This is a genomic window from Pseudomonas sp. Irchel s3b2 (assembly GCF_900187445.1).
Classification (GTDB): Bacteria; Pseudomonadota; Gammaproteobacteria; order Pseudomonadales; family Pseudomonadaceae; genus Aquipseudomonas.
This window is the reverse complement of the sequence record NZ_FYEB01000001.1, coordinates 1-922,746: the sequence shown is the minus strand read 5'-3', so window position 1 is coordinate 922,746 and position 922,746 is coordinate 1. Positions and strand designations below refer to the sequence as shown.

834 protein-coding genes, 8 tRNA genes, 1 rRNA gene, 1 other RNA gene, 13 pseudogenes and 3 riboswitches (1 of these 860 only partly in view) are annotated in these 922,746 nt (G+C 58.5%); of the genes and pseudogenes, 365 read left to right on the top strand and 492 right to left on the bottom strand.

What is annotated here, in order from left to right:
- Positions 1-45 carry the end of a VacJ family lipoprotein gene (locus CKW20_RS04330; RefSeq protein ID WP_095051809.1) on the top strand. It extends 744 nt beyond the left edge of the window, so only the last 45 of its 789 coding nucleotides appear in the window; the start codon falls outside the window, past its left edge; the stop codon is at positions 43-45.
- A 175-nt stretch (positions 46-220) separates the two neighbouring features.
- On the opposite strand, the gene CKW20_RS04325 is transcribed toward CKW20_RS04330, so the two are convergent.
- The gene (locus tag CKW20_RS04325; protein ID WP_095051808.1) at positions 221-1,135 is read right to left on the bottom strand and encodes a DUF808 domain-containing protein; all 915 of its coding nucleotides are present in this window, start codon (positions 1,133-1,135) and stop codon (positions 221-223) included.
- A gap of 134 nt (positions 1,136-1,269) precedes the next feature.
- Between CKW20_RS04325 and CKW20_RS04320 the strand changes: the two genes are divergently transcribed.
- A complete protein-coding gene (locus CKW20_RS04320; protein WP_095051807.1) occupies positions 1,270-1,875 on the top strand; it encodes a TetR/AcrR family transcriptional regulator in 606 nt (201 codons plus the stop codon).
- An 81-nt stretch (positions 1,876-1,956) separates the two neighbouring features.
- On the opposite strand, the gene CKW20_RS04315 is transcribed toward CKW20_RS04320, so the two are convergent.
- The 3 genes from CKW20_RS04315 to kynU form a co-directional block, all read right to left on the bottom strand.
- Complete coding sequence (locus CKW20_RS04315) at positions 1,957-3,366, bottom strand: amino acid permease (RefSeq protein ID WP_095051806.1); 1,410 nt, start codon at positions 3,364-3,366, stop codon at positions 1,957-1,959.
- A gap of 88 nt (positions 3,367-3,454) precedes the next feature.
- A complete protein-coding gene (locus tag CKW20_RS04310; RefSeq protein ID WP_095051805.1) occupies positions 3,455-4,768 on the bottom strand; it encodes an OprD family porin in 1,314 nt (437 codons plus the stop codon).
- A gap of 104 nt (positions 4,769-4,872) precedes the next feature.
- Positions 4,873-6,123 (bottom strand): kynureninase, encoded by a 1,251-nt coding sequence (kynU, locus tag CKW20_RS04305; protein WP_095051804.1) that lies wholly within the window; start codon positions 6,121-6,123, stop codon positions 4,873-4,875.
- Positions 6,124-6,334: 211 nt separating this feature from the next.
- Between kynU and CKW20_RS04300 the strand changes: the two genes are divergently transcribed.
- Entirely contained in the window at positions 6,335-6,808 is a 474-nt protein-coding gene (locus tag CKW20_RS04300) for an Lrp/AsnC family transcriptional regulator (protein ID WP_095051803.1), read from the top strand.
- Between the two features lie 102 nt (positions 6,809-6,910).
- Here CKW20_RS04300 and CKW20_RS04295 read toward each other — a convergent pair whose 3' ends face one another.
- From CKW20_RS04295 to CKW20_RS04275, 5 genes are all read right to left on the bottom strand, one after another.
- Positions 6,911-7,924 (bottom strand): helix-turn-helix domain-containing protein, encoded by a 1,014-nt coding sequence (locus CKW20_RS04295; RefSeq protein WP_095051802.1) that lies wholly within the window; start codon positions 7,922-7,924, stop codon positions 6,911-6,913.
- A gap of 150 nt (positions 7,925-8,074) precedes the next feature.
- Positions 8,075-9,478 (bottom strand): amino acid permease, encoded by a 1,404-nt coding sequence (locus CKW20_RS04290; RefSeq protein ID WP_095051801.1) that lies wholly within the window; start codon positions 9,476-9,478, stop codon positions 8,075-8,077.
- A gap of 98 nt (positions 9,479-9,576) precedes the next feature.
- On the bottom strand, positions 9,577-10,431 hold the full coding sequence (kynA, locus tag CKW20_RS04285) for a tryptophan 2,3-dioxygenase (protein ID WP_095051800.1): 855 nt from the start codon (positions 10,429-10,431) through the stop codon (positions 9,577-9,579).
- The gene (gene kynB / locus CKW20_RS04280) at positions 10,428-11,105 is read right to left on the bottom strand and encodes an arylformamidase (protein ID WP_095051799.1); all 678 of its coding nucleotides are present in this window, start codon (positions 11,103-11,105) and stop codon (positions 10,428-10,430) included. The genes kynA and kynB overlap by 4 nt, the downstream gene beginning before the upstream one ends.
- A 345-nt stretch (positions 11,106-11,450) precedes the next feature.
- Positions 11,451-11,891 carry a heme-binding protein gene (locus CKW20_RS04275; protein WP_095051798.1) on the bottom strand — a complete coding sequence of 147 codons (441 nt, stop codon included), beginning with the start codon at positions 11,889-11,891 and terminating at the stop codon, positions 11,451-11,453.
- A gap of 266 nt (positions 11,892-12,157) precedes the next feature.
- Between CKW20_RS04275 and gcl the strand changes: the two genes are divergently transcribed.
- The 9 genes from gcl to CKW20_RS04230 all read left to right on the top strand — a co-directional run bounded on the left by gcl (position 12,158) and on the right by CKW20_RS04230 (position 23,206).
- On the top strand, positions 12,158-13,933 hold the full coding sequence (gene gcl / locus CKW20_RS04270) for a glyoxylate carboligase (protein WP_095051797.1): 1,776 nt from the start codon (positions 12,158-12,160) through the stop codon (positions 13,931-13,933).
- Between the two features lie 146 nt (positions 13,934-14,079).
- Positions 14,080-14,862 carry a hydroxypyruvate isomerase gene (gene hyi / locus CKW20_RS04265; RefSeq protein WP_095051796.1) on the top strand — a complete coding sequence of 261 codons (783 nt, stop codon included), beginning with the start codon at positions 14,080-14,082 and terminating at the stop codon, positions 14,860-14,862.
- A gap of 151 nt (positions 14,863-15,013) precedes the next feature.
- Positions 15,014-15,904, top strand: coding sequence for a 2-hydroxy-3-oxopropionate reductase (locus tag CKW20_RS04260; RefSeq protein WP_007894261.1), 891 nt, complete (start codon positions 15,014-15,016; stop codon positions 15,902-15,904).
- 84 nt (positions 15,905-15,988) lie between these two features.
- Entirely contained in the window at positions 15,989-17,269 is a 1,281-nt protein-coding gene (locus CKW20_RS04255; protein ID WP_095051795.1) for a glycerate kinase, read from the top strand.
- Positions 17,259-18,674, top strand: a complete 1,416-nt coding sequence (gene pyk, locus CKW20_RS04250; RefSeq protein ID WP_095051794.1) for a pyruvate kinase — start codon at positions 17,259-17,261, stop codon at positions 18,672-18,674. Before CKW20_RS04255 ends, pyk begins: the two co-directional genes overlap by 11 nt.
- 141 nt (positions 18,675-18,815) lie before the next feature.
- Positions 18,816-19,730, top strand: a complete 915-nt coding sequence (locus CKW20_RS04245) for an urea transporter (protein ID WP_095051793.1) — start codon at positions 18,816-18,818, stop codon at positions 19,728-19,730.
- Positions 19,731-19,751: 21 nt separating this feature from the next.
- Positions 19,752-20,576 carry an ion transporter gene (locus CKW20_RS04240; RefSeq protein ID WP_095051792.1) on the top strand — a complete coding sequence of 275 codons (825 nt, stop codon included), beginning with the start codon at positions 19,752-19,754 and terminating at the stop codon, positions 20,574-20,576.
- 106 nt (positions 20,577-20,682) lie between these two features.
- Positions 20,683-21,681: a sulfate ABC transporter substrate-binding protein gene (locus tag CKW20_RS04235; RefSeq protein WP_095051791.1), complete on the top strand. Its 999-nt coding sequence runs from the start codon at positions 20,683-20,685 to the stop codon at positions 21,679-21,681.
- A gap of 319 nt (positions 21,682-22,000) precedes the next feature.
- Entirely contained in the window at positions 22,001-23,206 is a 1,206-nt protein-coding gene (locus tag CKW20_RS04230; RefSeq protein ID WP_095051790.1) for an MFS transporter, read from the top strand.
- A gap of 98 nt (positions 23,207-23,304) precedes the next feature.
- Here CKW20_RS04230 and CKW20_RS04225 read toward each other — a convergent pair whose 3' ends face one another.
- From CKW20_RS04225 to ccmA, 12 genes are all read right to left on the bottom strand, one after another.
- Positions 23,305-23,709, bottom strand: a complete 405-nt coding sequence (locus CKW20_RS04225; RefSeq protein WP_008014960.1) for a type II toxin-antitoxin system HicB family antitoxin — start codon at positions 23,707-23,709, stop codon at positions 23,305-23,307.
- Entirely contained in the window at positions 23,709-23,921 is a 213-nt protein-coding gene (locus tag CKW20_RS04220) for a type II toxin-antitoxin system HicA family toxin (protein ID WP_095051789.1), read from the bottom strand. The genes CKW20_RS04225 and CKW20_RS04220 overlap by 1 nt, the downstream gene beginning before the upstream one ends.
- A 351-nt stretch (positions 23,922-24,272) precedes the next feature.
- Positions 24,273-24,680, bottom strand: a complete 408-nt coding sequence (locus CKW20_RS04210; protein WP_095051788.1) for a hypothetical protein — start codon at positions 24,678-24,680, stop codon at positions 24,273-24,275.
- A 14-nt stretch (positions 24,681-24,694) separates the two neighbouring features.
- Positions 24,695-25,897, bottom strand: coding sequence for a c-type cytochrome biogenesis protein CcmI (gene ccmI / locus CKW20_RS04205; RefSeq protein WP_095051787.1), 1,203 nt, complete (start codon positions 25,895-25,897; stop codon positions 24,695-24,697).
- Complete coding sequence (locus tag CKW20_RS04200; protein WP_095051786.1) at positions 25,890-26,363, bottom strand: cytochrome c-type biogenesis protein; 474 nt, start codon at positions 26,361-26,363, stop codon at positions 25,890-25,892. The genes ccmI and CKW20_RS04200 overlap by 8 nt, the downstream gene beginning before the upstream one ends.
- A complete protein-coding gene (locus tag CKW20_RS04195) occupies positions 26,360-26,896 on the bottom strand; it encodes a DsbE family thiol:disulfide interchange protein (protein ID WP_095051785.1) in 537 nt (178 codons plus the stop codon). The genes CKW20_RS04200 and CKW20_RS04195 overlap by 4 nt, the downstream gene beginning before the upstream one ends.
- On the bottom strand, positions 26,893-28,881 hold the full coding sequence (locus CKW20_RS04190; RefSeq protein ID WP_095051784.1) for a heme lyase CcmF/NrfE family subunit: 1,989 nt from the start codon (positions 28,879-28,881) through the stop codon (positions 26,893-26,895). The genes CKW20_RS04195 and CKW20_RS04190 overlap by 4 nt, the downstream gene beginning before the upstream one ends.
- 3 nt (positions 28,882-28,884) lie before the next feature.
- A complete protein-coding gene (ccmE, locus tag CKW20_RS04185) occupies positions 28,885-29,340 on the bottom strand; it encodes a cytochrome c maturation protein CcmE (RefSeq protein WP_095051783.1) in 456 nt (151 codons plus the stop codon).
- Complete coding sequence (gene ccmD / locus CKW20_RS04180) at positions 29,337-29,513, bottom strand: heme exporter protein CcmD (RefSeq protein WP_007894243.1); 177 nt, start codon at positions 29,511-29,513, stop codon at positions 29,337-29,339. Before ccmD ends, ccmE begins: the two co-directional genes overlap by 4 nt.
- A complete protein-coding gene (gene ccmC / locus CKW20_RS04175; RefSeq protein WP_095051782.1) occupies positions 29,510-30,265 on the bottom strand; it encodes a heme ABC transporter permease in 756 nt (251 codons plus the stop codon). The genes ccmD and ccmC overlap by 4 nt, the downstream gene beginning before the upstream one ends.
- A gap of 75 nt (positions 30,266-30,340) precedes the next feature.
- The gene (ccmB, locus tag CKW20_RS04170; RefSeq protein ID WP_008072659.1) at positions 30,341-31,009 is read right to left on the bottom strand and encodes a heme exporter protein CcmB; all 669 of its coding nucleotides are present in this window, start codon (positions 31,007-31,009) and stop codon (positions 30,341-30,343) included.
- Positions 31,006-31,641, bottom strand: coding sequence for a cytochrome c biogenesis heme-transporting ATPase CcmA (ccmA, locus tag CKW20_RS04165; RefSeq protein WP_095051781.1), 636 nt, complete (start codon positions 31,639-31,641; stop codon positions 31,006-31,008). The genes ccmB and ccmA overlap by 4 nt, the downstream gene beginning before the upstream one ends.
- A gap of 198 nt (positions 31,642-31,839) precedes the next feature.
- On the opposite strand from ccmA, the gene CKW20_RS04160 reads away from it, so the two are divergent.
- The gene (locus CKW20_RS04160; RefSeq protein ID WP_095051780.1) at positions 31,840-33,414 is read left to right on the top strand and encodes a flagellar hook-length control protein FliK; all 1,575 of its coding nucleotides are present in this window, start codon (positions 31,840-31,842) and stop codon (positions 33,412-33,414) included.
- A complete protein-coding gene (locus tag CKW20_RS04155) occupies positions 33,411-33,740 on the top strand; it encodes an EscU/YscU/HrcU family type III secretion system export apparatus switch protein (RefSeq protein WP_095051779.1) in 330 nt (109 codons plus the stop codon). Before CKW20_RS04160 ends, CKW20_RS04155 begins: the two co-directional genes overlap by 4 nt.
- A 169-nt stretch (positions 33,741-33,909) precedes the next feature.
- Here the strand turns inward: CKW20_RS04155 and CKW20_RS04150 are convergent, their stop codons facing one another.
- From CKW20_RS04150 to flhA, 14 genes are all read right to left on the bottom strand, one after another.
- Positions 33,910-34,302 carry a DUF2802 domain-containing protein gene (locus tag CKW20_RS04150; RefSeq protein WP_095051778.1) on the bottom strand — a complete coding sequence of 131 codons (393 nt, stop codon included), beginning with the start codon at positions 34,300-34,302 and terminating at the stop codon, positions 33,910-33,912.
- The gene (locus CKW20_RS04145) at positions 34,303-34,788 is read right to left on the bottom strand and encodes a chemotaxis protein CheW (protein ID WP_007894224.1); all 486 of its coding nucleotides are present in this window, start codon (positions 34,786-34,788) and stop codon (positions 34,303-34,305) included.
- Between the two features lie 88 nt (positions 34,789-34,876).
- Complete coding sequence (locus CKW20_RS04140; protein WP_095051777.1) at positions 34,877-35,743, bottom strand: CheW domain-containing protein; 867 nt, start codon at positions 35,741-35,743, stop codon at positions 34,877-34,879.
- Between the two features lie 117 nt (positions 35,744-35,860).
- On the bottom strand, positions 35,861-36,649 hold the full coding sequence (locus tag CKW20_RS04135; RefSeq protein ID WP_030130563.1) for a ParA family protein: 789 nt from the start codon (positions 36,647-36,649) through the stop codon (positions 35,861-35,863).
- A gap of 43 nt (positions 36,650-36,692) precedes the next feature.
- Positions 36,693-37,586, bottom strand: a complete 894-nt coding sequence (motD, locus tag CKW20_RS04130; RefSeq protein ID WP_095051776.1) for a flagellar motor protein MotD — start codon at positions 37,584-37,586, stop codon at positions 36,693-36,695.
- Between the two features lie 15 nt (positions 37,587-37,601).
- A complete protein-coding gene (locus tag CKW20_RS04125; RefSeq protein WP_095051775.1) occupies positions 37,602-38,342 on the bottom strand; it encodes a flagellar motor protein in 741 nt (246 codons plus the stop codon).
- Entirely contained in the window at positions 38,342-39,469 is a 1,128-nt protein-coding gene (locus tag CKW20_RS04120; protein ID WP_095051774.1) for a chemotaxis response regulator protein-glutamate methylesterase, read from the bottom strand. Before CKW20_RS04120 ends, CKW20_RS04125 begins: the two co-directional genes overlap by 1 nt.
- Positions 39,470-39,518: 49 nt before the next feature.
- Positions 39,519-41,750 carry a chemotaxis protein CheA gene (locus CKW20_RS04115; protein ID WP_095051773.1) on the bottom strand — a complete coding sequence of 744 codons (2,232 nt, stop codon included), beginning with the start codon at positions 41,748-41,750 and terminating at the stop codon, positions 39,519-39,521.
- Between the two features lie 53 nt (positions 41,751-41,803).
- Positions 41,804-42,592 (bottom strand): protein phosphatase CheZ, encoded by a 789-nt coding sequence (locus CKW20_RS04110; protein ID WP_095051772.1) that lies wholly within the window; start codon positions 42,590-42,592, stop codon positions 41,804-41,806.
- A 30-nt stretch (positions 42,593-42,622) separates the two neighbouring features.
- A complete protein-coding gene (locus tag CKW20_RS04105) occupies positions 42,623-42,994 on the bottom strand; it encodes a chemotaxis response regulator CheY (RefSeq protein WP_008072643.1) in 372 nt (123 codons plus the stop codon).
- Between the two features lie 168 nt (positions 42,995-43,162).
- A complete protein-coding gene (gene fliA, locus CKW20_RS04100) occupies positions 43,163-43,903 on the bottom strand; it encodes an RNA polymerase sigma factor FliA (protein ID WP_095051771.1) in 741 nt (246 codons plus the stop codon).
- The gene (gene fleN / locus CKW20_RS04095) at positions 43,900-44,730 is read right to left on the bottom strand and encodes a flagellar synthesis regulator FleN (RefSeq protein ID WP_003222917.1); all 831 of its coding nucleotides are present in this window, start codon (positions 44,728-44,730) and stop codon (positions 43,900-43,902) included. The genes fliA and fleN overlap by 4 nt, the downstream gene beginning before the upstream one ends.
- Positions 44,731-44,846: 116 nt before the next feature.
- A complete protein-coding gene (flhF, locus tag CKW20_RS04090; RefSeq protein WP_095051770.1) occupies positions 44,847-46,172 on the bottom strand; it encodes a flagellar biosynthesis protein FlhF in 1,326 nt (441 codons plus the stop codon).
- Between the two features lie 11 nt (positions 46,173-46,183).
- Positions 46,184-48,313, bottom strand: coding sequence for a flagellar biosynthesis protein FlhA (gene flhA, locus CKW20_RS04085; protein WP_095051769.1), 2,130 nt, complete (start codon positions 48,311-48,313; stop codon positions 46,184-46,186).
- A 437-nt stretch (positions 48,314-48,750) separates the two neighbouring features.
- On the opposite strand from flhA, the gene CKW20_RS04080 reads away from it, so the two are divergent.
- Positions 48,751-49,851 (top strand): RHS repeat-associated core domain-containing protein, encoded by a 1,101-nt coding sequence (locus tag CKW20_RS04080; protein WP_095051768.1) that lies wholly within the window; start codon positions 48,751-48,753, stop codon positions 49,849-49,851.
- A 52-nt stretch (positions 49,852-49,903) separates the two neighbouring features.
- On the opposite strand, the gene flhB is transcribed toward CKW20_RS04080, so the two are convergent.
- The 50 genes from flhB to CKW20_RS03825 form a co-directional block, all read right to left on the bottom strand.
- A complete protein-coding gene (flhB, locus tag CKW20_RS04075) occupies positions 49,904-51,040 on the bottom strand; it encodes a flagellar biosynthesis protein FlhB (RefSeq protein ID WP_095051767.1) in 1,137 nt (378 codons plus the stop codon).
- Positions 51,041-51,043: 3 nt separating this feature from the next.
- Positions 51,044-51,826: a flagellar biosynthetic protein FliR gene (fliR, locus tag CKW20_RS04070; RefSeq protein WP_095051766.1), complete on the bottom strand. Its 783-nt coding sequence runs from the start codon at positions 51,824-51,826 to the stop codon at positions 51,044-51,046.
- 3 nt (positions 51,827-51,829) lie between these two features.
- On the bottom strand, positions 51,830-52,099 hold the full coding sequence (gene fliQ / locus CKW20_RS04065; protein WP_030130551.1) for a flagellar biosynthesis protein FliQ: 270 nt from the start codon (positions 52,097-52,099) through the stop codon (positions 51,830-51,832).
- Entirely contained in the window at positions 52,096-52,854 is a 759-nt protein-coding gene (gene fliP / locus CKW20_RS04060; RefSeq protein ID WP_095051765.1) for a flagellar type III secretion system pore protein FliP, read from the bottom strand. The genes fliQ and fliP overlap by 4 nt, the downstream gene beginning before the upstream one ends.
- Positions 52,854-53,306: a flagellar biosynthetic protein FliO gene (gene fliO, locus CKW20_RS04055; RefSeq protein ID WP_095052255.1), complete on the bottom strand. Its 453-nt coding sequence runs from the start codon at positions 53,304-53,306 to the stop codon at positions 52,854-52,856. Before fliO ends, fliP begins: the two co-directional genes overlap by 1 nt.
- A 12-nt stretch (positions 53,307-53,318) precedes the next feature.
- Positions 53,319-53,777 carry a flagellar motor switch protein FliN gene (fliN, locus tag CKW20_RS04050; RefSeq protein ID WP_095052254.1) on the bottom strand — a complete coding sequence of 153 codons (459 nt, stop codon included), beginning with the start codon at positions 53,775-53,777 and terminating at the stop codon, positions 53,319-53,321.
- 64 nt (positions 53,778-53,841) lie between these two features.
- Complete coding sequence (fliM, locus tag CKW20_RS04045) at positions 53,842-54,810, bottom strand: flagellar motor switch protein FliM (RefSeq protein WP_030130547.1); 969 nt, start codon at positions 54,808-54,810, stop codon at positions 53,842-53,844.
- A 9-nt stretch (positions 54,811-54,819) separates the two neighbouring features.
- Positions 54,820-55,320, bottom strand: a complete 501-nt coding sequence (gene fliL, locus CKW20_RS04040) for a flagellar basal body-associated protein FliL (RefSeq protein ID WP_095051764.1) — start codon at positions 55,318-55,320, stop codon at positions 54,820-54,822.
- 173 nt (positions 55,321-55,493) lie between these two features.
- Complete coding sequence (locus CKW20_RS04035; protein ID WP_095051763.1) at positions 55,494-56,846, bottom strand: flagellar hook-length control protein FliK; 1,353 nt, start codon at positions 56,844-56,846, stop codon at positions 55,494-55,496.
- A 105-nt stretch (positions 56,847-56,951) separates the two neighbouring features.
- Positions 56,952-57,299: an Hpt domain-containing protein gene (locus CKW20_RS04030; RefSeq protein WP_095051762.1), complete on the bottom strand. Its 348-nt coding sequence runs from the start codon at positions 57,297-57,299 to the stop codon at positions 56,952-56,954.
- A 15-nt stretch (positions 57,300-57,314) separates the two neighbouring features.
- Positions 57,315-59,039, bottom strand: a complete 1,725-nt coding sequence (locus CKW20_RS04025; protein ID WP_095051761.1) for a fused response regulator/phosphatase — start codon at positions 59,037-59,039, stop codon at positions 57,315-57,317.
- A 5-nt stretch (positions 59,040-59,044) separates the two neighbouring features.
- Positions 59,045-59,350, bottom strand: a complete 306-nt coding sequence (locus CKW20_RS04020; RefSeq protein WP_095051760.1) for an STAS domain-containing protein — start codon at positions 59,348-59,350, stop codon at positions 59,045-59,047.
- Between the two features lie 204 nt (positions 59,351-59,554).
- The gene (gene fliJ, locus CKW20_RS04015) at positions 59,555-60,004 is read right to left on the bottom strand and encodes a flagellar export protein FliJ (protein WP_095051759.1); all 450 of its coding nucleotides are present in this window, start codon (positions 60,002-60,004) and stop codon (positions 59,555-59,557) included.
- A gap of 6 nt (positions 60,005-60,010) precedes the next feature.
- Positions 60,011-61,369 carry a flagellar protein export ATPase FliI gene (fliI, locus tag CKW20_RS04010; RefSeq protein WP_095051758.1) on the bottom strand — a complete coding sequence of 453 codons (1,359 nt, stop codon included), beginning with the start codon at positions 61,367-61,369 and terminating at the stop codon, positions 60,011-60,013.
- The gene (fliH, locus tag CKW20_RS04005) at positions 61,359-62,168 is read right to left on the bottom strand and encodes a flagellar assembly protein FliH (protein WP_095051757.1); all 810 of its coding nucleotides are present in this window, start codon (positions 62,166-62,168) and stop codon (positions 61,359-61,361) included. Before fliH ends, fliI begins: the two co-directional genes overlap by 11 nt.
- Before the next feature lie 7 nt (positions 62,169-62,175).
- Positions 62,176-63,195 carry a flagellar motor switch protein FliG gene (fliG, locus tag CKW20_RS04000; protein ID WP_095051756.1) on the bottom strand — a complete coding sequence of 340 codons (1,020 nt, stop codon included), beginning with the start codon at positions 63,193-63,195 and terminating at the stop codon, positions 62,176-62,178.
- A complete protein-coding gene (fliF, locus tag CKW20_RS03995; protein ID WP_095051755.1) occupies positions 63,188-64,975 on the bottom strand; it encodes a flagellar basal-body MS-ring/collar protein FliF in 1,788 nt (595 codons plus the stop codon). Before fliF ends, fliG begins: the two co-directional genes overlap by 8 nt.
- A 15-nt stretch (positions 64,976-64,990) precedes the next feature.
- Positions 64,991-65,320, bottom strand: coding sequence for a flagellar hook-basal body complex protein FliE (gene fliE / locus CKW20_RS03990; RefSeq protein WP_008072611.1), 330 nt, complete (start codon positions 65,318-65,320; stop codon positions 64,991-64,993).
- A 247-nt stretch (positions 65,321-65,567) separates the two neighbouring features.
- Entirely contained in the window at positions 65,568-66,953 is a 1,386-nt protein-coding gene (locus CKW20_RS03985; protein WP_095052253.1) for a sigma-54 dependent transcriptional regulator, read from the bottom strand.
- Between the two features lie 5 nt (positions 66,954-66,958).
- Positions 66,959-68,164 carry a PAS domain-containing sensor histidine kinase gene (locus CKW20_RS03980; protein ID WP_176466870.1) on the bottom strand — a complete coding sequence of 402 codons (1,206 nt, stop codon included), beginning with the start codon at positions 68,162-68,164 and terminating at the stop codon, positions 66,959-66,961.
- A gap of 128 nt (positions 68,165-68,292) precedes the next feature.
- Positions 68,293-69,768 (bottom strand): sigma-54 dependent transcriptional regulator, encoded by a 1,476-nt coding sequence (locus CKW20_RS03975; protein WP_095051753.1) that lies wholly within the window; start codon positions 69,766-69,768, stop codon positions 68,293-68,295.
- Positions 69,769-69,939: 171 nt separating this feature from the next.
- Complete coding sequence (locus CKW20_RS03970) at positions 69,940-70,236, bottom strand: flagellar protein FliT (RefSeq protein ID WP_095051752.1); 297 nt, start codon at positions 70,234-70,236, stop codon at positions 69,940-69,942.
- A gap of 10 nt (positions 70,237-70,246) precedes the next feature.
- Positions 70,247-70,642, bottom strand: a complete 396-nt coding sequence (gene fliS / locus CKW20_RS03965) for a flagellar export chaperone FliS (RefSeq protein WP_030130533.1) — start codon at positions 70,640-70,642, stop codon at positions 70,247-70,249.
- 131 nt (positions 70,643-70,773) lie between these two features.
- A complete protein-coding gene (gene fliD, locus CKW20_RS03960; protein WP_095051751.1) occupies positions 70,774-72,204 on the bottom strand; it encodes a flagellar filament capping protein FliD in 1,431 nt (476 codons plus the stop codon).
- A gap of 82 nt (positions 72,205-72,286) precedes the next feature.
- Positions 72,287-72,652 (bottom strand): flagellar protein FlaG, encoded by a 366-nt coding sequence (locus tag CKW20_RS03955; protein WP_095051750.1) that lies wholly within the window; start codon positions 72,650-72,652, stop codon positions 72,287-72,289.
- Positions 72,653-72,723: 71 nt separating this feature from the next.
- Positions 72,724-73,575 carry a flagellin domain-containing protein gene (locus tag CKW20_RS03950; RefSeq protein WP_095051749.1) on the bottom strand — a complete coding sequence of 284 codons (852 nt, stop codon included), beginning with the start codon at positions 73,573-73,575 and terminating at the stop codon, positions 72,724-72,726.
- A 255-nt stretch (positions 73,576-73,830) separates the two neighbouring features.
- Entirely contained in the window at positions 73,831-74,100 is a 270-nt protein-coding gene (locus CKW20_RS03945; RefSeq protein ID WP_095051748.1) for a hypothetical protein, read from the bottom strand.
- Positions 74,097-75,389 carry a motility associated factor glycosyltransferase family protein gene (locus CKW20_RS03940; RefSeq protein WP_095051747.1) on the bottom strand — a complete coding sequence of 431 codons (1,293 nt, stop codon included), beginning with the start codon at positions 75,387-75,389 and terminating at the stop codon, positions 74,097-74,099. The genes CKW20_RS03945 and CKW20_RS03940 overlap by 4 nt, the downstream gene beginning before the upstream one ends.
- Before the next feature lie 75 nt (positions 75,390-75,464).
- Complete coding sequence (locus tag CKW20_RS03935; protein ID WP_095051746.1) at positions 75,465-76,391, bottom strand: ketoacyl-ACP synthase III; 927 nt, start codon at positions 76,389-76,391, stop codon at positions 75,465-75,467.
- 229 nt (positions 76,392-76,620) lie between these two features.
- Positions 76,621-77,673: a pseudaminic acid synthase gene (gene pseI / locus CKW20_RS03930; protein ID WP_095051745.1), complete on the bottom strand. Its 1,053-nt coding sequence runs from the start codon at positions 77,671-77,673 to the stop codon at positions 76,621-76,623.
- A complete protein-coding gene (pseG, locus tag CKW20_RS03925) occupies positions 77,670-79,169 on the bottom strand; it encodes a UDP-2,4-diacetamido-2,4,6-trideoxy-beta-L-altropyranose hydrolase (protein WP_095051744.1) in 1,500 nt (499 codons plus the stop codon). Before pseG ends, pseI begins: the two co-directional genes overlap by 4 nt.
- Complete coding sequence (pseF, locus tag CKW20_RS03920; protein WP_095051743.1) at positions 79,166-79,861, bottom strand: pseudaminic acid cytidylyltransferase; 696 nt, start codon at positions 79,859-79,861, stop codon at positions 79,166-79,168. The genes pseG and pseF overlap by 4 nt, the downstream gene beginning before the upstream one ends.
- Positions 79,862-79,867: 6 nt before the next feature.
- A complete protein-coding gene (gene pseC / locus CKW20_RS03915) occupies positions 79,868-81,031 on the bottom strand; it encodes a UDP-4-amino-4,6-dideoxy-N-acetyl-beta-L-altrosamine transaminase (RefSeq protein WP_095051742.1) in 1,164 nt (387 codons plus the stop codon).
- Positions 81,028-82,029 carry a UDP-N-acetylglucosamine 4,6-dehydratase (inverting) gene (gene pseB / locus CKW20_RS03910; RefSeq protein WP_095051741.1) on the bottom strand — a complete coding sequence of 334 codons (1,002 nt, stop codon included), beginning with the start codon at positions 82,027-82,029 and terminating at the stop codon, positions 81,028-81,030. The genes pseC and pseB overlap by 4 nt, the downstream gene beginning before the upstream one ends.
- 30 nt (positions 82,030-82,059) lie before the next feature.
- The gene (locus CKW20_RS03905) at positions 82,060-84,999 is read right to left on the bottom strand and encodes a TIGR00180 family glycosyltransferase (RefSeq protein WP_095051740.1); all 2,940 of its coding nucleotides are present in this window, start codon (positions 84,997-84,999) and stop codon (positions 82,060-82,062) included.
- Between the two features lie 51 nt (positions 85,000-85,050).
- Complete coding sequence (locus tag CKW20_RS03900; RefSeq protein ID WP_095051739.1) at positions 85,051-85,788, bottom strand: cephalosporin hydroxylase family protein; 738 nt, start codon at positions 85,786-85,788, stop codon at positions 85,051-85,053.
- Between the two features lie 16 nt (positions 85,789-85,804).
- A complete protein-coding gene (locus CKW20_RS03895; RefSeq protein WP_095051738.1) occupies positions 85,805-86,875 on the bottom strand; it encodes a class I SAM-dependent methyltransferase in 1,071 nt (356 codons plus the stop codon).
- The gene (locus CKW20_RS03890) at positions 86,865-87,722 is read right to left on the bottom strand and encodes an NAD(P)-dependent oxidoreductase (RefSeq protein WP_095051737.1); all 858 of its coding nucleotides are present in this window, start codon (positions 87,720-87,722) and stop codon (positions 86,865-86,867) included. Before CKW20_RS03890 ends, CKW20_RS03895 begins: the two co-directional genes overlap by 11 nt.
- A gap of 11 nt (positions 87,723-87,733) precedes the next feature.
- On the bottom strand, positions 87,734-88,294 hold the full coding sequence (gene rfbC, locus CKW20_RS03885; RefSeq protein WP_095051736.1) for a dTDP-4-dehydrorhamnose 3,5-epimerase: 561 nt from the start codon (positions 88,292-88,294) through the stop codon (positions 87,734-87,736).
- Positions 88,291-89,373: a CDP-glucose 4,6-dehydratase gene (gene rfbG / locus CKW20_RS03880; protein WP_095051735.1), complete on the bottom strand. Its 1,083-nt coding sequence runs from the start codon at positions 89,371-89,373 to the stop codon at positions 88,291-88,293. Before rfbG ends, rfbC begins: the two co-directional genes overlap by 4 nt.
- Positions 89,355-90,128, bottom strand: coding sequence for a glucose-1-phosphate cytidylyltransferase (gene rfbF, locus CKW20_RS03875; RefSeq protein ID WP_095051734.1), 774 nt, complete (start codon positions 90,126-90,128; stop codon positions 89,355-89,357). Before rfbF ends, rfbG begins: the two co-directional genes overlap by 19 nt.
- Before the next feature lie 1,016 nt (positions 90,129-91,144).
- Positions 91,145-94,705, bottom strand: a complete 3,561-nt coding sequence (locus tag CKW20_RS03865; RefSeq protein ID WP_095051733.1) for a glycosyltransferase — start codon at positions 94,703-94,705, stop codon at positions 91,145-91,147.
- Between the two features lie 95 nt (positions 94,706-94,800).
- Positions 94,801-96,366, bottom strand: a complete 1,566-nt coding sequence (locus tag CKW20_RS03860; protein WP_095051732.1) for a flagellar hook-associated protein 3 — start codon at positions 96,364-96,366, stop codon at positions 94,801-94,803.
- A gap of 13 nt (positions 96,367-96,379) precedes the next feature.
- Complete coding sequence (gene flgK / locus CKW20_RS03855) at positions 96,380-98,440, bottom strand: flagellar hook-associated protein FlgK (RefSeq protein ID WP_095051731.1); 2,061 nt, start codon at positions 98,438-98,440, stop codon at positions 96,380-96,382.
- A gap of 23 nt (positions 98,441-98,463) precedes the next feature.
- On the bottom strand, positions 98,464-99,762 hold the full coding sequence (gene flgJ / locus CKW20_RS03850) for a flagellar assembly peptidoglycan hydrolase FlgJ (RefSeq protein WP_095051730.1): 1,299 nt from the start codon (positions 99,760-99,762) through the stop codon (positions 98,464-98,466).
- Positions 99,763-99,773: 11 nt separating this feature from the next.
- Positions 99,774-100,862 carry a flagellar basal body P-ring protein FlgI gene (locus tag CKW20_RS03845; protein ID WP_095051729.1) on the bottom strand — a complete coding sequence of 363 codons (1,089 nt, stop codon included), beginning with the start codon at positions 100,860-100,862 and terminating at the stop codon, positions 99,774-99,776.
- Positions 100,863-100,889: 27 nt separating this feature from the next.
- Positions 100,890-101,585, bottom strand: a complete 696-nt coding sequence (gene flgH, locus CKW20_RS03840) for a flagellar basal body L-ring protein FlgH (RefSeq protein ID WP_095051728.1) — start codon at positions 101,583-101,585, stop codon at positions 100,890-100,892.
- Positions 101,586-101,637: 52 nt separating this feature from the next.
- Complete coding sequence (flgG, locus tag CKW20_RS03835; protein WP_008011001.1) at positions 101,638-102,423, bottom strand: flagellar basal-body rod protein FlgG; 786 nt, start codon at positions 102,421-102,423, stop codon at positions 101,638-101,640.
- A gap of 45 nt (positions 102,424-102,468) precedes the next feature.
- Complete coding sequence (locus CKW20_RS03830) at positions 102,469-103,209, bottom strand: flagellar basal body rod protein FlgF (protein WP_052966740.1); 741 nt, start codon at positions 103,207-103,209, stop codon at positions 102,469-102,471.
- A 237-nt stretch (positions 103,210-103,446) separates the two neighbouring features.
- On the bottom strand, positions 103,447-105,006 hold the full coding sequence (locus tag CKW20_RS03825) for a sigma-54-dependent transcriptional regulator (RefSeq protein ID WP_095051727.1): 1,560 nt from the start codon (positions 105,004-105,006) through the stop codon (positions 103,447-103,449).
- Between the two features lie 376 nt (positions 105,007-105,382).
- Here CKW20_RS03825 and phhA point away from each other — a divergent pair, with 376 nt between their 5' ends.
- The 6 genes from phhA to CKW20_RS03800 all read left to right on the top strand — a co-directional run bounded on the left by phhA (position 105,383) and on the right by CKW20_RS03800 (position 109,743).
- Positions 105,383-106,174 carry a phenylalanine 4-monooxygenase gene (phhA, locus tag CKW20_RS03820; protein WP_030131496.1) on the top strand — a complete coding sequence of 264 codons (792 nt, stop codon included), beginning with the start codon at positions 105,383-105,385 and terminating at the stop codon, positions 106,172-106,174.
- Positions 106,175-106,243: 69 nt separating this feature from the next.
- Positions 106,244-106,600 (top strand): 4a-hydroxytetrahydrobiopterin dehydratase, encoded by a 357-nt coding sequence (locus CKW20_RS03815; RefSeq protein ID WP_095051726.1) that lies wholly within the window; start codon positions 106,244-106,246, stop codon positions 106,598-106,600.
- Positions 106,600-107,793 (top strand): amino acid aminotransferase, encoded by a 1,194-nt coding sequence (locus CKW20_RS03810; protein WP_095051725.1) that lies wholly within the window; start codon positions 106,600-106,602, stop codon positions 107,791-107,793. The genes CKW20_RS03815 and CKW20_RS03810 overlap by 1 nt, the downstream gene beginning before the upstream one ends.
- 211 nt (positions 107,794-108,004) lie before the next feature.
- Positions 108,005-108,136, top strand: coding sequence for a hypothetical protein (locus CKW20_RS29775; protein WP_256584985.1), 132 nt, complete (start codon positions 108,005-108,007; stop codon positions 108,134-108,136).
- Between the two features lie 74 nt (positions 108,137-108,210).
- Positions 108,211-108,408 (top strand): hypothetical protein, encoded by a 198-nt coding sequence (locus CKW20_RS03805; RefSeq protein WP_095051724.1) that lies wholly within the window; start codon positions 108,211-108,213, stop codon positions 108,406-108,408.
- A 105-nt stretch (positions 108,409-108,513) separates the two neighbouring features.
- Complete coding sequence (locus CKW20_RS03800) at positions 108,514-109,743, top strand: MFS transporter (RefSeq protein WP_095051723.1); 1,230 nt, start codon at positions 108,514-108,516, stop codon at positions 109,741-109,743.
- Here CKW20_RS03800 and arfB read toward each other — a convergent pair.
- The 4 genes from arfB to CKW20_RS03780 form a co-directional block, all read right to left on the bottom strand.
- Complete coding sequence (gene arfB / locus CKW20_RS03795) at positions 109,740-110,153, bottom strand: alternative ribosome rescue aminoacyl-tRNA hydrolase ArfB (protein ID WP_095051722.1); 414 nt, start codon at positions 110,151-110,153, stop codon at positions 109,740-109,742. The two genes, CKW20_RS03800 and arfB, sit on opposite strands and share 4 nt — an antisense overlap.
- 439 nt (positions 110,154-110,592) lie before the next feature.
- Entirely contained in the window at positions 110,593-111,282 is a 690-nt protein-coding gene (locus CKW20_RS03790; RefSeq protein ID WP_256584984.1) for a DUF4225 domain-containing protein, read from the bottom strand.
- Positions 111,269-111,769 (bottom strand): Hcp family type VI secretion system effector, encoded by a 501-nt coding sequence (locus tag CKW20_RS03785; RefSeq protein WP_095051720.1) that lies wholly within the window; start codon positions 111,767-111,769, stop codon positions 111,269-111,271. The genes CKW20_RS03790 and CKW20_RS03785 overlap by 14 nt, the downstream gene beginning before the upstream one ends.
- A 228-nt stretch (positions 111,770-111,997) precedes the next feature.
- Complete coding sequence (locus CKW20_RS03780) at positions 111,998-113,419, bottom strand: amino acid permease (RefSeq protein ID WP_095051719.1); 1,422 nt, start codon at positions 113,417-113,419, stop codon at positions 111,998-112,000.
- A gap of 960 nt (positions 113,420-114,379) precedes the next feature.
- Here CKW20_RS03780 and CKW20_RS29500 point away from each other — a divergent pair.
- Entirely contained in the window at positions 114,380-114,517 is a 138-nt protein-coding gene (locus CKW20_RS29500; protein WP_176466849.1) for a hypothetical protein, read from the top strand.
- Positions 114,518-114,584: 67 nt separating this feature from the next.
- Complete coding sequence (locus tag CKW20_RS03770) at positions 114,585-115,550, top strand: leucyl aminopeptidase (RefSeq protein WP_095051717.1); 966 nt, start codon at positions 114,585-114,587, stop codon at positions 115,548-115,550.
- A 182-nt stretch (positions 115,551-115,732) separates the two neighbouring features.
- Here CKW20_RS03770 and rluB read toward each other — a convergent pair whose 3' ends face one another.
- The 5 genes from rluB to CKW20_RS03745 form a co-directional block, all read right to left on the bottom strand.
- Positions 115,733-116,995, bottom strand: coding sequence for a 23S rRNA pseudouridine(2605) synthase RluB (gene rluB / locus CKW20_RS03765; protein WP_095052252.1), 1,263 nt, complete (start codon positions 116,993-116,995; stop codon positions 115,733-115,735).
- Positions 116,996-117,262: 267 nt separating this feature from the next.
- Entirely contained in the window at positions 117,263-118,240 is a 978-nt protein-coding gene (gene scpB, locus CKW20_RS03760) for an SMC-Scp complex subunit ScpB (RefSeq protein ID WP_095051716.1), read from the bottom strand.
- 11 nt (positions 118,241-118,251) lie between these two features.
- Positions 118,252-119,010 carry a ScpA family protein gene (locus CKW20_RS03755; RefSeq protein WP_371857402.1) on the bottom strand — a complete coding sequence of 253 codons (759 nt, stop codon included), beginning with the start codon at positions 119,008-119,010 and terminating at the stop codon, positions 118,252-118,254.
- 66 nt (positions 119,011-119,076) lie between these two features.
- Positions 119,077-119,706 carry an L-threonylcarbamoyladenylate synthase gene (locus tag CKW20_RS03750; protein WP_095052251.1) on the bottom strand — a complete coding sequence of 210 codons (630 nt, stop codon included), beginning with the start codon at positions 119,704-119,706 and terminating at the stop codon, positions 119,077-119,079.
- Positions 119,707-119,719: 13 nt separating this feature from the next.
- Complete coding sequence (locus CKW20_RS03745) at positions 119,720-120,583, bottom strand: PHP domain-containing protein (RefSeq protein WP_095051714.1); 864 nt, start codon at positions 120,581-120,583, stop codon at positions 119,720-119,722.
- Positions 120,584-120,670: 87 nt separating this feature from the next.
- On the opposite strand from CKW20_RS03745, the gene CKW20_RS03740 reads away from it, so the two are divergent.
- The 6 genes from CKW20_RS03740 (at position 120,671) to CKW20_RS03715 (ending at position 124,962) form a co-directional block, all read left to right on the top strand.
- Entirely contained in the window at positions 120,671-121,267 is a 597-nt protein-coding gene (locus CKW20_RS03740; protein WP_095051713.1) for a septation protein A, read from the top strand.
- 1 nt (position 121,268) lies between these two features.
- Complete coding sequence (locus CKW20_RS03735; RefSeq protein WP_046032778.1) at positions 121,269-121,568, top strand: YciI family protein; 300 nt, start codon at positions 121,269-121,271, stop codon at positions 121,566-121,568.
- Positions 121,569-121,678: 110 nt separating this feature from the next.
- Positions 121,679-122,089, top strand: a complete 411-nt coding sequence (locus CKW20_RS03730) for a translation initiation factor 2 (RefSeq protein WP_095051712.1) — start codon at positions 121,679-121,681, stop codon at positions 122,087-122,089.
- A 7-nt stretch (positions 122,090-122,096) separates the two neighbouring features.
- Positions 122,097-122,774, top strand: a complete 678-nt coding sequence (locus CKW20_RS03725) for a response regulator transcription factor (RefSeq protein ID WP_008010984.1) — start codon at positions 122,097-122,099, stop codon at positions 122,772-122,774.
- Positions 122,775-122,996: 222 nt separating this feature from the next.
- Positions 122,997-123,446: a Spy/CpxP family protein refolding chaperone gene (locus tag CKW20_RS03720; RefSeq protein WP_095051711.1), complete on the top strand. Its 450-nt coding sequence runs from the start codon at positions 122,997-122,999 to the stop codon at positions 123,444-123,446.
- A 175-nt stretch (positions 123,447-123,621) separates the two neighbouring features.
- Positions 123,622-124,962, top strand: a complete 1,341-nt coding sequence (locus tag CKW20_RS03715; RefSeq protein WP_095051710.1) for a cell wall metabolism sensor histidine kinase WalK — start codon at positions 123,622-123,624, stop codon at positions 124,960-124,962.
- A 103-nt stretch (positions 124,963-125,065) separates the two neighbouring features.
- On the opposite strand, the gene CKW20_RS03710 is transcribed toward CKW20_RS03715, so the two are convergent.
- Complete coding sequence (locus tag CKW20_RS03710) at positions 125,066-125,632, bottom strand: NAD(P)H nitroreductase (RefSeq protein ID WP_095051709.1); 567 nt, start codon at positions 125,630-125,632, stop codon at positions 125,066-125,068.
- Between the two features lie 122 nt (positions 125,633-125,754).
- On the opposite strand from CKW20_RS03710, the gene CKW20_RS03705 reads away from it, so the two are divergent.
- Positions 125,755-127,209, top strand: a complete 1,455-nt coding sequence (locus CKW20_RS03705) for a TrkH family potassium uptake protein (RefSeq protein WP_095051708.1) — start codon at positions 125,755-125,757, stop codon at positions 127,207-127,209.
- On the opposite strand, the gene CKW20_RS03700 is transcribed toward CKW20_RS03705, so the two are convergent.
- Entirely contained in the window at positions 127,166-128,227 is a 1,062-nt protein-coding gene (locus tag CKW20_RS03700; RefSeq protein ID WP_218227991.1) for an AraC family transcriptional regulator, read from the bottom strand. The genes CKW20_RS03705 and CKW20_RS03700 overlap by 44 nt on opposite strands.
- 158 nt (positions 128,228-128,385) lie before the next feature.
- Here CKW20_RS03700 and CKW20_RS03695 point away from each other — a divergent pair, with 158 nt between their 5' ends.
- Together CKW20_RS03695 and CKW20_RS03690 are read left to right on the top strand one after the other, a co-directional pair.
- A complete protein-coding gene (locus CKW20_RS03695; RefSeq protein WP_095051706.1) occupies positions 128,386-128,697 on the top strand; it encodes a DUF962 domain-containing protein in 312 nt (103 codons plus the stop codon).
- A gap of 99 nt (positions 128,698-128,796) precedes the next feature.
- Positions 128,797-129,387, top strand: coding sequence for an HD domain-containing protein (locus tag CKW20_RS03690; RefSeq protein WP_095051705.1), 591 nt, complete (start codon positions 128,797-128,799; stop codon positions 129,385-129,387).
- Positions 129,388-129,459: 72 nt separating this feature from the next.
- On the opposite strand, the gene CKW20_RS03685 is transcribed toward CKW20_RS03690, so the two are convergent.
- Positions 129,460-130,275, bottom strand: coding sequence for a UDP-2,3-diacylglucosamine diphosphatase (locus tag CKW20_RS03685; RefSeq protein WP_095051704.1), 816 nt, complete (start codon positions 130,273-130,275; stop codon positions 129,460-129,462).
- A gap of 136 nt (positions 130,276-130,411) precedes the next feature.
- On the opposite strand from CKW20_RS03685, the gene CKW20_RS03680 reads away from it, so the two are divergent.
- A complete protein-coding gene (locus CKW20_RS03680; RefSeq protein ID WP_095051703.1) occupies positions 130,412-131,170 on the top strand; it encodes an AraC family transcriptional regulator in 759 nt (252 codons plus the stop codon).
- Between the two features lie 78 nt (positions 131,171-131,248).
- Complete coding sequence (locus CKW20_RS03675) at positions 131,249-132,142, top strand: DMT family transporter (RefSeq protein WP_095051702.1); 894 nt, start codon at positions 131,249-131,251, stop codon at positions 132,140-132,142.
- Here the strand turns inward: CKW20_RS03675 and CKW20_RS03670 are convergent.
- The 4 genes from CKW20_RS03670 to recQ all read right to left on the bottom strand — a co-directional run bounded on the left by CKW20_RS03670 (position 132,136) and on the right by recQ (position 137,161).
- A complete protein-coding gene (locus tag CKW20_RS03670) occupies positions 132,136-132,423 on the bottom strand; it encodes a SelT/SelW/SelH family protein (RefSeq protein ID WP_007895010.1) in 288 nt (95 codons plus the stop codon). The two genes, CKW20_RS03675 and CKW20_RS03670, sit on opposite strands and share 7 nt — an antisense overlap.
- A gap of 107 nt (positions 132,424-132,530) precedes the next feature.
- Positions 132,531-134,348, bottom strand: coding sequence for a FimV/HubP family polar landmark protein (locus CKW20_RS03665; RefSeq protein ID WP_095052250.1), 1,818 nt, complete (start codon positions 134,346-134,348; stop codon positions 132,531-132,533).
- A 128-nt stretch (positions 134,349-134,476) separates the two neighbouring features.
- On the bottom strand, positions 134,477-134,911 hold the full coding sequence (locus tag CKW20_RS03660; RefSeq protein ID WP_007895007.1) for a MarR family transcriptional regulator: 435 nt from the start codon (positions 134,909-134,911) through the stop codon (positions 134,477-134,479).
- A gap of 120 nt (positions 134,912-135,031) precedes the next feature.
- Positions 135,032-137,161, bottom strand: a complete 2,130-nt coding sequence (gene recQ / locus CKW20_RS03655; RefSeq protein WP_095051701.1) for a DNA helicase RecQ — start codon at positions 137,159-137,161, stop codon at positions 135,032-135,034.
- 301 nt (positions 137,162-137,462) lie between these two features.
- On the opposite strand from recQ, the gene CKW20_RS03650 reads away from it, so the two are divergent.
- The 4 genes from CKW20_RS03650 to lapD all read left to right on the top strand — a co-directional run bounded on the left by CKW20_RS03650 (position 137,463) and on the right by lapD (position 141,250).
- Complete coding sequence (locus CKW20_RS03650) at positions 137,463-138,050, top strand: YecA family protein (RefSeq protein ID WP_007895005.1); 588 nt, start codon at positions 137,463-137,465, stop codon at positions 138,048-138,050.
- Positions 138,051-138,060: 10 nt separating this feature from the next.
- Positions 138,061-138,456 (top strand): YbaN family protein, encoded by a 396-nt coding sequence (locus CKW20_RS03645; protein WP_095051700.1) that lies wholly within the window; start codon positions 138,061-138,063, stop codon positions 138,454-138,456.
- Positions 138,457-138,579: 123 nt separating this feature from the next.
- On the top strand, positions 138,580-139,287 hold the full coding sequence (gene lapG / locus CKW20_RS03640) for a cysteine protease LapG (RefSeq protein ID WP_095051699.1): 708 nt from the start codon (positions 138,580-138,582) through the stop codon (positions 139,285-139,287).
- A gap of 22 nt (positions 139,288-139,309) precedes the next feature.
- Complete coding sequence (gene lapD, locus CKW20_RS03635) at positions 139,310-141,250, top strand: cyclic di-GMP receptor LapD (RefSeq protein WP_095051698.1); 1,941 nt, start codon at positions 139,310-139,312, stop codon at positions 141,248-141,250.
- A gap of 104 nt (positions 141,251-141,354) precedes the next feature.
- Here the strand turns inward: lapD and CKW20_RS03630 are convergent, their stop codons facing one another.
- The 10 genes from CKW20_RS03630 to CKW20_RS03585 all read right to left on the bottom strand — a co-directional run bounded on the left by CKW20_RS03630 (position 141,355) and on the right by CKW20_RS03585 (position 150,162).
- Positions 141,355-142,410 carry an AI-2E family transporter gene (locus tag CKW20_RS03630; RefSeq protein ID WP_095051697.1) on the bottom strand — a complete coding sequence of 352 codons (1,056 nt, stop codon included), beginning with the start codon at positions 142,408-142,410 and terminating at the stop codon, positions 141,355-141,357.
- 69 nt (positions 142,411-142,479) lie between these two features.
- Positions 142,480-143,286 (bottom strand): DUF4892 domain-containing protein, encoded by an 807-nt coding sequence (locus CKW20_RS03625; RefSeq protein ID WP_095051696.1) that lies wholly within the window; start codon positions 143,284-143,286, stop codon positions 142,480-142,482.
- Positions 143,287-143,294: 8 nt separating this feature from the next.
- Positions 143,295-143,954 (bottom strand): glutathione S-transferase family protein, encoded by a 660-nt coding sequence (locus CKW20_RS03620; RefSeq protein WP_095051695.1) that lies wholly within the window; start codon positions 143,952-143,954, stop codon positions 143,295-143,297.
- A 50-nt stretch (positions 143,955-144,004) separates the two neighbouring features.
- Positions 144,005-144,859 (bottom strand): alpha/beta hydrolase, encoded by an 855-nt coding sequence (locus CKW20_RS03615; RefSeq protein ID WP_095051694.1) that lies wholly within the window; start codon positions 144,857-144,859, stop codon positions 144,005-144,007.
- Entirely contained in the window at positions 144,856-145,662 is an 807-nt protein-coding gene (locus CKW20_RS03610; protein ID WP_095051693.1) for an alpha/beta fold hydrolase, read from the bottom strand. Before CKW20_RS03610 ends, CKW20_RS03615 begins: the two co-directional genes overlap by 4 nt.
- Positions 145,663-145,961: 299 nt before the next feature.
- On the bottom strand, positions 145,962-146,405 hold the full coding sequence (locus CKW20_RS03605) for a hotdog fold thioesterase (RefSeq protein ID WP_095051692.1): 444 nt from the start codon (positions 146,403-146,405) through the stop codon (positions 145,962-145,964).
- Positions 146,406-146,437: 32 nt separating this feature from the next.
- On the bottom strand, positions 146,438-148,105 hold the full coding sequence (locus CKW20_RS03600; protein ID WP_095051691.1) for an AMP-binding protein: 1,668 nt from the start codon (positions 148,103-148,105) through the stop codon (positions 146,438-146,440).
- A 204-nt stretch (positions 148,106-148,309) separates the two neighbouring features.
- Positions 148,310-148,762: a phosphohistidine phosphatase SixA gene (gene sixA, locus CKW20_RS03595; RefSeq protein ID WP_095051690.1), complete on the bottom strand. Its 453-nt coding sequence runs from the start codon at positions 148,760-148,762 to the stop codon at positions 148,310-148,312.
- Entirely contained in the window at positions 148,759-149,106 is a 348-nt protein-coding gene (locus tag CKW20_RS03590) for a DUF4389 domain-containing protein (protein WP_095051689.1), read from the bottom strand. Before CKW20_RS03590 ends, sixA begins: the two co-directional genes overlap by 4 nt.
- A gap of 30 nt (positions 149,107-149,136) precedes the next feature.
- Positions 149,137-150,162 carry an NAD(P)H-dependent glycerol-3-phosphate dehydrogenase gene (locus CKW20_RS03585; protein WP_095051688.1) on the bottom strand — a complete coding sequence of 342 codons (1,026 nt, stop codon included), beginning with the start codon at positions 150,160-150,162 and terminating at the stop codon, positions 149,137-149,139.
- A 196-nt stretch (positions 150,163-150,358) separates the two neighbouring features.
- Between CKW20_RS03585 and CKW20_RS03580 the strand changes: the two genes are divergently transcribed.
- The 6 genes from CKW20_RS03580 to CKW20_RS03555 all read left to right on the top strand — a co-directional run bounded on the left by CKW20_RS03580 (position 150,359) and on the right by CKW20_RS03555 (position 157,863).
- Positions 150,359-152,482: a TonB-dependent siderophore receptor gene (locus tag CKW20_RS03580; RefSeq protein ID WP_095051687.1), complete on the top strand. Its 2,124-nt coding sequence runs from the start codon at positions 150,359-150,361 to the stop codon at positions 152,480-152,482.
- A 1-nt stretch (position 152,483) separates the two neighbouring features.
- A complete protein-coding gene (locus CKW20_RS03575) occupies positions 152,484-153,416 on the top strand; it encodes an ABC transporter substrate-binding protein (RefSeq protein ID WP_095051686.1) in 933 nt (310 codons plus the stop codon).
- Complete coding sequence (locus tag CKW20_RS03570; RefSeq protein ID WP_095051685.1) at positions 153,413-155,314, top strand: ATP-binding protein; 1,902 nt, start codon at positions 153,413-153,415, stop codon at positions 155,312-155,314. The genes CKW20_RS03575 and CKW20_RS03570 overlap by 4 nt, the downstream gene beginning before the upstream one ends.
- Positions 155,315-155,561: 247 nt before the next feature.
- Entirely contained in the window at positions 155,562-156,077 is a 516-nt protein-coding gene (fabA, locus tag CKW20_RS03565) for a 3-hydroxyacyl-[acyl-carrier-protein] dehydratase FabA (protein WP_003179264.1), read from the top strand.
- Between the two features lie 11 nt (positions 156,078-156,088).
- A complete protein-coding gene (fabB, locus tag CKW20_RS03560) occupies positions 156,089-157,309 on the top strand; it encodes a beta-ketoacyl-ACP synthase I (RefSeq protein WP_095051684.1) in 1,221 nt (406 codons plus the stop codon).
- A 365-nt stretch (positions 157,310-157,674) separates the two neighbouring features.
- Complete coding sequence (locus tag CKW20_RS03555; RefSeq protein ID WP_095051683.1) at positions 157,675-157,863, top strand: hypothetical protein; 189 nt, start codon at positions 157,675-157,677, stop codon at positions 157,861-157,863.
- A 66-nt stretch (positions 157,864-157,929) separates the two neighbouring features.
- Here the strand turns inward: CKW20_RS03555 and CKW20_RS03550 are convergent, their stop codons facing one another.
- From CKW20_RS03550 to cysM, 5 genes are all read right to left on the bottom strand, one after another.
- Positions 157,930-158,472, bottom strand: a complete 543-nt coding sequence (locus CKW20_RS03550; RefSeq protein WP_095051682.1) for a DUF2058 domain-containing protein — start codon at positions 158,470-158,472, stop codon at positions 157,930-157,932.
- 28 nt (positions 158,473-158,500) lie between these two features.
- Positions 158,501-159,334 carry a nucleoside triphosphate pyrophosphohydrolase gene (gene mazG / locus CKW20_RS03545; protein WP_095051681.1) on the bottom strand — a complete coding sequence of 278 codons (834 nt, stop codon included), beginning with the start codon at positions 159,332-159,334 and terminating at the stop codon, positions 158,501-158,503.
- A 123-nt stretch (positions 159,335-159,457) separates the two neighbouring features.
- The gene (relA, locus tag CKW20_RS03540; protein ID WP_095051680.1) at positions 159,458-161,701 is read right to left on the bottom strand and encodes a GTP diphosphokinase; all 2,244 of its coding nucleotides are present in this window, start codon (positions 161,699-161,701) and stop codon (positions 159,458-159,460) included.
- A gap of 127 nt (positions 161,702-161,828) precedes the next feature.
- Complete coding sequence (rlmD, locus tag CKW20_RS03535; protein ID WP_095051679.1) at positions 161,829-163,181, bottom strand: 23S rRNA (uracil(1939)-C(5))-methyltransferase RlmD; 1,353 nt, start codon at positions 163,179-163,181, stop codon at positions 161,829-161,831.
- Entirely contained in the window at positions 163,181-164,083 is a 903-nt protein-coding gene (cysM, locus tag CKW20_RS03530; protein ID WP_095051678.1) for a cysteine synthase CysM, read from the bottom strand. Before cysM ends, rlmD begins: the two co-directional genes overlap by 1 nt.
- A gap of 248 nt (positions 164,084-164,331) precedes the next feature.
- Here cysM and CKW20_RS30105 point away from each other — a divergent pair, with 248 nt between their 5' ends.
- Positions 164,332-164,700 (top strand): response regulator transcription factor, encoded by a 369-nt coding sequence (locus CKW20_RS30105; RefSeq protein WP_371857401.1) that lies wholly within the window; start codon positions 164,332-164,334, stop codon positions 164,698-164,700.
- Positions 164,701-164,749: 49 nt separating this feature from the next.
- Positions 164,750-165,895, top strand: a complete 1,146-nt coding sequence (locus CKW20_RS03520) for a cupin-like domain-containing protein (RefSeq protein WP_095051676.1) — start codon at positions 164,750-164,752, stop codon at positions 165,893-165,895.
- A gap of 737 nt (positions 165,896-166,632) precedes the next feature.
- On the opposite strand, the gene CKW20_RS03515 is transcribed toward CKW20_RS03520, so the two are convergent.
- From CKW20_RS03515 to CKW20_RS03500, 4 genes are all read right to left on the bottom strand, one after another.
- On the bottom strand, positions 166,633-167,745 hold the full coding sequence (locus CKW20_RS03515; protein WP_095051675.1) for an ABC transporter ATP-binding protein/permease: 1,113 nt from the start codon (positions 167,743-167,745) through the stop codon (positions 166,633-166,635).
- Positions 167,746-167,828: 83 nt separating this feature from the next.
- Positions 167,829-169,247 carry a TolC family protein gene (locus tag CKW20_RS03510; RefSeq protein WP_095051674.1) on the bottom strand — a complete coding sequence of 473 codons (1,419 nt, stop codon included), beginning with the start codon at positions 169,245-169,247 and terminating at the stop codon, positions 167,829-167,831.
- Entirely contained in the window at positions 169,247-171,400 is a 2,154-nt protein-coding gene (locus tag CKW20_RS03505) for a peptidase domain-containing ABC transporter (RefSeq protein ID WP_095051673.1), read from the bottom strand. The genes CKW20_RS03510 and CKW20_RS03505 overlap by 1 nt, the downstream gene beginning before the upstream one ends.
- Positions 171,401-171,410: 10 nt before the next feature.
- On the bottom strand, positions 171,411-172,667 hold the full coding sequence (locus CKW20_RS03500) for an HlyD family secretion protein (RefSeq protein WP_095052249.1): 1,257 nt from the start codon (positions 172,665-172,667) through the stop codon (positions 171,411-171,413).
- 695 nt (positions 172,668-173,362) lie between these two features.
- Between CKW20_RS03500 and CKW20_RS28885 the strand changes: the two genes are divergently transcribed.
- The 4 genes from CKW20_RS28885 to CKW20_RS03480 all read left to right on the top strand — a co-directional run bounded on the left by CKW20_RS28885 (position 173,363) and on the right by CKW20_RS03480 (position 177,054).
- Positions 173,363-174,175, top strand: coding sequence for a hypothetical protein (locus CKW20_RS28885; protein ID WP_141228907.1), 813 nt, complete (start codon positions 173,363-173,365; stop codon positions 174,173-174,175).
- Positions 174,150-175,082, top strand: coding sequence for a hypothetical protein (locus CKW20_RS03490; protein WP_141228906.1), 933 nt, complete (start codon positions 174,150-174,152; stop codon positions 175,080-175,082). The genes CKW20_RS28885 and CKW20_RS03490 overlap by 26 nt, the downstream gene beginning before the upstream one ends.
- On the top strand, positions 175,066-175,554 hold the full coding sequence (locus CKW20_RS03485) for a toxin-activating lysine-acyltransferase (protein ID WP_218227990.1): 489 nt from the start codon (positions 175,066-175,068) through the stop codon (positions 175,552-175,554). The genes CKW20_RS03490 and CKW20_RS03485 overlap by 17 nt, the downstream gene beginning before the upstream one ends.
- 1,023 nt (positions 175,555-176,577) lie before the next feature.
- Positions 176,578-177,054, top strand: coding sequence for a hypothetical protein (locus tag CKW20_RS03480; protein WP_095051670.1), 477 nt, complete (start codon positions 176,578-176,580; stop codon positions 177,052-177,054).
- A gap of 383 nt (positions 177,055-177,437) precedes the next feature.
- Here CKW20_RS03480 and CKW20_RS03475 read toward each other — a convergent pair whose 3' ends face one another.
- Positions 177,438-178,157 carry a response regulator transcription factor gene (locus tag CKW20_RS03475; protein WP_095051669.1) on the bottom strand — a complete coding sequence of 240 codons (720 nt, stop codon included), beginning with the start codon at positions 178,155-178,157 and terminating at the stop codon, positions 177,438-177,440.
- Positions 178,158-178,372: 215 nt separating this feature from the next.
- Between CKW20_RS03475 and CKW20_RS03470 the strand changes: the two genes are divergently transcribed.
- The 4 genes from CKW20_RS03470 to CKW20_RS03455 all read left to right on the top strand — a co-directional run bounded on the left by CKW20_RS03470 (position 178,373) and on the right by CKW20_RS03455 (position 183,106).
- Positions 178,373-181,123 (top strand): response regulator, encoded by a 2,751-nt coding sequence (locus CKW20_RS03470; RefSeq protein WP_095051668.1) that lies wholly within the window; start codon positions 178,373-178,375, stop codon positions 181,121-181,123.
- A 74-nt stretch (positions 181,124-181,197) separates the two neighbouring features.
- A complete protein-coding gene (locus CKW20_RS03465) occupies positions 181,198-182,190 on the top strand; it encodes a 2-hydroxyacid dehydrogenase (protein WP_095051667.1) in 993 nt (330 codons plus the stop codon).
- A gap of 77 nt (positions 182,191-182,267) precedes the next feature.
- Positions 182,268-182,702 carry a hypothetical protein gene (locus CKW20_RS03460; protein ID WP_095051666.1) on the top strand — a complete coding sequence of 145 codons (435 nt, stop codon included), beginning with the start codon at positions 182,268-182,270 and terminating at the stop codon, positions 182,700-182,702.
- Positions 182,702-183,106: an META domain-containing protein gene (locus CKW20_RS03455; RefSeq protein ID WP_030131094.1), complete on the top strand. Its 405-nt coding sequence runs from the start codon at positions 182,702-182,704 to the stop codon at positions 183,104-183,106. The genes CKW20_RS03460 and CKW20_RS03455 overlap by 1 nt, the downstream gene beginning before the upstream one ends.
- Before the next feature lie 144 nt (positions 183,107-183,250).
- On the opposite strand, the gene CKW20_RS03450 is transcribed toward CKW20_RS03455, so the two are convergent.
- Positions 183,251-183,718 carry a TlpA disulfide reductase family protein gene (locus CKW20_RS03450; protein ID WP_095051665.1) on the bottom strand — a complete coding sequence of 156 codons (468 nt, stop codon included), beginning with the start codon at positions 183,716-183,718 and terminating at the stop codon, positions 183,251-183,253.
- A 114-nt stretch (positions 183,719-183,832) separates the two neighbouring features.
- On the opposite strand from CKW20_RS03450, the gene arsC reads away from it, so the two are divergent.
- The 3 genes from arsC to CKW20_RS03435 are packed head-to-tail and all read left to right on the top strand — an operon-like array spanning position 183,833 to position 185,206.
- On the top strand, positions 183,833-184,186 hold the full coding sequence (gene arsC / locus CKW20_RS03445; RefSeq protein WP_095051664.1) for an arsenate reductase (glutaredoxin): 354 nt from the start codon (positions 183,833-183,835) through the stop codon (positions 184,184-184,186).
- Complete coding sequence (wrbA, locus tag CKW20_RS03440) at positions 184,183-184,779, top strand: NAD(P)H:quinone oxidoreductase (RefSeq protein ID WP_008011647.1); 597 nt, start codon at positions 184,183-184,185, stop codon at positions 184,777-184,779. Before arsC ends, wrbA begins: the two co-directional genes overlap by 4 nt.
- Position 184,780: 1 nt before the next feature.
- Positions 184,781-185,206 (top strand): DUF2069 domain-containing protein, encoded by a 426-nt coding sequence (locus tag CKW20_RS03435; protein ID WP_095051663.1) that lies wholly within the window; start codon positions 184,781-184,783, stop codon positions 185,204-185,206.
- 91 nt (positions 185,207-185,297) lie between these two features.
- Here the strand turns inward: CKW20_RS03435 and CKW20_RS03430 are convergent, their stop codons facing one another.
- Both CKW20_RS03430 and ttcA read right to left on the bottom strand, forming a co-directional pair.
- The gene (locus CKW20_RS03430; RefSeq protein ID WP_095051662.1) at positions 185,298-185,972 is read right to left on the bottom strand and encodes a DNA-3-methyladenine glycosylase I; all 675 of its coding nucleotides are present in this window, start codon (positions 185,970-185,972) and stop codon (positions 185,298-185,300) included.
- Positions 185,973-186,039: 67 nt separating this feature from the next.
- Entirely contained in the window at positions 186,040-186,864 is an 825-nt protein-coding gene (gene ttcA / locus CKW20_RS03425) for a tRNA 2-thiocytidine(32) synthetase TtcA (protein WP_095051661.1), read from the bottom strand.
- Between the two features lie 430 nt (positions 186,865-187,294).
- Here ttcA and CKW20_RS03420 point away from each other — a divergent pair, with 430 nt between their 5' ends.
- On the top strand, positions 187,295-187,897 hold the full coding sequence (locus CKW20_RS03420) for a Yip1 family protein (RefSeq protein WP_030131100.1): 603 nt from the start codon (positions 187,295-187,297) through the stop codon (positions 187,895-187,897).
- Positions 187,898-188,055: 158 nt separating this feature from the next.
- Positions 188,056-188,550: a SprT family zinc-dependent metalloprotease gene (locus CKW20_RS03415; protein WP_095051660.1), complete on the top strand. Its 495-nt coding sequence runs from the start codon at positions 188,056-188,058 to the stop codon at positions 188,548-188,550.
- A 39-nt stretch (positions 188,551-188,589) separates the two neighbouring features.
- Here the strand turns inward: CKW20_RS03415 and CKW20_RS03410 are convergent, their stop codons facing one another.
- Together CKW20_RS03410 and CKW20_RS03405 are read right to left on the bottom strand one after the other, a co-directional pair.
- Positions 188,590-189,771, bottom strand: coding sequence for a CaiB/BaiF CoA-transferase family protein (locus tag CKW20_RS03410; protein ID WP_095051659.1), 1,182 nt, complete (start codon positions 189,769-189,771; stop codon positions 188,590-188,592).
- A gap of 145 nt (positions 189,772-189,916) precedes the next feature.
- Positions 189,917-191,251, bottom strand: coding sequence for a dicarboxylate/amino acid:cation symporter (locus CKW20_RS03405; RefSeq protein WP_095051658.1), 1,335 nt, complete (start codon positions 191,249-191,251; stop codon positions 189,917-189,919).
- A gap of 340 nt (positions 191,252-191,591) precedes the next feature.
- Here CKW20_RS03405 and CKW20_RS03400 point away from each other — a divergent pair, with 340 nt between their 5' ends.
- Positions 191,592-192,605, top strand: a complete 1,014-nt coding sequence (locus CKW20_RS03400) for an AraC family transcriptional regulator (RefSeq protein ID WP_095051657.1) — start codon at positions 191,592-191,594, stop codon at positions 192,603-192,605.
- A gap of 132 nt (positions 192,606-192,737) precedes the next feature.
- On the opposite strand, the gene CKW20_RS03395 is transcribed toward CKW20_RS03400, so the two are convergent.
- The 4 genes from CKW20_RS03395 to CKW20_RS03380 form a co-directional block, all read right to left on the bottom strand.
- A complete protein-coding gene (locus tag CKW20_RS03395) occupies positions 192,738-193,097 on the bottom strand; it encodes a DUF6124 family protein (RefSeq protein WP_095051656.1) in 360 nt (119 codons plus the stop codon).
- A 425-nt stretch (positions 193,098-193,522) separates the two neighbouring features.
- On the bottom strand, positions 193,523-194,869 hold the full coding sequence (locus CKW20_RS03390) for an ATP-binding protein (RefSeq protein ID WP_095051655.1): 1,347 nt from the start codon (positions 194,867-194,869) through the stop codon (positions 193,523-193,525).
- Complete coding sequence (locus CKW20_RS03385; RefSeq protein ID WP_095051654.1) at positions 194,866-195,543, bottom strand: response regulator; 678 nt, start codon at positions 195,541-195,543, stop codon at positions 194,866-194,868. The genes CKW20_RS03390 and CKW20_RS03385 overlap by 4 nt, the downstream gene beginning before the upstream one ends.
- 133 nt (positions 195,544-195,676) lie before the next feature.
- The gene (locus CKW20_RS03380; RefSeq protein ID WP_095051653.1) at positions 195,677-196,279 is read right to left on the bottom strand and encodes a hypothetical protein; all 603 of its coding nucleotides are present in this window, start codon (positions 196,277-196,279) and stop codon (positions 195,677-195,679) included.
- Positions 196,280-196,426: 147 nt separating this feature from the next.
- On the opposite strand from CKW20_RS03380, the gene CKW20_RS03375 reads away from it, so the two are divergent.
- Both CKW20_RS03375 and CKW20_RS03370 read left to right on the top strand, forming a co-directional pair.
- Positions 196,427-197,218 (top strand): dienelactone hydrolase family protein, encoded by a 792-nt coding sequence (locus CKW20_RS03375; protein ID WP_095051652.1) that lies wholly within the window; start codon positions 196,427-196,429, stop codon positions 197,216-197,218.
- Positions 197,219-197,381: 163 nt separating this feature from the next.
- Positions 197,382-198,107, top strand: a complete 726-nt coding sequence (locus CKW20_RS03370) for a 4'-phosphopantetheinyl transferase (RefSeq protein WP_218227989.1) — start codon at positions 197,382-197,384, stop codon at positions 198,105-198,107.
- A 117-nt stretch (positions 198,108-198,224) separates the two neighbouring features.
- On the opposite strand, the gene CKW20_RS03365 is transcribed toward CKW20_RS03370, so the two are convergent.
- Positions 198,225-199,835, bottom strand: a complete 1,611-nt coding sequence (locus CKW20_RS03365; RefSeq protein ID WP_095051650.1) for an ATP-binding protein — start codon at positions 199,833-199,835, stop codon at positions 198,225-198,227.
- Positions 199,832-200,554 (bottom strand): response regulator, encoded by a 723-nt coding sequence (locus CKW20_RS03360; protein WP_095051649.1) that lies wholly within the window; start codon positions 200,552-200,554, stop codon positions 199,832-199,834. The genes CKW20_RS03365 and CKW20_RS03360 overlap by 4 nt, the downstream gene beginning before the upstream one ends.
- Positions 200,555-201,293: 739 nt before the next feature.
- Between CKW20_RS03360 and CKW20_RS03355 the strand changes: the two genes are divergently transcribed.
- Positions 201,294-204,188, top strand: a complete 2,895-nt coding sequence (locus CKW20_RS03355; RefSeq protein WP_095051648.1) for a ribonucleoside-diphosphate reductase subunit alpha — start codon at positions 201,294-201,296, stop codon at positions 204,186-204,188.
- Between the two features lie 288 nt (positions 204,189-204,476).
- Here CKW20_RS03355 and flgE read toward each other — a convergent pair whose 3' ends face one another.
- The 4 genes from flgE to flgB are packed head-to-tail and all read right to left on the bottom strand — an operon-like array spanning position 204,477 to position 207,393.
- Positions 204,477-205,796: a flagellar hook protein FlgE gene (gene flgE / locus CKW20_RS03350; protein ID WP_095051647.1), complete on the bottom strand. Its 1,320-nt coding sequence runs from the start codon at positions 205,794-205,796 to the stop codon at positions 204,477-204,479.
- 31 nt (positions 205,797-205,827) lie between these two features.
- Positions 205,828-206,523, bottom strand: coding sequence for a flagellar hook assembly protein FlgD (gene flgD, locus CKW20_RS03345; RefSeq protein WP_095051646.1), 696 nt, complete (start codon positions 206,521-206,523; stop codon positions 205,828-205,830).
- Between the two features lie 15 nt (positions 206,524-206,538).
- On the bottom strand, positions 206,539-206,982 hold the full coding sequence (flgC, locus tag CKW20_RS03340; RefSeq protein ID WP_010457154.1) for a flagellar basal body rod protein FlgC: 444 nt from the start codon (positions 206,980-206,982) through the stop codon (positions 206,539-206,541).
- Between the two features lie 3 nt (positions 206,983-206,985).
- Complete coding sequence (gene flgB, locus CKW20_RS03335; RefSeq protein WP_007899124.1) at positions 206,986-207,393, bottom strand: flagellar basal body rod protein FlgB; 408 nt, start codon at positions 207,391-207,393, stop codon at positions 206,986-206,988.
- A 605-nt stretch (positions 207,394-207,998) separates the two neighbouring features.
- Between flgB and CKW20_RS03330 the strand changes: the two genes are divergently transcribed.
- The gene (locus CKW20_RS03330; RefSeq protein WP_095051645.1) at positions 207,999-209,771 is read left to right on the top strand and encodes an S-type pyocin domain-containing protein; all 1,773 of its coding nucleotides are present in this window, start codon (positions 207,999-208,001) and stop codon (positions 209,769-209,771) included.
- Positions 209,771-210,043, top strand: coding sequence for a hypothetical protein (locus tag CKW20_RS03325; RefSeq protein ID WP_095051644.1), 273 nt, complete (start codon positions 209,771-209,773; stop codon positions 210,041-210,043). Before CKW20_RS03330 ends, CKW20_RS03325 begins: the two co-directional genes overlap by 1 nt.
- A gap of 340 nt (positions 210,044-210,383) precedes the next feature.
- On the opposite strand, the gene cheR is transcribed toward CKW20_RS03325, so the two are convergent.
- Together cheR and CKW20_RS03310 are read right to left on the bottom strand one after the other, a co-directional pair.
- Positions 210,384-211,211 carry a protein-glutamate O-methyltransferase CheR gene (cheR, locus tag CKW20_RS03315; protein WP_095051643.1) on the bottom strand — a complete coding sequence of 276 codons (828 nt, stop codon included), beginning with the start codon at positions 211,209-211,211 and terminating at the stop codon, positions 210,384-210,386.
- Positions 211,212-211,258: 47 nt separating this feature from the next.
- Complete coding sequence (locus CKW20_RS03310) at positions 211,259-212,191, bottom strand: chemotaxis protein CheV (protein ID WP_095051642.1); 933 nt, start codon at positions 212,189-212,191, stop codon at positions 211,259-211,261.
- Positions 212,192-212,273: 82 nt separating this feature from the next.
- On the opposite strand from CKW20_RS03310, the gene flgA reads away from it, so the two are divergent.
- The 4 genes from flgA to CKW20_RS03290 all read left to right on the top strand — a co-directional run bounded on the left by flgA (position 212,274) and on the right by CKW20_RS03290 (position 214,891).
- On the top strand, positions 212,274-213,035 hold the full coding sequence (gene flgA, locus CKW20_RS03305) for a flagellar basal body P-ring formation chaperone FlgA (protein WP_095051641.1): 762 nt from the start codon (positions 212,274-212,276) through the stop codon (positions 213,033-213,035).
- Between the two features lie 178 nt (positions 213,036-213,213).
- On the top strand, positions 213,214-213,540 hold the full coding sequence (gene flgM / locus CKW20_RS03300) for a flagellar biosynthesis anti-sigma factor FlgM (RefSeq protein ID WP_030131807.1): 327 nt from the start codon (positions 213,214-213,216) through the stop codon (positions 213,538-213,540).
- Between the two features lie 48 nt (positions 213,541-213,588).
- Positions 213,589-214,056: a flagella synthesis protein FlgN gene (locus CKW20_RS03295; RefSeq protein WP_030131806.1), complete on the top strand. Its 468-nt coding sequence runs from the start codon at positions 213,589-213,591 to the stop codon at positions 214,054-214,056.
- An 88-nt stretch (positions 214,057-214,144) separates the two neighbouring features.
- Positions 214,145-214,891 carry a flagellar brake protein gene (locus tag CKW20_RS03290; protein WP_095051640.1) on the top strand — a complete coding sequence of 249 codons (747 nt, stop codon included), beginning with the start codon at positions 214,145-214,147 and terminating at the stop codon, positions 214,889-214,891.
- Positions 214,892-214,954: 63 nt separating this feature from the next.
- On the opposite strand, the gene CKW20_RS03285 is transcribed toward CKW20_RS03290, so the two are convergent.
- From CKW20_RS03285 to CKW20_RS03270, 4 genes are all read right to left on the bottom strand, one after another.
- The gene (locus CKW20_RS03285) at positions 214,955-216,337 is read right to left on the bottom strand and encodes an MFS transporter (RefSeq protein WP_095051639.1); all 1,383 of its coding nucleotides are present in this window, start codon (positions 216,335-216,337) and stop codon (positions 214,955-214,957) included.
- Between the two features lie 71 nt (positions 216,338-216,408).
- Positions 216,409-217,650, bottom strand: a complete 1,242-nt coding sequence (locus CKW20_RS03280) for a glutamine synthetase family protein (RefSeq protein WP_176466867.1) — start codon at positions 217,648-217,650, stop codon at positions 216,409-216,411.
- Between the two features lie 199 nt (positions 217,651-217,849).
- The gene (locus tag CKW20_RS03275) at positions 217,850-218,542 is read right to left on the bottom strand and encodes a sensor histidine kinase KdpD (RefSeq protein ID WP_095051637.1); all 693 of its coding nucleotides are present in this window, start codon (positions 218,540-218,542) and stop codon (positions 217,850-217,852) included.
- On the bottom strand, positions 218,539-220,143 hold the full coding sequence (locus CKW20_RS03270) for a tetratricopeptide repeat-containing response regulator (RefSeq protein ID WP_095051636.1): 1,605 nt from the start codon (positions 220,141-220,143) through the stop codon (positions 218,539-218,541). Before CKW20_RS03270 ends, CKW20_RS03275 begins: the two co-directional genes overlap by 4 nt.
- 948 nt (positions 220,144-221,091) lie before the next feature.
- Between CKW20_RS03270 and CKW20_RS03265 the strand changes: the two genes are divergently transcribed.
- Both CKW20_RS03265 and CKW20_RS03255 read left to right on the top strand, forming a co-directional pair.
- Positions 221,092-228,477, top strand: coding sequence for a VCBS domain-containing protein (locus CKW20_RS03265; protein ID WP_095051635.1), 7,386 nt, complete (start codon positions 221,092-221,094; stop codon positions 228,475-228,477).
- Between the two features lie 252 nt (positions 228,478-228,729).
- Positions 228,730-229,941 carry a site-specific integrase gene (locus tag CKW20_RS03255; RefSeq protein ID WP_095051634.1) on the top strand — a complete coding sequence of 404 codons (1,212 nt, stop codon included), beginning with the start codon at positions 228,730-228,732 and terminating at the stop codon, positions 229,939-229,941.
- A gap of 7 nt (positions 229,942-229,948) precedes the next feature.
- Here CKW20_RS03255 and CKW20_RS03250 read toward each other — a convergent pair whose 3' ends face one another.
- Positions 229,949-230,506 carry a hypothetical protein gene (locus CKW20_RS03250; RefSeq protein WP_095051633.1) on the bottom strand — a complete coding sequence of 186 codons (558 nt, stop codon included), beginning with the start codon at positions 230,504-230,506 and terminating at the stop codon, positions 229,949-229,951.
- A 125-nt stretch (positions 230,507-230,631) separates the two neighbouring features.
- On the opposite strand from CKW20_RS03250, the gene CKW20_RS03245 reads away from it, so the two are divergent.
- From CKW20_RS03245 to CKW20_RS03215, 7 genes are all read left to right on the top strand, one after another.
- Positions 230,632-230,925, top strand: coding sequence for a helix-turn-helix domain-containing protein (locus CKW20_RS03245; protein ID WP_371857392.1), 294 nt, complete (start codon positions 230,632-230,634; stop codon positions 230,923-230,925).
- 287 nt (positions 230,926-231,212) lie between these two features.
- Complete coding sequence (locus tag CKW20_RS03240) at positions 231,213-232,457, top strand: DUF1376 domain-containing protein (RefSeq protein ID WP_095051631.1); 1,245 nt, start codon at positions 231,213-231,215, stop codon at positions 232,455-232,457.
- Positions 232,450-233,835, top strand: coding sequence for a replicative DNA helicase (gene dnaB / locus CKW20_RS03235; RefSeq protein WP_095051630.1), 1,386 nt, complete (start codon positions 232,450-232,452; stop codon positions 233,833-233,835). The genes CKW20_RS03240 and dnaB overlap by 8 nt, the downstream gene beginning before the upstream one ends.
- A complete protein-coding gene (locus CKW20_RS03230; RefSeq protein WP_095051629.1) occupies positions 233,832-235,136 on the top strand; it encodes a site-specific integrase in 1,305 nt (434 codons plus the stop codon). The genes dnaB and CKW20_RS03230 overlap by 4 nt, the downstream gene beginning before the upstream one ends.
- Before the next feature lie 402 nt (positions 235,137-235,538).
- A complete protein-coding gene (locus CKW20_RS03225; RefSeq protein ID WP_256584983.1) occupies positions 235,539-236,126 on the top strand; it encodes a terminase small subunit in 588 nt (195 codons plus the stop codon).
- Between the two features lie 265 nt (positions 236,127-236,391).
- Positions 236,392-236,742 (top strand): nucleotide pyrophosphohydrolase, encoded by a 351-nt coding sequence (locus tag CKW20_RS03220; RefSeq protein WP_095051627.1) that lies wholly within the window; start codon positions 236,392-236,394, stop codon positions 236,740-236,742.
- Between the two features lie 15 nt (positions 236,743-236,757).
- On the top strand, positions 236,758-237,945 hold the full coding sequence (locus CKW20_RS03215) for a DUF3883 domain-containing protein (protein WP_095051626.1): 1,188 nt from the start codon (positions 236,758-236,760) through the stop codon (positions 237,943-237,945).
- 217 nt (positions 237,946-238,162) lie between these two features.
- Here the strand turns inward: CKW20_RS03215 and CKW20_RS03210 are convergent.
- Positions 238,163-238,327, bottom strand: a pseudogene (locus tag CKW20_RS03210) (serine recombinase); the annotation flags it as partial.
- Between the two features lie 131 nt (positions 238,328-238,458).
- On the opposite strand from CKW20_RS03210, the gene cas3f reads away from it, so the two are divergent.
- The 6 genes from cas3f to CKW20_RS03180 all read left to right on the top strand — a co-directional run bounded on the left by cas3f (position 238,459) and on the right by CKW20_RS03180 (position 247,030).
- A complete protein-coding gene (gene cas3f / locus CKW20_RS03205; RefSeq protein ID WP_095052247.1) occupies positions 238,459-241,866 on the top strand; it encodes a type I-F CRISPR-associated helicase Cas3f in 3,408 nt (1,135 codons plus the stop codon).
- A 79-nt stretch (positions 241,867-241,945) separates the two neighbouring features.
- A complete protein-coding gene (gene csy1, locus CKW20_RS03200) occupies positions 241,946-243,313 on the top strand; it encodes a type I-F CRISPR-associated protein Csy1 (protein ID WP_095051625.1) in 1,368 nt (455 codons plus the stop codon).
- A complete protein-coding gene (csy2, locus tag CKW20_RS03195; RefSeq protein WP_095051624.1) occupies positions 243,303-244,283 on the top strand; it encodes a type I-F CRISPR-associated protein Csy2 in 981 nt (326 codons plus the stop codon). The genes csy1 and csy2 overlap by 11 nt, the downstream gene beginning before the upstream one ends.
- Before the next feature lie 33 nt (positions 244,284-244,316).
- Positions 244,317-245,333, top strand: a complete 1,017-nt coding sequence (gene csy3 / locus CKW20_RS03190; RefSeq protein WP_095051623.1) for a type I-F CRISPR-associated protein Csy3 — start codon at positions 244,317-244,319, stop codon at positions 245,331-245,333.
- A 3-nt stretch (positions 245,334-245,336) separates the two neighbouring features.
- Positions 245,337-245,900: a type I-F CRISPR-associated endoribonuclease Cas6/Csy4 gene (cas6f, locus tag CKW20_RS03185; protein WP_095051622.1), complete on the top strand. Its 564-nt coding sequence runs from the start codon at positions 245,337-245,339 to the stop codon at positions 245,898-245,900.
- Positions 245,901-246,814: 914 nt separating this feature from the next.
- A complete protein-coding gene (locus CKW20_RS03180; protein WP_095051621.1) occupies positions 246,815-247,030 on the top strand; it encodes a hypothetical protein in 216 nt (71 codons plus the stop codon).
- Between the two features lie 187 nt (positions 247,031-247,217).
- Here the strand turns inward: CKW20_RS03180 and CKW20_RS03175 are convergent, their stop codons facing one another.
- The 4 genes from CKW20_RS03175 to CKW20_RS03160 are packed head-to-tail and all read right to left on the bottom strand — an operon-like array spanning position 247,218 to position 255,820.
- The gene (locus CKW20_RS03175; RefSeq protein ID WP_095051620.1) at positions 247,218-248,906 is read right to left on the bottom strand and encodes a nuclease-related domain-containing DEAD/DEAH box helicase; all 1,689 of its coding nucleotides are present in this window, start codon (positions 248,904-248,906) and stop codon (positions 247,218-247,220) included.
- The gene (drmB, locus tag CKW20_RS03170; RefSeq protein WP_095051619.1) at positions 248,906-250,759 is read right to left on the bottom strand and encodes a DUF1998 domain-containing protein; all 1,854 of its coding nucleotides are present in this window, start codon (positions 250,757-250,759) and stop codon (positions 248,906-248,908) included. Before drmB ends, CKW20_RS03175 begins: the two co-directional genes overlap by 1 nt.
- A complete protein-coding gene (locus CKW20_RS03165) occupies positions 250,749-253,940 on the bottom strand; it encodes a helicase-related protein (RefSeq protein WP_095051618.1) in 3,192 nt (1,063 codons plus the stop codon). The genes drmB and CKW20_RS03165 overlap by 11 nt, the downstream gene beginning before the upstream one ends.
- A gap of 5 nt (positions 253,941-253,945) precedes the next feature.
- On the bottom strand, positions 253,946-255,820 hold the full coding sequence (locus CKW20_RS03160; protein ID WP_176466848.1) for a UvrD-helicase domain-containing protein: 1,875 nt from the start codon (positions 255,818-255,820) through the stop codon (positions 253,946-253,948).
- A 281-nt stretch (positions 255,821-256,101) separates the two neighbouring features.
- On the opposite strand from CKW20_RS03160, the gene CKW20_RS30100 reads away from it, so the two are divergent.
- From CKW20_RS30100 to CKW20_RS03145, 3 genes are all read left to right on the top strand, one after another.
- Entirely contained in the window at positions 256,102-256,689 is a 588-nt protein-coding gene (locus tag CKW20_RS30100; RefSeq protein ID WP_095051616.1) for a GIY-YIG nuclease family protein, read from the top strand.
- 103 nt (positions 256,690-256,792) lie between these two features.
- Positions 256,793-257,233 carry a hypothetical protein gene (locus CKW20_RS29760; RefSeq protein WP_256584981.1) on the top strand — a complete coding sequence of 147 codons (441 nt, stop codon included), beginning with the start codon at positions 256,793-256,795 and terminating at the stop codon, positions 257,231-257,233.
- A 28-nt stretch (positions 257,234-257,261) separates the two neighbouring features.
- Positions 257,262-257,492: a hypothetical protein gene (locus CKW20_RS03145; RefSeq protein WP_095051615.1), complete on the top strand. Its 231-nt coding sequence runs from the start codon at positions 257,262-257,264 to the stop codon at positions 257,490-257,492.
- 67 nt (positions 257,493-257,559) lie between these two features.
- Here CKW20_RS03145 and CKW20_RS03140 read toward each other — a convergent pair whose 3' ends face one another.
- The gene (locus tag CKW20_RS03140; protein WP_095051614.1) at positions 257,560-257,778 is read right to left on the bottom strand and encodes a hypothetical protein; all 219 of its coding nucleotides are present in this window, start codon (positions 257,776-257,778) and stop codon (positions 257,560-257,562) included.
- A 449-nt stretch (positions 257,779-258,227) separates the two neighbouring features.
- On the opposite strand from CKW20_RS03140, the gene CKW20_RS03135 reads away from it, so the two are divergent.
- The 4 genes from CKW20_RS03135 (at position 258,228) to CKW20_RS03120 (ending at position 264,013) form a co-directional block, all read left to right on the top strand.
- Positions 258,228-259,856, top strand: a complete 1,629-nt coding sequence (locus CKW20_RS03135; RefSeq protein WP_095051613.1) for an RNA-directed DNA polymerase — start codon at positions 258,228-258,230, stop codon at positions 259,854-259,856.
- Complete coding sequence (locus CKW20_RS03130; protein WP_095051612.1) at positions 259,846-260,580, top strand: hypothetical protein; 735 nt, start codon at positions 259,846-259,848, stop codon at positions 260,578-260,580. Before CKW20_RS03135 ends, CKW20_RS03130 begins: the two co-directional genes overlap by 11 nt.
- 607 nt (positions 260,581-261,187) lie before the next feature.
- Entirely contained in the window at positions 261,188-262,558 is a 1,371-nt protein-coding gene (locus CKW20_RS03125) for a hypothetical protein (protein ID WP_256584980.1), read from the top strand.
- Between the two features lie 270 nt (positions 262,559-262,828).
- A complete protein-coding gene (locus CKW20_RS03120; RefSeq protein WP_218227988.1) occupies positions 262,829-264,013 on the top strand; it encodes a PIN domain-containing protein in 1,185 nt (394 codons plus the stop codon).
- A 588-nt stretch (positions 264,014-264,601) separates the two neighbouring features.
- Here the strand turns inward: CKW20_RS03120 and CKW20_RS30095 are convergent.
- A complete protein-coding gene (locus CKW20_RS30095) occupies positions 264,602-264,847 on the bottom strand; it encodes a hypothetical protein (RefSeq protein ID WP_176466847.1) in 246 nt (81 codons plus the stop codon).
- 1,354 nt (positions 264,848-266,201) lie between these two features.
- Between CKW20_RS30095 and CKW20_RS03105 the strand changes: the two genes are divergently transcribed.
- Together CKW20_RS03105 and CKW20_RS29680 are read left to right on the top strand one after the other, a co-directional pair.
- Positions 266,202-267,755, top strand: a complete 1,554-nt coding sequence (locus CKW20_RS03105) for a YaaC family protein (RefSeq protein WP_256584978.1) — start codon at positions 266,202-266,204, stop codon at positions 267,753-267,755.
- A gap of 284 nt (positions 267,756-268,039) precedes the next feature.
- Positions 268,040-268,248: pseudogene (locus tag CKW20_RS29680) on the top strand (hypothetical protein).
- Between the two features lie 107 nt (positions 268,249-268,355).
- Here CKW20_RS29680 and CKW20_RS03100 read toward each other — a convergent pair.
- The 3 genes from CKW20_RS03100 to CKW20_RS03085 all read right to left on the bottom strand — a co-directional run bounded on the left by CKW20_RS03100 (position 268,356) and on the right by CKW20_RS03085 (position 272,692).
- On the bottom strand, positions 268,356-269,450 hold the full coding sequence (locus CKW20_RS03100; RefSeq protein ID WP_095051607.1) for a hypothetical protein: 1,095 nt from the start codon (positions 269,448-269,450) through the stop codon (positions 268,356-268,358).
- 500 nt (positions 269,451-269,950) lie between these two features.
- On the bottom strand, positions 269,951-271,141 hold the full coding sequence (locus tag CKW20_RS03095; RefSeq protein WP_095051606.1) for a DUF4268 domain-containing protein: 1,191 nt from the start codon (positions 271,139-271,141) through the stop codon (positions 269,951-269,953).
- A gap of 1,474 nt (positions 271,142-272,615) precedes the next feature.
- Positions 272,616-272,692, bottom strand: a tRNA-Arg gene (locus CKW20_RS03085).
- 291 nt (positions 272,693-272,983) lie between these two features.
- On the opposite strand from CKW20_RS03085, the gene CKW20_RS03080 reads away from it, so the two are divergent.
- Both CKW20_RS03080 and CKW20_RS03075 read left to right on the top strand, forming a co-directional pair.
- The gene (locus CKW20_RS03080; protein ID WP_095051604.1) at positions 272,984-273,217 is read left to right on the top strand and encodes a hypothetical protein; all 234 of its coding nucleotides are present in this window, start codon (positions 272,984-272,986) and stop codon (positions 273,215-273,217) included.
- Positions 273,218-273,239: 22 nt separating this feature from the next.
- Positions 273,240-273,419, top strand: a complete 180-nt coding sequence (locus tag CKW20_RS03075; protein ID WP_095051603.1) for a PA3371 family protein — start codon at positions 273,240-273,242, stop codon at positions 273,417-273,419.
- On the opposite strand, the gene phnN is transcribed toward CKW20_RS03075, so the two are convergent.
- Positions 273,394-273,972: a phosphonate metabolism protein/1,5-bisphosphokinase (PRPP-forming) PhnN gene (phnN, locus tag CKW20_RS03070; RefSeq protein ID WP_095051602.1), complete on the bottom strand. Its 579-nt coding sequence runs from the start codon at positions 273,970-273,972 to the stop codon at positions 273,394-273,396. The two genes, CKW20_RS03075 and phnN, sit on opposite strands and share 26 nt — an antisense overlap.
- 376 nt (positions 273,973-274,348) lie before the next feature.
- Between phnN and CKW20_RS03065 the strand changes: the two genes are divergently transcribed.
- Positions 274,349-274,675, top strand: coding sequence for an Arc family DNA-binding protein (locus CKW20_RS03065; protein ID WP_003178899.1), 327 nt, complete (start codon positions 274,349-274,351; stop codon positions 274,673-274,675).
- Positions 274,676-274,776: 101 nt separating this feature from the next.
- Here the strand turns inward: CKW20_RS03065 and mgtE are convergent, their stop codons facing one another.
- Positions 274,777-276,219 carry a magnesium transporter gene (gene mgtE / locus CKW20_RS03060; RefSeq protein WP_095051601.1) on the bottom strand — a complete coding sequence of 481 codons (1,443 nt, stop codon included), beginning with the start codon at positions 276,217-276,219 and terminating at the stop codon, positions 274,777-274,779.
- A gap of 318 nt (positions 276,220-276,537) precedes the next feature.
- On the opposite strand from mgtE, the gene CKW20_RS03055 reads away from it, so the two are divergent.
- Positions 276,538-277,059 (top strand): cell envelope protein SmpA, encoded by a 522-nt coding sequence (locus CKW20_RS03055; RefSeq protein WP_095051600.1) that lies wholly within the window; start codon positions 276,538-276,540, stop codon positions 277,057-277,059.
- 19 nt (positions 277,060-277,078) lie between these two features.
- On the opposite strand, the gene CKW20_RS03050 is transcribed toward CKW20_RS03055, so the two are convergent.
- The 7 genes from CKW20_RS03050 to ltaE form a co-directional block, all read right to left on the bottom strand.
- Positions 277,079-277,155, bottom strand: a tRNA-Arg gene (locus CKW20_RS03050).
- 71 nt (positions 277,156-277,226) lie between these two features.
- Positions 277,227-277,303, bottom strand: a tRNA-Arg gene (locus tag CKW20_RS03045).
- Positions 277,304-277,410: 107 nt separating this feature from the next.
- Positions 277,411-277,501, bottom strand: a tRNA-Ser gene (locus CKW20_RS03040).
- A gap of 62 nt (positions 277,502-277,563) precedes the next feature.
- On the bottom strand, positions 277,564-277,752 hold the full coding sequence (gene csrA / locus CKW20_RS03035) for a carbon storage regulator CsrA (RefSeq protein WP_002554426.1): 189 nt from the start codon (positions 277,750-277,752) through the stop codon (positions 277,564-277,566).
- Positions 277,753-277,938: 186 nt separating this feature from the next.
- Positions 277,939-279,180 carry an aspartate kinase gene (locus CKW20_RS03030; protein WP_030131783.1) on the bottom strand — a complete coding sequence of 414 codons (1,242 nt, stop codon included), beginning with the start codon at positions 279,178-279,180 and terminating at the stop codon, positions 277,939-277,941.
- 88 nt (positions 279,181-279,268) lie between these two features.
- On the bottom strand, positions 279,269-281,890 hold the full coding sequence (alaS, locus tag CKW20_RS03025) for an alanine--tRNA ligase (RefSeq protein WP_095051599.1): 2,622 nt from the start codon (positions 281,888-281,890) through the stop codon (positions 279,269-279,271).
- A gap of 146 nt (positions 281,891-282,036) precedes the next feature.
- Positions 282,037-283,041: a low-specificity L-threonine aldolase gene (gene ltaE, locus CKW20_RS03020; protein ID WP_095051598.1), complete on the bottom strand. Its 1,005-nt coding sequence runs from the start codon at positions 283,039-283,041 to the stop codon at positions 282,037-282,039.
- Positions 283,042-283,238: 197 nt separating this feature from the next.
- Positions 283,239-283,410: riboswitch (FMN riboswitch) on the top strand.
- Positions 283,411-283,513: 103 nt separating this feature from the next.
- Between ltaE and CKW20_RS03015 the strand changes: the two genes are divergently transcribed.
- Positions 283,514-284,023 carry a 6,7-dimethyl-8-ribityllumazine synthase gene (locus tag CKW20_RS03015; RefSeq protein WP_008071834.1) on the top strand — a complete coding sequence of 170 codons (510 nt, stop codon included), beginning with the start codon at positions 283,514-283,516 and terminating at the stop codon, positions 284,021-284,023.
- A 51-nt stretch (positions 284,024-284,074) separates the two neighbouring features.
- Here CKW20_RS03015 and astE read toward each other — a convergent pair whose 3' ends face one another.
- The 7 genes from astE to CKW20_RS02980 form a co-directional block, all read right to left on the bottom strand.
- The gene (gene astE / locus CKW20_RS03010) at positions 284,075-285,085 is read right to left on the bottom strand and encodes a succinylglutamate desuccinylase (RefSeq protein ID WP_095051597.1); all 1,011 of its coding nucleotides are present in this window, start codon (positions 285,083-285,085) and stop codon (positions 284,075-284,077) included.
- A gap of 12 nt (positions 285,086-285,097) precedes the next feature.
- Positions 285,098-285,388, bottom strand: a complete 291-nt coding sequence (locus tag CKW20_RS03005; RefSeq protein WP_007904718.1) for a hypothetical protein — start codon at positions 285,386-285,388, stop codon at positions 285,098-285,100.
- Positions 285,389-285,413: 25 nt separating this feature from the next.
- Positions 285,414-286,760, bottom strand: coding sequence for an N-succinylarginine dihydrolase (gene astB, locus CKW20_RS03000; protein WP_038979425.1), 1,347 nt, complete (start codon positions 286,758-286,760; stop codon positions 285,414-285,416).
- 165 nt (positions 286,761-286,925) lie between these two features.
- Positions 286,926-288,392 carry a succinylglutamate-semialdehyde dehydrogenase gene (gene astD / locus CKW20_RS02995; protein ID WP_095051596.1) on the bottom strand — a complete coding sequence of 489 codons (1,467 nt, stop codon included), beginning with the start codon at positions 288,390-288,392 and terminating at the stop codon, positions 286,926-286,928.
- Positions 288,392-289,417, bottom strand: a complete 1,026-nt coding sequence (gene astA, locus CKW20_RS02990) for an arginine N-succinyltransferase (RefSeq protein WP_095051595.1) — start codon at positions 289,415-289,417, stop codon at positions 288,392-288,394. Before astA ends, astD begins: the two co-directional genes overlap by 1 nt.
- 87 nt (positions 289,418-289,504) lie before the next feature.
- Positions 289,505-290,524, bottom strand: a complete 1,020-nt coding sequence (gene aruF, locus CKW20_RS02985; protein ID WP_008033116.1) for an arginine/ornithine succinyltransferase subunit alpha — start codon at positions 290,522-290,524, stop codon at positions 289,505-289,507.
- A 196-nt stretch (positions 290,525-290,720) separates the two neighbouring features.
- Positions 290,721-291,941, bottom strand: coding sequence for an aspartate aminotransferase family protein (locus CKW20_RS02980; protein ID WP_095051594.1), 1,221 nt, complete (start codon positions 291,939-291,941; stop codon positions 290,721-290,723).
- Positions 291,942-292,226: 285 nt separating this feature from the next.
- Between CKW20_RS02980 and CKW20_RS02975 the strand changes: the two are divergent.
- Positions 292,227-296,942, top strand: a pseudogene (locus tag CKW20_RS02975) (dermonecrotic toxin domain-containing protein).
- A 17-nt stretch (positions 296,943-296,959) separates the two neighbouring features.
- Here the strand turns inward: CKW20_RS02975 and argR are convergent.
- The 7 genes from argR to acs all read right to left on the bottom strand — a co-directional run bounded on the left by argR (position 296,960) and on the right by acs (position 305,016).
- Positions 296,960-297,940, bottom strand: a complete 981-nt coding sequence (gene argR / locus CKW20_RS02970; RefSeq protein WP_095051593.1) for a transcriptional regulator ArgR — start codon at positions 297,938-297,940, stop codon at positions 296,960-296,962.
- Positions 297,941-298,207: 267 nt separating this feature from the next.
- Positions 298,208-298,972 carry an ABC transporter ATP-binding protein gene (locus CKW20_RS02965; protein WP_007904680.1) on the bottom strand — a complete coding sequence of 255 codons (765 nt, stop codon included), beginning with the start codon at positions 298,970-298,972 and terminating at the stop codon, positions 298,208-298,210.
- Between the two features lie 27 nt (positions 298,973-298,999).
- Complete coding sequence (locus CKW20_RS02960) at positions 299,000-300,112, bottom strand: M14 family metallopeptidase (RefSeq protein ID WP_095051592.1); 1,113 nt, start codon at positions 300,110-300,112, stop codon at positions 299,000-299,002.
- Between the two features lies 1 nt (position 300,113).
- Entirely contained in the window at positions 300,114-300,812 is a 699-nt protein-coding gene (locus CKW20_RS02955) for an ABC transporter permease (RefSeq protein WP_095051591.1), read from the bottom strand.
- Positions 300,809-301,498, bottom strand: coding sequence for an ABC transporter permease (locus CKW20_RS02950; protein WP_007951063.1), 690 nt, complete (start codon positions 301,496-301,498; stop codon positions 300,809-300,811). The genes CKW20_RS02955 and CKW20_RS02950 overlap by 4 nt, the downstream gene beginning before the upstream one ends.
- A gap of 90 nt (positions 301,499-301,588) precedes the next feature.
- A complete protein-coding gene (locus CKW20_RS02945; protein ID WP_008009943.1) occupies positions 301,589-302,362 on the bottom strand; it encodes an ABC transporter substrate-binding protein in 774 nt (257 codons plus the stop codon).
- Between the two features lie 698 nt (positions 302,363-303,060).
- Entirely contained in the window at positions 303,061-305,016 is a 1,956-nt protein-coding gene (gene acs / locus CKW20_RS02940; protein WP_095051590.1) for an acetate--CoA ligase, read from the bottom strand.
- A 465-nt stretch (positions 305,017-305,481) separates the two neighbouring features.
- On the opposite strand from acs, the gene CKW20_RS02935 reads away from it, so the two are divergent.
- From CKW20_RS02935 to CKW20_RS02920, 4 genes are all read left to right on the top strand, one after another.
- Complete coding sequence (locus CKW20_RS02935; RefSeq protein ID WP_095051589.1) at positions 305,482-305,739, top strand: DUF2790 domain-containing protein; 258 nt, start codon at positions 305,482-305,484, stop codon at positions 305,737-305,739.
- Between the two features lie 187 nt (positions 305,740-305,926).
- Positions 305,927-306,199: a hypothetical protein gene (locus tag CKW20_RS02930; RefSeq protein WP_095051588.1), complete on the top strand. Its 273-nt coding sequence runs from the start codon at positions 305,927-305,929 to the stop codon at positions 306,197-306,199.
- 669 nt (positions 306,200-306,868) lie between these two features.
- The gene (locus CKW20_RS02925) at positions 306,869-308,119 is read left to right on the top strand and encodes a ribonucleotide-diphosphate reductase subunit beta (RefSeq protein ID WP_007934889.1); all 1,251 of its coding nucleotides are present in this window, start codon (positions 306,869-306,871) and stop codon (positions 308,117-308,119) included.
- A 415-nt stretch (positions 308,120-308,534) separates the two neighbouring features.
- Positions 308,535-310,121: a DNA cytosine methyltransferase gene (locus tag CKW20_RS02920; protein WP_095051587.1), complete on the top strand. Its 1,587-nt coding sequence runs from the start codon at positions 308,535-308,537 to the stop codon at positions 310,119-310,121.
- A gap of 162 nt (positions 310,122-310,283) precedes the next feature.
- Here the strand turns inward: CKW20_RS02920 and CKW20_RS02915 are convergent, their stop codons facing one another.
- From CKW20_RS02915 to CKW20_RS02895, 5 genes are read right to left on the bottom strand one after another with little or no spacing between them, the layout of a single operon-like run.
- Positions 310,284-312,056 (bottom strand): AIPR family protein, encoded by a 1,773-nt coding sequence (locus CKW20_RS02915; RefSeq protein ID WP_095051586.1) that lies wholly within the window; start codon positions 312,054-312,056, stop codon positions 310,284-310,286.
- Positions 312,053-313,066: a PD-(D/E)XK motif protein gene (locus tag CKW20_RS02910; RefSeq protein ID WP_095051585.1), complete on the bottom strand. Its 1,014-nt coding sequence runs from the start codon at positions 313,064-313,066 to the stop codon at positions 312,053-312,055. The genes CKW20_RS02915 and CKW20_RS02910 overlap by 4 nt, the downstream gene beginning before the upstream one ends.
- Positions 313,050-315,959, bottom strand: coding sequence for a Z1 domain-containing protein (locus CKW20_RS02905; protein ID WP_095051584.1), 2,910 nt, complete (start codon positions 315,957-315,959; stop codon positions 313,050-313,052). The genes CKW20_RS02910 and CKW20_RS02905 overlap by 17 nt, the downstream gene beginning before the upstream one ends.
- Complete coding sequence (locus CKW20_RS02900) at positions 315,956-317,413, bottom strand: ATP-binding protein (RefSeq protein ID WP_218227987.1); 1,458 nt, start codon at positions 317,411-317,413, stop codon at positions 315,956-315,958. Before CKW20_RS02900 ends, CKW20_RS02905 begins: the two co-directional genes overlap by 4 nt.
- A 38-nt stretch (positions 317,414-317,451) precedes the next feature.
- Positions 317,452-320,067: a sigma-70 family RNA polymerase sigma factor gene (locus tag CKW20_RS02895; RefSeq protein ID WP_177434531.1), complete on the bottom strand. Its 2,616-nt coding sequence runs from the start codon at positions 320,065-320,067 to the stop codon at positions 317,452-317,454.
- Between the two features lie 529 nt (positions 320,068-320,596).
- Between CKW20_RS02895 and CKW20_RS02890 the strand changes: the two genes are divergently transcribed.
- The 3 genes from CKW20_RS02890 (at position 320,597) to CKW20_RS02880 (ending at position 323,236) form a co-directional block, all read left to right on the top strand.
- Positions 320,597-321,016: a very short patch repair endonuclease gene (locus CKW20_RS02890; protein WP_095051581.1), complete on the top strand. Its 420-nt coding sequence runs from the start codon at positions 320,597-320,599 to the stop codon at positions 321,014-321,016.
- A gap of 390 nt (positions 321,017-321,406) precedes the next feature.
- Positions 321,407-321,916 (top strand): Bro-N domain-containing protein, encoded by a 510-nt coding sequence (locus CKW20_RS02885; protein ID WP_095051580.1) that lies wholly within the window; start codon positions 321,407-321,409, stop codon positions 321,914-321,916.
- Between the two features lie 330 nt (positions 321,917-322,246).
- Complete coding sequence (locus CKW20_RS02880; RefSeq protein WP_095051579.1) at positions 322,247-323,236, top strand: hypothetical protein; 990 nt, start codon at positions 322,247-322,249, stop codon at positions 323,234-323,236.
- Between the two features lie 6 nt (positions 323,237-323,242).
- Here the strand turns inward: CKW20_RS02880 and CKW20_RS02875 are convergent, their stop codons facing one another.
- Positions 323,243-323,926, bottom strand: a complete 684-nt coding sequence (locus tag CKW20_RS02875) for a hypothetical protein (protein WP_095051578.1) — start codon at positions 323,924-323,926, stop codon at positions 323,243-323,245.
- Positions 323,927-324,035: 109 nt separating this feature from the next.
- Entirely contained in the window at positions 324,036-324,854 is an 819-nt protein-coding gene (locus CKW20_RS02870) for a sulfite exporter TauE/SafE family protein (protein ID WP_095051577.1), read from the bottom strand.
- Positions 324,855-324,966: 112 nt separating this feature from the next.
- On the opposite strand from CKW20_RS02870, the gene CKW20_RS02865 reads away from it, so the two are divergent.
- Positions 324,967-325,734, top strand: a complete 768-nt coding sequence (locus CKW20_RS02865; protein ID WP_095051576.1) for a helix-turn-helix domain-containing protein — start codon at positions 324,967-324,969, stop codon at positions 325,732-325,734.
- A 145-nt stretch (positions 325,735-325,879) separates the two neighbouring features.
- On the opposite strand, the gene bglX (CKW20_RS02860) is transcribed toward CKW20_RS02865, so the two are convergent.
- The gene (gene bglX / locus CKW20_RS02860) at positions 325,880-328,108 is read right to left on the bottom strand and encodes a beta-glucosidase BglX (RefSeq protein ID WP_371857400.1); all 2,229 of its coding nucleotides are present in this window, start codon (positions 328,106-328,108) and stop codon (positions 325,880-325,882) included.
- A gap of 339 nt (positions 328,109-328,447) precedes the next feature.
- Between bglX (CKW20_RS02860) and CKW20_RS02855 the strand changes: the two genes are divergently transcribed.
- The gene (locus CKW20_RS02855) at positions 328,448-328,765 is read left to right on the top strand and encodes a helix-turn-helix transcriptional regulator (RefSeq protein WP_095051574.1); all 318 of its coding nucleotides are present in this window, start codon (positions 328,448-328,450) and stop codon (positions 328,763-328,765) included.
- A gap of 11 nt (positions 328,766-328,776) precedes the next feature.
- Positions 328,777-329,037 carry an XRE family transcriptional regulator gene (locus tag CKW20_RS02850; protein ID WP_095051573.1) on the top strand — a complete coding sequence of 87 codons (261 nt, stop codon included), beginning with the start codon at positions 328,777-328,779 and terminating at the stop codon, positions 329,035-329,037.
- Between the two features lie 52 nt (positions 329,038-329,089).
- Here CKW20_RS02850 and CKW20_RS02845 read toward each other — a convergent pair whose 3' ends face one another.
- A complete protein-coding gene (locus tag CKW20_RS02845; protein ID WP_095051572.1) occupies positions 329,090-330,148 on the bottom strand; it encodes an MBL fold metallo-hydrolase in 1,059 nt (352 codons plus the stop codon).
- A gap of 214 nt (positions 330,149-330,362) precedes the next feature.
- Between CKW20_RS02845 and CKW20_RS02840 the strand changes: the two genes are divergently transcribed.
- Complete coding sequence (locus tag CKW20_RS02840; protein ID WP_095051571.1) at positions 330,363-330,971, top strand: TetR/AcrR family transcriptional regulator; 609 nt, start codon at positions 330,363-330,365, stop codon at positions 330,969-330,971.
- Between the two features lie 141 nt (positions 330,972-331,112).
- Positions 331,113-331,658 (top strand): DUF1003 domain-containing protein, encoded by a 546-nt coding sequence (locus CKW20_RS02835; protein WP_095051570.1) that lies wholly within the window; start codon positions 331,113-331,115, stop codon positions 331,656-331,658.
- A 6-nt stretch (positions 331,659-331,664) separates the two neighbouring features.
- On the opposite strand, the gene CKW20_RS02830 is transcribed toward CKW20_RS02835, so the two are convergent.
- Complete coding sequence (locus CKW20_RS02830) at positions 331,665-332,606, bottom strand: LysR family transcriptional regulator (RefSeq protein WP_095051569.1); 942 nt, start codon at positions 332,604-332,606, stop codon at positions 331,665-331,667.
- Between the two features lie 15 nt (positions 332,607-332,621).
- Between CKW20_RS02830 and CKW20_RS02825 the strand changes: the two genes are divergently transcribed.
- Positions 332,622-333,329 (top strand): CTP synthase, encoded by a 708-nt coding sequence (locus CKW20_RS02825; RefSeq protein ID WP_095051568.1) that lies wholly within the window; start codon positions 332,622-332,624, stop codon positions 333,327-333,329.
- A complete protein-coding gene (locus CKW20_RS02820; RefSeq protein WP_095051567.1) occupies positions 333,326-333,646 on the top strand; it encodes an antibiotic biosynthesis monooxygenase in 321 nt (106 codons plus the stop codon). The genes CKW20_RS02825 and CKW20_RS02820 overlap by 4 nt, the downstream gene beginning before the upstream one ends.
- A gap of 119 nt (positions 333,647-333,765) precedes the next feature.
- Here CKW20_RS02820 and CKW20_RS02815 read toward each other — a convergent pair whose 3' ends face one another.
- A complete protein-coding gene (locus CKW20_RS02815; protein ID WP_095051566.1) occupies positions 333,766-334,092 on the bottom strand; it encodes a DUF2025 family protein in 327 nt (108 codons plus the stop codon).
- A 236-nt stretch (positions 334,093-334,328) separates the two neighbouring features.
- Between CKW20_RS02815 and CKW20_RS02810 the strand changes: the two genes are divergently transcribed.
- The 3 genes from CKW20_RS02810 to CKW20_RS02800 all read left to right on the top strand — a co-directional run bounded on the left by CKW20_RS02810 (position 334,329) and on the right by CKW20_RS02800 (position 337,310).
- Positions 334,329-335,456, top strand: coding sequence for a glycerophosphodiester phosphodiesterase (locus CKW20_RS02810; RefSeq protein WP_095051565.1), 1,128 nt, complete (start codon positions 334,329-334,331; stop codon positions 335,454-335,456).
- Positions 335,457-335,667: 211 nt separating this feature from the next.
- On the top strand, positions 335,668-335,973 hold the full coding sequence (locus tag CKW20_RS02805) for a PepSY domain-containing protein (protein WP_095051564.1): 306 nt from the start codon (positions 335,668-335,670) through the stop codon (positions 335,971-335,973).
- A gap of 158 nt (positions 335,974-336,131) precedes the next feature.
- Positions 336,132-337,310: a GAF domain-containing sensor histidine kinase gene (locus tag CKW20_RS02800; protein WP_095051563.1), complete on the top strand. Its 1,179-nt coding sequence runs from the start codon at positions 336,132-336,134 to the stop codon at positions 337,308-337,310.
- Here CKW20_RS02800 and CKW20_RS02795 read toward each other — a convergent pair.
- Positions 337,307-337,741: a hypothetical protein gene (locus tag CKW20_RS02795; RefSeq protein ID WP_095051562.1), complete on the bottom strand. Its 435-nt coding sequence runs from the start codon at positions 337,739-337,741 to the stop codon at positions 337,307-337,309. The genes CKW20_RS02800 and CKW20_RS02795 overlap by 4 nt on opposite strands.
- 108 nt (positions 337,742-337,849) lie before the next feature.
- The gene (locus tag CKW20_RS02790) at positions 337,850-339,475 is read right to left on the bottom strand and encodes a methyl-accepting chemotaxis protein (RefSeq protein WP_095051561.1); all 1,626 of its coding nucleotides are present in this window, start codon (positions 339,473-339,475) and stop codon (positions 337,850-337,852) included.
- Positions 339,476-339,749: 274 nt separating this feature from the next.
- Between CKW20_RS02790 and CKW20_RS02785 the strand changes: the two genes are divergently transcribed.
- Positions 339,750-340,772: a transporter gene (locus tag CKW20_RS02785; RefSeq protein WP_095051560.1), complete on the top strand. Its 1,023-nt coding sequence runs from the start codon at positions 339,750-339,752 to the stop codon at positions 340,770-340,772.
- 127 nt (positions 340,773-340,899) lie between these two features.
- On the opposite strand, the gene CKW20_RS02780 is transcribed toward CKW20_RS02785, so the two are convergent.
- Positions 340,900-341,337, bottom strand: coding sequence for a multidrug/biocide efflux PACE transporter (locus CKW20_RS02780; RefSeq protein WP_095051559.1), 438 nt, complete (start codon positions 341,335-341,337; stop codon positions 340,900-340,902).
- Between the two features lie 89 nt (positions 341,338-341,426).
- Here CKW20_RS02780 and CKW20_RS02775 point away from each other — a divergent pair, with 89 nt between their 5' ends.
- Positions 341,427-342,281, top strand: a complete 855-nt coding sequence (locus CKW20_RS02775) for a LysR family transcriptional regulator (RefSeq protein ID WP_095051558.1) — start codon at positions 341,427-341,429, stop codon at positions 342,279-342,281.
- A 125-nt stretch (positions 342,282-342,406) separates the two neighbouring features.
- Here the strand turns inward: CKW20_RS02775 and CKW20_RS02770 are convergent, their stop codons facing one another.
- The 3 genes from CKW20_RS02770 to CKW20_RS02760 all read right to left on the bottom strand — a co-directional run bounded on the left by CKW20_RS02770 (position 342,407) and on the right by CKW20_RS02760 (position 344,497).
- Positions 342,407-343,642, bottom strand: coding sequence for an RNA polymerase sigma factor (locus CKW20_RS02770; protein WP_095051557.1), 1,236 nt, complete (start codon positions 343,640-343,642; stop codon positions 342,407-342,409).
- A gap of 3 nt (positions 343,643-343,645) precedes the next feature.
- Positions 343,646-343,990, bottom strand: a complete 345-nt coding sequence (locus CKW20_RS02765) for a YciI family protein (RefSeq protein ID WP_095051556.1) — start codon at positions 343,988-343,990, stop codon at positions 343,646-343,648.
- An 81-nt stretch (positions 343,991-344,071) separates the two neighbouring features.
- The gene (locus tag CKW20_RS02760) at positions 344,072-344,497 is read right to left on the bottom strand and encodes a nuclear transport factor 2 family protein (protein WP_095051555.1); all 426 of its coding nucleotides are present in this window, start codon (positions 344,495-344,497) and stop codon (positions 344,072-344,074) included.
- A gap of 141 nt (positions 344,498-344,638) precedes the next feature.
- Between CKW20_RS02760 and CKW20_RS02755 the strand changes: the two genes are divergently transcribed.
- The 3 genes from CKW20_RS02755 to aqpZ all read left to right on the top strand — a co-directional run bounded on the left by CKW20_RS02755 (position 344,639) and on the right by aqpZ (position 346,737).
- On the top strand, positions 344,639-345,124 hold the full coding sequence (locus CKW20_RS02755; protein ID WP_095051554.1) for an N-acetyltransferase: 486 nt from the start codon (positions 344,639-344,641) through the stop codon (positions 345,122-345,124).
- A gap of 18 nt (positions 345,125-345,142) precedes the next feature.
- Positions 345,143-345,748: a pyridoxamine 5'-phosphate oxidase family protein gene (locus CKW20_RS02750; RefSeq protein WP_095051553.1), complete on the top strand. Its 606-nt coding sequence runs from the start codon at positions 345,143-345,145 to the stop codon at positions 345,746-345,748.
- Between the two features lie 290 nt (positions 345,749-346,038).
- The gene (aqpZ, locus tag CKW20_RS02745) at positions 346,039-346,737 is read left to right on the top strand and encodes an aquaporin Z (protein WP_095051552.1); all 699 of its coding nucleotides are present in this window, start codon (positions 346,039-346,041) and stop codon (positions 346,735-346,737) included.
- A gap of 22 nt (positions 346,738-346,759) precedes the next feature.
- Here aqpZ and CKW20_RS02740 read toward each other — a convergent pair whose 3' ends face one another.
- The 7 genes from CKW20_RS02740 to aceK form a co-directional block, all read right to left on the bottom strand.
- Positions 346,760-347,884 carry a GNAT family N-acetyltransferase gene (locus CKW20_RS02740; RefSeq protein ID WP_095051551.1) on the bottom strand — a complete coding sequence of 375 codons (1,125 nt, stop codon included), beginning with the start codon at positions 347,882-347,884 and terminating at the stop codon, positions 346,760-346,762.
- A 149-nt stretch (positions 347,885-348,033) separates the two neighbouring features.
- Positions 348,034-349,377 (bottom strand): OprO/OprP family phosphate-selective porin, encoded by a 1,344-nt coding sequence (locus tag CKW20_RS02735; protein ID WP_095051550.1) that lies wholly within the window; start codon positions 349,375-349,377, stop codon positions 348,034-348,036.
- A 231-nt stretch (positions 349,378-349,608) separates the two neighbouring features.
- Positions 349,609-349,845 (bottom strand): anti-sigma factor, encoded by a 237-nt coding sequence (locus CKW20_RS02730; protein WP_095051549.1) that lies wholly within the window; start codon positions 349,843-349,845, stop codon positions 349,609-349,611.
- Positions 349,839-350,453, bottom strand: coding sequence for an RNA polymerase sigma factor (locus CKW20_RS02725; RefSeq protein ID WP_095051548.1), 615 nt, complete (start codon positions 350,451-350,453; stop codon positions 349,839-349,841). The genes CKW20_RS02730 and CKW20_RS02725 overlap by 7 nt, the downstream gene beginning before the upstream one ends.
- 101 nt (positions 350,454-350,554) lie before the next feature.
- The gene (locus CKW20_RS02720; RefSeq protein ID WP_095051547.1) at positions 350,555-351,676 is read right to left on the bottom strand and encodes a beta-ketoacyl-ACP synthase III; all 1,122 of its coding nucleotides are present in this window, start codon (positions 351,674-351,676) and stop codon (positions 350,555-350,557) included.
- 314 nt (positions 351,677-351,990) lie between these two features.
- Positions 351,991-355,902: an ATP-dependent RNA helicase HrpA gene (gene hrpA, locus CKW20_RS02715; protein WP_095051546.1), complete on the bottom strand. Its 3,912-nt coding sequence runs from the start codon at positions 355,900-355,902 to the stop codon at positions 351,991-351,993.
- Positions 355,903-356,095: 193 nt separating this feature from the next.
- Positions 356,096-357,817 (bottom strand): bifunctional isocitrate dehydrogenase kinase/phosphatase, encoded by a 1,722-nt coding sequence (gene aceK / locus CKW20_RS02710; RefSeq protein ID WP_095051545.1) that lies wholly within the window; start codon positions 357,815-357,817, stop codon positions 356,096-356,098.
- Positions 357,818-357,945: 128 nt separating this feature from the next.
- Between aceK and CKW20_RS02705 the strand changes: the two genes are divergently transcribed.
- Positions 357,946-358,854, top strand: coding sequence for a DMT family transporter (locus CKW20_RS02705; protein WP_095051544.1), 909 nt, complete (start codon positions 357,946-357,948; stop codon positions 358,852-358,854).
- A gap of 36 nt (positions 358,855-358,890) precedes the next feature.
- Here CKW20_RS02705 and CKW20_RS02700 read toward each other — a convergent pair whose 3' ends face one another.
- Positions 358,891-359,754: a DMT family transporter gene (locus CKW20_RS02700; protein WP_095051543.1), complete on the bottom strand. Its 864-nt coding sequence runs from the start codon at positions 359,752-359,754 to the stop codon at positions 358,891-358,893.
- 820 nt (positions 359,755-360,574) lie between these two features.
- Between CKW20_RS02700 and CKW20_RS30090 the strand changes: the two genes are divergently transcribed.
- Positions 360,575-360,757 (top strand): hypothetical protein, encoded by a 183-nt coding sequence (locus tag CKW20_RS30090; protein ID WP_371857391.1) that lies wholly within the window; start codon positions 360,575-360,577, stop codon positions 360,755-360,757.
- Between the two features lie 254 nt (positions 360,758-361,011).
- On the opposite strand, the gene CKW20_RS02685 is transcribed toward CKW20_RS30090, so the two are convergent.
- Positions 361,012-361,947, bottom strand: coding sequence for an aspartyl/asparaginyl beta-hydroxylase domain-containing protein (locus tag CKW20_RS02685; protein WP_095051541.1), 936 nt, complete (start codon positions 361,945-361,947; stop codon positions 361,012-361,014).
- A gap of 340 nt (positions 361,948-362,287) precedes the next feature.
- Entirely contained in the window at positions 362,288-363,262 is a 975-nt protein-coding gene (gene cysK, locus CKW20_RS02680; protein WP_095052245.1) for a cysteine synthase A, read from the bottom strand.
- Between the two features lie 126 nt (positions 363,263-363,388).
- On the opposite strand from cysK, the gene CKW20_RS02675 reads away from it, so the two are divergent.
- The 3 genes from CKW20_RS02675 to CKW20_RS02665 all read left to right on the top strand — a co-directional run bounded on the left by CKW20_RS02675 (position 363,389) and on the right by CKW20_RS02665 (position 366,663).
- Positions 363,389-364,462, top strand: a complete 1,074-nt coding sequence (locus CKW20_RS02675; protein WP_095051540.1) for a DUF748 domain-containing protein — start codon at positions 363,389-363,391, stop codon at positions 364,460-364,462.
- 143 nt (positions 364,463-364,605) lie between these two features.
- Positions 364,606-365,451 (top strand): MoxR family ATPase, encoded by an 846-nt coding sequence (locus CKW20_RS02670; RefSeq protein WP_007898718.1) that lies wholly within the window; start codon positions 364,606-364,608, stop codon positions 365,449-365,451.
- A gap of 33 nt (positions 365,452-365,484) precedes the next feature.
- On the top strand, positions 365,485-366,663 hold the full coding sequence (locus CKW20_RS02665) for a VWA domain-containing protein (protein ID WP_095051539.1): 1,179 nt from the start codon (positions 365,485-365,487) through the stop codon (positions 366,661-366,663).
- 35 nt (positions 366,664-366,698) lie between these two features.
- On the opposite strand, the gene CKW20_RS02660 is transcribed toward CKW20_RS02665, so the two are convergent.
- From CKW20_RS02660 to CKW20_RS02645, 4 genes are all read right to left on the bottom strand, one after another.
- Positions 366,699-367,625 (bottom strand): biotin-dependent carboxyltransferase family protein, encoded by a 927-nt coding sequence (locus CKW20_RS02660; protein ID WP_095051538.1) that lies wholly within the window; start codon positions 367,623-367,625, stop codon positions 366,699-366,701.
- Positions 367,622-368,326: a 5-oxoprolinase subunit PxpB gene (gene pxpB, locus CKW20_RS02655; RefSeq protein ID WP_095051537.1), complete on the bottom strand. Its 705-nt coding sequence runs from the start codon at positions 368,324-368,326 to the stop codon at positions 367,622-367,624. Before pxpB ends, CKW20_RS02660 begins: the two co-directional genes overlap by 4 nt.
- Complete coding sequence (locus CKW20_RS02650; protein ID WP_095051536.1) at positions 368,323-369,075, bottom strand: 5-oxoprolinase subunit PxpA; 753 nt, start codon at positions 369,073-369,075, stop codon at positions 368,323-368,325. The genes pxpB and CKW20_RS02650 overlap by 4 nt, the downstream gene beginning before the upstream one ends.
- A 78-nt stretch (positions 369,076-369,153) precedes the next feature.
- A complete protein-coding gene (locus tag CKW20_RS02645) occupies positions 369,154-370,440 on the bottom strand; it encodes an MFS transporter (protein WP_095051535.1) in 1,287 nt (428 codons plus the stop codon).
- Positions 370,441-370,613: 173 nt separating this feature from the next.
- Between CKW20_RS02645 and CKW20_RS02640 the strand changes: the two genes are divergently transcribed.
- The 4 genes from CKW20_RS02640 (at position 370,614) to CKW20_RS02625 (ending at position 376,903) form a co-directional block, all read left to right on the top strand.
- Entirely contained in the window at positions 370,614-371,543 is a 930-nt protein-coding gene (locus CKW20_RS02640) for a LysR family transcriptional regulator (RefSeq protein ID WP_095051534.1), read from the top strand.
- 111 nt (positions 371,544-371,654) lie between these two features.
- Positions 371,655-373,577 carry an IucA/IucC family siderophore biosynthesis protein gene (locus tag CKW20_RS02635; protein WP_095051533.1) on the top strand — a complete coding sequence of 641 codons (1,923 nt, stop codon included), beginning with the start codon at positions 371,655-371,657 and terminating at the stop codon, positions 373,575-373,577.
- Positions 373,567-374,778: an MFS transporter gene (locus tag CKW20_RS02630; RefSeq protein WP_095051532.1), complete on the top strand. Its 1,212-nt coding sequence runs from the start codon at positions 373,567-373,569 to the stop codon at positions 374,776-374,778. The genes CKW20_RS02635 and CKW20_RS02630 overlap by 11 nt, the downstream gene beginning before the upstream one ends.
- 13 nt (positions 374,779-374,791) lie before the next feature.
- Positions 374,792-376,903 (top strand): TonB-dependent receptor, encoded by a 2,112-nt coding sequence (locus CKW20_RS02625; RefSeq protein ID WP_095051531.1) that lies wholly within the window; start codon positions 374,792-374,794, stop codon positions 376,901-376,903.
- Between the two features lie 80 nt (positions 376,904-376,983).
- On the opposite strand, the gene CKW20_RS02620 is transcribed toward CKW20_RS02625, so the two are convergent.
- The 3 genes from CKW20_RS02620 to CKW20_RS02610 are packed head-to-tail and all read right to left on the bottom strand — an operon-like array spanning position 376,984 to position 378,847.
- Positions 376,984-377,526, bottom strand: coding sequence for a DUF2937 family protein (locus CKW20_RS02620; RefSeq protein ID WP_030132625.1), 543 nt, complete (start codon positions 377,524-377,526; stop codon positions 376,984-376,986).
- A gap of 14 nt (positions 377,527-377,540) precedes the next feature.
- Positions 377,541-378,317: a class II glutamine amidotransferase gene (locus tag CKW20_RS02615; RefSeq protein ID WP_095051530.1), complete on the bottom strand. Its 777-nt coding sequence runs from the start codon at positions 378,315-378,317 to the stop codon at positions 377,541-377,543.
- Positions 378,318-378,349: 32 nt separating this feature from the next.
- A complete protein-coding gene (locus CKW20_RS02610) occupies positions 378,350-378,847 on the bottom strand; it encodes an MFS transporter (protein ID WP_095051529.1) in 498 nt (165 codons plus the stop codon).
- A gap of 215 nt (positions 378,848-379,062) precedes the next feature.
- Here CKW20_RS02610 and CKW20_RS02605 point away from each other — a divergent pair, with 215 nt between their 5' ends.
- Positions 379,063-381,117: a S9 family peptidase gene (locus tag CKW20_RS02605; protein ID WP_095051528.1), complete on the top strand. Its 2,055-nt coding sequence runs from the start codon at positions 379,063-379,065 to the stop codon at positions 381,115-381,117.
- Positions 381,118-381,305: 188 nt separating this feature from the next.
- The gene (locus CKW20_RS02600) at positions 381,306-381,779 is read left to right on the top strand and encodes a cyclic nucleotide-binding domain-containing protein (protein ID WP_095051527.1); all 474 of its coding nucleotides are present in this window, start codon (positions 381,306-381,308) and stop codon (positions 381,777-381,779) included.
- 36 nt (positions 381,780-381,815) lie between these two features.
- On the opposite strand, the gene CKW20_RS02595 is transcribed toward CKW20_RS02600, so the two are convergent.
- Positions 381,816-382,106 carry a hypothetical protein gene (locus tag CKW20_RS02595; protein WP_095051526.1) on the bottom strand — a complete coding sequence of 97 codons (291 nt, stop codon included), beginning with the start codon at positions 382,104-382,106 and terminating at the stop codon, positions 381,816-381,818.
- A gap of 96 nt (positions 382,107-382,202) precedes the next feature.
- Between CKW20_RS02595 and CKW20_RS02590 the strand changes: the two genes are divergently transcribed.
- The 4 genes from CKW20_RS02590 (at position 382,203) to CKW20_RS02575 (ending at position 384,358) form a co-directional block, all read left to right on the top strand.
- Positions 382,203-382,889, top strand: coding sequence for a spermidine synthase (locus tag CKW20_RS02590; RefSeq protein WP_095051525.1), 687 nt, complete (start codon positions 382,203-382,205; stop codon positions 382,887-382,889).
- A 49-nt stretch (positions 382,890-382,938) separates the two neighbouring features.
- Entirely contained in the window at positions 382,939-383,310 is a 372-nt protein-coding gene (locus CKW20_RS02585) for a YajD family HNH nuclease (protein WP_007898702.1), read from the top strand.
- A 107-nt stretch (positions 383,311-383,417) separates the two neighbouring features.
- On the top strand, positions 383,418-383,888 hold the full coding sequence (locus CKW20_RS02580) for an RNA methyltransferase (RefSeq protein WP_032830521.1): 471 nt from the start codon (positions 383,418-383,420) through the stop codon (positions 383,886-383,888).
- 92 nt (positions 383,889-383,980) lie between these two features.
- Positions 383,981-384,358, top strand: coding sequence for a DUF2892 domain-containing protein (locus tag CKW20_RS02575; protein WP_030132635.1), 378 nt, complete (start codon positions 383,981-383,983; stop codon positions 384,356-384,358).
- A 129-nt stretch (positions 384,359-384,487) separates the two neighbouring features.
- Here CKW20_RS02575 and CKW20_RS02570 read toward each other — a convergent pair whose 3' ends face one another.
- On the bottom strand, positions 384,488-385,717 hold the full coding sequence (locus CKW20_RS02570; protein WP_095051524.1) for a hypothetical protein: 1,230 nt from the start codon (positions 385,715-385,717) through the stop codon (positions 384,488-384,490).
- 142 nt (positions 385,718-385,859) lie between these two features.
- On the bottom strand, positions 385,860-386,309 hold the full coding sequence (locus CKW20_RS02565) for a YcgN family cysteine cluster protein (protein WP_052966452.1): 450 nt from the start codon (positions 386,307-386,309) through the stop codon (positions 385,860-385,862).
- 165 nt (positions 386,310-386,474) lie between these two features.
- On the opposite strand from CKW20_RS02565, the gene CKW20_RS02560 reads away from it, so the two are divergent.
- Positions 386,475-387,068, top strand: a complete 594-nt coding sequence (locus CKW20_RS02560; RefSeq protein WP_095051523.1) for a nitroreductase family protein — start codon at positions 386,475-386,477, stop codon at positions 387,066-387,068.
- Positions 387,069-387,204: 136 nt separating this feature from the next.
- On the opposite strand, the gene CKW20_RS02555 is transcribed toward CKW20_RS02560, so the two are convergent.
- The 6 genes from CKW20_RS02555 to CKW20_RS02530 form a co-directional block, all read right to left on the bottom strand.
- Entirely contained in the window at positions 387,205-388,137 is a 933-nt protein-coding gene (locus CKW20_RS02555; protein ID WP_095051522.1) for a D-2-hydroxyacid dehydrogenase, read from the bottom strand.
- A gap of 120 nt (positions 388,138-388,257) precedes the next feature.
- Positions 388,258-388,551 (bottom strand): YcgL domain-containing protein, encoded by a 294-nt coding sequence (locus CKW20_RS02550; protein ID WP_095051521.1) that lies wholly within the window; start codon positions 388,549-388,551, stop codon positions 388,258-388,260.
- Complete coding sequence (gene rnd, locus CKW20_RS02545; protein ID WP_030132639.1) at positions 388,548-389,681, bottom strand: ribonuclease D; 1,134 nt, start codon at positions 389,679-389,681, stop codon at positions 388,548-388,550. The genes CKW20_RS02550 and rnd overlap by 4 nt, the downstream gene beginning before the upstream one ends.
- Before the next feature lie 123 nt (positions 389,682-389,804).
- A complete protein-coding gene (locus CKW20_RS02540; protein ID WP_095051520.1) occupies positions 389,805-390,467 on the bottom strand; it encodes a class I SAM-dependent methyltransferase in 663 nt (220 codons plus the stop codon).
- A 73-nt stretch (positions 390,468-390,540) separates the two neighbouring features.
- Positions 390,541-392,190, bottom strand: a complete 1,650-nt coding sequence (locus tag CKW20_RS02535; RefSeq protein WP_095051519.1) for a phosphoethanolamine transferase — start codon at positions 392,188-392,190, stop codon at positions 390,541-390,543.
- Positions 392,191-392,425: 235 nt separating this feature from the next.
- Complete coding sequence (locus CKW20_RS02530; protein WP_371857399.1) at positions 392,426-393,733, bottom strand: glutamine synthetase family protein; 1,308 nt, start codon at positions 393,731-393,733, stop codon at positions 392,426-392,428.
- Positions 393,734-394,344: 611 nt separating this feature from the next.
- Here CKW20_RS02530 and CKW20_RS02525 point away from each other — a divergent pair.
- The 3 genes from CKW20_RS02525 (at position 394,345) to CKW20_RS02515 (ending at position 397,574) form a co-directional block, all read left to right on the top strand.
- Positions 394,345-395,529 (top strand): cyanate transporter, encoded by a 1,185-nt coding sequence (locus CKW20_RS02525; protein WP_095051517.1) that lies wholly within the window; start codon positions 394,345-394,347, stop codon positions 395,527-395,529.
- Positions 395,530-395,543: 14 nt separating this feature from the next.
- Positions 395,544-396,491 (top strand): DMT family transporter, encoded by a 948-nt coding sequence (locus CKW20_RS02520; protein ID WP_095051516.1) that lies wholly within the window; start codon positions 395,544-395,546, stop codon positions 396,489-396,491.
- Positions 396,492-396,638: 147 nt separating this feature from the next.
- Positions 396,639-397,574 (top strand): LysR family transcriptional regulator, encoded by a 936-nt coding sequence (locus tag CKW20_RS02515; protein WP_095051515.1) that lies wholly within the window; start codon positions 396,639-396,641, stop codon positions 397,572-397,574.
- Positions 397,575-397,577: 3 nt separating this feature from the next.
- Here the strand turns inward: CKW20_RS02515 and CKW20_RS02510 are convergent, their stop codons facing one another.
- Together CKW20_RS02510 and CKW20_RS02505 are read right to left on the bottom strand one after the other, a co-directional pair.
- Complete coding sequence (locus CKW20_RS02510) at positions 397,578-397,943, bottom strand: 5-carboxymethyl-2-hydroxymuconate Delta-isomerase (RefSeq protein WP_095051514.1); 366 nt, start codon at positions 397,941-397,943, stop codon at positions 397,578-397,580.
- A 170-nt stretch (positions 397,944-398,113) separates the two neighbouring features.
- Complete coding sequence (locus CKW20_RS02505; protein WP_030132646.1) at positions 398,114-398,305, bottom strand: DUF1508 domain-containing protein; 192 nt, start codon at positions 398,303-398,305, stop codon at positions 398,114-398,116.
- 442 nt (positions 398,306-398,747) lie between these two features.
- Here CKW20_RS02505 and CKW20_RS02500 point away from each other — a divergent pair, with 442 nt between their 5' ends.
- Positions 398,748-399,494, top strand: a complete 747-nt coding sequence (locus tag CKW20_RS02500; RefSeq protein ID WP_095051513.1) for a hypothetical protein — start codon at positions 398,748-398,750, stop codon at positions 399,492-399,494.
- Positions 399,495-399,689: 195 nt separating this feature from the next.
- Here the strand turns inward: CKW20_RS02500 and CKW20_RS02495 are convergent.
- The 6 genes from CKW20_RS02495 to CKW20_RS29495 all read right to left on the bottom strand — a co-directional run bounded on the left by CKW20_RS02495 (position 399,690) and on the right by CKW20_RS29495 (position 403,669).
- Positions 399,690-399,779, bottom strand: a tRNA-Ser gene (locus CKW20_RS02495).
- Positions 399,780-399,862: 83 nt separating this feature from the next.
- A complete protein-coding gene (purC, locus tag CKW20_RS02490; protein ID WP_007898671.1) occupies positions 399,863-400,576 on the bottom strand; it encodes a phosphoribosylaminoimidazolesuccinocarboxamide synthase in 714 nt (237 codons plus the stop codon).
- Between the two features lie 28 nt (positions 400,577-400,604).
- Complete coding sequence (locus CKW20_RS02485) at positions 400,605-401,363, bottom strand: MBL fold metallo-hydrolase (RefSeq protein ID WP_095051512.1); 759 nt, start codon at positions 401,361-401,363, stop codon at positions 400,605-400,607.
- Positions 401,364-401,367: 4 nt separating this feature from the next.
- Positions 401,368-402,483 carry an outer membrane protein assembly factor BamC gene (gene bamC, locus CKW20_RS02480; RefSeq protein ID WP_095051511.1) on the bottom strand — a complete coding sequence of 372 codons (1,116 nt, stop codon included), beginning with the start codon at positions 402,481-402,483 and terminating at the stop codon, positions 401,368-401,370.
- 17 nt (positions 402,484-402,500) lie between these two features.
- Positions 402,501-403,379 (bottom strand): 4-hydroxy-tetrahydrodipicolinate synthase, encoded by an 879-nt coding sequence (gene dapA / locus CKW20_RS02475; RefSeq protein WP_030132650.1) that lies wholly within the window; start codon positions 403,377-403,379, stop codon positions 402,501-402,503.
- On the bottom strand, positions 403,376-403,669 hold the full coding sequence (locus tag CKW20_RS29495; RefSeq protein WP_176466846.1) for a hypothetical protein: 294 nt from the start codon (positions 403,667-403,669) through the stop codon (positions 403,376-403,378). Before CKW20_RS29495 ends, dapA begins: the two co-directional genes overlap by 4 nt.
- A 36-nt stretch (positions 403,670-403,705) precedes the next feature.
- Between CKW20_RS29495 and CKW20_RS02465 the strand changes: the two genes are divergently transcribed.
- Together CKW20_RS02465 and CKW20_RS02460 are read left to right on the top strand one after the other, a co-directional pair.
- On the top strand, positions 403,706-404,266 hold the full coding sequence (locus tag CKW20_RS02465; RefSeq protein WP_030132651.1) for a glycine cleavage system protein R: 561 nt from the start codon (positions 403,706-403,708) through the stop codon (positions 404,264-404,266).
- 10 nt (positions 404,267-404,276) lie between these two features.
- The gene (locus tag CKW20_RS02460; protein WP_095051510.1) at positions 404,277-404,750 is read left to right on the top strand and encodes a peroxiredoxin; all 474 of its coding nucleotides are present in this window, start codon (positions 404,277-404,279) and stop codon (positions 404,748-404,750) included.
- Between the two features lie 123 nt (positions 404,751-404,873).
- Here CKW20_RS02460 and CKW20_RS02455 read toward each other — a convergent pair whose 3' ends face one another.
- Together CKW20_RS02455 and CKW20_RS02450 are read right to left on the bottom strand one after the other, a co-directional pair.
- A complete protein-coding gene (locus CKW20_RS02455; RefSeq protein ID WP_095051509.1) occupies positions 404,874-405,944 on the bottom strand; it encodes an AI-2E family transporter in 1,071 nt (356 codons plus the stop codon).
- 31 nt (positions 405,945-405,975) lie between these two features.
- Positions 405,976-406,215, bottom strand: a complete 240-nt coding sequence (locus CKW20_RS02450) for a sulfurtransferase TusA family protein (protein ID WP_095051508.1) — start codon at positions 406,213-406,215, stop codon at positions 405,976-405,978.
- Positions 406,216-406,313: 98 nt separating this feature from the next.
- On the opposite strand from CKW20_RS02450, the gene CKW20_RS02445 reads away from it, so the two are divergent.
- On the top strand, positions 406,314-407,747 hold the full coding sequence (locus CKW20_RS02445; protein ID WP_095051507.1) for a M48 family metalloprotease: 1,434 nt from the start codon (positions 406,314-406,316) through the stop codon (positions 407,745-407,747).
- Positions 407,748-407,822: 75 nt separating this feature from the next.
- Here the strand turns inward: CKW20_RS02445 and CKW20_RS02440 are convergent, their stop codons facing one another.
- From CKW20_RS02440 to rpoE, 4 genes are all read right to left on the bottom strand, one after another.
- Complete coding sequence (locus CKW20_RS02440; RefSeq protein ID WP_095051506.1) at positions 407,823-409,253, bottom strand: DegQ family serine endoprotease; 1,431 nt, start codon at positions 409,251-409,253, stop codon at positions 407,823-407,825.
- 248 nt (positions 409,254-409,501) lie between these two features.
- Positions 409,502-410,464: a MucB/RseB C-terminal domain-containing protein gene (locus CKW20_RS02435; RefSeq protein ID WP_030132657.1), complete on the bottom strand. Its 963-nt coding sequence runs from the start codon at positions 410,462-410,464 to the stop codon at positions 409,502-409,504.
- Between the two features lie 8 nt (positions 410,465-410,472).
- Positions 410,473-411,060 (bottom strand): sigma-E factor negative regulatory protein, encoded by a 588-nt coding sequence (locus CKW20_RS02430; protein WP_095051505.1) that lies wholly within the window; start codon positions 411,058-411,060, stop codon positions 410,473-410,475.
- Positions 411,061-411,091: 31 nt separating this feature from the next.
- Positions 411,092-411,673, bottom strand: a complete 582-nt coding sequence (rpoE, locus tag CKW20_RS02425; RefSeq protein WP_003172477.1) for an RNA polymerase sigma factor RpoE — start codon at positions 411,671-411,673, stop codon at positions 411,092-411,094.
- Positions 411,674-412,232: 559 nt separating this feature from the next.
- Here rpoE and nadB point away from each other — a divergent pair.
- Positions 412,233-413,849, top strand: a complete 1,617-nt coding sequence (nadB, locus tag CKW20_RS02420; RefSeq protein ID WP_095051504.1) for an L-aspartate oxidase — start codon at positions 412,233-412,235, stop codon at positions 413,847-413,849.
- On the opposite strand, the gene CKW20_RS02415 is transcribed toward nadB, so the two are convergent.
- The gene (locus tag CKW20_RS02415) at positions 413,818-414,270 is read right to left on the bottom strand and encodes a protein YgfX (protein WP_095051503.1); all 453 of its coding nucleotides are present in this window, start codon (positions 414,268-414,270) and stop codon (positions 413,818-413,820) included. The genes nadB and CKW20_RS02415 overlap by 32 nt on opposite strands.
- Entirely contained in the window at positions 414,254-414,508 is a 255-nt protein-coding gene (locus tag CKW20_RS02410; RefSeq protein WP_030132661.1) for a succinate dehydrogenase assembly factor 2, read from the bottom strand. The genes CKW20_RS02415 and CKW20_RS02410 overlap by 17 nt, the downstream gene beginning before the upstream one ends.
- A gap of 148 nt (positions 414,509-414,656) precedes the next feature.
- Between CKW20_RS02410 and CKW20_RS02405 the strand changes: the two genes are divergently transcribed.
- Positions 414,657-415,598, top strand: coding sequence for a folate-binding protein YgfZ (locus CKW20_RS02405; RefSeq protein WP_095051502.1), 942 nt, complete (start codon positions 414,657-414,659; stop codon positions 415,596-415,598).
- Between the two features lie 35 nt (positions 415,599-415,633).
- Positions 415,634-416,455, top strand: coding sequence for an HDOD domain-containing protein (locus CKW20_RS02400; RefSeq protein ID WP_095051501.1), 822 nt, complete (start codon positions 415,634-415,636; stop codon positions 416,453-416,455).
- A 90-nt stretch (positions 416,456-416,545) separates the two neighbouring features.
- Here the strand turns inward: CKW20_RS02400 and CKW20_RS02395 are convergent, their stop codons facing one another.
- Complete coding sequence (locus tag CKW20_RS02395; protein WP_095051500.1) at positions 416,546-417,934, bottom strand: sensor histidine kinase; 1,389 nt, start codon at positions 417,932-417,934, stop codon at positions 416,546-416,548.
- Entirely contained in the window at positions 417,927-418,598 is a 672-nt protein-coding gene (locus tag CKW20_RS02390) for a response regulator (RefSeq protein WP_007898613.1), read from the bottom strand. The genes CKW20_RS02395 and CKW20_RS02390 overlap by 8 nt, the downstream gene beginning before the upstream one ends.
- Before the next feature lie 236 nt (positions 418,599-418,834).
- On the opposite strand from CKW20_RS02390, the gene CKW20_RS02385 reads away from it, so the two are divergent.
- From CKW20_RS02385 to CKW20_RS02365, 5 genes are read left to right on the top strand one after another with little or no spacing between them, the layout of a single operon-like run.
- Positions 418,835-420,127: an OprD family porin gene (locus CKW20_RS02385; protein ID WP_095051499.1), complete on the top strand. Its 1,293-nt coding sequence runs from the start codon at positions 418,835-418,837 to the stop codon at positions 420,125-420,127.
- 43 nt (positions 420,128-420,170) lie between these two features.
- The gene (locus CKW20_RS02380) at positions 420,171-421,148 is read left to right on the top strand and encodes a tripartite tricarboxylate transporter substrate binding protein (RefSeq protein ID WP_095051498.1); all 978 of its coding nucleotides are present in this window, start codon (positions 420,171-420,173) and stop codon (positions 421,146-421,148) included.
- Positions 421,149-421,206: 58 nt separating this feature from the next.
- Positions 421,207-421,665, top strand: coding sequence for a tripartite tricarboxylate transporter TctB family protein (locus CKW20_RS02375; RefSeq protein ID WP_095051497.1), 459 nt, complete (start codon positions 421,207-421,209; stop codon positions 421,663-421,665).
- Between the two features lies 1 nt (position 421,666).
- Positions 421,667-423,181: a tripartite tricarboxylate transporter permease gene (locus CKW20_RS02370; protein WP_095051496.1), complete on the top strand. Its 1,515-nt coding sequence runs from the start codon at positions 421,667-421,669 to the stop codon at positions 423,179-423,181.
- Positions 423,174-424,214: an AbrB family transcriptional regulator gene (locus CKW20_RS02365; protein WP_095051495.1), complete on the top strand. Its 1,041-nt coding sequence runs from the start codon at positions 423,174-423,176 to the stop codon at positions 424,212-424,214. Before CKW20_RS02370 ends, CKW20_RS02365 begins: the two co-directional genes overlap by 8 nt.
- Positions 424,215-424,329: 115 nt before the next feature.
- On the opposite strand, the gene ung is transcribed toward CKW20_RS02365, so the two are convergent.
- Positions 424,330-425,022: a uracil-DNA glycosylase gene (gene ung, locus CKW20_RS02360; protein ID WP_008074486.1), complete on the bottom strand. Its 693-nt coding sequence runs from the start codon at positions 425,020-425,022 to the stop codon at positions 424,330-424,332.
- Between the two features lie 132 nt (positions 425,023-425,154).
- Here ung and CKW20_RS02355 point away from each other — a divergent pair, with 132 nt between their 5' ends.
- Positions 425,155-426,267 (top strand): enoyl-CoA hydratase/isomerase family protein, encoded by a 1,113-nt coding sequence (locus tag CKW20_RS02355; RefSeq protein WP_095051494.1) that lies wholly within the window; start codon positions 425,155-425,157, stop codon positions 426,265-426,267.
- Positions 426,268-426,317: 50 nt separating this feature from the next.
- Here CKW20_RS02355 and CKW20_RS29745 read toward each other — a convergent pair whose 3' ends face one another.
- On the bottom strand, positions 426,318-426,806 hold the full coding sequence (locus tag CKW20_RS29745) for a hypothetical protein (RefSeq protein ID WP_095052244.1): 489 nt from the start codon (positions 426,804-426,806) through the stop codon (positions 426,318-426,320).
- A 212-nt stretch (positions 426,807-427,018) separates the two neighbouring features.
- Complete coding sequence (locus tag CKW20_RS02345; protein WP_095052243.1) at positions 427,019-427,258, bottom strand: hypothetical protein; 240 nt, start codon at positions 427,256-427,258, stop codon at positions 427,019-427,021.
- A 283-nt stretch (positions 427,259-427,541) separates the two neighbouring features.
- A riboswitch (guanidine-I (ykkC/yxkD leader) is annotated at positions 427,542-427,642 on the top strand.
- A gap of 62 nt (positions 427,643-427,704) precedes the next feature.
- Between CKW20_RS02345 and CKW20_RS02340 the strand changes: the two genes are divergently transcribed.
- The 14 genes from CKW20_RS02340 to CKW20_RS02275 all read left to right on the top strand — a co-directional run bounded on the left by CKW20_RS02340 (position 427,705) and on the right by CKW20_RS02275 (position 443,385).
- Entirely contained in the window at positions 427,705-428,772 is a 1,068-nt protein-coding gene (locus CKW20_RS02340; RefSeq protein WP_095051493.1) for a putative urea ABC transporter substrate-binding protein, read from the top strand.
- A gap of 17 nt (positions 428,773-428,789) precedes the next feature.
- The gene (locus CKW20_RS02335; RefSeq protein WP_038979318.1) at positions 428,790-429,605 is read left to right on the top strand and encodes an ABC transporter permease; all 816 of its coding nucleotides are present in this window, start codon (positions 428,790-428,792) and stop codon (positions 429,603-429,605) included.
- Positions 429,602-430,390 (top strand): ABC transporter ATP-binding protein, encoded by a 789-nt coding sequence (locus tag CKW20_RS02330; RefSeq protein ID WP_095051492.1) that lies wholly within the window; start codon positions 429,602-429,604, stop codon positions 430,388-430,390. The genes CKW20_RS02335 and CKW20_RS02330 overlap by 4 nt, the downstream gene beginning before the upstream one ends.
- 12 nt (positions 430,391-430,402) lie before the next feature.
- Positions 430,403-431,128: an urea amidolyase associated protein UAAP1 gene (locus CKW20_RS02325; protein ID WP_095051491.1), complete on the top strand. Its 726-nt coding sequence runs from the start codon at positions 430,403-430,405 to the stop codon at positions 431,126-431,128.
- 11 nt (positions 431,129-431,139) lie between these two features.
- Positions 431,140-431,793: an urea amidolyase associated protein UAAP2 gene (locus CKW20_RS02320; RefSeq protein WP_095051490.1), complete on the top strand. Its 654-nt coding sequence runs from the start codon at positions 431,140-431,142 to the stop codon at positions 431,791-431,793.
- 215 nt (positions 431,794-432,008) lie between these two features.
- The gene (gene uca / locus CKW20_RS02315) at positions 432,009-435,650 is read left to right on the top strand and encodes an urea carboxylase (protein WP_095051489.1); all 3,642 of its coding nucleotides are present in this window, start codon (positions 432,009-432,011) and stop codon (positions 435,648-435,650) included.
- 15 nt (positions 435,651-435,665) lie between these two features.
- Positions 435,666-437,444, top strand: coding sequence for an allophanate hydrolase (gene atzF, locus CKW20_RS02310; protein WP_095051488.1), 1,779 nt, complete (start codon positions 435,666-435,668; stop codon positions 437,442-437,444).
- Positions 437,445-437,536: 92 nt separating this feature from the next.
- Positions 437,537-437,755: a cysteine-rich CWC family protein gene (locus tag CKW20_RS02305; protein WP_095052242.1), complete on the top strand. Its 219-nt coding sequence runs from the start codon at positions 437,537-437,539 to the stop codon at positions 437,753-437,755.
- Positions 437,756-437,800: 45 nt separating this feature from the next.
- Entirely contained in the window at positions 437,801-438,493 is a 693-nt protein-coding gene (locus tag CKW20_RS02300) for a pseudouridine synthase (RefSeq protein ID WP_095051487.1), read from the top strand.
- Positions 438,494-438,808: 315 nt separating this feature from the next.
- Entirely contained in the window at positions 438,809-439,693 is an 885-nt protein-coding gene (locus tag CKW20_RS02295) for an alpha/beta fold hydrolase (RefSeq protein WP_095051486.1), read from the top strand.
- A 165-nt stretch (positions 439,694-439,858) separates the two neighbouring features.
- Positions 439,859-439,932, top strand: a tRNA-Gly gene (locus tag CKW20_RS02290).
- A gap of 535 nt (positions 439,933-440,467) precedes the next feature.
- Positions 440,468-440,938 carry a hypothetical protein gene (locus tag CKW20_RS02285; protein WP_095051485.1) on the top strand — a complete coding sequence of 157 codons (471 nt, stop codon included), beginning with the start codon at positions 440,468-440,470 and terminating at the stop codon, positions 440,936-440,938.
- A 564-nt stretch (positions 440,939-441,502) separates the two neighbouring features.
- Positions 441,503-442,756, top strand: a complete 1,254-nt coding sequence (locus tag CKW20_RS02280; protein ID WP_095051484.1) for an ATP/GTP-binding protein — start codon at positions 441,503-441,505, stop codon at positions 442,754-442,756.
- Between the two features lie 2 nt (positions 442,757-442,758).
- A complete protein-coding gene (locus CKW20_RS02275) occupies positions 442,759-443,385 on the top strand; it encodes an RloB family protein (protein WP_095051483.1) in 627 nt (208 codons plus the stop codon).
- Positions 443,386-443,537: 152 nt separating this feature from the next.
- Here CKW20_RS02275 and CKW20_RS02270 read toward each other — a convergent pair whose 3' ends face one another.
- From CKW20_RS02270 to CKW20_RS02150, 26 genes are all read right to left on the bottom strand, one after another.
- The gene (locus CKW20_RS02270) at positions 443,538-444,515 is read right to left on the bottom strand and encodes a hypothetical protein (RefSeq protein ID WP_095051482.1); all 978 of its coding nucleotides are present in this window, start codon (positions 444,513-444,515) and stop codon (positions 443,538-443,540) included.
- Positions 444,488-445,198, bottom strand: coding sequence for a hypothetical protein (locus tag CKW20_RS02265; protein WP_095051481.1), 711 nt, complete (start codon positions 445,196-445,198; stop codon positions 444,488-444,490). The genes CKW20_RS02270 and CKW20_RS02265 overlap by 28 nt, the downstream gene beginning before the upstream one ends.
- Positions 445,195-445,743, bottom strand: a complete 549-nt coding sequence (locus CKW20_RS02260) for a DNA-binding protein (RefSeq protein WP_095051480.1) — start codon at positions 445,741-445,743, stop codon at positions 445,195-445,197. The genes CKW20_RS02265 and CKW20_RS02260 overlap by 4 nt, the downstream gene beginning before the upstream one ends.
- Positions 445,740-446,663 carry a hypothetical protein gene (locus CKW20_RS02255; RefSeq protein WP_095051479.1) on the bottom strand — a complete coding sequence of 308 codons (924 nt, stop codon included), beginning with the start codon at positions 446,661-446,663 and terminating at the stop codon, positions 445,740-445,742. Before CKW20_RS02255 ends, CKW20_RS02260 begins: the two co-directional genes overlap by 4 nt.
- Positions 446,660-447,370 (bottom strand): phage tail protein, encoded by a 711-nt coding sequence (locus tag CKW20_RS02250; protein WP_095051478.1) that lies wholly within the window; start codon positions 447,368-447,370, stop codon positions 446,660-446,662. The genes CKW20_RS02255 and CKW20_RS02250 overlap by 4 nt, the downstream gene beginning before the upstream one ends.
- Positions 447,371-447,379: 9 nt before the next feature.
- On the bottom strand, positions 447,380-448,969 hold the full coding sequence (locus tag CKW20_RS02245) for a phage tail protein (RefSeq protein WP_095051477.1): 1,590 nt from the start codon (positions 448,967-448,969) through the stop codon (positions 447,380-447,382).
- Positions 448,970-448,992: 23 nt separating this feature from the next.
- Positions 448,993-451,827, bottom strand: coding sequence for a phage tail protein (locus CKW20_RS02240; RefSeq protein WP_095051476.1), 2,835 nt, complete (start codon positions 451,825-451,827; stop codon positions 448,993-448,995).
- Positions 451,820-452,341, bottom strand: a complete 522-nt coding sequence (locus CKW20_RS02235) for a hypothetical protein (protein WP_095051475.1) — start codon at positions 452,339-452,341, stop codon at positions 451,820-451,822. Before CKW20_RS02235 ends, CKW20_RS02240 begins: the two co-directional genes overlap by 8 nt.
- Positions 452,338-452,961: a phage tail protein gene (locus CKW20_RS02230; RefSeq protein ID WP_095051474.1), complete on the bottom strand. Its 624-nt coding sequence runs from the start codon at positions 452,959-452,961 to the stop codon at positions 452,338-452,340. The genes CKW20_RS02235 and CKW20_RS02230 overlap by 4 nt, the downstream gene beginning before the upstream one ends.
- Positions 452,954-454,129, bottom strand: coding sequence for a baseplate J/gp47 family protein (locus tag CKW20_RS02225; RefSeq protein WP_095051473.1), 1,176 nt, complete (start codon positions 454,127-454,129; stop codon positions 452,954-452,956). The genes CKW20_RS02230 and CKW20_RS02225 overlap by 8 nt, the downstream gene beginning before the upstream one ends.
- Positions 454,126-454,443 (bottom strand): DUF2590 family protein, encoded by a 318-nt coding sequence (locus CKW20_RS02220; protein WP_095051472.1) that lies wholly within the window; start codon positions 454,441-454,443, stop codon positions 454,126-454,128. The genes CKW20_RS02225 and CKW20_RS02220 overlap by 4 nt, the downstream gene beginning before the upstream one ends.
- Positions 454,440-456,422: a phage tail tape measure protein gene (locus tag CKW20_RS02215; RefSeq protein WP_095051471.1), complete on the bottom strand. Its 1,983-nt coding sequence runs from the start codon at positions 456,420-456,422 to the stop codon at positions 454,440-454,442. Before CKW20_RS02215 ends, CKW20_RS02220 begins: the two co-directional genes overlap by 4 nt.
- 6 nt (positions 456,423-456,428) lie before the next feature.
- Positions 456,429-456,569 carry a hypothetical protein gene (locus CKW20_RS29485; RefSeq protein WP_176466844.1) on the bottom strand — a complete coding sequence of 47 codons (141 nt, stop codon included), beginning with the start codon at positions 456,567-456,569 and terminating at the stop codon, positions 456,429-456,431.
- 23 nt (positions 456,570-456,592) lie between these two features.
- Positions 456,593-456,880 carry a putative phage tail assembly chaperone gene (locus CKW20_RS02210; RefSeq protein ID WP_095051470.1) on the bottom strand — a complete coding sequence of 96 codons (288 nt, stop codon included), beginning with the start codon at positions 456,878-456,880 and terminating at the stop codon, positions 456,593-456,595.
- Between the two features lie 32 nt (positions 456,881-456,912).
- A complete protein-coding gene (locus CKW20_RS02205) occupies positions 456,913-457,380 on the bottom strand; it encodes a lysis protein (protein ID WP_095051469.1) in 468 nt (155 codons plus the stop codon).
- Positions 457,377-457,904 (bottom strand): lysozyme, encoded by a 528-nt coding sequence (locus tag CKW20_RS02200; protein WP_095051468.1) that lies wholly within the window; start codon positions 457,902-457,904, stop codon positions 457,377-457,379. Before CKW20_RS02200 ends, CKW20_RS02205 begins: the two co-directional genes overlap by 4 nt.
- On the bottom strand, positions 457,901-458,230 hold the full coding sequence (locus tag CKW20_RS02195; protein ID WP_256584976.1) for a hypothetical protein: 330 nt from the start codon (positions 458,228-458,230) through the stop codon (positions 457,901-457,903). The genes CKW20_RS02200 and CKW20_RS02195 overlap by 4 nt, the downstream gene beginning before the upstream one ends.
- Positions 458,230-458,439 (bottom strand): TraR/DksA C4-type zinc finger protein, encoded by a 210-nt coding sequence (locus CKW20_RS02190; protein WP_095051467.1) that lies wholly within the window; start codon positions 458,437-458,439, stop codon positions 458,230-458,232. Before CKW20_RS02190 ends, CKW20_RS02195 begins: the two co-directional genes overlap by 1 nt.
- Positions 458,439-458,888, bottom strand: coding sequence for a phage protein (locus CKW20_RS02185; RefSeq protein ID WP_095051466.1), 450 nt, complete (start codon positions 458,886-458,888; stop codon positions 458,439-458,441). Before CKW20_RS02185 ends, CKW20_RS02190 begins: the two co-directional genes overlap by 1 nt.
- A 6-nt stretch (positions 458,889-458,894) precedes the next feature.
- The gene (locus CKW20_RS02180) at positions 458,895-460,010 is read right to left on the bottom strand and encodes a DUF2586 domain-containing protein (protein WP_095051465.1); all 1,116 of its coding nucleotides are present in this window, start codon (positions 460,008-460,010) and stop codon (positions 458,895-458,897) included.
- A gap of 11 nt (positions 460,011-460,021) precedes the next feature.
- Positions 460,022-460,705, bottom strand: coding sequence for a virion morphogenesis protein (locus CKW20_RS02175; protein WP_095051464.1), 684 nt, complete (start codon positions 460,703-460,705; stop codon positions 460,022-460,024).
- The gene (locus CKW20_RS02170) at positions 460,692-461,144 is read right to left on the bottom strand and encodes a phage tail protein (RefSeq protein ID WP_095051463.1); all 453 of its coding nucleotides are present in this window, start codon (positions 461,142-461,144) and stop codon (positions 460,692-460,694) included. Before CKW20_RS02170 ends, CKW20_RS02175 begins: the two co-directional genes overlap by 14 nt.
- Positions 461,141-461,602 carry a head completion/stabilization protein gene (locus CKW20_RS02165; protein ID WP_095051462.1) on the bottom strand — a complete coding sequence of 154 codons (462 nt, stop codon included), beginning with the start codon at positions 461,600-461,602 and terminating at the stop codon, positions 461,141-461,143. The genes CKW20_RS02170 and CKW20_RS02165 overlap by 4 nt, the downstream gene beginning before the upstream one ends.
- Before the next feature lie 99 nt (positions 461,603-461,701).
- Positions 461,702-462,418: a phage terminase small subunit gene (gene gpM, locus CKW20_RS02160; RefSeq protein WP_095051461.1), complete on the bottom strand. Its 717-nt coding sequence runs from the start codon at positions 462,416-462,418 to the stop codon at positions 461,702-461,704.
- On the bottom strand, positions 462,418-463,434 hold the full coding sequence (locus tag CKW20_RS02155) for a phage major capsid protein, P2 family (protein WP_095051460.1): 1,017 nt from the start codon (positions 463,432-463,434) through the stop codon (positions 462,418-462,420). The genes gpM and CKW20_RS02155 overlap by 1 nt, the downstream gene beginning before the upstream one ends.
- Before the next feature lies 1 nt (position 463,435).
- Positions 463,436-464,344, bottom strand: coding sequence for a GPO family capsid scaffolding protein (locus tag CKW20_RS02150; RefSeq protein WP_095051459.1), 909 nt, complete (start codon positions 464,342-464,344; stop codon positions 463,436-463,438).
- A gap of 162 nt (positions 464,345-464,506) precedes the next feature.
- On the opposite strand from CKW20_RS02150, the gene CKW20_RS02145 reads away from it, so the two are divergent.
- From CKW20_RS02145 to CKW20_RS02135, 3 genes are all read left to right on the top strand, one after another.
- Complete coding sequence (locus CKW20_RS02145) at positions 464,507-466,570, top strand: terminase large subunit domain-containing protein (protein WP_095051458.1); 2,064 nt, start codon at positions 464,507-464,509, stop codon at positions 466,568-466,570.
- Positions 466,497-467,360 (top strand): phage portal protein, encoded by an 864-nt coding sequence (locus CKW20_RS29740; RefSeq protein WP_256584999.1) that lies wholly within the window; start codon positions 466,497-466,499, stop codon positions 467,358-467,360. Before CKW20_RS02145 ends, CKW20_RS29740 begins: the two co-directional genes overlap by 74 nt.
- Positions 467,361-467,425: 65 nt before the next feature.
- On the top strand, positions 467,426-467,683 hold the full coding sequence (locus CKW20_RS02135; protein ID WP_095051456.1) for an ogr/Delta-like zinc finger family protein: 258 nt from the start codon (positions 467,426-467,428) through the stop codon (positions 467,681-467,683).
- 64 nt (positions 467,684-467,747) lie between these two features.
- Here the strand turns inward: CKW20_RS02135 and CKW20_RS02130 are convergent, their stop codons facing one another.
- Together CKW20_RS02130 and CKW20_RS02125 are read right to left on the bottom strand one after the other, a co-directional pair.
- On the bottom strand, positions 467,748-467,930 hold the full coding sequence (locus CKW20_RS02130; protein WP_095051455.1) for a hypothetical protein: 183 nt from the start codon (positions 467,928-467,930) through the stop codon (positions 467,748-467,750).
- A 72-nt stretch (positions 467,931-468,002) separates the two neighbouring features.
- The gene (locus tag CKW20_RS02125; RefSeq protein WP_095051454.1) at positions 468,003-468,371 is read right to left on the bottom strand and encodes a helix-turn-helix domain-containing protein; all 369 of its coding nucleotides are present in this window, start codon (positions 468,369-468,371) and stop codon (positions 468,003-468,005) included.
- Positions 468,372-468,458: 87 nt separating this feature from the next.
- On the opposite strand from CKW20_RS02125, the gene CKW20_RS02120 reads away from it, so the two are divergent.
- From CKW20_RS02120 to CKW20_RS02090, 7 genes are all read left to right on the top strand, one after another.
- Positions 468,459-468,659 carry a DNA-binding protein gene (locus CKW20_RS02120; RefSeq protein WP_095051453.1) on the top strand — a complete coding sequence of 67 codons (201 nt, stop codon included), beginning with the start codon at positions 468,459-468,461 and terminating at the stop codon, positions 468,657-468,659.
- A 29-nt stretch (positions 468,660-468,688) separates the two neighbouring features.
- Entirely contained in the window at positions 468,689-469,168 is a 480-nt protein-coding gene (locus CKW20_RS02115) for a YmfL family putative regulatory protein (RefSeq protein WP_095051452.1), read from the top strand.
- A complete protein-coding gene (locus CKW20_RS02110) occupies positions 469,165-469,530 on the top strand; it encodes a hypothetical protein (protein ID WP_095051451.1) in 366 nt (121 codons plus the stop codon). The genes CKW20_RS02115 and CKW20_RS02110 overlap by 4 nt, the downstream gene beginning before the upstream one ends.
- A 74-nt stretch (positions 469,531-469,604) precedes the next feature.
- Positions 469,605-469,838 carry a hypothetical protein gene (locus CKW20_RS02105; RefSeq protein ID WP_095051450.1) on the top strand — a complete coding sequence of 78 codons (234 nt, stop codon included), beginning with the start codon at positions 469,605-469,607 and terminating at the stop codon, positions 469,836-469,838.
- A gap of 2 nt (positions 469,839-469,840) precedes the next feature.
- Positions 469,841-472,627: a toprim domain-containing protein gene (locus CKW20_RS02100; protein ID WP_095051449.1), complete on the top strand. Its 2,787-nt coding sequence runs from the start codon at positions 469,841-469,843 to the stop codon at positions 472,625-472,627.
- Entirely contained in the window at positions 472,606-472,905 is a 300-nt protein-coding gene (locus CKW20_RS30085) for a helix-turn-helix transcriptional regulator (protein WP_371857389.1), read from the top strand. The genes CKW20_RS02100 and CKW20_RS30085 overlap by 22 nt, the downstream gene beginning before the upstream one ends.
- Positions 472,906-473,031: 126 nt before the next feature.
- Entirely contained in the window at positions 473,032-474,033 is a 1,002-nt protein-coding gene (locus tag CKW20_RS02090) for a GTP pyrophosphokinase family protein (protein ID WP_095051448.1), read from the top strand.
- Positions 474,034-474,196: 163 nt separating this feature from the next.
- On the opposite strand, the gene CKW20_RS02085 is transcribed toward CKW20_RS02090, so the two are convergent.
- Positions 474,197-475,396 carry an integrase family protein gene (locus CKW20_RS02085; protein ID WP_095051447.1) on the bottom strand — a complete coding sequence of 400 codons (1,200 nt, stop codon included), beginning with the start codon at positions 475,394-475,396 and terminating at the stop codon, positions 474,197-474,199.
- 502 nt (positions 475,397-475,898) lie between these two features.
- Between CKW20_RS02085 and CKW20_RS02080 the strand changes: the two genes are divergently transcribed.
- Complete coding sequence (locus tag CKW20_RS02080) at positions 475,899-476,459, top strand: hypothetical protein (protein ID WP_095051446.1); 561 nt, start codon at positions 475,899-475,901, stop codon at positions 476,457-476,459.
- Positions 476,460-476,490: 31 nt separating this feature from the next.
- Here CKW20_RS02080 and CKW20_RS02075 read toward each other — a convergent pair whose 3' ends face one another.
- Genes CKW20_RS02075 through CKW20_RS02055 form a run of 5 tightly spaced genes read right to left on the bottom strand, consistent with a single transcriptional unit; the run spans position 476,491 to position 481,510 of the window.
- Positions 476,491-476,808, bottom strand: coding sequence for a cytochrome C oxidase subunit IV family protein (locus CKW20_RS02075; RefSeq protein ID WP_030132679.1), 318 nt, complete (start codon positions 476,806-476,808; stop codon positions 476,491-476,493).
- 13 nt (positions 476,809-476,821) lie between these two features.
- Entirely contained in the window at positions 476,822-477,535 is a 714-nt protein-coding gene (locus CKW20_RS02070) for a heme-copper oxidase subunit III family protein (RefSeq protein WP_095051445.1), read from the bottom strand.
- A 6-nt stretch (positions 477,536-477,541) separates the two neighbouring features.
- Positions 477,542-478,234, bottom strand: coding sequence for a cytochrome c oxidase subunit 3 (locus CKW20_RS02065; protein ID WP_095051444.1), 693 nt, complete (start codon positions 478,232-478,234; stop codon positions 477,542-477,544).
- Entirely contained in the window at positions 478,231-480,006 is a 1,776-nt protein-coding gene (gene ctaD / locus CKW20_RS02060; RefSeq protein WP_095051443.1) for a cytochrome c oxidase subunit I, read from the bottom strand. Before ctaD ends, CKW20_RS02065 begins: the two co-directional genes overlap by 4 nt.
- A 49-nt stretch (positions 480,007-480,055) precedes the next feature.
- Entirely contained in the window at positions 480,056-481,510 is a 1,455-nt protein-coding gene (locus CKW20_RS02055) for a cytochrome c oxidase subunit II (RefSeq protein ID WP_095051442.1), read from the bottom strand.
- A gap of 281 nt (positions 481,511-481,791) precedes the next feature.
- Between CKW20_RS02055 and CKW20_RS02050 the strand changes: the two genes are divergently transcribed.
- From CKW20_RS02050 to CKW20_RS02040, 3 genes are all read left to right on the top strand, one after another.
- Complete coding sequence (locus CKW20_RS02050; protein ID WP_095051441.1) at positions 481,792-482,130, top strand: hypothetical protein; 339 nt, start codon at positions 481,792-481,794, stop codon at positions 482,128-482,130.
- Between the two features lie 280 nt (positions 482,131-482,410).
- Positions 482,411-482,590: a type II toxin-antitoxin system HicA family toxin gene (locus CKW20_RS02045; protein WP_007984690.1), complete on the top strand. Its 180-nt coding sequence runs from the start codon at positions 482,411-482,413 to the stop codon at positions 482,588-482,590.
- Between the two features lie 41 nt (positions 482,591-482,631).
- Positions 482,632-483,039 (top strand): type II toxin-antitoxin system HicB family antitoxin, encoded by a 408-nt coding sequence (locus CKW20_RS02040; protein WP_095051440.1) that lies wholly within the window; start codon positions 482,632-482,634, stop codon positions 483,037-483,039.
- 57 nt (positions 483,040-483,096) lie between these two features.
- Here CKW20_RS02040 and tam read toward each other — a convergent pair whose 3' ends face one another.
- Positions 483,097-483,867 carry a trans-aconitate 2-methyltransferase gene (gene tam, locus CKW20_RS02035; RefSeq protein WP_095051439.1) on the bottom strand — a complete coding sequence of 257 codons (771 nt, stop codon included), beginning with the start codon at positions 483,865-483,867 and terminating at the stop codon, positions 483,097-483,099.
- Between the two features lie 396 nt (positions 483,868-484,263).
- Between tam and CKW20_RS02030 the strand changes: the two genes are divergently transcribed.
- Positions 484,264-484,767: an inclusion body family protein gene (locus CKW20_RS02030; RefSeq protein WP_095051438.1), complete on the top strand. Its 504-nt coding sequence runs from the start codon at positions 484,264-484,266 to the stop codon at positions 484,765-484,767.
- Between the two features lie 123 nt (positions 484,768-484,890).
- Positions 484,891-485,427: an AidA/PixA family protein gene (locus CKW20_RS02025; RefSeq protein ID WP_095051437.1), complete on the top strand. Its 537-nt coding sequence runs from the start codon at positions 484,891-484,893 to the stop codon at positions 485,425-485,427.
- Between the two features lie 150 nt (positions 485,428-485,577).
- Here the strand turns inward: CKW20_RS02025 and CKW20_RS02020 are convergent, their stop codons facing one another.
- Entirely contained in the window at positions 485,578-485,826 is a 249-nt protein-coding gene (locus CKW20_RS02020) for a hypothetical protein (RefSeq protein WP_095051436.1), read from the bottom strand.
- A 93-nt stretch (positions 485,827-485,919) separates the two neighbouring features.
- Between CKW20_RS02020 and CKW20_RS02015 the strand changes: the two genes are divergently transcribed.
- On the top strand, positions 485,920-486,321 hold the full coding sequence (locus tag CKW20_RS02015; protein WP_095051435.1) for a low affinity iron permease family protein: 402 nt from the start codon (positions 485,920-485,922) through the stop codon (positions 486,319-486,321).
- A 52-nt stretch (positions 486,322-486,373) separates the two neighbouring features.
- Here the strand turns inward: CKW20_RS02015 and CKW20_RS02010 are convergent, their stop codons facing one another.
- From CKW20_RS02010 to CKW20_RS01995, 4 genes are all read right to left on the bottom strand, one after another.
- The gene (locus tag CKW20_RS02010) at positions 486,374-486,877 is read right to left on the bottom strand and encodes a DUF4142 domain-containing protein (RefSeq protein ID WP_095051434.1); all 504 of its coding nucleotides are present in this window, start codon (positions 486,875-486,877) and stop codon (positions 486,374-486,376) included.
- A gap of 73 nt (positions 486,878-486,950) precedes the next feature.
- A complete protein-coding gene (locus tag CKW20_RS30080; protein ID WP_008014777.1) occupies positions 486,951-487,106 on the bottom strand; it encodes a KGG domain-containing protein in 156 nt (51 codons plus the stop codon).
- A gap of 116 nt (positions 487,107-487,222) precedes the next feature.
- Positions 487,223-488,572: a diguanylate cyclase domain-containing protein gene (locus CKW20_RS02000; protein WP_095052239.1), complete on the bottom strand. Its 1,350-nt coding sequence runs from the start codon at positions 488,570-488,572 to the stop codon at positions 487,223-487,225.
- Positions 488,573-488,675: 103 nt separating this feature from the next.
- Positions 488,676-489,314: a LysE family translocator gene (locus CKW20_RS01995; RefSeq protein ID WP_095051433.1), complete on the bottom strand. Its 639-nt coding sequence runs from the start codon at positions 489,312-489,314 to the stop codon at positions 488,676-488,678.
- A gap of 199 nt (positions 489,315-489,513) precedes the next feature.
- Here CKW20_RS01995 and CKW20_RS01990 point away from each other — a divergent pair, with 199 nt between their 5' ends.
- Positions 489,514-489,753 carry a CopG family ribbon-helix-helix protein gene (locus CKW20_RS01990; RefSeq protein ID WP_095051432.1) on the top strand — a complete coding sequence of 80 codons (240 nt, stop codon included), beginning with the start codon at positions 489,514-489,516 and terminating at the stop codon, positions 489,751-489,753.
- Positions 489,743-490,027: a type II toxin-antitoxin system RelE/ParE family toxin gene (locus tag CKW20_RS01985; RefSeq protein ID WP_095051431.1), complete on the top strand. Its 285-nt coding sequence runs from the start codon at positions 489,743-489,745 to the stop codon at positions 490,025-490,027. The genes CKW20_RS01990 and CKW20_RS01985 overlap by 11 nt, the downstream gene beginning before the upstream one ends.
- 105 nt (positions 490,028-490,132) lie before the next feature.
- Here the strand turns inward: CKW20_RS01985 and CKW20_RS01980 are convergent, their stop codons facing one another.
- The 4 genes from CKW20_RS01980 to CKW20_RS01965 form a co-directional block, all read right to left on the bottom strand.
- Positions 490,133-491,464 carry an MFS transporter gene (locus CKW20_RS01980; protein WP_095051430.1) on the bottom strand — a complete coding sequence of 444 codons (1,332 nt, stop codon included), beginning with the start codon at positions 491,462-491,464 and terminating at the stop codon, positions 490,133-490,135.
- Positions 491,465-491,667: 203 nt separating this feature from the next.
- Positions 491,668-492,594, bottom strand: a complete 927-nt coding sequence (locus tag CKW20_RS01975; protein ID WP_095051429.1) for a hydroxymethylglutaryl-CoA lyase — start codon at positions 492,592-492,594, stop codon at positions 491,668-491,670.
- A complete protein-coding gene (locus tag CKW20_RS01970; RefSeq protein ID WP_095051428.1) occupies positions 492,591-493,784 on the bottom strand; it encodes a CaiB/BaiF CoA-transferase family protein in 1,194 nt (397 codons plus the stop codon). Before CKW20_RS01970 ends, CKW20_RS01975 begins: the two co-directional genes overlap by 4 nt.
- 182 nt (positions 493,785-493,966) lie before the next feature.
- The gene (locus CKW20_RS01965) at positions 493,967-494,875 is read right to left on the bottom strand and encodes a LysR family transcriptional regulator (protein WP_095051427.1); all 909 of its coding nucleotides are present in this window, start codon (positions 494,873-494,875) and stop codon (positions 493,967-493,969) included.
- Between the two features lie 158 nt (positions 494,876-495,033).
- Between CKW20_RS01965 and CKW20_RS29735 the strand changes: the two are divergent.
- Both CKW20_RS29735 and CKW20_RS01955 read left to right on the top strand, forming a co-directional pair.
- Positions 495,034-495,190: pseudogene (locus CKW20_RS29735) on the top strand (2-amino-3-ketobutyrate CoA ligase); the annotation flags it as partial.
- Between the two features lie 17 nt (positions 495,191-495,207).
- Positions 495,208-496,374 carry a multidrug effflux MFS transporter gene (locus CKW20_RS01955; RefSeq protein ID WP_095051426.1) on the top strand — a complete coding sequence of 389 codons (1,167 nt, stop codon included), beginning with the start codon at positions 495,208-495,210 and terminating at the stop codon, positions 496,372-496,374.
- On the opposite strand, the gene yiaY is transcribed toward CKW20_RS01955, so the two are convergent.
- Positions 496,371-497,519, bottom strand: a complete 1,149-nt coding sequence (yiaY, locus tag CKW20_RS01950; protein ID WP_095051425.1) for an L-threonine dehydrogenase — start codon at positions 497,517-497,519, stop codon at positions 496,371-496,373. The two genes, CKW20_RS01955 and yiaY, sit on opposite strands and share 4 nt — an antisense overlap.
- 157 nt (positions 497,520-497,676) lie before the next feature.
- Between yiaY and CKW20_RS01945 the strand changes: the two genes are divergently transcribed.
- Positions 497,677-498,696 carry a DUF4917 family protein gene (locus CKW20_RS01945; protein ID WP_095051424.1) on the top strand — a complete coding sequence of 340 codons (1,020 nt, stop codon included), beginning with the start codon at positions 497,677-497,679 and terminating at the stop codon, positions 498,694-498,696.
- A gap of 165 nt (positions 498,697-498,861) precedes the next feature.
- Here CKW20_RS01945 and CKW20_RS01940 read toward each other — a convergent pair whose 3' ends face one another.
- From CKW20_RS01940 to CKW20_RS01930, 3 genes are all read right to left on the bottom strand, one after another.
- Positions 498,862-499,206, bottom strand: coding sequence for a YegP family protein (locus tag CKW20_RS01940; RefSeq protein WP_095051423.1), 345 nt, complete (start codon positions 499,204-499,206; stop codon positions 498,862-498,864).
- A 201-nt stretch (positions 499,207-499,407) separates the two neighbouring features.
- A complete protein-coding gene (locus CKW20_RS01935; RefSeq protein ID WP_007903755.1) occupies positions 499,408-499,713 on the bottom strand; it encodes a ribbon-helix-helix domain-containing protein in 306 nt (101 codons plus the stop codon).
- 14 nt (positions 499,714-499,727) lie between these two features.
- Positions 499,728-500,309, bottom strand: coding sequence for a DJ-1/PfpI family protein (locus CKW20_RS01930; RefSeq protein WP_095051422.1), 582 nt, complete (start codon positions 500,307-500,309; stop codon positions 499,728-499,730).
- Between the two features lie 305 nt (positions 500,310-500,614).
- Here CKW20_RS01930 and CKW20_RS01925 point away from each other — a divergent pair, with 305 nt between their 5' ends.
- Positions 500,615-501,505 carry a DMT family transporter gene (locus CKW20_RS01925; protein ID WP_095051421.1) on the top strand — a complete coding sequence of 297 codons (891 nt, stop codon included), beginning with the start codon at positions 500,615-500,617 and terminating at the stop codon, positions 501,503-501,505.
- A gap of 106 nt (positions 501,506-501,611) precedes the next feature.
- Here the strand turns inward: CKW20_RS01925 and CKW20_RS01920 are convergent, their stop codons facing one another.
- The 4 genes from CKW20_RS01920 to CKW20_RS01900 form a co-directional block, all read right to left on the bottom strand.
- Positions 501,612-502,826: an SAM-dependent methyltransferase gene (locus CKW20_RS01920; RefSeq protein WP_095051420.1), complete on the bottom strand. Its 1,215-nt coding sequence runs from the start codon at positions 502,824-502,826 to the stop codon at positions 501,612-501,614.
- Positions 502,827-503,096: 270 nt separating this feature from the next.
- Positions 503,097-503,714: a TPM domain-containing protein gene (locus CKW20_RS01910; RefSeq protein WP_095051419.1), complete on the bottom strand. Its 618-nt coding sequence runs from the start codon at positions 503,712-503,714 to the stop codon at positions 503,097-503,099.
- 38 nt (positions 503,715-503,752) lie between these two features.
- Positions 503,753-504,499: a YgcG family protein gene (locus CKW20_RS01905; protein WP_095051418.1), complete on the bottom strand. Its 747-nt coding sequence runs from the start codon at positions 504,497-504,499 to the stop codon at positions 503,753-503,755.
- A gap of 43 nt (positions 504,500-504,542) precedes the next feature.
- On the bottom strand, positions 504,543-505,154 hold the full coding sequence (locus CKW20_RS01900) for a LemA family protein (protein ID WP_095051417.1): 612 nt from the start codon (positions 505,152-505,154) through the stop codon (positions 504,543-504,545).
- Positions 505,155-505,390: 236 nt separating this feature from the next.
- Between CKW20_RS01900 and bglX (CKW20_RS01895) the strand changes: the two genes are divergently transcribed.
- Complete coding sequence (gene bglX / locus CKW20_RS01895; RefSeq protein ID WP_095051416.1) at positions 505,391-507,682, top strand: beta-glucosidase BglX; 2,292 nt, start codon at positions 505,391-505,393, stop codon at positions 507,680-507,682.
- 53 nt (positions 507,683-507,735) lie between these two features.
- Here the strand turns inward: bglX (CKW20_RS01895) and CKW20_RS01890 are convergent, their stop codons facing one another.
- From CKW20_RS01890 to CKW20_RS01870, 5 genes are all read right to left on the bottom strand, one after another.
- On the bottom strand, positions 507,736-508,893 hold the full coding sequence (locus CKW20_RS01890) for a phosphatidylserine/phosphatidylglycerophosphate/cardiolipin synthase family protein (protein WP_095051415.1): 1,158 nt from the start codon (positions 508,891-508,893) through the stop codon (positions 507,736-507,738).
- A gap of 1 nt (position 508,894) precedes the next feature.
- Positions 508,895-509,485: a YceI family protein gene (locus CKW20_RS01885; protein WP_095051414.1), complete on the bottom strand. Its 591-nt coding sequence runs from the start codon at positions 509,483-509,485 to the stop codon at positions 508,895-508,897.
- A gap of 101 nt (positions 509,486-509,586) precedes the next feature.
- Positions 509,587-509,916 carry an amidase gene (locus tag CKW20_RS01880; RefSeq protein WP_095051413.1) on the bottom strand — a complete coding sequence of 110 codons (330 nt, stop codon included), beginning with the start codon at positions 509,914-509,916 and terminating at the stop codon, positions 509,587-509,589.
- Entirely contained in the window at positions 509,913-511,007 is a 1,095-nt protein-coding gene (locus CKW20_RS01875) for a serine hydrolase (protein ID WP_095051412.1), read from the bottom strand. Before CKW20_RS01875 ends, CKW20_RS01880 begins: the two co-directional genes overlap by 4 nt.
- 164 nt (positions 511,008-511,171) lie before the next feature.
- Positions 511,172-512,053 carry an acyl-CoA dehydrogenase gene (locus CKW20_RS01870; RefSeq protein WP_095051411.1) on the bottom strand — a complete coding sequence of 294 codons (882 nt, stop codon included), beginning with the start codon at positions 512,051-512,053 and terminating at the stop codon, positions 511,172-511,174.
- Positions 512,054-512,207: 154 nt separating this feature from the next.
- Between CKW20_RS01870 and olsB the strand changes: the two genes are divergently transcribed.
- A complete protein-coding gene (gene olsB / locus CKW20_RS01865; RefSeq protein ID WP_019580897.1) occupies positions 512,208-512,963 on the top strand; it encodes an L-ornithine N(alpha)-acyltransferase in 756 nt (251 codons plus the stop codon).
- Positions 512,963-513,754, top strand: coding sequence for a 1-acyl-sn-glycerol-3-phosphate acyltransferase (locus CKW20_RS01860; protein WP_095051410.1), 792 nt, complete (start codon positions 512,963-512,965; stop codon positions 513,752-513,754). The genes olsB and CKW20_RS01860 overlap by 1 nt, the downstream gene beginning before the upstream one ends.
- Positions 513,755-513,845: 91 nt before the next feature.
- Here CKW20_RS01860 and CKW20_RS28850 read toward each other — a convergent pair whose 3' ends face one another.
- Positions 513,846-514,151: a hypothetical protein gene (locus CKW20_RS28850; RefSeq protein ID WP_141228904.1), complete on the bottom strand. Its 306-nt coding sequence runs from the start codon at positions 514,149-514,151 to the stop codon at positions 513,846-513,848.
- Positions 514,152-514,405: 254 nt separating this feature from the next.
- On the bottom strand, positions 514,406-515,275 hold the full coding sequence (locus tag CKW20_RS30075; RefSeq protein ID WP_095051409.1) for an RHS repeat-associated core domain-containing protein: 870 nt from the start codon (positions 515,273-515,275) through the stop codon (positions 514,406-514,408).
- A gap of 205 nt (positions 515,276-515,480) precedes the next feature.
- On the opposite strand from CKW20_RS30075, the pseudogene CKW20_RS01850 reads away from it, so the two are divergent.
- Positions 515,481-516,047, top strand: a pseudogene (locus CKW20_RS01850) (DUF2780 domain-containing protein).
- Here the strand turns inward: CKW20_RS01850 and CKW20_RS01845 are convergent.
- From CKW20_RS01845 to CKW20_RS01835, 3 genes and pseudogenes are all read right to left on the bottom strand, one after another.
- Positions 516,046-516,336 (bottom strand): annotated as a pseudogene (locus CKW20_RS01845) (1-acyl-sn-glycerol-3-phosphate acyltransferase); the annotation flags it as partial. The pseudogenes CKW20_RS01850 and CKW20_RS01845 sit on opposite strands and share 2 nt — an antisense overlap.
- 90 nt (positions 516,337-516,426) lie before the next feature.
- Positions 516,427-516,612, bottom strand: a pseudogene (locus tag CKW20_RS01840) (glutathione S-transferase); the annotation flags it as partial.
- A 102-nt stretch (positions 516,613-516,714) separates the two neighbouring features.
- Entirely contained in the window at positions 516,715-517,290 is a 576-nt protein-coding gene (locus CKW20_RS01835) for an ACP phosphodiesterase (RefSeq protein WP_095051408.1), read from the bottom strand.
- A gap of 154 nt (positions 517,291-517,444) precedes the next feature.
- On the opposite strand from CKW20_RS01835, the gene CKW20_RS01830 reads away from it, so the two are divergent.
- From CKW20_RS01830 to CKW20_RS01820, 3 genes are read left to right on the top strand one after another with little or no spacing between them, the layout of a single operon-like run.
- Positions 517,445-517,765 (top strand): helix-turn-helix transcriptional regulator, encoded by a 321-nt coding sequence (locus CKW20_RS01830; protein ID WP_095051407.1) that lies wholly within the window; start codon positions 517,445-517,447, stop codon positions 517,763-517,765.
- 2 nt (positions 517,766-517,767) lie between these two features.
- A complete protein-coding gene (locus CKW20_RS01825; RefSeq protein WP_095051406.1) occupies positions 517,768-518,934 on the top strand; it encodes an MFS transporter in 1,167 nt (388 codons plus the stop codon).
- A 22-nt stretch (positions 518,935-518,956) separates the two neighbouring features.
- Positions 518,957-520,006: an alkene reductase gene (locus tag CKW20_RS01820; protein WP_095051405.1), complete on the top strand. Its 1,050-nt coding sequence runs from the start codon at positions 518,957-518,959 to the stop codon at positions 520,004-520,006.
- A 274-nt stretch (positions 520,007-520,280) separates the two neighbouring features.
- Here the strand turns inward: CKW20_RS01820 and emhR are convergent, their stop codons facing one another.
- Complete coding sequence (gene emhR / locus CKW20_RS01815; RefSeq protein WP_095052238.1) at positions 520,281-520,913, bottom strand: efflux system transcriptional repressor EmhR; 633 nt, start codon at positions 520,911-520,913, stop codon at positions 520,281-520,283.
- Positions 520,914-521,180: 267 nt separating this feature from the next.
- Between emhR and CKW20_RS01810 the strand changes: the two genes are divergently transcribed.
- Genes CKW20_RS01810 through emhC form a run of 3 tightly spaced genes read left to right on the top strand, consistent with a single transcriptional unit; the run spans position 521,181 to position 526,966 of the window.
- Positions 521,181-522,338: an efflux RND transporter periplasmic adaptor subunit gene (locus CKW20_RS01810; protein ID WP_095051404.1), complete on the top strand. Its 1,158-nt coding sequence runs from the start codon at positions 521,181-521,183 to the stop codon at positions 522,336-522,338.
- A 3-nt stretch (positions 522,339-522,341) separates the two neighbouring features.
- Positions 522,342-525,506 (top strand): efflux RND transporter permease subunit EmhB, encoded by a 3,165-nt coding sequence (gene emhB / locus CKW20_RS01805; protein ID WP_095051403.1) that lies wholly within the window; start codon positions 522,342-522,344, stop codon positions 525,504-525,506.
- Positions 525,506-526,966, top strand: a complete 1,461-nt coding sequence (emhC, locus tag CKW20_RS01800) for an efflux RND transporter outer membrane subunit EmhC (protein ID WP_095051402.1) — start codon at positions 525,506-525,508, stop codon at positions 526,964-526,966. Before emhB ends, emhC begins: the two co-directional genes overlap by 1 nt.
- A 524-nt stretch (positions 526,967-527,490) precedes the next feature.
- Here the strand turns inward: emhC and CKW20_RS01795 are convergent.
- From CKW20_RS01795 to CKW20_RS01785, 3 genes are read right to left on the bottom strand one after another with little or no spacing between them, the layout of a single operon-like run.
- Positions 527,491-528,240: an enoyl-CoA hydratase-related protein gene (locus CKW20_RS01795; RefSeq protein WP_095051401.1), complete on the bottom strand. Its 750-nt coding sequence runs from the start codon at positions 528,238-528,240 to the stop codon at positions 527,491-527,493.
- Positions 528,241-528,271: 31 nt separating this feature from the next.
- Complete coding sequence (locus CKW20_RS01790) at positions 528,272-529,207, bottom strand: iron-sulfur-binding ferredoxin reductase (RefSeq protein ID WP_095051400.1); 936 nt, start codon at positions 529,205-529,207, stop codon at positions 528,272-528,274.
- A complete protein-coding gene (locus CKW20_RS01785; RefSeq protein WP_095051399.1) occupies positions 529,200-530,306 on the bottom strand; it encodes a GGDEF domain-containing protein in 1,107 nt (368 codons plus the stop codon). The genes CKW20_RS01790 and CKW20_RS01785 overlap by 8 nt, the downstream gene beginning before the upstream one ends.
- A gap of 486 nt (positions 530,307-530,792) precedes the next feature.
- On the opposite strand from CKW20_RS01785, the gene CKW20_RS01780 reads away from it, so the two are divergent.
- The 5 genes from CKW20_RS01780 (at position 530,793) to CKW20_RS01760 (ending at position 538,112) form a co-directional block, all read left to right on the top strand.
- Positions 530,793-532,316, top strand: a complete 1,524-nt coding sequence (locus CKW20_RS01780; RefSeq protein WP_095051398.1) for a fumarate hydratase — start codon at positions 530,793-530,795, stop codon at positions 532,314-532,316.
- 202 nt (positions 532,317-532,518) lie between these two features.
- Positions 532,519-534,279, top strand: coding sequence for an ATP-binding protein (locus tag CKW20_RS01775; RefSeq protein ID WP_095052237.1), 1,761 nt, complete (start codon positions 532,519-532,521; stop codon positions 534,277-534,279).
- Positions 534,279-535,604: a sigma-54 dependent transcriptional regulator gene (locus tag CKW20_RS01770; protein ID WP_095051397.1), complete on the top strand. Its 1,326-nt coding sequence runs from the start codon at positions 534,279-534,281 to the stop codon at positions 535,602-535,604. The genes CKW20_RS01775 and CKW20_RS01770 overlap by 1 nt, the downstream gene beginning before the upstream one ends.
- Before the next feature lie 314 nt (positions 535,605-535,918).
- Complete coding sequence (locus CKW20_RS01765; RefSeq protein ID WP_095051396.1) at positions 535,919-537,238, top strand: MFS transporter; 1,320 nt, start codon at positions 535,919-535,921, stop codon at positions 537,236-537,238.
- A gap of 244 nt (positions 537,239-537,482) precedes the next feature.
- Positions 537,483-538,112 carry a flavin reductase family protein gene (locus CKW20_RS01760; RefSeq protein WP_095051395.1) on the top strand — a complete coding sequence of 210 codons (630 nt, stop codon included), beginning with the start codon at positions 537,483-537,485 and terminating at the stop codon, positions 538,110-538,112.
- On the opposite strand, the gene CKW20_RS01755 is transcribed toward CKW20_RS01760, so the two are convergent.
- The gene (locus CKW20_RS01755) at positions 538,113-538,343 is read right to left on the bottom strand and encodes a hypothetical protein (RefSeq protein WP_052967297.1); all 231 of its coding nucleotides are present in this window, start codon (positions 538,341-538,343) and stop codon (positions 538,113-538,115) included.
- A 41-nt stretch (positions 538,344-538,384) separates the two neighbouring features.
- Positions 538,385-538,738: an antibiotic biosynthesis monooxygenase family protein gene (locus CKW20_RS01750; RefSeq protein WP_095051394.1), complete on the bottom strand. Its 354-nt coding sequence runs from the start codon at positions 538,736-538,738 to the stop codon at positions 538,385-538,387.
- Positions 538,739-539,073: 335 nt separating this feature from the next.
- Here CKW20_RS01750 and CKW20_RS01745 point away from each other — a divergent pair, with 335 nt between their 5' ends.
- Positions 539,074-540,003, top strand: a complete 930-nt coding sequence (locus CKW20_RS01745) for an AraC family transcriptional regulator (protein WP_095051393.1) — start codon at positions 539,074-539,076, stop codon at positions 540,001-540,003.
- A gap of 125 nt (positions 540,004-540,128) precedes the next feature.
- Here CKW20_RS01745 and CKW20_RS01740 read toward each other — a convergent pair whose 3' ends face one another.
- The 6 genes from CKW20_RS01740 to CKW20_RS01715 all read right to left on the bottom strand — a co-directional run bounded on the left by CKW20_RS01740 (position 540,129) and on the right by CKW20_RS01715 (position 547,560).
- Positions 540,129-541,184: an ABC transporter ATP-binding protein gene (locus tag CKW20_RS01740; RefSeq protein WP_095051392.1), complete on the bottom strand. Its 1,056-nt coding sequence runs from the start codon at positions 541,182-541,184 to the stop codon at positions 540,129-540,131.
- Between the two features lie 13 nt (positions 541,185-541,197).
- Complete coding sequence (locus CKW20_RS01735; protein WP_095051391.1) at positions 541,198-542,046, bottom strand: ABC transporter permease; 849 nt, start codon at positions 542,044-542,046, stop codon at positions 541,198-541,200.
- Positions 542,043-542,951 (bottom strand): ABC transporter permease, encoded by a 909-nt coding sequence (locus CKW20_RS01730; RefSeq protein ID WP_095051390.1) that lies wholly within the window; start codon positions 542,949-542,951, stop codon positions 542,043-542,045. The genes CKW20_RS01735 and CKW20_RS01730 overlap by 4 nt, the downstream gene beginning before the upstream one ends.
- 192 nt (positions 542,952-543,143) lie before the next feature.
- Entirely contained in the window at positions 543,144-544,247 is a 1,104-nt protein-coding gene (locus tag CKW20_RS01725) for an ABC transporter substrate-binding protein (protein ID WP_095051389.1), read from the bottom strand.
- A 218-nt stretch (positions 544,248-544,465) separates the two neighbouring features.
- On the bottom strand, positions 544,466-545,926 hold the full coding sequence (locus CKW20_RS01720) for an aldehyde dehydrogenase family protein (protein WP_095051388.1): 1,461 nt from the start codon (positions 545,924-545,926) through the stop codon (positions 544,466-544,468).
- Positions 545,923-547,560 (bottom strand): 5-guanidino-2-oxopentanoate decarboxylase, encoded by a 1,638-nt coding sequence (locus CKW20_RS01715; RefSeq protein ID WP_095051387.1) that lies wholly within the window; start codon positions 547,558-547,560, stop codon positions 545,923-545,925. Before CKW20_RS01715 ends, CKW20_RS01720 begins: the two co-directional genes overlap by 4 nt.
- A gap of 159 nt (positions 547,561-547,719) precedes the next feature.
- Here CKW20_RS01715 and CKW20_RS01710 point away from each other — a divergent pair, with 159 nt between their 5' ends.
- The gene (locus CKW20_RS01710; RefSeq protein ID WP_095051386.1) at positions 547,720-548,601 is read left to right on the top strand and encodes a LysR substrate-binding domain-containing protein; all 882 of its coding nucleotides are present in this window, start codon (positions 547,720-547,722) and stop codon (positions 548,599-548,601) included.
- Between the two features lie 149 nt (positions 548,602-548,750).
- On the opposite strand, the gene CKW20_RS01705 is transcribed toward CKW20_RS01710, so the two are convergent.
- Together CKW20_RS01705 and CKW20_RS01700 are read right to left on the bottom strand one after the other, a co-directional pair.
- Positions 548,751-549,365 carry an NAD(P)-dependent oxidoreductase gene (locus CKW20_RS01705; protein WP_095051385.1) on the bottom strand — a complete coding sequence of 205 codons (615 nt, stop codon included), beginning with the start codon at positions 549,363-549,365 and terminating at the stop codon, positions 548,751-548,753.
- Positions 549,366-549,581: 216 nt separating this feature from the next.
- Positions 549,582-550,463 (bottom strand): MBL fold metallo-hydrolase, encoded by an 882-nt coding sequence (locus CKW20_RS01700; protein ID WP_095051384.1) that lies wholly within the window; start codon positions 550,461-550,463, stop codon positions 549,582-549,584.
- Positions 550,464-550,577: 114 nt separating this feature from the next.
- Here CKW20_RS01700 and CKW20_RS01695 point away from each other — a divergent pair, with 114 nt between their 5' ends.
- Entirely contained in the window at positions 550,578-551,483 is a 906-nt protein-coding gene (locus tag CKW20_RS01695; RefSeq protein ID WP_218227986.1) for a LysR family transcriptional regulator, read from the top strand.
- Positions 551,484-551,700: 217 nt separating this feature from the next.
- Positions 551,701-551,877: a hypothetical protein gene (locus tag CKW20_RS29475; protein ID WP_176466843.1), complete on the top strand. Its 177-nt coding sequence runs from the start codon at positions 551,701-551,703 to the stop codon at positions 551,875-551,877.
- A gap of 53 nt (positions 551,878-551,930) precedes the next feature.
- Here CKW20_RS29475 and CKW20_RS01685 read toward each other — a convergent pair whose 3' ends face one another.
- Positions 551,931-552,842, bottom strand: coding sequence for a helix-turn-helix domain-containing protein (locus CKW20_RS01685; protein WP_095051381.1), 912 nt, complete (start codon positions 552,840-552,842; stop codon positions 551,931-551,933).
- A 178-nt stretch (positions 552,843-553,020) separates the two neighbouring features.
- Between CKW20_RS01685 and pobA the strand changes: the two genes are divergently transcribed.
- Together pobA and CKW20_RS01675 are read left to right on the top strand one after the other, a co-directional pair.
- Positions 553,021-554,214 (top strand): 4-hydroxybenzoate 3-monooxygenase, encoded by a 1,194-nt coding sequence (gene pobA / locus CKW20_RS01680; RefSeq protein WP_095051380.1) that lies wholly within the window; start codon positions 553,021-553,023, stop codon positions 554,212-554,214.
- 78 nt (positions 554,215-554,292) lie between these two features.
- Complete coding sequence (locus tag CKW20_RS01675) at positions 554,293-555,810, top strand: MDR family MFS transporter (protein ID WP_095051379.1); 1,518 nt, start codon at positions 554,293-554,295, stop codon at positions 555,808-555,810.
- Between the two features lie 142 nt (positions 555,811-555,952).
- Here the strand turns inward: CKW20_RS01675 and CKW20_RS01670 are convergent, their stop codons facing one another.
- From CKW20_RS01670 to CKW20_RS01660, 3 genes are all read right to left on the bottom strand, one after another.
- A complete protein-coding gene (locus tag CKW20_RS01670; protein ID WP_176466842.1) occupies positions 555,953-556,822 on the bottom strand; it encodes an ATPase in 870 nt (289 codons plus the stop codon).
- Between the two features lie 118 nt (positions 556,823-556,940).
- Positions 556,941-557,933 carry an NAD(P)-dependent oxidoreductase gene (locus tag CKW20_RS01665; protein ID WP_095051378.1) on the bottom strand — a complete coding sequence of 331 codons (993 nt, stop codon included), beginning with the start codon at positions 557,931-557,933 and terminating at the stop codon, positions 556,941-556,943.
- Between the two features lie 61 nt (positions 557,934-557,994).
- Positions 557,995-558,888: a LysR family transcriptional regulator ArgP gene (locus CKW20_RS01660; RefSeq protein ID WP_095051377.1), complete on the bottom strand. Its 894-nt coding sequence runs from the start codon at positions 558,886-558,888 to the stop codon at positions 557,995-557,997.
- A 96-nt stretch (positions 558,889-558,984) separates the two neighbouring features.
- On the opposite strand from CKW20_RS01660, the gene CKW20_RS01655 reads away from it, so the two are divergent.
- The 10 genes from CKW20_RS01655 (at position 558,985) to CKW20_RS01610 (ending at position 573,023) form a co-directional block, all read left to right on the top strand.
- Positions 558,985-559,386, top strand: a complete 402-nt coding sequence (locus CKW20_RS01655; RefSeq protein ID WP_095051376.1) for an ACT domain-containing protein — start codon at positions 558,985-558,987, stop codon at positions 559,384-559,386.
- A gap of 5 nt (positions 559,387-559,391) precedes the next feature.
- Complete coding sequence (locus CKW20_RS01650; RefSeq protein WP_095051375.1) at positions 559,392-559,994, top strand: LysE/ArgO family amino acid transporter; 603 nt, start codon at positions 559,392-559,394, stop codon at positions 559,992-559,994.
- A gap of 175 nt (positions 559,995-560,169) precedes the next feature.
- On the top strand, positions 560,170-560,766 hold the full coding sequence (locus tag CKW20_RS01645; RefSeq protein WP_007898423.1) for a superoxide dismutase: 597 nt from the start codon (positions 560,170-560,172) through the stop codon (positions 560,764-560,766).
- A 432-nt stretch (positions 560,767-561,198) separates the two neighbouring features.
- Positions 561,199-563,277, top strand: coding sequence for a putative bifunctional diguanylate cyclase/phosphodiesterase (locus CKW20_RS01640; protein WP_371857386.1), 2,079 nt, complete (start codon positions 561,199-561,201; stop codon positions 563,275-563,277).
- Positions 563,278-563,487: 210 nt separating this feature from the next.
- Entirely contained in the window at positions 563,488-564,831 is a 1,344-nt protein-coding gene (locus CKW20_RS01635; RefSeq protein WP_095051373.1) for an imelysin family protein, read from the top strand.
- Between the two features lie 269 nt (positions 564,832-565,100).
- Positions 565,101-566,528 (top strand): di-heme oxidoredictase family protein, encoded by a 1,428-nt coding sequence (locus CKW20_RS01630; protein WP_095051372.1) that lies wholly within the window; start codon positions 565,101-565,103, stop codon positions 566,526-566,528.
- Between the two features lie 27 nt (positions 566,529-566,555).
- Positions 566,556-567,620 carry an imelysin family protein gene (locus CKW20_RS01625; protein WP_095051371.1) on the top strand — a complete coding sequence of 355 codons (1,065 nt, stop codon included), beginning with the start codon at positions 566,556-566,558 and terminating at the stop codon, positions 567,618-567,620.
- A 14-nt stretch (positions 567,621-567,634) separates the two neighbouring features.
- Positions 567,635-568,732 (top strand): DUF1513 domain-containing protein, encoded by a 1,098-nt coding sequence (locus tag CKW20_RS01620; RefSeq protein WP_095051370.1) that lies wholly within the window; start codon positions 567,635-567,637, stop codon positions 568,730-568,732.
- A 90-nt stretch (positions 568,733-568,822) separates the two neighbouring features.
- Positions 568,823-569,971 (top strand): efflux RND transporter periplasmic adaptor subunit, encoded by a 1,149-nt coding sequence (locus tag CKW20_RS01615; protein WP_095051369.1) that lies wholly within the window; start codon positions 568,823-568,825, stop codon positions 569,969-569,971.
- Positions 569,972-569,984: 13 nt separating this feature from the next.
- Positions 569,985-573,023: a multidrug efflux RND transporter permease subunit gene (locus CKW20_RS01610; protein WP_095051368.1), complete on the top strand. Its 3,039-nt coding sequence runs from the start codon at positions 569,985-569,987 to the stop codon at positions 573,021-573,023.
- 205 nt (positions 573,024-573,228) lie between these two features.
- Here the strand turns inward: CKW20_RS01610 and CKW20_RS01605 are convergent, their stop codons facing one another.
- The 5 genes from CKW20_RS01605 to colR all read right to left on the bottom strand — a co-directional run bounded on the left by CKW20_RS01605 (position 573,229) and on the right by colR (position 576,920).
- A complete protein-coding gene (locus CKW20_RS01605) occupies positions 573,229-573,456 on the bottom strand; it encodes a hypothetical protein (protein WP_026331876.1) in 228 nt (75 codons plus the stop codon).
- A gap of 2 nt (positions 573,457-573,458) precedes the next feature.
- Complete coding sequence (locus tag CKW20_RS01600) at positions 573,459-574,151, bottom strand: lipopolysaccharide kinase InaA family protein (RefSeq protein WP_095051367.1); 693 nt, start codon at positions 574,149-574,151, stop codon at positions 573,459-573,461.
- Positions 574,152-574,155: 4 nt separating this feature from the next.
- The gene (locus CKW20_RS01595; RefSeq protein WP_095051366.1) at positions 574,156-574,824 is read right to left on the bottom strand and encodes a class I SAM-dependent methyltransferase; all 669 of its coding nucleotides are present in this window, start codon (positions 574,822-574,824) and stop codon (positions 574,156-574,158) included.
- A 148-nt stretch (positions 574,825-574,972) separates the two neighbouring features.
- Entirely contained in the window at positions 574,973-576,247 is a 1,275-nt protein-coding gene (locus tag CKW20_RS01590) for a HAMP domain-containing sensor histidine kinase (protein WP_095051365.1), read from the bottom strand.
- Entirely contained in the window at positions 576,237-576,920 is a 684-nt protein-coding gene (colR, locus tag CKW20_RS01585) for a two-component system response regulator ColR (RefSeq protein ID WP_095051364.1), read from the bottom strand. The genes CKW20_RS01590 and colR overlap by 11 nt, the downstream gene beginning before the upstream one ends.
- Before the next feature lie 218 nt (positions 576,921-577,138).
- Here colR and CKW20_RS01580 point away from each other — a divergent pair, with 218 nt between their 5' ends.
- Positions 577,139-577,882 carry a phosphatase PAP2 family protein gene (locus tag CKW20_RS01580; protein ID WP_095051363.1) on the top strand — a complete coding sequence of 248 codons (744 nt, stop codon included), beginning with the start codon at positions 577,139-577,141 and terminating at the stop codon, positions 577,880-577,882.
- 184 nt (positions 577,883-578,066) lie between these two features.
- On the opposite strand, the gene groL is transcribed toward CKW20_RS01580, so the two are convergent.
- The 4 genes from groL to CKW20_RS01560 all read right to left on the bottom strand — a co-directional run bounded on the left by groL (position 578,067) and on the right by CKW20_RS01560 (position 581,575).
- Entirely contained in the window at positions 578,067-579,710 is a 1,644-nt protein-coding gene (groL, locus tag CKW20_RS01575) for a chaperonin GroEL (protein WP_027922861.1), read from the bottom strand.
- A gap of 49 nt (positions 579,711-579,759) precedes the next feature.
- Positions 579,760-580,053 carry a co-chaperone GroES gene (locus tag CKW20_RS01570; protein ID WP_030128183.1) on the bottom strand — a complete coding sequence of 98 codons (294 nt, stop codon included), beginning with the start codon at positions 580,051-580,053 and terminating at the stop codon, positions 579,760-579,762.
- Between the two features lie 247 nt (positions 580,054-580,300).
- On the bottom strand, positions 580,301-580,777 hold the full coding sequence (locus CKW20_RS01565; protein WP_038981886.1) for an FxsA family protein: 477 nt from the start codon (positions 580,775-580,777) through the stop codon (positions 580,301-580,303).
- A 66-nt stretch (positions 580,778-580,843) separates the two neighbouring features.
- The gene (locus tag CKW20_RS01560) at positions 580,844-581,575 is read right to left on the bottom strand and encodes a HugZ family protein (protein ID WP_095051362.1); all 732 of its coding nucleotides are present in this window, start codon (positions 581,573-581,575) and stop codon (positions 580,844-580,846) included.
- A 165-nt stretch (positions 581,576-581,740) separates the two neighbouring features.
- Between CKW20_RS01560 and CKW20_RS01555 the strand changes: the two genes are divergently transcribed.
- Entirely contained in the window at positions 581,741-582,499 is a 759-nt protein-coding gene (locus CKW20_RS01555; protein ID WP_095051361.1) for an SDR family oxidoreductase, read from the top strand.
- A 108-nt stretch (positions 582,500-582,607) separates the two neighbouring features.
- Here the strand turns inward: CKW20_RS01555 and apbC are convergent, their stop codons facing one another.
- On the bottom strand, positions 582,608-583,702 hold the full coding sequence (apbC, locus tag CKW20_RS01550; protein WP_019581546.1) for an iron-sulfur cluster carrier protein ApbC: 1,095 nt from the start codon (positions 583,700-583,702) through the stop codon (positions 582,608-582,610).
- A gap of 255 nt (positions 583,703-583,957) precedes the next feature.
- On the opposite strand from apbC, the gene metG reads away from it, so the two are divergent.
- The 8 genes from metG to CKW20_RS01510 all read left to right on the top strand — a co-directional run bounded on the left by metG (position 583,958) and on the right by CKW20_RS01510 (position 590,846).
- Positions 583,958-586,009 carry a methionine--tRNA ligase gene (gene metG / locus CKW20_RS01545; protein WP_095051360.1) on the top strand — a complete coding sequence of 684 codons (2,052 nt, stop codon included), beginning with the start codon at positions 583,958-583,960 and terminating at the stop codon, positions 586,007-586,009.
- Between the two features lie 143 nt (positions 586,010-586,152).
- Positions 586,153-586,722, top strand: a complete 570-nt coding sequence (locus CKW20_RS01540) for an Rnf-Nqr domain containing protein (protein WP_095051359.1) — start codon at positions 586,153-586,155, stop codon at positions 586,720-586,722.
- A complete protein-coding gene (gene rsxB / locus CKW20_RS01535; RefSeq protein WP_095051358.1) occupies positions 586,719-587,726 on the top strand; it encodes an electron transport complex subunit RsxB in 1,008 nt (335 codons plus the stop codon). Before CKW20_RS01540 ends, rsxB begins: the two co-directional genes overlap by 4 nt.
- A complete protein-coding gene (locus tag CKW20_RS01530) occupies positions 587,713-588,705 on the top strand; it encodes an RnfABCDGE type electron transport complex subunit D (protein ID WP_095051357.1) in 993 nt (330 codons plus the stop codon). The genes rsxB and CKW20_RS01530 overlap by 14 nt, the downstream gene beginning before the upstream one ends.
- A complete protein-coding gene (locus CKW20_RS01525) occupies positions 588,702-589,313 on the top strand; it encodes an RnfABCDGE type electron transport complex subunit G (protein WP_095051356.1) in 612 nt (203 codons plus the stop codon). Before CKW20_RS01530 ends, CKW20_RS01525 begins: the two co-directional genes overlap by 4 nt.
- Positions 589,306-589,896, top strand: a complete 591-nt coding sequence (locus tag CKW20_RS01520; protein ID WP_141228903.1) for an Rnf-Nqr domain containing protein — start codon at positions 589,306-589,308, stop codon at positions 589,894-589,896. The genes CKW20_RS01525 and CKW20_RS01520 overlap by 8 nt, the downstream gene beginning before the upstream one ends.
- A 25-nt stretch (positions 589,897-589,921) precedes the next feature.
- On the top strand, positions 589,922-590,560 hold the full coding sequence (gene nth, locus CKW20_RS01515) for an endonuclease III (protein WP_095051355.1): 639 nt from the start codon (positions 589,922-589,924) through the stop codon (positions 590,558-590,560).
- 106 nt (positions 590,561-590,666) lie between these two features.
- The gene (locus CKW20_RS01510; protein ID WP_030128194.1) at positions 590,667-590,846 is read left to right on the top strand and encodes a PA3496 family putative envelope integrity protein; all 180 of its coding nucleotides are present in this window, start codon (positions 590,667-590,669) and stop codon (positions 590,844-590,846) included.
- A 91-nt stretch (positions 590,847-590,937) separates the two neighbouring features.
- Here CKW20_RS01510 and CKW20_RS01505 read toward each other — a convergent pair whose 3' ends face one another.
- Positions 590,938-591,564 carry a response regulator transcription factor gene (locus tag CKW20_RS01505; RefSeq protein ID WP_008069501.1) on the bottom strand — a complete coding sequence of 209 codons (627 nt, stop codon included), beginning with the start codon at positions 591,562-591,564 and terminating at the stop codon, positions 590,938-590,940.
- Between the two features lie 557 nt (positions 591,565-592,121).
- Between CKW20_RS01505 and CKW20_RS01500 the strand changes: the two genes are divergently transcribed.
- Positions 592,122-592,703, top strand: a complete 582-nt coding sequence (locus tag CKW20_RS01500) for a hypothetical protein (RefSeq protein WP_095051354.1) — start codon at positions 592,122-592,124, stop codon at positions 592,701-592,703.
- 174 nt (positions 592,704-592,877) lie between these two features.
- On the opposite strand, the gene CKW20_RS01495 is transcribed toward CKW20_RS01500, so the two are convergent.
- A complete protein-coding gene (locus CKW20_RS01495; RefSeq protein ID WP_017738284.1) occupies positions 592,878-594,095 on the bottom strand; it encodes an argininosuccinate synthase in 1,218 nt (405 codons plus the stop codon).
- 129 nt (positions 594,096-594,224) lie between these two features.
- Positions 594,225-595,133 (bottom strand): OmpA family protein, encoded by a 909-nt coding sequence (locus tag CKW20_RS01490; RefSeq protein ID WP_095051353.1) that lies wholly within the window; start codon positions 595,131-595,133, stop codon positions 594,225-594,227.
- Between the two features lie 157 nt (positions 595,134-595,290).
- On the opposite strand from CKW20_RS01490, the gene pyrC reads away from it, so the two are divergent.
- The gene (gene pyrC, locus CKW20_RS01485) at positions 595,291-596,337 is read left to right on the top strand and encodes a dihydroorotase (RefSeq protein WP_095051352.1); all 1,047 of its coding nucleotides are present in this window, start codon (positions 595,291-595,293) and stop codon (positions 596,335-596,337) included.
- On the top strand, positions 596,334-597,011 hold the full coding sequence (gene rnt, locus CKW20_RS01480) for a ribonuclease T (RefSeq protein WP_007898509.1): 678 nt from the start codon (positions 596,334-596,336) through the stop codon (positions 597,009-597,011). The genes pyrC and rnt overlap by 4 nt, the downstream gene beginning before the upstream one ends.
- Before the next feature lie 1,217 nt (positions 597,012-598,228).
- On the opposite strand, the gene CKW20_RS01470 is transcribed toward rnt, so the two are convergent.
- On the bottom strand, positions 598,229-598,831 hold the full coding sequence (locus CKW20_RS01470) for a peroxiredoxin (protein ID WP_007898510.1): 603 nt from the start codon (positions 598,829-598,831) through the stop codon (positions 598,229-598,231).
- Positions 598,832-599,146: 315 nt separating this feature from the next.
- On the opposite strand from CKW20_RS01470, the gene CKW20_RS01465 reads away from it, so the two are divergent.
- Together CKW20_RS01465 and bfr are read left to right on the top strand one after the other, a co-directional pair.
- Positions 599,147-599,365 carry a bacterioferritin-associated ferredoxin gene (locus CKW20_RS01465; protein ID WP_095051350.1) on the top strand — a complete coding sequence of 73 codons (219 nt, stop codon included), beginning with the start codon at positions 599,147-599,149 and terminating at the stop codon, positions 599,363-599,365.
- 199 nt (positions 599,366-599,564) lie between these two features.
- The gene (gene bfr, locus CKW20_RS01460) at positions 599,565-600,038 is read left to right on the top strand and encodes a bacterioferritin (protein ID WP_095051349.1); all 474 of its coding nucleotides are present in this window, start codon (positions 599,565-599,567) and stop codon (positions 600,036-600,038) included.
- Positions 600,039-600,278: 240 nt separating this feature from the next.
- On the opposite strand, the gene grxD is transcribed toward bfr, so the two are convergent.
- The 3 genes from grxD to CKW20_RS01445 form a co-directional block, all read right to left on the bottom strand.
- Positions 600,279-600,620 (bottom strand): Grx4 family monothiol glutaredoxin, encoded by a 342-nt coding sequence (grxD, locus tag CKW20_RS01455; RefSeq protein ID WP_007898513.1) that lies wholly within the window; start codon positions 600,618-600,620, stop codon positions 600,279-600,281.
- 97 nt (positions 600,621-600,717) lie between these two features.
- A complete protein-coding gene (locus CKW20_RS01450; protein WP_095051348.1) occupies positions 600,718-602,826 on the bottom strand; it encodes a molybdopterin oxidoreductase family protein in 2,109 nt (702 codons plus the stop codon).
- Between the two features lie 134 nt (positions 602,827-602,960).
- Complete coding sequence (locus tag CKW20_RS01445) at positions 602,961-603,251, bottom strand: hypothetical protein (protein ID WP_095051347.1); 291 nt, start codon at positions 603,249-603,251, stop codon at positions 602,961-602,963.
- 384 nt (positions 603,252-603,635) lie between these two features.
- Here CKW20_RS01445 and argF point away from each other — a divergent pair, with 384 nt between their 5' ends.
- Both argF and CKW20_RS01435 read left to right on the top strand, forming a co-directional pair.
- Entirely contained in the window at positions 603,636-604,556 is a 921-nt protein-coding gene (argF, locus tag CKW20_RS01440) for an ornithine carbamoyltransferase (RefSeq protein ID WP_032830187.1), read from the top strand.
- Positions 604,553-605,662 carry an ABC transporter ATP-binding protein gene (locus CKW20_RS01435; RefSeq protein ID WP_095051346.1) on the top strand — a complete coding sequence of 370 codons (1,110 nt, stop codon included), beginning with the start codon at positions 604,553-604,555 and terminating at the stop codon, positions 605,660-605,662. The genes argF and CKW20_RS01435 overlap by 4 nt, the downstream gene beginning before the upstream one ends.
- 124 nt (positions 605,663-605,786) lie before the next feature.
- Here the strand turns inward: CKW20_RS01435 and CKW20_RS01430 are convergent, their stop codons facing one another.
- Both CKW20_RS01430 and ybaK read right to left on the bottom strand, forming a co-directional pair.
- On the bottom strand, positions 605,787-606,569 hold the full coding sequence (locus CKW20_RS01430) for a PhzF family phenazine biosynthesis protein (protein WP_095051345.1): 783 nt from the start codon (positions 606,567-606,569) through the stop codon (positions 605,787-605,789).
- Between the two features lie 116 nt (positions 606,570-606,685).
- A complete protein-coding gene (gene ybaK, locus CKW20_RS01425; protein WP_095051344.1) occupies positions 606,686-607,156 on the bottom strand; it encodes a Cys-tRNA(Pro) deacylase in 471 nt (156 codons plus the stop codon).
- 372 nt (positions 607,157-607,528) lie between these two features.
- Between ybaK and CKW20_RS01420 the strand changes: the two genes are divergently transcribed.
- The 12 genes from CKW20_RS01420 (at position 607,529) to CKW20_RS01365 (ending at position 620,946) form a co-directional block, all read left to right on the top strand.
- A complete protein-coding gene (locus CKW20_RS01420; RefSeq protein ID WP_095051343.1) occupies positions 607,529-608,380 on the top strand; it encodes an MIP/aquaporin family protein in 852 nt (283 codons plus the stop codon).
- A 76-nt stretch (positions 608,381-608,456) separates the two neighbouring features.
- The gene (gene glpK / locus CKW20_RS01415; RefSeq protein ID WP_008009318.1) at positions 608,457-609,962 is read left to right on the top strand and encodes a glycerol kinase GlpK; all 1,506 of its coding nucleotides are present in this window, start codon (positions 608,457-608,459) and stop codon (positions 609,960-609,962) included.
- Positions 609,963-610,057: 95 nt separating this feature from the next.
- Positions 610,058-610,813 carry a DeoR/GlpR family transcriptional regulator gene (locus CKW20_RS01410; RefSeq protein ID WP_095051342.1) on the top strand — a complete coding sequence of 252 codons (756 nt, stop codon included), beginning with the start codon at positions 610,058-610,060 and terminating at the stop codon, positions 610,811-610,813.
- Positions 610,814-611,093: 280 nt separating this feature from the next.
- Positions 611,094-612,632, top strand: a complete 1,539-nt coding sequence (gene glpD, locus CKW20_RS01405; protein WP_095051341.1) for a glycerol-3-phosphate dehydrogenase — start codon at positions 611,094-611,096, stop codon at positions 612,630-612,632.
- A gap of 428 nt (positions 612,633-613,060) precedes the next feature.
- Positions 613,061-613,975: a glutamate/aspartate ABC transporter substrate-binding protein gene (locus CKW20_RS01400; protein WP_095052235.1), complete on the top strand. Its 915-nt coding sequence runs from the start codon at positions 613,061-613,063 to the stop codon at positions 613,973-613,975.
- Positions 613,976-614,169: 194 nt separating this feature from the next.
- Positions 614,170-614,916 carry an amino acid ABC transporter permease gene (locus CKW20_RS01395; protein WP_095051340.1) on the top strand — a complete coding sequence of 249 codons (747 nt, stop codon included), beginning with the start codon at positions 614,170-614,172 and terminating at the stop codon, positions 614,914-614,916.
- On the top strand, positions 614,916-615,587 hold the full coding sequence (locus CKW20_RS01390) for an amino acid ABC transporter permease (protein ID WP_095051339.1): 672 nt from the start codon (positions 614,916-614,918) through the stop codon (positions 615,585-615,587). The genes CKW20_RS01395 and CKW20_RS01390 overlap by 1 nt, the downstream gene beginning before the upstream one ends.
- Positions 615,584-616,318, top strand: coding sequence for an amino acid ABC transporter ATP-binding protein (locus CKW20_RS01385; protein WP_095051338.1), 735 nt, complete (start codon positions 615,584-615,586; stop codon positions 616,316-616,318). Before CKW20_RS01390 ends, CKW20_RS01385 begins: the two co-directional genes overlap by 4 nt.
- A gap of 224 nt (positions 616,319-616,542) precedes the next feature.
- Positions 616,543-618,444, top strand: a complete 1,902-nt coding sequence (locus CKW20_RS01380) for a sensor histidine kinase (protein WP_095051337.1) — start codon at positions 616,543-616,545, stop codon at positions 618,442-618,444.
- Positions 618,441-619,769 (top strand): sigma-54 dependent transcriptional regulator, encoded by a 1,329-nt coding sequence (locus CKW20_RS01375; RefSeq protein ID WP_095051336.1) that lies wholly within the window; start codon positions 618,441-618,443, stop codon positions 619,767-619,769. Before CKW20_RS01380 ends, CKW20_RS01375 begins: the two co-directional genes overlap by 4 nt.
- A gap of 8 nt (positions 619,770-619,777) precedes the next feature.
- On the top strand, positions 619,778-620,107 hold the full coding sequence (locus tag CKW20_RS01370) for a GlpM family protein (RefSeq protein WP_176466865.1): 330 nt from the start codon (positions 619,778-619,780) through the stop codon (positions 620,105-620,107).
- A 482-nt stretch (positions 620,108-620,589) separates the two neighbouring features.
- Positions 620,590-620,946, top strand: a complete 357-nt coding sequence (locus tag CKW20_RS01365) for a DUF6124 family protein (RefSeq protein WP_095051335.1) — start codon at positions 620,590-620,592, stop codon at positions 620,944-620,946.
- Positions 620,947-621,128: 182 nt separating this feature from the next.
- On the opposite strand, the gene CKW20_RS01360 is transcribed toward CKW20_RS01365, so the two are convergent.
- Together CKW20_RS01360 and metE are read right to left on the bottom strand one after the other, a co-directional pair.
- Positions 621,129-622,163 (bottom strand): alpha/beta fold hydrolase, encoded by a 1,035-nt coding sequence (locus CKW20_RS01360; protein WP_095051334.1) that lies wholly within the window; start codon positions 622,161-622,163, stop codon positions 621,129-621,131.
- 211 nt (positions 622,164-622,374) lie between these two features.
- Positions 622,375-624,687 carry a 5-methyltetrahydropteroyltriglutamate--homocysteine S-methyltransferase gene (gene metE, locus CKW20_RS01355; protein WP_095051333.1) on the bottom strand — a complete coding sequence of 771 codons (2,313 nt, stop codon included), beginning with the start codon at positions 624,685-624,687 and terminating at the stop codon, positions 622,375-622,377.
- A gap of 122 nt (positions 624,688-624,809) precedes the next feature.
- Between metE and metR the strand changes: the two genes are divergently transcribed.
- Positions 624,810-625,727, top strand: coding sequence for a transcriptional regulator MetR (gene metR / locus CKW20_RS01350; protein WP_007898547.1), 918 nt, complete (start codon positions 624,810-624,812; stop codon positions 625,725-625,727).
- 124 nt (positions 625,728-625,851) lie between these two features.
- Here metR and CKW20_RS01345 read toward each other — a convergent pair whose 3' ends face one another.
- The 4 genes from CKW20_RS01345 to CKW20_RS01330 all read right to left on the bottom strand — a co-directional run bounded on the left by CKW20_RS01345 (position 625,852) and on the right by CKW20_RS01330 (position 628,984).
- Complete coding sequence (locus CKW20_RS01345; protein ID WP_095051332.1) at positions 625,852-626,361, bottom strand: GNAT family N-acetyltransferase; 510 nt, start codon at positions 626,359-626,361, stop codon at positions 625,852-625,854.
- Between the two features lie 2 nt (positions 626,362-626,363).
- Positions 626,364-627,002 carry a LysE family translocator gene (locus CKW20_RS01340; protein ID WP_095051331.1) on the bottom strand — a complete coding sequence of 213 codons (639 nt, stop codon included), beginning with the start codon at positions 627,000-627,002 and terminating at the stop codon, positions 626,364-626,366.
- Positions 627,003-627,025: 23 nt separating this feature from the next.
- Positions 627,026-627,460: an NUDIX domain-containing protein gene (locus tag CKW20_RS01335; protein ID WP_095051330.1), complete on the bottom strand. Its 435-nt coding sequence runs from the start codon at positions 627,458-627,460 to the stop codon at positions 627,026-627,028.
- 171 nt (positions 627,461-627,631) lie between these two features.
- Positions 627,632-628,984: an HD domain-containing phosphohydrolase gene (locus CKW20_RS01330; protein WP_095051329.1), complete on the bottom strand. Its 1,353-nt coding sequence runs from the start codon at positions 628,982-628,984 to the stop codon at positions 627,632-627,634.
- Between the two features lie 254 nt (positions 628,985-629,238).
- On the opposite strand from CKW20_RS01330, the gene CKW20_RS01325 reads away from it, so the two are divergent.
- The 6 genes from CKW20_RS01325 (at position 629,239) to CKW20_RS01300 (ending at position 638,051) form a co-directional block, all read left to right on the top strand.
- On the top strand, positions 629,239-631,545 hold the full coding sequence (locus tag CKW20_RS01325; RefSeq protein WP_095051328.1) for an EAL domain-containing protein: 2,307 nt from the start codon (positions 629,239-629,241) through the stop codon (positions 631,543-631,545).
- Positions 631,542-633,416, top strand: coding sequence for a bifunctional diguanylate cyclase/phosphodiesterase (locus CKW20_RS01320; protein WP_095051327.1), 1,875 nt, complete (start codon positions 631,542-631,544; stop codon positions 633,414-633,416). The genes CKW20_RS01325 and CKW20_RS01320 overlap by 4 nt, the downstream gene beginning before the upstream one ends.
- Before the next feature lie 46 nt (positions 633,417-633,462).
- Positions 633,463-634,422, top strand: coding sequence for a cytochrome-c peroxidase (locus tag CKW20_RS01315; protein WP_095051326.1), 960 nt, complete (start codon positions 633,463-633,465; stop codon positions 634,420-634,422).
- Entirely contained in the window at positions 634,419-636,230 is a 1,812-nt protein-coding gene (locus tag CKW20_RS01310; protein WP_095051325.1) for a DAHL domain-containing protein, read from the top strand. The genes CKW20_RS01315 and CKW20_RS01310 overlap by 4 nt, the downstream gene beginning before the upstream one ends.
- Positions 636,227-637,633: an ATP-binding protein gene (locus CKW20_RS01305; RefSeq protein WP_095051324.1), complete on the top strand. Its 1,407-nt coding sequence runs from the start codon at positions 636,227-636,229 to the stop codon at positions 637,631-637,633. The genes CKW20_RS01310 and CKW20_RS01305 overlap by 4 nt, the downstream gene beginning before the upstream one ends.
- Positions 637,634-637,766: 133 nt before the next feature.
- Complete coding sequence (locus tag CKW20_RS01300; protein WP_030129588.1) at positions 637,767-638,051, top strand: putative quinol monooxygenase; 285 nt, start codon at positions 637,767-637,769, stop codon at positions 638,049-638,051.
- Here CKW20_RS01300 and CKW20_RS01295 read toward each other — a convergent pair.
- The 3 genes from CKW20_RS01295 to CKW20_RS01285 form a co-directional block, all read right to left on the bottom strand.
- Positions 637,999-639,546, bottom strand: a complete 1,548-nt coding sequence (locus CKW20_RS01295) for a glycosyltransferase family 39 protein (protein WP_256584997.1) — start codon at positions 639,544-639,546, stop codon at positions 637,999-638,001. The genes CKW20_RS01300 and CKW20_RS01295 overlap by 53 nt on opposite strands.
- Positions 639,547-639,631: 85 nt before the next feature.
- A complete protein-coding gene (locus tag CKW20_RS01290) occupies positions 639,632-641,140 on the bottom strand; it encodes a glucosyltransferase domain-containing protein (RefSeq protein ID WP_095051323.1) in 1,509 nt (502 codons plus the stop codon).
- Between the two features lies 1 nt (position 641,141).
- Positions 641,142-642,083 (bottom strand): glycosyltransferase family 2 protein, encoded by a 942-nt coding sequence (locus tag CKW20_RS01285; protein ID WP_095051322.1) that lies wholly within the window; start codon positions 642,081-642,083, stop codon positions 641,142-641,144.
- A gap of 208 nt (positions 642,084-642,291) precedes the next feature.
- Here CKW20_RS01285 and CKW20_RS01280 point away from each other — a divergent pair, with 208 nt between their 5' ends.
- Positions 642,292-643,428 (top strand): OpgC family protein, encoded by a 1,137-nt coding sequence (locus CKW20_RS01280; RefSeq protein ID WP_095051321.1) that lies wholly within the window; start codon positions 642,292-642,294, stop codon positions 643,426-643,428.
- A 287-nt stretch (positions 643,429-643,715) separates the two neighbouring features.
- Here the strand turns inward: CKW20_RS01280 and CKW20_RS01275 are convergent, their stop codons facing one another.
- Complete coding sequence (locus tag CKW20_RS01275; protein ID WP_095051320.1) at positions 643,716-645,137, bottom strand: amino acid permease; 1,422 nt, start codon at positions 645,135-645,137, stop codon at positions 643,716-643,718.
- Positions 645,138-645,826: 689 nt separating this feature from the next.
- Between CKW20_RS01275 and CKW20_RS01270 the strand changes: the two genes are divergently transcribed.
- A complete protein-coding gene (locus CKW20_RS01270) occupies positions 645,827-648,937 on the top strand; it encodes a transglycosylase domain-containing protein (protein ID WP_095051319.1) in 3,111 nt (1,036 codons plus the stop codon).
- 166 nt (positions 648,938-649,103) lie between these two features.
- A complete protein-coding gene (locus tag CKW20_RS01265; protein ID WP_095051318.1) occupies positions 649,104-654,173 on the top strand; it encodes an NEL-type E3 ubiquitin ligase domain-containing protein in 5,070 nt (1,689 codons plus the stop codon).
- Between the two features lie 84 nt (positions 654,174-654,257).
- Here CKW20_RS01265 and CKW20_RS01260 read toward each other — a convergent pair whose 3' ends face one another.
- The 5 genes from CKW20_RS01260 to CKW20_RS01240 form a co-directional block, all read right to left on the bottom strand.
- Positions 654,258-654,758, bottom strand: a complete 501-nt coding sequence (locus CKW20_RS01260) for a CS1 type fimbrial major subunit (RefSeq protein ID WP_095051317.1) — start codon at positions 654,756-654,758, stop codon at positions 654,258-654,260.
- Positions 654,759-654,791: 33 nt separating this feature from the next.
- Positions 654,792-655,535: a pilus assembly protein gene (locus CKW20_RS01255; RefSeq protein WP_095051316.1), complete on the bottom strand. Its 744-nt coding sequence runs from the start codon at positions 655,533-655,535 to the stop codon at positions 654,792-654,794.
- Between the two features lie 44 nt (positions 655,536-655,579).
- Positions 655,580-656,791, bottom strand: coding sequence for a hypothetical protein (locus CKW20_RS01250; protein WP_095052233.1), 1,212 nt, complete (start codon positions 656,789-656,791; stop codon positions 655,580-655,582).
- A gap of 4 nt (positions 656,792-656,795) precedes the next feature.
- The gene (locus tag CKW20_RS01245) at positions 656,796-659,318 is read right to left on the bottom strand and encodes a TcfC E-set like domain-containing protein (protein ID WP_095051315.1); all 2,523 of its coding nucleotides are present in this window, start codon (positions 659,316-659,318) and stop codon (positions 656,796-656,798) included.
- Between the two features lie 110 nt (positions 659,319-659,428).
- Entirely contained in the window at positions 659,429-659,908 is a 480-nt protein-coding gene (locus CKW20_RS01240) for a CS1 type fimbrial major subunit (protein ID WP_095051314.1), read from the bottom strand.
- Between the two features lie 525 nt (positions 659,909-660,433).
- Here CKW20_RS01240 and CKW20_RS01235 point away from each other — a divergent pair.
- Positions 660,434-661,015, top strand: a complete 582-nt coding sequence (locus CKW20_RS01235) for a PadR family transcriptional regulator (protein ID WP_095051313.1) — start codon at positions 660,434-660,436, stop codon at positions 661,013-661,015.
- Positions 661,012-661,803, top strand: a complete 792-nt coding sequence (locus CKW20_RS01230; protein ID WP_095051312.1) for a siderophore-interacting protein — start codon at positions 661,012-661,014, stop codon at positions 661,801-661,803. Before CKW20_RS01235 ends, CKW20_RS01230 begins: the two co-directional genes overlap by 4 nt.
- A 58-nt stretch (positions 661,804-661,861) precedes the next feature.
- On the opposite strand, the gene CKW20_RS01225 is transcribed toward CKW20_RS01230, so the two are convergent.
- The 3 genes from CKW20_RS01225 to CKW20_RS01215 form a co-directional block, all read right to left on the bottom strand.
- A complete protein-coding gene (locus tag CKW20_RS01225) occupies positions 661,862-662,467 on the bottom strand; it encodes a Pr6Pr family membrane protein (RefSeq protein ID WP_095051311.1) in 606 nt (201 codons plus the stop codon).
- A gap of 53 nt (positions 662,468-662,520) precedes the next feature.
- Positions 662,521-662,751: a VF530 family DNA-binding protein gene (locus CKW20_RS01220; protein ID WP_095051310.1), complete on the bottom strand. Its 231-nt coding sequence runs from the start codon at positions 662,749-662,751 to the stop codon at positions 662,521-662,523.
- 162 nt (positions 662,752-662,913) lie between these two features.
- A complete protein-coding gene (locus CKW20_RS01215) occupies positions 662,914-664,302 on the bottom strand; it encodes a PLP-dependent aminotransferase family protein (RefSeq protein ID WP_095051309.1) in 1,389 nt (462 codons plus the stop codon).
- Positions 664,303-664,651: 349 nt separating this feature from the next.
- Between CKW20_RS01215 and CKW20_RS01210 the strand changes: the two genes are divergently transcribed.
- The 9 genes from CKW20_RS01210 (at position 664,652) to cmoB (ending at position 676,147) form a co-directional block, all read left to right on the top strand.
- A complete protein-coding gene (locus CKW20_RS01210) occupies positions 664,652-665,857 on the top strand; it encodes a benzoate/H(+) symporter BenE family transporter (protein WP_095051308.1) in 1,206 nt (401 codons plus the stop codon).
- On the top strand, positions 665,854-665,979 hold the full coding sequence (locus tag CKW20_RS29730; RefSeq protein WP_256584973.1) for a hypothetical protein: 126 nt from the start codon (positions 665,854-665,856) through the stop codon (positions 665,977-665,979). Before CKW20_RS01210 ends, CKW20_RS29730 begins: the two co-directional genes overlap by 4 nt.
- Before the next feature lie 233 nt (positions 665,980-666,212).
- Entirely contained in the window at positions 666,213-667,595 is a 1,383-nt protein-coding gene (locus tag CKW20_RS01205) for a carbohydrate porin (RefSeq protein ID WP_095051307.1), read from the top strand.
- A 232-nt stretch (positions 667,596-667,827) separates the two neighbouring features.
- Complete coding sequence (locus CKW20_RS01200) at positions 667,828-670,236, top strand: glucose/quinate/shikimate family membrane-bound PQQ-dependent dehydrogenase (RefSeq protein WP_095051306.1); 2,409 nt, start codon at positions 667,828-667,830, stop codon at positions 670,234-670,236.
- A gap of 333 nt (positions 670,237-670,569) precedes the next feature.
- Entirely contained in the window at positions 670,570-672,987 is a 2,418-nt protein-coding gene (gene lon / locus CKW20_RS01195; protein WP_095051305.1) for an endopeptidase La, read from the top strand.
- Positions 672,988-673,207: 220 nt separating this feature from the next.
- Positions 673,208-673,600, top strand: a complete 393-nt coding sequence (locus tag CKW20_RS01190) for a protease inhibitor I42 family protein (protein WP_095051304.1) — start codon at positions 673,208-673,210, stop codon at positions 673,598-673,600.
- 2 nt (positions 673,601-673,602) lie between these two features.
- Positions 673,603-674,247, top strand: a complete 645-nt coding sequence (locus CKW20_RS01185; RefSeq protein WP_095051303.1) for a lysoplasmalogenase — start codon at positions 673,603-673,605, stop codon at positions 674,245-674,247.
- Between the two features lie 167 nt (positions 674,248-674,414).
- Positions 674,415-675,194: a carboxy-S-adenosyl-L-methionine synthase CmoA gene (gene cmoA / locus CKW20_RS01180; RefSeq protein ID WP_176466841.1), complete on the top strand. Its 780-nt coding sequence runs from the start codon at positions 674,415-674,417 to the stop codon at positions 675,192-675,194.
- Complete coding sequence (gene cmoB / locus CKW20_RS01175) at positions 675,191-676,147, top strand: tRNA 5-methoxyuridine(34)/uridine 5-oxyacetic acid(34) synthase CmoB (RefSeq protein WP_095051302.1); 957 nt, start codon at positions 675,191-675,193, stop codon at positions 676,145-676,147. Before cmoA ends, cmoB begins: the two co-directional genes overlap by 4 nt.
- Before the next feature lie 128 nt (positions 676,148-676,275).
- Here cmoB and tadA read toward each other — a convergent pair whose 3' ends face one another.
- From tadA to treP, 7 genes are all read right to left on the bottom strand, one after another.
- Positions 676,276-676,773 (bottom strand): tRNA adenosine(34) deaminase TadA, encoded by a 498-nt coding sequence (gene tadA, locus CKW20_RS01170; RefSeq protein WP_095051301.1) that lies wholly within the window; start codon positions 676,771-676,773, stop codon positions 676,276-676,278.
- A complete protein-coding gene (locus CKW20_RS01165) occupies positions 676,773-678,149 on the bottom strand; it encodes a multicopper oxidase family protein (RefSeq protein ID WP_141228902.1) in 1,377 nt (458 codons plus the stop codon). Before CKW20_RS01165 ends, tadA begins: the two co-directional genes overlap by 1 nt.
- A gap of 428 nt (positions 678,150-678,577) precedes the next feature.
- Complete coding sequence (locus tag CKW20_RS01160; protein ID WP_095051300.1) at positions 678,578-678,868, bottom strand: PTS transporter subunit EIIB; 291 nt, start codon at positions 678,866-678,868, stop codon at positions 678,578-678,580.
- 2 nt (positions 678,869-678,870) lie between these two features.
- Positions 678,871-681,405 (bottom strand): phosphoenolpyruvate--protein phosphotransferase, encoded by a 2,535-nt coding sequence (gene ptsP, locus CKW20_RS01155; protein ID WP_095051299.1) that lies wholly within the window; start codon positions 681,403-681,405, stop codon positions 678,871-678,873.
- 62 nt (positions 681,406-681,467) lie between these two features.
- Positions 681,468-682,691 carry a carbohydrate porin gene (locus tag CKW20_RS01150; RefSeq protein WP_095051298.1) on the bottom strand — a complete coding sequence of 408 codons (1,224 nt, stop codon included), beginning with the start codon at positions 682,689-682,691 and terminating at the stop codon, positions 681,468-681,470.
- 107 nt (positions 682,692-682,798) lie between these two features.
- Positions 682,799-684,448 (bottom strand): alpha,alpha-phosphotrehalase, encoded by a 1,650-nt coding sequence (treC, locus tag CKW20_RS01145; protein WP_095051297.1) that lies wholly within the window; start codon positions 684,446-684,448, stop codon positions 682,799-682,801.
- A 119-nt stretch (positions 684,449-684,567) separates the two neighbouring features.
- A complete protein-coding gene (gene treP, locus CKW20_RS01140) occupies positions 684,568-686,010 on the bottom strand; it encodes a PTS system trehalose-specific EIIBC component (protein WP_095051296.1) in 1,443 nt (480 codons plus the stop codon).
- 236 nt (positions 686,011-686,246) lie between these two features.
- On the opposite strand from treP, the gene treR reads away from it, so the two are divergent.
- Complete coding sequence (treR, locus tag CKW20_RS01135; protein ID WP_030129865.1) at positions 686,247-686,951, top strand: trehalose operon repressor; 705 nt, start codon at positions 686,247-686,249, stop codon at positions 686,949-686,951.
- Between the two features lie 103 nt (positions 686,952-687,054).
- Positions 687,055-691,650, top strand: coding sequence for a membrane-targeted effector domain-containing toxin (locus tag CKW20_RS01130; RefSeq protein WP_095051295.1), 4,596 nt, complete (start codon positions 687,055-687,057; stop codon positions 691,648-691,650).
- 81 nt (positions 691,651-691,731) lie between these two features.
- Here the strand turns inward: CKW20_RS01130 and guaA are convergent, their stop codons facing one another.
- The 4 genes from guaA to CKW20_RS01110 all read right to left on the bottom strand — a co-directional run bounded on the left by guaA (position 691,732) and on the right by CKW20_RS01110 (position 696,594).
- Positions 691,732-693,309 carry a glutamine-hydrolyzing GMP synthase gene (gene guaA, locus CKW20_RS01125; protein ID WP_007903619.1) on the bottom strand — a complete coding sequence of 526 codons (1,578 nt, stop codon included), beginning with the start codon at positions 693,307-693,309 and terminating at the stop codon, positions 691,732-691,734.
- 93 nt (positions 693,310-693,402) lie between these two features.
- The gene (gene guaB / locus CKW20_RS01120; protein WP_095051294.1) at positions 693,403-694,872 is read right to left on the bottom strand and encodes an IMP dehydrogenase; all 1,470 of its coding nucleotides are present in this window, start codon (positions 694,870-694,872) and stop codon (positions 693,403-693,405) included.
- 216 nt (positions 694,873-695,088) lie between these two features.
- Positions 695,089-695,637, bottom strand: coding sequence for a hypothetical protein (locus CKW20_RS01115; RefSeq protein WP_050682715.1), 549 nt, complete (start codon positions 695,635-695,637; stop codon positions 695,089-695,091).
- A gap of 189 nt (positions 695,638-695,826) precedes the next feature.
- On the bottom strand, positions 695,827-696,594 hold the full coding sequence (locus tag CKW20_RS01110) for a sulfite exporter TauE/SafE family protein (protein ID WP_095051293.1): 768 nt from the start codon (positions 696,592-696,594) through the stop codon (positions 695,827-695,829).
- 100 nt (positions 696,595-696,694) lie between these two features.
- On the opposite strand from CKW20_RS01110, the gene CKW20_RS01105 reads away from it, so the two are divergent.
- From CKW20_RS01105 to CKW20_RS01095, 3 genes are all read left to right on the top strand, one after another.
- Positions 696,695-697,591 carry a LysR family transcriptional regulator gene (locus CKW20_RS01105; protein ID WP_095051292.1) on the top strand — a complete coding sequence of 299 codons (897 nt, stop codon included), beginning with the start codon at positions 696,695-696,697 and terminating at the stop codon, positions 697,589-697,591.
- Between the two features lie 137 nt (positions 697,592-697,728).
- Positions 697,729-699,108 carry an exodeoxyribonuclease VII large subunit gene (gene xseA / locus CKW20_RS01100; RefSeq protein ID WP_095052231.1) on the top strand — a complete coding sequence of 460 codons (1,380 nt, stop codon included), beginning with the start codon at positions 697,729-697,731 and terminating at the stop codon, positions 699,106-699,108.
- A 3-nt stretch (positions 699,109-699,111) separates the two neighbouring features.
- Positions 699,112-699,933 carry a M23 family metallopeptidase gene (locus CKW20_RS01095; protein WP_095051291.1) on the top strand — a complete coding sequence of 274 codons (822 nt, stop codon included), beginning with the start codon at positions 699,112-699,114 and terminating at the stop codon, positions 699,931-699,933.
- A 132-nt stretch (positions 699,934-700,065) separates the two neighbouring features.
- On the opposite strand, the gene CKW20_RS01090 is transcribed toward CKW20_RS01095, so the two are convergent.
- Complete coding sequence (locus CKW20_RS01090) at positions 700,066-700,422, bottom strand: hypothetical protein (protein WP_095051290.1); 357 nt, start codon at positions 700,420-700,422, stop codon at positions 700,066-700,068.
- 396 nt (positions 700,423-700,818) lie between these two features.
- Here CKW20_RS01090 and leuA point away from each other — a divergent pair, with 396 nt between their 5' ends.
- On the top strand, positions 700,819-702,498 hold the full coding sequence (gene leuA, locus CKW20_RS01080; RefSeq protein WP_095051289.1) for a 2-isopropylmalate synthase: 1,680 nt from the start codon (positions 700,819-700,821) through the stop codon (positions 702,496-702,498).
- A 152-nt stretch (positions 702,499-702,650) separates the two neighbouring features.
- Here the strand turns inward: leuA and CKW20_RS01075 are convergent, their stop codons facing one another.
- The 21 genes from CKW20_RS01075 to trmJ form a co-directional block, all read right to left on the bottom strand.
- Positions 702,651-703,442: an amidohydrolase gene (locus CKW20_RS01075; RefSeq protein WP_008014704.1), complete on the bottom strand. Its 792-nt coding sequence runs from the start codon at positions 703,440-703,442 to the stop codon at positions 702,651-702,653.
- Complete coding sequence (locus CKW20_RS01070; RefSeq protein ID WP_095051288.1) at positions 703,430-704,578, bottom strand: pyridoxal phosphate-dependent aminotransferase; 1,149 nt, start codon at positions 704,576-704,578, stop codon at positions 703,430-703,432. Before CKW20_RS01070 ends, CKW20_RS01075 begins: the two co-directional genes overlap by 13 nt.
- Positions 704,579-704,814: 236 nt before the next feature.
- On the bottom strand, positions 704,815-706,284 hold the full coding sequence (der, locus tag CKW20_RS01065; protein ID WP_095051287.1) for a ribosome biogenesis GTPase Der: 1,470 nt from the start codon (positions 706,282-706,284) through the stop codon (positions 704,815-704,817).
- A gap of 206 nt (positions 706,285-706,490) precedes the next feature.
- Positions 706,491-707,642, bottom strand: a complete 1,152-nt coding sequence (gene bamB, locus CKW20_RS01060; RefSeq protein ID WP_095051286.1) for an outer membrane protein assembly factor BamB — start codon at positions 707,640-707,642, stop codon at positions 706,491-706,493.
- Positions 707,635-708,276 (bottom strand): tetratricopeptide repeat protein, encoded by a 642-nt coding sequence (locus tag CKW20_RS01055; protein WP_095051285.1) that lies wholly within the window; start codon positions 708,274-708,276, stop codon positions 707,635-707,637. Before CKW20_RS01055 ends, bamB begins: the two co-directional genes overlap by 8 nt.
- 40 nt (positions 708,277-708,316) lie before the next feature.
- Positions 708,317-709,606, bottom strand: a complete 1,290-nt coding sequence (gene hisS, locus CKW20_RS01050) for a histidine--tRNA ligase (protein WP_038981740.1) — start codon at positions 709,604-709,606, stop codon at positions 708,317-708,319.
- A 37-nt stretch (positions 709,607-709,643) separates the two neighbouring features.
- On the bottom strand, positions 709,644-710,753 hold the full coding sequence (gene ispG, locus CKW20_RS01045) for a flavodoxin-dependent (E)-4-hydroxy-3-methylbut-2-enyl-diphosphate synthase (protein ID WP_008070966.1): 1,110 nt from the start codon (positions 710,751-710,753) through the stop codon (positions 709,644-709,646).
- Positions 710,754-710,756: 3 nt separating this feature from the next.
- The gene (locus tag CKW20_RS01040) at positions 710,757-711,779 is read right to left on the bottom strand and encodes a RodZ family helix-turn-helix domain-containing protein (protein WP_095051284.1); all 1,023 of its coding nucleotides are present in this window, start codon (positions 711,777-711,779) and stop codon (positions 710,757-710,759) included.
- Positions 711,779-712,537: a type IV pilus biogenesis/stability protein PilW gene (gene pilW / locus CKW20_RS01035; RefSeq protein ID WP_007903601.1), complete on the bottom strand. Its 759-nt coding sequence runs from the start codon at positions 712,535-712,537 to the stop codon at positions 711,779-711,781. The genes CKW20_RS01040 and pilW overlap by 1 nt, the downstream gene beginning before the upstream one ends.
- Before the next feature lie 12 nt (positions 712,538-712,549).
- Entirely contained in the window at positions 712,550-713,698 is a 1,149-nt protein-coding gene (gene rlmN, locus CKW20_RS01030; RefSeq protein WP_007903600.1) for a 23S rRNA (adenine(2503)-C(2))-methyltransferase RlmN, read from the bottom strand.
- Positions 713,699-713,726: 28 nt separating this feature from the next.
- Entirely contained in the window at positions 713,727-714,152 is a 426-nt protein-coding gene (gene ndk, locus CKW20_RS01025) for a nucleoside-diphosphate kinase (RefSeq protein WP_095051283.1), read from the bottom strand.
- A 93-nt stretch (positions 714,153-714,245) separates the two neighbouring features.
- The gene (gene iscX, locus CKW20_RS01020; RefSeq protein ID WP_050681789.1) at positions 714,246-714,446 is read right to left on the bottom strand and encodes a Fe-S cluster assembly protein IscX; all 201 of its coding nucleotides are present in this window, start codon (positions 714,444-714,446) and stop codon (positions 714,246-714,248) included.
- Positions 714,447-714,460: 14 nt separating this feature from the next.
- Positions 714,461-714,802, bottom strand: a complete 342-nt coding sequence (gene fdx, locus CKW20_RS01015) for an ISC system 2Fe-2S type ferredoxin (RefSeq protein ID WP_095051282.1) — start codon at positions 714,800-714,802, stop codon at positions 714,461-714,463.
- On the bottom strand, positions 714,802-716,667 hold the full coding sequence (gene hscA / locus CKW20_RS01010; RefSeq protein ID WP_095051281.1) for a Fe-S protein assembly chaperone HscA: 1,866 nt from the start codon (positions 716,665-716,667) through the stop codon (positions 714,802-714,804). The genes fdx and hscA overlap by 1 nt, the downstream gene beginning before the upstream one ends.
- 51 nt (positions 716,668-716,718) lie before the next feature.
- Complete coding sequence (gene hscB / locus CKW20_RS01005; protein WP_095051280.1) at positions 716,719-717,240, bottom strand: co-chaperone HscB; 522 nt, start codon at positions 717,238-717,240, stop codon at positions 716,719-716,721.
- An 8-nt stretch (positions 717,241-717,248) separates the two neighbouring features.
- A complete protein-coding gene (iscA, locus tag CKW20_RS01000) occupies positions 717,249-717,572 on the bottom strand; it encodes an iron-sulfur cluster assembly protein IscA (protein WP_007903589.1) in 324 nt (107 codons plus the stop codon).
- Between the two features lie 34 nt (positions 717,573-717,606).
- A complete protein-coding gene (gene iscU, locus CKW20_RS00995; protein ID WP_003443374.1) occupies positions 717,607-717,993 on the bottom strand; it encodes a Fe-S cluster assembly scaffold IscU in 387 nt (128 codons plus the stop codon).
- Positions 717,994-718,079: 86 nt separating this feature from the next.
- Positions 718,080-719,294, bottom strand: coding sequence for an IscS subfamily cysteine desulfurase (locus tag CKW20_RS00990; RefSeq protein ID WP_052967501.1), 1,215 nt, complete (start codon positions 719,292-719,294; stop codon positions 718,080-718,082).
- Positions 719,295-719,344: 50 nt separating this feature from the next.
- The gene (iscR, locus tag CKW20_RS00985; protein WP_007903581.1) at positions 719,345-719,836 is read right to left on the bottom strand and encodes a Fe-S cluster assembly transcriptional regulator IscR; all 492 of its coding nucleotides are present in this window, start codon (positions 719,834-719,836) and stop codon (positions 719,345-719,347) included.
- A gap of 238 nt (positions 719,837-720,074) precedes the next feature.
- A complete protein-coding gene (gene cysE, locus CKW20_RS00980) occupies positions 720,075-720,851 on the bottom strand; it encodes a serine O-acetyltransferase (protein WP_095051279.1) in 777 nt (258 codons plus the stop codon).
- A 2-nt stretch (positions 720,852-720,853) separates the two neighbouring features.
- Positions 720,854-721,624, bottom strand: a complete 771-nt coding sequence (trmJ, locus tag CKW20_RS00975) for a tRNA (cytosine(32)/uridine(32)-2'-O)-methyltransferase TrmJ (protein ID WP_095051278.1) — start codon at positions 721,622-721,624, stop codon at positions 720,854-720,856.
- Positions 721,625-721,928: 304 nt separating this feature from the next.
- On the opposite strand from trmJ, the gene suhB reads away from it, so the two are divergent.
- Positions 721,929-722,747 carry an inositol-phosphate phosphatase gene (gene suhB, locus CKW20_RS00970; RefSeq protein WP_095051277.1) on the top strand — a complete coding sequence of 273 codons (819 nt, stop codon included), beginning with the start codon at positions 721,929-721,931 and terminating at the stop codon, positions 722,745-722,747.
- A 214-nt stretch (positions 722,748-722,961) separates the two neighbouring features.
- Here the strand turns inward: suhB and rplS are convergent, their stop codons facing one another.
- From rplS to ffh, 5 genes are all read right to left on the bottom strand, one after another.
- Positions 722,962-723,312 (bottom strand): 50S ribosomal protein L19, encoded by a 351-nt coding sequence (gene rplS / locus CKW20_RS00965; protein WP_003175895.1) that lies wholly within the window; start codon positions 723,310-723,312, stop codon positions 722,962-722,964.
- Between the two features lie 45 nt (positions 723,313-723,357).
- Complete coding sequence (gene trmD / locus CKW20_RS00960; protein WP_173667518.1) at positions 723,358-724,131, bottom strand: tRNA (guanosine(37)-N1)-methyltransferase TrmD; 774 nt, start codon at positions 724,129-724,131, stop codon at positions 723,358-723,360.
- Positions 724,113-724,649 carry a ribosome maturation factor RimM gene (rimM, locus tag CKW20_RS00955; protein ID WP_095051276.1) on the bottom strand — a complete coding sequence of 179 codons (537 nt, stop codon included), beginning with the start codon at positions 724,647-724,649 and terminating at the stop codon, positions 724,113-724,115. Before rimM ends, trmD begins: the two co-directional genes overlap by 19 nt.
- Positions 724,650-724,654: 5 nt before the next feature.
- The gene (rpsP, locus tag CKW20_RS00950; protein WP_003198088.1) at positions 724,655-724,906 is read right to left on the bottom strand and encodes a 30S ribosomal protein S16; all 252 of its coding nucleotides are present in this window, start codon (positions 724,904-724,906) and stop codon (positions 724,655-724,657) included.
- A gap of 249 nt (positions 724,907-725,155) precedes the next feature.
- Complete coding sequence (gene ffh / locus CKW20_RS00945; RefSeq protein ID WP_095051275.1) at positions 725,156-726,532, bottom strand: signal recognition particle protein; 1,377 nt, start codon at positions 726,530-726,532, stop codon at positions 725,156-725,158.
- Between the two features lie 210 nt (positions 726,533-726,742).
- Between ffh and CKW20_RS00940 the strand changes: the two genes are divergently transcribed.
- The 3 genes from CKW20_RS00940 to CKW20_RS00930 all read left to right on the top strand — a co-directional run bounded on the left by CKW20_RS00940 (position 726,743) and on the right by CKW20_RS00930 (position 730,403).
- Positions 726,743-727,555: an inner membrane protein YpjD gene (locus tag CKW20_RS00940; RefSeq protein ID WP_095051274.1), complete on the top strand. Its 813-nt coding sequence runs from the start codon at positions 726,743-726,745 to the stop codon at positions 727,553-727,555.
- Positions 727,556-727,567: 12 nt separating this feature from the next.
- Positions 727,568-728,803, top strand: a complete 1,236-nt coding sequence (locus CKW20_RS00935) for a transporter associated domain-containing protein (protein ID WP_095051273.1) — start codon at positions 727,568-727,570, stop codon at positions 728,801-728,803.
- A 283-nt stretch (positions 728,804-729,086) separates the two neighbouring features.
- Positions 729,087-730,403 carry an MFS transporter gene (locus CKW20_RS00930; protein ID WP_095051272.1) on the top strand — a complete coding sequence of 439 codons (1,317 nt, stop codon included), beginning with the start codon at positions 729,087-729,089 and terminating at the stop codon, positions 730,401-730,403.
- 118 nt (positions 730,404-730,521) lie between these two features.
- Here CKW20_RS00930 and purT read toward each other — a convergent pair whose 3' ends face one another.
- The 5 genes from purT to CKW20_RS00905 form a co-directional block, all read right to left on the bottom strand.
- Positions 730,522-731,703: a formate-dependent phosphoribosylglycinamide formyltransferase gene (gene purT, locus CKW20_RS00925; protein WP_095051271.1), complete on the bottom strand. Its 1,182-nt coding sequence runs from the start codon at positions 731,701-731,703 to the stop codon at positions 730,522-730,524.
- 89 nt (positions 731,704-731,792) lie between these two features.
- On the bottom strand, positions 731,793-732,260 hold the full coding sequence (locus CKW20_RS00920; RefSeq protein WP_095051270.1) for a VUT family protein: 468 nt from the start codon (positions 732,258-732,260) through the stop codon (positions 731,793-731,795).
- Positions 732,261-732,445: 185 nt separating this feature from the next.
- The gene (locus CKW20_RS00915; protein ID WP_095051269.1) at positions 732,446-732,661 is read right to left on the bottom strand and encodes a DUF1289 domain-containing protein; all 216 of its coding nucleotides are present in this window, start codon (positions 732,659-732,661) and stop codon (positions 732,446-732,448) included.
- A complete protein-coding gene (locus tag CKW20_RS00910) occupies positions 732,658-733,182 on the bottom strand; it encodes a gamma carbonic anhydrase family protein (protein WP_095051268.1) in 525 nt (174 codons plus the stop codon). The genes CKW20_RS00915 and CKW20_RS00910 overlap by 4 nt, the downstream gene beginning before the upstream one ends.
- A gap of 56 nt (positions 733,183-733,238) precedes the next feature.
- On the bottom strand, positions 733,239-733,838 hold the full coding sequence (locus tag CKW20_RS00905) for a CoA pyrophosphatase (RefSeq protein WP_095051267.1): 600 nt from the start codon (positions 733,836-733,838) through the stop codon (positions 733,239-733,241).
- A 146-nt stretch (positions 733,839-733,984) separates the two neighbouring features.
- Here CKW20_RS00905 and CKW20_RS00900 point away from each other — a divergent pair, with 146 nt between their 5' ends.
- The 5 genes from CKW20_RS00900 (at position 733,985) to CKW20_RS00880 (ending at position 741,424) form a co-directional block, all read left to right on the top strand.
- Positions 733,985-734,536, top strand: coding sequence for an NUDIX hydrolase (locus CKW20_RS00900; RefSeq protein WP_095051266.1), 552 nt, complete (start codon positions 733,985-733,987; stop codon positions 734,534-734,536).
- 65 nt (positions 734,537-734,601) lie between these two features.
- A complete protein-coding gene (locus tag CKW20_RS00895; RefSeq protein ID WP_095051265.1) occupies positions 734,602-735,105 on the top strand; it encodes a murein L,D-transpeptidase family protein in 504 nt (167 codons plus the stop codon).
- A 358-nt stretch (positions 735,106-735,463) separates the two neighbouring features.
- Positions 735,464-736,624, top strand: a complete 1,161-nt coding sequence (locus tag CKW20_RS00890) for an efflux RND transporter periplasmic adaptor subunit (RefSeq protein ID WP_095051264.1) — start codon at positions 735,464-735,466, stop codon at positions 736,622-736,624.
- Complete coding sequence (locus CKW20_RS00885) at positions 736,621-739,725, top strand: multidrug efflux RND transporter permease subunit (RefSeq protein ID WP_095051263.1); 3,105 nt, start codon at positions 736,621-736,623, stop codon at positions 739,723-739,725. Before CKW20_RS00890 ends, CKW20_RS00885 begins: the two co-directional genes overlap by 4 nt.
- Positions 739,726-739,927: 202 nt before the next feature.
- Entirely contained in the window at positions 739,928-741,424 is a 1,497-nt protein-coding gene (locus tag CKW20_RS00880) for a sensor domain-containing diguanylate cyclase (protein WP_095051262.1), read from the top strand.
- Positions 741,425-741,503: 79 nt separating this feature from the next.
- Here CKW20_RS00880 and lpxC read toward each other — a convergent pair whose 3' ends face one another.
- From lpxC to rsmI, 18 genes are all read right to left on the bottom strand, one after another.
- A complete protein-coding gene (gene lpxC, locus CKW20_RS00875; RefSeq protein ID WP_007939852.1) occupies positions 741,504-742,415 on the bottom strand; it encodes a UDP-3-O-acyl-N-acetylglucosamine deacetylase in 912 nt (303 codons plus the stop codon).
- Between the two features lie 112 nt (positions 742,416-742,527).
- The gene (gene ftsZ / locus CKW20_RS00870; RefSeq protein WP_095051261.1) at positions 742,528-743,721 is read right to left on the bottom strand and encodes a cell division protein FtsZ; all 1,194 of its coding nucleotides are present in this window, start codon (positions 743,719-743,721) and stop codon (positions 742,528-742,530) included.
- A gap of 95 nt (positions 743,722-743,816) precedes the next feature.
- A complete protein-coding gene (gene ftsA, locus CKW20_RS00865) occupies positions 743,817-745,076 on the bottom strand; it encodes a cell division protein FtsA (RefSeq protein WP_095051260.1) in 1,260 nt (419 codons plus the stop codon).
- Positions 745,077-745,091: 15 nt separating this feature from the next.
- Positions 745,092-745,958, bottom strand: a complete 867-nt coding sequence (locus CKW20_RS00860) for a cell division protein FtsQ/DivIB (RefSeq protein WP_095051259.1) — start codon at positions 745,956-745,958, stop codon at positions 745,092-745,094.
- A 4-nt stretch (positions 745,959-745,962) separates the two neighbouring features.
- Positions 745,963-746,922 carry a D-alanine--D-alanine ligase gene (locus CKW20_RS00855; protein ID WP_095051258.1) on the bottom strand — a complete coding sequence of 320 codons (960 nt, stop codon included), beginning with the start codon at positions 746,920-746,922 and terminating at the stop codon, positions 745,963-745,965.
- Positions 746,919-748,379, bottom strand: coding sequence for a UDP-N-acetylmuramate--L-alanine ligase (murC, locus tag CKW20_RS00850; protein ID WP_095051257.1), 1,461 nt, complete (start codon positions 748,377-748,379; stop codon positions 746,919-746,921). Before murC ends, CKW20_RS00855 begins: the two co-directional genes overlap by 4 nt.
- Complete coding sequence (murG, locus tag CKW20_RS00845) at positions 748,372-749,442, bottom strand: undecaprenyldiphospho-muramoylpentapeptide beta-N-acetylglucosaminyltransferase (protein WP_095051256.1); 1,071 nt, start codon at positions 749,440-749,442, stop codon at positions 748,372-748,374. Before murG ends, murC begins: the two co-directional genes overlap by 8 nt.
- Positions 749,432-750,649 (bottom strand): putative lipid II flippase FtsW, encoded by a 1,218-nt coding sequence (gene ftsW, locus CKW20_RS00840; protein ID WP_095051255.1) that lies wholly within the window; start codon positions 750,647-750,649, stop codon positions 749,432-749,434. The genes murG and ftsW overlap by 11 nt, the downstream gene beginning before the upstream one ends.
- Positions 750,646-751,992 carry a UDP-N-acetylmuramoyl-L-alanine--D-glutamate ligase gene (gene murD, locus CKW20_RS00835; protein WP_095051254.1) on the bottom strand — a complete coding sequence of 449 codons (1,347 nt, stop codon included), beginning with the start codon at positions 751,990-751,992 and terminating at the stop codon, positions 750,646-750,648. The genes ftsW and murD overlap by 4 nt, the downstream gene beginning before the upstream one ends.
- 5 nt (positions 751,993-751,997) lie before the next feature.
- The gene (gene mraY, locus CKW20_RS00830) at positions 751,998-753,080 is read right to left on the bottom strand and encodes a phospho-N-acetylmuramoyl-pentapeptide-transferase (protein WP_095051253.1); all 1,083 of its coding nucleotides are present in this window, start codon (positions 753,078-753,080) and stop codon (positions 751,998-752,000) included.
- Complete coding sequence (murF, locus tag CKW20_RS00825) at positions 753,080-754,447, bottom strand: UDP-N-acetylmuramoyl-tripeptide--D-alanyl-D-alanine ligase (protein ID WP_095051252.1); 1,368 nt, start codon at positions 754,445-754,447, stop codon at positions 753,080-753,082. The genes mraY and murF overlap by 1 nt, the downstream gene beginning before the upstream one ends.
- Positions 754,440-755,903, bottom strand: a complete 1,464-nt coding sequence (locus tag CKW20_RS00820) for a UDP-N-acetylmuramoyl-L-alanyl-D-glutamate--2,6-diaminopimelate ligase (RefSeq protein WP_095051251.1) — start codon at positions 755,901-755,903, stop codon at positions 754,440-754,442. The genes murF and CKW20_RS00820 overlap by 8 nt, the downstream gene beginning before the upstream one ends.
- Positions 755,903-757,642, bottom strand: a complete 1,740-nt coding sequence (locus CKW20_RS00815) for a penicillin-binding protein 2 (RefSeq protein WP_176466863.1) — start codon at positions 757,640-757,642, stop codon at positions 755,903-755,905. Before CKW20_RS00815 ends, CKW20_RS00820 begins: the two co-directional genes overlap by 1 nt.
- Positions 757,642-757,935 carry a cell division protein FtsL gene (gene ftsL, locus CKW20_RS00810; protein WP_030129814.1) on the bottom strand — a complete coding sequence of 98 codons (294 nt, stop codon included), beginning with the start codon at positions 757,933-757,935 and terminating at the stop codon, positions 757,642-757,644. The genes CKW20_RS00815 and ftsL overlap by 1 nt, the downstream gene beginning before the upstream one ends.
- On the bottom strand, positions 757,932-758,879 hold the full coding sequence (rsmH, locus tag CKW20_RS00805) for a 16S rRNA (cytosine(1402)-N(4))-methyltransferase RsmH (protein ID WP_371857383.1): 948 nt from the start codon (positions 758,877-758,879) through the stop codon (positions 757,932-757,934). The genes ftsL and rsmH overlap by 4 nt, the downstream gene beginning before the upstream one ends.
- Entirely contained in the window at positions 758,876-759,331 is a 456-nt protein-coding gene (mraZ, locus tag CKW20_RS00800; RefSeq protein WP_003205355.1) for a division/cell wall cluster transcriptional repressor MraZ, read from the bottom strand. Before mraZ ends, rsmH begins: the two co-directional genes overlap by 4 nt.
- A gap of 353 nt (positions 759,332-759,684) precedes the next feature.
- Positions 759,685-760,038: RNase P RNA component class A (rnpB, locus tag CKW20_RS00795), an RNA gene on the bottom strand.
- Between the two features lie 73 nt (positions 760,039-760,111).
- Positions 760,112-761,017, bottom strand: a complete 906-nt coding sequence (rsmI, locus tag CKW20_RS00790) for a 16S rRNA (cytidine(1402)-2'-O)-methyltransferase (protein ID WP_162130595.1) — start codon at positions 761,015-761,017, stop codon at positions 760,112-760,114.
- A 177-nt stretch (positions 761,018-761,194) separates the two neighbouring features.
- Here rsmI and CKW20_RS00785 point away from each other — a divergent pair, with 177 nt between their 5' ends.
- The 4 genes from CKW20_RS00785 (at position 761,195) to CKW20_RS00770 (ending at position 764,641) form a co-directional block, all read left to right on the top strand.
- Entirely contained in the window at positions 761,195-763,006 is a 1,812-nt protein-coding gene (locus CKW20_RS00785; RefSeq protein WP_095051249.1) for a penicillin-binding protein activator, read from the top strand.
- On the top strand, positions 763,006-763,368 hold the full coding sequence (locus CKW20_RS00780; protein WP_007904371.1) for a YraN family protein: 363 nt from the start codon (positions 763,006-763,008) through the stop codon (positions 763,366-763,368). The genes CKW20_RS00785 and CKW20_RS00780 overlap by 1 nt, the downstream gene beginning before the upstream one ends.
- Before the next feature lie 104 nt (positions 763,369-763,472).
- A complete protein-coding gene (locus CKW20_RS00775; RefSeq protein WP_030129809.1) occupies positions 763,473-764,066 on the top strand; it encodes a phosphoheptose isomerase in 594 nt (197 codons plus the stop codon).
- A complete protein-coding gene (locus CKW20_RS00770; RefSeq protein WP_095051248.1) occupies positions 764,063-764,641 on the top strand; it encodes a BON domain-containing protein in 579 nt (192 codons plus the stop codon). The genes CKW20_RS00775 and CKW20_RS00770 overlap by 4 nt, the downstream gene beginning before the upstream one ends.
- 129 nt (positions 764,642-764,770) lie before the next feature.
- Here CKW20_RS00770 and CKW20_RS00765 read toward each other — a convergent pair whose 3' ends face one another.
- Together CKW20_RS00765 and purL are read right to left on the bottom strand one after the other, a co-directional pair.
- On the bottom strand, positions 764,771-765,082 hold the full coding sequence (locus CKW20_RS00765; protein ID WP_038981681.1) for a YqfO family protein: 312 nt from the start codon (positions 765,080-765,082) through the stop codon (positions 764,771-764,773).
- A gap of 5 nt (positions 765,083-765,087) precedes the next feature.
- A complete protein-coding gene (gene purL / locus CKW20_RS00760; RefSeq protein WP_095051247.1) occupies positions 765,088-768,984 on the bottom strand; it encodes a phosphoribosylformylglycinamidine synthase in 3,897 nt (1,298 codons plus the stop codon).
- Positions 768,985-769,258: 274 nt separating this feature from the next.
- Here purL and mltF point away from each other — a divergent pair, with 274 nt between their 5' ends.
- Positions 769,259-770,719 (top strand): membrane-bound lytic murein transglycosylase MltF, encoded by a 1,461-nt coding sequence (mltF, locus tag CKW20_RS00755; RefSeq protein ID WP_095051246.1) that lies wholly within the window; start codon positions 769,259-769,261, stop codon positions 770,717-770,719.
- Positions 770,720-770,848: 129 nt separating this feature from the next.
- On the opposite strand, the gene pdxJ is transcribed toward mltF, so the two are convergent.
- The 8 genes from pdxJ to lptF form a co-directional block, all read right to left on the bottom strand.
- The gene (pdxJ, locus tag CKW20_RS00750; RefSeq protein WP_095051245.1) at positions 770,849-771,595 is read right to left on the bottom strand and encodes a pyridoxine 5'-phosphate synthase; all 747 of its coding nucleotides are present in this window, start codon (positions 771,593-771,595) and stop codon (positions 770,849-770,851) included.
- Positions 771,596-771,677: 82 nt separating this feature from the next.
- Entirely contained in the window at positions 771,678-772,367 is a 690-nt protein-coding gene (gene recO / locus CKW20_RS00745) for a DNA repair protein RecO (protein ID WP_095051244.1), read from the bottom strand.
- A 171-nt stretch (positions 772,368-772,538) separates the two neighbouring features.
- The gene (gene era / locus CKW20_RS00740) at positions 772,539-773,441 is read right to left on the bottom strand and encodes a GTPase Era (RefSeq protein WP_095051243.1); all 903 of its coding nucleotides are present in this window, start codon (positions 773,439-773,441) and stop codon (positions 772,539-772,541) included.
- The gene (rnc, locus tag CKW20_RS00735; protein ID WP_095051242.1) at positions 773,434-774,123 is read right to left on the bottom strand and encodes a ribonuclease III; all 690 of its coding nucleotides are present in this window, start codon (positions 774,121-774,123) and stop codon (positions 773,434-773,436) included. The genes era and rnc overlap by 8 nt, the downstream gene beginning before the upstream one ends.
- Before the next feature lie 184 nt (positions 774,124-774,307).
- Positions 774,308-775,162 (bottom strand): signal peptidase I, encoded by an 855-nt coding sequence (gene lepB, locus CKW20_RS00730; protein WP_095051241.1) that lies wholly within the window; start codon positions 775,160-775,162, stop codon positions 774,308-774,310.
- Positions 775,163-775,167: 5 nt separating this feature from the next.
- Complete coding sequence (gene lepA / locus CKW20_RS00725; protein ID WP_095051240.1) at positions 775,168-776,967, bottom strand: translation elongation factor 4; 1,800 nt, start codon at positions 776,965-776,967, stop codon at positions 775,168-775,170.
- Between the two features lie 171 nt (positions 776,968-777,138).
- A complete protein-coding gene (gene lptG, locus CKW20_RS00720) occupies positions 777,139-778,200 on the bottom strand; it encodes an LPS export ABC transporter permease LptG (RefSeq protein WP_095051239.1) in 1,062 nt (353 codons plus the stop codon).
- Complete coding sequence (gene lptF, locus CKW20_RS00715; RefSeq protein ID WP_095051238.1) at positions 778,193-779,311, bottom strand: LPS export ABC transporter permease LptF; 1,119 nt, start codon at positions 779,309-779,311, stop codon at positions 778,193-778,195. Before lptF ends, lptG begins: the two co-directional genes overlap by 8 nt.
- 293 nt (positions 779,312-779,604) lie before the next feature.
- On the opposite strand from lptF, the gene CKW20_RS00710 reads away from it, so the two are divergent.
- From CKW20_RS00710 to rlmF, 5 genes are all read left to right on the top strand, one after another.
- Entirely contained in the window at positions 779,605-781,095 is a 1,491-nt protein-coding gene (locus tag CKW20_RS00710) for a leucyl aminopeptidase (protein ID WP_095051237.1), read from the top strand.
- Between the two features lie 60 nt (positions 781,096-781,155).
- Positions 781,156-781,584 carry a DNA polymerase III subunit chi gene (locus tag CKW20_RS00705; RefSeq protein ID WP_095051236.1) on the top strand — a complete coding sequence of 143 codons (429 nt, stop codon included), beginning with the start codon at positions 781,156-781,158 and terminating at the stop codon, positions 781,582-781,584.
- Positions 781,585-781,592: 8 nt separating this feature from the next.
- Positions 781,593-781,982 carry a DNA polymerase III subunit chi gene (locus tag CKW20_RS00700; RefSeq protein WP_095051235.1) on the top strand — a complete coding sequence of 130 codons (390 nt, stop codon included), beginning with the start codon at positions 781,593-781,595 and terminating at the stop codon, positions 781,980-781,982.
- Between the two features lie 266 nt (positions 781,983-782,248).
- Positions 782,249-785,095, top strand: coding sequence for a valine--tRNA ligase (locus CKW20_RS00695; protein WP_095051234.1), 2,847 nt, complete (start codon positions 782,249-782,251; stop codon positions 785,093-785,095).
- A 159-nt stretch (positions 785,096-785,254) separates the two neighbouring features.
- Positions 785,255-786,277: a 23S rRNA (adenine(1618)-N(6))-methyltransferase RlmF gene (gene rlmF, locus CKW20_RS00690; protein ID WP_095051233.1), complete on the top strand. Its 1,023-nt coding sequence runs from the start codon at positions 785,255-785,257 to the stop codon at positions 786,275-786,277.
- 208 nt (positions 786,278-786,485) lie between these two features.
- Here the strand turns inward: rlmF and CKW20_RS00685 are convergent, their stop codons facing one another.
- Entirely contained in the window at positions 786,486-786,767 is a 282-nt protein-coding gene (locus tag CKW20_RS00685) for an HU family DNA-binding protein (RefSeq protein ID WP_007905514.1), read from the bottom strand.
- Positions 786,768-787,162: 395 nt separating this feature from the next.
- Here CKW20_RS00685 and yejK point away from each other — a divergent pair, with 395 nt between their 5' ends.
- Both yejK and CKW20_RS00675 read left to right on the top strand, forming a co-directional pair.
- The gene (gene yejK / locus CKW20_RS00680; RefSeq protein ID WP_030129792.1) at positions 787,163-788,167 is read left to right on the top strand and encodes a nucleoid-associated protein YejK; all 1,005 of its coding nucleotides are present in this window, start codon (positions 787,163-787,165) and stop codon (positions 788,165-788,167) included.
- Positions 788,167-788,517 (top strand): glutaredoxin family protein, encoded by a 351-nt coding sequence (locus CKW20_RS00675; RefSeq protein ID WP_095051232.1) that lies wholly within the window; start codon positions 788,167-788,169, stop codon positions 788,515-788,517. Before yejK ends, CKW20_RS00675 begins: the two co-directional genes overlap by 1 nt.
- Before the next feature lie 118 nt (positions 788,518-788,635).
- Here CKW20_RS00675 and CKW20_RS00670 read toward each other — a convergent pair whose 3' ends face one another.
- The 5 genes from CKW20_RS00670 to CKW20_RS00650 form a co-directional block, all read right to left on the bottom strand.
- Entirely contained in the window at positions 788,636-789,571 is a 936-nt protein-coding gene (locus tag CKW20_RS00670; protein WP_095051231.1) for a glutathione S-transferase family protein, read from the bottom strand.
- An 88-nt stretch (positions 789,572-789,659) separates the two neighbouring features.
- The gene (locus CKW20_RS00665) at positions 789,660-789,980 is read right to left on the bottom strand and encodes a GIY-YIG nuclease family protein (RefSeq protein ID WP_038981663.1); all 321 of its coding nucleotides are present in this window, start codon (positions 789,978-789,980) and stop codon (positions 789,660-789,662) included.
- A 39-nt stretch (positions 789,981-790,019) separates the two neighbouring features.
- Positions 790,020-790,490, bottom strand: coding sequence for a nuclear transport factor 2 family protein (locus CKW20_RS00660; RefSeq protein WP_095051230.1), 471 nt, complete (start codon positions 790,488-790,490; stop codon positions 790,020-790,022).
- Between the two features lie 113 nt (positions 790,491-790,603).
- Positions 790,604-791,926, bottom strand: coding sequence for a CynX/NimT family MFS transporter (locus CKW20_RS00655; RefSeq protein WP_095051229.1), 1,323 nt, complete (start codon positions 791,924-791,926; stop codon positions 790,604-790,606).
- On the bottom strand, positions 791,916-792,575 hold the full coding sequence (locus CKW20_RS00650) for a FadR/GntR family transcriptional regulator (protein ID WP_095051228.1): 660 nt from the start codon (positions 792,573-792,575) through the stop codon (positions 791,916-791,918). Before CKW20_RS00650 ends, CKW20_RS00655 begins: the two co-directional genes overlap by 11 nt.
- Positions 792,576-792,865: 290 nt before the next feature.
- On the opposite strand from CKW20_RS00650, the gene CKW20_RS00645 reads away from it, so the two are divergent.
- Entirely contained in the window at positions 792,866-794,491 is a 1,626-nt protein-coding gene (locus CKW20_RS00645) for a S8 family serine peptidase (protein WP_095051227.1), read from the top strand.
- A gap of 169 nt (positions 794,492-794,660) precedes the next feature.
- Here the strand turns inward: CKW20_RS00645 and CKW20_RS00640 are convergent, their stop codons facing one another.
- The 4 genes from CKW20_RS00640 to CKW20_RS00625 all read right to left on the bottom strand — a co-directional run bounded on the left by CKW20_RS00640 (position 794,661) and on the right by CKW20_RS00625 (position 798,823).
- A complete protein-coding gene (locus CKW20_RS00640) occupies positions 794,661-795,425 on the bottom strand; it encodes an amino acid ABC transporter ATP-binding protein (RefSeq protein ID WP_008053474.1) in 765 nt (254 codons plus the stop codon).
- A gap of 11 nt (positions 795,426-795,436) precedes the next feature.
- A complete protein-coding gene (locus tag CKW20_RS00635; RefSeq protein ID WP_095051226.1) occupies positions 795,437-796,534 on the bottom strand; it encodes an amino acid ABC transporter permease in 1,098 nt (365 codons plus the stop codon).
- Between the two features lie 10 nt (positions 796,535-796,544).
- Entirely contained in the window at positions 796,545-797,726 is a 1,182-nt protein-coding gene (locus tag CKW20_RS00630; protein WP_095051225.1) for an amino acid ABC transporter permease, read from the bottom strand.
- Between the two features lie 65 nt (positions 797,727-797,791).
- A complete protein-coding gene (locus tag CKW20_RS00625) occupies positions 797,792-798,823 on the bottom strand; it encodes an amino acid ABC transporter substrate-binding protein (protein WP_095051224.1) in 1,032 nt (343 codons plus the stop codon).
- A 470-nt stretch (positions 798,824-799,293) separates the two neighbouring features.
- Here CKW20_RS00625 and CKW20_RS00620 point away from each other — a divergent pair, with 470 nt between their 5' ends.
- The 5 genes from CKW20_RS00620 (at position 799,294) to CKW20_RS00600 (ending at position 804,573) form a co-directional block, all read left to right on the top strand.
- Positions 799,294-799,950 (top strand): alpha/beta hydrolase, encoded by a 657-nt coding sequence (locus CKW20_RS00620; protein ID WP_095051223.1) that lies wholly within the window; start codon positions 799,294-799,296, stop codon positions 799,948-799,950.
- An 85-nt stretch (positions 799,951-800,035) separates the two neighbouring features.
- Positions 800,036-801,523 (top strand): ATP-dependent RNA helicase RhlB, encoded by a 1,488-nt coding sequence (rhlB, locus tag CKW20_RS00615; protein ID WP_095051222.1) that lies wholly within the window; start codon positions 800,036-800,038, stop codon positions 801,521-801,523.
- Positions 801,524-801,662: 139 nt separating this feature from the next.
- On the top strand, positions 801,663-802,610 hold the full coding sequence (locus tag CKW20_RS00610; RefSeq protein ID WP_176466840.1) for an ornithine cyclodeaminase family protein: 948 nt from the start codon (positions 801,663-801,665) through the stop codon (positions 802,608-802,610).
- 88 nt (positions 802,611-802,698) lie between these two features.
- A complete protein-coding gene (locus tag CKW20_RS00605; RefSeq protein ID WP_095051220.1) occupies positions 802,699-803,826 on the top strand; it encodes an FAD-binding oxidoreductase in 1,128 nt (375 codons plus the stop codon).
- Positions 803,827-803,931: 105 nt separating this feature from the next.
- Entirely contained in the window at positions 803,932-804,573 is a 642-nt protein-coding gene (locus CKW20_RS00600; RefSeq protein ID WP_038981650.1) for a transcriptional regulator, read from the top strand.
- 131 nt (positions 804,574-804,704) lie between these two features.
- Here the strand turns inward: CKW20_RS00600 and CKW20_RS00595 are convergent, their stop codons facing one another.
- Both CKW20_RS00595 and hmpA read right to left on the bottom strand, forming a co-directional pair.
- Complete coding sequence (locus CKW20_RS00595) at positions 804,705-805,481, bottom strand: ABC transporter substrate-binding protein (RefSeq protein ID WP_095051219.1); 777 nt, start codon at positions 805,479-805,481, stop codon at positions 804,705-804,707.
- A gap of 230 nt (positions 805,482-805,711) precedes the next feature.
- On the bottom strand, positions 805,712-806,893 hold the full coding sequence (gene hmpA / locus CKW20_RS00590; RefSeq protein WP_095051218.1) for an NO-inducible flavohemoprotein: 1,182 nt from the start codon (positions 806,891-806,893) through the stop codon (positions 805,712-805,714).
- 147 nt (positions 806,894-807,040) lie between these two features.
- Here hmpA and norR point away from each other — a divergent pair, with 147 nt between their 5' ends.
- The 5 genes and pseudogenes from norR to CKW20_RS00565 form a co-directional block, all read left to right on the top strand.
- Positions 807,041-808,594, top strand: coding sequence for a nitric oxide reductase transcriptional regulator NorR (norR, locus tag CKW20_RS00585; RefSeq protein ID WP_095051217.1), 1,554 nt, complete (start codon positions 807,041-807,043; stop codon positions 808,592-808,594).
- 201 nt (positions 808,595-808,795) lie between these two features.
- Positions 808,796-809,698, top strand: coding sequence for a chemotaxis protein CheV (locus tag CKW20_RS00580; RefSeq protein ID WP_095051216.1), 903 nt, complete (start codon positions 808,796-808,798; stop codon positions 809,696-809,698).
- Between the two features lie 26 nt (positions 809,699-809,724).
- Positions 809,725-810,183: an N-acetyltransferase gene (locus CKW20_RS00575; RefSeq protein ID WP_095052228.1), complete on the top strand. Its 459-nt coding sequence runs from the start codon at positions 809,725-809,727 to the stop codon at positions 810,181-810,183.
- 191 nt (positions 810,184-810,374) lie between these two features.
- On the top strand, positions 810,375-810,701 hold the full coding sequence (locus CKW20_RS00570) for a hypothetical protein (RefSeq protein ID WP_095051215.1): 327 nt from the start codon (positions 810,375-810,377) through the stop codon (positions 810,699-810,701).
- A gap of 29 nt (positions 810,702-810,730) precedes the next feature.
- Positions 810,731-810,856: pseudogene (locus CKW20_RS00565) on the top strand (YkgJ family cysteine cluster protein); the annotation flags it as partial.
- Between the two features lie 143 nt (positions 810,857-810,999).
- Here the strand turns inward: CKW20_RS00565 and CKW20_RS00560 are convergent.
- The 8 genes from CKW20_RS00560 to rplM form a co-directional block, all read right to left on the bottom strand.
- Positions 811,000-811,257 (bottom strand): hypothetical protein, encoded by a 258-nt coding sequence (locus CKW20_RS00560; RefSeq protein WP_007905458.1) that lies wholly within the window; start codon positions 811,255-811,257, stop codon positions 811,000-811,002.
- A gap of 295 nt (positions 811,258-811,552) precedes the next feature.
- Positions 811,553-811,966 (bottom strand): ClpXP protease specificity-enhancing factor, encoded by a 414-nt coding sequence (locus CKW20_RS00555; protein ID WP_008004998.1) that lies wholly within the window; start codon positions 811,964-811,966, stop codon positions 811,553-811,555.
- Between the two features lie 16 nt (positions 811,967-811,982).
- A complete protein-coding gene (locus CKW20_RS00550) occupies positions 811,983-812,600 on the bottom strand; it encodes a glutathione S-transferase N-terminal domain-containing protein (protein ID WP_007905304.1) in 618 nt (205 codons plus the stop codon).
- 150 nt (positions 812,601-812,750) lie between these two features.
- The gene (locus CKW20_RS00545; RefSeq protein ID WP_095051214.1) at positions 812,751-813,533 is read right to left on the bottom strand and encodes a cytochrome c1; all 783 of its coding nucleotides are present in this window, start codon (positions 813,531-813,533) and stop codon (positions 812,751-812,753) included.
- Positions 813,533-814,744 (bottom strand): cytochrome bc complex cytochrome b subunit, encoded by a 1,212-nt coding sequence (locus CKW20_RS00540; protein ID WP_038981622.1) that lies wholly within the window; start codon positions 814,742-814,744, stop codon positions 813,533-813,535. Before CKW20_RS00540 ends, CKW20_RS00545 begins: the two co-directional genes overlap by 1 nt.
- Positions 814,744-815,337: a ubiquinol-cytochrome c reductase iron-sulfur subunit gene (gene petA / locus CKW20_RS00535; RefSeq protein WP_095051213.1), complete on the bottom strand. Its 594-nt coding sequence runs from the start codon at positions 815,335-815,337 to the stop codon at positions 814,744-814,746. Before petA ends, CKW20_RS00540 begins: the two co-directional genes overlap by 1 nt.
- Before the next feature lie 267 nt (positions 815,338-815,604).
- Complete coding sequence (gene rpsI / locus CKW20_RS00530) at positions 815,605-815,997, bottom strand: 30S ribosomal protein S9 (RefSeq protein ID WP_003228056.1); 393 nt, start codon at positions 815,995-815,997, stop codon at positions 815,605-815,607.
- A gap of 14 nt (positions 815,998-816,011) precedes the next feature.
- Positions 816,012-816,440, bottom strand: coding sequence for a 50S ribosomal protein L13 (gene rplM / locus CKW20_RS00525; RefSeq protein WP_007905295.1), 429 nt, complete (start codon positions 816,438-816,440; stop codon positions 816,012-816,014).
- A gap of 245 nt (positions 816,441-816,685) precedes the next feature.
- Here rplM and CKW20_RS00520 point away from each other — a divergent pair, with 245 nt between their 5' ends.
- A complete protein-coding gene (locus CKW20_RS00520; RefSeq protein ID WP_095051212.1) occupies positions 816,686-817,726 on the top strand; it encodes an NADP(H)-dependent aldo-keto reductase in 1,041 nt (346 codons plus the stop codon).
- A 129-nt stretch (positions 817,727-817,855) separates the two neighbouring features.
- Here CKW20_RS00520 and CKW20_RS00515 read toward each other — a convergent pair whose 3' ends face one another.
- Positions 817,856-818,992: an acyl-CoA dehydrogenase family protein gene (locus tag CKW20_RS00515; protein ID WP_095051211.1), complete on the bottom strand. Its 1,137-nt coding sequence runs from the start codon at positions 818,990-818,992 to the stop codon at positions 817,856-817,858.
- Positions 818,993-819,236: 244 nt separating this feature from the next.
- On the opposite strand from CKW20_RS00515, the gene CKW20_RS00510 reads away from it, so the two are divergent.
- The 5 genes from CKW20_RS00510 (at position 819,237) to CKW20_RS00490 (ending at position 825,718) form a co-directional block, all read left to right on the top strand.
- Positions 819,237-820,133 carry a GlxA family transcriptional regulator gene (locus tag CKW20_RS00510; RefSeq protein WP_176466862.1) on the top strand — a complete coding sequence of 299 codons (897 nt, stop codon included), beginning with the start codon at positions 819,237-819,239 and terminating at the stop codon, positions 820,131-820,133.
- A 254-nt stretch (positions 820,134-820,387) separates the two neighbouring features.
- On the top strand, positions 820,388-822,334 hold the full coding sequence (locus CKW20_RS00505) for an FAD-dependent oxidoreductase (protein ID WP_095051209.1): 1,947 nt from the start codon (positions 820,388-820,390) through the stop codon (positions 822,332-822,334).
- A gap of 198 nt (positions 822,335-822,532) precedes the next feature.
- Positions 822,533-823,420, top strand: a complete 888-nt coding sequence (locus tag CKW20_RS00500; protein ID WP_095051208.1) for a nitrilase family protein — start codon at positions 822,533-822,535, stop codon at positions 823,418-823,420.
- A 15-nt stretch (positions 823,421-823,435) separates the two neighbouring features.
- Complete coding sequence (locus tag CKW20_RS00495; RefSeq protein WP_095051207.1) at positions 823,436-824,644, top strand: hypothetical protein; 1,209 nt, start codon at positions 823,436-823,438, stop codon at positions 824,642-824,644.
- 78 nt (positions 824,645-824,722) lie between these two features.
- Entirely contained in the window at positions 824,723-825,718 is a 996-nt protein-coding gene (locus tag CKW20_RS00490; protein WP_095051206.1) for an asparaginase, read from the top strand.
- A gap of 71 nt (positions 825,719-825,789) precedes the next feature.
- Here CKW20_RS00490 and zapE read toward each other — a convergent pair whose 3' ends face one another.
- The 3 genes from zapE to CKW20_RS00475 form a co-directional block, all read right to left on the bottom strand.
- Complete coding sequence (zapE, locus tag CKW20_RS00485) at positions 825,790-826,884, bottom strand: cell division protein ZapE (protein WP_095051205.1); 1,095 nt, start codon at positions 826,882-826,884, stop codon at positions 825,790-825,792.
- Positions 826,885-826,974: 90 nt separating this feature from the next.
- Positions 826,975-828,330 (bottom strand): tryptophan--tRNA ligase, encoded by a 1,356-nt coding sequence (locus CKW20_RS00480; RefSeq protein ID WP_095051204.1) that lies wholly within the window; start codon positions 828,328-828,330, stop codon positions 826,975-826,977.
- A gap of 24 nt (positions 828,331-828,354) precedes the next feature.
- On the bottom strand, positions 828,355-828,984 hold the full coding sequence (locus CKW20_RS00475) for an alpha/beta hydrolase (protein ID WP_095051203.1): 630 nt from the start codon (positions 828,982-828,984) through the stop codon (positions 828,355-828,357).
- A 145-nt stretch (positions 828,985-829,129) separates the two neighbouring features.
- Here CKW20_RS00475 and CKW20_RS00470 point away from each other — a divergent pair, with 145 nt between their 5' ends.
- Positions 829,130-829,564, top strand: a complete 435-nt coding sequence (locus CKW20_RS00470) for a YhcB family protein (protein ID WP_030129754.1) — start codon at positions 829,130-829,132, stop codon at positions 829,562-829,564.
- A 169-nt stretch (positions 829,565-829,733) separates the two neighbouring features.
- Here the strand turns inward: CKW20_RS00470 and CKW20_RS00465 are convergent, their stop codons facing one another.
- From CKW20_RS00465 to CKW20_RS00435, 7 genes are all read right to left on the bottom strand, one after another.
- Entirely contained in the window at positions 829,734-830,459 is a 726-nt protein-coding gene (locus CKW20_RS00465) for an OmpA family protein (RefSeq protein WP_095051202.1), read from the bottom strand.
- Positions 830,460-830,578: 119 nt separating this feature from the next.
- A complete protein-coding gene (locus CKW20_RS00460) occupies positions 830,579-831,220 on the bottom strand; it encodes an MBL fold metallo-hydrolase (RefSeq protein ID WP_095051201.1) in 642 nt (213 codons plus the stop codon).
- An 84-nt stretch (positions 831,221-831,304) separates the two neighbouring features.
- Positions 831,305-834,043, bottom strand: a complete 2,739-nt coding sequence (locus CKW20_RS00455) for a LuxR C-terminal-related transcriptional regulator (RefSeq protein WP_095051200.1) — start codon at positions 834,041-834,043, stop codon at positions 831,305-831,307.
- Between the two features lie 232 nt (positions 834,044-834,275).
- Entirely contained in the window at positions 834,276-835,640 is a 1,365-nt protein-coding gene (locus CKW20_RS00450) for a DUF1329 domain-containing protein (protein ID WP_095051199.1), read from the bottom strand.
- A 28-nt stretch (positions 835,641-835,668) separates the two neighbouring features.
- Positions 835,669-837,558: a DUF1302 domain-containing protein gene (locus CKW20_RS00445; RefSeq protein ID WP_095051198.1), complete on the bottom strand. Its 1,890-nt coding sequence runs from the start codon at positions 837,556-837,558 to the stop codon at positions 835,669-835,671.
- Between the two features lie 333 nt (positions 837,559-837,891).
- Positions 837,892-839,574: a fatty acid--CoA ligase gene (locus tag CKW20_RS00440; protein ID WP_095051197.1), complete on the bottom strand. Its 1,683-nt coding sequence runs from the start codon at positions 839,572-839,574 to the stop codon at positions 837,892-837,894.
- 148 nt (positions 839,575-839,722) lie between these two features.
- Positions 839,723-840,907 (bottom strand): MFS transporter, encoded by a 1,185-nt coding sequence (locus tag CKW20_RS00435; protein ID WP_095051196.1) that lies wholly within the window; start codon positions 840,905-840,907, stop codon positions 839,723-839,725.
- A gap of 85 nt (positions 840,908-840,992) precedes the next feature.
- On the opposite strand from CKW20_RS00435, the gene CKW20_RS00430 reads away from it, so the two are divergent.
- Entirely contained in the window at positions 840,993-841,763 is a 771-nt protein-coding gene (locus CKW20_RS00430; protein ID WP_095051195.1) for a helix-turn-helix domain-containing protein, read from the top strand.
- A 13-nt stretch (positions 841,764-841,776) separates the two neighbouring features.
- Here CKW20_RS00430 and CKW20_RS00425 read toward each other — a convergent pair whose 3' ends face one another.
- Positions 841,777-842,406, bottom strand: coding sequence for a LysE family translocator (locus CKW20_RS00425; protein ID WP_095051194.1), 630 nt, complete (start codon positions 842,404-842,406; stop codon positions 841,777-841,779).
- Positions 842,407-842,689: 283 nt separating this feature from the next.
- Between CKW20_RS00425 and CKW20_RS00420 the strand changes: the two genes are divergently transcribed.
- The 3 genes from CKW20_RS00420 to CKW20_RS00410 all read left to right on the top strand — a co-directional run bounded on the left by CKW20_RS00420 (position 842,690) and on the right by CKW20_RS00410 (position 845,779).
- A complete protein-coding gene (locus CKW20_RS00420; RefSeq protein WP_095051193.1) occupies positions 842,690-843,655 on the top strand; it encodes a 2-hydroxyacid dehydrogenase in 966 nt (321 codons plus the stop codon).
- Between the two features lie 33 nt (positions 843,656-843,688).
- Positions 843,689-844,687: a class I SAM-dependent methyltransferase gene (locus tag CKW20_RS00415; protein WP_095051192.1), complete on the top strand. Its 999-nt coding sequence runs from the start codon at positions 843,689-843,691 to the stop codon at positions 844,685-844,687.
- 292 nt (positions 844,688-844,979) lie between these two features.
- Positions 844,980-845,102: riboswitch (yybP-ykoY riboswitch) on the top strand.
- A gap of 92 nt (positions 845,103-845,194) precedes the next feature.
- Entirely contained in the window at positions 845,195-845,779 is a 585-nt protein-coding gene (locus CKW20_RS00410; protein ID WP_095052227.1) for a TMEM165/GDT1 family protein, read from the top strand.
- Between the two features lie 149 nt (positions 845,780-845,928).
- Here CKW20_RS00410 and CKW20_RS00405 read toward each other — a convergent pair whose 3' ends face one another.
- From CKW20_RS00405 to CKW20_RS00390, 4 genes are all read right to left on the bottom strand, one after another.
- Positions 845,929-846,747: a M48 family metallopeptidase gene (locus CKW20_RS00405; protein ID WP_095051191.1), complete on the bottom strand. Its 819-nt coding sequence runs from the start codon at positions 846,745-846,747 to the stop codon at positions 845,929-845,931.
- 156 nt (positions 846,748-846,903) lie between these two features.
- On the bottom strand, positions 846,904-847,527 hold the full coding sequence (locus tag CKW20_RS00400; protein WP_095051190.1) for an SOS response-associated peptidase: 624 nt from the start codon (positions 847,525-847,527) through the stop codon (positions 846,904-846,906).
- Between the two features lie 35 nt (positions 847,528-847,562).
- The gene (locus CKW20_RS00395) at positions 847,563-847,823 is read right to left on the bottom strand and encodes a putative signal transducing protein (protein WP_095051189.1); all 261 of its coding nucleotides are present in this window, start codon (positions 847,821-847,823) and stop codon (positions 847,563-847,565) included.
- A gap of 10 nt (positions 847,824-847,833) precedes the next feature.
- A complete protein-coding gene (locus tag CKW20_RS00390; protein WP_095051188.1) occupies positions 847,834-848,016 on the bottom strand; it encodes a CPXCG motif-containing cysteine-rich protein in 183 nt (60 codons plus the stop codon).
- A gap of 139 nt (positions 848,017-848,155) precedes the next feature.
- Between CKW20_RS00390 and CKW20_RS00385 the strand changes: the two genes are divergently transcribed.
- Positions 848,156-849,322, top strand: a complete 1,167-nt coding sequence (locus CKW20_RS00385) for a 1-acyl-sn-glycerol-3-phosphate acyltransferase (protein ID WP_095051187.1) — start codon at positions 848,156-848,158, stop codon at positions 849,320-849,322.
- Positions 849,323-849,411: 89 nt separating this feature from the next.
- Here the strand turns inward: CKW20_RS00385 and CKW20_RS00380 are convergent, their stop codons facing one another.
- Positions 849,412-849,684 carry a hypothetical protein gene (locus tag CKW20_RS00380; RefSeq protein WP_095051186.1) on the bottom strand — a complete coding sequence of 91 codons (273 nt, stop codon included), beginning with the start codon at positions 849,682-849,684 and terminating at the stop codon, positions 849,412-849,414.
- Between the two features lie 193 nt (positions 849,685-849,877).
- On the opposite strand from CKW20_RS00380, the gene CKW20_RS00375 reads away from it, so the two are divergent.
- Positions 849,878-850,084, top strand: coding sequence for a hypothetical protein (locus tag CKW20_RS00375; RefSeq protein ID WP_030129737.1), 207 nt, complete (start codon positions 849,878-849,880; stop codon positions 850,082-850,084).
- 274 nt (positions 850,085-850,358) lie between these two features.
- On the opposite strand, the gene CKW20_RS00370 is transcribed toward CKW20_RS00375, so the two are convergent.
- Positions 850,359-850,943 (bottom strand): YajG family lipoprotein, encoded by a 585-nt coding sequence (locus CKW20_RS00370; protein ID WP_007905851.1) that lies wholly within the window; start codon positions 850,941-850,943, stop codon positions 850,359-850,361.
- 205 nt (positions 850,944-851,148) lie between these two features.
- Between CKW20_RS00370 and CKW20_RS00365 the strand changes: the two genes are divergently transcribed.
- Together CKW20_RS00365 and mqo are read left to right on the top strand one after the other, a co-directional pair.
- Positions 851,149-851,382, top strand: a complete 234-nt coding sequence (locus CKW20_RS00365; protein WP_008012002.1) for a hypothetical protein — start codon at positions 851,149-851,151, stop codon at positions 851,380-851,382.
- A 739-nt stretch (positions 851,383-852,121) separates the two neighbouring features.
- The gene (gene mqo / locus CKW20_RS00360; protein ID WP_095051185.1) at positions 852,122-853,630 is read left to right on the top strand and encodes a malate dehydrogenase (quinone); all 1,509 of its coding nucleotides are present in this window, start codon (positions 852,122-852,124) and stop codon (positions 853,628-853,630) included.
- A 170-nt stretch (positions 853,631-853,800) separates the two neighbouring features.
- Here the strand turns inward: mqo and CKW20_RS00355 are convergent, their stop codons facing one another.
- Together CKW20_RS00355 and CKW20_RS00350 are read right to left on the bottom strand one after the other, a co-directional pair.
- Complete coding sequence (locus CKW20_RS00355) at positions 853,801-854,088, bottom strand: PA4642 family protein (protein WP_095051184.1); 288 nt, start codon at positions 854,086-854,088, stop codon at positions 853,801-853,803.
- A 63-nt stretch (positions 854,089-854,151) separates the two neighbouring features.
- On the bottom strand, positions 854,152-854,637 hold the full coding sequence (locus CKW20_RS00350) for a hypothetical protein (RefSeq protein ID WP_095051183.1): 486 nt from the start codon (positions 854,635-854,637) through the stop codon (positions 854,152-854,154).
- 151 nt (positions 854,638-854,788) lie between these two features.
- Between CKW20_RS00350 and dauA the strand changes: the two genes are divergently transcribed.
- Positions 854,789-856,510, top strand: a complete 1,722-nt coding sequence (dauA, locus tag CKW20_RS00345; RefSeq protein WP_095051182.1) for a C4-dicarboxylic acid transporter DauA — start codon at positions 854,789-854,791, stop codon at positions 856,508-856,510.
- Between the two features lie 100 nt (positions 856,511-856,610).
- Here dauA and CKW20_RS00340 read toward each other — a convergent pair whose 3' ends face one another.
- The gene (locus CKW20_RS00340; protein WP_095051181.1) at positions 856,611-857,168 is read right to left on the bottom strand and encodes a hypoxanthine-guanine phosphoribosyltransferase; all 558 of its coding nucleotides are present in this window, start codon (positions 857,166-857,168) and stop codon (positions 856,611-856,613) included.
- Between the two features lie 177 nt (positions 857,169-857,345).
- Between CKW20_RS00340 and upp the strand changes: the two genes are divergently transcribed.
- Positions 857,346-857,984 carry a uracil phosphoribosyltransferase gene (upp, locus tag CKW20_RS00335; protein ID WP_095051180.1) on the top strand — a complete coding sequence of 213 codons (639 nt, stop codon included), beginning with the start codon at positions 857,346-857,348 and terminating at the stop codon, positions 857,982-857,984.
- A gap of 2 nt (positions 857,985-857,986) precedes the next feature.
- Positions 857,987-859,261 carry a uracil-xanthine permease family protein gene (locus tag CKW20_RS00330; protein ID WP_095051179.1) on the top strand — a complete coding sequence of 425 codons (1,275 nt, stop codon included), beginning with the start codon at positions 857,987-857,989 and terminating at the stop codon, positions 859,259-859,261.
- A gap of 113 nt (positions 859,262-859,374) precedes the next feature.
- On the opposite strand, the gene hemH is transcribed toward CKW20_RS00330, so the two are convergent.
- Together hemH and CKW20_RS00320 are read right to left on the bottom strand one after the other, a co-directional pair.
- Positions 859,375-860,397 (bottom strand): ferrochelatase, encoded by a 1,023-nt coding sequence (gene hemH, locus CKW20_RS00325; RefSeq protein ID WP_095051178.1) that lies wholly within the window; start codon positions 860,395-860,397, stop codon positions 859,375-859,377.
- An 8-nt stretch (positions 860,398-860,405) separates the two neighbouring features.
- Positions 860,406-861,314, bottom strand: coding sequence for a TIGR01777 family oxidoreductase (locus tag CKW20_RS00320; protein ID WP_095051177.1), 909 nt, complete (start codon positions 861,312-861,314; stop codon positions 860,406-860,408).
- Positions 861,315-861,510: 196 nt separating this feature from the next.
- On the opposite strand from CKW20_RS00320, the gene CKW20_RS00315 reads away from it, so the two are divergent.
- The 6 genes from CKW20_RS00315 (at position 861,511) to CKW20_RS00290 (ending at position 867,245) form a co-directional block, all read left to right on the top strand.
- Positions 861,511-862,497: an NAD(P)/FAD-dependent oxidoreductase gene (locus CKW20_RS00315; RefSeq protein ID WP_095051176.1), complete on the top strand. Its 987-nt coding sequence runs from the start codon at positions 861,511-861,513 to the stop codon at positions 862,495-862,497.
- A 154-nt stretch (positions 862,498-862,651) separates the two neighbouring features.
- The gene (locus CKW20_RS00310) at positions 862,652-863,611 is read left to right on the top strand and encodes a DUF523 and DUF1722 domain-containing protein (protein WP_095051175.1); all 960 of its coding nucleotides are present in this window, start codon (positions 862,652-862,654) and stop codon (positions 863,609-863,611) included.
- Positions 863,611-864,552, top strand: a complete 942-nt coding sequence (locus CKW20_RS00305; protein WP_095051174.1) for a MerR family transcriptional regulator — start codon at positions 863,611-863,613, stop codon at positions 864,550-864,552. Before CKW20_RS00310 ends, CKW20_RS00305 begins: the two co-directional genes overlap by 1 nt.
- A gap of 34 nt (positions 864,553-864,586) precedes the next feature.
- A complete protein-coding gene (gene phrB, locus CKW20_RS00300; protein WP_095052226.1) occupies positions 864,587-866,029 on the top strand; it encodes a deoxyribodipyrimidine photo-lyase in 1,443 nt (480 codons plus the stop codon).
- A gap of 73 nt (positions 866,030-866,102) precedes the next feature.
- The gene (locus CKW20_RS00295) at positions 866,103-866,879 is read left to right on the top strand and encodes an SDR family oxidoreductase (RefSeq protein WP_095051173.1); all 777 of its coding nucleotides are present in this window, start codon (positions 866,103-866,105) and stop codon (positions 866,877-866,879) included.
- Positions 866,880-866,939: 60 nt separating this feature from the next.
- Positions 866,940-867,245 carry a YkgJ family cysteine cluster protein gene (locus tag CKW20_RS00290; RefSeq protein WP_095051172.1) on the top strand — a complete coding sequence of 102 codons (306 nt, stop codon included), beginning with the start codon at positions 866,940-866,942 and terminating at the stop codon, positions 867,243-867,245.
- Between the two features lie 107 nt (positions 867,246-867,352).
- Here CKW20_RS00290 and CKW20_RS00285 read toward each other — a convergent pair whose 3' ends face one another.
- The 6 genes from CKW20_RS00285 to hemA all read right to left on the bottom strand — a co-directional run bounded on the left by CKW20_RS00285 (position 867,353) and on the right by hemA (position 872,723).
- Entirely contained in the window at positions 867,353-867,871 is a 519-nt protein-coding gene (locus CKW20_RS00285; protein ID WP_095051171.1) for an acyloxyacyl hydrolase, read from the bottom strand.
- 119 nt (positions 867,872-867,990) lie between these two features.
- Positions 867,991-868,782 carry a glutamate racemase gene (gene murI / locus CKW20_RS00280; RefSeq protein ID WP_095051170.1) on the bottom strand — a complete coding sequence of 264 codons (792 nt, stop codon included), beginning with the start codon at positions 868,780-868,782 and terminating at the stop codon, positions 867,991-867,993.
- The gene (locus CKW20_RS00275; protein WP_095051169.1) at positions 868,775-869,530 is read right to left on the bottom strand and encodes a molybdopterin-synthase adenylyltransferase MoeB; all 756 of its coding nucleotides are present in this window, start codon (positions 869,528-869,530) and stop codon (positions 868,775-868,777) included. The genes murI and CKW20_RS00275 overlap by 8 nt, the downstream gene beginning before the upstream one ends.
- Positions 869,524-870,354 carry a peptide chain release factor N(5)-glutamine methyltransferase gene (gene prmC / locus CKW20_RS00270; protein WP_095051168.1) on the bottom strand — a complete coding sequence of 277 codons (831 nt, stop codon included), beginning with the start codon at positions 870,352-870,354 and terminating at the stop codon, positions 869,524-869,526. The genes CKW20_RS00275 and prmC overlap by 7 nt, the downstream gene beginning before the upstream one ends.
- Complete coding sequence (gene prfA, locus CKW20_RS00265) at positions 870,355-871,437, bottom strand: peptide chain release factor 1 (RefSeq protein ID WP_095051167.1); 1,083 nt, start codon at positions 871,435-871,437, stop codon at positions 870,355-870,357. It lies immediately after the preceding gene.
- Positions 871,434-872,723, bottom strand: coding sequence for a glutamyl-tRNA reductase (gene hemA, locus CKW20_RS00260; RefSeq protein WP_095051166.1), 1,290 nt, complete (start codon positions 872,721-872,723; stop codon positions 871,434-871,436). The genes prfA and hemA overlap by 4 nt, the downstream gene beginning before the upstream one ends.
- Before the next feature lie 236 nt (positions 872,724-872,959).
- On the opposite strand from hemA, the gene CKW20_RS00255 reads away from it, so the two are divergent.
- The 16 genes and pseudogenes from CKW20_RS00255 to CKW20_RS00175 all read left to right on the top strand — a co-directional run bounded on the left by CKW20_RS00255 (position 872,960) and on the right by CKW20_RS00175 (position 888,464).
- Entirely contained in the window at positions 872,960-874,684 is a 1,725-nt protein-coding gene (locus CKW20_RS00255) for a tetratricopeptide repeat protein (RefSeq protein ID WP_095051165.1), read from the top strand.
- Positions 874,685-874,688: 4 nt separating this feature from the next.
- On the top strand, positions 874,689-875,306 hold the full coding sequence (gene lolB / locus CKW20_RS00250) for a lipoprotein insertase outer membrane protein LolB (protein ID WP_095051164.1): 618 nt from the start codon (positions 874,689-874,691) through the stop codon (positions 875,304-875,306).
- A 2-nt stretch (positions 875,307-875,308) separates the two neighbouring features.
- Positions 875,309-876,160 (top strand): 4-(cytidine 5'-diphospho)-2-C-methyl-D-erythritol kinase, encoded by an 852-nt coding sequence (gene ispE / locus CKW20_RS00245; protein WP_095051163.1) that lies wholly within the window; start codon positions 875,309-875,311, stop codon positions 876,158-876,160.
- A 37-nt stretch (positions 876,161-876,197) separates the two neighbouring features.
- Positions 876,198-876,272 (top strand) — tRNA-Gln (locus CKW20_RS00240).
- Between the two features lie 46 nt (positions 876,273-876,318).
- On the top strand, positions 876,319-877,260 hold the full coding sequence (locus CKW20_RS00235) for a ribose-phosphate pyrophosphokinase (protein WP_003171603.1): 942 nt from the start codon (positions 876,319-876,321) through the stop codon (positions 877,258-877,260).
- Positions 877,261-877,402: 142 nt separating this feature from the next.
- A complete protein-coding gene (locus tag CKW20_RS00230) occupies positions 877,403-878,002 on the top strand; it encodes a 50S ribosomal protein L25/general stress protein Ctc (protein WP_095051162.1) in 600 nt (199 codons plus the stop codon).
- Between the two features lie 169 nt (positions 878,003-878,171).
- A complete protein-coding gene (gene pth / locus CKW20_RS00225) occupies positions 878,172-878,756 on the top strand; it encodes an aminoacyl-tRNA hydrolase (protein ID WP_007905795.1) in 585 nt (194 codons plus the stop codon).
- 22 nt (positions 878,757-878,778) lie between these two features.
- Positions 878,779-879,879 (top strand): redox-regulated ATPase YchF, encoded by a 1,101-nt coding sequence (ychF, locus tag CKW20_RS00220; protein ID WP_095051161.1) that lies wholly within the window; start codon positions 878,779-878,781, stop codon positions 879,877-879,879.
- Positions 879,880-880,073: 194 nt separating this feature from the next.
- Positions 880,074-881,348 (top strand): tyrosine-type recombinase/integrase, encoded by a 1,275-nt coding sequence (locus CKW20_RS00215; protein WP_095051160.1) that lies wholly within the window; start codon positions 880,074-880,076, stop codon positions 881,346-881,348.
- 990 nt (positions 881,349-882,338) lie between these two features.
- Complete coding sequence (locus tag CKW20_RS00205) at positions 882,339-883,739, top strand: YfjI family protein (protein WP_095051159.1); 1,401 nt, start codon at positions 882,339-882,341, stop codon at positions 883,737-883,739.
- On the top strand, positions 883,723-884,082 hold the full coding sequence (locus CKW20_RS00200; RefSeq protein WP_095051158.1) for a hypothetical protein: 360 nt from the start codon (positions 883,723-883,725) through the stop codon (positions 884,080-884,082). Before CKW20_RS00205 ends, CKW20_RS00200 begins: the two co-directional genes overlap by 17 nt.
- Positions 884,060-885,041, top strand: a pseudogene (locus CKW20_RS00195) (integrase domain-containing protein). Before CKW20_RS00200 ends, CKW20_RS00195 begins: the two are co-directional and overlap by 23 nt.
- Complete coding sequence (locus tag CKW20_RS00190; RefSeq protein WP_095051157.1) at positions 885,038-885,307, top strand: hypothetical protein; 270 nt, start codon at positions 885,038-885,040, stop codon at positions 885,305-885,307. Before CKW20_RS00195 ends, CKW20_RS00190 begins: the two are co-directional and overlap by 4 nt.
- Before the next feature lie 326 nt (positions 885,308-885,633).
- On the top strand, positions 885,634-886,578 hold the full coding sequence (locus CKW20_RS00185; RefSeq protein WP_095051156.1) for a chromate resistance protein ChrB domain-containing protein: 945 nt from the start codon (positions 885,634-885,636) through the stop codon (positions 886,576-886,578).
- Positions 886,571-887,929: a chromate efflux transporter gene (chrA, locus tag CKW20_RS00180; RefSeq protein WP_095051155.1), complete on the top strand. Its 1,359-nt coding sequence runs from the start codon at positions 886,571-886,573 to the stop codon at positions 887,927-887,929. The genes CKW20_RS00185 and chrA overlap by 8 nt, the downstream gene beginning before the upstream one ends.
- 82 nt (positions 887,930-888,011) lie before the next feature.
- Positions 888,012-888,464 (top strand): chromate resistance protein ChrB domain-containing protein, encoded by a 453-nt coding sequence (locus CKW20_RS00175; RefSeq protein WP_095051154.1) that lies wholly within the window; start codon positions 888,012-888,014, stop codon positions 888,462-888,464.
- 48 nt (positions 888,465-888,512) lie between these two features.
- On the opposite strand, the gene CKW20_RS00170 is transcribed toward CKW20_RS00175, so the two are convergent.
- A complete protein-coding gene (locus tag CKW20_RS00170) occupies positions 888,513-888,644 on the bottom strand; it encodes a YHYH domain-containing protein (RefSeq protein ID WP_095052225.1) in 132 nt (43 codons plus the stop codon).
- Positions 888,645-888,930: 286 nt separating this feature from the next.
- Between CKW20_RS00170 and CKW20_RS00165 the strand changes: the two genes are divergently transcribed.
- Positions 888,931-890,241 (top strand): MFS transporter, encoded by a 1,311-nt coding sequence (locus tag CKW20_RS00165; protein ID WP_095051153.1) that lies wholly within the window; start codon positions 888,931-888,933, stop codon positions 890,239-890,241.
- 106 nt (positions 890,242-890,347) lie between these two features.
- Here the strand turns inward: CKW20_RS00165 and CKW20_RS00160 are convergent, their stop codons facing one another.
- Entirely contained in the window at positions 890,348-890,647 is a 300-nt protein-coding gene (locus tag CKW20_RS00160; protein ID WP_095051152.1) for a metal-sensing transcriptional repressor, read from the bottom strand.
- Between the two features lie 513 nt (positions 890,648-891,160).
- Here CKW20_RS00160 and CKW20_RS00150 point away from each other — a divergent pair.
- From CKW20_RS00150 to CKW20_RS00140, 3 genes are all read left to right on the top strand, one after another.
- Positions 891,161-891,898 carry a HupE/UreJ family protein gene (locus CKW20_RS00150; RefSeq protein WP_095051150.1) on the top strand — a complete coding sequence of 246 codons (738 nt, stop codon included), beginning with the start codon at positions 891,161-891,163 and terminating at the stop codon, positions 891,896-891,898.
- A 12-nt stretch (positions 891,899-891,910) separates the two neighbouring features.
- Complete coding sequence (locus tag CKW20_RS00145; protein ID WP_095051149.1) at positions 891,911-892,546, top strand: transmembrane anchor protein; 636 nt, start codon at positions 891,911-891,913, stop codon at positions 892,544-892,546.
- A gap of 687 nt (positions 892,547-893,233) precedes the next feature.
- Positions 893,234-894,247 carry a 1-aminocyclopropane-1-carboxylate deaminase gene (locus CKW20_RS00140; RefSeq protein ID WP_095051148.1) on the top strand — a complete coding sequence of 338 codons (1,014 nt, stop codon included), beginning with the start codon at positions 893,234-893,236 and terminating at the stop codon, positions 894,245-894,247.
- 371 nt (positions 894,248-894,618) lie between these two features.
- Here CKW20_RS00140 and CKW20_RS00135 read toward each other — a convergent pair whose 3' ends face one another.
- Complete coding sequence (locus tag CKW20_RS00135) at positions 894,619-895,836, bottom strand: MFS transporter (RefSeq protein WP_095051147.1); 1,218 nt, start codon at positions 895,834-895,836, stop codon at positions 894,619-894,621.
- Between the two features lie 323 nt (positions 895,837-896,159).
- On the opposite strand from CKW20_RS00135, the gene CKW20_RS00130 reads away from it, so the two are divergent.
- Together CKW20_RS00130 and CKW20_RS00125 are read left to right on the top strand one after the other, a co-directional pair.
- Entirely contained in the window at positions 896,160-898,217 is a 2,058-nt protein-coding gene (locus tag CKW20_RS00130) for a methyl-accepting chemotaxis protein (protein ID WP_095051146.1), read from the top strand.
- Positions 898,218-898,333: 116 nt separating this feature from the next.
- A tRNA-Met gene (locus CKW20_RS00125) sits at positions 898,334-898,410 on the top strand.
- 732 nt (positions 898,411-899,142) lie between these two features.
- Here CKW20_RS00125 and glyA read toward each other — a convergent pair.
- Positions 899,143-900,408 (bottom strand): serine hydroxymethyltransferase, encoded by a 1,266-nt coding sequence (gene glyA, locus CKW20_RS00110; protein ID WP_095051144.1) that lies wholly within the window; start codon positions 900,406-900,408, stop codon positions 899,143-899,145.
- 222 nt (positions 900,409-900,630) lie between these two features.
- Positions 900,631-901,881 (bottom strand): benzoate/H(+) symporter BenE family transporter, encoded by a 1,251-nt coding sequence (locus CKW20_RS00100; RefSeq protein ID WP_095051143.1) that lies wholly within the window; start codon positions 901,879-901,881, stop codon positions 900,631-900,633.
- A 250-nt stretch (positions 901,882-902,131) separates the two neighbouring features.
- On the opposite strand from CKW20_RS00100, the gene CKW20_RS00095 reads away from it, so the two are divergent.
- The 4 genes and pseudogenes from CKW20_RS00095 to CKW20_RS00080 all read left to right on the top strand — a co-directional run bounded on the left by CKW20_RS00095 (position 902,132) and on the right by CKW20_RS00080 (position 906,378).
- Complete coding sequence (locus CKW20_RS00095; RefSeq protein WP_095051142.1) at positions 902,132-903,631, top strand: PLP-dependent aminotransferase family protein; 1,500 nt, start codon at positions 902,132-902,134, stop codon at positions 903,629-903,631.
- Positions 903,632-903,848: 217 nt separating this feature from the next.
- The gene (gene ggt / locus CKW20_RS00090; protein WP_095051141.1) at positions 903,849-905,693 is read left to right on the top strand and encodes a gamma-glutamyltransferase; all 1,845 of its coding nucleotides are present in this window, start codon (positions 903,849-903,851) and stop codon (positions 905,691-905,693) included.
- A 139-nt stretch (positions 905,694-905,832) separates the two neighbouring features.
- Positions 905,833-906,003 (top strand): annotated as a pseudogene (locus CKW20_RS00085) (type II toxin-antitoxin system HigB family toxin); the annotation flags it as partial.
- 3 nt (positions 906,004-906,006) lie between these two features.
- A pseudogene (locus CKW20_RS00080) lies at positions 906,007-906,378 on the top strand (type II toxin-antitoxin system HigA family antitoxin).
- Positions 906,379-906,413: 35 nt separating this feature from the next.
- Here CKW20_RS00080 and CKW20_RS30070 read toward each other — a convergent pair.
- From CKW20_RS30070 to CKW20_RS00070, 3 genes and pseudogenes are all read right to left on the bottom strand, one after another.
- A pseudogene (locus tag CKW20_RS30070) lies at positions 906,414-906,851 on the bottom strand (methyl-accepting chemotaxis protein); the annotation flags it as partial.
- A 150-nt stretch (positions 906,852-907,001) separates the two neighbouring features.
- Positions 907,002-907,640 (bottom strand): annotated as a pseudogene (locus CKW20_RS30065) (PAS domain-containing protein); the annotation flags it as partial.
- Positions 907,641-907,849: 209 nt separating this feature from the next.
- Entirely contained in the window at positions 907,850-909,163 is a 1,314-nt protein-coding gene (locus CKW20_RS00070; RefSeq protein ID WP_095051138.1) for an MFS transporter, read from the bottom strand.
- A gap of 216 nt (positions 909,164-909,379) precedes the next feature.
- On the opposite strand from CKW20_RS00070, the gene CKW20_RS00065 reads away from it, so the two are divergent.
- A complete protein-coding gene (locus CKW20_RS00065) occupies positions 909,380-910,552 on the top strand; it encodes a hypothetical protein (RefSeq protein WP_095051137.1) in 1,173 nt (390 codons plus the stop codon).
- A 179-nt stretch (positions 910,553-910,731) separates the two neighbouring features.
- Positions 910,732-911,256: an SET domain-containing protein-lysine N-methyltransferase gene (locus CKW20_RS00060; RefSeq protein ID WP_095051136.1), complete on the top strand. Its 525-nt coding sequence runs from the start codon at positions 910,732-910,734 to the stop codon at positions 911,254-911,256.
- A 7-nt stretch (positions 911,257-911,263) separates the two neighbouring features.
- On the opposite strand, the gene can is transcribed toward CKW20_RS00060, so the two are convergent.
- A complete protein-coding gene (can, locus tag CKW20_RS00055) occupies positions 911,264-911,908 on the bottom strand; it encodes a carbonate dehydratase (protein WP_030129672.1) in 645 nt (214 codons plus the stop codon).
- A 161-nt stretch (positions 911,909-912,069) separates the two neighbouring features.
- On the opposite strand from can, the gene CKW20_RS00050 reads away from it, so the two are divergent.
- Positions 912,070-912,474: a serine kinase/phosphatase gene (locus tag CKW20_RS00050; protein WP_095051135.1), complete on the top strand. Its 405-nt coding sequence runs from the start codon at positions 912,070-912,072 to the stop codon at positions 912,472-912,474.
- A 107-nt stretch (positions 912,475-912,581) separates the two neighbouring features.
- Here CKW20_RS00050 and rimI read toward each other — a convergent pair whose 3' ends face one another.
- Entirely contained in the window at positions 912,582-913,034 is a 453-nt protein-coding gene (rimI, locus tag CKW20_RS00045) for a ribosomal protein S18-alanine N-acetyltransferase (RefSeq protein ID WP_007896888.1), read from the bottom strand.
- Positions 913,027-913,773, bottom strand: coding sequence for an energy transducer TonB (locus CKW20_RS00040; RefSeq protein WP_095051134.1), 747 nt, complete (start codon positions 913,771-913,773; stop codon positions 913,027-913,029). The genes rimI and CKW20_RS00040 overlap by 8 nt, the downstream gene beginning before the upstream one ends.
- 238 nt (positions 913,774-914,011) lie before the next feature.
- On the opposite strand from CKW20_RS00040, the gene mksB reads away from it, so the two are divergent.
- From mksB to mksF, 3 genes are read left to right on the top strand one after another with little or no spacing between them, the layout of a single operon-like run.
- The gene (mksB, locus tag CKW20_RS00035) at positions 914,012-915,286 is read left to right on the top strand and encodes an Mks condensin complex protein MksB (protein WP_176466839.1); all 1,275 of its coding nucleotides are present in this window, start codon (positions 914,012-914,014) and stop codon (positions 915,284-915,286) included.
- Positions 915,276-915,977 (top strand): Mks condensin complex protein MksE, encoded by a 702-nt coding sequence (mksE, locus tag CKW20_RS00030; RefSeq protein WP_095051132.1) that lies wholly within the window; start codon positions 915,276-915,278, stop codon positions 915,975-915,977. Before mksB ends, mksE begins: the two co-directional genes overlap by 11 nt.
- Entirely contained in the window at positions 915,974-918,814 is a 2,841-nt protein-coding gene (mksF, locus tag CKW20_RS00025) for an Mks condensin complex protein MksF (RefSeq protein ID WP_095051131.1), read from the top strand. Before mksE ends, mksF begins: the two co-directional genes overlap by 4 nt.
- A 117-nt stretch (positions 918,815-918,931) precedes the next feature.
- On the opposite strand, the gene CKW20_RS00020 is transcribed toward mksF, so the two are convergent.
- The 4 genes from CKW20_RS00020 to rrf all read right to left on the bottom strand — a co-directional run.
- Positions 918,932-921,235, bottom strand: coding sequence for a PqiB family protein (locus CKW20_RS00020; RefSeq protein WP_095051130.1), 2,304 nt, complete (start codon positions 921,233-921,235; stop codon positions 918,932-918,934).
- The gene (locus CKW20_RS00015; RefSeq protein ID WP_095051129.1) at positions 921,228-921,851 is read right to left on the bottom strand and encodes a paraquat-inducible protein A; all 624 of its coding nucleotides are present in this window, start codon (positions 921,849-921,851) and stop codon (positions 921,228-921,230) included. Before CKW20_RS00015 ends, CKW20_RS00020 begins: the two co-directional genes overlap by 8 nt.
- On the bottom strand, positions 921,838-922,497 hold the full coding sequence (locus tag CKW20_RS00010) for a paraquat-inducible protein A (RefSeq protein WP_095051128.1): 660 nt from the start codon (positions 922,495-922,497) through the stop codon (positions 921,838-921,840). The genes CKW20_RS00015 and CKW20_RS00010 overlap by 14 nt, the downstream gene beginning before the upstream one ends.
- A gap of 149 nt (positions 922,498-922,646) precedes the next feature.
- A 5S ribosomal RNA gene (gene rrf, locus CKW20_RS00005) occupies positions 922,647-922,746 on the bottom strand; the annotation flags it as partial.

Sequence of the window (922,746 nt, the reverse complement as noted above, 5' to 3'; positions counted from 1 at the left end):
CGTTACGTGTACACCGAGTCGCGCAAGCTGCAGGTTGCCGAGTAATTGCGTAGGTAACAAAAAAGGCCATTCGATTTGCGTCGAATGGCCTTTTTCATGCGCGTATCTCAAACACCACCAACCTACTGTGGGAGCGGGCTTGCTCGCGAAGAGGCTATCACATCCAATATCAATGTTGACTGACACACCGCTTTCGCGGGCAAGCCTCGCTCCTACAGGTTCAAGCCTTTACCGTTTTCCAAACCTTGCCGACAGCCATCACCCCAACCAACACCGCCGCACCCGCCACAATCCCGGCCACCGCATTCAGCAACGTCGGCACGATAAACCCGCCACCGCCAGCACTTGCACTGACACTTTCGATCCAGTGATGAACCACCGGCACGCCATGGGTCAGAATCCCGCCGCCGACCAAAAACATCGCCGCCGTGCCGATCACCGACAGGCTTTTCATCATGTAAGGTGCTGCACGCAGAATCCCGCCGCCGATGCTTTTGGCTATCTGGCCGGGCTTCTGAGTCAGCCACAGACCGAGGTCGTCGAGTTTGACGATGCCGGCCACCAGGCCATAGACGCCGATGGTCATGACGATGGCGATGCCCGAGAGCACGATCACTTGCTGGGTCAGCGAAGCATCAGCCACGGTGCCCAGGGTGATGGCGATGATTTCCGCCGAAAGAATGAAATCGGTGCGGATCGCACCCTTGATCTTGTCCTTCTCGAACGCCACCAGATCAACCGCCGGGTTGGCCACGGCCTCAACCAGTTCTGCGTGTTCGGCCCGATCTTCAGCTTTGCTGTGCAGGAGTTTGTGGGCGAGTTTCTCGAAACCTTCGAAGCACAGGTAGGCGCCACCGACCATCAACAACGGCGTGACCAGCCACGGAATGAACGCACTGATGGCCAACGCCGACGGCACCAGAATCAGCTTGTTGAGAAACGAGCCCTTGGCCACCGCCCATACCACCGGGATTTCCCGCTCGGCACGCACGCCGGAAACCTGCTGGGCGTTGAGCGCCAGATCGTCGCCAAGAACGCCGGCGGTCTTCTTCGCGGCCATTTTGGTCATCAACGCCACATCATCCAGTACGGTGGCGATGTCGTCGATCAGCATCAGCAAACTGCTTCCCGCCATGAATCAGGTTTCCTTCTTGAATGAATGGTACGCAGCATAGCGCGACCCGAGGCCATACGGGGCATTCTTGAGCGCTGCGCGAGGCCGGTGCTACCATGCGCAACCGCCAGAACAGGCAAGGAACTCCTTGGTTTATGAGCACTATCCGCGAGCGCAACAAAGAACTGATCCTGCGTGCCGCCAGTGAAGAATTTGCCGACAAGGGCTTCGCTGCGACCAAAACCAGTGACATCGCGGCCAAGGCCGGGCTGCCCAAGCCCAACGTCTACTACTACTTCAAATCCAAGGAAAATCTCTACCGCGAGGTCCTGGAAAGCATCATCGAGCCGATCCTGCAGGCCTCGACGCCGTTCAACGCCGACGGCGTGCCCAGCGAAGTGCTGAGCGGCTACATTCGCTCGAAAATCCGCATCTCCCGTGACCTGCCCTTCGCCTCCAAGGTATTCGCCAGCGAAATCATGCACGGCGCCCCGCACCTGAGCCCCGACCTGATCGAGCAGCTCAACGGCCAGGCCAGGCACAACATCGACTGCATCCAGACCTGGATCGACCGCGGCCAGATTGCCCCCATCGACCCCAACCACCTGATGTTCAGCATCTGGGCCGCAACTCAGACCTATGCCGATTTCGATTGGCAGATATCCGCGGTTACCGGCAAGGCCAAGCTGGATGAGGCCGATTATGAAGCGGCGGCGCTGACGATTATCCGGTTGGTACTTAAGGGATGTGAACTGGGCTGATAGACCGAGGCGCAGCCTTCGCGAGCAAGCCCGTTCGGCAGTCTATGAAAACTGCCGGTCGGGATTGCATGTTTCCTTCCTCTAAACCTTCGGCAGCGGATTCAACGCCACGGTTGCCCTGGGTTTTCTGAAGAATATCCAGTAGACAATCGTGAGAATCAGCAGAAAAGGCACACCGAATACCAGGGTCATTTTGAAGGCATCGGTGAAGTAGGTGGTGATCATCACCGCGCCCATCAGCACCAGCCCCAACAGCGTGGTGTACGGGAACAGGCGCATGCGGAAGGACAGTTTCCGTTCGCCGTTGCGCTCGTGGTAGCGACGGAAACAGTAGTGGGTCAGGAAGATCATGAACCAGGTGAAGATGGCGCCGAACATGGAGATCGCCATCATCAAGGTGAAAGAGCTTTCCGGGTACACCACGTTGAGCAACGTCGCCAGGGCAATGCCCGAACTCGACAGCAACAGGGCATTCAGCGGGATCCCGGTCTTGCTCAACACTCCCATTGACTTGGGTGCATAACCGCCGCGGGACAGGCTGAACATCATGCGCGTGGTGATGTAGAGCTGACTGTTCATCGCCGACAACGCCGCAATCAGGATCACGAAGTTCATCACGCCGGTTGCGCCAGGAATACCGATAGTCTGCATGACGGTGACGAACGGGCTCTGCGCTTGACCGGCCTGGACCCACGGCACAATCGCCAGCATCAGGGCCAGGGTCAGCAGATAGAACACCACCAGTCGCACGATGGTCGCGCGAAAGGCCTTCTTCACCGCCCGCTCCGGGTCCTGCGCCTCACCGGCGGCCACCGCGATCATTTCCACACTCAGGTAGCTGAAGATCGAAACGATCACCGCGATCCACATCCCTTGCAGGCCATTGGGAAAGAAGCCGCCATGGGCCGTGTAGTTGTGCACGCCGTAATCCGGGTTACCGGAACCGTACACCACATACACTGCGAGGATGATGAAGCCGACAATCGCACCGATCTTGATGGTCGAGAACCAGTACTCGAAGGTGCCGAAGGTCTTCACACTGATGGCGTTGAGCACGATCAGGATGCTCGAGAACGAGACAATCCATATCCATTCCGGCACGTTGGCGAACCAGTACTTCATGTACATCGCCACCGCCGTCACTTCCGTGCCCACCGCCAGCACAATCGCCGCCCAATAGGCATAGCGCACCAGGAACCCGGCCAATGGGCTGACATAGAATTCGGCATAGGCGCCGAATGAACCGGAGGTCGAATGGGCTACGGTCATTTCCGCCAGACAGCCCATCAACAGCAGCGTGATGATCGCGCCAATCGCGTAGCTGAGCAGCACGCTCGGCCCGGCATAACCAATGGCGTAGGCACTGCCCATGAACAGCCCGGTGCCAATCGCACCGCCAATGGCGATCATGCTCATCTGACCCGAGGTGAGCTGGCGTCTAAGGCCCTGCTCACGCTTGGATATGCTTTCAAAACCGGTGTTATCGGTCATTTTTCTGTCCTCTGAATATTGTCTTTCTTGAAGAGAGCAAGTCGTTGGGATTACCGGTGGGGATCAGCCACGCACAGCAGGATATGGATCAGAAAATACTCAGCGGATACTCGATGATCACCCGGACTTCGTTGTTGTCGGTGGTGTCTGCCCGGGCGACCTGGCCGGTGGAACGCACACTGGCCTGACGCACACGTATCGACAGATCCTTGGCCGTACCGGATTGCACGACGTAGCGCGCTTCGATGTCGCGCTCCCAGCGCTTACCGTCATCGCCGTAACGGCCATAGGCGCCGTTCGGTCCACCGTCGTAGTCGCTGTCGTCGATATGGTCACCGCTTACATAGCGCGACATAAAGCTCAGGCCCGGCACGCCGAAAGGCGCCATGTCCAGGTCATAACGCAGCTGCCAGGAACGTTCGTTGGGCGCGTTGAAATCAAGGATCTGAATCGAGTTGGCGAGAAAGATCGAGGTGCCCGGTTGCTGATCGAAACCCAGATAATCGAACGGTTCATCGCCATCGACCTGTTGGTAGGCCAGGGTCAAGCGGTGCGCACCCACCTTGTAAGCGGCGGCCAGCGACCAGGTGGTGTTGTCGATCTTGCCGGCCAGGCTCTGGCCAGAGTCGTTGGTGCGATAGAGGTTAAAGTCCAGATTCAGCGACTGATTGTCGTTCAGGGCATAGCTGTAGTTGGCGTTGGCGTAGTACTGCCGCCAGATATCGGTGAACTGCGAACCGTACAGGCTGACGCTCAATTGATCGCTCAGGGCATAACTGCCGCCCAGATAATCGACGCTGCGGGTCTCGACCCCGGCATACAGCGCCTTGAGGGCGCCATCGTCGTTGGTTGACGCACTGTCATTGCCCGAGGTGAAGTGCCCGGCATCCAGTCGCAGTCCTTTCAACTCGCTGCTAGTCAGCTGGAAACCATTGGCGTAGGTGGTGAACAGTCGCGCCGAGCCGGTGCCGAACACCGGGTTGAGCGGTGTCAGGTTGCCGTATTTAAGTTCGGTGTTCGAGATCCGCGCCTTGAGCGCGCCACCGGCCTCGGAATACTCATCCTCGGCGCGTCCATTGGAATCGACCGGCAATAAGCCGGTGCCGGTACGGCCCCTGCCACTGTCGAGTTTGAGACCCAACTGCGCATAGGCATCGATCCCGAAGCCCACGGTGCCCTGGGTATAGCCGGAACGGTAATCGAGCATGATCCCGTGAGCCCATTCCTCCCGATAGTTCTGACCGCCCGGGTTGTTGAGGTTGTTGCGGTAGAAAAGGAAGTTGCGGTTGGTCAGGGTCAGGCTGCTGTCTTCGACAAAGCCATTGGCGGGTGCGGCATAGGCCACTTGGCCGAGACAACCGGTGATGGCGAGCGGCAAGGCGGGCCAGAGGGACAGTTTCATTCTGCGTGCTCCTTATTATTGTGTTTTCACAGAACTGTTTATTGGAGGCGACCGAAGCCCTGCTGCCGGGAAACCTCAGCAGCAAGACAAGGGCGTCGGATTTATCAGGTGACGCTGTGGCGGATCTGGAACTGCTCCTGCGACCAGGTTTTCTGATCGAGAATCTCGCCGAGGATCTGCACCGCATCCCAGACCTCGGTGAAGCGGGTGTACAGCGGGGTGAAGCCGAAGCGCATGATCCGCGGCTCGCGGTAGTCACCGATGACGCCACGGGCGATCAAAGCCTGGATGACCGCATAGCCTTCGGGATGCTCGAAGCTGACATGGCTGCCACGCCTGGCGTGTTCGCGTGGGGTGATCAGGGTCAGTTCATGAGCGGCGCAGCGCTGCTCGATCAACTGGATGAACAGGTCAGTCAGGGCAAGGGATTTGATGCGCAGGCTGGCCATGTCGGTCTGGGCGAAAATATCCAGACCGCACTCGACCATCGCCAATGAAGTAATGGGCTGGGTGCCGCACAAATAGCGGGCGATTCCGCTGCTCGGCTGGTAATGCGACTCCATGGCGAACTGCCGCGAATGACCGAACCAGCCGGACAGCGGTTGCGCCACCAGATCGCACAGCTCAGGGGAGACCCAGACGAAAGCTTGCGAGCCCGGCCCACCATTGAGGTACTTGTAGGTGCAACCGATGGCGTAGTCGGCGCGCGCCTGATGCAGGTCGACCGGCACCGCCCCGGCGGAATGCGCCAGGTCCCAGATGGCCAGCGCGCCACATTCGTGGGTCAGCGCGGTCAAGGCCTGCATGTCGTGCATGTAGCCGGTCTTGTAGTTGACGTGGGTGAGCATGACCACCGCGGTGTCCTGGTCGATCGCTTGCGGCAACTCTTGCGGGCTGTCGACCAGACGCAGGGTGTAGCCCTGCTGCAGCATGTCCGCCAGACCTTCGGCGATATACAGGTCAGTCGGGAAGTTGCTGGTCTCGGTGACGATTACCCGTCGCGTCGGCGCCCGCGTGGCCTGCACGCGCAGGGCGGCGCTGAGCACCTTGAACAGGTTGATCGAGGTGGTGTCGGTCACCACCACTTCGCCGTCACCGGCGCCAATCAGCCCCGCCAGTCGATTGCCCAGACGTTCAGGCAGGTCGCGCCAGCCGGCGCTGTTCCAACTGCGGATCAGGCCATTGCCCCACTCCTGGGCGATCACTGCCTGAGCACGTGCCAGCGCTGCGACCGGGCGCGCGCCCAGGGAGTTGCCATCGAGATAGATCACGCCTTCGGGGAGCGCAAACTGCTGACGCAGAGGGGCTAGAGCGTCCTGCGCATCAAGCGCCAGACAATCGTTTCTTGTAGTCATTGGGTGTCCTGCTTTCTTGAAAGAAGTGCCGTCCGGGCAAATCGAGATAGTCGGGTGTGAATGTCGTGTTTTCAGGCGTTATTTGCGCCTTAACGGTGAGGAGATAATGAACGAAACTTTAGAGAATTTTCGTGCAAAGTAAGCGGCCATATAGTATTTATCTCGAAGAAAATTCGAATCCAACTCCAAATATCGCGGATTTATTCTAACCATGACTCTCGACTCGACGGACCTGCGGATCCTGCATCTCTTGCAACAGGACGGACGTATCAGCAACCACGAAATGGCAGAGAAGGTCGCACTGTCGCCGTCGGCCTGTTTGCGCCGTTTACGCCTGCTGGAAAGTGAAGGAATCATCACCGGCTATCGCGCGATGCTGAATGCAGAAAAGCTGGGAGTCGAACTGGAAGCCATCGTCCATGTGTCATTGCGACAGGACGTCGAGGACTGGCACGAGACCTTCATCAAGAAGGTCCAGTTGTGGCCGGAAGTGGTCACCGCCTACGTGATTACCGGGGCGAGCAACTATGTGCTGCGGATCCAGGCGCGCAACATCAAACACTTCTCCGACTTCATCGTCAACCAACTGAACCGCACGGCGGGAGTGACTGATATCCGCTCGGAAATCGTGTTGCAGAAAATCAAGGAGCGGGAGACGTTGCTTGATTTGGTGGTGCGTAAGTGAGCGCCAGTTAATGGATATCGATGGTCAGGTGATGAATTGTGGCAAGGGAGCTTGCTTCCGCTGGAGCGCGAAGCGGTCCTGAAACGCTGGACGCCGGGATATTCAGACCCCGCGCATGCGCCGGGCTTCGTTACGCTGCAAGGTCATGCTGGGGGACTCGTCGAACAACTTGCGGTATTCGGCGGAAAAACGTCCGAGATGGGTAAAGCCCCAGCCCATGGCGATCGCGGAAATATTGCGCGCCGAGCCGTGTTCGAGGATTTCCTGGCGCACAGCGTTCAACCGGTACTTTTTCAGATAGACCATCGGCGACAGGGCGAAGTACTTCTTGAACGCCTCGCACAGCTTGAAACGCGAAACCCCGGCCGCGACCTCGATATCCTCCAGGTGCAAGGCTTCGCGAGCATTGTCGTGAATGTATTGTTTGGCCCTGATCAGGTAGTGCGGCAGTTTCACGCCGAGCACGTTGCGCAATTCTTCGGAGTAGTTGTTCGGCTGGGCGAGGATCAAGCCTTTGATCAAAGAGCTTTCGATATCCCGAGTGAAGGCCACCTGTTCGTACAGTTCGTTGCTGCGTTCCAGCTCCGCGATAAAATAACGCGCCATGCGCCACCACGAGGCCGACGCGCCGTCCACCGCATCCATCACCGGCTCGAAACGCAGCGGCGTATCCAGCGGTCGCTGCAGCATGCCTTCCAGCGACTCGCTCATGGCGGCGCGGGTGACCACCACCTGGACTTTGCGACAGTCGCCGGAGATCGCCAGCATCTGGTTCTCATTCGGGGAAATGATCACCCCTTGATCGCGGTTGGATTTCGATAGGGTGCCGTTCTTGCTCAGCTCCTGCTCGCCCACCAGCGGCAAACTCAGGCTGTAGCTGCTGAAGTGTTCGGCGTCTTCGATATCGATGGTGACATCGGTGCCATATGAGAGGGTGCCCAAGGTCGTGGCCATCGACTTGAACACATTGGCGCTGTGATGAAAGCGGATCCGCTCGGGCGACGAAGTCTGGAGGCGGTGCGGCCCGCAGATACCAGACATCCAGTTTCTCGCACCCTCGAGGTCATAGTGATCGATACGAATGTCGCGAAACTGCGGATCAGCGTTGCTACTCATAACGGCGCACCCACGGCAATATTCTTCAGCGCGCTCTGATGGCGCGTATCAGGCTTGAAAAGAGCAAGTTCCACACCACAAAACGGCTGCTTTATCCGTTTAAAAAGCCCCGTCACTCATTGAATGTCGGGGCTGTTGTCAGAGGGAAGGCTATTGAACCACCGGCAAGGCCCGATCCTTGGCCATACGCATCCGGTAAAAGCCGAAGATGATCAACACCCACACCGGTATGGCGAAGACTGAAGCGCGTATCCCTGGAATCATCAGCATGACGCAGATGATCATGGCCATGAAGGCCAGGCACAGGTAATTGCTGTAGGGGAACCAGAACGCCTTGAAGCCCGGCACGATGCCTTGCTGGCCCATGACTTCGCGAAATTTCAGGTGCGTCAGGCTGATCATCGCCCAGTTGATCATCAGCGATGCGACCACCAGTGCAAAGAGCAATTCAAGCGCTTCATGCGGAGCGAGGTAGTTAACCAGCACGGACAGCATGGTAATCAACGCAGATACGCCCAGCGCCAGTAGAGGCACGCCCTGCTTGTTCAGTTTCATCAGCGCCTTGGGCGCGTCGCCCTGTTCGGCCAGGCCATAAAGCATGCGGCTGTTGCAGTAGACGCCACTGTTATAGACAGAGAGCGCCGCGGTGAGCACCACGAAATTGAGGATGTGCGCTGCGGTGTCGCTGCCGATCAAGGAGAAGATCTGCACGAACGGGCTGCCGCCATAGGCATCGCCCGAAGCGCCCAGTGTCTGTAGCAGTTGATCCCACGGATACAGCGACAGCAACACGGTGAGTGCGCCGACGTAGAAGATCAGCACGCGATAAACCACCTGGTTAATCGCCTTGGGAATCACTTTTCCCGGCTCGCTGGCTTCAGCGGCGGTGATGCCGACCAGCTCCAGACCGCCGAAGGAGAACATGATGAACGCCATGGACATCAGCAATCCGGTGGTGCCATTGGGAAAGAAGCCGCCGTGACTCCACAGATTGCTGACCGAGGCCTGCGGGCCGCCCGTTCCGCTGAACAACATGTAGCAGCCCAGGGCAATCATGCCAATGATCGCTACGACCTTGATGATTGCAAACCAGAACTCCATCTCGCCGAAGACTTTGACGTTCATCATATTGATCAAATTGACCAGGACGAAGAACACCGCCGCGCTGACCCAGGAGGGGACTTCCGGCCACCAGAACTGCACGTACTTGCCGACAGCCGTCAACTCGGCCATGCCCACCAGCACATACAGCACCCAGTAGTTCCAGCCGGACAGAAAGCCGGCATAGCCGCCCCAGTACTTGTGGGCAAAATGACTGAAGGAGCCGGCCACCGGTTCCTCGACAATCATCTCGCCCAGCTGGCGCATGATCAGAAAGGCGATGAACCCGGCAATCGCATAGCCGAGGATCATCGACGGCCCGGCCGATTTGAGTACTCCGGCAGAGCCTAGAAACAACCCGGTACCTATCGCTCCGCCCAATGCGATCAGCTGAATATGACGATTTTTCAGCCCTCGCTTGAGCTCGCCTTGCCGCAAGATTTCATCCGCCATCTGGCTACCTTCTAATTGTTATGGTCAGGCCTGGTTTGAATGCGTCAATTTATTCAATTGCCGCGCGGTTTAAGCGTGCAGACATTACGCTCGATAAATTAGAGGGTTGAGCGCACCCGCCACAACTCCGGGAACAGCACGGTATCGAGCATCTTGCGCAGATAACCGACACCTTCTGTGCCGCCGGTCCCTGGTTGAAAGCCGATGATCCGCTCGACCGTGGTCACATGCCGGAAGCGCCATTGACGGAACGAATCCTCAAGGTCGATGAGTTTCTCCGCCAACTGATAGAGATCCCAATAACGCGAAGGGTCGGTGTAGACCTCGCGCCAGGCTGCTTCGACTGACGCATCGTGCGCCGTCGGACTGGTCGGATCGTGCTCGAAACGCTGTGGGTCAATGGTCAAGCCAACGCGGACCATCAAGCGAATCGCCTCGTCATACAGCGACGGTGTGGCGATCGCTTTTTCAAGCGCCTGCAACAGTTCCGGCCGATGCGCATGGGGGCGCAACAGGGTCGCGCTTTTGTTGCCCAGAATGAATTCGATCTCGCGGTACTGGAACGACTGGAAGCCCGATGATTGCCCCAGAAAAGGCCGTATCGCGTGGTACTCGGTAGGTGTCATGGTGGCCAACACCGTCCAGGCATGCACCAGCTGATCAAAAATCCGCGAGACCCGCGCCAACATCTTGAAAGCGGGTGGCAACTCTCCGAGTCGAATGTGTTCACGGGCGGCTTTTAGCTCGTGCAGCATCAGCTTCATCCACAGCTCTGACGTCTGATGCTGGATGATGAACAGCATCTCGTTATGGTCCGGAGATAACGGGTGCTGTGCGCTGAGAATGCGCCCCAGATCCAGGTAGTCGCCGTAGCTCATGGAGTCGGAAAAATTCAGCTCGGCGTTATGCCATTCTTCCGTCTGGTTTGCAGGTGAATAGGGGCATTGGCTCATTGAGTCGGCTCCTCAAGTGACGGTTTATTCAGTGGATTATTCAGTGGACGCAAAACTGCCCTGACCGGACTGGCGTCCAGATGGGCAAAACGCAGCGGCAGCGCGATCAATTCATAGTCCCCTTCCGGGACGTCATCGAGCACGATGCCCTCGAGGATGGCCATGCCATGTCGGGCTACGGCATTGTGCGAATCCATGGTTTTGGATTGCTGAGGATCCAGCGACGGCGTATCGATACCGATCAAGCGCACACCGAGGCTCGCCAGCAGGTCGACGGTTTCTTTGGCGACTGCGGTGAAATCCGGATCCCAGGAACTCAACGGCGCTTGTCGCCAGGTGCGCAGCAGCACCCGTTCAGGCAGGTCTTGCAAGCGACCTTCAAGCTGCTCGGGGTGCACCAGCCGACCGCTGTTCAGGCAATGCAGCACACGGCAAGGCCCCATATAGACATCGAGTGACACCTCGCCAATGGCCGCGCCATCAGCGCTGTAATGCAGCGGCGCGTCGACATGGGCCCCCGTGTGAGGCGACAGGGTGATACGCCCGACATTCACCGGACACTCTGGTCCGAACGTCCAAACGCGCTCTTCCTGAAAAGGTGTGTCACCCGGCCAGGTAGGTGTAGCGGTGCTCAAAGGCGGGCTGATATCCCACCACGACAGTGTTGTTTTCATTGCAAAACTCTCGGCCTGTTCCGAGAGAATGATACGAGTGATACCTGCGAATATTCTTGCGAAAATCTTCGGCAACGCCAAAATGTTTCGCACAAAATTCTAAAAATCTTGAATTTAACGGATGAAAATTTCAACGGGAAAAGCAGGCAGCTAAAAAGCTGTTTTCATCCGCAAGGGCATTGCGCGAATGCATGCCGGCTGCTGCGTTTCTGGAGCCTGGGCGAAAGTGCGCAGGAAAGTAGTTCGCGAATGGCTGCGCGAAATGGCGCAGACTTTTAGCTGGATGAGTCTGGGAGATTGCTTTCGCGAGCAAGCCCGCGAAAGCGGTAAATCAGACGCCGAAGATCAACCAGCCACCCCCGCATCCGCCCTCAACCCCTGCGTCTCGATCGCCCTGATCGCACACTGCTCATCAACATCAGACAAATCCCCGCTGATGCCCACAGCCCCCAACACAGTCCCATCCTGATCTCGAATCAACACGCCGCCCGGTACCGGGACGACGCTGCCCTGCCCCAGGCTATTCAGCGCGGCGAAGAAAGCCGGGCGTTGTTGGGCATCCTGGGCCAGCAGGCGTGAGCCCTTGCCCAGGGCAATCGCACCCCAGGCTTTGCCGATGGCGATCTGCGGGCGCAGCAGGCTGGCGCCGTCTTCGCGTTGCAGCGTTATCAAGTGCCCGCCGGCATCCAGCACGGCGACGGTCAAGGGCGCGGCAGAGATTGCACGGCCTGCGGAGAGGGCCTGATTGGCCAGATTAACTGCGACGTTCAAGGTTAAAGCGCTCATGGTGCCGTCCTCATTTTGTTTTTGGGAAAGCTGTTGAATTGCTTTCTATTGCGCAATCCGATGCAACAAATAGAACACAATGAGTTATTTTTTTGTATACAATAATTTTCTAAAAGCGCCACACGCGACGAAAAGCCACGGTTTCTTGGGCTTCCGACGAATGAAACAGCTGCTTGAGAAAATGGATTGACCTGCGCCGTCCGCCGTGAATACACTCTGCGCAAAGCCACTTGTATACAATTACAAAACGTAAGAGGCACAAAACCATGAGCAAAATGAGAGCAATCGAAGCCGCCGTTCTGGTGATGCGCCGCGAAGGGGTCGACACCGCTTTTGGCATCCCGGGCGCCGCGATCAACCCGCTGTACTCCGCCTTGCAGAAGGTCGGTGGCATCGATCACGTCCTCGCTCGCCACGTTGAAGGCGCCTCGCACATGGCCGAGGGCTACACCCGCACCAAGGCCGGCAATATCGGCGTGTGCATTGGCACGTCCGGCCCGGCCGGCACCGACATGGTCACCGGGCTCTACAGCGCCTCGGCCGACTCGATCCCGATCCTGTGCATCACCGGTCAAGCACCGCGGGCCCGGATGCACAAGGAAGACTTTCAGGCCGTCGATATCACCAGCATAGTCAAGCCGGTCACCAAGTGGTCGACCACCGTTATGGAGCCGGGCCAGGTGCCTTACGCGTTCCAGAAAGCCTTCTATGAAATGCGCTCCGGCCGCCCAGGCCCGGTGCTGATCGACCTGCCTTTCGACGTGCAGATGGCTGAAATCGAATTCGACATCGACGCCTATGAGCCGCTGCCGCTGGCCAAGCCCACCGCTAACCGCGTGCAAATCGAGAAGGCCCTGGCCATGCTCGACCAGGCTGAGCGCCCACTGTTGGTGGCCGGTGGCGGCATCATCAATGCCGACGCCAGCGAGTTGTTGGTGGAGTTCGCCGAGCTGACCGGTATTCCGGTAATCCCGACCCTGATGGGCTGGGGCACTATCCCGGACGATCACCCGCTGATGGTCGGTATGGTCGGTCTGCAAACCTCGCACCGTTACGGCAACGCGACGATGCTGAAGTCCGACGTCGTGCTGGGCGTCGGTAACCGTTGGGCTAACCGTCACACCGGTTCGGTCGACGTTTACACCGAAGGCCGCAAGTTCATTCACATCGACATCGAACCAACCCAGATCGGCCGCGTGTTCACCCCCGACCTGGGCATCGTGTCCGACGCCGCTGCCGCGTTGACCGTGTTCATCGAAGTCGCTCGCGAATGGCAAGCCGCCGGCAAGCTGAAAAACCGCAGCGCCTGGCTACAAGACTGCCAGCAGCGTAAAGCCAGCCTGCAGCGCAAGACTCACTTCGACAACGTGCCGGTCAAGCCGCAACGCGTTTACGAAGAGATGAACCAAGTGTTCGGCAAGGACACTTGCTACGTCAGCACCATCGGTCTGTCGCAGATTGCCGGCGCGCAGTTCCTGCACGTCTACAAACCGCGTCACTGGATCAACTGCGGCCAGGCCGGCCCGTTGGGCTGGACCATTCCGGCAGCACTGGGCGTGGTCAAGGCTGATCCGACCCGCAAGGTGGTGGCGCTCTCGGGCGACTACGACTTCCAGTTCATGATCGAAGAGTTGGCGGTGGGCGCGCAGTTCAAGCTGCCGTACATCCACGTGGTGGTGAACAACTCGTACCTGGGGCTGATCCGTCAGGCCCAACGCGGTTTCGACATGGACTACTGCGTGCAGCTGTCCTTCGACAACCTCAATGCTCCGGAACTCAATGGTTACGGGGTTGACCACGTAGCGGTTGCCGAAGGCCTGGGTTGCAAGGCACTGCGGGTGTTCGAACCGGATCAGATCCAGCCTGCCTTGCGCAAGGCCCAGGAGCTGATCGAGGAGTTCAAGGTGCCGGTGATCGTCGAAATCATTCTGGAGCGCGTGACCAACATTTCCATGGGCACCGAGATCAACGCCGTCAACGAATTCGAAGACCTGGCGTTGGTCGGCAACGATGCGCCAACGGCGATTTCGCTGCTCGATTGATGATCGTTGATCGTTCCCACGCTCTGCGTGGGAATGCATCCAGTGACGCTCCGCGTCACATAACGGCTGGACGCAGAGCGTCCGGGGCGGCATTCCCACGCAGAGCGTGGGAACGATCAGCCCTCACACATATACGGGAGACCACCATGCCGCGTTTCGCAGCCAACCTGTCCATGCTGTTCACCGAGCAGGATTTTCTTGCCCGTTTCGACGCTGCCGCCAAGGCCGGCTTCAGTGGTGTCGAATACCTGTTTCCCTACGATTTCAGCTCCGCCGAAATCAAGGCCAGGCTCGATGCCAATGGCTTGACCCAGGTGCTGTTCAACCTGCCGGCCGGTGACTGGGCCAAGGGCGAGCGCGGTATCGCGTGCCTGCCGGATCGGGTCGAAGAATTCCGCGCCGGTGTCGATCTGGCCATCGCTTACGCCAACGTGCTGGGCAACACCCAGATCAACTGTCTGGCCGGTATTCGTCCACAAGGCGTCGACGATGCCACCGTGGAAAAGACCTTCGTCGCCAACCTCAAGTATGCGGCCGAGAAGCTGCAAGCGGCGGGCATCAAACTGGTGATGGAAGCGATCAACACCCGTGATATCCCCGGCTTCTACCTGAACAACACGGCGCAAGCCCTGTCGATTCGCGAACAGGTCGGCAGCGCCAATCTGTTCCTGCAATACGACATCTATCACATGCAAATCATGGAGGGCGACCTGGCCCGAACCATGGCTGCGCATCTGGGCGAGATCAACCACATCCAGTTGGCCGACAACCCAGGGCGCAACGAACCGGGCACCGGTGAAATCAATTACCGCTTCCTGTTCGAACACCTGGACCGCATCGGTTATCAGGGTTGGGTTGGCTGCGAATACAAGCCGCTGACCACCACTGAGGCGGGTCTGGGCTGGTTGAAAACCCATAACGCAATCTAATGAAACTCCTGTAGGAGCTGGCTTGCCAGCGAAGGCAATGTAACTGCCAACAAAGAGGCTGGATGTGATGGCCTCTTCGCCGGCAAGCCGGCTCCTACAAAAGCAGTCCCCTATTTGCTTGAAGCAGCAATAAAAACAAGAGGATTTTCTCATGGCTAAAATCGGATTTATCGGCACCGGCATCATGGGCCACCCAATGGCGTTGAACCTGCAGAAAGCCGGTCACAGCCTGTTCCTGTCGGCGCACCACGACCCTGCCCCTGCCGACTTGGTCGCCGCTGGTGCCATCGCGCTGGCGAACCCGAAAGAAGTGGCCCAGGAAGCCGAATTCATCATCGTCATGGTCCCGGATACTCCGCAGGTCGATGACGTGCTGTTCCGCGCCGACGGCGTTGCAGCGGGCGTGAGCAAGGGCAAAGTCGTGATCGACATGAGCTCGATCTCGCCGACCGCCACCAAAGCCTTCGCTGCCAAGATCAACGAGAAAGGCGCTCAATACCTCGACGCCCCGGTTTCCGGTGGTGAAGTCGGCGCCAAGGCTGCGACCCTGAGCATCATGGTCGGTGGCGATGCCGATGCGTTCGAACGCGCCCTGCCGCTGTTTCAGGCCATGGGCAAGAACATCACCCTGGTCGGTGGCAACGGCGACGGTCAAACCGCGAAAGTGGCGAACCAGATCATCGTCGCCCTGAACATCCAGGCCGTGGCCGAAGCGCTGCTGTTCGCCTCGAAAAACGGTGCCGATCCGGCCAAGGTCCGTGAAGCGCTGATGGGCGGTTTCGCGTCGTCGAAGATTCTTGAAGTTCACGGCGAACGCATGATCAAGGGCACCTTCGACCCTGGTTTCCGCATCAGCCTGCACCAGAAGGACCTGAACCTGGCCCTGGCCGGCGCTCGCGAACTGGGCATCAACCTGCCGAACACCGCCAATACCCAGCAAGTGTTCAGCACCTGCGCGGCCATCGGCGGCAGCAACTGGGACCACTCGGCGCTGATCAAGGGCCTGGAACACATGGCGAATTTCTCGATTCGCGATAAATAACACCTGCCCCGTACTGATCGTTCCCACGCTCTGCGTGGGAACGATCATTTGCGCTAAACAAAACAATAAGACTGGGAGCCCGCCATGTCGGTCGATCCGCAACAACTGCTGCGCGAGCTGTTTGCCACAGCCATCGACGCGGCCCATCCGCAGCACGTCCTCGAAGACCATCTGCCCAAAGATCGCAGCGGTCGGGTGATCGTCATCGGCGCCGGCAAGGCCGCAGCCGCCATGGCCCAGGTGGTCGAGCGCTGCTGGCAGGGCGAAGTGTCCGGCCTGGTGGTGACCCGTTACGGCCACGGCGCCCCGTGCGAAAAAATCGAAGTGGTCGAAGCCGCGCACCCGGTGCCGGATGCTGCCGGTCTGGCCGTGGCCAAACGGGTACTGGAACTGGTCAGCGACCTGAGCGAAAACGACCGCGTGATCTTCCTGCTCTCGGGCGGTGGCTCTGCCCTCCTCGCCTTGCCCGCAGCCGGCATCACCCTCGCCGACAAACAGTCGATCAACAAAGCCCTGCTCAAATCCGGCGCGACCATCGGCGAGATGAATTGCGTGCGCAAGCACCTCTCGGCGATCAAGGGTGGTCGTCTGGGCAAAGCCTGCTGGCCGGCTACGGTTTATACCTATGCGATTTCCGATGTACCGGGCGACCTCGCCACGGTCATCGCGTCCGGCCCCACTGTGGCCGACCCGAGCACCTCGGCCGAAGCGCTGGCGATCCTCAAGCGTTATGGCATCGAAGTCCCGGCCTCGGTGCGCAACTGGCTGCAAAACCCGGAATCGGAAACGGTCAAACCCGGCGATCCGAGCCTGGCCCGCAGTCATTTCCAATTGATCGCCCGCCCACAGCAATCGCTGGAAGCGGCAGCGGTGAAAGCCCGTCAGGCCGGCTTCAGTCCATTGATTCTTGGCGACCTGGAAGGTGAATCCCGAGACGTGGCGAAAGTCCACGCCGGCATTGCGCGGCAGATCGTCCAGCACGGCCAACCGCTGGCAGCGCCGTGCGTGATTCTGTCCGGCGGCGAAACCACCGTCACCGTGCGCGGCAATGGCCGTGGCGGGCGCAACGCTGAATTCCTGCTGAGCCTGACCGACAGCCTCAAAGGCCTGCCCGGCGTCTACGCGCTGGCCGGTGACACCGACGGTATCGACGGCTCCGAAGACAACGCCGGGGCCATCATGACCCCGACCAGTTACGCCCGCGCCGCCGCCCTCGGCCTGAGCGCCAGCGATGAACTGGACAACAACAATGGCTACGGCTATTTCGCGGCGCTGGATGCGCTGATCGTCACCGAGCCGACCCGCACCAACGTCAACGACTTCCGCGCCATTCTGATTCTCGAGAGCCCTGAACATGACGCCTGACAAGAAGGTAAAAATCCTCGCCACCCTTGGCCCGGCCACCAACGGAATCGACGACATCCGTGAGCTGGTGCTGGCCGGGGTCAATATCTTTCGCCTGAATTTCAGCCACGGCGATCATGCCGACCATGCACAGCGCTATCAGTGGATTCGTGAAGTCGAGCGCCAGCTGAATTATCCGCTGGGGATTCTGATGGACCTGCAAGGCCCGAAACTGCGGGTCGGCAAATTCGCCCAAGGCAAAGTGCAGCTGCATCGCGGTCAAGCCTTGCGTCTGGACCTGGACCCGACGCCGGGCGATGAGCGCCGCGTTAATTTGCCTCACCCGGAAATCATCGCAGCGCTGGAGCCAGGCATGGACCTGCTGCTGGACGACGGCAAGCTGCGCCTGCGGGTGGTGACCAAATACGCCGACGCCATCGACACCACGGTGCTCAACGGCGGCGAACTGTCGGATCGCAAAGGCGTCAACGTGCCGCAAGCGGTGCTGGATCTGAGCCCGCTGACCGCCAAGGATCGTCGCGACTTGAGCTTCGGTCTGGAGCTGGGGGTGGATTGGGTCGCGCTGTCGTTCGTGCAACGCCCGGAAGACATCCGCGAAGCCCGCGCACTGATCGGCGACAAGGCGTTTTTGATGGCGAAAATCGAGAAGCCATCGGCCGTGACGCAACTGCGGGAAATCGCCGAATTAAGCGATGCGATCATGGTCGCTCGCGGTGACCTGGGCGTGGAAGTCCCGGCCGAAAGCGTGCCGCAGATTCAGAAAAACATCATCAGTACCTGCCGCCAACTCGGCAAACCGGTGGTGGTGGCGACGCAGATGCTGGAGTCGATGCGTTTCTCCCCGGCCCCGACCCGCGCCGAAGTCACTGACGTCGCCAACGCGGTGGCCGAAGGTGCCGACGCGGTGATGCTGTCGGCGGAAACCGCGTCCGGTGAATACCCGCTGGAAGCGGTGCAGATGATGAGCAAGATCATCCGTCAGGTGGAAAACGGCCCGGACTATCAGGCCCAATTGGACGTGAGCCGACCGAAAGCCGAGGCCACGGTGTCGGACGCGATCAGCTGCGCGATCCGCCGCATCAGCAATGTGCTGCCGGTGGCGGTGCTGGTGAACTACAGCGAGTCCGGCACGTCGAGTCTGCGTGCGGCGCGGGAACGGCCGACGGTGCCGATCCTCAACCTGACGCCTAATCTGCAAACCGCTCGCCGGCTGACGGTGGCGTGGGGCGTGCACTCGGTGGTCAACGACCGGCTGCGCCAGGTGGACGAAGTGTGCTCGACGGCGTTGGAGATTGCCCAGGCACAGGGGATGGCTCAGCGGGGGGATACGTTGTTGATCACGGCTGGCGTGCCGTTTGGGCAGCCGGGGTCGACCAATTCGTTGCGCATCGAGACATTAATCTAACTCCCCCCACACAATGATCGTTCCCACGCTCTGCGTGGGAATGCAGCCCGGGACGCTCCGCGTCCCAAGAGCAGACGCAGAGCGTCCATTGAGGCATTCCCACGCAGAGCGTGGGAACGATCTGTACTGACTGCCCCCATCATGCCCGCCAACCACTTCAACACCCACTGCCCCGACTGGGCCACTGCCCTGCTCAATGGCTTCAGCCAGATATTCTTCCAGTGCCATCCGCTGTGCGGGCTGCTGTGTCTGCTGGCGATTCTGTTCAGCGCGCCGGCCTTGCTCGGCGGTGCGTTGCTGGGAGGGGTCGCCGGGTTGCTCACCGCGCAACGTCGCGGGTACACCAAGGCTGATCGTCAGGCCGGGCTGTTCAGCTACAACGGTGTTTTGCTCGGTCTGCTGCTGAGCCTTTATTTCCCATGGTCGGCGCTGTTGCCACCGCTGATCATTGCCTGCGGCGGCCTGAGTGCGATGCTCACCCAGCAATGGCTCAAGCATACCCGCGATCATCATTGTCTACCGGCTTACACCGCGCCCTTCGTTGGGTTGAGTTGGTTGTTGCTTGGCTTTGCCGCACCCCAGCAATCCATTCCACCGATCGAACTGAATACCCTCAACCTGCTCGCCGCGTCATTGAAAGGGCTCGGTCAGGTGCTGTTTCTCGGTCATCCGTTGGCCGGCGCACTCATTGCCATCGGATTACTGATCGCCGACCGCCGCGCCTTCTTATGGGCATTGCTGGGCTCCGCCGCCGGCCTCGGATTCGCCCTTTTGCATCACGAAACATCAACCGCGCTGCTGGGTTTGAGCGGTTACAACGCCGTGCTCGCCGCCCTCGCCTTCAGCCAAAATCGCCGCCAGCCCTGGCTGCCATTGTTGGGAATCCTGCTGGCGGTGTTGCTCACACCGGGGTTCGCCGCACTCGGCCTGGCCACGTTGACTGCGCCCTTCATCCTCGCGTGCTGGCTGATTCGCGCAGGCATTCGGGTGCTGCATCAGGCCGCCATGGACAGCGCGCCTTGCGCTATCGGGGAGAATCAACCTAGGCTTCGCTGATTCCAGGTTCAGGCGTTTTCCATGGACAGCAGCAAAAACTGGCGTGAAGAGCTTTACGTCATCATCTTCCAATCCGATACCCCGGCCGGTCGCCGCTTCGACAGCATTCTGTTGTTGATCATCCTCGCGAGCCTGGTGATCGTGATTCTGGACAGTATCGACAGCGTTCACCAGAACTACGCCGACCTACTGGCGTACATCGAATGGGGCTTCACCGTCGTTTTCGCCATCGAATACGGTCTGCGCCTGTACTGCTCGCCCAAGCCGCTGCGCTACGCATTCAGCTTTTATGGGCTGGTGGATTTGCTGGCGATCGTGCCCGGCATTCTCGCGCTGTATTACAGCGATGCGCAGTACCTGCTGATTATCCGGATCATTCGGATGCTGCGGATTTTCCGCGTACTCAAGCTCAGCCCGTATCTGAAGCAAGCCAACTATTTGATGACGGCGCTGCGCGGCAGCAAGCAGAAGATCGTGGTGTTTCTGCTCAGCGTCAGCACCCTGGTGACGGTGTTCGGCACTCTGATGTACGTGATCGAAGGCCCGGAACACGGCTTTACCAGCATCCCCAAAGGCATCTATTGGGCCATCGTCACACTGACCACCGTGGGCTTTGGCGATATCGTGCCCAGGACGCCATTGGGTCAGGTGGTTTCGTCGCTGGTGATGATCACCGGTTACTCGATCATCGCCGTGCCAACAGGGATCTTTACCGCGGAACTGGCCAACGCCATGCGCGGCGAACAATTGCAACACGATTGCCCGACCTGCAAGAAAAACAGCCACGAACACGGCGCAGCCTTTTGCTCCCGTTGCGGCAATGCGCTGTTCAAGAAACTGGAATAAGCAAAGTGCTTTTTAATCTTTAAAGGACTATGCGAGCCCGGCTATAGTCGCTGGCAAATTGCCAACACTTTCCATAGAACATGTTTGATAAAACAAGGAATGCGCAGTGAAAAAACTCTTTGGCGCCTCACTTCTGGCCGCTGGCCTGGCCTTGGGCAGCATGGCTCAGGCTGCACCGACCCTGCTTAACGTTTCCTACGACGTGATGCGAGATTTCTACAAGGACTACAACGCTGCCTTCCAGAAACACTGGCAAGCCGAGCACAACGAAAACATCACGCTGCAGATGTCCTTCGGCGGCTCCAGCAAACAGGCGCGTTCGGTGATCGATGGCCTGCCAGCTGATGTCATCACCATGAACATGGCCACCGACATCAATGCCCTGGCGGACAACGGCAAACTGGTCCCGGACAACTGGGTCACGCGCCTGCCAAACAACAGCGCGCCGTTCACCTCGGCCACTGTGTTCATCGTGCGCAAAGGCAACCCGAAAGCCCTGAAAGACTGGCCAGACCTGCTCAAGGACGGCGTACAAGTGATCGTTCCCAACCCGAAAACCTCGGGCAACGGCCGTTACACCTACCTCTCGGCCTGGGGCTATGTGCTGAAAAACGGCGGCGACGAGAACAAGGCCAAAGCCTTCGTCGGCAAGCTGTTCAAACAGGCACCGGTGCTGGATACCGGTGGCCGTGCAGCGACCACCACCTTCATGACCAACCAGATCGGCGACGTACTGGTGACCTTCGAAAACGAAGCGGAAATGATTGCGCGTGAGTTTGGTCGTGATCAATTCGAAGTGATTTATCCGAGTGTTTCTGCCGAGGCCGAACCGCCAGTGTCTGTGGTCGACAAAGTGGTCGAGAAAAAAGGCACTCGCGCTGCCGCTGAGGAATATTTGAAGTACCTGTGGTCGCCGCAAGGTCAAGAGATTGCGGCGGCCAACTACCTGCGTCCGCGTGATCCGGCGGTATTGGCCAAGTACACCGATCGCTTCCCGAAAGTGGATTTCCTTTCGGTGGAGAAGACCTTTGGTGACTGGCGCACTGTGCAGAAGACCCACTTCAATGATGGTGGGGTTTTTGATCAGATTTATAGCGGTCAGTAATTCTCAGCTCAACGAAAAGGCGACCTGCAACGGTCGCCTTTTTTGTGGGGCGAGCTTGTATGGCTCGCTACCGTCTTGAACCTCTGTAGGAGCTGGCTTGCCAGCGAAGACGGCCTCACGTCATGCAGCGCTCATGACAACGCCTTCGCCGGCAAGCCGGGCTCCTACGGGTCGACGGCGTTCAAAATGTCTGTGGAGTTGCCGCAGGCTGCGCCATTCATTGCACACAGAAATAATGACTATCACTTCAAACCTTCTTCCGCCGCTCTAGCCAGCCGATTAGCCTCCCCGCATTCCTTTTTGTTCAGCGAGACCCGTTATGACCCCAACGACTCAGGTGCCCCACGGCACTGCGACAATGACCCGAGGCATGGTGCTGCTCTTCGCCTTCTGTTGCGGCGCCATCGTGGCCAACATCTACTACGCCCAGCCGATCATCGGCCTGATCGCGCCGGACATCGGCCTGACCGACACCATGGCCAGCCTGATCGTTTCGCTGACGCAGATTGGTTATGCGCTGGGTCTGTTCTTCCTGGTGCCGTTGGGTGATCTGCTGGAAAACCGACGCTTGATGATCATCACCACCGTGGTGGCGATTGCCAGTCTGCTGGGCGCGGCATTCACCGATCAGCCGAACGTGTTTCTGCTGATCTCGTTGCTGGTGGGGTTCAGCTCGGTGTCGGTGCAGATCCTGATTCCACTGGCCGCCCACCTGGCGCCGGAAGAATCCCGGGGCCGCGTAGTCGGCGGCATTATGGGTGGTTTGCTGCTGGGGATTCTGCTGGCTCGACCAGTGTCCAGCGTAATCGCCGACCACTTCGGCTGGCGTGCGATGTTCGTCATCGCAGCGGTGTTGATGGCGGCTATCAGCATCGTGCTGGCCCTGACCATCCCCAAGCGCCAGCCTGATCACAGCGCTTCTTATGGCCAGTTGTTGGGTTCGCTCTGGACGCTGTTGCGTCAGCAGCCGGTATTGCGTCAACGGGCGTTTTACCAAGCCTGCATGTTCGCCACCTTCAGCCTGTTCTGGACGGCAGTGCCGCTGGAACTGTCGCGTAATCATGGCTTGTCGCAAACCCAGATCGCGATCTTCGCTCTGGTCGGTGCCATCGGCGCGATTGCCGCACCCATCGCCGGTCGACTGGCCGATGCCGGCCATACCCGCATCGCCTCGCTGCTGGCCCTGCTATTCGCCAGCCTGAGCTTTCTGCCCGCCTTCATCCACCCGGCCTACAGCGTTATCGGCCTGGCGGTGACGGGGGTGGTGCTGGATTTTTGCGTGCAAATGAACATGGTCCTCGGCCAGCGCGCGGTCTACGCCCTCGACGCCAAAAGCCGCGGCCGTCTGAATGCGCTGTACATGACCAGCATCTTTATCGGTGGTGCATTCGGTTCATCGGTGGCCAGTGCGGTGTATGAGCATGGCGGCTGGTTGTGGATCGTGATTGTGGGCAGTGCGTTTCCATTGTTAGCGTTGTTGCGGTTTTTGAGTGTTTCGCAGAGGCCTGCGCTGGCGACGGCTTAAAGACCTAAAAGCTTCGCGGGCAAGCCTCGCTCCTACAGGGTTGGTGCAAGACCTGTAGGAGCGAGGCTTGCCCGCGAAGGCTATTCGACTGATACAACTCAATGCCGAACCAGCTTCTCCATCGCTGCATCCGCGAGAAAGGAGGAGCGGCTTTTGACATTGTGCTCTCGCACATAGCGGTCAATGCGCTGGATTACGTAGCCAGGCAGCGTCACGTTGACCTTCTCGGTCTTGCCCAGATATGGCGAGATGTCGAGTTCCAGCATCCCCCACCCCATGTCGGCAAACTCCGGATTCTCGCGGTGCGCAGCCGCTGAGGTCGGCATCGGAATTGACTCCCCGTCTGCCATGATCTCCTGCAGCATGATGTGGGCAATTTCGACCGCCGCGTTGTAAGCATCTTCAAACGTATCCCCGGCGGTTACGGCACCTGGGATATCGGGGATCTGAATACCGATGGCGGTGTTCTCGTCGCCCCACTCGATACAGATTGGGTATTGCATTATGGATCTCCTGCCAAACTGGCTCCCGGGCAATAAAGCCCGGCTCGCCTCCTGATGCTTTTGACCGTCCCGATCGGCAAATCCTTTTTCGGATGAGGGACGGGTATCGTGTAAGGGTTGTAACGGTGAGTGAAGAGGTGATGACTGCCGGTGACCCGGTCCAGTGTCCAGCCCGCCTCTATCAGCTCTTTGATCAATAACCTGCTCTGCACCACCAGCCTCCTTGCTCCGGCCCAACAAAAATAACCCTAGAGTTATATTTACTCAAGCACAAAAATCCGGAGTGCGACGTTCGGTTGTTTTACAGGGTGTTGATTTGATCGGGCCTACGAATTCGTCGATAACCTCTTTGACCTGGATCCGGCAGCAGTTGTCGCGGCAGCACAACGGCAACGCAAACAGCTAAAGCTGCCGCCTATGGATGTCGGTACCTATCTTGATCTGCTCTTTCGCCAAGGCCTGATTCAGTCGAGCAAGGCGTTGACCAATTATCGGGCGATTCATTAATCGCCTCTCACAAACCCCAAAAAGCAAAACGGCGATCCTCAGATCGCCGTTTCTATTCACTGCCCGAATTTTCTGCCTAACCCACCCGGCACGCCATTGATGTTCGTCTCTTCCCACGGCCCGTTGGGGCTGATCGAGCGACTCCAGCCGTTGTTCCAGCGGTAGTAGGTGCGCTGGCGGTAGAAGGTGTTGGTCTGATCATCGAGGACGTAAACGCCGAGTTTCGCGTCCCAATGGCTATTGCCACCCGGTGGCGGGGCGAAGCTGGCAGAGGTGCGTGGCACCGGCTTCGAAGGTTTGACCGGGGTACTCGGTTTGCTCGGTACCGTCGGCGGAGCCGGTTTGGTGCTCGGCTGCGAAGGCGGGATTGGCGGCAGCCGTTCGGGTTCGTACTCCTGGACCGCACAAGCGCTTAGCCCCAAAACCATCATGCTGAGGAGAGTGATACGAGCGAAGGCGGTCATGGTGGCGTTTCCTGTTATTTATCCGGGCTGTCGATGATCAGTTTTTGTTGCGCGGTGGTGCTGGTGGCCAAGGGTTGGCTGCGACCGATCCATTCGCCGGCAGTCGGTTGGCCGGCGCGGGAGATGCGCGCAACCAGTTGGACTTCAGGGAAGTTCGACAGTTTCAACTGCGGCATCATGGCGTCGGCATCACCCAGTTCGACGGTTGCCGGCAAGTCGGCGACGGTCAGACGCTTGGCGGCCAGTGGTGCGGGCGGGCCGGAAATGGCGCGGGCGAAGATGAACACGCTGTCACCCGGCTGGACCTTGGCTTTCAGCTCTGGCGCCAGATCGACTTGCACTTTGAGCAGCGCTGCAGCTTTGGCCGCAGGCGCCTGGGCAACCTTGCCACCACTGGCTTCTAGTTTCTCGGCGGCCCGAGTGATGCCGCCTTGCAGCGCGACGCGGGATTTATCATCCGGCGGCAGTTGCGCCAGCAGTCGATTCCAGTAGTCGATGGCGTCCTGATAACGCTCGCTTTCAAAGGCCGCGATGCCCAGCAGACCAAGGCTGGTGACTTCTTTCGGATCAGCTTTCAGCGCTTCGTCGGTCAGGGCTTGAACCTTGTCCGACCACTTCTTGCCATCGGCGAAATATTGCGCTTGAGCCCATTGCCCGAGCAGTTCCGGTTGACGACCGGCCAGGGCCACGGTGCGTTCGAAGATCTTCGCCGCATCGCCCGGACGATCCTGAGCCATGTAAGTGCGGCCGAGGAAGTACAGGCCTTCGGCCGAATCCGGTTGGGCCGCGACCGCACGTTCCAGACGACGGGTCATCTCTTCCATCGATTGCGGAGCTTGGGCGAATTCGCGGGTCAGCTCGACTTTGTCGCTGGCGCCGAAATGCAGGTACAGACCAAGGCCCAACACCGGCACCAGAATCGCCGCCAGCAATGGCAACGGCTTGCCCAGACGCGACACGCGCGGCGCCTCGACGCCTTCGGTGTCGGCGAGCAGTTCACGGGCGGCTTCGGCGCGGCCGGCGTCCATTTGCTCGGCGTTAAGCACGCCTTCTTCTTGCTGAGTCTGCAACTCAGCCACGCGCTCCTGATAAAGCGCGACATTCAGTGCCGTACGGTCCTCTTCGAGCTGAGCGCGGCGACCACGCAGAACGGGGATCAGCAGAAAACTCAGGGCAATCAGGAGCAGCAGGCCTGCAGCGAGCCAGAAATCAATCATGCTTGGTTTTATCCAACAAGTGGTCGAGGCGCTCGCGCTCCTCGGCAGAAAGCGCGTCCGGGCTGTCAGTGCGTTGCACGCGACGACGGCGGACGATCACGGCGATGAGCACAAAACCGCCCAGCAACAGGCCGGCAGGGCCGAACCAGAGCAGTGCGGTTTTGGCGTTGAGGGCAGGTTTGTAGCGGACGAAGTCACCGTAGCGGTCGACCATGAAATCGATGATCTGCTGGTTGTCCTTGCCCTCGCCGAGCATGCGGAAAATCTCTTTGCGCAAGTCGGCGGCGATCGGTGCGTTGGAATCGGCGATGTCCTGATTCTGGCACTTGGGGCAACGCAACTCTTTGGTCAGCTCGCGAAAGCGCTCACGGTCGCCTTCTTTGGCGAACTCGTAGGTGTCGATGGCCGCGTGGGCCACACCGGCGATGCTCAAGCCGAGGACGGCGGCGGCGATCCAACGCTTCATGGCTTGGCCTCATCGACCAGCGCCTGATACTTGGCGGCCAGTTTTTCGCGCCAGACTTGTTCATCGATCACACCGACGAATTTGTCGCGGATGATGCCCTTGGCATCGATGAAGAAGGTTTCCGGAGCGCCGTACACGCCAAGGTTCAGGCCCAGGGTGCCGGCATCGTCACGGATGTCCAGTTGATACGGGTTGTGGAACTCGGCCAGCCACTTCAAGGCATCGGTGTTGACGTCCTTGTAGTTGACGCCGTAGATCACCACGCCCTTCTCGGCCAGTTTGTTCAACACTGGGTGCTCGACCCGGCAGGAGATGCACCAGGTGCCCCAGACGTTGACCAGTGCCGGTTTACCCAGAATGTCCGCTTTGGTCAGGGTTTTGTCGCCCTGCACCGAGGGCAGGGAAAACTCCGGGAATGGTTTGTTGATCATCGCCGAGGGCAACTCGGCCGGGTTCAGGTACAGGCCCCGATACAGAAAAACAGCAACCACCAGAAAAATCGCCAGTGGCAACAGCATCAACCAACGTCTCATGCAGTGGCTCCCGTCATGCCGAGCGCTTCACGCACGCGGCTTTTCACCTTGACCCGATAACGGCGATCCAGCGCCGCCAGCAACCCGCCGAGCCCCGTGAGCAACCCACCGAACCAGATCCAGCGCACGAACGGTTTGACGTGTACGCGAACCGCCCAGGCGCCCTCGCCCAGCGGCTCGCCCAGGGCGACGTAAAGGTCACGGGTGAAACCAGCATCGATCCCGGCTTCAGTCATCACCGAATTCTGCACGGTGTACAGGCGTTTTTCCGGGTGCAGCACGCTGACTTCCTTGCCGTCGCGGATCACCCGCACGGTGCCCTTGTCGGACGTGAAGTTCGGCCCTTCGAAGTGCTTGGCGCCTTCGAACACAAATTGATAACCAGCCAGGCTCATGGACTCACCCGGCGCCAGGCGCAGATCACGCTCGGCACTGTTCTGGCTCGACAACACGACACCCAGCGCGCACACGGCTATGCCCAGATGCGCGATTTGCATGCCCCAATAACTGCGGGTCAGGGTCGGCAGACCTTTGATCAGGCCCTTGTGACGCGTCTTGTCGAAAATATCCCGCACACCGGCCAGCAACACCCAGGCAGCCAGCATGAACGTCGCCAGCACCGCCCAATTGAAATCGCCGTAAGCGACACCGGCCACCACGGCCAGCGCAGCGCTACCGAGCAACACCGGGGTCAACATGCTCATCAGCCATTTGACCGGGGTGTCTTTCCAGCGCACCAGCATACCGACCGCCATCACTGCCATCAGTATCGCCATCAACGGAATGAACAGCGCGTTGAAGTACGGCGGGCCGACCGACAGCTTGGCGCCGGTCATCGCGTCGAGGATCAATGGATACAAGGTGCCGAGCAGGATCATCGAAGCGGCGACCACCAGCACCAGGTTATTGCCCAGCAACAGGGTTTCCCGGGACCACAGGTTGAAGCCGACCTGGCTCTTGACCACCGGAGCGCGCAGGGCGAACAGCGTCAGAGAACCACCAACCACAAACAGCAGGAAGATCAGGATGAACACGCCGCGCTCCGGATCGGAGGCAAAGGCGTGAACCGAGGTCAGCACGCCAGAACGCACGAGGAAGGTTCCGAGCAGGCTCAACGAAAACGCGGCGATGGCCAGCAACACGGTCCAGCTCTTGAACACGCCACGTTTTTCCGTGACCGCCAACGAGTGAATCAGCGCCGTGCCCACCAGCCAAGGCATGAAGGACGCGTTTTCCACCGGGTCCCAGAACCACCAGCCGCCCCAGCCGAGTTCGTAATAGGCCCACCAGGAGCCCAACGTAATACCGATACCGAGGAAGGCCCAGGCTACGATCGTCCACGGACGGGACCAGCGCGCCCACGCTGCATCGAGGCGACCGCCCAGCAGCGCGGCGATAGCGAAGGCAAACGCCACCGAGAAACCGACATAGCCCATGTACAGCATCGGCGGGTGAACGATCAGACCGATGTCTTGCAGCAAGGGATTGAGGTCGCGTCCATCCGTTGGCATCTGCGGCAGGATTCGGGCGAAAGGATTAGACGTCAGGATCAGGAACAGCAGGAAGCCGGTGCTGATCATGCCCATCACCGCCAGTACGCGAGCGAACATCTCTTGCGGCAACTGCCGGGAGAACACCGACACCGCGAAGGTCCAGCCGCCGAGGATCAGTGCCCACAGCAGCAACGAACCTTCGTGAGCCCCCCAGACGGCGCTGAATTTGTAGTACCACGGCAAGGCGCTGTTGGAGTTGCTGGCCACGTAAGCGACGGAGAAGTCGTCCGCCATGAACGCGTAAGTCAGGCAACCGAAAGCGAACAGCAGAAACGCGAACTGCCCCCATGCTGCGGGCTGGGCCAGGCTCATCCACAAACGGTCGCCACGCCAGGCACCGAGCAATGGCACCACCGCTTGAACCAGCGCGAAACACAGCGCGAGGATCATGGCCAGGTGGCCCAGCTCTGGTATGAAGATGCCGGAAGTCATGGATCAACCCTCCTTCGCGGGTGTAGGGGCGGATTGACCACTGTCTTTCAAAGCCTTGGTCACTTCCGGCGGCATGTACTTTTCATCATGCTTGGCCAGCACTTCGTCGGCCACCACCACGCCGTCAGCGTTGAGCTTGCCGAGGGCGACGATGCCCTGCCCTTCGCGGAACAGGTCCGGCAGGATGCCGCGGTAGCTGATGGTCACGGATTTGTTGAAGTCGGTAACGATGAATTTCACGTCCAGGGAATCGCCAGAACGTTGCAATGAACCCGCCTCGACCATGCCGCCCGCACGAATGCGCGTGTCTTGCGGCGCTTCGCCGTTGGCGATCTGGGTCGGGGTGTAAAACAGATTGATGTTCTGCTTCAAGGCGCTCAAGGCCAGGCCAACGGCAGAGCCGACACCGACCAGGATCGCGAGAATGATGATAAGACGCTTTTTACGCAGCGGATTCACTTGCCGTTCTCCCGGCGCAGACGACGCGCCTCTTGTTGCAGATACCGCTTGCGGGCCAGGATCGGCGCCGCCACGTTGAGGGCCAGCACCGCCAGGCTGATGCCATAGGCTGACCAGACATACAGGCCGTGATGGCCCATGGCGAGAAAGTCGCCGAATGAAGCGAAACTCATCGAGCGGCCTCCAGACTGTTCTGCACTTCGGTTTTCACCCAGCTCGCCCGGGCTTCGCGCTTGAGCACTTCAAGGCGCATACGCAGCAACAGCACCGCGCCGAAGAAACAGTAGAAACCCAGCGCCGTCAGCAGCAGTGGCAGCCACATCTCGGCGGGCATCGCCGGTTTTTCGGTGAGGGTGAAGGTCGAGCCCTGGTGCAGGGTGTTCCACCACTCCACCGAGTATTTGATGATCGGGATGTTGATCACGCCGACGATCGCCAGCACCGCGCAGGCCTTGGCCGCACTGTCACGATTGCTGATGGCGTTGCCCAGCGCAATAAGACCGAAGTACAGAAACAGCAGAATCAGCATGGACGTAAGTCGCGCATCCCAGACCCACCACGAGCCCCAGGTCGGTTTTCCCCAGATCGCCCCGGTGACCAGCGCCACGGCGGTCATCCAGGCACCGATCGGCGCGGCGCATTGCAGGGCGACGTCGGCCAGCTTCATCTTCCAGACCAGCCCGACAATGCCGCACACGGCCAGCATCACGTAGATGGACTGCGCCAGCATGGCGGCCGGGACGTGGATATAGATGATGCGAAAGCTGTTGCCTTGCTGGTAGTCGGGCGGCGCGAAGGCCAGGCCCCAGATTACGCCGACACCGATTAGCAGCAACGCGGCAATGCTCAGCCAGGGCAGCAGTTTGCCGCTGATGCCGTAGAACCATTTGGGTGAGCCGAGCTTATGAAACCAGGTCCAGTTCATTGCTGTTTCCATCACGGGAGTTCTTCGCTTTGAAGAACCAAGGGTCTTTACTGATCAAAATTTGATCAGACCTCATTATTCGCCGACGCTGATCTTCAGGCCAGCGGCTATTGCAAAAGGTGTCAGGGTTATCGCCAGGGCGGTCAGGCTACCAAGCCACAAGAGATAACCGGTCGCCGGCATGCCCTGCAATGCCGCCTGCAAGGCGCCACTGCCGAGAATCAACACCGGGATGTACAGCGGCAGAATCAACAGCGCCAGTAACAGGCCACCGCGCTTCAATCCGACCGTCAACGCCGCGCCCACCGCACCGAGCAGGCTCAGCACCGGTGTACCCAGCAATAAAGAAAGCAGCAACACCGGCAGACAGGCGGCCGGCAAACCGAGCATCAACGCCAGCAAAGGTGCGAGCAAAACCAGCGCCAGCCCGGAAAACGCCCAGTGTGCCAGCACCTTGGCCAAAACCAGAATAGGCAGGGGGTGCGGCGAAAGGACCCACTGCTCAAGCGATCCGTCTTCGAAATCACTGCGGAAAAGCCCGTCCAGCGAGAGCAAGACCGATAAAAGCGCTGCCACCCAGACCAGCCCCGGGGACAAGGTTTGCAACAATTGAGGCCCGGCGCCTACCGCCAATGGGAACAAAGAGACGACGATGGCGAAGAACACCAGCGGATTCGCCAATTCGGCAGGACGGCGGAACAGCAAACGTGCCTCGCGGGCGACCAACAGGCCGAAAACACTCATACGGCCCAGTTCCCCAAATCAATATCGCGGTAGCCGGCCGGCATCCGGGTCAGGGTGTGGTGCGTGGTCAGGACCACCATGCCGCCCCGCTCGCAATGCGCCGCCAGGTGTTCTTCGAGTTGCGCCACGCCTTGTTTGTCCAGCGCGGTGAACGGCTCATCGAGGATCCACAGCGGCGGACTGTCCAGGTACAACCGCGCCAAGGCCACGCGCCGTTGCTGGCCGGCAGACAGGGTGTGACAGGGAACATCCTCGAAACCGCGCAGCCCCACAGCCGCCAGCGCCTGCCAGATCGCCTCATGGGAGGCCGGTTGATGCAGGGCGCAGAGCCAACTGAGGTTTTCCTCGGGGGTCAGCAGGTCCTTGATGCCGGCGGCGTGGCCGATCCACAACAGGTTGCGCGCCAGTTCGCTGCGTTGCTCGTGCAGTGGCTGGCCGTTTAGCAATACTTGACCGGCGGTCGGGTGCATCAAACCGCAAAGCAAACGTAAAAGACTGGTCTTGCCACTGCCGTTGGGGCCACTGATTTGCAACATTTCGCCACTGGCCAGTCTCAATTCGAGATTTTCGAAGAGCAGCCGAAGGTCTCGCTCACAGGCGAGGGCAACGGTTTGCAGGACAGGACTGGTCAAGAGATCACGGGCCTTATACGGTTCAAGTCGGCTTTGGCGCGGCCGTTAAAGAGATGCAGGATAAATGTATTGGCGGCCCGAACTAGAGAGCTGCGTCAAATAATTGCAATGTTTCCGGCACCCTGTATACAAGTGGGCGGCATTATACATGCCATCTCCTCCTCTAAAGCGTGCATTTTCCGAAGGTTGTGACCGCGTATGACAGGCGAAATGAACATCCTTCCGCTACCGCAGACCACCCCGGCGGCGACCCGTCCGCTGGCGGTCAGTGGCGAGTTGCTCAAGTTGCTGACGCCGATGGAGGGCTTGATCACGGCCGGTCAAACCGCCAAGGCCGAAGTGCTGTCGCTCAAGCAGGCGGATCAGACCTTTCAATTGCTGCTCAAAGTCACCCTCGACAGCGGCCGCCAGACCACGGTCCAGGCCACCAGTACCCAGCCACTGCCTCAGGGCACCAGCCTGGCAATCACCCAGCCATCGGCGGGCAATCTGGCGGTCACGGTGCAACAGGCCATCGCTTCCAGCGTCGCCACCCTCACCCGCATCGACACCGCGCAATTGCCCGTCGGCACCCTGTTGCAGGGCAAAGTGCTGACTTCTCAGGTGATGTCGCAGGTGCCGGGCCAGCCGACGGTGTTTCGCTCGATGGTCAGCCTGCTCAACACCGCGCTGAGCGGTAGCACCCTGAGCATCGATAGCCCGACGCCATTGCGCATCGGTACATTGCTGAGCGCCTTGGTGCAGGACACCCAGACGCTGAAGTTCGTCCCGTTAAGCAGCCGTCAGGAGCAGTTGGCCGTGACGCAACAACTGGTCAGCCAGCAAAGTCGCCAAGGCTCTCTGGATGGCTTGCTCAAAATTCTGCAAAACCTGCCGCTATCGGATCAGACCTCCAGCGACCTACGCACTGTCGTGGACAAGTTGCTCGCCGGCCTGCCAGATGTTCAGCAACTGAGCACGCCCAAAGGCCTGGCCCAGGCGCTGGCCAACAGCGGCCTGTTCCTCGAGGCGAAACTGCTGACCGGACAAAACCCGACGCTGACACCTGACATGAAAGGCGACCTGCTCAAACTGATCGCACAACTGACGCCGGGCCTGCCGGCCAACACCAATCTCAACGCCATTATCGCCGCCAACACACTGGCTCAAGCACTGCCCGGTTTCGTGCGCAGCGCCCTGGGCATGCTCGGGCAAGTCAGCGCCAAACCATTGCCGACCAGTTTCCCGCTCCCCGAGCGTCTGCTGCAAAGTCAGGACGGTGAAGGCGATCTGGAGCACCTGCTGCGTTTGGCAGCGGCGGCCGTCTCGCGCCTGCAAAGCCATCAACTGTCGAGCCTGGAACAGACCGGGATCACCGACGACGGTCGCCTGCTCAGCACCTGGCAGTTGGAAATACCCATGCGCAACCTGCAAGACATCGTGCCGTTGCAGGTCAAATTCCAGCGCGAAGAAGCGCCCGAAAAAGAACAACACCACGAACGCCGCGACGAACGCGAACCCAAGCAACAGTTGTGGCGCGTCGATCTGGCGTTCGACATGGAGCCGTTAGGGCCGTTGCAGATTCAGGCCCAGCTGATCAAAGGCAACCTCTCCAGTCAGCTGTGGGCCGAACGGCCGTACACCGCGAGCCTGATCGAAAGCAATCTGGCCGGGCTGCGCGAACGCCTACTGGCGTCAGGCCTGAACGTTGGCGATCTGGATTGCCACCTCGGCACACCGCCACAAGGCCCTCAAACCCGCCTCGAACAACGCTGGGTCGACGAAACCGCATGAACGAATCCACCGCACCGCGCCAAGCCATCGCCCTCAAATACGACGGCACCCACGCCCCTACCCTCACGGCCAAAGGTGACGAGGAACTGGCGGAAGAAATTCTGAAGATTGCCCGCGATTATGAAGTGCCGATTTACGAGAATGCCGAGCTGGTGAGATTGCTGGCGCGGATGGAATTGGGGGAGAGTATTCCGGAAGAGTTGTACCGGACGATTGCCGAGATCATTGCGTTTGCGTGGAATCTGAAGGGGAAGTTTCCTGAGGGGCAGGATCCGGAGGCGGTGATGCTGGAGAAGGATGTGACTGATCGCGGGGATGACTACTGATCGTTCCCATGCTCTGCGCGGGAATGCAGCCCGTGACGCTCTGCGTCACACAACAGCGGAACGCAGAGCATCCCAAGAGGCATTCCCACGCAGAGCGTGGGAACGATCTCCACTGTGTAAGCCCTGTAGGAGCTGACGAGTGAAACGAGGCTGCGATCTTTTGATCTTCTCAGTTCTTGTGCAACTTACTCATCAACTCCGCCTCAGCCTGGGTCAACCCGCAAGACTGAGTCAGTTCATCGACGCTCGCCCCCATCCCCACCAGACGTGCTGCCTGAGCGAATGAAAGGCTCGACGGATCACGCTGTTCCAACTGAGCCAGTTTATCCGGCAACGGGCCGACGACGGCGCGCAGTTCGTGCAGGTCTTCACCCATGCGCACGTTGCCGTTCTGGTAGTCGTCGACGCGTTTGGCCAGGTCCTTGATGCGCTGATCGCGCAGCGCATCGCCCTGGGCCTGTTGCACGGCGATCTGCCGCTGAGCGCGGATGTGCGCCAGGAAGATCGCCAGCGTGCCTGCCCAGAAGAGGAACAGGACAATGACAGCCACCTCAAGAATCAATCAGATACTCTCCAGTTCCGACCATTCTTCTTCGCTCATCATCTTGTCCAGCTCGACCAGGATCAGCAGTTCGTTGTTCTTGTTGCAAACGCCTTGAATGAACTTGGCGGACTCTTCGTTACCGACATTCGGCGCGGTCTCGATTTCCGACTGACGCAGGTAAACCACTTCAGCCACGCTGTCGACCATGATACCGACCACTTGCTTGTCGGCTTCGATGATGACGATCCGGGTGTTGTCGCTGATCTCGGCATTCATCAGGCCGAAGCGCTGACGGGTATCGATCACGGTGACCACGTTACCGCGCAGGTTGATGATGCCCAGTACGTAGCTCGGGGCACCTGGGACCGGGGCGATTTCGGTGTAGCGCAGGACTTCCTGAACGCGCATCACGTTGATGCCGTAGGTTTCGTTGTCCAGCTTGAAGGTTACCCATTGCAGGATCGGATCTTCAGAACCCTTTGCATTCGTCGCTTGATTACTCATACCCTGACCCCTCGAAAAACCGCTTCTGGCGGTGTGTGTTCTGTTGGCGGCATTCAACAATGCCGTCGCATATTTGTTATGTCGGCAGCTATGTCGGTTTGTGTAGCGGCTTGCTGCCGCCCATGTGCTTTGCCCCACCGCTGGCGATCAGCTCGGCCAGTGCGGAAACGTCGAGCAAGGCACACATGTGTTCAATCACCGTGCCCGCCAGCCATGGCCGTTGACCCCGATGGCTGCGCCATTTGATTTCGTTCGGGTTCAGGCGCAATGAGCGGCTGACCTGATGCACCGCCAGCCCCCACTCGTAGCCCTGAACCGAAATAACGTATTGCAGGCCCTGGCGGAAATCATCGCGATAACGATCCGGCATGACCCAGCGCGCGGTATCCAGCACTTTCAGATTACCGGCCTGGCTCGGAAGGATCCCGAGGAACCATTCCGGCTGACCGAACAACGGCGTCAGCTCGTGACCGGCCAAAGAATAAATCGAACCCAGGCACACCAACGGCACCGCCAGGGTCAACCCGGCGACGTCGAACAACAGGCATTCGAAAGGCTCGGCAGCCCATGCCGGACGACCGTCGGTTTCTACCGGTGGCGGCGTATTGCTCGGCGGCAGATGAACTTCAACCACCGGCGGCACCAACGCTTGCAGCAGCGGTGCAATCGTCGACACGGGCGCCAGAATCGGTGCCGGCGCTTCGATCACGGCCACGGGTGCTTTCACCACTGGCGCAACGATGGGTGCCGCGGCCACGACCGGTTTCTGTGCATCACGGGCCTGTTCTTCAAGCACGGCAGCCTGGAACTCATCCAGCGCGGCTTCAACCTCGACAACCTCGGGCAACGCCTCGGCTTCTGGCGGCAACGCTTCGGTCGCGTCCTGCAGCAAGGCGTCCAGATAGGATTGGAGGGCCAGTTGCGGGCGCGAGGTGATCTTCACCGGTCGATTCACGGGCACACCCCTGTAGGAGCGAGGCTTGCCCGCGAAGAACGATAACTCGGTATAGCTGCCAAGACTGAGGCGTCTGCTTCGCGGGCAAGCCTCGCTCCTACAAGGGCTAGGTTCATCTCACGCCACCTGCGGAACAAGTTGCGCCGCCAGCAAATGCTTGAGCAGTGCGCGGTAAGCGAGAACGCCACGGCTCTTGCCGTCGAATTGCGAAGGCGTCAGCCCCGCCCGGCTGGCGTCACGCAAGCGGGTGTCGATCGGGATGTAGCCTTGCCAGATTTCTTCCGGGTACTTGTCACGCAACACGCGAAGGGTGCCGAGAGAGGCCTGGGTGCGGCGGTCGAACAGGGTCGGCACGATGCTGAATGGCAGCGCCTGTTTGCGCGAACGGTTGATCATCGCCAAAGTGTTGACCATGCGTTCCAGGCCTTTGACCGCCAGGTGCTCGGTCTGCACCGGAATCACCAATTGCTGGCTGGCCGCCAAGGCATTGACCATCAGCACGCCGAGCAACGGCGGGCTGTCGATCACCGCGTAATCGAAGTCCTGCCACAACTGCGCCAGGCTCTTGGCAATCACCAGGCCCAAACCACTCTGGCCCGGCGACTGGCGCTCAAGGGTTGCCAGCGCGGTGCTCGATGGCAACAAGGAAATGCGTTCGTCACTGGTGGGCATCAGCAACTGGCCGGGCAAGCCTTGCGGCACGCTGCCCTTGTGCAGAAACAGGTCGTAGCTGCTGTGTTCCAGGCTGTCGGGGTCGTAACCGAAGTAGCTGGTCATGGAGCCGTGGGGATCGAGATCGACCACAACCACGCGCTTGCCCGCCTCAGCCAGCAAACCGGCTAAAGCGATGGAGGAAGTGGTTTTACCGACACCACCCTTTTGATTGGCGACTGCCCAGACTCTCATTCGGATTGTTCCTCCCGGTCGAAAAGGTCGACCGAGAAATAGCTCAACGTATTAATGCGGGTGACGGAGAATTGACGGCACTCTCTCGTCCCGGCGACTTGACCGGAGCCGGTGCAGTTTGTGTGCCAGCCCGCTTCAACGCGGCATCCGGTTGTGCATTGGCGGTTCCGGTACCGGTGAGGCTGCGGCGTACATCGAGATTGCGTGAAACTACCAGCACCACCCTGCGGTTGCGCGCCCGGCCTTCGGCTGTGGCGTTGTTGGCCACCGGCTGGAACTCGCCGTAACCCACCGACGCCAGACGACCGGGGTTCACGCCCTGCATCGCCAGCATGCGCACGATGCTTGCCGAACGGGCCGAGGACAGCTCCCAGTTGGTCGGGTATTGCGCGGTGCGGATCGGCTGATCGTCGGTGAAGCCTTCGACGTGGATCGGGTTGTCGAACGGCTTCAGGATCGCAGCGACCTTGTCGATGATGCTGAACGCGATGTCGCTGGGCATGGCATCGCCACTGCCGAACAACAGGCTGGAATTGAGCTCGATCTCGACCCACAACTCATTGCCGCGCACGGTCATCTGGTTGGAGCTGATCAAGTCGCCGAACGCCGCGCTGATGTCATCGGCAATGCTTTTGAGCGGATCATTGGCGGCCTGGGCGATGCCAGCGTCGATCTGTTCGCTGTCCTTGACCAGTGGCTTGGCCGGGGTCACGGTCTTCGGTCGCTCGTCACCAATCGGGATCGGCTTGAGGGCGCGGTCGGAATCGGTAAACACTCCGATCAACGCCTCGGAAATGATCTTGTACTTGCCTTCGTTGATCGAAGAAATCGAGTACATCACCACGAAAAAAGCGAACAGCAAGGTGATGAAGTCGGCATAGGAAACGAGCCAGCGTTCGTGGTTTACGTGTTCTTCAGGTTGCCGACGACGAGCCATAATCCATTTCCCCCATCAATCCATGAAGCCCTGAAGCTTCAACTCGATAGAGCGAGGGTTTTCACCTTCGGCGATCGACAGAATTCCTTCCAGCAACATCTCGCGATAACGCGACTGCCGCAACGCGATGGACTTGAGCTTGGCGGCAATCGGCAGCAGCATCAGGTTGGCACTGGCCACCCCATAGATGGTGGCGACGAAGGCGACGGCAATGCCGCTGCCCAGTTGCGATGGATCGGCCAAGTTGCCCATGACGTGGATCAGACCCATCACCGCACCGATGATGCCGATGGTCGGCGCGTAGCCGCCCATGCTTTCAAAGACTTTGGCGGCTTCGATGTCGCGGCTTTCCTGGGTGTAGAAATCCACTTCCAGAATGCTGCGAATCGCTTCCGGCTCAGCGCCGTCCACCAGCAGTTGCAGACCTTTGCGTGAATAGCTGTCGGGTTCGGCGTCGGCCACCCCTTCCAGACCGAGCAAACCTTCCTTGCGGGCGGTCAGGCTCCAGTTCACTACGCGATCAATGCCGCCGGCCAGGTCCACGCGCGGTGGAAACAGAATCCAGGCGAGAATCTGCATGGCGCGTTTGAAGGCGCTCATCGGCGATTGCAGCAGCGCGGCGCCGATGGTCCCGCCGAGCACGATCAACGCTGCCGGGCCGTTGGCCAGCGCGCCGAGGTGACCGCCTTCAAGGTAGTTGCCGCCAATGATGGCGACGAACGCCATGATGATCCCGATAAGGCTGAGGACATCCATCAGAGGCACGCCTCGACCAGATGCCGGCCGATATCGTCCAGGCTGTACACCGCGTCCGCGAGCTCGGCTTTGACGATTGCCATTGGCATGCCGTAGATCACGCAGCTGGCTTCATCCTGGGCCCAGATCGCACTGCCGCCCTGCCTGAGCAGACGCGCGCCTTCGCGACCGTCGGCGCCCATGCCCGTCAGTACCACCGCCAGAACTTTGTCGCCGTAGGATTTGGCCGCGGAACCGAAGGTGATGTCCACGCACGGCTTGTAGTTCAGACGTTCATCGCCCGGCAGGATTTTCACCGCGCCACGGCTATCGATCATCATTTGCTTGCCGCCCGGAGCCAGCAGCGCCAGGCCCGGACGCAGGATGTCGCCATCCTCGGCTTCCTTGACGCTGATGCGGCACAGCTTGTCCAGACGCTCGGCGAAGGCCTTGGTGAAGGCTGCCGGCATGTGCTGGATCAACACGAGCGGTGCCGGGAAGTTGGCCGGCAACTGCGTCAGTACCCGTTGCAGGGCAACCGGGCCACCGGTGGAAGTACCGATGGCGACCAGTTTGTAAGCTTTTCGTTTCGGTGCCGGAGACGACGGTGATGCATGGCTGCGAGCCGGAATCGGTGCCGGTGCCGGACGCGCGGGCGCGCTGCTGCCGTAGCTGCTGACGCTCGAAGGCGCAGGCGTCGGGGCTGGCGCAGCCACCGGGGCCGGGGCGCTGTAGGCGCTGACACGACGGTTACTGCGCGAGATGCTCAGAATCTTCTCGCACAGCAGTTGCTTGACCTTCTCCGGGTTACGGGAGATGTCTTCGAAATTCTTCGGCAGGAAGTCCACCGCGCCGGCGTCCAGCGCATCGAGGGTGACCCGCGCGCCTTCGTGAGTCAGCGAGGAGAACATCAACACCGGGGTCGGGCAGCGCTGCATGATGTGCCGCACTGCGGTGATGCCGTCCATCATCGGCATCTCGTAGTCCATGGTGATCACGTCTGGCTTGAGGGCCAGGGCCTGATCGATCGCCTCTTTGCCGTTGGTCGCCGTACCGACGACCTGGATATTCGAATCCGCTGAAAGAATTTCCGAGACGCGGCGGCGGAAAAACCCCGAATCGTCCACCACCAGGACTTTGACTGCCATAAACACTCCGTTAGACGGGGCGAGGCTCAGTCGCCCCGCTCCCGCAGAATCAAATACGCCGCGCGGCGTAACGCTTGAGCATGCTCGGCACATCGAGAATCAGCGCAATGCGGCCGTCACCGGTGATGGTGGCGCCGGACATGCCCGGGGTTCCCTGGAGCATTTTGCCCAATGGCTTGATGACCACTTCTTCCTGGCCCACCAGTTGATCGACGACGAAGCCGATCCGCTGAGTGCCCACCGAAAGGATCACCACATGGCCTTCGCGCTGCTCTTCATGAGCGGCGGAGCTGACCAGCCAGCGCTTGAGGTAGAACAGGGGCAGCGCCTTGTCCCGCACGATCACCACTTCCTGGCCGTCCACCACGTTGGTGCGCGACAGGTCGAGGTGGAAGATCTCGTTGACGTTCACCAGCGGGAACGCGAACGCCTGGTTGCCGAGCATGACCATCAGCGTCGGCATGATCGCCAGGGTCAACGGGACCTTGATGACGATCTTCGAGCCCTTGCCCTTGGTCGAGTAGATATTGATGGTGCCGTTGAGCTGGGCGATCTTGGTTTTCACCACGTCCATGCCCACGCCGCGCCCGGAGACGTCGGAAATCTCGGTCTTGGTCGAGAACCCCGGCGCGAAGATCAGGTTGAAGCAATCCGACTCGCTGAGACGGTCCGCTGCATCCTTGTCCATCAGGCCTTTCTTCACGGCGATACCGCGCAGAACATCGGCGTCCATACCTTTGCCATCATCGGAGATGGACAGCAGGATGTGATCGCCTTCCTGTTCCGCGGACAGGATCACCTTACCGCTGCGAGGCTTGCCCATCGCTTCGCGATCAGCCGGCTCTTCGATGCCGTGGTCGACCGAGTTGCGAACCAGGTGGACCAGCGGGTCGGCCAGGGCCTCGACGAGGTTCTTGTCGAGGTCGGTTTCTTCGCCGACCAGTTCCAGGTTGATCTCTTTCTTGAGCTGGCGAGCCAGGTCGCGAACCAGGCGCGGGAAGCGCCCGAAGACTTTCTTGATCGGTTGCATCCGGGTCTTCATGACCGCGGTTTGCAGGTCGGCCGTGACCACGTCGAGGTTCGACACGGCCTTGGACATGGCTTCATCGCCGCTGTTGAGACCCAGACGGACCAGGCGGTTACGCACCAGTACCAACTCGCCGACCATGTTCATGATTTCGTCGAGACGCGCGGTATCGACCCGCACGGTAGTCTCCGCTTCGCTGGCCGGTTTTTCCGCTGGTGGCGCAGCCGGGGCACGGGCAGGCGCCGGTGCAGCAGCGGCAGCAGGCTTGGGCGCTTGGGCTTTTGGTTCAGGCGCTTTGGCGACAGGTGCCTTGGCGACTGGGGTTGCTACTGCAGAAACAGCAGAACCTGTGCCCACTTCAGTGAATTTGCCTTTGCCGTGCAATTCGTCGAGCAGCGATTCGAACTCGTGATCGGAGATCAGATCGCTGCCGGCCGCGGCGGCGGTTGGCGCAGCCGGGGCCGGCACCGAAGCAATCGCCGATTCCAGCGCATCGACTGCAAAGTTGCCTTTGCCGTGCAGTTGGTCGAGCAGTGCTTCGAACTCGTCGTCGGTGATGTCGGAGCTGTCGCCTGCCGCTTTCGGGGCAGCCGGTGCGGCGGGCGCTGCGACTATTGCATCGGCGGCGAACTGGCCCTTGCCATGCAGTTGATCGAGCAACGACTCGAACTCGGCATCGGTGATTTCGTCGCTTGTCGCCGCATCGTCGGCAGGCGGAGCAACCAAAGGCGCCTCAGCCTGGGCCTTGACGGCGTTCAGCGAGTCCAGCAGTTGTTCGAATTCGTTATCGGTGATGTCACCTGATTCGCTTTCAGCGGCAGGCTCTTGCACCACCTCAGCGACCGGTGCCGCCTCATCGGCGCTTTGCGGCTCGGCCAAGCGGGCCAGAGCGGCGAGCAATTCAGGCGCGGCAGCCGTGATCGGGCTGCGTTCGCGGACTTCGCTGAACATGCCGTTCACCGCGTCCAGTGCTTCAAGAACCACGTCCATCAGTTCCGAGTCGACGCGTCGTTCACCCTTGCGCAGGATGTCGAACACGTTCTCGGCGATGTGACAGCACTCCACCAGTTCGTTGAGCTGGAGGAAGCCGGCGCCCCCTTTTACAGTGTGAAAACCGCGAAAAATTGCATTGAGCAAATCCGCATCATCCGGTCGGCTTTCAAGTTCGACCAGCTGTTCGGACAGTTGCTCTAGAATCTCGCCGGCCTCAACCAGGAAATCCTGAAGGATCTCTTCATCGGCGCCGAAGCTCATTAAGGGGGTGCTCCTGAGGTCTAAAAACCTAAAAAACCTAAAATGCTAAAAATCTAAAATCCTAGGCTGGATAACAAATCGTCCACATCGTCCTGACCGGACACAACGTCTTCTCTTTTATCGGCATGAATCTGCGGACCTTCACCCTGAGAGAGATGTTTTTGCGGATCTTTTTCAGCCAGCATCGCTTCACGGTCATGTTCGATACCCGCAAAGCGGTCGACCTGACTGGCCATGAGCACGAGCTTGAGCAGGTTGCTTTCAACTTCGGTGACCAATTGGGTCACGCGCTTGATCACCTGACCGGTGAGGTCCTGGTAATCCTGAGCCAGCAGAATGTCGTTGAGGTTGCTCGACACGATGCGGTTGTCTTCACTGCTGCGGGTCAGGAAACCATCGACCCGCCGAGCCAGTTCGCGGAACTCTTCAGCCCCGACTTCGCGACGCATGAACCGTCCCCAATCCGTGCTCAGCGCCTGAGCTTCGTCGCTCAGGCTGTTGATCAGCGGCGTGGCGTTTTCCACCAGGTCCATGGTGCGGTTGGCCGCGGCCTCGGTAAGCTTGACCACATACCCCAGGCGCTCGGTGGCATCCGTGATCTGAGACACTTCCTCGGCTTGCGGCATGTGCGGGTCAATCTGGAAATTGACGATCGCGCTATGCAGCTCGCGGGTGAGCTTGCCCACTTCCTGGTACAGGCCGCGGTCACGGGTCTGGTTGAGCTCATGGATCAGTTGCACAGCGTCGCCGAACCTGCCTTTTTCAAGGCTCTCGACCAGTTCGACCGCGTGTTTTTTCAGGGTTGACTCGAAATCGCCCTGTGAAGATTCGTTATGCTCCATAGCTCCCCCGTGACGGACTGGCTTTGCACATCAACCGATGCGTTCGAAGATCTTTTCAATCTTGTCTTTCAACGCCTGAGCCGTGAATGGCTTGACCACATAACCGTTCACACCCGCCTGAGCGGCTTCGATGATTTGCTCGCGCTTGGCTTCGGCCGTGACCATCAACACCGGCAGGTGTTTGAGTTTTTCATCGGCACGCACGTGGCGCAGCAGATCAATACCGGTCATGCCGGGCATGTTCCAGTCCGTTACCAGAAAGTCGATGCTCCCGCTGTTGAGGACCGGAATCGCGGTAATACCGTCATCCGCCTCGACCGTGTTGGTGAACCCAAGGTCACGCAACAGGTTTTTTATGATCCGCCGCATCGTCGAGAAGTCATCAACGATGAGGATTTTCATATTCTTGTCCAATTCGACCTCCAAGCAGTCTTAAAACGCGCGCAGCACCTGAACGCGCCGTTCAATCAATTCGGCGTAACACTCAACAGTTGTATGGATTACAACGGGCCGTGACGGGTACAGCAAAATGCCGTACCAATCTCGTTCGCAGTGTCCCCACACTGCCTGTCAGCGCGCTCGCCACTCCCCCAAACGCCCCCGCAAACGGGCCGCGCACTGGCTGTGTAACTGGCTGACCCGCGATTCGCTGACCCCCAGGACCTCACCGATTTCCTTGAGATTCAACTCTTCGTCGTAGTACAGCGCCAACACCAGTCGCTCACGCTCCGGCAAATTGGCAATCGCGTCCGCCAGCGCTTTCTGGAAGCGTTCATCTTCCAGATCGCGTGACGGCTCGAGATGAGCACTGGCGCCATCCTCGTGCAGCCCTTCGTGTTCGCCGTCCTGCAACAGATCGTCGAAACTGAATAACCGGCTGCCCAAGGTGTCGTTCAAAATCCCGTAATAATCGTCGAGGCTCAATTGGAGTTCGGCCGCAACCTCATGATCTTTAGCGTCACGACCGGTTTTAGCTTCAATCGAGCGAATCGCGTCGCTGACCATGCGGGTATTGCGGTGAACCGAACGTGGCGCCCAATCCCCCTTGCGCACTTCATCGAGCATCGCGCCGCGGATTCGAATGCCCGCGTATGTCTCGAAACTCGCGCCTTTGCTGGCGTCGTATTTGGTGGAAACTTCAAGCAGGCCGATCATCCCGGCCTGGATCAGGTCTTCGACCTGGACACTGGCCGGCAAACGCGCCAGCAAGTGGTAGGCAATGCGTTTGACCAGTGGCGCGTAACGCTCGATCAGCTCGTATTGCGCGTCACGTGCCGACTGCTTGTAGAGGTTGTAACCGCTGGCTGTCATAGAACGGGTCCTGCGGTCTGTTGCACGAGGCGCTCGACGAAAAACTCCAGATGCCCACGCGGGTTGGCCGGCAGCGGCCAGGTATCGACCTTCTGTGCAATGGCCTTGAACGCCAGGGCGCACTTGGAACGCGGGAAGGCTTCGTAGACGGCACGTTGCTTCTGCACAGCCTTGCGCACGCTTTCGTCGTAAGGCACCGCACCGACGTATTGCAAGGCGACGTCGAGGAAACGATCCGTGACCTTGGTCAACTTGGCGAACAGGTTGCGGCCTTCTTGCGGGCTCTGGGCCATGTTGGCCAGGACGCGGAAGCGATTCATGCCGTAGTCGCGATTCAGCAGTTTGATCAGCGCGTAGGCGTCGGTGATCGAGGTCGGCTCGTCGCACACCACCAGCAGTACTTCTTGCGCTGCGCGTACGAAACTGACCACCGAGTCACCAATGCCCGCAGCGGTGTCGATCACCAATACGTCGAGGTTGTCGCCGATGTCACTGAATGCCTGGATCAGGCCGGCATGCTGGGCCGGGCTCAGATGAACCATGCTCTGGGTGCCGGATGCGGCCGGGACGATGCGAATACCGCCAGGCCCTTGCAACAGCACGTCGCGCAGCTCACAGCGGCCTTCGATCACGTCGGCCAGGGTACGTTTGGGTGTCAGTCCCAGCAGGACGTCGACGTTCGCCAGCCCCAGATCGGCATCCAGCAGCATGACGCGCCGGCCGAGCTCAGCTAGAGCCAGGGACAAGTTCACTGACACGTTAGTCTTCCCGACGCCACCTTTGCCGCCGGTCACCGCGATCACCTGTACGGGATGCATGCTGCCCATGTTATTTCTTTACCTTGTCTTGCATAGACGGAGGCCACATTACTGGCTGCGCGTTCACCAACTGAACAATGCATGGCAGACCATCGATGTAGGTACAAAAACTGTTCATTAATACCTCAGCCAACCTGCTTGGTCGGGCTGTGGTAAATATCAGCGAACATGTCAGCCATGGCTTCTTCGCTGGGTTCTTCCTGCATTTGCACGCTAACGGCGCGACTGACCAACTGGTGACGACGCGGCAGATGCAAATCATCCGGGATCCGCGGGCCATCGGTCAGATACGCCACCGGCAACTCATGACTGATGGCCAGGCTCAACACCTCGCCCAAGCTTGCCGTTTCATCCAGTTTAGTCAGGATGCAGCCGGCAAGGCCGCAACGTTTGTAACTGTGATAAGCGGCAGTTAGAACCTGTTTCTGGCTGGTGGTTGCCAAGACCAGATAATTTTTTGATTTGATGCCGCGTCCGGCCAGGCTTTCGAGCTGCATGCGCAGTGCCGGATCGCTGGCCTGCAAGCCGGCGGTATCGATCAGCACCACGCGTTTGCGCAGCAAAGGCTCCATTGCCTGCACCAGCGACTGGCCCGGGTCGATGTGGGTGACCGACACATTGAGGATGCGGCCCAGAGTCTTGAGTTGTTCCTGAGCGCCGATGCGGTAGCTGTCCATGCTCACCAGCGCAATGTTCTGCGCGCCGTACTTGAGCACGTAACGGGCCGCGAGCTTGGCCAGCGTGGTGGTCTTGCCCATGCCGGCCGGGCCGACCATGGCAATCACGCCGCCCTCTTCCAGTGGCTCGACTTCCGGGGTGGCGATCATCCGCGCCAAGTGGGCGAGCAACATGCGCCAGGCCTGACGGGGTTCTTCAATTTCAGTAATCAGCGCCAATAGATCGCGTGACAGCGGGCCGGACAGACCGATGCGCTGCAGGCGGCGCCAGAGGTTGGCCTGGGCCGGACGGCTGCCTTGCAGCTGATTCCAGGCCAGCGAGCCCAGTTGCACTTCCATCAGTTCACGCAGGCTGTTGAGCTCGAAGCGCATCGAGTCGAATGCCCGCGGGTCGACGCCAGTCGCTGCGGCAGGCGCGGGTGCCGGGCGCCGGGGCTCGGCCAGTGTCGGTTCGATCAGCGGCTCGGCGGCGGTCAACGGCAGGCCGGCGAACAATTGGCGGTTGGTGGTTTTGTCGCTCTCGCCATCGCCACGCAGGCTCAGTTCGGCCTGGGCGGTAGCGATCCGCGACTGGGTCTTGCGCAGTTCGTCCTCGAGTTCCATGTTCGGAACACGCGGGGCCAGCGCCGACAATTTGTAGTCCAGCGCAGCCGTCAGCTCGACACCACCGGCGATCCGGCGATTGCCGATGATGGCGGCATCGGCGCCCAGCTCATCGCGAACCAGTTTCATGGCCTGACGCATATCGGCGGCGAAAAAACGCTTAACTTGCATAAACCACTACCTCAGCCGTTGGGCCCTACTGTCGCAACGATGGTCACTTGCTTGTTGTCAGGAATTTCCTGATAAGCCAACACATGCAAACCCGGGACTGCCAGTCGGCCGAATCGCGAGAGCATCGCGCGAACCGGACCGGCCACCAGCAAAATAACCGGTTGACCTTGCATTTCCTGACGCTGCGCCGCTTCGATCAACGAACGTTGCAGTTTCTCCGCCATGCTTGGCTCCAGCAGAACGCCCTCTTCCGAGCCTTGTCCTGCCTTCTGAAGACTATTGAGCAATATTTGTTCCAACCTTGGTTCCAAGGTGATCACAGGCAGCTCCGACTCAGTGCCTACAATGCTTTGCACGATGGCACGAGATACACCGACGCGCACCGCGGCCACCAAAGCGGCAGTATCTTGACTCTTGGCGGCGTTATTCGCGATGGCTTCGGCGATGCTGCGGATGTCCCGTACCGGCACCTGTTCGGCCAGCAACGCTTGCAATACTTTGAGCAGCTGCGACAGCGAAACCACCCCCGGCACCAGCTCCTCGGCCAGTTTCGGTGAGCTTTTGGCCAGCAATTGCATGAGTTGCTGGACTTCTTCGTGGCCGATCAGCTCGCTGGAGTGCTTGTACAGAATCTGGTTCAAGTGGGTCGCCACGACCGTACTGGCATCAACCACGGTGTAACCGAGGGATTGCGCCTGGGCGCGCTGGCTGATTTCGATCCAGACCGCCTCCAGACCGAAAGCCGGATCTTTGGCGGTGATGCCGTTGAGCGTGCCGTAGACCTGCCCCGGGTTGATCGCCAATTCGCGCTCCGGGTAAATCTCGGCTTCGGCCAGGATCACGCCCATCAGGGTCAGGCGGTAGGCGCTTGGCGCCAGGTCGAGGTTGTCACGGATATGCACAGTCGGCATCAGGAAGCCCAGGTCCTGGGAAAGCTTTTTACGCACACCCTTGATCCGTGCCAGCAACTGACCACCTTGGTTGCGGTCCACCAGCGGAATCAGGCGATAGCCGACTTCCAGGCCGATCATGTCGATCGGGGTCACGTCATCCCAGCCAAGCTCTTTGGTTTCCTGAGCGCGGGCCGGCGATGGCAACAGTTCCTGCTGACGCTTGACCTCTTGCAGGGCCTGAACCTTGACTGTGTTCTGCTTCTTCCAGAACAGGTAAGCGCCGCCAGCCGCCAGGGCTGCCATGCTCAGAAAGGAAAAATGCGGCATGCCCGGCACCAGGCCCATCACCGCCATCAAGCCAGCGGCCACCGCCAAGGCTTTTGGCGAGGCGAACATCTGACGGTTGATCTGCTTACCCATGTCTTCCGAACCGGAAGCACGGGTCACCATGATTGCAGCAGCAGTCGACAACAGCAGTGATGGCAATTGCGCCACCAAACCGTCACCGATGGTCAACAAGGCGTACACCCGACCGGCATCGCCAAAGCTCATGCCGTGCTGGAAAATACCGACCGCCATGCCACCGATCAGGTTGATGAACAGAATCAGCAGACCGGCAATGGCGTCACCGCGCACGAACTTGCTGGCACCGTCCATGGAACCGTAGAACTCGGCTTCCTGGGCCACTTCCATCCGGCGCAGTTTCGCCTGATTCTGATCGATCAGGCCGGCGTTCAAGTCGGCATCGATCGCCATCTGTTTACCGGGCATCGCATCGAGGGTGAAACGCGCGCTCACCTCGGAAATCCGCCCCGCGCCCTTGGTCACCACGACGAAGTTGATGATCATCAAAATCGCGAAGACCACGATACCGACCACATAGTTACCGCCGATCACCACCTCACCGAAGGCCTGGATCACCTTACCGGCGGCGGCATGGCCGTCCTGACCGTGAAGCATCACCACCCGTGTCGAGGCCACGTTCAGCGCCAGTCGCAGCAACGTCGCCACCAGCAGAATGGTCGGGAATACCGCAAAATCCAGCGGCCGCAAGGCGTACACGCAGACCAGCAATACGACGATGGACAAGGCAATGTTGAACGTGAAAAACACGTCCAGCAGGAACGGCGGCACCGGCAACATCATCATGGCCAGCATGACCAGCAGCAACAGCGGCACACCCAGATTGCCTCGACTGAGGTCGGCAACGTTCGTGCGTGCAGTGTTGATTAACTGAGAGCGATCCACCGGTTTTCCCCGTTTCTTTAAAGCAAACTTTTGACGCCTGAAGCAGGCTCGGGGCGGCTACTGCAAGAAGCTTTCCAACTTTTGCCGGGGGTTTGAAACAGAGGGGTTGGTTGCGGGATTTGTATTGCCTGGGCCGACCTCTTCGCGGGCAAGCCTCGCTCAGGTTTTGCGTTGATCACAGCATTCGGGAACGCCACCGCCCCGTAGGAGCGAGGCTTGCCCGCGAAGAGGCCAGCATTGCCAACACAACAATCAGGAATCGCGGCACAAATCCGGTGGAATCGGCAAATCCTCCTTGAGCGAATCGAGCCGCGCCCTCGCCCGTGAGGCATGCAGGGCTGCTGCACAGACCACCGCCCCTATCAGTTCTGCTAGTACCCAACCTGAGCACCCGTGTAGATACTCAGACTCCACTCTTCAAAAACCGGAATGATCCCATGCTTTCCGTGCTCTGCAACTATCACTACGATCCTTTAGATCGACTGACCAGCGACAGCTCGCCGTCCACCCCAGTTCGTCACCGCTTCTACTGCAAAAGCCACCTGGCGACTGAAATTCAAGGAGCGATTGCGCACTCAATCGTCCAGCATGACGCCCAGTTGTTGGCGCAACAACAGCGCAAGGCCACCGCTCTCGACACCACCCTACTGGCCACCGACCTGCAACGCTCGGTGCTGCATACCCTCAACAACGACACTCAATCACAGCCAATTGCCTACTCGCCTTATGGCCATCGCCCTGCCAGCGATGGACTGCTGAGCCTGCTTGGCTTCAACGGCGAACGGCCGAATCCGGTGACCGGGCATTATTTGTTGGGGAATGGGTATCGGGCGTTTAATCCGGTGTTGATGCGGTTTAATAGTCCGGATAGTTGGAGTCCGTTTGGGGAGGGGGGGTTAAATCCATATTCGTATTGTTTAGGAGATCCTATCGGTAAAGCTGATCCTACCGGTCATATCCCACGATGGATAGCTCGAATCGTAGGCACAAAATCTACGTATGTTCCGTCGTTTGGCCCGAACCAAAGGGCTTTATGGACAAAGAGCGGGTACACGCCGAAAGAAGGACTCAAAGCATCCAAAAAAATTGGCGACCTGGAAAGGAGAGCAGATAAACTGGTTAATAACGCGCGTAACGAGGTACTGAGCCAAGATACCGAATTTGCGTACTCCTTCAACACACCCTACAGGCCGACAGGAAGCCTTGAAATATCGGCATATAACACCTTTCGATTTGAAACCCACAAAACCACAACTAACGTATTTGATTTTTTAACCCATACAAAAAAACATTACAACACTTCACAGTTCGAAACCGCCCTCCTTCAAACACAAACCGAACTAACAGCACTTCGACCCATTTTAAACAAATTAAACCTCTACCCTAAAGACGCGCATATATTATCTCGCTTCCCCCGTATCTCCCCAGACGACACGCTGACGCAGTCATATTACAAAAGACTCGAATCAATTTCACACCCAGAAGCTCACGCTCTGCGGGAAGAAGCATCCCGAATTCGAAACAAGGTATTCAAATAACAACACCTCTGATCAGCATTGATGATCTGTTCATCTCAGCCAACAAACCACACTAATCCCGTCGTAAATCCGGCGGAATCGGCAAATCATCCTGGAGCGGATCCGGACGCTTGCCCTTGCCCGCGCGGTACTGGCGGATCTGGTAGACATACGCCAATACCTGCGCGACCGCCAGATACAACCCACCCGGAATTTCCTGTTCCAGTTCAGTGGAGTAATAAATCGACCGCGCCAGCGCCGGCGACTCGAGCAACAGCACTTCATTCGCCACAGCAATTTCACGAATCTTCAAGGCCAGGAAGTCGCTGCCCTTGGCGACCAGCATCGGCGCCCCACCCTTTTCCGGGTCGTACTTGAGTGCCACCGCATAGTGAGTCGGGTTGGTGATGACCACGTCGGCCTCGGGGATCGCGGCCATCATCCGTCGCTGCGACATCTCGCGTTGCAACTGACGAATACGCTGCTTGACCTCTGGCTTACCTTCCTGATCCTTGTGCTCATCGCGCACTTCCTGCTTGGTCATTTTCAGTTTTTTCAGGCTTTCCCAAATCTGCACCGGCACGTCGACCGCAGCGATGAGGATCAGCCCGCAAGCCATCCACAAGGTGCTCCAGCCGACCACTTGCAGGCTGTGAATGATCGCCATGTCCAATGGCTCATGGGCGATGCGCAGCAGATCATCGATGTCCGACGACAAGACCACCAACGCCACGAACAACACGATGAAAAACTTCGCCAAAGCCTTGAGTAATTCAACCAACGCTTTGGCCGAGAACATCCGTTTCAGCCCCGCGCCCGGGTTCATGCGACTGAACTTGGGCGCCATGGAGCCCGCCGCGAACAGCCAGCCGCCGAGGGAGATCGGGCCGAGCAACGCAGCCAACAGCAAAGTGATCATCACCGGTTGAATCGCCAACAGGGCAATCTGTCCCGAGTGCAGCAAGAAGGTGCCCATGTTGCGCTCATCCAGAATCACTTCCCGCGACAGCGTGAAGTTCATCCGCATCAGCTCCATCATGTCCTGTGCCAATGCACCACCAAAAATCAGCAGCGCACCGGCTCCGGCGAGCATGATCGCCAGCGTATTGAGCTCCTTGGAGCGTGCAATCTCGCCCTTCTCACGGGAGTCCTTTTTACGTTTCTCCGTGGGGTCTTCTGTTTTGTCCTGACCGCTTTCGCTCTCAGCCATGACTCAGCGCGCCCGTGCCAGTTCGCGTAACAACTGCAAGGCCTCGGAGGCCAGCGGTTGATACTGATTGAGAATGTCCGCCAGACCGACCCAGACAATGAACAGCCCGAGCACCAGGGTCAGCGGGAAGCCGATCGAGAAGATGTTCAGCTGCGGCGCCGCCCGGGTCATCACGCCAAACGCAATGTTGACCACCAGCAACGCAGTGATCGCCGGCAACACCAGCAACAGTGCCGCACCGAGCACCCAGCCGAGTTTACCGGCCAGCTCCCAGAAATGATGGACCATCAACCCACCACCGACCGGCAGCGTGGTGAAGCTTTCGGTGAGGACTTCGAACACCACCAAGTGGCCGTTCATCGACAGGAACAGCAGGGTCACCAGCATGGTGAAAAACTGCCCGATCACCGCCACTGACACGCCGTTCGTAGGGTCGACCATCGAGGCGAAGCCCATGCCCATCTGGATCGCGACAATTTGCCCGGCGACCACGAAAGCCTGGAAGAACAACTGCAAGGAGAAACCCAACACCGCGCCGATGATGATCTGCTCGGCGATCAGCAGCAGTGCGCTCAGGTCCAGCGCGTTGACTGGCGGCATCGGCGGCAGGCCGGGAGCGATCACGAAGGTGATCGCCAGGGCGAAGTACAAACGGATGCGCGTGGGCACCAGCGTCGTGCCGAAAATCGGCATGACCATCAGCAACGAGCCGATGCGAAACAGCGGCAACATGAACGTCGCCACCCAGGTGCTGATCTGGGTATCGGTCAACTGCAGCAGCGACATGATTCAGCCGATGACCTGAGGAATGCTGTGGTACAGCTGGAGGATATATTCCATGAAAGTCTGCACCAGCCACGGGCCGGCAACGATCAGGGTCACCAGCATCACCAGCAGGCGCGGCAGGAAGCTCAGGGTCTGTTCGTTGATCTGGGTAGCCGCCTGGAACATTGCCACCAACAACCCCACCAGCAAGCTTGGGATCACCAGTACGGCGACCATCACAGTGGTCAGCCATAGCGCTTCGCGAAAGATGTCTACGGCAACTTCCGGCGTCATGGTGAAACACCGCCGAAGCTGCTCGCCAAGGTGCCAATGATCAACGCCCAGCCATCCACCAGCACGAACAGCATGATCTTGAACGGCAGGGAAATGATCAGTGGCGAGAGCATCATCATACCCATCGCCATCAGCACGCTGGCCACGACCAGATCGATGATCAGGAATGGGATGAAAATCATGAAGCCGATCTGGAACGCGGTTTTAAGCTCCGAGGTCACGAACGCCGGCACCAGAATCGTCAGCGGCGCCTGATCGGGCGAAGCAATGTCGGTGCGCTTGGACAAGCGCATGAACAGCTCCAGATCGCTGCTGCGAGTCTGCGCCAGCATGAAGTCCTTGATCGGCACCTGCGCCTTGGTCACGGCATCCTGCGCGGTGAGTTTCTCCGCCAGGTACGGCTGCAAGGCATCCTGATTCACCCGATCGAACACCGGCGCCATGATGAACATGGTCAGGAACAGCGCCATGCCGGTAAGGATCTGGTTCGACGGTGTCTGCTGCAAGCCCAGGGCCTGACGCAGGATCGAAAAAACGATGATGATCCGGGTGAAACTGGTCATCAGCATGACGAACGCCGGGATGAAACTCAGCGCGGTCATGATCAGCAGGATTTGCAGGCTGACCGAGTATTCCTGAGCGCCTTCGGCGTTGGTGCCCAAGGTGATCGCCGGGATCGACAACGGATCGGCGGCGAACGCCAGCGGCGCGACCAGCATCAGGGCCAGCGTCAAGACGATGCGTAGCGCACCCATTACTTCTTATCCTTCTGATCCTTGCCGAGCATCTTCAACAGATGCTGAGCAAACTCCGGGGTCGCTTTCTCGGTAGTGGCGGGCACCGGCACCGGCTCCTTGAGCACATGCAGCGCGGTGATGGTACCGGGGCTGAGACCGAGCAGGATCTGCTCGCTGCCGACCTGCACCAGCATCAAACGATCACGAGGACCCAAGGCGCGCGAACCGATCAGCTCGATCACCTGCCCCTTGCCCGCCGGCCCGGCCTGCTGGACCCGGCGCAGCAACCAGGCGAGGAAGAAGATCAACCCCAGCACCAGCAGCAAGCCGAATACCAATTGCGTCAACTGCCCCGCCACACCGCCGCTGACGGCCGGCACGGCGGCCGCTGTCGCAGCCGGTTCGGCCGCCAGTACGCTGAACGACAAGGCCAGCGCTAACCCAAGCGCTAGCCCAAGCACTCTTCCCAGAACCCTTTTCACTCAGCGCAGCTTCTTGATGCGTTCGCTTGGGCTGATCACGTCGGTCAGGCGGATGCCGAACTTTTCGTTGACCACCACCACTTCACCGTGGGCGATGAGCGTGCCGTTGACCAGCACGTCCAGCGGCTCGCCGGCCAGACGATCGAGCTCGATCACCGAACCCTGGTTGAGTTGCAGCAAGTTGCGGATGTTGATGTCGGTGCTGCCGACTTCCATGGAAATCGACACCGGAATGTCGAGGATCACGTCCAGATTCGGACCATCCAGCGTCACCGGATCGTTGTTCCTCGGCACGCTGCCGAACTCTTCCATCGGCAGACGGTTGGACGGCGAACCGGCGGCGTCGGCGGCCAGCAAGGCATCGATATCGTCCTGCCCGGCATCACCGGTTTCTTGCAGGGCTGCAGCCCATTCATCGGCCAGCGCCTGGTCGTCCTGGGCATTCATATCGTCATTCATCATTTGTCCTCGGCGGGCACCTGCTCAATCAAGAGCAGTCAATTAAAAGGGAGGGGAGCGCCGGTCAGCGGCGCTCGATCGGCTCGATCACCTGCAACGCGAGGTTGCCTTTGTGCGAACCCATCTTGACCTTGAAGGCCGGCACGCCGTTGGCGCGCATGATCATGTCTTCCGGCATTTCCACCGGGATAATGTCCCCCGGTTGCATGTGCAGGATGTCGCGCAGCTTCAACTGGCGGCGGGCAACCGTGGCACCGATCGGCACATCGACATCCAGAACGTCCTGACGCAGGGCGTTGACCCAGCGCTCGTCCTGGTCATCGAGGTCGGACTGAAAGCCGGCGTCGAGCATTTCGCGCACCGGCTCGATCATCGAGTACGGCATGGTCACGTGCAGGTCGCCGCCACCGCCATCGAGTTCGATGTGAAACGTCGACACCACAATGGCTTCGCTCGGGCCTACGATGTTGGCCATGGCCGGGTTCACTTCCGAGTTGATGTACTCGAAGTTCACTTCCATGATTGCCTGCCACGCTTCTTTCAAATCGACGAAGGCCTGCTCCAGCACCATGCGCACCACACGCAGTTCGGTCGGGGTGAATTCACGCCCTTCGATTTTCGCGTGACGGCCGTCGCCGCCGAAGAAGTTGTCCACCAGTTTGAACACCAGTTTGGCGTCGAGGATGAATAGCGCAGTGCCGCGCAATGGTTTGATCTTGACCAGGTTGAGGCTGGTCGGCACGTACAGCGAGTGCACGTATTCGCCGAACTTCATCACCTGCACGCCACCGACGGCAACGTCCGCCGAGCGGCGCAGCATGTTGAACATGCTGATGCGGGTGTAGCGGGCGAAACGCTCGTTGATCATTTCCAGGGTCGGCATGCGTCCACGGACGATGCGATCCTGGCTGGTCAGGTCATAGCTTTTGACGCTGCCGGGTTCGGCGGCGGTATCGGTCTGTACCAGACCATCGTCGACGCCATGCAACAGCGCATCGATCTCATCCTGGGACAGCAGGTCCTGCACGGCCATGTCGTGTTCCTACTGCAGTACGAAATTAGTGAAAAGCAACTGTTCGATCACCACTTTGCCAAGCTCTTTCTGAGCCACTTCCTGGACGCTGGCCGTGGCCTTCTGACGCAACATTTCCTGGCCGACCGGGGTCGCCAGCGTGGCGAAATCCTGACCGGAAAACAGCATGACCAGGTTATTGCGGATCACCGGCATGTGGACTTTGAGTGCTTCCAGATCGGCCTGATTGCGACCCTGCATAGTGATGCTCACCTGCATGTAGCGCTGACGGCCGTTCTGGGTGTAGTTGGCGACGAAGGCCGGCGCCATGGCCTCGAAGATTGCCGGCTGCTTGCCGACCACAGCGGTTTCAGCCGCAGCGGCAGGCTTGCTCTGGGCGCCGTGCATGAAGAACCAGGTCGCCCCCACGGACAAGCCAATCGCCAGCAGCAGGGCCACGACAATCACAATGATCAGCTTGATTTTGCCTTTGGTTGCGGGGTCTTTTACTACTGCTTCGTTCTTCGCCATGCCAATAATCCGTCACTATTCGGGTTTTCACAGTCGCACGGCAAGGCAAGAGCAAGTGTTATGCCATGTAGGAGCTGGCTTGCCAGCGAAGGCGGTGTGTCAGTCGATAGGTGTATTGGTTGATACACCGTTTTCGCTGGCAAGCCAGCTCCTACAGGGGGTTCTGCGTTTGATCAGGCGTAATAGTCGACGGCGCTGCTGCCGACCACGCTGGTGTTCGCGGTTATTTCAGCGACTGTCGCTGGAAGCTCTTCATCGACAGAATCGAGGCGACCACCACTGGCGTTGCTACGTCCACCCTGCCCCTGTTGAGCCTGTTCCTGACCCTGCCAGCCACGGGACTGATCGGAAACGTTGACATCAACCTGACCCATGCCCTGCTGCGCGAACATGTCACGCAGGCGATGCATTTGCCCGTCGAGCGCTTCGCGAACGCTTGGGTGGGCGCTCATGAAGGTCACCTGGGTTTGTTGATCCGGAACCATGTTCACCCGAATATCGAGGCGCCCCAGCTCGGCCGGTTGCAACTGGATATCCGCCGCTTTGAGGTTGGCGCTGGACAGATACATGACCCGGTTGACCACCTCTTCAGTCCAACCGCTCTGATGCATGGCGATTGGCTGATTCACCGGCAATGCATTGGCAGTCTTCGGCGTTGCCGCCTGTGTCAGTGCCGCCAGACGGTTGGCGAAATCATCGACACGGGTATCGCTGCTGGCGGATTTGAGATCCTTGAGGCCGTCATCGATCAGGCCACTGAACGCCTTTTCGCCGCCCTGACGGGTGCTGTCCTGATCGGCTTGCACATCAAGCATGGTCGCCATGCCCGCGGCAAAGTTTTGTGCTGAAGTTGGCTCGCCATCGACTTGAGCCACGGTCGGTGCAGCTTTTGGCTGGGCCTGGCTTGCAACCGAAACGTGCCCGCCCTGTTCCATGGCCATGCGCACGGCTGGCAGCGCATCGAGAGGATCGGCTTCGGGATCGAAATCCGGGTCGATGGTCGCAACAGTCTGTGCCGCAGATGCGGTAACGACGGCGGCGACAGGCGCCTCAACGTGTGGTTGCACAGTGGCCACAACTGTTGGGGTTTCCGGCACCGGGGCTGGCACCACCGGCTGCACCACCAACGCAGGATCGAGAGTCGGGTCGACAGGTGCGGTATCGGCCACCGGCGTCGACGTCTCAGCCGTATCCGGCGAGTCATCGCTGGCCGTCTTGTCGTCAACCTGCGCCGGTTTATCGGCGGGCAAGGATTTGCCGCTATCGGCAACCGTCGGTTCCGGGGCGGCAGACTTGTCGTTGCTCACGTCTTTTTTGCCGACACTGTCCGGCGCTTTGTCGCGAGCAGGTTTAACCGATCCGTCCACCACCGCCGAGGGCTTGTTCCGGGCTTGATTGGCGTAGACCTGAGCGAAGCTGGAGGCTTTGTCCCCGGGCTCATCCGTCAGCGCCGGTGCATTGGCGGCCGCGGCTTGAGTCCTGGCCGTAGCGGAGGCCTGAAGAAGAATATTGGGGGTAACGGGCATAAAACGGTCTCCGCTGCACTGGGATCGTAGGTACAGTTGAGCAAGTTGATTGCAAGGGTCGAGCCAGCTTTATTCGCTGGCCGCTAAAAGCGTCGGATGGTTGCTTTATTCAGCAAGGGAGCGCTGGCGTTCCGCTTCGTAGAGTGGTCGGACAATGGCGAATTCGCCGTCGATTTCTCCGACCAGCGCCTCAATACCTTCAAGGCTTTTCTGCTTGGCTCGCTGCTCCAGCTCATGGCACAACTCGGCCAGCCGGGTAGCGCCCATATTGCTGCAACTGCCTTTGAAGCTGTGCGCAGCCGCGCCCAACTGATCGGCATTATCAGCCTTTTGCAGCAGGCTCAAACGCTCTTCGGAATCGGCGAGAAAGGTATCGAGCAATTCTGGATACCCGTCTTCCATAACTTCCTGCAACGCGCTCAGCACGTCGCGATCCAGATGTGTGTCAGCCACTTGTTCACTCCTTGATCAAGAAAATGCCTGGGATTCGGCCAGAGCCTCCCAGAAGAACTCCACGCGAGCACTGCGACCATTATCGGACCAGCTCGCATGATCGCTCAACTGGCGGATCAAGCTGACGCCACGTCCCGACAGACGGACATCATCATCGACAGGACGCTCCATCACCCGCGCCACATCGAAACCCTTGCCACTGTCTTCGACCCGGACCGTCAGGCAACCGCCCGCGCCTTTTGGCGTCACTTGAAAATGCACCCGCACATAGCCCTCTCGCAATTCTTCCAGGCGTGCATTGCGCTGCTGATAATAACGCGCAAAACCCGAAGCATCGCGTTTGAGACTCGAATCCAGGCCCAGCACGCCATGCTCCAGGGCGTTGGAATAAAGCTCTGCCAGCACACTGTAGAGTGCGCCACTCTGAGTCCGCAGGCCATGCACCTCAAGCAGCAATTGCAACAGGTACGGCAGCGGATTGAAGCGTTTGAGAGTGGCGGCGCGAAACTCGAAACTCACCGACCAGTCCAGCGGGCTGGACTGGCCGCTGTCGGAGTACACCGGCGCTGGCGGACTCAGTTGCGCAGCCTCCAGCAGGCTGACCTCGACCATGCTCACGTCATCGCGGGCTTCGCCGCGAAAGTCCCGCAAGGCCTGTTCGATTTCTTCGAACAGCACATCAGGCTGACGATTGGCTGCAAAAACCTGCTGCAATCGCTCCACGCCAAACAACTGCTCATTGGCATCGCAGGTATCGATCACCCCGTCGGACAACAAAAACACCCGATCCCCAACAGCCATCGGGAACACTTCGGTGCAATCATTGAAGGTTTGCGGGCTCAGCACGCCCAGCGGCAAGTGCCGTGCCGTCAGTACTGTACGTTCGCCGCTAGCCATGCTGTGCAGGTAACCGTCCGGCATTCCGCCGTTCCAGACCTCCACCGATCCTCGCTGAAAGCTCAGGCACAGCAGGGTCGCACAGCAGAACATGTCCACCGGCAGGATACGTTTGAGCTTGGCGTTCATCTCGCGCAGGGTTTCGGACAAGCCGTAGCCCTTGGCCGTCATGCCGTAGAAGACTTCGGCCAAAGGCATGGCACCCACAGCTGCCGGCAAACCATGGCCAGTGAAATCGCCAAGCAACACATTCATGTCGCCGGCCGGGGTGAACGCAGCCAGCAATAGATCGCCATTGAACAGCGCATAGGGCGATTGCAGATAACGGATGTTCGGTGCATTCAGGCAACCGGAATGGGCGACCTTATCGAACACGGCTTTGGCCACCCGTTGTTCGTTGAGCAGGTAGTCGTGGTGCCTGGCGATCAGATCGCGCTGCTCCAGCACCGTGGCCTGCAAACGCCGCAAGCGGTCCATGGCCTTGATCTTGGCGGCGAGGATCACCTGGTTGTAAGGCTTTGCCAGAAAATCATCACCCCCGGCCTCCAGACAACGGGCCAGGGCTTCGCTTTCGGTCAGCGACGTCAAAAAGATGATCGGCACCAAGGTTTCGCCGGCCAGCGCCTTGATCTGCTGCGCAGCCTCGAAACCGTCCATCACCGGCATCATGGCGTCCATCAGCACCAGGTGCGGTCGCTGCGAACGGAACACTTCGACCGCCTCGGCGCCGTTGCCTGCCGTCAGCACTTCATGGCCCTGGCGACGGACGATAGTCGACAGCAGCAGGCGATCGGCCGCGCTGTCTTCGGCGATCAGGATTGTCAGCGGCTCAAGCGGCTGCATGACGCTCAACTGATGTCGAACAACTTGTCGAAGTTGGAAATGGCGAGGATTTTCTTCACGTCGGTGCTGCTGTTGACGACGCGAATATCGGAATTGTCGCCACCGGCGTGATCACGCAGCAGAAGCAGCATGCCCAGCGCCGAGCTATCGAGATAAGTGGCTTTCTTCAGATCCACCACAATGGACTCGGGCTTATTGTTGAGTCGCTCGTAGGACTCGCGAAACTCCTGATGCCGACCGAAATCGAATCGTCCTTCGATCGAAATCGTCAGCTTTTTCCCATCCTGAGATACTTCTGTAACGACTGACATTTCACGGCTTCCTTGTCATTGGCGAACGTACGTGTAGAAGGTTTAGCACCTGATGGGGGCTGGAGCAAGGCTGAAAAAATTTGTACGGTTTGTGAAATCGCCTTCGCGGGCAAGCCTCGCCCCTACAAAAGCCCGCAATCTGTAGGAGCGAGCGGTGCGGCGATCCGACTTGCCCGCGAAGAACGATAACGCGAGCTACCTGACTCAATACGGATCCTGACGCTGCAACCGCTGGGACAGTTCATCCAGCAGCTTCTGCTCGCGCTTGTCCTCCAATTGCTGCGCCTCATCCTTGTAGCGCTGAACCAGTTTGCGCAAACCTTCGACCCGGGCAAACGCCTGCTGCCAGGCTTCCCGGGACTTGTTCAGATTGTTTTGGTGCCAGTTCAGGCTCTGACGCTGCTGGTCGATGGCCGTGCCCAGTTGCGCGAGAAAGCCCTGATAACCCAGCAGCCACTGACCCGAAACGCCACTGCTGCCGCGCACGATCCATTGCTCTTGATAATCGAGACGAAAGGCTTCGAGGTCGGCGAGTTTGCTTTCCGCCAGACGAACCTGACCCTGGAAATGCCCCAGGCGCTGGACGGCGGTTTTCTCGGCCTTTTCAGCCATTTCCACCACAGGCGCCAGACGTGCTGCGCGGCTCGAGGCCATGACCGGTTAACCGCCCGGCGCTGGCGCGAAGATCGAAGCGAGATGACCTTCGCTGGCGCCCATGTTGATGTTGTCGTTCAGGCCCTGGCGCAGGTACATGGTCATGGCCGGTTGCAGATGGATCGCAGTGTCGGTTTCCCGGTCACCGCCGGGCACATAAGCGCCGACGCTGATCAGGTCGCGGCTCTGCTGATAGCGCGACCAGTATTGCTTGAACATCTGCGCGTGGTTCATGTGCTTGATGCCAACCACCGACGGCATCACCCGACTGATGGACGCTTCGATATCGATGGCCGGGTAATGCCCTTCCTCGGCCAGACGCCGGGATAGCACGATGTGCCCGTCGAGCACGCCCCGCGCCGAGTCGGCGATCGGGTCTTGCTGATCGTCACCTTCGGACAATACCGTGTAGAACGCGGTGATCGAACCGCCGCCCTTTTCGGCATTACCGGCCCGCTCCACCAGTTTCGGCAGCTTGGCGAACACCGACGGCGGATAGCCCTTGGTCGCTGGCGGCTCGCCGATAGCCAAGGCGATTTCCCGCTGGGCCTGGGCGAAACGGGTCAGGGAATCCATGAGCAACAGGACATTCTTGCCCTTGTCGCGGAAATACTCGGCAATCCGCGTGCAGTACATGGCCGCGCGCAGACGCATCAGCGGCGCATCATCCGCTGGCGATGCCACCACCACCGAACGCTTGAGCCCTTCTTCACCGAGGATGTGCTCGATGAACTCTTTAACTTCACGACCCCGCTCACCGATCAGCCCGACCACGATAATGTCAGCCTCGGTGAAGCGGGTCATCATGCCCAGCAGCACACTCTTGCCCACGCCAGTACCGGCGAACAGCCCGAGTCGCTGACCGCGACCGACCGTCAACAAACCGTTGATGCAGCGAATACCGACGTCCAGAGGCTGGCTGATCGGGTCACGCTTGAGCGGGTTAATGGTCGGGCCGTCCATCGGCACCCAATCTTCGGCCTTCATGCCACCTTTGCCGTCGAGCGGACGACCGGCGCCATCGAGCACCCGCCCAAGCATGCTCATGCCCATCGGCAGGCGACCGTTATCGGCCAGGGGAACCACACGGGCACCGGGCGCGATGCCAGCGACGCTGCCGACCGGCATCAGAAAAACTTTGCTGCCAGAGAAGCCCATGACTTCGGCTTCGACCTGCACCGGGTGATAGCTGTCGTCGTTGATGACCATGCAGCGGCTGCCCATGGCGGCGCGCAAGCCTTCGGCTTCGAGTGTCAGGCCGACCATGCGCAGAAGGCGACCTTCGAGGATCGGTGCGCCGGCAAGCGTAGTGGCCTCGGCGTAGCTACCTAGGCGCTTGGCGAAGCTGGTGCGATCAAGGCGCATCGGGATCTTCCAGTGCTGGCTCGACCGGGGTAACCGCAGGTTTTTCGTCGTTCGGCAGTTCCAGGCTCAGGTCCGGCGCGGCCGGGTGCAGCGCTTGATCGTGCAACTGATCAAGCAGCTTGGCCATGACTTGGGTAATACGGGTTTCGATGGTGGCGTCGATGCGGCTATGCTCCGTTTCGACCCGGCAACCGCCCGGCAACAAGGACTCGTCCTCGACGATGCGCCAGCTTTCTTCATGGCGCTCGCGCAGGGCTTTGACCTGCTCGAAATCCTGTGGATTGACGTACAGCCGCACATTGCCCACACCCAGCGGCAAGAGCTTGAGCGCTTCACGCATGACGTGTTCGATCTGCGTCGAATCGATCGCCAGTTCGCGCTGAATCACTTGCCGGGTGATGTGCTGCACAAGGTCGACCAGCGACTTTTCGATCTGGGTGTCCTGCTCGGCAATCGGCTCGAACAGGTTGGCCATCAGCTGTTCCAGACCAGCGATCTTGGCCGTCAGGGCCACTTCGGCTTCCTGACGGACCTTGAGCGTGGTGCTGTGGAAACCTTCTTTTTCGCCGACGGCGAAGCCTTCGTTGTAGGCCTCCTGGCGAATGCTTTCGAGCTCTTCGAGGGTCAGTGGCTGGACTTCTTCCAGCGGCACTTCTTCCATCTCCGGCGGCTCGGGCTCAGGTTCTGGCTCGGGCTCCGGGACGAAAGGGTCGAAACTGGGCAGCGCCCAGACGTCGAAACCGGCAACGTGCTTACCGCGAATCAGGTCGGTCTGGGACTCATCATGTTTGGACGACATAGTGACCTTAGATCATCTCTTCGCCGCCCTTCCCGCCGAGAACGATTTCTCCGGCTTCGGCCATACGGCGGGCAATGGTGAGGATTTCTTTCTGCGCCGTTTCCACGTCGCTGACGCGCACCGGGCCTTTGGCCTCGAGGTCGTCGCGCAACAGTTCGGCCGCCCGTTTGGACATGTTCTTGAAGATCTTTTCCTTGACGCCTTCGTCCGAACCTTTGAGGGCCAGCACCAGGACGTCCGAGGACACTTCGCGCAACAGCGCCTGAATGCCGCGGTCGTCGACATCGGACAGGTTGTTGAACACAAACATGAGGTCTTCGATCTGACCGGACAGGTCTTCGTCGACTTCGCGGATCGAGTCCATCAGCTGACCTTCGATCGAGCTGTCGAGGAAGTTCATGATGTCGGCCGCACGCTTGATGCCACCCAGGGTGGTGCGCGAGGCATTCGAGTTGCCGGAGAATTGCTTCTCGAGAATCTGGTTGAGTTCTTTCAGGGCCGCTGGCTGCACGGTGTTCAACGACGACACGCGCAGGATGATGTCCAACCGGACTTTGTGGTCGAAGTTGCCCAGCACTTCACCGGCCTGATCCGGGTCGAGATACGCCACCACGATTGCCTGGATCTGCGGGTGCTCGTAACGAATCACGTCGGCGACGGCGCGCGGCTCCATCCACTTCAGGCTGTCGAGGCCACTGGTATTGCCGCCCAGCAGGATCCGGTCGATCAGGCCGTTGGCCTTGTCTTCGCCCAGGGCCTGGGTCAGCATTTTGCGCACGTAGTCATCGGAACCGACGCCCAGGCTGGTCTGGTCGCCAACGATGTCGACGAACTCGCTCATCACCTGTTCGACCTGCTCGCGGTGCACGTTGCCCATCTGGGCCATGGCCACACCCACACGCTGGACCTCTTTGGGCCCCATGTGGCGCAGCACTTGAGCGGCGTCGGTGGAACCCAGGGACAGCAGCAGAATCGCGGCTTTGTCGACCTTGGTCAGTTTGGCGGTAACGGCTCGGTTATCACTCATCTGCGTTAATCCATTCTTTCACGACCTGGGCCACGCGACCCGGATCTTCTGCCACCAGACTCTTGATTGCGTTCAACTGGGCGTCATAGCCTTCGCTCGGGCTCGGCAGCAGGATGCTGGTCGGGCCACCGAGGCTGACGCGGTCGTTAGCCAGTTCGCCATCCAGGCCGCCCATGCCACCGAGTTCCATGTCGCTGCCCAGGCCTGCGAGCTGCTTGTCTTTGCCGCCACCGGTGATGTTGTTGAGCACCGGACGCAGCACGCCGAACACCAGCACCAGGATGAACAACACACCCAGCACTTGCTTGACGATGTCCCAGAACCACGGCTGGGAGTAGAACGGAATCTCGGCGATCACTTCACCGCGTTCAGCGGAGAACGGCATGTTGATCACGCTGACGCTGTCGCCACGGCTGGCGTCGAAACCGACCGCGTCCTGTACCAGACGGGTGAAACGCGCCAATTCATCGGCGCTCCACGGCGCGCGAGTCGTTTCGCCGTTGGCCGCATTGACCTTGACCTGATCATCCACCACCACCGACACCGACAGGCGATTCAAACGACCCTGCTGTTGTTTGGTGTGGCTGATGGAACGGTCGAGTTCGAAGTTCTTGGTAGATTGTTGACGCTTGTCTGCCGGGTACGGCGCCAGCATCGGCTGGCCGGTGGCCGGGTCCATGATTTGCTGACCGTTGGCATCGAGCAATGGCTGGCCTGGCTGCACCATGCCGGCCGACGCGGTGGCGCCACCGGTGGTTTGCGGCGCCGAGGCTGGCGATGGCGGCTGGTTGCTCAGGGCACCCGGCACACCTTGCGGGCCATTGCTGGCGGTACGTTGCTCGTTGACCGACTGCTCACTGCGCAACGCTGGCTGGTCCGGGTTGAACTGCTCGGAAGTCGACTCGACGGCACTGAAATCCACGTCCGCCGAGACTTCGGCTTTATAGCGATCATTGCCCAGCACCGGTTGCAGGATGTTGTGCACGCGCTGGGTCAGCATGCTTTCCATGCGGCGGCTGTAATCGAATTGCTTGCCGGCCATGGTCAGTTCGGAGTTTTCCGCCTGATCCGACAGCAGGTTGCCCTTCTGGTCGACCACGGTGATCTGCGATTTGCTCAGCTCGGGAACACTGGTCGCGACCAGATTGATGATGGCGACGACTTGGCCCGGCTCCAGCGAGCGACCGGAATAGAGTTCAACCAGAACCGAAGCGCTTGGCTTGCGTTCGTCACGCACGAACACCGAGCTTTTCGGGATCGCCAGATGCACACGGGCACCCTTGACGTTGTTCAGGCTGGAAATGGTCCGGGCCAGTTCGCCTTCGAGACCGCGACGATAACGGGTCGCTTCCATGAACTGGCTGGTGCCCAGCCCCTGCTCTTTGTCGAGAATCTCGAAACCGATGTTGCCGTCGCTGGGAGTGACACCAGCGGCCGCGAGCTTGAGCCGCGCACGGGACAGATCATCGGCCTTGACCAGCAAGGCACCGGAGTTCGGTTCAACGGTATAGGGAATGTCGGCTGCGGCCAGGGTTTCCATGACCTGCTTGGCGTCCATACCGGCAAGGCTGCCGTACAGAGGCCGGTAGTCCGGCTGCTGGGACCACAACACCACGGCAAAACCAATCGCCACGCTCGCAGCCAGGCCGACCAACAGGCCCACCTGACGCAACATGGTCATCTCGGAGAGGTTTTCCAGGAAGGACAACCCGAACAGCGGCGGTTTGCCGTCTATTGGAGTGGCCTTGGCCGGAACATTATCGGCGATTGCTTCTGCCATGACTCAATCTCGTCCTTAAACCGGCATCTGCATGATGTCTTGGTATGCCTGAACCAGCTTGTTACGCACTTGGGTCAACGCCTGAAAAGACACGCTGGCCTTCTGTGAGGAAATCATCACGTCCGTCAGGTCGACGCCGCTTTTACCGATCTCGAAGGCACTGGCCAACTGATTGGACGCCTGCTGGGTGTCGTTCACTTTATTGACGGCTTGACCGAGCATGTCGGAAAAGCTGCTGCCACCCAACTCAGGGACTGCGGCCGTCGATTTCGGCGCAGACATGGCATCCATTTGCATGGAGCGCATGTCCAGCATCAACCGATTGAATTCAATACCTTGGCTCATGGTTTCTCTCTTTGACGAAGCTACGTCTTTGGCTACCCGCAATTTTTTGACACTCACTCGGCGGGCAGTGAGGTGTTAGCAACAAGGGTGCCAGCTCCGTGACCATCTCAAACAAAAGCCCGTCCCGGGATTCGCTTCAACAGCCCCCCCCCGTAGGAGCTGGCTTGCCAGCGAATCGATGGTGGCCGTGATGCCGCCTTCGCTGGCAAGCCAGCTCCTACAAAGGGTCACGTGACGGTCTGATCAATCAGGTGGCGAACAAGTACGCTTCCACATCCATTCCGGCGTCGCGCATCTGCGCCAGCTTGTAGCGCAAGGTGCGCGGGCTGATGCCCAGTCGCTCGGCGGCTTCTTTGCGACGGCCGCGCTCGGAGCGCAAGGTGTCGATGATCATCTGGAATTCACGGCGCCGCAGGTCATCGCCGAGGGCGCCTGCCGATTCGGCTTCGACTTCCACTGCACGCGCGGGCATCACTGCCAAAGTCGGCAACGGCGCACACGCCACAGGCCCGGCCAGGCAGAAATCCTGCGGCTGGATCAAACCGCCCTGCTGCAGAATCAAGGCACGCTGGATCGCGTTATCCAGTTCACGCACGTTGCCCGGCCACGGATAACCGATCAGGCATGCCTGCGCCTCAGACGACAGTCGCGCCGCGGCATGCTTCATTTTATTGACGTGCTTGGCCAGCAGGCGCTCGGCCAGCGGCAGGATATCGGCGGTGCGTTCGCGCAATGGACGCCAGGCCAGCGGGAACACCGACAGGCGATAATAAAGGTCTTCACGAAAACGCCCCGCCGCCACTTCACCGGCCAGGTCACGGTTGGTGGTGGCAACCACTCGGATGTCCAGCGTGATCGGCTTGCGTGCGCCGACTCGCTCGACTTCGCGCTCCTGCAAAACCCGCAGTAACTTGGCCTGAAGGCCTAGGGGCATTTCGGAGATTTCATCGAGCAGGATCGTCCCGCCATCGGACTGCTCGAACTTGCCGGCCTGCGCCGCGATGGCGCCGGTGAACGAACCTTTTTCGTGACCGAACAAAGTGGCTTCGAGCATGTTGTCCGGGATCGCTGCGCAGTTGATCGCAACGAACGGCTGACTGGCGCGATGGGAGTGCTGATGGATGTAACGCGCCAGCACTTCCTTGCCGGTCCCCGACTCACCGGAAATCAATACCGTGGAGTCACTGCGCGCCACTCGTGCGGCCAATTCCAGCAATTGCGCACTGGCCGGCTCGAACGCCACAGGCCCCTCATTCTCGGTCGCGCCAAGATTACCCAGTGCATGACGCGCCACCAGATCAAGCAGCGCTTTGGGCTCGAATGGCTTGACCAGATAATCCGCTGCACCTTGACGCATGGCATCGACCGCTCGCTCGACAGCACCATGAGCAGTCATCAGCAGCACTGGCAGCTGCGGCTGACGAGCCCGCAGCAATCCCAGCAACCGATGACCGTCCATGCCCGGCATATTGACGTCACTGAGCACCAGGTTAAACGCCTCGGCGCCGACAGCCTCTAGCGCCTCCTCCGCCGAACCGACCGCGGTGTAATCGTGCCCGGCAAGCAACAGCGTATCGGCCAGTGCCTCCCGTAGCGCGCGATCATCCTCGACCAATAAAATCTTGATGGCCATGTCCTTCACTTCACTCCCGGAGCGCTGGGTTGCTCACCGGAAAAGAGCGGCAAGATCACCTGCGCGCAAGTGCCGCGACCCGGCCGCGAGCGCAACTGCAATTCTCCCTGATGAGCACGGGCCACGGCCTTGACCACGGTCAGGCCCAGGCCGGTGCCGGTGGTTTTCGTGGTGAAAAATGGCTCGCCCAAACGCGCCAGTACTTTCGTGTCGATGCCACTGCCGCTGTCGCTGACGCACAAGCGCAGGTTGTTGCCGCGGGTATACAGGTGAACCTTCAAACGGACATTGCCGGCACTTGCCTGAATGGCGTTCTCGATCAGATTGAGGATCGCCCCGACCAGCGTGTCGCGATTGCACAGCAACTCACCGGCATGACTGTCGCACTGCCAGCGAATCGGCAGATCCTGAACGTGGGTCAGCGCTGCCGCTTGCAGCGACTGCATCAGCATCTTGGGGGTGACGCGGTCAGTCAGCGGAAGCTCGCCGCGAGCGAACACCAGCATGTCGCGAACCTGGTGTTCCAGCTCATGCAAACGCTCCTTCAGGCGACCTGCAAAACGCTGTTGCGTGGCGACCGGCAACTCCTGCTCAGTTAAATGACTGGCGTAGAGCAACGCTGCGGACAACGGCGTACGAATCTGATGAGCCAATGAAGCGACCATACGGCCGAGAGACGACAGGCGCTCATGACGAGCCAGTTGATCTTGCAGATGACGGGTTTCAGTCAGGTCGTTGAGCAACACTAACTGACCGGGTTCGGCATCCAATGAGCGCGTGGCGATCGATAGACGCCGACCGTCCTTGAGAGAGATTTCATGACCGTCGTCTTCACGCGGGGCAAAGCATCGAGCAATCACATGACGCCACAACTCACCTTCGAGGGGCAGACCAAGCAGTTCGCTCGCGGCGGGATTCGCTTCGCGCACGATGCCTTGGGCGTCGATGACGATGACGCCGCCGGGCAATAGATCGAGGAGATTTTGCAGACGGTTGGCCAGGCGTTCTTTTTCCGCCAACTCCTGCATGCGCTGAGCACTGACCACCGCCAGCTCGCCCTTGAGCTCGGTAACCCGGGCTTCAAGCATGCTGTAGGAATCGGTCAATTGGCTCGACATCTGGTTGAACAGCGCAAATGCCTGCTCAAGGCCAAGCCGGCTCGCCTGCTCTACGGACGACGGTTGCCCCGAAGCATCAGGGACAGGAGACATCTGGGCGGCTGGGGGCATCGTGCTCTCTCGCGTGGCTGACCGTCAGTTAAACGGAACGTTGCGAGGGATGTAGCAATACCCGTGCCTAAAAAAAACCGCCTATAAATGAAGGACTTGGAAAACAGGCGTCAATCATCCGCCTGTTCATCACCCTCGCGACGACTCATGCCGTACTTGCGCATCTTCTCCACCAATGTGGTACGACGAATACGCAGCCGTTCGGCCGCCCGCGCCACGATGCCATTGGCATCATCCAGCGCCTGCTGAATCAGACCTTGTTCCAGACCACCGAGGTAGTCCTTCAGGTCCAGGCCTTCCGGCGGCAGCAGGGCATTGGCGGTGAAGTCCGGGGTATGACCGTTGATGGCCACCCGCTCTTCAAGATCGTTGCGCAGGCTGTCGACCAGTTGCTCGTCTTCGTCATCGACATAGCGGAATTTCTTCGGCAACTCGACCACGCCGATCACCCCGTACGGATGCATGATCGCCATACGCTCGACCAGGTTGGCGAGCTCGCGAACGTTGCCCGGCCAGCCGTGACGACATAGCGACATGATCGCCGCCGAGTTGAAACGGATCGAACCGCGCTTCTCGTGCTCCATGCGCGAGATCAACTCGTTCATCAGCAGCGGGATATCTTCGACGCGTTCGCGCAATGGCGCCATCTCGATCGGGAACACGTTCAAGCGATAGTAGAGGTCTTCGCGGAAGGTGCCGATCTCGATCATGCTTTCGAGATTCTTGTGGGTCGCTGCAATGATCCGCACATCGACGCTTTGGGTCTTGTTGCTGCCCACGCGCTCGAAGGTGCGCTCCTGCAACACACGCAGCAGCTTGACCTGCATCGGCAACGGCATATCGCCGATTTCGTCGAGGAACAAGGTACCGCCGTTGGCCAGCTCGAATCGCCCGGCACGGCTAGTGATCGCGCCGGTGAAGGCGCCCTTCTCGTGGCCGAACAATTCGCTTTCCAGCAACTCGGCGGGGATTGCCCCGCAGTTGACCGGAACGAACGGCGCTTCACGGCGTTTGGAGTGGTAGTGCAGGTTACGCGCGACCACTTCCTTGCCGGTCCCCGACTCGCCGAGGATCAGCACGCTGGCATCGGTGTCGGCGACTTGCTGCATCATTTGACGGACGTGTTGAATCGCCCGGCTGGTGCCGACAAGGCTACGGAAAAGATTGGGTTCACGATGACGACCGCGCTCGCGGGCCTGGTCATACATCTCGCGATAGACCTGGGCACGATGCAACGAGTCGAGCAATTTGCTGTAGCTGGGTGGCATTTCGAGAGTCGAAAGCACTCGACGACGCTGGTCTTCCGGCAAGTCAATGGAAGAATTATCGCCCATTAACAAAACTGGAAGGAACTCATCCCAGGTAGAGAGTGTCTTTAACAGGCCCAAAAGTGCACCAGGAGCATTTACCGTCCCGATGAGGACACAGATTACTTCGCGACTTGATGACAAAGAGCCGACAGCCTGCTGCCAGTCATGGCTGCCACAGGGTAAATTTTCTTCGCCGAGAAAATTTAAAATCACCGCCAAATCGCGGCGCCGGACGCTATCGTCATCAATCAGCAGAATTTTGGTTTCACGCCACATGCAATAGCAACTTCCCTAGTCAACTCAATGCCCAAAATGAAGGGCAAGTTAGACGTTTGCAAACACGTCGTGCCTGTAGACGCCTGAAATCTGGAACCAGCCACTAGTTAAGTCAAAAAACCGTGCACAGTCAAATTTATGGCGCACTATGTTTGGATTAACTGAGGGTTATTAACCAAACAGATGGTAAACCTTTGCCGCGTTCTGTGCTTGGTGGATCTGCGTCATCTCGTCGACTATCGCCTGCCGCTCACCCGTCGCCGCCTCCAGAAGCTGTTTATACACCCCCAGCAACTCCTCAAGGTTGTCGCGCAACGCGGCCTCGTCCACCGAAGCTTCACTCAAGACGTCTTCCATGCAGGAACGACAAGCCAGGTCCAATTCCCCAATGGCTTCCCAGTTGCGCTCGGCCAATGCACCGACCAGGGCATCCCGGGTTTGTTCGATTCGCTGCAAGACAAGACTCATGGTGAACTCCTTAAAACTGCGGACCCGGCGCGGCAATAGCATCCCAACCGTCTTTGACGGTGCGAAGCAAATCGGCGACTTCGTCGAGAATCTTTGGATCGGTCCTGACGTTGGCTTCCGCCAGACGCTTCATCATGTAGGTATAGAGATTATCCAGCTCGCCTACGGATTCGGCCTGGTTTTCCAGGTCCAGACCTTCACGCAGACCACCAATGATGCCAATGGCCTTGCCGATCAGAACCCCTTTATTCGGAATATCTTTGCGCTCCATCGCGCCTTTGGCCTGGGCGATACGATCCAGGCCGCCTTCCATCAGCATCTGCACCAGACGATGGGGGCTGGCTTCGGAAGTTTGCGCCTGAGCGCCAATCTTCTGGTATTGGCGAAGGGCTAACATTGGATTCATGTTGTACCTCATCAGAAATCTGTGGTTCGTATAACCAGTGTATCGACGACGCGTCAAAAAACTTTAGATTCAAAAACAAAAAGCCCGGAGCGTGAAAACGCTGCCGGGCTTTTGGCACTCTGGGCTATGGGCTATGAGTTGTTTTGCTGGGCGGTCATGGCCTCGAATATGGACGTGATGTTGCTGGCAGTCGCCTTCAACTGACCCACCAGGTTATCCATGGCGTTGTACTTTTTAGTCAATACTGCGGTCAGCGTCTCGATCCGGCGATCCAGGGCAGCCTGGTCATCCGACAGTTTTTTCGCTGTGAGGCTGAGATTTTTGGTGCGAGTCGTGAGGATAGCCTCAACTGCATTAGCACCGGTCCCGGTACCTTCGGTATAAGGCTTGATCGCATTATCCATGCGCTCAAGCAAACCGTTGTCGCCGGTAAACAGCGTCTGAACCTCACCGCCCAGGTTCTTGTCGTTCATGGCCGTCGTGAACTTCGTGCTATCGAAATTCAAAGTGCCTGTCGTCTGATCAGTGGTGATACCCAACTGAGAGAGCACGGTGAGCTTGTCACCAGCACCGGTTTCGGACAACGGACCCCGTATGGCCGCCAGCACTGAACGTGGCAGGGAGTCGCCGGTCAGCGCTGCCGCCACAGTAAGATTGCCGTCAGAATCAGCCGTAGGCTTGGTCAGAGAGGTGACAGCCTTGGCAACAGCATTGTAGGCATCGACGAATTTCTGGATCGACGCCTTCAGACCATCGTTGTTGGATGCTACGGTCACGGTCGACTTGCCGGTGGTGAGCAAGCTCAAGCTCAGCCCGGAGATCGTACTGTCGAGGGTGTTGGTCTTGCTAGTCATCGCCAAGCCGTCGACAGTGAACACCGCATCCTGGGCCAGACCGCCGATGGCACCCGAAGAGGTGGCGGTCGGCGTGGCGTCCATTGCTACGGACCCATCGATTTCCAGACCGGCAATACCACTGGCAGAGATGTCGGAACCCGCACCCGTGGTGGTGGAACCCAGCACCAGACGCGAGCCGAAACTGTCGGTCACGATGTTGGCGCTCAGGCCGCTGGACTGGTATTGGCTGTTGATCGAGTCACGCACCGATTGCAGCGTGGCACCAGCATCCACAGTGACCGGGTAACTCTTGCCATTTTGGGTGATGGTCAGCGTGCCTGCCGGGATCGCGCTGGTTGTGCCACCGGCAAACGCAGCAGAGGCCACTTTCGAGGAGGTGGCCAGTTTTGTGACGTCGACAACGTAGTTACCGGCGACAGCCGTGTTACTGGATGTGGCGGTCAGAACGCCTGTGGCGGAGGACGTAGCGGCAAACCCAGTGAACTGTGGGCTGGTCGTACTGCCCAAGCCATCCATTGCAGTCTGAAAAGCCGCCAGTACAGATTTCAGGGTGCCGATGCCGGAGATGCCCGCCGTGTTCTTCGTGGTCGCACGGTCGATCTGGCCTTGCTTGGCGGCTTTGTCAGCCTCGACCAAGGCTTTGACGATAGCAGTGGTATCAAGACCAGAACCTAAGCCGGTGCCCGGTAGGATTATACTTGCCATGTGGAACTCCCTTCAGTGTGTCGCCGGCCTTTTGACCACTACAACGCCCAAAAGAACATAACAACAAAATTCGTGCCAGCTGTCAGACTTTAGCGCTGAACAACAGGCTGCTTGCATCAACTAAACTATTCGCCAGCTTGAGGACTTCTTCGTTGGGGATTTGACGAATCACCTCACCGGAGTCACTGGCAATAACCTTGACGACGACTTTGCCTGAAGGCTCATCAATCGAGAACTCCAGGTTACGCTTGACCGACTGAACGAACTTTTCGATTTCCTGAACGGCCATCTTCAGTTTTTCCTGCTCGGTCTTGTCGCTTTTACCTTCTTCCTTGACGGCAACCACTGGCGCAGTTTCCGCTAGAGGCTTTTCCGCAGGCTTATCGGCAACAGTCGTCGCCTGCTTGGCCGCAGGATAAGACAAGTTCAGCTTGACGCTCATATCCATGTCCATCACCTCTTAAAGTAAAAAGCGAGAGAGCGCGACAAGCGCACTCCCCCGCCAAAACTCATCAGCTATTACTGAAGCAATTTCAGTACAGCGGATGGCAGTTGGTTGGCTTGGGCCAGAACTGCGGTGGACGCTTGTTGCAGAGTTTGTTGCTTGGTCAGCTGTGCAGTTTCAGCAGCGAAGTCGGTATCTTGTACGCGACCCAGTGCAGCAGCGGCGTTTTCGTTGATGTTCTGCAAGTTAGAGATGGTGCTGGTCAGACGGTTTTGTGCAGCACCGAGGTCGGCACGAGTGGAGTTGATGGTCGACAGAGCAGCATCGATCGCATCCAAGGCAGCAGCGGTGCTGGCTTCTGCGGTGGTGCCATCGGTACCAGTGATGGCAATAGCGTCACTATCAACGGCCAGTGTTACGGCGTCGGTGCCGGCAGCCAGAGAGATGGTGATCTGGTTGGTCGCGCCAGTGTTGGAACCGACCTGGAAAGTCATGGTGCCAGCAGTGCCGTCGATCAGGTTCTTGCCGTTCAGGTTGGTCGAACTGGCGATACGAGTCAGTTCGTCCGACATCGAAGCGAATTCTTTGTTCAGAGCGACACGGTCAGCAGTACCGTTGGAGTCGTTTCGTGCTTGAACAGCCAGTTCACGCATACGCTGCAGAATGTTGGTCTGTTCCTGCATCGCGCCTTCAGCGGTCTGAGCGATCGAGATACCGTCGTTGGCGTTTTTGATCGCCATGGTCTGACCACGGATCTGCGAAGTCATACGGGTAGCGATCTGCAGGCCGGCGGCGTCGTCTTTGGCGCTGTTGATTTTCAGGCCGGAAGACAGGCGAGTCATCGAAGTCGACAGAGCATCGGAAGCCTTGTTCAGGTTCTTCTGTACGTTCAACGATGTAACGTTAGTGTTTACTGTTAAAGCCATGACGAATTCCTCGTTGGTTGGGTACTGCGGCTTCCGGCCCTGGCAACCGCCGGGTATGGCCTAGAGAACCTTCGTAATAGTTATCGTCGGGTTTGCAACTTGCTTTAGGAGATTTTCAAAAAAAATTGCCATCACGTTGCCATCCCCCGCAATTCAAGGGTTTGGCAACGTGAGAGCAGCGAAAAAAATGACGTCAGGAAAATGCCGGTGACGGGGTTGGCGAGAATTCGCCTGCACCGGCAGAAGAGAAATTGTTTAAATGGACAGACTGTCGCGCAGCAACTGGACCAATTCGTATTCCAGATAGTCCGCCAGCGCCAGCCAGTTCTGCGCCTCCTGGCACTCCAGCATGTGGCCGAGCAACAGCAGCCATTGCTGCTGAATAGCCTGTGGCAGCTGATCGAAGGACGGTTGCACGGCACCGATCAACTCGATCATCGCCAGCCCCGCTTCTACATCTCGCCCCAAACGGAACAAGGCGGCACATTGCTGTGCGTCGATGACAAAGGATTCAAGCCCGCTCATGACGCCAACTCCGGATGAAAAACCGTACCGGCGATCATCGCCCCTGCCCGACTGCTGTTATAGAAGCGCACCTGAGGATGCCCGGCGATAAAACGCTCCAGTTCACACAGATAACTGCGGAAGTTGAGCTGGGTCTTAATGCGCTGCCCGTGACCATCGAGCACCCAGTGTTTGGCGGCTCCCAGTTGTGGCCCCAGGTCACCATCGTTCCAGCCGGCATGGGTCTTGTCGTTGGGGAAGGCGAAGTCAGCACCGAACAGGGTGATCTGCGCCGCGCCCATCTTCACCGCCAGGTCCACCGCCGGATGAATCACGCTGCCGCCGACGTACAGCTCGCTCTTGGGTAATTGTCGACGCAGCTGTTGGTAAATCGGGCTGGCGGAGTAACCGGCATAACGCGGCCCCTGCCAACCTTCAAGCACCCGGGGATCGACCATGGGCATGTACGCCAGGATGATGTCGACCGTGCCTTCAGGTGGCAGATGCCGGGCCGAGATGCGTTGGTCGATGCTGACCACGATGTCGGGGCGAATGCCGTGATCGAGCAACGGTCGGTAGGCCGTATCGACGCAGATAAACAGCGGTCGCTCGACCTGATTGCGAATCGCGTTCAAGGCCTCGAAGTGCTGCTCAAGACTCGGCCCCGTGGCAATGACGAATACCTCTTGCCCTTTGTGCGAACCGAACAACTGCGCTACATCGCGATCGGCTTGCACCAGCTCCAGACTCGCCTGCAAGCGCTCGACGATGTCCGGGGCGTGAGGGTCGAATTCACGGTTATTGAAGGTCAGGTGGGTTTCGCTGATCAAGCGATCGCGGATCTTGGCATTGAAGTCATCGGCCAGCACCAGCTCGGACGGCAACGCGAAGAACGGCAGCTGTATTTCTTCCAGATCACCGGCATACAGCAGCTCGACTCGCGGATCGTTGAGCCACTGCTGTTGATCGAGCAGTTGCAGCACCAGCGCAAATACTGCGCCGTTGAGAATGTGCACATACAAACGTTCAAGCCCGTCGCGCTGCAGCAACTCCATCTGCAGATCGCCAAGACCGGTGCCGTAGACATGCACCACCGGGCTGTCGATGGGCAGGCTGTCGGCCTGAAGCTTCGCTTCACGGGTGCGGTCATGGCGACTGGTCAGCTGGATGCCATTGATGCTCAACGTCGAACCCAGGCCCTCGACCAGATCGGCCTGCAAAAGGCCTGCTTCTTCAACCGGAAAGCGCGCCGACAGCAACGGCCAGCGGCGCTGTATGACCTCGGCGTTGCGCTCAAAGAACTCGCTCATGAAGCCTCGCTTTTCATTCGGGCAAAAAAATAGCGCTCAAGGTTACACCTTGAACGCTATTTTTGTGCCTGGCTTTCAGGGGCGATAAATGATCGCCGAGCCCCAGGACAACCCTACCCCGAAACCACTCAGCGCCACGCGCTTCCACTTCGAGTCCAGCACGTGTTTTTCCAGCAGCAATGGAATGCTCGACGACACGGTATTACCGGTTTCGACCATGTCCTTGATGAACTTCTCGGGCTCGCCCTCGAAACGCCGCGCCACGGCATCGACAATCGCCGCACTGCCCTGGTGAATGCAGAAGGCATCGATATCGTCAGCCTTCAGTTGCGAGTCGTCCAGCAGTTCCTGCAAGTGTGCCGGGACTTTAAGCAGGGCAAAGTTGAACACCTGACGGCCATTCATGAAGAACACCCCGTTGGAAACCTTCAGGTGTGGCGCGCCGGAACCGTCGGTGCCGAACTTGGCCTTGCCCAGCTGCCAGGGTGCGTCTTCGCCCATCCACGTGGCAGTAGCGGCATCGCCGAAAAGCATGGTGGTGTTGCGGTCTTCCGGGTCGACGATCTTGGAGTACGGATCGGCGGTCACCAGCAAGCCATTCTTCAGGCCCGCGGCTTCCATGAAACCCTTGATGGCGTAGATGCCGTAGACGTAGCCGGAGCAGCCCAGGGAGATATCGAACGCGGCCACGGTCGTCGGCAGACCCAGTTTGTCCTGAACGATCGCGGCGGTGTGCGGCAGGCCTTCTTCGTCACCGTTCTGGGTGACGACGATCAGCACATCGATGGCTTCACGCGTCAATTCGGGATTGTTGGCGAACAGCGCATTGACTGCTTCGACACACAGATCCGAAGTTTCCTGACCGGCATCTTTACGCGGCAGGAAAGCCGAGCCGATCTTGCCCAGGATGAACTCTTCATCCTTTTCGAATTTTGCACCTTGTGCGTAATTGTCCACGCCGGCTACAGGAACGTAGCTCGCAATGCTCTTTATGCCAATCATTACGGCTTCCCAATAATAAACAGCCCAATACCACCGCTCGCAAGGATTCGAGGGGCGCCGACAAACAACGAATAACGTCGCCCTCAAAGGGGTGACAGCGGGAAGAATAAAAGGCCATCACTGGGCTAAACACAGTCCAGGCGCCATCTCCCCTTTTTATACAATACAGTGAAGATGCGCGTTATGACTCGCAGGTCACGCTATTTTGCCGAATCAGCCCCACAAGCGGTTATTCGACCAGCGACCAATCCAGCGGCGTTCCGCGCTTGATGGCCTGTCGGGCGCGGCGGCCCAGAAGGGTTTCAGCGTGTTTCGGGGCGAGCCCCAAGCCAGGACGGATGGCCCGCAGATTGGCGGTGTTAAAGGGTTCACCGGCGGCCATGTCCTGGGTGACATATAACGACCGGCGGTACACCAGAGACTTGCGCTCGGCGTCGGTCACGCCGTAATGCACCTGGCCCATGGCTTGCCAGGCGCGTTCCGTTTCGATCACCAGGCTGGCGAGTTCGGCCGGTTCCAGGGAGAAACTGGCGTCCACCCCACCCGCGGCACGGTCGAGGGTGAAATGTTTTTCCACCACCGTCGCCCCCAACGCCACCGCGGCGACGGATACTCCAACGCCCATCGAATGATCGGACAACCCGACTTCACAGCCAAACAACTCACGCAGATGAGGGATGGTGCGCACATTACTGTTGGCTGGCGTCGCCGGGTAAGTGCTGGTGCATTTCAGCAACACCAGATCCTTGCAACCGGCCTCACGGGCAACGCGCACGGTTTCGTCGAGTTCGGCGATGCTGGCCATGCCGGTGGAGATGATCAGCGGCTTGCCGGTGGCAGCGACTCGCCGGATCAACGGCAGATCGGTGTTCTCGAAACTGGCGATCTTGTAGGCCGGCACATCGAGGCTTTCGAGGAAGTCCACCGCGCTGTCATCGAACGGTGTGGAGAACGCCAGCATGCCCAGCTCTTTGGCCCGGGCGAAAATCGGCGCATGCCATTCCCACGGTGTGTGGGCTTTTTCGTACAGCGCGTACAGCGAAGAACCGGCCCACAGGCTGTTGGGGTCCTTGATGAAGAACTCGCCCTCGGACAGGTCCAGGGTCATGGTCTCGGCGGTATAGGTTTGCAGCTTCAAGGCATGCGCGCCGGCCTTGGCCGCGGCTTCGACGATGTGCAGCGCCACCTCCAGCGACTGGTTATGGTTGCCGCTCATCTCGGCAATGATGAACGGCGGCGCATCGGCACCGATCGAGCGGTTGCCGATCTTGAAACTCGTCATGGATGATCCTTTAAAACGCGTGTGAACGAGCAAGCACTCTGAGTGAAACCTGCCTCGCGGAAAACTTTCAGCGACGCTTGGTTAGCCGACAGCACCTGAGCGGTGATGCCTTCCAGCCGCGGCCAGTGAACAATGACAAAGGCTTCGCCCCGCACCAGCAGCGCCCTGCCCCAGCCCAGGCCGATTCGGCCTTCGAACAGATAAATCGAGACTTCGGCCCGAGTGCCGTCAAGGTCATAACGCAGCACACCCACCGGGCCGTCATCCGCCTCGGCGATCAACAGCAACCGCCGCGGATTGCTTAGGCTCGCGGCCAGCCAGGCTTGATGCCGTTGCCAATCGATAACGCGGGTGTCCAGCGACCAGCGCCGAACCGCCCCGGCATTGCGTCCATCGAACAACAATTGCGCATCATCCTGAGTGGCCTGGCGAATTTGCAGCACTGCACCAGCGAGCGCCGCCGCCACCCGCAGCGCCCCACGGCCATCGACCAACTGTCGCGAACGTTCGGCCATACTTTGACGAATCCCCTGATTGCCCACGACAAAACCGATGGCCTGGCGCAATTGCTCAACGCTGACCTGCTCGCGGTTGCTCAGGAACACATGGGCACCCGACGTCGCCATCACCTCGCCGTTGGCCTGCTGATTATTCGAGACTGCAATGCAGATCGTCGGCAGCCCCATGGCCGCCCGCTCCCAACTGGTTCCACCACCGGCACCGATGAACAGATCGGCTTCGCTCATCAGCCGGTAGAAATCGCTGACAAAACGGTGCAGGCGCCAGTTCGGGCGATAGTCCGCCAGACTCTGCATCTGCTCCCAGGCCGGGTTGTCGGCACCCGCCACGAAATCGATCTCGAGCTCATGGAAATCCGCCAGCGCCAACATCGCGTGGTGGGTCTGCATGGCCGCATCGAAACCGCCGAAATTCACCAGCACTCGCCTGGCCCGAGGTTTGATCTCGATCGCCGGGCAGCAGAACTCATCGCGCAGCAGGGCAAATCGTGGGCCGAACAGGGTCTGGCAATCGGGCGTCAGCAATGAGGTATAGACCTCTGGGGTGCCCGACAGATTTTGATTGAGCAGCAGATCGACGTTGTATTGCCGAGTGGCCAAATCGTCCACCGCCGCGATTCGTGGTGCCCAGCGGCGCGCGGCAGTCTGCCAATGATGGTCGAGGCCATAGTGGTCGACGATGATCCAGTCGAAAGCTGGATGACTTTCCAATGCTTGCCCCAGCGCGGCAATGTCCGCCTGCCACGGCAGCATCGACTCGATGGCCTGCTGCGGATCTTCATCACGGTAGCGTTCCGGCAGCGCAAAGGTCTCGAAACCCTCGGCCCGCAGACTGTCCAGCCGATGCCCCGGCAACAGACGACAGGCGAAGGCAACGTGCGAACCCTGCTTGCGCAACACCCTGGCCAGGGTCAGGCAACGGGCGATATGGCCACTGCCAATCGTTGGCGATGCATCAGCGCGGATCAGCACTCTCATTGCAGTTCACCACCGGCCTTCAACGCGGCATAAAGGTATTCGGCACGCGTCCAGTCCTCGAGCGTGTCGATGTCCTGCACCAGATGCCGCGGCAGGATCACCGGCAGGCTCGCCGGCGAGAACAGCACATCGCCGCGTAACCAGGCCTCGCTACGTCCCCAGTAGAATTGGCCGGCGTCCTGATAGGCCTCGGCCAAATCCTGCGAACGGGTGTCGCGAAATTCCGGGTAGAGCGAGGTCAAGGCACCCCGCTCATTGAGGGTCAAGGCCCGCTGCACCGGGAAGCCGAAACTGCTGACGGAAAACGCAAAGGATTTGTCCGGATGCTGCACGAGCAATTCGTGCCCCTGACGCAGATAACGCGCCTGCAACAACGGCGCCGTCGCGTAGACGCAGCAGGCATAGTCGAACGGCGGCAACTGATTCAAGGCATGCACGATCACCGCTGCGGTCCCGGTGAAATCGTCGGCAAGTGCCACTGGGCGTATGAACGGGACTTGAGCCCCATTGGCCCGTGCGACCTCGGCGATCTCTTCGTCGTCGGTGCTGACGATCACCTGATCGAATAGATTCGACTCCAGCGCCGTGCGAATCGAACGAACGATCATCGGCACGCCGTCGAACGGCTTGAGGTTCTTGCGCGGGATGCGCTTGCTGCCACCGCGGGCCGGAATGATCGCAACACAGCTCAAGAATCACTACTCCTCAAGGATCAGTCGTCGCAATTGCTCGACCACATAATCCTGTTGTTCATCGCTCAGCAGAGGAAACAGCGGCAGGCTGATGGCCTCGGCGTAATAACGTTCGGCCTGGGGAAAATCCCCCTCGGCAAAACCCAGGTCGCGATAATACGGCTGCAAGTGCAGCGGAATATAGTGCAGGTTCACACCGACCCCGGCCGCTCGCAAGCCTTCGAACACCTGACGATGGCTGAGGTTGATCCGCTCCGTCTGCAAGCGCACCACGTACAAATGCCACGCCGATTCGGCCTCCGGCTGCGCGCTGGGCAAGGTCAGCGGCAAGTACGCCAGCAACCGCTCATAACGCGCCGCCAGTTCACGCCGACGTTCGATGAAGCCATCGAGCTTGTTCAGCTGCGACAGACCGAGGGCTGCTTGCAAATCGGTGATCCGGTAATTGAACCCCAACTCCACCTGCTGGTAGTACCAGGGGCCGTGGCTGGGTTCGGTCATCTGCTCAGGATCACGGGTCATGCCGTGGCTGCGCAGGCGCTGCAAGCGCTCGGCCAGTTCCGGGCGATTGGTCAGCACCATGCCGCCTTCGGCGCTGGTGATGATCTTCACCGGATGGAAACTGAACACCGTCATCGCCGCGAATTCACCGCAACCCACCGGGCGCCCGGCATAGGACGCGCCGACCGCGTGGGAGGCATCCTCGATCACGGTGAAACCATAGCGCTCGGCCAGTTCGGCGATCCTGCGCATATCGCAGCTCTGCCCGGAGAACGCCACTGCCACCAGCACTTTCGGCAGTGTGCCGTTGCGCTCGGCGATTTCAAGTTTCGACGCCAAGGTGTGGGCGTCGAGGTTCCAGGTCAGCGGGTCGATGTCGACAAAATCGACCTCGGCGCCGCAGTAGCGACCGCAGTTGGCCGAGGCCAGAAAGGTGTTCGGCGTGGTCCATAACCGATCACCCGGCCCGAGGCCGGCAGCGAGACAGGCAATGTGCAGCGCCGCCGTGGCGTTGCACACCGCCACCGCGAAATCGGCCTGGCAACGCTCGGCCATGGCCTGTTCGAAACGCTCGATGGTCGGCCCTTGAGTCAGCCAGTCGGACTGCAACACGGCAACCACCGCATCGATGTCTGCCTGATCGAGGCTTTGCCGACCGTAGGGAATCATGCCGACAACTCGGCGTGCAGGTCAGCGATCTGGCCGACCGAAAGAAAATGCGGGTTAGTGTCGGAGCGGTACTCGAAATCTTCGCTCACCGGCCGGCCCTCCTCGCCCAGTTTGTCGACGGCAAAATCCACGTCGACGCTGGTGAAACGAATCGACGGCTGAATGGTGTAGTGATCATCGAACTCCAGGGTCATGCGCGCGTCGTCCAGCGGCACCATCAGCTCATGGAGTTTTTCCCCTGGACGAATACCGACGTTTTTGTGCGGCAAATGCTCAGCCATGCCCCGCGCCAGATCGACGACGCGAATCGACGGGATCTTCGGCACAAACACTTCACCGCCGTGCATGCGGGCAAAGCTGTCGAGCACAAACTTCACACCGTGATCGAGGGTGATCCAGAAACGCGTCATGCGCTCGTCGGTGATCGGCAGCTCTTTGGCGCCCTCGGCAATCAGTTTGCTGAAGAACGGCACCACCGAACCCCGCGAGCCAGCGACGTTACCGTAGCGCACCACGGCAAATCGGGTCTGCTGTTCACCGGCAATGTTGTTGGCGGCCACGAACAGTTTGTCCGACAGCAGCTTGGTCGCGCCGTACAGGTTGATCGGGCTGGCCGCCTTGTCGGTGGACAGCGCGACGACTTTTTTCACGCCGTTGTCGATGGCCGCTGCAATGATATTTTCCGCGCCGTTGACGTTGGTGCGGATGCATTCGGTCGGGTTGTATTCTGCCGCCGGCACTTGCTTCAGCGCCGCGGCATGCACCACGTAATCAATACCGCGCATGGCCTGACGCAAACGCTCGGCGTCGCGCACATCACCAATGAAGTAACGCATGCACGGTGCATTGAACGTCTGCTGCATTTCGTATTGCTTGAGCTCATCGCGGGAAAACACCACCACGCGCTTGGGCTGGTACTGCTCCAGCAACCGGCGGATGAAATTGCGCCCGAACGAGCCGGTGCCGCCGGAGATGAAAATCGATTTACCGTTGAACATGCCTTGAGTCCTTTTACCTGTCAGCCAGGCTTATGCGAGCAACTGCGCCCAGTTCACACGGGTCGGTTCGCTGAGAGTAAAGCCCTTGCCGGTCAAGGCCAGGTTCTGGTTATAGGCCGGGTCCTGTTCGAAGCGGGCCTGCCATTTGTCACGCAGGGCGGCACGAGCCTGAGTTGCTTCAGGCAGTACGCCTGGGTGCAGCAATTGCGCTTGTGGCGTCCAGACAACGAGGTAACCGGCGTCGGCGACTTTCAGGCACAGGTCGACATCAGCGAAGGCCTCGTCAAAATGCTCTTCGTCCAGGCCGCCGACCGCTTCATACAAATCCTTGCGAATCATCAGGCACGCACCGGACACCGCCGAGTAGTTCTGTTCCACTTGATGGCCATTCAGGTAGCCCTTGGCGTCCTTGCGCTCGTCGACAAAGACCGAGCCGATATCGCCATTCAAACCGAGGACCAACCCGGCCTGGGTGGTGACGCCTTGAATGTCCACCAATTTGGCACCCACGATGCCGACCTCCGGACGCTGAGCCTGATTGAGCATGGCGTCGAGCCAATTGGCATTGAACACCTGGGCTTCGGCCGACAGCAGCACCAGATACTCGCCCTTGGCCTGCGCGCTTGCAACGTTGTACAACGCTGAATCGCTCAGGCGCTGGCCGGTGCGCAGCACACGAATGCGCTCGCCTTTGCCTTCCAGACTGCTCAGCCATTCGGCCAGTTCTGGCGATTGGCTGTGGTTGTCGACAATCAGCACTTCGTGGCGCTGATAGCGGGTGCGTTGCAATACGCTGACCAATGCACCTTGCAAGTGTTCCAGGTTGTCCTGACTCTGGAGGATGATCGACACCATCGGTCGCTGAGCATGCTGATAGTCAATCTGCCAGGTCTGCGGCAGCGTCGAACTGACCTGACCGCGATACCCACGATTAGCCAAGTGACGGGTCAAGACTTGACGTTCCTGAGCATTTTCTTCAGCAGCTGGCGCGTTGCAGATCAACAAGGGTTCGGCCAGGTGCGCCAGGCCAGCGAGGCCGCCATCTTCGATCAGACGCAGCAACAGGTCGAACTCCAGAGCCTGGCTGTACTCGGTCGAGAAACCTTTGGCCTGAGCCAATACATCGCGCTGGATCAGCCAGTGACGCGCCATTAGCGACGGCACCGTTTGCAGCAGATCAAGGTTGACCCCGGGACGGAATACATCCACCAGAGCACCGCTGGCCTGACGCTGAATTTCGTCCATCGCCACCGCACGCACACCCTCGGCGCCGATCAGCTCAAGGCTGGCGCGCAGCAAACCGCTTGGGGTGAACTGGTCACCGGCCTCGGCCAACAGCTGCCAGTCGGCCGTGGACTGGGCGACGATTTGATTGATGCGATCCACGTAGTTGGCGGTGGTGACCTTGACGAAGTGCACGGTGTCGCGCACGGACGTGGTCGTCGGTAAGTCGCCCGTGGTGAACACCACCACTTTGAAGGCCTTGCAGTGGCCGTTGACCAGGCTGTCGAAGGTCGCCTGCAACTTGAACATGTCCGCATCCAGGTCCAGCAGCAGAATGCCGAACTGCGGGCCGCCATTGTGCCCGGCCAGATGTTGGGAGATCGCTGAGAGTTGAGCGGTATCGGGATTGCGCGCCTCGACCCAATCGAGCAAACGCCCGGACGGCATGTTCTGAAGCAATGTGCGGTCATTTTGTCCCGGTACCGAATCCAGACGCTCGGCCCACGCTTGAAGCTTGAGCTTCTCGTCCTGTTCCTCGGTGCCTTCGAGCGATTCAACCAGACGCTTGACCACCGACCGGTTGAACCGGTTAAGACTCAATGCCTCCCACAAACGGGCGCGGAGGGTGCGCTCGGTGTCGTTAGGCTGAACTCGCATCAGCTCGTGCTGCTTGAGCAGGATGCCTTCGAGTTCCTGCAATTGCAGACGGCCGGCCGGCATGGCGTGCAACAGAAACTCGAATTCGGTCAGCAGGTCGAACATCGGTTTGTTGTAGAACGGCATTTCGACGAACTGCTGGGGGCCGAACGAGCGAGCCGGCTCGCGCCCCGCCTCGACCCAGGCCGAACGGAAAATCAGGGTGGCTTTGAGCGAGCGACCTTCGAGCAGGCAGTCGGCCATGGCGGTAAAACTGTCCAGCGCAATCTGTTTGATCTGCGCCAGGGAGCTGTCACTGTCGCTGAACTGCGTCGGAATCGAGGCCAGGAATTGCGCAAACTGCTCACGGTCGGCGACGGTTTTCGCATCCTTGTGCGTCAACACGGTCAAGACGTTGGTGTTGTGGTCCGAACCGCCATAGTTCGCCTCACGCACGGCGTAGGGAATCGGCAGGATCCGCGCCTTGGCACACGCCAGCAGGTAGAACGTATGGCCGATTTCCTGCCACTCGAAACTGGTACCGGCTGGCAACAGGCTGTACCAATGCTGCAGCAGGTCGGTGCGGGTCACCGCATAGAACGGCGGCAGGAACTGGCCCATGTATTCCATGACCCGACCTTCAGGCAGCTGCGAGTTGTAATCCTCTTGCACCCTTTGGTCGCGGCGGTAGTAGTTCACTTCGGTGGCACGGGCGAGATACATCATCCCGTAGCCATGACACAGGCCGTAGTCAGGGTTGGCTTCAAGAAACTCCACCGACTCGGTCAGTGCGCGATGCAACAGGAAGTCGTCATCGGCGGCAAACACCATGTACGGCGTGGTGACCTGATTGACGCCGTAAGTGAGTTTTTCCTGGAGCCCCTTGTAGGTGTACTGCGGCAAGTGGCGATAGTCGACCGACGGGAAATCCCGGGCCATGTGTTCATCGCCCTGCGCGGACGAGTCCAAAACCAGAACCGTGCAGGGATAGCTGCTGTAGTACTGCAAGGTGCGCCGCAGGAACGCGTTCCGGTTGTGGGAAATCACCACAACCGTGAACCGCTCTTTCAGCGGCGCAACGTTGTTTTGAGCACTGTTTTGAACCTGCATCTTCCTATCCCCACAATCGGCCAATCGCCAAGAACCTGAAACCACTTTTGATTAACGAACGCGACGCAGGTAACCATCCGGCGCTACGGTGATCAGCAGCTTGTTTTGCAGTTGCTGATCGATTTCGAAGTTCTTGTTTTCTTCCAGATACTTCCACACCGCGGTCTTCGGGTTGTCGCCCGGGCCCCATGGACGATCCGGGAAAAAATCGGCCGGCATGTCTTCGACCACGGTGTCCATGACCACGCAGTAGCTGTCCACCGAAACCAGTGGTGCGTAGAGGCGCAGTTCTTCGAGCACGTGATCGTGGGTGTGGTTGGAATCCAGCACCAGAATGACTTTCTTGCCTTCGGCAATGGCACGCACTTGCGCGGCAATCGCCGGATCGATGCTCGAACCTTCGATCATCGAAATGCGCTTGATCATCGGGTGACTTTCGATGGCTGCGCGGTTGTGCGCACGAATGTCGAGGTCGATGCCCAGCACTTCACCGTGGCCTTGCAGCTCCAGCAGTGAGGCGTAGTAAATGATCGAGCCGCCGTGGGCGATGCCGCATTCGATCACCAGATCCGGTTTGACCTGCCAGATGATTTCCTGCATCGCCATCATGTCTTGGGGCAACTGGATGATCGGACGGCCCATCCACGAAAAGTGGTAGCTGTATTTGTGTTTGGCCGATTCGTTGAAGAAATCCCGGGCCAGACCGGTGAGCTTCTGGTTGTCACCCTGCTGGGCGATTTGTTCCTGGCATTCGGCTTCGAAGGCTTTATTGATGCTGTTGTCGGTCATTTTAGAATCTCAAAAGTCATTGGAACGAAGCACTGTCGACGGCGTGATAGACGTAGCGCCCACCGGTCATCCGCTTGATTTCTTCGAGGTAGTTGGAATTCATCACAAACAGATTGGCGCCGTCGGGCAAGGCGTCCATGGCCTCTTGCGCAGAGGACACCCGCACACCGCTCAGGGGTAGATAACGGCCCTGTTTGGCCGGATTGATATCCACCACACGATCCACCGCCACCCCGGCTCGTTGCAGGAACAGCGAATAAATCACGCCTTTGGACGAAGCGCCCCAGATCGCTGAACCTTGCTCGGGTGCCGTCTGAATAATCTGCGCCGCGCGGTCCAGGCTGGCGGTGAAATGTTCCGACAGTGTCAGCAACGACGGTGCCTCGGCCGGCGTACGGCGCAACGTCGACAGATCCGCAACGATGTAAAGGTACTGACCACCGAAAAGGTGCCCCGCCTCGTGCACCGTTCCGAACATTGCGCGCAGATCCGCAAGGCGGAAGTAATTCACATGTTCGTAGAAAACATCGAACCAGGCGTTGTGCTCGACAATCCAGTCGAAGCACGGCACTTCGATGTAAATCTGCCCGCCATGGTTCGCACTGGCAATTTCAGCCAGGAAACTGACCGGATCGCTGATATGTTCCAGCACATGCCGCAGGACGATCGCTTCGGCGGCCAGCCCCAGTTCCCGGGTGAAGGAGGCCTTGATCACTTCGGTATTGTCCCCTTCATAGGAAGGGTCGATCCCGGTGATGGCATAGCCGAGTCCCCGAAGCATCTCCAGGAAGTAGCCTTTGCCACAGCCGACTTCTATCAGGCTTTTACCCTTGAAATGATGCGCCAGGATCGCTTCGACATCATTCAAGTGCTGCTGAAATTGCACCGAATGGGCCTGTTCGCTTTGATAGTCGACGTCGTAGCTGAGTTTACTGGCGTCAAATGCCTGGTTGAAGATCAGCCCGCTCTGACTGTCCTGCACCAGCACAATATCCGCGTGGCCCGAAGCTTGCGCTTGTTCGGCATTGGCGAAAGTGCGGTTCTGCAGAACCGGCAGCCCGATCGCTCGATAGAGTTCATGCTGCATGCTCTTCTCCCGTCAGTTGCGAAATCCGCCGGGCAACGCCCCAAAACGCCATAGGCTCATGGGCGGAGTAACCGTAGTGCCCAAGATTCAGGATGATGGAGGATTGACGCTGGCGCACACGCTGCTCAACCAGCGCCCGCACGGACACCGGTTGGCCGCTGCAACAGTTGATCACACCATCGACATCGCGCCGGGCAATGAGTGATGCGATCCGGGAAGCGGCCTGCCTGATTTCCAGGTAGTCGCGCAACTGGTCGCCCGTCGACATATTGAACTGCGTATCGCCGGCGTCGATGGCCCGGTCGAGACTGGCTAACAGGCTGTTGGGGTTCTGTCCCTCGCCATACAGATAGAACAGCCGTGCCCACTGCAATGTGAACGCACGCTCACGCTGCAAGGCTTCGAGGAACAGGCGCAACGTGTGCTTGGCCAAGCCATAAGGGGTGCAGGGCTGTGCGACCACCGTCTCACTTAACGGGCCACTTTGCAGCCCATACTCAAAACAGGTTCCAGTGACTAGCACCTGGCTGACACCCGCCTCGATCACCCGCTTGAGAAAGGCATAATCCAGTGGCAGGTTCCGCTCGAAATGGAACAGCGCCTGGTAGTTCGGCAGGCCGGTCCATGCCAGATGCGCAATGGCATCCATGCCATCGGCCAGGTTTTCCACGTCCAGATCCGGTGCGTGGATATCAGCGGCGACAAACTCCACTTCATCGAACCACGGCATGGCGTGCGCGGCTTCGATATTTCGAGAAACCGCACGAACCTTGAAGCCTTTGGCGAGCAAGGCGCTGATCAGATGCCGGCCGACAAAACCGGTGGCGCCAGTGACCAGCACTGTCATGGCGTGCCCTGTCACAGCTCGACTCCGCTGAAGTCTTTGTCCAGCAGAGGATGGCATGCATCTTTGGCCGACAAGTTCTTGACGGGTAACGGCCAGGGTATCGACAACGCAGGGTCCATGACCGACAGACCCGCTTCATGATTCGGAGCGTAGTCCGCATCCGTCAGATAGAGCACTTCCGAGTCGTCGGACAGGGATTGAAACCCATGAGCAAAACCCGCCGGGATCAGCAAACTGCACCCATCGTCAGCCCGCAGCTCTTCGGCGTGCCACTGCAAATAGGTAGGGGACTGCGGCCGTAGATCGACCACCACATCCCATACCGCACCACGTACGCAGGTAATCAGCTTGGACTCTGCATAGCCGGCTTTCTGATAATGCAGGCCACGCACACTGCCCTTTTCGACCGTACGCGAATGGTTGATCTGACGGATGGCAAACGGGCGGCCCTGCGACGTCAGACGGGTCTGGCAAAACAGCCGGGCAAACCGACCTCGATCATCGCAGAACACTTTTTGCCGGATCAGATACAACCCCTCCAGCTCCAGGGCCTGGAGCGTGAAATCAGTCATGACCGTTCCCTGTAGAGATTCAATTGATTCAAGGTCATCGTGCGCATGTCGTCACCGTTCTGCCACGCCAGGTGCCAATCGAGGGTCTGGGTCAGACACTGCTGCAACGACCAGCGCGGTTGCCAGGCCAACAGTTGACGCGCGCGACTGCTATCCAGGCGCAACAGGCCGGCTTCGTGCAAATCACTCGGTTCGATGCGCAATCCACGCGCTTGCGGCCAGCGGTTGGCGAGCAATTCCACCACTTCGCCGACGCTGCACATGTCCGCTTCGCTCGGACCAAAATTCCATGCACCGGCAAACTCCGGACCTTTTTCATAGAGGCCTGCGGCGAGTTGCAGGTAACCGGCCAGCGGCTCCAGGGCGTGTTGCCAGGGGCGCACGGCTTGCGGGTAGCGCAAGGTCACCGGCTCATCCGCCGACCAGGCCTTGAGTACATCGGGAATCAGCCGTTCAGGCGCGAAGTCGCCACCGCCCAGCACATTGCCGGCTCGGGCAGTGGCCAATGCCAGGCCGTGCTCGGCATACTTTTCGGCGGGGAAAAACGACGCGGCATAAGATTGGGCCAGCAACTCGCAGCAAGCCTTGCTGCTGCTGTACGGATCGTGACCACCGAGCGCTTCGTCCTCGCGGTAGGGCCACAGCCATTCCTTGTTGGCGTAAACCTTGTCGGTGGTCACCAGCACGCAGGCACGCACGCCACCGACCTGGCGGATCGCTTCAAGCAGATTGAGGGTGCCCATGACGTTGCTGGAGTAAGTCCCCAGCGGGTCGCGATAGCCTTCGCGCACCAGCGGTTGGGCCGCCAGGTGCAGGACGATTTCCGGTTGGGTTTCGGCGATCAGTTCCAGCAAGGCGCCCAGATCACGCAGGTCACCGCGCTGATCGTTGATGCCTTCGGCCACCCGCGCCAGTTCGAACAGGCTGGGCTCGGTGGACGGATCAAGGGAAAACCCGCTGACCTCGGCACCGAGACTTTGCAGCCACAACGTCAACCAGCTGCCCTTGAAACCGGTGTGGCCGGTCAACAGAACGCGCTTGCCGCGCCAGAACTCCGGACTCAGTCCCATTGCTTCCATGGGGCCTCCCCACTCTGCCACAGTGCTTCGAGGTGGTTTTTGTCGCGCAGGGTATCCATCGGCTGCCAGAAGCCCGAGTGCTCGAAGGCACGCAATTGCTCAATTGCGGCCAGACGCATCAGCGGCTCCGCCTCCCAACTGGTCGTATCACCCGCGATGTAGGGCAGTACCTGCGGTGATAGAACAAAAAAACCACCATTGATCCAGCCGCCATCGCCACGTGGCTTTTCCGTGAACCCCATTACCTGGTCACCAATGCGTTGCAGGGCGCCATAACGACCTGGCGGTTGCACGGCGGTGACGGTGGCCAACTTGCCGTGGGCCTCATGGAAATCAAGCAGCGCACTGATGTCGACGTCGGAGACGCCATCGCCATAGGTGAAGCAAAAGGCTTTTTCGTCTTTCAGATAGGGCGCCGCCCGCAACAGACGGCCACCGGTCATGGTTTCCTCGCCGGTGTCGATGAGGGTGACGCTCCACGGCTCGCTGTAGTTCTGGTGAACATCCATGCGGTTATTGCGCATGTCGAAGGTGACGTCAGAGGTGTGCAGGAAATAGTTGGCGAAGAAGTCCTTGATCGCATAGCCCTTGTAGCCAAGGCAGATCACGAAGTCATGAATCCCGTGGGCGGAGTACTGTTTCATGATGTGCCAAAGAATTGGCTTGCCACCGATCTCGATCATCGGCTTGGGCTTGAGGTGCGACTCTTCGCTGATGCGCGTGCCCAGGCCACCCGCCAGAATTACTGCCTTCATCACTGTCCTCTTGCTCTTTGCACGGCGGGGCAGCCCCCTCAAGGGTCGGCGAACCGTCAGATGCACATCATTTACCCGCAGCCACTGGGCCACTCACGCCCATCGGGGTGAAGGTTTTATGGCGATATAGGGAGGGCTTGCAGGAAGTGAGCCAATTGCGCAGGACAAAAAATCGCGCGACACCGACCTCGTAGGAGCCCGGCTTGCCGGCGAAGGCGTTTTCATCGGCGCTGCATGACATGAGGCTGTTATCGCTGCATAGGTATCTACACATCTCTTGGGCTATAGAGATTTACTGCCGTGCCTTGGTGTTTTTGGAGTACATATCCGTTTCTGCGGTCACGGCCGCTGGCGGTTTCGCTTTTACAGCGAGTCACTTGGAAAAGCCCCAAGTAACCAAGGGCGCTTGCCCCGCCATTCGGTGCCTCGCCCAGGCTCGGCATGCCATAACGAAGGCATTGCTCCGGGGCCCCCCTGCGCAACGCCTGCGTTCGGCCTCTGGGAAAGGGGCAAGCAGATCAGGATCAAAAGCCAAAGCAACGGCAACGGCAACGGCAACGGCAAGATCAACAGCTTCGCGGGCAAGCCCACTCCTACAGGGATCGGCGTACGGCTTTCGCTTTTCACCACTCAACAGGCCGAGCGTTAGCTCGCCTGCAGCTGTTGATCTTGATGCACCGCGCCCTCGAGAGGCCGAGTGGAGGTTCTGCGCAGTGGGCAACCCGGCATGGATGCCGGGTTAGCCGCGCACGGCCATGGATGGCCGATCGCGGCGGGCCCACGGAGCAGGACCGGAGCGAGGGCATGCCGAGCCTGGGCGAGGCACCGAACGACAGGGGCAGAAGCGCTTTGGTTACTTTCGCGCTTTTCGAAAGTGACTCGCTGTAAAAGCGAAACCGCCAGCGGCCGTTACCGCAGAAACGGATATGTACACCATCAAACTCGGAAAGTTGTGTAGATACCTACAAGGAGCTGCCGAAGTCTGCGATTTTTTGATGTTTGGAAGGTAGTAACGGTCAGTCCGACAACCAACCCCACAACCAATGATTGAGGTTGTCGCCGCGCAGCATGAAATCCCGATGCACCGCCTCACGCAATTCATCGCCCATGCGATAACTCGCGTCCGGGTCGGCCAAGTGCATACGGATCGCTTGCAGCCATTCATCCGTGCTGTTGCTGTAGACCCTGGTGCACGGCAAGTGGCCGCGATAGGCCTCGGTGTCGGTACAGATCACCGGGTATCCGCAGGCACCGTACTCCAGCAATCGCAGGTTGCTTTTACAGTCGTTGAAGATGTGGAATTCCAGCGGAGCCAGTGCCAGATCGAGGTTCAGGCTCGCCAGTTTGAACGGGTAACTCTGCAAGCTGATGGTGGAATGAAACTCGTGAACATACGGACGCAAGGCGTCCGGGCACATGCCAAAAAACACCCACTCGACTTCGTCCGCCAACTCACGCACGACCTCGGCAATGATCTCCAGGTCCCCGGTGTGACTGGTGCCGCCACCCCAGCCAACGCGTGGTTTGCTGGAGGTGCGACGACGACTGGTCAGCGTCGCCCACGGCTCCGGTGGCAGCATGTTGGGTACCACGCGAATGTCGCTGTGCATGCTCGACAAGCTATCGGCCAACGGCTGGGTGGTGACTACCAATCGGTCGCACAGGCCGATACCTGCGCGCAGCATCTGCTCGATGTCGATCGGTTTGTTGCGGGCGTGAGCGTTCTTCTTCGGCGCGCTAACGATATAGTCGTCGAGTTCGAAAATCCTCAGGGCGCTGGAATACTTTTTCATCCGCAGAATATCGCCAGCCGAGCCTTCGCTGTAACGTCCCTGCAGGACGATGGTGTCCGGGGACAAACGCTCGATCTCCACGATCGATGGCGACTCATGGGCCACCCGTGAGATCACTCGTCCGGCGGCTTCGAGCTCCGCCAGCGGCGCGATCACCCGGTAGTGACCGACGGCAGTGCTGTTGACTGGAAGACCGAGAATCAACGGCAATGCGCGGGTGCAGAACGGGTTCCAGTTGTTGCGCAGCGTTGGCTCCAGGCTGAAACTGGAAAACCCAAGGCTCAGTGCCGGGCTGTAGGCCGGGTCTTTGGCGATCTTCGGCAGCCATTTGCGATAGAAGGCGCCCTGTTCACGCTCGCACACCACCAGTGTCGACTCCTCGCCTTCCGGGGCCAGCACCACACTGGAGTATGGCGTCCAGACCACCAGATAGCCGTCCTGGTTCGCCCGCAGGCACAAATCGACATCGCCCAGCCTCTGGGTAAACGTCATCTCATCGAGCTGCCCCAGACTGTCGAACACTTCCTTGCGAACCATCAGGCAGTGGTCACTGACCGCGCTCCAGTTCTGGGTCACGTGCAACCGCTGCATGTAGCCGCGAGAGTCGGCAGCCTCCCCGACAAATGGCGAACCGACCGACTCCGTCAACCCGAGAATCAACCCGGCGCTGACGATCGAACCCTGCGGGCTGAGAATCCGGGCACCGACCACCCCCACTTCGGGACGCTGTGCGTGATTGAGCAATTCGTCCAGCCAGTCGCTGTCGCCGATCACCGTCTGAGGACTGAGCAGCAGCAAGTATTCGCCATAAGCCAGGCTCGCGGCGAAGTTGCGGATCGCTGCGTCGTTGGCGTCACCGGCGTAACGCAGCACCCGCAACATCGCGGCACCCAGTTGCGCCATGGCAGCCAACCACTCGAGCATCGCCGGGTCGTCAGTGCCGCTGTCGACGATCAGGATTTCGTACTGGGTGTAAGCCGTGCGCTCGATCAAACCTTCGGTACAACGTTGCAAGGCGTACAGCGAATCGCCGGTCTGGATGATGATCGACACCAGCGGACGCGCCTCATGCCGGTAATCGATGCGATTGATCAGTGGCAATTCTTCGTGACGGACAGCGTGCGCCACGCCGATACGGTTCAGGTGCGCACCGACCATGCCAGCGTTGTTTTCGATGACGTCAGGTAATGACAGCCAATCGGAAAAGGTCAGGTTCGACTCCACCTGAATCTCGGCGATGTGCTCGATGGTCTGCGGACCGACCTCTTCCACCAGACGCCACATCAGGTCATGGGGGGCCAGCTCGCCGTGAATCGGGTCAAACCCGCCCAGCGTCATGAAGCGCTGACGTTCGAAGGCCAGGGCTCGGCCGACGTAGGGGTAGGCACGCATCAGATCAAGGTTGAAATCGGGCTTGAACACCGGGTCGATCGACTCGCCGTCGATCAAAGCGCCCTCATCGCTATAAGCACAGAGAATGCCCGGCGACCCGGCGATGCGCTCCGCCAGAATCAGCAGCGCCGACTCACGCAAGGTGTCGCCGGCCCGCAACAGGTAAAACCAGTGAGCACCTTCCAGTTGCGGGACCACGGCATTGAGCTGTTGCGCCCAGTTCGACTGGAACGGCAACTGAACGATACGATCATCGGCATCACAGTGCGCATCGGACAACACCACCACTGCCTGAGGCGCATACAGCTGAGCACTGATGCTGTGCAATGTAGTTTTCAGCGCTGCGCCGTCGGCACCGCTGTCGATGACGATCGGCACGATCTGCGGGCGGAACGCCCAGCTGTCGATGCGCTGTGGCATGAGCCGCTGTTCGACTTGCGAGAACCTGCGGATCGCCAGCCACTCGCGATAGAAGTCGGCGTAACTCTCGCTCTTCCCACCTACTCGACCGTTGACCACCGTGCTGCGGTTGCCGAGGATGCGCGCCACACACAACTCTTCCCAGGCGTGGGGTTGATCAGTGACTTTGGCCAGGTCGATACAGCGAACCCAGCCTGATGCCGGCGCCGATTCGCCACTGCGTACCGCGAGCATCTGCGCCAGCCAGCTCCACTCGATTTTGGCAGCCTTGAGCATCTCCGGGGTCCGGCTCAATCGCTCTGTATACAAACGCTCGGTGCTCAGCACAGTGTTGAGCGACACCAGGTTACCGCGGCGCATCAGGCATACGAACAAGGCGAAATCGAGCATGGCGACGAACCCCGAGCCTTCCTGGATCAAGGTCGGTAACAGCTCCAGCACATCAGCGCGACGCATCAGGGTAGCGCTGAAATTGCCAAGGAAATTCTTTGGCGTGCCCTCGAAAATCGCCAGCATATCGTCGCCCTTGAGCAACGCATCGGTCGGACAAAATCGGCAGTTGTCCACCCGCGACGGCAGCAGAAAATTGCCGGCATCGCTGAGCATGCGCAGGGCAAACACCAGATTGACGTCGGGGTGATCGATCAACACCTGGGCCTGCAAGGCAACGCTGGGCGCAAACAGACGATCGTCATCGCACAGCACTTTGATGAACTCGCCCCGGGCTTCTTCGACGCAACGCAATACGTTCTTCTGCAACCCCAACCGCTGCGAGTTACGCACGTAGCGAACCGGGTGAGCCGGCTCGACGAAACTCTCCACGATAGTGCGGATTTCATCATCGGGCGAATCGTCACAGATGACGATTTCGACATGCTCGTAGGTCTGGGTGAGCGCACTTTCCAATGCCTGACTGAAAAAGCGCGGGCTGAAGGCAGGGATAACGATGCTGACGAGGGGGCGTTGATTCACGGCAGGAAACTCTCGAGCGGCGGGCCTCTACCCTTTCAGGCAGAGGCCCCGGAACCGCTTAAAAAAAGACGGTTGGCAGCTCGGCAGGCGCAGACTCAGACCTTGTTGAACAAGCCCAACTGAGCAATCTTGCTGAAGGCCAATTGCGAGGCTTGCAGCATGGTTTGCTGCAAGGTCAGACGGGTCATGACTTCAGCCGCATCGGAATCGCGGATCGACGATTGGGTCTGGGCGTTGGCCAGGATCAGGCTCTGGTTGGTATCGCTCTGGGTCTCCAGGGCGGCACCGCGACCACCGACCGAACTCAAGGCGCTGGACAACTGATCGGTGCCGCTGGCCAGGTTGGCAATGCCGGAAGCCAATGATGCCTGCAATTTCTGAGTGGCGATGGCATCACCGTTGGTTGGCGTATTCAGTGCGGTTTTCAACTGACTCACCGTGTCCAGAATGTTCTGGGTTTCATGAGTATTGACCGCGATGCTGAACTGATCGTCGGCAGCCGGGGTACCACTCACGGTGAAGCTCACACCCGATGCGGTGGCGACGCTGCCGACCATGGTCCCGGAAGACACCGGGCTGCTGTTGGCCGTCAAAGGCGCTGCGTACAATTCAAAGTCAGTGGCGCTGGTGAACTTCAGGATCGCCGAACCGCTTGGAAAGCTGGCGTGGTAAGCCGCTGAATCAGTGATACTGCGGTCGGTGATCTGCGCCGTCGAAGTATTGCCTGGGCTGGCGGTTGCGGTGAAAGTGTCCGGTTTGGCCGCCAGAGTAAAGGTGTGGCCCGGCAACACGGTAGCCGCCGTGTCACCGGTGCTCAGATTGATATTCAGAGTCAGCTCGACGCCACGGAAAGTCACGGCTTGACCGGACTTGCTGGCTGGATCGAACGCGCCGCCCTGACTGGCTTCGGCGGTCACGTCGTTACCGGACGAATCAGTGATCAGCAACTGCGTACCGCTGACAAAGTCTATGGTGTACGGCTCGCCGCTACGGAACTTGCTGTTGTAGGTGACGTTCGACGACACCTGGCCATCGGACAGGGTGACGCGGCCGTCATCCACGGCCGGCGCGGTCATGGTGACCTCGCTGCGGCTGGTGTTGATTGCCTTCTGGAACGCGTCCCAACCAGTGCTGTTGGTGGCCATCGACATGGTATCGCCGATCGCCAGGTCAAGCGTTACCTGATCACCGTTGTAGCTGTAGGTGCCATCGTTGTTGCGCGTGAACGGCACGGTGTCGCCCTTGGAGCCGGCGAAGATGTATTTGCCGTTCTCGTCCTTGCTGTTCATCAGGCTCAGCAATTGCTCTTCGATCTGCCCCAGCTCCGAAGCGTTGGCCTGGCGGTCTTCGTCGGTATAACCGGCGTTGCCCGCGCCAACGGCCAGTTCCCTGGCGCGCTGCAGCACGCTGTTGATGTTGGTCATCACCGCTTCGGCAGTACCGAGGGTCGCCTTGATGGTATTGGTATTGGCCTCGTACTGATCGAGCATCGAAGCCTGCTGCCCCAATTGCAGCAAACGCGAAGCGCCGACCGGATCGTCGGCGGCGGTTTTGATACGAACCAGGCTGCTGGCCTCTTCGCTGCTCTTGACCACGTTGGCGAAATTCTTCTGATAGTTGGCAGCCGAGGACTCGTAAAACTGGGCGGTAGAAATGCGCATGGGCTACGACTCCTTAAAGACTGTTGATCAGTGTGCTGAAGGTTTCCTGCGCAGCCTTGATGATCTGCGAGGACGCGGTGTAGTACTGCTGATATTTGACCAGGTTGCCGGTTTCCTCATCGAGGTCGACACCCGACAGCGAATCGCGAGCGGTCTTGGCGTTGGCCAGGATTGCTTCGGTGGCAGCGCTGTCGAGCTTGCCTTGTGCGGCCTTGGCGCCGACGCCCTCAACCAGTTTGCCGTAGGCATCGGTCAGGGAAATGCCACTGCTGGCCGAACCGGTATCCACGGTCTTCCGGGTCTGTAAGCCGGCCAGTACGGTGCCGTTGCGGTTGTCCAGAGTGCCCGGCTGGCTGAGCGTCACGTTGATCGCGGTGCCGTCACCTGGCGAACCGGCCACGGTCATGTCGAACGTAGCGGTGCGCTGCACGATGGGCGGCCCCGGATCATTGATCGCCGCACCGCTGGCATCGACCAGTGGAATGGTCAGGCTCAGTGTATTGTTCTGGCCAGGCACGATGGTGCCGTTGCTGAGTTCATTACCCTGGGCGTCGAGCAACTGGTAAGTCTGGGTGGTGCCACCGGTGGCACCGAACACCACTTTGACCGGAGTCGAAGTCTTCAGGCCGTTCTGAATGGCCAGGGTGGTAGCCGAGTCGTAGATATCGAACTGCGTGGTCAGGGTCGGTTGACCGCTGGCCGGAATCGTCAATGTGCCGCTGCTGCCAGAAGCGATTGCCGCACCCAACGGTGCTGCGATGGCCAGACGCTGGGGGTCGGTCATCTCGGTCTTGATGTTGGTCGCCGCGTTGCGGGTCGGGGTGATCTTGAAGGTGTCACCCGCGGCTGCGGTGCCACCGGAGAGCGTCATGGAGAAACCATCTATCACCGGCGGCGGCGTGGTCAGCGTACTGAACGCGCCCATGGCGGTGCCTTCAGGCAGACGCTGCAAGGTGTAGTCAGTGGCGCTGGTGAACGTGACCTTGTAATCGTTGAGGGTCAGCGCGCCGCTGTCCTCGATGGTCACGTCGAAGTTGCCCGAGCCCGTGCTGTTGCCGACCGTGGCAATGCTGCGCTGGGCCATTTGCGCGGCACTGTTGATGCTGCTGAACAGGTTCGAACCGAAGTCACCGTTTTTATCGATGCCTTGGGCCTGGATGGTGTTCATCTGATCGGCGACGACCAGCGCTACACGCCCCAGCTCATTCATGGCCGGGTCCAGCACGGTGCTGCGATAGCGCAACAAGCCGCCCATCTCGCCACCGGTCATCACCGAGGTGATGTCGATGGTGCTCGAGCCGCGATTGAGCTGAACGGCCGAACGCGACGGGTCATTTTTGCTCGGCAGCACTTCCAGCTTGCTGGCAGTGCTGCCCATGACCAGCGGCTGACCGCTGCCCAGGTAAATGTCGAGGTTACCGCCCCGTTCGATCACTTGCGCGCCGGTGAAAGTCGACAATTGACGTACGGCGTCATTGCGCGCATCGAGCAAGTCGTTGGGCTGGCCGCCGGCGTTGGAAATTTCGGAAATTTTCTGGTTCAACTGGGCCACGGTGGTGGCCAGTTTGTTGACCTGATCAGCCATGTCCTCCAGGTTGCCATTGATGTTGGCGTTCTGCGTCGTCAACTGGCTGGAGATCGAGTTGAACCGGTTGCTCAAGGCTTGCGCATCGCTGAGCAGCAGTTGGCGGGAAGCATCGTCTCCCGGCTTGGCGTTGACGTTCTGTACCGAGGCGAAGAACTTGGTCAGGGCGCCATTGAGGCCGGTGCCGCTGTCCGACAGCAAGGCGTCGAGCGGGCTGATCTGCCCGGCGTAGGCAGCCGAGTCGCTATTGAGCGAGGTGGTGGTCTGCAGTTGCGCATCGAGGTAGCTGTTATACACCCGACGCACATCGGCGAGGGTCGTACCGCTGCCAATGTAGAGATTGCCGAACTGATTCGAGGCCTTACTGCCCTGCACGGTTTGCTGACGCGAGTAGCCGGCCGTATCGGCGTTGGCAATGTTATTGCCGGTCACCATCAACGAGGTTTGGCTAGCGGATAAACCCGACATCCCGATATTGAGCAAACTCATGGTTCAAACCTTATACCTTGTGCCTATAAAGGCGTGGTGGAAGCGCCCGCCGCAGCGTAGTTTTGGTAACTCGTCATCTGCTTGGCTATCTGCGAAATCTTGCTTGCGTACTCCGGGTCGGTGGCATACCCGGCTTTTTGCAACTCGCGTACAAACTGTTCTGGGTTATCGGCCGACTTCAGCACATCTTGATAGCGATTATTGCTTTGCAGCAGCGTCACAAGGTCATGGAAGCTGTCCTTGTAAGAGCCGTAGGAACGGAACTCCGCGGTCTCCTTGACCCTCTCGCCATTCCTGAATTCGCTGGTGATCGCCCGCGCCGAATCGCCTGTCCAGTTACTGCTGGCCTTGATGCCGAACAGGTTGTGGCTACTGCTGCCATCCTGGGCGCGCATGACCGATTTGCCCCAACCGGTTTCCAACGCCGCCTGAGCGACCAGGTAACGCGGGTCGACACCGATTCGGTCGGCAGCTTCTTTAGCCATCGGCAGCATGGTGTTGACGAATTCGTCGGCGGAGCTGAAGGCTTTTTTCGCAGGTGCCAGGGGGATTTGAGCCATGGCACGACCATAAATCTGCAGGCGCCCGCTGGATGCTGTATCCGTTTGCGAAGCCAGCCAATCGCCGTTGTACAGGGGGCCGGAACCGGTCTTGGTGCTCTGCGGCAATTGGATATTGTTCTGCACCGTCGTGGCGGTCGTTGGAGTGGTCGATGCCGATGGCACCAACCCGGCGAGCAAACGGTCGGCCAGTTTTGGCGGCAGCGCCAGACGCCGCTGATTGATCAGCGCCATGTCATTGCGATGAGCACCCTCGCCCGCGCTTGCTGGCGTCTTCACCGAACGCGAAGCCCACAACGGACGTTCACCATTGAGGCGCGACAGCGGCCCGTTGGTGGCGACTGTGCCGGCGGCAATCGGTGTTTCTACGGCGGCTTTCGCCGCTGCCTGCTTGGCGGCAGACGCTGCCGCGGCCTCACCCGGCGCCATCGGTTTGTTCTTCGACATCTGGCGCAGCAGCACGTCCGCCAAACCAATACCGCCGCCTTCGCGGGACAGGGAAACGGCCAACTGCTGGTCGTACATTTCCTGGTATTGCTTGGCTGCCGGGGTGTTGAGCGGATTGTCCTCGCCCAGCGCTTCGGTGGCAGAGCGCATGGACTTGAGCATTTCACCGAGGAACAGCGATTCGAATTCCTGCGCCACTTTGCGCATGTTCGCTTCGCTGTTCTTGTCGCCGACCTTGAGCTGGTTCAGGCGGTTCAGGTCCGAGTAGGAACCCGAATCGCTGCTGCTGACCAGACCGCTTTTGCGCATATCCATGGTCGCCGTCCTCAGATCACGATCAGGTCGGCTTGCAATGCACCAGCCTGCTTCAGCGCTTCGAGGATCGCCATCAAGTCACCCGGTGCCGCGCCGACCTGGTTCACCGCACGGACGATTTCGTCGAGGGTAGTGCCCGGGCCGAATTTGAACATCGGTTTGGCTTCTTGTTGGGCGTTGACCCGCGAGCGCGGCACGACCGCCGTCTGCCCATTGGACAGAGGGCCGGGCTGGCTGACGATCGGGTCTTCGGTGATGGTCACGGTCAGGCTGCCGTGGGTCACGGCGGCCGGGGAAACCTTGACGTTCTGGCCGATCACGATGGTGCCGGTGCGCGAGTTGATAATGACTTTCGCCACCGCCTGCCCCGGGTCGACTTCGAGGTTTTCGAGGATCGACAAATAGTCGACCCGCTGGCTCGGATCGAGTGGCGCAGTCACGCGAATCGAACCACCGTCGATGGCCTGGGCAACGCCAGGGCCGAGCATGTTGTTGATCTTGTCGACGATGCGCTTGGCGGTGGTGAAGTCCGAACGGTTGAGGTTCAAGGTCAGGCTGTTGCCCTGATTGAAACCGCTTGGCACTGCACGCTCGACCGATGCACCGCCAGGGATGCGACCGGCCGACGGAACGTTGACGGTGATCTTCGAACCGTCACGACCTTCGGCATCGAAACCGCCAACCACCAGGTTGCCCTGAGCGATGGCGTAGACGTTGCCATCGATACCTTTGAGCGGCGTCAGCAACAAGGTGCCGCCGCGCAGGCTCTTGGAGTTACCGATGGATGCTACGGTGATGTCCACCTGCTGACCCGGCTTGGCGAACGCCGGCAAGTCGGCACTGATCGATACCGCCGCGACGTTCTTCAACTGCACGTTGCCCGAACCTGCCGGCACCTTGATGCCGAACTGCGAAAGCATGTTGTTGAAAGTCTGCAGGGTGAACGGGGTCTGGGTCGTCTGGTCACCGGTGCCGTTAAGCCCGACCACCAGGCCGTAGCCGATCAATTGGTTGGAACGCACGCCGGAAATACTGGCGATATCCTTCAGCCGCTCGGCTTGAGCGTCGAAGGCCACGGACAGCAACAGGACGCCCACCATAAGGCTTTTCAGATTCAACGTAGCCACCTAGAAAGGGAACAGCGGGCTGAGGAAGAAACGGTCGAACCAGCCTGGCTGACTCGCATCGGCAAACGCACCGGTGCCCGAATAGGTGATGCGTGCATCGGCGACGCGGGTCGACGACACGGTGTTGTCGGTGGCGATGTCATCGGCGCGAACCAGGCCGGCAATCCGCACCAGCTCATCGCCGGTGTTGAGGGTCAGCCACTTCTCGCCGCGCACGGCGATGATGCCGTTGGGCAACACGTCGGCGACGGTCACGGTGATCGAACCGGTCAGGCTGTTGCTCTGGCCGGACTTGCTGTCGCCCTTGGTGGCGCGGTCACCTTCGTAACCGACGTCCAGGCTCAGGCTACCGCTGCCCACTGGATCACTGGTGCTCAGGCCGCCCCCGAAAAACGAGCTCAGGCCGATGTCGGTCTTGCTGTTCTTGTCGATCTGCGAATTGGCGTTCTTGCTCGCCTGGGTGCGCTCGTTCAGGGTGATGGTGATGATGTCACCGACCCGGAATGCCTTGCGGTCGCTGTACAGGTTCTGTTCAAAACCGGCCTGATAAATCGAGCCGTTATTGGCGGCAGCCGGCAGCGGCGTGCGCGGCAACACCGGGGCGTAGTAAGGGTCATTGGGCTTGGGTGGCGGAGCGACGCAGCCCGCGAGCACGACGACCCCACTCAGTGCCAGAACAAATACAAAGCGATTCATGACCCTACCTCACGGTGTTGCAGGCGACCTCATGGCCGCCTCATAGACTTGATTACAGATTCTGCGTTACGAACGAGAGCATCTGGTCGGCGGTGGAAATCACCTTGGAGTTCATCTCGTAGGCGCGCTGAGTGGTGATCATGTTGACCATCTCTTCAACGGTGCTGACGTTGGACGTTTCCAGGGTGTTCTGCAGCGTGGTGCCGAAACCGGCGAGGCCCGGGGTGCCGACTTGCGGCGCGCCACTGGCCGCGGTTTCCAGGAACAGGTTGTTGCCCACTGCTTGCAGACCGGCCGGGTTGATGAAATCAGCGGTTTGCAGGTTGCCGATCACCTGGGAGGCCGGGTTGCCGGCAACGGTGATGGACACGGTGCCGTCACGGCCGACGGTGAAGGTCTGGGCGTCGTTCGGAATGACAATCGCCGGCTCCAGGGCGAAGCCGCTGGCGTTCACAATCTGGCCGTTGGAATCGAGGTGGAACGTACCGTCACGGGTGTAGGACGTGGTGCCGTCCGGCTGCAGAATCTGGAAGAAACCGCGACCATCGATGGCCATGTCCAACGGCTGCTCAGTGGTTTGCAAGCTACCGGCGGTGAAGTTTTTCTGGGTGCCGACGATGCGCACACCGGTACCCACTTGCAGACCCGACGGCAGTTCGCTGTCCTGGGTCGACTGGGCGCCTGGCTGGCGTTTGATCTGATACAGCAAGTCCTGGAACTCGGCGCGGTCACGTTTGAAACCCGTGGTCGATACGTTCGCCAGGTTGTTGGAAATGGTGGTGAGGTTGGTGTCCTGGGCGGACAGACCTGTTTTGGCAACCCATAGAGCCGGAAGCATTCGATTCTCCTCGTGCGCCTGTTTTACGGCGCGACGTTCTGATAATTAGCTGATCTGCAAGACCCGAGCCATGGCCTGGTCATCGTCTTTGGCGGTGTTCATCATCTTGATGTGCAGTTCGAACTGCTTGGCCAGTGCCAGCACCGAGGTCATTTCTTCCACGGCATTGACGTTGCTCGACTCAAGGAACCCGGAGACCAGTTTGACGTTGGCATCGGCCTGCGCCGGCTTGCCGTCCTTGGTATGGATCGAACCGTCCAGGCCTTTGGTCATGTTCTTGAAATCCGGATTGACCAGTTTGATGCGGTCGACTTCGGCCATCACGCGAGGGCCTTCGCCCATCGCACGAATGCTGATGGTGCCGTCTTCGCCGACTTCGATCTGCTGCTCAGGCGGCACGGCAATCGGCCCGCCATTGCCTACCACCGGCATACCGTTGCCAGCGCGCAGCACGCCCAGGGCATCAACGTTCAGGCTGCCGGTGCGCACGTAGCTTTCACCGCCATCGGGGTTCTGTACGGCGATCCAGCCGTTTCCTTGCACCGCGACATCAAGGTCGCGACCGGTTTCCACCAGCGAGCCTGCGGAGAAGTCGGTGGCAGGACGCTCGCTCATGGCAAACGCGCGTGCCGGAAAGCTGTCACCAAACACCGGCATCGAACGGGCTTGTTCCAGGTCCTTCTGAAAACCGTTGGTAGAGATGTTCGCCAGGTTGTTCGCATGAGCCTTCTGCGCCAGTGCATTCTGGCTGGCGCCGGTCATTGCCACATAAAGGTACTTGTCCACACTCTTTCCTCTGCATGCCGGACGTTTGCCGCCCACCGCTGTACTGCTGAGCCATAAGCAATTAGCAGACCAACTTTTTTCTGGCGGCGCCGGGCCCGGCAAACAAAGGACTTGAGGGGTTCAGAGGGGAATGGGGGGATGTATCGAAGACGAAAAACCGGCGGTGTCATGCCGCTTCGCGGCAATCCTCAGTTTCCGTCACCTGATCGTTCCCACGCTCTGCGTGGGAACGATCAGTCAGGTGTTGTCTTTACCGACTTCGTACTCACGCAACTTATTAGCAATAGTGGTATGCGAAACCCCCAACCGCTTGCCCAGTTGCCGACTGCTCGGGTGTTCGGAATACAAACGCTCCAGCACCGCTTTCTCGAAGCGCCCGACAATCTCGTCCAAGCCGCCCTCAAGGGAAAAATCGCCAAGCGGCTGACGCACGCCGTAGTCCGGCAGGCGAATGTGCTCGGCTTTGACGGTGCCGCCGTCGCACAGGGAAACCGCCTGGAACAGTACGTTTTCCAACTGCCGCACATTACCCGGCCAGTGATAGTGACTGAGCCGCTCCATCGCCGCTGGCGCCAGTTTCGGCAACGGGCAACCGATTTGCCGACTGGCCTGATCGAGGAAGTGCTCCACCAGCGGCGCCAATCCGTCGAGGCATTCGCGCAGCGGCGGGATGTGCAACGAAAGCACGTTCAAGCGGTGGTACAAATCCTGGCGAAACTCACCGCGAGCGCACAGCTCGGACAAGTCCACTTGCGTTGCGCAAATCACCCGCACATCCAGATAGACCTCTTCATCACTGCCTACACGACGGAAGCAACCGTCCTGCAGAAAGCGCAGCAATTTCACCTGCAAGCGCGGGCTCATTTCGCCGACGCCGTCGAGGAACAACGTACCACCGGCCGTCAGTTCCAACAGCCCAAGCTTGCCTTCGGCCCGAGCCCCTTCGAAGGCGCCGGGGCCGTAACCGAACAATTCGGTCTCGGCCATGGACTCTGGCAGACCGGCGCAGTTGAGCGCCATCAGCGGTGATTGCCCACGCGGGCTCGCCAGGTGACAGGCCCGCGCCAACAACTCTTTGCCGGTGCCGGTTTCGCCTTCTATCAATAGCGGCGCATCCAGCGGTGCCATGCGCCGCGCCTCGCGAACCACCGCCGCCATCACTTTCGAGCTCTGGAAAATGCTGTCGAAGCCACGCAACTCCTGTTTGCGCACGTTGTAAATGCGCTCGCCCACCCGATCCGCCCGGTGCAACGTCAACACCGCACCGGCCATGGCCTCGCTTTCGTCATGCTCCGACTGCAGCGGCGCGATGTCGGCAAGAAACACGTCGCCCTTGACCTTGACCCGCAAGCCATTGATCCGCGATTTGTTGGCGCGCACCAACTCCGGCAAATCGAAATCCTCGGCGTACCGCGACAGTGGAATCCCCGGCACCTCGTCCACCCGCACCCCGAGCAACTGCGCCGCCGCACGGTTGGCCGCAACGATGGAACCGCCCATGTCGATCGACAGCACTGGAAACTCCAAGGCACCGAGCAAGGCATTGAGTTCCATGTGCCGACGCTCGCTGGGCATCAACCCTACGCGCTTGACGCCGAATACCCCGGCAATGGCCTCGAACTTCGGACGCAATGCCTGGAACTGAATATTGATCAGGTTCGGGCAGTGCAGATAAATCGCGTTGCCATGCTCACCGCCCACTTCGCCGCGAGCAACGTTGATCCCGTACTCGACCAACAGGTTGAGAATGTCGCGCAGGATACCGATGCGGTTCTGGCAGTGAACTTTGATACGCATAAAAAGGCCCAAAAAAACGGTGAATTAGGCTAATGCCACGCGAACCTGTAGGAGTGAGCTTGCTCGCGAAAGCGTCGGACCATCCAACATTGATGTATCAGACAGACCGCTTTCGCGAGCAAGCTCGCTCCTACAGTGTTTTTTGCCGAGCGGCTCAGTTAGTTGTCAAGATTATGTGACAGGTAGAGCGCTTTTCAAACCCGGAAAATGCAATGCCTGCGCCACAGAGGCCAAACCGTAACGAAAACTTTACGAAAGTCACAGAATTTTCCTATGCACAGCCCGGATCACCTGCTGCAACGACGCAATCCTTGGGGTATTTCTAGGTCTATAGCTGTACACACAACAAGAACGAATCCCCTAGCAGGAGAGCAGCATGAAGCAGACGCAATACGTGGCTCGTGAGCCCGATGCGCAAGGTTTTATCGACTACCCCGCCGAAGAACACGCGGTGTGGAACACGCTGATCACTCGCCAACTGAAAGTGGTCGAGGGCCGTGCGTGCCAGGAATACCTGGACGGTATCGAAAAACTCGGTCTGCCCCACGACCGCATTCCGCAACTCGGTGAAATCAACAAAGTCCTCGGTGAAACCACCGGCTGGCAGGTTGCCCGAGTCCCCGCACTGATTCCCTTCCAGACCTTTTTCGAATTGCTGGCGAACAAGCAGTTCCCGGTGGCGACGTTTATTCGTACCCGCGAAGAGCTGGATTACCTGCAAGAGCCGGACATTTTCCACGAGATCTTTGGCCACTGTCCGCTGCTGACCAACCCCTGGTTCGCCGAATTCACCCACACCTACGGCAAACTTGGCCTACAGGCTTCCAAGGAAGAACGCGTGTACCTGGCGCGCCTGTACTGGATGACCATTGAGTTCGGCCTGGTCGACACACCACAAGGCCTGCGCATCTACGGTGGCGGCATTCTGTCCTCGCCCAAAGAAACCGTTTACTGCCTGTCGGACGAGCCGGAGCATCAAGCCTTCGATCCGCTGGAATGCATGCGCACGCCGTACCGCATCGACATTCTGCAACCGCTGTATTTTGTTCTGCCGAACCTCAAGCGCCTGTTCGATCTGGCCCACGAAGACATCATGGGCATGGTCAAGCAAGGTATGCAGCTGGGGTTGCACACGCCGAAATTTCCGCCAAAGCCCAAAGCGGCCTGAGCAGATCCCGCTCGCGACTTGCGCGCAAAGATAGTAATTTCCAACAAGAATCGAATTCAGGAACACACCATGAACGCTCTGAACCAAGCCCACTGCGAAGCCTGCCAAGCCGGCGCCCCTCAGGTCAGCGACGAAGAATTGCCGATCCTGATCAAGCAAATCCCTGACTGGAACATCGAAGTTCGCGACAGCGTGATGCAGCTGGAAAAAGTTTTCCTGTTCAAGAATTTCAAACACGCGCTGGCATTCACCAACGCCGTCGGCGAAATCTCTGAGGCCGAAGGTCACCACCCAGGCCTGCTGACCGAGTGGGGCAAAGTCACCGTGACCTGGTGGAGCCACTCCATCAAAGGCCTGCACCGCAACGATTTCATCATGGCCGCGCGCACTGACGAAGTGGCGAAGAACGCCGAGGGCCGCAAATAATGCATTTCGACGCCATCGGTCGAGTACCCGGCGACCCGATTCTGGGCCTGATGGAGGCCTATGCGCTTGACCCCAACCCGCGCAAATTCGACCTCGGTGTGGGTGTCTATAAAGACGCCCAGGGCCTGACGCCAATCCCCGAAGCGGTGAAGCTCGCCGAGCTGCGCCTGGTGGAGCGTCAATCCACCAAGACCTACATCGGCGGCCACGGCAATGTCGCGTTCGGCAAGGTCATCAACGAGTTGGTGCTTGGCGCTGATTCGGCGCTGATCGCCGAACAACGGGCCGGCGCCACTCAAACGCCGGGCGGCACTGGCGCATTGCGTTTGAGTGCCGACTTCATCGCCCAATGCCTGCCGGGCCGTGGCGTATGGTTGAGCAGCCCGACCTGGCCGATCCACGAAACCATTTTCGCGGCAGCCGGGGTCAAGGTCAGTCATTACCCATACGTGGGCAGCGATAATCGTCTCGATGTGGAAGCGATGCTCGCGGTGCTGAATGAAGCCCCCAAGGGCGATGTGGTGTTGCTGCATGCCTGCTGCCACAACCCGACCGGTTTCGACCTGTCCCATGACGATTGGCATCGGGTGCTAGACGTGGTGCGTAGTCGTGATTTGCTGCCACTGATCGACTTCGCCTATCAGGGTTTCGGCGATGGCCTGGAGCAAGATGCCTGGTCGACCCGGCTGTTCGCCGCCGAGTTGCCGGAAGTGCTAATCACCAGTTCCTGCTCGAAGAACTTCGGCCTGTACTGCGACCGCACCGGCGCACTGATTGTCTGCGCACAAACCGCCGACAAACTGGTGGATATCCGCAGCCAACTGGCCAACATCGCCCGTAACCTGTGGTCGACGCCACCGGATCATGGCGCCGCCGTGGTCGCGACCATCCTCGGCGATCCAGAGCTGAAGAGCCGCTGGGCCGATGAAGTGGAAGCCATGCGTTTGCGTATCGCCCAGTTGCGCAGCGGCCTGGTCGAAGCGCTTGAACCCCACGGCTTGCGCGAGCGATTTGCGCACATTGGTGTGCAACGCGGGATGTTTTCCTACACCGGTTTGTCGCCGGAGCAGGTCAAACAGCTGCGCGAGCATCACAGCGTGTACATGGTCAGCTCAGGCCGGGCTAACGTGGCAGGGATTGATGCGACGCGTCTGGATCTGCTGGCCGAAGCTATCGCTGAGGTCTGCAAGTAACCCTCTCCCACTGATCATTCCCACGCGGAGCGTGGGAACGATCATCGCAGGCTCCGCCAGCTCCTACACAGACCTGTCTAGACAATCCCACCCGTCGCAACAATTGGATATAAAAGTCTATTTGTCATTTCTCCTGCTGTATCCTGCGCAGGCTTTTTTTAAAAGCGCGGATCTACCAGATCTATCAACAGACTTAGCGAGGAGCGCGAACATGCACGAGATCCCTAATCTCCCCTTCCCAAGCCTGCACGAAACTGAGCAGACAACCACGCAACAAGCCGGTGCCCGACAGCCCGAGACGAAAGAAGCACCTGAACGCCGCCAGGCCGACAGCGAAGACTGATACACCCGCACGACCAGACCGTGTGGAAAGCGCTAATATGCGCTTTCCACACTGCCTGAACCTTGAGCCTCCCCATGACCGATGAATTCACTCCTCCTTTTGATGAAGAGCTGCAGGCCAGCGTCCTGATCGGCACCGCCGAAAAAATGATCGAGATCTGGAGCCGCCTCTCCCCGGAGAAACAGGCCGCCCTGCTCGCCCGCTTCGGCAGCGAAGAAAATGCCTTGGCCGCCCTGGTCACGACACAGCTGATTGCCCCCGCCAAACCCTGACTCCCCCCCGTCCGGCAAATAGTTTTACTTTTTCCACGCCTCGCGACCGCCCGCACCGCTATCATAAGCAGCCTATCTATCCTGCTTTCCCGTGGACCTTTACCCATGTCAGAAAACCAGCGCCCCCTGGCGGTCACGCTGCAAGTCGTTTCCATCGTCCTGTTCACGTTCATCGGTTATCTGAATATCGGCATTCCACTGGCCGTATTGCCGGGCTACGTCCACAGCGACCTCGGTTTCGGCGCTGTGATCGCCGGGTTGGTAATCAGCGTGCAATACCTGGCCACCCTGCTCAGCCGCCCTTACGCCGGGCGCATCATCGATAACAAGGGCAGCAAACTCGCGGTGATGTATGGCCTCGCCGGTTGTGGCTTGAGCGGTGTGTTCATGTTGATTTCGGCCTGGACGCAAAGCCTGCCGACGTTAAGCCTGATCAGCCTGTTGATCGGCCGACTGGTGTTAGGCAGCGCGGAAAGTCTAGTGGGTTCCGGTTCGATCGGCTGGGGCATCGGCCGGGTCGGCGCGGCGAATACAGCCAAAGTCATCTCCTGGAACGGCATCGCCAGTTACGGCGCGCTGGCGGTCGGCGCGCCGCTGGGGGTGCTGCTGGTGAGTCAAATGGGCTTGTGGAGCATGGGCGTGAGCATCGTGCTGCTGGCCGTTCTGGGCCTGGCGCTGGCCTGGCCGAAAACCGCTGCACCTATTGTTGTCGGCGAACGTCTGCCGTTCATGCATGTGCTGGGGCGCGTGCTGCCTCACGGCTGCGGTCTGGCCTTGGGCTCCATCGGCTTTGGCACCATCGCCACATTCATCACCCTGTATTACGCCACTCAGCAGTGGTCCAACGCGGTGCTGTGCCTGAGCCTGTTCGGCGCCAGTTTCATTGGCGCGCGACTGCTGTTTGGCAATCTGATCAACCGCCTCGGCGGCTTTCGCGTGGCGATTGCCTGCCTCTCGGTGGAAACCCTCGGGTTGTTGCTATTGTGGTTGGCGCCGGATGCCCATTGGGCACTGGCCGGCGCGGCGCTGAGCGGTTTCGGTTTCTCGCTGGTGTTCCCGGCACTGGGCGTGGAAGCGGTCAACCTGGTGCCCGCCTCCAGCCGTGGCGCGGCAGTCGGGGCATACTCACTGTTTATCGATTTGTCGCTGGGGATTACCGGACCACTGGCGGGTGCGATTGCAGCTGGATTCGGGTTTGCCTCGATCTTCCTGTTTGCCGCATTGGCCGCTCTGAGCGGTTTGGCACTGAGCATCTATTTGTACCGGCAAGCGCCGAAGTACTTTAATGAAAAGCACCTTAATGAAAAGCACCACGAAGAACGCGACACCCGCTAGAAATCCACCTTGCCGCGTCCAGCCTTGATGCTGCCGCGTTTGGTCTTGGATTCGAGACGACGCTTCTTCGAACCGAGAGTCGGCTTGGTCGGGCGGCGTTTCTTTTCCACTTTGATGGCGCTGAGGATCAACTCGGCCAGCCGCTCCAGTGCATCGGCGCGGTTGGCCTCCTGCGTCCGGTATTGCTGGGCCTTGATGATCAACACGCCTTCACTGGTGATGCGACTGTCGCGCAGCGCCAGCAGCCGCTCCTTGTAGAACTCGGGCAAGGACGAGGCCGGAATGTCGAAGCGCAGGTGCATGGCGCTGGAGACCTTGTTGACGTTCTGCCCACCGGCGCCCTGAGCGCGAATGGCCGTCAACTCGATCTCGGCATCCGGAAGATGCACGTTGTTGGAAATTACCAGCATGGAAAAGAGTCCGGGGTCGGGGTGTTCAGGATACCGCGAATGAGGTTCTGATTAGCAGGCAATTACTGGAGCAGGAGAAGTTAATGAAGTCATGCCAGACTTTTCTTACAGCATTCTCGGATTTACAAAGTGGGCGTTGTTTTGTTTTGAATGACAATATTAATCTAGAGACTCACATCGACGAGCTATATTAACTGATGAACCTTGAAAATATTCGATACCATATTGCAGTCACCCTCATGGTTTTAGGTTGCTCCGGACTGCCGGCCGGGCTAATTGTATTTTGCATAAGAGAAGTAATTGACATAGACGAAAAAAATTTAGATGCAGTCTACTTGACAACGTATGCAATAGTTGTTTTTTTTGGATTGGTTTTTTACATCCCAAGAATGCGAGGAAAGACATAAATACTTCGACCCTCACAATGCCATCACCTCGATTAGGAAGACTCTTCTTTCGAAAATATTACATTTATAGTTAGAGCATCGACTAGCGCCTCGAAAGCCAACGCCAGCTTTCCCGCTTGCCGGTAAGCTCTCTCATAATTGATTGGATCGCGTCTGAAAAGCTCCACCGCCCCAGGTTTGAGTACCCTCCTGGAAACTCCGTACCCCGAAAGAAACAAATCCACAGAGTAATAGGCAACATCCCCCCGATAATCATCAAAGAAATTTCTGTAGAGACGCCTAACAGGCCCGACTGTACCTGGAGTTCCCGGCCCATGATAGATATTACCCAAGCCTTCATAAATATTATTAGCACCATGTCCGACCATCAGCCCCCCTGGAACCAAACCTAGCCCTCCTGAGCTACCCATGACCGAAACACCTGTCTTGACCTGCATAACACCCGCCACAACGCCAACGCCGTTCTGAACATAAAAACGAGCTTTCGACGACAATTCCTCATACTCAGCTCTGATTTCCTGAAACCCTTGCCAAGCGCTGATTACCCCCTCATCAACAGCCTGAATTACCTCATTGGCATAGGCAGAAATAATCGAGCTGAATCGCAACCGTGTAAAACCGTCCGGCAGATGTGTCATACCGATGTGGCATCCAACTGCAACCAGATCAGAGGCGGCGTTAGTCACATCGTGAATATCGCACGACGTTTCATTCATCTTCATTCGCCCAGGTACTGTATGCACTCGTTGCTCCAGGAACGTGCGCCCAAGCAATGTCTCTATAACGAATGGAAACCTGTTCTTGCGGCTCTGCATCGTTCATACGAATAGCATGAGGAACTTGCTGACTGATATGCGCGATGCGCGCACCGGTGAGATGGATTGAATAATATCGCTCCTGCCCTCCGGCTGAGGCGGTGCGATAGAAGTTGATAATGCACTCCACCTCTTCACGCTCGTGCAACGCACTCGCCAACAGAGGTGAAGATTTATCGATAGCTTTGGTAATCATGACTGGCATGTGCTTGCCACGACCACCTGCCAGACTACCGTCATTGCCCGTCAGCATATCGTGCAAGTAGGCCAGCACCATTATTTCGTCCTGATGACCGGACTGACACTTATTGCCGATGGAGCTTTGACCGGAGCAGCCAGCGGAAATCAAACCTTGACGCTTACCGGTAATAGTCATGTAGCTGTGACTGGCCATAATCACTCCTTATGTATTGGGAGCGCCAGCCTATGACAAAAAGTAACCGACAGGTTGTAGGCCATTTCTGAATTAATGAACCTCTGCCTGCTTTTCAGTTTTTCCGAAATTACTGTAGTAAACAGAGAATGACCTTGTAGGACCAAGACTTCAGCACAATCGCAAAGTTATACGTCAGAAACAACAAACCCGGCACATGACCGGGTTTGTTGTTTCTGCGCTTTGCACTTACTTGGCAGCGGAACCTGCTGCCTGCAACGCATGCTGGGCACTGCGCTTGTTCTTGATGCCATAGCAGACCCACATGAACGCGACCCACACCGGAATCGCATACACCGAGATCTGGATCCCCGGGATCAGCAGCATCACACCAAGGATAAACACCACGAACGCCAGACAAATGTAGTTACCGTACGGGTACCACAGGGCCTTGAACAGCGGCGTTTGTTGGGTCTTGTCCATGTGCTGACGGAACTTGAAGTGCGAGAAGCTGATCATCGCCCAGTTGATTACCAGGGTCGCAACCACCAACGACATCAACAGTTCCAGTGCATGTTGCGGAACCAGGTAGTTCAGCAGCACCGCGACCAGGGTCACGGCGGCCGACGCCAGGATCGAACGCACCGGCACGCCACGCTTGTCGATCTTCGACAGGGCTTTCGGCGCATCGCCCTGCTCGGCCATGCCCAGCAGCATGCGGCTGTTGCAGTAGGTGCCGCTGTTGTACACCGACAGCGCCGCGGTCAGAACCACGAAGTTGAGGATGTGCGCGGCGGTGTTGCTGCCGAGCATCGAGAACACTTGCACGAACGGGCTGCCGCTGTAGGCATCGCCGGACGCGTTCAGCGTGGTCAGCAGGCTGTCCCAAGGGGTCAGCGACAGCAGAACCACCAGCGCACCGATGTAGAAAATCAGGATCCGGTAGATCACCTGGTTGATGGCTTTCGGGATCACGGTTTTCGGCTTGTCGGCTTCAGCGGCGGTGAAACCGAGCATTTCCAGGCCGCCGAAGGAGAACATGATGATCGCCATGGCCATCACCAGCCCGCTGACGCCGTTCGGGAAGAAGCCGCCGTGTTCCCACAGGTTGGTCACCGAGGCTTGCGGGCCGCCATCGCCGCTGACCAGCAGATAGCTGCCCAAGGCAATCATGCCGACGATCGCCACGACTTTGATGATCGCGAACCAGAACTCGGCCTCACCGAAGACTTTGACGTTGGCCAGGTTGATCAGGTTGATCAATACAAAGAACCCGGCTGCCGAGACCCAGGTCGGGATATCCGGCGCCCAGTAATGGATGTATTTACCGACCGCGGTCAGCTCGGACATGCCCACCAGAATGTACAGAATCCAGCAGTTCCAGCCCGACAGGAAGCCGGCAAAACCGCCCCAGTATTTGTGGGCAAAGTGGCTGAACGAACCGGCGACCGGCTCTTCGACAATCATTTCGCCGAGTTGGCGCATGATCATGAAGGCGATGAAGCCGCAAATGGCGTAGCCGAGGATCATCGACGGGCCGGCGGATTTGAGCACGCCGGCCGAGCCGAGGAACAACCCGGTACCGATCGCGCCACCGAGGGCGATCAGTTGAATATGGCGATTTTTCAGGCCGCGTTTCAGCTCGCCTGAATGCGAGTTTTGTCCACTCATGAAAAAGGTCTCACGCAAGGTTTGATGATGTTCAGTAGACGTTGCTGCTCAGTTGCGATTTCAAGCAGCGCCGATCAAACCCCAGCGCAGGCACCAGGAGTTCAGCGTTTTTACGACAGTCATGCGTCACCTGTTTGTTTTTATCTGTGACGAAATCGAACCCGACACGCTCGTGACGCGGCGGAGTGAACAAGGCGGATAGCCTTGAGGTTTGCGCTGTTGCGCAGAGGGTCACAGTTAAAACGCGGCGCATTGTACACCTGTAACCCCCTGCTGCCAGACACCGCTGGATCAGCGCGTCGGTTGCCGGGATTGCCTGTGTTCGCCTCGAGGGTCTCGGGCGACTGCAAAAATTGAGTCAGACCTTTGCAGGTCATCGATAAGGGCAGCGGAGAAATCGCCCTTTGGGGAGAGATGGAGATGAGTCACGGCGTTCATTGCGCCTCCTTCTTGTTATGCACCTGCACGACAGGCATGGGGCGCATCTCACCCTTCCTGCGCTGCCGAAACAAGCGTGCCAGAGCCCTTGAAGACTACAAACTCGTCGGCTGCCGGAAGGTTTTCCTTACAGACCTTTCCCTCGCGGCATTCCACGGGGTTTGAGAGTGCTTTCCGTAAGGTTTTATTGACAAGGCGTAACGTAAACTTTCCAAATCAGATCAAAAGCCAACTGACTGTAAATTGACGATAGGAAGCTTCCTAAGGAAATGTCCTGCTTAGTTTTCTGTTTTTATTAAGAAAATTGGCTCTCGGAAAATGGAATAAATAGTTCAAATGAAAATTGTTTAACTATTTTTTTGCATTCTAAAACCCTGTGAACTAGGTTTTCAGCGACTTGCCGAGCCACATCGACCGGCACGTTGACGCGCTCTTCAACGAGTGAAAAGCACGCCACTGTTCTTACCAAAAGTGTTCTTACCGAAGCTGTTCTTACCAAAGAAGTCATCTAGGAGATTCACCATGCAAGCACCGGACAAGGACTTGGACACTGAACTGCAACTGGACGATTGGTTTGAAGCACCGACCCATGAGGCCGCCGTTGAAATGATGCAAGCCGACGCGGTTGTTCCGTTCGGCACGGCGATGTGGCCTCTGTAAGGCATCCCGGCAGGCATGATCCGGCCGGTCGTGCCTGCCACTTTCTCGGTTTGTCAGGGAGGACCATATGGATAAGCAACGCGCCATCTCGCATTTCCTCTACTACCTCGAACATCACCCTTCCGTTGCCGGTATCAACCCGGCGAAGGTCTTGCTCGGCCATACCGCTGATTACGAGGCACTGACCGGCGCCATCGCCGAACAGGCCGGTAACAGCCCACGGTTCAGCTTCAGCGCGATGCGTCTGGACCTCGAACCCACAGAATTGCTGGCCCAGGCGATTGCCGACAGCGATCTGTATATTTTCTTCTACGACTCTTCCACCCTGCCCAACCCGCGTCCCGATGGCCCGGAGTTTGTCCGCGCGCTGCAAGGCGTGATGGCGGAGAACTGGAAGAAGTCATTGCTGTTCAAGGATTACGGCGATTACTTCTATGACACCTTCAGTGTCACCCCGCAGCGAATTGCCGGGTTGAACAGCCACTTGATCCAGCGCATGTCCCACGCCACTACCCTGAGCTTCAAAGATGATCATGGGTCATGGTTCGAAACACCCTTGAGCAGTATCAAGAAGTGGACCGACATCAACGGTGTCGGCAACTTCGACCTGGCGCCCGGCGAGATCGCTACTCATAGCGAGGCCATTAATGGCCGGGTGAAGTTTATGGGGACTTTCCTCAGCACGATTCCGTTCGCCCGCAAGTACGGCGTATTGGCGTCACCGCTGGAATTGTGGATCGAGAACTCGACTATCAGCAAAATCGCCACCGATGTGCCGGGGCTGGAACATGACTTCAACAAGTACCTGGACGCCAATCCGTCCAATCGGCGAATCGAAGAGTTGGGGATCGGCACCAACGAAGGCGTGAAAGATTTGTATGCGCGCAATGCCGGGTTCGAGGAGCGCCATTGCGGCTTGCACCTTGGCTTGGGCGGAGGTGCCAAAGGTAGCCATCATTTGGACCTGATCTTCTCCAGTGGCGTGTTGGCGCTGGATGATGACCCGCTGTTTGATGGGCGGTTTGTGTTTTAAGCGAAATTCAGGGTGTTTGGGCCGACGCCTTCGCGGGCAAGCCTCGCTCCTACAAGGGCGCCGCCGTACCTGTAGGAGCGAGGCTTGCCCGCGAAGAGGCCCTCACAAACACCACCCCCCTAAAAACGGACACAAAAAAACGCCATCCCGAGGGATGGCGTTTTTCATGGAGCGCTTACCGATTATTCAGGCTTGCGACGACCGAAGCCCGGACGCTGGCCGGAACCGGCTGGTGCGCCGCGGCGTTTGCCCGATGGCGCGTCACGGTCGACGAGCACGATTCCTGGGCGCTTCTTCGGCGCCGGCTTGGCTGGGCGCTTGGTATCGGCCGGGCGGTCTGCCACGGGCGTACCACGACCGGCAGGCGCGCCGCGATCGCTACGACCACCAGACGGAGCACCACGGCCTTCGCCACGCTCAGTGCGACCGTTGGCCGGACGCGGAGTACGTGGGCCGCGCTCGCCGTCCTGACGTGGCGCCGGCTTGCGGGCCGGACGCTCGCCTTCGATCTGCGGCTCACGAGAGTCACGGGCTGTGGCAGGGGCACCGGCGGCTGGACGCAAGGTACGCACGCGCTCAGTCTTGCCCATCGGACGCGACGATTTACGCTGCATGCGATCGAGCTTGTCCTTGCTCTTGGCGTTCATCTGCGGCATCGCCACCGGCGTCAGGCCGACTTCGGCACTCAGAATATCGACTTCGTACTGGCTCATTTCGCGCCAGCGGCCCATCGGCAGGTCGGAGTTGAGGAATACCGGACCGAAACGCACGCGCTTCAGGCGGCTGACCACCAGGCCTTGGGATTCCCACAGACGACGGACTTCGCGGTTACGACCTTCCATCACCACGCAGTGGTACCAGTGGTTGAAACCTTCACCACCCGGTGCCTGTTTGATGTCGGTGAACTTGGCCGGGCCGTCTTCGAGCACCACGCCTGCTTTCAGGCGTTCAATCATTTCGTCATCGACTTCGCCACGCACACGTACCGCGTATTCACGGTCCATTTCGTAGGAAGGATGCATCAGGCGGTTGGCCAATTCACCGTCAGTGGTGAACATCAGCAAACCGGTGGTGTTGATGTCCAGACGACCGATGTTGATCCAGCGACCTTCCTTCGGGCGCGGCATCTTGTCGAACACGGTCGGACGGCCTTCCGGGTCGACACGGGTGCAGATTTCACCGTCGGGTTTGTTGTACATGATCACACGGCGTACCGACTCGGCGGCTTCTTCGCGCTTGATCACCTTGCCATCGATGGTGATGGCGTCATGCATGTCGACACGCTGGCCGAGGGTGGCATCTTTGCCATTGACCTTGATGCGGCCGTGGCTGATCCAGGCTTCTACGTCACGGCGCGAGCCGACGCCGATACGGGCGAGGACTTTCTGCAGCTTTTCGCCTGCTGGGCCGATTTCCTGGTCGTCTTTCTGGTCGTTGATACTCATCTGGGCACCTCCCGGTGTGGTCTGTTCAGGCTTGGCCTGAAGATATGAAATCTGGTCGTTTGACGAAGGGATCGCCAAAGGGTCGCGAATCATACGCTCATGGAGACGTTCGCGCATCAGAGACTAGCTGATCGATGGAGACTTACTTGATTTTCCGCCGACCGGCCTTGTGTAGGAGCCGAGCTTGCTCGCGATGACGTCGGCACATACAACACCGAGATCGTTCCCACGCTCTGCGTGGGAACGATCAGTCAACGATCAGTCAGGTTAATCGTCTTCGAATTCGCGGCGTTCTGCCTCGATCGCTTCGGCGAGGGCCCGGGCTTCGGCTTCTTCGTCGGTCAACTCGGGCTCGGGCTTGTGTTGTTCAAGGGCGGCGACAGCGGCCAAGAGTTTCTCGCGAGCCTCGGCAACGCCAAGCACATCGTCTTCCTGTTCTTCTTCGACTGTGGCTTCGGGCTCGACCTGAGGTTCAACTTCGATTTCAGGCTCGGGTTGAACCAACTCCCCTTCGGTCTCGGTCACCGCCTCATCCCGCAGCAAATCATCGAAGTCGGTCTTGAGCCCCTCTTCCATGGTGTCCAGTTCCAGCAACAATGTATGGAAACTGGTTTCTTCCTTGGGCTCTTCCGGTTCGGCGCTGGCATCGGCCAGTTCCTGCAGGCTTTGCGGCACCGGCGCGTCGTCGAAATCGAGGACAGGATCAGGCTCCAGTTCACGCAGTGCGGCAAGCGGCGGCAGGTCGTCGAGGTTCTTCAGGTTGAAGTGATCGAGAAACGCCTTGGTGGTGGCGAACATTGCCGGTTTGCCGGGCACGTCGCGATAACCGACGATGCGGATCCACTCACGCTCCAGCAGGGTTTTCACGATGTGGCTGTTGACTGCCACGCCGCGCACGTCTTCGATCTCGCCCCGGGTGATCGGCTGGCGATAGGCGATCAGCGCCATGGTTTCGAGCATGGCGCGGGAATAGCGCTGCGGCCGCTCTTCCCACAAACGTCCTACCCACGGCGCGAACTTTTCGCGGATCTGCAGGCGATATCCGGAGGCGACTTCCTTCAACTCGAAAGCGCGGCCATCGCAGGACTTGGCCAGAATCGTCAGCGCTTTCTTGAAAACCGGAGGCTCGGGCCGCTCGCCTTCTTCGAAGAGTTCGAACAGGCGTTCAAGCGATTGCGGTTTTCCCGAGGCCAACAGAAAGGCTTCAAGCAGTGGCGCCAGCTCGCGGGGTTCAGTCAGGTTCATGATTCAACTCGTTATTCGGCTCGGGCCCGGACATGGATCGCCGCAAACGGCTCATTCTGCACCAGCTCGACCAAGGATTCCTTGACCAGTTCGAGGATCGCCATAAAGGTCACCACCACTCCTAGACGCCCTTCTTCAGCGGTGAACAACTCGACAAAGGGCACAAAACCACCGCCCTTGAGCCGTTCCAGTACATCGCTCATGCGCTCGCGGGTGGACAGCGCTTCACGGCTGACCTGATGGCTTTCGAACATGTCGCCACGGCGCAAGACCTCGGCCATGGACATCAGCAACTCTGCCAGTCTCACATCCGGCAACAGTTTGCGCGCCCGGGCCTCTGGGGCATCAAGCTTGGGCACCACCACGTCGCGGCCGACGCGGCTCAGGCCATCGATGCCTTCGGCGGCAGCCTTGAAGCGTTCGTATTCCTGCAAGCGGCGGATCAGTTCGGCGCGGGGATCGTCTTCTTCGTTTTCGATCGTTTCAGCCCGCGGCAGCAACATCCGCGACTTGATCTCGGCGAGCATCGCGGCCATCACCAGGTACTCGGCGGCCAGCTCCAGGCGCACCGACTGCATCAACTCGACATAGCCCATGTACTGCCGGGTAATTTCCGCCACCGGAATGTCGAGGATGTTGATGTTCTGTTTGCGGATCAGGTACAGCAGCAAGTCGAGCGGGCCTTCGAAGGCCTCAAGAAAGACCTCGAGCGCATCCGGCGGGATGTACAGGTCCAGCGGCATTTCCATGACTGCCTGGCCATAGACCATGGCGAAAGGCAGTTCTTGCTGGGCGCCGGCCTGGCTGTCGATAGGTTCTGGTTCTACTGCAGACATCTAGGCCTCGGCCATGAAGGGCGCAGGGTCGCCGCAACCGACGCGGATGACTTCCGGCTCGCCGTCGGCGAGGCTGATCACGGTGGACGCCTTGATCCCGCCGAAACCGCCGTCGATGATCAGGTCGACCTGATGCTCGAGCAACTGGCGCATTTCGTAAGGATCGCTCAACGGATCGGTGTCGCCAGGCATGATCAGGGTCACGCTCATCAGCGGCTCGCCGAGTTCTTCCAGCAATGCCAGGGCAATCGGATGGCTTGGCACACGCAGGCCGATGGTGCGTTTTTTCGGGTGCAACAACAGCCGCGGGACTTCGCGGGTGGCGTTGAGAATGAAGGTGTAAGGGCCAGGCAAGTGAGCCTTGAGCACACGGAAGGTGCCGGTGTCGATTTTGGCAAACAGCCCCAACTGCGACAGGTCGCTGCAGATCAGCGCGAAGTTGTGCTTCTCATCCAGCTGACGCAGCCGTCGCACGCGCTCCACGGCGTTCTTGTCGCCGATCTGGCAACCAATGGCGTAGGAAGAGTCTGTGGGATAAATCACCACCCCGCCGTTGCGGATGATCTCGACAGCCTGTTTGATCAGGCGCGCTTGCGGGTTTTCCGGATGAATCTGGAAAAATTGACTCACATTCTCTACCTGTTCAGACGACGGCAATAATTGGGTCATGTTTGAATCGACACCACAGTGGTGGCAGATCCTCCGGGAGCGGGCGGTATTCACCGATCTCGGACCAGCCTCCAGGGCCATGAAAATCACTGCCGGCGCTGACCAGCAGACCAAACTCGCGGGCTAGAATCGCCAGGCTGCCCACCTGTTCGGCAGGTTGATGACCATTGACCACTTCTATCGCGTGGCCCCCTGCTTGAATATAGTCGGCAATCAGGCGACGACGCTTGCTACGAGTGAAATCGTAGTGCCAGGGATGCGCCAGGCTGACCCAGGCACCCGCGGCGCGCAGGGTTTCGACGGTGTCTTCCAGGGTCGGCCAGTGTTGTTTGACGTCCCCCAGTTTGCCGGCGCCCAGCCATTTGCGGAACGCTTCGGCGCGATCCTTGACGAAACCTTCGCGCACCATCCAGTCGGCGAAGTGCGGACGGGCCGGCGCATTACCGCTGTCGCCCAGCTCCTGTTGAATGGCCCGGGCGCCGTCAAGCGCCCCCGGCATGCCTTTCAACGCCAACTTGCGGCTTATTTCTTCGGACCGTAACCAGCGGCCATCGTGCAATTTTGCGATGGCCTCGACCAACGGCGGCGCATTGACGTCGAAACCGTAGCCCAGCACGTGAATGGTCGCTCCGCCCCAGGTGCAGGACAATTCGACGCCATTGACCAGTTGCATCCCCAGCACCGTCGCGGCGCTACGGGCCTCGTCGAGGCCTTCAAGGGTGTCGTGATCGGTCAAGGCCAGGACTCGCACGCCTTTCTCGAACGCACGCGCAACCAGTACCGCAGGCGCCAGGGCGCCATCGGAAGCCGTGCTATGGCAGTGCAAATCAACATTCACAGGACTGTGTAACCTCAAATCAGCTGACGCTATCGCGCGTCAATATGTTTGTTATTATGCCGCCACATCCTGCTTCTGGCTGCCACTGTGAAACAATTCATCGACTTCATCCCGCTTCTGCTGTTTTTCATCGTCTTCAAAATCGATCCACGGGTCGTCGACATTGGCGGTCATCAACTGACTGTCGGTGGCATTTACAGCGCCACGGCGATGCTGATCATCAGCTCCCTGGTGGTTTACGGCACGCTGTTCATCAAGCAGCGCAAGCTGGAGAAGAGCCAGTGGCTGACCCTCATCGCTTGCCTTGTCTTCGGTAGCCTGACCCTGGCGTTCCACAGCGAGACCTTCCTGAAATGGAAAGCCCCGGTGGTCAATTGGCTGTTCGCCCTCGGGTTCATCGGCAGCCACTTCGTCGGTGACCAACTGCTGATCAAACGCATCATGGGCCACGCGCTGACTCTGCCGGAGCCAGTCTGGACCCGTCTGAACATCGCCTGGATCGGGTTTTTCCTGTTTTGCGGCGCCGCCAACCTGTTCGTTGCGTTCACGTTCCAGAGCTACTGGGTCGACTTCAAAGTCTTCGGCAGCCTGGGCATGACGTTGCTGTTCCTGGTCGCCCAGGGCATCTACCTGTCCCGCCACTTGCACGACGCCGACACCACAACGCCAAAAACCGAGGACTGACATGCTTTACGCAATCATTGCCACAGACGTCGCCAACTCCCTGGAAGCCCGCCTGGCCGCACGGCCTGCGCACCTTGAGCGCCTGCAAGTGCTTAAAGGTGAAGGTCGCATTGTACTGGCCGGCCCGCACCCGGCGGTCGACAGCAATGATCCAGGCGCAGCGGGTTTCACCGGCAGCCTGATCGTCGCTGAATTCGATTCGCTGAGCGCCGCCCAGACCTGGGCCGACGCCGATCCGTATATCGCTGCAGGCGTCTACGCCAATGTTTTGGTCAAGCCGTTCAAGCAAGTCCTGCCCTAGTGTCCTGCCTCGCGATGAGCCTTGTCGGCTCATCGCGCATTCAATCGCTCATTATTCTCGTTTACCTGCCGACAACCTGCCCAATACCCGTATTGGAATCAGGAGTTGCGATGCGCAAAGGTCCGTTGTGTCTGATGTTGGTGACGTTGTCGATCATGGCGCCCGCCCACGGTGAAGAAAGTGCCGAAGGCGGCAGCTCGACGCCGCTGTCCTTGAGTGCCGGCAGCCAGATCACCGAGTTGCAGCAGCGCCTGAAGGCTAGCGAGCAGCAAAGAGAAGCACTTAGTAAACAACTGCAGAATACCGATGGCGAACGCGAAAGCGTCCAGTTGAGCCGGTTGCGCCAAGAGAATCAGCGTCTGAAGCTGCAACTTAAGGAAACCCTGGCCAGCCCGCTGCCGCGGCTGCTGACTGATCAACAGCAGTGGTTCGTTATTGGCGCAGGAGTAGCGCTATTGGCCCTGCTCTGCGGTATCTTCGCCAGTGGTGCACGTAGAACACGTCGGCAATGGCTAAATTGAGTGAGTCATGAGCGAGCTGTTATTAATTGATGATGACCAGGAGCTGTGTGAGCTCCTGAGTAGTTGGCTAAGCCAGGAAGGCTTTCAAGTCCGCGCCTGCCACGATGGCCAGAGCGCGCGCCGGGCGCTGGCCGAAACGTCCCCGGCAGCCGTGGTGCTGGACGTGATGCTGCCGGACGGCAGTGGCCTTGAGCTGCTCAAGCAACTGCGCAGCGACCATCCGGATTTGCCGGTGCTGATGCTCTCGGCCCGTGGCGAACCGCTGGACCGCATCCTCGGCCTGGAACTCGGTGCCGACGATTACCTCGCCAAACCGTGCGACCCACGGGAACTGACAGCGCGCCTGCGCGCGGTGTTGCGCCGCAGTCATCCGACGGCTGTCTCCAGCCAGCTCGAACTGGGTGACTTGTGCTTCAGCCCGGTGCGTGGCGTGGTCAGCATCGATGAACAGGAATTCACCCTCACCGTCTCCGAAAGCCGTCTGCTCGAAGCCTTGCTCAAGCAGCCTGGCGAACCGCTGGATAAACAGGAATTGGCGCAAATCGCCCTCGGTCGCAAACTGACCCTGTACGACCGCAGCCTGGACATGCACGTGAGTAACCTGCGCAAAAAAATCGGCCCGCACCCCGACGGTCGCCCGCGCATCGTGGCCCTGCGCAGTCGCGGTTACTACTACAGCCTCTGAATCAACGCGATCCCCTGTAGGAGCTGGCTTGCCAGCGAAGACGTTTTCATTGGCGACGCATGGCTAAAGGCCCGCTTCGCCGGCAAGCCGGCTCCTACAAGATTTCTGACGATACAAAACCGTCTTTACCCAAGCTTTACGCTTCGCTGACCGCCGCTGACTTTGATCTCCGTAATCTGCACACATCCGGAACGTACCGGGAATGAGACAAGGAGATACACCATGCGCAAGACTCTTATCGCTTTGATGTTTGCTGCCGCCCTGCCGACCGTTGCCATGGCCATGCCTGAAGGCGCAGGTCCGATGGGTGATCATATGGACGGCTCACGCCACGGCGGTCAGATGCACGGCATGCACGGTAAAGGCCCATACAGCCAGCTGGACCTGAGCCGCGAACAGCGCGAGCAAATCCGCAAGATCATGGGCGAGCAGATGCATGAGCGTCGGCAATTGGTCGACAAGTACCTGGAAAAACTCTCGCCAGCCGATCAGAAAGCCCTGAAAGACGAGATGGCGGCCAAGCACAAGAAAGCCGAAGCCGACGTTCGCGCACTGCTGAAGCCGGATCAACAGAAGCAATTCGACGAGATCCAGAAGAAAAAAGCTGAGCGTCGCGCCGAATGGGCCGAGTTCAAGGCCTGGAAAGCGCAGCAAGCGCAAAAAGCGCAATAATGCGCTAACCCTGGACCCAACGGCTAAACCCCGTTGGGTCTGTTGCCTCTCGATTTAATGTGGGAGCGGGCTTGCTCGCGAAGGCGGTGTGCCAGACAGCGCGACAGTCGCCTGACACGCCGCCTTCGCGAGCAAGCCCGCTCCCACATGGATTTTGTTTGTTTGAGGATTTTCTGTGCGTTCATTGTTCTGGCGTATCCTGGCCAGCTTCTGGCTGGCCATCGCTCTGGTTGCAGGGCTTTCCATTCTGCTCGGGCACATGCTCAACCAGGACGCGTGGATTCTCAGTCGCCATCCGGGCCTCAACACCCTGGCCGAACAGTGGACGCAAACCTACGAAAGCCAGGGTGAAGAAGCCGCCCAGGACATTCTGGAACAGCGCAAGCGTCAGTATCACATCAACGTTCAGGTGCTCAACGAGGCAGGTGACCCGGTGGTTCGCGGCACCTTCCCTCGGCGTGCAGCAGCCTTCGAAGCACGGCAGCAAAACGATGATCGGCGCCTGCCGTGGCGGCGTCTGACCGATGAGTACACCAGCGCCAAGACAGGCGACACCTATCTGCTGATCTATCGCGTCCCGCACCCGGAACTGGATGCCTGGCACCGTGAAAGCCTGCTCTGGCCATTGAGTGCACTGGGCATCGCGCTGGTGGTGCTTACCCTTTTCAGCCTGCTGGTGACCTTTTCCATCACCCGACCGCTGAGCCGTTTGCGCGGTGCGGTGCATGACCTGGGGCAGACAACATATCAACAGAACAGCCTGGCGCAACTGGCCAATCGCCGCGATGAATTCGGTGTGCTCGCCAACGACTTCAACCGCATGGGCGCGCGCCTGCAAAGCCTGATCGGCAGCCAACGGCAATTGTTGCGGGACGTATCTCACGAGTTGCGTTCCCCCCTGGCCCGACTGCGCATTGCGTTGGCACTGGCCGAACGGGCCAATCCTGAGGAGCGGGAAAAACTCTGGCCACGCCTGACCCGTGAGTGCGATCGGCTGGAAGCGCTGATCAGCGAAATCCTGGTATTGGCGCGCGTCGATGCCGACAACGCCAGTGCCGAAGAGGTCGATCTCAATGCGCTGCTCAACACCTTGCAAAAAGATGCTCAACTGGGCTCGCCCGAGCAGAACGTGCGCCTTGAAGCCGAGCCGCAACTGAACCTCAAAGGCTGGCCGACCATGATCGAACGCGCCGTCGACAACCTGCTACGCAATGCCCAACGCTTTAACCCGGTCGGGCAACCGATCGAAATGCAGGCGTTGCGCCAGGGCGACAGGATTGTGGTCAGCGTGCGCGATCACGGCCCCGGCGTAGAGGCCGAGCATTTGAATCAGCTGGGGGAACCGTTCTATCGGGCGCCGGGGCAAACAACGGCCGGGCATGGCCTGGGGTTGGCCATTGCGCGTAGAGCGGCGGAGCGGCATGGCGGCAGTCTGGTGCTGGCCAATCACCCGCAGGGCGGGTTTATTGCCAGCCTGGAGTTGCCGTTGGTGCCGGGGGCGGTGGTGCAGCCTTAAAAGCTTCGCCGGCAAGCCTCGCTCCTACAGGTTATGCGGCGATCACAATATTGTGTTTCAACACAAATCCGTAGGAGCGAGGCTTGCCCGCGAAGCATTTGATTCAGGCCTTACCGGGCCAGGCGCTAACAAACTCGGTCAAATCAACCTTCTCCGCCACCCGCGGTTCTTTCTGCGGCGTGCCAAGGTAAAGAAACGCAATCACCTCTTCCCCTTCCGCCAATCCCAAGCCTTTAGCCACATGCGCCGAATAAGCCAGCTCACCGGTGCGCCACACCGCGCCAATGCCTTGCGCAAATGCCGCCAGCAAAATCCCGTGAGCTGCACAACCGGCCGCCAAGAGTTGCTCGGACTTGGGATACTTGTCGTGCTCCTGCAAACGCGCAATCACTACAACCACCAGCGGCGCACGCAACGGGCCGTTGCGCGCCTTGTCCAGCAAGGCCTCGGGCACATCACTGTCTTGCAGCTTCGCCGCTTCGGCCAGCAGCTCGCCCATTTGCTCGCGCGCCGCGCCTTCGACTGTCAGGAAGCGCCAAGGCTGCAAATGGCCATGGTCTGGCGCGCGCATCGCGGCGGCAAACAGCACTTCCCGTTGCTCGGCAGTCGGTGCCGGATCGAGCAGTCGTGGAACGGAAACACGGTTGAGCAAAGCGTCGAGAGCCTGCATCGGCCACCTCCTGTAGAAAATGTCTGGCTATTCTAGCGGTATCTACCACAGGGTTGCCGGTTTACATGCCCTGCCCCGCAGGTAGAATGGCGCCCTTCCCACTATCAGCCCGAGCGGACTTCATGGCGTTGCCGACCTTACGGATCATTGGTTTCATCATCGGCATCTTCCTGATCACGCTAGCCATCGCCATGGTCGTGCCCATGGCCACCCTGGTGATCTTCGAACGCACCAGCGACCTGCCATCGTTCCTCTGGGCCAGCATGATCACCTTTGTCGCCGGCCTGGCCCTGGTGATACCCGGGCGCCCCGAGCACATCCATCTGCGCCCTCGAGACATGTACCTGCTGACGGTCAGCAGTTGGGTGGTGGTGTGCATCTTCGCCGCCCTGCCGTTCCTGCTGACCCAGCGCATCAGTTACACCGACTCGTTCTTCGAAAGCATGTCCGGCATCACCGCCACCGGTGCGACGGTGCTCACGGGCCTGGACAACATGTCTCCCGGCATCCTGATGTGGCGCTCATTGCTGCACTGGATCGGCGGGATCGGCTTTATCGGCATGGCGGTAGCGATTCTGCCACTGCTGCGCATCGGTGGCATGCGGCTGTTTCAGACCGAGTCGTCGGACCGTTCCGAAAAAGTAATGCCCCGTTCGCACATGGTGGCGCGTTTGATCGTTGCGGCCTACGTCGGCATCACCATTTTCGGCAGCCTGGCGTTCTGGTGGGCCGGAATGAGCCCGTTCGATGCAATCAATCACGCGATGTCGGCGATTTCCACCGGCGGTTTCTCCACCTCCGACCAGTCTTTGGCCAAGTGGCCGGAGCCTGCGGTGCATTGGGTCGCGATCGTCATCATGATTCTCGGTGCCCTGCCGTTCACCCTGTATGTCGCCACGTTGCGTGGCAATCGTCGGGCGCTGATCAAGGATGAACAGGTTCAAGGCCTGCTCGGCATGTTGCTGGTGACTTGGTTGGTGCTCGGCACCTGGTACTGGTGGACCACCCAACTGCACTGGCTGGAGGCCTTGCGGCATGTGGCGCTGAACGTGACATCGGTGGTGACCACCACCGGTTTTGCACTGGGGGACTACAGCCTCTGGGGCAATTTCTCACTGATGCTGTTCTTTTATCTGGGGTTTGTTGGCGGCTGCTCGGGTTCGACCGCTGGCGGGATCAAGATTTTCCGCTTCCAGGTTGCCTACATTCTGCTCAAGGCCAACCTTAACCAGTTGATTCACCCGCGCGCGGTGATCAAGCAGAAGTACAACGGCCACCGTCTCGACGAAGAGATCGTGCGCTCGATCCTGACCTTTTCGTTCTTCTTCGCCATCACCATTTGCGTCATCGCGCTGCTGCTGTCGCTGCTGGGCGTGGACTGGATGACAGCGCTTACCGGCGCGGCCGCCACGGTGTCTGGCGTAGGCCCGGGGCTTGGCGAGACCATTGGCCCGGCAGGCAACTTCGCCAGCCTACCGGATGCTGCGAAGTGGATTCTCTCATTCGGCATGCTGCTGGGCCGATTGGAGATCATTACGGTGTTTGTTCTGTGTATCCCGGCGTTCTGGCGTCATTGAGCCGTATGGGCGCTTCCATCAGCCGCGTCCGGTATTCGCCGGGGGTGGAATCGAACCAGCGTCGGAAGGCGCGGAAGAAGTTGCTCGGATCGGCAAAACCCAGCAAGTAGGCAATTTCCAGCAGGGTCAAGTTCGGTTGCGCCAGGTATTGCTCGGCCAGTTCACGTCGGGTGTCATCCAGCAACGTCTGAAAACTCGTGCCCTCTTCCTGCAAGCGACGCTGCAAGGTGCGTTGCGACAAGTGCAGCGCCTGGGCCACCACATCGCGCTTGGGTTCGCCCTGAGGCAGCAGACGGCATAACACCTGCCGCGCATTGTGGGTCACGCGGCTCTCGGAAAACCGCGCCAGGTACTCGCCGGCAAACCGGTCGTGCAACCGCGCCATGGCCTCGTTGGCGGTGGGCAGCGGTGCCTCCATGTCGGCGCGTTGGAAGATCAAGGCGTCATAAGGGGCGTTGAACATCAACGGGGCATGGAAGGCTAGTTTATAGGGTTCAAGATCAACGGGATCATCGCCTTGCAGCAAGACTTTGCGCGGCTGGAGCGTGCGGCCGGTCAGCCAGCTGCAAAGTGCCAGGGCGCAGGCCATTGATGCTTCGGCACTCTGTCGGGTCGGCGGCAGGTGATCGCCATGGACCGTCAGAATCAGCGCATAACCCTCATCCAGCAATCGGAAACTCAAATCAGCACTTTCAGCAATGATTCGCTGATACCGCACCAGACGTTGAAAACCTTCGGCCAGGGTCTGGCTGGACATCAAGGCATAACCGGCGACATGGAAGGACGCCGGTCGCACCACCTTGCCCATGTTCAGGCCGATCGCCGGGTTGCCGGACAACTCGACCGCGCGCTGCCAGAGCCGCGTCATGGAATCTTGCGGGAAGCGCGCATCCGGGTCATCCAATGCCGCATAGTCGAGCCCTAGCTGCTTGAACAGAACCCGGCAATCCAGGCCGTCCATTTCCAGTGCTTTGACAATCCCCATCGCCCAGCTTGCAGAAGTCGTTCGTTCGCTCATGGCGTTTACTACGTGGTGGCCGTATGCCGCGACCCAATACCCAAGGATACTAAAGTGGCGCCTATTGTCACTGGCTGATGCCTATGATCACTCTAGACTTAAATAAGCTACCCGCAGAACAACTTGTCGCGTGAACAGCCACCACAGAGACCGCAGTCGTGGAAAACATCAAACGCTTCAACAACTTCGCTGAGTTTTACCCGTATTACCTCAGCGAACATCGCAACAGCACTTGTCGACGATTGCACTTTGTCGGCACCTCACTGGTTATTTTCTTTCTGGCGCTGACTATCGCCAAAGGCGCATGGTTGATGTTGCTGGCGCTGCCGCTGGCCGGTTACAGCTTCGCCTGGTTCGGGCATTTCTTCTTCGAGAAGAATCGCCCTGCCACCTTCCAGCATCCTCTTTACAGCCTGCTCGGCGATTTCGTCATGTACCGCGACATGATTCTGGGTCGCGTGGCGTTCTAGGCTCCATTGGCCACAAAAGCGTCTTGAGCAGCCAATGCAGCCTTGGATCCAAGTTCTACACTCAATACATCCCTTTCGATTAGAACAAGAGGATAGCTGATGAATGTCCATGCCCGTTTTACCCATATGCAGGACGGCACGCAGGAAGACTGGGCGATCATCGCCGCAGATTTCAGCGCCTATGCCCGGCAATTGCCTAAACGGATCGTGGCGCATCTGAAGTTACTGGAGGGGGATTTCGGTGGTTTCCCGGTGGATCGTCTGACCCACTCCCTGCAAACCGCCAGCCGCGCCTGGCGCGATGGTCGCGACGAAGAGTACGTGGTCTGCGCCCTGCTCCATGACATCGGCGACACGCTGGGCTCCTACAATCACCCGGACATCGCCGCGGCGATCCTCAAGCCCTTCGTCAGCGCCGAGAACTTGTGGATGGTGGAGAAACACGGGATTTTCCAGGGCTATTACTTCTTCCATCACTTGGGCATGGACCGGCATCTGCGCGAGCAATTCAGCGGTCATCCGCAGTATCAGGCGACCATCGAGTTTTGTGCCCGGTACGATGCGGCGGCGTTTGATCCGGCGTACGACACGCTGCCGCTGAGCTTCTTCGAACCGATGGTGGAGCGACTGTTTGCGCAACCGAAAAACTCGATCTACAAGGCGGCAATAGAAGAGCATTCGCCCGCCTGATCTATTCGGGGGGACCGCTGCGCGGTCCATCGCGAGCAGGCTCGCGATGAGGTCCGTCCATACACCTTGTGTTTAGGCCGGCTCCGCGACCTTCACCGCCTTCAACTCCGCCTCCCGCGCCTGGGCATCGGCCAACCGATACAACTCGATCGACCCATCCCAATGCTCGATCAGCGCCGTGCACGACTCCACCCAATCCCCGCAATTGAGGTAATCCACCCCGCCGACCTTGCGAATCTCGGCATGGTGAATGTGCCCGCATACCACCCCATGCAACTCGCGTTTGACGCATTCGTGGGCGATGGCTTCTTCAAAGTCGCTGATGAAGCTGACGGCGGTCTTGACCTTGTGTTTGAGGTACGCCGACAGCGACCAGTAGCCGTAGCCATAACGGGCACGCCAATGGTTGAGCCAGCGGTTGAGCGTCAGGGTGAATTCATAGGCCGAGTCGCCGAGAAACGCCAGCCAGCGATGGTAACGGGTGATCACGTCGAACTGGTCACCGTGAATCACCAGCAGATGACGGCCATCGGCGGTCACGTGCACGGCTTCATCCACCAACTGGATATTGCCCAAAATCAGCTTCGAATAACGGCGCAGGAATTCGTCATGGTTGCCGGTGACGTAGATCACTTCTGTGCCGCGCTTGCTCATGGTCAGCAGACGACGAATTACATTGGTATGCGCTTGCGGCCAATACATGCCGCTGCGCAGTTTCCAGCCGTCGATGATGTCGCCGACCAGGTAGACCTTGTCCGCGTGGTAGCCCTTGAGAAATTGCGACAGATGTTCGGCCTGGCAATCCCGGGTGCCCAGATGCACATCGGAAATCCACAAGGTCCGCACACGTTGCTTACGGCTGGGTTTGGCGAGCTCGGCGCTGGTCATGGGCAACCCTCAGGACAAGTTTTGGCAAGCTTGCGCCGGTCGGGTGAATTGCCCATGACAGTGGCAAGTCAATCTTGTGACAGCGCGAGTCGGGCCGCACCCGGTGTAGACTGGCGACCTGCCCAGGAGACCTGCGATGAGACCGATCCTCACGCTACGCCAGTACACCCACGACCTGATCGTCCATAGCCACGACCATGCGCAATTGGTGTTCGGGCTGTCGGGCGCGCTGGATTTCGAGGTCCAGGGGCATGGCAGTCAGGTGGTCCAGCAGAGTTTCGTGGTCGTGCCGTCCGGTTTTCATCATGCCTGCGGCAGTGCCAATGGCAGTCGGTGTCTGGTGCTGGATGTGCCGAACGAGCAATGGGTTTCTCAGTCCCTTGGCGATCACGCCGATGCCAGTCGGCGCTTACTCGACAACGCCGGGCGCCTGTCGCTGGACGCCGGGCAAAGCCAACTGGTGAGTTGGCTGGCGGGCAGTCAAATCAGTGATCCGCTGATCGCCCAGCAAGGCGCGGTGCTGTTGCTGGCCAGCCTGAACAACGCCAAACCCGACAGTGTGGGCGGTCGGCGTCTGCCTTATGCGGCGCTGAATGCGCACATCGATCAATACGCGGCTTATCCGCTGCAAGTCGCCGATCTGGCGCGCATTGTCGGCCTGTCCAGCGCTCGGTTGCATGCGCGGTTCGTGGCGGAATGCGGGCAAACTCCGATGGACTACATTCGCAGTCGTCGGCTGCACATTGCCGTGGGCTTGTTGCGGGATTCGGCGCTGCCCATTGGTGAAATCGCCTGTCGAGTCGGCTATACCTCGCAGAGCGCGTTCGCCGCCGCGGTGTTGCGCGAGTTCGGTGCCTCACCCGGTAAATTGCGCCGCGAGGCTGGCGACAAATGACGCGAGTCTGGCGACAGACATAATCGGCTCAGCACGATTCAATGTAGGACATTTGTTCGTTTGTCGTTAAGGATTGCAATGACTCCCCGTACCGCCCTTGGCGCTCTGCATATCGGTGCACTGATGTTCGGCCTGACTGGCGTATTCGGCAAACTCGCCGCCGCCTCGCCGGCCGTCATCGTGTTCGGTCGTGCCGCGTTTGCTGTCCTCGCACTGACGTTTTTCGCACGGTTCGCCAGCAGTACCCGTTGGCGAAAACTTGACGCCGCGGACCTGCGTCGCCTGCTGCTCAGCGGCTTGCTGCTGACCGGGCACTGGGTGAGTTTCTTCATCGCGGTGAAGGTGGCCGGGGTGGCGATCGCGACCCTGGGTTTTGCCAGTTTCCCGGCGTTTACCGTGATCCTCGAAGGGCTGATCTTCCGCGAGCGCATCCGCGCCAATGAAATCCTGTTGGTGGTGCTGGTCAGCATCGGATTGGTACTGGTGACGCCGGACTTCGATCTGGCCAGCGGCGCCACCACTGGCCTGTTGTGGGCGGTGGCTTCCGGCTTGCTGTTCACCCTGCTGTCCCTGACCAACCGCGCCAGCTCCGGACGAATTCCGCCAGTGCAGGCGGCACTGTGCCAGAACGTGGTGGTTACGATCTGCCTGCTGCCGGTGGCGGCGCCGCAGTTGAGCGAAGTGCGCGCCATCGACTGGCTGTGGATCGGCCTGCTCGGGGTGTTCTGCACCGGCGTCGCCCACAGCCTGTTCGTCGCCAGCCTGGCGGTGATCAAAGCCCGGACCGCTTCAGTGGTGTTTGCTCTGGAGCCGGTTTACGGCATCACCCTGGCCTGGCTGTTGTTCGATGAAAACCCGACGCTGCGCATGCTGATCGGCGGCGCGCTGATCATCGTGGCCATCGTGGTTTCCAGCCGGTTGTCCGGCAGTTCAAGCAAGAACGCCGTGGCGGCAGAAGCCGCGTCTCACTGAGTGCGATCGTTGTGGCCCAGGTCGCGGTCCGGATCGATCTGATCGCGGACCCGCTGCTTGAGCACCTTGGCCTCGGGAAAACCACCGTCGGCCTTGCGCTCCCAGAGCTGCACATCGTCACAGAAAATGTGAAAAACTCCGCCGGTGCCGGGCACCAGAGACACTTTGCCCAAGTCATCGCCGAAGGTGCTGAGCAGTTCCTGGGCCAGCCAGGCGGCGCGCAACAGCCATTGGCATTGCGTGCAATAGGTGATGACGATTTCCGGTTTACGTGCGGTCATGATTGGCAAAGTTCCTGAGCCTGAGAGGCAATAGCGGTGAAGTGCGCTTCAGCTTCGGCGTTAATAATGTGGACGAACAGGCGGTTTCGCAGGAGCGAGGCCAAGTGTTATCGAATACCGGCCAACAGCGTCCGGGCCGTTTCCTTGAGGGGCTCGTCGCCTTCCTTGAGTAACTCGTTAAGCAGTTCGATAGCGCTATCCAGATCACCATCGTCGATGCAGGTCTGGGCCTGTTCAAGTTTACCCGCGTTGCTCGGCCCGGCCGGCTCAAGATCCATCAATTCAGCATGCAGCGGCTCAAGCTCCAGCGGCTGGACAGGATCGCTGAACTCGTTGAGAAAGGTCTCGTCCAGAGATTGGGCGTCAGGTTCGGCGATCCATTCAAGCTCGGGCTCGTCCAGCGTCGGCTCCTCGGTCATTTCGAAAACATCGGGCAACACGTGCAGGTTAGAGGTGAACCCGGGCTCGTCTGCCTGTGCTGGCTCATTCGACGGTTTGGCGCTGGATGATGAATTTTCGAAGGGGCTGATCAGGTCCCAATTCGCATCCATCGACAGGTCATCGAGGTTCAACTGGAACTCATCGCTCGGCGCCGTTTCAGGGATTGCTGGCGTGGGCGGCGCCACTGCCACGGCGGCGATCACCGGTGCGGCGCTGATCAGTTTCGGATGACGGGCGCGGATGTCCTGAAGTTGCTGTGCATCGAACCCGGCGTCTCGCAGGCTGCTTTCTTGTGCGTCATAAGCCTGCATGTCGCCCTGCTTACCGAGGACTTCCAACAGTTGCACGGCCAGATCCGTGCGCTGGGGTTCCCTGACCAACGCATCTCGCAATAAACCGGCCGCCTCGGACAAGCGGCCATACGCCAGATAGATACCAACCCCTTCCAGCACGTCGCCTGCGGGAATCTCTTCGGCCGATCCGGCCAACGGTTGCGGCCGGGACGCCGGCCTGATCGGTTCCGCTGTGCGGTCAAGCACCGGTTCATGGCGCGATGGCAACACGGGTAACGGCTCGGGCTGGACCTGAGCCTCAGCCTCAGCCTGAGGTCGTTGACGGCGAATGTATACGCCGAGCAACACCAACGCCACCAGTGCCAGCAACCCGATGATCAGCGGCCATTGGGTGGCCTCGGGCGTCTCGACAACCACCGGGACCGGCGGCGTCACCTTCGGCGCAACCGGGGGCACCGATGCCTGTTTGACTTCCGCCAATTGGGTTTGCAGCTCGATCACCTGCTTTTTCTGCCCGGCGATCTGCTCGTCCTGAGCCTGAAGCTTCGCATTGAGTTCATCGATGGTGGTTTGCAACTGCTGGTTCTGCAGCACACTGGCGGCCAGTTGTTCGGCAACAGGATCACTCGCCGGCGCTGCGGCTGGTTTATCGACGTCAGGCTTGGGCGTCGCCCTTTTCACGGCAGGTGGCGGTGCAACAGCCGGTTCGACGGACGGGAATGCAGAAGACTGAGGGCTCGACACGGGTTCCTCACTGACGGGAACAATCCCCGGCGAACCCGGCGGATCAATCAGCACCGTGTACTCGCGCAGCAAACGCCCGTTGGGCTGATTGAGCTGCACCAGAAAATTCAGGAAGGGTTCCTTGACAGGTTTACTGGAGGTTACCCGGATCAGGCTGCGGTTGCCCCGCAGGATCGGTGTGAACTTCAGGTCGTTGAGGAAAAACACCCGCTCGACACCGGCGCGGCTGAATTCGTCCACTGTCGCCAGACTGACTGATAACTCGCCCTCCTGCAGACCACCAGCGTCCTCCAGGGCGATGTCGGCATTGAATGGCTGATTCAATGCCGAATGCTGGGTGATCTCACCCAACCCGAGCGCCGGGGCCAATGCCGAGTAAGTGACGGCACCACCGACCAGCAGCAGCCTGGCGCAACACCGCAATACAACGTGCCAACTCTCGAGCATGAGCATCCCTTAGATAACCAGAACCAACCTGTACGTATTCGTACATCCGGTACGAACACGATATTGCCTAGTAGTTCTTTATAGTCTGCCCAACGGGGTATCTCAAAAGTCTGGCGCGTGGTTGTGCCTCAAGATTTTTCCAGGTTGGCCAGGATGTGCCCGTGGACACGCATGCAGACCTTCAAATCCGCTTCATCAACGCCTTCAAACAGTTCATGGCGCAATTGAGTGGCAATGGTTTCAATTTGTTCGATCAAGGGCCGGGCCGGGGCACAGAGGACGATTTTTTTCGCCCGACGGTCTTCCAGCACGGATTGGCGCTGCACCAGGCCCTGACTTTCCAGGCTGTCGAGCAGTCGAGCCAGAGTGGGCCCTTCAACGCCGACGCTTTGCGCCAGTTCGCGCTGGGTGGGGGCATCATCGAAACGCGCCAGGTGCAGCAGCACCAGCCAGCGTGCCTGGGACAGACCCAGGCCAGCCAGCCGGCGGTCCAGTTCGGCACGCCAGCCCCGAGACATCTGGGCCAGTTGCATGCCAAAGCGGTGTTGATCGGTTAACGGCATAAAGCACTCATGGTTAGACTGAAATAGAGAAAAACTAATTATTAGTCAGCTAAGCATGACCTTTGGCTATAGGCAAGGCTTGGCTCTGTACTGAATCGTTACACTTATGCATCAGGTCATTCAGATTTCGAATTCCGACTGCAGCGCAGCACGAACGCAATACAAAACGCCTTCCGGAACTCTTCCTGCGAACAGCGCAGCGATCTCTGACACTGGCGGCAGTTCGCCTTCGCCGTCGAGAAAGGCGTCCTGAACTTCCCCCATCAACTCTTCTGGCAGGTCCAGCGCTTGTTCAAGCGACAACTGCTGCTTGCCGATGGCTTCGGCGAGCATGGTGTAGACGTTCTTTTCCGAGCATTGCAACTGACCGGCGATCTGCAGCGGTGTCATGCCGGCCCGGGCCAGGGTGATCAGTTCGTGACGCACGTCGGCTACCGCTTTCGGCGCCTCGACCTGACCGCCGAGCACTTCGAGGAAAGCCTCGCCGTAACGCTCCAGTTTGCGCGCACCGACACCGCTGACCGTGGCCATTTGAGCCAGCGAGGTCGGCTGGCTGCGGAGCATTTCCAGCAGTGTCGAATCGGGGAAGATGACGTACGGCGGCACGCCATGTTCTTCGGCGAGCTTGCGACGCAGGGCGCGCAGGGCTTCCCACTGTTCGCGTTCCTCGCCACGCACCAATTGGCTGGCCGGGCTCTTGCTGGCAGTCTTGGCCGTGACTTGCGGCTTGAGGTCGCGGCGCAGTTCCAGGGTCACTTCACCCTTGAGCAATGGCCGGCAGGTGTCGCTCAGGCGCAGGCCGCCGTAGCCTTCGAGGTCGATGTCGGCCAGACCACGGGCAACAAGCTGTCGGAACAAGGAGCGCCATTCGCTCTCCCCCATCGCTTTGCCTACGCCGTAAACCGACAAATGCTGATGACCGAAGCTGCGAACCTTTTCGTTGTCTTTGCCCAGCAACACGTCCACCAGATGACCGACGCCATAACGCTGGCCGGTGCGGTAGATCGCCGACAGCGCCTGACGGGCCGGCTCGGTGGCGTCCCAGGTCTGAACGCCGTCGACGCAGTTGTCGCAGTGGCCGCAGGGCTCTGGCATATCTTCGTCGAAGTACGCGAGCAGGGTCTGGCGGCGGCAGCGGGTTTCTTCGCAAAGCGAGAGCATGGCGTCGAGCTTGTGCTGCTCCAGACGCTTGTGGCGCTCGTCGCCTTCAGAGTTCTGCAACATCTGCTTGAGCATCACCACGTCTTGCAGGCCGTACGCCATCCAGGCATCCGCCGGCAGGCCATCACGACCGCCGCGACCGGTTTCCTGGTAGTAGGCCTCAAGGGACTTCGGCAAATCCAGGTGCGCGACAAAACGTACGTTAGGCTTGTCGATGCCCATGCCGAACGCCACGGTGGCGACCATGATCAGGCCTTCCTCGTTGAGGAAGCGCTTCTGGTGGTGAGCCCGCGTGTCGTTGGGCAGACCGGCGTGGTACGGCAGCGCCGGAAAACCTTGCTCGCTGAGGAACACCGCTACTTCATCGACCTTTTTGCGCGACAGGCAGTAAACGATACCCGCATCGCTACGCCGCTCGGCGAGGAACGCCAGCAACTGCTTGCGCGGCTGTTCCTTGGGCACGATGCGATAGAAAATATTGGGGCGGTCGAAACTCGAGAGGAAACGCTCGGCATCCTGCAAATGCAGGCGATCGACGATTTCTTCGCGGGTGCGCTTGTCGGCCGTCGCGGTCAGGGCAATGCGTGGCACGTTGGGGAACAATTCCGCCAACTGGCCCAGTTGCAGGTATTCGCGACGGAAGTCGTGCCCCCATTGGGACACGCAATGTGCTTCGTCGATGGCGAACAGGGCGATTTCAAGGCTTTGCAGGAACGCCAGCATGCGTGGCTGAACCAGGCGCTCGGGCGCCAGGTAGAGCATTTTCACCTCGCCGCGCTTGATCCGCGCCGCCAGATCACGCTGTTGTTCAGCACTCAACGTGGAGTTCAAGGCCGCAGCGGCAACGCCCAGTTCTTCGAGGGTGGCGACCTGATCGTCCATGAGCGCGATCAACGGCGACACCACCACCGCCAGACCCTCACGCAGCAATGCCGGCACCTGGAAGCACAGGGACTTGCCGCCACCGGTAGGCATCAGCACCAGGGCGTCGCCGCCACTGGCCACGCGCTCAATGATTGCACCCTGACGGCCACGGAAACTGTCGTAGCCGAAGATGTCCTTGAGGACGCGTTGAGCCTGTTCGAGCATAAAAACTCCAAAAATCACCGAAACATCCCTGCAAGGCTGGTTCAGAATCGTGAAAGCTGCACCGACAAATCGTAAGTGCGCATTGCATGACGCTGCACATCTCAGCCGTGACGCCAGCAGGGCATCACAAAACGCGCGAGTATACCCGAGCCCTTCCCTGCGAAGGGCGCCGCTGATAAGACATACCAAAGCCAACTTGTGGGAGGGAGCCTGCAAAGGTGCAAATATGCCGCGCGGCTGGCCTGAGCGCTCAAGAAGGCCTAGAATTCCCGCATCGTATATTCCCCAAGGTAGCCCTTTAATGTCCTTCGCTGAGCAACTAACCCGCCTGCAAGTCTTCCTCGACGCCGACGAGCTGCATGACGAGGCGCTGGACTACGTGGCCGCCCACGGCTACCTCACTGCGCTGTCGATCTGTTCCGAGAGCGTTCCCGACCGTGAATGGATCGACGCGCTGTTCGCCGAAGAGCCGCATTACGCCGACGACACCGAGCGTGAAGCGATCGAATCCACCCTGCTGCTGCTCAAGGCGCACATCGCCCGCCAACTGGCATCCGACGAAGAGTTCGAGCTGCCGTGCGACCTCGACCTGGGCGACGATCCGGACGATTCCGACCTGCGCGGCTGGTGCATCGGTTTCATGGAAGGCGTGTTCCTGCGCGAAGCCGCCTGGTTCGAAACCGCCGAAGACGAAGTCAGCGAAATGCTGCTGCCGATCATGGTCGGTTCGGGCCTGTTCGACGAACAGCCTGAGTTCTCCGATATCGCAGCCGACGCCAACCTGATGGACGACATGATCGTGCAGATCCCGGAAGCCCTGACCGCGCTGTACCTGCTGTGCAACGCGCCAGACGAAAAACCGGCGATTCTCAAGCCACGTCACCACTAAGGTTTTGCCTATGGACAACCCCATAGGCAACCGCCTCCTGATGTTGCGCTACGTGCTGCTGGCCATCGGCTGGCTGAGCGTAGCGCTGGGAGTGATCGGGATTTTCCTGCCGGTGCTGCCCACTACACCGTTCCTGTTGCTGGCGGCCGCCTGTTTCGCCCGCAGTTCGCCGCGCTTCTATCAGTGGCTGGTTGAACATCCACGGCTTGGGCCGTGGGTTCGCGACTACCTGAGCGGCAATGGCATTCCGCTCAAGGGCAAGGTCTACGCCATCGGGTTGATGTGGGCGAGCATCCTGCTCTCCTGCTACCTGGTGCCCCTGCCTTGGGCGCGGGGGTTCATGCTGACCAGTGCAGTGCTGGTGACGATTTATATCCTCAAGCAGAAAACCCTGCACAAATCTTGAGATTGATCGTTCCCACGCAGAGCGTGGGAACGATCATCAACTCTGCCCCTTCGTCCGACGACCTGCCCTTCCTCGCTGAGAACACCGCCTAGACTTCAGACATCTGCACCTGAGCAGCCAGACATGTCCCGCAGTCCGCGTAGTCCAGGATGGTCAACGCTCCGACTTCGGTTCGGCGGATGGCTGCTACTGACGAATTTTCTGCTGGCAGGGTTGGGTAGCGTCTGGGCCGACTGGGACTTTGCACAGATTCTGCAAACTGCCGAAAAGCGCTACGGCCCCCTTGGCCTGGCCCGGGGACGGATCGAGGGCTGGAGTCAAATGCTGCAAAGCGAACGCAACCAGCCTGAGCGCGAACAACTGAATGCGGTCAATCGCTTCTTCAATCAACAACTGAGCTTTCAGGACGACACGCGTATCTGGCGTCAGACCGATTACTGGGCCACGCCAGTGGAATCGCTGATCAAGGCTGCAGGCGATTGTGAAGACTACGCCTTGGCGAAATATTTCAGCCTGCGACACCTCGGAATTCCCAGCGAGAAACTGCGCATCACCTACGTCAAGGCTCTGACCCAGAACCAGGCGCACATGGTGTTGACGTTCTACAGCAGCCCCACGGCCGATCCGCTGGTGCTGGACAATCTGCTCAGCGAGATCCGCCCCGCTTCCCAACGCAAGGACCTGTTGCCGGTGTACGCCTTCAACGCCGAAGGCCTGTACTTGCCGGGAGCCAATGGTGGCAAACGCAGCAGCGACTCGAAAAAGCTGTCGCGTTGGCAAGACGTGCTGAAAAAGATGCAATTTGAAGGGTTCGCCGTGGGCGAAGGCTAGCCGCTATTGCAAGGAGCGTTTTATGTCATTGCGCAAACAGTTGTTTCTCGCCATTTGCCTGTTCTTGCTGGTGGCCTTCGGCGGCAGTTTTTTTGTCAGCCTGGAAAGCTCTCGCGAACAAATGCTCGGCCAGTTGCGCTCCCACGCCCAGGACGCCGCCACGGCGCTGGGCTTGTCATTGACTGCGCAGATCGACGACCCGGCGATGATCGAGTTGATGGTCAGCTCGATTTTCGACAGCGGCTACTTCAGCAGCATCCGGGTCGTCAATATTGTGGATGAGCGGGTGCTGGTGGAACGCAGTGCACCGACGCAAATCGAAGGCGTTCCCGACTGGTTCGTCAGCCTGGTGAACCTGCGTCCACAAGGCGGCGATGCGCTGATCATGCGTGGCTGGGAGCAGGCGGCTCGGGTCGAAGTGCTGAGCAATCCACAATTCCCCCTGGCCAAACTCTGGGACAGCACCCTCGGCAGCCTGATCTGGTTGCTGATTTGCGGACTGCTCAGCGCGGTATTTGGCGGCTGGCTGTTGCGCCGGCAACTGCGCCCTCTCGACAACATGGTCAAACAGGCTGAAGCCATCAGCAAACGCGAGTTCCGCAGTTTGCCGAAACTGCCGCGCACACCGGAGCTCAAACGCGTGGTGCTGGCAATGAATCAGATGGTCGAGAAGCTCAAGGCTCTGTTCGCCGAAGAGGCCGCACGCAGCGAAAAATTGCGCTCTGAATCTTATCAGGACAACCTCACGGGTCTGGCCAACCGGCGTTTGCTGGATGAACAATTGGCTGACCAACTACTGGTTTGCGAACAAAGCCGCGACGGCCATTTGCTCATGCTGCGGATCAATGACCTGATCGGTCTCAACCAACGTCTGGGCGGCCAGCGCACCGATACCCTGATCGGCGCCGTCGGCGAATTGCTCAAACGCCTGACGCAACCACCGGAACGTCGAACCTGGCTCGCGGCGCGCAATCGCGGTGGCGAATTCAGCTTGCTGACTCCAGGCCTGGACAGTAAAGATGCCGCACGCCTGGCTTCGGAAATCAGCGCCACCATGGAAAACCTGCGCCTGACAGGTGCCAGCGACTGCATGCCGGTGGCGCACCTGGGCGTCGTCGCCTATTCCCCCGGAGAAGCGGCGAGCGATGTGCTGCTGCGCCTCGATCAGGCACTGACCCAAGCCCGGAAGCACCCCGAACGGCCGTGGATACAGTTGGTCCATTCCGATACCGCGCCGAACCAGTCCCAACACGACTGGCGCAACTGGATCGACGAAGCGCTGACCGAGGGCAAGATGCAGCTGTATTTTCAACCGGTGGTGCAGTGCGCCGATACCAGTCAGGTGCTGCATCACAAAGTCCTCGCGCGCCTGCTCGACCCGCAAGGCGAGGCGATTGCCGCGGGGCATTTCCTGCCGTGGATCGAGCGCCTTGGCTGGTCAGCGCGATTCGATCTGGCGATGTTCGAAACCACTCTCGAATATTTGGCCGCCAACCGTTGGCCACTCGCACTGAGCCTCTCCGGCAGCACCCTGCGCGATCCAGCGCAGCTGCAACAAATCCTCGATCTGCTCGAATCACTGCCCGAACTCGGGCCGCTGCTGACCCTGGAAATCGACGAACGCCAACTACCGCCCCCCGAAGCACTGCAACACCTGAGTCACAGCCTGCTCAACACCGGTTATCGCGTCGGTTTGCAGCACTTCGGCGGCAGCTTCAATCAGATCGGCAACTTGACGCAGCTGGGGCTGGCTTACCTGAAAATCGACGGAGCCTACATTCGGGGTATCGATGAACAGACTGACAAGCGCCTGTTCATCGAGGCGATTTTCCGGGCGACCAACAGCATTGATTTGCCGTTGATTGCCGAGATGGTGGAGACGCAGGGGGAGCTGGAAGTGATTCGGGAGCTGGGGTTGTTTGGGGTGATGGGAAGACTGATTGGGCCGCCGGAGCCGATGTAAGTCGCAAAGCGCGCATCATCAAATACGCCCCGCGTCATCGTTCATCGCGAGCAGGCTCGCGTCCACAGGTGATCGGTGTCGAGCCCTATGCCCCCCGGAGCGCCTCAAGGCCGGCGATCCTCGACCCGAGCCTGACTCTTGCTCCAATCGGTCAACAGGCTGTAAGCCACGGCCAGCAACGTCGGACCGATGAACAATCCGATAAACCCGAATGCAATCAACCCGCCAAACACCCCGAGCAACACAATCACCAATGGCAAATTCCCGCCCCGACTGATCAGATACGGCTTAAGCACGTTGTCGACCCCGCTGATGATGAACATGCCCCAGATCCCGAGGAACACCGCCATCCCGTACTCGCCCTTCCAGGCCAACCACGCCGTGGCTGGAATCCACACCAACGGCGGCCCCATCGGAATCAGGCTCAGCAAAAACGTCACAATCCCCAGCACCAGCGCCCCAGGCACGCCGGCAATCAGGAAGCCGATCAACGCCAGCACGGCCTGAGCCGCTGCCGTACCGATCACCCCATTGACTACGCGCTGCACGGTGCCCGCCACCAGTTCAATGTAATAGCCGGCGCGGTCACCGATCAGCCGTTCCAGCAACCCATGGACAAACACCGCCAACCGCGGCCCGTCCCGGTAGAAAAAAAACACAAAGACAATACTCAGCGCCAACTCAAGGATGCCGCCGCCGATCTGCGCACTGCGCGCCAGCAACCAGTTACCGACCTGACCCAGATAAGGCTTGATCGCCAGCATCATCGCCGCGCCTTGCTGATCGATGCTGTTCCAGATCCCCACCAGCCGCTCGCCGACCAAGGGAATACTGCCCAGCCAGGTCGGTGCTTCAGGCAGACCGTCGACTTGCACATCCTTGATGAATGCCGTGGCATCGCGTACATGATCCGCGAGGTTGAAGCCCAGCCACACCAGCGGTGCTGCCACCAGTAACATCCAGCCCAACGTCAGTAACAGCGCCGCCAGGGATTCACGACCATTGAGCCAACGGGTCAACAAACGCATCAGCGGCCAACTGGCAAATGCCAGCACCGCGCCCCAGAACAGCGCCGACCAGAACGGCGCCATCACCCAGAAGCTCGCGCCAAACAGCACCAGGAGCAGAATCTGCACCAACAGCCGATCGTTATTGGGCATACAAAGTCTCGAAAAAATCAGTCAGCAAAAGAGTAGGCGAACGCGCAGAACGCGTTCGCTGAATGAAGCTTATCGCAACAGTTCGAAGTGCAGGCCAGAGCCTTCGACGCTGCCGGTTTCCATCCGCGCCGCCCGTACACCCTGGTCGGTCAGCGCCTGACGCCAGGCTTCGGCATGGGGTCCGGAAACATTGACGCGCAACGTGGTGTCCAGGTTCAGGCCTCGGGAAATCAAGCGCAGCCAGGTGTCGTCTGGGTCGCCGTCGAGTTTGGGGAAATCAAGTTCACCGGTGCTCTTGAGCTGCCGCAGCAAAGTCGCGGAAGTCGGTAACAAGTCGCCCAGTGGTGCAGCAGCGTCGAACTGTTCGACGTGCAGATAAGCCCTGCGATTGCCGCGCGTGATGCTGTAAAGCGCCACAAGCGTATTGTCTTGAGGGGCCGCCAGACGCAGCAGCAAATAAGCTTGCTGATTATCGGCGCCATACAGCTTGGCGTTGCCGAAGACTTCATTGGCCCACAGGCTGCTTTCGCCACAATCCCGGGCCTGACACCAGAACAACAACTCGGCGCCCTGCTTTTGCAAGGCTTCGCGAGCGGCGGTGAAGGCATCGGTAGAGGAATGCTCCGGTGGTAATTCGTAGGTCACCGAGGTGGTTTGACCCCGGGCGGTGACTTGACCATCAAAGCGCAACTGACCACTGATCTTGCGGATCGAACCCAACGGGTAGATCCGCTCAAGCTCGACAGCCGGGCGATAGTCGACGATCTGCGCATCGGCCATACGCGGCACGATCGGCAGGTCCTGACTGCCTGGGATATCAGCGGCAAATAAAAGAGGACTGAAACAACACAGCGCCAGCGGAGTGAGTGAACGCATGGATAGACTCATCGAATCAGCATGGCCTGGGCACCCTTGATGACACTGTCGTCATCGATGCGCTCGGGTACCAGTAAACCGCGTTGTACCGCAGGGCGTGCCTCCATGGTCGCCATCCAGCGCTGCAGGGCTGACAAGCCATCCACCGCGACACCGGACCATTCATGGCCACGGACCCACGGATAAGTGGCAATGTCGGCAATGCTGTATTCGCCCGCCAGAAACTCTACTGTTTGCAGACGCGTGTCGAGCACTTCATACAAGCGCCGGGTTTCGTGTTGATAACGGTCGATGGCGCCTTGGAGTTTTTCCGGGAAGTAACGGAAAAACACGTTGGCCTGGCCCTGCATCGGCCCGACTCCGCCCATCTGAAACATCAGCCACTGCAACACCACCGATCGCCCCTTGGGGTCCTGGGGCAGCAGTTTGCCGGTCATCTCGGCGAGGTAAATCAGGATCGCGCCGGACTCGAACACGGCGAAATCGCCATTGGCACGGTCGACAATCGCCGGAATCCGCCCATTGGGATTGATCTTGAGGAAGTCCGGGGACTTCTGTTCCTTTTTGTCGAAACTCAAGGCGTGCACCGTATAGGGCAGGCCGAGTTCCTCGAGCACGATAGAGACCTTGTGGCCATTCGGGGTCGCAGCGGTGTACAGATCTATCATGGTTGTCTCCCATTTCAACCCGCCCAGCCTCGACAGTTGCCCGGCGCAAGTCAAGGAACAGCGAAGAACCGATTGAAACAGTCTGCGACAAGGTCGGCACCGGGTTCGTCATTCAGGTGCAAATGATGGCCGCCAGGCAACTGTTCACGGCTAAAGGGTAGACGTTCCAGCAGCTCTGGATGTTTGGCGAGCATGCCGTCAGCCGCGACCACCAGATGTGCAGGACAACTGACGCGCTGAACGAAGGCCATTGCCTGTTCGGTGGTCAGACGTAGCGGTGACGGAAGGGTCAGGCGGCTGTCAGTGCGCCAGGTATAACCGCCCGGCACCGGCATCAAGCCACGCTGAGCCAGCAGTTCGGCGGCTTCGCGACTGACCGCCACCAAACCTTTCATGCGTGCTTCGATGGCGCGATCGAGCGTGCTGTAGACCGGTTTGCGTTTTTCCCGCAGATCCAGCTGCGCTTGCAGGGCCATGCCCATACGCTCGGCGGCGTTTTCTCCTTTGTCTGTAGGAGGAATGATGCCGTCGATCAAGGCCAGATGAGTTACCCGTTCCGGCAACGACCCGGCCAACACCAGCGAGACGATTGCCCCCAGGGAATGCCCCAGCAGTGCAAAACGCTTCCATCCCAACTGCTCGGCCACTTGCAGCACGTCATGGGCGTAGTCCCACAGCGCGTAACCGGCACCGTTTGGCCGATGCCCTGAGTGACCGTGCCCGGCCATGTCCAGCGCGATGATGCGCAAGCCCTTGAGCTTGGGCGCCAGCCGGGCAAAGCTGTTGGCGTTGTCCAGCCAGCCATGCAAGGCGATCACCGGCAAGCCGTCCTCGGGACCGAACAGGTGCGCCGCCAATTCGATATGCGGCAGGCTCAGGCGAACTTCTTCTACGACGCTGCTCATGCACAATCCTGTTGGCGGCGACCTTCCCAGCGACTGAACAGATTCTTCAGCAGCGTGGCCGTGTCTTGTGGACGTTCGAGGGGAAACATATGGCCACCGGGCATGGTCAAGGACTCACCAAGAGGCATGCGCCCGACGGAACGGGCGTGATGGCGCATCACCACGCGGCTCTTGTGCCCACGAACCACCGCCAGCGGCACTTTCAACTGCCGTGCACGGCCGGGGCTGGTGTGGGGCACACCACGGTAGATGCTGATTTCCGTGGCCGGATCGAAACGCAGGCGCAACTTGTCGCCGACCTTTTGCAAACCATGTTGAAGATAGGCATCGAAACATTCCGGGTCGAAGCCACGAAACAGGGTTTTGCCGGCGAAATACAGGCGAGCCGCTTCCAGATCGACGAACTCTTCCCGTCGTCCCAACGTACGACCGGCCGGGGTCAGGCGATCAATGAAACCGAAGCGTTTGGCAGCACGGATCACCCATTGATCGGCCCGGGTCAGCACCGGCGAATCGAGCATCACCACGCCGCGATACAGCTCAGGACAACGCAACGCGGCGTGCAGGTGCAGCACGCCGCCGAAGGAATGACCAACGCCCCAGATCGGCTCCGGTTGCTGCTTGAGGTGATGGATCAGCTCATCCACCAGATTGTTCCAGTTGTCGTCTGCCGGAAAACGCGGGTCATGGGCGTGCTGCTCCAGATGCGTCACCTGGTACTCGGGCGCCAGCGCCGCGAACAACTTGCCGTAGGTCCCCGAAGGAAATCCATTGGCGTGGGCGAAAAATATCTGTTGCGACATACCTGCAAATCCATGAGCGAGAACAGGGGTTGATTGTCCGTAAGACGGGGTCCTACAGCAATGACCGTAACTGACAGGAATGATGACAGTCGGGTCAGGACGATGACCGTTCAGCATCCACTGAGAATCTTGTGGCGAGCGAGCTTGCTCGCGTTCGGCTGCGCAGCAGCCGCAAAATTGGTGAATGCGGTGTAACCAGAGAGCGCTGCAATCCGGTTGGGGCCGCTTCGCGACCCAGCGGGAGCAAGCTCCCTCGCCACAAAAATTCGCCGGCCATGAATCTTTGGCTCGATCAGGAATCAACGCGCCGGCGGGTTCTCACCCACCGGCACCACCGCCATGGTCAGCCGTGACACGCAACTGGCCTTGCCCTCATCGCTGCTCAAACGAATATCCCAGACATGGGTGGTGCGACCAATGTGAATCGCCTTGGCCACCGCCGTCACTCGCCCACTGCGCAGGCCGCGCAAATGGTTGGCGTTGATTTCCAGGCCCACGCAATAAAACTTGCTGGCGTCGATGCACAGGTAACTGGCCGTCGAGCCGACGGTTTCGGCCAGCACCACCGAGGCGCCGCCGTGCAGCAAACCATAAGGTTGGTGCGTACGATGGTCGATGACCATGCTCGCGGTCAGGGACTCGTCATCGAAGGCTTCGAAGCGAATATCCAGCACTTCGCCAATGGTGTTTTTCTGCATTGCGGTCAACTGTTCGACATTGGGAGTGGTGCGCCACAGACTCATCGTTGGGTTCCTTTGTTGGTATTGTTCGTGGCTCAATCCTGCCACAGCACCGCCTCGCTGCGCTCGCTCCATTCTGCAAACCGAGCACCGTAAGCCGCTTCGATCATGTTGCGCTTGATCTTCAGGGTCGGTGTCAGGAAGCCGTTTTCCACTGCCCAACTGTCCTTGACTACCACCAGCCGACGCAAGCGCTCATGCCTGTCGAGAACGCCGTTGACCTCCTCCAGCAGTCTTTCCAGACTTGAATGCAAACCCGCCCGGGCCGATCCTTTCGCGTCCTGCTGACCGACCGCCGACAACACGCACAAACCCAGTGGTGCACTCAGCCCATCGCCAACCACACACACTTGTTCGATCCGCGCATGCACCGCCAGGCGATTTTCAATCGGTGCCGGGGCAACGTATTTGCCTTTGCTGGTTTTGAAGATTTCCTTCAGGCGCCCGGTCAGGCGCAAGTTGCCTTCGGCGTCTTCCTCGCCCTTGTCACCGGTACGCAAGAAGCCATCCTCGGTGATGGTTTCGGCGGTTTTCCCGGGTTCCTTGAAATAGCCGAGCATCGTCGCACCGCTACGCACCAGTACTTCACCAGACGGTTCGATACGTACGTCGACTTCCGGGCATGGCTGGCCGATCCAGCCAGGTTTGTTCTGACCTGGCTGGCCGATGTGGGAATAACCGCAACTTTCAGTCATGCCGTACACCTCCAGCACATCCAGCCCCAGTTTTCGGTACCAGAGCAGCAAGGTCTGCGGCACGGGCGCAGCACCGGACAAGGCGATGCGCAAGGCGTCCAGCCCGAGCCCAGCGAGGACTTTGTGCCCTACCCGTTTGCCGATGAAGGGCAAGCCGAGCAGGAAGTCGAGGCGTTTTTCCGGGATCTTGCTGTAGACGCCCATCTGGAATTTGGTCCATATCCGCGGCACGCCAAACAGCGCGGTCGGCCGGGCACGTTGCAAATCGGTAAGGAAGGTATCGAGGCTCTCGGCAAAAAATACCGTTTGTCCGGTGTAGATCGATGCCAGCTCGACGAACATCCGCTCAGCGACGTGGCACAACGGCAGGTAGGACAGCAGGCGATCCGACTCATTCAGGCCGAATAACTGCGTGCCACGGGTGGTGGCAAATCCCAAGTTGCCGAAGTTGTGCATCACGCCTTTGGGCTGGCCCGTGGTGCCGGAGGTGTAAATGATGGTCGCCAGCTGATCGGCGGCGGGTTTGGGGTCGTCCTGAATCGGCGAGCTGCATTGCAGATCGGTCCAGCTGAAATCGAAGTTGCCGGCCGGACACAGCGGCAAGCTGATGGTCGGCAGGTTGGGTTTGACCCCGGCGGACATGCCCGGCCAGTCATCCAGCTTGCCAATGAACACCAGCGCGGCTTCGGAGTGATCGAGCACCTGGGCCACGGAATCGGCGGTCAGATTGGGGTACAGCGGCACCGAGACATGCCCGGCCATCCAGATCGCCAAGTCGGCGATGATCCAGTGGGCGCAGTTTTTCGAGATCAGCGCAATGTGGCTGCCTTGTGGCAATTCGCGAGCCCGCAGCCAGTGGGCGGCACAGCGCGCCTGATGACCAACATCGGCCCAGGTCAGCGCCTCGACCTGACCGCCTCCTGTCGGCTGGACCAGAAAGCGCTGGCGGGGATGACGGGCTTCACGCTCGTAGAAAGCGTCCAATGGCAAACGGGAAGCAGCAGACATGCGACTTGCTCCTTTATTTTTTGTCTGGAGCAAGCGTAGCCAACCAAGCAAGTGCTTGGTTGACTATTTCACACAAAAAAACGGAACGCCTCCGCCCTTGTAGGAGCGAGGCTTGCCCGCGAAGGGGCCTTCGAAGACGCTAAAAGCTTCGCGGGCAAGCCTCGCTCCTACAAAAGCAAAGGCCAGAGCCAGAGCAGAAGCAGGTTACGGGTGCTTGATGCCGTTGAGCTTCATCGACCCGATCAGCAGTTCATTGTTCTCCAGCTCGGCCAGGCCGGCGGTGCTGACTTTTTCCGGCGGATAGCCGGCGCCGTGCTGCAGATAGCTCAGCAGGTTGCCCACCAGCGGATTGTGACTGACCAGCAGGACATCACTCACCGATACAAGCTGCTCCGCCACCTTGTCCGGCTCGGTATCCGGGGTCAGCCAGTCGACGGTGCGGATCTCTGGCTCGAAACCCAGCGCTTCACGCACCAATAAAGCCGTCTCCTGCGCTCGCAGGAGAGGACTGGAGTAAATGGCGGTGAGTGGCTGGCCGATCAATTGTGCGGCCGTGCGCAACACCTCTTCACGCCCCTTGACGGTCAATGCCCGCTCAGAGTCCGGGCGAGTACCGTGAGGCTCGGCTTCACCATGACGCAATACCCAGAGTTTCATAATTTCGGTTCCTCATCTCGGGCCGGATGCGGTGCTGGCGCCACAACGTGCGGGGCTTCACCTTCCGGTGTACGCGGCGTCGGCCAGTCGGCGAACGGCCAAGGCTTCTGGTCGCTGTGAAAGCTGCCGAAACGACCGATCTGCGCCAGAAACTGGCTCAGGCTGTCGCCGAAATTCATCAAGCTGGCGCTCGGTGCGCCATAAATCAAACGATAGATCAGCTGCACCAACACCACCGCACCGAGGATCAATTGCGCCACTTGCCAGACCAGCACATAGACAATCATCCACAGCACCCGCAGCAGGATGGATTCGTACTTGGCTTCTACTTTCTGATCGTTCATGTCTCGCTCCGTTCCTATTGAGTAGAGGGTTCAGTTGAAATCGCTGGTGGAAATAAAGTCGACGTCGGTTTTCGGCTCGCCGCGCATCAGCAGCGCGATCACCTGTTCAAGCGTGCGCCCTTCGAACAGAATGGCATGCAATCCGGCGACCAGCGGCATATACACACCCACCTCCTGAGCCTTGGCCTTGAGCACCTTGAGGGTGTTCACCCCTTCGGCGACTTCACCCAGACGCGTCACCGCATCCTCCAGGCTCAAGCCCTGGCCGAGGGCAAACCCGACCTGATAGTTGCGGCTTTTCGGCGACGAGCAGGTGACGATCAAATCGCCGACACCCGCAAGGCCGAGGAAAGTCATCGGGTTGGCGCCCTGATTCACCGCGAAGCGGGTCATTTCCGCCAGTGCCCGGGTGATCAGCATGCTCTTGGTGTTTTCACCCATGCCCAACGCCACCGCCATGCCGGCGATGATTGCATAGACGTTTTTCAGCGCCCCGCCCAGCTCCACGCCAAAGCGGTCGGCGCTGGCATACACGCGAAAAGTCCGGCCGTGCAGCGCGGCCTGGACCTGCTGGCAAAGATCTTCGTCTTCGCTGGCAACCACTGTGGCGGTCAGCGCGTGTTCGGCGATTTCACGGGCCAGGTTCGGGCCGGACAGCACACCGATGCGCGCTTGTGGGGCGATGTCTTCAAGGATCTGGCTCATCAGCTTGAACGTGTGGGCTTCGATGCCTTTGGTCAGGCTCACCAGCAACTTGCCGCTCAACAGTTGGGCGTGGGGTGCCAGCACCGAGCGCAGCGCGCTGGACGGCAACGCGACGAAGCACAGGTCGCAGGCCTCCAGGGTGGTTTGCAGGTCTGTGACCGCCTCCACCGCCGCAAGAATCTTGATGCCTTTGAGGTAACGCGGGTTCTCGCGATCGACCCGAATGGCCTCGGCCTGCTCGGGGTCACGCATCCACAGCCGGACCTGATGCCCATTCTCGGCCAACAGATTAGCCACGGCGGTACCAAAACTTCCGCCTCCCAGGACCGCAATTGGGCGCTGTTCAGTCATATGCAATCCGTTAATCCATACCAGTGGCGATGTCGGCATTATACGGAGCGGCCCGGTGGCGGCCAGCCCCAGCATCAATTACCGACACTTGTAGAAAGAAGACCAAGAAAACCGAGGAAAATGCCCTCATCGTGACTGGAAAAGTCGTTGCGCTCGGTTAACATGCGCGCCAACTAATCGCTATCAAGGCCGTGCCGTGTCTTTTGGCTTTCCCTGCCCTCGCTCGCCGCTGGTACTGACGCTGATCTTCAGCTCGCCGTTGCTGGCCGACGACTTGTTCCTCGACAACGATCCGTTGCCGCAAGTGCTGACGGCGACGCGCCTGAAGCAGTCGCCTGCGGCTGTGCCGGGGAGCATGACGGTGATCGACAGCGAACTGATCAATGCCAGCGGTGCGCGGGACATCAGCGAGTTGCTGCGGCTGGTGCCAGGGATGATGGTCGGTAATATCAGCGGCAATCAGGCGGTGGTGAACTACCACGGCACCAACGCCAGTGAAGCGCGGCGCCTGCAAGTGTTGATCGATGGCCGCTCGGTGTACCGCGCAGGACTGGCCACGGTGGACTGGAGTGATATTCCGGTGGCCATGGAAGACATCGAGCGCATCGAGGTTTTCCGTGGCCCCAACACCGTCAGTTACGGCGCCAACGCGCTGATGGCGGTGGTCAACATCATCACTCGCAAACCGGCCGACAGCCACGGCACGCGGCTGAAAGTCACCCGTGGCCAGCGCGGCATCAATGATTTCTACGCCAGCCAGGGCATAGGCTGGGACAGCGGCGACTTGCGCCTGTCGCTGTCCGGTCAACAAGACGATGGCTTCGACTCGGACCGTAACGGCGCCGATTACCGCGACAGCCGTCGCTTGAACCGCTTCAGCCTCGCCGTCAGCCAGACGCTCAATGAAAACCAGAGCATCGATTGGCAAATGAATGCCAAGGACGGGAGCAACCAGCGGCCCTATACCTACCGCCCTGTATTCCCGGGGATTACCGCTGCCGGGAACAATTCTGACGTCATCGCCAAGGACTATGCCGGCTCGCTGCGCTGGAACCTGGACATCAATCCTGATCACAGCCTTTATATTCAAGGCTCGGCGCAACACTGGGATCGCCAGCAAACCTGGCGTGCCTGCGATGCCGAGGTCTCGTTCAGCCCGGAGCTGACCGAGCTCTGGCAACTCAATCCGAATTACACCGAACGCCTGGCGCGCAACATGGTGCGCTTTACCGGCCTGGGTGCACCGGCAGGCACACCGGCCGAACAGGCATTGGGCAATCAGGTGCTGGACCAATGGCAAAACGGCGCCCGACAAACCCTCTGCGGCGATATTGATCAGAGCGCCCGGGAATCGCGCTACGACCTCGAACTGCAAGACACGCTCAGCCTGTCCGACAGTCTGCGGCTGGTCAGCGGCCTGAACTATCGTTACGACCGGGCAGACTCCGAGACCTACTTCAATGGCACGCTCGACGACACCACTTGGCGGGCATTCGGCCAACTCGAATGGCGCGCCACCGAACACTGGTTGTTGCAGGGCGGGGCGATGTTTGAAGAAACGCAATTGACCGGCAACTCGCTGACCCCGCGGGTGGCGGTCAATTACCTGATCAATCCGCGGCACGGCTTGCGCGCGGTATATTCGGAAGCCATCCGTTCGCCAGACATGTTCGAAAACAACGTCAACTGGAGCTACCAGGTAACCAACCTGCGACCCAGTGCCTACGGCCAGACCAGCGCTCGCTATTTCGTCAAGACCCGTGGCCCGGGCGACCTCGACCAGGAACGCATGCGCTCCCGGGAATTGGGCTACAACGGCTACTTCGCCGAGTGGGGGCTGGCGGTCGACGTGAAGCTGTTCTACGACGAAATCACCGGCATGATCAGCGAACCGCTACGTAACAACCAATACATCGCCAGCAACTCGAACAGCTCCCGCTTCAGCGGGACTGAAACCCAGCTGGATTGGCGCGTCAGCAGCGCCGATCGTTTGCGCCTGACCTATGCCTACGTCGATGCCGACGCGAGCAACCCACTGGATGCACAACAGACTGCGCGCAACAGCGGCTCCGCCGGTTGGCTACGCAGCTGGGGCCAGGGCTGGAACAGCGCGCTCTTTTACTATGGTGCCGACGCCCTCAACAGTTATCGCTTCGAACGGGTCGACACGCGCATCGCCAAACGCATCGGTTTGGGCAAGGCCAATCTGGAGCTGGCCGGAGTCCTCCAGCAACGCCTCGACAATCAGCCCACCACCTTCGTCGACAACCACTACGACGATCGCCGGGTGCTCTACTTCAGCGCGGAGCTGGAGTTCTAAGATGCAGTATCGCCCGTCACGGAAGACGCCAACCCTTGGCCGCCTGCTGGCCGGGTTGTGCCTGGTGCTTACCGGGCTGCTGTGCAATCTGCCGGCACGGGCCGACGACATTCTGCTGACCGGTGCCGAGGAGAGTCCCGGCGTGCAGTCTTTCGTTCAGGCCCTCAGCGAGTTGCGCCCCACCGACAGCGTACGCTTTCAGCCTCTTGCCAGCCTGCCGGCGCCAGGCCAATTGCCCGTTGGCATCCGTCTGATTTTACTGGACTTGCCCAGCCTCGACTGGCGCCTGCAAGACGCCCAAGGCCCGGCGACGCTGGTGCTGCGCATCAGTCGTCTGCAAGCCCGTCAACGCTTGGGCAATGCCCTGCCCCCGCACCTCAGCCTGCTCTGGAGCGATCCGCCGCTGGACCGACAGTTGCGCCTGATCCGACTGCTCCTGCCCGAGGCCCGGCGGGTCGGTGTGCTTTTCGACAGCCACAGCGAATTCTTGTTGAAGGAACTGCGTCAGGCCGCCCTGCCCCTGGGCCTTGAAGTGGTCACCGAGCGCTGGGATAACACCCATGACAGTCGCCCTTTGCAGGCCCTGCTGAAGGACAGTGATGTGCTGTTGGGCCTGGACGACCCTGATCTGTACAACCCGAAAACCGTGAAAAACCTGCTGCTCAGCAGCTATGCGCGGCAACTGGCGCTGATCGGTCCCAACGCAGCCTTCGTCAGGGCCGGTAGCCTGGCCAGCACTTACAGCGACCAGAACGATTGGCTGAAGATTCTCGACGAACTGCTCGACCGCCCCTCGAACACCTGGCCGCGCGCACTTTATCCGCAACACTTCAAGGTCTTGAGCAACCCGCAAGTGGCTCGTTCATTAAGTATTGAACTGATGAATGAAGCCTCTGTCGCAACACAGCTGGCCGAAGGAGAACGCCGCCCATGACCTTCCGTCGCGGTTGGGACATCAATACCCGCACCCAGATCATCAGCCTCGGCCCGGCCCTGTTGCTGACGTTGCTGCTGATCAGTTTTTTCACCTTCGTGCGAATCCAGGACCTGCGCCAGGAACTCAATCACACCGGTCAACTGATCGCCAATCAACTGGCGCCGGCCACCGAATACGGGGTCATTTCGGGCAACAACGAGGTGCTCGAAAGCTTGCTCAAGGCGACGCTAGCCACGCCCAATGTGCGCTTTCTGGAAGTGCAGGACAGCACCAACCGGATTCTGGTGTATGTCGAGCAACCGTCGGAAGCCCACAACCGCTCGCATCAGGTCGAAGTGTTCCAGGCTCCAGTGCGCCTGCAACGCATCGCGCTCAACAATGACTTTTTCCAGAACAGTCGCACCGTCGCCAGTGCGCCGCACGAGGATTATCTGGGACGGGTGATCGTCGGCCTGTCCAATGACGCCTTTAACCAGCGCCAGCAGGAAATCCTCTTCAAGGCCGGGATCCTGGCGTTGTTCGCACTGTTATTTACTTTTTTGCTGGCTCGGCGCCTGGCCGGCAGCCTGTCGCAACCGATCCACGACATCGGCAATGCGGTCAAGGCGATCCAGCAAGGCGACTACAAAACACCCCTGCCGATTGTCGACGACACGGAACTGGGCGCCCTGTCGCAGCACATCAACAACCTTGCCCAAGGCCTTGAGCAAGCCAGTCGCGAACAGCATCAGGCCATGGCGCAATTGATCCAGACCCGCGAAGAAGCGGAAAAGGCCAACAACGCCAAATCCGATTTCCTGGCGATGATGAGTCATGAATTGCGCACGCCGATGAACGGCGTGCTGGGCATGCTGCAACTGCTGGAAACCACCGAGATGACCGAGGAGCAGATCGAGTACGCGGCGCTGGCTTCGGAATCCACCGAACACCTGCTCAAAGTGATCAATGACATTCTCGACTTCTCGCGCATCGAGCGTTCGGAACTGGAGCTGGAGCACATTCCGTTCAACCTCGCGGACTTGATCGGCAGTTGCGCCCAGTCGTTCCAGCACAGTGCAGTGCAACGCGGGCTAGATATGCAACTGCGGATCCCCGAGGACATGCGCACCCTTCAGGTTCAGGGCGATCCGACGCGAATCCGGCAGATTCTGGTCAATCTGGTCGGCAACGCGCTGAAGTTCACCGAACGGGGCCGCGTCACCATCGAACCGCAATGGCAGTCCCTGGATCACGAACTGCTGTGGTTCACCTGCACCGTGCGCGACAGCGGGATCGGCATCCCGCCCGCAAGCCTGGAATTGATGTTCAACGCGTTTCAGCAGGCCGATAGTTCTATTTCAAGACGGTACGGCGGCACCGGACTGGGGCTGCCGATTGCCCGTACTCTGGCTGAGCGGATGGGCGGCACCTTGCGCGCTCAGAGTGAAGAAGGCGTTGGTTCGGTGTTCACCCTGGAAATCCCTTTGGCTCTGTATAAACAGCCACTGCCAGTGCTGACCCCGCGAGGACATACCGGCAATGACCATGGCGAAGGTCGCAATGTGCTGCTGGTAGAGGATAATCCGGTCAATCGCACCGTCGTCGAAGCAATGTTGCGCAGCCTGGGCTTTACTGTCAGCGTCGCGACCGATGGTGCACAAGCGGTGCGCAGTGCCGAAAGCCTGATTTTCGAAGCGATTCTGATGGACTGCCGACTGCCGGTCATCGACGGTTACGAGGCCACCCGACAGATTCGCCAACTACCCGGCTGCGCTGACGTGCCGATCATTGCTCTGACAGCCAATGCCTTGCAGGGCGACCGCGAAGCCTGTTTATTGGCGGGAATGAACGATTACCTGGCCAAGCCCTTTAAACGCGCTGATCTGCAGCAGGTTCTACAGCGATGGGTGCAGTAGAACAGGCCTTTTGGCGATCTGCGACTGGCGTGAACGACGAAAGTGCGGCAGTCTTAGGCTCCCGAACAGGCCCGAAAAGGGGCTTGAATAATAATTTCAGTGCACAAGTGTACATTCATGTCCTTGGCGCTGTGACTTTCACCACAACGCAATAGTCTATGAGTAGGCTGCTGACTCGAGGCATGAACGCTTCGATCGGCCGGGAAGATTCGCCCCACCCTGCCGCATGGACTATTGAGGAGCTCGCATGACCAAACAAAACGCCTTTACTCGGGAAGACTTGCTGCGCTGCAGTCGCGGTGAGCTGTTCGGCCCAGGTAACGCGCAACTGCCCGCCCCGAATATGCTGATGGTCGATCGCATCACCCTGATCAGCGAAGAGGGTGGCAAGTACGGCAAAGGTGAATTGGTCGCCGAGCTGGATATCACTCCGGATCTGTGGTTCTTCGCCTGCCACTTCGAAGGTGATCCGGTAATGCCGGGCTGCCTGGGCCTCGATGCCATGTGGCAACTGGTCGGTTTCTTCCTCGGCTGGCAAGGTCTGCCGGGCCGCGGTCGCGCCTTGGGTTCGGGCGAAGTAAAATTCTTTGGCCAGGTACTGCCAACCGCCAAGAAAGTCACCTATAACATCCATATCAAACGCGTCCTGAAGGGCAAGCTGAACCTGGCCATTGCCGATGGTTCGGTGACCGTCGACGGCCGCGAAATCTATACCGCCGAAGGCCTTCGGGTCGGCGTGTTCACCTCCACTGACAACTTCTAAGGGTTATCCGCATGCGCCGCGTCGTTATCACTGGTCTGGGCATCGTTTCGTGCCTGGGCAATGACAAAGAGACCGTCTCCGCTAACCTGCGTGCAAGCCGCCCTGGCATCCGGTTCAACCCGGAATATGCCGAAATGGGTCTGCGTAGCCAGGTTTCCGGCTCCATTGACCTTCCCCTCGAAGAACTGATCGATCGCAAGATCTTTCGCTTCGTCGGCCACGCGGCGGCTTACGCCTACCTGGCCATGAAAGATGCCATCGCAGATTCCGGTCTGACCGAAGAGCAAGTCTCCAACCCGCGTACCGGCCTGATCGCCGGTTCCGGTGGTGCCTCCACGCTGAACCAGATGGAAGCGCTGGATATCCTGCGCGAGAAAGGCGTCAAGCGCGTCGGCCCGTACCGCGTCACGCGGACCATGGGCAGCACGGTTTCCGCTTGCCTGGCCACGCCGTTCAAAATCAAAGGCGTGAACTACTCGATCTCTTCCGCCTGCGCCACCAGTGCTCACTGCATTGGTACCGCTGTGGAGCAGATCCAGTTGGGCAAGCAGGACATCGTCTTTGCCGGTGGCGGTGAAGAAGAGCATTGGAGCCAATCGTTCCTGTTCGATGCCATGGGCGCCCTGTCCAGCCAGTACAACGAAACCCCGGAAAAAGCCTCGCGTGCCTATGACAAAAACCGTGATGGTTTCGTCATCGCCGGCGGTGGCGGTATGGTCGTGGTCGAAGAGCTGGAACACGCTCTGGCCCGTGGCGCGAAGATCTACGCGGAAATCGTTGGCTACGGCGCGACCTCCGACGGCTACGACATGGTCGCTCCAAGCGGCGAAGGCGCCATCCGCTGCATGCAGATGGCCATGTCCACTGTCGACACTCCGATCGACTACCTGAACACCCACGGCACCTCGACTCCGGTCGGCGACTCCAAGGAAATGGAAGGCGTGCGTGCAGTGTTCGGCGACAAGGCTCCGGCCATCAGCTCCACCAAGAGCCTGTCGGGTCACTCCCTGGGCGCCGCTGGCGTTCAAGAGGCGATCTACTGCTTGCTGATGATGGAAGGCAACTTCATGGCGGGTTCCGCCAACATCGAGGAACTGGACCCGGAAGTGGCAGACATGCCAATCCTGACCAAGACTCGCGAAGACGCCACCATCAATACCGTGATGAGCAATAGCTTCGGTTTCGGTGGCACTAACGCCACACTGGTACTGAAGCGCTGGCAGGGTAAGTAATACCCCGCCGCTTCGCCGTAAACAAAAACGCCCCGACTGGTTCGGGGCGTTTTTTTTGGTGCCAGCTTTCTGTAGAAGCCAGGCTTGCCGGCGAAGGCGTACTCAAGGACGCCTTCGCCGGCAAGCCTGGCTCCTACAGGTAATCAGGTTCAAATCCGTGGTTTTCCATCCCCTCGAACATGAAACATTTGTCATGAAACTCAATGGCCTGCGACTGAATGTCGCGTATTTCGCGGGCTGCAGGACTTTTTCCGTTTTTGCAAAAAACCGCTACCAAACTCAGTCGTTTACTTAGCCAGCTAATAAAACTTATAACAAAGGCCTGCACACGCCTTGCTGCAGATAACAGAGATTGGAGCTAGCAGATGACTGTAAAAGTAACTGAACGCGACGATTCACATATGTCCCATGAAGGCATCGCCGCCGGTATCCGCATCTGGGATGTACATCAACAAGACCTGTTGGTCGGGATGTTCCACTCCGAGACCGAAGCCCATAAATACAAGACCGAACTTGAAACACTGGAGCAACAGCGCGAAGTACGCTCTGCATAATGACCGCATTGAAAACGACAAACCCCGCCATGTGCGGGGTTTGTCGTTGTTGCAGTCGCTAACGGCTTACCACATCAGATCGTCAGGGATCTGATAAGCGGCGTACGGATCGTCCTCGGCAATAACCTCTTCTGTCTGCACATTCAGTTGCACGATGCGCTGTGGATCGCGCTCCTGAATCTTCAGGGCCGCTTCACGAGGGATCACTTCGTAACCACCGGCGTGGTGCACGATCGCCAGCGAACCGCTGCTGAGTTTATTGCGCATCAGGCTGTTGACGGAGATGCGCTTGACCTTCTTGTCGTCGACGAAGTTGTAGTAGTCCTCGGTGGTCAGCTTGGGCAGGCGCGAGACTTCGATCAATTGCTTGACCTGAGCGGCACGGGCCTTCGCTTCCGCTTTCTCCTGCTGCTGACGGTTCAGCTCCTGGTCGCGCTTGACCTTCTCGGCCATGGCTTCCTGAGCGGCGCGCTGCTGGGAGTCATCGAGTTCGATCTGGCCTTTGTGGGCCAGACGTTGCTGCTTCTGCTTCTCTTTGCCGACCTGTTTGGCCTGCTTTTGATTGACCAGCCCTGCTTTGAGCAACTGGTCGCGAAGGGAAATGCTCATGGTGCTTATTTCTCACTTAGGCAACTGCTCAACCGCAGCTGGGCAAATTCTTTTCCTGACGTTTGGCTTCGCCCCACAAGGCGTCCAACTCTTCGAGGGTGCAATCTTCTATGGGACGGTGGGTGTCGCGCAATGCCTGTTCGATAAATCGGAAGCGTCTTTCAAATTTTGAGTTGGCGCCGCGCAGTGCGGTTTCCGGATCGACCTTGAGGTGTCGCGCCAGATTGACCACGGAAAACAGCAGGTCGCCAACTTCATCGGCAATCGCTGCCGAGTCATTGTCGGCCATGGCTTCGAGCACTTCATCGAGTTCTTCACGAACCTTGTCGAGCACCGGCAAGGCGTCCGGCCAGTCGAAACCGACCTGCCCTGCGCGCTTCTGCAGTTTTGCCGAACGGGACAGCGCCGGCAATGCGGCAGGCACGTCGTCGAGCAAGGACAACTGCTGCGGCGCCGAAGATTTCTCGGCGCGCTCTTCAGCCTTGATCTCTTCCCAGCGTTGCTTGACCTGTTCTTCATTCAGACGCGGGATGTCCAGCGGCGCATACAGATCACCGGTGGGGAACACGTGAGGATGACGGCGGATCAGCTTGCGCGTGATGCTGTCGACCACGCCATCGAACTCGAATCGACCTTCTTCCCGGGCCAGTTGGCTGTAATAAACCACCTGGAACAACAAGTCGCCCAACTCACCCTGCAAGTGATCGAAGTCCCCGCGCTCGATGGCATCGGCAACTTCGTAGGCTTCTTCCAGAGTATGCGGCACGATGGTGGCGTAGGTTTGCTTGATGTCCCACGGGCAGCCGTACTGCGGGTCGCGCAGACGGTTCATCAGGTGCAATAGATCTTCAAGTGAATACATCAATTGGTCTCTACACAGTCACTTGTAGGAGCGAGGCTTGCCCGCGAAGGCGGCATATCTGACACACCGCCTTCGCGGGCAAGCCTTGCTCCTACAGTCACCATCAATTTCCGTGCAGGTCTCTCACGGCGTGCGGTTACGGCGGGTTTCGATGATGTTCGGCAATTGGGAAATCCGCCCCAGCAACCGTCCCAATGCATCCAGCCCGGGAATCTCGATGGTCAGGGACATCAACGCCGTGTTGTCCTCTTTGTTCGAACGGGTGTTGACCGCCAGCACGTTGATCCGCTCGTTGAGCAGCACCTGCGACACGTCACGCAGCAGACCGGAACGGTCGTAGGCGCGAATGATGATGTCCACCGGATAGGTGAGCACCGGCACCGGGCCCCAACTGACCTGGATGATCCGCTCCGGCTCGCGCCCGGCCAGTTGCAGCACCGAGGCGCAATCCTGACGGTGAATGCTCACGCCACGGCCCTGAGTGATGTAACCGACGATCGCATCCCCCGGCAGCGGCTGGCAGCAGCCGGCCATCTGGGTCATCAGGTTGCCGACGCCCTGGATCTGAATGTCGCCGCGCTTGCCTGGCTTGTAGCCTGTGGCTTTGCGCGGGATCAGTTCCAGCTGTTCGTTGCCGCGCTCCGGCTCGACCAGTTGCTGCGCCAGGTTCACCAGTTGTGCCAGGCGTAAATCGCCTGCGCCCAAGGCGGCGAACATGTCCTCGGCGGTCTTCATGTTGGCCTTTTCGGCCAGCTTGTCGAAGTCCACCTGCGGCAGGCCGAGGCGATTGAGTTCGCGCTCGAGCAAGGTTTTACCGGCCGCGACGTTCTGATCGCGCGCCTGCAATTTGAACCAGTGAACGATCTTCGCCCGCGCCCGCGAGGTGGTGATGTAACCCAGGTTCGGGTTCAGCCAGTCGCGGCTCGGAGTGCCGTGCTTGCTGGTGATGATCTCGACCTGTTCACCGGTTTGCAGGCTGTAGTTGAGCGGCACGATCCGCCCGTTGATCTTGGCGCCGCGGCAGTTGTGACCGATTTCGGTGTGCACGCGGTAAGCGAAGTCCAGCGGTGTCGCGCCCTTCGGCAAGTCGATGGCGTGACCGTCGGGAGTAAAGATGTAGACCCGGTCCGGCTCGATATCGACCCGCAGTTGTTCGGCAAGGCCACCAATATCGCCCAGTTCTTCATGCCACTCGAGCACCTGACGCAGCCAGGAGATTTTCTCTTCGTAGTGATTGGAACCGGATTTGACGTCGGTACCTTTGTACTTCCAGTGCGCGCAAACCCCCAACTCGGCTTCTTCGTGCATGGCGTGGGTGCGGATCTGCACTTCCAGCACCTTGCCTTCAGGGCCGATGACCGCGGTGTGCAGCGAGCGGTAGCCGTTCTCTTTCGGGTTGGCAATGTAGTCGTCGAACTCTTTCGGAATATGCCGCCACAGGGTGTGGACGATGCCGAGCGCGGTGTAGCAGTCGCGCATTTCCGGCACCAGCACGCGAACCGCGCGCACGTCGTAGATCTGGCTGAACTCCAGGCCCTTGCGCTGCATTTTGCGCCAGATCGAATAGATGTGTTTGGCCCGGCCGCTGATGTCCGCATCGACGCCGGTGGCCTGCAACTCGTCTTTGAGTTGGGTCATCACATCGGCGATGAAGCGCTCGCGATCCAGCCGTCGCTCGTGGAGCAACTTGGCGATCTGCTTGTATTGGTCGGGTTCAAGATAGCGGAAGGACAAGTCCTCCAGCTCCCACTTGATGTGACCGATACCGAGGCGGTGGGCAAGCGGCGCGTAAATGTCGAAGACTTCACGGGCGACGCGGTTGCGCTTCTCGTTGTCGGCGGTTTTCACCGCGCGGATGGCACAAGTGCGCTCGGCCAGTTTGATCAGCGCGACGCGCACGTCGTCGACCATGGCCACCAGCATTTTGCGCAGGTTTTCGACCTGGCCTTGAGTGCCCAGCACCAGGGATTGACGGGGGCTCAGGCTGGCGCTGATCGCCGCCATGCGCAACACGCCGTCGATGAGTTTGGCGACCACCGGACCGAAACGCTGGCTGACCGCCGGCAATTGGATCTGGCCTTCGCGCACGCCGCGGTACAGCACGGCGGCGACCAACGAATCCTGGTCGAGTTTGAGGTCGGCGAGAATCTCGGCGATCTCAAGGCCCGTGCGGAAACTCGAGGTCCCTTCGGACCACAGATTCTTCGCCGCATTGGCTTGTTGTTCGGCCTCGCGAGCGAACTCGCAGGCTTCCTTCAAGGCTTCGCGATCCAGTGCCGTATCGACACTGACCGCATGATCGAGCCAAGCCTCGAGATTGATACTGCCGTCCGTGTTGATCGGCTGGTGTGCTCTCACCTGTACCATCTTGCTTTACCTTCCCTACGACGCAGATTCAATGCGTCAAATCGCTGACCTTCGCTGCCCGTGTGCATTCGCGGGCTAAGACGAATGCGTTTTGCACGCGCGGGTCAGTCGGACCAGACGAGCCGTCCTAGCTCGCTTCAAATAACGCCATGGCCTCGACATGTGCCGTCTGAGGAAACATATCGAGAATCCCGGCACGTTTTAACCGGTAGCCCTGCTTGATCAATTCGACCGTGTCGCGCGCCAGCGTTGCAGGGTTGCACGACACATACACCAATCGCTTGGCACCCAGGGACGCCAGCTTGCGCACCACCTCAAAAGCACCATCGCGAGGTGGGTCCAAGAGTACCGCACAAAAGCCTTCACCGACCCATTCGGCATCGGCCAAAGGCTGGGATAAATCGGCCTGAAAAAACTTCGCATTATGCAAATTGTTGTTAGCGGCATTCGCGGCAGCCCGTTCGACCATCGCCTGCACGCCCTCCACCGCCACCACTTCGCGAACAGTTTTGGCCAGCGGCAAGGCAAAGTTGCCCAACCCACAGAACAGGTCCAGAACCCGTTCATCAGCTTTCGGCGCCAACCACGCCAACGCCTGGGCGACCATCGCCTCGTTGACCCCGGCGTTGACCTGGATGAAATCTCCTGGCCGGTACGCCAGGTTCAAATCCCACTGTTCAAGGCGATAACCCAGCGACTGATCGGCCTCGACCGGTTGCGGCTCACCATCGCCATGCAGCCACAATTGAGCGTCATGGAACGCGCAGAATTCCTTGAGGATGGTCAGGTCGGCTTCGGACAACGGCGCCATGTGCCGCAATAACACCGCCAATGACGAACCACTGAACAACTCCACATGCCCCAGCGCCTGAGGTTTGCTCAAGCGTCGCAGCATCTCCGGCAAGCGGCTCATGATCGGTTGCAAGGGCTGTACCAGCACCGGGCATTCGTTGATCGCGACGATGTCCTGACTGCCGGCAGCGCGGAAGCCGACTTCAAGTTTTTTCGCTTTCATGTCCCAACGCACCGCCACTCGGGCGCGACGACGGTAGCCGAATTCCGGACCGCTCAACGGCGCTGCCCACTCATCAGGTTCGACACCGGCAACCCGCGACAATTGCTCGGCGAGCATGCGCTGTTTCAGGGCGAGCTGTTCGTTGTGGGGCAAATGCTGCACGCTGCAACCACCGCAGCGAGCGGCATGAGCGCATGGTGCCGGGCGGCGCAATTCACTGGCCTGGAACACCCGTTCGGTGCGCGCCTCGACCACTTTGCCGTGGGCACCCAAGACCCGCGCCTCGACTTCTTCACCGGCCAATGCGCCGATGACGAACCAGGTGCGGCCTTCGAAAAACGCGATACCGCGACCGTCATTGGCCAGGCGCTCGATGGTCAAGCGCTGCTTTTTGCCGGTCGGGACTTGCGGGGCCTTGCTGCCGCCCGTGGGCTGGAAGCGCAGGCCTCTCTCTTGCTTGGCCATCAGTTGGGCGCGTCGAAAATGCCGGTCGACAGGTAACGGTCGCCACGGTCACAGATGATCGCGACGATCACCGCGTTTTCAACTTCTTTGGACAGACGCAGCATCGCCGCCACGGCACCGCCCGAAGACACCCCGCAGAAGATGCCTTCTTCGCGTGCCAGACGACGGGTCACGTCTTCGGCTTCGCTTTGCGCCATGTCGACGATCCGGTCCACGCGCTCGGCCTGGTAGATCTTCGGCAGGTATTCCTGCGGCCAGCGACGGATGCCCGGAATCGCCGAGCCTTCCATCGGTTGCAGCCCGATGATCTGCACGTTGTCGTTCTGCTCTTTCAGATAGCGCGAAACACCCATGATGGTGCCGGTGGTGCCCATCGAGCTGACGAAATGGGTGATGGTGCCTTCGGTCTGACGCCAGATTTCCGGACCGGTGGTGGTGTAATGCGCTTCAGGGTTGTCACCGTTGGCGAACTGATCCAGCACCTTGCCGCGACCTTCGGCCTCCATTCGCTGGGCGAGATCGCGAGCGCCTTCCATGCCTTCTTCCTGAGTGACCAGAATCAGCTCGGCGCCATAGGCCGTCATGGCGGCTTTACGCTCGGCGCTGGAGTTGTCCGGCATGATCAGGATCATCTTGTAACCCTTGATCGCGGCAGCCATGGCCAAGGCGATCCCGGTGTTGCCCGAGGTCGCTTCGATCAACGTATCGCCGGCGTGGATCTGCCCGCGCAATTCGGCGCGGGTGATCATCGACAGCGCCGGACGGTCCTTGACCGAACCCGCCGGGTTATTCCCTTCGAGCTTGAGCAAAAGGGTGTTGCTGGTGGCGCCAGGCAGGCGCTGCAAACGGACCAGCGGAGTGTTGCCGACGCAATCGGCGATGGTTGGGTACTGCAAGGTCATGGCGTATTCGCAATCCAGACTGCGGGGGCGCCTATCATACCGTCAAACGTGCGCAGGCCATATCACGCAAAGTGAGGGGCTTATGGCGAATGGGAATAAGGGTCATCATGGAAAAATGAGCTGCCACCCAAGATTCTTCTTACAGGTGACATGGATAACATCCGTAAGACTTGGCGATCTCGCACTTAAAAACGCTGTTACTTAACCTAATTTATGACGGTCTGGTAGGACGTTTCCTGCAAGCTGTGATGCCTTTGATGAACTATCGAAATATCCGCTCCCTCTGTATTCTTTTGAACCCACTACAAATTATTTTAAAACGGACCTGGAATTTTCCGAGACACACAAAGTCCTCAACAATTACGAAACTTTCTCGCAGGCGAACACTTTATAGACAAAGCTTAATTATATATGGAGTTAAAACACTCATGACCAACAGGGAACAGGAGGTTCTACATTTGCTCCTGGATGGAAAGAGCAACAAACAAATAGCCATTTCACTTGGCATTAGCGATTTCACGGTGCGCGACTACGTATCATCAATCTTACGAAAGAAAGGAGTTAACTCAAGATCAGAACTTTTTGCAGCAACAATGAAAAGCACTATACACGACTAAAGAACGCTTGCTTCCGCATCATTAAAAATAACGAAGGCCAAACATCCACATGAACATGAACCTATCACTTTCAGCAATGTTTTCCAATTCTCACGCCATCGGCCTAATCGGCATATTTCAGTTCATATTTACAAATAGTCACATATGGATGGACACGAACACCAAGACCCATATCTATTTGGGCATGCACCCGCAGCCTGATGTGACCATCACAATTTCAGAGGCAAACCTTCTAAACATCCTGGATGGTAGCGCCAACATAGAACAACTATACGCATCAGGTAATCTTGAAATCGATGGCAACTTAGGCCTAGCAACACTTTTACCTCAACTAATTTATGATCAACCGAATAGTCATTACAAGCAAGAAACTGTCTCAACCAATGAGCGTTACCCTGCGCGAAAGCGATTCAGCGAACTTATCTCGCTTGACACCCAAATTAACGAGATAGAACAAATCACACAAAGTGAGCTTTCGATTGAAAATTTCAGATCTAAGTATATGCGCAATGGCGTACCGCTAATTATTAGCGATGCCATTCAAGATTGGCCAATATCGAATATTAGCAAACAGAAAACCCTAGAAAACTTTTCAGAACTTAGAGGCATTACACGCAACGGAAACTATGCAGACTTAACATTTTCTACCAAACGAGAATTCAATACCGTTTCAATGGTAGATTTCATAAAATCACTAGACAATCTTGAAGACCCACTCCAACCTGGTGATCTACCGCCATACATGGGAAACAATATACTACCAAAAAAACTTCTGCACTTAATAAGTTATCCGCCGTATTTTGAGCGCACACAATATGTAGCTCCACGAGTTTGGATAGGACCGAAAAATACTCTAACGCCGTTGCATCGCGATGATGTAGACAACTTATTTGTTCAAGTATGGGGATCCAAGAGTTTTATACTTGCAGCCCCTCACAATAGAGGTGCGCTTGGCACATGGTCAACCTCACCGAACGGAGGACTCGACGGCTGTGATTTTGATCCAGAGAAGCCTGACTATGGTGTATTTCCCGATGCGCAAAACATCAAGTTTTTGAAAATCGAACTAAGAGCCGGAGAGATGTTATTTTTACCAGAAGGTTGGTTTCATCAAGTAAGGTCTTTAAGCTCTTCGCTATCAATAAATTTTTGGACAAACTCATTTAGGTGCCTTGAGGCCAGACAACAACCATGAGCAAGCATCAAAATAGAACTCATCGATACACCAAGGAGCCACAGAGCCAAATCAAGTCAGAACCAATCTTATTGAGAACACTATCAATTAAAATAGTTCGCTTGAAAAGCGTAACTATACCTGCGCATTAAAATATAGATGAAACCTTTAATAGCAAGCGCCATGAGCAACCAAAAATTGCAATAACAATAGCGAAACCACAACTACCCTGACGCCCCTCCGGGGGGCCTCTTGCCCTCGGAAGCTTACCATCCACCGCTTCTTTCTTTAATACAATCAAAAAACTACCTCCATCAAAAAAAAACCTTCTGCCTTTTGGCTTAATACAAACTTTTCCACCCTAAACCCATAAAAACGCCCCCCACAGATAATAAAAAAAAGAAAAAAGCGATCCACAGCACCAACATACAAAACAGCGCTGCGCGATCTCCATCAAATACATTACAAATTATAGGTAATAACGTGCACCCAAAAATGCACACCGAAAACTAAAGCATTTCAATCTCACACAATCACTCATTGTATAACCCATGAAAGAACCACGCATAATGTATCTGCGTGAATACCCCCAACTTTTTTCACCGCATATCAAAATACGCGGGGTTGTCAGCGGTGACCAGAGCAGCTTCACAACCACGACAGCCGTAAAATCTCAGACAGCGAGAGCATCAAAACTCGGTGAGTATTTCAGACCTTCCTTATCTCCTGATATCTTGGAGATAGCGATAAGACCTGAACTACTCCGCAAATGCGGCTTGAGGTCCAGTGGTGGGGTCATCGACTTCAGTGAGAAGTGTCAGCGCACCATCAAATGAGATCAGTCTATCGGTCGTGGCTTTCCAGTCAGCAAGACGGTGGTAAGCATTTACAAACCAACTCAAATTATTGCACAGATTGCCAAATGCCGAATTGATCTGCATCACATCACCAAACATGATGTTGCCGGAGAAAAATCGAGGAACGGCCAACAGGCTGCTAAACACCAGGGAGAGTTGGCTGTAACTTTCGGTAAACAACGACAGACGCATTTTTACTCGAATGGTGCGGCGCATATTAGCTAAGCTGACGTCAAGCTTTTCGCTGATGCTTTCTTTCTCGAAATGACGTCCGATCTCGGTTGAGCGCACCTTTGAGCCCTCACGGAAGCGTATAAGAAAGTACCGGAGATCGGCCTCCGATCGCTGCTGGTTATTACTAAGGGAGACCAGCTTGAAACCGATTCTCTGGCTAATATACGTACCCAGCAAGGCGTAAAGGATGGCAGCCCAGAACATATAAGCCGGGACGGTAATTCCCCAGAACGACGCGTCACCCGAAATACTGATCAGCACTGCACTGAAGGATACGACGCTGGCCAAGGTATAGATAAGGCCGCAGGCAAGGTCTATGGTTTCAAAGGTGAACTTGTTGATGTCCTCGGCGATACGTTGATCCGGATTATCGATACACTGTTCAACTTGCTCGGGCCGAGTCGACTTGACAATCCAGGCGGAAAGGTAGTAGTTGGTCAACCAGCGTCGCCATTTGAGTGCAAATATATCCACCAAGTAGGTGATCAGCACTGACCGCACCACCGAAAACGAGATGATAGCGAGGAACACTGCCACCAAATTGTAAAACTTATGGGCATCGAGATCTTGAATGGCATTGTAGAAATGTTTGTACCATTCGTTGATGGCCAGGGCAGTAGCGACGGCCAGCAGCGAGAGAACCACCAACGCGGTAAGCGCACACCACGCAAAAAATTTCTCCTCGCTTTGCCAGTACAACGAAAGTACAGAACATGTATTTCGCAGGAAGGGCTTTTTGCTGAAATTCGTAGCCTCCTTGTTTGTTGTATTGTGGTCCATTAGTGCCTCTCGGTAGTGTCCTGAAATTGATTTATATGTTTATTGTTAATACATTCTTTTGCTTCCTGCTCGGAGGTACATGGTTATAGCGCCCAGAAACCCAAGCGTCCTAGGCTTGCTGCCAGTTTTAGTCGCGCCAGCTGCCAGCTGTTCAATGTGTTTATATGTTGTTGTTCCGCTGCTGCATAAGCGTTCAATGCGTTCAGAAGTTCGATCATGTTGCCGGCCCCAGAGCTATAGCGCCCTTGCACAACTTGCAGGGCCTGATTTGACTGGTCCACCCACTCAGCGGTTCTTTCCAGTGAGCGCGTTTCGATGCTCAGCGTTTGATAGTTGGCCCACAGCTCCAACGAGATACGTTGTTCAACATCCGAAAGCTCCGCTTCACTTGCTTCGAACTGTGCCTGAGCCCCCCGCACCTGATAGGCACGTTCGAAACCTTCAAACAGCGGAATATTCAGTTGCAGACCAACGCTGTTGTCACGCATTCGACTATCGCCGTTGTAGTCCATTGGTTGGTTGGTCCGCACATCGGATATGTTTGCGATAAACGATAGGGTAGGCCGTCCGACAGCTCGGCTTTCGTCAATGGCAGCCTTCGCCGCATCCAGCTTGGCCTTGGCGGCAATAAGCGATGGATGATCCTGCCGGGCTTGTTCCAGCAAATCGTCAACGCTTTTGATAAACAAGGTGTCCGGACGCCGACTTAGGCTCCCCGCCAACTCTAAAGATGTTTGCGGCGGCAATCCCATACGCAGTGCAATAAGGCCTTTGGCATTTCGCAAGACACCAGTGCTGCGAACTTCGTTCAGGCTCGCCTGCGAGTATGCAGTTTGCGCCTGCAGTCGGTCAGAGAGCGCCGCAGCTCCCGCTGCATACTTGGCGCTTGCGGCGTTGAGGTTTTCGGCCGCTAATGCGGCGACCTTGCTTGCGGCAATCTGGCTGCCTTGTGCAGCGAGGGTGTCGTAATATAGTTGCGCCGTCAGCACGAAGGCCTGCTGCAACTGCCTGTCCTGATTAGCATTTGCTGCAATGAGCAGTTGTCGCGCATTTCGCAGAGCCGCTTCGCGGCGACCGAAATCAAACAATACCCAGCTAAGACTCAGGCGATTTTCAAGCTGGCGTTGATGACCGTGACGAGAGTATTCCCCACGCAGTTCATACTCGGTGTCGTTACGACCACTGGTGATACCAGAGTTACCGTTGAGCCTTGGGAGATACGCCGATTGCTTCACCCCGACTAAGGCCGCTTGGGTCTTGGCATTAGCCCAGGCCTGTCGCAACTTTGGGTCGTGACAAAGTACCCGCTCTATCATTTCTTCCAGCGTCAAAAGTGCAGGTACAAAGCCCACTTCACACGACCAAGTCAAGCTATCAACGTCCTTGATCGCAGTGCGGGAGACATCCCGATCGGTCTTGAATATGTCCATATCCAAAGCCACGGTCCATGGTGACCAGGCGCAAAGACAAGCCAGCACGGTGTTGGCCAAAGCTATATTCATCACAGGGCGACATCGCCTGTCGAATGAAACATCGTTGCCGTGGTGGGCTGGTCCAAGACAATCCGGCCAGCTTCCAGTATCACCACTCGATCTGCTGAGGCGATCGTCTCCGAGCGATGAGCGACAATGATGCGAGTAATCTTAAGTGTCCGTACTCCATCATTTACCTGCTGCTCGCACTTCACGTCCAAATGACTGGTTGCCTCGTCAAGAATCAGAATGCAGGGTTTCTTGTAGAGCGCTCTGGCCAGCAACACACGCTGCTTCTGCCCGCCGGACAACACCGTCCCCATGTCACCAACCAGGGTGTTGTAGCCCATCGGCATGGCCACTATGTCAGTGTGAATTGATGCCTTACGTGCGCATTCCATAGCCCACTCCAAGTCAGGTTTGGGTTCGAAGAATGCGATGTTGTCTGCCAATGAGCCGGCAAACAGGCAATCATCCTGCATCACCGTGCCGATCTTGCTGCGGAGGGTTTCCATACCCAAGTGGTGCAGTTCGCTACCGCCAATTTGTATCTGGCCTTGGGTAGGCTGGAAGATTCCCAGCAGCAGACTGATCAGTGTGCTCTTTCCGCTGCCCGAGGCTCCGGTGATGGCCACCGACTCCCCCTGACCAATGTGTAGATCGATGCCATCCAGCACGAACGGCTCTTGATCGGAATAGCGGTACTTCAATCCTTTGATATCAATATCGACCGGGCACGGGATACAGGTCGCGGAACTCAACGTGCCGCGGTTGTCTTCTGGGGGATGCATGACAATGTCGGCGAGGCGTTCGCCTTGCAAACGCAGCATGTGCAGTTCGAACAGATGGTCGACCAAACTGGCCACGCGACCTATAAACTGGGATTTGTAGGCGATAAAAGCCATTAGTACGCCGACGCTGAATTGGTTGTTCATCACCATGGACGCACCCAGCCCGAGCGCCATCAGATTTTCCAGACCGAAAATCAAGCCATTGAGCTGGGTGTAGATCAGTTGCAACTTTTGGGTTCGTAACCCTGCATTGATCTGCTCCACGAGCAATCCAAGCCAGGCGGAGCGTCGTTCGCTCTGGCGTTGGAACAGTTTTATTGTGCGCATGCCGCGCACCGTTTCCAGAAAGTGGCTTTCCTGTCGAGCAGCATGAATGATCTGCTCCTCGCTTGCCCGGCGTAAGGGGCGGTACCAAGCCCAGCGAACCATTGTGTACAAGGACATGGCAGTCACTGCAATGGCTGCCAGCAACGGACTGTAGATAATCATGAGGACGAGTGTCGCGATGGTTATCAGCCCATCCAGAATCGTAGAAAAGAAGGCGGCTGTCAGTGTCCCCTGTATCGCGCCAATAGCACCGAAGCGCGAGACGATATCGCCCAGGTGGCGCTTTTCAAAGTATTGGATCGGTAGGCGCAGCAGGTGGCTGTATACATTTGCCTGCCATTGCACGCTCAACAGGGTGTTCGTGTGCATCATCACCCAGGCCCGTATAGCGCTCACTAGTTGCTGCATCAGCAGTAACAGACCAAAGCCGATGATCAAGATCGTCAGCAAGTCACGGTCTTGAGTGACTAATACGTTGTCGATGATCCACTGCAGCAAAAAAGGACTAGCCAGCGAGAATACTTCCAGGACCAGAGCCAGTAACAGAATCTGCGCCAAGGCGCGATAAAGACCGCTTACCCGTCCCAGCATGCTCATCAATTTGACTTGGGGCTTGGCTTCCTGCTTTTCAAAGTCGCTGCAAGGCCACACCTCAAGGGCAACACCGGTGAACGACTTGCTAGCCTCGGCCAGGCTCAACTGGCGGATGCCATGAGCCGGGTCATGCAGAGTAAGACGCTGACCGTCTACGACCTTGAGCACGACGAAATGATTTAAGTTCCAATGCAATACACACGGCAGTTTGAGCTTGCTCAAGTCCTCCAGTTCAAGCCTCACCGCCCTAGTGCCGAGCTTCATCTGATCAGCTGTCTGTATCAGCTGTTTGAGCGTAACCCCCTTGAGCGACACGCTGAACTCGCGTCGGAGTTCCATCAGTGTTGCGTGATGACCATGGTAGCCCGCAACCATCGCAAGACAGGCCAAGCCGCACTCTGTCGCTTCGGTTTGTAGGATCAGGGGCAGCCGCCGGCCCAGGCGCAAGCTGATTGCGTCGAGATAGTTCATGCATTTGTCCCTAGAGTTTGCCAGTCAAGCTATAGAGCGGTTCAAGTACCCACTCATAAAGGCGGCGAGTCTCATGCAGAATGTCTGCCTCAACCAGCATGCCGGTTTGTAACGGTCTTGGTTTGCCGTAAGCCAAGACAGACTGCGCTTCGATATCAACGCGAATACGGTAGATCTGTTCGCCGCTCAGCCCCAGCCCCGGCACACTTCCGGTCATGCTCGCAAGCTCAGCGGCAGACATGGTGGCTTTGGAAATAGACAACACGTTGCCGCGATGCTGGCCGAATTTCTGGTATGGATAAGCCTGGTAACGAACCATTACCGGGTCGCCTGTACGAACGAAGCCGATGGCTTTACTCGGTGCGTACAACTCTGCTTGTAGGCGGGAATTGGCAGGCACGATGCTCATTAATGATCGTGAGCTATCAACAGTCTGGCCCGGCTCAACAAGAATGGCGGTTGCTACGCCTTCTTGGGGAGCCGTGATGATCAGCGTGCGCTTGGCTTCGCTTTCGATAAGCTCCTGCTGGACACTGGACAATGACCGCTGGATGCTGGCGAGCTGATTCTCGTGCAATGCCGAGAGCCCCGAAAACTCATGTCGGCGCTCGACCAGTTGCTGTGTCAACGTCGTAGTTTCACGAACCAGGCCCTGAAGGGTCTGGCGCTGGCCCAAGAGTTCCGCCTGGCGTTGCTGAAGCTGATCCATGGAGATATAGCCTTTATCCATCAGTCCCTGATAACGACCGGCGGCATTGGTTGCCAGCTGTACAAGCTTCTCCTGGCTGGCCACTTGCTTCGCCAATGCAACCAACTCTTGTCGCAAACTTTCAAGCTTGCTTTTCAGGCTTTGGCGCTCTTCAGCCTGAAGCTGCTTTTGTTTCGTCAACTCCTCACCCAGGGATCGATGTCGTTGCGCGAGCTGATCGCTCACCTCTGCCTGTATCGGTCCCAAATTCCCCGCAAAACGCTCACTGGAAAGGCGAAACAATTGCCCCCCCTGTTTTACTAACTGCCCTTCATCTACAAAACGTTCGAGCACCACACCGTATTGTGGAGAGTAAATTTTCAGCTGCCCCGAGAATGGAACCAACTGACCCGGCACCGTACTGCGTTTGGTATAGCTACCGCAGATGAAAAAGGTGACCACCAAAACGGCAAACAATACTGAAATTAGCGTCAATACAGTGAATGAAACGGGCCTGACCAACACGATGTCACCGAGCCAGTTACCCTGTCGTGAGGCTAGTGCTTCAAGTCGAAACAGCGGAGTCTTTGGTGTCACGCATATTTCCTTCCCTAGACTGTGACCAGGTTGTTACCTGAGCACTATGCTTCCCACCGGCATCGAAAAAAGCCAGCTGAAATATTCATTGGCGCCGCAAGCGGCGAACAAAGTTACGCGGGGTAAACTCATCACTTACCCCATGCGAATCGTCCACATCAGTTTTACATCAAAGCAATTTTCGATGGTGCGCCTGCTCCTGAACTTTCGTTTTGTAATACCCCCTCTGAGCGACTATGCGCGGAGCGAAACTTTAGGGTTACAGTAGGTTAGCGTGATGTAACGTACCTATTAGCTGATGGCCGGACCAATAAGAAATTGACCACCAACTGGGAATCCGTAATCAAACAGTCATGCTTCACATATGCTCAACATCTCATTTCAACAAGTCATGTTGAACTTTCAATTTCAGCTGCCTGGCTTAAATTAGGCTCTCTCAGTGGTTTGATCCTTTCACTTTCGCACAGTGCTGTGCCCGTGGTAACCCCTACAGATGTAGGGTCGCATTTGGCTAGTCTTTAGAGCTAATGTAATTACCTACAATCGCCACTATGGTTGTTTTTTATAGGTGATGGCGCTTTATGATGGATAGCGATACCGCATGAGGGACAGGTGGGTTTTAGTCGACAAGGTAAAGGTTTGGTCGTTCATCAGACTAAGAATAGAAGTGATCAATTATGACGAAAAGGACTCAGCTATCTAATTTACAGGAATGTTTTGTAAATTTTGAAACCAAAAAGCTGGAAGGATGCAGCGTTGTTTACTTGAACGAAACACTGGCCGATGGCAAATCGTCGAAAACTATTCTTGACGCTTACAGCTATGTTGTGATGTCTGACTCAATACCCTCACGCGGCCAATCCTCAGTCAAAACATTTATGGCCGAGCGCTATGGTGGTGACGGCATACTCAGTAATGGCGGCGGAGGACGCTGCGGTTTCGATGGTGTATGGCAACTCAAAGGGCTGGGACCCAATCAATTGGTTGGCAAAGATGTCGATGCAGGTCATGGCGATGGCAATTTATCCCTAGACACGGCTATTTATGAGTCTATCTGGTCCGAAATCATAAGCGCCACACTTCCCTTCGGTGCCATTCGAACCGTCGCCGTCTTGGACACTGGATGTAAGTATGACGCTAGGGGAATTTCAACTCCCCGCGGGCTGCTGGTTCGCCAATCCGTCGTTCGCCCGGCTCATTTTATTAGGGCTACCTACTTCAAAGAAGAACAGCTCGATAGGCTAAGTGAGGATGCTCAGCGAGTTAAGGCTGCAATAGTGAAGCTGGTTGACTTTCTGCCTGGCGCAGGTGTTGCAGATACAACTAGCAGTACGATTGATCGCTTAAAACTCGGATTGTTTGAACTTGCTGCACGATTTGCAGAGCGCTGCAGCCAAGGCGAAACATATTATTCATTACAATGTGAGTGCGTCGAATCTCTCACTCGATGGGGCGTGGCTGGACTTGAGTGGCACCCGATTATTCACTGAACTTATTGGAATTGATAAAGTAGATATTGACAGATTCAACACCGAACACTTTCCTGCAGTACACAGCTTGCAGAGCTTGTGTTATTACTTGAGTAAATACTCTGTAATTTCCGTCAAAGACTCTAATCACCTTCTAGAGGAAACAACCAAGCACTTTGCAAAAATACACGACGAGCAGTTGAGTCTATATCAGGTAGCACAGGCGGGATTCCCTCTATGGATACTGCAGGTGTTGATAGGCAGCACAGAGTTTGCAAAATTTTCCAGCAATCTACGTAAGCTTCTGGCGCTAAATGATTTTACGGTCAACTCAATTACCCTAGAGGGAGGCTGGAACGGTTATGAACGCTGGACTGCTCGGCTGTTCCGCGAATTATTATCAAGCAGGACTAATGCTGCGACCGCCGATTTATCATGGCTTAATACGGACGCGACGGTGATCAACCAATTGCTTTCAAGCTATAATCTACTGTTCAACCTCGCCTCAAAAATTGCTAGCGACCAACACATCAATCTTAAAAACTTTTATCGTTGTATGTTAATAAACACAACCCGACTCAATCGTAACCATAGTGTGCTACATGATCTTAAAGTAAAAATTGAACGTATCAGAATCGGTACATCGCCAGATAAAATGGTAGCGTATCAAGCGCTGGCAGACGAGGCTGTGTTTGCAGCAAGACTAAACCTAGGAAACGAACAAGGCCGTTATGTTCCATTCTGGCTGAGTGACACACTATCTATCTGGTTTGATCCTGCGTCCGGCATGTTTACATTGCAAGAGGCTGATAGCCGCTCGTTGTCGATCGAGACCCTTATTGAACTCAGTGAACACCTAGCAGACGTCAATACGGCGCTGAGTTTTTACCGTAACGATTGGAACAATATGAATGAAAAAAGAATTTAATCTATTTACAGAGTGCCATAATATCGCCATCAAGGATAAGGCTGTATTGCTCGGCTATGCCAATATGATCATATTTATGTGCCGCCCCTACTCTGCCTTTCGGGTTCTAACATTAGACTTCTGGATATCACCAGCAATTGACCACAAACAAATCTTGTTCTTGTTTGATAGCACATCCAAACCTATTGGCTATGTCACTTGGGCACACCTAGCACCCGATACGGAGCAACGCTTGCTGAAGGATCAAAGCTTTTTGCTCCATCCCTCTGAGTGGAATGAAGGTGGGCGAACCTGGATTATTGATTTTTGTTTTCCTTGTGGTGGGGTGAAAGAAGCTATTCACAAACTAAAAAAATTTTTTCAAAACGAAAATATTGACGATATATTCTGGGTGCGTAGGAATATTGATTACCCTGACCAAAAGGGTAAAACCTTACGCGGCGGCATTCAAGTTAAATACCCGACCAAATAAACTCTAATAAAAAACGCATTACAGGAGGAACTCGTCATGCACTACTTGTAGATGTGTCACATTTGAAAATTTTCAGTATTAAACATTAACAATATGAGTATTAACTAATGCGCGATTTAACGTTAGCTGAAGCTGAAGCTGTAAGCGGTGCTGTTGGACCTCCTGGTGCAGCGGTTGGAGCGGTTGTAGGCGGCATCGGATATATCGGAGCGCAAGCCGGTGCAGGCTCGACTCCTACGATTTCAGGAGCCGCAACTGCCATAGTGACTGGTGGCATAGCTGGATTCTTCACTCCGACTACCACCGCACAAGCCGCTGGAACGGCGTTGGGTGGCTTCTATGCTGGGTTCGCAGGAGGGCTTGTTGGACGAGCGTTTGGCGGTGGTGGCGGTGGCGGTGGCGCCGCTTAATCAAACTTCAATCGAAATCTTGGTCGCTACTGACTGAGATTTTATTACTTTGATATAGACATAGCTTATCCCGTTGTTATCTGTCCGACATACCATCGTCATTAATACTCGCTAACCACGCACTTAGGAGTGTTTCCCTTGATAGAGTCTTGTAATATTTTTGGCTGGATGATGATAATTTTAATTTCGACCTCGCTCATTCTATTTTTGTTAAAAAAAACTACTGGCTTTGAGGTCCCACAAAATGTCAAAGCTGTTTTTTTTGTCCCATTTGTCGTTGGTGTCGGAATGATGTGCGTAAAACTTATACCTATCTGCTCTTGAACTCCAACTTAAATCAGCCGATGTAGAAAACAGTTTAGAAGCAGACAGGCCAATTCTACCACACACTTAGAAGTGCTTCCCTTGATAGAGTCTTGTAATATTTTTTGGCTGGATAATTTTAATTTCGACCTCGCCTATTCTTTCCTCACTAAAAAACACTGGCTTTGAGGTCCCACAAAACGTCAAAGCTGTTTTTTCGTAAATTTGTCGTTGGTATCGTAATGATGCGCACAAAACTTATTATCTACTTGCGACTCCATCTCTCAAAATCAGCCGATAGATTGAAATCATGATTAAGTATGTTTTGAAAAGATTCAAGATAAGAGACCAACTATCAGCAGATTTTTTGAAGCTTCTTTCATTGGCTGAAAAAACTGCATTGGCTTTTATGTTGATAGTTTTAGTTTTTGTTTTTATGGAAAAAATCGGTCTAACAGACGTATTTTTGGTTGGGGGCGTTATAGGTGGAACTATAGGTTTTTTGACCATAACTGTAAAAAAGATATATCACAACGAAGCATTTTCCGAGCTAAAAATCTATGCCGACATAAAGCAAGACATGCTGAGGAGCGCAATACTCTCCATTGATTATTCAGAAAAAAAAGATGGAGTGCATTATCCAAAAAAAAGGATCTTTAGTATTTTTCACTATTGCAAGTCTGAAATAATCACACACAAGGCTCAAAATGGAATCCACATATTTACAGGACCGCACAATAGACTATTAAAACTTTCAAACATCATATTGCGAGAGACACCTAACTGAGCACTGCATAGAAATTTTCATGACCGACTGACAAACGATGATAGGCCATGTACTTGAGCGCCTACCGCAAGCTATTTAGGTAGAAAAACTCGAGGCCTTGCTGCCGTGGAACTGTTCCCCAACTATCTCGCGCTAAATGCCCACATCGTTTTTTTTGCCATGTGTGGTTTATAGGTGCTCAAAACAATTAAAAGCTTTGAACCTTCACAAGCTATCAAAGCATTCTTATTTATCCCATCCACCGTTATTACAGCGTAAATGCGCGCAAAACGCATACCTATTCACCCTTAAAACTCAGTCACCAGCTCAACCAGATCATCAGCAGACAGAACGCCACCAACAAGCAAGCCAGTTTCCAGAACAGTGAATGCCTGCCCGGCACGTCAGACCATTTCATCGGCCGCACTCAAAACATACCCCTTGCCCCAGACCGTACGCACTTCACGCTCGGTGTAACCGATGGCCTTGAGCTTGCGGCGGATCTGGCTGATGTGCATGTCGAGGCTGCGGTCATGGGGCGCATAACCGCGCTGTAACACCTGCTGATAAAGGAACGCCTTGCTCAGTACTTCATCACCGTTGCGATTCAATGTATCCAGCAACCGATATTCGCTGCGGGTCAGGCCGGCCGCATGTTCGCCAAAAAATATCTCGCATAGTTCATCGTCGAAACGCAGGCTGTCCATCGCTGGGGCAAGCGGTGCCAGTGCCGGCCGGTCGAGCGCCACCCGCCGCAGGATCGCCTCGATGCGCACCCGCAGCTCGGCCATACTGAACGGTTTGGGCAGATAATCGTCGGCGCCGAGGCGAAAGCCACTGATGCGATCTGCCTCGGCGCCCAACGCCGACATCAGCACCACCGGCGTGGAATGGCTCTGACGCAGTTGGGTCAGCACCGCCAGGCCATCCAGCCCCGGCAGCAGAATATCCATCAACACCACATCGAAGGCTTGCCGGCGCGCAATGGCCAACCCTTCCTGGCCGTTCTGGCACCAGGTGACCTGAAAACCGCAGCGTCCCAGATGCTCATGGACATAAGCACCGAGCACCAGATCGTCTTCAATGGACAGGATGCGGGGATGACCAACAGAGATGGGAGTCATAAGTATCTGCAAATAATTCTCAGTTGCCGATAATTCAAGATTGCCTCGCCAGGGGCAACCCAAGGTTGGTCCCCCAAGACTAAAGCGCGGAACTGGCCGACGAATGACGACATCAATTTTACAAAGATTGCCCGCCTGCAAGTCGCTACACTGCGCAGGTGGCGCGTGCCGGACGCATGTGCAGGTCAATAAACAGCTGGATGCAGGAGAGATGCGTGCTCAAGAAACTGGGAATTAAAGGCCGCGTGCTGTTGCTGACCCTGTTGCCGACCACCCTGATGGCGCTGGTTCTGGGCGGCTATTTCACCTGGATGCAGCAATCGGACCTGCAATCCCAACTCATGCAGCGCGGCGAAATGATTGCCGAACAATTGGCGCCGCTGGTGGCCCCGGCGATGGGTCGCAAAGACGACGAGCTGCTGGAACGCATCGCCACCCAGTTCCTGGAACAAACCGACGTACGCGCGGTGACCTTCCTCGCCGCCGACCGCACACCGCTGGCCCACGCGGGCCCGACCATGCTCAATCAGGCCCCTTTGGGCGACGGTTCGCAGCTGTTGCGCCGCAGTGGCAATGACGCCACGCGTTACCTGCTGCCGGTGTTCGGCAAGCACCGCAACCTGGCCGGCGATCCGATCCCCGATGAAGCCGACCGTCTATTGGGTTGGGTCGAACTCGAGCTATCCCACAACGGCATGTTGCTTCGCGGTTACCGCAGCCTGTTCGCCAGCCTGCTGCTGATCGGCGGAGGGTTGGCCGGTGCGGCGCTGTTGGCGTTGCGCATGGGCCGGACCATCAACCGGCCGTTGAGCCAGATCAAACAAGCCGTGGCGCAGCTTAAGGACGGTCATCTGGAAACCCGCCTGCCGCCCCTCGGCAGCCAGGAGCTGGATGAACTGGCGTCCGGCATCAACCGCATGGCCGGAACCCTGCAGAACGCTCAGGAAGAACTGCAAAACAGCGTCGACCAGGCCACCGAAGATGTGCGTCAGAACCTGGAAACCATCGAAATCCAGAACATCGAGCTGGACCTGGCGCGCAAGGAAGCTCTGGAAGCGAGCCGGATCAAATCCGAGTTCCTGGCCAACATGAGCCATGAAATCCGCACACCGCTCAACGGCATTCTCGGCTTCACGCATCTGTTGCAAAAAAGCGAATTGACCCCGCGCCAGCTCGATTACCTGGGCACCATCGAAAAATCCGCCGACAGCTTGCTGGGGATCATCAACGAGATTCTCGACTTCTCGAAAATCGAGGCCGGCAAACTGGTGCTCGACCATATTCCGTTCAACCTGCGCGACCTGCTGCAAGACACCTTGAACATCCTCGCTCCGGCCGCTCACGCCAAAGAACTTGAGCTGGTGAGCCTGGTTTATCGCGATACGCCACTGTCGTTGGTGGGCGATCCGCTGCGACTCAAGCAGATCCTTACCAACCTTGTGAGCAATGCGATCAAGTTCACCCGCGAAGGCACTATCGTTGCCCGGGCCATGCTCGAAGAAGAGCATGAAGACAGCGTGCAACTGCGCATCAGCATTCAGGACACCGGCATCGGTCTGTCGAATCAGGACGTACGCGCCTTGTTCCAGGCTTTCAGCCAAGCCGATAACTCACTGTCCCGGCAACCGGGTGGCACCGGCCTGGGGCTGGTTATTTCCAAACGCCTGATCGAACAGATGGGCGGCGAGATCGGCGTCGACAGCACACCGGGCGAAGGCTCGGAATTCTGGATCAGCCTGAGCCTGCCCAAAACCCGCGACGACGCCGAAGACTTGCCCGGCCCACCGCTGCTCGGGCATCGGGTGGCGGTTCTGGAAAACCATGAGCTGGCCCGTCAGGCATTGCAGCATCAACTGGAAGACTGCGGCCTGGCCGTCACGCCGTTCAATACCCTGGAAAGCCTGGCCAATGGCGTGACCGGCGCCCATCAGACCGATCAGGCAATCGGCCTGGCAGTGCTCGGCATCACCAGCAACGACATGCCGCCGGAGCGCCTCAACCAACATATCTGGGACCTTGAACACCTGGGCTGCCGAGTGTTGGTGCTGTGCCCGACCACCGAGCTGACGTTGTTCCACCTCTCGGTGCCCAACCCCCACAGCCAGCTGCAGTCCAAACCGGCCTGTACACGCAAACTGCGTCGGGCCTTGTCGGATCTGGTCAACCCGCGCCAGCAACGCAGCGATCCCGGCGAGCCGGTCTCCAGCCGCGCGCCGAAAGTCCTTTGCGTCGATGACAACCCGGCCAACTTGCTGCTGGTGCAAACCCTGCTCGAAGACATGGGCGCCAAGGTGCTCGCGGTGGAAAGCGGTTACGCCGCGGTCAAGGCCGTGCAGAACGAGACCTTCGACCTGGTGCTGATGGACGTGCAGATGCCCGGCATGGATGGTCGCCAGAGCACCGAAGCCATTCGCCAGTGGGAAAGCGAACGACATTGCACGCCACTGCCGATCGTCGCCCTTACCGCCCACGCGATGGCCAACGAAAAACGCGCGTTGCTGCAAAGCGGCATGGACGACTACCTGACCAAACCCATCAGCGAACGGCAACTGGCGCAGGTGGTGTTGAAATGGAGCGGCCTGGCGTTGCGTAATCTGGGGCCGGAGCGCTCCAGCGAAAGCAACAGCAGCCATGAATTGCAGGTGCTCGATCACGAAGAAGGGCTGCGCCTGGCGGCCGGCAAGGCCGATCTGGCGGCGGACATGCTGGCAATGCTGCTGGCGTCCTTGGAGGCCGACCGCGAGGCCATCCGCGTCGCCCGTGAAGCCAACGACCAGAATGCCCTGATCGAGCGAGTCCATCGCCTGCATGGAGCAACCCGTTATTGCGGCGTCCCGCAACTGCGCGCCGCCTGCCAGCGTAGTGAAACCCTGCTCAAGCAACAGGACCCCAAAGCCTCCGGCGCGCTGGAAGAACTCGAACGCGCCATCAATCGCCTGGCGGCCCATGCGCGTATCAATGCCTGATGCAGCGCAATAACGCTGGGCGCCTTGAAGGCTAAGCTCATCGCATTCCGGCTTGAGACTTCCAGGAGGACAGCATGCGCACGATTCTTTTCAGCAGCCAGACCTACGACCGCGACAGTTTTCTGAGCGCAGACCTGCCCGCCGGCATCGAGCTGCACTTTCAGTCGACGCGACTGAGCCTCGACACGGCGGCGCTGGCGGAGCATCACGAAGTGGTCTGTGCCTTCATCAATGATGACCTCAGCGCTCCGGTCCTCGAACGTCTGGCCGCGGGCGGCACACGCTTGATTGCCCTGCGCTCGGCCGGTTACAACCACGTCGATCTGGCGGTGGCGAAGCGTCTGGGGTTGGCGATTGTGCGGGTTCCGGCCTACTCGCCTCACGCTGTCGCCGAACACGCGGTGGCGCTGATCCTGGCGCTCAACCGCCGCCTGCACCGAGCCTACAACCGTACGCGCGAGGGGGATTTCAGCCTGCACGGGCTGACCGGTTTCGACCTGGTGGGCAAAACCGTCGGCGTCGTCGGCACCGGGCAGATCGGCGCGACCTTCGCGAAAATCATGAATGGCTTCGGCTGCCGGTTGCTGGCCTGTGATCCTTACCCGAACCCGCAGGTCGAAGCGCTCGGCGCGCGTTACCTCAGCTTGCCGCAACTGCTGGCCGAGTCGCAGATCATCAGCCTGCATTGCCCGCTCAACGAGCAGAGCAAACATTTGATCAACAGCGAGTCACTGGCGCACATGCAGCCCGGCGCCATGTTGATCAACACCGGGCGCGGCGGTCTGGTGGACACGCCGGCGCTGATCGATGCGCTGAAGGACGGCCAATTGGGCTATCTGGGGCTGGACGTTTATGAAGAGGAGGCGCAGTTGTTCTTCGAGGATCGCTCCGACCTGCCACTGCAGGACGATGTGCTGGCGCGCCTGCTGACCTTTCCGAATGTCATCATTACTGCGCACCAGGCCTTCCTCACCCGCGAAGCCCTGGGCGCGATTGCCAGGACCACCTTGCAGAACATCGCGGCCTGGGCGGCCGGTTCGCCACGCAATCAGGTCGAGGGCAACTGAACCAGATCGAAGGTCACATGCCCGCGCCATGCTGCGTTCATGCCCGTGCTAGCATATCGCGCATATTTGGAGGACCCATGGTCGAACACGATTTCCGCTACAGCCTGATGAACCCGCAACACACCCTCACCGAATGCCGCGCCCTCGTGCCGGGGCGTTATCAAGTCACCGGTAACGGCGGCTCGATTCGTAATAACGACGTGCTGGTAGTGACCCTTAAAGGCAGCAAGGACTTGTCCATGCGCCTGACCGTCGAAACGGTTCGCCATCTGATCAACCCGCCGGGCCAATGGGTCGCGGTGGCCAGTGGTCCGGTGTTCGGCGAACTGGCGATCCACACCTGGAAAGTCAACTGCGACAGCTGCGCCAAAGAGCTGAGCTTCGAGTTCGCGGTCGACGCCAAGCTGGGCAACAAGGCCGAAAAACCGGCGGCCACCGCACGGATTGCCGAGCTGGGCTGGGCCACACTCGGTGACAAGCACCAGTGCAAGAAGTGCCAGGAGCCTGCGTGATGAAACGCCTTGCTCTGACCGCCATGGCTGGCGCCAGTCTGTTGGGCTGCGCCGCCGAACCGGTGCAATTGCAACAAAACCGCAGCTACATTCTGGAATGGATCGGCGAGCGTCCGCTGATGGACTACAGCCATCTGACCATCACCCTCGATGAAGACGGTCGGGCGTATGGCAATGGCGGCTGCAACCACTGGTTCGCGCCGTATGCCCTGGAAGGCGACAAGCTGAGCTTCGGCAAGATCGGCAGCACCCGCAAAATGTGTGCGCCGGCGTTGATGGAACAGGAAAAACGCTTCCTGCAGGCGCTGGAAAACGTGCAGCGCTGGGACGTTTCACCGATCGACCAGATGCGCTTCTGGCCGGCACAAGGCAAGCCATTGCGTTGGTGGCTCGAAGAGGGTTGATCCTCTCGCACCGATCGACTGATCGTTCCCACGCTCTGCGTGGGAATGCATCTAGTGACGCTCTGCGTCACAGGGACGCGGAGCGTCCCGGGCGGCATTCCCACGCTCCGCGTGGGAACGATCAATAAGCCCGCTCCTACATGATCAATTCCTGGCCTGCAGCGCCTCAAGCTTCGCCATCACCCCCGCCGCCGTCTGCTCCCCCATCAACTGTTCCCGCACCTTGCCCTTGTTATCGATGATATAAGTCACCGGCAGTGCTTCACTGCGCGGCAATTCGAAAAGGTCGGCCGGGTCCTGGGCCAACACGGTGAACTTGATTCCCAGTTTCTCGCTGGCGCTTTTCAGCTCTTCGCCCTGCACATTGTCGAAGTTGACCCCGAACACGCCGATCTTCTTGCCTTTGAGCTGCTCGGCCAGCACGTTCAACTCCGGGATTTCGGTACGGCACGGGCCGCACCATTCAGCCCAGTAATTGAGCACCAGCCATTGTTTATCCAGACGTTCGGCGGCGATTTTGTGACCGTTCTGGTCGGTCCCATAGTCGTTGCCGCAGCCCCCCAGCAATAACGCCCCCAAGATCGCCAATGCCGCTGCCAGTCGCCTTGTCATATCTCGATCCTTGTCAAAAATAGAATGCACCTGCGACCCATCGCCTCCCAAGGTTCTGGATTACGCGCCGCACAGTTAGAATAGCCGCCACCTTACGCAAGATGCGACCCGCACATGACCGATCTGACGCTTTATCACAACCCGCGCTGCTCGAAATCCCGCGGTGCGCTCGAACTGCTCGAAGCCCGTGGCGTGGCCCCGAGGGTGGTCCGCTACCTGGAAACCCCGCTGGACGCCGCGCAAATCCAGAGTCTGCTGAACAAGCTCGGCATCAGCGCCCGGCAATTGCTGCGCACCGGTGAAGACGAGTACAAAACCCTCAATCTGGCCGACAGCAGCCTGACTGAGGCGCAATTGATCGCCGCCATTGCCGCGCACCCGAAACTCATGGAGCGCCCGATTCTCGAAGTCGGCGACAAAGCCATCATCGGCCGTCCGCCGGAGAATGTGCTGGAGTTGCTGCCGTGAGTGCGCCGTACATTCTGGTGTTGTATTACAGCCGCAGCGGTTCGACCAATGAAATGGCCCGGCAGATTGCCCGTGGTGTCGAGCAGTCCGGTATGGAAGCGCGCCTGCGCACGGTGCCGGCGATCTCCACCGAATGCGAAGCCGTGTCGCCGGACATTCCCGATGAGGGCGCGCTGTACGCCAGCCTCGACGACTTGAAGAACTGCGCCGGCCTGGCCCTCGGCAGCCCGACCCGCTTCGGCAACATGGCCGCACCACTCAAGTACTTCCTCGATGGCACCAGCAATCTGTGGCTGACCGGCGCCCTGGTGGGCAAACCGGCCGGGGTCTTCACCTCGACCGCGAGCCTGCACGGCGGCCAGGAAACCACCCTGCTGTCGATGATGCTGCCGTTGCTGCACCACGGCATGCTGATCACCGGCCTGCCCTACAGCGAATCGGCGCTGCTGGAAACCCGTGGCGGCGGCACGCCGTACGGCGCCAGCCATCACGCCGGTGCGGATGGCAAAAGCGGTTTGAATGAACATGAAGTTGCACTGTGCCGGGCCTTGGGCCTGCGGTTGGCGAAGACTGCGCAAAAGTTGGTGAGCTGACATGGCCAAAAAGCCGAAGATTCTGCCTTCCATCGAATGGCTCGAACCGCGAGTACGGCTGATGCGCGTCATCAGCCTGCTGTGCTTTTTCGGTCTGGTGGGGCTGCTCTGCGCCTACTACTTGATATTCGCCGACCTGCATGGCGCGCGGCCGTGGGTGATTCTGCTGATCGAACTGGTGCCGCTGCTGTTGCTGGCGCCGGGGATGATCGTCGGCAGCGCCCGCGGGCATTCGTGGATGTGTTTTGTGGTGAACCTGTATTTCATGAAGGGCGCATTGGCCGCGTATGACCCGAACCGCCAGCTGTTCGGGTTACTGGAGATGGGCGCGAGCCTGGCGGTGTTCTGCTCGGCAATGCTGTATGTGCGGTGGCGGTATCAGTTAAATCGCAAGTTGGCTGGCGAGGGCGAAACCTCCGTCGCCTGACAGGCCCCCTTCGCGGGCAAGCCTCGCTCCTACAGGTATGCATGGTGCCCTTGTAGGAGCGAGGCTTGCCCGCGAAGGCCGCGACGCGGTCTCAATGATTGACGGTATACGCCAGCATCATCGAAATCTGGCTCATCGGCCGCCCACCGCTCTCTTCATGCCATTGGTTGAACGCATTCTGCACCGTGGCCATGTCCCTCAGACTCGTCGGCACCTTGTCGACGATCTTCTGCGCACTCAACGCCGCGACTACGTCGTAGCTCGGCACGAAGGTGTCCTTGCCGACCATCCGCAAGAATCGCGGTGCCGATAACCCGCCCAATTGATGCCCGTGTTTTTTCAGGTACGTCCACAACCCGACGATATCGGTCACCGGCCATTCGGCGATCAAGGCGCCGAAGCTGCCCTTCTCATGGGCCACGTCCAGAATGAACTGCGCATTGCGCGGCACGCTCTTGAGCTTGCCCAGGTGGCGGATGATCCGCGCGTCCTGCATCAAGCGCTCCAGATGCTCGGCGCTCATCAGCACGACTTTTTCCGGGTCGAACTTGAAGAACACCTCTTCGAACGCCGGCCACTTGGCGTCCACCAGGCTGTGCTTGAGCCCGGCGCGGAACACCCGCAACGCCATGGTCGAGAGGTAGCGGTCGTCAGTGATGTCGCGTAATTGCGCCGGGGTCTTGGGAACGGGCAGATGGGCTTCCAGTTCAGCCGCCGAACCGAAGCGGTTCAAGCAGTACTCGTTCAGCCACTTGTAATCGCGCATGCCCTCTCCTGAGGATTGAAATGAAAACGGCGCCTGCGAGCGATAAAACCTGTGGGAGCGGGCTTGCTCAGAGGTTTACTACGTTGACGAACCGCGATGCGGCGGTCTCATCGATGCGCAGGTTGGTGAAGTCAAACAGGTTACGGTCCGCCAGTTGCGACGGGATCACGTTCTGCAAGCTGCGGAAAATGCTTTCGGTACGGCCCGGGGTCTTGCGTTCCCAGTCCTGCAGCATCTCTTTAACCACCTGGCGTTGCAGGTTTTCCTGGGAGCCACAGAGGTTGCACGGGATGATCGGGAATTGCTTGAAGTCCGAGTAAGCCTGAATGTCTTTTTCGTTGCAGTACGCCAGCGGGCGGATCACCACGTTGCGACCGTCGTCGGCGCGCAGCTTCGGCGGCATGGCCTTGAGCGAACCGTTGAAGAACATGTTCAGGAAGAACGTCTCGACGATGTCGTCGCGGTGGTGACCAAGGGCCATTTTGGTCGCGCCGATTTCGTCGGCAAAGGTGTAGAGCGTGCCGCGACGCAGGCGCGAGCACAGCGAGCAGGTAGTCTTGCCTTCCGGGATCAGTTCCTTGACCACCGAATAGGTGTCTTTCTCGACGATGTGGTACTCGATGCCCAATTCTTTAAGGTAAGCCGGCAGCACGTGCTCGGGAAAGCCTGGCTGCTTCTGGTCCATGTTCACGGCCACGATCTCGAACTTGATCGGGGCGACCTTCTGCAAATGCATCAGCACATCGAGCATGGTGTAACTGTCCTTGCCACCGGACAGGCAGACCATGACCTTGTCGCCGTCTTCAATCATGTTGAAATCGGCGACAGCCTCACCCGCCTGACGGCGAAGGCGCTTTTGCAGTTTGTTCTGGTTGACCGTAAGAGTGCCCATGACGCGAAATCCGTGAGGTGTGACGAAAGGCCGGCATTTTACGCAAAAACCCTTTCGGGGCGAAGCCTGCGCTTTATATGACTTGAGCATACCCCTGTGGCGAGGGAGCTTGCTCCCGCTCGGCTGCGCAGCAGTCGCAAAACCTGCCGCCGCGGTTTGCCTGACACAACAGGGTGGCTGTCTTTGGGCCGCTTCGCGCCCCAGCGGGAGCAAGCTCCCTCGCCACAGAGGTCATTCGGCACAGACCCGGCGGCGATTAACAAGAGTGTTTACAGCGCGATTTGCTCTAAAGCCCTCGCACTATTGCCGGTAACTCCTTTCTATACTGCGGCATAAGGTCGCATGCATTTCAGACCTGTACTTACCTGGCCACTTTGGCCCGTAAGCGCTCCGCTGGGGGGCGATGGCAATAACAAGAGGAGTGACTGGCATGATCCATCACGTAGTGGGGCTCTTCACCCACCCTGACCAGGAATGGAAAGAAATCCGTGGCGACCAGGAGGAAAGCATCAGCCACATGTACCTCACGCACACCCTGATTCTGGCGGCGATCCCTGCCGTGTCGGCGTTTATCGGCACCACACAGGTCGGCTGGGTCATTGGTAATCGAGCGCCGGTGATGCTGACCATGGAAAGCGCGCTATGGATGACCATCATGTCGTACCTGGCGATGCTCGGTGGTGTCGCGGTGATGGGCGCGTTCATTCACTGGATGGCCCGCACCTATGACGCCAACCCGAGCCTGGCGCGCTGTGTCGCGTTCGCCACGTACACCGCGACGCCACTGTTCATCGGCGGTCTGGCGGCACTGTACCCGCACATGTGGTTGGGAATGATCGTCGGCACCGCAGCCATCTGCTACACGGTGTACCTGCTGTATGTGGGTCTGCCAACGTTCATGAACATTCCGTCGGACGAGGGATTCCTGTTTTCAAGCTCGGTACTCGCCGTAGGACTGGTGGTGCTGGTGGCGATCATGGCGTTCACCGTAATTGTCTGGGGACTCGGCGTGGGGCCGGTCTATACCAATTAGCAACACACTAACCAAAAACAAGATCTGCCAACACAGGCCGCCGCAAGGCGGCCTTCTACTCTCTAAGAAAGGGCAGGAGTGATGACCATTCGGCACCTGAGCGATTCGCAAGCCCCCGGGGTTGCGGCATACTCGACATCCTTGGAGATCCATCAAGCATGCCCGAGCAACTCAATACCCGCGTCGAAGACTGTTTCCTACAAGCCGAATCCTTTTTCAAACGACCTTTCAAACGCCCCGTGGTGAGCCTCAAGCTGCGCGGGCAAAAAGCCGGTGTCGCGCATTTGCACGAGAACCTGCTGCGCTTCAATCCGCAGCTGTACCGGGAAAACACCGAAGACTTCCTCAAGCAGACCGTGGCCCATGAAGTCGCGCACCTGATCGCCCATCAACTGTTCGGCGACCGTATCCAGCCCCATGGTGAAGAGTGGCAATTGATCATGCGCGGTGTGTACGAACTGCCGCCCAACCGCTGCCACACCTACGACGTCAAACGCCGCAGCGTCACCCGCTACATCTACAAATGCCCGTGCCCCGACAGCGATTTCCCTTTTTCGGCGCAGCGTCATGGTTTGGTGAGACAGGGGCGGCGATATTTGTGTCGGCGCTGTCGCAGCACGTTGGTGTTTAGTGGTGAGATGCGGGTCGAATAACCGCATGATCGTTCCCATGCTCCGCGTGGGAACGATCAATCAACTCACTACTTTCGCCATACGCAACTCTTCGATGCGCTGCGCACTAAACCCCAACTCCCCCAACACCTGATCGGTATGCTCACCCACCCCCACCCCAATATGCCGCGGCTCAGGCAACCCATCCGAAAATTTCAACGGACAAGCCATCTGCGCCTGAGTCGTTCCATCGCCCCTCGGCACTTCAACCACTAATTCCCGTGCCTTCAGCTGCGGATGCCGCACCGCTTCGCCCAGGCTCAACACCGGCTCGACGCACGCATCGACCCCGGCAAACAGCTCACACAACGTGGCAAAGTCGTATTTTTCGAATTCAACTTTCAACGCCTCCTTGAGCACCTGTTGCCGGGCCGGTTCGGGTGACAGCCCTTCGGCCGCCAGTTCCGGCCGACCCAGCGCCGCGCAGAGTTGCTGCATGAACACCGGCTCCAGGCTGCCCACCGACAACCAGCGCCCATCGCGTGAACGGTAGTAGTCGTAGAAGCTGCCACCATTGAGCATCTGCTCTTCCCTGCCCGGCGCCACACCACAGGCCAGGTATCCGGCACCGGCCATGGCATTCAGGCTGAAAGCGCAGTCGGTCATGCTTACATCCAGATGCTGCCCCTGCCCGGTCTGCTGCCGCGCGATCACCGCCGCCAGCAGGCCAATCACCCCGTGCAGCGAGCCTCCCGCGACATCCGCCACCTGCATGCCCAACGGCAACGGGCCGCCATCGGCGCGGCCGGTGTAGCTCGAAAGCCCCGCCAGTGCCAGGTAGTTGATGTCATGCCCGGCGCGGTCCTTGTAGGGGCCGGTCTGACCGTAGCCGGTAATCGACACATAAATCAGTCGCGGGTTGATTGCCTTCAAGGCTTCATACCCCAAACCGAGCCGGTCCATCACGCCGGGGCGAAACTGCTCCAGCACAATGTCGTAATCCTGCAGCAATTGCTTGATCACCTCCAGCGCCTCGGGCTGCTTGAGGTCCAACGCCAGGCTGCGCTTGTTGCGATTGAGGTACGCGTGGCTGGCCGACACGCCTTGATCGTGCGGCGGCAATACTCGCAGCAGGTCCATGCGGGTCGGCGATTCGATGCGCAACACCTCGGCGCCCATGTCTGCCAGCAGCAACGAGGCGAACGGCCCCGGCAACAGTGTCGAGAAATCCAGAACCTTGAGTGATGCCAGTGGACCGAGCATAAGCGTTCTCCCGTGCGATCCCCCAAGCCTAGGCAGCCGAGGACATCGCAGCAATCACCTTATGTGTCAGTGGCAGTGACCGTTGCGCTCAAATCGCAGCCATGAAAAAACCCGCCGAAGCGGGTTTTTCATGCAGCCAGAGTACTTACTTGACGCTGGCCGGGGTTGGGCCTTCAGCCACACCCAGGTCATCTTCCTCGCGAGTATCGGAGATACCGCGACCGCCGGAAGCCAGCTCGACTTGCAGCTTGTCTTCGTCCAGCTCTTTCACCCACTTGGCGACCACGAGGGTGGCCACGGCGTTACCAACAAGGTTTGTCAGCGCACGGGCTTCGGACATGAAGCGGTCGATACCGAGGATCAGCGCCAGGCCAGCAACCGGCAGAGTACCCACGGCCGACAGGGTGGCTGCCAGCACGATGAAACCACTACCGGTCACACCCGCCGCACCTTTGGAGGACAACAGCAGCACCAGCAGCAAGGTGATCTGGTGAGTGAGGTCCATCGGGGTGTCAGTCGCCTGAGCGATGAACACAGCCGCCATGGTCAGGTAGATCGAAGTACCGTCGAGGTTGAACGAGTAACCAGTCGGAATCACCAGACCCACAACCGATTTATCCGCACCCAGGCGCTCCATTTTGATCAGCATGCGTGGCAGCGCGGATTCCGAAGAGGAAGTGCCCAGTACGATCAACAGTTCTTCACGGATGTAGCGAATCAGCTTGATAACGCTGAAACCGTGTGCGCGGCAGATCGCGCCCAGTACCAGAACCACGAACAGGATGCAGGTGATGTAGAAGCAGATCATCAGCTGACCGAGTTGCACCAGCGAACCGACACCGTAGGCACCGATGGTGAAGGCCATCGCACCGAACGCGCCGACTGGAGCGAGCTTCATGATCATGTTGATGATGTTGAACATCACGTGAGCAAAGCGATCGATGAAGTCCAGCACCGGTTTGCCGTAGGCACCCAGGCGATGCAGGGCGAAACCGAAGATCACCGAGAACATCAGCACTTGCAGAATGTCGCCGTTGGCGAAGGCGCCGACGATGGTGTTCGGGATTACATTGAGGACAAAGGCAATGATGCTCTGGTCTTTACCGGCCGAGATGAAGCCAGCGATTTTGCTGGTGTCCAGGGTCGTCACGTCGATGTGCATGCCGGCGCCCGGTTGCACAACGTTGACCACGACCAGACCGATCAGCAAGGCAATGGTGGAGACGATTTCGAAGTACAGCAGCGCATAGCCGCCTGTCTTGCCCACCGATTTCATGTTCTGCATGCCGGCGATGCCGCTGACAACGGTACAGAAGATGATCGGTGCGATGACCATTTTGATCAGTTTGATGAACCCGTCACCCAGCGGCTTGAGGGCTACACCGGTCTGCGGGTAGAAGTGACCGAGCAGGATGCCGATAGCGATGGCAACGATCACCTGGAAGTACAGGGATTTATACAGTGGCTGACGAGTCGTCATTGCAAAGTTCCTCAAGAGTGCCTCAGTAACAACATCCAACTGTTGCCCCTGACACCTCATTTGCGAACCCTCCTGCACTGGAGGGATTTGTTTTGTCGAGCTGCGCGATGGCAGACATCTGCAGCTTGTATCGCAAGCCCCGTGCCACCTTCGAAAAAAAACCTGCCAGCCTTGTGACATCAAGGGTTACAGGTTTTTCTTCGTCACCAATCAGTTACAACGATGTGGCGGATTTCCGCCCATCAGCCAAACCTCGTCCTGCAATTTGGCGGATATCCGCCTTGTTCATTCTTCACGGGCACCGCTACCATCCATTGCTCAGTGGACGGACCTGCCCTCTATGCGCGAACGCACCATCGCCAGCCATTTCGCCCGTGCCGCCCTCGGTGGCGCGCGCCGGCGTGGCTACGACTATTCGAGTCTGTTGCAGCAACTGGGGATCAGCCCCGAGCTGCTTGAGGAGCCGCGCGCCCGGATCGCGCCCGAGCAGTTCGCCCGATTGATCCAGGGACTGTGGCTGGCCCTGGACGACGAATACCTGGGCTTCGGGCAGGCCCCAAGCAAACCCGGCAGCTTCGCGATGATGTGCCACGCGGTGATCCACTGCCGCACGCTGGAGAAAGCGCTCAATCGCGGTTTATTGTTTTACAGCCTGTTCCCCGGCGCGCCGCGTCTGACACTGAGCCGCGAAGGCGACATGGTTCGTCTGGGCCTGGACGATTCGCCGCTGTGGGACCCGGACCATTTCCTCAGCGAAAGCCTGTTGGTGATCTGGCATCGGTTCGGCAGTTGGCTGATCGGCCAGCGCATTCGTCTGGAGCAGGCCACGTTCAGCTACCCGAGGCCCGAACACGGGGCCGAATACGACTTGCTGTTTTCCTGCCCGCTGGGCTTTTCCACCGTAAAGAGCACGACGGCGCAAAGCAGTCTGTTATTCCACAGTCGCTACCTGAACATGCCGCTGTTACAGGACGAACGCACCCTCAAGCACTTTCTCGAGCGCTCCCCCGCCGACCTGCTCTCACGCCCCGACGAAGGCGACAGCCTGAGCAGCCAGTTGCGCCGCTTGCTCAGCCGCGACAGTGCGCGCTGGCCGGACCTGGAAGCGGTGGCCGCGCACCTGCACATCAGCCCGCAAACCTTGCGTCGGCATTTGCGCGAAGAAGGCACGAGTTTTCAGGAGTTGAAGGACCAGTTGCGGCGGGATATTGCGATTTATCACCTGGGGCGCGCGGATCTGTCGTTGCAACAGATTGCCGAGCAGCTGGGTTTTTCAGAACCTTCGGCGTTTCACCGGGCGTTCAAGAAGTGGACGGGGTTGACGCCTGGGGCCTATCGCGCCCAAGAGAACTGATTTTGTTTGATCGTTCCCACGCTCCGCGTGGGAATGCAGCCCGGGACGCTCCGCGTCCCAGCCTCTAGAGCCGAACGCGGAGCGTCCGTTGAGGCATTCCCACGCAGAGCGTGGGAACGATCAGTGTGTCTGTTAGCCTCGCGGATCGAGGTTATCCAGCACCCGGTTCACCGCCAGCTCGCCGAGCATGACCACCGATTGAATCCCCAACATCATGTTGCGATGTGGCATGTCCATCAATCCAGCGAACTCACTGAGCATCATGCTCGCTGACGCCAGGGATTCGCAGGCGTTGACCAGCAGGGTTTCGTTATCGACCTCGGCGCCGACGTGGTAAATAGTGCTGGGTTTGCGCGGGGTGTCTTTGGGGATGGGTGGTTTGAGGTAGTAATTGAGGGCGCGGTCAGAGGCTTCGTTGAGTTTTTTGGAGTCGGGGGTTTCGTACGGGGAAACGTCGTCGGTTTCCGGTGGGTTGGGCGTGATCTTGAACATGCGGAGCTCCGTGGTTGGTTGAGCCGCCACGACCTATCGCTAAACAAGTAAAGGTGGCGGCTGTACGCAGGTTAGCGATCCGGGTCACAGAAACCCCGGGTAGACTCGAAGGTCTCCCACGCACAGCCACCATTACGCGAATTGCAGGCAATAAGAACTGCAATCAAAACTTGGGCGCTTTTGCGTCTGTGTATGGGATCGGATCGCTAAACCCGATCGCTGATTCGTCAGCGACCCGCAAACGATAGAGCCCACATCCCAGGCGCACAAGCCGGCGGATTCTCGCGTAGTCGTAGGCAGCGGCGCAAGAATGTGTAGCCTGGGAGAGTATCTGGAAGTGTCGTTTAAACAGCGCTTGTTTAGCGGTCTGACACCGAGCCTTTGATCGTTCCCACGCTCCGCGTGGGAACGATCGGTGACAGGGATCACACCACCGGAAAATGAATCCGGAACGCCGCCCCGCCCATTGGCGAATCCCCCAGCGTCAGCTTGGCGCTGTAGCTTTCGATGATGTCCTTGACCACTGCCAACCCGATCCCCTGCCCCGGATGCTGGCGATCCAGCCGCTCGCCACGCTGCAGAATCCGCGCACGCTGATCCGGTGGCACGCCCGGCCCGTCATCTTCGACGCAGAGTTCAATGCCACTGAGGGTTTCGCGCACGCTGATACGTACTTCGCTCAGGCACAGGCGATAGGCGTTTTCCAGCAGGTTGCCCATCATTTCCAGCAAGGCGCCCTGCTCGATCGGCACGTAGCACGGCTCCGGCAGATCGAAAGCGACCCGCACGCATTTGTCGCGATAGACCTTGTCCAGCGTGTCGCAGAGGCTTTTCAGAACCGGGCGCAGGCGCACCTGGTGGCGCACCAGACCGCTTTTGCGCAGGCTGGCGCGTTGCAGCTGATAACTGATTTGCTGGCTCATGCGTTCGATCTGGGTTTGCAGCACCCAAGCCTGATCGCGCTCTTGCGGCTTTTGCGCCATGTCTTCGCTGACCCCTTGCAACACCGTCAGCGGGGTTTTCAGGCTGTGAGCCAGGTCGTCGAGGGAATCGCGATAGCGGCTGCGCTGCTCACGCTCGCTGTGCAATAAGCGGTTGAGCGAGCCGGTCAAGCGCAGCAGTTCACGCGGGTGTTGTTCGCTGAGGCTTTCCAGAGTGCCGCTTTCGATCTGGTCCAGTTCCTGGCTCAACCGACGCAACGCCTGCAAGCCCCAGGTCAGGCCGATCCACAGCAAAGCGAGCAACACCAGCAAGGCTGCGCCGAAGCCCAGATAAAGGTTTTCCCGAAGGCCTTCGAGGGTGATCTCGTATTCGCGCACCGGTTGCAGGGCGACGATGCTGAACGCCGCGCTTTGGCCGCCCAGCAGCTTGACCTCGACGTCATAGACGAAGAACTCTTCACCGTTGGCTTCTCGGATTCTCGCGAACTCGTTGCCGCGCCCGTCGTAACGTGGCTTGTAGTTGATCTTCTCTTCCTGGGTGGCTTTCGAACGCCAGACCAGATGACCTTCGCGGTCGTAGATGTAGCCGAGCAAACGGCTGTCGGTGAGGTTGAAACGCTCATCGGGCAGTTGCGTCGGCATCTGCAAGCGGTTGTTATCCACCCGCGCGGCGGAGATCAGCGTGGTGAAGTCCGACGCCAGGCGCTGCTCGATGGAATCCTGCAACGCCAGGCTGAACGCGCCCTGCATCGCCGGCAGCAACGCCAGCATGAACAACACCGCCAGGATTGTGGCGGCGAGCATCAATCGGACACGAAGGGAACGAATCAAGTGCAGCGCTCGTTAAACAGGTAGCCGAGGCCACGCACAGTATCGATCGGCTTGAAGCCAGATGGGCCTTCGAGTTTGCGGCGCAAGCGGCCGACCAGCACTTCGATCACATTCGGGTCGCGCTCGCCGTCATCCGGGTAGAGCTGCTCCATTAAGCGGTCCTTGGCCACCACTTGCTGGTGATGGCGCATCAGGTACTCGAGGATCCGGTATTCGTAGGCGGTCAACGCCAGCGGTTGTTCATCGAGGGATGCCTGTTTGCGGTTGAGGTCCAGCAGCAAGGGACCGGCGACGATGGTCGACTGGGTGAAACCGCTGGAGCGGCGTAGCAAGGCATTCAGGCGGGCGTCCAGCTCTTCGAACTGGAACGGCTTGACCACGTAGTCGTCGGCACCGGCGGCGAGGCCTTCGACCTTGTCCTGCCAATTGCCGCGCGCGGTGAGGATCAGGATCGGGAAGGTCTTGCCCTGGGAACGCAACTGACGAATCAGGTCGAGCCCGCCCATGCCCGGCAAACCGAGGTCGATTACCGCCAGGTCATGGTTGAACTGCTCGGCCTGGTACAACGCATCGATGGCGTTGGCCACGGACTCGACCACATGGCCGCTATCCGTCAGGCGGGTTTGCAGGTGATGGCGCAACAGCGCTTCATCTTCGACGACCAGCAATTTCATAACGCTCTCCTGGGCAAATCAACATCTCCAAAGGCGCAACCGCACATGTAGGAGCCAGGCTTGCCGGCGAAGGCGCTCTTAAGGACGCCTTCGCCGGCAAGCCTGGCTCCTACATGTGCAGGCAACGAAACACTTAGAAAGCGTAATTGGCGGACAGGTAGGTCTGGGCACTGCTGGTCAAGTCCAGCGAACCCTGTTTGCTGCCGCCGCGCTCGCTCATCTCGGTGCTGGCGTTGCTGCGCAGGTAACGGTAACCCAGCTCGACCGAGGTGTTTTGCGAAACTTGCTGCAATACACCGACCTGACCGCCAATGGCATAACCGATGTCGCTGTCGCGGCTGAAGCCTGGCGAATCCTGGGTCAGTTTGGTCAAACCAGCGGTGGCACCGCCGAACAGTCTGGTGCTGCCACCCACCGGGTAAAACAAATCGTAGCTGCCCAGCAGGTTTTCCTGACGCAGTTTAATGCCATTGTGCGAGCCTGAGACGTTGTCATAAGTGGCGTAGTAGCGGCCCTTGCTGTCTTGCTGGCCCAGACGCACGCCCCAGGTATTGTCCTTGCCGATCACGCCGTCGGCGTTCGGGTGGTTGAGGTTGTCGTTCAGGGCGCTGGATTTTTTAACCTTGTCGCTGGTCTGACCAAAGCTCAGGCCGGCGAAGTTGGTGGTATCGGCGTGGGCCGCCACACTGGCGCCCATCATGGTGAAAGCCAGAAGCAGTTTTTTAAGAGTAGTCATTGGGGAGTTTCCTCATGCGCTATGTGCTTTTCGGGTACGGGGCAAGGTTACTGCCCGCTCCCTGTACTGCCCCTGAACGCACTCTGAACCTGAGCTGAATCACATCGACTACGCTGTTCAGACAACTCTTAATAAGGAGGTTTGATCATGCGCGCGTTTCTCGCCCTCGTATTACTGGCGCTGAGCGGGGTCAGCCAGGCTGCCATCCAGACCCAGGAAATTCCCTACCAAAGTGCCGACGGCACCAAGCTGATCGGCTATTACGCCTACGACGACGCCATCAAAGGCCCGCGCCCGGGCGTAGTGGTGGTGCATGAGTGGTGGGGCCTCAACGACTACGCCAAGCGCCGCGCCCGTGATTTGGCCGGTCTGGGCTACAGCGCGCTGGCGATCGACATGTTTGGCGACGGCAAGAACACCGAGCACGCCAAGGACGCCATGGCCTTCATGCAAGCAGCATTGAAGGACAGCGCAGCTGCCAGCGCGCGGTTTCAGGCCGGGCTCGACTTGCTGAAAAAGCAACCACAGACCGATCCGGACAAACTGGCGGCCATCGGTTATTGCTTCGGCGGCAAGGTGGTGCTGGATGCGGCGCGCCAGGGCTTGCCGCTGGCGGGCGTAGTGAGTTTCCACGGTGCGCTGGTGACCAATACGCCAGCGACGCCTGGCAGTGTGAAGGCGAAAGTCCTGGTGGAGCATGGTGCTCTGGACAGCATGGTCACCGCGGATAACGTGGCGGCGTTCAAGACGGAAATGGACAAGGCCGGTGCCGACTACAAGTTTGTCACTCTCGAAGGCGCCAAGCATGGGTTCAGCAATCCCGAGGCGGATCGTCTGAGCCATGGCGACCACGGCGGGCCGGACATTGGTTACAGCAAGGCTGCGGATGAGAAGTCGTGGGCGGACATGCAGGCGTTTTTGAAGAAGATATTTAGCTGACGCAGTGATCGTTCCCACGGTCCCCGTGGGAATGCAGCCCGGGACGCTCCGCGTCCCTTCGCAGATGTGACGCAGAGCGTCACTGGATGCATTCCCACGCAGAGCGTGGGAACGATCACCTTGGGACTACCCAGCCTCAAGGCAACCCGGCAAAATGCCGGTCATGAATCCCGTCCCCGCCCTACCCGTCTGCTGCACCCCACTCGACGCCGATTGGCCACTGCCGTTTGTGCTGCCCGATACGGTCTTGTTGGGTACCCATTTCGATACCACGCAACTGGCCAGCGATGACTTTCTGCGCAGTGCCATCGAGCCGCCCGCGAGCATCCAGCGTTCAGTTGCCAAGCGCCAGGCCGAGTTTCTCGCCGGGCGAGTCTGCGCTCGGGCGGCATTGCAACAACTGGAAGGGCTGAGTTTCATTCCGGCCATCGGCGAAGACCGCGCACCGGTGTGGCCAGCGCATATCACCGGCTCGATCACCCACAGCACCGGCCGGGCCGCGGCGATTGTCGCGAACAAGGCGCACTGGCGCGGCCTGGGGATGGACCTGGAAAACCTGCTCGACGCTGCACGGGCCGAACGCCTGGCCGGGGAAATTCTCACCGGGCCTGAGTTGCAGCGCATGGCTGCCGGGATTGGCGATCAATTGGCAATGCTGGTGACGCTGACGTTTTCGGTGAAGGAAAGCCTGTTCAAGGCGCTCTACCCGATCGTGCAGAAGCGCTTCTATTTCGAACACGCCGAAGTGCTGGAGTGGAACGAGGGTGGCGAAGTGCGGTTGCGGTTGCTGACTGACCTGTCCAGTGAATGGCGTAGCGGCATTGAGCTGGATGCGCAGTTTGCAGTGATGGATGGGCAGTTGTTGAGTCTGGTCAGTATCAAGGCCTGAGGATTTGTAGCGCCTGTCAGGGCCTCTTCGCGGGCAAGCCTCGCTCCTACAGGGGGCTTCGATCATCTGTAGGAGCGAGGCTTGCCCGCGAAGGTGATTATCCAGACACCAACAATCTCAACGCCGCTCCTGATTCCTCGGCCAGCTCAAACTGAAACACGCCCCGCCCAGGCTTTTGCTCTTGCTGATCAACGCTCGCCCGTCGTGCCAATGGATGATGCGCCGCACGATCGACAACCCCAACCCGTGTCCGCCCGAGGCGCGGGTGCGGCTGTCATCGAGGCGCAGGAATGGGGTGAAGATTTTCTCCCAGGCCGTTTCAGGTACGCCCGGCCCGTCATCCTCGACATCCACCCGACAGCGCTGCTGCCCCACCTGATAACTGACGGTCACCCGTGAATGAGCGTGGCGCATGGCGTTGCTCACCAGGTTCTGCAACGCCCGGTGCAAATAACGTGGCTCGGCTTCCACCCAGGCGCCGTCGCAATCGGCGGCCGACAGGCACAAGCCGCGCTGCACCGTGACCTCGGCGCGCAGTGGCGCCAGTTCTTCGATCACCTGATTGACCAACGCATCCAGATCGATGCGTTGAAAATTCAGTGCCGGTGAGCCCTGTTCCAGACGGGCATAGGTGAGCATCTCGTCGACCAGCCGATCGAGGTCCTCAATGTCGTGGTCCATTCCTTCGCGGTACTTCTCCAGCGCCTCAGGCGTGGTGGCAGAGCCGATCATCTCCAGACCAAAACGCAAACGCGCGACCGGTGTGCGCAGTTCATGAGACACGGCACGCACCAGTTCTCGCTGAATCGCCAACAATTGCTGCAAGTGCTCGGCCATGCCGTTGAACGCCGAGGCCAGGCGCCCCACCGAGTCCGCGCCGCGTGCCGGCACGCGGGTTTCCAGACTGCCCTGGGCGATGCGGGTGGCGGCGGCTTCCAGCCCGCGCAAACGGCGTTCGAGTTGACGCACCAACAGATAGACAATCAAACCGATCAGGCTCAGGCCAAGGGCCGCGATCAGCACCAGCCACTCGGGCGGGTAAGGATTCATCTGATACAGCGGACCGATTTCCAGTACCCACGGCGTACCGACCATGCCGGCAAACACCCGGATCGAATCACCGCCCTTGCCCAGCGCCATCACCGTGTCGCCTTCGGATATGCGGCGGCTCTGGTCTTCGTCCATGTCGGCCTGATCGACCGTGACCAATTGCAGATCGAAGCCGAACCCCTTCTCTTCCTTTAACTGCGCCAGACGCTTGGGCTGCTCGGCCACCGGGTAGCGCACCAGTTCATCGGCCAACAGGTAAATGGTCGCTCGCGCCAGTTGCTCGCTGATCTGCTGGACTTCCCCCGTGAGCACCCGTTGTTCCTTGTCGCTGACCAAACGGTAAACCTTCGCCGCGTGCGGGCCGGTCTGCTCCACCAAGGCCTGGCCCCGCAGCACGCGGGTGCGCTGGGTCAGGTCGAGGTCGGTCTGGGAGAATGTCTTCAGCGCCAACGGAATGCCGAGCAAGCGCTCCCACACCAGCAAGGCCCGGTGGCGCTCGGTTTCGTTCATCGGTTGCAGGTTGTCGGCCATCAGCGAGAACGTGCCGTGGGCCAGGCGCTCACGGTATTGCTCGCTGCGCACCTGATTGAGCAGGTGCAAGGCCAGTACGCCGAGTACCGCCACCAGAATCAGCGCCGCGCACATGCCGCCATAAATGCGCAGGAAGATCGAGTTCACAGCGACAAGTCTGCGCAGGCTTCGGGAACGAACAGATAGCCTTTGCTGCGGATGGTTTTGATCAGCCGCGGATGCTCCGGGTCATCGCCGATCTTGGGGCGGATGCGTGAAATGCGCACGTCAATGGAACGGTCCTGGCCGTCATAACCGATACCGCGCAGCGCGGTGAATATTTCTTCGCGGGACAGGATACGACCGGCGTTGGCCACCAGCAGCCAGAGCAGATCGAACTCGGCGCTGGTCAACTCAATGCCTTTGTCATGCAGCCAGGCCTCGCGCAACGCGTTGTCCACCACCAACGGGCCGAACTGTAGACGCCGCTGTTTTTCCGGAGCGGTTTCAGGGGTTTCACTGCGCCGCAACAAGGCCTGGATGCGCGCCAGCAGCAGGCGTGGGCGAACCGGTTTGCAGACGTAGTCATCCGCGCCGAGGTCGAGTCCGAGGATTTGATCGGTGTCATCGGTGCGCGCGGTGAGCATCAGGATCGGGCCGTCATATTTGTCGCGAACCTTGCGGCAAATGCTCAGGCCATCTTCGCCAGGGAGCATCAGATCGAGGATCACCAGGTCCGGTTTCTCCTTGATGATGCGTGCCGCGGCGAGGGCGCCGTTGCCCTCGATCGACACGCGCAGGCCATTGGCTTCGAGGTAGTCGCGAGTCAGTTCGGCCAGACGCTGGTCGTCCTCGACAATCAATACCTGCCAGACTTCTTGCTCCACGGTGACCTCTGCTTGCCAACATCACTTTAAAGGGAAGGATCCACCCGTCTTTTTGTAATGATTGGGGAGGATAAGAATGCATCTGCATTGGCCGATTGTATAAACGGCGCACGTCTGGAACACAAGCGGGTAAATGCGTTCGGACACGACGGTTTTTTGTGATAGGGTTCGCGCCCTTAAAAATCCAAATGACCGTTTTCAATCATTGAAAATCAGTGAAAAACGGTCCGCTCCAGCTAGGTCGCGGCCTACACGCTCGTTCTACGTTTCACACACAATTTACGCACAGGCTTATCCACAGGTAGTACGTTGCAACACCCTCAAAAACGCATTATCTTGTACCTCGGCGCGAAAAAAACCCTACATGTAGGGTTTTACGCCAAAAACCAAACACAAACCGGACACCGATTTCAAGCGCTTTTATTGCCTCTTTCCGGTTGAACCAAACGTATTTTTGAAAGACCAAACCGCGCGTGCGGATGGCTACTGTTTTTGAGCCGAAAACGGCGTTAACGGTACGGGTGTTGCAGTCAATTACTGTCACCCAAAAGGATCCCGGTTTCAGGTTCAAGGCCTGGGACCAAAGACTTCGGCATGGAAGCGGCGCCCCAATTGCCCCTTCCTGATCTGTCCCGAAGTTGGTATGCCCGGCCCCTCGCCGGTTGTAGTGCTTCAGGACAGAACGGTGGGCACCGTGATGGTGCCCAAACAAACATAGAGAATGTGGAGACAACCCCCCATGCAAACCGACACAACTCGCGAGAACCCGCAGGGCACCTTGCCGCAGGCCGCCGATTCGACTTCGGATCTGTCCGCCACCGCGCCTGGCCAACTGCGCGTGATCAAGCGTAACGGGACTGTCGTTCCTTACACCGATGACAAAATCACCGTCGCCATCACCAAAGCGTTTCTTGCAGTTGAGGGCGGCACCGCTGCCGCTTCGTCGCGCATCCACGACACCGTTGCCCGCCTGACCGAACAGGTCACCGCGACCTTCAAGCGTCGCATGCCATCGGGCGGCACCATCCACATCGAAGAAATCCAGGACCAGGTCGAACTGGCCCTGATGCGTGCCGGCGAGCAGAAAGTGGCGCGCGACTATGTGATCTACCGTGACGCACGCTCCAAGGAACGTGCTGTACGCGCTCCAGCCGAAGAAGCCGTCAATGCTCACCCGTCGATCCGCATCACCCGCGCCGATGGCAGCCTTGCACCTCTGGACATGGGCCGCCTGAACACCATCGTCACCGAAGCGTGCGAAGGTCTGGAAGAAGTCGACGGCGACCTGATCCAGCGCGAAACACTGAAGAACCTGTACGACGGCGTGGCCCTGACCGACGTCAACACCGCCCTGGTGATGACCGCCCGTACGCTGGTCGAGCGTGAGCCGAACTACTCGTTCGTAACCGCCCGCCTGCTGATGGACACCCTGCGTGCCGAAGGCCTGAACTTCCTGGGCGTCGCCGAGAGTGCGACCCACCACGAAATGGTCGACCTGTACGCCAAGGCGCTGCCTGCATACATCGCCAAAGGTATCGAATTCGAATTGCTGAATCCGGTTCTGGCGACTTTCGACCTGGAAAAACTCGGCAAGGCAATCAACCACGAGCGCGATCAGCAGTTCACCTACCTGGGCCTGCAAACCCTGTACGACCGTTACTTCATCCACAAGGACGGGATCCGCTTCGAACTGCCGCAGATTTTCTTCATGCGCGTGGCCATGGGCCTGGCAATCGAAGAGAAGAACAAAGAAGACCGTGCGATCGAGTTCTACAACCTGTTGTCGTCCTTCGACTACATGTCGTCGACCCCGACCCTGTTCAACGCCGGCACCCTGCGTCCACAGCTGTCGAGCTGCTACCTGACCACCGTGCCGGATGACCTGTCGGGCATTTACCATGCGATCCACGACAACGCCATGTTGTCGAAATTCGCCGGTGGCCTGGGCAACGACTGGACTCCGGTTCGTGCGCTGGGCTCGTACATCAAGGGCACCAACGGCAAATCCCAAGGCGTTGTACCGTTCCTGAAAGTAGTGAACGACACCGCCGTCGCCGTTAACCAGGGTGGCAAGCGCAAAGGCGCTGTCTGTGCCTACCTGGAAACCTGGCACATGGACATCGAGGAGTTCATTGAACTCCGCAAGAACACCGGTGATGACCGCCGTCGTACCCACGACATGAACACCGCCAACTGGATCCCTGACCTGTTCATGAAGCGTGTCTTCGATGACGGCCCGTGGACCCTGTTCTCGCCGTCCGAAGTTCCGGATCTGCACGACCTGACCGGCAAGGCCTTCGAAGAGCGTTACGAGTACTACGAAGCCCTGTCCCAGTACCCAGGCAAGATCAAGCTGTTCAAGACCATTCAGGCCAAAGACCTGTGGCGCAAAATGCTGTCCATGCTGTTTGAAACCGGCCACCCATGGCTGACCTTCAAAGACCCGTGCAACCTGCGCAGCCCGCAGCAGCACGTGGGCGTGGTTCACAGCTCGAACCTGTGCACCGAGATCACCTTGAACACCAACAAGGACGAGATCGCCGTTTGCAACCTGGGCTCGATCAACCTGCCGAACCACATCGTCGACGGCAAGCTGGACACCGCCAAGCTGCAACGCACCGTGAACACCGCCGTTCGCATGCTCGATAACGTGATCGACATCAACTACTACTCGGTGCCACAAGCGAAGAACTCCAACTTCAAGCACCGTCCGGTCGGTCTGGGCATCATGGGCTTCCAGGACGCTTTGTACCTGCAGCACATCCCTTACGGTTCCGACGCTGCCGTCGAGTTCGCCGACAAGTCGATGGAAGCGGTCAGCTACTACGCGATCCAGGCGTCCTGCGACCTGGCTGACGAGCGTGGCTCGTACGAGACCTTCAACGGTTCGCTGTGGTCCAAAGGCATCCTGCCGCTGGATTCGCAACAGATCCTGATCGAGCAGCGTGGCCAGAAGTACATCGACGTTGACCTGAACGAAACCCTGGACTGGGCACCGGTTCGCGCCCGTGTGCAGAAAGGCATTCGTAACTCCAACATCATGGCCATCGCACCGACCGCGACCATCGCCAACATCACTGGCGTGTCGCAGTCGATCGAACCGACTTACCAGAACCTCTATGTGAAATCGAACCTGTCGGGCGAATTCACCGTGATCAACCCGTACCTGGTTCGCGACCTCAAGGCTCGCGGTCTGTGGGACTCGGTCATGATCAACGACCTGAAGTACTACGACGGTTCGGTGCAGCAGATCGAGCGCATCCCGCAAGAACTCAAAGAGCTCTACGCAACTGCATTCGAAGTAGACACCAAGTGGATCGTTGACGCGGCAAGCCGTCGTCAGAAGTGGATCGACCAGGCTCAATCGCTAAACCTGTACATCGCCGGCGCTTCGGGCAAGAAGCTGGACGTGACCTACCGCATGGCCTGGTACCGTGGTCTGAAAACCACTTACTACCTCCGTGCCCTGGCCGCGACCAGCACCGAGAAGTCGACCATCAACACCGGTAAGCTGAACGCTGTTTCCAGCGGCGGCAACCACGGTGACGACTCGGTCCTGGCAGCTCCAGCAGGCCCTGCTCCAGTGCCGAAGGCTTGCGCCATCGACGAGCCGGATTGCGAAGCTTGCCAATAAGCTGAGCGGGTGAGCGCTGAAAGGCGCTTACCTCGACAACCCCCGATCAGTCCTCTGGATGGGTCGGGGGTTTTCTTTTGTCTGGAGGAAAGTGGTGGCCGGTCTGACGCCTTCGCGGGCAAGCCTCGCTCCTACAGGATCGCGTTGCTCATGTGGGCGACATACATCCTGTAGGAGCGAGGCTTGCCCGCGAAGAGGCCCGCCATCACAACGCAATATCCGGAACTCGGCCATAAAAAAGCCCCTTTTCCGAGGGGCTCTTTGTGAAGCGCTATCCGCAAACCAGCATCAGGTCATCTGAATGATGGTCTGCATGATGGTGCTCTGGGTGGAGATGGTCTTGGCGTTCGCCTGGTAGTTGCTCTGCGCCTTGATCAGCTCGACCAATTCATTGGTCAGGTTGACGTTGGACTCTTCCAGGGAGTTGGACACGACCGAACCCAGAGTGCCGGTCGTCGGCGCATCGACACCCGCCACGCCTGAGGAGAAGGTTTCCTTCCAGCGCGTGCCGCCAATTGGCTGCAAGCCTTGCTCGTTGGCGAAGCTAGCCACTGCTACCTGGCCGATGGCCTTGGTTTGCTGGTTGCTGAAGTTGGCAGTCATGACGCCGCTGGCGTCGATGGTCAGGCTGGAGATCTGGCCGGTGGCGTAGCCGTCCTGGTATTGGGCCGTGCGAGCGGTCGTCGAGTTGTAGGACGTGGTCAGCGCCATGTTGAAGGCGATACCGTCAGCAGCGGCATCGGAACCATTCGGGCCCCAGGTCACAGGGGTCGTTGTAGCGTCAGTGATAACGCCGGGGATCCAGTCGTCCATGGTCAAGGTGGTACCGTCTGTACCTAGCGTCCAGCCTGTCCCTGCGGTAATCGTGTCGATGCTACCGTCGGAATTGAAGGTAATATCTGCCTCGCTAGGCGTCAGGGTGGTGCTAGCCGGATCGCTTGGCGTGCGACCATCCATGTAGGTATAGATCGTCCATGCGTTTACGTCCGTCTTGACGTAATACTGATCCATGGTGTGTTCATTACCCTGGGTGTCATAGACCTTGGTGGAAATGGTCTTGTTGTAGCTGTTGGTATCGGTCGGACTGAACGTCGTCACGGTCGGCAAATCTTCAGCCGAGTTCAGGTTCATCGTCTGATCAACCTTGGTGGTCGCATTCGGCTTGAGAGCCGAAGTATCGATCTTCAAGTCAGTCAACACACCGTTGATGATCTTGCCGTTGGAGTCGACGCCGTAACCCTGCAAACGGTTGCCGTTGTTATCGACCACATAATTTTCGGCATCGGTCTTGAACGCACCGGCACGGGTGTAGCTCAGGGAACCGTTGTCGCTGAGGATGAAGAAACCGCTGCCCTGGATGCCCATGTCCAGCACGTTGCCGGTGTTGCTCACGTCGCCCTGGCTGAACTGCTGGGAAACGTTGGCCAGGCGCACGCCGTTGCCGATGGTCTTGCTGCCGGTACCCAGGCGAGTGGCCGAGTACACGTCTTCGAATTCCGCGCGGGACGATTTGAAACCGGTGGTCGCGACGTTGGCGATGTTGTTACCGGTCACGTCCAGTTGTTTATTGGCTGCATAGAGACCGCTAAGGCCGATATTGAAAGACATATTCCACTCCTTTGTGCCGGGTTAGTCGGCTCTATATACCAATGGTTTGCACTTTGGACAGGGCAACGCTGCCCATGCCTGCCAGGTTCAACATCAACTCACCGCCGGTCTGGCTGATGGTCACGCTGTTGACCGTTGCCGGCAGGTAAGTAATCAGTGAGGTGTTCGTGCTGTCGATGGTGGTCGTCGCGCCGAAGGTGTAAGTACCCGCCGGTGCCACCGCGCCTGCATCGTCCTTGCCGTCCCAGATGAAACTGGCGTTGCCGGCGCTTTGACTGCCCAGCTCGAGCGTACGGATGGTCTTGCCTTCCGAGTTGCTGATCTTGACGGTGGCGGCGGAAACCGAGGTTGGCACCACGACGGTACCGTTGAGGCTTTTTGAGGTGTCGACCACAGCTTTGTCGGTCTGCGCGATGACCGAACGGCCCACCAGTGAAGAAGCCTGCAAGGCTTGCGAGGAGCTGTAACTGCTGGCAAGGCCTGTGACCGTGTCGTTCAGCGTGGTGATGCCTTCCAGGCTACTGAACTGCGCCAGCTGTGCCACGAACTCGCTGTTGTCCTGAGGATCGAGCGGGTTCTGGTTTTTCAGCTGAGTCACCAGCAGTTGCAGGAATGCGTCCTTGCCCAGCTCCTGGCCGCCGGTAGCGGCCGAGGTCAGGTTACCGGTGGTCGTAGAGGTAGTGGTCGTGACCGAAGAGTTGGCCAGAACATCGCTGATAACGCTCATATGAATCGCCCCTTATCACTGACCGAGGGTCAGGACCTTCTGCATCATGGTTTTGGCGGTATTCATCATTTCGGCGTTGGTCTGGAACGAACGGCTCGCGGAAATCATGTCGGCCATTTCTTCGACGACGTTGACGTTCGGGTAATAGACGTAGCCCTTGGCATCGGCGGCCGGATGGTTCGGCTCGTAGCGTGCGTCAAGGTTGCTCTGGTCTTCGACCACGCCCAGCACTTGCACGCCTTGACCGGCTGCGTCCTGATTCTGGAACAGCGAATCGCTGCCGCCGCTCTGGCCGCCCTGGAACATGGTGGCGAACACCGGGTGACGGGCACGGTAGGTCTGGTCGATGCTCGACGAGACGGTCTCGGCGTTGGCGATGTTCGAGGCCACGGTGTTCAAGCGAGTGGTCTGAGCGCTCATGCCGCTACCGGCAATGTTGAAAACACTGGATAGAGACATGGATTACTCTCCGCGCAGGGCTGACACCAGCCCTTTGAATTTACTGTTGAGCAGGGTGAAGCTGGCCTGGAAGTTGACCGCGTTTTCCGCGTAGTTCGACTGTTCCAGTTGGGCGTCCACGGTGTTCTGGTCGATCGACGGTTGCATCGGCGTGCGATACATCAGCGACTCGTCGCCATTGCCCAAGCCTTCAGCCTCGATGTGACGGCTGTTGGTCATGTTCAAGGCGAACTTGCCGTTTTTGGTTTTCTCGTTCTGCTCGGCGAGCACTTTCGAGAAATCCAGATCCCGAGCCTTGTAGTTCGGGGTGTCGGCGTTGGCGATGTTGTTGGCCAGGACTTCGGCACGCTGAGCGCGGAAGCCCAGGGCTTGTTCGTGGATACCGAGCGCTTTATCGAAGCTGATGCTCATGTCGGGAAACCTTCGGGTGACCTGATTTTTCGTACGATGGGTATAGCAAGCGGCGTGCCAAATAAAAAAAGCCCGTAAACCGGGGCTTTGCGGGCAGGGGCAAGGCGGCAATGCCAGAAAAGCGGCAACCGATTTCCGCCGCCTGCCGCTTTTCTGCCGCTTCTGGAGGTAAACACCTATCCCCTGTAGGAGCTGCCGCAGGCTGCGATCTTTTGATCTTGATCTTAAAAAAGCAAAATCAAAGATGGCATTGATAGGGCGAGCGGCATACTTCTGTTGAGCGTGATGATGTGATGCCCCTTCGACAAATCAACATGAACCGCCTTCTATCTCTCTACCAGAGGCAGACCGGGTGTGCATATTGTTGCCGAGTCAAATTTGGGTAACAGATCATCAATCTCTTCAGAATGCACCAAAAATTCCTGTCTGAAGTCGGATTTTTTAATGTAAGAAATTTCACTATGGATAGTAATTGGTATTGAATTTACCAATCTTTAATCATGGCACATGCAGTAAATATTTTACTGTTGATATGACCCCATTGTTGCGGCATAACTTAGGTGCTTCTACCAAATGGAATTTCAAATTATTGCAAGGAATGCTGCATGCAAAAATCTATCGCTTTTCCTCCGCCTTTGAAATCGTCGAACGCTCTTCCCAATCCTCACAGGGAATATCCAGGATTTTTGTCAAATTTTGACAGCGCTCTAAATTGGAATGGAGCTCTTCCGACGATCACTGTGGCTCATCGCATTGAAACCATCAATAAAGAGCGCGACGCGTATTCAAAGTTGGTAGCTATTGCACATTCGGTGCAAGATCAAATAGAAAGTGTTTTCTTGAATGGCGCGGCGGGTGTGCGAAATGAGATAGAGGGGCGCATAAATTCGGCTGTTGATATCCCCCCATTCAATAAGCTCGAAGGCGCCCTAAAGAAGAAAGCGATTATTGTCGAGCTCCTGCAACAAGTTAGAATGAATAGGAGTTGGTATGAAGCGGATGCATTTTTTGGCATAGATGCATTGTCGTTAGACCGTATGGAAAGTGCCGAGCTATTCGCGGCTTATGTGGATTCAGTAGAACACGACACAGAACGCCTAGACCTCTATGAAAGCTTCCTGAGATCTCTGACAGCCGCCTACGTTAAACGAATCCTTGTCGAGGCTGTTTCCATTTTAGAGGACGCTTCTCCAGCTATAGATGCTGCAATCCATTCTGCCTTGGCTAGAGGTGAAACTGCCTACAGCTTCAAGTTGACCCTTAGTCAAGCCGCACAGGTGGTAACTGTGGCGGGTGCCGCTACTCTCCAAAACGCGGACGGTTGGACCTTCGAGGCAGCAATCCGTAAAGGCATTCTGTTGTTGACAGGTTTGGGAGAAGCACTTCTCAGTCGAGCGACGGCGATTGGGATCGGCACTTTGCTCTATTCACCCGCTCTGGGTAACGGCGAGCGCTATCCTCAAACGGTTCTCAAACTATCTGGTAGTGCAGTCTTGCCAGATGCGCCGTCTAACCTGAATGAAATCGCCGCTGTCGAAGGAACCATCGATCTTCCCTATCGGATTTATGGTGACCTTGACCAATACACCCTCGTTGCAACTCCGGCTGGGGGGAGCATTTCGCCAGCAGTGCCAGTTCGAGCCCTGGAGTTCGACCAGAAGACTAACAGCTATAGTTTCACCTCCGCCGACACACCGCCCATCACCCTCGGTTTTCCTATTATCCACTGGGGAAACAGTTCGACAACTTCACCTACTAGACCAGTGAAAGTTCCGCATTACACTGGCGTTGAGCTGTTGCCACTACTCGTGCAGCCCGAACCATTGCCTGCTTTCGAGTTACCGGACTTCAGGGATTGTATTTACTGCTTTCCGATCAACAGTGGCTTGCCGCCGATTTACGTTGTTTTCAATAGTCCTTATGAAGGGGCTACTACGAGAGGAAAGTACAGCGGTCGATTTTTCAATCCTGCCAGAGCTGGAGGCCCAATCCTGGATCTGGATTGGACCAATGCTACCGTGACGAAAGCGGGTATTGACCTAGTGAAATTGCATACTGGACGTTTCAGGCCTTCTGATGCCAATGCCATCATGGTTGATCGCTTGGAAAAAATTCTCCAAGGTAAATTAGTAGTCACGGCTATCGACAAACGTTTCTATACTCATGAGCTCAGAGAGCTTGAACGTTTCAGAATATTAGGGGTGGCAGACGGTGTGGACCCGAATGATGACGGTGTTATTTGGAATAACACTCACGCAGCGACCTTGGAAGACTATAAACTCAAGGATGCTTTTGAATTACTCTATACACCTGATGCTATAGAAGCGGATACAAAACAAAGGGACAGAGAGTACAAGCAACTGGGAGGGATGAAATAATGAGCGTCATAGAAAAAATTGTGCTCAACGAAAAGCCTGAAGAGGTGATTCTATTTGTCACGAAATATGAGTTAGGTATTTCTCTTCCTCAATTAGACGGGCTTTACAATCGGGCTAATTGGGCGCATGTAGGGGACAATATGGGGCTATTGAATCTCGTCAGAGAAATGTGTGATGCAGGCTTTATAAAATATAGTGGTACCGGAATTGTCAGGGGCATCAACTGGAGAGAGCCGGCGTTCATGTTAGAGGGGAAATATACCTTTGAGTGATATCGCTAAGCGTCTATCAACTGGCATGCAGCTCGGCCAGGTACTTGGGGATGTTCCCTGGGCGGTCGGCCGAAACACTGTTGATGACCCCTAAAATCGCCTATCGCTGGCTGTACAAGTCGACTATTTCATCGGATGGAAAACGTAGCGGATCGGTCATTGAGGTCAGGATCTGACACACCTTGCCCCTTGACGGTTTTTTGCTCGATACGCATAAAAAAATCCGATGCCAGTACAGGCATCGGATTTTGATTTCTTGCGACCAAAGGTCAAGCAAGGGGCTTAACTGATCGGCATTAGCCCCAGAGGGCTCCCCTTTTTTTGGCCTGCCACTTTTGCATCACTTCGCCTGATAAATAATTCCCGGGCTGCACTGGACCATCTGGTAATGATCCGGCAAACCGTTCAGCGCTTCGGACGCGCCAAGGAACAGATAGCCGCCAGGCTTGAGCGTGCTGTGAATGCGCAACAGGATGTCTTTCTTCACCTCGGCGGAGAAGTAGATCAGCACGTTGCGGCAGAACACGATGTCGAACTTGCCCAGGCTCGCGTAGCTGTCCAGCAGGTTGAACGAGCGAAATTCCACCCGGCTCTTGATCGGCGCCTTGATGGCCCAGCGTCCTGGCCCTTTTGGGTCGAAGTAACGTTGAAGGCGCTCGGGCGACAGACCGCGGCCGATGGCCAGGCTGTCGTACTCGCCGGTCTTGCAGTTGGTCAGCATGGTACCGGACAGATCGGTGGCAACGATCTGCACGCCCATTTTCAACTGCCCCAGGTTGACTCGCTCGAACTCATCGATGGACATCGACAGCGAATACGGTTCCTGACCCGATGAGCACGCTGCCGACCAGATCCGCAGGCGCTGACCCGGGCTTGCCTTGATCGCCTCAGGCAATACCTTGTTCTTCAAGACTTCAAACGGATAGGTATCACGAAACCACAAGGTTTCGTTGGTGGTCATGGCATCCACCACCTGCTCGCGCAAACCGCTGCGCGGCTGGGTCTGGATGCGCTGAACCAGCTCACCCAGCGATTTGATGCCCTGCTGCTCCATCAGTTTGTTGAGACGGCTCGAGACCAGGTATTGCTTGTTTTCACCGAGCAAAATGCCACAGGCTTTTTCCAGGAAGACCCGGAACTGTTCGAAATCCAAATTACCCGTAGACAATGATGCAGCCTCTTAAATCGTATTAACCGCCAAGGGCAAAGCGCCCACTAGCTGATATCTGCTGCTTTGATCCGGTCGACTACCCGGGATGCCAGGTCATCAGGACGGAACTTGGCCAGGAAGTCATCGGCACCGACTTTCTTGACCATCGCCTGATTGAACACGCCCGACAACGAAGTGTGCAGGATGATATGAAGCTTTTGCATGCGCGGGTCGGCGCGGATCTCGGCTGTCAGGGTGTACCCGTCCATCTCCGGCATCTCGATGTCGGAGATCATCATCAGGAACTCGTCTTCCGGCTTCTTGCCCTCGTCGACCAGTTTGCGCAGGTAATCCAGCGCTTGCCGGCCGTCGTTCAACGCCACCACTTCGACGCCGATCGTTTGCAGGCAACGGGTCACCTGCTTGCGCGCCACCGATGAGTCATCGACCGTCAGCACGCGCAAGGACAACGCCTTGTGCTGAGTCTCGACATCCACCACGCCCACCGAAATGGCTTCCGGTGTCGGCGCCACTTCCGCCAGCACCTTCTCGACGTCGATGATTTCGACTAACTGATTGTCGACCCGAGTCACCGCCGTCAGGTAGTGATCGCGCCCTGTGCCCTTGGGTGGCGGATGAATCTCCTCCCAGTTCATGTTGACGATGCGCTCCACCGACCGAACCAGGAAACCCTGAGTCTTGGTGTTGTACTCCGTGATGATCACGAAGGGATTGCTCTGATCTTTCAACGCACCGGAACCGGTCGCCATCGCCAGATCCAGAATCGGAATGGTCGCCCCCCGAATATTCGCCACACCGCACACGACAGGACTGGACTTGGGCATCAGGGTCAGCTTGGGGCATTGCAGCACCTCACGAACCTTGAACACGTTGATCCCATACAGCTGCTGGCCGTCGAGACGGAACAACAACAGCTCAAGGCGATTCTGCCCTACCAGTTGCGTGCGCTGGTTCACCGAATCCATTACACCAGCCATGCCCAGACTCCTACTACCAACGCTAAGTGTGTTGCGACGCACATTCATCACTAAACGGCACGGCGCTTGCTTTTTAACTCTTATGAACACAGAACCGACATTTTTCCGACGCCTTGCATCAACCTCCCGCAGATTACTCTGTGCGATGTCGGCCGTTTGCCTGTTCAACGCTGGCAGCCCTGCCCTTGCTGACGCGGTTACCTTGCCTGACATGCTTATCGGCGTCACTCAGGGCTTTCTTGAATTCACCGTAGAAGACTATTTGGCCACGAGCCAAACGCAAGGACGCTACGAGATCGAGGTCAATCAACTTGATCCGCGCCTGCGCATGCCTATGTGCGACAAGGGGTTGACAGCCACCCTGGAGAGCCCGGCGAGGCCTCTGGGCCGGGTCACGGTCAAGGTTCGCTGCGACAGCGCCTCCCCCTGGACAGTCTTCGTACCCGCTCAAGTACGGCTGTTTCGCGACATCGTGACCACCACCCGCCCTCTCAAGCGCACCGGGATAATCGAGCCTCAGGACGTGACCCTGCGCGAGCGCGATATCAGTCTGATAAATCAGGGTTTTCTGACTTCTGTCGATCAGGCGATCGGACAAAAACTTACCCGACCAATGGTCGCTGATCAGATCATTACCCTGGTGCACCTCGAACAGGCGGAAGTGATTCGCAAGGGCGATCAGGTGGTGATAACCGCGCGCAGTGGCACGCTCAGCGTGCGCATGCCGGGTGAAGCGCTGTCCAACGGCGGCATGAGCGAACAGATTCGTGTGAAAAACCTTAACTCCCAGCGGGTCATCAAGGCGCAAGTCACCGCGCCCGGCCAGGTGGAAGTTTCTATGTAGGCGGCTATCGAAAACGCTCTGTCCCTGAAGATATGGCGCGCCACTGCGCTGTTGCCTAAACTGTGCCGCATGCAGGACGCGCGCTGGCGCATGCACGCTCATTGATAAATGGGCCTAAAGTTTTCCGGGAGAGCGCCGAAAACATGGCAAGCGTCCAAATACCCAGAGGTTTTTTGTCATGGTCATCGATTTCAGTCGTTTAAACAGCTCCTCGTCACTTACGGGCAGTACACGTACCAGCGCCGCGAAGGAAACCGCCGAAACCGGCCAATCCGCGCCGCTGAATACCCCGGCCGAACAGGCCAGTACCACCAAAAGCGGGGAATCGGTACACCTCAGCGATGAGGCTCAACAGTTGCAGAAGGTCACTGACAAGCTGCGCGATCAGCCTGCCGTCGACAACGCCCGCGTGGCCGAGTTGAAAGCAGCGATTGCCGATGGCAGCTATAAAGTCGACAGCAACCGTGTAGCCAGCAAACTGCTCAACTTCGAAGCCCAGCGCTAGGCCACCGCCCGCGCCAGGCTTTTGGACGCTTAAAACCCAAGGCCAGCCATGCACGACACTAATCTACTGCAACTGATCATCGACGACTTTGCCCCGGCGCAACACCTGCTGGAGCTGCTGCAAACCGAGTCCCTCGCGCTGCACGGTCGCGACATGCCACTGCTCGAAGACATTCTGGCGCAGAAACAGGCATTGATCATTTTGCTCGAACAGCATGGCCGCAAGCGCAGTGAAATCCTCGCCAGCCTCAACCTGCCGACCAATCGCCAGGGCCTGGAGCAACTTGCCAGCCATTCGAGCATTGGCGATCAGTTGCTGGCACAGAGCGACGTACTGACCGACCTCCTGGCCCGGTGCCAGGCCACCAATGCCAACAATGGCCAGTCGATTCTGGTGCAGCAGGCCGCCACGGCCAACCAGCTGAAAATCCTCACCGGCGGCGAGCCGCCAGCGCTCTACGATGCCCGCGGTTCAACCTCCAGGCTCGCAAAACCACGCCCGCTCAGTCAGGCTTGAGCCTTTCAACGAGCGCGCTCTATCAAGACGCGAAACATGCTGGCAGAATGCTGGCAAGTAGTCATATTTGTCTGGAGATTGATACCCCGTGTTCAATGCCTTAAGCGCGGAAGATGCTCCGCAGCCACCCAAGGTGCTCACCACGCCCCTGGAAATCTCCAGCAATCTGCGTCAGCTGCAAGACAGCCATGACCCGCTGATCATCACGTTCCATGAGCGCAGCCAGCGCTTCCAGAGTTATCTGGTGGACGTCGACCGTGACAGCAACATAATCGCCCTGGACGAAATGATCCCGCGCGATGGCGAACGCTTTCTGCTGGCCGGCGAACCGTTCAAGGTCGAAGGCTTCCACGAAGGCGTACGCATCGCCTGGGAAAGCAATGGCCCGCTGACCATCGACGAATCCGGCGATGGCCGCTGCTACCGTGGCACGCTGCCCGATGAAGTGGTTTACCACCAGCGCCGCAATGCTTTCCGCGCCGCATTAAAGCTGGCGCAACTGGTGAATGTCGAACTGGGCGGTGACAAACTCAAGTCGCCCATCAACGGCAAACTGCTGGACATCTCCGCCACCGGCTGCAAGTTACGCTTCGAGGGCGACATCACCGCCAGGCTGCAACTGGGTCAGGTCTATGACCGCTTCGCCGCCGCCCTGCCCTTCGGCAGCATGACGGCACCCGTCGAGCTGCGTTACCTGCACTTCGAAGAGAAGATCAACACCACCTTCGCCGGCGTGCGTTTTCACAACATGAGCGGCTTGGTGCAACGGCAGGTCGAGCGGTTCGTCTATCAGCTTCAGCGCGAAGCGCGACGCTTCGATAAAGACGACTTCTGATCGCCACTCCCATAAAAAAACGGGCAGTCCCTTGCGGTGACTGCCCGTTTTTTTATGCCTTGATCAAGGCCTCGCTTCGGTAAAGCTTTGTTCGCGAGCCGTGTCAGGGTCTTCTGGTTCCGAATCTGTTTCAGGCGCTGATTCGGGCTCGGCATCCGGATTGAAATCAGCCTCCGGGTTGATCGGGTTCTGCATCTGATCCTGCACCACCTGCTCATCGACACGGGGGTCAAGGCAAACCACCAGCGGCGAACTCGACATGCTGTCCGGCATGGCCACGTGATGCAGCGGAGCATCGTCCACCTGATGCAGGTTGGTAACGGCTTTCGGGCGGATTCGCCACACCAGCACCAAGGCGAAGAAACTGAAGAAGGCATAAAGCATCTGGCTGCCGAACAATTTCATCAGCACCCCGGCTACCAGCGGCCCGATACTCGCGCCGACACCGTAGGTCACCAGCAGCATCGCCGTCAGCGAAACCCGACGCTCGCCCTCGACATGGTCGTTGGAGAACGCCACCGCCAACGGGTACAGGCAGAACTGCACCAACGAGCAGAGGAACCCGGCGATGAACAGCACCTCCAGTTGCACCTGCGGCATGATCGCCAGCGGCAACGCGGCCAATGCCAGGCAAAATGCAAAACTGCGGATCAACAGCGCCCGGTCATAGCGGTCCGACAGCCAACCGAGCGGCCACTGCACCACCAGGCCTGCAAAAATGCAGCTCCCCATGAACAGACCGACCTGTTCGGTGGACAACCCTTGCTGCGAGGCATACAGCGGCGCCAGACCGTAGAACGAACCGACGATCAGTCCCGACCCCAACACCGTACTCAGTGACTGCGGCACGCGCTTGATGAAGAACCGTGGTTCCATCGGTGCCGGGTGCAGAGGCGCCGGGTGAATCCGCCGTGTCAGGGCCACTGGCACCAGGCACAAGGCGAAACACAGTGCGACCAGCATCAGCAGTTCCAGACCCAGGCCGGGGTGCATGACCAGAATCAGCTGACCCAACACCAACCCCAGGTACGAGGCGATCATGTAGCCGCTAAACACCACCCCACGTTTATTGGCTTCTGCCTGCTCATTGAGCCAGCTTTCGATCACCATGTACTGACACATCATGCCCAGACCGACAATGACCCGCAGGAACAGCCACGCGGGCAACCAGTCCACCAGGCCATGGCCCAGCACCGCCGCGCCAACAATCCCGGCGCAGGCCGAGTAAGCGCGGATATGCCCGACCCGGGCAATCAGCCGATGGCCAATCTTGCCGCCCAGCACCAGGCCGAAATAGTTGGCTGCCATCAACGCACCGACCCACAGGCTGTCGACGTTATCGGCCGCCAGGCGCAGGGCCAGGTAAGTACTCAACAGGCCGGAGCCGATCAACATCATCAGCGAGGCGAAATAAAGCCCTCGAAAGGATTTCAGGATTTGGCGCATCGGCGTTCCGAGCGGCTCCTTGCAATGAGTATCGGGCTATCGACAAACGATAGCCCGATGGCGACGGATCGTCAGGCCTGGGCTGCTAGAACACGCCGTTCCCAGGGAGTAATTTCATCAAAGAAGCTGGTCAACTCCATGGTCTTCGAAGCGATGTAGCCTTCGATGAACTCCTTGCCGAACAGTTCCTTCGCCAATTGGCTACGTTTCAGACGTTCAAGAGCGGCATGCAAGGTACACGGCAACGAAAGATTATCCGGCACAACGAACTCACCCTGGATCGGCTCGCTCGGCTCCAGTTTGTTTTCGATGCCATACAGCCCCGCGGCCAGGCTCGCGGCGATCGCCAGATACGGATTGGCATCGGCCCCCGGCAAGCGATTCTCGACCCGACGAGCGACCGGTGAACTGGCCGGAATGCGTAGTCCGGCCGCGCGATTGTCGTGGGACCAGCAAGCATTATTCGGCGATGCGAAAGGATGGCACAGGCGCTGATAAGAGTTCACGTTCGGCGCAAACAGCGCGGTGAAATCAGCCATACCGGCCTGCTGACCACCGATAAAATGACGGAAGGTCGCGGTCGGCTCGCCGGCCTTGTCGCTGAACACGTTACGCCCGCTGCCGATCTCGACGATGCTCTGGTGAATATGCATCGAACTGCCCGGGGTGTGAGCCAACGGCTTGGCCATGCAGACCACGGTCAGGCCATGCTTGAGCGCCACTTCCTTGAGCAGATGCTTGAACAACAAGGTCTGGTCGGCCAGCAGCAACGGATCGCCATGCAGCAGGTTGATCTCGAATTGGCTGACGCCCATCTCGTGCATGAAGGTATCGCGCGGCAAGCCCAGCGCCGCCATGCATTCGTAGACTTCATTGAAGAACGGCCGCAAGCCGTTATTGGAACTGACGCTGAACGCCGAATGACCGTACTCACGACGACCGTCCAGGCCCAGTGGTGGCTGGAAGGGTTGCGTCGGGTCAGGGTTGGGCGCGAAGACGAAGAACTCCAGCTCGGTCGCCACCACCGGCGCCAGCCCCAGGGCGGCGTATCGAGCGATCACGGCCTTGAGTTGGCCGCGGGTCGACAATGGCGAGCTCTCGCCAGTCAATTCGTCCGCATCACAAATGGCCAGCGCCCGAGGCTGCGAGCTCCAGGGCAAGCGGTGGATCTGCGCGGGATCAGGCACCAACGCCAGGTCGCCATCATCGCTGCCATAAAAGCGCGCTGGCGGATAACCGCCCATGATGCATTGCAACAGCACTCCCCGCGCCATCTGCAAACGCCGCCCTTCAAGAAATCCTTCGGCGGTCATCACCTTACCGCGTGGTACGCCGTTCAGGTCCGGCGTGACACATTCAATCTCATCAATGCCCGTCAATCGCTGCGCGAGTGAACGATGGCCATCGGTTGTCATGACGCAATCCTTGTTGTTGTACGAGCCGCGAACGGCGACTCGTACAAAATAGGCTCCGGCTGTTCGGAATATCAAGCAGCGTCAAACAAAAAGCTATTCAGGGAAGGTAAAGGCTGAACACACCGCCGCCCAATGGGCCGCCATTACTGATTTCGGTGCGTCCGCCCACGCCATTGCGCTGATGCAATGCGGCAATCCGCCCGGCAAAGTACAGGCCCAAGCCAGTACTACCACTGCTGTGGTTGATGCCCTGCACATAATCGGCCTGACGTTCGATCATCTCGGGCGGGTAACCCTCGCCATCGTCGTTGATGGTCAGCACCAGTTGCCCGGCTTCATCGCTGACGCTGATCAACAAGGCATGGCGAGCATAGCGAATGGCGTTGTTGATGCAATTGGCAAGCACCGAGGCAATCAGTTCCCGATCGAAGAAACCCAGCGGGCTCAACGGGTCCACTTCGTACGTCGCGATGATGCCGCGGCTGGCGAACACTTCTTGGTGAGCCGCCAGTTGCGCCTCAATGAAGTCATCCAGCTCATGATAGGCCGGCTGCAACGGCATCTGGTTGACGCCGAGCTTATACAGCCCCAGCAACTGCACCAGCATGCCATTGAGGTGGGCGAACTCGAACTCGATCACGCCTTGCTCCGGGGTGTGCCGCTCGGGCTCAGGCAAACGCGCCAGCCATTGACTGTGTGCCTGCATCAGCATGGCCAGAGAGTTCTTCATGTCGTGCACGGTGGAGGCAATTACCGTGGAGAAGTCGAGTGACGGTTCGCTGTCGATCATTCGCCGAACGCCTTGATTTTCAGTTTCTGGTAGCGCGGAAAACGCGCGTCGGTATCGGGCATCAGGCCGACGGTTTTCAGGCAGGTGCGACATTCCTCCAGTTCGGCCGACGGCACATTGGTGTCGGTGCCATGCAGCAATGACTGCGCCATGTTCAGGGCGATACTGATGTTCTTCGGTTGCAGCGCCAGGGCTTTGCGGAATACATCCCGGGCTTCCACCAGGTTGCCGGTCTTGTACACCCGCACGCCTTGCCGGTTGAGGTCGGCGGCCGCGTTGCCGGAGTTGAGGATGGTCGGGTCGTCGGTCAGCTTGGCGATGCCTTTCATCACGGTCGGATCGTCGCCGTAGATTTCCGCACAGTTTTTCAGCATCGACGCGCCGGCATTCGCCTGTCCGAGCATTTGCAGCTGCTTGGCCACCAGCAGTGCCGCTTCGGCGCTCATGAACTGCTCCATGCCATCGAGGCGAATCATCGCCTGCTCGGTGAGCTTCTCGGCGGTTTCGGCATCGTTGAGCAGCAGGCTGGTGGCTTTCATCAGTCGCGCACGTATCTGCAGGCCGGGATCGGAAGGGTTCTCCTTCGCCACCGCACTGAGCGTGGTATTGATTTCAAGGCGGGTCCGGGTATCCAGCCCTTTCTCACTGCCTTTGCTGATCAAGGCATGGGCCAGGCCGAGGTTGCTTTCCGCATCCTTGAAACGTGACTGCGCCCCTTGGGCCACGGCCTGACGATAGGCTTTGGAGGCCGTATCGAAATCCTCGTTGGTCATCGCCAGCTTGCCCAGCAACGCTTGCCGGCGCACCGCCAGCGGCGACAGGCGAATAGCCTCTTCCAAGACTCTCTGCGCGCCCTTGGTATCCCCTTCGGCGACCAGCACATCGGCCATGCCGTCGTAGAGGGCCGGCATCATCGGGAAGACTTTCAGGGCTTTTTCGTAAACGCCCTTGGCCTGGCTGACCTGGCCGCGTTTGAACAGCAACTGGCCCAACCCGGCAAACGCCCATGGCAAAGGTCGATCAGCAATGATGCTGTCGTACAGACGCTCCAGCGCTTCGTTCTGGTTCAAGTCGCGCAATGCATCGGCGCGGTAACGCAAGCACAGCGGCGAATAACGAATGTCTTGTTTACACAGGGCGATGCAGGCATTGAGCACTTCAACCGGTTTGCCCCGGTCAAGCGCTTGCAGGATCGGTTTGAGCAAGGTTTTGCGCTGTTCCAGTCGCTCCAGGCGCTGGGCCAGGCCGGAACGGTTGAACGGCTTGGTCAGGTAAGCATCAGGCTCGTGCTCCAGTGCGCTGAGCACCATGGCTTGGCTGGTTTCGGCAGTGACCATGACAAACACGCTTTCATGGCTGATCAGCTTCTCGATCATCAGGTCTTCGAGCACCTGCTGACCGTTCTTCTTGCCATCGCCCAGGTGAAAGTCCTGCAGGATGAAGTCGTAGGACTTCTGCGAGCACATGCGCAGCGCCTGTTCACCGGTATCGGCGGTGTCGACGTCCTTGACGCCCAGCTCCCGCAGCATGGACCTGACGGAACTGCGGAAATCCGAGAAATCATCGACGATCAGAAAGCTTTTTTGGTGATACGACAGCATCGAAGATTTCCAGGCAATTTAAGAAGAACAACCCAAAGGCAACCACACGGGCGCGCTCAGTTTCGCGGCCATTTTTGGCGCGCAGATGATAGCGAGAGGCCATAGGCTATCAAGCAATTTCGCATAAACCCGTGATGACATTGCCGGCCGCCAGAAGTAAAAATGACAGCGACCGTTCAGGTTATCGGCCAGTAGTCGCGTTCCCTTGAAGCGGCGGGAGTGCAATTGCGTATTTGGCTGTCATGACAGGCTCTCCATGTAAGTCGTCGGGTGGTTCGGGCGTAAAAAATCCCGCCAAAGCAAATGCCCTGGCGGGCTTTTTTAACAGCTGAATGCTGAGATTTTATGGAATCTCAGGGCCGGTACGATTCAGCCAGCCCATGCCCCACTTGGGTTTCAGCTCATTCAAGCCGCGCCAGTGTCGAGTATTCAAGGCCCTTCCCCGCCCTCTTCGCCAAAAACAAATCGACATAATATTGACACCAGCACACCCGCCCGTCGGAATATTGGCACATCGCACTGTTAGCTGCGGTTAACACCTTTACAAAGCCTGACCCCACAACTAAACACACATCAAACTGATATCAGGAAAGGCCGTATCCCTGAGTCGGTGCTGCTCCAAAACACGGCCTCACCCAGCCTTTCTCCAGGAGTCCCTCCCCTATGGGTACTCTCAGTCTATTGCGTGCCATGCGCAGCGCAGCCTCAGGCTGGCGTCCACGTTCGCCCGACTTGTCCTGCGATCCGCAGCTCAAGCGCGGCAAACTTTTCCACCCCCGTAATACCCGCGCGCCTCTGCCGGCAGCGCCTGTCCCGTCAGCTGGCCGATGTCCGGGGGCCGACTCACACCGCTCCTCAACAACCTGAGCGGTGCAAGAACGGGACTTCATCCTGTTAGCAGTCCCTGGCGATTCTAAAAATAAAAACTGGCATTTTCGGGAGAAAGACATGGCTACCACCACAACGACCAGCGGCGGCACCGTTACTTCGCTTTCAAACACTCCACAGGCGCAGGACGACATTTTCACTACCGGTGTTATTGGTACGAGCACCACTGCCATCACTGAAGACCTGCTGGGGGTCGTGTACCTGGACGTCATGTCCAATGACCTCGGCGGCAGCGCAAAGACACTGTGGTCACTCGATGACGCGACCAGTCTTTCGACTGCCACCAAGGTTTATGCGCCGGCCGATCTCCTGATCCAGGACACGGGCAGAATTGAGGCGACGAGTACTGATACCAGTTCCAATGGGGCAAAGATCTGGATTACGTCGGATGGCAAGGTCGGCTACGACGCCGCTACGTTGTCGACTGCTTTCAAGGCACAACTTCAATCGCTGGCGGGTGGAGGGTCCCTGACGGACACCTTTACCTATGCGATTCGTCTCGGCAACGGCACGCTCAGCTGGGCCACTGCGCAGGTGCAGTTCGCTGGCATGAATGACAGTGTGACGATGAGCATCGGCGTGCAGGCTGGCACGGTAACCGAAGATGCGACCACGACGCCGAGCCCGACCGACTCGCTGAGCGCGACAGGCACTATTGCCTTTAGCGATGTTGACCTGAGTGACACGCATACCGCCTCTTTCGTCGCTGCGGGAGGCAATGCCACCGCGCTGGGCAACTTCACCCTTGCATCAGTAACTGAAGCGGCCAACGCAGCCGACGGCACGATTAACTGGACTTACACCCTGGATAATGCGGCAGCCCAATCCCTGGCCCAGGGGCAGACAGTTACTGAAACCTATGTGGTCACCATCAGTGACGGGCACGGCTCATCGACCACGCAGAATGTGACTATCACTATCACCGGCACCAACGACCAAGTGCAGATCACCAGCGGCGTGCAGGCCGGCGATGCCGGGGAAGACAGCGGCGACTACGCAGCCAGCGGCAGCATCACCTTCACCGACGTCGACCTGATCGACACCCACAGCGTCACTGTCACACCGGGTGCTTCCGGCTATTTGGGCAGCTTCACCACCGATCCATTGAGCGACAGCACCGGCACGGGCAGCGGTTCGCTGGGGTGGAACTTCGCGGTGAACAACACCGCGTTGCAGTTCCTCGGCGAAGGCCAGAGCGTCACCCAAACCTATAACGTGGCGATCGGCGACGGCGCGCTGCAGACCGTGACCATCACGATTACCGGCATCAACGATCAGGTGCAGATCACCAGCGGCGTGCAGGCCGACGATGCCGGGGAAGACAGCGGCAACTACGCGGCCAGCGGCAGCATCACCTTCGCCGACGTCGACCTGATCGACACCCACAGCGTCAGCGTCACGCCGGGCGCTTCCGGTTATCTGGGCAGCTTCACCACCAATCCACTTAGCGACAGCACCGGCACCGGCAGCGGTTCGCTGGGCTGGAACTTCGCGGTGAATAACACCGCCCTGCAGTTCCTCGGCGAAGGCCAGATCGTCACCCAAACCTATAACGTGGCGATCGGCGACGGTGCGGTGCAGACCGTGACCATCACGATTACCGGCATCAACGATCAGGTGCAGATCACCAGCGGCGTGCAGGCCGGCGATGCCGGGGAAGACAGCGGCGACTACGCGGCCAGCGGCAGCATCACCTTCGCCGACGTCGACCTGATCGACACCCACAGCGTCACTGTCACGCCGGGCGCTTCCGGCTATCTGGGCAGCTTCACCACCGACCCACTGAGCGACAGCACCGGTACGGGCAACGGTTCGCTGGGTTGGAACTTCGCGGTGAACAACACCGCGTTGCAGTTCCTCGGCGAAGGCCAGAGCGTCACCCAAACCTATAACGTGGCGATCGGCGACGGCGCGGTGCAGACCGTGACCATCACGATTACCGGCATCAACGATCAGGTGCAGATCACCAGCGGCGTGCAGGCCGGCGATGCAGGGGAAGACAGCGGCGACTACGCAGCCAGCGGCAACATCACCTTCACCGACGTCGACCTGATCGAAACCCACAGCGTCAGCGTCACGCCGGGCGCTTCCGGTTATCTGGGCAGCTTCACCACCAATCCACTTAGCGACAGCACCGGCACCGGCAGCGGTTCGCTGGGCTGGAACTTCGCGGTGAATAACACCGCCCTGCAGTTCCTCGGCGAAGGACAGATCGTCACCCAAACCTATAACGTGGCGATCGGCGACGGTGCGGTGCAGACCGTCACCATCACCATTACCGGTACCAACGACCAGCCAACGCTGACGATGGCCGACAGCACTGGAGCGATGAATGAAGGCAACGGCACCGCCACCCTGAGCGACAGCGGCGCCCTGAGCTTTGCCGATCTGGACAGCAACGACACGGTGACCGTATCGCAGACCGCCAACGGCGACATCGCCTGGAGCGGTGGTACGCTCAATGCGGGCGTGGCCTCGGCACTGGTGGCCGGCTTCTCGGTCGACCAGAACAGCTGGGACTACAGCAGCAATCAGAACCTCGATTTCCTCGGCGCGGGTGAAACCATCACCTTCTCGTACGCGGTGGTTGCCACCGACGATAGCGGCACGGCTAACGCTGCCTCGGCAACACAGACCGTCACCATCACGATCACCGGCACCAACGACCAGCCAACGCTGACGATTACCGACAGCACCGGGGCGATGAGCGAAGGCAACGGCACCGCCACCCTGAGCGACAGCGGCGCCCTGAGTTTTGCCGATCTGGACAGCACCGATACGGTGACCGTGTCGCAGACCGCCAACGGCGACATCGCCTGGAGCAGTGGTACGCTCAATGCGGGCGTGGCCTCGGCACTGGTGGCCGGTTTCTCGGTCGACCAGAACAGCTGGGACTACAGCAGCAATCAGAATCTCGACTTCCTCGGCGCGGGTGAAACCATCACCTTCTCGTACGCGGTGGTTGCCACCGACGATAGCGGCACGGCTAACGCTGCCTCGGCAACACAGACCGTCACCATCACCATTACCGGTACCAACGACCAGCCAACGCTGACGATGGCCGACAGCACTGGAGCGATGAACGAAGGCAACGGCAACGCCACCCTGAGCGACAGCGGCGCGCTGAGTTTTGCCGATCTGGACAGCACCGATACGGTGACCGTGTCGCAGACCGCCAACGGCGACATCGCCTGGAGCGGTGGTACGCTCAATGCGGGCGTGGCCTCGGCACTGGTGGCCGGTTTCTCGGTCGACCAGAACAGCTGGGACTACAGCAGCAATCAGAACCTCGACTTCCTCGGCGCGGGTGAAACCATCAGCTTCTCGTACGCGGTGGTTGCCACCGACGACAGCGGCGCAGCTAACGCTGCCTCGGCAACACAGACCGTCACCATCACCATTACCGGTACCAACGACCAGCCAACGCTGACGATGGCCGACAGCACTGGAGCGATGAACGAAGGCAACGGCAACGCCACCCTGAGCGACAGCGGCGCGCTGAGTTTTGCCGATCTGGACAGCACCGATACGGTGACCGTGTCGCAGACCGCCAACGGCGACATCGCCTGGAGCGGTGGTACGCTCAATGCGGGCGTGGCCTCGGCACTGGTGGCCGGTTTCTCGGTCGACCAGAACAGCTGGGACTACAGCAGCAATCAGAACCTCGACTTCCTCGGCGCGGGTGAAACCATCAGCTTCTCGTACGCGGTGGTTGCCACCGACGACAGCGGCGCAGCTAACGCTGCCTCGGCGGTGCAGACGGTGACCATCACCATCACCGGCAGCAACGATGCAGCCGTGTTGTCCTCGGCCAACGTCACGCTGACCGAGACCAATGCCCCGCTGAGCACCTCCGGCACCCTCACCATCAGCGACGTCGACAGCGCCGCAACCTTCGTCGCCCAGGCCAACACCGCCGGCAGTTACGGCCAGTTCTCCATCGGCACCGGCGGTGCCTGGACCTACATCGCCGATTCCGCCCACAACGAGTTCGTCGCCGGCACCACCTACACCGACACCTTCGCCGTGAGCAGCGCCGACGGCACCGTCACCTCAGTCACCGTGCATATCCTTGGGAGCAACGATGCCGCCGTGCTGTCCTCGGCTAGCGTCACGCTGACCGAAACCAATGCTCCGCTGACCACCGGTGCCACCCTGACCATCAGCGACATCGACAGCCCGGAAACCTTCCAGGCCCAATCCGGTACCGCTGGCGCCAACGGAACCTTCGCCATCAACACCGCGGGTAACTGGAGCTATACCGCCAACTCAGCCTTCGACACACTGAATGTCGGCGACAGCCTGACCGACACCTTCACGGTACTCAGTGCCGACGGCACCGCAACCGCGGTAACCGTCACCATCAAAGGCAGCAACGACGCCGCCGTGCTGTCCTCCGCCAGCGTCACGCTGACCGAAACCAATGCCCCACTGACCACGACTGGCACCCTCACCATCAGCGATGTCGACAGCCTGGAAACCTTCCAGGCCCAATCCGGTACCACCGGCACCAACGGAACCTTCGCCATCGATGCCGCGGGCAACTGGAGCTATACCGCCAACTCGGCCTTCGACTCACTGAATGTCGGCGACAGCCTGACCGACACCTTCACGGTACTCAGTGCCGACGGCACCGCAACCGCGGTAACCGTCACCATCAAAGGCAGCAACGACGCCGCCGTGCTGTCCTCCGCCAGCGTCACGCTGACCGAAACCAATGCCCCACTGACCACGACTGGCACCCTCACCATCAGCGATGTCGACAGCCTGGAAACCTTCCAGGCCCAATCCGGTACCACCGGCACCAACGGAACCTTCGCCATCGATGCCGCGGGCAACTGGAGCTATACCGCCAACTCGGCCTTCGACTCACTTAATGTCGGCGACAGCCTGAGCGACACCTTCACGGTACTCAGTGCGGACGGCACCGCGACTGCGGTGACGGTGACTATCAACGGCAGCAATGATTCGCCAACGATCACCTCCAACGGCGGTGGTGCGACGGCTTCGGTCAACGTGGCGGAGAACACTGCGGCGGTCACGACAGTGGCGGCGACCGATGTTGATCTTCCGGCGCAAACCCTGAGTTACTCGATCCTGAATACGGCCGGGACGGACTTCAGCAAGTTCTCGATCAGTTCAAGCGGGGTGCTGACGTTCAATTCGGCGCCGGATTACGAGAATGCCCAGGATGTCGGTGGTGCTGACGGTGACAATGCCTATGTTGTGGACGTTCTGGTGGCGGACGGCAATGGCGGAACCGACACCCAGACGATTACGGTGAATGTGCAGAATGTCGTTGAGACTCCAGTTGATATGACACCGCCAGCGTCACCAACTGGGCTGACTTACAACAAGACCGGTGGCCCAAACCATAAGCTTTCAGGGAGCGCCGAGGCAAACTCATCCATTAAGGTTTACCTGGACAATGGCAACGGCGTATTTGGCGCCGGCGACACAGAAATTGGGACCGGAACGACCAATACCGGCGGTCAATTCGCCAATATTGATTTGGATGGCAAGTTTACGGGTACCAAGACGCTATTTGTCACGGCTACGGACGCGGCAGGCAACGTTAGTGCTGCAACAAGCATTAGCCTGACTTACCCTGCGGGAGTGTCCGGAGAAGCGATAAACCTTGCGATTGCCGATCCATCCGCAGGCCTGAGCGACAGCTTTGTTGTCACAGTTACCGACGTTCCGTCAAATTGGATTCTAAACACCGGAACCAACAACGGCGACGGCAGCTGGACCGTGCAGACCAGTGATCCCGGCGCATTGACCGTGACAACACCAGAAGGCTTCACGGGCGCCGCGGTGCTCCACATCAACATGACCTGGACCAACGCCGACGGCAGTGTGGGCAGCTCCTATGTGTTCAATAACGTTGAGGCCTTTGCCCCCGGCGCGCCGATCTTCGCCTTGTCCGCTGACGACAACCTGACTGGCTCGTCCGGTGCCGACACTTTCGTCTTCGCCCAGCCGATCGGTAACAACCAGATCTACAGTTTCGATGTCACGGCGGACAAGATCGACTTGATCGGCTTCACGGGCATCACCAGCTTTGCTGATTTGAATATCACTAACGACGCCAACGGCAATGCGCTGGTCAGCATCGGCTCCGGCCAGTCGGTCACCCTGAAAGGAGTGGATGCGGCGGACTTGAGCGAAGCGAACTTCCAGTTCGATGTGGACCCGGTCATGACCAATACCGGCACCCTCACCATTTCCGACGGCGCGATCATGCCGTTCGGGGGCAGCATCCAAAACAGCGGCACCATCGAACTCGGCTCGACCGGCAGCGAAACCGAGCTGGAAATTCTTTTCCGCGGTGCGACCTTGACCGGTGGCGGCCAGGTATTGCTATCCGACAGTGCGCAAAACGTGATTTTCGGCGGCAGCGCCGACACCGTTCTGACCAATGCCGACAACCGTATTTCCGGTGCAGGACAGTTGGGCGCCGGGCAGATGGTGCTGGTCAATGCGGGGCTGATCCTGGCCAGCGGGCTGAACAGCCTGGTGCTCGACACCGGCAGCCACACCATCACCAATAGCGGAGTGCTGGAATCCACCGGTGAAGGCGGCATGACGGTGGCCAGTGCGGTCGACAACTCTGGCCACTTATGGGCCAACGGTGGCGACATGCGCCTGCTGGCCGACGTGATAGGCAATGGCAGCGCCACTATCGACGGCGACGCGACCCTGAGCTTCGATGGCGCAGTACATGGGTCTGTCGCCTTCCACGGCGAAGGCGCGGGGACGCTGGTGATCGCACAGGCCGAAGCGGCAAGCTCGCTGGTCGGCATCCTCGGTCTGGAAAGCGATGACATGCTGACCTTCGGCGATCTCGCCTTCGGCGCCAACACCCAGCTCAGCTATAGCGCCAACGCCTCTGGCGCTGGCGGCCTGCTGACGGTGGACGACGGCGTGCATCGGGCCGAGGTGAACCTGCTGGGACACTACACGGTGGAGGACTTCCAGGTCACCGGCGGCGAGACCGGCACCCAGGTCAGTTACAACGGCGCATCCAGCGGCACGCTGGTGGGCAGCATGGCGGCGGACGTACTCAGTGGCAGCGACGGCAACGACATCCTCGCGGGTCGTGGCGGGGAGGACACGCTCAGTGGTGGCGCGGGAGCCGATGTGTTCGCCTACCTCAACGAGGCTGAAGGCGGGGATACCATCCTCGACTACAACTTCGCCGAAGGCGACTCACTCGACCTCTCCGCGCTACTTAGTGCCAACTTCGTTAGTGGTATCAGCCAGGCGTCCGACTTCGTCCAACTGGCGCAATCAGGCAGCGATATCACCGTGCAGGTGGATGCCGATGGCGCAGCCAATGGTACGAACTTCGCCGATGTGGCGGTCCTTGCCAACACGGGTACGAGCGGTACCGATCTGGTGCGCACCTGGTTCGGGGAGGCTGACCATACGCTGACGGCGTGATGCTGGGCTGGAGTTGAATCCACCGCTGCAGACAGGCACAAAAAAGCCCCACCAGATCACTCTGTGTGGGGCTTTTAAATATATGGTGTCCCAGGGCAGGTTCGAACTGCCAACCTTCCCCTTAGGAGGGGGCATAGTAACCGCATACCTACCGTGATCCTCCCAGCCCTTATAGCCCGTACGTATTAATGTGTGTCATTATCCACTTCACCACAGCGCTTTTTGCACCCATAGTGCACCCATGAGAATCAGATGAAAGAGAAGCTGACCGCCAGACTGCTTTCAGGCCTACAAATCACTGGAAGCGAATACGAGATTCATGACTCCACCGTTACGGGGCTATTCGTTCGCGTTACCGCAGCCGGCGCGAAGTCTTATGTGGTCACTTGGGCCCGCGGGCGAAAAAAGACGCTGGGGCGCGTGGGCATCCTCACACTCGACCAAGCACGCCATAATGCAGTGCAGTATCTCGCCGAAGCTCGAATGCATGGTGAGCCCAAAGCGGTTACCGAGATCCGAAAAGCAGCGACCACCCCCTCTCTACGCGCCTTCATCGACGACATCTATATGCCTTGGTTCAAGGCCCACCATAAAGGTCATGAAAAAACGCTTCATACGCTCAACAACAATTTCGATGCCATCATCTCTCGACCGGTCGACACGATAACCGGACGCGACCTGGAATCGATCCGTACTGCATGGATGCAAGCTGGAAATAAAGCTTCGACGGTCAATCGAAAAATTGGCTCGATCAGCGGCGTATTCAGCCGGGCCCTCGAATGGGACTACATCAGCACCCACCCCTTGGCAAAGCTGAAACAGTTGAAAGTCGACTCCATTGGGATTGTGAGGTATCTGACTGCAGATGAAACCCTGCGCTTGCGCGCGGCACTCGAGCTCCGGCAAGACGAAACGCGAAATGAACGCGATAGCGCAAACAGATGGCGCGAGGATAGAAACATGGAGCAATTCCCGACCCTCAGAGACGTACCGTTCACCGACCATCTAAAACCAATGGTTTTACTTTCACTTAACACTGGTATGAGGCGTGGAGAGCTGTTCGACCTCAAATGGACCGCTGTGAATTTCGACACAAAGACAATCACAGTAAGAGGCGAAACGACAAAATCCAACGAAACCCGACATATCCCGATGAATGCTGAAGCACTAAACGCTCTGGAAAACTGGAAAGACCAGTCCTCTAAACATGAGTTTGTATTTCCAGGCCAGAATGGTAACCGACTGGAGGATGTTAAAAGCGCATGGCTGAAGCTGCTTGAGCGAGCCAAAATTGAAAAATTTCGCTGGCACGACATGCGTCATGATTTCGCATCACGACTGGTTATGGCCGGCGTACCGCTTAATACGGTACGCGAGCTCTTGGGGCACTCAGACATCAAGATGACACTTCGCTACGCACACTTGGCGCCGGGGACGAAGGCCGCAGCAGTAGAGTTAATTTAGGTCGCATTCATTTGATCGTTACGCGCTCGAATGCCCTAAGACTGCCGCTATCGAAATCAAATGAACAACTGAAGTACTCCTTGATCGCCTCGAAGTATTCCTGACATTTTTTCAAATCAAAACGAAGGCCACTTTCAAAATATTCATCAGAAAAGACTATTGGCTCCCCTTCAAACACATCTCCTTGCCCTCCAAATGAAACCATCTCACCTTTGAACTCGTATTTCTTTTCTCCAGAAAAAATTTTGTAGATGAAAGCATCCTCTGGAGAAAGAAGGCTAGGCGCCAAAATGCCGGTTCGAATCAATCTAATAACTTCATCCTCGTGCCACACAAGCTCAATGATATCGGTGACTCTAATTTTCCCCTCGTCTTCATATTTCGCCACCAGATAGCGCGGACGATTTAACAACAAGGCCCCCATGGCTTGGACCACAGCTCGCTCTATCGTATTGGTCATTGATGTTTGAGTATTGTTCGCCACACATTCAAGACCAAAACGGACTATCGGGCTGATTCGCAGAGAGAGCGTCTGACTCCGGCTCCGATTTACTTTACGCGCCATCTTTGCTTCCTCCTCATCGAGCTCTACCTAAGCCACTGCGAGCCTCGGTAAAAAACGGCAAAACGCAGAATCTGCGTCACCCAGCTTGAGCAATTGAAGCCGACTGTACACCCCTAGGACAAAATGTGTCCAGACAGAAATTACATGTATTGCGTGTATTGACACATTCGCAACTGCGTCCTATTTTGAAATTGGCATCCCGCCACGAGGACATCGAAATGAGTCAAACCACTCTCACCGCCCCCTTGGCCGTCGGTCCCGAAGCTGCAGCCCAGATGACCGGCCAATCCCGCTGCGCAATCTATCGAGCGATCGCCGCAGGCGAGTTGATTGCTTTCAAGGCAGGCAAACGCCGCCTGATGTTGGTGAAGGAATTGGAAATCTGGATCAACCGGGTGGCGCAGGAGAACGCCCGATAAACCGGTCGGATCACTCGCATCGGGCAGGGAAAATGTTTTCAGAGGAGTTTTGCAAGCACCGGGGAGGCGCACGGGAAGGTAAAGAGTGTCGGGCCAGTGTTCGCACCACTGGCCCGACGATCACAAGTTATTCCGTAGGGGAAAAACATGGGACCGACATATATTAGCATTCGCTTCATCGATAAAGACGGATTCGTACGCGGACTGCTGCTTCTGCACACCTCCATTCGGTTGTCCGCCCTTGAACCATTACGCTCATTGGGTATCACTCGGGCGGAGGTGGCCAAATGAACGCACCTCTCCCATTGGTATCAGCAGAGGTTGATCTGCGCGGAATGCCATTCATGCCGCTGGATGTAGTGCGCTTGCTGGAAAGCGATCTCTTCGCAATATCGAGCGGCGATGAATTCAAGGCGGCGTTTGCCCTGTGGGGCAAGTCGTGGCTGCAAGTACCTGCAGCATCGTTACCGAGTGATGATCGAGTGCTCGCACACCTTTCCGGCACAGGTGCCACGTGGGCAAAGGTCAAAACCATGGCCCTGAGAAGCTGGATCCTCTGCGCGGATGGTCGTTACTACCACCCCGTCATTGCTGAAAAAGCTCATGAAGCCTGGAAGGGCCGTTTACAGCATAGGGAAAAGCGTGACAACGAAGCCGAACGCCAACGCCGGCATCGCAATGATCAAAAGGCCCTACGCGAACAACTGCGTGAATATGGTGAGATCGCGGCATGGGATACGCCCATCGGCGAGTTGCATCAGCGACTTAAAAAACTAAGCCAGCACGACGGACCTACCACAGTCACGCGGACGGATCCATTGCCGGACACGGCCCCGCAACGGCTAAGAGAGAAACAGGGACAAACACAGGGAAAGCTATTACCTCAAAAGCATGGCCTCCAGCGCAATGACTCCGTGGGCACTGCTCCAGCATCAGGACTGCTCGACCCGCTTGCTCACGACCGTTCTGCTCCGCCGACTTCCCAAGCCCATCGAGAGACAACCAGACGCGACCCGCTGGACGGGTTCAAGCAATTCTATGATTTGTACCCGCGACACCAGAAACGGGCCGAGGCTGAAAAGGCCTGGCGAAAGCTCAACCCGGACCTCGAGCTGCAGCAAACCCTGATGGCAGCCTTGGCCAGGCATCGCCAACAAGACGCGTGGCTCAAAGACAACGGCCGATTCATCCCGCTGCCTGCCTCGTGGCTGAACGCCCGGCAATGGGAGGACGAGCTGGAAATCGGACCGCTGTCAGCTTGTCCAGCACAGGGCATCGTCGATCTTTACCACCAGTGTTGCCCAACCTTCGATGTCGTCACGGTGCTCGACACAGCCTTGCGAAACCTGATCGAGGACCGCTGGCGTGAACACGAGGCGCAACAGGATCTCGATTTCTGGCAGGAGTTTTTCACCACCGCGTCGCTGCTCTCCTCGATTTATTTCTGTGGTGCTGCCTGCAAACCGTATCTCGAAGCCTTGCTGTCCCGGAAAAACTTTCGCGACATCGTTGAGGGCCGAGCTCATGCGTGATCCCTTCAGCGACGAAGCCGAACAAAGCCTGCTGGGCGCCATGATGCTGGCGCCCGAGATGATCGACCTGCTCTGCGCCGAACTGGTGGTCGATGACTTTTACTGGATTGAGCACGCACAGATCTATCGGGCGATCCTCACCAGACACAGCGCCGGGAAGAAAATCGACTTGGTGACTATTGGTGATGATCTGCAGACCCTGGATCGCACCGGGGGAGGTCAGGAGCCGGCGATGTTTTACTTGGGTGAAATTTTCCGCAATACCCCCAGCACCGCCAACGCCCTGGCCTATGCGCAGATTGTCCGCGAACGTTCCGTGGATCGGGCCCTGATTGCCGCCGGCAATCGTATCCGCGAGCTGGGTCACACCGCGGGTGAACTCGCGGACAAGATCAGCGCGGCCCAAGCTTTGGTGCTGGGGCTGGACAGCCGCACCTCGGTGCAGGAAGTACGCCCGGCAGTTGATGTGTTGAGCGATCACCTTGAGGAGCTGCAGCGCCGGCACGACCTGCAGGGTGCGCTGGACGGCCTGTCCACCGGCAGTCGTGCGCTGGATGACGAACTGTGCGGCCTCAAGGGTGGCGAACTGATCATCATTGCCGGTCGACCTTCAATGGGTAAAACGGCGTTTGCCGTGAACATCGCCGAGCACGTGGCCGTGCAACAGGACAGCGTCGTCTTGATCGTTTCACTGGAAATGACCAACGGGGCACTGATGGACCGCCTGCTTGCCTCGCTCGGCCAGATCCCGCTGCGCGCTCTAAAGGACGGCACGGCCGCCGGGGAGTATGCGACGGCACTCAACGCCGCGGCCGGCCAGATCAAACGCTCGAAACTGTACATGGCCGACCGGCCCGGCCTCACCGTGGCCCGGCTGCGCGCCATGGCCCGCAGGCACAAACAACGTTTTGGTTTGTGTTTACTGGTGCTGGATTACCTGCAGCTGATGGAAGGGTCCGGTCGGGAAGGGAATCGCACGCAGGACGTCAGCGACATGAGCCGCCAGCTGAAGCAGATGGCGCGGGAGCTCGACATCCCGGTGCTCGCCTTGTCCCAGCTCAACCGCAGCCTGGAGCAACGGCCCAACAAGCGCCCGATCATGTCGGACCTGCGCGAGTCCGGCGCCCTGGAGCAAGACGCCGACGTCATTCTCTTCATCTATCGCGATGAGGTGTATCACCCGCAGACCGAAGCCAAGGGCATTGCCGAAATCATCATCGGCAAAGCCCGCAACGGTGAGCCTGGCACGGTCAGGATGGCGTTTGTGGGCAGGTTCTGCCGTTTTGACGACCTGACCCGCGCCGAGGCAGAAGCTTTCAAGCAGCCCATGGCACCGGCCCGGTTAGCCGACCGCTACCACCGGAGCGCGCAACCATGACGGCCTCAAAAACACTGCACACCCACATCACCGACAGCGAAATCCGCCGCCACGCCACCACGGGCATTCGTCAGCTGCGGGATTCACGGACTCCGGCGCTGCGCTTCCGTTTCTGGAGCAGCGACCGTACCAAGGGTTCGTGGTACATCGTCCTCAACGATGCCTGGGTCAAGGTCGGAAATTATCCGGCGATCGACGCCAAAACCATGCAGGCTTTTTTGCCGAAGATCCTAGCGAGTCGATCGGTCAACGGGCAAGCGACTTCCACCGTCAGTGGCTGGCACACGGTTGGCGACCTCCTGAGCTGGTACGCCGAGCGCATGGCCCGCGATCGTGGCCTGTCGAGCAGCCGTAAGGCCAGCGCAAAATCCGCAGTGCGCTGCCACCTCCAGCCTCGGCTGCAAACCTTGTTGCTGGCTGACCTCAACCATGCGCGCCTGGATCAACTGCTGCTGTGGCCGCTGCAGGAGCAATACGCACTGTCCTTTGTGCGTTCGGTGTACGCCATACTGGCGGTCGCCTTTCGTCAGGCCTTCACCCTGAAGCTGATGGACGTCAATCCGATGGCCGGGTTCAAGTTCGGGGACTTCGTGCAAACGAGGATCAAACCGAAACCGGCGCGACTGCGGCGAGACGATCTCGACGAGCTGCTGGCCGGGTTGTTGGCCATCGCCAGAACGGATCCTCGCGACTGCATGCTGGTCCTGATGATGTTGTGCCACGGCACGCGACTGGGGGAAACCCGGGTGGCGCGTTGGAAACACATCAACCTGGTCAGCCGCCACTGGTTCATCCCCGCCGCCGAGACCAAAACCAAACACGAGCACACGCTGCCCCTGACCGATCAGGTGTGTGCGTTGCTGGTCCACTACCGCGCCCGACAACAGGCCCGCGGCTACGCGGGTGCCTACCTGTTCCCCGGCCCTGCCGGTAAACCCCTGAGTGCAAAGAACGCCGGCAATGTGTTTGTCCGTCTGGGTCAGGGCGCCTGGAGCAGCCATGACCTGCGCAAGGTGGCGCGCACCGCCTGGATGGAGTTGGGGGTGGACTACCTGGTGGGCGAGCTGCTGCTCAATCACACCATGAAAGAGCTCGATGCCACCTACATTCACACCACGGCCGAAGCCCTCAAACGCCAGGCACTGGAAACCTGGCATGCGTGGCTGGATCAACACGGTTTTCTCGCCCTGCATGGCGGGACAGAGCCGGGATTGGTCGAACCGATCAGCCCCGCTCCAGCCGTCTGCGACGCACCTTGCAGCCGATCAGCGCTTCCATTGCAGGGGAGGAGATTCAGCTGATGAAAACCGTGCGTTATGCCCAACTTCACCCCCAACAGTCCAGTGACTCCATGCAGCCTTGGCACACTGCTCACCTGCTCTGCAACCACCGAGCCAACGACCGCGCCTCGTTTTTTCCGGGCAAGTCGCCCGCGTCGTATCGAACCCCCCCTTCGACCTTCTTACGCTCCACGAACGAACGCGAGACAAGCCCTCCCCTCGTTCAGGACAGATCAACAGCGAAGGATTGATTCGTCAGAGTCCAACGCGCCTTCAGGATCGGCCGCATCAGCTCAATCAGAGCTCGGCGTCTCCAGGGGCATCAGATCCCCCTTCCTCTGCGCCACACCCGGTTTATGCGAAAAGGTACTCCTGCCCCACCCCCCTCCTGAGGGTAATTCGAGCCCCGACATCGAACGATGTATGAGTTTTTTTGAGGAATTCCGGTTCCGCTTTTATTTATGTGCATTGGAGGTAGTTATGGCGAATCAAAAAGAGCTGGCCCAACACCTGGATCTGACCGATCGACAAGTCCGCTACTTGCTTGCAGACGGCATCCTGCCGACTTCCCGGGGAAATGGCGGGTTGAACCTGCAGGACTGTCGTCTGGCTTACATTCGATACTTACGCGGGCTGGGCAGCGGCCAGGTAAAAGCGGAAGCGGGTCATCTGATTGGAGAAGATCCTGGCTCATCGCTCGATAACCTGTTGTTGCAGGAGAAAGTCAGGTTGACGACGGCGCAGGCTGTGGCTCAGGAAAGAAAAAATGAAGTCTTGGAGCGGCAATTGGTACCGGTCGGGTTCGCTACTTACTCTCTGAGCAAAATCGCATCGCAGATCGGTTCAATACTTGACACCGTGCCACTCAAACTTCGACGTAAACATCCCGAGATGGACCCCAGGCACCTTGAATCCGTGGAACGAGAAATTGCACTGGCACGCAATTTGGCGGCTCAGGTAGGCGATAAATTGGATGAGTATCTGGACGAATATTTTGAGCTGTATGTCTGAGGTGCTCAGCTGCTAATAAGAACATTGTCGCGTCGGATGGGCGCGGAAGCTCTCTTGAAGACATGTGGCTAGCCCCACAGTTGACCCGTCAATGCTTGAGCTGAAATCATGGCTTTGAAGCGGCTGAGAATCCCGCGGGCTCAAACACCAATCTCCTCTCCCCCCAGGCTTTCCGATTTGACTCTGCGTCCCATGACATCGGCAACGTCCGGGGGTGCATATTTTTTAGTCTCGGGCATGAGCAGGTCCAAAACGGAGTTTGATAATGGATGTAGACAAGATTCAACAGCAGCTTCGAACCTTTGCAGGGGAGCGTGACTGGAACCAGTTTCACACCCCCAAAAACCTCGCGACCGCATTGTCCGTGGAGGCGGCGGAGTTGCTGGAGATCTTTCAGTGGCTGACCGATGAGCAGTCCCTGGCCATCAAGACTGATCACCAGCGCATGGATATGGTGTCGCAGGAAATTGCGGATGTGATGATGTACCTGTTGCGCTTGGCCGACGTGCTGTCGATTGATCTTCAACAAGCGGTCGATCAAAAAATGATAATCAACGCCGAAAAGTACCCCATCGAGAAAGCTCGAGGGAACGCCAGCAAATACACGGACTTGTAAGCGAGCTAAGACTGGATGAGCACCTTTTCATACATCACTGCAAAAATTGCCGCCGGTGAGGCGCGGAAAGCCAACGGCCCCGTCGAACACTGGTTAACCACCCTTGAAACGGGCTTCTGGGGGTTCGATGTTCAAAAGGCAGATGTTTGGCATCAACTGAAAGCTGGCGATGTCATGGTTTTTCAGGCAGTCGCCCCCAATCCTGCTTTTGTCAGCAAAGACCCGAATCGACCTAAAATCACCGGTTTTATTGGTGCCGGGATCGTCAGCGACATATCGGAGAAGAATGAACCCCGGTGGTTATCTGAAGTTGTCGAGAGCCGCGTGCATAAGCTCGATGCCCCCAAATTCTGGCCTCATCTCGTGCACTTCTCCGACGTGATCTGGTTTGGTGATATCGATAAGATCAATGCGTCCGACATCCAGCGATCCATTGAAGAAACCGACACGGCGCCGATCGAACTCTCTTCCCCCATTCGTGAGTTAGCCAGGAACATCCTGTCGGCTGAATCCATGCGTGAAGCCGGCTTCAGTTTTGGCGCTCAAGGTACCGGGGGCTACCTAACCGCGAACGCCGAACTGCTCAGTACGCTGATTGCATCGCGAGAGCAACATGCCACGTTTCGAACCTACGGCAGCTCAACTATCAATCTCGCCGCGGAAATACCGTTATTAGTCGACCCAGAAGCTTTCACCTGCGGCGGCGAAGTCTCCCCAAAGGCCAAGAAAAAACCCGCTGATGGAAAAACACCACCTTCAATCACTATCAATCGCCCAATTGACTATGTCCTGCAGGCAGCAAAAAACACGGCTTTAGGTGACCTGGGTGAGCGCATCATTCTCGCGCAGGAGAGAACCAGAGTGCACAAGGAGCTGGGACCTGACTATGCAGTGGTCCACGTCTCCCGTAATGAAGGTGACTCGGCTGGTTATGACATTCGTTCATGGCGAAAGGTAGTCGGCGTTATTTCCGAGTACTTCATTGAAGTCAAAACCACGTCAGGGAATGAAAATACGCCATTTTTCATCTCCGAAAACGAATTGAAATTCGCTGAAAAAAACTCGTCAAAATACGAACTGGTGCGTATTCACTCACTGAGTCAGGCGAAGAAACAGTATCTGGTGTATCGATGGCCTGGTCAGGAAATGCTGGATAAAACCAGAGTTCCAGTAGCCTATAGAGTGGATGTAAATGTTGAATAGCGAAGTCCCCACCGGACCTGGACATACAATTCAGCCTTCGCTGAATCGCCATCGGTTTAGCAAACACATCTAGACGTCTATGGGAACGCGATTTTCGTTCCGGTTCTGACCGTCAAACCTGCTTTAAAACGTTTTCACACAACCTGGGGCGATTTCGGTCAGTCGTGACAGGCAGGAATCAGCCAAGGACGGGTGGTCAGTCTTCGAAAGCCCGCCTCAGGCGCAGCAGCTCAGGCCTGTCTGCGGTCGCACCGCTGGCATTCTTCAAGTACACGCTGGCAACGGCCTTATCGTGATCGGCAGCGAACTGCTCGAGTGAATCGCGAGCACGACCGGCGTCTTGCTCTTCGCTTGATGCTTGGAGGTATGCACGGATGAACATGATGGGGCCTGTACCGAGGGGCAGTATCTTAGGTTTGAATTTGGGCCTGTAACCCATGCTGATTCCCATGCTGGACTATGATCTTCCACTGGATCAGCCCGCTGGGCCGAGCAATTGGGGACGCCCCTCGTTTGAACATCCTGTTGATTTGCCAGTGCAACAACCGAGCTCTGGTCGAAACCCAACGCATCCTCGATCAGTTCGCCGAACGCCGAAGTGAGCGCACTTGGCAAACACCCATCACCCAAGCGGGCCTGGACACCTTGCGCCTGCGGCTGAAAAAAAGCGCCCGACGGAACACCGCCGTGGCCTGCCACTGGATTCGCGAGCTCGACCACAGCGAGCTGTTATGGATTGTCGGGGACGCCAGCCGCTTCAACGAGCAAGGCGTGGTAGCGACCGATACAACCTGGCGCAATGTGCTGCGCAAAGACGACGAAAACGACTGGAGCACAGCCGAAGATATCCGAGTTTTAGCCCAGATGGCCGCCCTCCTGCATGATCTGGGCAAGGCCAGCGTGGCGTTCCAGACGCGCTTGCGCCAGCCCGCGGTGGAGAAAAATCTATACCGCCATGAATGGGTTTCCTTGCGCTTGTTTCTCGCCTTTGTCGGCCATGATGCCGACACGATTTGGCTACAGCGCCTTGCCGAGCCGAGCGAGCAAGACGATGCCACTTGGCTGGCCAATGATCGTTATCTGCGTGACGGCCTCGATACCCATGCAACGCCGCCCTTTCGCCAGCTACCGCCCTTGGCTGCCGCCATTGCCTGGCTGGTGGTGACTCACCATCGCTTACCAGTCCTACCCGTGCGAGACCTTGATGGTAATCAACGGCCGCTGGGCAAGCCCTCTAAGACATTCGATCCACAAAAACTCGGCACCCTGCTCGATGACGTCAGCCACGAGTGGAACGAGATCAAACGCTCGGCCACGCACGCCGAGATCGAACCCTACTGGCAACTTGCTGATACCTTGCCAGTCACACTGCCCAAATGGCGCTCCCAGGCCGCAAAAGTCGCGAAGCAATTGCTGACCTTGTGTAATAAGGCGGGCAAGGGCGATTGGTTATCCAACCCCTACGTCATGCATATTGCGCGGATGAGCCTGATGCTGGCCGACCACCATTACTCGGCCCTGCCGGCCATGTCCAAACAGCGTGTTCAGGGTGACCGTGGTTACCGGGTCTATGCCAATACCGACAACGACGGACGCCTCAAGCAAACACTGGACGAACACCTCCTCGGCGTGGCGCGCTTCACAGCCACCATCGTCCACGCCTTACCTGGTTTCGAGCGCCACTTGCCGCGCCTTGCGCGTCATCGTGGCCTACGCAAACGCAGCGACTCCGAACGTTTCCGTTGGCAGGACAAGGCCGCCGATGCCGCCGTCGGCCTCCGCTCCCCGGCACAGGAACAGGGTGCCTTTATCGTCAACATGGCCTCGACCGGCTGCGGCAAGACCCTGGCCAATGCCCGCATCATGTATGCCTTGGCCGATCCGCAACACGGCATGCGCTGCACCTTTGCCCTGGGCTTGCGTACCCTCACTCAGCAAACGGGCAATAGCTACCGTCAGGACCTGCACCTCAAGGAAGACGAACTGGCCGTACGAGTCGGCGGCGCTGCCAGCCGAACTTTATTCGAGTTCTTTCAGGCCCGGGCCGAAACCACCGGCTCTGCCTCGACACAACAGTTGATCGATGAGGACAGTCACGTCATCTATGAAGGGCAGATTGCCGATCATGGCCTGCTTGCCAAGGCAATGGACAACCCCGATATCCGCTCTCTGCTGGCCGCACCGATACTGGTCTGCACCATCGATCACCTGATACCCGCGACCGAAGCCCAACGCGCCGGGCGACAGATCGCGCCCATGCTGCGCCTGCTCAGTAGCGATCTGGTCCTGGATGAACTGGACGACTTCGATCTGGCTGACCTGCCCGCCCTGACCCGCCTTGTGCACTGGGCCGGTTTGCTCGGTACACGGGTGCTGCTGTCATCGGCGACCCTACCGCCCGCGCTGTTGGAGGGTATGTTCCAGGCGTATCGGGCCGGGCGCATGCACTATCAACGCAATCGCGGTGCCCCTGGCGAACGGAACGCTGCGCTCGAAATCGCCTGCCTGTGGGTTGATGAGTTCACGACGCAGGTGGCGACCTGCCAGGACGCACAGCGCTTTATCGATCAACACAACCAATTCGTCCAGGGGCGGGTAAAGTCCCTCGACAAGCAACCGGCACCCCGTCGTGGTGAACTGCTGCCCTTGAACATCATAGCCAAGGGCGACGAAGCCATTCGCCGCGAATTTGCGAATCAAGTCCATGCGGCCATGCTGACGGCGCACGCACGACACAGCGAAACTTGCCCTAGGAGTGGCAAGCGAATCAGTTTCGGCCTGGTGCGCATGGCCAATATCGAACCGTTGTTCGAGGTTGCCCAAGCTCTGTTCCAGTCCGGTGCCGACAGCGACCATCGCATCCACTTGTGCGTGTATCACTCGCGCTTCCCGCTGCTGATTCGCTCCGCCATCGAGGCCCAACTGGACCACGCCCTGAATCGCCACACAGCCGAGGCAGTGTATGAGCGGCCGGAGATTCGCCGGGCCATCGACGAACATCCTGAGGCCAACCATTTGTTCGTCGTGCTCGGCTCCCCGGTGACCGAAGTGGGTCGCGATCACGACTATGACTGGGCCATCGTCGAACCCTCATCCATGCGCTCGCTGATCCAACTGGCCGGTCGGGTGCAGCGGCATCGCAACCAAGACTGTCAGTCACCGAACATCTTTATCTTCGATACCAACCTGCGGCACTTCGAAAAACCACAGGATAGCCATCGCCAGCCAGCTGCAGCCTTCATCAAACCGGGCTTTGAAAACGCTACGGGTCAACTGAATGATCCGTTCCGGCTAACCAGCCACCGTCTTGGCAAGCTTCTGCAAGAACACGAGTACCAAACTCTGACCGCCCGCCCGCGTATTCAGCCGCGCCCGCAGCAGGACTGGCAGGCCAAGAACAGCCTGGTAGATCTGGAACATGCACGACTCGCCGCCGAAATGCTGCCCAAGGCACGCAAGGAGCCTCAGCCCGTGGCCCGAGGGATCGAGCCAGCAGACCTGCGACTGGACGCAGCCTGTGCCTGGCAATTTCCACAAGCTGCACTGACCTGGGTCTTGCCCCAGCAACAACCGTTTCGCGCCAACAGCGCGCAGGAAACCGAATTGGTGTTCCTGCCCGATGACGACGAAGAACAACTGGTGCTGCACCGCATTCATCAACAGGCCAAACGCGGCGTACCGGCCGTCTACACTCTTGCTCAGAGTTCGCTCACGCCCATCGACCTCGACAACCAGCTCGGCCCGCGCATCCAGCCTTGGGGCCAGCACGATTTAATGGAATTACTGGGTCAACAGGCCAAGGCACGAAATCTGTCATTGCGCACCTGCGCCGAAAAATTTACGACGGTCAGCGTATATGAGAGTGAGCAAGGTTGGCGATATCACCCGGTTTTGGGATTTGGTAAATACACACAACCATGAAGAAGAGTGATTGGGCCAACGGAAGTAACGGAGTTTGAAGACTTGGTATTCACCACGTCGTTTTTTACAGGTAAACCACATGGACGAGAAATCAGATCAAACACCCCGCGCCACCCTCTTCCACACCAGCATTGCTACCTTTATCAACAAGCGTAAAGAAGCCAAGCTCAAAGACACCGATGCCAATGCTGCACAAGCCGCCACGTATGACTATGGCACCTGGCTGGCCGATGCTGCGCGGCGGGTGACGCAGATTCAGGCAGTCACCCATGTACTCAAGGCCACCCACCCCGATGCCCGCGGCAGCAGCCTGCATATCCCCCCCGATTCACTGCCGCAACATGCAGAAATTGGCACCCATGCGCTAGGCAATCACTATGCCGACGACATTGTGGGCAATGCCGCCGCGCTCGATGTTTACAAGTTCCTCAGGCTGGAGGTGGACGGGCAACGCCTGCTCTATTGGTTGTTGGCAAATGATGCTGACCTGCTGGCAGCATTGGACAGGGACGAGGCCACCGCGCTTGAGTGGGCCGTAGCGTTCAAGGGTTTGATCCGCCCGACTGTCAGCCTCACCTCCCATGGCTTGGCCAAGCAGGTGTATTGGAGTGTCGCCGACGATCCGACGGACGATGCCAGCTTTCATCTGCTGCAACCTTTGTTCGCCAGCAGCCTGGCCCATGCCGTGCATCAGGACATCAATGCGGCGCGCTTTGGTGAGATCAACAAGCTTGCACGTCAGGCCAAACGCAAGGAGGAACCCCTCGACGGGGTGTATCAGGATTATCGCAATCTGGTCCTGCGCAAACTGGGCGGGACCAAACCGCAAAATATCAGCCAGCTCAATAGCGACCGTGGTGGAGTGAATTACCTGTTGGCGTCGCTGCCGCCGATCTGGAATCAGGACAAGCCGCGAAACCTTCTCTTGATCGATTCAGCCCTGGAGCGATTCCGCTACTTTGGTGGTGTGCAGGAACAACTCCAGGCGCTATGCACACTACTGGAAAACGACCCGGACGCGACCAAGAAAACCCGCGATCAGCGCAAGCGTATTGAACAAGAAATAGCCCGGCATCTGTCGGCCTTCGGCCTTGTCAGCCGCGAGCTGATGGAGCCCGGTTGGAGCCGCTGGGACGACTGCAAACTGCCGCCATGCGAACGGCTGTGGCTTGATCCTGGCCGGGTCGGGCTGCCCTTGCGTGAAGACCACCTCGAAGAGGACCAGGCCTTTGTCGCCGCGTTCGCCAGAAAAGACTGGCCCGAGCAAGTCGCCCATCGCTTCGGGAACTGGCTCAATGCCATTTTGCGGCAACGGCAATTGCCGGTCGGCGACATTGAGCAGGCGTATTGGGCCAGGCAAGCCATTATCGAGGCCGAATCGCCCATGCCGATCAAACGCTCGGCGACCTTGACGGACAGCGACCAGGAGCCCACCCATGGTCGATGAGTGCCCGTACTTCGAATACCTGTTGGTCATTCCTCATATCCAGGTGCAAAACGCCAATGCCCTGTCCAGCCCGTTGACTCATGGTTTTCCAGCGATGACAGCCTTTTTGGGGTTGATGTGGGCCCTGGAACGCAAGGTGCGCGACGCCGGGCTGGACCTGCAATTCAATGCCACCGCGGTGGTCGCTCATCGTCATGAGGAGCAAATCACCACGGGCGGATACGTCCAAGCCCTGCGCCTGACCCGCAATCCGATTGACCGCGATGGAGGTTCGGCGGCGATTGTCGAAGAAGGTCGTATTCACCTTGATATTAGCCTGATCTTTGCCGTGCAGAGTGCAGCCATGCGCGCCGATGACAGCTCCGCTGACACGATCGCCCATCAGGTCCGCGATATCCTCTCGCAGATGCGCATCGCCAGCGGCAGTGTGATCCCCTCCACGGTGCCATTTCACAAGCAACACCCTTTCATAGTGTCCATGATCGATGCAGCAGAACGGCAAGATCTGTTCAACCGTATCAAGCTGCGCCTATTGCCGGGCTCCGTACTGGTGGATCGCACCGACCTGCTGGAGCAACGGCATCAAGCGCAACAAGCCCGTGATCCTGAATCCTCAAAACTGGAGGCCTGGCTGTCGCTGTCGCGTATCAACTGGAACTGCGAACCCGGCGAGCCCGGACAGAAAGCCCGGTGGCACCACGACCGCAAGGGTCTCGGCTGGATCGTGCCCATCCCCGTGGGCTACGGCGCACTCGGTGAACTGCAAGACCCCGGCTCCGTCGCCCATGCCCGCGACGGGCAAACACCTTTTCGCTTCGTTGAAAGCCTCTACAGCATCGGCGAGTGGATCAGCCCGCATCGCCTGCACTGCGCCGAACAACTGCTGTGGTACGCCGACTCAAAATCCGACAAGGACCGCTATCGCTGCCGCAACGACTACCGTTCGACCCCGACTTACGACTTCGACTAACGCTCAGCCCATTACCCTAAAAGGTATTTGATCATGGCCAAAGATCCTCTCAAGACCGCCTCGGTTCTCGCCTTCGAACGCAAACTCGACCCCTCCGATGCCCTTTTCCATTCAGGCGACTGGCAATCACGCAACCACTGGGCACCTGTGGCAATCCGCGAAAAATCAGTGCGCGGGACCATTTCCAATCGCCAGAAAACCAAAGACCTGGACCCGGCCAACCTGGACGCAAAAATCGAGAACCCCAACCTGCAAACCGTTGACGTCGCCACCCTGCCCCACGACGCCGACACCCTGCGCGTCAGCTTCACCCTACGGGTGCTGGCAGGCACCGGCCAGCCCTCGGCATGCAACGACAGCGACTACCGGCAAAAGCTGCTGGAGACCGTAAAAAGCTACGTGGACAGCAATGGCTTTAATGAGTTGGCGCGACGCTATGCCCATAACTTGGCCAACGGCCGCTTCCTGTGGCGCAACCGCATCGGCGCCGAGCGGGTGCAGGTAGACGTTGCGCATATGGTCGATGGCAAGGCCGCGACACTATGGAGCTTTGATGGCCTGGCCTTGTCCCTGCGCAACTTTGATAGCTCGACTGAAAACGCAGGCGCCCTGAATGAGTTGACGCAACTGATCGCCAGCGGTCTAGCGGGTAGCCAGCATGTGCTTCTCGGTGTAACGGCCTATGTGCGCATGGGCGCCGGGCAGGAAGTCTTCCCATCCCAGGAACTGATTCTGGATCGGGGCGACAAAAGCAAGACCCTTTATCACGTCAACCAAACTGCGGGCCTGCACTCGCAAAAAATTGGCAATGCCATTCGCAGTATCGACACGTGGTATCAGGAGGCAGAGGTCAATGGCCCAATCGCCGTCGAACCCTACGGCTCGGTGACCACACAGGGCAAAGCCTATCGCCAGCCGCGCAACACCAAGGACGACTTCTACACCTTGCTCGACGGCTGGGTGCTCAAGAATAAAGTGCCTGAGCTGGGCCAACAGCACTTTGTGGTCGCGATACTGATTCGCGGCGGCGTGTTCGGCGAGGCGGGCTGAAGCATGGATCACTACATCGACCTCAAACTGCAGCCCGACCCGGAGTTCGCGGCCACGCAGTTGATGAGCGCACTGCTGTCCAAACTGCACCGGGGCTTGCATGACCTAAGGCGCGACGACGTAGGGATCAGCTTTCCCGACATCGAAACCGCACGCTATCACTTGGGCAGCCACTTACGCCTACACGGCAATAAAGAGGCACTGACCCACCTGCTGGCGCTGAACTGGCTGACCGGTATGCGTGACAATGTGCAACTCAGCGAACTGACCAGAGTGCCAGAACAGGTGCGCTACCGCCATGTCAGCCGTGTGCAGGTGGACAGCAATCCGGAACGCAGCCGCCGACGCCTGATCAAGCGCCACGGCATCAGCGAAACCGAAGCCCGTCAACGCATCCCCGACAGCGTCGGCAAACGCTGCAACCTACCCTTCGCCAACCTGCGCAGCATCGGCAGCGGCCAGGCCTTCCCACTGTTCATTCGTCATGGGCCAATACTGGAGACCGCGCAGGCAGGCACCTTCAACAGCTATGGCCTGAGCACAACCGCCACCGTTCCATGGTTTTGACCCTCTTTTTTCGACTAGAGATGACTCGTCGTAAAATCAAGCACTTACGAAGGGTCTCAAAAAAATGGCAAACGTACTGTTAGTAGACTATTTGTCTTTGTGGACAAGGAGTTATCAAGGATAAGGTCTGGTTCACTGCCGTGTAGGCAGCTCAGAAAGAGCTGACCGGGCTGGAGCGGGTCGGCCTGGTGTTCACTGCCGTGTAGGCAGCTCAGAAAGAGATTTGGAGCGTGCTGTTCTTCGGCGTCGTGTTCACTGCCGTGTAGGCAGCTCAGAAAACATGTGGCGCCACTGCGCACAAGAAAGACGTGCTCACTGCCGTATAGGCAGCTCAGAAAATCCAGATTTCAAAGCGAGCGAAATCGAACAGGTTCACTGCCGTGTAGGCAGCTCAGAAACTGAGTATTGCGGGAGTATCGACCTTCGCAACGTTCACTGCCGTATAGGCAGCTCAGAAAGCCGAGTACGTGCGGGTGCGCTAGCCACGGTTATGTTCGTTAGTCGGCGACTCATATCCTTTGGTCGTGGGTCGAATGTTGCTGTGCCCCGCCACACGACCTCACCTTTCAACGAACGTCAAAATCCGCACAGCTCCGCAGCACTGACTATCTGGAACACATTAGTGCTGGACAACATGGTTTACGGTCAAAACCATAGCTCGCGCTTGTACATCAGTACTTAAAAACGCCCGTATCTTATGAATACTTCTGCTCCCTTCACCGCTCCACTATTTTCAAGGCCCCCAGCGGTATTGAAGTAGCGTCTGATGAATCTGATAAATCTGATGACAGTTTTGGATCGAAAGTAGCCGGTGACAGCTTCACCACTGACCATGCTTCAATCAACCTATTGCAGGTTCCAATTGGGGGCGCTGTCGCTGCTATGCTTGGGCTTTCTCGAAAGGAATCGACACCATGCCAAGCGATTATTCACTGTCGGATGTACTGGAAAGGTTGTTCGAAAACCAGCAGGCCCTGGAGGCGGCCATTATGGAGTTGACCCTGCTGATCGAGGAGCAAGGGGCACAGGATGTGGGTGGAAATGTCCGTGGCGCACTGTGGACCATGGATGAAAACGCCGGTCATATCAAACAAGGACTGGCTCGATTGAAGAAATTGGACATCGGTTAACCGACTGCACACCAAGGGCCCATCGACCAGTTGAATCCACAGCCAAAAGCGGACACTCCAATACGTCTATAGGATCTAGGGTCCATCACATGGCGCCTCCTGGTGGGCTTCGTTATGGGGCCCGGAAGTCTCAAGGGAAGCGGAGCCTATTCTGTGTTGTTACATCCGAAAGCCAATCGGGAACACGTCAACCGTTTCGACTTTCCGCTTCTGAAAGCCACCGTGCGTCATCTTCGGAACACACAACGCACAAATAGGCCCGCGCTCTCGAGAACGCGACATAGGCCAGTTCGCGACGCTCCATTTCGTCGCCGCTGACGATGAGAATTATTGCCGGCCGCTCCAGCCCTTTGAACCGCCGTACGGTATCTACGACTACGTCTTCAAGCACCATTGTTTCGGCGTCTGTAAGCGGATTATTTGTCCCGCTGCTTTTTTCGAGAAAGCTTGTCCGGGCGGCGGGCCCGTTGACAAGGACTGCTATGTCACCGGGTGCAACTTCCTCGTTATTTACAAGCCGTCGAAGCTCCCTGTAAGCAGCTTCAACTTTCGCCCCAGGATTATCAGCGTTGATCCAAAAAACCTCGAGACCGTCGGGCCCATCGGCAATTATCTCGAGGCCCGAATAATGCACCGAAGCGGCCTTATGGATGTTCTTTGTGTTGCGGAGATTTCGGGAAAGCCGAACGGGAACTACGCTCAGATCATGAACGCCATTCCCGACGCTGTCGTAAACCCTCTGATTGCTATCCATGAAAACACGGAGGTGACCATTGCTGTTTAGGCAGGCATCGATCCCGATCCACCATTCGGCACGGAAGTCCTGGCCTTCATCGACAATGATCGTGTCCCACTTAAGCGCAGGCTTGATTTCCATCGCACTATAGAGGGCATCAGGCAGCACGTTCTCATAGAGCTCCCTTTCGCTGATGCCGGTAGGTGTCTGGACACCCGCCTGACTTGCCATGCGCCCGCACAGCATGTGAAAGCTGGCGACCGTTAGGTTCTCTACGGCTTTCAGTCTTCGCTCAAGGTCAATTCCCAACGGGCGACTGTAACAAGTCAGGAGTGTCTTCTTGCCAGTAGCGGCGGACCGCAGTGCTTCCTCGATCGCCACCACAGTTTTGCCTGTGCCTGCACCACCCTGAATCAGTGCCCGCGGGATATCGGCGATGACATCGAGGATATGGTACTGGGAGGGCTCAAGGACGCGGAATTCTCCTTCAGCTTCCGCTAGTGCAGCACCGATCCGGAAGCTCAGGGTGAAGGGATGTGCCAGCAGTCTCTCCAGCGCTGCTATACCGTCGCGACCAAGAGACTCACAGTTATCAGGTCGTTGCCCTTCCTTCAGCCGATCTGTGACCCACTTATGCAGACCGCTCTGAAACTGATTTGAACAACAGAAAATGTAGGCCGGGCGATCAGCCCCGAGATTGCCACGAGGCGATGCAGCGCTAGGGAATATAACCCCATGAACGGCATGTATGACACGCTTTGGCCCCCTGAATGATTCGTTGAGCCGTCTTAGAATTTCATGTTTTGCACTACGCGCCTGCGCCACCGGGTCCTTAATCTTGTGGACGAAGCCTCCGTGATCTGTACTGCGCCACTGAGCATCCGTCGGTTCGAACGAAATTTCCCTCCCCCCTTTGACCTCAATCGCGAGGATGCCGTGGCGGGAATGTGCGATCAGGAAGTCGCATTCGCCGTCTTTTTCGTTTCCCAACCTGTCGATGCCAAGCCATGGGCTTGAGTAAAAGACATGAAAGGTATCGTCGAGAACCTCGGCGAGGCGGTTGTACACGTGAACCTCCGCCCGCCGCCTCGGATCATCCAGTACCGAACGGGGCAATTTCCTTGGCCAGAGCACAGCCATCAGCCTCTCCTAAGCATGTTTTGGAAGTATCCAAGTCCCGAATCCGTCCCGTCACCGATCAAGAGGGCGCGGTCAAGGAAGCTGTTGAAAGCTTCGCATGATGTCTCCGGAGCAAGACAGCACGCGTGGCACACAGAGTGCGAGTAGCTGTTGATCGCTCCCATCATGTCCGTAATGCAGAGTGGGTCGGATGAGCACCACTCGATCGCGTCGATCGCACGCTGCAGAATGCCCTCGATGCGCCCTGCTTTTCCCTGCCGCTCAAGACCGCCAAGAGTTCCGTCCGAGTCTGGAGTCGCGGTATAGATCAGAAGCCCGGCCATCTGCTCATCGCCACTCCCGGCATAAATCCTCTCCTGCAGCGATGCGGAGGAGTAGCCGCACTCCAGAGTCAGTTGGCGCATAAGAGCATGCGCGAGGGTGTGGCAGAGCATGTATCGCGGGGTTATTTCCTGAGGCGGTTTTGCGTCGTCTCCGTACCGATCCTTCCAATTCGCTTGGTGATGAGTCTCGCACTCGGAGACGCGAGCCATTACATCCGGTCGATTCTCCCAATCGGACAGCCGCTCCTCATTCAGAGCAAGGAAGATGCCTTCACCACGCACCTCAATCGCCGGTAGCCATTCAAGCGGAACCTTGGAGAGCCGTGCCACCTCGGGCGAGTCCGGATCGCCTGGCGGATTGAGCCGGGTGAACCCTTTGATGGCACGAACCTCTCGGAGGCGCACAGCCCGTACCACTCTGGAGATCCATGGATCTATCTCTGGAGAAATGGCTTCTCTGCGGGTTTCAAAATCAGGGGTCCGACTGCGGCCGGGGTCGGCGAAGAACTGCCGATACTCTGCGGGACGGAGGTCGTCGGTTTGCAACTGTCCATACGAAGTGAGGCGCATCCGGATCGCCTTTGCCAGCTCCGCGGACGACATCTTCAGTTCCCGCAAAATGCTCTCTAGATCACCCTTGGCAAGGAAGTCGATATACTCCTCAAGCTTCGATGGGTCGTCGAGATTCGTGAGGGAACTCCACCAATCGCCCAGAACTTCCTGGAGACGGTCTGACCAAGGCGGGATGCTGAGGGCTGACTCTGTCACAGCAAAGTACAAGTTGGACGCACCTCGCTGGACGGCATACTGCTCCCTGCCGCATGTTTCGTCGCCGTCGCTCAGCCATGGTCGATGCCCGCGACACTTCGGACCTCGCTCCCAGGTTTGTTTCGAGAAAACGCCGTCCATCGACCGACGCGCGCCACACTTTGGACAACTGAGGATGAGACCGGCAAGTCCAGGGTTTTCCGCTCGAATAATCAGACCGGGATGGCGATCCGGATTATCACGCTTCGATGTCGAGCACTCCGGCTTGTGCCCCACCCACCAGTCCCAAGGAAACTCGTCTAAGTGACCATGCTTGCAAGCCATGACGAAGCGAACCGGGATGACGAAGACCTTGCTGCGTCCAGGAGACTTTTCGGTGCAGGTCGGACAGTAGCGATAGGCCTCGCCTGGATCGTTTGCCCATCGGCGCTCCGGCTTGATGAAATCGCAGCGTGGGCATTGCAGCCATTTCGGAAAACGCACGGCGACGAGACGCCGGGTATCTGATTCGTCATCTTTTCTCCGCTCAAGCGTGACAGGGGGAGTCCTGAAACCTTTAACACCAAGCTTCTTCTGCAGGCGTGGCTCGCGGATCACCTGCGGGTGGGCCAGGCCAGCAGGTGGAAAGGAGCGGTCCCATTCCTCCAGCCCAGCTGCTATGCCCGAAACAGCTCCTCCACCAGCCCTGAAGTCCACAACCGAGCCTGGGCCGAATGTTGAAACAACTGCGCTGCGTCGCAGTTCCTGAAGTTCATTCTTCATGCGTGTCATCCTTTGCCCTGAGGAAAGGGGCCATCCTGAAAGGGGTTCCAGCTTCGACGGTCCGCATGGAATTGAGGGTTGGCCAAGCAGCTCCCGTTTCGCGGTTGGCCGCCCGGCGAGCCGCGGCACGTTCTGCACTCTGGAGAAGGGATCTCCCCCCCTTGTAGTCGCTCCAGTAGACCGATGGGGATCTTGTTCTCCATGTGTCAAGACGGCGCTCAAGCTCTTCCCTAACGTCCGTCTCCTCGGGATCGACCCGCTTCGCGCGCTCGACGATCAGGTCGATGAGATCCATAGCCTCGTCCTCTGCATCATCATCCATTCGTGGGGAGTCGAGCATGTCGCCAACAAGATGACGTACAGCAGCCACTAGCGCTGCATGCAGTGCCCTGTCACGAGCCCGTGAGGCGAATGGGGTGACGCTCGTTGCCTCCACATCCCTGTAGAGTGTGCGATGCCAGCTACAGAACGTCTCGAAATGTGAACGGTCCCGTGCCTTGGCATTATTGAGCACAGAGACCACAAGCCCGCTCACCTCCCCCCGACCGACGCGGCTGGTGGACTGGATGTATTCGGCAATGGTCTTGGGCTGCCCGTTGACCAGCATCAGTCCTAGCCGGGAGATGTCCACGCCGACACTGACCATATTCGTCGCTAGCACCGCATCGACTGCGCCAGGAAGCCCAACTTTAATGTTTAGGACGTCTAGCATCCCGCGGATTTCTTCCTGCGTTCTTCTGGAAGTCAGCTCCTCAACGTTGCTGAGGGGTCTTTTCTCTTCGTGGCGTGCGTTAGCGTAGAGCGCGATACTGTCAGTAACGTCGTCCTGCATGAGGACAAGCGCGCCACCTAGTTCACGAATCGAGTTGAAGTACCCGACGAGCGTCCAGTAAGCATCTCGGCGAACATCATCGCTGAACGCCGCGAAAGCAGTTTGCAAAAGGGAGCCTGCGACGGCCTGCAGGGTGAACTTTGCCGATCGACCGGCCGTGGTGATACCGAGATAGCGTCTTCCCACCGCTTTTGGCCGTCGATCACGAACTGCAAAGCCGGAGTCGTCATGATCGATTGCTGGCGGCGGGAACTGGAATGCTTCACGATCGAACAGTGCCAGCACTTGCTCTGAAGCTCTACGGATTGTTGCTGTAGAGCCGATGATCTTTGCGCGATATCCGCGCGCAGCGAACATCAGGTCGAATGCCGTCTCATACAATCCAGCGATCGTCCCGAGGGGACCTGAGATAAGATGCAGCTCGTCCTGGATGATGAGATCAGGTGGAGATCCGTCTGAAATACCAAACAGTCTATTGGTTCTCTTCTCGCGGACGATCTGTGCGAACTTGTCGGCAGTTCCGATCAACAACGTTGGTCGGTTGTCGTAGACATCATCGTCTACTGTAAAGACGGGCAAAATCCCGCATATCTTGCACGAACTATTCGTGCATTCGACGTCAACCGGTGAGGTTGCGCTCGCCATTGACCATTGCAGCTTCTCGCCACATGCGGGGCAACTAGTTAGCTGCTTCGGCGATGCCCCCTCCGATGCCCCTCGAAGAGAAGCAAATGCATCTGCACGCTTGTTGGGAGTTGCGTCTCCGCCGACCCAAAGACCAATCGAGAATGGCGCGTCACCTTGAAGCAGCAAGCCATCAGGAGACGCCGTCCGGCCAGAACGTATCGCCTCTAATGCCAAGATCATGGCCGCCGACCGTGCGAACTGCTGCGTCGTCAGCAGTCGTAGCGTGTAGCGCATGAGGGCGCAGACACCACCGTGGTCATTCGGATCATCGGAGAGCCGACGATATACAGCGATGCATGCAATCAGTGCGAGGTAGGCCTCGGTCTTGCCTCCCCCCGTGGGGAACCAAAGTAGATCCATGATTCCTCGATGCTTGTGTTCGCGGATAACCGAGGACGGTGCACTCAGGAGAAGAAACCCCAGCTGAAAAGGACGCCAGCGCAGAGGACCGTGTCGGCTCTTGGAACTGTCCCACGAGTGCTGCAAGTGCATAGCGAGATTCGCCAGCTGAAATGCTCTCCGAAGCCGAGGATTAGCGTCGAGTTCGAGAACAGAGGCCGAGATGCGCTCAAGCGCCTCCTCACATCGGGCAAGATGTGCCTCAGCAACGTACTTCAGCTCGGAGCTCACCTCCATCACATTAACGAGTCGCTCGCGCTGCACTCGTATCCAGCGCTCGTAGGTATCACAGAAGAGTTGCAGTCCCTGCTGGAGGGTCGTTATGTCGGCGGAAGCCAGAGACTCGACCGAAAGCGGATCGAAGGCTCCGCGCTCCTTTCCAAGCTCCGAGAAGAAGGCATGACCATTCGGATCGACGCTCTCGACAATAGCTGAGGGGAGCCAGGTCGTTCCCACCCATAGTGCACTGGGTCGAACACCGGCTGCATGGTCGTCAGGCTCCCATTCGGCCGAGCAGACGTGCCCGACAGCGAACTCCACCACGTTCCTGTACAGCAGTGCCCCGCTTTCCTCGTCGCTGACTGAGCCGGTCCCACCGCCTCCTGCTTGAGGCAGCGAGATGACACGCCTAGGAGGCTTCGGTACCAAAAGAGTGCCCTCACAGGGCTCAATGCGAAGCTCCGTCTGGAAGAGCGATGCGGCTTCGATCTCGTTTCGGCCCTGCTCTGGCACAACCGAATTCACGAGCGTCAGAGTAGCTAAGACGACGTCCCCTGCATTGATGGATCGAACACTAAGCAAGACGTCGGGTAGCCCCTCGCTGAGCGCTGCAAGCGCAATCACGCGCGTTGAGCCGACCGATAGATCGAGACTTGGAATATCGACACTATGAGGCTGTCGAACCCAAATATCGACGTCGTTGAGCTTTTCAATCCGGTACGTGGCGAAGCTACAGATGACTCGCACTCGTGGTGTGCCGCTGGAAGCAACGCTGAACGATATGCCTGCCACGGACGGCTTCTGGAGCGACCCAGTTCTGACTACCTCGGCCTCACCGTCGCTCTCCTCGCCCGAACCGGCCCCCGCAGATCCAAGTCGCTCATCATCTTCCCCGAACATTGCCGTGCGCTGGGGCCAGAGGATGCCAGTGAGATAGACGTCGGATGGACGTGTCGTTAGTTTTTCACCCTCTGTACGTGGCCCGACCAAGTCCTCAGCAAGCCTGCTGGCAACGATATCTCTGTCCTGCGATTTGTCCTTCATGGTCGCTACCTCCGGCCATGAAAGTAGAAGGGGGGAAACGCCGCAATTCTCGGTGCGAGGACGAAACCGGAGAAGGCCCAAGGCTCATGCAGGGTCTCGAGGTCACTGTCGTCGGGGCCCAGAACGATCGTTGCACAGCCCTGACCTCTCACATGGTTCACGTGGCTCGGCGGCTTGTGGCTTTGCTTCTGGTTTCTGTTCGCAAGTATCTCCCAGAGGTCGTACGTAAGGTTGCGCGACAGTGCACCAACACAGAGACCGTCGCTACCGGTATGGATCCTGTAACGCCAATCTAGATCGGGATCGGCTTCCAGCTTGTAGGTGGTGACAACATCGGCGACCTTGGTCAGAAAGGCTTGGCCTGCCGAGGCATCGGCTGCGCTGCACTCGCTACAACCGACAAGACCACGCGACGTTATATCGCCTTCACGGCCAATCTCGACCATCACCGACTGGCCGTTTCTCGTCGAGCGATGACCCCGTCCCGATCGCAAGGTTGACGCTCTGAGGGCGCTACACTCTCCAACAATGAGGGATGTGCGCGCGCGCGTGGCTCCGACAAAAAGCACGCGGGCCTCTTCGGCCTCATCTTCAATGCACTCGAATTCCGCACCATTCGGCAGTAGCAGAACGACGTTGCTCGCCTCTCGTCCCTTGCTCGCGTGAATCGTCCCTACGATCGGTCCGTGAAGGCCGTACTCAGGGAGAGTCAGCTCGACCGGGGGCCGGGGCTGGCCCAGCCGCCGCCTCAGTTTCTGTATGTCGATGGACCCATCCTGGCGCCCTGCAATGCGCATGAGATGCCGCCAAGCTTCGGCAGGCCCATACTGAGGCGCAGCCTTGCCCTCGATGCGCGAGGCCCAGAGATCGAGAAAATGCCGCTCTGCGAGGAATGGCTCAACGAAATCAAAAAAGCAGATCGCCAGCCATGCCGGCAAGGTTCCGCCATACCCTGATAGTCGCAGCCGATGGGGAAGCTCACAGAACTGCGACGCCATGAGCACTTCAGCACGAGTTCTGAATAGCAGAAGATCGTCGCTGGTGAAATCGGCGACCTTCATATCGATCCACTTTAGCCCGCTCTTGTCGGCCAGCTCTCGGATTCTTTCCGCTGTCTCGGCATGCAATCCATCGCGATGTTTTTGTTTGTCGAGGACATCCTGGCGCAATTCCGAGAAGATCTTCCGAAGTCCGGGAGAGGACGTACGATAAATCTTCTGCAGGACCAGCGTAGTGAAACCCAGAGCTTTCTCGGCCCGCAAACGGCCGAGCAAGGGCTGACCGGGCTCGGAGCCCCCCCCTTTACGACGCCCTATGCTGTTGTCAGAGAAGCCATAGATTGCTTGGGCCTCGTCGGAGAAAACCGTGACACCACAGTCCGAAGGCAACCGCGCCAGTAGAGCCTCGATCAGGTCCGCTCGCCGCCCAACGAGGTCTTGTGCCTCGTCAATCACGACGTGCTCTATCTGTGACAGCTCGTCTGCCACATCTAGGTCAGTCTTCAACAGCTCGATGACTCGGTCTATGTTTTCTTCATAGGATCCAGTCAGCCTGGCATTCGGGTCATGCCCGGAATGGATGGACCACGCATGCGAGTCGATGGTAGCAATTCTGATAGCAAAGGATGCATCGCCCACGTAAGAGTGCAGTCGTGCACGAATCTCCGCTACTGCGGTCCTCGTGAAGCTGATCATCCAAGTGTTGCTGGACTCAAGATCTTCTTGAGTAATCAAATAGGCGAGGCGCGCGCAAGCGACAGCTGTCTTTCCGGTTCCGGGGCCCGCCTCGACGAAAAGCCGGGCATCCGTATCCGCCTCAATCACCCGGAGCTGATCTGCATCCCAGCCCAATTCCATAAGAGTATTTTCAGCAATATTCATGGCCAAAGAGTTCCTTACTTCAGCTCGGGGATCACTTGCAGCTGCGAGGAGTAAGAACTGTCTCTTACTTTCCATCAGCATTCGATCTTTTAAACCCTCTCGATGATCACCTTAGCTCGCATAGGGCCTGCAAGCCCTAATCTTTTTAGTGCTTCCCTCCGGGCGAAATCGCGTTTGCCGCAACCACGTCTAAGCTAGCTAGACAGGGAAAGGTGTGATGCTCGTCCGAGCACGCTGACGACTCCCCCCTCCATTAAGCGGGCGTTAGGGAGTCAAGCGGCGTGCAAGAAGCTACCTCACTGCTGAACCCGAGTCGCTTATGGACTCGCTCTGAAGTGCTCACCCGCCCTTGCCCCGTGCCAAGGGAGCCTGGCGTCTATGCCTGGTATTTCCGTTGCATTCCGCCTGGAGTTCCGACGAGCGGGTGCCATACCTACCAGGACCTCACGCTCCTCTACACCGGAATTTCTCCTCGCCTTCCTCCTGCCAACGGAAAACCCCCGTCCAAACAAAGCCTGCTTCATCGCGTTCGATACCACTTCCGCGGCAACGCGGAGGGCTCCACGCTCCGACTCACTCTTGGCTGCCTTCTTGCTGAAGAACTCGGAATCGAGCTGCGCCGCGTTGGGAGCGGATTCCGAATGACATTCAGTTCGGGTGAGATGAAGCTGTCGGAGTGGCTTGAAGAAAACGCCTTCGTCGCCTGGTGCCCGCACCCAGCGCCCTGGGTGTTGGAGGAACACATGATTTCCACACTTTCCCTCCCGCTCAACCTTGATCAGAATAGGCGGCATGCATTCCATCAGAAGCTCTCAGAACTCCGACGGACCGCCAAGGCCAAGGCGCGTGAACTGCCGATTGCCCGCTAACAGGTCAATCGACACGGACGTCCAATCGGCTGGCTTCGCCAGCCTAATGGCCGCCGGTCATTTCCAACGTTAGTCAGCGTCCGCAATGGGTTGCAAACGGGCCGTGATTGCTTTTACCTTGGAGGCCAAGCAGGTTTCCATCTTGGGCGTTTTTTACGGTGGACAGGACTTCGAGACGGCCCTGCATTTTGAGCGGGAAGCCCCGGACTTGGACGCACTGCTGGCCATGATCACCCCGAGAACCGGCCCCCAGAAACTGACTGGGGCCCACCCGTTGGCAAGGAGGTTTGGTGATGGCGAAAGCAAACGTAAGAAGAAAACCGCGAAGAACAACCCGAACGCGGCTGCACTGAGAAACAGTAGTTACGCCGTGAAGGGCTCAAGGAACAGAAAACCGAACAGGAAAATCGAAGCGCGTGTGCTGGACAAGGGAGCACGCGAAGCGGGTAAAACCATCGAGAAAGGCCAGAAAATGGCGCAGATCGAGGCTTACGCGAAGGAACACAACTGCACCATCACGCAAGCCATGATCGCTTTCATGTGATCGGCTGCTTACCCCGGAGGTGGACACCATGTTGACCCAGGCGGAACTCGAAAAGATTCACGCTGACATTGTTAAGGTGAGGGCCGAAACCATGCGGCTTGTCGGTACCGGAACCAGCTTGTCGGCGACTGAATCCAGCGGTACAACTGCCGAACCCAGCAAGCTCACGGCCTGGGAATTGTTCTGGTGCCCGGTGACCATCGTTGCAGGGATGTTCGTGGTCATCGGCGGTGCCATGGCCCTGATCTTCATGAAGTGACCATGTACGACTATGCCATCCGCTTTGAGCGGGACACCGCCCCGGGGGTGGCCGTCTTGTGCACGTATCAAAACAACTCTGATTGGATTTTCTGCTGCAGGATGAAAGCCAGTTCTCGACTAGGGTATTGGGCTTTCAAGCTCCGCGCTTTACAGCCGAGCGCATGATTAAAAGCACCGGCGTCCGTGAGGCCCTGGGCGCTCCCACACAATCGACAGCGCACCAGTACGCCGTCAAGTTTCCAGTGTTTGTTCCAAGCCTCCAGCGGCAGGTAGGTCACGGACATTCAAAAGCGGTCCTTTGGCAATGAACGACAAGGGCTAAGTGCGCGTAAAACCATTCACTATGGCAATGGTAGGCCAGCCTCCGGAGGGCTGGTGTCCAGCAGGCGCAAAAAAGCCCACCAAGTGTTTTTTTGTGAGGGGACATTTAACGAAACTCCGTTATGCGCTGCCGTCCAGCGTCCATAGAGTTTTGGGAATTGTTCACGCACCCGATAAACGAAGACCTGGACCTGCGGCGCCAGGTGCGAGCGGCTGGAAGCGGCTTGTCAACCAGCACAATGACGGTGATCCGGTTCACTCGATCAGCGGAAGGTGCAAAGCTAAGTTCAGATGGCTGCGTACGCTACGAAGCGTCTATCGACATGCACCGGGCGTGCTGAGATGATCGCTGGGTGAGGGATTGTCGGTGCACTGAGCCCGGCTAACACAGGTCGTCGGCCGGGGAAAGGATATGTCTGAAGTAACACTGGAGCATTTTCTCCGTGCGGCAGCTGATATCGGAGCGCACGGTGACAACGACACGCTGCCTTTCGATGTAGACACGAATTTCGTTTCAGCTAAGCAAAATGAGCTAGCAGAGATCGCTTTCGGTTTTTCGGAGGAGTTGCGTAAAGACGGTGTGTCCAACAGCAAGAACAAAATTGCAGCATTAACTGTATTCAGCGAGCGCCTTTTGGTCGCAACCGGTGCATCAGGATTCAGGGTGACTACAAAGCTCCACCCGTTTTGGAGCATTTATTTCAACGGACTCGGCGTAGCTATCGCCGATCAGTTAGAGCCAAGACGTGATCAGCGAACCTTCTCATACAGGTTCCAGGCGGAGGGCGGGTCTGAGCTATTCGACCGGGGCTCATCCTGGAGAGTGTTCAGAGAGGCTACGTCGAAAGAGGCTGCGCTCGCCCCCAAGGGGACAGTAGTCGTCCAAACCGACATTTCAAGCTTTTACGAACACATCTCGCATCATTACTTAGAAAACCTCATAGATGACCTGTTCCCGGATGGCAGGGTAGGTAACCAAATCACCGCACTGTTATCAAAGTTTTCAGCGGGACGTTCCTTCGGACTACCTGTCGGTGGACAGTGTTCGCGGATTCTGGCGGAGCTGTTTTTGAACTCTGTCGACCATCGAATGACACATGACGGCTTACGTTGGTACCGGTATGTCGACGACTATGTGCTCATTGCAGATTCGAATTCCGCCGCTTACGCAGGGCTAGCATTTCTATCACACGCTCTCGCGGACTATGGGATCACGCTAAATAAATCGAAAACTATAATGATGACGGCTAAGCATTATGAGGAATACGTTACTACTCAGCTTGGTGGCGACGATACCAACGCCGGAATCTTGAGACATATCGACCTACATTATGATCCTTACTCTGATAACCCAGAGGGGGATTATGAGTCGCTGAAAATGACTGTCGAAAATCTAGACGTCCAGAAATTGCTCGGCAACGAATTGCAAAAGTCGCTTCCGGATAATTTCTTGATAACCCAAATAGGTAGGACCCTGAAGTTCCACAGCCCAATCGTAGCCCTGCAACTCGCGTCGACGCTACTGGAACCGAATAACTTGCATGCCTTTCGCGCTTCGTGGTCAACCATCATGCGAGGTGTGGCCAATCTCAGAGCGGGCGCGGGATATGAGGAAATCCACTCCAATCTGGATGCGGTAATAGATAGAGTGGCTGTCCACTCTGCTCATTTATTGCAAGCTGAAGCCAGCTTACTGCACTACCTTCGGGTGCTGAAGTTTGCGCAAACGCCAGCCAGAGCTGCTTTTGTCCAAAGTACCTATAAATACAACTCGTCCCACACCGTCAAAAGGGCGTGCATAGACTGCTGGCGTCTATGGAAAGACAGGTCCGGTTTCAGCTCTGTCTCAAGCCGATGGAGCGAAATCAATGCTGAATGTCAGCGATTGACATGGCTCGCGGCCGAGTCCTTTGGAGATCAAGGGGATGGCCTACGCCGTCAGATTGGGCCAAGCTTGGAGCAATCATGGAGGCTAGGAATAGAGCGTCAGGATCGCCCGACCTTCGCCGGTCTCTATCGGAGCTGGTGTGATGACAACTAGAGCTGGCCGTGATCCTAGAACGATTGCTCGAAATATTCCCGGCATACTGAATGCTATTTTCCCAGGGCTAACGCCTAGCATCGTGTCCTTTTATAACAAATTGGCTATCGGTTGTGCGGTGATTGTCGTGCCGGTAGACGCGATTCAGGCAAGTGAACTGCAAAAATCTCTCCTATTCGAACTGGCCTTTGCCGTAGGTGAGCAGCTTGTCCTTGGTAACAATCCGACGTGGGGAGAATGCGTTGCCACCGCTACAGACAGGCAAAGCAAGTTCTTCGATGCAATCAGCCCATCGGAAATTTCTGAGAATGATCAACGTATCGCCCGGCGCGTAGCGGACAACTTGGTGACTATGGTCAAGCAGGTAGCTACTGATTGTAACTCGGCATATGGCGCGGCGCCGGTGATACCCGGCTTTCGCTGGATCGCCTCAGGAACCGGCGATTTTTTTGCCGGGTCGACGCTAATCGAGGTGAAATGCATAGCCGGTAATTTCTCCGCTGCCGATTATAGGCAAGTCGCAATGTACTGGCTGTTGAGCTATGCGGCTGCTGTAGAGACGGGCAAAGATGAGTGGAGGTCGTGCGTCTTGATGAATCCGAGAACAGGCAAGCTCGTGAACATCGATTTTGATGAGTTCATCCACCTCACCGGCGGCGGCCGAAGCAAGGTGGAGATTCTCCAGGCGTTTGCTGCGACCCTCACTGATATCCAGAATTTCTAGTTCTATCGGCCCTTCACTGACCTCCGGCGACGAACACAACTCCGCCCCGCTGGTTATTTCCCTCGAGAGCGGGGGCTGTTTACAATCCGGCTGGCAGTCGGTTCAGCTTGCAGCAGGGTGAGTGACGTGAGTCCTTAGACAGGCGCTGCCTTACCTATCTGCGAAGCAAGACTACTGATGCACTCGGGTTGGTCATCCCAGCGAGCGGAAGTCCAGGGAGCACGTGGCATACAGCCAAATACTCACAAAGGTCGCGAATGGACCTGCCACTCCACACTTCCGCCTTGATCGAAAGATCCTCAAGGACGGTAGGAGTGGCTAAAGGCGAACGTCCGCTTCTGGTCCAGAGTGTGTAAAAACGCTTCGCCAAAATTGAAGTGTGCGCGTCTACGTTAAATCTGAAATTTATCGGCACGTCAGCAGATGTGGATTTCGCGTAAAGCGCGATTTCCAGTCCGGTTTTGAGTATCTGTCGCGCTGAAAAACGTTTTCACACAGCCATAAGCGGACGCTCCTGATCGCCTGCTTTCGACCAATAGGCTGCCCTTCGTCGAGTGCAATGTCATAATGCCTCCCATGGACGATGACCGACCCGTGGAGAAAATGAGTGACTAATTTCGTATTTTCACGTAGAGCAATGCAAGCTCGCATCAATAACCTTGCGAAAACCCTTAGCCCCACTCAGCTCACGGCAATCATCAACAGACTCAACGCTACGGATGCCACCCGGCTTCATGTAATGTGGGAGCTAGTAATATTACATGGGCTCTCCCAGGCGGGACACCTCAAGCACGAGCAGGCGTTGCCAAATGGACGTTGCCCTGACATCCGCTGGACGATAAATAAGCAAGACGGCGAGGCACTAACGATCATCGGCGATATCACCACAATATCAGATGATGGGCTTGACGCTCAGAACCCCCTAAAATATATCAGTGAAGAAATTTTCCGGCTTGCATCTAAGTTTCGATTGCGCCCCGGAAATTTTTGGATAGATGTGCGTGGAGAAACCACAGGGCCTCGCCATAGAAGCAAAATGCGCCTGATGCTACCTGAGAAATCTGAGATGAGTAGCTTCATCAAAACAGAGCTTGAACCATGGTTTTATAGCATCAGAGAAGCCCCCACAATCAAATCAAGATTTGATCGTACCGAAAATAACACCAACCTTAAAATCATTTACGATCCGAATTGGGAGAATGGTGGAGGCAGCCATACTAGCTACACTGTAGCCACATCAAAAAGTATCAATCCTTTATTTAGCGCGCTCAAAGGGAAAGTTAAGCAGCTAAATGGCGCGCCAGACGACTCTCTTCGTATTATCATTGCCTGTGATGGCGGTTGCGATTTAATTAGAAGCGGGAATCGAGGGAAATCACACTATACCTATAGCGCGCGAGAAGTCGCAGAAGACTTTCTTCGTCAGAATAGTAGTATTGATGCTGTATTGCTAGCCACCATAGATGAGCAACATCATCTATTTGGTAGTCCACCAAAATATCAGATGAGCTACGAGCTAATCTGTGCTCCTCTTTTGGCTCGCTCTCGCCGAGCTACGAATGAATCAATCGAATCATTGACCGCAGCGTTGCATGTCGCATTACCAAACTTACCGATGCCATTACGCCCCGCCTATCATTCTGCTTCGCTGCTGAAAACTCCAGGCGTTGGATACGATCAATTAGGAAGATATTCTATGCAAGGCAGTAAGATCACAATCTCATCTAGAGGGCTGCTTCGACTTCTCGCAGGGGAGATATCTACTGAAGAGTTCATTCGAGCGCACGGATGGGATGAACCTACGAACCACGCGAACCCCTTTGCCAGTAATCTCAAAAATGGATTTATGATCAGCAACCTTGACGTAACTGGTGATATGGACTCCGATGACGATAAGATCACTATTACAATAGATAAATTTGACGTAGCCGCAGCTCCTTTCATTTTTCCGAGCAAAGACCAAACGGGCAATACATAACGGTAAAGTTTCATCGAGCGGAGCTCACTCCATCAAACTCAAATGTGGGCGCATTTTTGTCGTCAGGCGAGTGACGACTTCTGGCCAGTTGTTGCCTTTTGCGAACGACTGCGAAGGGTTGATTACAGCCCTTCGCGACAGGCAGCAATCGGCCAATAACTGCCGGTGGCGATAGCCACTAAAAGCGGACACTCGAAGCAGCTACAGAGCCGGTATCAATTCAACTTAATAATATGCTCCCGTTATTAGTTTCAGTATCTAGGGAGATACGTGGGCTACGCTTCTGGCTTTCCTTTTACTCAAACGTTAGCTATCTTGGGCCGCGCAAACGAAAAATCTTCAGGACGGGTTTTGATGAAAGTATTTCTAGATACAAATGTATTTTATAAGAACTGGTTTGCAACCAATGCTAACTTCAAGCTATTGTTTTATTTTCTGAATAATTTGGAGTATGAGTTACTGCTGTCAAACATAGTGATACAAGAAGCAAACAATATTAGGCAGCGCGAGCTTAATGAAGTTAAGTCGGAGCTAAGCAGAATAATAAGAAAAGGGAATCAGTTGAGCCAAAAGAGTCTAACATTTGATATCGACAATTTTGGGTTTCAAAGTTATGACCTGACTAATGTACTGAAAGAGCGGGTGGACTGGGTCGATAGAATTGAATACGACAATGTACCTCATAGCATTGTGGTTCAAAGAGCAATTAGCTCTATAAAGCCATTTACCAATGAGGAAAAAGGTTATAGAGATACCCTGATCTGGCTGTCCTTCCTTGATTATTTATCTTCCAAAAACATAGAAGGCGATGTGGCCTTCATAACAAATAATAAACACGATTTTTTTCAGCTCAAAGATAAAACCCTCTCATTCAATGATGATCTTTTGAGGGATATAGCGGAGCGCAACATTAAGGCGAATATTAAACCGTATTTAAATGTTTATGATTTCGTGAAAGAAAATGTTGATAAAACACCTCACTCATTTGATCAGCGCAAGTTATTAGAAGATCTCGAGGATTTTCTGGTCTCTGAGACAGAGTGCTTTCTAAATGCAATGAATAATGATGATCTCAGCGAATTGCTGGAAACCAGACTGTTTTCCGATAAGTTAACTCCTATTCTTGAAGTGAATTCAGATATCTTTGAAGGATTAGAGCACACGCAAATAAATTCAATCAAGGGGCTTCCTGGCGATAGTGTTTATATTGAATCCGAATTTGAGATGCGGAGAGTTGACTTGGTGGTCTCAATCGATTCCACAGAATACAAGCAATATGCTGATGAGGTTGAAGCCATTAGATCCTTGTACAACATTGAACACGAAGACAATCACGTGAAGTTATCATTCATACTGAGAGCTTACATTGGCGGAAGTTTTGAGTATGATACCAATAATGAAGCTGCTAGCAATCTGTCAGTAGATTACATTTACAATAAACAAAGACGAGAGTAGCTTTAATAATGTCATGACGGGTGTCGCTGGTGTCTACATAGTGTCGGACAGCGACGGCTTAGCATAAGCCGTCGTAGCTGGCGGTTGGACTTCGGTCTCCCCGCCATTTCCAGTGCCTCATCACCTCGACTCTCAGCTATCTGGCGGTGCTTTCAAGCTCTGAATTAGACCAAACAAATGTTGGACATTGAATCGTCCAATTTATATACCCCCTCGAATGACTGCTTTTGGCCGATTGCTGTCTGTCGTGAACGTCGCAGCTAATCCTTCAGCCTCCTCAGACATTCTTTCGAAAAATCGAGCTTCCATGAACTAGGCACCTTCCATATCCGCTGTTAACGTCTGATCGTCAACGCAAAAAACGGTGACACGGACATGCAAGTCCGGTAGGTATCGCCGCGCAAATGCCTCGCCAACCATTGAGCATTGAAATGCTTTTAGGATCGCTATATGGCGGCTGTGCGTGGGGAATTCCTTTGGGTCTGCCGGGGTCCGATATGCCCGGCCTTACACACCTGCGTACGGCTGCCACCATCATTCGAATGCAAGCGAGAAGGTGTCAGCTCCTTAAATAATCTTATGGATGGACTACGTACTATGCGGCGGGCCAACATTATCCAGAACCCGATTCACCGCTAGTTCACATTGGTGATTAAGGGCAACTTGGGCAAGCCAGTTCCTGATGCGGTCGTGGATGTCTTTACTGCGCGCCTCTTCCGCGGTCTTGATCGGGCCGTCGATGAGTCGGCAGTTATGGACGAGAATCGAGTGTGCAAAGAAGCAACTTGTTCTTTCCACTTGGAGGTCATACACCAGCTTATCAAAGCTGCCCATTCGGCTAACCATGGATACGGCGACACATTCGAGTGGTGGTGTCTCGCGTGGCAGGACTTACACAGCAGAATCAGGTTCTGCGGTTCGTTGTCCCACGGGATTTCATTGACGTGATGGATCGGCCAGCCGCTCTGTCCCAGAGCGCGCAATTTCTCGACCGCAGGCATGGTCGCCAGGCAGGCCCGGCACTTGCGCTCGTCCCGTTCGATAATCAGCGGACGCATTCTATTGAATAGTGCCGCATAGCTGCGTCCGTGTTTGTAGTTCATATTCCCAAGCCCTTGTATGCGCTTGCTGTGTGCCGCGTTCTTGCAGACTTGGGAACAAAACTGCGTGCGGTAGGATTTCGGCTGGAATTCGACGCCACATTCGCCGCAGTTGATGGGCATGAGCTTGCGAGACTGGTGCCACAACGCCTGATAGCACGCCTTGGAGCAAGTTCGGCGGCCGCGCTTCGGCATCTTGTCCCGACCGGATTGCCGGGCATGTTTTCGTGGGATCGGCTTACCGCAGATTTCGCAGGCCCGCTCGGTCTGCTGCGCCTGCGTATTGCAGGCCACGGAGCAGTACATCTGCTGCCGGCCCTTCTTCATCCGCCACAACGCAAGGGTGTGCTTGATTTCCATTTGCTTGCCACAGCGCACGCAAGGAATCAGCAGGATCAGATGCGTACAACGGTCGCCCGGTTTAAGCGTGCCCGGTTTCTGGCCCAGCCAGTGCGGCGCGCCCTTGACCAGCTCGGCTATCAGCTCCTGGGGCGCGGATGGCCAGCGCGACAGGCGCAGGAACTCCCAATATCCCTTGGGTCGCTCCCGCTGCGTTTGCACCCTCCGATGATTCTCCCCGCGCCGACTCAGATCGGCGCACTCTCGTCCGCAGGTCGTCCCGCTCTGACCGCGCCGGATCAGCTTGCGCGCCATTCTTAATGAGACTTCCACCGTCTTGCGGCATTGACGGCAAGGCAGGGAAATCATCACAGCGCGCAAAGAGCTGCCGTGGCGCAAGCTCCCCTGCTCGGGGCCAGTCCAAGCTGGGTACATAGAGATGATGGTCCGGTGTAGTGCGGATTCGCTCTCCGGTAATTGTTCCAAACTCAACCAGTCGATGGCTTGCATACTTCGCCCGCGGGGCAACACTCTTGCGAACCTCGAGCTTAGGGGTATTCGCGGATGAGTCGCAAGCAGCGTTCGTAGCGTTGGCCTGTGATGATCGACCAAGGCACAGAAGCACAAAGGACACGGGAGTCAGGGAGTCAGGGAGTCAAAAAATGGAGCAGTTCTCGATATCTAGGCAAGCAAATGCGATATCAGTCTGGTCACTCCTTTCTGATAATGTAGTTTTTTGATGTCGGGATTTGATCGACATCGAGCCCAAAAAAGATTCTAAAAGACGGAGGCAGGCGATGGCAGGAAGCGGAGTAGAGCTGCGAATGGGGATTTTGCGGGACGCCGCTAATCAACAGATCCTAAAGCCTTTATTGTCTCATGGGTGGACTGCCACGATCGCTGAAGAGTCTGAGGCCGGAGAGTATTTGTTGATTAATGCTGATAAAACTGGCAGTTCACATACCGTTGCCCTCATGTATAGCTCCGCAACAGACAATCGACACTACAAGGAGCTAGATAACAAAGTTAGCCATATATTTATCAATGGTCAGCTCTATCTTGTTGAAAGCTTCGCATACGGCATTTCAACTCCTGTGTCATCAGTGGGTGACTTTTTCCCCCTGCTTGTCCAATGGAATAGAGAGGTCGCCCCACCCAAACTAATTAAAAACTTCAAATCCTCTAGTGGGACGATAAGAAGAATCGTCTCAGAAAGCCCTTTGGCGGGGATCTGGTCGCATTTGGGCCAGTTTTCAAGTTTAGAGCTGGCGAAGAAGCTGGTAGCGCGGCGTGCAGAGATTGAAGGAGTTGAGCTGGCCCATGCTCAGATTCAATCTAAAGCATCTGGTATCGCGTTTTCGGTGAGTAACGCCGCTGACTACTACAAAGGGGCACCTCACGAAAGCCTGAACAAGAGGGTCTTAAGCCTATATTACGGCACCCTGAGTCTGGCTTTCGCAGAGATGCTCGCTGCACCTAATGGCCCCGCTGACCTTGATGAGCTAGAGGGCATGACCAAGCAGGGGCACGGGCTTTTTGCTTTGGCTTCCGAAACAGGAAATTTTAGTGACCTAACCGTAGGCGTGCTGGCAACTGGCTTCTACCCGCAATGGGCTAGTTTTCTGGGGTATGACACCTCCGCATATCCGAGGGCCAAAGCCAAAGCCGCGGGAGATCTTGAGAATGCTGAAAAGTATCCTGCACAAAGCTTCGCGTCGATGGCAGTGCTACTGTCCGCGATCCCTGAGCTGGGTGATTTATTCTTGCAGGTTTACGAGGATGAACCGGCATGGGTTATCCCACATGTAGATACTGCATCTCTTCATAGGCAGCGAGGAGTACCGGCATCAAGTAGTTATATATTTTTATCAAATCACTCTCGGCGAGTTTCGGAAAGTAGGATTGCCTCTCAGGAATGGCCTTTCGCTGAGTTGACGAAGGTGAAAGATAGCGATCAAGAGAGCCAATATCGAGTTCGAGTCGATCATCCGGGACTGAATTACTGGTATGAACCGTTGCTTTTACATCGAAGCCCTTACTTGCAGGCCCCGGCGTTAATTATGCCAGTGCTTGGTGGCGTGCAAGATTACAGGGCAATCGCTCTGGCAATTTTGTACTCGCTATCAATACTTGTGAGATATATGCCGGGGTCGTGGCGACGAGTAGAAGGTGGGGACTGGGATCAACATCTAGGCGTAATGCGCGCCACGCTGGATGTGTTCGAAAGGGTTCTCCCTCAAGAGTTCCTAGAAAGCATCTCCGGCGAGCGTGTCCACACCAGTTTGCCAGGAAGTTTAATCTGACCATAAATTTTGTGATGCCGTGAGATTTGTCAAGCACCCTGAGTCGGACATCACTCATCTACACAAGATATCCAGCTGGTAACTCCTATAGCGGAAATGGCAGGGTTCGATTGGCCGTATTCTGCCTTTCCTGAAAGGCCGAAATTTGCCGATAGCTGCCCTCATTGAAGGGCATAGATTAGCGTGCGAATTGCCCCATTTTTGCGCCACAGTACTATGGCCATAATCGCAATCCATGTTGAGTGGTTTTACTGCTACGCTGGAATCTCCAAGGAGGATTCGCGATGCCTAATTCTGATCTACTCCCTTCCCTTCTCTTCAAAATCAACGAAAACCAACTCGCCCTTGAGGCCGCATCATGGAGCTCTCAAATTGGGTTGAGCAACGAGGAGCCGGCGACGTTGCCGACAACGTGCGCGGCGCCCTGGACACAATCGACAAGAACGAGGAATTTATAAAGCTGACCTTGGCCGTCCTCATGTCGCCCGAGTGAAAACTAACAGGCAGCTATAGCTCCTGAGCGGACTGTCGTATGAGGCAGCAACCGACCTATAAGCCACCTCGACAGCCGCCACGCCTTCAGACTTGAGTCTCCAAATATCAAATATGGTTGATCTCTGGATAGAGCCCTGACGGCCAGTCAAAATTTATTAAATGCTCACCGAAAAATACACCTGTTTTGTTCCATTTGTTGTCCGGGGATAAGAGGAAGTTGAGCACGTATGAATCCCAGAATTCCTCAACAGAGTCGATATTATCGTTAAATGCCATGCCGCCTAGCGTGACTAATCGATCACACAAAAAATCAGCTAATTTCGCGTACCAGTCTGCTTTGAGAGGTTCAATGGTATCCGATGTAAATTCGGTGCCGCCTTCATGGAAAATCTCACAGCGGTACCTAAACATGTCTTCGATTACTCCCCTCCAACTCTTCGCATGGGGATTAGAAGTGGCGGCCAGAAACTCTCTTAGGTTTTCATTTTCGTTAATTTTTTTTGAGTAGTACTTACCAGGTGCTCCAACGAGGATAGAAAAGCGTTTGCCTGCTCCGGGACCATCCTTCTCTCCTAGAGGCAGCATTGATTCCAAGCCAATCCATGAGAAAGCAAACCTGTGCGATATATTGGCTGTCTGTTGCGATTCCCTATCCCAAGACATGCACTTACTTAAGGCTTTTCCAAGAGGCGTGAGTTTCCCCAGAAGATGATCGTGCAGGAATTTGTCCCAGTAGCTCGTACCTGGATCCCATCGAAGACCAGGGCCCATGGCCGTATTACTGTTTTTTATTGGTGTCCACTTACCCTTCTCAAATATCGCGCCAATAGCAACCCCGTCTCTTCGATGCCAATTAATAAGCCGCGCTCGCGCCATGGCGACCTTCTTATTAAAGACAGAAAGCGCCAGATCGGCCACCATCAAACCTAATTTTATACCGTAGTCCGTGACGTCTTTCATCGGGATTAAAAGTACTTTTATATAGCCTAATGTCAGCGGGATGTGATCGGTAACTCCAAACTGTTGAAAAGATTCTTCAACTGCCGAGAAAAGCTGAGAGGTGCCGGAGTTAGAGTCCTTTTGATCTTGGATTAGGTACATGTCAGGTCCTAGTCCAAGGCCAATGGGTGGTATGGAAAGCACACCTGTCACAGCAAATGCGACCCATTTTTCGGATCTGTTTATGTCAATTACAATCATGCACCGGTCTTCCCTTTCGTTAACGATTGTTGCTCCAATTTACTCATAGTGTATCTGCTTCGCTAGATCTGAGGCGCTAGGCCCGTTCGGTGTTTCATCCCCGCAGAGGCACCGGATGCAATCCCCAACATATAAAAGGCTTGTAGCTTCGTTGGGCGGGGTCACGATTGATCGCCAGGGTTGACCGTCCGCTATTGGGCCGAAAGCGGTCGTTCGTGAGCGGCAGCTGGCAGCTAACGGCCCAGACTGTGTAAAAACGCGGTCACCATCTTGAAGACAGCGTTGCTATGTAAAATCTGTCGGCGCTTGGTTGGTCAGTGGCGCAAAAATTTGCGTAGAAACGCGATTTTCGTCCCCATCCTGACTGCCAAACCTGTTCTAAAACGTTTTTACACAGCCTCGGCCGATTGCTGCCCATCAACCACAGGTAGCTCTGGGGCGGTTCCTGCCGGAGGTGACAGGCAGGAGTCGGCCAAAAGCGCTACGAAATCAGGAACGACTCAGTCTGCCGCACTTTCCAGCATGTCATCAGCAGATAAGCTCTTCTGCTTCAGCTGCTTGTTAATCAACTTCAGCGGTTCGCGCATTGCCTGCTCCAGCCGAGTCATGTGCTGAATCATCCACTGGATCATCTCCGGCCAGTTCGATTTGTCGTACCCATCAACGTCTTTGGCGTACTGGATACGACAGGCTTTTTTGTTGGGCATCGGCAACCAAACAAGATTATGTCCAAACTCCGCTTCAATCCCATCTCTCTGTGCCTCCAAGCGCTCGAACACAAAGCTGTTAGCAGCGGCCTGACTGTTTTGTAGGCTAAGATTGACCCGTATTTCGTTCTTACCGAAGATAAGCTGATATGGCATACCGCTCAGACCTGAACCGGCGCTGAGCCAGTGATCCTTCGTTGGGCTGATGTTGTTGTACACAGAGCAATTACTCTGACTGAAGGCCTCCAGCGCTTGCTCCCAGAAGTCCTGCCGCAGGGTGTGACGATGTTTCTGTTCGCTGTCGACGCTTTTTTCCTCATCTTCCTTGGCCACCATTCCGATCATAAAATCGGAAGATTCAGGCGTGGGGATAATCTGCTCACAATTGAGGAACAGTTCGTCACCAGACTGATAGGGCGTCACTTTGAAACACTGGCAGGCGATTCCAAACTGACTGAGCCACAGCACCGTATTAGTAATTTCTTTGCGATAACGAGCGGCGACAAGGATCAACCGCTGTGTCTTTATCCGGTTGATCTGTGCAGCTTCCAGTCCGTCGATCTCCAGAAACTCAATCAGGTTGTCAGCAGCACTGGCCGCTGGCCGGCCGAACTCACGTGCTTTCTGATTTAAGTAGCGTTGGTATATGTCAATCACCTGAGCCTTACTCAGATTGGCGCAGTAGCTGGCATACTTTAGCGCCTGCCAAATAACGTCACGCCCAGAGTCGTCGAGCTTGTTCTCGATAATGACCAGGTTTCCCTCCTTATCAAGGGCTAAAAGATCGAGGCGTTCGCGGGTATCATCGAAGCCGTCAAACTCCTTCTGAATGATCAGTAGTTCCTCACCATCGCCTTGGGCCAGTGCCTGTGGGCAGTTTTCTAGCCACTCTTGCAAATGCCTGCGCTCAGTGAAGCCCAGCTCCCCAAAGCGTTTGATTTCCAGCGGTGCAATACGGTTCTGGGTAGGGTTGATCTTAAACATAAGCCACTTCCTGTAACTGAGTTTTTATCTCCTGCAAAAACGACCTCGCCAGAGATCATCTGTTGCCGAAAAGGTGTCGTGGAGCTGAGTGACTCAAGGATCAGTCCAGTCACGCTTGTGAGTGTAGTGGTCTACTAATCCCGGGCCCGATGTTAATTTTTTTCTCTCTGACTGAGCTGACGCTTCGTTGAGGGGCCCTTCAGGCCCTCAACTCCAGCCTCGAAAACAACACCAGACGTGCCATTGATCTCCATGAGGGCGCCAGGACTAATGAAAAAGCGTTGAAGGCGTTCATACGCTCTGAATCGTCCCTGATTTCCTAAACGAGCCGATTGGCTGTTTTTGGCCGATTGTGTTGAAAAAGTCGGTTCGCCCAAACAGCCTGGTCATTGACTGGTTAAAACACCTTTTTTGCACACTGCTACGTGAAATCTGAGTCCGGAAGCCTCTGCCGAAAGTAAAGATTTCAATCTCGGACGCATACTTTTCTGTTGCGGAAACCATGGTCGATTTTTTCAACAGAATCGGCCGATTTCGGTCAGTCGTGACAGGCAGAAATCGGCCATAACCCTTCAATCCTAACGGGATACCATTGGAACTCGTGACTGATGTTGGGCCGTGCCAAGTCCGTGCAATTGCTCATCTGCCCTGTACCACTCGCGTGGCTCTGTTTGGCCAAAGAACAACAGCTTTCTGTCAGGGTAATGCCAGCAGGCGGGGCTTCCACGGATGGGTCAGCATCCGCCACCTGTAAGTACCTATCGAGTAATGCAGTACGGTGGACGCTCTTCACCGCGTTCAACCTCGCCTTTAGCTTCTCCCCATTGGGATGACCACAAGCTAGTAAGCATCGACCTGTCCCATTGCGCTGCGGTATCGCGGGCCATCCAGCACTTGAAGAACTCAGTAGCTCTACAGCTCTCACCGCTCGCCGCCACAAATTACCTAAGTCACCACAATGATCGTCATTTATCGCAAAGTGCAAAAAGCTAACGCGCTTCCAAGCTCTGAGTTCACAGGTGAAGAAGCGATGTTTATCTGGTGACAACCTAATGATACCGAGCAGAGAATGCTGGCTCGTGCGGGATGGGACAAGGAGACGTTTTACGCATACTGAGATCTCTTGTCTCAATACGCGCATGTACTACCAATTTCTTTTTTCGAGTGGAACCAAATGGCACCGGGCTGCAAAATGATGCCGATAAAGGATATCTGGCAACGATGCTAGGTATGTGCGCCGACACGCTCGTAAGCGCTACAGACCTCATGACAGAGGCCTTTCCTAACACGGCAACAGCGCGTCAAGGCTTAAATCAAAATTTGATCCCGGCCCTAGGAGGCAACCGCCCTGCACCGCCGCAAACCAAACGCAAAAAGCGTCGCTAGGCCGCTATGGGCAATAGCATTTGCACCCACCCTGCACCCATGAATGCAAAGCTGGAAACAAGAAAACCGCTAAAGGCCTTGAAAAATATGGTGTCCCAGGGCAGGTTCGAACTGCCAACCTTCCCCTTAGGAGGGGGATGCTCTATCCAATTGAGCTACTGAGACACAAGTCGCTGCACAAGGATGCGCAGCGATGGACGGCGTGCATGTTAACGGGCAGGCCCGTTTTTGTCATGTCGTCCGTAGGGCTTTTTAAGTGTAGGCAGACGCCTCACAGTAGCGTGGCTTTGTTTACCGTGCAAATTGCATCACCGCAAAATGCCATCATTGCAAAATGCAATGCAGATATTTTTCAAAGATATCTTAATTCATTGTTTTTAAAGGATTTAATAGCCGTTAAACTTTTGGCATGCGGGCTGCTTCGACTGTTCTCACAGAACACAGGAGATCAGCTCCATGAACAGCGCGCTTTTAATCGCGAATGCAGTCGCTTTGGCGGTTCTGTTGGGTTTTCATTTCTTCCCCGAAAACGACGCTGCAACGATTGCTCAACGCATCCCTCATTACCTGCAGCTGCAAAAAACGCCTCAATTGGCAGTCGCGAACGATCAACGCAGGGTTGTCGGCCAAGAGGTGAGCCAAGAGACTATTCAGCAGCGCACACAGTCTTTCGAACGTTTGGTATTTTGAATCCCCCCATCAGGAGCACAGCATGTCCAAATCAGCCGCAGGATGTTTCATCCTCGCCTTACTGAGTGGCATCCTTCATCTGTCATTGGTCCAGGACATGATCGTCACCCTGCCCCTGATTGCCTGCGGCGTGTTCGGTGCATTGTTTGTGCTGGCACTGATCGCCGGGCGCAAAATCAAGTTCGATCCGGTTTTGCGCTGAGGCTCAGTAGCTTCAGAAGATTGGCGACGGTGCCAGCAAGGTCGCCGGAGTTATCAAGTCGGCGGATCTGCGTATCACCGATTGGATCGTCAGCCGTGAATAGCCCGTTACGGTGCAGTCTTGCTTCAATTTCTGCCGGGCTCTCACGCCCCCGCCGTAGTAGACGCTCACGCAGGGCTTCATCCTTGACCGTCAACAACACCGGCAATAGCGCGGGATAGCGCTGTTGCGCTTCTGCCAGGTGTCCGCGTGAACCGTTGATCAACACATCGCGACCGTCCGCGAGCCATTGGTCTATGCCCACAGGAATACCGTAATCCAGCCCATTGGCTTGCCACGACAGCGCAAAATCCCCTTTGGCCCTGCGTCGCTCGAACTCCTCGCGGGATACCTCAATGGCGTCTTCACCCACAGACTCCGCTGAACGCGTGATAACGCGGCGCACAACTTCACAGTTGCCTGCGCGCAACGGCTCACGAGCGGCTTCGATGAGGCTGTCCTTGCCGGATCCCGAAGGCCCCATTAAATAAATCAGCCTGCCATCTGAAATCATCCCGCGCCACGCGTCCGTACTAGTAAATCGGCCATTTGCCACTATCCTGTATAAAAGTAGGGAACAAGGATCGAATCCGCATAGCATGCATCTTCAGGCGTCTTCGGGCATCACCTGTCGGGCAAGAGGACGCGGTCAGCAATACGGACTCATGGATTATTTTCAAACCAGTCCGCATTTCTGAGAATAGGTGCTGGCATTAAGCCTTTACCCAGATCAATATTTGTCACAGAATTGACGCCAATGATCTGGCTAATTTGAGGCATGATGCGCGCCTCTATCAATTCAGGTTGAACATTTGGCCGGAGTGCTTGTCCTATCTGACATCCTGCGGCCTATCCCGAGAACCGCTCCCCTGAACTAACCGGTTAAATATATGCGCCCATTGAAACAGGCAATTTATTCCAGCCGTACGGCTGACAAGTTCGTCGTACGTCTGCCAGACGGAATGCGTGAACGCATTGCCGAAGTGGCTCGCAATCATCATCGCAGCATGAACTCCGAAATCATCGCGCGCCTTGAGCAGAGCCTTATTCAGGAAGGCGCACTGGGTGAAGAATTGAGCATGCGCCTGGACAGCCCCGAGTTGTCTTTGCACGAACGCGAACTGCTGCAACGCTTCCGCCAACTCTCCCACCGTCAGCAAAACGCTCTGGTTTCGCTGATCGCCCATGATGCCGAAATGGCCGCAGACGCTTCCTGATTCATCCCGAAAGTTCAAGCCAGCGTAATTGCTGGCTTTTTTTTGCCTGAAATTTGTTAAAAAAAACCCGCCGATTGGGCGGGTTCTTTTAGAGCAGGACCTCAAAGCAGGAAAATCGTCGCCAGCCCGAGGAAGATGAAAAAGCCGCCACTGTCGGTCATGGCAGTGATCATCACACTGGCACCCATCGCCGGGTCGCGCCCAAGCCGCGCCAGGGTCATCGGAATCAAGACCCCCATCAATGCCGCAAGCAACAGGTTAAGCGTCATGGCGGCGGTCATCACCACGCCCAGTGACCAACTGCCATAAAGCAGATAGGCCACCACACCAATCACGCCGCCCCAGACCAAACCATTGATCAAACCGACCGCCAACTCCTTGCGCATCAGTCGCGACGTATTGCCGGTACTGACCTGGTCCAGCGCCATGGCCCGAACGATCATGGTGATCGTCTGGTTACCCGAGTTGCCACCGATACCGGCGACGATCGGCATCAATGCCGCGAGCGCTACCAGTTTCTCGATGGAGCCTTCGAACAAACCGATCACCCGGGATGCAATGAACGCGGTGATCAGGTTCACCGCCAGCCAGGCCCAACGGTTGCGCAAGGATTTCCAGACTGACGCGAAAATATCTTCTTCTTCACGCAGACCCGCCATGTTGAGAACTTCGTTTTCGCTCTCTTCACGAATCAGGTCGACCATTTCATCGATGGTCAGGCGGCCGATCAGCTTGTCGTTCTTGTCGACCACGGGGGCCGAGATCAAGTCATAACGTTCGAATGCTTGGGCGGCCTCGTAAGCGTCTTCGTCCGGATGAAAACTCACCGGGTCGCTGGCCATGACTTCCGACACCTGCTTTTCCGGGTCGTTGACCAGCAGACGCTTGATCGGCAACACACCCTTGAGCACGCCGTCGTAATCGACCACGAACAGTTTGTCGGTGTGGCCCGGCAGCTCCTTGAGACGGCGCAGGTAACGCAAAACCACTTCGAGACTGACATCCTCACGGATGGTCACCATCTCGAAGTCCATCAGCGCACCGACCTGCTCCTCGTCATAGGACAACGCGGAGCGGACGCGCTCACGCTGTTGACCATCAAGGGTTTCCATCAGCTCGTGGACGACGTCTCGCGGCAGCTCGGAGGCCAGGTCAGCGAGCTCGTCGGCATCCATGTCCTTGGCCGCCGCCAGGAGCTCGTGATCGTCCATGTCGGCGATCAGGGTTTCACGAACCGAATCGGATACTTCGAGCAGAATATCGCCGTCGCGATCGGCCTTGACCAATTGCCAGACCGTCAGACGATCGTCCAGCGGCAAGGCTTCAAGGATGTAGGCAACGTCGGCGGAGTGCAGATCATCGAGCTTGCGCTGCAACTCGACGAGGTTTTGCCGGTGAACCAGGTTCTCGACCCGGTCGTGATGCGGACCTTCCTGGCGATGAGTCAGGTCTTCGACCACTCGCTGGCGCTGCAGCAGCTCAACGACTTGAGCGAGGCGGTCCTGCAAGCTTTCCTGCGTTTTTTTTACTTCAACTTCGGACATAGGCGAACTCCACTCCCAGCAGCGGGGCACGCCGGAAGGATCAATCAGTCAATTCATGATTGTAAAAACGGGATAAGTAACTACTGGGTAAGTCCATGGAGGTATTCCACAAGCCCCGGCGGGGCTGACGGGCGCAATGATAACACCGCCTGACGGTTTTAAACGTTAAAAAATCGTGGCTGAAACAAGCGCTTGCAAGACAAACTTGAGCACCGTCCTGATCCATGAAACTGCGACGACTTATCCTGAAAAGAAAACACAGCTGCGTCGAAAAATGTAATGGCTACCCTTGATGGAGACCGTCATGGAGGACGTCGAATGCCATCGAATGCTCATTATTATCTGCTTGCTACCCTGCTCTGCCAGCTGCCCCAGGCGCTTGCCACGACCGTTCACCGATGCGAAGCCGCCAATGGGCACATCACCTTCACGACCTTGAGCTGTACAGCTGGAGAAAGCCTTTCACTTCAAGACGTACGCACGTTCCTGCCAGGCAGCGCGACACCTCTGATGCCTGAAGCCGAGTTTCGCGATACATCAGGTACGAAAATTCAAAGGAGGAGAGCACCGACGATTGTTGGTCAGTCCGAGGACAAATGTGGAAATCTGCTCAGCGCGAAGGAACGCCGCATAGCGATCATCAATCAGCGGGTCGTTGCCGGCATGAGTCAGCAGGACGTCGAGAGCGCTCTTGGCAAACCCGACAAGATCAGCACCCGCAATTCAGCCACAAGCTACCGCTATGACAACAAGCGCGGGCGCAGTGCTCATATCGAATTCGACGAGAAAGGTTGTACCAAAGGAAAAGCCAAATCGCAGACGGCAAAAAGCCCGCGTTAAACGCGGGCTTTTTGTTGTTTGGTGCACTCGACAGGATTCGAACCTGTGACCGCTCGGTTCGTAGCCGAGTACTCTATCCAGCTGAGCTACGAGTGCATTTGTGTTTTTATACCAGATCACAACTGGTTGAAGCCAAGTTATTCACATTACTGCAAACAACTCTTAAATGGTGCACTCGACAGGATTCGAACCTGTGACCGCTCGGTTCGTAGCCGAGTACTCTATCCAGCTGAGCTACGAGTGCATTTGTTGCCGCGCATTATAGGCCGTTAAATCTTTTTGTAAAGCACTTTTTCTAGTAATTTCAACAACTTACCGAAGAAGCCAGATTACAACGTACTACGCAAATAATGGCGGAGAACGGGGGATTCGAACCCCCGACACCCTTTTGAGGTGTACTCCCTTAGCAGGGGAGCGCCTTCGGCCACTCGGCCAGCTCTCCGCAACACGGGGCGTATCTTAACCAACCTTTTCCCCGTTTGCAAACATAAAAAACGATAAAAATTAATGGCTTGGTTCTTCGTCCTTCTCTTTCTTTATACGCAGGTAAATTTCTTCACGGTGCACAGCAACCTCTTTCGGGGCGTTTACACCGATGCGCACTTGATTTCCTTTAACGCCGAGCACGGTCACGGTGATTTCGCCATCACCAATAATCAGGCTTTCTGCGCACCGACGAGTCAGAATCAGCATACCTTTCTCCTCACGCATTTCATTTCAGGGACAACAGTCTGCAAAAAAAAGGCATTCGACCTACAACCAGAACGATCGCAGCCCTACATGCCTGAGTATTGACTAGCGCGAGCAAAAGAACAGCTTTGGTACGCACCATTCAAAAAAACGAAGGGCGCGGTCAGACCGCGCCCTGGGGAAACGCATTTACTCGCCCTGTCGGGCCGGCGCGTCCAGCTCGAAAGCCGTGTGCAGAGCGCGCACGGCCAGTTCCAGGTACTTCTCTTCGATCACCACGGACACCTTGATTTCCGACGTCGAGATCATCTGAATGTTGATGCTCTCTTTCGCCAGGGATTCGAACATGCGGCTGGCCACGCCTGCGTGGGAGCGCATGCCGACGCCGACGATCGAGACCTTGGCAATCTTGGTGTCGCCAACGACTTCACGGGCACCGATCTCGCGAGCGGTGTTTTCCAGCACGGTTTGCGCCGACTGGTAGTCGTTGCGGTGCACGGTGAAGGTGAAGTCGGTGGTGTTATCGTGCGCAACGTTCTGCACGATCATGTCGACTTCGATGTTCGCGGCACTGATCGGGCCGAGAATCTTGAACGCCACGCCCGGGGTGTCTGGCACGCCACGGATGGTCAGCTTGGCTTCATCGCGGTTGAAAGCGATGCCGGAAATGATCGGCTGTTCCATGGTTTCCTCTTCATCAATAGTAATGAGGGTGCCCGGACCCTCCTTGAAGCTGTGCAGTACGCGCAGCGGAACGTTGTACTTGCCGGCGAATTCCACCGCACGGATCTGCAACACCTTGGAACCGAGGCTGGCCATTTCCAGCATCTCTTCAAAGGTGATCTTGTCCAGGCGCTGAGCCACGGACACCACACGCGGATCGGTGGTGTAGACGCCGTCGACGTCGGTGTAGATCTGGCATTCGTCAGCCTTCAGGGCTGCCGCCAGCGCCACACCGGTGGTATCGGAACCGCCACGACCGAGCGTGGTGATATTGCCGTGCTCGTCGACGCCCTGGAAACCGGCGACAACCACCACACGACCGGCCTTCAGGTCGCCGCGAATCTTCTGGTCATCAATCTGCAAGATACGCGCTTTATTGTGCGCACTATCCGTCAGAATCCGTACCTGATTGCCGGTGTACGACACCGCTGGCACGCCGCGCTTGATCAGCGCCATGGCCAACAGTGCAATCGTCACCTGCTCACCGGTGGAAACGATCACATCCAGCTCGCGAGGAACCGGCTGGCCGTCGCCACTGATTTGCTTGGCAAGATCGATCAGACGGTTGGTTTCGCCACTCATTGCAGACAGCACAACCACCAGGTCATCGCCCGCATCGCGGAATTTCTTAACCTTGTCGGCGACCTGCTCGATTCTCTCGACAGTGCCGACTGAGGTGCCTCCAAATTTCTGTACGATCAAAGCCATTTCAAAGCCGCCTCTGCCCATGAAGGGCGCCCAATAATCTCAAACAGCGCTCTGGCCCGCCACTAGACCGCGAGCCAGACACACTGCCTTATAAACCCTGCTCTACAAATGGAACCGTCAGGGCCAATGCGGCATCCAGTGCGCCAGCGTCAGTACCACCGCCCTGCGCCATGTCTGGACGACCACCGCCCTTCCCGCCCACTGCCGCAGCAGCCTGTTTCATCAAATCACCGGCTTTGAGTTGGCCAGTCAGGTCTTTGGTCACGCCTGCAACCAGAACGACCTTTTCCTCATGGACACTGCCGAGCAGGATCACTGCGCGGCCGAGTTTGTTCTTCAGTTGATCGACCAGCGCCAGCAGCGCCTTGCCATCCTGACCGTCCAGACGCACGGCCAGCACTTTCACGCCTTTGACGTCCAGGGCAGAAGCCGACAGATCGTCGCCCGCCGCGCTGGCCGCCTTGGCCTGCAACTGCTCGAGTTGCTTCTCCAGCAGACGGTTGCGCTCCAGCACAGCCGACAGCTTGTCGATCAGGTTATCGCGGCTGCCCTTGACCAGGTTGGCCGCTTCCTTGAGTTGTTCTTCAGCCGCGTTCAGGTAGGCCAGCGCTGCTGCGCCGGTCACTGCCTCGATACGACGCACACCGGAAGCCACACCGCCTTCGCTGATGATTTTCAGCAGGCCGATGTCGCCAGTACGGGTGGCGTGAATACCACCGCACAGCTCGACGGAGAAATCGCCCATGCTCAGCACGCGAACGCTGTCGCCATACTTCTCGCCGAACAGCGCCATGGCGCCTTTTTGCTTGGCGTTTTCGATGTCGGTTTCTTCGGTTTCAACTTCGGAGTTCTTGCGAATCTCGGCGTTGACGATGTCTTCCAGCGCTTTCAGTTGCTCAGGCTTGATCGCTTCGAAGTGGCTGAAGTCAAAGCGTAGACGCTGACTGTCGACCAGCGAGCCTTTCTGCTGAACGTGCTCGCCCAGTACCTGACGCAATGCGGCGTGCAGCAAGTGAGTGGCCGAGTGGTTCAGCGAAGTCGCGTGACGCACTTCGGCATCGACATGAGTCTCCACCGGAGCACCTACAATCAGGCTGCCCGAATCCAGCACACCGTGGTGCAGGAATGCACCACCGGTCTTGGTGGTGTCGCGCACGTCGAAACGCGCAGCGCCAGCCTGGAGGAAGCCGCAATCACCAATCTGACCGCCGGACTCTGCATAGAACGGCGTCTGATCAAGAACGACCACGCCTTCTTCGCCTTCGCTCAGTACGTCAACCGATTGCCCTTCTTTATAGAGAGCAACGATTTTGGCGGAACCGCTGTGAGCGGTGTAACCGGTGAACTCGGTGGCCACATCAACCTTGACCAGGCTGTTGTAGTCCATGCCGAAGGAGCTGGCGGAGCGGGCACGCACTCGCTGAGCTTCCATTTCGCGTTCGAAGCCTGCTTCGTCGATGGTCAGGCTGCGCTCACGCGCGATGTCGCCCGTCAGGTCCATCGGGAAGCCATAGGTGTCGTAGAGTTTGAACACCACGTCGCCCGGCACCACATCGCCTTTGAGTTCGGCCAGGTCCTGCTCGAGGATCTTCAAGCCCTGCTCCAGGGTCTTGGCGAATTGCTCTTCTTCGGCTTTCAGGACGCGTTCGATGTGCGCCTGCTGGGACTTCAGCTCAGGGAACGCTTCGCCCATCTCGGCGACCAGGGCGGCAACGATCTGATAGAAGAAGCTGCCCTTGGCGCCCAGTTTGTTGCCGTGACGGCAAGCGCGACGAATGATCCGGCGCAGCACATAACCGCGACCTTCGTTGGACGGCAGCACGCCATCGGCAATCAGGAAGCCGCACGAACGAATGTGGTCAGCCACGACTTTCAGCGAAGCCTGAGCGTCGTTGGTGCAACCGATGGCTTTGGCCGATGCGGTCAGCAGGCTCTGGAACAGGTCAATTTCATAGTTCGAGTGAACGTGCTGCAGCACGGCACTGATCCGTTCCAGGCCCATGCCGGTGTCCACCGACGGCGCTGGCAACGGGTGCAACACGCCATCGGCGGTGCGGTTGAACTGCATGAACACGTTGTTCCAGATCTCGATGTAACGGTCGCCGTCTTCTTCCGGCGAGCCCGGTGGGCCACCCCAGATGTCGGCGCCGTGATCATAGAAAATCTCAGTGCAAGGACCGCACGGGCCGGTATCGCCCATGGTCCAGAAGTTGTCGGATGCGTATGGCGCGCCCTTGTTGTCGCCGATACGGACCATGCGCTCGGCCGGTACGCCGATGTCTTTGGTCCAGATGTCATACGCCTCGTCATCGCTGGCGTAGACGGTGACCCAGAGCTTTTCTTTCGGCAGGTTCAGCCACTTCTCGGAGGTCAGGAAGTTCCAGGCGTAGGTGATGGCGTCACGCTTGAAATAATCACCGAAGCTGAAGTTACCCAGCATTTCGAAGAAGGTGTGGTGACGGGCGGTATAACCGACGTTTTCCAGGTCGTTGTGCTTGCCGCCGGCGCGCACGCATTTCTGGCTGCTGACGGCGCGGGTGTACGCGCGCTTTTCCTGGCCCAGAAAGCAGTCCTTGAACTGGTTCATCCCCGCGTTAGTGAACAGCAGGGTTGGGTCGTTGCCCGGAATCAAAGAGCTGGAGGCTACACGGGTGTGGCCTTGTTCTTCGAAGAAGCGAAGGAAGGCTTCACGGATTTCTGCGCTTTTCATTAGGTTCTTCCACGGAGGCTGCGGCCAAAGGCCTGTGCGAAACGTCAACAGACGAAGCGACGGCAAAGGGCCGCATTATATCGGCCCTGCGCGCGGGGTACAGCGTGTTTATACGATAGAAACGGTCAATTGGACGGCTAACGCGATCAGTTGCGGGAAAACTCGACGAATGTAGCGACCACCTGCTCGATTTGCGCACGGCTGACGTCCATGTGCGTGACCATTCGCAGACGACCGGCAGCACTGAGCTTGATCCCGCGTGTCGCCGCGAAGGCCTTGATCGCTTCGGCCTTGTCGCCCATTTGCACGTAAACCATATTGGTCTGCACCGGCTCGACCTCATAGCCCGCCGCTCGCAGACCTTCGGCCAGCATTTGTGCGTTGGCATGGTCGTCAGCCAGGCGCTGAACATTATTATCCAGCGCATAAAGCCCCGCTGCGGCGAGAATCCCGGCCTGGCGCATGCCGCCGCCGACCATCTTGCGCAGACGTCGTGCCTTGGCGATCAACTCGACCGAGCCGCACAGCACCGAACCGATCGGCGTGCCCAGGCCTTTGGACAGGCAGACCGAAACCGAATCGAAATGCTGAGTGATCTCCCGGGCATCGACACCCAGTTTGACCGCCGCGTTGTAGAGCCGCGCGCCATCCAGATGCAGCGCCAGGCCATGTTCACGAGTGAAACGGCGTGCCTGGGCCAGATATTCCAGCGGCAAAACCTTGCCCTGCATGGTGTTTTCCAGCGCCAGCAAACGGGTGCGGGCGAAGTGGAAATCATCTGGCTTGATCGCGGCGGCGACCTGCGCCAGGTCCAGCGAACCATCGGCCTGCACTTCCAGGGGCTGCGGCTGGATCGAACCGAGCACTGCCGCGCCACCACCTTCGTACTTATAGGTGTGGGCCTGTTGACCGACAATGTATTCGTCACCGCGATCGCAGTGGGCCATCAGGCCCAGCAAGTTGCTCATGGTGCCCGTCGGAACGAACAGCGCAGCGGCAAAACCCAGTCGTTTTGCCAGTTCGGCTTCCAGACGATTGACCGTCGGATCTTCGCCATAAACGTCGTCACCGGTGGCTGCATTGGCCATCGCGTCGAGCATCCCTGCGGTCGGTTGGGTGACGGTGTCGCTGCGAAGATCGATAACGCTCATGAATCTGGCCTCGGTAAGCAGGGGAAAATCCCTTTCAGGATGGAATTACTGCGGTCATGTCGGCGAATAATCAAGCCTTGTTCCAGGAAAAGGCTGGTTATGCCAATGAAAAAGTCGATAACAATCATCAGATAGCAGCAATGCACAGGTGAGAAATATGTGTTAAAAACGCTTCGCCGCCAAACAATCTGGCGGCAAAACGTTCTCAGGGCGGGGTGCAACTCCCCACCGGCGGTAATTGCGCGCAATGCGCATAGCCCGCGAGCGCTTGGCGACAGGCACGGCAATGGCTGTGAATGACGACAAGGTCAGCAGACCCGGTGTGATCCCGGGGCCGACGGTCATAGTCCGGATGAAGAGAGAACGGGATTGGCACAAAAGGGCCGTCCGCAGGCACTCGTGCGAGCGTGCGTACCCTTAAATCCCATTCGATTCATAACGCCCTGTTTTTTACACAAACAGGAGTCAGAACATGCAACCCACCGCAATCGATAGCAAAAGCAAAAACCATCAGGGCGAGCGCGTCGCGTTCATCCAGGCCTGCTGGCACAAGGAAATCGTCGACCAGAGCCGTAAAGGCTTCGTCGCCGAAATGATTGCTCAGGGTTATCAGGAGTCGGACATCGATTTCTTCGAAGTCGGCGGCGCCTTTGAAATTCCGCTGCACGCCAAACTGCTGGCCAAGTCTGGTCGTTATGCCGGCATCGTCGCTGCGGGCCTGGTAGTCGACGGCGGCATCTATCGCCACGAATTCGTCGCCCAGTCAGTGATCAGCGGCCTGATGCAGGTTCAACTGGAAACCGAAGTGCCGGTGTTCTCGGTGGTTTTGACCCCACACCACTTCCATGCCGGCGAAGAACATCAGAAGTTCTTCTTCGAGCATTTCGTGCATAAAGGTCAGGAAGCGGCGAAGACTTGCGCGGATACGCTGCACAAGATGCGGGCGTTGCGTCGCAGCGAACCTCGCGCGGTAGCGGTCTAAAGCACAACACCTGTGACTGATCGTTCCCACGCTCCGCGTGGGAACGATCAGTCAGGCGAGGTTTTTGTCGGTGGTCGGCACGATCAGGATGCCGGCGCGCAGGCCGTTCTTGACCTTGGGGTTCGGGAAGATGATCCGGGCGCCCTTCTCTTCGATGACCCAGCGGGTATTGGCGATATCCTCGGCCAGCACATACCCCATTTTCAACTCCGAAAAGTTTTCGATATCCGCCGGCAGATTCAGGTGGAAGCTATCGCTGTGCTTGATGATTTCCCGAGCGACGCTGAACAACTGCAAACCCTCCAGCCCTTCGTCGGTCATTGGCGGCTCGGTGCCTTCGATGATCTGCTTCAGGCGGGTTTCAAGAAGGCTGATGTTGACCCCGTCGTTCTGCCCGAACGGCCGGGCCTTGCCCAGCTCGAGGGTGAAGGACTCGGCATCGAGCTTGTCGTAGGTGTAGGAGCTGAAGACGATGGAAGGTTTGTTCTGCAGCAGCACCGCTTCCATGCCGGCAGCGCGCAGGCGAGCCAGTTCCAGGCGTGAATGCCGACGACCTTCTTTCCAGGGGTACAGGGCGAATTGCTCGATTTTCGAGCCACGGATCGCCGTGTGCAGGTCGTAGTGCAGGCGATTGCGGTCCGGCAGGCTGAAGAACGTCGCCGCCAGCCGCTCCAGTTCACAAGCGCGCAAGGCCTCGGAACCACTGGTTTGTTCGTGCCGGCCGTTGAACAGCCGATTGACGTCCTGCTCGATGAAACGCTCACCGCGACGGATGGCCTCGGGGTTGCCGAACAGGAACAGAATGCGTGCGCGCGGCTTCAAGTCGCCGCGAGCGATGTCATGCAACAGGCGATCGAGCAACTCGATCGGCGCTGTTTCGTTGCCATGGATACCGGCCGAGAGCAGCAGGTCCAGGCCGTTGTCGCGAGCTTCAGGTGGCCGGACTTCCAGCGCACCTTCGCTCAACCAGCGCATCCGCACGCCTTCGACAGTCAGTTGAGTCTTCTCCGCCGGTTCGCGGCCGGCGAGGGTCAGTTCAAGCAGTTTGCCGAGGGCGAGCATAGAGCGGTTTCCTTAGTGGTCGTGATTGCAATCCGGGCCGTGTACGTGGTCCTCATCATCACCGACGTCGGCCGGTTCCATCTCCAGTTGCAGACTTACCAGATTAGTCGCCAATGGGCGCAGCAGCAGGTTGGCGTATTCAGCGTCACCCTCTTCGACGTCCACACCAATCAGCAGCTGGCCACGGCCGTCCTGCTGGATCCACAGCTCTTTGCCTTGCCACATGACCGCGACGCGGGTGCAGGAAGTTTCCAGTTGCGTGCCGTCGGTATCTTCAAGGATCAGCTGCAGGGTATCGCTCATGTTTTTACGCTCTCGTTTGAGACTTTCAATTGATCTGGAATGGATAAACCGCGCCCAGTTTAAGGATTTGCGTCAGTTCATCCAGTGCCGTCCGGCACTCAAGCAGCAATTGCGGGTCCGCCAGATCGTTTTCGGTCATACGGTCGCGGTAGTGCTTGTCGACCCATTCGGTCAATGTGCCGTACAACGGTGCCGTCATGATAACCCCTTGGTTGACGGCCGCCAGTTCGGTTTCGTTGAGTGCGACGCGCAGCCGCAGGCAAGCAGGGCCACCGCCGTTCTGCATGCTCTGCTTGAGATCGAAAACTTTCACTTCGCGGATCAGGCCGCCAGAGCTGGTCAGGCCTTGCAGGTACTGCCAGACACGCTCGTTGCCACGGCATTCTTCCGGCACGATCAACAGCATGGAGCCGTCAGGACGCGACAGCAGCTGGCTATTGAACAGGTAGGAACGAACGGCGTCTTCCACGGTGACCGCGGAACGCGGTACACAGATCGACTGAAATTTCCCACCCACTTTGGCGAGTTTGCCGTGCAGTTCAGCGAGCATCTGCTCGGTGTCGAGGAAGGCGTCCTCGTGATAGAACAGCACTTCGCCGTTACCCACTGCGATCACGTCGTTGTGGAACACACCCTGATCGATCACCGAAGGGTTCTGCTGGGCATAGACCACGCCGTCATCACTCAGGCCGTGCAGACGCGCGACCGCCTGGGAGGCTTCGAGAGTCTGGCGTGCCGGGTACTTCTGCGGATTCGGGTAACGGGTGTCGAACGCGCTGCGACCGAACACGAAAAACTCGACGCCAGCTTCACCGTAGTCACGGCAGAAACGGGTGTGGTTGGCCGCGCCTTCGTCACCGAACTGCGCCACGGCCGGCAAAGCGGCGTGGTGAGCAAAGTGCTTCTGATCGGCGAACATCGCCCCCAGTACGCGGCTGGTGGTCGGGTGTTCGATGCTACGGTGGTATTTGCAGTTCAGGTTGGCGGCGGTGAAATGCACGCGACCATCCGCAGTGTCGGCGCTCGGGCTGACCGTGGCGGCGTTCGCCACCCACATGCTCGACGCCGAGCAATTGGCAACCAGCAGCGGCATGGCCTCTTTGGCGGCGCGCTCGATCACCTGAGCATCGGTACCGCTGAAACCCAGGCGGCGCAGTGCGGCTACGTCCGGACGTTCTTGTGGCGCCAAAACGCCTTGCTGAAAGCCCATTTCCATCAGCGCTTTCATCTTCGCCAGGCCTTGCAGCGCGGCTTCCTTCGGGTTCGAAGATTGCTGGCTGTTGCTCTGGGACGCGACGTTGCCGTAGGACAGGCCGCCGTAGTTATGGGTCGGCCCCACTAGACCGTCAAAATTGACTTCATAGGATTTCATCAGCGAGGCTCCACGAGAATCTGTTGTTATAGGCTTCAGGTAACAATTCAGTAAGACCGAGGCGCGGCCTTCGCGGGCAAGCCTCGCTCCTACAGGTTTGTGGTGCGCGCCGATCACGTGAACGACACAAAACCTGTAGGAGCGAGGCTTGCCCGCGAATGGGCGTTACGCCATCTTCACGCCAGGCGTCAACGCGGCAGGCAAAACCAGGCTCGGGGTTTCCAGCGACGCCACCGGGTACGCGCAGTAATCCGCCGCGTAGTAGGCGCTGGCGCGATGGTTACCCGAGGCACCGACACCGCCGAATGGCGCGCTGCTCGCCGCACCGGTCAGCTGCTTGTTCCAGTTGACGATACCGGCCCGGCTTTCCAGCCAGAACTGCTGATAACGCGCTTCGGAATCCGACAACAGACCGGCCGCCAGGCCATAGTCGGTGTCATTGGCTTCAGCGATCGCCGCTTCAAAATCAGCGTAGCGGATCACTTGCAGCAGCGGACCGAACAGCTCTTCGTCCGGGCGATCGGCCACTGCCGTTACGTCCAGAATGCCCGGGGTCAGCAAGGCTGCCTGAGCCTGGGGTTGAGTCATTTCCAAAAGCGCCACCGCGCCGTTGGCCAGCAGATGTTCTTGCGCATCCATCAACGCTTTCGCAGCGCCGAGGGAAATCACCGAGCCCATGAACGGCGCCGGTTGCTGATCGAACGCACCGACTTCAATCGTCGAGCTGACCGCCACCAGACGCGCCAGCAACGTGTCGCCCCAAGCGCCTTGCGGCACCAGCAAGCGCCGGGCACAAGTGCAACGCTGACCGGCGGAAATGAACGCCGATTGAATAATGGTGTAAACGGCGGCATCGAGGTCCGCGACCTGATCCACCACCAATGGATTGTTGCCGCCCATTTCCAGCGCGAGGATTTTGTCCGGACGACCGGCAAACTGCTGGTGCAGATGATTGCCGGTACGGCTGGAACCAGTGAAGAACAGACCGTCGATGCCCGGGTTCGCCGCCAGGGCGATACCGGTTTCACGAGCGCCTTGCAGCAGGTTCAGCACACCAGCCGGCAGACCGGCTTCGATCCAGCACTTGACCGTCAGCTCAGCAACTTTCGGGGTCAGCTCACTCGGCTTGAACAGCACACTGTTACCGGCCAGCAGCGCCGGGACGATGTGACCGTTGGGCAAGTGACCAGGGAAGTTGTAAGGACCGAACACCGCCACCACGCCGTGCGGCTTGTGGCGCAACACAGCGGTGGCGTCGCCCAGCGGGCCGCTCTTCTCGCCGGTACGTTCGCGGTAGCTCTGCACCGAGATCGCAATTTTATTGACCATGCTGGTGACTTCAGTCGCCGCTTCCCACAGGGGTTTACCGGTTTCTTCGCCGATGGTGCGAGCCAGCTCGTCAGCGTGATTCTTCAGTGCGGCGGCAAAGGCTTCCAGCACACTGATGCGCTCTTCCAGGGTACGCCGGGCCCAGCCCGGGAACGCCTGACGCGCAGCTTGCACGGCCGACTCGACCTGACCGGCCGTGGCGCCCTCGCCGACCCACAGCACTTGCTGGGTCACCGGGTTTACCGATTGAAAGCTTTCACCCTGACCGGCCAGCCATTCACCGGCGACGTATAGCGAATTCATTATTTCGACTCCCGAGCAGCAGACAACGGAACGGCGCGCACTTGATCGCCAGCGTTGAGTTGAAGACGTTTGGCGGTCAGCGGATCGACCACCAACGTGCCGGCGGCGAAGCGTGCTGGCGCGGCAGTGATCCGACAGTCTTCGCGCTTGCGGTTATGAATCAGGAACGGCGTGGCGTCGTCACCCGGGGTGCCGATGGCCAGCACCAGCGCCTGGCTGTCGCGCACCGCGCGAATCTTGGTGGTTTCGCACTCCACCGCAGGACCGGCATCGAAGATATCGACGTAGCCTTGATAGCTGAAACCTTCGCTCTTGAGCATCGACAGGGCCGGTTCGGTGTCCGGGTGAACCTGGCCGATCACGTTGCGCGCGTCTGGCGACAGGAAGCAGGTGTACAGCGGGAATTTCGGCATCAGTTCGGCGATGAACGCCTTGTTGCCCACGCCAGTGAGGTAATCGGCCTGGCTGAATTCCATCTTGAAGAAGTGCCGGCCCAGGCTTTCCCAGAACGGCGAACGCCCGGCGTCATCGGACACACCGCGCATTTCAGCGATGATCTTGTTGCCGAACAGTTGCGGGAACTCGGCGATGAACAGCATCCGCGCCTTGGCCAGCATGCGGCCGTTGAGGCCAGTGCGGAAATCGGCGTGCAGGAACAACGAGCACAACTCGGAATTGCCGGTCAGGTCGTTGGCCAGGAACAGCGTCGGAATTTCGCGGTAGATGTTCAGCTCTTGCGAGGCGCTGACCGTCAGGCCGACCCGGAAGTTGTACCAGGGCTCCCGCAGGCCAACGGCGCCGGCGATGGCGGAAATGCCCACCACGCGGCCATTGTCATCTTCGAGCACGAACAGATAGTCCGCATCGCCCCGCCCGGCTTCGCCGCGAAAGGTCTTCTCGGCCCAACCGACTCGATGGGCCAGACGCTCTTCGTTGGCCGGCAAGGTAGTCAGGCCGGTGCCGGTGCTGCGGGCCAGGTCGATCAGAGCGGGTAAATCGCTGCTGCGTACGGGACGAACGATCATGCTATCTCCTCAAACGGGCCGCTTGCGCCACCCGTGAAACTCGCTGCTTTACTAAGCATTCATTCTTTATAGGCATAGCAGCAGGCGTTAAACCGCCACCAGGCGCACGCTGGCACCTTCACCGACGCCCAGGGCTTCGGCGGCTTCCAGATCCAGGGTGACGGGTTTACCCGGCGCGTAATCGAGCTCGAGCAATACCGCGCGGTAATCCTGCAACTGGGCGTTGGCCACCAGGTACTGACGACCCGCGCCTTTGACCGGCTCACCGATTTTCACTGGCACCACACGGCTCTGGGCGATCGAACGTATCCCCGAGACGCGGGCGTGCAGGGTTGGGCCGCCGTCGAAAATGTCGATGTAATGATCGGTCTCGAAGCCTTCGCGCATCAGGATGTCGAAGGTGATCTGCGCCCGGGGGTGCACCTGGCCCATCGCCTCTTGAGCGGAGTCCGGCAGCAACGGCACATAGATCGGATAATGCGGCATCAGTTCGGCGAGGAAGGTCCGGCTCTTCAAACCGCACAAGCGCTCGGCTTCGGCGTAGTTGAGGTCGAAGAAGTTGCGGCCGATGGCATCCCAGAACGGCGAGTCGCCATTTTCATCGCTGTAACCGACGATCTCGGTCACCACGGAATCGGCAAAGCGCTCAGGATGACTGGCCACGAACAGCAAACGGCCACGGGAATTGAGTTCCGCCCAAGGCGAACCCACCAACTCGCGCTGCACGTAGAAGCTGGTCAACAGACTGTTGCCGGTCAGGTCGTGGCACTGGGAGAGCACGTGGATCTTGTTGTGAATCTTCAGCTCGCGGGAGGCATGCACGAACGTTTCGTTACGAAAGCTGTAGAACGGCTCGGAGTAACCGGCCGAAGCAACGATGGCCGAGCAGCCGGCCAGTTTGCCGGTGGCGGTGTCTTCGAGGACGAAGAAATAGCTCTCTTCACCGTTGAAGCTGACTTCGGCGGCGAACGAGGCTTCGCTTGCGGCGATCTTGTCGCTCAGGCGTTCAACGTCATCCGGCAAGGAAGTGACACCAATCGGGCTGTCCGCAGCCAGACGCTGTACCTCGCCCAGATCAGCCATTTGCGCGGGGCGCATCACCAGCATGGTGTCACTCCTTTCTCGTAACTCTTTTGGGGGAAATAAGCCTGACCCTTGTAGGAGCGAAGCTTGCTCGCGAAGGTGTGTCAGCCACAGTGATGTCGACTGACACACCTTCGCGAGCAAGCTTCGCTCCTACAGAAGAGCGGGTCCGGCATAAAAATTGGTTCGACGCCTGAATGATCAGGCATCGAAGGGTCTATCAGGCTTGCGTCAATTTGGCCGCGGCGCGTTCGAAGCGGTCCAGGCCGGCATCGATATCGGCGTCTTCCACCACCAGGCTCGGGGCGAAACGCACCACGTCCGGGCCGGCTTGCAGGACCATCAGGCCTTCTTGTTCCGCGGCGTTGAAGATGTCTTTGGCTTTGCCTTTCCAGGCATCGCTCAGCACGCAACCGATCAACAGGCCCATGCCACGAACCTGGGTGAACAGGCCGTACTTCTCGCCGATCTGCTCAAGGCGAGCCTTGAACTTGTCGTGCTTGGCGTTGACGCCAGCCAGCACTTCGGGGGTGTTGATCACGTCGATCACGGCTTCCGCGACCGCACACGCCAGCGGATTTCCGCCGTAAGTGGTGCCGTGGGTGCCGACGACCAGGTGCTTGGCCAGGTCTTCGGTGGTCAGCATCGCTGCGATCGGGAAACCGCCGCCCAGGCTCTTGGCGCTGGTCAGGATGTCCGGGATCACGCCGTAATGCTGATAGGCAAACAGATGGCCGGTACGGCCCATGCCGGTTTGCACTTCGTCGAAGATCAGCAACGCGTTGTGCGCGGTGCAGAGGTCGCGGGCACCTTGCAGGTATTCGAGTTCAGCCGGAATCACACCACTTTCGCCCTGGATCGGCTCCAGGACTACTGCGCACGTCTTGTCGGAAATGGCGGCTTTCAGTGCGGCCAGATCGTTGTACGGCACGTGGGTGATGCCGGTGATTTTCGGACCGAAGCCGTCGGAGTACTTCGACTGGCCGCCAACGTTCACGGTGAACAGGGTGCGACCGTGGAAGCTGTTGAGCGCGGCGATGATTTCGTACTTCTCGCTACCGAAACGGTCGAAGCCGACGCGACGGGCCAGCTTGAAAGCGGCCTCGTTGGCTTCGGCGCCGGAGTTGCAGAAGAAGGCACGGTCGGCAAACGTGGCGTCGACCAGCTTATGGGCCAGGCGCAAGGCCGGCTCATTGGTGAACACGTTGGACACGTGCCACAGCTTGTTCGCCTGCTCGGTCAGGGCACCGACCAGCGCCGGGTGCGCATGGCCCAATACGTTAACGGCAATCCCGCCGGCGAAGTCGATCAGCTCGCGACCGGACTGATCCCAGACACGGGAACCGGCACCACGCACGGGAATGAAAGCGGCTGGCGCGTAGTTGGGAACCATTACCTGGTCGAAATCGGCGCGTTCTACCGCAGCGTGCTCAACGGACATCGGAGTCTCCTGAAGAGGAACGCTCGCCTGAAACTGGCGAGCGATGAGGGGATTGTAAGGACAGTTTTCAGCCCGGCCTTGCCGCCAAGCGACAACTTCTTATAGCGCAAACACCGGTTTTGCCCGGGTTTACGGCAATGCGACAAATAGGGTCGCAAAGGCGCAGTTTAAACCGACGGCACAGGTTATAGGCAGGCTTGTAGATCGGTGCGGTAAATATGTACCGCACGCAGTGCTTCATCGTCTGCTTTCCTTGGGCTCCATCCAAACGCTAAGGGACTAGCGATGAATCAGCACGAATTTGAGCTTGCCGCTCATCCAGATGCGCACTATCACCACGTGTTCAAAAATCTGCCCGACTGGGTATTGAAAGCATCGCCTGCGACGCTCAGCGCGCTAAAGAGCGCCTCGCTGGAATTTCCTGACTGGCATGCCACTGCAAACCGCCAGCAACATCAATCGCTGAAATTGGCCAACGGGGAACACTTGAGCCAGCGCAATCGCCTGGAGGCGACACTGAACAAGCTGACTAACGCCCGGGACTTCGCCGAACCGCTTCTGAGCGACGCGCTGAAAACCCGTTTCGGCCTTGAACTGGACGTCAAGACAACTTTTCTGCGCCTGTACATTCCCCAGAACATCCCATGGTTACCGATCAAATCCGGCGCCGCCCGTACCTGGACGGTATCGCTGCTCGATGCAGCCCTGCATAACTTTCAGGATTCGGAGACAGAAACGGACGCTTACGAGTCCGCCTCCACATTCATCACCGAGCCCTCGCCCACCGGTCAATTCAATACGTTGCCGGCGATCAAACGCCAACTCTCTATTCAGAACTTCACCCGGTTATGCCGGGAACTGGATATCGGTGGTCAGTACGAGGCGTACCTCAAAAACCATTTGGGGCTGACCAATCCGGTGGCCGGCGCAGTGTTGAAATCGAACGTCAACAAGACACACAAAGCCGCCCTGCACACCGCACTGCAACTGGCTCATATTCGAGAAGATCTACCGAACGACGCCTATCATTCGATCCTTGGCATCGCGCAAGGCCACAAAGGTGTGCGGCTGGACGGCCAGCTATTGCACTGCCATGACCTGACGATGATGTCTTCATTGCTGACGGGGATCGTCGTTTTCGCCCCCAACCTGGAGCGCTCACAGCAGGCAGGGCGGATCATCGTCTACATCCCCGATGATCCGGAGCATCCGCTCAAACAGTACCCTGACGCTCAGGCATTCATGACAGAGCTGACCCGCAAACTGCGCTCCCCCACTTACCAGACATTCTTCAGCCGTTTCGTCTCGCATCAGGAAAGAGCTTACTTTTTCGCCGATCTCAACCGCCGTCTCAGCACCGTTAGCTGGCATGAGCACGAGCATGGCGATCCACTGCCCAGCTGGCGGGACACACCGGTCGACAAACCCAAACTGCAATTTTCGGTGAGCCAGATCAATACCGGCCTGTGGACTCACCTTTATCAACAGCAACTGAACAAGATCCTCAATGACGCGCGCACCCTTGCCGTCTCCACCGCCAGCGCCGACCGAAACGCGCGATGGGCGTTATGGGACGCCTTCAGCAAAATCGCCACGGCGATTGTTGAAGTGGCATCGTTCATTGCCCTGCCATTTGTTCCGTTTATGGGCGAGCTGATGCTGGCCTACATGGCCTACCAGGTTCTCGACGATACTTTCGAAGGCATCGTCGACTGGGCAGAAGGCCTGAAAACCGAAGCCTTTGGGCATGTGATGAGCATCGTTGAGACGACGGTGCAACTCGGGACATTCGCAATAGGCGGCGCCATGGCTGCCAATGTATTCAACCGCCTGCTGTCTGGCGAAGCGGTAGCGCTGATTTAGCCGCTCAAACCGGTCAAAACCGCCGGAGGTCGAACCCGATACTGGAAGCCGGATCTCACGCCGTACGAGCAATCAATCACGCTGCCAACCGACGCCAAACCCGATCCGCTGGGCCTGTATCGGCATGAGGACAGAACGCTGCTGCGCCTTGAAGACAAGCTCTATGCCGTAGAACCGGATAGCGAGACCGGCGGGTTTCAAATCCAGCATCCGAACCGGGCCGATGCTTATCAGCCACCGCTGCGTCACAACCATCATGGCGCCTGGCAGACAGCGCTGGACCAACCCTTGATGTGGGACCGGGAAACCGTGATGCGCCGCCTCGGTCACAGCGTCGAGTCGTTCAGCAGCGCCGAGCGCGAGAAAATCCTGCGCATCAGTGGCTTTCACGACAATGTAGTGCGCGAAATTCACGTCGAAAACCATCGCCCCCCTTCACTGCTGACCGACACCATCAAGCGCTTCACAATCGATCGTGATATCCAGGCATTGATCGAGCAGACCGATAGCAGCCATCCCGAACACTATCAGGCGCTGAATCATCGCCTTTTGATGTTCGAATCTCGCTACCGGGAACTTGAAAAAACCGATGACCGCCAGGTCCAGCTACTGCTTGGCGAAATTCAGGGACTACCGACAGACATTGCGCAAGAACTGGTCAGCAATACATCCGGCACCGAGCTAATGCAGCTGCACAACGGTCAACTTCCTCAACGCCTCAAGGACGTGGCAGTCAAAGCCATGGAAGCAGTGCGTGGCGCCAGAGCCTATGAGGGGTTTTATCTGGAAGAGATGGAAACGACAGACACTCATCGAGTGGCCTTGCATAGCCTCGAATCAATGCCCGGCTGGCCCAGTGACCTACGCATCGAGGTCAGGGATTTCTCTTATGACGGGTCACTGCGCGACAGCATCGGCCAACCCGACACGCCGCTCCTCAGAACATTGGTGCAGGCAGATGACGGCACTTATCAAGTCCACGAAAACAATGAGCAACCCGGCGATTTTTATCATGCCCTGCTTCAGGCGCTGTCCGAAGACGAGCGCACTGCGCTGGGTCTTGGCGTCGACGACGGTCAAGTGCTCAAACAACGCATTGCCGAGCACGCGGTGAATAGACCCGAGTTGCGCACGCTGTTCGCAAAAAACCCGCGTCGAAAACCTTTCTATGACCCGACGACCATGCGCCTGCCCGGTGGTACGCAGGGTTACAGTCGCAGCCACCGATCTACACCAACGCTCGATGACAGGGTTCGCGAGGTTTATCCCAGCCTGACTCAGGAAGAGTTGCGCTCCGTCGTCTCCCAACTACAGCGTCACCCTGATGGCCCTCGCTCGGAACTTACACGTCTGGCCAATGAACTCCACGTACTGCATGGGGATCTTGAGCGCTGGACGAATAACACCCCCACCGTCCACCGTGAAACCGGGCTCGCGCTGAGCCATCTGGAGCAACAGGCTGTGCGACACAATCGACAATTGCTCGCTCAGGAAATCCAGCGCAGTTGGCGACGGCAGTCCGACCGGGACGTCGATGCACCGGATGGCACCGAGCGGTATGTGCTGCGGTGCGTTGAACCGATCACGGGAGACCTGCCGAACCTGACGGCAGATTTCAGCCACGTGTCGTCGCTCACCCTCGACGGCAGTCATGCCGTGCATGGGGTGCCCGGCTTTTTGCAGCACTTCAGCGGTCTTCGTCGACTGGAGTTACGCCGTTTCACACTGGAAAAGCTTCCCGATGCCATCGGGCAAATGATGAATCTTGAAACATTGATACTCAGCGATTGCGGAATCAATTTCGATGCCACCGCATGGTCAAAACTGTCCAAAATGAAAAAACTGGCCATGCTGGATCTCTACCGCAATCCAGTTGAAGGTGTACCCAGTATTGAATCAATGCCCGACCTCATTCATCTGGATCTGAGCGATACCGGGCTGACCGAAATCCCCGCCAGCGTACTGCTACATGCCAGGCTCGATACCCTCATGTTGATGAACAACAACATCAGCCAATTGCCTGCCAGACTCTTCGACAGCCCGGTGTATGAGAAACGCGGCGTGCACCTTTCGCAGAATCCGCTTGGCGATCAGGCGCGGGAACTGATCAAGCAGCAGTACTTCGAGACCTCTTACGATCTGGGTGTTGACGCACCCGAGGCCGATATAGCGCGAGCCAGGGCGCTTTTTCCAGACCTGGAAGTCGAAGAGGCGAGCGGCTATGTGTACGAGCTGCCGGGCACATTGGCAGACGGCCGAATAGAGCTGACAAGGCTGGAAGCAGAACTCGCCCAGTTGAGTATCGATCTGGCTGCATGGACAGCCGACTTGCCGCCTCTGCACCCACAGACCGGTGAACCATTCAGTGAACAGCAACTGCTTACCGAGCACGCCAACCGTGACGAATTCAAGCAGTTACTGGAGCGATGCTGGCGTATTGAAATGGACCAGGATGATTTCAACGAGAGCCTTGAGCCAACCTACGAACTGATCATCCGTCCGCGGATCAACGGAGAACTTCCCACCCTTAATGCTGACTTTAAACATGTGTCGTCGCTGGAACTGGAAAGCACCGACGGCGTGACGCGCATTGGACAGTTCCTGAAATCGTTCCCCAATCTGAAAAGCCTGCGGCTGCGCGAGTGTGACCTGGGCAACATTCCTGACGCCGTGTTCAAGATGGGCCGCTTGCGCTCACTGTCACTTTTCAATTGCCGCATCAGCTTGTCCGCGGAATCGGCGAACGCATTGGCTGGAATGGAGCATCTCGACTATCTCGATCTCGGTTCCAACCCGTTGGGGCAAACACCCGATGTGAGCCAGATGCCGGATCTGGCAACGATTTTGTTGCATGACACTGGCATCAGAGAAATACCCAACGGCCTGCTGCAGATAATTGAGCTGGATTGGGCAGACCTGAGCGACAACGCAATCACCGACGTGCCGAGCGACATCATGGAATTGCCGGCCGAGGCTGCAGCGAACATTGATCTTCGAGACAATCCGTTTACCGAGCAAGCCCTGCTACGACTGATCGACTACTACCAAAATACGGGGGTGGATTTCGGCGTGGAAGAGGTGATCAATCGTGGCGAAATGCAGATATCGTCTTCGGAGGGGTCCGAAGTCGACGAGTAACGCGCTGTTGTGACGAATCACCCGCGCTCGGAGGGCACCGATGACAACTCGAACGGACTGCTGCTGCGCCGCTGGTTGCGATCTTCCCGTGGCGTGGCGCCGAAGAAGTTGCGGTAGGCGCTGGAGAAATGCGGCCCCGAAGAGAAGCCACACGACAGGCCGATCTGGATGATCGACTTGCTGGTTTGCATCAACATCTGCCGGGCCTTGTTCAGGCGCAGTTCCAGGTAATACTGGCTCGGCACACGGTTGAGGTACTGCTTGAAGATCCGCTCCAGTTGCCGACGCGATACGCACACGTGCTGGGCGATTTCGTCGGTGGTCAGCGGCTCTTCGATGTTGGCTTCCATCAGCAACACCGCCTGGGTGAGCTTCGGATGACTGGAACCCAAGCGGTTCTGCAACGGAATGCGTTGACGCTCGCCGCCCTCACGGATGCGTTCGACGACGAGTTCTTCTGAAACCGCACCGGCCAGTTCGGCGCCGTGGTCACGGGCCAGCACTGCCAACAGCAAATCGAGTACCGACATGCCGCCGCACGCGGTCAAGCGATCGCGATCCCAGTCGAACAGGTGACTGGTGGCAATCACCTTCGGGAAGCGCTCGGCGAAATCGTCCTGCCAGCGCCAATGCACGGCAGCGCGATAACCGTCGAGCAAACCCAACTGCGCCAACGGGTAAACACCGGCCGACAAGCCGCCGATCACACACCCGGCTCGCACCTGTTGTTTCAGCGCGCTGCTGAGCGCCGGCGCAAGCGAGGTCGGCGGCTCATCGGCGAGCAGGAACAGTTTCTGGAAGTTTTCGAGCTTGCCGGCCCAGGGCTCACCCGGCAATTGCCAGGCGCCTTCGGTCTGCGGTTCGGCCTGCAAAAACGACAGCTCGTAAACAACGTCCGGATGCACACGCTGGGCAACACGCAAGGCCTCCTCAGCCAGCGCAAGCGTCAGAGCTTTAGTGCTGGGCCAAATCAGGAAACCAATTCGATGGGCAGTCATGGCGGGCAATCCGAAGCGAAGAACAGAATGAAGGCATGGGCCAAGGCTAGCCCGTAAATGAACACAAATCTCAAAACCAACAAAAATCAAATGTGGGAGCTGGCATGTCGCGCCCCTGTAGGAGCTGTCGAGTGAAACGAGGCTGCGATCTTTTGATCTTCAAAAAAACAAAGTCAAAAGATCGCAGCCTTCGGCAGCTCCTACAGGGGATCCGGGTCGGCCTTTAGGTTGTGAAGCATGACCTAATTTGGTGCGTAACGGGAGCGATTACTTAAGGCTGCCCGAGAGGAATTGTTGCAAACGTTCCGACTGCGGATTGACCAGCACTTCACGCGGGTTGCCGCTTTCTTCGACGACGCCTTTGTGCAGGAACACCAACTGGTTCGACACTTCACGGGCAAAGCCCATTTCGTGCGTCACCACCACCATGGTCCGGCCTTCCTGCGCCAGGGCCTGCATGACTTTCAGCACGTCACCGACCAACTCAGGGTCGAGGGCCGAGGTCGGTTCGTCGAACAACATCACCTCAGGCTCCATCGCCAGCGCACGGGCAATCGCCACACGCTGCTGCTCGCCGCCGGACATGTGGCCCGGGTAGGCATCCTTGCGATGAGCAACACCGACCTTGTTCAGGTAGTGCTCAGCCTTCTCGCGGGCTTCGGTCTTGGACATGCCGAGCACGTGGACCGGCGCTTCCATGATGTTTTCCATCGCGGTCATGTGCGACCACAGATTGAAATGCTGGAACACCATCGACAGGCGCGACCGCATGCGTTGCAGCTGTTTCGGGTCGGCGGCTTTCAGCGCGCCATCCTTGTTGGCGACCAGTTTCAGCTCTTCGTTGTTGAGCAGAATCTTGCCCGCGTGCGGCTGCTCAAGCAGGTTGATGCAGCGCAGGAATGTACTTTTGCCGGAGCCACTGGAGCCGATGATGCTGATCACATCGCCAGCCGCCGCTTTCAGGGACACGCCCTTGAGCACTTCGTGACTGCCATAGCGTTTATGCAGGTCTTGGACTTCAAGTTTGTACATGCGGTCGGTTCTCACAAAAACAGTCAGTCAGTCGTTGAGCAAGCGCCCGTGACGCAGCGCTTCGCGCCCCGCCACCTTGGCCAGCCAGAAACCGGGTTGGGCATAACGCAGCCGTTCAATGGCAAACAGCACCCCGGACGTACCAGCACACACCGTGCTGACCCGATCCGATAACGGATCGATCACTTCAAAAATCTCGTCGCCCGCTTCAACCCACTCACCGGGTTTACGCAGAAAACTCACCACGCCAGGATGCGGCGCGAACAGCAATTCGGTGCCTTCGAACGGCAGGCCTTCGCAAGCGTCTTGTGCAGGTTTCGGCCATTCGCCGCTGATCAGGCCTTGCTCGGCGAGGAATGCCAGAATGCCTTCGGCGTGAGCCACCGCCTCTGGGCGACCGGTATCGGCTTGGCCACCCAACTCGATGGTCGTCGCCAGACAGGCCAGTGGAATCTTGGCGTCCGGGAACAGACGCGACAGACGCAGCCATGGCAGCGAGCACGCTTCGTCAAAGGAGCTGCCGCCGGAATCTTCCGCCAGCAGACCGACCTTGACGTTCAAGTGCGCGGCCAGTGAACGCCAGTGCGGCCAGTGCTGCGGCAAGGCGTACATGTGCAGCGCCGCTTCGCAATCGCAATGCAAATCCAGCACTACGTCGGCAGTGCAGGCATGGCTGAGCAAGATGCGCTGCATGCCTTGCAACTGGCTCGCGGCAGGCGGCAATGCGGTCAGCACATCGCTCATGGTTTCACGGATCAAACGGATATTGGCGTGAGGATCGTCACCCAGATGCCCTTGCAGCTCAGCGGCCACGGGTTCGCTCAGCTCGACGAAATCCCGGTTGAAGTTCTTGCCGCTGCCGGCTTCGAAACGCCCCTGATGGTTCCCCTGAAGCAGTTGACCCAGGCCCATTGGGTTGGCCACCGGCACCAGTTCGATCACACCGTTCAGCAAGCCTTGGGCTTCGAGTTCGGTCAGGCGCTTTTTCAGCTCCCAGGCCGTGCGCATCCCCGGCAGTTCATCGGCGTGCAGGCTGGCCTGGATGTAGGCCTTGCGCTCGCCAGTGCCAAAACGGAACACCGAAATCCGGCGCTCGCTGCCCAGTTGGTTCCACGGCAATGCATGATCGATGCGTTCCATATCAGTGCTTCCGCGGGGCCAGATAGCCCAACCAGCGGTGCTCGGCCATTTTGAACAGGCGCACCAGAATGAACGTCAGGCACAGGTAGAACACGCCGGCGGTGATGTAGGCTTCGAACGGTAAGTAGAACTGAGCGTTGACCGTGCGCGCGGCACCGGTGATGTCGATCAGGGTCACGATGGACGCCAGACTGGTGGTCTGCAGCATCATGATCACTTCGTTGCTGTATTGCGGCAGTGCCCGGCGCAGGGCCGACGGCAGCAGGATCCGCTTGTACATTTTGAAGCGCGACATGCCCATGGCCTTGGCCGCTTCGATCTCGCCATTCGGCGTGGCGCGCAGGCTGCCGGCGATGATTTCGGCGGTGTAGGCGCTGGTGTTGATGGCGAAAGCCAGGCACGCACAGAACGTGGCGCTGGACAGCCATGGCCAGAGGAAGCTTTCACGCACCGCTTCGAATTGCGCCAGACCGTAGTAGATCAAAAACAGCTGCACCAGCATCGGCGTGCCGCGAATCACGTAGGTGAACAGCCAGGCACTCATGTTGACGACCGGCTGCTTGGAGACGCGCATCAGCCCCAGCGGCAGCGCCGCCAGCAGACCGAAGAACAGCGACAGCGCGAGCAGTTTGAGGGTGGTCACCAGGCCGCCGAAGTACAGCGGCAAGGCCTCCCAAATGACGTTGTAGTCGAAGATCATAGATCAGCCGCCCTTACGCCTACCGAGTAGCGCTTCTCAAGGTGACGCAATGCCAGCAACGAGACGCTGGTGATCACCAGGTACATCGCCGCCACTGCGAGGAAGAAGGTGAAAGGCTCGCGGGTAGCGTCTGCCGCCTGCTTGGCCTTGAACATCATGTCTTGCAGACCGACCACCGAAATCAGCGCGGTCGCCTTGGTCAATACCAGCCAGTTGTTGGTGAAACCCGGAATCGCCAGACGAATCATCTGCGGCACCAACACCCGGAAGAACACCTGAAAACTGCTCATGCCATACGCCATGCCGGCTTCTGCCTGCCCCTTCGGAATTGCCATGAAGGCACCACGGAAGGTTTCCGACAGGTACGCACCGAAGATGAAGCCCAAGGTGCCGATACCGGCGGCCAACGGGTTCAGGTCGATGTAGTCGTCATAGCCGAGCATCGGCGCGACGCGGTTGAGCAGGTCCTGGCCGCCGTAGAAAATCAGCAGGATCAACACTAGGTCGGGAATACCGCGGATCACCGTGGAATACAGATCGCCCAGCCAGGCCAGCCAGCGCACCGGCGACAGACGCAACGCTACGCCGATCAGCCCCAGAACGATGGCCAGGGCCATGGACGACAAGGCGAGCTGAAGCGTCAGCCATGCGCCATCGAGGATGACAGCCCCGTAGCCTTTCAACATGATTCAGGTCCTCGAAAGTTGGGATGAAAAAATGGCGCAAACCTCAGAGATCCTGTTGCTTGCGCCATTTCGGACTTACTGCGGGGACGATTACTTGCCGTAGATATCGAAGGCGAAGTACTTGTCCTGGATTTGCTTGTACTTGCCGTTCTCGCGAATGGCCGCGATCGCGGTGTTGATCTTGTCTTTCAAGGCGTCGCCCTTGCGAACCGCGATACCTACGCCGTCGCCGAAGTATTTGACGTCGGTGAAGGCCGGGCCAACGAAGGCGAAGCCCTTGCCGGCGTCGGTTTTCAGGAAACCGTCATCCAGCAGCGTAGCGTCTGCCACGGTGCCGTCGAGGCGGCCAGCGGCCACGTCGAGGTAGATTTCGTTCTGCGAGCCGTAAGGCTTGATCTCGGCACCCAACGGGGCCAGGACTTCGCGGGCGAAACGCTCGTGGATCGAACCACGTTGCACGCCGATGTTCTTGCCCTTCAACTCAGCCAGGTTTTCGCTGACCTGAGTGCCAGCCTTCATGACCAGGCGAGCCGGGGTGTTGTAGTACTTGTTGGTGAAGTCCACGGACTTCTTGCGGTCTTCAGTGATCGACATGGACGACAGGATCGCGTCGATCTTGCGCACTTTGAGTGCCGGAATCAGGCCGTCGAATTCTTGCTCGACCCACACGCACTTGACCTTCATCTCTTCGCACAGGGCATTGCCGATGTCGTAGTCGAAACCGACGATGCTGCCGTCCGGCGCCTTGGAGGCGAACGGAGGGTAAGCCGCTTCGATACCGATTTTTACGGGCTTGTCATCAGCGAAGGTCGGCAGGGACAGCACGGACAGTGCCAGGGCGCCAAGCAGCACAAGTTTCTTCATCTTGGGACTCCATCGGTAAAGGGCAAAAACGGCAGAGTGAGCGACAGCCCAATATGCGAATGGGTTAAACAGCGAAGCCGTGCTGCGTCCTGGGAACCGCGGGCTGATTTCAACATTGATTTCAACGCAGGCAACGACGAGCGAGTGATCGGCATTCTAACGACAGGCCGGAAGCCGATATTTCTTCAATGCGACAACAAATTACAGATGCACCGAGAAAGCCGCTTGAACGCGTTGACAGCCTTGCAATTTCATGCAAGAGCAAAAGACAGTGAACCGATCTATATTGCAAATTGCGGGCCCATTATTGGCAAACCCTTCTAATCCGGCAAGCACAGCGTGGGGTCTTATTTTTCATGCCGGGTTGAGAAGCCCTGAAACGGGGCTTTGCGTTTCCCAACGCCTCGTTGTCGGGCGTGCGGTTACACATTCAGTTACTTGAAGGGTGATGGGTAACAGTGGGAAATGGCCTACGGGGGAAGCCGATAATTATTGGGCGCCTGATAGATCGCCTTCGCGGGCAAGCCTCGCTCCTACAGGTTTGAGTCGATCAAAATTGGCGAACAATACAACCCTGTAGGAGCGAGGCTTGCCCGCGAAGAGGCCCGCACAGCCGACGACGCTCCCAACCTGATCACATAAAAAAACCCCACCAGACTCAACATCTGGCGGGGCTTCGATGACTCAAGAACCGGCGCTTACGCGACGTTCATGGTCTTATGCGTATCAATCAAATGCTGCACCACACCCGGGTCCGCCAGGGTCGAAATATCCCCCAACCCATCGTATTCCGCCGTCGCAATCTTGCGCAGAATCCGGCGCATGATCTTGCCCGAACGGGTTTTCGGCAGCCCCGGCGCCCACTGGATGACGTCCGGCGAAGCAATCGGGCCGATCTCTTTACGCACCCAGTTTTTCAGCTCGAGACGCAATTGCTCGCTCGTCTCTTCGCCAGCATTCAGGGTGACGTAGACATAAATGCCCTGCCCCTTGATGTCGTGCGGCACACCGACCACCGCCGCTTCGGCGACTTTCGGGTGCGCGACCATCGCGCTTTCGATCTCGGCAGTACCCATGCGGTGCCCGGAAACGTTAAGCACGTCATCCACGCGACCGGTGATCCAGTAGTAACCGTCTGCATCACGACGCGCACCGTCACCGGTGAAGTACATGCCACGGAACGTCTTGAAGTAGGTGTCGACGAAGCGGTCATGGTCGCCATACAGCGTGCGCGCCTGACCCGGCCACGAATCGAGAATCACCAGGTTGCCCTCGGCAACGCCTTCGATGATGTTGCCCAGGTTGTCCACCAGCGCCGGCACCACGCCGAAGAACGGACGCGCCGCAGAACCCGGCTTGAGGGCATGAGCGCCGGGCAGCGGGCTCATCATGTTGCCGCCGGTTTCGGTCTGCCACCAGGTATCGACGATCGGGCAACGGGACTTGCCGACATTCTTGTAATACCAGTCCCAAGCTTCCGGGTTGATCGGCTCGCCGACCGAACCCAGCAGACGCAGGCTGCTGCCATCGGCGCCTTCTACAGCGGCGGTACCCGAGGCCATCATCGCGCGGATCGCGGTCGGCGCGGTGTAGAGGATGTTGACCTTGTGCTTGTCGACGACCTTCGCCACCCGGGTGATGTCCGGATAGTTCGGCACGCCTTCGAACAGCAACGTGGTCGCGCCGTTGGCCAGCGGGCCGTAGACGATGTAACTGTGGCCGGTGACCCAACCGACGTCGGCGGTGCACCAGTAGATTTCGCCCGGACGGTAGTCGAACACGCGCTCGTGGGTCATCGCCGCATACAGCAGATAACCGCCGGTGGTGTGCTGCACGCCCTTCGGCTTGCCGGTGGAACCGGAGGTATAAAGGATGAACAGCGCTTCTTCGGCGCCCATTTCCTTCGGCGCGCAAACGGTGCCCGCCACTTTCATCAGGTCTTCGTACCAGATATCGCGATGCTGGTTCCACTTGATGCCACCACCGGTGCGCTTGCACACGATGACTTTCTGAATGCTGCTGGTTTCCGGGTTGGTCAGCGCGTCATCGACGTTGGCCTTGAGCGGGATCTTCTTGCCGGCACGAACGCCTTCATCGGCGGTGATCACTACTTTGGATTTGCAGTCGATGATGCGACCGGCCAGGGCTTCCGGCGAGAAACCGCCGAACACTACCGAGTGAATCGCGCCGATCCGGGTGCAGGCCAGCATGGCGACCACGGCTTCGGGAATCATCGGCATGTAGATCGTCACGACGTCGCCGCGGTGCACATCCTGGCCGCGCAAGGCGTTAGCGAACTTGCAGACTTCTTCATGCAGCTCGCGGTAGGTGATGTTGCGGCTTTCGGCAGGGTCATCCCCTTCCCAAATAATCGCGATTTGATCGCCGCGCTCGGCCAGATGACGGTCGAGGCAGTTGTAGGAAACGTTCAGCGTGCCGTCGGCGAACCATTTGATGTCGACATGGTGATCGTCGAAGGACGTCTGCTTCACCGTGGTGAAAGGCTTGATCCAGTCGAGGCGCTTGGCTTGTTCGCGCCAGAAGCCGTCCGGGTTGACGACCGACTGCTGGTACATGGCCTTATAGGTGGCCTCGTCAGTCAGCGTATTGGCTGCTACCTCGGGACGAACGGGATACAAAGAAGCCGCACTCATCTTTCTTACCTCGGTGGAATAGTTGTTTTTGTATGGCCCCAGTTGTAGCCGGGCGGGGCCTATAGAACCATTCGACGATGGTAGTAACAAGCCCCTACAAAATGTGGCTATACCGCGACGAGGCGCTCAAACCCGGCCATTAGGGCCTACGTAGAAGCAGGCGAAGCCTGTGATCTTTTGATCTTCGGCTTTTTCAGTCGAAAGATCGCAGTCTTCGGCAGATTCTGCGCAGTGGAGATGGGCTGGCTCGCGGGGATTGTTACCAAATCTGCCAAAGGTGTTTCTCAAAAGCACGGCTATATGCGCGCCACCCCCAAGCCTAAAATCGGTCTCGCCAACAAGGCAACGTGATTAACCCAGTTGCAGCCCCCACGAAGGCAGTTAATCCAAGACTCTTTATTAAAGCTCCAAACGCCATCCCAAAGATTGCGCGACCCCATTCGACCTCAGAAAGGTAAATTTCAAATGAAAGCTTTATTGGTTCTGGCCCTCAGCAGTCTGTGCGCAACCGCCATGGCAGATGAGGTTCCGACTGATGTCGCACAGCAGCCCATCGAGGAATACACATACTCCACCCATCTGGACATTGCCAAAGTGGTATCGATGAGTGAAATCCCGAATGTCTGCGAAGTTGTTCCGGCAAAAATGGAATACGACGATTCCAAAGGCCAGCGGCACATTCTGCGCTACAGCGTCATGGGTAACGGCTGCTCTAACGGCTGATCCGCCTACTTTTATTTCCCAAGATTCGACCCATCCGCCCGCTTTAAAAGACAAATGAAGTGCTGAGCAACGCATCGATAAATGCGATTATTTAAGGCAATTATTTGCGCTTTTTAATCAAAATAGTTGACGTAGTATGAATTCCACACCCAAGGCACAAAACGCCAACCAACCTGGAGCCACTACCATGAAAACCAAATTGATCCTCGCCCTGACCCTTTCCGTCCTGGCTGCCAATACCTTCGCCGCCGATGGCTACGACCGCACTGGCTCGGCTGCTTTCACTGAAGCGGCTGTCGCTTCTGATGGTTACGACCATACTGGTTCGGCGTCTTTTGCTTCTGATGGTTTTGATCGCACTGGCGCTGCCAAGGTCGCTGCTGATGGCTTTGATCACACTGGCGCCGCCAAAGTCGCTGCTGACGGTTCTGACCACGTAGGTGCAGCTCGTTTCAGCTGAAAACTGAACGCGACCTCACAGCCCGACTTCGGCCGGGCGTAGTTGTGTCTGGAGTGGTCAAAAATCGACCAAAACCACTACATGTAGTAAAAATCGCCATTTTTGGCTGTTTTTTGAGCAATCCATTTCAAGAACATTTTCAGTCAAAAACTGCACACAATCCCGCCCACAAAAACCCTTCGCCGCCCCTGAAAGCCCCGTCCCACCTGACTTGCAACACAACAACAGACCATAACGACGCGATCACCCTGACCTCACCGTCAAAAACCAGCCAAAACAGGCGAAAAAAAAACTTCCTTCGCCAAAGCCCTGTAAACCCTCGCTCCAACCTGAAAACGCCCCTCGCCGTCCCCTCCAGGTGCCACTTCGTCGCACCACGGGGCTGAAAATTTCCTTATAATGCGCACTTAAACGGGGCTGCAATATTCCCTTACAGGGTGAAAAGCCAGTCTGAAGCCCACGCAGAAGCAGTTCATGTTTTCTGCGCCCATCAGCGGCTTCGGGAACCCGTACAAAATTCTGTTTGTTGCCTGCGTACCGCTGCAAAAAACGGTACCGCTGCAAAAAACGATTTCCTTTAGATCCAACGCGGCCAGTACCGGCCGTGTGAAAAACCAACCTATCAGTTTTCACACGGGCAACTGGCCCTCACGCAGGAGACGACACGTCATGCTGAGCTGGGACGAATTCGACAAAGAAGATGACGGCGAAGTCGCTGTAAAAGGCGCCAATGCCGGCCACGCTTCTGAAGCCAACATGGACCGCCTCGACAGCGCCGGTGGTGCCGCCGCTCAAGAGGCCCGCGCCGTGACCGCGACGGACTCCGCCGCGATCGCCCGCGCCAAGGCTGCCCTGGATTCCCTCGACGTCGCCGAAGGCCTCGCCGAACTGGAAGGCGCCTCTGCCCGTGTAGCTGTCGATGAAAAGCGCATGATCAACTGCCGCGCCGACCTCAACCAGCTCGTCCCGTTCAAGTACGACTGGGCATGGCAGAAGTACCTGGACGGCTGCGCAAACCACTGGATGCCGCAAGAAGTCAACATGACCGCCGACATCGCCCTCTGGAAAAACCCGGAAGGCCTGACCGACGACGAGCGCCGCATCGTGATGCGCAACCTCGGCTTCTTCTCCACCGCCGACTCCCTGGTTGCCAACAACCTGGTCCTGGCCGTGTACCGCCTGATCACCAACCCGGAATGCCGCCAGTACATCCTGCGCCAGGCCTTCGAAGAGGCGATCCACACCCACGCCTACCAGTACTGCATCGAATCGCTGGCCATGGATGAAGGCGAAATCTTCAACATGTACCACGAGATCCCATCGGTCGCGAAAAAAGCCACCTGGGGCTTGAAATACACCCGCTCGATCTCCGATCCGAAGTTCGAAACCGGCACCGTCGAAACCGACAAAGAACTGCTGCGCAACCTGATCGCCTACTACTGCGTTCTGGAAGGCATCTTCTTCTACTGCGGCTTCACCCAAATCCTCTCCATGGGCCGCCGCAACAAAATGACCGGCGTCGCCGAGCAGTTCCAGTACATCCTGCGCGACGAATCCATGCACCTGAACTTCGGCATCGACGTGATCAACCAGATCAAAATCGAAAACCCGCACCTGTGGGATGCCGAAATGAAGGAAGAAGCTTCGCAGATGATTCTGCAGGGTACTCAGCTGGAGATTGAATACGCGCGGGATACCATGCCTCGTGGGGTGTTGGGCATGAATGCGGCGATGATGGAGGACTACCTGAAGTTCATCGCTAACCGTCGTTTGTCGCAGATTGGTTTGAAAGAGGAATACCCAGGGACTACTAACCCGTTCCCTTGGATGAGCGAGATTATGGACTTGAAGAAAGAGAAGAATTTCTTTGAGACTCGGGTTATTGAGTATCAGACTGGCGGGGCTTTGAGCTGGGATTGATCTCCTAGTTTCTCCGCGATTTGACGATGGTGTCGTACATCGGAAAATCGAAAAACTGAAAGCCCCGATCTGATCGGGGCTTTTTTATTCGGCCATGGATATTCACCCCTCCTCACGTTTAGAAAATTCTTACAACACTTACAGCAGTTTCGGCCTCAATGGCCACTCAAAACTCATAACCGTTATGGCAGCCCGACCGTTGAGGCCTTTGCTACAAAATGAAATGGGCCGGAAGCCTTGTCGCATACCTACAGCGGTGGAACTCGGTACCTCTACCTAAAGTTCATTTCTTGCCCGGTACCTAGTGAACCGTTACCATTTATCGCACATAGGGCGTGTCACTTCTGGGCCGCAACTCACCTGAGCGCTATAGTGCGCTTTTTTTATTTTCGTCTTAGGCGCATCGACTAAATCAATGAAATATAAGGATTCTATCCCGGTCATCGACCTCTTTGCTGGCCCGGGCGGTCTCGGGGAGGGATTCTCTTCAATCGGCGGCCCCGAGAAGGGAGTACGTAAGTTTCAGCTTCGTGTCTCGATCGAGAAAGATCCTGTCGCTCACGCGACTTTATCTCTCCGCGCATTGTTTCGCGCTTTTCCGAAAGGCGAAGCGCCAGACGCTTACTACCAATACATCCGGGGCGAAATTACTCGCGACGAGCTTTTCAAACATCCGGACATCCCGGCAGAAGCCATAGAGGCCGCGAAAGAAGCTAAGCTCGCAGAGCTTGGTAAAATTTCGCCGGATGAGGTTGACAATTGGATCAAGGAAGCTCTGATTGGCGCAGGTGAATGGATTCTCATAGGCGGCCCGCCGTGCCAAGCATACTCTGTAGCAGGCCGTGCCCGTCGGACACGCGAAAGCCAAGAGAAGTTTGAAAGTGACGAGAAACACTTCCTCTATAAAGAATATCTGCGGATTATTCGCGAGTTCAAACCTACTATCTTCGTCATGGAGAATGTGAAAGGCATACTGTCCTCGAAGCACAGCGGCTCGAACATTTTCCAACAAATTTTCGAGGACCTCTCGACTCCCGGCGGAGACCTTTCGTACAACATCCGCTCCTTAGTCGTCCCTAAAGATGTGGAGAAACCAGATCCACATGACTTTGTCATTCAAGCAGAACGTCACGGTCTTCCGCAGGCTCGACATAGGGTTATCCTGCTTGGGATTCGCTCTGACGTTGCCTCGAACTGTCCTGCTCTATTGGAGCGTCCGCACAAGTTTGTAATGGAACCCAGCAAAACGGTTTTCACAGTTGGGCAGGCTTTATCAGGACTCCCTTCAGTACGGAGCAAAATTTCAAGGGGAGGAGATTCCCTCGAAGCCTGGCTCTCCGCTTTGGAGGAGGCCAGTTCTATGCTTTTACAATCTTATGAAGCTGGCCGGGGAGATTTAATAGATGCCATGAAAAGTGCTGCAGAAGACGCACGGAGGCTGAAATCTAGTGGCAGTGGATTTATACCTTGGAATGTAGTTCCAGAAATGAATACCAAGCAACGCGAGTGGTTCCTCGACCCAAGACTGAAAGGGGTGCTACAGCATGAGGCCAGGAGCCATATGCGCTCTGACCTCCATAGGTATATTTTTGCAGCAAGCTACGCAAGGCTGAAAGGCACCTCGCCCAAAATACACCAATTCCCTGCGCAACTCCTGCCAGCTCATGAAAACGTGTCTTCCGACTCCGTCCCCTTTAGTGACCGTTTCAGAGTTCAAATGGAAGATGGCCCGTCTACCACAGTCGTCGCCCACATAGCTAAAGATGGCCATTACTACATTCACCCGGATCCAAGTCAGTGCCGCAGTTTGACTGTTCGAGAAGCCGCGCGACTGCAAACTTTTCCTGACAATTACTTCTTCGAGGGGAATAGAACACAGCAGTACACACAGATCGGAAACGCAGTCCCGCCGCTTCTTGCTAGAAAAATCGCAGCTGTTGTCGCTGCGATTATCGACTCCTATAGATCAGATAAAAACGGTCAAGCGACACTTGGCATTTGATTGAACCGGACAGACTATCGAGCAGCGCAATCAGCGCCAGATAATTTCGGGGGCAGGCAACCGCAACGACAACGAATTTTCAGCCTGCCTCTGCCAATGAAAATTCGCGACTTACTAACCCTGCACCCATAGTTTTGAACTTTCGCTCTGAGTAATGGGGTGTCAGAGCGTCTCAGGAATATCGACCAAGGGAGGAGAGTACGGTCGAGAGAACATAGCCTCTAGACACTCTGGACGCTTTGCCCATTCAGAGATCATCCTGCCATTTGCTGTCTCATGAAGACGGTCATTGACTTCCCGAGCCCAAATTTCGATCTGCCTAACAAGCTGAGGAGAAATACCTTGTCTGCTCCAGACACGCTCGTGGTTAAAGGACTTGCCGTAAGCCTGAGAAATTAATGCAACAGTGTAAGCCGCAACGTTCGCTAGAAAGGCAGGCACCAATGGTCGCGCAGTCTTGTGGACCGCCTTGAACAGCAAAGCTTTCGAGACAATAGCCTTAAAATAAGGAACATCTGGAGTAACAGCCGTACCTTTAGCCTCAACGTCAGTCATACCAGACATGAACCGATCAAAGCACTTCTGTGCGCCAAGACTGACAACATCAGCGTGGCCATCCCACGCAGTGGAGTATTTCGCCAACTCAGTTTTTGTTATTTTCCTCGAGGTTGGTACAGACTCCCTCAGGGCGCGAAGCTTCGCTGGAGTGACACCTTCACGTGAGAGTAGAGTGTTGTAACTGCCCGCAGCCCTCTCGTAGAACCATCGGCCCATACCATCAGGGCAATAGACCGAAAGCGATAACCGCTCAATATCAACATGGAACGGCTTGTTGGCTGATAGATCTGATTGCCGAACAGCATTTTGACTGTTGGCATAACGCGAGATGTCGGAGACCAGTGCCTCTTCTTTTGCAGGATCCTGCTCTTTCATAACGATGATTTTAGCTGGGACACGAACCTTGCTCAAATCCGTATCTTCATACTTCTTTTTGGCAAAGAAAATTGAAGCCGTGGTTTGGCCACCATTAACGATTTGCATACCACGTAACCAAGCAATGCCCGGCGATCCATCCAGGGCGCGATCCAACCGCATCTCGTCAGCGACTAATACAATCCCGTTATTGTAAGCCATGAATCTTTCAGGGGCATTCCGCAAAGTATTCTGCAGTCCCGCGTTCACACCTTTCGCCTTCACGCTTAAGAAAGAGCGCACATTAGCCTCGAGTAGCCGAGGGCCAAACTTCTCATAAACAAACCGAAGTGCTTCACCAGGGATCGCGGTAAGTGCGTAGTCATAATCCCCTGTTTCACCTGGTACAAAAACGCATGGGAGCGGGGAGCCGGACACATCATTGAAGTCAATGACTAGTTCATCTCGAGGCTTACCCTCAGAACGATGGCGGTAAAGCCTCTCCATATCCATGACTTCAAGCTTCACGTGCTTACCGCCAACGTCTCGGGATTTGAAACTCTTCGACTTCGCTATACCGTCCGTAAGCACGTAAACACGAACCTGTTCAAGCCCGTCGTAAATTTCTCGGATCGTCAGTGCAAGGGAATGGACGTCACTTGAGGGATCCAGTTTTTCAGCAATACGCCCGGCTGCACAGAGTTCCAAGAAACGAACACATTGGGCCGCTGCTGTCTTGATGTCTTGATCGGGGATCGGGTTGAGGCTTTCGAAGCCTTCATACAGACTTACGAACAGGTCAAGCTGGTCAGCGTCTTCTGACATCGCATAGCCGCTTAAGCGCAGATTCGCGTTGCCGACCTTCCCCTGAAAATGGCAGACAACTGGATCGAAAGTCATTCCAGCATCAACGAGGTGCTGCATCACTACTTCGGAAAAAACGAGCTCACCAAATGTGGCGCCATCAGACATCTGGGTCGCTATCTCGCTCCTGGTCTCTGCGAAAAAGTCATCAAGCGTCATCCCGTTACTCCTAATTGTTTCAGAGCCGCGTCGAGGTCCGAGAGGAAGTCTCCGGCGTGGTCCAGATTGATTTCATAGAGGGTCCGAATGACTCCAGCGGGAACAGTTCCCGGCGTCAACCTCGGGAAGCCTTCGGATATAGAGAAGACCCGCCTCTCCTTCGATTCGAATTTTCGGGTGTAGTAACTTGAGTGGCCTTCGAAGTAACCAGCAACCATTAGCCTCTCTCTAAAAAAGTTGACAGTTCCAAGTTCGCCACCTAGTCGTAGCTCGGTTTTCGTAACCAACTCAGGAAGAGTGTGCCCGCCCTCCTCATGCGAAAAACGCTCGGCAGCGAGAAAGAGAGGCGATGCTACGGAGTCGTCCAACTGCTCAAGGGAGGTTATTTTCACAGGGAAGCCTGCCGTGGACATCGTAGCCTTGACTTCAATCGCACCGTCTCCCAAAAGGAAATCTTGCGGAGCGTCATCTGGTCCCACCCAGCCTTGGAGTACCTCCTCAGCCGGTATTCCTGATTCCAGTAGAGCAATCATAAAGTTGAGTTCGCCTGTCAGACCGAGTTCTGCCTCGAGACTGAGAGGATTCGCACCACGCGACATGAACTGCTTCCAAGCAACTACTCGCCCAATTAAGACCCGCAACAACTTGGTTTCGTCAACGCCAGTAGCTGCGGTCTCATCCAAAGCGCCAACTACATCGCAAACCATCGCAGCGAAGAGTTCAATGCTTCCAGCTTCTTGCCGAGTGAGAGCTAACCTAAGCCCTTCAGAATTTACGGGTTCAGCTCTCTCGATCAAGAAGCCCTGCCCCTCGGGAAATTTTTCCGTGCGGGCCAACTTAGCAGTCGGAAAGCAGAACAGTATCGCCTCGACGTTGGCGGGCGAGCGCCGCCCTGCCTGCACTTCGACAGGCCCAGAAGGAGCAAGGGAAATAACCTGCCAGCCTGGTATGGTGTCATTTCCGGAAAGCGACGACCAAGCCAGCAGGAACTCTTCATTCGGACGGACCATATTCTTGCATCCAGTAGAGGAGGTTAACTTCGTATTCCACGCTGATTGGGTTGTCGCTGCTGGGGAACGCGATGGCGAAGGCCATAATGGGCTTGCTCCATCCGCGGACGATTAGCCGTTCAGGCGTCTTTTCCTTGTAGAAGTACGGCGTTAGTGGGTAGAGCAAAAGCAATCCGCAGTCCGCGTCCCCACCAAGTTTTCCACGAGTTTCGCGAATACCCTTGCCACTAGGGAAGTTCGGCAAAGAGGTTCGGCCGCGTGAAGGTTCAGGCTTCCAAGCCGCGCGAGTAAGAGCCAATGCCTCTCGCCAAGCGTCATCGCTGAGGTCGATACCTTCGTCTTTGGGGTCGGTGAGCACACCAATGGCGAAACTCTTAGGATCAACCTTTTCAGGATCGACAGAATCCTCAGTCTTGCGAATCGAATAGTTCTCCGAAGGTTCGCCTCCGGGAAATACGTGCTGATCTCCATCACCATAACCACCGCCGAGCAGCGCGACGCTCCACTTCGTCAATTGCCCGGTGCCGACCATCTTGGTTATGAATTCCGACAGCAAGACAGCTTTGGCGCTTGTGGCATTCGGATGGGTCGCGTAAGTGCCAAGGAACGTTAGAACGTTGGAGACGCTGACATCCTTCCAGAGACGTGCACTTGGCCATGAGTCCGGATCACCATCGCGAGCATGCTTCGGCGAATCCTCCCATGAATTGCCGAGTGAGCCGATTAGAGCGTCGGTAGCATCGAGATTCTGTTGCTGAATCTTCGCATCACGATGAAATAGGATGGTTTGCGGTCGAGTCCCGCTGTAAGTCAACGAGAGCGTCTGTGCGTTTCGCATTTTCAATGGAGAGGTGACAGTGAGCACCTCATGCGACATCACTTTGAGCCCGTACTGCTCCGGCGTTAGCTTCGCTTCGGCCATAAAGTCGAACTCCTCCCGTAGTTCCTCCGAAGCATCGGCAATGTGGCCGAACCACTTCACCAGATCAGGAGAGGTGTAGAGGCGACACAAATCAAGGTAGCCTGGACGATAGCCGAACCAGCGGCCCATTTGCATGAGCGTGTCATACATCTTTGTCGTACGCACGAAGTAGCTCACACACAGCCCCTCCAGCGTCAGGCCACGGGCAAGCTTGTCACCGCCAACCGCAATTACCTTCAGCACCGCGCCGGGTGTCACATAATCCAGCGCGTCTTTCGCCGTGCCGTTGATCGAGCGGACCTCAATGTCATCCAGCACGTCAGGTAAAACTGCAAGGATGTCATCCCAGCTCGGCATAGTTGGAGGACGATCCTCGACCGGGGAGAGTTCTGCCACTTGATCGCGGATGGGGAGAAAATCTTTATCCCAGAGCTTGCGCAACTGCTCTAGCTGCTCTTCGGCATCAATGCCGCGAGTGATCTTCTGGCGCATGCGACGCACGGCCGCCTCAATCTGTTCGCGTACATGGTTTTGCACATCTACGAAGCGGGTGACGTGAACTAGCATCGAATTGTGCTGGCCATCCTGGCCGCGTAGCTCTCGCACCGCACAAGCCAGTACGAAAGCGCATATTGCCTCATTCAGGGAAGGCGGAATGACCTCCTGCCCCTTGTAGGTCGGGACGTGGGTCTTTTTGTGCTTGGGTGGCATCCATCCTGAATCCTTCTCGGCATCATAGTGATCTGCGATGCTCCGTGAGAGGGGAAGCGCGCCCTCGCGTCCGTCCTTAGTCATCTTGCCGAACATGCGAGCAGGGCCCACGTAGTTGGAAGGGGCGGCGAGGTTGATTATGAAAGACCTAGGGAAGAGATCCGGGCCTTCCTTAGCCGTTGCGCCTTTGTGATGAATAAAGATGTTTGCAAAAGGGGTAGCCGTGTAACCGACATAGGCTTTGCGTGAGAATGCGTGCAGTAACTGGCGGATGAGGCGATTAATAGTTTTAGGCTGATGCTCCTCGTCCGGCGTGCCGTCGTCGTTGAACATCTGCTCACCTGTATCGACCGAGGCGTTATCTGCCTCGTCGTCGATCATCAGTAGAGGTAGCTTCGTGACGAGCTTACGTCCATCACTCGCGTCTGTGCTATCGGCTACTCGCTTTTGTATCCAATCCAACAGGGCAGTTAAGACAGTCTTCTGTTTCTTAACCACAAAAAGCCATGGCCGCTCCTCAGGAGAGATGCCGTGGAAGTGTTTAGCGATAGCGTTGTTAAAGTCGCCGTTTTCCGCGCGCGTGGTCGCAGAGTTGGTTTTCAGATCTTCACCGAACTCAGCTACGCCAATGGGCATGCCCGGATCGCGGTCAATGGTCGTCTCGTAGCCTAGAAAGCTTTCCTCTAGCCGCATTTGGGTTTGTGAGCGCAGGTTGTTGTGCATGCCGGCGAGCACGATGATTATTTTGTAGCCCGCATCGGCCGCCTTACAAATGAGCCCAGAGTAGTTACTGGTTTTCCCGGACTGTACATGTCCGACAACAAGTCCTCTGCGATCCCAGTCATCTCCACGCTGTGGATCTTCCAATAGACCCAGGATGTCGTCTGTGGCCTCATCAATCCCTTCAACCACTGTATCGGAGAGCTTGGACTCCAAAAAGTCCTCGTAACGCCGCCAATATTGCCAATCACGTTTGCGCGCAGCTGTGAGCCAGTCAAAGTGGCCCGCGTTGTCTTTCAGCGTGGTCGATTTGCCGATCCAGTGACTAAAGCGCTGAATTAGCGTGGCTACAGCCTTTCCCTGATCCACTATATGAGGTGAATCGCCAGAGAACATTGTCGTCGCAAGCCGGACCTTCTCGGCAATGAGAGTCGGGGTAATTTTGGACTTATCCTTCTCGGTCTTCACCAACCGCTGCGCAGTAGCGATAACATTTTCCAGCAACTCCACTTGCGCAGCTATCTCTTCCGCTGAGGTCATTCGTTCTCCCCTAATTTGGCAATCAGTGTTGGGTACTTTTGAAATGGCTCGGTCCTAAGCATCGATTTGCGAGCCTCTTCGATGCTTAACCCCTTGCGTTCGATCAGGTCATTAAATAGTACGCCTGCAACCTCGATCACAGCTGCGTTGGGCTCCCCCTCGAACCCGGTGCGTGGCGTTTCTTTGTTCTCGGCTGTATCGAGCCATATCCGCTGTACAGGCACGGTTTCCTCGACGACCCGTAGCATGGCCCGAACAAGGCTTGCATTGCCTCCAACAGCCTCAATCACCGCGGCCACCGCCGGATGCCTCTCATCAATGCGGTAGCGAATACCATCCTGTAACCTATCGACACGCCATGCTTGCTGCTCAATCTTGAGCCCTCCAGGCCCGGGCATTGGCGTGCCCCGAAAAGCAAAAACTCTTCTGGCTCTCTCTCTCGTATCCTCAGCCAATTTCGTAAGCCATGGACGCACTGTTACGGGAGGCCGGGCGGTGGACTTCTTGACGTCGATCTTCCAAGCGGAATCGGCTGTATTAGGGATGTCCAACCTGATCCTAGCAAGCCGATGAGGCTCCTCTCGGTTCCATGCACGTCCCTGTCCAATCCCAAGCCACCCGCCTGCCAGAAGCAGACGATGATTGCGATATACGTAAAATCCTTGTTGAGAGGTCCACCCTTCTGCCCCACCCGACCTACGGAACTCCTCTTCAGAAAGCCGATCCTTGTGTGGTAAAACGTGGCATTGAGCCTCCACGAGGCCTGATGGCGTGAGGATTCGGGCTACTGGCGAATGCCACGGCTTCGCAGGGTGCCCTGTCATAAAGGGATCCCATGGATTAACCATCTTTCCGTTGAGGAACAGCCGTAAAACCGGGCTCGGCCCTTCTAACAGGCGATGGAACACCATTGCCAAACGTAGCTCAACATCGTCTATCAAGTCGGAAAAGTGATCAGGGGTATAGCCAGCCGTGACGATTCGATCCAACTTTTCCCAGAGGACTATTGTTCCGGAGTGAAGTGCATCGGCCGGCTCAACGAATGCTTCGGAGCCATGAGCTGCCCCCTCAAACATCCTCCATCCAATGTCCGTCGATGCAGCTATAGCATCGAGATCCCAACGCAGGCAGGAAACCGGACCAGTCACCCGTCTAGATGCGACAGTGAGACAGCGGCACTGAGAGAAGGATGCGGTTTTCAAGCCCATCCCAAAACGACCGAGATCACTAGCCGCACGGTCATCAAGGGGACTTTTAGCACCAAGAGTCATTGCTGCCTCTAACTCGGCGTCGTCCATGCCTCGTCCGTTGTCCAAGATGGAAATCCGACTTTTCTCACCATCCCAGGCGAACGTCACATGTATTTCTGACGCTCCGGCGGAAACACCGTTGTCAATCACATCAGCTAAAGCTGCGGAGGTCGAATATCCGAGGCCACGTAGGGCTTCCAGCATCGCGCCGGCTCGCGGCGGGGCATACCTAGTGCGTTCGTTCATTTGACGTAAGTAGTTCCAGAAAGAAGTGTGAAACCGATATCAACCATCCGGCGGGCTACTTTACGAACTCGAGCATCCGGCTGTGCTGGCAGTAATACGTGAATTCGGCCATCACCAGAAGGTTGCTCTTCAACACGAAGGCCAAGAGCCCTAGCCTCATCTAGAAGATCGAATAAACGTCGCTCCTGAGGAGGGACACTTTTCTCCTCCGGAGACTCGGACAAACCAGACTCATCTAAGACCTCATGAATGATCTCCAAACTCTCAGCTACCGATTGACGAGGCTCAACTGCACCGTGGTGTTTGGCACGTTCAGTTGTGATCGCCCCTAGCTGGGCCCCTGAGGATAGGGATTGTTTTACCTCAAAGTAGTCGCCTACATACAAGGCTAACTTTCCCATTCTTATCGGATGGCATAGTTTTTTAAGTGCCTTCGACTCGATTTGTCGAATACGTTCACGAGTAACATCAAATAGGAACCCAACCTCTTCCAAGGTCATGGCGTCATCTTGGCCCAAGCCAAAACGGAGAGTGATAACCTTGGCCGAACGTTCGTCAAGTTCTCCAATCATGTCTAACAAAATTGCCCGTAAAGAAGCGTTTTCTGCAGCAATCGCCGGGTCTGATGGCTCCTCCTCCATAAGGATATCGAGCAAGGAGGTTGTGGAACCTTCAAAACGTTCGTCCAAACTGCTGACCTTCTCGAATACGGTCAAAAGAAGCTTGAGCTTATCGAGGGCTATCCCTGTTCGATGGGATGTCTCGCGCTCGCTTTCAGCCCCCCCCATCTGAAATTCGAACTTATCCCGTTCACGTAAAATATTCCTTGCCAAGTCTTGCATGTGAACGGGAACACGGACCGCTCGCTCCTGATTAGCAATTGCACGCGTAATTTGCTGGCGAATCCACCACGTCGCATAAGTGGAAAACCTGAACCCTTTGCGCCAGTCGAAACGTTCGACCGCCCTCATCAGACCTATATTGCCTTCCTGCACAAGATCATCAAAAGGAAGCTCAGACCATCGATACTTATTGGCTATAGAAAGCACCAAACGAAGGTTAGAAAGAATCATCCTTTCCCGTGCTGCTTCCTGGCGTCGAATTGCAGAAGAGAAGACTGCACCTGCCAAATCACAATCTGCCTTTCTCGAAAGCTCGATGAGAAAAACTCGGGAAAGATTGGCGGCAGCAAGCGCATCACGGACTTTCAAGGAGTCATTGCCGGCAGAACGCGCAGCTGAAACTGCAGAGACGAAGGTTGCTGCGACCGAATCAAGTCCGAATTCATCGTCCTCGTGCTCAACTTCCTCACCGGAAGATGTCTCACTAGTGCTCTCGTTACCCTCAGTTTCGCCAACAAGATCATCTCGAGAGATGAACGCCTCATGACTTGCTTCCCCGCGAGCTACCTTGTCGGCAGCTTCAAAAACGAAACCAAGGCCCAAGGGCCAACACGAGAGCGCATCCAGCGCCTGCCTCCTTGCGTCCTCCATTTCCCGGCCTAAAGCTAATTCCTCTGCTGCCAGAAGTAGGTCTTTTTTCACCCCCTTTGCGTAGAATCTCAGCGGCTCGTTGCGACCTGACGCGAGGTCTTCAACGAACTCCAAGATCTCTGATAGCCCAAATTCTTCGTCAGTAGTCGGCTCAAGAAGATCCGACTGCTCGGCCAACCCCGTCCACTCATCGATTACAATGCCGAGATCGCCCAAAACGAAAGTCAGAAGACGTTCAGTATCTTCATTGCGAGAAATGTCAACCTCTCGACATACATCGATAAGAGCTGTCTCGGATACAGTACCTTCGCGCAATCCCCGGAAGAGCAAGCCACGGATGCCCTCGCCATTATCATTCGCTAACGGAAGCGCCCTTTCTGGAAGAAACAGATCGACGTCGTCCCATTCCACATCGGTGTCGATCGCCTTGTGCTGACCTATCGTTCCTTGAAGCGCGCTGATTTCTTCAGCTACGGTCATGTCCCCCTTTGGGACAATCGCATCGGACTCCGCCACCCAGTCATCTTCGAATCCAAAATCGAGAGGCTCATCGTCTAGGTCAATTAGATTGGAGCGAGTCTCTGCTTCGCCATTCACGACGATATGCTCGCCAGTTCGGAGGCAAGGCCGCTCCTCGCATCTGGCGGACTCAACTACTGAGCGGGCGTCGGACACAACGACTTCATCGACCTGAGACGCCACCTCAGCCTTTTCTTCCTCCGCATTGTGATACGACGATTCGCTCGAAAAGGAGGGATGAAAGGGCTCCGTCGCCTGCACGTCGATCTGAGGCGAATCCTCATCACTTACATCGTTTTCATTTACTTGGACAGAAAAACCAAGAGCCTCTCTCAACAGAGCGATACATTGGGCACACTCCCCCATCTCCGCGTGTTGGAGAGCGTTCCTGCCTTCGGAGTCGAGAAGCTCCGGCTTCGCGCCAGCAGCGAGAAGCAGCTGCACAATGCCCTTTTTCCTTCGGGCGGAGGCCAGCATCAGAGGAGTAGCGCCTCCCCCGTCGCGAGCATTGAGGTCGTCACCCCGCGCTATGTGGAGTTTGACTGCGACCTCGACACCGGCGATGGTCGCCATGCGCAGCAGAGGGTTCAGCTTAACCACGGAGCGCCCCATATAACCATGCGTCTGCCTCATAAGTCGCTTTCGCAACTATGATTCTAGAAATGAGTTGGCTGCATATATCTATTTTCAGGGGCGACTCCTTGTCCATGTTCCACTCCTCTAAGACTGCGAACTCATGGTCAACCTCAAAGCTGGCATGAACTTAACGACAAAGTGATTGAATGTGAGCCCTTTAGAAATCACTTGTGTTAATAAGTCATTAGATGCTGCAGTGGCGCAATGCCATTCACAATATCTACTTGTCATAAGCACGTAAAGGAAGAGCGGAGCCACCACCGAAGCCTAGGATAAAAAACTGACCTTGGCTCAAGAAAACCTTAAGTCAGAGCAACGCGTGTCGGTATCGTCGCGTCGGAGAGGTAGCTGCATCGTGCACATGAATCCAGTCGCTGCTGGGGATCAACGTGCTAGCGGTGTGAGCGAACTTCGGCAAGAAAAAGCTAAAATTGATTGAGGCGGTACCGATCAAAAAGTCGAGTCAATGGACAAACCCGGACGCATACATTGAATGAGTGCAGACATAGTCACCCCAGAACATCGTTCCAAAATCATGTCGATGATCAAGGGGAGAAACACGAAGCCTGAAATGGTCGTGCGATCGATTTGCCATGAAATGGGGCTTCGCTATCGCCTGCATAGGAAGGATCTGCCGGGAACACCTGACTTGGTGTTCCCCAAGCACCGACTGTGCATATTCGTCCACGGCTGTTTTTGGCATCGACATCCTGGCTGCAAATATGCGTACACGCCCAAGAGTAGGCTTGAGTTTTGGCTGCCAAAACTGGCTAGAAACGTTGAGCGAGATCTGAATACTCAGCAAACACTGCTCTCGCTGGGATGGCGAGTGGTAGTCGTTTGGGAATGCGACACCAAAAATAGAGATCTCCTACGCACTGAGATCCAGAAAGCGTTCGGTTTGAATGCTTAAGGCCTACGCATTTTCGTCTGAAAAATGATGAACGATTTTGAAGGGTTGACCGTGCGGCATTGACCCCCTAGGCTCTCAGTTCGGCGCCTAAGAAACGCCTCAACCAGAGCGGCCCTCCGCACCCGATAGTCATGCGGCTTTTTTTCGTCTGCGGTTTCTCTACGCCTGCGAGAAAATCCCCGTTATGTCGGGAGTGGGCGAATACAAGACCCGAAAGGGGAATATGTCCGGCCCGTCTCTGGTGGGTTTCTTAGCTCCCGACACCCATAACGAATGCCCTAAGAAAGCAGCCAGAGGTAAAGGAAATGCCTGAATACCCATCCTTCACGATGAAGGTGAATTGCCGTACCCGCAGATCGAATCCCGTGCTTCTGTTTCAGGAGGTACGCCATGTCTGAACCACTCATACCAACCCTTTTCACCCGTCACAACATCTACCTTCACGCCCTTCTCGTGGAGAACCAAGCCTGGTTCTGCGCTCATGACTTAGGGCGCTTGATGGGCAAATTCCTTGATGAACGCATGTCGCGCAAACTCGATGCTGATCAACGACAGATGATGTTTGTCTACGCCCACGGAGCTGCAGAAGAACGCTTGATGGTGAGTGAATCAGGTGTTTATGCGTTGCTGGTTTATCACTACTGCCCGGAGTATCGATTGCTGCGAGAGTGGCTGACGCATCAGGTGGTGCCTGCGCTGCGTGACGCTCGACCATCGCGAGCGGTCGAGCGTCCGATGTTGAGTGTTCTGGATTGGCCTCAGATGTCGCTCAGCATGCTGCACTGGCAGGATGAGCCCTGGATTCGATTGCGGGATATGCCTTGTGTGTTGGCGGATGGTCCGTTCAATCGGCGTGAGTCCTGGTGGCGGAAGGCTTCCCGGATGTTGCGCGGGTTCTGATTGTTCGTCGCGGCATAAAAAATCCGCTGTTTGAGGTTCAAGCCGCGGATTTTGTTATGGGGCATCTTCACTGAAGCCTTCGGCCTGAGCCGCCGCGTTTGCTGGGTTTTGGGCTGCTGCGCAGCCCAGCGGGAGCAAGCTCTCTCGCCACAGTAAGCGGTCTTACCACAGTCAGCGCAAGGCATATGGACTGTGTTGAAGTTGAGAATCGCGAGCAGGCTCGCAGTTTGTTTCTCGCCTCGGGTTTTGCGCTGTGTTGAAAACAGTCAGTGCAACCCGCCTCGCCTCCCGCTATTAATACCCTTCCCCACTCAAGGACCCGGGCCCGCCATGAAATTCGACCTCGCCTACTGCCTCAGCCTCGACGATAAGCTGTCGATCTATGATGTGCGCGATTTGAATTTCGACGAGACGATGGAGTTCGATTCCGCCAAGGAGCATTTCCAGTGCCCCAACGATGCCTGCCGTTCAGCGTTTGATACGACCAATGTGTTGGGGACGTTCAACGCCAAGAACGTGAATTACGTGCGCACGCCGCACTTCAAGAACATACCCAGCACGCGGCATGTCGAGGGTTGTCCTTATGCCAGCTTGAAGACGCCGGCGTCGGGGCTGGAGGTGGACGGTGCGGAATCGGATGACAGTCGGGAGGAGCATTTTCCGTCGGAGTTGTTGCTGACTCGGCGTGAGTATGTGCGTAAGCCGTCGAACCCAGCCGTGGCGGCGGATGTCATGCGGGATGACCCAAAACCAACTTCAGCGGTCAGTAACGTCGAGCATCCGACTCGGGAGTCGGCGCCGGACAAGACCAGTGTCTTCGCCCATCCGGTGGAGTGTTTTGTGTCGAACTTCGAGGACAAGGAGCTGCTCAAGCGCATGCCGCTGAAGATTGGCGAGCACACGGCGCCTTATGGGTCGTTCTTCAAGAAGATCGAATATCTGCAGGACAATAAGGGGCTGATTTACTGGGGAAAGATCAAGGAGATCAAGGATTACACGCAGAGCTTTCGCATCGATTTCGAACAGAAGGTCTGGTTCAAGCAACCGGACGAGGCGAAGAAGAAGCCTTACTCGGTGAACGTTTACTTGAGCAAGAAGCTGATCGACAACTACCGCAAGCGCAAAGCGTTTCTGGAAGAGATCAAGCACGCCGTCGACAGCGACGCGCAGTTGTATTGCTTCTTTTATGGGGTGACACCGGAGTTGAAGCAGGTGCCGAGCAAGAAAAACCCCGAGCAGACGTTCGGGGTGTTCAGTGCCAATATCGAGAACCTGGATCACTTCATTATTCGTGAAGCGCCGGGGTTGGCGGAGAAGTAATCAGCCTTACTGAAGACGACTCTCCAGATCTCTGATTTCCTGCTTCACCTCTTTACGCCGATCACGTGCAGCCTGAATAACTTGCTCATCCCGCCCGCAGTAGGTGCGCAACCAGTGCGCCATCATTTCCTCGCTCGGGTAGTAATAGTCTTTATGACCTTTACTGCCTCTGAGGAAGTCGTTCATCTGCGCGTCGAAACGGCCGGCCGCATACTCATCCGGCGGTAAGGTGCCCCACTCCGCAGCACAATCCTGGAAGAACCAGGCGATATCATCGATGTGTTTCTGCGCACCACGATGTCGGCGTTTGTATAGCCGGTACTCGCGATTGCTTTCCTCGAAGCGCTCCATCATCGGCTCATCTTCGACCCACTGCAGGATATCGTTCTGCCCTGCGTGGCGTATCAGGCCATTGATCCATCGCTCGGAAAACCGATGAACAAAACCCTCGACGTCAGCTTTTTTGGCGTCGGCGAAGATCATGCAGTAACGGGTTTGTACATGGATGACGAATAACACGTGCTTGCGTTGGACGGTGATGGCATGGACCAACCACTGTTCGGTGAACTCACCTTGCTCATCGTCCTCAATGGTGGGCGATGGCGGTGTGTCTACTGGGCTGATTTTTTTACCTTTGTGCACGCGACTGAAGAAATTGCTGGCCGCTTCGGTGCAGTTAAAGATCAGCATCCCTGGTCCTTTGATTGATAAGGTTGTGTCGCTCAGTCCGGTCGCTCTGCTACTGAATCTTGAACAGTGCGAAGGCCTATTCTTGCGAATAAGCCGACGGATTCCAACCTTACTTGGCGCACATACTCAGCATTACCAAAACCAGCAAACCAATATAAACCCGCGCATGCACCCGATCCGGTATCCGCCCGATCCACGGTGTGGCCAGCCGGATGCCTATCATCGATCCGGCAGTCAGCACCGCAAACGCCAGCACATCCACATAACCGATAAACCACGGCCCCAGATCAAACTCGGTAAAACCCGCCATCGCCATGTAAGTCAGCGTCCCGGCTACCGCAACCGGCAAACTCAACGGATTGGCCATGGATGTCGCCTTTGACATGCTCAGCCCACAACGCCGCAACAACGGCACGGTCATGACGCTGCCGCCCACGCCGAGAAACGTGGCGATGGTACCGATGCCTACACCGCCGCCAGACACTTCTGCCCTGCCCAATCTCCGTGGGATTACAGCGTCAGACTGTGTGAGAAAACCGCGTCGGAACAAGCAGTCCAGAATCGTCACGCCGAGGTAGGCGATGAAGGCATAGCGAATCAGCTCACCACTCGCCGACATCGCTGCAACGGCTCCGACGATAGCGCCCAGGCCGATGAACCCGCCCAATGGCCACAGGTAATGGCGAATGAGATTACCGGCGCGGTGATGCTTTGCGGTGGCGATCAGGGCGTTGACGATCATCACGCAGGTCGAGGTTGCAACGGCAATGTGCATTGCCGATTGGCTGATGGGGTCGTCGGCGCCTTGGCTGGCCGTGAGCATGCGGTATAGCAAGGGCACGACGACGAATCCGCCGCCGAAGCCGAACAGTACGGCGGTGACGCCGGTCATGCAGCCGAAGAGTGCCAGCAAGAGGTAGAAGAACATCGCACATCGTCCGTTGGTTGAGAGTGGCCGACGATAGAGCGATGGGGCTTGGCCTGCTTCAGCAAGTCAGCCAATAATGTTTGCGTTTACGCCAACCGCTGGATGCCGCTCGATGCGCAATGTTTCGATTGATCTGCTGGACGATACGCCACGACCGGTGGTGGCTATCGGTACGGATTACCCCGACGGTCGTCTGTTGCCGCGCCATACCCACCGGCGGGCGCAGTTGTTGTACGGCGCCACCGGGGTGATGCAGGTGAGCACGCACGACGGCAATTGGGTGGTGCCGCCGCAGCGGGCGGTGTGGATTCCCCCGGGGGTGGCGCATGAGGTGTTGATGCTGGGGGTGAGCACTCGCAGCTTATACATCGAACCGGGGGCGGTTGATTTGGGCAATCGCTGTCAGGTGATCAGTGTTTCGCCGTTGATGCGGCATTTGCTGATGGAGGCGGTGGAGGTTGCGCTGGAGTACGACGAGGCCGGGCGTGATGGTGTGCTGATTGATTTGTTGCTGCATGAATTGGCTCGTAGCGCTCATTTGCCGTTGCACATTCCGTTGCCTCCGGATTCGCGGCTGCTTGGGTTGTGTCAGACGTTTCTTCGGCAGCCGAACGCTCACCAATCGCCGCAACAATGGGCTGATCAGTTGCATATTAGTTTGCGTACGTTCAATCGTTTGTTCCGCCAACAGACCGGCCTGAGTTTCAGCCAATGGCGGCAGCGGGCTTGTGTGGTGCTGGCCTTGGCGCGGCTGGCGGTGGGCACGCCGGTGACGCGGATTGCGCTGGATTTTGGTTATGACAGCCCGGCGGCATTCTCGACGATGTTTCGTCGGGTGCTGGGGCAGGCGCCGTCCGTTTGGTTGGAGGGGGCGAAATAGCGAGCTCGCGGCAAGCGCAGAACCCGTAGGAGCGAGGCTTGCCCGCGAAGAACGATGACGCGTAATACCTGAAAAACTGCGGTGTATTCTTCGCGGGCAAGCCTCGCTCCTACAGGTTTTGCGTTATTTTCTTTACTGATCGGTCTTAGCCACTGCCTTGTTCTGACAGCAACTCAAAACTCTTCTCCTTCACATCCTGGGAATCCAGACCGATTTGCACCCGGAACTCGCCCGGCTCGGCGACGTGTTCCAACTGGGCATTGAAGAACTTCAAGTCGTTCTCATTAATGCTGAAGTGGACCGCTTTCTCCTCCCCTGCCTTGAGCATGATTTTTTGAAAGTTCTTCAGTTCTTTGACCGGACGGCTGACGGATCCAACGACATCGCGGATATACAGCTGAACCACCGTTTCGCCGTCACGCTGGCCGATGTTCTTCACCATGACGCTGGCGACGAGATTGTCAGTCTTGCTCAGTGTGGTCGAAGACAGGGCCATGTCGGTCAGGCTGAAGTCGGTATAACTCAGCCCGTAGCCGAAGGGATAAAGCGGCCCATGGGATTGATCGAAATATTGAGACGTGTAGTTGCGAAGCGCCCCCGCTATGTAGGGGCGACCGGTGTTCAAGTGGCTGTAGTAATTGGGGATCTGCCCCACGGAGCGTGGGAAGGTGATGGGTAGCTTGCCGGACGGGTTGTAGTCCCCGAACAACACATCGGCAACGGCGTTGCCTCCCTCGGAGCCGCTGTACCAGGTTTCCAGAATCGCATCGGCCTGTTTCTGCTCCTTGCCGATGGACAGTGGCCGGCCGTTCATCAATACCAGTACCAGCGGTTTGCCGGTGGTTTTCAGGGCGGTGATCAATTCACTCTGGCGCCCGGGCAGATCGAGGCTGGTTCGACTGGCCGCCTCATGAGACATGCTGCGGGGCTCGCCCACCACGGCAATCACGACATCGGCTTGCTGTGCAGCCTTGACCGCTTCGTCAATCATTTCTGCTGCCGGACGGGGGTCGTTCGCGATTTCGGACACGCCCTGGTATTCCAGGTATTTAACGACCTCCTGATCCTCCTCGAGGTTGGCGCCTCGGGCATAGATCAGCGAACCCTGGTTCATCGCGTTTTTCAGGCCGTCGTAGATCGTTACCGATTGCGCGGGCACGCCGCTTGCGGACCAACTGCCCATGATGTCGACGGTACTTTTTGCCAATGGGCCTATGAGTGCAATCACACCCTCTTTTTTGAGCGGCAAGAGCCCGTTTTCATTCTTCAGCAGCACCAATGTCTTGCGTGCCACCTCACGGGCCTGCGTTCTGTGCAGACGGTATTCGGCGTTGTTATCAGCGGGGTCTTCACTGGCAATGCCGATGCGTCGGTAAGGGTCTTCGAACAGCCCCATGTCGTACTTGGCCCCCAGCACTTCACGCACCGAGTTATCAATATTGCTCTGGGAAATAGCGCCAGACTCAAGCAGCCCCTGTAGCTCCGGACCATAGGAGAAGTCGTTCATGCTCATATCAACGCCAGCCCTGATCGCGAGCCTGGCCGCTTCGCGGGGGTTCTTCGCAACACCATGCTGAACCAGATCGTTTATCCCGTTATGGTCGCTGATGACCAGCCCCTTGAAGCCCCATGCCTTGCGAAGCAGGTCTTGCATCAACCATGCATTGGAAGCGGCTGGCACGCCATTTATCGAGTTAAGCGCCACCATCATCGCCCCCGCGCCACCTTCAATCGCCGAACGATAAGGTGGCAGGTAATCCTGGTACATCCGGGCCAGGCCCATGTCGACGCTGTTGTAGTCGCGTCCACCCTCGACAGCTCCATACAACGCAAAGTGTTTGGCGCTGGCCATGATGCTGTCGGGTGCATTCGGGCTTGCGCCCTGGTAGGCCTGGACCATCGCTTTGGCAATGCGTGAAACCAGATAGGTGTCTTCGCCGAAGCCTTCGGAGGTGCGCCCCCAGCGAGGATCCCGGGCGATATCTATCATCGGGGCGAAGGTCAAATCGATACCGTCGGCACTGGCTTCTTTCGCGGCTGTTCGACCGCTCAACTCGATAGCGCCAATATCCCAGCTGGACGCCAACGCCAGGCCAATGGGAAAAATGGTTCGATGGCCGTGTATCACGTCCCAACCGAAAAACATCGGTATTTTCAGGCGGCTTTGTTGAGCCGCGTCCTGCATGGGTCGGTTTACGTAACGGGATACAGAGCCGTAGGTACCACCGATCCGCCCGGCGGCGATCTCTTCGCGTATTTTTTCGGGCGTCATCTTTTCATCAATAGCGATCAGCCGCAGTTGGCCGATTTTTTCCTCCAGGGTCATCTGATTTATCAGGTTGCTGACAAAGGCCTCTTTGCTTAACGATGCCATATCAGCCACGACGGGCAGACTTGTAAAACCGATCAGGGCACATAGCAGACGTAGTCTTTTCATGATTCCCTTCCCTGCATAACGCTGTGACGCACTGCGTCATAAACGCCACCTTTCCTTGTATTGAAGATCAGAAAGCTGACGTTCAATCATTGCTGCTGACGGGAGCTGAAAGCCTTGAGCTTTCAGGATCCCGCATAGAAACAGCGTAGTCGCTCCCAAGCTCCTGCCTGACTGAAAAATGTAATCAATCAAGAAAATGAGATTGATCCGGGATCAAAACAACTGTACAAAAACACAGTACATTTTGAATCAGCACTCTCGAGCCCGGAGAACACCATGGCCAATCTTGCGATGAAAATTACCCTGGAACGTATCGCTCTCTTCCAGTTCACCCCCGCCCACTGTGCCCAGGCCCGAGCGATGCTGGGCTGGAGTATTGAAGAGTTATCCGAGGAATCCGGGGTTTCCGTTGACGCCATTCAGCGTTTCGAGGCGGAACGCGATGTGCTGGATGTCACCCGGCTGGCGTTGGCGTATCGGTTTGAGTCGCAAGGTCTGGTGTTCTTCCCGGGGTTTGCACCGGGCAGAGGGATGAATGTGCGAGGGTCGACGCCGGATCCGGTGGGGCGGGCGGATTATGCGATGGTTGAGTGAGGTGTCAGCAGATGAATGAAATCGATGGAAGCAACAGCTGCGTTTATGAGGCGCTGGGCTATCCCGAGGCGGGTGAGAGGCGGGCCAAAGCCGAACACGTCATGAAGATTGGCCTGCTCCTCCATACCGATCGGCTGAGTAAGACCGAGGCTGCGCAAAGGCTCGGACTGTCTCAGGAAGAACTGGACGAAATACTGAGTGGAAAATCTCGCGATTTGACCGTGGCAAAGATCTCGGAATATCTAAACCTGCTACTGGATGAACGCAGATAGATGGGTTCAGAACTCGGGCCGCTCCCACGGCAAGCGGCCCGGCAGCACAACATCAAGCGTTCTGAGGCGCCATCGGATCGCTGACACCTTCCAATTCCACCCACCAGGTATGACCACGCTGCGGATACATCACATTGAACGCCTCGCCCATCTGCGGTGTGGTGATCGACACGTTCCGCTCCCAGGCCAACGCCAAAATACGGTCGAAAGGTTCGTACCAGGCGTGCATCGACAGGTCGAAGGTGCCGTTATGGATCGGCAGCAACCAGCGCCCTTTAAGGTCTATGTGGGCTTGCAGGGTTTGCTCGGGCTGCATGTGAACGTGCGGCCACTCGACGTTGTAGGCGCCGGTTTCCATGAGCGTCAGATCGAACGGACCGTACTGTTCGCCGATGCGTTTGAAGCCGTCGAAGTAGCCGCTGTCGCCACTGAAGAAGATCCGTGTGTCGCCGTCGATCATCACCCACGACGCCCAAAGGGTGCTGTTGCCGTCGAACAGGCCACGGCCGGAAAAGTGCTGCGACGGTGTGGCGACGAATTGAACGCCATCGACCTCGGTGCTCTGCCACCAATCCAGTTGGCGCACTTTGCTGGCATCGATGCCCCACTTGATCAGCGTGTCACCCACGCCCAGCGGGGTGAGGAAGTAGCGGGTCTTGTTCGCCAGTTTCAGGACGGCCTGATGATCGAGGTGGTCGTAATGATCGTGGGACAGGATCACCGCTTCAATCGGCGGCAAGTTTTCGAGGCTGATCGGAGCCTGATGGAAACGCTTGGGGCCGGCCCATTGCACCGGCGAGGCACGCTCGGCGAAGACCGGATCGGTGATCCAGAACTTGTCACGCAGTTTCAGCAGTACGGTGGAATGACCGAGGCGATAGACGCTGTGGTTGGGCGCAGCGATCAACGCAGCCTGGGTCAGAGTTTCCACTGGGACGGGAGTGGACGGACGGGTGTCGCGTGGTTTATGGAAGATCATGTTCCAAATAATGCGCAAGGTTTTGCGAAAGCCTTCACGCTGCACCGGCACATGATTTCGGTACTGCCCTTGCGCCTGTCGAGACGCGTCGGACGTTGAGGCGCTATGCGCAGGGGACGTTGAAGTGGCCATGACTGAATGACTCCAGAAAAACCGCTCATTAGCGATTTCTTGCTTGGGACGATAAATGGCCAAGGCATGCACGCATTAGCCGCAGATTCTATTTTTTACCGGGCAGGATTAACAAAACATTACACTGCACAGTGTAGTTTCAAGGTTGCATCAAAGCCGATCACAAGTAAACTACCAAGTGTAGTTATCCACTTCTTCCTGCCTAAGCGTATTTATGACAGCCTCACAGCGCCTCACTGACCGTAAACGCGAAGCCATCATCCAGGCGGCGATTGCCGAATTCCGTGCCAACGGTTTCGACATCACCAGCATGGACAAGATCGCCGCCACCGCTGGCGTGTCGAAGCGCACGGTGTACAACCACTTTCCGAGCAAGGAAGAGTTGTTCGCCGAAATTCTTAATCAATTGTGGGCGCGTGTGACGGCTGAACAGGAAACGGCCTACCGCCCTGACCTGCCCCTGCGCGATCAGTTGCGCCTGATGTTGCAGGCGAAACTGCAGATGCTGTCCGATGACAACTTTCTCGACCTGGCGCGGGTGGCGATCGCCGCCACCATCCATTCTCCAGAGCGCGCACAGAACATGGTCGCCCGAATGGGCGAACGCGAAGAAGGTCTGACTGTGTGGATTCGCGCTGCCCAGGCCGATGGGCTATTGAAACCTGTCGCACCCGAGTTCGCCGCGCAACAGGTCCAGGGATTGCTCAAGTCCTTTGCCTTCTGGCCACAGATCTCCATGGGCCAGCCAGGCTTGTCGCCCGAGATGCAGCACACCGTTGTGGAGTCGGCGCTAGACATGTTCCTGGCCTGTTATGAGCTCTGAATCAAGCTGCAAAAAATGACAATGTCCGCGGCTTTATCGCTGACCGGTCGCTCTGAGTAGAAACACCGAAATGTGTTTCAGGATGAAACTGGCGCCGGAGCTATAGTGAGCCTCAGTCCCAGCGGCCATGCAGAGAGCACCATGAGCACCCCGACCCGCGAAACCGAAACCGAACTCACCGGCCCCGTCGATCACCTGCGCTTCCATCGCCCTCACGCTCACCTGGCACCTACTTTCGGCACCGACCGTTTTGCCCTGCGCGCCGAGGCCTTTGCGCGATTCTTCGGCACGCCGACTTTTCTCGGCGCCCAGACCCTGATTGTGGTGATCTGGATTTGCCTGAACTTGTCCGGCGTGACCGATTTTGATCTGTACCCGTTCATCCTGCTCAACCTGGCGTTCAGCCTGCAAGCGGCCTATGCCGCACCGCTGATTCTGCTGGCCCAGACGCGTCAAGCGGCGCGGGACAAAGCCCAATCAGACGCGGATGCGCGACATCGTGAAGCCTTGGCCGTGGCCAACAGCGATCGTCAGGCCCAGGCCGCGCGACACACCGCGCAACTGTTGGAACTGCTGGAGCAAAACACCCGGCTCACCGAAATCACCAAAACCCTGACCGAACGCATCGAAAGCCTGACGTCGGAAATGCATCAACACTTCGTAGGCAAAGAGCCGCCGAAGGCGTGATCCGACTCAAGGTAACTTCAGCGCCCGCCCCAACTCATCGAACAACGTCACCACCGAGCGCAATGCGCGGCAGTCTGGTCGAGTAAGCAACCACAGTGCGGTGTCGTAACCGTGCAAGGGCTCGGTCAACGGTTGCAGTCCGTCACCGATGAGGAAGTCAGGCAACGCCGCGACGCCCAGCCCGGCCCGCACCAACTCGGTCACCGACAACATGCTGTTGCATCGATAGCTCGGCGTCACGCCAGGCAACTGCTGACGGCGCCAGGCGACGGTGGGGTGATCGGGCAGGAAGTCGTCGGGGGCGATCCAGGTCAATGCAGCCAGGTCGTGGGAATCAACCGATTGCAGATAGGCCGCGCTGGCACAGACCCGGTAGGAAATATCCGCCAGACGCCGGCCAACCAGATGCTCGGGCGGTGTGCGGGTCAGCCGCAACGCGATGTCGGCGTCGCGACGGCTGAGGTTGGCGAAATCGTTGGAGGTGCAGAGTTCAATGGTCAGCGCCGGGTAAGACGGCATGAACTGCGCCAGCGCCGGCAACAACAAACTTTGCAAGACTGAATCAGTGCAGGTCAGGCGCACGGTGCCGCTGATGACTTCACCGCCCTGCTCCACGCCAATGCGCGCCGCCTCCAGCGCTTGCTCCGCCCGCTCAGCCTGCTCGGCCAGGGTCTGCGCCAGTGTGGTCGGCAGGTAACCGGCGCGGCTCTTTTGGAACAGTTGCTGGCCCAGCGCGGCTTCCAGTCGGCGGACGGCGCGAAACACCGTCGACACATCGACCTTCAATAACGCCGAGGCCCGGGCCAGAGAGCCGCCGCGCACCAGGGCGAGGATCAGGGACAGGTCCGGATAGTCCAGTCTATAGTGCGTCGGTGCATTGATCACTTGGGATAATGCCAATATTGATTGCGTGAACGCCAATCTATAGTGGCTGCCAGGAATCAACAAGCGTCGAGATCACTCATGGAAACCAGCGCCATCCGCATCGCTCTGATCGGCGATTACGACCCACAGGTCACCGCCCACCAAGCTATTCCCGTCGCCCTCGGCATGGCCGCCGAACACTCAGGCAAGGACATACAGTTTCAATGGTTGGCCACCGACACCATCAACGCCGAGACGTCACTGGATGACTTCGATGGTTTCTGGTGCGTGCCTGCCAGTCCTTATCGCGACATGGACGGCGCATTACGGGCGATCCGTTTTGCCCGCGAGCAGCAGCGACCTTTCCTCGGCACTTGCGGCGGTTTTCAGCACGCGGTACTCGAATTCGCCCGCAACGTTCTGGGCTGGAGCGATGCCGAACACGGCGAGACCTCACCCGACGCGACGCGGGCATTACTCACGCCGTTGACCTGTTCGCTGATGGAAACCGTCGACAGCATTCATTTGGTTGAAGGCTCGTTGATCGCCAAGGCGTATGAAAGCGCTGAGATTCGCGAGGGATATCGTTGCCGTTACGGTGTGAATCCCGAGTTTGAGCGGGAGCTACTGAAACAGCAGTTGTGTGCGGTTGGCCACGATTCGACGGGGGATCTGCGGGCGGTGGAGTTAAAAGATCATCCGTTTTTTGTCGCCACACTGTTCCAACCGGAACGCGCCGCGCTCAAGGGTATTCTGCCGCCGTTGGTCCGCGCGTTGATCGAGGCTTGTGCGAGGCAAAAATCATGATCGCCCAGACACCAGCAACGCCTTACTACGCAGTGATTTTCACCTCGCTGCGCACCGACGGCGATCACGGTTATGAACAGGCGGCCGAACGCATGGTGGAACTGGCCCGGGAGCAACCCGGCTTTCTTGGCGTGGAATCGGCCCGAGGTGCGGATGGGCTTGGAATTACGGTGTCCTACTGGGATAGCGAAGCGGCGATCCTGGCCTGGAAACACCATTCCGAGCACAGCGCGATTCGCGAGCGCGGGCGGTCGACCTGGTATTCGGCGTGTCATACGCGAGTGTGCAGGGTTGAGCGGGCATATGCGTTCAAATAGTAAATGATGGGTATTCTTTAAATCGCCTTCGCGGGCAAGCCTCGCTCCTACAGGAATTCAACACGACCTGTAGGAGCGAGGCTTGCCCGCGAAGAGGCCAGAACAAACACCACAAAACATCAACCCCGCACCAAACTCCTCACCGCCGTAATCTGCGGCACGTCCCGTCGATTCATATACACCCGCAACGGTTCGGTGATGTTGATCCGGTCGTCGATGTTCTGGTCCAGCAGCAACTGGATCAGTTCGCGCTTGAGCGTCATGGTCTGCTCGGGGCCAAGTGCCCAGACGAATTCACTGGTGGGGATGATGCCGTCATCAGCCACGTCCATGCCGAACGAGTCTTCGCTGAAGCGCACGATGTAGTGGCCGGTCTTTCGATTGAGGCCGACGAAGCCTTTGAGTTGGTCGGCGGCCTGGCAAATGAGCTGGGAAGTGATGCGCACGGTAAACCTCACAAAAGGTCGCAAAGGACCGGTGATCGATGGTTTACACGCAGGGCAAGCGAACGGGTTTCCCTCTGCCGGGGAAACTGCCGGGCCAAGAGTACTGCAAAGAACCGCACAAAAGCGTTGAAAAAATTCTTCTATCAACACGTTTATGTCGGTCTGGCGATAGCGCAAGCGGCGCTCAGTTGTTAAAAGATACGTCTTTGAAAACCCATCGCAAAAGGACTTCGACCATGCCTGTCACCTTCACCAAGCGTGCCCTGTTGCTGAGCCTGATGCTCGGCCTCGGCCAGGCGCAGGCCGCCAGCGAGCCAAGCCCCACCGCATTGGCGACCCGTCTGGGCATTCCGCACCCGGCAGTGATCGCCCACCGTGGCGCGTCCTTCGATGCACCGGAATCCACCGCAGCGGCTTACAAACTGGCTCGCGATCTGGGTGCCGACTATCTGGAAATGGACCTGCAACGCAGCAAGGATGGCGTGCTGTTCGCCCTGCACGACAACAACCTGCAACGCACCACCGACGTCGCCAGCAAATTCCCTGAGCGCAAGGACAGTCTGGCCAACGAATTCACTATCGCCGAACTCAAAACCCTGGATGCCGGCAGCTGGTTCAACAGCGCTTACCCGGATCGCGCACGCCCGAGCTACGCGGGTCTGAAGATCCTGACCTTGGACGAAATCATCGACATCGCCCAAGGCAATCCGCTGCACAAGCCGGGCCTGTACATCGAAACCAAGGAGCCAAAGCAGTTCCCCGGCATCGAGCGCGACCTCAAGGATAAATTGCAGGACCGCGGCTGGCTAAGCCCGACCGGCTCAAAACTGGCGAAGAGCAATCTGGCGGTCGGCCAGGGCAAAGGCAAAGTCGTACTGCAAACCTTCGAGAAGAGCAGCCTCGAACTGCTTGAGAAGGAAATGCCGCAAGTGCCGAAAATCCTGCTGCTATGGGTGGGCGAAGGCAGCATCGAGCCGAAATCCAAAGTGACGTTCGCCGAGTCCGGTGACAAGGACAAAGCGAGTTACTACGCCAAACAGGAACCAAAAGACAAAGCCGAATTCCAGCAATGGGTCGAGTACGCCAAGGCCCAGGGCGCTATCGGTACCGGCCCTTCGGCCGCACTGACCAAGGGTGGCGATCAGAGCTATTCGGACCTGGTTAAACCGTGGATGAACCAGTACACCCACGATCAAGGCCTGCTGGTGCACGTCTACACCATCGACGATGCCGTGGATTACCAGAAAGTGGCGGATGCCGGTGTCGATGGCATCTTCACCAACCGCGCCAGCGAACTGCTGAATTTCTATAAGCGTCCGGCGGCGGCGAGCGTTGCGCAGTTGTTGCAGAACAACGGGTATTGATTCGAGACCGTGGCGCCTGCTTCGCTGTAGGAGCGGGCTTGCCCGCGAAGACGGCGGCACAGTCAACATTGATGTCGCGAGATACCGCTTTCGCGAGCAAGCTCGCTCCTACAGGATTCTTTTAAGCTGAGGCCACAGGTCATTAAGGGTGAATTAAGTTGCGCTGGCTAACCTGATCCCACTTAAACAGCTCATCCAAGGAAAGAACTTCATGAAAACCTTAACTGCCCTGTTCACCGTTGCTGCCCTGACCCTCACTGCTGGCCTGGCCCAGGCTGACGTACGCGTCGACCAAATCCCTGAGTTGGTCAAGAGTGGCAAGATCAAACCCCTGGAAGAACTGAACCAGGCTGCCTTGAAGTTGCACCCGGGTGCCACGATTACCGATACCGACCTGGATAACCACTTCAACGGTTACGAATATGAAGTCGAACTGCGGATGGCTGACGGCACTGAGTGGGACGTGGATCTCGATGCCACCACCGGCAAGGTTCTGAGCAACAAACAAGACACGTGATTCAACTGCAAAAAAGCCGCACGACTTTCCGATCGTGCGGCTTTTTTGCGTTCGGCGTCAGGCCGTTCACTGAAGCGACGAACGAAGTCGCGCCATTTCTCGCAAGCCCGCTAGAATCCCTCAAACCATTCGGCATGTTGAAGCAGAGAACCACGGATATGGGGCAAACAGCGGCAGCAGACATCTCCACGATCAGCCGGATCAGTGCGCTGCCGGCGATTCTTCAGGTGATCAGCGAGTTGACCGGCTTGCGGTTCGCAGCGGTGGCCCGTGTTGCCGAAGACTCCTGGACCGTCTGCGCGGTGCTCGATCGACTGGATGTCGGTGTGCAGGTAGGCGATGAACTGAAGCTGGTCGCCACCCTGTGCGACGAAATCCGTCAGGGTCAACACTCAGTGGTGATCGACAAGGCCAGTGAAGACCCGCTCTACCAAGATCACCACACGCCCCGTACCTATCCATTCGAAAGCTACATTGCCGTCCCGATAGTGCGCACCGATGGGCGCTTTTTCGGCACCCTTTGTGCCCTTGACCCCAATCCGGCGCCACTCAAGTCCAGCACGATCCAGAGCACCATGGAGTCATTCGCCCGAATGCTCGCGCTGCAGATCGAAGCCGAAGAAAACCAGCAACGGACCGAAACGACGCTGATCAAGGAGTGCCAAACCGCCGAACTACCCGAACAATTCATCGCCGTACTCGGCCATGACCTGCGCAACCCCTTGTTCGCCATCAGTGCCGGCGCCGAAATGCTCCTGCGCAAAGTCTCTGACCCGGCGAATGAGCAACGGGCCCGGCATATCCTCACCAGCGCCCGACGTGCGACCAAACTGGTGGACGATGTGCTGGACTTCGCGCGAGGTTCACTGGGCCGAGGCATCCCGGTGAACATTGAGCCGTGCCCGGATCTGGCGGATGCGTTGCGGCATGTGACTTCCGAGATCCAGAGCATTCACCCCAAACGCATCATTCAGTCGTCGATTGGCGACCTGAGCAACGTTCATTGCGATCGTGAACGGGTCACGCAATTGTTATCCAATCTGGTGGCGAACGCCGTTGTCCACGGAGATCCCGGCGGCCTGATCGAGGTCAGTGCGCAGGTCGAGGACGGACACTTTGTGTTGAGCGTAAAAAACCAGGGGCTGATTGCCGAGGATGCGTTGCCGCATCTGTTCCAACCCTACTCGAAACCAGTCGGCGCAACACCACAGGCCGGTCTCGGGTTGGGGTTGTACATCGCCAGTCAGATTGCGCAGGCCCATGGAGGAAAACTGGAGGTGCTGTCGACCGAGCAACAGGGCACGACGTTTACCTTCAGCTTGCCCTCACGGACTTAAGCGGTGGTGCTGACCACCGAACCCGACGTACTGCCACCCTCATCCTGCAACGCCTGCAACAACGCCGCCGTCACCGTCTGCAACGAAGCCGACGTGGCTGCAACTTGCGACTGAGCCGCCGCAACGTTCGCAGCTTTGGCTTCGGCGCTGTCTTGCTTGGCCTGGGCTGCTTGCAGTTGTTGCTGCTGTTCCTGCAATTGCTTTTGCAGCTCGGCGAGCTGCTTGCGCAGCTCTTTCACCGTATCGGATTCGCTGCTGCTGGAACTGCTGTCACTCGACGCGGGAGTACCGCCAGCGGCAACCTTGGTGGAGTCGCTGGACGTCTCGGTAGTCGCTGCGACTGAGGTGTCTTCGCTGCTGTCGCTGATCGTGACGCTGCTCGAAGAGGTCGAGACAGTCTGGTTGATCGAAACGGAGTTGATACTGACCATGAGATTTATCCATGTGGAGTTATTAAATCCGTCATCGACTGGTACGGCGCGAACTTGAGAGCGACTGTATACCGAGTCGGTAACCGAATCGGTACACAGCCCATTTCACTAGGCGCTCAACCGCGCCGTCACTTCATTCAACTGCCCCGACAACCCATGCAGATTGTGGCTGGCCGCTTCGGTGCGCTGCACATTGTCCAGGTTGGTACTGGCGATGCTGGTGATTTCGGTGAGGTTGCGCGAGATGTCTTCGGCCACTGAAGTCTGCTCTTCGGCGGCGGTGGCGATCTGGCGGTTCATGTCGCGAATGGCTTCCACGGCATGGGTGATGCGCTCGAGCATGGCGCCGGCCTGAGTCACTTGCTCGACGCTTTCTTCGCTGCGCGACTGGCCGCTTTCGATGGCTTGGGCCGCGTCCACCGCACCGGTTTGCACGGTTTGAATGATCTGGTTGATCTCGATGATTGACGCTGCCGTGCGCTGGGCCAGGCTGCGCACTTCATCTGCGACCACCGCAAAACCACGCCCGGCTTCCCCAGCACGGGCCGCTTCGATTGCGGCGTTGAGCGCCAGCAGGTTGGTCTGTTCGGCAATGCCGCGAATCACTTCCAGCACTTTACCGATGCGCCCGCTGTCGGCTTCCAGACGACGGATGACCGTGGCCGTATTGGCGATTTCGCCGCGCATTTGGGTGATAGTGTGAATGGTGCCCTGCATGACTTTTTCACCCTGCTGGGCGGATTGGTCGGCGTCGTCGGCCGCACGTGCGGCGTCGGCTGCGTGACGCGCGACTTCTTGCGCGGTGGCGGACATTTCGTTCATCGCCGTGGCCACCTGATCGGTGCGGTTGAATTGCTCGTTGGTGCCGCTGGCCATGAGGCCGGCAATCGAGTTCAGCTCGCCGCTGGCGCTGTCCAGGTCCGTCGCACTGCGCTGCAAGCGGCTGAAGGTTTCGGCGAGAAAATCGCGCAAGGTGTTGGCGGCCCTGGCCAGGTTGCCCAACTCGTCCTGACGGCTGCTGGCCACGCGCTCGGCGAAGCGCCCTTGGCTGAGTTGTGCCACATAGTCGATCAGTTTACGGATCGGCTCCACCAGGTTGCGGTTGACCAGCCATAGACTCAACAGGCCAATCAGCAGGCCCGACACCAGCATCACCACGAGCCCCAGCAATACGGTCTGATCGGCGCTGACGCTGATCAGCTTCGATTGTTCGGTGCCCTGCTTGCGCAGTTCGCTGACCAGTTCGCTCATCTGCTCGCTGGCGGCACGGTCCACGCCCTTGACCGCGTTGTCGCCGGCCGTTGGGTCGGCACCGGCAGCGACGTAGGCATCACGGCCCTTCTGATAGGCCGCACCTAATACACGATGTTCTTCACGCAAGCGTTCGATGCGGGTCTTGAGTTGCGGCTCGATGCCCTTCTGCCCGGCCAGTTCACCGAGGATGCCCTGCACGTCGCGCTGGCGGTCCTCGAACTGCTTCCAGTATTTGTCCAGGTTCGCAGGTTCCTTGCCGCGCAGCAGAACGTTCTTCCACTCCTGAACCTGCACCTTGAATTGCAGGTTGGCTTCATCGATCAATTGCGAGGTGTGCAACGGACCTTCGATCAGGTTCGCGTAGCTCTGGACACCGCTGGACAGAAAGTGAAAGCAAGCCAAAGCGATCAGCAACATCGCCAACAGGCTGCCGCTCAACAGGGCGAGGATTTGCGCTCTCAGGGATTTTTGCAAAAACATCGAGTGATATCTCATGGCAGGGATAAGGCACGCCCAAGCGGCGTGCAAGATGTCCGGACATCCCTGTCAGCGACGCTGGCTCACGACCGGAATCGGAAGATCAACATCACCCACATCGGCGGGCCAGAGACTTTCTTGAGCCCTTCCGACCACCGGTAGAAGGCGGATTTTCCGGCGCCATTCAACTGTCACAAAATCTTCAAATTACATTGCGATGATGAGGCACAAGTGAACCTGTGAAACCCGCGACAGGCGTTCCTTCCAGCGAGACCTCATGAACCACAGCATCGACCAGCGCCATCGCGATTCCGCCCTGTTCGGCCTGCTTTACGGTTTCAGTTTTCGCCCCGGCGAGCGCGGCCGAGAGATCGATTCGGCCAAGGCGCTGCACTGCCTGCAACAACCGGACGACAGTGATGAATTCCTCTGGCTGCACCTGAACCTGGCCCATGCCGCGTGCGAGCGCTGGATGAAAAGCCATCTGGCATTGCCCGATGAGTTTTTCGAAGCCTTGCACGAAGGTTCCCGCTCAACGCGCATCGAGCATGTCGATTCGGCGTTGCTGGCGGTGGTCAACGACGTGGTGTTCAACCTCAGCAGCATGGTTTCATCGGACGTCTCGACGCTGTGGGTCTGCGCCCGCAGTCGGCTGATCGTCAGCGCCCGGCTGCAACCGTTGCACTCGGTGGACAAGCTGCGCTCTTCGGTGAAGGCCGGTGAATGCTTTCGCTCGCCGCTGGAACTGCTGGTGCATTTGCTGCGCGATCAGGGCGAAGTGCTGACGCAGATCGTGCGCAAGACCAGCCTCAGTGTCGATCAGATCGAAGATGAGTTGCTGTCGTCGCGCCTGTCGACCAACCGGGCTGAGCTGGGCGCCAATCGCCGGGTGCTGGTGCGCCTGCAACGGTTGCTGGCGCTGGAGCCGGGCTCGTTGCTGCGCCTGCTCAATCGCCCGCCGCACTGGTTGCAGAAGGAGGACGTCAAGGAGCTGCGCAAGTCCACCGAGGAATTTGCGCTGATCATCAACGACCTCACGGCCCTCGGTGAACGGATCAAGCTGTTGCAGGAAGAAATTGCCGCCAACCTCAACGAACAGAGCAACCGCACGCTGTTCACCCTGACCGTGGTCACGGTGCTGGCGCTGCCGATCAACATCATCGCCGGTTTCTTCGGCATGAACGTCGGCGGCGTGCCGCTTTCCGGTGATCCGGAGGGGTTCTGGATTCTAGTGGCGCTGGTCGCGACGTTTACCCTGATTGCCGGGCGCTGGGCGTTTCGCAAGCGGCAGGATTATTGATCACGACCATCACACCGTCCCGCCCTGATAGGAGCGAGGCTTGCCCGCGAAGGCGATCTAACAGTCAAAATCATCGTTGAATGTGGAATCGCCTTCGCGGGCAAGCCTCGCTCCTACAAAGGCGGATTTAACCCTCGCAAGCTCTGCGCACTAAGAGCCGCTCACGCATCACGTCATAGCCCCAGTGATAAACGTAGGTGTACGGCAGGAAAAACAGCAGTACGCCGATGTCCAGCAGGAACGCCTGCCACAGGCTGACCTTCAGCCACCAGGCAATCAATGGCACGCCAAACGCGACCAGACCGCCTTCGAACAACAGCGCGTGCACCACGCGCACCCAGGCGTTACGCACAATGGCAAAGCGCTTGAGCAATCGGTCGAACACGCCGTTGAAGACCACGTTCCAGGCCAAGGCAAGGGCTGCAATGGCCATGGTGACCGCGCCCATTTCCAGCATGGGTTTGTCCATGACCCAGGCCAGCAGCGGGGTACAGATCAATATCGCCAGCAGTTCTAAACCGATGGCCTGGAAAATTCGTTCAGTGATGGATTTGTTGGCGTTCATGGCCAGACTCCCTGAGTGACTATGGTTGCCATGATCTGTCATCACGCCGATACTTCATAACCAATAACCATCGACAAAGGCGATAGTTAATGGCTTCCCACGAAGTGTTGCTGGCGTTTGTCCAAGCGGCGACTCAAGGCTCGTTTTCCGCCGCGGCGCGCAAGCTCGGTCGCAGTCAGTCGACCATCAGCGCCGCAGTGGCCAGCCTGGAAATCGACCTGAACCTTGCCCTCTTCGACCGCAGCAGTCGCAAGCCGAGCCTGACCCCGGCCGGGCACGTCATGCTGCAGCGGGCCGAGGAGATTCTGGCCGCCACCAGCCGTCTGGAAATGACCGCCAGCCAACTCTCCCAAGGCGTCGAACCGAAGCTGACCGTGGCGATATCCGATACATATCAGTCCGACCGTTTTGAAGCGGCGCTCAGTGCTTTCGAGCAGCGTTATCCAGACCTGGAACTTGAATGCCTGATCGCCGAATGCGATGACCTGGTGGCACTGGTGCAACGCGGTCGAGCGCATGTCGCCTTCGCCGAGATGCAAGACAGCTACCCGCCAGACCTGGTCAGTTCGACGGTGGACGAGCGCACGGAAATCGCCCTGTTCGTGTCCCACGCTCACCCGTTGGCGAAGCTGAAGGGAATCGATCAGGACGTGCTGCAACAGCACCGCGAGCTGCGTCTGGCGACGATCGTCAATCCGTATGAAAGCCGCGCGAAAGGTCGCGTCTGGTCGGCGCCGAGTTACTTGATGCTGCTGGAAATGGCCCAGGGCGGGTTCGGCTGGGCGCCGTTGCCTCGGTGGCTGGTGGGGCGGTTCGGGGCGGGGTCGTTGGTGGAGCTGAAGGTGCGCGGCTGGCCGAAACCGGTGTATGTCGATGCGCTCTGGTCGCGGCTACATCCGCCGGGGCCGGCGGGGAGCTGGTTATTGAGCAAGATGCTGGAGTGATGTGATCTTGTGGGCCCCTTCGCGGGCAAGCCTCGCTCCTACAAGGACCGGTTGACCCCAATCGGGTAATCGACACGAATCCTGTAGGAGCGAGGCTTGCCCGCGAAGGGGCCGGTGAAACCACATCACTCCAACGCCCGAAGTCGCCCCTCGATAAACCGCCGCTCCGGCACTTGCTGCGTCAATTCCAACGCACGTTCATACGCCGCCCGCGCCTCCTCCACCCTGCCCAACTGTCGGTAAAACTCTGCCCGCGCCGAGTGCGCCAGGTGATAATCCAGCAACTCGCCCCGCGCCAGAATCCCTTCGATCAACATCAAGCCGGCCAATGGGCCATCGCGTTTGGCCAGCGCCGCCGCGCGGTTGAGTTCGATCACCGGCGACGGCACGGCCCGCAGCAGCACATCATACAAACCGACAATTTGCGGCCAGTCCGTCTCCTGCGCCGTCGGCGCTTCGGCATGCACCGCCGCAATCGCCGCTTGCAAGCAATAAGGCCCGAAGCGCCGGGTCGTCAGCGCCCGCTCCACCAGTGCGCAGCCTTCGGCAATCAGCTCGGCGTTCCACAACGAGCGATCCTGTTCGTCCAGCACAATCAACTCGCCGTCGGGCGAGGTCCTGGCCGGGCGCCGGGACTCATGCAACAGCATCAGCGCCAGCAACCCCATCACCTCAGGTTCAGGCAACAGCTCCATCAGCAACCGACCGAGACGAATCGCTTCACGCGTCAGGTCTTCGCGGGTCAGTTCGCTGCCGATAGACGCCGAGTACCCTTCGTTGAACACCAGATAAATCACCCGCAGCACGCTGTCGAGACGCTCGGGCAGTTCCGTCAGGGTGGGCACTTGGTAAGGGATTTTCGCATCACGAATCTTGGCCTTGGCCCGCACGATGCGCTGGGCGATGGTGGCTGGCGCCGCGAGAAAGGCCCGGGCGATTTCTTCAGTGGTCAGGTCGCAGACTTCGCGCAGGGTCAACGGCACTTGAGCATCCGCCGCCAGTGCCGGGTGACAACAGGTGAAAATCAGCCGCAGGCGATCGTCTTCCACGTCTTCGTCACTCCAGTCGGCCTGTTCCAGCGCCTCCAGTTGTGCGATCAGCATCGGTCGGGACGCGTTAAAGCGCGCGCGCCGACGTAATACATCGATGGCCTTGAAGCGCCCGGTGGACACCAGCCAGGTGCGCGGATTGTCCGGCACACCATCACGCTGCCAGCGCTCGACCGCGACGAAGAACGCCTCGTGCAGCGCTTCTTCGGCGAGGTCGAAATCGCCGAGCAGACGGATCAGGGTCGCCAGAATCCGCCGTGAGTCTTCGCGGTAAACCTGCTCGACTCGCGCCTTGACCGCTGCGTCCGCCATCACTCAGGGATTCAACTGGCGCACAGGGCGTACTTCAACACAGCCGACCCGGGCCGCCGGAATGTTGCCGGCGACCTGGATGGCTTCATTGAGGTCCTTGGCATCGATCAGGTAGAAGCCGGCCAACTGCTCCTTGGTTTCAGCGAACGGGCCATCGGTGACCGACATTTTGCCGTTGCGCATGCGCACGGTGGTCGCGGTCTGCACCGACTCCAGCGCTTCGGCGGCGATCATCCGGCCGCTGCCCTGGATCGACTCGCTGTAGGCCATGCACTCGGCGTCGTGGGGGCTTTCGGGCAGCGAATGCAACGCGTGCTCGTTGCTGTAGACCAGGCATAAATATTTCATGAGCTTCTCCAGAATCGAACGAGTCAACTATGGCCGCAGATCGGCACTTTGGCGCTGCTTCCCGATAAACAGCCCGACGAATCAGGGTTCCAGGTTGAACAGGGTCGCGCCGCTCGTCATGTCGAATGGGGCCGACCAGTGTTCGTGAACGATCTGCCATAGCCCCGCTTCCTGGCGGTAGCAGGCGGTGACGCGCATCCAGCAAGCCTGGGTTTCACCTTTTTCATTGGTGCCGCCGCAATGCGCCAGCCAGTGCGCGAAAGCGATCTCCTGCGACGGTTCGATGGTGATTTCGTGGAACTCGAAAATGTGCGGGCCAGGGCACATCTCCATGCATTCCTGCCAATGCGCGCGGTAAGCCGCTTTGCCCTTGAATTGCAGGGCTTTGACGGCATCGAAGGAGACGATGTCGTCGGCATACAGGGCCATGACCTTGCCCACGTCTTTGGCGATAACAGCCTGGCGGTAGTTCTCGATCAGGTTATGGATTTGTGTTTGAGCATTCATGATGGTTCTCCGTGGGTTTTAGTGTGAAGACACCCTTAGTCGTCTGGCGATCAGTCAAATCGACAGACGAAATAAAAATAATCCACGAATACAAACTCGCTAGAATCCGAAGCTCATTTCCGTTGGAAAAAGGACACTCCAGTGACTGCCCGACTCGTGCCTTACGAAAGCCTGAACGCCCTGCAGCGTCAACAGGTCGAGGCCATCGAAATCCACGCTGAACAAATCAAATTCTCCGGCGACATTCATGGTGCGTTGCACACCTTGCTGTCCAAACCCGGTCCCGGCGTCAAAGGTTTCGCCCTGCTGGTGGAGGATGTTCCAGTGGCCTTTTTGCTGCTCAAGCGCCCGCCAGTGCTGCCGGCCTGGGCCAACGAACACAGCGCCACCCTGCACGCCCTGCAAGTCGATCGCCGCGCCCAAGGCAAAGGTTATGGCAAAGCCTGCCTGCAAGCCCTGCCCGAGGTTGCGCGCCAGGCCTGGCCGGACATCAAAGGGCTGGAGTTGTCGGTGGATGCAGACAATGAGTCGGCCATCGCGCTGTATGCCAAATATGGCTTTGTCGACAGCGGCGAAGCGTACAAAGGCCGGATCGGTTACGAACGGCGGATGGGGCTGGTTTTCTGATTCGTAGAGGGATGAACGATGTTGAATTCAATCGAAGCGCTGGAAGCGATCTACGGCCTGCCCCATGACCGCGCGGTGCGTAAGCAGATCCCGTTTCTGAACGAGGACTATCAGGCGATGGTCCGCGCCTCGCCGCTGGTGATTATCAGCTCGGTCGGCCCCGACGGCATGGACGGCTCACCGCGTGGCGATACGCCGGGTTTCGTGCGGATCGTCGATGAGCGCACGCTGGCAATCCCGGATCGACCGGGCAACAACCGCATCGACACGCTGCGCAATGTCGTGCTCGACTCGCGGGTATCGCTGCTGTTCATCATTCCGGGGATCGGCGAGACGTTGCGGGTCAACGGCACGGCGCAGATCAGCGCCGAGCCGGGGTTGCTGGAGAGTTTTGCAGTCAACGGCAAACCGGCGCGTACGGTGATGCTGGTGACGGTGGAAGCGGCGTATTTCCACTGCTCGAAAGCGATGGTGCGTTCGGATGTGTGGAACCCTGAAAAATACCTCGAACGCTCGGCGCTGCCGACGGCGGGCGCATTTCACAAGCGATTGAACGACGGGCAATTCGATGCCGAGACGTATGACCGGGAAGCACCGGTGAGAGTGCGGGATAGCCTCTACTGACACGACGACTAACCACTGTGGGAGCGAGCCTGCTCGCGAAGGCGGAGTATCCGTCGACATTAATGCCGGATGTCAGGCCCTCATCGCGAGCAGGCTCGCTCCCACACTGGATCTCTCACACTGGATCTGTGATAACCACCACAGCCCTTTCAAACAAAGGCTCTGGCGGTTTTTATGGTCACTGGAATTCCGTCAAAACCCTGCTGTACTCAGCCAGGGTACTGGAGATGGTTCTGTAGTCCATCTGCTGGATGCACAACGACAGTGTTATCTCTGCAGGGAAATTCGCTATGTCTTTGTTCAAACGCTCGGCTACAGAATTGGTGGGGACGTTCTGGTTAGTGTTAGGAGGGTGCGGCAGTGCGGTTCTGGCGGCCGCGTTTCCAGATGTGGGGATCGGATTGTTGGGGGTGTCCCTGGCATTCGGTTTGACGGTGCTGACGATGGCCTTCGCCATCGGCCACATTTCCGGCTGTCATCTCAACCCTGCGGTCTCGGTCGGGCTGGTGGTCGGCGGACGCTTCCCTGCCAAAGAACTGCCCGCCTACATCATCGCCCAAGTGATTGGCGCGATCATCGCAGCGGCTCTGTTGTACTTCATCGCCAGCGGCAAACCCGGCTTCGAGCTGGCCAGCGGCCTTGCCTCCAATGGCTACGGCGAACACTCGCCAGGCGGCTACTCGATGGCGGCGGGTTTTGTCAGTGAACTGGTGATGACCGCCATGTTCATCCTGATCATCCTCGGCGCCACCGACAAACGTGCCCCGGCCGGGCTGGCGCCCATCGCCATCGGCCTGGCGCTGACCCTGATCCACCTGATTTCGATTCCGGTCACCAACACCTCGGTCAACCCGGCCCGCAGTACGGGCCCGGCGCTGATTGTCGGCGGTTGGGCAATTCAACAACTGTGGCTGTTCTGGCTGGCACCGCTATTGGGTGCGGTCATCGGCGGCGTGATGTATCGCTGGCTCGGTAAAGAAGACAGTTAACCGACGTTGTAAGCGGCGAAGATCAGCCTTGTCGGTAGGGCAAGGCGGTCTTCGCGTCTTCGGCATAACCCAACACCCCGACCCGCTCACGCTCAAGGAAGTCTTTCACCGCCGACTTCAAGCCCGGGTGACGCAGGTAATGCCAGGAATGGGTGATCACCGGTTCAAAGCCACGAATCAACTTGTGCTCGCCTTGGGCGCCAGCGTCGAAACGCTGAAAACCATGGGCAATCGCGTAATCCATGCCCTGATAGAAACAGGTCTCGAAGTGCAGGCGATCAAACTCCGCCAGACAGCCCCAATAACGGCCATAGAAGCTGTCGCCACCGACCAGACTGAAGGCCATGGCCACCGGTCGTGAGCCTTGTTTGGCCAGCACCACACGGATCGATTCCGGCATGCGCTCGGCCAACAGACTGAAAAATTCCCGCGTCAGGTACGGCGCTTGCCGACGCACCGCGTAGGTGTTGGCGTAGCAGGCATACACAAAGTCCCATTGCGCCTGGTCCAGTTGTTGCCCCTCCAGCCATTCGAAGTCGATGCCCTGCCCCGCCACTTGCTCACGCTCTTTGCGCATTTGCTTGCGCTTGCGCGAACTGAGGGCGTCGAGGAAGTCCTGAAAATCCCGATAACCGCGATTCTGCCAGTGGTACTGACAGCCAATGCGCTGCAACCAGCCTGGCTGTTCGGCCAATGCCGCGTCGGTGAATGGATCGGTGAAGTTGATGTGGGCGCTGGAGAGTCCTTCGATTTCCAGGTAACCCGGCAGGCTCTGCAGGAGTTCGAAACCGTCCTCGATCGTCGCCGCCAGCAATCGCGGCCCGCTGACCGGGCTGAATGGCACTGCCGTCAACAGCTTGGGGTAATAGTCGATGCCGGCACGCTCACAGGCATCGGCCCAGGCATGGTCGAACACGTATTCGCCGTAGGAATGCCATTTGCGGTAGCTGGGCAGCGCGGCGATCAGGCGATCGCCTTCGATGTGCAGCAAATGCTCGGGCTGCCAGCCGGAATGCGGGCCGAGGCAACCGCTGTCTTCCAGCGTGCTCAGAAAGGCATGGCGCAGAAACGGCTGAGTTTCCGGTACCAGTGCGTCCCAGGTGTGCGACGCGATTTCCGACAGGCTTTCCAGACGTTGCAGCGGCATCAGTATCCCCGACCATCATTTTCTACAGATGGGACGAGTATCGCTTATCTGATTGCCTGACCCGAAATAAAAAAACCCCGCCGAAGCGGGGTTAAAACGAGAGGAGCTTTAACGGATGAAGAAAGAGCTCTTACTGCATTTACTACGGTTTAGAACACGTATTGCGCGCGAACCACGAAGCCGTCACCGCTGTCATCACCGGTACGACGTGCCGGAGTAGTACCGCTGGCAGCCGTGGCATTGGTCACGTTGTCAGTCTTGGCCTTAAGGTAGGCGCCAGTGATTTTCACCGCTTCGTTGGCGTACCAGTTGACACCCAGGGTGTGCACCTGAGCTTCGGCATCGCCGACATCGCGGGTCAGGCTGGCGGTGGTGATGTTGTCGTCTTCGACGGTCAGGCTGTCGTAACGATAGAACAGCTCCCAGGCACCGATGGACTTGTTGGCTGGTTTGATCGCATCGAACTTGCCGACTTTATAGCCACGGGATTCGCCAGTGAGGGTGTAGGCACCCTGGACGTAGAAACCGTCACCTTTGATGTCTTCACGGCTGCTGTCATCGGCCTTGGTCTTGCGGGCGACGTATTCGCCCTGGATCGAAGCCGGGCCCATGGCGAATGCGGCTTCCAGACCGTAAGCGTCGTCACGGTCATAGGAGCCGGCAGGCGAAGTGGAACTGCCACCCAGCACCGGGCGGTTGCCGTTGGGTCCGGCATCGTTGCCGCCCAGGGTTTCAACGCCACGCATGCCCATACGGGTGCGGTAACGCGAATCGAAGGCCGTGTCGGAGACATCACGCGAAGCCACGTTCACACCGAAGTGCAGCACGTTGCCGGCATCATGCAACGGGGCGAATACAAAGCGGCCGTTGACCTGCTTGACGCTGTCGCCATCGGTATCGTCGGTGTCTTTGCTGAACACGCCGGCGGACGCGTAGAACGAATCAGCGAAGGTACTGGAGGCTTGCAGGCCCAAACCATTCTGGTGACCGTTGGCCCAATCGACCATGTCGTACGCCATATTGCGTTCTGGCGCAGTGACCCACTTGGAGCTGGTGGCTTTTTCCAGGCCGAAGTCCGGGTCGAAACGACCGACTTTGATCGAGACTGGTTTGAAGCCGTTGTAAGCCAACGACGCTTCGTCGAAGTAGCCGTTATCGGAATCACCGGTGTTGTGGGAGAAGTCGTAGCTGATGGTGTAGGCCCAATCTGTGTACAGCACACCGGACAGTTCCAGGAACGCACGACGGAAGTAAGCGGCATCGGCTCTGTTGCCATTGTCGGTGTAGATACCGTCGAACTGGCTGTAGTCAGCCTGCAAGCGACCGCCGAGTTTGAAGCTGAATTCTTTGTCGGTGGTGGCGACTTCGAGGCCGCCCTTGGTTTTGACTACGATATCGGCGCCGTCAGTGGTGACGGTGCCAGCGAAAGCCTGGGCGGTTACTGCCATGGCCAATGCGCTGGCGGCAAAACCGGCGAAGTGCTTACGGATCATCGAAGAGTTCCCCTAATTGGTGGTCTGTAGCTTGAAAACACGCAGGTCTGGCCCGCTTGTGTTGGGAGGGAATCTTGGAGGCGGGGTATTTCAGCCGGGTTGCTGATAGATAAAGATTTTATGACAGGGGAACTTTTTACTTCGAATCGAAATAACAGAAAAGCAGCTACAGGAACCAAGCTGCAAGCCGCAAGCTAGAGCGGCTGTAGGGGTATGTTACGGGCGGGAAAACTACGGTTTGTTCTTCAGATGTTCGTTGGCAAGTCGTTCGGCCAGCGCATCCAGACCAGGTACAGGCGGCTCAGGCATCACTTTCAGGGTGGCCTGCATCAACCGCATCTGCCGAATGAACCGTCGGCAATAGCGACAAAACATCAAATGATGCCGCACCATCAGTCGCTCACGAAAACTCAACTGGCCATCAAGATAATCACTGGAGCGCGCCACTTGTTCCTTGCAGGTCAACATTCGCCGGTTTCCTCAAAATGCTCCACGGTCGCAAAGACCTTCAACCGTGCCCGATGCAGCAGCACACGAACATTGGAGAGCGAGAGCTCCAGAAGATTACAGATCTCCTCCAGCTCAAGCCCCTGTCGCTCACGCAACAGCAACACACTGCTTTGCAGTTCCGACAGGCTGAGCAATGTGTGCTCCAGGCATTCGCGCAGTTCGTTTTCGGTCAACAGCGCCTCTGGCGTGTCCTGATGCCAGGCGTATGGCGCCACCAGCCAATGACCATCACTCGATGAAAAACGATCGTCATCGACCGTGCCGTGAGGCGACGGCAGGTCATCGAGCAGCACTTCCCGGCGGTTTTGCTTGTAGCGGCTCTTGGCCGAGTTGGCGGTGATGGTCAGTAGCCAGGTCTTGAGGCTCGAACGCCCCTCGAACCCGCCGAGATTGCGCACCACCGACAGCCAGGCATCCTGCACCACTTCGTCGGCGTGTCGATTGCCGACGATGGCATAGGCTACCGCGCGCATGGCGCTCTGGTAAGTGCTGACCAGTTCCTTGAAAGCCCTCTGCTCGCCTGCCAGCAGGCGTTCGAGCAATAGGGTGTCGTCAGCTGCGGCCATGCAAACCTCGTTTCAGAACCACCGGTATTCCAGTGTCGGACACCATTGTGGGAGCGCCTTAACCGAGAATGGCATTGGGACAATGCCACCTCGCGACAGCTTCAGCGCTTGCGCAGAATCACGCTGCCAATCGAATACCCGGCGCCGAACGAGCTGAGTACAGCCAGCGAACCGCTGACCAGATCGTCCTGATTTTTGTGAAACGCAATCACCGAACCGGCGGAACTGGTGTTGGCGTAGGTGTCGAGAATCACCGGGGCTTCGACATCGGTGGCTTCGCGGCCCAGCAGCTTCTTGACGATCAAGTGGTTCATGCTGAGATTGGCCTGGTGCAGCCAGAAGCGCTTCACGTCGCTGACGTTGAGCTGGTTTTCTTCGAGGTGCGTGGCAATCAGCTCGGCAACCATCGGGCAGACATCGCGGAACACCTTGCGGCCTTCCTGGACGAACAGTTTGTCGGGAGCACCGATGCCCTCTTCCGCGGCACGGTTGAGGAAGCCGAAGTTGTTGCGGATGTTGTTGGAGAACTTGGTCAGCAGTTTGGTGCTGACCACGTCGAACTGGTATTCGGACGTCGCGAGATCCGCACGTTCGATGATCACCGCGGTAGCGGCGTCGCCGAAGATGAAGTGGCTGTCGCGGTCTCGGAAATTCAGGTGACCGGTGCAGACTTCCGGGTTGACCATCAGGATCGCCCGGGCCTGGCCCAGTTGCACGCTGTTGGCGGCGGCCTGGATACCGAAGGTCGCAGAGGAACAGGCAACGTTCATGTCGAAACCGAAACCCTGGATGCCCAGCGCTTCCTGAACTTCGATGGCGATGGCCGGGTAGGCGCGTTGCAGGTTGGAGCAGGCGACGATTACACCGTCGATATCAGCGGCAGTCTTGCCGGCACGCTGCAAGGCTTGTTCGGCCGCACCGATGGCCATCTGGCAAAGCACCGACCATTCGTCATTGGAGCGCTCGGGCAAGCGTGGTGCCATGCGCTGCGGGTCGAGAATGCCGTCCTTGTCCATGACAAAGCGGCTTTTGATGCCAGACGCTTTTTCGATGAACGCCGCGTTGGATTCGGTCAATGCCTGGACTTCGCCGCCAGCGATGGCTTCGGCGTTGTCGGCGTTGAACAGCGCGACGTAAGCGTTGAAAGACTGCACCAGCTCTTCATTGGAAATGCTGTTGGCCGGGGTGTACAGGCCGGTGCCGCTGATGACGACGTTATGCATGGTCGTTTCTCTAATCCGTTCAGGCAGAAAGCGCTGGCACCGACGTACCAACACACAAAGGGTCTATTCCAGGTCCGGACGCAAACCTGGCATCGCTTTATTCCGATCCGCCCGGCCCGTAAAGGCTCAAAACCGCGGGGCTGGCGTTTATAGGCGCGAAGTTTGCCATAAACGCTGGCATTTGGCGCCTTTTGCAAGAGCAAACGCCTGCCGCAGATGCAACGGATTACCTGTAGGAGCCAGGCTTGCCGGCGAAGGCGTCCTCATGAACGCATTCGCCGGCAAGCCTGGCTCCTACGAAAAGCGGTTCACGGTTATGGCTCGACCTGGCTCCACTGCTTGTTCAGGCGCTTGTCGGAGATCGGCACCTTGGTCCCAAATTGCTGCGCGAACAGCGAGACCCGGTATTCCTCCAGCCACCAGCGATAGAGTTCCAGCTGCGGATCGCGCTTGCCTTCCTGGGCGTGTTTGTTGGCGCGGGTCTGGTACTGAGCCCAGAGGCCGGACAACTCGCCGCTCCAGACCCGGTCTTTCTGCACCTGAGCGCCGAGTTTTTCGAAACGTTGCTCGACGGCCTTGAGGTAACGCGGCAGTTCCTTGAGCCACGCCATCGGCGTTTCACGCACGAACCCCGGATACACCAAGTGGCTGAGTTGCTGCTTGATGTCGTTCAAGGCCACGGCTTGCGCCAGGTCGATCTTGCCCTTGAAGCGTTTTTGCAGGCCGTGCCAGTGCTTGAGAATCTCCAGGGTCAGCCTGGCCAACCGTTCGGCGTGCTCAGTCCAGCCGCCGCGTTTGCGCTCGGCCAGCGATGCCAGCCCGGCGCCATCGCGCGGCAACGGGTCTTCGCCATCGAGAATGCAACTGTCGAGACTGGCCAGCAGAATGTCTTCCACCAGACTGTCGATGCGCCCCAGTTCGCGGTACATCAGGCCCAACTCGGTCAGCCCCGGCAACTTGCCGCGCAGGAACTTTGCCGGTTCCGCCAGTTGCTGCATCAGCAAGCGCTGCAAGGCTCGGCGATGCTGGAACTCGGCTTCGGCCGGGGTCGAGAATCGACCTTCCTTGACTGTGCCGCCCTCTTCTACCAGCGCCGGATACACCGTCATCGATAGCCCGGCGATTTTCTGCTGGGTTTTCTCGGCCACGGCGGCAAAGACCTTCGCTTCCACCGGCTGTTGACTCTTCGCAGTCTGCGGCACCGCCAACGCAGCCTGGCTGGCCTCGGCAAAGCGTGCGGTCAGCTCGGCCAGGTCACGGCCTTCGCCGAGGAACTTGCCCTGACCGTCGACGATTTCCAGGTTCATCCGCAAATGGCTTTCGACCTGCTGCGAGGCTTCGGCCCAGGCTTCATCGCTGACCCGCGCGCCGGTCATGCGCAGCAACTCGCGGCCCAGCGTCTGAGGCAATGAGCCCTCGGCAAACGTGATGCGCTGCAACGCGGCTTTGACGAAGTCCGGCACCGGCACGAAATTCTTACGCAGGGCCTTGGGCAGGTTGCGCACCAACGCAATGCACTTGGCCTCGATCACCCCCGGCACCAGCCATTCCAGACGTTCCGGCGGCAGCATCGGCAACAACGGCGCCGGCACGCGCAAGGTCACGCCATCGCGCGGATGATTGGGCTCGAAGTGATAACTCAGCGCCAGTTCCAGATCACCGATGTGCAGGGTGTCCGGGTAATGCGCGGCGGTGACTTCACTGGCTTCGCGGGCCAGCACGTCTTCTTCGCGCATGATCAGCAGCTGTGGGTCTTTCTGACTGTTGATCCGGTACCAGCTGTCGAAAGTCGCGGTCTGGTGAATCTCTGCTGGCAGTCGCGCATCGTAGAAGGCGAACAAGGTTTCTTCGTCCGCCAGAATGTCCCGACGGCGCGCCTTGGCTTCCAGTTCGTCGAGCTGTTCCAGCAATTGTTGGTTGGCTGTCAGGCATTTGGCTTTGGATTGAATCTCGCCACGCACCAATCCCTCGCGGATAAACAACTCGCGAGACACCACCGGATCCACCGGCCCGTAATGCACCGGCCGGCGTCCGACCACGATCAGCCCGAACAGGGTGATTTGCTCGAAGGCCACGACCTGACCGCGCTTCTTCTCCCAATGAGGTTCGAAGTGGTTTTTCTTGATCAGGTGCCCCGCCAGCGGCTCGATCCAGTCGGCATCGATCTTGGCGACCATCCGCGCGTAGAGCTTGGTGGTTTCCACCAGTTCGGCGGTCATCAGCCATTGCGGACGTTTTTTACCAAGCCCGGATGAAGGGTGAATCCAGAAGCGCCGCTGACGGGCACCGAGGTAATCGCCGTCTTCGGTTTTCTGGCCGATCTGGCTGAGCAATCCAGAGAGCACGGCCTTGTGCAGTTTCGGGTAATCCGCCGGCTCTTTATTGAGGCTCAACTGCATGTCGCGGCAGATCAGGCTCAACTGACGATGGGAGTCGCGCCATTCGCGCAGGCGCAGGTAATTGAGGAAGTTCTTGCGGCACCAGTTGCGCAGCGGACTGGCCGTCAGCGCTTGGCGCTGTTCTTCGAAGCCACGCCACAGATTAACCAGCCCGGCGAAGTCCGAATCCACATCTTTCCACTGGGCGTGGGCCTGATCCGCCGCTTGCTGACGTTCCGGCGGACGCTCGCGCGGGTCCTGAATCGACATGGCACTGGCGACGATCAGCACTTCCTGCAAGCTGCCAAGTTTCGCCGCTTCCAGCAGCATGCGGCCCATGCGCGGGTCCACCGGCAGTCGCGCCAATTGGCGACCGAGCGGGGTCAGTTGGCTGTTGCGATCCACCGCCGAGAGTTCTTGCAGCAGGTTGAAACCGTCGCTGATGGCTTTGCCATCCGGCGGCTCGATAAACGGGAAATCGGTGATCTCGCCGAGGCGCAGATGGAGCATCTGCAGAATGACTGCTGCGAGGTTGGTACGGAGGATTTCCGGGTCGGTAAATTCCGGGCGACCGATGAAATCTTCTTCGCTGTAGAGGCGGATGCAAATGCCCGGCTCGACCCGCCCGCAACGGCCTTTACGCTGATTGGCACTGGCCTGGGAAATCGCTTCGATGGGCAGGCGCTGAACCTTGGCGCGGTAGCTGTAACGGCTGATGCGCGCGGTGCCGCTGTCGATCACGTAACGAATGCCCGGCACCGTCAGAGAGGTTTCCGCGACGTTGGTCGCCAGCACGACGCGACGCCCAGGGTGCGACTGGAAAATCCGCTGCTGCTCGGCCGGCGACAGCCGCGCGTACAACGGCAGAATCTCGGTGTGTTTGAGCTGGGCCTTGCGCAGCATGTCGGCGGCGTCGCGAATCTCCCGCTCGCCGGGCAGGAACACCAGCACGTCGCCGGGGCTCTTGCGCTCACTGCGTTCGAACGCGGCAATTTCATCGAGGGTAGCGAGGATCGCCTGATCCACGGTCAAATCATCCTCGACTCGGTTGCCCTCCTCGTCCTGCTCCAGGGTCAGCGGGCGATACCAGGTTTCTACCGGGAAGGTGCGACCGGAGACTTCGACGATTGGTGCATCATCGAAGTGCTTGGAAAAACGCTCCAGATCGATGGTGGCCGACGTGATGATGACTTTCAGGTCCGGACGACGCGGCAGCAGGGTTTTCAGGTAACCGAGCAGGAAGTCGATGTTCAGGCTGCGTTCGTGGGCTTCGTCGACGATGATCGTGTCGTAGCGCTCGAGGTAGCGGTCGTTCTGGGTTTCCGCCAGCAGGATGCCGTCGGTCATCAGTTTGATCAGGGTGTTGGAATCGCTCTGATCCTCGAACCGCACCTGATAGCCGACCAACGCGCCCAATGGCGTCGCCAACTCTTCCGCGACCCGGCTCGCTACGCTGCGGGCGGCGATTCGACGGGGCTGGGTGTGGCCGATCAGGCCGTGCTGGCCGCGGCCGATTTCCAGGCAGATCTTCGGCAGCTGGGTGGTTTTACCCGACCCGGTTTCGCCGGCAATAATCAGCACCTGATGCTTGAGCAGCGCCGCTTTGATTTCGTCGCGCTTGGCGGCAATCGGCAGGCTGTCGTCATAACGAATCACCGGCAGGCTGGCGCGCCGCGCCAACACCTGATCGCAGGACGCCTGTGTGCGCGTCACCCACTGGGCCAGTTTGGCCTCGTCAGGTTTCTTGCGCAGCTCAAGCAACTGCCGCCGCAGCCGGTGGCGATCGGCGAGCATGGCGTGATCGAGGTTTTTCAGCAGTTTGTCGATGGAAGGCGATTCGTCAGTCATCAGGTACGCAAAGGTCGTCTAGTGGCGCAGGGGGCCGATTGTCGCAGATTTGGGCCCCCAAGTGATCGTTCCCACGCTCTGCGTGGGAATGCAGCAAGGGACGCTCTGCGTCCCAAGAGCGGACGCGGAGCGTCCGGGGAGGCATTCCTTTGCTGCGCATGGGAACGATCAGTGTCAGGTGTGGCGGTGTGGGCTACTCGTTGTCGAGGCCCTTGCGCCGATACGGGAACACATCAATCACCTTCCCTGCCCGAATTGCCTCTTGCAAGCCCTTCCAGTAATCGGCGTTGTACAACTCGCCATGCAATTGATCGAACAACCGCCGCTGCCCGGCATCGGCAAACAGAAACGGTGGAAACTCCTCGGGGAACACATCCAGTGGCCCGATCGAGTACCACGGTTCAGAGGCCATTTCGTCTTCCGGCGTACGCGGTTGCGGGATGTGGCGGAAGTTGGCTTCGGTCAGGAAGCAGATCTCGTCGTAGTCATAAAACACCACACGACCGTGACGGGTGACGCCGAAGTTTTTCAACAACATGTCGCCGGGGAAAATGTTCGCCGCCGCCAGTTGCTTGATCGCCAGACCGTAATCCTCCAGCGCCTCGCGGACCTGCGCTTCGTTGGCGTGTTCCAGATAGAGGTTCAACGGCGTCATCCGGCGTTCGGTCCAGCAGTGGCGGATCAGCACCGTATCGTCCTCCACCGACACCGTGGACGCGGCCACTTCGAGCAATTCTTCCAGGCATGCCGGCTCGAACTTGCTCAACGGGAAACGGAAGTCGGCGAACTCTTGGGTATCGGCCATGCGCCCGACCCGGTCGACGCTTTTCACTAGGCGATACTTTTCGATCACCGTGGCGCGATCGACGTTTTTCGACGGTGAGAAGCGGTCCTTGATGATTTTGAAAACGGTGTTGAAGCCCGGCAGGGTAAACACGCTCATGACCATGCCGCGCACGCCGGGGGCCATGATGAACTGATCGTCCGTGTTGGCCAGATGATTGATCAGCGCCCGATAGAACTCGGACTTGCCATGCTTGTAAAAGCCAATCGAGGTGTACAGCTCGGCGATGTGCTTGCCCGGCAGGATGCGTTTGAGAAAGCCGATGAATTCCGCCGGCACCGGCACATCGACCATGAAGTACGAACGGGTGAAGGAGAAAATGATCGACACCTCCGCCTCGTCGGTGATCAGCGCATCGATCTGGATGCCCCGGCCTTCGCGGTGCAGCAGCGGAATCACCAGCGGCCATTGCTCGTCCTGGGTGTAAATGCGCCCCACCAGATAGGCGCCCTTATTGCGATAAAGCACCGAGGAAAACAGCTCGACACTCAGTTCCGGATCCTTGCAGACCCAGTCCGGCAGGTTCTCACGCAATTGCGCTTCGAGGCGACGCAAATCGCCGGAAAGGTCGGCGTAATCTTCGCTGAAGCGGTAGTCGGCAAAGATGCTCGTGAGCATGCCCGACAACTGTCCATGCGGCTTGTAGATGCGGGTTTGTGCCGCCCGGGCCCGGTGCAGACTCGGGCGCGTGGTGTGGATGAACATGCAGCCGTCGCTGATCAGGTCGTGGCTGAACAGCCCGCAGAAAATCGAGTTGTACCAGGTCTCGGAGAGTTCATCGTCGAAGCGCAGGTCGATCAGGCTGATATAAGCGCTTTTGACCAGCGGCCAGCAGCTGACATCTATCAGCACATCGGCCGCGAACGACTCATGCAAGCGCCCTACCGTTTCGCCGACCTTTTCTTCGTAAAGGTTGATTCGCGCCGCCGACGCAACTTGCGTCTCTTGCCATTGGGCCTGCTCGAAACGGGCTCGAGCGCCATCGGTGATTTGACGGAAATGCTCGCGGTAATCGTCAAAGCCATCGAGGATCATTCGGGCGATGTCGGTGGCTGGCCAATGCTGCGGCATAGTGAAACCTCGGCGGCTGTTCTTATCGTTGGAGCCTGAGCTTAGTGGCCCTGTGTGACGCAACGCAACCATTGCCTTGTGCCCCGACTGGCGCGACACTTGCTCGCCAATCAAGGAAGGAAAGTGCTGTGAACCCCGTCGATATCCTGCGTATGTTGTCGCTTGCCGCCATTTGGGGTGCGAGCTTTCTGTTCATGCGCGTTATTGCCCCAGTGATTGGCACAATCCCCACTGCTTTTTTCCGCGTATCGATTGCCGCCGTCGGGCTGCTGGTGATCCTTGGGCTGATGCGCATCAGCTGGGATTTCAAAGGCAAACTCAAAACGGTGATGCTGCTCGGGCTGATCAACTCAGGGATTCCAGCGACCCTCTATTCCGTGGCCGCCCAAGTGCTGCCGGCCGGTTACTCGGCGATTTTCAATGCCACCACGCCTTTGATGGGGGTGTTGATTGGCGGGCTGTTCTTCCATGAAAAACTCACCGCCGCCAAGCTGGGCGGGGTATTTCTCGGCCTGTTCGGCGTCGGCATCCTCACCCGTGCCGGGCCGGTGGCGTTCAACATGGAACTGCTGATGGGCGCATTGGCGTGCCTGATGGCCACCACCTGCTATGGCTTTGCCGGGTTCCTCGCCCGGCGCTGGCTCGACCATGCCGGCGGCCTCGACAGTCGTCTTTCGGCCTTGGGAAGCATGCTCGGCGCGACCTTGTTTTTGCTGCCGCTGTTCGGCTACAGCGTGATCAGCCAGCCACCGGCGAGCTGGGGCGGCTGGAGTGTCTGGTTGTCGTTGATGGGGTTGGGTTTGGTATGCACGGCCTTTGCCTACATTATTTACTTCCGTTTGCTCAGCTCGATTGGCCCGGTCAAATCGATGACCGTGACCTTCATGATCCCGCCGTTCGGCGTGTTGTGGGGGGCGCTGTTGCTGGATGAGCCTTTGTCGATGGCGCATCTCTATGGTGGGGTGTTGATTGCGGTGGCGTTGTGGCTGGTGTTGAAGACGGCGGTGGTGAAACAGGTTGAGGTGGTTGCCAGATAAACAAGGCCCGGAGCTCATGCCCCGGGCCTTTCGGTTTCAACCGCTCTTACGGAACACAAACACCAGGCCGACGATGATCAGCCCCATGCCCAACAGACTTAACGCCGCCAGGCGATTGCCAAAAATCAGGTAGTCCATGACCGCCGTCACCGCTGGCACCAGGTAAAACAGGCTGGTGACATTCACCAGATTGCCTCGTGCAATCAGCCGATACAGCAGCAATGTCGCCAGCACCGACACCACCAGGCCCATCCACAACACCGGCACGATAAAACCGGTGCTCTGTTCGAAGTTAAATGGCTGGAACGGCACAAACACGCCGCACAACAACAGCCCGGCCAGATATTGCACCGGCAGTGTGCCGAGGGGATTGTCGGTGATGCGTTTCTGCATGATCGAACCGAACGTCATGCTCGCCAGCGCCAACAGACCGAAGAGCATTCCGGCCAACGACATGCCGGCCAGCCCGATGCCCTGATAGACCACCATGATCAACCCGGCCAAGCCCAATGCCAGACCGAACATCCGGCTTATTGATCGGTGCCGCTCCATGATCACTACGGTGAGAATCGGTTGAACGCCCATGATGGTTGCCATCATCCCCGGCGTGACTTTGAGGTCGAGAGCCAACAGATAGAAAATCTGATAAGCCCCCAGCAACACCACGCCCGTGGCCATCGCATACAACATCGGCTTGCCGCCCTTGGGCAGTTTCAGCTTGAGCAACGGCGCCAGTAGCACCAGCCCGCACAAGGCAATGGAGAAACGAACCAGTAGAAAGGCAAAGGGTGACGCATGGGCCAGGCCCCATTTGGAGAAGATCGCCCCGCTGCTCCACAGCAAAACGAACAGGCTCGTGGACGCCGCCGCGAGCGCGGATTTTTTCGAAAGGACAAACATGAATACCACCTGTAGTCAGGCAAAAAGCCAACTCAGCCGAAGCTGAAATTCAGTAGTTTTTTCAGGCGCTTTTTCAGACGGGCATGGGAACAGCAGAAAAAAGCTGATCAGCCCGAGAAGCTAACGCCCGGCGGTGATACGACTGCGCACACCGGCGTGCTACTGACAGGTGGAGGGTAATGACTGATCTGCGCAGGCTGCTGATCCCCGCACGGCACGACGCCAGCGTTGACCGCTGAATCGACTACCGCGTTTATGGGAGAAGCTGGCATGGGCTGATCTTTTTGATGGGTGAATGGGGGGTTCAGAAAACCACCGAGCGCCGACTATAACCAGCGCGTGACATGGATTGCAATGACTTGGACAAAGGGCCAGTAAAGACAGCCGGAGAAGCGCTGCATACTCTGGGAAAAATGGAATCGCCCGTGATGGGGGACATGGAATGCAAGAGATCAAATGCCCAGGGAACGGACTCATCTTCGGTATCAGTTGTATCGGTCAAGGGCTAGAAAGCTCGCTGGCGTTAATCTTGCCCAACTGCAACATGAACGGGAGCTGGCCGGCCCCACAGCTCTCAATTTATCCAGAGTACGTTTTGAAGCGATCAACGAACAGGCATTGAATGCTTTTGAGCTCTGGGACGATCCACATTTTTCATGGCGAGAGGTCGTTGGGTGGAAAGCGAGGGAGCCCGTTGGCTCTGGACCTCTCCATTTGGTTCGATGAAGAACTGTGCGGATTATGCTTCGCGAATCCAAATAACAGTCGGCAACGAATTCGCATCGTGCGATTGGAGGGATGTCCCAGAGGAGTGCATCCTTTGAAAAACCGTATTGCGCCATTGGCCATATTGATCATTGAACAGTACGCCCAAATCATCGGCAGCAGGTTCATCGAAGTTCAGGAGCCGCTGGAAGGTGCAATTTCTATTTACCAACAACTCGCTTTTTACTTCGATGCTGAAGGCCGACTTGTCAAAGCAGTGGAAAGCCTAGCATCGTGAAAATTGTTCAATTAATAACCAATAGCGGAGGGAAGATGCGCAAAGTGATCAAAAAGTCCCCCACAAGGAAGAGCTCGCCCACTACAGAAAACAAGCCCATTGCTGTAGAGCTGACAGCCAGTCAACGGCGCATTCTGCAGGTTGTTGCGATGGGTACCGAAACCGAAGAGCCTAGCCTGCTCGCCGGGCGGCCCTAAAACTCGCGGGCAAAAAAAACCGCTCTCAAGGAGCGGTTTTTCATCCTGTGATCGGCCTCAACCAAACAGCCAATACCCCAACAACGTCAACACCACCACCGCCAGCACCGGCCGCAGTACGCGGTAGGCCTTGGGATTGCGGCGTTTCCACTGTTTGACCATACCGCTGAATTTGTCACTTGAGCTCTTGCTCCAGGCATAGGCCTGATTGATCCCGCCAACGCGCTCATCAAGGTTCTGGGGGGCAGTGGCGCGCCCCAGCAAGCCGCTGATCCAGCGGTTGAGACGGGTCATGAGACGATTGCTCATCGGTCGTTCGATGTCACAAAAAAGGATGACGCGGGTTTGCTCGGTTTCGTTCTTGACCCAATGCACGTAGGTTTCATCGAACATCACATCTTCACCATCACGCCAGGCGTAAACCTGACCATCAACGAAGATGCGGCAATCGTCGGAGTTCGGTGTCGACAGCCCCAGGTGATAACGCAGGGAACCGGCGAACGGATCGCGATGCGGGTTGAGATGACTGCCACCGGGCAGCAGCGCAAACATGGCGCCTTTGACATTGGGAATACTACTGACCAACGCCACGGTTTTCGGGCACAAGGCTTCGGCCGATGGCAGCGGTTTGTCGTACCATTTGAGGTAAAAACGCTTCCAGCCCTTCCTGAAGAATGAACCGAAACCGGCGTCGTTGTTATTTTCGGCAGCGCGAATGTAGCCCTCGTCGAACAAGTGCATGGCTTCGTCGCGGATAACTTCCCAATTGTTCCTGAGCACATCCAGTTCGGGAAACTTGCTGCGGTCCAGGTAGGGTTTGGACGGTACGCCGGAGAACAGGTACATCAGGGCGTTATAGGGTGCAAACAAGGCTGAATGATTGACGAACTGACGCAGGACCGGCAAACGCGCCTTGCCGCGAAAGTGCACATAGAGCGTGCTGCCAAGGAATAGCAACAACACCGAAGCCTTCGCGACGAAGGAAAAGCTCATCTACAACTCCTTGATAGTAACTTTGCACAACGCCATTTACCCGACGCGGCAATCGGCCATGTTCAACACTACCGGCCTCGGAAAAACCCGCATAACTCAGTGTTAAGGATTACGCAATAAACATCTATTAGCACAAGGTTCCTGAACGGGGGCTGACCTGAATCACCTCGATCTGTAGGAGCGTGGCTTGCCCGCGAAGAACGATGGCGCGTAATACCTGAAAAACCGCGGTGCATTCTTCGCGGGCAAGCCTCGCTCCTACAGGACTTTCGTCGCTAAATTTCTTGGTTTACCGGCTTTGAGGCTTGCTCCTGTCCGGCTGCGAAGTAGCCGTAAAACGTTACTGCTGATTTTCCTGTTCGGTAAACAAATCACTGAACAGCATGCTCGACAGGTAGCGCTCGCCAGAGTCTGGCAGGATCACCACGATGGTCTTGCCCTGCATTTCCGGGGTTTCGGCCAGCCGCACAGCCACCGCCATGGCGGCGCCGCACGAGATACCGCTCAAAATCCCTTCTTCCTGCATCAGGCGCAAGGCCATCGCCTTGGACTCATCGTCGCTGACCAGCTCCACCCGATCGACCATCGACAGATCCAGGTTCTTCGGCACAAAACCAGCGCCGATGCCCTGAATTTTGTGGGGGCTCGGTTTGATCTCTTCCCCGGCAATCGTCTGGGTGATCACTGGAGACACCAGCGGCTCCACCGCCACCGAGATTATCGGCTTGCCCTGGGTATTCTTGATATACCGCGAAACCCCGGTAATGGTTCCACCTGTTCCGACGCCCGCCACCAATACGTCGACTGCGCCGTCGGTGTCGTTCCAGATTTCCGGCCCGGTGGTTTTTTCGTGGATGGCCGGGTTGGCCGGGTTTTCGAACTGCGCCGGCATGAAGTAGGTGGACGGGTCGCTGGCGAGGATTTCGCTGGCTTTCTCGATCGCACCTTTCATGCCTTTGGCCGGCTCCGTCAACACCAGTTCGGCGCCAAGGGCCTTGAGCACCTTGCGTCGTTCGATGCTCATGGATGCCGGCATGGTCAGCACCAACCGGTAACCGCGGGCGGCGGCAACAAATGCCAGGCCGATGCCGGTATTGCCAGAGGTCGGTTCGATGATCGTCATGCCAGGCTTGAGTTTGCCGCTGCTTTCGGCCTCCCAGATCATGTTCGCGCCGATCCGGCACTTGACCGAGTAACCAGGGTTACGCCCCTCGATCTTGGCCAGAATGGTCACACCGCGCGGAGCGATACGGTTGATCTGCACCAGCGGCGTATTGCCAATGGAATGGGCGTTGTCAGCAAAAATACGGCTCATGGCTGGGTCCTTGTACAGCATTGAATAAGCACTCCAAGGTATGCCTGTTACCCGTGGTCGTCCAGTCAGTCGAACGTCCGCTTACCCCAGCAGTCAATCGCTTTATACCGCCAGAGATTTGCCGCCATGAAGCGTCGATACAGTTGGCCCTTGTGGACCCTCGCCGGCCTCGTTCTGCTGCTGGTTGCCCTGCACATTGCCCTGCCCTACATGGTGCGCGATTACCTCAACGAGAGATTGGCGAACATGGGTGACTACCGCGGGCAGATTACCGACGTGGACCTGGCCCTGTGGCGCGGCGCTTACAAGATCAATGGACTGAAAATCGTCAAGGTCGACGGCAAGGTTCCGGTGCCTTTCGTCAACGCGCCATTGATAGACCTCTCCGTCAGCTGGCATTCGCTCTGGTACGACCACGCTGTGGTGGCCGAGGCGCAGTTTGAAAAACCCGAGGTGAACTTCGTTGATGGTGGTAACAGGAAAAACTCCCAGACCGGTCGGGGCACCGACTGGCGGGCACAATTAGAAAAACTGCTGCCGATTACCCTGAACGAAGTGCGAATCAACGACGGGCGGGTCACCTTTCGAAACTTCAATTCAAAACCGCCTGTGAACATGAGTGCTACTCAGGTCAATGCCAGCATTTACAACCTGACCAACGTGGTCGATACCAAAGGCAAACGCGACGCTCGTTTCGACGGCAAGGCGCTGTTGCTGGGGCATGCACCGCTGGAAACCATGGCGACCTTTGATCCGTTGAGCGACTTCCAGGACTTCGAATTTCGCCTGCGCGCCAGGAACCTTCAACTCAAACGCATGAACGACTTCGCTGCGGCTTATGGCAAGTTCGATTTCAATGCCGGCCATGGCGATCTGGTCATCGAAGCTGAAGCCAACAAAGGGCAACTCACCGGCTATATCAAGCCGCTATTGCGCGATGTCGATGTGTTCAATTGGCAACAGGACGTGGAGAACAAAGACAAAGGGATTTTTCGCTCCATCTGGGAAGCACTCGTCGGGGGTACCGAGAATGTGTTGAAGAATCAGCCGAAAAACCAGTTCGCCACTCGCGTCCAGCTCCGAGGCAGCGTGCATCAGAAAGATATCAGCGCATTCGAGGCTTTTTTGCAGATTTTACGTAATGGATTCATCCAGGCGTTCAATGCCCAGTACGAACGGCCCAAGCCGGATACGGACTGAGTCAAGATGTGACGCCCCATTCAGAGACTGAATAAGCCGTCTGCGTTCACAGTCGACCGGGCAGCGCGTTATAGTCGGGTACTACAATTATTGCGCCCCGCCCTGCCTCGTTCAGGTCGGCGTTACCGTTCGAGGATTAGCAGATGAAGTTCGAAGGCACCCAGGCCTACGTTGCCACCGATGACTTGAAGCTGGCGGTCAACGCCGCCATCACGCTGGAACGGCCACTGCTGGTCAAGGGTGAGCCTGGCACCGGCAAGACCATGCTCGCCGAGCAACTGGCCGAGTCCTTCGGCGCCAAGTTGATCACTTGGCACATCAAGTCCACCACCAAGGCGCATCAGGGTCTGTACGAGTACGACGCGGTCAGCCGCCTGCGGGACTCGCAGCTGGGTACGGAGAAGGTCCACGACGTTCGCAACTACCTGAAAAAGGGCAAGCTCTGGGAGGCTTTCGAATCCGAAGAGCGGGTGATTCTGCTGATCGACGAAATCGACAAGGCCGACATCGAGTTCCCCAACGACTTGTTGCAAGAACTCGACAAGATGGAGTTCTACGTTTACGAGATCGACGAAACCATCAAGGCCAAGAAACGCCCGATCATCATCATTACCTCCAACAACGAGAAAGAGCTGCCGGACGCCTTCCTGCGCCGCTGCTTCTTCCACTACATCGCCTTCCCGGATCGCGTCACGATGCAACGGATCGTCGACGTGCATTACCCGAACATCAAGAAAGACCTGGTCAGCGAAGCACTGGACGTGTTCTTCGACGTGCGCAAAGTGCCGGGCCTGAAGAAGAAGCCATCGACCTCTGAACTGGTGGACTGGCTGAAGTTGCTGATGGCCGACAACATCGGCGAAGCGGTGCTGCGCGAGCGCGATCCGACCAAGGCCATTCCGCCACTGGCCGGCGCGTTGGTGAAGAATGAACAAGACGTGCAATTGCTCGAGCGCCTGGCGTTCATGAGCCGTCGCGGCACGCGCTGATCCCTCTGTTTAACAAGATAGAGGGCGATAACCATGCTGCTCAACCTGTTCAATGAAATGCGTGCAGCCAAGGTGCCGGTTTCGGTACGTGAGCTGCTGGACCTGATCAACGCGCTGAAACAGCGCGTGACCTTCGCCGACATGGACGAGTTCTATTACTTGTCGCGGGCGATTCTGGTGAAGGATGAAAAGCATTTCGACAAGTTCGACCGGGCGTTCGGTGCCTACTTCAATGGCCTGGAAAAGCTCGACGATCACCTTCAGGCGTTGATCCCGGAAGATTGGCTGCGCAAGGAATTCGAGCGTTCCCTGACCGATGAAGAGCGGGCCGCGATCCAGTCCCTCGGCGGCCTGGACAAGCTGATCGAAGAGTTCAAGAAGCGCCTGGAAGAACAGAAAGAACGCCATGCCGGCGGCAACAAGTGGATCGGCACCGGCGGCACCAGCCCGTTCGGCTCCGGTGGCTTCAACCCGGAAGGCATTCGGGTCGGCGATGCCGGCAAGCGTCAAGGCAAAGCGGTCAAAGTCTGGGATCAGCGCGAGTACAAGAACCTCGACGATTCGGTCGAACTGGGCACGCGCAACATCAAGGTCGCCCTGCGTCGCCTGCGTAAATTCGCTCGTCAAGGCGCAGCGGAAGAACTGGACATCGACGGCACCATCGATCACACCGCCAAAGATGCGGGGTTGCTGAACATCCAGATGCGTCCGGAGCGGCGCAACACCGTCAAGTTGCTGCTGCTGTTCGACATCGGCGGCTCAATGGACGCCCACGTGAAAATCTGCGAAGAGCTGTTCTCGGCCTGCAAGACCGAGTTCAAGCATCTGGAGTACTTTTACTTCCACAACTTCATTTATGAATCGGTGTGGAAGAACAACATGCGCCGCACCTCCGAGCGCACCGCCACCCAGGACCTGTTGCACAAGTACGGCGCCGACTACAAAGTGATCTTCATCGGCGACGCCGCCATGGCGCCCTATGAAATTACCCAGGCAGGCGGTAGCGTCGAGCACTGGAACGAAGAAGCCGGTTACGTGTGGATGCAACGCTTCAAGGAAAAGTACAAGAAGCTCATCTGGATCAACCCGTACCCGAAAGACACCTGGGGCTATACCTCGTCGACCAACATCGTGCGGGATTTGATTGACGATCAGATGTATCCGCTGACGTTGCGGGGGTTGGAGGAAGGGATGCGGTTTTTGTCCAAGTAGGACGCCGATCGTTCCCACGCTCCGCGTGGGAACGATCAGTGTGAGGCAAACCGGCGTAGGTACTCGACGTGTTCCCGATGCGCCACGTCCTGCACCAGCGGTTTCAACCGCACCTTCGCCCCCGGCAAACACTGCGCCAATCGCGCCAATGCCAACGGCGTCAACGCCCCCAAACGCGGATAACCACCAATGGTCTGCCGGTCATTGAGCAGCACAATCGGCTGCCCATCCGGTGGCACCTGAACCGCGCCTAGTGGGATGCCTTCGGAAATCATCGGCTTGCCCTGATACTGCAACGCCGTTCCCAATAGACGCATACCCATGCGATCAGCGCGGCTGTCGAGGGTCCAGACGCTGTTGAACACGTCGTACAGGCTTTGCCCGCTGAACTCGCCAATCTGCGCACCGAGCACCAGCTCCAGCGGTGCATCGAGTTTGAAGTTCGGGACGTGCTCACGAGGCAGTTCCCGTACCAGCAGCGGCGCTTCACCGGAGTAACTCAACGAAGCACCTTTGGCCAGCGCCCGGCCCATTCCGTCGAGGCCGCCGAGTTCCTCACGCATTACCGTCGAACTGCTGCCCAGCACCTTGGGCGCAGCAAACCCGCCCGGTGCGGCGAGGTACGCCCGAGCCCCAAGCAGCGGCTGAGTGAATTGCAATCGCTGACCTTTGCTCAGTTTGAAACTGCGCCACGGCGCCAACGTCTGGCCATCGATCTGCGCCCCGAGATCGGCACCGGCCAATGCCAACAAGCAATCGTCCTCGGCCACCACGCTGAACCCGCCAAGAGGGATTTCGATCACCGGCGCATCCAGGCAATTACCCAGCAGCCAATTGGCCCACGACATTGATCGCCAATCCAGCGCCCCGCCCTGTGTCACGCCCAGATGCCGCACGCCAAACCGCCCGGCGTCCTGCAACAGGCACAGCGGCGTACTTGCTTCAATCGTCAGTCGGCTCATGCCAGGGCCTCCAACGGCGTGTCATCACCGCCCAGTTTGATGAACTCGGCATGGCTGACCGCTTCAAAGCGTACGGTGTCGCCCGGTTGCATAAGGCTATAGCCGTCGCGCTCGCGGTCGAACAATTTGGCCGGGGTGCGGCCGATCAGATTCCAGCCGCCGGGGGAAACTACCGGATAAGCCGCGGTCTGGCGTTCGGCGATGCCGACACTGCCGGCGGCGACTTTTTTGCGCGGGGTACTCAGACGCGGTGCAGCCAATACTTCCTCCACCAATCCCATGAAAGCGAACCCCGGTGCGAAGCCCAATGCGAACACCTGATACTCATGTTCGCTGTGACAACGGATCACCTCTTCCACCGTTAATCCGCTGCGCTGAGACAACACATTCAGTTCCGGGCCGACACTCAGGTCATACCAGACCGGCAACACATGACATTTACCGCTAGCGCGAGCGTTGGGCGACAGATCGATCAAGGCTTCAGCGATCAACTCCCGCGCCTGGCCCGGATTCAGCGCCGTCAGATCGTAATGCACCATCAACGTCGTATAGGACGGCACCAGATCGATCAGATGCTTACCAAACGCTTCCCGCAGACGCTCGCTGGCCGCGAGTATCCACGGCATGTTGACCTCGCTGATCTCATCGAACAAACGCAGCATCAAACAATCCAGCGCTACCACTTCTACCCGAGGTTTCATGTCGCGCTCTGCTGATCAAGGGCTTCACGAATACGTCGCACGGCAGCCACCGAACTGGCGTTGTCACCGTGGACGCAGAGAGTGTTGGCCTGCAAATGCAAGGTACTGCCATCGCTGGCGGTGAGGTTGCCGCCGCGAGCAATGATCAGCGCCTGTTCAATGATTTTCTCGGGCTCATGATGCACAGCGCCCGGCAGCTGCCGCGACACCAGCATGCCTGCGTTGTCGTAAGCGCGATCGGCGAAGGCTTCGAACCACAACGTCACGCCATATTCATCGCCGAGTCGCTGCGCGGCATTGTTGTCGCGGGTCGCCATCAACATCAGCGGCAAACTCCGATCATAGGCTGCCACGGCCTGAATCACTGCGCGCAGTTGCGCCGGGTTGGCCATCATGTCGTTGTACATCGCGCCGTGGGGTTTGACGTAACTCACCCGCCCGCCCTGCGCCCGACAAATGCCGTCGAGGGCGCCGATCTGGTAATGCAACAGGTCCTGCAGTTCCTGCGCGGTGTAAGCCATGGATCGACGACCGAACCCCACCAGATCCTGATAGGCCGGGTGTGCGCCAATCTGCACGCCGTGGCTCAGGGCCAGGCTGACGGTCTTGCGCATGATGCTCGGGTCGCCGGCGTGGAAGCCGCAGGCGATGTTGGCGCAATCAATGAAGGGCATGACCTCGGCGTCCAGACCCATGGTCCAGTGGCCGAAACTTTCGCCGATGTCGCAGTTCAGTAGCAGGCGGTTCACGGTGAACGCTCCTGTAGGTTTTAGTCTTTTTAACCGAAGGGCATATGCCCCACAGATTATCAGTTACCGGACATTCGGTTATTGAGCGTCGAGTTGCTTGCCACGGGTTTCCGGCAGGCTCAGGGCCGCCAGGATCACTACCCCGTAGGACACCGCCGCGAAGGCCCCGATTCCCACGCTCAGTGGCACCTTCTGGCTGAGCAAGCCGATCAGCAGCGGGAACAATGCCGCCAGTGCCCGACCGATGTTGTAGCAAAAACCCTGGCCCGAGCCGCGAATGCGTGTAGGAAAAAGCTCGGTCAAAAACGCGCCCATGCCGCTGAAGATCCCCGAAGCGAAGAAACCCAAGGGGAACCCCAGCCAGAGCATCACGCTGTTGCTGACCGGTAATTGGGTGTACAGCAGAACAATGGTGAATGAGCCGACCGCGAACAGAATGAAGTTCTTTTTACGACCCAGGATGTCAGTCAAATACGCGCTGATCACGTACCCGACGTAGGAACCGACGATCACCATCGCCAGATAACCACCGGTGCCAAGCACGCTCAAGCCCCGTTCGTTTTTCAGAAAAGTCGGCAACCAGGAAGTGATCGCGTAGTAACCGCCGAGGGCGCCGGTGGTCAGGATCGAAGCACGGATCGTGGTGAAAAGGATGCCGGGGGCGAAGATCTCGTAGAACTTGGCCGGATTGCTTGGCTCTTGTTTGGCCTTGGCTTCGCGGTAGATTTCCGGGTCTTTCACCAAGCGACGAACGAAGATCACGAAAATTGCCGGGACGATGCCCAGGAGAAACAGTGCCCGCCAGGCGTCTTCCGGCGGCAAGACTGAAAACAGCAGCGCATACAGAATCGCTGTCAGCCCCCAACCCAACGCCCAACCCGATTGCACCATGCCGACGACTTTGCCACGGTCCTTGGCACGAATCACTTCGCCTATCAGCACCGCGCCAGCCGTCCATTCGCCACCGAAACCGAAGCCCATCAGGGTGCGTGCGATCAGCAGTTGTTCGTAGTTCTGGGCGAAGCCGCAAAGAAAGGTGAAGAACGCGAACCACAGCACCGTCAGTTGCAAGGTGCGCACCCGACCGATGCGGTCGGAGAGAATTCCCGCCACCCAACCACCGATGGCCGAGGCGATCAGGGTGCTGGTGTGAATCAGCCCGGCCTCGCCGGTGGTAATGCCCCACATGGCAATCAGGGTCGGCACCACGAAGCTGAGCATCTGGGTGTCCATGCCGTCCAGGGCATAGCCGATCTTGCAGCTCCAGAACGTGCGACGCTCCTGCTGATTGATGTTGCGGTACCAGTCGAAAGGCCCGGGGCGAGCCGTGGCTTTGGGGATATCGAGGGTGTCGGGCGCACTCATGGCAAATCTCCGCGCATATTTTATTGGTATTGTTCTAAGCCCCGACGACGCCTATCGTGGGAACCGGATGTGTCGATTTTTGGACGCCTTGCCCTGTGGCGTCCAACTAATAAAAACCCGCCCTAGGCATAAGAAAACCTTATCCCCCGAGCTGAGTCCCACGAGCTGATCCCATGAACCTGAAGTTTCTCGAAACCTTTGTCTGGGTTGCCCGACTCAAGAGTTTTCGCCTGACGGCAGACAAACTCTTCACCACCCAAGCGTCGATTTCCAGCCGCATTGCCGTGCTCGAAGATGAGCTCGGGGTGAAGCTGTTTCTGCGCGACTCTCGCGGCGTGAGCCTGACGCCCGAAGGCCTGAAAGTGCTCGAATATGCCGAGCAGATGATGGACACGATGCAGGCGCTCAAGCAGTCGATCGAGACGCGCTCCAGCAAGGCTGGGCGGGTTCGGATCGGCGTCATGGACACCGTGATCCATACCTGGCTCAGCCCCTTGGTGGCGCAGATGATGGATCACTACCCGCTGGTGGAAATCGAACTGGTGGCCGATACCGCGCTCAACCTCTGCGATCAGCTGCAAAAAGGCTTTCTCGACGTCATCCTGCAAACCGACCTGCTGCGTCAGGAAAGCGTGCGCAGCCTGGCGCTGGCCAGTCATCCGATGGGCTGGATCGTGGCCAGTAATTCCATCTATAACCGTGAATATTCAGGTGTCGCCGACCTGGCGCGGGAGCGGATCATCACCTATTCGAAAAACTCCCATCCGCATCAGGAGGTTCTGGCCCTGATGCAGGCCAATGGCGTCATGGCGCCGCGGCTCAACTGCGTGAACTCGGTGTCGGCGATTACCCGATTGCTGCGCGACGGCTTTGGTATCGGCGCGTTGCCGCCGGTGCTGGTGGCCGAAGAATTGGCGCGGGGGGAATTGACGTTGCTGGCCATCGATCAGCGGCCGCCGAATTTGCAGGTGGTGGTGTCGTGGCGGGTTGGCGTGGAATGGGTCGAAGAAATCGTGGCGTTGTGTCAGCAAGTCGTGGCGCGCTATGCGCAGAAAGTGGGCGAGCACTACATCGTCTTGAGCAAACCACAGGCCGGAATCTGAAGAACATTTCCCAAAGTGTAAATATGAACCACTATCATTTGCATTATTTTTTCAAGGAGGTATTCTCTGCGCGCTTTCAGCTAATCAATTGTCCAGAAGGAGTCGGACCGGATGCGCGGCCACACGCAAAAACAGCAACAATTGCTCGCTCACTGGAGCGAAGCGCTTGGCACTCAGGCTTTCCAGTCCCACTGCATCACGCTCGACCATTTGAGCAATGCGTTGGAGCCCGCCGCCCAGCGCTGTTTTCAACGCCTGATCCAGGCGCTGTTTCGTGAAGACCTGATCAACCCCGACACCTGCGAATACGACGACATCAGCCGTTGCTGGCTGCCCCTTGGCGATGGCGCGCATCTTTGCTTCGAGCACTTGTCCGGCGGCAGGATGAACAGCTGGGACGTACGCGGCAGCATCTTCCTGCACACCCCCGACAGACTGCCCCAAAAAATCCAGTTGCCCAGCGAACTGCTCGCTCACCTTAGCACTCAGCTCAACCCGCCAGCCTCCCCGCAGGTACTGGAACGTCTGGCCCGGGAGCTGGATGACAGCTTCAGCAACGACACCCTGTGCCTGGCGTTTCACCATGGATGGACCGAGCGCCTGAGAGAGCAAATCGACACCGAGTACGACGACAATCTGCTCGCGTGGCTCAAAACCGGCCCCAATCACCAGAACCCGACGTCATTGCTCGAACAATGGGGCACGCTTGGCCATCCGTGGCACCCGAACTACAAGACCAAACTGGGCTTGAGCGCCGCTCAGGTCATCGCGTTCTCGCCAGAATTCGAAGCGAGTTTTCCGATTGTCCTGTGCGCCCTGCACCGCCAGTACGCACACGTCGAAGCGCTGGCTGGCACCACCGATTACTGGGACTGGTGGCAAGGTCACTTCCCACAGGCTGCCGAGCAATTGCAACGCCATTTGCAGCAGCTGGGTCTGGACGTAAAGGACTACCTCCCGCTCCCGTCGCACCCATGGCAAGCCCATGAAGAGCTGCCACATTCGTTCGCCAACGAGATCGCCGACAACCTGCTGATTGTCACTGACATCGTGGCTTTTACCGGCCACCCGACCATGTCCTTCCGCACGGTCCTGCCGCAGGCCAGTCGCGTGGCGCCGATGGTCAAACTGCCGGTGGCTCTGCGACTGACCAGCGTGCAGCGCACCGTGTCGCCGCGCTCCGCCCGGATGGGGCCGCGCATCAGCCAACTGATACTGAATATTCTCGATCAGGAGCCGCAGATTCAGCGTCTGCTGAACATCGTTCCAGAACGCATCGGCGTGCACTACGCACCACTGCCGGCCGATGACGAGCGTTCCCGGCATGCTGCCGTGCTGTATCGCGACAACCCGCTTACGCTCCTGCAAGAAGGCGAGTTGGCGGTGCCGGTCGGCAGTCTGTTCGCCGTCAACGAATTCGAACAACCGTTGCTGCGTGATTGGGTAAAACTGGCTAAGGGCAGTGACGACAGCGAGGCCATGCTGACGTTCTTCGATGATTACCTGTCGATTGCCGTACCGAGTCTGCTGGGCATTTACCTGATGTATGGCGTGGCGTTCGAAGCGCATCAGCAAAACAGTTTCATGGTGATGGGCGCTGACGGGCAGTTGAATCGGCTGCTGTTGCGTGATTTCGGCGACGTTCGTATCGATCGCAAAACCCTGCACGCCAAGGGCCTGGATATCCAGTTGCACGATCCGAAAATGACCCTGTATGACGACTCCGGCTTTGTCCGCGACAAACTCCTGCACACCACCTTCATGTGCCACCTCGGTGAGCTGACGCTGCTCTGTGCCCGCCACTGGAATGTGCCGGAAAGTATCCTTTGGGAGCGATTGGCATCGCACGTTGCACAGTGCTTCGAGACCTTGCGCGAGCGCGTTGAACCGGCACGCTGGGAAAGCGAGCACCAAGCCTTGCTGGAACAGGATTGGCCCGCCAAATCGTTCATGCGCATGCGCTTGCTCGACAGTCATGCCGACATCGTCGGACGCCTGAGTAACCCGCTGCGACCCAACACCCATGCGTTCTGACGGTCGCGCCTTGCGACTGCTGATCGTCATCCAGTTTGTCTCCATGGGCGCAATGGAAATGAGTGGCCCGTTCTGGCCCTTGCAGATCCAGCATCTGCTCGGGCCGGAGGGTGCCGGCTACACCGCGCTGTTATCGGCGATGGTCTATGCCGGCCCGATGCTGGCGGCCATGCTCCTGACGCCCCTGTGGGGCCGGTTGGGGGATCGCACCGGACACAAACCGATGATTGTTCGGGCGTTGCTGGCACTCGCATTGTGCCAAGGGTTGGCGGCCATCACCCTCGACCCGTGGCTGCTGGTGGGTATTCGCGTGATGCAGGGCGCATTGGCCGGTTTTCTCGCTGCCGCGCAAGCCTATGCATTGGCCTGCTGCGACAGTTCCAGCCGTGGTCACACCCTGGCCCGTCTGCAATCGGCAACCGCCGTCGGCTCATTGATCGGCCCGGTGCTGGGTGGCTGGCTGATGGACGTCTCGGGGTTTGCCCTGCTCTGTTATGGCGCGACGGCGATTTGCCTGCTGTGCGCACTGGGGAGTTTTTTCCTGCCGGCCGACAAGGCTCGGACCTCGAAGAAAAAAGCGCTTGAACCGGTGGCCCTGCCCAAAGGCTGGCTCGGTGGAATCCTGTTGGTAATCGTGTTGATTCAAGCCGCGAAGATGATGCCGCAGTCGTTCTACGCGCTGTACGTCGCGAACATTCTGCATGCCCCGAGCTGGCTGATCGGCGCCACCTACGCGGCGAGCGCCGCGACCCTGGCCGTTTCCGCACCGCTATGGGGACGCCTGTTCGACCGCTGGCAGCCGGCCCACACCTTGCGCGTCATCGAAGGCGTGGCCTGGCTATGTGCGCTGACGCTGGCGGCCGCGGCATTGGCCAACGAATGGCTGGGGTTTCTCGTCAGTCGACTCGTCTGGGGCATCTGGCAAGGCGCCCTCCTGCCCGTCGCCTATGCACTGATCGCCAACACCATTTCCGTACACCAGCAAGGCTTTGCGCTCGGCCTCGGCAACAGCGCGGCAAAGGCTGGCGCGCTGCTCGGTGTCGTCCTTGGCGGGATCGGCATGGGCCTGGTCGGCCTGGCTCACAGTTTCTGGCTGGTGGCGCTGACCTACGCCATCGCCGCCATCGGGATCCGCTGGGTGCGTTCGTTCAACACCGCGCCTGACCGCTCGACCTTATCGCCCCACACTTATCACAACTAAAAAAGACCACGTCATGACCCGAACCAAACTCTCCCTGCTGATCCCGCTGCTCGGTACCTTCAGCGCCCAGACCTGGGCCGAGGATACCGAGCAGCAGCCCGGCACCTTGAACATGCAAGCCACCGTCGTCTCCGCGACTCGTAGCGAAGCGAGCATTGCTTCGATTCCGGGCTCGGTCCAGGTGATCGATGAACAGCAGGTCCGTGAACAGAGCGGCGCGGGGCGCCGGGTCTCCGACATCCTCGGGCAATTGGTCCCCGGTCTTGCACCGTCCAGCGGCGGGATGAGCAACTTCGGTCAAACCCTGCGCGGGCGCAACATGCTGGTGTTGATCGACGGCGTATCGCAGAACGCCACGCGCGACAACTTCCGCCAGCTCAACAGCATCGCCCCGGCCAGCATCGAACGCATCGAAGTGATCTCCGGCGCCAGCAGCATCTACGGTGCCGGTGCTTCAGGCGGCATCATCAACATCATCACCAAGCGCAATCAGGGCCAGGACATTGCCTACAGCAGCAAACTGGGCCTGACCAGCGGCAATAACCTCAACCGCAAAGGCTTCGCCTACGAAGCCTTTCAGAGTGCGACGGGGCGCAAGGATGCCCTGGACTGGTACGTCTCCGCCGACCTGACCCAGCGTAACGATCAGTTCGATGGCAACGGCAACCGCATCCCTCAGGACACCTCCCAGGGCAGCAACATGGACACCGAAACCTATGACCTGCAAGGTCGTTTCGGTTACGAACTGGATGCCGACAAAAAACTTAGCCTGTCGCTGCAGGACTACAAGGACCAGCAGGACACTGGCTACACAAAAGACCCGACAAACCGGCAGGAAGCCGTGGCGGTCAAAGGGCTGAAACTCGACGACCAGCCCTATACCCATAACCAGGCGGTCAACCTCAACTACACCGACAAGGACTTCTACGGTCAGGGCCTGCAACTGGAAAGCTACTGGCGCCGCGCCGATGCACTGTTCTTTCCGGACCTGTCGCGAGGCAGGGCCGGGATCTCCGACAACAACAGTGTGCAAGATGTCTACGGCCTGCGCGCGGCCATCGACACGCCACTGCCGGCGATCGGGAGTGCCACGGGTAATCTGGTCTGGGGCGCCGACTATAATAATGAGCGCTCCCGCCAACGAGGTGATCAATACACGCTCAATGGCCTGACCTACACCAAGACCGGCACCACCTACGAGCTGGGCCCGGACATCGAAACCACCACCAAATCGCTGTTCGGGCAGATGTCCTGGGACATCGGTGACTGGACCTTGCGTGGCGGTGTGCGCCGTGAATGGATCGAAAGCGAGGTCTCCGACAGCATCGCTTATGGCCAGATCGTCCAGACCGGCGTACGCGCAACGCTGCCCGGTGACACCCTCAAGTACGATGCCACCCTGTACAACCTGGGGGCGGTCTACCACCTGAGTGAAAACCAGGACGTTTTCGCCAATTACAGCCAGGGGTTTTCACTACCGGATATCCAGCGTTTCATGCGCGATGTCAGCAGCACCTTCGACATTCAGAGTCTCAATGCCCAGGCCATCAAGGTCGACAGTTACGAGCTGGGCTGGCGCGGCAACTGGGACCAGTGGCAGGCTGACGTCACCGTGTACGAAAACACCTCGGACGTGACTCAGTTCTACGATGCCAATGATCGCGTATTGCGCCTGATCAACCAGAAAGAGCGAGTTCGCGGCATCGAAAACAGCCTGACCTACCGCGCGACCGATCGCTGGTCGGTGGGTGGCACTTATGCCTGGGCCAAAGGAGAGACCGAGCAGAACGGCAAATGGATCGATCTGCCGGCCACGCGCATCTCACCGGCCAAGACCACACTGTTTGTCGGCTACACCGAAGACGACTACACCCTGCGCCTGCAAGGCATGCATTTGTCCAGTTACGATGCCGCCGCCAAGGACAACAACGGACGCGAGATTGAAGGCTATACGCTGGTGGACCTGCTCGGCTCCGTGCAACTGCCGGTCGGTCGTCTTGAAGGCGGGGTATATAACCTGACTGATCGCACGTACCAGAACCTGTTCACCCAGGCCAACGCCAGAGCCCCGTACGCCAATGCCGAAGGCCGCACGCTGAGCATGAGCTACTCGGTGGATTGGTAAAAAACAGGAGCCGACTTGCCGGCGATGCGACCTGCCAGGCATACCGTGTCGCGGCAATCGCCAGCAAGTCGGATCCAGTGTTACAGCCCGCGCAAATCCCGCTCTTCGATCGGCCGGCTCTGGCGCAAACGCTTGCCGCCCAGCACCACCCAGTCGATCAGACGGAACAGGCATTCAATGCCGAACGACAGCAGCAACGCGCCGCTCATGCCCCAGATCATCGCTTCCGGCGTCAGCAGGATCTGGTAGCTGTAGCCATTCCAGGTTTCCTTGCGAATATCCGGGTCGGCAGCCAGGGCCACTTGCAGGAAACGGATGTACCACGGGCCTTGCATGGCCTGGAATTGCTTGTCGAGGGCCAGTTGACGGGTGAGCAAGGTGCTCAGGCTGTCGGCATCGCTGCGAAAGATCGGGTCTTCGCTGGCACGGTAATGGGCCACGAGCGCCTGCATATCACCCTTGAAAAACTGATTGGCCGTGCCCTGAAAACCGCTCAAACCGGTCTGCGCCTCGATCAGATGCGCCTCGACCCGCTTGGCATAATCACTGATGAACCCAGGCACCTGGACACCGATCAACAGGCCCGCCGCGAACAACACCAGCCGAAGATAACTGAGCAACATGGGGGGGGAGATCCTTATTCGGTCTTGCCCTGGCTGACGCATTCACCGCGTCGCCAAAGGCTCCATTGGCCCGGTTCGTAGCGGGTCCAGGTTTCGTTTTCGGTCAAGGGTTCGGTGGCAATCACTGTGACCACGTCATTGGGCGTGGTTTCGGCCTGGAAGTCGACGATCACATCGACGTCCTTCAAACGCGCCGGGCCGAACGGTGCACGGCGGGTGATCTGCGCCAGTTTGCTCGAGCAGTAGCAGAACAGCCAGTCGCCGTCGCTGAGCAAGCAGTTGAATACGCCTTTGCTGCGGTACTCGGCGCAGGCGGCCACCAGGTCTGGCAACAGTGCTTCGACTTCTACCGGCTCGGGAAACGCTGCACGAACCCGATTGAGCAAATCGCAAAATGCCGCTTCGCTGTCGGTATCGCCAACAGGGCGGTAAAAACTGGCGGTCGGATTGAAATCGGCCAATTGGCCGTTGTGAGCGAAACACCAGTTGCGTCCCCACAACTCGCGCACGAACGGGTGAGTGTTGGACAGGCAAACCTTGCCGACGTTGGCCTGGCGGATGTGCCCGATCACCACTTCGCTTTTGATTGGGTAGCGCTGCACCAGGTTCGCCACTTCCGACTCGCTGCTCGCCGCCGGGTCCTGAAACAACCGCAGGCCACGGCCTTCATAAAAAGCGATGCCCCAACCATCGCGGTGTGGGCCGGTGCGGCCGCCGCGCTGCATCAGCCCGGTGAAGCTGAACACGATATCGGTCGGGACATTGGCGCTCATGCCCAATAACTCACACATGCTCGGACTCTCGATTCAGTACAGGGGCACGGTTACAGACGCGGTTCGACCCGCGAACGCTGAGGATTGCTCGGCACCGGTGGCCGGCCGTAACGATCATCGCCGGCACCGCCGAAAGGCTGATCGTCGTCAGGCTCGTCGGCCCGCGCAGCTGCCTTGGCGGCAGCCGCCTGTTCCTTGCGAGCGTTGGAGGCGCGCTCGATGGGAAAACGGATCGCCACGAACACCATGTAAATGCCGAAGGCAATCATGCCGTACATGAACAGATCGGAAATCGCCCGCCAGGCGTTATTGCCGACCTTGAACAGCAAGTCGAGGGCAGTAATGGCGATGGCCGGGGCGACCTTTTCCTTCACCGGGTCGATGATGGTCGGGCTGAACAGCAACACCGCCACCAGCAGCCGCAGCGGTTCACGCAGCCAACGCCACATCCAGCGGGTGATGCGCATCCACACCAACAGGCAGCCTAAAGCGGCAAAGGCGTAGAGGCCCCAAGCGATCAGATAGTCGTTCTCGGTCATGGTGTCCATGGCAAGGCAGGCAAAGAGGCGCTTATAGTAACGACTTTTCGCACGTCAGGCTTGTCCCAATACCTGTCTGTCATGCGCAACCCCTGTAGGAGCGAGCTTGCTCGCGAAAGCGGTGTGTCAGTCACCAGAAATGTTGAATGACTGGCCTCTTCGCGAGCAAGCTCGCTTCTACAGGTTGCGAAGCCCCTATTCCGTACATTGTTCGAGAGCCATTCATGCCCCTATCCGCCAACGTCAACAGCGCCCCGATTGCCCACAAGGCCGACGGTTCTGACCCGTATGCCTGGCTGCAGGAGCGCGACACCGACGCGGTGCTCGATTACCTGAAAGCTGAAAACCGCTATCAAGAGGCGCAAACCGCCGATCAGGCCGGGCTGCGCGAAACCCTGTTCGAGGAGATCAAGGGGCGAATTCTCGAAACCGATCTGTCGCTGCCCTCCCCCTGGGGCCCGTACCTGTATTACACCCGCACCACTGCCGGCGACGAATACGCCCGCCACTACCGCTGCCCGCGTCCGGCCGATGGCAGCCTGCAGATAGACGAAAGCCAGGAACTACTGCTGCTTGATCCGAACGTGTTGGCCAAGGGTGGCTTCTTTTCCCTGGGCGCGTTCAGCATCAGCCCGGACCACCAGCGTCTGGCCTACAGCATCGACTCCTCGGGCGAAGAGATTTACACGCTGTTCGTGAAGGAATTATCCAGTGGCCGCGTCAGCGAACTGGAATTCCAGAACTGCGACGGCAGCATGACCTGGGCCAACGACAGCCTGACGCTGTTTTTCGGCGAACTCGACGAGACCCATCGCCCGCACAAACTGTTCCGCTATCGGCTGGACGGCACCGCGGCCGAAGAAGTGTTCCATGAGCCGGACGGCCGATTCTTCCTGCATTGCTACCGCTCAAGCTCCGAACGGCAACTGCTGTTGTCGCTGGGCAGCAAGACCACCAGCGAAGTCTGGGTGCTCGATGCTGCGCTGCCGCATCAGGCCTTTACCTGCCTGGCGCCGAGGGTCGAAGATCATGAGTACGATGTCGATCACGGCAAACTCGATGGCGAGTGGACGTGGCTGATCCGTACCAACCGCGACGGCATCAACTTCGCCCTGTACCAGGCCGCCGATACTGGCGTCGCGCCGACTGAAGCCGACTGGCAGAACCTGATTCCCCATAGCGACACCGTGATGCTCGAAGGCATGAGCCTGAACGCAGAGGCCATGACCCTGAGCCTGCGCGAAGGTGGCCTGCCGATCATCGAAGTCCGCCCACGGGATTTGGTGCCCTATCGCGTGCAATTGCCGGATGCGGCCTACAGCCTGCATGTGCAGAACAGCCTGGAATTTGTCAGCGACAGGATCCGTCTGCGCTACGAAGCCTTGAACCGTCCGGCACAGATCCGCCAAGTGATTCTGAGCAGCGGCGAGCAGAAAGTCCTCAAGGAAACCCCGGTGCTCGGCCCGTTCGACGCCGATGCATACGTCAGCCAGCGGCTTTGGGCGACTGCACCGGATGGTACGCAAGTGCCGGTCAGCCTTGTGGTCAAACGCGAGTTCCTCGGCAAGCCGACGCCGCTTTATCTGTACGGCTATGGCGCCTACGGCGAAAGCCTCGACCCGTGGTTCTCCCACGCGCGCCTGAGCCTGCTGGATCGCGGCATGGCGTTTGCCATCGCCCATGTACGAGGTGGCGGTGAACTGGGCGAAGCCTGGTACCGCGCCGGCAAGCAGGAACACAAGCACAACACCTTCAGCGACTTCATCGCCTGCGCCGAACACCTGATCGCCAACGGTTTCACGACCCCATCGCAGCTGGCGATCAGCGGTGGCAGCGCCGGTGGTTTGCTGATCGGCGCGGTGCTCAATCAGCGGCCAGAGCTGTTCGCTGCGGCGATTGCCGAAGTGCCGTTCGTCGACGTGCTTAACACCATGCTCGACCCGGAGCTGCCGCTGACCGTCACGGAATACGACGAGTGGGGCAACCCGCAAGAGTCGGACGTCTATGATCGGATCAAGGCCTACGCCCCGTACGAAAACGTCACCGCGCAAGCCTATCCGGCAACGTTGGTGATCGCCGGCTACAACGATAGTCGTGTGCAGTACTGGGAAGCGGCCAAATGGGTGGCGAAATTGCGCGCGACCAAAACCGACACCAACGCCTTGTTGCTCAAGACTGAACTGGGTGCCGGCCATGGCGGGATGAGCGGTCGTTATCAGGGATTACGTGACGTAGCCCTCGAATACGCATTTGTTTTCAAGGTTTTGGGCATCGCCTGAGGAACTTGGCCCGGTGTGCCGGTCTTAACACCAGACACTAGGCGCGATCCCTTGTAGGAGCGAGGCTTGCCCGCGAAGAGGCACTAACATCCAACATCAATGTTGCCTGTCACACCGCCTTCGCGGGCAAGCCTCGCTCCTACAGAGGGCGGTGCCCGGAACAGACACAAGAAAAAGACCGTGACGACATGTCAGAACCGACCTTACTGAACAAAGAAATTCGCGACTGGCTGATGGACTGCGGCCTGTTCGATCAACTGTTGCCGGCAGACTTCGTGGCAGCTTCGGGTTACTTCAGCATCAGCACCATCGCCGAAGGTGAAGAGATTTTCCATGAGGGCGATGCCGGCAGTTTCATGTGCATCATCCACACCGGCCAGGTCGCGGTGCAGAAGACCAACAGCGACGGGCAACGGGTGACCATGGCTACCTTGCGCAGCGGTCGGGCCTTCGGTGAAATGGCCGTACTCGATGGTGAACGGCGCTCGGCCAGTTGCGTGGCCGCGAGCAATTGCCAGTTGCTCAATCTGGGCAAGGACTCCCTGGAAAAGATGCTCAACGATGCGCCAAAAATCGCCGCGAAGATCATCCGCGCCCTCGCCGTCTCCCTCTCCAAACGCTTGCGCATGGCCGACGGGCAACTGCTCTCACAGCAGATTTAGTGTCCTGTCTTACAAACACTATTTGTGAAACAGACACTACCCGCCCGGCGTTTTGATTTTCGTCGTGCTCGGTTCAAGGCCTGGCAATGTCTGGTCTTTGGGTGGGTTAGGCATTTCGATCGGCGGCAACAGCGGTGGCCCGCCACTGCCTGTGCCGGCCTTAGGCACGCTGGTCGGGGTGATCTGTGGATACGGCGTCGGAGTGGCGGTGCCGGGTGAGCCGGGCATCGGCACGGGGCTGGTGGGGATGGTTTGCAGCTCCTGGGCCTGCACTGCAGTTATCGAGAGCGCGGCCAGGGCAATGACCGTTAGAATGGTGCGCTTCATCAATGGCTCCGTTGGCCTTGTTGTCTTTTTGCAGGCTACTCCCAACTGCGCGTGTTTGCCTTCCTCCGTATATCAATTTCTCCTCAAGAGAGCGCCATGAAACGTTTCGTTCTGCTCGACACCACCCCCATCCCTGAAAACGGCGGTGCCTTGTGCCTGTTCGAATATGGCGAGGATTTCGTCATCAAGATTCAGGGCGGTGACGGCGGGCAGTTGATGAACACCCGCATGCACGGCTCCGAAGATGCCCTGGCCGAAATCCCCTGCCGCAAGGTCGCCGGCCGGCTAAATTCGCGGGTATTGATCGGTGGCCTGGGCATGGGCTTCACCCTCGCCTCGGCGCTCAAGCATTTGGGCAAGACGGCTGAAGTGGTGGTCGCCGAGCTGGTGCCCGGTGTGGTTGAGTGGAACCGTGGGCCGCTGGGTGAGAAAGCCGGCAACCCGCTGCTCGACCCGCGCACCGTGATCCGTATGGAAGATGTGGCCAAAGTGTTGCAAGCCGAACCACAAGGTTTCGATGCGATCATGCTCGACGTCGACAACGGCCCCGAAGGCCTGACCCAGAAGGCCAACAGCTGGCTCTACTCTGCCGGAGGCCTGAGTGCCTGCGCCAAGGCCCTGCGCCCCAAAGGCGTGCTGGCGGTGTGGTCGGCCAGCGCCGACCGGCAGTTTTCCGACAAGCTGAAAAAAGCCGGTTTCAAGGCCGAAGAAGTGCAAGTCTTCGCCCACGGCAACAAGGGCACCCGCCACACCATCTGGATTGCCGAGAAGCTCAAGGGCTGAGCTAAACTTCGCTTAATACCGTCATTAGTCATTTTACAAAGGTGAACCCATGAGTTCGTCCACCCCAACCAACACATCGAAGCTGGACCGCATCCTTGCCGACAATCAGCGCGACAAGGAAATGGGTTACCGCGACAAGGCTCTGAAGATGTACCCGCACGTGTGCGGCCGCTGCGCCCGTGAATTCTCCGGCAAGCGCCTGAGCGAACTGACCGTGCACCACCGCGATCACAACCATGACAACAACCCTCAGGACGGTTCGAACTGGGAGCTGTTGTGCCTGTATTGCCATGACAACGAACACTCGCGGTATACCGATCAGCAGTATTTTGATGAAGGCTCGCTGAGTACGCCGAAGATTGCCAAGGCTACGCATAATCCGTTTGCGGCGTTGGCGGGGTTGATGAAGAAAGAAGACTGAAGATATTCGTTATTGATCGTTCCCACGCAGAGCGTGGGAACGATCACTGAACACCCCTCCCCCAATCCCCGTATAATCGCCGTTTTTTCCCCGAAGGCACCCCGCTCGTGGCAGACAAACGGTACAGCTGCATTGGTTTGTATAACCCCAAATCACCGGAGAACGTCGGTTCGGTGATGCGCGCCGCCGGCTGCTATGGCGTGGCGTCGGTGTTTTACACCGGCAAGCGCTATGAGCGCGCCGCCGATTTCGTCACCGACACCAAGAGAGTCCATTACGACATTCCGCTGATCGGCATCGACGATCTGAAAAAAATCCTGCCCCTGGGCTGTGTGCCGGTCGCGGTCGAACTGGTCGACGGTGCCCGTTCGCTGCCGGAATACACTCACCCGGATCGCGCCCTCTACATCTTCGGCCCCGAAGACGGCTCGCTGGATAAAGAAATCCGCGACTGGTGCGAAGACGTGGTCTACATCCCGACCACCGGCTGCATGAACCTGGCGGCCACCGTCAACGTTGTGCTGTACGACCGCATGGCCAAGGGCAACAACACCCGCTCGGGTCCGAAATTCCGCTGAATTGCCGCATATTCGATGGAACAAGCCGCTCGCCCAGGCAGTCAGCTAAATATCTATTGCTGAAGCAACCCTTCCCTGCCTGGAGACAGATCATGCGCGAGTTCAACCCTGTAGAACGTATCGAAACCACCCCGTTCCAGAGCCCCTCCGTACAGAACGTTCATGGTTGGGAACGCGCCGGCTCCCTGGCGGGTGGCGTGGTCATGCTGAGCAAGGGTCTGCGACGTGGCGGCGTGTTCGGATTGATTGAAATAGCCATCGGCGGCATGGCTCTGGCCCGGGGAATCACCGGGCATTGCTCGGCAAAAAGACTGTTGGAAAAGAACCGTCAGGACATGGAAAACGCACGCGCGAGAATCGAGCGCGCCGGGGATGAGCTGAGCCGCATGAAAGCCAATGCCGAAGCGGCGACCAGCACGGCGACCGTGACGGGAAATGATTCGTTGAACTCGCCGAAGGCTGGGGTTTGATCCGAAATTTGCGGTGGGACTCTGGGCCTCTTCGCGGGCAAGCCTCGCTCCTACAGTAATTGGCGGTGATCACACATGTTGTATACGCCACAAATCCTGTAGGAGCGAGGCTTGCCCGCGAAGGCGGTATTACTGAAGCAACCCGGTATCGAGCACTCTGGAAGGCTCGCCAATAACGCTTTCCGCGAGCTGGATGAACTCCTTGGTATCCACACTCTCCAAACGCATTGCCCCACGCAACACATCATCCAGCGAACGCTTGTTGCGGGTTTTCAGGCGAATCTCGCGGTCCAGTTCCTGTAGCAACACCACCGCTTTGGCCACCTGCGCCGGGTTGATCTGCTCACCGCGCAAAGTGCTGACCTTCTGGCTGTCCTTGATCAACTTGCTGTGCAGGCCCTCATACCGCTCATCACTCATGCCGCCTGCGCGGCGCACCAGCTCGATGGCGTAATACTCGGCAAACCCTTCGCTGATCCAGTCGCTGCGCTGGCTGTCGTTGATCCGCCCGAACACTTGAGCCAATTCACGCACCAGCGCACTGGTGCCGCTTTCACTGACCAGCGGCAGACGCGTGTTCAGGTAGATCGATTCATGTGCAGCCGAGCTGCCGCGCCACAATGGGTCATTGGCGCCGACAATCAGCAGCTTGCTGGGGTGACGCGGAAAAACCGCCTGCACTTGCGGCCAGACGAAGGTCAGCAACGTCAGCACGTCCATACGGCGCATGCCCTGCCCCTGGGGCGAAGCGACGGTGACCTCGGTTTCCCCCAGTCGCGTGCGACGGCTGCCGAGGTGGCCGGCGAGCATCCAGCCGGTGGGACGGTCGAACAGGCGCGAGGCGTTATCGATGCGAAACTTGTGTTGGCCGATCCGTGGCCAAGCGGTTTCGACGCTTTTCCAACCGCTGGGCAATTCGAATTCAAGGCGTGAAACCAGTTCGATGCCGTCCTGTTGATCGAGTCTGGCTGCCGGCACCAGATCGTCTCCGCGCATCAATGCCCAAGTCGACGTCATGCGTGTGTCGAAGCTGCCGCTCTTGCGCCCGTGGCTGATGCGCACGCGGTAGCTCAGGCTGGCCTTGTCGGCGGTCGGACGCCAAACGCCACGAACCTGTTTACCCTGTGTGAGCAGCCATTGGCCATCGGCTTTGAAATCACTGTAGTGACTGCCGTCGCCCAAGTCGAAATCCAGGCTGCGCACCGCCGAGCCTTGAGCCAGGGTCAAGCGCACTTCGGCCTGATCGCTCTGCGGCAACAGGCGCACGTGATAATCCAGATCGACTTTCTTCGCCGCCCACACAGGCAAACTCAGGGCCAGCAGCCCGACAGCCAGCGCCCGCCGCACTCCCACAGCCATACACACTCCTATTGGCGAACGAGCTTGCTCCAGGCCGCGTTCCGACGCTGAGCTGCGTAGCGCGCCCCAAATTCTTGTAATCACTGCCGATTTTGTGAGTGCTACGCACTCAAGCGGGAGCAAGCGCCTCCCTCGCCACCAATTAACCCGCGCGAAAAATCAGATGGTCTTCCCAATCGTCTTCGGCCACGCTGCCCTCAGCGAGCATGCGCCCTGACTGGGAAATACGTTCGTGATGCACCGCCTCGCGATCACCGCACACCAGGTGATGCCAGAGCGGCAAATCCTTGCCTTCGCTGACCAGTCGATAGCCGCAGGTCGGCGGCAGCCATTTGAATTCATCAGCCTTGCCCGGCGTGAGCTGGATGCAATCGGGCACAAAGTCGCGGCGATTGGGGTAATCAGTGCACTGACAGGTTTTGAGGTCCAGCAGTTTGCAGGCGATACGCGTGTAGTAGACGGCGTTGTCGTCTTCGTCCTCGAGTTTTTGCAGGCAACACAGGCCACAGCCGTCGCACAGCGATTCCCATTCCTCTTGATCGAGTTGATCGAGGGTTTTGCGTATCCAGAACGGTTCGACTTTGGCGGCCATGGCTCAAGCATCAACATCAGGTGGTGAAAAGGCCGCCAGTCTAGTGCCAAGACCCCGGCGGGCCAAGCATTGGCGACTGTCGGTAGAACGCGCTTGTCAGTTATTGCGCCGCCAAGTAGGGTTTTGCGTCGCCCTTCACTTTCAAACGTCGCAAGGAATCTCTTGATGAGTGCCAATCCACGCGTTGCCGACTACGCCATTCACCCTCAGTTCACCGATCGCTGGTCGCCCCGTGCCTTCACCGGCGAAACCATTGCCGAAGAGACCCTGCTGAGCTTCTTCGAAGCTGCACGCTGGGCGCCATCGGCGTACAACTCGCAGCCTTGGCGGTTTCTCTATGCGCGTCGCGACACGCCGAACTGGGAGCGTTACCTGGGCCTGCTGAACGAGTTCAACCGCAGCTGGGCGCAGCACGCCTCGGCGCTGGTGATCGTGGTTTCGAAAACCACCTTTGCGATACCTGGCGCCACCGAAGAAACACCGGCGCTGTGGCACACCTTCGACACCGGCTCGGCCTGGGGCCATCTGGCCCTGCAAGCGAGCATCAGCGGCTGGCACACCCACGGCATGGCCGGCTTTGATCAGGAGCTGACCCGCAAAGAGCTGAATATTCCTGAAGGTTATGCGCTGCACGCGGCAGTGGCGATCGGTAAGCTGGGCGACAAGGCGACGCTGGCCGAGTACCTGCAAGCGCGCGAAGAGCCAAGCCCGCGTCGTCCGTTGAGCGAATTGACCGCCGAAGGCGATTTCACCCTCTAAGCGCGCCGGACCCGATCGTACCCACGCGCAGCAAAGGAATGCATCCCGTGACGCTCTGCGCCACATCCGAAGCGGAACGCGGAGCGTCCCTGGCGGCATTCCTTTGCTGCGCGTGGGAACGGTCCGCTAGGTAAATTCAATACCCGCGCGCGAAATCCACTTCCCCACGCAACGCTTCGCCCGCCTGATACGCCCGCAGGTTCTCGACAAACAACTTCACCATCATCGGTGGCGAAGTCGGTGCCGAACTGTGGCCGGTCAATAACAGGCCCCACGCGGTCCAGAACGGATGGCGTTGCGGCAGCGGCTCCTGACGGCAGACGTCGATCACGGCTCCGGCCAGATGCCCTTCCTTCAAGGCTTCCACCAAATCTGCATCGACCACCGCCACGCCGCGCCCGACGTTGATGAACAATCCCGTCGGCTTGAACTGCTTGAACAGTGCGGCGTCGTACAGGTCGTGAGTATTCGGAGTGTTCGGCAGCAGATTGATCACGTAATCCACTTCACCGACCAGGCGCGGCAAATCGCTCAGCGCGCCGACTTCGACAAAAGGCGCCTGTGCCCGGGCGGTGCTGGCGATGCCATATAACTCGACGCCAAACGGCAGCAGAAACTGCGCCACGGTCTGACCGATGTCACCGGTGCCGACGATCAACACCTTGCGTCCTGCCAGGCTTTGACTCTGGCGGCTGTCCCATTTTCGCTCGACCTGGCTGACCAACCGCGCCAGTACTTCGCGCTCGTGGCCGAGCATGTAAGTCAGCACATATTCGGCCATGACCTGACCGAAAATCCCTACCGCGCGAGTCAGGCGATAGTGCCGCGGCAAGCCGTCGGCCAGCAACGGCGTGATGCCGGCCCAGGTCGATTGCAACCATTGTGGTTCGTGGCCCTGACGCAGCAAGGTCGCCAGCAGATCCGGCTGACCGAGCCAGACCTGGCACTCGGCGGCCTGACGGGCCAGTTCGGCGGAGTCGCCGCTGGTCAGTACTTCCAGATCAGGCGCTGCCTGACGCAACAGTTGGGCATACACAGGATGGTCGTGTTCAGCAATCAGAACGCGCATGGTTCAAACCTTTCAAAAACAGTGCAGACGGCCGCCGACGGAGTATCACTCCATCGCCCTGGCCATAGTCAAAATCATTCCAGTGTTTCATGAAGGCTCTGAACAGAGCCTGTCTGTCGACTACATCGGATCGTTGCGTCGCAGCAATTCTTCCGGCAGGTGCTCGATGTATTCGTCTTCGGCCGGCGGCATTTGCAGGTGGTAGCCCTGCTTGTCGAGGTTTTCCAGCACGACGACGATGTCTTCACTGGCCAGTTTGCGCTCGGGCGACAGCACCAGATCGAAGGAATGTTTCGGCTTGCCGAAGGCCAGCATCAGCGCTTCCGGCACACGTTCAAGCGCATCGCTTTTGAGCACATAAAGGTACATGCCGCTGCGCTTGGAGCTTTGGTAGATGGAACAAATACGTTTCAAGGCTGTTCTCCGGCGGTGGCCAGGCTGTCGAGCAGCGCTTGGCCCATCAATTCGCGGCGCCAGCCACGCAGCGAATCAGGCAATTGGTAAGGACCATTGGGGAAGCCGCTCTTGAGCAGCGCTTCCAGGGTTTTCTTGCGCAGCATCAGCTCTGGCGCGATGTTCAGGCGCTCGGCTTCGGCCTGGCCGATGGCGCGCAGCTGTTTGACCAGCGCGGCGGCTTCCACCGGTAACGGCTCCGGCACTGCTGGCGGCCATTGATCAGGCGACACACTGCCAGAGCGCTTGATCAGATCAAGCAGAAATTCGCCGTCCTGACGCACGGTACGCGGGTGCATGTCTTCGATTTTCGCCAGCGCGCCAAGGTTGTCCGGTTGCGTGCGCGCCAACGGCCACAGGGAATGTTCACGGACGATGCGGTTGCGCGGCAGATCACGGGCACGGGCCTGCGTCTCACGCCAGGCGCAAAGTTCACGCAACACAGCGAGTTGGGCACGGGACAGTTTCCAGGCCAGTTTGGCGTCGCGATAGACCTCATACGGGTCGACCTCGCGACGCAGATTGGCCACCAGCTCGGCACCGTCTTCCAGGACCCAGGCGTATTTTTCGTCAGAAAGCTTCGGACGCAGCTGTACGAAAACTTCCGCCAGATGCAAAGCGTCTTCGGCGGCGTAGCTGATCTGGGTGTCGGACAGCGGACGTTGCAGCCAGTCGGAACGGGTTTCGCCCTTGGGCAGGTCAATGCCGAGCACCTCCTGCACCAGCCGCGAATAGCCCATCGAGAAACCGAGGTTCAGGTAAGCGGCGGCCAGTTGGGTGTCGAACAGCGGCGCCGGCAAGCTGCCGGTCAGGCGCAGTAATACTTCCAGGTCTTCGCTGCACGCATGCACGACTTTGACCACGGCCGGGTTTTCCAGCAACGCGGCCAACGGCTGCCAATTGTCGATGGTCAGCGGGTCAATCAGGTAAGCGCGTACGCCATCGCCGATCTGCAGCAGGCCTGCAATCGGGTAAAAGGTGTCGACCCGCATGAATTCGGTGTCGAGGGCAACGAATGGCAGCTGCTGCCACTCGGCACAAAACTGACCGAGGCTATCGTTGTCGCGAATCCAGTGAATATCGATGGCCACACGGCTCTCCCTTGAAGAATGGCGCGCAGTATATATCGCCCCCGGCGATTTCCGCGCATCCACTGAACAAGAGCTTTAGCGAAAATACCTGCAGAACAGCAAGAATTGTCTGACAGGTGGAGATTAGTTGCCCTTACGCAACACGTAGACCCGCATCCGCGCGCAACCCGGCAGGAAGTCCTGATGGCTGAGCAAGTGGAAACCCGCTTGCCTGAACTCGGCCTCAAGCTCGGCCTTGCTCGCCTGCGGCTGGACCTCTGCGCCCTCCACGTCCGATCGGCGCAGCTTGAACCCCCCATCAACCCGCACTGCCACAATCACTGTATCGCGACTGACCCGGTGGAACTCGCCCAGCATCGTCAACCGATGCTCAGGACTGGCGAGGTGTTGAAACAGTTGCATGCAAAAAATGCAGTCAACTGCGTTCGCCGACAAACCGATGGTGAAGGCTGAACTTTGAAAGGTCTTGATCCGTTCCAGCAACTGCTGCGAATGATGGATGCGGGCATGATCGAGCATGTCCTGAGACGGATCGGTCGCAAGAATCACCCGATTCGCATGCTCGGCCAGTACCGGCCAGAAGCGCCCGACTCCGCAGGCTACATCAAGAATCAGCCCCGGTTCGCCAGCGACCTGAAGCGCATTACGCACCAGTTGCTCATCGCGCCAGAACGTCAAACGCCCCGCCAGGCCACGCGGTCGCGACTGAAGGCAGACGCGGGCGTGTTCCTGATCGTAGCGCCGGGCGAACTCGAGTTCGATGGCGGATGGGGGCAGCGCGGACATGTGCAATGGCTCTTGTTGGACGTTCCTGGCGCCACAGGTTAGTGGTCGCTACGTGAAAAAAAGGTCGAATCACTCATTTTTTGGCCAGAACACCGTCGATCACTGCACCGCGGCAGCCGGCAAACATGTCCAGCTCCGGGTTATAGACCTTGCTGTTGACCTCCAGCAGGCCAAGCATCGAATGGAACAGGTTGTCTTGACTCAAGGGCTTTTCACGACTCAGTTGCAGGCAATGGGTGTCGACCGAAAAGGACTTTTGATAGCTGTCGGAGAACCACGCCAGCATCGCTACATGCTTCTGTTGTTCCGGCGCCAGCAGGTAAGGCGTGCCATGAAGAAACAGGTTGTATTCGCCTAGCGATTCGCCGTGATCCGACAGATAAAGCATCGCGGTATCGACTTTGTCCTGGTTGCTTCGCAACAGATCGATCAGGGTCGACAGCACATGATCGGTGTACACCAATGTGTTGTCGTAGCCATTGACGATACTTTCGCGGCTGCAATTGTTTAGTGCATTGCTTTCACACACCGGGGTGAAGTGTTCGTATTCTTTCGGGTAGCGCTTGAAGTACTCCGGACCGTGACTGCCCATTTGATGCAGTACCAGCACGGTGTCTTTATCCAGCGTGTCGATGAAGTGCTGCAAACCTTGCAGAAGAATTTCATCGCGGCACTCGCTGTTGGCGCACAGCACCGGGTCTTTCAGATTACTCACGTCGTCGACAGTGACCCGATCGCAGGTGCCTTTACAGCCCGACTGGTTATCGCGCCAGATCACCTCGAGACCGGCGTGCTTGAGCACATCCAGCAGACCTTCCTCGTTCTTTGCCTTGCTGGCGTTGTAATCCTTGCGGCCCATGTTGGAAAACATGCAAGGCACCGACACGGCCGTTTCCGTGCCGCAAGAATGCACATCGGTGAAGGCAATCAGGCCGGATTCTTTTTCCAGTGTGGGCGTGGTGTCGCGGTCATAACCCAGGATGCCGAAGTTCTCCGCCCGGGCACTTTCACCCACCACCAGTACCGTCAGGGATTTACGGCCGTGGGTCTGCCAGATCGGGTTTTTCCGAGCGTCTTCACCGAGTTTGATAAAGGGCTGCCGGGCAGAAACGACTTGCTCGCGCAGATAGCCGAGCGAGGCACCGATGTAATTGCTTGGCACCACCATCAAGCGCAATTCATGGTGATTGCGAAACAACGACGACAGGCCTTGATAGTTGACCAGGGCGACACCACCGATCACCGCAACCGAGGCGACACTCACCAGCACTTTACTTAATAACTCCCGGTGCCAACGACGGTAATTAACTGGCGTCTTCCACAACAACCACGACGGCAAAACTCCGAGCAAAATAATATAAACAAACAACTTCAAGGACAGTAAGTCGCGCACTTCTGTGGCATTGGTTTCTGCGAAGTTACGAAACATACCGACATCGATCAGCACACCGTATTGGCTCATGAAATAGGCCACGCCGGCACTGACCAAAAAGATCAGTGTCAACACGGATTTCATCACAGGCCGGAATGAAAGCAAGGTCAGCACAATGTTGAAGACCGCCAGGATCATCACCCCGAACGCGACACGCATGGCGATGCCTTGACCGTCTGCAGCGGTGATATCGAAGAGGTGTTGCCAGAGAACTGAATTGAACCCTGCCAATAAAAAGGCACTGGCAATCAACGCCACCCACTCGGGGCGCACGGCTTTGAACTTCAACATGATGATCGGCTGTTCCTGAAAAGAAGTGCCCGCGGTAAATGTGAAAACTTCATTTACCGCGACAACACAAATCTTAAGCAGCCAACCCTCAATTTTTCGTGAAAAAGAAGCCAACGATTAGTTGGCTCATGGCATTAGGCCCAAACTTTCAACACTGGGTGTCCTGTCTCACCAATACGGTTCCTCTTTTGACGCCGTCAAAAAGGAACAGTATTGGCGAGACAGGACACTAAATTCAGGCCTGATGCAGATACCAGCGCCAGTCTTGCTCACCGACTTCGCCCATGAACTGCCAGTATTCGGCACGTTTCACCGCCAGATACACGCCAAGAAACTCACTGCCGAATGCCTCCCGCGCCCAGTTCGAAGCCTCCAGTGCTCGCAATGTGGTCAACCAGTCGGTTGGTAACAATTGCGTAGCCTGGGCGTACCCGTTGCCTTCCACGGGGGCTCCAGGATCAAGTTGCTCGCGGATGCCGCGATGAATCCCGGCCAGGATCGCCGCAGCCGCCAGGTACGGGTTGGCGTCGGCCCCACAGATACGGTGTTCGATATGCCGGGAGAACGCCGGCCCGCCGGGCACTCGCAAACTTACGGTGCGGTTATCCACCCCCCAGGTAGCCGCCAGGGGTGCGTAGCTGTTGGTCTGGAAGCGACGGTACGAGTTGGCGTTCGGACAGAACAGCAGCAACGAATCGAGCAACGTGTCGAGCATCCCGCCGACCGCGTGTTTGAGCAGCAGGGTGCCGTCCGGGGCTTCGCTGGCGAACAGGTTGTTGCCGTCCTTGTCCGCCAGGCTGACGTGCATGTGCATGCCGGTGCCGGCCAGATCATCGAAAGGTTTGGCCATGAAGCAGGCTGTCATTCCGTGTTTGTGGGCCACACCCTTGACCAGCCGTTTGTAGCGCACCGCTTCATCCATCGCCTGCAACGCATCGGGGCGGTGTTCAAGGGTGATTTCCACCTGCCCCGGCGCATATTCGGAGATTGCCGTGCGCGCCGGAATGCCCTGAAGTTTGCAGGCGCTGTAAAGGTCGGCCAGAAACGGCTCGATTTGCTCCAGTTCCCGCAAGCCGTAAACCTGCGTGGCGCGTGGCCGCCCACCATCGACATCCCGCGCCGGCTGCGGCCGACCGTTGCTGTCGCGCTGCTGATCCAGCAGATAGAACTCCAGCTCCGCCGCCATCACCGGGTAATAACCGTCGGCCTGCAAGCTTTCGATGACCTTGGCCAGCAGGTGCCGTGGGTCGGCGATGGTCGCGGGCATGCCCTCTTTCGGATGCATGCTGACCTGCACCGCCGCCGTGGGAATCAATCGCCACGGCATGCGCTGCAAACTGCCGCTGATCGGGTAGGCCCGGCAATCGATATCACCGACGTCCCAGACCAGCCCGGAATTTTCTACGTCATCGCCATTGATGGTCAGGCCCAGAATGGTACTCGGCAGCGGCCGCCCGCTTTCGTACACCGCCAGCAGTTCATCGCGATGCAGCAACTTGCCCCGTGGCACTCCGTTGTTGTCGACGATGAACAGCTCGAACATTTCGATATCAGGATTGTGTTCCAGGAAGGTCAGGGCTTGTTCTTTCGTGGCGAAGGATGTCGTGGCACAACTCATGGGAATTCTCGTCTATCCGCGTCAGGCAAACGCACAGGCGCCGCCGGGTTGATCCCGGCGCACAGCGCGAGACCTGTCAGAACAATCAACGGGACATGCAAGAATCCGGCGGGCGCGCGTGGCGGCAGTGCCATAGCGCCCAAAAAGCCAGTTCGGAGGGAAGTGCGACCGGACAATCGTCCATAGAGAAGACCGCTGTAAACAGATGAGCGCAGCGTCACATGGGCGGTTAAGTCGTTAAATCGGGTTTTGAAGAACCTTGGGTGTGGATTGGCTAAACATTCACTGAATGCCTTAAGTAAACAAAATCTACCAAACACCGAAGGACTAATGTGGGAGCCGGCTTGCTCGCGAAGGGGCCGTCACATCCGACATCTCTGTCGACTGATACTCCGCTTTCGCGAGCAAGCCCCCTCCCACATTAGATCTGCGTTGCATCACAGCTATTTAATTTTTAAATACTGCTCCAGACTTTCTGATTTGCCGCCTCCAGGGCTCGCGCGCCTAATTGGCTCCTTGTTCCTGAAGGTCCGATTATGGAAAACGTTCGCGCAACCTCCCGTCCTGCCTTCTGGCTGATGTTCGGCATCATTCTTGTTGCCCTGAACCTGCGTCCGTCCATGGCTGCTGTCGGTCCTTTGCTATCAGCCATTCGCGGTGATATCCCGCTGAGTTTCAGCCTGGCCTCGCTCCTGACGATGCTGCCAGTCATGGCCATGGGGCTGGCGATGTTCTTCGGCATCGGTATTAGTCAGCGTTTGGGCGAGCAACGTACCGTGGTGCTGTCGCTGTTGATCATTGGCCTTGCCACAGTGTCGCGGCTGTTCCTCGATTCTGCGGCGGAGCTGATCTTGAGTGCCGTGTTGGCCGGCATCGGCATTGCGTTGATCCAGGCGATAATGCCCACCCTGATCAAGTCCCGTTTCAGCGACAACGTTTCCGTGTGCATGGGCCTCTACGTGACGTCGATCATGGGCGGCGCGGCAATCGCGGCGTCGTTTGCGCCGCTGGTGATGACCCGCACCGACAGTTGGCGAATGGGCTTGGCGATCTGGGCAGCGCTGGCGCTGGTGGCGTTGCTGTTCTGGTGCGCCCAACGCCCGGGAATGCCGACGCTGGATGCCAAATCATCAGGCAAAGAATCCTTTTTCACCCATTCCCGCGCCTGGTTACTCGCGATCTTCTTCGGCCTCGGCACGGCGTCCTATACCTGTGTGCTGGCCTGGCTGGCGCCGTACTACGTGGAAAAAGGCTGGAGCGAACAACAGGCCGGTTTGTTGCTGGGCTTTTTGACCGCCATGGAAGTGTTGTCGGGGCTATTGGTACCCGCCATCGCCAATCGCAGTCGCGACCGGCGGCTGGTGCTGGTGGTATTGCTGACGCTGATCATGGTCGGTTTCTGCGGGCTGATTCTGAGCCCGCAACACCTGAGCCTGCTGTGGCCTTGCCTGCTCGGACTGGGCATCGGCGGACTGTTCCCGATGAGCCTGATCGTGTCGTTGGATCATCTGGACAGTCCCCAACGCGCAGGCGGGCTGACTGCCTTCGTGCAGGGTATCGGTTACCTGATCGCCGGCCTTTCCCCGCTGATGGCCGGGATAATTCGCGATCAGTTGGGCAGTTTCGAATGGGCCTGGTGGTCACTGACTGGCGTCATGGCATTGATGATCCTGATGGCTCTGCGCTTCGATCCGCGGCATTACGCCAAACACATTCATTGACCCGGCCCCCCATCATGAAACGCACAGGTTTTGCTGCCGCTCACGTCGGCATGCTGCTCTGGGCACTGTTGATTGCCGTCTCGTTTTCCGCGGCAGCCCAGGTCAGCCAGGCCATCGACCCGATTCTGCTCACCGGTTTGCGCCTGCTGCTTTGCGCCCTGGTGTTTTTACCCCTGCTGCTGTTCAAGGGCGACACCGCCATGAACATCCAAGGACTGCTCAACCATGCGGTGCTCGGTATGCTGCTGGCGCTTTATTTCGGTTCGTTGTTCGAAGCGCTGCGCTACACCTCGGCAGTGAACACCGGAACGATGTTCGCGCTGGTGCCGTTGCTGACGCTGCTGTTCGAAGCCTTCCTGATACCCGACAACAGACTGAAACAACGCGTATTGCCTATGCTGATTGCCGCAGCCGGTGCCGTGCTGCTGGTGTGGAAAGGTGCAGCCCCCGGTGAACTGCCATCGCTGTATGCAGTGTCGGTGTATGGGGTCGGCTGCCTGGCGATGGCGCTCTACTCGCCCCTGAGTCAACGATTCAAGGTCAATAGCCTCAAGGGGCGCGGCCCGGTGGGCATGACCTTCTGGAACATGCTGTTCGGCGCGCTGTTTCTATTGGCGTTCTGTGGGTTCAGCGGCGGCTGGCGATCGGCGTCGTTGCTGACTGTGAGCGATCTTTGGTGGTTGATCTATCTGGCACTGTTCGCCACCTTGGCGACCTTCTGGCTACTGCATCGAGCCATTGGCGTCATCGCACCCTCCTCGGTCATTTCCTACATCTACCTGAGCACTCTATTCATCACACTGTTCCACTGGTTCTGGCTACGCCAATCGCCACTCGCCCAGGAAATCATCGGCGCGTTACTGGTAGGCGCTGGCATGTTGGCGCTGCTAATATCCAGCCGCGAGGCGATCCCCGCGCAGCCATCAGCGTTAAAGGCCTCTGGCCAGCTTTCAAGAGATTGAATTCATAGGTCGTGTTCGTAACATTTTCTGTCCCACAACTGACCATGAAAAATCCTACAAGGCATTCTCTTGGCACCATCGTTCCGTTAGGATCGTTCGCACACGTTTGCGCACAGTCAGCGCAAAGGGCACAGCGAGACAGAATGGATGCTGAACAGTAACTTGCTTAGAAAGCTCGACATGCAGGACCTCATGGTGTTTGTCGCCGTGTATGAGCAAAGCAGCGTCACCGGTGTATCGGAGGCGCTCTGCGTCAGCCAGTCCACTGTGAGTTACTGCCTGAAAAAACTGCGCACCAGTTTCGAAGACGAGTTATTCATCAATACCCGCATGGGTATGCGCCCCACCTACAAAGCCAGCACCATGCATACCCATGTGCTGAAAATTCTCGAAAGCATCAACCTGTGTCATGCCGGGACACCGACCTTCGACCCGACCTTGCAACCGGTCACCTTCAATATCTGCGCGCCGGAGTACTTCGAGCAGTTGATCCTGCCGCGCCTGTTGAAGAGCTTCGATTTCGCCGACCTGCCAGTAATCGTCAACATGCACAAGTTCGAAACCGACATCCCGGCCGAAGAACTGCGCGACGGCAGCCTCGACCTGGTGATCTGTTTCGGCCCGAATTTTCATCGCAGCCACACCGATTTCAACTTCAGGATGCTGCTGGAAGATGACCTGGTCTGCGTCTTCGACAAACGCGCCACGCCGCTGGAACCGCGCTTGAGCCTGCAAGCGTTCACTCAACGCCGGCATGTGTTCCCGACGCCCTGGACATCCACTACCAATATGGTCGACGGTTGGCTTGCTCAACAAGCCCACAAACGACAGATTGTCGCTCGCTCCAACAGCTACAGCGCGGCGCTGAAGATGATCACCGGCACCGATTTCATCCTGACACTGCCTCGACGCATCCAGCAATTGCTGGCCAACGATGCAATTTTCAATCACTGCGAAGCGCCCAACGGCCTGCCGGGCTTCACCCTGAACATGCAGTGGAGTCAAAGCGTCGATCAGGACAGCGCCAACACTTGGCTACGCGAGCAAGTGATCAAAGCCTGCGTCGAGCAGGAAATGGCCTGAAACTTAGTGGCCAATGGCAGTCTTGGTGTAGGACTCTCGATCGATATCGAGGATTTCAACACACAGCTGGACCTCAACTCCCGTCGGCCACTCACACACATCCTGCACCACGGCCAGCAAGCTTTCAGACAACTGTTTTTTGATCTCCGGCGAACGACCGCTCAACAGCGCCAGCTTCACATGCACGAACGCCCGCTCGCCGAGCGCAGTGCCCACCCTGAAAGTCTCGACCCTCACGGCGCGAGCCTTGATGTCGAACTCAGCGCCAAACTGGCCGGAAGCGACCAACGCGTTATTGAGTCGCATCAACGCCACATCGGCATTCAATTCGGGTAAGTTAGCGGTGTATTCCATGTGCAGGTGGGGCATAACGGGGCTCCTGAAGATCGGCAGAAAGGTCGTACATATAACACAGCGCCGCCCTACTCACTGGGACAGCGGAAAAGTCGCACGCTCACTCATGAACGCCTCCAGACGCGAGCGCAACCCGTCCGATCAGAACGAAGCTGCTCTGACTGAGCAGCTTCACCGCCTGCAGCCTATATCTCCTTTACCGGGGTCTGATCCTCAGTCCCTTTGATCAAACTGATGGCATGCACACAATCAGACTTGTTGACGTACGCCTCTCCACTGGCAATTGTTTCATGATTCCCCGCCCGTAAACGCCAGCGCCATTGGCCCTTGCCGGTCTGCGCGGTACCACGGGTTTGCCTGTAAATCTCAAAATACATTGATCGCTCCTTGCGATTGCTGATTACGACAGATCAGTGATCTGCGAAACCAGAGTAGATGAGGAATTTCTAAGGCAACGTCTTTCACTGTGAGGGGATATTTCGAAAAAAAACCCTGATTCACGAAGCGATCAATAAATACGGGGGGCGGTAATTAAAGAGACTTGGAGGAATCAGTTTTCCCGTTAACAGGCATATTTTTCTTACGCTGCTATGCTGATTCACCCGACACTAAAAAACTTCCTCCCTCAACAGAGTTAGCCGTGCTCGAATCGGTTTTTCCGAAAGTGGACAGGCTGAACCCCTTCACTTACATCAGGACAGGCTGACCTATCACGTTCATAAGCAGCTGCTTTCGATGATCGATCCAACACCTGAAAAAACGACTATGGTTGTAAGTAATCGGTCTACTCCGGACCAGTAGTGCACTGATGGAGTTCTTATGAAAAGAACCAATCTTGCTGCTATTGTCACCACCGTTCTCGCGGGAACCGCATCAACTATCTGTAGCGCTGCACCTTCTACAGATCCGGTTTTCGCATTTGGCTTGCAGGGAAGCTACAGCGTACTAGAATTCACAGGACGCAGAAGCACGGCCACCGAGCACATGCCGGAAGGAGGATTATTTCTCAGTTTCGGCAACAAGATGACCGCTCAGACCGGCCTTGTTTATCATGCAGAAATTAGTGGGCAGTACTCTGAACAACAAAATCAGAAAGTAGAGGATGGTCAAGTCGATCTGGATTTTGGCTGGAGGATTGCTTTGGATGCGCGCAATTTTGTAGATATCTTGCTGGGTGGAGGATACAAATGGAATCGCTTTCAGCCGGACTTTAACAAGTACGACGTCGAACTCACCAGCCGCACCCCCTTCGCTAAAGTTGCTGCTGGCTACAATCATCAGTTCAGCACTACAACCCTGCGTCTTGAAGCGGGAACTCGCAAGGCAATCAATGGTGACTCGAAGCTGAAGATCAATGGCATCGGCAGCGAGAGCCAGGATTTAAAAAACACCCTTAATCCTTTTGTCGAACTGAGCTTCCTGTTCAATCAGCAAGGAGCGATTCCGGTTATAGCATCCCTATACTACAACCGCTTCAAATATGACCTGGATGGTCAATTTGTGGTGACCGATTTCGACAAACAAACAAGGGACGAGTATGGCGTAAAACTAGGCCTCACATTTTAACGCTGCGATGAGGATTTCAACGACTAACCCTGACTGAAACAAGCCTCGTCCTCAAGGCCAGGCCTGAGGCGCAAACAGGATTGAGCACTCTGTAGAGTGAGCTTTCTGCCCTGAAAAAATGCCCAAATCAAATCTCAGAAACGAAAAAGCCCCTGAAATCTTTAACAATTTCAGGGGCTTAGTCTTATTCAATAATGGCGGAGAGATAGGGATTCGAACCCTAGGTACCGGTGAAGGTACAACGGATTTCGAATCCGTCCCATTCGGCCACTCTGGCATCTCTCCAACGGCGCGCATCATAACAACACTTTTGCCGGAAGCGAACCCCCTAAGCGAAATTTTTCCGTGCTATCAGATGCTTGCGTCGATTACAGCGGTACGCCCAGACGATTGGCGACTTCTTCGTAGGCTTCGATAACGTCACCGAGGCCCTGACGGAAGCGGTCCTTGTCCATTTTCTTGCCGGTGGCCTTGTCCCACAGACGGCAGCCGTCCGGGCTGAACTCGTCACCCAGGACGATGGAGCCGTCGGAGAACACGCCGAATTCGAGTTTGAAGTCGACCAGCAGCAGGCCGGCGTCGTCGAACAGTTTGCTCAGGACTTCGTTGACCTTGAGCGACAGTTCTTTCATACGAACCAGTTGCTCGGCGGTGCCCCAGCCGAACGCCACGACGTGGGATTCGTTGATGAACGGGTCGCCCTTGGCGTCGTCCTTCAGGAACAGTTCGAAGGTGTAAGGATTGAGCTTCATGCCTTCTTCGACGCCCAGACGCTTGACCAGGCTGCCGGCGGCATAGTTACGCACGACACACTCGACCGGAATCATGTCGAGTTTCTTCACCAGGCATTCGTTGTCGCCCAGCAGTTTGTCGAATTGAGTCGGCACGCCGGCTGCTTCGAGTTTCTGCATGATGAAGGCGTTGAACTTGTTGTTCACCATGCCTTTGCGGTCGAGCTGCTCGATGCGCTTGCCGTCGAACGCCGAAGTGTCGTTGCGAAACAGCAGGATCAAGCGGTCAGCGTCATCGGTCTTGTAAACCGATTTGGCTTTGCCGCGGTAAAGTTCTTCACGTTTTTCCATGATGGGCTCCGCTTGCTAAGTAGGTGGGCTAGGCGATGTGTCGCCAGTCGAGCCCTGAATCTTGATCGGCCAGTTGCAGCCAGTCCGGGTCGCACCCGAGGGTGTCGACAAAACATTGCCGGGCCAGCTGCGGCAGGTTGTTCTTGCTGCTCAGATGGGCCAGGACCAGGTGTTGCAGGCCTTGCCAGCCCAACTCGGCCACCAGGAATGCCGCCTGATGGTTGTTCAAATGTCCCAATTCACCGCCCACCCGCTGCTTGAGAAAGTACGGGTAGTGACCGCGAGCCAGCATGTCACGACAATGGTTGGACTCGATCATCAATGCATCGAGGTCCCGGTAGCCATCCAGCACTGTATTGCAGTATGAGCCCAGGTCGGTCAACAGGCCGAAACGCCGTTGACCGTCGCTGAAGACATACTGCGTTGGCTCCTGTGCATCATGGGCCACGGCAATGACGCCGATGTTCAGATTGCCTATTTGCAGTTGCTCGCCGCCGGCCAGAAAGCCTGCGGGTTCAATCGGTTTGCGCATCCCGCGCAGGGTTCCGCGACTGAGGTAGACAGGCAGATTGTAACGCCGAGACAGCAAACCCACGCCATGCACGTGGTCGGCATGTTCGTGGGTCACGAGTATCGCGCTCAGCTGCGTAGGGTTCACACCCAGTCGCAGCAGGCGTTTTTCAGTTTCTCGCAAGGAGAAACCACAATCCACCAGTACAAACGTGTCGTCGCTGGCTATCAGCGTGCCGTTCCCTTGGCTACCGCTGCCGAGAACGGCAAAACGCATGTGATCAGCCCAGATTGTCCTGAATCACGGTCAACACTTTGCGCGCCACGTCTGCAGGCGCCACGGTGTTGATGTTTTTCTCGATGGTGACTTGTACGCTCTCGCCGACCTTGCTCAGGCGAACCTGATAACGCTCGGCGCGGGCTTCAACTTCTTCCTTGTTCGGCTTGCTGCCGAACAGGCCGCTGAAGAAACCTGGCTGGTCGTCCTTTTTCTCGGCTTTTTCGGCGAGGTTGATGTAGTACAGGCCCAGGCTGCGGTTGATGTCTTCAACACGCCATTCGCCCTGCTCCAGCGCACGGCCAACGCTCGACCAGGCACGATCCAGGTCATTACCGACGTTCAGCACCGGGTTACCGCTGCCGTCTTCGGTCAGGCTGACACGGCTTGGCGTATCGAAATCACGAGAGGCCAGCATGGAGACCGAACCGCCCTTCTCCGAAGTACGGCTCATGCTCGCGAGCATGTCGTCGACCAGTGCTGCGTCCAGGCCAGTGTTGACCGAACGATTGGTGAAATCCACGTTGGCGGTGCTGCCGGCAGGACGCTCGGCGCTGACCACATAGACTTCACTGGTGTTGCGCTGCACGCCTGGCTCGATACGCACCCGCACGCGGGTTTCGCTGTCAGCACCGACACCCGCCGCGCTCAGGCGCTTGGCCATCGCTGCGGACAGTTCGTCGGAATGCTGCCAAGTGGTGGTGAATTCGCCGGTTTGCGGGCGTTGTTCGTCCAGACGGAAACCGTTGTCCTGGAAGAACTGCACGGCCACGGGCCAGACTTCGGCCGGTGGGGTCTGAGCCAGGATCGAACGCGAGGCGCCGCTCTTCTGCAGGGAGTAGGCACTGGCGTCAGCCGATGCCGACAGCGGCTGTGGACGAGGCACGATGTATTCGCCCTTGGCGGTGTCGTCGGCCACGTTGCGAGGGATCGGCAACAGCGGATCCAGACGCTTGGCGGTACTGACCTCTGGTGGCAGTTGCATCGGTGCAGTCTGTTGCGCTTCCAGGTAATCGCTACCACGGTCACGGAAGTAACCTTCCGGGCCCCAGATCCATCCGCAGCCACTGGTGCTGGAGATAATCAAGGCAAGTGCGGAAAGTCCGGCCATTCGCTTCATGCGTTGTACTTCCTCAATTAAACCAGGACGCCGGACTGGCGCATGGCCTGCCGCAGCGGTTCGTGACAGGCAGCGCTGAGCCAGGTGAGCGGCAGACGGATACCGTCCGGCATCAAGCCCATTTCATGCAGTGCCCATTTCACGGGGATAGGGTTGGATTCGATAAACAGGGTTTTATTGAGCGGCATCAGCTTTTCGTGGATCGCCCGGGCTTTGACGGCATCACCGGCCATGGCCGCGGCACACAACTCGCTCATGGCGCGCGGTGCGACGTTGGCGGTCACCGAAATATTGCCCTTGCCGCCGAGCAGCATCAGCTCGACTGCGGTCGCGTCGTCACCGGAATAAACCAGGAAGTCGCTGCTCACGCCGGCCAGAATGTCCTTGGCGCGCTGCAGGTCACCCGTGGCTTCCTTGATGCCGATGATGTTCTTCACGGTCGACAGGCGGATCACCGTCTCGGCTTGCATGTCGCACGCGGTTCGGCCTGGCACGTTGTAGAGGATCTGCGGGATGTCGACGGCTTCGGCGATTGCCTTGAAGTGCAGGTACAGGCCTTCTTGCGTCGGCTTGTTGTAGTAAGGGGTTACCAGCAGGCACGCGTCGGCGCCGGCGTTCTTCGCGTTGGTCGTCAGTTCGATCGCTTCGCGCGTCGAGTTGGCGCCCGTACCGGCGATCACCGGAATACGCCCTGCAACCTGGGCAACCACGCGACGAATCACTTCGATGTGTTCGTTCACATCAAGCGTGGCCGACTCACCCGTAGTGCCGACTGCAACGATGGCGTTGGTGCCCTCTTGCAGGTGGAAGTCCACCAGTTTGCTCAGGCTGTCCCAGTCGAGACGACCCTGTGCATCCATGGGTGTGACCAGTGCCACCATACTGCCCGCAATCATGCAACCGCTCCTGCCGGAAAAAGAGAGCGGTAATGGTACTGGCGCCAAGATGCTTGTACAAGCGAAGTACTGCGCTGCTGCCATTCCCCTTGGCGCTGCTTTTCGCTACCCTTCAGACTTTGATCGGTACTGATAAGCTCGTACGCCGCGTTCCAGCCTCCATTTTCGGCATCACAAGCCCCGATCCAGCGTTGCCACTCCTCGCTCTCGCCATACTGGAGCACGTTGCAACCTTCGGCCGGGTTTTCTGAATTCGCATCCGCAGGCTCGTCCCGGTAAAAAAAGCCCATAAAAGTATCGACCGCTCATCGCTTTAGGAATGCTGCATGTCCACCCCCACAGTTCGCGAACAATTCCTTGTCATCAGTGCCCTCGGCGCCAACCCCATGGAGCTGACTAACGTCCTGTGCCGTGCCAGCCATGAAAACCGCTGCGCCGTGGTCACCTCTCGCCTGACGCGCCATGGTGAATGCAGTGCGCTCATTCTCGAAATCTCTGGCAGCTGGGACGCCCTCGCGCGCCTCGAAGGCAGTCTGCCAGTGCTGGCCAAACGGCATGCATTCACTGTCAATGTGATCCGTAGCGCAGCCTTGGAGAACCGTCCCCAAGCCCTGCCGTACGTCGCCTACGTCAGCTCGGCCTACCGCCCGGACATCATCAACGAGCTGTGCCAGTTCTTCATGGATCACAACGTCGAGCTGGAGAACCTGACCTGCGACACCTATCAGGCCCCGCAGACCGGCGGCACCATGCTCAACGCCACGTTCACCGTGACCTTGCCGGCTGGCACCCAGATCAGTTGGCTGCGCGACCAGTTCCTGGATTTCGCCGACGCCATGAACCTGGACGCACTGATTGAACCGTGGCGCCCACAAAACCCAATGTAAGGAAGCTTTCATGGCCGTAGCCATCGACCAACCGGTTGCCGACTTCGAAGCACCCGCCACCAGCGGGCAATCCGTCAGCCTCGCGGGCCTCAAAGGCAAACAAGTGGTGATTTACTTCTATCCGAAGGACAGCACGCCGGGCTGCACCACCCAGGGTCAGGGTTTCCGTGATCAGCTTGAAGCCTTTAAAGCCGCCAATACCGAAGTCTTCGGCGTGTCACGCGACAGCCTGAAATCCCATGAGAACTTCAAGGCCAAGCAGGCGTTCACCTTCGAGCTGATCAGTGACAAAGAAGAAGCGCTGTGTCAGCTGTTCGACGTGATCAAGCTGAAAAAGCTCTATGGCAAGGAATATATGGGCGTCGATCGCAGCACGTTCCTGATCGACAAGAACGGCGTGCTGCGTCAGGAATGGCGCGGTGTGAAGGTGCCGGGGCATGTGGATGCGGTTTTGGCTGCTGCTCAGGCGCTGAACAAGGCCTGATTATTTGGGCGCCTGTTCGGACGCCTTCGCGGGCAAGTCGGATCGCCGCACCGCTCGCTCCTACAGGATTTCAAACCCTGTAGGAGCGAGGCTTGCCCGCGAAGAGGCCCTCAAGACTGACAATTAAAGCAGCGGCGCCACCACCGGTTCCTTGCGCGGCCAGGCATCCAGTACGGCCTTGAACAGCGTCGCCAGGGGAATCGCAAAGAACACGCCCCAGAAGCCCCACAACCCGCCAAACAGCAACACCGCGCAAATGATCGCCACCGGGTGCAGATTGACCGCTTCCGAGAACAACAGTGGCACCAGCACGTTGCCGTCCAGCGTCTGGATGATCCCGTAGACCGCCATCAAATAGATGAACTGATCGCTCCAGCCCCATTGGAACAGCGCAATCAGCAGCACTGGCACGGTCACCACCACCGCCCCGACGTAAGGCACCACGACCGACACACCCACCAGCAAGGCCAGCAGCGCCGAATAGTTGAGCCCTAGCGCCACGAATGCGATGTAAGTCACGCCACCGCAAATGAAGATTTCGATGACCTTGCCGCGAATGTAATTGGCGATCTGCCGGTTCATTTCCTGGGCAACCCGGGTGATCAGCGCCCGCTCCCGCGGCAGATAACCGCGCACCCACTGGCCGATCATCTCCCGGTCCTTGAGGAAAAAGAACACCAGGATCGGCACCAGCACCAGGTAAATCATGATGTTCACCAGCAGCGGCAGACTGGACAGGGAGAACGTCAGAGCCCATTGACCGAACTTGCCGATCTCGCCCCGCGCCACTTCGATCGCCTGTAGCACTTGCTCGTCCGACACCAGGTGCGGATAACGCTCGGGCAGCAGCAACAGCAACGACTGCCACTTGGCGAGCATGCCGGGCAATTCGTTGAACAACGTGATCAGTTGGTGCCAGAGCAATGGCACCACGACGATGATAAAGACCAGCAACAACCCCATGAACAACGCGAAGACCAGCCCCACCGCGGCGCCACCCGGCATGCGCAGGCGCTCAAGGGTCACGACCAGCCCCTGCATCAGATACGCCAGCACCATCCCGGCCAGTACTGGCGCAAGCATTCCCCCTAGGGTAAGCACTGCGGTAAATGCCAGAAACAGCAGGACCGCCAGTACCACAGCCTCTTCATCCGAGAAATAGCGCTGAATCCAATCGCGTAACACCTTGAACATCAATAATCCTTAGAAACGAACGCAGCAGGTTTCAGGCTTTTTTCAACCAGTAGCGGTAAATGCCCGCCTCATCTTCTTCACGAAGCAGCGTATGACCGGCCAATCGGGCAAAGGTGCGAAAGTCGCGCTGGGAGCCCGCATCGGTGGCGATTACCTTGAGTACCGCACCGCTGGCCATCCGATTGAGTTCCAGCTTGGCCTTGAGCAACGGCAACGGGCAATTCAGACCGCTGGCGTCCAGTTCGGCATCGTGGGTTACAGCATCAGTCATCGAATCACTCCGGGGCGGGGGGTTGAGCCGCTTAGAATATCTGGTCCCAAGCGTAGTGTCCGGCTACAGTAAGGTCTTTGTCGACTAAGGCTTTGTGCATGACTTTTTTGCGCCCTACCCTGCTGACGCTCGCTTGCCTGCTCGCCTCACCGGGCTTCGCCGACGACTTGCCGTCACTCGGTGACGCCAGTTCTGCCATCGTCTCGCCGCAACAGGAACACCAACTGGGCCGTGCGTGGCTGGCGCTGTTGCGCAGTCAGGTGTCGCAGCTCAACGATCCGCAGCTCAAGGATTACGTCGAATCCAGCGTCTACCGGCTGGTGGAAACCAGCCAGGTCAATGACCGGCGCCTGGAGTTCATCCTGATCAACAGTCCGCAGCTCAACGCGTTTGCCGCGCCGGGCGGGATCGTCGGCGTCAACGGTGGCTTGTTCCTCAATGCCCAGACCGAGGGCGAATATGCTTCGGTACTGGCCCACGAACTGGCTCACTTGTCGCAGCGTCACTTCGCCCGCGGTGTCGAAGCCCAGCAGCGCATGCAAGTGCCGATGATGGCTGCCCTGCTGGCTGGCATCGTGATTGCCGCGGCCGGTGCAGGCGATGCCGGGATTGCGGCCATTGCCGGCACTCAGGCGGCGGCGATTCAGGAACAACGGCGCTTCTCGCGCCAGAACGAACAGGAAGCCGACCGTATCGGCATCATGAATCTGGAAAAGGCCGGTTACGATCCGCGCTCGATGCCGACCATGTTCGAACGACTGATGCGCCAGTATCGCTTCGACGCCAAGCCACCAGAATTCCTGCTGACTCACCCGGTGACCGAATCGCGGATCGCCGACACCCGCAACCGCGCCGAACAAGCCAAGCCGGGCGGTATCGAAGACAGCATGCGTTATCAGCTGATTCGGGCACGTGTGCAGCTGATCTATGAAGAAACTCCAGGCCTGGGCGCCAAACGCTTTCGGGCCCAACTCGATGAAAACCCGAAAAACGACGTTGCGCGCTATGGCTTGGCGATCGCCCAGATCAAGGGCGGTCAGTTGAATGAGGCTCGCGAGAACCTCAAGCTGCTGCTGGCCAAATCGCCGAACGAGATCATCTACAACCTGGCGCAGGTCGATCTCGACATCACCAATAACCGTCTACCCGATGCTCAGACACGGGTCGACCGGATGCTCACTCAATACCCCGGCAACTACCCACTGAATCAAGTGCGTGTCGACCTGCTGCTCAAGCAGAATCGAGCGGCCGAAGCGGAAAAAGCGCTGGAGAACCTGCTCAAGAGCCGACCCGACGATCCGGACGTCTGGTACATGGTGGCCGAGACTCGCGGTCTATCGGGCAACATCATCGGCTTGCATCAGGCTCGCGCGGAGTACTTTGCACTGGTCGGCGACTATCGCCAGGCGATCCAGCAACTGGACTTCGCCAAGCGTAAGGCTGGCAGCAACTTCCCGCTGTCATCGCGGATCGACGCAAGGCAACGCGAGTTGATGGAGCAGGAGCGGATGGTCAAGGACATGATGGGCTAACTGCTTCAGACACAAAAAATTCACACAAAAAAACCGCCTCTTTCGAGGCGGTTTTTTATTCAGCCGACAACCGGTTTATTCAGCCAGTTTGAAGGTGATGAAGCTGGCGCGACCCTGGCGCAGAACCCGCATCGACACCGAGCGGTTCTTCGGCAGCGCCTTGGCAATGTCCGTGAACTCCTTGGAGGAGCCGATCGCCTGATTATTCAGGTGAGTGATCACATCGCCCGGCTGCAAGCCGATCAGGGCAGCAGGACCGTCCTGAACTTCCTTGATAACCACACCACCCTTGAGGTCGAGGGTTTTCTTCTGCTCCTCGGTCAGCTCGGCCACGGAAACACCCAGGCGATTGCTGCTGCGCTCGACACTGGATTTAGGCAGGGCTTCCAACTCTTTGCCTTCTTCGGGAATAGCGCCGACGGTGAGCTCGACGTTCTTGCGCTTGCCTTCGCGGATCACTTCAAGATCGGCTTTCGAGCCAGCCTTCAGCGCGCCCACCAGGTGCGGCAGATCGGCGGACATGACGATCGGTTGACCGTTCATGCTAAGGATCACGTCGCCCACTTGCAGGCCGCCCTTGGCAGCCGGACCGTCATCCTGGATCTGAGCCACCAGTGCACCGGCCGGCTTCTCGAGACCGAACGATTCAGCCAGATCCTTGTTCACTTCCTGGATCACTACGCCCAACCAGCCGCGGCTGACTTTACCGCCACTTTTCAGCTGATTGGAAACGTCCATTGCCACATCGATAGGGATCGCGAACGATACGCCCATGAAGCCGCCGGAGCGGGTGTAGATCTGCGAGTTGATGCCGACCACTTCACCGGCCAGGTTGAACAGCGGACCACCGGAGTTGCCCGGGTTGATCGGCACGTCGGTCTGGATGAACGGCACATAGTTTTCGTTCGGCAGGCTACGGCCGATGGCGCTGACGATACCTTGGGTCACCGTGTGATCAAAGCCGAACGGCGAACCGATCGCCACCACCCACTGACCGGCTTTCAGGTCCTGCGACTTGCCAAGCTTGAGAACCGGCAGGTCCTTGCCTTCGATTTTCAGCAAAGCGACGTCAGAGCGCGGATCGGTACCGATCAGCTTGGCTTTCAACTCACTGCGATCGGCGAGGCGCACGAGAATCTCGTCGGCATCGGCAATCACATGGTTGTTAGTCAGGATGTAGCCGTCAGACGAAATGATGAAACCCGAGCCCAGGGATTGAGCCTCACGCTGACGATCGCCGCGCGGGGAACGTGGTTGCTGTGGCATGCCTCGCTCAAAGAACTCACGCAGCATTGGCGGCAATCCTTCAAGGTCAGGCATTTGCTCGCTGGACATCCGGCGGTCCGGCAGCTTTTGGGTGGTGCTGATGTTAACCACCGCAGGCGAGGCTTGCTCGACCAACTGCGTGAAGTCAGGCAACTCGACCGCTTGCGCAGCGACCGCCTGACCGAGCACCAACACGGCGGCAAAAATGGAGAGATAAGACTTCAAGCGTGGTATCGACATACGGCTCCCGTTACGACGAGCATGGTTAAGCGATATGGAGCAAGGAACACCGGAAACGATACGCCGGTATTTTTGTTCCGGGAACAACAAACAAGGCCAGAGCCGAGGGGGCTCTGACCTATAAAAAATTTTCGGGATATTTGCAAATGAAAATGCTGGCAAAACATTTCGAGACATCAACGGCGGGGGCAGCCATTGCCAACCTCTCGCACCCTCCAGGCACCGATTGGTGAGCATGGCCGATCAGCTCATTGCTTGCTGGTAGCCGCAGCATCGTTGCGCATGGACAGCGCAATCCGTTCAGCGGTGCCGATGGGGATTTCACCGACCACGGTCACCATCATATCGCCTTGCGGGGTAGTCAATCGCCGGGAGACAGCAACGGTTGGCCCCAGCTGGGTACGTGTGTCAGTGACTGTTGCGCCATTCAACGGCTCCAGGAACACCGAGAATCGGGCCAGACCATCGTCGAACATCAGACTGCTGACCTGAACCTTGGTTTCCGGATCCTTGTGAGAGGTACTGCTGGTCAGTTCGAAACCTGGCGGTAACCAGTCCGAATGCCAGACCTGAACAGTTTTGATGGCGGAAGCCTTGTCACTGTCGAGGGTAATGGGTTTGCAATCAGCACCTGCCTGCAAATCGCTGTCGGAAGGCACCTCGGCGGTGTCCAGTCGGGTGAACTGGAATCGCTCCAGCAGTTGCCCTTTGTCATTGAGCAACAATGACTTCAACGGCAAACCGGTTTCCTTGTCCAGATGCAGCTCAAAACCATAGCGATGTTGATCGCGAGGCGTCAACGATACGATCACAGCCGCACGCCCGGCCACACGCGACTTGCCGATGACGGCAAGCTCATACCAATTCTTTAGCTTTTGGGGATCGAGCGCACGAGCGGCGGAGTTGGGTGAGTCCCCCAGCCCTGCTATCAGAGTGCCGCTCACGCATTGAGTATGCCCATCAATGCGTACGACTTCCTGTGCCGAGCCGTCGAGCTGGAGTAAACGCTCGCGGACCTTGCCATCCTGGACGCGATGCCAGATGTTATGGGTAGAGAAACTACCATTACGCTCGTAGACGAAAGTACCGTGAAAGCTCTGCGTTTGCTCGGCCTGTCCCAGACGCTTCAGCCAGTCCTGGGCTTCATCGGCGTGGGCTGGAACAACAAACCAGCCACTGATCAGAAGCGTGAGTAGAGGGATGGCGCGCATGATCCTCCTTAACGGTTTTCCAGGCTTGCTGCACGAGCGTAAGGCAGAGCGCTCTCAGTACCTTTCAGTGCAGCCTGTTGAGCATGTTGACGCAAGTAACCTGGCAAACGCTGATCGTGCCAGCCTGGCTGACCTTGCAATACGCCGTTGGCCATAGGGCCAGTGGCTTGCGAACTCTCATTGTAGCCTGCCAATACAGCGGGACCCTTGACCTGAGGAGCGGTCAGACCCGGTTGATTGGATTGCTGAGCCAGTTCGACACCGGCGATCTCGTCCTGGTTATACAGACGAACACCCGCCAGCACGGCAACCGTCACCGAAGCAGCGACTGCCAGACGACCAAGGCTGCGCCATGGGCCGCGAGAGGCTTTTGCTGGTACGGCTTCGTCAGCCAGCGCAGCAGAGACTGCCGCAGCGATATCCAGACGAGGAAGCAGCAGATCTTTGTGCATGACTGCCCGAGCGATCTGGTAACGAGCCCAGGTTTCGCGGGTTTCAACATCGTCGAAGGCATTCAATACCCGACGCAACTCCAGCTCATCCGCTTCGTTATCCATCACTGCGGACAGCGATTCCTGCAGGGCTTCACGACTCATGGCGTTCCTCTCTTGGCTGTCGCCGCTGTCTTTAGTTTTCCTGCAACAACGGCTGCAGGGCTTTATCGATGGCCTCCCGAGCGCGGAAAATCCGGGAGCGCACGGTACCCACCGGACATTGCATGACGCTGGCAATGTCCTCGTAACTCAGACCATCGAATTCACGTAAAGTTAAAGCCGTACGCAAATCTTCTGGCAGTTGCTGAATGGTTCGATGGACGGTGCCTTCGATCTCATCCCGCAGCAATGCACGTTCTGGCGACTCGAGATCCTTGAGGCCATGATCGCCATCGTAGAACTCTGCATCCTCGGAACTGACATCGCTATCCGGCGGCCGGCGGCCGCGTGAAACCAGATAGTTTTTCGCCGTGTTGATGGCGATGCGGTAAAGCCACGTATAAAACGCGCTGTCTCCGCGAAAATTACCAAGTGCACGGTATGCCTTGATAAAGGCTTCCTGTGCGACATCCTGGGCTTCATGGGTGTCGTGCACGAAACGCACGATCAACCCGAGAATTTTGTGCTGGTATTTCAGCACTAGCAGATCGAAAGCTCGCTTGTCGCCGCGTTGAACGCGCTCGACCAGCTGCTGATCCTCTTCCTGGGTTAGCATGAACACTCCTCGATAAGCTCGGAGGAGGCTTGCATCACTGAACGACCAGACTTGCAAACATAGACTCGGGCTTTTCGCAAAAGTTCTCCCCCCCTCCAAGCAAGTTTCCTGCGGGCTCTGATTTGCACGCACGAAAAGCGCAGTGCGGAATAACCCGGCTGCGCGAATAATCTTGTCATCGGATTCGCCAGCTAAGGACCCAACCGCAAGTCCCGCACCGAAGCCGACACTGTCCCTTGTCTCAGGCAACCGTCTTTTGATCTTGAGCCTTTGGCAAAAGTTCCATATTTATAGCTACCCGAAACCGATAGTGTGCAACCGTGAAGCGAAAAAGACTGTTAAATCCACGATACAGTCGCCTTGTCTCCAAAGCAGTCAAAAAAACTTCCGACGAAGCGACCGGTCTTTTCCGCCACAGTAGTTTCACAATGCCATGTGGGCCCGGCTATTGTGCCGCGCCCCCCCTCTATATACTAGTGGGCTGTGTGGCTGTCTTGACTCGCCGATCCAGCTGTCTTGCGCCAACCCCGTCCCGGGTCGCTTTGAGCGGAATCCTGAAATGAGCCAACAGTTTCAACACGATGTTCTGGTAATTGGCAGCGGTGCTGCCGGCTTGAGCCTTGCGCTGACCTTGCCCGGTCATTTGCGCATCGCCGTATTGAGCAAAGGCGACCTCGCCAATGGCTCGACGTTCTGGGCCCAGGGCGGTGTCGCTGCCGTTCTGGATGACACCGACACGGTCGAATCCCATGTCGATGACACCCTCAACGCCGGCGGAGGCCTGTGCCATGAAGACGCTGTGCGCTTTACTGTCGAGCACAGCAGAGAGGCGATTCAATGGCTGATCGACCAAGGCGTGCCCTTTACCCGCGATGAGCAGTCAGGCACCGAAGACGGTGGTTTCGAGTTTCATCTGACCCGCGAAGGCGGTCACAGCCATCGGCGCATCATCCATGCCGCCGATGCGACGGGCGCCGCGATCTTCAGAACCCTGCTCGATCAGGCCAAACAGCGTCCCAACATCGAACTGCTGGAGCAGCGGGTCGCGGTCGACCTGATCACCGAAAAGCGCCTTGGCCTTGAAGGCGATCGTTGCCTCGGCGCCTATGTGCTCAACCGCGGCACCGGCGAAGTCGACACCTATGGCGCGCGCTTCGTGATCCTTGCATCGGGCGGTGCAGCAAAGGTCTACCTCTATACCAGCAACCCCGACGGCGCCTGCGGTGATGGCATCGCCATGGCTTGGCGTTCGGGCTGCCGGGTGGCGAACCTGGAGTTTAACCAGTTCCACCCCACTTGCCTTTATCATCCGCAAGCCAAGAGCTTCCTGATCACCGAAGCCCTGCGCGGCGAAGGTGGCCACCTGAAGCTACCCAATGGCGAACGCTTCATGCAGCGCTTCGACCCACGGGCCGAGCTGGCACCGCGGGATATCGTCGCACGCGCGATCGACCATGAGATGAAGCGCCTGGGTATCGACTGTGTTTACCTCGATATCAGCCACAAGCCCGAAGACTTCATCAAGACGCACTTCCCGACGGTCTATGAACGCTGCCTGGAATTTTCCATCGACATCACCAAACAACCGATCCCGGTGGTGCCGGCGGCGCACTACACCTGCGGCGGCGTGATGGTCGATCAGCGGGGGCGCACCGATGTGCCGGGCCTGTATGCGATTGGTGAAACCAGCTTCACCGGCCTGCATGGCGCCAACCGCATGGCCAGCAACTCCCTGCTGGAATGTTTCGTTTACGCCCGTTCGGCGGCGGCGGACATTCTTGAACATTTGCCAGAGGTATCAATTCCAACCGCCCTGCCCGTATGGGATGCGAGCCAGGTCACCGACTCCGACGAAGACGTGATCATTGCGCACAACTGGGACGAACTGCGGCGATTCATGTGGGACTATGTCGGCATCGTGCGTACCAATAAGCGCTTGCAACGAGCCCAGCACCGAGTGCAACTGTTGCTGGACGAAATCGATGAGTTCTACAGCAACTACAAGGTCAGCCGGGATTTGATCGAGTTGCGCAACCTGGCGCAGGTGGCCGAGTTGATGATCCAGTCAGCCATGGAACGCAAGGAAAGTCGCGGCCTGCATTACACCCTCGACTACCCGAACATGTTGCCGGTCGCCCTGGACACTATTCTGGTGCCGCCCACCTACGCCGACTGAACTTGAGCCGAACCCGCAGGCGTCGGTGCATATCCGCCGCCTGCGAATCCCGCGGCACACAGATCGCCCTGACCCGTCGCTCATCGCGCAGACGAAAACGCAGTACCACAATCAATGGCAACGCCAGACTGTCCCGCCGCAGCTGCACGGGCTGCCAACCCACCGCCTGATTCCACAACTGCCAGCCATCGGCATCGCGACGCAAACCGCGAAACGCCTGTGGGTGCGTCAGCAAAATCTGTCGCGGCAATACCCAAAAACCGTGAGCCACACACAGCACAACGCCGAGCAGACTGGCCCAGAGCGGTATAGAGAGAAGAATTAGCGAACCCAGCGCGAACAGCTGGGCCAGAAGATAGGCCGCCAGCAACTGCCGTGAGGCATGCCAGCGGCATTCGAACGCGTTACTTGGGCTGGACACGGTCCAGGATCATGCGAACCATGCGCTGAAGCTCCGGATCTTCCGATTCGTTGCGCTCCATGAACCAGCCGAACATGTCCTGATCCTCACACGTCAGCAGACGGACGTACAGATCACGATCCACCTGGTTGAGGTGCGGATAAACCTCTTTCACAAACGGCACCAGCAACACGTCAAGCTCAAGCATGCCGCGGCGACTGTGCCAATAGAGGCGATTCAGTTCAACTTGTTCGACCATGGAGCGCTCCTCAAATAGGCGGCAAGTATACAGCCCCGGGCCCGCTCGAACAGTCGGCTTTGGTCGCCCTCATCGATCCTTTGTGAACTACCCATTTCATGGGCGCACCCTTATGATGTCCCTCGGACTCTTTACCCTGCGATGACCCATGGCCGATTCTGCTTTTTTCTCCACCCTGTCTCACGAAGGCGTTCTCGCGGTACGCGGCGCGGATGCCAGCAAATTCCTGCAAGGTCAATTGACTTGCAACCTCAATTATCTGAGCGACACCCAGGCCAGCCTCGGCGCGCGCTGCACGCAGAAAGGCCGGATGCAGTCGAGTTTCCGCATTCTGCTGGAAGGTGACGGTGTGCTGATGGCGATGGCCAGCGAACTGCTGGAGCCGCAACTGGCGGACCTGAAAAAGTACGCGGTGTTTTCCAAATCGAAACTGACCGATGAAAGTGCCAGCTGGGTTCGCTTTGGCCTTGAGCATGGCGATGCGGCACTGGCCAGTCTAGGCCTGGAGCTGCCGGCAGAAACCGACAGCGTGGTGCGCAATGACAGCCTGATCGCCCTTCGCGTATCGCCTGACCGTGCTGAACTCTGGGTTCGCGCCGATCAAGCCGACACCATCAAGGGCAAGCTGACCGCTCTGTTGGCCGAAGGTGAACTGAATCAATGGCTGCTGGGCCAGATCCGCGCCGGGATCGGTCAGGTCATGCCGAGCACCCGCGAGCTGTTCATCCCGCAGATGCTCAATCTGCAAGCTGTCGGCGGCGTGAGCTTCAAGAAAGGCTGCTACACCGGCCAGGAAATCGTCGCGCGCATGCAATACCTTGGCAAACTCAAGCGCCGTCTGTACCACCTGCAACTGGAGGCCAGCGAATTACCGGAGCCCGGCACCCAACTGTTCTCCCCAACCCACGGCAGTTCGATCGGTGAAGTGGTGCTGGCCGCCCGTACCGAGCAAAACATTGAACTCCTTGCGGTGCTGCAAGCCGAAGCTGCAGAAGATGGCAATCTGCACCTTGGCGCACTTGAAGGTCCGGGCCTGCATCTGCTCGACCTGCCTTACCAACTGGATCGTGATCGCGAAATCCAGCGTTAACAGCAGCACTTGTCGCAATACCCTAGAGAAAAGAAATGATCGAGCTGGCGGATAAGGTCCAACAGGATTTGGTTGAGGCCATCGATAACGATGACCTGGTTCTGCCAACGTTACCCGAAGTGGCCCTGCAGATTCGCAAGGCCGCTGAAGACCCGGAAATCAGTGTCAGCACACTGAGCAAAGTAATTGGCCGCGATACCGCGCTGTCGGCGCGCCTGATCAAAGTGGTCAATAGCCCGTTGCTGCGCGCGACCCAGGAAGTGACTGATTTGCACACGGCCATCACCCGGCTGGGCGTCAATTACAGCAGCAACCTGGCCATTGGCCTGGTGATGGAACAGATATTCAACGCCCGTTCCGAAGTTGTGGAACAGAAAATGCGCGAGGTCTGGCGCAAAAGCCTGGAAATCGCCGGCGTCAGTTACGCGTTGTGCCGCCGTTACACGCAGCTCAAGCCTGATCAGGCGGCGCTCGGCGGGCTCGTGCACCAGATCGGCGTGCTGCCGATCCTGACCTACGCCGAAGATCACTATGAATTGCTGTCTGACCCGGTCAGCCTCAACCATGTGATCGACCGGATTCATCCGCTACTCGGCGATAAATTGCTCAGGGTCTGGGAATTTCCGGAAATGCTGGTGCAATTGCCCGGGCTGTATCTGGATTTCAAGCGGCAATCGGAGCGGATCGATTATGTCGATCTGGTGCAAGTGGCCAGCCTGTATTGCCACAAGGATATCGATCATCCAATGGCCCGTATCGACCCCTTCAGCGTACCGGCCTTCAAGAAACTGGGGATCGATCCAGAGAACAAGGCGATGTGCAAGGATCTGGAAGAGTCGCGGTCGATGTTTTACTAAGAGCTTCGCGGGCAAGCCTCGCTCCTACAAGGCATCGTACATATCTTGTAGGAGCGAGGCTTGCCCGCGAAGAGGCAAGAACAAACACCATCACTCTCCAGCAATAAAACTCACCCGCACCTTCAACCCCGCCTGCTCACCATCGTGCAGGCTGATCTGCGCCAGGTGGGCGCGGCAGATCTCGCCGACGATGGCCAACCCCAACCCCGATCCAGCCACCTGTTCGTTACGACGATAAAAACGCTCGAACACCCGATCCCGCTCTTCAAGAGGAATTCCTGGGCCATCGTCCTCGACTTCCAGCACCGCCGGTGCCGTGACTCGCAGGATCACATTGCCGCCCGGCGGCGTGTGAGCCAACGCGTTGTCCACCAGATTGCTCAACAGTTCGTTCAACAGCGTCGGCTCGCCACGCAGCCATACCGGCTCGTCGGCTTCCAGCGCCAGCGCAACGCCACGAGCATGGGCCAGCGGCGCCATGGCCATGCCCAGATCACGGGCCAACTGACTGAGATCGAGCAACTGTGCACCACCCTCGGCAATTGCCCGGGCGCCATTCTCGACCCGTGCCAGCGAGAGCAATTGATTGGCCAGATGGGTCAGCCGATCCGTGCCCTGGGCGGCGGTTTCCAAAGTATTGCGCCAGGTTTCGGGTTCGCTCGACCGCAAGCCCAGCTCGAGTCGTGCCTTGAGCGCCGCTAACGGGGTACGCAATTCATGGGCGGCATCGGCAATGAATTGCGCCTGACGCTCGAACTGTCCGCGCAAACGCTCGGTAAAGTGATTGAGCGCACGCACCAGCGGCCCCAACTCGTGCTGCACTTCCACCAGCGGCAAGGGCCGCAAGTCATCGGGCTGACGCTCTTCCACCGCCGTGCGCAAGCGCTCCAGTGGACGCAGCGCCGCACTGACCGCAAACCACACCAACAGCAGCGCACCGATCGCCAACATGCCCAGCCGCAACAATGTGTCGGCCATCAGGCTGCGAGCCATGCGGACCCGGGCCTCATCGGTTTCCGCCACGCGGATTTCCGCCATGCCGTTCATGTTCGGCTCGCTGACCGCTTTGAGCAGGCTGACCACTCGCACATTCTGCCCTTGATAAGTGGCGTTATAGAAACGCGCCAGCGCCGGATAGTCATCGGTGCGCGGCGTTCCCGGTGGCGGCGGCGGCAGGTTTTCGTAGCCCGAAATCAGCTTCTGATTGATGTCATTGACCAGGTAAAAAATTCGCCCGGCGCTGTCGTAGGCGAACGTATCGAGGGCCACGTAAGGCACGTTGGCACTGAGGCTGCCATCACGCTGGGACAGGCCCGCGGCGATGGTCCGCGCCGAGGCCAGCAAGGTCCGGTCATACGCGGTGTCGGCGGCTTCGCGACCGTTCCAGTACGCGCTCAAACCACTGGCGAGCATCAACACCACCAACAACAGTGCGAGATTCCACAGCAACCGCCAACGCAGGCTGCTGAGCTTATGCATCGCGGCTTTCCAGCAAATAGCCAAGGCCTCGGAAGGTCACGATCGCTACCGGTTGGCCGTCGAGTTTCTTGCGCAAGCGGTGGACGTAAATTTCGATGGCATCGGGACTGGCCTCCTCGTCCAGACCGAAGACCTGAGCGGCCAGTTGTTCCTTGCTCATCACCCGACCGGGACGGGCGATCAGGGCTTCGAGCACCGCCTGCTCGCGAGAGGTCAGGGTCAGCAGTTCTTCGCCGAGGGTAAAGCGCCGGGTGTCCAGGTCATAGGCCAGCACGCCACAGCGCTGCTGACGTTCACCGCCGAGCACACTGCGACGCAGCAAGGCTTTGACCCGGGCTTCGAGCTCTGTCAGTTCGAAGGGTTTGGCCAGGTAATCGTCAGCCCCCAGATTCAGGCCATGGACCCGATCCTTGACGTCGCTGCGGGCGGTCAGCATCAGCACCGGCAGGTTCTTGCCCCGCGCCCGCAGGCGCGCCAGCACTTCGAAACCATCCATGCGCGGCAGGCCGACATCGAGGATCGCCACGGCGTATTCCTCGCTGCTCAAGGCCAGGTCTGCCGCCACACCGTCGTGCAGCACATCCACAGTCAGCCCGGTGCTCTTGAGCGCCTGGGCGACACTTTCGGCAAGCTGCAGGTGGTCTTCGACGAGCAGAACACGCATGGATCTTTACCTCATTCAGGGATGGTCGACGCCATTCTTTGGCGCGGAGTTTACAGCCGCATCCGTCGCTGTGAAGCCCGAAAACCGTGAAAGTCTGCTGAAAGGTTAGCGAAAGGTTGGCCGGTTAGAGTCCAGCCACGGACAGTTTCGACTGCCGTGGCCCTGGATGGCCTGCTTCCCGAAAAACGCCCCGATGCGTTTTCGTCAAAATAAGAACAATACCGGAGTACGACACAATGCTATCCATGCAGCCCAAGGCTTGCCCGCCTGTTCGCTTTTCCCGCCTCAGCCACACCGCCCTTGCCAGTGCCGCCGCCCTCGCCGGCTTTTCGCCGTTGAGCCAGGCTGCCTTCTTCGGAGACAGTACGGCAACCTTCGAAACCCGCAACATGTATTTCAACCGCGACTTTCGCGACGGCACCAGCGCCCAGCAATCCAAGCGGGACGAATGGGCCCAGGGGTTCATGCTCAATCTGCAATCGGGTTACACCGACGGCACCGTGGGGTTCGGTGTCGATGCGCTGGGCATGCTCGGGGTAAAACTCGATTCGAGTCCGGATCGTACCGGCACCGGTTTGTTGCCGACCCATGACGACGGTCGCGCGGCTGACGAGTACTCCAAGCTCGGCCTGACCGGCAAAGTGAAAATTTCCGCCACGGAACTGAAAATCGGCAGCCTGATTCCGGAATTGCCGATCCTCAAAGCCAACGACGGGCGCATTCTGCCCCAGACCTTTGAAGGCGGCCTGTTGACCTCCAAAGAGATCAAGAACCTGACCTTCACCGGCGGGCGTCTGGAGAAAGCCAAGGACCGCGACAGCACCGACTTCGAGGACATCGCCCTCAACAACAAAAACAGCCGCTTCGCCGGCACCGCGGCCGGCAAGCACTTTGACTTTGGCGGCATGGACTACAAGTTCACCGACAAGATCACCGGCAGTTACCACTTCGCCCAACTCGATGAAGTCTATAACCAGCACTTCCTCGGCATGGTGGCATCGGAAAAGTTCGGCCCCGGCACCTTCGGCACTGACTTGCGCCTGGCCATCAGTGATGACGAGGGCGCAGCCCGTGGCGGCCCAATCGACAACAAATCCCTCAACGGTCTGGTGAGCTATGCCTTGAGCGGGCATAAATTCAGCGCCGGTTATCAACACATGTCCGGTGACAGTGCTTTCCCTTATGTCGACGGCAGCGACCCGTACCTGGTCAACTTCGTACAGATCAATGACTTTGCCGGTGCCGAAGAACATTCCTGGCAGGCGCGCTACGACTATGATTTCGCCAAACTAGGCATTCCCGGCCTGAGCTTCATGAGCCGTTATGTGAGCGGTGACAACATCAAGCTCAAGAACGGTGACGAAGGCAAAGAGTGGGAACGCAACACCGAGATCAAATACGTCGTACAAAGCGGCACCCTGAAAGACGTCGCCGTACGCCTGCGCAATGCCACCTACCGTTCCAATTACTCCGCTCGCGATGCCGATGAAGTGCGTCTGCTGGTGAGCTATAGCGTTGCCCTTTGGTAAACATCACGTTCAATAACAATAATGAATGCCCGTGGAGACTCAAATGAACTTATCACTGCGTAAAGTTGCTCTCGCCGCCAGCTGTGTGCTGTTTGCCAGCCAATTGATGGCCGAACCGAAACGCCCGGAATGCATCGCCCCGGCCTCGCCAGGCGGCGGTTTCGACCTCACCTGCAAACTGGCGCAAAGCGCGCTGGTTAACGAAAAACTGCTGACCAAACCTATGCGCGTGACCTACATGCCCGGCGGTGTCGGCGCGGTGGCGTACAACGCGGTGGTCGCTCAGCGCCCGGCCGATGCCGGCACACTGGTGGCGTGGTCCAGCGGTTCGCTGCTGAACCTGGCGCAGGGCAAGTTCGGTCGCTTCGATGAAACCAACGTTCGTTGGCTGGCAGCTGTCGGCACAAGCTATGGCGCTATCGCGGTGAAAAGCGATTCGCCTTACAAGACCCTGGACGATCTGGTTCAGGCGCTGAAGAAAGATCCGAGCAAAGTAGTGATCGGTTCCGGCGGCACCGTCGGTAGCCAGGACTGGATGCAAACCGCACTGATCGCCAAGGCAGCCGGGATCAACCCGCGCGACCTGCGTTACGTCGCCCTCGAAGGCGGTGGTGAAATCGCCACCGCCCTGCTCGGTGGCCACATCCAGGTCGGCAGCACCGACATCTCCGACTCCATGCCACACATTCAGAGTGGCGACATGCGCCTGCTGGCGGTGTTCTCCGAGAAGCGTCTGGACGAGCCGGAAATGAAAGACATTCCGACCGCTAAAGAGCAAGGCTACGACATCGTCTGGCCAGTGGTTCGCGGTTTCTACCTCGGGCCAAAAGTCAGCGACGAAGACTACGCCTGGTGGAAAGACGCCTTCGACAAACTGCTGGCCTCCGAGGATTTCGCCAAGCTGCGCGATCAGCGTGAACTGTTCCCGTTCGCCATGACCGGCCCGGAGCTGGACACCTACGTGAAGAAGCAGGTCGCGGACTACAAAGTGCTGGCCAAAGAGTTCGGCCTGATCCAGTGATCGCCTCTGTCTAGCGGCCACGACCCCGGTTCTCGGGGGCGTGGCCCAGGAGTTCCTCATGCTCATACAACGCATTTTTGCTTCGGTGCTGTTGCTGGCCTGTGTCGGCCTGGCGCTGATGGCGTGGCCGTATCAAGCGGCTTTTTCCTACGAACCGGTTGGGCCTCGAGCCTTCCCCCTGCTGATGCTCGGCCTGATGGGCCTGGCGTTGCTGTACATGGTGTTTCGACCGGCGCCGATTGTGCACAGCGACGATGACCCGAAACTAGACCGCGAAACCCTGACCAAAATCGGCATTTGCGTGCTGCTGTTGCTGGTGTTCGCCGGGACCTTCGAACCTCTAGGTTTCATCGTCGCCAGCATTCTGATCGGTGTCCCGATGGCACGCCTGTATGGCGGCCGCTGGCTGCCCAGCGCGGTGATCATCAGCCTGATGGCTATCGGTCTTTATCTGCTGTTCGACAAGTTGATGGACGTGCCACTGCCGCTGGGCGTGCTCGACGTTCTGGAGAACTGATATGGATACTCTTGGCTATTTGGGTCAGGGCTTTGGCGTTGCGCTGAGCCCGTACAATCTCGTGACCGCGCTATGCGGCACTCTGATCGGCACCGTCGTCGGGCTGTTGCCGGGGCTGGGTCCGATCAACGGCGTGGCGTTGCTGATTCCGATCGCGTTCGCCCTCGGCCTGCCACCGGAGTCGGCGCTGATCCTGCTGGCGGCGGTGTACCTGGGTTGCGAATACGGCGGCCGGATCAGCTCGATCCTGCTGAACATTCCGGGCGAAGCCTCCACCGTCATGACCACCCTCGACGGTTACCCAATGGCCCGCAAAGGCCTGGCCGGTGTGGCGCTGTCGCTGTCGGCGTGGAGTTCGTTCATCGGTGCATTCATCGCGACGTGCGGCATGGTGCTGTTCGCCCCGCTGCTGGCGAAATGGGCGATTGCCTTCGGCCCGGCGGAATATTTCGTGCTGATGGTGTTTGCGATTGTCTGTCTCGGCGGCATGGCCGGCGACCGACCGCTCAAGACCTTCATTGCGGCGCTGATCGGCCTGTTTCTGTCGAGCGTCGGGATCGACGCCAACAGCGGCGTGTACCGCTTCACCGGGGATAACATTCATCTGACGGACGGCATTCAATTCGTCGTACTAGTATTGGGTCTGTTCTCCATCAGCGAAATCCTCCTGCTGCTGGAAAAAACCCACCGAGGTCAGGAAGCGGTGAAAGCCACCGGGCGCATGATGTTCAACTTCAAGGAAGCCTCGGCGGTGTTTGTGGTGAACATCCGCTGCGGTTTGCTGGGTTTCATCATGGGCGTGTTGCCGGGTGCCGGCGCGACGCTGGCCAGTGCTGTGGCCTACATGACCGAGAAACGTATCGCCGGCGCCAAGGGCACGTTCGGACAAGGCGACATGCGTGGCCTCGCGGCTCCGGAAACCGCCATCGGTGGCGCCGCCTGCGGTGCACTGGTGCCGATGCTGACTCTCGGCGTTCCGGGTTCGGGTACCACGGCGGTGATGATTGGCGCACTGTCGCTGTACAACATCACCCCGGGCCCGCTGTTGTTCCAGCAGCAACCGGACATCGTCTGGGGCCTGATCGCGTCGTTGTTCGTCGCCAACGTGATGCTGGTGATCCTCAACATTCCGATGATCCGCATCTTTACCCGCATCCTCGCCGTGCCAAACTGGGCGCTGGTGCCGGTGATCGCGATCATCACCGGGATCGGTGTCTACGCGGTGCATGCCACCACGTTCGACCTGTTCCTGATGATCGGCATCGGTATTTTCGGCTACATCCTGCGCAAGCTGGACTTCCCGTTGTCGCCGGTACTGCTGGGTTTCATCCTTGGTGGTCTGATGGAGCAAAACCTGCGTCGCGCGCTGTCGATTTCCAACGGTGCGCTGGAAATCCTCTGGTCGAGCCCGATCACATTCGGTTGCTGGGTACTGACTGCAATCATGTTGCTGATGCCGCTGCTGCGTATCTGGCGCAAACGTTCGGTCGCCCGGCGCGCTATCGCCGATGTCTGATCGCCCGCCCTTCAAAAGCTGGTGGGGAACACCGCTGGTCGGTCTGCTGGGCGGTTATCTCGCCAGCCAGATCGGCTGGCCGCTACCGTGGATGGTCGGCTCGTTGTTGGCGATCATCCTGGTGCGCTGTTTGACTCCCTGGCAATTGGCGGAAATCCCTGGCGGCCGCAAGTGCGGCCAGTGGATCGTCGGCATCGGCATCGGTCTGCACTTCACCCCGGTGGTGATGGAGCAGGTGCTGAGCCACTTCGGTCTGATCTTCTTCGGTGCGTTAGTTACCAGCCTGTCCGCGGTGGTCGGGGTCTGGTTGATGCGGCGCACCGGGGAAGATCGCGCCACCGCATTCTTTTCCAGCATGCCTGGCGGCTCCGGGGAGATGGTCAACCTCGGCGCCCGCAACGGCGCGGTGCTCAGCCGTGTCGCGGCGGGGCAGAGTTTGCGGGTGCTGGTGGTGGTGCTGTGTGTGCCGGCTGCCTTCAAGTATCTGTTGGGCGACGGTGCGCTGGTCTTGCATCCAACGACCGTCAACTGGTGGTGGCTGGCCATTCTGTTCCCGGCGGGCGCCCTGGCCGCCTGGATCTGGGAGCGGCTGCGACAACCCAATCCCTGGCTGTTCGGACCGTTGCTGGTGACTGCGACGGTGAGCATTGCTTGGGACCTGCACATCGGATTGCCCAACGGCGGCAGTCAGATCGGCCAGTGGCTGATCGGCAGCGGGTTGGGGTGTCACTTCAATCGGCAGTTCTTCCGGCGGGCACCGTCGTTCATGGGCCGAACCCTGCTTGGTACGGTGTTGACCATGTTGATCGCAACGTTGGCGGCATTGGGTTTGAGTGCGCTGACCCATCTGGATCTGCGTTCGCTGACCTTGGGCATGATGCCCGGCGGCATTGCCGAGATGAGCCTGACAGCGGAGACCCTGCAATTGTCGGTACCGCTGGTGACGGCGATGCAGGTGATGCGGTTGTTGTTTGTATTGTTTCTGGCGGAGCCGTTGTTTCGGTATTGGAACCGGGAGCCGGATTCTCCCTGATAGACCGAGTCACCTGCTTCGCGGGCAAGCCTCGCTCCTACGGGATTTCGGCTAGTCGCGGGTTTGCGTCCGGCACAAAATCTGTAGGAGCGAGGCTTGCCCGCGAAGGCAATCTTCAGACCGACGGCAACCGCCACTCGATCGGCGTCTCGCCATTCTGCTCCAGAAACTTGTTCGCCCGGCTGAAGTGCCCGCAGCCGAGGAAACCGCGATAAGCGGACAGCGGCGACGGGTGGACCGAGGTCAGCACCAGGTGCTTGGTGGCATCGATGAGTTTCTGCTTGCTCTGGGCATGCGCACCCCAAAGCAGGAACACCAAATGTGGCTGATGTTCGCTGACCACTTCGATAATCCGGTCGGTAAAATATTGCCAGCCCTTGCCCGCATGGGCGTTGGCATTCGCGCGTTCCACGGTCATGGTGGTGTTGAGCATCAACACGCCCTGCTCTGCCCAACTCTGCAAATAACCATGGTTGGGTATGTCGATGTTCAGGTCGCGCTTCAACTCTTTATAGATGTTCACCAACGATGGCGGCGCCGGCACGCCCGGTTGCACCGAAAAGCACAACCCATGGGCCTGACCCGGGCCGTGGTAAGGGTCCTGGCCGAGGATGACCACTTTGACCTTGTCCAGCGGCGTGGAATTGAGCGCGTTGAAAATCATCGGTCCGGGTGGATAGATCTCCTTGCCCGCCGCGCGCTCCTGTTGCAGGAATGTGCGCAACTCTGCCATGTAAGGCTGGTCGAATTCGGCACGCAGTGCCTCCTTCCAGCTCGGTTCGAGTTTGATACGGTCGTCAGCAGTCATGGTTACATCCGGCAAAAACAATGGGGCGAACCCTAGGAAAGCTGACCCTGCTTGTCAATTGATCTGACGCAGATCCGGCACTTTCCTATAGAGCGATCATACTGAACGCTCAATTTCCCGATCGAGGTCACGATGAATCTGCACTTCGAAGAACTCACCGGCACCGACGGCGCACGCATCGGCATCGCCAGCCTGGATGCCGAAAAGTCTCTTAACGCCCTCTCCTTGCCGATGATCAACGCCCTGCGCGATCAACTGGACGCCTGGGCCAAGGAACCACAAATCGTTTGCGTGCTACTGCGCGGCAATGGCGCCAAGGCTTTTTGCGCCGGCGGTGAAGTGCGCAGCCTGGTGGAGGCGTGCCGCGCCCATCCCGGCGAAGTACCGCCCTTGGCTGCGCACTTCTTTGCGGCAGAATATCGCCTCGACTTCGAGCTGCACACCTACCCGAAACCGCTGATCTGCTGGGGTCATGGGTACGTGCTGGGCGGTGGCATGGGGCTGCTGCAAGGGGCGAGCATTCGGATTGTCACGCCAAGCAGCCGGCTGGCGATGCCGGAGATCGGCATCGGCTTGTACCCGGACGTCGGCGCCAGTTGGTTTCTGTCGCGGTTGCCCGGCAAGCTCGGATTGTTTCTCGGCCTGACCGGCGCCCAGATGAACGGTCGCGATGCGATCGATCTGGACCTCGCCGACCGCTTCCTGCGCGATGATCAACAGCATGAGCTGATCGAAGGCTTGCTGCAATTGAACTGGCAGGAACAGACAGCCATGCAGCTCAACAGCCTGCTCAAGGCCTTGCAGCAGGAAGCAGTCGCGCAGATACCCGAAGCGCAGTGGCTGCCTCGACGCGAGCAGATCGACGAACTGTTGGATGTCAGCGACGTTCGATGCGCCTGGAAGGCCATCAGTGCACTAGGCGATGATTCCGACCCGCTGCTCGGTCGTGCCGCCAAAACCATGACTGAAGGCTCGCCCCTGACCGCTCATCTGGTGTGGGAACAGATCGTTCGCGCCCGGCATCTGTCGTTGGCTCAAGTCTTTCAGATGGAATACACCATGAGCCTCAACTGCTGCCGTCATCCGGAGCTCAGCGAAGGCGTGCGAGCACGGTTGATCGACAAGGACCAGAAACCTCACTGGCACTGGCCGGACATCAACAATGTGCCGGAGGCGACGGTGGAGGCGCATTTCCATAAGGTCTGGGAAGGCCGGCATCCTCTGGCTGATCTCTCGGAATACTAAAAATCAGGCACAAAAAAGCGGCGCTTCATGCGCCGCTTTTTATTGAGTGGTTAACGGTGGACGTCTCCGCCATCGTGATTGCGACCGCGATTATCGCCTCTTCCGTCACGGCGATCCCTGTGGCCTCGATAGTCATCGCCCCGGCCGCCTCGGTTCCGGCCGTCCCAACTACCCCGGTTATGACCGTCCCAACTTCTGCGGTCATGACGGTCCCATCCACGATTCTGATAGACCCGGTAGTCTGCTCGTGGCGCCGGCTGGTAATAGCGCGGTGCCGATTGATAAACCCGCGGCTGGTGGTAATAACGCGGCGTTGGCTGGTAATACCGTGCAGGTGGCGAGTAATACCTGCGCGGGGCCGAGTAGTAACGACCATCAGAGTAATAAGACCCGCCACCGGAGTAATACGGCGCTGGGGACGTGTAGACCTCGGAACGGTAGTAGCTGCCTCCTCCATCGGAATAGGGCACGCACGCACCAAGTGACAATCCCAATACAGCAAGCAGAAGAATTCGGTGGAGCTGTTTTTGACAGAGCATGGCGGCCTCCTGGACCGCGAGTGAGCCATACCAGCGACGCTGGCAGGCGACAGTCAATGGTTCGGCGACTGTCGAAATATCAGACAGTGAATTCAGAATCTGGTGCGCTCCAGCAACACGTTGAAACAAGTAGCCGATGAAAGGTTTTTCATCCGGCCTATAAGAAAACAGCGCGTCCATAAGCCAGACGCGCCGTTGTATTCATAAGCCGGTTAACGGTGCCCTCGAGGGTGTCCGCCGCGATGGTGATGACGGGGACCACTGAAATAATAGTAACGATAACCCCCGTAAAAACGCGGGCCGCCGTAGTAGTAAGGTGAATAGTAATAACCGGGGTAGTAATAAGGTGTCGGATAGTAATCACCCGAGCCTACGTAGTAGTAACAGCTGGACAGACCCAAACCAAAAAACACACTGAGCAGTATGCGACGCAGCTTTGTTTGACAGAACATGGAGGCCTCCTGGAAGACCTGCAACAGCAGTCGGCTGACACCTGCTTTGACTTTAAAACCGGCACCGAGTGCCAGACAGCGTCTTGCCTTCAGATCAGCGGCCACTGCGTCCATCTACGGTGCATAGACATGCGTCACGCACCATGACAAGGCAGGCCATGCCGCTCGTTTAGCCCTCCCCTTTTCCTCGATGCCCTAGCCAGAGGGCTCAAGCCAACTTGGCACGGCTCTCGCTTAACCAAAGACGTGCAGGAGTCATCACAGGTTCGCGGCACCACAATTTGCAATGGCTGACTAGGGTTCCGGCTCGCTTAGGCGAGTGGCTGGTCCGAGAGTTGGCGACCTCCAGTTGAGGTTACACGGCGGGACAAAAGCCCGGGAGACAAGCCACCGTTCGCGGTGCCGCTGCCTTCCTGTCCGCCCTTGATCAACTGGAGAACCATCCCATGTCCCGACTTCGTTTACCCGCCCTGCTCGCCGCTGCTTTTGCAGCCCTCGTGAGCGTCTCATCCCAGGCCGCACAGAAAGACCATTTCAGCGTCTGCTGGACTATTTATGCCGGCTGGATGCCCTGGGAATATGCCGGTAGCCAAGGCATCGTCGACAAATGGGCGAAAAAGTACGGCATCAAAATCGATGTGGTGCAGCTCAACGATTACGTCGAATCCATCAACCAGTACACCGCCGGCCAGTTCGATGGCTGCACCATGACCAACATGGATGCGCTGACCATTCCGGCTGCCGGTGGCGTCGACAGCACGGCGCTGATCGTCAGCGACTTCTCCAATGGTAACGACGGCATCGTGCTCAAAGGCGAAGGCAAGAAAGTCGCCGACCTCAAGGGCATGGACGTCAATCTGGTGGAGCTCTCGGTGTCCCACTACCTATTGGCCCGGGCACTCGATTCGGTGGACCTCACCGAGAAAGACCTGAGAGTGGTCAATACCTCCGACGCCGACATTTCGGCCGCCTTCAACACCGATCAGGTCAACGCCGTCACCACCTGGAACCCGATGCTCTCGGACATCAAGGCCAAACCCGGCGTGACCGAAGTCTTCAACTCCAGCCAGGTTCCCGGCGAAATCATGGACATGATGGTGGTCAACAGCGCCACCCTCAAAGACAACCCGGCCCTGGGCAAAGCCCTGACCGGCGCCTGGTTTGAAGTGGTGGAATTGATGAACGCCAAAACCGCCGCCAGCAAAGCCGCCCTTGAACACATGGCCAAAGCCTCGGGCACCGACCTGGCCGGTTTCCAGGCGCAACTCGACACCACCAAACTGTTCGCCACACCTAAAGAGGCGTTGGAGTTCTCCACCAGCAAGCAACTGCCCGACACCATGCGCAAGGTCGCCGAGTTCTCCTTTCAGCACGGCTTGCTGGGTGAAGGCGCCAAGGACACCAGCGCCATCGGTATGGCCTTTGCCAATGGCGTGACTAGCGGCGACAAGGCAAACCTCAAGCTGCGCTTCGACCCGAGCTACGTGCAGATGGCTGCCGACTCCAAGTTGTAATAACGGAGGACTAGGCCATGCGCCTGATCAATCGCCACCCGGATCGCCCGAGTCGCCTGCTGTTGGTGATCCTGCCGTTCGCCCTGGTGTTGTTCGCCTACTTCATGGGCTCGGCCGATCGGCTGATGGACAACCCCAACGACAAACTGCTGCCCAGTGCCGTGCAGATGACCGACGCAGTGAAACGCCTGGCCTTCACTGCCGACACCCGCACCGGCGACTATTTACTTTGGCAAGACAGCGCCGCCAGCCTGCGACGGCTGGCCATCGGCCTCGGCATCAGTGCATTGGCCGGGCTGTGCCTGGGCATCGCCGCCGGGACTCTTCCGTTGTTCGGCGCACCGTTGTCGCCGGTACTCACCGTGCTGTCGATGGTGCCGCCGCTAGCGATCCTGCCGATTCTGTTCATCGTGTTCGGGCTGGGGGAGTTGTCGAAAGTGATGCTGATCGTGATCGGTATCACCCCGTGCCTGGCCCGGGATCTGGAACAGCGCGCACGGGAAATTCCCGTCGAGTTGCTGATCAAGGCGCAGACGCTTGGCGCTTCGACCTGGACCTTGATGCTGCGCGTGGTGCTGCCGCAATTGTTGCCGCGCTTGTTGATCTCATTGCGGCTAATGCTGGGTTCGGCGTGGTTGTTCCTGATCGCTGCCGAAGCCATCGCCTCCACCGATGGTCTCGGCTATCGGATTTTCCTGGTGCGCCGCTACCTGGCGATGGACGTGATCCTGCCGTATGTCGTGTGGATTACCCTGCTTGCCTGGCTGATGGACTGGGGTCTCAAGCGCCTGACCCAACGGGCGTTCCCTTGGTATGAGGGGGCCCGCGCATGAGCTTTATCACAGTGAAAAATGTCTGGCAGCAATACGCCGATCAGGTGGTGCTCGAAGGGCTGAACCTGAGCGTCAACGAGGGCGAGTTCTGCACCTTGGTGGGTGCGTCAGGTTGCGGCAAATCGACTTTCCTGCGGCTACTGCTGGGCCAGGAACGGGCCAGTCGCGGCGAAATTCTACTCGACGGCCAGGCCCTGGCCAGCGAACCGGATGCCAGCCGTGGCGTGGTATTCCAACGCTACTCGGTGTTCCCGCACCTGAGCGTGCTGGACAACGTTGCCCTCGGCCTCGAACTGCCGCGCTCGCCCCTGCTGGGGCGGTTGTTCGGCAGCGCCAAACGCGAGGCGCGGGAACAGGCTTCGGTGCTGCTGCACAAAGTCGGTCTCGGACACTCGCTGGACAAGTACCCGGCCCAGCTCTCCGGCGGTATGCAACAACGGCTGGCGATCGCCCAGGCGCTGATCATGAAGCCGCGCGTGCTGCTGCTCGACGAACCCTTTGGCGCGCTCGATCCGGGCATCCGCAAAGATATGCATGGCTTGCTGCTGGAACTGTGGCGCGAGACGCAGCTGACGGTGTTCATGGTCACCCATGACCTGTCCGAAGGTTTCAGCCTCGGCACCCGCTTGTTGGTGTTCGACAAGGTCCGCATCGACCCGCATGCCCCCGGCGCCTATGGCGCACGCATCACCTACGACATCCCTTTGAACAGCGACCGCCGTGCCAATCGCGCCGCCGTCGACGCCCTGCCGGCTCAGTTGGCAGGTTCGCTTCGCATCGCTTAGAGGAATTTACACATGACTGATTCGACCCAACTATTTCCGCCCTTCGCCGAAGAAATGCTCCCCGGCGGCGGCCATCGTTCCTTCGTTCTGAAACGCGGCCAACTGCTGCGCCTGACCGACCTGCGCGGCGGTGCCAACGTCAGCCTGACGCTGCTCAACGCCCATGAAAAAACCGAACGCCTGAACCTGCCCGACAGCCTCAAATGCCAACACACCGCCAAGCTCACCACTGGCCATTGTCTGTACTCGGACATGGGCCGCGTATTGGCGGCAATCACTGCTGACACGTGCGGCTGGAGCGACAGCCTCGGCGGCGTGCTGTGCGCTGAAGAGGTCGCGCAAAAGTACGGCGCGGGCCGCTATCAGGAACTGCGCAACGGCTTCTTCCGCAACGGCACCGACAACCTGTTGGTGGAACTGGGCAAGTGGGGTTTGGGCCTGTCCGATCTGTTGATGACTCTCAACCTGTTCAGCCGCGTGAACGTCGATGAGGCCGGGCATTTCCACTTCGTCGAAGGCCATTCCAAGGCCGGTGATTACATCGAGTTGTATGCGCCGATGGACACCCTGGTGGTGCTCACCGCGCTGCAACATCCGATGGATCCGGCGCCTGAGTACGCCCCCAAACCGCTGAAGCTCAGCTGGATGAACGCCGATGCGAGTGTCGCCGAACACTGCCGCACCTCGCGCCCGGAAAACGAGCGCGGCTTCATCAACACCGACCGTCTGTTCGCTTGAGGATCGCTGCCATGTCACTCACTGTCGCCACCGCTGCCGTTACTACAAACAGGCAACCAGAAACCGCGGTGTACCGCGCCACCATCCCCGCCGGCGAACCCTGGCTGATGGAGGTCAAGGCCGGCCAGACCTTGCGCATCCTCGACCTGGAGGGCAATCAGGCTGTCGACACTCTGTTCTACAGCCTCGCCAATCCCAAGGAGCGCTATGACGTACAGCGCACGTTGCGTCGGCAGAACAGCGTCTACCTGAGCACCGGCAGCGTGCTCTATTCCAACCTCGGCAAACCGATGCTGACCATCGTCGAAGACACTTGCGGGCGTCACGACACCCTCGGCGGTGCCTGCGCCCAAGAGAGCAACACCGTGCGTTATGCGCTGGAGAAACGCTACATGCACAGCTGCCGCGACAACTACCTGCGCGCCTGTGCCCACGATGGTCGGTTGGGCAAGGGCGACATCGGGCCGAACATCAACTTCTTCATGAACGTACCGGTGACGGCCGACGGTGGCCTGACCTTCGAAGACGGGATTTCGGCGCCGGGAAAATACGTCGACCTGCGGGCCGAGATGGACGTGATCGTGCTGATCTCCAACTGCCCGCAACTGAACAACCCATGCAACGCCTACAACCCGACGCCTGCGGAGGTGCTGGTATGGAACTGAAAATTTCGCGTTTGCGGCGGTGGTTGTTTGTCTTGTGCCAGGCCCGCTCCGGCCAGTGCCTCAAAAAGTAAGAACACCACTAAACCCTGTGGGAGCGGTGGTTTCAAGTGTAGTAATTCTGCTGTCGGGGACGACCTCGGCGCCTATCGAAAAACTGCGGGACGGCCCGCATCCCAGGTCGAGGCTGATGCGTTATCGCCTCCGGGGGTTATGCCATGTTCGAAAAAGTCCTCATTGCCAACCGCGGCGCCATTGCCTGTCGCATCTTGCGTACCTTGGATGAATTGCAGGTCAAGGGCGTTGCCGTTTACTCCGAAGCCGATGCCGCCAGCCTGCACATCCTGCAAGCCTTTGAATCCCACAGCCTCGGCGAAGGCGCTGCCGCTGGCACTTATCTGGCGGTCGACAAGATCCTTTCCATCGCCAAGTCCACCGGTGCCACTGCGATCCATCCCGGCTACGGCTTTCTCTCGGAAAACGCCGCATTCGCCCAAGCCTGCGAAGCGGCCGACATCGCCTTCATCGGCCCTACACCAGAGCAACTGCAGGTGTTCGGCCTCAAGCACACCGCCCGCGCACTGGCCAAGCAACACGGCGTGCCAATGCTCGAAGGCACCGAGCTGCTCGATAGCCTCGATGCAGCGTTGATAGCAGGCGAGCAGGTCGGCTACCCGGTGATGCTCAAAAGCACCGCCGGCGGTGGCGGCATCGGGATGCGCGTATGCCGCAGCGCCGGCGAATTGAGCGAATCATTCGAAGCCGTCAAACGCCTCGGTCAGAACAATTTCAGCGACGCTGGCGTGTTCATCGAGAAGTACATCCAGCGCGCCCGGCATCTGGAAGTGCAGGTCTTCGGCGACGGCCTGGGCGAGGTGCTTGCCCTCGGCGTGCGCGACTGCTCAGTGCAGCGACGCAACCAGAAAGTCCTCGAAGAAACCCCGGCGCCGAACCTGCCCGAGGGCATGGCCGAGGAACTCTGTGCAGCGGCAATCAAACTGGCCAAAGCGGTGAATTACCGCAGCGCGGGCACTGTTGAGTTCGTCTTCGACAGCGATGCCCAGCGTTTCTATTTTCTTGAAGTGAATACCCGTTTGCAGGTGGAGCACGGCGTCACCGAACAAGTGTGGGGCGTGGATCTGGTGCGCTGGATGGTGGAATTGGCGGCCGGTGATTTGCCGCCGCTGCACGAGTTAAGCCAGGGATTGAAAGCCAACGGTCATGCGATTCAGGCACGACTCTATGCCGAAGATCCGGGCCGGGATTTCCAGCCGAGTCCCGGTCTGCTCACCGCCGTCAATTTCCCGGTTACCGATGGCAAGCACCTGCGCATCGACACTTGGGTCGAGGCCGGTTGCGAGATCCCGCCGTACTTCGATCCGATGATCGCCAAGGTCATCAGCTGGGCACCGACTCGCGAAGCAGCGCGCGTCGATCTGCATCAGGCCCTGGGCGACAGCCTGCTGTACGGGGTGGAAACCAACCGCGATTACTTGCGGCAGATTCTGCTCGATACGCCCTTTGCCAGCGGCCAGCCGTGGACCCGTTGCCTGGAAGGTCTGGTTTATCAGGCCAACACCTTTGAGGTGATCAGCGGTGGCACCCAGACCAGCGTTCAGGATTATCCGGGGCGTCTCGGTTATTGGGCGGTCGGCGTGCCACCGTCGGGGCCGATGGACAACCGAGCCTTGCGTTCAGGCAACCTTTTGCTGGGTAACGATGAAGGTGCAGCAGCGCTGGAAATCACCATGAGCGGACCGCTGCTGCGTTTCAATTGTGAGGCGGTGGTGGCGGTTACCGGTGCGCAGATTCCATTGACGCTGAACGGTGAAACAGCGCTGATGAACACCGCGCTGCTGGTTCCGGCCGGCGTCACTTTAAGTCTCGGCACGATTGCCGGTGCAGGCGCGCGCAGCTATCTGTGCCTGCGTGGCGGCCTGCAAGTGCCGGACTATCTGGGCAGCAAAAGTACCTTCACCCTCGGCCAGTTTGGTGGCCATGGCGGCCGTGCGTTGCGTGCCGGAGATGTCTTGCATATTCCGCCATTGAGTGACCGCAGCGCCGGGCAAAACCTGGCGATCCAGTACCTTACCGAGTTGCCCGCCGTGTGGCAGATTCGGGTGATCTACGGCCCTCACGGTGCCCCGGAATATTTCACCGAAAACTACATCGCTACCTTCTTCGCCACGCAGTGGGAAGTGCACTTCAACTCCAGCCGCACCGGTGTGCGGCTGATCGGACCGAAACCTGAGTGGGTGCGTGCCGACGGTGGTGAAGCGGGATTGCATCCGTCGAATATTCATGACAATCCGTACGCGATTGGCGCGGTGGATTTCACCGGTGACATGCCAGTAATCCTCGGTCCCGATGGCCCGAGCCTCGGCGGTTTTGTCTGCCCGGTGACGGTGATCGAGGCGGATCTTTGGCAGCTGGGGCAACTGAAGGCTGGGGACAAGGTTCAGTTCGTCCCGGTCGATCTCAAGACCGCGCGCAATCTCGCCTTGAAATGGGATCAATGTGGGAGCGAGCCTGCTCGCGATGAGGGCAGATCAGACACCGAGTCAACTTCATCGCGAGCAGGCTCGCTCCCACAGGGGATTGTGTCGCCTGTGGTGTTGGATTTGGGTCAGGACGACACGAGACTGGTTGCGAGGTTATCGGGCGACACCCATTTGTTATTGGAAATCGGTGCCCCCGAGCTGGACCTGGTCCTGCGCTTTCGCGCTCACGCGTTGATGCAGGCATTGGAAAGCAAACACCTGCACGGTGTGATCGACCTGACGCCGGGCATCCGCTCGCTGCAAGTGCACTACCAACCGGAGCAACTACCGCTGAATGATCTTCTGGGCATAGTCGCCGGTGAATGGGACGCCGTGTGTGCCGCCAAGGACCTGCAAGTGCCCTCACGCATCGTCCATCTGCCCCTGTCCTGGGATGACCCGGCCTGCCAGTTGGCGATCGAGAAATACATGACCACCGTGCGTAAAGACGCGCCCTGGTGCCCGAGCAATCTGGAGTTCATCCGCCGCATCAACGACCTGCCGAACCTCGACGAAGTGCAGCGCACAGTGTTCGACGCCAGCTATCTGGTGATGGGCCTGGGCGACGTCTACCTCGGCGCACCGGTCGCCACCCCGCTCGACCCTCGGCATCGCCTGGTGACTACCAAGTACAACCCGGCCCGCACCTGGACCGCGGAAAACTCGGTAGGCATCGGCGGCGCCTATATGTGCGTGTACGGCATGGAAGGTCCCGGCGGATATCAGTTCGTCGGCCGCACCTTGCAGATGTGGAATCGCTACCGCGAGGTTGCAGCGTTCGATGGCAAGCCGTGGCTGCTGCGCTTCTTCGACCAGATCCACTTCTACCCGGTGAGCGCCGATGAACTGCTGCGCATTCGTCGGGATTTCCCGCTTGGGCGCTTTGATCTGAACATCGAACACAGTCAGCTGAATCTGGCGGATTACCAGGCGTTCTTGGCGAAAGAAGCCCAGAGCATCGCGGCATTTCGGGATCAGCAGAAAAGCGCGTTCAACGCTGAGCGCGAACGCTGGATCACCAGCGGCCAGGCGCATTTCGACAGCGAAGAGCCGGCCCCGGAAATGACCGAAGATGCACCGTTAGCCGACGGTCAGCAGAGCATCGACAGCCACATCGCCGGCAACCTCTGGCAGGTTCAGGTGCAGGCTGGCAGCCGGGTCGCGGCGGGGGATGTGCTGGTGATTCTGGAGTCGATGAAGATGGAAATCCCGCTGCTCGCGCCCATGGCGGGCGTGGTGCGCGAGATTCGCGTGCAACCGGGTTCGGCGGTGCGCGCCGGGCAGCGTGTGGTGGTGCTGGAACTCGACTCAAGCCATTAAAAAAGGATTATCGCCATGAACATCAATCTGCAACTCGACGCCCTGCGCAACGCTTACCGTGACGGCAGCACTACGCCTCGGCAACTGCTGCTGAGCCTGCGGGAAAAAGCTGCGGCACTGAACCCGGACTATCACCTGTTCATCCATTTGCTCAGTGCCGAGGAACTGGAACCGTACCTCGCCGCACTCGAGGGTCGTGACCCAGGCAGCCTGCCGCTGTACGGCGTGCCGTTCGCGATCAAGGACAACATCGACCTGGCGGGCATTCCCACCACGGCGGCGTGCCCGGCGTTTGCCTATGTGCCGGAACGCTCGGCAACCGTCGTCGAGCAACTGCTGGCGCTGGGTGCGATTCCGTTGGGCAAGACCAATCTCGACCAGTTCGCCACTGGCCTCAATGGCAGCCGCTCGCCGTATGGCGCGTGCCCGAACAGCGTGTTGCCGGAATATCCGTCGGGCGGTTCCAGCGCCGGGTCGTCACTGGCGGTGGCTCTCGGCGTGGCGAGTTTTTCCCTGGGCACGGACACGGCAGGCTCCGGTCGCGTGCCGGCGGCATTGAATAATCTGGTCGGTTTGAAAGCCAGCAAAGGGCTGATCTCCACTGCCGGTGTAGTTCCGGCCTGTCGAACGCTCGATTGCGTCACGACCTTCACGGCCACGGCCCGGGAAGCCAGTCAGTTGCTCGCGCTCACTGCTCATCTCGATCCATGGGACGAATACAGCCGCAGTAATCCGCTGTGGAATGACGGTTCGGCCTTCGGCACACCGCGTCCATTCCGTTTCGGCGTACCCCGTGCGCAGGATCTGGCGTTCTTCGGCTGTCCTGAAGGCCCGTTGCTGTTCGGCGACGCCATCGACCAGCTCAAAGCCTTGGGCGGCGAAGCGGTCGAACTGGATTTGTCGCCTTTTCTCGAAGCGGCGCGGTTGCTCTACGAAGGGCCGTGGGTGGCGGAGCGTTACAGCGTGGCCGGCGAATTGATGGAGCAACATCCCCAAGCCGTGCTGCCGGTGATTCGCGCCGTGTTGGCCAAGGCCCCAGCGGTGACCGGCGTGCAAACCTTCCGCGCCCAATACCGTCTGCAGGCTTTGAAAGCGCTGTGCGACAAAGCTTTGGAAGGCCTTGATTGCGTGGTCACGCCAACCATCGGCCGCCCGGTGACTCTGGCGGAGCTTGCGGCCGAACCGGTGCTGCGCAACTCGGAACTGGGCTACTACACCAATTTCATGAACCTGCTCGATTACGCCGCCGTCGCCGTGCCCAGCGGATTCATGGGCAACGGTTTGCCATGGGGCGTGACGTTGTTCGGCCGGGCGTTTACCGATCAGTATCTGTTGAGCGTGGCGGATGCCTTGCAACGCCAGCAAGGGTTGGCCGCGCCTGCGCCGACCCATGTTGCGCACAATGATCGCGCACGGCTGGTGGTCTGCGGCGCGCACCTGGATGGGCTGGCGCTGAACTGGCAACTCAAGCAGCGTGGAGCCCGTTTGCTCGAAGCCACTCACAGTTCCCCCGACTATCAGCTGCATGCCCTGGCTGGCGGCCCACCCCATCGCCCTGGCATGGTCCGCGTGAAAGAAGGTGGCGTGGCGATTGCGGTGGAAGTGTGGGAGTTGCCAAGCAGTGAGTTGGGTTCGTTCCTGACCGGGATTCCGGCGCCGCTGGGGTTGGGCAAGGTGCAATTGGCAGATGGGCGCTGGGAGAGCGGGTTTATCTGCGAACCTTATGGACTGGAGGGGGCGGTGGATATCAGTCATTTGGGCGGGTGGCGTGCGTATCTGCAAGATCGGCGTTGATTTCCAGGGTCGCCGGCTTGCGCAGGAGTGCTTGCCGGCCGATCATGCGCGGTCTCGGGCCAAGCAAACCGGCCGTAATCGAATGCTCCTTCATGAATAAACCTGACCTCTGCCCGGCCTGCGGCGCCTCCAACGACTGCAGCCTGGCTGACCCGCGAACCGTCGATCGTGCCTGCTGGTGCTACGGCGTCAGCATCGATCCAGCGCTGCTCCAGGCGTTGCCCGCCGAGCTGCGCGACAAGTCCTGCCTGTGCCCGGCCTGCGCCCAGGTCGAAATGCAGTTGCAAGCAGCCGCTTGGCCGATCACGTAAGATGCGCGGCGCTCTCCCATCGAATCCTCCCACCGAACCCTAGCCATGCGCGTTGACCGTTTCCTCAGCAACCTGCCCCGCTTCAACCGTAAGCAGGTACGCCTGTTGCTGGTGGAAAAACGCGTCAGGGTCGACGGAGAAGTCGTCAGCGACCCTCACACCGAGGTGCTCGAGTTCAGCCGCGTGGAAGTCGACGATGAGGTGCTACAGGTCGGCAAGCCGGCCCGCTACTTCATGCTGCACAAACCACCCGGTTGCGTCAGTGCCACCCGCGACACGCAACATCCGACGGTGCTCGACCTGATCGATGAGCCGGACAAGGAAGACCTGCACATCGCCGGTCGCCTGGACTTCAACACCACCGGCCTGATGTTGATCACCAACGATGGCAGCTGGTCGCGACGCCTGACCCAACCGCAGACCAAACTGCCCAAGGTCTACTACGTCGAGACCGAGCAGGACATCACTGCCGAATACGCGATCACCTTCGCCAAAGGGCTGTATTTCGCCTTCGAAGACCTCACCACACAACCTGCCGAACTGGTCGTGCTCGGGGCAAAATCGGCGCGCCTGAGCATCGTCGAGGGCCGCTATCATCAGGTCAAACGGATGTTCGGCCACTTCGACAACAAGGTGTTGCGACTGCACCGCGAGCGCATGGGACCACTGCTGCTCGACAACGCATTGAAGCCCGGCGAGTACCGACCATTGAGCAATGAAGAGATCCGATTGATCTAAGCGGATGACCGCTCAGCAGAAGTTGTAGAAAAATTTGCGAAAGATACTTGCGCGATGACGTGACCGCTGCTTGAATCAGGACGTCGGCGCGAAACGTGACCGACGAGTCACCAAAACTACTCTAAGAAACTTTTTGCCGGCAGAGAACCCTCAGGTTCCGCCTTCCCCCGGCAAACTGCCCGCTTATAACAATACCCGTCGACCGGACTGCAATGGATCGACATGGGCCTTCAAAATTCCAGGCGTATGCCTACCTGTCACAAAGCTCGTGCAATCTGATTTGCGCGCATACCCGCTTGCCAGGAGTCTTATGTCATGAGGCCAGAAATCGCTGTGCTGGATATACAGGGTCAGTATCGGGTCTACACGGAGTTCTATCGCGCAGACGCCGCAGAGAAGACCATCATTCTGGTCAACGGCTCGATGTCCACGACTGCGTCGTTTGCCCAGACCGTGAAAAACCTTTACCCAGAGTTCAATGTGGTGTGCTACGACCAGCCCTACGCGGGCAAGTCCAAGGCCCACAACCTGCATGAGAAGATGCTCACCAAGGAAATCGAAGGGCAGATCCTCCTTGAGCTGATCGACCACTTCGCCGCCGAGCACGTGCTGTCGTTTTCCTTTGGTGGAGCCGCCACGCTCGTCGCCCTCGCCCAACAGCCACGGCGCATCGAAAAGGCTGTGATCAGCTCGTTCTCGCCAGTGGTCAACGAGCACATGCTCGATTACCTTGAGCGCGGTGTCGATTATCTCGGCAGCCGGGACGGTAGCCGGGTCGGTGACTTGGTGAACAGCACCATCGGCAAACACCTGCCTTCGCTGTTCAAGCGCTTCAACTACCGTCATGTCAGTTCGTTGGCCGAACATGAATACGGGCAGATGCATTTTCACATCAGCGACGTGCTCAACAGCGACCGTCAGTGCTACCTGAACGCGGCGAAAAAAATCAACGTGCCGGTGCTGTTCATGAACGGCGAATGGGATGAGTACACTGCCGCCGCCGATGCCAAGCTGTTCGCCGGCCACGTGCAACACAGCACCTTCAGCACCCTGCAGGCCACCGGCCACTTTCTCGACATGGAGCATAAAGCTGCCTGCCGAGACAGCCGCAATGCACTGCTGGGCTTCCTGAAACCGGCGCAACACGAAAGCCGGCCGCGTTACCACTACGTCCAGGACCACCATGCATTGGCAATCTGAAACAGAGTCATCGCGAGCAAGCCCCGCCCTGCATGTAGGAGCGAGGCTTGCCCGCGAATGACCGCTACGCGGTCGATGCTTTCGTTTCACCCGTGCTAAAGCCATCGAGCGCAAAGAAAAACTTCATTTTCACGCGCACATCTGGTACAAAGTCAGCCGCTCTGAGCGGGTGTCGTATAATGGCATTACTCCAGCTTCCCAAGCTGATAACGAGGGTTCGATTCCCTTCACCCGCTCCACTATTTTCAAGGCCTCCAGCGGTATCGAGGTAGCGTCAGGCGAGACTGGTGACAGTTTCAGTGACAGTTACTCAGAATTCGTGCTTCACGCTTCTGGCCAGCCCCGCCCTACCCCCTCCCCGTTTTATGTTGACCCATGGGAAAAAGGTAATTTTGGTAATTGGATTTTTCAGATCCTCCAGAAGCCTTAGAAATCAATGGGTTAGCTCATATTGTTAAAGGTAATAATAGGGTAATTTTCTAGTAATCAGATTACCTTTTGATAGGGTTAGATCCCGACCTTAAAAAACCCTTTAAAATCAGCGACTTACAAAAAAATTACCTTTTCAATTACCCTAAATTACCTTCTCAGGTAATTGCTCAAAGCCACGCAATACAAGGGCTCCAGCCCGGTTCCCCATGGTCATTACCTAAATTACCTTTTCCCCACGTAGTACTGGGAAAATGGCCATACGCCATGTATTTTCGGTTCCATGCCATCGGGGCTTTGTAGGAAGTCGGATCCCGCGATGAAGGGACTCAGAGGGAAAATCTAGTGAGTAATGAAACCCACAAGCTCGTCATTGCAATCGAGTATCTGAATACCGCGGCCACTCTGTGGGTTCACGACCTCAACCACTATTCCGCTATGCACCTGGCTGCAGCCGCAGAAGAAATTTCTGGCAAGCAATGTCGCTATGGCGGCACGCCTTCGCACACCGATGAGCTAAAAGAGTGGGCCAGACAAGCGCTCAAGAAAATGAACATCGCGTACGATGAAAAAGAAGCCTTCAAATTCGTCTATGCATCAAAAAACGCCATCAAACACATGGACAGCCGTAAAGATTCACATGTGAACCTTGATGCTCGTGACGAAGCGTCTCGCTACATCAACATGGCATTCCGAAACTTCCAAAAACTCGGCTTGGAGAGCTTCCTCCTCGAGGCCGTCAACCAGGTCGTCCATGACAGGACCATTTTCGTAGATGTCGAGAGTGATGAGGACCCTGTTGAACAACGCCCATAAAAAAGGCTGTTTCGCGAAATGAAATCCATCAAACCCTCCCCAGCTCCCGCCATCTATGGCTTGCCGGGAATTCAGCCTCTCGCCGTACGCAGTCAATAATCGTCTCAAAAAGAACGTGCGCGTTTTTGAAAACACGCGGAAACCCACGTTTTTAAAGTTTTCGCCCAATGAAACCTAAGGGTCGAGCGCTACCCCTTCCATGACCGCCCCGCGTGCCGCTGTGCAACCGCGCTGCATTTCTCTTCAAAACTTTGCACTCTGTGAAATGGCCGATCGCCTGCGGAGCCCCAGGGTGCGCAGGGGCCGCAGGTTCGTTTGCACTACATCGGAATTTGCACAAAAAACGGACGCGAAGCCCGTCGGCGGGAGGGGGATAAGTGCTTTTTTCAGTTGTTTTTTCTTGTGGTCCCTATTTTTGATGATCGTCATTCACTCGCCTTGTCACTGATGCGCACCAAACTGCCATCAAGGTCTCACTTTCAACTAACGACGAAAAATCTGCAGCTGGAAGGGAAAAAAGGCTATATTTGTCCATCAAGCCTTATCTAGCTGCAGGTTTTCTACATGTTGATCGAATTTTCGGTGCGAAATTTCAAGTCGTTCCGTGGTAGGCAGACCCTTTCAATGGTCGCGGCTCCGAGACTTGGGAAAAAACGGAACGTCTTCAAACCAAAAGTACTTGGGGAAGACCTCCCTAATTTGCTTAAGGTCGCTGCTATCTACGGCCCAAACGCGTCGGGAAAATCCAGTCTAGTTTCGGCTATGAATATGGTTTGTAGCCTCTTTAACCCCGCCATGGTTGAGAGGGAAGCGCTACCATTACACGCGTTTCGGTTTGACCCTGAACTAAGAGCCGAGCCTAGTTGGTTTGAATATCACTTTATTGCTAATGGGATGCGCTATCAGTTCATTCTGGCAGCTACGAGCGATCGCATCCATGAAGAAACACTGATAAGTTATCCAAGAGGTAAAGAGACGCTTTTATATTCTCGAACCTACAGTGAGACGACAGGTGAAAAATACATTCTAGGAGGCGCGCTTGAGGGTGGGGATGTTGTCCACATCGCGTGGAAAAACCTCACGAGCCCTAAGTCGCTATTTCTAGCTCAAGCAGTGGCGAATAGTAGCGAAGACTTGAATCAATTGAGGATCCCATTCAAGTGGTTTAGGTCTTCAGCTGTGTGCATCGCACAGGATGGAATGAGCAACTGGGGAGTTTTGTCCAGGTCGATGCTCATGCACAACCAGAGCTACAAAGACAATTTGAAAAACTTTTTACAACAAGTTGATGTTCCTGTAACCGATATACGTTTCGAAAATTTAGCTACAGAAGCTTTCAAAGTCAAAACACCGACTAAATTTTTAGAACACGTGAAAGCGACCCAGTCAGTTAAAACGATATTAACGCACACCACCCTACTTGGCGAAGCTGAATTTGACTACGAAGAAGAGTCAGGCGGCACACAAAACCTGATGGGCTTTTGGTTGCCGTGGACTCTTCTCAGTAGTGTGGAAGGCGAAGGGGTTGTTGTTGTAGATGAATTAGACAGTAGTCTACACCCAAAAATCGTGGAGAACTTGGTAGAAAGCCATATCGATAGTGGCACATGTACGCAACTTATCTTTACAACTCATGACACACACCTCATGAACACGAAAATGCTTCGCCGAGACCAATTTTGGCTTACAGAGAGGGACGCTTACGGAGCTACGACGTTGTTTTCTGTACATGACTTCCAAGGAAGGGATAGCGAGGATGTTGAGAAACGCTATTACGAAGGTAGATACCGAGGTCTTCCGATACTCAGGAGGTCCTAAGTATGGCGCGTACCGCTGATTCGTTTAGACGTAAAGAATCACGCTTCCGACAACTACCGACGGTATTAGTCTTGTGTGAGGATTTAAAGTCAGGAAAATCGTATCTGGAAGATGCGGCGATCCACTTTCGAGCTAATGCAAAAGTTGAAATTGCGCACTGTGGAGTTACGCACCCACAAGGAATAGTGGAGCACGCGATAGAAAGACAGAATAAATTTGACAAGGTGTTTTGCGCTTTTGATAGAGATAGCCACGAAAGCTTCGAAGATGCCCTGCGGTTAGCTGGCAAACATCCGAAAATTACGGTAATTGCTTCATATCCATGCTTTGAGTTTTGGCTACTGTTGCACTTTGGGTATTCGCGCAAACCATTTGCGCGTGCAGGTAGAAACTCCCCCGGCGACCTTGTATCGATAGATCTGAAGGAGAAGCCTGGGATGGAAAATTACCAAAAATCCGGAGCAGCAGGCTATTTCAAAAAGCTTCTAGGTGCCCCATTTAACGAAGCTCGAAAAAACGCCCCTCGAGTAATGGCAGATGTACTAAAAAGCGGCGATCCTAATCCTAGTACACAAATACATTTGCTTATCGACGAATTCGAACAGCTCGCTACCCCTCAGAACTTATAGGTAGAAACTTTCTGTCTCGTTGTAAGGAGGCGGTGGATTTGGCACCGCTTAGCGGCGTGTTTGGCATTGTGAGTAAATACGGGTGTTAGATCCCATATCCAGTGCCAAATACCCCGCAAATTGGCGTGTTTTCTTCGTCTGGAATGTATCCGTTAAACGGTGACGGCTTTTAGCTGTGTCCCCTGCAGGATGGCTTTCGCTGCATTTTCCGTAAATGCCGCAGCGTCTGTAGGACTGGGCATTGGCCCCGGAACATGAGTGTGGGCTGCCAACTGCGTATTCATCTGCTGCACCAGGTCGAGCAAATCACACACCACCTGAAACAAGTTCACGCTCTCGGAACCGATCCAGTTTTTCGGCGACTCCAGCCACTGGCCGGCCCCCGCCACGCTCTTGCGCATACCTTCGATCCGTTCCTTCATATCGCCACCCACCATTGCATTGTGCTTCTGCCCAACCACCAGGTTGAAATCGCGGCCGGTGGCCTGGTGCAGATCGTCAACAGCCGCTAGCGTCGCGGAGCCACCCGACAGCAGCTTGAGCGCGCCCAGCGCTTCGATCTTCTTGATCCCCCCCACTGATTCGGTCGAATGATCGTCTACCATCCTGGCGTGGGTCTGGAAGCGCTCGGTGTTATCCAGGACTTCGACTTCGCGCTCGATCGCCTTGTCCTGGATCTTGCCGTCAGTCTGGCGTAGCCAGTTGCCGTCAGCATCGACGCGCTGCTGACTCGCTTCGCTGTGCTGCCACACCTGGTCGCCCTTGGGAACCCGGGGCAGGCTCAGGCCGTGCGGCAGGATCGTCTGGATGTACGGCTTGTGCGGTAAGCCATAAGCAAAGCAGACCACCACGGTGGTGCCTTCCTCGGGAAAGGCGAAAAAGCCCATTTCATCACCACCGATGGGCATGGGCAGCGGTACACCGGCCAACGGTGGCAATTCAGGATCTGGTTCGCCGTCGGGGCCCAATACCTCGATGTCCACGGCGAATCGTGGACGGAAATCGTCGCAGATCCCCGCGCCTGCTGGGGCATCGGCCACACCAACGACACGAGCGAAGCGCGGCAGGTGGTAACCGCCCGTAAGCTCGGGAAACTGCCGCTCTACGCTGCGTCTAATTGCGTCTTCCATCGGATCACCATTTGATTACCGGTAAGGGTCACATGGGTGATCCGCTCGCCTTGGTTGATAGTTGCACCAGGTCGTAGTCCAGGCAGCGCTGCAATCATCGCGCTCTGGTTGCCCTGGTAATCGTTGAAGAGCTCGATCGGCAGTTGCAGCGGCGATCGGCTGCCGAAAAAGCTATCGGCCCAGCTGCCGGCGAACACCTCGCCATCGCCTTGCTGCTGCCAGATAAAGTCGGGAATGCCGTACACCTTCGCCAAGCTATCCATCGCCTGATACCCGGCGGCCAGGCTGTAGAAAAACGGGGCTTTCACCTTTGCATAGGCCTTGTCCGGTATCCGAAAGCTCAGCCCGGTTTTTGCGCTGATCTCGCCCAGGACGGTGGGCAGATCCGCATGGCGCAGGTTCAACGGCAGTGGGTTGGCCAGGATTGCTGCAAGCTCCCGGCAATACAGCACCTGTTCGACTTTGTTGGCGGAGGTACAGCGCTCCACGTAGCCGATGAAGTGGCGCTGCAGGGGGCTGTCGTTATAGCCAACATCGAGCGTCGCCAAGCCTTTCACCGGTCCCAGCGCCTGGATGGTGAACGTCGCACGCCCGGGACTTTTGATCTCCAGGCGAACGTCATCCTTTACCAGGACGTATGGAATCCCACCGATCGTCAGCACCTTGTGCAGCTTCATGCTCATGAGCTGTTCCCCAGGTAGGAGTCCAGTTTTTTCAGGGTGGCTTCAAAGCCGGTCAGCGCCGTGGGCTGTTCGGTGGAATCGGCGCCACCGGCCCCGGCAGTCGCCACGGCCTGCCCGGGTGCGGATTGTTGGGCCACGGCTTTGCCGGCGCGGCGCGTTTCGACTCGCTCGGGGTTGGAAAGCTTCTCTGCCAAAGTGAACTGAATCCGCCAGGCGCAAAGCACGTCGTCTTCACGCGCACTGACTCCATCCGAAAATTGCACCTGACGAACGCCAAACGCTGCAGCAGTGTCGTTGACGATCCGGTACGTCTTGAGCTGTCCACCTGACTCGGTGGCTTCCGCCAGACGCATCAGGTCGCGCAGCTGCGACTCATCACGAAAGCGAATCAACAGGGAGACGGTGAGCGTTTTGGGCTTGAACCCTTTGTGTGCGGTGTCGCTGTTGCTGGTTTGCCCAGAGAGGTCATCGCTTTCAATGCGCAGGCTGGCGGTAACTTTCTGGTTAGTGCCTTGCACCTTTGCACCGTCGAGTAACAAGGTCATAGGCCCACCAACTCCCGCACAAAACTCAACCCTTTGAGCGAACCGACCAGCACCACACCGGCAGACACGCCCCATTCATGGCCCGGGGCTTGGCCCTCGAGCATCTGCGCGCTCAGCTCGTTGAGGTCACCCGGGCCGATCTGCCGGCACAGGATGGTGGTGTCGGCTGGATTGTCGGCCAGAAGCGCCTGCAGCTCGGCCAGCTTCTGATCACGAGCTTGCGCCTGCGTCGCCTTGCGCTGTGCCAGCGCGGCCAATTCGGCCATGGGCGAACTGTCTGCCATATAGCCTTCCAGAGCAGACAGCTGGCCTGCTAAAGCCTGCCCCGCTGCCTTGGTCACGGTGCAGCGCTGCAGAGGCATCTGCCCCCAACTGGGGCGCATGCCGGCGGACGGCAATACCCACTTTTCCGTCTCCAGATCGAACAGCCGTTGAGCTCGACGCTCAGCCCGCTGCAGATCCGGAATTGGTAACAGCGCGTTGAAGCGCGACAAGGTAGCGGCGAACTGGTCATAGCGCATGCCCAGGAACAAAATCACTAGGGCGTATTGCTGGCCCGTTGGCCGTGCCGCGTCGTGGGTATCCTTGAGCTTGGTGCTCAAGTGTCGGAGCAGATTGGGGGCGGAGAGATACCGCTGATTCCCGCTGCCCTGCCCGACACCGCTTTGAAACGGAGTGACCACCAGGCAAGCCGGTACCTCACCCAAGGCATCCGATAATGCAGCTCGTCCGGCTGCGACCGCGTTCTGAGCGGCAGCACCTACCGGCCCAGGTGAGGTGGTGGCCAACCCGTCAAGCTCGGCCAAGCGCAACGCCGTACTTACCATTTCACCGTTTGCCAGATCTTTGGCCGCGCCCAGCTCGCCCATCCACTGAGTGGATTGCTCTGGCCAACGCATAGTTACAGGCGCCCAGCTCATGCTTCGACGGCCTCCCAGCTCACGGCCTCGAGCGCGCCGAAGTCGCTGGCGAGCAATGCCTGATCCATCTGCTGCTTGATCACCAGTGCCTTCTGCAAACGAGCCAGCCGGTGCTCGTTGAAGGCATCGCTGACCAGGTGCAGCTGTTCGGCAGTGTGTTCGCGATAGGCTTTCACGTTGTCGGTATCACGGCACGCCACCAGGCCGCCGGCACCGGACAGCAACTGGCTGTTGAGGTTGATCTGATCCACCAGGGCGCTGTCGTAAAAGTAGGTTTCGCCCAGGGCATCGCAGACAAATCCCGCGACAATCTCCTGCTCGCATGCGGCGTTGACCGCCCGTAACTGCTCGGCGTAGCGGAGCTGCAGTTGCGCTGGCACATCGTCCACCCACTGGCCCTGGCTCCAGACCTGATGATCACCTGGCACGGCCAGGGTATAGCCCTCTGGCAGCGGACCTGGCCGATCCACCAGCAGCGGCTGGCACGTTGTCTTGTGGTACACGGTTTCGCCCTGGTAGGACTCGATCAGCGCCCAAGCGCTACCGTTCCAGCGCGCAGCTTTGTGGGCTGGAATCGTCGGAGGGGCGATTTCCACGCAACCCCCGGGGATCAGCCAAACATCGGGTTCAAGGGGGCACGGATCGGCGAAGGTTTCACCGGTGTACATCCCTTGGTGATCGGTTTGATAGACGGTTTTAGAAGTCATAAGCAGCTCTCAATACTTGATGCAGGCGAGAAACGCGGTGTTGGTGGGCCGCGTCTCCGGGCCTCCTGCCGGGTTGATCGTGATGCCGTGGGAATGGTCGCCGGCGTTGCCAATCCCGACGTTATGCCCGTGGTTACCGGCAGCATTGGTGGTGAAGCTCGAGCCGTCAGTCGTATTGCCAATCTCACCGGCATACCCACTGTAAGGGGAATTGCGGGTGCTACCGCTAACGGTGTGGGTATGCTCGCCCTGGGCGTCTGTCCAGGCGGGGTGGTTGTGGCTTCCGCCGTAGCTGGCGGTACCTGTGTGGGCATGGCTCTGGATCGCCTCGCCTTGATGGCTGCCGACCAGTCGGCCCGGGTCGATGCCCCGGCCATCATCCAAGAACCGAGGGAATCGGCCACGCGGGTCAGGCAGGTTGAAGGTGGTTACCCCATCACCGGCGCCATGGGTGGTGCCAATCTTGGCGAACAGCCGGGCAAAGGTCGTGCGGGAGACGGCAGCGCCGTTTGCCTTGAGCCAGCCAGCCGGCGGTGCACTCAATGCGAACAGCCCGACAATGCCAACCTGGGCATCTTCCATCAGATTTTTGAGCGATTGCAGCGCCTTGGTGGTGGCCAGGACTTCGCTGCTGTTGCTTGCTGGGTCGTCGCTTTTGGCGTTAGGCAGATTCCCCAGATCGACGTCTTCTTTCGTCGTAGCCCGGGCTCGCAGGTTTTCGTAATCGCCATTGCGAGCGGCTAGATAGTCAATCAAGGCGCCGTCGATTTCCTGAGCGGGGCGCAGGTCGGTCACGGTGTTGGAGTTCGGCAGATCCGCGATGGCCACGAAATAATGACGGGCGCCGGCACTGTCGGTTTTGTCGACGAAGTTCGGGCCAAACACCACTTGCCAACTGGCGATCACCTCGCTGCCCTGGCGCTGTAGCGAAACCTCCAACCAGGCTTTGGAAGGCACACTGGCCACGTTCACCACAGAGGGGGCGTTCAGCACGACGCGAATGCCCTCGACATAGGCAACACCTGGCTTGAGTTGGTAGCTGCTGCCGGTTTTCACCAGCTGCAGCGAGCTGCCAAAAAAGCGCGCTCTGCCGAAGATATCGCGATTGCTCAAACGCTCGCGCTCATCGATGCCGGCGAGCCGTACGGTGAAATCGTGTTGCCAGGTGCTGGCGTCGATTGTCACCCCAGTCATGGCCTGGGCACCGCTGAACGCCACCATGAAGTTGCGGGTCAGGTTGTTGCCAATCTGCAGCGGAGGCTTGTTCTTGCGCTTCTGCTGCACTGGCACATACGCCACGGCGAGCAAAACGTTCTCGGCAGTCTCCAGGCCTACCCAATTGAAATCCCAATCCCCCACATCTGAGCCCAGCATGACGCTGTAAACCACCTGATTGGGGGTGACATAGCCGGCGCGCAGGACAGCCGCGGTGTGGACGATCTGCGCCGCCGGCGGCCGGACTGAAGCGCGATCAACTGCGCTTCCAGGATCGAGGCCGGGAACCAGGGCAAAGACAAAGCGCGTTACGTCCAGGGCTTTCTGTTCACCCTGTTTGCGTGCAATGAGGTTTTCGCCAGCGATCGTGATGTTTGAAGACATTGGTTCTACCTGTTCAGTAATTCTTAAACGAGTGGCTGGCGGGCAAAGATGCTTGCACCTGGTCCTAACTCTTTGAGCAAGATGTACATGGAGAGGCCGCGCATGATTTCGCCGGCCCAAAACCCGAAGAACATGCCGTTATCGGACCCCAGGCGAACTGCAGGGCTCCAGGCACCATTCATTGGTTGCCCAGGGACGGGAGTCACCACGTAGTTGTTTTGCAGTTCGGTCACACAGGCTTCGATTAGCTGATCCAACTTCGGGTGTTGGCAACCGGCCATGGCTGCCATGCATGCCCCGGCGAGCCACAGCCCGGTCATGTGCCCGGTAAAGTCGTTGGGATCGGGTGCCGGCAGGCTGGTCATTGGGAAGTCGGTCGGCAGTACGCCGTTATGCGCGTTCACGAAGTCGGCAAGCCATCCGATCCAGTTTTCCACATAGACCTTCAACTTCACGGGCACTGGCTGACCTTGCTGCACAAGCTCTTGCCAGGCGCGGCAGGCGCCCTGGAAGGCTCGCGGCTGATAACCGGACCAAGCGGTGCCGGTGCCCCAGTGATACATAGTGAAAGTGTCGGGCGTGCCGTATTTGTAGTTATCCCAACGGTTCCAGACATACGCGCTTGCACCAGGACCAAGCTCGCCGAACTTGGCGTAGTACCACTGCTGCGAGTCGTACAGAAACTCGATCATGTTGTTTAAGTGTCGGGAATACTTCTCTGACTCCAGGCAATAGATAAATGGGTACTGGTACCCGGGGTACGGCATGCCGTGCCACGCGCCGATTTGATAAGAGCCCTCTTCATAAATATTTGAGAAGGGAATAAGGCCCGGCGTGTAGGCCAGGGAATCGTCGCGGAAGCCAGTCACGGTGCAGTCGCCCAGGACGGCATTGAACGCTTCGGAACAGGAGAGGCTGACGCGATAGTTGAGCGTGTAGCCGTCATCCAGTGTGTAGAGCGGCGGCACGTCGTTCACGTAGGCATAGGTCCAGCTCACGTTAGTGTCAGAACTGTTCTCGAGAATGATGGTGAACTGATCGATATCGGTGGAGACCGGTGCATCGGGGTTCGGATCGCTGGGATGATTCGGCTGGTAGCCGGACAGCACCAGGTCACCCGGCAGCAGGGGTTTGGTGACCCAGGCGTTCGCCGTGTTCTCCAGGATCCAGTACCAACGCCAACCGTTCGCGTCCTCAAAGCGCAGATCCGTTTCGCCATTCGACTTGTAGGTGATCGAGGTAATGGGCGCGCGCCCCGTGTCGCTGGACCAGTTGCCGACAATGAATCCCGCGTCATCATTCGGGAAAAAGGCCTTGATCGTGTGGCAGCTTCGGCTGCCCAGCACATCCGTTTCGAGCTGCTGCGAGTAGGTCAATCCGCCGTAATCCGTCACAGCCGAGGCATTGGCCGTGATATACGCAGCACCATCGTCTTTTTCCAGCTGGTAGAGGCTGCCCAATGGGGTGTCGAAAGTGACCGGCACCATGCTCGAGGACACCGGCAGATCCAATCCCCACTTTTTGCCGTTCGCCTCGTTCTTGTCGAGGCTGATCAGGATTTCCACGCGGGCAGCCACCGGCTGGCTCGAGGCGCCCAAGCCGCCAAACGTGGTGCGAATGCCCGACGCCTGGTTCAGGCGAAACCAAATCGATTGCTGCTCCAGCGAAACGCTCCCGGCTTCGCTGCAATGGGCCGTAATAAAACCGCTGGCATCCCGCCCATAGGTGACCTGCGCGCTGTCGGGATAGACGAAGTCATACGAAATGCCATCGGTGAACGGCGTGGCCGCTTCGGTTGACTGCCGAAAGAACTTATCCAGCGAGTCGATCAGGGTGTACTCGTGGTTGGTGAACAGGCACGAGTCCAGGGCCTTCTTGTAGTTGGCTTCGCCGGTAATCTTCCACAGCAGGTAGCAGGCGTCTGAAAACCACTCCTCACCGTCAGCCGCGTTGCCCATCTGGTTGACGCTGCCAAGCAGTGGCACCTGCAGCGGGCGATTGTGCTGCACCGCGTTGCGGGGAATGTACTGACCGCCAAACTCGACCGGTTGGCGGGTGGCATAGTTGAATTTGTGCGAGCCATTCAGCGTGGTGCTTTTCAGCTGGACAGAGCCGAACTCGGACTGGGCGTGCCCGGTAGACAAGACATTGCCGTCCCAATCGATCTTCTGCCCGGTCCACGCAATGATCCATTCCACATCGTACTGAACGCCGTCGACGCTCCAGTTGGTGGAGCCGTCCGGGTTCAACCCTTGGACCGAGGCATTGATCGCGTCCCAGGCCAGATTCCCATCAAACGCAAAGGTGGCCTTGTCCAGGTACTCGCCCCAGTGCGGCGCGCCATGCGGGATCTTGGTGAAGCCGTTGGTAAACGTGAAGGGAACGCCCTTGAAGCCGCTGTGGGTGGGCGCAACGGGATCGATGGGCCAGTTGGATAACACCGGCTCTTTCGCGTTGACAATCCAGTTTGCGATCCAGCGCGAAGGCGTCTCCGGGATCGACTGACCGGCGTAGAAATGCCTTACATAGGCGTCCCAGTGCCAGCGTGCGGCCTCCAGGTACTCAGGCTTTTGTGTCGCCAGGTAGGCATAGGCATAGCCGATGATGTGCAGGGACTGCCCTTCGGTCGTGCCGTCACCGTTGGGCTGGTATTCCATTTGCGTGTGCGCGATGAAATGCCGGTTGTTGGCCAGCACGCCTTGGGTGTTTTGAATGAAGTGCTGCACCGTGGCGTCAGTGGTATCCCCGGTGTTCTTCACCAGGAAACGGTGGTGTCCCTCAATCATGGACATGGCGTTGGCCACGCCGGAGGCTCTGCCGCTGATCAAGGGCCGGCTGTTCAGGGCGGTGTTAAACATTGAACCAGCCCCCGTCCACCATACCGCGCCACTTGTTGGTCACCGGGTCCGACACCAACGTAACCATGTCAAACGCACCAGGTGCATACGCCAGCACCGGCGGGCGGTTGAATTGCCACATGACGTTGCTGGGCCAGGTGACTTTGTTGGCCCCGGTGCCCTGTCGCAGGGTCAGGGTGATGGCCGACTGAAAGCCCGCCGGCACTTGCTCATTGAGCAAGCTCAACACGCACAGGGGGGCGGTCAGGGTGATGTCGAAAGCCGACACTCGGCGGGTGGTTTCAATGTCCAGGGCCAACGCCGCTCCGGCCGCCTCAATGGTTTGGACTATGGGTAGCAGCACACCGCCCATGGCCTCGAATACGACGTCGGCCAGGCCCGACAGCGTTGGAATGTCGCCCGCGTCCGTGGTAACCCGGTCAGTCTTGGCACCATGGTGGAAAAGGTGCCAGGCCGCCCCAAGGGCTTGTAGCTTGGCAATTTCGGCGGCTTGCAGCTCGGTCAGATCGCTCATAGGGTTCCCAGGAATTCGGCTAGTTCAACGTGGGTGAAGTAGTACGCACGGGCCACGGAACGGTTCAGTTCATCGATGTCGGTCAGGTCTTGCGGCAGGATCGAGGCGCCAAAGGTCTGCTGGTCGTCGTTGAACTCGAGGCACTGCAGGTGCAGCGACAGCGGCGTGATGCTGACGAACTCATAACGGCGACAGGTGCGCCCGTACTGTTGAGCCAGCACGCGCAACAGCTCAGGGTTTTTGCTCAGTTGGGATTCGGTCAGGTGCAGCTCGATCACGTCCCAGTCGCGCCCTGCTATGCGCTCCTTGATCTCGACATAGCCCACGCCCAGGCGCTCAAAGATGCGTTTGAGCCCCGACGTCGAACCGCCGTCGACCGCGTTGATAAAGGCGTACTTGACCCGGATCCGGTACAGGTCTTCCTGCTCACCTCGAAAACGAGTGATGTCCCGTTGCCAAGCGAGCATGTCCAGAACGCTCAGGTGGCAGGTCTCGGCATCCAGCTGCAGCAGCGGCCAGCGCAGCCAATCCGTGACCTTTTCCCACCACACCTGGGCGGCCGCTTTGAGCTTGGCCAGTTCGGGGCCATCGAGCCAAAACGGCAGGCTGAGCTTAAGCATTCAGCGCAACCTCAACGCCCAACAGACGCGGAATAGTCAGCAGAGAAACGATGTCGACGTTGGCGAAGTCGAGGGAATCGATGCCTGGGAACTGTTGGTGCAGTTCTTCGCCCAGACGGCTAAAGGAAAACCGCGACTGGGGGTATGTGGGCGTTGGCTGGTAGTCGCTGTCAGTGCTCTCGCGAAACGCCGCCCGCACGAACAGCTCAATGTCTGCTTTAAGCGCGGGGTAACGTTCGGCTCCGACTTCGGCTTTTGGCCAGACGTTCAACACCACGGTGTGCAGGGTCGGGGGCATCTCCAGAACCAGCAGGTCATCGCCGTGGCCGTGGTTGCCCTGGTCGCGGATGTAGGTGTTGATTTCGGCCAGGTAGGTGTCCGCCGGCGAATTGGCCTCGAACAGCAGATAGGCGTTGGCACTGCCTGGTCCTCGAGGCGCGTTATGCTCGAAATAGATGCCATCGGCTTGCACGCCTGGAAAAGACGAAATCATGGCGCGATACACGGCGTCGGTGTGCCACTGGTTGACTGCAGAAAACTGGTTGCGCACCCGCAGGCGCAGCTCATCGTCCAGCTCGACGTCGGCACCGGGTTGGGTCAGCCAACCGTCGGAGTTCACCGCCATGATGACGCCCGGTACGGGTTCCGGCAGGATCGAGAAGTAACCCGGGGCCAGGTTGAAACCGCTGCCGGCTTCTATCGCTTGGGCGGGCACCAGTATCTGGGTTTGACCGTCGGCAAAGGTCGCTTTAGCCGTGGTCAGCAACACATAGACGTTGCCGTTAATGGCGATCGATTGCACACGGGTGCCGGCAGGCACTTCTAAAACGCCTGCACTGGTGCTCCTGGTAAACAGCAGCAGCCCTTCGGCCTTTGTCGAGGGCTTGCGAGTGACGTCGACCGCCCAGGCCAGCATGTCCAGCCACTGGCCAGTCGCCGTTTTCACGAAGAAGTTCGGCAACACGGTGCCGGCAATAAACTCGATCAGCCACATGACCGGCTTGGTCACCAGGGCGGTGATCACCCGCCAGAACGGCGACCAGGCGCTGGTGTTGCTCAGCTTGCTGCCCTGGGCAGCCACCTCACTTTCCCAGGCCTGGCGCAGCTTGGCTTCGGTGGTCGGGATGCCGGCGTCGTTGAGCGCCTGTTTGAAATCGACGTCACTCACAAAACTACCTCGACAGATCCAAATGCAACGGTTTTTGCGGTAACCAGGTACTGACCTGAGCCCTGATTGATGATGCGGGCTGTACCGGGTACCAGGCGCTCGTCTGCCTCCACCAGCAGTTCCATTTGCTGGATGCAGTCGGCTTGCTGAAAGCGATCGCGCTCGGCCACCAAAGACACCAGCAGACCGCTTTCGCGGATCATATGGGCAATGTCCTGGGCAATGCTGGCCCGATCGTCAATCAACAGCGGCTGGCTCGAAGGGTCCAGCGTGAGGTCATTGCCGGTGATCAGCAGATCGATGTAGAGGCTCATCCACCCACCGCCATGCTCATCAAGTTTTCCAGCTCAAGCGGGCTCATAGGCTTGCTGTTGTGGATCTCAATTTTCTCCACATGGGTGCCCTTGTTCTGGTTCTGGGTGTTCTGGATGCTGGTCAATAAGCCACCCTGAGGCACGGCAGAAGGCCGACTGGGGGACAGGCTTGGAATCGCCGCGTTGATGGTCTGCTGGGCTTTCTGCGCGGCGCTGGCGGTGTTGGCCGCGTTTACCGCCGCGTCGACACCTGGCACTTCTGGCATGCCGCCAAAACGTGCCTCGATGTTCACGCCCGGGATGCTGTTGATCATCTCGATCAGGCTGTTGATGGCCTTGTAAAAGACACCAACGATGCTGTCCCAGGCGCCTTTGGCCATGGCTGACCAGCCGCCCATGGAGTTGAACCAGTCGGACAGCGTTTTGAACTGGTCGCTGACCCACTTGAAGGCGTCACTGCTGAGCAGTGCCGAGGTCCACTCGTCCCAGTAGTAGACGGCAGCGACCACCGCCGCGACCAAAGCCACAATCCCGATAACGATCCAGGTGATTGGGTTGGCCAGAAGCGCTCCATTCACGAGCCAGATAGCGGCTTGCCAAGCCAGCATCCCGACCTTGACCAGGCCCATCCAGCTGTACATCAGGACCAGGCCGGCAACAAAGGCGATCGTCATGACGGTGTGATAAAGGAACATGGCAATGCTGCGGAAACCGGTCCAGGTAAGGAGTTTCCAGACGGTCAACATCCCCAGCCAAACCATCTTTGACATGCCAACAGCCAGCGTCAGCAGGGACATGCCGGCGATGATGCCGAAGATGGTCAGCGTGGTGATGCCGATCACGCGGGTGATGTTGGGAAAGAGGGTTACCCAGCGCATCAGCGTCTTGCCGATCGCCACCATCTTTTCCATGAATGGAGCCAGCACAGGAATCAGCACCTGACCAAACAGGGCGCGCATGCTTTCCACCAGGGACGTCCATTGCGCCCAAGGATCCACCATGGCCTTCGCCATCTGCTCGGCGCTTTCCAGTCCGCGAATCTTGCCCAGCTGGTCCATGCCAATGCGCAGGCGATCGGTGTCCTTGGCCAGTGCGGTGATCACGCGCGCGCCCTCGCCGCCGAAGGCCTCAATCAGCTTGGTGCCGGCGCTGGCACTGTTCAGATCACCGAACTTGCCCTCCAGCTTGCCGAGGATGTCGAGCATCGGCAGCAATTTGCCGTTCTGGTCGACGAACTTCATCCCCAGCTTTTCCGAGGCGCTGCCGATGTTCTCGAAGAATGATTTGTATATCCCGCCGGCGTCCCCGCCCTCCATGGTGCTACTGAGCGAGCCGATCACCGCGAACTGCTCGGCCAGGTCCACACCCGCCGTGGTCGCGATCGAGCCGACTTCCTTGAAAGCGTCCTTCAACTGCGCGCCATCGGTGCGAAAAAGCTTCACCGCCAGCGCGGTCTGCCCGCCCAGCGTTTCGATCCATTCGGTCTTGCCGAAGGCGTCCGCCTGGCCCTTGAACAGGTTGTACATGGTGCCCACGTAGGCGCTGGTGGTTTCCGCATCTGCCTTGGTCGCTTTGGCCAGCACGTTGCTGGTGTTGGTGATCGAGGTCAGCTGGCTGGCGGTCAACCCTTTGATCGCACCGTCGATCGTCGCCGCTGACGCCACAAAATCCCGGGCATTGGCGGCGTAGTCGACGGAAAACTCCAACGCCTTTTGATTGAGCGCGGTCAGGGCATCCTCCGCCACGCCCAAGGATTTGACCTCGCCCAAGGCGCGATTCATCTCCAGGGCAGGCGCCAAAGACTGGGTGATCGCTACACCGGCACCGACCATGCCGCCCAACCCCAAGCCCATCGTCTTGATGTTTTTTTCGCTTTGCTCGGCAAGGTCGGAAAAACCCATTTTCACCTTGCCCAGGGGCGCGGTGACCTTGTCGGTCAGACTCAAGATGAAGGCCAGGCGGGCAGCACGGTCAGCCATGTGTATTTATCCGTTCAGTGCATGGGCGATGCCGTTAGCCACGGCGATTTCCATGCGTTTCCAGTGTTCGTCTTCCAGCCACTTGGCCGTGCCCATATTCTCGATCGAGGGCTCGGCCCCGGGCAGCCAGCGGTTGGTCAGGGCCATCAGTTGGCCCAAACCGTCTTCGCTCAGTCGCTCAGCGTGTTCGAGGGCTTTTTTACGATGATTTCAACGTCCGGCGCGTACTCCTCGAGCAGCGCACCGGCCAGTTGCATGACCATCACCGGGTTGACCAGCAGGGACTTCAGCGTGGCCCGCTCCTGCTGGTCGACGGTGTTGACCAGCAGGTTGTGCGACGGCGACACCTTGTTGTTGGCCGTCATGGCGTTGAAGTACTTGGTCACGTCCTGTGGGGTCAGCGAGAAGGTGAATTCTTTGTCGCCGACTTCCAGGGTGATTTCGCGTTTCTCGGTCATCTTGTTGTTCCATTTAGATTGAAGGGTGACGGTCAGCGCAGGCAGATCCGGCGCACGTGGTCCTGCAGACCCAGGATCATTTGCCGGCTGAGGGCGATCTGATCTCTGAGGGTGAAATAATCCGGTCGAGCGTCTGCTGCGAGTTCGGCGGTTCCTGCATCAGCCACGCCGCCGGCGCCGGTCTGATCGGGCTTGGGGCTGCTGCAGGTAGCTTTGATGCGCAGCCGCTGATGGCCATCGTCAACAGCGCGGCGCAACTCATCGTTTTGATTGAGCGCATGGCTCAGCTCCTGAGTACGTTGAAAATCGATCTCATCGCGTGCGGCCAACATCTCGCCGCTGATTCGGGCTGCTTCGCGCAGGCCTATGAGTTCAAACTGAGCGCTGTCGCGTTCGCGTTGAATGGTGCCGAGCCGGTCGGTCACCCGGTCAAAAGCAACCCACACCAGCAGGGCCGACAGCAGGAGAAACGCGGCAAGGCGCAGTGGCGAGATAGTCATCGGGCGCACAGCTCCGCTTCCGCCACGCGCCGAGCATGCAGGCCTCGAACGAACTGTTTGCGGCCCTGGCCATCGGTGACGTAGGCCCACACCGGCGTTTTTCCATCCGGGGCCCAGGCCAATGCCTTGCAACCGTCAGTGATGCGGCCGGTGTTGATCAGGCCCACGGCCCGACTGGCGCACGTGGTCGGCATGCCGAAGTTGTGGCCATGGCTGGTCAGGGCGTCGAAGGTGTTTTGCCCGATCGCCTGATTCGTCAGGCAGTCAGCCAGAGCCAGTTGGCCTTTCTCGACCACCAGCTGCTCCACCTGGTGACAGCGAGCGTCTGACCAGAAGTCGCCGATCACGACCGGATAAGGGCTGGTATGGCGGGTGATCCCCTTGCATACAGTGGGCAGGCCTCGAGCCAGCTTGTCGGGGTAGACCGTATTCTGGCCTTCGCCTTCCCACGTGCCCAAGAAGCCCATGACCGTGCCGCTGCCCAGGACAAGGATCCCGGCGATGATCTTGTTTCGCAGGCTCATGGCAGGAATGCCCGCAGCAGGGTCGGGCCGATCATCTGCAAAATCGCCCAGAGGGTGCTGGCAATCGCCAACGCCCAGGTGATTTTCTTGCCAATATCGGACACAACGACGGTCAGTTTCTGCTGGCCTTCGTTGAGCTGAGACAGCTGTCCCGACATATGCTCGAACTGCTGCTCGAGCTTGGTGACGCGGATCGGCACCGACTCATGCCGGTTTTCCATAGCCGTCAGGCGGTACTGGATCAACATCACATCGCGCTCGATCCTGCCCTGGCGGGAGGTGTCTACGCCTGGATCGGTTAGGGGCTGCTGCAGAGTCGTGCTCATCAGCGTTTTCCTTTCTCGAAGGTCGTCTGGCATGGCGTGCAGCGGATGATCCCGCCCAACGCCTGGCGCGCAGCTGGGATCTCGTCGTCGCAGGTTTTGCAGTGGGTCCGGCTCGGCCCCGCCGGCCGCGGTTGGGCCAGCTGGGCAGCGATCGAACGCTCACGCTCCAGCTCCTCGATCGCTTTGGCGTTATCAAGCCAGTCCCCCATCAGCGCAGCCCCTCGATCTCAGCGGCAGCCAGGTAAGGCACGCCGTTGATGCGGATGAAGTCCGGGCTGGTGACGTCAAACGGCACCTTGTGCTTGGATTTCTCGCCGCCTTTGGGGTCCACACCCAACAGGCTGGAGACCTTCAACTTGCAAGCGAACGCCTCGACGCGCAGTTCCTCGTCGCCGGCCTTGGCAAAGAAAACGATGTCGAATGGTTCGAGCTCGCGAAAGCTGCCCGCTGTGCGTGCAGCCTCGATCAACAGGTTGAAGTTACTGGTGTCGAATTCCATTTCCCCGCTGGCCGAGACGTCGCCGTCGACGTGCCCGTTGGGAACGCCCTTGCTCTGTGCCACGGCGGTGTTGTCCGTGACATCGAGGGTGCAGTTTTCGACGTGAACCAGCAGATCGCCCAGGTTCACGTCGAAGTTCTTGCCGCCAATACGTGACATAGGGGCTTACTCCGAATCGTCGTTGGAAAGGTCGAGGGCGATGTTTGCCGTCAGGTCTTTCGGGCAGTTGAGCGGCCGGATTTTGATGTAGATCTCGACCTTGGTTTTGCTGAGCCACACCAGAACGATGTCGCCGTCTTTGGGCGCCTCGATCTCACCGGGGAACACCTGGCCGGCGAACGCGGCGGACTTCGCCATCAGGCGCAGTGGCTTCATCAGCGCGCTGATAGCGGCTGCCATGCTGTTGGGGGTGTTGTTGAGCCGGCGATCGGCAACGCGGCGAATCAGCAGCGGGCGCACCTGGCGAGCGGCTTTGTCAGCCAGGCGCAAGTACTCGACCACCTGGAAATCACTCGCTGGCGCATCGAGCATGTTGCCGTCACCCCAGTACACGCCCGGGTAGTCCGGATAGGTCTGCGAAACGGAGAATCGCGCTTTGTCGAGCTCGGCACGGATCGCCGATGGCAGCGGCACACCTTCGACGTCGACGGGAACGGTGCCCAGACCCAACAGGGCGCCGGACGCCACACGCATGGGGCTGTCAGCAATGCTCACAGCGGCGTTCGCCAAGCGGCCGGCCAGCACGCCAAGGTCATTGCCGTGCAACTGAGGCACGACCAGGACACGGGGCGCCGCCAGATCGGCGGTGATTGCCCGCTGCTCGAGCAGGTACTGGTCCCAAGCCTGCAGCACAGTAATGCCCGCACTCGCCGCCATCACGAAAGCCCGACGGCCGTAGACGCTGTTCAGCGAAATAGCTGCGTCATGCATGGCCGACAGCTCTGCGCCAGCTGTCACCGGTTTGGTAATCACCACTGACTCAACCGAGAAACCTTGCTGCTGCGCGTTTTCGAGCGCTTCAGACCAATCACCATCCGCCGCGATCGGAGCGGCCAGGCAAGCCCAGCGATCGCCGCCGTTCAGCTGGGCGGCAGTGATCTGGGTTTTCAGATCACTAGCCGGGATGCCCAGTGCGCTGTCCAGGTCGCTGTCAGTGTTCAAAGGGATCAGCTGGCCGATGCTCTTCGCACCGGGGCCAATGAAAAGGAAATAGCGTTCGATCTCAGTCACGGCACCCTGGCCCAGATTGAGATTGTTTACGCTGACTTTGCCGAGTGCCATGCAGTGCCTCGTTAGCGGGGAGAATTAAGGATTTGTTGGAGTACCTGGTTCAGCAGCAAGCCAGTGTCTCGTTCGGTGCTGACGCCGATGAACTGGCGCTTGGGCAAGGTGATTTCCCAGCTTTGCGCGCCGCTGCTCTCGGCCTTCTCGTCATCCAAGATGCGAATCAGCAGCCCCGCTTTGGCGTAGTTCACGTGCTCTTGAATCCAGGCCACTGACGGGCGCGTGAGACTCTTTTTGCCTTGTTGACGGACCTTGAAGCCCAGCCGGCGTAGGCGCTTGGCCTGCTTTTCCGTGGCAGCCAGACCGACGGGAACGGTGTTCCACTTGCGCATCTGGGCGGCGGTGCGTCGCTCGCTGACCCCGTGGTGTTGTTGAGCTGCGACCCAACTGGTCAGGGCATTGCGCCAGCCCAATTCGGCTTCATTGGCGTTCACGCGGGTGACCACCATCAGCTTGGCCAGGCCGGCTTCCATCTTCTTTTTTCCCTTGGCGGATCCTTTGCGCGCCTCGAACGGCGTGCCGTCCAGGTTCTGCTGGTCTCTCGCCCGCTTACGGCTCATCGTCCGCACGCGCTTGGTGACGTTGTTGAGCAGGCGCCGGCGCAGTTGCGGCGGCAGGCTGAGCAATGCCAACTGCTCACGGATGCCCAAGTAGCCCCGAGCATCGAGCTCAAAAGTGCTACGGCCGGCCATTGCTCGCCACCTCGCCGTGTTCGGCAACCCACAGGTCAAACGGGACAAACGCCCACGTCTTGCCGAAGGCCTCGATCTCGCCGGCGGGATCCTCTGCCAGGTACTGGGGCTCGTTGAACTCCAGGGTGATGTCCACGTCGGCCAGATCGCTGTCGAGCATGGTGATATCGAACTTCGGCGCCGGCAGTTCGTCGCGGTCGCGCCCCTGGTCATTGGTTTCAAGCCAGCTACCCACCAACGCCATCAGCCGCCCGGGGTGATCGGCGAAACGCTCGAGCGCGATCGTGGCGCTGTAGTGCATGTCACCCATGCGAAGGCCGTCGAGGTCAGGTTTCCAGATCAGTTCCAGGTTCACCTGGTCGGTCCAGCTGTCGAGCTGCTCGGCCTCAACCAGGCGGCGTTCGATCAGGTACGTGGTGAGCGCGCGAAGTTTGATCACAGCAACACCGCCGTAATGCGCCCACGGCCCTGCAGCGAGCGGACGGCCTGCTGGCTGAATTCGAGGAAGGTTTCCTTACGCTCGGGTTCCTCTTTGCCCAGGTTCTCGGCGCTTTCACGGCGAACGACCGAGGCGAATTGCGACAGCAAACTGGCTTTGGCGCGGCAATACGCGGCGCGCTTGTACGTCGCTGCGTGAAATGTGCGCTCCGGCAGCACCATAGGGTCAGCAGATTCCACGCTGGTGATGCCTGCGCCCTGCCATTGAGACTTACGTTTGGCCAGATCTTGATTGACCTCGATCATCGCCGTGGTCAGATCAGCGACCAGCATGTCCACCAGGAACTCCGCCGGCAGGCGGTAACCCTTCTGAAACTCGGCCACGGAGAGGTTCGGCCAGAAGCCGTCGTTCTCGATCGCTTGTTCCACAAAGGTGGTCGGTTTCCCGGAAAAGCTCATTGCTGGGCACTCGAATAGGGGCGGGAAACTGTTTCAGTGGGTCAGGGCCATAAATGGTTGGCTCACATCCACAGTTTCTCGCCGGGGGGGGTAGTCGGGTTATTCGGCGGCTGTCTCAGCCAGTTCCTTTGCCAGTGCCTTGCGAGCGCCTTCCAGACGCGTGCCGACACCGACAGCGGCGTGCAACTCAGTGGCGCGCTCGAAGTGAGTGATGGCCTTTGCCCATTCCTTGGTCGTCATCGCACGGATGCCAATCAACTTGTGGTACTTGGCCGGGATCTGCTCGGTGAGCTGCCATTCGCCATCTACGCGGGGCAGCAGATCGGACAGGTAAGGTTCAGGGCTGCGACCGGCCTTCTGCTCAGCTTCGGCCCACTCGATCACCGCATCTGCGACGAAGGTCGGCACGTCACGCTTGAAGCGCTCGGGCATGGCCTGACCTTGACCCATGACGAAGTTCGCCAGGTCCAACCCCGCTTCGAACTGCACGGTGTCAAACAACCAGACCAGAACCTGCATCACCACCGAGTTCGGAAAACTCAATCCGGAATCGCGGTAGCGCTGCACGTAGTCCAGGTATTTGGGCAGCAGTTCGTCACGCTTGAGCTGCTGACGCAGTTCGCGGCTGTTGATCGCGCCAATGCGCTCCAGATCCACAGCCAGGGCGTCTTCCATCAGCTTCAGGTGCTTTTTGCCGTTGGCAGGGCTGGAAAGCGCGGTGGCAGAGGAATACACCACGGCCTCGGCACCGGCGCGTGCAGCGGCGGCTGGGCCTTCGGCTTGAACGCGGCGCTTATGCGCCAGTGCCAGGCTCATCAGACGAGCTCCACTTTTTCAGCCGCGGCGAATTTCTCCAGCTGCTCGATCACGTAGCCTTCGTTACGGCCGTTGTAATCCTCGACGCGGGAGCGTTTTGGGTTCTCGATCAAGTGACGACGCCAGCTGCTGTCCTGGAAATAGATCGACAGGTTGTCCCAGCTGGTGACGACCACAGCGTTGACCGGGAAATGCGGCACGGTGAAGGTCGGCAGGCCGCCGTAGGTCGCAATGACCTGGGCGCTTTCAATGCGTTCTTTCTCGGTGGGTTTGCCAGCCTGGTTGGAATACAGCTTGGCCTTGTCAGCGGCCAGCAGATCGCTGCCCACAATGGCAATCAGGTCGCCGCCGTCACGGAAAACCGAACTGATCATCTGCTTGACGTCGTGCACCAGGGCGTCGAGGTTTTCGTAGTCGCCGCCAGTGCCGAGGGTGATTTTCCCAGCGGTTGCGCCCTCCTCGAGCACCTGCTCCGGGATCTGCTCGCGGGCGATCTGCAGCCAACCCTTGTTCACGTCCTGCAGCATCGGGCTGGTAGCCAGATTGGTCTGGGGCGCAGCTGCAACGCCATGCCAACCAATCATGATGCGGTCGAGAGCGATTTGTTTCTGAACCGCCGCCGAATAGCGATCGGCGAAGTCTGGGAACTTGGCCCAGCTGTCGATCTTGGCGAACGGCAGACCAACGTCCGATTCCGTGTGGAACAGCTCGTAACCCAAACCGTTCAGGTCGGAAACGTCTTTGGCTTCACGGTCGGTGGTCTTGGTGTTGGTGCGGCTGGTCACCGGACCGGTCACGCCCAACATGACCTTTTCGCCCTTGATCTCCGTCACGGGCACGACGTTGATGCGCTCGAGGAAGTCTGCGCGCTCGGTGATTTTGTCGTTCAGTTCCTGGGCGATACTCGGTTCGACGTTGAACTGGCGAGTCACGTCGACACCGTAGGTCTCGGCGATCGCTTCACGCAGCGAGGCGTATTGCTTCAGAGCACGATTGCTCAAAGATTGCTGGCTCATGTCACAGCACCCGCTTTTTGATTTCGGTGGAACCGGTGGTTTTCGGCAAAGGCTGACCGGTGGTGGTGTTGAAGGCCTTTTCCAACAGCGCTTCGATACGATCGAGACGCTTGCTGTCGCCGCCGTTTTTTGCGAACTCACGATCCGCTTCGGCTTCAGTCACGATGGCGTCGACAGCGGCTTTCACGTCATCGACTTCGGTGATAGCCGGGTCAGTGACTTCAACAGTCACGGGCTCGATCACAGCGGCAAGGCCAGTGACGACGAGGCCGAGTTGTTCGATCAAGGCCTTCAAAGCCTTGGCTGTAGCTTCATCCATTGGGGGTTTGCTCTCGGTGGGAGTGGTCTGGGTCGTTTCGGTGGAGGTGTCTTCAACAGCGAAGCGCTTGAACAGGCGGGTTAGCATGTTGGTCAACATGCCAATCTCGCCCTTGGGCTCCTCATCACCCAGCACGCCAAGAGGTACAGACGCGGCGTAATGCACGGGCTCGCCGGTTTTGCGGGAAAAGTAGAGCTCCTGGGTGCCCAGGCTGGCCGGCGAATCGGTCACGGCAAGGCCGGACAAGTAGGCTTTGCCGCTGTTTGCGAAGTTCGGGGTGATTTCGATGCTGGTAAAAAGCTTTTCGCCCTGGTCGTTGAGGCAAAGCAGCTTGTCGTTGGGCTTGAGCTGGGCTTCCAATGCGACTTGACCGGGTTCCAGGTCGTCCGCTTCTTCAATCAGGCGCACCGCAAAAACGGTGCCGTAGGATCCATTCCAACGCTCGTGCTCAGACCAGATCACCGCCGTGTATTTAGCGAGGCTGTAGGTCTCAGCGATATCACGCAGTTCCTGGGGAAGGATTTCGCGACCATCAGCGGTGGTGCCGCTGGTGGCGACACGTTTCCAGAACGAAACAAGGGAACGGGGCATGGGCGATAACTGCGCTCAATCGGTGATTTGAGCCGCCACGATATGCACCGGCAGACCACCAAACAAACGGTTCACTTTTGCGTTGGTCCTATTTCGCAGATATAGGCGAAACGCGGATTTTAACCCCGCGTTTCCAGCGTTTTCGCCGCATAGACTGCAGCCATGCCCTACGCCCCCGAACTTAAAGAAGCCGCCAAACGCCTCTATTTACGCCGCTGCAAGCCGCGTGAAATTCAGGCGCAATTGTCCCTGCCTAACATCCGGATCATTTACTACTGGATCCGCCAGGGTGAATGGGACGACATGCTGTCGGACGAGGAACCGCTGACGGCTGTTGGCCGGCGAATCACCCTCCTCCTGGACAAAACCACGTCGCTGACCAAGGGCGACCTGGACGAACTCGATCGGTTGACTACCGTTCGCGATCGACTGTTGAAGCAATCTGCGAAGTCGGTACCGGCGCCGATCGGTGATCCGCCGGCGGACGATGGCCAGCGCCGTGAAGGACAACGCAGCGAGCGCCGGGACCGAGGCGATCGCGGTGACAAGGGAGGAAAGAAGCGCGAGAAAAAGGCCAAAAACGAAGTCGGCGAGCTGACGGAAGTGGACTTTCTCGACAAGTTCATCAGCAAGATGTACGGCTATCAGAAGGAGCTGTTTGCCGCCAAACAGAACCCACTTACGAGCCGGATCCGGAACATCCTGAAAAGCCGTCAGGTGGGTCTGACGTACTACTTCGCCGGCGAAGCGTTCATGGACGCCGTGCTGACCGGTGACAACCAGATTTTCCTGTCGGCCAGCCGCGCCCAGTCCGAGATTTTTCGCAGCTACATTCTGTCGTTTGCTCAAGAATGGTTCGGCCTCGAACTGACCGGCAACCCGATTGTGCTGAGCAAAGACGGTAAGCCATGGGCTGAACTGCGTTTTCTCAGCACCAACAGCAGCACCGCCCAGGGTCACCATGGACACGTCTACGTCGACGAATATTTCTGGATCCGCGACTTCGAGAAGCTGAACACCGTCGCCAGCGCCATGGCCACCCACAAGAAGTGGCGCAAAACCTATTTCTCGACACCCAGCGCCGTGTCGCACCAGGCGTATCCGTTTTGGACCGGCGAGAAGTTTCGCAACAGCAAGCGCAAAAACGCCAAAGATCCCTGGCCCAGCGAGGCCCAAACCGCGGCGGGCTCGCTCTGTCCGGACGGGCAATGGCGCAAGGTCATCACCATCCTTGATGCGATCGCCGGCGGTTGTGATCTGTTCGACCTCGAGCAGCTGCAGCTGGAGTACGACGAGGACAAGTTTCAGCAGCTGTTCCTGTGCAAGTTCATCGACAGCACGCAGAGCGCTTTTTCCCTGGTCGACCTTGAGCGCTGCTACTCAGACCTGTCGTTGTGGACCGACTACGACCCCGAGGACCCGCGCCCATTCGGCAACAGCCCCGTTTGGATCGGTTACGACCCCAGCCGCACACGCGACGACGCCAGCTGCGTGGTCGTCGCGCCGCCGCTGGAGGATGGCGGCAAGTTCCGGATCCTGGAGAAACACAGCTGGCGTGGGCAGTCGTTCAAGTACCAGGCCGACCAGGTCAAGAAGCTCACCGAGCGCTTCAACGTGCAGCACATCGGCATCGACACCACCGGCATCGGATACGGCGTGTTCGACCTGGTGCGCGACTTCTACCCGCGTGCGACCTCGATCCACTACAGCCTCGAGACAAAGAACACCCTGGTGCTCAAAGCGCAGGACACGATTCAGGGCAGTCGCATCGAGTGGGATGCCGGCTGGAACGACATCGCTCAGGCCTTCCTGACGATCAAGCGCGGCACCACTAATGGCGGTCAGGTCACGTACAGCGCGTCACGTACTGACGCCTCCGGTCATGCCGATATCGCCTGGGCGATCATGCACGCCCTGGCCCATGAACCCCTCAACATCAACAAGCAGCGGCGCAGCCGCTACACACTCAGCGGACCAAGCACCCATGGGCAAACCAGCAAAAAACCAGCAAAAAACACCGGCTCCCGGGTCCATGCGGGCGTTTTCATTCGGCGCACCGGAACAGGTGCTGACCGAGAACATCGGGCATTACTTGGGCGTGTTCGCCACCCACGACGGAAAGACCTACACCCCGCCGGTATCACGCCAGGGCCTGGCCAAGCTGCTGCGCGCCAACGCCCACCACGGCGCCATTCCCGGCTTCAAACGCAACCTGCTGCTGCGTGAGTTCATCGCTTCGGGTGGATGCTCGGTACAGACCATGAGCCGTGCAGGCTTGGATTTCATGGTGTTCGGCGAAGCGTACTTCCGACGTAATCGAAACGCCTTCGGCCAGGTGCTGACGATGGATCATCTGCCCACGATCAATATGCGGGTAAGGGTTGGTGGGGGGTTTGTGATGCTGTTGCCGGACGGCAAAAAGGTGGAATTCGAAGAGGATGAAGTCGAGCACGTCATGAACTACGACGTCGAACAGAACATTTACGGTGTGCCCGATTACCTGGGCGGCATGCAGGCGCTGTTGCTCAACGAGGCCGCCACCCTCTTCCGCCGCCGCTACTACAGCAACGGCGCGCACGCTGGCTACATCTTCTACACCAACGACCCGAACCTGACGGAGGAGGACGAAGAGTCTCTGCGCGATCAGATCAGCGCGAGCAAGGGCGTGGGCAACTTCCGCTCGATGTTCGTGAACATCCCCGGCGGCGCCGAGAAGGCGATTCAGATTATCCCGGTGGGGGATTTCCAGGCCAAGGACGAGCTGGAGAAGGTCAAGAACATCACACGCAACGACGTGATCGCTGCCTGGCGCATGAATCCCGCCTTGGCCGGCATCATCCCGGAAAATAGCGCCGGTTTTGGCGATATCGAGAAGATCGATCGTGTGTATACCAGCAACGAAATCCGGCCGATCTGCCAGCTGTTCAACCAGCTGAATGACTCACTGCGAGCAGATAGGCGATTCACCTGGAAAACCTCAGAAGAGACAGTTGATTCAACTATATCAAGTGCATAGCAAAGAGATTACCACTGCATATTATGGCAATATAGTGGTGATTGGCTGCCCTGGGGAGGGACACAATGCGAGTTATATGCAAATGCGGACACAAAGGGAGGATCGCTTCGCGAGAACAGTTATCGGAGGATTTTGCCAAGCTTTACTGCCAGTGCCTGGACGCCAAGTGTGGGCACACATGGGTTGCGAATCTGACGTTTTCGCACACGTTGAGCCCGTCGGCTCAGTCGTTTGAAAGGATATTGTTTGATCGTTTGAGGGACTTGCCCAGGGCTAAACAACGAGAGCTGTTTGAGCAGCTGGGTTCACAGGCGGTGGCATGAGTCGCAAACCGCCGACTCATTGTCGGCGATCGGCTACATCAAACGAGTTTCCAGCGATCGGAGGTCAACCGCCGATCGTCTCCTCTGGAATTGTCGCCAGCGCCTCAGTCAGGCGTCGGAGTTGCTTTCGATCTTCTTCCGTCAACTGACGGTAAAGCCCAACTAGACGGCGTTCGATTTTTGAAAGGGCGAGCCATTCAAACTCAACAGTCTGTACATAGTCATCGATATTGGCGCGATCCAGCATGCTCACTACTCCATAAAAGTGCATTGCTGAATCGACGTTATCGGGGCGAGAAACGGCATGATTTATTACAGGTTAATTCGAGGCTTTTGCTACATCGTCGGCAATCGCCTGCAGGAAACGGCGCACAGATTTTTGGTCATCCGCTGGAATACTGCGGTACCGCTTCACTATCACCTCTTCATCCTCGCTCAGCTCACCAATTGGAGCTGCAGTTCTGACCCCTGTGACAACGTAAAGGACGTCGAGACCTACGGCATGCAAGGCTTTCAAGTAGCCAGTATCCGGGCGTCTCTCATCCCGTTCATAGCTCCCTTGAGTGTTACGAGTTACGCCACCGATCTGCGCCATTTCCTCTTGTTTCAGGCCCAATCGACTTCTTTCCTCGCGCAAGCATTCGCCCGCACTCAACTCCGAGAATTCATTCGGTGACAAGTTTTTCAAGCTTTAGCCCCTTTACAGGACAAATAAATTGGTCATAATCAGCGCCGTACGAACACGAACCCACACAAACGCACACGAGCGAACACTATGCCCGCCACCCTTACACCCGAGCAAGCCCGCGAGGCCCTGGATCGAAAAGGAATGAGCATTGCGGAGTTCAGTCGCATTCATTCGCTGAATAAAAATTTGGTCAGCGACCTTTTGAACGGTCGTAAAAAAGGTCGCCGGGGGGAGGCACATCGCGCCGCCGTATTACTCAGTATCAAAGACGGCGTGATCGAACAGTAATAGCACTGGGCCACAGGGAAAAGCAGAACATGAAAAGTTCATTTCTAAAGACTCGCCGGGAAGTAGTCAGCGCCATCATCTGTAGTTACCCAGGTGGACGGGAGTGCGCTGCAGCACGCATAGGTTTGGCGCTGAAAAAATTCGACAACCACGCATACGAAAACAACAACAGTCGCCCGCTAACCGACGCCCAGCTCTACCAGTTGGAACAAGAAGCTGGCACTCAACATCTGCCCACCTACATCGCGGCAATGTATGACGGTTTGTTCGTTCCGGTCGCGGATCCTGAGAGCTTGGACAACGTCGAGATGTACACCCTCTCGGTACAGGTTGCAGCCAAGCGCGGCACTGTTGACCAGGAAATCGCAAAAGCATTGGCTGACGGTTGCATTTCCGAAGTCGAAGCGGAACACATTCTCAATGCCCACAACCTGCACATGGCAGCACGTCACGCCGAAGTGCTGGCAGCCATAGACCTGTACCGCAATAAATCAGGAGTTGCTCAATGAATACTCTGCCTGCAGTACAGGAATATCAGGACGTGCTCAAAGCCTCCGCACTTGCGTTCCTAGAACGTCACCAGTGCGAACACCTGGGCAACGATCAGCAACTGTTCGACCGCGCAGTACAGCACTTGGTAGCCGATTACGACCTGCTCACTCAGACCGCTGAAAAGATGGTTCACCTAGCCTGCAGCGACATGAACGCCATCCGCGATCGGCAACGTCTTGATCTGGAAAACAGCACAGCAACCGTCACGATGATCATTGACCCATACAGCGGCACCACCTGGGCCGTGCCAGTCAGCCTGATCTATGAACGCATCATCAGCGCACCGGATCACGGGCGCCTGCGCTTCACCAACTCGTAACACCTAACCAACCGATTCCCGAGCCCCACACCCTGTGGGTTTGGGTGAGCTTTGCCTGATACCGAGGTTTCAACATGGGAAACGCCGTAATTGTCACCACCCAAATGCCTCCGGCCCATGCCGAAGCGCTATTGGCTGCCCTACGTGCGCAGTACCTGATGAGCCTGAACGAACACTGGTACGCAGACGAATATCGCTTCGTCCCTCAGATCGCACGACACAAATCGATCCTCGAAAGATCCCCTGTGATGGCAGCCCAGAAAAGCCTGATGGCGGCCCTATCCCTCAGCCTTAAAGCAGTGAAATAACTATGAGAGACGATCTGCGTCACGACGTCCTACAGCGCATCGAGTCCGAATTCGGCCTTAAGCATCGTGCCCCCACCAACTACATGCGAGGTGGTACTTGCCCCAAGTGCAACAAAAAAGAGCTGTACACCCGTTTCGACAGTCCGTGGCAGCTCATTTGTGGACGGCAGGAAAAGTGCGGCCACACGGTTCATGTGAAAGAGATCTACGACGATCTGTTTGAGGACTGGAGCAAACGCGCGCCGGCAACCGATCAGCACCCCACTGCGACGGCACGTGCCTACCTAGAGTTTGCCCGCGGCTTCGATTTATCGCTGATCGGTGGTTGGTTCACACAGGAAACGTTTTACTCCAGCCATGACCAGGCTGGCAGCGCAACGGTGCGTTTCTCTCTGGAGAAGGGCGGGTATTGGGAACGCCTTATCGATCGACCTGCGCGCTTCGGCAAGATGAAAGCCCGCTTCAAACCAGGTGAAACCTACCGTGGTGTGTGGTGGTGCCCGCCATGTGTGGACCTGCTCGAGGTAAAAGAAATCTGGATTGTTGAAGGAATCTTTGACGCGATCGCACTTGTACATAACGGCCTTTCTGCCGTGTCGGCAATGTCCTCGAATGCCTTCCCTGAAGAATCGCTGAAGGCACTGCTCCGTGATCGCACCGACAAGTTGCCGAAGCTCGTATGGGCTCTAGATAACGAACCTGGTGCGCATGCCTACACCCGGCGTTGGGTTCGCCAGGCGCGTGAAATGGGGTTCGTTTGCGAGGCCGCACAGATTTCTCAGCGCGACGGACACAAGGTCGACTGGAACGATCTGCATCAGCGCTGGGCCTTCATCGACGGTGATGAAAAACGGGCTGCTCAGGTCGCTTCAGATGTTAAGCAGATCCGCCACCAGGGTGCGCTGCTGATCGCTGAAAGCGCCGCCGAGAAGGCATTGCTGATGTACGACTGGAACAAACGCGGTGAATTCCACCTGGGCTTCGGCAACCGTCTCTATTGGTTCAAGTTGGACATGGAGAAATACAACCGGGCCGTCCAGGACCTTGAGGATAGTGACAATCACGACGAGCAGCTGCTGAACCAAGCGCAAATGCGTGAAAAAGCACTGCAGCAATCCGGCAGCGTTGTGGAGATCGCCAACTGCTATCCGCAAGCCCTGTACTTTCAGCGGAATGAAGTCACCGATGAGTCCTGGTACTACCTGCGTGTGGACTTTCCCCATGACGCCGGCAGCGTCAAGAACACCTTCACCAGCGGTCAGCTCGCCGCCGCCAGCGAGTTCAAAAAACGACTGCTCGGAATGGCCGCCGGTGCCATGTACACCGGCAGCGGCCAACAACTGGACAAACTGATGAAAGACCAGCTCTACGGAATCAAAACCGTATCCACCATCGACTATGTCGGTTACAGCAAGGAATACGGCTGCTACATCTACGGGGACGTGGCCATCAAGGAAGGCAACGTTTATCCGGTAAACAGCGAAGATTATTTTGAGTTCGGGAAAATGCGTCTGAAAACGCTGCAGAAGGGCGTGCCGGTGAAGCTGCAGCGCGATGTAAAAGGTTACGACGAGGAATGGCTACGGTTGCTCTGGATCTGCTTTGGCACCCAAGGACTGGCTGCACTACTGTTCTTCTTTGGCTCGTTGTTTTGCGAGCAAATCCGCGCCCGTTTCCAGTCGTTCCCGTTCCTGGAAGCCACAGGCGAAGCCGGTGCCGGCAAGACCACACTGCTCAACTTGCTATGGAAGCTGCTCGGGCGTGAGGGTTACGAAGGATTCGATCCTATGAAGTCTACTAAGGCTGGTCGCTCGCGGTTGATGGGGCAGGTATCCGGAATGCCGGTCGTGTTCCTCGAGGCCGACCGCCATAGCGAAGATAAGGCGCACGCCAAAACCTTTGAATGGGATGAATTGAAAGACTTTTTCGGAGGCGGCACGCTGGCAACCAAAGGCGTGAAGACTGCCGGCAACGAGACCTATGAACCGCCGTTTCGCGGCACAATCGCTATCAGCCAGAACGCTGCAGTTGTTGCCCACGAAGCGATCATGACCCGCATCGTGAAGCTGCACTTCATCCGCCCTACTGTCACTCCGGAAAGCCGCGCTGCAGCTGACAAGCTAAATGCCCTGGATGGGACCACCTTGAGCCACTTCCTTCTGCAGGCTGTACGGAAAGAGTCGGAGGTGATGGATGTTTTCAGCAAGCGCTTCCCCGAACACGAAGCCAAACTGCGCCGGCTGCACACACATTGCTTCGCCTGTGACAATCAGTTCAGCAGTGAGGGTGCCTGCCGCAAGTGTGGAAACGGTTTGCGGGGTTATATCGGAGTCGAGCGGATCATCAAGAATCACGCTCAGCTGTTCGCCCTGCTGGATGCCATTCGCCTGGTCATCACTTTGACCGAAGTGCAGGTCAGCTCCACCCGCCGGCAGATCGTCGAAATGGCGCTCGAGCGGCAGAGCACGACTAACGCCGACCACAGCGCTGTTGCCGAGTTTTGGCAGGTTTATGACTACTTGGAATCGATCTACGACGAGCCCCTGGTCAACCACAGCAAGAACTCGGACGTTATCGCCATCAACCTCAACGAGTTTGCCGAGCGTGCGGCAGAGCACCGTCAGAAGCTCTCCGATGTCACTACGTTGAAAGACCTGCTCAAGGAATCCCGCAGCCATAAGTTCTTGGACTACAAGGCAGTCGACAGCGCCGTGCGGTCCGCGCAAGCCGCCAAGAACCCCATGATCACACGCTGCTCAACCGTCAAATGCTGGATTTTCAAGGCCTGACCAGGAGGCAGTTAAATGCAAGGTCAAATCATCGCAATGTTTCACTCGATCAGATTCAATTGGAGAAAAAGCCAGTGAGCAAGCTTGATCGATTTATGCGGGAAAAGGATGTAATCGCGGTTACTTCTCTTTCGCACTCCACCATCTGGCGCGCAATGAAGGATGGGCGATTCCCTCGTCCAGTGCTGATCTCGCCCGGTCGTGTCGGATGGAGAGAATCCGCGATTATTGCTTGGCAAGGAAACCCAGCAGAATGGAAAGTAAAATCTAATACGTAGTTTTCAGGCTGCACTAGCCTAATCCGCTAGTGCAGCCATAGACATCACTACTTTCGAACGTATACTATTCACCAACTTTATTTCCACCCAACATATTCTCATACACGCAAATAAGAGCCCTACATTATGGACAATGAGAGATTACGCATTCAATATCAAAACAATATAGGTCGAGCTGAACGCTTGCGCGATGTTGTAATCGTCCAACTACTAGAGCTATTCAACTTTAACAACATCACCCTAGGCGTACCAATTGAAAGCCGCATAAAAAATCTAGATTCAATATCTGAAAAAATAGAAAGGAAAGACATAGATCTAGAAAACTTACTGGAACTTCAAGACCTGATCGGAATCCGCAGCATTCTGCTATTTAAAAGAGACTTAATACAAGTAAGCACCTTAATTTCCGAGACTTTCGAGGTCGTATCATCAGAAGACACGAGCGATCGGTTAAGCGAGTCCGAATTTGGGTATCAATCACAACACTACATAGTTAAAATACCCAAAACATGGCTTTCACTTCCAAGCCTAGCAGGACTTGATGAGTTCTTTATTGAACTTCAGGTTAGAACTCTTGCTCAACATATCTGGGCAGCAGCCTCTCATAAATTGCAGTACAAGCAAGAGGCAGGAGTACCACCTCCTGTTCGCAGAGCGATAAACAGGGTTTCAGCCTTGTTAGAAACGGTGGACTTAGAGTTTGAGCGCGTTCTCAATGAGCGGGAAGAATATGTTGAGCACGCGCAAAAATCCGTTGAAGAAAATGAAACTCTCAACGTTGACAACTTAGCGAGAGTAATATCAGAAATTCTCCCAGCGCAAAACAAATCTGTGGACGAGTCATACGCCGGACTGCTCCAAGATTTACACGAACTCAATATTGTTACAACTCAAGACCTTAAAGACATTTTAACGTCACATCTAAGCGATGCGCTCAATAAAGACAAGGAGAAGGTGGCAGAGGTAGACGTGATTTCTCGAAGTATCCCCGGAACGGAGGCGTACGCGAGACTTGAGCGTGGGGTTTATTTCACTCATGTAGGCCTGGTGAGACAATGTCTGCGAACGCAATTTGGCTCAGAAGTCTTAGATCGAGTTATGAAAAAAAACAAGGAAAAACTAGGATAGATCCAATGCTAACTTCGCAACCATCAACCAACCCTGATGGTTGCGATACATTTAGCGCATCATACTCGGTGGCCGAATTACAGGCTACAGCATTGCCTCCGGCGCCAATTAGTCTCTAGTTGAACGCCTTAGCGATCGTTGAAAGAATGGAAGACAACCGATACTAATCAACTTGAACAATATTTTTCTGAAGCCACAATGACCAGCGCTGTAACCCTCGCTGTTTTTCTTTAAAATAGTCGTACCGATCATAGTGTTTCGACGACACATCGTTAAATGCGTGGCCCTGGATCCGATCCCGCAACTCCTTCTCTAGGCCCGCAACGCCCATTAACGTTTTACAGGTCCGCCGCAAATCCCGAAGGGTGAACGGCCCGTCGAACAGCTTTGTATGTCGGCTGTAAAGCTTCGTCACCGCCCTGGACAACGATTGTGTGTGCAGAGGCTTGTCTTCCATCTTCCCCATAAACCGATAGGCGCTCGTTTCGCTGACTTCATCCAGCATCTTCAGACTTTGCCGCATCAGTCTGTTGTAAGGCACCGAGTGCAAGATCCGCTCGCCGTCGACGCCCTTGAGGTTACGGATGACCAGGTGATCGTCGAAGTATTGTTTTCGCGTGGTGCCCAGCAATTGCTGCGGGCGCTGGCCACCTGACGCGATCAGGAACTTGATCAACTCAGATGTCACAAGCGAAAGCTGTTCGGGTAGCAAATTCCACAGGGATTTGAGTTCAGCAACGGACAAAGCTCGATTACCTGGTTGCTCCCAATCGGCCTGCACGGGAATGCTGGCCACCGGATTGCTCAGCAATCCGAACTGAACTTTGTTCTGCAGATAGTTGCGCGGGTTGTGCTCTTGCTCCAAGCCCAACTGAAACGCAGCGTGCAGTTGCGATCGCACGCGATTGCAGTAGGTGGTGATGCCGTTGTCGATCATCCTCGCAATCACAGTGCGGATCTCGACCGGTCCAATCATCGCGACCGGACGCTGGACCATTTGTGGAAAAGGCCGAGTCACATAGCGTTCAAACGAGCTTTTCACGTCCTCGACTGACGCTGCATTCTCTGCACGCAGCTTCGCGATGTAGTTGTCCAGGAGCTGCTGGAATGTGCCCGCCGAAATTATGAGTTCCTTCTCTTCACGGCAGCTATCCCTGGCCACGGTCAAGCTCAACGCCGGCCACGTACCCAGCTTTGTGAGTTTTTTCTTTCCGCCAACGAAGCGTTGAAAATAGAACTCCTTCGTCCCGTTCGGGCGGATCTTGAGTAGCAACACGCCCTCTCCCCTCGCACTACGCCCATCCGAAATGACGAATGGTTTTTCCCGAGGCTGCAGCGCCCGTATCTGCTTATCCGTGAGCATAGGTGTCTCGTCCTGGTAGTTGGTGACAGTTCGTGGTGACAGTTCGCTGGAACCACTGTGGTCCAAGCTGAACGAGCACTGAATGCCGCACCACGCTGAAAGGCACGATTCTACTGGGCTAAGGGGGGTTAATGATATTCCCCGGCAGATGATGGCATTGCGCCAATAATAGATTCCCAAGCTGATAACGAGGGTTCGATTCCCTTCACCCGCTCCAATCGAATTTTTATCTCACGTCAGTTTTTGACGGGGGATGCAGGAACAGAAAAAACCGGCCTCGATGGCCGGTTTTTTTGTGTCTGGAATTTAGGGGCTTGCACCAAGCCCTGCCGCCTCTCAGATCTTGACGTTGCCCGCCCTGCATATTAGCGAATGCTATACTTCCTACGAATTGCATGAAGTGTGCAACGTTCCCCACGGGCACAGAATACCGACTGCAAATCTCAGTTAACGGCTGCACGACAGAGGAGGTCTACAGCCAACACGAGATGGGAGGTGTGGCATGAATCGGCACTATTACATCAGTGACAATCTCGACGATCTCGAAGCCGTTGAAAATGAGCTGGAAGCCAACGGCATCAACACCGAACAAATTCATGTGCTCAGTGAACAAGTTGCTGATGTTGAAGAACATCACCTCCACGAGGTTAACTCGTTAATGAAACAGGATGTTGTTCACTCTGGCGAGATTGGTGCTGTGGTTGGTTTGCCACTTGCGGCGCTGGTCCTTGGCGGCGCCTATTGGATGGGCTGGACCGAATCCGCCGCAGGCTGGGTGCCTTTTATCTTCCTGGCCATTGTTATATTTGGCTTCTGCATCTGGGAAGGCGGCTTTTTTGGTATCCAGGTGCCGAATGCTCACTTCCGCAATTTTAAACAGATGGTAGAAGAGGGAAAACATATCTTCTTCGTGGATGTTGAACCGAATCAGGAACCGATATTGGACCGGGTAATCGAACATCATCCAACACTGACGATCGCCGGCACGGGAACGGCAGCCCCCCACTGGACAGTGGCCTGGCAGCACAAATGGCATCAATTCAAGCGAGTGATATCGGGTTAGCCCTGGAAACTCATGGCCATTCGGAAGCTGCTTATTGGCCGAAGGAAATGACCCGGCTGAGGAAAACATAGTCTGCCTCGGTGGCCATCAGTCCGACGAGAACCAGTAAACACAAAGGTGGCAACAATATGGCGTAGACCATGGTCAACCGTTCCCAGGCCATGTGCATGAAGATGGAGACAATCAAACCTGCCTTCAACAACATGAAAGTGATAATCAGGGACCACCGAAGATAGCCATGGAAATGGAAATAGTCGACAAGGTACGACAGCGTGCTGAGGACGAATAACAGCCCCCAAATCTTAAGGTACAAACTGATTGGATGTTGCTGACCCTGAGCATGTGCCATCACCCGTACTCCTCTACCATAAATAGAAGAAAGCAAAAATAAACACCCACACCAAATCCACGAAGTGCCAGTAGAGCCCGGCTATCTCGACGTTCTGATAGTTTCCGGAGCGCTCATAATCTCCCCGCATTACTTTCAGCGCCACAATGCTGAGGTAGAGGGCGCCGATTGACACATGCAGTCCGTGGAAACCGGTAATCATGAAAAAGCTCGCACCAAATTGAGCCGCTCCCATGGGGTTTCCCCAGGGACGCACCCCTTCTGCGATCAGCTTGCTCCATTCAAATGCCTGCATGCCGACGAAGGTCACCCCCAAGGCAGCGGTCGCCAGCATCAGGGCAGCAGTTTTCGCGCGATCATGGCGATAGGCGAAATTAACGGCCATGGCCATGGTGCCGCTGCTACTGATCAGCACAAAGGTCATGATGGCGATCAAAATAAGTGGGATTTCCTTACCGGCAATCGTCAATGCGAACACTTCACTGGGGTTCGGCCAGGCGGTGGTGATGGTCATGCGTACCGACATGTAGCCGGTTAAAAAACAGGTGAATATAAAAGTATCGCTGAGCAGGAATATCCACATCATCGCCTTGCCCCAAGGGACCTGCTTGAAGACCTCTCTATCCGAGGCCCAGTCGCTGGCGATGCCCTGCCATCCCGGTGCAGGCAGTGAGTCTGGTGGATTGGATGAACTGGATTCGCCTGGGGCAAGTGGGTGCGATGCCATGGCTTTTCACCTCAGGCCGCAGAATCTGGCGATGGCTTCATAGGTTTCCGGCGTGCTGGCAAGCAAAGCGAATAGCACGAACCAAAGACCCAGTAAGTAATGCCAATAGATGGCACAGAGCTCTACGCTGGCGCCAAGTTGCGCCAACGGCACGCGATGCAGGAATTTAGCGACGATTATCCCCCAGGCTATCAGCCCGCCCAGCAGGTGGAGCCCATGCAGGCCGGTCAACAGGTAGAAGAAACTGTTGGCCGGATTGCTGGCGACAAAGTAGCCCCAGGCGACAAACTGCTGCCAGACCCAGAGTTGCCCCGCCAGAAAGGCAATGGCAAAGACGCCCCCCAATGCAAAACCAATGACCGTTGCGCCCGGTCGAGCCTGTCGGGCAGCCATGCGCGACCACTGCAGGGCGATACAACTGAACACCAGAAAAGCCGAGTTCAGCCATAACTGCCAGAGATTGGCTAACGGCGCCCAGGGCTCTGTCAGGGGTAGCCAGTCAGCCATTTGTGAACGGGCGATGAAGGCGAACAGAAAGAGAAAGAATAACGAGCTCACCACCACCAGAAACAAGCGCAGGCCTACTTTTGCAATGTGGCTTCTATCGGCACCCTCGGCGGCCTGAATCCCTCCTGGATCATGATCCCAACTACCACCGGGGTCGGCGCCGTCGGCGTTTCTCAATAGCAGTCTGTTCATGTTTTAACGTCCGCTATTTTAATTCCGGCACTGAGTTCCCGCATTTGCTCCAACTCCTCAGCGGAGACCGTTTGCGGAACGAAATCCTGTTCTATCCCCGGCACACTGTAGTCATAGGCCCAGCGATGCACGACCGGCAACTTCTCACCCCAGTTCCCGTGTATCGGCGGCGTATTCGGCGTTTGCCATTCCAGACTTGCCGCACCCCAGGGATTGCTGCCTGCGGGCTTGCCCTTAAATGCACTCCAGGCCAGGTTGAACACGAACAGCAGCTGGGAAACGCCGACAGTCAACGCGACCACCGTAATGAAGGCATTCAACTCTTGCGCCGATTGCGGGATGAACGCGTAGTTTTCATAGGCGTAATAGCGGCGTGGCATACCCTGAAAACCCAGGTAGTGCATGGGGAAGAAAATGGCGTAGGTGCCCAGAAAGGTAATCCAGAAATGCAGCTTGCCCAGGGTGTCGTTCAACATGCGTCCGGTGACTTTCGGGTACCAATGATAAATGCCGCCGAACACCACCAGTACCGGTGCGACCCCCATGACCATATGAAAATGGGCCACGACGAAATAGGTGTCCGAGAGCGGTATATCCACGATCACATTGCCGAGAAACAACCCGGTCAGACCGCCGACCAGGAAGGTGACGATAAAGGCCAGGGCAAACAGCATCGGCACGGTCAGATGAATGTCGCCCCGCCACAGGGTCAGCACCCAGTTGTACACTTTCAGTGCGGTCGGCACTGCGATGATCAAGGTGGTGACGGCGAAGAAAAAGCCAAAGTACGGGTTCATTCCGCTGACATACATATGGTGCGCCCAGACCACGAAGCTGAGTACGCCAATCGCAATAATGGCCCACACCATCATTCGGTAGCCGAAGATATTTTTACGCGCATGCGTGCTGATCAAGTCGGAGACCAGACCAAACGCAGGGAGAGCAACGATGTAGACCTCCGGGTGGCCGAAGAACCAGAACAGGTGCTGGAATAAGATTGGGCTGCCACCCTGGTGATCGATCTGCTGCCCCAGCGAGATCATCGCCGGCATAAAGAAGCTGGTGCCCAACAGCTTGTCGAACAGCATCATGACCGCACTGACGAACAATGCCGGGAAAGCCAGCAAGGCCATGATCGAGGCCATGAAAATTCCCCATACGGAGAGCGGCATGCGAAACAATGTCATGCCGTGCGTGCGCGCCTGCAACACCGTGGTGACGTAGTTCAACCCGCCCATGGTGGCGGCGACAATAAAAATCGCCAGTGAGATGAGCATCAGGACGATGCCCCACTCGACCCCCGGTGTTCCCTGAGAAATGGACTGTGGCGGATAGAGCGTCCAGCCCGAACCGGTGGGGCCGCCAGGGACAAAGAAACTGGAGAGCAACACCACTACCGCCAGCAGGTAGAACCAGTAACTCAGCATGTTGACATAGGGGAAGACCATGTCGCGGGCCCCCACCATCAGCGGGATCAGATAATTGCCGAAGCCACCCAGAAACAAAGCCGTCAGCAAGTAAATGACCATGATCATGCCGTGCATGGTCATCGCCTGATAGTAAGCACTGGCGTCCATGAACTCCAAGCTGCCGGGGAAGCCTAGCTGTATGCGCATCAAGCCGGACAACACCACAGCGATAAGACCCACGAATATAGCCGTCACGGAATATTGAATGGCTATGACCTTGTGGTCCTGACTCCAGATATATTTGGTCAGGAAGCTTTTGGGTTCGTGCAGTGCTTCTGTTTCGGCTTGCTCCGCATAGGCCATCACGTCATCCTCCTGTCGAAGTTTCGGTGCATTCCTGGCTGCTTTACGGCTACTTCCCTGGCTCCGCCTTGCTCGCATCAGCGTCGGCATTCGCTTTGGATTTGATAAACGCGATCAGTGCGTTCAACTCCTCATCGCTCGGAGTAAAGGCCGGCATGACAGCTGCATAGCCTTTGACGATTTTGGCGCCGGGATTAAGAATCGAGTCCTTTATATAGCCCTCGTCGGCCTTGATACTCGTACCGTCGGCAAGGGTTACGGTCTCGCCATAGAGGCCCTGCCAGCTAGGGCCGACACCCTTGTTGCCATCGACACTGTGGCAGGCCAAACAGCCGAGCGCCTCGGCCAGCCGCTGTCCCTGCGTCGCCAAGTCGTCACCTCTATCCAACGCTTCGCTGGCAGAAGGTTCACCCAGTGATTTGATCAGGGCGACGACAGCACCCAGTTCATCTTCAGTGAGAGTATAGGCCACCATGACCGGTGGGTAGCCCTGTACCAGCCGGGCTTTCGGATCGAGGATCGACTCTTTCAGGTAGGCCTCATCGACCAATGCACTGGTGCCATCGGCAAACTGTTCGGTGCGGCCGTACAGCCCCTTCCATCCGGGGCCGAGACTGGTACTGCCATCCTGGCTATGGCAGGCACCGCAGCCGTATTGTTCGACCAACAAGCGACCTTTTTCCAGCACGCTGTCCCGACCGGGTTTGGCAGCTGTCGTTAATGTCTGCGCAAAAGTCGGCTGGCTGTTCAGCCATTGATCGAAGGCACCCTGCTCTTCCACGATCATCTGGCCGCGCATGTTGTAATGACCTACACCACAATATTCAGCGCAAAGGATTTCATATTTCCCGGTTTTGGTCGGTGTAAACCAAAAATACGACACCATCCCCGGCACCATGTCCATCTTGCTGCGAATTTGCGGTACATAGAAGTTATGCAGCACATCTTTGGAGCGCAGTAAAACTTTCACTGGCTGATCGAGCGGAAGGCGAACTTCGTTGTTTTTTATCAGTACATCGTCCTGCCCAACAGGATCCTTGGGATCGAGGCCGAGGGGATTGGCGGCATCGACAAACTTGATATCCGATTTACCCAGCTTCCCGTCCTGGCCGGGAAAACGAAAGGCCCACTGCCACTGCTGGGCGACCACTTCAAGCTCATAGGCATTTTTCGGTACCCGGATGAAATCGCTGTAAACAACCAGCCCCGGCGCCAACATCGCGGCAATACCTACCGACGTCACGATAATTAACCATGTTTCCAACTTTTTACTTTCTGGCTGATAGTGCGCCCTGGCGCCCTCCTTGTGACGATAACGCATCACGGCTACCGCCATGAATACCGTGATGGCGATGAAAAATATTCCGCTAATGATCAGGGTGATGAACAGGGTCGTATCGATTGACCCCCAGTTAGAAGCTGCCGGTGTCGCATGCCAAGGCGCTACCAGGTGGAACAGTACTGAGGCAATAACGATAAGTATCAAGATAATTGCTATTGCCATTTCCTCTTCATCCTATTCCTGTTGCTCGTTGGTTATGCAAAAAGCATCGCCACTGACGTCCAGGCAGGGCAGACAAGTACCGTCCATCCAGGCGGTAAAGTCAGTAAGAAGTATAGAGCCATCGGGTTGGACCGCGAGGTTGGCAAGCGAGCCTCGGCTGCCAGCTATACTCAGTTTCTGATGACGGACGGCAGAGATCGGCCAGAAGTGGCCCCAAAAGACGAGCCCTGCCTATGCGTAGGTAAGAGATGGCATTAACAGTCCACGACGGAGGTTTCGTCATGAGTAACCTGACGATCGAAGGCTGGTGCAAAGCCAGCGGCGACCAAAAGTCCACCCCGGTGGGTGAGATCAGCTTTGATGTCGATGGGCCCCTCCATCTGCGTTTGGAGGAGGCTGAAGAACGCCTGCAAAAGACCCATGAGCGTGAAGCCATGGTCGATGTCGATATGAGCACATTGGATTTGACCTTGCCAGAGGAATGCGCGCCCTTGTCCGACTGCCAAATGCGGGTCTACTTGCACCACGAGCGCGGTCAGTTCCATTTGGTCGGGCACCGAGCGAGCGATGGAAGCCTGGTCTATACAAACGCGGTGTTGATTGATCAGCTGCTGTCTTGAAGACTGCTGAGTAAAACCTGTCAGCGCTGGCAGTCATGCCTGCTCCTGCCTGGAAATGGCCGGTTCGTTTATGCCGGAAAGTTGAGCCCCTCGCTCTGCGAGCATTGCGGCAAGACCCTGCAATACAGAAAGCCGGCCTTCCCCAAACCATCGCCAAATGCCCCTCCTAGACTCATTCATGCCGCTAGCCCATCAGTGCTCAGGATGCATTGGTGGTTATAGTGTTGATTAGTAAATTTCAGTAGGTATAGTAACCACAAGCACACCACAGGGAGGTGATGTGAATAGCCGGTTTTTGATAAGCCAAATCGTTGCAGACGGCTGGTATCTGGTACGAATCAGGGGTAGCCATCATCACTTCAAGCATCCGACCAAGCCGGGACTGGTAACGGTTCCTCATCCGAAAAAGGATCTGCTCAAAAAAACGGCCATCAGTATTTTGCAACAGGCGCTGCTCTGACTAATCAATTCAATGGACAGCGCCTTCGGAGGATGACGAACATGCTTTACCCCATTGCAATTTCCATGGGCGATGACGAACACGCCTGGGGCGTGGAAGTACCGGATATTCCGGGCTGCTTCTCCGCCGGGGAGGATCTGGATGACGCCATGGCCATGGCTCGCGAAGCCATCGAAGGCCATTTCGAAGTACTGGCCGAAGACGGGTCACCGATTCCGCCCGCCAACAAAGTGACCTTGCATGCGGCCAATCCAAAGTACGCAGGGTGTACGTGGGCGGTGGTGGACATCGATGTCACCAAATACCTGGGCAAGGCCCAGAAACTCAACATCACCCTGCCCGGCTACCTGCTTAATCGCATCGATGAGTACGTACTGCATCATCCGGAAGAGAAAAGTCGCTCCGGGTTTCTTGCCTCGGCGGCACTCAAGGTTTTGCAGCAGGGTTGATGCTCGAAGGCCCTGACAAAAAAAAGGGACAAACGATCGGGCATGTCCCTTTGTACGTCAGCGCGTCACCACCATGAACAACCGCGGAAACGGCAATAGCACTGAACCATCGCTCAGTGCCGGATAAGCCTGCTCGATCGCCGCCTGATACTGCTGGAGATACTGAACCCGCTCCGCTTCATTCAGCGGCTCAAGAAAAGGCCTTAAACCGCTGCCCTTGAACCACTCGACCACGCCCGATGCGCCGTCCGCGAGCGAATGATAGTAAGTGGTGCGCCATACATCGACCCGGGTGCAATGGGCACGCAGCATCGAGTAGTAACCACCCGCATCCTCCATTTCAGTTCGCAGGCCAGCGGCCCTTGCCAGTTTGTCAGCCCAAGGGCCATTCGCTGCGACCTCGCGCATCAACCGATGCGACGGCTCGTTGAGGTTGTCTGGCATCTGAATCGCCAGGCTACCGCCCGGCGCAAGCCTGGTCACCAATGACGGCAGCAATCGGGCGTGATCGGGCAGCCACTGCAATACCGCGTTGGCGAAAATCACGTCGAACGGGCCGGTCTCGTTCCAGGTATCAATATCAGCGGTGTCGAAACGCAAGTGAGGCAAGCGCTTGCGGGCGGCCTCGATCATATCGGGTGAACTGTCCACCCCGCGCACCGCGGCATTGGGAAAGCGCTGCACCAGCAGCTCGGTGGAATTACCGGGGCCGCAACCGATGTCGATTGCCGATTGGACGTCCATTGCGGGGATTGCGGCCAGCAAGTCACGCGCCGGGCGCGTGCGCTCATCTTCAAAAGCTACGTATTGTTTGGCGGACCAACTCATATCGCTCTCCTGTCGGTGCATGGTTGTAGCCAGAGGCAGACAACCGGTTCGCTACGATACATCGACCGGTATGCTCTGCCCCATCTCGACTTTTGGCGGGCATAGGGATCTGAACGAATCTTTTCTTATCGCCGATTCATTGAAACCCATAACCAAAAGGACCGTTCGTCGACCGACAGGCAAAGCGATTTTGACAGCATAAAAATGGCATCTATAGTCCTATCGCGGCCTGTTGGAAGGAACCCAACCCGTCATTTCAAGGCAAGGAGCAAGGCCAGCTCGTACCCCGTGATCGAGTGGGTTCCCCAATAGTGTGTTCGCAACGGCCGCAAGGCAAACAAGCGTTGTCGTGCCTGGTAGGTAGCCAGGTAATCACTAAATTCAAGGAGCTTTACCATGTCTCGAGTCACGGATGTACTTGTTTCGATCGACACCGAAACCATTCTGAAAAACTACCCGAACATCAGCAAAAACCCTGCTGCGCCGACGCTGATCGACGTCAATCATGTCTACATGGTCACCAATCAGAACAACGTGGTGAGTGGCCAGGCCGGTGGCGAGCTCAACCTGAAAGCCCAGGTTGGCGATCTGATTCGCTGGCGTGAAACCAGCCTGTCGCAGAGCTTCGAGACTGCAGTAGTTTTCTACAAATTCATCGGTAACGTAGGCAACGAGTTGATCTCCACGCCCACGCCGCGCAAGGCTACCGCCTGCGTCGCCGTCCCCAACACCAGCAACCCGTCAGTGCCCAGTTGCCAGAAAGTCGATAACTATTACTGGTCTTCGGAAACACTTTCGTGCGGCAGCGTGACCTATCACTTCCACTTCCTGATCGTGGATCGCGACTGCAAAATCGTCGGCTGCTGCTCGTGGGATCCGTTCATTACCATCCGTAACTGATGATGGGCCGGGCCCCTTGGCAACGAGGGGCCTACCGAACTCGTTGCCGCTTCGGCTGGAATGGATTTCTTGCGTGACCGAAGCGGCTATCGATATGCGTCAACATCATGAAAGGAATCCATGATGACTTCCGAATCGATTACCTCCCCTTCGGCGAGCGTCGTGACAGCCAATAATGTGCTGCTGATCGTCGATGCCGAATCGCTATTTTCCCGTTATCCACAACCCAGCCTTGAACCGCAAAAGCCGACGGTAATTGAAGACGGCTTCATCTTCGCCATCAGCAGCACAACGACAACACAAAATACTAAAAATGACAGTAAATTTATACTGACAGCCAACGGAAAAGGCTTTCATATCCGCGGCAGGACCGTCAGCCTGCTGGCCGAACACAGCGTTGTATTTCACAACATTTCGGTGGGTGATACCGGCATCCTTTCGCCGCCTAAACTGGTCGTCCACGGCGAGCAGACAGTCCCCGCGCCCGATCCCGCCAACCCGACCCAACCGGGTAGTCACACGGCCGATGATCATTATTGGGAATGCTCGCAACTGACCCCGGGCGTGGCTGCCTGCGAACTGAGTTTCATGCTGATCAACCAGCGCTGTGAAGTGTTGGGGTACTTCAGCTGGAAGACTGAGGTGACGCTGTCGGCGTGAATAGGCACCCACATAAAAACCGGCCCTTCAGACCAACGCCCATCAGTTAGCCGGAATACAAATCTGTAGCAGCTGCCGAAGGCTGCTACAAAAGAATGCGTCGCGGCTGAGATTTCTCGGTTTGCACCAAGTTACATCAACAACTCACCGCTATTTACTATCCGCCCCCTTCTCCTGCATCTGCACCGAAGACTTGGTGCCATCAGTATTGTCTTTAGTCTCGTTATCCGAGTTATCGAAGCAGCCCTGCAATGCAAGCAGGCAGCAACAAAGGTAAAACGTGCGGGCGAGGTTCATGCTGTTCTCCAGTTTCAGGGGCTTGAAGTAGTGACCCATGTCGGTGGAAATGGTTGCGACTTTCTCGGCCCCGAGCGATGAGCCTGACAAAGGGTTCAGCACACCGGCTTTTCATCCCGCAGGCAATATTCAGCAGAATTTTCGTTATGCCCGTGCTGTCTGAAAATCAGGCGCATCCCTATAAGGAACACGGCAATGAAATTCGCAAATATTGCACAGAAACTCTCCCTGTGGGCCGGCCTGCCCCGGACATTTCTGGGGGCGATCGTTCTGATTATCCTGTGGGGTTTGAGCGGGCCGATTTTCCATTTCAACGATACCTGGCAGCTGATCATCAACACCTCGACCACCATCATCACCTTCCTGATGGTGTTTCTGATCCAGAACACCCAGAACCGCGACACGGATATTTTGCACTTGAAGATCGATGAGTTATTGCGAGTCACGAAAGAAGCGCAGAACGCGATGCTGGGACTTGAATCGCTGGATCTCAAACAGTTGGAAGAATTGAGAAAGAAATATCGCCACCTCGGCGAGGGCGAAACGATTGCCCTGGACGGCACTGTCGTCCCGGAAACAAAGCAACAGGATGAATGAATGTTGATCCATGCGCCGCGGGTGACCGGCGATGTCACCCGCGCCATTGGTGCTAGCGACTGGCTTGCAGGGCCCTGGCCATTTGCAGGTGGTTTTGCAGTTTGGGCAGGGTTTCTTCGGCGAACGCTTTGATTTGCGGCACGTCCGAGGTCTGCGCTTGTTGTTGGAGCTGTTCGATGGATTCTTGGGTGGTTTTCACCTGACTGGCGGCGTACGCCTGATCGAAGGACGCGTCGTCCTTCACCTCTGGGATCAATGTTTTCGCCTTGTCCATCACCTCTTCACGTGGCGCGACCGGCAAATCGAGTTGCTTGGCAATTTTAGCCAGATGCTGATTGGCGGTGGTGAGGTCGTTGATCACCACGATGGTGTAATCCTTGACCTCTTTGGACTCGGTTTTCTGGTGCGCCAGGCGACTGGCTTCGATGTCGGCCATGCCTTTGGCCGACGCTTCGTTGATGAATTCGGCGGCTGACTGGGCAAAGGCACTGCTGGCAAACAAACCCAGTAACGTGACAAAACCGGCATTGCGTAAACGGGTGGCCATCCGGCTCATGGTCGCGCCCTCCTTCTTTGAAAATTCCAACGGGGGCTTTCGCCCCCGTCTTTTAATAAAACCACTTTCACTATTACCGGGATTTCTGACCACCTTTGCGGCCCATGCCGCCTTTCGCGGAGTCTTTATCAACGGTCGTCGTGGTGGTTTTCCCACCTTTGCGACCGGCTTCAGACGCCTTCGTTCGATCGTGGGCACTACCCGGACTCGGATTTTTTGAAGTAGGCATGGTTTTCATCCTCTTGATGATGAGAGCAGCGAGCAGCCGCCCGCATAGAATAAGAATTTCCATCGTCAAAAAGGTTTAAAAAACCTGGCAACGCAGCGACGAACGGTGACGGGCTTTCAAGCCCCGAGACGCAGGTGATGCTGGCGTTTGGCGATGTACATCGCCTCATCGGCATGCCTGAACAGCTGATTTTCTTCAGTGCCATGCTCGGGGTACCGCGCGACGCCGATGCTCGGTTGGATGTTCAGGTTATGCCCTTCCAGACGCAGGGGCTGAACCAGCACCTGACGGATTTTTCCCGCCACACGCTCGGCGTCTTCCGCGGCGTGGATGCTGTGCAACAACACGACAAATTCATCACCGCCGATACGCGCTACGGTGTCGGTTTCGCGCACGCAGCCCTTGAGCCGATTGGCGACCGCTTGCAACAGCATGTCGCCGACCGCATGACCGTGGGTGTCGTTGATCTGTTTGAAGCGGTCGAGGTCGACGTAAAGCAACGCCATTCGACCGGAGTCTGTCCGGGCCAGCGCCAGTGAGGCCTTGAGGCGTTCGCGCAGCAATTCACGATTGGGCAACTGAGTCAGTTGGTCGTACTGGGCCATACGTTGGAGCCTGGCATGCAATTGCTTGCGCTCGATAGCAGTCGCGACTTGGGCGCAAACATACTGCAGCAGCTCCTTGTCTTGCTCGGTGTAACGCTCACCGCCCGCTACGCTTTTAACGATCAGCGCGCCAATGGTGCCGTTCTGCGAACTCAATGGCACGCCCAGCCAGCAGGGCGAATCCTGGCCCGCGACCAGTGCCTCAAACCCCACCGGCGGATCGTTCTGATCCGGGGTCAGCAGAAGCGGCAGGCCACTGCGGATCACTTCACTGCAAAGACGTCCGGTCACCGTCCCGGGCTGCTCGGGCTGGGGCTCACGGTCGTCGACGTGATAGGGGAAATTCAGCTGCGCGCAGTGCTCGTCATACAGCGCCACGGAGAAATTCAACGCTGGAAGCCATTCGCCGATGATCGAATGGACGCGTTTGAACAGCGCCAGCAAATCTTCCGTCGCATGGGCCGCTTCGGAGATTGCGTACAGCGCCGCTTGCCGGGACTCGGCCTGTTTGCGCTCGGTGATGTCGCGCGCCACGGCAATGCGCAGCTGATCGACCTCCGACCAGCGCGCCGACCAGAGAATGTGTACCACCCGGCCGTCCTTGCGCAGGTAACGATTTTCAAAGTTGAGTTTGGGCTCGCCGCCCATGATCTCCCGCGCGGCGTCGAGGGTGCGCTGTCGGTCGGCGGGATGCACCAGGTCGATCATCGGCTGGCCGATCAGCTCGTCGGGGGTGTAACCGAAAATGCGCTCGCAGGCCGCGCTGACAAATACGAAGCGACCTTGTTTGTCCACCGCACAGACGGCGTCCAGCAAGAGGTCGATGTAACTCGCCAGTGGGGCGGAATTTCTGGTTTCCATGATGCCGAGAGCGTGTCCGGACAATGCAACATTGAACAACCCTCCCTGACCGGTCATACGCCCGAGCGATGACTGTGCAGCTGACGCGTCCTTGCGATCAGCCTCAAGCCTTGTTCGTCACCAGTCCCGGCAGCGCATGCACCAGGGCGTTGATGGCAAAACCGATGAACATTACCCCGCACAACCGGGTGATCGCCAGTTCATGACGCTGATACAACGTGCGCACCTGACGCGCCCCGACGATGCCTATGAGGATAGCGTAGGCCATAAGGCCACCAATGAAGCTCAAGACGATCAACCATGGCAGCATCGACCAATGCAGCAATTCTGCTCGGCTGGACAGCAGCGCAGTAAAGGTCGCCACTGCCACGGGATACGCCTTGGGGTTGGTCAGGCCGAACATGATGCCGTGACAGAATGGCTGCCGCGCCGGCCCCTGAGGCGCATCGGCACTGCCGCGGCGAGCCCGTACTGCGCGCAGGCCCAGCCAGAACAGGTAGAGCCCACTGAATACGCCCAGCACATCGAACGCGGTGCTGCCGATTTCCCGCGCACCGACAATCGCAATCAGCGCCGTGCTGCACCAGACCACGTCGCCCAGCAAATGCCCGCACAGAAAACCCGCTCCGGCCCGCCGCCCGCGCGCCGCGCCGATGCCGAACACCGCCAGCACACCCGGCCCCGGCGTGATGCCATAAATGAAGCCCGAGGCGAGAACGGCCATTAGCAGCGATGGGGTCATGGGAATTCCTGTTGAGACGCCAGGTGAATGGACGCAAGTCTATCCCAGGAATCCGAGCATCGACTCACTGATCGTCGAAGAACTTCATCCCTGCATACGGCCGTTAAATCAATTGTTATGACAGGACGAACGGGGCTGGTCTCCACCCCCTTATTACGTTGTAGTATGTTGTATTACAAACCACTACATCGAGACTCCCATGTCCGTCATGTCGCTGCGTCTGCCAGACGAACTCGCCGATACCCTCGCCCATCTTTCCAAAGCGACGGGCCGCAGCAAGTCATTTCTTGCCGTGGATGCGCTGCGTGAGTATCTGGCCCGGGAAGCCTGGCAAGTCGAGGAGATTCAGAAAGCTTTGAGTGAGGCCGATGCAGGTGACTTCGCAACGCCAGAGGAAGTGAAAGCAATCGCTGACAAGTGGACAGCCAATGCACGTTGAGTGGTTGCGTACCGCATTAAAGAACCTGGATGACGAAGCCGCATACATCGCAATGGAAAATCCAAAGGCTGCAGCAGACTTCGTCCAGGCCATTCTCATCAGCATCGAACATCTTGCTCGCTTTCCGGCTACAGGCCGCGAAGGACGACTGCCCGGCACCAGGGAGTGGGTCTTGCCAGATCGGCCCTATCTGATTCCCTATCGAGTTCGTCAAGGGCGCTTACAGGTACTAAGGGTCTTCCATACTCGGCGTCTTCCACCCACCACTTGGTAACGGCAACGGAGGCACTGGGTAGACCCCTCCCCAATCCGCCCACTCCAGTTCACACCTGATTCCGACCTCTTCGCTTGCCCATGAAAGGCCTTGTGCACAATCGCCTTAGTATTTGTCGAGCGTGCGCAGCTTCTGCGGCAACCCCCACAACAGCAACGCAGCAGCAATCAGCGCGGCGACGCCGATGACATACAGCGCAGGGGTAGTGCTGCCGGTCAGGTCCTTGATCCGTCCGACCATGACCGGGCTGACGATCCCACCGAACTGGCCAAGGGTGTTGATCACCGCGATCCCGCCAGCAGCACCTGCGCCGGCACCGGCCAGCAGTTTTGGCGGCAAGGTCCAGAAGCTCGGGATGGAGGCGATGATCCCGGCACCGAGCAAACCCAGTGCGACAATCAGGAAGGTCGTGTGGTTAGCGAAGATCCCTGCGCAGAAGAACCCCACCGCACCTACCGCCACTAAACCTGCGACAAACTTGCGCCGCTCGCCGGTGGCATCGGACAACCGCCCGATCACCACCATGCTGATGGCGCCGCAGATGTAGGGAATGGCGGTCAGCAGACCGATCATCACCGGACTCTCGGTGCCGGCACTGCGGATCAATTGCGGGGCCCAGAAATTCAAGCCATAAGACGCCACTTGAATCAGAAAGTAGATCAGCCCCAACGTCAGGAAACCCGGGATCCGCAGCGCCGCCAGCAAGGAACCGCCGCTCTTGTGCGGTTCGTGGTGAGCGATACGGCTGGCGAGCAGCGTCTTCTCCGACAAGGTCAGCCAATGGGCGTCTTCGATGCGGTCCTTGAGCAAAGTCAGCACCAACAAACCGAGGCCGATGCAAGGCACGCCACCGAGCAGAAACAGCCAATGCCAGCCGCGCATATCAAGGAGGCCATCAAAGTGTTGCAGCACCAGCCCGGAGAACGGTGCGCCAACCAGCCCGGCAAACGCCGACGCGAGAAACAGCATCGACGTGATGCGCCCGCGATAGTGCTGCGGGAACCACAGCGTCAGGTAATACAGTACGCCCGGCGCGAAACCCGCTTCCATCGCACCGATCACGAAGCGCAAGGCGTAGAACTGCCATTCGCTGTCGACGAAGACCATGGCTGCCGTGGCGATACCCCAGGACATCATGATCCGGGCGATCCAGCGCCGCGCACCGACTTTGTAGAGCATCATGTTGCTCGGCACTTCGAAGATCACGTAACCCACTACAAACAGCCCGGCGCCGAGGCCATAAGCGGTATCGCTCAGGCTCAGATCGGCCTGCAACTGGAACTTGGCGAAGCTGATGTTGATGCGGTCGAAAAACGCGAACAGGTAGCAGACCATGATCAGCGGCATCAGTCGCCAAGCGACTTTGCGGACCAGGGCTTTTTCGGCGTCGTGGCTAACGGACGGGCTCGCGCCCGCCTCCAGTACATTGAGGCTCATAGTGTTTCTCCAGATGGGCTTCACGTGAGAGCCCCGATTGTTTTTGTTGTCTGGTTGAGGTGTTCAGTGAACGCGCTTTTTTGTAGGAGCGAGGCTTGCCCGAGAAGGCGGTGTGTCAGCCTCCATCGATGCTGAATGGCAGACCGCTTTCGCGGGCAAGTCGGATCGCCGCACCGCTCGCTCCTACAGGGTTCGTGGTGGGTTCAGGAAGGTGTCGGGTGCAGGTCGCAATTGCGCCCGGCCTTGGCGAGTTGCCCAGGTACTTCGTGGCCCAGCAACTCCGGTAACCCTCGGGACAACTTCAGCAACAACGGCAGATCGATGCCGGTGTGAATACCGATTTCATCACATAGGTTGACCAGATCTTCAGTGCAAATATTGCCCGAAGCACCCGGTGCAAACGGGCAACCGCCAAGGCCGCCAAGGGCCGCATCGAAGCGGCGGGCACCGGCCTCGTAGGCGGCCAGGACGTTGCACAGACCGAGGCCGCGAGTGTTATGGAAATGCAGGCTCAGATCAGCCGGCGAAACCAGCTGCAAGACTCTGCGCACCAAGCGATCGACCTGACGCGGATTAGCCATGCCAGTGGTGTCGGCCAAAGTAATGCCCTGGATTCCGAACTCTTGATAGGCGTCGACGATTTGCAGCACTCGGTCCTCATCGATCCCGCCTTCGAACGGGCAACCGAAGGTCGTGGCGATGCTACCGTTGAGCCGCACCTGGGTTCCGCGAACGAATTCGACGATCTCGCCAAACGCCGCCAATGACGCCTCGCAGCGCATCCGCATATTCGCCAGGTTGTGGGTCTGGCTGGCGGACATCACCAGGTTCAGCTCATCGGCCCCTGAGTCCAGCGCTCGTTGTGCGCCTTTGAGGTTGGGGATCAATGCGACATAGATCACGCCCGGCCGTCGGGCGATGCCCTTGAACACCTGCTCGCCATCGCGCAGCGCTGGGATGGCCTTGGGCGAAACGAACGAACCTGCTTCGATACGGCTGAACCCCGCCAGCGACAACTGATCGATCAGCGCAATCTTGTCGACGGTTTCGACCCAGGTCGGCTCGATCTGCAAGCCATCACGAGGGGAGACTTCCTGAACGATCAGCGTCTCGGAATAATCAGTGATCATTGCACCACCCCTTCAGCTTTCAGCCGTTCAATATCCTGGTCAGTCAGGCCCAGCCCCGCGAGGATGCCGTCGGTGTGCTGACCCAGACTCGGTCCCGACCAGTTCACGCCGCCGGGGGTCTCGGACATTTTTGGTACGATGCCCGGCATCTTCACCGTGGCACCACCGGGCAGTTCGGCGCTGAGCAGCATGCCCCGCGCCTGGTAATGCGGATCGGCAACGATGTCGGCTACCGAGTAGATGCGCCCGGCCGGGACTTCGGCGGCTTCCAGGGCCGACAGCACTTCGTCGATAGGCAGGCTGCTGGTCCAGTGAGTGATTGCTGCGTCTAGCACATTACTTTTGGCGGCGCGGCCATCGTTATGCGCAAACTCCGGCGCTTCGGCCAGATCGACCCGACCGATCACCGCCATCAGGCGCTTATAGATCGGGTCGCTGTTGCCGGCGATCACCACGTAGGCACCGTCAGCAGTCAGATAGGTATTGGACGGCGCGATACCCGGCAATGCCCCGCCGCTGCGCTCACGAACGTGGCCCAACATGTCGTATTCCGGCACCAGACTTTCCATCACGTTGAACACGCTTTCGGCCAAAGACACATCCACCACCTGCCCGCCGCCCTGCCCGGTCTTGACTCGCAGCAGCGATATCAAGGCGCCGATCACCGCATGCAGCGAGGCCAGCGAATCGCCGAGACTCACACCCACTCGGGCCGGCGGTGAACCGGGGGTGCCGGTGGTGTAGCGAATCCCGCCCATGGCCTCGCCGATGGCACCGAACCCCGGACGATCACGGTACGGGCCGGTCTGGCCATAACCGGAAATGCGCACCAGCGTCAGGTTGGGATTGAGGGCATGCAACACGTCCCAGCCCAGGCCGAGTTTTTCCAGGGCACCGGGGCGCAGGTTTTCGATCAGCACATCGGCGTCGGTCGCCAGTTGCTTGACCAGCTCGATGCCTTCGGGGGATTTCAGATTCAGCGCCAGGGACTTCTTGTTTCGCGATTGCAGGTACCACCACAGCGAAGTGCCTTCGTGCAGCTTGCGCCATTTGCGCAGGGGATCACCCTGGCCCATGGCTTCGATCTTGATCACTTCGGCGCCGAACTCGGCGAGCATGCGCGCCGCGAACGGCGCGGCGATCAGTGTGCCGATCTCGATCACTTTGATTGCACTCAAAGGGGCAGTCATCGCGGGGTACCTCTTGTTCTTGGAATATGAGCCAAGGCTAGAGGACCGAGGGGCAAGGAATCCAACCTTCAGTTGGCAACGAGCGTTCGCGAAATGCGAATGCCCGGCTGGCTGGGAATTGCCAAAACCCTGTAGGAGCGAGGCTTGCCCGCGAAGAGGCCCGCCCATCCAATCGAGAATATTCAGGCCTGACCGCGCAACTGCTCAAACAGCATCCGGCTTACCGGCGACAGCGTCGCTTCATCGCGCACCACCAGAATCAACGCACGATCCGACCAGTCATCCGTCAGCGGCACCGCGTGCAAACCCAACGCCCGGCCAAACAATTCGTAAGCCTTTTGCGGCAGGATGCCGATGCCCATGTTGGCCTGGACCATCCGGCACATGGCGTCGAAACCCGGCACATGAATCCGTAGCCTCAGCACCTTGCCGGCCTTGCGCGCGGCCGCGTGGGTGCGCCTGTTGATGGAGCTGGCGGCGTGCAAGCCGACATAGTCACTGCCCAGCGTGTCGGCAAAAGCCAGGGTCGAACGACTCGCCAATGGATGATCGGCCGGCATCAACACCATCAGTTTGTCCCGGCGATAAAGAACACTGTGCAGACCTTTGACGTCACTGTCGCTGGAGCAGATCCCGAGGTCCGCCACGCCATCGAGCACGCCTTGAATCACCCCACTGCTGGGGCATTCTTCGAGGTCGGTCTTGACCTGCGGATGGCGCTCGGAAAAATCTCGAAGGTCTTCGGGCAGGAACTGAATGATCGCCGACAGGTTGGCGAGCATCCGCACATAACCGCGTACACCGTGGCTATGTTCGCCCAGTTCGAGGCCCATTTTCTCGACGTTGAACAGCATCTGCCGGGCGTGGTGCAGCAGGGTTTCGCCGGCCGGCGTCAGGGTCATGCCCTTGGCCTGGCGCACGAACAGGCTGATACCAAACGCCTCCTCCAACTCCATCAAGCGCTTGCTGGCCGCCGACACCGCGATCGCTTCACGAGCGGCGGCACGGGTCAAGGTGCCCTCTTCGTGGACAGCCACAAACAGTTGGAGAGTGATCAGGTCGAGGCGGCGGATCAGGCTTTTTTGCAGCATGGGAGGGCTCAATGATTTCGGTTCGACTGAGTCGGCAGGATAGCCCGGTTTCGTTTCGTCCCCGCCATCCAATTGCCCGACAGCACTTCAGGGCAGTTCACCGCACTCTGGAATTGCGTCGCGTTGAAGGAAAAGCTTTACGTTAATATCCGCCAAGTTTTTTTACTTCGGCAGTGTTTTCCCCGATGGTCCGCACAAGGCAAGGCCGCCATCAGAGTCACGTTACGCGCCGACATGGAGACGACGCTGATACGCCATTTCTGCAAACTCATCAGCGAGCTTTTACGCACTCACGGCCGGCACATCGGCAGCTGAAACTCAGGGAAGATCAAATGAAGAGCAGCACCACCCTCCTTATCACCTGCTGCACGGTTTTTCTCGCTCAATTGGGCATGAGCATATATCTGTCGGCGCTGCCGGAAATTGCCCGGGATTTAACCGCAGATGCCTCGCTGGTTTCATGGGGGTTGGCGGTCTATCTGATCGGCATGGCGTTGCCGATGCTGTTCTGGGGCAGCCTGGGCCAGCGCATTGGCCGCAAACCGGTGCTGCTCGCGGCACTCGGTATCTATGGGGTGGGCAACCTGGTCCTGCCGCTGGGCCAGACGCTTGAATCGTTCCTGATTTTTCGACTGATTCAGGGTATAGGCGCCAGCGGAATTTCGGTCATGACCCGGGTGCTGATCCGCGACAGCTTTCGCGGTGATCTGCTGGCCAAAGCGTTGTCATGGATATCGATTTCCTTCGTGGTGGCGCTGGGTATCGGCCAATACCTGGGGTCGATCATCCAAGTGGCGCTGGGCTGGTCGGCAATTTTTTACTTGTTGGGTGGGGTGAGCCTGTTGATGGCGGTGGTGGTGGCGCGAGTCACGTTCCCGGTGCTGGCAGAAGAGAATACACCGTCATCCGCCTGGACGAGCTACCGGCACATTCTGGGTCATCAAGCCTTTCTGTTGCCGGCCCTTGTCGGCGGCCTCGGGTACGGGGTGATCGTCGCATTCAACACCGCGGCGCCACTGATTCTGCAAGGCCCCTTCAACTGGTCGGTAGTGGAATACGGATTGTTGGGCTGGCCAATCAGCGCGGCCTATTTTCTCGGGGCGGTGGCGGTCAATCGCTTTGTGTTACGCACCGGTCAGCGCCAGCTGATGACGGCAGGCGTTGGGCTGGTACTGGCCGGCAGCGCAGTCATGTTGCTGGGTAGCATCGTCGGCACGTCAATAGCGCTGCTGTTCTGGTTGCCCTATTGTTTTGCGGTGTTTGGCCAGTCGCTGATTTACCCGATCAGCCTGTCCCTGGCCAACCACGGCTCGCCGGTCGGGGGTGCTTATGCGATGGCGTTGAGCGGTTTCATTCACCAACTGATGGCCGCCATTATCGGCGGTATCGCCAGCCTGATAGCGAGCCAGCAGGCATGGCCATTGTCGCTGTTATGCACCTTGCTGGCCGTGGGCGCGCTGCTTTGCGTAGTGTTCGCGCCCGGCCGTCGAACCACTTAGAACGCGCTGCGGAAAATCTCCTCGATCTGCCGCTGATCCGCCACCCGTGGATTGGTCAGTCCGCAGGCGTCTTTCAGGGCATTGCTGGCCAGCACCGGGATGTCGTTGAGCCTGGCACCGAGCTCGCGTAAACCGGCGGGGATTTCCACGTCCCTGGCCAGGTTGCGAATGGCCGCGATCGCTGCCTGCGCGCCCTCTTCCGTGCTGAACCCGCGAATGTCGGCGCCCATCGCGCGGGCAACATCGGTCAGGCGGTCGGCGCAGACCAGCGCGTTGAAACTTTGCACATGAGGCAGCAGCACCGCATTGCACACGCCATGAGGCAAGTCGTAGAACCCGCCCAACTGGTGAGCCATCGCATGGACATAACCCAAGGATGCATTGTTGAACGCCATACCAGCGAGGAACTGCGCGTAAGCCATGTTTTCCCGCGCAATCATGTCACTGCCGTCGCGTACGGCGAGGCGTAGATTAATGCTGATCAACGTAATGGCTTTCAGTGCACAAGCATCGGTAATCGGATTGGCCGCCGTGGAGACGTAGGCTTCGATGGCGTGGGTCAGTGCGTCCATGCCAGTGGCGGCAGTCAGGCCCTTGGGCATGGCGACCATCAGCGCCGGATCGTTGACTGACAGCAGCGGCGTGACGTTGCGATCGACGATGGCCATTTTCACATGACGGGATTCGTCGGTGATGATGCAAAAACGGGTCATCTCGCTGGCGGTACCGGCGGTGGTGTTGATCGCGATCAACGGCATTTGCGGTTTGGCCGACTGATCGACACCTTCGTAGTCACGAATCGTCCCACCGTTTGTGGCGCACAAGGCGATGCCCTTGGCGCAGTCGTGAGGCGAACCGCCGCCCAGCGATACCACGAAATCACAGCGACTTTCCTTGAGCAGGCCCAGACCAAGTTCGACGTTGACGATGCTCGGATTCGGCTTGGCGCCGTCGAAGACCACAGAGTCGATGTCCTGCAGCGCCAGTTTCCCGGCAATCATCTTCGCCACGCCAGCCTCGGCCAACCCGGTGTCGGTGACGATCAGCGCCTTGCGAAAACCATACTTGCGAATGGCGTCCATGGCTTCATCGAGGCAGCCGGTGCCCATGATGTTGACGGAGGGGATGAAAAACGTACTGCTCATGCGCGAGTCTCCTGGCTGAAACCGAAATCGGCAACGCTGATTTGGCGGGAGCGCACAGAGTCGACCTATCAGTCACGCCATACCTTGATCTGGCTCAACACCGGGGCGTGATAAAGTCGCCGTCCATCAGACCTTTTGTTTTGAGACGACTAACGCAATGACCGATTTCCAGGATGTCGATGCCCAACTTGAAGACTGGAACGCCTTGCGCACCACCGCCTCTTTCGGCGGATTGCTGGTGGGTAACGGTGCCAGTCGTGCGGTATGGGACGACTTCGGCTACGACTCGCTGTTCGAAAACGCCCGTATCGTCGAAGAAAAGCCTCTGAGCCAATCCGAACTGAGCGTGTTCGACGCCATGCAGTCGCGCAGTTTCGAACAAGTGCTTGGGGCGCTGAAAACCACCAGCCGGGTCAACAAGGCGTTGGCCGTCAGCTCTGCCGCGCCGCGCAATCGCTATTACGCGATCAAGGAAGCGCTGATCAACACCGTGCATGCGGTGCATATCCCTTGGCGGTTGGTGGTGCCCTCGACGCTGGCGACGATCAGTCAGGAACTGGGCAGTTATCGGACGGTGTTCACCACCAATTACGACTTGCTCAACTACTGGTCGATCCAGCACCGGCCTGACGCTATTACCGATCTGTTCCAGGGCACCGAGCCGCGCTTTGATTTGAGCCTCACCGCGACAGACAAAACCCGGTTGCTGTACCTGCACGGCGGCCTGCATCTGGTGCGCAATCAGGACGGCACGGCGCGTAAACTGATGTCGACCGAGGGTACGTTGCTGGGCAGTTTCGCCATCAACAATACGATCAAGACCCTCGACGACGTGCCGCTGTTCGTCACCGAAGGTCCGACCCAGGACAAACTCAAAACCATTCGCAGCTCGGATTACCTGTCGTTCTGCTACGACCAGTTACTGGGCCATGGCGATGGGCTGTGCATCTTCGGGCATGCCCTTGGCGAGCAGGACAGTCACATCATTCATGCATTACGCCAGGCGAAGCCGAAGACCGTGGCAATCTCGATTTACCCGCGCAGCAAGGCGTTCATCCAGCATCAGAAGCGGCATTACGCGAAGGTGTTTGAGGGGACGGGAGTGGAGCTGCGGTTTTTTGATTCGAAGACTCATGCGCTGGGTAGCCCAAAGCTGACCGTACCCGTCGAGGTTTAGCGGCGACAGGTCTAATGTCATCGCGAGCAGGCTCGCTCCCACAGGGGAATGCATTCCAAAGTGGGAGCGAGCCTGCTCGCGATAGCGGTCTGACATTCAACATTTATGTTGACTGTTATGGCCTCATCGCAAGCAGGCTCGCTCTCACATAGGTATCCGGTGTGATCAGAGCACCGGCAAGGTCTTGTCCTTGATCACCGTGGTCGGGCCGTTGGCCTTGACGCTGGCGATGCCTTTATCTCTCGCGGCATCGGTGGAGTAAGACTCGCTGCTGCCGATGATCTCGTGGTTACCGGCCTTCAGGTTGAAGTAAGGATGACCGTCCTTGGTGGTTTTTTTCTCGTAGCGTTCGTCCAGCGGACTGTTGGCCTGAACCGAGGCGATACCGCCATCGGCCGCACCGCGAGAGGTATACAGCTCACTGGTCAGAATGGTTTCGGCATTGGCCGCTTTCAATACAAACTTGAACTGACCGTTGCTGGTTTTGCTCACTTCGTACCATCCAGACATGCTTTTTCTCCTTGGCGATTGAGAGGTTTCGCGCTTCAGAGTAAAGACCAAGTCAGGATTTCTGTCGCCTGTACCGACGCTTTCGCGGGCAAGCCTCGCTCCTACAGGTTTTGGGCCGGACGCAAAAATTCGCGGTCAACCGAAACCCTGTAGGAGCGAGGCTTGCCCGCGAAGGCGTCCTCAAAATTGATACAAACCGTTCTATTTCACCGCAGCCCGCACCACCGACAACTCAGGTGTCTGCACCCGCCGCTGGCTCAGGTAACGCATGCAGCTGACCCGCAAGAACGAGGCGAAATTCACTACTTCTCCGCGGTAGTCCATCACCTCTTCATACAGCTTGGCGATCAACTGATTGGTGGTCATGCCGTCGACCTCGGCGATTTCGCTGAGGATGTCCCAGAACTGATTCTCCAGCCGCAGGGTGGTCACCACCCCGCAGATGCGCAGCGAGCGGGAGCGCGACTCGTAGAGAATCGGATCGGCCTTGACGTAGAGCTCGCACATGGACAGGTCCCTCGTTACAGCGTGATTTTGGTGCCCAGCAACCCGAGGAAGCCGGCCAGCCAGCTCGGGTGCGCCGGCCAGGCCGGGGCGGTGGCCAGATTGCCTTGAACGTGACCTTCCGTCACCGGGATATCGATGAACGTGCCGCCAGCCAGGCGCACTTCCGGAGCACATGCCGGGTAGGCGCTGCACTCGCGACCTTCAAGAATGCCCGCCGCGGCCAACAGTTGCGCACCGTGACACACGGCGGCGATCGGTTTGCCGGCTTTGTCGAAAGCGCGCACCAGGTCCAGGACTTTTTCGTTCAGGCGCAGGTACTCCGGCGCACGACCGCCCGGCACCAGCAGCGCGTCATAGTCCGCCGCGTCTACCTTGGCGAAATCGAAGTTCAGGGCAAACAGGTGACCGGGTTTTTCGCTGTAGGTCTGGTCGCCTTCGAAGTCATGGATCGCTGTGCGCACGGTCTGGCCGGCGGTTTTGTCCGGGCAAACGGCATGCACCGTGTGGCCGACCATCAGCAGCGCCTGGAACGGCACCATCACTTCGTAGTCTTCGACGTAATCGCCGACCAGCATCAGAATTTTTTTAGCAGCCATGGGGAGGACTCCTCTGGAAAATGCGTGGGCATGCAGGAGTATTCAAGGTAGTCCTTATCCGACAGGTCGGGTAATAACCAGTTACTACCTGATGGACCGCGTTATCGTTCTTCGCGGGCAAGCCTCGCTCCTACGGGTCCTGTATCGATCTTGCGGTCGGTGCAAAACCTGTAGGAGCGAGGCTTGCCCGCGAAGGCGTCCGCAAACTGTACGGATAACTCTGCGCCTAGCTGTAACAGAGCGGTATGCACAGTTTATGGCTAGATAAAGAAACTTCCCGCCACCCTGAATCCTGGTCACCCATCATGTCCTCGCGCGAAAACACCGGCATGGCCCTCGGCCTGCTCGGCGTCGTTATCTTCAGCCTGACCCTGCCCTTCACACGGATCGTCGTGCAGGAACTTCATCCGCTGCTCAACGGCCTCGGCCGTGCGCTGTTCGCGGCGATTCCAGCAGCGCTTTTATTGCTGTGGCACCGTGAAAAGTGGCCCACCTGGAAACAGGTCAAAGGCCTGACGCTGGTGATCGCGGGCGTCATTCTCGGTTTCCCGGTGCTGTCGGCCTGGGCCATGCAGACATTGCCCGCCTCCCATGGCGCACTGGTCAACGGCTTGCAACCGCTGTGCGTGGCGCTATACGCCGCGTGGCTGTCCCATGAGCGTCCGTCGAAAGCCTTTTGGGCCTGCGCCGCGTTGGGCAGTGCACTGGTGCTCGGATATGCACTGATCAGCGGTGCCGGCAGCATTCAGGCCGGTGATTTGCTGATGCTCGGCGCGATTGCCGTGGGTGGGTTGGGTTATGCCGAAGGCGGCCGGTTGGCCAGGGAGATGGGCGGCTGGCAGGTGATCTGCTGGGCACTGGTGCTATCGACGCCGCTGCTGATCGGGCCGGTGCTGTATCTGGCGCTGCAACATCAAGGTGAGATTTCGGCCAAAACCTGGTGGGCGTTTGGTTACGTCTCGCTGTTTTCGCAATTCATCGGGTTCTTTGCCTGGTACGCCGGGCTGGCCATGGGCGGCATTGCCCGGGTCAGTCAGATCCAGTTGCTGCAGATCTTCTTCACCATCGCGTTTTCGGCGTTGTTTTTCGGTGAACACGTCGAGCCGATTACCTGGCTGTTTGCGGCCGGGGTGATCGTGACGGTGATGTTGGGGCGCAAGACGGCGGTGCAACCCGCGCGTGTTGCCACAGCGTAACCCTGTAGGAGCCAGGCTTGCCGGCGAAGGCGATCTCGAAGACGCCTTCGCCGACAAGCCTGGCTCCTACAGAATTAGCGGTGGCCGTCACATCCCACAGCAGCGGTCAGAGGTATCCGTCAGCCCGCAGCAATGTTTCCAGACAATGTTCACTGATGTGATAGAAATCCTTCAGTTCCTGAATCTTCACCAACAGCTGAGCCGGGTCCACCGGTTCGGCGCGCTTGACCGCCAGGATCATCTTGTTCTTGTTGGTGTGGTCCAGCGAGATGAACTCAAAGACCTTGGTCTCGTAACCGCAGGCTTCCAGGAACAACGCACGCAAACTGTCAGTAACCATTTCCGCCTGCTGGCCCAGGTGCAGCCCGTATTGCAACATCGGCTTGAGCAGCGCCGGGCTCTGGATCTGCAGGCGAATCTGCTTGTGGCAGCACGGCGAGCACATGATGATCGAAGCGCCGGAACGAATGCCGGTGTGAATCGCATAGTCGGTGGCGATGTCGCAGGCATGCAACGCGATCATCACGTCCAGCTCGCTCGGCGCAACGCTGCGCACATCACCGCATTTGAATACCAGCCCCGGATGCTCCAGCTTGGCCGCCGCGCTGTTGCACAGGTTGACCATGTCTTCGCGCAGCTCGACGCCGGTCACCTCGCCCTCGGCTTTCAAGGTGTTGCGCAGATAGTCGTGGATCGCGAACGTCAGGTAACCCTTGCCCGAGCCGAAATCCGCCACCCGCACGGGTTTGTCCAGCGCCAGCGGCGACGAGGTCAGCGCATGGCTGAAGACTTCGATGAACTTGTTGATCTGTTTCCACTTGCGTGACATCGCCGGGATCAGCTCATGCTGCGCGTTGGTCACGCCGAGGTCTTTGAGAAACGGCCGGCTCAGGTCGAGGAAACGGTTCTTCTCGCGGTTGTGCTCGGCGGACGGCACTTCGCGCAATTGCTGAGGTTTGCTCTTGAACAGCGAAGATTTGCCCTTTTTGCTGTATTCGAGCTGGGCTTCGTCGGTCAATGACAGTAAATGCGCATTTTTGAACGATGCGGGCAACAGCGCAGCAATGGTCGCCACGCCTTCGGCAAGCGGCAGGTTTTTGGTGATGTCGCGGGTCTTGTAGCGGTAGACGAAGGACAGGCATGGCTGATCCTTGACCGTCAGTTGCTTGATGATCAGCCGTTGCAAATCGGCTTCGCCACCGACGTACTTGGCCAGCACCAGTTTGATGAAGGCGTTCTGGTCGAGGCTGGTTTGCAGCAGGTCGATGAACTGGGCGTGGTGATCCGGCGCGAGGCTGGCGGGAGTGGCGGTGACAGACATGGGAAAAAACGGCCTCGGGCGGTGCGAATCGGGGAATGACGGGTATTTTAGGGGGGATGGAGTTCAGGAACACTGTTATTTGCCAAACGGCAAATATTCTGTGGCGAGGGAGCTTGCTCCCGCTCGGCTGCGCAGCAGTCGCAAAGCAGACAACGTGGTTTATCTGACAGAGTGCGTTTACCGGTTTTGGGGCCGCTTCGCAGCCCAGCGGGAGCAAGCTCCCTCGCCACAAAAGCATGTAGGAGTTGCCGAAGGCTGCGATCTTTTGATTTAGCTCAACACCACCAACCGATTCGGCAATTCATTGCGTACATGGGTCACCGGCACATGCACTTTGAGCAACTCGCCGCACGCCTCAATGCACGTTACAAAGCCCTGCAACGTCTGCCCCTGTTTCACCTGCTGCGTAAACGCCGCCACAATCGCGTCCCAGTTCTTGTTGTCTAGCCGTTTGGAAATCCCTTCATCCACCAGAATCTCCACGTAGCGCTCGGCCTCGGAGACAAAAATAAGCATGCCGGTGCTGCCCACGGTGTGGTGCAGGTTTTGCTCCAGGAACTGCCGACGCGCCAGGTTCGATGCGCGCCAGTGACGCACCGAGCGCGGGATCAGGCGCGTGGTGACTTTCGGAATCCGGAACGCCAGGCATAACACGATGAAACTGAGCCATTGCACCAGCAACAGACTGTGCATGGTCAGCCAGCCCGTGAGGTAATGCACGATCCCCGGCACCACCAGCGCCAGCAGACTGGCCCAGAGCAACGGGATGTACGCATAATCGTCGGCACGGGCCGCCAGCACCGTTACCAGTTCGGCGTCGGTATCGCGCTCGACCCGGGCAATCGCCTCGGCGACTTTGCGTTGTTCGTGTTCAGTCAGTAATGCCATGGTTATGAGTGCCTGCTCGCTATTGTTGTTTTTACCTATCACCAGCCGCCCGATGAACCGCCGCCGCCGAAACTGCCCCCGCCGCCGCTGAAGCCACCGCCACCGCCGCCAAAACCTCCACCACCGAAACCGCCTCCAGAGCCGCCACGGCCGCCGCCGCTCGGCAGAATACCGAACATCTGCCCGAGGAAGATCGTCAGGATAAACAACACCACCAGGAACACGAAAAACCCCGGATGCCGCCCAACGAAATCACTCTCCTGATCACCACGCGGTTGATACACCGTCGACGGTTCGTCCAGCGGATTGCCGCCCAGCACCACCAGCATTGCCGCAACGCCATCGCTGATGCCTTTGCTGAAGTTGCCGGCCTTGAATGCGGGCGTGATCACCTGATGGATGATCACCGAACTCTGCGCGTCGGTCAGGCGATCTTCCAGGCCGTAACCGACTTCGATCCGCAGTTTGCGCTCGTCACGCGCGACGATCAGCAACGCGCCGTTGTTCTTGTCCTTCTGGCCGATGCCCCAGTAGCGTCCCAGCTGATAACCGAAATCCGCGATGTCGGTGCCTTGCAAGTCCGGCAACGTGACCACCACCAACTGCTCGCCGGTGGTTTTTTCATGGGCGTTGAGCTGTTGCGTCAGCTGCTCGCGCACCGCAGGCTCGATCATCTGGGCGTTGTCCACCACACGCCCGGTCAATTCCGGGAACTTCAACTCGGCCCGAGCCGTCAGGGCAAACACCCAGAGCATCAGCACCAGGCCCATTTTCAATACGCGCATTGGCAACCTCACCCGTGTTGGCACTTGAAGGCCGGTCCGGCGCTTACTGGAACTTCACTTCAGGCGCTTTCTCGGCACCGGGGCTGGTGGCCTCGAAAGTTTCGCGGATCGGCAAATCGCTGTACATCACGGTGTGCCACAAGCGACCGGGAAAGGTGCGAAGCTCGGTATTGTATTTCTGCACCGCGAGGATGAAGTCGCGGCGGGCCACGGCGATGCGGTTCTCGGTGCCTTCGAGTTGCGATTGCAGCGCCAGGAAGTTCTGGTTGGCCTTGAGGTCCGGATAGCGCTCGGACACAACCATCAACCGACTCAGCGCGCCGGTCAACTGATCCTGCGCCTGCTGGTACTGTTTGAGTTTTTCCGGATTGTCCAGCGTGCTGGCATCCACCTGAATCGACGTGGCCTTGGCGCGGGCTTCGATCACCGCGGTCAGGGTTTCCTGCTCATGCCGGGCATAGCCCTTGACGGTTTCGACCAGATTGGGAATCAGGTCAGCGCGACGCTGGTACTGGTTCTGCACCTGACCCCAGGCGCCCTTGGCTTGTTCGTCGAGGGTCGGGATCGTATTGATGCCGCAGCCGGCCAGCAATGTTGTCAGCCATATCAAGGCTGCAACCTGCACGCTCGACCGATAGTGATGTCGTACATTCATCTGGTTGATGCTCCCTTGCCTATGCCGTTGATGAAACAACCTGCGAACGCTGAACCCGCTCTTGGGGCATAATCTGCGCCGCTACTGGATTGCATCGAGCCAATGGGCTAAAAGATGCCCCCAGCGCTGACACACTGGGCAAATGTGCCGCATTACCTGAACAACAATAGTCGCTCCCTAAATTTTGGCTGACCGGCGCGTATTCACTGCCGTTCAGGCTTTTGAGAAAACCATTCATGAAGAAGCTGTGTTTGCTGGGCCTGTTCGTCAGCCTGGCCAGTCATACCGTATTGGCCGCCACGACGCCCGCACCTATAGAGAACAAGGACGCTTTCATCAGCGATCTGATGAAGCAAATGACCCTCGATGAAAAGATCGGCCAATTACGCCTGATCAGCATCGGTCCGGAAATGCCTCGGGAGATGATCCGCAAGGAGATCGCCGCCGGCAATATCGGCGGCACCTTCAACTCGATCACCCGCGCCGAAAACCGTCCGATGCAGGACGCGGCCATGCGCAGCCGGTTGAAGATCCCGATGTTCTTCGCCTATGACGTGATCCACGGCCACCGCACCATTTTCCCGATTCCCCTGGCCCTGGCCTCGAGCTGGGACATGGACGCCATTGGTCGCTCCGGGCGCATCGCCGCCCAGGAAGCGGCGGCTGACAGCCTCGACATCACCTTCGCGCCAATGGTCGACGTCTCCCGCGACCCACGCTGGGGCCGCACGTCCGAAGGCTTCGGCGAAGACACCTACCTGGTTTCGCGGATCGCCGGGGTGATGGTCAAGGCGCTCCAGGGCACCGGTGCGAACGCGGCCGACAGCATCATGGCCAGCGTCAAGCATTTTGCCTTGTACGGCGCGGTCGAGGGCGGTCGCGACTACAACGTCGTCGACATGAGCCCGGTCAAGATGTACCAGGACTACCTGCCGCCGTACCGCGCCGCCATTGACGCCGGTGCCGGCGGGGTGATGGTTGCGCTGAACTCGATCAACGGCGTGCCGGCTACCGCCAACACTTGGCTGATGAACGACCTGCTGCGCAAGGAATGGGGCTTCAAGGGCCTGGCAGTCAGCGATCACGGAGCGATTTTTGAGCTGATCAAGCACGGCGTCGCCGCTGACGGTCGCGAAGCCGCGAAGCTGGCGATCAAGGCCGGCATCGACATGAGCATGAACGACACCCTCTATGGCAAGGAATTGCCGGGGCTGCTGAAGGCCGGTGAGATCGAACAGAAAGACATCGACAACGCCGTGCGTGAAGTGCTCGCCGCCAAGTACGACATGGGCCTGTTCAAGGACCCGTACCTGCGCATCGGCAAGGCCGAGGATGACCCGGCCGACACCTACGCCGAAAGCCGCCTGCACCGCGCCGAGGCCCGTGATGTCGCGCGCCGCAGCCTGGTGTTGCTGAAGAACCAGGGCGAAACCCTGCCGCTGAAGAAAACCGCGAAAATCGCTCTGGTCGGTCCGCTGGCCAAGGCGCCGATCGACATGATGGGCAGTTGGGCCGCTGCTGGCCGTCCCGAGCAATCGGTGACTTTGTTCGACGGCATGACCAGTGCGCTTGGCGCGCAGTCGACGCTGATCTACGCCCGTGGCGCGAACATCACCAGCGACAAGAAAATCCTCGATTACCTGAACTTCCTCAACTTTGACGCGCCGGAAGTCGTGGATGATCCGCGCTCGGCCAATGTGTTGATCGATGAAGCGGTCAAGGCTGCCAAGCAAGCGGATGTGGTGGTGGCAGCGGTGGGCGAATCCCGTGGCATGTCCCACGAATCGTCGAGCCGCACCGACCTGAACATCCCGGCCGCCCAGCGCGAGCTGATCAAGGCGTTGAAAGCCACCGGCAAACCGCTGGTACTGGTGTTGATGAATGGCCGTCCGCTGTCGATTCTCGAAGAGAAAGAGCAGGCTGACGCGATTCTGGAAACCTGGTTCAGCGGCACCGAAGGCGGCAACGCCATCGCTGACGTGCTGTTCGGCGACTACAACCCGTCGGGCAAACTGCCGATCAGCGTCCCTCGCTCGGTGGGTCAGATTCCGACCTACTACAACCACCTGAGCATTGGCCGGCCGTTCACTCCGGGCAAACCGGGCAACTACACCTCGCAGTATTTCGAGGACACTACCGGGCCACTGTTCCCGTTCGGCTTCGGTCTGAGCTACACCAACTTCAGCCTGACCGACATGGCCCTGTCGTCGACCACACTGAACAAAACCGGCAAGCTCGACGCCAGCGTTGTGGTGAAGAACACCGGCAAGCGTGACGGCGAAACCGTGGTGCAGCTGTACATCCAGGACGTGACCGGTTCGATGATCCGCCCGGTCAAGGAGCTGAAGAACTTCCAGAAAGTAATGGTCAAGGCCGGCGAACAGAAAGTCGTGCACTTCACCATCACCGAGGATGACCTGAAGTTCTACAACGCCCAGCTCAAGTACGCCGCGGAACCGGGCAAGTTCAACGTGCAGATCGGCCTGGACTCCCAGGACGTGACTCAGCAGAGTTTTGAGTTGCTGTAATCCTGCGCACGAACTGATCGTTCCCACGCTCTGCGTGGGAACGATCTGAACGACTACCCCCGTCGATCCAGCAGATTCACCACCAGCCGATCCACCCATCCCCACACCCTTTGCTTGACCCGCCGCCACAACGGTCGGCGCTTCCATGCTTCGAGGCTGACTTCCTGGCTCAGGGCAAAATCGTTCTCGAAACTCGCCGCCACCGCCCGGGTCAGTCCGGGGTCCAGGGCTTCGAGGTTGGCTTCCAGATTGAAGCGCAGATTCCAGTGATCGAAGTTGCAGGAGCCGATGCTCACCCAGTCATCGATCAACACCATCTTCAGGTGCAGGAAACACGGCTGGTATTCGAAGATCTTTACCCCGGACCTGAGCAGACGCGGGTAGTAGCGATGCCCGGCGTAGCGCACCGACGGGTGATCAGTGCGCGGCCCGGTCAGCAGCAGACGCACATCGACGCCACGCGCCGCCGCCCGGCGCAGTGAGCGACGGACTTTCCAGGTCGGCAGGAAATACGGCGTGGCCAGCCAGATTCGGCGCTGGCCGCTGTTCAGCGCGCGAACCAGCGATTGCAGAATATCGCGGTGTTGGCGGGCGTCGGCATAGGCGACCCGGCCCATGCCCTCGCCCATGGCCGGCACTCGCGGCAGGCGCGGCAAACCGAAGTGCGCAGTGGGTTTCCAGGCACGCCGATGGCGGTTGGCGATCCATTGGCGGTCGAACAGCAACTGCCAGTCGATGACCAAGGGGCCGGTGATTTCCACCATCACTTCGTGCCATTCGCAGGTGTCTTCGCCCGGTGCCCAGAACTCATCGGTGACCCCGGTGCCGCCAACCACCGCCAGGCATTGATCCACCAGCAGCAGTTTGCGGTGGTCGCGATAAAAATTGCCCACCCAGCGGCGCCAGCTCAGGCGATTGTAGAAACGCAACTCGACACCGGCGGCCATCAGGCGCTGACGCAAAGTCAGGGTGAACGCCAGGCTGCCATAGTCATCGAACAGACAGCGCACCCGCACGCCGCGTTCGGCAGCCTGGACCAGCGCCTGAACCATGGCCTCGGCGCAGGCACCCGCCTCCACCAGGTACAGTTCCAGTTCGACTTGTTCTTCGGCGCGGGCAATTGCCACCAGCATGCGCGGAAAAAACTGCGGGCCATCGATCAGCAGTTCAAAGCGATTGCCGTCGCGCCACGGAAAAATTGCGCCGCGCATTTCAGCGCGCCGTGAAAATCAGCACCGCACCCACCGGCACCGACAGACTGATGGCCGACAAACCGGCAACCTTGCGCAAGCTTTCCAGGCCCGGGGCCAGGCCGAAATCTTCAGCGCTGATCACCAACGGTTCGAGGGTCACCACTTGGAAGCGTCGGTCATCGAGACGGGTCGCCAGCAGTTCGGCGTTGTATTGGTGTTGTTTGCCATGCAGGTTGACGGTCAGCGGCAGGCGCAACTCCAGTTGCGCACCGGGCGCCAGGTCGTTGATCGGTCGCAGATCGATTTGCGTCGTGATCAGTGCCTCAGGGAACGTCTGGATATCAAACAGCTCCTTGCGCATGCGTTCGTCACGCAACGGAATGCCACTGTTGACCGACTCCAGCTCGACCTCCACCTGAGCCAGGCCCTTGGGATCGACCTTACCGTGCAACACCAGAAAGCGCTGCACTTCAGAGATATTGGCGTTTTTAGTGCTGATGAACGACAGCCGCGAGGACTCGCCATCCAAGTACCAATTGGCCTGGGCCGACACGGTGACACCGGCCAGCAGCAGGGAAGCGAGGGTTTTAGAGAAGGACCGCTTGAACATAGAAACTCGGGGGCAGATAAACCTGAGCGAACCTTAACCGTCCGCGAGTCAGTTGCAAACCTGTAGCAGCTGCCGAAGGCTGCTACGGGGATAGGTGTAGTTCAGGGTTGCAGGCGACAACCCTGGCGTTCGCCGACCCAAACAGCACTGTTGCTGCGCCCGATACCACCCACCGTCACACGCTTGCTCGAGGCGTCATCGACGAAACCGCTGGTGGATAAATACTGCTTCACATAACCCTGGCAATACTCGGCCGAATTGTTCATCACATAGCGGCACGAGCAGTATTCCTTGGCGGTATAGGCGCTAATGATGTCCGGGAACGCCCACAACGCGACACGTTCCTGCCAGACCCAGCCGAACAAGACGATCAGCAGTACCAATAACAGCGTGCTGAGCGGTCGACGGCGAACAAAACCATGGCGGCTCATGGCTGCACCTTCATGGCAAACGCCTTGAGCGCGAGCCTGAGCAATTCGTTGTGCCGATAACCCCCATCGCGATCATCGCCGTAGCGCACAATCACCAGGTTTTCGCTGGGAATCACGTACATCGCCTGGCCCCAATGGCCCAGCGCGGCGAAGGTGTCGGCAGGGGCGTCAGGCCAGGGTTGGGTCGCGCCATCCATTGCGCGATTGAGCCACCAATGCCCGCCGGGCACTGCTTCATCCTGGTTGGCTTGATAGCGGGCGAAAGGCTCACGGCTGAAGTCGACCCAATCCTTGGGTAGCAGTTGCCGCTCCCGCCAACGACCGTCGCGCGACATCAACAGGCCGACCCGCGCCAGGTCCCGGGCGGTGAGGTAGGCGTAGGACGATGCGACAAACGTCCCCGTGGCATCCGCCTCCCACACCGCACTGCGAATCCCCAAGGGCTCGAACAGTGCGGTCCACGGATAATCCGGATAACGGGCCGGGCCGACGATGGTTTTAAGCGCAGCGGACAGCAGATTGCTGTCGCCGCTGGAGTAGCGGAATGCCTGACCGGGTTTGGCGTACTTGTCGTGGTCGGCGGTGAACGCGGCCATGTCGCGGTGACCACGGGTGTAGAGCATGGCCACCACCGAGGACTTCAATGGGGCGTATTCGTAGTCTTCCTGCCAGTCCAGGCCCGAGGCCCAGTGCAGCAGGTCGGCCATGGTCATGGCGGGGTGTTTTTCCAGCGGCGGATAGAACTTCTGCACCGGATCCTGGAGTTTGAACAGGTCTTCGCCATAGGCCACACCGAGGACTGTGGCCATGAGGCTTTTGCTGATCGACCAGGTCAGGTGCGGTGTTTCAGCAGTGGTCGGGCCGGCGTAGCGTTCGTAGACGAGTTGGCCGTCGCGGATCACCAGCAAGGCATCGGTGCGAATGCCTTGGTGAGTGGCATCGTCGCGGGGCGGAAAAGCGTAGTTTTCCAGGGTTTGAAGTGCCGGGCCGGTGACTTTCGGGCCGGGCAGCCATTGCTCGGCCGGCCAGTTTTCGGCTTGGGCCGCGAGGCTGAGCAGCAGCATGAAAATCAGGGACAAGCCTTTGAACATGGGGGGCGCTCGGAGGGATGAACCTGCAGAGCCTAGTCGAGGTTGATGACAGTTCCGGGATTTGCGTTGCCAATGAGGCCGCCTTCGCGGGCAAGCCTCGCTCCTACAGGGATAACACTGAAACCTGTAGGAGCGAGGCTTGCCCGCGAAGGGTCCCTTCAGCCTTACGACAATCCCGCCAACGCCTTGGCCAACCGCTTCCCTCGCGCCCCTGCCGCCAAATCCATCACGGTCTGATCGCGCTGCCACATCTGCGCCCATTCTGGCGGGCCATCGGTCAGGGCCTGATTCACTTCAGCCTTGAGCCCATCGAACTGCGCAAACAACCCCCCCAACAATACATGCCCGGCCGGATTGTTCGGCGCCTGGCGGCTGACTTCCGCACACCCGGCCAGCAGCGCCAGCAAACGCAGTTGCAAGGTTTGCGGCCAGTCGCTGTCCTGGCCGACACCGAACAGCCACGCAGTCATGGCGCTCAGCACATAGATGTCTTCCAGGGTGCGGAACGGTTTGACGTAAGCATCCCACCCATCCCCCGCCAGTAATTCGCACAGCGCGTTGTCGAGAAACAGCCGGCCGTGGCCTATGTCCGGCATCAGCGGCATCGGAGCGAGCTTTTCCAGACGTACACCCGGTTCGCCGGGGTAAACCACCGCAAGGTTCAAGCGCGGCACTTCGCCGGGCTCTTCACTGCGAGCGGCGACCAGCAGCCAGTCGGCGGCATCGCCGGCGGTGACGAAATCCTTACGCCCGCTCAGGCGCAGATCGCGCAGCCGGGTCTGCATGTCCGCCACCCGCAAGCTGCGCTGTTCGGTCGCGCACAACGCGCCGAGGCTCAGCGGCGCGCTCGGCCAGAGCATACGCAACGCCGCCTGATAGCCCACCAGAAACGCCAGCCCTGGCGTCGTCATCAACCGTCCGCCGGCCACCGCCAATTCGAACGGCGACACCGCGCCCAATTGTTGCAACAAGGCTGCGAACCCTTCGCCCAAATCAGGATTGGCGGGCAGACGATCGCGGCGTTTCAACAGGGTTTGCCAGGGCATAAGAGGCTCCTCAAAGGCTGTCATATAAGCATCACCAAAGCTTCATGGCGATGACACCGGGGCTACATAGCCTGACTTTGCACAACACGGCTGCATAAAGAAAGTCGATCGGCTGCAACCCAAGACGGGTGGCCAGCCCGTACGGAGACTCACAATGACTCAGATCGCCCGCATCAGCGACACCGGCAATGAACGCCGCCTGCAAGCCGAACGCCTGGTGGGCGCCGAGGCGTTGCAGGAAGCCCAGGCCTTGCGCTTCAACGTGTTCAGCGGCGAATTCAACGCCAGGCTGAAGGGCGCGGAGTTGGGTCTGGACATGGATGACTATGATGTTCACTGCGCCCACATCGGCGTGCGTGACTTGAACACCGGACGCCTGGTGGCGACCACCCGGTTGCTCGACCACACGGCCGCCAGCAGCCTGGGCAAGTTCTACAGCGAAGAAGAATTCAGCCTGCATGGCCTGGTCCATCTGAAAGGCCCGATCCTGGAAATCGGTCGCACCTGCGTCGACCCGGCCTACCGCAACGGCGGCACTATCGCCGTGCTCTGGGGTGAACTGGCCGAAGTGTTGAACCAGGGCGGCTACAGCTATTTGATGGGGTGCGCGAGCATTCCGATGCAGGATGGCGGCATTCAAGCCCACGCGATCATGCAGCGCCTGCGCGAACGCTACCTGTGCACCGAACACCTGCGGGCCGAGCCGAAAAAGCCACTGCCGACGCTGGATATTCCGTCCAATGTCATCGCCGAAATGCCGCCGCTGCTCAAGGCCTACATGCGCCTGGGCGCGAAAATCTGCGGCGAGCCGTGCTGGGACGAGGACTTCCAGGTGGCCGACGTGTTCATCCTGCTCAAGCGCGACGAGCTCTGCCCGCGCTACGCCAAGCACTTCAAGGCGGCTGTGTAATGAGCCGCTTGCGGGTGTACGCGCGAATTGCGCGAGTGCTTTTGGTGGTGACGCTGGGCTTGAGCATGGCCAGTGTGTTCGGGTTGTTCGAGCGACTGGGGATTGCCCATTCGATGGTCCGCCGCCAGCGCTGGTCGCGGTTTTTCATGGCGCGGTTGAGCAATGCCCTGCCCTTTCGCGTAACCGTGCATGGTGAGCTGCCCAAGCAACCGATGCTCTGGGTCAGCAATCACGTGTCCTGGACCGACATTCCGCTGCTGGGCATGCTCACGCCGCTGTCATTCCTGTCCAAGGCCGAAGTACGCACCTGGCCGGTGGCGGGCTGGTTGGCGGCCAAGGCCGGCAGCCTGTTCATTCGCCGTGGTTCAGGCGACAGTCAGTTGATCCGCAAACAAATGACCCGTCATCTGGAGCAAGAGCACCCGCTACTGATGTTCCCGGAAGGCACCACCACCGATGGCCGTTCGTTGCGCACGTTTCATGGTCGTTTGCTGTCGGCAGCGATCGATTCCGAAGTGGCGCTGCAACCGGTTGCGATTCGTTATCTGCGCGATGGCGAGCTCGATACCCTGGCACCGTTCATTGGCGATGATGATTTGCTGTCGCATCTGATGCGCTTGTTCGCCAATGATCGGGGAGAGGTAGAGATTCACCTGCTCAAACCGATCGAGTGCCAGGACCGGGAGCGTGCGGCGCTGGCGTTCGAGGCGCAGCAGGCGGTGCAGAAGGCGTTGTTTGGGGCGATTCCGCAGACACAACAGGAGCCGCTACGCCCGGCTATAGCGGCCTGATACAAATCCCCTGTGGGAGCGGCATCAAATCATCATGGGTGCCGTCGCTTAACATGAGTGAGTTGTTGCTGATTGGAGTTAACTGGCAAAATTATCCGAAGCCCGAAGCGTTGTTATCTATTATGGATGTGGAATTTCTCGTGGCTGAAATATTTGAATTCAATGACCGCGGTACCGAAGTGAACGGTGCAAGTTGTGCTTGTGGCTCGCCGTTGAAGCCAAGCAGGCTGAGTAGGCCGTTGCCGGGATGGCGGTGAGCATAGGGTGTGCAGGCCTGTGGATTCGCCTCTTCTGCGGCCACCACATTTAATACCGAACCTTGTTGATCGGTAGCGAGCAAGCGCGTTTCCACTGTGCTGCTTTGGTCCTTTTGCCGGGTTTCTCGATTGAGCTCCATCGCCGAGCTTCCTTAGTGAGTTTTCCACCCAGAGATTTACTGTCGTGCAATAGTCTTGATCTGCCTATTAGCAGATCTGATAGGTACATGTAAAATCAGGTGTTCGAGTCTGGCGGTGAGTTCGATGCAGGTTCCGAAAAAATGTGTTTTTTTCGCCCAAATTATTTTATACAGCGAGAACAATAACCAAATAAAGACCTAACAATATATACCTATTCTATATATCTACATCTATATACATATATATCTTCAAGTCACCGTCGACCTCGTAAATGCGCTAGTTCTTCCCTTATACTTTGAAGTGTCTCAGTGATGCTGTCAGGGAGCTGGTCCCGTGGAATATGGCTGGTGTTATCCCTTATTCTCTGACGGTGCGCTCTAAGCTCATTAATTCTGGTTTGGTTCCTCCCCGGTCGGATCCTTGGGGCTTCCTCAGGAAAAGGATATCGAGGGGGCAGCACGGTACGATCTCGATCCGGTGTATTGCTGCTTCGCACTCCCGATGAAGCCAGGTTTTCTCTTGAAGAGTAAGGAGGGGGCAAAATGTCTTGAGCTGAATAAGGTGGTGGAAGTTCATTGGGTTCTCGTAAGAACATGCGGTTGTTCGGAGTAAGCGTCTCGGGTGAATAAGGTGGTGGGCTTGCGGGCCTAATTGTCGTTGGAGTGGAAGCATTTTGCGCGACTGCATCTTCGTAGGTGAGATGAACTCGGGCTGAACGAGGTGTACGTCCGAAAATATTTTGTACTCCCTTGAACAAGTTCCCAATATGACCTGTTGGATCCACTCGATTCACCGGATCCCCCACACAATACGCATACGCATTTAACCCACCCTCCCCAAATGGACTCCAACTGTCCGGGCTGTTGAACCGCATTAACACCGGGTTAAACGCCCGATAGCCATTGCCCAGCAAATGATGCCCGGTCATTGGCTCCGAAAGCTCGCCGTTGAAGCCAAGCAGGCTAAGCAAGCCGTTGTCGGGATGGCGGTGACCATAGGGTGTGTAGGCCTGTGGATTCGGGCCCGTTGTCGTCAGCACACTCAACACCGAACTCTGTTGATCAGTGGCGAGCAAGCGTGTTTCTACAATGCGGTTCTGCCGGGTTTCTCGATTGAGTTGCATCGCAGGGCTTCCTGAATGAGCGTTCGATCCAAAGTGCTACTGTCGTCCAGTTGACCGGTTGTGCCTACTAGCAAAACTGATAGGGTCGGACAACGCAGTAATAAATGGAAGGATGTACGAGGAACATGAGCACCCGTAGCCATTCAAATCGGCAGTTTTATCGCCACTGAATCGGGGGAGGTTCATCGTATAAGAGGATGTCTGGATGAAGATTTCACGCGGTATTGCACTGGCATCACTCATGACTCTGGCGGGCAGCCCCGTCTTCGCTCAGTTCAGCCTGAGTGACGCGGCCAATGCCATTTCGGGGATGAAGGGCGACAACGCGGCGACCGATGCCGTGCCGACTTCGCAGACGGCAGATCTGCTCGGTGCACTCAGCCAATTGAACGTGACGACCGCAACAAGCGATCGGCGGGACGGGGGCGATGCTGGGGTTGGCGAAGAATCAGTTGAGCTCGACGGACTATTCGGAACTGGCCAAGAGCGTGCCGGGGATCGATAAATTGTCGGGCGGTGGTGAATTGGGTGCGCTCGCCGGTTTGCTCGGGTCAAGCGGCAAGGCCGCCGGGCTGGACAACGCCTTGGGCGCCGTCAAGGACACTAATGACCTGAACAACGAGCCCAGGGCATGGACGGCGGCATGATCGGCCAGTTTGCTCCGGTGATCCTGCAATACCTCGGTCAGCAAGGCGTCGGCGGTTCGCTGCTGCAAAGCTTGAGCGGGATCTGGGGCATCAGCGCAGACACAGGCATCGGCAGTTGGATCTGATTTCCAGATCCTTGCCGGCCAGCTCCGGATACTTCGCCAGGAAAGCCTCGGTGTAGCGCTTCATGAACGGGTAATCCAGCGTTCACCATGCCAGCCCCAGGAACGGTACCCAGATCAGCTCTTTCTTGAGGAAGAATTTGAAAAATGGCGTGCGCCGGTTCAGCGTCTGGATCAACACCGGAATATCTACCCAGGATCGATGATTGCTGATCACCAGATACGCAGTGTCGCGTCGCAGATCGTCACTACCGCGAATGTCCCATAGGGTGGGGATGCAGAAGCGAAAGACCTATCAACATTTGTTGCGAGCGACGAACTTCTTTAATATTTTTTGGCCGAAATTCTTTCTTGTTCCTACTAAAATATCAAAGTAAATAACGACCTTCGGCATCGTCGCAATCATCGACGGCCGCTGGCTGGCCTCGAAATACCACGCAGCCAATTGCGGATTGGCCGCGCGCAAATCTATACAGCCCAGCGCACAGGCCACGCTGATCGCGGCGATGTCAAAGGTCAGCTCGGCGATCGCGTCCTTTTCCAGCAGTGCCAATGCGCGGCGAATCTGAATACCTCTCAATTGCCTAAGTGCCGAATGAAAAAGTGATAGGGCGGGATGAAAATAATTTTGATTCCATCAATCGTAGACCCCATCGCGGGCAAGCCACGCTCAAATTCGCGGTGTCGCTGAGAATGCCTGCAACTCGGGATAGAACAACCGAAAATCCTCGCTCAACGGTTCATACAACAACCGCAACTCCTGCATCGCTGCGGCCAGTTCCTCCGGCCGGGTCAACCTGCGCGAAATCCCCCGAAGCACCTGCTCCAACACCGCGAATTCCCGGTAAGAACCCAACCAGTCATTGGCCATCATGTGTGGCGCAATCCGCGCCAGGCGTTCCGGCAGTTGCGGCTCGGCGGACAGCACCCGGTACACATCCGAGGTGAATTGCTCCAGTGGCCGGTCGGCGTACAGCGTCCAGTCCCGTGCCAGGCAATGGTCGAAAAACACGTCGAGCACGATTCCGGCGTAACGCCTGCGCGTGATCGAAAACCGCGACAAGGCGATGTCCACCAGCGGATGGCGATCGGTAAACACGTCAATGCTGCGGTGCAACTGGATGGCCGCCTCGATCTCCGGATCGAACTGCCCTTGCAGTCGTCCTTTGACGAAATCGCCATACAGACTGCCGAGCATTTGACCGGGGCGCTGGCCACCGAGGTGCAGATGTGCGAGATAGTTCATGCGCGCAGCTTAGCACTGCGCCACCCATATCGTTATAACCCGATATACCGATTTACGCGGTCATCAGATCGAATTCATATTGGTATATCGCGAAGTACCGATTTAAAGTTCGCCTCATCGCGATATAGCGTTTTACTCATCACGAGCCCAAACCATGACCATCGACCTCGACGAAATAATAAAAGCGCTGGCACACCCAGTACGCCGAGACATCCTCATCTGGCTGAAAGACCCCAAGGTTCAGTTCCCGGAGCAGATCCACAACCACGAGTACGGCATTTGCGCCGGACAGATCGATCAACGCTGCGGCCTGTCGCAGTCGACCGTGTCCGCCCATTTGGCGACGTTGCAACGGGCGGGACTGATCAGCAGCCAGAAAGCCGGTCAATGGCACTTTTTCAAACGCAACGAGGACGTGATTCAGGCGTTCCTCGACGCCATCGTCAAGGAGCTCCGCGCTCCGACAAGGAACTGACAATGCCCCTCTCGCTACTCATTCTGGCCTTGAGCGCCTTCGCCATCGGCACCACCGAGTTCGTCATCATGGGCCTGTTGCCCGAAGTGGCGGCCGATCTCGGTGTGTCGATCCCCGGCGCCGGCTGGCTGGTGACCGGTTACGCCCTGGGCGTGGCCATCGGTGCGCCGTTCATGGCACTGGCCACCGCCAGACTGCCGCGCAAGGCCGCATTGGTAGCGTTGATGGGCATCTTCATCATCGGCAACCTGCTCTGCGCCCTGGCCAGTGACTACAACGTTTTGATGTTTGCCCGTGTGGTCACCGCGCTGTGTCACGGCGCCTTCTTCGGCATCGGCTCGGTGGTGGCGGCAGGTCTGGTGCCGGCCAACAAACGTGCGTCGGCCGTGGCCCTGATGTTCACCGGCCTGACCCTGGCCAACGTCCTCGGCGTGCCGCTGGGCACTGCGCTCGGTCAGGAAGCCGGCTGGCGTTCGACCTTCTGGGCGGTGACCGTGATCGGTGTGATTGCACTGATCGGCCTGATCCGCTTCCTGCCGGCCAAGCGCGATGAAGAGAAACTCGACATGCGCGCCGAACTGCGCGCCCTCAAAGGCGCCGGCATCTGGCTGTCGTTGAGCATGACCGCATTATTCGCTGCCTCGGTCTTCACCTTGTTCACCTACGTCGCGCCTCTATTGGGCGAGGTCACCGGAGTCTCGCCGCGCGGCGTGACCTGGACCTTGATGCTCATCGGCCTGGGCCTGACGGTCGGCAACATCATCGGCGGCAAGCTGGCGGACAAAAGCATGGCGGCGACGCTGATCGGCGTGTTCATCACCATGGCCGTGGTTTCCACCGTACTGACCTGGACCAGTGTCGCGGTGATTCCAACCGAAATCACCTTGTTCCTCTGGGCCACCGCGTGCTTCGCCGCTGTACCCGCCCTGCAAGTGAACGTTGTGACCTACGGCAAGGCGGCACCGAACCTGGTATCGACCCTGAACATCGGCGCTTTCAACGTTGGCAACGCGCTCGGTGCCTGGGTCGGTGGCAGCGTCATTGCCCACGGCTTCGGTCTCACCAGCGTGCCGCTCGCGGCAGCCGCACTGGCGGTACTCGCCCTGCTGGTGACCCTGATTACTTTCCGTCAGAGCGGTAATCCCGAACTGGCCCCTGCTACCAACTGATACCTCACGAGGGTTGTATTAAATGACGACTATTTTCGATCCGATCAAACTGGGCGACCTCGAGTTGGCCAACCGCATCATCATGGCGCCGCTGACCCGCTGCCGCGCCGACGAAGGCCGTGTACCGAACGCGCTGATGGCCGAGTACTACGTGCAACGCGCCTCCGCCGGCCTGATCCTCAGCGAAGCCACGTCGGTGACACCAATCGGCGTGGGCTACCCGGACACTCCCGGCATCTGGTCCAACGATCAGGTGCGCGGCTGGAGCAACGTGACCAAAGCAATCCACGGCGCTGGCGGCAAAATTTTCCTGCAACTGTGGCACGTGGGTCGGATTTCCCACCCCTTGTACCTGAACGGCGAGGCACCGGTCGCGCCGAGCGCCATCCAGCCTAAGGGTCATGTCAGCCTGGTTCGCCCATTGGCCGATTTCCCAACTCCGCGCGCCCTGGAAACCGCTGAAATCGCCGACATCATCGACGCTTACCGCGTGGGTGCCGAGAACGCCAAGGCGGCCGGTTTCGACGGTGTGGAAATCCACGGCGCCAACGGTTACCTGCTCGACCAGTTCCTGCAAAGCAGTACCAACCAGCGCACCGACAACTACGGCGGCTCCCTGGAAAACCGTGCACGTCTGTTGCTGGAAGTGACCGATGCGGCCATCGAAGTCTGGGGCGCGGGCCGCGTGGGTGTGCACCTGTCACCGCGTGCCGACCTCCATGACATGGGCGACGACAACCTGTCCGAGACCTTCACCTACGTCGCTCGCGAATTGGGCAAACGCGGCATCGCCTTCATTTGCTCGCGCGAGAAAGAAGCCGGCGACAGCCTCGGCCCACAACTGAAAGAAGCCTTCGGCGGCCCGTACATCGCCAACGAGCGCTTCACCAAGGACAGCGCCAACGAGTGGCTGGTCAGCGGCAAGGCTGACGCGGTGGCGTTCGGTGTACCGTTCATTGCCAACCCGGATCTGCCGGCACGTTTGAAGGCCGATGCGCCGTTGAACGAGGCGCGTCCGGAATTTTTCTACGGCAAGGGTCCGGTGGGTTATATCGACTATCCAGCGTTGTAAGCGTGCGCCGTTGAAACGCAAAAGCCCCGACTCGAAAGAGCCGGGGCTTTTGCTTATGGAAGATAAGGAGCGTCCGCCGCGGCCTGAGCCTTCGGGGTGTGATCACACTCATTCACAAACACGACACAAAATCCCTACAAAATACGTAGCTCGCTACCTATCAACCTGGCGATTGTACGTATATAAAAGCACCCCATTACAGAAAGGCGAGCGAAATAAAGACGTTTGCCCGCTTCAAGTCTTGACACAATCGGATCCAATTACGCATTTTGTTTCAATTGCGCAGGCTGGGACTCAAGCGCAGCATATCCAGCCCTGTATCGACACAGCGCTCGGCTTCGGTGTGCAGTTGAAAACTGTCGGGAGCCAATAGCCACTGATACAGGGTGCCATCGATGTACGCATGCAGGCTGATGGCCGCGCGGGCAGTGTCGAGGTCTTCCGGCAATTGCCCGCGATTCACCGCATTACTCAGGGCCAGAGCGATTCGCACATTGCAATCGAGACTGGCCGTTCGGCGCTGCTGGCGCAGGTCGCACATTTCATCGGTGAATTCACACTTATGAAACAGAATCTCGTTGATGCGTCGGGTTTTCGGGTCCAGGGCAACTTGATGAAACAAATGAATCAGCAGCTTGCGCATGCAGCCCAGCGGATCGAGTTCATCTTCGCTTTCACTGGCCTTGGCCAATTCATCCAGCGGCTCATGCAAGGTATCGAGCATCGCCTGCACCAGATCCGCCTTGTTGCTGAAATGCCAGTAGATGGCCCCGCGAGTCACGCCGGCCAGGGTAGCGATATCCGCCAGCGTCGTGCGTGCCACGCCCCGTTCATAAAAGGCTTTTTCTGCCGCTTCGAGTATCTGGCTTCGGGTTTCTTGAGCTTCCTCTTTGGTACGTCGGACCATGGCAGTAAAAACCTCAATCAGGGTGTGCTTCAGCGATGTCTGAACATCCACTGAACAAAAGTGGGGCGAGCCCTCTTGGGCTTCGTCTGCGGCCTACAATTCAAACCTTTGAACGGCTTTTGTAACCGTGTGGGTCACCGCCAAGGGCCTTTACAAACAACCATGAACGTAAGTATATTCCTTAGCAAGCTACTTATCCACCCGGCAAAATTTTTTTACCCTTCTACATTTCTTGTGCGCAATTTGCGCGCCTGACCGAGGATCTTCATGCAATTCAAGCCAGCTGTTACCGCTCTGGTTACTGCCGTCGCCCTGGCATCGCTGCTCAGCGGATGTAAAAAGGAAGAGGCGGCACCTGCCGCACCACCCCCTCAGGTCGGCGTCGTAACCCTGCAACCTCAAGCCTTCACCCTGACGTCCGAACTTCCAGGGCGCACCAGTGCGTTCCGCATTGCCGAAGTTCGCCCACAGGTCAATGGCATCATTCTCAAACGACTGTTCAAGGAAGGCGGCGACGTCAAGGCTGGTCAGCAGCTCTATCAAATCGACCCATCGGTCTATGACGCGACCCTGAAAAGCGCTGAAGCCAACCTGCGTTCGACCAAGTCGATCTCTGACCGCTACAAGCAACTGGTCGACGAACAGGCTGTCAGCCGTCAGGAATACGACACCGCGCTGGCCAACCGCCTGCAATCGGAAGCGTCCCTGCAGACCGCCCAGATCAATGTGCGTTACACCAAGGTCTACGCACCGATCTCCGGTCGCATCGGCCGTTCGTCGGTGACCGAAGGCGCGCTGGTCAGCAGCGGCCAGTCCGACGCCATGGCAGTCATTCAGCAACTGGATCCGATCTACGTCGACGTCACCCAGTCTTCAGTAGAGCTGCTTGAGCTACGCCGCGAACTGGAAAGCGGTCGTCTGCAAAAGGCTGGCGATAATGCCGCCGCGGTCAAGCTGACTCTCGAGGACGGCAGCCAGTACACGCTGGACGGCAAGCTCGAGTTCTCCGAAGTTTCGGTTGACCAGACCACCGGCTCCGTGACCCTGCGTGCCGTGTTCCCGAACCCTGATCACACACTGCTGCCGGGTATGTTCGTTCACGCTCAGTTGCAGGCCGGTGTGGACAGCGCGGCGATTCTGGCCCCGCAACAAGGCGTGACACGCGACCTCAAGGGCTCTCCGACCGCGCTGGTCGTCGGTCCGGACAACAAGGTCGAACTGCGTCAGCTCAAGGCCAGCCGCACTGTCGGTAACCAATGGCTGATTGAAGACGGTCTGAAGGCAGGTGATCGCGTGATCACCGAAGGGCTGCAATTCGTCAGACCTGGCGTTGAAGTCAAGGCCACTGAAGCCACTAACGTTGGCATAAAGAGCCCGGCCCCCGCACAGGCAGCTAATACAGCTGTCGGCGGTAAAGGGGAGTAAACCATGTCGAAATTTTTTATCGACCGTCCGATTTTCGCCTGGGTGATTGCCCTGGTGATCATGCTGGTCGGGGCTCTATCGATCCTCAAACTGCCGATCAACCAATACCCGAGCATTGCGCCTCCGGCCATTGCCATCTCGGTGACCTACCCAGGCGCGTCCGCACAAACCGTGCAGGACACCGTGGTGCAGGTGATCGAGCAACAGCTCAACGGTATCGACAACCTGCGTTATGTCTCGTCGGAAAGTAACTCCGATGGCAACATGACCATTACCGCGACCTTCGAGCAGGGCACCAGCTCTGATACCGCGCAGGTCCAAGTGCAGAACAAACTGAACCTGGCCACCCCGCTGTTGCCGCAAGAAGTGCAGCAACAGGGCATCCGCGTGACCAAATCGGTGAAAAACTTCCTGATGGTCATCGGCGTGGTATCGCGCGACGGCAGCATGACCAAGGACGACCTGTCCAACTACATCGTGTCTAACATGCAAGACCCGATTTCGCGCACCGCCGGTGTTGGTGACTTCCAGGTCTTCGGTGCTCAGTACGCGATGCGGATCTGGCTCGACCCGGCCAAGTTGAACAACTTCAACCTGACCCCGGTGGACGTGAGAACCGCGATCGCGGCGCAAAACGTCCAGGTCTCGTCCGGTCAGCTCGGCGGCTTGCCTGCCCTGCCCGGCCAGCAACTGAACGCTACGATCATCGGCAAAACCCGCCTGCAAACCGCCGAGCAGTTCAAGGCGATCCTGCTGAAGGTCAACAAGGACGGCTCGCAAGTGCGGGTCGGCGACGTTGCGGAAGTTGCTCTGGGCGGTGAAAACTACTCGGTCAGCGCCCAGTTCAATGGCGCCCCGGCCTCCGGCCTGGCGGTAAAACTGGCCAACGGTGCCAACGCCCTCGACACGGCGAAAGCCCTGCGCAAAACCATCGACGACCTGAAACCGTTCTTCCCGGAAGGGATGGAAGTAGTGTTCCCGTACGACACCACTCCGGTGGTGACCGAGTCGATCAAGGGTGTGGTTGAAACCCTGGTCGAAGCGATCGTACTGGTGTTCCTGGTGATGTTCCTGTTCCTGCAAAACTTCCGTGCCACCGTCATCACCACGATGACCGTGCCCGTGGTATTGCTCGGTACGTTCGGGATCCTCGCGGCGTTCGGCTTCAGCATCAACACCCTGACCATGTTCGGTATGGTATTGGCCATCGGTTTGCTGGTGGACGATGCCATCGTCGTGGTGGAAAACGTCGAACGGGTCATGAGCGAAGAAGGCCTGTCACCCAAGGAGGCCACCAAGAAATCCATGGGGCAGATCCAGGGTGCGCTGGTCGGTATCGCCCTGGTGCTGTCGGCGGTACTGTTGCCGATGGCGTTCTTCAGTGGCTCCACCGGTGTGATCTACAAGCAGTTCTCGATCACCATCGTCTCGGCCATGGCCCTGTCGGTACTGGTAGCGTTGATCTTCACCCCGGCGCTCTGCGCCACCATGCTCAAAGCGATTCCGAAGGGTGAGCACGGCACACCGAAACGCGGCTTCTTCGGCTGGTTCAACCGCAGCTTCGATCGTGGCGTCAAAAGCTACGAGCGCGGTGTGGGCAACATGCTCGCGCACAAGGCTCCGTACCTGCTGGCGTACCTGATCATCGTGGTCGGCATGATCTGGCTGTTCACCCGTATTCCAACGGCGTTCCTGCCGGAAGAAGACCAGGGCGTACTGTTTGCCCAAGTGCAGACCCCGGCCGGTTCCAGCTCCCAGCGCACGCAAGTGGTCGTGGACGAAATGCGCGAATTCCTGCTGCGTCCGAGCACGGAGGGTGGCGAAGGCGACGCGGTGGCCTCGGTGTTTACCGTGACCGGCTTCAACTTCGCCGGCCGTGGCCAGAGTTCGGGCATGGCGTTCATCATGCTCAAACCATGGGACGAACGTAACGCCGACAACAGCGTGTTCAAACTGGCGGCCCGCGCCCAGCAGCACTTCTTTACCTTCCGCGATGCGATGGTGTTTGCCTTCGCCCCGCCGGCGGTACTGGAATTGGGTAACGCCACCGGTTTCGACGTGTTCCTGCAGGACCGCGCCGGTATCGGTCACGACAAGCTGATGGCGGCACGTAACCAGTTCCTCGGCATGGCGGCGCAAAGCAAGGTTCTGTCGCAAGTGCGTCCTAACGGCCTGAACGACGAGCCGCAATACCAGCTGGAAATCGACGATGAGAAGGCCAGCGCCCTGGGCGTGACCCTCACCGACATCAACAACACCCTGTCGATTGCCTTGGGCAGCAGCTATGTGAACGACTTCATCGACCGCGGTCGCGTGAAGAAGGTTTACATCCAAGGCTTGCCCGGTGCGCGCATGAGCCCCGAAGACCTGAAGAAGTGGTACGTGCGCAACAGCGCCGGCACCATGGTTCCGTTCTCGGCGTTCGCCAAGGGTGAGTGGATCTACGGTTCGCCGAAACTGGCCCGTTACAACGGCGTGGAAGCGATGGAAATCCTCGGTGCCCCGGCACCCGGTTATTCCACGGGTGAAGCCATGGCCGAAGTCGAAGCCCTGGCCAAGAAACTGCCGGCCGGCGTCGGTATTTCCTGGACCGGCCTGTCGTATGAGGAACGTCTGTCCGGCTCGCAAGCGCCAGCGTTGTACGCCTTGTCGCTGCTGATGGTGTTCCTGTGTCTGGCGGCGCTGTATGAAAGCTGGTCGATTCCGATCGCGGTGATGCTGGTGGTACCGCTGGGGATTATCGGTGCGCTGATGGCGACCAGTCTGCGCGGTCTGTCCAACGACGTGTACTTCCAGGTGGGGCTGTTGACCACTATCGGTCTGGCGGCGAAAAACGCCATTCTGATCGTCGAGTTCGCCAAGGAACTGCATGAGCAAGGACGTAGCCTGCGCGATGCCGCGATCGAAGCCTGTCGGATGCGTCTGCGACCGATCATCATGACTTCGCTCGCGTTCGTGCTCGGCGTGGTCCCACTGGCCATTTCCACGGGCGCAGGTTCGGGTAGCCAGCATGCGATCGGTACCGGTGTGATTGGCGGTATGATCACGGCCACTGTGCTGGCGATCTTCTGGGTCCCATTGTTCTTTGTCACCGTGTCGTCCATGGGTCAGCGCAAAATCGCCGACCAAGATGATGACGCCATTGAACCTTCTAAAGAGGCTGGCTAATGAGCAAGTCGCTACTCTCCATCGCAGTCGCCGCCTTCGTGCTGAGCGGCTGCTCGCTGATACCCGATTATCAGCAACCTGAAGCACCGGTGGCGGGCCAATACCCGCAAGGCCCGGCGTATTCGCCGGCCCAGGCGCCCAACCAGGCCGCCGCCGAACAAGGCTGGAAGCAGTTTTTCCACGACCCGGCGCTGCAACAACTGATTCAGACCGCGCTTGAGAATAACCGTGACCTGCGCGTCGCGGCGCTGAACATCGACGCTTATGCGGCTCAATACCGCATCCAGCGTGCCGATCTGTTCCCGGCCGTTTCGGCCACCGGCAGCGGCAGCCGTCAACGCGTCCCGGCACGGGCCTCGCAGACTGGTGAAGCGGGCATCACCAGCTCCTACTCGGCCACCGTCGGCATCAGCGCCTACGAACTCGACCTGTTCGGTCGGGTGCGCAGCCTGAGCGAAGAAGCCCTGCAGAAGTACTTCGCCACGGAAGAAGCGCGCCGCAGCACGCAGATCAGCCTGGTGGCCAGTGTGGCCAATGCCTACCTGACCTGGCAGGCTGACAAGGAGCTGCTGAAACTGACCCAGGAAACCCTCGGTGCCTACGAGGAGAGCTACAAGCTCACCTCGCGCAGCAACGAAGTGGGTGTAGCCTCGGCGCTGGATCTGGCCCAGTCGCGTACCTCGGTGGAAAACGCCCGTGCGCAACTGGCCAAATACACCCGTCAGGTTGCCCAGGATGAAAACAGCCTGGTGCTGCTGCTCGGCACCGGTATCCCGGCCAATCTGCAAGCGGCCAAGCCACTGTCGGACGACGTGCTGAGCGAAGTGCCGGCCGGCCTGCCGTCGGACTTGCTGCAACGTCGTCCGGACATTCTTCAGGCCGAGTACAACCTCAAGGCTGCCAACGCCAACATCGGCGCGGCACGGGCTGCGTTCTTCCCGAGCATCAGCCTGACCGCCAATGCCGGCTCCCTGAGCCCGGACCTGTCCGGTCTGTTCAAGGGCGGTTCGGGCACCTGGTTGTTCCAGCCACAAATCAATCTGCCGATCTTCAACGCCGGCAGCCTGCGCGCCAGCCTGGATTACTCGAAAATCCAGAAAGACATCGGCGTGGCGAACTACGAGAAGTCCATTCAAACGGCCTTCCAGGAAGTCGCCGACGGCCTGGCCGCACGCCAGACTTACACCGAGCAGTTGCAGGCTCAGCGTGACTTCGTCAGCGCCAACCAGGATTACTACCGTCTGGCCGAGCGTCGTTACCGCATCGGTGTCGACAGCAACCTGACCTTCCTCGACGCCCAGCGCCAACTGTTCAGTGCCCAACAAGCGCTGATCACCGACCGTCTGGCGCAGCTGACCAGCGCGGTCAATCTGTACAAAGCGTTGGGCGGTGGCTGGAATGAACAGACGGCGAAGAACGAGCCGTTGAAAGAAGAAGCGCCGAAGATGAAATTGTTCTGATAGCGCGGTAAACACGAAGCCCACCGATTGGTGGGCTTTTTGTTGGCTATAGGAAAAGTTGTATTGGCCATGTTGGCCTCATTCGGCCAACAAACTACCGTCGGCTCCCATGATGCGGCTAACGACCAGCCGGGCCGGCAAAGGCTCTCCGGACTTGTGCAAGGTCTTGCGTTCGGACCTGTCCTTGAGAAACGGCTGAGCCTTGCGGGTCAATACGACTGAGGTTTCCCCAACCCATTGAATGGCGGGCTTTCCCTTGTATTCAACTTGCGGGTTTCCCTATAAGTGAGCCCGCTACCAATCTTGCTCAAAGGTTGGGATTGACCTTCGTAACTCGCCGTGGAGCCCGCCTTCACGCGTAACAGCCAGTGCCAGCCATCGGCTTGCCAGCGTCTCATGTGAGCCACTGAGTCGGCTTCTCTCTAGCCCGGTCATTTGATATCCATGCCGTCCTTTTATAGACCAGGATTGGGATTTGTGTAGATACCTATGCCGCGATGAGGCCAGTACAATCAGCGGAAAACTCAATGGCGCTTGATAAACCCGGTCAACGCCGCCATCGCTTCCGGCGAACGCAACCGCTGGGTGAACAATGCACCCTCTTCTTCTATTACCTTGCGCAACAGTTCTCGATCCGGCGCTTTCATCAGTTGTTTACTGATGCGCACGGCCTCCGCCGGCAAAGACTCGAATCGCAACGCCATCTCCCGCGCCTTGGCCAACGCGGCTTCGCCACTGCCCAAGGCTTCAGTCGCTATCCCCCACGCTGCCGCCTGTTCACCACTGAACGCTTCGCCGAGCAACAACAACTGCGCCGCTTTGGCATGCCCGAGCAAGCGCGGCAGGATCAGGCTGGAACCGAACTCCGGGCATAACCCCAGATTGACGAACGGCATGCGCAACCGCGCATCCGTGCTGACATACACCAGATCGCAATGCAGCAGCATCGTCGTACCAATCCCCACCGCCGCACCGGCCACGGCGGCGATCACCGGTTTACGGCACTCCAGCAAATTGAGCATGAAGTGGAATACCGGGCTGTCGAGGTTGCTCGGGGGTTGCTGAAGGAAATCAAAAATATCGTTGCCGGCAGTGAAACACTCAGCGCCACCGGTGATCAGCACCGCATTGATTTCGGGGTCGGTGTCGGCTTGCTTCAAAGCCTCGGCCAGGTGGCTGTACATGGCGCGAGTCAGGGCGTTTTTCTTCTCGGGGCGATTGATGCGCAGGGTCAGCAGACCGCGCTCGCGTTCAAATCGGATGGTATCGGGCATGGTGAGTCTCGCGTCGTTAAACGATCAGCACTCAACCACGGGGTAGAAAGACATCCGCCAGCAGTTGATTGCGCGGCAAACCGGCCAGGTACAGGCGCCGGGCAAAGGCGTCGACGCTGTCGGGGGCTCCGCAGACTAAGGCCAGGGTTTGCCGCGAAACAAGGCGCAGTTGCGCCAAAGCCGCGGGCAACTCGGCCGCGGTCCAGAGCTCGACCGTCAGGTTTTCACGGCCGTCGGCCATGGCTTGCAGGGGTTTGGCCAGATAATGCTCATCCGCATCATGGGCCAGATGAATGACACGGATAGCGCCCTGGTGATCCTGACGCAATGCTTCGCGCAAAATACCGAACAACGGCCCCAGACCGGTACCGGCCGCCAATAACCACAGTGGTCGGATGTGCCAGTCCGGATCGTAATGCAGTGCCCCGCCGCGCAACTCGCCGAGGCGGATCGGATCGCCGATTTTCAAGCGGCGTGCCGCATCACTGAATTCCCCCGGTTGCCGGCAATCGAGGTGGAACTCCAGAAAGCGGTCTTCTTGCGGGAGGCTGGCCAGGGAATACGGCCGCGCCACCTGACCCGCCCACAACACCAGGTGCTGCCCCGCCTGATAGCGCAATGCTCGTTCGCTGGTCAGGCGCAAACGCAAGACGCTGGGGCTCAGCCAATCGCTGGCGACCACCTGAGCGGCAAGGCCATCACGCAGCGGGTCAAAGGTTTCAATTTGCAGATCGTCGACCACCTGGCATTGACAGGCCAACCGCCAACCCTTTTGACGCTGCTCATGGCTCAAGGCATCGGGACGGCTGTCGCTGGGCAAACCCTCGACACACTTGACCAGGCACGCATGGCAACTGCCGGCGCGGCAGCTATAGGGCACCGACACGCCGTTCTGATTCAAGGCATCGAGCAGATTGCTGCACGCCGCCACCGTCCATTGACGTTCGCCGACCCGTAACTCAGGCATCGACATTCTCCCAGGCTGCCGCGCAACGGTTACGGCCATCACGCTTGGCGCGATACAGCGCCTGATCGGCGCGGTGCAAGGCGTCATCCAGATCGTCGCCCGGTTCCAGCAAGGTCATGCCCGCCGACAGGCTGAGGTTGCTGACATCCAGACCAACCAATTCGACATCCATGAAGGCCATGCGCAATCGCTCGCAACACGCCGTCAGGCGCTCGGCGTCGCAATCGGGCAACAGCACCACGAACTCTTCACCGCCATAGCGGGCCAGAATATCGCCATCGCGCAGGCACGCGGTGGCCACCCCGGCAAACGCTTGCAGCACCTGATCGCCGGCGGCGTGGCCATGAACATCGTTGATGCGTTTGAAATGATCGAGGTCGATCAGCGCCAGGCCATGTACCACACCGACTTCCATGGCGTGCAACTCGCGGGAGGCCAGGCGCAGGAAATGTCGGCGGTTGAACAGCCCGGTGAGTTCGTCGGTCGCCACCAGGCCTTCGAGCTGGCGCATCATGCCGCGCAGGGTGTCTTGATGCGCCTGCAGGGCGAACCGCCGCTGACGCATACGCTGGCGCGACATCTGCACGTAACGGGCGTAAAGCACCAGCCACCCGAGCACCACAAACAGCACGCACACCTGCAACAGCCCAAGCGTCGGATTGGGTCGCTGAAAGTGGTAACCCTCCCACAAGGTGATGGCGCTGAAACTGAAAAACACCAGCGACGCGCACCGCACGAACGCAATGCGCGAAAGATGAAACAACCCGAACAACAGAATCAGCAGATAAAACACCAGAAACGCGCCGCGCGCCTCGTCCAGATGGGCGATCAGCCAGGTCTGCCAACCCAGCCCCAGCAGTATTTGTACTTCGGTCAGGCTGGGGTCGGAAAAACGCAGGTTGCAGCCGCTGGAGAACACCGCGAACACCACCACTTGGCTGAGCACCACCAACGCGCTGCCCATTGCCATGCTGGTGAGGGACTCTTGGTAATGACCGGTGAAAAACGCCACCCACAGCAGCAGCAAAGCCAGGGCGTAGGTGCCAGCTGCGAGGGCGAAGCGTTTGAGCAAAAGCCGCTGAATGGCGTTATGGGTCAATCGTTGATTCACCGTGGGAAAGGAGGCTGATCGAGTGTCCTACTCTACAGGCCGGATGCCACTTTAGTGGCGACTCCGATAAATGACCATTCAATTTTTGGGGGCAGAAAACTGGCGTCAAAGCCATGACACGAACAGGTGTGAACCATGTCCCCGGTCCAAACAATAACCTGTGGCGAGGGGGCTTGCCCCCGTTCGGCTGCGCAGCAGTCGTAAAGTCTGCCAATGCGGTGTGTGTGTGTGTGCCTGAAAGAATGTCGGGGAGCGCTTCGCACTCCAGCGGGGGCAAGCCCCCTCGCCACAGGCAAGCCTCCTCGCCACAAAATCCGGCGCGTGTACAGGCCATCGAGGCGCGGTATACTGCCGCGCCTTTTTAGCGTCGCGCCAGCATACCCGGCGTGCCTTGAAAGGTGCTTGCAGCCGACCGATGCACCCAAGCTGCAAGCACCTTATTGAATGTTCCCGTCTTTTAGAGGAGCGCGACTCATGACCGTGATCAAGCAAGACGACCTGATTCAGAGCGTTGCCGACGCCCTGCAATTCATTTCCTACTACCACCCCGTGGATTTCATCCAGGCGATGCACGAGGCCTACCTGCGTGAAGAATCGCCGGCAGCTCGCGATTCCATGGCGCAGATCCTGATCAACTCGCGCATGTGCGCCACCGGCCACCGCCCGATCTGCCAGGACACCGGTATCGTTACCGTGTTCGTGCGCGTGGGCATGGACGTTCGTTGGGATGGCGCCACCATGGGCCTGGACGACATGATCAACGAAGGCGTGCGCCGGGCTTACAACCTGCCGGAAAACGTCCTGCGTGCCTCGATCCTCGCCGACCCGGCGGGCGCTCGCAAAAACACCAAGGACAACACCCCGGCCGTTATCCACTACTCCATCGTTCCGGGTAACACCGTGGAAGTGGACGTGGCAGCCAAGGGCGGCGGTTCCGAGAACAAATCGAAAATGGCCATGCTCAACCCGTCCGACTCGATCGTCGACTGGGTACTGAAGACCGTTCCGGAAATGGGCGCTGGCTGGTGCCCTCCGGGCATGCTCGGCATCGGCATCGGCGGCACAGCCGAGAAAGCCGCTGTCATGGCCAAGGAAGTGTTGATGGAATCCATCGACATCCATGAGCTGAAGAAGCGCGGCCCGTCCAACCGTATCGAAGAGATGCGTCTGGAGTTGTTCGAGAAGGTCAACCAACTGGGCATCGGTGCCCAGGGTCTGGGTGGCCTGACCACCGTGCTCGACGTGAAGATCATGGATTACCCGACCCACGCCGCGTCCCTGCCGGTGTGCATGATCCCGAACTGCGCCGCCACCCGTCACGCACACTTCGTGCTCGACGGTTCCGGCCCGGCCTCGCTGGAAGCGCCACCGCTGGACGCCTACCCGGAAATCGTCTGGGAAGCCGGCCCATCGGCCCGTCGCGTCAACCTCGACACCCTGACCCCGGAAGACGTGCAGAGCTGGAAGCCGGGCGAAACCGTCCTGCTCAACGGCAAGATGCTCACCGGTCGCGACGCGGCGCACAAGCGCATGGTCGAGATGCTGAACAAGGGTGAAACCCTGCCGGTGGATCTGAAAGGTCGCTTCATCTACTACGTCGGCCCGGTCGATCCGGTCGGTGACGAAGTGGTCGGCCCTGCCGGTCCTACCACCGCTACGCGGATGGACAAGTTCACCCGTCAGATCCTCGAGCAAACCGGCCTGTTGGGCATGATCGGCAAATCCGAGCGCGGCCCGACCGCCATCGAAGCGATCAAGGACCACAAAGCCGTTTACCTGATGGCTGTCGGCGGCGCGGCTTACCTGGTGGCGCAAGCCATCAAGAAGTCCCGCGTGGTGGCTTTCGCCGAACTGGGCATGGAAGCGATCTATGAGTTCGACGTCAAAGACATGCCTGTGACCGTTGCGGTCGATAGCAAGGGCGAGTCGGTACACATCACCGGTCCTGCAATCTGGCAGCAAAAGATCAGTGAAAGCCTGGCGGTGGAAGTGCAGTAAGCACCTCCCCGCTACCGAAAAAGGCCGGGCCGTCTTCCCAGACGACCCGGCTTTTTTTTGGATAACGATTTAACCCTTCGATCCAGGCTGCCACTTCGACTTTTTGGAGAAAGCGCTGGCGTCTGAACACATCATGCCGGGACGAAGAATGCGCGGCCTCATGGTATGGTGCCAGCCCATCCTTCAACCTGTTTCCTACAGCATGCTGCCGACTTCCCGTACCCTGCGCCTGTCGTTGTACTCCTTGCTGATCATCGCCGGTGCGGTGCTCGCCGCTACGCTAGCCATCCGTCACACCGAACGCCAAGCGTTGGTGGAAGATGCCGCGCGGGCCAATCAGCAACTGGCGCTGTACGCCAACTCGCTGCACACCCTGATCGAGCGCTACCGAGCCCTGCCCGCCGTATTGGCGCTGGACCCGGAACTGCGCGCCGCGCTAAACGGTGAAGTGAGCCCCGAAGAGCAGCTTGCATTGAATCGCAAACTGGAAAAAATCAACGGCGCCGCGCAGTCGTCGACCCTCGAATTACTGGATCGCACCGGCCTGGCCGTGGCCGCCAGCAACTGGCGTTTGCCCAGCAGTTACGTCGGCCACAACTACGGTTTTCGCCCCTACTTCAGTCAGACCCGCACCCAAGGCACTGGGCGCTTTTATGCGGTGGGCGTCACCAGCGGTATTCCCGGTTACTTCCTGTCCAGCGCGGTGACCAGCGACAGTGGCGAGTTCCTGGGTGCCATGGTGGTGAAACTCGAGTTTCCGGAACTTGAGCGCGAATGGCGTCAGGGCAGTGACACATTGCTGGTCAGCGATGCCCGCGGGATTATCTTCATCGCCAACCAGCCAGGCTGGCGTTACCGCCAATTGAAACCGCTGAGCGACAGCGACCGCGCCGAGCTCAAAACCACCCGCCAATACGACAAACAGCCGCTGACCCTTCTTGACTATCAATCGGTGCAGCGCTTCGATGACAACAGTGATCTGAAGCGGGTCAATGGCCCCGACGGGCCGGCGGATTACCTCTGGGAATCGCTGCCACTGGCCGCTGAAGACTGGACCTTGCACTTGCTGCGTCGCCCGCAGGTCACATTCGAAGACCGCCGCAACGCCGGGCTCGCCGCCGCCGGGGTGTGGCTGGCAGTGGTGTTTTTGCTGCTGTTCCTCAACCAGCGCTGGCGTCTGGCCAGGTTGCGCCAGCGCAGTCGCGAAGAACTCGAGCGACTGGTGGAAGAACGCACCCGGGATTTGCGCACCGCTCAGGACGGGCTGGTGCAATCGGCCAAGCTCGCGGCCCTCGGCCAGATGTCTGCCGCGCTGGCCCATGAAATCAATCAGCCGCTGACCGCGCAGCGCATGCAGCTTGCTACTCTGAGGCTGCTGCTCGATCACGGCCGTGTCGAGGATGCCTACAAGGCACTGAAACCGGTGGACGACATGCTCACGCGCATGGCCGCCCTCACCGGCCACCTGAAAACCTTCGCGCGCAAAAGCCCCAGCGGTTTGCGCGAACGGCTGGACCTGGCGGCGGTGGTCGATCAATCCTTGCAGTTGCTGGATGCGCGCCTGCGTGACGAGCACATCAGCACCGTGCTCCATCTGACCCGCCCGGCCTGGGTGCGTGGCGATGCGATTCGTCTGGAACAGGTGCTGATCAACCTGCTGCGCAATGCCCTGGATGCAATGCACGACAAACCCTGCAAGCGTCTGGAAATCCGCCTCGAAGCCGATGAACAATTGTGGCGCCTGAGCGTCGCCGATAACGGTGGCGGCATTGCCGACGAGAACCTGGGGAAGGTGTTCGATCCATTCTTCACCACCAAACCGGTGGGTGATGGCCTGGGCCTCGGACTGGCGGTCTCCTTCGCTATCGCTCACGAAGCGGGCGGACGCCTGAGTGCCGACAATGGCGAAAACGGCGCGGTGTTCACCCTGACGTTGCCCATTGATCTGGAGGTGCCTGCTTGATGCTCAATTCGGTGATGGTGGTCGATGACGAAAGCAGCATCCGCAGCGCCGTCGAACAGTGGCTGAGTCTCTCAGGTTTCGAAGTGCAGCTGTTCAGTCGCGCCGATGCGTGCCTGGCGCAACTGCCGAAGCATTTCCCCGGGGTAATCCTCAGCGACGTGCGCATGCCCGGCATGACGGGGCTGGAGCTGCTGGCCGAAGTCCAGCGCCGCGATGCCGATTTGCCGGTGATCCTGCTGACCGGTCACGGTGATGTGCCGATGGCCGTCGAAGCGATGCGCGACGGCGCCTACGATTTCCTTGAGAAACCCTTCAGCCCGGAAACCCTGCTGAGCAGCCTGCGCCGCGCCTTGGACAAGCGCCGGCTGGTGCTGGAAAACCGCGCTCTGCATGAACAGGCGGACAATCGCGCCAAACTCGATGCGACGCTGCTGGGAGTGTCCCGTGGCTTGCAAACACTGCGCCGGCAGGTGCTGGATCTGGCGACGCTACCGGTCAACGTGTTGATCCGTGGCGAAACCGGCAGCGGCAAGGAATTGGTTGCCCGTTGCTTGCACGACTTCGGTCCCCGCGCAGATAAACCCTTCGTGGCGCTGAACTGCGCGGCGATTCCCGAGCAGTTGTTCGAGGCCGAACTGTTCGGCCATGAGAGCGGCGCGTTCACGGGCGCCCAGGGTAAACGCATCGGCAAGCTCGAATACGCCGACGGCGGCACGCTGTTTCTCGATGAAATCGAAAGCATGCCGTTGGCCCAGCAGGTGAAATTGTTGAGGGTATTGCAGGAACAGAAGCTTGAGCGATTGGGCTCCAATCAGAGCATCCACGTAGACTTGCGGATCATTGCCGCGACCAAACCCGACTTGCTGGATGAAGCGCGGGCCGGACGTTTTCGCGAGGACTTGGCCTATCGATTGAACGTCGCCGAGTTGCGTCTGCCGCCGTTGCGCGATCGGCGTGAAGACATTCCACTGCTGTTCGAATTCTTCGCGCAGAGTGCCGCCGAGCGTTTGGGGCGCACCTTTGCGCCCTTGAGCGGGCCGCAACTGAGCCATCTGTTGAGCCACGACTGGCCGGGCAATGTGCGCGAACTGGCGAACGTCGCCGAGCGGCAAGTGCTGGGCCTGGGCGAACCGGAGCCGGTGGGAATCGATCCCGGCCAGTCACTGGCGGCACAGCAGGAAGCTTTCGAAGCGCATTGCTTGCGCGCGGCATTGACCCGGCATAAAGGTGATGTGAAAGCGGTGCTTGAAGAGCTGCAACTGCCGCGCCGTACCTTTAATGAAAAGATGCAACGGCATGGACTGACGCGCGAGATGTTCATCTGACACGCCCCCCCCAAACACCCCGAACGCCACGGACACCCCGGACCTGTAGGAGCGAGGCTTGCCCGCGAAGCTTTTAGCGGTCCTGATGGCCTCTTCGCGGGCAAGTCGGATCGCCGCATCGCTCGCTCCTACAGGGGTCGGTTTTGCGCGGAAATCCGCTCGTTACCTTGTGCGCAATAAGCGGATTTCCGCTCAACAAAATCCGCTACCCCCTCTAAACCGGTCCTCCTCCCCTTTGGCACAGCTCCTGCTATAGCTCCAGCAGGCTGCGTTTTAACGCGCTCCACAAAAACAATTAAACGAAGGATCCTTCAATGGATAACTCCAACGCCTTGCCTCTTGGGTCGGCTGCCCTGCCGGCCAAAGAAAGAACCACCGCCAGCCGGATCAAATCGATCTTCAGCGGCTCTGTCGGCAACATGGTCGAGTGGTACGACTGGTATGTCTATGCCGCCTTCTCTTTGTATTTCGCCAAGACCTTTTTCCCCAAAGGCGACACCACCGCACAACTGCTGAACACCGCCGCGATCTTCGCCGTGGGCTTCCTGATGCGCCCGATCGGTGGCTGGCTGATGGGCCTGTATGCCGACAAAGTCGGGCGCAAAAAGGCCCTGATGGCCTCGGTCTACCTGATGTGCTTCGGCTCGCTGCTGATCGCCCTGAGCCCGAGCTATGAAACCATAGGTATCGGCGCGCCGATCCTGCTGGTGTTCGCCCGTTTGTTGCAAGGCCTGTCGGTCGGTGGCGAGTACGGCACCTCGGCCACTTACTTGAGCGAGATGGCTACCAAGGAACGTCGTGGCTTCTTCTCCAGCTTCCAGTACGTGACTCTGATCTCCGGTCAACTCATAGCGCTGGGCGTGCTGATCGTGCTGCAAAACTTTCTGACCACCGAGGAGCTGTACGCCTGGGGCTGGCGCATCCCGTTCGCCATCGGCGCGCTGTGTGCCGTGGTCGCGCTGTACCTGCGTCGCGGTATGGAAGAAACCGAGTCGTTCACCAAGAAAGAAAAGTCCAAGGAAAGCGCGATGCGCACCTTGATGCGTCATCCGAAGGAACTGATGACCGTGGTCGGCCTGACCATGGGCGGCACGCTGGCGTTCTACACCTACACCACGTACATGCAGAAATACCTGGTGAACACCGTCGGCATGAGCATTTCCGACTCCACCACCATTTCCGCGGCCACGCTGTTCCTGTTCATGTGTTTGCAACCAATCATCGGCGGGCTGTCGGATAAAATCGGGCGCCGACCGATCCTGATTGCCTTCGGCATTCTGGGAACGCTGTTCACCGTGCCGATCCTGACCACCCTGCACACCATCACTACCTGGTGGGGCGCGTTTTTCCTGATCATGGCGGCGCTGATCATCGTCAGTGGTTACACCTCGATCAACGCGGTGGTCAAAGCTGAACTGTTCCCGACCGAAATCCGCGCCCTGGGTGTTGGCCTGCCGTATGCACTGACCGTATCGATCTTCGGCGGCACCGCTGAATACATCGCGCTGTGGTTCAAGAGCATCGGCATGGAAACCGGTTACTACTGGTATGTCACCGCGTGCATCGCGGTGTCGTTGCTGGTGTACGTGACCATGAAAGATACCCGCAAGCATTCGCGGATCGAGACGGATTAAGTCAGCCCACGCAATAAAAACAGGGGCAGACCTTAACGGGTCAGCCCCTGTTTTTATTGCGTCGACACAGAACCCTGTAGGAGCGAGGCCTGCCCGCGAAGGCGATTTCAAATTCAGCATCGATGTGTCTGACACGACGCCTTCGCGGGCAAGCCTCGCTCCTACAGAGGTTTGTATCGCTGGAAATAACGTAGTCGTCCTTGCACTATTGGCGCATCCCGAACGCAGCCCAGGAATTGTTTACATGCCCGACGCCATCCATTTCTACGAACCCGCCAACGGCCATGGTCTGCCGCATGATCCGTTCAACGCCATCGTCGGCCCGCGCCCTATCGGCTGGATTTCCTCCCAGGATGCCAACGGTCGCCTGAACCTGGCGCCCTATAGCTTTTTCAACGCCTTCAACTACATTCCGCCGATCATTGGTTTTTCCAGCGTCGGGCGTAAAGACAGTCTGAACAACATCGAGCAGACCGGCGAATTCGCCTGGAACCTGGCGACCCGGCCGCTGGCCGAGCAGATGAACCAGAGCTGCGCCATGGTCGGGCCTGAAGTCGACGAGTTCGAACTCTCCGGGCTGACCACCGCTGCATCGAAAATCATTCAGGTGCCACGGGTCGCCGAAAGCCCGGTGTCCTTCGAGTGCAAGGTCACGCAGATCATTCAGTTGCAGCGCGCAAACAAGGAAATGGTGCCGAGCTGGCTGATTCTCGGCGAAGTGGTCGCCGTGCACATCGCCAAATGGCTGTTGAAGGATGGGGTGTACGACACCGCCGCGGCAGAACCGATTCTGCGCGGCGGCGGGCCGGCGGATTACTTTCAGCTGGGGCCAGAGGCATTGTTCAAGATGTTCCGCCCCGGGGCGGTCAAGTAATTACCAGAGCAGATCGGTGTCTTCTTTGACGTCTTTGAGGCGGGTCAGCTCTTTGGCCGCGGCCTCGTCGGCTTCATGAGCGGTTTTGAACGTCTGGCTTTCCAGCACTTTGTGAAAACGCGGGGCACCGGAACCACCGAGGGCTTTGACGGCAATCGCGGCGTGGTAACCGCCCTCGCCCGGTACTACTGCTGAAACGGCTTCGAAGTGTTCAAAGGCTTTGCGTGCCATGTCGCGGATCCTGGCTAATGGAGAATGGCGCCATTAAACCCTCAACCGACGAGTTTGTGTACCGCCGCCTTGGACTGGCCAAGGGCCTGGGCCGCCGAGACATCCTTGAAGGTATGGAAATCCAGGCTATTGACCACCAGCTCCTGCACCAGCTCGGCAAAAATCTGCATCGCCGGGCTGCCGAAATAAGCGGTCATGGCCTGTTGGTTGTCCCAGAAACCGGACACCAGCCACAGTTCGGAATCGCATTGCGAGTGCTGCAGGGCAAAACTCAGGCAACCCGGCGCGTTGCGCGATGGCTCGATCAGGGCGCTCAGGCGCGCACCGAGTTCTGCCGAACGCCCGGCGCGGGCGCGAACGAAGGCCATATGACTGACGGGGATTTGCGTAGACATGTTCAACCCTCCCAGGTCATCCAGTGGCAGCCGGGGACGGGCTGCGACAGGATCCAAGATTAGGCGGCGCGCCTTGGTCGTCGTTAGTCGATTCCTGCCGGCTTGTTGCACAATCCTGCGCGGCTGCAAAAAACCTCTGTAACAGCATGTAAACCACTGTCACATCGCTGCAACACGACTTTCAAGCAAGTTTTCCCGGCGCTGACCTGCCATGGCAGCCCCGCGTATTTACCTCGTGCAGAATCAGGCAAGCTTTTGGCAGGATGTGTCTACCGCTGTCCCTTGCACAAATTTAAGCTCAGCTCATTACCAACGCATCACTGAGGATGCCCAGCATGTCGTCGCTCGATCATTTTCAAGCCCCGCTGGATGCCGACATGGAAAAACAGCGCGCGGAACTGGCCGCCCTCATCCGCCGTAACACGATGGAGGATGGCACTTATGCCACCGCCGTCGGTTCGCTGTTCATGTCGCGCCACAGTAAAAACCATGACTTCGCCCCAGTGCTGGCGCAGCCGGCCTTGTGCATCATGGCCCAGGGGCGCAAGGAAGTGCGGCTGGCGGATGAATACTTCAATTACGACCCGCTGAATTACCTGGTGGTGTCGGTCTCGATGCCCTTGAGCGGGCGGGTGGTGAACGTCTCGCCAGAGGAACCGATCCTCGCCGTGCGGCTGGACATCGACCCCGCGGAAATCACCGCGCTGATTGCCGACGCCGGCCCCATCGGCGTGCCCACACGGCCCACGGGCCGCGGCCTGTATGTCGAGCGGATCGACTCGGCAATGCTCGACGCCGTGTTGCGGCTGGCGCGTTTGCTCGACACCCCCAAAGACATCGCCATGCTGGCGCCGCTGATTCGCCGGGAAATTCTATATCGCCTGTTGCGCAGCCAGCAGGGGCATCGGTTATATGAAATCGCAATCGCCAACAGCCAGAGCCATCGCATCAGCCAGGCGATCAAATGGCTTAACGGCAATTATGAGCAACCGCTGCGCATCGATGATCTGGCGCGGGAAGTGAACCTGAGCGTGTCGACACTGCACCACCGGTTCAAGGCGATGACGGCAATGAGCCCACTGCAGTATCAGAAGCAGTTGCGCCTGCAAGAGGCGCGGCGGTTGATGCTGGCTGAAGGGCTGGAAGCTTCGGCGGCGGGTTATCGGGTCGGGTATGAAAGCCCTTCGCAATTCAGCCGGGAGTACAGCCGGTTGTTCGGGGCGCCGCCGTTAAGGGATTTGGCGCGGTTGCGGTTGAGCGTGTAATCAGATTTGCACCCCCCCTGTAGGAGCGAGGCTTGCCCGCGAAGGCGATTTCATATTCAACATTAGTGTTGGCCGATAAGACGCCTTCGCGGGCAAGCCTCGCTCCTACGGATTGGTGGTGTTTTTTAGGCGCTTAGTACTCGGCAAGCCTCAGCCGGCAATGTCACTGACACCGGATTGCCAATGCTCAACCCAACCCCCTGACACGGCGTGCTCAACGCGGTAAACGACACCCCGGAACACTCGACGGTGGTTTCAATCGTCGCACCGATATCCCGCACAAAGGTCACCTTCCCAAGCAAGCGATTCCCCGCGGTGGCCTGGGGTTGCGACAGTTGCAGGTCCTCCGGGCGAATCAGCATTTTCACCTTCTCCCCCACCACAATGCTGCTGCAGATCGGCACTTGCAGCGCATCGCCACCGGGCAAGCTGACCTTGCCGTTACCCAGCGCCGTGGCCGGGAAAATATTCCCCGAACCGATAAAGTCCGCGACGAATTCATTGGCCGGATGCCGATAGATTTCAATCGGCGTACCCACCTGCTGCACCCGATGTTCACCCAGCACCACCACGATGTCAGCCATGGTCATGGCTTCGCGCTGGTCGTGGGTGACCATGATGGTGGTGATGTTCAAACGTTGTTGCAGCTGACGGATTTCCACCTGCATCGACTCACGCAACTTGGCGTCCAGCGCCGACAGCGGTTCGTCGAGCAGAAGGATTTTCGGCCGCGAGGCAATCGCCCGGGCAATCGCCACGCGCTGACGCTGACCGCCGGAGAGTTTCGCCACCGGGCGATCGATCATTTCCTGCAGCTGAATCAGCTCCAGCAACTCCACCACCCGCGCCTTTTGATCAGCCTTGCTGACCCCGCGCAGTTTCAGCGGATAGGCGATGTTCTCCCCCACCGTCATGTGCGGAAACAGCGCCAGCGATTGAAACACCATACCGAAATTACGTTGATGCGCCGGCGTGTGGCCGATGTCTTCGCCGTCCAGGCGAATCTCGCCACCGGTCAGGGTTTCAAGCCCGGCAATCATCCGCAGCAAGGTGGTTTTACCGCAGCCCGAAGGGCCGAGAAAACACACCAGTTTGCCCTCGGGCAAATGCAGGTTCACATCCTTTACCGCGCAGGCCGAGCCGTAGTGTTTCTCGACGTTTTCCAGAATCAGACCAGTCATGTTGCACCTCAAATCAAAAGGAAACGCCACCTTCGCCAACCAGCTTCTCCAACGCCCAAATCAGGACGAAGTCGATCAGCACGATCAGCACGGCAAACGAGAAAACGGTAGGGTCGAGCGAAGACACGGTGCGACTGTACATCCAGATCGGCACGGTCATGACGTCGATGGTGTAGAGGAAATAGGTCACGGTGAATTCGTTGAACGAGACGATGAACGCCAGCAGCATGCCCGCCAGAATCCCCGACTTCATCAACGGCACCACCACATCGACAATCGCCCGAGTCGGTGAAGCGCCGAGCATTTGCGCGGCCTCTTCGACTTCGCTGCCGATGGAGAGCATCGCCGCGGTGCAGTTTTTCACCACGAACGGCAGCGCCAGAATCACGTGGGCAATCACCAGTCGCGAGGTGGTGATGTGGAACGGCAGGCTGTCGAACACCAGCAACAAGGCCAGGCCCAACACCACCATCGGGAACACCAGTGGCAGCGACATCAATTGCAGCGCCACGGCCTTGCCGCGGAACTCGCAACGGGTCAAGGCATAGGCTGCCGGCACCGCGATAATCGTGGCGAAAACCATGGTCAGGCAGGCCACCATCAAACTGGTGGTCATGGCTTTGCCGAGGCTCAGCACGTCGCTGGAATCCGGCGACACGAAGGTGTTCCAGGCGGCCTCGTACCATTGCAAGCTGTAGCTGCTGGGCGGAAAGTCGAGGTTCGACGCGCCGCTGAACGACATGACGATCATGGTCAAAATCGGCAGCACTGCCAGCAGCAAAATGAAGCCCGACAGGATGCCGGCGAACTTGCCGGTATCGCCCGGCAGCAGCGAGTGGCGCTTCTTGATCAGGGTGCTCATTGGGAAGCCTCCAGCATGCGCCGACGACAGCCGGTGATGTATTCGGACAAGGTCATGATCGCCAGGGTGGTGACGATCAGCACCACACCGGCAGCGGACGCGGCGGGCCAGTTCATCAGCGGGGCGATCTGGTCATGCACCATCACCGCCAGCATCGGCACGCGCCGACCACCGAGCAGCAGCGGCACCACAAAACTACTGGCGTTGTAGGCGAACACCAACGTCGCGCCAGTGATAATCCCCGGCAAACTCATCGGCAACACCACTTGGCGAAACACCTGCAAGCGACTGGCGCCGAGGGTGGCAGCGGCTTCTTCATAAGTGCGAGCGACGCCGCGCATGGCGCTGGCAATCGGCAGCACGGCCAACGGGAAGGCGGTTTGCACCAGCCCCATCAATACGCCGTTCTGGTTGTACAGCAGCATGATCGGGCGTTTGATCAAACCCAGACCCATCAGCGCCTGATTGAGCATGCCGCCGGGGCCGAGAATCACCAGCCAGCCGTAGCTTTGCAGCAGCAGGTTGACCAGCAAGGGCAGCAGCACCGCCGCGAGGAAGATCCGTCGCACGAACGGTGAGGTTAGCCGCGACATGGTGTAAGCCACCGGGATCGCCAGCAGCACCGCAATCACCGCGCTGATCAGCGCCAGGCGCAACGTCAGCAGCAACGATTTGAGGTAATAGGGTTCCAGCAATTGCGCGTAACTGGCCAGGCTGAACCCGGTCCACTCCGCGCCTTTGGTACCGACGCTCATGCGCAGCACTAGCAGGCTGGCGGCAATCAGCACGCCGAGAAACAGCATCGACGGCGAGAGAAAAAACCACGCACGCGCCGTCGGTGAGACACCCCGATTGGCGCGCGTTGGTACGGCGCTTAGCGGATGGGTCAGAGGTTGGTGTTCCATAGCAAGGGTCTCGTCAATGGAAAGCAGCTGACAAACACAAGACTTGAAACCACCTGGGTCCCTGTAGGAGCGGGCTTGCCCGCGAAGGCTGAGTGCCAGTCACTTAAATGCTGGATGTGCCGACGCTTTCGCGGGCAAGCCCGCTCCTACAAGGGATCTTCAGTGGTTTGAAGACCTGTGTTCGCCACTCGATCAGGAAGAAAAGATTTCCGTGTAACGACGAATCCATTGGTCATGCACGGTGGCCAGGAAGGCGTTGTCGTGCATGCTCGCCTTCTCGGCAATCTGCTCCGGCGTGAGGATGTAGGGGCTCTTGCGCGCTTCGGCGGAGATGATTGCCTTGGCGTTGACCGGGCCGTTGTAGATGTCTTCGGCCATCTTGCCCTGCACCAGCGGGTCCAGAGAGTGGTTGATGAAGGCGTAGGCCAAATCGATATCGCCCGGGCGATTCTTCGGCATCACCGACAACATCAGGTCGGTGTAGAAGCCTTCCTTCATGCCGAAGGTGGCGCCCAGGCCGTAGGCCGGATCGCGAATCTGTTTTGGGAAAAACGCTGGCGCGTACAAGCCGCCCATGTCCAGCGAACCGGTGCGGAACAGCTCGGCGATCTGGTTCGGGTTTTCACCCAGGGTCACGACGCGATCTTTCAGCTCGGCGAGTTTCTTGAAGCCTGGCTCGATGTTGTGTTCGTCACCACCGGCCAGTTTGGCGGCGATGATGATCAGGTCCATGGCCTCGGTCCAGTTCGGTGGCGGCAGGAAGATATTCGGCGACAGCTCCGCGTCCCACAGTGCGGCGTAGCTCTGCGGTGCCTCTTTGATGGTGCGGGTGCTGTAGACCAGGCTGTTGCACCACAGCAGGTAACCGATGCCGTGACCGTTGGCGCCGGTGCGGTATTGCTCCGGCACGTCGATCAGGTTAGGGATGCGGTTGAGATCGGGTTTTTCCAGCAGATTGGCGGCGGCCAGACCTTCGGCGCCGACGCCGGCCAGCGTGATGATGTCGTACTGTGGACGATCACCGCCGGCCTTGAGCTTGGCGACCATTTCCGAGGTGCTGCCGGTGCGGTCGGCGATGACTTTGCAGCCGTACTTGGCTTCGAAGGTCGCGGCGATGTTGCGTAGTGCCGCAAGGCCGGTGTCATCGGACCAGGTCAGCAAGCGCAAGGTCTTGCCCTGGAAGCGTGTATCGCTGGCATTGGCCTTGATGAACGGCATGCTCATGGCCGCCGCAGCCACGGACGCTACGCCCACGGTTTTGATGAATTGACGTCTGTTCAGATCGTGCTCGCCCATGAAGGACTCCCTTTGTTTTTTTAAGTATGAGGTTGGTCGCAACCGTTGCATCCGCGCGGCCAGATCCGCTTCAAGCCCCCGGTTTCAATGGGCCTTGGCGATGCCAGCGGGTTCATCCTGAGGTCGTGCAAAACACCTGACTATCGATAAAAACTCATTGAAGCCATGACGCTGGTGCATGCCTCATCGCGAGGCATGCGCTCACCTTTTTCGTGCTGTCAGACGGCCCGAATCACGTGTTTTATTTCCTGGAAAGCCTGCAAGCCCCACGGCCCCAGTTCACGGCCGATGCTGCTCTGTTTGTAGCCACCCCAGGCGGTCTGCGGGAAGATCACTTGCGGCGCGTTGATCCACACAAGCCCCGCCTGCAAAGCGTTGGCGACCCGATCGGCCGCTTCGGCGTCGCGCGTGACCACGCTGGCGACCAAGCCAAATTGGCTGTCGTTGGCCAAGGCAATTGCCTCGGCTTCAGAGGTGAAACTACGTACGCAGATCACCGGGCCGAAAATCTCTTCGCACCACAGCGCACTGTCGAGGGGCACGTCGATGAAAATGGTCGGCTGCAAAAAATAGCCGCGTGGCAGGTCTGCCGGGCGATTACCGCCGCAGATCAGCTTCGCCCCAGCGCTCAAACCACGATCGATGTGGCCCAGCACGCGTTGGTATTGCGCCTGATTGACCAGGGCGCCCATTTCCACGTTCGGGTCGAACGGGTCGGCCACGTGAATGGCTTCGGCGCGCGCCTTCAATCGCGCTACGAATTCATCCGCCAGCTCATCGGCTACCAGCACGCGGCTGGTGGCGGAACACATCTGCCCGGCGTTGAAGAAGCCGCCGCCACAGGCCACTTCCACGGCCAGCTCGATGTCGGCATCGGCGAGCACCAGCAGCGAGGATTTACCGCCCAGTTCCAGGCTCACACCCTTCACGGTTTCCGCTGCCCGCTGCATCACCTGCACGCCCACCGCGTTGCTGCCGGTGAAGGAAATCTTGGCGATGCGTGGGTCAGCCGACAGCGGTGCGCCGACAGCCAAGCCAGTACCGCAGACCAGATTGAACACACCGTTTGGCAGACCAGCCTCGGCGATGATCGTCGCCAGTTCCAGCTCCGGCAGCGGTGTCACTTCAGACGGTTTAAGCACCACGCAGCAACCGGCGGCCAGGGCCGGAGCGAGTTTCCAGGCGGTGGTGACCATCGGGAAATTCCACGGCACGATCAGCCCCACCACACCGCATGGCTCGCGGCGCAACCGGGCGCTGAAATCGTCGCTCGGCAACGCCACGGCGCTGTCCTGTTTCGCGTCCAGGCCTTCGGCCAGATCGGCGTAATATTCGAACGTGGCGATTACATCGTCGACATCAATGGCCGCTTCAAACAGCGGTTTGCCGTTGTTACTCGACTGCAACTTCATCAACTGTTCGCGACCGGCCTGTACGCCAGCGGCGATTCTGCGCAGGATCGCCCCGCGTTCGGCACCGGTGGTTTTCGACCATTCTTTGAAAGCGTTGGTCGCCGCCGTGACGGACTGATCGACAGCGTGTTCATCGCCGCCATTAACAGTTGTCAGCATCGCTTCCGTCGCTGGGTTGATCACGCGCAAATGTTCGTTGCCAGCAGACCATTGGCCGTCGATGTACAGGCCATCAAGCGTGGTCGGGAACGTCGTAGAAGAACTCATTTCGACACCGCCTTCATCCACTGAGTCTGATCGACTTCAATCAGGGTCGGACCCTGGCGATCGGTGGCTAGACGCAATGCACTGCGCAGTTCTTCGACACCGCTAACCGCCTCGGCCGCGCAGCCCAGAGCCTTGGCCACACCAATGAAGTCCGGGGTGTAAATGTCCACGCCCACCGGCTCGATGTCGCGGTTGACCATGTATTTCTTGATCTCTTCGTAGCCCTGGTTATTCCACAGCAGCACGATCACTGGCGTGCGAGCTTCTACCGCACTGGCCAGTTCCGGCAGGGTGAACTGCAGACCACCGTCGCCGATCAGGCACACCACCGGAGGGCGTGCACCGCCTTCAACGCTGCCACCGAGCCAGGCACCAATCGCCGCCGGCAAGGCGTAACCGAGGGTGCCGTAACCGGTGGACGAGTTGAACCAGCGGCGCGGGCGTTCCGGGTTGAACGTGAGGTTGCCGGTGTACACCGGTTGGGTCGAATCGCCAACGAACACCGCGTTTGGCAATTCATACAAAATGGTTTCCAGGAAGCGGGTCTGGGCCAGCGTCGGGGCGTCCCAGGTCGCGGCCAGTTCCTCGCGCAAACGCGCGGCACGCACCTGGCCCCAATCGTTGCGGCGCTCGACCAGCGACTTGTGGGACAACGCACTCAGCAAGGCCTGAGCGGCGTTGCGCGAGTCGGCGACCAACGCGACTTTCGGCGGGTAATTACGCACGGTCTGGTCCGGGTCGATGTCCACACGCAGCAGCACGCCGGGAATGTCGAAGCCGCCGGCGAAGGTGACGTCGTAGTCGGTTTCGGCCAGTTCGGTGCCGATGGCCAATACGACATCGGCCTCGGCGACCAGCGCACGGGTCGCGACCAGGCTCTGGGTCGAACCGATCAGCAGCGGGTGACTGGATTCGAGCATGCCCTTGGCATTGATGGTCAACGCTACCGGCGCATCAAGCAGTTCCGCCAGTTCAGTCAATTCAGCCGCGGCATCGATGGCGCCGCCACCGGCGAGAATCAATGGGCGCTTGGCACCGGCCAGCAAGTCGGTCATGCGGCTGATCGCGCTTGGCGCAGCACCGGCGCGGTCGATGTTCACCGGCACGCTGGCGAGCAAGTCATCGGCCTCTTCGACGAGTACGTCCAACGGAATTTCGATGTGTACCGGACGCGGACGGCCAGCCTGGAACAGCGCGAAGGCGCGAGCCAATACGCCCGGCAATTCAGCCGCCGACATCAAGGTGTGGGAGAACGCCGCCACACCGCCGACCAGCGCGCTTTGGTTCGGCAACTCATGCAGCTTGCCGCGACCGCCGCCCAATTGGCTGCGCGATTGCACGCTGGAAATCACCAGCATCGGGATCGAGTCGGCGTAAGCCTGGCCCATGGCGGTGGTGATGTTGGTCATGCCAGGGCCGGTGATGATGAAGCACACGCCCGGTTTGCCCCTGGTGCGAGCGTAACCGTCAGCCATGAAACCGGCGCCCTGTTCGTGACGCGGAGTGACGTGGTTGATGCTCGAACGGGCCAGCCCGCGATACAGCTCCACGGTGTGAACCCCGGGAATGCCGAACACCTGCTCGACCCCGTAACCTTCGAGTAACTTGACCAATACTTCGCCGCACGTCGCCATGTCTTTGCCCTTTTTGTTCGTTTGAGACGCCGGGCCTGCGCAGTGTTTATGATGGGTTGGCAGGTCCAGGGATGGCCTCATTGGAACGGGCGACACGTAGCCGCAACAATGGATAAAAAGTCATACTAGCCATGTCCTCACGTCATACCTTGGATCCCAATGAAACGATTGCCTCCCCTGCCGGCGCTGCACACTTTTCTGATCACCGCGCAGTGCTGCAACTTCACCCGGGCCGCCGAACAACTGCACATCACCCAAGGCGCGGTGAGTCGGCAGATCGCCGGGCTGGAAGATCATCTGGGGTATGAGCTGTTCATTCGTCAGGCGCGGGGCTTGAGCCTGACCGCCGAAGGACGGGAATGGCTGCCACGGGTGCAGCAGATTTTCGGCCTGATCGACGAGGCGGTGGAGCAGATCGGCGAGAGGCGCGAAACCCTGCAACTGAAAGCACCGACCTGCGTGATGCGCTGGCTGTTGCCGCGCCTGTTGCAGTGGCAAAAGGAACGCCCGGATGTGCCAGTGCAATTGACCACCACGGTGAAACACGGCGTGGACTTTCATCGCGAGCAGTTCGATGCGGCGGTGATGTATGGCGCGCCGCCGGACAATTCACTGGCCTCCCGGCATCTGTTCGATGAGCAACTGACGCCGGTGTGTTCCCGACCGATGCTTGAAGGGCCGATGGCTTTGCAGACACCGGCCGATCTGCAACAGCACTTGCTGCTGCACCCCACCCGCGATGAACGAGACTGGAACGCCTGGCTGAAGGCTGCGGATATTCGGCTGAGCAATGTCGGCAAAGGTCAGCATTTCGAAACCCTGGACCTGGCGATGTCGATGGCGTCCCAGGGGACGGGCGTGGCGATTGGCGATTGGTCGTTGATCGGCGATGACCTGAGTGCCGGACGGCTGGTCATGCCCTTTGACTTGAAGGTGAAAACCGGGTTGGCGTATTACCTGGTGTTCCCCGAGAAACCGGAACCTTCGCCGAAGTTGCGCGAATTGATGGGGTGGTTGGTGGAGCAGGCGCAAAGCCGCTAAGAGATGCTCATAGATCGTTCCCACGCTTCGCGTGGGAATGCCGCCCGGGACGCTCCGCGTCCCATCGAGAGCCGAACGCGGAGCGTCCGTTGAGGCATTCCCACGCAGAGCGTGGGAACGATCAACGCTGGCGTGCGGTGTGGCGGGGATCAATACCCGACAGTAAACCGCTGGCGGGAATGCTTCGGCGTTTCCACTTCATCAAGCAGCGCAATCGCGAAGTCAGCAAAGGTAATCCAGCTGCGGCCCTCTGCACTCACCAGCAAATCATCCTTGCCGATTCGAAACGTGCTCGTGCGCTCACCTTCGACGAACTCCGCCGACGGCGACAGGAAGGTCCAGTCCAGCTCCTTTTCCTGACGCAAGGTATTCAGGAACGCGGCTCCGGCGCTGGCCTCGGCCTTGTACTCCTCCGGGAAGCCTTCGCTGTCGATTACACGAGAGCCATTCGGCAGCAACAGCGAACCGGCACCGCCCACTACCAGCAGACGTTTGACCCCGGCCTTCTTCATCGGCTCGATGACCGCGCTGGCGGGGATGGTGGAGAAGTGCGCAGCGCTGATCACCGCATCATGCCCGGCCACGGCGGCTTGCAATGCAGCAGCGTCGAGCACGTCCACATTCTTGCTGACCACACCAGCACGCTGGCCGATTTTCGAGGTGTCGCGGGCGATGGCGGTGACGCTGTGACCGCGACGCAGGGCTTCTTCCAACAGCTGGCTACCGGCACGACCGGTGGCACCGATGATTGCAATTTTGCTCATGACGTTTCTCCAGTTGGCTTGGGTGAATCGGTATAGGTGTGACATGGGGCTTTTTGTGGCGAGGGGGCAATTTAGACGCAGAACCTGTAGGAGCGAGGCTTGCCCGCGAAGAATGCACCGCGGTTTTTTCAGGTATTACGCGTCATCGTTCTTCGCGGGCAAGCCTCGCTCCTACAGGACTTTCGTCGTCCCCCCTCGCCACAAAATCTCAGCAGATCACCACTTCATCTCGCCCTTGGCGACTTTGGCGCTCAGCTCGAGCGAACTTTCTTCGCCCAGGGTCGGGTAGTGTTTTTTCATTGCGCCGATCAGTTCGGCAGCGTCTTTCGCCTTGGCGGTTTCTTCGTCGAAAGCCTTGATGTAATCGGCAGTGAACTTCACCGCCGCCAAAGAGCGAGCGCTCTCACCGAGGTAGTGACCCGGCACGATGGTGTTCGGTTTCAGCGCTTCGATCGCTTGCAATGTCGTCAGCCAATCGGCATGGGATTGCGGTGTCTGGGTGTCGGCCATCCACACGTGAATGTTTTCCGCGACCACCACGCCACCGACCACTGCCTTGATCGACGGGATCCACACAAAGCTGCGATCCGGCTGCTTGCCGTCCAGGCCGATCACCTGCAATTTCTGCCCTTCCAGCATCAGGCTGTCGCCCTTGAGCACCTGCGGCACGATGGTTTTGTTCGGCACGTCGGCGCCCATTTTCGGGCCCCAGAATGCCAGTTTGCCGTCGACGGTTTTTTTGATGTGATCAACCGTCGGTTGCGAGGCCAGCACCTTGGCTTTCGGGAACGCTTTGGTCACGGTATCAAGACCGAAGTAATAATCCGGGTCACCGTGGCTGATGTAGATGGTGGTCAGTTGCTTGCCGCTGGCGTGGATTTTTTCCACCACTTGTTCGGCCTGGGCTTTGCCGAATTGCGCGTCGACCAGAATCGCTTCTTTCTCGCCGCTGACCAGCACCGAGGTCACCGGGAAGATCGCATTGGTGCCAGGGTTGTAGACGTCCAGCGTCAGGGTGGACGCCGCCGCGGCGTGGGCCGCGAAGCCGAGGGTGGCGGTTGCCAGAAGAATGCGTTTGATTGAAGTGAAGCCGATCATCTGTTGCTCCGTTGTCCGAATGCCATGCTTGGCGATGGGACAGAGCTTAGTTGCCTGGTTCGATACAAAAAATGCGATGCTTGAACATAGTTTGTTTCTGAAAGCGGGCAAATCATGGATCGTCTACAAGCAATGCGGGTGTTCGTCACGGTGGTCGACCTCGGTAGCCAATCGGCCGCCGCCGATCACCTGGACCTGTCGCGGCCGGTGGTTTCACGCTATCTGGCGGAGCTGGAAGATTGGGTCGGCGCGCGCCTGATGCACCGCACCACGCGCAAATTGAGCCTGACCGCCGCCGGCAGTGAGATTCTGCCTCGCTGTCGGCAGATGCTCGATTTGTCCACCGACATGCAGGCCGCCGTCAGTGAACCGGACGACGCACCGCGAGGCCTGCTGCGGATCAGCGTCAGCACCTCGTTCGGTCAGGCGCAACTGGCGGATGCCATGGCGGCTTACGTCAAGCGTTACCCCGGCGTCAGCATCGATATGCAAATGCTCGACCGCACGGTGAATCTGGTGGATGAACGCATCGACCTGGCCATCCGCACCAGCAACGACCTGGACCCGAACCTGATCGCCCGAAGGCTGACGGTCTGCCGCTCAGTGATCTGCGCCGCCCCCGCTTACCTGCGCGAACACCCGACGCCGCAACGGGTCGAGGACCTGAGCCTGCACAATTGCCTGACCCACTCCTACTTCGGCAAAAGCCTCTGGCACTTCGAACAGGGCGGCGAGCCCGTCTCGGTGCCGGTGCAGGGCAACATCAGCGCCAACGAAGCCAGCACGCTGTTACGCGCGACGATGGCCGGAGCCGGCGTGGCGATGCTGCCCAGCTATCAGGCGGGTGTGCATATCCACAGCGGTGAACTGATTCGTCTGCTGCCCCAGGCCGAGCCCCGGCAGATGAACGTCTACGCGGTGTATGCCTCACGCAAACACATGCCGGCGGCGTTGCGCAGCATGCTGGATTTTCTGGTGCTCAGATTTCCTGAAGAACCGGAGTGGGATGTAGGCCTGTAAACACATCCCCCTGTAGGAGCTGGCTTGCCAGCGAAAGCGATGGGTCAGTCAGCACATATGCAAAATGTGACCATGCCTTCGCTGGCAAGCCAGCTCCTACAGGGATATCAGTGTTCTGAATATCGCGTTAACCGCGAAACCGGACTTGCTGGCAACTCGTCCGCGCTGACCTATGCTCAAAGCAGTACCGAAAGGTATTCGTTCAGAGGTCAACGCCATGAACATCAAAACAAGAAGATACCTCGCCATTTTCATCACTTGCGCGGCGACGCTGGCGCTGTATGGCACGGCCGCCTGGCGTGTCGAGCAGTTGCGACAAGTTCCCCGTGAATTCGCGAGCTGCAACTTCGAGCGCTGTATGCCCCACAACGCGACCCTCAACGCCCTCCGGTAATGAAGGGGTTCAAAGCGCGCTTTCCTACATGTCCGATTTAAAGCATTAGGGGTTCAGGCCTTGCTATCCTGATCGGCATGGTCCTGATCGGCTTTCAAGCGGTCGCGAAAAGCTTTGGGCGAAATCCCCACTCGGCGTCGGAACAGGCGTGTGAAGTTGGTCGGATCGGAAAACCCCAACACGTCAGACATTTCATAAATGGTCATGCTGGTGTAGGTCAGCAAGCGCTTGGCCTCCAGCAATTGACGCTCATGCATGATCTGCAACGCCGGTTGCCCCGCCAGTTCACGGCACGTGCCGTTGAGGTGGGACACGGAAATTCCCAGCCGATGAGCCAGGTCCTCGACCTTGACGTGCTGGCGATAGGTCTCCTCCACCAGCTGAATAAAACCGTTGAGGTATTCCCGGGCCCGCTGTGGGCGCTGAGTGGCGGTTTGGCGCTGAATCACCTGACGGCTGACCCACACCATGATCACGCTGACCAGCGAATGCATGAGCATTTCCCGCGCCGGTTGATGACCTGTGTACTCGCTTTGCAGCGCTGAAAACAGGCTGTTGAGGTACTCGCTGTCCTTGCCCGCCGGGTAGCTTTCGGTCTGTGCCAGAGCGTTCACCGAATGGCCCAGTTGCGCTTGCAGGTGGGTGATCAGCGGCGCGGCCAGCGTGACGACGAACCCTTCGACGTCCTCGGAAAACCGATAACCATGCACCGATAACGGCGGCAGAATCAGGATGGCCGGCTCAGTCAATCGTGAGCGTTTACCTTCGATCTCAAGCTCCGCCTGACCTTTGAAGACGAAGAGCAACTGACACAAATCGGCGTGGCGGTGGGGTTTGATTTCCCATTGATGTTCGCGGCTGCGCTTGGAAATGGTTTCACAGTGCAACAAGTCAGGGGTCGGCCAGTCCAGGCTTTCACCGTAGAGTTTGAACACCGGAATCGATGGCAGGTCAGGCTTGTTCATCACTTCAATCCAGGCCTCGAGGGTAACGGGCGATAATCGCACCGATTGGCAGAATGTACAGGTATCGGCTCAGTTTTCCCCTTCAATTGACAGACTCGCAAGTGAAAAATGCAAGTACTCGATCCATAAAAATCATTCACCGGCCTTGGTCGCGTGGAGCTTGCGAGTCATAAAAACAATGAAAACGCTAAAAACCCAAGTCGCGATCATCGGTGCCGGCCCCTCTGGTTTGCTACTCGGCCAATTGCTGCATAACGCCGGCATCGACACCCTGATCCTCGAACGCCAGCCCCCGGACTACGTGCTCGGACGCATCCGCGCCGGTGTCCTCGAACAAGGCATGGTAGAGCTGTTGCGTCAGGCCGGGGTGGGGCAGCGCATGGACGCCGAAGGGCTGGTCCATACAGGCTTCGAACTGGCCCTCGACGGGCGCCGGGTGCATATCGATCTGCAGGCGCTCACTGGCGGCAAAACCGTAACAATCTATGGCCAGACTGAGGTCACCCGCGACCTGATGGCCGCCCGTCGGGACGCAGGCGCGCAGACGATTTATGAAGCCGGCAACGTCATCCCCCACGGCATGAAAACCGCTGAACCCTTTGTCACCTTCGACAAGGACGGTGAAACGTATCGACTCGATTGTGACTACATCGCCGGTTGCGACGGTTTCCATGGCGTGGCGCGGCAGTCGATCCCTGCCGACTGCCTGAAAGTGTTCGAGCGGGTTTATCCGTTCGGCTGGCTGGGGATTCTCGCCGACACGCCGCCAGTGCATGAGGAGTTGGTTTATGCACGGCATGAACGGGGTTTTGCGCTGTGCAGCATGCGTTCGCCGACACGCACCCGTTATTACCTTCAGGTTCCGGCACAGGACAAAGTCGAAGACTGGTCCGATCAGCGCTTCTGGGATGAACTCAAATCCCGTCTGCCGACTGCCCTCGCCGCCTCTCTGGTGACCGGCCCGTCGATCGAAAAAAGCATCGCGCCGCTGCGCAGTTTCGTGGTTGAGCCGATGCAGTACGGGCGGATGTTCCTGGTCGGCGACGCCGCGCACATCGTCCCGCCCACCGGTGCCAAGGGTTTGAACCTGGCCGCCAGCGACGTCAGTACGTTGTTCAATATTCTGCTGAAGGTTTACCGCGAAGGCCGTATGGATTTGCTGGAGAAGTATTCCGAGGTCTGCTTGAGGCGGGTGTGGAAAGCCGAGCGGTTTTCCTGGTGGATGACCTCGATGTTGCATCGCTTCGATGAGCACGACGCGTTCAGCCAGCGCATCAGCGAATCGGAGCTGGCCTATTTCCTGGACTCCGAGGCGGGTCGAAAAACCATTGCCGAAAATTACGTCGGGCTTCCATACGAGGCTATCGAATAGCCTCCTACCGATCTACACTGGCGAGCATCCCGCTCGCCTTGCCTGCTGCGGGTCCATTACTGCCCGCAGGTTTTACCCGTGACTAATCTCAACCAGCCTGAAACGCCCAAACCGGCTATTCGCAGCGTTCTTATTGCCCTGATGCTGGCGATCTTTCTGGGCGCGCTGGACCAGACCATCGTCGCCGTATCGATGCCGGCCATTTCCGCGCAATTCAAGGATGTCAGCCTGCTGGCCTGGGTGATTTCCGGGTACATGGTGGCGATGACCGTAGCGGTGCCGATCTACGGCAAACTCGGCGATCTGTATGGGCGCCGCAAATTGATGCTGTTCGGCATGGGCGTGTTCACCCTCGCGTCATTGTTCTGCGGCATGGCGCAAAGCATGGAGCAATTGGTGCTGGCGCGGATCCTCCAGGGCATTGGCGCCGGCGGGATGATTTCGGTGAGCCAGGCAATCATCGGCGATATCGTTCCACCCCGCGAACGCGGTCGCTATCAGGGTTACTTCAGCAGCATGTACGCGGTGGCCAGCGTGGCCGGCCCGGTTCTCGGTGGCTACATGACCGAATACCTGTCCTGGCGCGGGGTATTCCTGATCAACCTGCCATTGGGCCTGGGTGCCTGGCTGGTGGCCCACCGCACGCTGGTGGGTTTGCCCGTGCCGCAGCGCAAGCCGATCATCGACTACTTCGGCACATTGCTGATGATCATTGGCCTGACGGCGTTACTGCTAGGCATTACTCAGGTTGGCCAGGGCTATTCGTGGCGCAGCACCGAAGTGTCGGGTTTGCTCGGTTGTGCAGTGGTGGTGCTGGCCGTGTTCGTCTCGCATGAACGGCGGGCGCGGGAACCGTTGCTGCCGATGCATTTGTTCGCCAACCGCAGTGCGATCCTTTGCTGGTGCACGATTTTTTTCACCAGTTTCCAGGCGATTTCCCTGATCGTGCTGATGCCGTTGCGCTTCCAGAGCGTCACCGGCGCCGGGGCCGACAGCGCCGCGTTGCATCTGTTGCCGCTGGCCATGGGCTTACCGATAGGCGCGTATTTCGCCGGACGCCAGACCTCGGTGACCGGTCGTTACAAACCGATGATCCTGACCGGCGCCCTGCTCATGCCGTTCTCGATTCTCGGCATGGCGTTCAGTGAGCCTCAGGCGTTTGTGCTGAGCAGCCTGTTCATGTTGCTCAGCGGCATCGCCAGCGGCATGCAGTTCCCGACTTCGTTGGTGGGCACGCAAAACTCGGTGGAACAACGGGACATCGGCGTTGCCACCAGCACCACCAATCTGTTCCGCTCTCTGGGCGGTGCAGTGGGCGTGGCGTTGATGTCGGCGCTGCTGCTGGCGTTGTTACAGGATTCGAGTTTCGCGCACCTGGCGGGGTCGTCGCTGATTGCCGAGGGCCGTTCGGGGAATGTCTTGCTCGATGGTTTGAACGCCGCACCGGGGGATGCACAAAACGCCCTGCGCGCTGAGCTGCTGCTGACCTTCCGGCATTTGCTGATGGTCAGCGCGGCGGTGTCGCTGCTGGGGCTGGCGGCGGCGATTGCCATGCCGAACAGGGTGTTGCGGGGGCGGGAGGACACGGTTCGCTAACCCCTCCGACCGATCGTTCCCACGCTCTGCGTGGGAACGCCTCAAGGGACGCTCCGCGTTCCAATGGGACGCAGAGCGTCCCGGGCTGCATTCACACGCAGAGCGTGGGAACGATCAACCACACCTCCATCCCTACATCGGGCTATTGAGGCCGGGTGCGCAGCTGTTGCTGCAGATTCTGAATCTGCGCCTGCAGGGTGTTGATGTTGCGGGTGACCTGGCCGCGGAAGGCGTCGAACTCGGCGGTGTTGGTCCCACCTTGTGCGCCGGCCGGGCGGTTGTCCTGTTGGCTTTTGAGCACGATCATGTCTTGCTCCAGGCGCTCGATAGCGGCGCTCGGGTTGCCTTGTTTCTTCAGCGCGACGATGTCAGCGCCCAGGCTCTTGAGTTGGGCGTCGAAGTTGCTGGTATCGTCCGACGCATTCTTCAACGCGGCCAGTTCGCCGCTCAAGGCTTTGACCTGGGCCTGCAACTGAGCATTGGCGGTTTGTTGTTCGGTGGCTTGCGCGGTCATTTGCGCCAGGCGCTTGTCCAGCTCGGAGGTCTGGCCGAGTACGCCTTGCTGCTGTTTGCTCTGGTCCTGAAGCTTGCTTTCCAGCTGTTTGCTCTGGTCCTGGAGTTTGCCTTCCAGCTGTTTGATTTGCAGCTTCAACGCTTCACTGCCGGTGTTGACGTTGGACTGGCTGGCCACGACCTTGCCGGAAATGTCCTGCAAGCGCCCCGCCGCTTCCTCACTGATGCGCGCGAAACTTTCCTGGGTCGCCACCAGTTGCTGCTCCATCAGGGAGATCTGCTGAAAACTCCACCAGGCAAGGCCCGCAAAGGCAAAGAACAACGCGCCGACCAATGCCCACAGAGGGCCAGTGCTCGGGCCTTTGACCTTGACCACCGGTGTGGTGCGCGAATGCACGGAAGTGCGAGCGGTAGTCGGAAAATCATCGTCATCGAGGCTGTCGGCGCGCAGGCTCGGGACATCGTCGAAGTCGTCGTTGGCATCGTTACGCATGGGCATTAGGGTCAACCTTTGTGGAACGCGGTGATGGCTTGATGCGGCGAAGTATAACCCCCCGCTGCCGCACTGGTTGACCCTGAACCCCGAACTCGGTTCAGTAACGGGCCGCCCTTGTGTGTCAGCGAATGTCCTGAGCCTTCCACCAGCCGCAGAATTCATCGAGGGCGGTCCAGAGGCTGACTTTCGGATCGTAGTCCAGATAATGCCGTGCGCGACTGATGTCCAGGGTGAAGTTTTTGTTCATGACCTGCATGCCCAGCCGCGACAGGGTCGGCTCGGGACGCCCAGGCCACAGCTTGCACACGCCCTCGTTGAGCGCGGCAAGGCTGTAGGCCAAACCGTAGGAACGGTAACGGGTAACCTGTGGGACATCCATTTGGCGCATCACGTAATTGACCACATCCCACAACGGAACCGGCGCTCCGTTGCTGATGTTGTAGGCCTTGCCCAAGGCCGAACCGCTGGCCAGCAAGCTGCTGAGCAACGCTTCATTGAGGTTTTGCACGCTGGTGAAATCGACCTTGTTCAGGCCATTGCCGATAATCGCCAACCGCCCTTTGCGCTGCATTTTCAGCAATCTCGGGAAAATACTCATATCGCCGGCGCCCGTCACGAAACGCGGACGCAGGGCCAGGGTTTCGAGGCCGAATTCCTGCGCACCGAAGACTTTTTGCTCGGCCAGGTATTTGGTCGCCGCATAGGGATGCTTGAAGCGCTTGGGCACCTGATCTTCGGTCAACCCCAAATGATCGCGGCCATCGAAGTAGATCGACGGTGACGACAAGTGCACCAGGCGCCGAACCCGCTGTTTCAGACAGGCTTCGACTACATTCTCGGTGACTTCGACGTTGCCTTGATAAAAGTCCTGATACCGCCCCCACAAACCCACCGCACCGGCGCAATGCACCACGGCTTCAACGTCTGAACACAGGTCGCGCGCCAGTTGCGGATCACTCAAGTCGCCCTGAATGAACTCGGCGCCACGGCGCACCAGATGCTCGACGCTCTCGGCCCGGCGACCGTTGACCCGCACGTCCAGGCCCTGCTCCAGGGCGAAACGCGCAAAGCGTCCGCCAATGAAGCCGCTTGCGCCGGTGACCAGAATCTTCATGAATTGCTCCGAATATTTCGTTTTGCATATTGCGTAGGGCGTGAGGTCTTGACGCTGCCCGTCAGTCCAACGGCACCAGCCATTGCTTCGACGAGCGCACCAATTGATCGGTGAGTAACCCCAACAGCTGACCGCCATTGCGCCAATGATGCCAGTACAGCGGCACATCGATCGGCTTATCTGGCAAAAGCTCCTGCAGGATTCCGCGCTCAAGTTGCTCGCGCACCTGCAATTCAGGCACCAGGCCCCAGCCAAGCCCTGCTTCCGTGAGACGAAGAAACCCTTCGGACGATGGGCATAAATGGTGTTCAAAACCGCCGTCCACACCGAGGGATGCGAGGTAACGATGCTGTAGGAAATCGTCCGGGCCAAACACCAGGGCCGGGGTTTTGGCCAACTGATCGGCGCGCACACCATCGGGAAAATGCCGTGCAATGAACGCCGGGCTCGCCATCGCACGGTAGCGCATCGCCCCCAACAGAACGCTGCGCGCGCCGGCCACCGGCCGTTCACTGGCGCAGACACACCCCGCCACTTCGCCTGCGCGCATGCGTTTGAGGCCGACGGTCTGATCTTCTACCACCAAGTCGAGCAACAGATGTTGTTCCGCGCAAAAGTCCCCCACCGCCTCGGCCCACCACGTGGCAAGACTGTCGGCATTCAGCGCGATACGCAGGCGTTCCGGCAGGCCTTCTTCGTCCAGCGCCGGCACCAGAGTTTGCAAATCACGTTCAAGCAATCGCACTTGCTGCACATGGTTAAGCAATCGCCGGCCAATCTCCGTCGGCGCCGGGGGAGTGACCCGTACCAACACCGGTTGGCCGACCCGCGCCTCCAGCAGTTTGATGCGCTGGGAGATGGCCGATTGGGACAACCCCAACACCTGCGCGGCGCGTTCGAATCCGGCCTGCTCGATTACAGCGGCGAGCGCGGAAAGTAATTTGTAGTCGAACATCAGTTTTCCTAATGGGCGATCAGTACTATTGGTTTTTCTTATACAGCCTTCAACCGGAGAATGGCCAGCAAGAACTCTTGAACAAGGATCACCGACATGGCTGGCGAAACGTCATTGGCAACCCTGCTGCGCAGCATGCGCCCGCAACTCAACGACGGCGAATACGTGTTCTGTACGTTGCGCGACGGCAAGTTGCCCCAGGGCCTTGAGATTGTTGGCAGTTTTCGCGAGCGGGAAGGTCTGACGGTGATTCTGCAACGTTCCCACGCTGAGAAAGCCGGTTTCAGCTTCGACTACGTCGCCGCATGGATCACCTTGAACGTGCACTCGGCCCTCGAAGCCGTCGGCCTGACCGCCGCGTTCGCCACGGCATTGGGCCAGGCCGGCATCAGTTGCAACGTAATCGCCGGCTATTACCACGACCATTTGTTCGTCGGCCAGGCCGATGCCGAACGCGCCCTGCAGGTACTGCGGGATCTGGCGTCCAACGCGGAGTAAAACGTATGTGGCAAAGCTATGTGAACGGCCTGTTGGTGGCCGCGGGGCTGATCATGGCGATCGGCACCCAGAATGCGTTTGTGCTGGCGCAGAGCCTTCGGCGTGAACATCACCTGCCGGTGGCGGCGCTCTGCGTCACCTGCGATGCGTTGCTGGTGGCCGCCGGGGTATTCGGCCTGGCGACGGTGCTGGCGCAAAACCCGACCCTGCTGGCCATCGCCCGTTGGGGTGGCGCGGCGTTTTTGATCTGGTATGGCAGCCTGGCGCTGCGTCGGGCCTGCACGAAACAAAGTCTGCAACAGGGTGAAAATCAGACGGTACGTTCACTGCGGGCGGTGCTGCTCAGTGCATTGGCGGTGACGCTGCTCAACCCGCACGTTTATCTGGACACCGTGTTGCTGATCGGCTCCCTCGGCGCACAACAAACCGAACCCGGTGCTTATGTCGTGGGCGCGGCCAGTGCGTCATTGTTGTGGTTTTTCACTTTAGCCCTTGGTGCGGCATGGCTCGCACCATGGCTGGCACGGCCAAGCACCTGGCGAATCCTCGATCTGTTGGTCGCCGTCATGATGTTCGCTGTGGCCTTTCAATTAATCGCGGCTGGCTGATTATTCCAAAAGGCTCTGGAACCTCTATTCCACACAGTTGTTGCGTGGTTATGCCGCACCCCCGGTGCTATGATCCGATCCCTGCGCCGCAAAGAGTACAAACTCCCCGGCGCATGTCTGGCCGCCCGTGATCGGCCTTGCGCTCACCGCAACTGACCTGATTAGGAGAATCATCATGGCTTTCGAATTGCCGCCGCTGCCTTACGCACACGATGCCCTGCAGCCGCACATTTCAGAGGAAACTCTGCAATACCACCACGACAAGCACCACAACACCTACGTCGTGAACCTGAACAACCTGGTGCCAGGCACCGAGTTCGAAGGCAAGACCCTGGAAGAAATCGTCAAGACTTCCTCGGGCGGTATCTTCAACAACGCCGCTCAGGTCTGGAACCACACTTTCTATTGGAACTGCCTGGCGCCAAACGCTGGCGGTCAACCAACCGGCGCGCTGGCTGATGCCATCAACGCAGCGTTCGGTTCGTTCGACAAGTTCAAGGAAGAGTTCAGCAAAACCTCCATCGGCACCTTCGGTTCCGGTTGGGGCTGGCTGGTGAAAAAAGCTGACGGTTCCCTGGCCCTGGCCAGCACCATCGGCGCCGGCAACCCGCTGACCAGCGGCGACACCCCGCTGCTGACCTGCGACGTCTGGGAACACGCTTACTACATCGACTACCGCAACCTTCGTCCGAAGTACGTCGAAGCGTTCTGGAACCTGGTCAACTGGAAATTCGTGGCTGAGCAGTTCGAAGGCAAAACCTTCACTGCTTAAGCTTCGCGCCAGTCAAGAAACCCGGCTTTTGCCGGGTTTTTTTATGGGCTGGGGAAATGGGTACATCCCTGTAGGAGGGAGCTCCTACAGGAATTTCGCTTAACTGACTGGCATAAAGGCTTGCCCGCGAAGAACGATAACGCGGTCCATACCCTTTCATAATTGAATTGGGAGGCGTCCATTAAAAATTAGGGCGTTTTCCCACAACGCGAGTGGCGTTCGCCCTCTTGCCCCCACATCACAGCCGTCTAACATCAACTACAAGGAAAAATTGTCCCGATCCCCTCAAGTTGAGGGCCCCAACAACCGACACAGTGTTAATAGGGCAAATACTCCAAACAACAGCATATCCGCCAAGCTACAGGCAAAACCCCTAGGCTTGATTGTCTCTTTGACTGACATCACGGGATTGCCAATACTCACGGCAACTTGATGCTACCGCACGGAACAAGGAATAACCCTTTGAAGCTGGAACTCAAGAACAGCTTGTCGGTGAAGTTGCTCCGGGTCGTGCTCCTGTCGGCATTGATCGTCGGCGTGGTCTTGAGCTGCGCGCAGATCGTTTTCGATGCCTATAAAACACGCCAGGCCGTGGCCAACGATGCTCAGCGCATCCTCGATATGTTCCGTGACCCCTCGACCCAGGCCGTCTACAGCCTGGACCGGGAAATGGGTATGCAGGTGATCGAAGGCCTGTTTCAGGACGACGCCGTACGCATGGCCTCCATCGGCCACCCCCACGAAGCCATGCTCGCGCAAAAATCTCGCGAGCTGCAGCACTCCCACAGTCGCTGGCTGACCGACCTGATCCTCGGTAAGGAGCGCACGTTCACCACCCAACTGGTAGGCCGCGGCCCTTACAGCGAGTACTACGGCGACCTGAGCATCACGCTCGACACCGCTACCTATGGCCAGGGTTTCATCGTCAGTTCGGTGATCATCTTCATCTCTGGCGTATTGCGCGCCCTGGCCATGGCCCTGGTGCTGTATCTGGTCTATCACTGGCTGCTGACGAAACCGTTGTCGCGGATTATCGAACACCTGACTGAAATCAACCCGGACCGACCCAGCGCCCACAAGATTCCGCAGCTCAAGGGTCATGAAAAAAATGAGTTGGGCGTCTGGATCAACACCGCCAATCAGTTGCTCGAATCCATCGAGCGCAACACTCATCTGCGCCACGAAGCGGAAAACAGCCTGCTGCGCATGGCCCAGTACGACTTCCTCACCGGTTTGCCGAACCGCCAGCAATTGCAGCTACAACTGGACAAAATTCTCATCGATGCCGGTAAATTGCAGCGTCGGGTCGCGGTGCTGTGTGTCGGGCTCGATGACTTCAAAGGCATCAACGAACAGTTCAGTTATCAGACCGGCGACCAATTGCTGCTGGCCCTGGCCGATCGCCTGCGGGCTCACAGCGGTCGCCTTGGCGCCCTCGCCCGTTTGGGGGGCGACCAGTTTGCACTGGTCCAGGCTGATATCGAACAACCCTATGAAGCGGCCGAACTGGCCCAAAGCATTCTCGATGATCTGGAAGCGGCGTTCGCCCTCGATCATCAGGAAATTCGCCTGCGCGCCACCATTGGCATCACCCTGTTCCCCGAGGACGGTGACAGCACCGAGAAGTTGCTGCAAAAAGCCGAGCAGACCATGACCCTGGCCAAAACGCGCTCGCGCAACCGCTATCAGTTCTATATCGCCAGCGTCGATACCGAGATGCGGCGGCGTCGCGAGCTGGAGAAAGACCTGCGCGATGCCTTGATCCGCGATCAGTTCTACCTCGTTTATCAGCCGCAGATCAGCTACCGCGATCATTGCGTGGTGGGCGTCGAGGCCTTGATTCGCTGGCAGCATCCCGAACACGGGCTGGTACCGCCAGACCTGTTCATCCCACTGGCCGAGCAGAACGGCACCATCATCGCCATCGGCGAGTGGGTGCTGGATCAGGCCTGCAAACAATTGCGCGAATGGCACGATCAGGGTTTCGACCTGCGCATGGCGGTGAACCTGTCCACCGTGCAATTGCACCACGCCGAGTTGCCGCGGGTGGTCAATAACTTGCTGCAGATGTATCGCCTGCCACCGCGCAGCCTGGAGCTGGAAGTCACCGAAACCGGCCTGATGGAAGACATCAGCACCGCAGCCCAGCACTTGTTGAGCCTGCGTCGCTCCGGCGCGCTGATCGCCATCGACGACTTCGGCACCGGTTATTCATCACTGAGCTATTTGAAAAGCCTGCCGCTGGACAAGATCAAGATCGACAAGAGCTTCGTTCAGGACCTGCTCGATGACGATGACGATGCGACCATCGTTCGGGCCATCATCCAGCTGGGCAAGAGCTTGGGCATGCAAGTGATTGCCGAGGGCGTGGAAACCGCCGAGCAAGAGGCCTACATCATCTCCGAAGGCTGCCATGAAGGTCAGGGCTACTATTACAGCAAACCGCTGCCGGCACGGGAATTGAGCGCCTATCTCAAACAGGCGCAGCGCAGTAACGCAGTTATTTTGTAGAAGATCAAAAGATCGCAGCCTCGTATCACTCGTGTAGGAGCTGTCGAGTGAAACGAGGCTGCGATCTTTTGATCTACGACACAACTCCCGCGCGAATAAGAAATATTTACAAGCACAACCCTTTACACATAATGCGAAAGATTTGCATTATGTCGCAGTTTTGCGCGCCCTCCACGCGCGTCCATCAATCACCGAAGCAGGATGTTCGCCATGATTCGTATGCCTCTGGCCACCGCCAGTCTGCTGGCCATCGCTATTTCCCTCGCCGGTTGCGGCGAAGGTAAAGACAAGGCTGCCGCTCCACAAGCGCCGACCCCGGCCGCCAGCACCGCTGCCCCGGCTGCGCCTGCTGCTACTGGTAAAATCGATGAAGCCGCCGCCAAGGCTGTGGTTGCGCACTACGCCGACATCGTCTTCGCCGTTTACAGCGACGCCGAATCCACTGCAAAAACCCTGCAAACCGCCGTCGACGCGTTCCTGGCCAAGCCGAACGCCGATACGCTGAAAGCCGCCAAGGCTGCCTGGGTCGCGGCCCGCGTACCTTACCTGCAGAGCGAAGTGTTCCGCTTCGGCAACACCATCATCGACGACTGGGAAGGTCAGGTGAACGCCTGGCCACTGGACGAAGGCCTGATCGACTACGTCGACAAATCCTACGAACACGCACTGGGTAACCCGGGCGCCACCGCCAACATCATCGCCAACACCCAGGTTCAGGTCGGTGAAGACAAGGTCGACGTGAAAGACATCACCCCGGAAAAACTCGCCAGCCTGAACGAGCTGGGCGGTTCCGAGGCCAATGTCGCCACCGGCTACCACGCCATCGAATTCCTGCTCTGGGGCCAAGACCTGAACGGCACCGGCCCTGGCGCCGGCAACCGTCCGGCTTCCGACTTCCTGGAAGGCAAAGGCGCTACCGGCGGTCACAACGATCGTCGTCGCGCTTACCTGAAATCCGTGACCCAATTGCTGGTCAACGATCTGCAAGAAATGGTCGGTAACTGGAAGCCGAACGTGGCCGACAACTACCGCGCCACCCTGGAAGCGGAACCGGCTGAAACCGGCCTGCGCAAAATGCTGTTCGGCATGGGCAGCCTGTCCTTGGGCGAACTGGCGGGCGAGCGCATGAAGGTTTCCCTGGAAGCCAACTCCCCGGAAGACGAACACGACTGCTTCAGCGACAACACCCACAACTCGCAGTTCTACGATGCCAAAGGCGTGCGTAACGTGTACCTGGGCGAATACACCCGCGTAGACGGCAGCAAAATGACCGGTGCGAGCCTGTCGTCCCTGGTGGCCAAAGCCGACTCGGCGGCCGACACCGCGCTGAAAGCCGACCTGGCTGCGACCGAAGCCAAGATGCAGGTCATCGTCGATCACGCCAACAAGGGTGAGCACTACGACCAACTGATCGCTGCGGGTAACACTGCTGGCAACCAGATCGTGCGCGATGCCATCGCCTCGCTGGTCAAGCAGACCGGTTCGATCGAAGCAGCCGCCGGCAAACTGGGCATCAGCGACCTGAACCCGGACAACGCTGATCACGAGTTCTGATCAACGCTGGCTGTAGGAGCGAGGCTTGCCCGCGAAGGCGGCGTCACCTTCAACGTGGTAGGTGACTGACACACCGCTTTCGCGAGCAAGCTTCGCTCCTACAGGTGACTGTGGCCAATCTGTGGGAGCGTGGTTTACCCGCGATGGCCGCGCCTCGGTTTCCAGCGAAAAACCTGCCTCAAATCAACCAAACGATAATTCCTCTTATTCAAACTCCCCTGCCCTGTTAGACTTTGCGCCCTTGTTTTGCTCGTCTTGCAGGATGTCTGATGCCCTCGCTGCCTCTTCGCTTGTCCGCACTGTTGCTGGCCCTGGGCCTGAGTGCCTGCGATGACGCCCCGCGTTTTACCCAGGCCGAACCCGGTGAAGCCCGCTCCGCTGGCAGTGCGACGGTGCGCAAGACTGATCAGAACTCATTCTCCCTGCCGTCCGCCAATCTGCCGCCGTCACGGCGCGTCGATTTCAGCGTCGGCAACAGTTTCTTTCGCAACCCTTGGGTGATTGCCCCGTCGACCACCACTGCCCGTGATGGCCTTGGCCCGTTGTTCAATACCAACGCCTGTCAGAACTGCCACATCAAGGACGGGCGCGGTCACCCGCCCGCACCCGATGCGCCGAATGCGGTATCAATGCTGGTGCGCCTGTCGATCCCCGATGCACCGGCCTATGCCAGGGCCATCGAACAACTGGGCGTGGTTCCGGAGCCGGTCTACGGCGGGCAGTTCCAGGACATGTCGGTGCCCGGCGTCGTCCCGGAAGGCAAGGTGCGCGTCGACTACACGCCGGTCCCGGTGCGTTTCAAGGACGGCAGCGAAATCGAGTTGCGTAAGCCGACCCTGCAGATCACTCAACTCGGCTACGGCCCGATGCACCCCGACACGCGTTTCTCGGCGCGCATCGCACCGCCGATGATTGGCCTGGGCTTGCTTGAAGCGATCCCCGACGAAGCCATCCTGGCTAACGCCGAGGCCCAGGCCCGGGAGAAAAACGGCATCGCCGGACGGCCGAACCGGGTCTGGGACGATGCGCAGCAGAAAACCGTCCTCGGACGATTTGGCTGGAAGGCCGGGCAACCGAATCTCAATCAACAAAACGTTCACGCGTTCTCTGGTGACATGGGCCTCACGACCAGCCTGAGACCCGTTGATGACTGCACCGACGCGCAAACCGCGTGCAAGCAGGCGCCCGATGGCAATGGCCCGGATGGCGAGCCGGAAGTCAGCGATAACATTCTGCGTCTGGTGTTGTTCTACAGCCGCAACCTCGCGGTGCCGGCCCGTCGCGATGTCGGCGCGCCGCAAGTGCTGGCCGGCAAGAATTTGTTTTTCCAGGCGGGATGCCAGTCCTGTCACACGCCTCAATACACCACCGCCACTAACGCCGCTGAACCTGAGTTGGCCAATCAAGTGATTCGCCCTTACAGCGACCTGCTGCTGCATGACATGGGCGACGGCCTGGCCGACAACCGCAGCGAATTCCAGGCCAGCGGCCGCGACTGGCGCACCCCGCCGTTGTGGGGCATCGGCCTGACACAAGCGGTCAGTGGCCACACCCAATTTTTGCATGACGGCCGCGCCCGTAACTTGCTCGAAGCCGTGCTCTGGCATGGCGGCGAGGCGCAGGCGGCGCAGCAACAGGTTTTGTCTTTCAATGCCGAGCAGCGCGCGGCGTTGCTGGCGTTTTTGAATTCCCTTTAATACGTATTCCTTCAGCGGGAGCCCGACATGTTCCGTCCCAAATTGTTGTTCACCAGCCTGGCCGCCCTCGCCCTGGGCGCCTGTTCGCCCCAGGATCCGCAAGCGGTCACGTCGGCGGCCATCGCCAAGCAAGTAATCCTGCCGACCTACAGCCGCTGGGTCGAAGCCGACCGTCAATTGGCGGTCAGCGCCCTGGCGTTCTGCCAAGGCAAGGAAAACCTCGAAACCGCCCGCGCCGACTTCCTGCACGCGCAGAAAGCCTGGGCCGAGTTGCAACCGCTGCTGATCGGGCCGTTGGCCGAGGGCAACCGTTCGTGGCAGGTGCAGTTCTGGCCGGACAAGAAAAACCTCGTGGGCCGTCAGGTCGAGCAACTGGTGACCGCGCAACCGCAGATCGATGCTGCTGCCCTGGCCAAGTCCAGCGTTGTGGTTCAGGGGCTCTCGGCCTATGAATACATCCTGTTCGACAGCAAGATCGACATGGCCGACAGCGCGCAGAAAGCCAAATATTGCCCGCTGCTGGCCGCCATTGGCGAACGCCAGAAGCAACTGGCCGAAGAGATCCTGTCGCGCTGGAACACCAACGACGGCATGCTCGCGCAGCTGAGTAAATTTCCGAACCAGCGCTACGCCGACTCCCACGAAGCGATCGCCGATCTGCTGCGCGTGCAAGTGACGGCACTGGACTCCTTGAAGAAAAAACTCGGCACACCGATGGGTCGTCAGAGCAAGGGCACGCCACAGCCATTCCAGGCCGATGCCTGGCGCAGCCAATCGTCGCTGCAAGGCCTGCAAGCAAGCCTGAGCGCGGCGCAAACCGTTTGGGTAGGTGTCGACAATAAAGGCCTGCGTGGTCTGTTGTCGAACGAGCAGAAACCCTTGGCCGACAAGATCGACGCAGCCTACGCAGCGTCCCTGAAACTGTTCGCCAGCAACCAGCGCTCGCTGACCGACATGCTCACCGACGATGCCGGGCGCCAGCAGCTCAACGCGATCTACGACAGCCTCAACGTCGTCCATCGCTTGCACGAAGGCGAGCTGGCCAAGGCGCTGGGCATTCAACTGGGCTTTAACGCCAACGACGGTGACTGATGAGGGCTAGTGCCATGCTGCGACGCCAGGCTCTGACGTTAGGGAGTTTGCTGCTGGGTGCGGTGACACTGGGCGGCTGGACGCTGTTCAAGCAAAAGGACAAAAGCCCGCTGCTGCTCTCGGCGCGGGACGACGGTGATGGCAAGCACTTCGCCGTCGGTTATCGGCTGGATGGTACCCGGGTGTTTGCCACCCAGGTCGGCCAGCGTTGCCACGACATCATCAACCATCCGACGCTGCCTATAGCGCTGTTCGTCGCTCGGCGTCCGGGTACCGAGAGTTACCTGATCGACCTGCGCGACGGCACGCTGCTGCAAACCGTGGTGTCGCAGCCGAACCGGCACTTCTACGGTCACGCAGTGATTCACCAGAGCGGCGACTGGTTGTACGCCACAGAGAACGACACCTCCGATCCGGGTCGCGGCCTGCTCGGCGTGTATAAGTTCGAAGGTGAGCGCCTGATGCACAGTGGAGAAATTTCCACCCACGGTGTCGGTCCGCATCAGGTGTCGTGGATGCCCGATGGCGAGACGCTGATTGTCGCCAACGGCGGCATTCGCACCGAGGCCGAAAGCCGGGTCGAGATGAACCTCAACGCGATGGAGCCGAGCCTGGTGTTGATGCAGCGCGACGGCACGTTGTTGAGCAAGGAAACACTGGCCCAGCAGATGAACAGCGTGCGGCACTTGGGCGTCGCCAGCGATGGCACTATCGTTGCCGGTCAGCAGTTCATGGGCGCTGCCCACGAGTCATCGGAGCTGCTGGCGATCAAGCGTCCCGGCCAACCGTTCGTGGCGTTCCCGGTGCCCGAGCATCAATTGCAGGCCATGGGGCATTACACCGCCAGCGTTGCCGTACACAGTGAATTGCGTCTGGTCGCCCTGACCGCGCCGCGAGGTAACCGCTTTTTTATCTGGGACCTGGACAGCGCTGAAGTACGCCTGGATGCGCCCCTTCCCGATTGCGCCGGCGTCGGGGCCGTGGCCGATGGTTTTGTCGTGACCTCCGGTCAAGGACGATGCCGGTACTACGATTGCCGCCAGACAACCCTTGTCGCAGAACCTCTGGAATTGCCTGCGGGGCTCTGGGACAACCATCTTCACTTGATCTAAACACGGTCCTTTGTAGCAGCTGGAATCCCCCTCACACTCGGAGTAATGTTCCCGCCTGTCTCATCTGATTTTCTCCAAGGAAATGGAAATATGCTGCGCCGCCGCATGCTGATCATGTTGGGTGTTGTTCTGCTAATCGTGCTGGTCCTGGCCGGTTACAAAGCCTTCTCCATCTACATGATGATGCAGGGCTTCTCCGCGCCGAAACCGCCGATAAATGTCGCCGTGGCCACCGCCACCGAACGTCCGTGGCAAAGCCGTTTACCAACGGTCGGCACTCTCACGGCCCTGCAAGGGGTCGACCTGAGTCTGGAGATCGCCGGCACCGTCAAGGAAGTGCAGTTCGAGTCTGGGCAGAAGGTCAAGGCCGGTCAGCCAATCCTGCAACTCGACACCGCCGTGGAAACCGCCTTGCTGGCAACTGCTCAAGCCGACCTGGGACTGGCGCAACTGGATTACGGTCGCGGCAGCCAATTGGTGGGCAGTCAGGCTATTTCCAAAGGTGAGTTCGACCGACTCTCAGCGGTGTTGCAAAAGAGCCGGGCCACGGTCAATCAGCTCAAGGCGGCACTGGAAAGAAAACGCATCCTCGCCCCGTTCAGCGGGACCATCGGCATTCGTCAGGTAGACGTCGGCGACTACGTGGCCAGCGGCACGATGATCGCCACCCTGCAAGACCTCAGCAGCCTCTACGTCGACTTCTTTGTGCCCGAACAATCGGTGCCGAAAATCGCCCTCGGCCAGCCGGTACAGGTGATCGTCTCGGCCTACCCGACGCAGAATTTCCCCGGGGTCATCAGTGCGATCAACCCGAAAGTCGAGAGCAGCACCCGCAACGTGCTGGTGCGCGCGACCCTGGCCAACCCCGATGGCAAGCTGCTGCCGGGCATGTTCGCCAGCCTGCAGGTGATGTTGCCCGATCCGCAGCCGCACATCGTTGTGCCGGAAAGCGCGATCACCTACACCCTTTATGGTAATTCGCTGTACGTCGTCGGGCAGAAAAAGGCCGAAGACGGCAGCCTCGAAAAAGACGACAAGGGCGAGCCGATTCTGATCGCCGAGCGGCGTTTCGTTGAAACCGGCGAGCGCCGCGATGGAATGGTCATGATCACCAAAGGCGTGCAGAACGGCGAAAAAGTGGTCACGGGGGGCCAGATCAAACTGGACCACGGCGCGCACATTGCCATCAGCGACGACAAGACCCTAGCCGAGAAGAGCAGTCAGCCGCGCGCTGACTGATCAAGGAACCCCCATGGCTTTTACCGACCCGTTCATCCGCCGCCCGGTGCTCGCCACCGTGGTCAGCCTGTTGATTGTGCTGCTGGGTTTCCAGGCCTGGAGCAAATTGCCGCTGCGCCAATACCCGCAAATGGAAAACGCCCTGATCACGGTGACCACCTCTTACCCCGGAGCCAACGCCGAAACCATCCAGGGATACATCACCCAACCGATGCAGCAGAGTCTGGCCAGCGCCGAAGGCATCGACTACATGACATCGGTCAGTCGCCAGAACTTCTCGGTGATCTCGATCTACGCGCGCATCGGCGCCAACAGCGACCGCTTGTTCACCGAGCTGCTGGCCAAGGCCAACGAGGTCAAGAACCAGCTGCCCCAGGACGCCGAAGACCCGGTGCTGAGCAAGGAAGCCGCGGACGCTTCGGCGCTGATGTACATCAGTTTCTTCAGCGACGAGCTGAGCAATCCACAGATCACCGATTACCTGTCACGGGTCATCCAGCCGAAACTCGCGACCTTGCCGGGCATGGCCGAAGCCGAGATTCTCGGTAACCAGGTGTTTGCCATGCGCTTGTGGCTGGACCCGGTGAAACTCGCCGGTTTCGGTCTGAGTGCCAGCGACGTGACCGACGCCGTGCGCCAATACAACTTTCTCTCTGCCGCCGGCGAAGTGAAAGGCGAGTATGTGGTCACCAGCATCAACGCCAATACCGAGCTCAAATCTGCCGAAGCCTTTGGTGCGATCCCGCTCAAGGTAGAGGGCGACAGTCGCGTACTGCTGCGGGACGTGGCGCGGGTCGAGATGGGCGCGGAGAACTACAACACCATCAGCTCTTTCGGCGGCACGCCCTCGGTGTACATCGGCATCAAGGCCACGCCCGGCGCCAACCCGCTGGACGTGATCCGGGAAGTGCGCAAGATCATGCCGGAGCTGGAAGCCCAGCTGCCGCCGAACCTGAAAGGTGAAATCGCCTACGACGCCACGCTGTTCATCCAGGCCTCCATCGACGAAGTGGTGAAAACCCTGTTCGAAGCGGTGCTGATCGTGATCGTGGTGGTGTTCCTGTTCCTCGGCGCCCTGCGCTCGGTGGTGATCCCGGTGGTCACTATTCCGCTGTCGATGATCGGCGTGATGTTTTTCATGCAGATGATGGGTTACTCGATCAACCTGCTGACCTTGCTGGCGATGGTATTGGCCATCGGGCTGGTGGTGGACGATGCCATCGTGGTGGTGGAAAACATCCATCGGCACATCGAAGAAGGCAAGACGCCGCTCGATGCGGCTATCGAGGGTGCCCGGGAAATCGCCATGCCCGTGGTGTCGATGACCATCACCCTGGCGGCGGTCTATGCGCCGATCGGTTTCCTGACCGGCCTGACGGGGGCGCTGTTCAAGGAATTCGCCCTGACCCTGGCCGGGGCAGTGGTGATCTCCGGCATCGTTGCGCTGACGCTGTCGCCAATGATGTGCGCCCTGCTGCTGCGCCACGATGAAAACCCCACTGGCCTGGCCCATCGCCTGGATGTGATCTTCGAAGGCCTCAAGCGCCGCTACCAGAGCGTGCTTCACGGCACCCTCAATACCCGGCCGGTGGTGCTGGTGTTCGCGGTCATTGTGCTGTGTCTGATTCCGGTGTTGCTTAAGTTCACCAAGTCGGAACTGGCGCCGGACGAGGATCAGGGCGTCATCTTCATGATGGCGAATGCCCCGCAGACGGCCAACCTCGATTACCTGAACACCTATACCGACGAGTTCCTCACGATTTTCAAGGAGTTCCCCGAGTACTACTCCTCGTTCCAAATCAACGGTTTCAATGGCGTGCAATCGGGGATCGGCGGCTTCCTGCTCAAGCCCTGGAACGAACGCGACCGGACCCAAATGCAGATACTGCCCGAGGTACAGAGCAAACTGGAGAGCATTCCCGGGTTGCAGATCTTCGGTTTCAACCTGCCATCCCTTCCGGGCACCGGTGAAGGCTTGCCGTTTCAATTCGTGATCAACTCGGCCAACACCTATGAGTCATTGTTGGACGTGATGGACCGGGTGAAAAAAAGAGCGATGGAGTCCGGCAAGTTCGCTTTCGTCGACGTCGACCTGGCCTTCGACAAACCCGAAGTCGTGGTGGATATCGATCGCGCCAAGGCTGCACAGATGGGTGTGTCGATGCAGGACCTGGGCGGCACCCTCGCAACGTTGCTGGGTGAAGCGGAGATCAACCGTTTCACCATCGAAGGTCGCAGTTATAAAGTCATCGCGCAGGTGGAACGGCCCTTCCGGGATAACCCCGACTGGCTGAACCATTATTACGTCAAGAACACCAAGGGCGAATTGCTGCCCCTGTCGACCCTGATCACCGTGACCGACCGGGCGCGACCGCGCCAGTTGAATCAGTTCCAGCAACTCAATTCGGCGATACTTTCCGGGGTCCCGCTGGTCAGCATGGGTGAGGCCATCGACACCGTGCGCCAGATCGCTCGGGAAGAAGCGCCGGCGGGTTATGCCGTCGACTATGCCGGTGCGTCACGACAATACGTCCAGGAAGGTAGCGCGCTGTGGGTCACCTTTGCCCTGGCGCTGGCGATCATCTTCCTGGTGCTGGCGGCCCAGTTCGAAAGTTTCCGCGATCCACTGGTGATACTGGTGACGGTGCCACTGTCGATCTGTGGCGCGTTGATCCCATTGTTCCTCGGCTGGTCGAGCATGAACATTTATACCCAAGTGGGATTGGTGACGTTGATCGGGCTGATCAGCAAGCACGGGATCCTGATCGTCGAATTCGCCAACCAGCTACGCAAGGAGAAGGGGCTGTCGCCTCGCGAAGCGGTGGAGGAAGCGGCGGCCATTCGCCTGCGTCCGGTATTGATGACCACGGCGGCGATGGTGTTCGGCATGGTGCCGTTGATCATCGCTACGGGCGCGGGTGCCGTCAGCCGATTCGACATCGGCACAGTGATCGCGACGGGGATGTCGATCGGAACGCTGTTCACCTTGTTCGTGTTGCCGTGCATCTATACGTTGCTGGCCAAGCCCGACAAAGCTGAAAAACACCCATAAACCTGTGGGAGATTCTATGTAGCCTTTGATCGTTCCCACGCTCTGCGTGGGAATGCAGCCCGGGACGCTCCGCGTCCCATCAAAAGCCGAACGCGGAGCGTCCGTAGTGGCATTCCCACGCAGAGCGTGGGAACGATCGATGGTGAGCCAAGTGAAAAGAAAAGGCCTCGCATATGCGAGGCCTTTTCTTTGGGCTTCAATCTGTTCAACTTTGTGGCCTCAGTCCTTGAGAAAGTCCGAACATGAACAGTAACAAGTCATGATCGGGTTGAGTGGCCACGGGTGCTTTGGCAACCCGGGGCAACGGACAATGCGCGTCACCGTGCACGGAGCTGAGGACTTGCGTGCGGGGCTGCTCCCATGCCGCCACCGCCAATGAAGCAACTGCCAAGGCTCCGGCTAAAAACAAACCTCGTGCAATTTCGAGTTTCATTGTTATAAGCCTTTGATAGCGCTGCCAAACGCCGTCTCATAAAAATAGACGAGTTTTTTCCAGTCTGTATCGCTGAACGACGAGTGGCGACGCAGTTGTTTCAGGTCATGGACCGCTGCTTGACGGTCGGTCAAACGCTTCCGACATTTCTCCAGATCGATCAAGGCAATTTCGACCTTGGCTGACTCGCCTTCGCCGGTGACCCGCACGAATACGTGCTTTATATAGAGACAGCTGTGCTGCCAACGGCCCTTGTGCATGCGGGCCAGATTGTCTGCCAGATCCTTCAATACACGATCATGCACCGCCTCACCGTAACGCTCGCGACCACCCCCTGCGTACCAGTGTTTGATTTCCTCGAAGCCATCCAGGGACTTGGTAACCAGTAATGCGCGCCATTTATTATTCACGGGATCGCGCTGTGCCTCGCAAAAAACGATTTCAGGAACACGAACGTCGAGCCGGCGCAAACCGATGAGCGCATCACGCTCGCGCAATATCGTCGGCCGACCGAACGGGTGCAACCCGCTGCGATAGGTATGCCCGGTTTGACGCTTGGTGTAGAGCAGCTGTCCATCACTGCCCATAACGCGCTGCACGCCACTTTCTCCACCACGACGGACGTTGGGTTCTTCTACCCATTTGCCGCGCAGGTTCCAGAAGTAGTCGAACCGGTCCCGGGGAGCAACTGCCATCCTGTTACCTCTTGCGTAATACGTACACCCGCCACATCGCATAGAGTGGTAAAAAATCAAGTCGCTCCTGAATTCGGAAACCCGCCTGCTCGAACTCCTGTTCGACCGTCGCAGCCGGTAACACAAATCGATTTTGGTAACTTCCCTGCTCCCGCGTCTGCTCAAGGCGTTTGCGTCTCCAGGCTTTGAAATTGCCGTCCACCCACAACGAAAGGATCACGCTGTCGCGGGTGACACGCTGGAATTCGCGCAGGATGGCCAGTCGATGCTCGGCTTCACCGATGTGATGGAACAAGCGCATGCAGAAAATGCTGTCGACGGCGTTATCGGGCAAGGCAATGTCGAATGCAGAAGTCTGCAAGGGTTGTACCCGTTTTACCACGTCGGCGGGTTGCGCCTGCATGGCTGTCTTCAACATGGACTCCGAGTTGTCGGCCCCGATGATGACACGGTTGTGTTTTTCCGCGAGCAGCGGCCAGAAACGCCCCGCGCCGCACGGCAAATCGAGGACCAGCCCAGGCTCGCCGGCCAGCGTCAGCGCTTTTCGCGCCAGTTGCTCGTCACGCCAGTGGGACAGTCGGCGACTGAGACCCTCTTGATGCTTGCGCAAATATTTCTGGGCGTGTTGATCGTCATACTTTTCGGAAAATTTGAGCTTGATCGGGCCAGCCATCACTGCAGTCTCCTGAGCTTCTGATGACCACTACTCTAGGTAGCACCGTGTCAGCGTCAGGTCGTGCGTTTGTGAAAAAAATGTCATGTAAACCCCGGAATTATTTCAGGGTTTTACAGAGCCGAATTCATTAAAAGCCCGCGCACCGCTATTCCTGATTGAACTCCACCTGAAAACGGCAGCCATTGGGTTCCATGTTCGTCAGGCTGACACTCCAGCCCTGGTTCTCGCAAATCCGCTGCACCAGCGACAGCCCCAACCCCAGGCCCTCGCCGCGTTTTTCGTTGCCGCGCACGAAAGGCTCGAACATCGCCTCGCGCTTTTCCTCGGGAATGCCTACACCACTGTCCTCGACCACGAACCCTGTATCCGTCAGGGCGAGGCGGATGTAGCCGCGCTCGGTGTAATGCAGCGCATTGCGCAACAGGTTGCCCATCACCGCATGCAGAAGGGTCGCGTTATAGCGGGTGTCCGGCGGATTGCCCGGCTCAAAGTTCAGCGTCAGACCCTTGGCTTCGATCGGCTCGCGCCATTGAGAGAGTAGCCCGTCGGCCACTTGGCTCAGGGTCTGCTGGGGAGCCATGCTGGCATCTTCGTGTTGAGCACGCGCCAACATAAGGAAAGTTTGCACCAGCTCGCGCATCTCGGCACACGCACGGGCGATTCGCTCGACCTGGGCACGGCCGCGCTGATCGATGCCGGGGTTTTCCAGCAACAGCTCGCAGGAACTGGCCAACACCATCAACGGCGTGCGCAGCTCGTGGCTGACATCACTGGTGAACAATCGCTCACGGGTCAATGCCTGACGTAAACGCCCGAGGGTGGCATCGAAGGCCACGGCCAGCTCGCCCACTTCATCGGCGGCATAGTCCGGCGCCAGCGGCGGCGCCAGGCCCAGTAACTGATCGCGATGACGCACCTGACGGGCCAATCGCACCACCGGCGCCATGACCTTACGCGCCAGCACCCAGCCAAGAAATACCGCCAATGCCAGGCTCAGGACGAAACCTACCAGCACCACGGCAAACAGCACCCGTTCACGCTCTTCGAAATCGCTCTGGTCCTGCAACAGCACGTAGCGCCGACCGTCGACGATTTCGACCATTGCGTGATACGACAGCTGCTCGCGAAAGATTTCATGAAAGCCCGAGTCCAGGTGCCGCAAATCCTTGGGCAAATCGAAGTCGCCCGGCCCGCCGCTGAAATAGAACAGCTGGTCCGGCTCAGGGCGGTGGCTCCAGTCCGACACGCTATCCATCAGCAACAGGCGTTGCAAATCGCCGCCCAGACCCGCCGAAATCAGTTTTTCTTCCACCAGGTGCACGGTCGCCACAATGCCCATGGCGAAGGCTCCCGCCACCAGTGCGCTCATCAACGCAAAGGCGATGATGATCCGCTGAGCAAGACTTTGCTTAAACTCCATCACGGCCCTCGGCCAAGCGATAACCGACGCCGTGCACCGTGTGCAGCAAGGGTTTGTCGAATGGTTTGTCGATCACCTGACGCAGTTGATGAATGTGGCTGCGCAGGCTATCGCTGTCCGGGCAGTCATCGCCCCACAGGGCCTCTTCGAGAATTTCACGGCGCAGCACGTGCGGGCTTTTCTGCATTAACACGGCCAGCAACTTCAGGCCCACCGGGTTGAGTTTCAGCAGACGACCTTCGCGCGTCACTTCCAGAGTATCGAGGTCGTAGCTCAGATCACCGACTTGCAAGGCACGGCGACCTCCCCCTTGGGCACGGCGCATGACCGCCTCGATCCGCGCGGCCAGTTCGGACAGGGCAAAGGGCTTGATCAGGTAATCGTCGGCACCAGACTTGAAGCCTTGCAAACGGTCGTCCAGTTGATCGCGCGCGGTGAGCATGATTACCGGCGTGTCGCGGCGGGCATCTTCGCGCAGGCGTTTGCACAGGGTGTAACCGTCGATGCCAGGCAGCATGATGTCGAGCACGATCAAGTCGTAGTGCTCGGTGGCCGCCAGGTGCAGCCCCGACAGACCGTCCTGCGCGCAATCCACGGTGTAACCCTTGAGCCCAAGATAATCGGCCAGATTGGCCAGGATATCGCGGTTGTCTTCAACCAATAGAATTCGCATCGGCACCTCCTCCGTACACAGTAACGGCTGTCTTGGCGCGCAGCTTAAGGCCAAGTGTGGCTCAGGGATAGGGTGGCGTGCGGGGGTAAATCCGACAAAAAAAACCTGAGATGGCCTTAACGACTTTTTCACCATCGATTCACAGGCTGACGAGAGAGGCGTGTTCAGACTCCCCGCGGTTGCGCCCTTCAGAACATTTCACTCACCAAGGAATTGCCATGGTTTCGACCGCCGCCCGCTCCGCGTCCAGGCCACTGAATGCCTGGCTGTGCCTGGGAGTGCCCGCCATTGCGGCGATCACCCTGCTGTTGCTCGAACTGACGTCCCTGGACATGGACCTTGCCAAGCAGTTCTATGACCCGATCGCTGGCGAGTTCATCGGACGGCACAGTTACTTCCTGGAAGACATCCTGCATGACCGGGCCAAGCAAGTGGTCATCGCCTTTTCGATGTCCGCCATCCTGGGCTTCATCGGCTCCTTTTTCATGGAAAGGCTCAAACCGTTCAAACGTGAACTGGGTTGCCTGGTGTTGTCTCTGGCACTGGCAACATCGTTCGTCACCCCGGTCAAAGCGGTGACGGCGGTGCAATGCCCATGGAGCCTGGAGCAATTCGGCGGGCACGAAACCTACAGCGAACTGCTCAGCCCGCGCCCGCACACCGATAAGCCGGGGCGCTGCTGGCCCGGTGGGCATGCGGCGACTGGCTTCACGTTGTTTGCGCTGTTTTTCGTCCTGCGCGATCGTCGCCCGCGTCTGGCGCGCAAGGCGTTTGTCTTCGCCTTCGCGTTGGGCTCGGTGTTTTCCATCAGCCGGATGATGCAGGGCGCGCACTTCTTCTCGCACAACGTGTGGACGGCGATTTTCTGCTGGCTGATTTGTTTGGGGGTGTATTACTACATTCTTTATCGACCGGCGTCCAAGGCTGAGCGAGTAGCCAGCGCGGAACCTGTCAGCGTCTGAGCTGACGCCTTCGCGGGCAAGTCGGATCGCCGCACCGCTCGCTCCTACAAGGGATCACGCTGAACTCGTAGGAGCGAGGCTTGCCCGCGAAGGGGCCCTCATGCACAACACAACTTTCTGACAGGCAATAAAAAACCCCGTCTGCTTTCGCAGGCGGGGTTTTTTCGTACGGGGTAAGGCTGGCTTACATCATGCCGCCCATGCCGCCCATACCGCCCATGTCTGGCATGCCGCCGCCAGCTGGAGCGTCGTCCTTGATCTCGGCGATCATGGCTTCGGTGGTGATCATCAAGCTGGCAATCGACGAAGCCGCTTGCAGAGCCGAACGAGTCACTTTAGCCGGGTCCAGGATACCCATTTCGATCATGTCGCCGTATTCGCCGGTCGCAGCGTTGTAACCGTAGTTACCCGAACCCTGCTTGACCTTGTCGACGACTACGCTTGGCTCGTCGCCGGAGTTGGCAACGATCTGGCGCAGTGGCGCTTCAACAGCGCGACGCAGCAACTGGATGCCAACGTTCTGGTCATCGTTGTCGCCTTTCAGCTCGGAGATAGCCTGCAGAGCGCGAACCAGTGCCACGCCGCCGCCAGGTACCACGCCTTCTTCAACGGCTGCACGGGTAGCGTGCAGGGCGTCTTCAACGCGGGCTTTCTTCTCTTTCATTTCAACTTCGGAACCCGCGCCAACCTTGATCACTGCAACGCCGCCGGACAGTTTGGCCAGACGCTCTTGCAGTTTTTCACGGTCGTAGTCGGACGAAGTATCAGCCACTTGCTGACGGATCTGCAGAACGCGAGCCTGGATGTCAGCCTCAACGCCGGCACCGTCGATCACGGTGGTGTTTTCTTTGGACAGGATCACGCGCTTGGCATTACCCAGGTGTTCCAGGGTAGTGCTTTCCAGGCTCAGACCGATCTCTTCGGAGATCACGGTACCGCCGGTCAGAACAGCGATGTCCTGCAGCATGGCCTTGCGACGGTCGCCGAAGCCTGGAGCCTTGACGGCTGCGACTTTAACGATGCCACGCATGTTGTTCACAACCAGAGTCGCCAGGGCTTCGCCTTCAACGTCTTCGGCCACGATCAGCAGTGGACGGCCGGCTTTGGCAACGGCTTCCAGTACTGGCAGCATTTCGCGGATGTTGGAGATCTTTTTGTCGACCAGCAGGATCAGCGGACCGTCGAGCTCGGCAGTCATGGTCTCTGGCTTGTTGACGAAGTACGGGGACAGGTAGCCACGGTCGAACTGCATGCCTTCAACAACCGACAGTTCGTTTTCCAGGCCCGAGCCTTCTTCAACGGTGATCACGCCTTCTTTACCGACTTTTTCCATGGCTTCGGCAATGATGTCGCCGATGGAGTTGTCGGAGTTGGCCGAGATGGTGCCGACCTGAGCGATCGCCTTGGTGTCAGCGCAAGGCTTGGACAGGGCTTTCAGCTCTTTGACAATGGCGATGGTCGCTTTGTCGATACCGCGCTTCAGGTCCATCGGGTTCATGCCGGCAGCGACGGCTTTCAGGCCTTCGTTGACGATCGATTGAGCCAGGACGGTAGCGGTGGTGGTGCCGTCGCCTGCGTCATCGTTGGCACGGGAGGCAACGTCTTTGACCAGCTGCGCGCCCATGTTTTCGAAGCGATCTTTCAGCTCGATTTCTTTGGCAACGGAAACGCCGTCCTTGGTGATGGTCGGAGCGCCGAAGCTCTTCTCGATGATCACGTTACGGCCTTTAGGGCCCAGGGTCGCTTTTACTGCGTCAGCCAGGACGTTGACACCGGCGAGCATTTTCTTGCGGGCGGAATCGCCGAATTTAACTTCTTTAGCAGCCATGATCGATATTCCTTAAATACTTTGTAGTAGCGGGAAAATGAACGGGGAATCAGCCTTCGATGACAGCGAGGATTTCGCTTTCGCCAATAACCAGCAGGTCTTCGCCGTCAACTTTCACAGTGTTGCTGCCGGAGTAAGGGCCAAACACAACCTTGTCACCCACTTTCACAGCCAGCGCACGCACTTCACCGCTGTCCAGTGCTTTGCCTGGGCCTACGGCGAGGACTTCACCCTGGTTTGGCTTTTCAGCAGCCGAACCTGGCAGGACGATACCGCCAGCGGTTTTCTTTTCTTCTTCGCTGCGACGGACGACGACGCGGTCATGCAGAGGACGAAGCTTCATTGTCGATCTCTCCTAATTGTGGTTTTCATCGGCCGGTGTAGTCCCGGCGGGTTTAACAAATCCGGCGGCGCCGGGTGCGGTTCGTCAAGCGAACCGCGGAAGTCTGTCTGGCGCAATTGCCAGAAACCTTGCGGTGACCGTTACATAAGGGCGTACAAGCTTATTTCAAGGGCGCAGGGCGAAAATTTTTTACGTTGATGCCCTGAAAACGAACACGGCACCCGAGGGTGCCGTGTCGATGGAAGTGTTACTTGGAATCGCGGTGTTCGAACTCGCCTTCGATCACATTGGGCTCACGACCCAGTGGCTGCTGCGGAGCAGGACCGCCCCGTGGCTGCAGGTCATCGGCGAATGCACGCTGACGCATCGCTTGCTCCTCGGCGCGCAGACGCATTTTGTTGGCCAACAGTCGACGAGAGATCGGCAGCAACATGATCAGACCCAGCACGTCGGTGACGAAGCCCGGCAGGATCAACAGGCCGCCCGCCAAGGCCAGCATCAGGCCTTCGAGCATGGTCTGAGCCGGCAGCTCGCCGCGGTTCAGGCTTTCACGGGCGCGCAGCGCAGTAGCCAGACCGGCGATACGCAGCACGAACACGCCGAGCATCGAGCCGAGAATGATCAGCAGCAGGGCCGGGAAAAACCCGATCGCCCCACTGACCTTGACGAATACGAACAGCTCCAACACCGGGAACAGTACAAAGAGCAACAAAAAAGGGCGCATCAAATGGTTCCTCAACGCAAGAATGCCTTGCCAGTCTTCCTTAGATGACGTCGCCGTTTCGTGAATTCAAGCGTCGGTCACCTCATTTTTCGGCCAATGCTCGGCGTGAGCCAGGAAAACCAAGGCTTCCCGGACTTGTGTCGGCGTATTACAAGGCGTTTGAAACGGCAGCCAGTAGAGCCCCTGACCGATGCGCAAGTGCATGCCTTCGGTGTCGATACCGGCCAATTGCGCCGGTGCAGTTTTCGGCAGACCCGCCAGCTCGACGTAGTGGGCGATCGCTTTGGCGTGATCGGCATTCATGTGCTCGACCATGCTCACTTCAGCCTTGCCGGCGAACGGATTGGCGAGGGTCAACTGCTCGATCCAGTGGATCGCGCCAAAACCGCCGATGTAGCGATGACGCACCTCGTTGAGCACCCAGAAATCGAAATCATGGGCCTTGTGATAGTTCTGCGAATCGGGGAAATAGCGGTAGTAACGCTCGGCGGCCGCTTCGATGGCAGCGGTGTCCTGGAGCTTTTCTGCCTCGGCGAGGTAAGTCAGGCGACCAACGGCTTGTACGTCTTCGGCTTCACGCTCACCCACCAGCAGCGAACATTTCGGATCTTTCTGCAGGTTGTGAGTGTGCTGGGCGATGCGGCTGATAAGGATCAGCGGCCGGCCCTGTTCATCCAGACAGTACGGAACCACAGAGCCAAACGGAAAACCGGGCATCGCTTTGGAGTGCGTCGAGAGCACTCCACGGTATTCCTTGAGAAGCAATTCTCGTGCATGCTTAGCCACTACAACGCTCAAATTATGACTCCTTACATTGATTCCGTCGAAAAAACGGACAGGCGTCTGGGTTAAAGTTCCAGCACGCCACAGGGGCGGTTCTCATGTGCAGCCAGGCCATATCAGGCTCAGATCGAGAGACCCTCTAGAAGGAAAACCACTCCGATCTGCTATGGGGCTATGCGAATGCAACTCACTGACAAAGTAATCATTATCACCGGCGGTTGCCAGGGTTTAGGTCGCTCCATGGCCGAGTATTTAGCCGAGAGAGGCGCGAAACTGGCGCTGGTGGACCTGAACCAGGAAAAACTCGACGCCGCCGTCGCGGCTTGCCAAGCCAAGGGTGTCGAGGCCCGCGCCTACCTGTGCAACGTCGCCGATGAAGAGCAGGTGACCCACATGGTCACCCAGGTGGCCGACGACTTCGGCGCGATTCATGGCCTGATCAACAACGCCGGCATTCTGCGCGATGGCCTGCTGCTGAAGGTCAAGGACGGCGAAATGACCAAGATGAGCCTGGCCCAATGGCAGGCGGTGATCGACGTCAATCTGACCGGCGTGTTCCTGTGCACCCGTGAAGTCGCGGCAAAAATGGTCGAGCTGAACAACAGCGGCGCGATCATCAATATCTCGTCGATTTCGCGCGCCGGCAACGTTGGCCAGACCAACTACTCCGCCGCCAAGGCCGGTGTCGCTGCGGCGACCGTGACCTGGGCCAAGGAACTGGCACGCTACGGCATTCGCGTGGCGGGCATTGCGCCGGGCTTTATCGAAACCGAGATGACCCTGAGCATGAAGCCCGAAGCGCTGGAGAAAATGACGTCGGGGATTCCGCTCAAGCGCATGGGCAAACCCGAAGAGATCGCCCAATCGGCGGCCTACATATTCGAGAACGACTACTACACCGGTCGGATTTTGGAATTGGATGGCGGGTTGCGGATTTAAAGCAAGATCAAAAGATCGCAGCCTCGCTTCGCTCGACAGCTCCTACAGGTGTAAGCCTATCCATGTAGGGGCTGTCGAGCGAAGCGAGGCTGCGATCTTTTCAGCGAATTAGTCGTCGCTGACGGTAATGTTCGGCATCGCTGGCGTTGCCGCTTCCTGCAACACAATCCGCGCGCCGACATGGCGGGCCAGTTCCTGGTAAACCATTGCAATCTGACTGTCCGGCTCGGCGATCACCGTTGGCTTGCCACCATCGGCCTGTTCGCGAATCAGCATCGACAGCGGCAACGAAGCCAACAGTTCGACACCGTACTGGTTGGCCAGCTTCACACCACCACCCTCACCGAACAGATGCTCGGCATGCCCGCAGTTGGAACAGATGTGCACGGCCATGTTTTCCACCACGCCCAGCACTGGGATATTGACCTTGCGGAACATCTCCACGCCCTTGCGCGCGTCCAGCAATGCCAGATCCTGTGGGGTGGTCACAATTACCGCACCGGCCACCGGGACTTTCTGCGCCAGGGTCAACTGGATATCGCCGGTGCCTGGGGGCATGTCGATGACCAGGTAATCCAGGTCGCCCCAGGCCGTTTGCGTGACCAGTTGCAGCAAGGCGCCGGACACCATCGGCCCGCGCCAGACCATCGGCGTGTTGTCATCGGTCAGGAAGGCCATGGACATCACTTCGACGCCATGGGATTCAATCGGAATGAACCACTTCTGATCCTTGACCTGTGGTCGGGTGCCTTCAGGGATACCGAACATGATGCCCTGACTCGGGCCATAGATGTCCGCGTCGAGAATCCCGACTTTGGCGCCTTCACGGGCCAGCGCCAGGGCCAGGTTGGCAGCCGTGGTGGACTTGCCCACACCCCCCTTGCCGGACGCCACGGCCACGACGTTCTTGACGTTGGCCAGCCCCGGAATCTGTGCCTGAGCCTTGTGCGCGGCGATCACGCTGGTGATCTCGACGCGCGCGGTGACGACGCCGTCCAGGCCTTCGATGGCCAGTTGCAGCAACTGCGCCCAGCCGCTCTTGAACAGACCGGCGGCGTAACCCAGCTCCAGCTGGACGCTGACGCGATCACCCTGGATGTCGATGCTGCGCACGCACCCGGCGCTGACCGGGTCCTGGTTCAGATAAGGGTCGGTGTATTGGCGAAGGACGGCTTCCACCGCTGCGCGATTGACGGCGCTCATGGGCAACTCCGAAAACAGGACTTGGAAAGATGACGGGTATCGTACCTGTTCTGATCGTTCGGCGGGATGCCGAAAAGATCGCAGCCTTCGGCAGCTCCTACAGGGATTGCGCCGAACTTGTAGGAGCTGCCGAAGGCTGCGATCTTTTGGCGACACCAACCATTCGATCATCGGAGGAAACAACCTCACGGGGTGAAATATATTTCCCAGCGCTTTATAGTGGCCGACCTCCGTTTCATCAAGTAGCCGAGCCCCATGTCCGAGCCACGCAAGATCCTCGTCACCAGCGCCCTGCCCTATGCCAATGGTTCGATCCACCTCGGCCATATGCTGGAGTACATCCAGACCGATATGTGGGTGCGCTTCCAGAAGCATCGCGGTAATCAATGCATTTATGTCTGCGCCGACGACGCCCACGGTTCGGCCATCATGCTGCGCGCGGAAAAGGAAGGCATCACCCCGGAACAACTGATCGCCAACGTCCAGGCTGAACACAGCGCCGACTTTGCCGAGTTCCTGGTGGACTTCGACAATTTTCACTCCACTCACGCCGAAGAAAACCGTGAGCTGTCGAGCCAGATCTACCTGAAGCTGCGCGACGCCGGGCACATCGCCACGCGCTCGATCACTCAGTACTTCGACCCGGAAAAGAAAATGTTCCTGGCCGATCGCTTCATCAAGGGCACCTGCCCGAAGTGCGGCACCGAAGACCAGTACGGCGACAACTGCGAAAAATGCGGCGCGACCTACGCTCCCACCGACCTGAAGGATCCTAAGTCGGCAATCTCTGGCGCCACCCCGGTGCTCAAGGATTCCCAGCACTTTTTCTTCAAACTGCCGGACTTCCAGGAAATGCTGCAAACCTGGACCCGCAGCGGCACGTTGCAAGACGCCGTGGCCAACAAGATTGCCGAATGGCTGGACGCCGGCCTGCAACAGTGGGACATCTCCCGCGATGCGCCATACTTCGGCTTCGAGATTCCCGACGAGCCGGGCAAGTATTTCTACGTGTGGCTGGATGCGCCAATCGGCTACATGGCCAGCTTCAAGAACCTCTGCGCCCGCCGTCCGGAACTGGACTTCGACGCATTCTGGGGCAAGGACTCCACTGCCGAGCTGTACCACTTCATCGGCAAGGACATCGTCAACTTCCACGCCCTGTTCTGGCCAGCGATGCTCGAAGGCGCCGGCTTCCGTAAACCGACCGGCATCAACGTGCACGGCTACCTGACCGTCAACGGCCAGAAGATGTCCAAGTCCCGCGGCACGTTCGTCAAGGCGCGCACCTACCTGGATCACCTGTCGCCGGAATACCTGCGCTACTACTACGCGGCCAAACTGAGCCGTGGCGTCGACGACCTGGACCTGAACCTCGAAGACTTCGTGCAGAAGGTCAATTCCGACCTGGTCGGAAAAGTCGTCAACATCGCCAGCCGTTGCGCCGGTTTCATCCATAAAGGCAACGCCGGCGTGCTGGTGGCCGGTAACGCCGCGCCGGAACTGACCGATGCCTTCCTGGCCGCAGCGCCAAGCATTGCCGAAGCTTATGAAGCTCGCGACTTTGCCCGCGCCATGCGCGAAATCATGGGCCTGGCCGACCGCGCCAATGCCTGGATCGCAGACAAGGCGCCGTGGTCGCTGAACAAACAGGAAGGCAAGCAGGATGAAGTGCAGGCCATTTGCGCCCTGGGCATCAACCTGTTCCGCCAGCTGGTGATTTTCCTCAAACCGGTACTGCCGCTGCTGGCCGCCGATGCCGAGGCGTTCCTGAACGTCGCGCCGCTGATCTGGAACGACCACACCACCTTGCTCAGCAACCATCAGCTGAACGAGTTCAAACCGTTGATGACCCGCATCGACCCGGTAAAAGTGCAAGCCATGACCGACGCCTCGAAAGAAGACCTGACCGCCAGCGCAACCGACACCGGCCAAGCGGCACCCGTCGGCAATGGTGAACTGGCCAAGGATCCTCTGTCGCCAGAGATCGAGTTCGATACCTTCGCTGCCGTAGACCTGCGCGTTGCGCTGATCGTCAAGGCCGAAGCCGTGGAAGGTGCCGACAAGCTGCTGCGCCTGACCCTGGACATCGGTGACGAGCAACGCAACGTGTTCTCCGGTATCAAGAGCGCTTACCCGGACCCGTCCAAGCTCGATGGTCGCCTGACCATGATGATCGCCAACCTCAAGCCTCGCAAAATGAAATTCGGGATCTCCGAAGGCATGGTGATGGCGGCCGGCCCTGGCGGTGAAGAAATCTACCTGCTGAGCCCTGACAGCGGTGCCAAGCCGGGTCAGCGCATCAAGTAAAGGTCTGCGGTAAACCGATCCCACAGTCGTGCCCGGCGCGACTGTGGGATTTTCATGTCTGGCCCACCCTCCTTCCTTGCCGGATAATGCCTACTCTCTTTTTAGAGAGCCTTTAAGAAAGCCTTGTCCTTACCGGCACGATCATGACCGAACTGCTTTTAACGCTTATCAGCGCTGCCCTGATCAACAACCTCGTGTTGCACTGGCTGCTGGGCGTCGATCCGGTGCTGGGCAGCGAGCGACCACAGGTCCACGCGCTGGGCATCGCGACAACATGTCTGATGCTGATCGTCGGCACACTCGGCTATGCGTTCTACCACTGGTTACTGGTGCCGTTTGGGCTGACGTCGCTGCGTCTATTCGTGTTCCTGCCGCTGAGCGTTCTGCTGATTGGTCCGCTGCTGAAGCTGCTTTCGGCATTGTTTGTAAAGCTGGCATTCGATGGCCTCTGGCCCCTGCTGCTGGGGAATGCCGGGGTGCTTGGGCTGACGTTGCTCAACGCTCAGGACGACAAGGGAATTTTCCACGCCATAGCCCTGAGCCTTGGCGCCGGACTGGGTTTCTGGCTGGTACTGAGTCTGTTCAGCGACTTGCGCCAGCGCACACTCGATAACGATATCCCCCTGCCCTTTCGCGGCCTGCCGATCGAATTGATCGGCGCCGGATTGATCGCGGTGGTTTTTCTCGGATTCAGCGGGCTGATCAAAACATGAGTCTGATTCAACGCATCGATGCCCTCTTGCCGCAGACCCAATGCGGCAAGTGTGGTCACCCCGGATGCAAACCCTACGCCGAAGGCATCGCCAGCGGCGAGCCGATCAACAAGTGCCCACCGGGCGGCAGCGAAACCATCGCAGCCCTGGCCGACCTGCTGAAAGTGCCGGTACTGGAACTGGACGTCAGTCGCGGTTCGGCACCGGCGCAGATCGCTTACATCCGCGAAGCCGAATGCATCGGCTGCACCAAGTGCATTCAGGCCTGCCCGGTCGACGCCATTGTCGGCGCGGCGAAATTCATGCACACGGTCATCGTCGACGAATGCACCGGTTGCGACCTCTGCGTGGCGCCCTGCCCGGTGGATTGCATCGAGATGCATCCGTTACCGCTGGCCACGGTGCTGCCGATTGTCGGCGGGCTGGCGTTCAGCCTGGAGGAACAACAAGCCCGGGCCGCCAAGCGCAATCACGCGCGACGCCGTTTCGAACAGCGCAATACCCGACTGCATCGCGAAGAAGAACAGAAGCTCGCCGAACGCCAGGCTCGTGCTCAACGCTCCGTGCTGCCCAGCGAAGTGACGCTCGACCCGGTTCAGGCCGCACTCGAGCGCGTCCGCGCGCAGAAGGCCGCCAATGCCGATGCGGCACTGAAAAAGGCCAAGGTCGATCTGGCGATGAGTCGGGCGCAGCTGAACAAATCGCTCAAGGCTTTCGGGCATCCGCCAACCTTCGAACAGCAATCGCAACTGATCGTGCTGCAACAGCAGTTCGCAGCCGCCGAACAGGCACTGGCGCGACTGGAGAGCAGCGTAGCGCCAGTCTCTGCGCCACCTGCCCCGGCAAAAGATGCCGAGCTGAAACGGGCGAAGATCCAGCTGGCCATGCGCCGCGCCGAACTCAAGAAAGCTCAAACAAGCGAGGCGCCGGCCGAACAGATCGAAGCGTTGCAACATGCGCTCAGCGAAGCCGAGCGTCAGGTGGATGCCTATGTCACCCCTTGAATCGGTGGACGAACGCCTTCAGCAAGCCATGAAGCTAGTATTGCTGGCCACTGTGCCGGGAATGCTGGTGTTGTTCTGGTTGAACGGCTGGGGGGTGTTGATCAACCTGATTCTGGCGGCGGCTACTGCGCTGGCTGTAGAAGCGGCGGTATTGCAGCTGCGCAAGCAACCGGTAAAACCGACGGTGAGCGACGGCAGTGCGCTGGTCAGTGCGACGCTGTTGGCACTGGCCTTGCCGCCTTATTGCCCGTGGTGGCTAACAGTCAGTGCTGCGGCGTTCGGACTGTTTTTCGGCAAGCACTTGTATGGCGGCGTTGGCAAGAATCCGTTCAATCCGGCGATGCTCGGTTTCGCGCTGGTTCTGGTGATGTTTCCCCAGCAAATGACCCATTGGCCGTCGTCCCATGGCATGGATTTGTTTGCTGGGTTGCAACAGGTGTTCGGCTTCAGCTTCGGTCAGCCCCCCGATGCGTGGCCCCAGGCCACGGCGCTGGACAGTCTGCGAATCAACAAAAGCCTGACCATGGAAGAACTGTTCGCCGGCAATCCGGCATTCGGCCGTTTTGGCGGTCGAGCCGTGGAATGGGTCAACCTGGCTTTTCTGGCGGGCGGTGCGTTTCTGCTGCAGCGGCGGGTATTCAGCTGGCATGCGCCGGTCGGCATGCTCGCCAGCCTGTTCATTATCAGCCTGTTGTGCTGGAACGGTACCGGCTCCGACTCTCATGGCTCGCCACTGTTTCATCTGCTCACCGGCGCGAGCATGCTGGGTGCCTTCTTCATCGTGACGGAACCGATATCCGGCCCGAAAAGCCCCACTGCCCGATTACTGTTCGGCGCAGGCGTGGGGTTACTGACTTACCTGATTCGGACGTGGGGCGGGTATCCGGACGGGCTGGCCTTTGCGGTTTTGCTGATGAACCTCTGTGTACCGGCGCTGGAACGGTTTGCCGCGTCCAGGCAGGAGCAAGTTGCCCCATGAACCGAGCGACGAGCGTTGTGATTCTGGTAGTGCTGGCGGGCCTGGGGATGGGCGCGACTTACCTCGTGCAGCACACCAGCGCCGCGCGCATTGCCGCCGAACAACGCCTGATCGACAGCCGCCAGTTACTGGATCTGCTACCGCCCGACAGCTACGACAATCAGCCACTGGAATACCCCCTCAGTCTCGAAAGCACTCGCCTGGCCAACAGCACACTGTTGGGGGGCTACCTGGCGTCCAAGGCTGGCCAACCGAGCGTTGTGTTGCTGCGTAGCCAGACATTGGGCTACGCCGGCTCCATTGAGTTGCTGATCGCCATCAACCCCCAAGGCAAGCTAGTGGGGGTCAAAACCCTCAAGCAATCGGAAACCCCGGGGCTGGGCGGCAAGCTCACCGACTGGCCCAATGCCTGGCTTCAGGTGTTTACCGGTAAATCCCTGACCGACCCCAGTGACAATGGCTGGGCCTTGAAAAAGGACCAAGGGCAGTTCGATCAGATCGCTGGCGCGACCATCACCTCAAGAGCGGTGATCAATACCACCCATGACGCACTGCGCTACTTCGATGAACACCGGCAACCGCTGATCGGGAGCAGCGCTCATGAATAAGTCATCAACCCTGCAGAACTCGCTGATGCTTACGCCGTTGATCGGCGTCACTGATTCATTGATAACGGCTTTGGGCCTGTGGCTGATGTTCGCCCTGGTGCTCAGCGCTTACGGTGTGAGCATGGCCGTCTTGCGCTCGCGACTGATTCCGGCAACACATTTGCTTGCCTGCCTCTTGCTGGCCGCCACGCTGACCAGTTGTGCGGAGCTCGCCACGCAAGCCTGGTCGCTTCAATGGCACCAGCATCTGGGTTTCTACACAGGGTTGATCGCCTTGCAATGCGTCGTGCTGGAACACAACGGTTTTTTTCAGAGCCCACAGCGTGATCGACTGCGTCTGTGTGGCCTGTTCGGCGCCTTGATGGTGGGCTTGGGCCTACTGCGCGAGTTCATCGGCAACGGGACACTCGGTAGCCATCTGTCCTGGCTGGCCGGTGCCACGCAACCGGACTGGCAAGGCTGGACGCTGATCGCCGACGGTGGCCTGCACCTGGCCACGCTGGCCCCTGGCGGGTTTATTCTGCTGGGACTGTTGATCGCCGCACATCAGGCCTGGACCCGCCGCCCAGCGGCCTCACATTGACCGCCTTCGAGGAAACGCATCGCCCATGAATGCCGCAAAACGTCTTGAAATTTTCCGCAGGTTTCACGAAGAAAACCCTGAACCGAAGACCGAACTGGCCTATTCCTCGGCGTTCGAATTGCTGATCGCCGTGATTCTCTCGGCGCAGTCGACCGATGTCGGCGTCAACAAGGCTACCGCCAAACTGTTCCCGGTGGCCAATACGCCAGCGGCGATTCATGCCTTGGGCGTCGAAGGGCTGTCGGAGTACATCAAGACCATTGGCCTGTTCAACAGCAAAGCGAAAAACGTGATCGAAACCTGTCGCTTGCTGGTGGAGCGCCATGGCGGTGAAGTGCCGCAGACCCGCGAGGCCCTGGAGGCATTGCCCGGCGTCGGTCGCAAGACCGCCAACGTGGTGCTCAATACTGCCTTTCGTCAGCTGACCATGGCTGTGGACACCCATATTTTCCGGGTCAGCAACCGTACCGGCATTGCTCCGGGCAAAAATGTGGTCGAGGTGGAGCAGAAACTGATGAAATTCGTGCCGAAGGAATATCTGCTCGACGCTCACCACTGGCTGATTCTCCATGGGCGCTACGTGTGCCTGGCCCGCAAGCCGCGGTGTGGCAGTTGCAGGATCGAGGACTTGTGCGAATACAAGCAAAAGACCTCGGACGATTGAGCGCTATTAGTTTTTTTGATTGATCGATTGAAAAAATCTTTTTTACCCGCCGGGAAATTGTCGATATAAGGAGCGCCAAAGGCAGCCTTAGCCTGGAGTTAACCTTATGAGCACTGGCAAAGAGCAATTGGACGTAGAAGACGACTTCACTCCCGTTGAGGCCGATGACGCTGAGCCGGTAGTGGAAGTGGCGAAGACCAACCTGAGCAAACGTCGCACCATCGACAATATGCTGGAGGAGCGCCGACTGCAGAAGCAATTGGCCGATTACGATTTTGACTTGTGACACTTAAAAGCCTCCCGAAACGGAGGCTTTTTACTAAGTGCCGACCCCTGATAAACGCCCGTTCATCGCGCCTCGTCAAACGCTGGCAGCGTCATACCAGGCCATTACGTTGGGCCAATTCGATCAGGTCGACCAGTGAGCGAGCATTGAGCTTTAATAGAAGGCGAGTCTTGTAAGTACTAACGGTTTTATTGCTGAGGAACATTCCATCGGCGATCTCCTTGTTTGTCTTTCCTCGGGCCAACTGTTGCAGGACCATCATCTCTCGCCCGGACAAACGATCCACCATATCAGCTTCACTGGCGTTCCCAAGACTGGAACGCACAGTATGCAGAGCCTGATTTGGAAAATAGCTGTAACCTGACAGCACGGCTTTTATTGCACTGAGCAACTCGGTGAGATCCTGTTGTTTGCAGACATATCCGGCGGCACCCGATTGCATGCAGCGCATGGAAAAGTGTCCTGGCGCCTGGGAAGTCAATATCAGTACTTTTAGAGGCATTGCCGTTGATGTCAGGCGCGCGATAACTTCCAACCCATCCAGTTTCGGTATTCCAATATCCAGAATGACAATATCCGGCATCAGGTCACGGGCAAGTTGTAATGCGTCCACACCATTATCTGTTTCTGCAATGACTTCGTAGCCATGACGTTCCATTAGCATACGTACCGCAAGACGAATGACGGGGTGATCATCCACGATCAGCACTTTATTCATGGGCAAGTCCAATTTTCGCTGTTCGAATTTTTAGAGCCCGCACCATAGCCTAGTCGTTTCACCCATGGCATGCCGTCACCCCCGGCCACTCGCAGCGAGAGACATAGCCTACAAACAACACGGATTATTCCTACAAAAAATCATTGCCACACGAAGAGCCAGAGATGTTACTGGTCCAACATTGTTCAGCGCTCCGACATTTTTTTGTATCGCCTTACAACAAAAAAACACAAAACCAAGGTTTAACGCCGATAATCCAACATACATCGACTATTGAGCTACCCTTAAAAGTAACGGGCTTTTACCAGTATTCTCCGCAACCTGACTCAACAACCAAGAAAAGCTCACACACCGTAACACTTCATCAACAATACACTTCTTACAAATCTAAAATAAACAAGCAGCCACACCCGACCCTACAACAACACAGCTACTATAATAATCTTCGCTACCAGAGCAAAAAAAATAGTTAAACACAATAGAAAAAACCTAACAAACCAGTTATTACCCCTCCCACAAACCAATCGAGAAAGTACAATACTTCATGAGCAGACAACATGATAAAACTCAGAAAAAGAATCACCAACCCCATGACAATCATCGCAATTTTTGCAGCCTTATCTGAAACTTCGGCTGCTGTATCTCTCCCCTTTCTCGATGATAAGGAAAGAGAGCTTTATGTTTGGTTCCTGATCAGCTTCCCCTTTTATTTACTTTTCCTTTTCTTCATCACACTAAACTTCAACTATCGGTCGCTTTACGCGCCCTCCGATTTCGAGAAGGGAAAACATTTCATAAAAGTCATGGACAACGCTGATCACTCGGGAAACAGCCCACCCAAGGTAACGCCTGAAAGCTCGGGCCCACACCATGTGCACCTGCCTGCTTCCCTAAAGGATCTGCACATCGTTGATGCACGGTGGGTACGCAAAAAAATGGCGCTCAGCGCCCTGATGGAGAGTATTCAGCACCCTCCGGATAACCCTGCACAAGTGATCGTATTTCTCACGTGTGCCGACTCGGATAAATTACTGAAGGACAACACACTCAAACATTGGAGACAAATAAAGAAACAGAACAGCGCAACATTCTGTATTTCTTACAACTTGAGTTCACAGGGCGTGACGATTATGGGCTAGGTATTGAACTGTCGCACATCAGAAGACAGCCCTTGAAGCACGCTCAAGGACAGGAAGCAGAAGGAACGGTTAGCAGAAACAAGAAGAAAGCGAAACTCAATATGCAGCAGCCCCCTTTCAGATGTGTGGCCTTGTCATCAACAAGGCCACACATCCATTACCGACTCAAAGGTCTCAGAAAAGCTTCCGGCCCTTGTTCGCCGCGATACGCATGCGCAAGGCGTTGAGCTTGATGAAGCCCGCCGCATCGGCCTGGTTGTAGGCGCCGCCATCTTCTTCGAAGGTCGCGATGTTGGCGTCGAACAACGACTCGTCGGACTTGCGGCCAGTGACGATCACATTGCCCTTGTACAGCTTCAGGCGCACTACGCCGTTCACATGAGCCTGGGAAGCGTCGATCATCTGTTGCAGCATCAGACGCTCTGGGCTCCACCAGTAACCGGTGTAGATCAGGCTGGCGTATTTAGGCATCAGCTCGTCTTTGAGGTGAGCCACTTCGCGGTCCAGGGTGATCGATTCGATCGCACGGTGAGCGCGCAGCATGATGGTGCCGCCTGGAGTTTCGTAGCAGCCGCGGGACTTCATGCCCACGTAACGGTTCTCGACGATGTCGAGACGGCCGATACCGTGTTCGCCGCCGATACGGTTCAAGGTCGCCAGCACGGTGGCCGGAGTCATTTCGACACCGTCCAGTGCGACGATGTCGCCGTTGCGGTAGGTCAGCTCCAGGTACTGCGGTTTGTCAGGAGCGTTCTCCGGGGAGACGGTCCATTTCCACATGTCTTCTTCGTGCTCGGTCCAGGTGTCTTCCAGCACGCCACCTTCATAGGAGATGTGCAGCAAGTTGGCGTCCATCGAGTACGGGGATTTTTTCTTGCCGTGACGCTCGATCGGAATCGCGTGCTTCTCGGCATAATCCATCAGCTTCTCGCGGGACAGCAGATCCCATTCGCGCCACGGAGCGATCACTTTCACGCCTGGTTTCAAGGCGTAGGCGCCCAGTTCGAAACGAACCTGGTCGTTGCCCTTGCCGGTCGCGCCGTGGGAAATGGCATCAGCGCCAGTTTCGTTGGCGATTTCGATCAAGCGCTTGGCGATCAACGGACGAGCGATGGAAGTACCCAGCAGGTACTCGCCTTCGTAAACGGTGTTGGCGCGGAACATCGGGAACACGAAATCGCGCACGAATTCTTCGCGCAGATCGTCGATGTAGATTTCTTTTACGCCCATGGCCTGTGCCTTGGCGCGGGCCGGTTCGACCTCTTCGCCCTGACCCAGGTCAGCGGTGAAGGTCACTACTTCACAGTTATAAGTATCCTGCAGCCACTTGAGGATCACCGAAGTGTCCAGGCCGCCGGAATACGCCAGAACGACCTTGTTTACGTCCGCCATGCCATCACTCCACGGGGTTCTACGGAAAGCCGTCAAGTCTACCGCTCATGCAGGATAATTTACAGAGGCGCGACAGCTTATGACGACGAAGCGACAGATTATGTCGAGTGAGCGACGATATCAGCAGGCTCAGGACGTCGTCGTGCTGCCCGCAGAAGCAGTGGCTTGAGACGCCGGTTTCTCAGTCGGCGCTACCCGTTCAAGCCGTACGGCAACCCGACGGTTCTTCGCCCGATTGGCGGCGTTGTTGTTCGGCGCCAAAGGATATCGCTCACCATGGAAACGCAGGGTGATCTGCGATTCCTGGATACCATTGGCCTTGAAGAAATCCATCACGGCCAGCGCCCTGCGTCGTGACAGTTCACGGTTGGTCAGGCGGTTGCCGCTGTTGTCGGAATGGCCGTCGAGCTCAATGTGGTTGACCGTCGGATCGGCTTTCATGAACTCCAGCATCACCTGCAAATGGGCCTTGGCTTGAGTGTCGAGATCGATGCCCTCCCCCGGAAAGCCGACTTCGGATTGCTTCACTTGCTCGAAATTCTGCGGCAGCAACTTGGCCACGCAACCCTGATAGTCACTGTAGGCCTTGCTGAATTTGACCGGCAGCAGACGGACTTCAGATACCCGACCGTCGCCCGATGAGTGTCGAACGACCGGGCTGCGACCGTCCATCAAACCGTTGATCAGCCGCCCGGCCTGAACTTGCGAGCTGTTGAACAGCACGTTGCCGCTGCCGATTCGCACCGAGCCCAGGTTGATGTCGCCACGTCCCGGCTGCCATGGCGCAGCGGCTGCCAGCAAGGTGGCGGAACCGCCACCGATCATCGGGTTGTAGGCCTTCAGACGAAATGTCGCCTGCTCGCCGGCACGACGCACGAACTCCCCCGAACCGAAATCGGTGATGGGTTGAGTCAGGCGGCATTCGAACTTGTCACCTTCGACCGTCCACTCGATGCTCTCCAGACGGGTCTGGAAAGTGAGCGCCATCGCGGGAAGGCTGGCAAACACACTGAGCAAGGCTAAATAACGCTGGCGCACGGGAGGCTCCACTGGCTTCTGCAACAAAAAGACCAACACACATATTTACGGCGTACCTGTTGGATATCGGAAGCTTGCTGCAAAACTTGATAGCGAGTGCCTGCAAGAGTCTTTTCCGGTAGCATTCCCCTGAGTTTGACCCGCCTGGAATCCCCTCATGTCCGACCGCCTGACCCTGCTGCGTCCCGACGACTGGCATATTCATCTTCGCGATGGTGCTGTGTTGACCAATACCGTCGCGGATGTCGCGCGCACCTTTGGTCGCGCCATCATCATGCCCAACCTGGTACCGCCGGTGCGCAACGCGGCTGAAGCCAATGGCTATCGCCAGCGGATTCTCGCCGCGCGTCCGGCCGGTAGCCGTTTCGAACCGCTGATGGTTCTGTACCTGACCGACCGCACCCAGCCCGAAGAAATTCGTGAGGCCAAGGCCAGCGGTTTCGTTTACGCCGCCAAGCTGTACCCGGCCGGCGCGACCACCAACTCGGATTCTGGCGTCACCAGCATCGACAAGATTTTCCCTGCACTGGAGGCCATGGCCGACGTCGGGATGCCCTTGTTGGTTCACGGTGAAGTCACCCGGGGCGATGTCGACGTTTTCGATCGCGAAAAAATCTTCATCGATGAGCACATGCGCCGGGTGGTCGAGCGTTTCCCGACCCTCAAAGTGGTGTTCGAACACATCACCACCGCCGACGCCGTGCAGTTCGTCAACGCGGCTTCGGCCAACGTCGGCGCAACCATCACCGCGCATCACCTGCTGTACAACCGCAACCACATGCTGGTGGGCGGGATTCGGCCGCACTTCTATTGCCTGCCGATCCTCAAGCGCAATACCCATCAGGAAGCCTTGCTCGACGCTGCCACCAGTGGCAGCGACAAGTTCTTCCTCGGCACCGACTCCGCGCCCCATGCCCAGCACGCCAAAGAAGCGGCTTGCGGTTGTGCTGGTTGCTACACCGCCTATGCCGCGATCGAGATGTATGCCGAAGCCTTCGAACAGCGCAACGCGCTGGACAAGCTCGAAGCTTTCGCCAGCCTCAATGGCCCGCGTTTCTATGGCCTGCCGGCGAACACCGATCGCATTACCCTGGTCCGCGATGAGTGGACCGCCCCAACCAGCCTGCCGTTTGGCGAGCTGACCGTAATCCCGCTGCGCGCCGGTGAAAAACTGCGCTGGCGCCTGCTGGAGGAACACGCGTGAGTGAAGACCATTTCGACGACGAACAGGACGGTAATGGCGGCGGAGGCGGTTCTCGCCATCCAATGGCAGCCAGGTTCCGTGGTTACCTGCCGGTCGTTGTCGACGTAGAAACCGGTGGCTTCAACTCGGCCACCGATGCCCTGCTGGAAATCGCCGCCACCGTGATCGGCATGGATGAAAAAGGCTTTGTGTACCCTGAGCACACCTATTTCTTCCGGGTCGAACCGTTCGAAGGCGCGAACATCGAAGCGGCAGCCCTGGAGTTCACCGGGATCAAGCTTGATCACCCGCTGCGCATGGCCGTGAGTGAAGAAGCGGCCCTGACCGATATCTTCCGCGGTGTGCGCAAGGCTCTGAAGGCCAACGGTTGCAAACGGGCGATTCTGGTCGGGCATAACAGCAGCTTCGACCTGGGCTTCCTCAACGCCGCTGTCGCGCGCCTGGACATGAAACGCAACCCGTTTCACCCCTTCTCCAGCTTCGACACCGCAACTCTCGCCGGTCTGGCCTACGGTCAAACCGTATTGGCCAAGGCCTGCCAGGCAGCGGATATCGACTTCGACGGTCGCGAGGCCCACTCGGCCCGCTACGACACCGAGAAGACGGCTGACCTGTTCTGCGGCATCGTCAATCGCTGGAAACAAATGGGCGGCTGGGAAGACTACAACGATTGATCTGTTACTAACCTGTGGTGAGGGAGCTTGCTCCCTCACCACAGGTGAACAGCGTGCCGCGTTTTTTATCAAGCATGAGACGCTTTCGCGATCCTACACGCTTCGACGATACTTAAGAAACGTCCCACAAATAAATCAGAACAAAATGATAGATGGCGCTTGATCTATAATCATATGCTCTTAAAAAACCGGAGAGCTTATGAAAGCGCTAGCAGCAATAGTCATATTGATAATACTTTCTAGCTGTGCAAGGGGCCAACTATTTCCCGGAGGATACGGCCCTGAATTAGCTTATAAATGCGAGATGAACTCGTACGATCCTGATTGCTTACAGCCACCACCAGTCTTCAAAAGCTCTTAAGCATGTAAGTAATCAACCATGGCTAGAGTGGGCCTAATGAAAATTTCCATTCATAAATCTGTTTACCATCCGGAAGTACTCTGACTAGTCTTTCCTTTGGTTTTGAAGTACGACCAGGGACGAACCCAAAGCGAGCCCAGCACAGATTTCCCGTGCGCCTATCGTAAATGACCAGATTACCGTCATCTTGAATAACCATACAGGTGTTGTACCAGAGTGATTTATCAGTGCTATGAGTGCTTTCAGCAATCCATAGACGCCTTCTGGAAGGATCGTATAGAAAGCCACTATTGCTGATTACAAACTGCAGTCGCTGATTCATTCTTTTTGTATATGAAGTTTTACTATAGATCTGATTAGCGTCTGCAACCCAAACTACAGTGCCATGATCCGTGAGAACCAAATTTCCGTCAGCTTGTGACACCAATCGAAATCGTCCATTTTCGGACATAAGGTACTGTCCTGCCGACATCATTTGATTAGGAGGCAGCAACGGCGAGCCACTTGCTTGAAAAGGGGTATACCTAATAGCCATTTTTTATCCTTGCTCAATGAGTTGTTGAACCCTCATTGAATCAAATTAAACTACGGCAATGGCGATATATATTTATCGTTTGAATTAAAAATCCGTCGAAAGGCTAGCCTGAAGCAGAAAAGGAAACGGCGGCCATTAGGTGCCTGGATCGGGGAAGGACGAGCCTGCCAAGTCAGTTCCAGTGCCCAAGCCAGACGCATAAAAAAATCCGATGCCTGTTCAGGCATCGGATTTTGATTTCTTGCGGCTAAAGGTCAAGCAAGGAAGCTTAACTGATCGGCATTGGCCTCGACGGCCGGTTTTTTATACCTCGAACGCGCCTTACAGCGCAGCAGCGTTCTCGGTCAGGTAAGCCGCAACACCTTCGGTGGAAGCGGTCATGCCTTTGTCGCCTTTTTTCCAGTTGGCAGGGCAAACTTCGCCGTGCTCTTCGTGGAATTGCAGAGCGTCGACCAGACGAATCAGCTCTTCGATGTTACGGCCCAGCGGCAGGTCGTTGATGATCTGCGAGCGGACAACGCCTTTGTCGTCGATCAGGAACGCGCCACGGAAAGCCACGCCGCCTTCGGACTCAACGTCGTAGGCCTTGGCGATTTCGTGCTTCAGGTCGGCCGCCATGGTGTAGCGAACTTCGCCGATGCCACCATTGTTGACCGGGGTGTTGCGCCAGGCGTTGTGGGTGAAGTGCGAGTCGATCGAAACGGCTACCACTTCCACGTTGCGTGCCTTGAAGTCAGACATGCGGTTGTCCAGAGCGATCAGCTCGGACGGGCAAACGAAGGTGAAGTCCAGTGGGTAGAAGAACACCAGGCCGTATTTGCCTTTGATGGCCGAGGACAGCGTGAAGCTGTCTACGATTTCGCCATTGCCGAGTACGGCCGGTACGGTGAAGTCAGGGGCTTGTTTGCCTACGAGTACGCTCATTGGATATCTCCTGGTGTAATAACGTGAAGTACAGGGTTCGTATCAGCCTGCCACCCTCAGGCGACAGCCCTGTGACACGATCCCCCTTCGCAAAAGGCCGACCATCATACACCGCGTTTTTGGCCTGTCCTTACGGTTTTTTGCTGGCCGGTAAAAAGGCCGCTGCTATATTTTCCTTATGGAAGGTATGAAAAGAGGCCGTTCGTCAGTCACAGCCCCTTATGACGAAAAGCTTTCAGAAACCACTTTGACAATCATTCTCGTTAACATTAAGATCCATCGCAATTGAGTCACAACCAGCGACGGTTTTTACTTATGTATGTCTGCCTCTGCACCGGCGTCACCGACGGTCAAATCCGCGATGCAATCTATGAAGGTTGCTGCAGCTATAAGGAAGTCCGTCAGGCTACTGGCGTAGCCAGCCAGTGCGGTAAATGCGCCTGCCTTGCCAAGGAAGTGGTTCGTGATACCTTGGGAAAAGTGCAATCGGCCCAAGCGGCGATCCCCTACCCCGTAGAATTTACCGCCGCATAACTACCGTATTTCAAAGAACCGGACTTGATGTCCGGTTTTTTTATGTCTGAAAATCAATCGCTTAGATGCCAGACGCGGAACAAAAACATTCTTATTCCGATTAATTTTCATTTAAGTTTCAATAACTTAGGTTTGACACCCTTAGTTACGCGGCTCAAACTCTGCCTCATAGACAGCTAATACAGGGCAGGACCCCATCATGAAAGGCGACATCACAGTCATCCAGCATCTCAACAAGATCCTTGCCAATGAACTGGTCGCGATCAATCAATACTTTTTGCATGCACGCATGTATGAAGATTGGGGCCTGAACAAGCTCGGCAAGCACGAGTACCACGAATCCATCGACGAGATGAAGCACGCGGACAAGCTGATCAAGCGCATTCTGTTCCTTGAAGGCCTGCCGAACGTCCAGGACCTGGGCAAGCTGAACATTGGCGAACACACCAAGGAAATGCTTGAGTGCGACCTGAAGATCGAACGCGACGGCCATGCCGACCTGAAAGTCGCTATCGCTCACTGCGAAAGCGTCGGCGACTTCGGTAGCCGTGAACTGCTCGAAGACATTCTTGAATCCGAAGAAGAACATATCGACTGGCTGGAAACCCAACTGGGCCTGATCGATAAAGTCGGTCTTGAGAACTATCTGCAATCGCAGATGGGCGAAGAGTAAATGCTACGCCGCTAATCGCGATGCAATAAAAAGCCCCGCTCTCTTTTAAAGAGGCGGGGCTTTTTTATGTCCACTGTCTCGTCCTGAATATGGTTTACACCTATTCGGGACGAAATACGCTCTTGTAGGAGCGAGCGGGCGGCGATCCGACTTGCCCGCGAAGAACGATAACGCGGTGTTACTGATAAATCGCGTTATCGTTCTTCGCGGGCAAGCCTCGCTCCTACAACAGGTACCGAATCAGGCATCGGTCTTGTTGGCAGCAGCAGCTTCAACAGCGGCTTTGATCGTCGCCTGCAACGAACCGTCAGCGGCCATCTCAGTCATGATGTCGCTACCGCCGACCAGCTCACCACCAACCCACAGTTGCGGGAAAGTTGGCCAGTTGGCGTACTTTGGCAGGTTGGCGCGGATTTCCGGGTTCTGCAGGATGTCCACATAGGCAAACTTTTCGCCACAGGCCATTACAGCCTGAGCGGCTTTCGCGGAAAAGCCACACTGTGGGGCATTCGGCGAGCCTTTCATGTAAAGCAGAATGGTGTTGTTGGCAATCTGCTCTTTAATCGTTTCGATGATATCCATGGAGCACCTCGGCTGAACTTTCCGACTCAGTGGTCGGCACGGTGGCGCATTGTAACGGAAACCCGAGCGCCATGCTCGGCCTCCCCGACAGTCATGTTCACGCCGCCGCCACGGTCACCGGCACGCCGTTCAACGCCGCATTGCCCGACAACTCATCGAGCTGACATTCGTCAGTCAGGTCATTGGCGCTGGAACCCGGCTGGCCACTGGCAATCGTCATCTGCACACCCGGTCGCGCATGACCCCAACCGTGAGGAAGGCTGACCACACCTTTCATCATATCCAGGCTGGCAACCACTTCAACCTCGATCACGCCGACCCGCGAACTGACGCGTACCCGTTGCCCATCGCTGAGCCCGCGGCTGGCCAGGTCATCCGGGTGCATCAGCAGTTGATGGCGCGGTTTGCCCTTCACTAGACGGTGATAGTTGTGCATCCATGAATTGTTGCTGCGCACATGCCGACGACCGATCATCAACAACTCGTCAGCGGCCGGGGCTTGTAAGGCCGCGAAGCGCGCCAGGTCGGCGAGGATCTCGACAGGCGCAGCCTGGACTCGCTGATTGGCCGTTTTCAGGCGTGGCGCCAGGTTGGGCTTGAGCGCCCCAAGATCGATACCGTGAGGGTGATCGAACAAGGTGGCCAGCGACAACTTATGTTCCGAAGCATCGCCATACAGACCCATCCGCAGCCCTCGGTCGATCATCTGCGCTGGCGCGATAGTCGGCTTCAATTCCTTGCCGGTCTTCGCCGCAAAGGCCTTGGCCAGCCCCACGAAGATTTCCCAGTCATGCAGCGCGCCTTCGGGCTTGGGGAGAATCGCCCGGTTGAAGCGGCTGACGTTGCGCACCGCGAACATGTTGAACGTGGTGTCGTAATGATCGTTTTCCAGTGCCGAAGTCGACGGCAGAATCAGGTCGGCATAACGCGTGGTTTCATTGATGTACAGGTCAATGCTGACCATGAACTCCAACCCGTCCAGCGCCTGTTCCAGTTGTCGGCCATTAGGCGTGGACAGCACCGGATTACCCGCCACGGTGATCAGCGCGCGAACCTGCCCTTCCCCTTCGGTGAGCATCTCTTCGGCCAACGCCGACACCGGCAACTCGCCACTGTATTCAGGGCGCCCGGACACGCGGCTTTGCCATAGATTGAAATGGCCGCCCGAAGTAGACGCCACCAGGTCCACCGCCGGCTCGGTGCATAACGCACCACCGACACGATCAAGGTTGCCGGACACCAGATTGATCAGTTGCACCAGCCAATGACACAAGGTGCCGAAGGCCTGGGTCGAGACACCCATGCGGCCGTAGCAGACCGCCGTCGGCGCTGCCGCGAAGTCCCGCGCCAGTTGGCGGATTTGCTCGGCGGGCACCGCGCAAAGCGGGCTCATGGCCTCGGCGGTGAAACCTGTGATTGCCTCACGCACCTCATCCAGGCCATCGACCGGCAAATGAATGTCGCGGGTCAGGCCTTCAGCGAACAACGTATTGAGCAGCCCGAACAACAGCGCCGCATCACCACCGGGGCGCACGAACAGATGCTGATCGGCAATCGCCGCCGTTTCGCTGCGACGCGGATCGACCACCACCACTTTGCCGCCCCGGGCCTGAATCGCCTTGAGGCGCTTCTCTACATCCGGCACGGTCATGATGCTGCCGTTGGAGGCCAGTGGATTGCCACCCAGGATCAGCATGAAATCGGTGTGATCGATGTCCGGGATCGGCAACAGCAAGCCATGGCCGTACATCAAATGACTGGTCAGGTGGTGGGGCAACTGATCGACCGAGGTCGCAGAAAACCGGTTACGGGTTTTCAACAGGCCTAGGAAGTAATTGCTGTGGGTCATCAACCCGTAGTTATGCACACTGGGGTTGCCCTGATAAACCGCCACCGCGTTCTGCCCGTGACGTTCCTGAATCGCCGCCAGGCGTTCGGCCACAAGACTGAAAGCATCTTCCCACTCGATAGGCTGCCATTCGCTGCCCACTCGCAGCATCGGCTGACGCAGGCGATCCGGATCGTTCTGAATGTCTTGCAGGGCAACCGCTTTGGGACAGATATGCCCGCGGCTGAAGGTGTCCTGAGGATCACCCTTGATCGAGGTGATCTGAATGCCGCTGCCGTCGACCTCGGTGGTTTCGATGGTCAAACCGCAGATAGCTTCACACAGATGGCACGCACGGTGATGGAGAGTCTTGGTCATGGCCAGTCTCTGTTTTGTTCTGGGCGGGCAATATCGGCCGCGGGAACAAAACTATGGCGCGCGACTCGCCCCTTTGCCAGCGACGTTCGTCTTGTGAATTGGCGACCATCAGGCCAGCCGATGGCAGCAAGGAATCAGCTCGACGGCAGACCCGGCGGCGCCTGCAACTGGATCTCCTCGATGGTTTCGATCTGCTCATGGGCAACATGCACGCCGGTGAGCTCGCCGATCAGGCGCCAATGCTCGTCGAGTCCGCCGCTGATGGTGGCCATGCGGTCGATCATGCGCCGGCCGGCCGCCTTGGTGACTTCGTCTTCACTGCGCAACAACTCGAAAGACATCGAGGTCATGGAAGCAGTGAGGTGGGTCAGAGAACGTGCCGTGAGGCCGAGCAGTTCCATTAACAGCTGTTCTTTCGATTCCATTCCAGGGGCTCCTGCATCGCTCGAATCCTAGTTATAACCCAGCACCTTGCATTAGCAAATGTTTCGGACAACACACATTCCCGATCAAAAACCGACCGCCAGCATAACGCCCGCGCCCTGTTTGATTGCCAAGCCCGGCGAGCCCGGTGTACAAATGATCAGCTGCTGTCAGGAAACAGGCTTCAAAAGCGCTACTGCGGTCACCCGTAGCCTCTCTGAAATCCTCTAAACACCGTAGCCCATTGGAAAAACGCGACATTTAATGTCAATATCGCGCCTTCCCCTATTTCGTCGCCCCGTGCGGCTTACGCCGCAGGTCTCGCCCGTTTTTCAGTTAAACAAGGCTTTGAGTATCTGCGGTCTGTTGCAAAAAGGTAGTCAATGATGAGCGCAAGGCACTTTCTCTCCCTGATGGATTGCACGCCCGAAGAGCTGGTCAGCGTGATCCGTCGAGGCGTTGAGCTCAAGGACCTGCGTAACCGCGGCGTACTGTTCGAGCCTTTGAAGAACCGCGTCCTGGGGATGATTTTCGAGAAGTCCTCGACCCGCACCCGTATCTCGTTCGAGGCCGGTATGATCCAGCTCGGTGGCCAGGCAATCTTCCTGTCGCCACGCGATACCCAATTGGGCCGCGGCGAGCCGATCGGCGACTGCGCCATCGTCATGTCGAGCATGCTCGATGCGGTGATGATCCGCACCTTTGCCCACAGCACCCTGACCGAATTCGCCGCCAACTCCCGCGTGCCGGTGATCAACGGCCTGTCCGATGACCTGCACCCGTGCCAGTTGCTGGCCGATATGCAAACCTTCCTCGAACACCGGGGTTCGATTCAAGGCAAGACCGTGGCCTGGATCGGCGATGGCAACAACATGTGCAACAGCTATATAGAAGCGGCGATCCAGTTCGACTTCCAGTTGCGTATAGCCTGCCCGGAAGGTTACGAGCCAAACCCAGAGTTCGTAGCTAAAGCCGGCGATCGGGTGACCATCGTCCGCGATCCACAGGAAGCTGTGCGCGGCGCGCACCTGGTAAGCACCGACGTCTGGACCTCCATGGGCCAGGAAGAGGAAACCGCCAAGCGCCTGAAGCTGTTCGCACCCTTCCAGGTCAACCGTGCCCTGCTCGACCTGGCCGCGCCAGACGTGCTGTTCATGCATTGCCTGCCGGCCCACCGTGGCGAGGAAATCAGCCTGGATCTGCTCGATGATTCGCGCTCGGTGGCCTGGGATCAAGCCGAAAACCGTCTTCACGCACAAAAGGCCTTGCTCGAATTCCTCGTCCCGCCTTCGTACCACCACGCATGAGCCAGACCTTACTGCTGAACCTGCGCAACCTGGCGTGCGGTTATCAAAATCAGCGGGTCGTGCAGAATCTCAACCTGCATTTGAATGCCGGCGATATCGGTTGCCTGCTAGGGTCTTCAGGCTGCGGCAAAACCACCACCCTGCGGGCGATTGCCGGTTTCGAACCGGTGCATGAAGGTGAAATCCAGCTGGCGGGCGAGACCATCTCCAGCGCCGGCTTCACCCTCGCCCCGGAGAAACGCCGGATCGGCATGGTGTTCCAGGATTACGCACTGTTTCCGCATTTGAGCGTGGCCGAGAACATCGCCTTCGGGATCCGCAAGCACCCGCAAAAGGATCGCATCACCGAAGAACTGCTCGAGCTGGTCAACCTGAAAAACCTCGGCAAGCGTTTCCCCCACGAACTGTCCGGTGGCCAGCAGCAACGTGTGGCTTTGGCCCGTGCCCTGGCGCCGGAACCGCAACTGCTGTTGCTCGATGAACCATTCTCCAACCTCGACGGCGAATTACGACGCAAGCTCAGTCATGAGGTACGCGACATTCTCAAGGCTCGTGGCACCAGTGCGATCCTGGTGACCCACGATCAGGAAGAAGCCTTCGCGGTCAGCGACCACGTGGGCGTTTTCAAGGAAGGTCGCCTGGAGCAGTGGGACACGCCCTACAACCTCTATCACGAACCACTGACGCCGTTCGTGGCCAGTTTCATTGGTCAGGGTTACTTCATTCGCGGCCAGTTGAGCAGCCCGGAGTCGGTGCAGACCGAGTTGGGTGAATTGCGCGGCAACCGTGCCTACACCTGGCCAATCGGTTGTGCCGTGGACGTGTTGCTACGCCCGGACGACATCGTCTATGCGCCGGACAGCCCACTGAGGGCGCAGATTGTCGGCAAGAGCTTCCAGGGGGCATCAACCCTGTACCGATTGCAGCTGCCTACGGGCGCACAGCTGGAGTCGATTTTCCCGAGTCATGCCGATCATCTGGTCGGTGCTGAAGTCGGCATTCGGGTGGCGGCTGAACACCTGGTGCTGTTCCAGGCGAACGGCAGCACGGCGGCGCAGATTCCGGTGATCGAATCCGGTGTCCGGCGGTACAGCACCGCCAGCTGACACCAGAATCTGTAGGAGCGAGGCTTGCCCGCGAAGGCGTCGTGTCAGTCAACAATGATGTCGACTGAAAATACGCCTTCGCGGGCAAGTCGGATCGCCGCACCGCTCGTTCCTACAAAAAAAATCATCCGAGCAATAATCTGCCACTTGCGACCAGCGTCGCATTCCCGCCAATACTCACTCGATCCCCTTCCAGCTGGCAGAACAACTCCCCGCCCCGCGCCGAACACTGATAAGCCGTCAAACTCGACTTGCTCAAGCGCTCCGACCAATACGGAATCAGGCTGCAATGGGTCGACCCAGTCACCGGGTCTTCGTTGATGCCGATTGCCGGGGCAAAGTATCGCGACACAAAATCATGCTTGTTGCCCTTGGCCGTCACAATGGCGCCCAGCCACGGCAGTTTTGCCAGCGCAACCATGTCCGGCTGACAATCGAGCACCGCTTGCTCGGACTCCAGCACCACGAACAATTCTTTCGAACCCAACACGTCGACTGTTTTCACACCCAAGGCGCGCTCGACATCCAGGGTCACGCCCACTTCTGTTGGCACGATGGCCGGGAAATCCAGCCACAAGCGCTCGCCCTCACGACTGACACTCAGCGGGCCGGACTTGCAGGTGAAGTCCAGCCGTTCGACCGGCTCCTTATAGATTTCAAACAGAACATAGGCGCTGGCCAGGGTCGCATGGCCGCATAACGGGACTTCGGTGGTCGGGGTAAACCAGCGGATGTGCCAGACGGCACCCTCACGTACCAGAAATGCGGTTTCGGCGAGGTTGTGTTCGGCGGCGATTTTTTGCATCAACTCATCGTCGAGCCAGGCATCGAGCCGGTACACCATCGCCGGGTTACCACTGAATGGACGATCACTGAACGCATCAACCTGATGAAACTCCAACTGCATGGCACTTCTCCCTTTTTTAGGTCGACGAGCATGAAGCCACGAAGAGCCCTTCACCAGTGACAGAACCAATCAATTTCCACCATACAGTGCCGGGCTGAACGCCCGAGACCTTCTACTCAGGCGCGACCGATATCGGCGAACTTCGCCTGGGTGTGTTCGGCCAACACGGCGGGCGCCAGTTCAACTTCCAGACCGCGCCGTCCGGCGCTGACGAAGATGCTGGAAAAAGGCTGAGCTGAACTGTCAATAAAGGTACGCAGGCGCTTTTTCTGCCCGAGCGGACTGATGCCGCCTAACAGATACCCCGTCGAACGTTGCGCGGCGGCAGGATCAGCCATTTCGACTTTTTTCACCCCAGCGGTATGCGCCAGCGCCTTCAAGTCCAGACTTCCGACGACCGGTACCACCGCCACCAACAATTCTCCCTTTTCGCTGGCCGCCAGCAATGTCTTGAACACCTGAGCCGGGTCCAATCCCAGTTTTTCCGCGGCCTCCAGACCATAGGACACGGCCTTCGGATCATGTTCGTAACTGTGCACGCGATGTTCGGCACGAACTTTTTTCAACAAATCCAATGCGGGGGTCATAGCAGCTCCAAGCTTGGCGGCAGAAGAAAAATACTGCGCAGGATTCTAGGCCATTGATCGATAAAAGGCTCGATTGCAGCGCCATTTCAAAGGCTTGGCCGAGCCCCTCTGCCACTCGTCCACGGTCGGTCGGCCTGATGAACGACGCGGTCATTCACGAGACTAATAGTTTAAATGTGACCAACAGTTCACTTTCGACCTTTGACAGCAGCGTTTCTTGTCTATATTTTTTCGAATCTGAATACTGCACGAATGTCTCACCGCAGCACCCCAGCAGTAAGCCGAGCACAGGATGGGGATCCTTGCCTTGGTGGAAATCGCGCTTTGACTTAGATGAACAAGCGCCAGACAACAACAAAAAAGAGGTTTTCAATGACAACTGCTTTACAACAACCGTCGCTCTCGAGCCAATGTATGGCCGAGTTTCTGGGTACTGCACTGCTAATCTTTTTCGGTACCGGCTGCGTTGCCGCGCTCAAGGTGGCGGGTGCCAGCTTCGGACTGTGGGAAATCAGCATCATCTGGGGGGTTGGCGTCAGCATGGCGATCTACCTCACCGCCGGCGTTTCCGGCGCGCACCTCAATCCTGCCGTGAGTATCGCGCTAAGCATTTTCGCTGACTTCGAAAAGCGCAAACTGCCTTTCTATATCCTCTCCCAGGTGGCTGGCGCCTTCTGCGGGGCATTGTTGGTTTACACGCTGTACAGCAATCTTTTCTTCGATTTCGAACAAACTCACCAAATGGTTCGTGGCACCGAGGCCAGCCTTGAGCTGGCTTCGGTGTTCTCCACTTTCCCGAACCCTGCCCTGGCCACAGCCCAGGCCTTTTTGGTTGAAGTGATCATCACCGCTATCCTGATGGGCGTGATCATGTCGCTGACCGACGACAACAATGGTCTGCCCAAAGGGCCGCTGGCGCCGCTGCTGATCGGCCTGCTGATTGCCGTGATTGGCAGCTCGATGGGCCCGCTGACCGGTTTCGCGATGAACCCGGCGCGTGATTTCGGTCCAAAACTGATGACTTTCTTCGCAGGCTGGGGTGAAATTTCCTTCACTGGCGGGCGCGATATCCCGTACTTCCTGATCCCGATTTTTGCACCGATTGTTGGTGCCTGCCTCGGTGCCGCAGCTTATCGCGGGCTGATTGCCCGTCATCTGCCCAGCGCCATACCTGCTACAAAGGAGGCAACACCAGCCATTGACGGCAAACCAAGAACGTCTTGAAACCGTTGGCGCGTGATCCTGCCCATGTGGTCTCGCGCCTGACCTCACTTCCTAATTTTCGTCCAAGGCAATCGACATGACCGACATTCAGAATAAGAACTACATCATTGCCCTCGATCAGGGTACGACCAGCTCCCGCGCGATCATTTTCGACCGTGACGCGAATGTGGTCTGCACCGCCCAGCGCGAATTCGCACAGCATTACCCGCAAGCCGGCTGGGTCGAACATGACCCGATGGAAATCTTCGCCACCCAAAGCGCCGTGATGGTCGAGGCCCTGGCTCAAGCCGGCCTGCATCACGACCAGGTCGCGGCCATCGGCATCACCAACCAGCGCGAAACCACTGTGGTCTGGGACAAGACCACCGGCCGCCCGATCTACAATGCGATCGTCTGGCAGTGCCGCCGCAGCACCGAAATCTGCCAGCAGCTCAAGCGCGATGGCCACGAGCAATACATCAGCGACACCACTGGCCTGGTTACCGACCCATACTTCTCCGGCACCAAACTCAAGTGGATCCTCGACAACGTCGAAGGCAGCCGCGAGCGCGCGCGCAAGGGTGAACTGCTGTTCGGCACCGTCGATAGCTGGCTGATCTGGAAATTTACCGGCGGCAAGGTGCACGTCACCGACTACACCAACGCCTCACGCACCATGCTCTTCAACATCCACACGCTGGAGTGGGACGCGAAGATGCTGGAAGTCCTCGACATCCCGCGCGAGATGCTGCCGGAGGTTAAATCCTCATCCGAAATCTACGGCCATACCAAAAGCGGCATCGCCATTGGCGGTATCGCCGGCGACCAGCAGGCGGCCCTCTTCGGCCAGATGTGCGTCGAGCCAGGCCAGGCGAAAAATACCTACGGCACCGGTTGCTTCCTGTTGATGAACACCGGCGACAAAGCAGTGAAATCCAAACACGGCATGCTCACCACCATCGCTTGCGGCCCGCGCGGCGAAGTGGCCTACGCCCTGGAAGGCGCGGTGTTCAACGGCGGCTCCACCGTGCAGTGGCTGCGTGACGAGTTGAAAATCATCAACGACGCCCACGACACCGAATACTTCGCCAACAAGGTCAAGGACAGCAATGGTGTGTATCTGGTGCCGGCCTTCACCGGCCTGGGCGCTCCGTACTGGGACCCGTATGCCCGTGGCGCACTGTTCGGCCTGACTCGCGGCGTACGCGTGGATCACATTATTCGTGCTGCGCTGGAGTCGATTGCCTACCAGACCCGCGACGTTCTGGACGCCATGCAGCAGGATTCCGGCGAACGCCTCAAGTCCCTGCGGGTGGACGGCGGCGCAGTCGCGAACAACTTCCTGATGCAGTTCCAGGCCGACATCCTCGGCACTCAGGTCGAGCGTCCGCAAATGCGCGAAACGACAGCGTTGGGCGCGGCTTACCTGGCGGGTCTGGCTTGTGGTTTCTGGGGCAGCCTGGACGAGTTGCGCGGCAAGGCAGTGATCGAGCGCGAATTCGAACCGACGCTGGACGAAACCGCGAAGGAGAAACTCTACGCGGGCTGGAAAAAAGCCGTCAGCCGCACCCGCGACTGGGAACCGCACGAGGGTGCTGAATAAGCCGAGGACCGGACTCGTATCTGGTTGTAACTGGTAGGGAGCGGATTCCTGCGGCATCATGGGCAAATTTTGCATGGCAGCCCAAAGGAAGCCCCATGAATCTGCCTCCCCGTCAGCAGCAAATCCTCGAACTGGTCCGCGAGCGCGGCTATGTCAGCATCGAGGAAATGGCTCAGCTGTTCGTCGTTACACCGCAAACCATCCGCCGCGATATCAATCAACTGGCGGAAGTGAATCTGCTGCGTCGCTACCACGGCGGCGCAGCCTACGACTCCAGTGTCGAAAATACCGCCTACGCCATGCGCGCCGATCAGATGCGCGATGAAAAGCAGCGCATCGGCGAAGCCATTGCCGCTCAGATTCCCGATCACGCCTCACTGTTCATCAACATCGGCACCACCACCGAATCCATCGCTCGGGCGTTGCTCAACCACAACCACCTGAAGATCATCACCAACAACCTGCATGTGGCCTCGATGCTCAGCGCCAAGGACGATTTCGACGTGCTGCTGACGGGTGGCAACGTGCGGCGTGACGGGGGCGTGGTCGGTCAGGCGAGTGTCGACTTCATTAACCAGTTCAAGGTCGACTTCGCCTTGGTCGGCATCAGCGGCATCGATGAAGACGGTAGCCTGCTGGACTTCGACTATCAGGAAGTGCGGGTATCCCAAGCGATCATCGCCAATGCCCGGCAGGTGATTCTGGCAGCCGACTCCAGCAAATTTGGGCGCAATGCCATGATTCGTCTGGGGCCGATCAGCCTGATCGACTGCCTGGTCACCGATCAGCAGCCTTCGCCGGCCTTGGGGCAGTTGTTGAGCCAGCACAAGATTCGGTTGGAAGTGGTTTAACCCCCTTCGTACAGATCGTTCCCACGCTCCGCGTGGGAATGCCGCCTGGGACGCCGCGTCCCGCCTCAACGCCGACGCAGAGCTTCTATTGATGCATTCCCACGCAGAGCGTGGGAATGACCTGTACATCGATGTTCGTAAATTTTCCTTTAACGGCCCTTCGATCAGTATTTTCAATCGAAGCTCACTGGCTGCGGGCGTCTTTATGGGCTAATATTTTCGCAAATGAACATTAATGTTCGAATTCAAATATAGAAATTAAAAAGCCCGAGGCCAGCCGATGCCCACTTCTACCTTGCCTACGCCCCCTCTCGCCGAGGTCTACGATATCGCCGTCATTGGTGGTGGGATCAATGGCGTGGGAATCGCAGCGGATGCCGCCGGTCGCGGTCTTTCGGTATTCCTTTGCGAAAAGGATGACCTGGCCAGCCACACCTCGTCTGCCAGCAGCAAGCTGATCCACGGCGGCCTGCGCTACCTCGAACATTACGAATTCCGCCTGGTGCGCGAAGCCCTCGCCGAACGCGAAGTGCTGCTGGCCAAGGCGCCGCACATCGTCAAGCAAATGCGTTTCGTGCTGCCGCACCGCCCGCACCTGCGTCCGGCCTGGATGATCCGCGCCGGCCTGTTCCTTTATGATCACCTCGGCAAACGGGAAAAACTCGAAGGCTCGAAAAGCCTGAAGTTCGGCCCGGACAGCCCGCTGAAAAGCGAAATCACCAAAGGCTTCGAATATTCCGATTGCTGGGTCGATGACGCACGCCTGGTCGTACTCAACGCCATGGCCGCCCGCGAGAAAGGCGCTCACGTCCATACCCAAACCCGTTGCGTCAGTGCCCGTCGCACCAAGGGCCTGTGGGATCTGCACCTTGAACGCGCCGATGGCAGTCTGTTTTCGATCCACGCCAAGGCACTGGTCAACGCTGCAGGCCCATGGGTCGCCCAGTTCATTCGTGACGACCTGAAGATGGAGTCGCCATACGGCATCCGTCTGATCCAGGGCAGCCACCTGATCGTGCCAAAACTGTACGAAGGCGAACATGCGCACATTCTGCAAAACGAAGATCAGCGTATCGTGTTCACCATTCCGTACCTGAACCACTTCACCCTGATCGGCACCACCGACCGCGAGTACACCGGCGACCCGGCTGCAGTTGCGATCACTGAAGGCGAAACCGATTACCTGCTCAAAGTGGTCAACGCCCATTTCAAGAAGCAACTCAACCGCGACGACATCCTGCACAGCTACTCCGGCGTTCGTCCGCTGTGCAACGACGAATCCGACAACCCGTCGGCCGTCACCCGCGATTACACATTGGCGTTGTCGGGCAGTGGCGAAGAAGCGCCGCTGCTATCGGTGTTCGGCGGCAAACTGACGACTTACCGCAAACTGGCCGAGTCGGCACTGGCGCAACTGGCCCCGTACTTCACCCACATCAAACCAAGCTGGACCGCCAGTGCCACCCTGCCCGGCGGTGAAGACATGACCACCCCGCAGGCCTTGAGCTCGCGGATCCGCGACCAGTTCGACTGGGTGCCCACCGAAATAGCCCGACGCTGGGCCACCACTTACGGCAGCCGCACCTGGCGCATGCTCGAAGGCGTGCAAAACCTCAGTGACCTGGGCGAACACATCGGCGGCGGCCTCTACACCCGCGAAGTCGATTATCTGTGCAGCGAAGAATGGGCGACCACCGCCCACGACATTCTGTGGCGCCGCAGCAAGCTTGGGCTGTTCACCACCCCGGCGGAACAGCAAAAGCTCAAGGATTACCTGAACAAGGTCGAACAGAACCGCAGCAAGATCGAAGCGGCCTGATCGGGAATCCGGTTGAAACGAAGCCCCTGAATCTCACGATTCAGGGGCTTTTTCATAACCCGCGAAACTGTAGGAGCGAGGCTTGCCCGCGAAGAACGATAACGCGGTGCTCCAGGCAGACCGCAGTGATCCATTCGCGGGCAAACCTCGCTCCTACAGATTGAGGTGTGATTCATTCGGTTTTCCGAACGCGACTTGCCAGTCGATTCGGTTAACCGGATTGTTCAGTGCAAAAAAAACACTCCATAAATATTTAATATCCTTATAAATCAACAATTTGATCTATACCGCCTAGCCTGGCACGAGTCATGCTCTACACTCTTGGACGAATGCCTGTTGTGCCAACACTTCAGGAGCCGTCAGGCATTCGAAGCACCAAAAGGCCGATGAACTGGCTCCATAAAAAAAACAATGTCGAGGAAAATTTGATGCGCATCGTTCCCCATATCCTGGGCGCAGCCATTGCTGCCGCTCTGATTAGCACTCCAGTTTTCGCTGCCGAACTCACCGGCACACTGAAGAAGATCAAAGAGTCCGGCACCATCACCCTCGGGCATCGTGACGCTTCCATTCCGTTTTCCTACATCGCGGATGCTTCCGGCAAACCGGTTGGCTACTCCCACGATATCCAGCTGAAAATCGTTGAAGCCATCAAGAAAGACCTGGACATGCCCAACCTCCAGGTCAAATACAACCTGGTGACCTCGCAAACCCGTATCCCGCTGGTGCAGAACGGCACCGTGGACGTCGAGTGCGGCTCCACCACCAACAACGTCGAACGTCAGCAGCAAGTTGACTTCTCCGTCGGCATCTTCGAAATCGGCACCAAGCTGCTGTCCAAGAAAGATTCCCCGTACAAAGACTTCGCCGACCTTAAAGGCAAGAACGTCGTGACCACCGCCGGAACCACGTCCGAGCGCATCCTCAAGTCGATGAACGCCGACAAGCAGATGGGCATGAACGTGATCTCCGCCAAAGACCATGGCGAGTCCTTCCAGATGCTGGAAACCGGCCGCGCAGTGGCTTTCATGATGGACGACGCCTTGCTGGCCGGTGAAATGGCCAAGGCCAAGAAGCCAACCGATTGGGCCGTGACCGGGACTGCACAGTCCAATGAAATCTACGGTTGCATGGTTCGCAAAGGCGACGCGCCGTTCAAGAAAGCTGTCGACGACGCCATCATCGCGACCTACAAGTCCGGCGAGATCAACAAGATCTACGAAAAATGGTTCATGCAGCCAATCCCGCCAAAAGGCCTGAACCTGATGTTCCCGATGAGCGACGAGCTCAAGAACCTGATCGCCAACCCGACCGACAAAGCGGCTGACGAAAAGAAATCCTGATTTCTGACTAACCTTATCCCCTGAGAGGGCCTGCGCCCTTTCAGGGATTTGTCACTCCCTGCTGGTATTTCTGGAAACACTCGAACCGGTGGCTGTCGAGCCGCTCGTGTGTGCCTGAACTTCAAGGTTCGGGCGGGAACGGAGCTTCCCCAGGCGGGCATTTGTACATCGAACGAATCCGAGGGGAGACCCTAATGAATTACAACTGGGACTGGGGCGTGTTTTTCAAGTCCACCGGCGTGGGCAGCGAGATTTATTTCGACTGGTACCTCTCCGGTTTGGGCTGGACCATCGCCATCGCCATCGCAGCCTGGATTATCGCGCTGCTGCTGGGCTCGATTCTGGGCGTCATGCGCACGGTGCCTAACCGCATCGTATCGGGCATCGCGACCTGCTACGTCGAACTCTTCCGTAACGTGCCGCTGCTGGTTCAGCTGTTCATCTGGTACTTCCTGGTGCCCGATTTGCTGCCTGCGGACATCCAAGAGTGGTACAAGCAGGATCTCAACCCGACCACCTCGGCCTTCCTCAGCGTCGTCGTGTGCCTGGGTCTGTTCACCACCGCTCGGGTGTGCGAACAAGTGCGCACCGGTATCCAGGCGCTGCCTCGCGGCCAGGAATCCGCTGCCCGCGCCATGGGTTTCAAGCTGCCGCAGATCTACTGGAACGTGCTGCTGCCCCAGGCTTATCGCATCATCATTCCGCCGCTTACCTCGGAATTCCTGAACGTATTCAAGAACTCGTCAGTGGCATCGCTGATTGGCCTGATGGAGCTGCTCGCGCAGACCAAACAGACCGCCGAGTTCTCCGCCAACCTGTTCGAAGCCTTCACCCTGGCAACGCTGATCTACTTCACGCTGAACATGGGTCTGATGCTGCTGATGCGCGCGGTCGAGAAGAAAGTCGCCGTACCGGGCCTGATTTCCGTAGGGGGTAAATGATGGAATTCGACTTCACGGGCATCATTCCGTCCTTGCCGGGTTTGTGGAACGGCATGGTCATGACCCTCAAACTGATGGCCTTGGGCGTGGTCGGCGGGATCATCCTCGGCACGATCCTGGCACTGATGCGCCTGTCCCACAGCAAACTGCTGTCGAACATCGCCGGCGCCTACGTTAACTACTTCCGTTCGATTCCATTGCTGCTGGTCATCACCTGGTTCTACCTGGCGGTGCCATTCGTGCTGCGCTGGATCACTGGGGAAGACACCCCGATCGGCGCGTTCGCCTCGTGCATCGTGGCGTTCATGATGTTCGAAGCGGCGTACTTCTGCGAAATCGTCCGGGCCGGCGTGCAGTCGATTCCCAAGGGCCAGATGGCGGCTGCCCAGGCCATGGGCATGACTTACAGCCAGATGATGCGTTTGATCATCCTGCCGCAAGCGTTCCGCAAGATGACCCCGCTGCTGCTGCAACAGAGCATCATCCTGTTTCAGGACACCTCGCTGGTTTACGCGGTGGGTCTGGTGGATTTCCTCAATGCCTCGCGCGCCAGTGGCGACATCATCGGCCGCTCCAATGAGTTCCTGATCTTCGCCGGTTTCACATACTTCATCATCAGCTTTGCCGCCTCGCAGCTGGTCAAGCGTCTGCAAAAAAGGTTTGCCGTATGATCTCTATCAAGAATGTCAACAAGTGGTATGGCGACTTCCAGGTACTGACTGACTGCAGCACCGAAGTCAAAAAAGGCGAAGTGATCGTGGTGTGCGGGCCATCCGGTTCCGGCAAATCCACCCTGATCAAATGCGTCAACGCGCTGGAACCGTTTCAGAAAGGCGATGTGATCGTCGATGGCACGTCCATCGCCGACCCGAAGACCAACCTGCCAAAACTGCGTTCGCGCGTCGGCATGGTGTTCCAGCATTTCGAACTGTTCCCGCACCTGAGCATCATCGATAACCTGACCATCGCGCAAATCAAGGTGTTGGGCCGCAGCAAGGAAGAAGCCAGCAAGAAAGCCCTGCAACTGCTTGAGCGCGTCGGCCTCTCCGCCCACGCCAAAAAGCACCCGGGCCAACTCTCCGGCGGTCAGCAACAGCGTGTGGCGATTGCCCGTGCGCTGGCGATGGACCCGATCGTCATGCTGTTCGACGAACCGACCTCGGCGCTGGACCCGGAAATGGTCAACGAAGTACTCGACGTGATGGTGCAACTGGCCCACGAAGGGATGACCATGATGTGCGTGACCCACGAAATGGGCTTCGCCCGCAAGGTAGCGGACCGGGTAATCTTCATGGATCAGGGCAAGATCATCGAAGACTGCAAGAAAGAAGAGTTCTTCGGTGACATCAACGCCCGTGCCGAACGTACACAGCACTTCCTCGCGAAAATTTTGCAGCACTAAGAAAGGCACCGCTCCCCAACTAAAGTGGGAGCGGACTTGTGTGGGAGTGAACCGCTTTTCGTAGGAGCCAGGCTCGCCGGCGAAGGCGCACTCAAGGACGCCTTCGCCGGCAAGCCTGGCTCCTACAGGTCCGATTGGGTTTGCTCCCTCACCACACAGCAGTCTCCACAGGGACCCTGTGGGTATATGGATATTTGTGTTGTGGTTGACCCAAGGCATCTGTGATGAAATGCGACTCCACTCTCTATCGCGCCGCGCCGCCATCACTCGCCGTGAAACCCCGTTTGATTCGCCATCTGTTCCTGCCGCCGCTGATCATCGCCCTGATGATCGGATTGGGTTACATCGGCTTCTGGGTCAGTGAACACTACGGAATTCGCAGCCTGAGCGAGAACGGCCAGCGTCAGCTGGAACTGCACGCCCGCGCCGTCGAGAGCGAGATCAGCAAGTACACCTACCTGCCCAGCCTGCTGGAACTCGAATCCAGTGTTTCAAAGCTGTTGGGAGGTCCGTCGCCGGAACTCCGGCAGACGGTCAATGAATACCTTGAAGGCCTGAACCGGCGCAGCCGCAGTCGGGCCATCTATGTGATGGACACCACCGGTCGCGTACTGGCCACCAGCAACTGGCGTGATGTCGACAGTTATCTTGGCGAAGACCTGTCCTTCCGCGCTTATTTCCAGAACGCCGTGCGCGGTCAGCCGGGGCGTTTCTACGGCATCGGCAGCACCAGTGGCGAACCCGGCTATTACCTGGCCCATGGACTGGAAGAGCACGGAAAGATCATCGGCGTCGCCGTGGTCAAGGTTCGCCTCGAAGCCATGGAAGAACGCTGGCAACGAGCACGCCTGGAAGCCTTCGTCAGCGACGAGAACGGCATCATCATTCTCTCCAGCGATCCGGCGCGGCGGCTCAAGTCAGTGGTGCCGTTGAGCGACGAAACCAAGGAAAAACTCGCCCGTAGTCTGCAGTACTACTGGTTTCCGCTGAACGAACTGCAACCGCTGGCGCGGGAGAAACTGGCCGAAGGTGAGGAAAAACTGACCTTCCCCGCCAACAGCGAACTGGTGTCCGATGAAGAGAACATCAGCTACCTCTCGCAAACCCGGCCGCTGAGCGATACGCCATGGAATTTCACCCTGCTCACGCCCCTGCAAGACCTGCGACGTGAAGCGATCAATCAGGGGATTCTGGTGGCGGTGGCGTTTGCCCTGGTGGCGTTTCTGCTGATCGCCTGGAACGAGCGGCGCAAGGTGATCGCCACTCGCCTCGCGGCGCGGGAAGCCTTGCAGGAAGCTAACAATCAACTGGAGCGTCGGATTTCCGAACGCACCACCGACCTGCGTGCCAGCAACGAACGGCTCAAGGGCCAGATCCGCGAACGCCGACAGGCGGAAGAGACGTTGCGCCGCGCTCAGGATGAGCTGATCCAGGCCGGCAAACTGGCCGCCATCGGCCAGATGTCCACCAGCATCGCCCACGAATTGAACCAGCCGCTGGCAGCCTTGCGGACCTTGTCCGGCAATACCGTGCGCTTTCTGGAACGCGGTCAGCTGGATGTGGCCAGCACCAACCTCAAGACCATCAATGAACTGATCGACCGCATGGGCCGGATCACCGCCAGCCTGCGCTCCTTCGCCCGGCGCGGTGATGACAAGGGCCAAGCCAGCTTTGGCAAAGCCGTAGACGCCGCCCTGCAATTGCTAGGTGGCCGGATGGAAAGCGCGCAACTGCACTTACACCGCAACCTCGAAGACGTGCAGGTGCTGATCGACCAGACCCGCCTGGAGCAGATCCTGGTCAACCTGATCGGCAACGCGCTCGACGCCATGCAGTCGCAGCCCCAGCCGGAGTTGTGGCTCGAAGGCGAGGAATTCGACGGCAAGTATCGCCTCCGGGTGCGCGATAATGGTCACGGCATCGATGCCGAAGCGCGCAAGCATCTGTTCGAACCGTTTTTCACCACAAAGCCCGGCGAACAGGGCCTGGGCCTCGGCCTAACGCTTTCAGCGAGCCTGGCCGCCGCCACCGGCGGGCATCTGGGTGTCGAACACCCGGCCAGCGGTGGTACCACCTTCGTCCTCAGTTTACCGTTGGTAAGCCCCACTCCCGCCGAGCCAATATGAACAACGACCTTAGTGTGCTGATCGTCGAAGACGATCCCCATGTCCTGCTCGGTTGCCAACAGGCGCTGACCCTGGAAGACATTCCCTGCGTGGGCGTCGGCAGCGCCGAAGAAGCGCTGGAGCGGGTCGGCGATAACTTCGCCGGCATCGTCATCAGCGACATCCGCCTGCCGGGCATCGATGGCTTGGAACTGCTGACCCGGCTCAAGGCCCGCGATCGCAGTCTGCCGGTGGTGCTGATTACCGGCCACGGCGACATCTCGATGGCCGTCGGCGCTATGCAGAAAGGCGCTTATGACTTCATGGAGAAACCCTTCTCCCCCGAACGCTTGGTAGACGTCGCCCGCCGCGCGCTGGAGCAACGCAGCCTGGCGCGGGAAGTCTCGTCCTTACGTCGACAACTGTTCGAGCGTGACTCCCTCGAAGGCCGGATCATCGGGCGCTCACCGGCGATGCAGAACCTGCGGGAACTGATTGCCAACGTCGCCGACACCTCGGCCAACGTGCTGATCGAAGGCGAGACCGGAACCGGTAAAGAATTGGTCGCGCGCTGCCTGCATGACTTCAGCCGTCGGCACACCAAACAGTTCGTCGCGCTGAACTGCGGTGGCCTGCCGGAGAACCTGTTCGAAAGTGAAATCTTCGGTCATGAAGCCAATGCCTTCACCGGCGCCGGCAAGCGACGGATCGGCAAGATCGAACACGCCGACGGCGGCACGCTGTTCCTCGATGAAGTGGAAAGCATGCCGCTGCCGTTGCAGATCAAACTGCTGCGGGTGTTGCAGGAACGCACCCTCGAACGCCTCGGCTCGAACCAGAGCGTGGCGGTGGATTGCCGGGTGATCGCCGCGACCAAGTCCGATCTGGATCAATCGAGCAAGGCCGGCGAGTTTCGCAGCGACCTGTATTACCGCCTGAACGTGGTGACCCTGGAACTGCCGCCGCTGCGCGAACGCCGCGAAGACATCCTGCAATTGTTCGAACACTTTCTGCAGCAGTCATCCCTGCGCTTCGATCGCACCGCCCCTGAGCTGGACAACCAGACCCTGTCGACCCTGATGAGCCACGACTGGCCAGGCAACGTGCGCGAACTGCGCAACGTCGCCGAGCGTTTTGCATTGGGCCTGCCGGCCTTCAAAAAATCCGGTACCAATGGCAGCAATCAGGGCCTGGCCTTCGCCGAAGCGGTGGAAGCCTTCGAACGCAACCTGCTCAGCGACGCCTTGCAGCGCAGCGGCGGCAATCTGACCCAGGCCAGTCTGGAATTGGGGATGGCCAAGACCACACTGTTCGACAAAGTGAAGAAATATGGGTTGAGCCATTGATGGACCTGATTTTCAAAGCAACCCTGGGCGCGGCGGTGGTGGTGATCCTCGCCATGCTGGCCAAGACCAAAAACTATTACATCGCAGGCCTGGTGCCGCTGTTTCCAACCTTTGCGCTGATCGCCCATTACATCGTCGGCAAAGGACGCTCGCTGGATGATCTGAAAACCACTATCGTGTTTGGCATGTGGTCGATCATTCCGTACTTCGTCTACCTGGCGACCTTGTACGTGATGGTCGACCGGATGCGGCTGGAGGCTTCGTTGGCGGTGGCTGCGGTGGCGTGGTTGATGGCGGCGACGGTGTTGGTCAGCGTTTGGGTTCGCCTTCACGGCTGACGCCTCCGCTCTGTAGGAGCGAGCGGTTCGGCGATCCGACTTGCCCGCGAAGAACGATAAGGCCATGTTTCAAGTACACCGCGTCGAACCATTCGCGGGCAAGCCCGCTCCCACAGGTTTTGGGGTGTTCTGGAGTGCGTGTTTAGTTCTGTTTAGCGTTACTTCCTGAAAGCTACAGTGCCTTGCGCCGTCGCCTACAACCAAGTCAGAATCCGCCGGCTTGTGCGCCTGGAGGCCCGTCGGTAACTTGGTTCGTGTCACTGATTCCCAGTGATCGGGTTTAGTAGCCCGGCATTTCTTTCCGGTCGCATAAGTGTCATCCAGTCAGGCATTCGCCTGCACTTGATGGTGGCTGTGCGCATGGTGCCCTCGGGCGCGCCGGTTTTGACTGGAGGCCGGTCTACTAACTTGCGCACAGCTGCCTCCCCATTCCGTTTAGTAGCGAGATGAGTTGCAGCTCTACTAACAGGAGTACCAGTTCAATGTTCAAAATCACTCCAAATCCACCGGAAACCGACGACGTTTCCCCGTACGAAACCCCAGGCTCCAAAAAGCTCAACGAAGCCGCCGACCGCGCTCTCGATTACTACCTCAAACCGGTCATTCCCAAAGACACCCCACGCAAACCCAGCACCCTTTACTCCGTCGCCCCCGACGCCGATAACGAAACCCTGCTGGTCAACGCCTGCGAATCGCTGGCGGCGGCGAGCGTGATGTTGAGTGATTTCGCGGGGCTGCTGAACGGCCCGCAGCGCAACACCGTGCTCGGTATCCAGAACTCCGTCATGTTGGGTGAACTGGCGGTGAACCGGATGCTGGATAATTTCGTTCCAACGTAAACCAGCCTCCACCGTTTTTGTGGCGAGGGAGCTTGCTCCCGCTCGGCTGCGCAGCAGTCGTAAACAGGTCAATGCGGATTACCTGAGACTCAGCAGCCTGTGCAGGATCGGGGCTGCTTCACAGCCCAGCGGGAGCAAGCTCCCTCGCCACAAGAGCCCACTCCCACAATTGGATTTGGGTGTTACAGAAGATTGTGTTCGGCCACTGGATCAATCTGCGCCCAATGCGAGGTGTCTTCACGATGATCCCGCAAATACGGCAACACCGCCGCCAGCAACGGCGCCTTGAACGCCTCCTGGAAACGATGGGCCAGCCCCGGAATCAGCTTCAATTGGCTACCACGGATATGCGCCGCCAAGTGCACGCCATGCATCACCGGCAACAACGGATCGGCGGTGCCGTGAACCACCAGCGTCGGCACCCGCAATTGGTTGAGCAGCGCCACGCGGCTCCGTTCGGCGAGGATCGCCATGATCTGACGCTTCACGCCCTCGGGGTTGAACGCCCGGTCATAGGATTGCGCCGCCTGCTGCAACAACGCCTGCCGGTCATCGCTCACCGCCGGGCTGCCCAACGCCGCCAGCAAATCGGCCTGTTGCTCCAGCGCCACTTCGCGATTCGGCGCACCGCGTCGCGCGAGTAACTGCACCAGCGCCGCACTCGGCGCCGGCAAGCCCTCGGCACCCGAGCTGGTCATCAGCAACGTCAGGCTCTCGACACGCTGCGGTGCCATGGCCGCCATATGCTGAGCGATCATCCCGCCCATGCTGGCGCCCAGTACGTGGAATTGCTCGACGTGCAAGGCATCCATCAGTCCAAAGGCATCGTCAGCCATGTCGGTCAGGGTGTACGGCGCCGATACCGGCAAACCGAGTTTGTAGCGCAGCACTTCAAAGGTCAGGTTGGCGTCGACAGGTGTCTGCCGCCAAGTCGACAGGCCCACATCGCGATTGTCATAGCGAATCACCCGAAACCCCTGCTGACACAACGCGACCACCACCTCGTCCGGCCAGTGAATCAACTGCCCGCCCAGGCCCATCACCAGCAACAACGCCGGGTCCGAGGCACGGCCAATGCTCTGGTAGGCCAGGCTCACCTGCTCCAGATCGACCCGTTCGGTCGGAACATTGACATCGCAACGAGACGCCGCAAGAGACGGGAAATTGAACAACACAGCAGCCAGAAAGACCGCTGTGGATAAAAATCGTGCACGCATGAAAAACACCGAAACGCAGAACTCCAGTAGAGCGCGAGTCTGATGAAGTTTGTTCAAGCGCGCTGCCACAGTTACGTGACAGTTTGATGAAGATTGCCGAGCGGTCATATCCATGACCGAGTTATCGTTCATCACGAGCAGGCTCGCTCCCACAGGATTTGTGTCCGACATCAATCAAAATGTGGGAGCGAGCCTGCTCGCGATGGCGTCCTTAAGCCAACTGACTACGCAACTGCCGCGCCGCAGCAACCATGTTCACCAACGCCGCCTCGGTTTCCGGCCAGGCCCGGGTTTTCAACCCGCAATCCGGATTGACCCACAACCGCTCAGCCGGAATCCGCTTCACCGCTTTGCTCATCAACTTCACCATCTCGGCCGTGTCCGGCACCCGTGGTGAGTGGATGTCATAGACGCCCGGACCGATGTCGTTCGGGTAGTCGAACGCTTCGAAGGCCTCCAGCAACTCCATGTCCGAGCGCGAGGTTTCGATGGTGATCACGTCGGCGTCCATGGCGGCGATGGACTGGATCACGTCGTTGAATTCGCTGTAGCACATGTGGGTATGGATCTGGGTTTCGTCCCGCACGCCGGATGCGCTCAGGCGGAAAGCCTCCACCGCCCAGTCTAGATATTCCTGCCATTGCGCCCGGCGTAGCGGCAGCCCTTCGCGGAACGCGGCTTCGTCGATCTGGACGATTTTGATGCCGGCGTTTTCCAGGTCCACCACTTCATCGCGCAAGGCCAGGGCCAGTTGCTGCGCCTGAATTTTGCGCGAGACGTCTTCGCGCGGGAACGACCACATCAGCATGGTCACGGGACCGGTAAGCATGCCTTTCATGACCTTATCGGTCAGGCTCTGCGCATAAGTGATCCAGTCGACCGTCATTGGCTTCGGACGGCTCAGGTCGCCATAAATGATCGCCGGTTTGACGCAGCGCGAACCGTAGCTCTGGACCCAGCCGAATCGGGTGAACAGGTAGCCGTCCAGTTGCTCGGCGAAGTACTCGACCATGTCGTTGCGCTCGGCCTCACCGTGTACCAGCACGTCCAGGCCCAGGCGTTCCTGGATTTGCACGGCGTGGCGGATTTCGCTGTGCATGGCATCGGTGTAATCGTTGGCCGACAGCTTGCCTTGCTTGAAGGCCTGGCGCGCCAGACGAATCGAACCGGTCTGTGGGAACGAGCCGATGGTGGTGGTCGGGAATGCCGGCAGTTTCAGCCGTGCCTTTTGTTGTTCGATGCGTTTGGTAAATGGTGAATGACGTTGGCTGTCCGCCGCGCCAATGGCGTTGATACGCGTCTGTACTTCGGCTTTATGGATGCGCGGCGATTGGGCGCGGCTGGCCTGAATCGCACGGCTTTCAGCCAGGGCGGCTTGCACCTTCGGCGCTTGCGGATCGTTGAGGGCATCACGCAGTACGGCGATTTCACCGCACTTCTGCACGGCAAACGCCAGCCAGCTTTTCAGTTCCGGGTCGAGTTTGTCTTCACGGTCCAGGTCCACCGGGCTGTGCAACAGCGAGCAGGAACTGCTGACCCACAAGTTATCGCCAAAGCGCTCCTGGGCTGGTTGCAGTTGGGCCAGGGCTTGCTCCAGTTCGCAGCGCCAAACGTTGCGACCGTTAACCAGGCCCACCGAGAGAATCTTGTAGGTCGGCAGACGATCCAGCACTTGGCCAAGTTGATCCGGCGCGCGCACGGCGTCGATGTGCAAGCCTTGCACTGGCAGGCTGACAGCCAGGCCAAGGTTGTCTTCCAGGCCACTGAAGTAAGTCGCCACGAGTTTTTTCAGCGGCGAATATTGGAGGATGTGATAAGCGCGCTCGAAGGCATTTTTCCAGGCCTGTGGCAGATCGAGGGTGAGGATCGGTTCGTCGATCTGCACCCACTCCACGCCTTGGGCCGCGAGGCGACCGAGGATTTCGCCGTAGATCGGCAGCAGGCGTTCGAGCAAGTCGAGTTTGTCGAAGTCGTTGCCTTTCGCCTTGCCCAGCCACAGGTAAGTCAGTGGGCCGATGATCACTGGTTTGACGTTGTGCCCCAGGGCCTTGGCTTCTTCGACTTCATCGAACAACTGTTCCCAGCTCAGTTTGAACTGTTGATCAACGGTGAATTCCGGGACCAGATAGTGGTAATTGGTATCGAACCACTTGGTCAGTTCCTGAGCATATTGCGCCTTGCCATGTTCGCCGCCGCAGCAGGCCGCGGTAGCACCACGGGCCATGGCGAACAGGGTGTCCAGCGTCGGCAGGCCGTTGGCATTCCTGGCACTGTCGAAACGCTCGGGGATCACGCCGAAGGTCAGAGAATGAGTCAGTACCTGGTCGTACCAGGCGAAATCGCCCACAGGCAGCAGGTCGATGTCGGCGTCTTTCTGCAATTGCCAGTGGGTGGCGCGCAGTTGGCGGCCGACGCTTTTCAATGCGTCCTGATCGAGGTCGCCCTTCCAGTAGGATTCGAGGGCTTTTTTCAGTTCGCGGTCAGCGCCGATACGCGGGAAACCAAGGGTGTGGGCCTGAGCCATGATGAAAGTTCTCTCTATAAAAGATGCTGTAAAACATGGCGCTATTGTCGACAGCCTACCCAACATGAGACAAACTCAACCTTTTCGTGTTGATCATAAGTTTTCCTCATGGAGCCCCCCCGGTGCTTGAAATCCGTCACCTGAAAACCCTGCACGCCTTGCGCGAAGCCGACAGCCTGGTGGACGCGGCCGATCGCCTGCACCTGACCCAGTCGGCGCTGTCCCACCAGTTCAAAGAACTGGAAGAGCGCATGGGCATGCCGTTGTTCGTGCGCAAGACCAAACCGGTGCGCTTCACCAGTGCCGGCTTGCGCCTGCTGCAACTGGCCGACGCCACCCTGCCATTGCTGCGCGGCGCCGAGCGTGACATTGCGCGACTGGCCGGCGGCACCGCAGGGCGTTTACACATGGCGATCGAGTGCCACAGTTGCTTTCAGTGGCTGATGCCGACCATCGACCAGTTCCGCGATGCCTGGCCGGAAGTCGAACTGGACCTGGCCTCGGGTTTCTCCTTCGCCCCGCTGCCGGCGCTGGCCCGAGGCGACCTGGACCTGGTGGTGACCTCCGATCCGCTGGAACTGGTCGGGATCACTTACGTGCCGTTGTTCACTTACGAAGCCATGCTCGCGGTGGCTAACCAGCATCGCCTGGCGAGCAAGCCGTACATCGTGCCCGAGGATTTGCTCACGGAAACCTTGATCACCTACCCCGTGGAGCGTGATCGGCTGGACATCTTCACCCGCTTCCTGGAGCCGGCCGACATCGAACCAGCCCAAGTCCGCACATCGGAACTGACGGTGATGATGATGCAACTGGTGGCCAGCGGCCGCGGCGTGTGCGGCATGCCCCATTGGGCGCTGCATGAATACAGCTCACGGGGTTATGTGAAGGCCAAGCGACTGGGGGAGAAAGGCTTGTTTGCGACGCTCTACGCCGGGATTCGCGCCGACATGCTGGATGCGCCTTATATGCGCGACTTCTTGCTGACGGCCAAGGACACGTCGTTTTCGACGCTGGATGGGGTTAGTGCGGTGCGCTGATGGACCTGTTTGGATGATCGTTCCCACGCGCAGCAAAGGAATGCCTCAACGGACGCTCCGCGTTCGGCTCTGGAAGGGACGCGGAGCGTCCCGGGCTGCGTTCCCACGCAGAGCGTGGGAACGATCAAGGCTCAGGGGTGATCTCGCGCCACATATGGATCTTGTCGAAGTAGTCTTCGCCGACCCTTACCGCCAACGGTTCCAGGCCGAACTGCACGAAGCCGCAGCGCTGATACAGCTTGAAGGCGGCTTCGTTGCCGGCGGTGACGGTCAGCTGGATCAGCCGCAGCCCCTGATGGGTCTGCGCTTCAGCCAACGCGGCCTGAACCAGTTGATAACCGAGCCCGCGCTGTCGCACCTTGCTTGTAACGTACATGCCAAACAGCGTCGCCTTGTGTCGGGCCTTTTCCCGAGATTCGAAGGCCAGGCCAACGATGCCCACCAGCCTCCCTTCCTCGAACACCCCGAGAATCCGGTCCAGCTTGTGGGTCAGGCGCGATTCCCACCAACTCAGCGGCATCACGGCGCGCTCGCGCACGCTGGAAGTGAACGCCTGAGGATGCAAGTCATAGGCCTCAAGCATCAGCGCCCGATAATCCAGGGCATGGCTGGCATCAAGCCGTTGAATCCACATCTTCAGGCCGTCCGCCGCTGCTCAAGCATCAAGCGCACCGCCAGTCCGGACAGCACGAAGCCCATGAAATAACGCTGCATCGCCAGCCAGTTCGGGTTGTTGACGAACCAGGACGCGATGCCTGCGGCAAACAACGCGATCATCAGGTTGACGCTGAAGCTCACGCTGATCTGGGTCAGGCCGAGGATGATGCTCTGGGTGAACACCGAACCATGCTCAGGGGTAATGAACTGCGGAAACACCGACAGATAAAACACCGCGATCTTCGGGTTCAGAGCGCTGGTCAGAAAGCCCATGGTGATCAACTTGCGCGACGAATCTGCCGGCAACTGCTGCGCCTCGAACGGCGAGCGCGCACCGGGCTTGACCGCCTGCCAGGCCAGCCACAACAGGTACAACGCGCCGGCCCACTTCAATACTTCATAGGCCACCGGCACTGCCACGAACACCGCGGTCAAACCCGCGGCGGCCGCGAACAGGTGCACTAAAAAACCCGCGACTACGCCGAGCAACGAAGTCACTCCGGCCCTGCGGCCCTGGCAGATTGAACGAGAGATCAGGTAGATCATGTTCGGCCCGGGCGTGAGCACCATCAGCAGCGCCGCGGCGGCGAAAATCAGCAAGTCTTGAAGCGGGATCATGGGCATTCTCCATCCTTGGACGATCAGGCAGTTTCGATCAGTGAGGCTCGATAAAACGGCAAGATCAGGTCCCGTGTCAATGGCGCCAATGTGATTTCGCCGTCAGTGGCCGGATCGATCCAGCGCACCTCTTCGATCTCCGACGCCGGGCAAACGTGCGAATCGATGGTCAGCTGAAAGAGTTCGGCCTGTACGACATAACCCGGCTCATTGGCGGCTGGTGCCGAGAATTGCCCCAGGTAGGCGGCGTGCGCCGGATCGATGACCAGCCCCAGTTCCTCTTCCAGCTCACGGGCAAGGGCATGGACCGGTTGCTCATGGGCCTCGATCTTGCCCCCCGGCTGCATGAATGCCTGGGTGCCGCGCTTGCGGACCAGCAGGGTGCGACCGTCGGGGCCGATCAGCAAGGCAGCAGCAATGCGGATGAGGCGGGGCGAAGCGGCGGATGAAAGCATCATGGATCAGACTGGCCTTGGGTAAAAGCAGCAAGGATCACATGCGCGCCGCTTCTTCGTCACGCCGAAAAAAGCATTGCCGAGCGCCCTGTAGGAGCGGGCTTGCCCGCGAAAGCGGTGTGTCAGACAACATCAATGTTGACTGTGCCGCCGCTTTCGCGAGCAAGCTCGCTCCTACACAAGTGCGCCTTCCACTTCCTCCGGCACTTTCACAAAAATGCTGTACTTGGCACCTTCCATCGCCTCGAAAGCGATCAACTTCTCCACCAGCGGTCCATTCAACACCTTGCCGGCATTGAGCAACAGCATGCCGTTGTCGGCATTGAGATTGCGCGCAAGGATCATGCCCGCCACCAGATCCCGGGTGGTCAGCACCTTGACCGTCGGATCGGCCAGCGTCACATCGCTCAGGTAAGCGGCGCAGACCTGAACGAAATCCACCACCAGTTCCGGGTCGTAGAGGCGACCGGCGTATTGGCGGATATACACCAGGGCTTCATCGCTGTTCATCTGCCGTTCAAGGATCAGCCCGCGCTGCAACTCAATGAAGTCCACCGCCAGTTTCAGCAACCGCGAACCGAACGGAATCGCTTCGCCCTTGAGCCGATCGGGAAAACCGCTGCCATCCCAACGCTCCTGATGATGCAGGATCAGCCGCGCGGCATCCTTCATCGGATCGAGGGTCATCAGCAGCGATTCACTCTGCTTCGGATAACCCCGATAGCGCTCGCGATCATTGTGGTGCAGCAGGTCCGAAGGCGTGCTCATCATGCTGTCGGTCCAGCTCAATTTACCGATGTTGTAGAGCGCCGCGGCCATGGTCAGGTCGCGACTGGTGCCTTCGTCCAGGCCATAGAGTTTGCAGTACACCCGCATCAGTTCGATGATCTGCCGGTTGGTCTGCTTGGCGGGCGGCAAGCGCAGGTTGGCCAGCAACGAAAACACTTCGGTGCCGGTGACATAGCTGCGCTTAAGCTCTTCGTAGGCCAGGTCCAGCATGTCGGCGGTCTGTTGCAGCTCGCTGGTACGGGCCGCGACGTGTTTTTCCAGGGTGGCATTGAGCAGCTTCAGTTTCTCGTTCTGATCCCACGTCTCCTGCACCAGACGCAAGCGTTCACGCTCGGAATGCTGATAAGCCAGTGATTGCCGTAAGGTCAGCAGCATTTCCTCATCGTGCCAGGGTTTGCTGATGTAACGATGAATCTGCCCTTCATTGATAGCTTTGATAATGGCCGACGGATCGGCATAACCGGTCAGCATGATCCGGAGGGTGTCGGGATAACGCTGATGGATGTGGGCCAACAACGTCGAGCCATCCATATTGGGCATGCGCGCGTCACTCATCACCAGATCGATCGGCTGCTGCGCCATGATCGCCAAGGCCTGGGCACCGCTGGTGGCCAGCAGCACCTCGTAGGGTTGGCCGCGCAGCAGGCGGCGCAGGCTGTTGAGAATCGACTCCTCATCGTCGACCAGCAGTAACTTGGGTTTATAGGTCACAGTCGTGGTGGGGAGTTGCTCTTCCATGGCATTACCTCAAGAGAACGTGTGTCTTTGTAGCGCGCGGGGCGAACGTCCTGGCGTTCCCGAGCCTGACCTACAGGCTAGATGATTTTCAGCCCGCCCCCGGTAATGATTCGTTTCAGTCAATCGGGCGAAGTGCTGGCTGGGCGACTATGCTCAGATCACTCGGATCCAGAACGATTCTCGCTCCATCCAGCGATCAGGGAAGGGATACCCTCTATGAGCTCATTGCACCAACCTGCTGTCGGTACAGGCGCATGTCAGTGAATACGCTGCTTGCGCGCATTAATCGTCGGATTCTCATCGTCGATGACACCGCATCGATCCATGCGGATTTCGCCAAGATTCTCAGCCCGCCATCGATCGAAGACGACAGCCTGATCAGCGCCGAAAACGCCCTGTTCGGTACCCCGGCATCGGTAGCGGTGCAAAGTTTCGTCATCGATTCGGCGTTTCAGGGCCGCGAAGCACTGGACAAGGTCGAGACCGCGCTGGCGAATGACTCGCCCTACGCGATGGCCTTCATCGACATGCGCATGCCGCCGGGCTGGGACGGTCTGGAAACCATCGAACGCTTGTGGCAAGTCGATCCCAAGCTGCAAGTGGCGCTCTGCACCGCGTATTCCGACTACTCCTGGGAAGACATCGCCGAGCGTCTGGAGCTTGGCGATCGCCTGCTTATCCTGAAAAAGCCCTTCGATGCCATCGAGATCCGCCAGATGGCCAGCGCGTTGACCGCGAAGTGGCAAATGACCGAAGACGCGGCGCTGAAGATGTCGCTGCTGGAGCACGCGGTCGAAGAGCGCACCCGGGAGCTGTCCGACGCCAACATCATCGTGCAGAACAGCCCGACCATTCTGTATCGGCTGCGGGGCGAACCGTCGTTTCCGTTGATGTACATCTCCCACAACATCACCAAATACGGCCATGTCGCGGCGGCCCTGGTGGCTTCGTCCAACTGGGCGCAGGAGCTGATCCATCCCGACGATCAATCGAAAGTCGACACCGCCATGGCCCGAGTGCTGGACCGCCATGCGGCAGGTGCTTCCATCGAATTCCGGATGCGCACCGGCGACGGTGACTGGCGCTGGGTCGAAAACCGCTACATCCCGGTGCGCGACGATGAAGGCCGCTTGCTGGAAGTCGAAGGCATCATCATCGACATCACCGAACGCAAACTGGCCGAGGAAAAAATCGCCCTGCTGGCCCGCACCGACGGGCTGACAGGGCTGGCCAACCGCGCGACGCTGATCGAGCGGCTGCACCAGGCATTTGCAGCCGCCCGGCGCGGAGCTACCCCGTTCGCCATGTTTTACCTGGACCTTGATCACTTCAAACGCATCAACGACACCCTGGGCCACCCGGTGGGCGACCTGCTGTTGCAGGAGGTCGCTCGACGCATCAAAACCTGCGTGCGCGAAAATGACGTGGTTGCCCGCCTGGGTGGCGACGAGTTCGCGATATTGCAACTGGACGTCGGCGATCCGACCCAATCAGCGGCCCTGGCCGCCAAGGTCCGCGATGCACTGGTGCTGCCCTACTCCCTGGCCGGCAATGATGTGCGGGTCTCGGTCAGCATCGGCATCAGCAGCTACCTTCCGGTCAGCCTCAGCGCCGATAGCCTGTTGACCCAGGCCGACATGGCGCTGTATCGCTCCAAGGAAAAGGGCCGCAACCAGTACCACTTCCATTCCGAGGAAATCAATCAGGAAGTGGTCGAGCGCATGACCATCGCCAGCGATCTGAAAAAGGCCATCGAGCACGACGAACTCGAACTGCGTTACTGGCCGGAAGTGGACCTGAACACTGGCAAGATCCTCGGCATGGAAGCACAGGTCAGCTGGAACCACCCCCAGCGCGGTTTGCTGGAAGCCCCGGCCTTTCTGCCCGCGGCGGAAAAAACCGGCATCATTATCGCCCTCGGTCACTGGGTGCTGGAGCGCGCCTGTCGGCAAATGCGCCAGTGGCGAGATGAAGGCATGGCGCCGCCGGTGGTGGCGATAAAATTGTCCCTGGCCCAACTCAAGAGTGGTCCCGAGCTGATCTATGACGTGTTGCGCACCACCGCCCGCTGGGAACTGTGCCCGTGGGACCTGCGTTTCGACGTCACCGAAGCGACCCTGGCCCAGACCAAGTGGACGCACAACGACATCCTGCCGCGCCTGCATGAATTGGGGGTGAAGATCGCCATCGACGACTTCGGCACCGAATATTCCTCGTTCGATTACCTCAAGACTTACCAGGTCAATCACCTGAAACTCGCCCAGACCTTCATCGATACGGCCGCCCGCGACCCGGCCAGTGCAACCACCTTGCGGGCCATCATCAACTTCGCCCGCGAAGTAGGGATCGGCATTATCGCCGAGGGCGTCGAAACCCAGGAGCAACGCAGTTCGCTGATGGCCACAGGCTCACCGATGAACGCCCAGGGTCACTACTTCAGCCAAGCGGTCAGCAGCCAACAGGCCGCCGAGTTACTGAAGGCCGGGAGCATCGTACATGCCAACCACGGAACCGGAGCGATGCCCGACGACCCGCGGCGTGCCACGGAGGACAAGGAATGAAAACTTCGTTCGCCCAGGCTAACCGGCGCATTCTGATCATCGACGACACGCCTTCGATCCATCAGGACTTTCGCAAGATTCTCGGCCCGGATACCGACGACGAACACACCATCGCCGGCACTGAAGCAGCGCTGTTCGGCAGCCAGCAGTCTACTCGGCTGATATTCCAGCTCGACTCCGCCTACCAGGGCGAGGAAGCGCTCGAACTGGTCAAGCGTGCCCAGGCACAAGGTCGACCTTACGCCATGGCGTTCACCGACATGCGCATGCCCCCAGGCTGGGACGGTCTGGAAACCATCGAACAGCTCTGGAAGGCTGATCCTCACCTGCAAATCGCACTGTGCACGGCCTTCTCCGATTACACCTGGGAAGCCATGGCCGAACGGCTGGAGTTCGGCGATCAGTTACTGGTGCTGAAAAAACCCTTCGACAGCCTGGAAATCCGTCAGATGGCCAGCGCCCTGACCTGGAAGTGGCAGATGGCGCAGGACGCGGCCATGAAAGTGCTGACCCTGGAGCAAACCATCGAGGCCCGGGTCCATGAGCTGCTCAAGGTATCGCACTTGCTGCAATACGACGTATTGACCGAATTGCCCAACAGCACCTTGTTGGGCGACCGGCTGAACCAGTCACTGGCGCTGTCCAGACGCCATGACAAACAACTGGCCGTGATGTTTCTGGGGCTCGATCGCTTCAAGCGCATCAACAATGCCCTGGGCCACCCGACCGGTGACGAGATGCTCAAACGTGTCGGGCAAAACCTGGTGGCCTGCGTGCGCGCGTCCGACTCGGTGTTTCGCTACGGCTCCGATGAGTTTGTGGTGATCCTGGCTGACATCCATCACCCCCAACAGACCAAGGGCATCGCCGAAAAGCTCTTGAACGCCATACGCGCACCTCAACACATCGCCGGCCACGACCTGAGCGTGACGGCCAGCCTGGGTATCAGCATCTATCCCGAGGACGGTTTCGATGCCATTGCGCTGATCAAGAAAGCCGAAACCGCCATGCGCAATGTCAAGGAAAGCGGTCCGAACGATTTCAGCTTTTTCATCGATGAAATGAACCAGCGCGCCCGCGAACAGCAGAGTATCGAGTCGGGTATTCGCCTGGCGCTGGAACGCAACGAATTTGTCCTGCACTACCAGCCCAAACTCGACCTGTGCAGCGGCAAGGTGGTCGGCGCCGAGGCATTGATCCGCTGGCAAAAGCCGGGGCAAGGCTGGATTTACCCGACAGATTTCATCGGTGTAGCCGAAGACAGCGGCTTGATCGTACCGTTGAGCAAATGGGTGCTGACCCAGGCCTGCCGACAAGCCCGCGCCTGGCAGGCGAAAGGCCTGCCGAAGCTCTGCATGTCGGTAAACGTGTCGGCCATCGATTTTCGCCAGCGGGATTTTGTCGAGGGTATCGAACAGATACTCAAGCAAACCGGTATGGAGCCCGCCTTGCTGGAACTGGAAATCACCGAAGGCGTATTGATGCAGAACATCGATGCGACGATGGTCGCGCTGAGTCGGCTCAAGGCATTGGGCGTACGGCTGGCTATCGATGACTTCGGCACCGGTTATTCCAGCCTGAGTTACCTGCAACGGTTTCCCATCGATGTGCTGAAAATCGACCAGTCATTCATTCGTGGACTGAGCCAGGACAGCAACGATGCGGCGCTGGTCAGCGCCATCATCAGCCTGGGCAAGAGCCTCAAACTGACCGTCATTGCCGAAGGGGTGGAAACCCTCGAACAACTGAACTTTCTCAAGGCCCTCCAGTGCGAGGAAGGCCAGGGTTACTACTTCAGCAAAGCCGTGGAGCCGGACGCCTTCGTGCAATACCTGACATCCATGCCACCCGCTCCATCCGCCGCCCCATGAACGATGTGCAACGACACTCAGGCCCCCTGCGCCAAGGAATCATAAGATGTCGAGCCCCTTCTACTACCTGTTTTTCGCGCCTCTACTCGGATGTTGCCTGATAGCCAGCGGCGAACCGCTGGACGAACCGCTCAAACCCTTGCCCGCAGTGCCCCAGCAGAATCCCTTGCAAGTCGAACTCGGTCGCCGGTTGTTCAACGAGCCACGCCTGTCGGTCAACAACAGCCTGTCCTGCGCCAGTTGCCATCGTCTGGAAAGCGGGGGAGCCGACGCCCTGGCGTTTTCCATCGGCTTCAACGGCGCGCCATTGACGATCAACACCCCGAGCGTGTTCAACGCAAGTCTGAACTTCCGGCAATTCTGGAACGGCCGCGCCGACACCCTGGAAACGCAAGCCCACGAAGTGGTGCAAAGCCCCAGCGAAATGGGCAGTCATTGGGAGCATGTCGTTCAGATCCTGACCGCCGACCCAGCTTACAAAAGCGCTTTCACCCAGGCCTACCCGGACGGCGTGACCATGAACAATGTGCAAAAAGCCCTGGCCACCTATGAGCGCACGCTGATCAGCGCCAATTCACGTTTCGATCAATACCTGCTGGGTAATACAGAGATTCTGACGATCGAGGAGAAATACGGCTATCAACGCTTCAAGGACTACGGCTGCATCGCCTGTCATCAAGGGGTGAACATCGGCGGCAACATGTTCCAGAAGTTCGGCGTCATGGGCGATTACTTCCAGGTCCGGGGCAATCCTACCGAAGCCGATCTGGGCCGCTATCTGGTGACCAAGGCTGAAGAGGATCGCAACGTATTCAAGGTCCCGAGCCTGCGCAACGTCGCCGTTACCGCACCGTACTTCCACGACGGCTCCGCCAAAACCCTCGAAGAAGCAGTGGACGTGATGTTCAAGTTTCAGCTCGGTCGCAAGCCCTCTGACAAGGACAAGGCATTGATCATCAAATTCCTCAAAACCCTGACCGGTGAGTGGGGAGGCAAATCGTTATGAAAACGTACCACCGTCGCAACCTGGCATTACTCGGTGGCGTGGCCCTGGTGCTGGCCTCGACATTGTTGTTTCTGTACCTCAAATCAAGTTCCGACCAGACCGCGACATACGCCGAGTCCCGGGACCTGATTGGCCGGATGAAACAGTTCAACGCGCAATGGGAAACCGAAATTCTCAAAGCCAGGATTGCCATCAGTAACAACTACGATCCGCTGGTAGCGCCGCTGAGCGAGATGACACACCTGTGGGAGCGGTTCGAGAGCATGGCGTCCGAACACGGCCGCAACGATTCGCCCATCTGGCGTGCCAGTCATGAGGCCTACCGAGCCGCCATTCAGGAAAAGACCCGGCTGGTGGAGCAGTTCAAATCCCACAATGCCGTGCTGCGCAATTCACTAGCGTTTTTGCCCACCGCCGAAGACGACATCCAGGAACCGCTTGCCCAATTGCTCGACGAAGACAAACTGCAACTACAGAACATTGCCACCGACACCTACGACTTGCTGCTCAGTAGCCTGGAGTTCGCCCAGGTCGCCTCCGACGACAAAGCAGCCGACATCCTGGTCGGGCTGAACAAACTGGGGGTGAACAAGGAGCGGTTACCGGAGCAGTTTCACAGCCCGATCGATGTGTTGAGCAATCACATCGCGCTGATCCTGCGCGAACAACCTGTGGTCAACCGGCTGCTGGAGAACATCGAAGCCGTTCCTGTAGCCGCACGCCTGGACGACATCACCAGTCTGCTGAACAAGGATCAGCAGCAAACCGACGCAGCCAACCGACGCTACCACTTCTACATGCTGGTATTTTCGACGCTGCTGGTGATGGTACTGGTGTATCTGGCGATCCGCCTGATGCGCAGCTTCGCGGAGACCAAACGGGTCAACAAGGAACTGCAAACCGCCAACGACGTCCTCGAACAACGGGTCGAAGAGCGCACCCGTGAACTCAAGGCTACCCAGAGCGAACTGCTTGATACCGCGCGCCAGGCCGGCATGGCAGAAATCGCCACCAACGTGCTGCACAACGTCGGCAACGTGCTCAACAGTGTGAACATCTCGACCGACCTGGTCACCCGCAAGCTACGTGGCAGCAAGGCCCAGGGGTTGGGCAAGGCGATGCAACTGATCAACGCGCATCAAGACGACCTGGGGGCCTTCCTGACCCAGGACGAGAAGGGAAAACTGCTGCCCGGTTATCTGAACCAACTGGTGGAGGCCATTGCCCTTGAACAACAAGGCATGGCCGACGAACTCGCGCAGCTGAGCAAAAGCGTCGACCACATCAAGGATATCGTCGCCACACAGCAGTCCTACGCGGGTGCCAACAGTCTGATGGAACCGCTGCACATCAGCGAGCTGCTGGAAGACGCCCTGCGGATGAATGCGGGCGCGCTGACCCGGCATCACGTCACCGTGGTCAAGGAGTATGGCGACGTACCGCAAATCATGGGCGACAAGCACCGGTTGCTACTGATTCTGATCAACCTGATCAGCAACGCCAAATACGCCATGACCGACCTCAGCAACCGTCCGCGGCAAATGACCCTTGGGGTGAAAGTCGTCGAGGACACGATCCTGCAAATCAGCGTCAAGGATGACGGCGAGGGTATCGAGCCGGAGAACATGACGCGGATCTTTGCCCACGGTTTTACCACCCGCAAGGAAGGACATGGCTTCGGCCTGCACAGCTGTGCCCTGGCCGCCATCGAGATGAACGGCCATCTCACCGCCCACAGTGATGGGCCGGGCAAAGGTGCACTGTTCACTTTGCAGATCCCGTTGAAACCCGTCATGGAGGAAGCATGAGCGATCTTTCGAACCGACGCATTCTGCTGATCGACGACACGCCGTCCATCCATGAAGACTTCCGCAAGATCCTCACCCCAACATCTGCGCAGCATGCAGAGCTGGACGAAATGGAGGCCGCGTTGTTCGGCAGCGAAATGAAATCCCCCAACCTGCTGTTCGAGCTGGACTCGGCGTATGGCGGTCAGGAGGGTCTGGGCAAACTCATCCAGGCCTTACAGGAAAGCCGTCCCTACGCGTTGGCCTTCGTCGACATGCGTATGCCTGAAGGCTGGGACGGTGCGCAGACTATCGAACACCTGTGGCAGAAAGACCCGCTGCTGCAAGTGGTGGTGTGTACCGCCTATTCCGACTACTCCTGGGATGAACTGCTGGAACGTTTGCACGCCCACGACCGTCTGCTGATTCTGAAAAAACCGTTCGACAACATTGAAGTCCAGCAGATGGCCAACACCCTGCTCACCAAATGGGAAATGACCGAGCGGGCGTCTATTCAGATGAGCCATCTGGAGCATCTGGTGGATCAGCGTACGGCCCAGTTCAAACAGGCCAGCGAAGCATTGCAGCGGGAAATCGACGAGCGCAAACAACTGGAAAGCCAACTGGTGCAGTCGGAAAAACTCGCCTCGCTGGGGAAACTGGCGGCCGGCGTCGCCCATGAAATCAATAACCCCATCGGCTTCATTTCCTCCAACCTCGGCGCTCTCGATGGCTACTTCAAGCAACTGCAGAACATGCTCGATGCCTATCGGGAGGCGGAAAGCGCCATTAGCTCAAGCGAGGTCATCGAACGACTCGGTCAATTACGTGAACGGGTCGAACTGGATTTTCTGCGCGAGGACATTCCGCTGCTGATCAAGGAATCCAAGGACGGGATCAACCGGGTCGGGCAAATCGTCAAAGACCTGAAGGACTTCTCCCGCGTCGACTCCAATCAGGAATGGCAGTGGACCAATCTGCAACAAGGCATCGAGTCGACCCTGAACATCGTCGCCAATGAACTCAAGTACAAGGCCGATGTGGTGAAGGAGTTTCAGAAGCTGCCCGATATCGAATGCCTGCCGTCGCAAATCAATCAGGTGATCATGAACCTGATCGTCAACGCGTCTCAGGCGATGGGGCCGGAACGGGGCATCATCACGCTGCGCACCGGGCTTGAAGGTGAAACGGTATCGATCGAGGTCGCGGACACGGGAATAGGCATCGAGCCGGACAACCTGCAGAAAATATTCGACCCGTTCTATACCACCAAACCGGTGGGCCAGGGGACGGGGCTCGGGTTGTCCCTGTCCTATGGCATCGTGAAAAAACATCGAGGCGATATTTCGGTGCGTAGCGAAGTCGGAGTAGGCAGCACCTTTCGGGTCGAGTTGCCGGTACGGCAATCGAAAATGGCTGTCTGACCGGTTGAGCCAGGAATCAACTCTCAATCCGGGCTGTTTTCGTTTTTTCTCCAGGCGCAGAATGCCTGCCACGTAACCATTGTTTGAACGCCAATCCCATCGGGAGGTGGGCTTATCACCAAGGAAGGACACCTTGCTTAAAGTAATCGCTCAAGATTTCATCAAACCCGAATACATTGAAACCGTTCGCCCGTGGTACGCCGAACTGGTCGAGAAGACTCGACTGGAACCTGATTGCATTGCGTACGACCTGTTCATCGATCAAAAAGACCCGGGGCACTTTATCTTCGTCGAACAATGGCCGAATAAGGCGGCGCTGGATGCTCATTGCCAGTCTGAGCACTTTCGGCGTCTGGTGCCGCAGATCAACGGTTACCAGGCGAGGGATTGTATTGTTGTGCTGATGGATGCGTTCTGACGTCAACCTCAAGGGGGAGTGATGCTGCGTCAAGAACGAATAGACGAGCTTCGCTGTCCCCTTCCTTCAGCACCAGCACCTGTTTCCAGTGTTTGGGAAACAAGGCGTCATGTTCAGGACGCGCGTAGCCCGTTACCCACCAGATCCGCCGGCCATTCAGTTTCAGGACCGAAAAATCATTGAAGAGAATCAAGTGCAAGGGACGGGGAATGAGCGCCCAACCGCCGTATTCGGCGGTTCCCCAAAGAGTGCCTGTCGGTGTTTTGACTACGTATAACTTCGGCTGGATACCGGTCGGGTTGTAGTACATGAATGGCAAGTACCAATACAGATTATCCACGATGATTTCATCACCCCGACGGACTTCGCGGCCAAGGCTTGCGACCACTGCATCCAGCCTTGCGTCTTTGCGAATGCTGGTTCCGTTCATCTCATCCGTTTGTGCGTAAACCGCCGAAAGCCCATGTACTTCTGCCAATAAAACAAAAGCCATGGCGGTCGCGGCAACAACGGTGTGGCGTTGGCTCCATGTGTCCAGTGCGAGCGCAACGATAAGAGGCAACGCAGCGGCCGCGAACACCAGGTATCTGGCATTGAAAACCGGCACGATCAACGACACCAGAAACACGGTCAGCACCGGCACAAAAAAATAGCCCACCAGCAAGACGCTGAAAGGTCGCTCATGGTGTGCCTTGAACAACGCCGCAGCGGCGCAAACAACAATCAACACCGAGGGCAACACACGCCATAAGGATGAATAACTGGCCGATTCCCCCATCATCACCAGTTGCCAAACAAAGGTCAGCGCGGCTCCCCAGGTGAGCGGCGGTATCCACTCGAGCCCGTCCATTCGCAGCAATTGATCGATGAAAAAAGGCATCCACGGCAGGTACAACACAACGATTGCGCTGTTGGCCACAACCCACGCACGAAACGGTATTACCGTTGACCGACCGCCCTCTCGTGCTCGCCACCAACAAAGCCAATGCACCAAAACGCACAGCACGGCGAAGTAATGCGTATAGAAAGCAGCCGCCATCAGCAGCACGTAAAAAACCGGATAACGTTTTTGCTCCGGTGCCTTGAGCCAGCACACCAGCGCCACGGTCGCGCCCATCAGCCAGAAGCCGAGCAAGGTGTACATTCGCACTTCCTGGCTGTAGCGCACCGATATCGGTAGCAATGCCAACAACAATGCGGCTATCCATGTCGCCCTTCGCGTCGTCACCAGACTCATCAATTTGATACACAGCAACAGCGTGCCAACATCCGCCAGTGCACTTACCGATCGCGCCGCCAAGACACCATTGCCGAACAAAACCATCCAGAAATGCAGCAAGACATAGTAAAGCGGTGGATGCACATCCCGCGCCGTCGTGGTCCAGATAAACGCAGGCGAACCCTCAGCCAGTAGCAGGCTGTAGGCCTCGTCGTACCAGATCACCGGCACGGTGATGGAGTGAAACCTTGCGAACAATGCGATGGCTATCACCATCACCAGACCCGCCCTGTCGGCCACGCGGGATGGAAAACTTTTGAGAAGAATCGAAGAGGCGTTCACAGGCTGATCATCTTATTGCTCACCACTGAAGCGAGGTGATCGGAGAAGGGTCTTTCATGACGATAAAACCGTAATCGCCCAGCAGATAGATGCGGTAAAACCTGCTCTCCACCAGCGGTGGATAACCCTGGTAACCGACCAGGGTCGCGTTGCGCCGCTCCCTCTCCGCGACCACATTGGTGATGCCCGCCTTGGGCAGGTTTTCAGCCAGCATGAAAAAGTCGATGTTCAACAGATAACGCAAGACCGGCATCTGCCTGAACGAGCCCGCAGCCGCCACCAGCCAGTGATCGGAGTCGCTCACCGCCATGTAAATGCGCTTGGCCTCGCGCAGTTGCCGATGGGACGAGATGTCATGCCCCAGGGAAAACAACGCGCTGGATGCAAACGTGTTCTGCATCGTCAGCACACGGCCATAGGCGAAGGACAGCGAAAGCATGGCCAACAGAGGCACCGCCAGCAGCATCGGCAGTCGCTCATGAATGGACGCCAATGCCAGATGGCTCAAATAGAACAACAGCACCAACAGGACCGCAAACCCCATCAAGGTTCTGGCGCCCTCATTGAAGTCGCGGAAAAACAGCGCAGCCCCCGACACCAGCAAGGTCACGACCGGCACTGTCAGCAGACAGACCAGCCCCATCACGATTTTTCTCAGGCCCGTGTCATGCCGCCCGATTACGTTCCGGGCCAGCCGTACACTGCCCGCGATGGCACACAGCAGCAGCACGGCGAACACCCAAGTGGATCCACCGTGAAACAGCAACGCGACTTTTTCCAGCACCCGGCCGATGTTGATTTCAAGTTGCAGCAAAGGCTCCGCCGCCCAGTTCAGCAACAAGGCGCGATTTTGGTTCATGTACGGATAAGCCGTGACGCTGTAGATCAACCCGCCGAGCCCTGCCTGGGCGATTTTCCAGCCGATCAATTCGTACCATTGCCGCCAGGCCCACTGGTCATTCGCGCCCCTGAGCAGTTCCAGGCAACACAGGCCCAGAAACACATTCAGGCTCACCTGATAGAGCCCCAGCGCCAGCGCGATCAGGAAGGCCGGCACCAGCCATTGCAGAATGCGCGAGGGATGACGAAAGGTGATCGCGAAAATCACCGCCACCAGGCTCAAGGCAATAGTCGGCCCGTCGTATTGATAAGACAGGTTCTGCAAAAAAAACGGGTTGTACCAGAGCGGCAACAGCACCAGGCAACAGGACATCGTCGGTTGCGGGTAGTAATGGAACGTCAGGCTGGTCAACGCAAAGGCCATGGCCAGTGTGGCGATCAACAGCGGCAACGGAAAGATGTTCGGCGCGCCATCGCTGAAGGTCAGCAGGTTGTAGAACAGCTCGGTGAACAACCGCCCCTGCCCCGCCCAGGCAGTACCGGCCGACAGTGAGCGCCAGTTGTCATCAATGTAGGGATAGTCGGCGAGGATCAGCGGAATGACATAAATCAGCGTCGCGATCAGGAAAAACTGCCAGACCCGACGACGCCCGAGTTCGCGGCTGAACAAGTCGCCCAGTCTGCCCATGCTAAAGCCCGATCCGGTCTTTGCCGCCGATGATGTCTTTGACTACATAACGGGGCCGGTGCTTGGCTTCGATGTAGATGCGACCGACGTACTCACCGAGGATGCCGATACCGATCAGTTGGACGCCGCCGAGAAACAGAATGGCCGTCATCAGCGAGGGGTAACCGGGGACGCTGTTACCGAAGAAAATCTTGTCCAGCACCATGTACACCGCGTACAGCACCGCGAAGATCGAAATGCCGCCACCGATGTAAGTCCACAACCGCAACGGTACGGTGCTGAACGAGGTAATGCCTTCCAGCGCCAGGTTCCACAGTTTCCAGCCATTGAACTTGCTGCTTCCCACCACTCGCCGGGCCCGCTCGTATTCCACCACCGCCGTGGTAAATCCGGCCCAGGACAGAACGCCCTTCATGAACAACTGATGCTCGGGAAGTGCGCGAATCACATTGACCACCTTGCGGTCCATGAGCCGAAAATCCCCGACGTTTTCTTCAATCCGGGTGTAGGAAATTCTGTTCAGCAAGTGATAAAAGAGCGACGCGCTGCGGCGTTTCAAATAACTGTCACTGTCGCGATTGCGGCGTTTGGCGAGCACCACATCGGTGCCCTTTTGCCACTCGGCAACCAACTGCGGGATGACGCTGATCGGATCCTGCAGGTCCACGTCCATCGGGATCACTGCATCGCCGGTGGCGTATTCCAGCCCGGCAAACAACGCCGGCTCCTTGCCGAAATTGCGCGAGAAATTGATCAGCAAGACCTGTTCATCGACCTGCGCCAACGCCTTGACTTGCTCAGCTGTTCGGTCGGTACTGCCATCGTTGATGAACACGATCTCGACTTCACACGGGTCAAGTTTCAATTCGCGACGCACCGCCTGATAGAACAGATTGATGGCCTGCTCTTCATTGAATACCGGGACAATCAGCGAAACTTTCACGTTTCACACTCCTGAAAAACGAAGTGTAGATGTTCGATAGACGCCCATCAGGGATCGTTCTGGTGCGCGAACTGGCCGGCAGACCGACGGACAATCATCCCGATTCGTTCGCTATAGACAGCTGAGACATTCGGTAATATCCAGCCTTTTGCAATTACCCGCGAATCACGCCACCCTGCGCGCCGCCCCCGCTCACGAGCCCGCCGTCATGACGTTTGAACGCGATCACCGAATCGACTTTTTTCGCGGCCTGGCGCTGATCTTCATCTTCTGGGATCACGTGCCGCAAAACCCGCTCGCCCAGTTCACGGTGCGCAACTTCGGGTTCAGCGATGCGGCGGAGATTTTCGTGTTCCTGGCCGGGTACGCGGCCGTGCTGGCCTACGGCAAGATCGCCCGGCGCGATGGTTTCATGGTCGCCACGGTGAAAATCCTGCGACGCGCCTGGGTGCTCTATGTGGTGCATATCTTTTTGCTCGCGCTGTTGATGGGCATCGTATTTTTCGCCAACAGCCACGTGGAAACCCGTGATCTGGTGCAGGAAATGGGCTTGCAGTATTTCCTCAGTAATCCGCAACAGGCGTTGATGGATGAGTTGTTGCTACGCTTCAAGCCAAACCTGATGGACCCGTTGCCGCTGTATATTTTTTTGCTGCTGGGCCTGCCACTGGTGCTGCCGATGCTGCTACGCAAGTCTGAATACGTGGTGGGGTTGTCGGTGGTCTTGTATCTGCTGGCGCCATGGCTTCAGTGGAACCTGGCGGGCACCGACGGGGGCGTGTGGTTTTTCAATCCGCTGGCCTGGCAGCTGCTGTTTATTCTCGGTGGCGCGGCGGCGATTCACGGGCAACGGCCTCGGGCACCGCAGTCCCGAACGCTGCCCCGAACGCTGATTCGTCAGCCGGTTTTCATTGCAGCGCTGACCTATTTGCTGCTGACCGGACTGATCGCACTGTCGTGGAAGTGGCCGACCGTGCATGACGTCTTCATGCCCCAGAAGCTCGGCGAATGGCTGTATCCCATCAGCAAGACCAACCTCTCGCCAGCACGCCTGATGCACTTCCTCGCCCTCGCCTACGTTACCGCCAGGTTGTTGCCGGACACGGGCTGGACGCAACACTGGCTGGCGCAACAAAGCTGTCGCATGGGGCGTTATTCGTTGGAAGTGTTCTGCTTTGGCGTGTTACTGGCGCCGTTGGCAGACATGCTCAATGCCTTGGGCGGGAACGTACTGGCGATGCAGCTATTCAGCGCAATGCTGGGGGTCGGGTTGATGGCGTTGCTGGGGGCCTGGCTGGATTTCAATAAGCGGTTGAATCGGCCGGCTCAAGTCTCCGTCGTCTGATATTGAAACAAGCAAACTGCTGGGGAGCTTTTGTGGCGAGGGGGCTTGCCCCAATGCCTGTCAGTTAAGCCGCGAAACCCTGTAGGAGCGAGCTTGCTCGCGAAAGCGGTGTGTCAGGCGACATCAATGTTGACTGTCCTGCCGTCTTCGCGAGCAAGCTCGCTCCTACAGGAATTTCGCTTAACTGACAGGTATTGGGGCAAGCCCCCTCACCATAAAAGATCGCGCCAACCAATAAAAAGCCCCGATCATCTCGACCGGGGCTTTTGCATTTCTGGCGTTACGACTTACGAAGCCGAACGCACCGCACCTTGCGACACATTGGTCGGTTGCAGCTTGAACACGTAGAACAACACCGTCAGCAGCACCAGGAAAGCAGGCCCGACATACAGCGCCACACGAGTGTCCGGGAAGTACGCCATCAGGCCGACCACCAGCACCAGGAAGGCCAGTGCCAGGTAAGAACTGACCGGGTACAACCACATGCGGTATTTGAGGCCGGCACGTTCGCTGGCGCTCAGGCCTTTGCGGAACTTGAGCTGGGCCAGCAGGATCATCACCCAGGTCCAGATCGCGCCGAAGGTGGCAATCGCGGTGACCCAGACGAAGACCTTCTCCGGCACCAGATAGTTAAGCAACACGCCCAGCAGCAAGGCGCCGATCGACAGCAGCAGCGCACGACGCGGCACGCCGTTGTTCGAGGTCGTGGCGAAACCGGCCGGGGCCTGGCCGTTCTGCGCCAGGCTGTAGAGCATCCGCCCGGTGCTGAAGATGCCGCCGTTACAGGACGACAGCGCAGCGGTGATCACTACGAAGTTGATGATGCCGGCGGCGGTCTTGATGCCCAGACGCTCAAAAGTCATCACGAACGGGCTGCCCTGGGTGCCGATTTCGTTCCACGGGTAGATCGACAGAATCACGAACAGGGCGCCGACGTAGAACAGCAGAATCCGCCAGAACACTGAACCGATCGCATTGGGAATGGTCTTCTGCGGGTTCTTGGCTTCACCGGCGGTCAGGCCGATCATCTCGACGCCAAGGTAGGCGAACATCACCATTTGCAAGGACATCAACACGCCTTGCACGCCGTTGGGCATGAAACCGCCATGGGCCCAGAGATTGGAAATCCCCAAGGCAACGCCGTCGTTGCCGAAGCCGAAAGCGATCACGCCAATGCCGCCGACTACCATCGCAATGATGGTGACGATCTTGATCAGGGCGAACCAGAATTCGAACTCACCGAAGGCTTTCACCGCGATCAAGTTGATCGAGCCCATGCTGATCAACGCCGCCAGCGCCCAGATCCAGCGCGGCACATCGGGGAACCAGACGCCCATGTACACCGCCACCGCGGTGATTTCCGCGACGCAGGTCACCAGCCACAGGAACCAGTAGTTCCACCCGGTCAGAAAGCCCGCGAGTGGGCCGAGGTAATCCTGGGCATAACGGCTGAACGAGCCGGCGACCGGGTTGTGCACGGCCATCTCGCCGAGGGCACGCATGATCACCAGGATCGCCAGACCGCCGATGATGTAGGACAGCATGATGGCCGGACCGGCCATTTCGATGGCCTTGGCCGAACCCAGGAACAGGCCGACGCCGATACAGGCACCGAGCGCCATCAAGCGAATATGCCGTTCGCCGAGTTCGCGTTTAAGCGGGCCGCCCTGAGCGGTCTCGCCGTGAGGCAGGTGATTGCCGACTGGCATAGGGGGAACCTCATCTTGTTATTGGATATGACCGCCAAGTGTCGAAGCGCCGACCGATAAGCCGGTGCCTGGTGAAACCGGGTCTGCCTCGTGGACGGACCCGTCTTGCAGGACAAAACCTGCAAGATAAGCGGGCGTGCAGTATAAAAAGCTCTCGACAGGGTTTTTCACTATATAAATCACAACATTCAGCGAGAACTCTCGGGAAAAGTCGGGTTAACGGAGTGGCATTACCTGGGTTATGTAGGATTATTCGCCACTAAAACGGCGCCGAGTATTGCACAGCAATGGTGCGTCGTCATGCCCCAATCTCGGCAGCATTTACCTCTTTGACGCGTCTAGCTCAGCCATTACAGACGCCCCCATGTGGATGCATGCGGGCTTTGAACCTTGTGGCGAGGGAGCTTGCTCCCGCTCGGCTGCGCAGCAGTCGCAAAACCGGCGAATGGTATTTATCAGACAAATCGCGATGGTAAGGATTGGGGCCGCTTCGCTGCCCGGCGGGAGCAAGCTCCTTCGCCACAAGTCACAAGTCACAAGTCACAAGTCACAAGTCACAAGTCACAAGTCACAAGTCACAAGGAATGGTGCGTACTCGATATTTGGTTGTTCACAATTTTTTCACCAACGCCAACCACCGTCTAAGCTTCAAGCAAGTCCGATCAAACTGCGTGAATGGATCAGTGACTATGGGCGCTTTGTGGCAAACCGATTCGAGTAAAAATGTGGTTCCGACTGAACGAGTGGATGAAGCGCCTTTACCTGAGAAACCCCGTCGTTCCCGGCACGGCTGGGGGGCATTCTGGTTGCTGCTGCTGATTATCCTGATTGTCTTGGGCCTGGCCGCGGCCAAGGAAATGCGCACCTCCAAGTTTCAAGCCCGGGAAATCAGCCAATATGCCGCCTCGCTGAAGTACGAGCTGCAGCCCGGCCCCAGCGATGCGATTCGCTACCCTGGCGCGGGCCCCTTCGATCAGCGCCTGGGTTACAGCGCCATGGATGAGTTCCTGCCGCGCCTGCTCAAGCGCGATTACGTGGTGGAGGCACAATCCCGTTTTTCCCCGGCACTGATGAAGTACAGCGACAAGGGCTTTTTCGTGCCCTATGCAGAGAAAATCCAGGCCGGGCTGTCGATCACCGACTGCCGCGCGGCACCGCTGTACCAGTTCAAATATCCACAACAACTCTATTCAAGCTTTGCGACGATCCCTCCGGTCGTGGTCAGCAGCTTGCTGTTCATCGAAAACCGCTTTTTGCTTGATCCTCGTCAGCCCCTGGCCAACCCCGCCGTGGACTGGCCGCGGTTCGGCATGGCGGCGTGGTCCCAAGTGGCCAAGCTGTTGCACTTGCCCGGTCAGTCGGCGGGCGGCAGTACGCTGGCGACACAGCTTGAGAAGTATCGACACTCGCCCGATGGCTTGACGGTGTCGGGCGCGGAAAAGATCCGGCAAATGATTTCCGCCAGCGTGCGGGCCTATCAGACAGGGCCGCAAACCCTCCAGGCCCGGCAAAATGTAGTTCGCGACTACCTCAACAGTGTTCCGCTGTCGGCGGTGCCAGGCCATGGTGAAGTGCATGGCATGGCCGAAGGTTTGCGTGTCTGGTACGGCGCCGATTTCAACGAGGCCAACGAACGGCTGACCAGCACCGAGACCGACCCGAAAAGCCTGTCGGAAAAAGGCCTGGCCCTGCGTGAAGTGCTGTCACTGATGATCGCTCAGCGTCGCCCTTCCCATTACCTGACCAAGGGCCGTGATGAATTGGCCAGTCTTACCGACAGCCATATTCGCCTGCTGGCCCAGAATGGCGTAATCGATGCGCCACTCGCGACGGCGGCATTGGCCAGTAAAGTGACTTACCGCGACTGGGCCACCCAGCCCACCATTCAACCAATCGAAACCAACAAGGGCATCAGTGTGGCGCGCAGCCGTCTGGCCGGTTTGCTCAACCGTCCGCTGTATGACCTCGACCGCCTCGACCTTTCAGCCACCAGCACTCTGCAAGGCGAGCTGCAAACCCAGGCCACCGCGTACCTCAAACATCTGGCCGACCCAACTTATGCAGCGCAAATCGGCCTGATTGGCGAACGCCTGCTCACGCCCACCAGCACCACGCAGGTGCGCTACAGCTTCACTTTGTTTGAACTGACCCCGGACGGCTCGCGGGTACGGGTGCAGACCGACAGCACCGACCAACCGTTCGACATCAATGAAGGCAGCAAGCTGGAACTGGGTTCCACCGCCAAAATGCGCGTGCTCACCACTTACCTGCAAATCATCGCCGAGCTGCATGACAAGTACGCAGAGATGAGTATCCCCGAACTGAAAAAAGTCGACGTCCCGGACCAGGACCGTCTGAGCCGTTGGGCCATCGATTACCTGATTCAGAACACCGACCGCAACCTGCCGAACATGCTGAGTGCCGCGCTGGATCGGAAATACTCTGCCAGCCCCGGCGAAGCTTTTTTTACGGGTGGCGGGCTGCACACGTTCGTCAACTTCCGCAAGGAGGACAATGGCCGCCTGCCGACCCTGCGCGATGCCCTGCGTGAGTCGATCAACCTGCCGTTCATTCGACTGATGCGCGACCTGGTGCGCTACACCACCTATTCGGGCCCTAACAGCAGTGCCGAATTGCTCAAGGACGATCGCGACCCTCGACGTCAGGAATACCTGGCCTCATTCGCCGACAGGGAAGGTACCTCGTTCCTGCTGAAGTTCTGGAAGAAGTACCGCAACAAGGATACCCAGGCGCGACTCGAAACCTTTCTCGACGGCATGCGCCCGACGCCGATTCGCATGGCCGCCGTGCATCGTTATCTATTCCCCCAGGCCGACCAGGAAAGCTTCAACGCCTTCGTACGCTCGCACCTCAAAGGCGCCAAGCTCAATGAAAAACTGACCGACGAACGCCTCGAACGTCTCTACCTGAGTTATGGCCCTGGCAGTTATGACCTGCCGGACCAGGGCTTCATCGCCAAGGTTCACCCGCTGGATCTGTGGCTGATCGGCTACCTGATGAATAACCCCGATGCCAAGTTCAGCCAGATCGTCAAAGCCAGCCAGTTCGAACGCCAGGAAGTCTACAGTTGGCTGTTCAAAAGCCGTCACAAGGGGGCCCGCGACAGCCGGATCCGCACCATGCTGGAGATCGAAGCGTTCCTCGACATTCACCAGCGCTGGCAGAAAGTCGGTTATCCGTTCGATCACCTGGTGCCCTCACTGGCCACCGCCATCGGCAGTTCCGGCGACCGGCCGGCGGCATTGGCGGAACTGATCGGCACCATCCTCAACGACGGTGTGCGCATGCCGACGCTGCGTATCGACAGCCTGCACTTTGCGGCCAATACACCGTATGAAACCAAATTGATCAATGATCCGGACGTCGGCAAACGGGTCATGCCATCCGAAGTCGCCACGGCCATGCGCGAAGCCTTGTCACAGGTGGTGGATGCCGGCACGGCCAAACGGGTGTCCGGCAGCTTTGTGACGCCGGATGGAAAACCGTTGGCGATGGGCGGCAAAACGGGTACCGGGGACAACCGCATTGAAGCCGTTGGTTCGGGCGGACGGATACTCAGCTCCAAATCCATTAACCGGACGGCGACGTTCGTGTTCTTTATCGGCGATTCACACTTTGGAACCTTGACCGCATTCGTGCCCGGGCGCACGGCCGAAGCCTTCAAGTTCACCTCGGCGTTGCCGGTGCAGGTGCTCAAAGGCATGGCGCCGATTCTCACGCCGTATCTGCAACCGGGCAGCAAAACAGGTTGCTTGCCGACTGAAGTCGCGCGGCGTTAACACAACGGTTATGCCACGCAGGTGGTAATTAATTATTTTAGGCATGGATAATCCCAATGCTTTAGGGGGCCTGGACGCTGTTCAAACAACCATAATTCAGACTTTTACTTTGAGCCTCGGGCGTTAGGCTGATGACTCCCATTAAAACTCAAGGTTTATTAAAAGCATGCCTGACTTACAAGGACGTACGTCTGCACTACCCACCGCCGACCAAAAAGGTCGTCACTACGATTTCATCAATAACCGGATCCACTCCACGTTCAAGAGCGCTTCATTGCGAAGTATCGGCGAGCTGCGCCTTACAAAAAACGCCTCTGCGCCATGGATCGAGACAGCCACAAGCCTCGATCACACGTTATTACAAAAAGCCAACCTTGAACTCTGGTTCACCCGTAACAAAGCGGACCGTTTTCTCGAAGCGTTGCAAAACGTTTATGAATTTGCCGAGCCCTTACTCTCCGAAGCCCTGAAGAAGCAGTTCGGCGTTGAGGTCGATGTAAAAACAACTTACTTGTATCTTTATGTCGCCAAAGAACGCCCTTGGTATGTCATTGATACTTCCGGCGGTGTCGTCACCCGAACTGTTTCGCTGCTGGACGCCGCGCTGCACAACTTCGCCCGTAACGAAACCTGCGAACCGGACTCGGAATTCATCAGCCAGCCCGATTACCGTGGGCACTTCAATGTCCTGCCAATCAAACGCAAGATCTCCATCGCCCGGTTCCAGACCCTGTGTCGCGAGCTGGACATCGGCGCGCGCTACACCCGATACCTGGAAGAGCAGTTGCAGCCCAGTGATGGCGTTGCGCAGTTTGCCTTGCAATACAAGATCGTTGGCAGCGAGAAAGCCGCTTTCAAAGCGGCAGCTCAACAAGCGGCAATGACCGGGGATATCGACTCCGATGCCCGCGACCTGATCCTGAAATTGCTCGATGGCCGGCGCAACCTCACGCGCAAAGGCAAGGTGATGCAGTTCGCTGAACTGTCCATTCTCGACACTCCACTGACCGGGATCGTGCTGATTACCCAGGACCTGGAACAAACCCGCGATGTGGTACCGGTGATCGCTTACGTGCCGCAAGACCCGGAACATCCCCTGAAGGAGTACCCGTCGACCGTCGCGTTGATGAACGAACTGACCCGACAACTGCGCGACAACGCCGTTATTTCCTCCACCGGCATGACTTATCGCCAGTACTTCAGCCGATTCGTCGATCACTCGCAACGAGGGCATTTTTTCGGCGGATTGGAGCAGCGTCTGTTCGAGGTGAAATGGCATAAAAAAACACCACTGGACCCGCTTCCGAGCTGGCGGGAAGTCCCGAAAGCCAACACCAGCCTGCAGTTCAGCGCCGCCCCGATCAGCGGCGAACTCTGGAAGCATCTCTACTGGAAAAAACTGAACAAGATTCTGAATGACGCCCGACACATCGCCGTGCCCACCGCCGATACCGATCGAAATGCCCGATGGGCCTGGTGGGACAACTTCAAAAAAATAGTCTCGGACATCTTCAATGCTGCGCTGTTGGTGGCCACGCCGTTTATCCCCGGCGTGGGGGAATTGATGATGGTCTACACCGCATATCAGATATCCAGCGACGTCATCGAGGGCATTGTCGACCTGGCCGAAGGGCAGCGGATTGAAGCGGCCGAGCATGTTATCGGCGTGGTTACGGACATCATTCAACTGACTCTGTTTGCCGCTGGCATGAAAATCGGCGAGATCGCTCGCCTGAAACTGTCGCCGCTGATCGAAGGCATGAAACCGGTGGAATTGCCCAATGGCGAACCTCGGTTGTGGCACCCCGATCTCAAACCTTACGAGCAGCCCGATGTGAAGCTGGCGGCCGACTCCAGGCCTGACGATCTGGGCCTGCATTTCCATGAAGGTCAGAACATTTTGCCGTTGGAGGCAAAAAATTACGCCGTGCAAAAGGATGCGCAAACAGGCGATTACCGTGTCACGCACCCGCATCGCCCGAATGCCTATTTACCCGAGTTGAAACACAACGGTCTCGGCGCCTGGACTCACGAAGCCGAGAACCCGCGAGTTTGGGAAACCCCGACACTGATGCGGCGTCTGGGCCACAGTGTCGACGGTTTCAGCGACGCAGAGCTGGAACACGCGCGCATTGCCAGCGGTACCGAGGACGGTGCGTTGCGCAAGATGTACGCCGACCACTCGGCCCCGCCACCGCTTTTGGATGACAGCCTCAAACGCCTGAAAATCCAGCGGCAGACCCGTGACACCATTGACCGGATTCGAACAGGTCAGCCTCTCGATCCATCCTCTTACTGGTTTGAGCCCTTGGCGACCTATCTTGACGGCTGGCCTTCAACCAAAGCACTGAAGGTCTATGAAAATGCCGACCTGACAGGCCATTCCCGCCAGTACGGCAACGCCGGCGCGGCGAGGGAGCAGACGCTGTCCACCAGTCTTTCGCACATTATGAGCGAGCAGTTTGCGCCGAGCCTGGTCGAGTTTCTCGAAAGCGAAGAGCTTGAGGCCATGCTCAGTGGAAAAGTCGCCAAAAACCAACAGGTACAAGCACTGCGCAATCGACTGGCTGACGAAGCAAAACGCCTGAACGCAAGTATCTTCAATCACCTGTATCAAGGCGCGCAGGCTTCCGCCGACCCTCAGGTTCGACTGCTTCGCAAAGCATTTCCTGAGCTGCCCGCCCGTGCGGCAGAAACCCTTCTGGGCAGTGCCGATAATGCCGACCTCGAGCGCATGACCCGAGAGCAAAGTCTACCGTTGAGCATCAAAAGCCGCGCCCGTGAAGCCGCTTTCGAAGCACGGACAAATCATGCTTATGCAGGGTTTCAGGACGGGGCCCAGTGGGTGCCGGAAACCGAAAACCTGATTTTGAACGCGCTGAGAATTCATACCGACACCTTCAGTGAGCTACGGATCGAAGTGCGTGAAGGCTCCGACGCCGGACCGTTGCGTTGCAATGTCGGTGCGCAAGAGGCTTCGACGGTCCGTGTGCTGGTCAGGGATGACATGGCCAAGTATGAAATATGGGATGGCGCAAACCACAAACTGCATGAAGCCAATGACTTCTACGAAGCGGTTCTCCAGGCCTTGCCGACGAACAAACAAACGCAATTGGGTTATCGGCCAGGCCAGGGCAGGTTATTCAGGCAATGGGGGATGGCCAAGACCGAGGCGCCCGCCGAACGTCGTACAGCGTTGGCCGAGCCACCGATCCGTAACACCCCCGTATTCGAAGACATGGTGCTGTTGCGTGGCCCGACATTGTCCAAATCCCCGACCACACTCACCGAAAGGGTGAAGGACTTGTACCCGCACTTCAACGAGCGCGAGACCCACACCTTCGTTCGCTCCCTCGGCCCGGAAGAACAAGGGCATCAGACACTCGCACGACTGGAACGGGAGCTGGATGATCTCAATGTGCAACTCAATCAATGGCGATTCCAGCAACCCGACGCCTGGGGGCCGGGTAGCCAATCGTTTCGCGACGAGGGCGGGCTGCACATTTCACAGCGACTCATCGAGTGTTTCCAGCGAAAGGCGACGGTCTTCGGCGAACGCAGCATCACCGCCGAGGGCGGCTATGCGCTGGATCTGTCGGCGGATATGCTTCCTGTCAACCTTGAGCGCTGGTGGAAAAAGCTGCCGGATCTCAAACGGTACCTCGATCAGATCGACACCCTGAACCTGGACCGCACACGTTTTTCCGCAAAAGCTTCCGGCCTGCTCAAACACTTTGCGCACCTTCGGCAACTGAGTGCCAGGGCCTGTGAGTTGAAACAACTGCCCGAAGGCATCGGCCAGATGCATTTCCTTCGAACCCTGCGGCTGATAGGCAATCGGATTACGTTGACCGCAGCCGATGTCGAGCGCCTGAAGAATCTGACCTACATGGAAACCATCAGGCTTGATGACAACCCACAATTGGGTCTGCTGCCGAACGTTGAACGCATGCCCAGGCTCAAAACCCTGTGCTTGAGCAACACGGGCGCAACCACCTGGCCCGAAGGCCTCATCGCAGGCGGGCATTTGAACAAGCGCCGCCCCCGTGGTTTTTTTCTGGACCTGCAGCAAAACCCGATCAGTGAAATACCGGCCGTGGTGCCGGGCTCCAACGACGCGTTGATCGTGGCGCGGACTCGCCTGTACCACTGGGATCTCTCTGCCACCAATCGGGTTATTTACCAGGAGTATCGGCGCTCGGTCGGCCTTGCTCCCGACCAGCCCTATACCCAGCAGGCCGTGAACGCGATCGGCCAATGGCCCATGAAGGACGACTCCGAATGGTGGAGTAATGACGTCTCCGGGCTGGGCACCTTCAGAGAGGAAGCCTGGCACGATCTGATGAGCGAGCCTGGCTCCGAAGGCTTTTTTGCCATGATTCAAAAACAGACACTCGGCGCCGATTACCGGGCTGGCGGTGAAAGGCGCGACCAGCTCAGCAGTCGGGTATGGCGGATGATCGAGGCCATTGACCTCGACACGGAGTTGCGCAAGGACTTGTATGAAATGGCGACGGCACCCACCACCTGCGCCGATGCCGGTGCACAGGTGTTCAACCACATGGGCATCAAGGTGCTGGTGTCCGAAGCCTACGCCTTTTCGACCTCGGCCGCGGTTCTTGAAAACAAATTGGTGACCCTGGCAAAAGGGGCCGCTCGGCTCTCCCGGGTGGATGACATCGCACGCGCCGATTTCGCCAGCCGCGAAGGCAATCCCGATGAGGTGGAGGTGTATCTCGCCTATGAAACCGGGCTCGCGCAACGCCTCGGTTTACCTTGGCAATCGGAGTCGATGCTGTTTCGCCCGATAGCCGGTGTGAGCGCCAAAACCCTCGATACGGCCTTCGATACGCTGATGTCGATGGAAGCCGGCGACGGCTTGATCAACGACATGATTGAGCAGCCGTTCTGGGACAAATACCTGCGTGACACCTACCCGACCGAATTCAGACGCAATACGCAGCTGTACGAGAACAAGACCGACCTGCTGGATCAATTGCGCGAAGCCCGGCATGTGTGGACCAGCGCAAAGGGGTCGTCGGGGGGGCGAACCCAAACGCTCAAACAGCGCCTGCAAAATCTCGCCAGGCAACTCGATGTCGACGACAGCGTTGTGTTCAGTGATGAGGACATGACCGATGAGGTCTATGGTCAATTGCTGAATGACATTGGCTATCAGGAAAAGGAACTGAGCAGGCGGCTGACGCGTGAGGCCCTGCAAAAAACCCAGTCATAACGTTTAACCAGGCATCTCGTTAATACAGTAGCCCCCTGAAGCATCGACGTGATGCATCAAGGGGCACCTCGTTAACACAGGCGTTCATGCGCCCGGCGCCTTGGCGTTGAACAGCAACAGCACGTTGCCGTAGTAATCGCCCGCCCGGTATCCACCGGCGGGCTCCTGCGCTTCGATCTCCAGCAATGCGCGCACACCCACCGCCGCATCGGCTTGCGACACCACATCCCGGGGAGTGATTTGAGTGCTCAACGCCACCCCGTTGAAGCTGACTCGCAGCAAGATCTCCTCGCCCGGTCTGCCGTTCGACAGGTAGGGAGTGGTTTCCAGGCGTGCCTGGATCGCACTGGTGCTGTGTCGTACATCAAAATATTTGCGCACAGAGCTCAGGGACGAGTTGGTGTAATCCCAATGAAGTTCCTGGGCCCGGTGTATCCAGCCCGGGTCGGTGGGCAGGATGTAAAACTCGCGGGTCGGGACAATCAGCGATACCTCGAAGGTGTGCTGTTCCCGGGCCGCCCACGCCAGCGACCCCGTCAATACGGTGCTCGCCACCAGCGCGATGAGGGTGCATTGCTTGATCATGTTCACTACCCGCTAAGTCAATGGAGCGCGGGCCTATCGGCTCGCGACCGTGAAGGCTTTCTTCTGGTCGCCCTCAACCAGATTGAAACGATATTCACGCCCCTTCTCTTTATCGAAGCCGAACGACTTGCCCGCCAGCACATGGTGTTTGGTGGTCGCGCCGCAGTCGGTTTCCTTGGTCAATGAACAGCTCTTGAATTCATCGACCACGATCACGGTGTTGCCGTTGTTGACCAGCTCATAGCGGCTCGCGGTTTCGCTGATGGCGGTGTCGAATCTGGCGTTGGCGGGCCGCACGAAAAAGATCGTGCCGAAGCCGGTCATCACATTGACCCCGGCCGACAAGGTCTTCTTGTAGTCCTCACGCTCTTCACTGTTGACCAGAAACTCGTCTTCCTTTTCTGGTACCACGGGCACGAACCGCACGCGAAAGTAGCGTTCACGGTCACGCTCGCCCATGAACAACAAACGAGCGCCTTGCATGCCCTGCGCGGGCACGATCAGTCGCGCCGGGCTGGCCATCACGCCATTGCGCGAAGCGCCGTCGGCAGCGGTTTCGACCGGCACCTCTCGGGTTGTGCCGTCAGCGTCGTAGAGGATTTCCAGCACGTTGACCTTGACGAAAGCAGTGGCGTCGCCGCTGTTGAAGACCCGTTTGAGGTAGGTACTGCTTTTGCCGTCCAGGTAGTCGTACACAGTGCCAACATTGATTTGCGGCCCCGCCTGCGCCAGGCCGCAAGACAGGCTGAGCAGCCATATTGCAAACACACGATTCATCGTCTTCTATCCTGCAGAAATGTGGAAATGGGCAACCCGGGCGCTCAAACCTCCGAGTCCCAGATGATGGTGATGTTGGTGTCGAGCGATGCGCCGACTCCCGGCTGGAGCAGCCGATCGATCGCATCGCTGGGGATCTCGAAATGCAACACGCCGACTTGACGATCCACGTACTGACTGGGCTGGAGGGCTCCGGTCCAGACTTCATGCCGTAACGGGAGACGATTCACGGGCGTGCCGTTGTAAGTGATCCCGGCTGGCAAGGTCATGCGGGTCGTCACGTCAGTGACATTGCCCCCACCGTACATTCGGCAGCGTTCGCCACCGAGCGAGTCCTGACACTGCATCATGACTTTGAAGCGCGACGACGCCGAGATGAAGAACGTCTGATCGCGAAAGATCCTTCCGGGCTTGGGCCCACCGTTGATCCACGTCTGCCAGCCGCCTTCCGGCTCCAGCGCAACCTTGTTGCCGCCCGGTGGCAGATCGACTTTCAGGGTGTGCTGCACATCCAGTACAAAATCCAGGGTCAAGGTGCCGTCATCCGGCCTCATATAAGGGCCGAAGTCGAACTCCTTGGTGCTGCCGCTGCCAAGACCGTACGTCAGCGAACCAGTGTAGAGTCCGCTGGACATGCCCAAAGGGTTGGGCGTGCGCAGTTCGTAGGCGAAGTCGAGGTTCTCGAAGTACATCCACGGGATCGGGAAAGCGGTCAACTTGTGACAGTAGCTCTCCACCGGAGTCTTCCAGAAAAACCGGTAAGTTTCCCCCGTGTAGGCCCCTACCCCGCTGTACTGGCAGGGGGGTGAGGCATTGACCCAACTGCTGCTCTTCCATAGCTTTTGATGACCGGTGAGGAGATCCGTCTCGCCGGTCAGGTTGGCGGCTGAGTCGCTCAGAACGTACTTGGAGCCAAATCCGGTAATGCGAACCTCGACAATCTCCGTTTCTTGCGTCGCCGGGTTGGTGATCGTCAGTTGTCGCCAGTCGGCGGGCACTTTCATCGCAATGCCGTAATCGATCGGCCCAGTTGAGTTGTAACGCACCGGAATCTCAATGCTGAACGTCTGGTTTTCGGCGCATTCGTTCGGATAAGTCGCACAATAGCCGCTGTTGGGCGTTTTATTAACAAATGTATTGTTGTGTGGTTGCGAAGGATCCGGCTGGAATAACGCCCTGATCTCGCGGTTTACCGCCTCTGCCGAGGGCACTGTCAACACGGCCAGCAGCCCTAGCCAAACCTTTGATTTGTTCATCATCTCAACCCGCCTTTTGCTCGGTCGACGTGACGTCGGCCAGGGTGTCCGGCGTGCACCGCAGATCGCCGATCATCAACACATTGTTTTCATTGCGATGCCGACTGGCATCGAGACGGAACTGGCACAGCAGCTGGCTGCCCTGACGCACTTCCAGAGTCGGCGAGCCGGCATTCATTTCCATCGAGAAGAAGCCATCGACTTCGGTCACCCCACGACTGGCGTGGTTGATCACGTGGTGGCCCTTGAGCGGCAGACCCTGCGCATTGACCAGTCGGCCAAGCACGGTCAGGGTCTTCATCACCCGGACCTTGCGATACTCCACCCCGCCCTTGTTCAGGTGATAGCGCGTGCGCGCCGGCTCGATCGTGGCGGCAGGCACGCTGTTGCCCTCGAAATCGAAACTCACCGAGCTGTTCTGGTAGGCGGTGATCGGGATGAAATTGCGCCCTGGGCGCAACGCTGCGCTGCCGCCGCTGTAGTCGTCCGCGCGTAACGCGATGTCATCGATGTCCGATTCCACGTCGACGATCATCCCCGCGCCACGCATGTCATGCCGGCTGGTCAACACCATATGCTGGCCGCCGACGATCAGGGTGCTGTCCATGTTCAGGCCACCGGTGAAGTTGCCGTTGTAGGACGAGCGCTGGATGAAACCGTCGCCGTTGATCGCATCAGTGCGAAAGTTCGCCAGGCTGGACACGCCCACGCCATAGGTGTCGGTCAGTGCGGTCACCGAGACGTTCTGCAGCACATGATCCTTGAGGTCCTTGCGCCAACCGAGGGAGGCGTTGTTGTCGCGCCCGCCATCGCGGTCGGTGCGCGAGCCGATGCTGCCGGTGATCTGCTGGCCCGGCGAGCCCAGCGCCACGTTGATGCTCAAATCAACGCCGCGATTGCGCGCATCGCCGCTGCTGTAACTGCCCGGCCGATCGAACAGCGACAAGCGCCAGTTGGCATCGCTGCCGAACAGCACGGTGCGCTGGTTCCAGCCCAGGTCCAGACCGACGCCTTCGACATTGCCTTCGCTGTGGGACACACGGGCGTTGATGGAGGTCTTGCTGCTGATCCGGTGGTTGAGCGCCAGGGACGAGTTGCTGGTTTCGCCGACAAAAACATTGCGCTGACGGACGCGCGTGCCGTCCGGCAAGGTGTCGTACAGATTGGTGGTGTCCAGCCAGCTGCGGTTGTGGCTGATCACCAGGCTGCCGGCGCCATAGTTATAAAGGCTCTGCAGATCCAGGCCGGTGCCGTGATCCTGCGTCTGGTAAACGTTGGCGTACAGGCTGATGTGATTGGCCAGGGTCCAGTCGATGGACGTGCCTAACTGCATTTTTTCGCGAATCTGCCGCGCCGACGCCCCGACAATCACCCGCGGATGCATCAGGTAATTGACCGAGGCCCCCACCGTCGCACTGCCGCTGGCCTGTTGATCCCAGTTACTGAGCAGTTTGCTTTCTTCACCGGCGAACAGGTTGTAGCGCCAGCGCTCGTCGAGGTTGCGCCAGTTGTTGGGTTTGTAGACCAGTTCCTGGGTGGTGGAAGTGATCTGGCCGTCTTCGATCAGGCGCACTTCAACTTCGTAGATCCCGCCGGGCAGCGGTCGGGTGTCGAGCGTCTGCAAACCGGCGGGTACCGATTGGGTATTGATCAACAGGCCGTCGCGATAGATCTCCACCGAGCCTTGGCGATTGGCCGTGACATAAATCGGATAGACGCTGGGCATGGGACTGTTGATGGCCAGGCTGTCGGAGCTGCCGTACATGACGCCGACTGCTGTGTCGGGGCTGGTGCCGAACGTACGCGGCTGGCGGGTCAGCCCTTCGGAATTGGGGGTGAAATAGCCCAGGCGGACGAAACTGCCTTGCAGTTCGCGCTGGGTGTAGAGCTCGTGTATCGCATGGTAAAGCTTGTCATCCGGACCGCCGAGACGGGCCAGTTGCATGTTGAACGTCTGGCTCCAGTTACCCAGGCTGCCACTGGCTTCAAGGCCAAAGCGTCCGCCCAGGTCCTGGTCCTGGCCGCCATTGAGATTGAGCTGATTGCGCACCATCAGGCCGCTGCTGCCACCCAAAGGTTGCTCAAAATAACGCTTGGCTTCCAAGTCGCGCTCCGCGTTTTCGGTGAGGATCGAGACCAGTGAGTTTTCCAGGTTGTAGTGCACGCCCAGCACCTGATCCGGGCAGGAACCGGTACACGCGCCCAGCGGCACGCCAGGTTTGAGATAACTGGCCCACTTCTCCCGCTCGGCGGCGCCGTAACGGTTTTCGCTGGTGTCGGTGAATTCGAGCAGGGTGATGCGATCATCACGAGACAACACCACCATGGCCTCTCCCAATGGCTGCTGATCGAGTTCGACCCGAACAGCCAGAGGCACATCAAAAAAATGCTCCTCGAAATCCGCCGGCAAACCCTTGGCCTGCGCCAACAGACTTCGAGGTGTGGTACCGACGGAAGCAGGTGCCGCCACTGCGCTGGCACAAAACAACAGCGCAAGCGCGGCCGCGATGGGTGTCATCGGGAACATGAACTCGTACTCTGATTACGGACAAGTTGAAGTCCGGCGGACGAGCCCTGCTGGGTATCCGCCGGATAACGCCACTTGAAAAAGTTAGCGCTTAGTGCCTGATCGTTTGATCAAGGGGTGACAGCATCAAAGATCATTGCTACGGCACCGGTGTAATCGCCCGGCTGGAAAGTGGTACCCACGGCCTTAATGTTCAGCGGTGCACGGAAGTTCACATCAGACTCAGCTTCACCCACAACCATTTGCGGTGTCAGGGTCAGCACTTTGTTGTTGAATGAGACTTCCAGATCGATGGCTTCGGCGCCGGCGATCAGCTTCGGCAAACTTTCCAGGCTGGCGTGAACCGAGCCGTTGTTGTTGCGCACGTCGAAGAAGCCGTTGACTTCACCCATCTTGCCGGTGCTCGGCTGATAGCTCATGTCCTGGTCTTTGTTGACCAGGTCAGGATCGGTAGGCACCACGTAGAAACCATTGGTGGGTACGTGGGCGATGAGGCTGATGGAGTGACGAGCTTCGCCCGCGCCGAAAGCCATGGAGGAACCCAAAGCCAGAACAGCCAATGGAGCAGCAATAGCGAATTTCTTGAACATCGTTCAGTACCTGTATTTATAAAGGATCGAGTCACTGAAAGTTCCATCAGAACAAAAACCGTCACGAGCAGCCATGTGTTCTTCAGAACTTTCAACGCCGAAGAATGATCAAGCAATCGATCTGGAAAGTAAGCAGGCAAGTTCCGACAAACATGTAGCCAGAGCACCATTACCATGGAAAGAAAAAACCTGAAATAACAATAAAAGCGCTGACTGACTGTAAGAGACAGACTACAAACAACTCAAATTCACGACTAACTAACAATCCAAATCAAACCAACTTCTGTAAGACCGATACCACACGACTCGTCTATATAGGAGCAAACCGGACTATTAGAGAGTTAACACTAATTTTGACGTTTTTACTTGAATCAAAATCGTTATTTTTTCGATAGAAATGGCTTTTTCAGGCGGCATTTCGAGGTTCCCCACCACGTTTTTTTTTTCAACCATCGGTCTGACAGGCTTGCCTAGGGCTAAAGATATATCTTACGTTGTATCTAAACACGACGAGAGCAAGCAAAAATGAGAGACCATCATTCCCCCCACCGCGAACACGGGGACGGCCGCGACGGCTTCGAGAAGCGCCCAGGACCCGGCCGCGAACGCGGTGGACGCGGGCCACGAGTATTTGCCCCCGGTGACCTGAAATTGCTGCTGTTGGCACTGATCGCCGAGCAGCCGTGCCATGGCTACGACCTGATCCGCCAGATCGAAAGCATGTTCGACGGCGCCTACAGCCCCAGCCCCGGCGTGATCTACCCGACCCTGACCTTCCTTGAAGAAAGCGAAATGATCCTGGGCGATGCCGAGGGCGGGAAAAAACGCTACACAATCACCGACGCCGGACGTCTGTCTTTAAGTGAACAAGCGATTGCCCTGGACGGCGTGCGCATGCGTATCGAAGTCAGCAAGCGCTCATTGCGCGGCCATGACCGCCCCGCCGAAATTCACGAAGCGGTGCACAACCTGCGCCATGCCTTGCAAATGCACCATGGCCGCTGGAGCCCGGAAGAAATCCTGCGGGTACGCGACCTGCTCAACAACACGGCCAAAGCTATTGTCGACGGCCCTGTCGTTCAACCCACTTCGGAGAACGCCGAATGACCGACCTTATCGTGCCATCCCAATCCATTCATCGTGTCAGCCACGAGATCAAACGCCGTCGTCTGGAAGTGCTACGGGTGATCGCTCTGACCCCGCGTATGCGCAGGATTACCCTGGGCGGTCCTGAGCTTGCGGGCTTCGTCAGCCTCGGAACGGACGATCACGTCAAACTGCTGTTCCCCCAAAACGCTGCGGAGCAAGCGGCGTTGGAAACACTGGTTCTTGGAGCTGGCAAAGACAACGGGCCGATGCCCGCGATGCGCGACTACACACCTCGTCGTTATGATTTGGACACGCTAGAGCTGGACATCGACTTCGTGCTGCATGGCGATGGCCCTGCCTCGACCTGGGCCGAGCAGGCCAAACCCGGCCAGTTCCTGCACATCGGCGGGCCTCGGGGCTCGATGATCGTGCCGGACATCTTCGACAGCTATTTGCTGATCGGCGACGAAACCGCCCTGCCCGCCATCGCCCGCCGCCTCGAAGGCCTGGCCGCCAATCGGCGTGCGCTGGTGATCGTGGAAGTGGAAAACGGCGCCGAACAACAACGCCTGGAAAGCGCCGCGCAAGTCGATGTGATCTGGGTGCTACGCGAAGATGGCAGAAACAACCTGCTGACCACCGTGCAGCAGATCAAGGTTCCCTCGGGCAACCTGTATGCATGGGTGGCGACCGAGAGCAAAGTGTCGCGGCAGATTCGCCGGGTATTGCTTGATGAGCACGATCTGAGCGAGCAATTTGTGAAGGCTGTCGGTTACTGGCGACTGGATGATAGTGACGAGGAGTAACCGCAACACGGTGGTTGCATGCTTTTTGTGGCGAGGGAGCTTGCTCCCTCGCCACAGTTCACTTGCGATCCGTGCACCACCGATCCAGCCCAACCACCAGCAGCGCAATCAGCACAAACCCCGCCAACAATCCCCCGGCATTCACAAACACCTGTGGATAACCCAGCTTGTCCACATCAATGAACGGATAGGGATAAACCGCCAGCAGATGCCCGCGCCATAACGCATAGCCGAAGTACACCAACGGATAGATCACCCACAGCGCAATGTGCCGCAGCCGCAACGTACCTTTGGGCACACAGAACCACCAATAAACCAGAAACAGCAGCGGCATGACGTCATGCATCAGCTCATCGGCCAGCCACTGCCAGCCTTCGGGATGCCATAAATGGCGCAACAACAGGCTGTACGCCAAACCGACCACGGCGATGCTCACCGCAATTGCACTGCTTACCCACGGCTGTAGAAACCAGCGTCGCGCCGCCGAATCGCGGGATGTCAGTTCACAGGTCAGCACCACCGCCACCAGCGTATTGGTCAGCACGGTGAAAAAACTGAAAAAGCTCACCAGCCCCGCCAGCAGACTGGCGGCGATGCTCCAGCGTGAATAGAGAATCAGGTACAGCTGAATGCTTAAACCCATCCAGCCCAGGATCGCCGCCATGGCAACACAACGACGCCTCGCGGCAGATTCTGGCGCCGGGGGTATGACCACGCTCAGACCGGGCGCTTGGTGCGCATCAGCTTCACGTACAAGCGTTCAACCTTCTCCCGGGCCCACGGGGTTTTACGCAGGAACGTCAGGCTCGACTTGATGCTCGGGTCGCTCTTGAAGCAGCGGATGTCGATGCGCTCGGCCAGCCCCGACCATTCGTAGTGTTCAACCAGGGCGTTGAGGATTTGTTCCAGCGTCACGCCGTGCAGCGGGTCGGTGTTCTGTTCGGTCATGCCGGGCCTTCGAGCGATGAAAGGATTGGAAGCCGCGCACCTTAGCGGAGGCCTTCGTGCAGTGGAAGGGCCCCGGACAAAGGCATTCGTCAGAGGCTGAATTAACTGTAGGCGAGTTGGCCATCATCTGAGGGACAAACGTCAGGCGATAGCGCCGTTGGCTCAGTAATAACGTCGCGGGTCCGAATCGATCAGGCTGGCCAGCTTGGTCAGGGCAAATCTCAATTCGTCCTGGCTGGTGGGCGACATCAACACCAATCGCACGCAGCGGGTAATCCCGGTACGTTCGGCCTGGAACTGGGTGCCACTGAGGACTAACACACCATTGGCACGGGCCAACATGGTGAATTCGTCGCTGGTCCAAGGCTCGGGCAGCGTCAACCAGACGTGGTAGGAGTACGGCTGGGTCTTGAGTTCGAAATTGGCGAATATTTCCTGAGCGATCGCCTGCCGCCCGGCGGCTTCGTTGCGCTGAATACGGATCAGCTTTTTATCCAACCCCTCTGTGATTACGTTGCTGGCCAGCTGAGCAGTCAATGGCGACGGCATCCAGACGCTGCTGCGCACCATCGAGGTCAGGCGCGACAACAGTTTCGGCGGGCTATAGAGATAGCCGATCCGCAAGGCCGGCATGATCGACTTCGACAGACTGGTCAGGTACACCGAACGCTCCGGAGCGAACGCCGACAGCGGTTTGATCGACGGGTCGGTGGCCAGGAAGCCATAGATGTCATCGTCCAGGATGATGAAGTCGAACTCTTCGGCCAGGGCTGCGATTTGTGCCCGACGCTTTTGCGACATGATCGCGGCCGTCGGGTTCTGGCAGGTCGCCACGCAGACCAGCATCGCCGGTTTCTCACGCTGACACAGTTCGCGCAGCGCTTCGGGAATGATCCCTTCATCGTCCATTGGCACGCCACGCAGACGTCGTTCCAGACCATGGGCCAGGGAAATGATGCCGGGGTAACAAAGCGCCTCGCAGAGCACCAGATCACCGGCGTTGGTCAGCGCACTCATCGCGACCATCAAACCATGCTGCGCGCCTGCGGTGATCACCACTTGCTGCCATTGCGCATCGGGCAATGAATGGCGCAGCCACTGCGCCCCTGCCTCGCGATGGGCCGGATGACCGCCATCGGGGGCGTAATCGAGGGCACGGGCAAAATCCGTGCTCTTGGCCATGCCCACCAATGCGTCGCGCAACCAGTACTCCAGGGTTTCGCTGTAAGGCTTGATGATCGAAAGATCCAATAATTCGGACTGCCCCAGATTCAGCGGGGCGGCACTGTTGCTGGCCGGCAGTTCCCGTTGCTTCTGGTTGAGCACATAAGTGCCACGCCCCACTTCCCCCTGCACCAGACGCCGTCGTTGGGCTTCGCTATAGGCCCGGCTGATGGTACCCGGCGTGACATTCAGCGTGGTGGCCAGCTCCCGCAGGGTCGGCAGACGATCACCTTCGTTCAACACGCCATTGCTGATATCGCGCGCCAACGCGTCGGCAATCGACAAATACATCGGCTGGCCGAACTCGCTTAGCTGAGGAACCCACATGAATGATCGCTACCCATCGTAGAAATGAGGAATATCCGAGCATATCACATGGAGGTTAGGCAACTAATAAATCGACTCAATCGATGAATTGAGTCGATTGATGCAGTGATTGAATCGAGCAACACTTTTCACGCCAAATTTTCTTCCTGAACACTATTTACTTAATAATCAAATAGTTATGTTAAAAAAATCGGACAAACAAACACTGATAGCAAAAAAACATCCCGTCATAACTTCTGGAACTATTGAATCAACTCAATTCATTCAAATACACTCATCTCGAATCGAATCAATCGACTCAATCTCACTCATGAATCACCGCGTGCCAGCCACGCCAAGTCGAGACATCATGGACACACTCAGAAAGGATCTATCTCTGTCAGCGATCATTGCAGGCTCCATCGCCGTGATCATTTCCTATGCCGGCCCGCTGATCATCGTGTTTCAGGCGGCTCGGGAAGCGCACCTGCCCAATGATCAGGTGTCGTCCTGGATCTGGGCCATTTCCATTGGCAGCGGCGTGACCGGCCTGTTGTTGAGCTGGCGTCTGCGGGTTCCGGTGATTACGGCATGGTCGACACCGGGCGCAGCGTTGCTGGTGTCGATGCTGCCCACGGTCTCCCTGCCCCAGGCCATCGGCGCCTATGTGGTGGCTTCGGTGATTATCGCGGTGGTCGGTTTGTCTGGTGCGTTCGACAAACTGATGAGTCGCCTGCCCAAGGCCATCGCCGCCGCCATGCTCGCGGGCATTCTGTTTCGCTTCGGCGCCGAACTGTTCACCTCGATCAAACTGCAACCGGCACTGGTGCTATCAATGATCGCGGCCTACCTGATCTTCAAACGCTTTTCGCCGCGCTACGCCATTCTTTCGGTGCTGATTGTCGGTTGCGCCGTGGCGGCCTCCTTCGGTGAACTCAACAGTGGCTCGATCTCTATCGATGTCGCTCACCCGATTTTCATCGCCCCCGAGTGGAGCTGGCACGCGATCATCAACATTGGCCTGCCGCTGGCCCTGGTGACCCTGACCGGCCAGTATGTCCCGGGCATGGCGGTGATGCGTACCTCAGGCTACAACACTCCGGCGCGCTCGATCATTTCGGTCACTGCGATCGGCTCGATACTGATGGCACCGTTCGGTTCCCATGGCCTTAACCTGGCAGCCATTACGGCGGCAATCTGCACCGGTCGCGAAGCCCACGAAGACCGCGATAAACGCTACATCGCCGGAATCGCCTGCGGGGTGTTCTACATTTTGATGGGGATTTTTGGCGCGACCCTGGCTTCAGTGTTTTCCGCACTGCCCAAAGAGTTGATTGCCTCCCTTGCCGGCCTGGCCCTGTTCGGGGCGATCAGCGCCGGGCTGACCGGCGCCATGGCTGACGAGAAACAACGTGAAGCGGCCCTGATCACCTTCCTGGTGACCGCGTCGGGCATGAGCTTCCTCGGTCTGGCCGCTGCTTTCTGGGGCTTGATCTTCGGCCTTGTGGCGCATTTCGTGTTGACCTACACCCGGGAAAGCAAAGCCACCCGCGTCGCCGAGGGCAGTCGACCATGATCGCGCGTTACGATTTCATTGTGGTCGCCAGCGGCATCCGAATGGGTACGCTGGCCCTGACGAATCGTGGCCTCGGTGAAGCGCAATGCGCTGAAGTGGCGAATCCGATAGCCGATCGATGAACATACTGGGGCGGGTCCAGGATCCGCCCTTTTTTTCGCCTGATGAAATCCGGTGGTGACAGATCGCAGCACACTGTTACCAAATCCGAAATGATCCATGTCAGTAAAAGCCCTTTCTCTATGTGTTACAGAACATTATCCTTACGCCCGTCCAGCTGAAACGCTTCTCCCCCTGCTTCATTCCTGCTTGCGTTCAGTCACCCCTTTAGAAAAAGACTAAGAATTCCTTCTCTATGCCTGATTTTCAAACTCCGCGAGACAGCGCTGTCTTGCCCCCTGTGGCCAGCCGAAAAGCCCTGAGCCTGATCGGCGGTTTCACCGTGCTGGGCCTTGCCACCTGCACCCAGGCTGCGCCGGCCTTCGATAGCGATTCGCCGTGGATGCTCGGCGACTGGAACGGCACTCGCACCGAACTCGCGGAAAAAGGCTACGACTTCAAAGTCGATTACACCGGTGAAATGGGCAGCAACCTGCACGGCGGCTACGACCAGGACCGCACCGCTCGCTACAGCGATCAGTTCGCTTTCGGCACGCACCTGAATCTGCAGAAGATTCTCGGCTGGGACGACGCTGAATTTCAGCTGACGATCACCGAGCGCAACGGCAACAACATCAGCAACGACCGGATCAACGATCCGCGGGTCGGCGGTTTCACCTCGGCTCAGGAAGTCTGGGGCCGTGGCCAGACCTGGCGCCTGACGCAGATGTGGTATCAGCAGAAATTCTTCGATCAGAAACTCGATATCAAAGTCGGCCGCTTCGGTGAGGGCGAAGACTTCAACAGCTTCCCCTGCGACTTCCAGAACCTGGCGTTCTGCGGCTCCCAAGTCGGCAACTGGGTGGGCGACATCTGGTACAACTGGCCGGTCAGCCAGTGGGCGATGCGGGTCAAATATCACCTGACGCCGGAGGTGTACGCGCAAGTCGGGGTTTATGAGCAAAACCCGTCCAATCTGGATCGCGACAATGGCTTCAAGCTCAGCGGCAGCGGCACTCATGGCGCGATCCTGCCGGTGGAACTGGTCTGGACCCCGAAGCTCAATGGCCTGCCGGGTGAATACCGGGCCGGTTACTACTACAGCAACGCCAAGGCCACCGACGTCTACAAGGACAGCGATGGTCAGCCGGCAGCCCTCAGCGGCGAGGCTTACCGCAGCGCATCGAGCAAGCACGGCGTGTGGCTCGGTATTCAGCAGCAGCTGACCAGCCGCGCCAGCGACCATTCTCGCGGCCTGAGCGTGTTCGCCAACGGCACGATGCACGACAAGAAGACCAACGCCATCGACAACTATGTCCAGGCCGGCGTCGTCTACAAAGGCTTGTTCGATGCCCGCGCCAGGGACGACATCGGTTTTGCCCTGGCCCGTGTCCACGTCAACCCGGCCTACCGCAAGAACGCCGAAGCGACCAATCAGGCCCGCGCCGTCTTCGACTACGACGATCCGTCGTTCCTGCCGCCGCAAGACACCGAATACAGCGCCGAACTCTATTACGGCGTGCACGTCACGAACTGGCTGACCGTGCGCCCGAACCTGCAATACATCCGCCACCCCGGTGGCGTGGACAAGGTCGATGACGCGCTGATTGGCGGGATCAAGATCCAGTCGTCGTTCTAAGAATCACCACAAATCCTTGTAGGAGCGAGCGGTGCGGCGATCCGACTTGCCCGCGAAGGCGATCTATTAATCAGCATCTTTTGTTGAATGTTAATCCGTCTTCGCGGGCAAGCCTCGCTCCTACAAGGGAATGCAGCGTCCAAACACTTTTTACATGAACCCTGCCTGCACAAGATCGTCATCTACAGTGAACTTGCGCGGGACTACTTAAAACGTCACGGAGAATCACACTATGAGCGCTGATGGTGCTTTCAGTCGAAGCCGTCTGCTACCGAGCCTGCTCGGTATCGTGCTTCTGCTAATGGGCCTGGCCTTGCTGGCCGGGGGGATCAAGCTGAGCATGCTTGGCGGCTCGCTGTATTACTTGCTGGCCGGTATCGGCCTGATGCTGACCGGGGGGCTGTTGCTGGCCGACCGTTATGCAGCGATGAGCGTGTACGCGGTGGTGCTGTTCGCCAGTACGGTCTGGGCACTGTGGGAAGTCGGCCTGGACTGGTGGCAATTGGTGCCACGTCTGGCGCTGCTCTTTGCCCTCGGCATCGTCATGCTGCTGCCATGGTTTCGTCGCCCATTGCGTACCGGCGAGTTCAATCCGGTCGGCACCGGTGTGCTGAGCGCCGCCGTGGTCATCACCGGTATCGCCGCGCTGGCCAGCCTGTTCACCAACCCCGGTGAAATCAAAGGTGAACTGGATCGCGACGCCGTGCCTGGCATGACCAACACCGCTCCGGCCATGCCCGACGGCGACTGGAACTCCTACGGCCGCAGCGCCCATGGCGATCGTTACTCGCCACTGGCGCAAATCACGCCGCAAAACGTCAGCAAACTGGTTCCCGCCTGGACCTACCGCACCGGCGATCTGCCTGGCCCGAATGACCCGGGCGAAACCACCGCCGAAAACACCCCGCTCAAAGCCAACGGCATGCTTTATGTCTGCACGCCACACAGCCAGGTGATCGCGCTGGACCCGGACACCGGCAAGGAACTCTGGCGTTTCGATCCGAAGCTCTCCACGCAGAACGCGGCGAACTTCAAGGGTTGGGCGCACATGACCTGCCGTGGCGTGACCTATCACGATGACGCCGCCTACGCGTCCGAGCAGAGCCCGACCGGCACTGCCAACGCGCCAGTGGCCAGCGTCTGCCCGCGCCGGATCTTCCTGCCGACCGCCGACACCCGTCTGATCGCCCTGAACGCCGACACCGGCAAAATGTGCGAAGACTTCGGTAACGGTGGCCAGGTTGACCTGACGACCAACATCGGTGAATTCACCGCCGGCGGTTACTACTCCACTTCGCCACCGGCGGTCACCAAAGACCTGGTGGTGATTGGCGGCCACGTTACCGACAACGTTTCGATCGACGAGCCAAGCGGTGTGATCCGCGCGTTCGACGTACACACCGGCAAACTGGTGTGGAACTGGGACAGCGGCAACCCGGACGACACCACGCCGATTGCCGAAGGCAAGGTCTACACCCGCAACTCGCCGAACATGTGGTCCATCTTCAGCGTCGACGAAAAACTCGGCATGATCTACCTGCCGATGGGCAACCAGACCCCGGATCAATTCGGTGGTGCACGTACTCCTGAATCGGAACTGCACGCCGCCGGCCTGACCGCTCTGGACATCGCCACCGGCAAAGTGCGCTGGCACTTCCAGTTCACCCACCATGACCTGTGGGACATGGACGTCGGCGGCCAGCCAACCCTGATGGACCTGAAAACCGCGGACGGTGTGAAACCGGCGGTGCTTGCGTCCACCAAGCAAGGCAGCATCTACGTGCTGGACCGCAGCAATGGTCAGCCGATCGTGCCGATCAAGGAAATCCCGGTGCCGCAAGGCGCAGTGGAAGGCGACCACACTTCGCCGACCCAACCGATGTCCGACCTGAACTTTGTGCCGCCGGTCCTCAAGGAACGCGACATGTGGGGCGTGACCCCGTTCGATCAGATGCTGTGCCGGATCGACTTCAAATCCCTGCGTTACGACGGCATGTTCACCCCGCCGTCGCTGCAAGGCTCGATCGTTTATCCCGGTAACTTCGGTGTGTTCGACTGGGGCGGCATCTCGATTGATCCGGTGCGTCAGATCGCTTTCGTGAACCCGAGCTACATGGCATTCAAATCGAAGCTGATCCCGGCCGCGGAAATCGCCAAACAAGGCCCTCGCGTCAGCGAAACCGAAGGCGTGCAGCCCAACAAAGGCGCGCCTTACGGCGTGATCCTCGAAGCGCTGCTGTCGCCAATGGGCCTGCCGTGCCAGGCACCGGCCTGGGGCTATGTGGCCGCAGTCGATTTGACCACCAACAAAACCATCTGGATGCACAAGAACGGCACCGTGCGCGACAGCGCGCCGGTCCCGATCCCACTGAGCATGGGCGTACCGAGCCTGGGCGGGGCCTTCACCACCGCCAGTGGCGTGGCCTTCCTGAGCGGCACCCTCGACCAGTACCTGCGCGCCTACGATGTGAAAAACGGTAAGCAACTGTGGGAAGGCCGCCTGCCAGCAGGCGCGCAAACCACACCGATGACCTACACCGGCAAAGACGGCAAGCAATACGTGCTCGTTGTTGCGGGTGGTCATGGATCGCTGGGCACCAAGCAAGGTGACTATGTGATTGCGTACAAACTGTCGGAATAAGCGGTAGCGGCAGTAAAACGAAAGGCGACTCCCGTGAGGGGGTCGCCTTTTTTGTGGGTAACGCAATCTTGCACATCCCCCTGTAGGAGCGAGGCTTGCCCGCGAAGGCGATTTCACATTCAACATGGATGTTGCCTGATACACCGCCTTCGCGGGCAAGCCTCGCTCCTACAAGTGGGTCGGCGTATGTCTGAGAAAGATTGGTCGGCTGTCAGGCCGCCAAGTCCAGGCACCTGTCAAAACCCTGAACACACACGCTGAAATATCCAGAGCCATTGAAACCACCAAAAGCCTGCCCCATCTAAGACCCATACTCTATTGCGCAGGTGCCCCATGACCGACCAGCAAGAATTCCCCGAAGACACGAGAGAATTCGCCGAAACAGACAACGTCGAACACCACTCCACCGGCAAAGGCCTCGCCCTGCCTGGTCAGAACCTGCCGGACAAGGTCTACATCATTCCGATCCACAACCGCCCCTTCTTTCCGGCTCAAGTACTGCCGGTGATCGTCAACGAAGAGCCGTGGGCCGAAACCCTCGAGCTGGTGAGCCAAGCCGACCACCACTCCCTGGCCCTGTTCTTCATGGACAGCCCTCAAGAAGATCCGCGCCACTTCGACACCAAAGCCCTGCCGGAATACGGCACCCTGGTCAAAGTCCACCACGCCAGTCGCGAAAACGGCAAACTGCAATTCGTCGCCCAGGGCCTGACCCGCGTACGCATCAAAACCTGGCTCAAACACCATCGCCCGCCCTACCTGGTGGAAGTCGAATACCCGCATCAGCCCACCGAGCCGACCGACGAGGTCAAGGCCTACGGGATGGCGCTGATCAACGCGATCAAGGAACTGCTGCCGCTCAACCCGCTGTACAGCGAAGAACTGAAAAACTACCTCAACCGCTTCAGCCCCAACGACCCGTCACCGCTGACCGACTTCGCCGCGGCCCTGACCTCGGCCACGGGCAGCGAGCTGCAAGAGGTGCTCGACTGCGTGCCGATGCTCAAGCGCATGGAAAAAGTCCTGCCGATGCTACGCAAGGAAGTCGAAGTCGCGCGTCTGCAGAAAGAAATCTCCGCCGAAGTGAATCGCAAGATCGGCGAGCATCAACGCGAGTTCTTCCTCAAGGAGCAGCTCAAGGTTATCCAGCAGGAGCTGGGCCTGACCAAAGATGACCGCAGCGCCGACGTCGAGCAGTTCGAGCAACGTCTGACGGGCAAAGTGTTGCCGCCCCAGGCGCAGAAACGTATTGAAGAGGAAATGAACAAGCTGTCGATCCTCGAGACCGGCTCGCCGGAATACGCGGTGACCCGCAACTATCTCGACTGGGCGACTTCGGTACCCTGGGGTGTGTACGGCGAGGACAAACTCGACCTCAAACACGCGCGCAAGGTGCTGGACAAACACCACGCTGGCCTTGATGACATCAAGGACCGCATCCTCGAATTCCTCGCGGTCGGCGCTTATAAAGGCGAGATCAGCGGTTCCATCGTCCTGCTGGTGGGCCCGCCGGGCGTGGGCAAGACCAGCGTCGGCAAGTCCATCGCCGAATCCCTCGGCCGGCCGTTCTATCGCTTCAGCGTCGGCGGCATGCGCGACGAAGCCGAGATCAAGGGCCACCGCCGCACCTACATCGGCGCGCAACCGGGCAAACTCGTCCACGCGTTGAAAGACGTCGAAGTGATGAACCCGGTGATCATGCTCGACGAGATCGACAAGATGGGCCAGAGCTACCAGGGCGACCCCGCCTCGGCGCTGCTGGAAACCCTCGATCCGGAACAGAACGTCGAATTCCTTGATCACTATCTGGATTTGCGCCTGGACCTGTCGAAAGTGCTGTTCGTCTGCACCGCCAACACCCTGGATTCGATTCCCGGCCCGTTGCTGGACCGGATGGAAGTGATTCGCCTGTCGGGTTACATCACCGAAGAGAAAGTCGTGATCGCCAAGCGTCACCTGTGGCCGAAACAGCTGGAAAAGGCCGGCGTGTCCAAAGGCAGCCTGAGCATCAGCGACAACGCCCTCAGAGCGTTGATCGACGGTTATGCCCGTGAAGCGGGGGTGCGCCAACTGGAAAAGAACCTTGGCAAATTGGTGCGCAAAGCGGTGATGAAGCTGCTCGACGAACCGAAAGTGGTGATCAAACTCGGCCCGAAAGACCTCGAAACCTCACTCGGCCGACCGGTGTTCCGCAACGAGCAAGTATTGTCCGGCATTGGCGTGATCACCGGGCTGGCGTGGACCAGCATGGGCGGCGCGACCCTGCCGATCGAAGCCACGCGCATTCACACCCTCAACCGGGGCTTCAAACTCACTGGGCAACTGGGAGAGGTGATGAAAGAGTCGGCGGAAATTGCCTACAGCTACGTCAGCTCCCATCTGAAGCAATTTGGCGGTGATCCGACGTTCTTCGACGAAGCCTTCGTCCACCTCCACGTACCGGAAGGTGCCACGCCGAAAGACGGCCCAAGCGCCGGCGTGACCATGGCCAGCGCCCTGCTCTCGCTCGCCCGCAACCAGTCGCCGAAAAAAGGCGTGGCCATGACCGGTGAACTGACGCTGACCGGGCATGTACTGCCGATTGGCGGTGTGCGCGAGAAAGTCATCGCTGCGCGGCGGCAAAAGATTTTCGAGTTGATCCTGCCGGAGCCTAATCGCGGCAGCTTCGAGGAACTGCCGGAATATCTGAAGGAAGGGATTACCGTGCACTTTGCCAAGCGCTTTGCGGATGTGGCGAAGATATTGTTCTGATAGTTATGTAGTGTTTGTGCGATTGCTTTCGCGGGCAAGCCTCGCTCCTACAGGTTTACGTGTTGATCACAAAAAATGCGAACAACACACAACCCTGTAGGAGCGAGGCTTGCCCGCGAAGGCGTCAGCCCTGACACCCCACCACTCCCGGCACTGTCACACTTTGTCTCATCTTCAGTTATGCTCGCCGTTCGTCGTGAACGCCGGAGCCACTGATCTTATGTCCCCCACCCGCCTGTTGATCCCCCTCGCTCTCACTCTGCTAAGCGCTTGCGCCACGCAACCGAAACAGAACGTGACCGTGGAAAAACAAAGCGAATGCCCGGCGAAACTGCACAATGGGCAAAACCTGATCCTGACCCTGCCAAGCAACCCGACCACGGGTTACCGCTGGACGATCCAGGATTCGGCCGGTGGCGTGTTGCGTGCGCTCAGCCCCGAGGTCTATAGCAACCCGGAAGACGCCGGGGTCGTCGGCAGCGCCGGCCTTTCGACCTGGCGTTTCCAGGCCTTCGCCACCGGCACTGGCCGTTTGCGCCTGACCTATTCACAGCCATGGGCACCCGAAGTACCGGCGGTGAAAACCTTCGACTGCGCCATCGCGGTTAACTGAACGTGGGCTGGCTGATTCTGGCGCTGATGGGCGCGGTGACCTTTGTTTATGGCCTGAGCGTGCATGCGACGCTGCTCTGCCTGCTGGTCAAACCGATGCCGGTGCTGGCCTTGCTTGGCTGGTTGCACGATGCACCGCCCAGTGACTATCGACGCTGGATTAGCCTGGGGTTGATTTTCTCCCTGGTCGGCGACGTGTTGCTGGCATGGCCGCAAGATTTGTTCGTGTTTGGCCTTGGCGCGTTTTTGGTCGCGCATTTGGCGTATCTGAAAGCTTATTTGAGCGATTGCCGGCGTCTGGCACTGTTGCCGTTGATCCTCGCGCTGAGCGTCGGCGCGGTACTGCTGGGGATTCTGATTGCCAATGGCTTGGGACCACTGCTGATCCCGGTGATCGTCTACGGTCTGGCCATCAGCGCCATGCTCTGGCGCGCCCTGGCCCGACTCGGCACCGACGTACCCAAACGCTCGGCGCTGCTGGCGGCGGCTGGCGCGGGGGCGTTTGTGTTTTCTGACAGCGTGATTGGCATTAACCGGTTTGTAATGCCATTTCATGCCGCGCCTTACGTGATCATCCTTAGTTATTGGCTGGGGCAATGGGGGATTGCGGCGTCGACTTTTTCTCAATCCGTTCGCCGTCCTCTATAGATCGTTCCCACGCTCTGCGTGGGAATGCAGCCACGGACGCTCCGCGTCCCGCGTTGGATGTGACGCAGAGCGTCACGGGAGGCGTTCCCACGCAGAGCGTGGGAACGATCATGGGGTAATCGCGGTTTATCAGACAACCCGCGCATCCCCCCGTCAATTTGGCTAAAATGCCAACCTTTTCCATCTACGCCGCTGGAACCGCCGTGAGCAAAGAATCCGATCGCCTTTTCGCCCAGCCATTGACCCAGGTGCCTGACTTCGCCTTTAACGAGGATGTGGTGCGGGTGTTCCCGGACATGATCAAGCGCTCGGTGCCGGGTTATCCGACCATCGTGGAAAACCTTGGCGTGCTCGCTGCGCAGTTCGCCCAGCCCAACAGCGTGCTCTACGACTTGGGCTCGTCCCTCGGCGCAGTGACCCAGGCCCTGCGCCGGCACGTGCGCACCGATGGCTGCCGCGTCATCGCTGTGGATAACTCCGCCGCCATGGTCGAGCGTTGCCGCGAGTACCTCAACGGCCAGGATTCGATGTTCCAGGAATTGCTGCCGGTGGAAGTGATCGAAGGCGACATCCTCGCTCTCGAGTTTCAGCCGGCCTCGGTGGTGGCGCTGAACTTCACCCTGCAATTCATCGCTCCAGACCAGCGCACCGCGCTGCTCTCACGCATCCGCCAATCGTTGTTGCCCGGCGGCGCGCTGATTCTCTCGGAGAAGCTGCGCTTCAACGACCCCGAAGAACACGCGCTGCTCACCGACCTGCACGTGGCCTTCAAACGCGCCAACGGCTACAGCGAACTGGAAATCGCCCAGAAACGCAGCGCCATCGAAAACGTCATGAAGCCCGACAGCCTCGAAGAACACCGCGAGCGCCTGCTGGCCGCCGGGTTCTCGAAAGTCGTGCCGTGGTTCCAGTGTCTTAACTTTGCCTCGTTGATTGCCTTGCCATGATTGATCTGTCTCCCCTCGCCCGCCGCCTGGCCGGTACTCCGCTGGCCGAATGGGCCAACACCCTGCAAGCGCAACTCGACAAGAAAATGGAAAAAGGTCACGGCGACCTGGAACGCTGGCAGAGCGCCCTGGATGCGTTGCCAAAGATTCAGCCAAGCGAAGTCGATTTGTTGAATGGCTTGAAACTGGACACCGATTGCGACTTTGAGACCCGCGCGCAAATGCGTACCGCGCTGATGGGTTTGTCGCCTTGGCGCAAGGGCCCGTTCGACCTGTTCGGCGTGCATGTCGACACTGAATGGCGTTCGGACTGGAAGTGGTCCCGGGTAGCTCCGCATCTGGACCTGAAGGGTAAACGCATCCTCGATGTCGGTTGCGGCAACGGCTATTACATGTGGCGCATGCTCGGCGCCGGCGCTGACAGCGTGATCGGTGTCGACCCAAACTGGCTGTTTTTCTGCCAGTTCCAAGCGGTACAGCGTTACCTGTCCGAACCCAATGCCTGGCACTTACCGTTTCCCTTTGAGGATCTTCCTCCCAATCTGGAAGGTTTCGACACGGTGTTTTCCATGGGTGTGTTCTATCACCGCCGTTCGCCGATCGAGCATTTGCTGGCGCTGAAGGATTGCCTGGTCAAGGGCGGTGAACTGGTGCTGGAGACGCTGGTGATCGAAGGCGATCAGCAACAGGTGCTGGTGCCGGAAGACCGTTACGCGCAGATGCGTAACGTGTGGTTCCTGCCGTCGGTGCCAGCGCTGGAACTGTGGCTGCGCCGCGCCGGCTTCAGCGATGTGCGCTGCGTGGATGTGAGCGTGACCACGGTCGAGGAACAACGCGGGACGGAGTGGATGAAGTATCAGTCGTTGAGCGACTTCCTTGACCCGGAAGATCACAGCAAAACGGTTGAAGGGCTGCCGGCGCCGATGCGTGCCGTCATCGTCGCCCGTAAGTAGCCTCAATCTCCAGATACCAGATAAACCTGTGGAAGCGGGCTTGCCCGCGATAGCGGTGGTTCAGTTAACATCAATGTTTGATGTGCCGACGCCATCGCGGGCAAGCCCGCTCCCACAGGTATCGGTGTTTAGTCTGTTGGTTTTGCTCGGCGGGCCTTGAAGAATTCGCTCAACACCGCGCCACACTCCTCCGCCAATACCCCACCCTCATACAACACCCGATGATTCAAAAAGCCCTGGGTAAAGAATTGCCCCTGGCTCTGCACAATCCCGGCCTTGGGTTCCAGCGCGCCATACACCACCCGCGCAATCCGCGAGTGCACGATCAGCCCGGCGCACATGCTGCACGGCTCCAGGGTGACGTAGAGCGTGCTGCCCGGCAGGCGATAGTTGCTGGCGGCCTGAGCCGCGGCGCGGATCGCGACCATCTCGGCGTGGGCGCTGGGGTCGTTGCCGCTGATCGGGCAATTGAAACCGCGCCCGATGATTTCACCGTCCTGCACCAGCACCGCGCCCACCGGCACTTCACCCAGCGCCGCGCCTTGAGCGGCCAGGGCCAAGGCTTCGCGCATGAAATCACGATCACGGCTGCGGTCGATAATCGCTGCGGGACGAATCTGACGCATCACGCCACCTCGATGGCGGCCATCAGGCCGGTTTCCATGTGGTCGATCACATGGCAGTGGAACATCCAGACCCCAGGGTTATCCGCCACCAGCGCCACTTGCGCGCGCTCGTTCTTGCCCAACAGGTAGGTGTCGGTGAAGTACGGGATGACCTTGTGCCGGTTCGAGGCAATGACCTTGAAGCTCATGCCATGCAAATGGATCGGGTGTTGATACTGAGTCATGTTCTTCAATTCGAAAATATAGCTTTTGCCCTTTTCGAGCTTGGCAATCGGTCGATCGGCGCAGGTCTTGTCGGTGATGTCCCAGGCCTTGCCGTTGATCTGCCACAGGCTTGGCGGCTTGCCGTTTTCGACATTGACCGACACCGAGCCCACCCATTCAAAATTGAAGTTGAGTTTCTCGGCATTGGCCAGGTCCGGCTCGGCCACCGGGTTGGCGGGCAGCGCCGGTGGCCACTCGGTTGGCGCATCGGTGTTCGCCACTGAGCGGAAGGTGCCCAGACGTACCGGGCCATTGCGCAGGGATAACTCTTCGCCGGCCGGCGGTGCCTTGATCGCCAGGCAAATGCGCATGCCAGGACCCAGCCAGTATTCCTTGCCCAGTGGCCGTGGCTCGATGGGATTGCCATCCAATGCGTAGATCTGCGCTTCGACGCCAGGAATGTTGAGGCGGTACGTCAGCGTGTTGTCGAGGTTGAGCAGGCGTACGCGAGTGACCTGCCCGGCGGGCAAGTCGATCACCGCTTGCGAGACGCCGTTGATGGTCGACAGCCCCCCCGCCGTGCCGCCCCGGGCCGCTTCACGAGGAATACTGAACGCTACGAAGGCGCCCTCTTCATCGACGTGCCAACTCTTGAGGCTCAAGGTCTTTTCGTATTTGAAACCGGTGGGCTCGCGCTCTTCGATGATCAGCGGGCCGACCAATCCGCGACCGAGCTCTTCGCTGCTGTTCACGTGCGGGTGATACCAGTAGCTGCCGGCGTCGGGTACGCGGAATTTATAGTCGAAGTACTCGCCCGGCAGCACCGGCAATTGCGAGACGTAGGGCACGCCGTCCATTTCCAGCGGCAGGCGGATGCCGTGCCAGTGAATAGTGGTCGCCACCGGCAGATGGTTGATGAAGCGCACCCGCAGCCATTCGCCCTGACGCACACGCAATTCAGTGCCCGGTGCCGATGGGCCGAACGCCCAAGCCTGGGTTGTGTGCCCGGTCACCAGTTCGACGTCCAGCGGTGCGGCGATCAGCTCATAGTCGTGGCCGGCATCCGCGTCGGCCATCTTGCCCAGCCAGTAACGCGACGCGCCACCGGCCCCCACGCCAACCACCACAAGACCGGCCAGACCACCGAGTATTTGTCGACGGGTAAAGGACATGAACTCAACTACCTCACGTATCAGCCACAGGCACGGGGCCTGCAAAAGGCGAATACGATACACCTGCGGTTGAGAAACAGTAAGGGCAGCGCGGCGGATGGTCACAGGCAGATCATGGCTGGCGTCAATTAGCGATCCCCCTACATCCATTTCCACATTTCTCGACTTCTTTCCTGATCGATCCCCAGCAAAGCCCCCGCGCCTGATGAATGATCGTTCCCACGCTCTGCGTGGGAATGCAGCCCGTGACGCTCTGCGTCACATCGGTGACTGGCTCGACAGCGACGGTGTGGCTGGAACGCGGAGCGTCCCTTGAGGCATTCCCACGCGGAGCGTGGGAACGATCACCGTGTAGGGGAGTGTCAGATTTTTGTGTGCGGGCCGGTAACGGCCTGCCGCAAGGCAAGCCCCTCGCCACAAAGGTCCGGTTATGGCTGAAGTCCGGTAATCAGATGCACAACCCCATCCTCCAGCATCATCACCCCTGGTACCCCCGCCGCCGTTAACGCCTGCCGATCCATCCGCGCCATATCTCGCAATTCAACCCGCACCCGGGTCAACGCCACGTGCTGCTGCGACTTGAGGTTATCCACACCACCCAACGCGGCCACGACATTCGCGGCCAAACCGAAAACAGGCTGAGCCTCCACTTTTGGCTCATCCACCACCAGATCCGGCGTCAACGCTTTCCAGAACGCCCGCTGCATTTTCTCGAACATGCTCAGTTCTCCAGAACCAGTGAAGTATCGACCGTCGCCTCGTGGTGCAGCCGCAATGCCTCGCGTACCTGCTCGGCACTTTCCAGCCCCAGCACTTGCTGAGCGATGGCTTGGCAGTCCAGCAGATCCACTTCGCGAACTGCCGCTTTGATCGCTGGAATCAATGGCACGCTCACCGACAGTTCATCCACCCCAAGCCCCAGCAACAGCGGTACCGCCAGTTTTTCCGAAGCCATGGCACCACACACACCGACCCATTTACCGTGGGTATGAGCGGCTTTCACCGTGTTGGCGATCAAGCGCAGCACCGCCGGATGAAAACTATCGGCCTGACTGGCCAGCCGTGGGTGATCGCGGTCCATGGCCAGGGTGTATTGGGTGAGGTCGTTGGTGCCGATGGAGAAGAAATCCACCTCGGGCGCAAACAGATCAGCCATCAACGCCGCCGCAGGTACTTCGATCATAATTCCCAGTTTCGGCAATTCCTTGAGCCCCAACGCCAGCGCCTCTTCTTCAAGCAGTTGACGGGCCAGCCGCAACTCCGACAGCTGCGTGACCATCGGCAGCATGATGTGCAGGCGAGCCAGTCCGGCGCTGTTCAGAATCGCCTTGAACTGATCGCGCAACAGCTGCGGACGCTCCAGGCACAAACGAATCCCGCGCATACCCAGGAACGGATTGGTTTCGCGCTCCATCGGCACGTAGGCCAACGGTTTGTCACCGCCGACATCCAGGGTTCGCACCACCAGATTGCGCGCCGGTCCCACGGCGCGGGCGATAGCACTGTAGGTGGATGCCTGCTCGTCATGGCTTGGCGCGTGGTTGCGATCCAGATAAAGAAACTCCGAACGCAACAGGCCGACGCCCTCACCGCCCAGCGTCATGGCCTGTTCGGCTTCGACCAGGGAAGCAATATTGGCGGTGATTTCAAAGTGATGCCCATCGCGGGTACAGGCAGCAAACCCTGCATTTTCCAGCTCGTATTGCTGGCGTTTCTTTTGTTGCTGGCGATTGGCTTGCAACTGCTCAATGGCGGCCAGATCAGGATCAAGCTGTAGTTCGCCTTTGTCGGCATCGAGCAAAACCCGGGTGCCATTGATCAGTGCAAGCACCTGAACCGGCAACCCGCAGATCGCCGGCAAACCAAAGGCCCGCGCCAGAATCGCCACGTGGCTGGTGGCGCCACCGCCGACCGTGGCGAACCCCAGCACCTTGCGCGTGTCCAGGCCAGCCGTCTGGGAGGGCGTCAGTTGCTCGGCAATCAGAATCGCCCCGTCCGGCAACTCCATCGCATGATCCTCCACGCCGAGAATCAGCTTGAGTACCCGTTGACCGACGTCGGCCAAATCCGCCGCCCGTTCGGCCAGCAAGGCATTGCCCAGGCTTTTGAACAAGGCTGCCGTCGACTCTGTAGCCGCACGCCAGGCGAAACCGGCGCTTTTGCCGGCGTCGATCAGCGCCAAGGCCTGATCCAACAGGCTTGGGTCTTCGAGCAATTCCTGATGCGCCTTGAAGATGTCTGCCTGGGCGTCACCCGTGGCCTTGTCACGCAACTGCTGCAAGGCCAGAACTGCCTCAGACAACGCCCGGGACAGATGCTCGCGCTCAACCTGAGGACTCACGCCGAACTCACTCACCTCGAGTGTCTGCTGTGCAATTTGCACCACTTGGCCAAACGCCGACCCCGCCGAGGCGCAGACGCCGCGCAGCACTTTCAGCGATGAGGTCTCGACCACAACTGTCTCGGCCTCTGCCACCACCGTCACGGTTTCCCCGCAACCGGCAGTCAGTAACTCGGCCAGCGTCTTGATCGCCACTTCGGCATCCGCACCCACCGCGCTGACCTGCAGGATGTCGCCATGGGCGGTCTGCAAAGCCATGATCGCCACCAGGGATTTGGCGTTCGCACTGCTCTGCTGTTTATGCAGACAAATACTCGCCGAAAAGTCTTTCGCCGCTTGGGCGAACACTGCCGCAGGGCGAGCGTGCAAACCGTTGGCATTGGGCAACGTCACCGGTCTGGAGAACAGCGCTTCGCCCTCCTGCGCAATCCCCTCATCGGCCGCCACTTCGGATGGATTCAGACTCAGCAGCGGCTGACCGCTTTGCACCACACTCGTTTCGGGTGTCAGCCAGGTGAACGGCTCACCGCTGACCACCAGCATCAAGGTCAACAAACTGCGGGCGTTCAAGGCGATGTAATCGGCATCGAACTCGATCAGCGCCTGCCCCACCTCAACCCGCTGACCTTCCTCCACCAACCGGGTGAAACCCTTTCCAGCCAGGTTCACGGTATCGAGGCCGATGTGCATCAGCACCTGCACGCCATTGTCGTCGGTGATGCTGACGGCATGCCCACTGACCTGCACATTGCTGATCACCCCGGCCAGCGGTGCGCACAAGGCTTGCGAAGTCGGATCGATGCACAGACCGTCGCCGATCACGCGACTGGAAAACACTTGATCGGGCACTTGGTCCAGCGGCATCAGCACGCCGGACAGGGGTGCCAGCAGTTGCAATTGTTGGGGTGTGGCCATGACGTCACCTGCTGTTTTGTTCTTTGAAGTGCTGATGGAGCGCGAGGCTCCGACAGCATCGCTTATTTCCACCAATACTCGACCTGCAATCCGACGTTCGCACCGTGTCGCGCCGTGCCGAAGGTACCGGTGTCGGACAACGCCGAACCCGCCGCCAGTTCATTGGCCGCCCTTTTGGCCGCCTCGTTCCAGCTGGCATAGGTGTAATACAGACGCACCTCGGGGCGCGCCCAGAATTCCGGGCCTTTGGGCGACCAGGTCGGGGCGAAGGTGAACTTGCTCAGCTTGCGCGTCCCGCCCGTGGCTTCGACCTGATCGTGGCCCAGTTCGGTCACCAGTTTGAACTGCTCGGTGATCGCATACGCCGGACGAATCCCTAGGGAAATCCAGTTCTGGTCGGCGCCATCCGGGCGAATGTCCTTTTGATAAACAGCCTCGACCTGCCCACCAAATCGTGGCGTCACTTGCCAGTCAAAGAACTCCACCAGCCGGTAACTTTTGCTGCTGTCGTCCAGCCTCACGTTACCGGTATAGCCCAACCCGGTGCCGGGGCCTTCGCCGTACTGAAAGGCCAGTTTATTCTTGCCACCCAGAAAGCCTTTCTGCACATGTTGGGTGGTAATCGCCCAACCACGGTGAGCGTCGCGGCTGTCGGGTTTGTCGATGTAGCTCAAGCCGAATTCCAGCTCACCACCAGGATTGGTATTGAAGCCGGCGACGTTGAAGTCGTGACGGTTGATGTAGTTCTTCTGGTACAGGTTGTCCTTGCGCGAGAAGGCGTAGCTGTACTTCAGATCACCAATCAGCACATCTTCGATACCGCCACCGGTGGCGCTCTGGTTCCAGTAGTAGAAGTCGGAAATGTGGATATCGTTCCGCTTGTAGTAACGCCGACCGGCCCACAGCGAACCGCCGTTGAGACTGGGCATGTTCGACCACTGCGCGTACAGCTGCGGCAGGCGCACCGAGCCGTTCTCGCCGTTGAAGGTCAGGTCCTTGTCGTACTGGTTATACAGCGAGGCCATGCCGTCGACACTGAGCACCGAACCGTCGTCCAGGGTGTACAGATCCTGACGCAATTCAAGTTCAGCGTACTGCTCGCATTCGTTACCCAAACGGTATTTGGACTGCGCTCCCGGCAACTGGAAACACTGCTGTTTACCGCTGTTAACCGAGGTCCCGACGCCGCTGCGCAAGTAACCGGCGAATTCCAGCGCCTGGGCCGACAGTGGTAATGCCAGGCACACGCCCGCCGCTACAAGGCTGCGATTTATTGTTGTTTTCAAGAACCACCTCATTATTTTTATTGTGTGATGCAGCAAAATCGGCGCGCAAAACTCCCCCGCGCAGCGTTCTGCGTGTTTTTTGAAACGGTGTTTTTATTGGTTAAGGGCTAGTGGTTAGTCAGGTGCAGCACGAACGACTCAAACGGCCGTAAAAACACCTGCTGATTGCGCAGCGGACAGACCGGGTAGTTGCTGATCACCAGACGTTGAGTCATCGCTTCGCTGATCACGTCATCTGGCAGTTCGACTTCGCACGGCGCGCCATAGAAGTTGTTCAGCACCAGCAAACGCTCGCCATGGCCTTCACGCACGTACGCCCAGATTTTCGTGTGCTCAGGCAATAACTGCCGATACACGCCGTCGGACATCAGCGTTTCACTGCGGCGCAGGGCAATCAGTTGACGGTAGTGATGCAGCACCGAATCCGGGTCGTCGAGTTGATGAGCGACGTTGATCTGCGCCGCGTTGGCCGGCACGCCGATCCAGGGTTCGGCAGCGCTGAAACCGGCGTTCGGCTCGGCGTTCCAGTGCATCGGTGTGCGACTGTTGTCCCGGGACTTCTGCATGATCGCCGCCATGTTGTCGGCATCGCTGCTACCAGCCTCGCGCTTGAGCCGGAAGATGTTCAGGGTTTCGACATCGCGGTATTGATCAATGTGATCGAAGCCCGGATTGGTCATGCCCAGTTCTTCCCCCTGGTACACGAACGGCGTGCCCTGCAGGAAATGCAGCGCCGTGCCGAGCATCTTCGCCGACACCACCCGATGCTCACCGTCGTGACCAAAACGCGAGACCACCCGCGGCTGGTCGTGATTACACCAGAACAACGCGTTCCAGCCGCCGCCAGCCTGCATCCCGGTTTGCCAATCGGAGAGGATGCGCTTGAGTGCGAGGAAATCGAAATCGGCGCGAACCCACTTTTGCAGGTTCGGGTAATCCACCTTCAAGTGATGAAAGTTGAAGGTCATCGACAGTTCTTTCGACTCCGGCCGCGAGTAGCGTATGCAGTGTTCCAGGCTGGTGGACGACATCTCGCCGACGTTGATCAGGTCATGGCCTTCGAACACCTCACGGTGCATCTGCTGCAGGTATTCGTGGACGTTCGGGCCGTCGGTGTAGAAGCGCCGACCGTCGCTGTTGTCCTCGGGGAAGTCCGCCGGTTTGGAGATCAGGTTGATCACGTCCAGTCGGAAACCGCCCACACCCTTGTCGCGCCAGAAACGCATCATCTTGAAGACTTCGGCGCGTACCTGGGGGTTGTCCCAGTTCAGGTCGGCCTGCGTGTGGTCGAACAAGTGCAGGTAGTACTGACCGGTTTGGGCCTCGTACTCCCAGGCCGAACCGCCGAACTTGGATTCCCAGTTGTTCGGCTGGTCGCGCCAGATGTAGAAATCGCGGTAAGGGTTATCGAGGCTGCTGCGGGCCTGCTGAAACCAGGTGTGTTCGATCGAGGTGTGATTGACCACGATGTCGAGCATCAACTTGATCCCGCGCTTGCCGGCCTCGGCGATCAGCAACTCGCAGTCGGCCATGGTCCCGTAGCTCGGGTCGATGGCGTAGTAGTCGCTGATGTCGTAACCGTTGTCGCGCTGGGGCGAACGCAGGAACGGCGTGATCCACAGGCAATCGACACCCAGCCAGTGCAGGTAGTCGAGCTTGGCCACGACGCCGAGCAAATCCCCCGTGGGGTTGCCGGCGTGGCTGTGAAAACTCTTCGGGTAGATCTGGTAGATCACCGAACGTTGCCAGTCTTGCATGGCGGGATTCCTTCAGTAAGTTTTGTACTGGCCTTGGGGGCCTCTTCGCGGGCAAGCCTCGCTCCTACAGGGTTTCGCGTCCAAATGTAGGAGCGAGGCTTGCCCGCGAATGCAATCTGTCAGGCGACCCGATAACCCGGTCGGACAATCCTCATGCTCAACCCGCAGGTCAGAACAAACGGCACGACCATGGCAATCACCATCCCGACCACGAACATCGGAATGAACTGTGGAATGATCGAGATGAAACCGGGCAACCCACCGACGCCGATCGCCGAAGCCTGGACCTTGTTCAGCGACAGGAAAATGCAGCCCAGCGCCGAGCCGATCAGGGCCGCATAGAACGGAAACTTGTAGCGCAGGTTGACCCCGAACATGGCCGGTTCGGTGATGCCGAAGTAGGCAGAAATCGCTGAGGTCGAGGCCATGCTTTTGTCTCGCACACTGCGGGTCATGTAGAACACCGCCAGTGCCGCGCTGCCTTGGGCGAGGTTGGACATGACGATCATCGGCCAGATGAAGGTACCGCCCTGGGTGGAGATCAGTTGCAGGTCGACCGCAAGAAACATGTGGTGCATGCCGGTGATCACCAGCGGTGCGTAGAGCAGGCCGAAAATCGCGCCGCCGACCATGGGCGCCAGATCGAACAGGGTAACCACGCCTTCGGTAATGAGAATCCCCAGATGGCGGGTCACCGGGCCAATCACTGCCAGCGCCAGCACACCTGTGACGACGATGGTGGTGATCGGTACTACCAGCAATTGCACGGCATTAGGCACTCGCGCCCGCAGCCACTTTTCGATGACGCTCATCACGTAGGCCGCCAGCAGGATCGGCAGGATTTGCCCCTGATAACCGACCTTTTCGATCTGAAACATACCAAGGATGTCGAAGTACGGCAGGCTCTGCCCCTCCAGCCCCGCCACCGCTTTGCCGTAGTTCCAAGCGTTGAGCAGGTCCGGGTGCACCAGCATCAGGCCAAGCACAATGCCGAGGATTTCGCTGCCGCCAAAGCGCTTGGCCGCCGACCAGCCCACCAATGCCGGAAGGAACACGAAGGAAGTGTTGGCCATCAAGTTGATCAGGCTCCAGAGCCCGTCAAGCTTCGGGTAGGCGTCCAGCAAGGTCTTGCCCTCGATGAACATGCCCTTGGCGCCGATCAGGTTGTTGATGCCCATCAACAGGCCGGCAATGATCAGCGCCGGGAGGATTGGCATGAACACGTCGGAAAACACCCGCACCAATCGCTGCATCGGGTGGATCTTGTCGGCGCTTTTCTGTTTGACGTCGGCGATGGTCGAGGCGACGAGACCGGTTTGCCGGCGCAGCTCAGCGTAAACCTTTTCCACTTCGCCGGGGCCGATGACCACCTGGAACAGGCCGCCGGTATAGAACGAACCTTTGACCAGATCGATCTGGTTCAGCGTGGCGCTGTCGACCAGGCTCGGGTCCTTGAGGGCCAGGCGCAACCGTGTGACGCAATGCGCAGCCTGCTCGAGGTTGTCGCTGCCACCGAGGCTGTGCAGCAGCTCAGTGACGATGTTCGGATAGTCATGGCTCATGCTTGTTCATCCGCTGTAGTTTTTTGTTATTGGCAGCATGCCGAAGCGAAAAGTACTCGTCTGTACGAGTTATTGCAACAACTCGTACAGACGAGTTTGATTTGTTTACCCTGAACCCGACAGGCGGCGACATTTCCTACCTCCGAAGTCAAAGAAACCTAAAGCCACATGGACAAACCCCTACCCTGCCCTTAAGGTTCAAAACCTTGAGCACAGCGCGGCATAGAGCCATCCCCATGAGTAAATACAACCAGATCTATAGCGATCTGCTTGCCAGCATCACGACCGAACGTCTGGAACGCGGCGCACGACTGCCTTCCGAAACCGAACTGATGGACAGCTATCAGGCCAGTCGCGGCACCGTGCGCAAGGCCATCGAGCAATTGCAGGAGCGCGGTTTCGCCCAGAAAGTCCACGGCAAAGGCACCTTCGTGCTGTCGACCAACCCGATCGAATTTCAGCTCGGCGGCATCGTCAGCTTCCAGGAAACCTACCCGCGACTGGGCAACGACGTCAGCACTGAGGTGGTCGAGTTCACACAAATCCCCCTAGAAGGTCCGCTGCTGGAACACATCAAGGCGGCAGAAGGTAGCCTGATCACCCGGATCAAGCGCGTGCGGCGGATCGACGGTAAACGCGTGATCCTCGACATCAACCATTTCGTCAGCGACGTGATTCCCGGCCTGTCCCGCGACATCGCCGAACACTCGATCTACGCCTTCATCGAACAGACCCTGCAACTGCAAATCGCCTACGCCCAGCGCACCATCGAAGCGGTGCCCCGTAGCAAGGACGACCAGCAACATCTGGACCTCGATGGTCAGAGCCATGTGATTGTGGTCAGTAACCAGACGTTTTTGCAGGATGGGAGGCAGTTCGAGTACACCGAATCGCGGCATACTCTGGATAAATTCTACTTTTCGGATGTGGCGCGGCGCTGACACTTCTACACGATACGGAATCGCAAGTGGGCATAACTATGTAGTGCGTGTTGCTTGAACGAACGAGTCATCCTCGACACCTCGTTTTTCAAGGATAGAGAGCATGAACTCAACAGAAACACGCCCGCTGCCCAACGCCGCCGACAAGGCCGTACTCAAGGCCATCGCCACCACCGTCATCCAGACCTGCCCCGGCTTGAAGGATACGGCTCACGAAGTCGCCGGCGATTTACTGAAGAAGTACGGCATCACCGGCCTCGATCCGGATCATGTGTACTTCCATCGCTTCCAGGCAGCCCAAAGCAGCTCGAAAACCTTCACCGGTTGGGAGCATGTCGATGACAAGCCGACCTCCTCCCTGACCCTGACACAACTGGTAATCCAGCGTTTTCGTGCCACCGACCAGGACAACACCGACCTGCTCGACCTGTACGCGGGTTTCTATAGCGTCGGCCCGGATGCTGGCACTTTCGATGAAACCAACGAAGTGCGCCTGCATGGCAACGAGGTGCTGAAGGACTTCTGGAGCATTGATTTCAGTTCGCTGTACACCGATCGACTGACGGCCTTCTGGAACAATTCGGGCACCGACTTCCGCACCTTGGCCAAGTGCGATTTCCTGAACAAGGCGGTGCAGGCAAGGGATAAACACCAGTTGAGCGACGACGATTTCAATCTCGTCGTAGACGCCGTCATGGGACCGATGACCTGGCCGATCAGCCTGCAGCAGCTGCAATCGGAACACCCTGATACACAAATGCGGGTCCGCACCCTTGATGTCGATGGCTATGTCGCTACCAACATTCTGCGAATCGTAGCCCCCAAAGGTCGGCAAATCGTCTACCTGCCCGGTGAAACCGATGCGTTCCAGGTGTTGGAAACCGCCACGGACATGCACTGGTGGATGTTGCAACGGATGAACGCGGAGGCTGCGCGTCAGGCATTCATGACGCACTTCTCCCTGACCGATCGGCAGTCTGTCGCCGAGAACATCACCGATATCATGAATCGGCTGGTCAGCACCTGGGGCAAGTACGACCATCACCTGATCAACCAGAAAAACCAGGTCATTCACGGCGACGCATTCAGTTGGATGCGCGACTCGAGCAAAGACGCGATGTTCGACGAAGCCAAGCTGTCGTTGACCTCCAATGGCGATCTACGCAAAAAACTCTGGATCGGTTACCTCAGCGCCGGTGTGAAAGTGTTCGGTCCGATGGCCGTTGTCGGCTGGCCGGTCGCACTGCCAGTGGTCGGTGCCAGCATCGCCAACATGGGCTTGAACATCGATCAGGCGGTCAACGCAAAAACGGCCGAAGAGCGCAAGGCCGGTATTCTTGGCGCCGTGCTCAGTAGCATTGATTTGCTGTTCAACCTGCTCGTCCTGAAGGGCCCCGGCTCGCTGACAGAAATCGGCCCCGAGGTCGATGCCGCCGAAGCGGCGGAAATGGCCGACCTGATTGAATCGACGCAATCGGCCGAAGGGACCAGCCCGGTGACCGAACTCGAAATCGCGAAACCGGCCACCAACCCACCAAACGAGCAGGTGCCGGACGCCTACAAACTCAATGAGCCACTCAACGAGGACAGACTGGAACGTGAACCGGGTCAATTTCAAGGCACGTACCGGCTCGATTCCAATCCTTTGAGGGCTATCAAGCTCAACGACAGCGCTTATTACGTACGCTATGTGAACGATCCCAACGGGCGCAGTTACTGGGCAATCATCGATCCGGCCAATCCTCATGCCTTCACGGGTCCGATTCCCGTACGTTTAAGCGAAGGACAATGGGAGATCGTGCCCCGGCTGGGCCTGAAGGGCGGCATGGACGTACCGCCTGCTTCTGCCGGCGCAGCCAGTGAACCCACTGTCGCCGCGTGGGCGCGAGTACCGGGCGTTCATGTAGCCGGCCTCGAAGCACCTGACATGAGGGAACTGGCGCTCGGTGGAGCAGACCTGCACGGTGCGCCCGGATCCGACACTGTGCGCGAGTTCGAATGGGCTCATCAGGAACCTCGCAGAATCCTGGTGCGCGACGCCCGGACCTGGTACGAAGTTAATCCTCCGGTTCCCCGGATACCAGTATCGACGGCGCAGCCGATCGAAACGCCCGGCGAGCTGCTGGAAATGGCATTCGCGAACAAGCCGGGGCTGATCGTCGGCGAGCGCTACGGGAGTATCGGCAGCAAACAGTTCCTGATCGAAAACATGCCCGCCCTGGCCCAACGCGGGGTGAGGACGCTGTACTTGCAGGAACTGCTGGCAAACCTCAATCAACTCGATCTGGACACCTTTGCACGAACCGGCGAAATGCCCGAAGAGCTGGAAAACTACCTGAAGAAGCTCGACATCAAGGCCGGCAACGATCCCGACGGCAGGTTCAATCTGCAGGCGTTGGTAAAAGCCGCCAATGACCAGCGTATCCGGGTGCAAGCCATCGACATGTCGATAACCTACAACATCGGCGATACCCCGCTGACTCGACATCCTGACGACCAGATGGCGAGAAGTTTTTTTGCCAGCGAAGTCATTCACGCCAATCAATATTTCAAGGGCACGGCGAAATGGGTCGCCTTGGTCAATCAGGAAAACATGACGACCTTCAGGGGGTATCGGGGAATCAGTGAACAAACCGACGCGCTGAGCCTGCGTATCGATGATGTGCCACCGGGTCATGTACAGCCCATCAGCGTCGACCCGGGGCTGGCGGTGGAGTATGCGGACTATCCGGGTTCCCCTGTCGATGAGGCGGTGCCAGGTCAGACCGACCCCGACGGCATCCAGGCATTGATCAAAGGCGACTGGCGTGTGCAGATGCAAACCCCGTGGGCGTACCGATCCCTGCAAGCGTTGAAATCGCTGTTGTCGGAACCGGGGATGTTCACCTTTCAGCGTTATAGAAGCAGCATTCTGGTGGTTTATCGCGACGCTGACTATCGAATGGCGGACAGCGTCCTCCGCTCGACACCCGGCGGCCGGCTCAATCTGGATACCCCTTTGGCGCCAGCCTTCGAGTCCATGACAGTGGATAACCTTGATGAATTGAAACGGGCCTTGATCGCCAGGGGCATGCGGCCAATGGGCTGGTCCGAACTCTCGGATACCGAGGCGCTCGCCGCAGCACTGGGCGACGAACTCACACCCACCCTGGCGCAGCTTCCGCAAGGACCCAGAGTCCCGGAAAACTGGCAAGCCAACGAACTGCTCGAAGGAACAACCCCCGTCAGCGAGCCGGGAAAATACCAGGGCATCTATCGACTCGATTCCGACCCATCAACCGCCATTATGCTGAATGACACCGCCTACTACGTTCGCTTCCAAGAAGACGCCAACGATGTCGGGCATTGGGCTATCGTCGATCCGCAACGACCTTCGAGCTTCGCAGGTTCCATCCCTGTGCGCCTGAACGCCGAAGGTGAATGGGAAACGATGCCACGGTACGGACTCAAGGGCGGTGGCAAACCCTCGGCACCTGCGGGCTCAAGTACCGCCGTAGTGCCCCTGCCCGCCTCAGAGTACGACGTCCCTCCCCGACTAAGGCCGCACCTGGAAGAAGGCGCTTCCGGTTTGGCTGGTTATTCGATGCGCGATGCTTACGACGGCGTCAAAGCGTTCGACCCCTACCGGGATTTCAAGGCCATCAGGAAGCGTCTTTATCATGATGCCACTGAGTTCTTCAAGAACCCGGCGCTACCGCCTAAACCGCCCACTCCAGCCTTCGAACCATCTGCCAGTTCCGCGCAAGTCATTAAAAAGATTTTCGAAAATGCCCGAGGGCTGGTGATCGGCGAAAGCCACGGCGACATCGGCAGTAAAGAGTTCCTGATCGAAAACATGAGCGTGTTGGCCGAACACAATGTGAAGACGCTCTACATGGAACATCTGCTGACCGATTTCCATCAGGCAGCCCTCGACTCTTTCACCCAAACCGGGGCCATGCCCAAAGAACTGGAGACCTATCTGAAGGCACTCGATGCCGGGCACATGACCGATCCGCTTGAACGCTATACGTTCCTTGAGCTGGTCAAGGCGGCCAAGAAGCAACGAATCCATGTACAAGCCATCGACAGCATGGCGAGTTACAGGGTCAACGGCATGGAAATCACCTCGGGCCAGACATACATCTCGGATGCAACGGCGCGACAAAAAATGATGAACTACTTTGCCAGAACGATCATTCGTACCGACCAGGCTGTGCGTGGCGCGCACAAATGGGTGGCGCTGATGGGCAACTCCCATTCCAATACCTTCCAAGGCGTAGCCGGTGTCAGTGAGCTGGAGGAAGGCATTGGTATACGTGTCGAAGACGTCATGGAGGGTCAGTCAAAGGGTATCGCGGTGGATCCGGGAAAAACCCTGCCAACTGGCGAGGGCAATGAAACCGCATGGGTCAAAGGTGATCTGCGGCTGCAAATGGAATCGCCCTGGGTCGCGAAGACGACTCCTGAAATAGAAACGTTATTGACCCGTCCCGGTATGTATACGCTGAAGCAAGAACCCACCGGCACTTACCTGATGCATCGTGGCCGCGACAACGCTGTGGTGCGCACGCTGATTGAAACCGACGACAGTCTGTACTTCATCGAGCGCCCTCGCTGGCCTTCGGTCAACGGCAAACGCTTTGCCAACCTCAAGTTGCTGTTAAAGGCACTGGATGACATGAACATGACGTTGGCAGGTTGGTCAAAACCGCTGTAACCGGCGCACAAAAAAGCCGTGTGAAATCGGATTTCACACGGCTTTTGCTCAAGCGCTCAAGTCATCAAGGCTTGCGCGGGATCACTCCCACTCAATCGTCGCTGGCGGCTTGCTCGACACGTCGTAAGTGACGCGGGAGATGCCTTCGATTTCATTGATGATGCGGCCGCTGACGGTTTCCAGCAGTTCGTAAGGCAGGTGTGCCCAACGCGCGGTCATGAAGTCGATGGTTTCCACGGCACGCAGGGCCACGACCCAAGCGTAACGACGGCCATCGCCGACAACGCCCACCGATTTCACCGGCTGGAACACCACGAATGCCTGGCTGACTTTGTGGTACCAGTCGGCTTTGCGCAGCTCTTCGATGAAGATGTGGTCGGCGCGACGCAGCAGGTCGGCGTATTCCTTCTTCACTTCACCAAGAATCCGCACACCCAGGCCCGGGCCAGGGAACGGGTGACGGTAGACCATGTCGTACGGCAGGCCCAGTTCCAGGCCCAGACGACGGACTTCGTCCTTGAACAGCTCGCGCAGCGGTTCAACCAGCTTGAGGTTCATTTCTTCCGGCAGGCCGCCCACGTTGTGGTGCGACTTGATCACGTGAGCCTTGCCGCTTTTGGCGCCAGCCGACTCGATCACGTCCGGGTAAATGGTGCCTTGGGCGAGGTACTTGATGTTATCCAGTTTGTTGGACTGGGCATCGAACACGTCGATGAAGGTACGGCCGATGATCTTGCGCTTCTTCTCTGGGTCGCTTTCGCCAGCCAGATTGTCGAGGAACTGATCCTCGGCGTTGGCACGGATAACCTTGACGCCCATGTTCTCGGCGAACATGGCCATCACTTGCTCGCCTTCGTGCAGGCGCAGCAGGCCGTTGTCGACGAACACGCAGGTCAACTGGTCGCCGATGGCCTTGTGCAGCAGCGCGGCAACCACCGAGGAGTCAACGCCGCCGGACAAGCCGAGCAACACGTTGTCGGTGCCAACCTGGGCGCGGACCTGGGCGATGGCGTCTTCAGCAATCTTCGAAGGTGTCCACAGCGCTTCGCAGCCGCAGATGTCGAGGATGAAGCGCGAGAGGATGCGACCGCCCTGCTTGGTGTGGGTCACTTCCGGGTGGAACTGCACGCCGTAGTAGCCGCGAGCATCGTTGAACATGCCGGCAATCGGGCAGCTCGGAGTGCTGGCCAGGATGTGGAAGTCTTCCGGCATCTTGGTGACCTTGTCACCGTGGCTCATCCACACGTCGAGGCCGAACAGGCCATCGGCGTCGATGTGGTCTTCGATGCCGTCCAGCAGGCGGCTCTTGCCGACCACGTCAACGCGGGCATAACCGAACTCACGCAACTCGGAACCTTCGACCTTGCCACCCAGCTGTTCAGCCATGGTCTGCATGCCGTAGCAGATACCGAAGACCGGTACGCCCAGGTCAAACACCGCTTGCGGGCAGCGCGGGCTGTCGGCTACGTGCACGGACTCGGGGCCGCCGGCGAGAATGACGCCTTTTGGAGCGAATTCGCGAATCGCTTCGTCGTCCATGTCGAACGGATGCAGTTCGCAGTACACGCCGATTTCACGCACGCGGCGGGCAATCAGCTGGGTGTACTGGGAACCGAAGTCGAGGATCAGGATGCGGTGGGCGTGAATGTCGAGGGCCATGTGGTCAGTCTCGTCTATGCAGTTCGGTGAAGAGAATCAGAAACAACTCGGGGCTGAAAACAGCCCCGGTTACTTAACTTATTGCTGGAAGCCTCAACCTACGCGGTAGTTTGGCGCTTCTTTGGTGATTTGCACGTCGTGAACGTGGGACTCGGCCATGCCAGCGCCGGTGATCCGCACGAACTCAGGCTTGGTGCGCATTTCTTCGATATCGGCGCTACCGGTGTAGCCCATGGAAGAACGCAGGCCGCCCATCAGTTGATGGATGATGGCGCTCAGGGTGCCCTTGTACGGAACACGCCCTTCGATGCCTTCCGGAACCAGTTTCTCGGCGCCTGCCGAGGAGTCCTGGAAGTAACGGTCGGAAGAACCTTGAGCCTGGGACATGGCGCCCAGCGAACCCATGCCGCGGTAAGCCTTGTACGAACGGCCCTGGAACAGTTCGATTTCGCCTGGCGCTTCTTCGGTACCGGCAAACATCGAGCCCATCATCACGCAGGAAGCACCGGCAACGATGGCCTTGGACAGGTCACCGGAGAAACGGATGCCGCCGTCGGCGATCAACGGAACGCCTGTGCCTTCGAGGGCTGCGGCGACGTTGGCGATGGCACTGATTTGCGGAACGCCGACACCGGCGACGATACGGGTGGTGCAGATCGAGCCTGGGCCGATACCGACCTTGACTGCGTCAGCGCCGGCTTCGGCCAGGGCCTTGGCGGCAGCGCCGGTGGCGATGTTGCCGCCGATGACCTGCACTTCAGGGAAGTTCTGTTTGACCCAGCGAACGCGGTCGATCACGCCTTTGGAGTGACCGTGAGCAGTGTCGACCACCACCACGTCAACGCCAGCGTGAACCAAGGCAGCTACGCGGTCACCGGTGTCTTTACCGGTACCGACTGCAGCGCCAACGCGCAGACGACCTTGATCGTCCTTGCTAGCCAGTGGGTAAGCCTTGGCTTTTTCGATGTCGTTGACGGTCATCATGCCTTTGAGGGCGAATTTGTCGTCGACGATCAATACGCGTTCGATGCGGTGCTTGTGCAGCAATTCACGCACATCGTTCTTGTTGGCGCCTTCCTTGACCGTGACCAGACGCTCTTTAGGCGTCATCACTTCACGGACGCTGGCGTCCATGCGGTTTTCGAAGCGCACGTCACGGGAAGTGACGATGCCGACCAGGTCGCCATCGTGCAGTACCGGAACGCCGGAGATGTTGTGCTGGCGAGTCAATTCGAACAGTTCACGAACCGTGGCGTCAGCCTCGATGGTGATCGGGTCCTTGACCACGCCGGCTTCGTAACGCTTGACCTTACGCACTTCGGCAGCTTGCTGCTCGATGGTCATGTTCTTGTGGATGATACCGATGCCACCTTCCTGAGCCATGGCAATTGCCAAACGGGCTTCAGTAACGGTGTCCATGGCAGCAGAAACCAGTGGAATATTCAGCTCGATGCCACGGGTAAGGCGGGTCTTGAGACTGACTTCGTTAGGAAGAACCTCGGAATAACCGGGCACTAAAAGAATGTCGTCGAAGGTCAGAGCTTCTTGGCTGATACGCAGCATCGCGGGGGCTCCCGAGCGGGAAAATGGAAGCGCGCCATTATAGTCAGACACCCCCTCGGGTTCAATGTAAAACTCTGTCTATTATTGGCATTACTGACATACGGAAAAACGACGCCTCTGTAGGAGCTGCCGAAGGCTGCGATCTTTTGACTTTGATTTTCAAAAACAAGATCAAAAGATCGCAGCCTTCGGCAGCTCCTACAAAGGCGTCGGCGTTCAGAGTTCGACCTTGACCCAACTCACGGGTTGATCCAGCCAATCGGCAAATTCGTCGATGAAGCTCTGCTTGAACCCGGCTTCGAGCCAGTTGTTGAAGATGAACCCCAGGTTGGAGAAGCCGCATTCCTGCAAGAACAGAAACCCGTTGATGTCGTCTTCATGTCCGCATTCAGGACACGTGAAGTTATCGGTGCGCCCCGGCATCCACTCTTCCAGGCTTTCGAACAGCGCTTCGCCGATTTCCTTGCGGCACTCGGCGCAGCCGGCCTCTTCGAGAAATCCCTTGGCCGGTGTATAGATGCAGCGCTTGGTGATGATCTCAAGGCCATTGATCGGCTCGCCGAACGGCAGCGCGTCAGGGTGCAGGACCACGGCGCGGGCACCGTCGGCGATGGCGTGGGCCATGCGATTGCCGGTGCGGCCACAGGTGGTCAGTTCTTCTTTAATGATGTTCTTGCGCACCAGCCAACGCACGACCGCCCGGGCCCGGGGTTCGTGTACCGGCAGGGTGGAGATTTTCGGGACGATGATGCTTTGCGAGTTCATGGTGCAAGCCTACTGCGTCAAATGGATATTTCTGCGGCGTGTCGGATGACGCTTTCGCGGGCAAGCCTCGCTCCTACAGGGGTTAATGCCGTTCGCAAATTTATGGAACGACACCAATCCCTTGTAGGAGCGAGGCTTGCCCGCGAAGGCGCCAGGGCGGCCGGCAGCTTAATCCCTGACGAAATCCGGTCAAGTACTCAAATAGCGCCCGATCAAGGCAATCCCGCTGGCCAGCACCAGCCAGGTCACCAGCCGCACGAATGCCTCGCGAGACAATTTCATGGTCAACCGCCGGCCAATCCACAACCCCAGCGCCATCGCTGGCAGCAAACACAGCGCCAGTACCAACAAGGGTAGCTCGGCATACACACCGGCGATGGCAAACAGGCTCAAACGCACCACGGTGCTGCAACTGATCAGCGCACTCTGGGTCGCCCGGGCCGCGTCCTTGGGCAGCCGACTGTTCAAATAGATCGCATATAAAAAGCCGCCACTGCCAAACAGCGCCCCGAACATCCCGCCCACCGTGCCCATCGGCACCGCCCACCCGGCGGACAATTGCGCCGGACGGGTTTTAATCCACAGGCTGTAAATCGCATAGGCGCTGATAAACAGCCCCATCAACAGCAGCAAAACATCGGATTTCAGGTTCAACAGAAAAATCACTCCCAACGTGCAGCCCACTGCCATGCATGGCAGCAGCCGCAGCAATTCGGGCCTCGCTACATCCCGTCGCGAGGGCAGCAGATTGCCGAATGCCGCGACGAAATCCAGCAGCACCAGCAGCGGCACGATTTTCGACAGCGGCATGAACAGGATCAGAATCGGCCCCGCCACCAGCGCGGTGCCAAATCCGGCGATGCCGAACACGATGTAGGCCAGGGCAACGCCCAACCCGATCACCAGCCAATCCACCGTACCCCACGGCCATTGGTTTAACAGCTCCAGCACATTCATCGACACGGCTTCCTTTTATTCCAGTGCTGACTTTAGCCAGCGCCGAGCGTTGCGACTAATATCTTCAACATCGACTACCTATCTCGAAAAGGCATGCCTTGTGCTTTCAACCCGTCAATTGCGTTACTTCGTGGAAATCGCCGAGAGCGGCAGCTTCAGCGCTGCGGCCGAACGACTGTTTATTGCTCAATCTGCCTTGAGTCGACAGATCAAGGACATGGAAACCCGGCTGCAAACGCCGCTGTTTGAGCGCACCGCGCGCCAACCCCGACTGACGGCGGCGGGCGAAGCCTTTTTGCCTCGGGCCAGAAACCTGCTGAACGAACTGACCAAGGCCAGCGAAATGGCCACTCAGGTGGGAAACGGTCAACTCGGCACTTTGCGCCTCAGCCATTCCAGTACCGTGCCCATGAGCGGTCGGCTGCTGCGAGGCATCAGCGTCTATCTGAATCGGCACGCCGGTGTGTCCGTGGACATCGTCAAGCTGTCCTCCGAGACGCAACTGGAAGAACTGGCCGAAGGTCGCCTCGATGTGGGTCTGTTGCGCCTGCCGGTATTGCGTCAGCGTGAAGGGGTGCAGATTGTTCCGCTGTACAGCGAGCGTCTGTTACTGGCGGTACCGCCGAATCATCGGCTGGCTGTGGATAAGTTCGCGCAAGGCATCGATCTGGCGCAGTTGAAGAATGAAGCGTTTATTTCCATCCCTCATCCACAGCGTGGCGGCCTGAGTTATCTGTCCGCCGAGTTGTGCATGCGCCAGGGGTTCTTTCCCCAAGCGGCTCGGGTGGTGTCACGCAAAACCACGCAACTGCAATTGATCCAGGCCGGGTTCGGCATCGCGCTGTTGCCGGAGTCGATGCAAGACATCGCGCCGCCGGATATCCACTTTCTGCCCTTGGCCGATCCCGATTGCCACAGCACCGTCGCCCTCGCCTGTCGGCAGAGTCCCACTGCTCTGGTTCAGCAATTCATTCAGCACTTCACCCAATCGGCGTAGGAGCTGCCGAAGGCTGCGATCTTTTGATCTTCAGCAATTTCAGCCTCGCCGAAATTCAAGATCAAAAGATCGCAGCCTGCGGCAGCTCCTACAGGGGATCGTGCATTGCGCAGGAGATTGCCTTTAAACTGCGCCCCATGATTAAAGATCCCTTTGCAAGACTCGGCCTGGACCGGGAAGTCCTGACTGTCAGCCAGCTCAACGGCCGTGCGCGGGTGTTGCTCGAAGACGTGTTCAGCAATATCTGGGTCGAAGGCGAAATCTCCAACCTCGCCCGCCCGGCGTCCGGCCATGTGTATTTCACCCTCAAGGACAGCGGCGCCCAGGTGCGTTGCGCGCTGTTCCGGCAGAACGCCGCGCGGGTTCGCCAAGCGTTGAAGGACGGCTTGGCGGTCAAGGTTCGCGGCAAGGTTTCGCTGTTCGAAGGCCGTGGTGACTACCAACTGATTCTCGACACCGTGGAGCCGGCCGGTGACGGCGCCCTGCGTCTGGCCTTCGATGCGCTGAAGGAAAAACTCAGCGCCGAAGGCCTGTTCAGCGCCGAGCGCAAAGTGCCGCTGCCGGCGCACCCGCAACGCATTGGCATCATCAGCTCGCCCACGGGCGCAGTGATCCGCGACATCATCAGTGTGTTCCGCCGCCGCGCGCCGCAGATCCAATTGACGCTGATCCCCACCGCCGTGCAAGGCCGCGAAGCCACCACGCAGATTGTCCGCGCGCTGAAACTGGCGGACGCCCGTGGTTTCGACGCGTTGATCCTGGCCCGTGGCGGCGGTTCGCTGGAAGACCTCTGGTGCTTCAACGAAGAAGCCGTGGCTCGCGCCGTGGATGCCTGCGTGACGCCAATTGTCAGCGCTGTCGGCCATGAAACCGACGTATCAATCAGTGACTTCGTCGCTGACGTCCGCGCCCCGACCCCGTCCGCCGCGGCCGAACTGCTCGCGCCGGACTCCAGCGATCTGGTGCGTCGGGTCGAAAGCCTGCACCGGCGCCTGGTGATGCGTATCCGCGACCGTTTGATGCGTGACCGGTTGCGCCTGGAAGGCATGGCCCGTCGTCTGCGCCACCCAGGGGAACGTCTGCGTCAGCAAGCACAACGTCTGGATGATCTGGACATGCGCATGCGCCGCGCGTTCGAACGCAGCCTCAATACCCGTCGCGAACGTTTGATCCGACTGGAAACCCGCCTCGCCGGGCAACATCCCGGGCGTCAACTAGCGATGCTTCGCCAGCGCCTCGACAGCCTCGCCGAGCGCCTGCCCCGAGCCATGCGTGAAGGGCTTAAATCCCGTCGCCTGCAACTGCAAAGTCAGATGCAGACGCTGCATGTGGTCAGCCCGTTGGCGACCCTCGCGCGTGGCTACAGCATTCTGCTGGACGAGCGCGGCAACGCAATCCGCAGCGCCGCGCAGACCCACACCGGCCAGCGCCTGAAAGCCAAACTGGGCGAAGGCGAACTGCACGTGCGGGTCGAAGACAATCACCTGACGCCCGTCACCCTTTCTTTACTGGATTGATCCATGCCGCGTTTTTTAGCTCCGCTGCTGTTGCTGTGCCTGACTTTCAATGCCCACGCCGACAGTTACATCACTCGCTTGTTGAACAAGCCGGTACCGGGTGGCGTGGCGGTGGTGGATCTGGGCAACTCCGCCCAGGCGCCGAAAGCCAGCTATCAAGGCAAACCGGTATTGGTGGTCAAGGAACAGAACAACTGGCTGGCCATTGTCGGCGTGCCGCTGACTGTCAAACCGGGCAGCCAGTCGCTTAGCAGCGGTGGTCGCAACCTGAACTTCACCGTCGGCGGCAAGCAATACCCGGAACAGCACATCACCCTGAAAAATACCCAACAGGTCAATCCGAACCCGGAGAATCTCAAGCGCATCGAGGGTGAGCTGGCGGAGCAAATCCAGGCCTACCGCAGCTTCAGCCCGAACACCCCAAGCAATCTGCTGCTGGACAAACCGGTCAATGGGCCGCTGTCGAGCAAGTTTGGCGTGCGCCGCTTTTTCAATGGCGAAGAACGCAATCCCCACGCAGGCCTCGACTTCGCGGTGCCTGCCGGCACGCCAATCAAGACCCCGGCCGCCGGCAAGGTGATCCTGATCGGTAATTACTTCTTTAACGGCAATACGGTATTCGTCGACCACGGCCAGGGCTTTATCAGCATGTTCTGCCACATGTCGAAGATCGACGTGAAAGTTGGGCAGCAATTGGCGCGTGGTGGCGTGGTCGGGAAAGTCGGCGCCACGGGGCGCGCGACCGGGCCGCATATGCACTGGAACATCAGCCTGAATGATGCGCGGGTGGATCCGGCGATTTTTATTGGGGCGTTTCAGCCTTAAATAGCCGATGAGGCTGATGGCCTCTTCGCGGGCAAGCCTCGCTCCTACGGATTTCGGGTGAACGCAGCATGTGACACGACGCAAGTCTGTAGGAGCGAGGCTTGCCCGCGAAGGCGATATCACAGGCACCGCTTATTCCGCCTCAAGGTCCTCAATCCCGTGGACCTCCCTGTGCGCCAGACGCTCTTTGATCCAGACTTGAGTTTCCTCCGAGAAACCAGCCAATTCTTCAGATGTGATCAGCTCATGAGTACACAGGCCCAGCAAATGAGCAGGCGCTTCATTGCGTGAATGACCGAAAACGCCAAACGCCCAATACAGCTCTTTTTGCCCGGCCTTCAGCAGTTCTTCACTGGCTTCAATACGTTCATAAGGCGCCAGGCTTTTATCCAGCACCGTGCGCTCGACCTCCTCCATGATCCGGATACACATCCGTTCATGGGCTACTGGACGCAATGCGCTATAGAGCTTCCAATCCGACTCGTTCATTGCCAACTCCTGCTTCCTGGTCGCCTGTTGAGGCTTTAAGAATAGCTGCGTCGACCGAACTGCAATCGCCAACCTTCAATTGCGCATCGCTCAAACCTCGCGCAAACATCAATACAATCTCTGCCACTTACCGCAACAAAATCTCAATAAACTCGACTTTTCGAGTATTCCTCTCAATTTTTTTCGACTGCTTGCCATCCTTCACCCCCGCGGTTAGGGTTGAAGGCATGAAAACCTCTCACACCCTCATTCAGCTTCGCCAGCACCGCAGCCTGTGCCTCGTCAGCGCACGACTGCCAGGCTGAATCGCGGTGCCTCGTCTTACGCTTCATCCCCAGAACATTTGATCCACCGGCAGGCCGCCTTTTTTCGGCCCACACAATAAGGATTTTTCCGATGAGCATGCTCAAAGACCCGTCTTCGAAATACCGCGCGTTCCCGACCATCGACATCCCGGATCGCACCTGGCCATCGAAGACCATCACCGCAGCGCCGATCTGGTGCAGCTCGGACCTTCGTGACGGCAACCAGTCGCTGATCGAGCCAATGGACGCGGTCAAGAAGCTGCGTTTCTGGAAAACCCTGGTGCAAGTCGGCGTGAAAGAAATCGAAGCCTCGTTCCCGGCCGCTTCGCAAACCGACTTCGACTTCGTGCGTACGCTGATCGAAGACGGCCACATCCCGGACGACACCACCATTCAGGTGCTGACCCAGGGCCGTGAAGATTTGATCGCGCGCACCTTCGAATCCCTGCGCGGTGCCAAGAAGGCCATCGTTCACCTGTACAATGCGACCTCCCCGTCCTTCCGCCGCATTGTCTTCAACCAGGACAAAGACGGGGTCAAGGCCATCGCCGTGAACGCCGCCAAGCTGTTCGTCAAATACGCCGCCCAGCAGCCAGAAACCGAGTGGACCTTCGAGTACTCGCCAGAAACCTTCAGCGCCACCGAGCTGGAATTCGCCAAGGAAGTCTGCGACGCAGTGATCGAAGTGTGGAACCCGACGCCTGAGCACAAGGTGATCCTCAACCTGCCTGCCACCGTCGAATGCGCCACTCCGAACATCTATGCCGACCAGATCGAGTGGTTCGGCCGTCACATCAACCGTCGCGACAGCGTGATCATCAGCCTGCACACCCACAATGACCGTGGCACTGGCGTGGCCGCCACTGAACTGGGTCTGATGGCCGGCGCCGACCGTGTCGAAGGCTGCCTGTTCGGCAACGGCGAGCGTACCGGTAATGTCGATCTGGTGACTGTGGCGTTGAACCTCTACACCCAGGGCGTCGACCCTGAGCTGGACTTCTCCGACATCGATGGCGTGCGCAAAGTCGTCGAAGAGTGCAACCAGATTCCGGTGCACCCACGTCACCCGTACGTCGGCGATCTGGTTCACACCGCGTTCTCCGGCTCCCACCAGGATGCGATCCGCAAGGGCTTCGCCCAGCAGCAACCGGACGCCCTGTGGGAAGTGCCGTACTTGCCGATCGACCCGGCCGACATCGGTCGCAGCTACGAGGCGGTGATTCGTGTCAACAGCCAGTCGGGCAAGGGCGGTATCGCTTACCTGCTGGAACAGGAATACGGCATCAACTTGCCGCGCCGCATGCAGATCGAGTTCAGCCAGGTCGTGCAGCGTGAAACAGATCGCTTGGGCCTGGAGATGACAGCCCAACAGATCCACGCATTGCTGCACAGCGAGTACTTGCAGGCCAATACCCCGTACGCGCTGGTCAGCCATCGCTTGCAGGAAGAAAACGGTCACAGCGCCGTGGAAGTGGAAGTTTCCAGCAAAGGCCAGGGCGAAACCAACCTGCACTGGCGCGGCAAGGGTAACGGCGCCCTGGAAGCGCTGGTGGCCGGTCTGCCGATTCCGGTGGAAATCATGGACTACAACGAACACGCCATCGGCGCAGGCACCAATGCCAAAGCCGCGGCCTACATTGAACTGCGGGTCAATGGTGAGCGTGCGGTGCATGGTGTGGGCATCGATGAGAACTTCACCACCGCCAGCTTCAAGGCCCTGTTCAGCGCGCTGAACCGCTCCCTGAGCCAGCCGGAAGCGAAAGCGGCGTAAGTCTGCGCTGCAATGCAAAAGGCCCCGGGGTGTGAACCTCGGGGCCTGATCGTTCCCACGCTCCGCGTGGGAATGCAGCCCGTGACGCTCCGCGTCACTGGACGCGGAGCGTCCCTTGAGGCATTCCCACGCAGAGCATTGGGAACGATCGGTTACGTGAATTCGAAGGTATCCGCATCCAGATTCGCCGGAAACCGTGCGCGATAAGCCGCCAGCTCCGCCGCGTCCAGAACGACCTTGAAGACACCATCGGCATCGCCTGCGCTGAGCAACGTCTCACCCTGAAAATCCAGCACCTGACTGTCGCCGGTATACGCAAAGCCTTTGCCATCGGTACCGATGCGGTTCACCGCTGCCACATAGCAAAGGTTTTCGATCCCCCGTGCCGGCAGCAAACGGTTCCAGTGCTGACGCCGGGCGCCCGGCCAATTGGCGGTGTACAGCAGCAAGTCGGTGTCTTGAGGGTCGCGACTCCAGACCGGGAATCGCAGGTCGTAGCAAATCAGCGGCCGCACTCGCCAGCCCTTCAACTCGAACTGCACCTGACGCTCGCCCGGGGTGAAATGGTTGTGCTCGCCCGCCATGCGGAACAGGTGACGCTTGTCGTAGTGCCACACCTCCCCGTCCGGCCGCGCCCACAACAGACGATTGCGATGACTGCCGTCAGCCACCTGAACGATGATGCTGCCGGTGATGACCGCATCCAGTTTCGCCGCCTGAACCCGCAACCATTTACTGGTGGGGCCATTTTCCGGCTCGGCGAGGGTTTCCGATTCCATGGAAAAACCGGTGGTGAACATCTCCGGCAGGATGATCAAGTCCGCGCCGCGAGCCTGTTCCAGCAAGGGCTCGAAATGCTCCAGATTGGCCTGACGATCATGCCAGGCCAGGGTGGTCTGGATCAGCGCGACATTCAGATTGGGCAGAGCACTCAGATCACGCATAGTTTTGCCGCTGCTTCACGCAGGGTCTCCTCGCGTTTGGCAAAGCACAGACGCACCAGGCGCTGGCCTTCGGGTGGAGTCTGGTAGAACACCGAGATCGGGATGCTCGCAACGCCATGTTCGCGGGTCATCCACAGCGCCATCTCGACGTCATTGAGGTCCGGGCGAATCTGCGAGTAATCGACCAATTGGAAATAAGTACCCGCCACGCGGCTGAAACTGAAGCGTGACGGCGCCAGCAGATCGCAGAACAGATCGCGCTTGGCCTGATAGAAACCCGGCAACTCTTCGACGTGTTCCGGGTGCTCGGCCATGTAATCGGCCAACGCATATTGCAATGGCGTCACGCCGCAAAAACTGACGTACTGGTGAACCTTGCGCAACTCCGCGGTAAGGGCCGGCGGCGCCACGACATCACCGGTTTTCCAACCGGTGACGTGATAAGTCTTGCCGAACGAACTGACCACAAATGCGCGTTGATAGAGCTCTTCGTGAGCCAATACGCTGACGTGAGGCACGCCATCGAACACCAGGTGTTCGTAGACCTCGTCGCTGATCACATAAATGTCGCGGTCACGGATCAACGCTGCCAGTTGATCCAGCTCGGCACGACTGATCAATGCACCGCTTGGGTTATGCGGGGTATTAAGGATAATCATCCGCGTGTGCGGTGTAATGGCTTCATTAAGTTTCTGGAAGTCGATGCTGAAATCGCCGAGGCCCAGTTGCACATGCACGCAACGGCCACCCGCCAGCTCCACCGAAGGTTCATAACTGTCGTAGGCGGGATCGAACACGATCACTTCATCGCCGCTGTGGATCACCGCCTGAATGGCGCAGAAGATCGCCTGAGTCGCGCCGGGGGTGACCGTCACTTCACTGTCGGCATCGACATGGGCGCCGTAGCTGCGAGCAATCTTCGCCGCGATCTGCTGACGCAACACCGGCAGGCCGGTCATCGGCGAATACTGGTTGTGGCCACTGGCGATATGCCGAGCGACCGCATCACGCAGGGCCTGCGGGCCGTCGAAATCGGGAAACCCCTGGGACAAATTGATCGCCCCGGTTTGCGCCGCGAGCTGAGACATCTGCGTGAAGATAGTGATGCCGACATTCGGCAGCTTACTGGTGATCATCGGTGATTCCCTGGCTCTACACCCGGCTCTACGACGGCACGGGAGAGCTCGAGAATAGCCCAAACGGCGCCCATAAAAAAAGGGCGCCAACCGGCGCCCTTCTCTATTTTGATCGTTCCCACGCTCTGCGTGGGAATGCCGCCATGGACGCTCCGCGTCCACCGCCGATGTGACGCGGAGCGTCACGGGATGCATTCCCACGCGGGAGCGTGGGAACGATCAGCGGCAGCCGTGAATCAGCGCTTGTCGCGACGCTTCTTGTCGGCTTTCTTGTGGTGCGACATCAAACGACGCTTCTTGTTGACCTGACGGTCGGTGAGCGTGTTCTTGTTGCCTTCGTACGGGTTCTCGCCGCCCTTGAACTCGATGCGGATCGGCGTACCGACCAGCTTGAGCACACGACGGTAAGTGTTTTCCAGGTAACGGACGTAAGACTTCGGCACCTTCTCGATCTGGTTACCGTGAATCACGATGATCGGCGGGTTCGCGCCACCCAAGTGGGCATAACGCAGCTTGATCCGGCGGTTGTTGACCATCGGTGGCGCGTGCTCGCCGACCGCATCTTCCAGAATCTGGGTCAGGCGGTTGGTCGGCCAGCGGGTGACCGCGGACTTGAACGAGTTCTGTACCGACGCGTAGAGGTTGCCCACGCCAGTGCCGTGCAAGGCCGAGATAAAGTGGATGTCGGCGTAGTCAACGAAGAACAGTCGACGTTGCAGCTCAACCTTCACGAAGTCGCGCTCGCTCGGCGTCATGCCGTCCCACTTGTTGATCGCGATGACCAGCGCACGACCCGATTCAATGGCGAAGCCCAGCAGGTTGAGATCGTGGTCCACCACGCCTTCGCGGGCATCCATCACGAAGATCACTACGTTGGCGTCTTTGATCGCCTGCAGGGTTTTGACCACGGAGAACTTTTCGACTTCTTCGTGGATCTTGCCGCGCTTGCGCACACCAGCGGTGTCGATCAGCGTGTACTTCTCGTCGTTACGCTCAAACGGGATGTAGATACTGTCGCGGGTAGTGCCGGGCTGGTCATAAACGATGACTCGGTCTTCACCAAGCATGCGGTTGACCAGCGTCGACTTGCCGACGTTCGGACGACCGATGATGGCGATCTTGATACCGTCTTTTTCACTCGGGCCAGGAATGCGCTTGGCTTCCTCGCCTTCGGCAACGATCTCTTCTTCGCCTTCTTCTGCTTCTTCTTCGTCTTTCGGGAAATCGCTCAGGGCGATTTCCAGCATCTGGGTGATGCCACGACCATGAGCACCAGCGATCGGAATCGCGTGGCCCATGCCCAACGGAGCGAATTCAGCGCGGGCCATTTCAGGGTCGATGTTGTCGACCTTGTTGGCGACCACATAAGAACGCTTGTTACGCTTGCGCAAGTGCTCGGCGATCATCTGGTCGGCGGCGGTGAAACCGGCCTTGGCATCTACCAGGAACAGAACGACATCCGCTTCTTCAATGGCCAGCAGCGACTGCTCAGCCATTTTTTCGTCCATACCGTGCTCGTCACCGGAGATACCGCCGGTGTCGACCAGAATGTAGGAACGCCCTTGCCACTTGGCCTCACCGTACTGGCGATCACGGGTCAGACCGGACAAGTCGCCGACGATGGCGTCGCGAGTCCTGGTCAGGCGGTTGAACAAGGTGGACTTGCCGACGTTCGGTCGGCCCACCAGGGCGATTACGGGAACCATGCGGCTCTCCACTTCGTTATTTCAGAAAATACAAAAGCCGCTGCGAGGCAGCGGCTGGTGCTCGTGTAGGAGCGAGCTTGCTCGCGAAGAACGTAACAGCACCGCATTTATTCAGGCTGTACGCGTCATCGTTGACGACCTTCGCGAGCAAGCTCGCTCCTACATATAGGTGAAGCCGCTTGGGGATTAAACCCCAAGCATAGTCTTTACTTAATGGTCAGGGCTTCCAGTTTGCCACTGTTGCCATACAGATAAATCGTGTCACCCACCACCAGCGGACGGGCACGCAGGCCGTCGCTGTCGATGCGCTCGCGGCCGACGAAACGACCGTCCACCTGACTCAACAGGTGCAAGTAACCTTCCATGTCACCGACTGCAACATAACTGGAGAACACTTCCGGTGCCGACAGTTGACGGCGGGCCAGCGAATCGTTGCTCCACAAAGCAGTGGTAGAACGTTCGTCGACGCCTTCAACGGTGCCTGCAGACAGGCTCACGTAGACGCTGCCAAAACCCTGAGCAACGCCGGCATAGCTGGAAGCATCACGCTGCCAGAGCTGACGACCGCTTTCCAGGTCCAGTGCCGCGACGCGACCCTGATAGCTGGCGACATACAGCGTACCGCCGGACAGCAGCAAGCCACCGTCGATATCGACCACACGCTCGAGCTCCGAACGACCTTGTGGAATCGCTACGCGTTGTTCCCATACCGGCACACCGTTGGAAACATCCAGAGCGACTACTTTACCAGTCGACAGGCCAGCCACCGCGAGGCGGTTGGTGACGATCGGTGCGCTGGTGCCGCGCAGGGTCAGAACCGCTGGCGTGCTGTCATACAACCAGCGCTGGTTGCCAGTAGCGGCATCCAGACCGATCAGACGGTCATCCTGAGTCTGAACCACAACAACGTCACCGTTGGTGGCCGGCGGCGCAAGCACTTCACTGGTCACGCGAGCGCGCCATTTCTCTTCACCGCTACTGGCGTCCAGGGCAACGATTTCACCCTTGATCGTGCCGATCATGACCAGACCATAACCCACGCCAACGGCGCCGGAGACAGGCAGTTCAAGATCTTTCTTCCATTTGACGTCGCCATTGCTGCGATCCATCGCCATCACCACACCGGTGACGTCGGCGGCATAGATGGTATCGCCATCGATCGCCGGAACCAGCATGTTGTAGGTTTCGCCCTGACCGTCACCGATCGAACGACTCCACTGCTTTTGCAGAACCACTTCTTCTTTGAAGTCGGTCAACTCGGCCGGTGGCAATTCTTTTTTGCTATTGCTGCTGCAACCCGCGGCCAATATGGCCAGAGCCAGCAATGCTGCATGTTTCCAACGGATCACGTCACGCATCCCCTTTGGCCAGGTCGTCCAGCTTGATTTGTAGGCCACCGACCGCCGCTTCATCCGACAGTGCCGCCTTGGCTTTTTGATACGCCGCGTTCGCTTCGTCGGTACGGCCCAGCTGCACCAGCAGGTCGCCTTTGAGTTCTTCGCGAGTGGCCAGGAAGGCTTTGTCGGCATCGCCTTCGAGCAGTTTCAGGGCTTCATCGACCTTGTTCTGCGCGGCCAGCACCTGCGCCAGGCGCTGACGGGCGATTTCGCCGAGTGCCGGATTGGCCGGTTTGGCGACAATGGCTTTCAGCTCGCTGGCTGCGTCGTCCAGCTTGGCGCTATCGACTGCGACTTTCGCCACGAACAGGCTGCCGTATTGCGCGTAAGCGGTGCCGCCGAACTCGCTGTTGAGCTTGCCAGCCAGGTCCGAAACACGGGCAGCATCAGGCTTGCCGTCAGGCGTCAGCGTGGTTTCGAGCAATTGCTGATAGAGAATCGAGGCGCCTTGCGACTGATTGCTCTGATACTTCTGAAAGGCCTGCCAGCCGAACACGATGACCAGCGCCAACAGGCCGCCAGTGACCAGGGGCTTGCCATTGCGTGTCCACCAGTCCTTCAACTCCGCCAGATGTTCGTCTTCGGTACTCGACACCCCAATACTCCTTAATCGCTAAATCGGCTGTTTGACAGCTTCAACCCTGCACGACGCAGGTGGCCAGGTGTGCAGCAAGCGCATCCCAGGCAATGCTTTGTTGTTCACCCTGGCCACGCAGGGGTTTGAAACCTACCACTTGCTGGGCCATTTCGTCGTCACCGAGAATCAATGCGTACAGCGCACCGCTCTTGTCGGCTTTCTTGAACTGGCTTTTGAAGCTGCCGGCGCCGGCATTGACTTGCAGGCGCAGGTTGGGCAATTGATCACGAACACGTTCGCTAAGGACCAGACCGGCCAGCTCGGCGGCCTCACCGAAGGCGCAGAGGTAGACATCAACCTGACGGGAAATCTCTTCAGGAATCTGCTCCAGGGTTTCAAGCAGCAGCACCAGACGCTCGATGCCCATGGCGAAACCCACGCCCGTGGTCGGCTTGCCGCCCATCTGCTCCACCAGACCGTCGTAACGACCACCGGCACATACGGTGCCCTGGGCGCCTAACTTGTCGGTGACCCATTCGAAAACAGTCTTGCTGTAGTAATCCAGCCCGCGAACCAGCTTCGGGTTGATCACATAAGGAATGCCGGCGGCGTCCAGACGAGCCTTGAGGCCCTCGAAGTGCACGCGGGATTCTTCGTCGAGGTAGTCGGCCATTTTTGGCGCGTCGGCCAACGCCGCTTGAGTGTCGGGGTTCTTGGTATCCAGAACCCGCAGCGGGTTGGTCTTCAGACGGCGCTGGCTGTCTTCGTCCAGTTGATCCAGGCGAGCGGACAGGTATTCGACCAGTGCTTCACGATAACGACCACGGGACTCGCTGGTGCCCAGGCTGTTGAGTTCGAGCTTGACCGCATCGCGGATACCCAGTTCGCCCCACAGGCGCCAGGTCAGCACGATCAGCTCGGCGTCGATGTCCGGACCGTCGAGGTTGAAGACTTCGCAACCGATCTGGTGGAACTGGCGATAACGACCTTTCTGTGGACGTTCGTGACGGAACATCGGGCCGATGTACCAGAGTTTCTGCACCTGGCCGCCGCCGGTGATGCCGTGCTCGAGCACCGCACGCACGCAGGCCGCTGTGCCCTCAGGGCGCAGGGTCAGGGAATCGCCGTTGCGGTCGTCGAAGGTGTACATCTCTTTTTCGACGATGTCGGTCACTTCACCGATGGAGCGTTTGAACAGCTCGGTGAACTCGACGATCGGCATGCGAATCTGCTTGTAACCGTAGTTATCCAGCAGACGCGAAACAGTGCCCTCGAAATGACGCCACAGGGGAGTCTGTTCGGGCAGGATGTCGTTCATGCCACGTATGGCTTGCAGAGACTTGCTCACTTTAAATCCTTAAATTCATTCGGCGCTTTAGTCAGGGTCAGCCGCGAGCGATTACAGCTGCGTCGGCCTCGACCTTTTCGGCCGCTTTCTGACGGATCAAGCGTTCAAGCTCATCCACCAGATTGTCATTCGTCAGTTTCTGCGCCGGCTTGCCGTCGATGTAAATCAGGTTTGGCGTGCCGCCGGTCAAGCCGATATGGGCTTCCTTGGCTTCGCCCGGCCCGTTGACCACGCAACCGATCACCGCGACATCCAGCGGCACCAGCAGGTCTTCAAGGCGCCCTTCCAGCTCGTTCATGGTTTTGACCACATCGAAATTCTGCCGCGAGCAGCTCGGGCAGGCGATGAAGTTGATGCCACGGGAACGCAGGTGCAGGGATTTGAGAATGTCGTAGCCGACTTTCACTTCCTCGACCGGATCGGCCGCCAACGAGATACGAATAGTATCGCCAATCCCTTCGGCGAGCAGCATACCGAGGCCCACGGCGGATTTCACTGTGCCTGAGCGCAAACCACCCGCTTCGGTGATGCCCAAGTGCAGCGGCTGGACGATTTCCTTGGCCAGCAAGCGGTAGGCGGCGACAGCCATGAACACGTCGGAGGCTTTCACGCTGACCTTGAAGTCCTGGAAATTCAGGCGCTCGAGGTGTTCAACGTGACGCAAGGCGGACTCGACCAGCGCAGCGGGGGTCGGCTCGCCGTATTTCTTTTGCAGGTCTTTTTCCAGGGAGCCGGCGTTGACGCCGATGCGGATTGGAATCCCGCGATCACGGGCAGCATCGACCACCGCACGCACGCGGTCTTCGCGACCGATGTTGCCCGGGTTGATCCGCAGGCAATCGACGCCCAGTTCGGCTACGCGCAATGCGATTTTGTAGTCGAAGTGGATGTCGGCCACCAACGGCACTTTGACCAGTTGCTTGATCTTGCCGAAGGCTTCGGCGGCATCCATGTCCGGCACGGAAACCCGCACGATATCGACGCCAGCGGCTTCCAGACGATTGATCTGGGCCACGGTGGCGGCCACGTCATTGGTGTCGCTGTTGGTCATGCTCTGCACAGCGATAGGTGCATCGCCGCCCACGGGCACGTTACCGACCCAGATCTTGCGGGATTCGCGACGTTTGATTGGAGATTCGCCGTGCATGACTTATTGACCCAACTTCAGGCGAGCAGTCTCGCCACTGGTGAACGGAGCGACATCAACCACCTGTCCGTTGTAGCTGACCTGCGCGCCACGGGCGAAGCCCAGACGCACGGAAAATGGCGGTTTGCCGCTGACAGTAACATTTTCGCCTTTACGCTTTAGACCGCTTAACAGCACCTTGCCCGCGCCATCGGTCACTTGCGTCCAGCAATCGGCGGTGAATTGCAGTTGAACCTGGCCTTGGCCGGCCACCGGAGCTGGAGCTGGAGCGGTCGGAGCAATCGGAGCAGTAATAACGGGTGCAGGTACAGCGGGAACAGCCGGGGCAGGCGTCGCCGGTGTCGCGACAACCGGAACAGTGCTGTGGGCCGCAGCCGCGGGCGTTACTGCTGGAGCCGCTGGTGCTGGAACCGGTGCGCTCGTTTCGGCACTGACTGGTTCCTCGGTCGAAGTCTCGGCCTGAGGCAGCGCAAGAGGCGTTGCACCTTCAGCCTGGCCTTGAGCAACAGCCTGGTCTTCCGGCTCGTCCAGTGGATGGATCTGGGTGGTGCCGTCGGCGCCTTCGACTTCAACGTGTTCCGGAGCCAGGCCGATCAAGTCCTTGGTGCGCAATGAGGTTTGATCCTGCCACCAGACAAAACCACCGCCAATCACCGCGAGCAGTAACAGCAGGCTGACAATTCGCAAAATGGTGTGAGAAACCCGAACCGGCTCTTCGATACGCCCCAGGCTGTGGACGTTGCTGCCCTGGGAGTCGGTGCCGGTGGATTGGTCGAACTGTTGGACCAGAATGGCCTGGTCCATGCCGAGCAATTTGGCATATGTGCGAATATAGCCACGGGCAAAGGTGTGCCCTGGCAGCTTGTCGAAAGCGCCGGCTTCCAGATTGCTCAGGGAATTGACGGTGAGGTTGAGCTTGAGGGCCACTTCGGCCAGCGACCAGCCATTGCTTTCGCGAGCCTGGCGCAAAGTCTCACCGGGGTTAACGCGATTCGCTGCTACAACTTCGGGATGCGCCGCTTTCATCATTGCTCCGACAGGTATTGCTGATATTCCGGCGTACCGGGATAGAGTCGTTTTAATTGCAGGCCAAAACTGGCGGCCTTGTCGCGATCTTCGAACACTTTTGCCAGCCGAACGCCGAGCAATAGACTACGTGCATTTTGTTCGGTGAGCAGGCTAAAACGGTCGTAATAGTCACGCGCGGGCACATAATGCCTGTCTTCGTAAGACAACTCAGCCATTTCCAGCAATGCTCGTGGCTGTTGGCGGTTCAAACGCAGGGCTTTTTCCAGTTGCTGACGGGCCAGATCACGCTGGCCAAGCTTTGAAGCGGTCATACCCAGGTTTTCGAAAACCCGCGAACGCTCAGGATACAGGGTATCGGCGGCGGCCTGTTCGAAGCGTTCGTACGCCTCTTTGTAACGTTTCTCTTCGAAAAGAAAACTGCCGTAGTTATTCAGGATTCGTGCATCGGCGGGGCGAGAAGACAGCGCCTTGCGAAAATGCTGATCGGCCAGTTCCGGCTCCATCTCGGCCTGGAACACCAGCCCCAGAGCCGCGTTGGCGTCAGGATCCGAGCTATCCAGGTCCAAAGCCTTCTTCAACGGGACTTTGGCGCGCTCGGTCATGCCCTGCTGCAGATACCCCAGGCCCAGCTGCACGTAGGCGGCACGCGCTTCATCACGGCCCTTGCTGGTCTTCATCGGGTTGAAATCGCCCGACAGGACACAACCAGCACAGAGGCTGGCCAACAGCACAAGCAGCGCGAAGCGCAGGGACATAGAGATCCTCTCTTAATTATTGTTCGCGGCGTTTGTGGCGATATCGTTTTCGGCGCTCAACTCGCGCACGGCGATATAACGTTCGCTGCGACGGGTGCGATCCAGCACCTGCCCTACCAATTGGCCACACGCGGCATCGATGTCTTCACCGCGGGTGGTGCGTACGGTGACGTTGAAGCCTGCATGGTGAAGCTGATCCTGGAACCGGCGAATCGCGTTGTTGCTCGGGCGCTCGTAACCGGAATGCGGGAACGGGTTGAACGGAATCAGGTTGATCTTGCACGGAATGTTCTTGAGCAACTCGATCATCTCAACGGCATGTTCAACCTTGTCGTTGATGTCCTTGAGCAAGGTGTACTCGATGGTCAGCACGCGCTTTTCGCCCAGGGACGACATGTAGCGCTGGCACGACTCGAGCAGCATCTTAAGCGGATATTTCTTGTTGATCGGCACCAATTGGTTACGCAATGCGTCGTTTGGTGCGTGCAGCGACAACGCCAGGGACACGTCGATGTGCTTGGACAGCTCATCGATCATCGGCACCACGCCCGAAGTGGACAGGGTTACGCGGCGCTTGGAGATCCCATAGCCCAGGTCATCCATCATCAGATGCATGGCGGCTACGACGTTGTCGAAGTTCAACAGCGGCTCACCCATGCCCATCATCACCACGTTGGTGATGGCACGGTCGGCGGTCGCCGGGATGCTGCCGAACGATTTATTGGCAATCCACACCTGGCCGATCACTTCGGCGGCGGTGAGGTTGCTATTGAAACCTTGCTTGCCGGTGGAGCAGAAACTGCAATCCAGGGCACAGCCTGCCTGGGACGAAACGCACAAAGTGCCGCGTTTGCCCTGGGGGATGTACACGGTCTCGACGCAGCTACCGGACGCCACACGCACCACCCACTTACGGGTGCCATCGGTGGAAATGTCCTCGCTGACCACTTCAGGACCGCGGACTTCAGCAATGGCCTTGAGCTTGTCGCGCAAAGCCTTGCTGACGTTCGTCATGGCATCGAAATCATCAACGCCAAGGTGGTGAATCCATTTCATTACCTGACCGGCACGGAAACGCTTCTCCCCGATTGAGTCGAAGAATTTTTCCATTTCCTGTTGAGTCAGACCCAGCAGGTTGGTTTTTACAGTCGATGTAGTCATGGATTCACCTTCACTCTTAAGCCAATGCTTAGCGAGTGGTTACTTCAGTAGCTGCGAAGAAGTACGAGATTTCGCGAGCAGCAGCGGCTTCGGAGTCCGAACCGTGTACAGCGTTGGCGTCGATGGAATCAGCGAAGTCAGCGCGGATGGTGCCGGCAGCAGCTTCTTTAGGGTTGGTAGCGCCCATCAGCTCACGGTTCAGAGCGATAGCGTTTTCGCCTTCCAGAACCTGAACGACAACCGGACCGGAGATCATGAAAGCAACCAGGTCGTTGAAGAAACCACGAGCGCTGTGCTCAGCGTAGAAGCCTTCAGCTTCGGCTTTGGACAGTTGCTTCAGTTTCGAAGCTACGATGCGCAGGCCCGCTTTTTCGAAACGAGTGGTGATCTCGCCGATAACGTTTTTTGCAACAGCGTCAGGCTTGATGATGGAGAAAGTACGTTGAACAGCCATGGTGTAACTCCAGAAACGGTAATTTGCGAAAAATTAAACCCGCGAATTATACGCGGGTTCTTTGGTATTGCCTAACTGCGTACGGTGCAGAGATCAGTCTGCTTCTTCGATCCAGGCGGCCTGAATGGCTTCAAGCACCTTCTCGCCACCGCGGGTCGGATCATCACTGAACTCCGGCAATGCCAGCACCCATTTGTGCAGATCGACGAAGTTCACGTAACGCGGATCCACATCTGGCTTGGTTTCAGCCAACTGGATCGCGATTTCAAGCACATCAACCCATTTCAGACTCATTTCAGTTCCTTGAATCAGTGCGGCGCTTCGGCTGCATGGTTGAGCGAGTATTTCGGAATCTCGACGGTCAGGTCTTCAGTCCCGACGATCGCCTGACAGGCTAGACGCGATTGCGCTTCCAGACCCCAGGCCCGATCAAGAAAATCTTCTTCCAGCTCATCCGCCTCTTCCAGCGAATCAAAACCTTCGCGAATGATGCAATGGCAGGTTGTGCAGGCGCAGACGCCGCCACAGGCGCTTTCCATCTCGATATGGTGTTCATGGGCCAGTTCGAGAATAGAGATACCGGGCTCAGCCTCTACAACCATGCCTTCCGGACAAAACTTCTCGTGTGGCAGAAAAATGACCTGCGGCATCAGTTATCCTCGATTTCATTCAGGTTGCGCCCCGCCAGAGCGGCTTTCACCGTCGAATCCAGGCGGCGGGCAGCAAAGGCATCGGTCACTTGCGACAGACGCTTGGTCTGCTGCTCGATGGCGTAACCATCGGTGCCTTTCATCAATTCGGTCAGTTCCTGCATCTGCAATTCGATGACCATGCGCTCTTCGGCGTCAAGCAGGCGTTCGCCGTCAACCTCCAGAGCGCCCTGCACCGCCTCGATCAGGCGCTGGGCATCGACCTGCTGCTCGCGCAATACACGGGCGACTTTGTCGTCGTTGGCGTGCTGGAACGAATCCTTGAGCATTTTGGCGATTTCGCCGTCGGTCAGGCCGTAGGACGGTTTGACCTGAATACTGGCTTCGACGCCCGAACCCAATTCGCGGGCCGAGACACTGAGCAGACCGTCGGCGTCGACCTGGAAGGTCACGCGAATCTTCGCCGCACCGGCCACCATCGCTGGAATACCGCGCAATTCGAAGCGCGCCAGGGAGCGGCAGTCGCTGATCAACTCACGCTCGCCCTGCAAGACGTGGATCGCCATGGCCGACTGGCCATCTTTATAAGTAGTGAAGTCCTGGGCCCGGGCGACGGGAATGGTGGTGTTGCGCGGAATCACCTTCTCCATCAGACCGCCCATGGTTTCCAGCCCCAGGGATAACGGGATCACGTCGAGCAATAACAGTTCGCCGCCGTCACGCTTGTTGCCAGCCAGGGTATCGGCCTGGATCGCGGCACCGATGGCCACCACTTGATCCGGATCGATTTCGGTCAGCGGCTCGCGACCGAAGGCGTGCGCAACAGCTTCGCGGACGCGAGGCACGCGCGTCGAGCCACCGACCATGACCACAGCGTGTACGTCTTCCAACTCGATACCGGAATCACGCACAGCGCGGCGGCAGGCTTTCAGACTGCGAGCAACCATCGGCTCGATCAGCGTATTGAAGGCTTCACGGGTCAACTCGGCCTTCCAGTCGCCATAAGCAACTTCGACGGACGAGCAATGGGTCAGGGCTTCTTTGGCCGCACACGCGGTTTGCAGCAGATTACGTTGCGTACCCGGATCGAGGTCGGCCGACAGACCGGCGCTCTCGATAATCCAGCCAGCGATCGCGTGATCGAAGTCATCGCCACCCAGGGCGCTGTCGCCGCCGGTAGCCAGCACTTCGAACACACCGCCAGTCAGGCGCAAAATCGAAATATCGAAGGTGCCGCCGCCCAGGTCATAAATCGCGACCAGGCCTTCGGCGTGCTGATCCAGACCGTAAGCGACCGCGGCGGCGGTTGGCTCATTGAGCAAACGCAGCACGTTCAATCCGGCCAGCTTGGCCGCATCCTTGGTGGCTTGACGCTGAGCATCGTCGAAATAGGCCGGAACGGTAATCACCGCACCAACCAATTCGCCACCCAAAGTCGCTTCAGCGCGCTGACGCAGCACTTTGAGGATATCGGCGGAGACTTCGACCGGGCTTTTCGGGCCTTGCACCGTGTCGATGAACGGCATGTGCGACTCGCCATCGACAAAACGGTACGGCAGCTGATCGCCCAATTGCTTGACGTCGGACAGACCACGACCCATCAAGCGCTTGACCGACAGCACAGTGTTCAAAGGATCGGACGCGGCGGCCAGTTTGGCCGACTCGCCAACTTCGACGCGATCGGCGTGATAGCGCACGGCAGACGGCAGGATGACCTGCCCTTGCGCGTCGGCCAGAGGCTCGGAAAGACCACTGCGCAACGCAGCGACCAGCGAATTGGTAGTGCCCAAGTCGATCCCCACAGCCAGACGACGCTGGTGCGGTTGAGGACTTTGGCCGGGTTCGGCGATCTGCAGTAGGGCCATCGTGATCAGGACTTATCTGTATATCAGGCGTGCGACCGGAGCGGCACTGGGTTAATCGTCGAGGCGCTCTTCTAACTGGCGCACTTCGTAGGTGAGCTTGTCGAGGAATTGCATGCGCCGCATCAGGCGTTCGGCCTGTTCACGTTGCGCTGCATCATCCCAACAGGCTGCGAAGCTTTCGTTCAGTTCATCCTGCGCAACCTTCAAACGACGATTGAACACGGCAATGCCGGCCAGGTCGGCGCTGTCTTGCAGGTCTTCGAGCTCTTCACGCAACTCCATCTGCTGCAGAAGAAACTCCGGATCATGCACCGTAACCTCCAGCGGCAGCTCGCGACCGCCCATGGCGAGCAAGTAGCGCGCGCGTTTGGGAGGGCTTTTGAGCGTCTGGTAGGCCTCGTTGAGGCTCGCGGATTGCTCGAGCGCCAGCCGCTGCTCACGCTCAGAAGCGTCGGCAAAGCGGTCTGGATGAACACCGCGCGCCAACTCACGGTAGCGCGTGGCCAACTGCTCGAGATCCAGACGGAAGCTCGGCTGCAGTTCAAATAAAGCGAAATGACAAGGAGTACCCACAAGCAGCCTCAGATGTTGAAGCTTTCGCCGCAGCCACATTCACCGCGTACGTTGGGATTGTTGAACTTGAAGCCTTCGTTCAACCCTTCCTTGACGAAATCGAGCTCGGTTCCGTCCAGGTATGCCAGGCTTTTCGGGTCGATGATCACTTTCTCGCCGTGACTTTCGAACACTTGATCCTCTGCCACCACCTCGTCGACAAACTCCAGCACGTAGGCAAGGCCGGAACAGCCTGTGGTGCGAACACCCAGACGAATCCCTTCACCTTTGCCGCGCCCGTTGAGGGAGCGTCGCACGTGTTGAGCAGCCGCTTCTGTCATGCTGATAGCCATCGGTGACTCCTTACTCGTCGCCAAATCTTGAAAGTCAGATCAAGCCTTTCTTCTGCTTGTAGTCGCGAACAGCCGCTTTGATAGCGTCTTCAGCAAGTACGGAGCAGTGAATTTTTACTGGCGGCAGAGCCAGTTCTTCGGCCAGCTGAGTGTTCTTGATGGTCTCTGCTTCATCCAGAGTCTTGCCTTTCATCCACTCGGTCGCCAGGGAGCTGGAGGCGATAGCCGAACCGCAACCGTAAGTCTTGAACTTGGCGTCTTCGATGATGCCTTGTTCGTTGACCTTGATCTGCAGGCGCATCACGTCGCCGCACGCCGGAGCGCCGACCATGCCGGTGCCGACATCAGGATCTTCCGCGTCCATCTTGCCGACGTTGCGCGGGTTCTCGTAGTGGTCGATGACCTTTTCGCTGTAAGCCATGATTCTTAATCCTCACTCATCAGAGAGTCGCTCTTGAAGCCCTGCCAATCGTCGATTCGCAGGGCCCGGTTGCGGCGACTTGAATATCAGTGCGCCGCCCACTCGATTTTCGAAATGTCGACGCCATCTTTGTACATGTCCCACAGCGGCGAGAGAGTGCGCAGCTTGGTAACGGCCTCGCAGACTTTCTGCGCGGCGTAGTCGATTTCTTCTTCGGTGGTGAAACGGCCGAAGGTGAAGCGAATCGAGCTGTGTGCCAGTTCGTCGTTGCGGCCCAGGGCGCGCAGTACGTACGAAGGCTCAAGCGATGCCGAGGTGCAGGCCGAACCGGACGAAACCGCCAGATCCTTGAGCGCCATGATCAGCGACTCGCCTTCAACGTAGTTGAAGCTCAGGTTCAGGTTGTGCGGTACACGGGCGGTCATGCTGCCATTGACGTACAGCTCTTCCAGACCTTCGACCTGCTTGAAGAAACGATCGCTCAGGGCTTTGATGCGTACGTTCTCGGCAGCCATGTCTTCCTTGGCTACACGGAAAGCTTCGCCCATGCCCACGATCTGGTGGGTCGCCAGGGTGCCGGAACGCATGCCACGTTCGTGACCGCCGCCATGCATGGTCGCTTCGATGCGCACACGCGGCTTGCGGCTGACGTACAGCGCGCCGATGCCTTTAGGGCCGTAGGTTTTGTGGGCAGAGAACGACATCATGTCGACTTTCAGCTTCGACAGGTCGATCTCGACCTTGCCGGTGGACTGAGCGGCGTCGACGTGGAACAGGATCCCCTTGGAGCGGGTCAGTTCGCCGATGGCTGCGATGTCGTTGATGGTGCCGATTTCGTTGTTCACGTGCATGATCGACACCAGGATGGTGTCGTCGCGCAGGGCTGCTTCGACCATCTCTGGAGTGACCAGACCATCTTCGCGAGGATCGAGGTAGGTCACTTCGAAACCTTCACGCTCCAGTTGGCGCATGGTGTCGAGGACAGCCTTGTGCTCAATCTTGGTGGTGATCAGGTGCTTGCCTTTGGTGGAGTAGAAATGCGCCGCACCCTTGATTGCCAGGTTGTCGGACTCGGTGGCACCGGAGGTCCAGACGATTTCACGCGGGTCGGCGTTAACCAGGTCAGCGACCTGACGACGAGCGTTCTCGACGGATTCTTCAGCTTTCCAGCCGAACACGTGGGAACGGGACGCCGGGTTACCGAAGTTTCCGTCGACCAGCAGGCATTCACTCATCTTTTGCGCGACACGTGGATCAACCGGGGTCGTCGCAGAGTAATCAAGGTAAATCGGCAATTTCATGGACTATCTCCTAAATCAGGCTGGCTGGCGTGCCGCTAGCTCTTTGGCTGTCATTCGACGGCGGACGCTTCAATCTTGTCCAGGCGCGGCGCCTTGCTGTTGCAACGACGCTGGTCCTGACGCTGGGCTACTTCTTGCACCTCACGGCGAGTTACAAGGTCAGCCAAGCTGATACCGCTGAGAAATTCGTGAATCTGCAGGCTCAGGTCGCACCACAAGTGGTGGGTCAAGCAGGTGTCGCCTTGATGGCAATCGCCCTGGCCCTGGCATTTGGTTGCATCGACCGATTCGTTGACCGCATCGATCACCTGGGCGACCTGGATGCCCTGCATGTCGCGGGACAGCTGGTAACCACCGCCTGGACCGCGAACACTGGACACCAGATTGCTGCGGCGCAATTTGGCAAAAAGCTGCTCGAGGTAGGACAGGGAGATACCTTGGCGCTCGGAGATATCGGCCAGGGACACCGGCCCGTGCTGCGCGTGCAACGCCAAGTCAAGCATGGCGGTCACGGCGTATCGGCCTTTTGTAGTCAGTCGCATGGACAATTACCACGGAATTCGGAATGGGGCGAGTATGCAATTCCCGAGTATTTAAGTCAACTATAAGACCTAGTGCTTTACTCAGGTTTACCCGCAAAAGAGCGCGCGCATCATAACAAAGGCTGGCCGTGTACAGCCAGCAATTGCGCGTTATCGTTCTTCGCGGGCAAGCCTCGCTCCTACAGAATTAGCGCACCCATGCAGGAGCGAGGCCTGCCCGCGAAGAAGCTGACACGGTCTAGCTGGCCTGGCTCTGATCCTTGTCCTTCACACAGGCAAAGTCTTCTTCGCGCAGTTCAGGCAGATCTTTCGCACAGTAATTGCTACCCAAGTCCTTCAGCGCCCCGCACATCCCTTCAAGTCGACCATCGACTGCCTGCAGATGATCGAGCAACTGGTTAATGGCTCGAGCCACCGGGTCCGGCATGTCTTCGCCGACACCATAGGCATCGAAACCGATCTTCTCGGCCATGGCCTTGCGCTTGGCGTCCTGCTCCTCATCGGATTTGACGATGATCCGCCCCGGAATCCCGACCACCGTAGCCCCCGGCGGAACCGCTTTGGTCACGACCGCATTGGAGCCGACCTTGGCGCCGGCGCCGACGGTAAACGGACCGAGCACCTTGGCGCCCGCCCCGACCACCACACCGTCCCCCAGAGTCGGGTGACGCTTGCCCTTGTTCCAACTGGTGCCACCAAGGGTCACGCCTTGATAAAGGGTAACGTCATTGCCGATCTCGGCGGTCTCACCGATAACGATGCCCATGCCATGGTCGATAAAGAAGCGACGACCGACCTTGGCACCCGGATGAATCTCGATCCCGGTCAACCAGCGACCGAAGTTCGACACCACCCGCGCCAGCCATTTCCAGCCCATGCCCCACAACGCTGACGACAGGCGATGGATCCAGATGGCGTGCATGCCCGGGTAGCACGTCAGAACCTCAAAAGCATTACGCGCAGCCGGGTCACGATGGAAAACACTTTGGATATCTTCACGCAAACGCTCGAACATCATTAATCCTTCCGCTTTAGAAGCTCGCCACGGGCCGCTTTCTGGGTTTCCGTGAGGATGCCACGCAATATATTCATTTCCGCCCGGCTGACCGAGCTGCGTCCGTACAACCGGCGCAGACGCGCCATCAAGTGCCGTGGTTTTTCCGGATCGAGGAATTCGATGGTCACCAGGGTCTGCTCCAGGTGCTCATAGAATCGCTCCAGCTCATCCATGGTCGCCAGCTCACCACTCTTGGTGGACGCCACTTCATCCTTCTCGACCTTGCTCGGCTGACCTACAGCCGCCAACCAGGACATACGCACTTCATAGCTCAACACCTGCACCGCCGCCCCAAGGTTCAGCGAACTGAACTCAGGATCTGATGGGATGTGCACGTGATAATGACATCGCTGCAGCTCTTCGTTGGTCAGGCCGGAGTCTTCACGACCGAACACCAATGCGATCTCGGCACCCTGCTCCGCTTCCTCGACCACCTTCACACCGCATTCACGGGGATCGAGCAACGGCCAGGGAATGCGACGATCGCGAGCACTGGTACCGAGCACCAGATTGCAGCCGACCAAGGCATCTTCCAGGGTGGCGACGACTTGAGCGTTTTCAAGAATGTCACCGGCACCGGACGCACGCGCATCAGCCTCGTGATGCGGGAACAACCGCGGTTCGACCAGCACCAGCCGCGACAGGCCCATGTTCTTCATGGCACGCGCAGCACCGCCGATATTCCCGGGGTGACTGGTATTGACCAGGACGACACGAATGTTTTGCAGCAAGGGAGGCGCTCTCGAACACAATAAAGGGAGCCGAATCTTACAGCGCTCCATGGTGTCCCGCCTCAAAAATAACTGTTCACTTTTGACGGCGCTCAATGTGGCGTGTTGCGTTGCCGCTTCCCCCTATAGCGAGCTATGAGTCGGCGCGGCGCCTTGCCTGCCAACATTGAGCACTCATCAAAATGTGAGTGCATTTCCGAGACGGGACACACCGTTAAGCCATGAAAGCGAACACCGACCTTCTCCTGTAGAAACTTTCTGATAGAATGCCCGGCTTTCTTTAACAACCTTAGGTGACACATCCATGCAGCCCATGCTGAATATCGCGCTGCGCGCCGCCCGCAGCGCCAGTGAATTGATTTTCCGCTCCATCGAGCGCCTGGATACCATCAAGGTCGACGAAAAAGACGCCAAGGATTACGTATCCGAGGTGGATCGCGCCGCCGAACAGAAAATCGTCGACGCACTGCGCAAGGCTTACCCGAATCACTCGATCATGGGTGAAGAAACCGGCATGCACGCCGGTAACGGCATCGAAGGCGAAGAATACCTGTGGATCATCGACCCACTGGATGGCACCACCAACTTCCTGCGCGGCATTCCTCACTTCGCCGTCAGCATCGCCTGCAAATACCGTGGCCGCCTGGAACACGCCGTTGTTCTGGACCCGGTTCGCCAGGAAGAATTCACCGCCAGCCGCGGCCGTGGCGCCCAACTGAACGGTCGCCGCCTGCGCGTCAGCGGCCGCACCAGCCTGGACGGCGCCCTGCTGGGTACCGGCTTCCCGTTCCGTGACGACCAGATGGACAACCTCGACAACTACCTGGGCATGTTCCGCGCCCTGGTTGGCCAGACCGCCGGCATCCGCCGCGCTGGCGCAGCGAGTCTGGACCTGGCCTACGTTGCCGCTGGCCGCTTCGACGCTTTCTGGGAATCAGGCCTGTCCGAGTGGGACATGGCTGCAGGCGCCCTGCTGATCCAGGAAGCAGGCGGCTTGGTGAGCGACTTCACCGGCGGTCACGACTTCCTTGAGAAAGGCCACATCGTTGCCGGCAACACCAAGTGCTTCAAGGCAGTATTGACGGCGATCCAGCCGCACCTGCCAGCTTCGCTGAAGCGCTAAAAGCAAAAGCACCTCAAGAAAACGCCCCGACTTGTTCGGGGCGTTTTTTTGCGCAGAAAAAACCCCAACGTCGCACAATCCCTGCGGGATCGCCGCACCGCTCGCTCCTACAGGTTCCCCACCATAACGAAAAATGCCCCGTATCTTTCGATACGAGGCATTTTCTTGAATCGCCAGCCTGAACAGGCCGGCGTTTCGGCATCGGAAGCTGGACTTAAGCCAGTTTTTCCTTGATGCGAGCTGCTTTACCGGACAGGTCACGCAGGTAGTACAGCTTGGCTTTACGTACGTCACCGCGACGCTTGACGGCCATGCTGTCGATTTGCGGGCTGTAGGTCTGGAAAGTACGCTCTACACCAACACCGTTGGAGATTTTACGAACGGTGAAAGCACTGTTTACGCCGCGGTTACGCTTGGCGATAACGACGCCTTCGAACGCTTGCAGACGCGAACGATCGCCTTCCTTCACTTTCACCTGAACGACAATGGTGTCGCCCGGGGCAAAGGTAGGGATCTCTTTGGTCATCTGCTCTGCTTCGAGTGCAAGGATGATTTTGTTAGTCATGCTGTGCTCCTAAGGTAAATCATCGGATCTACCATCGATACGTTGTTAACTATCGTCCCGCTCGCGGATGTATTCCTCGAGCAGCTTCTTCTCTTCTCCAGAAAGCGAGCGGCTTTCCAGAAGATCGGCGCGTCGTTCAAAGGTCCTACCAAGGGACTGCTGTAAACGCCAACGCCGGATATGCGCGTGATTGCCACTTAGCAATACGTCGGGAACACGCTGATCCGCATACACCTCCGGTCGGGTGTAGTGCGGGCAATCCAGCAAACCATCCGTAAAGGAATCTTCCTCGGCGGAGTCCGCATGCCCTAAAGCTCCAGGCAGCAGTCGTGTAACCGCATCGATCAGGACCATCGCCGGCAGCTCGCCGCCAGACAGTACATAGTCGCCAATCGACCACTCTTCATCGACATGAGCATCAATAAAACGCTCGTCAATGCCTTCATAGCGGCCGGCAATCAGGATCAATGCATCCAGATTCGCCAACTCGCGCACCGCCGACTGAGTCAGTTGACGGCCTTGGGGGGACAGGTAAATTACCTTCGCCGCCTCCCCGGCTGCTGCCTTGGCCTGAACCAACGCATCTTCCAGGGGCTTGATCTTCATCACCATGCCCGGACCACCGCCAAATGGGCGATCATCCACAGTGTGATGTCGATCCGTCGTGTAGTCTCGCGGATTCCAACAGGTAAGCTGCAACAGCCCCTGCTTCACCGCCCGACTGGTGATGCCGTACTCGCTGATGGCGGAGAACATCTCGGGAAACAAACTGATCACTTCTACGCGCAGGTTAGCCACGTTTAGAAGCCCGCATCCCATTCCACCTTCATCTCGCCTGCGACCAGGTCGACAGCCAACACGCATTGCTCCGTATAGGGCAACAGGCGTTCGCGATCATCCAGGCTGCCAGCGCAAGGCTTGACCACCATTACATCATTGGCGCCGGTTTCCAGAAGATGATCGATTTTCCCGAGCAATTGCCCGAGCTGATCAATAACCTTCAGACCTTCCAGCTGGTACCAGTAGTACTCGCCATCGGTCAATTCAGGGAACAGGTTGCGCGGCACACAGATCTCATAACCGGCCAGAAGACGTGCTTCTTCACGATCATCGAGACCCTTGAGCTTTGCGACCAGGAACTTGTCGTTCCCACGTCCGCTGACCAGCTCGACCTGTTTCACATTGCCTTCACGCTTGAGCGTCCAGGTTTTGTACTGCAACAGGTTTTCAGTCGGATCAGTAAAGGAATACACCTTCACCTCGCCGCGAACGCCATGAACAGAATAAATTTTGCCAATAACGATCAAATCATCGGCAACAGCTGGCGTCGCGTTCATATTGCTCAGGCCGCAGCCTTGGCAGATTCCTTCAACAACTGAGCAACGCGCTCAGAAGGTTGTGCACCAACGCTCAGCCAGTAGGCTACGCGCTCTTGGTTCACGGACAGACGAACTTCTTGACCACGAGCAACAGGGTTGAAGAAACCAACCTGTTCCTTGTGCGAACCGTCGCGCGGGTTGCGGCTGTCGGTTACGGTCAAGTGGTAAAACGGGCGCTTTTTGGAGCCGCCAAGGGCAAGACGGATTGTTAGCATGTGAACATCGTTCCTGTAGTCGGTGCTGCAAATCTAAAGGCACAGCGGGCATAGGTGCCCGAAAGGCCGCATATTCTAAGGAATATCCGGACTTTTGCAAATGTCTTTTTCCGGCGGCCTATCGGCCGCCATCCAGATTTGCTATAGAGCCGTCGGTTAAAACGGCAAGTCAGCTCCCGCCAATGGCGGGTTTGCTGGAAAATCCACGTTGCCGTGGATAGCGCCGACATCACTGCCGGCGCGAATCTTTTACATCTTGGGCATGCCGCCGCCGGGCAACATACCGCCCATGCCGCGCATCATTTTGGCCATTCCGCCTTTCGCGGAGAATTTCTTCATCATCTTCTGCATCTGCTTGTGCTGCTTGATCAAGCGACCGATGTCCTGCACCTGGGTGCCGGAACCCATGGCGATCCGGCGCTTACGCGAACCGCTGATCAGCTCAGGGTCGCGGCGCTCGGCCGGGGTCATGGAATTGATGATGGCTTCCATCTGCTTGAACTGCTTCTCTGCCGCGCCCTGGGCGTTGCCCATCTGCGCCAGATTCACGCCGCCGATGTTCGGCAGTTTGTCCATGAGGCCGCCGAGGCCGCCCATGTTCTTCATCTGTTGCAACTGATCGCGGAAGTCTTCGAGATCGAAGCCCTTGCCCTTCTTCAGCTTCTTGGCCAGTTTATCGGCCTTGTCTTTGTCGAGGGTCTGTTCGGCTTGCTCGATCAGACTGAGCACGTCGCCCATGCCGAGGATGCGCGAAGCGATACGCTCAGGATGGAACGGTTCGAGCGCTTCGGTCTTCTCGCCCATACCGATGAACTTGATCGGCTTGCCGGTGATGGCTCGCACCGACAGCGCGGCACCGCCACGGGCATCGCCGTCGACCTTGGTCAGGATCACACCGGTCAGCGGCAGCGCATCGCCAAAGGCCTTGGCCGTGTTGGCGGCGTCCTGGCCGGTCATGGCGTCGACCACGAACAGGGTTTCGACCGGGTTGATCGCGGCATGCAACGCCTTGATCTCGCCCATCATCTCTTCGTCGATGTGCAGACGACCAGCGGTATCGACGATGACCACGTCGATGAATTTCAGTTTGGCTTCTTTAATAGCCGCTTGTGCGATGTCGACCGGTTTCTGGCTAAGGTCGGACGGAAAGAACGTCACGCCGATGTCGTTGGCCAGGGTTTCCAGCTGCTTGATCGCCGCCGGACGGTAAACGTCCGCGGACACGACCATGACCGACTTCTTCTTGCGCTCTTTAAGGAAGCGCGCCAGTTTGCCGGCGGTGGTGGTTTTACCCGCGCCCTGCAAACCTGCCATCAATACGACAGCAGGAGGAACGGCGCTGAGGTTCAAGTCTTCGTTGGCCGCACCCATCAGGCTTTCGAGTTCGGCCTGGACGATTTTCACGAAGGCCTGGCCCGGCGTCAGGCTGCGCGACACCTCGGTGCCGACAGCGCGCTCCTTGACCGAATTGACGAAGTCCTTGACCACCGGCAGGGCGACGTCGGCTTCGAGTAACGCCATGCGAACTTCGCGCAGGGTGTCTTTGATGTTGTCCTCGGTCAGCTTGGCCTTGCCGGTGACATGGCGCAGCGTCTGCGAGAGACGGTCGGTTAAGTTTTCAAACATTGCGCGATCCTTTCAGGCCCTGTGTAGACCGGGATAATGGCGGCCCAGACCGGAATAAACATGTGCTCGGCGAGCCTGCGGCGTGGGCAGGTCGCGGATTATAGCGAAGACTGCGTCTGGCGGACACCTCGCCGTCAGGTTGCATGGTCTTTCGTGCTGTGGGGGTTCTATGCCAAACTCAGCGCCTTTCGGGCTTGCCTAACAGGATTTATGCTCCCCTTGTCACCCAGTTTGCTTACCACCCTCGCCGCCGCCTGCTTATATGCCGCTGCGACCCTCTATCAAGGCACTCGTCTGGCCACCGGCGCCAAGGCGAACAAGCGCCTGCTGGTCACGCTCGGCGTGCTGGCCTTGCTGGCCCACAGCGCCAGCCTGCTTACCTATCTGCTGACACCGATCGGCCTGGCCCTGGACTTTTTCAGCGCCGCCAGCCTGATTGCCGCGGCGGTTATTGCCCTGACCCTGCTGGCCTGCTCGCGGATTCCGGTGGAAAACCTGCTGCTATTGCTGTTCCCGCTGGGCGCCGCCACCGTGCTGCTGGCACAGTTCGCCCCCGCCGGCACAGTGCAGATCATTGACGAAGAGCCAGGCATCCTCGCCCACATCCTCTTGTCGATCCTCGCTTACGGCATGTTCACCATCGCGGTGTTCCAGGCTTTGCTGCTGCTGGTTCAGGACCATCAGCTCAAACACAAGCATCCGTCCGGGCTGATCAAGAATTTCCCGCCATTGCAAACCATGGAAAGTCTGCTGTTTGGTTTCCTCTGGGCCGGCTGGAGCCTGCTGTCACTGTCGCTGATCTCCGGCTGGCTGTTCGTCGAGAACCTGTTCGCCCAGCACTTGGTGCATAAAACCCTGCTGGCGTGCCTGGCCTGGATCGTGTTCAGCGTGCTGCTTTGGGGGCGTAACCGCCTCGGCTGGCGCGGACACAAAGCCATTCGCTGGACCCTTGCCGGTTTTTGCCTGCTGATGCTGGCGTACTTCGGCAGCAAGCTGGTCCGCGAATACATTCTGCATATCTGACGGGCGGCATTAATGGACGACTTGCCCATAGGGCCGATGCTCGCGGTGCTGGCCCTGCTGATTTTATGGTCGGGGCTGTTTACCGCCATCGAAATTGCACAACAGCAATTGCTGGCTCAGCGCACGGCCTCGCGCTCGAGCGACAAACCCGTGGCCAAGCTGAGTTTCCCACTCAGCAGCCTGATCCTCTGCAACACCCTGTGTCGCGCGCTGGTGGTGGTCATCAGCACCTTGCTGGCGATTTTCACTTGGGCGCAAAACGGCCCATGGATTGCCGGCCTCGGTGCCAGCGCGGTGCTGCTGGTGTTCGCCGACTACCTGCCGCGCACCCTTGCCGTGCGCTATCCGGATGCCGTCCTGGCCCTGGGCAATACACTGCTCGGCATACCCTTGAAGATCGTCTACCCGGCTGCCTGGCTCCTCAATGCCATCAGCCAACTGTTGATGCGACCATTCGCCCGCAAAATCAACGTGGTGCAGCAAAGCGAGGACGAGGCACCGGCAGATCGGCACGACGATCACGAACACGCAGCCGGCCGCCCGCATTCGCTGTCAGGTATCCACGCGCTGGATAACATCACGGTCAACGATATTCTGGTGCCGCGCAGTGACGTCGACGGAATCAATCTGGACGATCCCCTCGAAGAAATCATCGAACAATTGCGCCATAACAGGCGCACCCGCCTGCCGGTATTCCACAGCGACATCAACCAGGTCGAAGCGGTGCTCAACACCCGGCAGATCCGTCATTTATTGCCGGATTCAAGCCTGACCCTGGAAGCGCTGCTGGCAGCCAGTCACGAACCGTATTTCGTACCGGAAAGCACCCCGCTGCAGCTGCAATTGCTGAACTTCCACAAGCAGCAGCGGCGTTTGGGCATGGTGGTCGACGAATACGGAGAAGTGCTGGGCATCGTGACCCTGGAAGACATTCTCGAAGAAATCGTCGGTGAATTCGAAAGCCAGCACAGCCTGGATAATCCGCACATCCACCCGCAGGCCGATGGTCGCCTGGTCATCGAGGGTGCGGCGTCGATTCGCGAATTGAACAAAAGCCTTGGCTGGCACCTGCCCAGCGATGGCCCGAAAACCCTCAACGGGTTAGTGACCGAGGCGCTGGAAACGATTCCGGACAGTGCGGTTTGCCTGAAGATCGGGCGTTATCGGCTGGAGATTCTGGAGACGGAAGACAATCGCGTCACGCGCGTGTTGATCTGGCATACGACTGCGCTATCCCCCACTATCTGACGACACGATTCTGTAGGAGCCAGGCTTGCCGGCGAAGGCGTCCTCGAAAACGCTTTCGCCGGCAAGCCTGGCTCCTACGAAAAGCGGCTCACTCGCTTAACTGACTGGGCATTACGGCAAACCTGGCGCCTACAAAAAGCGCTATCGACCATGGCATAATCGAGCCGCTTACCCAGCCCCGCCATACCCCGTGCTACCCGCACTCTGCGTTAAACCCACATCCCTGGGTGTTCGACCATAATAATTCGCTCCACTGGGGCACATGACTGTCAGGGATTACCGCATGACGACCAGTACGACTTATACCGAAGCCACGCCTGCCCAACCGACCAACTCCGCCACCCGCGTGGCCACCGCGAGTTTCATCGGCACGGCCATCGAGTTCTACGACTTCTACGTCTATGCCACGGCAGCGGCGCTGGTGATCGGGCCGGTGTTTTTTCCGCAAACCTCTGGCACCGCCCAGATGCTGTCGGCGTTCCTCACCTTCGGTATCGCCTTTCTTGCGCGGCCACTGGGTTCGGCGCTGTTCGGCCACTTCGGTGACCGCATCGGGCGTAAATCGACACTGGTCGCCTCTCTGCTACTGATGGGCGTGTGTACCACGCTGATTGGCGTGCTGCCGGGTTACGACAGCATTGGCGCCTGGGCGCCGATCCTGCTTTGCGTGCTGCGCTTCGGCCAGGGCCTGGGGCTGGGCGGTGAATGGGGCGGGGCCGCATTGCTGGCCACGGAGAACGCGCCCAAAGGCAAGCGCGCCTGGTACGGCATGTTCCCGCAACTCGGTCCATCGATCGGGTTTCTGGCGGCCAACGGCCTGTTCCTGACCCTGGCCATGAGCCTAAACGACGAGCAGTTCCGTTCGTGGGGCTGGCGGATTCCGTTCCTGCTCAGTGCCGCGCTGGTGATGGTGGGCTTGTACGTACGCCTCAAGCTCCACGAAACCCCGGTGTTCGCCAACGCCATGGCTCGCCAGGAGCGGGTGAAGATCCCGTTGGTCGAGCTGTTCAGCCAATACTGGGCGCCGATGCTGCTGGGTGCCGGGGCGATGGTCGTGTGTTACGCGCTGTTCTATATCTCGACGGTGTTTTCGCTGAGCTACGGTGTGTCGACGCTCGGCTACACCCGCGAAACCTTCCTCGCGCTGCTGTGTTTCGCTGTGCTGTTCATGGCGGCCGCGACACCGCTGTCGGCTTGGGCCAGTGATCGTTTCGGGCGTAAACCGGTGCTGATCATCGGTGGCGTTCTGGCGATTCTGTCCGGATTCCTGATGGAACCGCTGCTGACCCAAGGCTCGACCTGGGGCGTAGCGCTGTTCCTGTGCATCGAATTGTTTCTGATGGGCGTGACGTTTGCGCCGATGGGCGCGCTGCTGCCGGAGCTGTTTCCGACTCACGTGCGCTATACCGGCGCATCAGCGGCCTACAACCTGGGCGGGATTGTCGGAGCCTCGGCGGCGCCGTTCTTTGCCCAGAAACTGGTGGCGATGGGCGGTTTGAGTTATGTCGGCGGGTATGTGTCGGGGGCGGCGGTGTTGAGCTTGATCGCGGTGCTGTGCCTGAAGGAGACGCGGCATAACGATTTGAATCGAGTCTCATAAGATCGTTCCCACGCTCTGCGTGGGAATGCCTCAACGGACGCTCCGCGTCCGCATTGGGCGCACAGAGCGTCCCGGGCTGCATTCCCACGCAGAGCGTGGGAACGATCAGAGAGGAAGTTTACAGCTCTACAACAACAGCCTGGGAAGCACGGGTCGCTTTAGCCCGTGCGGCATCGATCGACTCATCACGCGCCAACGCCACACCCATCCGACGCTGGCCATTGACCTCAGGCTTGCCGAACAGACGCAATGCAGTATCCGGCTCGCTCAGCGCCGCACCCAAATTGGCGAATGCGGTTTGAGTCGACTGCCCTTCCACCAGAATCACCGCCGACGCCGAAGGCCCGAACTGACGAATCAAGGGAATCGGCAGGCCCAGAATCGCCCGTGCGTGCAGCGCGAACTGCGACAGGTCCTGGGAAATCAGGGTCACCAGACCGGTGTCATGCGGGCGCGGCGAAACTTCGCTGAACCACACCTGATCACCCTTGATGAACAACTCGACGCCAAACAGACCACGGCCACCCAGGGCTTCGGTCACGGCTTTGGCTACGCGCTCGGATTCAGCCAGGGCAACCGGGCTCATGGCTTGTGGCTGCCAGGACTCCTGATAGTCGCCCTTCTCCTGACGGTGGCCAACCGGCGCACAGAACGTAGTGCCGCCAACGTGACGCACGGTCAGCAGGGTGATTTCGTAGTCGAAGTCGATGAAGCCTTCGATGATCACGCGACCTTTACCGGCGCGGCCACCTTCTTGAGCGTAATCCCAGGCCTTCTGCACGTCATCGACGCTGCGCAGCAGGCTCTGGCCTTTGCCCGAGGAACTCATGACCGGTTTGACCACGCATGGGAAACCCAGATCGTCCACAGCCTTGCTGTAGTCCTCGAAGGTGTCGGCGAAGTAGTACGGCGACGTCGGCAGGCCCAGCTCTTCGGCGGCCAGGCGACGGATACCTTCGCGGTTCATGGTCAGCTGTGCGGCGCGAGCGGTCGGGATCACGGTGAAGCCTTCGGACTCCAGCTCTACCAGGGTCGCGGTGGCGATGGCTTCGATTTCCGGCACGATGAAGTCCGGCTTCTCGGCTTCGATCACTGCACGCAGGGCCGCGCCGTCGAGCATGTTGATCACATGGCTGCGATGGGCGACTTGCATGGCCGGCGCATTGGCGTAGCGATCGACGGCAATGACTTCAACGCCCAGGCGTTGCAGCTCGATCACCACTTCCTTGCCCAACTCACCACAGCCACACATTAATACGCGGGTCGCGGTTGGCGACAATGGAGTTCCGATACGGGTCATCTCAGGTCCTCAAGAAGCGGATCATCTAGGGAAGCACGCTTCCCATGGGGAGAAAGCGCGGCATTTTACATGAACCTGAGGGTTTGGCTTCAGCTGACGACGGGCTGATTACGCAAGCGCCAGGCCATGATCAGCCACACGACTGTCACACCTGCGAACTTCGAGCCCATGGCGGTGAGGATCACGGCCGGAGTGAACGCATCGATCATGCCGAAGAAGATGAAGGTGTCCAGCGGGATGCTCAGCGCCGAACTTATCCACAGGCGATCGTGCAATGGACGCTTAGTAATGCTGAACACCAGCCAGTCGATGCACTCGGACACGGCGAATGCGATGGCGCTGGCCAGGGCGATGGATGGGTCGGAAGTGACGTAGGACAGCACCAACGCCACCAGCATCGCCGCGATCGCGCCGTGACCGAAACGGGTTTGCACCATGTCGCGCAGCACGAACACCAACCCACCCCAGGCCGACCAGATGATGTCCAGGTGCGGGGCGCTGGAAAAGGCGTAATTGATCAGCACGACGCTGCTGATGTAGGCGATCAGGAAGAGCATGGGGCGGGGGGATACCTGTCAATTTGGTGCACAGGGTACTTCAGGGGAGAGGTTGGGCCAAGGGAGTGATGGCGGCAGTGAGGACGCCTTCGCGGGCAAGCCTCGCTCCTACAGGTCGATGTCGATCACATCATCGTGGATTACCCGGACTTGTAGGAGCGAGGCTTGCCCGCGAAGGCCGCACCTCAATTATCCGATTTTGCCCCAATCATCCAGATCAACCCACTCGACTTCGCCCGCTCATGACACAACCCCAACACCTTGCGCCGCTCTGCGTTGTCCATCCGGCTCCAGCGGGTGATTTCTTCCACCGTGCGCTGACACCCGGTGCAAATGTCATCCTCATCCAACGCACAAATGTTCACGCACGGCGATGGGACCGGTCGCTCGATGGTGCTCATTCTTCCTGCTCGACCAGATCGCGGGCATAACGCTGCGAGTTATGCACATAGTGGGCAGCGCTGGCTTCGAGCATTTTCTTTTGCGGCTCGGTCAACTCGCGTACGACCTTGCCCGGCGAACCCATGACCAGTGAACCGTCCGGAATTTCCTTGCCCTCACCGATCAGCGAATTGGCGCCGATGATGCAGTTCTTGCCGATTTTCGCGCCATTGAGAATCACCGCATTGATGCCGATCAGGCTGTAATCGCCCACCGTGCAGCCGTGGAGCATGGCGTTATGGCCAATGGTCACGCCGGTGCCAATGGTTAGCGGGTAGCCCATATCGGTGTGCATCACGGCGCCGTCCTGCACATTGCTGTTCTTGCCGATCAGGATCAATTCGTTATCGCCACGCAACACGGCGTTGAACCAGACGTTGGCGCCCTCTTCCAGCTTGACCTTGCCCACCAGCACGGCATTGGGGGCGACCCAGCTCTGCGGATGGGTGTCGACGCGGGCGTCGCCCAGGCGGTATTTCATCTTATTGTCCTCAAAGGCTCAGACAGCCACAGACTCATGCCATGCGAACGATGGCTTCAGGTTTTGATAAAACTCTTGGGTGGTTGATGCAGGCTGATTTTCGCGTCATAGAGCAGGTTGATCAACTCGACGATCATGATCGCCGTCAGCCCCCAGATCTTGTACTCGCCATAACGGTAGCTCGGCACGTACCAACTGTGGCCCTGATAATCGATGCGGTGGGTATGCTCGCGCGGGTCCTTGCGGAAGAACTCCAGCGGCACGCTGAACACCGCGGCGATCTCGGCATCGTTGGCCTGGTATTCGACGAAATCCGGGATGACGCCGACATAGGGCGTGACCTTGATGCCGTGCAGGGAGATCAGTGGGCTCAGCGGGCCGATTACTTCGACCAGCCCCGGCGGCAGGCCGATTTCTTCTTCAGCCTCGCGCAGGGCGGTAAAAATCAGATCGGGGTCTTCGGGGTCGCGTCGACCGCCGGGGAAGGCGACTTCGCCGCCATGGGTCGAAAGCCCGCTGGCGCGAAGGGTCAGGACCAATTCCGGTTCGTCACTGCGCGTGATGGGCAACAATACCGCGGCTTCGGGGAAACGTCGGTCGGTTTCCAGCGTACGCGGCGTGTGATTGCTTACCCGGTGCAGTAGCTCGTCCAGCATGAGTCTTCTCGATCTGTGCCTTACCCTGCATCATGCACCAATCGCATCGGCCGCCCAAGCCCCGAACAGCCTCATGTCGCGAAACGACAACTTGCCGACCGACACCGCTGCACGCCAAGATAGGCGCAGCATTCAGGAACCCAAGCATGAAATTTTGCAGCCAATGCGGCAACCCGGTAACCCAGCGCATTCCCGAAGGCGATTCGCGCCTGCGTTTTGTCTGCGACAGCTGTCATACCATCCATTACCAGAACCCCAATATCGTCGCCGGTTGCGTGCCGACCTGGGGTTCGAAGGTGTTGCTGTGCCGTCGCGCCATCGAGCCACGGCTCGGTTACTGGACCCTGCCCGCCGGTTTCATGGAAAACGGCGAGACCATCGAACAGGCCGCCATTCGCGAGACCGCCGAAGAAGCCTGCGCCCGGGTGCGTAACCTGAGTATCTATACGTTGATCGACGTGCCGCACATCAGCCAGGTGCATGTATTCTTTCGCGCCGAACTGGTGGACCTGGATTTTTCCGCGGGTCCCGAGAGCCTGGAAGTGCAACTGTTCGAAGAAGCCGACATCCCTTGGGGCGAACTGGCTTTCCGCACGGTGGGGCGTACCTTAGAATGCTTCTTCGCTGACCGGCGGTCCGAGGTCTACCCCGTGCGGTCCGAATCGATCCCGCCGCTGGTCCAGCCCGCCATCATTTAAAGCGCCTGCACATAAAAGCACCTATAAAATAGATAATCGCGACACCTCTCAGGGATATCGTTTCAATGCGCTGGTTGCTTGCTGTTTTTTGCTTATCGTTCGTCGCTGTCACCCAGGCTTCCTCCGCGGAAACGCTGGACGGCAGAGTCATCGAAAAAGTTCTGGTTCTCAAATCAGCCCATCAATTGCAATTGATCAATGATGGCAAGCCGATCAAGACCTATCGCATTTCCCTGGGTAAACGCCCCAAAGGGCCGAAGTTGATGGAGGGCGACAAACGCACCCCTGAAGGCTTTTATTGGGTGGACTGGCGCAAGATCAGCGACCGTTTCAACCTGGCGATGCACATCTCCTACCCTAATATCAGCGACTCCGCCCGCGCCCGGCGCGAAGGCGTCGAGCCTGGTGGCATGATCATGATCCACGGCACCCCGGATACCGAAGACAACCCCGAAGACCTGTTCCACACCCTGGACTGGACCGACGGCTGTATCGCCATGCGCAACATGGACATGCGCGAAGTCTGGGGTCTGGTGCCGGACGGCACGATGATCGAGATTCGCCCTTAACTTTATAATCTCCCGCGGAACCCTGTAGGAGCGAGCTTGCTCGCGAAAGCGGTATGCCAGGCGACATCAACGTTGACTGTGCCGCCGTGTTCGTCGGAACGCCGCCCGGAGCAGCTCGCTCCTACATGAATTGCGCTTAACTGACTGGCCACAAACCGCTTCCTTCGGCCGGCATCAAAAAATAAACTCAAAAGATCGCAGACTTCCGGCAGCACCTACAGGGGAATCAGCATCAATCCAGAGAGGTCCAAACTGACAGCGCCGTCAGTTAGCAGTCATTCCTGACGGGCTAACAGGTTTATAAAGGAAGGTATAAACCTGACAAAACTCCGACCACTCTGCCCGGCGCCCCACTCGCATGCGAATTCAGAAAAAAACCGCCCTGTTCGCCGCCCTTCTGATCACCCTGGCAGCGCTGGGCGTGTGGTACGCCACCAAACCCGTCACAACCAAAATGGCAGCCCCCACCGCCATTCCCGTGCGAGTGGTCAGCGTTGCCGAAAAAGACGTGCCCCGCTACATCAGCGGTATCGGCTCGGTGCTGTCATTGCACAGCGTGGTCGTACGTCCGCAGATCGACGGCATCCTCACCAAACTGCTGGTCAAAGAAGGCCAACAGGTGAACAAAGGTGACCTGCTGGCCACCCTTGATGACCGTTCAATTCGCGCCAGCCTCGATCAGGCCCGAGCGCAACTGGGCGAGAGCCAGGCGCAACTGCAAGTGGCACAGGTCAATCTCAAGCGCTACAAACTGCTGAGCGTTGATGACGGCGTGTCCAAGCAGACCTACGACCAGCAACAAGCGCTGGTCAACCAACTCAAAGCCACCGCCCAAGGCAATCAGGCATCAATCGACGCCGCTCTGGTGCAGCTTTCCTACACACAGATTCGCTCCCCGGTCACAGGTCGCGTCGGAATTCGCACAGTGGACGAAGGCAACTTCCTGCGTATGACTGACACCCAAGGCTTGTTCACGGTGACCCAGATCGACCCGATCGCCGTGGAGTTTTCCCTGCCGCAGCAAATGCTGCCGACCCTGCAAGGCCTGATCAACGATCCACAGCACACGCAGGTCAAGGCTTACATTGGTGCCGACACCGACGGCGAAACCGGCAACCTGCTGGGCGAAGGCCGCCTGACCCTGATCGACAACCAGATCAACGCCAACACCGGGACCATCCGCGCCAAGGCCGAATTCGCCAACCCCACACAGAAGCTTTGGCCGGGCCTGCTGGTCACGGTAAAGATTCAGACAGCGCTGGATAAAAATGCGCTGGTGGTGCCGCCCACCGTCGTACAACGTGGCCTCGATCAACATTTCGTCTACCGGGTCAACGGCGATAAGGTCGAAGCCGTTCAAGTTCAGATGGTTCATCAAGGCAGCGGTCAGGACATCATCAAAGGCGTGAAACCCGGCGATGTTTTGGTCAGCGACGGTCAGTCGCGACTCAAGCCAGGCTCGACCGTGCAGGTAGTGACCGACCCACCACAAGTGGTGCAATCGGAGCCAAAACCATGAAGGGCCATGGCTCGGTTTCCGCGTGGTGCATAGATCATCCGGTGGCGACGGTCCTGCTGACCTTTGCCTTGGTGCTGCTCGGTGTCATCGCCTTCCCGCAACTGTCGATTGCGCCACTGCCGGAAGCGGAATTCCCGACCATCCAGGTGGCCGCGCAACTGCCTGGCGCCAACCCCGAAACCATGGCCTCGTCGGTGGCCACGCCGCTTGAAGTGCAATTCAGCGCCATCCCCGGCGTGACCCAGATGACCTCGAGCAGCGCCTTGGGCTCGACCATCCTGACCCTGCAATTCACCCTCAATAAAAGCATCGATACCGCTGCGCAGGAAGTCCAGGCCGCGATCAACACCGCCGCCGGCAAACTGCCCAAAGACATGCCGAACCTGCCGAACTGGAGGAAGGTCAACCCGGCCGACAGCCCGGTGCTGATCCTCAGCATCAACTCGCCGCAAATGCCCGGCACCGAAGTCAGTGACCTGGTGGAAACCCTGCTCGCCCGTCAGATTAGCCAGATCGACGGCGTAGGCAATATCAACATTACCGGTCAGCAACGTCCGGCGATCCGCGTGCAGGCCTCGGCGGACAAACTCGCCGCCATTGGCCTGACCCTGGCGGACATTCGCCTGGCGATCCAGCAGACCAGCCTCAACCTGGCCAAGGGTGCGCTGTACGGCGAGTCGAGCATTTCGACCTTGTCCACCAACGACCAATTGTTCCACCCCCAGGAATACGGTCAGCTGATTGTTTCCTACAAGGACGGCGCACCGGTTCATCTCAAGGATGTGGCCAAAGTCGTCAACGGTTCGGAAGACGCCTACATCCAGGCTTGGGCTGATGGTCAGCCGGGGGTGAACCTGGTGATTTTCCGGCAACCGGGGGCCAACATCGTCGAAACCGTCGACCGCATTCAAGCGGCCCTGCCGACGCTGGAGGCCATGCTGCCGGCCTCGGTGCAGGTCAAGGTGTTGATCGACCGCACCCAGACCATCCGCGCCTCGCTGCATGAAGTGGAAGTCACCCTGCTGATCGCGATCCTGCTGGTGGTGGCGGTGATGGCGCTGTTCCTGCGGCAGTTGTCGGCGACCCTGATCGTGGCGTCGGTGCTCGGTGTGTCGCTGATCGCCAGTTTTGCCCTGATGTACATCATGGGCTTCAGCCTGAATAACCTGACGCTGGTGGCGATTGTGGTGTCCGTCGGGTTTGTGGTGGACGATGCGATTGTGGTGGTGGAAAACATTCATCGCCACTTGGAGGCCGGCGACGGCATGCGCGATGCGGCGATTAAGGGTGCCGGCGAGATCGGTTTTACCGTGGTTTCGATCAGCTTCTCGCTGGTGGCGGCGTTCATTCCGCTGCTGTTCATGGGTGGCGTGGTCGGGCGGTTGTTCAAGGAATTCGCCCTGACCGCCACCTCGACCATCATGATTTCCGTGGTGGTGTCCCTGACGCTGGCGCCGACTCTGGCCGCGCTATTCATGCGCGCGCCGGTGCATCACGCCCATGGCAAACCGGGTTTCGGCGAACGCTTGCTGGCGCTGTATGAGAAAGGCCTGCGCCGCGCCCTCGCCCATCAGAAATTGATGATCGGTGTGTTCGGCCTGTCCCTCGGCCTGGCGGTCGCCGGGTACATTTTCATTCCGAAGGGTTTCTTCCCGGTGCAGGACACCGGTTTCGTCCTCGGCACCACCGAAGCGGCGGCGGACATTTCCTACGGCGACATGGTGAAAAAACACCTGGCGATGGCCGAAATCGTCGCCGCCGATCCTGCCGTCGAGACGTTCTCACACTCGGTCGGTGTTTCGGGCAGCAACCAGACCATCGCCAACGGGCGGTTCTGGATTTCGCTGAAAAAACGCGGCGACCGCGATGTGTCCGCCAGCCAGTTCATCGACCGGATTCGCCCACAGCTGATGAAAGTCCCGGGCATCGTGCTGTACCTGCGCGCCGGGCAAGACATCAACCTCAGCTCCGGCCCGAGCCGCGCCCAGTACCAATACGTGCTCAAGAGCAACGACGGTGCACTCCTGAGCACCTGGACCCAGCGCCTGACGGAAAAACTGCGCAGCAACCCGGCGTTTCGCGACATTTCCAACGACCTGCAGTTGGGCGGCAGCATTACCCACATCAGCATCGACCGCAGCGCGGCGGCGCGTTTCGGCTTGACCGCCAGCGATGTCGATGAAGCGCTGTATGACGCCTTCGGCCAGCGGCAAATCAACGAATTCCAGACCCAGACCAACCAGTACAACGTGATTCTGGAACTGGACACCAAACAGCGCGGGAAGGCCGAAAGCCTCAACTATTTCTACCTGCGCTCGCCGCTGAGCGGGGAAATGGTGCCACTGTCGGCCCTGGCGAAATTCGATGCGCCGACCATCGGCCCGTTGTCCATTGCTCACGACGGGATGTTCCCGGCGGCCAACTTGTCATTCAACCTGGCGCCCGGCGTTGCGTTGGGCGATGCGGTGATCATGCTCAATCAGGCCAAGACCGACATCGGCATGCCGACGGCCATCAGCGGTAATTTCCAGGGCGCGGCCCAGGCGTTCCAGAGCTCGCTGGCCAGCCAGCCGTGGCTGATTCTGGCGGCGTTGCTGGCGGTGTACATCATTCTTGGCGTGCTTTACGAGAGTTTCGTGCATCCGCTGACGATCATCTCGACCCTGCCTTCGGCGGGACTCGGGGCGGTGATCATGCTGTGGATCTGCGGCCAGGACTTCTCGATCATGGCGTTGATCGGGCTGGTGCTGCTGATCGGCATCGTCAAGAAAAACGGCATTCTGATGATCGACTTCGCACTGGACGCCCAGCGCAACCGTGGCCTGCCGCCGGAAGAGGCGATCTATGAGGCGTGTATGACGCGGTTCCGGCCGATTATCATGACCACCCTCGCCGCCCTGCTCGGCGCCCTGCCGCTGATGCTCGGCTACGGCACCGGCGCCGAACTGCGCCAGCCGTTGGGCATCGCGGTGGTCGGCGGTTTGCTGGTGAGCCAGGCGCTGACGCTGTTCACTACGCCGGTCATATACTTGTGGCTTGAGCGATTATTCCATCGACCCAAATCAGCACCGCTGCCGTTCCGACAAGCCCCCTCGCCATAAAAAAGCCAGACCACCCGACAGGGTAATTATCGACTACCCGCCGAATGTCTTCTAAGCTTCTCTTAGCAAAAGGCCATCATGTTTTGCTGGCCTTTTTTTATCCGGCATTTATGTAGGCGCTCTGGACGCATCCGGTTTCTGGGACTCTGCCCGATTCTTGTAAAAGAACTTTCATAACGCCTTATTTGCAGAAGTCAGAACCATGAGTGTGAGCAGTACAAAATCTCGCCATTCGAGTCGCTCGATGCGCTCGGAACGGCTTCTGGTTCTCGGCAGTGTGTTGTTGGTGATTGCGATACTGAGCATCGTGACCTTCCTGCTGATCCGTGAACGCGCCAATGCCGAATTGTCCACCGCTCGCGCCGCCAACAATATCGTGCAATTGATCGATGCCGACGTGCTGCGCAATGTCGAACTCTATGATGTGTCCCTGCTGGGTTTGATCGCAGCCTCCCAGCGAGAAGACCTCAAGAGCGTTTCTCCAGCCATTCGCCATCTGGCCTATTTCGACCGCGCCACCGCCGCGCCGTACAAGGGCAACATTTTATTGCTCGACAACAAGGGCGACGTGATCGCCGACTCGGCCTCGGTGGAACCCAGGCAGGGCAACTATGCCGACCGCGAATACTTCCAGTCTCACGTGAACAACCCGGACCCGGGCATGTTCATCAGTCCCCCCTTCAGAGCCAGGTCGCCCGAACAGGATTGGCGTATCAGTTTCAGCCGCCGGGTGAACGGCTCCCAAGGTGAGTTCCTGGGCGTGGCCGAAGCCGCCATGCGGTTGAGTTACTTCGATCAGTTGTTCAACAGTTTGAGCATCGGTCGTGACAGTACGGTCAATCTGATCAGCAAGGACGGGATTCTGCTGGCTCAGCAACCACGCCTGGCCGAAGAACTGATCGGCAGGGACTTCAGTAACCGCCCCAACTTTCAGCGCATCGTCAAGGAAGGTAACGGCAGCTTCACCGGCTTTTCCAGCCGTCACAAGGACAAGCGCTTGTATACCTTCTCCAAGGTCGGGAATCTGCCATTGATTGTCATCGTTGCGCTGTCCAGTGATGAAGTCTTTGCAGCCTGGAAACGTACCGCGATGGTGGTCAGCTTTGCGACCATTGCCTTGTGCGTGAGCCTGCTGTGGCTGACCTGGTTGCTCTGCCGGGAACTGCGTCGGCGTCATGGTGCCGAGCAGGAACTGGCACAACTGGCCGCTACCGACCCTTTGACCGGCCTGGCCAATCGCCGCAGCCTGGATCAGGCCCTGCGCCACGAATGGTTTCGCGCCCAACGTTCCGGCCTGCCATTGTCGGTGCTGATGATTGATGTCGATCACTTCAAGGCATTCAATGATCGCCATGGCCATCAGAGCGGCGACGATGCCTTGCGCAGGGTGGCCAAGGTGATCAGCGACCATGTTCGGCGACCGACGGACCTGGTCGCCCGTTATGGTGGCGAGGAGTTTTCGGTGATCCTGGCTGAAACAGACAGCATCGGCGCGCAACAGATTGCCGATAACATCCGTACGGCGGTGGAGCAGTTGCCGTTGGTGGGGGGCGATGAATCGCCGATTACTGTCAGTATTGGTCTCAGTACCTGGACGACGGCGTCTGATATCGGCTTGGAGCAATTGCTGTTTGTGGCGGACAAGGCGTTGTATCAGGCCAAGGAAAACGGGCGGAATCGGGTGGTTGCCGTGGATTGATCATTTCGATCATAAAAAACTGGATCATAAAAAAAGGCCACCCGAAGGTAGCCTTTAAAAAACTAGAGAGGTTTTTTGCTTACACGGCCGCAACAGGACGCATGTAAGAGATCGGTGCAGTGCTGGCGTCTTCGAAAGTCACGACTTCCCAGGCATCTGTCTGCTCAATCAACTTGCGCAGCAGCTGGTTGTTCAATGCATGTCCGGACTTGAAGCCCTTGAACTCACCAATCAGGCTATTGCCCAGCAGGTAGAGGTCACCAATTGCATCGAGGATCTTGTGCTTCACGAATTCGTCTTCATAGCGAAGGCCGTCTTCGTTCAGTACACCATCCGCGTCGACCACAATAGCGTTTTCAACGCTGCCGCCGAGTGCGAGGTTGTGCTTGCGCAGGTACTCGATGTCACTCATGAAACCAAAGGTACGGGCGCGGCTGACTTCTTTTACGAACGAAGTGCTGGAAAAATCCACGCTTGCACTTTGTGTGCGGTCACGGAAAACCGGGTGATCGAAATCGATCTCGAAGCTCACTTTGAAACCTTCGAAAGGGACGAAAGTGGCGCGCTTGTCGCCGTCTTCCACTGTCACTTCCCGCAGGATCCGGATGAACTTCTTGGCAGCGTCCTGTTCTTCCAGGCCAGCCGATTGAATCAGGAATACGAAGGGTCCAGCGCTACCATCCATGATCGGGACTTCGGACGCGGAGAGCTCGACGTAGGCGTTATCGATGCCCAGGCCAGCCATGGCCGAGAGCAGGTGCTCCACCGTGTCCACTTTGACGTCACCGTTAACAAGCGTGGTCGACATAGTGGTTTCGCCAACGTTTTCCGCACGGGCAGGAATCTGCACCACAGGGTCGAGGTCAGCACGACAAAACACAATGCCGGTGTCGACGGGCGCCGGCTTGAGGGTCAGGTAGACCTTCTCCCCGGAGTGCAGGCCGACACCTGTGGCACGGATAATATTCTTCAGGGTGCGTTGTTTTATCATGGCATGGGCCGCTTCAGCGCAAATTGCGAACTGGTATCAACAAAGGCTGGCGATGATAGCAGACCAGACCTTTGCTGAACACCAATCACCCTAATACCCCTGATACATTTCATCAATCGGCCTGACGACGCAGGAAAGCCGGGATGTCCAGGTAGTCCAGGTCATCTTGCGGGTTCATCTTCGCGGCAGTCGCAGCACCGGCCTGAGCCTGGTTGCGCATGACGGTCGGACGGTCCAGGTCACGGTAGTTCACCGCAGGCTGTTCTTGACGAACAGGGGCTTGTTGTTGTGGCTGGGAAGCCATCGAGGTGTGAACGGTATTGTCGATGACCTTCACAGGCTTCTCGATTTTAGCGCCTAAACCCGTGGCAACAACAGTCACGTGCAGCTCGTCGCGCATGTCAGGATCGATAACGGTACCGACCTTGACCATCGCGTGCTCGGAAGCGAAGGCTTCGATGATGCTACCCACGTCGGAATACTCACCCAGAGACAGGTCAGGACCGGCGGTGATGTTCACCAGGATGCCGCGTGCGCCTTGCAGGTTCACGTCTTCGAGCAACGGGTTGCGAATGGCCGCTTCGGTGGCCTCACGTGCACGGTTCGGACCGCTGGCGCAGCCAGTGCCCATCATCGCCATGCCCATTTCGCTCATCACGGTACGCACGTCGGCAAAGTCGACGTTGATCATGCCCGGACGCTTGATGATGTCGGAGATACCGCGAACGGCACCGGCCAGTACATCGTCGGCCTTGGCGAAAGCCGACAGCAGGCTGGCGTCTTTACCGAGGATGGTCAGCAGCTTCTCGTTGGGAATGGTGATCAACGAGTCGACGCTTTCAGACAGCAGACGAATACCTTCGTCGGCGAGCTGCATGCGCTTGCGGCCTTCGAACGGGAACGGACGGGTCACCACCGCAACGGTGAGGATCCCCATTTCCTTGGCCACTTCGGCAATGATCGGCGCAGCACCGGTACCGGTACCACCGCCCATGCCGGTGGTGATGAACACCATGTTGGTGCCCTGCAGGACTTCGGCAATGCGCTCACGATCTTCGAGAGCGGCCTGACGACCTACTTCAGGGTTGGCGCCGGCACCCAGACCTTTGGTCACGCCGGTACCCAGTTGCAGGATGGTCCGCGCGCTGATGCTCTTCAGCGCCTGGGCATCAGTGTTGGCGCAGATGAACTCAACGCCTTCAATGTTGCTCTTGACCATGTGATTGACAGCGTTGCCGCCGCCACCGCCAACACCGATAACTTTAATTACCGGGCTTGCGGGGATGTTGTCTACGAGTTCGAACATTTTCCCTCTCCTTACGTTCTCTAGTTTTTTTCGCCTACTGCGTTTTGCTGCCTTTACCGCTTGTCGCTTGAAACTTGTCGCTTGAAACTGCTTCGTTAGAAGTTGCCTTGTACCCAGCTCTTGATGCGATCGAGCAAGGCGGCCTTCGGTTCGTCATTGCTGTAGCTGTCGCGGCTGCCAATGCCGGAGAACGAAACCCCGTCGGACTGCTTCTGCAGGCCGTACATCAACAGGCCAACGCCGGTGGAATAGATCGGGTTGCGAACCACATCGTCCAGGCCCTTGACGCCATGGGGCACGCCCAGGCGAACCGGCATGTGGAAGATTTCCTCGGCCAGCTCAGTCGCGCCTTCCATCTTCGAAGTACCGCCGGTCAGCACGATGCCGGCCGGGATCAGGTCTTCGTAGCCGCTGCGACGCAATTCGGCCTGGATCAGGGTGAACAGCTCGTCGTAACGCGGCTCGACCACTTCGGCCAGAGCCTGACGGGACAGCTCGCGCGGCGGACGGTCGCCGACGCTCGGCACCTTGATGGTTTCACCGGCACCGGCCAGTTTGGCCAGGGCGCAGGCGTAGCGAATCTTGATTTCTTCGGCGTACTGGGTCGGGGTGCGCAGCGCCATGGCGATGTCGTTGGTCACCTGATCGCCCGCAATTGGGATCACCGCGGTGTGACGGATCGCACCTTCGGTAAAGATCGCGATATCAGTGGTACCGCCACCGATGTCGACCAGGCACACGCCCAGCTCTTTCTCGTCGTCGGTCAGGACCGAATACGCGGAAGCCAGCTGCTCGAGAATGATGTCGTCGATTTCCAGGCCGCAGCGGCGCACGCATTTTTCAATGTTCTGTGCGGCGTTGACTGCGCAGGTGACCACGTGAACCTTGGCTTCCAGACGCACGCCGGACATGCCCAGCGGCTCGCGAACGCCTTCCTGGTTATCGATCACGTAATCCTGCGGCAGGGTGTGCAGCACACGCTGGTCAGCCGGGATCGCCACGGCCTGGGCAGCGTCGAGAACGCGCTCAAGGTCGGCGGTGCTGACTTCGCGATCACGAATCGCCACGATGCCGTGGGAATTCAGGCTGCGGATGTGATTGCCGGCCACGCCGACGAACGCCGAGTGGATCCGGCAACCGGCCATCAGCTGCGCTTCTTCGATAGCGCGCTGGATCGACTGGACGGTGGACTCGATGTTCACCACTACGCCTTTTTTCAGGCCGCGGGACGGATGAGTACCGATCCCGACGATTTCGAGCGTGCCGTCGTCCGCGACCTCGCCTACCAGCGCCACCACCTTGGAGGTGCCGATATCGAGACCGACGATCATTTTGCCGCTTTGCACGTTTGCCATGGGTCCTGCCTCTTCTTAATTCTTCGCGACAGCGGGTTGGGCTGTCGTGGGCGCTACAGGTTCCCGCCAGCCAACGGCGAGGCCGTTGGCGTAGCGCAGATCGATGCGCGCAATGTTCGTAATCTGCTCTTTGAGCGTCTTGTCATAGATGGCAATGAAGCGGCGCATCCTTTCCACCAGCTTGCCGCGTCCCAGCAGCAGTTCGATCCCCGGGCCCGCGCTGCCGGCGCCGGTGGTCAGGAACCAACTGCCTCGTTCACGCAATTCCAGGCGTGCAATCGAGAAGCCCAATGGCCTGAGCATCTGGCTCAGCACCTGGTATTGCTGCATCACTTGCTGCTGGGCCCGCTGCGGGCCGAACAGCTGTGGCAAGTGTTCGTAGTTCGCCAGCTCGCGCGGGGTGAACGCCTGACCCTGGTTGTTCAACAGCGACTCATCGCCCCACCGGGCTACCGGCAGTTGTTCTTCCAGGCGAATCACTACTTGATCCGGCCATACCCTGCGCACTTCGGCGTGGGCAATCCATGGCATCGTTTCAAGCTCGGTACGCATGCTCTCCAGGTCAATGGTGAAGAAGCTCGACGCCACGTAGGGGGCGATCCGCTGTTGCACCGCTTGCTGGCTGATGTAACTCAAGTCGCCCTGCACCGCGATCTTGGTGATCGGCCGGTCGGCGTACGGCAACAAACGCTGTGCGCCTTCATAAGTGCCGAACCCCAGCGCGACCAGCAGCACGGGCCAGAACAGGCTTTTCAGAAAACCAAAGTTGGCTTTCGGCAGGCGCGCGGACATCGGCTCTTTGGCCACCATTCGGCTGGCACCCCGCGGCACCGGCTTGCGGCCGGGTGCGGAGGGCTGATGTCTAAGCTGTGCGCCTTGCATCGTCTTAACCTCTAGTTTCTTCAACACTGGCGGCCAGAATCGCCAGAACCAGTTGCTGGAAATCCAGGCCGGCGGCACGCGCCGCCATCGGCACCAGGCTGTGATCGGTCATGCCCGGTGCGGTATTGACTTCCAGGAACCAGAACTGCCCATCGGCGTCCTGCATCACGTCTGCCCTGCCCCAACCGGCGATACCCAGCGCTTCACAGGCTTTGGCCGTGAGGTCCATGAGTTCTTTTTCTTTATTGCTGTCCAGGCCACACGGAATCCGGTACTGGGTATCGGAAGCCACGTACTTGGCGTCGTAGTCGTAGAAACTGTGCGTCGTGCCCAGGGCAATCGGTGGCAACACCTGGTCACGCAGGGTGGCGATGGTGAACTCCGGACCTTGAATCCATTGCTCGACCAACACTTGCGAATCGTAGGTACTGGCCGCTTTCCACGCGTCGATCAATTCGGACGCGGAGGTCACTTTGGCCATCCCGATACTGGAACCTTCATGGGCCGGTTTGACGATCAAAGGGAAGCCCAGTTCCGTGGCCGCCGAAATACAATCGGCCTCGCAGCTCAACACGGCATGGCGAGGCGTCGGAATGCCGAGGCTATGCCAGACCTGCTTGGTGCGCAATTTATCCATGGCCAGTGCCGAGGCCAGAATGCCGCTGCCGGTGTACGGAATGCCCAGGCATTCGAGCAGACCCTGCATGCTGCCGTCTTCACCGCCACGACCGTGGAGGATGATGAAGGCGCGATCGATTTTCTCGTTCAGCAGGCGCTGCAGCAGGTCATCGCCCACGTCGAGACCGAAGGCGTCGACACCGGCACTTTGCAGTGCATCGAGCACCGCGTTACCCGACTTCAGAGAGACCTCGCGCTCGGCACTCTTGCCACCGAACAGTACGGCGACGCGGCCGAAGTCTTTCGGCGCGACAGTGGAGACGAGGTTGGCGTAAGCAGCAGTCATTTCAACTTCCCCACGCTCGGCACGGCAACCGCGCCAGCGAACAACGGACTATTCAACAGTTTCGGTGCGAGACCGCCGATATCACCGGCGCCCTGGCACAGCAGAATGTCGCCGGCACGCAGCAGCGGCTTGACGATTGGCGCGAGGTCGATGCCGCGCTCGATGTAGATCGGGTCGAGCTGACCGCGCTGACGAATGCTGTTGCACAGCTTGCGGCTGTCGGCGCCCGGGATCGGCTCTTCGCCAGCCGGGTAGACTTCCATCAGCAGCAGCACATTGGCGTCGGCCAGTACATTGACGAAATCGTCGTACAGATCGCGGGTGCGGCTGTAACGATGCGGCTGGTAGACCATCACCAGACGGCGCTCCGGCCAGCCACCGCGCACGGCTTTGATCACGGCCGCGACTTCGGTCGGGTGGTGACCGTAGTCGTCCACCAGCATCACGTTGCCGCCATCCACCGGTAGTTCGCCGTAGACCTGGAAGCGCCGGCCGACACCCTGGAACCCGGACAGGCCCTGGACGATGGCTTCATCGCTGACGCCTTCGTCGGTGGCGATGCAAATGGTCGCCAGCGCGTTCAGCACGTTGTGGTTGCCCGGCATGTTCACCGAGACATCCAGCGGCTCGCGATCTGGGCGCAGCACGGTAAAGAAGGTTTGCATGCCCTGTTGACGCACATTGATCGCGCGCACGTCGGCGTCTTCGCCGAAACCGTAAGTGACCGTCGGACGTTTCACCTGCGGGAGGATTTCACGCACCACCGGATCGTCCAGGCATACCACCGCCAGACCGTAGAACGGCAGGTTGTGCAGGAACTCGACGAAGGTTTTCTTCAGTTTGTTGAAGTCACCGTCGTAGGTCGCCATGTGGTCGGCGTCGATGTTGGTGACCACGGCCACCAGCGGCTGCAAGTGCAGGAAGCTGGCATCGCTTTCGTCGGCTTCGGCGATCAGGTAACGGCTGGTGCCGAGCTGGGCATTGGTGCCCGCGGCATTCAGACGGCCACCGATGACGAACGTAGGGTCCAGGCCACCGGCGGCGAACACCGAAGCGATCAGGCTGGTGGTGGTGGTTTTGCCATGGGTACCGGCGACGGCGATGCCGTGACGGTAGCGCATCAGCTCAGCCAGCATCTCGGCACGCGGCACGACCGGAATCCGGCGTTCCAGCGCGGTGGCGACTTCCGGGTTGGAAGTGTTCACGGCACTGGAGGTAACCAGCACATCGGCGTTCGCGGCGTTCTCGGCACGGTGGCCGATATAGATGTGGGCACCGAAGGATTCGAGACGCTCGGTCACCGGCGAGGCTTTGAGGTCGGAACCGGACACTTCATAGCCCAGGTTCAGCAACACTTCGGCGATGCCGCACATGCCCACGCCGCCGATACCGACGAAGTGGATGCGACGGATTCGGCGCATTTCCGGATGAGGCATGGCTTTCTTATTCTCAACCATGGACCACCTCCAGGCAGGTATCGACCACGTTACGGGTGGCATCGGGTTTGGCCAGGCGGCGTGCCGCGGTGGCCATGTCGTTGAGTCGTTGCGGTTGCATCAAGACCTCTGTCAGGCGAGCGGCAAGATCCGCTGCGCCAGTCGTTCTTTGCGGCATCAGGAAGGCAGCGCCTTCACGGGCCAAATAATCGGCGTTGCGGGTCTGGTGATCGTCGATCGCGTGGGGCAAAGGCACCAGCATCGAGGGCAGACCGGCAGCCGCCAGTTCACTGATGGTCAGCGCGCCTGCGCGGCACACCACCAGGTCGGCCCAGCCATAGGCTTGGGCCATGTCTTTGATGAAAGGCTGCACTTGCGCCTCGACGCCAGCCGCGCGATAGCGCTCTGCAGTCACTTCATCGTGGTTTTTGCCGGCCTGATGAAACACGTCCGGGCGCAGGTCGGGGGCGACTTGCGACAGGGCTTCAGGCAGCAACTTGTTCAACGGCTCTGCGCCCAGGCTTCCGCCCAGAATCAGCAAACGCGCCTTGCGACCGGCCAGAGCAGGTCGCGGTGTTTCGAGGAACAGCTCGGTGCGCACCGGGTTACCGGTGGTCCGGCGGCTGTTCGACAGGGTAAAGGTGTCAGGGAACGCTTCACAGACCCGGGCGGCCAACGGCACCAGCAACCGATTGGCGGTACCGGCCACCGCGTTCTGCTCATGAACGATCACTGGGACGCCGGCCAACTTGGCTGCAACGCCGCCGGGACCGGTCACAAAACCGCCGAAGCCGACCACGCAGACTGGCTGCAGCTGACGAATGATCGCCCGCGCCTGCCAGATCGACTTGAGCAACATGAACGGCGCCTTGAGCAGGGACAATTTGCCCTTGCCACGCAAACCACTGGCGTGGATCCGATGCAATTGAAGACCGGCCGCCGGCACCAGATCGTTTTCGATCCCGCGGGGCGTGCCGAGCCAGTGCACGGTATAACCGCGGGCCTGGAACTCCCGAGCACAGGCCAATGCCGGGAACACGTGGCCCCCGGTGCCGCCGGCCATGATCAGTACGTTAGCGCCCATGGTTCGGCTCCTCGGCGAAGTCGCTTTCATGGAATTCCATCTCTTCGCTGCCCAGGTGGGTTCGACTCTCCCACTCGATGCGCAGCAACAAGCCAAGACAGGCACAGCAGATCACCAACGAACTGCCGCCATAACTGAGGAATGGCAGGGTCAGACCCTTGGTCGGCAGCAAGCCGACGTTCACCCCGATGTTGATCAGGAACTGACCGATCCACAGGAACGACAAGCCGTACGCGATATAGGCGGCGAAAAACTGTTTGGCCTTCTCTGCCCAATAACCGATGTACATGCCACGAATACAGACAAAGACGAACAGCGCTACCGTGCACAAAGAACCCACGGCACCCAGCTCTTCGGCCAGGACCGAGAACACGAAGTCAGTGTGGGCTTCCGGCAGGTAGAACTGTTTCTGCACGCTGTTGCCCAGGCCAACGCCCAGCCATTCGCCGCGACCGAAAGCGATCAAGGCTTGAGACAACTGATAGCCAGCACCGAACTGGTCGGCCCACGGGTCCGCAAAGTTGGTCAGTCGCGCCATTCGATACGGCTGCATTTGAATCAACAACACCACCGCCCCGACAGCCAGGACAACCATCAAGGAGAAACGGAACAGCCCGACCCCGCCGAGGAATAGCATCGCCGCAGCAGCCCCCATCATCACGACGGTGGCACCGAAATCCGGTTCCATCAGCAACAGCCCCGCCATCGGCAGTAGAACGATGAACGGCTTGAAGAAGCCCATCCAGCTTTCACGCACTTCTTTCTGGCGACGCACCAGATAACCGGCGAGGTAGATCACCACGAACACCTTGGCAATCTCGGAAGGCTGAACGTTGAAGAAACTGAAGCCGATCCAGCGCATCGAACCGTTCACTTCACGGCCGATCCCGGGGATGATCACCATCACCAGCAAGCCGAATGCCCCCAGCAGCATCAACCAGCCCAAGCGTTGCCAGGTGGCAATCGGGATCATCATGGTGACGATGCAGGCACCCAGGCCCAGCACCACATAGATAAGGTGGCGAATCATGTAATACAGAGCACTGCCCGACTGCACCGCCGCCACTTCGGTCGATGCCGATGCAATCATCACCAACCCCAAGCCCAGCAGCGCCAGACAGCCGGCGAGCATCGGAAAGTCGAGGTCGATGCCGCGCCCGGTGATCAGTGGCGATGGATAAGGCTTGATGATATCGCTCAGGTTCATGCCAAGTCCTCCACGGCGCGGACAAACTGGTGACCGCGATCTTCGTAGTTCTTGAACATGTCGAAACTGGCGCAGGCTGGGGACAGCAGCACCGCATCGCCCGGTTCAGCGATGGCGCGGCATTGCGCGACGGCTTCGTCCAGCGAAGTGACGCGAATCTGTGGAACGGCATCGCCGATGGCCTCACCGATCTTGTCGGAGTCACGGCCCATCAAAATGACGGCGCGGCAGTTGGCCGCGACCGGATCACGCAAATCCTTGAACTCGGCACCTTTGCCGTCACCACCGGCGATCAGCACGAGCTTGCCGTCGATGTCTGAACCCAGACCTTCGATGGCAGCCAGTGCGGCACCGACGTTGGTAGCTTTGGAATCGTTGTAGTAGCTCACGCCGTTCAGGTCACGAACCCACTGGCAGCGATGCTCGAGGCCGGCGAAGGTGCGCAGGGCCGAAAGCATGGCGTCGAACGGCAGACCGACAGCGTGGCCTAGCGCCAAGGCCGCCAGGGCGTTGGACTGGTTATGCGCGCCACGAATCTTCAACTCGCGCACCGGCATCAGGTTCTGGAATTCGAAAGCCAGATACTTCTCGCCCTGCTCTTCACGGATACCAAAGGCCTTGAAATCGGGCTTGCTCAAACCGAAGGTCCAGCATGGCTGGCCCTCGCCCATCAACGGGCGGCTAAGGGCATCCTGACGGTTAACCACGAACTGTTTGGCACCACGGAAGATCCGGTGCTTGGCCAGGTGATAGGCCGGCAGACCGCTGTAGCGGTCCATATGGTCTTCGCTGATGTTGAGCACGGTTGCCACTTCGGCGTTGAGTTGATCGGTGGTTTCCAGTTGGAAACTCGACAACTCCATCACGTACAACTCGACATCGTCGCTGAGCAAATCCAGCGCTGGCGTACCGAGGTTGCCACCGACAGCAACACGTTTGCCGGCCGCAGCCGCCATCTCGCCGACCAGGGTGGTGACGGTGCTTTTCGCGTTGGAACCGCTGATGGCGACAATCGGCGCCTTCGCGTTACGCGCGAACAGCTCGATGTCGCCGGACAGTTTCACGCCACGGGCGGCGGCAGCCTGCAGGGCCGGGGTCGCCAGCGCCAGGCCGGGGCTCACATAGAGCTCGTCGGCACGGCACAGGAATTCGACGTCCAGCTCGCCACAACGCACTTCCACGTGCGGATAGTCACGCTTGAGCGTGGCCAGTTCCGGTGGATTTTCCCGCGTATCGGCGACAGCAAACGACACGCCCCGGTTCGCCAGGAAGCGAACCAGGGACATGCCGCTCTTGCCGAGGCCGACAACGATGCGGAAGTGGTCAGAAGCGATCAGAGACACTCGTTCTACCTCAGCTTCAGGGTGGCAAGGCCGACCAGTACCAGAATCACGGTGATGATCCAGAATCGGACGATCACACGCGGCTCGGGCCAGCCCTTGAGTTCAAAATGGTGGTGTATCGGTGCCATGCGGAACACACGGCGACCGGTCAGCTTGAAGGACGCAACCTGGATGACGACCGACAGGGTCTCCATCACGAACACGCCGCCCATGATGAACAGGACGATTTCCTGACGGACGATCACTGCGATGGTGCCCAGGGCCGCGCCCAGCGCCAGTGCGCCGACGTCGCCCATGAACACCTGGGCCGGATAGGTGTTGAACCAGAGAAAACCCAGGCCCGCACCGATCAACGCGCCGCAGAACACGATCAGCTCGCCCGCGCCCGGTACGTAAGGAATCAGCAGGTATTCGGCGAATTTCACGTTACCCGACAGGTAGCAGAAGATCCCCAAGCCGCCGCCGACCATCACGGTGGGCATGATCGCCAAGCCGTCGAGGCCATCGGTCAGGTTGACCGCGTTGCTCGAGCCGACAATCACGAAATAGGTCAGGACGATGAAACCCGCGCCCAGTGGAATGCTGTAGTCCTTGAGCATCGGCAGGATCAGGGTGGTTTCTACCGGCGTCGCCGCAGTCATATAAAGGAAGATCGCCGCGCCCAGGCCGAACACCGACTGCCAGAAATACTTCCAGCGGCTAGGCAAGCCGCGAGAATTTTTCTCGATGACTTTGCGGTAATCGTCGACCCAGCCCACGGCGCCGAACAGCAGGGTCACCAGCAACACGACCCAAACGTAACGGTTGCTCAGGTCAGCCCACAACAAGGTACTGACGCCGATGGACGACAGAATCAGCGCGCCACCCATGGTTGGCGTGCCGGACTTGGACAGGTGCGATTGTGGGCCGTCGTTACGAACGGATTGACCGATCTGACGGTTCTGCAAAGTGCGGATCATCCACGGGCCATAGCACAGCGACAAGACCAGCGCGGTCAGCACACCGAGGATCCCGCGCAGGGTCAGGTACTGAAAGACCGCGAAGCCTTTGTAGAACTGTTGCAGATACTCCGCTAGCAGCAGCAGCATTAATGTTTCTCCAGACGGGTCCCGCACAAAGCGGCGACGATGTTTTCCATCGCGGCGCTGCGCGAGCCCTTGATCAAAATGGTGGTGTTTGTGTCCTGCTCGGCTTCCAGGGCCTTGATCAGCTCAGCCTGTGTGCTGAAGTGAAAAGCCTGCTCGCCGAAAGCGTTTACGGCGTGGGTCATCATCGGCCCGACCGCGTAAAGCGCGGAAACCTTGCCGCGGGCGTACTCGCCCACATCGCGGTGCCCCTGCTCCGCCCAATCGCCCAACTCGCCGATATCTCCGAGCACCAAAACGGTGCGACCGGAAAAGCCGGCGAGTATATCAACGGCGGCGCACATGGAGGTGGGGTTTGCGTTGTACGTGTCATCGATCACGCGCATACCGTTAGTTGCCAGTTGCGCGACGGTGCGGCCCTTGACCGGTTGCACCGCGCCGAGACCGGTGGCGATGCCGAACAGCGACACGCCCAAGGCATGGGCTGCAGCGGCGGCGGCCATCGCATTGGCGACGTTATGGGTGCCGAGCAGGTTCAGCTGAACCCGTTCCACACCTTCAGGGCTGTGCAGGTTGAACGCCGGGCAACCGCGAGCATCGCGATCCAGATCGCTGGCGTAGAAGTCGGCGCTGTTGTTGCTCAAGGCAAACGTCAGCACTTTGCGACCGGCGGCTCGGGTTTTCCAGATTTCAAAAGCCTTGTCGTCGAGATTCAGCACGGCGACGCCATCGGCATCCAGCCCTTCGAGAATCTCGCCCTTGGCTTCAACGATTTTTTCCGGTCCGCCGAACTCGCCGACGTGGGCGGTACCGGCGTTGTTGATGACAGCCACGTGGGGCTTGGTCATGCCAACGGTGTAGGCAATCTCGCCGAGCCGCGAAGCGCCGAGTTCGATCACGGCAGCGGTATGTTCCGGTGCCAGTTCGAGCAGGGTCAGCGGAGCGCCCAGGTCATTGTTCAGGTTGCCACGAGTCGCCAACACCGGACCGTGCGTGCGCAGGATGCTCGCAAGCATTTCCTTGACCGTGGTCTTGCCGCTGGAACCGGTGATGGCCACGACCGGCTGAGTGAATGCCGCACGGTTCATCGCGCCCAATTGGCCGAGCGCCTGGCGGGAGTCCTTGACCAGCAGTTGCGGCAAGACACTATCGGCCACTTCGCGCTCGACCAGAGCACCCACGGCGCCTTTGGCGGCAACGTCGTTGAGGTAGTCATGGCCATCAAAGCGCGGGCCGGCCAGAGCAATAAACAGTTGGCCGGGCTTGATCGCGCGGCTGTCGATGCTGACGCCGTCGAAGCTGGCGTCGCTGGCAATCAGTCGGCCATTCAATGCGCCGGTCAGTTCGCTCAGTTTCAAGGCTTTAAGCATGGGCCACCTCCCACGCGGTCAGGGCGTGATCGGCCTCGACCAGATCGGAGAAAGCATGGCGCTCGCCGTTGATTTCCTGATAGTCCTCATGACCTTTACCGGCCAGGACAATCACGTCATCCGCCGAAGCGCTGGCGATCAATTGGGCAATCGCCTGGCCACGGCCGGCGACGAAGGTCACTTTATCCACAGCGCTGAAACCGGCGCGGATGTCGTCGAAAATCACGGTTGGGTCTTCGGTACGCGGATTGTCATCGGTGACCAGTACGCCATCGGCCAGACGCTCGACCACTTCCGCCATCAGCGGACGCTTGCCGCGATCACGATCGCCGCCGCAACCGAACAGGCACAGCAACCGGCCTTTGGCGTGAGGACGCAGGGCCATCAAGACTTTTTCCAGCGCATCCGGTGTGTGGGCGTAATCGACCACCACCAATGGCTGAGTACCGCCGCCCAGACGCTGCATGCGACCGGCCGGGCCTTCGAGTTTCGGCAGTACTTTGAGGATTTCGTCCAGCGCGTAGTCCAGTCCGAGCAAGGCGCCAACCGCGGCCAACACATTGCTCAGGTTGAAACGACCAAGCAAGGTGCTGCGCAAATGCTGCTCGCCTTGCGGCGTGACCAGCGTGGCGCGCACGCCTTCGTCGTCGAACTGCGCTTCGCGGCAATACAGATAGGCGCTGGAATCTTCCAGGCTGTAAGTGATCAGTCGCGACTCGCCTTTATCGGCAGCCAGTTGCCGGCCGAAATCGTCGTCGAGGTTGACCACCCGGCACTTCAGATCATTCCAGGCGAACAACTTGGCCTTGGTTTCGCCATAGACCTGCATGGTGCCGTGGTAATCCAGATGATCGCGCGACAAGTTGGTCATTACCGCCACATTGAACGCCAACGCAGTCACGCGGCCCTGATCCAGACCGTGGGAAGAAACTTCCATGGCCACAGCTTTGGCGCCGGCCTTTTTCAGGTCGGCGAGGGTCGCTTGCACCGCAATCGGGTTCGGCGTGGTGTGCAGACCGCTTTCCAGTGCGCCGTAGAAACCGGAGCCCAGAGTGCCGACGATGCCGCAGTGTTGACCGAGCAGGTCGAGCGCTTGGGCGACCAATTGGGTCACGCTGGTTTTACCGTTGGTGCCGGTCACGCCAATCAGATTGAGGTGGCGGCTCGGTTCTCCATAAAAACGCCCGGCAATGTCCGACAGCTGCGCCGCCAGGCCTTTGACCGGAATCAGCGGTACGTCGGTAATCGGCAGCACGGTCGCGCCTTCGACTTCATAAGCCACGGCAGCGGCGCCACGTTGCAAGGCGTCGGCGATGTGCGCCCGCCCGTCGAACTTGCCACCAGGAACCGCGAGAAACAGATCGCCTGCTCGTACGTTGCGGCTGTCCAGCGCCAATTCGCGGATCAACAGATCGCGGCCGGCGTGGGCGAAAATCTTGTTCAGGCTCAGCGACATCAGCCGCGCCCTCCATTAGCTTTCAGCGGAACGACCGGTGCGGCGTTCGCTTGTTGAGTGGCTGGCAGATTGTCCGGGGTGATGTTCATCAGGCGCAGGGTCCCGGACATCACTTTGCTGAACACCGGCGCCGAGACCAGACCACCGAAGTAACCGGCCTTGGTCGGTTCATCGATCACCACCACGATTGCGTAACGCGGATCGTTCATCGGGCCGAAACCGGCGAACAGCGAGCGGTAGGAGTTCTCGGCGTAGCCTTTGGTTCCGACCGACGTTTTACGTGCTGTACCCGACTTGCCGCCCACGTGATACGCCGGCACCTGCGCGCGGAATACACCGCGCGGGGCTTCGATCACTTGTTGCAGCATGGTTTGCATGGTTTTCGCGACGGCTTCCGGCAATACCTGTGTGGTTTGCGGCGCCTTGTCGGTTTTGATCAGGGTCAGCGGCGCGAGACGGCCATTGTTGGCCAGGGCCGAGAAGGCGTGGACCAACTGGATCGCGGTCACGGAAATACCGTAGCCGTAGGACAGCGTGGCAGTTTCAGCCTTGCGCCATTCGCGGTAGTTCGGCAGGTTGCCGACGCGCTCACCCGGGAAACCCAAGCCGGTGTCCTGGCCGAGGCCGACTTTCTGCGCCAGGCGGAAAATCGTTTCGCCGCCGATATCGAACGCGACCTTACTCATGCCGACGTTACTGGAATTGATCAGGATACCGGTCAGGTCGAGTACCGGGCCTTCGCTCTTGGATACGTCCTTGATGGTGTACTTACCAATCTGCAAAGTGCCTGGATAAACCTCGACGGTATCGGTCGGCTTCCAGCGCCCGGTTTCAATCGCGGCGCTCATGGAAATCGCTTTCATGGTCGAACCCGGCTCGAACACGTCGATCATCGCGCGGTTGCGCATCATCGCCGGTTGCAGGTTGCGACGGTTGTTCGGGTTGTAGGTTGGCTGGTTGACCATGGCGAGGATTTCGCCGGTCTTCACGTCCATGATCACCAGGCTGCCAGCCTTGGCGCCATTCTCGATGATCGCGTTGCGCAGTTCACGGTTGGCCAGGTATTGCAGGCGCAGGTCAATGGACAACGCCAAGGGCTTGCCGGCCTTGGCGTTTTTGGTGACCTGGACATCCTTGATCAACCGGCCGCGCCGGTCCTTGATCACTTGTCGCTTGCCGGGAACACCGGCCAGCCATTCGTCGTAGGCCAGCTCGACGCCTTCGCGTCCGTGGTCATCGATGTCGGTAAAGCCGACCATATGGGCGGTGACTTCACCGGCCGGGTAAAAACGCCGGAACTCTTCGATGCCATAAACACCCGGCACTTTCAGATCGAGCACAGCCTGGCCCTGCTCGGGGGTCAGCCCGCGCACCAGATAAATGAATTCTTTGTTGGCCTGGGCTTCGAGACGTTCGGCCAGGGCTTTCGGGTCCTGCCCCAAGGCAGCCGCCAATGCCGGCCACTTCTCTTTGGCCGTTTGCATTTCCTTGGCGTTGCCCCACAGGGTGGTGACCGGAGTACTCACGGCCAACGGCTCGCCGTTACGGTCGGTGATCAGACCACGGTGAGCCGGAATTGGGATATGACGAACGCTGCGCGCATCGCCCTGACCTTTAAGGAAGGCACGGTCGACCACTTGCAAATCGATGATGCGCCAGGCAATCGCCGCCACCATGATGCCGAGCAACCCGACCACCAGTCGGAACCGCCATGGAAAGAGCGCGCCTTCAAGTTTCATCATGGCGCCACCATCTGCACTTCAGCGGCGCCGGGAATGCGCATCTTCAGTTGCTCGGTGGCCAGGACTTCGATACGGCTGTGGGCGGTCCAGGTGCTCTGCTCGAGAATCAACCGGCCCCATTCGGCCTGCGCCTTGTCGCGCACGCTCAATTCGTTGTACAGCGAATTCAACAGCTGACGGTTCCAGTGCGCGCTATAGGACACGCCGATGGCCGACACGAGCACACCGACAAACAGCAGCAGCATGAAAAAGCTTCCGCCGGGAAGTGGCTTGGCGAAAAGCTTGCTCACCGCAGCTTCTCCGCCACGCGCATGACGGCGCTACGGGAACGTGGGTTGGCTTTGAGTTCGGCGTCGGAGGCCGTCTGCGCTTTGCCATGAATTTTGATTATCGGTTCGAAAGCGACGTGACGGACCGGCAGGTTGCGCGGCAGGTTGTCGGCTTCGCCTTTCACCAGTTTGCGCATGAACAATTTGACGATGCGGTCTTCCAGCGAGTGGAAGCTGATGACGACCAGACGGCCGCCTACTTCCAGGCATTCCAGCGCGGCTTGGAGGCCGGCTTCCAGATCGCCCAGTTCGTTGTTGACGTGAATACGCAGACCCTGGAATGCACGGGTGGCCGGGTTCTTGCCTTTTTCCCACGCAGGGTTGGCGACTTTCAGCACTTCAGCCAGATCGCCAGTGCGCTCGAACGGCTTGATGTCGCGACGCTCGGCCACGGCACGCGCCATGCGACCGGAGAAACGTTCTTCGCCATATTCCTTGAACACCCGGGCGATTTCTTCCACCGGCGCAGTGTTGACGAACTCGGCGGCGCTGATCCCGCGAGACGGGTCCATGCGCATGTCCAACGGACCGTCGTTGAGGAAACTGAAACCGCGCTCAGGGTCGTCGAGCTGCGGCGAAGACACGCCGAGGTCGAGCAGGACGCCGCTGACCTTGCCGGCCAGACCGCGTTCGGCGACTTCCGATCCGAGCTCGGCAAAGCTGCGCTGTACAACGACAAAGCGGCCGTCTTCGGCCGCTAGCGTTTGCCCGGTGGCAATCGCTTGAGGATCCTTGTCGAATCCGAGCAACCGGCCATCAGGCCCAAGCTGGCTGAGGATCAACCGACTATGTCCGCCACGTCCGAACGTACCGTCCAGATAGCAGCCATCAGGACGTACGGCGAGAGCCTCGACGGCTTCGTCAAGCAGTACGGTGATGTGGTTAAAGCCGCTATCAATAGTCACAGGATTAAATCACGCAGTTCATCAGGCATAGCGCCCGGTTGTTGAATAGCAGCCAGGTCAGCGGCAGAAACCGCATTCCAGGCATCCTCGTCCCACAATTGGAACTTGTTCAGTTGGCCTACCAACATTGCGCGCTTATCCAACTTGGCATATTCGCGAAGACGCGGCGGAACCAGAAAACGACCACTGCCATCGAGCTCGAGGTCGACGGCATTACCAATCAGTAAACGTTGCAGGCGGCGGTTCTCTTCGCGAAGCGAAGGCAGTGCGCGCAGTTTGGTTTCGATAATTTCCCACTCATCGAGGGGATAAACACACAAACACGGATCAACGGCATCGATGGTGACGATTAACTGACCGGAACTACGCGAAACCAGCTCGTCACGGTACCGGCTCGGCATTGCGAGACGGCCCTTTGCATCGAGACTGATAGCGTTAGCTCCGCGAAACACGTCAGCGTTTCTCCAAATATTAGCGTTTTGCGTTCAAAAAACCCACTTCATGCCACTTTCCGCCACTTGCGCACACTATAGGAATGCGCCCACCACACCGTCAAGGCGCGGATTAAAGGAAAAGCCTTACAGAACGGAGATTTAGGAGCGCAAAAGGAGGGTAAACGAGAATCTGACGGATGAATTCGCTCAATAACTTGAATCAGCACAGAAGGCTGCGTTCAGAAGTTAAAGTAGTTTGTTAAGAGTAAGATTTTTTCGGTATTACAAAAGCGCTTCTGCTATTGATTCAGCAGGGAGGGAAATTGTCATTACGCACATCCCTGCCAAAGATTCAGCAGAGAGGAAAAAAGGTGGAGAGTCGATCTGTAAGCCGGGTTCTGTCTTGAACAGTCATTCGTCTACGATGGCCATCACTGGACATCTTTAGCAACCTACCCGGTCCCAGCGCGGGCCACGCCTTGGGACCCTATTTGGTCTTGCTCCAAGTGGGGTTTACCTAGCCACGAACTGTTGCCAGACGTGCGGTGCGCTCTTACCGCACCTTTTCACCCTTACCGGCGCCGAAGCGCTTAGGCGGTTATTTTCTGTGGCACTTTCCGTAGGCTCACGCCTCCCAGGCATTACCTGGCACTTCGCCCTATGGAGCCCGGACTTTCCTCCCCCCCCTAATTTTCATAGAGGGCAGCGACTGTCCGATCGACTCTCCGCCGCGAAGATTAACGGCAGAGCGGCCGAAGAACAAGCGCTAAAAGCCTCTGGCCGGCGCTGCACGTCGGTTTACTCGCCCTTCTGTTTATCCAGCGCGACCTGATAGAGCACATTCTTGCGCTCACCGGTAATTTGCGCCGCCAATGCCGCCGCACGCTTGAGCGGCATCTCTTCGAGTAACAGGTTGAGAATACGCATCGCCTCACTGCTGACAGCGTCTTCAGTCTCAGGGGCAGTCCAGCCCGCCACCAGCACCACACACTCGCCACGCTGCTGATTGCTGTCTGATTCGACAAACTCGCGCAACTCGGCCAACGGCAAGCCTTTGAGGGTTTCGAAAGTCTTGGTCAGCTCCCGCGCCAGCAATGCCGGGCGCTCGGCGCCGAATACCAGCTCCATGTCTTGCAGGCATTCAAGGATGCGGTGCGGTGCTTCATAGAAAATCAGTGTGCGCGGCTCTTCTTTTACCAGTTCCAGACGAGCACGTCGGCCGACAGCCTTGGCCGGCAAAAAACCTTCGAAGATGAAACGGTCGGACGGCAGCCCCGCCGCCGACAACGCCGCAATCAATGCACATGCACCCGGAACCGGCACCACATTGATTCCCGCGGCACGAGCCTGACGCACCAGGTGATAACCCGGATCGGAAATCAGCGGCGTCCCGGCGTCGGAGATCAACGCCACATCGTCGCCCGCCAGCAGACGCGTGATAAAGCGGTTACCCTCCTCCCGCTCGTTGTGTTCATGGCAGGCAGCCAGCGGCGTCGGAATGCCGAAATGCTGCATCAATCGCTGGGAATGGCGAGTGTCTTCGGCAGCGATCAAAGCGACCTCGCGCAGGATCTTCAGCGCACGCGCACTGATGTCGTCCAGGTTGCCGATGGGCGTCGCCACCACATAAAGCGAGCCAGCAGCGGAATTCAAAGCACCTGGAGCAGTCAAAGCGCACACCTCATGATCGGTAAAAGGCGACATTGTAGCGCGTAGCGGCGCTTGCGATACGTCTCACCCTCTCCGGGTTTGCCAGCCTTTTGTGCAGTGCTGCAACATTTACACGAGCTAAATTGATCGATTCACGCCAGTAACATCGCGCCCCGGCCAGCGCTTGGGTACAATTCCCCGCTAATTTGATCGAGTATCAGGAACACTTACATGATCGCTTGCCTGCGGCTGTTCTCTGCCCTTTGCCTCGCTGCCTTGCTGGCGGCTTGCGCCAGCTCGCCCTCTTCCAGCCTTGGCGAACTTCCACGGACCCCGGACGCCAGTATCGAGCAATTGCTCGAACAGGCCGCTAAAAGCAAGGATCCGGAAAAAGCCGCTCTATTGCGCTTGAGCGCAGCAGACCTGGCTTATCGTCAGGGCAATGCCGGCCAGTCCGCGCAAATCCTGCAACAAGTACCGACGGAACAACTCAAGCCAGGCCAACAAGTCTTCGCCAGTACCCTGGCAGCTGAACTGGCCATGGTCCGCAATCAGCCGAAAGCGGCGCTGACTGCTCTGAGCCATCCGAGTCTGCAACGTTTGGGTGAACTGCCCGTCGAACAACAGGTTCGCACCGGCACCGTTCATGCCCGTGCCCTTGAGGCCGATGGCCAGACCCTGGCCGCCGCACGGGAGCGCATCTTCATTGCCCCGATGCTTGAAGGTGAAGCAGCCAGCAAAAACCATGAAGCGATCTGGACCCTGATCGCTTCGCTGCCGACCGATCAATTGCAGCCGACCACCGACGATGACCTCGGCGGCTGGATACGTCTGGCGCTGGCGGTGAAAACGGCCGGCACCCTGGAACAGCAGCAAGCCGCGATCGACAACTGGCGCGAACACAATCCAAAGCACCCGGCTGCCATCCAACTGCCGTTGCCACTGACCAAACTCAAGGAACTGGCCAGCCAGCCCCTGAGCAAGATTGCCCTGCTGCTGCCGCAAGACGGCCCGCTGGCATCGGTTGGCAGAGCACTGCGCGAAGGTTTCATGGCCGCTCACTACCAGGCGCAACAAGCCGGGCAGAAACCGCCAGCCATCGAGTTCTATGACAGCTCGCGTCTGAACTCCCTCGACGAGTTCTATCGCAAGGCCCAGGCCGATGGCGTGCAACTGGTGGTCGGCCCGCTGGAAAAACCGCTGGTCAAACAGCTCAGCGCGCGCCCGCAACTGCCGATCACCACCCTGGCGCTGAACTACAGCGAAGGCGAACAGGGTCCGGCTCAACTGTTCCAGTTCGGCCTGGCCGCCGAAGACGAAGCCCGCGAAGTGTCCCGTCGTGCGCGCGCCGATGGCCTGCACCGCGCCGCCATCATGGTGCCGAAAGGCGAATGGGGCGACCGCGTATACAAGGCGTTCAGCCAGGATTGGCAAGCCAACGGCGGCAGCATCGTCGCGACCGAACGCGTCGATCAACCGGTCCAATTGGCCCAGCAGATTGCCGACATGTTCCAGTTGCGCCAGAGCGAAGGCCGCGCCAAGAGCCTGCAAAGCACTGTCGGCTCTCAGGTTGCCGCACAGCCTTCACGTCGCCAGGACATCGAGTTCATCTTCCTGGCCGCGACGCCGCAACAGGCCCAGCAGATCAAGCCAACCCTGAACTTCCAGTACGCGGGTGACGTGCCGGTTTACGCCACCTCCCACGTGTTCAGCGCCAGCGGCGACCAGAACCAGTACAACGACATGAACGGTATTCGCTTCTGCGAAACCCCATGGCTGCTGGATGCCAACGACCCGCTGCGCAAACAGGTCACTGCACAATGGCCACAAGCCGGCGGCAGCCTGGGCCGCCTGTACGCGATGGGCGTGGATGCCTATCGTCTGGCACCGCGCCTGGGGCAACTCAAGGCCTTGCCGGACAGCCGCATCCAAGGCCAATCGGGCAGCCTGGGCATGACTCAGAATCAGCGGGTCGAGCGTCAGTTGCCATGGGCAGAGTTCATCAACGGTCAGGTTCAACGCCTGCCGGATACCTCACGCTGATGCCTGACAGGTCACGCCAGCAAAGCGGTAAAGATGCCGAGCGTCATGCGCTCGAGCATCTTCAGCAACAAGGTCTGCGCCTACTGGCGCAGAACTGGTTGTGTAAACGCGGCGAGCTTGATCTGGTCATGCTTGATGGCGATACAGTAGTATTCGTCGAAGTCCGCTACAGAAAAAACACCCAGTGGGGTGGCGCGCTCGATAGCATCGATGGGCGCAAACGGCAGAAACTGATTTTTGCCGCGCAATATTTTCTTCAGCGAGAGTCGCGCTGGGCCAATTCCCCCTGCCGCTTCGACGTGGTTGCCATCGACAGCAACCTCGATCAGTTGAACTGGCTGCAGAATGCCTTCGACAGCTGATCGCTGCGCCCCGAACCGGACATCTTCACCCAACACTTTTTGCTCTTTGCTTTGCGGGCTGCACATTCATGTGCCGAGTAGCCGCGCTAATTAAGGTCACACAGATGGACATGCAATCGCGAATTCGCCAGCTTTTTCAGGCCAGTATCGACACCAAGCAACAGGCGATGGACGTACTTGCACCGCACATCGAGCAAGCCAGCCAGGTCATGGTCAACGCCCTGCTCAACGAGGGCAAAATGCTGTCCTGCGGCAACGGCGGTTCCGCCGGTGACGCCCAGCACTTTTCGTCCGAGCTGCTCAATCGCTTCGAACGAGAGCGCCCGAGCCTGCCCGCCATCGCGCTGACTACCGACAGCTCGACGATCACTTCGATCGCCAACGATTACAGCTACAACGAAATCTTCTCCAAACAGATTCGTGCACTCGGCCAGCCAGGTGATGTATTGCTGGCGATTTCCACCAGCGGCAACTCGGCAAACATAATTCAAGCGATCCAGGCCGCACATGATCGCGAAATGATTGTCGTAGCATTGACTGGTCGTGATGGCGGCGGCATGGCGTCACTGCTATTGCCTGAGGACGTCGAGATTCGCGTACCGGCCAACGTCACTGCACGCATTCAGGAAGTCCACCTGCTGGCGATCCATTGCCTTTGCGATTTGATCGACAGCCAAATATTCGGGAGTGAAGAATGACCCCTAATCGCCTGGGCCTTCTGGCCTTGACCCTGTGCCTCGGTATCAGCGGCTGCACCTCGGTGGTTAACGCCAGCCGTGAAGCACCGATTGACGATGACCGCGGCACCCGCACCTTCGGCAGCAAGATCGACGACTCCCTGATCGAAACCAAGGCTGGTGTAAACATCGCCAAGGCCGATCCAGACCTGGACAACAACTCGCACATCGTCGTCACCAGCTTCAACGGTGTGGTGCTGCTCGCCGGGCAAACCCCTCGCGCCGACCTCAAGGCCAAGGCCGAACAGGTTGCCGCCTCCGTTCAACGGGTAAAGAAGGTTCACAACGAGCTGCAAGTACTGGCGCCCTCCTCGCTGCTGGCGCGCCAGAATGACACCTGGCTGACCACCAAGATCAAGACGCAGATGCTCACCGACGCCTCCATCCCGGGGTCTCGCATCAAGGTTGTGACCGAAAACGGTATCGTCTATTTGCTGGGTCTGTTGACCAAGCAGGAAGCGGCCCAGGCGACCAATCTGGTGCAAGGCGTTTCCGGCGTGCAAAAGATCGTAAAGTTGTTTGAGTACATCGACTGATCCCATTGCGGGAGCGCGGCTTGCTGGCGCTGGCGCCCTGAAGATCGCCATCGCCGGCAAGCCTGGCGCACAATAAAAAACCCGCTGAAATCACTTTCAGCGGGTTTCTCATTTCAGCGGCCAGGAAGATCAGAAATCTTCCAACCGCCATACCTCGTAAGCTGGCGTCTCATAGGGATGGCTCTCTTTCAGAGCCACCACCACCGCCCGAATCAACTCATCGCTGACCACAAGCTCAACCTTCCATTCCTCAACCTGCTCGACCTGCCCCGCTTCGCCAATGAACGGCTGACTGCCATCCAGTGGACGAAACTGACCCAACCCGAACACCTGCCACGCACAGTGATCATAAGCCCCGATCCGCCCACCACCGGCAGCAAACACAGCACTCTTGACCACCTCGACATGACTGGCCGGAACAAAAAAACTGAGCTTGTACACGGCGCTTAGTTAACCCACACACGAGCGTTACGGAACATACGCATCCAAGGTGCGTCTTCGTTCCAGTCTTCCGAACGCCACGAGTTCTGCACGGCGCGGAATACACGCTCCGGGTGCGGCATCATGATGGTCACGCGACCGTCACGGCTGGTCAAACCGGTGATCCCGCGCGGCGAACCGTTCGGGTTGGCCGGATAGTTTTCGGTGACCTTGCCGTGGTTGTCGACGAAACGCATCGCCACGCAACCCGACAGATCGGCTTCCAGCAACGCTTCTTCGCTGGCGAATTCAGCATGACCTTCGCCGTGGGCGATGGCGATCGGCATGCGCGAACCGGCCATGCCCTGCAGGAAGATCGAGTTCGACTCCTGGATCTGCACCATCGCCACGCGGGCTTCGAACTGCTCGGAACGGTTACGCACGAAGTGCGGCCAGAACTCGCTGCCCGGGATCAGCTCGTGCAGGTTGGACATCATCTGGCAACCGTTGCACACGCCGAGGGTGAAGCTGTCGTTACGCTCGAAGAAGCCCTGGAAAGCATCGCGAGCGCGGCTGTTGAACAGCGCGGACTTGGCCCAGCCTTCGCCGGCACCCAGTACGTCGCCGTAGGAGAAACCGCCGCAAGCTACCAGACCTTTGAACTCGTTCAGGTCGACACGGCCGGCCAGAATGTCGCTCATGTGCACGTCGATCGCGTTGAAACCGGCGCGATCGAACGCAGCCGCCATTTCCACCTGACCGTTGACGCCCTGCTCACGCAGCACGGCAACCTGTGGGCGAATGCCTTTCTTGATGTAAGGCGCGGCGACGTCCTGATTGACGTCGTAGCTGAGCTTGACGCTCAGGCCCGGGTTGTCTTCTTCCAGCAGCACGTCGAACTCTTGCTCGGCGCAGTCGGCGTTATCACGCAGACGCTGGATCTGATAGCTGGTCTCGGCCCACTGACGTTGCAGCAGACGACGCTGACCTTCGAACACGGTGTCGCCGTTGAAAGTGATGCTGATCTCGCCGTTGTTCATCGGCTGACCGATCACCGACACGCAGTCGCCCAAACCGGCAGCGCTGAACTGCGCGAGGATGTCTGGAGTGGCGTCCTGGCGAACCTGGATCACGGCACCCAGCTCTTCGTTGAACAGGATCGCGGCGATGTCGGCGGAGGTTTCTGCCAGACCGTCAAGGTTCAGGCTCAGACCGCAGTGACCGGCGAAGGCCATTTCCACCACGCTGGTCAGCAGACCACCGTCGGAACGGTCGTGGTAAGCCAGCAAGTGACCGTCGGCGTTGAGGCCCTGGATCACGGCGAAGAAGGCTTTCAGGTCTTCGGCGTCATCGACGTCCGGTGCCTGCTTGCCGAGTTTGCCGTGAACCTGAGCGAGGATCGAAGCGCCCATGCGGTTCTGACCGCGACCGAGATCGATCAGGATCAGGTCGGTGGTGCCCTTGTCCATGCGCAGTTGCGGGGTCATGGTCTGACGGATGTCAGCCACTGGCGCGAAACCGGTCACGATCAGCGACATTGGCGAAGTCACGGTTTTGTCGACGCCCTCATCGTTCCAGCGGGTGGCCATGGACATCGAGTCCTTGCCCACCGGAATGGTGATGCCGAGGTCCGGGCACAATTCCATACCGACCGCTTTCACGGTGTCGTACAGACGCGCGTCTTCACCAGGGTGACCGGCGGCGGACATCCAGTTCGCCGACAATTTGATGTCGGATATCTTGGCGATGCGCGATGCCGCGATGTTGGTCAGGGTTTCGCCGATGGCCATGCGGCCCGACGCCGGAGCGTCCAGCAGAGCCAGCGGAGTGCGCTCGCCCATGGCCATGGCTTCACCGGTGTAGACGTCGAAGCTGGTGGCGGTGACGGCAACGTCAGCCACCGGAACCTGCCACGGGCCGACCATCTGGTCACGGGCCACGAGGCCGGTGATGGTGCGGTCGCCGATGGTAATCAGGAAGCTTTTGCTGGCCACGGCCGGGTGATGCAGAACGCGCTCGACGCAGTCCGCGATCTCGAGGGTCGACGGATCGAAATCGTCGCCCAGCTCGTTTTCGCGAACGGCCGAACGGTGCATGCGCGGGGCTTTGCCCAGCAGCACTTCGAGCGGCATGTCCACCGGGCTGTTGCCGAAGTGGCTGTCAGTCACGGTCAGTTGCGGTTCGGCAGTGGCTTCGCCGACCACGGCAAACGGGCAACGCTCACGTTCGCAGATCGCCTGGAAGCGCTCGAAGTCCGCCGGGCCGACTGCCAGAACGTAGCGTTCCTGGGATTCGTTACTCCAGATTTCATGCGGGGCCATGCCCGGCTCGTCGTTTGGAATGTTGCGCAGTTCGAAGCGACCGCCACGATTGCCATCGTTGACCAGTTCCGGGAAGGCGTTGGACAGACCGCCTGCGCCGACGTCGTGGATGAAGCTGATCGGGTTGTGTTCACCCAACTGCCAGCAACGGTCGATGACTTCCTGGCAGCGACGCTCCATTTCCGGGTTTTCGCGCTGTACCGATGCGAAGTCCAGATCCGCCGAGCTGGTGCCGGTGGCCATGGAAGAGGCAGCGCCGCCGCCCAGGCCGATGAGCATTGCCGGACCGCCGAGCACGATCAGCTTGGAACCAACGGTGATCTCGCCTTTCTGCACGTGTTCGGCACGGATGTTACCCATGCCGCCAGCCAGCATGATCGGCTTGTGGTAACCGCGAACTTCGTCGCCACGCGGGGTGGTGATCGACTGTTCGAAGGTACGGAAGTAACCGGTCAGGGCCGGACGGCCGAATTCGTTGTTGAACGCGGCACCGCCCAACGGGCCTTCGATCATGATGTCCAGCGCGGTAACGATGCGCTCAGGCTTGCCGTACGGCACTTCCCACGGCTGCTCGAAGCCCGGGATCTGCAGGTTGGACACGGTGAAACCGGTCAGGCCAGCCTTTGGCTTGGCGCCGCGACCGGTTGCACCTTCGTCGCGAATCTCGCCGCCAGAACCGGTGGACGCGCCCGGGAACGGGGCAATCGCGGTTGGGTGGTTGTGAGTTTCGACTTTCATCAGGATGTGCACCGGTTCCTGCACCGCGCCGTACTGGCGGGTTTCAGGGTCCGGGAAGAAACGGCCGGCAACGGAGCCGACGATCACCGAGGCGTTGTCTTTATAAGCCGACAGAACACCTTCGCTGTGCATCTGGTAGGTGTTCTTGATCATGCCGAACAGGCTTTTTTCCTGGCTCTGACCGTCGATGTCCCAACTGGCGTTGAAGATCTTGTGACGGCAGTGCTCGGAATTCGCCTGGGCAAACATCATCAATTCGATGTCATGCGGGTTGCGCTTCAAGCCGACGAAGGCTGCGACCAGATAGTCGATCTCGTCTTCGGCCAAGGCCAGGCCCAGCTCGGTGTTGGCTTTTTCCAGCGCGGCGCGGCCGCCACCCAACACGTCGATCGCGGTCAGGGGTTTTGGCTCGGCGTGGCTGAACAGGCCGGCGGCTTGTTCGAGGTTACCGAGGACGATTTGGGTCATACGGTCATGCAGCGCGTCCGAGATCAGCTGCGCTTCGGCGTCGCTGAACTGGCCGGCGACGTAGAACGCGATACCGCGCTCCAGGCGCTGGATCTTGGTCAGGCCGCAGTTGCGAGCGATGTCGCTGGCTTTACTGGACCACGGCGAGATGGTGCCAAAACGTGGCAACACCAGAAACAGACGACCGGTTGGCTCTTGTACTGGAACGCTTGGGCCGTACTTCAGAAGGCGCGCGAGCACCTGCTGTTCGTCGCCGGTCAGGACGCCGGCAACTTCGGCGAAGTGAGCGAATTCAGCATACAAGCCACTGACAGCCGGAACCTTCTGGCTCAGTTGCTCAAGGAGTTTGCTGTGGCGAAAGGCAGAAAGGGCAGGAGCGCCGCGCAGGATCAACATCTTCGGGACAGCCTCGGGAAGGGGTGTGCTTTGAGGCCGTGCATTCTAGCCTAAACCGCCCGCGACATCACCCGAAACGGTACGCACGGCTATACCCGAACGTCGGGCCGGGTATTCGGGCCCGAAACAGGCGCGCGCCGCAGGTTATTTTTTCTGTCACAAAATGCTGTTCGGGCCCATTCCTGCGGGCTCCAAGCGGGATTCAGACTCTCTAGCAGACAAGCCCTTCGCTGTCGAGATATGGCGCTTGTGGTCCTTTGCGTATACTGCGCAAATGTTTTCCCCAACGGCTTTGCGTCCGCGGTATGCCAAATGGCTGATCGCAACCGGACTCTTCCTGGTGCTCAGTGGCTGTGTTGATAAACCCAACACGCTGGAGCGCGTAAAGGAGGATGGCGTGCTGCGGGTGGTTACCCGTAACAGTCCCGCCACCTACTTTCAGGATCGCAACGGTGAAACCGGCTTCGAATACGAGCTGGTGAAGCGCTTCGCCGACGATCTGGGGGTCGAACTCAAGATCGAAACCGCCGACAACCTCGACGACCTGTTCAATCAGGTGGGCAAGCCCAATGGCCCGGTACTAGCGGCTGCCGGCCTGGTCAGCAGCGATCAACGCAAACAGCAAGTGCGATTTTCCCACTCCTACCTCGAAGTCACCCCACAGATCATTTACCGCAACGGCCAGTCACGGCCGACCGATGCCGGCGATCTGGTCGGCAAGAAGATCATGGTGCTCAAGGGCAGCACCCACGCCGAGCAATTGGCGGAGCTGAAAAAGAAATTCCCTGGCATCGAGTACGAAGAATCCGACCAGGTTGAAGTGGTCGACTTGTTGCGCATGGTCGATGAAGACCAGATCGACCTGACCCTGGTCGACTCCAACGAAGTCGCGATGAACCAGGTGTATTTCACCAACATACGGGTCGCCTTCGATCTCGGTGATGCCAGCAATCAGAGCTGGGCCGTGGTCGCCGGCGAAGACAACAGCCTGCTCAACGAGATCAACACTTATCTCGACAAAGTGAAGAAAAACGGCACCCTGCAACGCCTCAAAGACCGCTATTACGGGCACGTCGACGTTTTGGGTTACATGGGCGCCTACACCTTCGCCCAGCATCTGCAGCAGCGGTTGCCCAAGTACGAACAGCACTTCAAAACGTACGCCAAGAAAGAGAAAGTCGACTGGCGCTTGTTGGCGGCGATTGGTTATCAGGAATCACTGTGGCAAGCGGCCGTCACGTCCAAGACCGGCGTACGCGGACTAATGATGCTGACCCAGAACACGGCGCAAGCCATGGGCGTGTCCAATCGCCTCGACCCCAAGCAGAGCATCATGGGCGGCGCGAAGTACCTTGCATATATGAAGGAGCAATTGGACGAATCGATTCAGGAGCCGGATCGTACGTGGTTCGCGCTCGCAGCCTACAACGTCGGCAGCGGTCATCTGGATGATGCGCGCAAACTGACGGCCAAGGCAGGATTGAACCCGGACAAGTGGCTGGACGTGAAGAAGATCCTGCCGCGCCTGTCGCAGAAGCAGTGGTACAGCAAGACCCGCTATGGCTACGCCCGTGGTGGCGAGCCGGTGCATTTCGTGGCGAACATCCGTCGTTACTATGACATCCTGACGTGGGTCACGCAGCCGCAACTGGAAGGCAATCAGGTGGCCGAGGGCAACCTGCATGTGCCGGGGGTCGACAAGACCAAGCCGAGCCAGGAAACCCCGCCGCTTTGAATTTTTACTGTTTTCAATGACGCCTTCGCGGGCAAGCCTCGCTCCTACAGGCTTGCGTCGAACACACAATTGCGGATCGATTTGGACCTGTAGGAGCGAGGCTTGCCCGCGAAGGCAGCACCGCCGACCTCAACCCTTTAGTGCAGCAGCCAGAATCAACGCCTTCATCTCCGACACCGCCGACTTGAACCCGACGAACAACGCATGGGCCACCAGCGCATGACCGATGTTCAGTTCATTGATGCCCTTGATCGCCGCAACAGCCTCGACGTTGTGATAGTGCAGACCGTGACCGGCGTTAACGATCAGACCCTGGGCCAGACCGAATGCCACGCCATCGGCCACGCGCTTGAGCTCTTCAGCCACTTCGGTTGGCGTCTCGGCATCCGCATAACGTCCGGTGTGCAATTCGATGGCCGGCGCACCGACACGGCGGGATGCTTCGATCTGCCGTTCGTCAGCGTCGATGAATAGCGACACTTCACAGCCGATCTTCGCCAGACGCTCTACCGCCGCCTTGATCCGCGACTCCTGCCCAGCCACATCCAGACCGCCTTCGGTGGTCAGCTCCTGACGAGTTTCCGGGACCAGGCAAATGTGCGCCGGGCGGATGCGCTCGGCAAAGACCATCATTTCTTCGGTGACGCCCATTTCGAAGTTCATGCGGGTTTGCAGCACGTCCTTGAGCAGCAGCACATCGCGCTCCTGAATGTGCCGGCGGTCTTCGCGCAGGTGCACGGTGATGCCATCAGCGCCCGCCTCTTCCGCGTCCAGCGCTGCCTTGACCGGATCCGGGTAGCGAGTACCGCGGGCCTGACGCAGGGTGGCAACGTGGTCGATGTTCACGCCAAGAAGAATGCGATTGCTGGTGGTCACGGAAGCGCTCCTGAAGAAGGGAAAGTTCGGTGCACAGCATACACGGGGAGACAGGGTCTGTTGACGCAAGCATCAACAGTTCTTACGGCTTGCGAAACAACTCGCGACTGACCAGAGGACGACCACCCAAGTGAACGGCCAACGCCTGACGCATCAAGCGCTTGGCGGCGGACAGCGCACCAGGCGCGGACCAGTCGGCATCGGCCATGGCCAGCAGTTCGGTGCCATTGAATAGACCCGGTTGCAACAGATAGACCCGCTCCAGGCCTGCATCCACTTGCAAGCGATAGAGGCCATCCGGCGCGATAGGGTCGCCGTGGATGTCGGCGTTCAGGGCAAAGCCGTAACCGAGATCGTCGAGCAAGCGCCATTCGAAGGAGCGCAGCAACGGCTCCAGCGGGCGTCCTTCGGCCAGGGCGAGCAGGGTCGCGGCGTAGTGTTCGAAGACCCCGGGATGAGGATCTTCGACGGGCAGCAGACGGATCAGCAACTCGTTGAGGTAAAGGCCGCTGAACAGCGCCTCGCCGTTTAGCCAAGTGGAAACACCAGCGCTTTCCATGCGACCGACGTTCTTCAATTCACCCCGCCCCCGAAACTCGACTTCCAGCGGCACGAACGGCCGCGCCAATGTCCCGGCCTTGCCCCGTGCGCTACGCAACACCGCGCGCAGCCGACCTTGCGGCGTAAGGAAATCCACCAGCGCGCTGTTTTCGCGGTAGGCGCGGCTGTGGAGGACGTAGGCGGGTTGGGCGATAGGCGCGGTGGTCGACATGGAAATCGCAGTTCTCAATGAAAGAGCGCAGTTCTACAAACAACCAAAACCAATGTGGGAGCGGGCTTGCCCGCGATGGCGGACTTACATTCAACATCTCTGCTGAATGTTACATCCTCATCGCGGGCAAGCCCGCTCCCACAAGGTTCTACGGTGCAGCGCAGACCGGGTTTACAGGTCGCCGTAACCCAGCGAACGCAAGGCGCGTTCGTCATCGGACCAGCCGCCCTTAACCTTGACCCACAGGTTGAGCATGATCTTGGAGTCGAACAGCAGCTCCATGTCCTTGCGCGCCTCGCTGCCGATGCGCTTGATGCGCTCGCCTTTGTCGCCAATGATGATTTTCTTCTGGCCGTCACGTTCGACGAGGATCAAGGCATGGATGTGCAGGGTTTTGCCCTGCTGCTTGAACTCTTCGATTTCCACGGTGATCTGGTACGGCAGCTCGGCGCCCAACTGGCGCATGATTTTCTCGCGCACCAGTTCGGCAGCAAGGAAGCGGCTGCTGCGGTCAGTGATCTGATCTTCGGGGAAGAAGTGATCGTTTTCCGGCAGGTGCTCGGCGATCACTCGCTCCAGCGTGTCCAGGTTATGCCCGTGCTGGGCCGAGATCGGCATGATCTGCGCGTTCGGCAGCTGTTCCTGCAACCAGGTCAGATGCGGCATCAGCTCGGCCTTGTCTTCGATACGGTCGGTCTTGTTCAGCGCCACGATCAGCGGGCCGGTCACGTACTGAACGCGCTCGAGGACCATCTGGTCTTCGTCGGTCCACTTGGTGCGGTCGACCACGAAGATCACCACGTCGACGTCTTTCAACGCCGCCGAAGCAGTCTTGTTCATGTAGCGGTTCAGGGCCTTTTCGCCACCCTTGTGCATGCCTGGGGTGTCGACGTAGATCGCTTGCACGTCGCCTTCGGTCTTGATGCCGAGCATGTTGTGACGGGTGGTCTGCGGTTTGCGCGAGGTGATCGCCAGCTTCTGACCCAGAATGTGGTTCAGCAGCGTGGACTTACCCACGTTGGGACGGCCGACGATGGCAACATAGCCACAGCGAGTTGCAGTTGAATCAGTCATTGCCATTCTCCACACCCAGGGCAATCAGTGCTGCGGCGGCCGCTACCTGTTCGGCAATACGACGACTCACACCCTGACCTCGGCTTTTTTCATTCAGTAAGATGATTTCACATTCGACGAAGAACGTCCGGCAATGTGGCTCACCCTGGATATCCACCACTTCGTAACGTGGCAGCTCACAACCACGGGACTGCAGGAATTCCTGCAGGCGGGTTTTCGGATCTTTGTTGGTGTCGACCAGCGTCAGGCCTTCGAACTCTCCGGCCAGCCAGGCCAGCACGCGCTCACGCGCCACGTCCATGCCGGCGTCCAGGTAGATCGCACCGATCAGCGCTTCCAGGGCATCGGCCAGAATCGACTCGCGACGGAAACCGCCGCTTTTCAATTCACCGGACCCCAGGCGCAGGTAATCGCCCAAGTCGAAACCACGGGCCAGTACGGCCAGGGTCTCACCTTTCACCAAGCGTGCGCGCAAACGCGACAACTGGCCTTCGCGGGCCAGCGGGAAGCGATCGAACAGCGCCTCGCCAGCGACGAAGTTGAGGATGGCATCACCGAGGAACTCCAGGCGTTCGTTGTTGCGCCCGGCGAAGCTGCGGTGAGTCAGGGCCAGGACCATCAGCTCCTGGTCTTTGAAGGTGTAGCCGAGCTGACGCTCTAGACGGTTTAAGGAGACGCTCACGGTTTACCCACGCTGAGTTCGTGGCTGGATTCCACCGCCATCGCCGTGGTGCGGCGCAGGCTTGGGACAATTAACGCTGTGTTCAAAAATAACGTCCTGAATATCGTTGTTTTCATGCTTCTGTCGCCGATTATGCCGGTTCCAGAAATGCATTCGGCGCTGTGTTCAACAGCGCCGTGTGTGATTACTTGATCAGGCCAACCCGCGAGAAATTCGGCAGGTGACTGAGTTTGGGTTCCGGCCAGCTCATCCAGACCGCGAAGGCCTTGCCGACGATATTCTTGTCGGGAACCATGCCCAGCAGATCCTTGGGAATACTCGGATCATCCCAGTAGCGACTATCGTTCGAGTTGTCGCGGTTGTCGCCCATCATGAAGTAGTGCCCGCCAGGCACGGTCCACGAACGATCCGGCGTTGCGCGGTAGCGGCTCATTTCCTTGCGGATAAGGTGCTCGGCAACGCCGAGTTTTTCCTTGTAGAGCTCGGCGCTGCCCAACGTGCCGGGCTCGGAACCGACCAATTGTTCGGCGATCGACTCACCGTTGACGAACAGACGCTTGTCAGCGGTGTAGCGAATCTGGTCACCCGGCAGGCCCACCACACGCTTGATGTAATTGACGTTCGGGTCGCTCGGGTAGCGGAACACCATCACATCGCCGCGCTGCGGGTCACCGACTTCGATGACTTTCTTGTCGATCACCGGCAGGCGGATCCCGTAAGAAAATTTGTTCACCAGAATGAAGTCGCCGACGTCCAGGGTCGGTTTCATCGAGCCTGAAGGAATCTGGAACGGTTCCACCAGGAACGAACGCAGCACCAGCACAATGAACAACACCGGGAAGAACGACTTGCCGTATTCGACCAGCAGCGGCTCTTTGTTCAGTTTCTCGACCACCACCATGTCAGCCTGGCTGACGCTACCCTGATAAGAGTTAATGGCAGCCCGGCGCCGTGGCGCCAGGAACAGCAGATCGAGCAACGCCAACAGGCCGCAGACGAACACGGCGATGACCAGCAACAGCGGGAAATTTAGTGACATAGGACCTAACTATCCAACCTGAGCACTGCAAGGAAGGCTTCTTGTGGAATCTCCACGTTACCGACCTGCTTCATGCGTTTTTTACCGGCCTTTTGCTTTTCCAACAGCTTGCGCTTACGGCTAACGTCACCGCCGTAGCATTTGGCCAATACGTTCTTTCTGAGTGCCTTGACGGAAGTCCGCGCAATGATCTGCCCGCCGATGGCGGCCTGGATCGCGACGTCGAACATCTGGCGCGGAATCAGTTCTTTCATCTTCTCGGTCAACTGGCGACCTTTGTAGTGCGCATTGTCGCGGTGCACGATCAGCGCCAGGGCGTCGACCTTGTCACCGTTAATCAGCACATCCAGTTTCACCAGATTAGCTGATTGATAACGGTCGAAATGGTAATCCAGCGAAGCATAGCCGCGACTGGTGGATTTCAGACGGTCGAAGAAGTCGAGGACCACTTCGTTCATCGGCAAATCGTAGGTCACTTGTACCTGGGTACCGAGGAACAGCATGTCGTGCTGCACGCCACGCTTTTCGATACACAGGGTGATGACGTTACCGAGGTGCTCTTGCGGCACAAGAATGTTGGCCCGCACGATTGGCTCACGCATGTCTTCGATCGACGACAGATCCGGGAGCTTCGACGGGTTATCGACGTAAATCGTTTCACCGGTTTTCAGCAACAGCTCGAAAATAACCGTCGGCGCCGTGGTGATCAGATCCAGGTCGTACTCGCGCTCCAGGCGCTCCTGGATGATTTCCATGTGCAGCATGCCGAGGAACCCGCAACGGAAGCCGAAGCCCAGCGCGTCGGAACTTTCCGGGGTGTACTGCAGAGACGAGTCGTTGAGCGTGAGCTTCTGCAGGGCTTCACGGAAATCTTCGAAGTCGTCGGAGCTGACCGGGAACAGACCGGCGTACACCTGCGGCTGAATGCGTTTGAAGCCTGGCAGCACGTCAACGTCGGGCGTGGAGCTCAAGGTCAGGGTGTCACCGACCGGTGCACCGTGAATGTCCTTGATGCTGGCAATGATGAAGCCCACTTCACCGGCCTTCAGGTCAACGGTAGGAGTGTGCTTCGGGTTGAATACACCGACGCTGTCCACCAGGTGGATCTTGCCGGTGGATTTGACGAGGATCTTGTCGCCCTTCTTCACACGACCGTGACGCACGCGTACCAGGGAAACAACGCCCAGGTAGTTGTCGAACCAGGAGTCGATGATCAACGCTTGCAGCGGATCTTCGATATTGCCGGTCGGCGCAGGAATGGTGGTGACGAGGCGCTCAAGCACTTCGTCGACGCCCAGGCCGGTCTTGGCAGAGCACTCGACCGCGTCGGTGGCATCGATGCCGATGATTTTTTCGATTTCTTCTTTGACGCGCTCCGGATCGGCCTGTGGCAGGTCGATCTTGTTCAGGACTGGCATGACTTCCAGGCCCTGCTCGATCGCCGTGTAGCAGTTGGCAACCGACTGCGCTTCAACGCCCTGACCGGCATCGACCACCAGCAACGCACCTTCACAGGCCGCCAGCGACCGGCTGACTTCGTAGGTGAAGTCAACGTGGCCGGGGGTGTCAATGAAGTTCAGCTGGTACTTGATGCCATCGCGAGCGGTGTAATAAAGGGTGACGCTGTGGGCCTTGATGGTGATCCCGCGCTCACGCTCCAGGTCCATGGAGTCCAGCACCTGGGCTTCCATTTCGCGCTCGGCAAGGCCGCCGCACATCTGGATGAAGCGATCGGCCAGCGTCGACTTGCCATGGTCAATGTGGGCGATGATGGAGAAATTGCGGATATGACTCAAATCACTCACGGATCAACACTCAAAAAGGCTGCAGGCATAGCCCGCCGAAAAATAGCCGGGAATTGTACCTGATCCACGGCGCAAGCGTCACGTTCGCAGGTCAGACGGCGCGTACAAAAACGCCCCGGTCTTGCGACCGGGGCGTTTTGAGTGACAAGCAATGTCGGGAATAACCCGCGATCAACCGGCCCGGCGCAACAACCAGACCCCGGCCAGGGCACAGACACCGGCCGGCACCAGCACCGCAAACAGCGGCGAGAAACCGAACACCAGGCTCGAAGGCCCCAGCAAATCCTGGACGATGCGGAAGGTGAAGCCCACCAGCACACCGGTAAAGACCCGCTGACCGAGAGTCACCGAACGCAGCGGGCCGAAGATGAAGGAAATCGCCATCAACACCAATGCGGCGGTCACCAGTGGCTGCAACACCTTGACCCAAAACGCCAGCCAGTAACGACCGTTGCTCAGACCCTGGTCAGCCAGGTAGTGGATGTAACTCCACAGACCGGTGATCGAGAGAGATTCAGGCGCCATCACCACAGTGCTCAGCAGTTGCGGGCTCAGGGCTACTTCCCAACGCTCCACCGGAATTGTCACCACTTCGGTGTTCTTTTCATGGAACAACGTGGTCGTGACGTCGCTCAGTTGCCAGTGATCCGTGTCGAATTCCGCGCGCTTGGCGAAGCTCGAAGACAGCATGTGGCGTTGATCGTCGAAGCGATAACGGGTCACGCCGTACAGCAGACCATTGGGTTGCACAGAGTTGACGTGAATGAACTCGTCACCCTGCCGGTGCCACAGACCGTGCCTGGCGCTTTGCGCATCGCCACTGCCCTGGGCCAGGGAACGATTGGCCTGAGCAGTAACTTCCGTGGCTGGCGCGACGTATTCGCCGATCACCAGCCCCACCACCATCAAAAGCAGCATCGGCTTCATCACAGCCCAGACGATCCGCCCGAGCGACACGCCCGCAGCGCGCATGATGGTCAGTTCGCTATGACTGGCCAGACTGCCAAGGCCGATCAGGCAACCAATCAGCGCCGCCATCGGCAACATGTCGTACAGACGGCGCGGCGCGGTCAGCAAGACGTAACTCAAAACGTCCATCAAGGTGTAGGTATCGCTGACTTCGCTCATCTCATCGATGAAAGCAAACAGCGTGGCCAGACCGAGAATGATCCCCAGTACCGCCAGGATCGCCATGAACACGCTGCTACCGATGTAGCGATCGAGCTTATCCACGGGCCACCTCCAGCGCACTGCGGCGACTCGCCATCTTCAAGCGCAATGGCTCCCAGTACAGCAAGCCCAGACCGATGGCCAGGAAGATCGCATGCACCCACCACAAACCCAGTGCCGGCGGGATCTTGCCCTTTTCGAGGGCGCCGCGAGCGGCAATCAGGATGGTCAGGTAAGCCATATAAAGAAGAATCGCCGGCAGCAGCTTGAGGAAACGGCCCTGGCGCGGGTTGACCCGCGACAGCGGCACCGCCATCAGGGTTACGATGAAGACCAGCAGCGGCAATGACAGACGCCATTGCAGTTCGGTACGCGAGCGGATGTCATCGTTGCCCAGCAGGGAGCGGGTGGTCATCGCGTCACGGTCGGTGACTTCGTCGCTGACATCCGGCTTGGGCAGCAATACACCGTATTCCTCGTATTTGATGGCGCGGTAATCGGCCTGACCCGGATTACCGTCATAACGGTAACCATTGTCGAGAATCAGATACCGATTGCCGTCGGGACGAATTTCCTGACGGCCCTTCTCGGCCACCAGTACGGAAATCCCCCGATCCTTTTTGTCGGAATTTACATTCTTTTGCGAAATGAACACGCCGTTCAGATTGATGCGGTCATCCGACAATTGTTCGGTGTAGGTCACCCGGGTACCGTCGCGCAAAGCCTGGAAGCGACCTGGTTCGAGGGTATCGAACTCAGTCAGTGCATCCTGTTTGTTCAGCAGCAGCTGGAACTGGTTGGCACCCTGTGGCGCCAGGCTCAGGCTCAGCCATGCCACCACCAGCGCAACCAGCGTGGCCGGAAAGAGGGTGATGCGAAACAGCCGCTGCTGGCTCATGCCGGTGGCGGACAGCACGGTCATTTCGCTGTCGAGATATAGACGACCGTAGGCCAGCAAAATCCCGAGAAACAGCCCCAAAGGCAGGATCAACTGCAGGAAACCCGGCAGACGGAAACCCATGATCAGGAACAGCGAGCCCGGATCCAGAAGGCCAGAGGCCGCCTGGGCGAGGTATTTGATGAAGCGCCCGCTCATGATGATGACCAGCAGCACGGCGCTGACGGCGCTCAAGGTCAACAGGACTTCGCGGGATAGATAACGGAAGACAATCAAACCAGACACTCCAGGGTTGTCAGGCTAAGCGGCCAAACAAACGTATCAGTCGGCCCGCAGGGCAGAGCCGCCGAAAAAGAGGCGCATTATCCTGTGATTGGGTGCGCCTGTCACTGCGCATGCTCAAGCAGGCGCCTGAACCGCTGAAGTTCGCACAACCGAGGGTTGTCAGGCGCAGCCGGCGAGGTTCAAACTGCCGCCTTTGTCGCTGGCACTGCTACCTGCGTCTTTCTACTTATTAAGCAAGCCTTCTGCGCGTTGCGCACTTTGACCATTAATTCAGGGACCCGGACATGGAACTGGTTGTAAAAAGCGTTAGCCCGGAAACGTTGAAGACCGCCACGCTGGTAGTCTCCGTCGGTGAGGGCGGCAAGCTCGGCGCCGTTGCCAAACAACTCGACGAACTGAGCGGCGGCACCCTCAGTGCCGTGCTCAAGCGCGGCGACCTGGCCGGCAAAGTCGGCCAGAGCCTGTTGCTGCACAGCCTGCCTAACCTCAAGGCCGAGCGCGTGCTGCTGGTAGGCGTGGGCAAGGATGAAGAGCTGGGCGATCGCCCGTTCCGTAAAATCATCGCTGGCATCCTCAATACCCTTAAAGGCCTGGGCGGCAGCGATGCAGTGCTGGCTCTGGACGAAGTCGTGGTCAAAGGCCGCGACAGCTACGGCAAGACCCGCCTGTTGGCCGAAACCCTGGTGGACGGCGAGTACACCTTCGACCAGTTCAAGAGCCAGAAAGCCGACCCGCTCGCCCTGAAAAAAGTCACCCTGGTGACCATCAAGGCAGCACAGGCTGAAGTCGAACGCGCCGTGGCCCACGCCACCGCGATCGCCAATGGCATGGCCTTCACTCGTAACTTGGGCAACCTGCCGCCAAACATCTGCCACCCGACGTTCCTGGGCGAACAAGCCAAGAATCTGGGCAAAGAATTCAAGAGCCTGAAAGTCGAAGTCCTCGATGAGAAGAAGATCAAGGACCTGGGCATGGGTTCGTTCTACGCCGTCGGCCAGGGCAGCGCCCAGCCGCCGCGCCTGATCGTCATGCAGTACAACGGCGGCAAGAAATCCGAGAAGCCGTACGCACTGGTCGGTAAAGGCATTACCTTCGACACCGGCGGCATCAGCCTCAAGCCGGGTGCCGGCATGGATGAGATGAAGTACGACATGGGCGGCGCCGCCAGCGTGTTCGGTACCCTGCGTGCCGTGCTTGAGCTGAAACTGCCGATCAACCTGGTGTGCATCCTGGCCTGCGCCGAGAACATGCCGAGCGGCAACGCTTCGCGTCCGGGCGACATCGTCACCACCATGAGCGGCCAGACAGTAGAAATCCTCAACACCGACGCCGAAGGCCGTCTGGTGCTGTGCGATGCCCTGACCTACTCCGAACGCTTCAAGCCGCAAGCGGTGATCGACATCGCCACCCTGACCGGTGCTTGTGTCGTCGCACTGGGTTCTCACACCTCGGGGCTGTTGGGCAACAACGACGAGTTGATCGGCCAACTGCTGAGCGCCGGCAAATCCGCCGACGACCGCGCCTGGCAACTGCCGCTGTTCGATGAATATCAAGAGCAACTGGACAGCCCATTCGCCGACATCGCCAACATTGGCGGCCCGAAAGCCGGCACCATCACCGCCGCCTGCTTCCTGTCGCGCTTCACCAAGAACCTGAACTGGGCGCACCTGGACATCGCCGGCACAGCCTGGACCAGCGGCGGCAAGGACAAGGGCGCCACTGGCCGTCCGGTTCCCCTGCTGACCCAATACCTGCTGGACCGCGCCAAGGCCTGAAACTGAAGATCCTGAATGGCGTCATCTGCGGATGACGCCATTCAGATATCAGGAACCGCAATGACCAAAGTCGACTTCTATATCCTGCCCAGCGCCGATCCTTCGGCACGGCTGGATTTCGCCTGCAAGCTCACCGAAAAAGCCTGGCGCATGGGCCACAGCATCTACCTGCACTGCGGCGATGCCGCCCAGCGTGATGACCTCGATGCGCGTTTGTGGGCTTTCAAGGGCGAAAGCTTCGTGCCCCACGGTCCCGCTGAAAGCGAGCCGGAGGGTTTGATTGTCCTGGGTCTTGGCGATGACTGCGGTCAGCATCAGGATCTGCTGGTCAATCTCGACCTGAAAGTCCCGGTATTTGCCAAACAGTTCGCCCGCGTGGCGGAAGTGGTGGTGGAAGATCCGACGATTCGTTCGGCTGCGCGGGAGAGTTTCCGTTTCTACCGCGAACAGGGCTATCCTCTGCAAGATCACCGTTTACAGCGACTCTGAGCATTCCGATGGACACTCCAAAACCGCAGCAAAATTCCGCGCATCTGCTGGATGACCTCGAGTCGATCCGCCAACTGCTCGGCGATGACAACCTGCAACCGCCCTTGCTGACCGACACGGTCATTGAAGGTGATCAGGAACAGATCCCCATGCTGTTCGACACGGTCGGCAGTGCGCCGCAGCCGGTCGAAACAACACCGCCACCCGCCCCAGCCGCGCAACCGTCGCCTGCCGCCAGCAAAGGCCCCGACGCCCTGCTGCACCTGGACAGCGAACTGCGGGCCGCCGCGCTATTGATCATGCAAGACGTGATCGACGACTTCGCCCCGCACATCGAAACCGAAATCAAACGCCGGCTGGATGCGCGGATGGAACGGTTGTTGAGCCAGTACGAATAACACTGAGTCGAGCGGGCTTCTGTGGCGAGGGAGCTTGCTCCCGCTCGGTTGCGAAGCAGCCGCAAAGCCTGCACACGCGGAGTACCTGACACACCTGACTTGCTGATGTCGGGGCCGCTTCGCGCCCCAGCGGGAGCAAGCTCCCTCGCCACAGGTCCATTCCACACTTTGATCTGCGCCCTGTCCGCACCTGCTCGCCCTACGCCCCACGCCCCGCTATACTTGCCGGCTTTTCCTGAATAAATGCCAATAGGGTCCCGCCGCGCATGGATAAGACCTACCAGCCGCACGCCATTGAAACTTCCTGGTACAACACCTGGGAGTCCGAGAACTACTTCGCCCCGCAAGGCGCGGGCGAGTCCTACACCATCATGATCCCGCCGCCGAACGTCACCGGCAGCCTGCACATGGGTCACGGCTTCAACAACGCGATTATGGACGCCCTGATCCGTTTCCGCCGCATGCAGGGTCGCAACACCCTGTGGCAGCCGGGTACCGACCACGCCGGTATCGCCACGCAAATGCTGGTGGAGCGTCAACTCGAAGCCCAAGGCCAGAATCGCCATGATCTGGGCCGCGAAAAATTCCTCGAGAAAGTCTGGGAATGGAAGGATCAGTCCGGCGGCAACATCAGCCGTCAGATCCGCCGCCTCGGCTCGTCCGTGGACTGGAGCCGTGAGCGCTTCACCATGGACGACGGCCTCTCGGAAGCGGTTAAAGAAGCGTTCGTGCGCCTGCACGAAGACGGCCTGATCTATCGCGGCAAGCGTCTGGTCAACTGGGACACCAAACTGCACACGGCGATTTCCGACCTCGAAGTGGAAAACCACGACGAGAAAGGTTTCCTGTGGAACCTGAAGTACCCGCTGGCCGATGGCGCCAAAACCGCTGAAGGCAACGATTACCTGATCGTCGCGACCACTCGCCCGGAAACCATGCTCGGCGACGCCGCCGTGGCCGTTAACCCGAACGATGAACGCTACAAAGCCCTGATCGGCAAATTTGTCGAGCTGCCACTGGTTGGCCGCCGCATCCCGATCATTGCCGACGATTACTGCGATCCTGAATTCGGCACCGGTTGCGTGAAAATCACCCCGGCCCACGATTTCAACGACTACGAAGTCGGCAAGCGCCACAACCTGCCACTGCTGAACATCTTCGACAAGAACGCCAATGTTCTGCCCGCAGCCCAGGTGTTCAACCTGGACGGCACGCTGAACACCGAAGTCGACGGCAAACTCCCGGCCGAATACGCCGGCCTCGACCGCTTCGAAGCGCGCAAACAGATCGTGGCTGCATTCGAAGCCGCCGGCCTGCTGGTCAGCGTCGACGATCATGCCCTGAAAGTGCCGAAAGGCGACCGCTCCGGCACCATCATCGAGCCGTGGTTGACCGACCAGTGGTACGTTTCCACCAAGCCATTGGCCGAGCCTGCCATCGCTGCGGTTGAAGACGGCCGCATTCAGTTCGTGCCAAAGCAATACGAAAACATGTACTTCTCGTGGATGCGTGACATCCAGGATTGGTGCATCAGCCGTCAGCTGTGGTGGGGCCACCGGATTCCGGCCTGGTACGACGAGTCGGGCAAGGTCTATGTCGGTCGCGACGAAGCCGAAGTACGGGCCAAGAACAACCTCGGCCCGGACGTTGCGCTGCAACAGGACAACGACGTTCTGGATACCTGGTTCAGTTCGGGCCTGTGGACTTTCTCTACGCTCGGCTGGCCGGAGCAGACCGAATTCCTGAAGAAATTCCACTCCACCGATGTACTGGTGACCGGTTTCGACATCATTTTCTTCTGGGTTGCCCGGATGATCATGCTCACCATGCACTTGGTGAAAAACGAAGACGGCACGCCGCAGGTTCCGTTCAAGACTGTTTATGTGCACGGTCTGGTGCGTGATGGCCAAGGCCAGAAGATGTCCAAATCCAAGGGCAACGTCCTGGACCCACTGGACATCATCGACGGCATCGAGCTGGAAGAGCTGGTGCAGAAACGCACCTCCGGCATGATGCAGCCGAAACTGGCGAAGAAAATCGAGAAGCAGACCCGCGACGAATTCGCCGACGGCATCGCCAGCTACGGCACCGATGCCCTGCGCTTCACGTTCTGTTCGCTGGCATCGACCGGTCGTGACATCAAGTTCGACATGGGCCGCGTCGAAGGCTATCGCAACTTCTGCAACAAGATCTGGAACGCCGCGCGCTATGTGCTGGACAAGGGCGAAGACTGCGGTCAGAACGGCGAAGCCTACGAGCTGTCCCTGGCAGATCGCTGGATCATTTCGCAACTGCAACGCACCGAAGCCGAAGTGACCCGTCAGCTCGATCAGTTCCGTTTCGACCTGGCCGCACAAGCCTTGTACGAGTTCATCTGGAACCAGTATTGCGACTGGTACCTGGAACTGTCCAAGCCTGTGCTGTGGGACGAAAATGCACCGGTCGAACGTCAGCGCGGCACCCGTCGCACGTTGGTTCGAGTGCTGGAAGTCGCGCTGCGTCTGGCGCACCCGTTCATGCCGTTCATCACCGAAGAAATCTGGCAGCGCGTCGCGCCGCTGGCCGGTATCGAAGGCAAGACGATCATGCTGCAACCTTGGCCAGTGGCCAATGAGGCGCGCATCGATCAGGCCGCCGAAGACGACATCGAATGGCTCAAGGGCCTGATGCTCGGCACGCGTAACATCCGTGGCGAAATGAACATCGGTCCGGGCAAGCCGCTGAACCTGTTCCTGAAAAACGTCAGCGCCGAAGATCAGCGCCGCCTCACCGAGAACGAAGCCCTGCTGAAGAAGCTGGCGCGTCTGGAATCGATCACTGTGTTGAAGGCCGGCGAAGAAGCACCGCTGTCCGCCACCGCACTGGTCGGCGAGATGGAAGTGCTGGTGCCGATGGCCGGCCTGATCGACAAGGACGCCGAACTGGCTCGTCTGGACAAGGAAATTCTGCGTCTGCAGGGCGAAGTCCAGCGGGTGGGCGGCAAGTTGTCCAACGCCGGTTTCGTTGATAAGGCCCCGGCCGAAGTCATCGAGAAGGAACGCGCCAAACTGGCCGAAGCTGAACAGGCTTTGGGCAAGCTGGCCGAGCAGCATGCGCGAATTGCCAGCTTGTAACGGCAAGTCGCAATGAAAAAGGGAGGCCAGATGGCCTCCCTTTTTTATGCCCGCAAAACACCAGCCCCCCCCTTTCTGTAGGAGCGAGGATCCCCCGCGCTGCCATTGTCTGTGGGACAATACTCGCCACTTTTAGCCATACCCGAATCGACAACGCCCATGAACGCCCCCCGCACACCAAGACCTGCGCGCAAGAAGCCTGATTCCGCTACCCCGGCCAAAGCCGTGGAGCCCCGCGAGAAGGCCAGCCTGCACCCGCGCAATCGCCATCAGGGTCGTTACGACTTCCCGGCGCTGATCAAGAGCACGCCGGAACTGGCGAAGTTCGTGATCATCAACCCGTATGGCAAGGAAAGCATCGACTTCGCCAGCCCGGACGCGGTGCGGGTGTTCAACCGGGCGCTGCTCAAGTCGTTCTACGGCATTGCCCATTGGGACATCCCGGCCGATTACCTGTGCCCACCCGTTCCGGGCCGCGCCGACTACGTGCACTTTTTGGCCGACCTGCTGGCCAGCGTCAACGACGGCGAGATTCCTCGCGGTGCGCCGGTCAAGGTGCTCGATATCGGCATGGGCGCCAACTGCGTCTATCCATTGATCGGCTACAGCGACTACCGCTGGCACTTCCTTGGCTCGGAAATCGATCCGACGGCCGTGGCCGCCGCCAAAGCCATTGTGCAGTCCAACGGGCTGAACAAAGCCATCCAGCTGCGCCAGCAAAGCAATCCCAAGCATATTCTGCTGGGCCTGCTCGAACCCGGCGAACGCTTTGACCTGACCATGTGCAACCCGCCGTTCCACGCCTCGATGGATGAGGCTACCCGGGGCAGTGAGCGTAAATGGCGCGCACTGGGCCGCGCCGACCCGAAACGCAAACTGCCGGTGCTGAACTTCGGCGGCCAGTCCGCCGAACTGTGGTGTGAAGGTGGCGAAGCGCGGTTTGTGACGCAATTGATCGCCGAGAGTGCGCATTTCCAACACAAAGTGCTTTGGTTCAGCACCCTGGTCTCGAAAGCCTCGAACCTGCCTGCGATCCAGACGGCGCTGAAAAAGGCCGGCGTATTGGAAAGCCAGGTTGTGGAAATGTCCCAAGGGCAGAAGCAAAGCCGATTTGTCGCCTGGACCTTCCAGACTAAAAACGAACAGCAGGTCTGGCGCGAACGTTGGGTTCGCAAAAGCTGATTAACTGACCGACGCAAATCAAAATGTGGGAACGAGCCTGCTCGCGAAAGCGGTCTTACATTCAACATTGATGCTGAATGTTATGGCCCCTTCGCGAGCAGGCTCGCTTCCACAATTGGTTTAGCGGTATGTGCGGGAACACCGCCAAATCGCAGACACAAAAAAACCGTGCCCGGATTGCTCCGGAGCACGGTTTTTTTAACAAATCTTACTTGTTGACAGCGTCGGTCAGGCCTTTGGCTACAACCAGCTTGATCACTTTCTTGGCAGCGATTTCGATGGCAGCGCCAGTCGAAGGGTTGCGGCCGGTACGGGCAGGACGCTCAGTCACTTTCAGCTTGCCGATACCTGGCAGGGTGATTTCGCCGCCGTTTTCCAGCTGATCGGCAACGATTTGGCCCAGTTGGTCCAGAGCGTTACGCGCGGTGGTTTTTGGCGCGTCGATAGCTTCAGCGATGTCGGCGATCAGTTGGTCTTTAGTAAGAGCCATGTAATGTTCCTTCCCTATCAAATTCATATGGATTGCAGAGTGCAGTGTCAGCCATCGAGCCCGATCTTCTGGATCTGGCACCCTCGGCCATAACCACGACGAGTCGGGGTAATAGATACCGAAATCAGGGTTTGGTTCGACCTGACAAATGCTGAATGCACGCTTAACGCAGTGACTTCGCGTAAGACCGGGCAAAACTAGCACAGAGACGGGGAAATATCCGCCTCTAGCTACCCATTTGGTCAGCTTTATTGCTCTAAATCGGCAAAAAACTGCATAAGGGCCGTCGGACAGCTTCGAATTGCCCTTGGTACCACGCCAAAACCAGTGGTTGCGGTACACTGGGCGCTTTTTCGGGGGAGCACGCCCTCCTCTCTCAATCAGCCGAGAAGCCCATGCCGATCCGTCATTGCATCGTCCACCTGATCGACAAAAAACCCGACGGCACACCCGCAGTTCTTCATGCCCGCGATTCCGAACTGGCTGAGTCCAGCGCCATCGAGAACATGCTTGCCGACCTCAACGAGAGCTACAACGCCAAACAAGGCAAGGCCTGGGGGTTCTTCCATGCCGAGTCCGGGGCGCATCCGTTCAGCGGCTGGCTGAAGGAATACTTCGACGGTGGCAAAGATTTCACGGCCTTCAGCCGGGTGGCGGTGGAGCATCTGCAAAAGCTGATGGAAGAGTCGAACCTCTCTGTGGGAGGCCACGTGCTGTTCGCGCATTACCAGCAGGGCATGACCGATTACCTGGCCATCGCCCTGCTGCACCACAGCGAAGGCGTGGCAGTGACCGATCAGCTGGACGTGACCCCTTCGCGACACCTGGACCTTGGCCAGTTGCACCTGGCAGCGCGGATCAACGTCTCCGAGTGGCAGAACAACAAGCAGTCCAAGCAGTACATTTCGTTCATTAAAGGCAAGAACGGCAAAAAGGTTTCGGAGTACTTCCGCGACTTCATCGGCTGCCAGGAAGGCGTCGACGGCCCCGGCGAAACCCGCACCCTGCTCAAGGCCTTCAGTGACTTCGTCGAAAGCGAAGACCTGCCGGAAGAGTCCGCGCGCGAAAAGACCAAGACCCTGGTGGATTACGCCAGCAGCCAGGCAAAAATGGGCGAGCCCATGGGCCTGGAAGAATTGTCCGGGCTGATCGACGAAGAACGCCCGAAAGCCTTTTACGATCACATCCGCAATAAAGACTACGGCCTGTCGCCTGAGATCCCGGCGGACAAGCGCACACTGAACCAGTTCCGCCGCTTCACCGGCCGTGCCGAGGGCTTGTCCATCAGCTTCGAAGCGCACTTGTTGGGCTCGAAGATCGAATACGACGAAGAAGCCGGTACGCTGATTATCAAAGGCCTGCCGACCCAATTGACCGACCAACTCAAGCGACGCAACTGATGCTCGGCGGCGTGTTGAAGAAATGCCTGCTGATCCTGCTGGTGGTCGTTGTTTACCAGAACTGGGGCAAGATCGAGCGGGTGTTCCACCCCTCGCAAGTGGTGTCTGAGCAGACCCAGGCCAAGGCCAACGTCGTGCTCTACGCCACCGAATGGTGCGGCTACTGCAAGCTGACCCGACGCTTTCTCGACCAGAAGGGCATTCCGTACAAGGAATTCGATATCGAGAAAGATGCCCTGGCGCGTAAAGCCTACGAGGCGCTGGGAGGACGCGGGATTCCGCTGATCGATGTGAACGGGACGCTGATTCGCGGGTATGACCCCGACAAGGTTCTTGCTGCGCTGGAATAACTCATTCGGCCCACACAAAACCCGTAGGAGCGAGGCTTGCCCGCGAAGAACGATAACGCGGTGTATCTGTTGCACCGTGTTTTCGTTCTTCGCGGGCAAGCCTCGCTCCTACAAGAGATCAACACGCTTCGATGCGGAATCCAAACCGCGGAAAGTGCACATGCACGACGCCAGCTCGCTCGTCTTCACGACGCAGAATCAACTCTTCGCTGCCCGCAAACAGCAATTCACCCGCCACGGGATCAACCCCATAATCGGTGGCAGCAATCACCACCTGCTGGCCAACCTCGAACCCGTTCGGCTCCTCGAACTGCTCATCCGGCAACGCGGCCGGCGTGGCGTTGCGCGCGACCTCAAGCGCCTCCTCAGAAGTCATCTCGCTGAATGCGCCATGACCAAAGCCCATCACCCGGCCAAACCACGCCGACACGGCCGGATAAGCATCCACCAACGGTGAGGTCACGTGCGTTGCTTTGAGGAACCACAGCGAGTGAGCCAAGGCAAAGTCGGCAATCGACGGCTCGCCAAACAAGAAGTCGCCCTGTTCGCGCTGAAGCTGCTGCTCCAGACGCGCCATGATCGTTGGCCACTGATGCCGAGCCTGCTCGGCCGCCAACCGTGTGGCGCTGCCACCACTGAACAAACCGGCGCGATCGGCCAGGAAGCCCTTGATCGCTTCCGGTGACAATTTACCGAAGCGCACTGCCACCGATGCCGGCTGGAATACCAGGCTGACCGCATGCTGGAACACCACCGAATCTGCCCATGCCGCGAAGGTTGAGGTGATCATTTCCTGGCCTTCCGGGAAAAATGCCGGCAAGGCTTTTTCCTGCTCCAGACGACGAGCCATCAACGCGGTGTCGCAATAGACATCAGCACCAATCTGCAACACCGGCGTCTTGCGGTAACCGCCGGTCAGGGCCGTCAAATCGGGTTTTGGCATCACTGGCGAGATATTCACCGAGCGCCAGGACAGCCCCTTGAAGCCCAGCAGCAAGCGGGCCTTTTCGGCGAAAGGGGACGTCGGGTAATGATGCAGAATTAACTCGGACATGCTCGGCTCCGCCGCTCGAATAAGGAGCCAGCAGCTTAGCGCGCAATCCGCAAGCGGCCTACCCATCTGCCTGATGGGCGCGTATCAGTCAGATTGATAAGCCTGCAGCCGCGCTCGCCACCAGACATTCCTTGGCGCTTTTCTTGAGTTTTTTGATCAGACGTTCCTGGCGCAGTGCTTCGCTTTTGTCGCGGCAGATTTCGGTGTAGACCAGTGCCACGGCCGGGCTCGATAGGAAGAAGCGCGCGCCTTTGCCACTTTGGTGAGTAGCAAAACGGCGGACGGGATCGTCGCTGATCCCGCAGTAGAGCGAACCATTGGCCGCGCGAACGAGGTAGACGAACCAGGGTTTGCTGACGGGCAGCGGCGGTTCGGCGGCAATGACGGAAGATTCGCTCGAGGTGTTCACGTGACGATCAAGGCTTGTAGGAAACAAGCCGCGATCTTATCAGCGACTGGCCTGGAATGCCTTCAGCCCCTTCAGCGCCTGAGCACGAACGGCGTTTCTCACCACCGGCGTCCAGCCCAACAACAACCCTTTGAAACCCAGCGCCTGACGCGACCAGCGCCACAGATCAAAGCTGTCGTGATGCTCGCAGATCTTGCCGTCGCGAAAGACGAAACGCGCTTGAATATCATTGACCACGGTGTTGCCGGTCTGACTGAACAAATAAGTCGCGACCCAATGAGCCCCACCGGTGCGCTCGTCGCTGCGCACATTGTCGAAGGTCAGGGAGAAATCCTTCGCTCGGGTGGTCAGCATGCGCCACATGTCGCCGGCGTCGCGCCCGCGCAGTTCGCCGAATGCCGGATCACTGAACACCACGTCGTCGGTGTAGCAGGCGCTCATGGCCTCGGCATCCAGGCGCTGGAAGGCTTGGTAGAACCGGGTGATCAAGGCGTTGTGGGCATCACTCATGGGCAGGCTCTCTGGGTTGCAAAGTGGCGTCGAAAGATTGCCTGCACGATAGTCAACAACTGCACAGAACACTATCGGCATTCGTGGCCCGAATACCGACAGTGCGCAAAACGTCAGACTTTCTCGCTTTCAACCTGGACGTACAACGAACGCCCGGCACCGAGGCCGGCGATGATCGCGCCCAGGCCGATGACGCCGAAGATCCAGCCCAGAGCGTTCCAGCCACCGGTCCAGTCATGCACCACGCCGACCGCGAACGGCCCCATGGACGCCAGGGTGTAACCGAAGCCCTGGGCCATGCTCGACAGATTGGCCGCGACATGAGCGTCCCGCGAGCGCAGCACGATCAGGGTCAGCGCCAAGCTGAACGTGGCGCCCTGCCCCAATCCCAGCAGGATCGCCCAGCCCCACAAGCCATCGATCGATGCATAGAGGCAACCGAACAAACCGCCGAGAGTCATTGCCATGACGATCACGATTGCCAGCCGCTGATCCTTGCCGCGCGTCGCCAGCCAAGGGGCTGCCAGCGAGCTGATCAACTGGACAATCACCGAACCCGACAACACCAGACCGGCCTGGGTTGGCGTCAGACCGCGGCCGATCAGAATCGACGGCAGCCAGCCAAACACGATGTAGGCCAAAGACGATTGCAGGCCCATGTACAAGGTCACTTGCCAGGCCAGCGGATCACGCAGCAGCCCTCGGACCCGATAGGCAACATGATGCGCGCCGTGTTTCTGACCGACTTGTGGCAACCAGAAAATCGCCGCGACCAACGCTGGAACCACCCAGAAGCCGAGACCCAAGGCCCAGCTCTTATCGAAATGTTCGCTCAACGGCACGGTTGCCCCAGCCGCCATGGCCGCGCCCAGGCACAGAGCCATGGTGTAGACGCCGGTCATGGTGCCGGCCTGTTTCGGGAAATCGCGTTTAACAATGCCAGGCAGCAGCACGCCGATCACCCCGATGCTGGCGCCGGCCAGCACGCTGCCAGCGAACAGACCAACTTCGCCGAACGAACTGCGCAAAATGATCCCGCCAGCCAGCATTAGAAGAATCCCCAACACCACTCGCTCGGCCCCAAAACGGCGTGCCAGCACTGGCGCCAATGGCGCGAACAGACCAAGGCAAAGTACCGGCAAGGTAGTCAGCAACCCGGCCTGGGCGGCCGATAACCCCAGCGTCTTCGAGATCTCGCTGAGTATCGGCGCCATGCTCGACAACGCTGGACGTAAATTCAGCGCCACCAGAATCAGACCGAGCAACAGCAACCATGGTCGCTGAAGGACCGGGTGAATTTGCTGAACCTGTTCGTCGTCGGCCTCGGCGTCGATCAACAGCTCTTCGAGCTCCGCCGTGCGCTTGAGCTCCGTGATGCTGCTGTTGCTGTTGCTGGCCTGCTGGGCGGACATGGGGATCTCGGTTTCAAGGTTCATTGATCAACTGCCTCGACAGGGCTTTGGCCCGTTCCGGGTCGCGTTGCTCGACGGCATCGAGCAGTTCGACATGAAGGTCGAACACCGCTTGGCGTCGGGGGGAGATGTTCAGGGTCTGGCGCAAGTGCGCGCCGACGATGCTGGAGAAGTAGCGATACAACTCGCTAAGGGTCGGGTTGTGCGCCGCATCCACCAGTCGACGGTGAAACACCAGATCGCAGGCGATGTAGGTGTCGAGATCGCCGTGGTAGTGACTGCCGCTGACACCGAGCGCTTCGCGCAATGCCACCAGGTCTTCCTCGGTACGGCGTAACGCGGCCAGACCAATGGCTTCGACTTCCAGAATGTGCCGGGTTTCCCGAGCCTGTTCCTGAGTACAACGGGACAGCGCCTTCATGGTGTCCAGCGGATCAATCACCGCCCGCAGATAACTGCCGTCGCCCTGTCGAATCTCGATCAACCCGGAAAACGCCAACACGCGCATGGCTTCACGCACCGTGTTGCGGCTGATGCCCAGCTCAGTCGCCAGTTCCGGCTCGGTGGGCAAGCGCTGGCCGACCGTCCAGATGCCTTGATTGATGCGCAGGCGTAACTGGTCCAGGGCCTGATCGACCAGGGATCGTTTAATTAATGGAGAAATATCTGACATAGGATTCGCCCTTTCATCCAATCATAGGATGAATTTTCTGACATGTTAGTCAGCTTCATCCGAGAGGGCAACCTGCCCCTAACAGGGCGATCGCGGTTTCAAGGCGCTTTTCTCGGTTATTTCCTAGAGCCTTCTGTGTCAGCGGCAGAAAACCTTCGCACGCGGAGTGATTTCCCACACCCCTCGCAAGAATCAGCTGACATCCCTCGGAACCTCCGAGCGTCAGACTTCACGATGTTGATTCGCGGGCGTTTTCGCCCGGTACTTGAATAGAAGGAAGAGAAAAACACATGGAAGAAGTCAATTTCGGCAAGAAGGGTGGCCGCTCTTTTTTTTTGAAGAAAAGTCAGGACCTGCTCGCCGTACGCAGCCAGGCGGGGAAAAGTCTCGCTGCGACCCTGTGCTGCGAAAAAGCCGATCAAGCACTGGGCGACGGGCAGCTGTTACTGCACATTGAGGACGCCGACGTGCAAATCTTCAAACTGCCGCAAGATTCTGATGTATCCCGATGCAAGGCTTTGCTGCGGGAATTGCCGGATGTGCGTTTCGCCGGAAGTGTGCTCGTCGATCCTCATACTCAAGAGCCCGTTCTTTACACCGAGAATATTTTTTTGAAGTTTGTTGACCTGCTCCCCCCGACACAGTGCCTGGTCATACTCGATGAGCTGGGTCTGACCATCAAGCAGCAGGTTCCCTACGCGGCGAACGCCTTCTTCGTTCAACACAAGAATTGCTGCGGCACTGACGTGTGCTCATTCGCACTTGAACTGCTAAAACGTGAGGATATCGACTACTGCCACCCGGAAATGTTGCGCCAGGGACAACGTCGGGCGATCCACGACAATCAATGGCACCTGAAAAAAACCACCGTGACCTATCACGTCCAGATTGATGCCAGTGCCAACGTCGAAGCGGCCCATGACCTGGCCCAGGGTGAAGGGGTCGTAATCGCAGTCATCGATGATGCCTTTGATATCGACCACCCTGAATTCGCCGGATTCGGCAAAGTCGTCGGGGCGCAAAACTTTGACCGGCGCAATGCCAGACAAGGTCCACGTCCGAAAAACGACCTTGAGCGCCACGGAACGGCAGCCGCCGGTGTCGCTTGCGCCAATGGTGAAGTCGGCGCCAGCGGCGTTGCTCCTCGGGCCAGCCTCATGCCGTTAAAGCTCACCAAGCCTTTGGGCGCGCGGGCTGAAGCGGACGCATTTTTCTGGGCTGCCGACCAGGGTGCCGACATCATTTCCTGCAGCTGGGGCCCGGCCGAAGGGCATTGGGCTGACCCTACCGACCCTCGGCACACGCAGGTGTTTCCGCTTGCCGCCAGCACACGACTGGCCATCGAGTACGCCGCGACCAAGGGACGCAATGGAAAAGGATGCGTCATCTTTTTTGGTGCCGGCAACGGGAACGAGAACGTGGATAACGATGGGTATTCCAGCCATCCCATGGTCATTGCCGTCGGTGCCTGCAATGACCAAAACCGACGCAGTGCCTACAGCGACTACGGAAAGGCGCTCTGGTGCTGCTTTCCCAGCGGCGATCAATCTCACCCGGACCCAAAATTCCAACCCGCCACCTCAACGCCACAAACTCGAGGCATTCGCACCACGGATTTGAGCGGCAAGTTTGCCGCCCCAAACAACGCGGCCTACACTGAATCGTTCAGCGGCACCTCCAGCGCCTGCCCGGGGGCGGCAGGCGTGGCAGCGCTGGTGCTGGGGGTCAACCCGATACTGGATCGCGAATCGGTCCGACAGATCCTGGCCGATTGTTGCGACAAGATCGGCCATGCCGATGATGGCCCGCTCGGTCAATACGACCAGTGCGGCCATAGTCATTACTACGGATACGGTCGTCTCAATGCACTTCGAGCGGTGCACCTGGCGCTTGAACGCAAGGAAACGCAGAGCTAAATCGGACGGGGAAGCCCTTCATAAGCTGTGCCTCTGCCGCACCATCCTGCATGTGGGTTGGCAATGGTCAGCTCTCGGCGGGTCTTTCACCCACAAGATCGCACCATGCTGGTCGCACCAAAAATAAACCCGGAACATAGTCCGGGTTTATTTCACTGCCTGGCGTCGATCAATGCAGGATCTGGCTCAAGAACAGCTTCGTACGCTCGTTCTGCGGGTTGTCGAAGAAGTCGTTAGGCGCAGCCTGTTCGACGATTTCACCCTTGTCCATGAAGATCACGCGGTTGGCCACGGTACGGGCGAAGCCCATTTCGTGGGTTACGCAGAGCATGGTCATGCCGTCTTCGGCCAGGCCGATCATGGTGTCCAGAACCTCTTTCACCATCTCTGGGTCGAGTGCCGAAGTCGGTTCGTCGAACAGCATGATTTTCGGTTTCATGCACAGGGCACGGGCAATCGCCACACGCTGTTGCTGACCGCCGGACAGTTGCCCCGGGTATTTATGCGCCTGCTCCGGAATGCGTACGCGCTCCAGGTAATGCATGGCGATTTCTTCGGCCTTGCGCTTGGGCATCTTGCGCACCCACATCGGTGCCAGCGTGCAGTTTTGCAGGATGGTCAGGTGCGGGAACAGGTTGAAGTGCTGGAACACCATGCCGACTTCGCGGCGGATCGCTTCGATCTGCTTGAGGTCGTTGGTCAGTTCCACGCCATCGACCACGATGCGGCCCTGCTGGTGCTCTTCCAGACGATTGAGGCAGCGGATGGTGGTGGATTTGCCGGAACCCGACGGACCGCACAAAACGATACGCTCGCCCTGCTTGACGTTCAGGTTGATGTCTTTCAACACGTGGAACTGGCCGTACCACTTGTTCACGCCCTGCATCTGAATAATGCCTTCAGGGCTCACAGGCTGTTTGATCGCTTCACTCATAAACTACGCTCCTAACGCTTGTGGCCAGTGTCCAGCTTACGTTCCAAATGCATGGAGTAGCGGGACATACCAAAACAGAAAATCCAGAACACCAGGGCCGCGAACACATAGCCTTCAGTGGCCATGCCCAACCATTTCGGGTCGGCGGCGGCTTGCTTGACGCTGTTGAGCAAGTCGAACAGGCCGATGATGATCACCAGGCTCGTGTCCTTGAACAGCGCAATGAAAGTGTTGACGATGCCTGGGATCACCAGCTTCAGAGCCTGCGGCAGAATCACCAGGCCCATGCTGCGCCAGTAACCGAGCCCCATCGCCGCAGCCGCTTCGTACTGACCTTTGGGGATCGCTTGCAGACCGCCACGCACCACTTCGGCGATGTAGGCCGACTGGAACAGGATCACGCCGATCAGCGCCCGCAGCAGTTTGTCGAAGTTCATGCCTTCGGGCAGGAACAACGGCAACATCACCGAAGACATGAACAGCACCGTGATCAACGGCACGCCGCGCCAGAATTCGATGAAGGTCACACAGACCACTCGAATCGCCGGCATGTTCGAACGTCGGCCCAGGGCCAGAACGATACCCAGTGGCAGTGCACCGACGATACCGACAGTAGCGATCACCAGGGTCAGCATCAGGCCGCCCCACTGGCTAGTTGGTACTTCGGTCAGACCAAACCAGCCACCGTGCAACAAGGTGTAGGAAATGATCGGATAGAGCACCAGAAAGCTCAGGCCGTAGATTGCCTTGTGTGGAACACGTGCGATGAACAGCGGCGCCACGCCAATCACCGCCAGCCACACGGTCAGGTCTACGCGCCAGCGCAGGTCTGTCGGGTAGTAACCGTACATGAACTGGCCAAAGCGCTGCTGAATGAACACCCAGCAGGCGCCCTCCTTGGTGCAATCGGCGCGGGTGGTACCGACCCAATTGGCGTCGAGAATCGCCCAGCTCACGATCGGGGGAACGACCAGATAAATCAGATAGAACGCGAACAGCGTCAGCAGGGTGTTGATCCAGCTGGAGAACATGTGCGCCCGCATCCACGCCACAATACCGATGCTGCTGCTCGGTGGTGGCATGTCGGGTTTGAAAGTATGAGTCGTCATGCGCTCTTCCTTACCGCTCGATCAGCGCAATGCGCTTGTTGTACCAGTTCATCAGCAGGGAAATGCTGATACTGATCGCCAGGTACACGCTCATGGTGATGGCAATGACTTCGATCGCCTGTCCGGTCTGGTTCAGCACCGTACCGGCAAACAACGACACCATCTCCGGATAACCGATACCGGCCGCCAGCGAAGAGTTTTTCGCCAGGTTCAGGTATTGGCTGGTGAGCGGTGGAATGATCACGCGCAGGGCTTGCGGGATGATCACCTTGCGCAGGGTCGGACCGTTGCGCAACCCCAACGAGTGGGCCGCTTCGGTCTGGCCGTGGCTGACCGACTTGATGCCTGAACGCACGATCTCGGCGATAAACGCCGCGGTGTACACCGTCAGGGCCAGGGTCAGCGCCAGCAGTTCCGGGATCAGCACCCAGCCGCCTACAAAGTTGAAACCTTGCAGCTGTGGCATTTCCCAATGCAGCGGAGCGCCGAAGATCAATGCGCACAGCGCCGGGATCACCAGGAATATCGCCAGGCCGACCCAGAATTTGTGGAACGGTACGCCGGTCGCTTCGAAACGCTTGTTGGCCCAGCGGCACATCAGCACGATCGCGACAATGGCCACGACGATGCTCGCCACAAACGGCCAGAAACCGTCCGCCGCCAACGCTGCCGGCATGTTGAGACCACGGCTGCTGACGAAGAAGGTATCGCCGAAGTTATGGCTGTTACGCGGCCCTGGCATGGTCAGGAACACGGCAAAGTACCAGAACAGGATTTGCAGCAACGGCGGAATGTTACGGAAGACCTCCACATAAACTGTCGCCAGCTTGGCAATGATCCAGTTCTTCGACAGCCGTGCCACACCGACGATGAAACCGAGGATCGTCGCCAGGATCACACCGATAAAGGTGACCAGCAGAGTGTTGAGCAGGCCGATGACAAACACCCGGGCATAACTGTCCGATTCGGTGTAGTCGATCAGATGCTGAGCAATACCGAAACCGGCGCTGCGCTCAAGAAAGTCGAAACCCGAAGTGATGCCCCGGTGCTGGAGGTTGGTTTGCGTGTTGTCGAACAGAAACCAGCCCAGCGAGACCACCGCGACAATCGTGATGATCTGAAATACCCACGCACGCACTCGTGGATCGCTGAGGCTGAGCCTCTGCTTTGGTGCGCCGATTGAATTTTGCATGAAGTGCCCCGGAAATAATGGAACAGAACATCACCCGGTGGTTGGCCCACCGGGTGATAGAACCATCAGCGCACTGGTGGTGCGTATTGAATGCCGCCAGCGTTCCACAAGGCGTTCAGCCCGCGGTCGATTTCCAGCGCAGTGCTCTTGCCAAGGTTCTTCTCGAACACTTCGCCGTAGTTACCCACTTGCTTGACGATTTGCACGACCCAGTCTTTCTTCACTTTCAGGTCTTTGCCGTATTCACCGTCAGTGCCCAGCATACGAGCCACGTCCGGGTTCTTGGTGGCTTTGGCTTCGGCTTCGACGTTCTTCGACGTGATGCCTGCTTCTTCAGCGTTGAGCATGGCGTAGCCAGTCCAGCGCACGATAGCCAGCCACTCGTCGTCGCCGTTACGCACGACCGGGCCCAGCGGCTCCTTGGAGATGGTTTCCGGCAGAACCACGTAGTCCTTCGGCGAGGCCAGCTTGCTGCGCTGGGCGAACAGTTGGGACTTGTCGGAGGTCAGTACGTCGCAACGACCGGATTCCAGCGACTTGGCGCTTTCATCGGAAGTGTCGAAGGTGATCGGGGTGTATTTCAGACCGTTGCCGCGGAAGTAATCGGAAACGTTCAGTTCAGTGGTAGTACCGGCCTGGATGCAGATGGTCGCGCCATCCAGCTCTTTGGCGCTCTTGACGCCCAGCTTGTTGTTTACCAGGAAGCCGATGCCGTCGTAGTAAGTGATGAAGCCCGGGAACTTGAGACCCATGCCTGCGTCACGGGAGCTGGTCATGGTGGTGTTGCGCGACAGGATGTCGATTTCACCGGACTGCAGCGCGGTGAAGCGCTCTTTGGCGTTCAACTGGCTGAATTTGACCTTGGTCGCATCACCGAAAACGGCAGCGGCCACAGCACGGCAGAAATCAGCGTCGATACCGACGATCTTGCCAGTGGAGTCCGGAACCGAGAAGCCCGGCAGACCGTCACTTACACCGCACTGTACGAAACCTTTCTTTTGCACTGCATCCAGGGTTGCACCCGCCTGAGCGAACCCACTGACACCGAGCACTGCGGCTGCAGTCACGACGGCCAGGGTGGATTTCAACATCTTCATTCAAACCTCCAGTTTTGCTCTTGTTGTGTCGGAGCTTGAGCCCTGTCGCACCCTTTTGAGGCGTTGCTGACCCTTGTTGGCTTTTTTTAGGGTCAACCGACGTAAGGACCGTCGCCATGAGTCTAGTAGGAGAAAATCCACATTATGGATAACTCCCTTCTCACCAATCGGCCGAACGGGCTGTAGCCCTTTCACGTTCGCGAAGCCCGTAACGGCCACTGGCGAACATCCATCACCGGATTCTTTGCTATCCCACGACCAGCCGTACACTGATAGTGTTACCGCCAGGCATGAGATTGGTTGCACAGGTTTCCCCATAGCAAACCCCGTACCAGACCGCTCGCTAAAGCGATTAAGCGACAGGTCAATAGCAAAACTTTCAGCCTTGCGACATCTTCTTAACTGATCAACCAGACGCGCACTCAGAGCTCGCACTTAAATGAGAACGCACGCACACATATGGAGCACCCATGACCGAGCCCTTGATTCTGCAACCCGTCAAGCCCGCAGACGCCTGCGTTATTTGGCTGCACGGGCTGGGCGCCGACCGCTACGATTTCCTGCCGGTGGCTGAAGCGCTGCAGGAAATACTGTTGACCACTCGCTTCGTCCTGCCCCAGGCACCGACTCGCGCCGTCACTATTAACGGTGGCTACGAAATGCCGAGCTGGTACGACATATTGGCCATGAGCCCGGCGCGCGCGATCAGCCGAGAGCAGCTGGAGGCGTCCGCGCAACGGGTCTTTGATTTGATCGAAGAGCAGAAGGCCAGCGGAATAGACGCCTCGCGCATTTTTCTCGCCGGGTTTTCCCAAGGTGGCGCCGTGGTGTTGCACACGGCCTTTGTGAAATGGCAGGGACCGCTAGGTGGCGTACTTGCCCTCTCGACTTATGCGCCGACCTTCAGTGATGAACTGGAGCTTTCCGCCAGCCAGCAGCGCATTCCCGTGCTGTCTTTGCATGGTCAGTATGATGACGTTGTGCAAAATTCCATGGGCCGGACCGCCTATGAGTATTTAAAGCAGCGTGGTGTCACCGTGACATGGCAGGAATACCCAATGGGCCACGAAGTGTTACCCGAAGAAATTCGTGACATCGGCGTCTGGCTCGCCGAGCGTTTGCGTTAAAAGCTACCCATTGATCCATCCCCCTACGCCGCGCCCGATTCTTGCATTACACTGGCCGGCGTATATTCCTTAACCAATTGATGAGATGACCGTGCTCAAAGCACTCAAGAAAATGTTCGGTAAAAGCGAGACTGAGCAGCTCGCGCCAGTCTCCAGCGCTCCTTCTCATACTCCCAGCCACCGCACCGACGGTAATCAGCCTGGCCGGACCGCAACCGTAGCGGCACCGAAACACGAGCCGGTGACCACACCGACCGCCCCCGCAGCCCCGGCCATCGCCTCTGAGCAGCCGCGCAGCGAAGCCCCGAAACCGGCAAAACCGCGTCGCGAACCAAAGCCAAAAGCGCCGGTTATTCCCTGGAAACTCGAAGACTTCGTGGTCGAACCCCAGGAAGGCAAGACCCGCTTCCACGATTTCAAACTCGCCCCCGAACTGATGCACGCCATTCAGGACCTGGGCTTTCCGTATTGCACGCCGATCCAGGCGCAGGTGCTCGGCTTCACCCTCGCGGGCAAAGACGCCATCGGTCGCGCCCAGACCGGCACCGGCAAAACCGCCGCGTTCCTGATTTCGATCATTACTCAGCTGCTGCAAACCCCGCCGCCCAAAGAGCGCTACATGGGTGAGCCGCGGGCACTGATCATCGCCCCGACCCGGGAACTGGTGGTGCAGATCGCCAAGGATGCAGCCGACCTGACCAAGTACACCGGCCTCAACGTCATGACATTTGTTGGCGGCATGGATTTCGACAAGCAACTCAAGCACCTCGAAGCCCGTCATTGCGACATCCTCGTGGCCACTCCGGGTCGCTTGCTCGACTTCAACCAGCGCGGCGATGTGCACCTGGACATGGTCGAAGTCATGGTGCTGGACGAAGCCGACCGGATGCTCGACATGGGTTTCATCCCACAAGTGCGTCAGATCATTCGCCAGACTCCGCCGAAGAACGAGCGCCAGACGCTGTTGTTCTCCGCGACCTTCACCGACGACGTGATGAACCTGGCCAAGCAATGGACCACCGACCCGTCGATCGTCGAGATCGAAGCGCAGAACGTGGCCAGCGAAAACGTCGAGCAACACATCTACGCGGTGGCCGGTGCCGACAAATACAAACTGCTCTACAACCTGGTCAACGATAACGGTTGGGAGCGGGTGATGGTCTTCGCCAACCGCAAGGACGAAGTGCGGCGCATCGAAGAACGCCTGGTACGCGATGGCGTCAACGCGGCGCAACTGTCTGGCGATGTGCCGCAGCACAAGCGCATCAAGACTCTGGAAGGTTTCCGCGAAGGCAAGATCCGCGTACTGGTGGCCACCGATGTTGCCGGTCGCGGCATTCACATCGATGGCATCAGCCATGTGATCAACTTCACCCTGCCGGAAGTCCCGGACGACTACGTGCACCGCATCGGGCGTACCGGCCGTGCCGGCGCGGATGGCGTGTCCATCAGCTTTGCCGGTGAAGATGACTCTTACCAGCTACCGTCCATCGAGGCGCTGCTGGGTCGCAAGATCAGTTGTGAAACACCACCGACGCATCTGCTGCGGGCGGTTGAGCGCAAGCGCCCGTAACTCGGGCCTTTCAGAAAAAGGCGCAGCCGGAAACGGACTGCGCTTTTTTTTCGTCCGGCTTTTTTCAACAGGACTTGCTAGAGACAACTAAAAGTCCATAATGGACAAATTAGTTTACTTTCAGCGCCCGGAGCCGACCATGCCCAGCACGCCTTACGTGATCACCCAACCCCAGGCCCGCGAACTGCTGGCGCAAGTTGATGTGCCGCAGATCCTGCGCAAGTTGTTCCGCGACCTGGCCGCCGGGCAAGCCGTGCAGCCGGCGCAACAGTTGGTGGAATTTCCGAAGGGTGCCGGGGATTTCATCAACTACCTGGGTGTGCTGGCCGAAGACGGGGTATATGGCGTCAAGACGTCGCCTTACATTGTGCGCGAGCAAGGCCCGCTGGTGACTGCCTGGACGTTGCTGATGTCGATGCAGACCGGCCAGCCGCTGCTGCTCTGCGATGCCGGTGAACTGACCACGGCACGCACCGCCGCGACGACGGCGGTGGCAGTCGATGCCCTCGCGCCGTTGAAGGCCCAGCGCCTGGCGATCATCGGCAGCGGCAAGGTGGCCCAGGCGCATCTGCACTACGTCAAGGGTCTGCGGGACTGGCAAAGCATCAACCTTTATTCGCCGAGCTTGAATGGCAAGAACCTCGAAGCGCTGGCACAGCTTAAAAGCCTTGATCCACGGCTGACCCTCGCCGACAGTTGCGAAGCTGCGATTCAGCACGCCGATGTGATCATGCTCTGTACCTCGTCCGCCGGACCGGTGATCGACCCGTCAAGTTTAAGCAGACCAGCGCTGATCACCTCAATCAGCACCAATGCGCCACGCGCCCATGAAGTGCCGCCGCAGAGCCTCAATGACATGCAGGTGTTCTGTGACTATCGTCAGACCACTCCGGGCTCGGCCGGCGAAATGCTGATCGCCGGTGAGCAGCATGGCTGGGACAAGCGTTCGATTGTCGGCGACCTGCCTGACTTGCTCAGCGAAAAAGTCCAGCGCCCTGAATACGACCGCTCGGTGTTCTTCCGTTCTATCGGCCTGGGCCTGGAAGACATCGCACTGGCCAATGCCCTTTACCAACTACAGCACTGACACCACAACCCCCTGTAGGAGCGAGGCTTGCCCGCTCCTACAGGGGGAATTCCACAGTTTCGGCATTTGCGCGCCACAGGAGACGTTCATGAGCCAGGCAGATTTCATCATCATCGGCGGCGGGATTGCCGGCGCTTCCACCGGTTTCTGGCTGTCGCAGCACGGGCGGGTGATTGTGCTCGAACGCGAATCCCATCCGGCCTATCACTCCACCGGACGCTCGGCGGCGCTGTTCACCGCCGCCTACGGTACACCGCAGGTTCGGGCATTGACTCAGGCTAGCCGCGACTTCTTCGATGCACCGCCGCCCGGTTTCTGCGAACACCCGCTGCTGACCCCGCGCGGCGAGATGACCGTCGACTTCACCGGCGACCCGGCCGAACTGAACAACCAATACCTGAGCGCCAAAGCCACGGTGCCGGAAATGCAATTGCTCAGCGCCAGCGAAGCCTGTGCGCGCCTGCCGATCCTGCGTCGGGAAAAAGTCCATGGCGCGATCTACGACCCGACCGCCAGCGACATCGATACCGACGCCCTGCATCAGGGCTATTTGCGCGGTATCCGACGCAATAAAGGCGAGGTCCATACCGATAGCGAGGTACTGAGCCTGAGCCGTGATGCCGAAGGGCAATGGCAGGTTCAAACCAACACCCAGACCTTCAGCGCCCCGATCATTATCAACGCCGCCGGTGCCTGGGCCGACAAGATTGGCGAACTGGCTGGCGCCCGACCGCTGGGCTTGCAACCCAAGCGCCGGGCAGCTTTTATCTTCGCCGGCCCCGACGGTCTGGACATCCATGACTGGCCAATGCTGGTCAGCCTCGATGAATCCTTCTATATGAAGCCTGACGCCGGCATGCTCCTCGGTTCACCGGCCAACGCCGACCCGGTAGAACCGCACGACGTACAGCCCGAAGAGCTGGACATCGCCATGGGCATCTACCAGATCGAAGAAGCCACCACCCTGACCATCCGCCGCCCGACCCGCACCTGGGCCGGCCTGCGCAGTTTCGTGCGCGACGGGGATTTGCTGTCCGGCTTCGATCAGCAGGTGCCGGGGTTGTTCTGGGTCGCGGCGCAAGGCGGCTATGGCATCCAGACGTCGCCAGCCATGGGCCAGGCCAGCGCTGCACTGGTACGTGGTGAAGCCTTGCCCGAGCAGCTCATCCGTTTCGGCCTGGACGCCGAGATGCTCTCCCCCGCCCGCCTGGGCTGATCCTGATTCTGATTCCGATGCTCAGGTGACGTGTCCACACGATTGCGGCAAACTTCCAGCGTCCCTTTTTTAACGGGACGCTGACGCTGCCTGGAGTTCCACTGTATGAACGCACCTGAAAAAGACTCGGCACTGGACGCTACGTCCATGGACAACTTCCGCGCGATTGCCGATGCGATCGCCACGTTGTTCTTCCCTCATGCCGAGGTGGTGCTGCACGACCTGCGCACGCAGAAGGTCGATTACATCGCCAACAACCTGTCCAAACGGGAAATCGGCGACGACTCGTCGCTGGAAGACATGCTCAGTGAAGAGGTCAGTGAACGTAACATCGGGCCGTACGAAAAGCTCAACTGGGATGGCCAGAAGATTCGCAGTCTCAGCAGCGTGCTGCGCGACAGCGAGGGTCGTCCGCTGGCGGTGCTGTGCATCAACCTGAATATCTCGCTGTTCGAGAACGCGAAAGCGGCGCTGGATTTGTTCCTGTCGCCGACCAAGCTGATTCCACAACCGGACTCACTGTTTCGCGATGACTGGCAGGAACGGATCAATACTTTTCTGCACGCCTGGCTGCGCGAGCGTCAGTTGAGCCTGAACGTGCTGACCCGCGACCACAAACGCGAACTGGTGCTGGCGCTGCACGCTGAAGGCGCCTTCAAAGGCAAGAGTGCCTCCAACTATGTGGCCAATGTGCTGAACATGGGGCGGGCGACGGTGTACAAGCATTTGAAGGAGTTGAAGGGCTAGGCCCTGAGATTAGTGCTGTCTGAGAGGACCCCTTCGCGGGCAAGCCTCGCTCCTACAGTCCAACGTTGTTTACAAATCGGGTGAACGACGCGAAACCTGTAGGAGCGAGGCTTGCCCGCGAAAGCGATCAATCAGTCGCCGTAGATATCCGACTTGAAATACTTCTGCGAAATTTTCTGATACTCGCCATTAGCGCGAATCTCGTCGATAGCCTTGTTCAGATCCGCCACCAACTGCGCGTTGCCCTTGCGCACGGCAATCCCGGCGCCCTCGCCCACGTATTTCGGATCCTTCAACTCCGGCCCGACAAACGCGTAGCCTTTGCCACGCGGCATCGACAGGAAGTCATTCAATGGAATGGTGTCGGCAAAAATCGCATCGAGGCGACCGGCTGCCAGATCCATGTAGATTTCTTCGTTGTTGGCGTAGCGCTTGACATTGACGCCCATCGGTTCGAAAACCTCGGCAGCAAAACGGTCAGTGGTGGTTGCGCGCTGCACGCCGACATTCTTGCCCTTGAGACTGGCGTACTGGTCATCCACTACGGCGCCGTCCTTCATCACCAGACGCGATGAAGTGAAGTAATACTTGTGAGTGAAATCCACCGATTTCTTACGGTCTTCGTTGATGGTCATGGAAGACAGCGCCATGTCGATTTTCTTCACTTTCAAAGAAGGAATCAGACCGTCGAACTCGCCTTCGACCCACTCACACTGGACCTTCATCTGCGCGCACAGGGCATTGCCGATGTCGTAGTCGAAACCGACTATTTTGCCTTCCTGGGTTTTGGACGCGAACGGCGGATAAGCCGCTTCGATGCCGATGCGCAGGTTTTTCTCGGCGGCGAACAAGCTACTGCACGCCAACAGGCTCAGGGCCAGACCGGTGATGAGGGGGAATTTCTTCATATTCGTTCTCTCGCGGGTTGTTGTTGGTTTGGCAAGACAGAAGAAGCTGAAACGGGGAAGCATTTTTGTACTTATAATTCCATACTGGACTTTTACGTATTATCCGTCAATCGGGCAGACAGCCTTATACCCGGCCTCTGGTCGGCTGCTAGCCAAATGCAAAAAAGGCCGGGTCGGTGCTTCGCAAACAAGCGAAACATCAACCCGGCCCTCAGGAACCGCCCAGACAGTTATTCCAGCGCGGCAGCCGGCCCGAAGAACTCGTAACGGCTTTGCTTCTCCGGCACACCCAAAGCCTTGAGGTGACGCTTGATCACCGCCATGAAGCCTTTAGGCCCCAGGAAGTACGCATCCACATCGCGCTGTTCCGGCATCCACTCGCCAAGTTGCTCCTGGCTCAACAGGCCAACCTTGTCCGCCGCCGGGCTGACGCCATCGTCTTCGGCGTAGCAATAAAAACGCTTGAGCTGCGGATGACGCTCGGCCAGGCCATCGATCCAGTCACGGAAAGCATGCACGCTGCCGTTGCGCGCGCAGTGGATAAAGTGCACCGGCCGCTCGGTCGCCAGCGCCGCTTCGAGCATCGCCAGCGTCGGGGTGATGCCAACGCCGCCACTGATCAGCACCAGCGGTTTGTCGCTGGCGGTCAGGGTGAAGTCGCCCGCTGGCGGGAACAGCAGGATGCTCGCGCCGACGTGCAGTTGATCGTGCAAATGGTTGGAAGCGCGGCCACCGGTTTCGCGCTTGACGCTGATGCGGTACTGGCCCTTGTTAGCCAGCGCCGACAGCGAATAGTTACGTCGAATTTCTTCACCATCGAGGATCAGTTTCATGCCGATGTACTGGCCAGGTTCGGCCGCGAGAATCGGGCCCTTGTCCGCCGGTTCGAAGTAGAACGAGGTGATTTCCGCGCTCTCCTCGACCTTGGCCGCCACGATGAATTCCCGCGCGCCACGCCAGCCACCCGGAGCCTGCTCTTTCTGGTCATAGATGCTGGCTTCGGCACCGATCAGGATCTCGGCCAATTGACCGTAGGCCGCGCCCCACGCGCTCATCACCTCAGGCGTGGCAATCTCTTCGCCCAGTACTTCGGAGATCGCTCGTAACAGACAGCTACCCACGATCGGGTAATGTTCCGGAAGAATTTGCAGGGCTACGTGCTTGTTGATGATCTTGGCCACGAGGTCGCCCAACTGATCGAGCCGGTCGATGTGCCGCGCATACATCAATACACCGTTGGCCAAGGCGCGTGGCTGATCGCCGCTGGCCTGGTGGGCCTGGTTGAACAGCGGGCGGACTTCTGGATATTCGGAGAGCATCATGCGGTAGAAGTGAGTGATCAACGCTTCGCCGCCGCTTTCCAGCAACGGCACAGTGGACTTGACGATGGCACGGTCTTGAACGCTAAGCATAAGAGCAACTCCTGGGCTTTATATGAATAACCTTTACGTATCAGTTTCCATGCCAACAATTAAAGCCTTATAAATCAGTATGTTAAGAACATGGTAGTCATATCGACACATGACGCTTTATAGTCTTACCGACTACACGGAGTCATTATGACTGCAAAATTACTGCTCACGACCCTGCTGCCCCTGGTCTCCGACTTGTCCCGCGAATTGCCCGAAGGCGAGCGCTACCGACGCCTGCTCGAAGCCATGCGCACCCTGCTCCCTTGCGACGCCGCGGCCCTGCTGCGACTCGATGGCGAATGGCTGGTGCCGCTGGCTGTGGACGGGTTGAGCACCGACACCCTCGGCCGACGTTTCAAGGTCAGCGAACACCCGCGCTTCGAAGCGCTGCTCAGCAGTCCCGGCCCGACTCGCTTCGCCGCCGACAGCGATCTGCCCGATCCTTATGACGGCCTGGTCGATGGTCTTCACGATCACCTGGAAGTCCACGACTGCATGGGCTGCCCGCTGTTTATCGACGAGCGTCCGTGGGGTTTGCTGACCCTCGACGCGCTCGACCCTGAACGTTTCGAACCGATCGAACTGGACGCCTTGCAAGCCTTCGCCAGCCTCGCCGCCGCCACGGTCAACGCCGCCGAGCGCATCGAACGGCTGGCCAATCGCGTCGAAGACGAACATCAGCGCGCCGAGGTTTACCGTCAGGCCAGCGGCCAGCAGAGCCGCGAAATGATTGGCCAGAGCAAGGCGCACAAACGACTGGTGGAAGAGATCAACCTGGTGGGTGGCAGCGACCTGACAGTGCTGATCACCGGGGAAACCGGGGTCGGCAAAGAGTTGGTGGCTCAGGCTATCCACGCGGCGTCCCCACGGGCCGACAAACCGATCATCAGCCTCAATTGCGCTGCCCTGCCAGACACCCTGGTGGAGAGCGAATTGTTTGGCCATGTGCGCGGTGCTTTCACCGGCGCAACGAATGATCGTCTCGGCAAGTTCGAACTGGCCAATGGCGGCACGCTGTTTCTCGATGAAGTGGGCGAACTGTCACTGACGGTGCAAGCCAAATTATTGAGGGTGCTGCAGAGCGGGCAATTGCAGCGCCTGGGCTCGGACAAGGAACATCAGGTCGACGTGCGATTGATCGCGGCGACCAACCGCGACCTGGCCGAAGAAGTGCGCAGCGGTCGCTACCGTGCCGACTTCTATCATCGCCTGAGCGTTTACCCGCTGCTGGTGCCCGCACTGCGCGATCGCGGTCGGGATGTGCTGCTGCTCAGCGGCTACTTCCTGGAACAAAACCGCTCACGCATGGGCCTCAACAGCCTGCGCCTGACCAGCGATGCGCAAGCGGCACTATTGGCGTATGACTGGCCGGGGAACGTGCGGGAGCTGGAGCATTTGATTGGTCGCAGTGCGTTGAAGGCGTTGGGTAACTGCAAGCAACGGCCGAAGATTCTCAGCTTGAGCGCGGCGGATCTGGACTTGCCCAATGGCAGCGCTGAACCCGCGCCAGAACCGGTGGATGCTGCGCCGGCGGCTGTGTTGGTTTCAGGGGATTTGCGTGAAGCCACCGAGCATTATCAGCGCCAACTGATCAGCGCTTGCCTGGAACGGCACCAGAACAACTGGGCCAGCGCGGCGCGGGAGCTGGGTCTGGATCGGGCGAACCTTGGGCGAATGGCCAAGCGGCTTGGCATGAAATAAGCCAAGATCGCAGCCTTCGGCAGCTCCACAAGTTTACGCCAATCCCTTGTAGGAGCTGTCGAGCGAAGCGAGGCTGCGATCTTTTGATCTACCCAACATTTATTGGCACTAAAGCCTGCCCCCAACAAGTCGATAACCCGGCATCGATAGCTGTTGGCGATCGTCACAATCGCCCATCACCTTTTTCCACAGAAGGTTTTTATGTCTTCCAACAAAGCCCGCGCAGATTCACTTTCGCTTCTGCTGTTTACCTTGCGCAGCGGCAAGCTGATGGCGATCAACCTGCTGAAAGTCAGCGAAATCATCCCCTGCCCGCCGCTGACCAAGCTGCCGGAGTCGCACCCCCACGTAAAAGGCATCGCCACCCTGCGCGGCGCGTCGTTGTCGGTGATCGACCTGAGCCGCGCCATCGGCGAGCGGCCGCTGGAAGACCCGAACGGTGGCTGCCTGATCGTCACCGACGTCAGCCGCTCCAAGCAGGGCCTGCACGTTCAGGCGGTGAGCAAGATCGTCCATTGCCTGACCACCGACATCCGTCCACCACCCTTCGGCTCCGGCGGCGTGCGTTCGTACATCACTGGCGTGACCTCAGTCGACGGCACGCTGGTGCAAGTGCTGGACATCGAAAAGGTCATCCACGGCATCGCTCCGGCGCAGATCGAAACGGCCCCGACCGAACTGAGCATGGAAGACGCCGAAGTACTCGGCAACGCGCGGATTCTGGTGGTCGATGACAGCCAGGTCGCCCTGCAACAATCGGTGCACACCCTGCGCAACCTTGGCTTGCAATGCCACACTGCTCGCAGCGCCAAGGAAGCCATCGATTGCCTGCTGGACCTGCAAGGCACCTCCCAGCAGATCAACCTGATCGTCTCGGACATCGAAATGTCGGAAATGGACGGCTATGCCCTCACCCGCACATTGCGTGAAACCCCGGACTTCTCGCACCTTTATGTGTTGCTGCACACCTCGCTGGACAGCGCGATGAATAGCGAGAAGGCGCGACTGGCCGGGGCCAACGCGGTGCTGACTAAATTCTCCTCGCCGGAACTGACCAAATGCCTGATCGCGGCGGCCAGGGCCGTCGCTGAACAAGGTCACTGAGTGTGGCCGAGAACTTTTGTTTTCTGATGCGACGCAACCTCGCTGAGGATGTGCCGCCGTGCACTTGGCCAAATGGTATTGAGTTGACCGAGTACCGTCCCGAACTGGCCGAAGCCGTTCATCACTTGATGGAACTGGGCTATCTGGAAGGTAGCGGTCGCGTGCCGACGCTGGAAGTCTGGCAACGGCGTTTCGAAACCGATCCCGAATACGATCCGTCCCTGTGCTTCATCGCATTCGACGCCGAAGGAATCGTCGGCGTTGCCCAGTGCTGGACCAGCGCTTACATCAAAAGCCTGGTGGTGCATCCGCGCGCTCAAGGCCGCGGACTTGGCCGTGCGATGCTGCTACATGCTTTCAACGTGTTTCAGCATCGCCGGGAAGGGTTTGTGGATTTGAAGGTGCTGGAAAACAACCTTCGGGCGCAGCGCTTGTATGAAAGTGCCGGAATGTATGTGGTCCGTCGGGAGCCGGTTCCAACCTGACACCGTCTTCGCGGGCAAGCCTCGCTCCTACAGTCGATTTTTGTCGTACACCGAATCTGTGAACGACGATGATCCACTGTGGGAGCGGCGGTGCGGCGATCCGATTTGCTCGCGAAGAGGCCGGCACAACCAACATCGATCCATCAGGCATACTCCGACCTCGGCCACTACACGCCAAGGATGCCCAAACCATGAAAGCCATCACCCTGACCGTCCTTTGTCTCACCACCCTCGCCACCCAAGCCCACGCCTCCAGCCCCGACGCCTGGGCCGCCTACGACAAAACCGTGCTCGCCAGTTGCACCAAAACCAGCGGCTTGGAAAACGCCAAACCCGTCGGCAATGCCGCGCAGTTCGATGACCGAGTCGGTTATACCGCACTCCTGCTGCAAGGCCAGTACCCGCAAAAACACATGAAAGGCCAGCGAGGCACCGAGTTGTGCCTCTACAACAAGAAGAGCAAAACAGCTTACGTGAGCGAGTGGGACTCTATCCGCCCAACGACAAAAGCGCAGTGAGTGGCGCATTGATCAGGTGGCGAACAGAGTCGGACGGTGAATGGGTCTTTCATGTGTCAGGCGATGATATTGCCGGGCAAGTGCTGGCAGCCGGGGCGCAGGTGGCGACTGAAGTGCCAGTGAACTATGCGTTTATTTCGTTGAGGGCGGCCTGAGCCCAAGATCTGTGGTGTTTGTGCTGGCCCTTTCGCGAGCAAGCCCGCTCTCATCCTCAGTCTAATTCTTGCGCAAGACACAAGCGGGCTTGCTCGCGAAGACGACAGATCAGGCACCGCCGTCTATGGCAGAAGATCAACGATCAGCGCTTACCCATCGAACGACGAGTGCCAGGAGGCGCTGCACCCGGGGTCTTGGTGTGACCATTCTTGGCGCCGTTCTTGTACCAAGGCTGGCTGGCATTTTTCGCCGCGGCCAATTCACCCGGTTTGAACGGAAACTTGAACGCTGGAATCGCCGCTTTGGTTTCGCTGTCTGCGCTGGAGTCGACGCTGTCTGGCAGGTCTGCCTGGTCGTCGCTCAAAGCGTCGGCAACCGGCGGTTGTGTCGGGGAAGTCATGAAAGCTCCGGGTGATGCTCAAAGAGTCGGGCCCGGTAGGCGAGCCACGAAAGGCGGCAGTATACCTGTGTCGGGAGCCGCAAGCTGCAGTTGCTCAGTTGGGTTTTGCGCTGACTGACCTGCCGTCTTCGCGGGCAAGCCTCAATGCCAGTCAGTTAAGACACGGCCCCCTGTAGGAGCGAGCTTGCTCCTACAGGGTTGTGGGGCAAGCCTCATCGTCGCTCACGGATTCCGTATACGACATAGATCCACCGGGCGCACATAAAAAAGGCGATCCATTCGGATCGCCTTTTTACTACTTCACCACTTTCAAACTGGGTCGACCGCTGGGACGCGGCGGCTCGCTGTCGGGTGGCGGAACATCATCATCCGGCTCGATCTCTTCCTCGTCTTCCAAAGGCGATTCCATATCGAACACCATGCCCTGGCCGTTCTCCCGAGCGTAAATGCCAAGGATCGATGCGATAGGCACGTACAGGGTGTGCGGCACGCCACCGAAGCGCCCTTCGAAGCTGACTGCCTCGTTGTCCATGTGCAGATGACGCACGGCTGCCGGGGAAACGTTCAGGACAATCTGCCCGTCACTGGCAAAACCTTGAGGCACCTGCACCGACGGATACTCGGAATTGACCAGCATGTGCGGGGTGCAATCGTTGTCCACAATCCACTCGTAGAGCGCGCGGACCAGATAAGGTCGACTGGAGTTCATAGCGGCTCCTTAAGCCTTAGCGCATATCGCGTTCGACACCAGACAGACTCGCCTGGAAAGCCTCACGCGCAAACGAGCGCTCCATATAATCAAGCAACGGCTTGGCAGGCCGCGGCAGTTCAATACCCAGAATCGGCAATCGCCAGAGTATTGGCAATAGGCAGCAATCCACCAGACTTTGTTCCTCACTGAGGAAAAACGGCTTGTCGGCGAACAACGGCGACACGCCTGTCAGGCTTTCGCGCAGCTCTTTACGAGCCACGACACGGGCTGCTTCCTTGGTCCGCGAATCCAGGATCAGATCCACCAGGCCACACCAGTCACGCTGAATACGATGAATCAGCAAACGACTGTTGGCACGCGCCACAGGGTAAACCGGCAGCAATGGCGGGTGCGGGTAACGCTCATCCAGATACTCCATCACCACGGTCGACTCCCACAACGCCAAGTCACGATCGACCAGGGTGGGCAGGCTTCCGTAAGGGTTCACCTCAATCAGTTTAGGCGGCTGGCGACCAGCTTCTACGTAAATGATCTCGGCGCTGACACCCTTCTCTGCAAGTACGATGCGCACTCGGTGGGAATAGTGGTCGGCGGGGTCGGAGTAACAGGCCAACCGATTGGTCACGCCCATGGCGGTCCTCCTCGCTTGTTGAAATTATCGGAAACGGAAAAACACGCGCGCCCAGAGGGCGCCTCCCGTAACGCCTGGATCACCAGACTCGTTACACCTTCAGAGACGCCCTTGGGCGCGCGCGATTAACAGCAATGGCTTACAACTTTATCAATGGACGTCTTTCCAGTATTCACGCTTGAGCAAGTAAGCGAATACGAAGAAGAACGCCAGGTACAGCAACACATAGGTACCGATGCGCTGATGCTGCAGCTTCACCGGGTTGGCCGAGTAGGCCAGGAAGGTCACCAGGTTCTTGACCTTCTCGTCGAACTGCTCTTCGTTCAGCGTGCCGGTTTTCGGCAATACAGTCAGTTGATCGCAGGCTTCATGCGTCAAAGCCGTGCCGGTCAGCGGATCGAATTGCTTCTTGCCGTCTTCGACGACTTGAACTTGTTTACAGCCTACCACCTGACGACCCTGCAGGCCGACCAGAACGTTAGGCATGCCGACGTTCGGGAACACCTTGTTGTTCACGCCCCAAGGACGCGACGGGTCTTCGTAGAACGAACGCAGATAGCCATAGAGCCAGTCTGTGCCACGAACACGAGCCACCAGCGTCAGGTCGGGCGGTGCCGCACCGAACCAGGTTTTGGCGTCCGCCGGCTGCATGCCGATGTTCATGTGATCGCCGATCTTGGCGCCGGTGAAGACCAGCTTCTCGAGCATCAGCTCGTGAGGAATGCCCAGGTCATCGGCGACACGCTCGTAGCGCTGGAACTTGGCGCTGTGACAGCCCATGCAATAGTTGGCGAACGTACGCGCGCCATCCTGCATGGCAGCCTTGTCGGAAACGTCGATGTCGACCTTTTCCAACTCAGGAGCACCGGCTGTCGACGCGTACGAAAACACAGGCATCGCCGCAAGAATCAGTACAGCAAATAGCTTTTTCATCAGCCAGTCACCCTTTCCGGAACCGGTTTGGTCTTCTCGAGCCTGGTGTAGAACGGCATCAGAATGAAGTAGGCGAAGTACAGGAAGGTACATACCTGCGACAGCAACGTACGGCCTGGCGTTGGAGCCAGAACACCCAAAACACCCAGGATCACGAACGAGATGCAGAACACCCAGAGCCAGATCTTGCTCAGCCAGCCTTTGTAGCGCATCGACTTGACCGGGCTGCGATCCAGCCACGGCAGGACGAACAGCACAGCAATGGCCGCGCCCATGGCGATAACGCCCAGGAGCTTGTCTGGAACCGCCCGCAGAATCGCGTAGAACGGTGTGAAGTACCAGACCGGAGCGATGTGCTCAGGGGTCTTGAAGGCGTTCGCCACTTCAAAGTTCGGCTTCTCGAGGAAGTAGCCGCCCATTTCCGGGAAGAAGAATACGATCGAACAGAAGATGAACAGGAACACCACCACGCCGACGATATCTTTCACGGTGTAATACGGGTGGAAGGCAATGCCGTCCAGCGGTACGCCGTTTTCGTCTTTGTGCTTCTTGATGTCGACGCCATCCGGATTGTTCGAACCGACTTCGTGCAGCGCCAGAATGTGCACCACCACCAGACCGAGGATCACGATCGGCAGGGCAACCACATGCAAGGCAAAGAAGCGGTTCAGGGTAATACCGGAAATCAGGTAGTCACCACGAATCCACTGAGTCAGATCGTTACCGATGACCGGGATCGCACCGAACAGCGAGATGATCACCTGGGCACCCCAGTAGGACATCTGGCCCCACGGCAGCAGATAACCCATGAAGGCTTCAGCCATCAGCGCCAGATAGATCAGCATGCCGAAGACCCACACCAGCTCACGCGGCTTCTGGTACGAACCGTAGAGCAGGCCACGGAACATATGCAGGTAAACCACGATGAAGAACATCGAAGCACCGACTGCATGCAACATTCGCAGGATCGAGCCGTGCTCGACGTCGCGCATGATGTATTCGACGGAAGCAAAGGCTTCTTCCGCCGACGGGGTGTAGCTCATGGTCAGCCAGACACCGGTAACGATCTGGTTGACCAGAACGAGCAATGCCAGGGAGCCAAAGAAATAGAAGAAGTTGAAGTTCTTCGGGGCGTAGTACTTGCTGAGATGGTCTTCCCACATTTTGGTTGCGGGGAAGCGCGCATCAACCCAATCCATGAACTTGCTCATCACGCTTTCTCCGTATCGACGCCAATGATAATGATGTCATCGGTCTCATAGGAATGCGGGGGAACTGGCAGGTTCAAAGGCGCGGGTTGCGACTTGTAGACGCGGCCAGCCAAATCGTAGTGGGAGCCGTGGCAAGGGCAGAAATAACCACCTACCCAATCCTTGCCCAAGTCGGCAGGTGCCACTTCAGGGCGGAATGTCGGTGAGCAACCCAGGTGGGTGCAGATACCGATCAGCAGCAGAACTTCTGGCTTGATCGAACGCGTTTCCGGGTCGACATAGGTCGGTTGCGTCGAGCTCTTGGAGGTGGGGTCAGACAGTTGACCCTCGATCTTTTTCAGATTCCCCAGGATTTCCTCGGTACGGCGGACAATGAACACCGGCTGACCACGCCACTCAGCAATCATTTGCTGACCTGGCTCGATTTTGCTGACATTCACTTTCACCGGTGCACCTGCAGCTTTCGCCTTGGCACTGGGAAACCATGACCCCACGAACGGGACCGCAGCCCCCACCGCTCCTGCAGCACCCACCACGGATGTGGCTGCTACCAAGAAGCGACGCCGGCCTGCATTCACGCCGTCATTGCTCATTCAGTCCTCTCCCATCAGCTTTGTGGCCTGTTAAATCAGGCGTCTACTAAGTAAAAATCTGAACTTATAAAAATTTTGCCGAATGGTAATGAAAAGCCCCAATTCTGACAAGGTAATTACCGAAGGGCTCCACTGCCAAGCCTTGCAGTATAGGGGCTCTGTGGATGTGGCAAGTTGTCACAGCGTAATTCCCTGATAAATTGCGCCCATAAAAAAACGCCCAGCTTCGCGAGGAAACTGGGCGTTCTTTTTGAACGTGAAAGCGAATTAACGCTTCGAGTACTGCGGACGCTTACGCGCTTTACGCAGACCGACTTTCTTACGTTCAACTTCACGTGCATCGCGGGTTACGAAGCCGGCTTTACGCAGAGCGCTGCGCAGAGTTTCGTCGTAGTCCATCAGAGCGCGAGTGATACCGTGGCGGATTGCGCCAGCTTGACCACTTACACCACCGCCGATCACGGTGACGTAGATGTCGAACTTCTCGACAGTCTCAGTCAATTCCAGCGGCTGACGAACTACCATGCGGGCAGTTTCGCGGCCGAAGAAATTATCCAGCGAACGGTTGTTGATGGAGATGTTACCAGTACCCGGACGCAGGAAAACGCGTGCGGTTGCGGTCTTGCGACGGCCAGTGCCGTAATTTTGAGTCGCCGACATAATGAACTATTCCGTTAAAACTTCAGTTCTTGGGGCTGCTGAGCAGTATGAGGGTGTACAGCGCCCGCATAGACTTTCAGCTTACGATACATGTCGCGACCCAGCGGGTTCTTAGGCAGCATGCCTTTGACCGCGGTCTCGATCACGCGCTCAGGGGCTTTAGCGATCAGCTTTTCGAAGTTGATCGACTTGATGCCGCCCGGGAAACCGGAGTGGGAGTAGTAGATTTTGTCGGTGGTTTTAGCACCGGTTACACGAATCTGCTCGGCATTGATAACGACGATGTAATCGCCGGTGTCAACGTGAGGAGTGTACTCAGCTTTATGCTTGCCACGCAGACGGCTCGCGATTTCGGTGGCCAGACGACCCAGGGTCTGACCTGCAGCGTCGACGACAAACCAGTCGCGCTGTACTGTTTCCGGTTTAGCAGTAAAAGTTTTCATTCTTTATAGCCTCAGGGGCCGCCCTGTAAATTAGACGGCGGATCTTACTGAATAGTGCGTACTTTGACAAGTCAAAGGCAGCCGGATACAGACGCTTTCGGGGGCTCGGGTCGGCGCGTCCGTTCAACGGCAAGATTCTTCGGCGGCGGCGCATCACTTCCACTGCAGAAAGAGGTGCGCAATTATGCAGATTGCGAAAAATATTTCAACCTGCTTTTATGATTGTTTTGCTCAAGGAGCATCCGATGGACTATCGCCAGCTAGGCCGTACCGATCTGAACGTGAGCGCAATCTGCCTCGGCACCATGACCTGGGGCGAGCAAAACAGCGAGGCTGAAGCCTTCGCCCAGATCGAACGAGCCAAGCACGCCGGGATTAATTTCATCGACACCGCCGAAATGTACCCGGTGCCGCCCAAGGCCGAAACCTACGCCACCACCGAGCGTTACATCGGTAATTACTTCAAAAGTCGCGGCGATCGCGCCGACTGGATCCTGGCGAGCAAGATCGCCGGCCCCGGCAACACCATCGACTACATCCGCGACAACAACCTCAAGCACAACCGCGAGCACATCGTCCAGGCCGTGGATGCGAGCCTCAAGCGCTTGCAGACCGACTACATCGACCTCTATCAATTGCACTGGCCGGAACGCAGCACCAATTTCTTCGGACAACTGGGCTACAAGCACACGAGCGAAGTCAACCTCACGCCGCTGGAAGACACCCTCGAAGCACTGGACGAGCAGGTCAAGGCCGGCAAGATCCGCCACATTGGCCTGTCCAACGAAACCCCGTGGGGCACTATGCGTTTCCTCGCCCTCGCCGAAGCCCGTGGCTGGCCGCGCGCGGTGTCGATCCAGAATCCCTACAACCTGCTCAATCGCAGCTTCGAAGTCGGCTTGGCGGAAGTCGCCATCCGCGAACAGTGCGGGCTGCTCGCCTATTCACCACTGGCGTTCGGTTTCCTGTCGGGCAAATACGAAGGGGGCGCACGTCCGCCTAAAGGGCGCCTGAGCCTCTACAGCCGCTTCAGCCGCTATTTCAATCCGCAATCGGAAGCGGCGTGCAGCCGTTATGTGGCACTGGCCCGTGAACATGACCTGGATCCGGCGCAGATGGCACTGGCATTTGTCACGCAGCAACCGTTCGTCACCAGCAACATCATTGGCGCCACCACGCTTGAGCAACTGGACAGCAACATCGCCAGCTTCAAGCTGAAACTTTCCGATGAAGTGCTGGCAGGGATTGAGGCAATTCACCAGGATCATCCAAATCCTGCACCGTAACTCAAGACAATGATCGTTCCCACGCTCTGCGTGGGGATGCATCCCGTGACGCTCTGCGTCACTTCCAAAGCGGACGCAGAGCGTCCATGGCGGCATTCCCACGCAGAGCGTGGGAACGATCACGCTGCATTACAGCGACCGCGCAATAATCTCCTTCATGATCTCATTGGTTCCGGCATAAATCCGCTGCACCCGTGCATCCGCCCACGCCCGGGCGATCGGGTACTCCCACATGAATCCGTAACCGCCATGCAATTGCACGCACTCATCGAGCACCTTGCATTGCAGGTCGGTGCCCCAGTACTTGGCCATCGCCGCTGTCGGCACGTCAAGTTTGCCTTGCAGATGCAGTTCCAGGCAGCGATCGACGAAAACCCGGCCGATCTGGATTTCGGTCGCCATTTCAGCGAGTTTGAAGCGGGTGTTCTGGAAGTCGGCGATGGCCTTGCCGAAAGCCTTGCGTTCACGGGTGTAATCCAGCGTCCATTGCAACGCCGCTTCGGCTGACGCCAAGCCGCCGACTGCGACCGTCAGACGCTCCTGCGGCAATTCCTGCATCAGATAAGCGAAGCCCATCCCAGCCTGGCCAAGCAGGTTTTCCTTCGGCACCCGAACGTCCTGGAAGAACAATTCCGAGGTGTCCTGAGCCTTCATGCCGACCTTTTCCAGACGCTTGCCCTTGGCGAAGCCCGGCGTATTGGCCTCCACCAGAAACAGACTGGTGCCCTTCGCCCCAGCCTTCGGATCGGTCTTGGCCACGACGATCACCAGGTCAGCCAGAAAGCCATTGGTGATGAAGGTCTTCGAACCGTTGATCACGTATTCGTCGCCCTCCAGCACAGCGGTGGTTTTCACGCCTTGCAGGTCGGAACCGGCACCCGGCTCGGTCATGGCAATCGCGGTCACCATCTCCCCAGACACCAGTTTTGGCAGGTATTTGTGTTTCAGCGCTTCACTGCCGTAATGCAGGATGTAAGGCGCCACAATGTCCGAATGAAGAGAAAAACCGATCCCGGTCAGACCCAGGCGACCGACTTCTTCGATCACCACCGCGCTGTAGAGAAAATCCGCCCCCAGCCCGCCGTATGCTTCCGGCAGATGCGAACAGAGCATCCCCGCCTCCCCCGCCTTGTTCCAGAGTTGGCGGTCAATGTAGCCTTGTTTTTCCCATTGCCCATGGAACGGCACGGCCTCTTTTTCGAGGAACGTTCGCACGCTGTCGCGGAAAAGTTCGTGCTCGGAGCTGAACAAGGTTCTGGGGATCATGCGGCACCTGTCGTTATCGTTAGACGGAATTGACCTTCAGAGACTAAGCCTCGCTTCCGATACAGGACACTGGACACATCCGACAAAAAATAAGACGATCCAGCCGTCTGGTGACCACTTTCCCCTATAAGAATAAAGTTGAATTATGTCTAACCAAGTCTCCACGCCCTTGCGGCGCGTCAGCATCCTGGCTATCGACCGGGTTTTCGCTTCCACCCTCATGCAAGCCAAGGATTTCTTCCATCTGGCCAGCCTGCGCTATGGCAAACAACTGGGCCACGGCCTGACACCGGCGTTTGAAACCCGGCTGGTCAGCCCCGACGGTAAACCGGTTAACAGCTTCAGTGACGTGATCATGCCGGTGGACGGCGGCCTGGAAAATGCCGACGTCATCATCCTTCCCGCCTTCTGGGACGATTTCGACACCCTCTGCAAACGTTATCCACAGGTGCTGCCGTGGCTGCGTCAGCAGCATGCACGCGGTGCCGTGTTGTGTGGCGAGGCCACCGGAGTGTTCTGGCTGGCCGAGGCGGGGTTGCTCAATGGCAAGGAAGCGACGACGTACTGGCGTTTCTTCAATGCGTTTGCCGAGCGCTTCCCGCGCGTACACCTCAATCAGGACAAACACCTGACCGACGCCGACAACCTGTATTGCGCTGGCGGCACCACCTCAGCCTGCGACCTCTACATTTATTTGATCGAACGTTTTTGCGGCGCCAACGTGGCCCAGGCCGTGGCCCGCGACATTCTCTATGAAGTGCAGCGCAGCTATGCGCCAGGACGGATCGGTTTCGGTGGGCAGAAGCTGCACCAGGATGTGATCATCCTGCAGATCCAGCATTGGCTCGAAGAACACTTCGCCGACAAGTTCCGCTTCGAAGACGTGGCCCGTGAACACGGCATGAGCATCCGCAACTTCATGCGCCGCTTCCAGACCGCCACCGGCGACAAACCGCTGCATTACCTGCAGCGACTGCGCATCGAAACCGCCAAGGGCTTGTTGTCCGGCAGTCGCAAGAGCATCAAGACCATCAGTTATGAGGTCGGCTACGACGATGCGAGCTTCTTCGCGCGACTGTTCCGCCAGCACACGGAGTTGTCGCCGAACCAGTATCGGCAGCAGTTTCAGCAAGCTGCGTAGATCTCAAGCGACACACAAACCCATGTGGGAGCGAGCCCGCTCGCGATAACGATGGCGCATTGATGTGACTGACACACCGCTATCGCGAGCAGGCTCGCTCCCACATTAGTTTTGCGTGCGCAGGTTTTTCTCTATGCATTTTCCTACGCAAAAAGCGGTATACAGAGCACCAGAGCACTCGACTCTGCTCACATACACCGCCCCTTAAAAACTTGAGAATCGTTCCCTGAAAACAACATCAGGGAAGATCAACAGTGACCATCGGATCAAGCTACAACTATCCATCATTCGTAATCAGGGAAGCCGTTCGAACCAAGCGCTCGGCTAAAAACAAATGGGCGACTCGCTTTCCAAATCCACCCGACTTGTGCTTCGATTATCGAGCATTGGTTGAACAGGAAAACGGCATTGCCAAGGCAACTGACCCGCAACATAAAATTTGTATTATTGGCGCCGGCGTCACCGGACTGACGGCCGCCAGAGAACTTTATCGTTGCGGTTTCACCCAGATCACTCTCATAGAACAATCCAGACGCATAGGCGGCAGGCACCTGACCATTCCTGGAAGCCCGCACTCGCCGATGAGCCATACACCGTTTGAAATGGGCGCCATGCGCATGCCCTTCTTCAACCGGGCGGACGAGCCACCGACAGAGGGCCGGTCGCTGATGGCCTACTACGCCAAGGCGTTTGATTTGGCGTTTTCAGATTTTGCCAATCCCGGAAGCCAATGGGTCACGTCGACCGGCATCTATCTGCGAGAAGGCAGCATGGGCGGCGGACCGACTCCACAGATGCTTATCTGGAAAAATGAAGACGGCCAGACACCGCCTCCCGGCGAGGAATTGCAAAAGGTTTATGCCAAGTGGAGGGCCTTTGCCGATCGCATGACCCGGCACGTCGCCGAGGTTTACGCCAGTCCGGAATGGGAAGCCATGTGGGCCGCCATCGTCGAAAAATACGAGAGTGTTTCGTTTCGCGATCTGGTCAGTATGCCCGCTATGCAAGCCTGGGATGAACGCTCACCGGGGGACTTTGGCGGAATGGGAATGTCAGCACAAGAGTCCGCGATCTTCTATGCCATTGGCATCGGCGACGGTAGCTGGGGAGCCTTTTACGATGTGTGCTCTCTTTACCCGCTGCGTACGGCCATTTTTGGGTTCAGCAGCCAGTTGCAACTGATCCAGGGTCGGGTGGACTCAATGGGCGATCCGCTGGATTCACCCTACCTGCACAGCGAAGCCGTTTTTGATTCGATGGGGCTGAGTTTCGACAGGCCTCGCTATATCGGTCTTGCAGCGCTGGACGAATGCCTGCTGTTCATGAAAACCGACGAAACCGGAAAGTCCTTCTACGACCACTGCCAGGAAAGAGACAACGGTTTGCTCACGGACTCATCCGTTACCCGACTTGAAAAACTGACCAATCAGAAAACACGGGTCTACTACAACTGGAAGCACAGCCATCCCGAGCAAATCCAGGAGCGTTTCGATGACTTTGATTCGGTCATCATGACCCTCCCCTCCTGGCTGATTGAAACCCGCATCAAGCTTGAAAACTTCACGCCACAGATGCTGCCTTTCGAGACGATCAATGCCTATAAAACTGCGCACTGGGAAACCAGTTGCAAAGTCTTCGCTCCGTTAAAAAAATCCTTCCTGTCAAAAAACAGCAAAATCCCGCAAGCCATTGTCACTGACAGTTTCATCCATGACGTCTACACCTACCGCTACAACGATAGCTACAGTTATGACTGCATCCTTTTAAGTTACACATGGGAGGACGACGCTACCAAACTCGCCTCATTCACCGACAAGGAACTGGTGAATACGTGTGCCAAAGAGCTGGACCGGATCCTCATGAATTCCGCCAACATTCAGGAGAAAATTTCTCCCTACATTGGCCTTGATCAAGCCGTGGTCCAACGTTGGATGACCGATAAAAATGCGCTGGGCTGTGCAAAGTTGTACCGGCCCGGCACCTACTACGACGCCGTAGGCCTGATGAAGTACAACCGGGACTTCGCGCATGTTTCAGGTCTGTATTTTTCCGGCGAATCATTTTCAGTCGATGCCGGCTGGACGGAGCCTTGCTTTCGAGGCGCCGTCGATGCGGTCATCCATATCTGCAACAAAACCGATGCGGCTTTCAATGGCGGTTTTTCCATGAGCGACTATCCGCACTACAACGTCGGAACCTGATCACTTCGCCCTCCGGAGCCATGCACGGCGCGCATTGGCTCCGTCTTGGCCCCCAAAAACCAAGCGCCCCGCCCTTTCAGCTTGGGATACGGACTACAACCTAAACGGAAATGGCTGACTTACGCCATCGCGCCGATTCGACTCTTATAAATACGCAACTAAACAGCGTGAATAACAATAAAAAAGAGGTCATCGGGAATGAGTGAGCCAACAAGCCCTGTTCGTGTAGCAGTCGTGCAATTCGATCCACAAGTCGGCATGGAAAATCGCGAAGCAAATCTGCGTCGTAGCCTGGAATTGGCACTGGAAGCGGCAAATGACGGTGCGAATCTCATCGTCCTGCCAGAGCTTTCAAGCACAGGTTATTTCTTCAGCAACCGGCAGGATGCGTTCGAGCATTCGGAGGCGGTTCCCGGCGGGCCGAGCGTGCAAAGCTGGATGGACTTCGCCCGCCAACACAACGTTTATCTAGTCGCCGGTTTGACGGAGCGCGACGGCATGCAGCTGTTCAACACCGGCGTTCTTGTCGGGCCGGACGGCTTCATCGGCAAGTACCGCAAGGCGCATCTGTGGAATCTGGAGAAGTTGTGGTTCACCCCCGGTGATCTGGGTTTCCCGGTTTTCGACACACCGATAGGTCGGATCGGATTGCTGATTTGCTGGGATATCTGGTTTCCGGAGGTACCGCGCATTCTGAGTCAGCAAGGTGCGGACATCATTTGCAGCCTGAACAACTGGGTCTGGACGCCTCCACCGCTGTTCGATGAAGCCGGCAAGTGCATGGCGTCGTACCTGACGATGACAGCCGCACACGTCAACAATGTGTTTATTGCGGCCGCGAGCCGGATCGGTGAAGAGCGAGGGGCACGCTATCTGGGCTGCTCGCTGATCGCAGGCACCAACGGCTGGCCGATTGGCCAGGTGGCTTCAGCGGACAAGCAGGAAATCCTGTTTGCCGATATCGATCTGACCAGCTCGCGTAGCGCGCCCATCTGGAACAACCTGAACGATCTGCATCGCGATCGCCGAGCCGATCTCTACGATCAGATGCTCGGCTACACCCAGCACCCTTGTCTGCCACGCTGATAGGGGGGCTGACTGATGGGAACCACAAACGAAAAACCGCAAGATCCGCTTGCCTCCAGATCGACACTGGACATGACGATCATCGGGTTGATGCTCGGCACGACACTATCGATCATCTGGCTTTCATTCACCTACCGGACAGCCTGGTCAGCCCATTGGCCAGACTACAGTCACATGGTATCGAGCCTTCCGGAGCCGAGTGCCTGGTTGCGCTGGGTCCTGGGAGACATCAGCGAGGTTGCGTTCTACAAACATGAGTTCGCTTCGATCGGGCTGCTGGCCGGTGCCTATCTGGCCTATTGGGCGAATCGAACGGGAAAAGCCTGGCAAGGCTTTACCATTTGTTACGGCAGCGGATTATGGCCATGGCTCGTCACCAGTTCGTTGCTTGGCCTCTTGCTGAGCAACCTGCTATGGGGCTGGACGGTCACGGCCACTAGTTGGCAACCCACGTTTGCAGCCTTTGTTTCATTGCCGGCGGCAATGGTGCTGATGTTTGGCGGCGGCTGGAAGGTCACGATCAATGGCGCAATCATGGGCGCTGTGTTCGTCACCCCGATGTGCTTGCTGTTCGTCAACTATGTCTGCAATCCCCTCGGTTTGCCAGCTGTGGTCGGCAATGTCTCGGGCATGGCAATCGCCAGCGTCGTCGCGTTTCTGCTCTGCCGTTATCTGCCGAGCCTGGTGAAGTCCGCCCCACCCAAGAAGCCATTGGAGTCTGCGCCCGCACCCGCCATCAGCAAAGCGCCTGATTACGGCATCGTCTGGAGCCTGCGCCGGGTGTTGGCGGACTTTTCGGAAGCGCCGTTCTTTGGCAATGAATGGGCCAGTCTCGGTTTAATCGCGGGCGCCTTGCTGGCTTACACCTTGAACCCGACGAGCCCGGTATACGGCACGGGCTTGCTGCCACAACTGATCGCCGCGCAAGCGTTGACCTCGGCGTTAGGGGTGGTGATCTGGCGTCGGCAATGGATGTTGCGTGGCTGGTATCCCACCTACATTCCGCTGGTGTCCGTCGTGCCGGCGGCCGTTCTGACATACGGCGGCAGTTGGCAGGTCATCGTCCCGAGCGCTCTGCTGGGGGCACTGATTGCACCACCGCTGGCATGCGCTATTGCCAAGCGGCTGCCGGCCGACATGCACGCCTTCATCGGTAATGTGCTGTCCATGGCCATCAGTACATTGCTGATCATTCCGTTTATCGGACTCCTGATAGCCAACTGACGAAAACCGCCATTGAGCTGTATCACGGACTCAACTCCGGATACAGCCACCTCTCATCACAAGCAAGCGAGGTATCACATGGACCTGCCCAAACTGGCCATCGCAGCGCTCGGCGGCACCGTGAGCATGCAAGCCAGGAACGCCAACGAAGGAGTGATTCCGACCGTCAGCGGCGAAACCCTGCTGGCCTCGGTACCGGAGCTGACGAATCTGGCATGGGTCACCGTTGACACGCTCGGATTGTTGCCAAGTGCGTCGCTGGATTTCGAGTTCCTGCTAAGTGTCCTTTCTTGGGCGAATTTTCAAATCAGGCAAGGTGCGGTAGGTGTGGTCATCACCCTGGGCACGGACACCCTCGAAGAAACCGCCACATTTTTTGACTATTTGTGGGACCACGACGAACCGTTGGTCCTGACCGGCGCCATGCGCTCGGCAGCCCAGGCAGGGGCCGATGGTCCGGCGAATCTGCTGGATGCTTGCCTGGTAGCACTAGCTGAAAACAGCCGTCAGCGAGGCGTTCAAGTGGTGCTGAACGGACAGATTCATCAAGCGAATGTCGTCCGCAAAACCGACTCATTGGCGCTGCAGGCGTTTTCCTCTCCCATCTTTGGTCCTACTGGCCTGCTGGTAGAGAAAACCGTCCGCTATCTACGTCAGCCGGCCCAACGAAGGGTCTTACCCTTGCCACTACAGACCACACAAAAGATCGCTCTGCTGGAAGCGTCGCTTTCTGCTGACACCCTGTTATTGGAAAACATCCTCGATCTGGGCTACAACGGGCTGGTGATCTCGGCTTTCGGCGCAGGACACATCTCAAAGAGTTGGGCTGACGTCGTGGGAAAAATCACAGAAAAAATTCCCGTCATCATCGCGACCCGAACCGGTTCTGGCTCCACCGCACAATCTTCCTACGGCTTTATGGGCAGCGAAATGGACCTGATTCGTAAAGGTGCATCGATGGCTGGATTCCTCTGCCCACGCAAAGCCAGGATACTGCTTTGGCTGCTCGCCGGCTGCCAGTGCCAGGATAAGCTGGCGAACTACCTTAATGAGGACACCCGGTTTCAAAACTGACGTACGAAAAAGGGCCTGCAAGTGCAGGCCCTTTTTTGTTTTCGGAAACGTTCTGTTTTTTTTGAATCGTTCTACGGCTTATGCGCCCGGGACAGGAACTCGTGGGACTGCATTTCCAGCAAACGGCTAAGCGTGCGCTGGAACTCGAAGTTCAAGCGACCGCCGGTGTAGAGGTCTTTGAGCTCGACTTCGGCAGAAATGATCAGCTTCACGTTACGGTCGTAGAACTCGTCGACCATGTTGATAAAGCGTCGGGCGATGTCGTCGGTGGTGACGCTCATCTGCTCGACATTGCTGAGCAACACGGCGTGGAAGATTTTACCCAGTTCGATGTAATCGTTCTGGCTGCGCGGCCCGTCGCAGAGATCGCGGAAGTCGAACCAGGCCACATCATCGCAGGTGCGTACGGCACGGATTTCACGGTTCTCGATCACCAGCACGTCGTTCTCGATCGCTGCCGTGCATTCCGGCGTCAAGGCACGGAAGCTCTTGCGCAGGCTTTCCTGGGCAGCGTCATCCAGCGGAAAGTGGAACAGCTCCGCTTGCTCGAGGTGACGCAGACGGTAATCGACGCCGCTGTCGACGTTGACGATCTCGGTATTCTGTTTGATCAGCGCAATGGCTGGCAGGAAACGCGCACGCTGCAGGCCGTCCTTGTACAGGCCGTCCGGCACGATGTTCGACGTCGCGACCAGGGTCACGCCGTTTTTGAACAGTTCTTCCATCAGCGTGCCAAGAATCATCGCGTCGGTGATGTCGGAGACGAAGAACTCATCGAAACAAATCACTCGCGACTCGTCGGAGAAGCGCTTGGCGATGATGGTCAGCGGGTTTTTCTCGCCGCCCAAGGTCTTCATTTCTTCGTGCACGCGCTTCATGAAGCGGTGGAAGTGAGTGCGAGTCTTTTCCTTGAACGGCAGCGCTTCGAAGAAGGTGTCGACCAGGTAAGTCTTGCCGCGACCAACGCCGCCCCAGAAGTACAGACCCTTGACCGGCGTCTGGTCTTTCTTGCCAAACAGTTTGCCGAGCAGGTTCGGTTTGTTCTGCGAGGCTGCAACCAGATCGTCGTACAGGCGCTGCAAATGACGCACCGCCGTTTCCTGGGCTGCGTCATGGAAGAATTCCGGGCGTTTCAGATCAGCTTGATATCGTTCTAGGGGCGTCATAATTCGTTAGCAAGGCAACAAAAACGGGCGGTCACTGTAGCGACGGCCCGTGGGAATGGCAATCGGCCCTTGGTCGGACCGAGCCGTTGATTATTCCTGAACCGGTGTCAGTGCAACGCGCAAAGCACCGATGGCAGCATCGCGAGCAGCGCTGTCGGCGAAGGCCGGACTGTCGGCAATGCATTCGCCTTCCAGCCACACGCTGAAGCTCAGGTCTTCACTGCGCACGTCCAAGGCTTGACCGGATTGCAGTTGCTTGGTCACTTGGCCTGCGGTTTTACCGTCGGCGAAGTTGCGCGACAGCAACAGTTGCTCACCATCGGCCGCCAGCAGACGGAAGCGGAAACTGCCGTCGTCTTCACGGAAGCTGACGAAGCGCGCGGCTTTCGCAGTTTTCTTCTTGGTGGTCGCCGCGACTTGGGTCTGAGCGACGAAAGAACGCAGGCCGACCGCCTCGCGCAGTTCGTGGAGGAACGGCGTCGCCACCGAGCGGGCCTTTTTGGCGCCGATCTGCAGCATGTCTTCCAGATCTGCCGGGCGTTCGATCAGCTGGTGATAACGCTCGCGGGATTCGCCCAATTCGTTGTCCAGAAGCTGGAACAGACGATTTTTCGCCTCACCCCAACCCAGCCCCTGCAACAGCTCGCTGCGGAACTCATCGGCCTGCGCCGGGGTGGCGAAAGCCTGGAACAAGGTGAACAGGTGCGAATTGTCCGGATCCTTGGCTTCGCCCGGAGCACGGGAGTCGGTAACGATCCGCGAAATCGCGTCTTTCATCTCTTTGGCGCTGCTGAACAACGGAATGGTGTTGTCGTAGCTTTTCGACATCTTGCGACCGTCGAGCCCTGGCAAGGTGGCGACGCTCTCCTCGATCAGCGCTTCAGGCATGGTGAAGAACTCTTTGCCCTGGCCGAACAAGTGGTTGAAGCGCTGGCCGATGTCCCGGGCCATTTCCACGTGCTGGATCTGGTCACGACCGACCGGCACCTTGTGGGCGTTGAACATCAGAATGTCCGCGGCCATCAACACCGGGTAGCTGTACAAGCCCATGGTGATGCCGGCGTCCGGGTCTTCGCCGGTTTCGACGTTCTTGTCCACCGAGGCCTTGTAGGCATGGGCGCGGTTGAGCAGGCCCTTCGCGGCCACGCAGGTCAGCAGCCAGGTCAGTTCAGGGATTTCCGGGATATCGGACTGGCGATAGAACGTCACACGGTCCACATCCAGGCCACCGGCCAGCCAGGTCGCGGCGATTTCCAGACGCGAGCGCTGGATGCGCAGCGGGTCATCGCATTTGATCAGGGCGTGGTAGTCGGCCAGGAAGTAGAACGAATCGGCATTGCTGTCACGGCTGGCGATGATCGCCGGGCGGATGGCGCCGGCGTAGTTGCCCAGGTGCGGCGTGCCAGTGGTGGTGATGCCGGTGAGGATACGGGTACGAGTCGTCATGGGTAATCGCTTGTCAGACTGCAATCAATTCGAAAGACGCGGCAGGATCAGATCCTTGAGATCGGTCAGCTTGCCATGAAAAAAGTGTCCGCATTCTGCCACTTTCAGCAGCTCATGGGGGCGATCGAGCGCGTCGGACCAGTCATAAACCAGCTGCGGATCGATGACTTCGTCGGTTTCCGGCTGGATCAGGGTCAACTCGCCATGCTGCGGCAGTTGATCCTGGTCGCCCAAACGCATGACGGCGGGCGCGACCATGAACACATGCTTGAGTTGCTCGCCCTTGGCTTCCAGACGTCCGCCGAGACTGGCGGCAACAAAACCGCCGAAGGAGAAACCGAACAGAGTCAAAGGTATTTCAGGATGTTTGGCTCGCAACCACTCGGCCGCTGCCTGGGCGTCATCGACTTCGCCACTGCCCATGTCGTGCGTGCCTGCACTGGCACCGACGCCACGGTAGTTGAAACGCAAAGTAATCAAACCGGCGTCGCGCGCGGTGCGCTGCAAGGTCGAGACGACTTTGTTGAGCATGGTGCCGCCCTGCACCGGATTCGGGTGGCAGATCAGCGCCAGGCCGCGGGGCTGCTCGCTGTCCAGATACAAGCTCTCTAATTGACCGACCGGGCCATCAATCACTACAGGGGTTTCGCGCATAAGCAAGGAAGGAACTCCGTGACCTCGAATCGGGTCGACTCGTCTAGCCAATTGTCTGTGCCAATTCTATTGCGAGTGAATCGCGGTATACAGCGCAGGTTCGAGCCGTTAACGTAAAGCAAAGCCGTTTATAGAGGAAGGACTCGTGGAACACTCGCTCTTAGTTTGGTTGTTGCCGACTCTTGCCCTGGTTGTGGGTGTCGCCATTGGATTCCTGATTGCTCGCCTGGTGCCGAATGCCGCGCCTAACCGCACGCAACGTCAGCTGGATGATATTCAGGAACGTTTTGACAATTATCAGAACGAAGTGGTCACCCACTTCAACAGCACTGCAACACTGGTCAAGAAACTGACTCAGAGCTATCAGGAAGTGCAGGATCATCTCGCCGAGGGCGCCAATCGTCTGGCCCTGGACGAGCAGACTCGCCAACGCTTGCTGGCGGCCCTGCACGCCGACGCGGCACAGGCGCCACGGGAACGCCTGACGCCACCGCGCGATCAGGAACCGCCTCGCGACTACGCCCCTAAAATGCCGAACGCGCCAGGCATGCTCGATGAGCATTACGGCCTGAAGAAGTAATCAGGTTTCCCGCGACACAAAAAGCCCTCGGACAAGTGATTGTTCGAGGGCTTTTTTGTTGCTGATGTCTTCTTTGCCTGCTCGCGATAGGGCCTGAACAGACAACAAAAAAAGCCCGATCTGTTGAGGATCGGGCGAGCTTTTGTACGCCTGGGGTTCAGTCAGGCTGTTACTGATACTGCTGAACAGGTTGACCCTGCTGCTGATATTCCTGACCCGGAATCGGCTTCAGGTTGACCTCGACACGACGGTTCTGTGCCCGGCCATTCACATCACCATTGCTGGCAATCGGGTTATCCGGCCCGGCACCACGCGCCGACAGGTTGGCGCCGCTGACACCCTGGGAAGTCAGGTAAGTCGCCACGCTCTGGGCACGACGCTGGGACAGGTCCATGTTGTGCTGACGGCTGCCGGTGCTGTCGGTGTAGCCGACGATCTCGATCTGGTTCTGGTTGAACTCCTTGAGCGAGCCCGCCAGATTGTTCAGCGGCTGGTAGAAGCCCGACGCGATGTTCGCCGAATCGGTGGCGAATGTGATGTTGCCCGGCATAATCAGCTTGATCTGATCGCCCTGACGCTGCACTTCAACCCCGGTGTTGGCCATGCTGGCCCGCAGCTTTTTCTCCTGCTGGTCGGCGTAGTAACCATAGCCGGCGGCGGAAGCCCCCACCACGGCGGCGCCAATCAGCGCGCCCTTGCCACGGTTATCATGACTGATGGCAGCACCGGCCAGCGCACCGGCCAAGGCGCCGAGGCCACTGTATTTGGCGGTTTTGCTCATGCCCGTGGAGCCGCCATCAGCCTGACCCTGGCTGTCATAAGGGTTCTGCGATGCGCAACCGGACAACAAAGCCACCGCAGTAGCGACAATAATCAAACGACGCGAGGTGAACATGGAGAGCTCCTACTTTTTTTTTGCATTCTGTGGTGCAGCGGACTTAAGCAATAAACCTTTGCGGGCGTTGGATCATGGCCAACGCCAAAAATTCCGTCGTGACTTTCACAACTGCATCTTCAGGCTCGTACAAAGGGGTTACCGCGCATTTCATCGCCCAGACGAGTATCCGGACCATGACCGGTCACCACCGTTGCCTCTTCGTCGAGGGTATACAACCGTTGCTTGATCGAACGCACGAGAGTCGCCTGATCGCCTCCCCACAAATCCGTGCGCCCTACCCCGCGCTTGAACAGCGTATCACCGGCAATCAGCAGCTTAGCCTCTGAAAACCAAAAGCTCATGGAACCTGGTGTATGACCCGGCGTGTGCAACGCCACGCCACACCCGCAAGCCAACTCTTCATCGTCGGCCAACCAGCGATCCGGCGATGGCACGGGGGTATAAGGTACACCGAACATCTGGCACTGCATCTCCAGATTGTCCCAGAGGAATTGATCGTCTTTATGCAGGTGCAGCGTCGCTCCGGTTTTCTCCTTGAGCTGCCCGGAAGCCAGGAAGTGATCGAGGTGCGCATGGGTGTGGATGATGCTGACCACCTTCAGGCCCAAGGCATCGAGACGCGCAAGGATCAGTTCGTGATTGCCGCCCGGGTCGACCACGATGGCTTTTTTGGTGATCGGGTCGCCGATGATTGTGCAGTTGCACTGCAACGGGCCGACGGGGAAGGTTTCGCGGATGAGGGTGGGTTGCTGGGACATCGGGGCACGCTCGGGAAACAGGAATGGCCAATTTTGGCACAAAATCGCCCTGAGCCATTTACCTCATGTGCTTGTAAAAATGCGTTACCCCAACACCCCCAATTCCTTCGCTCGCGCCACTGCCTGCGTGCGCCGCTCAACCCCCAGCTTACTGTTGATATGGCTGGCATGGGTTTTCACCGTGTGCAGCGAAATAAACAACTGATCGCTGATTTCCTGGTTCGAACACCCTTGGGCAATCAGTCGCAGAACGGCCAGTTCACGCGTGCTGAGTTGTTCGGCAGCAGGTGATGACTCCACCATCGGCCGAGAGACCAGGGCCGGAAGTTTTTCCGAGAGGCTCTGCGAAACGCCCGTCGGCGCACAGAGTTGAAGTTGCCCGCGCAGCCAGTCCGGATGTTTGGTCAGCAATTGTTCAAACGGTTGCAGGACGCCACCGGCGGCCGCTTCCAAAGCCTGGATCAATGCCTTGCGGGCCTCGGATTCGCGCCCGCCCGCCAACAACAGCATGATTTTCTGATTCAGTGCCATCACGCTGAGCATCTGCCGGCCACTGTGCTGACCGTGTTCATGCAGTGCATTCAAGCGCCCTACGGCGAGCATGGGCTGGCCTTTCATCACGTCCAGAACCGCCTGTTGCAGTTCAATGTGCAGCGGCAGTTGCGGATGGAACTCCGGGGGGGCCGCGGGATGCTCGCCGTTGTAGGTCTGGCCCAGTCGCGCGAGCCAGGCCTCGGCGAGGTCGGTGCGGCCCTGGGCCAGCCAGAGTTCGCATTTGACCAGGGTGATCATCGCCAAGTAGTAAATCGGCGGGACATCCCAGATATGCATCAGGCGCTCGGCCTCGGCGAGTTCGGCAAACGCTTTGGCGAACTCGCCGCTGCTGCCCTCCAGACGGGCAATCACGCAGTGGCCGATCAGCACACTGATGTCGCGACAGGCCCGTGCTTCGCCCAAACCCGCGAGCAAACGTCCCCGTGCGGCCTGGGGTTGCAAGCGCAGCGCCAGCAAGAACCCCTCGTATAAGGTCAAGCGGGCGCGCACTGCATAAAGCCGTTGCGGGGATAAGCCTTGCAGGCGCTGCAACCCCTGGCGGACTTCGTCCAGTGAACGAAGAATCTCCCCGCGCGCTTGCAGCACACGGGCGCGGTCGTAATGGGCCAGCGCCTCAAACAGCGGATTACCGACCCGTTGTGCCAGCTCAAGAGACTCACGATTCAATCCCCGTGCGCGCCAGAGGTCGCTGTCGGCAATGGCCAGGTTCGACAATGTCGAGAGGCACATCAGGCGCTGCCCATAGCGTTTGGCCGGCAGGCTCTCCAGCGCTTCTGTGCAATAGAGCAACGTCAGCTCGCGATTGCCTCGCCCCCGGGCAATGATGCCGCTCAGGGCCAGCCATTGCGCCAGCATGGATTTTTGCGCAGTGGCCGACGGGGCCGGCAGGAAGCGGCTCAAGTGGCTGGCCAGTTCCTCAGCGGCGTCCAGCTGGCAGGCCAGCCCCAACGCCCAGCTGTAGAGCACGATCAGCCGTGGCGTGCTGATCAGCAGGCTGTCGGGCAAGTCCATTTTCCAGCGCAGCAGCATGCCGACGTTCTGCTCGGCCAGCAGCTGTTCTTCAGAAAGGTTTTGTACCAAATTCGCTGCAACGTCCAGATGCCCTGCACGCAACGCCTGCTCTACCGCCTCATCGAGTAACCCTTGGGCGTTGAACCAGCGGCAGGCACGCAGATGCAGGCTGGCCGTCGGCACCATTGCCTGCGCGGTGGGCCGGCTGCGCAGCAGGTCGGAAAACAGGTGGTGATAGCGATACCAATGACCGTGTTCGTCCAGCGGCACCAGAAACACCTGATGCGCCAGCAGGAAACGCAGGATCTCGGCACTGTCATGGGCTTCGCGCACGGCGTCGCACAATTCGCTGCAAAAGCGCTCTTGAGGCGCGGTGTCGTACAGGAATGACTGCACCTCGGCAGGCAGACTATCGATGACTTCTTCGAGCAGGTAATCGCGAATCAGCCCTTCGCCACCGTATAGCGATTGGGGCAACGCACCCTCGCAGCCCGCCTCGGAGGCCGCCAGCAGCCAGAAGCGCAGCCCTGCCACCCAGCCTTCGCTACGCTGGATCAAACTCTCCAGCGCCTCGCCACGCAATGAAATGCTGTGCCGATCAAGCAGGGTCAGGGCTTCATCATGGGTCAGTCGAAGATCCTGCTCATGCAACTCGAGCAGTTGCCGCGATAGCCGCAGGCGCGCCAGATGCCAGTCGGGACGTTGCCGGCTAGTGACCATGACCAGCAGACCGTCGGGTAAATGATTGAGAAAAAATTGCAGGCAACGATCAAGCACCGGGCCCTGGGCCAGATGATAGTCATCAAGTACCAGCAACAGTGGCGTACCGGGTGACAGATGCACAGCCAGCTCATCGAGCAAACCGTCCAGCCATTCTTCGAAAGCGAACGGCTGATGACGTTGGCGCATTTTCAACAGCCCCAGCGCCTGACTGCCCAGTTGCGGAAAATACTCCTGAAGGCCTTCGAGCAGGCGCTCAAGAAAACGCCCGGGATCGCTGTCCCGCGGACTTAACCCCAGCCACAGGCTTTGCCAGTGATCCGGCAACCCCTGACAAAATTCCACTGCCAATGAACTCTTGCCGAACCCCGCCGGCGCACTGACCAGCAACAGCCTGCCACCGAGGCCGGCGCTCAGGCGCTCGCACAAACGCGGCCGCAGCACATGGCCATCGGGCAGCGGAGGCCGGAAAAAGCGCCCGTTCAATACCGCGACGGCAACGCTTGCAGGGCCCGGAAGTGGGGACAGATCAGTCATGGCCGGCTCTTGTTTGAAAGGCTGATGGCGGCGTTACAGATGTCCGCAGCCTAGCGGTAAACGAAGAGCTATTGAAGGTTGTTGCTACAAATGGCTACAAAAAGACTACGAACAGAAGTCTCGGTAAACCGGACAGCCACACCGGCCTACAACGATTTTTATGAACGTCCAAAAAAACGCCCCGAACCAGTCGGGGCGTTTTTTCAAGGATGCGGCCTCGGTTTACAACGTATTAGCGAACGCCTTCCTGACGCAACGCTGCCGGAGTGAAGTCAGCGGTGGAGGCAGTGAAGCCGAAGTTATACGCAGACTTCTCTTCGTTCTTCATGCCCAGTGCCAGGTAGCGGCCCGATTGCAGGTCGTACAAGGTTTCGAGGGCGTACCACGGCACTTGCTTGTCGTAGTAGTTCTCGGAGTGAGCCTCGGCGACACGCCACAGTTGCCCACGACCGTCGTAGTGGTCGACCACTGCTGCCTGCCAGGTGTCTTCGTCGATGTAGAAGTCACGTTTGGCGTAGATGTGACGCTGACCTTCCTTCAGGGTCGCGACCACATGCCAGACCCGACGCAGCTCATAGCGAGCCAGGTCCTGGTTGATATGGCCGGCCTTGATGATGTCGGCGTACTTCAGTTTAGGATCATCGAGCTTGTAGCTGTCGGAGGCGATGTACATCTCTTTCTTGCCTTCGAGCTTCCAGTCGTAGCGATCCGGCGCGCCGTTGTACATGTCCAGGTTGTCGGAGGTACGCAGGCCATCGGCCGCGGTACCTGGCCCGTCATAGGACACCTGCGGCGCACGACGTACACGGCGTTGCCCGGCGTTATAGACCCATGCCGAACGCGGCTCTTTAACCTGGTCCAGGGTTTCGTGTACCAGCAGCACGCCACCGGCCAGACGAGCCGGCGCGGTCACTTTCTGCTTGAAATAGAACAGGATGTTACCCGGATTTTTTGGGTCGTAATCCTTCATCTTGTCACGGAATACGAACTGGTCCTCGAAGTACACCAGGCTGAACGAGCCGTTCGGCTGCGGCGTGGCCTGGGTGATCAGACGGGTCACACTGCCGCCGCGATAACGGGTGATATGGTTCCAGATGACTTCAACGCCGCTTTTCGGAATCGGGAACGGGATCGCGGTTTCGAAGTTTTCCAGACCGTTGCCGCCGGACACCAGGTTAGTGTTGGTGGCGTTCTTCTTGATCGAGGCGAACACGTCATCCGGCACGGTGGCGCCGCGATGGGACGGGTAGACCGGCATCTTGAAGGTTTCCGGGTAGCGCTTGAACATCGCGTACTGACCCGGCGCGAGCTTGTCCTTGTACTGGTCAACGTTTTGCGCGGTGATGGTGAACAGCGGTTTTTCACTCGCGAACGGGTCAGCCAGGAAACCTTTGCTGTCTACGGCACCGGCGTTTTTCGGCATAGGTTTCCAGGCCGGGATCGAACCGTCGGCGTTGCCCGCCATCTCGGCGCCCATCGGGGTCAGGCTCTTGCCCAGCTTGTCCGCTTCGGCCGCCGGGACCGCCGCCATGACACCGGTTGCCAGCAACGACAGACCCAGAACGCCAACGTGGAACAGACTCTTTGTTATTTTCATAAATGTGTTCGTCCTGAAAATACAGTGCTTAGAAGTTCACGCCGAAGCTGAGCGCAACGAAGTCGCGATCATCCACGGTGGTGTACTTGCCATCGAAGAAGTTGGTGTACGCCAGGCTGGCGGTGTAGGTGTTCTGGTATTCGGCATCGACACCCAGGCTCACCGCTTTACGACCTTCCTCGAAGTTGCCGCCAGGGCCTGGCGAGTAACCGCTCACGTCGTGGGACCAGGCCACGTTCGGCTTGAGGTTCACACCGGCGAATACGTCGTTGTATTCCCAGATGGCGCGACCGCGATAACCCCATGACATCGACGTGGTAAAGCCATCGTCCTCGCAGTTGCGGCTGCGGTTGTTGGTAGCAGCACCTGGGCCGGCACCGTTGATGGTGCTGGTATTGAGGATCGCCGAGCAGGTATTGAGGCCGCCGGTAGACGGCAGTTCACCCGGCCCGTAGACCGGGTCACGGCCGTAACGGACATCGGAGCTGCTTTCCAGGCCGCCAACATGGGTCACGCCCACTTCACCCACCAGGGTCAGACGGCTGGCACCCATGACCTGATCGAAGAAGTGCGTCAGGGTGGTCTGGAACTGGGTGATTTCCTTGCGGCGATAGCCGTGCAGATCCTGGCCCGGCACGCCTTCGAGCAGCGACGCATTAGCCAGAGCGCCACCCAATGGGCGCACGCCAGAAAACAGGATGTCGGTGGAGTTGAGTTGCACCGGCGCGTTCGGACGGTAGCTGATCTCGCCGCTCCACGCCGTACCGGTAGGCAGGGTGGTAGAGAAGCTCAAGCCGTAGAGGCGGATGTCTTCCGGGTACTCGACGAAGTACTCGGAATTACCGGCGACCACTAGCGGCCCGAGTGCGCGGAATGCCGGCGGCAAAGCTGCCACGCCGTTGAAGATCGATTGCGGAGCCCCGGTGGCGCTGAAGATCGGCGCACGGCTGTGATAGTTCATGAAGTACGCGCCGAACTCGGTATCGAGCGGTTCGAACATGTACTTCAAGGACGCGCCCCACTGGCCGCTGTCCCGCGCATCGCGGTCAGGACCGCGACGCACCAGCACGCCTTCTTCGTTGACGTCGACGCCCGCGTTGGCCAATGGGCCCAATGCTACAGCCGGGATGGTCGAGCGTTTGTTCAGCACGCGCAGGTTGTTGTCGCAACCGTCGGCAATGATGTCCGGCTGGGAGAAGAAGGTGCCGCAATTATCGACGACGGTCTGGTCCCATTCCAGCTGATAGAAGGCTTCGGCCGACAGATTGTCGGTCAGGCTCTGGGACACGTAGAACATGTTGACCGGGATCAGACCTTCCTTGACCTCGGCACCGGGACGACGGAACGCCGACACGTCGATCGGGTTGATCGAGTTGATGCCGCCGCCGATGAAGGTACTTTCACCCCAGCTAACAACCTGCTTGCCCAGACGCACGGAACCCGGCTGATCGGCAATGGAGTAGTTGTGGTAGACGAAGGCGTCGAGGATCTGGCCGCCGGCAGACTTGGCGCCTTCCTTGCGATTTTCGTCGCTGATGTCCTTGAACTCGCGGCTTTCATCCTTGAGTTCGAAGTCATACCAGTATTTGCCCCGGACGAAGACGCCGGTGTCGCCGTATTTCAATTCAAGGTCATGGATGCCCTTGAAGATCTTCGAGAAAGTTTCGCCGCTCTTGAAGTTGTTGTGACCGTCATCGGACGTCTGGGACAAGCCGTGGCCCCCGTTATTGACGCCGATGAGGTTTTTGTTCGGGCTCTGAGTAGACCAACTGGCTCCGATCGACAGGGATGAGTCGAATTGACCTTCGATCTCACCGACGTTGAAACTGACGCCGAATGCAGGCCCGGCGAGCGAAGAGGCGAGACTGACTGCCAGGGGCAGTTTCGCCCGGCGCCAGAACTGGTTTACTGATGTCATCGACGCTACTCCATGTGCATTATTGTTATGGCTGAGTACTTTTAAAAACGTTGTGGGTGACCGGAAGCCAAGCGGTTCCGACGTCACTCCAAAGTTGCATCGCCCCGTTTTGTGCGCGCTCCGTTCTTAAAATTCCTTGAGCGGACTATAGCCAGCAGGTAGTAGTGCTTGATCCCTCTAAAGTGTGATTTGCAGCTGCCGGCCACTCTGGAACAGTCCTTTCGCCAGTCCGACACATGTCGGCACGGCAAGGATGGCTGAAAATTCGGATTTCACAAGCCAAGCGCTTGCTTGGTGGGTCTGGCGCGCCCTTTCGGGCACGCCAGATGACGCTTAAAGCGTCGAGAGGAAGGTACTGTTGTTAGCCTGCCATTCAGTGATGTCGACGCGGATGCGCTTCTTGTCGAGTTTGCCGACGCTGGTCTTGGGAATTTCAGTAACAAGGGCGATCTGGCTCGGGATGGCCCACTTGCTCAGGTGCCCCTGCTCAACGAACGGCTTGAGGTGCTCCTTGAGTTCCTTGGCCCCGATCTCATGCCCTTCCCTGACCACCAGCAGCGCAAACGGCCGCTCGCCCCACTGCGGATCGGCGATGCCCACCACTGCTACTTCACGTACCGCAGGGTGACGGCTGATCAGGTCTTCCAGGTCCAGGGAGGAGATCCACTCGCCACCGGTCTTGATCACGTCCTTGATCCGGTCGCGAATGTCGATCACGCCCATGCTGTCCAGGGTCGCCACGTCGCCAGTGTGCAGCCAGCCCCCGGCCCAGAGCTCGGCGCCTTTCTGCGGCTCGTTGAAATACCCCTCGGTGAGCCACGGCGCACGCAGCACCAATTCGCCCTGGGTCTCGCCATCGGCAGGCAGGAAATTGCCATCGGTATCGACGATCGCCGCCTCGACCAACGGCCCCGGCACACCGGCCTTGATCCGGTAGGTGGTGCGTTCGTCTTCGGTACCGGCCATCAGCTCATCGTTGAGGTGCGCGCACGAGACCAATGGCCCGGTTTCCGACATGCCGTAAGCGGCAGTCAATTGAATGCCCTTGGCCTTGGCGGCATCGTACAGCGCATGGTTGAGCGCACTGCCGCCGATAACGATTTTCCAGCCACCGAAATCGGTATTTTGCGCGGCCTTGGCATTGAGGAGCATTTGCAGAATGGTCGGCACACAGTGGGAAAAACTCACCTTTTCCTTGCGCCACAATTCCACCAGATACTCGGGGTCGTAACGGCCGGGATAAACCTGTTTGAGCCCGAGCATGGTCGCTACATATGGCAAACCCCAGGCGTGCACATGGAACATCGGGGTGATCGGCATGTACACATCGTTGGTGCCCAGCAGGCGCACGCTGTCGATGGAGCCCATGATGGTCGCCACGCCCATGGTGTGCAGCACCAATTGCCGGTGGGTGAAATACACGCCTTTGGGGTTGCCGGTGGTGCCGGTTGTGTAGAACGTGGTGGCAACCGAGTTTTCGTCGAAGTCCTGGAAGTCGTACTGCGGGCTCGCGGCGGCCAGCAATTGCTCGTACTCGCCAATCAGGTTCGGCAAATCGGCGGTCTTTTCCGGCAAGTCGGTCAGCAGCAGGGTTTTCTCCACGGTGGTCAGGTGCCCGGCAATCGCCTTGTACAGCCCGACAAACTCGCTGTTGACCAGCACGAAGCGGTCCTCGGCGTGGTTCATGGTGTAGAGAATCTGCTCCGGCGACAGGCGCACGTTGATGGTGTGGATCACCGCACCGATCATCGGGATGGCAAACATGCATTCCAGGTAGCGATGGCTGTCCCAGTCCATCACTGCCACGGTATCCCCGGCTTTCACGCCGGCGGCCGTCAGCACGTTGGCCAGCCGCGCGACCCGCTCGATCAGGGTCGGATAGCTATAGCGCAATTGATCGCGGTAGATAATCTCGCGGGTTTTTTCATAACGGGCGCCGGACATCAGCAGCCGTTTAATCAACAGCGGATACTGGTAAGCGCCCTCGGCTGGGGGGATAACGCGAGTCTGCAACATAAGAGTCCCTTTTCTGACTGCACGGTCTTGGCTTTTAAAGCTAAGCACTCTAGAGCCCTTGAACGCCAGTCAAATCAGCCAAAGGGATGATTTGCACAGCCGTACGAATGATAGCTTTGCGCCAGCATTTGCAGGGATTCGTTAGCCGTCACGCCGTTTTTCCTACGACAGCCTCGGATGGCGTTCGGGGGAAAAACACTGCTGCTACGAAGGTCAGCGCTGCAAAACCCGCCAATATCAGGTAAAGGCCTACAAAACCTTGGCGCGGTTCGACAAACGAAATCAGCGGAATCGCGCTGGCACTGGCACCGAACGATAAACAGTAACGCAGCGCGAAGACTCGGGATTGCCATTGCGGTGCGACGAAGTTAGCGACCATCGCATCATTCACCGTGACCTGGCCAAACACCACGAACATGAACGCCGCGCCCAGCGCTATCACAGCCCAGCCCTCGACATAGGCCAACCCGAACAACAACGGCGCCTGGCACAGCGTCAACACTATGAACGGCCATTTCAGACTGAAACGATGCAAGACTCGTCCGATGCTCAACTGCGCCACGGCGCCGAAGGCATATGCCAGACTGACCACGACGCCAAGGATTTGCGGCGAAGCGAACAAATCGTGCAGGCGTTCCTGAAACAGTTTCGGGTAGGTCATGGTCGTGGCATTGAACACCACACCGCCGGTGGCGGTAGCCAAGGCTAATACGGTGAACACCAAGAGCATGGAAATCCGCTGGCCCGCCGCACCTTTGAGCGGTGTGTGCGGACGCTTCGGGATGGGTTCTTCACGCACCTGAAGCGCGAATCCGATGCCCAGCACAATCGCCACCACGCCCGGCAAAATGAACGCCGAGCGCCAGCCGAGCTGCGTCACCAGCAACCCGGTGATCAGCGCCGAAAACGCCACGCCGAGGTTGCCCCACATGCCGTTGATACCGATTTCCCGGCCCCGGTTCTGTGCGTAAGCCACCAGCATCGCTGTGCCCACCGGGTGATAGATCGCGGCGAAAACCCCGATCAGCGTCAGGCCGAGTACCAACATCGGTGCGCTGCTGCTCACGCCGGTAAAAATCGCCGAGGCGCCAATGCCGAAGAAAAACACCAGCATCATTTTTCGTCGGCTCCAGTGATCCCCCAGCCAACCGGCAGGTAGCGAACAGCCGCCAAAGGCAATGAAACCGCCGAGGGACAGGCCGATCAGCGCGGCATAGTCCAGCGCGAAGGCCTGGGTCATGCCGAGAATGGCGGCCGGAAAAATAAGCATGAACATGTGATCGATCACATGGGCTGCGTTGATGTAGCGGAGGACATTTCTGGACTGGTTCATCGAGGCACGCTTTACGTTGTAATGAGCGGCTTATGCTAAGTTGGCGAAAAAGCGTATTCCTGACAACAAAGTCATTGGATCTGACATGTTAATCAGCCATTTCCTGCACGGGCCGGTCAGCGCCTATCCGCGAGATTACGTGGACGGTGCTCACCAGCAATTGCATCAACACCGCGAAGCGCAGTTGCTGTACGCCGTTCGCGGCACCATGCGAGTGGTCACGGCACAAGGTGCCTGGGTCATTCCGCCGACCCGAGCCGTGTGGATTCCGCCACTGGCGGCGCATGAGATTTTCATGTCGGGCGAAGTACGCATGCGTTCGCTGTTCATTGCCCCCGAACTGTCGCCGCCAACGCTGCAGCAGTGCTGCGTGCTGGCCGTCACGCCGTTGCTGCGCGAGCTGATTCTGCGCGCGGTGCAAGGTCCGCAACACGCGGAAAATTCATTGATTCAGAAGTTGATGCTGGAAGAGATCGCCAGCCTGGAAAACCTTCCGCTACACATTCCGATGCCCGAGGACCGACGCCTGCTGGGCATCTGCCTGGCGCTGCTGCGCGCACCGGACCATTCCAATACCCTGGAAGACTGGGCACAACAAGTCGGCGCCAGCTCTCGAACCTTGGCGCGGTTGTTCCAGCAACAACTGAAGATGAATTTCAATGCCTGGCGTCAGCAACTGCGCCTGATGGAAGCCTTGCCGCGCCTGCTCGCCGGAGAAAGCGTGCAGAGCGTGGCGTGTAATCTGGGCTATGGCAGTGCTCGGGCGTTTAGCGCGATGTTTCGCCGTTTACTCGGGGAAAACCCTCGGGAATACCTGAGCGCTTTGAACAAATTGAGCGAACTCAATCCCCCGTAGGCGTTCAGCGCGATCAGTGCATCTCGGTGAACGCAAGTTTTACACCGATGGCGATCAACACCGCGCCCATGGTCCGGTCGAACCAGTGGCCCATGCGGGAAAAACCGGCGCGCACGCGCTGTTGGCTGAACAGCATTGCCACCAGGCAGAACCAGACAGCCGTTGCCGCTGCCAGATAAATCCCGTAACCGGCCTGTACCGCCAGTGGTGTGTGCGGGTTGATCACAACGGTGAACAACGACAGGAAAAACAGCGTGGCTTTCGGGTTCAAGCCGTTGGTCACGAAACCAGAAGTGAAGGCGCCCCGCGCGGTGCGTTCGCCGGCCTCCTGGTGCAGGTCGTCAGCCACCGGTTTAGCTGGTTGCGCGCGCAGGGCTCTATAGCCGATGTACAGCAGATACGCGGCTGCGGCCCATTTCAAGGCGCTGAACAGCACGATCGACTGAGACACGATCAGTCCGATACCCAACAGCGAATAACCGACGTGCAGGAAAATCGCCGAACCGACGCCCAACGCTGTCCAGGTCCCGGCGCGACGACCGTGGGTCACGCTCTCACGCACCACCACAGCAAAGTCCGGGCCGGGGCTGGCGACGGCCAGCAAGTGAATGAGGGCAACGGTCAAGAATTCTGTCCAATACATGGGGGTTCCTTTTGGGCAAGGCTGATCAATAAAAAACTCGGAAGCCGACTACACCTCTGTGGCGAGGGAGCTTGCTCCCGTTCGGCTGCGAAGCAGTCGTAAACCGCATGACACGGTATGTCTGACAATACACGGTTGCCTGGATTGAGGCCGCTGCGCAGCCCAGCGGGAGCAAGCTCCCTCGCCACAAGTTTGTGCCAGGCCAGACAATGAGGAACAGTTTGTTTCATCTGGTAGGCTCGACAGATTACGCCTTCAGTTCAATGCACAAAAGGTACAGTTGATGACGAACTCTCGCCGCGCCGTTTTCCTCGACCATCCGTCCCTGGATCTCGGCGATCTCGACCTCAGCCCTTTACGCGAGTGCTTCAGCGACTTGCAACTGTTCGCCCAGACCACGCCTGATCAGGTGATCGAACGCCTCAAGGGTGTCACTGTCGCCATCAGCAACAAAATCCTGATCGATGCGGCCGCCATGGCGGCCAGTCCCGAGTTGAAGCTGATCCTGATCACCGCCACCGGCACCAATAACGTCGACCTCGCCGCCGCCCGCGCCCACGGAATCACTGTCTGCAACTGCCAGGGTTACGGCACGCCATCGGTGGCTCAGCACACGATCATGTTGTTGCTGAACCTGGCGACGCGCCTGGCCGATTATCAAAAAGCGGTCGCCGAAGGTCGCTGGCAACAAGCGAAACAGTTCTGCCTGCTCGATTACCCAATCGTCGAACTCGAAGGCAAAACCCTCGGTCTGCTCGGTCACGGTGAACTGGGCAGTGCCGTGGCGCGGTTGGCCGAGGCGTTCGGCATGCGCGTATTGCTGGGGCAGATTCCGGGACGCCCTGCCCGGCCGGATCGCTTGCCGCTGAATGAACTGCTGCCGCAAATCGACGCCCTGACCCTACACTGCCCGCTCAACGAACACACCCGCCACTTTATCGGCGCCCGAGAACTGGCCTCGATGAAACCCGGTGCTTTCGTGGTCAACACCGCGCGCGGTGGTTTGATTGACGAACAGGCATTGGCTGACGCCCTGCGCAACGGACACTTGGGCGGCGCGGCGACCGACGTGCTGAGCGTCGAACCACCGAGCGCCGGCAATCCGCTGTTGGCTCAGGACATTCCACGACTGATCGTCACTCCGCACAATGCCTGGGGCAGTCGCGAGGCGCGGCAACGGATTGTTGGTCAGTTGACGGAAAACGCTCAGGCTTATTTCAGCGGTAAAGCGCTGCGGGTCGTCAGTTGATAAACTGCGGCACTTTTTTTCAAGGAGCAGAGTATGGATCCGCGCAGTGAAGTACTGCTTCGTCAGGCCGAGTTATTCCAGGGGTCGGTGTTGCTGGCCGGTTTGCCCGCCGATGATTTGCTGGGCCGCTTACCCGATGCCCACGGTTGGTGCTGGCATGCTGGCGATCAAGCGGCGCTGGACGCCCGTTTCGCCGAGCGCAGCCATTTTGGCGTGAATGCGCCCGAGCGCGAGTTCGACAGCGCGGTGGTGTTTCTGCCCAAGTCCAAGGACCTGACCGAATACATCCTCAATGCCCTCGCCTCTCGTTTGGCCGGTCGTGAGTTGTACCTGGTGGGAGAGAAACGCAGCGGCATCGAAGGTGCAGCCAAACAGCTCAACCCCTTCGGCAAACCCCGCAAGCTCGACAGCGCACGGCATTGCCAGCTCTGGCAGGTCGCTGTGGCCAATGCCCCAGAAGCCAAGTCGCTGGAAAGCCTGGCACAGACCTATGAATTGCCACTGGCCGAAGGCCCGTTGAAAGTCATCAGCCTGCCGGGCGTGTTCAGCCACGGTCGACTGGATCGCGGCAGCGCCCTGCTGCTGGAACATCTGGACAAACTGCCCAGCGGCCACTTGCTGGACTTCGGTTGCGGCGCGGGTGTGTTGGGTGCGGCGGTCAAGCGGCGCTACCCACACAACCAGGTCACCCTGCTCGATGTGGATGCATTTGCTGCCGCCAGCAGTCGCCTGACCCTGGCTGCCAACGGTCTGGACGCAGAGGTGATGACCGGTGACGGCATCGATGCCGCGCCCATGGGTTTGAGCGCGATTCTGAGTAATCCACCGTTCCATGTCGGCGTACACACCGACTACTTCGCCACCGAGAACTTGCTGCGAAAAGCGGCTAAACATCTGAAAAACGGCGGTGAACTTCGGTTGGTAGCGAATAGTTTCCTGAAGTATCAGCCGCTGATCGAAGAGCATTTGGGCGCATGTGCGATCAAGGCTGAAGGGCAGGGTTTTCGAATCTACCGGGCCAAGCGCGGCTGAAGAACTTTTGAAAAACAAATCGGACCGGAGGAGCCAGGCTTTCCTCAATGCTAGTCAGTTAAGCGAAACTCCTGTAGGAGCGAGCTTGCTCGCGAAAGCGGTAGGTCAGGCGACATCAATGTTGACTGACCCGACGTCTTCGCGAGCAAGCTCGCTCCTACAGGGTCTCGCGGCTTAACTGACAGGCATTGAGGCCCGCGAAGGCGCTCTTAAGAATGCCTTCTCCGGCAAGCCTGGCTCCTACGAAAAGCGGTTCAAGGGCTTGCCCAATCGGATTTGCCTAGGCAGAATCCGCTCCGTCCTAGGGGAGTAGTCTCCCACGAGCGCCATGCTCGTCCGGCATACGTCAACATACTTGGTCCTCAGACCATGGCGTATGCGACCCAAGCGTCCGCACCAGACGGATCGCAGGGTTTGACAAGACCTATGACACGAACACCTTACCCGGGGCGGGAAGGCTGTACGTGTCATAGCCGTGTCGACCCGCCCCTTAGGAAAATCCTGATGATGCTGGACTCTCTACTCGTTCCCACCGCAATCGTTGCCTTGGCCGAAATCGGCGACAAGACGCAACTGCTCGCGCTCATTCTCGCTGCCCGCTTTCGCAAACCCTGGCCGATCATCGCCGGCATCGTTGCCGCGACACTGGCCAACCATGCGGCAGCCGGTGCGGTAGGCGCCTGGTTCGGCAGTTTCTTCTCGAATGCGACGTTGCACTGGATCCTCGCCGCGAGCTTCGCCGCCACCGCGCTGTGGACCCTGGTGCCGGACAAGATGGACGAAGACGAAGCCAGCACCGCCCGCAAATTCGGGCCGTTCCTGACTACATTGATTGCGTTCTTTCTTGCGGAAATGGGCGACAAAACCCAAGTCGCAACCGTGATGCTCGCCGCGCAATACCCGGATCTGTGGCTGGTAATCATCGGCACCACCGCCGGGATGTTGATTGCCAACGTGCCGGTAGTTTTGGCGGGTAACTTTGCGGCGGACAAACTGCCCTTGACCCTGATTCGTCGACTGGCGGCGTCGGCGTTCTTCGTCCTGGCGATTGTTGCGGTGTACAAGGCGATGCAGAGCAGTGGATGGGTTTGACGCGGTAGGTCAGTAGACCGCGTTATCGTTCTTCGCGGGCAAGCCACGCTCCCACAGGTTTTCGGTCGAATACATAATGTGTGTACGACACAAAACCTGTAGGAGCGAGGCTTGCCCGCGAAGGCGTCAGCAGCCTCACCCAATGACTGTCAGGATTTCCTGGCTTTCTCATACAACGGCATCACCTTCGGAATCGCCGCCTGCAGGGCAGTAATCCGACTGGCCGACGCCGGGTGAGTGCTCAAGAACTCTGGCGGCGCGCCATTCGAGGCTTTGCTCATTTTGTTCCACAGGGTGATCGCCGCGTTCGGGTTGTACCCCGCACGGGCGGCCAATTCGAGGCCGATCAGATCCGCCTCGTTTTCATTGCCGCGACTGTTGGGCAAGGTCATGCCGTATTTCGCCACGGTGTCCGCCAGAGCCAGGCCGCCCTCGCCCAGACCGAACAACGCACCAGCACCCTGCTTGGCCATTTCGATACCGTAAGCCTTGGACATCGCTTCACGGCCATGCTCGCGCAAGGCGTGAGCGATTTCATGGCCGATGATGGCGGCGATTTCGTCGTCGGTGAGTTGCAGGGTGTCAATCAGACCGGAGTAGAAAATGATCTTGCCGCCAGGTCCGCAGGAGGCATTCAATTCGTCGCTCTTGATCAGGTTCACTTCCCATTGCCATTGGGCCGAATCCGGACGGAATACCGGCGCCTGGGCAATCAGCCGACTGGAAATCGCCTGAACTCGCTTGGCATCGTTACTGGTGTTGTCCAGCACACCTTTGGTGCTCGCCTCCCCGATGGTCTTTTGATAAGACTGGGCATACATCTGGTTGACCTCGGAGGTCGACAGCATGCTGAACATGTATTGCTTGCGTTCAACGCCCACGGCGCCGCCGCTGGTGGTGTTGACCGACTGACAACCGGCGAGCAGCAGACCTGCGCTCAGTGCACACAAAACCAATGTCTTATTCATCAAGAAGCTCCCTGGAAACATGCCGCGTATCCTAGGTGGGGATTTGTATCGGCGCCAGATACAACGGACGTGTAACAGGTACATTTCAGACAAAGCCCTGTGGGAGCACCCGGTCGACGCTCGATTGCTCGCGATGGCGTCAGTACGACCGATAGATCAACCCGGCGTCAAACACTCCGGCCCATTGAGCTTCGGATCGTTCACCAGGTTCGCCAGCACCCGTTCACGCAACGCCGCGGGTTCGCTGGCCAGCAGCGCCTGCAGGGCATGCAACGGGGTTTCCGGGTTGAGCCAGGTTTCCTGCCCCGCCGCATCGAGAATCAATGGTCGACGCTGACTCGAGGCCGGTTGGGTGATTACCGCCGTGCTCAACCATACCTGCTCCTGCACCGGATACGCCTCCCAGATCGCCGCGAAAAACAGCGCCGAGCCCTCCCCCGGAGTCAGCCAGTAGGGACGTTTGCGGGTGGTGCCGCGCCATTCGTAAAAACCATTGGCCGGCAGCAGGCAACGACGCAGGCGCAAGGCTTCGCGAAACATCGGCTGCTCAGCAACGGTTTCGGCGCGGGCATGGGCCGGGGTGCGGGACAGGTCAGTCAGCCACGGCGGCGTCAGGCCCCAGCGAGCACGAGCCAACTCACGCTGCCCGTCTGCGCCGGCACGCAGCATCAATACCGAATCGTTGGGGGAGATATTCCACTGGGCCTGCTGATCGGCGGGGAATCCGGGCAGGGCCGCGAAGGCGGGGTTCCAGCGAAACAGGGCATAACGTCCACACATGGGGCAATACGACTCTTGATCAAACGAACGTCAGCCTAACAGACCAGCGTGCCGGGAAAGCTGTCCGGTTCATCGCTGGACAGTGGCAGCGCGGCATTGTACGCGGTGATCAACTCTCGGGCGTATTGCGCCTGATCGTTATCGACCGATAATCCCAGCAGGCCGAACATTGGCAATTCACCAGTGCCGCCGATCAAATCCCGGCCTTCCAGATGCGCTTCGATGCCCTCGCTGGCCAGCATGCTCTGCAGCAATTCACCTTCCATCAGGTTTTCCGGTTCATAGATTCGCTGCATACACACCTTCTCACTCGTTTTCACTGAAAACTTCGAGATGCCATTCCTCGCCGTGAACCTGCAACACAAACGTAATCGGCCGACAACACACCTGACAGTCCTCGATATAGGTCTGATCGCCTCCTGACAGGTCTACAGAAGTCTCAACCACTTCACCACAATATGGACATTCATACTGCGCAGTTTCCAGCATCGCGGTCTCCCAGGTGACTTGTGCGTATAATCGCCGGTCTATTTGCAGGGCTATTTTCGTCTGACTACCTTTTCAGACCGTGCCCCGTTGGTTTTCGATCAAAACCTTTACTTACCCTAGCCGTTTCTAACAAGAGAGCATGATGGGCGAATTCGATGCCATCCGACCTTACGACGACAGCGAAGTCCCAGCAGTGCTGAACCGGCTGCTCGGCGACAAGGCGTTTCTAGATATCCTCATCCACTTCCGCTTCCCGCGCTATGCCGGTGCCTTCGGCTGGATGCTCAAACCTCTTATAGCGCATCGGCTGCGCCGTGAGTTCGCCGGTATCACATCGGTGGCCACATTGCAGGACAAAGTCGAGTTTTACGTCGACCACACCATCGAGCGTGCCACGGATGGAGTGACCTACACCGGCGTGGAGCAGTTCAAGTCTGGCAGCGCCTACCTGTTCATCGCCAACCACCGCGACATCGTGATGGACCCGGCCTTCGTCAACTACGCCGTGTACCACGCCGGCCTGCCGACCCCGCGCATCGCCATTGGGGACAACCTGCTGCAAAAGCCTTTTGTCAGCGATTTGATGCGCCTGAACAAAAGCTTCATCGTGCACCGTTCGATCACCGGCCGCCGGGAAAAAATGGCGGCGTATCAGTTACTGTCGGCCTACATCAACCACTCGATCCGCAACGACTGCGCCTCGATCTGGATCGCCCAGGCGGAAGGCCGAGCCAAGGACGGCGACGACCGCACCGAGTCGGCGATCCTCAAGATGTTCCACATGAGTCGCAAGGACGAGCCATTCGGCGAAGTCATTCGCTCGCTGAACCTCACCCCGGTGTCGATCAGCTATGAATATGACCCGTGCGACCAGGCCAAGGCCCGCGAGTTGTACATCCGCGCCACCACCGGCAGCTACACCAAAGCGCCGGGCGAGGATGACGTCAGCATCGCCAAGGGCATCACCGGTTACAAAGGCCGGGTCCACGTGAACTTCGCCGCGCCGATCACCGAACTGTTCGAAGACACCAAGCAATTGGCGATCGAAATGGACAAGCAGATCCTCGGCGGCTACCGGTTGTTCCCGGTGCATTACCTGGCGTATGCGCAGTGGAAAGACGCCGACCCGCAATTGCCGGTGCCGAAAGCGGCCGAGGTGTTTGCGGCTGATGAACTGGCCAAGGCCCAGGAAGAATGGCAGCGTCGCCTGGATGCTTGCCCTGAAGAGCATCGTCCGTTTCTGGTGCTGCAATATGCGACGCCGGTGCGCAATCAGTACCGGGTCAAGGCCGGGTTGCCGCTTTAAGCGATTTTGGATGGATACGACAACGGCGCCTTTGGGGCGCCGTTTTTGTTTGCCTTTAGACAGTCAGGCACTGTACCTGTGGCGGATCTTCAGACGCGGGTGCTGATCCACGACACCAGCAAGGCCATCCCGAGGCAGGCGAAACCGAAGCGGTAGAAAAACCGATTCATGCGCAGGGTCGCCCAATCCAGCGTTGGCTCTTCACTGGGACGACTTTCGCGTTGCGCCTGAATACTCGCCATGGCGCGCTGTTCGCGACGACGGGTGGCATGCAATAACCAGCTGCCCGGGAAGGCTAACAGCAAGGCCAGCAAGTTGATCAATTTGGCGGGATGAGCAGTAAAGAGCGAAATCAGCGACATCACAAACCTCAGGCAAAACCAGTGTGGCAGACGCCAACCGACGACCGCGGCGCGGATTCTACCGAAAGCGCTCCGGCCTGCCCCGGCTTTCCGACAAATAACGAAACCATTTAGCCGATTGCTGTCCTGTGTCACGACGCCGTCATCTGAATCCGCCAGTCTGTCGCCCCTCGAAACCGACACGGACTACGTCATGCTCCACGCCGAAAACCAGGATCGCCTCTACCTCATTGCCCAAAGCGACGAACAACAAACCTTAGTCGGCAGCCTTGCCTTCAATGTTCAGGACCGGCATTGGCTGGTGTATTGCGCGCTGGGCGGGCATCAACATGCGGATTTGCCGGAGGCGGACTTGCTGACGGGGGTGAGTGTTCTGGATTTTTATTCGGAGGCGGCTTGAGCGTCGTGCACTGTAGGAGCGTGGCTTGCCCGCGAAGGCTTTCTCACATTCAACGTGGATGTTGCCTGACACACCGCCATCGCGAGCAGGCTCGCCCCCACAATTGAACCGTGTGCATCTGCGAGGGGTTGGTCGGCTGTCAGCCCGCCTTCGCGGGCAAGCCTCGCTCCTACAGGTGAATTGTGAGCAGGTTCGTTTCCACAATGAATCTGCGGGCACAAAAAAACCCGGAGCCATCACTGACCACCGGGTTCTTTAAACAAGCCGCAAACCGTTACTCGGCAAGCACCTGACCAATCGTCGGGTCCTTGAACAAGCGGGTCAACGCATCACTCAACACATCACTGACCAACTTGGTATTGGTTTCCTGATTCGGCGCCATGCCAAAACGTTGATCCAGCGATGCGCCGTAACGACCGCTGTAACGACGGTTGGCATTCTGCACATCGGAACGGAACGTCGCGCCAATCGTTGCCTCAGTTACATACAGGCCTTCCTTGGGCGACTGATACTTCAGTTCGGCCAGGGTTACCGTCAATTGCGGTGCATTCAGCGCATTGGCCGTCGGGGTAAAGCCCAGCAAGCGCACGGCCGCCTCAGCCTGAGCCTGCAACTTCGGCAGAATCTGCGCGCCCTGCACGGTGATCGCACTGGTCTCCGGATACAGACCACCACGAGTCCCCAGCGTTGGCGACGGACGACCGTCCACCACACGCACCACCACCGGCTGCCCACGGCCGACCGGCGCCAGCTGAGCTGTCAGCTTGGGTTCCGGATTCAGTTGTTGCGGGCTGTGGGCGCAGCCGACGAGGGTCAAACTGGTCACAGTGATCAAACCGAACAACAGGCGTTGCAACATGCTCTTCTCTCCAGAATCAGGCACAAACAGGCCCGCAGTATAGCGGTGCGCCACTGCGGCGAACTAGCTTCGCACAACGATTACTGAAATCTCTGACAAACCCGGCGCAGCGCGGTTCCTGTCATACATCTGTCACCGACCTTACACACGCACGTCATCGTTCACTGGCAACCTTCACAGCAGTCACCCCACAAGGTACTTTGCCATGCGTTTTCTCATCTCAATGTTCGCGCCACGTCCACTGCATCGCTGTTTTGCCCTACTCGACCGCGATGGCCGTTGCCAGGCATTCAAACAGTGCAGCCTCCAGCCGATGGGCGATGGCTGGGTCGAAATCGAAGAAATCCGCCTCAACTGGCTGCACCATCCCCTGCCCGCCAGCGCCCGTGTCAGCCAACGCCAGCCACGTGCTCGTGCGCAACAACTATTGACCACCTGACCAGACGCCTAATAAAAGTCATTAAACACGACCATTTCCCTGCGTTTCTTCGTTACAATCTCCCCCCGATTATAAGGACGTCTCCTGATCGGGCCTCGCAGCATCGTTAATGCCTCGGTATTGACACCCCCGCACCGCCCACAGAGAGCCGCCCACACAGATCGAGTGAAGCTGGCGCGCTTGCTGTTTCTTGAGCAAAACACCACTTTTCGCGAATCTGCAGAGCTGTCATTACGCTCGGTCACTGAGCTGTTTGCCCGTTTTGCCTGTCATGTACCCCATGGCGGCAATCCATCCGGGCACGGTGCCAGGCTGGGACAGCCCTTTTTTGAGGTTCACGTCTTCAAAAGAGCGTGAAAAAAACGGGTTTTCACAACTTCACAAGAGTGTGGCGAGCAAATGAATAGTTTTGCGTCTGAACATGCACCATTAGCGTCTGAAACAGCCCAACGACACAGGACCGAGTATTCCTCGAACACCGGAGCCTGAAGCCTGTCCGCTACGGATTTGGTTGCACAAACGGATGTCTCGACCATAAGTCGAATTGCCAGCCGCGCGCCGAAATGAGTTCATGTGACTCTTGAGTCCAGGCCGCATGCATCCGTCGAAGTTGCGAAAAATTGCGAAGATTCGGACATGGCGATCCTGGCCATGGGTACCTGGGGCATCACTGACACGCCCCGTCACTCCTGGCAGCTATGCCGACAATTTGGTGCTGCAGATTTTGGAGACGCGTTAAATGGCGCATAACGAAGCAGTCGACGTAGTACTGGTTGGGGCCGGCATCATGAGTGCCACCCTGGCTGTACTGCTCAAAGAGCTCGACCCCGCGATCAAGCTGGAAGTCGTCGAGCTGATGGATTCCGGTGCTGCGGAGAGTTCCAATCCGTGGAATAACGCCGGTACCGGTCACGCCGGGCTGTGTGAGCTGAACTACACGCCACAGGCCGCCGACGGCACCGTCGACATCAAGAAAGCCGTACACATCAACACCCAGTTCGAGGTGTCGAAGCAGTTCTGGTCCTACCTGACCAAGAAAGGCACGTTCGGCTCGTGCAAGTCGTTCATCAGCCCGGTACCGCACCTGAGCTTCGTGCAGGGCGACGACGGCGTCTCCTTCCTCAAGGAACGTTTCAAGACGCTGAGCAAACACCACGCTTTCTCGGACATGGAATACACCGAAGACAAGGCCAAAATGGCCGAGTGGATGCCGTTGATGATGCCTGGTCGGGATCCTGGCGAAACCCTCGCCGCCACCCGCGTGCTCAATGGCACCGACGTCAACTTCGGCGCCCTGACCAACCAATTGCTCAAGCACCTGACCAGCGCACCCGATGCCCAGGTCAAGTACTGCAAGCGTGTGACCGGCCTGAAGCGTAACAACGGCGGCTGGACCGTCAGCATCAAGGACGTCAACAGCGGCAATACCCGTGAAGTCGACGCCAAATTCGTCTTCCTCGGCGCTGGCGGCGCGGCATTGCCGCTGTTGCAGGCGTCAGGTATCGAAGAAAGCAAAGGCTTCGGCGGCTTCCCGATCAGCGGCCAATGGCTGCGTTGCGACAACCCGGAAGTGGTCAAGCACCACCAGGCCAAGGTCTATAGCCAGGCTGCGGTAGGTTCGCCACCGATGTCCGTGCCGCACCTGGACACTCGCGTGGTCGACGGTAAGAAGTCCCTGCTGTTCGGACCTTATGCCGGTTTCACCACCAAGTTCCTCAAGCACGGTTCGTTCATGGACCTGCCAATGTCGGTCCGCGCCGGCAACATCGGCCCGATGCTGGCCGTGGCCAAAAACAACATGGACCTGACCAAGTACCTGGTTAGCGAAGTGATGCAGTCGATGGAACAGCGCCTGGAATCCCTGCGTCGCTTCTACCCTGAAGCAAAAGCCGAAGACTGGCGCCTGGAAGTGGCCGGCCAACGGGTGCAGATTATCAAGAAAGACCCGAAGAAAGGCGGCGTTCTGCAGTTCGGCACCGAACTGGTCGCGGCCAAGGACGGTTCCCTTGCCGCCCTGCTCGGCGCCTCGCCAGGCGCTTCGGTGACTGTTTCGATCATGCTTGAACTGATCGAGAAATGCTTCCCGAGCAAAGCCAAAGGCGAATGGGCTGCCAAACTGGCGGAAATTTTCCCGGCTCGGGAAAAGGTTCTGGAAACCGACGCTGCGCTGTATCGCAAGATCAATGCGCACAACAACGTCGCGCTGGAATTGGTTGAAGCCAGTAACGAGACCGAAAGCTACGCTTGATTTGGTAGCATAAAAAACGCCCCGTCCTCATTGAGGGCGGGGCGTTTTTTTATGGCCGTCGTAGGAGCTGGCTTGCCAGCGAAGGGGACGTCGTGGTGTGCCAATGACACCGCCTTCGCTGGCAAGCCAGCTCCTACAAGGTGCGCGGCGTTCACATGCCGCGCAGGCGGTCAGCCACGCGCTTTTTCGATCAGCTCAATGTAATCCGGGGCATTGCGCTGATCCTTGATCAGGGCGACGAAGTCATTGCCGTGCTCATCCTTGCCATCCAGGTCCAGGCCGGCTTCAACAAAGAACGTCAGAAAACGCTCGAAGTCATCGATGCGCAGGCCACGGTACGCCTTGATCAGTTTGTGCAGCGACGGTGAAGTGGCGTCGACTGGCTCGAAATCAAGGAACAGTTTGATCTGCGCATCGCCGATCTCGTCACCAATCACTTGCTTCTTATCTTTACGCATTGCCGACTCCAGCTCGCAGACATTTCACGGGGCGGGCAGTTTACCCCTGTGCAGGCGCCAGGCTCAACGCGGACGAACGCTGCCTGTGTGCAAATCGGCCCAGATATGGCCGTTGGCGTAGCTGAGGAACTGGCAATACACCGTGTCATTGCGCAACAAGTCGATCACCACCCGGTACTGGGCCATTGGGTAGAAGAGCGTCAGAGTCTTGCGCTTTTCGTCGTAGATCGGCTTTTTCAGGCTTTTGCTTTCGCCATCAAAGTTGACCAGCACCTGGCTGATGGTCGCGCCCTTGTTCAAGGATTTGCCCTTGAGGCGGATCAGCAGTGGCGATGTGACGGGGATCGGCTGTTGGTTGGACTGGCGCTGGCTGCCGATCACCACCGAATACTCGGTGATCTGCAACAGTTGCTGCTGCTCGGGTTCAGCATCGCGCAGGGTCAGGTCGTCCGGGGGTAAAAACTGCGCGTGCATCGGCGCCGGAGCGGCAGCCAAGGGCAGGCTGACGGTCAGCAACAGGGCGGCGCAGCTGCGGATCAAAAGGCTCATGACGGGCTCCGGGGGCGAGGCCGAGCACTCTAGCATGAGGATCTACCCGGCGAATAACCGATCCAGGTCAATACTCTGGAAGACAAGGCTGGGCATACTGAAAGAGCTTTCAGCCCCATTTCGACAGTGCACCCTCTGTTGTGGAGTACCCATGTCATTCTCCATGCCCCCGTTATTCGCCGCCTGGCGTCAGACCTGGCGCGCAGGTTATAGCCTCAGACGTTTGCGCGGCGATATCAGTGCCGGGGTGACGGTCGGGATTATCGCCATCCCTCTGGCCATGGCCCTGGCAATTGCAGTGGGGGTAGCGCCCCAGCAGGGTTTGTATACGGTACTGATCGCTGCCCCGCTGATCGCCCTCACGGGAGGCTCGCGCTTCAATGTCAGCGGGCCAACAGCCGCATTCGTGGTGATACTGCTGCCGATCACCCAACAATATGGCCTGGGTGGCCTGCTGCTCTGCACCATGCTTGCCGGGGTAATCCTGATTGCCTTGGGGCTGATTCGGGCCGGACGGCTGATTCAGTACATCCCTTATCCAGTGACCTTGGGCTTTACCGCCGGGATCGGCATTGTTATCGCCACCCTTCAATTAAAGGATTTGCTGGGCCTGAGTACCGCCGGGCATGCCGAACATTACATCGAGCAATTAGGTGCGCTGCTTCAGGCGTTACCCAGCGCTCGCTTGGGGGACGGGATCATCGGTGTCATGTGCCTGGCGGTTCTGATCGTCTGGCCGCGCTTTGTGCCGAGGATTCCGGGGCATTTGGTGGCGCTGGCCGTCGGCGCATTGCTGGGGGTGGCACTGGAACGCGGCGGGTTACCGATTGCGACGCTGGGGGAACGCTTCAGCTATATCGTCGATGGCGTCAGCCACCCCGGTATACCGCCGTTTCTGCCGAGCTTCGACTGGCCGTGGAATCTGCCGGGGCCCTACGGCCAGCCGCTGCACTTGTCTTACGACTTGATCCGCCAATTAATGGCACCAGCCTTCGCCATTGCCATGCTCGGCGCCATCGAATCGTTATTGTGCGCGGTGGTGGCCGATGGCATGACGGGCAGCAAACACGACCCCAATGCCGAACTCCTGGGTCAAGGCCTGGGCAATCTGGTCGCACCGCTGTTCGGCGGCATTACCGCCACCGCGGCGATCGCCCGCAGCGCCACCAATGTGCGCAGCGGGGCGTTTTCACCATTGGCGGCGATTATCCACAGCGCAGTGGTATTGCTGGCGATACTCGCCCTCGCACCCCTGTTCAGCTACTTGCCGATGGCGGCGCTGGCGGCATTGCTGGTGATGGTGGCATGGAACATGAGCGAGGCCCGGCACGTCGTGCATACCCTGCGCATCGCACCACGCAGCGATGTACTGGTCTTGCTGACTTGCCTGAGCCTGACGGTGCTGTTCGATATGGTGCTGGCCGTCGCCGTCGGCCTGTTGCTGGCCGCCGGCTTGTTCATCAAACGCATGAGCGACCTCACGGACACCGCCGAACTGCCTCGCGAGTTCCATCAAGCCTTGCAGGATATGCCGGAGCATGTTCGTTGCTATGCGATACGTGGGCCGCTGTTTTTTGGCGCGGCGGAAAAAGCCCTGGGCGTACTGCGCAAATTCAGCCCCGAGGTCAAAGTGGTGATCGTCGAGATGAGCGCCGTGCCCATGCTGGACATGACAGCTCTGGCTGCCTTCGACAATATCCTCAGGGATTACCTCACCGACGGCATCGGCCTGATTCTGGTCGGAACCGCTCCACGGGTACGCCTGAAACTCAGGCGGGCGGGCATCCATCGGGAACAGCGCAAGTTGGCCTACGTGAATAACCTGGAACAGGCTCGACGCAAAAGCGAACGCTGGCTTGCCGGACAGAACTGAGCACGCAGTTCAAGCAAACTGCGCACGCATCCCGATGTGAGGCCTTGCATTCAAGCCTCAACGTGCCTGGCGGCAAATCGCCCCCAGACCGTCATCCTGCTTACATGCCTTTAACGGCAAAAATCCCGTTGGCGTTACGCCAGTAGCCTTTGTAGTCCATGCCGTAACCGAAGATGTAACGGTCGATGCACGGCAGGCCGACGAAATCGGCTTTCAGGTCCGGGCGAGCCTTGCGATCGTGGTCCTTGTCGATCAGCACGGCGGTGTGCACGGCACGGGCACCGGCGTGTTTGCAGAAGTCGATGATCGCGCCCAAGGTGTGACCTTCATCGAGGATGTCATCGATGATCAGTACGTCGCGGTCAATGAATGAGACTTCCGGCTTGGCTTTCCAGAACAGCTCGCCGCCGCTGGTTTCGTTGCGATAACGGGTGGCATGCAGGTAGGACGCTTCCAGCGGGAAGTTCAGATGCGTCAGCAGTTTGCCGGAGAAAATCAGACCGCCGTTCATCACACAGAACACCACTGGGTTGCTGTCCGCCAGTTGATCGTTGATTTGCGCACCGACGCGGGCAATGGCCGCCTCGACTTCAGCTTCGGTGTACAGGCAGTCAGCCTCTCGCATGATTTGACGGATATGCTCGAGATCAGCGGACATGGCGCTCTCCAAGGGGGGGATTGAGGGGAGGGTCGGATTCGGAAAAGCGGGCAAAGGTACGCATCAAGCGAGGCCAGATCAAGCGTTTGTGGACTAACGTTCTATATGTCTATAGGACAACACCCACGGATAGATTAATCTAGGCCGGTTTTTTTGCCCGCCGCCGGAGCCTTTCCCATGCCCATCCTCGAGATCCGCCATCCGCTGATCCGTCATAAACTTGGCCTCATGCGCCGCGCCGACATTAGCACGAAGAATTTCCGTGAGCTCGCTCAGGAAGTCGGTGCCCTACTGACTTATGAAGCCACCAAAGACTTGCCGCTGGAAAGCTACGACATCGAAGGCTGGTGCGGCACGGTGTCGGTCGAGAAAATCGCCGGCAAGAAAATTACCGTGGTGCCGATCCTGCGTGCCGGTATCGGCATGCTCGAAGGTGTGCTGAGCCTGATCCCGGGCGCCAAAGTCAGCGCCGTGGGCGTGGCCCGCAACGAGGAAACCCTCGAAGCCCACACCTACCTTGAGAAACTGGTGCCGGAAATCGACGAACGGCTGGCGATGATCATCGACCCGATGCTCGCCACCGGTGGTTCGATGGTCGCCACCATCGACCTGCTGAAAAAGGCCGGCTGCAAGGATATCCGCGCCATGGTGCTGGTCGCAGCGCCAGAAGGCATTGCCATGGTTGAGAAGGCTCACCCGGACGTGATCATTTACACCGCTTCCATCGATCAAAAACTGAACGAACACGGTTACATCATCCCAGGCTTGGGCGATGCCGGTGACAAGATCTTCGGCACCAAGCAGAAGGACGCTTGAGCATGCAGGAAGAGTTCAACGATCCGCTCTGGCGCACAGTGCTGTCGGGTGCACAGATGCTGTTCGTGGCCTTTGGGGCGTTGGTGTTGATGCCGTTGATTACCGGCCTCGACCCGAACGTCGCGCTATTCACCGCAGGCCTTGGGACGATTCTGTTCCAGATCGTTACCGGGCGTCAGGTGCCGGTGTTCCTCGCTTCGAGCTTCGCCTTCATCACGCCGATCATTCTCGCCAAGGGCCAGTTTGGCCTGGCAGCGACCATGGGCGGTGTGATGGCGGCCGGTTTCGTCTACACCTTCCTCGGCCTTGCCGTGAAGATCAAAGGCACCGGGTTCATCGATCGCCTGTTGCCACCGGTGGTAATTGGCCCGGTGATCATCTCCATCGGCCTGGCCATGGCGCCGATCGCCGCCAACATGGCGATGGGCAAGGCCGGCGACGGCACCGAGCTGATTCCTTACCAGACGGCGATGTTGATCTCGATGCCGGCGCTGCTGACTACTCTGATCGTCGCGGTGTTCGGTAAAGGCATTTTCCGCCTGGTGCCGATCATCTCCGGTGTGCTGGTCGGTTTTGCCATGGCGTTCTATTTCGGCGTGGTCGACACCGCGAAGATTGCTGCTGCACCGTGGTTCGCGATTCCCCAGTTCACGGCGCCGGAATTCAACTGGCAGGCGATTCTGTTCATCGTTCCGGTAGCCCTCGCCCCGGCCATCGAGCACATCGGCGGCGTGATCGCGGTCGGTAGCGTGACCGGTCGCGATTACCTGAAGAAGCCCGGCCTGCACCGCACCCTGCTCGGCGATGGCATTGCCACCACCGCAGCCGGCCTGTTTGGCGGCCCACCCAACACCACCTACGCCGAAGTGACTGGCGCGGTGATGCTGACCAAAAACTACAACCCGAAAATCATGACCTGGGCGGCGATCTTTGCGATCAGCCTGGCGTTCATCGGCAAATTCGGCGCCCTGCTGCAAAGCATCCCGGTGCCGGTGATGGGCGGGATTCTCTGCCTGTTGTTCGGTTCGATCGCCGCAGTGGGGATGAACACAATGATTCGCCACAAGATCGACCTGGGCGAAGCACGCAATCTGGTGATTGTCTCGGTGACGCTGGTGTTCGGGATTGGCGGCGTGCTGGTCGGTACAGGAACTGGCCCGGACGATTTCGGCCTCAAAGGCATCGCGCTGTGCGCGGTGGTGGCGATTGCGCTGAACTTGTTGCTGCCGGGCCATGACAGCTGGAAGCACAAGCAGGCGGATGAATCGCTGCTCTGAGTGAACTGATCGTTCCCACGCTCTGCGTGGGAATACAGCCCGTAACGCTCCGCGTCACTGGACGCGGAGCGTCCCCAGAGGCATTCCCACGCAGAGCGTGGGAACGATCATGACTACAGGGCTATCGGCGCCCGTTCACACAATACGTTCAACGCCTTGGCCCACTGCGGATTCTCGTTAAGGCACGGCACCAGCACCAACTCCTCCCCTCCCGCTTCGCGGAATTGCTCCTTCCCGCGATCACCGATCTCTTCCAGCGTTTCGATGCAATCGGCGACGAACGCCGGGCACATCACCAGGATTTTCTTCACGCCACTTTTGGCCAACTCATCGAGGCGCGCTTCGGTGTAGGGTTCGATCCATTTGGCCCGCCCCAGTCGCGACTGGAACGACACCGACCACTTGCCGTCCGGCAGGCCCATGCGCCCGGCAAACTCTGCGGCGGTGCGCAGGCACTGCCCGCGGTAACAGGTCGCGACCACTTCCGGCGGTGCCCCGGCGCAGCAATCGCCGCCACCTTCGAAGCTGTGTCCTGGGTTGAGCTTCTTCAAGTGCCGTTCCGGCAAACCGTGGAAGCTCAATAACAGGTGATCGTAATCCTGCTCCAGATAAGGTTTGGCACTGGCAACCAACGCATCGAGGTATTCCGGCTGATCGTAGAACGGCTGGAGAATCGAGAACTGCACGTCGAGTTTCTTCTCCCGCACCACCCGCCTGGCTTCTTCGATCACCGTGGTCACCGTGCTGTCGGCGAACTGCGGATAGAGCGGCGCCAGCGTCACTTTCTTGTGTCCCTGGGCAGCCAGCCGCACCAGTGCCGATTCAATCGACGGCTCGCCGTAACGCATCGCCAGCTCAACAGGTCCGTGGGTCCATTCCCGGGTCATGGCCTGTTGCAGTCGACGGCTGAGCACCACCAGTGGCGAGCCGTCTGCCCACCAGATCGACGCATAAGCGTGGGCCGACTGCTCCGGGCGCTTGATCAGAATCAATGACACCAGCAAACGCCGCACCGGCCATGGCAGGTCGATCACATACGGGTCCATCAGAAATTGATTGAGGTAACTGCGCACATCCGCCACCGAGGTGGAAGCGGGTGAACCCAGGTTGACCAGAAGCAACGCGTGATCGGTCATGCAACGTCCTATTTCTTAAGGCGGCTGGACACATCGTCCAACGCCGCGCGCAAATCGGTGAACTGGAAAGTGAAGCCCGCTTCCAGCAAGCGAGCCGGCATGGCCTTCTGGCCACCCAGCAGTAGCAATGACAACTCGCCCAGGCCCACCTTCAACACGAGAGTCGGCATCGGCATGAACGCCGGACGATGCAACACACTACCCAACGTTTGGGCGAACTCGCGATTGCGCACCGGCGTGGGCGCGCAGGCATTATATGGACCGCTGGCCTCATTGCGATGCAGAAGAAAATCAATCAGGGCGATTTGATCCTTGATATGAATCCACGACATCCACTGCCGACCGTTGCCGAGCGGCCCGCCCAGCCCCAGTTTGAACGGCAACAGCAGCCGCGACAAAAAGCCGCCCTCGGCGGACAGCACCAACCCGGTACGAATGAGGATCACGCGAATGCCCAAGGCTTCGGCGCGCTGCGCGGTTTCCTCCCAGGCGACGCACAACTGGCTGGCGAAATCATCGATGACCGGTGGAGATTCTTCAGTCAATTCCCGCTCACCACCGTCGCCATACCAACCGATCGCGGAGCCGGAGATCAGCACCTGCGGTTTCTGCTCGCGGCTTTCGAGCCAAGAAAGTAGAGTTTCGGTCAGGGTGATCCGGCTGCTCCACAACAAGGCTTTGCGTTTATGAGTCCAGAGCCGATCGGCAATCGGCGCACCCGCGAGGTTGATAATGGCATCCACCGGCTCTTGACCCAGGTCCTCAAGTCGCGCGATTCCACGTACCTGAGTGCCACAGACTTGGGCGACTTTTGCAGGCGTGCGACTCCAGACCGTCAGGCGATGTCCCTGACTCAACCAGTGTCGGCAGAGTTGACGTCCTATCAAACCAGTACCGCCGGTCAGCAATATGTGCATGACATCTTCCTCGCGTGGCGTTTTACCCTGATCACTAGTCTATTTTTATAAGCAGGGATCTTTGGTATTGGGCAGGCTCTGTGCTTAACAATAGGCCAAGCTGTCAGAACGAGGACGCTAAAAGTTATACCAAAAAACAATATTGTACAGGTTTGAACCACGGCGTAGTCTGTACAGACAGGTAAACGAGGCCCCTATGACTGTACCTATCGCAATCATCGGCACCGGCATCGCCGGACTCTCAGCCGCCCAGGCCCTAACGGAGGCCGGGCATGTCGTTCAACTTTTCGATAAAAGCCGCGGCAGTGGCGGACGCATGTCGAGCAAGCGCAGCGATGCGGGTGCTCTGGACATGGGCGCGCAATATTTCACTGCCCGCGACCGCCGCTTCGTCACCGAAGTCCAGCGCTGGCAAGCCAACGGCTGGGTCGCCGTATGGACACCGCAGCTCTATACCTTTCACGGCGGCCAGCTCAGGCCTTCGCCGGACGAACAGACACGCTGGGTCGGCACGCCACGCATGAGCGCGATCACGCGCGGCCTGCTCGGTGATCTGGAAGTGCATTTCGCTTGCCGCATCACCGAGGTCTATCGCGGTGAAGAACACTGGCACCTGCAAGACGCCGAGGGTTTCACTCACGGTCCGTTCAGCCATGTCGTCATCGCCACGCCAGCCCCTCAGGCGACCGCGCTGCTGGCGGCCGCACCGAAACTCGCCGGAGCCGCCGCCGGGGTAAAAATGGAGCCGACCTGGGCCGTCGCCCTGGCGTTCGACACGCCACTGGAAACCTCCATCGAAGGTTGCTTCGTACAGGACAGCCCTCTCGACTGGCTGGCACGCAACCGCAGCAAACCGGGACGCGATACCACCCTCGACACTTGGGTACTACACGCCACCAGCGCCTGGAGCCGGCAACATATCGATCTGCCCAAGGAAGCGGTGATCGAGCAATTGCACGGTGCCTTTGCCGAACTGCTGAACGACGCCATGCCTGCTCCGACTTTCAGCCTCGCCCATCGCTGGCTGTACGCCCGGCCAGCCAGCAGCCATGAGTGGGGTGCCTTGGCCGATGCTGATCTAGGCCTGTATGTGTGCGGCGATTGGTGCCTGTCTGGCCGTGTCGAAGGTGCCTGGCTCAGTGGTCAGGAGGCAGCCCGCAGGCTGCACGAACACCTGCAGTGAATTGAATCAAGTCCAGCCCATCGCTGCTGTCGATATGGGCAGCAGCCCCGCAAAAACCTATACAAAAAATTTGACTTGTACACCTTTGAATCTATGATGAAGTCATGTTGTACAGATCTAATAATCTGTACAGGTCTGGATTCGAGGCGCTCCGATGCCCCCTACAACCATGAAACCCAAAATCGCCATCAGCGCCTGCCTGATGGGAGCCGAAGTGCGTTACAACGGCGGGCACAAAGCATCGCGGCTGTGCAGCTGCATCCTCTCTGAATATTTCGATTTCGTCCCGGTATGCCCGGAAGTCGCCATTGGCTTGGGTATTCCTCGCGAACCGATCCGCCTGGTCGGCAACCCCGAGCACCCGGAAGCTGTCGGTACGATCAATCCAGAGATCAACGTCACCCGGCCGCTGGCCGAGTATGGCCAAAAAATGGCGATGGAGTTGGGTGACATCTGCGGCTATATCTTCATGCAGAAATCCCCTTCGTGCGGGCTGGAACGGGTCAAGGTCTACCACGCCAACAGCGCGCCAGTGGACGGCGGTAGCCGTGGTATCTACGCCCAAGCCTTCTGTGCGTTGCATCCTGATTTACCGGTGGAAGAAGACGGCCGACTAAATGATCCGGTGCTGCGGGAAAACTTCCTCACCCGAGTGTTCGCCTACAGCGCCTGGCAGCAATTGTTGCAAACTGGCCTGACCCGTCACGGCCTCACTGACTTTCACTCGCGCTATAAATACCTGTTGATGGCCCACAACCCGGTGCAATACAAAACCCTGGGCAACTTGCTAGGCAACATGGGCCAGAGTGATCCAGAAGTGCTTGGACCGCGCTATTTCAGCGAGCTGATGACAGCCCTGAAAAAATGCGCCACACGCCGCAGCCACACCAACGTGCTGCAGCATCTCAGCGGCTATCTCAAGCAAGCCATCGGCCCTGAAGACAAACAGGAAGTGCAACACGTCATCGGCCAGTATCGCCAGGGAATCGTGCCGCTGGTGGTGCCATTGACGCTGCTCAAACACTACTTTCGCCAACACCCGGATCCCTACATCGCGCAGCAGGTTTATCTGCAACCGCATCCGGAAAACCTCAGCCTGCGAAACGCGATTTAATGAAGAACCCACCGGACACCAGCGCCAGCGAAGACCTCGGCACCGACTTCAAGAAGGCCCTGGACGCTGGTTGGCTGCCCATTCGTGAAGTGGCCCGACAGACCGGGGTCAATGCCGTCACCTTGCGCGCCTGGGAACGGCGCTATGGGCTGATCGTGCCTCAGCGCACACCCAAGGGGCATCGGCTGTTCTGTGCCGAACACATTCAACGGATCCTGACGATTCTCACCTGGCTCAATCGCGGCGTGGCTGTCAGTCAGGTCAAACAACTGCTCGACACGCCTTCGGAGCTTACCGACCCCATCGGCAACGATTGGCTGGTGCTGCGCCAGATATTGCTGCGAGCGGTCACTCAGCTAGCCGAACGCACCCTCGATGACACGGTGAATCAGGCGATGGCGCTGTATCCACCACGCACCTTGTGTGAAAAATTGTTGATGCCGTTGCTGGCGGAACTGGAACAACGCTGGCAAGGCCAGTTCGGCGCGCAGATGGAGCGGGTGTTTGTTTACTCCTGGTTGCGCAGCAAATTCGGCGCGAGGATTTACCATAACAATCGTCAGTTACGCACCGCGCCGCTGTTGCTGATCAATCACTCGGACCTCCCGCTAGAGCCTTATCTATGGCTCACCGCCTGGCTGATCAGCAGCGTCGATTGCCCGGTGGAAGTCTTCGACTGGCCGCTCCCTGCCGGCGAACTTGCGCTGGCAGTCGATCACCTGCAAGCCCGCTGCGTACTGCTGTATTCCAGCAAAGCCATGAATCTGTCGCAGCTGATGAAACTTTTGAATGGCGTCAGCTGCCCAAAAATGATTGCCGGACCGACGGTGTGCATTCACCACGCCGAGTTATCCGCAAGAACCGCCGCCATTGCTGACTTGTCCCTGGCCGAAGACCCGTTGTCGGCCCATCAGGGCCTCATTCAGCGAGGGCTCATTTAATGGCGTATTTCCAATGGATCGTGCGGATACCACCATGCAATTGATCTGGCTGCGCAGCGACTTGCGTCTACACGACAACACCGCCCTCTCGGCCGCCGCAACCCGCGGCCCGAGTGTGGCGGTGTATTTGCTGAGTCCACAGCAATGGCTGGCGCATGATGACGCACCGTGCAAAGTGGATTTCTGGCTGCGCAACCTGCGCGAATTACGCCATGCGCTGGACGCCCTGAACATCCCGCTGCTGATTCGCAAAGCGTCTCGCTGGGATAAAGCACCGATGGTCCTGCTCGATTTGTGTCAGCAACTGAAGATCGACGCGGTGCATGTCAACGAGGAATACGGCATTCATGAAACCCGTCGTGATGCGGCGGTGGCCCAAGTGCTGAAAGCCCAAGGCATCGACTTTTACAGCTACCTCGATCAACTGCTGTTCAAACCGGGCACCGTGCTGACCAGAACCGGCACCTATTTCCAGGTCTTCAGCCAGTTCCGCAAGGTCTGCTACGAACGCTTGCATGCATCATTGCCGAGATTGGTTACCGCTCCCGCCATCCAGGCGCCGCTGGGTATCGCCAGCGACGAACCGCCCTCTCGTGTCGAGGGTTTCGACACGCCCAGCGACAGGTTGCGTGCTCTCTGGCCGGCCGGTGAAGCCGAGGCCCGACGCCGCCTCGAGACCTTTACCGACGCACAGATCGACTATTACCACAGCGAGCGCGATTTCCCGGCAAAAACCGGCACCAGCCAGCTCTCGGCCTATCTTACCGCCGGGGTCATTTCCCCTCGTCAGTGTCTGCACGCCGCGTTGCGCAGTAATCAGGGTGAGTTTGAAAGCGGCAAGGTCGGCGCCGTTACTTGGATCAACGAGTTGCTGTGGCGCGAATTCTACAAACACATTCTGGTGGGCTACCCACGAGTCTCCCGGCACCGCGCCTTCCGCCCGGAAACCGAAGCCCTGGCCTGGCGTGACGCCCCGGAAGACCTCAAGGCCTGGCAACAAGCCCGTACCGGCCTGCCGATCATAGATGCCGCCATGCGCCAATTGTTGGAAACCGGCTGGATGCACAACCGTTTACGCATGGTCGTGGCAATGTTCCTGAGCAAAAATCTGCTGATCGACTGGCGTGAAGGCGAGCGTTTCTTCATGCGACATCTGATTGACGGCGATCTGGCGGCGAACAACGGCGGCTGGCAGTGGAGTTCGTCCACTGGCACCGATTCGGCGCCCTACTTCCGGATTTTCAACCCACTGAGTCAGTCGGAAAAGTTCGATGCCGAAGGGGTTTTCATCAAGCATTGGTTGCCGCAGATCAATGAAATGAACAAAAAAGACCTGCACAATCCCGTGAGACTCAATGGATTGTTCGGTGTGATGGATTATCCATCGCCTATCGTCAATCTGAACAGTTCCCGCGAACGGGCCTTGGCGGCGTTCAAGAACCTGCCGTCACGACAAGGTTTACCGCTACCGGAATGATCCTGATGCCGCAGCGTTACGTTATGAACACGGTATTGAGCCGGGAAATCATCTGGTTAAAAAGGGAATTGCGATGAATCTTAAACCTCCAAGGCGATACTGGCTGACCGGTACCAGCAACGGTATTGGTGCCGCGCTGGCCGAAGAAATACTCAAAACCGGTGCCCATCTGGCTGCCAGCTCCCGCTCGTTGGCGCCATTGGAAGCCCTGTCTCAGCGTTATCCCGGACAGGTACTGGTGGTCGCGGGGGATTTGACCAACGGTCAAAGAGTGCGCGAAATCGGCGAGCAGATTGCCAAGGAATGGGGGTCTCTGGACACCATGATTCTCAACGCAGGCACCTGCGAATACGTCGATGCCAATCAATTCGACGCGTCAATCATCGAGCACATCGTGCGGACCAACCTGCTTGCCAGCAGCTATTGCATCGAAGCTGCCCGACCCCTGCTGCGGGCGGGCACTGCGCCGCATCTGGTGGGCATGGCCAGCTTAGTGACCTGGCTGCCCCTGCCACGAGCCGAATCCTACAATGATTCAAAGCCCGGGTTGCGTCATCTATTCGAGTCCTTGCGCATCGAAGTAGCGCCGGAAAACATCGAAATGACCATCGTCAGCCCAGGACTTATCGATATTCCCTTGAGCAACGACGCTCCGGAGCACCTTGACTGGTCGACGGACAACGCTGCGCGATACCTCTTTGACATGCTCAAGCATCGTCCCCTGGAACTCTCCTTACCGGAGTTGCTCATGCCTGTCCTTTGGCCTCTGCCGCAAAAGCCCAGCGAGACGGAACTGGAAATCGACAAGCGCATGGAGCGAGACAATCCGCCGATCGAGGATCTGCCGTGAAGCCTGAGCGTCCGTCAGGCCTTTCACACAGCGCGGGCCCACTGCCTTACACTGCGTGCCATGAAAACCATTCCCCACACGCAAATCGCCGAACCTGCGGTCACCTGCTCAACCTGCGCGGCCTGCTGCTGTCAGCTTGAAGTCATACTGATCACCGACACTGGTGTGCCCGAGCGTTTTATCGATACCGACGATTGGGGTGGGGAAGTCATGCTGCGACTGGATGACGGCTGGTGCGCCGCGCTGGATCGCAACAGCATGATGTGCACCATTTACGAAAAACGTCCGCTGATCTGCCGGGAGTTCGAAATGGGCGCACCGGAATGCATTACCGAACGCCAGGGGATTGCGACGGCGTATCGGTGAAAGGGTCGATTTTAGAGATAGTTCAGCAGGTCTGACGCCTTCGCGGGCAAGCCTCGCTCCTACAGGGAAAGGTGTAGGAGCGAGGCTTGCCCGCGAAGCTTTCGACGTTACAACGGCATCGTGTAATGCAGCGAATAACTCTCTACGCCATCGTTCGGGCTGCTGATCCCGCCATTGGAATAGTGCGTGGCGCGAATCCCGACTTCATGTCCGCCGGTAAAGCGCAGACCAAACCCGAAACGGTCTTCGAACTGAAAGGCACTGCCCAATTTGTTGTCTTCGACTTCGGTGTTGGCAAACACCGCGATGCCGATACCCGCTTCAACGTAGGGTTTAATGGTCTGACCGGCAAACTCGTACACCAGCACTGGCGAGAACGACAAACTGTGATTGCTCGACGTTTCATCGCCCTCCCAATAGGTGTAAGCGCCGCTCCAGTAGCCGGTCAAGCGACCGATGTCACTCTGCAGCCAGCTTTTGTCCCAATCGAATTGCATCCCCAATCGGTAGGTCATGGTCGAATCGCTGGTCTGGCCGACCGCGAACTCCACCCCTGCTGCCTGCGCGGTAAAACTGTGCCCCATCAATGCGGTCGCAATCGCGGCCAAGCAGAATAGTCGCTTCATTAGAAACATCCTTTTCCGAACAATTTCGTATGGTTTTTATGCTGCCCAACAGACAAAGCTATAGAAGCAGACGCTTGATCAGAAGTTCAGCTCAATTATTCGTGTGATCTCTTTTTTATCTACAAGTCGAAGCTTTGCACAACACCCGTCGAATGCCATAAAACCGGCAAGATATTTCTGAAATGCTCCGGATCCGCACTCGACCAGAACCGGGTAGCGCGAGCAGGTCCCTCAGCCAGCAACTCACGCTCGGCCAACAATCGTTGAAGCTGCCGTGCCACAGCGGCACCGGTATCGATCAGGCTGATGCTCGGCGGGAGCATCTGCCTAAGCAGCGGTTTCAGAAAGGGATAATGCGTACAGCCAAGAATGATCGTGTCTGCGCCAGCAGCCAGCAGCGGGTCGACATACCCTTGCAGCAACTGACGCAATGCCTCGCTGTGCAAATCGCCATTCTCAATCAGCTCCACCAGCCCGGGGCATGGCTGGGTAATGACTCGCACATCGACGGCGAAACGGTCGAGCAAAGCGGCGAACTTGGCGCTCTGTAAAGTGCCGGTGGTGGCGAGTACGCCAACTACACCGCTGCGCGTCGCCGCCGCAGCCGGTTTGACCGCGGGCTCCATGCCGACGATGGGCCACTCGGGGAAATCGCGCCGCAAGTCCGCAACACCCGCGACGGTCGCGGTGTTGCAAGCGAGCACCAGCGCCTTGGCGCCCTGCTGCTGAAAGAACTTCGCCATGACACTGCAACGCTGACTGATGAATGCCGGTGATTTCTCACCGTAGGGAATATTCCCGCAATCGCCGAGGTACAAAAGAGATTCGTTGGGCAGCAACTGTTGGATCTCGGCCAGCACGGAGAGCCCACCGACGCCGGAATCGAATACAGCAATCGGCGCTTCACGCATGGCTTGACCCGCAGACGCTGCAGCCCGGATCACGCTTGACCCGCAATTCACGGAAACGCGTGCCCAAGGCATCGATCAATAACAGGCGCCCCACCAGCGGTTCACCGAACCCCACCAGCAATTTCAGTGCTTCGAGGGCTTGCAGGCTACCGACCAGGCCCACCAACGGACCCAGTACACCAGCCTCGCTGCAGGTCAGCTCGGCTTCGCTGCCGTGCCCGTATAAACAGTGGTAGCACGGGCTTTCCGGACGACGAGGGTCGAAGACCGACAATTGCCCTTCCAGCCGAATCGCCGCGCCGCTGACCAGCGGTTTGCGCGCAGCCACACACGCGGCGTTGACCGCTTCGCGGGTGGAAAAATTATCGGAACAGTCCAGCACCAGATCCACCGCCATAACTGCCGCTGCCAAAGAATCTTCATCCAGGGTAGTGCGATGGGCAATCAGCTGAATTTGGGGATTGATCGCGGTCAGGCGACGGATCGCCGAATCGACCTTGCTCAGGCCGACGCTGTCGGTGTCGTGAACGATCTGGCGTTGCAGATTGGTCAGGTCAACCGTGTCGAAGTCCGCCAGATGCAACTCACCGATACCGGCCGCCGCCAGGTACAGCGCAACCGGTGAACCGAGACCGCCGAGGCCGACAATCAGCACGCGGCTTTCCTTGAGCCGTAACTGACCGTCGATGTCGACGTGTTGCAGCAGAATCTGCCGGCTATAGCGCAGTAATTCCTGATCATTCAGCACGGCAAGCGCCCCAGACTGATGCGTTCGTGACCGCCCAGATCGGTGCGGCTGTGGACCTCTTCAAAGCCGCGGGTCAGCAGCAAATCGCGCACGGCCTCGGCTTGATCGTAACCATGTTCGAGCATCAACCAGCCACCCGCCTCAAGATGATCCGGTGCCTGATCGACGATCAGACGCAAATCGTCGAGCCCATCGACGCCGGCCACCAGGGCACTGGCCGGTTCGAAGCGCACATCGCCCTCCGCCAGATGCGGATCGGTCGAAGCGATATAGGGCGGATTGCTGATGATCAGTTGGAAACGCTGGCCTTCAAGGGCGCTGAACCAATGGCTGCTCAGCACCGTGGCATTGTTCAGGCTCAAGCGCTGGCGATTGCGCTCGGCCAGGGCCACGGCTTCCAGCACGCGATCCACGGCGGTGACTTTCCAGGCCGGACGTTCACTGGCCAGGGCCAGGGCGATGGCGCCACTGCCAGTGCCCAAATCGAGCACCAAGGCCTGTGTGGCCGGCAACAGTTCCAGCGCGGTCTCTACCAGCAATTCGGTGTCGGGACGTGGAATAAGCGTGTGGGGCGCGACTTCCAGATCGAGTTTCCAGAAGCCTTGCTGCCCCAGAATGTAGGCCACCGGCTCACCGCTACGGCGACGCTGCAGGTACTCGGCAAATTTCAGTGCCGCTTCGCTCGGGACGATACGTTCAGGCCAGGTGTGCAGAAAACTGCGGGACTTGCCCAAGGCAGCCGCCAGCAGCAATTCGGCATCCAGACGCGCAGTGGGCGAGTCGGGTAAATCGGCGGCGCGCAACAAGCTGGCAATGATCGTCATTTACTCACCTATCGCTGCCAATTGGTCGGCCTGGTACTCGGCCAGCAGCGGTTCGATCACCGCATCCACACCGCCCGCGAGAATTTCGTCGAGGGAATATAGCGTCAGGTTGACCCGATGGTCGGTGACCCGGCCCTGGGCAAAGTTATAGGTGCGAATACGCTCGGAGCGGTCACCGGAACCTACCAGCAACTTACGCTCGCTAGCGATTGCGTTCGCGGCGGCGCTGGTCTGCTGATCGTTAAGCTTGGCCGACAGCCAGGACATCGCCCGGGCGCGATTCTTGTGCTGGGAACGTTCTTCCTGGCACTCGACGACAATACCGGATGGCAAGTGCGTGATACGAATCGCCGAGTCGGTCTTGTTGACGTGTTGACCACCAGCACCGGAGGAGCGATAGGTGTCGACCCGCAGATCCGCCGGGTTGATCTCGATCGCTTCCTGCTCGTCCGGCTCGGGCAACACGGCCACGGTGCAGGCCGAGGTGTGGATGCGGCCCTGGGATTCAGTGGCCGGAACCCGCTGTACGCGGTGCGCACCGGATTCGAACTTCAGCTTGCCGTAAACGTTCTCGCCTTCGACCCGGGCAATGACTTCTTTATAGCCGCCGTGTTCGCCTTCGTTCTCCGAGAGAATCTCTACCCGCCAGCCACGTCGCTCGGCGTAACGCGAATACATGCGGAACAGATCGCCGGAGAAAATCGCTGCTTCGTCACCGCCAGTGCCGGCACGGATTTCGAGGAATACGTTGCGCCCGTCGTTGGGATCTTTGGGCAGCAGCATACGTTGCAGTTGAGCTTCGATTTCGATCAGTTGCTCTTTGGCTTCGCGGACTTCTTCCACGGCCATTTCGCGCATGTCCGGGTCGCTGTCCTTGAGCAGCGCCTGAGCCCCTTCGAGGTCGCCCTGCACTTTAAGCAGCTGTTTATAGGTGCCAACGATCGGCTCGACTTCCGCGTATTCCTTGGAATAGGTGCGGAACTTGTTTTGATCGGAAATGACCTCGCCGTCGCCAAGCAGGGCGGTCAATTCCTCGAAACGGTCCTGGAGGATGTCCAGCTTATTGAGCAGTGACGCTTTCATTGCGGTTTTTTATCCGAAAAGCTATCCGATGAGCCCTCACCGAGGGCAAAGAGTTCCTGGGCCATGGCCAGCGCATCGAGGCGGCCTTCGGCAGAGAGCTTTTTCAATTGCACACTCGGAGCATGCAAGAGTTTGTTGGTCAGGCCGCGGGCCAGTTGCACCAGCACGTCTTCGGCGCTGCTGCCATTGGCGAGCATGCGCTGGGCTTTCTGCAATTCTTCGTCGCGCAGGCGCTCGCTTTGTTGACGATAAGCCTTGAGCACATCCACCGCCGCCAGTTCGCGCAGGCGAACCATGAAATCTTCGGCACCGACCGATACCATCTCTTCGGCGGCCTGGGCTGCGCCCTGACGGCTCTTGAGGTTTTCGGCGACCACTTCGTGGAGATCGTCGACGCTATATAGGTATACGTCGTCCAACTCGCCGACTTCCGATTCGATATCCCGAGGAACGGCGATATCCACCATGAAAATCGGCTTGTGCTTGCGCAATTTCAAGGCACTTTCCACCGCGCCTTTACCGAGAATCGGTAACTGGCTGGCAGTGGAACTGATGACGATGTCGCTGCGCACAAGTTCTGCCGGGATGTCCGAGAGCAGCACTGCGTGGGCGCCGAACTGTTCGGCCAGAATGCTCGCGCGCTCCAGGGTGCGGTTGGCGACCACGATTCGCTTCACACCCAGCTCATGCAGATGGCGGGCGACCAGGGTAATGGTCTCGCCGGCGCCGATCAGTAAAGCCTGACTGCGTTGCAAATCGCTGAAAATCTGTTTCGCCAGGCTGACCGCGGCAAACGCCACGGATACGGGGTTTTCGCCGATGGCGGTGTCGGTTCGCACCTGTTTGGCCGCGTTGAATGTGGCCTGGAACAACCGGCCGAGCAGCGGACCGATGGTGCCAGCCTCGCGAGCCACTGCGTAGGCCGATTTCATCTGACCGAGAATCTGCGGCTCCCCCAACACCAGCGAATCGAGCCCCGAGGCGACGCGCATCATGTGACGAACTGCCGCATCATCTTCATGCACATAAGCGCTCGCGCGCAGCTCCTCGAGGCTCAAATGATGATAATCGGCCAGCCAGCGCAACACGATGTCAGCCGAAAGGTGATCCTGTTCTATATACAGTTCACTGCGATTGCAGGTGGAGAGGATCGCAGCTTCGCGGCTGTCGGTGAGTCGGCAGAGCTGCTGCAAGGCCTCAACCAGCTGCTCAGGGGTAAAGGCCACGCGCTCGCGGACGTCTACTGAAGCAGTCTTGTGGTTAATACCGAGTGCAAGGAAGGCCATTCAAGGTCGCTGATGGTGACGTGAAGCCGACAATTGTCCTACTTCGACAGAGCCAGAACAACCACTCGATATCTATCGCTCCTGTAAGAACTGCCAAAGGCTGCGATCCGTTCTCGTTTACAAGGGCGCCGGGCCTGCGGGGATTGCCCGCGCGGGGAAATTGGCCGGGCGGTTATGTTTGGCCGAAGGCTTGTGTCATGATGATCCGACCGCAGGTTAGTCGTCCTTCTTCCTATATGAATAGATCTTCCGCGTTGCTCCTCGCTTTTGTCTTCCTCAGCGGCTGCCAGGCCTTGGCACCCGTTTCGTCGGACGGTACGCCGCCGGTCGAAGACAGCACTCCGGTTCCTGAAAAGCCCAAGGTTTACAGCTCGTTCAGTGAAGAAACCGTCTTCAGCCTGTTGAGCGCCGAACTCGCTGGCCAGCGCAATCGTTACGACATTGCCCTGGACAACTACGTGACCCAGGCCATCAATACCCAGGATCCAGGCATCTCCGAGCGGGCATTTCGCATTGCCGAGTATCTGGGTGCCGATCAGGCTGCCCTCGACACCGCACTGGTCTGGGCCAAAAACGCACCGGACGATCTCGAGGCACAACGGGCGGCTGCCGTGCAACTTGCCCGCGCCGGGCGTTACGACGACTCCATGGTCTACATGGAGAAAGTCCTGCAAGGCAAAGGCGACACGCATTTCGACTTCCTCGCCCTGTCTGCGGCCGATACCGACCAGGACACGCGCAACGGTCTGATGAAAGGTTTTGACCGCTTGTTGCAGCGCCATCCGCACAACAACCAGCTGATTTTCGGCAAGGCCTTGCTGATGCAACAGGACGGCGATGCCAAGGGTGCCCTGACCCTGCTCGAAGACAACCCGCCGGACGAGGGCGAAATAGCGCCGATCCTGCTGCGCGCGCGCCTGCTGCAAGGGCTCAACCGTGGCGATGAAGCCCTGCCGCTGCTGCAAAAAAGCATCAAGAAATACCCGGACGACAAACGCCTGCGTCTGACCTATGCGCGCATGCTGGTTGAGCAGGACCGCATGGAAGATGCCAAAACCGAGTTCTCGAGCCTGGTGCAGCAATACCCCGAAGACGACGAACTGCGTTATTCCCTGGCCCTGGTCTGCCTGGAAGCCAAGGCATGGGACGAGGCCAAAGGTTACCTGGAAGATTTGATCGCTCGGGAAAGCCATGTCGACTCGGCACACCTGAACCTGGGGCGCATTGCTGAAGAGCGTAACGACCCGCAGGGCGCATTGATCGAGTACGCCCAGGTCGGGGCGGGCAACGATTACCTGCCGGCGCAATTGCGTCAGGCCGATATTCTGATGAGCAACGGCAAGACCGCCGAAGCCCAAAGCCGTCTGGCAGCCGAACGCGGCGAGCAACCCGATTACGCGATCCAGTTGTATCTGATCGAAGCCGAAACCTTGTCTGCCAACAAACAGGGCGACAAGGCCTGGAAAGTCTTGCAGCAAGCCCTGCAGCAATACCCCGACGATCTGAATCTGCTGTATACCCGGGCCATGCTGGCAGAAAAACGCAATGACCTGGCGCAGATGGAAAAAGATCTGCGACTGATCATCAAGCGCGACCCGAACAATGCGATGGCGTTGAACGCTCTCGGCTACACCCTGTCCGACCGCACCACACGCTACGCCGAAGCCAAGGCCTTGATCGAACAGGCGCACCAGATAAGCCCGGAAGACCCGGCAGTCCTCGACAGCCTCGGATGGGTCAATTTCCGCCTGGGTAACCTCGATGAAGCCGAGCGATATTTGCGCCAGGCACTGGAGCGCTTCCCCGATCAGGAAGTCGCCGCGCACCTGGGCGAAGTCCTGTGGGCCAACGGCAAACAACGCGAAGCCAAGCAAATCTGGAGCAAGTTCCTCAAGGAACAGCCCGACAGCCCTACCCTGCGCGGCACCATCAAGCGCCTGACCGGATCAGAGACTCTTTAAGATTATGTTTTTGCGCCACCTCATTATTTTCAGCTTCATCGCCCTGCTCGCCGGTTGCGCGGGCTTCGGCGCCCGCGAATCGGTCCAGGGTCAAGGCAACAAGGCCCAATGGCGCGAGCACAAACAGCAACTGACCGGCCTCGACGGTTGGCAGATCAACGGCAAGATCGGCATCCGTGCGCCCAAAGACTCGGGCAGCGGCACGTTGTTCTGGCTGCAACGCCAGGATTACTACGACATCCGCCTCTCCGGCCCGCTGGGTCGTGGCGCGGCCCGCTTGACCGGTCGTCCAGGCAAAGTCTCGCTGGAAGTGGCCAATCAGGGCCGCTATGACGCGCAGACCCCAGAAGCATTGGTTGAAGAACAGCTTGGCTGGAAATTGCCGGTGTCTCATCTGGCATGGTGGGTTCGCGGGCTCCCGGCCCCGGACAGCAAAAGTCGCCTGACCCTGGACGTCGACAGCCGCTTGGCCAATCTCGAACAGGATGGCTGGCAAGTCGAATACCTCAGTTATGCCGAGCAAAACGGCTACTGGCTGCCCGAGCGGATCAAACTGCACGGCACCGACCTTGATGTCACGTTGGTGATCAAGGAATGGCAACCACGCAAACTGGGGCAGTGAACATGACTGCCCCACGCCTGACATTGCCCTCGCCCGCCAAGCTCAACCTGATGCTGCACATCCTCGGTCGCCGTGAAGACGGTTACCACGAGTTGCAGACGGTTTTTCAGTTCCTCGATTATGGCGATGAAATCACCTTCGCCGTTCGCGACGATGGCGTGATTCGGTTGCACACCGAATTCGTCGATGTCCCTCACGACAGCAACCTGATCGTCAAAGCGGCAAAAAAGCTTCAGGAACAATCCGGTTGTTCGCTGGGTGTCGACATCTGGATCGAAAAAATCCTGCCCATGGGCGGCGGCATCGGTGGCGGCAGTTCGAATGCGGCAACCACATTGCTGGGCCTCAATCATCTCTGGCAACTGGGCTGGGATGAGGATCGACTGGCCGCGCTGGGCCTTACGCTTGGCGCCGACGTCCCGGTTTTCGTGCGTGGCCACGCAGCTTTCGCCGAGGGCGTGGGGGAAAAACTCACCCCTGTAGAGCCTGAAGAACCGTGGTATCTCGTGCTGGTGCCGCAAGTATCTGTAAGTACAGCAGAAATTTTTTCAGATCCACTGTTGACACGTAACACTCCTCCCATTAAAGTGCGCCCCGTTCCCAAGGGAAACAGTCGAAATGACTGCTTACCGGTGGTAGCAAGGCGTTATCCAGATGTACGTAACGCATTGAATTTGTTAGGTAAATTTACCGAAGCAAAACTCACCGGAACTGGAAGTTGTGTGTTTGGGGGCTTCCCAAGCAAAGCTGAAGCTGATAAAGTCTCGGCCCTTCTGACAGAGACCCTTACAGGGTTTGTAGCAAAAGGAAGCAACGTTTCGATGTTGCATCGCAAGCTGCAAGGTCTGCTCTAAAAGGAATCGAGTACTGGGTACTCGTTGCAACAGATACAGGGGCGTCGCCAAGCGGTAAGGCAGCAGGTTTTGATCCTGCCATGCGTTGGTTCGAATCCAGCCGCCCCTGCCATTTTCCTATACTCATCCAGGTTACCCTCAGCCTTCAGGTACTGCGCGTGTCCAAGATGATGGTCTTTACGGGGAACGCTAACCCCGATCTGGCTCGGCGTGTTGTACGTCAGCTGCATATCCCTCTCGGTGACATCTCTGTCGGTAAGTTTTCCGACGGCGAAATTACTGCCGAGATCAATGAAAACGTTCGCGGTAAAGACGTCTTCATTATTCAGCCGACTTGCGCTCCGACCAACGATAACCTGATGGAACTGGTAGTGATGGCTGATGCCTTCCGCCGCTCCTCGGCTACTCGTATCACTGCTGTTATTCCTTACTTTGGTTATGCCCGTCAGGATCGCCGTCCGCGTTCCGCACGTGTGGCTATCAGCGCGAAAGTCGTTGCTGACATGCTTACCGTAGTCGGCATCGACCGTGTTCTCACGGTTGATCTGCATGCTGACCAAATCCAGGGTTTCTTCGATATTCCGGTAGATAACATCTACGGCTCCCCGGTACTGGTGGATGACATTGAAGATCAGCGCTTCGAAAACCTGATGATCGTGTCCCCGGACATTGGTGGCGTCGTGCGTGCACGGGCTGTTGCCAAATCCTTGGGCGTGGATCTCGGGATCATCGACAAACGCCGTGAGAAAGCCAATCACTCTGAAGTGATGCATATCATCGGTGATGTCGAAGGGCGTACCTGTATTCTGGTCGACGACATGGTCGATACCGCCGGCACTCTGTGCCACGCGGCCAAGGCCCTGAAAGAGCATGGCGCTGCCAAGGTTTTCGCCTACTGCACGCACCCTGTGCTGTCGGGTCGGGCGATCGAAAACATTGAAAATTCCGTGCTGGACGAGTTGGTGGTGACGAACACCATCCCGCTGTCCGCTGCAGCACAAGCCTGTGCGCGTATCCGCCAACTGGATATCGCACCGGTAGTTGCCGAGGCGGTCCGCCGCATCAGCAATGAAGAATCGATCAGCGCGATGTTCCGTTAAGGGCCCTGCCCTTTTCATTACATCTCGTTGACGAAAAGCGCCCCGCCCCGGCATTCCTGTCGGGGCGGGGCTTTTTTGCCCATATCGCCTTTAGCGCTGGTCGCAAACGCTGGGGCGAATGTGGTTATTTTGGAGATACAACATGAACGATTTTACTCTGAATGCTGAAGTGCGTTCCGACCTGGGGAAAGGTGCGAGCCGCCGCCTGCGTCGTCTCGCAAGCCTGGTTCCAGCTGTAGTTTACGGTGGCGAAAAAGCCCCTGAATCCATCAGCATGCTGGCTAAAGAAGTTGCCAAACTGCTCGAAAACGAAGCGGCTTACAGCCACATCATCGAGCTGAACGTTGGCGGCACCAAGCAAAACGTAATCATCAAAGCTCTGCAGCGTCACCCGGCCAAAGGCCACGTGATGCACGCTGACTTCGTACGTGTAGTTGCCGGCCAAAAGCTGACCGCTATCGTTCCTGTGCACTTCATCAACGAAGCTGCTCCAGTGAAGAAAGGCGGCGAAATCTCGCACGTTGTTGCTGAAATCGAAGTGACCTGCTTGCCAAAAGACCTGCCTGAATTCATCGAAGTTGACCTGGCTAACGCCGAAGTCGGCGCGATCATTCACCTGTCCGACATCACCGCCCCTAAAGGCGTTGAGTTTGTTGCTCTGGCTCACGGTAACGACCTGGCTGTTGCCAACGTTCACGCTCCACGTGTTGCTCCAGAAGCTACTGAAGGCGCAGCAGAGTAATTTCACTCTGTTCGCCGGAGTGACCGGAAACATCGCGGACTAGAGCGTAGCGAGAAAGCGGGCGAGAACGCGGAGTTTACATAATGGTAAATGAGCACTTGTCGTCCACTTTCGCCGCACTCCCTGATTGCGGCGATGTTATCCACCACTCCAAGGAAGGGCCCCTATCGTGACTGCCATCAAACTGATCGTTGGCCTGGGAAATCCAGGCGCTGAATACGAACAGACCCGGCATAACGCAGGGGCCCTTTTTGTTGAGCGCATCGCGCACGCGCAAGGTGTAAACCTTGTGGCCGATCGCAAATATTTCGGCCTGACCGGGCGCTATTCGCATCAGGGTCAGGATGTTCGTCTGCTGATTCCCACCACCTACATGAACCGCAGCGGCCAGGCCGTCGCGGCACTTGCCGGCTTCTTCCGCATCAAGCCTGAAGAAATCCTGGTGGCGCATGATGAACTCGACCTGCCTCCGGGCGTTGCCAAGCTCAAACAGGGCGGCGGCCACGGCGGTCACAACGGGTTGCGCGACATCATCGCGCAACTGGGCAATCAGAATACCTTTCACCGCTTGCGGCTTGGCATTGGCCACCCGGGCGTTGCCAGTATGGTTTCAAATTTCGTCCTGGGTCGTGCGCCACGCGCCGAACAGGAAAAACTCGATGCCAGCATCGACTTTGCCCTCGGCGTGCTGCCGGATATCCTCGCCGGTGAATGGAACCGCGCGATGAAAAACCTGCACAGCCAGAAGGCCTGACTCTTACCCGAGGGGAAACACCATGGGATTCAATTGCGGCATCGTCGGCCTGCCTAACGTCGGCAAGTCCACCCTGTTCAACGCCCTGACCAAATCCGGGATCGCGGCCGAGAACTTCCCCTTCTGCACCATCGAGCCGAACAGCGGTATCGTGCCGATGCCGGATCCACGCCTGGAAGCCCTGGCGGCCATCGTCAAACCCAAGCGCATCCTGCCGACTACCATGGAATTCGTCGACATCGCTGGCCTGGTTGCCGGCGCCTCGAAAGGTGAAGGCCTGGGCAACAAGTTCCTCGCTAACATCCGCGAAACCGATGCCATCGCCCACGTGGTCCGCTGCTTCGAAGACGAGAACGTGATTCACGTCTCCAATAGCGTCGACCCCAAGCGCGACATCGAAATCATCGACCTTGAACTGATTTTCGCCGACCTCGACAGCTGCGAGAAGCAACTGCAGAAAGTCGCACGCAACGCCAAGGGCGGTGACAAGGACGCAGTGGTCCAGAAAGGCCTGCTGGAGCAACTGATCGCTCACTTCACCGAAGGCAAGCCTGCACGCACGCTGATGAAGAACATGGGCGCCGACGACAAAGCAGTGATTCGTGGCTTCCACCTGCTGACCACCAAGCCGGTCATGTACATCGCCAACGTCGCTGAAGACGGTTTCGAGAACAACCCGCTGCTGGACATCGTCAAAGCCATCGCCGAAGAAGAAGGCGCCGTGGTGGTTCCGGTCTGCAACAAGATCGAAGCCGAAATCGCCGAACTGGACGACGGCGAAGAAAAAGACATGTTCCTCGAAGCCCTGGGCCTTGAAGAGCCTGGCCTGAACCGCGTAATCCGCGCTGGCTACGAAATGCTGCACCTGCAGACCTACTTCACCGCCGGCGTCGAAGAAGTCCGCGCCTGGACCGTCCGCGTAGGTGCTACCGCACCACAAGCCGCCGGCGTGATCCACACCGACTTCGAAAAAGGCTTCATCCGCGCCGAAGTCATCGCCTACGATGACTTCATTCAGTACAAGGGCGAAGCCGGCACCAAGGAAGCCGGTAAGTGGCGTCTGGAAGGCAAGGACTACATCGTTAAAGACGGCGACGTGATGCACTTCCGTTTCAACGTGTGACAGCTTCCGTGGAATTCCACGGAGCTTGATGGACCTCGAAACCCCCGTAATCACTAGGTGATACGGGGGTTTCGCGTTTAAGCACCACCACCCTCATCCATTGAGATCCGAGCGGTGGCTGGCTAATATTCCGGGTACGACGCCCCTAAGCCGGTTTTTAAAACCGGGTATGGTGGAAACCCGGAGATCAGCCCATGCTCACCGATACCCAATGCCGCACCGCAAAGCCCAAGGACAAACCTTACAAGCTCACCGATGGGAAAGGCTTGTATCTCGAGGTCAAACCCAACGGTACCAAAGCGTGGCGCTATCGCTTCGCGATACGAACCGGGGATACAACCAAAGAAAGTACCTTTGCTGTTGGCGACTATGTGCTTCCGCCTCGCGGCGAAGCTGAAGAAGACGCCCTGGCCCGCCGAAAAGGTCGACGCTTTACCCTGGCAGAAGCGCGCGACGAGCGCGTCAAAGCCAGAGACCTAGTGAAGCAAGGCATCAACCCCGCCCGGCATCGGCAACTCACTCGCATCAAACAGCAGCAGGACAACGCCACCACCTTTGAGACAGTTGCAAAGGAATGGCTTGCACTGAAAGACTGGGAAGAGATCACCAAGGTCAAACGACTGGAAATGCTCGAACGCGTGGTTTTTCCCAAGATCGGTCTGTGGCCGATCAAAAGCATCACCCCCGCACACATCCTTGATGTACTTACCACCTCAGCGAAGAAGAATGGCCTGACGGTTGCGGCAGCGGCCAAGCGTAGTATGTCTGGCATCTTTGAACTCGCGGTTTCGACGCTACGAGCTGATACCGACCCGGTCTATCCAGTCCGCAGAGCCCTTCCGGCCAACAAAACCCAACACAAGCGCCCGCTTACGGTAGATGAAATCGGCCAACTCTTGCGTGACGTAGAAGGTCATTGCGGACGTCACGAAACCGCCATCGCGTTCCGCCTGATGTGGTTCACGCTCTGTCGTCCGAATGAAGCAGTCGAGGCACGCTGGGATGAGTTCGACCTGGATGCTGCCCGCTGGCGGATTCCTGCTGAGCGCATGAAGAAACGCAAGGAGCACAATGTCCCCCTCCCAACCCAAGCAGTGGACATGCTGCGCGGTCTGCACACCGTTACCGGCAGGTATGAGCACCTATTCCCCCATCGAGATGAGCGTACGAAGCCTATGGTCGCAGCGTCATTTCGACAGATGCTCAAGTCCTTGGGCTGGAGCGGCAAGTACAGCCCTCATGCCACCAGAACCACCGGGAGCACCCGCCTCAACGAGATGGGTTATCCCGCTGATTGGATCGAGCGGCAACTCGCCCATGCTGAACCCAATGCGGTACGGCGCACATACAACCAAGCCGAGTACATGGCGGATCGCACAAACATGATGCAGCAGTGGGCAGACATGCTGGATGCGTGGAGACGAGGTGAATGCAATGTCATGCCACTAAACCGAACTGCCATTCGCTAAGGGCCGCCACTCTCCCCCTGGCGACAGTGGCGACAGTGGCGACAACCCGCGTAATACCTGGCCTGCAGCATGGCGACAGAGGTGGCGACTGTCGCCGTTGCAAGCCTCGCTCTTGGGGCTTTTTCGGCCAAGCCTACTCGGGCGGGAAGGCTCCGCATTCCCGTCCGCGCGGGCTCACATTAAAAACCGACGAACGACCACCCGGCCATGGAAAGCCACCGACTTCTAAGGTCTTCCACCGCTACCGATTGGCGCAAGAGTCGCCCCCCAAATACGGTTGACCGCGAGCAAAACGAGCGCTAAACCAGAACCGTACAAGCGCTGTCCTCGACAGCACCCCAGGTAGCCAGAACCTTTGAGGCTACGCCACATCGTGGTGGTTCTCCCCCAAGTGCGATTAGCGTCCGGCGGCTCGCACGCTCACAACGATGTGATGGATGCCCACTCTTCCAGAATGCCCACTGCGGCAACTCATGCCCCCTCCTGGCTGCTCTGCAGCAACTTATCCGCTTGGCCATTTCTTGCGCCAACCTGTTGCCCGTCTCTTTGCCCCCTAAAGAGACGGGCGCTCCTGCCACTGCTGCAGCCCTGCTCGCACGGGCCTTTGCGGCTTTCCCCCTCGTGACAATCGGCGTGACAAACACCGAAAAGTCACCAGCAACAGCGATGCCAATGACGGTGCCGCAGCCCATGGAATGGACTGCACCTGACTGACAGTCAGGCATGACCCGGTCATCGCATCACTGCCTTCACCCAACTCAGGATCTCGCGGCATTGGTCTCGTCAGCCAGCGCAGCCTCCACCCGCCCACTTCTTCGGAAGTGCTCAGGAGGCCAGATCATGAGATGCCCAAGCTCTCGGTCGTAAGGAGCCGTCAGTCCCGCGCTAGTGGACAACCCTCACAGGTCGCAGGGGCCTTGATCCCTGATAACACTCAACAACCGTGGCGGGATGAGTGAGGACGAAGTCGACAATCTCAGGAGAATTGCGATGCAACTGTGCGAAGCGTTCGAGCCACCACAACCCTTGCTGGAATACCAGCAGGCGCCACTGCCCTACCCGGTCGAAGCACTCGGGGATATGTTGGGCCCTGCGGTCGAACGACTGGCCGAGGTGATCGGCGTGCCCTGCGCCATGGCTGCACAGTCGGTGCTGGCTACTGCTGCCCTGGTGAGCCAGGGTCATGCCAATGTCCAACTCGACGGCCGAACCTATCCGCTGTCCCTCTACCTACTGACGGTGGCGTCCTCGGGTGATCGCAAAAGCGCGGTGGACCATCTGGCACTGAAGGCGGCGCGCGACTGGGAACGGCAGCAGTGGGCCCTGTATGCGGAAAAGCTCAAAACCTATCGCGCCGCTACCAGCATCATGGCCAAACCCAAAACCTCAAAGAAACACGCGGAGGCGAAAGACGATGAGCTATCCGAGCCAGTCCCGCCGAGACTGATCATTGCCGAGCCGACCATTGAGGCCCTGGTCAAAAGCCTGTGCCAGGGCTTGCCCTGCATGGGCTTGTTCAATGATGAAGGTGGCCAGTTCTTGGGCAGCAGCACCATGAGCAAAGAGAACCTGCTCAAGGCAATCACCACCTTGTCGATGCTGTGGGATGGCAGCCCGATCGACCGGGCGCGCTCCACGACCGGAGAAAGCCTACGCGCCTATGACCGCCGCCTCAGCCTGCATTTGATGCTGCAACCCTACCTGGCCAATCAACTGTTCAAAGACCCGGTGATCAATGGCCAAGGCATCCTCGGCCGTTGCCTGATCAGTTGGCCCGAGCGCCTGGCCGGCCAGCGACTCTACAAGGCGATCGACCTGACCCGAGATGCCAAAATCCAGCGCTACCAACAGCGGATCACCGCCTTGCTGCAACAGCCCTGGTCGCTTCACCAGGATGGTTCACTGAATCCCGCCACGCTGGAACTGACTGCCCGTGCCCGTCGGGCCTGGATTGATATTCACGACACCATCGAGTGCCAGTCTGGCGAATTCGGCGAGCTTGCCGGGGTCCAGCCTGTCGCAGGCAAGGCCGCGGCGAATGTACTGCGTATCGCGGGCGTGCTGGCCATGGTTGAAGAGGCCAGTGTCTTGGAAGAAGCACACGTCCAGCGCGCCTCCACCCTGATGGATTACTACCTGGCCGAAATCCAGCGCCTGACCGAACAGGCGCCGGTCGATGGCCGATGCGAAGAGGCGGATCGACTGCTGCGCTGGCTGCTGCAGAAAGGCTGGACTCAGTTCACCATTCGCGACGTCAATCGCAACGGCCCTCGTTTTGCCCGCAAGAGCGCTGACCATACCGCCTCTCTATTGGTCGTGCTGATCACTCATCGCTGGCTGAGCAGCCGCGACGGAAAAACTTTCGAGGTTCGCCATGTTTCGCCTCAATGACGCGGTGCGCCGCTACCAGACGCAACATCAACCGCAGCCAGAATCGCGGTGTGTCGCCGCCTCAGTCGCCACCCTGTCGCCACGCGTCAGGCCAGAAACGACGCGGGTTGTCGCCACTGTCGCCGCTGTCGCCACACCACCATTTGAGCCTGCCAACCTCGCCCTGCTGATCGAGCAACTGCGCGAAGAAGGGGCACTGCTGCAACACCAGGAGAACGCCCTCCTGATCCGCCCGACACACTGGCAGCAGGTGGACAGGATCAGCCCCCACTGGAAAGCCCTACTGCGCTTTCTGCAATCAAACGAAAACGGTGATGATGATGGCTCTAGTCGGTCGGCGTGATGGTCGTAACTTTGGCTACGGTCGTCAGCTGAGCTACGCCGGCCCACAAGCGCTCAAGGATCTGTTTGCCGGCGGCCACTTCGCCACGGTCAAAGCGCATAGCGATCGCTGGCAAGCGTTCGTGCGTTGGTGTCGGTCGGAGGACGGCCCCGGTTACAACGATGCGCGCCAGATCGATCGCCGGATCGCTGCAAGACTACGCCGCTTACCTGCACCAGCAAATCCAGCAAGGTGAACTCTGCATCGCTACCGCGCAGAACCGCCTGAGCAGCGTCAACCGTACCCTCGCTGCGCTGCGCGGTGATCAGGACGTGAGGATCGCCAGTCCGAGCCAGGCGTTAGGCCAGCAGCGCTCGAGCGTACGCACCCGCGCCCCGGATGGCCAAGACCGCCAACAGGTGCGGCGAGTACTCGAAGCGCTTGGCGAACAGCAACACGAGCGGGTGGCCGCGATTGTCCTGTTGGCCCGAACAACCGGTATGCGCCTGCGCGAAGCGATCCTGGCTGACCTGCCACGACTGCAACGCGAAGCCGACCACTTAGGCCGCATCAACATTCAGGACGGCACCAAAGGCGGCCGCTCAGGGGCTTCAGCACAGCGATGGGTCGTGGCCAATGAAGCGGTGAAGGCGGCACTGCAGTTGGCCCGTGATGCGTCGCCGACCGGCAGCCGCAACTTGCTGTCCCGCGACGAAAGCTACGCCGCATTCCTGCAACAGACCGTGCGCCCCGCCCGCGAAACGCTGCATGAACACGGGCTGAAGGGTTTTCATGAACTGCGAGCGGCCTATGCCTGCGAGCGTTACGAGCAGCTCACGGGCCACGCCGCACCGATCAATGGTGGCCACGGCTATCGCATTGATCGCGCCATTGATCAACAGGCGCGGCAACAGATCAGCCTTGAGCTCGGGCATAACCGAGTCGATGTGGTTTCGGCCTACATTGGAGGCCGAGCGTGAGCAAACCCTTCGATATGGCGCTGTTCCTGAGCGGCGTACTGACCGGTTCGAAGGTCACGCAGCAACGACACCTACGGCAAGCCCGAATCATGCAAGCGGCCATTCAACAACGATGGCAGCGAGATAACCCCTGGACCTGGCAGCTCAAGCATGTGCGTTGGTTTCTCACTCAACACCTGAAAGGCCACTCCGATGCCACCCGGTATTACTATCGGCTCACCGCTCTATTGGTCTGGAAACGATTAGGGAATGACCGAGAAATCTGAACGGTCGCTCGAATATTCGTAGGTAGCCAGCCCACCACTTGACCGCCCTCATCCACCTTAGCATGCACATTCTCTTGCAAAATGAACCTGCTCGAAGCACACCGCCGCACCAGCAAAAAATGAGCCGATACAAGTCATTAATCTGGATGCGGTTTATTGGCCAGTCACCGCTGACACTGTCCACATCTGCATCTACTGACGCTGCTTGCGCTAGTCGCGCGCTCTCCAGCTCGCCTCGCCAAAACCCTAGTTTTGAAGGATGGCTTTCCAAACACTAAAAACACATATAATGTAATAATAACTACAAAATAAATAGCTTACTCTACATGAATAATTGGCTGACACTGATTCTCGGTTTACCCACTGCTAATGCCACCGAGCGCATGCGAGCCTGGCGCGCGCTAAAAGCTTCAGGTGCGGCGGTTTTGCGCGATGGGGCCTATCTGTTGCCTGATAACGGTGTCTGCCGTGAAGCGCTGGCGTCTGTCGAACGCGACATCCTAGCTATCAACGGCACCGCTTATATCCTGCCTGTCGTCGATCCTCACGGTGAGCGCTTTGTCGAGCTGTTCGACCGTAGCGAGGACTACAACAAGCTGCGCACTGAGATCGAAGAGTGCCGTGGGCAGCTCAACGCTGAAAATGCGCTGGCTATAACCAAACAGATTCGCAAGCTGCGCAAAGCCTACGATCAGCTGGCCAGCATCGATTACTTTCCAGGTAAGCCGAAGCAGCAGATTGATTCGGCTTTGCAGGAGCTAGAGACGGCGGTCAGCAGAGCCCTGTCTCCGGATGAGCCACACAGCCGCAACCAACCAATAATGGCACTCAATCTTGGCGATTATCAGGGTCGAGTCTGGGCAACACGCAAGCGTCCCTGGGTCGACCGGCTGGCCTGTGCCTGGCTGATAAGCCGCTTCATTGACCCCCAAGCCCAGATCCTCTGGCTCAACAGCCCAATAGACTGTCCAGCCGATGCCTTGGGTTTTGATTTCGATGAGGCGACCTTCAGCCATGTCGGCAACCGGGTGACCTTCGAAACCCTGCAAGCCAGTTTTGAACTTCAAGAGCCTGGCCTGAACCGCATCGCGGCCTTGGTGCACTACCTCGATGTCGGGGGCATTCAACCGGTGGAGGCTGCCGGCATCGAGCGCGTGCTGGCAGGATTGCGCGAAACCATTACTCATGACGACCATCTGTTGGCCGCCGCAAGTGCCATCTTCGACGGCCTGCTCGCCGAGTTTGTGAAAGAGGAACAACCCAATGAGTAAGGTTTCCCCATCTGTCGTTGAAGAGTATCTGCCAAGACCTGAGGCGATCAGTTTGCGTGAGGCGTTCTGGTTCTGGCTGAAGCTCGGCTTCATCAGCTTCGGCGGGCCTGCGGGACAGATTTCGATCATGCACCAGGAGTTGGTAGAACGCCGGCGCTGGATTTCCGAGCGGCGCTTCCTGCATGCCCTCAACTACTGCATGTTGCTGCCCGGGCCCGAGGCCCAGCAGTTGGCGACCTACATCGGCTGGCTGATGCATCGAACCTGGGGTGGAGTGATCGCCGGAGCGCTGTTTGTGTTGCCCTCACTGTTTATTCTGATCGCCTTGTCCTGGATGTACATTGCCTTTGGCGAAGTGCCGGTGGTGGCCGGACTCTTCTATGGCATCAAGCCTGCTGTGACGGCGATCGTCGTACAAGCGGCCCACCGCATCGGCTCACGGGCGCTGAAGAACAATTGGCTCTGGGCCATGGCGGCGGCGTCGTTTACCGCGATCTTCGCCTTCAATGTCCCGTTCCCGCTGATCGTGCTGGGTGCAGCACTGATCGGTTATATGGGAGGAAGGCTGGCTCCAGAGAAATTCAGGGCCGGGGGCCATAGCGCCGCCAAAAAGTCATTCGGCCCGGCCTTGATCGATGACGACACCCCATCTCCCGAGCATGCCCGCTTTAGCTGGCTGAAACTGGCGCTGCTGGCGCTCATTGGCGCAGCGCTGTGGGCGTTGCCGATGGGTGCGCTGACTGCGCTCTATGGCTGGCACGGCACCCTGACCCAGATGGGCTGGTTCTTTACCAAGGCCGCATTGCTGACGTTCGGCGGCGCCTATGCCGTGCTGCCCTATGTGTATCAGGGCGCAGTCGGCCACTATGGCTGGTTGACTCCGACCCAGATGATCGATGGCCTGGCCCTGGGGGAAACCACGCCCGGGCCACTGATCATGGTGGTGGCTTTCGTCGGCTTTGTCGGGGCTTATGTCTCGCAGGTGTTCGGCGCCGATCAAGTGTTTCTGGCCGGTGCCATCGCGGCCAGCCTGGTGACCTGGTTCACCTTCCTGCCTTCGTTCCTGTTCATTCTCGCCGGCGGCCCGCTGGTGGAGTCGACCCACAACGAACTCAAGTTCACTGCGCCGCTGACAGGGGTTACCGCCGCCGTGGTGGGGGTGATCCTCAACCTGGCGTGTTTCTTTGGCTACCACGTGCTGTGGCCAACAGGTTTCAGCGGCAGTCTCGACTGGCCTTCCGCGCTGATTGCAATCGCCGCGGCAGTCGCCTTGTTCCGCTTCAAGCGCGGCGTGATTCAGGTACTGATGGCCTGTGCGCTCATCGGCTTGGCAGTGCATCTGCTGCGCTAGAGCACGCGGACTGACTGACAATCTCTGGCGGGCACTGGGCCTGCCAGACCACCAGCCTACTGAGTTAGGCAGGAGGTGTTCCATGAGGTGGATTACCCGCGAACGACCCAAGATCGACCGTATCGCCTGTCCCTGGCTGATCACCCGCTTTATTGATCCTCAGGCCGAGTTCCTATACGTGCCCAGCGCTGATGTGCTGCGGATTGCAGCAGAGAGAGACGCGGCGCCCTACGACATTCCCGGTGTCGAGCTTACCCACGAGGGCGAGTTGTGCAGCTTCGATGCCTTCCTGAAGAAGTACCAGCTCAGCGAGCCTGCCTTGCAACATCTGGCCAGGATCGTGCGAGGGGCTGATACCTCCCGGCTGGATCTGACACCACAATCGGCGGGGTTGTACGCGATTTCACTGGGCCTGTCGCAGCGTTTTACCGATGACCATGAAATGCTCGCGCGCGGCCTGATCCTGTACGACGCGCTCTATGCCTGGTGCAAGGATTGCCAGGGCGAATCGCATAATTGGCCTCCACAGATGTGAGGAGGCCCGCTCGTACCAAAGCCCAGCCTGACGCTGGGCTTTTACCATTTAGTGGCAGTGGTAATCGTTGGTCTTGTGGTTGCGATGACAACCTTTTGCATCAGTGCCACCGCTATGGGCGAAGGCAGCGACGGAAGTAATCGAGAGTACAGCGGCGATCAGAATGGCAGACAGTTTCATCAGGGCTTGCTCCATGCTCATGTTGTTATAGGCGTGAGATCCCTCACGTCTCTCAGAATACGGCCAATTGCCTTTATCGAGCAGGCAGCTACCTCACTCATCTCCCGACCATTCGACGAAAGGCTGCGCGCCTATTTCTTGAGCTGCCACTGCCTCTGGTTTAGGATGTTCTCATATCCCCCCTAGGGGGATATAGAGTCACCCGCAAACGGAGAACTCGCCGCTCTCTTTCTTCAAGCAACATTCGACAACCAAGTGATCACGCGCCCTGCCTTGTGAGATGCCCATGCTGAAAATCCTCGCCAACCGAACCTACCGTCATATCTTCCTCGCCCAAGTGATTGCGTTGGTCGGTACAGGCCTTGCGACCGTCGCATTGGGACTGCTGGCCTTCGACCTTGCGGGAGCCCAAGCGGGTGCAGTCCTCGGTACAGCGTTGGCGATCAAAATGACGGCCTATATCGGCGTTGCGCCGATCGCCGCGGCTTTTGCAGAACGCCTGCCACGTAAGACTATGCTGGTCTCACTGGACTTGGTACGTGCTCTGGTCGCGCTTGCCCTGCCGTTCGTGACGGAGGTCTGGCAGGTCTACGTACTGATTTTTGTCCTGCAATCAGCCTCAGCCGCATTCACCCCAACATTTCAAGCGACCATTCCGGACATACTGCCGGATGAGGACGACTACACTCGTGCCCTGTCCCTATCGCGCCTGGCCTACGATCTCGAGAGCGTCGCCAGCCCGATGCTCGCCGCCGCGTTGCTGAGCGTGGTCAGCTTCCATAGTCTGTTCGCCGGCACCGTCATCGGTTTTCTCGCCTCGGCAGCTCTGGTCTCGACAGTCCTGCTGCCGAAGGCGAAGCAGACGCCACGGCGCAGTATTTACGAGCGGACTACCCGCGGCATGCGCATCTTCCTGGCAACGCCTCGCTTGCGCGGGCTGTTGGCGTTAAACCTGACGGTAGCGGCGGCCAGTGCCATGGTTATCGTCAATACGGTGGTGCTGGTCCAATCGCGCTTCGCTTTGCCTCAGAGCTCCACAGCACTGGCGCTGGCCGCGTTCGGCGGTGGCTCCATGATCGCAGCCCTGGTATTGCCTCGTCTGTTGAAAGACATCAAGGACCGAACGGCCATGCTGTTTGGCGGGGGGATACTGGTTGCCGGCCTGGCCATTGGCATCAACCTGACCACCTACAACTTCCTGCTACCTCTGTGGGTGGTACTGGGCATGGGTTATTCGCTGGCCCAGACCCCGAGCGGTCGACTATTGCGTCGCTCGGCGCACGCCGAGGACCGCCCGGCACTGTTTGCCGCCCAATTTGCCTTGTCCCACGCCTGCTGGTTGATTACCTATCCATTAGCGGGATGGCTGGGTGCCGACATCAGCCTGACTGCATCGTTTGTCGGGCTCGCCGTGGTAGCAGCTGGTGCATTGTTGGTCAGCATGGTGATCTGGCGTCCAGCGCATGACCTGGAGTCAATCAAGCATACCCATGAGAACCTGCCGGAAGGTCACACTCACCTGAATGAGCACGGTGGCACCGATCATCAGCATCCATATGTCATTGATGACCAGCATCGTCGCTGGCCGAACAGGTAACCCATCAGCATCGTTTCTCAGCGATGCCCTAGCCGGGTGTCTGGATCAACTTTGATTTGGGCGGCAATCCTGTCGCGCTCCTCCAGCGCAATGCTGCGTGTCAGGCCTAGAGGTACTTGGTGATTTGTTTGAAGGCTTCCAGCGGTGCGCGCTCACCATTGTTCAGCGCCGAAACGGTGTCCTCCAGGCAGTGATCAATGTGATCCTGGATCAGTGTGCGCTTGGCCTGGCACACCGCTTTCTCGACAGCATGCAGCTGCTGGGCGATGTCCACGCACTCACGACCCTCTTCGATCATGGTGATGATGCTGCGCAGATGGCCGTCCGCCCGCTTGAGGCGCTTGATGATCGCCTCGTGGCTTTGGTGGGTATGGGGATGGCTGTGTTCGTGTTCGTGCTCACTCATGACTTGAGCCTCGGGCCTCAATGAATTACGCTGGCATCCTATCCCCCTAGGGGGATATGGTCAAACGCACCACAGTCCTAAGTAAACGAGTCGAAACACGATCACTATGTTCAGCAGAACACTGACAACGACGGTGGTATTCGCGCTTGCTCTCGCCATGTTCATGGCTTGGGCCGGGCATACCCGTACGCTGTTGGTGATGTCGGAGCAGCCCTCCTGGGAGATTGCTCAAGACGCCCACCACTCTCATGACGAGCAAGCCGAGATATCGTGTGCGAGCTGCTCGGATCACTATCACTCGCCGTTGACCCCTGACCATCAGCACGAGACGCCACAACTCACTTCTGCGTTGACTTTCGCTGTACAGCCGAAGCTATCCATGCGAGTCGATGCCCCTCGCTATTCCGTTCCGCGCCCACCGATTTCCTTGATCGAGCGTCCACCTCGTCCTTCGTTCGCATCCTGACCATGGCCGCCCTGCGGCCTTTGATCCCTGCAACATAGGATTGATCTATGCATTCGCACTCGATGAGCGGCGTTGACGCATTTACTGCGCCTTCGCGTCGCCTGCTACTGCTGTTGTTTTTATTTGTCGCGTCACTTTTCCTCGCAATGCCCGAGGCGATGGCTCATGCCGTCGCCGAAGGGGATAAAGGTTTCATCCAGGAAAGCTCCGGCGTCATGTTACTGCCCTTCATCTACATGGGCGCCAAGCACATGATGACGGGCTACGACCACCTGCTGTTTCTGTTCGGGGTGATCTTCTTCCTCTACCGACTGAAAGACGTGGGGCTCTACGTCACACTATTCGCTGTAGGCCACTCGGTCACGCTGCTGCTTGGCGTGCTGACCGAGGTCAGCATCAGCTCCTACATTATCGACGCCATCATTGGTTTCTCGGTGGTGTACAAGGCGCTCGACAACCTGGGCGCGTTCCAGCGCTGGTTCGGTTTCCAACCTGATACCAAGGTGGCCACGCTGGTTTTCGGCCTGCTTCACGGTTTCGGTCTGGCCACCAAGATCCAGGAATACGAGATCTCACCTGATGGCCTGATTCCCAACCTGCTCGCCTTCAACGTCGGCGTCGAGATCGGACAATTACTGGCCCTCAGCGCGATTCTTATTTTGATGGGGTATTGGCGGCGCACCGGCAGTTTCTGGCGCCATGCCTACACCGTTAACGTCGCAATGATGAGTGCCGGTTTCCTGCTGATGGGTTACCAAATCACCGGCCTGTTTGTCTCCGCGTAAGGAATTCTGACCATGTTCAATACTCCACTTCCAACCGTTAATGAATTGCCTAGTACTCGCCAATTGGTGCGTTCGACTGTCATTGCACTGCTGACTGCGGTCGGCCTTCTGGTGACCGTGGTCATGCCTGCGGAATATGCCGTTGATCCTACGGGCGTGGGCCGCGCACTGGGTCTGACGCAAATGGGCGAACTGAAAATCACCCTAGCCCAGGAAGCTTTAGCGGATACCACTCCATCGCAACCGGCAGCTCCAGAGCGTCAAGTTGCGCAAGTCCAACCTGCTGCGAAACCTGTTACTCAGCCAGTGATGACACCTGACCCAGCTTTGAAGACGAATCAAATGACCGTCACGCTCAAGCCAGGTGAAGGGACGGAAATCAAGCTGGAAATGTTGAAGAACAAAACTGTCAGCTATGAATGGACAACGGCTGGTGGGCCTGTGAACTACGACACTCATGGCGAGCCCTACAACGGTGAAAAAGGTTACTTCCACAGTTACACCAAGGGCAAGCAAGTGAATGGTGACAAAGGTGAATTCACCGCCATTTTTGACGGCACCCACGGTTGGTTCTGGCGCAATCGCAGCAATAACGACGTGACCATCTCACTCAAAACGACTGGCGATTACTTGAGCGTCAAACAATAGTCCGAAACAGCGATGGCTGTCCTACTGCCGAAAACGCAGGGTTCAGCCTGACTACAGACCCATTGATTTAATAAATTTTTTGAAGAGCCTTCCCATGAAAACCCCAACCACTCTGATTCGTTCGATGCTCCTGACCTGCCTCCTTGGCCTGATGACGGCATGCGGCGGCGGAGAGAAAGGCGCAACCTCCGAGAGTGCCGATCACGGGCACTCACACGAGTAATACCCTTAAAAAGGCAAGGCCGCATTTGCGGCCTTGTTTGCTTCTGCATGACGAAATGCTTTAGCCCCACATCCGGCGATTGAACGACACCAATTAATGTCTATTTTGGGGTGTGGATTCGACCGGTCGATGCAACAGTTTGGCTAAAATTTTCAGCGTGCTGAGAGCAACGCAACCGCCGCAAAAGTAAAATCATACGCAGCTTCAAACCGGGCGCTAAACCGGGTATGACTCATGTTAAACCGTACTAAAACCTATATTTCATGAGGCCTACACCCTATGACTTCTGCTTTAACGTGTAACGATGACCGTGGATTTACACGGAACTCGATAGACTGAAAATCCCCGTAATCACTCGCTGATACGGGGATTTTGCTTTTTGGGATCGCGGTGCCTGACGCGCAACTCCCTCACAGGCGCTCTGCTAGACTAAAAACGGTTCATCCCTGATCTGGAGAACCGTCATGTTGGAAAAATTTGAACGCTATCCACTCATGTTTGGCCCAACGCCGATCGAGAAACTGAATCGTCTGTCGGCATGTCTCGGTGGCAATATCGAGCTCTATGCCAAACGAGAGGATTGCAACTCCGGACTTGCGTTTGGCGGCAACAAGATCCGCAAGCTGGAATACATCATTCCCGATGCCATTGCCTCGCAGGCGGACACGCTGGTGTCCATCGGTGGCGTCCAGTCAAACCACACGCGCCAGGTCGCGGCTGTCGCTGCCAAACTCGGCATGAAGTGCCGTCTCGTTCAAGAAAGCTGGGTTCCATTCCCGGATGCGGTCTACGACCGGGTCGGGAATATCCTGATGAGCCGCGTGCTGGGGGCGGAGATTGAATTCGTCGATGAAGGTTTCGATATCGGTATCCGCGAGAGCTGGGAGCGGGCGCTAGAAGACGTCAAGGCGAAAGGAGGCAAACCGTATGCAATTCCCGCCGGCGCTTCCATGCACAAATATGGAGGTCTGGGCTATGTTGGCTTCGCCGAAGAAGTACGCGAGCAAGAGGCCAGGATGGGGATCAGGTTTGATTACATCATCGTCTGCACTGTGACCGGCTCCACACATGCAGGCATGTTGGTGGGATTTGCCAAGGATGGTCGTGCGCGCAATGTGATTGGTATCGACGCCTCCGCCACACCTGAACAAACCAGGGCACAAGTGCTGGCAATCGCTCAACATACGGCGAAGCTTATTGGACTTGGCCAGGAAATCACAGCTGACGATGTTGTCCTTAAAGAAGAATATGCCTATCCGGCCTATGGCATTCCATCAGAAGAAACCAATACAGCCATTCGGTTGTGCGCTCGCATGGAAGGCATGATGACAGACCCGGTCTATGAGGGAAAATCCATGCAAGGCCTCATCGATCTCGTCCGCCAGGGGTTTTTCCCGGATGGATCGAAGGTTCTCTATGCACATCTCGGCGGTGTACCAGCGATTAACGCGTATAGCTATGTCTATCGAAACGGCTGATTTTTGTAAAAGGTCACAAGCTGCGATCGAGAAGTTAACGCACGCAATAAGGCCCTACTAACTCCTCTTCGTCATCCGCATCAATGTGCCACTACCGTTATTGCCTGCCGCCGGTCCGGCAGCGAGACCAATGACCGGCACTTTAGAGCCAGCCGCCGTAAAGATCCCGGCGGTGATGCTGAAACGGGTGGACGCTGAAGGTAATGCCGTGGTTGGCGATAAATTGATTCCTGTCGAACTCCACTGCTCGCGTCCTTATCGAGTCCAGAAAGGCGCGAAGTTTCCACCAGGGTAGTGATTTTCGCAAATGGCAATCACGGCTGTTGGTGCCCGTTTCAACTCCATAAATGCCTATACCAGTCGGGTCCGCATCAGGCCTTTTTGGTCCGTGGCAGAAAGATCGCCAAGACGCCAAGCAGCGGCAAGAACGAACACAGAAAGTACACGTACTCGATGCCGTGAATATCCGCCAGATGCCCGAGCAACGCTGCGCCAATCCCGCCGAAGCCGAACATCAGGCCGAAGAATATCCCGGCAATCATCCCGACATTTCCCGGCACCAGTTCTTGCGCATACACCACGATGGCCGAGAATGCCGAGGCGAGGATGAAACCGATCACCACGGCCAGGACGCTGGTCCAGAACAGGTCGACGTGGGGCAGCATCAGGGTGAACGGTGCGACGCCAAGGATGGAGAACCAGATCACCGCCTTGCGCCCGATCTTGTCGCCGATCGGCCCGCCGAAGAAAGTCCCTGCCGCTACCGCACCGAGAAACAGGAACAGGTGCAGCTGCGAACTGGCCACCGACAAGTCGAATTTTTCAATCAGGTAGAACGTGAAGTAACTGGTGAGGCTGGCCATGTAGAAATACTTGGAGAACACCAGCAACCCGAGTACCACCAATGCGCTGATCACCCGGCCTTTCGACAAGCCGTGAGTCGCTGTCTGACCTTGTTTGAGCTTGAACAGGTTTAGGTGGTTGGCGTACCAGCGACTGATCCGATACAGCACGAACAACGCAAACAGCGCGAACAATCCGAACCAGGCCACATGACCCTGACCGTAGGGAATGATGATCGCCGCTGCCAGCAGCGGACCGAAAGCCGAGCCCGCATTACCGCCGACCTGAAATGTCGACTGCGCCAAGCCGAAACGCCCACCCGAAGCCAACCGCGCCACACGAGAAGCTTCCGGGTGAAAGGTCGATGAGCCGACACCGATCAACCCCGCCGCCAGCAGAATCATCGGGAAGTTACTGACCACGGACATCATTAGAATGCCGATCAATGTGCAGACAGTACCGGCCGGCAATAACCACGGCTTGGGATGACGATCAGTGTGATAACCGACCCATGGCTGCAACAGCGAGGCCGTCAGTTGAAAGGTCAGGGTGATCAGACCGATCTGGGTGAAGGTCAGGCCATAGCTGGCCTTGAGCATCGGATAGATCGACGGCAATACCGCCTGAATCAGGTCGTTGATCAAATGCGCCAGCGCCACCGCGCCGATGATGCGCATGACCAACGGACTACTTTGTGAAGTGGCGGACGCCGACGTGGCGGCGGACTGAGCGTTGCTGATGGCCATGAGAGTTTCCGTACTGCGGATGGGTGCGCACTGGCAGGTCGGTCAATGTGCCATTTTTCGGTGCAGGTGCGCCATCCCCTTAGCCTGCTAACGACTTCAAAAAATAAAGTGATAGCGCAAAGCCATGGTCTGAATCTTGCCTTGTTTATCCGCTTCAACGCGGCCCCTTACAAAGGGAACCGAGAATGGGAAGTTTCGCTACAGAGTCGGCCTACAGAGCGGACCAAGGTGAACTTTCGAGGCCTTTTAGAAGGGCACGAGTCGCGGTCGCAATGACCTCGACGCACGCCAATGGTGCGTGGTGTCCAGAGGAGTCATGGGGCATGCAGGCTTTTTTATCACCGGGGATCGGGCTACTGGGGCGCTTCGGCTTCGCGCGCAAATTTCAGCTGCTGTTTCTGCTGTTTATCCTGCCACTGGCGGGCAGTCTGTGGATGATCGGTCAGGATTATCGTGACAAGTTGAACCTGATCTCCGGCGAACGCGCCGGGGTTCGTCAATTGCTCGCCCTCGATGCGCTCGACAATCTGCTCACCGCCCAGCGTGACCGCGCCGCTCGTTGGCGCGCCACCGAAACCAATCGCCAGCCGACACCCGCAACCATCGCGGCGATGGCAGCCTTCGACGCAGTTCAGCCGGCTGTCGCCCAAGCCACCACGGACCTGGGCAATTCCCTTAAAACCGAAGGCGCCGAGGGTCAAACCCTCACCCGCTATCAAGCCCTGCAAAGCGCGCTCACCGGCCTGGACTCGAAAAGCCTGAGCAGCGTCGGTTGGTGGCCGGACGGTTACGATCGCTTCACCAATGCCTTGAGTGCTCTGCAAGCCTTGCGCGAACAAATCGCCATGGACAGTCGCCTGACCCTCGCCCCGTGGCTGGAAACCTGGTTGCTGACGCAGATTTCCACCCAGCATGCACCGGACCTGATCGAGCGGGTCGGTCGTCTCGCCTCCGTCGGTCAGGCCTCAGTAGTGTCCGGGCAGTTCACCCTGCAAAGCCGCCTGCAACTGCGAGACTTGCGCAGTCGCATCGGCGATGCCCGGGAGCAGCTTGTTAAAACCGCTGGCCTGCTGGAAGCGCGCCTGCCCAGCGCCTTGCAAACCTGGGCCGGGCAATACCACGACAGCCTCAAACACCTGGACGCCGGTTTGAAAGTGCTGGACGAGGGTGTTTTCGGCGGCAGCATCAACCTCAAGCCGGAAGACTTTGAACGCAGTCTCGATGCCCTCCTCGGCGACCTCGCCTCGTTGCGCCAGCAATCGTTGGTTTCGCTGGATCAACGGCTGGATTATTACCACGGCTCGGCCATCCGCCAGTTCACCCTGGTGGCGACAGTTTTTGGCTGCCTGCTACTGGCTGCGTTGTACCTGTTCATCTGTTTGCAGGCTTCGATCCGTCGCAGCGCCAGCGGCATCACGCTACTGGCCGAAGCGTTGCGTGACGGCAACCTGAGCCTGCAAGTACCGGTGCAGGGCCGCGACGAACTGGCTGCTATCAGCACCGCCCTGAATGTCGCCGTGGTGCAACTGCGCAACAGTCTGTTGGGGGTCGATCATGAAACCCTGCAATTGAGCAACGCGGTGCGCACCCTCAACGATCACTCCAGCGGCGCTCTCGGCGAAGTCGAGGCTCAGCAGTTGCAAATCAGCCAGATCGCCGCTGCGGCCACGCAACTGGCGGCCACCTCTCAAGGTGTCGCTCAGAGCTGCGAACAGGCCTCAGGCAGCGCTCAGCACACCCAGCGCATCGCCGCCGACAGCAGCCGCGACAGTCAACGCACGACGGCGAGTATTCAGCAGCTCAATCAGCGCTTGAACGACACTGCAGCGGCACTGGGCCGGGTCAGCGAGCAAGGGCAGCAGATTCAATTGGTGGTCGATACCATTCGCGGCGTGGCCGAGCAGACCAATCTGCTCGCCCTTAACGCCGCCATCGAGGCCGCACGGGCCGGCGAGCAAGGTCGTGGCTTTGCCGTAGTGGCCGATGAAGTGCGCAGCCTGTCGCAACGCACCCAGTCCTCCACCGCGCAAATCGCCGGCACCGTCGACAGCCTGCGCAGCACCGTCAATGAAGCCGTAAGCCTGATGGAAGCCGCCTGCGGCCAGGCCCAATCGGATGCGCAAGCTGTCACCGGTCTCGGCGAGCGACTGGGGCAAATCGCCAGCGCGGTGCAGAGCGTCACCGATACCCTGGCGCAGATCGCCACCGCCGTCGAAGAGCAAGCGAGCACCGCCGATGAAGTCAGCGGCAACATCCAGCAAGTCGATCAGGCGGCGGTACGCTTGCTTGAAGGCGCACGAGCGGTGAATCTCGCAGCGGACACCTTGAGCCAGGGCAGCAAGGCCTTGAGTGCGAATACCGGGAGATTTCAGCTCGGCTGACGCCCTGCCTTGGCCTGATTTTTCGGGTCAGAGGGATAAGCGGTTGAAAGTGTGGAGAAATATTTTAAATTTACGCTTGACGCATCTTCGTTCCAGGTGAATAATGCGCGCCACTTGGCTACATAGCTCAGTTGGTTAGAGCATAGCATTCATAATGCTGGGGTCCGGGGTTCAAGTCCCTGTGTAGCCACCAAGTACCGATTTATAGAGATCCCAGGATGTCTATAAATCACCTCAAGAAGCCCGCCTCGTGCGGGCTTTCTTGTATCTGGATATCCATCCTGATCTACCTGCATTTTTCCCATCGTGTATGCCCCCAACTGGAGGCATACACGGATGAAGCGTAGCGATATCAAACGCCGTCCCCTCTTCAAATACCACCCTAAGTCAATCTGGCTCCTGAAGCTTCTTGGGGATCACCTGGGCGATTTCGGCTCTTCGCCAGCACCCACACTTCTCATGTTGGAGTTGTGGTGCTCATAGATAGCCTTACACCCTGAAAAAATAGCCATACTCATGGCAAATGATAAGAATTATCATTAAGTTCATTTCCATGGCCTATATCGCGCTCAACTCTGCCAATGCTCGACAGACGGTATTGCACGGTCTTTTCGGGTAGTGCCCGAGGTTCGCATATTGTCTGCGGCTCAGACAATGCTACGACCTGAGCGAATACCTCTGCAGCGATGTCTGCAGCATTATGAGTGCAGCCCAGCCGCGCACGCAGACGACTCAGCAACCAACCATGGTGGTCAAAGCAGCAAACGACACCTTTGAAGCCTTGGCTCGTGAATGGGATTACAAGACATCCATGACTTAGCCCGTGTCAGCAGAGCGATGAACACCCCCTTGGAGGGGGGTCATAAGTTTCTGTCATCGGGAAAGGCCGTGAATCAGGCCCATGTCTCGCAAGAAGAACTGCCCGCTAACGATAGACCGGATGACGACGGCAGAGCGCCACCACTTGTTCGCGCACCTGGTGCCTGACCTTCTCGCTATCGCCGTTTTCCAGGGCGTCCAGTATGTCGCACAACCAGCCCGCCACTTGCTCGCATTCGACCACGCCGAAACCTCGAGTGGTAACCGCCGGGGTACCGATGCGCAGCCCGGAGGTCACGAACGGTGAGCGCGGATCATTGGGTACTGAGTTCTTATTGGCGGTAATGTAGGCCTTGCTCAGGGCCGCATCGGCTTCCTTGCCGGTGTAAGGCCTGTCGGACAGGTCGATTAGCATCATGTGGTTGTCAGTGCCGCCGGAGACGATCTTGTAACCACGTCGTTGCAACACGGCTGCCATGGTCCGGGCGTTGATCACCACTTGAGTCTGATAGGTTTTGAACTCGGGCGTCAGTGCTTCCTTGAAGGCGACGGCCTTGGCAGCGATCTGGTGCATCAGCGGGCCGCCCTGGACGCCCGGGAATACCGCAGAATCGAGCTTTTTGTAGAACACTTCGTCTTGCCCCTTGGACAAAATCAAGCCGCCCCGTGGACCGCGCAGGGTTTTGTGAGTGGTGCTGGTGACCACGTGGGCGTGCGGCAATGGGTCCGGGTATTCGCCGGCGGCGACCAGCCCCGCGACGTGGGCCATGTCGACCCAGAAAATGGCCCCGACCTTGTCGGCAATGGTCCGCATACGCGCCCAGTCTTTGCACCGCGAGTAGGCAGAAAAGCCACCGATCAGCATTTTCGGTCGCGTTTCCAGAGCGATGCGTTCCATCTCGTCGTAGTCGAGAAAACCCGTCTCAGGGTCAAGGCCATAAGGAACGATCTTGTAATGACGGCCCGAGAAGTTTGAAGGGTTACCGTGGGTCAGGTGGCCACCGTGGGCCAGGTTCATGCCCATCACCGTATCGCCGGGATTGATCAATGCCAGGAATACCGCGGCGTTCGCCTGTGCACCTGCATGCGGCTGCACATTGGCGTAGTCGCAATTGAACAGGGCCTTGACCCGCTCGATGGCCAGGCGCTCGGCCACATCGACATACTCACAGCCGCTGTAGTAGCGCTTGCCTGGATAGCCTTCGGCGTATTTATTGGTGAGCACGGTGCTCTGGATTTTCATCACCAGAGGGCTGGCGTAATTTTCGGAAGCGATTAGTTCAACGTGGTCTTCCTGACGATGTTCTTCGTTATGAATCGCCTCACACAGCTCGGCGTCGAATGCTTCAAGGGTCAGCGTTGAGTCGTACATATGAAGGGGTCCTTGGTTGGAAAATAAGCCGGTTTACGAGAAGAGCCGTGCTGCGATGGCGAGGACATCGGATGGCTTCCTGTAGAGCTGGATCAAACGCACACTCGCCGGATCACGTCCGACCCGCTGACAGGCATTGGCGAAAGTCCTCGATGCTGGTGGCCTGTGGGTAACGGCCATGACGCTCGTGCAGGGTGACGGTTTCTTCCAGTTGATCGAGCATCAATGGGTGGCTCCTTTGGTCGTCACAACAGCGTCGGCAGCCGGAATGACCACCGTCTCGCGACGTGGTAAGCGGCCATTGAGTAAGGCGTAGGCCGCCAGACCGATCAGCACCCCCCAGAACGCCCCGCCGATCCCCAACAAGGTGATGTTCGCGGCGGACGCCAGAAAGGTGATCAGCGAGGCTTCGCGGGTTTTGACGTCAGCCATGGCGCTGGCCAGGTTCGCGCCGATAGTGCCGAGCAGGGCCAGTCCGGCCAGCGTCGTAATGAAGGTGGCCGGTAACGCCATGAACACTGCAGCGAGAGTCACTCCGAAAATCCCTACGTGGATGTAGAACAGTCCCGCGGCAACCCCGGCGATCCAACGCTTGGACGGATCTTCCGAGGCTTCTTTGCCGGTGCAGATGGCCGCCGTGATGGCCGCGATATTGAAGGCGTGAGAACCGAAGGGCGCCATTAGCAAGGAGCCCAGCCCTGTGACAGTCAGGATAGGATTAGCGCTGGTGCTGAAGCCATCGTTGCGCAGCACCAGCATGCCCGGCATGTACTGGCCGGTGAGCGTGATCAGGAACAGCGGCAGCGCGACACTGAGCAACGCATTGACCGAGAACTCAGGCCGTGTGAATACCGGTGCTGCGAATTGCAGCACTAGCCCCGAAAAATCCACACGGCCTTGAGTCAGAAGAAACGCCAGCCCCAGCACCAGAATGCCCACCACCGCGTAACGTGCGGTAAAGCGCTTGAGCACAACGTAAACGGCAATCAGCAACCCGACCAACACGGGGTCAAGGCTCATGCCACCAAACGCGCCGATACCGAATTGCAGCAGGATACCGGCCAACAGGCCCGCAGCCACGCCCGGCGGAATCAGGCGGATGACTTTTTCGAAGCAGCCGGACAAACCCAGCAGTACGAAGGCGGCAGCCGAAATGATGTACGCACCCACCGCCTCGGCGTAGGGCGTGGTGGACAGCGCAACGACCAGAAAGGCCGCAGCGGGTGTCGACCAGGCGGTAATGATTGGCTCACGGCTCGCCCAACTGAGAAACAGCCCGGTAATCCCCACGCCAATCGACACCGACCACACCCAGGACGCCGTCAGCTCGGGGCTGAGTCCGGCGATCTTGGCGGCCTGAAAGACCAGGATGAACGTGCCGCCATAATTGACGATGACTGAAATCAGCCCGGCGACAATCGGATGCAGAAGGTCGCGTAGACACAGGCGCGACGCATAGGCTGACGAAGACATGATGGATTCGCTCCTTGCAAAACGAGGTGGTTAGCCTCGGGTGAGAGGTGATTTATGGGTAAGTACTTCCATCAGCAACGCCATCGGGCCTGCGCTGAAGTTGTGTGACCTGGTCATGGCCGAGTACCCCCTGTTCAAAATCGTTCGCAGCGCGTCTGCTCGCCGCGCACAAAGGCAGTGGCGAGGGGCGAATTCTACGGATAGACTGGCCTGCCATTGCAGGCCAATTTATTAAAGTAAGGCAGACCGCATGGCGAAAACGTTCGAGCTCGAAACGCTAAAAATTCGCCTCAACGATGCTGAGTTTCAGCTGCTGGATCTGCACCAGCGGATTCAGCGCGCACTGCGTGAGCTGATCCTCGATGGCGCCCTTGATCCAGGCTTGAAGCTGCCCGCGACCCGGGTCCTGGCCAAGTCACTCGGGGTTGCCCGCGACACCGTTGAAAACGCCTACGTGCAACTGCACCGCGACGGTTTTATCGTGCGGCGCGAGGGGGCTGGCAGTTATGTCTGCGAAACGCTGGGTACCGAATTGCGCGGCGCGGCACGCCGCCGCATCAAGGCGCAAGAGGTCAAAAGCAGCCACGCGCCACCGGGGGCCGGCTTGAGCCAGCGCGGGCGGATGATCTTCGACAGTGGCGGTGTAAACGATCAGCAGGTGATCAAGGCATTTACGACCGGCCTGCCGGAAACCCGCACCTTCCCCACCGATGTCTGGGAGCGCCTGCAACGCCAGGTCATGAAGGACCATCGCGCCAACGTGCTGTTGCATGGTGACCCGCAAGGAGTCGAGCCGCTGCGCAAGGCGATTGCCACCTACTTGAACCTCGAACGCGGGGCCAAATGCTCCCCCGACCAGATCATGGTATTGAGCAGCACTCGCCAGGCTCTTTTTCTGTGTGCGCAGTTGTTGGTGGATGCCGGCAAACCGATCCTGCTGGAAAACCCGGGCTACTATGGCGCCAAAAAGGCCTTTGAAACCGCCGAGACCAAGGTTCTGCCCATCGATGTCGATGAACTGGGCATACGCACTGACCTGCTATACGCCGACCGCAGCGGCGCCAATTGCGTCTATGTCACACCGTCTCATCAATACCCCACCGGCGCGACCTTGCCGCTGGAACGTCGTCTTGAGCTGATCAACTGGGCCGCAGAGAAGGGCAAGTGGGTCATCGAAGATGACTACGACAGCGAGTTTCACTACGACGGGCAGCCGACCGCCTGCGTACAGGGCCTGGACAAGTACCAGCGTACGCTCTACATCGGCACCTTCAGCAAGACCCTCTACCCCGGGTTGCGAATGGGCTACATGGTACTGCCCTACGAGTTGATCAAAGCCTTCACCTACGCGCGCAGCATGATGGACGGCCACACGCCACAAATCCTGCAACTGACCCTGGCGCGCTTTATGGAGGACGGCCATTACAACGCTCATGTCCGGGCCATGCGCAAGCTGTATGCCGGGCGCCGTTCCATCATGCTCGACGCGATCGGCAAGCACTTGGACGGCATCGTTACCGCCTTGCACCCTCCCGGCGGGCTGCAAATTCCTTGCCTGCTGCACGATGGCTGGTCTGAGGAAAAAACCATCCGCCAAGCGGCCTGCGCGGGCGTACAGCTTTCCGGCCTGAGCCGGTTGTATGCCGGCGATCAGAAGAAACAAGGTTGGCTATTGGGCTATTCGTCCTTGACCGCTTATGAAATCGAAGCGGCCATGCTGCGCCTGGCCAATGCACTGAAAACCCGGTAGGGAAATGTCTGGCGGCTGGCCCAGGGCATAGTTCATCAACAGGCGATACACGGCACCGCAAACCGTGAGGCTCAAGCCGGCTTACCGAAAGGTAAGCCGTTTTTTTATGCCTCGAGAAAAGTGACATTCACTTCAGGACGGCAGACCTGATTTGCGTCTCTCCCCCTCAGGCCGATAAAGTCCCCAGACCTTTTATCCCATGGACGGAGTGCCCCGCGTGTTCTCAGCCTTTCACTTGAGCCGCTATCGCCTGTCAGCCTTTTCGCTGATTGCCACCGCTTTAACCCTCGCCGCATGTAATACCCTGCCCTCTTCGTCGTCAGTTTCTACTCTGCCGGTCGCCCCGGAAGTCGCCTCCGGTTATCGCACCGACCTGCAGACCCGGCATGCCTCGAAACACATGGCCGCAGCCGCCAACCCGCTGGCAGCCGAAGCCGGACGGGAGATGCTGCGTCAGGGCGGCTCGGCGATTGATGCAGCCATTGCCATGCAAGCGGTGTTGACGCTGGTCGAACCGCAATCGTCGGGCATTGGCGGTGGCGCATTGATTGTGCTGTGGGATGGCAAGGCTGTGCGCACTTACGACGGTCGCGAAACCGCTCCGGCCGGCGCCACCGAGAAACTGTTCCTGCAAGCCGACGGCACACCGATGCCGTTCACCCAAGCACAGATCGGCGGGCGCTCAGTGGGGACGCCGGGTGTGTTGCGGGCCTTGGAGCTGGCCCATCAGAAGCACGGTCGCCTGCCGTGGGCGAAGTTGTTCGAGCCCGCCATCAAACTCGCGGAACAAGGCTTCGCCCTCTCGCCACGACTGCATCGGCTGATCGCAGCGGACGCGTTCATACCGCGCTCACCGGATATGGCCGCGTACTTTCTGAATGCTGATGGCAGCCCAAAAGCCGTCGGTACACAACTGAAAAACCCGGCACTCGCCGCTGTGTTGAAACGAATCGCCAAGGAAGGTCCCGACGCGCTGTACGCAGGCCCGATCGCAAAAGAGATCGTCGCCAAGGTTCAGGGCCATGCCAACCCCGGCAGCCTGTCGCTGAACGACCTCCAAGGCTATAAGGCCAAGGAACGCACCCCGCTGTGCACCGACTACAAGCGCTGGCAGGTCTGCGGCATGCCGCCGCCGTCGTCGGGTGGGATCGCCGTGGCGCAAATCCTCGGCACCTTGCAGGCGCTGGAATCCCGTGACCCGCGTTTTGCCCTGGCGCCACTCAAACCGGTCCAGACCCGCAAACCGGCGGGCATCGAACCGGCGCCTGAAGCCGTGCACCTGATCGCCGAAGCCGAGCGCCTGGCTTACGCCGATCGAGCACTGTACGTCGCCGACACCGACTTCGTACCCGTGCCGGTAAAAGGTCTGATCGACCCGACTTATCTGGCCAGCCGCGCCGCGTTGATTGGCGACCGTAGCATGGGCCTGGCCAAACCCGGCACCCCGCCGGGGATTCAGGTTGCCCATGCGCCGGACCGCTCGCCGCTGCGCATCTCTACCTCGCAAGTGGTGACGGTCGATGACGAAGGCGGCGCCGTGTCCATGACCACCACCGTGGAGGCAGCGTTTGGCTCACACCTGATGGTCCAGGGCTTTCTGCTCAACAACCAGATGACCGACTTTTCGTTCATCGCCGAAGAGAGCGGACAAAAAGTCGCTAACCGCGTCGAACCGGGTAAACGCCCGCGCTCGTCCATGGCGCCAACGCTGATTTTCGACCGTCAGAGCGGCGAATTCCTCGCCACCATTGGCTCCCCTGGCGGCTCGCAAATCATCGAATACGTCGCCAAATCCACCATCGGCCTACTCGACTGGAACCTCGACCCGCAAGCGGCCATCAACCTGCCCAACTTCGGCAGCCGCAACGGCCCGACGGAACTGGAACAGGGGCAGTTCAGCGCTGAGCTGATTCAGGTACTGAAGGACAAAGGCCACAACGTGAACGAAATCGACATGACCAGCGGGACTCAGGCGATTGTTCGGGTCAAGGATATGCAAGGTAAAGCGGCGTTGGCCGGCGGGGCCGATCCGCGGCGTGAGGGGGAAGCGTTGGGGGATTAGTCGTACGCAGGAATGAGAAAAGGTTTCCCGGGATTCCGTGAAGAACCTTTTTTATTGGCAAAGAATCCTCATCAGGTATGTCGCGCAGCCTTTTCTTACCCTCAAATTGCTACCTCTTGGATAGAGTATGGAAACCGTTTTTAGGTCGAACGCCCTGTTAGCCCGCAGAGTCGTCGTATTCAACATCAAGGGCAATGACTTTCGGTTAGTCGTCGCGGTGGCCTATCGCTTCGGTGCTGTGTACATAAAATCTGTAGGCACCCACAAGCAATACGATGGAATCCACGCTGATACCGTCGAAATGGAGTAACCCATGAACATTCGTTCGATTCACACCGACGAGGATTACCGTGCAGCCCTCAGGAACGTCTCTGCACTATTCAACAATGAGCCTGAACCGGGCACCCCCGAAGGCGATTACTTCGACATCATGATTACTCTCATCGAGGCCTAGGAAGCGAAGCAGTTTCCGGTCGACCTGCCTACGCCGATCGATGCGATCAAATTTCGCATGGAGCAGTCCGGTCTGTCCGCCGCTGATCTGGCACCTGCCATTGGCCGGACAAATCGGGTTTATGAAGTGCTCAACGGCAAGCGCGCGTTGACGCTTCCGATGATCTGGAAGCTTCATGATCTATTCGGGATACCCGCTGAAAGTCTGATCAAGCCGCAGAAGCAGGCCTGACCTTTTTTGCGCAACTCACGCCGGATAGATGAGCATCAAGTCGCCAACTGATTGGCAAACTGCCCGACCGCGTTTACCACTTTCTGCGCACCGTCCTGGATTTCGACGATCACCGTCCCTGCCTCCGCCGCCAGCGCCAGCCCCTGCTCGGCCTGGAGTTTACCCTCGGTCATGAGTGCCACCGCGTTGCGCGCCATGTCCTGGTTCTGGCGTACGACGCCGACAATTTCATCAGTCGCCTGGCTGGTGCGCGAGGCCAGTTGCCGGACTTCGTCAGCCACCACGGCAAACCCCCGCCCCTGTTCACCGGCGCGAGCCGCTTCGATGGCCGCGTTGAGCGCCAGCAGGTTGGTCTGCTCGGCGATACCACTGATGGTTTTGACGATGGTGCCGATCACCAATGATTGCTCGTTCAGCGCCTCGATGCCTTCGCCAGCGGTTTGCATGTGTTTGGCCAGGTCGCGCATGACGTCCACCGCTTGAGTCACCACGGTGGTCCCGCGCTGGGCGCTGCTGTCGGTTTGCTGCGAGGTGCTGTAGGCGATGTTGGCCGCTTCGGCGACAGCCTGCTCCTGATTGACCTGATCGGTAATCACCGTGGCGAATTTCACCACTTTGTAGAGTTTGTTGTTGGCGTCGGCCACCGGGTTGTAGGAAGCCTCCAGCCAGATCACACGACCATGGCTGTCGATGCGTTTGAACCGCTCGGCCACGAACTCGCCGGCGTTCAGGCGGCGCCAGAAGTTCTGATACTCGGCGCTGTTATATTCCTCTGGCACGCAGAAGGTGCGGTGATGTTTGCCCTGGATCTGCGCCAGACTATAACCCATGCCATTGAGAAACCGCTCGTTGGCCGTCAGTACGTTGCCATTGAGGTCGAATTCGATGACTGCGGTCGAACGCACCAGTGCGCCGATCAGGTTCTCATGTTCGCGGGACGCCTCGATGGTGCGGGTCAGGTCGCTGGAGTAAATCGAGAAATGTTTGATCCGGCCATCCGGGGACCGTACCGGTTGCATGATCGACCGCAGCCAGGCTTCGGCACCATTGCCCCGCAATAAACGAACCGTGCCGGCAAAGTGCTCGCCACGGGTCATCGCAGTCTTGAAGCGGCGGTGGAATTCGTCCGATTTCACATGGACGGGGACGATGTCTTCGATGTGCCGGCCGACCAGATCGTTGCCCTTGTAGAGCATTTCACCCATGAAGTTCTGGTTGGCCGACTGAATCCTGCCATTGGAATCAAGAGTCAGGACCAGCATCTCGCTATCCAGGCTCTCCTTGATTTGCTGAAGGCTGGAGAGTTCTTCGCGAAGAGCCGACAGCTCCTGCTTCAAGCGTTTGTTGAACATGGAAAAGCACCGATGGACAGAAGTAGGAAGCGGCTTACAGCCTAACCATCGGCATTAGGGATATTTTCTGAAGAGTGCTTCAGAATTTCCCTACAAAAATAGTCGCGGTACGAACACCCTCATATCGCGCCAGCCACCGAACAGCGCCCCACTCGTGGCATCCGCGCGCCGAAATACGCCGCGCTGCCAATGCCCACCGCCCCCATCACCGCGCTGAAGATCACACAAATCCATGGGCTCCACGGCATCAGACCGATCAGCAGCAACGGTGTAATACTCGCCCATGCCGCGTAGGCAATGTTGTAGGTAAAGGAAATTCCCGAGACGCGAATCCGCGCGGGAAACAAACTGACCATCACCGATGGCACCGCGCCGACCACCCCGCAACCGAGGCCAGCCACCGCATAGGCCAACCCGATCCACTGACCCTCAATGATCAGGCAGGCGTAGAGCACGCCAATGCCCAAAGGCAGCAGCAGGCTATACAGCATTACCGTGCGCCAGGCGCCGATGCGGTCGACAAGCAGCCCTGCGAGTACGCAGCCGATATTCAGAAAGACGATGCCCAAGGCACTCAGGGCGAAGGTATGGCTGGCGGTCATTCCGAAGGTTTTTTGCATCATGGTCGGGGTAATGACCACGAAGACCACCACGGCCGAGGTCAGCACACAGGTGAGGATCATCGCCGGCAGCATCGCCAGGCGGTGCTCGCGCAGGACCGTGCGCAGCGGCAGTTCGACAGCAGCCTCGCGCTGGGCCTGCATCGCCATGAATACCGGGGTTTCACTGAGCCAGCGACGCAGCCATACACCGATGACGCCAAACACACCGCCCAGCAGAAACGGGTAGCGCCAGGCGTAATCGAGGATCTCCGCCGGGGTGAACGTCTTCGCCAGAAATGTCGCCGTCAGGGCTCCGATCAAGTAGCCAAACGTCAACCCCGCCTGTAGGAAACCCAAAGCATAACCGCGATGCCCAACCGGCGCGTGCTCGGCGACGAACACCCAAGCACTTGGCACTTCGCCGCCCACCGCCGCGCCTTGCAGGACCCTCAGGCCCAGCAGCAACAGTGGAGCGAAATAACCGATCTGGGCGTAGGTCGGCATGATCCCGATCAACAGGCACGGCAACGCCATCATCAGGATGCTCAGGCTGAAAACCTTCTTGCGTCCCAGTCGGTCAGCGAAATGTGCCATCAGAATCCCGCCCAACGGGCGCGCCAGGTAGCCGGTGACGAAGATCCCGAAGCTTTGCAGCAGACGCAGCCACTCGGGCATTTCCGGGGGGAAGAACAGTTGGCTGAGGGTCAGCGCGAAAAATACGAAAATGATGAAGTCGTAGATTTCCAGCGCGCCCCCAAGGGCTGCAAGGCCCAGGGTTTTGTAGTCCGAGCGGGTGAAGGGCGCCGGGCGCGCAGCGGTATTGGCAGTCATGGCAAAGAACTCTGGCAGGCAAAAAACCAAGGCGCTCATGGTCTACGTAAATACACTTGCGGACAACCCGTCAGACCATCGTAGTGCAGGAGTGAACAATGCTCACATTGAAGAACCGTTACACCTTTTCATATGAGCACTAGACCGCTCGACACAAGTAGTTTCAGTATGTCCCCCGCCCCACCTCCGAGGGCTCACGCTGAAAAGGATCTGAGCATGTTCAAACTCGCAGGACTTACTCTCGCCGCACTCACCCTGAGTGCCGCCGCCCACGCCGACGTCGATCTGAAACTGGGCAGTACCGAACGCGTCACCCGACTGTTCGCCTATCCCAACAACTGCAACGTCATCTGTTTTCGCAACTGGACACTGGAACAGACAGTCGAGCACTACCTGACCCAAAGCGTACAACGCGATGGCTACAAAACCGCAAAAGTTCAAGTCAAAACCGATAACGATCAGCTCTACGCCGCAATCAGTGGCGTGCCTGCTGGCTATGAAAAACCACTGACCGCATTGCTCGATGCCGGCGATCTGGCTTACAACGGCGCCAGCAAGCTAAGTACTGATGGTAAATGGACCTATAACTGGTACCTGTTCCTGCCGCTCGGCATGGCGCTGGAAAACCGCAAAAGCGTCGAACTGCTGCACTTCCCGCCGGATTACTCGCTGACCCAGGCCCAGGACTACCTGGAGTCCAAGACCACCGACCGCTGGGCCACGCTGCTGACCGCTAACGGCATCCCCGTCGACCAGACACCGGGCTATCAGACCATCATCGACATCGCGCCGATTGCCGCGCCATCCAGCGCCGGCAAGGACCTGGAAGGCGTCTATGACTACTTCAAGGATTACCAGACCACCATGGTCAAGGAAGTCAGCCAGAACGCCAGCGGCGCTGCGTTGCCAATGGTTGCCTTCGGCGCACCGGTGCGTAACTGGATCAAGCAGCAATACGGGCCGACCGTGGACGTGCTGGGCCTGGCAACCATCAGCCCTAGCGAGGGCGTGAAGGTGCCAGTACTGGGTTCCAACCATCCGAGCTACATCTGGTACGCCGCCGATCCCGAGGCCTACAGCGGCAGCGATGCCCAGGCCAAGGCTGACGCTGCGGGGCTGAAAGTGATGGGGCAGGATTTGAGCGCCGCATGCTGGCAGGCCGGGATGGGCAGCAAACCGGGCACTGACCCTACCGTTCAGCTGAAAAGCTGCACTCAGACCTGGCAAGTGACTCAGAAAGAAAAAACCTGCGAACTGTTCTACACCTCGATCCGCAACCTGACGCTCGAACTGGCCGTGGCCAAGTGCGCAACAGCAACGGTCAAATCTCAGCTGCAACAGCTGAAGACCCCGCCTCTTGTGACCTCCGCCCCTGCTCCACACTTGTAACACGATGAAGTTCTTTCCCGCGTGAGCCTTGGCTGACGCGGGAAAGAGCCTTTTTCGCCTGTCATATCTGACAGTAGACCGATTGTTTCATTTGCGAGAGGCTTGGGGCGTAATCGTGCTGCTGGGCTGACCGGATGTCAGCTGAAGGAGGTCGTAGCACCTAGCCGACAAGGATTGTGATGAGAACCCACGCCGAAAAAGGAATACCCCCACCGCCATTCAATGGCATCTATCCATTTATAGAGTTGCCCCTGCGCCTTGGATTCCCCTCTAAAGATGACTTTGAAATCATCTACGATGCTCAGGGATCGGAAATGGCTGTAGCGGCTCTTCGCGAGTTCCCCCGTATCAGCCGAATATGCCGGGTTTCTGGCCATCTGTTGCCCTATCGCAACCGACACACCCGGCAGCTGGCGCCGGGAATCCACGTCTACGATCCGCTTTTCTGCAGTCTGCTGAACCACTCCTGCGACCCCAACGTTTTTCTCGACATGAGCGAGCTGTGGTTATGGGCGCTCAAAGACATCAAAAAGGGTGATCGACTGACGATGGATTTCGCCGCGACAGAAGACAAGCTGCTGCGACAGTTCGCCTGCCGCTGCGGTTGTTCTTGCTGCCGTGGCTGGATCATCGGCTATGACGAGTCGCCGAATGCCAATGGAGAACAGTTCTTTCAACACTGGCGTCGACGAAGTCACGGCTGAAAGGCTTTTACAACGCCTCGACCGGACGCAAACGGTACTGTGGCGGCAACTGTTCGAAACCGCTGATGGTGGCGTTCAGGCTTTTCCAGCGTCCATCCTTGATGCCATAGATGCAACCATGGATCGACAGGCTCTGCCCACGGTGCCAGGCGTTTTGCACAATGCTGGTATGGCCGACGTTGGCCACCTGCTGGATCACATTGAGTTCGCAGAGGCGGTCGACCCTTTCTTCTTCGGTGGACAACTTGGCCAGTTCGTCGCGCTTTTCATAATAGAGATCACGAATCGAGCGCAGCCAACCGTCGATCAGGCCCAACTGACGGTCCTGCATCGAGGCGCGTACACCGCCGCAACCGTAGTGGCCGGTGACCAGGATGTGTTTGACTTTGAGTACGTCGACTGCGTACTGAATCACCGACAGGCAGTTGAGGTCGGTGTGCAGTACAACGTTGGCCACGTTGCGGTGTACGAACAGATCGCCCGGCAGCATGCCGACGATTTCATTGGCCGGCACGCGGGCATCGGAGCAACCGATCCACAGATATTCCGGGGTTTGTTGACGGGCCAGCTTGGCGAAAAAATCAGGATCTTCCTGGGTGATCGCGTCGGCCCAGCGCTCATTGTTATCAATCAGATCTTGTAAGTCGTTCATGCAATGAAGCCTCGATAATGATGCGCTGCTTTGACAGACAACCGCCTGTCGGGGTCACGCGCAAGATGCAGACAGCCATGATGCCCGGCGCTCCATGCCGGTGGAATTCTCACAAGCCCAGCGGGTCAACTGTAGCAAGGCCTACCGTACGAGGAAATGCCATGACTGATTCACGACGTCCGTTCGATGAAGCACAACCCGAACCCATCGACGACAACGAAGACCGCATGGGCTCGGTGCGTGAGCTGGATTTCGATGTGGAAGAACCCAGCGCGAAAATCGGTGATGAGTTGCAAGAGAAGGAACGCGAGCATCTGATGCCCCGGGCACGAGTGCGCGAGGCCGGCATGACCGGGGGCTCGACCGATGACCATGAATCCACCGACGATGATATGAGCCCGGAAACCCTGATCCGTGAAGACGGTGCCCGGGATGCTCAGGAGGCTGGCGAAGGCGAACAGGCCGATTGGGATTTGAGCATTGTCGATGAAGACGACATCGGCGGGGGCGATGGGCTGGATGAGGCGGAATTGGCGCGGCACGATCCGATGGATGGCAAGCGTTGATCGTTGTCGTCAATGAGGATGCCTTCGCGGGCAAGCCTCGCTCCTACGCCGTTCACACATTCTGTGTTCGACACGGCGATCCGACTTGCCCGCGAAGCTTTTAAGGCTCAATCCACTAATGTACAGGCCATTACCACGGCATCTTCGCGCCCACCCACCGCCGGGTAATAATCCCGCCGACGCCCAATCTCATTGAACCCATACCGCTCATACAACCGAAACGCCGCCCGGTTGCTGTCGCGCACTTCCAGAAAACACTCCCGCGCCTCTGCCTTGTAGGCAATCGACATCAAATGCTCCAACAGCGTCAAACCCAAGCCGCGGCCCTGATTTTCCGGTTTGACGGTGATGTTCAGTAGATGCGCCTCGTCGAGAATGATCTGCACCACGCCATGACCGACCTGCTGCTGCCCTTCGAACATCAGCCAGATCTGGTACTTGCCCAGGCCATCGAGAAAAATTCCGCGAGTCCAGGGGTGGCTGTAAGCCGCGTATTCGATTTTCAGTACAGTGTCCAGGTCCGCCTCGGTCATCGGGCGGAACGATACAGCATCACTCATTCGATTCTTTCCAGCGCGCCATCAGCCGACGCATGGCTTGCCAGACATCAGCCTTACGCTGTGGCTCTTCCATTAATAATTCCAGACCCGGCAAGGCCCAGGCCGAACCCAGGCCTTCGACCTGAAGTTCACGATTGAAGGATTCGGCGTTGGCCTCACCGGCAAAACGCACCGCCGGCAGGCCAATCAACCACAGGCAGACGCATGGAGCGTCTTCCAGACGGGCCGACAGAAAGCCTTGTACGAAATCCCGAGCCGCTTCCGGCCCTTGATCCATGGTGCCGCGAGCCAGCAGCGGCCAGCGTACCGGCTCGCCGACGATCTGCGGGCTGTCCGGCAGACCGGCGGCGCGCAGCATGTCCTTGAGCAATAGATAGGCCGGATCGCGGGTCTGGAAGCTTTCGCCTGTGGGTAACTCCACCAGCAACAGGCAACGACCGGCACGCAGCAATTGCAGGGCGAAACGCGGAGGCGGTACTTGCGGGGTTTTGGCGACGACCGGTGCCTCTTCGGCCTCTTGTACCGCTTTGCTCGCCGGCCGACCCGCCGATGGCGTCGGGCGCGGCACCTCGATCTTCACCCGTTCTGCGGGTTTGGCCGCAGGTTCAACGGGCGCCTGCGCCTGTGGAACAGGCGCAGGCGGGGCGACGACCAACGGCTCGGGCATCTCCAGCAGTTCGGGCCGCGATGGCGCAGCAAAGGGCAATTCGGTGCGCGGCAGCCAGTTGACCACCTGCATGGCAGTCAAATAAGCGCGGCGACGGGACTCGATAAGCAAAGGTCGGCCACTTGTGGATAACTAAAGTGCGGTGATTCTACCGCCCTTCGCTCAAGATCGCCCGCGCTGTTGATCGATAGACTTCACCGATAGTCTTTCCACTCATGAAAAATGGCGACAGCCTATCCCGAGAGTTAATCGACACGGCTGCGATGCAGTACAATCGCGGCTTTTAATCGCCAACCAGCCGGCCATTCCGATGATCGAACCCAAGCGCGTCTTGCGCGCCCTCGCTGAACACTGGGCACTTCTGGAGCCTCTGTGCGAGCACTTCGACCAAGGCACATTGAGCCTCAACGAATTGCGCACGCAACTGGCCGCCCAGCAACTCGACAGTACGCCGCAAGACATCACCAGCCTGTTGGATGTGTGGATTCGCCTCGACATTCTGGTTCCCGTGGCAAAAAGCCCGAACCGTTTCGAGCTCAATGCGCAGATCCACGATTTCCTCGCTTACCTGCGCCGTGAGCACCGTCTGGGGCTGTGCCTGGAAATCGAAGCTTACCTGCGCCACCTCGAGCGTCTGGCCGGTTACATCCAGGACGCGTTCGATATCCGCGACGGCAATGATCTGGCCCGCCAGTTGCGCCTGCTCGACATGCGCGTGCGTGACGTGCTGAAAAAACTCGATAACGACGAACAGGCACTGGTGGCCGTCGCCGAACGGGCGAAAACCAGCGACCGACAGATTCCGTTGCGCCAGCGTTACGCTGAAGTGCTGGCGACCTGGGACGAATACGTCGAGCCGATGATTGATCTGGTGAACGCCGACGGTGCCTTCGAACAAGGCGTGCGCAAGGTCGAAACCGTCCTGCTGAAGATGCTCAGCGAACAGCAACGCCTCGGCCACCTGGTCGACGACGACATGCTGCTGCGCACCCACGCGCGTATCCTCGAAATGCAGACCAGCGCCCAGTTGACCCTGCGTCACGCCCGCGAGCTGCTGCTGCCGCTGCGTGAAGAAGCGCGCCGGCATAACGCCGTGACCCGTGGCGCGGCGCTGGCCCTGGCGGCGATTCGTCGTAAAGGTATCGATGCGGTACCGCAAGCCGCGATGCCGATGTTCACCCGACCGCAAAGTACCTTCCTTGGCAGCGCCAGTCAGGTCGAAGCCTACGTGTACGCCCTGGCCCGTTTCGAGCCGAAACCTGCGCGTTTCCCCAAGGCTCACAAGACCCAGAAAGGCGAAGCCCCGCGTGCGCCACGCACGGTTCGGGAAATGCTCGAACGTTGCGAAGACGCCCTGCCGATGCCGGACCTGATGACCTGGTTGCTGGAGCAGGAGCCGGACGGCGCCACTGACGAATTGCTGTACTGGTTCTCGCGCCTGTCGCGGGAAAAACGCTTCAAACGCGAGCGTCTGGAACGTCGCGATTACCACACTCACGAGCATCAGGTCAGCCTGCGCTCCTTCGCCCTGCTCTCGGCCCGCGACAGCGCCGAGGATTCTGCGAGCATTCCACATGCATCTTGATCTATCCGAACTGTCTCAACTGGCGCCGATCTTCCGCGAGCTGTTCAAGGGTTACCACGTCAGCCGCCGCGACCCGGAGCTGTACGCGCAACTGTCGAACTTCCAGGACCAGTACCGCACGCTGTTCAAGGCACTGGGCTTTGAACTGGTCTGCGACACCCGGGGTTTCTACTACTTCGTACCCGACCTCGCCGCAGCGGCGGTGAACAAGACTGCGCAACGTCTGGCCCTGTTCACCTTCATCCTCGTCGAGCATCTGGCGGATCAGGGCCGTGACCCGATTGCCGTACTCGACGGTGGCAGCCTCGGTCGCGACGAATTGCCCTCGTTGCTGGAAAAGTACCGCGACCTGTTCATTCAGGCTGAAGTGCAGACCGTCGAAGAACTCGAAGAAAAAATCATGCGCCGCATGACTCAGCTCGGTTTCGCCAGCGAAGAAAACGGGGTTTACCGTTTCCTGCCGCCGATGCACCGCTTCCTCGACGTTTGCCTCTCGGTTCAGCAGGACCGCGATCTGGCGGCCAGCCTGCACAGCGTGTTGCCTCTGCCGGCTCCGGTGTTGATCGACGACGATAGCGACGAAAAATTGCTGCAAACCGATGATCCGCTCGACTTGAGAGAATTTGAGGTAGAGAGCGAAGAAGACGCCCTGGCCCGCGCCATAGCCGAAGAACAGGAGACCGACGCATGAGCAAGGAACGCTACGGCATTCGCCGCTTTGCCCTTTTGAACACCGCCGGTTACAGCCTCGGGCTGTTTCCGCTGGAAGAGCCGCTGTCGGTCTACGGCGCGAACAACCTCGGTAAATCCGCCTCGATCAACGCCTTGCAGTTCCCGATTCTGGCGCGCATGTCGGACATGAGTTTCGGCAAGTACAGTCTGGAGCAATCCCGGCGTTTTTACTTCGCCTCGGACACCAGTTACATCCTCGTCGAAGTTTCACTGCCGCACGGTCCACACGTGATCGGCGTGGTCGGTCGCGGCCCCGGTGGCGGTTTCGGTCACCAATTCTTCGCCTACGCCGGCAAACTGGATCTCGCCCATTACCAAAAAAATGACACCTGCCTGCGTCAGAAAGAACTGTTCACCAACCTTGAACGCGAAGGCCTGAAGGCCTACGAACTCAAGCCCGATGAACTGCGTCGTTTGCTGGTCGGCGGTCACACCTCGATTCCACTGGACCTGACGCTCATCCCGCTGCGCTCCACCAGCGAGCAGAGCCTGAAGACCTTCCGCGCGCTGTTCATCAACTTGCTGCACATGCGCGAAATCACGGCTGCGAAACTCAAGCAGTTGTTCCTCGATGCGTTCGAACACAGCCTGCGTTCCGGCAGTGTCGATTACATTGCTGCGTGTGAAGAAGCGTTCCGCGATGTACGTCGCATGGAGCAGGATTACAACTCGCTGGTCACCGCTGGCCCGCTGGTTGAAGCACTGGCCGCTGGCGTGGCCCAGCGCAATATCCTGCGCGGCAAACTGCACCGGATCTCGCCGCTGCTCGATTCCTTGCTCGGCACTTGGTCGGACTATGCCAGTGCGCGCAAGGAAGAATTGACGATTCAGGCCGAGCACTACCGCAACGAGCAGGACGCGCTGCAAAACGATCAACGTGGCGGTACTCAAGAACTGATGCGTCTGGAGCGGGAAATCACCGGCATCCAGCGCTGGCTCGGCGAGTTGTCGGTGCTCAAGCATCGCTTCGCGCTGGTCGATGACGTCAAAGTCCTTGAGCAGCAACTGCTCGCGGCCAAGGATGCGCACGACGAACTGGCCGGTGCGCTGGCCCAGTCGCGACAGTTCAGCGCCGAAGACCTGGAAGAGCGTCTGCGGGATCTGGAAAAACGCCTGAAGTCCGTCAAGCAGCAACTCGATCACGCCGACAACAATAGCTACGCCCGTTTGCGCGAAGAGTTTTCGCAGCAGGACGTCGAGCGCCTGATGCGGTTGTTCAACAGCGCGCTGTTCAGCCTGCCGCTGGGCGAGCACGGCATTACGCTGGATGAGGACGGTCAGTGGGTCAAATCCATGGAACTGATCCTCGATGGTTTCAAAGGCGAGCGCTTCGAAGTGCCGGGCCTGTCGATCGACATCTCGCACATTGAGCCGCCAGCGCTGCAAGCCCTGGCTGACCGTGCGGCGTTGCGCGATCAGAAAGACCGCCTGGAAAAAGAACTCAAGCAGCTCAAAACTCAAGCTGCCGTGGCTGCCGACCGCGCGGCCAGCAAGACCCAGACCGAAGCGCTGTACCAGCAAGTGCTGGATGCACAGAAAGCCCTGGAAGACTTCCGCCGCGCGCAAACCCTGAGCGCCGAGGAAGGCGACAAGCTTGAGCAGTTGGCACAGATGGAAGCCGCTCAGGACGAATTGAAACGTTCCAGCGACGCCTTCACCGAACGCGTCCAGCAACTGTCGGCCAAGCTGCAACTGGTCGGGCGGCAGATCGGCGACATGGAAGCCAAGCAACGCACCCTCGATGACGCTCTGCGCCGCCGTCAGCTGTTGCCGGCGGACCTGCCATTCGGCACGCCGTTCATGGACCCGGTCGACGACTCCATGGACAACCTGCTGCCATTGCTCAATGACTATCAGGACAGCTGGCAAGGTTTGCTGCGCAGCGACGGGCAAATCGACGCGCTCTACGCTCAGGTTCGCCTGAAAGGCGTGGCCAAATTCGACAGCGAAGACGATATGGAGCGTCGCCTGCAACTGCTGATCAATGCCTACGCACACCGCACCGACGAAGCCCTGACCCTCGGCAAGGCGCGTCGTGCGGCAGTCACCGACATCGCCCGGACCCTGCGTAACATTCGCAGCGACTATGACAGCCTCGAACATCAACTGGCGCTGTTCAACCGCGAGATCAACAAACGTCAGGTCTCCAACCTGCAAAGCTTCCGCATCGTGCTCGCACCGAACAAGGAAGCGCTCAAGCACATTGACCAGATCATCCACAGCGCCGGTCAGTACGAAGAAGGCGAAACCCTCTCCGTCTTCGACCTGAGCCAAAGCGCCGAGCAGGACAACAAGAACGAAGAAGCCAAGGAATACCTGGCGCGCCTGGTGGCCGCCAACCACAACCAGCTCGGTCTCAAGGATCTGTTTGAGCTGGCGTTCGAGATCACCAAGGTCAATGGCCAACCGGTGATCCACACCGATATCGACGGCGCGGCGTCCAACGGCACCACCATGACCATCAAGGCGCTGACCAACATGTACTTGTTGCTGCACTTGATGGACCGCGACCAGGCCGGTCGCGTGCGCCTGCCGTACTACCTCGACGAGGCGGCGGACATCGACGAGAAGAACCAGGCAGCACTGCTGGAGACCAGTCTGCAACTGGGCTTCGTGCCGATCCTGGCGAGTGTGAAGCCGCAAGTTTGCGCCAGTGTCGCCATCGACCTGGAAGGCGGCAGCGGCCCGAACGGTATCTACATCGACGAGGCGGACTGGAAGTACATCCGTCGCCACGATGAAGTGAAGGCAACCGTTGTTGTACAAGCTGATGAGCCAGAGCTGGATGCGGTCTGATTTGACTTAATCCAAGCCAACAAAAAGGCCGCGATCCAATGGATCGCGGCCTTTTTTTATCTTTTCATTGTAGGAGCGAGGCTTGCCCGCGAAGGCAGCATCACAGGCGCCGATAAACTACTTGCCGATTGCGATCTTCGGCGCCCAGGTCAGCCACTCATCTTCGAACTGGTCGAACAACGGGAACGTCTGCTCGGGCCGCGCCGGGACACCCATGCGGTCGCCATCCGGCGTGGCAAAGGCAATACCGCCCTGAACCAGCGTCTCCAGCGATTCAGTGCGTATTGTCGCGCCTTTGAACAAGCCGTAGTCAAAACCAAAACCACTGGTGTTCCAGAACCGCGTACCGCTGCGCACCAGCGGCGCATACTTCGGCTCGATCAGGATGTGCACTAACACTCGATCAGCCGTCTGACCCAGTTCATAGCCGGTCACCTTGCCTACCGTGATTTCGCGATAGGTGACGGGAACGCCGGTCTTCAGCGACCCCCGACGAGCAGCGCTCAACACCAGGCTTAAACCAGCCTCTTCCTTGGCGGTTTCAGGGGGATTGGTCAACGCCACGAAAGTCTTCTGCGGGCCGAGGTTCTTCGGCGCCGGTTGCACTTCGATGTATTGCCCGGTGACCAAAGTTTCGAGGTTCGACGTTTTAAGCAGACCGAGCTCAGGTTTGACGACCCAGAACTGACTGCCGACCTGAGCGATACGCTCCGGCACTTCTGTGATCCGCGCGGTCAGCAGCACTGATTGCAGGTCATCAGTGAGATCGACGTCCTCAATCTTGCCAACGTCCAGACCTTTGAATCGAACCGGCGTGCCACTGCGCAGGCCATCGGCGCGATCGACCTTGATCGTCACCACAGTGCCTTTCTGCGTTGCGTCATCATGGTTGGCATGCAGGCGGAAACGTGGAATACGCTTTTGCAACGGAGCCTTGGCTTCCGGGGTTTCGAAGGCGATACCTCCGGCCATCAGGCTCTGCAATGATTCACTTTTGACCTGGATGCCGCCGGTTAACCCACCGGTGAGCGTAATGCCGCTGGCATTCCAGAAACGCGTCGAGGCATTAACCAGCCCTTCGTATTCCTTCTCGATATGCACCCCGATCACCAGCTGCTTCTTGGTGCGGGAGAATTGATAGCTCTGAACCGAACCGACCTTGACCTGTTTGTAGAGAATCGGACTGCCGACTTCCAGAGACCCAAGGTTGTCGGTGAACAGCACCAAGTGCAGGCCTGGCGAACGCAAATCCAGCGGCGGAGCCTTGGGCCGTGCTTCAAACTCGCGCTGCGGTGCACCGCCCTTGTCACCAGGGCGCACGGCGATGTAATTACCTTTTACCAGCGCTTCCAGGCCCGTGATACCGGCGAGCGAAATCGACGGTTTTACCACCCAGAACTGGGTGCCAGTGACCAGGTAATCCTCGGCCAGTGGGTCGAGCGTCAACTCGGCGCTAGCACTGGACAGGTCCGGGTCAATCTTGAGCGTTTTCAGATTACCGACCTGGATGCCTTTGTACATTACCGGCGTACGCCCGGCCTGCAGGCCTTCGAAATCGCTGAGTTTGACCTTGACCCGAATACCCGCTGCGGCCGCATCGAAATCCTCATAGAGACGGAACGGCAGGCTTGGATCGGTGGGCGGGCTGTCCTTGCGGCTCTCCGGAGTGGCAAATGCAATACCACCGGCGACGATGCTGGCGAGGGACTCGCTACGCACTTTCACACCAGAAAGGTTGGCGTCGATACTGATGCCGCTGGCATTCCAGAAACGCGTGTGTTTGCGCACAAGGTTGGCGTAAGTCGGCTCGATGAAGACTTTAAGTTCGACCGTACTCTGGTCTGCGGACAGCACGTAGCTTTTGATCTGACCGACCTGAATCTGCTTGTAAAATACCGGGCTGCCACGATTCAGCGAACCAAGGCGATCAGCCTTGATGGTCAAGTGCAAGCCGGGTTGGGCGTCCGACAGCGGAGGCTCTTGGGCAAGGGCCTTGAACTTGCGGGTCGGCTCGCCTTCGCCTGGGCTGACGGCCACATAGTTACCCGAGACCAGCGTCTCCAGGCCCGTGATACCGGCCAGGCTCACGCTCGGTTTGACCAGCCAGAAACGCGTGCTGGTCTTGAGGTATTGCTGCACGTCCTTGTTCATCTCGATGGTCGCGATTACTCCTTTGGAGCTGCCTTCGTCATCGAGCTTGAGGGCTTTCACCTTACCGACCGACATGCCTTTGTAGACGACTTCGGTCTTGTTGGCCTGAATGCCTTCACCGCTTTCGAAGCGCACCTGAATCTCGATGCCCGTCTCGCTGTAGGCACGCCAGCCGAGCCAACCGCCGATGATCAAGGCAATCAGGGGCAACACCCAGATAGCAGACCAGTTCGAGGCCGGTCGGGTTTTCGCTTTAGGCAAATCAGTCATGGTCGTCGTCCGACTCCGTGTTATCCCAAATCAGTCGGGGATCGAAAGTTACTGCGGCAAGCATCGTCAAAATCACCACACTGGCGAAGGCGATGGCGCCAGGATTAGCTTCGATACTGGCAAGCCGTCCGAAATTCACAACCGCCACCAGGATGGCGATCACAAAGATATCCAGCATCGACCAGCGGCCGATGAACTCGATAAAGCGGTACATCAGAATGCGCTGGCGTGCCGAAAGCGGCTGGCGGCGCTGCACCGAAAACAGCAGCAATGCGATACCCACCAATTTGAACGTGGGAACCAGGATGCTGGCGATAAAAACCACGGCGGCGATTGGAATCATGCCGTGCTGAACCAATTGGATCACACCGGACATGATGGTGCTCGGATCGCCTTGGCCCAAGGAATTGACGGTCATGATCGGCAGCACGTTAGCCGGAATGTAGAGAATCGCGCCTGTGACCAATAACGCCCAGGTACGCATCAGGCTGTTCGGGCGGCGGGCATGAACCAGCGCACCGCAGCGGGTGCAAACCTGCTCGTCGGTATCGGCTTCCTGCTTGTTCAACTCATGACATTCAGCACAAATCAGAATGCCTGCATCAATCGCCCGCATGGGCATCTTCTCCTGATAGAGCCTGCCAGATCTGGTGCGGTGACATCACCACTTCCAGCCAGACCTGAACCAACAACAAACTGATGAAGCACGCCAGACCAAAACCTACGGTGATCGCCGCCATATCGGCCAATTTAACGATCGCAACCAGTACGCCCATGAGGTAAACCTCGAGCATCCCCCAGTCCCGTAGATGGTGATAAATGCGGTAGAGCAGCAAGCCGTAACTGCGTCCGATATCGAAGCGAATACTCAGCAATACGACCAGTTGGCAAAGCAGCTTGAGCAGCGGAATCCCCATGCTGCAAAGGAATACCACTGCCGCTACGCCTCGCATACCGGTATCGAACAGACCGACAACGCCACTCCAGACAGTATCGTGCGACGACTGTCCGAGTAGATGGAGCTGCATGATGGGTAAAAAGTTCGCCGGGATGTACAACAACAGTGCGGCAATGACCAAGGCGAGACTGCGCTGCACGACATTATGTCGATGGGCATACAGCTCATAACCGCAGCGTACACAGACGGCTTTCTCACCATGAGCAAGCTCAGGCTTGCGCATCAGCAAGTCGCACTCATGACACGCTACCAAGTCGTCCAGCGGTAAATCTGACAGCCCAGGGGCGTCAACCGGATCTGGCATAAAGGCTCTGGCTCCAAATAAGTTGGACCTATTCTAGTGTCCTGACTCGAAAATAACTGTGCAATTTTGTGCTGACGCCGAAGTGTTCTTTTCCTGCGGACAAAACAAAACCCCTACCTGCATACGCAGATAGGGGTTTCGGAATTTAATCTTGACGATGACCTACTCTCACATGGGGAAACCCCACACTACCATCGGCGATGCATCGTTTCACTGCTGAGTTCGGGATGGGATCAGGTGGTTCCAATG

What these genes read in the sequence shown, in the direction of transcription:
- CKW20_RS04325 (WP_095051808.1), bottom strand. Translation starts at nt 1,135, where the DNA reads ATGGCGGGAAGCAGTTTGCTGATGCTGATCGACGACATCGCCACCGTA.
- CKW20_RS04320 (WP_095051807.1), top strand. Translation starts at nt 1,270, where the DNA reads ATGAGCACTATCCGCGAGCGCAACAAAGAACTGATCCTGCGTGCCGCC.
- CKW20_RS04315 (WP_095051806.1), bottom strand. Translation starts at nt 3,366, where the DNA reads ATGACCGATAACACCGGTTTTGAAAGCATATCCAAGCGTGAGCAGGGC.
- CKW20_RS04310 (WP_095051805.1), bottom strand. Translation starts at nt 4,768, where the DNA reads ATGAAACTGTCCCTCTGGCCCGCCTTGCCGCTCGCCATCACCGGTTGT.
- kynU (WP_095051804.1), bottom strand. Translation starts at nt 6,123, where the DNA reads ATGACTACAAGAAACGATTGTCTGGCGCTTGATGCGCAGGACGCTCTA.
- CKW20_RS04300 (WP_095051803.1), top strand. Translation starts at nt 6,335, where the DNA reads ATGACTCTCGACTCGACGGACCTGCGGATCCTGCATCTCTTGCAACAG.
- CKW20_RS04295 (WP_095051802.1), bottom strand. Translation starts at nt 7,924, where the DNA reads ATGAGTAGCAACGCTGATCCGCAGTTTCGCGACATTCGTATCGATCAC.
- CKW20_RS04290 (WP_095051801.1), bottom strand. Translation starts at nt 9,478, where the DNA reads ATGGCGGATGAAATCTTGCGGCAAGGCGAGCTCAAGCGAGGGCTGAAA.
- kynA (WP_095051800.1), bottom strand. Translation starts at nt 10,431, where the DNA reads ATGAGCCAATGCCCCTATTCACCTGCAAACCAGACGGAAGAATGGCAT.
- kynB (WP_095051799.1), bottom strand. Translation starts at nt 11,105, where the DNA reads ATGAAAACAACACTGTCGTGGTGGGATATCAGCCCGCCTTTGAGCACC.
- CKW20_RS04275 (WP_095051798.1), bottom strand. Translation starts at nt 11,891, where the DNA reads ATGAGCGCTTTAACCTTGAACGTCGCAGTTAATCTGGCCAATCAGGCC.
- gcl (WP_095051797.1), top strand. Translation starts at nt 12,158, where the DNA reads ATGAGCAAAATGAGAGCAATCGAAGCCGCCGTTCTGGTGATGCGCCGC.
- hyi (WP_095051796.1), top strand. Translation starts at nt 14,080, where the DNA reads ATGCCGCGTTTCGCAGCCAACCTGTCCATGCTGTTCACCGAGCAGGAT.
- CKW20_RS04260 (WP_007894261.1), top strand. Translation starts at nt 15,014, where the DNA reads ATGGCTAAAATCGGATTTATCGGCACCGGCATCATGGGCCACCCAATG.
- CKW20_RS04255 (WP_095051795.1), top strand. Translation starts at nt 15,989, where the DNA reads ATGTCGGTCGATCCGCAACAACTGCTGCGCGAGCTGTTTGCCACAGCC.
- pyk (WP_095051794.1), top strand. Translation starts at nt 17,259, where the DNA reads ATGACGCCTGACAAGAAGGTAAAAATCCTCGCCACCCTTGGCCCGGCC.
- CKW20_RS04245 (WP_095051793.1), top strand. Translation starts at nt 18,816, where the DNA reads ATGCCCGCCAACCACTTCAACACCCACTGCCCCGACTGGGCCACTGCC.
- CKW20_RS04240 (WP_095051792.1), top strand. Translation starts at nt 19,752, where the DNA reads ATGGACAGCAGCAAAAACTGGCGTGAAGAGCTTTACGTCATCATCTTC.
- CKW20_RS04230 (WP_095051790.1), top strand. Translation starts at nt 22,001, where the DNA reads ATGACCCCAACGACTCAGGTGCCCCACGGCACTGCGACAATGACCCGA.
- CKW20_RS04225 (WP_008014960.1), bottom strand. Translation starts at nt 23,709, where the DNA reads ATGCAATACCCAATCTGTATCGAGTGGGGCGACGAGAACACCGCCATC.
- CKW20_RS04210 (WP_095051788.1), bottom strand. Translation starts at nt 24,680, where the DNA reads ATGACCGCCTTCGCTCGTATCACTCTCCTCAGCATGATGGTTTTGGGG.
- ccmI (WP_095051787.1), bottom strand. Translation starts at nt 25,897, where the DNA reads ATGATTGATTTCTGGCTCGCTGCAGGCCTGCTGCTCCTGATTGCCCTG.
- CKW20_RS04200 (WP_095051786.1), bottom strand. Translation starts at nt 26,363, where the DNA reads ATGAAGCGTTGGATCGCCGCCGCCGTCCTCGGCTTGAGCATCGCCGGT.
- CKW20_RS04195 (WP_095051785.1), bottom strand. Translation starts at nt 26,896, where the DNA reads ATGAGACGTTGGTTGATGCTGTTGCCACTGGCGATTTTTCTGGTGGTT.
- CKW20_RS04190 (WP_095051784.1), bottom strand. Translation starts at nt 28,881, where the DNA reads ATGACTTCCGGCATCTTCATACCAGAGCTGGGCCACCTGGCCATGATC.
- ccmD (WP_007894243.1), bottom strand. Translation starts at nt 29,513, where the DNA reads ATGAGTTTCGCTTCATTCGGCGACTTTCTCGCCATGGGCCATCACGGC.
- ccmC (WP_095051782.1), bottom strand. Translation starts at nt 30,265, where the DNA reads ATGAACTGGACCTGGTTTCATAAGCTCGGCTCACCCAAATGGTTCTAC.
- ccmB (WP_008072659.1), bottom strand. Translation starts at nt 31,009, where the DNA reads ATGAGTGTTTTCGGCCTGTTGGTCGCCCGCGAGGCACGTTTGCTGTTC.
- CKW20_RS04160 (WP_095051780.1), top strand. Translation starts at nt 31,840, where the DNA reads ATGACAGGCGAAATGAACATCCTTCCGCTACCGCAGACCACCCCGGCG.
- CKW20_RS04155 (WP_095051779.1), top strand. Translation starts at nt 33,411, where the DNA reads ATGAACGAATCCACCGCACCGCGCCAAGCCATCGCCCTCAAATACGAC.
- CKW20_RS04145 (WP_007894224.1), bottom strand. Translation starts at nt 34,788, where the DNA reads ATGAGTAATCAAGCGACGAATGCAAAGGGTTCTGAAGATCCGATCCTG.
- CKW20_RS04135 (WP_030130563.1), bottom strand. Translation starts at nt 36,649, where the DNA reads ATGAGAGTCTGGGCAGTCGCCAATCAAAAGGGTGGTGTCGGTAAAACC.
- motD (WP_095051776.1), bottom strand. Translation starts at nt 37,586, where the DNA reads ATGGCTCGTCGTCGGCAACCTGAAGAACACGTAAACCACGAACGCTGG.
- CKW20_RS04125 (WP_095051775.1), bottom strand. Translation starts at nt 38,342, where the DNA reads ATGGATGTCCTCAGCCTTATCGGGATCATCATGGCGTTCGTCGCCATC.
- CKW20_RS04120 (WP_095051774.1), bottom strand. Translation starts at nt 39,469, where the DNA reads ATGGCAGTCAAAGTCCTGGTGGTGGACGATTCGGGGTTTTTCCGCCGC.
- CKW20_RS04115 (WP_095051773.1), bottom strand. Translation starts at nt 41,750, where the DNA reads ATGAGCTTCGGCGCCGATGAAGAGATCCTTCAGGATTTCCTGGTTGAG.
- CKW20_RS04110 (WP_095051772.1), bottom strand. Translation starts at nt 42,592, where the DNA reads ATGGAGCATAACGAATCTTCACAGGGCGATTTCGAGTCAACCCTGAAA.
- CKW20_RS04105 (WP_008072643.1), bottom strand. Translation starts at nt 42,994, where the DNA reads ATGAAAATCCTCATCGTTGATGACTTCTCGACGATGCGGCGGATCATA.
- fliA (WP_095051771.1), bottom strand. Translation starts at nt 43,903, where the DNA reads ATGACAGCCAGCGGTTACAACCTCTACAAGCAGTCGGCACGTGACGCG.
- fleN (WP_003222917.1), bottom strand. Translation starts at nt 44,730, where the DNA reads ATGGGCAGCATGCATCCCGTACAGGTGATCGCGGTGACCGGCGGCAAA.
- flhF (WP_095051770.1), bottom strand. Translation starts at nt 46,172, where the DNA reads ATGCAAGTTAAGCGTTTTTTCGCCGCCGATATGCGTCAGGCCATGAAA.
- CKW20_RS04080 (WP_095051768.1), top strand. Translation starts at nt 48,751, where the DNA reads ATGCTTTCCGTGCTCTGCAACTATCACTACGATCCTTTAGATCGACTG.
- flhB (WP_095051767.1), bottom strand. Translation starts at nt 51,040, where the DNA reads ATGGCTGAGAGCGAAAGCGGTCAGGACAAAACAGAAGACCCCACGGAG.
- fliR (WP_095051766.1), bottom strand. Translation starts at nt 51,826, where the DNA reads ATGTCGCTGCTGCAGTTGACCGATACCCAGATCAGCACCTGGGTGGCG.
- fliQ (WP_030130551.1), bottom strand. Translation starts at nt 52,099, where the DNA reads ATGACGCCGGAAGTTGCCGTAGACATCTTTCGCGAAGCGCTATGGCTG.
- fliP (WP_095051765.1), bottom strand. Translation starts at nt 52,854, where the DNA reads ATGGGTGCGCTACGCATCGTCTTGACGCTGGCCCTGATGCTGGTCGCG.
- fliN (WP_095052254.1), bottom strand. Translation starts at nt 53,777, where the DNA reads ATGAATGACGATATGAATGCCCAGGACGACCAGGCGCTGGCCGATGAA.
- fliM (WP_030130547.1), bottom strand. Translation starts at nt 54,810, where the DNA reads ATGGCCGTGCAGGACCTGCTGTCCCAGGATGAGATCGATGCGCTGTTG.
- fliL (WP_095051764.1), bottom strand. Translation starts at nt 55,320, where the DNA reads ATGGCGAAGAACGAAGCAGTAGTAAAAGACCCCGCAACCAAAGGCAAA.
- CKW20_RS04035 (WP_095051763.1), bottom strand. Translation starts at nt 56,846, where the DNA reads ATGCCCGTTACCCCCAATATTCTTCTTCAGGCCTCCGCTACGGCCAGG.
- CKW20_RS04025 (WP_095051761.1), bottom strand. Translation starts at nt 59,039, where the DNA reads ATGCAGCCGCTTGAGCCGCTGACAATCCTGATCGCCGAAGACAGCGCG.
- CKW20_RS04020 (WP_095051760.1), bottom strand. Translation starts at nt 59,350, where the DNA reads ATGTCAGTCGTTACAGAAGTATCTCAGGATGGGAAAAAGCTGACGATT.
- fliJ (WP_095051759.1), bottom strand. Translation starts at nt 60,004, where the DNA reads ATGGCCTCGAGCCGCGCAGCACGTCTGGCGCCTGTGGTGGAAATGGCT.
- fliI (WP_095051758.1), bottom strand. Translation starts at nt 61,369, where the DNA reads ATGCGCCTTGATCGCACCAGCTTCGCCAAGCGCCTAGGTAGCTACGCC.
- fliH (WP_095051757.1), bottom strand. Translation starts at nt 62,168, where the DNA reads ATGTCGTCCAAACATGATGAGTCCCAGACCGACCTGATTCGCGGTAAG.
- fliG (WP_095051756.1), bottom strand. Translation starts at nt 63,195, where the DNA reads ATGAGTGATAACCGAGCCGTTACCGCCAAACTGACCAAGGTCGACAAA.
- fliF (WP_095051755.1), bottom strand. Translation starts at nt 64,975, where the DNA reads ATGGCAGAAGCAATCGCCGATAATGTTCCGGCCAAGGCCACTCCAATA.
- fliE (WP_008072611.1), bottom strand. Translation starts at nt 65,320, where the DNA reads ATGAGCCAAGGTATTGAATTCAATCGGTTGATGCTGGACATGCGCTCC.
- CKW20_RS03985 (WP_095052253.1), bottom strand. Translation starts at nt 66,953, where the DNA reads ATGGCCATCAAGATTTTATTGGTCGAGGATGATCGCGCGCTACGGGAG.
- CKW20_RS03980 (WP_176466870.1), bottom strand. Translation starts at nt 68,164, where the DNA reads ATGTCTCCTGTCCCTGATGCTTCGGGGCAACCGTCGTCCGTAGAGCAG.
- CKW20_RS03975 (WP_095051753.1), bottom strand. Translation starts at nt 69,768, where the DNA reads ATGTGGCGTGAAACCAAAATTCTGCTGATTGATGACGATAGCGTCCGG.
- CKW20_RS03970 (WP_095051752.1), bottom strand. Translation starts at nt 70,236, where the DNA reads ATGAGTCTTGTCTTGCAGCGAATCGAACAAACCCGGGATGCCCTGGTC.
- fliS (WP_030130533.1), bottom strand. Translation starts at nt 70,642, where the DNA reads ATGAATCCAATGTTAGCCCTTCGCCAATACCAGAAGATTGGCGCTCAG.
- fliD (WP_095051751.1), bottom strand. Translation starts at nt 72,204, where the DNA reads ATGGCAAGTATAATCCTACCGGGCACCGGCTTAGGTTCTGGTCTTGAT.
- CKW20_RS03955 (WP_095051750.1), bottom strand. Translation starts at nt 72,652, where the DNA reads ATGGATATGAGCGTCAAGCTGAACTTGTCTTATCCTGCGGCCAAGCAG.
- CKW20_RS03950 (WP_095051749.1), bottom strand. Translation starts at nt 73,575, where the DNA reads ATGGCTTTAACAGTAAACACTAACGTTACATCGTTGAACGTACAGAAG.
- CKW20_RS03945 (WP_095051748.1), bottom strand. Translation starts at nt 74,100, where the DNA reads ATGAGCGGGCTTGAATCCTTTGTCATCGACGCACAGCAATGTGCCGCC.
- CKW20_RS03940 (WP_095051747.1), bottom strand. Translation starts at nt 75,389, where the DNA reads ATGAGCGAGTTCTTTGAGCGCAACGCCGAGGTCATACAGCGCCGCTGG.
- CKW20_RS03935 (WP_095051746.1), bottom strand. Translation starts at nt 76,391, where the DNA reads ATGATTGGCATAAAGAGCATTGCGAGCTACGTTCCTGTAGCCGGCGTG.
- pseI (WP_095051745.1), bottom strand. Translation starts at nt 77,673, where the DNA reads ATGACGAGTTTCAAGATCGGCAACCGCTCGATCGGTGCCGATGCGCCG.
- pseG (WP_095051744.1), bottom strand. Translation starts at nt 79,169, where the DNA reads ATGAGAGTGCTGATCCGCGCTGATGCATCGCCAACGATTGGCAGTGGC.
- pseC (WP_095051742.1), bottom strand. Translation starts at nt 81,031, where the DNA reads ATGATTCCCTACGGTCGGCAAAGCCTCGATCAGGCAGACATCGATGCG.
- pseB (WP_095051741.1), bottom strand. Translation starts at nt 82,029, where the DNA reads ATGTTCAACGGTAAATCGATTTTCATCTCCGGCGGCACCGGCTCGTTC.
- CKW20_RS03905 (WP_095051740.1), bottom strand. Translation starts at nt 84,999, where the DNA reads ATGCAGGTTCAAAACAGTGCTCAAAACAACGTTGCGCCGCTGAAAGAG.
- CKW20_RS03900 (WP_095051739.1), bottom strand. Translation starts at nt 85,788, where the DNA reads ATGACCGACAACAGCATCAATAAAGCCTTCGAAGCCGAATGCCAGGAA.
- CKW20_RS03895 (WP_095051738.1), bottom strand. Translation starts at nt 86,875, where the DNA reads ATGCAGCATGAACTCTATCGAGCGATCGGGCTGCCGGTTCTGCAGAAC.
- CKW20_RS03890 (WP_095051737.1), bottom strand. Translation starts at nt 87,722, where the DNA reads ATGACAGTGCTGGTCACTGGCGCCACCGGTTTTGTCGGCCGGCATCTG.
- rfbC (WP_095051736.1), bottom strand. Translation starts at nt 88,294, where the DNA reads ATGACTGATTTCACGCTCCAGGCCCTGGAGCTGGAGGGGTTGTATCTG.
- rfbG (WP_095051735.1), bottom strand. Translation starts at nt 89,373, where the DNA reads ATGGAAGCAATGGGACTGAGTCCGGAGTTCTGGCGCGGCAAGCGCGTT.
- rfbF (WP_095051734.1), bottom strand. Translation starts at nt 90,128, where the DNA reads ATGAAGGCAGTAATTCTGGCGGGTGGCCTGGGCACGCGCATCAGCGAA.
- CKW20_RS03860 (WP_095051732.1), bottom strand. Translation starts at nt 96,366, where the DNA reads ATGCGCATTTCTACCGCCCAGTTTTACGAGTCCTCGGCTGCCAACTAT.
- flgK (WP_095051731.1), bottom strand. Translation starts at nt 98,440, where the DNA reads ATGAGTTTGCTCAATATCGGGATGTCGGGTTTATCCGCTAGCCAAACC.
- flgJ (WP_095051730.1), bottom strand. Translation starts at nt 99,762, where the DNA reads ATGGATATGCGCAAAAGCGGTCTGGTCAGCAGCAGCGATTCGGGTTCC.
- CKW20_RS03845 (WP_095051729.1), bottom strand. Translation starts at nt 100,862, where the DNA reads ATGGTGGGCGTCCTGTTGCTGTCCGTGGCCTTCGACGCTCAAGCCGAG.
- flgH (WP_095051728.1), bottom strand. Translation starts at nt 101,585, where the DNA reads ATGAATCGCTTTGTATTTGTTCTGGCACTGAGTGGGGTCGTCGTGCTC.
- flgG (WP_008011001.1), bottom strand. Translation starts at nt 102,423, where the DNA reads ATGCTTCCGGCTCTATGGGTTGCCAAAACAGGTCTGTCCGCCCAGGAC.
- CKW20_RS03825 (WP_095051727.1), bottom strand. Translation starts at nt 105,006, where the DNA reads ATGCGTATCAAAGTTCACTGCCAGAACCGCATCGGTATCCTGCGCGAC.
- phhA (WP_030131496.1), top strand. Translation starts at nt 105,383, where the DNA reads ATGAAGCAGACGCAATACGTGGCTCGTGAGCCCGATGCGCAAGGTTTT.
- CKW20_RS03815 (WP_095051726.1), top strand. Translation starts at nt 106,244, where the DNA reads ATGAACGCTCTGAACCAAGCCCACTGCGAAGCCTGCCAAGCCGGCGCC.
- CKW20_RS03810 (WP_095051725.1), top strand. Translation starts at nt 106,600, where the DNA reads ATGCATTTCGACGCCATCGGTCGAGTACCCGGCGACCCGATTCTGGGC.
- CKW20_RS29775 (WP_256584985.1), top strand. Translation starts at nt 108,005, where the DNA reads ATGCACGAGATCCCTAATCTCCCCTTCCCAAGCCTGCACGAAACTGAG.
- CKW20_RS03805 (WP_095051724.1), top strand. Translation starts at nt 108,211, where the DNA reads ATGACCGATGAATTCACTCCTCCTTTTGATGAAGAGCTGCAGGCCAGC.
- CKW20_RS03800 (WP_095051723.1), top strand. Translation starts at nt 108,514, where the DNA reads ATGTCAGAAAACCAGCGCCCCCTGGCGGTCACGCTGCAAGTCGTTTCC.
- arfB (WP_095051722.1), bottom strand. Translation starts at nt 110,153, where the DNA reads ATGCTGGTAATTTCCAACAACGTGCATCTTCCGGATGCCGAGATCGAG.
- CKW20_RS03790 (WP_256584984.1), bottom strand. Translation starts at nt 111,282, where the DNA reads ATGAAGATGAATGAAACGTCGTGCGATATTCACGATGTGACTAACGCC.
- CKW20_RS03785 (WP_095051720.1), bottom strand. Translation starts at nt 111,769, where the DNA reads ATGGCCAGTCACAGCTACATGACTATTACCGGTAAGCGTCAAGGTTTG.
- CKW20_RS03780 (WP_095051719.1), bottom strand. Translation starts at nt 113,419, where the DNA reads ATGAGTGGACAAAACTCGCATTCAGGCGAGCTGAAACGCGGCCTGAAA.
- CKW20_RS29500 (WP_176466849.1), top strand. Translation starts at nt 114,380, where the DNA reads ATGCAAGCACCGGACAAGGACTTGGACACTGAACTGCAACTGGACGAT.
- CKW20_RS03770 (WP_095051717.1), top strand. Translation starts at nt 114,585, where the DNA reads ATGGATAAGCAACGCGCCATCTCGCATTTCCTCTACTACCTCGAACAT.
- rluB (WP_095052252.1), bottom strand. Translation starts at nt 116,995, where the DNA reads ATGAGTATCAACGACCAGAAAGACGACCAGGAAATCGGCCCAGCAGGC.
- scpB (WP_095051716.1), bottom strand. Translation starts at nt 118,240, where the DNA reads ATGAACCTGACTGAACCCCGCGAGCTGGCGCCACTGCTTGAAGCCTTT.
- CKW20_RS03755 (WP_371857402.1), bottom strand. Translation starts at nt 119,010, where the DNA reads ATGGTCTATGGCCAGGCAGTCATGGAAATGCCGCTGGACCTGTACATC.
- CKW20_RS03735 (WP_046032778.1), top strand. Translation starts at nt 121,269, where the DNA reads ATGCTTTACGCAATCATTGCCACAGACGTCGCCAACTCCCTGGAAGCC.
- CKW20_RS03730 (WP_095051712.1), top strand. Translation starts at nt 121,679, where the DNA reads ATGCGCAAAGGTCCGTTGTGTCTGATGTTGGTGACGTTGTCGATCATG.
- CKW20_RS03725 (WP_008010984.1), top strand. Translation starts at nt 122,097, where the DNA reads ATGAGCGAGCTGTTATTAATTGATGATGACCAGGAGCTGTGTGAGCTC.
- CKW20_RS03720 (WP_095051711.1), top strand. Translation starts at nt 122,997, where the DNA reads ATGCGCAAGACTCTTATCGCTTTGATGTTTGCTGCCGCCCTGCCGACC.
- CKW20_RS03710 (WP_095051709.1), bottom strand. Translation starts at nt 125,632, where the DNA reads ATGCAGGCTCTCGACGCTTTGCTCAACCGTGTTTCCGTTCCACGACTG.
- CKW20_RS03705 (WP_095051708.1), top strand. Translation starts at nt 125,755, where the DNA reads ATGGCGTTGCCGACCTTACGGATCATTGGTTTCATCATCGGCATCTTC.
- CKW20_RS03700 (WP_218227991.1), bottom strand. Translation starts at nt 128,227, where the DNA reads ATGAGCGAACGAACGACTTCTGCAAGCTGGGCGATGGGGATTGTCAAA.
- CKW20_RS03690 (WP_095051705.1), top strand. Translation starts at nt 128,797, where the DNA reads ATGAATGTCCATGCCCGTTTTACCCATATGCAGGACGGCACGCAGGAA.
- CKW20_RS03685 (WP_095051704.1), bottom strand. Translation starts at nt 130,275, where the DNA reads ATGACCAGCGCCGAGCTCGCCAAACCCAGCCGTAAGCAACGTGTGCGG.
- CKW20_RS03680 (WP_095051703.1), top strand. Translation starts at nt 130,412, where the DNA reads ATGAGACCGATCCTCACGCTACGCCAGTACACCCACGACCTGATCGTC.
- CKW20_RS03675 (WP_095051702.1), top strand. Translation starts at nt 131,249, where the DNA reads ATGACTCCCCGTACCGCCCTTGGCGCTCTGCATATCGGTGCACTGATG.
- CKW20_RS03670 (WP_007895010.1), bottom strand. Translation starts at nt 132,423, where the DNA reads ATGACCGCACGTAAACCGGAAATCGTCATCACCTATTGCACGCAATGC.
- CKW20_RS03665 (WP_095052250.1), bottom strand. Translation starts at nt 134,348, where the DNA reads ATGCTCGAGAGTTGGCACGTTGTATTGCGGTGTTGCGCCAGGCTGCTG.
- CKW20_RS03660 (WP_007895007.1), bottom strand. Translation starts at nt 134,911, where the DNA reads ATGCCGTTAACCGATCAACACCGCTTTGGCATGCAACTGGCCCAGATG.
- recQ (WP_095051701.1), bottom strand. Translation starts at nt 137,161, where the DNA reads ATGCTCGAACAGGCTCAACGCGTCCTCAAGGACATCTTCGGCTACGAC.
- CKW20_RS03650 (WP_007895005.1), top strand. Translation starts at nt 137,463, where the DNA reads ATGTCCTTCGCTGAGCAACTAACCCGCCTGCAAGTCTTCCTCGACGCC.
- CKW20_RS03645 (WP_095051700.1), top strand. Translation starts at nt 138,061, where the DNA reads ATGGACAACCCCATAGGCAACCGCCTCCTGATGTTGCGCTACGTGCTG.
- lapG (WP_095051699.1), top strand. Translation starts at nt 138,580, where the DNA reads ATGTCCCGCAGTCCGCGTAGTCCAGGATGGTCAACGCTCCGACTTCGG.
- lapD (WP_095051698.1), top strand. Translation starts at nt 139,310, where the DNA reads ATGTCATTGCGCAAACAGTTGTTTCTCGCCATTTGCCTGTTCTTGCTG.
- CKW20_RS03630 (WP_095051697.1), bottom strand. Translation starts at nt 142,410, where the DNA reads ATGCCCAATAACGATCGGCTGTTGGTGCAGATTCTGCTCCTGGTGCTG.
- CKW20_RS03625 (WP_095051696.1), bottom strand. Translation starts at nt 143,286, where the DNA reads ATGCGTTCACTCACTCCGCTGGCGCTGTGTTGTTTCAGTCCTCTTTTA.
- CKW20_RS03620 (WP_095051695.1), bottom strand. Translation starts at nt 143,954, where the DNA reads ATGATAGATCTGTACACCGCTGCGACCCCGAATGGCCACAAGGTCTCT.
- CKW20_RS03615 (WP_095051694.1), bottom strand. Translation starts at nt 144,859, where the DNA reads ATGAGCAGCGTCGTAGAAGAAGTTCGCCTGAGCCTGCCGCATATCGAA.
- CKW20_RS03610 (WP_095051693.1), bottom strand. Translation starts at nt 145,662, where the DNA reads ATGTCGCAACAGATATTTTTCGCCCACGCCAATGGATTTCCTTCGGGG.
- CKW20_RS03605 (WP_095051692.1), bottom strand. Translation starts at nt 146,405, where the DNA reads ATGAGTCTGTGGCGCACCACTCCCAATGTCGAACAGTTGACCGCAATG.
- CKW20_RS03600 (WP_095051691.1), bottom strand. Translation starts at nt 148,105, where the DNA reads ATGTCTGCTGCTTCCCGTTTGCCATTGGACGCTTTCTACGAGCGTGAA.
- sixA (WP_095051690.1), bottom strand. Translation starts at nt 148,762, where the DNA reads ATGAAACTCTGGGTATTGCGTCATGGTGAAGCCGAGCCTCACGGTACT.
- CKW20_RS03590 (WP_095051689.1), bottom strand. Translation starts at nt 149,106, where the DNA reads ATGAACGATCAGAAAGTAGAAGCCAAGTACGAATCCATCCTGCTGCGG.
- CKW20_RS03585 (WP_095051688.1), bottom strand. Translation starts at nt 150,162, where the DNA reads ATGACTGAACAGCGCCCAATTGCGGTCCTGGGAGGCGGAAGTTTTGGT.
- CKW20_RS03575 (WP_095051686.1), top strand. Translation starts at nt 152,484, where the DNA reads ATGCAGTATCGCCCGTCACGGAAGACGCCAACCCTTGGCCGCCTGCTG.
- CKW20_RS03570 (WP_095051685.1), top strand. Translation starts at nt 153,413, where the DNA reads ATGACCTTCCGTCGCGGTTGGGACATCAATACCCGCACCCAGATCATC.
- fabA (WP_003179264.1), top strand. Translation starts at nt 155,562, where the DNA reads ATGACCAAACAAAACGCCTTTACTCGGGAAGACTTGCTGCGCTGCAGT.
- fabB (WP_095051684.1), top strand. Translation starts at nt 156,089, where the DNA reads ATGCGCCGCGTCGTTATCACTGGTCTGGGCATCGTTTCGTGCCTGGGC.
- CKW20_RS03555 (WP_095051683.1), top strand. Translation starts at nt 157,675, where the DNA reads ATGACTGTAAAAGTAACTGAACGCGACGATTCACATATGTCCCATGAA.
- CKW20_RS03550 (WP_095051682.1), bottom strand. Translation starts at nt 158,472, where the DNA reads ATGAGCATTTCCCTTCGCGACCAGTTGCTCAAAGCAGGGCTGGTCAAT.
- mazG (WP_095051681.1), bottom strand. Translation starts at nt 159,334, where the DNA reads ATGTATTCACTTGAAGATCTATTGCACCTGATGAACCGTCTGCGCGAC.
- relA (WP_095051680.1), bottom strand. Translation starts at nt 161,701, where the DNA reads ATGGTACAGGTGAGAGCACACCAGCCGATCAACACGGACGGCAGTATC.
- rlmD (WP_095051679.1), bottom strand. Translation starts at nt 163,181, where the DNA reads ATGGCCAAGCAAGAGAGAGGCCTGCGCTTCCAGCCCACGGGCGGCAGC.
- cysM (WP_095051678.1), bottom strand. Translation starts at nt 164,083, where the DNA reads ATGACCTTGCAGTACCCAACCATCGCCGATTGCGTCGGCAACACTCCG.
- CKW20_RS30105 (WP_371857401.1), top strand. Translation starts at nt 164,332, where the DNA reads ATGCCTTTGATGAACTATCGAAATATCCGCTCCCTCTGTATTCTTTTG.
- CKW20_RS03520 (WP_095051676.1), top strand. Translation starts at nt 164,750, where the DNA reads ATGAACATGAACCTATCACTTTCAGCAATGTTTTCCAATTCTCACGCC.
- CKW20_RS03515 (WP_095051675.1), bottom strand. Translation starts at nt 167,745, where the DNA reads ATGGACCACAATACAACAAACAAGGAGGCTACGAATTTCAGCAAAAAG.
- CKW20_RS03510 (WP_095051674.1), bottom strand. Translation starts at nt 169,247, where the DNA reads ATGAATATAGCTTTGGCCAACACCGTGCTGGCTTGTCTTTGCGCCTGG.
- CKW20_RS03505 (WP_095051673.1), bottom strand. Translation starts at nt 171,400, where the DNA reads ATGAACTATCTCGACGCAATCAGCTTGCGCCTGGGCCGGCGGCTGCCC.
- CKW20_RS28885 (WP_141228907.1), top strand. Translation starts at nt 173,363, where the DNA reads ATGACGAAAAGGACTCAGCTATCTAATTTACAGGAATGTTTTGTAAAT.
- CKW20_RS03485 (WP_218227990.1), top strand. Translation starts at nt 175,066, where the DNA reads ATGAAAAAAGAATTTAATCTATTTACAGAGTGCCATAATATCGCCATC.
- CKW20_RS03480 (WP_095051670.1), top strand. Translation starts at nt 176,578, where the DNA reads ATGATTAAGTATGTTTTGAAAAGATTCAAGATAAGAGACCAACTATCA.
- CKW20_RS03475 (WP_095051669.1), bottom strand. Translation starts at nt 178,157, where the DNA reads ATGACTCCCATCTCTGTTGGTCATCCCCGCATCCTGTCCATTGAAGAC.
- CKW20_RS03465 (WP_095051667.1), top strand. Translation starts at nt 181,198, where the DNA reads ATGCGCACGATTCTTTTCAGCAGCCAGACCTACGACCGCGACAGTTTT.
- CKW20_RS03460 (WP_095051666.1), top strand. Translation starts at nt 182,268, where the DNA reads ATGGTCGAACACGATTTCCGCTACAGCCTGATGAACCCGCAACACACC.
- CKW20_RS03455 (WP_030131094.1), top strand. Translation starts at nt 182,702, where the DNA reads ATGAAACGCCTTGCTCTGACCGCCATGGCTGGCGCCAGTCTGTTGGGC.
- CKW20_RS03450 (WP_095051665.1), bottom strand. Translation starts at nt 183,718, where the DNA reads ATGACAAGGCGACTGGCAGCGGCATTGGCGATCTTGGGGGCGTTATTG.
- arsC (WP_095051664.1), top strand. Translation starts at nt 183,833, where the DNA reads ATGACCGATCTGACGCTTTATCACAACCCGCGCTGCTCGAAATCCCGC.
- CKW20_RS03435 (WP_095051663.1), top strand. Translation starts at nt 184,781, where the DNA reads ATGGCCAAAAAGCCGAAGATTCTGCCTTCCATCGAATGGCTCGAACCG.
- CKW20_RS03430 (WP_095051662.1), bottom strand. Translation starts at nt 185,972, where the DNA reads ATGCGCGATTACAAGTGGCTGAACGAGTACTGCTTGAACCGCTTCGGT.
- ttcA (WP_095051661.1), bottom strand. Translation starts at nt 186,864, where the DNA reads ATGGGCACTCTTACGGTCAACCAGAACAAACTGCAAAAGCGCCTTCGC.
- CKW20_RS03420 (WP_030131100.1), top strand. Translation starts at nt 187,295, where the DNA reads ATGATCCATCACGTAGTGGGGCTCTTCACCCACCCTGACCAGGAATGG.
- CKW20_RS03415 (WP_095051660.1), top strand. Translation starts at nt 188,056, where the DNA reads ATGCCCGAGCAACTCAATACCCGCGTCGAAGACTGTTTCCTACAAGCC.
- CKW20_RS03410 (WP_095051659.1), bottom strand. Translation starts at nt 189,771, where the DNA reads ATGCTCGGTCCACTGGCATCACTCAAGGTTCTGGATTTCTCGACACTG.
- CKW20_RS03405 (WP_095051658.1), bottom strand. Translation starts at nt 191,251, where the DNA reads ATGACGACTCGTCAGCCACTGTATAAATCCCTGTACTTCCAGGTGATC.
- CKW20_RS03400 (WP_095051657.1), top strand. Translation starts at nt 191,592, where the DNA reads ATGCGCGAACGCACCATCGCCAGCCATTTCGCCCGTGCCGCCCTCGGT.
- CKW20_RS03395 (WP_095051656.1), bottom strand. Translation starts at nt 193,097, where the DNA reads ATGTTCAAGATCACGCCCAACCCACCGGAAACCGACGACGTTTCCCCG.
- CKW20_RS03385 (WP_095051654.1), bottom strand. Translation starts at nt 195,543, where the DNA reads ATGAAATTGCTGGTCGTCGAAGATGAAGCGCTGTTGCGCCATCACCTG.
- CKW20_RS03380 (WP_095051653.1), bottom strand. Translation starts at nt 196,279, where the DNA reads ATGACTACTCTTAAAAAACTGCTTCTGGCTTTCACCATGATGGGCGCC.
- CKW20_RS03375 (WP_095051652.1), top strand. Translation starts at nt 196,427, where the DNA reads ATGCGCGCGTTTCTCGCCCTCGTATTACTGGCGCTGAGCGGGGTCAGC.
- CKW20_RS03370 (WP_218227989.1), top strand. Translation starts at nt 197,382, where the DNA reads ATGAATCCCGTCCCCGCCCTACCCGTCTGCTGCACCCCACTCGACGCC.
- CKW20_RS03355 (WP_095051648.1), top strand. Translation starts at nt 201,294, where the DNA reads ATGCAAACCGACACAACTCGCGAGAACCCGCAGGGCACCTTGCCGCAG.
- flgE (WP_095051647.1), bottom strand. Translation starts at nt 205,796, where the DNA reads ATGTCTTTCAATATCGGCCTTAGCGGTCTCTATGCAGCCAATAAACAA.
- flgD (WP_095051646.1), bottom strand. Translation starts at nt 206,523, where the DNA reads ATGAGCGTTATCAGCGATGTTCTGGCCAACTCTTCGGTCACGACCACT.
- flgC (WP_010457154.1), bottom strand. Translation starts at nt 206,982, where the DNA reads ATGTCTCTATCCAGTGTTTTCAACATTGCCGGTAGCGGCATGAGCGCT.
- flgB (WP_007899124.1), bottom strand. Translation starts at nt 207,393, where the DNA reads ATGAGCATCAGCTTCGATAAAGCGCTCGGTATCCACGAACAAGCCCTG.
- CKW20_RS03330 (WP_095051645.1), top strand. Translation starts at nt 207,999, where the DNA reads ATGCAAAAATCTATCGCTTTTCCTCCGCCTTTGAAATCGTCGAACGCT.
- CKW20_RS03325 (WP_095051644.1), top strand. Translation starts at nt 209,771, where the DNA reads ATGAGCGTCATAGAAAAAATTGTGCTCAACGAAAAGCCTGAAGAGGTG.
- CKW20_RS03310 (WP_095051642.1), bottom strand. Translation starts at nt 212,191, where the DNA reads ATGGCTGGTGTAATGGATTCGGTGAACCAGCGCACGCAACTGGTAGGG.
- flgA (WP_095051641.1), top strand. Translation starts at nt 212,274, where the DNA reads ATGAACACAGAACCGACATTTTTCCGACGCCTTGCATCAACCTCCCGC.
- flgM (WP_030131807.1), top strand. Translation starts at nt 213,214, where the DNA reads ATGGTCATCGATTTCAGTCGTTTAAACAGCTCCTCGTCACTTACGGGC.
- CKW20_RS03295 (WP_030131806.1), top strand. Translation starts at nt 213,589, where the DNA reads ATGCACGACACTAATCTACTGCAACTGATCATCGACGACTTTGCCCCG.
- CKW20_RS03285 (WP_095051639.1), bottom strand. Translation starts at nt 216,337, where the DNA reads ATGCGCCAAATCCTGAAATCCTTTCGAGGGCTTTATTTCGCCTCGCTG.
- CKW20_RS03280 (WP_176466867.1), bottom strand. Translation starts at nt 217,650, where the DNA reads ATGACCGCCGAAGGATTTCTTGAAGGGCGGCGTTTGCAGATGGCGCGG.
- CKW20_RS03275 (WP_095051637.1), bottom strand. Translation starts at nt 218,542, where the DNA reads ATGATCGACAGCGAACCGTCACTCGACTTCTCCACGGTAATTGCCTCC.
- CKW20_RS03270 (WP_095051636.1), bottom strand. Translation starts at nt 220,143, where the DNA reads ATGCTGTCGTATCACCAAAAAAGCTTTCTGATCGTCGATGATTTCTCG.
- CKW20_RS03265 (WP_095051635.1), top strand. Translation starts at nt 221,092, where the DNA reads ATGGCTACCACCACAACGACCAGCGGCGGCACCGTTACTTCGCTTTCA.
- CKW20_RS03255 (WP_095051634.1), top strand. Translation starts at nt 228,730, where the DNA reads ATGAAAGAGAAGCTGACCGCCAGACTGCTTTCAGGCCTACAAATCACT.
- CKW20_RS03250 (WP_095051633.1), bottom strand. Translation starts at nt 230,506, where the DNA reads ATGGCGCGTAAAGTAAATCGGAGCCGGAGTCAGACGCTCTCTCTGCGA.
- CKW20_RS03240 (WP_095051631.1), top strand. Translation starts at nt 231,213, where the DNA reads ATGAACGCACCTCTCCCATTGGTATCAGCAGAGGTTGATCTGCGCGGA.
- dnaB (WP_095051630.1), top strand. Translation starts at nt 232,450, where the DNA reads ATGCGTGATCCCTTCAGCGACGAAGCCGAACAAAGCCTGCTGGGCGCC.
- CKW20_RS03230 (WP_095051629.1), top strand. Translation starts at nt 233,832, where the DNA reads ATGACGGCCTCAAAAACACTGCACACCCACATCACCGACAGCGAAATC.
- CKW20_RS03225 (WP_256584983.1), top strand. Translation starts at nt 235,539, where the DNA reads ATGAGTTTTTTTGAGGAATTCCGGTTCCGCTTTTATTTATGTGCATTG.
- CKW20_RS03220 (WP_095051627.1), top strand. Translation starts at nt 236,392, where the DNA reads ATGGATGTAGACAAGATTCAACAGCAGCTTCGAACCTTTGCAGGGGAG.
- CKW20_RS03215 (WP_095051626.1), top strand. Translation starts at nt 236,758, where the DNA reads ATGAGCACCTTTTCATACATCACTGCAAAAATTGCCGCCGGTGAGGCG.
- csy1 (WP_095051625.1), top strand. Translation starts at nt 241,946, where the DNA reads ATGGACGAGAAATCAGATCAAACACCCCGCGCCACCCTCTTCCACACC.
- csy2 (WP_095051624.1), top strand. Translation starts at nt 243,303, where the DNA reads ATGGTCGATGAGTGCCCGTACTTCGAATACCTGTTGGTCATTCCTCAT.
- csy3 (WP_095051623.1), top strand. Translation starts at nt 244,317, where the DNA reads ATGGCCAAAGATCCTCTCAAGACCGCCTCGGTTCTCGCCTTCGAACGC.
- cas6f (WP_095051622.1), top strand. Translation starts at nt 245,337, where the DNA reads ATGGATCACTACATCGACCTCAAACTGCAGCCCGACCCGGAGTTCGCG.
- CKW20_RS03180 (WP_095051621.1), top strand. Translation starts at nt 246,815, where the DNA reads ATGCCAAGCGATTATTCACTGTCGGATGTACTGGAAAGGTTGTTCGAA.
- CKW20_RS03175 (WP_095051620.1), bottom strand. Translation starts at nt 248,906, where the DNA reads ATGGCTGTGCTCTGGCCAAGGAAATTGCCCCGTTCGGTACTGGATGAT.
- drmB (WP_095051619.1), bottom strand. Translation starts at nt 250,759, where the DNA reads ATGAAGAATGAACTTCAGGAACTGCGACGCAGCGCAGTTGTTTCAACA.
- CKW20_RS03165 (WP_095051618.1), bottom strand. Translation starts at nt 253,940, where the DNA reads ATGAAGGACAAATCGCAGGACAGAGATATCGTTGCCAGCAGGCTTGCT.
- CKW20_RS03160 (WP_176466848.1), bottom strand. Translation starts at nt 255,820, where the DNA reads ATGAATATTGCTGAAAATACTCTTATGGAATTGGGCTGGGATGCAGAT.
- CKW20_RS03145 (WP_095051615.1), top strand. Translation starts at nt 257,262, where the DNA reads ATGTTGACCCAGGCGGAACTCGAAAAGATTCACGCTGACATTGTTAAG.
- CKW20_RS03140 (WP_095051614.1), bottom strand. Translation starts at nt 257,778, where the DNA reads ATGTCCGTGACCTACCTGCCGCTGGAGGCTTGGAACAAACACTGGAAA.
- CKW20_RS03135 (WP_095051613.1), top strand. Translation starts at nt 258,228, where the DNA reads ATGTCTGAAGTAACACTGGAGCATTTTCTCCGTGCGGCAGCTGATATC.
- CKW20_RS03130 (WP_095051612.1), top strand. Translation starts at nt 259,846, where the DNA reads ATGACAACTAGAGCTGGCCGTGATCCTAGAACGATTGCTCGAAATATT.
- CKW20_RS30095 (WP_176466847.1), bottom strand. Translation starts at nt 264,847, where the DNA reads ATGGGCAGCTTTGATAAGCTGGTGTATGACCTCCAAGTGGAAAGAACA.
- CKW20_RS03100 (WP_095051607.1), bottom strand. Translation starts at nt 269,450, where the DNA reads ATGATTGTAATTGACATAAACAGATCCGAAAAATGGGTCGCATTTGCT.
- CKW20_RS03095 (WP_095051606.1), bottom strand. Translation starts at nt 271,141, where the DNA reads ATGTTTAAGATCAACCCTACCCAGAACCGTATTGCACCGCTGGAAATC.
- CKW20_RS03080 (WP_095051604.1), top strand. Translation starts at nt 272,984, where the DNA reads ATGAACAGCGCGCTTTTAATCGCGAATGCAGTCGCTTTGGCGGTTCTG.
- CKW20_RS03075 (WP_095051603.1), top strand. Translation starts at nt 273,240, where the DNA reads ATGTCCAAATCAGCCGCAGGATGTTTCATCCTCGCCTTACTGAGTGGC.
- phnN (WP_095051602.1), bottom strand. Translation starts at nt 273,972, where the DNA reads ATGATTTCAGATGGCAGGCTGATTTATTTAATGGGGCCTTCGGGATCC.
- CKW20_RS03065 (WP_003178899.1), top strand. Translation starts at nt 274,349, where the DNA reads ATGCGCCCATTGAAACAGGCAATTTATTCCAGCCGTACGGCTGACAAG.
- mgtE (WP_095051601.1), bottom strand. Translation starts at nt 276,219, where the DNA reads ATGTCCGAAGTTGAAGTAAAAAAAACGCAGGAAAGCTTGCAGGACCGC.
- CKW20_RS03055 (WP_095051600.1), top strand. Translation starts at nt 276,538, where the DNA reads ATGCCATCGAATGCTCATTATTATCTGCTTGCTACCCTGCTCTGCCAG.
- csrA (WP_002554426.1), bottom strand. Translation starts at nt 277,752, where the DNA reads ATGCTGATTCTGACTCGTCGGTGCGCAGAAAGCCTGATTATTGGTGAT.
- CKW20_RS03030 (WP_030131783.1), bottom strand. Translation starts at nt 279,180, where the DNA reads ATGGCTTTGATCGTACAGAAATTTGGAGGCACCTCAGTCGGCACTGTC.
- alaS (WP_095051599.1), bottom strand. Translation starts at nt 281,890, where the DNA reads ATGAAAAGCGCAGAAATCCGTGAAGCCTTCCTTCGCTTCTTCGAAGAA.
- ltaE (WP_095051598.1), bottom strand. Translation starts at nt 283,041, where the DNA reads ATGAGCGTTATCGATCTTCGCAGCGACACCGTCACCCAACCGACCGCA.
- CKW20_RS03015 (WP_008071834.1), top strand. Translation starts at nt 283,514, where the DNA reads ATGCAACCCACCGCAATCGATAGCAAAAGCAAAAACCATCAGGGCGAG.
- astE (WP_095051597.1), bottom strand. Translation starts at nt 285,085, where the DNA reads ATGCTCGCCCTCGGCAAACTGCTTGAACTGACCCTCGCCGGCCGCGAA.
- CKW20_RS03005 (WP_007904718.1), bottom strand. Translation starts at nt 285,388, where the DNA reads ATGAGCGATACCCTGCAGCTGATCCTTGAAGATACCGACGGCACGCAA.
- astB (WP_038979425.1), bottom strand. Translation starts at nt 286,760, where the DNA reads ATGAAATCCTATGAAGTCAATTTTGACGGTCTAGTGGGGCCGACCCAT.
- astD (WP_095051596.1), bottom strand. Translation starts at nt 288,392, where the DNA reads ATGAATTCGCTATACGTCGCCGGTGAATGGCTGGCCGGTCAGGGTGAA.
- astA (WP_095051595.1), bottom strand. Translation starts at nt 289,417, where the DNA reads ATGATCGTTCGTCCCGTACGCAGCAGCGATTTACCCGCTCTGATCGAC.
- aruF (WP_008033116.1), bottom strand. Translation starts at nt 290,524, where the DNA reads ATGCTGGTGATGCGCCCCGCGCAAATGGCTGATCTGGGCGAGGTACAG.
- CKW20_RS02980 (WP_095051594.1), bottom strand. Translation starts at nt 291,941, where the DNA reads ATGTCCGTTGAGCACGCTGCGGTAGAACGCGCCGATTTCGACCAGGTA.
- argR (WP_095051593.1), bottom strand. Translation starts at nt 297,940, where the DNA reads ATGACTGCCCATCGAATTGGTTTCCTGATTTGGCCCAGCACTAAAGCT.
- CKW20_RS02965 (WP_007904680.1), bottom strand. Translation starts at nt 298,972, where the DNA reads ATGTACAAACTTGAAGTCCAAGACCTGCATAAACGCTATGGCAGTCAC.
- CKW20_RS02960 (WP_095051592.1), bottom strand. Translation starts at nt 300,112, where the DNA reads ATGGAACGCATCGATCATGCATTGCCGTGGAACCAACTGGGCAGCGAG.
- CKW20_RS02955 (WP_095051591.1), bottom strand. Translation starts at nt 300,812, where the DNA reads ATGATCTTCGACTACAACGTCATTTGGGAGGCCTTGCCGCTGTACTTC.
- CKW20_RS02950 (WP_007951063.1), bottom strand. Translation starts at nt 301,498, where the DNA reads ATGTTGAAAGGCTACGGGGCTGTCATCCTCGATGGCGCATGGCTGACG.
- CKW20_RS02945 (WP_008009943.1), bottom strand. Translation starts at nt 302,362, where the DNA reads ATGAAGAAACTTGTGCTGCTTGGCGCCCTGGCACTGTCCGTGCTGTCC.
- acs (WP_095051590.1), bottom strand. Translation starts at nt 305,016, where the DNA reads ATGAGTGCGGCTTCTTTGTATCCCGTTCGTCCCGAGGTAGCAGCCAAT.
- CKW20_RS02935 (WP_095051589.1), top strand. Translation starts at nt 305,482, where the DNA reads ATGAAAGCTTTATTGGTTCTGGCCCTCAGCAGTCTGTGCGCAACCGCC.
- CKW20_RS02930 (WP_095051588.1), top strand. Translation starts at nt 305,927, where the DNA reads ATGAAAACCAAATTGATCCTCGCCCTGACCCTTTCCGTCCTGGCTGCC.
- CKW20_RS02925 (WP_007934889.1), top strand. Translation starts at nt 306,869, where the DNA reads ATGCTGAGCTGGGACGAATTCGACAAAGAAGATGACGGCGAAGTCGCT.
- CKW20_RS02920 (WP_095051587.1), top strand. Translation starts at nt 308,535, where the DNA reads ATGAAATATAAGGATTCTATCCCGGTCATCGACCTCTTTGCTGGCCCG.
- CKW20_RS02915 (WP_095051586.1), bottom strand. Translation starts at nt 312,056, where the DNA reads ATGACGCTTGATGACTTTTTCGCAGAGACCAGGAGCGAGATAGCGACC.
- CKW20_RS02910 (WP_095051585.1), bottom strand. Translation starts at nt 313,066, where the DNA reads ATGGTCCGTCCGAATGAAGAGTTCCTGCTGGCTTGGTCGTCGCTTTCC.
- CKW20_RS02905 (WP_095051584.1), bottom strand. Translation starts at nt 315,959, where the DNA reads ATGACCTCAGCGGAAGAGATAGCTGCGCAAGTGGAGTTGCTGGAAAAT.
- CKW20_RS02900 (WP_218227987.1), bottom strand. Translation starts at nt 317,413, where the DNA reads ATGCTGGAAGCCCTACGTGGCCTCGGATATTCGACCTCCGCAGCTTTA.
- CKW20_RS02890 (WP_095051581.1), top strand. Translation starts at nt 320,597, where the DNA reads ATGAGTGCAGACATAGTCACCCCAGAACATCGTTCCAAAATCATGTCG.
- CKW20_RS02885 (WP_095051580.1), top strand. Translation starts at nt 321,407, where the DNA reads ATGTCTGAACCACTCATACCAACCCTTTTCACCCGTCACAACATCTAC.
- CKW20_RS02880 (WP_095051579.1), top strand. Translation starts at nt 322,247, where the DNA reads ATGAAATTCGACCTCGCCTACTGCCTCAGCCTCGACGATAAGCTGTCG.
- CKW20_RS02875 (WP_095051578.1), bottom strand. Translation starts at nt 323,926, where the DNA reads ATGCTGATCTTTAACTGCACCGAAGCGGCCAGCAATTTCTTCAGTCGC.
- CKW20_RS02870 (WP_095051577.1), bottom strand. Translation starts at nt 324,854, where the DNA reads ATGTTCTTCTACCTCTTGCTGGCACTCTTCGGCTGCATGACCGGCGTC.
- CKW20_RS02865 (WP_095051576.1), top strand. Translation starts at nt 324,967, where the DNA reads ATGCGCAATGTTTCGATTGATCTGCTGGACGATACGCCACGACCGGTG.
- bglX (WP_371857400.1), bottom strand. Translation starts at nt 328,108, where the DNA reads ATGGCATCGTTAAGCAAAGAGGCCTTTGTCAGCAACCTGATAAATCAG.
- CKW20_RS02855 (WP_095051574.1), top strand. Translation starts at nt 328,448, where the DNA reads ATGGCCAATCTTGCGATGAAAATTACCCTGGAACGTATCGCTCTCTTC.
- CKW20_RS02850 (WP_095051573.1), top strand. Translation starts at nt 328,777, where the DNA reads ATGAATGAAATCGATGGAAGCAACAGCTGCGTTTATGAGGCGCTGGGC.
- CKW20_RS02845 (WP_095051572.1), bottom strand. Translation starts at nt 330,148, where the DNA reads ATGGCCACTTCAACGTCCCCTGCGCATAGCGCCTCAACGTCCGACGCG.
- CKW20_RS02840 (WP_095051571.1), top strand. Translation starts at nt 330,363, where the DNA reads ATGACAGCCTCACAGCGCCTCACTGACCGTAAACGCGAAGCCATCATC.
- CKW20_RS02835 (WP_095051570.1), top strand. Translation starts at nt 331,113, where the DNA reads ATGAGCACCCCGACCCGCGAAACCGAAACCGAACTCACCGGCCCCGTC.
- CKW20_RS02825 (WP_095051568.1), top strand. Translation starts at nt 332,622, where the DNA reads ATGGAAACCAGCGCCATCCGCATCGCTCTGATCGGCGATTACGACCCA.
- CKW20_RS02820 (WP_095051567.1), top strand. Translation starts at nt 333,326, where the DNA reads ATGATCGCCCAGACACCAGCAACGCCTTACTACGCAGTGATTTTCACC.
- CKW20_RS02810 (WP_095051565.1), top strand. Translation starts at nt 334,329, where the DNA reads ATGCCTGTCACCTTCACCAAGCGTGCCCTGTTGCTGAGCCTGATGCTC.
- CKW20_RS02805 (WP_095051564.1), top strand. Translation starts at nt 335,668, where the DNA reads ATGAAAACCTTAACTGCCCTGTTCACCGTTGCTGCCCTGACCCTCACT.
- CKW20_RS02800 (WP_095051563.1), top strand. Translation starts at nt 336,132, where the DNA reads ATGGGGCAAACAGCGGCAGCAGACATCTCCACGATCAGCCGGATCAGT.
- CKW20_RS02795 (WP_095051562.1), bottom strand. Translation starts at nt 337,741, where the DNA reads ATGGTCAGTATCAACTCCGTTTCGATCAACCAGACTGTCTCGACCTCT.
- CKW20_RS02790 (WP_095051561.1), bottom strand. Translation starts at nt 339,475, where the DNA reads ATGTTTTTGCAAAAATCCCTGAGAGCGCAAATCCTCGCCCTGTTGAGC.
- CKW20_RS02785 (WP_095051560.1), top strand. Translation starts at nt 339,750, where the DNA reads ATGAACCACAGCATCGACCAGCGCCATCGCGATTCCGCCCTGTTCGGC.
- CKW20_RS02780 (WP_095051559.1), bottom strand. Translation starts at nt 341,337, where the DNA reads ATGAACGCCAACAAATCCATCACTGAACGAATTTTCCAGGCCATCGGT.
- CKW20_RS02775 (WP_095051558.1), top strand. Translation starts at nt 341,427, where the DNA reads ATGGCTTCCCACGAAGTGTTGCTGGCGTTTGTCCAAGCGGCGACTCAA.
- CKW20_RS02770 (WP_095051557.1), bottom strand. Translation starts at nt 343,642, where the DNA reads ATGGCGGACGCAGCGGTCAAGGCGCGAGTCGAGCAGGTTTACCGCGAA.
- CKW20_RS02765 (WP_095051556.1), bottom strand. Translation starts at nt 343,990, where the DNA reads ATGAAATATTTATGCCTGGTCTACAGCAACGAGCACGCGTTGCATTCG.
- CKW20_RS02760 (WP_095051555.1), bottom strand. Translation starts at nt 344,497, where the DNA reads ATGAATGCTCAAACACAAATCCATAACCTGATCGAGAACTACCGCCAG.
- CKW20_RS02750 (WP_095051553.1), top strand. Translation starts at nt 345,143, where the DNA reads ATGTTGAATTCAATCGAAGCGCTGGAAGCGATCTACGGCCTGCCCCAT.
- aqpZ (WP_095051552.1), top strand. Translation starts at nt 346,039, where the DNA reads ATGTCTTTGTTCAAACGCTCGGCTACAGAATTGGTGGGGACGTTCTGG.
- CKW20_RS02740 (WP_095051551.1), bottom strand. Translation starts at nt 347,884, where the DNA reads ATGCCGCTGCAACGTCTGGAAAGCCTGTCGGAAATCGCGTCGCACACC.
- CKW20_RS02735 (WP_095051550.1), bottom strand. Translation starts at nt 349,377, where the DNA reads ATGATCCGTAAGCACTTCGCCGGTTTTGCCGCCAGCGCATTGGCCATG.
- CKW20_RS02730 (WP_095051549.1), bottom strand. Translation starts at nt 349,845, where the DNA reads ATGTTGACCTGCAAGGAACAAGTGGCGCGCTCCAGTGATTATCTTGAT.
- CKW20_RS02725 (WP_095051548.1), bottom strand. Translation starts at nt 350,453, where the DNA reads ATGGCCGCAGCTGACGACACCCTATTGCTCGAACGCCTGCTGGCAGGC.
- CKW20_RS02720 (WP_095051547.1), bottom strand. Translation starts at nt 351,676, where the DNA reads ATGCATAACGTCGTCATCAGCGGCACCGGCCTGTACACCCCGGCCAAC.
- hrpA (WP_095051546.1), bottom strand. Translation starts at nt 355,902, where the DNA reads ATGACTGACGAATCGCCTTCCATCGACAAACTGCTGAAAAACCTCGAT.
- aceK (WP_095051545.1), bottom strand. Translation starts at nt 357,817, where the DNA reads ATGCCGCAGCATTGGCCAGCCACCGACATCGCCCGAATGATCCTCGAT.
- CKW20_RS02700 (WP_095051543.1), bottom strand. Translation starts at nt 359,754, where the DNA reads ATGTTTGTCCTTTCGAAAAAATCCGCGCTCGCGGCGGCGTCCACGAGC.
- CKW20_RS02685 (WP_095051541.1), bottom strand. Translation starts at nt 361,947, where the DNA reads ATGAGCTTTTCCTTCGTCGCGAAGGCTTCGGTGTTGTTGCTATTCCTT.
- cysK (WP_095052245.1), bottom strand. Translation starts at nt 363,262, where the DNA reads ATGAGCCGTATTTTTGCTGACAACGCCCATTCCATTGGCAATACGCCG.
- CKW20_RS02675 (WP_095051540.1), top strand. Translation starts at nt 363,389, where the DNA reads ATGAAGCGTCGATACAGTTGGCCCTTGTGGACCCTCGCCGGCCTCGTT.
- CKW20_RS02670 (WP_007898718.1), top strand. Translation starts at nt 364,606, where the DNA reads ATGAAGTTCGAAGGCACCCAGGCCTACGTTGCCACCGATGACTTGAAG.
- CKW20_RS02665 (WP_095051539.1), top strand. Translation starts at nt 365,485, where the DNA reads ATGCTGCTCAACCTGTTCAATGAAATGCGTGCAGCCAAGGTGCCGGTT.
- CKW20_RS02660 (WP_095051538.1), bottom strand. Translation starts at nt 367,625, where the DNA reads ATGAGCCGACTGACGATTGAAGCAAGTACGCCGCTGTGCCTGTTGCAG.
- pxpB (WP_095051537.1), bottom strand. Translation starts at nt 368,326, where the DNA reads ATGAAACCTCGGGTAGAAGTGGTAGCGCTGGATTGTTTGATGCTGCGT.
- CKW20_RS02645 (WP_095051535.1), bottom strand. Translation starts at nt 370,440, where the DNA reads ATGAGTGCGCCCGACACCCTCGATATCCCCAAAGCCACGGCTCGCCCC.
- CKW20_RS02640 (WP_095051534.1), top strand. Translation starts at nt 370,614, where the DNA reads ATGAACCTGAAGTTTCTCGAAACCTTTGTCTGGGTTGCCCGACTCAAG.
- CKW20_RS02635 (WP_095051533.1), top strand. Translation starts at nt 371,655, where the DNA reads ATGCGCGGCCACACGCAAAAACAGCAACAATTGCTCGCTCACTGGAGC.
- CKW20_RS02630 (WP_095051532.1), top strand. Translation starts at nt 373,567, where the DNA reads ATGCGTTCTGACGGTCGCGCCTTGCGACTGCTGATCGTCATCCAGTTT.
- CKW20_RS02625 (WP_095051531.1), top strand. Translation starts at nt 374,792, where the DNA reads ATGACCCGAACCAAACTCTCCCTGCTGATCCCGCTGCTCGGTACCTTC.
- CKW20_RS02620 (WP_030132625.1), bottom strand. Translation starts at nt 377,526, where the DNA reads ATGTTGCTCAGTTATCTTCGGCTGGTGTTGTTCGCGGCGGGCCTGTTG.
- CKW20_RS02615 (WP_095051530.1), bottom strand. Translation starts at nt 378,317, where the DNA reads ATGTGTGAGTTATTGGGCATGAGCGCCAATGTCCCGACCGATATCGTG.
- CKW20_RS02610 (WP_095051529.1), bottom strand. Translation starts at nt 378,847, where the DNA reads ATGGACACCATGACCGAGAACGACTATCTGATCGCTTGGGGCCTCTAC.
- CKW20_RS02605 (WP_095051528.1), top strand. Translation starts at nt 379,063, where the DNA reads ATGCCCCTATCCGCCAACGTCAACAGCGCCCCGATTGCCCACAAGGCC.
- CKW20_RS02600 (WP_095051527.1), top strand. Translation starts at nt 381,306, where the DNA reads ATGTCAGAACCGACCTTACTGAACAAAGAAATTCGCGACTGGCTGATG.
- CKW20_RS02595 (WP_095051526.1), bottom strand. Translation starts at nt 382,106, where the DNA reads ATGAAGCGCACCATTCTAACGGTCATTGCCCTGGCCGCGCTCTCGATA.
- CKW20_RS02590 (WP_095051525.1), top strand. Translation starts at nt 382,203, where the DNA reads ATGAAACGTTTCGTTCTGCTCGACACCACCCCCATCCCTGAAAACGGC.
- CKW20_RS02585 (WP_007898702.1), top strand. Translation starts at nt 382,939, where the DNA reads ATGAGTTCGTCCACCCCAACCAACACATCGAAGCTGGACCGCATCCTT.
- CKW20_RS02575 (WP_030132635.1), top strand. Translation starts at nt 383,981, where the DNA reads ATGCGCGAGTTCAACCCTGTAGAACGTATCGAAACCACCCCGTTCCAG.
- CKW20_RS02570 (WP_095051524.1), bottom strand. Translation starts at nt 385,717, where the DNA reads ATGGCTGTGGGAGTGCGGCGGGCGCTGGCTGTCGGGCTGCTGGCCCTG.
- CKW20_RS02565 (WP_052966452.1), bottom strand. Translation starts at nt 386,309, where the DNA reads ATGGCCGCCAAAGTCGAACCGTTCTGGATACGCAAAACCCTCGATCAA.
- CKW20_RS02560 (WP_095051523.1), top strand. Translation starts at nt 386,475, where the DNA reads ATGAGTGCCAATCCACGCGTTGCCGACTACGCCATTCACCCTCAGTTC.
- CKW20_RS02555 (WP_095051522.1), bottom strand. Translation starts at nt 388,137, where the DNA reads ATGCGCGTTCTGATTGCTGAACACGACCATCCTGTGTATGCCCAACTG.
- CKW20_RS02540 (WP_095051520.1), bottom strand. Translation starts at nt 390,467, where the DNA reads ATGTCCGCGCTGCCCCCATCCGCCATCGAACTCGAGTTCGCCCGGCGC.
- CKW20_RS02535 (WP_095051519.1), bottom strand. Translation starts at nt 392,190, where the DNA reads ATGTTGAAGTTCAAAGCCGTGCGCCCCGAGTGGGTGGCGTTGATTGCC.
- CKW20_RS02530 (WP_371857399.1), bottom strand. Translation starts at nt 393,733, where the DNA reads ATGTTCGAGCTGTTCATCGTCGACAACAACGGAGTGCCACGGGGCAAG.
- CKW20_RS02525 (WP_095051517.1), top strand. Translation starts at nt 394,345, where the DNA reads ATGGAAAACGTTCGCGCAACCTCCCGTCCTGCCTTCTGGCTGATGTTC.
- CKW20_RS02520 (WP_095051516.1), top strand. Translation starts at nt 395,544, where the DNA reads ATGAAACGCACAGGTTTTGCTGCCGCTCACGTCGGCATGCTGCTCTGG.
- CKW20_RS02515 (WP_095051515.1), top strand. Translation starts at nt 396,639, where the DNA reads ATGCTGAACAGTAACTTGCTTAGAAAGCTCGACATGCAGGACCTCATG.
- CKW20_RS02510 (WP_095051514.1), bottom strand. Translation starts at nt 397,943, where the DNA reads ATGCCCCACCTGCACATGGAATACACCGCTAACTTACCCGAATTGAAT.
- CKW20_RS02505 (WP_030132646.1), bottom strand. Translation starts at nt 398,305, where the DNA reads ATGTATTTTGAGATTTACAGGCAAACCCGTGGTACCGCGCAGACCGGC.
- CKW20_RS02500 (WP_095051513.1), top strand. Translation starts at nt 398,748, where the DNA reads ATGAAAAGAACCAATCTTGCTGCTATTGTCACCACCGTTCTCGCGGGA.
- purC (WP_007898671.1), bottom strand. Translation starts at nt 400,576, where the DNA reads ATGGAAAAACGTGAAGAACTTTACCGCGGCAAAGCCAAATCGGTTTAC.
- CKW20_RS02485 (WP_095051512.1), bottom strand. Translation starts at nt 401,363, where the DNA reads ATGCGTTTTGCCGTTCTCGGCAGCGGTAGCCAAGGGAACGGCACGCTG.
- bamC (WP_095051511.1), bottom strand. Translation starts at nt 402,483, where the DNA reads ATGAAGCGAATGGCCGGACTTTCCGCACTTGCCTTGATTATCTCCAGC.
- dapA (WP_030132650.1), bottom strand. Translation starts at nt 403,379, where the DNA reads ATGATTGCGGGCAGTATGGTGGCACTGGTCACACCCATGGATGCACAG.
- CKW20_RS29495 (WP_176466846.1), bottom strand. Translation starts at nt 403,669, where the DNA reads ATGGGCTTTTTTTACCGGGACGAGCCTGCGGATGCGAATTCAGAAAAC.
- CKW20_RS02465 (WP_030132651.1), top strand. Translation starts at nt 403,706, where the DNA reads ATGTCCACCCCCACAGTTCGCGAACAATTCCTTGTCATCAGTGCCCTC.
- CKW20_RS02460 (WP_095051510.1), top strand. Translation starts at nt 404,277, where the DNA reads ATGGCCGTAGCCATCGACCAACCGGTTGCCGACTTCGAAGCACCCGCC.
- CKW20_RS02455 (WP_095051509.1), bottom strand. Translation starts at nt 405,944, where the DNA reads ATGTTCAAGGTGTTACGCGATTGGATTCAGCGCTATTTCTCGGATGAA.
- CKW20_RS02450 (WP_095051508.1), bottom strand. Translation starts at nt 406,215, where the DNA reads ATGACTGATGCTGTAACCCACGATGCCGAACTGGACGCCAGCGGTCTG.
- CKW20_RS02445 (WP_095051507.1), top strand. Translation starts at nt 406,314, where the DNA reads ATGACTTTTTTGCGCCCTACCCTGCTGACGCTCGCTTGCCTGCTCGCC.
- CKW20_RS02440 (WP_095051506.1), bottom strand. Translation starts at nt 409,253, where the DNA reads ATGTCGATACCACGCTTGAAGTCTTATCTCTCCATTTTTGCCGCCGTG.
- CKW20_RS02435 (WP_030132657.1), bottom strand. Translation starts at nt 410,464, where the DNA reads ATGCGCGCCATCCCTCTACTCACGCTTCTGATCAGTGGCTGGTTTGTT.
- CKW20_RS02430 (WP_095051505.1), bottom strand. Translation starts at nt 411,060, where the DNA reads ATGAGTCGTGAAGCCCTGCAGGAATCGCTGTCCGCAGTGATGGATAAC.
- rpoE (WP_003172477.1), bottom strand. Translation starts at nt 411,673, where the DNA reads ATGCTAACCCAGGAAGAGGATCAGCAGCTGGTCGAGCGCGTTCAACGC.
- nadB (WP_095051504.1), top strand. Translation starts at nt 412,233, where the DNA reads ATGAGCCAACAGTTTCAACACGATGTTCTGGTAATTGGCAGCGGTGCT.
- CKW20_RS02410 (WP_030132661.1), bottom strand. Translation starts at nt 414,508, where the DNA reads ATGGTCGAACAAGTTGAACTGAATCGCCTCTATTGGCACAGTCGCCGC.
- CKW20_RS02405 (WP_095051502.1), top strand. Translation starts at nt 414,657, where the DNA reads ATGGCCGATTCTGCTTTTTTCTCCACCCTGTCTCACGAAGGCGTTCTC.
- CKW20_RS02400 (WP_095051501.1), top strand. Translation starts at nt 415,634, where the DNA reads ATGATCGAGCTGGCGGATAAGGTCCAACAGGATTTGGTTGAGGCCATC.
- CKW20_RS02395 (WP_095051500.1), bottom strand. Translation starts at nt 417,934, where the DNA reads ATGCATAAGCTCAGCAGCCTGCGTTGGCGGTTGCTGTGGAATCTCGCA.
- CKW20_RS02390 (WP_007898613.1), bottom strand. Translation starts at nt 418,598, where the DNA reads ATGCGTGTTCTGCTCGTCGAAGACCACCTGCAGCTTGCCGAAAGTGTC.
- CKW20_RS02385 (WP_095051499.1), top strand. Translation starts at nt 418,835, where the DNA reads ATGCTATCCATGCAGCCCAAGGCTTGCCCGCCTGTTCGCTTTTCCCGC.
- CKW20_RS02380 (WP_095051498.1), top strand. Translation starts at nt 420,171, where the DNA reads ATGAACTTATCACTGCGTAAAGTTGCTCTCGCCGCCAGCTGTGTGCTG.
- CKW20_RS02375 (WP_095051497.1), top strand. Translation starts at nt 421,207, where the DNA reads ATGCTCATACAACGCATTTTTGCTTCGGTGCTGTTGCTGGCCTGTGTC.
- CKW20_RS02370 (WP_095051496.1), top strand. Translation starts at nt 421,667, where the DNA reads ATGGATACTCTTGGCTATTTGGGTCAGGGCTTTGGCGTTGCGCTGAGC.
- CKW20_RS02365 (WP_095051495.1), top strand. Translation starts at nt 423,174, where the DNA reads ATGTCTGATCGCCCGCCCTTCAAAAGCTGGTGGGGAACACCGCTGGTC.
- ung (WP_008074486.1), bottom strand. Translation starts at nt 425,022, where the DNA reads ATGACTGCTGACGACCGTATCAAACTCGAACCGAGCTGGAAGGAGGCA.
- CKW20_RS02355 (WP_095051494.1), top strand. Translation starts at nt 425,155, where the DNA reads ATGAATCTGCACTTCGAAGAACTCACCGGCACCGACGGCGCACGCATC.
- CKW20_RS29745 (WP_095052244.1), bottom strand. Translation starts at nt 426,806, where the DNA reads ATGCTCTGTCAAAAACAGCTCCACCGAATTCTTCTGCTTGCTGTATTG.
- CKW20_RS02345 (WP_095052243.1), bottom strand. Translation starts at nt 427,258, where the DNA reads ATGTTCTGTCAAACAAAGCTGCGTCGCATACTGCTCAGTGTGTTTTTT.
- CKW20_RS02340 (WP_095051493.1), top strand. Translation starts at nt 427,705, where the DNA reads ATGTCCCGACTTCGTTTACCCGCCCTGCTCGCCGCTGCTTTTGCAGCC.
- CKW20_RS02335 (WP_038979318.1), top strand. Translation starts at nt 428,790, where the DNA reads ATGCGCCTGATCAATCGCCACCCGGATCGCCCGAGTCGCCTGCTGTTG.
- CKW20_RS02330 (WP_095051492.1), top strand. Translation starts at nt 429,602, where the DNA reads ATGAGCTTTATCACAGTGAAAAATGTCTGGCAGCAATACGCCGATCAG.
- CKW20_RS02325 (WP_095051491.1), top strand. Translation starts at nt 430,403, where the DNA reads ATGACTGATTCGACCCAACTATTTCCGCCCTTCGCCGAAGAAATGCTC.
- CKW20_RS02320 (WP_095051490.1), top strand. Translation starts at nt 431,140, where the DNA reads ATGTCACTCACTGTCGCCACCGCTGCCGTTACTACAAACAGGCAACCA.
- uca (WP_095051489.1), top strand. Translation starts at nt 432,009, where the DNA reads ATGTTCGAAAAAGTCCTCATTGCCAACCGCGGCGCCATTGCCTGTCGC.
- atzF (WP_095051488.1), top strand. Translation starts at nt 435,666, where the DNA reads ATGAACATCAATCTGCAACTCGACGCCCTGCGCAACGCTTACCGTGAC.
- CKW20_RS02305 (WP_095052242.1), top strand. Translation starts at nt 437,537, where the DNA reads ATGAATAAACCTGACCTCTGCCCGGCCTGCGGCGCCTCCAACGACTGC.
- CKW20_RS02300 (WP_095051487.1), top strand. Translation starts at nt 437,801, where the DNA reads ATGCGCGTTGACCGTTTCCTCAGCAACCTGCCCCGCTTCAACCGTAAG.
- CKW20_RS02295 (WP_095051486.1), top strand. Translation starts at nt 438,809, where the DNA reads ATGAGGCCAGAAATCGCTGTGCTGGATATACAGGGTCAGTATCGGGTC.
- CKW20_RS02280 (WP_095051484.1), top strand. Translation starts at nt 441,503, where the DNA reads ATGTTGATCGAATTTTCGGTGCGAAATTTCAAGTCGTTCCGTGGTAGG.
- CKW20_RS02275 (WP_095051483.1), top strand. Translation starts at nt 442,759, where the DNA reads ATGGCGCGTACCGCTGATTCGTTTAGACGTAAAGAATCACGCTTCCGA.
- CKW20_RS02270 (WP_095051482.1), bottom strand. Translation starts at nt 444,515, where the DNA reads ATGGAAGACGCAATTAGACGCAGCGTAGAGCGGCAGTTTCCCGAGCTT.
- CKW20_RS02265 (WP_095051481.1), bottom strand. Translation starts at nt 445,198, where the DNA reads ATGAGCATGAAGCTGCACAAGGTGCTGACGATCGGTGGGATTCCATAC.
- CKW20_RS02260 (WP_095051480.1), bottom strand. Translation starts at nt 445,743, where the DNA reads ATGACCTTGTTACTCGACGGTGCAAAGGTGCAAGGCACTAACCAGAAA.
- CKW20_RS02255 (WP_095051479.1), bottom strand. Translation starts at nt 446,663, where the DNA reads ATGAGCTGGGCGCCTGTAACTATGCGTTGGCCAGAGCAATCCACTCAG.
- CKW20_RS02250 (WP_095051478.1), bottom strand. Translation starts at nt 447,370, where the DNA reads ATGACTTCTAAAACCGTCTATCAAACCGATCACCAAGGGATGTACACC.
- CKW20_RS02245 (WP_095051477.1), bottom strand. Translation starts at nt 448,969, where the DNA reads ATGTCTTCAAACATCACGATCGCTGGCGAAAACCTCATTGCACGCAAA.
- CKW20_RS02240 (WP_095051476.1), bottom strand. Translation starts at nt 451,827, where the DNA reads ATGTTTAACACCGCCCTGAACAGCCGGCCCTTGATCAGCGGCAGAGCC.
- CKW20_RS02235 (WP_095051475.1), bottom strand. Translation starts at nt 452,341, where the DNA reads ATGAGCGATCTGACCGAGCTGCAAGCCGCCGAAATTGCCAAGCTACAA.
- CKW20_RS02230 (WP_095051474.1), bottom strand. Translation starts at nt 452,961, where the DNA reads ATGCTTAAGCTCAGCCTGCCGTTTTGGCTCGATGGCCCCGAACTGGCC.
- CKW20_RS02220 (WP_095051472.1), bottom strand. Translation starts at nt 454,443, where the DNA reads ATGAGCCTCTACATCGATCTGCTGATCACCGGCAATGACCTCACGCTG.
- CKW20_RS02215 (WP_095051471.1), bottom strand. Translation starts at nt 456,422, where the DNA reads ATGGCTGACCGTGCTGCCCGCCTGGCCTTCATCTTGAGTCTGACCGAC.
- CKW20_RS29485 (WP_176466844.1), bottom strand. Translation starts at nt 456,569, where the DNA reads ATGGCCCTGACCAACCGCTGGCTGCCCGGGGCCGAGCCCTCGATCGAG.
- CKW20_RS02210 (WP_095051470.1), bottom strand. Translation starts at nt 456,880, where the DNA reads ATGACCGAGAAACGCGAAATCACCCTGGAAGTCGGCGACAAAGAATTC.
- CKW20_RS02205 (WP_095051469.1), bottom strand. Translation starts at nt 457,380, where the DNA reads ATGACTATCTCGCCACTGCGCCTTGCCGCGTTTCTCCTGCTGTCGGCC.
- CKW20_RS02200 (WP_095051468.1), bottom strand. Translation starts at nt 457,904, where the DNA reads ATGAGCCTGCGAAACAAGATCATCGCCGGGATCCTTGTCCTGGGCAGC.
- CKW20_RS02195 (WP_256584976.1), bottom strand. Translation starts at nt 458,230, where the DNA reads ATGAGCACGACTCTGCAGCAGCCCCTAACCGATCCAGGCGTAGACACC.
- CKW20_RS02190 (WP_095051467.1), bottom strand. Translation starts at nt 458,439, where the DNA reads ATGGGGGACTGGCTTGATAACGCCAAAGCGATCGAGGAGCTGGAGCGT.
- CKW20_RS02185 (WP_095051466.1), bottom strand. Translation starts at nt 458,888, where the DNA reads ATGTCACGTATTGGCGGCAAGAACTTCGACGTGAACCTGGGCGATCTG.
- CKW20_RS02180 (WP_095051465.1), bottom strand. Translation starts at nt 460,010, where the DNA reads ATGGCACTCGGCAAAGTCAGCGTAAACAATCTCAATCTGGGCCAGGGT.
- CKW20_RS02175 (WP_095051464.1), bottom strand. Translation starts at nt 460,705, where the DNA reads ATGGCCGGCCGTAGCACTTTTGAGCTCGATGCTCGGGGCTACTTGGGC.
- CKW20_RS02165 (WP_095051462.1), bottom strand. Translation starts at nt 461,602, where the DNA reads ATGAGCTTTTCCGGGAAACCGACCACCTTTGTGGAACAAGCGATCGAG.
- gpM (WP_095051461.1), bottom strand. Translation starts at nt 462,418, where the DNA reads ATGAGCCTGGCACTGGCGCATAAGCGCCGCGTTCAAGCCGAAGGCCCA.
- CKW20_RS02155 (WP_095051460.1), bottom strand. Translation starts at nt 463,434, where the DNA reads ATGAGCCAGCAATCTTTGAGCAATCGTGCTCTGAAGCAATACGCCTCG.
- CKW20_RS02150 (WP_095051459.1), bottom strand. Translation starts at nt 464,344, where the DNA reads ATGCCCCGTTCCCTTGTTTCGTTCTGGAAACGTGTCGCCACCAGCGGC.
- CKW20_RS02145 (WP_095051458.1), top strand. Translation starts at nt 464,507, where the DNA reads ATGCCCTACGCCCCCGAACTTAAAGAAGCCGCCAAACGCCTCTATTTA.
- CKW20_RS02135 (WP_095051456.1), top strand. Translation starts at nt 467,426, where the DNA reads ATGCGAGTTATATGCAAATGCGGACACAAAGGGAGGATCGCTTCGCGA.
- CKW20_RS02130 (WP_095051455.1), bottom strand. Translation starts at nt 467,930, where the DNA reads ATGCTGGATCGCGCCAATATCGATGACTATGTACAGACTGTTGAGTTT.
- CKW20_RS02120 (WP_095051453.1), top strand. Translation starts at nt 468,459, where the DNA reads ATGCCCGCCACCCTTACACCCGAGCAAGCCCGCGAGGCCCTGGATCGA.
- CKW20_RS02115 (WP_095051452.1), top strand. Translation starts at nt 468,689, where the DNA reads ATGAAAAGTTCATTTCTAAAGACTCGCCGGGAAGTAGTCAGCGCCATC.
- CKW20_RS02110 (WP_095051451.1), top strand. Translation starts at nt 469,165, where the DNA reads ATGAATACTCTGCCTGCAGTACAGGAATATCAGGACGTGCTCAAAGCC.
- CKW20_RS02105 (WP_095051450.1), top strand. Translation starts at nt 469,605, where the DNA reads ATGGGAAACGCCGTAATTGTCACCACCCAAATGCCTCCGGCCCATGCC.
- CKW20_RS02100 (WP_095051449.1), top strand. Translation starts at nt 469,841, where the DNA reads ATGAGAGACGATCTGCGTCACGACGTCCTACAGCGCATCGAGTCCGAA.
- CKW20_RS30085 (WP_371857389.1), top strand. Translation starts at nt 472,606, where the DNA reads ATGCTGGATTTTCAAGGCCTGACCAGGAGGCAGTTAAATGCAAGGTCA.
- CKW20_RS02090 (WP_095051448.1), top strand. Translation starts at nt 473,032, where the DNA reads ATGGACAATGAGAGATTACGCATTCAATATCAAAACAATATAGGTCGA.
- CKW20_RS02085 (WP_095051447.1), bottom strand. Translation starts at nt 475,396, where the DNA reads ATGCTCACGGATAAGCAGATACGGGCGCTGCAGCCTCGGGAAAAACCA.
- CKW20_RS02080 (WP_095051446.1), top strand. Translation starts at nt 475,899, where the DNA reads ATGAATCGGCACTATTACATCAGTGACAATCTCGACGATCTCGAAGCC.
- CKW20_RS02075 (WP_030132679.1), bottom strand. Translation starts at nt 476,808, where the DNA reads ATGGCACATGCTCAGGGTCAGCAACATCCAATCAGTTTGTACCTTAAG.
- CKW20_RS02070 (WP_095051445.1), bottom strand. Translation starts at nt 477,535, where the DNA reads ATGGCATCGCACCCACTTGCCCCAGGCGAATCCAGTTCATCCAATCCA.
- CKW20_RS02065 (WP_095051444.1), bottom strand. Translation starts at nt 478,234, where the DNA reads ATGAACAGACTGCTATTGAGAAACGCCGACGGCGCCGACCCCGGTGGT.
- ctaD (WP_095051443.1), bottom strand. Translation starts at nt 480,006, where the DNA reads ATGGCCTATGCGGAGCAAGCCGAAACAGAAGCACTGCACGAACCCAAA.
- CKW20_RS02055 (WP_095051442.1), bottom strand. Translation starts at nt 481,510, where the DNA reads ATGGCAATAGCAATTATCTTGATACTTATCGTTATTGCCTCAGTACTG.
- CKW20_RS02050 (WP_095051441.1), top strand. Translation starts at nt 481,792, where the DNA reads ATGAGTAACCTGACGATCGAAGGCTGGTGCAAAGCCAGCGGCGACCAA.
- CKW20_RS02040 (WP_095051440.1), top strand. Translation starts at nt 482,632, where the DNA reads ATGCTTTACCCCATTGCAATTTCCATGGGCGATGACGAACACGCCTGG.
- tam (WP_095051439.1), bottom strand. Translation starts at nt 483,867, where the DNA reads ATGAGTTGGTCCGCCAAACAATACGTAGCTTTTGAAGATGAGCGCACG.
- CKW20_RS02030 (WP_095051438.1), top strand. Translation starts at nt 484,264, where the DNA reads ATGTCTCGAGTCACGGATGTACTTGTTTCGATCGACACCGAAACCATT.
- CKW20_RS02025 (WP_095051437.1), top strand. Translation starts at nt 484,891, where the DNA reads ATGACTTCCGAATCGATTACCTCCCCTTCGGCGAGCGTCGTGACAGCC.
- CKW20_RS02015 (WP_095051435.1), top strand. Translation starts at nt 485,920, where the DNA reads ATGAAATTCGCAAATATTGCACAGAAACTCTCCCTGTGGGCCGGCCTG.
- CKW20_RS02010 (WP_095051434.1), bottom strand. Translation starts at nt 486,877, where the DNA reads ATGAGCCGGATGGCCACCCGTTTACGCAATGCCGGTTTTGTCACGTTA.
- CKW20_RS30080 (WP_008014777.1), bottom strand. Translation starts at nt 487,106, where the DNA reads ATGCCTACTTCAAAAAATCCGAGTCCGGGTAGTGCCCACGATCGAACG.
- CKW20_RS02000 (WP_095052239.1), bottom strand. Translation starts at nt 488,572, where the DNA reads ATGGAAACCAGAAATTCCGCCCCACTGGCGAGTTACATCGACCTCTTG.
- CKW20_RS01995 (WP_095051433.1), bottom strand. Translation starts at nt 489,314, where the DNA reads ATGACCCCATCGCTGCTAATGGCCGTTCTCGCCTCGGGCTTCATTTAT.
- CKW20_RS01990 (WP_095051432.1), top strand. Translation starts at nt 489,514, where the DNA reads ATGTCCGTCATGTCGCTGCGTCTGCCAGACGAACTCGCCGATACCCTC.
- CKW20_RS01985 (WP_095051431.1), top strand. Translation starts at nt 489,743, where the DNA reads ATGCACGTTGAGTGGTTGCGTACCGCATTAAAGAACCTGGATGACGAA.
- CKW20_RS01980 (WP_095051430.1), bottom strand. Translation starts at nt 491,464, where the DNA reads ATGAGCCTCAATGTACTGGAGGCGGGCGCGAGCCCGTCCGTTAGCCAC.
- CKW20_RS01975 (WP_095051429.1), bottom strand. Translation starts at nt 492,594, where the DNA reads ATGATCACTGATTATTCCGAGACGCTGATCGTTCAGGAAGTCTCCCCT.
- CKW20_RS01970 (WP_095051428.1), bottom strand. Translation starts at nt 493,784, where the DNA reads ATGACTGCCCCTTTGAGTGCAATCAAAGTGATCGAGATCGGCACACTG.
- CKW20_RS01965 (WP_095051427.1), bottom strand. Translation starts at nt 494,875, where the DNA reads ATGCTGCAAAAAAGCCTGATCCGCCGCCTCGACCTGATCACTCTCCAA.
- CKW20_RS01955 (WP_095051426.1), top strand. Translation starts at nt 495,208, where the DNA reads ATGAAGAGCAGCACCACCCTCCTTATCACCTGCTGCACGGTTTTTCTC.
- yiaY (WP_095051425.1), bottom strand. Translation starts at nt 497,519, where the DNA reads ATGAGCAGTACGTTTTTCATCCCCTCCGTCAACATCATGGGCACCGGC.
- CKW20_RS01945 (WP_095051424.1), top strand. Translation starts at nt 497,677, where the DNA reads ATGACCGATTTCCAGGATGTCGATGCCCAACTTGAAGACTGGAACGCC.
- CKW20_RS01940 (WP_095051423.1), bottom strand. Translation starts at nt 499,206, where the DNA reads ATGTCTGGATGGTACGAAGTGAGCAAAACCAGCAACGGTCAGTTCAAG.
- CKW20_RS01935 (WP_007903755.1), bottom strand. Translation starts at nt 499,713, where the DNA reads ATGTGCGAGCTCTACGTCAAGGCCGATCCGATTCTCTACGAGTCGCGC.
- CKW20_RS01930 (WP_095051422.1), bottom strand. Translation starts at nt 500,309, where the DNA reads ATGGCTGCTAAAAAAATTCTGATGCTGGTCGGCGATTACGTCGAAGAC.
- CKW20_RS01925 (WP_095051421.1), top strand. Translation starts at nt 500,615, where the DNA reads ATGTCCTCGCGCGAAAACACCGGCATGGCCCTCGGCCTGCTCGGCGTC.
- CKW20_RS01920 (WP_095051420.1), bottom strand. Translation starts at nt 502,826, where the DNA reads ATGTCTGTCACCGCCACTCCCGCCAGCCTCGCGCCGGATCACCACGCC.
- CKW20_RS01910 (WP_095051419.1), bottom strand. Translation starts at nt 503,714, where the DNA reads ATGGCATTACTGACTGAACACGAACAACGCAAAGTCGCCGAGGCGATT.
- CKW20_RS01905 (WP_095051418.1), bottom strand. Translation starts at nt 504,499, where the DNA reads ATGCGCGTATTGAAAATGGGCCTGGTGCTGATGCTCTGGGTGTTTGCC.
- CKW20_RS01900 (WP_095051417.1), bottom strand. Translation starts at nt 505,154, where the DNA reads ATGAATGTACGACATCACTATCGGTCGAGCGTGCAGGTTGCAGCCTTG.
- bglX (WP_095051416.1), top strand. Translation starts at nt 505,391, where the DNA reads ATGAAGAAGCTGTGTTTGCTGGGCCTGTTCGTCAGCCTGGCCAGTCAT.
- CKW20_RS01890 (WP_095051415.1), bottom strand. Translation starts at nt 508,893, where the DNA reads ATGCGCGGCGCAATTTTTCCGTGGCGCGACGGCAATCGCTTTGAACTG.
- CKW20_RS01885 (WP_095051414.1), bottom strand. Translation starts at nt 509,485, where the DNA reads ATGTTCAAGCGGTCCTTCTCTAAAACCCTCGCTTCCCTGCTGCTGGCC.
- CKW20_RS01880 (WP_095051413.1), bottom strand. Translation starts at nt 509,916, where the DNA reads ATGAGCCGCCATGGTTTTGTTCGCCGTCGACCGCTCAGCACGCTGTTA.
- CKW20_RS01875 (WP_095051412.1), bottom strand. Translation starts at nt 511,007, where the DNA reads ATGTTCAAAGGCTTGTCCCTGATTTTCATGCTGCTGCTCAGCCTCGCG.
- CKW20_RS01870 (WP_095051411.1), bottom strand. Translation starts at nt 512,053, where the DNA reads ATGCCCTGGCAAACCCTGTTGAAACGCCGCGATCGTCTGCCCGCCAAT.
- olsB (WP_019580897.1), top strand. Translation starts at nt 512,208, where the DNA reads ATGACTCAGATCGCCCGCATCAGCGACACCGGCAATGAACGCCGCCTG.
- CKW20_RS01860 (WP_095051410.1), top strand. Translation starts at nt 512,963, where the DNA reads ATGAGCCGCTTGCGGGTGTACGCGCGAATTGCGCGAGTGCTTTTGGTG.
- CKW20_RS28850 (WP_141228904.1), bottom strand. Translation starts at nt 514,151, where the DNA reads ATGGAGCTCAATCGAGAAACCCGGCAAAAGGACCAAAGCAGCACAGTG.
- CKW20_RS30075 (WP_095051409.1), bottom strand. Translation starts at nt 515,275, where the DNA reads ATGCAACTCAATCGAGAAACCCGGCAGAACCGCATTGTAGAAACACGC.
- CKW20_RS01835 (WP_095051408.1), bottom strand. Translation starts at nt 517,290, where the DNA reads ATGAACTATCTCGCACATCTGCACCTCGGTGGCCAGCGCCCCGGTCAA.
- CKW20_RS01830 (WP_095051407.1), top strand. Translation starts at nt 517,445, where the DNA reads ATGACCATCGACCTCGACGAAATAATAAAAGCGCTGGCACACCCAGTA.
- CKW20_RS01825 (WP_095051406.1), top strand. Translation starts at nt 517,768, where the DNA reads ATGCCCCTCTCGCTACTCATTCTGGCCTTGAGCGCCTTCGCCATCGGC.
- CKW20_RS01820 (WP_095051405.1), top strand. Translation starts at nt 518,957, where the DNA reads ATGACGACTATTTTCGATCCGATCAAACTGGGCGACCTCGAGTTGGCC.
- emhR (WP_095052238.1), bottom strand. Translation starts at nt 520,913, where the DNA reads ATGGTCCGACGTACCAAAGAGGAAGCTCAAGAAACCCGAAGCCAGATA.
- CKW20_RS01810 (WP_095051404.1), top strand. Translation starts at nt 521,181, where the DNA reads ATGCAATTCAAGCCAGCTGTTACCGCTCTGGTTACTGCCGTCGCCCTG.
- emhB (WP_095051403.1), top strand. Translation starts at nt 522,342, where the DNA reads ATGTCGAAATTTTTTATCGACCGTCCGATTTTCGCCTGGGTGATTGCC.
- emhC (WP_095051402.1), top strand. Translation starts at nt 525,506, where the DNA reads ATGAGCAAGTCGCTACTCTCCATCGCAGTCGCCGCCTTCGTGCTGAGC.
- CKW20_RS01795 (WP_095051401.1), bottom strand. Translation starts at nt 528,240, where the DNA reads ATGCCCGATACCATCCGATTTGAACGCGAGCGCGGTCTGCTGACCCTG.
- CKW20_RS01790 (WP_095051400.1), bottom strand. Translation starts at nt 529,207, where the DNA reads ATGCCTGAGTTACGGGTCGGCGAACGTCAATGGACGGTGGCGGCGTGC.
- CKW20_RS01780 (WP_095051398.1), top strand. Translation starts at nt 530,793, where the DNA reads ATGACCGTGATCAAGCAAGACGACCTGATTCAGAGCGTTGCCGACGCC.
- CKW20_RS01775 (WP_095052237.1), top strand. Translation starts at nt 532,519, where the DNA reads ATGCTGCCGACTTCCCGTACCCTGCGCCTGTCGTTGTACTCCTTGCTG.
- CKW20_RS01770 (WP_095051397.1), top strand. Translation starts at nt 534,279, where the DNA reads ATGCTCAATTCGGTGATGGTGGTCGATGACGAAAGCAGCATCCGCAGC.
- CKW20_RS01765 (WP_095051396.1), top strand. Translation starts at nt 535,919, where the DNA reads ATGGATAACTCCAACGCCTTGCCTCTTGGGTCGGCTGCCCTGCCGGCC.
- CKW20_RS01760 (WP_095051395.1), top strand. Translation starts at nt 537,483, where the DNA reads ATGCCCGACGCCATCCATTTCTACGAACCCGCCAACGGCCATGGTCTG.
- CKW20_RS01755 (WP_052967297.1), bottom strand. Translation starts at nt 538,343, where the DNA reads ATGGCACGCAAAGCCTTTGAACACTTCGAAGCCGTTTCAGCAGTAGTA.
- CKW20_RS01750 (WP_095051394.1), bottom strand. Translation starts at nt 538,738, where the DNA reads ATGTCTACGCAAATCCCCGTCAGTCATATGGCCTTCGTTCGCGCCCGC.
- CKW20_RS01745 (WP_095051393.1), top strand. Translation starts at nt 539,074, where the DNA reads ATGTCGTCGCTCGATCATTTTCAAGCCCCGCTGGATGCCGACATGGAA.
- CKW20_RS01740 (WP_095051392.1), bottom strand. Translation starts at nt 541,184, where the DNA reads ATGACTGGTCTGATTCTGGAAAACGTCGAGAAACACTACGGCTCGGCC.
- CKW20_RS01735 (WP_095051391.1), bottom strand. Translation starts at nt 542,046, where the DNA reads ATGAGCACCCTGATCAAGAAGCGCCACTCGCTGCTGCCGGGCGATACC.
- CKW20_RS01730 (WP_095051390.1), bottom strand. Translation starts at nt 542,951, where the DNA reads ATGGAACACCAACCTCTGACCCATCCGCTAAGCGCCGTACCAACGCGC.
- CKW20_RS01725 (WP_095051389.1), bottom strand. Translation starts at nt 544,247, where the DNA reads ATGGGCGAGCACGATCTGAACAGACGTCAATTCATCAAAACCGTGGGC.
- CKW20_RS01720 (WP_095051388.1), bottom strand. Translation starts at nt 545,926, where the DNA reads ATGAGTTCTTCTACGACGTTCCCGACCACGCTTGATGGCCTGTACATC.
- CKW20_RS01715 (WP_095051387.1), bottom strand. Translation starts at nt 547,560, where the DNA reads ATGGCGACGTGCGGCGAAGTATTGGTCAAGTTACTCGAAGGTTACGGG.
- CKW20_RS01710 (WP_095051386.1), top strand. Translation starts at nt 547,720, where the DNA reads ATGAAACGATTGCCTCCCCTGCCGGCGCTGCACACTTTTCTGATCACC.
- CKW20_RS01705 (WP_095051385.1), bottom strand. Translation starts at nt 549,365, where the DNA reads ATGAGCAAAATTGCAATCATCGGTGCCACCGGTCGTGCCGGTAGCCAG.
- CKW20_RS01700 (WP_095051384.1), bottom strand. Translation starts at nt 550,463, where the DNA reads ATGATCGGCTTCACTTCAATCAAACGCATTCTTCTGGCAACCGCCACC.
- CKW20_RS01695 (WP_218227986.1), top strand. Translation starts at nt 550,578, where the DNA reads ATGGATCGTCTACAAGCAATGCGGGTGTTCGTCACGGTGGTCGACCTC.
- CKW20_RS29475 (WP_176466843.1), top strand. Translation starts at nt 551,701, where the DNA reads ATGAACATCAAAACAAGAAGATACCTCGCCATTTTCATCACTTGCGCG.
- CKW20_RS01685 (WP_095051381.1), bottom strand. Translation starts at nt 552,842, where the DNA reads ATGAACAAGCCTGACCTGCCATCGATTCCGGTGTTCAAACTCTACGGT.
- pobA (WP_095051380.1), top strand. Translation starts at nt 553,021, where the DNA reads ATGAAAACGCTAAAAACCCAAGTCGCGATCATCGGTGCCGGCCCCTCT.
- CKW20_RS01670 (WP_176466842.1), bottom strand. Translation starts at nt 556,822, where the DNA reads ATGCCCATGCGTAACGATGCCAACGACGACTTCGACGATGTCCCGAGC.
- CKW20_RS01665 (WP_095051378.1), bottom strand. Translation starts at nt 557,933, where the DNA reads ATGAAGATTCTGGTCACCGGCGCAAGCGGCTTCATTGGCGGACGCTTT.
- CKW20_RS01660 (WP_095051377.1), bottom strand. Translation starts at nt 558,888, where the DNA reads ATGTTCGACTACAAATTACTTTCCGCGCTCGCCGCTGTAATCGAGCAG.
- CKW20_RS01655 (WP_095051376.1), top strand. Translation starts at nt 558,985, where the DNA reads ATGGCTGGCGAAACGTCATTGGCAACCCTGCTGCGCAGCATGCGCCCG.
- CKW20_RS01650 (WP_095051375.1), top strand. Translation starts at nt 559,392, where the DNA reads ATGTGGCAAAGCTATGTGAACGGCCTGTTGGTGGCCGCGGGGCTGATC.
- CKW20_RS01645 (WP_007898423.1), top strand. Translation starts at nt 560,170, where the DNA reads ATGGCTTTCGAATTGCCGCCGCTGCCTTACGCACACGATGCCCTGCAG.
- CKW20_RS01640 (WP_371857386.1), top strand. Translation starts at nt 561,199, where the DNA reads ATGCTACCGCACGGAACAAGGAATAACCCTTTGAAGCTGGAACTCAAG.
- CKW20_RS01635 (WP_095051373.1), top strand. Translation starts at nt 563,488, where the DNA reads ATGATTCGTATGCCTCTGGCCACCGCCAGTCTGCTGGCCATCGCTATT.
- CKW20_RS01630 (WP_095051372.1), top strand. Translation starts at nt 565,101, where the DNA reads ATGCCCTCGCTGCCTCTTCGCTTGTCCGCACTGTTGCTGGCCCTGGGC.
- CKW20_RS01625 (WP_095051371.1), top strand. Translation starts at nt 566,556, where the DNA reads ATGTTCCGTCCCAAATTGTTGTTCACCAGCCTGGCCGCCCTCGCCCTG.
- CKW20_RS01620 (WP_095051370.1), top strand. Translation starts at nt 567,635, where the DNA reads ATGCTGCGACGCCAGGCTCTGACGTTAGGGAGTTTGCTGCTGGGTGCG.
- CKW20_RS01615 (WP_095051369.1), top strand. Translation starts at nt 568,823, where the DNA reads ATGCTGCGCCGCCGCATGCTGATCATGTTGGGTGTTGTTCTGCTAATC.
- CKW20_RS01610 (WP_095051368.1), top strand. Translation starts at nt 569,985, where the DNA reads ATGGCTTTTACCGACCCGTTCATCCGCCGCCCGGTGCTCGCCACCGTG.
- CKW20_RS01605 (WP_026331876.1), bottom strand. Translation starts at nt 573,456, where the DNA reads ATGAAACTCGAAATTGCACGAGGTTTGTTTTTAGCCGGAGCCTTGGCA.
- CKW20_RS01600 (WP_095051367.1), bottom strand. Translation starts at nt 574,151, where the DNA reads ATGGCAGTTGCTCCCCGGGACCGGTTCGACTACTTCTGGAACCTGCGC.
- CKW20_RS01595 (WP_095051366.1), bottom strand. Translation starts at nt 574,824, where the DNA reads ATGGCTGGCCCGATCAAGCTCAAATTTTCCGAAAAGTATGACGATCAA.
- CKW20_RS01590 (WP_095051365.1), bottom strand. Translation starts at nt 576,247, where the DNA reads ATGGAGTTTAAGCAAAGTCTTGCTCAGCGGATCATCATCGCCTTTGCG.
- colR (WP_095051364.1), bottom strand. Translation starts at nt 576,920, where the DNA reads ATGCGAATTCTATTGGTTGAAGACAACCGCGATATCCTGGCCAATCTG.
- CKW20_RS01580 (WP_095051363.1), top strand. Translation starts at nt 577,139, where the DNA reads ATGGTTTCGACCGCCGCCCGCTCCGCGTCCAGGCCACTGAATGCCTGG.
- groL (WP_027922861.1), bottom strand. Translation starts at nt 579,710, where the DNA reads ATGGCTGCTAAAGAAGTTAAATTCGGCGATTCCGCCCGCAAGAAAATG.
- CKW20_RS01570 (WP_030128183.1), bottom strand. Translation starts at nt 580,053, where the DNA reads ATGAAGCTTCGTCCTCTGCATGACCGCGTCGTCGTCCGTCGCAGCGAA.
- CKW20_RS01565 (WP_038981886.1), bottom strand. Translation starts at nt 580,777, where the DNA reads ATGCGCCCTTTTTTGTTGCTCTTTGTACTGTTCCCGGTGTTGGAGCTG.
- CKW20_RS01555 (WP_095051361.1), top strand. Translation starts at nt 581,741, where the DNA reads ATGCAACTCACTGACAAAGTAATCATTATCACCGGCGGTTGCCAGGGT.
- apbC (WP_019581546.1), bottom strand. Translation starts at nt 583,702, where the DNA reads ATGAGCGCCGTCAATCGCGCAGCGGTGGAAGCCGTCCTTCGCCAATAC.
- metG (WP_095051360.1), top strand. Translation starts at nt 583,958, where the DNA reads ATGTCCGAGCCACGCAAGATCCTCGTCACCAGCGCCCTGCCCTATGCC.
- CKW20_RS01540 (WP_095051359.1), top strand. Translation starts at nt 586,153, where the DNA reads ATGACCGAACTGCTTTTAACGCTTATCAGCGCTGCCCTGATCAACAAC.
- rsxB (WP_095051358.1), top strand. Translation starts at nt 586,719, where the DNA reads ATGAGTCTGATTCAACGCATCGATGCCCTCTTGCCGCAGACCCAATGC.
- CKW20_RS01530 (WP_095051357.1), top strand. Translation starts at nt 587,713, where the DNA reads ATGTCACCCCTTGAATCGGTGGACGAACGCCTTCAGCAAGCCATGAAG.
- CKW20_RS01525 (WP_095051356.1), top strand. Translation starts at nt 588,702, where the DNA reads ATGAACCGAGCGACGAGCGTTGTGATTCTGGTAGTGCTGGCGGGCCTG.
- CKW20_RS01520 (WP_141228903.1), top strand. Translation starts at nt 589,306, where the DNA reads ATGAATAAGTCATCAACCCTGCAGAACTCGCTGATGCTTACGCCGTTG.
- nth (WP_095051355.1), top strand. Translation starts at nt 589,922, where the DNA reads ATGAATGCCGCAAAACGTCTTGAAATTTTCCGCAGGTTTCACGAAGAA.
- CKW20_RS01510 (WP_030128194.1), top strand. Translation starts at nt 590,667, where the DNA reads ATGAGCACTGGCAAAGAGCAATTGGACGTAGAAGACGACTTCACTCCC.
- CKW20_RS01505 (WP_008069501.1), bottom strand. Translation starts at nt 591,564, where the DNA reads ATGAATAAAGTGCTGATCGTGGATGATCACCCCGTCATTCGTCTTGCG.
- CKW20_RS01500 (WP_095051354.1), top strand. Translation starts at nt 592,122, where the DNA reads ATGATAAAACTCAGAAAAAGAATCACCAACCCCATGACAATCATCGCA.
- CKW20_RS01495 (WP_017738284.1), bottom strand. Translation starts at nt 594,095, where the DNA reads ATGGCGGACGTAAACAAGGTCGTTCTGGCGTATTCCGGCGGCCTGGAC.
- pyrC (WP_095051352.1), top strand. Translation starts at nt 595,291, where the DNA reads ATGTCCGACCGCCTGACCCTGCTGCGTCCCGACGACTGGCATATTCAT.
- CKW20_RS01470 (WP_007898510.1), bottom strand. Translation starts at nt 598,831, where the DNA reads ATGAGCGTACTCGTAGGCAAACAAGCCCCTGACTTCACCGTACCGGCC.
- CKW20_RS01465 (WP_095051350.1), top strand. Translation starts at nt 599,147, where the DNA reads ATGTATGTCTGCCTCTGCACCGGCGTCACCGACGGTCAAATCCGCGAT.
- bfr (WP_095051349.1), top strand. Translation starts at nt 599,565, where the DNA reads ATGAAAGGCGACATCACAGTCATCCAGCATCTCAACAAGATCCTTGCC.
- grxD (WP_007898513.1), bottom strand. Translation starts at nt 600,620, where the DNA reads ATGGATATCATCGAAACGATTAAAGAGCAGATTGCCAACAACACCATT.
- CKW20_RS01450 (WP_095051348.1), bottom strand. Translation starts at nt 602,826, where the DNA reads ATGACCAAGACTCTCCATCACCGTGCGTGCCATCTGTGTGAAGCTATC.
- CKW20_RS01445 (WP_095051347.1), bottom strand. Translation starts at nt 603,251, where the DNA reads ATGGAATCGAAAGAACAGCTGTTAATGGAACTGCTCGGCCTCACGGCA.
- argF (WP_032830187.1), top strand. Translation starts at nt 603,636, where the DNA reads ATGAGCGCAAGGCACTTTCTCTCCCTGATGGATTGCACGCCCGAAGAG.
- CKW20_RS01435 (WP_095051346.1), top strand. Translation starts at nt 604,553, where the DNA reads ATGAGCCAGACCTTACTGCTGAACCTGCGCAACCTGGCGTGCGGTTAT.
- CKW20_RS01430 (WP_095051345.1), bottom strand. Translation starts at nt 606,569, where the DNA reads ATGCAGTTGGAGTTTCATCAGGTTGATGCGTTCAGTGATCGTCCATTC.
- ybaK (WP_095051344.1), bottom strand. Translation starts at nt 607,156, where the DNA reads ATGACCCCCGCATTGGATTTGTTGAAAAAAGTTCGTGCCGAACATCGC.
- CKW20_RS01420 (WP_095051343.1), top strand. Translation starts at nt 607,529, where the DNA reads ATGACAACTGCTTTACAACAACCGTCGCTCTCGAGCCAATGTATGGCC.
- glpK (WP_008009318.1), top strand. Translation starts at nt 608,457, where the DNA reads ATGACCGACATTCAGAATAAGAACTACATCATTGCCCTCGATCAGGGT.
- CKW20_RS01410 (WP_095051342.1), top strand. Translation starts at nt 610,058, where the DNA reads ATGAATCTGCCTCCCCGTCAGCAGCAAATCCTCGAACTGGTCCGCGAG.
- glpD (WP_095051341.1), top strand. Translation starts at nt 611,094, where the DNA reads ATGCCCACTTCTACCTTGCCTACGCCCCCTCTCGCCGAGGTCTACGAT.
- CKW20_RS01400 (WP_095052235.1), top strand. Translation starts at nt 613,061, where the DNA reads ATGCGCATCGTTCCCCATATCCTGGGCGCAGCCATTGCTGCCGCTCTG.
- CKW20_RS01395 (WP_095051340.1), top strand. Translation starts at nt 614,170, where the DNA reads ATGAATTACAACTGGGACTGGGGCGTGTTTTTCAAGTCCACCGGCGTG.
- CKW20_RS01390 (WP_095051339.1), top strand. Translation starts at nt 614,916, where the DNA reads ATGGAATTCGACTTCACGGGCATCATTCCGTCCTTGCCGGGTTTGTGG.
- CKW20_RS01385 (WP_095051338.1), top strand. Translation starts at nt 615,584, where the DNA reads ATGATCTCTATCAAGAATGTCAACAAGTGGTATGGCGACTTCCAGGTA.
- CKW20_RS01380 (WP_095051337.1), top strand. Translation starts at nt 616,543, where the DNA reads ATGAAATGCGACTCCACTCTCTATCGCGCCGCGCCGCCATCACTCGCC.
- CKW20_RS01375 (WP_095051336.1), top strand. Translation starts at nt 618,441, where the DNA reads ATGAACAACGACCTTAGTGTGCTGATCGTCGAAGACGATCCCCATGTC.
- CKW20_RS01365 (WP_095051335.1), top strand. Translation starts at nt 620,590, where the DNA reads ATGTTCAAAATCACTCCAAATCCACCGGAAACCGACGACGTTTCCCCG.
- CKW20_RS01360 (WP_095051334.1), bottom strand. Translation starts at nt 622,163, where the DNA reads ATGCGTGCACGATTTTTATCCACAGCGGTCTTTCTGGCTGCTGTGTTG.
- metE (WP_095051333.1), bottom strand. Translation starts at nt 624,687, where the DNA reads ATGGCTCAGGCCCACACCCTTGGTTTCCCGCGTATCGGCGCTGACCGC.
- CKW20_RS01345 (WP_095051332.1), bottom strand. Translation starts at nt 626,361, where the DNA reads ATGTGGATTCAACGGCTTGATGCCAGCCATGCCCTGGATTATCGGGCG.
- CKW20_RS01340 (WP_095051331.1), bottom strand. Translation starts at nt 627,002, where the DNA reads ATGATCCCGCTTCAAGACTTGCTGATTTTCGCCGCCGCGGCGCTGCTG.
- CKW20_RS01335 (WP_095051330.1), bottom strand. Translation starts at nt 627,460, where the DNA reads ATGATGCTTTCATCCGCCGCTTCGCCCCGCCTCATCCGCATTGCTGCT.
- CKW20_RS01330 (WP_095051329.1), bottom strand. Translation starts at nt 628,984, where the DNA reads ATGGAAGAGCAACTCCCCACCACGACTGTGACCTATAAACCCAAGTTA.
- CKW20_RS01325 (WP_095051328.1), top strand. Translation starts at nt 629,239, where the DNA reads ATGTCAGTGAATACGCTGCTTGCGCGCATTAATCGTCGGATTCTCATC.
- CKW20_RS01320 (WP_095051327.1), top strand. Translation starts at nt 631,542, where the DNA reads ATGAAAACTTCGTTCGCCCAGGCTAACCGGCGCATTCTGATCATCGAC.
- CKW20_RS01315 (WP_095051326.1), top strand. Translation starts at nt 633,463, where the DNA reads ATGTCGAGCCCCTTCTACTACCTGTTTTTCGCGCCTCTACTCGGATGT.
- CKW20_RS01310 (WP_095051325.1), top strand. Translation starts at nt 634,419, where the DNA reads ATGAAAACGTACCACCGTCGCAACCTGGCATTACTCGGTGGCGTGGCC.
- CKW20_RS01305 (WP_095051324.1), top strand. Translation starts at nt 636,227, where the DNA reads ATGAGCGATCTTTCGAACCGACGCATTCTGCTGATCGACGACACGCCG.
- CKW20_RS01295 (WP_256584997.1), bottom strand. Translation starts at nt 639,546, where the DNA reads ATGGTGATAGCCATCGCATTGTTCGCAAGGTTTCACTCCATCACCGTG.
- CKW20_RS01290 (WP_095051323.1), bottom strand. Translation starts at nt 641,140, where the DNA reads ATGGGCAGACTGGGCGACTTGTTCAGCCGCGAACTCGGGCGTCGTCGG.
- CKW20_RS01280 (WP_095051321.1), top strand. Translation starts at nt 642,292, where the DNA reads ATGACGTTTGAACGCGATCACCGAATCGACTTTTTTCGCGGCCTGGCG.
- CKW20_RS01275 (WP_095051320.1), bottom strand. Translation starts at nt 645,137, where the DNA reads ATGCCAGTCGGCAATCACCTGCCTCACGGCGAGACCGCTCAGGGCGGC.
- CKW20_RS01270 (WP_095051319.1), top strand. Translation starts at nt 645,827, where the DNA reads ATGGGCGCTTTGTGGCAAACCGATTCGAGTAAAAATGTGGTTCCGACT.
- CKW20_RS01265 (WP_095051318.1), top strand. Translation starts at nt 649,104, where the DNA reads ATGCCTGACTTACAAGGACGTACGTCTGCACTACCCACCGCCGACCAA.
- CKW20_RS01260 (WP_095051317.1), bottom strand. Translation starts at nt 654,758, where the DNA reads ATGATCAAGCAATGCACCCTCATCGCGCTGGTGGCGAGCACCGTATTG.
- CKW20_RS01255 (WP_095051316.1), bottom strand. Translation starts at nt 655,535, where the DNA reads ATGAATCGTGTGTTTGCAATATGGCTGCTCAGCCTGTCTTGCGGCCTG.
- CKW20_RS01250 (WP_095052233.1), bottom strand. Translation starts at nt 656,791, where the DNA reads ATGAACAAATCAAAGGTTTGGCTAGGGCTGCTGGCCGTGTTGACAGTG.
- CKW20_RS01245 (WP_095051315.1), bottom strand. Translation starts at nt 659,318, where the DNA reads ATGTTCCCGATGACACCCATCGCGGCCGCGCTTGCGCTGTTGTTTTGT.
- CKW20_RS01240 (WP_095051314.1), bottom strand. Translation starts at nt 659,908, where the DNA reads ATGTTCAAGAAATTCGCTATTGCTGCTCCATTGGCTGTTCTGGCTTTG.
- CKW20_RS01235 (WP_095051313.1), top strand. Translation starts at nt 660,434, where the DNA reads ATGAGAGACCATCATTCCCCCCACCGCGAACACGGGGACGGCCGCGAC.
- CKW20_RS01230 (WP_095051312.1), top strand. Translation starts at nt 661,012, where the DNA reads ATGACCGACCTTATCGTGCCATCCCAATCCATTCATCGTGTCAGCCAC.
- CKW20_RS01225 (WP_095051311.1), bottom strand. Translation starts at nt 662,467, where the DNA reads ATGGCGGCGATCCTGGGCTGGATGGGTTTAAGCATTCAGCTGTACCTG.
- CKW20_RS01220 (WP_095051310.1), bottom strand. Translation starts at nt 662,751, where the DNA reads ATGACCGAACAGAACACCGACCCGCTGCACGGCGTGACGCTGGAACAA.
- CKW20_RS01215 (WP_095051309.1), bottom strand. Translation starts at nt 664,302, where the DNA reads ATGTGGGTTCCTCAGCTAAGCGAGTTCGGCCAGCCGATGTATTTGTCG.
- CKW20_RS01210 (WP_095051308.1), top strand. Translation starts at nt 664,652, where the DNA reads ATGGACACACTCAGAAAGGATCTATCTCTGTCAGCGATCATTGCAGGC.
- CKW20_RS29730 (WP_256584973.1), top strand. Translation starts at nt 665,854, where the DNA reads ATGATCGCGCGTTACGATTTCATTGTGGTCGCCAGCGGCATCCGAATG.
- CKW20_RS01205 (WP_095051307.1), top strand. Translation starts at nt 666,213, where the DNA reads ATGCCTGATTTTCAAACTCCGCGAGACAGCGCTGTCTTGCCCCCTGTG.
- CKW20_RS01200 (WP_095051306.1), top strand. Translation starts at nt 667,828, where the DNA reads ATGAGCGCTGATGGTGCTTTCAGTCGAAGCCGTCTGCTACCGAGCCTG.
- lon (WP_095051305.1), top strand. Translation starts at nt 670,570, where the DNA reads ATGACCGACCAGCAAGAATTCCCCGAAGACACGAGAGAATTCGCCGAA.
- CKW20_RS01190 (WP_095051304.1), top strand. Translation starts at nt 673,208, where the DNA reads ATGTCCCCCACCCGCCTGTTGATCCCCCTCGCTCTCACTCTGCTAAGC.
- cmoA (WP_176466841.1), top strand. Translation starts at nt 674,415, where the DNA reads ATGCCAACCTTTTCCATCTACGCCGCTGGAACCGCCGTGAGCAAAGAA.
- cmoB (WP_095051302.1), top strand. Translation starts at nt 675,191, where the DNA reads ATGATTGATCTGTCTCCCCTCGCCCGCCGCCTGGCCGGTACTCCGCTG.
- tadA (WP_095051301.1), bottom strand. Translation starts at nt 676,773, where the DNA reads ATGCGTCAGATTCGTCCCGCAGCGATTATCGACCGCAGCCGTGATCGT.
- CKW20_RS01165 (WP_141228902.1), bottom strand. Translation starts at nt 678,149, where the DNA reads ATGTCCTTTACCCGTCGACAAATACTCGGTGGTCTGGCCGGTCTTGTG.
- CKW20_RS01160 (WP_095051300.1), bottom strand. Translation starts at nt 678,868, where the DNA reads ATGTTCGAGAAAATGCAGCGGGCGTTCTGGAAAGCGTTGACGCCGGAT.
- ptsP (WP_095051299.1), bottom strand. Translation starts at nt 681,405, where the DNA reads ATGGCCACACCCCAACAATTGCAACTGCTGGCACCCCTGTCCGGCGTG.
- treC (WP_095051297.1), bottom strand. Translation starts at nt 684,448, where the DNA reads ATGCAAGACTGGCAACGTTCGGTGATCTACCAGATCTACCCGAAGAGT.
- treP (WP_095051296.1), bottom strand. Translation starts at nt 686,010, where the DNA reads ATGAGCCATGACTATCCGAACATCGTCACTGAGCTGCTGCACAGCCTC.
- treR (WP_030129865.1), top strand. Translation starts at nt 686,247, where the DNA reads ATGAGTAAATACAACCAGATCTATAGCGATCTGCTTGCCAGCATCACG.
- CKW20_RS01130 (WP_095051295.1), top strand. Translation starts at nt 687,055, where the DNA reads ATGAACTCAACAGAAACACGCCCGCTGCCCAACGCCGCCGACAAGGCC.
- guaA (WP_007903619.1), bottom strand. Translation starts at nt 693,309, where the DNA reads ATGGCCCTCGACATTCACGCCCACCGCATCCTGATCCTCGACTTCGGT.
- guaB (WP_095051294.1), bottom strand. Translation starts at nt 694,872, where the DNA reads ATGCTGCGTATCAGCCAAGAAGCTCTGACCTTCGACGACATTCTTTTA.
- CKW20_RS01115 (WP_050682715.1), bottom strand. Translation starts at nt 695,637, where the DNA reads ATGAACTCGCAAAGCATCATCGTCCCGAAAATCTCCACCCTGCCGGTA.
- CKW20_RS01110 (WP_095051293.1), bottom strand. Translation starts at nt 696,594, where the DNA reads ATGAATGTGCTGGAGCTGTTAAACCAATGGCCGTGGGGTACGGTGGAT.
- xseA (WP_095052231.1), top strand. Translation starts at nt 697,729, where the DNA reads ATGATTAAAGATCCCTTTGCAAGACTCGGCCTGGACCGGGAAGTCCTG.
- CKW20_RS01095 (WP_095051291.1), top strand. Translation starts at nt 699,112, where the DNA reads ATGCCGCGTTTTTTAGCTCCGCTGCTGTTGCTGTGCCTGACTTTCAAT.
- CKW20_RS01090 (WP_095051290.1), bottom strand. Translation starts at nt 700,422, where the DNA reads ATGAACGAGTCGGATTGGAAGCTCTATAGCGCATTGCGTCCAGTAGCC.
- leuA (WP_095051289.1), top strand. Translation starts at nt 700,819, where the DNA reads ATGAGCATGCTCAAAGACCCGTCTTCGAAATACCGCGCGTTCCCGACC.
- CKW20_RS01075 (WP_008014704.1), bottom strand. Translation starts at nt 703,442, where the DNA reads ATGCGTGATCTGAGTGCTCTGCCCAATCTGAATGTCGCGCTGATCCAG.
- CKW20_RS01070 (WP_095051288.1), bottom strand. Translation starts at nt 704,578, where the DNA reads ATGATCACCAGTAAGCTGCCGAATGTCGGCATCACTATCTTCACGCAG.
- der (WP_095051287.1), bottom strand. Translation starts at nt 706,284, where the DNA reads ATGGTTCCCGTAATCGCCCTGGTGGGCCGACCGAACGTCGGCAAGTCC.
- bamB (WP_095051286.1), bottom strand. Translation starts at nt 707,642, where the DNA reads ATGCGTGACGTGATCCGTTGGAAACATGCAGCATTGCTGGCTCTGGCC.
- ispG (WP_008070966.1), bottom strand. Translation starts at nt 710,753, where the DNA reads ATGCACGGCGAATCTCCAATCAAACGTCGCGAATCCCGCAAGATCTGG.
- CKW20_RS01040 (WP_095051284.1), bottom strand. Translation starts at nt 711,779, where the DNA reads ATGAAAGCGGCGCATCCCGAAGTTGTAGCAGCGAATCGCGTTAACCCC.
- pilW (WP_007903601.1), bottom strand. Translation starts at nt 712,537, where the DNA reads ATGTCCCTGCGCTTCGCGCTGCTTGTGCTGTTGGCCAGCCTCTGTGCT.
- rlmN (WP_007903600.1), bottom strand. Translation starts at nt 713,698, where the DNA reads ATGACTACATCGACTGTAAAAACCAACCTGCTGGGTCTGACTCAACAG.
- ndk (WP_095051283.1), bottom strand. Translation starts at nt 714,152, where the DNA reads ATGGCTGTTCAACGTACTTTCTCCATCATCAAGCCTGACGCTGTTGCA.
- iscX (WP_050681789.1), bottom strand. Translation starts at nt 714,446, where the DNA reads ATGAGTCTGAAATGGGTTGATGTGCTTGAAATCGCGATCCAGTTGGCT.
- fdx (WP_095051282.1), bottom strand. Translation starts at nt 714,802, where the DNA reads ATGCCGCAGGTCATTTTTCTGCCACACGAGAAGTTTTGTCCGGAAGGC.
- hscA (WP_095051281.1), bottom strand. Translation starts at nt 716,667, where the DNA reads ATGGCCCTACTGCAGATCGCCGAACCCGGCCAAAGTCCTCAACCGCAC.
- iscA (WP_007903589.1), bottom strand. Translation starts at nt 717,572, where the DNA reads ATGGCTATCAGCATGACAGAAGCGGCTGCTCAACACGTGCGACGCTCC.
- iscU (WP_003443374.1), bottom strand. Translation starts at nt 717,993, where the DNA reads ATGGCTTACAGCGAAAAGGTCATCGACCACTACGAGAACCCGCGCAAC.
- CKW20_RS00990 (WP_052967501.1), bottom strand. Translation starts at nt 719,294, where the DNA reads ATGAAATTGCCGATTTACCTTGATTACTCTGCGACGACCCCGGTTGAT.
- iscR (WP_007903581.1), bottom strand. Translation starts at nt 719,836, where the DNA reads ATGCGACTGACTACAAAAGGCCGATACGCCGTGACCGCCATGCTTGAC.
- cysE (WP_095051279.1), bottom strand. Translation starts at nt 720,851, where the DNA reads ATGTTCGAGCGTTTGCGTGAAGATATCCAAAGTGTTTTCCATCGTGAC.
- suhB (WP_095051277.1), top strand. Translation starts at nt 721,929, where the DNA reads ATGCAGCCCATGCTGAATATCGCGCTGCGCGCCGCCCGCAGCGCCAGT.
- rplS (WP_003175895.1), bottom strand. Translation starts at nt 723,312, where the DNA reads ATGACTAACAAAATCATCCTTGCACTCGAAGCAGAGCAGATGACCAAA.
- trmD (WP_173667518.1), bottom strand. Translation starts at nt 724,131, where the DNA reads ATGGGATGCGGGCTTCTAAACGTGGCTAACCTGCGCGTAGAAGTGATC.
- rimM (WP_095051276.1), bottom strand. Translation starts at nt 724,649, where the DNA reads ATGAACGCGACGCCAGCTGTTGCCGATGATTTGATCGTTATTGGCAAA.
- rpsP (WP_003198088.1), bottom strand. Translation starts at nt 724,906, where the DNA reads ATGCTAACAATCCGTCTTGCCCTTGGCGGCTCCAAAAAGCGCCCGTTT.
- ffh (WP_095051275.1), bottom strand. Translation starts at nt 726,532, where the DNA reads ATGTTTGAAAACTTAACCGACCGTCTCTCGCAGACGCTGCGCCATGTC.
- CKW20_RS00940 (WP_095051274.1), top strand. Translation starts at nt 726,743, where the DNA reads ATGCTCCCCTTGTCACCCAGTTTGCTTACCACCCTCGCCGCCGCCTGC.
- CKW20_RS00935 (WP_095051273.1), top strand. Translation starts at nt 727,568, where the DNA reads ATGGACGACTTGCCCATAGGGCCGATGCTCGCGGTGCTGGCCCTGCTG.
- CKW20_RS00930 (WP_095051272.1), top strand. Translation starts at nt 729,087, where the DNA reads ATGACGACCAGTACGACTTATACCGAAGCCACGCCTGCCCAACCGACC.
- purT (WP_095051271.1), bottom strand. Translation starts at nt 731,703, where the DNA reads ATGACCCGTATCGGAACTCCATTGTCGCCAACCGCGACCCGCGTATTA.
- CKW20_RS00920 (WP_095051270.1), bottom strand. Translation starts at nt 732,260, where the DNA reads ATGCTCTTCCTGATCGCCTACATCAGCAGCGTCGTGCTGATCAATTAC.
- CKW20_RS00915 (WP_095051269.1), bottom strand. Translation starts at nt 732,661, where the DNA reads ATGAGCACCATCGAGCGACCGGTCCCATCGCCGTGCGTGAACATTTGT.
- CKW20_RS00910 (WP_095051268.1), bottom strand. Translation starts at nt 733,182, where the DNA reads ATGAAATACCGCCTGGGCGACGCCCGCGTCGACACCCATCCGCAGAGC.
- CKW20_RS00905 (WP_095051267.1), bottom strand. Translation starts at nt 733,838, where the DNA reads ATGCTGGACGAGCTACTGCACCGGGTAAGCAATCACACGCCGCGTACG.
- CKW20_RS00900 (WP_095051266.1), top strand. Translation starts at nt 733,985, where the DNA reads ATGAAATTTTGCAGCCAATGCGGCAACCCGGTAACCCAGCGCATTCCC.
- CKW20_RS00895 (WP_095051265.1), top strand. Translation starts at nt 734,602, where the DNA reads ATGCGCTGGTTGCTTGCTGTTTTTTGCTTATCGTTCGTCGCTGTCACC.
- CKW20_RS00890 (WP_095051264.1), top strand. Translation starts at nt 735,464, where the DNA reads ATGCGAATTCAGAAAAAAACCGCCCTGTTCGCCGCCCTTCTGATCACC.
- CKW20_RS00885 (WP_095051263.1), top strand. Translation starts at nt 736,621, where the DNA reads ATGAAGGGCCATGGCTCGGTTTCCGCGTGGTGCATAGATCATCCGGTG.
- CKW20_RS00880 (WP_095051262.1), top strand. Translation starts at nt 739,928, where the DNA reads ATGAGTGTGAGCAGTACAAAATCTCGCCATTCGAGTCGCTCGATGCGC.
- lpxC (WP_007939852.1), bottom strand. Translation starts at nt 742,415, where the DNA reads ATGATAAAACAACGCACCCTGAAGAATATTATCCGTGCCACAGGTGTC.
- ftsZ (WP_095051261.1), bottom strand. Translation starts at nt 743,721, where the DNA reads ATGTTCGAACTCGTAGACAACATCCCCGCAAGCCCGGTAATTAAAGTT.
- ftsA (WP_095051260.1), bottom strand. Translation starts at nt 745,076, where the DNA reads ATGGCAAACGTGCAAAGCGGCAAAATGATCGTCGGTCTCGATATCGGC.
- CKW20_RS00860 (WP_095051259.1), bottom strand. Translation starts at nt 745,958, where the DNA reads ATGCAAGGCGCACAGCTTAGACATCAGCCCTCCGCACCCGGCCGCAAG.
- CKW20_RS00855 (WP_095051258.1), bottom strand. Translation starts at nt 746,922, where the DNA reads ATGACTGCTGCTTACGCCAACCTCGTCTCCACTGTCGCGCCGAAAGAC.
- murC (WP_095051257.1), bottom strand. Translation starts at nt 748,379, where the DNA reads ATGGTTGAGAATAAGAAAGCCATGCCTCATCCGGAAATGCGCCGAATC.
- murG (WP_095051256.1), bottom strand. Translation starts at nt 749,442, where the DNA reads ATGGGCGCTAACGTACTGATCATGGCCGGCGGCACCGGGGGCCACGTG.
- ftsW (WP_095051255.1), bottom strand. Translation starts at nt 750,649, where the DNA reads ATGAACCTGAGCGATATCATCAAGCCTTATCCATCGCCACTGATCACC.
- mraY (WP_095051253.1), bottom strand. Translation starts at nt 753,080, where the DNA reads ATGCTGCTGCTGCTAGCGGAGTATCTGCAACAGTTCTACAAAGGCTTC.
- murF (WP_095051252.1), bottom strand. Translation starts at nt 754,447, where the DNA reads ATGCTTAAAGCCTTGAAACTGAGCGAACTGACCGGCGCATTGAATGGC.
- CKW20_RS00820 (WP_095051251.1), bottom strand. Translation starts at nt 755,903, where the DNA reads ATGTCGCTGAGCCTGAACAAGATTTTCGCCCACGCCGGCCGCGATCTG.
- CKW20_RS00815 (WP_176466863.1), bottom strand. Translation starts at nt 757,642, where the DNA reads ATGAAACTTGAAGGCGCGCTCTTTCCATGGCGGTTCCGACTGGTGGTC.
- rsmI (WP_162130595.1), bottom strand. Translation starts at nt 761,017, where the DNA reads ATGTCGCCTTTTACCGATCATGAGGTGTGCGCTTTGACTGCTCCAGGT.
- CKW20_RS00785 (WP_095051249.1), top strand. Translation starts at nt 761,195, where the DNA reads ATGATCGCTTGCCTGCGGCTGTTCTCTGCCCTTTGCCTCGCTGCCTTG.
- CKW20_RS00780 (WP_007904371.1), top strand. Translation starts at nt 763,006, where the DNA reads ATGCCTGACAGGTCACGCCAGCAAAGCGGTAAAGATGCCGAGCGTCAT.
- CKW20_RS00775 (WP_030129809.1), top strand. Translation starts at nt 763,473, where the DNA reads ATGGACATGCAATCGCGAATTCGCCAGCTTTTTCAGGCCAGTATCGAC.
- CKW20_RS00770 (WP_095051248.1), top strand. Translation starts at nt 764,063, where the DNA reads ATGACCCCTAATCGCCTGGGCCTTCTGGCCTTGACCCTGTGCCTCGGT.
- purL (WP_095051247.1), bottom strand. Translation starts at nt 768,984, where the DNA reads ATGTTGATCCTGCGCGGCGCTCCTGCCCTTTCTGCCTTTCGCCACAGC.
- mltF (WP_095051246.1), top strand. Translation starts at nt 769,259, where the DNA reads ATGTTTTCCCCAACGGCTTTGCGTCCGCGGTATGCCAAATGGCTGATC.
- recO (WP_095051244.1), bottom strand. Translation starts at nt 772,367, where the DNA reads ATGTCGACCACCGCGCCTATCGCCCAACCCGCCTACGTCCTCCACAGC.
- era (WP_095051243.1), bottom strand. Translation starts at nt 773,441, where the DNA reads ATGACTGATTCAACTGCAACTCGCTGTGGCTATGTTGCCATCGTCGGC.
- lepB (WP_095051241.1), bottom strand. Translation starts at nt 775,162, where the DNA reads ATGTCACTAAATTTCCCGCTGTTGCTGGTCATCGCCGTGTTCGTCTGC.
- CKW20_RS00710 (WP_095051237.1), top strand. Translation starts at nt 779,605, where the DNA reads ATGGAACTGGTTGTAAAAAGCGTTAGCCCGGAAACGTTGAAGACCGCC.
- CKW20_RS00705 (WP_095051236.1), top strand. Translation starts at nt 781,156, where the DNA reads ATGACCAAAGTCGACTTCTATATCCTGCCCAGCGCCGATCCTTCGGCA.
- CKW20_RS00700 (WP_095051235.1), top strand. Translation starts at nt 781,593, where the DNA reads ATGGACACTCCAAAACCGCAGCAAAATTCCGCGCATCTGCTGGATGAC.
- CKW20_RS00695 (WP_095051234.1), top strand. Translation starts at nt 782,249, where the DNA reads ATGGATAAGACCTACCAGCCGCACGCCATTGAAACTTCCTGGTACAAC.
- rlmF (WP_095051233.1), top strand. Translation starts at nt 785,255, where the DNA reads ATGAACGCCCCCCGCACACCAAGACCTGCGCGCAAGAAGCCTGATTCC.
- CKW20_RS00685 (WP_007905514.1), bottom strand. Translation starts at nt 786,767, where the DNA reads ATGGCTCTTACTAAAGACCAACTGATCGCCGACATCGCTGAAGCTATC.
- yejK (WP_030129792.1), top strand. Translation starts at nt 787,163, where the DNA reads ATGCCGATCCGTCATTGCATCGTCCACCTGATCGACAAAAAACCCGAC.
- CKW20_RS00675 (WP_095051232.1), top strand. Translation starts at nt 788,167, where the DNA reads ATGCTCGGCGGCGTGTTGAAGAAATGCCTGCTGATCCTGCTGGTGGTC.
- CKW20_RS00670 (WP_095051231.1), bottom strand. Translation starts at nt 789,571, where the DNA reads ATGTCCGAGTTAATTCTGCATCATTACCCGACGTCCCCTTTCGCCGAA.
- CKW20_RS00660 (WP_095051230.1), bottom strand. Translation starts at nt 790,490, where the DNA reads ATGAGTGATGCCCACAACGCCTTGATCACCCGGTTCTACCAAGCCTTC.
- CKW20_RS00655 (WP_095051229.1), bottom strand. Translation starts at nt 791,926, where the DNA reads ATGAACCTTGAAACCGAGATCCCCATGTCCGCCCAGCAGGCCAGCAAC.
- CKW20_RS00650 (WP_095051228.1), bottom strand. Translation starts at nt 792,575, where the DNA reads ATGTCAGATATTTCTCCATTAATTAAACGATCCCTGGTCGATCAGGCC.
- CKW20_RS00645 (WP_095051227.1), top strand. Translation starts at nt 792,866, where the DNA reads ATGGAAGAAGTCAATTTCGGCAAGAAGGGTGGCCGCTCTTTTTTTTTG.
- CKW20_RS00640 (WP_008053474.1), bottom strand. Translation starts at nt 795,425, where the DNA reads ATGAGTGAAGCGATCAAACAGCCTGTGAGCCCTGAAGGCATTATTCAG.
- CKW20_RS00635 (WP_095051226.1), bottom strand. Translation starts at nt 796,534, where the DNA reads ATGACGACTCATACTTTCAAACCCGACATGCCACCACCGAGCAGCAGC.
- CKW20_RS00630 (WP_095051225.1), bottom strand. Translation starts at nt 797,726, where the DNA reads ATGCAAAATTCAATCGGCGCACCAAAGCAGAGGCTCAGCCTCAGCGAT.
- CKW20_RS00625 (WP_095051224.1), bottom strand. Translation starts at nt 798,823, where the DNA reads ATGAAGATGTTGAAATCCACCCTGGCCGTCGTGACTGCAGCCGCAGTG.
- CKW20_RS00620 (WP_095051223.1), top strand. Translation starts at nt 799,294, where the DNA reads ATGACCGAGCCCTTGATTCTGCAACCCGTCAAGCCCGCAGACGCCTGC.
- rhlB (WP_095051222.1), top strand. Translation starts at nt 800,036, where the DNA reads ATGACCGTGCTCAAAGCACTCAAGAAAATGTTCGGTAAAAGCGAGACT.
- CKW20_RS00610 (WP_176466840.1), top strand. Translation starts at nt 801,663, where the DNA reads ATGCCCAGCACGCCTTACGTGATCACCCAACCCCAGGCCCGCGAACTG.
- CKW20_RS00605 (WP_095051220.1), top strand. Translation starts at nt 802,699, where the DNA reads ATGAGCCAGGCAGATTTCATCATCATCGGCGGCGGGATTGCCGGCGCT.
- CKW20_RS00600 (WP_038981650.1), top strand. Translation starts at nt 803,932, where the DNA reads ATGAACGCACCTGAAAAAGACTCGGCACTGGACGCTACGTCCATGGAC.
- CKW20_RS00595 (WP_095051219.1), bottom strand. Translation starts at nt 805,481, where the DNA reads ATGAAGAAATTCCCCCTCATCACCGGTCTGGCCCTGAGCCTGTTGGCG.
- hmpA (WP_095051218.1), bottom strand. Translation starts at nt 806,893, where the DNA reads ATGCTTAGCGTTCAAGACCGTGCCATCGTCAAGTCCACTGTGCCGTTG.
- norR (WP_095051217.1), top strand. Translation starts at nt 807,041, where the DNA reads ATGACTGCAAAATTACTGCTCACGACCCTGCTGCCCCTGGTCTCCGAC.
- CKW20_RS00580 (WP_095051216.1), top strand. Translation starts at nt 808,796, where the DNA reads ATGTCTTCCAACAAAGCCCGCGCAGATTCACTTTCGCTTCTGCTGTTT.
- CKW20_RS00575 (WP_095052228.1), top strand. Translation starts at nt 809,725, where the DNA reads ATGCGACGCAACCTCGCTGAGGATGTGCCGCCGTGCACTTGGCCAAAT.
- CKW20_RS00570 (WP_095051215.1), top strand. Translation starts at nt 810,375, where the DNA reads ATGAAAGCCATCACCCTGACCGTCCTTTGTCTCACCACCCTCGCCACC.
- CKW20_RS00560 (WP_007905458.1), bottom strand. Translation starts at nt 811,257, where the DNA reads ATGACTTCCCCGACACAACCGCCGGTTGCCGACGCTTTGAGCGACGAC.
- CKW20_RS00555 (WP_008004998.1), bottom strand. Translation starts at nt 811,966, where the DNA reads ATGAACTCCAGTCGACCTTATCTGGTCCGCGCGCTCTACGAGTGGATT.
- CKW20_RS00550 (WP_007905304.1), bottom strand. Translation starts at nt 812,600, where the DNA reads ATGGGCGTGACCAATCGGTTGGCCTGTTACTCCGACCCCGCCGACCAC.
- CKW20_RS00545 (WP_095051214.1), bottom strand. Translation starts at nt 813,533, where the DNA reads ATGAAAAAGCTATTTGCTGTACTGATTCTTGCGGCGATGCCTGTGTTT.
- CKW20_RS00540 (WP_038981622.1), bottom strand. Translation starts at nt 814,744, where the DNA reads ATGAGCAAGTTCATGGATTGGGTTGATGCGCGCTTCCCCGCAACCAAA.
- petA (WP_095051213.1), bottom strand. Translation starts at nt 815,337, where the DNA reads ATGAGCAATGACGGCGTGAATGCAGGCCGGCGTCGCTTCTTGGTAGCA.
- rpsI (WP_003228056.1), bottom strand. Translation starts at nt 815,997, where the DNA reads ATGTCGGCGACTCAAAATTACGGCACTGGCCGTCGCAAGACCGCAACC.
- rplM (WP_007905295.1), bottom strand. Translation starts at nt 816,440, where the DNA reads ATGAAAACTTTTACTGCTAAACCGGAAACAGTACAGCGCGACTGGTTT.
- CKW20_RS00520 (WP_095051212.1), top strand. Translation starts at nt 816,686, where the DNA reads ATGGACTATCGCCAGCTAGGCCGTACCGATCTGAACGTGAGCGCAATC.
- CKW20_RS00515 (WP_095051211.1), bottom strand. Translation starts at nt 818,992, where the DNA reads ATGATCCCCAGAACCTTGTTCAGCTCCGAGCACGAACTTTTCCGCGAC.
- CKW20_RS00500 (WP_095051208.1), top strand. Translation starts at nt 822,533, where the DNA reads ATGAGTGAGCCAACAAGCCCTGTTCGTGTAGCAGTCGTGCAATTCGAT.
- CKW20_RS00495 (WP_095051207.1), top strand. Translation starts at nt 823,436, where the DNA reads ATGGGAACCACAAACGAAAAACCGCAAGATCCGCTTGCCTCCAGATCG.
- CKW20_RS00490 (WP_095051206.1), top strand. Translation starts at nt 824,723, where the DNA reads ATGGACCTGCCCAAACTGGCCATCGCAGCGCTCGGCGGCACCGTGAGC.
- zapE (WP_095051205.1), bottom strand. Translation starts at nt 826,884, where the DNA reads ATGACGCCCCTAGAACGATATCAAGCTGATCTGAAACGCCCGGAATTC.
- CKW20_RS00480 (WP_095051204.1), bottom strand. Translation starts at nt 828,330, where the DNA reads ATGACGACTCGTACCCGTATCCTCACCGGCATCACCACCACTGGCACG.
- CKW20_RS00475 (WP_095051203.1), bottom strand. Translation starts at nt 828,984, where the DNA reads ATGCGCGAAACCCCTGTAGTGATTGATGGCCCGGTCGGTCAATTAGAG.
- CKW20_RS00465 (WP_095051202.1), bottom strand. Translation starts at nt 830,459, where the DNA reads ATGTTCACCTCGCGTCGTTTGATTATTGTCGCTACTGCGGTGGCTTTG.
- CKW20_RS00460 (WP_095051201.1), bottom strand. Translation starts at nt 831,220, where the DNA reads ATGTCCCAGCAACCCACCCTCATCCGCGAAACCTTCCCCGTCGGCCCG.
- CKW20_RS00455 (WP_095051200.1), bottom strand. Translation starts at nt 834,043, where the DNA reads ATGACTGATCTGTCCCCACTTCCGGGCCCTGCAAGCGTTGCCGTCGCG.
- CKW20_RS00450 (WP_095051199.1), bottom strand. Translation starts at nt 835,640, where the DNA reads ATGAAAATAACAAAGAGTCTGTTCCACGTTGGCGTTCTGGGTCTGTCG.
- CKW20_RS00445 (WP_095051198.1), bottom strand. Translation starts at nt 837,558, where the DNA reads ATGACATCAGTAAACCAGTTCTGGCGCCGGGCGAAACTGCCCCTGGCA.
- CKW20_RS00440 (WP_095051197.1), bottom strand. Translation starts at nt 839,574, where the DNA reads ATGTTGCAGACTCGCGTTATCCCCCCAGCCGAGGGCGCTTACCAGTAT.
- CKW20_RS00435 (WP_095051196.1), bottom strand. Translation starts at nt 840,907, where the DNA reads ATGAACCAGTCCAGAAATGTCCTCCGCTACATCAACGCAGCCCATGTG.
- CKW20_RS00430 (WP_095051195.1), top strand. Translation starts at nt 840,993, where the DNA reads ATGTTAATCAGCCATTTCCTGCACGGGCCGGTCAGCGCCTATCCGCGA.
- CKW20_RS00425 (WP_095051194.1), bottom strand. Translation starts at nt 842,406, where the DNA reads ATGTATTGGACAGAATTCTTGACCGTTGCCCTCATTCACTTGCTGGCC.
- CKW20_RS00420 (WP_095051193.1), top strand. Translation starts at nt 842,690, where the DNA reads ATGACGAACTCTCGCCGCGCCGTTTTCCTCGACCATCCGTCCCTGGAT.
- CKW20_RS00415 (WP_095051192.1), top strand. Translation starts at nt 843,689, where the DNA reads ATGGATCCGCGCAGTGAAGTACTGCTTCGTCAGGCCGAGTTATTCCAG.
- CKW20_RS00410 (WP_095052227.1), top strand. Translation starts at nt 845,195, where the DNA reads ATGCTGGACTCTCTACTCGTTCCCACCGCAATCGTTGCCTTGGCCGAA.
- CKW20_RS00405 (WP_095051191.1), bottom strand. Translation starts at nt 846,747, where the DNA reads ATGAATAAGACATTGGTTTTGTGTGCACTGAGCGCAGGTCTGCTGCTC.
- CKW20_RS00400 (WP_095051190.1), bottom strand. Translation starts at nt 847,527, where the DNA reads ATGTGTGGACGTTATGCCCTGTTTCGCTGGAACCCCGCCTTCGCGGCC.
- CKW20_RS00395 (WP_095051189.1), bottom strand. Translation starts at nt 847,823, where the DNA reads ATGCAGCGAATCTATGAACCGGAAAACCTGATGGAAGGTGAATTGCTG.
- CKW20_RS00390 (WP_095051188.1), bottom strand. Translation starts at nt 848,016, where the DNA reads ATGCTGGAAACTGCGCAGTATGAATGTCCATATTGTGGTGAAGTGGTT.
- CKW20_RS00385 (WP_095051187.1), top strand. Translation starts at nt 848,156, where the DNA reads ATGATGGGCGAATTCGATGCCATCCGACCTTACGACGACAGCGAAGTC.
- CKW20_RS00380 (WP_095051186.1), bottom strand. Translation starts at nt 849,684, where the DNA reads ATGTCGCTGATTTCGCTCTTTACTGCTCATCCCGCCAAATTGATCAAC.
- CKW20_RS00375 (WP_030129737.1), top strand. Translation starts at nt 849,878, where the DNA reads ATGCTCCACGCCGAAAACCAGGATCGCCTCTACCTCATTGCCCAAAGC.
- CKW20_RS00370 (WP_007905851.1), bottom strand. Translation starts at nt 850,943, where the DNA reads ATGTTGCAACGCCTGTTGTTCGGTTTGATCACTGTGACCAGTTTGACC.
- CKW20_RS00365 (WP_008012002.1), top strand. Translation starts at nt 851,149, where the DNA reads ATGCGTTTTCTCATCTCAATGTTCGCGCCACGTCCACTGCATCGCTGT.
- mqo (WP_095051185.1), top strand. Translation starts at nt 852,122, where the DNA reads ATGGCGCATAACGAAGCAGTCGACGTAGTACTGGTTGGGGCCGGCATC.
- CKW20_RS00355 (WP_095051184.1), bottom strand. Translation starts at nt 854,088, where the DNA reads ATGCGTAAAGATAAGAAGCAAGTGATTGGTGACGAGATCGGCGATGCG.
- CKW20_RS00350 (WP_095051183.1), bottom strand. Translation starts at nt 854,637, where the DNA reads ATGAGCCTTTTGATCCGCAGCTGCGCCGCCCTGTTGCTGACCGTCAGC.
- dauA (WP_095051182.1), top strand. Translation starts at nt 854,789, where the DNA reads ATGTCATTCTCCATGCCCCCGTTATTCGCCGCCTGGCGTCAGACCTGG.
- CKW20_RS00340 (WP_095051181.1), bottom strand. Translation starts at nt 857,168, where the DNA reads ATGTCCGCTGATCTCGAGCATATCCGTCAAATCATGCGAGAGGCTGAC.
- upp (WP_095051180.1), top strand. Translation starts at nt 857,346, where the DNA reads ATGCCCATCCTCGAGATCCGCCATCCGCTGATCCGTCATAAACTTGGC.
- CKW20_RS00330 (WP_095051179.1), top strand. Translation starts at nt 857,987, where the DNA reads ATGCAGGAAGAGTTCAACGATCCGCTCTGGCGCACAGTGCTGTCGGGT.
- hemH (WP_095051178.1), bottom strand. Translation starts at nt 860,397, where the DNA reads ATGACCGATCACGCGTTGCTTCTGGTCAACCTGGGTTCACCCGCTTCC.
- CKW20_RS00320 (WP_095051177.1), bottom strand. Translation starts at nt 861,314, where the DNA reads ATGCACATATTGCTGACCGGCGGTACTGGTTTGATAGGACGTCAACTC.
- CKW20_RS00315 (WP_095051176.1), top strand. Translation starts at nt 861,511, where the DNA reads ATGACTGTACCTATCGCAATCATCGGCACCGGCATCGCCGGACTCTCA.
- CKW20_RS00310 (WP_095051175.1), top strand. Translation starts at nt 862,652, where the DNA reads ATGCCCCCTACAACCATGAAACCCAAAATCGCCATCAGCGCCTGCCTG.
- CKW20_RS00305 (WP_095051174.1), top strand. Translation starts at nt 863,611, where the DNA reads ATGAAGAACCCACCGGACACCAGCGCCAGCGAAGACCTCGGCACCGAC.
- phrB (WP_095052226.1), top strand. Translation starts at nt 864,587, where the DNA reads ATGCAATTGATCTGGCTGCGCAGCGACTTGCGTCTACACGACAACACC.
- CKW20_RS00295 (WP_095051173.1), top strand. Translation starts at nt 866,103, where the DNA reads ATGAATCTTAAACCTCCAAGGCGATACTGGCTGACCGGTACCAGCAAC.
- CKW20_RS00290 (WP_095051172.1), top strand. Translation starts at nt 866,940, where the DNA reads ATGAAAACCATTCCCCACACGCAAATCGCCGAACCTGCGGTCACCTGC.
- CKW20_RS00285 (WP_095051171.1), bottom strand. Translation starts at nt 867,871, where the DNA reads ATGAAGCGACTATTCTGCTTGGCCGCGATTGCGACCGCATTGATGGGG.
- murI (WP_095051170.1), bottom strand. Translation starts at nt 868,782, where the DNA reads ATGCGTGAAGCGCCGATTGCTGTATTCGATTCCGGCGTCGGTGGGCTC.
- prmC (WP_095051168.1), bottom strand. Translation starts at nt 870,354, where the DNA reads ATGACGATCATTGCCAGCTTGTTGCGCGCCGCCGATTTACCCGACTCG.
- prfA (WP_095051167.1), bottom strand. Translation starts at nt 871,437, where the DNA reads ATGAAAGCGTCACTGCTCAATAAGCTGGACATCCTCCAGGACCGTTTC.
- hemA (WP_095051166.1), bottom strand. Translation starts at nt 872,723, where the DNA reads ATGGCCTTCCTTGCACTCGGTATTAACCACAAGACTGCTTCAGTAGAC.
- CKW20_RS00255 (WP_095051165.1), top strand. Translation starts at nt 872,960, where the DNA reads ATGAATAGATCTTCCGCGTTGCTCCTCGCTTTTGTCTTCCTCAGCGGC.
- lolB (WP_095051164.1), top strand. Translation starts at nt 874,689, where the DNA reads ATGTTTTTGCGCCACCTCATTATTTTCAGCTTCATCGCCCTGCTCGCC.
- ispE (WP_095051163.1), top strand. Translation starts at nt 875,309, where the DNA reads ATGACTGCCCCACGCCTGACATTGCCCTCGCCCGCCAAGCTCAACCTG.
- CKW20_RS00230 (WP_095051162.1), top strand. Translation starts at nt 877,403, where the DNA reads ATGAACGATTTTACTCTGAATGCTGAAGTGCGTTCCGACCTGGGGAAA.
- ychF (WP_095051161.1), top strand. Translation starts at nt 878,779, where the DNA reads ATGGGATTCAATTGCGGCATCGTCGGCCTGCCTAACGTCGGCAAGTCC.
- CKW20_RS00215 (WP_095051160.1), top strand. Translation starts at nt 880,074, where the DNA reads ATGCTCACCGATACCCAATGCCGCACCGCAAAGCCCAAGGACAAACCT.
- CKW20_RS00205 (WP_095051159.1), top strand. Translation starts at nt 882,339, where the DNA reads ATGCAACTGTGCGAAGCGTTCGAGCCACCACAACCCTTGCTGGAATAC.
- CKW20_RS00200 (WP_095051158.1), top strand. Translation starts at nt 883,723, where the DNA reads ATGTTTCGCCTCAATGACGCGGTGCGCCGCTACCAGACGCAACATCAA.
- CKW20_RS00185 (WP_095051156.1), top strand. Translation starts at nt 885,634, where the DNA reads ATGAATAATTGGCTGACACTGATTCTCGGTTTACCCACTGCTAATGCC.
- chrA (WP_095051155.1), top strand. Translation starts at nt 886,571, where the DNA reads ATGAGTAAGGTTTCCCCATCTGTCGTTGAAGAGTATCTGCCAAGACCT.
- CKW20_RS00175 (WP_095051154.1), top strand. Translation starts at nt 888,012, where the DNA reads ATGAGGTGGATTACCCGCGAACGACCCAAGATCGACCGTATCGCCTGT.
- CKW20_RS00170 (WP_095052225.1), bottom strand. Translation starts at nt 888,644, where the DNA reads ATGAAACTGTCTGCCATTCTGATCGCCGCTGTACTCTCGATTACTTCC.
- CKW20_RS00165 (WP_095051153.1), top strand. Translation starts at nt 888,931, where the DNA reads ATGCTGAAAATCCTCGCCAACCGAACCTACCGTCATATCTTCCTCGCC.
- CKW20_RS00160 (WP_095051152.1), bottom strand. Translation starts at nt 890,647, where the DNA reads ATGAGTGAGCACGAACACGAACACAGCCATCCCCATACCCACCAAAGC.
- CKW20_RS00150 (WP_095051150.1), top strand. Translation starts at nt 891,161, where the DNA reads ATGCATTCGCACTCGATGAGCGGCGTTGACGCATTTACTGCGCCTTCG.
- CKW20_RS00145 (WP_095051149.1), top strand. Translation starts at nt 891,911, where the DNA reads ATGTTCAATACTCCACTTCCAACCGTTAATGAATTGCCTAGTACTCGC.
- CKW20_RS00140 (WP_095051148.1), top strand. Translation starts at nt 893,234, where the DNA reads ATGTTGGAAAAATTTGAACGCTATCCACTCATGTTTGGCCCAACGCCG.
- CKW20_RS00135 (WP_095051147.1), bottom strand. Translation starts at nt 895,836, where the DNA reads ATGGCCATCAGCAACGCTCAGTCCGCCGCCACGTCGGCGTCCGCCACT.
- CKW20_RS00130 (WP_095051146.1), top strand. Translation starts at nt 896,160, where the DNA reads ATGCAGGCTTTTTTATCACCGGGGATCGGGCTACTGGGGCGCTTCGGC.
- glyA (WP_095051144.1), bottom strand. Translation starts at nt 900,408, where the DNA reads ATGTACGACTCAACGCTGACCCTTGAAGCATTCGACGCCGAGCTGTGT.
- CKW20_RS00100 (WP_095051143.1), bottom strand. Translation starts at nt 901,881, where the DNA reads ATGTCTTCGTCAGCCTATGCGTCGCGCCTGTGTCTACGCGACCTTCTG.
- CKW20_RS00095 (WP_095051142.1), top strand. Translation starts at nt 902,132, where the DNA reads ATGGCGAAAACGTTCGAGCTCGAAACGCTAAAAATTCGCCTCAACGAT.
- CKW20_RS00070 (WP_095051138.1), bottom strand. Translation starts at nt 909,163, where the DNA reads ATGACTGCCAATACCGCTGCGCGCCCGGCGCCCTTCACCCGCTCGGAC.
- CKW20_RS00065 (WP_095051137.1), top strand. Translation starts at nt 909,380, where the DNA reads ATGTTCAAACTCGCAGGACTTACTCTCGCCGCACTCACCCTGAGTGCC.
- CKW20_RS00060 (WP_095051136.1), top strand. Translation starts at nt 910,732, where the DNA reads ATGAGAACCCACGCCGAAAAAGGAATACCCCCACCGCCATTCAATGGC.
- can (WP_030129672.1), bottom strand. Translation starts at nt 911,908, where the DNA reads ATGAACGACTTACAAGATCTGATTGATAACAATGAGCGCTGGGCCGAC.
- CKW20_RS00050 (WP_095051135.1), top strand. Translation starts at nt 912,070, where the DNA reads ATGACTGATTCACGACGTCCGTTCGATGAAGCACAACCCGAACCCATC.
- rimI (WP_007896888.1), bottom strand. Translation starts at nt 913,034, where the DNA reads ATGAGTGATGCTGTATCGTTCCGCCCGATGACCGAGGCGGACCTGGAC.
- CKW20_RS00040 (WP_095051134.1), bottom strand. Translation starts at nt 913,773, where the DNA reads ATGCAGGTGGTCAACTGGCTGCCGCGCACCGAATTGCCCTTTGCTGCG.
- mksB (WP_176466839.1), top strand. Translation starts at nt 914,012, where the DNA reads ATGATCGAACCCAAGCGCGTCTTGCGCGCCCTCGCTGAACACTGGGCA.
- mksE (WP_095051132.1), top strand. Translation starts at nt 915,276, where the DNA reads ATGCATCTTGATCTATCCGAACTGTCTCAACTGGCGCCGATCTTCCGC.
- mksF (WP_095051131.1), top strand. Translation starts at nt 915,974, where the DNA reads ATGAGCAAGGAACGCTACGGCATTCGCCGCTTTGCCCTTTTGAACACC.
- CKW20_RS00020 (WP_095051130.1), bottom strand. Translation starts at nt 921,235, where the DNA reads ATGACTGATTTGCCTAAAGCGAAAACCCGACCGGCCTCGAACTGGTCT.
- CKW20_RS00015 (WP_095051129.1), bottom strand. Translation starts at nt 921,851, where the DNA reads ATGCGGGCGATTGATGCAGGCATTCTGATTTGTGCTGAATGTCATGAG.
- CKW20_RS00010 (WP_095051128.1), bottom strand. Translation starts at nt 922,497, where the DNA reads ATGCCAGATCCGGTTGACGCCCCTGGGCTGTCAGATTTACCGCTGGAC.